Source organism: Actinomyces faecalis (assembly GCF_013184985.2).
In the GTDB taxonomy this organism is placed as follows: Bacteria; Actinomycetota; Actinomycetes; order Actinomycetales; family Actinomycetaceae; genus Actinomyces; species Actinomyces faecalis.
The window spans coordinates 633,835-1,556,580 of record NZ_CP063418.1; the positions used below are offsets into that span (position 1 = coordinate 633,835).

The window sequence follows — 922,746 nt, forward strand, 5'->3', positions numbered from 1 at the left end:
CGGAGACGGTGGGGGAGACGCCGTGAACCATCTGGACGTAGGTAGGCAGGTAGCCATTCATGCCAAACATGCAGGCACACATGAGCACGGCAACCACGGTCGCGACGATGAAGGTGTGGTTCGTCAAGATCGACAGAGGCATGAGGGGGTCGTGGGCGCGTTTCTCGACGGGGATGAGAGCTGCCCAGGAGAGGACGGTGATGACCCCCAGGGTGATGATGAGCGGATCTGTCCAGGCGTAGGTGGTGCCGCCCCAGGTCGCCAGAAGCACGATGCCTGTGGCGCCGATACTGGCGAGGGCGAGCCCAGCCCAGTCAATGTTCAGGCGGGTGCGACGGCGAGGCATCTTCAGGGCGATAGCGACGGCGATCCAGGCGAACAGGCCGAAAGGCAGGAAGAACCAGAAAATGCTCCGCCAGCCAAGCCACTCAGTGAGCCACCCTCCGAGTAGGGGGCCCAGGATCGCGGCGATTCCGAACATCGCGCCCATCGGGGCCATGTACTTGCCTCGCACGCGTGGCGGGATGAGGTCGCCGGTGATGGCCTGGGAGCAGATCATGAGCCCGCCTCCGCCCAGGCCCTGGACGAAGCGGAAGACGGTGAAGGCCATCATGTCCGGGGCTGCCCCGCACAGGGCGGATCCGCCTACGAACAGGGCGATGGCCAGGAGATAGAGGTGCTTGCGCCCGACGAGGTCGCCCACCTTGCCGTACAGGGGCATCGCCAGGGTCTGGCCCAAGGTGTAGGCGGTGATGGCCCATGACATGTGGGCGACTCCGCCCAGCTCGCCGATCACTGTCGGTAAGGCGGTGGCGACGACGGTGTGGTAGAGCGCTGCCAGGAACTGCACGGTCATGAGGCAGGCGTAGACCAGCCAGAACCTGGCGTCGGGACGGAACGTCATGACCTCGGTGGAGGGGTTCTGTGGGCGGTCTGGCGGGGTGGGTCTCGTGCTCATCGTGCTCCTCATCGCAACCGCGCCATTATGCCAGCTCCTGGGGATGGAGGGTCATGACGGGGGCGCGAAGATGACCACATGGTCGATAACAAAATGATGACAAGGTGGCCTCTTCCTCGGCCTTACGGGCTGGTCGGGGTTAGTGTGGTTCGCGAGTCGACGCGCGTCGATAGTAGTAGGGGAGTAACGAGGCACTCCTGCGACGCCGTCATTCAAGGAGGAAAGACTCATGGCCACCTCACTTCCACGCCGTCGTCTGATCCAGGCCTCTGCCGTCGCTGCGGCCCTGGCTGCGGCAGCCGCCTGCGGCTCCAAGGACAAGGGCTCCGGCTCCTCGGGCTCGGCCGCGTCCTCGGGCACCTTCGAAGGTACTGGCCCGATCACCTGGGTCCAGGGCAAGGACAACTCTGGCGGCATGGTCCAAAAGCGCATCGACCAGTGGAACGCGGAGAACCCTGACGAGCAGGTCACTCTCATCGAGCTCAGCGCCGAGGCGGACCAGCAGCGCCAGTCCTTCATCAACAACGCCCAGACCAAGTCTGACGCCTATGACGTCATCTCAGTAGACAACGTGTGGGTGGCTGAGTTCGCTGCCAACCAGTGGATCGTCGAGCTTCCCAAGGACGAGCTGGCTGACCCCGACATCATCGAGTCGGTGTGGAACACGGGCCTGTACATGGACAGGCTCTACGCCATGCCCTTCGCTACCGACTCCTCAATCATGTACTACCGCAAGGACTTCCTTGACGAGGCCGGCGTCCCGGTGCCCACCAGCTGGGAAGAGGTCATCGCCGCCGTCGACGCTGTGCGCAAGGTTGCTGGCCACGAGAAGATCGGCGGATTCGGGGGGCAGTTCGCCAAGTATGAGGGCCTGACCTGCTGCGCCAGCGAGTTCATCAACACCTTCGGAGGATCCTTCGTCGATGACTCCGGCGCCGTCACGATCAACTCCCCGCAGGCCATCGAGGGCTTGCAGCTGCTCGTTGACGGCTTCAAGAACGGCTACATCCCCACCGAGGCCCTGGAGTGGAGCGAGGAGGACGGCCGCAATGCCTTCGAGGCCGGCAACCTGCTCTTCTACCGCCAGTGGCCGTACCAGTACGCCAATAACCTCGAGACCCTGGGAGAGGAAAAGTTCGGCGTCGCTGCGCTGCCGAGCCTGGGTGGGAACACCTTCGTCCCGACCCTGGGGGGACACAACTGCGGTATCTCGGCCTTCTCCAAGAACAAGGCGACGGCACTGAAGTTCGTCAAGTGGTTCACCTCCGCCGAGTCCGAGAAGTACGCCCTGGAGACCCAGACACTGGCCCCCATCACAGCCTCTCTGTACGAGGACTCCGACATGCTGGCGAAGTTCCCCTACCTGCCCACGCTGCGCGAGTCCCTTGACGCCGCCAAGGGCCGTCCCAAGGCCGTGGCCTACGGTGACGTCACCGCTGCGATCCAGGACGCGATCTACCCGGCCATCAAGCAGGAGACCAGTGCCGAGGAGGCCATCGCCTCCCTGGAGACGGCTCTGAAGGCCCTGAGCTGACCAAGGTCCTGGCCGCCGCGCACCCGCGGCGGCCAGGACCCGTCAGGAACGACGGCGTAGCACGTCTCCCCCTGGCGCGCACCCTGGGGTGCGGCACCGAGGTCGTGCCCCTAGGCCCGGTCTGTTGCTATCGAAGGACACCCATGAGCACAACGAAGTATGCGCCGTCCGCGCTCGGACGGCGGTCCACGACCACCCGGGCACAGTCCCGGCTCGCGTGGATCCTCATGACCCCGACGGTCATCGTCCTGATGATCGTCATCATCATCCCGGTTCTCCAGTCCCTGTACCAGTCCCTGTTCGGCAAGGCGGGCCTGGACCCTGAGACCGGCTTTGTCTCCGACGTCGAGCCCTTCATCGGGCTGGAGAACTACACAGCGATCTTCTCTGACGCCGGGCAGCGCTTCTGGACCGCGGCCTGGAACACCACCCTGTTCGGCGTGGTCACCGTCCTGGCGGAAACCGTGCTCGGGGTGTCCATGGCGCTCATCATGCACAAAGCCATGCGCGGGCGCGGCTTCGTGCGCGCCGCCATCCTCGTGCCCTGGGCGATCCCCACCGCCGTCTCCGGCATCCTGTGGGGCTGGATCTTCAACCAGAACGGCGTGGCCAACGCGATCCTGGGAAAACACATCATGTGGGCCTCGGGAGACCTCAGCGCCAAGATGGCCATCATCATCGCCGATGTGTGGAAGACAGCTCCCTATATCGGCCTGCTGACCCTGGCTGGCCTCCAGGTCATCCCGGATGAGGTCTACGAGGCCGCCAAGATCGACGGAGCAAACGCATGGAGGCGTTTTACCCGGATCACCCTGCCGCTGGTCAAGCCCGCCCTCGTGGTCGCCGTGCTGTTCAGGACCCTGGACGCCCTGCGCATGTTTGACCTTCCCTACATTCTCATCGGCCCACGCAAGTCCAGCGTCGAGACCATCTCTATGCTCGTCCAGGACGAGGCCTCCAACCTCCGCTACGGATCGGCAGCCGCCTACGCGCTCATCCTCTTCCTGTACGTCTTTGTCTTCGCCTTCGCCTTCGTCAAGATCACCCGTGCTGATCTGGGAGCCAGCACCGAGAAAAAGCGCAGGAAGGGCGGGCGCCTGTCCGCATCGGTCTTTCTGCCTGGCTGGCGGCGGGGGACCAAGCCCGGCTCCGCCGTCGTCGCTGCTGCCGCCCGGAAGGAAGATGAGGTATGAGCACCGCCACCGCAGTCACAGGACGCCGCGTCGTGGAGCGTCCGTCCAAGCGCGCCTCCTGGGGGCAGGTAGCCTCCACCTTCGGCATCGTCCTCATCGTCATCTACTGTCTGGCGCCCTTCTACTGGATGATCGTGTCCTCACTGCGCCCGGACTCCGAGATCTTTGACAACTCCTGGTGGCCAGCCAACCCCTCGCTGGAGAACTACGAGGCGGTCTTCGGGGCCAAGAACAACTTCGCCCAGGGACTGGTCAACTCCCTCATCGTCTCGGTGATCGTGACCATCGTCGCCCTGGCGATCGCGACCTTCGCCTCCTACGCGCTAGCGCGTCTGGACTTCCGCGGCAAGGGCTTCCTGCTCCTGGTGGTCCTGGCCACCTCAATGTTCCCGCTTGTGGCCATCATCGTGCCGCTTCTGAAGAACTTCTCGGCCTGGGGCTGGATCAACACCTACCAGGCCATGATTATCCCGGACCTGTCCTTCTCCCTGCCCCTAGCGGTGTGGAACCTGACCAGCTTCTTCCGCCAGATGCCCCAGGAGCTGGAGCAGTCGGCGATGGTGGACGGGTGCACGCCCGGTCAGGCCTTCCGCAAGATCATCTTGCCGCTGGCAGCGCCCGGGATCTTCACCACCGCCATCATCATCTTCATCGGCGCCTGGAACGAGTTCCTCGTGGCGGTGACCATGATCAACGATCCCACCATGCAGCCGGCGACCGTGCTGCTGAGCAAGTTCACCGGTGCCTCACAGTTCAACACCCCCTTCGGCTCGCAGATGGCAGCCGGTGTGGTGATGACCCTGCCACTGGTGATCATGGTGCTCATCTTCCAGCGCCGCATTGTTGCAGGCCTGGCCGCAGGTGGCTTGAAGTCCTGAGACGGTCCGCTCCCGGTGCGGGTGGGAGCCCGCGGGGCACGCCGGATGACCTCGCTCCAGCACTCCCGCTCCTGGTACGAGGGCCAGAACAGGTCCACGCTCCCACCCGCGCCGGTGCCAAGTCCGCCTGGTACGCCACTGGCTGGGCGCAGGCGAGTAGACCACCAGGCACTCCTGTCTAGGAGGCTACTGGTACCGGAGTTGACCCGTGTACGCCACCGGCCACTGAGACCATCTCACACCAGCCCCCTCCCAGACGGCCGCTGGCGCACCCACCGTAGGATCATGGGGCACGCACCTGAGGCCGCCGAGCGGGTAAGGAGGAGACATGGCTGCCACCCGCGCTGATGTGGCCCGTCTTGCTGGCGTCTCGCCGTCGACCGTCACCTACGTGCTCACCGGCCAGCGCTCAACCAGCCAGGCCACCCGCGAGCGCGTGCGCAGGGCCGTTCAGGAGCTGGGCTACCAACCCAACCTGCTTGCCTCCTCCCTGGCCTCACGCTCGGTGCGGAGCGTGGGCGTACTGCTGCGTATGGAGCGCGAGACGGTCGAGGCGGGGGACCTGCTCTACATCGACGGCGTGAGGGCGGGGGTGGAGAGCTCAGGGATCCAGGTCGTGGTGCCGATGGGTCTGCGCTCGCGGCCCCAGGACAACCTCCACGACCTCATCCGCTCGCGATCCATTGACTCGGCCATCCTCATGGACGTGGCTATTGATGACGAGCGCGAGGCCCTCCTGCTGGAGGAGGGGGTGCCCACGGTCCTCATCGGTACGTCCGGACGCGGCGGGGGTGCGCCCTCGATTGACGCAGACTTTGACCAGATGTCCGAGCTGGCCATGCGGCACCTGGCGGGGCTCGGCCATGAGCGCGTCCTCATCGTCACTCGCAGCCCTGATATCGAGACCGCGCGCGCCTACCAGGCCCAGCATGAGGCCGTGCGCTCGGTGGCCCAGCGTGTGGGGCTGACCGGCATCTACCGGGCGCTGACAGACAATGTCACCTTCGGCGGCCAGCTGGTGGGGGCCGAGGGGCTGATTGAGGGCTGCACGGCGGTGCTGAGCAACAACCCTGCCGTCCTGTCCGGGATCCTGGCAGCAGCACAGGCACTGGGCCTGGAGGTGCCACGTGACCTGTCTGCGATGTCGATGGGGGCCCTCGTGTCCGGCGGTGGTGGCGAGGTCCTGCTCAGCGCGGCCGACGTCGATGCCTACGAGATGGGCCATACCGCAGGCAACATGCTGGTGCGCCTCATCAAGGAGCCGGGACTAGACGAGCACGTGTCCATGCCCGCCACCCTCAGTGACCGTGGGACGACGGGACCGGCGCCACGGCGCTGAGCGAGACTGCCGCAGCGCGCAGGTACCAGTCAGACCGTGACTGCCGCTGCCAGCGCTACGGCACTAGCAATGGCGGTGCCCGGATGCGGTGCGCGATGACAGGACTGGCGGGACCCCTCGCCGTTGATCCGCGGAAGCCACCCTGCCCCTGCCTGTAGCGATAGCGCCCCTGAAGGGCTCCGTCAGGAACGGCGGAAGCCTCCTTCGGTGGAGATGACCTGCCCGGTGACCCAGGCGGCCTCGTCAGTCAGCAGCCAGGTGATGAGCCGGGCTGGATCCGCCGTCGTCGGCATCCGGCCGCCGGGAAAACGAGGCGCAAGGGCAGCAATCAGCTCGGGGCTCATGTAGCCGGTGTCCACGGGACCGGGGTTGACCGTGTTGAGCCGGATGCCTTCCTCGGCCAGGCCGGCCGCGAGCGAGGGGGTGATGCCGGCCAGTGCCGCCTTGGAGGTGGCGTAGGCGATCTCTCCGGGCATCGGGCCCTCGCCCTGCCCCGAGGTCATGAGGACGACGGCTGTGGCGAGCTCCGGGCCCTCCCGCCTGGCTGGTACCTGGACAGGCACGGCGGTCCGGCAGGCCGCAGCGTGCGAGGCTGGTGCGGTGGGCTGAGCTGACGTGATGGCCTGGGTCGGTTGGGTGCTGGTGCTTGGCTGGGCACTCATGACTGGCGCAGCGTCAGTTACAGACGTGATGTCCGGCGTCGGGGCGGCGTCACAGGGTGGGGAGGCAGAGTGCCGACGGTGCTCGGCCAGGGCCTGGACCAGCAGGAGGCTGGAGCGGGCGTTGACCTGCCAGTGGTGGTCGAGGTCAGTGGCGGTGACCTGGGTGAGTGTGCCGTCGTGGCCGGAGGCAGCGTGGTTGCACACCAGGGCGTTGAGGTCCCCCAGCTCGTTGACCGCCTGGCGCACCAGTGCCGCAGGAGCGGTGGGATCGGCAAGGTCTGCCTCGGCATGGGCCACGCGCGCCCCGACCACGAGGTGGCTGCGCACGCCCTCGACCACGGCAGCGACGTCGTCGGCACCCCAGGGCTGGGCGGCGTCGTGCGGGGCAAGGTGCTGGAGGAACAGGCTTGCCCCCATCTGGGCGGCCCGGCAGGCGATGGCATAGCCGATCCCGGCCCGGCGCGAGACGCCGGTGACCATGACGACCCGGCCGGCCAGAGGAAGGGTGGCGGAGCCAGGTGGCTCAGGTTGGGGGTGGGTGTGCGTGGGTGAGGGGGCGGTGGTCATGGGTACTCCTCGGCTGGAGGCGCGTCGCTTACGCCCCGGAACAGTCGGTTTCGCAGCGGCCCGCTGCGAAACCGACTGTTCACGAGCGAAAACGATGAGGGGACAGGGACGGGGCTATGACAGGAGACGGGGCGGAGCCCACCTCATGCGATCTCGGCTACGGCCGTGAGGATCTCCTCGGGCAGTCCTACTGCACGCAGCCCGGACAACAGCGCGCCCCCGCGCGCCCCGCTGGTGACAACCTGCCAGGCGCGGTCCTTGACCTGGTACTCCAGCTCGGCCGGCTCCAGGATGGTGAAGACCTCGTCAGCCAGGGAAGGAGGCTCGGTGGTGACCCCGGAGAGCTCGATGACGACGTCCTCGCCCGGTCGCACCGTGCCCACGTGCACGTCCAGGCCCCCGCCCAGCGTGAAGCCGTCAGCCTCACGCTCAGTGACCTCCACCGGCCTGCCAGCGACGCTCGCGCTGACCTGGCCGCCCGTGCTGAGCAGGTGGAGGGTGAGCTCGCGCTCCGCCGGCGCGACGCCGTCGGCCCCCTCCTGCGTGACCTCCAGGCGCGCGGTGGCAGCCTCCTCGTCCCAGGTCAGCGTGAAACGGGTGCGCACCACGCCATCCTCACCGGGCTCGGGGGAGGCGTCGTCCTCCTCCAGGACGAACTCGCCGTCGGCACCGGGGACCACGATGGCACCCAGGTGGCGCGGGTTGTCTCCGGCTGCCTCGCTCAGGTCCTCTGCTCCCACCAGGACCTGTCCGGCGCGGGCGAGCACAGGAATCTGATCCAGCGGACGCGACAGGCTCATCATCGCGCCGTCAGCACCAGCCTCATAGCGTCGTCCGGTAGGTAGATCGAACCATGTTCCTTCCGGCAGCCAGGCGCTCTGGCGAGCTAGCGACGTCGTCGGATCGGCCTGGCTGACCATGGGGACAACCATGAGGTCACCGAAGAGGAACTGTGTGCGCGACGCGTAGGCGCCCATCTGACGTGAGTAGTCGTGGTAAACGGGTCGGACGGGCGCGAGCCCTTCAGTGTGTGCACGCCGGGCCCAGGTGTAGAGGTAGGGCACTAAGCGGTGACGCAGACGCAGATGAGCCTCGATGGTGGCGCGTGCCTCGCGGGAGTAACGCCAGGGCTCCTTGGAGTTGAACACTGAGTCCGTCGAGTGCAGGCGGTTGATGGGGGAGAAGCACCCCAGCTGGACCCACCGCGCCATCATCTGCGAGTCCTTGACACCAAACATGTGACCACCGATGTCGTTAGACCACCAGTAGTAGCCGATGTTGGCGGCAGTCGCAGTGAACTCTGGCTGGAACACCAACGACTCCCAGGTGGTGACAGTGTCGCCAGAGAAGCCGACCGGAGTGCGGTGGCTCGACGCGTCAGCAAAACGGGAGAAGGTCACCGGACGGCGTCGATAGGTCTCCACCGAACCGTCTCCGGTGGTGCGGGTGCGCTCACGTCCAGAGTCGAGATAGTGAACGTGGTTGAGCATCCAGAGTGGATCCAGGCCAGGGATGTCCGTGACGCCGCCCTGCTGCCAGTCCAGCCACCAGAAGTCCACGCCCTGCTCCTCCAGAGTGTGGTGGGCATGGGTGAGGTAGGCGGCGGTGAAGTCCTTGTCCCCGATGTTGAAGGGGATCTCCTTACCACTGTCTGGGTCCAGGCCGAGCTGGCGGGCCATGGGCTCGTAGGCGTCCTCGTGGCGGCGGATGCCTGCGGCCGGGTGGAGGTTGAGTGTGACCTCCATGCCCCGGGCGTGCAGGGCGTCAAGGAAACGCTGGGGGTTGGGGAACAGGTCAGTGTTCCAGGTGTATCCCGTCCAGCCGTTGCCGATGGCGGGATCAATATCGACCCAGTGCCAGTCCATGTCGATGACGGCGACTGAGAAGGGCAGCTCCTCCTCCTCGAAGCGGTCCATGAGCTCAAGGTAGGACTGCTCGGAGTACTTGTGATACCGGCTCCACCAGTTGCCCAGCAATGCACGGGGAATCAGTGGGGTCGGTCCGGTCAGCTGGAAGAAGTCGCGCAGCGCAGCCTGGTAGTCCTGGCCGTATCCGAAGAGGTACAGATCCTCGTCCGCCGTTGAGCCGTCGATGGGGCTGGTGCCTGGGCGTGGCTGCACCCACTGGTCGTTGAGGAGGAGCAATGAGCCGGAGTCGTCAATGAGGGAGTAGCCGTTGAGGGCCAGGAGTCCTGGGTTCAGGAGCGCGCGTCCGTCCACCTCGTCCAGAGTGCGGCAGGTGCCACCCAAGTTAGTCGGGTAGGTTTCTTCAGGATTCCAGGTCTCCCCGTGGTGCCACGTGCCTCCGTGTGGGGACAGCACTGCGGTCCGCAGACTCACGCTCAGTCCCGAACGAGAGAAGCCGCGAGAGGGCTGATAGGTGAGGTGGAGGTGCTCGGTGAGGATCTCGACGCGATCCTCACCGCGGACCACCTCGAAGGCGGGGGCGGGGCCCAGGTCGCGGTTGAGTACCAGCTGGGTGGCGGCGTCGACGAACTGGCCGCTGGCGCAGTGCTCCATACGGATGAGGCGGTCCGTGAGTACCGTGAAGCGGGTGTCCTGCCCGACCTCGACGATCGCATCGGGACGCGCGGGCGCGGGGGAGAGCTGCGCGGTGGCGTCAGATAGTGGGGAGGACATCATGATCCCTTTCAAGGTTTCACGCTAAACCAAAGAAAAAGGTACTCTGTTCCCGCCCGGTGGTCAACGGTCGGGCGCCGAGCGGGCTCACATGAGGAGAGAGCTATGACGACACTGCGCGACGTCGCCCAGCGAGCGGGCGTGAGCGCGATGACGGTGTCGAATGTTGTCAATGGCCGCTCCGGGAAAGTCTCGCAAGCCACCATCGAGCGGGTTGAGGCTGCCATACGTGAGCTGGGCTATGTCCCTAACGCTCAGGCGCGCACGCTGGCGGGAGCGTCATCGCGCATCATCGCCCTGGTCTACGGCGTCTCTCCCGAGCGAGCGCCCCTGAGCGCGCCTCACGAGTCGTTGTTCGTGGGGGCGTGCGAGCAGGCGTGCCACGAGGCGGGACTCGCCGTGATGCTGTGCGCCTGCGTGGACGAGGACGCCGACGCCCTCCTGCAGCGGCTACGGGGCTGGAACGTCGCCGGGGCCATCGTCATGGGGACGACCCCGACCGATGCGCGGGCGCGGCTGTCTGAGCTGGGTGTGCCGGTGGTGGCGATCGACTCACGCTCGGCGGAGGTTGCCGAGCTGGTGCAGCGGCAGGGGGGCGAGGCTGCTCGGCGGCTGGGTGCTGGAAGCGCGGGCTCCGGCCTGCCGGAGGGTGGTGACCAGGCTCAGGCGGCTCACGGCTGGGCCTCGCTGGCCTCCGGCTTCTTCACTGTCGGGATCGACGATGGTGGCGGTGGAGCGCTGGCTGGCCGCCACCTGTGCGAGGCCGGGCACACCAGGGTCGTCTTTGTGGCCCCCTACCCGCGGCTGTCCCGTATCGACATCGACCGGCTGGCCGGGTTGCGCGAAGGCCTCGGGGCCCGGGGCCAGGTACGTGTGGTCGAGGCTGCGGTCGACTACTCGACGGCGGTCGAGGTCGGGGCCCGGCTCGCACGCAGCATGAAGGACGCGGGCGAGAGCGCCGTCTTCGCCTCGGCTGACCTGCTGGCGATAGGGATCGTCGCAGGGCTTCGGCGTTCGGGCGTCAGGGTGCCTGACGACGTGTCGGTGGTGGGGTTTGATGGCTTTGAAATCTCGACCTACAGCGACCCGGTGCTGACCGCCGTCGTCCAGCCGATAGCCGATAAGGCTGGCGAGGCAGTGCGTCTGATCCAGGGCGCGCCGGAGCGCGAGATCGTCTTGCCGGTGAGCTGGCGCGAGGGCGGGACGCTCGGCCCTGCCCGCTGATCGGGGGAGCTGGATGCTGAGGTGCTGAGTCGGACCCTGCGCGCCGGGCGGTGTCTCAATCGATGCCAATCGGCCGTGCCTGGTCTGGACGTCTGTTGCTGACGACGTCGTTCCGGCGATAAGTGCCTGCGTTCCGGTGTGCTGGGTCAGGTCCTGGCCGGATTGGCATCGATCGTGACACGCACGTAGTTCAGGCCAGCCGCTCCCGGCAGCGTGATGGCAGGTGGATTGTCGCGCGGCCTGCCCGCCTGTGGACAAGTGCGCACGCTCGGTTGCTGACGAAGAGGACGCCGCGTTTTCATACCCTATGGGGCGAGGTGACCACAGTGATCCAGACGATGCAGACCCGTTGAATGCAGGGCTGATACGACGTGTGCGTGCTGCGCGTGGTGCGATCCGCCTGCGGGACCTGCAACCCACGCGCACTCAACGACGTCGGATCGCCGATCTGGTCGCTCACCGACAGTTGTACATCGACCATGGTGTCGTCTTCCTGCCGGGCGCGCCACGCGAGCTGGTGCTGGCGCGGCGGTATGCAGGGCTTGTGACTTGCGGTGCCGGCGCGAGGGCCTATGGGCTTCCGGTTCCCTCATGGGTGCGCGCACCGCTCCACCTGTGCGTGCCGCACGGGCGTTACGACCCGTGCGGCGTCGTCGTCCATACGGACCGCCGATTGTCGCGGCCAGCACTGCAGTCTCCTCCCTACCCGCCCGTTGCTGAGCTTTTGGCTCGCTACCTGTGCTGCGATCGCGAGCCGGAAGTTCCGCTCGCCGCCGTCGACGCCGCACTGAGGCGAGGAATAGTCACACGGCAGCAGATCCTGGACTGCCTGCACGGGCGGACCGGTGCGCCGGAAGCCCGACGGCGACTAGCGATGGCAAGTGCGCGGGCGCGCTCGCCGCTGGAGACTGCTGCGCGGGTCGATCTCCACGAGGCGGGCCTGTCCTACCGCGATGGTGTGGTGATTCCACGCGTCGGGGAGGTCGACTTTCTGGTCGAAGGGCTCGTTGTCGTCGAGACTGACGGACGGGAGTTCCATGATGATCTCTACAGCTTTGAACACGATCGGCGTCGGGATCGTGCGCTTGCGGCACTAGGGCTGGTGACGCTGCGTTTCACCTATGACGATGTGCGTTCCCATCGCGTCGTCCCGGATGTCCGTGCGGTCCTGGCTCGACATGGTCGTGTGCCAGCGCAAGGTGTCACGATTGATGCCAATCGGCTGAGGTCAGTGTGAACGGTTGTTGTCGACGACGTCGTTTCAAGGGAAAGTGCGGGCCTGCCAGCGCGCTGGACAAGGGCTGGCTGGATTGGCATCGATCGTGACACGGTGGCGGGCAGCAATCGCTGGTTTACCGCTCCACCTCTTCGGCGTATGGTGGTGATAACGCCGACGTCGGCGTCTCCGATCGCCCAGGAAGGTCCGTCATGGTCTACCCTCTCATCGCTTCGGCCAAGCACGTCGGCGAGGACGCCGACTGGTGGCGCCGCGCCGTCGTCTACCAGATCTACCCACGCTCGTTCCAGGACTCTGACGGTGACGGCCTGGGAGACATCCCCGGCATCATCTCTCGCCTGGACTACCTCGACTCCCTCGGTGTGGACGTGGTGTGGCTCAGCCCCATCTACCGTTCCCCGCAGGATGACAACGGCTACGACATCTCCGACTACCAGGGCATCGACCCGATGTTCGGCACCCTGGAGGACTTCGACGCCCTCGTCGAGGGTCTGCACAAGCGTGGCATGCGTCTGGTGATGGACCTCGTGGTCAACCACACCAGTGACGAGCACCCGTGGTTCGAGGCCTCCCGCAGCGCCAAGGACGACCCCAAGCGTGACTGGTACATCTGGCGCCCGGCGCGTGAGGTCGAGGGCAAGGCTCCCGGGGAGCCGGGAACCGAGCCCACCAACTGGGGGTCGGCCTTCTCCGGCCCGGCCTGGCAGTGGGACGACAGGACGGGTGAGTTCTACCTCCACCTCTTCTCCGTCAAGCAGCCGGATCTCAACTGGGAGAACGACGAGGTCCGCCACGCCGTCTACGACATGATGAGCTGGTGGCTGGACCGGGGCGTGGACGGCTTCCGCATGGACGTGATCTCCCTGATCTCCAAGACCTACCCGCTCGTCGACTCCCCGCAGGCCGCCGGCTCGCCCTACGGTGACGGCTTCGTCGCCACCGCGAACGGCCCGCGCGTGCACGAGTTCCTCCACGAGATGAACCAGACGGTCTTCGCGCCGCGTCGCCGCCACATCATCACCGTCGGCGAGACCGCTGGCGTGACCCTGGAGGAGGCGCAGCGCTACACGAACCTCGACAGCCCGGAGCTGGACATGGTCTTTCAGTTCGAGCACGTGAGCCTGGACGCTGGCCCTGGCGGCAAGTTCGACCCCCAGCCGCTGCCGGTGGCTGCCCTCAAGGCCAACCTCGCGCGCTGGCAGGACGGCCTGGCTCCGGTGACTGACGAGGCCGGCGTCATCACCGCCGAGCGCGGCTGGAACTCCTCCTTCTGGGACAACCACGACCAGCCCCGCGCCGTCTCCCGGTTCGGCGACGACGACCCCGCGTTCCGTGTCAACAGCGCCAAGACCCTGGCCTCGGTCCTGCACATGCACCGCGGCACGCCCTACATCTATCAGGGTGAGGAGCTGGGGCAGACCAACACGGTCTTCCGCAGCATCGAGGACTACCGGGACCTGGAGTCGGTCAACTACTTCCACGAGCGCCTCAGCCTGGGCGACGACCCTGCCAAGGTCCTGGCGGGCCTGGCGCCGGTCTCGCGTGACAACGCCCGTACGCCGGTCCAGTGGGACGACGGCGAGAACGCCGGCTTCACCACCGGCACGCCCTGGATTGACGTCACCCCGAGCTACACCGAGATCAACGCCGCCGCTCAGGTGGATACCGCCGGTAGCGTCTTTGAGCACTACCGTGCCCTGGTCAGCGAACGGCACCGCTGCCGCACTCTGGCGCTGGGAACCTTCCGGCTGCTGGACGCTGACAGTGCGGACAGCTGGGTGATCCTGCGCGAGCACGTCGCCGACGACGGCAGCCGTGAGCAGCTGCTGCTCCTCGCCTCGGTCACGCGCCAGGGTCTGGACCTGGGGGCCGGCTCCGTGCTGCGCGAGCGGCTGTCGGGTGAGGGCGTGGACCTGGAGGAGTGGGCGCAGGCCGAGCGTGTGCTTCTCGCCTCTGTGCCCGCCCAGGAGGCCGCAGCCTCGGGGCACGGTGCCCCTGAGCGTCTGGAGGGCTGGGACTCGGTGATCCTGCGTCGCCGCGGCTGAGCTGTGCCTGGCTGGCCTGTTGAGGCAGGGCTGAGTCTGGGTAGCTGCTGAGCCATCCTGTGAGTGAGCAGGTGCGTGGGTGGGCATCCGGGGGTGCACTGCCGTCCGCGCACCTGCACACTCGTGTGTTCCCAGGGACCGTCTGCCGCGAGCGATGGACCTCCTGCCCCGGCAACGAACCAGCGCCTGGACCGACCGCCAGCGCTCGGGTCGACCGCCAATGCCCCGATTGACTATCAACGCCCGGATCGACCACTGAATTCGCGCGAATTCAGTGGTCGATCCGGGCGTTGGTGGTCAGCCCCGGCTCCGACGCAGAGTTTGAGGCCGACTCTGGCGGCGCCCAGCCCAGGCTTTCTCCACCCAACGTACTGCCAGGCAGCCGGCTACCAGCACGCCCAGCGCCCACACGGGACCTTGGGTGAGCTCCCACACGAAGACCGCCGCGAACAGCGGAGCACGCTGCGTCACCGCCAAGGTGACACCGGCCCCCACGAGCGCCATCGCAGGCACGCTCACCGCCATCCCTGCAGACGTCAGCCCGACCGCCACCACTGCGCCCACGCTCGCTCCGAGGCTGAAGGAGGGAGCGAGCAGCCCTCCGGTCGCTCCTGCTCCCAGGGTGGCGGCGGTGAGCACCGGCTTGAGGACCGCGACCCCAAGCAGGGCGAGCACCGCCGTCGTCGTCACGGGAGAGGAGACGGCAGCCTGGAAGGCGTCCTTGCCGTTGCCCGGCAGGACGGTCAGCCACAACGACGCCAGTCCGGTCAGGGCTCCGGCGCCCCCGATCGCTAGCGGCAGGCTCCAGCCGTCGGGCAGCCGGTGGCGGCCTACCCACGCCCACAGCCCGCGCGCGGCCACCCCAGCCAGGCCGGCTGCCACGACCACGATCAGGCTCGAGGCCAGGGTGGGCCAGGACAGGGGTGCCGAAGGCATAGCGATCGATGCGCTCGCGTGGGAGTGGAGCCAGGACACGCAGGTCGCCAGCACGCTGACGGGCACGGCGAGCAGCAGGCCGCGGCGACGGCTGCCGGCCAGCATCATGATCTCGACGGCGTAGGCGGCTCCGCCAAGCGGTGCGTTGTACATCGCTGCCAGCCCCGCGCCGGCAGCGGAGGCTGCCAGCAGCGCCCTCCACCGCGGCTCCAGCCCGAGCCAGCGCGCCAGTCGTACGGCGACGGCGCCCGCGGCCAGTCTCGGGGCTCCTTCTCGACCGACGGAATTGCCGCCGCCGACGGTGAGGACCTGGACGACGGCGTCGCCGAAGGGCCGGAGGATACCGATACGTTGGGAGGCGGGGCGGGCTGAGCCGGTGAGCGCGGGGGAGGACTGCTGGCGAGCAGGCGTCTGCGTGGTCGCCGTGGGCTGTGCTGTGCCGGCCTCGGCCACGACCTCCTCGACGCTGACCACCCCGCCGGTCGCGCGCTGCCACCACCACAGGGTGCCGGCCAGGAGTCCTGCCGCGGCGGGGGCAGCGACGCGACGCCAGGCTGGGGCTGCGGCGACACGTTCGGGCAGGGTGCCGTGGGAGACGCCGTAGAAGAGCCACTCGAAGGCCTCGAGCAGGACGGCCATCGCGATACCGATGAGGCCCGCCGCCAGGCCTGCGAGTACTGCGGCCAGGACCAGGCGGGCGACGGGACGGCGGTCGCGTGCGCTGGACCGCCGGCCTGGCAGGTCAGGGGAGCCTGGGCCGGTAGGGCCAGCAGGGGCGTGACTAGTGAGGGCGTCGGTAGCAGGATGCGACATCGCGCATGACGATAGCGGGCTTGCCGCCCTCAGGGCATGGTCAGGGTCTGACCGCTAAAGTTCCGGATGACCACCTATGCCTGGATCGACCACTGTATTTGCGTGAATACGGTGGTCGGTGGGGGGATTGGTAGTCAGTGAGGGTTTTCGTGGTCGGCAGTGGCGGGCAGCGCCACATTCCACCCATTTCCTGACGAGCCGTCAGGACGGTAGTCTCACCCTTTGCCGAGGCTGCTGATCCGTGCTGGTGTGAGGGACTAGCCCGGGGATACGCTGCGTGACCGGATCGTCGGCGCGCCTGTCTGGCGAGATCTTCGCCGCCTCGGCATTGTGTTGTCTCCGTGACCTTAGTTCTGGATCCTGGAAGGACCCATGCTCCTGCCATTGTTGCGCAGCTACCTGCGCCCTTACCGAGCCCTCCTGCTCGGCGTCCTCATCCTGGAGGCCGCGCAGGTCATGGCCTCGCTGTACCTGCCTAACCTCAACGCCGCCATCATCGACACCGGTGTCGCCCAGGGCGACACCGCCTACATCTGGCGTACCGGCGCCTTCATGCTCCTGGTGTCCGTCATCCAGGGCACCTGCGCCATCGGCGGCACCTGGTGCGCTGCCAAGGCCGCGATGTCCATGGGACGTGACCTGCGCAGCCAGCTCTTCCGCCGCGTCGGCGACTTCTCCGAGCAGGAGGTCTCCCGCTTCGGGGCCGGCTCGCTCATCACACGCAACACCAACGACGTCCAGCAGGTCCAGACGCTGGTCCTCATGGGGTGCACCATGCTCGTGACCGCCCCGATGTACGCCGTCGGCGGCGTGGTCATGGCGGTGTCCCACGCGCCCAGCCTCTCCTGGCTCATCGCCGTGGCCGTACCGGTGCTGCTGGTCATCGTCGGCGTCACCGTCGCCAAGATGGTCCCGCTCTTCCGCGTCTACCAGGACAAGCTCGACGCCATCAACCGCACCATGCGCGAGCAGCTGACCGGCATCCGCGTCATCCGCGCCTTCGTGCGCGAGGAGGCCGAGACCGAGCGCTTCCGCGACGCCAACGCGGACATCACCCGCGTGGGGGAGAAGGTCGGCCAGCTCTTCGTCTTCCTCTTCCCCGCCACCATGCTCGTGCTTGACGTGACGATGGTGGGCGTCATCTGGTTCGGCGGTCACCAGGTCGGCGACGGCCGGGTTGAGGTCGGCACCCTCGTGGCCTTCATGACCTACCTCATGCAGATCCTCATGGGAATCGTCATGGCCTCCTTCATGACCATCATGATCCCGCGCGCCACCGTCTGCGCCGAACGCATCAGCGAGGTGCTGGCCACCGACCCCTCGATCGAGGCCGTCCCCGACGCCACCACCACCTTCTCAACCCCCGGCACCCTGGAGATGCGCGGTGTCTCCTTCACCTTCCCTGGCGCTGACGCCGCCGTGCTGGAGGACATCACGTTCCGAGCCGAGCCAGGCCAGACCGTGGCCGTGGTCGGCTCGACAGGATCGGGAAAGACCACGCTGCTCACCCTCGTGGCCCGTCTCATCGAGCCCACCCACGGCCAGGTGCTGGTTGGCGGCGTGGACGTGACGAAGGCCGAGCCCGAGGCCCTGTGGTCCCAGATCGGCCTGGTCCCCCAGAAGCCCTTCCTCTTCGCCGGCACGGTGGCCTCCAACCTGCGGCTGGGCCGCGAGGACGCCACCGACGAGGAGCTGTGGCAGGCCCTGGAGATCGCCCAGGCGGCGGGCTTTGTCAAGGAGATGGACGGCCAGCTCCAGGCGCCGATCGCCCAGGGCGGCACCAACGTCTCGGGCGGACAGCGTCAGCGCCTGTCCATCGCCCGCGCGGTCGTGCGCCGTCCGGCGCTCCTGCTGCTGGACGACTCCTTCTCCGCCCTGGACGTGGCCACGGACGCCCGTCTGCGTGCGGCGCTGGCCCCAGCGACCGAGCAGGTCACCAAGCTCGTCGTCGCCCAGCGCGTGTCCACCGTTGTCGACGCCGACCTCATCCTCGTCCTGGACGAGGGACGTCTGGTCGGCGCCGGCCGCCACGACGCGCTCGTCGCCACCAGCGAGACCTACCGCGAGATCGTCACCTCCCAGCTCGGAAGCGGGGCCGCAGCATGAGCACGAAGAACCCTCAGTCCGCGGCGCACGGACCTCAGGAGCCTGAGGTGAGCGCGACGGGCAGCCAGACGGCAGCGTCAGCTGCGGCTGCGTCGTCGGCCCCCGAGGCGACGACGACGCAGCGGGCCTCCGCCCTGGAGGTCACCGACGAGGACCAGGCCCTGGCGGCCGCGGCCCTGGCCGGGGCCGCCTCGGACGACTGGAGCGCCGGCCCGCCCCCGGGCAAGGCCACGGAGTTCTGGCCCTCCTTCAAGCGCATGGTCGGCCTGCTGCTTCCTTACAAGGGGCACCTGGCGGTCGCCGCGGTGGCCTCCGTGTCCTCAGTGGCCATGGCCGTGGCGGCGCCCAAGGTGCTGGGGCGGGCCACGAACCTCGTCTTCGAGGGCGCGATCAGCTCGCGCCTGCCGGAGAACCTGACCAAGCAGCAGGTCGTGGACGGCATGCTGGCTGCGGGCCAGGACACGATGGCCCAGATGGTCGAGGCGATGAACCTCGTCCCCGGGGCCGGGATCGACTTCGAGGCCCTGTCCCGGGTGCTGCTGACGGTTCTGGCCCTCTACGTCTTCTCCGCGCTGGCCGGCTGGCTGGAGGGCTGGGTCCTCAACCGTGTCATGGTGCGGGCGATGTTCCGTCTGCGCGCGGACGTGGAGGACAAGATCCACCGCCTGCCCCTGTCCTACTTCGACAAGGTGCAGCGTGGTGAGCTGCTCAGTCGCGTCACCAACGACATCGACAACGTCACCAACACCCTCCAGCAGTCGCTGTCCAGCGCCGTGACCTCGGTGCTCACCGTCATCGGCGTGCTGGCGATGATGCTGTCGGTGTCCTGGAGGCTGACGCTGGTGGCCCTCGTCATCCTGCCGCTCATGGGTGTCCTCTTCGGCATCATCGGGCCGCGCTCGCAGAAGGCCTTCACCCTGCAGTGGGCGCGCACGGGCAAGCTCAACGCGCGTGTGGAGGAGTCCTTCTCCGGACACGCCCTGGTGCGCACCTACGGGCGTACCGAGGGCTCACGCGCCGACTTCGACGCGGAGAACGAGGAGCTCTTCGCCGCGGGCCTGCGGGCACAGTTCCTGTCCGGCATCATGATGCCGATCATGCAGGTAGTGGGGAACCTGGGGTACGTGGCCATCGCGGTGGTCGGCGGGCTCATGGTCTCGGGAGGCTCGCTGCGCCTGGGAGACGTGCAGGCCTTCATCCAGTACTCCCAGCAGTTCACCCAGCCCCTGGCCCAGCTTGGTGGCATGGCCACGGCCGTGCAGTCCGGGACCGCCAGCGCCGAGCGGATCTTCGAGCTGCTCGACGCCGAGGAGGAGCGGGCGGACCAGACCGGTGCCGAGGCGCTTGCGCCGGCGGGTGCAGGGACGGCCGGTGCCGGTGCGCCGGCCGGAGCCGGGGTCATCGAGATGGAGCACGTGCGCTTCTCCTACGACCCTGACTCCGAGCTCATCACGGACCTCTCCCTCAAGGTCGAGCCAGGTCAGACGGTGGCGATCGTCGGCCCGACGGGCGCGGGAAAGACGACCCTGGTCAACCTGCTCATGCGCTTCTACGAGATCGACGGGGGCCGGATCACCCTGGACGGGGTAGACACCTCGGCCATGCGGCGCCGGGACGTGCGTGCGCGTACGGGCATGGTGCTGCAGGACCCGTGGCTGTTCGCCGGCACGATCCGCGAGAACATCCGCTACGGGCGCCCGGGCGCCAGCGACGAGCAGGTCGAGGCCGCGGCCCGCGCCTGCTACGTGGACCACATCGTCCGGGCCCTGCCCGAGGGGTACGACACGGTGCTGGACGAGGACGCCGCGAACGTCTCGGCCGGGGAGCGTCAGCTGCTGACGATCGCCCGTGCCTTCATCGCCGACCCAGCCGTCCTCATCCTGGACGAGGCGACCAGCGCGGTGGACACGCGCACCGAGCTGCTGGTCCAGCACGCGATGGCGGCGCTGCGTCAGGGGCGTACGAGCTTTGTCATCGCCCACCGCCTGTCCACGATCCGTGACGCGGACACGATCCTGGTCATGGAGCACGGGGACATCGTGGAGCAGGGCAGCCACGAGGAGCTGCTGGAGCGTCAGGGCGCCTACTGGGCGCTCTACCAGAGCCAGTTCGCCGGTGCTGCGCGAGACACGATGGCCTGACGGGCGGGTGAGACCATCCTGCCTGCGGGCGTGAGCCTCACTGGTCCACGGCGTCCCCGGTTGCTCCGGGTACTCGGACTCCCAGGGACGCCGTGGACCGGGTATGAGTGAGACCAGGCGGGTAGCAGGCAGGCTAGCCGCTGACGGGCCCGAAGGTCGGCACCTGCTCGGGTGAGAGCACACCAGTGGAGTGGCTGACCAGGGACACCGCCTCGCGCAGTCCCATCCACCACTGCTCACGCGGCCGGCGTGAGTCACGGTCCAGCTGGTCGTACATACGCTCCAGCGGGTGGTGGGCGATCGTGCCCTCAACCAGCCCCACATAGCTGGACCGCGTGCCACCCCGCTCCAGCTCGCCAGCCAGCAGCCCCAGGGCGTGGTGCACGAGCTTGGTCGCCATGATGCGGTCGAAGGGTGTGGGGTCCCCACCCTGCTGGACGTGTCCGATGATGGCCTGGCGCACGTCGTACAGGCCCTTGCCCTCCTGGGCGAAGATCTTGGCAAGCACGTCCGTGGTGTAGCTCTCGCTGGCCCGCTCGTTGCGCACCACGAGGTAGAGCTTGCGTCCGGAGCGGAAGGACTCCACCATCCGCTCGGAGTCCGCAGCCAGCTGCGCCAGGGTGATCCCCTCCTCGTGGAGGTAGACCTGCTCGGCCCCGGCGGCGATGGCGCTCATGAGGGTGAGGTAGCCGCACTTGCGGCCCATCGTCTCGGTGACGAAGCAGCGGTGCGAGGCCGCGGCCGACTGCTTGACGGCGTCCAGGGACCGCACGGCGTTGTTGAGCGCCGTGTCCGCGCCGATGCTCAGCTCGCTGCCAGGCAGGTTGTTGTCGATCGAGGCCGGTACGCACACGATCGGGATGTTGAAGGCGGGGTAGCGGTCTCGCTCGCGCACCAGCAGGTGGGAGGCGAGGTAGGCGTTGTAGCCGCCGATGACCAGCAGGGCGTCGATCCGGTGGGACTCGATGGAGCGTCCCAGGGTGTAGAGCTGCTCGACCGTGGGGATCTCGCGGCGTGTGCCGAGCTCCGCCCCGCCGTCGCCGACCCAGCCCTCGACGTCGTCCCAGCTCAGCTCACTGACCCTGCCGTCGATGAGGCCGGGGAAGCCGCCGTGCACGCCGAGCATCGTCATCCCGTGGTCCAGCCCCAGTCGCACAGCGGCACGCGCGGCGGTGTTCATACCCGGTGCCAGCCCTCCGGCGTGGATGATCGCCACGCGCCGGGCCGCCGCGAGCTCGCTGGCCGACGGCGCAGCCGCCTTGTGGTGCAGCTCGCCCAGCGCCGCGGGGTCGAGCTCGGGCGGGGTGGACATGGTCTCGAAGATGGAGAGCATCTGGCCGAAGCTGCTCCCGCGCGCAGCCACCGCCCCCTCGAAGTCCTGCGCGGCCACGAGGTCCTTGACGGCGCGGGTAGCCGCGATCTGCTCCATCATGGGCAGTCGGTGGATGCGGTTGTGGCGCTCGGCGATGATGACCGGCTCAGACTCGGTGGTCGCGGTCAGCACCTCGCGGGCCGCCGCGCAGCCCAGCAGCGTGGACATCCAGCGGTCGTAGGCGCTGGGCTGCCCACCGCGCTGGACGTGGCCGAGGATCGTCACGCGTGCGTCCTCACCCAGGCGCTCCTTGAGAATGCCCCTGACGTCCTCAGCCGTGATGCGGTTGCCCTCGCGGTCGGTGGCGCCCTCGGCCACGATGACCATGGACTCGCGGCGCCCGGCCTGGCGTCCCTTCTGCAGCTTGAGGCACATGTCCTCCTCCCACCCCTCGCCCGGCGGGAGCTCTGGCACGAGCACGTAGTCACAGCCCCCGGCCACCGCCGCCATGAGGGCGAGGTAGCCGCAGTGGCGGCCCATCACCTCGACCACGAAGGTGCGCTGGTGGGAGGCGGCGGTCGACGAGATGTCGTCGATGGCCTCCAGGATGCGGTGGAGAGCGGAGTCGGTGCCGATGGTCATGTCCGCGCCAACCAGGTCGTTGTCGATCGAGCCGACGATGCCGGTGACGATGAGAGCGGGGTGGGCGGCACCGACCTCGGCGCTCACCCGCCCGGCGGACACAAGCTCATCTACCAGGCCCGGCCAGTTGTGGCGGAACTCGTTGGTGCCGGTCAACGAGCCGTCTCCTCCGATGGCCACGAGCCGGTCGATACCGTGCTCCAGCAGGTGGGCTGCGGCGTCGAGCTGGCCCGAGCGCTCGCGGAACTCAGCCGAGCGGGCGGTGCCGATGATGGTGCCGCCCTTGTGGAGGATCGAGCCCACGGAGTCCCACTCCAGGGGGCGGATGCCGTCCCCACCGGCTACGGCACCGGCCCACCCCTCCATGACGGCGTAGGGCTGGGCCCCCATGCGCAGGAGGGCGCGCACGACGGCGCGCACGGCGGCGTTCATACCCTGGGCGTCCCCGCCGGAGGTGAGGATGCCGACCCGCACGCGCTCGCCGTCGGGCGTGGGCACGGCCTCCTGGCGGAGGGTGGGCTCGGCTGCGGTGGCGCGCGTGGCGTGCTGGTCCATGAGGATCCTTCCCGGAGGGGTGTCAAGCGCCATTGTGGTCGCTCGGCATGTGGGTGTCACCTTCCGCTGGCTGCCAGGTGGGATGACGGCGGTGCTGGTGCGGAGCCTGGACGGACCTTGGTCCCGAATCCTCTCGCGGTTTGGCCACGCATGACCGGGGTCTCGCGTTAGGCTCGATGGCGGATCACTCCGGTGCGGCGCAGTCAGGCCGCTGCCGGACGGGACCGGACCCGGAAGGACACGACGTCTATGGATCTCTACGAGTACCAGGCGAGGGAGCTGTTCGCGAGGCACGGGGTCCCCGTGCTGGGCGGGCGGGTCGCCACCTCTCCCGAGCAGGCCGAGCAGGTAGCGACCGACCTCATCAACCACGGTGCTGACCTGCTCGTGGTCAAGGCACAGGTCAAGACCGGCGGACGAGGCAAGGCCGGTGGCGTCAAGCTCGCTCGCTCGGCGGCTGAGGCCCGTCAGCACGCTGAGGCGATTCTTGGCATGGACATCAAGGGCCACACCGTGCGCACGGTGCTCATCTCCGAGGGCGCGGACATCGACTCAGAGTTCTACTTCTCCATCCTCCTGGACCGTGCTGAGCGCCGGTACCTGGCGATGTGCTCGCGCGAGGGCGGTATGGAGATCGAGACTCTGGCCAAGGAGCGCCCCGAGGCCCTGGCCCGCGTGGCGGTGGACCCGATCGAGGGGATCACCTCTGAGGTGGCGGTGCGCATCACCGCTGAGGCCGGCTTCGAGCCCGGTCCTGTCGCCACGAGCGTGGCCGCCGTCATCCTCCAGCTGTGGGAGGTCTTTACCGCTGAGGACGCGACGCTCGTCGAGGTCAACCCCCTGGTCCTGACCCCGGACGGCACGGTGCTCGCGCTGGACGGCAAGGTCAGCCTGGATGACAACGCCTCCTTCCGTCACCCCGAGCACGCCGCCCTCAAGGACACCTCGGCGGCTGACCCGCTGGAGACGCGTGCCAAGGAGGCCGGGCTGAACTACGTGCGCCTGACAGGTGAGGTGGGTGTGCTCGGTAACGGCGCGGGCCTGGTCATGTCCACCCTGGACGTGGTGGCCAGCGCGGGTGAGCGCCACGGAGGGATGCGCCCGGCCAACTTCCTGGACCTGGGAGGCGGGTCCTCGGCGGAGGTCATGGCCACAGGACTTGAGGTCGTGGCCTCCGACCCGCAGGTGCGCGCGATCCTCGTCAACGTCTTCGGCGGGATCACCTCGTGTGACACGGTGGCCAACGGCATCGTGACGGCGGTGAGTGCGCTGGCGGACTTCGACAAGCCGATCGTGGTGCGCCTGGACGGCAACAACGCCGCGCTGGGGCGCCAGATCCTGGCCGAGGCCGCCATCGACGGCGTCACGGTGGTGGACACTATGGACGGCGCGGCCGACGTCGTCACCGCCCTGGCCGAGAAGATCGGTCAGAGCGCCGCAAGCAGCGAGCAGGGAGCCTGAGGACCATGAGCATCTTTCTTGACGGCACTGACCGCGTCATCGTCCAGGGCATGACCGGCTCGGAGGGACGCAAGCACACCCGCCGCATGCTGTGCGCCGGGACCCACGTGGTCGCGGGCGTCAACCCCCGCAAGGCCGGCACCACGGTGGCCTTTGACGTTGAGCCGATCGGCCCCGGTGCCGGTGCGGTGGAGGCCGGCGAGGTCGAGGTCCCGGTCTACGGCACGGTGGCTGAGGCCCGTGAGGCCACGGGCGCCACGGTCTCGGTGGTGTTCGTGCCTCCGGCCTTCGCCAAGGGCGCGGTCATCGAGGCTGTGGACGCAGGCATGAGGCTCGTCGTGGTGATCACCGAGGGGATCCCGGTGGCGGACGCGACCTACGTCCGCTCCTACGCCGCGTCCAAGGGCGTGCAGATCATCGGCCCGAACTGCCCGGGCATCATCTCCCCGGCGCGCTCGAACGTGGGCATCACCCCGCCGGACATCACCGGCCCCGGCCCGATCGGCCTGGTGTCCAAGTCCGGGACACTGACCTACCAGCTCATGCACGAGCTGAGGGACCTGGGCTTCACCACCTGCATCGGCATCGGTGGGGACCCGGTGGTGGGCACGACCCACATCGATGCCCTGGCTGGCTTCGAGGCGGACCCGGACACCAGGCTCGTGGTCATGATCGGTGAGATCGGTGGCGACGCGGAGGAGCGGGCGGCCGCCTACATCAAGGACAACATGACCAAGCCGGTGGTGGCCTACGTGGCCGGCTTCACCGCGCCTGAGGGCAAGACGATGGGCCATGCCGGCGCGATCGTCTCCGGCTCCTCGGGCACGGCAGCTGCCAAGAAGGAGGCCCTGGAGGCTGTGGGTGTGCGCGTGGGACGCACCCCCACGGAGACGGCGGACATCGCCCGCGAGCTCTACCGCGCGCTGTAGCAGCGCCGCGCACGCAGCGGCAGGAGGCCCGGCCCGGCAGGTGGCGTGCTGACGCCCCGCCGAGCCGGGCCTGCCTGTGTCAGCGAACAGGGCTGACCTGGGCTGCTCCGGCCTGCCTGTGCCCGGCCGGCCAGGTCCTCGCGGTAGTCTGACGGCGGCCCAGGTCAGAATGGGTTGACGGCGTCGCCCGCAGCAAGGGGAAGGCAGAGCACTGAAGAGCGCACTGAAGGACAACTCGCTGCTCGCACGTGCTGGTGCCCGCACGCGCTCCCTGCGCCTGCCTGCCCTCCACCTGCCGCGCGACTGGCCCTTCGCCGTGCGCGCCGGCGCGGAGGTGGTGCTCGGCAGCTGGCTTGTCGTCGTGGTGCTCACCCTAGCGGTCTACATGGCCACCTCCTCCATGGATGCTGCCGCCGCCCTGTCCGTGGGGACCGCTCTGCGTACCGGTACCGCCCTGTGGTCACTGGGCCTGGGCGGCGGCTACGGCTCGCCGAGCGACCCGGCGGGCGCGATCGAGCTGCCGCTGCTGGGCCTGACGCTCCTGCAGCTGCTCCTCGCACGCTCGGCCGTGCGCCGCGCCCACCTGCGCACCGCAGCCTCCGGAGGCCTCCTCATCCTCACGACGACGGCGCTTGCCGTCTTCCTGGTCCTGGTCACCTCGCCGGCAGGCTCGCGTACCTGGCCGGCGATCCTCGGTACCGCCGTGGTCAGCACCCTCGTCGTCAGCGCCGACCTCCAGCGCCGGGGCCGGGGGTCGCGGCGCCTGGCGGACTGGTGGCACGAGCGTCCAGCCTGGGTAAGCCCGGCCCTGGTGCTGGCACGTGACACCGCAGTGGTCCTGCTTGCCGCGAGCGTCCTGGTTCTCCTGGCGGCGGTAGTAGACGGCAGTGCGCGCGTCTCGCGCCTTCACGACGCCCTGGCAGGGGGAGGGGTCATCGCCTCCGCCGGCCTGGTGCTCCTGCAGCTGGGCTGGGTGCCGACCGTCCTCGTGTGGGCACTGTCCTGGCTGGCAGGCCCGGGCTTCGTCGTGGGCACAGGATCGACCTTCACGCCCGACCACGTGGTCGCCGGCGCCGTGCCGACGCTGCCGGTACTGGGTCTGCTGCCCACCGCGTCCCTGGGAGGTGAGGGCTCCAGGACCGGTCTGTACCTGCCGATGGTGCTGACGGCGGCCGCGCTGGTCGTCGTCTGGGTGTGTCGGCGCCGCCTGCGCGCGCTGCCGCTGGCTCAGGCGGTCATCGCCGCAGTGGCTGCGTCGCTGCTGGTCGCGCTCGGGACCGGCGCCTGCTGCCTGGCTGCCTCAGGCTCGATCGGTCCGGGCAGGCTCGCTGAGGTCGGTCCGAACACGGTCATGACGGTGGTCCTGCTGCTGGTGGAGGTTGGCGTGGGCCTGGTGGCGGCTGCGGTGCTGGTCCACCCGCGTACTCGCGTGGCTACGGAGCACGGCGTGCGCCAGACGGTGGCGGTGGCCGGATCAGCCGCGGCGAGCACGCGAGAGAAGGTCGAGGCCGGTGCACGTGCGGCCCAGGAGAGACGAGAGCGTGTGCGTGCCGAGCGTGAGTCTGCACGGGCCCGGGGCTCTGACGACGCCGAGGCAGAGCCGATCGGGGCCGACACCGCCGTACCTGCGCAGCGGGTTGCGGAGGATGCCGGCGCCGAGGCCGGCCCGGTCGTGGCCGGTCCTGAGCGCCGCGAGCCGCCTCGCCCCCAGCCTCGTGGTGAGTGGTCACCAGCGGCGGATGAGACCGCCGCCACAGCCGGGCTGACCCAGGTGAGAAAGGAGGGCAATGATGCTGACTGACAACGTTGTTCCCAGCCACGCGACCACTTCCTCCACCACCGGGCCGGCCCGGCTCGTCGTCCTCGTCTCTGGCACGGGCTCGAACCTGCTGGCCCTGCTGCGCGCCTGCCAGGACCCGGCATACGGCGCCGCCGTGGTGGGCGTGGTGGCGGACAAGGAGTGTGCCGGCCTGGACCACGCCCGCGCTGCCGGTGTGCCTGCTGTGGTGGTGCCGCCGCGGGACTTCGCCGATCGTGCGGACTGGGACCGCGCCCTGGCTGAGGCCGTGGGCGCGCTGGAGCCTGAGCTTGTGGTCTGTGCCGGATTCATGCGCCTGCTGGGCGAGCCTTTCCTGGTGCGCTTTGAGGGGCGCATCCTCAACACCCACCCCTCGCTGCTACCGGACTTCCCGGGCGCGCACGCCGTCCGGGACTCCCTGGCGGCCGGTGCCACCCGCACGGGCGCCTCGCTGTTCTGGGTGGACGCGGGCGTGGACACCGGCGCGCTCATCGCCCAGGTGGAGGTGCCGGTGCTGGAGGGGGACACTGAGGAGACCCTCACTGACCGGGTCAAGGCTGCCGAGACCCCGCAGCTGGTGGAGCAGGTCGGCCGCCTGGCACGGGCGCATGAGTATCGAATGGAGGCAGGTAGTGCGACCTCTGCCCAGGGGACATAGGGGAGGGATATGAGGATGACACGATCTGAACCCTCCCACCTGGGCGTCGTCGGCTCTGCTGTGTGGGGCATGTGGCACCACTGCCCTCGGTATCAGCCAGCATCTGAGGACGGTGGGTAGGCGGGGGACCTCTCCCACCCCGCGGACGGCAGGTAGCTGGATGGTGAGAGGGTGTCCGCCCGCTACCTTCCCCGCCCGTGCTAAGAGCTGGACGGTCTCGTCATCAATGTGGAGTAGCTGAATCCGCCCCTGCGCCCGCACTCAGGGGTGGGTGGGAATGAGGGCTGAGGGGCCGTAGGCCTTGAACCAGTCATCGGAGTAGAAGAGCGATGGGGAGCTGTTGTCGCCCTGGAAGTCTGCCGGGGACTGATGAAGGTAGGCTTGGAGCGTCAGCACCTGGCGGGGGGTGGCACCCGTGCGACTGAACTCGACGTTGAGGGTAGCCGTGTTGAAACCGGTGCATTCGGAGTCGGAGACTGGCTGCGCGAACTCCACCAGGAGGTGGGTGGTGCTGACGGAGAGTACCGTCCAGTGACCTGGGACCTGACCGGATTTATTTGCGGCCGCGATGGTATCCCCTGGGTGTAGTGGTGTCGTTGTCCCGTCAGTGGTGAAGTCGCTGGCCAGGGTGGTTCCGGACGTCCCACCGGCCGGAGCATTGAACACCGAGCCCAGGTCGAGTCCTGAGTCGCGGGAGGCGCGCAGCTCAATTCTGACCCGCCGGTCGCCCGAGGGGACGGCGCAGACGTCGTCCCCACTCAGGGCCCACAGCCGGGGCGTGAGACTGAGGAACAGACCGTCATTGCCTCCGGCCTGCACATCGGTGTTGAGATTGACGTGAATATTTCCGCTATGACCACTTACGGCCATGGCGGGGGCCGCCGCCGTGACAGCCAGGATGGGAGCGGTCCAGGTCAGACCTTTGACAACGGATCGACGGGGGGGGGTGAGCATCAGCGTGATCTCCTGGATGGTTGGATAGGCTACCAATGGACATAGATAACTATAATGACAGTAATTGGTATAGGCAATTAGTGTGTCGGTGCTGTGCTCCTACGGCAATCACCCACCAGCGTTCACGGGCTCATCACGGCAGCAGGCGGTGGGTGGTGGACTACTGACCTGGCTGGCTGCACGCCAGTGCTCACAGGTTCTTTTCCCAGGCAGGTGCGGGCTGCTGAGTTGCCTCCAGCGTGCAGGGCTCCTCGACCTCTGGGCGGCGGAGCCCGCCGTCGCGGGCCTAGCCCACCTCGACCGGCTGGGGCGCAGCCTGCTGGCGAAGAAAGCTGAAACTGCCCGTGGCGGGGTCGTAGGAGAAGACTGCCTCCTGGATCCTGCCGTCCTCGGAGTGGTCCGCGTCCTGGCCCTGTCCGATCATGATCTCGATGACGCCGTCCACCATCGCGGCCGCGATGGGGGTGTCAAAGGGGTCAAAGCCGAGTCCGGCCACCAGCTCGGTCGCGTGAGGGATGTCCGCTTCCATGAAGCTGGCGCCACCGTCCTGCGTGATCGCCAGGGAGCCGCGACCGTTCCCGAAGATCCCCAGGTTCGGGCTCACCCAGGTCGCCAGCGTCATGTCATTGGTGACGGCATCTGGCACAGACACCTTCTCCCAGGTCAACGCGGCCCCAGGCGTACCAGCATCCACCTGTGACCGCCACGCGCCGTAGTAGGAAGACCCTAGCGCCCGGTCCACCGCAAAGGCCACACCCACGACACCGTCGGCGTAGGAGACGAAGGACGTCTGAGCATCGCCCTGGCCGATCACACTCCGTTGCCAGCTGGCACCCGAGTCCAGGGAGTAGAGCAGGCTCACCTCCTGAGCCTGGCCGCGGTCCGGGCCGTAGGACAGGAAACCGGTGAACTCGGGGCTGACCACGTAGCCTCCTCGGTCCAGGCTGGTGCGAGGAGATCCATTGGCAGTGGCGATGACGCCGTCGTCAGCATCGGGAACGGTAGTCCAGGTGGATCCGGAGTCGTAGGTGACAGCAAGCTCACCCTCCCGGATGCGGTAGGTCGCGGGCACGGAGGCATCCGGTAGGACCTCGGCCGGGGATGGTTCCTCCCGCAGACTTGGGTCGGTGTGGATCTGGTACTGGACGGGTGTGCTGACGGTCAGGACGCGGTAGCCGCCATCGGCAGGAGCGAGCTCGAGCACGAGCTGTCCACGCACCTGGGAGCCGTCACGGTAGAAGGCCGTGCTCTCGCCCGTCAAGGCCGAGCTGGTGAAGTGCTCGATTGCGGGCAGGCGTGGGTGGAGCGCCACGTCCACCTGGACCCAGGCGCGGATGCCGCTGGTCTCCTGGATCCGCTCATCGGCTGGTCCGAGCCACTGGATCTGGGTAGCCGAGCCGCCAGAGAGCTGGAAGGACGGGGAGACCGTGAGTGAGTGGTGCTGCTCCACCCACTGACCGAACCATCGCCCGACGGCTGGGACCACGCTGGCCTCGTCCAGCGCCGCCTCGCCTTGCGCTGCCTGCGTCCCGGTCCCTGCGCCCTCGCCAGACCTGCCGACGCCGGGGCCTGCCTGTCCGCTGTCGCTTTCCGTGGCGCTGAGGGCTGGGATGACCTGGCCGGGAATGCTGGGCTCCTCGTAGCGCAGCCAGAAGGCGGTCAAGACGGCGGCTGCGATGAAGAGGAGCGTGAGGAGAACAAGGCAGACGAGCAAGAGGGGGCGCACGGGCCTGCGTGGCGCGCGCGGTGGCTCCGGCGGGGTGACCACGTGGTGGGCCTCAGCGCGTGGTGGGAGTGAGCGCCCTGCGGACGGCCTCGATCGACCAGGCCCACACGACGTGCCCGGCGGCCTCGGACACGTGCTCCTGCCAGGGCTGCTCGGTGGCCGGAGGAACGGTGCCGAGCGCCGGCAGGAGACCCAGGTGGAAGCGCGAGGAGCGGTGAGCGAGCATGAGGACCTCCGTGTCATGTGACCGTCTTCTGCCGGCCGGGTCCGGGGCGAGCGTGAGCGCAGTCCACCGCGTGCGGGACTGGGTAGGAGCAGGTGGCCTGACCGAGGAGAGCGGTCGCGTGTGGCTGTCTTCCAGACAGTGTATGCCGTGGAGATGTCCCAAGGCGCCGGCGGAGCCGGCTCGGGACGCCGGGTCGCACCGGCGATGTCCTCGTGTACTGGCGGAGGCTGTTCGGGATAGACTCCATCCGGTCGCAACTGGCGAGGGTGGGGTACCACCGGGGAGCGACCACGATCCACCGAAAGGGCGTCGCCCGCCTGGGCGCCCTGCCGACCGATCGCACCAGGAGAGCGCATGACTACGCCGTCCGTTCCCTCTACAGCCCAGGCTGTACCCACCAAGCCTGTCCCGACCGAGGGCCTCGTCAATCCTGAGCAGGTCGCCGTGCGCCGGGCACTCATCTCCGTCTACGACAAGACGGGCCTGACCGAGCTCGCCAGCGCCCTCGTGGACGCCGGCGTCGAGATCGTCTCCACCGGCTCCACCGCCGCCACTATCGCCGGAGCCGGCCTGCCCGTCACGCCCGTGGAGCAGGTCACCGGCTTCCCCGAGTGCCTGGAGGGCCGCGTCAAGACCCTCCACCCCCGCGTCCACGCCGGCATCCTCGCCGACCGCCGCAAGGGTGAACACATGGCGCAGCTTGACGAGCTCGGGGTGGCCCCCATTGACCTCGTCATCGTCAACCTCTACCCCTTCACGGACACCGTCGCCAGCGGTGCGCCCTTCGACGCCTGCGTGGAACAGATTGACATCGGCGGCCCCTCCATGATCCGTGCCGCCGCCAAGAACCACCCGGCAGTCGCCGTCCTCACCGACCCCGCCGAGTACGCCGAGGCTGCCCAAGCCGTTGCCGCCGGCGGCTTCACGCTGGCCCAGCGCCGTCGTCTGGCCGCGGCCGCCTACGCCCACACCGCCGCCTACGACGCCGCCGTGGCCACCTGGTTCGCCCAGCAGACCGAGGAGCCTGGCGACGCCACCGCCCCGGCTGCGCCCGCCCGCTACGTGGGAGTCGGCTACGAGCGGCTCGACACCCTGCGCTACGGCGAGAACCCCCACCAGGCTGCTGCCGTCTACCGCACCGTCGGCGAGCGCGGGGGAGTGGCCGGCGCCCGCCAGCTCCACGGCAAGGCCATGAGCTACAACAACTACACGGACACCGACGCCGCCGTGCGCGCCGCCTACGACCACGGTGACGCCGTCACGGTCGCCGTCATCAAGCACGCCAACCCCTGCGGCATCGCCGTCTCTGCCTCCGGGGACGTGGCCGAGGCCCACCGCCTGGCCCACGCCTGCGACCCCGTCTCCGCCTACGGCGGCGTCATCGCCACCAACGCCACCGTCACCGCCGAGATGGCGCGCCAGGTCAAGCCCGTCTTCACCGAGGTCGTCGCCGCCCCCGCCTTTGAGGACGAGGCTGTCGAGATCCTGTCCGCCAAGAAGAACCTGCGCCTGCTCGTCGTCGAGCCGCCCACGCGCGAGGGCTACGAGATCAAGCAGGTCTCCGGCGGTGCCGTCATCCAGGAGCGGGACACCTACCAGGCCGGGGACGCCGACCCTGCCAGCTGGGAGCTCGTGGCCGGAGATGCTGCAGATGAGGAGACCCTGGCAGACCTGCGCTTCGCCTGGGAGACCATTCGCTCCGTGCGCTCCAACGCCATCCTGCTCGCCAAGGGCGGGGCCACTGTGGGAGTCGGCATGGGACAGGTCAACCGCGTGGACTCCTGCAGGCTCGCCGTCGAGCGCGCCAACACCCTGGGTCTGCGTGAGACCGGGGACGCTGCAGCGGACAAGCAGGAGAAGGGCGCCGTTGGCGGGGCTGATGCCTCCGAGATCCTGGATGCCCAGGCTCCCGAGCGTGCCCGCGGGGCCGTGGCCGCCTCTGACGCCTTCTTCCCCTTCGCGGACGGCCTCCAGGTCCTTATCGACGCCGGTGTCACGGCAGTGGTCCAGCCCGGAGGGTCCATCCGTGACGAGGAGGTCATCGCCGCGGCCAAGGCTGCGGGCGTGACCATGTACCTCACCGGCAACCGGCACTTCGCCCACTGAGCTGGTTACGGGATGTGTTGGTGACCTGTGGCCCTTGCGGCTCATAGTGGAGACGGTGGCGGGGCTGTGCCACGTCACAATGGAGCCGTAGCGATATCCTGACCGTGAGGAGTTTGTCATGACCCAGGCACTGGTGGCTGCACCAGTCATACTTGCGGCTGTCCTTGCCGGGGCGGGGGCGGCCAAGCTTCGCGATGACGACGCACGTGTCGCATTGGAATGGGATCTCATGCGTGTCCCTGAGCGGCTCAACCGGCGTTGGCTGCGTCGTTCGCATCCGTGGATCGAGATCCTCCTAGCGGGGATGCTTCTCGTATCGACAGGCGTACTCGGGGTGCTCGCCGCCTGCGCTGCCTTGGCGCTGTGCGTGGCATACACGTCTTTCGTCCTGCAGGCTATGAAGGTGCCGGGCGCTGTGTGCAACTGCTTCGGTTCTGGGCGCGCGACGGTCCTGAGTCGGCGCACGGTGCTGCGCAACGGTCTGCTCGTCCTGCTTGCCGTGCTCGCGGTGATCTCGACAGCGAGCCAAGGTACCTTGCTGACCCAGGCACTGGCCGACCCTTCGGTGGTGGCTTGGGCAGGTGCCGTCCTCGTCGCGATGGTGGTCGCCTACCTGGTAGCTGACTCGGGGGGAGTGGGAGACCAGACCCCGGACGGACCATCGGCGGTGGTTTCTCCTAACGATCACAGTGATGCCGCCTCGGAGCCAGAGGACTACGTGCGAACGCTGACACCGCGTGCCACGGTCCGGGAGGAGGACGGGACGCCGGTGGACCTGTACCGCGTCTCGCAGAGGCAGGCGCAGCTCCTGCTTTTTGTTGCTCCTGGGTGCGGCCACTGTGAGGTCGTGGCGGCGCGCATTGATGAGTGGGTAGAAGCCATGCCACCCCTTGGTATCCACTTTGTGGTGGCTGGCACGGTCGCACAGCTCAAGGATCGTCGCCCTGAGTGGGTCAAGCACGCCTGGTATGACTATGACCGTGCTGCCGCTCATATGCTCCAGTGTGACGCGACCCCATCCGCTGTGCTGCTTGGCACTGATGGAATGCTGGCTGGCGGGCCGGTTTCCGGTGATGTGACTGTTCTTGACTTTGTTGAGGAGATACGTCAGCAGCTTGAGGCGTAACCCTTGGCGCGCCGTCGCGGATCGTGGCGGATGGTGACTGGATCGCTACCATGACTCGCGTGAATGACGGACTGGGGCATGAGCCGGTAGGCAGGAAGATGGACCTGCGCCGCAAACGTCCCGGCTGGGCCGAGCGCCACCACGAGCCCTACTCCACGCTCGCCGTCGTCGCCACGGCCGTAGCCACCCTCCTGGTCCCCCTTCTCGCCGTGCTCGGATACAACCGCATCGCCGTCATCTGGCTCGGGCTGGAGGTTCTCACCCTGGCTGTCGTGCGTGTCATGCGGCCTGACGGCACCTGGATCGCTGCGCGCTCGCGCCGCTTCGACGTCGTCTTCGGCATCCTGCTGGGACTAGCGGTCCTGGCGCTGAGCTGGTACGCCACTCTTCCCGCCATCGTCTGAGCGCCTTCTGAGCGTTGGCTGCCGTTCACCGTGTGAGGCGGCGCACGAACTCATAGACTGCTGCTCACCACGCGAAACTCCTCGTCGTGATGAGCGGCCGGCATGCCATGCTGCCCGCCCAGGGCGCTTGTTTGCCGCCCGTTCCCATCCCCGTGACCGGAAGGCGCTCCATGCCGAGCACGCAGACTCCCTCACACCCCACCACCTCCTCCGCCGTGAGCCGCTTCCTGGCCAAGGGCGGGATCCTCGTGTGGGTCATCTTCGCCATCATCCTGGCCCTGGTGCTGGGATCCATCAAGGTCGGCGGCAACCCGCTGGTGCCCGAGGCCATCGGCCGCGTCTTCGCGACCTTCTCTTCCTTGTTCAGCCAGTTCCTCAGCTTCTCGATCCCGCTGATCATCATCGGGCTGGTCACGCCTGCCATCGCGGACCTGGGCCGCGGTGCGGGCAAGTGGCTCGCGATCACCACGGGCATCGCCTACGGGTCGACTCTCTTCGCGGGGTTCCTCACCTACCTCGTGTGCGCCACCGTCTTCCCCTCGCTGCTGGGCGGGCACGCCCTGGACAGCGTCGAGGAGCCTGGCAGCGCCCTGGAGACCTTCTTCACTGTAGAAATGCCTGCGCCGGTGGGGGTCATGACGGCGCTGCTGCTCAGCTTCGTGATCGGCATCGGGATGTCGATGGTGCCGCGTGGCGTGCTGCGCAAGGGCTTCATCGAGTTCCGCGCCATCATCACCACGCTCATCGAGAAGATCATCATCCCGCTGCTGCCGCTGCACATCTTCGGCATCTTCCTTAACCTCACCTACACCGGGGAGGCCTGGTCGATCATGCGCACGCTGCTGCGCGTGGTGGTCGTGGTGCTGGTACTGGAGGTTGTCATCCTCGGCGTCCAGTACGGCGTGGCCGGAGCGGTTGGGCGCAAGAACCCGGTCAAGGCGCTGGTCACGATGCTGCCGGCCTACCTCACGGCCCTGGGCACCTCCTCCTCGGCGGCGACCATCCCGGTCACGCTCGCCCAGGCCAGGAAGAACGGCGTCTCGGACGCGGTGGCCTCCTTCACCGTGCCGCTGTGCGCCACGATCCACCTGGCTGGCTCCACCTCAAAGATCTTCGCCTTCGCCTTCGCCATCTGCCTGACCCAGGGGATCGACGTCTCCGTGGCCCAGTGGGCCGGCTTCATCTTCATGCTCGGTATCACCATGGTGGCCGCCCCCGGCGTGCCCGGCGGTGCCATCATGGCGGCTACCGGTCTGCTGTCCTCGATGCTCGGTTTCGACGACGCCCAGGTGGCGCTCATGATCGCCACCTACATCGCGCTCGACTCCTTCGGTACCGCTACCAACGTCACCGGTGACGGCGCGATCGCCATCGTCATCGACAAGATGGCTGGCGGCCAGATCGGTGACGAGGGCGACCCGGAGAACACCCGTGAGCTCTCCTTCGACGGCGTGGCCTACCTGAGCCGCGTGGCGGTGGAGGGCGTGGTCAGCCCTGAGGAGCTGGCGGCCTCGGAGCAGGCCAGCGGCCACACCGACAAGGAGGTCGGCTAGGGCCGGCCTGGCCTCGGTTGAGGCTGTCTTCCTCGATACTGTCGCCGCCGACGCGCAGGGTGACCTGTGCGTCGGCGGCGACAGTGTGTCTGGCGGCGACAGTGTGTCGGGCGGCTGGGAGTGCCGCTGTAGGAGGAGTGTGCTGGTTCGTGAGATCGCGCCTGCGGGCGAGAGAACGCGCCTGTGGGTTCGGATCGCGTGTGTCGCACGCGCAAGATGCGCTGGAGACGCGAGATCACGGTGAGAGGGCGCGAGCTCACGGAGGGAAGGCTGGGCCCCAGCGCGTCCTGTGTGACGTGGATGACGCCGATGGCGAACACCCGACCGCCAATCGTCCCTGACGTGCTCGGCCCCGGGGCCGTAGGCTTTTTCCATGGGCAGCGCCCGGCGCGGCCCGCGTGACAGGCTCGTGCAGGCACGGCCTGGTCAGTCCAACCAGTCCTAGAAGGAGTCCTTCATGGCTAACGCCCCCGTCAACGTCACCGTCACCGGTGCCGCCGGCAACATCGGTTACGCGCTGCTGTTCCGCATCGCCTCCGGTGCCCTGCTCGGCCCGGACCAGCGTGTCAACCTGCGCCTGCTTGAGATCCCGCAGGCAGTCAAGGCCGCCGAGGGCACGGCCATGGAGCTGTTCGACTCCGCCTTCCCCACGCTCGGCTCGGTGGACGTCTTCGACGACCCGAAGAAGGCCTTCGAGGGTGCCAACATCGCCTTCCTCGTCGGCTCGATGCCGCGTAAGGCCGGCATGGAGCGCTCGGACCTGCTGTCGGCCAACGGCGGCATCTTCGGTCCCCAGGGTGAGGCGATCAACGCCGGCGCCGCCGAGGACATCAAGGTCCTGGTCGTGGGTAACCCGGCCAACACCAACGCCCTCATCGCGGCCTCCCACGCCCCGGACGTCCCGGCCTCCCGCTTCACCGCGATGACCCGCCTGGACCACAACCGCGCCCTGGCCCAGCTGGCCGCCAAGACCGGTGCGCACGTCTCTGACCTGGACAAGGTCACCATCTGGGGCAACCACTCCTCCACGCAGTACCCGGACCTGACCCACGCCACCGTCAAGGGCCAGCCGGTCACCGACCTGCTCGCGGACCGTGCCTGGGTCGAGGAGGACTTCATCCCCACCGTTGCCAAGCGTGGTGCGGCCATCATCGCCGCCCGAGGTGCCTCCTCGGCCGCCTCGGCCGCCTCCTCGGCGATCGACCACGTCCGCGACTGGTGCCTGGGTGTCAAGGACTACTCCTGGACCTCCGCCTCGGTCATGTCTGACGGCTCCTATGGTGTGCCTGAGGGCATCATCTCCTCCTTCCCAGCCGTCAGCGAGAACGGCGAGTGGAAGATCGTCCAGGGCCTGGAGATCGACGACTTCTCCCGCGCCAAGATCGACGCCTCGGCTGCTGAGCTCCTGGAGGAGAAGCACGCTGTGCAGGAGATGGGCCTCATCTGACACCTGCTCCACGCTCTGTGAGCACTCGTCAGCCGTCTAGCACCGCTGGGCTGACAACAGGTCCCGGCAGCCGCTGCACGCGGCTGCCGGGACCTGTGCACATCTGGAGGCGGGAGGTCCTCGGCCTTGTGAAGAAGGGGGTAGGCCTAGGAGGGATCGGCGCGTGCAGATAGGAGGGAAAGCTCCGGTCTGAAAAGTGCACCCCGATACTGGTCTAGACCTATACTGACTTCTAGCCACGCGATGCTACGTGGCTTGAGCGGACAGGTCCCTTCCTGGTTCGTCTCACTGAGAACAGCGTCGTTTCCAGGAGAAAACATGCGTACCCCTCTCATCCGTCGTCGTCTCGTGCTGACCGGTGCGGGCGCGATCGCCTTGGCGGGCACCCTCGCTGCCTGCGGCACCTCCGGCTCGAAGGAGTCCTCATCCTCAGGTGACTCAGCTGAGGATGCCACCTCGGGCGATGCGAGCAAGGTTGACGTGGTCACCTGGTGGTCAGCAGGCAGTGAGAAGGAGGGCTTGGAGGCCCTCGTCAAGGTCTTTGAGACTCAGTTCCCTGACACCATGTTTGAGAACAAGGCTGTTTCCGGAGGTGCCGGATCCCAGGCCAAGCAGAAGCTTGCCGCTGATCTGGCGGCCTCCAATCCGCCGGACACCTACCAGGCCCACGCCGGTGCGGAGATCCAGGCGGATATTGAGGCAGGCTACCTGGTGGATATCTCCTCACTCTATGACGAGCTCGGCCTCAAGGACGCCTTCCCCGAGACCCTCGTGGAGCGTCTGAAGGACTCCAAGGGCAAGATTTACTCCATCCCCTCCAATGTCCACCGGGCCAACGTTGTGTGGGCGAACGTCAAGGTCCTCCAGGCTGCTGGTCTGGACCCGAGCACCCCTGCCAAGGACATCGACGGCTGGCTGGCGGACATGGAGAAGGTCAAGAACGCAGGTTTCACTCCCATCACCATGGGCATGGCCTGGACCCAGCTCCAGCTCCTGGAGACCGTCCTCATCGCCGACCTCGGAGCCGAGGCCTACACCGGGCTGTTCGATGGCAAGACGGATTGGGCCGGATCAGAGGTCACTGCAGCCCTGGGACACTACGAGAAGATCGTGGCCCTGACCGACTCCTCGCTCTACACCGAGGACTGGGAACCAGCCATGCAGCCGATCTTTGAGGGGAAGGCAGCCTTCAACGTCATGGGCGACTGGGCTGTGGCCGGCTTCGATGCCGCAGGCCTCAAGCTAGGCACCGACTACGTCGCCTTCCCGGTCCCCGGCACGGACGGCATCTTCGACTTCCTGGCGGACGGCTTCGTCCTGCCCGACGGCGCTCCGCACCCGGGTGGTGCCAGGAACTGGCTGCAGTGCATCTCCTCGAAGGAGGGGCAGATCGCCTTCAACACCGTCAAGGGCTCCATCCCCTCACGCTCCGACCTGACCGATGAGGAGAAGGCTGGGTTCAGCGACTACCAGCAGTCCGCCATGGAGTCCTTTGGCAAGGACACCATCGTCTCCTCCATCGCGCACGGGGCCGCCCTGCCTGCTGCGGCCTCCAATGCGATGAGCGACGCCCTGACCAAGTTCTCGCAGGGGGCTTCTGACCTGGCCGGCCTGCAGAAAGAGCTTGCCAAGGCCTACGCGGACAACGCTGCCTGAGCCGAGTCCACATCCACTGGCGTGTGGTGACGGGGCGTTCCGCCGCCACACGTGCGCAGGCACATGCCATGCCTGGGAGTGCTGTCGAGTGCCACCTCTGCTGTGTGAGGAGGAAGCGTGGCACCCTGAGAGCGGCGCACGGGGCGACAACGACGTCGCCCCGTGCGCGAGGCATGCCATGGACAAGCCTGTTGACCACTGAAAGGAAGATGACCCATGCCAGGTGGCACCACCAGACGACGCAAGACCCGCTGGAGGCAGTGGGGGCCAGGGCTGTTGCTCTTGTCTCCGTCGTTGATTCTCGTGGGCGTCTTCGTCTACGGGATGATCGGGATCAATATCAACACCTCCATGCTGGACATGCACAAGGCTTCCCAGGTCTCGGGCCGCAAGCCCTCTCGCGTGGTGGGCCTGGAGAACTTCATCAACCTCTTCAAGAACCCTGACTTCCAGCACTCCTTCCTCAACCTCATCCTCTTCACCGTAGCCTTCCTGGCAGGCACGCTCATCATTGGATTCCTGTGGGCCTGGCTGCTGGACAAGCCCATCAAGGGCGAGGGACTGTTCCGGTCCGTCTACCTCTTTCCCATGGCCGTGTCCTTCGTGGCCTCCGGTGTGGTGTGGCGCTGGTTGCTCAACTCTGCCCAGGGGGAGCAGGCCTCAGGCCTGAACCGTCTGCTGGAGATGATGGGACTGCGTTTCCTGGAGAACTCGTGGACCCAGAACACGACCTTCGGCATCCTGGCCATCGCCCTGCCTGCGGTGTGGCAGCTGGCTGGCTACGTCATGGCCCTGTTCCTGGCAGGTTTCCGTGGCATCAGTGATGACCTGCGTGAGGCAGCCCGCATGGACGGTGCCAACGAATGGCAGCTGTACAGGTCGATCATCTTCCCTCAGCTCACCCCGATCGCCCTTTCCGCTGTCATCATCGTGGGGCACATGTCCCTGAAGTCCTTTGACCTCATCATGTCGATCACTGACCAACGCACCTACTCCACCAAGGTGCCTGCCATCGACATGTTTAACTTCATGACGGACAACGACTACTCCAACGCTGCCGCCGTGGGAACGATCCTGCTCGTAGTGGTCGCCATCGCCGTGATCCCCTACCTGGTCCATGACGCGCGAGGGAGGAAGTGAGATGGCTGTGACCACCGTTCACCAGGAACCGGCATCCTTCACGAGGACCGTGCCCGGGCCACGGAGCCCACGCCGTGCGGGGCAAGGCGGCGTCATCGCATGGAGCACGCTCCTGCGTTATGTGCTTTTGCTGGCCTCTCTCATCTTCGTCCTTATCCCTGTCTACGTCCTGATCATCACCTCCTTCAAGAACGGGGCGGAGGCCTCACCAGCGACCACCTGGTACCTGCCCAGGACCTGGGACACCTCAAACTGGGTCAAAGCATGGAACGAGCTGAGGGGTGGCTTGCTGCGCTCGCTCATGCTCGTAGTCCCCTCCTCGCTCATCTCGGCGATGCTCGGCAGCGCCAACGGCTTCGTGCTGTCTAAGTGGCGCTTCCCCGGGGCGAACCTGGTGTTCACCCTTATCCTGTTCGGCATGTTCATCCCGTACCAGGCGGTCATGATCCCGCTCATGCGTCTGGTGACCACGGCGGACCTGGGCTTTGGCATCCACACGCTCATCCTCATGCACGTGGTCTACGGCATCCCGATTTGCACACTCATCTTCCGCAACTACTACGAGACCATCCCAGACGAGCTCATCGAGGCAGCCAGGGTTGACGGTGCCGGGATGCTGCGCACCTACTTCTCCGTGGTGCTACCAGTTTCCGTGCCCAGCTTCGTGGTGGTCATCATCTGGCAGTTCACCAGTGCCTGGAACGACTTCCTCTTCGCCCTCTTCTTCGGGGGCGGAGCCCAGTCCGGTCCGGTGACTCTCGCCCTGAACAACCTGGCCCACGGCTCGATCATGGCGGACTACGGGGCTTCCATGTCTGGCGCGTTGATTGCCTCGGTACCGACGCTGCTGGTCTATATCTTCCTGGGCAAGTACTTTGTGGGCGGGCTCATGTCCGGATCGGTCAAGGGCTGAGGCGGTCGGCTGGCTGGCGGTAGTAGCCGGCAGCCAGCCGACACGGTGGACGCGCTAGAGTCGGCGCCATGGCCAGGCGAAGCTCTCGACGTCCCTACAGCCAGGGACACGTCCCGCTACGGATGGAGCGTTTGTCCTCGATGCCACGCACGCAGACCGGTCCTGGCGGGGCGGACTTCACCGTCCGCCATGTCAGCGGTGGGTCCAAGCGGTACACCTGCCCGGCCTGTAACAACGCCATCGTGCCAGGTACACCTCACGTGGTGGCCTGGTCCAATGAGTCGCTTTTCGGAGTCGACCGTGGGCTGGAGGAGCGCCGCCACTGGCACACCGCCTGCTGGGAACGCCACCTGTGGTGAGCTGACGGCGGCGCCTGGCGTCGTCGTCAGGGCAACGGCTCTGGTGACCGCTCCTCCCAGCCAGGTAGCAGGCGGTCTAGGGCGAAGCGCAGCGGCACGATATCCCCGTCGCGACCGCCCTCGCCGATCGTCATCGGGGCAGGCTCGGCCACCGGGTGGGCGCCCATGAGCTTCTCGCGCAGCGACAGGCGCATCGACAGCACGTAGAAGCGCCCGTCGGTGTCGATGCCGATGGTCTGATCAGCACGCAGGTACCAGCCGCTGAGCTCGGTGCGCGCGCTGCCCCCGCCGTAGCCCTGCACGCGCAGCGGCTGAGGCTGGAGACCCTCGGCGCGGGCGACCTGGAGGAAGAGGTCGATGATCTGGCCGGCACGCTCGTGCTCAGCCGCCTGGCGGGCCTGGAGCAGCCGGGCGCGCTCGGCAGCGGCCTCACGACGGCGCACGGCCCAGTCCTCGTCCTGGCTCGCGGGCGTCGGGGGCGTGGGGGAGTCGGCGGTCATGGCCTCAGCGTAGAGGGTGACGGCGCAGGCTCAGTGCCGCGTCACTGCACGGAACCACCCTGCGCAGTACCGCAGGGCGCCACAGCACGGGACAGCAGGCTCAGGTGGGGCCTGAGGGCGGTGCAGCCTCTTCCGGCCCCCGGCAGTGTCCAGGGTGGCGCACACTGGTGCCATGACGAGCACCCCACGCCTTGACCTCACCGTTGACCCTGCCGCGGCAGATCCCGTCTTCGCCCAGATCTGCCAGGAGCTGCGCCGCCAGGTGGACCAGGGCACCTTGCCGGTGGGAGCCCGGCTGCCCGCCACCCGCGCCCTGGCCGAGCAGCTGGGGCTGGCAGTCAACACGGTGGCCAAGGCCTACCGGACCCTGGAGGCCGAGGGCGTGATCGAGGGGCGTGGCCGCTCGGGCACCTTCGTCCGCGACCAGAGGGGTTCCCAGGCACAGCAAGCAGCCTCCGCCTTCGTGACCCGGATGCGTGCGCTCGGGGTCAGTGAGGCGGAGGCCGCTGAGCTGCTTCGTCGAGCCTGGAAGGCCTGAGACCACTCTGGCCAGAGGCCGGGCCTGGCTCAGCCCTGCTCGTCCTCCTGGTGCTCAGCACTCGGGCCGGCCACGGACGGCTGTCCCGTGTCCTGCTGACCGTCTGCGGCCGTGTCCTCGCCGTCCTCCTCGGAGGCAGGAGCAGGAGCCGCCTCATCCTCAGGTGCCGGCGCCGGGTCGGCCTCCACCTCGGCGGCTGACTGGGCGACGGGCGCTGCCGGGTGGAGGGCCTGGTTGATGACGTCAGAGAACACCGGCGCCTGCGGCACCGCGTGACCCAGCACGCCGCGCATCTCCTCCAGGTAGGAGGCCACGGAGTCGCGCTGGCGCTCGAGCTCCTCGACCTGGCGCTCGGCGGCTGCCAGACGCGCCTCACCATCGGCACGGGCAGACTCGACCATCTGTGCGGCCTCGGCGCGGGCGTCCTGGAGGACCTGCTCGGCCTGACGCTCGGCCTCAGCCTGGCGGTCACGCGCCTCGGCGTCGGTCCGTACGCGCACGGCCTCGGCGCGCTCAATCGCCTCCTGCAGACGGGCCTCGGCCTCCTCGGCCTGCTGCTGAGCCTGCTCGTTCATGACACGGATGCGCTCGGCAGCTGCCTGGTGGGCGTCGGAGTCCTCCTGCGCGGCAGCCTCGTGCTGTGCTGCGATCTCCAGACTGGTCTGCTGTCGCAGCTCGGTGGCCTCAGCACGGGCGGCCTCTGCCTCAGCGGCGGCCTCGCGGCGCAGCGCCGTCGTCTCCTCGGCAGCCTCCCGACGCAGGGTCTCAGCCTCGCTCCGGGCCTTGTCCAGCTCCGTGGCTGCCTCGGAGGCCGCGAGGGAACGGACCTTCTCAGCCTCCGCGGTGCTGGTGGCGCGCAGCTCGTCGGCCTCGGCGGTGGCTGCGTCGCGGGTCTCAGCCGCCTCACGCTCGGCGGAGACACGCAGCTCGGTGGCCTCCTTCCTCGCCTGGGCGAGAACGAGCTGTGCCTCACGCTCAGCGCTGTCACGCACGTTGGTGGCCTCAGCCTCAGCCTCGGCGGTGACCTGGTCAGCCTTGCGGCGGGCGGAGGCGACCATCTCCTCAGCGCGGGCCGTGGCGTTGGCGGTCGTCGTGGAGGACTCGAACTCCGCCTGTGAACGCAGCTCAGCGGCGTCGCGGCGGGCGTCTGACAGGAGCGTGGCAGACTCGTTGGCTGCCTGCTCAGAGACACGCTTGGCGTTGGTGCGAGCGCGGGCGAGCAGGGCCTCGGCCTCGGCGCTGGCCTTGGACAGGACGGTCGCGGACTGCTCCTCAGCGCTGCGCAGCAGCTGCTCGATGCGCGAGCCGAGACCCGCGTAGGAGGGAGTGTCCGTCTCACGCAGCCGGCGCTGAGCGTCAGCAAGCTCGCCGGCCAGCGTCATCGTGCGCTGGTCCAGGCTCTCGACCTCGCGGCGAGCGTCAGCGAGCTGGCGCCGCAGGGTGTCGATCCGCTGGTCAACCTGTGCGCGGTCGTAACCGCGCATCGTGATCGTGAAGGCCTCGGTCCCGTCAGTCACGTCTGTGTCCTCCTCACGACGGCCGCGCGCCGTCTGCGAGGTCTAGGGTATCGGCGTCGGCCACCGTCGTGCTGACTCGCCTCGGTGCGTGGCTGGCCCCTCAGCGGCGTACGACGCCGCTGAGGGAGGCTGGCACGCACCCGCTGCGTGGTTCCGCTCAGGGCGCAGGATCCTGTGATCTTGCCCGTGACTGCTGCGTATGAGCCGCTCGCATGGGATTCTGGATTGTCCGACGTGCCAGGTGGACCAGGGAGCGTGCCTCCTGCTCGGCCACCCAGGCTCGCACGACCGTCGTCGCGGCGAGTGCGTCGGACCCCTGTCCGTTGAAGCAAGGAGACCGCGTCGTGAACCGACGTATCGTGAGTGCGATCGCCGCTGCCGCAGGACTGATCGTCATCGCCCTGGCCGTGTGCTCCGCCACCGTGTGGCGTCCGAGCTCGACCGCCGAGGCGACTCTGCCGGCCGCTCCCGACCAGCCCTACGTCCTGGTCGAGCCCGGGGTGCTGGGCCTGGTCAACTCTGACGTCACCGTCACCGCGTCCTCGCAGGGTCAGGACGTGACCCTGGCAGTGGGCTACTCCGCTGACGCCCGCGCCTGGCTCGCCGACGACCCTTACCTTTCGGTCACCGGCCTGAAGGACTGGAAGACCCTGGACACCACCTCCGTGACCGAGCGCTGCGAGGCCGGCCCGACGGCGAGCGGCGCCGCTACCAAGACCGCCAGCGAGACCCCCTCGACCGAGCCGAACGACGCCGCTGCGGCCGAGGGCTGCACGCCCCTGACCGCCTCCGGCGCCGACCCTGCCGGTGCTGACGTGTGGCAGACCTCGGTCACCGAGACCGACACGGCCACGACTGAGCTCGACGCCACGGACACCGACCTCGTCGTGCTCGCCTCCACGGACGACAGCGACGCGGCGCCCACGCTGACCCTGACCTGGTCGCGCTCAGTGTCCACCCCCTGGCTCGTTCCGGGTCTGGTGCTGGGTGGCCTGCTCATCCTGCTGGGCGTCTTCGGTCTGCTGCTCGACATCCAGATGCGTCACGCCGACCAGCAGCGCCGCCAGCGCGCTGCCGAGCGTGCCGCCCGCCTGGCCACGGCCGACTCCACCGCGACGATGGGCATTCCCGCCGTCAACGACCCCAACCGTCCGCTCACCCGCCGTGAGGCGCGGGACAAGGAGCGCGCGGAGGCCGCGGGCGAGGAGTGGATCGATCCGCGTACCGGCGTCGTCTACGTCGACGGCGTCGCCGCGCCCTCCGTCCCGCAGGCTCCTGAGCAGGAGCCTGAGCCGACGGCCGACGACGCTCCTGGCTCCGGCCAGGACGCAGCCGGTGAGGCGGGCGAGCCCGCGCAGGTCGACGGGCCGACCGAGCCCGCGACGGACGAGGACACCCTGGAGGCCGCCGGTGCGGCCCGCGGCTCCGCCGTCGTCCCGAGCCTGGACGAGGAGACCGTGCGCAGCCTGCGCGCCTCCCGTGAGCTGGAGACCGAGGAGGCCTTCAGCCTGACCGACGAGGACCCGGCTGCTGAGGACGAGCACGCAGCACCTGCTGCCTCCCGAGACGCCGTCGGAGAGGACACTGCCGTCATCGATCCTGTGGACCCGACCGCCGAGGGTGAGGAGAACGCCTGATGACTACCCGCCGACACTTCCTTCTCGGGGCCGTGACCACCGCTGCCGCCGCCACGCTGGCCGCCTGCTCGCAGGAGGTGCCCGCCACGCCGTCGGTCACCTCCAGCGCCACCCCGCGCCCGGTGCTCGACGCCGACCGCCTCACCGTGGTCCTGGAGCGGATCGGCAAGGGGCTGTCCGCCGCGGACTCCGCCAGGAACGGCGAGGCCCTGGCGGGATACCTCACCGGGCCGGCTGCGCGCGTGCGCACGGCCGAGTACGCCGTCGCCCAGGCTGCTGAGGACGAGTCCCTCATCCACACCTTCTCCGCCACCAGCCAGGCCGGAGCGGTAGGACTGACTACGGGCTTCCCGCGTGCTGCCCTGACGATCACCGAGCCGGTCTCTGACTCCGAGCCGCCTTACCTGCTGGTCCTGTCGCAGGAGACCGCGCGCGACAGCTTCGAGCTGTGGGCGTGGGCGCGTCTGTTCGCGGGCGTCGAGGTGCCGGCCACCTCCACCGCGTCGGTGGGCTCGGAGCAGGTCGGGGCTGACTCTGAGGGCCTCGTGGCCACCCCTGAGGAGGTCCTGGCCGCCTATATCGAGCTGCTCAACAACCCTGAGGGGGACAACTCCCTGGGCTTCGCGGACGACTCCCTGCGTCAGCGCGTGGCCTCCGAGCGCGGCGTCGACCTGTCCGGCATGGGGACGGTCTCGGTCACCGCCACCGCAGGGTCGGACGGGTTCAAGGGCCTGCGCACGACCGAGGGCGGGGCGCTGGTCGCCACGACCCTGTCCTTCACCACCACCTACACCAAGACCGTGGCCGGATCGACGCTCAACGTCGGCGGGAACGTCGGCAAGCTGCTGGGCGGGGACACTGAGGTGCGTGGTACCGTGACGGCCTCCTACGACGTCATGATCGCCTTCTCCGTCCCCTCGGCAGAGGCCGGTGGCGAGGTCGTGGCGCTGGGAGCGGATCTCGTGCTCGCCTCGGCAGCACGTGACGACGCCGCCGCGCCTCAGGAGTAGACGCCGGACCGCCGTCGTTGACGTCGTGGATGACACGGCGGCGGCTCGAGGTGCCGACGCGCCAGCACCGTCTCCGGGACCTGCGCCCGGGTCGGGACCGGCCGTGACCACAGGACCAGGAAGAAAGAAGAACTTCAGATGAGCATGTTCGGAGCTGTTGACCTGTCCTCCCTCGCACCGCGCCAGACTCCTGGCGCCGGGGCCGGTGCGACCGGGGCCGCGGGAGCGGCTGCGGGCGGGCCCGGTACGTCCCAGCCTGCCGCAGGCGGTGAGGGACCGGTCCTGCCGGCTCCGCTCGTCGTCGACATCGACGCCACCAACCTGCGCGACGTCGCCGAGGTCTCCACGCAGGTGCCGGTGGTTGTCGTCCTCCACACCCCGCGCTCCCAGGCCTCCACCGAGCTTGCGGGGCTGCTGGAGAAGCTGGCCACGGAGTACGGTGGCCGCTTCGAGCTGGCGAGGGTCGACGTCGACGCCGCTCCTGAGGTCGCCCAGGCTCTCCAGGCCACGGCCGTACCCGCGGCGATGGCGCTGCTGGCCGGCCAGCCGATGTCCCTGTTCCAGGGGGCTGTGCCCGAGGACCAGCTGCGCGGGCTGCTTGACCAGCTTCTCCAGGTTGCCGCGGCCAACGGTGTGACCGGACGGGTCGCCGTCGACGGAGCGACTGAGGCTGAGCCGGCAGAGCCCGAGGAGACCGAGGTCGAGCGTGAGGCCCGTGAGGCGATCGAGCGTGGTGACTTTGACGCCGCGATCGAGGTCTACGACCACGCCGTCGCCCAGAACCCCGGCGACGACCAGCTCAAGGTCGCGCGCGACCAGATCCGGATGCTCGCACGGATGGACGGCAAGGACCCGCACGCGCTGCTGGCTGCGGCTGACGCTGAGGGGGCTGACATCGAGGCGGTGCTGGCCGGCGCCGATGCCGCGCTGGCGCTGGGGGACATCAACGCCGCGCTGGGGCGCGCCCTGGAGGCCGTGCGCTCCCACGGTGGGGAGGAGCGTGAGGCGGCACGCGTGCGGCTGCTCCAACTCTTTGACGTCATCGGGCAGCAGAGCCCCGAGGTCGCCCGGGCGCGCCGCCAGCTGGCCGCGCTGCTGTTCTAGAGCCTGTGGGAGAGGTCTGAGATTGCGCCTTCACGTCGTCGGATCGCGCTTACGTGGGGTGAACGAGCGTGTAGGGCGCGATCTCATCCTGAGGACGCGATCACACGCCTGGAACCGCTGAAGCCATGCCGGTAGGCGTGAGCTGAGACACGCAGGTGCCCGCGCTCGCCTTCAAGAAAGGCGAGCGCGGGCACCTGCGTGTCAGCCGGACGCTACTAGCTCCCGCACCCTGTCAGCAGGTCAGTCGATCGGCTCCGGGGTCAGTCGATCGACTCCGGGGTCAGCTTCCACACCTCACGGGCGTAGTCGCTGATGGTGCGGTCGGAGGAGAAGCGGCCCGAGCGGGTGATATTGACCCAGGCTTTGCGCTGCCAGGCGCGCTGGTCGGCGTAGTCGGCGGCCATGCGGTCCTTGGCCTCGCGGTAGGCCGCGAAGTCGCCAAGCACGTAGTAGACGTCAGCCGGCTCGTAGCTGGGCTCGAGCAGGCTGCGGCGCAGGTCAGCGAACCAGCCCGAGCCGTTGTCGTTGAGCGTGCCGTCGGTCAGGGCGTCCAGGACGCGCTTGAGACCTGGGACCGTCTGGTAGGTGGCCACAGGGTCGTAGCTGGCACGCAGCGTGGGCAGCTCGTCGTCGGTGGCACCGAAGATGTAGGCGTTGTCCTCCCCCACGGCGTCCAGGATCTCGACGTTCGCCCCGTCTAGCGTGCCGAGCGTCAGGGCCCCGTTCATCATGAACTTCATGTTCGAGGTACCCGAGGCCTCCTTGCCGGCCATCGAGATCTGCTCGGAGACGTCAGCGGCCGGGATGATGTGCTCGGCCGGGGAGACATTGTAGTTGTGGATGAAGACGACCTTGATCGTCTGGGAGACGACGGGGTCGTTGTTGACCAGGTCCGCGATGGCGTTGATGAGCTTGATGATCGCCTTGGCACGGACGTAGCCGGGGGCGGCCTTGGCGCCGAAGATGAAGACGCGCTTGGGCACCTCCAGCGTCGGGTCCTCCTTCATCCGGAAGTACAGGTCCAGGATGTACAGGGCGTTGAGGAGCTGGCGCTTGTACTCGTGCAGGCGCTTGATCTGGACGTCGAAGACGGCGTCGGGATCGATCTCCACGCCTTCGCGCGCGGCCACCCAGGCGGCGAAGTCGACCTTGTTGGCGTGCTTGACCTCAGCCAGACGGTCCAGGACGGTCTCGTCCGCGGCGTCGGTGTACCTGGCCAGGACGGACAGGTCACGCACCCACTCGTCCGAGCCGGTGACCTCGTCCAGCAGGGCGGACAGACGCGGGTTGCACTGGCGCAGCCAGCGGCGAGGGGTCACGCCGTTGGTCTTGTTGTTGAAGCGCTCGGGCCAGATCGTGTGCCACTGCCTGAGGGTGTCGCGCTTGATGATCTCGGTGTGCAGCGCGGCCACGCCGTTGATGGAGTACGAGGCGTAGCAGGCGATCCAGGCCATGTGGACCAGGCCACCGTGGACCGGGGACATGTAGTCGATCGTGCTCTCGTCGACCCCGCGCTCAGCCAGGTCGATGCGGAAGCGGCGGTCGATCTCGTAGATGATCTCAAGCACGCGCGGGAACAGGCGCTCGAAGATGGAGATCTCCCAGGTCTCCAGGGCCTCGGCCAGGACGGTGTGGTTGGTGTAGGCGAAGGTCTTGGTGACCTCGGCCCAGGCGTCGTCCCAGCCCAGGCCGTGCTCGTCCATGAGGATGCGCATGAGCTCGGGGATGGCGAGCACCGGGTGGGTGTCGTTGAGCTGGATGGCGTTGTAGTCGCAGAACCCACGCAGGTCCTCGCCGTGGTGGGTCACGTAGTTCTCGACGATCTCCTGGAGGGAGGCCGAGCAGAAGAAGTACTGCTGGCGCACGCGCAGGAGCTTGCCCTCGTAGGTGGTGTCGTTGGGGTAGAGGACACGGGAGATGTCCGCGGTCCGCTCGCGCTCGACGATGGCGTCGGTGAAGCGCTGGGAGTTGAAGGCGTCGTAGTCGAACTCCTCCATGCTCTCGGCCTTCCACAGGCGCAGGGTGCCCACGTTCCTCGTGCCGTAGCCGGTGATCGGCATGTCGTAGGGGATGGCGCGCACGGTCAGGTCGTTGTAACGGACGATGCGCTGGGCCTCCTCGCGGCGGATGACGAAGGGATAGCCCTCCTCCATCCAGGCGTCAGGGTGCTCGGTCTGGAAGCCGTCGGAGAAGAGCTGCTTGAACAGGCCGTAGCGGTAGAGGATGCCGTAGCCGGCGACCGGGAGGTCGAGGGTGGCGCAGGAGTCGAGGAAGCAGGCGGCCAGGCGGCCCAGGCCCCCGTTGCCCAGGGCCGCGTCAGGCTCCTGCTCCAGGACGTCGCTGAGGCTGCGACCGAAGGAGTCCACGGCCTTGGTGGCCTCGTCGACGAGACCGAGGTTCGTGAGGTTGTTGAGCAGGGCACGTCCCATGAGGAACTCGGCGGAGAAGTAGTGCTCCATGCGGCCGGCCCGGTAGCGCTGCTCGGTGGCGTACCAGCTGTCCGCGATGGCGTCGACGACGGCGGCCGACAGTCCCTGCCAGACCTCCATCTCGGTGGAGGCGCCAGCGGGGTGCCCGGAGACCGCCCGCACCTGAGAGGGCACGGTGGAGGCCAGGTTCTGCGTCATTGTCTATCCCTTGTCCATACGACGGATGAACGTTGCTGAAACTACTTGCAGCGACGTTGACAGCCTACAGGCTCAGCCCGCTCGCGGCATCCCCAAGCCTGCACCGTCCCGGTCAGGACTTGCCGACGCCGTCCATCGCCTCATCCTGAAGAACGTACGTGCCGGCGTCGTCCAGCCCTGCCCGTGCAGGACGGATCTGACCGCGGCCACGGATGTCACGGTCCCAGGCATCCTCTATGTCTGTGGAGTGAGCAGCGAAGAACTCCTCAAGTTCTCCCCGCAGGTTCGCTGCCACACCAGCCCGCGAAGGCACGCCTGCCAGGTTCTCCTCCTCCAGGGGGTCGGCGTTAAGGTCGTAGAGCTCGCTGGGGCCCTCATATCGGTCAATAAGCTTGTATCGGCCCGAGCGGATCATGCGTCCGCCACCGTACTCGTCAAAGACGACGACGTGCTCGTCCGTATCCTGGCCCTGTCCGCGCAGGAGGCCAGCCACTGAGCCGGCTGCACGCAACGGGTCTGCGCCCGCTTCCACCCCAGCCAGCTCGCATATGGTCTCGTAGAAGCTGCAAGCGCTGACCGGCCTGGTGACGGTGCGTCCCTGGGTCTGGCCGGGCAGGGCGAACCAGGCAGGCACTCGTACCGAGTTCTCCCAGAAGTTGAGCGGGTAGGTACCGTTGCCCTTGCCCCACAGCCCGTGCTGACCGCAGCTGAAGCCGTTGTCGGACATATAGACCACGACCGTCTCCTGCTCCAGGCCGTGCGTGCGCAGGTGCTCCATGAGCGTGCCCACCGCGCGGTCAACCCCTGACAATGAGGCAGCGTAGCCTCGCAGCCTGGGGACGGGATCAGCGAAGGCTGAGGCAAAGTCGTTGTAGGCCAGAGTCCATGGGTGTGGTGCGGTGCGCGGGATGGATGGGAAGTCGGTGTCGGCGTAGATATCCATGAGGTCGGCGGGGTGGTTGCCGATCCACGGTGAGTGCGGCGCGGTGAAGCTTACTTGGAGGAAGAAGGGTGATCCTGGGTGGTCCCGGGCGATGGCGTCGATCATGCCGCAGGCCTCCTGGGCGGCGGCATCAGTGAAGTAGCGCGGCTCGCTGGTCTCACGCCCCTGGGCGTCCCAGATCGGGGCCTCGTAGTAGGGACTGCCGCCGTAGCGGTGGGCGTACCAGTAGTCGAAGCCCGGTGCGGGATGCTGTGAGGTGCCCACGTGCCACTTGCCGCTCATCGCGGTGGTGTAGCCCGCGTTATGGAGCACCTCGGGAAGGGTGCGTACTCCCTTGATAAACGGCTCCTCTGTGGCCTGCGGGTGTCGACCACCCACGAGCCAATCGTGGACGCCGTGCGCCGAGGGCATGTAACCAGTGAGGAGGGATGCCCGGGCTGGTGAGCACACCGGGGAGGCGCAGTAGTAGTTCTCGAAGATGGTTGAGCGGTCCGCCAGCTCGTCCAGGACAGGGGTGATTAACTCCGGCCAGCTGGCACCCGTGGCCCACGGTCCTTGATCGTCAGTGAGGAGAACCAGGAAGTTCGGTCGGGGCGCAGGCGCGTCAGGGCTAGCGTTAGGTTCAGGGGCGTGAGGCATGAGATGGTCCTTGGTGCTGTCAGAGGGTTCACGGTACTGGGGTTGTTATGGGCGGCGTCGCCGGATACGAGGGGTGAGGGCCAGTGCTGTGGGTACGATCGCGTTGAGCGACGTTCGCATGCCGCGGCGTCAGGCGATGAGGGGAAGGCGGGAACACGATGGCGCGAGCCACCCGTGCGGACGTAGCCAAGGCCGCTGGGGTGTCCGTGGCGACGGTCTCCCACGTCATGAACGGCCGTGCCAAGGAGCTGGGGTTCCTGCCTGCCACGGCACAGCGCGTGCGGGAGGCCGCGGCGGCCGTGGGTTACGTGCCTCGCGCCTCGGCCCGCAGCTTCCGCTACCAGACGAGCAAGGTCATCGCCTTGTTCTTCCCAGACCTGCCCGCTTCGCTGCGCCTGCCGGTGTTTAACGAGGTGCTCACCGGTGCGATCGACGCCGCCCGTGCGCAGGGTCACTTCATCTTGCCCGTGCCGGTGGGTCAGGACCCGCGCGCCACGGTTGAGGAGACCCTGCGCGAGATCGAGCTCGCCGGGGCGGTGTGTCGCCCCACCCCAGGGATGGAGGAGGCTGGCACGCTGCTCGACCAGGCCGAGGTTCCGGTGGCGTGGATCTCGACTGGTCGCCAGGCGCTTGAGGCTCCCGGCTGCGCTGCCCTGGGAATCAACGAGGCCTCGGGGGTGCGCCAGATGCTCACCGCAATCGACACCTCCCAGGTTCGCCATCCCGCGGTCCTCATTGGCCCGGGTGAGGCCGGGGACCGCCTGCCCGCCTTCCTCGAGCGCTTTCCCGACGCCCGGGTGCTGACGGCTCCCGGCTGGCTGGCGGGTGATGCCCGGCAGACGGCCAGCACCTTGGTGTCCGACGGCGCCGACCTGGTCTTCGCAGGCAATGACCAGCTTGCGCTGGCATGCTGCGAGGCGGTGACCGCCCACGGTTTGACATTGGCTGATGACGTTCAGGTCTTCGGCTTCGGTGACATCGACTCCGGCCCTGCCCAGTTGATGGGGATCTCCTCCATCCAGTGGCCCGTGGCCGAGCTGAGCCGGCGGGCGGTGCAGGCGCTCATCACGGGTGCCTCCGGGACTGATGCCCTGACGGATGATGGGCCCCAGGAGATCACCCTTCAGACACTCGCGCATCCGCGCTCCTCCACCCGACCAGCCCGCTGAGCTGGTCGGGAGGGTGCAGGAGCAGCGCCTGTGGCATGCACCGGCCCCGTGTGAGGCGGGCGCATGCGGTGGCAGGACGCTGTGCTGCGCCCTGCTACCACCATGACGTCCTCCTGGCGCGACCGGCTCAGGCGGCCTGGGACTCATTGGCTGAGATTTCCTCCAGGTGCCCGTTGGTCCCGCTCAACCACGGGTTGGCCAGCACGAGGAGGAACATCGCCAGGTAGACCAGCGCGAAGGGAGCGATGGCGATGTAACCGAAGGTGTCCATCAATACCGGGATGAGGAAGACGACTGTGGCACTCATGACGCGGGCCATCGACTGGGTGAATCCGGCCCCAAAGCCACGCAGCTCAGTGGGGTAGGCCTCGACGGACCACACCACTGCGAGCATGCCCGGACCGAAGTAGGTGGTGAAGGACCACACGACGAAGGAGATGGCGAGGATCCACGGGCTCAGACCCCCCAGCAGTCCCATGACAGCGGCTGTAGCTGTCAGGATGGCGGAGGTGCGCAGACCGAGGGTGCGACGGTTGACCTTGTCGATCTGGGTGCCTCCGATGATGAGGGCGAGCGCGGCGACGACGTTAGCCGCCAAGGTGATGAGGAGGTTGTTGGTCTCCTTCAGGCCCACGGCGGCGAAGATGATTGGCCCCATGAAGGACACGACTGGGCCCGCGGTGGAGTTGAGCATGAAGAAGGCCGTGGCAACCATGACGCGCTTGCGGGTGTCGCCCCGCAGGAGGGTGGCATAGCTGCGCCTGGCGGCTTTGGGCTTGGCCTGGGTGATCTCGTCGGACAGCCCCAGGGCACGCACGATAGCCCACGCCTTGGCCTCCTGGCCGTTGTGGATGAGCCAGCGAGGAGATTCCGGCAGGCGACGGCGCAGGAGAAGGACGATCAGGGCTGGCACGGCCGCGAAGAGGAACATCCCCCGCCAAATCCATTCCTGGTGGCTCTCGGGGACGACGGCGTAGAGCGAGAGCGCCAGGACGACTGAGAAGATCGCGCCGAAGACGAGCATGGCGTTGAGCAGGGCGCCAGTAACCCGCCCGCGCCGCTTGGCTGGGGCGATCTCAGCGAGGAAGGCCGCGGAGGTTGACAGGTCCATTCCGACGGCCACGCCAATGAGGAACCGCATGACCCACAGCATCCACACCTGGGTGATGAAGGCGGCGGCGACGGCGGTGAGGATAAACACCCACAGATTGAAAGCGAAGACTCGCTTACGGCCGATGCGGTCCGACAGGTCCCCGAAAACGATGAGGCCAACTGCGGTCCCGATGAAGGAGACGGCCACGAGCAGACCCTTGTCCAGAGCGGTCAGGGCGAAGGTCTTGGACAGGAAAACCATCGCAACGCTGATGACGGTCAGGTCGTAGCCGTCAATGAACTCTCCGAAGGCGATGAGGGTCGAGGAGTGCTTCTTGATGAAACGCGCGTCCTTCTCGGCGATCTCGTAGGTGCCGACATTTGTATGAGACATCCTGGAACTACTTTCGTGAACAGGAACGCCATGCTTCCTTGCATGACCACGCTAAGTTATCACGAGATAATACAAGCGGATGCCGCCTTTATCGCGAGATAATATTGCTCTCATCACATCTTTCCTTGATGTAGTTGAGGCTGCCCATGCCTGAGTCTCCGCCGTCCATGGCGTCGGTGCTGATGGTCTCGTCCCAGTCTCCGAAGGGGTGCGCGGCCACCGTTATGAGCTCTATGGAGGCCATAGTCAGCCATCTTGATGCCGGGGACGAGCTCAATGGTCAAGGCTGTCACTGGGCATACGGCCTGGGGTGGTGCCTGCGGGGCCTGGGTGTTGGTCGTGCTGGGTGCCGGGGCGGGGCGGGGCGGGATCATCGCGAATGCCACGTCCTGGATTGCGATAGTCAAGGTGACAGGCTCGTGTACCTCCAAGTGTCGTAAGGGAGCCTGCTGCGTCAACGCCAGCAGCGTCCAGACCTACTCGCGCGCCGACGTTATCTGCATGAACCCCTGCCCGAGGGACTGCACTGGGCCCGCCACCGCCTGAGGGGGCGTCATTCTCAACGAGTCGTGGGCAGGGTCTTAAGCCCTTGGTGGCTTGACATCGTGACTCGGCAGCCGCGGCTGCGTGAGGTCACGATCTTGACCTTCTTGATCGACATCTTCTCTCCTCCCTTTCAGGAAAACATGATCGGGGTAAAGAGATGTGCGTCAGTACACGCGGTTGTGGTGCGAGGAGATGAGTGCGTAGTTGTCCGCCTGCCTCCCCGATGCCAAGGACGGAAAGATGAGAGGGGCTCAGTCCCGGCTGGGACGCAGGAAGATCGCGCCCATCGGGGGAACGCGTAGGCGTACCGAGGCCGGACGGCCGTTCCACGGCAGCTCCTCAGCCTCGACGTGCCCGAGGTTGCCTACGCCCGACCCGCCGTAGTCGGCAGCGTCGGTGTTGATGACCTCGTCCCAGCCTCCTGCGAAGGGCAGACCGACGCGGTAGCCCTCGTGCGGTGTGCCGGCGAAGTTGACGATCGCCACCACCAGGTCGGCCCGGCCGTCCGGACCGACCCCCTTACGCAGGTAGGACAGGACGTTGTGGTCCCCGTCCCCGGCCTCGATCCACTCGAAGCCACGGTGGGAGAAGTCGTCCGCCCACAGGGCGGGGGAGTCCTGGTAGAAGGCGTTGAGGTCGCGTACCAGGTGAAGCAGGCCCTGGTGGCCCGGGTCGTCCAGGATCCACCAGTCCAGCGAGCTCTCCGCGTTCCACTCCGCGCCCTGGCCGAACTCCTGGCCCATGAAGAGCAGCTGCTTGCCCGGGTGGGACCACTGGTAGGCGTACAGAGCGCGCAGCCCCGCCAGCTCCTGCCAGGGGTCGCCCGGCATCTTCGACAGCAGTGAGCCCTTGCCGTGGACGACCTCGTCGTGGCTGAGGGGCAGGATGAACTGCTCGGAGAAGGCGTAGACCAGGGAGAAGGTCAGCTCACCGTGGTGGTAGCGCCGGTTGATCGGCTCCTGGGCGAGGTAGCGCAGGGTGTCATTCATCCAGCCCATGTTCCACTTGAGCCCGAAGCCCAGGCCCCCGTACTCGGTGGGAGCGGTCACGCCAGGCCAGGCGGTGGACTCCTCGGCGATCATGACGATGCCCGGGTTCTTGCGGTAGGCGGTGGCGGTAGCCTCCTGCAGGAAGCTGATGGCCTCCAGGTTCTCCCGGCCCCCGAACTGGTTGGGGTGCCACTGGCCTTCCTCGCGGGAGTAGTCGAGGTAGAGCATGGAGGCCACCGCGTCCACGCGCAGGCCGTCGATGTGGAACTCCTGCAGCCAGTACAGGGCGTTGGCCACGAGGAAGTTACGCACCTCGTTGCGTCCGAAGTTGAAGATGTAGGTGCCCCAGTCCGGGTGCTCCCCGCGCTGGGGGTCCGGGTCCTCGTACAAGGGGGTGCCGTCAAAGCGCGCCAGCGCCCACTCGTCCTTGGGGAAGTGGGCAGGCACCCAGTCAAGGATGACGCCGATACCTGCCTGGTGGAGGCGGTCCACGAGGTAGCGGAAGTCGTCAGGGGTGCCGAAGCGCGCGGTGGGGGCGTAGTAGCCGGTCACCTGGTAGCCCCAGGAGCCGCCGAAGGGGTGCTCGGCCACCGGCATGAGCTCGACGTGGGTGAAGCCGGCCTCCTTGACGTAGGGCACGAGCTCGTCGGCCAGCCCGCGGTACCCCAGTCCCTGGCGCCAGGAGCCGATGTGCAGCTCGTAGATGCTCATGGGCCCGGCGTGGGGGTCCGCCTCACTGCGCTTGGCCATCCACTCCTGGTCCTCCCAGGTGTGGAAGAGGTCGGTGACGACCGAGGCGGTCGCCGGGGGGACCTCGGTGGCCCGCGCCATCGGGTCGGCCTTCTGGTGCCAGGAGCCGTCAGCGAAGCACAGCTCGTACTTGTATCGTGCGCCCACGCCCACGCCGGGCACGAACAGCTCCCACACCCCGGAGGCGCCCAGCGAGCGCATGGCGCTGGCGGTGCCGTCCCAGTAGTTGAAGTCGCCGACCACGCGCACGGCACGGGCGTTAGGGGCCCATACCGCGAAGGCAGTCCCCTCGACCTCGCCCATGGGGCCGCTGTAGTGCTTGACGTGGGCGCCCAGCACCTCCCACAGCTCCTCGTGACGACCCTCCGAGATGAGGTAGGTGTCCATCTCGCCCAGGGTCGGCATGAAGCGGTAGGGGTCGTCCACCCGCGTGGTCTCCTCGCCGTAGGTCACGTCGAGGCGGTAGTCAGGGACGGTGTCCCCGGGCAGGAGCGCTACCCAGACACCGTCCTGCTCGTGGACGGCCGGGTAGCTGGCGTCCTGGGTGACGACGGCGACGGCGTCGGCCAGGTGACGGACGGTGCGTACCGTCACGCCGTCCTTGCCCACGTGCGCGCCCAGGACGCTGTGGGGGTCGTGGTAGCGGGCGTAGGCCACGTCCGACAGGACCCAGGACTCGACGGGGACAGGCTGGGCACCGACGGTGTCAGGGCCGTGCGGCTGGTCGGCAGCAGGGGAGGGCGTGACATCGTTCATACCTCCACTCTCCCACGGGCAGAGTCCTTGGCGGGGGACTTTGTGCCGATGACCTGTCGGATTCCGGCTACCGGGATCTCCAGCCAGGCCGGACGGTGACGAGCCTCGTAGACGGCCTCGTACAGCGCCTTGTCCAGCTCCAGGGCCGTCAGGAGCACCTGTGCGCGGTGACGGCCGGGCTCGGTCGCGCAGGGCAGGACCTCGCGGTAGCCCGATGAGAAGGCCTCACGCACGGCCTCCAGCCAGCCCGGGTCGGTGGCCCGGCCGACGGCGGCGGCGTAGTCGAAGGAGCGCAGCATCCCGGCGACGTCCCGCAGCGGCTGGTCGGGGCGGCGACGGTCGGCCAGAGGGCGCAGGGGCTCACCCTCAAAGTCCAGGACGTACCACCGTCCGGGGAACTGGTCCTCGTGCAGCGTCTGGCCAAGGTGGTAGTCGCCGTGGACGCGTGTCGCCGGCTCCAGGTGCTCCAGGGACGAGACGGCGTCCAGGGCCTGGGCGACGTGGCCGGCCAGGCCCGGAAGCCGCTCCTGGAGGGCCGGGACCTCTGCCAGCGCCCACCGGGCCCGCTCCTGGAGGTCCCGACGCAGCTCAGCGGGGCTGACCGGCTCGCTCGTGCCCAGGGAGGAGGCCAGGTGCTCGTGCATCCGGGCGGTGGTCGCCCCCAGGTCGCGCGCCAGCTCGGTGGTAAGACGACGGCGGGTCCCGCCCTCGCCGTCGTCCTGACCTGCCAGCGCGCAGAAGAGCTCGAAGCCGTCGGTGGCCTGGGGGACGAAGGTCGTGGCGACGGCGGAGTCGGCGGTCACGGCCTCGCCGTCCGTCCCGGCGCCCGGCAGCTCCAGGGTCGACCAGGCCACGGGCGTGCGCACCCGGTCCCAGCCGCTGCGAGCCAGGGCCACGGAGACCTCGACATCGGGGTTACGGCCGGGGGCCAGGACCCGGAAGAGCTTGACGATGAGGTCGCCGGTATCCAGGTCCTGCGGTGCCGGCGGCATCGCAGGACGGGCCCCGCCCGGGGCGGAGCCGTCGGGACGGGCCGCGGAGCCGCCCTCGTGGGGGCGGGGCAGCGGCGCGGGCAGGATGACGCTCGTGTTCGACTGCTCCCCGGTGGTGACGTGCAGACGCTCGGTGCGCTGGGTGATCGCGGTGGCCGCCGGGGTGCTCAGCGTGGAGCCCGCTGCAAGGGCCGCACGGGCCCACGCCTGCCAGAAGGCAGGGTGGTGCGGCGCGTCCACGACCGCGCTCGCCCCGCCCTCCAGGACGAATCCCGCTGCCTGGGCGTCCTCCCTGGCGCCGGTCAGGGCGGACAGGACGGCGACGTCGTCCACCACGAGCGGGACGTGGAGGAGGACCTCGTCTGGACCGGTGGCCTCGTCCTGGGCCGCGCGAGGCAGGGCCAGGACCAGGTCGTGGATGCCGGGGGCGAGCTCGACGTCGACCACCACGCGCGTGCTGGCAGCCTGCGGGGCCGGGCCGGACCTGAGCGGGAACCAGCGGCGCGTGGACGCCCAGGCCAGCAGCTGAGGCAGGAGCTCAGCCGTTCCGGGCCAGGGGTGCGGGCTCATCGCAACGGTTCCACGTGCAGCACGTGCGCGCAGCGGCCGGCGTAGGGGTCCAGCCTCACGTAGCTGACGGCTCCCCACGTGAAGACCTCCCCGGTCAGCTCGTCGGTCACTCGTACCCCCGCGTCAGGCGGCAGCCCGAGCCGGGCCATGTCCAGGTACACCTGGCCCTCGCGTGCGTGGTGGGGGTCAAGGTTGACCACCGTGAGGACCACGTCCTCACGGCCTGTGGGCGAGTGCTCGGCGTCCACCCGCTTGGAGTAGGCGATGAGGGCGTCGTCGCTGGTGCCGTGGAACCAGACGTCCCGCAGCTGGCGCAGCGCCGGGTGAGCGGCGCGGGCGGCGTTGAGCCTGGTGAGCAGGTCCTCGATGCCGTTGGCGCGGGCGGCGGCGAAGTCACGCGGCTTGAGCTCGTACTTCTCGTTGTCGATCTGTTCCTCGTACCCCGGGCGCGGGGTGGACTCGGCCAGCTCGTAGCCGGAGTAGATGCCCCACGTGGGGGACAGCGTGGCGGCCAGCACGGCCCGCAGCTTGAAGGCCGGCACCTTCCCGTTGGTCATGAAGGGGGTGAGGATGTCGTGCGTGGTGGGCCAGAAGGCCGGACGCAGGACGTGGGCGGTGTCCTGGGAGAGCTCGACCACGTACTCGGTCAGCTCCTCCTTGGTGTTGCGCCATGCGAAGTAGGTGTAGCTCTGGTGGAAGCCGATCTTGCCCAGCGTGCGCATCATGGCCGGGCGGGTGAAGGCCTCGGCCAGGAAGAGCACCTGCGGGTGGGTGGCGTGGACCTCACGCAGCAGCCGCTGCCAGAAGCTGAGGGGCTTGGTGTGGGGGTTGTCGACGCGGAAGATGGTCACCCCGTGCTCGATCCAGGTGTAGACCACCTCACGGACGGCCTGGTAGATGCCCTCCGGGTCGTTGTCAAAGTTGAGGGGGTAGATGTCCTGGTACTTCTTGGGCGGGTTCTCGGCGTAGGCGATCGAGCCGTCAGCCAGGACCGTGAACCACTCCGGGTGCTCGGTCACCCACGGGTGGTCAGGGGAGCACTGCAGCGCCAGGTCGAGGGCCACCTCCATGCCCAGCTCGTGTGAGCGGGCCACCAGGGCGTCGAAGTCCTCGAAGGTGCCCAGCTCGGGGTGGATGGCGTCGTGGCCGCCCTCAGACGAGCCGATCCCGTAGGGCGAGCCAGGGTCACCCGGGCGGGCGGTGAGGGTGTTGTTACGGCCCTTGCGGTTGGTGACGCCGATCGGGGACAGGGGCGTGAGGTAGAGGACGTCGAACCCCATGGCGGCGATACGGTCCAGCCCCTTGGCCGCGGTGCGCAGGTTGCCGCTGGTCCAGTGCCCCTGCTCGTCCACGCGCGCACCCAGCGAGCGTGGGAAGATCTCGTACCACGAGCCTGTCAGTGCCCGGGGCCGGTCGACCTGCAAGGGGTAGGTGGCCGAGGGGGAGACGTGGTCACGCAGGGGCAGACGCTCCAGGGCCTCGGTGACGTCCGTGGCGACGCCTGCGCCCAGGCGCTCGCGGACGGGACGAGACCCGTCACGCAGGGCGACGGCTGCCGCCCGCAGGCGAGCGACGTCGTCGGCGCCGCGACCGGGGACCTCGGCGGCCCGGATGAGGACGCGGGCGCCCTCCTCCAGCATGAGGTCCACGTCAATGCCGGCCGGGACCTTGATCTCGGCGTCGTGGCGCCAGGTGGCGTAAGGGTCGGACCAGCCCTCCACGCGCAGTCCCCAGTCTCCGGGCTCGTCCGCGACCAGACGTCCCTCATAGCGGTCCATGCCTGGGGCGACGTCCACCATGCGCACGCTCGGGCCGTCGGTGCCGTCGGGACGGACCAGGACGGCGGTGGCGCCGTAGCGGTCGTGGCCCTCACGGAAGACGGTGGCGCGCACGGGGAAGACCTCGCCGACCACGGCCTTGGAGGGCCAGCGCCCGTCCTCCACCACGGGGAAGACCTCAGTGACCGGGATACGCCCGATGAGTGAGAAGGGCGCGGGCTCAGGCACCGCCTGAGGCACGGCAGCGACCGCCGAGCGGCTGGGAGCCGCCTGCTCCTGCGCAGGTGAGGCGGCGCGGGAGCCTGGGAGGTCACCCTTGCTCGTGGAGGCGGAACGGGACCTGGATCTGGTGTTGCGCGTCACAGGCGCAAGGCTACCCGACCCCGAGAGCCCACACGCGCACGCTAGGCGAGCTCCGTCAACCGCGAGCGGGTAGCTATGCACCCGAGTGAAGGCCTCTGAGCCCCTCACTCGGGTGCATAGCTACCCGCTCGCGGAATTAAGGGAGTCAGTAGTCCATGTGCATCGCGGTACGCACGGCGTCCAGAGTCTGGCTCGCCACCTCGCGAGCACGCTCGTTGCCGGCGTGCAGCACCTGGAGCAGGTAGTCCTCGTTGGCGGCCAGCTCGGCTCGACGAGCACGGATAGGAGCGAAGAAGTCGTTGACCGCCTCCGTGGTGACCTTCTTGAGGGTGCCTGCACCGCCGTCACCGACGCGGTCGGCGATCTCCTCCGGCGTGCCCGCCCCGCACAGGGAGGCCAGCGTGAGCAGGTTGGATACCTCCGGGCGGCCGACCGGGTCGTAGGTGATGACGCGCTCGGAGTCCGTCTTGGCCTTCCTGAGCGCCTTGGCGGTCTCGTCCGCGCTCATGCGCAGCTCGATGGTGTTGTGACGCGACTTGCTCATCTTCTCCCCGTCAAGACCCAGCAGGAGCGGTGCCTCGGACAGCAGCGCCTCAGGGCGGCGGAAGACCGGGTGCTCCTTGACCACGCGCCCGTAGCGCTTGTCGAAGCGCTGGGCGATCAGACGCGCCTGCTCCAGGTGAGGGAGCTGGTCCTTGCCCACGGGGACGAGGTTGGCCTGGCAGAAGAGGATGTCCGCGGCCTGGTGGACGGGATAGGTGAGCATGAGCCCGGTCATCGCGCGGCCGTCAGTGGCCTCCAGCTCGGCCTTGACCGTGGGGTTGCGGTGCAGCTCGGACTCGGTGACCAGGGAGAGGAAGGGCAGCATGAGCTGGTTCTCCTCAGGCACCGCCGAGTGCGCGAAGATCGTGGAGCGCTCGGGGTCCACGCCCACGGCCAGGGAGTCGGCTACCAGGGACAGGACGCGCTCGCGGACAGGGCCCACACCGTCACGGTCGGTGATGACCTGGTAGTCGGCTACGAGGATCCAGGTGTCCACGCCGCGGTCCTGGATCTTGGCCCAGGAGTGCATGGTGCCGAAGTAGTGCCCCAGGTGCATGTTGCCGGTGGGACGCACGCCGGTGAGCATGCGGTAGCGGCCGGGGTTGACGTCCAGGTCGGCCTCGATCTCGGCGCTGCGGGCCATGGAACGGGCGAGGGAGGCGTCAGAGGTGGCGCCGGCGAGCGCCTCCTCGGCCTTGGTAGGGGCGGTGGGCTCCGGAGTCTGCGTCATGGCGTCATCCTAGGCGAGGGTACTGAGGCTGCCAGCCGAGGGACGACGGCGGTCCGACCTCGGTCCTCAGGCGGCCTCAGACGAGATCCTCACCCGACAGGTACAGCCGCAGGCTCAGCGCGTCCATGGTCGTGGTGTCACCCGGCCGGTCCTGCCTGCAGCCCGTCATACCGGTACGTGCGGCCTGAGCCTGTGGCGAGACGGCGACGTGAGACCTACCGGCTGGTCCGCGCCCCACCCTGCGGGCCAGCGCGAAGGCAGAGGTGTGCGGGCGCGGGACCGCCCAGGAGGAGTCCCAGGTCAGGTGCCAGTCACGTCCGTGCGCGCCGGGCAGCGTGACCTCCACCTGGTCCAGGGAGCCGTTGATGACCACGAGCAGGTCGTCGTCGCCCACCGGCACGCCCGAGCGCAGCATCTGGACCACTCGCGTGTGCGGGTCGTGCCACTGCTCGTGCTCCATCGCCTCGCCGTCGGCGCGGTACCAGGCCAGGTCCGCGATCGAGTCCCCGTCAACCGGCAGCCCGGTGGCGAAGGCCGCGGGGCGCATAACCGGGTGCTCGCGGCGCAGGCGCAGCAGGAAGCGGGTGGTGGCCAGGACGTCGCGCTGCCAGGTGGCCAGGTCCCAGTCGTACCAGGACACCGGGGAGTCCTGGCAGTAGGAGTTGTTGTTACCGCCCTGGCTTCGGCCGACCTCGTCGCCTCCCAGCAGCATGGGCGTGCCGGCCGAGACCAGGAGCGTGCCCAGCACGTTGCGAGTGGACCGACGGCGCAGCACCTCGATCGGGCCGCCGTCCACGCCCTCAGGGACCGGGCCCTCGAAGCCGTGGTTCCATGAGCGGTTGTCGTCGGTGCCGTCGCGGTTGGCCTCGCCGTTGGCCTCGTTGTGCTTGTAGTCGTAGGAGACCAGGTCGCGCAGGGTGAAGCCGTCGTGGGCGGTGACGAAGTTGACGCTGCCCAGCGGCCCGCGTCCTGCGGGGTACTCCCCGCCGGAGAACAGGTCCGCGCTGCCTGACAGGCGCGTGGCCAGGTCACACAGGTCCGAGCCGGGCAGACCCTTGGCCAGGGCGGAGGCGTCGGAGAGCCAGAAGGAGCGCACGGTGCCGCGGTAGCGGTCGTTCCAGTCGTGGAAGGGGGCGGGGAACTCGCCGGTGCGCCACCCGCCCGGCCCCACGTCCCAGGGCTCGGCGATGAGCCTGGCGCGCTGGAGCACCGGGTCCGTGGCCATGCCGATCAGCAGGGCGTGGCGCGGGTTGAACTCTGAGCCCTCGCGTCCCAGGGTCGCCGCCAGGTCGAAGCGGAAGCCGTCCACGCCGATCTCGCTGACCCAGTAGCGCAGGGAGTCCAGCGCCAGCTGGACGGCCCGGGTGGAACGGAAGTCCACGGTGTTCCCGGTTCCCGTGACGTCGGCGTACTGGGCGGGGCGCCCGGGGGAGTGCAGGTAGTACTCCAGGTTGTCCAGGCCGCGCAGGCTCAGGCTCGGTCCGTCCACGCCTGACTCGCAGGTGTGGTTGTAGACCACGTCCATGACGACCTCGAGCCCGGCCTCGTGAAGGATCGAGACCATGCCCCGCAGCTCGTCGAGCACGGCCTGGGGGCCGGCCTCGCGCGCGGCGGCGGTGGCGTAGGAGGGCTCGGGGGCGAAGTAGGACAGCGTGGAGTAGCCCCAGTAGTTCGTGCGCGAGCTCTTCAGGAGGAAGACCTCGGAGAAGGAGGCCTGGATCGGAAGCAGCTCGATCGTGGTGACACCGAGGGAGGTGAGGTAGCTGATCGTGGCCGGGTGGGCCAGGCCCGCGTAGGTTCCGCGCAGCTCGGGCGGGACCCCGGGCATGTCGTGGGTCAGGCCCTTGACGTGGGTCTCGTAGATGACTGTCTGCTCGGGCGCCGTGCGTGGGCCGGGCACGACGGGGAAGGTCGGGGGGCCGGTGACCACGCCCAGGGCCACGTGGCTGGCGGAGTCCAGGAGCGAGGGCGTCATCGGCTGGGCCACCGGGCGCAGCCGCTCGTCGACCTCGTGGGCGAAGATCTCCGGACCGAGCTCTGGGGTCCCCTCCAGCGCACGTGCGTAGGGATCGAGCAGGAGCTTGTTCGGGTTGGCGAGTACGCCCTCGTCAGGGCTCCACGGCCCGTGGACGCGGTAGCCGTAGCGCTGGCCCGCGCCCACGCCCGGGACGAAGGCGCCCCAGGCGCCGCGCTCGGGCCCGTGCATGCCGACCCGCCGCTCAGCCAGGACCCGGCCGGCGCCGTCGGTCTGGACCAGGCACAGGTCGACGGCGGTGGCGTGCGGGGCGACGACGACGAAGCTCGTCCCCTCCGCCTCGGTGGTGGCGCCCAGACGCGTGCGGTCGCGGGCGTCCTCGGGGCAGAGGGCTGCAGGCAGCACGGTGAGGGATTCAGACACGCCTGCCATTGTCTCGGTACTCCGGGGACCGGACAAGCTCAGCGCCGTGCTGTGTCACACGTACGGCAGGTGAGGGTGCTCGCACCCTCGGTTCCGCGCTCGTCCCTGCGGCCCGTCCCGCCCCGGGGCCGGGGTGCCGTGCGTCTCAAGCGTGCCCGGCCCCCTGGCACCTGAGGAAGGGTATGGCAACCTTGGCTGCATGAAAATCGTCGTCTGCATCAAGCACGTCCCCGACGTCCAGTCCGAGCGCCGCCTGGAGGACGGGCGTCTCGTGCGCGGTGAGGAGGACGTCCTCAACGAGCTCGACGAGAACGCCGTCGAGGCAGCCGTGGCCCTGGTCGAGGACCTCGGCGGTGAGGTGGTGGCTCTCACCATGGGCCCCGAGGACGCCGAGGACGGGTTGCGCCGCGCCCTGCAGATGGGAGCCGACTCCGGCGTGCTGGTGACGGACGAGTCCCTGGTAGGGGCCGACGTCGTCGCCACCGCCCGCACCCTGGCTGCCGCGATCGCTCGCATCGGCGGGGTGGACCCGGCTGCGCCGCGCGAGGAGGGGCAGGTCGTCACCGGTGACGTGGACCTCGTCATCACCGGTATGGCCTCCCTGGACTCCATGACCTCGATGCTGCCCGGCGCGCTCGCCGCAGCCCTGGGCGTACCGGCTCTCACCCTCGCCAGCACCCTGGAGGCCGCGGACGACGGCGAGGTCGTCGTCACCCGTGCCACCGGCTCCCTGCGCGAGACCCTGGCCGCCCCCACCCCTGCGCTGGTCTCGGTCACGGACCAGGCCAACGAGCCGCGCTACCCCAACTTTGCCGCGATGCGCGCCGCCAGGAAGAAGCCCGTGAACACCTGGGACCTGGCTGAGCTGGGTCTGGAGCCGGGAGCCGGACCGGACATCGCCGTCGTCAGCTCCCAGGCCCGTCCGCCACGTGAGGCCGGCACCATCCGGACCGACGCAGGGCAGGCCGGGCGTGACCTGGCTGTCTGGCTGGTGGACAACAAGCTGGTGTGAGCCGGGCCCGCCCCACAGACCTGCACGCGAGAGACTGAAGAAGCAATGACTGAGACGCTGACTGACCCGATCCTCGTCCTGGTGGACCTCGAGGCCCCCTCGGACGCTCCCGGCGGCCTAGGCGCTGCCCAGACCACCCACGCCCGTCCCACCGGACCGGCCCTCGACCTGCTGGCGGGAGCCCGTCACCTGACCAGCGGCGACGTCGTTGCTGTCGTGCTCGGCACGGTCGGGGCCGACGCCTCGGCCCTCCTGGCGGCGGCCGGTGCCACCCGGCTGCTGGCCGCTGAGCTCGGGGGCTCGCAGTCCCTGGCCGGGGTCGCCGCGGACGCCCTGGTCTGCGCGGCGCGCAGCGTGCGCCCCGCGGCCTCCCTCGTCGTCTCGGACTACCGCGGCAAGGAGGTAGCCGGGCGTGCTGCCGTCCTGCTGGGCTCGGCTGCCGCCTGTGACGTGGCCGAGGTCGAGGTTCGTGACGGAGCGCTGCACGCCTCCAGGCTCGTGCTCTCGGGCTCCTGGTCCACGACGACGCGTCTGGCCGCCTCGGGAGAGGCTGCACCGGTCCTGGCGGTGCGTCCCGGTGCCTTCGCGGCCGCCGGTGTCGAGGCGGGCGAGCTGGACCGTGAGGTGCGTCCTGAGCCGCTGGCCGTGGAGGTCCTTGACGCTGAGGTGAGCCCTCAGTCCCTGTCCGTGCGCCTGGTCTCACGTGAGCAGGCCAGCGTCGTCAGCGGGCCGGACCTGGCCCAGGCTCGTACCGTCGTGGTCGGCGGGCGCGGGGTCGACGGTGACTTCGACCTGGTCCGCTCGCTCGCAGAGCCGCTGGGTGCGGCAGTGGGTGCGACGCGTGTGGCCTGCGACGAGGGCTGGATCGAGCGCAGCGCCCAGATCGGCCAGACCGGGCTGTCAGTCGCTCCACGCCTGTACGTCGGCCTGGGCGTGTCCGGGGCCGTGCACCACACCAGCGGCATCCAGGGGGCGGGCACGATCGTGGCCGTGTGCGACGACTCCGAGGCCCCGATCTTCGAGATGGCCGACTACGGCATCGTCGGTGACGTGCGCGAGGTCGTCCCGCAGCTGGTCGAGGAGCTGGGTCGGCTTCGAGGATGAGAACCTGTCCGTCCTGGACGGGTGCGGGTCTGAAGGTCCTGGCGCTGCCGGCTTTGTCAGGCTAGCCTTACCTGAGATCTTAGGCGTCCCAGGAAGAGGAACCGTGACACTCTCGGCTCAGCCGTCCCAGCCCGGTCCCGCCGTCCCTGCGGCTAACCGCTCCGTGGTCAGCCAGCCGGCTGTGACCTCGCGGCGCATGGCGCGGAGGCTGCTGTCCGGGACCGGGTGCGCGAGCGTGACCGCCTACCGCTACGACGGGACCGAGCCGGTCGTCGTTCTGCACGCTCTGGACACCGACGGGCGGGTCCTCGTCGCGGCCCGCCCCGACGGCGGGCACGTCCTGGCCCAGGTCGGCTCCGGGGCCGCTACCGAGGTCCGGCTCGACGTCACCCTGGAGGCTGCCGAGGCGGGTATGCGCATCACGACTGCGAGCGCTCACCTGCTCGGCACGCTCACCTGGCTTGCTGATGCTGAGGCGGCGCGGGTCCTGGCCGGTGAGGCCGCGGGCTGCCACTGCCCGGTCACGGGTGAGGACCCGCTTGCAGGGCTCGCTGCCCTGGCGCAGGCTCCGGGAGGCCGTCTCGGCGTCATCGAGACTGAGCGGGTCATCGTGCACGACGCCCTGGGAGTGTCTGGTCACGCGATGACTGAGGTCCTGGACCCCGACGCCGGGGGCGCTCCGGCCCTGCTGTGGACCGCCTTCGACGAGGTCAGTGCCCAGGAGGAGGTCGGCGGGCTGGGTGACGCCGTGCTTGACGTGCTGTGCGGCGGCGTCGTCGAGGGGGACGTGCCTGGGATCGTGTGCTCGCACCGCCCGGCTGAGGGTCTGAGCCCCTCGCTGTGGGACCGGGTGCTGTGCGTGGACGTGGCGCCGGACGCGGTGACGCTGATGCGGCTGGGTCGTGGCTGCGTGGACACGGTCCTCGTGCCGCTGCCGGCGGGAATCCTGCGGGCCTGCCAGGTGGCGCCGGCGCTGACCGAGATGGTCCAGGACGTCCTGGTGGAGCGGCTGCTCAGGCCCTGAGGGGCTCAGCGAGCCTGGCAGGGCAGACAGGCTGCCTTGTCCTCGCCGATCGAGATCGCCTCGGCGGTGCACATATCGACATAAGACACTGCCGTCGCGGGAGAAGCGAGGAGTACAGGCATAGGCGGCAGCGCGTTGTCGCACAAGCGGGACGCACTTCTTGCGCACGTCTCCTGTTTCCGCATGAGATGAGCCGAGCCTTGCTGAGACGGACCTGAGGAGACGGGGCCTGCGTCAGTGTGTGACAAGGGCTGGGCACCCGCAGGACTCGCCGACAAGCAGCTGCATCGGGAACAGGGTCTGCGTGGCCTGGCGCTCCGGCTGGGTCGTGGCGTCGACAGCGGCCCGGGCCATCGCCTCAAAGGGCTGGGTCAGGGTCGTCAGCCGGGGAGTGCTCATGAGCACTGACTCCGTGCCGTCGGTGGCGACGAGGGCGATGTCCTGGGGCGTACGCATACCCCGCTCCCACAGGGCGCGCAGCGCCCCCAGGGCGAGCAGGTCAGATCCGGCGAGCACCGCCGTCGGCGGGGTGGGGGTGTCCAGGAGACGGCGCATCGCCTGGTAGCCGGCTGCCCGGCTCCACCCGGTGGTCTCGACGAGGGTCTGGGGCAGGTCGTGCTGGGTCAGTGCCGCACGCCAGCCGTGGACCCTGCCGTTGAGGTCCCAGGAGTCCAGGGGTGCCATGAGCAGGGCGATGTCAGTGTGTCCGTGGGCGATGAGGTGGTCGACCGCCTGGCGGGTCCCTGCCTCCATGTCAGCCCCGATCGTGTGGTGGCTGGGTGAGGGAGCGGCGGCGCACAGCAGCGCCGTCGGCAGCCTGCGGGCGAAGGCGTCGTAGGAGCCGGGCTCCTTGACGGGGGAGATGACGAGGCCGTCGACCCCGCGGTCGATGAGCGCGGCGATCAGGTCGTCCTCGCGTCGCGCAGAGGCGTCGGTCGTCATCAGGAGCGTGCCGAAGCCGGCCTGCTCCGCCGCGGCGGCAATGTGCTCGACGAGCTCGGCGTGGTAGGGGTTACGGACCCCGGGCACGCACACGCCCAGGAGCCGTGAGGCTCCCGAGCGCAGTGCCCGCGCTGAGGCGTTGGGGCTGTACCCGAGCGCCTGGATAGCGGCCTCCACGCGCTCGCGCGCCTCGGAGGAGACCGGGCGGGGGCCGTTGTTGACCACGTAGGAGACGACGGCGGTGCTGACGCCGGCCGCGCGGGCGACGTCAGCCTGGGTCGGCGAGGCGGGGCGGTGGTCCGGGGTCATCCTCGTTCCTCGGTGGGGTGGTAGGGGCAGCCTGGCTGGCGTGCGCAAGCCAGGGCGTCGGGTCCCGTCGGTACGAGACCCGAGCGCCTGAAGGGCTTCCACAGAGTATTCTATGCGTATAGAGTTCATGTGGCGACCGGATCGGTCGCCGCTGGCGGCGTCGAGGCGGACGGCCGCTCGTCGATGAGATCTCACTAGGACAAGGACCCCGCATGATGCTCACTCGCACGGTGCACCTGCGCCATGACGGAACCTCGCTCGTGCTGGCAACCGACCCGTCGGGCCTGCCCACCGTTCCCTACTGGGGTGCCGACCTCGGTCCGCTGGACGAGGAGGCCCTCACGGCCCTGCTGGAGGCCACCACCCGGATGAAGGTGGACAACGACCCGGACCTCGTCACGGCTCCGAGCATCCTGCCGGCTGCCTGGACCGGCTGGTCGGGCAGGCCTGGTCTCGTGGGTCACCGGGGCGACGGGACGGCCTGGTCCCCGCGCCTGACGGCTGCCCGGGTGCTGGTCCGGGGCTCTGACGGAGCCGACGAGGTGGTCGAGGAGGGTGCTGTGCGCGTCGTGGATGACGGCAGCGTCGTCGTTGACCTGAAGGACCGCGCCGCAGGGCTGACCGTCTCCGTCGAGCTCGCAGTGGCGGCCGGTGGCGTCGTCCAGGCGCGGGCCGTGCTGACCAACGACGATGAGCAGGCCTACTCGCTGGAGGAGCTGAGCCTGGCGCTGCCCGTGCCGCTGGAGCACGACGAGGTGCTCGACCTGACCGGGCGCTGGGGACGGGAGCGCAGCCCGCAGCGTCATCGCGCCACCTTCGGCACCTACCTGCGTGAGGGACGCCACGGACGCACCGGCTTCGACGCCACCGGTGTCCTGGTGTGCGGGCAGGAGGGCTTCGACTTCCGTGGCGGCGAGCTGCGTGGGCTGCACGTGGCCTGTCCGGCCAACCACCGCACCTACCTCGACCGCCTGCCCGAGGGCTACCAGGTCCTGGGTGGGGGCGAGCTGCTCATGCCTGGTGAGGTCAGCCTCGCTCACGGCGAGTCCTACACCGGCCCGTGGCTGCACTTTGTCCACGGTGCGGGCCTGGACGAGGCGGCTCAGCGGCTGCACGCCTGGCAGCGCAGCCTGGACACCTCTCCGTCGGCTGACCGTCCGGTGACCCTCAACGTCTGGGAGGCCGTCTACTTCGACCACTCCCTGCCCACGCTCCTGCGGCTGGCGGACCTCGCCGCGAAGGTGGGTATCGAGCGTTACGTGCTTGACGACGGCTGGTTCGGCTCGCGCCGGGACGACACGTCCGGGCTGGGGGACTGGGTGGTCTCCGACGAGGTCTGGCCGGACGGGCTCGGGCCGCTCGTCGACCACGTCACCGGGCTCGGGATGCAGTTCGGGCTCTGGTTCGAGCCGGAGATGGTCAACCTCGACTCTGACGTCGCGCGCGCCCACCCGGAGTGGATCATGGCGGCGGGCGAGGAGCTGCCGCTGAGCTGGCGCCACCAGTACGTGCTCAACCTGGCTATCCCGGAGGCCTGGGAGCATGTGCGCTCGCAGGTGGACGCACTGTTGACGCAGTACCCGATCTCCTACATCAAGTGGGACCACAACCGCGACGTCTTCGACGGCGGGGACCGCACGCGTGGCGGTCGGGCCAGCGTCTCGGCGCAGACCCGCGCGGCGCTGGCCCTCATGGACCGCCTGCGTGCTGACCACCCCGGTCTGGAGATCGAGTCCTGCTCCTCCGGCGGGGCGCGGATCGACCTGGAGATGGTGCGTCACACCCAGCGCTTCTGGGTCTCGGACGACATCGATCCGCACGAGCGCCAGTCCATCGTGCGCTGGACCCAGCAGCTTATCGCTCCTGAGCGTCTGGGCACCCACGTGGCCTCGCACCGCTCGCACACCACTGGTCGTCAGCACGACGTCAGCTTCCGCGCCTGCACCGCCCTGTGGGGGCACATGGGGGCTGAGTGGGACCTGACGAGCGTCACCCAGGACGAGCGTGACGCCCTGGCGCTGTGGGTCGACTACTACAAGAGGCACCGCCACACGCTCCTGACGGGCAAGGTCTACCGGGACGAGGTGGGTGACTCGACGATGTGGCTGCACGGCGTGGTCGCCCAGGACGCCTCGGAGGCAGTCTTTGAGCTTGCCTGCCTGGAGCGCAGTCCTCTGGCGCACCAGGGAGCAATCCGCCTGCCGGGCCTGGAGAGCCAGGCGCGCTACCGCGTCCGTCCCCGGGTCCTGGGACAGGAGCCCAGCGGATTCGTGGCGCCGCCGTGGTTCAACGACGGTGAGGGCGTCGTCCTGACCGGTGGTGTGGCGGGGGCCGTCGGGCTGGCTGCTCCCACCCTCAACCCCGACCAGGCGCTGCTGATCGAGGTCGAACGGGTCTGATGCCCTGCCGGTGCCCGGGCGCGTGCTGGGTTCCGGCCTGACTTAGGTCGACCCCGCTGGTCCTCTCTGTCTCCGGCCTGGTACGGATCCTGTGGAAGCTGCGTTTTCCATCGGCTCCGCACCGGGCCGGAGGTCTGCCTGCCCGTGGGAGGGGTTGACGACCCGGTGTGTCTGTGTCACTGTATTAATGCACTCATACAGATGGGGGTGAGAGAGGCCGATGCAGATTGACGACTCGCGTCCGATCTGGGTCCAGCTCGTCGCCGAGCTCCGCCTGAGGATCGTCTCGGGCCAGTGGGCGCCGGGAAGCAGGATCCCCAGCGTGCGTGAGCTGGCCTCAAGCGCTGGCGTCAACCCCAATACGGTCCAGCGTGCGCTGGCCGAGCTTGACCGCACGGGGTTGACGGCGGCCGAGCGCACCGCCGGACGCTTCGTCACCGCTGACGGTGCCGTCCTGGACGCCGTGCGTGCCGAGCTGGCCGCCGAGGCCACTGACGCCTATCTCGCCTCGATCGCCGGGCTCGGCATGGGCCTGGACGAGATTACCGACCTGCTCGCAGCGCGCTGGCCCGCCACCGACAGCTGGACCACCCGTCACACCAAAGGAGAGCTCTCATGACCCCCACTCATGTCCCAGCACACGACCCTGGGGGCGGCACGCCCCCTGCTGCGGCTGGAGAGTGTCCGTCGGCGTCAACCTCCACAGCCCGCCCCAGCGGCACCATTCCTGCTGTTCCCGGCGGGAGCGACCGCAACGCCGTCGTCGTGAAGCACCTGACCAGACGCTTCGGGAGCCTGACGGCCCTGGACGATCTCAGCCTCACCTTGCCCGCTGGCCGCGTCACGGGGCTCATGGGCTCGAACGGCTCAGGCAAGACCACGTTGCTCAAGATCCTGGCTGGAGTGCTTTCCGACTACGACGGTGAGGTGAGCGTTGCGGGCTACGCGCCAGGGCCGGAGTCCAAGGCTCGTGTCTCCTTCCTGCCGGACGCAGCGTTCCTGGCGGAGTCATTGACGGTGCCGGCAGCCATCAGCCAGTTCGCCCGGCTTTTCACGGACTTCGACGCCGACAAGGCACGCATACTCTGCCAACACTTCACGCTTCCCCAGGACCGCACCCTGAAGGGCATGAGCAAAGGCATGGGGGAGAAGCTGAAGATCGCGCTGACGATGTCCCGCCGGGCCGAGGTCTACCTCCTGGATGAGCCGATCTCCGGGGTGGACCCTGCCACCCGTGAGGTCATCCTCGACGGCATCCTGTCCGACTTCGACCCGGGCGCCCTCCTGCTCGTCTCCACCCACCTCATCGCCGACGTCGAACCGATCGTGGACTCCGTGGTCTTTCTTGACCAGGGCCGGCTCCGACTGGCCGGTGACGCCGATGACCTGCGCCAGGCCCACGGCATGGGGCTGGACGCCCTGTTCAGGAAGGAGTACCGCTGATGCTGGCAACACTGCTCCAGGAGGAGCTCCTCTCCAAGGGCCGCGGCTACCTCCAGGTCCTTGCTGTCCTTGCCGTCGCAGGCATCGGGGCCTTCGCGGTGGGAACGGTCCCGGCACTGATGGGAGCAGAGCTCCTGACGACCCTGACCTTCACCATCGTCATCGTCGATTTCCTGGTGGCCGTGCCGATCGTCGTGGTCAGCGAGCTGATCGACTACTGGCAGTCGATGTACGGCCAGCGCGGCTACCTCACCATGAGCATCCCGGCTCGCGGCCGCGAGGTCTTTGGGGCGAAGGTGGTCTTCAGCCTCGCGGTGACCCTGGTCTCCATCATCTTCGCGGCCCTTGGCGTGGCGGCGGTGGTTATCGGTAGCGCCTGGGTGCGTGGGGTCACGGTGGACAGCCTCATCAGCCCGCTGCACGAGGTCATTGACGCCGTGGGGACAGGGTTTTTCTGGGGCTTTGTGGTCTTCCTGGTCCTCCAGCTGCTCTCCTGGGTGGTCATCACCGAGGCGGTCATGTCCCTTGGTGCGCAGGCCAGGTGGAACCGCATGGGGATCGCGGCGCCGATCATCGGCGTGCTCCTGGTCTACCTCATCAACCAGGTACTCATGGTGGTGTCCATCATCCTCGTGCCGGTGGGCCTGGACCTGGCGAGCCACCAGATCGTCTCCGAGGGGTCGCTGCCATCCATGGTCGAGACCTGGGGGACGGGCGAGGACCTTTCGGTCCTAGGACTGGGATTCCTCCCGGTGCCGCTGCTCCTGGCCCTGGTACTTGCATGGCGGGCGGTCCCGGCGATTGAGAGACGCACGAGCCTGCGCTGACGCGATGGGCCGTGCAGCGGGTCCTGGTTCAGGCGACCGTTGCCTGGGCCAGGACCCGCTCGCCGTCCCGGCCGCCGTAGACGACGACGCTCTGGCCTGCCGCCAGCCCGCGCACAGGCTCATGCAGGCGCGCGTGCAGGGCGGAGCGTGCAGGGTCGACGAGGACGTCGGCCGGGACCGGACGACCGTGAGCACGGACCTGCACGGCGACGTCGGTCCAGCCCTGAGCCGGTGCTGGCTGGCCGGTACAGGGCTCGTCGACGCCGTCGTGGCTCTGGAAGCAGGACGCGGCAGGCTCTGCCTCATCCGGGTCCGCCAGGAGGACCAGGCCGTCGGCCTCGATCTCATGGCGAGAGAGCAGCTCGCGCGCTCCCACGACGACCTCGTTGGTAGCCGGGCGCGTGGCAAGGACGTAGCGCGGCTGGCCGTCGGGTGCAGGACGGTCCAGGCCCAGGCCCCTGCGCTGGCCGATGGTGAAGCCGAAGTAGCCCGAGTGCCTGCCCAGCACCTTGCCGTCAGGGCTGACGAGAACGCCCTCCTGTGCTCCCAGCGAGCGCTGGAGGAAGCCACGGGTGTCCCCGTCGGCCACGAAGCAGATGTCGTAGGAGTCAGGCTTGTCCGCGACCGGCAGCCCGCGCTCGGCGGCCTCGGCGCGTACCGCGGCCTTGGAAGGGGCGTCCCCGAGCGGGAAGAGCGCTCGCGACAGGCCCTGGCGCCCGGAGACCGCCAGCACGTAGGACTGGTCCTTGGCGGAGTCAGCCGCGCGGGACAGGCACAGCCCGCGTGCGTCTCCCGGACGTCCCGAGCTCGCGCCTCCGGTGAGTCGGGCGTAGTGTCCGGTAGCCACGGCGTCGAAGCCCATGACTAGGCCCCGCTCCAGCAGGGCGTCGAACTTGACCCGCTCGTTGCATCGGACACAGGGGTTGGGTGTGCGGCCTGCGCGGTACTCGGACAGGAAGTCCGCCACGACCCTGTCCTCGAACTCCTCGGACAGGTCCCACACGTAGAAGGGGATACCGAGGATCTCAGCGGCCCAGCGCGCGTCCGCGGAGTCCTCGATGGAGCAGCAGCCGCGTGAGCCCGACCTGGTCTGGGCGCGGTTGCGGGTCAGTGCCATGTGGACGCCCACGACCTCGTGGCCGGCGTCCACCGCGCGTGCGGCGGCGACGGCGGAGTCGACTCCGCCCGACAACGCAGCCAGTACCCGCATGGCGCCTCCTGCTCAGCTCGTGGTGACCCGTGCCGCTGACCGCGGCTCCAGGGCCGTGGGGAGCCTAGCGCCCGCCACGGTCCCCTGACGAGGCCGGGGCGCGGTGACCTTGGTCCGCCGGGGCCGGTGTGACTCGACAGGTCCGGAGCGGGCGGAGGCAGGACCGGCAGGACGCAGCGGCGGGGAGTCGCGCTGGTCCGCCTGGGCTCAACCGATGCCGCGCGGGCGCAGTTCCCTTGCCCGACGAGCCACCTCCAGGGCGTGGGGCAGCGCGGCCAGCAGCCGGTCCACGTCCGTCGCCGTGGTCCCGTGTCCCATCGTGCAACGCAGGGTGGAGCGTGCGGCCGCCTCGTCATGGCCCATGGCCAGCATGACGGTAGAGGGCTGGGTGACCCCGGCGTGGCAGGCTGAGCCGGCAGAGGCGTCGATACCGGCCAGGTCCAGGTCCATCAGGAGGGCCTCGGAGTCAGCCCCCTGACAGGTCAGGTGCGCCGTGCCGGGAAGGTGCGGAGCATCATCGGGCAGCGTCGGACGGACCCCAGGCATCGCCGTCGCCCCAGCGAGCAGACGCGCACGCAGCGCCTCCAGGCGGGCCGCCTCCACCTCCTGCTCGGCAACGGCGAGCTCCAGGGCCAGCGCCAGGGCTCGGGCCCCGACCACGTCCTGGGTGCCTGAGCGGATGCCGCGCTCCTGGCGTCCACCGCCAGCGGCAGGGACCAGGGCGACCTCGCGACGCAGCACGAGCGCGCCGACCCCGACCGGGGCTCCCAGCTTGTGCCCGGACAGGGACATGGCGTCCACGTCCCACGCGCTGAAGGCGACGGGAAGATGGCCGACCGCTGCCACGGCGTCCGTGTGGACCGGGACCCACTGCGGCGTCCCACGCCTCGCTGCGCCGCTCACGCGCCGTACCGCGGAGACGATCCCTGCCACGTCCTGGACCAGTCCCGTCTCGTTGTTCGCCGCCATGACGCTGACGACCGCGGTGCGCCCGGGCTCCACGGCGGCCGCGACACGGGCGGGGTCCACCCGACCGACCTGGTCCACACCCACCACCGTGAGGTCAGCACCCAGGGCCTGGGCCGTACGGGCGGAGTCTGCCACGGCCGGGTGCTCGACGGCACTGACCACGACCTGCGGCCTGCGGGCCCCGGCAGCGCGTGCGGCGAGCACGCGCCCGATCACGGCCAGGGAGTCTGCCTCCGAGCCGCCTGAGGTGAGCAGGACCTCGTGCGGGTCCGCACCGAGGGCCGTCGCGATCCGTGCGCGGGCCTCGGCCAGCAGGGCACTGACACGTCTGCCTGAGGAGTGCTGCGCCGACGGGCTCGCCCACCCGCCCAGGCCCGAGGCCAGGTCCTGCGCGACCTGCTGCGCGACCTGCGGACGTAGGGGAGCGGAGGCGGCGTGGTCGAGGTAGACGCGTGCGCGGTCCGCACCTGGCCCTGGGGCCACCCGTCCTGGAGCGGGGAGTGGCGAGGTGGCCGGACGTGGTGCGGGCTGAGCGGACATGGCACCAGGGTAGGTGGGGGCACCGACACGAGATCGCGCGCCTAGGCTTGAGACATGCAGACCCCCACGGCACCGGCTCCAGGACCCTGCCCGCAGACCCCGGCCCCGCAGCTGTCCCTGGCACGCAGCCGTACCGACCGTGACGCCGTCCGTCGCAGCGAACCAGGCCTTCTGGAGCGCCTTGCCGCTGATTGCGCGACCCGCCTGGTCCTCGTCGACGCCCGAGGACGCGTCCACCTGGACGCTCCGGCCGCCCACCCTGACCTGCCGACGGACGGCCTGACCCCGGCCCAGACTGGCTCGCCTGGGTTCACCTCCGCCCAGGGTGCACCGACCCTGGCACCGTTGTCAGCCACGGACCTCGACCTGACGGGCCTGGTGACCTTCTACCTCGGGCGGGCTGACGGCGTGAGCTGGCTGGCCGCCGTCGTCCCGCCTGAGGACGCAGCCGTGCAGCCGGGCGACGCCGAGGGGGCCGCGCGGCCACGTCCTGACCTGGCTGCGCTCACGCAGCGCTACCCGGCCTCCGCGCTGCGTGCGGTCGGAGCCACGATGTCCGCCCACGACGTCGGGCTGGCCACCCCCGCCGTCGCCCTGGCCGCCTGGCACGCCAGCGCTCCCTGCTGCGCGGCCTGCGGGCAGCGCACACAGGTCGTCCAGGCGGGGTGGGCGCGACAGTGCCCCGGCTGCGACGCGCTGTCCTTTCCCCGCACGGACCCGGCCGTCATCATGGCGGTCACGGACGAGCACGACCGGATCGTCCTGGTGCACGGTGCCGCGTGGCAGGAGGGCCGCTACTCTACCGTGGCCGGTTTCGTGGAGGCTGGTGAGAGCGCGGAGGCCGCGGTGGTGCGCGAGGTCGCCGAGGAGACCGGGCTGCGCGTGGCGCGGGTCGAGCACGTGGCCACCCAGCCCTGGCCCTTCCCCCGCTCCCTCATGCTCGGTTACCGCGCCTGGCTTGAGCCTGGCCAGGTGGACGCCAGGCCCGACGGCGAGGAGGTCACCGACGTGCTCGTCCTCAGCCGCGACGAGCTGGACGACGCCGTGAGAGAAGGCACGCTCGTGCTGCCGGGGAGCACGTCGATCGCGCGCATGCTCATCGACCGCTGGTACGACGACGTGCAGTGACGCCTGTCCCCAGGCGGGGTGGTGCGGGTGGCCCGGCTCAGGCTGTGACTGGTGTCGGTGGCTCGTGGCAGGCTGTCACCAATGAACCGAGCAGACTCCGCCCCGCGCTCCTCGCCACCGCGCCCTCGCAGCCCCGAGGAGCTGCTTGACGCCCTGGACCCTGACCAGCGTGAGGTCGCTGAGCACCTGGAGGGGCCCATGTGCGTGCTGGCCGGGGCCGGAACGGGCAAGACCCGCGCGATCACCTACCGCATCGCCTACGGGGCGGGGACCGGTGCCTACCAGCCCAGTCAGGTCCTGGCTGTCACCTTCACCCAGCGTGCCGCCGGGGAGATGCGCTCGCGGCTGGCGGACCTGGGCGTGCCCCTGGTCCAGGCCCGTACCTTCCACTCCGCGGCCCTGCGCCAGCTGGACTACTTCTACCCCACGGCCATCGGGGGGCGGCGTCCGCGCGTGCAGGAGTCCAAGGCCGGGCTGGTCATGACGGCGGCCAGACGCCTGGGGCTTCCGGGTGACCGTGCCTTTGTCCGTGACCTGGCGGCCGAGGTCGAGTGGGCCAAGGTGACGATGACCCGGCCTGAGACCTACTCCCAGCGAGCCGCGCAGGCGGGTCGCACGGCCCCTGGCGGGCTGGACCTGGAGACCGTGGCGCGCCTGTACGACGCCTACGAGGCGGTGAAGACCGAGAGCGAGGTCATCGACTTCGAGGACGTGCTGCTGCTCATGGTGGCGGTCCTGCGCAGCCGTGAGGACGTGGCCGCGCAGGTACGCGGTCAGTACAAGCACTTCGTGGTGGACGAGTACCAGGACGTCTCGCCTCTTCAGCACCGCCTGCTCCAGCTGTGGCTGGGGGATCGACGCAGCCAGCTGTGCGTGGTGGGGGACGTGTCCCAGACGATCTACTCGTTCACAGGAGCCACTCCGCGGTTCCTCACCGGTTTCGCCACGGAGTACCCCGGGGCGCGTACCGTGCGCCTGACGCGGGACTACCGATCGACCCCGCAGGTGGTGTCCCTGGCCAACCGGGTGCTCTCGCGGCCACGGCGCTCGGGAAGGCTGGCGCTGCCCGCAGGTGCCGTCGAGCTGGTGGCGCAGCGCCCCAACGGTCCGGCGGTGCGCTTCAACGACTACGACGACGACGCCTGCGAGGCCGAGGGCGTGGTCGCCCAGGTGCGCAGGCTCCAGGACGCTGGGGTGGTACTGAGTGAGATCGCGGTCCTCTACCGGACCGCGGCTCAGGCACCCGTGATCGAGCAGGCGCTGGCTGAGGCTGGTATCGGGCGGCTCGTGAGGGGCGGAGCACGTTTCTTCGAGCGTGAGGAGGTCCGTACCGCGATGCGGCGCCTGCGGGCGGCTGCGGCCACGGAGCGGGCCCGGCTCAGCGGTGACCTGGGAGAGGACGTACGCACCGTGCTGGCCCGAGTGGGCTGGGGACCGCAGGAGCCGGCTCCACGCGGTGCCATGAGGGAGAGGTGGGACAGCCTCAACGCCCTGGTCGAGCTGGCTGACGACCTGTCCTCCGTACGAGGCACCGACCTGGGCGGGTTCGTACGTGAGCTGGAGGAGCGGGCACAGGCCCAGAACGCGCCGGCAGTCGAGGGCGTCACGCTGTCCACCATCCACGCTGCCAAGGGCCTGGAGTGGGACGCGGTCATCGTCGTAGGCGTGACGGACGGCCTGCTGCCTATCAGCCTGGCCGAGGGACCGGAGGGGATCGAGGAGGAACGGCGCCTGCTCTACGTGGCCGTGACACGTGCCCGCGAGCACCTGGTCCTCAGCTACGCCCGGGCGCGCGGCGCCGGATCACGAGCCAGCCGTAAGCCCTCACGGTTCCTTGCCGGAATCTGGCCTACCTCGGAGCCTGTGGCTCCCAGGGCCGCGCGGCCCTCCTCACCCAAGGCCTCCAGGCGGCAGGCCGCCGCTGAGTTCGAGGCAGAGAACGACCCGTCCACGGTGGCGCTGTTCGAGGAGCTGCGCAGCTGGCGCGTAGAGGTGGCGACGCGCAAGTCCGTCCCTGCCTACTCCGTCTTCGCTGACAGCACCCTGAGGCTGATCGCCATCCTCAGACCCTCGACGCTCCCGCAGCTGTCCGCGGTGCACGGGGTCGGCCCGGTCAAGCTTGCGGAGTACGGCGACGCCGTCCTCCGAGTGGTGCGCGAGCACCAGACCGCCTGAGCCACTGCTCCATAGCCGGGGGCACCTGCCCGCGCCGTCGCCTGGGGCTGCTGTGTCCTAGCGGTCAGCCAAGGCACTCTGGTCCTGGTCCTGGTCCTGGTCCTGGTCCTGGGGCGGCTCGCTGCCCTGGCGGGTGAGCGCGCCCAGGCACCGGGGGTGGACCTGCCACTGACGCACGACTCCCAACGGTGCCAAGGCACTGACGTCGACGCTCAGCCCGCGCCACGCGCCAGGGCGGTCCACCAGGCACTCCAGGACCGCACGAGCGGTCAGCGCAGCCGCCTGGTGGACGAGCAGGCGCTCCAGGGACGCAGCCGGCAGCAGACGCGCCTGCGTGGCCAGCGTCGGCCAGCACGGGTCGGCCTCGCACTCCCACAGCTCCAGGCAGGTCCGGCACACCGCAGAGACGTCGTCAAAGAGCGGGCCGACACGGATCGTGACCTCGCTGCAGGTCACACTCAGGTGAGGGACGCCCGCCTGGGTCAGAGCGCGCTCACGGACCGGGTCAATGACGTAAGGATCGATGAGGACCACCAGATCAGGGCCCTCTCGGTCGTTCTGGTACCCCCGAAGCCGCGGAAAGCCGGAAGCGAGATCCTGGGTCACAGCCGGGTCCTCGCTCAGGAGTGCCCCCACCCCGCTCTCAGCCAGCAGCCTGGCCAGCTGAGCCGTGAGCGGACCGGTCCCCAGCAGCGCGACCGTGCGCTTGCGCAGGCTCCGGCTGCGTTCGGTAGGGGAACGGACCAGGTGCTCCCAGTACGACTCGTCACAGTCACGAGGGTGGTTCTTGTCCGGCAGAAGGACCCCCTCGCTGCGCAGCAGACGAATCAGCGCGTGCGCACGTGCTAGCGGAGTATGTGTGGCGCGCGAGGCCCGGTAGACGTCCTCGGCGGTGGCGCCGTCCTGGAGGCGGAGGAGCAGGTGCTGCTCGCACTCGGCGAGGCCGTCGAGTACCAGGGCCTGGGCCGGGTCGACGCCGATCTGGCACTGGCCCGGCCCGCGCCACAGCACCGGTGAGTGGCCTCGTACACGTAGCATGGCGATCCTCCCGCCTCGGTCACGCCCGGTCGTGATTGCTGGGAAGAGACCTCGCAGGAAGGCCAGTGCAGCCGGGCGTGGTGAGAGCCTGGCACCCGCGCCAAGTCATGACCACAGGAGGACAGATGGCTGTGGATAACCCTCAGGGGTGGGTGGTGACTGACCCATGTATCCACAGGTTCGCTGATCACACTCGGCCCGACGGGGACTAAGGGAACGAGCGGCCTATGTGTCCACTGGCTCGTGATCGCGGTCTGCCGGTGGAGATGCGGCCTACTGCTTGAGCACGGACTGACAGCTGGTCAGGGGGCTGGTGTCACCGGCTGCGATAGCCTCGACGGCCTGAACCGCCTCGTGCAGGGTGGACACGGCGTAGACCTGCATCCCGTCGGGCTCGTGGCCGACGACCTCGGCGCAGTTGTCCGCAGGAGCCAGGAAGAAGGACGAGCCGGCGCTCTTGGCCCCCGCCATCTTCTGGGCGATCCCTCCAATCGGGCCGACGGCGCCGTCCACCGAGATCGTGCCCGTCCCGGCGACGTCCTGGCCGCCGGTGAGGTCACCCGGAGTGATGGAGTCGATGATGCCCAGGGCAAACATCATCCCGGCGCTGGGGCCACCGACGTCCTGCAGACCGAAGGAGGCGGTGACTGGTGAGTCGGCGATGACCTGGAGCATGAGACCGAGCAGGGAGCCGGTGGAGTCGGGGGTGCCGTCGCCGTCGTCGTCGCTGGGGGCGATGGTGGTCAGGCTCGTCTCGGACGGCTGCCCGTCCCGCTCCAGGCCGATGGTGACCGAGGTGCCCGGAGCGATCGTGCTCATCAGCTGGCGGAGCTGGCTGAAGGTGTCGATGGTCGTGGTCGCAGCGTCCTCGCGGGTCAGGGAGACCAGGACGTCGCCGGGGCGGACGTCCGCCCCCTTCTGCTCATCGGCGGTGCCCTGGACGGTCAGGATCGTGCGGCTCGCCTCGCCGCTCTCCAGCAGCGCCGCGACCACTGCCGCCTGCTCCGAGCTGGTCATCTGGGCCTGGTTGGCCTGCTCAACCTCCTCGGCGCTCATGGAGGAGGGGCACACGGCCTCTCTGTCCACCACCGTCTGCTCCGGACTCAGCCACGCTGTGATCAGGTCGAAGGTGGTCACGGGGTAGCCAGGACAGCCGCGTACCGCCACCGTGGTCATCCGCAGGGCTCCTGCTGCCGGGTAGGTCTGGGTCCCCTCAACGGCGATGACCGCTGTGGCCCCGACGTCATCAGCCTGCCCCGACGTCCCGGCACCCTCCTGATCGGCGGAGCCGAGCACGTTCCAGGTAGGCCCGGGGCTCTCGATGACGGCGTTGACCGGGACGGTCGCCCCGGCGACGGCGATCACGACCGCGAGAACGAGACAGGACACCCACCACCGCATCCGTCGAGGACGGTGTCGAGGTGAGCGGTCACTGCCTGCAGGCCGGGCGCCGTCGAGGGAGGTGAGGTGGCTGGTCACGGCGACCATCATGCGTCAGGAGCCTGGAAGCGTGCTGCGTGGATCTCCTGAGGCAGGACGAGGGCGGAGCCCTCCCGTGAGGTGCGAGAGGCTCTTCGGCTCGCGTCCGGCTGGCATCCAGGAATGCGTGGGAGCATACGTGTGTTGCGGCACGTACCCGAGTGCTCGGGCACCAACCGAGAGGAATCCATGTCCAGCTCCGCCCATGAGGACCCTTTCCACGAGATCGAGCAGATGCTGTCCTCGCTGTTCGGACCGCAGGTGGCCGGTGACGCCGTCGGCGCGCTGCGCGCCTCCGGGGTCGATCCGGCTGATCTCGCCCGGATGGGCGGCCTGCCCGACCTGTCCCAGATGAGTCCCGGGCAGATGATGGCGCTCCAGGCCCAGATGCAGCAGGTCATGGCAGGCTCCTCCTCGGGGCAGGCCGTCAACTGGGCCATGGGCAAGGAGCTCGCGCTGCAGACCGCCCGCGTTCCCGGTGACCCCGCGATCACCGCTGCCGTAGCTGAGAACAGCCGCCAGGCCCTGAGCGTGGCGGACCTGTGGCTGGACACGGTCACGGACTTCATGCCGGCGCCGGGAGAGCGGGAGGCGTGGTCGCGCAGCGAGTGGGTCGAGCGCACCCTGCCTACCTGGAAGGAGGTGTGCGCGCCGGTAGCCCGCGCCGCTACTGGCGCTCTTGCTGACGCTCTCGGTCACCAGGTCGACCAGCTGCGCCAGGACTCCGACGGTGACGAGACCGCCGGGAACGCCGCGCGTCAGATCGGTGCGCTGTCCGGGGTCATGCGCTCGATGGCAGGAACGGCCTTCGGGCTGCAGCTGGGGCGCGCGATCGGGGAGCTGGCCGCGGAGGCGGTCTCGGCGACCGACGTCGGCCTGCCGCTGAGCCGCAGGCCGGGAACGGCCCTGGTCCCTGTGGGGGTGACGGCCTTCGCTGAGGGGCTGGAGTCCAGCGAGGACGAGGTCCGTATGTTCCTGGCCGTGCGCGAGGCGGCGACGGCGCGCCTGTACGCGCACGTGCCGTGGCTGCGCAGCCAGGTCCTCGGCGCCCTGGAGTCCTACGCCAGCGAGATCCGCATCGACACCGCGGCGGTGGAGTCTGCCGTCGCGCAGGTTGACCCTTCCGACCCGGAGGCGATCCGACAGGCCCTGGAGTCAGGCATGTTCGCTCCTCAGGAGACCCAGGCCCAGAAGGGCGCTCTGGAGCGTCTGGAGACGCTGCTGGCGCTGGTCGAGGGGTGGGTCGAGGTCGTCACGGCCCGGGCCACGGCCCCCCACCTGCCTCACGCCGTGGCGCTGCAGGAGATGCTGCGGCGTCGCCGTCTGGCGGGCGGGGCGGCTGAGCAGGTCTTCGCCCGGCTCATCGGCCTGGAGTTCCGGCCCAGGCGCGTGCGCGAGGCGTCGAGGCTGTGGACCCTGCTGGGTCAGGAGGTCGGCGACAGCGAGCGGGACGCCTTCTGGCAGCACCCGGACGTCATGCCGACGGCGGTGGAGCTGGCTAGCCCCGAGGACTTTCTCACCATGCGACGGGCGGCGCAGGACATGGACACCCAGATCGACGCTGACCTCGCCTCGCTGATTGACGGCACGCTGGGCTACGCCGACGGCGCCGCCCAGGCCGACGAGAACAGGCCGGCAGGGCCCGGGGACCAGGACGAGGACTACGGCGCCTGAGGCGACCGGGAGCCGCACTCGTCGCCCGGACGTGGACGGCGTGCAGGCAGGGCGCGCCGTCGTCCCGGGCGCGGTCGCTCAGGCGAAGGTCGAGCCCAGGGCCTCGATGAGGCCTGGCACCATCGCCTCGCCCTGGACGACGGCGTCGGAGGTGTCGCGCGAGCGGGTGCGTACCGCGCACCAGGCCTCGCCGTCGCGCAGCACGCCGACCACGATCCTCACGTCGTCACGGGCGGGGTGGGTCTGAAGGAAGGCGATGCGTTCGTTCGGGTCCTCGATGGAGGCGGCCTCCTCCTCGGCCGAGGGCGGCAGGGTCACCCGCTCCACGCTCAGCGCCACGCCGTCGACGGTCTCGGGCCAGGCGAGCTGGGCGAGCAGGTCCTCCAGGCCCGTGGCCTCGGGCAGCTGCTCCTGCTCGATGACGGTCAGGGCGTGCGGGTCCTGCTGCGCCTCAGCCAGGGCCGCCTCGTCCAGGACAGTGGCGAGGTCCGGGTCCGTCTCCAGCGCCGTGGCGGTGCGTACCAGGGCGAAGACGGCGACCGGTGCGTCCCAGCCACGGTGGGACATGTGCTCCTCGACCTCGGCGACGACGCGGGCCAGTGCCGCCTGGGAGGCGGGCAGAGGGGGGAGGGTGGTGGGTGAGGGCGTGCCAGACATGGTCCGAGACTAGCGAGGCCGACGGCTCGGTGCCGCGAGCCCCGGCACGGCTCTGCCTCGGGCGGACGCCGGTGCGTGGGCGTCTTTGTGGGGCTGACGCGACCTGTGGGACGATGAGCGGGTCCGGCGCCTGAAGCCGGCAGTTCCGTGCGCATCTGCGCAGCGCCAACCACGACACGGAGTGAACGTGAGCACTAGGCCCGACGACGAGCCCGCAGACAAGCCGGGCGACCACGAGGACCCTGTCCCCAGCCGTGAGGACCGTGTGCGCGGCGGCTTCTTCCAGCCCGACGCCACCCGCGCGCCGCACCGCGACGGTGACCCGGCCGCCTCCGGGCCCTCCGCCCGGAAGAACGAGCCCCGGCGTGAGGAGGACGACGACCGGCCTGAGGGCGCCGGCTTCCCCTTCGGCCTCGACCCTACCGCCCTGTTCGGGGCCGGCCGCTCAGGTGCGGCAGGGCGCGGGCAGCGCCCGGAGCAGGGCTCTCGTGGCAAGGGCTCGGGCGACGACGGCGCAGGCCAGGCCCGGCCGCGTGAGCGGGGAGGACGTCGTGGGCCTGGGCCCCTGGCTCTGACCTTCATGATCCTGGCCGGCCTGGCCGTGGTCCTGCTGTTCCTGTCGCGGAGCTGGACCGAGGTGCTGTGGTTCAGCCAGCTCGGCTTCTCCCGGGTCGTGTGGACGCGGTGGATCGCGGCGGGCGTGATGTTCGGCGTCGGCACCCTCATCATGTTCCTCGCCGTGGTCCTGGCGATGACCAGGGCCTACCGGGCCAGGGAGATCACGCTTCCCTATGACGAGGCCTCCAGGAACCTGGAGTCCTACCGCACCGCCTTCGAGCCGATGCGCAAGCCGCTGACCCTCATCGTGCCTGCGGTGCTGGGCGTGTTCGCGGCCGGGACAGAGCTGGTACCCCGCTGGCGTGAGGTCATGCTGGCGCTGAACTCCAGCATGTTTGGCACCACGGACCCCCAGTTCGGGCTGGACGTGTCCTTCTACGTCTTCATCCTGCCGGTACTGACCATGGTGGTGTCCTACCTCAGCCGGGTAGTCGTCTTCGCCGGTCTGGCAAGCGTCGTCGTCCACTACCTCTACGGAGGTATCTCGGTGGCTCGCCAGCCCCACTTCACCAAGGCGGCGCGGATCCACCTGTCAGTCTTCCTGGCGCTGTTCGCGCTGCTGCGGGCGGCCAGCTACTGGCTCAGGCGCTACCAGGCCCTCTACTCCTCCAACGCCAAGTTCGACGGTGCGAGCTACACCGACGTCAACGCCGTCATCCCGGCTAACGCGATCCTGGCTGCGATCGCCGTCGTCATCGCGGTGCTCTTCATCGCCTCGGTGAGGGCGCACTCGTGGAAGCTGCCGGTGACCGGAGTCGTGGTCATGGTCGCCTCGGCCCTGCTCATCGGCACGGGCTACCCGCTGGTGATCCAGCGCTTCGTCGTCGACCCTAACGCCCAGCGTGAGGAGGCCGAGTACATCCAGCGCAACATCGACGCCACGCTGTCGGCCTACGGCCTGGACGGCATCGAGACGACGAGCTACAACGCGGCCACCACCGCGCAGGCGGGGCAGCTCAAGGAGGACGCCGAGTCCACGACCTCGATCCGTCTTCTGGACCCCAACCTGGTCTCAGCGACCTTCAAGCAGCTGCAGCAGAACAAGCAGTACTACTCCTTCGCCTCCGACCTCAACGTCGACCGCTACAACGTGGACGGGCAGTCCCGGGACACGGTCATCGCGGTGCGTGAGCTCAACCTTGACGGCCTGGACGCCGGGCAGCGCACCTGGATCAACGAGCACACGGTCTACACCCACGGCTACGGCGTGGTCACGGCCTACGGCAACACCGTCGCCTCGGGCGGCTACCCCTCCTTCTGGGAGGGCGGGATCCCGTCGACCGGTGACCTGGGGGAGTACGAGCCTCGGATCTACTTCGGTCAGGCCTCACCGTCCTACTCCATCGTGGGTGGTGACGACGGCGGTAACCCGCGCGAGCTCGACTACCCCGACGACGAGTCGGACTCCGGACAGGTCAACACCACCTTCGCGGGCGACGGCGGGCCGGACGTGTCCAACCCGTGGAACCGTCTGCTGTACGCCGTGCGCTTCCAGGAGATGAACATCCTGTTCTCCCAGGAGGTGCGTGACGGCTCGCAGATCCTCTACAACCGCAACCCGGCCCAGCGCGTGTCCAAGGTAGCGCCGTGGCTGACGCTGGACGGCAACCCCTACCCGGCGGTGGTCGATGACGATGACGACCCTGCCACGCCCAAGCGCGTGGTGTGGATCCTCGACGGCTACACGACGACGAACAACTACCCCTACGCCCAGCACGAGTCCCTGGAGGCCACGATGGCGGACGCCACGACAGGCCGGTCCTCGCTGCTTGGGGCGCCGGAGAAGTCTAACTACGTGCGTAACTCGGTCAAGGCCGTGGTTGACGCCTACGACGGCTCGGTGACGTTGTACGAGTGGGACGAGGAGGACCCGATCCTGGCGGCCTGGTCCAAGGTCTTCCCAGGATCTGTCACCCCGATGAGCGAGATGAGCTCAGACCTCATGGCCCACATGCGCTACCCGGAGGACCTGTTCAAGGTCCAGCGCACCGTCATGGCGAAGTACCACGTCACCGACCCGGAGGACTTCTACTCCGGTGGTGACTTCTGGAAGGTCCCGGACGACCCGACTAAGTCCGGCTCCGGCGCGCAGGCGCCCTACTACCTCACGCTCAAGATGCCGGACCAGGACAAGGCCTCCTTCTCCCTGTCCAGTGTCTACATCATCGGTGGTAACACCGACCGCAACGTGCTGACCGGCTTCCTCGCGGTGGACTCTGAGACCGCCTCGGGTGAGGCGGGGGTGCGCAACCCGGGCTACGGCACGCTGCGGCTGCTGGAGCTGCCGCGCTCGTCCAACGTCTCTGGCCCGGGCCAGGTGCAGAACAACTTCGACTCTGACTCCACCGCGTCCCAGGTCCTCAACCTGCTCAGCCAGCAGGGCTCGCAGGTCATCAAGGGCAACCTGCTGACGCTTCCGGTGGGCGGCGGTCTGCTCTACGTCCAGCCGGTCTACGTCCAGTCCTCCTCGGGCACGCAGTACCCTCTGCTGCGCAAGGTGCTGGTCTCCTTCGGTGACAAGGTCGGCTTCGCTGACACGCTGTCGGAGGCCCTGGACCAGGTCTTTGGCGGGGACTCCGGGGCCCAGACCGGCGAGGACGTCGTCGACGGAGACGCCGCGGCAGCCAACGACACCTCAGACGCCGAGGCCGCGGCGGCTGGGGCGGTCGACACTGACGGTACGCCGGCGGCGACGACGGCTCCGAGCCAGGACGCCGGTGCTGCTCCCACGCAGGCTGCTACCGCCGCCCCGGCCGAAGGCGGGTCCGCCGGCGACGCGCAGACACGGCTGGATACGGCTCTGTCAGATGCTCAGAGTGCAATGACCGCCGCGAACGAGGCCATGAAGAGTGGTGACTGGACCGCCTATGGTGAGGCTCAGACCCAGCTCAATGAGGCACTTAACCGGGCAATCGCCGCTCAGGAGGAGCTGAAGAGGTAGGGGGAGAGGTCGCTGGGAGCCTAGCGGGTGCCCAGCAGCCTGTTCCGGCGACGACGGCGCAGTGGCCTGGCAGGTGCCAGGTTGTTGCGCCGTCGTCCTTGTTCGGGCGAGCATGTCAGCCCCGAGGGGACTGGCTCACACGCGGGTGAGTAAAGGCACGGGTAACGGGTTTGAAATGGCCTGGAGGCCCGCCTAGTATTGCTTTCACCGACGCGGGGTGGAGCAGTTCGGTAGCTCGCCGGGCTCATAACCCGGAGGTCGCAGGTTCGAATCCTGTCCCCGCTACGAGAGAGGGAGCCCCGGCACCAACAGGTGCCGGGGCCTTCTGCTGCCCGGGCACGTACTGAGCGGGTGTCCATCTTCCGTCCGCGTCGCGTGACGGCATGATGTCTTGGACGTCCAAGTTGAGAGCATCGGCCGTGTCAAAGATGTCCTCTAGGCTCCAGCCGATCTGCCCTCTGAGTTTCATGGAGACAGTCGGGGGAGCGACGCCTATCCTCCGCGCCAGCTCGGCGCGGGTGATGTTGTTCGAGAACATCACCTGATTCACGGTCATGCCGATAGCTTGGTCGGGGGTGAGGCCGACGGACTTCTGGCGTTTCGTCATGGGGCAATCATATAAAGAAGCGTCAAGATTGTCAACGTTGGGTAGTTGCACTGCATTCCGTCATGGGTCATACTGTTGCCTATGGACGTTAGGAATCCTGAGTTTGGTCATGACTACCTCAGTGCTGCCGAGGCTGCTGCGCTGCTGCCGAGTACGTCCGCTCAGACGGTCCTGCGCTGGGCAAAGGATGGCTTGCTTCCTTACATCGAGCTGCCGGGGTCACGTGCGCGCCGCAAGTTCTTCCTGCGGGAAGACATAGAACAGTTGCTCACTCCAAAGGTTGCGACCTCGGCCTCGTCTGCTGCTTCGGCTGCGTCCCCTGATGCTGCGGGTGAGCTGGTGGGGCAGGAGGTCCTGCCGTGGTGAGGATGCCGGAGGTCTATTGCGCTGGTGCCGGCCACGATCACGTCGGTGACCTGAGGGATCTTCCAGCTGTGGTGACCGATGGTGAGCGTGAACGCGCTGTTCATGGCTCATTCCTTTCTGGGGGACGACAGAGCCCTTCTGTCTGTCCTTCTGCCCGCTGGGGAGGCGTTCTCCCTAGGTGGGCGTGGGCGGTGGCGTCTGGCCTCCGCTCTGCGAGGTTCCGTGCTTCCGACACGGTGTCCTCTCACCTGGTACGTGGGTTGTGGGCTCACGGCCCACGTACCAGGCCCCTGGTTGTGGGTGGTGGTGCGCGATGAACGAGGTTCCGTTGCTCGTGCTGCGTGGGCCGGCGTCAGTGCTGCGGCGTGATGGTGTAGTGGCTGGTGTGGCCGAGTGTGGCAAGCGCGTAGCGCACGTCAGGCTCGGCGGGCAGTGTTCCCAGGAGTACGCGATGGTGATGACTGCTCACGCTGAGGCTGACACCGTAAGGAAGCACGAGGTAGTTGCTCTTGCGGAAGACGTGTTCGGCGGTTGGGTTGGTTGGGACGGCGATGACGTGGTCGCAGCCCTGGTCGACCGCCAGGGTCGTGACCTGGGCGATGAGATCCCTGGCAAGACCCTTGCTTCGGTACGCGCGCTTTGTGAAGAGGTAATGCACGACTACCACCTTGGTCAGGAGCCACTGGTAGGCGCTGTGGTTGCCGGGGTGCAGCTTGAGAAGCTGCTCGGCCTCGCGTGCGGGTGGGGTGGTGAAGACTCCTGCCACTACCTGCTTGCCGTCCCAGTAGCCGATGAGCCTGCCGTGGGTGGGGTCGGTGTCCCCGAAGGTGGGCATGACGGGCAGGTCCCAGTTCTTGTTCATTTCTTTGGCGAGCAGGCGCCGCAGCGCTTTGTGCTGCTGGGCATTCGCTGGCTCGCCGAGATGGATCGTGCGAGTAGGGGAGGTGGTGTGTCGTGAGGACTGCATGCGAATTGTTCCTTCGTGGTGTTGCGACCGGCGCGCGCTGTCCGTGCTCGCCGGGTGGACGGTGCGGCTCTCGTACCTGTCCTCCTGCCCGCTGGGGATTCCTTGTTCCCACGTGGGCGTGGGCGGTGGCTTGCGACCGCCGCCCTACGAGGTACGGCTTTCCTAGGGCTGTTACCTCGCGCCTGGTACGTGTGGGGTGCGCGCACTCCTGGCGTACCGGGGCGGCGGTACCTGACCGCCTCCCGGTGTGGTGGGCCGCACTAGTAGCGCGGCCCACCACAAGGGATGGTGTGGGTTGGCTAGCACTCGACGTGGATCACTCTTGGATGGTTGAGGTAGAGCACCTGGTGGTGGTCTCCGACGCCGTAGGTGATCAGGGCCTTGCCGTTGGCAAAGAGCTCGTCGAGGCCCTGCATGATCTGGTAGTGGTGGTCCCACGGGATCTGCCAGCTCGTGCCGTCGATGGTGAGGGTGAACGTCTCCTTGTTCATGACCTGTCTCCAGCTGGGGGACGGCAGAACCCTTCTGCCTGTCCTCCTGCCCTTCCGGGAGTTCTTTTCTCGGGTGGGCGTGGGGTGGCGGTATCTGACCGTCACCCGGTGAGGCCTTGTGCTTCCGACACGGTGGCCTCGCACCTGGTACGTGGGTTGTGCGCGCACGGCCCACGTACCAGGGCTGTGAGCTCGGGGTTCTCTTTAGCCGTGCATGGTGACGGGTGTGCTTCGGTCGATGAAGACGCGCGTGTCCTTGCCTCGGCAGGGGAATCGGAGTGTTTCGTGGCCGTGGTGCCAGATCGTGTCGATCTGGTCGTGTACGGCCCACCACTGCTCCATGGGTACGTGCCATGCGCGGGTGCCGATGGTGAGGGTGAACGTACGCATGATGCGTTCTCCTTCCGATGGGACGACAGAGCCGTTCTGTCTGTCCTGTTCCAAGCCGGAGGAGTCCTGCCTCTGGCTTGGTGCCGGGTGCGGGGATTGGTACTCCCTGTCCTGGCTGGGTGGTGGTGTCTGACCGCCGCCCGCAGGGGTGCCGTGCTTGCGACGTGGTTTCCCTGCACCTGTGACGTGTGTGGTGGGCGCACACCGCGCGCGTGCGGGTGGTCGGCCGGTGGGAGGGATCTGACAGGTTCCCTCCCACCGGTTGGGTCACCCGGTGGGGTGTGGCGTGTTGGTGTCCTGGATGGTGATGAGGGTGCCGTCGGGGACGTAGACCGTGTAGGTGGCGTGGGTGTGGTCTGTGAAGCGGACCAGTCCGTGACCGTCGTGCCAGATCCTGTCCAGGCTGGTGACCACGTGGTGGTAGTGGTCAGCGTCGACCTGCCAGCTGTGGTGACCGATGGTGAGCGTGAACGCGCTGTTCATGGCTCATTCCTTTCTGGGGGACGACAGAGCCCTTCTGTCTGTCCTTCTGCCCGCTGGGGAGGCGTTCTCCCTAGGTGGGCGTGGGCGGTGGCGTCTGGCCTCCGCTCTGCGAGGTTCCGTGCTTCCGACACGGTGTCCTCTCACCTGGTACGTGGGTTGTGCGCGCACAGCCCACGTACCAGGTGCTCGAGCTGCTGGTTCCGGCTATCCGTGGAGGGTGACCGGGGTGGTGCGGTCTATGAAGACGTAGACGTCCCGCCCATTTCTGGTGGGGAACCAGAGTCCGCCGTGTCCGTGCTGCCAGATCGCATCGACCTGGTCGTAGACGGCGTACCAGTGCTCCATCGGCACACGCCACGTGCGGGTGCCGATGGTCAGGTGGAAGGTTCGTTTGAGCATTGGGGGACCTTTCATCTATCGGACCGCAGGTGTTTCCTTGCGGTCTGGTGCCGGGTGCAGGGACTGGTTCTCCCTGTCCTGGCGTGGGCGGTGACATCCGACCGCCGCCCCGTGAGGTGCCGTGGTTCCAACACGGTGTCCTCTCACCTGGTACGTGGGTTGTGCGCGCACGGCCCACGTACCAGGTCCCTGGCTGAGGGTGGTGGTGCGCGGTGATGGAGCACGTGGAGGCTGCCTGGGCCACGCGGTGCGCGTGCCTGGGGGACAAGCTGGTGCTGCTGGCCGTGGCCAGTGCCGCCGATGAGGAGGGCCGGTGTCGTCTGGTGCCGAAGGAGCTGGCCCCACGGGTGGGGATGAGTCCTGCCCGTGTGGATGGGGCCCTGGCTGGGCTGCACCGTGACGGGCTCGTGCGGGCTCGGCGTTGGGACGACACCGGTGCCTGGTCTGTGGCCTTGCTGCTGGAAGGAGCGCGGTGATGGGTGTGATGAGCCTGCCTGTCGGGGGCGTGCGCTGCCCGGGGGTGTGTGCTGACGGGGGCCGGTGCCAGGCGCTGGTTGTCCCTGCTAGCGGACCTGGGGTGGGCGGGCACTGGCGTACCGCTCACGATGGTCCCCATATTCCTGGGTGTGACGAGGGGGCTGTGCGAGACGTCCTGGCCAGGGGCGATGACCCTGCTCCTGTGGTGCGTGCCCTGCACAAGGGCAGCGGGCGTGCTCAGGACTGGATCGACGCTCTGCGCCTAGCAACTGGTATCAGTGACGAGGAGCTCTCACGCTGGAGCGCAGGGGAGTGGGAGCGGTGGGCGCGTTTCCACGCCGCTATCCAAGAGGGGCAGCCGGCCCGCCTGGCAACGGGTCTTCCCAAACGTGTGTACTACTCGGCCCTGATCAACCCCGGCGACAAGGTGGCCCTGACTGCGGCCCCGCCGCAGGCGACCGGGTGGCGACGCCCATACCCGTGCCTGGGGGAGGCGCGACTGGCTGCGGACATGCGGATCTTTGACAACGACTACGTGCGCCTGGGCGGTGACATGTTCGGCGTGAACCTGGACGCTGTTGAGCAGGTGTGCGCGTTGTCGGTGGATCAGGCATGTGGCCTGGACGGGGACCAGGTGGTCGGGCCGGTCGGCCTGTGGGGCACGCTCCTGCCTGACGGCGAGCAAGGGGTGTGTGCGCAGGTCACCGAGCTGGTCGTCACTGGCCTGCGCGACTGGGGGCCAGAGGCCTTGACCGACCTGCTGGGCGAGCCCACCACCACCCAGCACGACCTCGACAGCACCGGTGGGGCAGTTGATGCCTGGACTCTTGGCTGGTCCTGGGCTGGCGGGTCACCGGAAAGGTGGTGGATGGCATGAACATCTCTTTCAAGTCCCGTCGACGCAAGCGCTCCCGCCTTGAAGGCTGCCGTGTGGCGACGAGTGCTGAGGCAGTTCAGGACCCGGGCCGCATAATCATGGCTCGAACCCGCTCAGGACGCACCCTGGCTGCTCCCCAGGCACAGCCCGCTGCCGCGCCCAAGAACCAGCACTCCGACGCTATGAGGAAGGCTCTCAGCCTCATCCGGCGAGCCTGGGCTCTCGCCCGCCGCGCAGGTCGTGGAGGGAGGCTGCTGTGAGCGATGGTGGACTGACGTGCTCTGGTAGGACCACTTCGGGTCGGGAGTGTGGGGCGCGTATGCGTCTTTGCTCCTCCCCGGCTGGGAAGATCATTCCCTTCTTCCGTGCCGAGACCCCTCACGCTGCTGGGTGTGACGAGGGGGCGTGGAACACCGGCCCTGAGGTCGTAGCCGCCTTTGACGCCCTGCGTGAGGGGCGTGACCACTCCGCTGGTCAGTGGCTTGAGGCGCTAGCGATGTACCTCCAGGCAGGATGCTCCGCTCAGTGGGACGTGTGTTCGTACCTTGCTCAGTGGGCGCCAGCCCAGTGGCAGGCCTGGGCGGACTATCGCAACGCCCTGGCTACCGGTAGCGCCTACGAGGCTCCGTGCATTCCTGAGGGCCTGTCCAGGCTGCTTGGCTTCCCGGTCATGCCTGCGGACATGACCGCTTCTTTCCCCTACCTGGGGTTCGTCTGCTGCGGTGTGCAGGACCTGGTAGACGCCCGCCACCGGCTTGGTAGCGGCTTGATCGTGTCGAGCGCCCTGTTCGGCGGCCCGACGCTGCCAGGGCTGCTCCAGGCCCGGCGTCGAGTGAGTGGTGTCCTGGAGCCCGGTTCCTGGTGGCTGGAGGCCACTGTCCTGCTGCTGCCTCAGCCCAGCGGCCACGGCGTGCTCGCCGAGGTCAGCGAGGTCCTTCTCTCCGTCAGGACAGACAACGACTGTGCGTCAGCTGGTGCGGACCTTGACGGCCTCTTCCCCCACGCCCTGACTGGCACCTGCACCTGCTGCGGCACACGCACCTGGAGGTGGGAATAATGAGCTTCCAGGCTGTGCACTGGGCGCTGCACGAGGTGCAGGGTGTGCCCAACAAGCTCGTGCTCGTTGTCCTGGCCGAGTACGCCGACGAGCACGGCTGCTGCTGGCCCAGCCAGCAGGCCATCTCCCGGTCCGCCGAGCTGTCCGAGTCCACGGTGCGCCGCACCCTGCGCGCCTACGAGCAGATGGGACTGATCTCCTCCACCCACCGCTACGTCGTCGACGAGGACGGCAGCAAACGACGTGCCTCCAACGTCTACCAGCTCCACATCGGCACCCAGCCCCAGACCCTGGCCGAGACCCTCACCGAGCCGGCCACGAAGGCTGAGGAGCCTGTGGACAACTCCGCTGAGGGGCTACCGGTCAATCTGACCGGTAGGGGCGGCCCTGTGGAAAACTCGCCTGTGGGTAACTCTGCTGGACACCGAGTTTCTGGCTTAAACACTTATACCGGTCAGTCTGACCGGAAGGTAGGGGCTACCGGTCAAATCCGGGGGGCTACCGGTCACCAGGTGACCGGTATAACTACTATCCAAACCACCATAGAGAACCACCAGACCAGACCTGACCAGACCCCGAAGTCTCACCAGGACGCGAGCGAGTCTGCGCAGGTCGGGTCGGGTCAGGTCGGGCCTGACGACGGCGGCGGTGACGGTGGACAGGCTGCCTCGTCGGTCTCGTCGGCCTCGGTGGCTTCGCCTGCCTCGGCCGGTCCTGCCGGTCGGCAGGCGCCTGCTGGCCGGGACGCGGGGCTGATCGCCGCCTGCCTGCCGGCCTGGATGCACCCGATGGACGCCCCGGGCGCGGCCCAGGTCGCGGGGCTGCTGCGTGAGCGGGTCGAGGCGGGATGGACCCCCTCACAGATCGCCTCGCTCATGGACGCCCCGCCCCCGCCTGGGGGTGCGCGGCGCCTGAGCGCGCTGGTGGGCTACCGCCTGGAGGCCAACGTGGCGCCCGAGCTGGCGCCCGCGGCCCTGGCCCGTCCGTCGGCCAGTGCCCAGGATGACCTGGAGCGGCAGCGTGCGGCGCGCTCGGAGGCCCTGGCCGCCACCAGCCGCGAGACGGACCCGGCCTGGGACCAGGCCCTGGAGACCGCCCGCCAGACCATGCCGGAGGCGTCCTGGGTCGAGCTGGCCGTGGAGGCCCGCAGGCTCCTGGCCGCCCACCGGCCCGCCCCGGCCACGGGCCGGGCGCCAGCGCCCCAGCCGTCAGCAGGCGCTGCTCGTGAGGGACCACCAGGCCGGGCGGCGTGATACGTGCGCCCACGCTCTACGACCCGTGTGAGTGTCGGTGCCACCGCCTACCATCACCACCAGCACCGACCCCGAACCCAGATCCAGATCCCAGATCCCAGATCCCGATCCCAGATCCCGAACCCGATCCTGTCCCCCGAGGTGAACCCCCGTGAACGACCCCGTGACCCCGACAAACCCCCACGAGCCGGACCGTGTCGAAACGGCGTCCGCGCCGCAAGGCTCGCGCCGACCGTCCAGGAAGGTGCTGATCGGTGCTGGCGCGGCGATCGCTGTCGTGCTGGCCGGTGCGGGCGGTGGCGCCTGGTGGCACCACAGCCAGTCCCAGGCCCGCGCCCAGGCGCTGGCCGCGTGCCAGGCCGCCCACACGCAGGTCCAGGAGGCGGCTGCCAGCCTGGCGCAGGACGCTGAGGACGCTACCGCCCTGCTGGCTGAGGCCGAGGACGACGCCACGGTCACTGGCTCCCAGCGCGACGCCCTGGACGAGGCCCTGGCCGGTGCGACGAGCGCCACCGAGACCGCCCCCGCCGCGTGTGATGCGAAGGCAAGCAAGAAGGCTTTAGAAAAGGTTCGGTCGGGTCTGGACGAGCAGAACAAGACCCTGACCACCGCTGCGACTGCTTTGGCTGACGCCTCCAAGGTCGTGGAGGAGGGGCTGCTGGCCACCGCCACCACCGCCCTGGACCAGGCGGTGGCTGACGCAGGCGCCAAGGCCGGTGAGGTCGAGGCCGCTGTGGCTGAGGCCGAGGGCAAGGTGGCTGACGACGCGGTGCGCACCACCGCGGCCGAGGCAGCCACGGCCCTGCGCGCCGCGATCGAGGCTGCCGGACAGGTCGACAGGACCAGCCGTGGCGCGGTGAGCGAGCAGGCTCAGGCCCTCACCGATGCCACGGGTGCGGCTGAGGAGGCCCGCGCCGCCCTGGCCCAGGCCCGCACCGACTGGGACGCAGCCCAGGCCACAGCAGCAGCCCCCGCTGCCAGTGGTGGTGGCTCTGCCTCTGCTAGCGCCCGCACCAGCGGTGGTGGGACCGCCTCACGCGGTGGCTCCTACAGCAGCGGCGGCGGCTATACAGGCGGCGGCTGGGCCGGTGGGGTCACCAGCAGCGGCGGTAGCGCCTCGACAGGTAGTACAGGTGGTGGTGCCCCGTCTGGTGGCGGCTCCTCGTCCGGCGGAGGCCTCTCAGACTGGACCGTGCTCCCGGGTGATGGCTACATCAAGTTCTGCGGCGATACCTCAGGTGACCCTGCCCGGGTTTGCGAGGTCAAGTAACACAACTGCACAGACTTCGTGGGGCGCCGTGAGCGGCGTGCCTGCGACACAGACTCCCTGGTGGGCAGGCCGGTAAGGCCTAGGAAACCACGTGCCTGCCTGCCAGGGCCTAGACCCCCGACTCGCACTCCTGCGGGTCGGTCCGAATCCGCATCCTGAAAGGACGCAGAAATATGGTCAAGACGACCACTCCGGGTGTGCCGACGGCGCACCGCTCACGACTGGGCTCCAGCCTAGCCGCAAACCCCCGCCGGGCGATGCTGCGCCGCTGCGCAGCAATCGCTATGACCGGCACCCTGGCCCTCTCCGGCCTGGCAGGTGCGGTCGCCAGCGATGCTTTTATCCCTCAGGCTCATGCTGTGGACGCCTCCGAGACCTCCGGCTACCGAGGCGTCAACGTCGGGCGCGGCTACGAGCTGCGCTACACCCTCGGCGGTACCAACACCCACTGGCTGGGAGCCAACCGTGGTCCGGACGGTGGGCTGGCCTGGTGCATCGACTGGTCCGCCCTCGCGCCGACCCCGGACCAGCTGCTTAACCCTGCTGAGCTCGCAGCGCAGGACCAGCGCGGGGACACCCCGAGTGAGCTGAGCCTGAACCCGGCTCAGACGTACACGGTGTTCTCCCAGTACGAGAGCGTCAACGAAGAGAACAGCCGCGCGGCGCTGTCGATCCTGGCCCACGCCAACTACGACAGGGGCTCCTACGTGCCCGGGATGCTCGCTGCGATCCAGCAGGCATTCCCCGACGCCTACGCGACTGCCGTCAGCTACGCATCCTGGGGCAAGCAGAACACACCCCAGAACTACGAAATCCCCAGCGCCTCCGCACCCACCCAGGTTCGCACCGGCACGATCAACAACATTATCGTGACTGCTGACGACGGCAGCGTCATCACCGGTATTCCGGTCAAGGTGGTCCTGCGAGGCCCGGCCGTCTTCGACGCTACCGGCACTGACACCTGGACCGGCACCTCCGCCTCCACTGCTACCTCCCTGGCCTGGACAGCAACCGGCAACGGTGAGGTCGCCTTTGACACCTACTACCAGCTTCCTGGCGGGAAGATGGTCAGGTACGACGGTGCTGGCAATGTCCAGGACGAGATCGGCGTCTCCGGTCCGTATGATCCGCAGCAGGTCACCAAGCCCGGACAGCCTTTCCGTGTGTTCTATGACTTCCAGCCGGTGGCTACGTCATCGGTGGTGGATGCTGGGTCTAAGGTTGTGGACCACGCTGCCACGTCCCTGTCGGACACGATCCGCGTCAGGGCTGACGAGTCCTACAGCGAGTCTCCGGAGTGGATGTACGACGGGGCGGGGAACCTGGTGCCGGTGGTGCTCCGGGGTACGGCGTACTACGTGGGCCAGCGTCCTGCTGAGGTCCCGGGTGAGGTGCCTGCGGGCGCGCAGGTCGTGGGTTCCACGACCGTGACGGCGACGGGTCCGGGTACCTACACCGCCACCATCACCACTGATGCGCCGGTTGACTCGCAGTTCGTGACCTGGGTGTGGGAGGTCGTCAAGGCCGACCAGGGTGACTACAGCTCTTATGTGGCTGGGGACTGGTCGGACTCGTGGGGCCTGGCTGATGAGACCACGAGTGTGCGTGAGAGGGTGGAGGTGGACTCCACGATCCAGTCCAACGTGACTAAGTCGGGTACCTACCTGGTGGACAGCCTGTACGTGGACGGCTTTGACGCCGACCACACGGACTTCGAGGGTGGGGCTGGTTTCGCGGCTGACGTGGACGAGATGACGCAGTCGCTGTACTTCTTCCCCGCTGACCTGCCGGTGGTGGACGCGAACAAGGACAAGGCCCGGCTCATCGGTGAGGTCACTGTCCCCGCCAGGAACGGCTACGTGGACCGTGTGGGCTCGGGCAAGTTCAAGATGCTGGAGGGCTCTCCGGCGGGCACCTACGTGTTCGTCACCTCCTTCGCGGGTGATGACCGTACCGAGCCCTACGCCTCCTCGGTCACTGACAAGTACGAGCAGGTCCGGGTCGAGCCCACCCCGCCGGAGATCAGGACGACGGCGACTGACAAGGCAGACGGCGACAAGCTCCTGGCCAGCACGGGGGACGTGACGATCCAGGACAAGGTGTGCCAGGCCCCGGGCAAGAGCCTGAAGGTCGGTCAGACCTACACGCTGACGGCTACCGCCATGGACAAGGCCACCGGCCAGGCCGTCCTCGATGACAACGGCAAGCCGTACACGGGTAGCGCGGAGTTCACTCCCGCCTCTGAGGATGACTGCGGCCTGGTGGACGTGACCATCCCAGCGAAGAAGCTCAACGGCAAGAGGGTCGTCATGTTCGAGGCCGTGGCGCTGGACGGCACGACGGTGGCCCTGCACACCGACATCAACGACGAGGGCCAGACCGTCGAGGGCGGGGAGGAGCCCGAGGTGGGCACCACGCTGACCGACAGGGCTGACGGGGACCACGAGGTCGCTCCCGGCCCGGTCACCCTGGAGGACAAGGTGTGCCCCAGGAACGACACCACGTTCGTCGCGGGGCGGACCTACACGGTCACCGGTCGTCTGATGGACAAGGCCACCGGCAAGCCGGTCGTGGGCAAGGACGGCAAGGAGGTCACCGCCTCCTCCGACTTCACCCCAGCCACGTCCACTGACTGCGCGACGGTGACCTTCGCGTTCGACACCTCTGACCTTGCGGGCCGCGACGTGGTCGCGTTCGAGAAGGTGTTCGAGCAGGGTCTGGACACTGAGATCGCCTCCCACGAGGACATCAACGACGAGGGCCAGACGGTGCGGGTGAGCGAGCCGGGCAAGCCCGGCAGGCTGGCCAGGACTGGTGCGGCTGCCACCCTGGCGGGTGTGAGCGCTGCTGGCCTGGTCGGCTCGGGCGTGGTGCTGGTGCGTCGCCGCAGGAACACGGTGGCTGGCAGCGAGATGGCTGACGTCGAGCTGGTCTGAGGCTCCTCCTTGCTCCCTGGTCACCGTGTATCGGGGTGGTCAGGGCCACGGGTGGAGGCAGGGGTGGCGGTGTCACGGATGCGTGTGGGGCGGTGTTTCCGGGGGCACGCACCACGCCGCGCAGGGCTTACGCGACAGGCCCGCCAGGGGGGTGAGCAGCGTGAACAACGCTTGACGCTGCTTGCACTGCTCACCCCCCATTTCAGTTTTGCGATCACACTCATTGTTTTTAAGGAAGGAAACCTTTCTGATGGCTACGCACCGCAACGGCAAGTACGAGCCCAAGCATTTGGCTCCGCGTCACTCCAAGACAGCCCGCGCCCTGGGCCCGTCCCTGGCGCCCGCGTCCCTGGCCCTGGGGGCGGTCGTTCTCGCCCCTACTGCGGGCGCTGCTGAGGCGCCCGTCCATGTGCCGAGCCTGGATGCTGGTGTGGCTGCCAGTTCTGCGCTTCTGGTGGATCCGGTGTCCGCGGAGCCTGTCCCGGATGGCCTGGGTGGTGTATCGGTGGTGGGGCCCGCTCCGGTGGACCCCGCCCCGGTCGACCCGGCCCCGGTCGATCCTGTACCTGCTGAGCCGGTGCCGGCTGACCCGGTTCCTGGTGAGCCGGTTCCTGGTGAGCCGGTGCCGACCGACCCGTCCCCGGCTGACCCCACGGGTCCTGTGCCTGCGGACCCGGTCGCGCCGGAGGCGGACGGGTCGGTGGGGCCTGGCGACCCTGGTACCTCGGGTCCCACGGACCCGGCTGCTCCTGACCCTGGGCTGCCGCAGGAGCCCACAGAGCCTGTTCGGCCTGGCGTGCCGGTGGCGCCGGGGACGGTGGTTGACCCGCAGGTCACGCCGGTGGTGGACGTGTCGGATGGCTCGTACTCGCTGGGTGAGGTGGCGCCGTCGGGGTCGACGTGGGTCGTGCCGGATGCCTCGGTGCCGGGCCGGTACGTGGCGGTGTCTGGTTATCGCAGTGGTGCGCGGCTGGCGCACACGGGCACGGAGGCTGTGGTGCTGGGTGTGGCTGCGGCGGTGAGTGCGGCGGCGGGTGGCCTGATGGTGGCCTCGCGTCGTCGTGGGCGTCACGAGGCGTGAGCGGGTGACAGTCGCCCGCCACCGGGTCACGCGGTGGCGGGTGGCTGTGGTCGGGTCACGACGGGGGAGATAGCGATGGCGGATGTGACAGTCACCCTGACTGGGAGTGGCTCAGGGATGGTGGCGGTGGCGGGTCGGACGACGCCGCTGCGCGGGGCCGGGTTGGAGGCGGCGCGCGAGGAGGTGCGCCAGCTCGTGGCGCGTGCGGCCCGGGAGGCGGGGCGGGCGCTGGTGATGGAGGTCAGTGAGCCCAGCGGGCTGTGGCAGGTCGCGGTCGCGCCTGACGGCACGGTCAGTGCGGCGGGTGCGGGCCAGGCACTGCCGGGTGCAGGCAGTGTGGCACCACCACCGCCCGCTACGACCTCTGCGACAGCACCCGAGGTCGACGCTGATGATGAGTCAGCAGCTCGCCCGCAGTTTCATCGTGTGGTGCGTGTGGGCGTGGCCGGTGGAGCAGACACGGTCCCCACGGACATTGCAGCTCAGGGCGCGGACGTGTCTGAGCCGGTGTCGGCGCCTTCACCTGCCTCGGTGATGGCGGATGCTGTGCCTGCGCCTGCACTGTTCGTCCCGCAGTCCTCTGGGGCAGCTCAGTGGGAGCCAGCACAGGAGCCTGGGGGAGGAGACAAACGCCGCCACGGGCGAGTGATCGTTGTGGCGGCTTTGGCGCTAGTGGCGATCATTGTGATCGCTGCTGGAGCGTGGGCTGTGAGCACGATCAGGTCTGGCGCGGATCAGGAGGCACCAGAGGCATCCGAGGGGCAGGCCAGCGCTGCGGCTGAGCCGGAGGCGCCGGCGGTGCTGCGAGCTGGGTCCGGGTCGTGGCTGTGTCAGGCAGACGCTGAGGGCGTGGCGTGCTGGGGTGCTGCCGCTGACGGGGGCACGGCAGCACGCTCACAGATTTCGGGTATCGACGGCGCCGTGCAGGCGCTGTCAGTGGGCCGGGGCTTCGCTGTGGCGGTGACCGGGTCTGGGGCGGTGTACGCCTGGGGCGCGGGTGATAGTGGGCAGCTGGGTGTGGCGCAGGTGCCGCCTGCCGGGCAGGCGGTGCACGTGGGTGACCTGCCTGGGCCTGTGTCTGAGCTTGTCTCGGGCACCGAGCACACCTGCGCGATCAGCGACGGTCAGGTGTGGTGCCTGGGCTCGTCTCGCGTCGGCCAGGTCGGTGGGGTGGTCACGGCTGACCCGGTGGGCCTGACCCTGGTGGAGCTGGACGGGCGCGCGGTGAGTCTGGGGACGTCCGGGTGGGACACGTGGGCGGTGATGGAGGGCGGGTCGGTCGTGGCCTGGGGCTCCAACCAGTGGGGCCAGGTCAGTGACGCTACCGGTGTGTCGATGGTTCCCACCGTGGTCGCTGACGGGGGCCGGTGATGGAGGCGGTCAGCTGGAGAGGGTGGTTGGAGGCGCTGGCGGGCCTGTCTCCCACCGAGCACCTGGTGGCCGGTGAGCTGGCGCGCCTGGCTGACTGGCGGGGCAGCGCGATCGCGTCCACGACGTACCTGATGACGACCACAGGCCGATCACGGGCCTCGGTCTTCCGTGCGTTGGGGGAGCTAGAGCGCCGCGGTGTGATTGTGCGCGAGCAGCGACGATCCCGGCGTGGGCGTCGCCAGGGGGCGACCCGCTATCGCCTGGTGGAGCGAGTATCAGCTCCTGCCACCACAGGTAGCCAGGCCCACCACGTTGTCGGGATGGATGTGGTCAGTAGCGAGGGTGAGGTCGTCAGTCCTGATGATGATGGGCGGCTGCGCGAGTTGATCGCCCACGCTGCGAGCCATGAGTGGCAGGGTGGTGCGGCGCAGGTGCTGGCCCGTACGGTCATGGTGGAGGCGTCCGGCCAGTTCGCGGGAGCGGTGCGCCGCGCGCAGGACCTGGGCGCGATGAGCCGCGACGAGGCTGTGCTGGACACCGCCACGCGCGCCTGGGAGGCGCTGGTCACCAGTAGCGACGCCATCGTCAGGGCGTCGCGGCCCTGGGCGTGGTGGACGACGATCGTGGCCCGCGTGGGCTACGAGCTCGACGACCGGCAGGCTGTGGCGGTGGACCCGCACCTGGTGCCCGAGGAGGGCGTGCGTCCTGGAGGAGGTTCCACGAGCTCGGCGTTCGGGGTCGATGACTTCGAGGAGCGCCTGACGGGGCTGGTCGAGGCGCTCGTCGAGGCGGGCATGGAGGAGACGGTCGCGTGGGCGGGGACCCAGCGGCTGGTGGAGGTGGCGATGGTGGGCGCCTCACGTCGCCATACGGCTGCCGCGATCGACCCTCGCCTGGCGGACCTGGGGATCGGGCAGGAGTGCGCTCGGGCGTGGATGACGCTGTTGGCAGGCTCACGCCGCGGGTCAGCGGCATCGATCCTCAGGCTGGATGAGGCTGAGCTGGCTCGGCGTGCGGGGGATGTTGTGCAGCTGTGGGCCGCCCAGAAAATGGCTGCGTAAACCTCTGTGATGCAGATCTCAATTGTCTGGGTCTCACAATGAGACCCAGACAATTGTGTTTGTGGTCACATGCCGGTTTGGGTGGGGTGGTCCCCGATGATGCGTGTGCTGGTGGTGGTTGACAGGGCGCGTGCTGCGGCGTCGATGAGGGGCCTGTAGTCGGTGTCGGCGTCGACGGGGACCCATTGGGTGTGGGTGATGGTGGTGAGTCTGTACCAGAAGGCGACTGCGTGGACTGGTGGCATGCCGTAGGCGGCGGCGTCGTGTGCGTACTCGGCTACTGCGTCGGCGTAGGAGGCGGCGGCTAGGGGGTAGAAGCGGGAGCGGGCTGGGGGTTGGCCGTCGACGGTGACGACCCACTGGTGAGTGACCTCGGTGTCCACGTGTGCTCCTGTCTTCGGGTGCGCTCATCGCGTACGTGGAGGGTGAGAGGAGGCTCCCCACGATGTCCCAGCCCAATCCCTGGCTCCCGGCTCCAGCTCCAGCGCCGGCTGCGCCTGCGCCTGCGGCGCCGGTGGCGTGGAGCCCTGGCACGGTCACGGGTGTGCGTGCCAGTGGGCGCAGGCTGCCGGTTCGGGAGGTCGAGCAGGCGGGGCTGTGGGTCACCGGCGCTCATGGCGGGGCCGGGGCGACGACGTTGGCTCGGCTGCTGGGGGCGGGGGACTGTGGTACGGCCTGGCCGCACCTGAGCGGCGGGACGGTGCAGGTTCTGGTGGTCGCGCGGACCAGTTGCGCTGGGATCGAGGCTGCCCGTGATGCCGCTGTGGGGTGGGCTGCTGGCCAGGCTCCTGGTGCCCGGCTGCTGGCAGTGGTGTGGATGGCCGACGCCCCAGGGCGTCTGCCACGGCCCCTGCGTGAGGCCCTGGCGATGGCGTCGGGCGCCTACCCGGCCTCGGTGGTGGTGCCGTGGACCGCGCGGTGGCGTCTGGCTCCGGCCTGGGGCCAGCCAGTTCCTCGTGAGATCTCCCGGGCGCTACAGGGCGTGCCCGGATACCGAAAGGACAGCTGATGACCCTCTACAGCCACCTGGTGACCCTGGCTCCGCTGGTCAGTCCCACCCCGCAGGCCCCGCCTGGCGTGACGGAGAAGGTGAACATGATCCTGGGCTACACGATGTGGGCCGGAGGCATCGTGGCGGTCCTGTCCCTGCTGATCGCCGGCATCGTCATCATGCTCAACTCCATGGGGCGGGCAGGTGACGGGGCTGAGCGCGTCGTGCGCGCGCTGGGCTTCGTCTTCATCGGTGCGATCGTGGTCGGCGGTGCTGGTGCGATCGGCTCCGCCCTGGTCCCGGGCGTGTGATCCTGTGTCTGACGACGTCACCTCGACCCCGTCGCCGTTCACGCGTCCGGCCTTCATCGTCTCGGCGGTCATGCTCCTGGCCCTGGTGGTCGGGGCGGTCGCGCTGTGGCTGACAGGCAGTGACCCCGCGCCCAATACCCCTACTGACGTCTCCGTCTCTCAGGCTGGCGCGCCAGTGGCGGGGAATGAGTCGGACTCAGTGTGTGGCCTGGCACCTGGTGACCAGAGTGTGCCGACCACGCCGCTGGGAGTTGACACCATTGAGATTGCCCCTGGCCTGGTGGTGCCCAGCGTCGATGGGGCAGGCCCGGGCGTCACCGATGGCGTCACCCGCTGCTACGCCCACTCGCCCCGGGGTGCGGTGGTGGCGGCAGCCAGCTGGATCAAGTGGATGAGCTCGCGCCAGCAGCTCGACGTCGCCACTGAGACGCTGCTGGCACCCGGCAGCGACCGCGACCGGCTCCTGGAGGAGGTCAGGCGTACGTGGGACGGGTCAACCGGCTCAGCGGTCACCGTGACCGGCTACAAGGTCAAGGTCCGCAGCACCGACGAGGTCCTGGTATCGGTCGCCGCCACAGACAGCCGCCAGCCCGGCCTGGTGGTGGCCTGGCCACTGGTCATGGTCTGGGTCGAGGGTGACTGGAAGGTCCAGCCTCCGGCTAATGACGAGTGGGGCATGGAGCGAGTGGACCAGACGGCTGAGGGCTTCGTGCCCTGGTACGTGTGAGGGGGCGGCGGTGGCTGACGGAGAGTGCTCCTGGTACGACGTGCCGTGCAAGCTGGGGTCGGCAGCCTCTGACGCGGTGTCCTCGGGCGTGGCTGACATGGTCAAGGGGTGGGCGCAGTCAGTGCTTGAGGGTGTGGACGCCACGCTGAGTGAGCTGGGCACGTTCTGGGTGGATGTGCCCACACCGGGTCTGTCTGGCTCAGGTGCGTCGGTGGGCTGGGTGCAGTCAGCAGTGAACCCGCTGACGCTGGGGCTGGCGGTGGGGTCGATGATGGTCGCCGGGATCACGCTGATGATCACGCACCGGGGTGAGTCCGTGCGCAAGATCGTGCGCGGTATGGTGCTGCTGGTCCTCGTGTCGGGCTCAGCCATCGCGGTCACCCAGACCGTGGTCGATATCGGGGACGAGTTCTCCACGTGGATCATTGAGCAGGCCAATGAGGGTGGTGGCTCTTTCGCCGCCAAGCTGCTGACCTTGGAGACGATGACGGGCAGCTTTGCCATGATCATCATGATCGTGCTGGGCCTGGCGGCCCTGGTTGCCAACATCGTCCAGATCGGGCTGATGTTCGTGCGCTCAGCGATGCTGCTGCTGGCGGTCGGGATCATGCCGATGGCTGCGGCAGCGTCCTTCACCGACTGGGGCGTGGAGTGGCTGAAGAGGCTCATCGGGTGGACGGCGGCTTTCGTCGCCATGAAGCCCACGGCCGCGATCATCTACGCCCTGGCTATCAGGCTCGTGTCGGGTAACAGCTGGAATATCGCTGAGGACGACGAGCTGATGAAGTTCATTCTTGGCAGCATCATGATCATTCTGGCGGCTTTCGCGCTGCCTGCGCTGGTGAGCTTCCTGGTGCCGGTGGCCGCGGTGATGGGCTCGGGCGGTGCTGCAGGTGCTGTGGTCGGTGGTGCGGCCGCGACGGGCGCGATGAGCGTGGCCCGTATGAGTGGTGGTGGTGGTGGTGGAGCCGCCGCGGCCAGCGGGGCAGACAGCGCACCCACAGGCTCCTCGCCCGCGGTGACAGGTGGCGGTAGCGGCTCGTCAGGCGGTGCGGTGGCCCTGCCGGCACCTGGTGGCGGTCAGGCGCCGTCGGCGGGCGGTGGCGCGGCGGGAGCCGGTGCGGGCGGTGGCGCGGCGGGAGCCGGTGCCGGTGCCGGTGGTGGCGCGGCTGCGGCGTCTGGTGGGGCTGCGTCTGCTGGTGCGGCGGCAGCCACAGGTGGTGCGAGCCTGGCTGTCACCGGCGCGATCCAGGCGGCGAAGACCGCGACCTCGGCGGTGCAGGGAGCGGCTTCTGAGGCGGCTGGGGCGACGGGCTCTGGGGAGGTGCAGCGGTGAGCAGCGCTGAGCCTGTGGTGCGGACCTACGGCAACTGGAGGGTCAGCCGGGCTGCCGGGGTCGGGAGATTCACGATCGGCCAGACCCTAGCTCTGCTGGGAGCGGCGATCGCCGTTGTCATGATCAATCAGATTTTCGGCATGGGGTGGGCGGCCGGCACCGGGGTCATCGTCGCCGTCCTGGGCCTGGCCAGCGCCGTGAGGGACAAGCACGGCATGAACATGTTTGACCGGAGGAGTGAGAAAGTGGCGTTCCGTAGGGCTAAGAGGCGCAAGGCGACGAGCTACCGCAGCGGTGTGCTAGCGAGGTCGAAGCGTGGGGATGGTCGCTGCCGGCTCCCCGGCATCCTGGGAGCCACGCACGTCAGTGAGCATGAGGACGCTCACAGGCGCCGTTTCGCCGTGATCCATCACGGTGACGGGCGGCTGAGCGTGGCCATGGCGCTGGCTCCTGCCGGTGACGGCCTGGTCGACCAGGACATGGTCGACCGCGAGGTCGCCTTGTGGGGGATGTGGCTGTCGGACCTGTCGGATGAGGCAGGAGTGGTAGACGCCTCGGTGACGGTGGAGACCTCACCTGACACGGGGCAGAGGCTGCGCCGTGAGGTGACCTCTCGCGCTGACGCCACGGCCCCACCCATTGCAGCGCACATCATCGACGGCGTCGTCGATGCCGCAGGGGCAGGTGGGGCTCGCGTGCGTACGTGGGCGACGGTCAGCTTCGACCCTGCCAGGATGAGCTCAGACAAGCGCGGCCGCACCAGCCGAGCGGTACGTGACATCGCGACCCGTCTACCGGGTCTGACACAGAACCTGGCTGTGGGTGGAGCCGGAGCGATCCATCTCATGACTGCCGATGAGCTGGCACGCCTGGTGCGTGTGGCCTACGACCCGGAGGTTGAGCCCGTCCTGGATCAGGCCGTGGTCGACGGAGCTGAGATCACTCTGGACTGGGCTGACGTGGGACCGGTGGCCGCTGAGGCGACATGGGACACCTACCGTCACGACTCGGGCCTGTCACGGTCATGGACGGTGACCCGCCCACCACGGGGCATGGTCCAGTCCGGGGTGCTGCGCAGCCTGCTGCAGCTCTCACGCGACGTGGAGCGCAAGCGCGTGACCATGCTGTACCGGCCCATGGACGCAGCCCGAGCACCGGAGGTCGTCGAGCGGGACGTGGACAAGGCCACCGCCCGCATCAAAGCCTCCCGCAGGCCAACTGAGCGCATGGAGCGGGACGTCGCCCAGGCACGCCAGACCAGCCAGGAGGAGGCCGACGGCGCCAGCGTCGTGGATTTCGGCTGTGTGGTGACGGCGACCGTGTCCGGGATTGATGCCGAGCGGCGCCTGGTGGACGCCTCGGCGGCGGTGACGAGCCTGGCTGCGGGCTCGCGGATGCTGGTGCGCCCGGCATACGGCGCACAGGACTCAGCGTTCGCTCTGGGCCTGCCGCTGGGGCTGACTCCAGCGCGGCAGACGCTGAGCGGGGGATGGTGAGCATGGGTATCTACGACAAGATCATTGCGTCCCTGATGGGGCAGTCCGAGGCGGCACTGAGCACCGGTGGGCCGGGCTTGGGCCAGGCGGGCACGTGGCCGAGGATGGAGCCCCAGCGCGGCACGTCTCGCCAGGTGTGCGGGCTGTGGCCGATGGTTGTGGGCGGGTCCGCCCCCATGATCGGTGTCCCGCTGGGCAGGGTGCTGTCGGGGGCGGGGATGCTGTGCGCCGACCACGTCTCCTGGTTTGAGCGGGGCCTTATCTCTGCCCCCTCAGCGATGGTGCTGGGGCTCAACGGCCTGGGCAAGTCCTCACTGACACGGCGGATTGTCACAGGCCACGCCTACATGGGGATCCACTCGATGGTCCTGGGCGACATCAAGCCCGACTACGTCGACCTGGTCGGTGCCCTGGGTGGGCAGGTGATCGCGATCGGTCACGGCGCCGCGGGGATCAACCCGCTGGACGCGGGCAACGTCGATGAGGCAGCCCGGCTCCTGGCAGGGCACCCGGCCCAGCGTGACGCACTCCTGGCGGCGGCGCACGAGCGCAAGAAGAACATGATTCTGTCGCTGCTGCAGATCATCCGGCGCCAGCCACCGACGAACAGGGAGGAGATCGTCGTCGATGAGGCGGTCTGCCTGCTGGAGGAGGCCGGCGGCACGCCCGTGCTGGCTGACCTGCTCGGCATCATCCGCCAGGCGCCGGATCGGCTGCGGGTGGCGGCGCTGGACCGAGGCGACCTGGAGCGCTACCGAGCAGTGACGGAGGAGCTGGAGGTGTCCCTGACCGCGTTGCTGTCGGGGCGTTTTGGGGGAATCTTTGCGGCAGCAACGACGACGCCGATGATGATGGACCGCAGCGTGGTGTTCGACGTGTCCTCCCTGATCCATGAGCACTCCGACCTGCAGGCAGCAGTGCTCCTGGCCTGCTGGAGCTACGGGTTCGCGACGGTCGAGATCGCTCAGAGCCTGGCGGACGCGGGCGTGGCCCCGCGTCGGCGCTACAACCTGGTGATGGATGAGCTGTGGCGCATCCTGGAGGCGTCCTCGGGCATGGTCGACCGGATCGACTCGCTGACCCGACTCAACCGCACGATCGGGATCGGGCAGATGATGATCACCCACTCCATGTCTGACCTGGATCAGCTCGCCAGCGAGGAAGACCGCATTAAAGCCAGAGGCTTCGTCGAGCGCTCGAAGATGCTGTTCCTGGGTGGTCTGCCTGCCCGTGAGATGGGCCTGCTGCGCGGGGTGTTCCCGTTCTCTCAGGCTGAGGCGGACGTGCTCGGCTCCTGGGCGGCGCCAGGTTCGTACGACCCGTTCACCCAGTCGGCGGGTCGCCCTGCTGGCATGGGCCGGTTCATGCTGAAGACCTCGGGCGCGCCGGGTATCCCGTTCAGCGTCGAGTTTGCTCCAGGCGAGCAGACGCTGTCTGACACCAACAAGCGCTGGGCCAACAAACACTCACAGTCGGTGGCGTCGTGAGCGTGCGTGACGAGGTCGGCTCGTTCGAGCCAGGCACGCTGGCCGTGCTCGTCCTCATGGGTGCAGGCGGTGGCGCGGGTGCGGCGCTGGTGGCGGGGCTGCGAGTGTGGGCGTGGATCACCGCCTCCGCGCTGCCGGCAGGAGTGGGACCGCTGCTGCGCGGGGTGGCTGGTGGCCAGGTGCCGCTGACCGCGGGTGTGTGGGCGTGCGTGGTCGCTGTAGCTCTCTGCGTACTGCTTGTGGTGGTTGTGGCACGGCGAGTGTTCAGTATGGGGCGTGGCACGCGTGCGGATAAGGCGGCCTCGCGCACCGGGCGAGCAGCCGATACGCGTGCACTGTCTACTAGGGCGGTCGCCCGTAAGGCCCGGCGCCTGGGCGTGCAGGGCGGCGGGATCGGGCTGCCGATCGGGCGGGCCGTGGCCGGGGGACGACCACTGTGGAGCTCGTTTGAGGACGTGTGCCTGATGATCGCGGGCCCCAGGACCGGAAAGACCACGAGCTGGGTGGTGCCCAGGATCTTTGCAGCGCACGGGGCGGTGGTGGCCACCTCGAACAAGCGTGACGTCGTCGACGTCACGCGCCAGCAGCGCTCCACCAGGGGGCGGGTGTGGGTCTTCGACCCGCAGGGCCTGGCCGACGAGCCCCAGACCTGGTGGTGGAACCCGTTGTCGTACGTCACTGACGCCGTGAAGGCCAGGGCGATGACGGAGGCCTTCGTGGACGCCACCCGTGACCCCAAGGCCCAGTCCAACGCGTTCTTCGACTCAGCCTCACGCGACCTGGTGGCCGCCCTGCTGCTGGCAGCAGCACGAGGCAACCGGCCACTGGGAGAGCTGCACCGCTGGCTCAACGACCAGAGCGACGCCGAGCCGGTGCGCCTGCTGCGGCAGGCCGGCGAGGTCCGTACCGCCGAGACCCTGGAGGGGACGCAGGCCCTGGTACCGGAGACCAGGTCGGGCGTGTACGGGGGAGCGGCCACCATCATGAGCTTCCTGCTCAACGAGCAGGCGATGGCGTGGGTGACCCCCAGCCCGTGGGTCGAGGAGCTGCGCCAAGAGCGGTTCGTGGCGAGCACGGACACGCTCTACCTGCTCAGCCAGGAGGGACCGGGCAGCGCCTCCCCGATCGTGACGGCGCTGACTGTGGCGGTGACTGAGGCTGCCCTGGCCCACGCCAGGACCCAGCCCGGTGGCAGGTTGGCGTGCCCGATGCTTATCGAGCTGGACGAGGCCGCGAACGTGTGCCGGTGGCGCCAGCTACCGGATCTCTACTCGCACTTTGGGTCACGGGGGATCTGTGTGGACACGATTCTGCAGTCCTGGTCCCAGGGCGCCCAGGCCTGGGGTGAGGCGGGCATCCGCAAGCTCTGGTCCGCCTCGAACGTCGCCGTGTACGGGGGCGGGGTCAAGGAGAAGGCGTTCCTGGGCGAGCTCAGTGACCTCATCGGCACGCACTGGCAGGACTCTCGCCAGCGCTCCTACGGGCGGCAGGGCCGCAGCGTGAGCGTGTCGACGGCCTCGCAGCAGCGGCCCATCGCCTCGGTGGCGGACCTACAGGGGCTGCCTGCGGGGCGGGCGTGGGTGCTGGCGTCAGGGTCGACGGCGCTGCTGGCAGCCCTGGTGCCCTACTGGAAGAACCAGGACACAGACGGTAGGAGGGGCTGATGAGCCAGGAGCAGGTAGTCAGTGACCTGACCACAGAGGTCACGATCATGGTGCGGGCTGGAGCGCAGATGGGCCGGTACATGGCCGACGCCCGCCGCGAGGCACTACGACGAGCACAGGCGACGGACCTGGCCAAGGTCCGTGCCCTGCGTGAGGCGATGGAGCGTGAGCGGCGACTGGCCGAGCCGGTCGTGCGCCAGGCCAGCCAGGCCGGCTTCTGGGAGCAGGCCAGCCAGGAGGACGGCGCCTACGTGTACGCCGTCGCCTGCCGCTTCGCCACGATCGACCCTGCCGCGGCCCTGGCGGCGCGCACGTGTGAGCGGGAGATGGCCGAGCGGTGGGGCGTGCAGGTCGCGGTGGGTGACTCGACCCGAGCACAGGCCCACCCGGTGGACTCCTCCGAGCTTGAGCCACGGAGGCTGGAGGCCGTCGTGCCTGCGTTACCGGGCGAGGTGCGGGACTGGGCAGGGGTTCTGGATGCTTCTGCCCAGGCGGACAGGGCAGAGGCGCGGGCTGTTGCGGCTGGTGACTCCAGCGTGCAGGCGGCGCGCGAGGAGGAGAGCAGTCGTGCGCAGTTGCGCCAGGTGCTTGAGGACTGGCCGCAGGTCGCGCGCGTGGAGGTGTCCACGACCCAGGCGTATGTGGAGGACACCGGTGAGGTCATCACGGTCGCGGACTTCACCGCAGTGGACGGTGAGGGGGCGCGTGTGGAGGGTGCCTCCAAGGCCCTCAATGATGCGGCGGATGAGTCCTGGGAGCCGAGCGTGTTTGTGGCTCGGATGGCGGGGCGCTCCTACAGCCGGGATGATTTCGGTGTCGAGCTCGGGCGCCCGGTGATGGTGGCTGCCGGGCAGCCTGCCCCGCAGGGTTCCCCAAGGGTTGCCAGGTGGGACTCGGCTGAGGCCCGCCAGGCGTGGGCGCAGCAGCGACGGGCTGCGGGTATCGACCCGGTGGCGGTGCGGGCGGCGGTCACAGGGGACATGGCGCTGTCCCAGCCGGCCACGCGCGCGACGGTGGTAGCGCGTGCGAAGCCGACCGGCGGTCGCGCACCGGTGCAGCAGGCAGTGGCGAGCCGGGTCAGCACACTCACCGCATGAGGGTACTCGTGCACACTGTTGGCCTGGACGGCTGAAAGGTAGTCTGGTAGTCGAGACATGGGGGAGGAGGCAGGCTGATGAGCCAGACAAGACTGCGGTTTCGAGACCTCAAGCCGTATGAGGCCCCTGAGTCCCTACTGGAGCTCAATGGGCCGCGCACGGGGCTGGTCACGCTTCCTCTGCGTATCCGTTGGGTGCCGGGAGACCGGACCTACGACGTTGGCAACGACGCCCAGGCGCAGATCGTCTATCAGGCCGTGCTGGCCGAAGGCACCGCGGCCGACCAGCGTTCTTTTCTGAGTGCGCAGCGGCTTGTTGAGCTGTGGCCGACGCTTCACCTTGATCAGCGCGTCGTGGAGCTGTGGCAGGGCAGGTTCGGCGAGCTCAGGGGGCTGGAATGGCCGACACGCTCGGTGACGAACAACGTCGCCTAGCCCAGTTAGCGCTAGAGGCGTTGGGCGCTGATGGCTTTGCATTAGCTGGGTCAGGTGCGATTAGGGAACATGGCCTGATCCATCGTCCGACCCAAGATATTGACCTGTTTACAGTCCACGATGCACAAGACAGGTTCACCACCGCGTTCGACCGATTGGTCGGCCATCTGCGCGGGCACGGATATGTTGTGGAGATCGGGAGAACGCTGCCGGGCTTTGCCGCGCTCATGGTCACTTCACCGTCTGGTGTGAGCATTGGCGTCGATATGGGAGTGGACTGGCGCGAGCAAGCCCCTGTGCAACTGGATGTTGGGCCGGTACTCGCGTTAGAAGATGCTGTGGGAAACAAAGTTGCTGCGCTGTTCTCACGAGGCGAGGCCCGCGACTACCTCGACGTTGACGCCATCCGATGCAGCGGGAAGTACACAGATGCCCAGATATATGAGTTGGGAGCCCGTGCAGACGCTGGTTTGACTCTGGATTACTTCGCAATGCGCCTGGATCAGGCAGCGCAACTGAGACCAGAGCATGTAGCGGAGTATCACGTGTCCTCGGAGCAGTTGGAACAACTGCGCCAGCGTATGGCGGCGTGGGCAGCGCAGATCCGTCAGAGCGCAGAAGCGTTGGCCGAGATTGACCCGAGAGCTGTGAGAGCAGCGAAGACGGGCATGCTCGCTATGCCGCAGACGACGACATCTCATGGCACGGTGGCATCTGCTGAACAAAATGATGACATTGGCCTACCTGCGCAGGTAACTGAGACTCAAGGACGGATGCCCACACTGGGCGTTTAGCGCGGTTCGAATAAACCCTCGGGTGCAGGCTCGCATGGCAGGAGCGCCTCGTGGTGTGGTGGGTGGGGGTCGTGGCCACGGTCCGAGGAGCACTTGGCGAAGGGGCCGGTGGGGCTCATGAGCTGGCTCATGATGGGGTCGGCGTAGTGGGTCAGCCACTTGGCAGTGCCTGTGGGGCCCTCGGCTAGGCGCATGGACTCCCACGCCTGCCACAGGGCGGTCAGGCGGAAGACGGCCTCGTCGTGCATCCACCATGCCGGACACCACTTGGCGCCGCTTGCCGAGCCTGTGGCGCGCTCGTAGACGCGAGCGACCAGCCCCTCGACGAACTGGTCCAGTGAGGGGAACTGGAGGGGCGGAGCGAGCTCCTCGCCGGCATTCTCGCCGGCAGTGTTGTCGGGTGTTTCGTCGACGTGCTCGGTGGGGTCGGTGCTGGGCTGGATAGTGGTGCTCACAGGGTGCGTCCTTGCTGCTGCTGTGGGGCTGCGAGGTGAGAGGGGCGCTCGTGTGGCGTGGACACGCCTGCGGCTGCCCCTGGTGCGGGTGTGCCACCGGCCAGCTCTAGGGCTGAGCGTGTGCGCTGGGTCTGGGCGGGGCCCAGGACGAAGCCGTCGTAGGTGGCTGAGGCACGCTTGCCGTGCAGCCAGTACTCGCAGGAGGACTCGTGTCCGCGGGCGTCGTAGTGGGAGACGGCTGGGCCGTGCTCACTGTGCAGCTGACCGTCACGCAGCCGCTCCTCGCGGCGTATCACGCCGTTGGTGGCGTACTGGCGGCAGGTCACCTCACCGTCGGTATAGAGCAGCCGTGCGGTGAGCTGCCGGTCCGTGAACCACGACTGTGTCTGTAGGTGACCGTCTTCGTCCCAGCTCTCGGCGGCTGGGCCGTCGGCACGGTAGTAGTCGCCGTGGCGCATCCACTCGCGTTCGCGCATGACGCCGCTGCGGTCGAATGCGTAGTGCGCAGGGCCGTCGTCGCGGTGCCAGCTTCCGTTGGAATTAGAGAAGGTGACGGTGACGCGTCCCTGAGCGTTGCGGAACCAGCGCAGTGAGCCTGCCTGGTCGAGGTTCCAGGTGTAGCTCTCCATGCCGCCGGCCTCGGGCACGTGTACCGCGGGTGCTCCGTAGGCACGTGTGATGGTGGCAGGGTCGAGGTAGGTGCTGTCAGGTAGGGCGCTCATGTCTCAGCCTCCAGGTGGTGGGGACCGGGTTGGTCCGCTTCATCTGGTACGTAGGCAGTGCGCGCACACGGTGGCGCTAGAGGGTGAACCCCTGCGTGTGCGGCTGGACGTGGGGCGGGCGCTGGTCGTCGGTGGGTGGCTGCTGGGATCTGGCACCGGCTGCTGGCATGGCCGTGTGCATGATGCTGCGCGAGCGCTCGGCGGCGGCGTGCTGGGTGTGGTAGCGGTCCAGTGCCGGGTCGACGGCTCTGCGTACGATCCTGACAGCCTCAGGAAGGGGTGGCAGGTCGGGGAGGGTCTGGTACAGGGCAGCAGCAGACGGGCTCGGCGTGAAGGAGCGTGGCAGAACCACCGTGTTGTTCTCGGGTCTAGGCGATGCCATGACACTGTGGAGCTGGCGTGTGAGCTCGTCGACGTCTGGCGGGAAGTGCTGGCACAGCAGGACCAGGTCGGTGAAGTCACGGTCCCTGGTCGAGGCGTGATCACCGTGGGTGGTGGCGGTGGCCACGAGCTTCTCGGCCACGTGCACGGCCGAGGACACCACAGGGACCTCGGGCCAGTCCGTGAAGCGGCCGATGTCGATCTTGGGAGTGAGCTCGATGAGGTCAGGGTCGAACCCGAGACTGTCAGCGACCAGAAGATCCATGCTGATGACGGACAGCTTCTGCATCCGCTGCCCAAGATCCATCGTTGGCTGGATCTTGATCTTGACCAGATCTGGTCGGATTGGAGAAGAACTGACACCACGAACCTTGAAGGAAAGGAAGTCCTGATCCGGCAACGGGCGCTCAATAGCCTGGGCGAATGCCTCCACGGCATCGTCAGACGACGTCGCCTGTACGACGGCGTCGATGTCTCGTGTCGTACGGGGAGCATTCGGTAGACGAACCAACAGTGCCTGGGCGCCTTTGACCGCCCAGGTGGTCTCCGGCGCATACGACAGACGGGCCACCAGGCGCTGCATGATCCACACCTGCTGAGAGGTTGTCCGCTCGTCAGTCGCGTGCGCTTGCCTGCGTGCTCTCAATGCCTGTCGAATCGCGTTCCCGTCTGCAAACGGCTGCTGTTGGGTCATGCTGCGGCCTCGAAGTAGGCGATGGAGGCTGCCGCGGCGCGTGGGCCGACGGCTTCCAGGACACGGGCCACGCTCCAGCCCTTGTCCTCGACGAGGAAGTCCATCCAGCGGGCTCTGTGCTCGCCGTCCATGACGGCTGCGCCCAGGTCGCGTGTGGTGCGCTCCAGACTGGTCACTGGCAGGCCGTCAATGACTGTCAGGTCAGATGGGGGCAGCGGTGCCGTGTGGAGGTGTGCGCCGTCAATGTGTTGCGGCGTGGGCGCGGTCAGGTGCATCTCCATAGGAAGCGTGGTGCAGCCGTGGAGCTCGGCGGCACTGAAGTGGGATACCGCCCCGTGGGCGGCGGCCAGCTCAGGGGATGTTTTCTCCCAGGAGAACAGCTCCGGGGTCAGGAGATGGAAACTGAGGTGGATCTCTTCGCAGCACGTGTCGTTCATGAAATGACCCACGCTGTACAGTCCGTCATGTTCGTCGGCAAAGTCTTCATCCCCGGCCGCGAGGGCGTCGATCATGGACTGGGTAAGTCCCAGACGGCGCATCTGGGCGCAGGTGATCACACCTGTCTGCCGACGCGCGACATCCAGGATGCGCGCGTATGCCTCCTGCCGTGTACCCATAGCGTCATTGTCCCAGGGATACCACCCATACGGAAGAAGGAAGCACGAGCTGGGACAGTGAGCGGGGAGCCAACCTCGGGTCTTGCAGTAGCGGCCTGCGCTGGTGGGGTGCTTCTTACCGCACGTCTGCGCATGTGCGTAGGCACGCTCACCCACTCGGGGGCGCCGTCTCGTAGCCAGATCGTGGACTGGGAGTGGTCGTAGCAGCCCGCCATCTCCCCTGGCGGGCGTCCCCAGCGCACGCGGGCGCCCTGCTGGGCGCAGTCGCGCATCAGGGCGTCCAGGGTCGGTCGGGTCACGCACGGCAGGCTAGAGGCGACCACCGACACGAACCGGTGAGGGCGGCTAGGAGGCGTGGACCCAGTGGGCGGTAACTCCAGGGGTGACCTCCAGCCCGCCGGGGACCTCCAGGGCGGGGCCGTAGACTATGGTCTCGCGGCCCACGTGCTGGATAGCAGCCGTGTGGGCGATGTCGAAGGTCGCGCAGCGTGCCTGGCCGTAGAGCTCGTCCCAGATGACCTTCTTGTCGTCGTAGGTCAGCAGCCACGGGTAGGGGGCCTGGAGCAGGTGGTCGGCCAGGTGCTCGTGGTCCTCCATGCCGAAGGCGTGGAGGTAGAGGTTGCCGCCCTGCTCGACGTAAGGGGGATCGGCGTAGACCAGGACGTCGTCCTCCAGGGGCTCCATGGTGGTCAGGAAGTCCAGGCCGTCGAGCTCGGTGACGTGGATGCGCTCGCCCAGGGCCGCCACCGCCTTGACGCGCTCGATGAGGGCGGGCTTGTTGAAGCGGGCGTCGATGCCCCACTTACCACGCTGGGCTAGCCCTCCGATGGGGCGGGCGTCCAGGATGCCGGAGCGGTTGGTGCGGTTGAGGTAGAAGGTGGCGAACCCGAGCGTCAGGTCCTCGCCCTGTCTGCTCTGGTAGATGCTGCGCTGGTGGTGCCACTGCTCGACCGTCACCGGGGTGCCCTCGATGAGGTCGCAGAGCTCGCGCGCAGTGTCAGGGGCGGTGATGGTGCGCCAGAAGGCGGCGATGCCGGCGTTGACGTCGTTGAGGTGGACGTGCTCGACGACGCCGTCCGTCAGCAGGCGAAGCGCGGCTCCCGCTCCGCCTGCGTACGGCTCGGCGTAGTGGGTGGGGACAGGGTACTGGGCGTTGACCAGGCGCGCGAAGAAGGGCGCCAGGCGCGCCTTGCCGCCTGGGTAGCGCAACGGGGACAGGTACCTCACGGGTCAAGAATGCCTTTGATCGTCGCCCGTGGCCACCCCACGCGCCGACGCACTCAGGTCATCGTTGATCGCGGTGATGAGCGGCGACAGCACCTGGTTCGCGCGTTTGGCGACGTCTTGCGCAGCAGTGAACTGGTAGGAGTGCACACAGTCGTTAAGGTCCTTGATCAGGTGCCCCGACTCCTCATTGGTACGGATCGCCGCCCATGTGCCCCGAAGCGCCGGGATGCTGGAGCTCTTGCTATCAAGGTTCGGGTCAAGGTGGCGGAGTACAACCGTAATCTTGTCCTTGAGCTGACTCTTCTTGGTGCTAAGCGCTCGCTCCTCGATCAGTGCGTCGACAGCATGCTCGACAGCCGCACGGGCAAGAATCGCGCACGCCTCGGGATACTCAGCGATCTCAAGACGCTGACACTCCTTCAGCAGGCGATTGACTCGGTCAGGCATCGCGCCTCGCCGCGCACCCCAGTACAGGTGGGTCTCGGACTTTCGAGGGCGTTCCCGTTGCCTGCTCTGCGGGCTTGGGCCTGAAGCAGGCTTGCTCTGCGTGGAGCCGTGTCCTCCGCCCGTAGGCTGGGCAGGGGCCTGACTGGCGGGCGAGGAGTCACGAGCAGCCAGCGGCGCTGGCAGCGAGGGGACGGAGGCTGAGACGTCTGCGTGCCCGACGGTGCGGTCCCAGAGGCCGGACAGGACACGTTCGGCGGACTCTCGGTCGTTCAGGGTACGTGAGGTGATCGGTTGATCAGTTCGCCCGCTGCTCGAAGATCGTTGTCCCGCCATGCCGCTCATGAGCTCAAGGATGAAAGGCCTGACCTTTTGCGGGTCAGCCTTGACCTCGATCTTGCCGCTGCTGTTGAGCCCAGCGCGCAGAAGCTCTCGAACCTTCCAGTCGTAGACCCTGTTCATGAGCGTGTACTGCTCGCGCCGCGCCTGCTGTACCGCGTCGGAGACCTCGCCGTCATCGACATACGTCTCTTCCAGCCAGTACCAGAACTCGTTCCACCCAGTCGGGTCTCCGCCGTTGGACACCTGGTCGAGGTAGACCATCTCCGGCCCCCACGGTGCCGTGCCCTCACCTTTCCCTTTGCCGTGGTGCTTGATCTGGATCCAGTACCGCGCGTCAGCGCGACGCTCAAACTTGACGCAGCCGGGACGCTGGTAGTCGTCGTCCGTCTCGATGCTGTCGCGTATCTTGTTGAACCTCCGCCGCCATTCTGGTGTCGGAGCCTTTTTCGGGTTAGACAGGAGTCGGCACGCCACCAGGCGGCGGTTGCCCTCAAGGACGACCATCTTTCCGTTCTCTTCCACGACCGCCCACGACTGGAGCGGGTCTAGCCCCTTGTCTGCGATGCTGCGTGCAAGGTGGAGGATCTCGTCCCCGAACTTGTCCAGGAGCCGCTCCATGGCCTCTTTTTCGTCCTTTGCGGACGGGCGTCCGAGCCTAGGGTTTCGTAGATCCAGGTGGAGTCGTGTGATAGACCGCTGCTTCTGCGGGATGTAGGGCATGCTTGGTCTTCCTTGTTCCTGGGCCGGCCTAGTTCTTAGCGCCGGATGGCTCGTTGTGTCGTGGTTGTCGTGGAGAGCCGAGCCGCTGGGCTGGGATCCTCACAGTGTCTGCTTGCGCTCCTGGGTCGGCGGCGGTGTGGGCCAGGGGCGGGCGGAGTCTTCGGTGCGTGAGTGCTGTGCTGGTGTGCTGACGGTGGCGATCGCCGCGATGGAGCGGATGCGCTGCGCCTGGTCGTCGGTCAGGGCGGCGGCTTCGCGCTCGAGTGAGCCAGGCGCCGGTGTCGTGATGGGCGCGCGTGGCGGCAGGGTGTCGGTGGCTGCGGGCGCCGGCAGGGCAGCCAGGCGGGCGGCCTGTGCCTGGGCGTGCTGGCGGCTGGTGGGCGGTAGCGGCTGGGCGTGGGTGAGCTCCCAGGCCGCAGCAGTGTCACGCAGCAGTGCCGCGGCTGTCTGGGTCTGCTGGGCCTGCTGGTACAGCGAGGCCAGTGAGTGGACGAGCTGCATGGTCTCGGCTGCCAGCAGCATCGTGGCCACGCGCTGGTCCTTGACGGTCAGTGACAGTGTGCGCGCGGCCAGCAGGACCGCTCCGGGAACCTGCACCCGGTCGCGGGGGCGGGTGTGGGTCTGGGCGTGGCGTCCGGTCACGCGTGCTGCGCGCATAAGCGTGGCACGCTCGGCCGGGTTGGTGGTGGCCACGCCTGCGGCCGCGAGCAGACCGGAGACGTCGCGTGTGGCGTCTGCCAGCGCGACAGGGTCGTAGGGGTTGATGGAGCGCAGCTCGTGGTCCCATGTGCGCAGGCTGTCGGCGGCTGCGTGCCACGCGCTCATCGGTGACGCGATGGGGGAGGAGGTGATCTTGTCTCCGCGCCATGCTGCCTGCCAGGCCTGGACGGCCATCTGCGCACCCACGGGAGTATCCATCCACCGGGTGCGCAGCCGGGTCAGTGACAGGTCGCGCGCCAGACGCCCGCCTCCGTACCACTGGGAGGGGCGTAGCGGGTTGGTGGAGTGCAGCGCGACGCAGTAGCCGACCACGACGTCGGTGCGTCCGGCAGCGAAGCGGGGGCGCACGCGCACGCCCGTCTCGCGCAGACGGATCACGAAGTCGGGCTCGTCGACCGCGGCCACGGCCGCGGCGCGCACGCGCGCCTCCAGCCTGGCACGGTCAGTGACCACCTCATGGCCACGGCCTGCCGCGTACTGGTCCGCCTGCCGGCGCTGGGTGGCACGCAGGTCAGCAGCGGAGTCGGCGCGCGCACCACGCCGGTGCTCGCGCGACTCGATCACCATCAGGCCATATTTGTGTTCGAGCTGGTTCGCGGTGCGCTGTGCTCGGCGCTGGTCCTGCCACGGTGACCACTTGGTGCCGTCCTCGCGCACGATGTTGGCAGCGATGTGGATGTGGTCGCCGCCGTTCTTCGAGGCGCCGTGGTGGATCGCGACCCACCTGCACGGCGCCTTGCCGTCAACGCCAGTGAAGCCCATCTCGGCCATGAAGTCAGTCGCGATCGCGCGCCACTTGTCCTCGCTCAGCGGCCCCTCCTCCGGTGACAGTGACAGGGAGCAGTGCCACACGTGGTTGGGGCGGTCGGCAGCGGTCTCAACCTTGCCGGTTGCGTGGTTGAACGTGCGCACGCTGCCGGTGGGTTGAATGCCGAGCTCGGTCATGTACTGGTCGACGAACTTGGCGATCTCGTACCCCTGCGCGGGGGAGAGCTCATCCCATGCGCCCCAGCGACGCATGATGATGTCTGAGCCTGCCACCACGTGCGGGGACTCGTGCTCGTTGGACCTGCCCGGTCCCACGAGATAGTTGAGCAAGCCTGGCGTCGATCCGCCCTGAACAATGGCGGGGATCATCGGCGCACCTGGATCAGGATGTCGTTGATGTCGTCAATCGCGCGGTGCACGAGCTCGACGACCTGAGTGAAGTCGGCGGGTACTTCAGAGACGGTATTGGCGTGGTAGGCGATCTGGTTGAGGTTGTTGCCGATGCCGTCGAGATCGCGGCGCATGTCCCGAAGTGCCGCCATCGCCTCACCCATCTCTGCAGGTGCAACGGCTTCCGGGGCGACAACGGGATTCTGTGAGGGACGCAGCGCAGCATCAACCAAAATCTTCGCCATCGACTCGCCCGTCGCCTCAGAGCGCAGCTCCAGCAGCTCGCGCTCCTCATCGGACAGGTAGACGGTCAAAGGCTTGCGGCGCTGTCCGCCGCGCAGGCGCGCACTACGGCGACGGTCATAACGAGGTGCGGACACCGCACGCTCTTCGTCACTCGTCGACATGGCAACCACCTCCGCACCCTTGAAATGCCCAGCGCAGCGACCCGAACGGGACCACACCACAAGTGTGCCCTGCTGGACGACGTCAGTCCAGCAGCAAGTTACTTAGCACCAGTGCTAAGTTCCAACTTGCTCTGCGTTCGGCTCACCCCCGGTGAGGCGGAAGGATCTGCACCGACGAGTCGGTGCCCGGCCACCTCACGTGGCCGTCTCACCGGCGCTTTGCTGCAGCCGCGCAGCGTGCAGCAGACCGGATTCCTGCACCACCGTGTGCGCGCAGGGTGCAGCGCCAGGAACGCTGAGCGCTGCAGCCTGCGCTGCACGCACGAGGTCGGGTCAGGTCAGGGCGCGCCGCCTGCGGCGGGGCGGCGCGCTACGCCGAGCGTGCGCTCACGCAGGACGTGATGGGCGAGTGCGGACCTGCGTGCGCAGGCTGCTGCACGTGTGGTGTGCGCTCACCGAGTACGGACATGACACAGGCCGCGTCACGCACGCGTCCACAACCACGAGAGGAACACCCATGACCACCGACCCACTCACCGCACTACTGCGCACCGACACCGAGCGCACCGACGCCGCACGCGAGCTCGCCACCGCGATGACCGCCCTCGTCGACGCGGCAGCCTCCTACAAGGCCGCGTGGCGACACGCGACAAGTCTCGGCTGGGCGCGCACCGACCTCGTGCGCGCCGGACTCCTCGCCCCCCAGCGCCTGCCACGCAACCTCGCCCGCACCACGCCACAACCCACAGCCACGCAAGACACGGACCCCGGCGAGAGCTGATCAACACAACACGATGGTGGTGCTCCCCGACGAATGGGTGTCGGGGAGCACCACCAGACGGACTCTGAGATCAGTACACTGCCGCTATGGAGTCCATGGAGTCACTTGCGTACGTGCTCGCACTCACGCGCACCAAGCGACGCGGACTCACCCAGGGCGAGCGCGTGCAGGACCTGCTCGCCGAGCGTGATCCGCAGGCCGTCTACGACCGTCACCGCTACGAGGCGGGCGACATGCTCCGCGGCGCCGCAGGCGACGAGCTGCTCGACCAGGCACGACGCGACATCGACACGTGGGCCAACGCCGGCTACGGCGTCGTCTCGGTCCTGTCAGACCGCTACCCCACCCGTGTGCGTGAGGTCCACGAGGCACCCGCCCTCCTGTACTACCAGGGAGCCCTCCTGCCCGACGACGACGGCGTGTGCGTCGTCGGCTCGCGCCAGGCCCTACCCAGAAATTCTGATGAACAAATCTCTTCTGTCGCGCCCTGCTAGTGCCGGTCATGTCAGACTGCCTCGTCACACCTCGGCCCCAACCTTCTTCTTGGACGAGTCTGGATCCAAGGGCAGCGGCGGACGCTTCTTCGTCGTTGCTGCCGTCAAAGTGGCAGATCCCGACAAGCTCTTGCGAGGTATCGAAGGTGTGCGCCAGGCGCGGAGCTTTCGGACGGAGTTTAAGTTCAGCAATGTCACCAGAAATGCTCTACCGGCATACGAGGCCTTGGCAGACGTCATAGCTGAATCGTCGGCAACATGCGGTGCGTTTGTCGTTGACAAGGCTCAGGCGGATCCGTTCGCAACCGGGCTACCTCAGTGGAAGGCGCATAACTGGACCTCGGTTGCGCTCGTGAAGGCTATGGTCTCCAGGAGAGAGATCGCCACAGTGCTTACGGACTCGATTTCCACGCCTGACGGTACGTCTTACGGAGCTGAATTAAGGGCCGCTGTCAATGACGCTTTTCGCTGCATGAGAGTCGCAACCGCGCTGTCTCTGGACTCTTTGACGTGCGATGGGCTGCAGGCCGCAGACCTTATTGCATCGGCTATCGCGCATGAACGAAAAGCTATGCAAGACTCGACTATCGAAGAATTTGCTGCACGCAAAACACCGAAAGCTCAGCTATCGCGATATGTGGCCACCCGTCTGGGCCTAGCAAACTTCAACGACTGTCGAACCGAGCGTGTCCGGATCCGTACCGCGGCTTCGGTTCCATCGATTTCGATTGACAGGGAGTCGCTCTGAGCTATACTTACAACTGTTCGCAGTCCTAGCCGCTGGCTTGCAGCTGCGGGCCCTGATCCAGGCCTCTGGTCTGATAGTCGGGTATGAGGAAGACTGTCTCCTCACACAACCGAAGACGATCATCGCGCCGCCCTCCAGCCCGTTGCTGGAGGGCGGTTGCATATTCGATGATGGCATGATCCGGCAAGCTGAGCCCTTGACATACATCTGCTCCGCAGGTCCACGCTACGCACCAGTACGGGACTACACACATACATGTACTCAGGGACGTGTTGCGCCCACGGCGGGCGCAACAGGGGCTAGTGCCCGAAGAGGTCGTCGTGCCCACCGGTACGCTGGAGGATCGCTTGCGTCTGAGTGGTAGTCCAGATCAGCAGCCAGTCACCAGCGTTGGCGACGTGGCACTCATTGCTCGCCTCCCACTGGCCACGCAGACGATGCATGCCGTGATGACGGACGAGCTCATCCCTAGCCTGATCAGTGTCGGCAACGATGAGATCGATAACCTCACGCAGCGGTGCCAGGTCCACGTGCTTCTTCCGGAGAGCCTTGACATCACGTCTGAACCGAGGCGTCGGCTCCGGTGCCAGAACCATCAGAGACCCAGGTCCTCGTACATCGCCTCAGCAGTGTCGTAGGTGTGCTGACCCGAAGCGATGATCTGCCGAGTCTGCTCAATCGCCTCACGACTGGCGGCACTGGGCTGCGGGTAGGACAGGTTAAGGGGAATACGGTGCTCCCGGATCATCTGAAGGTAGAAGGCGCGGGTCACTGACGACAGGTCGAACCCGAAGTCCTCAGCAATCTGGGTGACACCCTCCTTGACGGAATCCTCAACACGTACAGTGATCGTTGCCATGCCTAACGCCTAACTCGTGTACTTCCCATGTGCGACATCAGTATATCTCCGTTTGACTGTTGATTGCGCTATGGTCAGTGAAGTGATATTGGAGTGCCCGTGAGCGACAGACAGGATGACAGTGGGCGGTGTCAGTAGACGGAGACGTGGATGTGGTCGTAGTGACCGCCGGAGCAGCTCGTAGGGTCGTATAGGCCGCCGGCTCCGTCGTAGGGTCCCCACGTGCCTGTGCTGGCGGTCCAGATCTGGCCCTGCCAGATCACGTAGTGGACGCCGAGCTGCTGGGCGTTGGCGACCAGCCAGTTGGCTGCGGCGTTACCCGCCAGGGTGCCGGTGGTGGGGCTGGCGGCGCGGCCTGGGTCGCCGAAGGTGCACCCGTAGAAGGGGATGTCGCAGGCACGGCCGCGTGAGTGGTCGGAGCCGGGGTTGAAGGTGTGGGCGTCCCAGCAGTACAGGGCGGGAGTCACGATCTGGGGGTAGGCAGCCATGAGGGCGGTGACCATGGCGTACGTGCGCGGCGTGACGGAGGCGGCGGCGTGAGCGCCGGGCGTGGGGTCAGGTACTGAGGCCGCCTCAGCCGGCAGGCTGGAGGCGTCGTAGACGGGACCGGCCACCAGCGCGTCGGCGCTCTGTGCAGCCCCGGCCCCGCCGCCGGAGTACTGCACCGCGTAGGAAGCCATCGCCGCGATGATGGCGGACACGTAGGCCTGGGTCTCAGCGAAGGGAGGCACGCCGCCGGTGTCCAGGACTGCTCCCATTCCGGCGTTGTATGCGGCCAGCGCCAGCTCCAGGACGCTGCCGCTGATCCGTCCCGCAGCCATGTACTGCTTGACCAGGGCGACCTGGTCGCACATGTAGTGGCCCTGGGTCCAGATCGCGTCGTGGGGGTTGAGGACGTCCGCGCTGCCGTCGCCGTCGCCGTCCTTACCGACCGCGGCCCAGGTGGCCGGCATGAACTGCGCGATCCCACGGGCGCCCGCGGGCGAACCAGCGTTCGGGTCGAAACCGGACTCAGCGGCCAGCTGAGCCGCGATCACAGACGGGGTGACCTCCTCACAGATGGAGCCCGCTCTCAGCACGTCAGCCACGTACTCACTGGGCACCCCAGAAATCCCCACCGCCGTGCCAGAGGCGGCCTGACCGCTACCACCACCGAGCATCATCGGCAGCACCATCGCAGGCACAGCGAGTACCGCCAGGACAGCCTTCCTCACAGCCTCATCCCCCGCCCCGTCCGCGGGCCAGGCCGCACCGGCGGCCGCTCGTCTCCGCTGCTCGGCTGGGGCGTCTGGGCGGGGCTGGCGGTCGTAGCCATGGCGATGATCGCCTTGATCCGATCCGGCCTGAAACCCGCCGTCCTCTGCCCATCAGGGGTCTGGATGATGGGCAGAGCAGTCAGACCCTGCTGCCTGAGCTCGGCGACCAGCTCAGGGCGCTCGTCGAGGTCGACGACCTCGAAGGAGACACCCTTGACGGCCAGGGACCGCTGGGTCAGCGCGCAGCCCGGACAGTCGTGGCGGCTGTAGATCGTCACCGCAGGCTCAGACCCTGACGACGGCGACGGTGCGGATGCGGACATGGCAGCTCCTCTCTCATGACAGGCCACCCGGACGGGCCTGCCATGAGGGACGTAGCCGGTGAGCGCACGCATTCAGGGTGCTCGCGTGAGCGCAACGCACTGGGCCTACCCGCGCTGGCGGTGATGAGCCTGTCGCGCTTCTTTCGTAATACATGTAGTCTCAGTATTACTGAGAGTGTGGAGGTGAGGACCATGGTGACGTCTATACGGCTCGACCCGCAGATTGAGCGGCGGTACGAGGCGCTGGCGCGCCACACGCACAGGTCAAAGTCTTTCTACCTGCGTCAGGCCATCGAGCAGGCTATCGACCGCATGGAGTTCGAGTACCGGGTGCTCAGCGCGGTTGAGGACGTGCGCGCGGGCCGTATGAAGACCTACAGCCTGGACGAGGCGGAGACGCTCATTGGCGTGGACGATTGAGGTTGCGGACAGCGCCGTTAAGGCGCTGCGCAAGATCGACCCGCAGGTGCGGCGGCGTATCTGGAGCACGGTCCGTGAGGTTGCTGAGCTTGAGGACCCACGCTCCCGAGGCAAGGCGCTGACCGCTGACCTTCGTGGGCTGTGGTGCTACCGTGCCGGGGACTGGCGGATTATCTGCGACATTGACGATGGTCGAGTTGTCGTGGTCGAGGTCGGGCGCCGATCTCGGGTCTACGGGTGAGGGCGGGGTGTGCGCGAGGCTCTGGGGGAGCTCGTGCACCGCCTCGCCCGCAGTGTTGAACAATGCGAACAGGCTAGCCAGACAAGAACGGCTCAGGACGGTAGAAGCCCTCCGCACCCTTCAGACGCACCACCACTGGGAGGGGCGTAGCGGGTTGGTGGAGTGCAGCGCGACGCAGTAGCCGACGATGACGTCAGTGCGTCCGGCAGCGAAGCGGGGGCGCACGCGCACGCCCGTCTCGCGCAGACGGATCACGAAGTCGGGCTCGTCGACCGCGGCCACGGCCGCGGCGCGCACGCGCGCCTCCAGCCTGGCACGGTCAGTGACCACCTCATGGCCACGGCCTGCCGCGTACTGGTCCGCCTGCCGGCGCTGGGTGGTGGCGACAGGCGTCGAGTCGAAGGTGACGTGGCCTCAGCGTCTGGCTGCATGTGCTATCGATTCGAGCGACATGTGTTGCAAGTCATGTTGATGTGCGCTAAATTATATCTGTCAGTTCAATGAAGGTTGGAATGAGTTCGTGCGTATTGTGCGGGTCTCGATGCTCGCCGCCCTAGCATTGCCGTTTGGGAGTTTCCCTGCTTTGGCCGCCGAAAGTGGGCAGCCACAAGAAAATCGCACCGTGTATGGGGGTGAGGTCCAATCACTTGACCCATCTCGAATTGATTTTGTGCCACCCCTGGAAGATGAACGATATAATCAGCCTTCAATTCAGGATCGGAGTGCGTGGGGGCAGCAATGGGTTGGTGGGTTCACCATTAAGGGGGTCGGCATTCCGAAAATCGTGTTAACCCATCAAATTGCTGGAAGTGGCACGCACATTAAGAGTGAGCAAGCGTACGCTATGTCGTCAACCGGTCGTATCTGTAACTATCGAATTGACTACCAGAATCGTCGTGGCAGCACCATTTACAGTACTTATGTTGGGGCAACGCAATGGGGGTGCTATCCTGTTGGGACTAGCTGGGGCGGGAATAATCCGCGGGCACCGTACTATGTCAAGAAAGGGCTTCAATGTGCCCGCTTGTTCTCGGGCGGAGACTTTGTGGGGGAGCAATGCCACCAAATCTACTGAACGGCTTGTCGGTCACGCAAACTGATCGCATGCGTAGGGTCGCATTTTGGGTGCGCTTGACTTTCTCTCTCGCATCCTTAGCGTTCATTTGTGCGGCAGTCAATGGGTTGCATAACGCGTCAAAGTATCTCGTGCTGAACGATCTTCAGTCGGTCGAGGTGGAGGTGCAGTTGCTGCATGACGTCTGTCGGCATCTGATGTGTGCATTGATAGCGTTATTTATCACTGTTGTCGTTAACTGGTTCGTTGCATCCAAATATATGAGGGCCGCTGCGGTGGGCGAGCAGTAGTTATCCTCCGAGAGTCAATGGTCTGTCTGCGATTCATTGGTGGCGCTGCTGTCGCTATATGTCAATGTATGGAGTCGGTCAAAACGATGCGATGGCGCGCGTCGGCAGTATGAGGCAGTCAGTGCCGCTGGGGCGAAGCGTTCATCTTGCTCTTGTGGGCGTGCGGGCACTGAAGGTAGTTTGACTGGTAATGGTGGACGTGCTTCTATTTTAGTCCTGATTTCTGCTGTTTCCTTCGGGATTTATGGTCGAGTCAAGCGGAGGTAGTGTTAGCTGGCGGCCTCTACAGCGCGGCGTAGGGCGTCGTCTGGTGGGGCGGTGTAGCGCTGGGTGGTGGCGACGTTGGTGTGGCCGAGGAGGCGCTGGACTGCGAGGATGTCGCGCTCTCCCGAGTAGGCTCTAGTTGCGAATCTGTGGCGCAGGGTGTGTAGGCTCCAGCCTTGCGGGAGGACTCGGGACGCGAGCTTGCCCAGCCACTCGGAGCTGATGTGTCCACCAGCTCGTGAGGGGAACACCCATCCCTCAGGGCTCTGGCTCCCCATGTGGAGCAGGAACGCGGCAGTCTCGTCGGATAACGGGACGACGCGGCGCTTGCCGCCTTTTCCGACGACGGTGAGTGACCATCCGCCGAGGTCCTCGAACATGTCTCGGGTGTTGACTGTCGGGATCTCGCTGCGTCTGAGCCCCACGCGCCCTGCAAGGATCAGAATCGCCTGGCTACGCTCGTCTATCGGACTATGGAGTGACTGCTGATAGAGCTTTTCTGGGATGGGGCGCGGCGCCCCGATGGGGCGTTCGATAGAGGGCAGGCCAGCAGCAGGACTGTCGTCAGGACGGATCAGGGAGAAGAAGCGGCGGAGACTGACGTAGTAGGAGTGTCTGGTCTCCTTCGCCCAGGTACGTGACCCAGCCCAGGTGACGAGCTCCTGCGCTGTGATAGTGGCCGGGTCTAGTTCAGGTACGGATCGCGCAAAGGTGCGGATATGACGGAGTCGGGTCTGGACGGATCGCTCCATCAATCCGCTGGCGCGCAGGTGCGACTCGAACATGACGATGGACTTCTGCCACTGGGAGGGCACTGGACGGGGCTTGTTCATCGCCGTGATTGTGGAAAGCAGCCCGCGGATCTGTCCGCCGTTTGGTTGTACTGCGAGGCAGGACACCACCGGCCTTACCGGTACCACTGGGACTGCCAGTAGTGCCAGTGGTACCGGTAAGGCCGGTGGTGCCGTCATGCGGGTCTGCCAGTCGGGATCTCGCCTGCCTGGGTGGGGACGTAAGGCTCGCTGCCGTTATGGCGGTCCTCGGAGTCCTGGACTGCAGCTTCGATGGCCTGGCTGACCCACGCGGAGAAGCTGATGAACGGCTGACCAGGCTTGGCTGCCTCGACCCGCCAGGCGGAGCGTGCGCGCCCGGCCAGATCCGTGGGCACGTAGACGGTCAGCTTCGTCTGGGTCGACCGCTTACTGGTACTGCCAGCAGCGCTGGCAGTACCAGTATTGCGGGTGTTGCCAGTAGTGCTGGTGGTGGCTGGTGCGGCTGGGTCCGCGGACCCCGCTTTGCGGATACGTCCTGTCAGCGCGCTCAGGTCACCTGGCTGGGCTGGTGGAGGCGTCTGGGGCTTCATGCTCAGTGCTCCTTCGCAATCTGCCGGGCGACGGCGGTGATGGCGTTGACGTAGTCGTGGGCGTCGTCTCGGGGTACTGGGAGGTGGTTGGTGGCCGCGGTGGCCACGACCTCTCGCTCTGGTAGGGGGTGGTCGATGAGCAGTCCCGGGTAGGTGGCTGCGAGCTGGTCACGCCACACGACCCGGTCGCGGCGGTCGCCTCGCCAGCGGTTGATGAGGACTCCAGCCAGGCGCAGGTCGGGGTTGTAGTACTGCTGGACCGTGCTCAGGGTGGTGATGATCCCTGCGACACCGTCGACGGAGCTCGTACGAGGCTCGGTGACGATCAGCGCCTGGTCCGCGGCGGTCAGGGCGCTCAGTGTGAGGGTGCCCAGGGACGGCGGGCAGTCGATGAGCACGTGGTCCCACTGCTGGTGAGTACCCGTCAGGGCTGTGCGCAGGTGGAACTCTCGTCCGGCCGCGCTGTCTGTCTCGCGCGTGGCGAGGGCTCGCTCCGCGGGCACGACGTCGATGCTGCTCCAGCTCGAGGGCTGGACCGCCTGAGTGATGCAGCCAGGGCCTGCCTGCCCCGCTGCGACAGCGGTCAGGACGTCATGCAGCGTCAGCGTCTGAGGATTGATACGTGAATCGAGGATTGAGCTGGCGTTGGCCTGCGGGTCAGCGTCGATCACGAGGACACGCTTGCCGAGGTGGGCGAGTGCTGCGGCGAGGTTGACGGTGGTGGCGGTCTTACCGACGCCGCCCTTCTGGTTCGCGATAGCGAGGATCACGGCAGTCTCCTGGTAGTACGGGTGATGGGTAAAATGCTGGTAATACTGGGAATGCGGGTCATACGGGTGGTTATCCGGCGATAGCGGATCGAAAGTAGGACGTCAGATCGAAGCGGCTGTCCCAGGTCTCCACGCGCCCATCGGTGTCTGCTCTGGAAGCGGCTCTCCACGCCTGGATGAGGGCGTAGGGGGTGTATCGCAGCCAGTACTGTGCATTGAATGTGTCAATGTCGAGGCGAGCGCGTACGAGAGCCAGGCGCTCCTCCTCGGACGTCGCGAGGACGTCCTCAAGAAGATCGAGATCAAGGCGGGCGTGGTAGTCCTGTCGCAGAGCGTCGATGACCCATTGGTGGGCCGCGTCGAGGCTGTCATGGTGGAGCGTGTGACCTGCGAGCTGAGCGTGCTGACCTGGAGCAGCCAGCAGGGCGCGGACGTTGGGGTGACTCATGGTGTCTCCTGGTAATGCTTGTGATGGCGGCGTTGCTGGTTTTGCTGGGGATGCGCAAAATGCTGGTAATGACGGTCAGCATCGAAGAGGTCGTAGCCAATGGCTCACAGCGATGTGAGCGCGCAGGTCGTAGTACTCGATCCAACAGATCAGGTGCCGGAATCGGCGTCGTGCTGCGGATAACCCGGAGGTCGCAGGTTCGAATCCTGTCCCCGCTACGAGAAAAGCCCGGTATCCAGGCGAAAAGTCGCTGAGATACCGGGCTTTGTTTTAGCCGGATGGGGCCGATTCCCTAGGTTATTCCCTACCTTTCATCAGAACCCCATTCCGTCGTTCTCGTGCTCAGGCTGGGGCGTGTCGATGCTCTCGCTCACGTCCCGGACGTGGCGCTCGACGGTCCGTTGGCTGTGCTGCTGACGGTCGAGCGTGCGCTCGCGCGTGGTCGTCCAGGGTCCAGTCCAGGTATCGCGTGCCCGGGAAGAGCTGGCAGGTGTCCCCGCAACCCACGGTGACGACGAGGATGAGGTGGTCTGCGGGCGCGGACCCGGCTGGGCGGACCTCGACTCGTCCGTGGGACAGGGCGGTCGAATGCCGCTGCCATCTGGGACCGGCCGGCGTTGTGGACGCAGACGAACAGGACGGACGACTTAGCACTCATGGCTGTCTCCTTGCGATCGTGGGGGTCGGGTAAGGTGGGTAAGCAGGTTGACGACCTGCTGGTAGCCCTCGGGGCCGATCGAGAAGTACGCCCGCCTGCCGCGCGTCTCGCGGTGGACAAGGCCCGTCTCCACGAGCTTCTTGAGACGGTGGGACAGCGTTGGCTGGCTGACGTCGAAGAGGTCAGGGACCGAGCACGCGCACACCGAGGTCGACGGTGTCTCCCTGCTGATCGCCCTCGGGCTGCTGGTCATGATGTACCCGGTTCTCGCCAAGGTGCGCTATGACCGCCTGACGACCGTCACCTCTGACCGGCGTCTCATGGCTACCTCGCTGGTGCTCAACTGGGTGGTGGGACCAGCGGTCATGTTCGCCTTGGCCTGGCTCTTTCTGGCTGATCTCTCCGAGTACCGCACGGGACTGATCATCGTCGGGCTCGCCCGGTGCGTCGCCATGGTCATCATCTGGAACGGCCTCTCCTGCGGGGACCGGGAGGCTGCGGTGGACTGTCGTACGAACGACGCACGACCCTGGCCTTCACCGCAGCCGGTAACAACTTCGAGCTGCCGACAGCCGCAGCGCCGCTGAAGGAGGCTCCGGGTTGTCTGATGGCGTGACGGGGTCGTCTAGCGTTTGCGGGCCCTGATCGCGAGCTGAAGCGGTAGGCGACCCGGGGCGTCCTGAAGACGGTAGCGGCCGTCAGGCTCTTGCACCATGAGGTCCGGCCACGGGCACCAGGCGGAGTACGGGGTCTCCTCAAGGTGGCCGGTAGTGAGGCCGGACTGATGGAGGTGTCCTCGTCGAGCGTCATGAGCACCGGGCGGTCGTCCTGGATAAAAGCTGCCCAGGATCCGGCGCGCGATGAAGGCTATCGTGCGGCAGCGTGATGAGAGTGGCTCTGGTCCATGACGCGCAGGGTCTGGATCACGGCGTAGGTCAGCGGTGCCAGGTCGTCAGGCAACGGCGCTGACAGGTTGGTCCACCGCAGCTCGGTGATCTCGTGAGCAGGCAGAGCCCCGGGCACGTACGGGTGAGCGAAGACGTGAGCGACGACGTCGTGTCCTGCCTCGTTGGCGGCTGGCGCGGTGAAGGTGACCAGCGGCTGGAGGTCCTCAGGGGCGACGGCGATCCCAAGCTCCTCGTCAGTCTCCCGGGCGGCTGTCTGGGCAGCGTCCTCTCCGGGCTCAGGCTTGCCTCCGGGAAACATGAACAGATGGGTCCCCTGCTTGCGAACGGTGAGGAGCCGGCCGTCGTCGTCGAGCATGACGACCGCACTGACGATGATCTGCTTGCTCACGGCCGGCGACCTTATCAGTCGGGGGAGTCGTCGCCCGGGCACCACAGACGCGCGTTGGAGCACGCTGTGGTGCGTGCCTGTGGATATGCAGGCGGGAGTGTCGGCCCCGTCGCCTATCGTCGTCTCAACGGCCTCGAACAGAGGAGTGCCGTGAGCGGCACACCGGAACACCTACCCCGGAGCACGAGCCTTGCTGGCCTAGGAAACCGACGCTCGTGCGCGGGGTCTCTTACCCATCCTCACGAAAGGAAGACGGAGATGGCCAAGACGACCACCTGGCGCGAGCCCCGAGCGCGCCGCTCACGGCTGGGGATGATGATACCGGGGCCTGGCGGTCTGCGACGGGGTTGCGCCGTCGTCGTAGCGGCAGCGGCACTGGCCAGCGGACTAGTGGGAATGACGGCGCTGCCACTGTCTCCGAGCCTTGGGTTCCATGCGCAGGCCCAGGCCGCAGTGACGAAGATTCCTCCCAACACGGGTGAGGGTTATCCCTTCTACGACTCTGCAGGCACCTACCACTGGCTGGGAGCTAACTCGGACCCGGTTACACCGGGTGTGCTCAACTGGTGCATCGAGTTCGGGCCGGCCCCGATCAGGACGGCCGCGCAGATGGTGGACGCCCGTGAGCTGACCGAGCAGGTCCAGCGTGCGGACACGGCGCCCGCGCTGAAGATCGCCCCGGCCCAGATGTACTGGCTCCTGACCAAGTACGAGCCTGTGGACCAGGCGGACTCACGTGCCGCGCTCGCTATCCTCGCCCACGCCAACTACGACGTCGCCCCCGAGGCTGCCCGCATCATCGCCGAGATCCCGTCCGCCTTCCCCTCTGCCTACGCCCTGGCTGAGGCCTACGCGGCTGAGGCCAGGGTCTTAACCCCGCGGACCTTCACCACGGGCGAGGCCCAGGGGCAGGAGGCGGGGCGCAGCGGGCAGATCGAAGGTATCGCCTCCACCGCAGCGGACGGAAGCCTCATCGCCAGCGTCCCGGTGACGGTGACGCTCGTAGGGCCAGCGGTCTTTGACGCCACCGGTACCGCGACCTGGTCAGGGGTGACGCAGGACTCGCCGGTCTCGCTGGCCTGGACGGCGACGGGCAACGGTGAGGTGAGCTACTCGGCCCGCTTCAGCGTGCCCAAGCAGGTACTGAGGTACTACCCCAATGACGGCTCGGCCCAGGACATGATCACGCGAGGGCCGGAGACGAGCACCGAGATGATCGAGATCGAGCAGCCCGGAACCCCTTTCCAGGTGCGCTATGACTTCCAGCCGATGGGTACCTCCCAGGTTCACACGGTCGAGGTCAACACCGACGGCGCGATCAGTGACACCCTGACCACGGCGACGGATGAGTCCTATAGCAACCCCTCCTGGATGGCTGAGGCTGGTCAGCCGGTCCCGGTGGTCTACAGGGCCACGGCCTACTGGTCACGATCCCGGCCGGCTCACAGTGACCAGGTCCCGCAGGGTGCGCAGAAGGTGGGGGAGACGACGGCGACGGCGACCGGGCCGGGGCAGGACCTGCGTGCCAGCCTTGAGCTGGGCAAGAGGGGGTTTGTCACCTGGGTCTGGGAGGTGCGCAAGATCGACCAGGGGCAGTACGAGTCCTATGTGGCTGCGGACTGGCTCGACGGCTACGGCCTGGCCAACGAGACGAGCAGCGAGAACTTCGACTTTCGTCCCGTGGGTACCTCGCACGTGGAGGAGTGGAAGGTCACTGAGCCGGAGTCCGTCCCCTGCGACACGCTGACCGCATCGGTCGACCCGGCCTACCGCGACGGGGAGTGGACCAGGATCGTCTCGCCCGACTCCTTCGACGAGGGTGGCTTCGTCCCGGTGGTCTACACCGCTACTGCCTACCGGCTGGAGCCGGAGACCCTGCCAGTGACGGCACCGGGCGTTCCTGAACGCGCCAAGGAGCTGGGACGTGTCAAGGTCACGGCGAACGGGCCGGGGGAGAAGGTCCAGGCCTGTCTCGGACAACCTGTCGGCCCGGGCTTCCTGACCTGGGTGTGGCGGGTGCTGGAGGAGGACCAGGCGGCTCACGGACGCTGGATCGCCTCGGGCTGGTCGGACTTGTACGGGGTGGCCGAGGAGACCACTTCCGTCGTCTACCGCGCGCAGATCGACTCAACCATCCAGGTCCACGCCACGAAGAGCGGTGAGTACCTCTCGGACGACCTCTTCGTAGAAGGGTTTCCCTCTAACCACGGGGACTTCGAAGGCGGTATGGGATTCGGGGCGGACGAGAAGGAGATGACGCAGTCGCTGCTCTTCTTCCCGGAGGGCCTGAAGGTTTCCGAGGCGAACAAGGCCCAGGCTGAGGTCATTGCCAGCCTCCAGGTGCCGGCCCGCAACGGCGCCTACTTCCACGTCGGCTCTACCTCCTTCAAGGTCAAGAAGGACGGCGGCGGGGCTGATGTCCCCGGCACCTACGTCTTCGTGACGAGCTTCGCCGGAGACGACCGCACCGCGGCCTACACCTCCTCGGTCGAGGACGTCAGTGAGCAGTACGTGGTGGCTCCGGAGCCGGTACGGCCCGAGATCGGGACGACGGCGAGCGACAAGTCTGATGGTGACAAGGTTCTTCCGGCCACCGGCGAGGTGACCATCGCCGACCAGGTGTGTCAGAAGGAGGGCAAGCCCTTGGAGGCTGGCAGAACCTACACCCTGACCGCACGTGCGATGGACAGGGCGACGGGAGCGCCGATTTTGGACGAGGCAGGTCAGCCCTATACCGGCACGGCGCAGTTCACTCCGTCGGACGCCTCTGACTGCGCGGTGGTGGAGGTGACGGTCCCGGCCTGGCTGCTGCACGGCAAGACCGTCGTCATGTTCGAGAACGTGACCCTGGACGGGCGCACCGTGGCCGTCCACACGGACATCGAGGACGAGGGTCAGACCGTCACGGGTGCGCCGGTTCCAGGAGTAGGGACCACGCTGACTGACTCGTCCGACGGCGACCACGAGGTCTCGCCCGGTCCTGTGGTGCTGGAGGACACGGTGTGTCCCAAGAACACGACTACCTTCGAGCCGGGGCGGACCTACACGGTCCAGGGACGGCTCATGGACCGGAAGGCTGGGAAGCCGCTGACCGGGAAGGACGGCAAGGAGGTGGTGGCCTCGACGGACTTCACACCGGCCTCGGCCACTGACTGCGCCGTCGTCAGCTTCTCCTTCGATACCACAGCCCTGTCCGGGCACGACCTCGTGGCCTTCGAGCGAGTCTACGAGCCTGGTAGCCAGGTGGTCCTGGCCTCCCACGAGGATCTCGACGACGCCGCGCAGACGGTACACGTGACCAAGCCGATGCGGCCGCTGGTCCAGACTGGTGCGACCGTGGTGCTCGTGGCTCTGGCTGCCGCTGGACTCATCGGCTCGGGCACTGTGCTGAGCCGGACCCGGCGCTGAGCCGAGCCCCAGGCCTGTGCGCCACTGGTCCGCACAGGCCTGGGCTGCGGCCCCGGGCGGACAGCTGGCGCTCTTATGTGTAGCACCGGTCTGCGCGGGTTGGGACTGCAACCCTGGACGGCTGGTTGGTACCCCTCTATGTGGCACCGGTGCTCACAGGCCTGAGGTTTTCCGTGAAAGCTAGGTATGACTGCCTCTGTCAGTCTGGTGAGGATGCTGTTCCCCTGCGCCCAGCCCCAGTCTCTCCTTGCCCTGACGCAGTCACTGCCTGTCGGCCCCAGACTGGCGCCTCGCCTGGTCTTGGTGCTTGTGGTCAGCCCCTCGTACCGGGGCAGGGCCTCCTTGGCACCTCGGCCCCAGTGAGGCACGGCCAGGGCATGTGTACGTACCTGGTACCAGGGCTACTGTTTCCCTCCGCCCCGGCGAGTGTGGCCAGGGGTGTGGTTGGCCCCTCGTACCTGGGCCAGGCCGTTTGCGCACAGCCACAGGGCTGTCAGTGTCCAGGCAGCAACAGCGGGCCACTCGTACGCGAGGAAGCTCCCGAGCGCAGCCAGGCTGGCCAGCATCCCTATGGCGAGGTGGAGGAATCCGGCTCCGCGCTTGTGAGAGACAAGCGCCTGCCCATCCTCGTGGACCAAGCGCCGTGCCCACCCACCTGGGTCGCCAAGCTCCTCCCAAGGATCGGCGGTGCCAACCAGGGCGCGAGTCTCGGCGACCAGCCGCTCGCGCACGGAACGGCCGACCATCTCCGGCCGTGCCAGGCGCCGGTCAAGCTGGGCGTACCACTGTTCGGGTGTGCCGTGACGGCTGTGGCGGGAGTAGTCCTCCTTGTCCCAGTCCATGTAGTGCCATCCCACAACCACGAGGAATGCTCCATAGGGGACACCGAGCCAGCTCGGGCCCTGCCACCATCCCTCGGAGGTGACGGCCCAGATAAAGATTCCGATTCCGATGAACGTAGCCGTTGCCCGCCGGGCCGCCAGACCGGGCTGCCCCCGCAAGGCGGTGCGGATGGTGGACCACAGTCCACCAATTATGAGTGCCAGGCTCGCAAATCCCAGTGCGTGATCCACCCCGAAGTGGGTGTGCTTGTTACCCACGAGGATCTGGAAGGGCCAGATGAGTACAAAGTAGATGCCGATCACGGTCATGACAGAGCAGATTTGCGCGACGAGCCCGATTTCCTGGCGTTCCTCGGCGGCGCGCGCCTCCTCATCATCGGTCTCCGCGGCGAGCTGGGCTGCGAGGACATCGGGCTGGCCAAAGAGCTCGGAGACATCGGTGGGGCAGGTGCCCTCTGCCTTCTCCTCGGCCCGCAGGGCGATGAGGGCTTCGCGTTGGGCGTCACGCAGACATACGGTGGTCGCGGTACTGAGGTCGCCGCGCCGGATCAGTTCGATGGCGAGGCGATCGATCCAAGCCTGGTCAGCAGGACTGAGGTCGGCACGGTTCTTCGCTGTCATGGGCAGACTCCAGGTGTTCAGGGAATGGGGTGTCGGGGAGCGTTCCGGCTTAGGGGAGGATCTGGTGCTAGGGCGGCCTTCTGTGGAGGAAGTAGGAGGGCACCGATCGTGCCGGAGAACTGGGTCCATTGAGTGGCATAGGCCTCCAGCTGGCTGTGGCCGGCCTCGGTGAGGGTGAGCATCTTGCGTCCTGGACCGCCGTCGCCTGCGACCCAGGTGGCCTTGACCAGGCCGTCCTTCTCCAGTGTGGTGAGAACCGGGTAGAGCGCGCCACCCTTCACGTGCCCCAGCCCGGCAGCCTCAAGGGCTTGGGTGATGGCGTAGCCGTATGTGCGGCCGCGGGAGATAACGGCGAGGACGGCGGCCGGCAGGAAGCCACGTAGCCATGCGGGTGGGTAGCCCGTGGTGACATGGGCCCGCGCGATCTTAGGAGACATATCTAGATATTAAAGATAAGTAGTTAGATTGTCTATATAGGGTGTTGTCTGACTGGTGAGCATGAGGTGACGGTGACTGCAGGCGCGGGTGAGAGAATCCCGGAATCGCTCAGTGATATATCCTGAACCGTCCATTGCTTCCCGTGGCTGGCCTTGGAGCATCCTGTGGCTCTGCAGGAGGCTCTCGAATCACCCGTTGCCTCTCATGGCCGGCCACCAGTGTGAGCAAATGGCTAGGGGCTTGGCCTCTAAGGTGGGTTGGCGCCGGCCTGGTGGGCAGCCTGGTCTCCGTGGCGGCCGCGGTCCTAGACTCCGCTCATGTCAACGCTGACCTATCTCACTGAACCAGACTGCGTTCGTCCCGAGCAGGTCTCGGGCTTCTTCGTTGGCTGGCCGACTCCTCCTAGCCCGCAACAGCTCGTGGACGTCATGGACGGCAGCTACCGGAGAGTGTGGGCACTGGACGGTGAACGAGTGGTCGGTTATGTCAGTGCCATCAGTGACGGTGTCCTCAACGCCTTCATCCCTTGGCTGGAAGTCCATCCGGATTACCAGGGGCGGGGGATCGGCGTCGAGCTCATGCGTCGGATACTGGAGCAGCTGGATGGTATGTACGCCGTTGACCTTGCCTGTGACCGCGAGCTGTTGGGCTACTACGAGCGACTCGGGTTCTTTGCTGGTCATGCCGTCCACCGCCGTGACCCGGGGGTGCTTCAGGGATAGCAGGCGATGGTGCCGTGGGAGGACAAGGGGAACGGTGGCCTCGGAGCGTGGCGCGAAAAACGCGGGGTTCCGCTATTGCTATCGCTCGCCTGATGGACGGGTCTCGCTGTTGTCCTCCCGAGGCACCATTCCTGTGCTGTCCTAGGGTGAGCAGTTCACGGTGCGGACGGCGCCAGTACCTCGTCAACCTCTACCGCGCCACAACGCAGTGAGTGCGAGATATGCGTCTTGACCGTTGACATGGACAACCATGGACGGTTGCACAACTTTTGCTCGCGCCGCCCCGGGGATACTGAGCCATGATCACGCCGGTGCGGCAGGATCACAGGCTTCCTGATGGTGATGGCAGCCCTCTTCCCGGTTGCCGCCACCCGACTGGACCGGATCGAGAAGTGAGTGTCATGAGTGCGCCCGCGTGGGGTGGTGGGATCTGCTCGTGGCAGAGATCCTCAGGCTGCGTCGGTCCCTGATGCGGGTCTTTGTGCTGCTCCTGGCCGCTTGCCGCTGCTGACACTGTCTGCGCTGGAGGGTGCGACGGTGACAGTGGGCCGGGGGGGGGCATCCTGTGGCCGCCGTCGTGGGGCCATCGCGGCGAGAGGGCTCATATCCGTCCCGTACGGACAGCAGTTGCTCCTCAGTCCTGTGTGCCCAGGTGCTCACTCCGTAGCGCTTGGATCCGGCGCTCTAACTCGGCGCTCTCCAGCGGCATATGCGTGGCAGTCGTGGGGTCAATGAGCGTGCCCAGTCGGCTGAGCTCAATGAGTAGCGGCACGGTGGCGATCCCTAGTTCGGTGAGGCTGTAGCGCCCCTGCTTGCCGCGAGGCGCCTCCTGTTTGGTGAGGAAGCCGTGCGCTGTCAGGTCTGCCAGGCGCCGGGAGAGTAGTGGGGCACTGATGCCTTCCTCGCTACCGGTGAGCAGCTCGCGAAAAGAACGGTGGTTCTTTGCTGTGATGTCCCGCAGGATCAGCAGACTCCACCGGTCGCCCAGAAGCTCGATGCTGCGGTTGATTGGGCAGGAGGATCTCGGTTGCTCAATCATGGCGCTCCTCGTGGTTGCGTTCTGTTATCACTAAGGCTACGCTTACCCCAAGAAGTTGCAAAATATAACTACGTGGAGGAATGTGTGCGTGCCTATGTCTTGGACCGGTACGGTGCCCCGCTTCGCGCGACGCAGATCGCCCGCCCTGAGCCCAAGGATCACGAGGTCCTCGTGCGGGTGGTGGCCAGTGGGGTCAACCACCTGGACGAGCGTCTGCGCCTGGGCGAGCTGAAGTCACTCTTCCCGCTGCACCTGCCTAAGGTCATGGGCTCCGAGCTCAGCGGTGAGGTGATCCAGGTGGGTCGTCAGGTCCATGGCCTTGCGGTGGGGGACAAGGTCTACGGCTTCCCGGGTCCGCAGGCCATGGGAAGCTTCGCCCAGTACGTGACGGTTGATGCTGCTGCCCTCGCGCTCGCCCCCTCCTCGGTCCCGCTCGTTGACGTCGCCGGACTGCCGGTTGTAGGCCTGTCAGTGTGGCAGGGTTTGGTGGGCCTGGGGGGTCTGAGCTCCGGTCAGCGAGTCCTCATCCATGGCGGTGGCGGGGGAGTGGGGTCGATCGCGATCCAAGTCGCCAAGTACCTGGGGGCCTATGTCATCACCACAGCCTCGGCCTCCAGCGCCCAGGCCGTCCGTGACCTCGGTGCGGACGAGCACGTTGACTACACCAGCCAGGACTTCACCCATGTTCTCAGGCATCGCCCGGTTGACCTCGTCCTGGACACCCAGGGCGGCAAGGTACTCGAGCGCTCGCTCCAGGTGGTGCGCAAAGGTGGCATGGTGGTCTCACTGGCAGGCACACCTGAGCCGACTCTGGCTGACCGCCTAGGCTCGGGGATCATGGTCAAGGCAGCTCTCGGTGCGATGAGCTGGCGGCTGCGCAGGCGTGCGGCCCGCCTGGGCGTCACCTACCGCTTCCTGTTTATCCGGCCTGATCGTGATGGACTGCGCAGTCTGGCGCGGATGGTGGACGACGGCGTCCTGCGCCCAGTGGTGGGGCGAGTCCTGCCCGCTGAACAGACCCTCCAGGCTTTGGAGGTACTTATGGCCGGTGGCGTGCACGGCAAGATCATTGTGAGCCACGTTCTGGAGAGCTGAGTTCGTCGGTATGGCAGTGCCGGCGTGTGGGACGCGGAGTGACTCGTCGCAGACCCACCGCTGTGGGGCACGGTAGCCGCCGTGCCCCACAGCGGAACCAGATCAGTGATTTGTCCCGCCGATGACCTCATCCGACTGGAACTCGGTGTAGGAAGCCAGGCTGCTGTCCGTGACGATGCGGGCGAGGAACTGGAGATTGGCGAGGTTGTCGCTGCGCCTGCTGCGTTGCCAGGTGAGGTCGATCGTGATCTCCTGCCCGGGATCGAGAGTGCAGGCAGTCTCAAGGCTGGACTGCGGGGAGGATAAGGTCGGCGAAATCAGTGAGTCCACGCTCTCATTGCGTGAATTGGGTGTCTTCCCGGCAGTGGCAACGAGCGTTGTGGGCTTCTTATTGAGGATCCCAGAGGAGTCGAGCGTCCACACGGAGAAGACGACCTTAGTCCCGGCAGGCAGGGGCACTGTACCTGTGTTGGCGATAGTCAGCGTGAGTGGGACGGACATGGTGGTCGTGGCAGGCATGAAGATGCTCGCATTCTTCTCCTTGGCCACTGGGACTTTGACGGGGGATGACAGCGTCAGGTTCAGGCTCTGCCCCTCGTAACGACGCAGTGCCGTTGCGCGTGTTGCGCCGCATGAGGGGGAGGACTGAGAGACAGCCAGGGCGGGAGCTGCCGCAGCGATGGCGATCGCAGGAACGGCCCAGGAGGTGCCAGCCAGGACGGTGCGACGCGAAAGGGATGAGGTCATGGTCCTTAGGCTCCCATCGAGATGCGGATGACGCCGCTGATTGTTCCCTGCCACCAGATGCCGTCCTTGATGAGGCCGACCATCTCCAATGTGTCGATTCCACCGATTGCGGCCAATCCGGGAATTATTTGTTCGTAACGGGTGAGGCCCGTTTCTGGATCGATGGCCACGGCGTGAACGTTGCTGCCCGTGGTGCCAATGAGAGTAGGACGACGTTCACAGGTGTAGATGAGGTTGTCGGGGACAGACAGGCGGGGGACGGCCGCTGAGTAGACATCGGTGCGGTTCCACACCTGCGTCAAGCCGTCATCAGTGACATCCCAGCGCTCCATCCCCGGAGCGAAGGGCGCGCTGGCAGGAACTGAGGTCCCAGCACCGTCCGGGTACTTGGGATAGGGGTAGCCGTAGGTTGAGGCACCGAAGACTGTGTTATTGATGCCGATCATCGAGTTCTCGGTGCCAGACTTGCCTGCCTGGAAGAGCGCTGCTGACCCGATCAGCTCCCCATCGGAGACCCTGTAGACGATCGCCGACTCCTGGCTGTCGGCGTTGTCAGAAAGCATGACGTACTCGCCGCCGCTCGGCCCGAAGAAGGTGGGAGAGGCGCCGGATCCCCAGGACAGCTGGCCAGGCTTGCGGTGGGTGCCGCGGTCGTAGCTGTGGGCCCACACAATACGCGGGGTGTTGTCGGCGCCTGCAGTGAGCTGATAGATGCCGTAGTTGGTGATGACGTTGACACCATCAGGGCTTGAGGAGATCGAGTTGTCGACGTTCTCGTCACTACTGAACTGACGCAGTGGGGTGGCACGGATGAGGCCGCGTTCAAGATCGACGACGATCACAAGGGACTTCTTGGAGGCGATCCAGACCCGCCCCTGCCAGTCTGGGGTCAGTCCGACCACCTGGTCACCTTGGAGCACCGAGGACAAGTCTACGCGCTGGTCAATCCGCAGGTTGCGGCCGTCAGTGTCATGGGTGACGCGGATGAGCGTGGAGGTCCCGTCTACCAGCACCATGCGGTTCTCATTGTCCACGTACGCGTAGACACCGCCGAGCAGAGCTCCCTTGGGCAGGTTGAGGTCATTTAAGACAGTGCCGTCCGAGCTCATGGTGGTGACATTCGGTTGGAGTCCAATGAGATCAGAGGAGAGCACCTTGGTGCACAGGATCTGGATGATCCCATCAGCACCGGAAAGGATGGTGGGGCAGGCACCGCCCAGAGGGATGGTCTTGACGTTCCACTTCCCTCCGCTTGCAGGAATTCCAGGACCCGATAGTGGTGTCGCATCGGATGCCTGTGCGTCGCAGTGCATGGTCGCCGCACCTGCGGGTCCAAGGTAGGGGTTCGCGGGCGCATTGTAGGTAAAGGGCAAGACTTGCTCCCGAGTGCTAGTGCGGCAGTGCTGTCCTCTGGGCGTGCTTCACGGCCCCAGTCTCGGCAGAGAGCGTAAAGGCCGCCAGCAGACGATGCCTAGTCCACAAGTCCTGATATGCCTAGGCCTGGTTCTTTCCGCTAGCTAGGTACGCAGTCAGGGCCCACGGGTCCTGACAATGTGCAGGCCTGGGTCCTGTCCGCACAGGTGCGCGCGGACCGCGGCAGCCTATTCCTGTGTTCGCCAGGAGCGGGGGGAGTCGGACCGGGATCATGATGCCCGGTACGCTGGTCCGGCGCCCTCCGCGACCTGCCTCCTGTCCGCGATCGAAACGGAGCCTCACGTGCTGCTCGCCCTCGTCGCCCTCCACATGGTGGTTGGTGGCGTCGTGCCGCTCCTGGCCCGCAGGATCGGCACCCGGGCATTTTTCCTCGCCGCGCTCGTCCCGGCTACCTCCTTCGCCTGGCTCCTGGCGCAGGCAGGCACCATCACCTCTGGCGGCACCCTGGCGGCTGACCTCAGCTGGATCCCGGCTCTCGGGGTGTCCCTGGCACTGAGAATGGGGTTGGTGCAGTGGGTGCTCGCTCTCATCGTCACCGGTGTCGGCTCGCTCGTCCTTCTCTACTGCCGCTGGTACTTCAGCCCTGGCCCGGCGGCGACGCGCTGCCTGACGCTGCTGACCTGGTTCGCCGGCACCATGCTCGCGCTTGTCAGCGCCGACGACCTCATCGTCCTGTACGTCATGTGGGAGCTGACCACCGTCTACAGCTACCTGCTTATCGGTAACGACTTCACCCGCAAGGCCAACCGCGGTGCGGCGCTGACCGCGCTCATCGTCACCACGATCGGGGGACTGGCGATGCTGGTGGGCATCGTCATCCTGTGGGTGCTGACCAGCACGCTCAGCCTGTCAGCCATCGTGGCAGCGCCGCCGAGCGGCACCCTGGCGACGGTCGCGGCGCTGCTCATGCTCGTGGGCGCCCTGAGCAAGTCTGCGCTGGTCCCCTTCCACTTCTGGCTGCCGGGTGCCATGGCCGCCGCCACGCCCGTGTCCGCCTACCTGCACGCCGCCGCCATGGTCAAGGCAGGGGTGTACCTCGTGGCGGTACTCGCTCCTGCCTTCTCCTCAGTACCTGGCTGGCGCCTGGCCGTGGGGCTGCTCGGCGCAGTCACCATGCTCATCGGTGGTTGGCGCTCCCTGCGTCAGACTGACATCAAGCTGTTGCTGGCCTACGGCACGGTCAGCCAGCTCGGCTTCATGGTCCTGCTGACAGGCATGGGTACCCGCTCGGCCGCGCTGGCGGGGCTGGCCATGACGATCGCCCACGCCCTGTTCAAGTCGGCCCTCTTCCTCGTCATCGGTATCATCGACAAGTCTGCCGGGACCCGCGATCTGCGCGAGCTGTCCGGGGTGGGGCGGCGCATGCGCTCCCTCAGCGTCGTCATGGTGCTGGCCGCCGCCTCCATGGCTGGGCTCCCGCCCATGCTCGGTTTCGTGGGCAAGGAGGCCGCCTTCGCCGCCTTGGTGGCCCTCGTGCGCCAGGGGGACGGCACGGGCCTGCCTCCGGCCGTGGCGGTGCTGGTCCTCATCGCGGTCGTCCTGGGCTCAGTTCTCACGATGGCCTACTCCCTGCGCCTGGTCTGGGGCGCGCTCGCTCGAAAGCCTGGTAAGGAGGACACCGCTCTGACGATGCCGGCGCGCGGCATGCTGCTGGCTCCGGCGGTGCTGACGCTGGGCAGCCTGGCTGGTGGCATGTTCTCCTCGATGCTGGGGCACGTCCTGGAGCCCTACGCCGACTCGATGCCGCTGGGCCTGCCTAGTACACACCTGGGCCTGTGGCACGGGCTGGGGGCGCCTCTGGCTGCCTCGGCCATCGCAGTCATTGGTGGTACTGTCCTGTTCACGAGCCGTGAGCGGGTGGCTCGGATCCAGTCGACCTTCCCTGAGGTCGTTCCTGCTGACGAGTGGTACCGGCGCGGGGTACGTGCCGTTGAGCGCGCGGGCGTCGAGACGATCTCACGGGTCCAGGCAGGATCCCTGCCGGTCTATCTCTCAGTCATCCTCACGGTCGCCGTGCTTGCGGTGGGGACGCCGTTGCTGCTGACGACCAACTGGCCCAAGACCACAGTCTGGGCTGACTCCCCGGCCCAGGTCGTCGTCTCCGTCGTCATGGTGGCAGCTGCCCTGCTGGCCGCGGGCTCGCGCGGGAGGGTCCGCGCGGTCCTGCTGGTGGGCGTGACCGGGTTCGGGGTCTCTCTGCTCTTCCAGATGCACGGCGCCCCGGACCTGGCTCTGACACAGGTGCTGGTTGAGACCGTTACCCTCGTAGTCTTCGTCCTGCTGCTGCGGCGCATGCCGCGCTACTTCACCAACCGGCCGCTGGCTGCCACCCGCTGGTGGAGGGTCCTGCTCGCAGGGGCCGTCGGTCTCGTGGTGGTCCTGCTGGCGCTCATCGCTCCCAGCCTGCGCGTGGACGAGCCGGCGTCCTCCGGGCTGTACGAGTCGGCCAAGAGCTTTGGCTACGGCTCCAACATCGTCAACGTGGTCCTGGTCGACACCCGAGCCTGGGACACCATCGGCGAGATCTCGGTGCTCGTCATCGCCGCTACCGGCGTGTCCAGCCTGATCTTCCTGCGCTCGCGCAACGTCAGGCACGTGGCACGGGGCGCCGGACGCAGCCGCCGGGTCACCCGTGGCGGCGTCGGGGAGGACCATGCCTGGCTGCGTGGCTCGCGTTCTCTGAGCCCGTCAGCGCGCTCGCTGCTGTTCGAGGTCGTCACCAGGATCGTCTTCGGCGTCATGATGATGGTCTCGGTGTGGCTGCTCCTGCGCGGGCACAATGCCCCTGGTGGCGGCTTCGCGGCCGGCCTGGTGGCTGGTATGGCGCTGATGACCCGGTACCTGGCTGCCGGAGCCAGCGAGCTGGAGGAAGCGGCACCGATCGACGCCGGCCACCTGCTGGGCTCGGGCCTGCTCGTCTCCCTCGTCTCAGCGCTGGCACCCGCTGCCCTGGGCGGCACCGTCCTGCAGAGCTATGAGATCAGTGTCCAGGTGCTGGGAGAGGAGCTCCACCTGGTCTCCTCCACGGTCTTCGACGTCGGCGTCTACCTCGTCGTCGTCGGTGTCCTGCTCGACTACGCCCGAAGCCTGGGAGCCGGCATCGACGCCCAGGCGCGAGAGCACCGCGCCCCTGTACCCCGTCCCAGCTCGACCGTGACCGCCCCGGCCCAGGAGCAGCGCCCATGACCGCCAACCTCACCCTCGCACTCGTCGCGGGCCTGCTGGTGGCCTGCGGGGTCTACCTGCTCACCGAGCGCTCACTCTCGCGTATCCTCATGGGTGTCATCCTCATGAGCAACGGGGTCAACGTCCTCTTCCTCGTCGCCGTCGGCCGCGCCGGTCGGCCGGCGATCCTGGGACAGGAGGACCCGGCGGCGATGACGGACCCGCTGCCGCAGGCCATGGTGCTCACCGCCATCGTCATCACGATGGCCGTGTCCGCCTTCGTCATGACCATGGCCTACCGCTCCTTCCAGCTCTCCGGCCACGATGAGGTCCGCGACGACGTCGAGGACCGTCGTATCCGTGAGCTCGCCGAGCGGGACGAGACCTCGACCTCCTTCGAGGAACAGACCTTCTCTGACACGGGAGAGGACGTGGTCAGCGAGTGAGCAACGTCCTGGCCCTTCCTGTCCTGGTGCCCATGCTGGGCGCCGCGCTGGCGCTGCTCGCCGGCCGCCGACCCCGGCTCCAGCGAGCGCTGTCCGTGGCGGCGCTGGGCACCGTCGTCGTCGTGGCGGCCTTCCTTGTCTACCTCACCGAGACTGACGGCATCCAGACCCTGTGGGTCGCGGCGTGGCCGGACTCGGCCGGCATCGTGCTGGTCGCAGACCGGCTGTCCTCCCTCATGCTGCTGGTCGCCTCGATCGTCACCCTGGCCGTGCTGGTCTTCTCCACCGGGCAGGACCAGGAGGAGGTGCGTCAGGAGACGCCGGTGTCGATCTTCCACCCGACCCTGCTCCTGCTCAGCGCCGGGGTCTCGGACGCCTTCCTTGCCGGGGACCTGTTCAACCTCTACGTCGGCTTCGAGATCCTTCTCTTCGCCTCCTACGTCCTGCTCACGATGGGGGCGACCCGGCCGCGTATCCGGGCCGGCGCGATCTACGTGGTGGTCAACCTCGTCTCCTCGGCGCTCTTCCTCATCCTGCTGTCTGTGGTCTACACGGCTACCGGTACGGTCAACATGGCCGAGCTGGCGCAGCGTGTGCCACAGCTGCCGGATGACATGCAGCTGATGATCCAGGCGCTCATGCTCACCGTCTTCGGGATCAAGGCCGCGGTCTTCCCCCTCTCCGCGTGGCTGCCTGACTCCTACCCGACGGCGCCTGCGCCGGTCACCGCCGTCTTCGCTGGGCTGCTGACCAAGGTCGGGGTCTACTCGATGCTGCGGGTGCAGACCCTGATCTTTACCGAGCGGCCGCTGACCACGATCCTGCTCATCGTGGGGGGCGCCTCGATGATGGTGGGCATCCTGGGGGCCGTGGCCCAGAGCGAGCTCAAGCGTCTGCTCTCCTTCACCCTGGTCAGCCACGTGGGCTACATGATCATGGGCGTCGCCCTGGCGACTACGGGCTCGGTGGCGGCCGCTATCTACTACACGGCCCACCACATCACCATCCAGACGGCTCTCTTCCTCACAGCGGGCCTCATGGCTCGTGTGGGAGGCTCGACCGAGCTGGACAAGGTCTCTGGCCTGGCCTCGCTGTCCCCGCGGCTGGCGCTGCTCTTCGGGATCCCGGCTCTCAACCTCGCTGGTATCCCACCCTTCAGCGGCTTCATCGGCAAGATCGGGCTCATGCGGGCCGGTGCCCAGGTGGGCACGCCCCTGGCCTGGTTGCTCGTGGTGACCTCGGTGGTCGCCAGCCTGCTCACGCTCTACGTCATGGCCAAGGTCTGGAACCGGGCCTTCTGGGGCGAGGTCCGTGTGGTCGGTGCCCGCAGGACCGGCACGTCCCGTTCGTCCAGGCTCTCCGCCTCAACCGTGCATCCGGAGGAGACGACGGCGCAGCAGGCATCCGCCCCGGTCACCACGGTGACGCCTGCCGTGCGCGAGGGCGGGACGCCGGCGGCACCGGCAGTCGCCTCCACGTACGTGGCCGAGCCCATGCCTGGTGTCATGGTCGGAGCGAGCCTGGGGCTGATCGCTGTCTCGCTGGCACTGACGGTGGCAGCAGGACCGTTGTACGAGTTCTGTGAGCACGCTGCCACGATGCTGCTCAGCGACGGCTACGTCACGACCGTGCTGGGAGGTCGCTGATGGACAACCAGCTGGGCACGCGCGCGCGTGAGGGAGCCGAGCGGGCACGACGACGCCTCCGACGCCCACGCGACCTGAGCGGGAAGGGCGTCAACCTCGTCCTGCTCACGGTGGTGTGGGTGCTCCTGGCCGGCAGGCTCAGCGTCTTCACGCTCGTCAGCGGGGCGCTGATCGCCGTGGCGGTCACTGTCCTGTTCCCGATGCCGGCCATCGTGTGGCCCGGGTGGATCCATCCGGTCGGTCTTCTCCGGCTCGTGGCGGCGGTGACCTGGGACCTGGCCCGTGCCTCGGTGGAGCTGGCGTGGTTCGCGCTGTCATGGAGACGTCAGCCGCGCTCGGGCGTGGTCGCGGTTCCCTTGAGCTCGGACGCTGATCTCTACCAGGTCGCTACCGGCACGATCCTGTCCATCGTGCCGGGGTCTGTGGTGGTCGAGGCCCGCTGGCGCACACGCACGCTGTACATGCACATCTTCGACATGAGGGCCGACGACGTCGCTGCCGAGCAGGAGGCGGCGCTGAGGGCAGAGCTGCGTATCCTGCGTGCCTTCGGGACGAACGAGGAGATCGCTCGCGCACGGGAGGTCCTCAAGGCCCTCGGTACGGGCCAGCGTCCTGAGGCGAGCCAGCGGGACGGTCTGTCGGACGGTGCTGCGGTCGGTTCCGTGGACGACGCCGGTGCTGCCGTCGTGACTGACGGTACTGGTGAGTCGGCGGGGAAGGAGACGGTATGAGCGTGCTCATCACGGTGGCTCACGCCCTGACACTGGTCCTGCTCCTTGCTGCCGCGGCCATGACGCTGGCTCGTATGGCGATGGGGCCTTCCAGCCTGGACCGCTCGATCGCGACCGACCTTCTGACAGCGGTGACGGTTGCGGCAACGGGCCTGTACGTCGTCGTCTCCGGCTCGGTCACCGCGCTGCCGGTGCTCGTGGTCCTCAGCCTCATCGGTTTTACCGGCCCCGTCGCTATCGCCCGCCTCATCTCCAGCCGGGCGGCACAGGTGCGCGACCTGCGCCGCTCCAACCGACGTGGTTCTGCACCCGCGGTGTCCCGGGGTACGAGCGAACGGGCGCTGGACGTGGCCCAGGCCTGCAGCACGGCTGCGTCTGAGGCTGCGCAGAGCTGGGACGATGCCGAGGACGGCGAGGACTCGGACGCTGATACGGAGGGACGCCGATGAACGGGGTGGCAGATCTCGTGGCGGCCCTGCTGCTCCTGGCAGGGGCCTTCTTCTGCTTCACGGCCGCGGTGGGGGTCCTGCGCTTCCCTGACGTCATCACGCGCCTGCACGCGGCCACCAAGCCGCAGGTCTTCGGCCTGCTCCTCATCCTCACCGGTATCGTCGTCTCCCAGCGCAGCTGGGAGGTGGCTGGTATCTGCGTGCTGGTGGCCGCCTTCCAGATCGCCACCAACCCGGTCTCGGCCCACATGGTCTCTCGCACGGCCTATCGCACCGGGCTGTGGGAGGCCGGTGACGCTGTCGTCGACGACCTGGCCAGCGACCTGGAGAAGGCAGGGTACCTCCATCCGGAGGACCGGGTCGACGACGACCTGTCCGCGCCACCGGCGCCGTAGGTGAGCGGGACGCTCAGCAGGAGGGCTACCTGGACGGAGACGGAGGTGCCTGACGGTACCTACAGACGCAAGCGGTGCCTGCCTCCCGCGCGGGAGGCAGGCACCGAGCTGAACATCCTGTCGGGTGTCGGGCGTCAGGGACGAGTCACTCCTCGCCCTTGAGACGGTTGACCACGCCCTGGACGGAGTCCTTGACGTCGTCGACCTTCTCAGCGACCTTGCCCTCAAGGTTCTGCAGCTTGCCCTCGGTCTCAGACTCCTTGTCACCGGTGACCTTGCCGAGGGTCTCCTTGGCCTTGCCGGCGAGCTTGTCAAAAGTAGCGTCGCTGTCTGCCATCGTGGGCTCCTTTCGTCGGTGACGTTGCAGCCACAGTCTCCCATGCCCGCTGGTGGTGCGCAGTAGTCTGGTGCCCCAGAGCGATCATGTTCTCCCTAGGCGATGTGTCCGGGCCCATTCCCGCAACCGTGTGCTCAGGGAAGCCGTGGCCTGGGCGTGGCCTTAGGCTGTGATGGTCCCATGGCACTGCCGCCCTCCCTCCTCACACAGAAGGGGACGCTGATGTCCTCCACCTCCTCACCCTCCGCTGCGCCCGAGGCCGGATCCGGCCTCATCGAGAACGCCGGGCTCGACGTCATCGCCGAGTCCGAGCGCAAGGGGCGCCCCTCCGACCTCTTCATGCCCTGGTTCGCAGCCAACATCTCCGTCCTGGGCCTGTCCTGGGGGTCATGGGTCCTCGGTTTCGGGCTGTCCTTCTGGCAGGCCGTGGTCGCCAGCGTCGTCGGGGTCGTGGTCTCCTTCGGCCTGTGCGGCGTCGTCGCCGTCCTGGGCAAGCGAGGCTCGGCTCCTACGCTCGCCCTGTCTCGCGCGGCCTTCGGCTACAACGGCAACCGCCTCAGCGCCGCCATCTCCTGGATGCTCACCGTGGGCTGGGAGACCGTGCTGTGCGTCAGCGCCACGCTCGCCTCGGCCACAGTGCTGCAGGCGCTGGGCTGGCACAACCAGGTCGGTGCCCAGGTAGTCGGCTTCCTCATCACCGTGGGGCTGGCTGCCTCAGCCGGAATCCTCGGTTTCGACACCATCATGAAGGTCCAGACCTGGATCACCTGGGCCACGGGCGCGCTGACCGTCATCTACCTCGTGCTCGTCGCTCCGCAGATCAGCTTCTCCGCGCTGTCGGAGCTTCCTGCGGGCAGCGCCGCCGCTGTCATCGGCGCCCTGGTCATGGTCGTCACGGGCTTCGGGCTCGGTTGGGTCAACGCCGCTGCGGACTACTCGCGCTACCTGCCCCGCAAGGCCTCGACCGCCGGTGTCGTCGGCTGGACCACCTTCGGCTCCTCCCTGCCCGTGGTCGTCCTGGTCATCGCCGGCATCATGCTGGTAGGCAGCGACCCTGAGCTCGGCACCGCCATCGACTCTGACCCCATCGGCGCGCTGACCACCATCCTGCCCACCTGGTTCCTCGTGCCCTTCGCAGTCGTCGCGATCCTGGGACTGGCAGGCGGCATCATCATGGACCTGTACTCCTCGGGCCTGTCCCTGCTGGCTACGGGACTGCCCGTCAGGAGGCACGTGGCTACCGCGATCGACGCCACGATCATGACCGTGGGCACGATCGCCGTCATCGCGGGCGCGGACGACTTCCTTGGCCCCTTCCAGGGCTTCCTCACCACCCTGGGCGTGGTCATTGCTGCCTGGGCCGGTGTCATGATCGCCGAGGTCCTGCTGCGCAAGCGCGACTACGACGAGGCCGCGCTGGCCACGCCGAACGGTGTCTACGGCTCGGTCAACTGGGAGGCCGTGGGCCTGGTGCTCGTCGGCTCGCTCGCGGGCTGGGGCCTCGTGGTCAACTCCGCTGCCTCGTGGCTGTCCTGGCAGGGCTACCTGCTCGCGCCCCTGGGCGGTCGCGAGGGCGCGTGGGCCTACGCCAACCTCGGCGTGCTGGCTGCCCTGGTCATCGGCCTGGTCGGTCACCTGGTGCTCGGTGCCTCCCGGGTGCGTCGTCAGGAAGGACGCTGAGCATGACGACGACGGATCCTGTCCTGCTCGAGGCGCTCACCCTCTCAGGCGGCGTGGACGGGCCTGGACCGGCCCTGGAGGCCGCTCACCAGATCGCGCGGCGCACCGGCACTGACCGCCACGACCTGCTCGTCGTGCTCGGCTCAGGGGCTGACGGTGCGTTGGAGGGCTGGGGTGAACCTGAGGCGACGCTGCCGCTGTCTGACCTGCCTGGTGTCCTGGCGCCGGTCGCCCCCGGCCACCGGGACCTGCTGGCCTCCTACCGTCGAGCCCTGCCGGGAGACGACGCCGCCAGCCTGCGTGTGCTCGTCGCCTACGGCCGCACGCACCTGTACGAGGGACACGGTCCCGCACCGGTCGTGGCGACGGCTCGTGCCGCAGCGGCAGCGGGCGTACGCGCTGCGGTGCTCGTCAACGCCAACGGGTGCCTGCGCGACTGGCACCTCGGCGACGTCATGGCGATCACCGACCACCTCAACCTCACGGGCTTCTCGCCCTTTGACGGCACGGTCTTTGCGGACGTGCGTGAGGTCTGGGACCGGCGCCTGGCCCAGGTCCTGCGAGAGAGGACCGAGCGTGAGGGAACCTACGCGGCGCTGCGGGGCCCGGAGTACCAGACCATGGCGGAGACCCGGTTGCTGGCGGGAGGGGGAGCGGACGCCGTCGGCATGTCCACGGTCCTGGAGGCCATCGCCCTGCACCAGCTGGGCGTGCGCGTGGCTGGGATGAGCGTCGTCTCCGACCTGTCCTTCGCGGCCGACGCCACGGACCCTCAGGAGGTCGTCCGCCTGGTCTCTGGCGCGCACCGCACCCTGGCTGACGGCGTGGACGCAGTCGTGGCCGAGCTCGCGCGCGCCTGACTGACGCCAGGGCCTCTCACTGTGTCCAGGTACCTGGTCCCGCTGCCTGGACTAGGACGCCCGTCCCCGTGCCGGGCGCTGCGCTCCCGGCTAGCCTGGTCCCATGGCATCTGAGACCAGCGCTGCAACGCGCAACGAGACCGACTCCATGGGCGCCGTCGAGGTCGCCGCCGACCGTTACTGGGGAGCGCAGACACAGCGTTCCCTGACCAACTTCAACATTGGACGCGAGACCTTCGTCCTCACCCGTCCTCTCATCAAGGCGCTCGGCGTGCTCAAGAAGTCCGCCGCCCTGGCCAACGCCGAGCTGGGCGAGCTGCCCCGCGACATCGCCGACCTCATCGCCCAGGCCGGTGACGAGGTCATCTCCGGCAAGCTGGACGACCACTTCCCGCTCGTGGTCTTCCAGACCGGCTCGGGCACGCAGTCCAACATGAACTCCAACGAGGTCATCTCCAACCGCGCTATCGAGCTGGCTGGCGGGGTCATGGGCTCCAAGACCCCGGTCCACCCAAACGACCACGTCAACCGCGGCCAGTCCTCCAACGACACCTTCCCCACGGCGATGCACATCGCCGTAGTCGACGAGCTCCAGCGGATGTACCCGCGCGTAGAGCAGCTGCGCAACACCCTGGACGCCAAGGCCAAGGAGTACGACGACGTCATCATGGTGGGCCGTACCCACCTGCAGGACGCCACCCCGATCCGGCTGGGCCAGGTCATCTCCGGCTGGGTCGCCCAGATCGACTTCGCCCTCGATGGCATCCGCTACGCCGACTCCCGCGCCCGCGAGCTGGCCATCGGTGGCACCGCGGTGGGTACAGGCCTCAACGCCCACCCCAGGTTCGGTGCGCTCGCCGCCAAGAAGATCTCCGAGGAGACCGGCATCGAGTTCACGCAGGCGGACAACCTCTTCGCAGCCCTGGGCGCCCACGACGCCCTCGTGCTCGTCTCCGGTGCGCTGCGCGTGCTGGCCGACGCCCTGATGAAGATCGCCAACGACGTGCGCTGGTACGCCTCCGGCCCGCGCAACGGCATCGGCGAGCTCATCATCCCCGAGAACGAGCCCGGCTCCTCGATCATGCCCGGCAAGGTCAACCCCACCCAGTGCGAGGCCATGACCATGGTCGCCGTCAAGGTCTTCGGTAACGACGCCACCGTTGGCTTCGCCGGCTCGCAGGGCAACTTCCAGCTCAACGTCTTCAAGCCCGTCATGGCCTGGTGCGTGCTGGAGTCCATCCAGCTGCTGGGTGACACCTGCGTGTCCTTCGACGAGAACTGCGCCTACGGCATCGAGCCCAACCAGGACAAGATCCAGGACAACCTGGACAAGAACCTCATGCAGGTCACGGCCCTCAACCGCCACATCGGCTACGACAAGGCCTCCAAGATCGCCAAGAACGCCCACCACAAGGGCCTGTCCCTGCGCGAGTCCGCCCTCGAGCTCGGCTTCGTCACCGACGAGGAGTTCGATGCCTGGGTGGTCCCGGCTGACATGACCCACCCCTCCGCCGCGGACGAGTGATCGTGCTGCGCTCGCGGGCTGTGCCGGGCTAGCAGCCCGGCACAGGACCCGCTGCCGCGTGCAGTACTGGACGACGGCGCCCCGCACCTTTTCCTGCAAGGTGCGGGGCGCCGTCGTCATGTGAGGCACGTCAAGATGCGTACAAAAATAAAAAGTGCGTACACTTTAGGTGGTTCTTCCGTCCTGGAAGAATCTCCCTCCGCACAAGGAAGTGTCCTGTGAAGCGCATTCACTACGCCTGGTGGGTCTTCGTTGCCTGCTGCGTCCTGTCCGTTGTCGGCTTCGGACTGACCATCAACACCGCTAGCCTGTACTGGACGGCCATCGCCAAGGACCTGGGGGTGACGATCTCGCAGGTCTCCCTCATGTCCACCATCGGCTCCCTGGCCGGCGCCGCGATCCTGGCCGTCACCGGTCAGCTCTTCGCCAAGGTCGACGCCCGCATCCTGCTGACCACCTCCTTCGCCCTGACCGCGGCGACCTACCTGCTGGGCGCCACGGCCCACGACATGTGGGTCCTCTACCTCGTGGGCCTGGTCCAGGGCGTGACCAAGACGGTGGCGGTCTCCATGTCCATCGCCATCCTGCTGGCCAACTGGTTCGAGAAGCAGCTGGGTCTGGTCATGGGGATCACCGGGGCGCTCACCGCTGTGGGTGGCTCGATCTTCTCCCCGATGGTGGGATCGTGGATCGCTCAGGACGGTTGGCGCCAGGCCTACGTGCTGACCGCGATCGTCATGAGTGTGACGATCCTGCCGTTCACCATCTTCATCACGCGCCTGCGCCGGCCCGGTGTCGACACCCCCTACGGCTACGACCCGACCACGGGCGCGGAGCAGTCGGCCGACTCCGGCGTCCTGGCACGTCGCGCCTACCGCAGCGCTCCCTTCGTCGGCTTCGTCGTCATCGTGCTCCTGCTCCAGGGCGTGGCCTCCCTGGTCCAGCACGTACCGACCTACCTCAACCTCGGTGGCCTGTCCGAGGTGGCGACCGGCGCCGTCTTCTCCGCGCTCCTGCTGGGTGCGGCAGCGGGCAAGCTCGTTATCGGAGTGCTGCTGGACCACGTGCCGGCTCCTGTCGCCCTGGCTGTCTTCGCGCTGATCGGTGGCGGCGGCTGGGCGGGCCTCCTCCTGGTCTCCGGTCAGAGCCCACTGTCGGTGGCCTCCTTCGCCGCCGGTATGGGCCAGGGCTTCGCGCTGGTGGGCCTGCCGCTGCTGGTGCGGCGTGTCTTCGGCGGCCTGGACTACGCCACGATCTGGTCCACCGTCTCCCTGTTCGGGGCGCTGGGCAACGCCATCATGGTCTATGTCCACGGCCTGCTCCACGACTCCACCGGAGGCTACGAGCTGTCCCTGACCATCAACGTCGTCTCCTACGCGGTGGCCTACGCCCTGGTGCTGCTGGTCATCGTCGCCGGTCGCAGGCTCGTCTTCGACCGAGCCGGCTCGCGTGAGGACGCCAGCAAGGCCGCCCAGGTCGGCGACGAGGCGGTGGCCTGACGTGCACGAGGACGCGAGCACACAGACCCGCGTGCCTGAGGGCGCGACCATCCAGGCCTCCACCGGCCCGGTGCGTCGCTGGGCGGGGATCCGGTACGCCAGCGCTGAGCGCTTCGAGCCTGCGCGGGCAGTGGACGTCCTGCCGAAGGAGGCCCTGACCCCGGGGCCCGCCCCGGCGCAGCCCCTGCCCTACTACGAGGACCCGGGTGCGCCGGTGAGCGAGGACTGCCTCAACCTCACCGTCTGGGCGCCGCTGGAGACGCCCGAGGATCCTCTTCCGGTGGTCGTGTGGATCTACGGTGGCGGCTTCGAGCACGGCGCCAACTCCTCAGCCTTCTCCGACGCCTCAGCGCTGGCTGGCACCGGCAGGGTCATCTCGGTGGCTCCCAACTACCGTACCGGTGTCCTGGGCTTCCTCTCGCTGTCCCACCTGGGCGGTTACGACGGCGCCTCCAACCTCGGTCTTCGCGACGCCGTGCTTGCCCTGCGCTGGATCCAGCGCCACATCGCAGCCTTCGGTGGGGACCCGAGCCGAGTCACGGTCGTGGGGGAGAGCGCTGGAGCCTTCATTGCCGGTGCGCTTCCTGCTGTTGACGAGGCGTCAGGGCTCTACTCCGGGCTCGTCCTCGCCTCGGGCGGTATGAGCCGTGTCGTCCCCGGATGGCGTGCCAAGGAGATGACGGCGGCCTTCCTGCGTGAGCTTGACGTCGAGAGCGATCCCCAGGCCCTGCGTACCGCCACGCTGGACGACCTCTTCTCGGCCCAGCCGACAATCGCCGTCTCGGACATCGGTCAGCGCAACTCCACCGCGCCCCAGGCGCTGGGAATTGTGAACGACTCTGCCGAGCCCACCGGCGTGCTCACCATGCACCCCATGCGCGCGCTGGAAGCGGGCCGGGCGGCCTCGACGCCGATCCTCGTGTGCTCCACCCGGGACGAGATCTCGGCGTTCCGCAACCCCGAGGTCTTCGACCCGGCGGACCTGGAAACCGTGCGTGGCGAGATCGAGGACCTGGGGGTCGAACGGACACAGGCTGAGGCCCTGGTGACGCACTACGCGAGCCTTCCTGAGACTCCGACGGGGGAGGCGGGCAGCACGCCAGGGCTGGTACGTCAGCGTATGCTCACCGACTGGATCTACCGCCTCCCGGCTGCACGAGCCGCGCTGGCTCAGGCCGCGGCCGGCGGCACCGCCTACCTGGCGATGACCGGGCGGGCCGACGGCGCCCAGGCGGGTCACGCCTGCGACGGTCCAGGGCTGCTGGGGGCCAGCTGGCCGCAGTCCACCCCGGCGATGAGGGCCCGTGACGACCAGGTGCGCGGCTGGGTGCTGGACATGGCGACCAGTGGTGACCCTGGCTGGCCTGCGCTGCCCACCGGTGAGGCCTTGGCTGCCAGGCGCGCTGAAGAGCTTGCTCTGGGCCAGGGCGCCGCCGTCGCCGTGGCGGGCGAGGACTTCGACGCGGCCGGTGACTACCGGACGATGACCGAGCTGTGGCGCGGGGTCGACCGGCCCTGAGCCTGTCTGCGCCTGTCTGCGCTGCCTGGCAGGTCGGACGACGCAGCGACGTCAAGCACTGACCGGCCCGCCCAGGCGACGTCGTCGGACGAGCACGAGGTGGCGGGGACCCCCGTAACGGGGGTCCCCGCCACCTGCGTCTACGGCTCCTAGTCAGCCATAGAGGCCAGCAGGGCGTCACGAGCGTCGCGCAGGTGCTGGCAGAAGAGACCGGCCAGCCTGGCGGGGTCGCGCTGGTCGATCGCCTCGATCATCTGGCGGTGCTCGTCGTCAGCCTTGGCCCGCCCGCCGAGCGTGCCGATGTTGAGCGCCGAGTAGGGCTGAGAGGCTCCTAGCAGCTGGACGCACAGCGCCTGCGTGCGAGGGCGCTCGGCCAGGGTGTACAGCGCCTGGTGGAACTCGTAATTCGCCTCCAGCCAGTCGCCGTGCTCCTTGGCTGTCTGCGTGGCCGCGGCGAGCGCGCGCAGGCTGGTCAGCGAGCGGGGAGAGGCGGCGTCGACCACCGGAGCGGCCAGCGTCGGCTCGACGGCGATACGGAGGTCGTAGAGCTCGGCCACCTCAGCGGGCGTCAGGGACCGGACCACGGCACGGCGTCCGGGCCGCAGTTCCACCAGGCCCTCGCCGGCCAGGACCGCCAAGGCCTCGCGCAACGGGTTACGAGACACCTCGAAGTGTCGGGCGAGCTCGTCCTGGGGCAGCAGGCTGCCTGGAGCGAGCTCACCCTGGCGGATGGCTCGGCGCAGCGCCGAGGTAATGCGTTCAGGAGCGGTCACGAGGTTCTCCTCCGGGTGTGCTGCGCCGTCAGGTCGCGGGCACCTGAACCCTACACGGGCCCCGGCAGGGCCAGGGAGCAGGTGAGGGGCTAGAGGCTGACAGGCGGTTCTCCTCCGCGACACCTGCCTCCTCCAGGGCACGCAGGCTCCTAGGGCCTGGCCATCGGCCTTGGGGAAGCGGGTACGACACGAGAGGTTCCGGTGAGCCGGACGACCACCTAGATGCGAGGCGGCGTGTTCTGGTGGTTGGGGCGTGCATTCAACTCATCGCGGCGTGCCTGTGTCGAGGCGGCGTGCCGGCAGACGTTTCTGGGCACGCCCTCATCGCACAAGCACGCCGTCAGCGAGCTGGTGCACGCCGAGAGCGGGGTGAGGGGCAGGTGAGCCGCCTCCTGCACGCTCTGGAGTACCTGTGCGAGCCCGCGCACTGGTCCGGCGCCCTGGGTATCGCGGTCCTGCTGGCCCAGCACGTGAGCTACACCCTGGTCACGCTCACGCTGGCCAGCCTCCTTGGCCTGCCTCTGGGCTGCTGGGTCGGCCATACCGGGCGGGGGCGGCCTGTCAGGAGCAGCACGCGCCCTGCCCACCCTCGGACTGGTCACGCTCTTCGCGCTGGCCCTGGGCATCGGGCTGAGCGCACCCTTGCTCGCACTGGTCGTCCTGTCCCTGCCCAGTATCCTGACCAGCGCGTACACGGCCGTGGGGTCTGCTGATCCTGAGGCTGTTGACGGGGCGCGCGCCTGTGGGATGAGTGAGGCCCAGGTCCTGCTGCACGCCGAGCTGCCTCCAGGAGCTGCGCACGCTCAACAGTCGGTCGACCGTTGACGGGCTCGATTCCGCGGTGATCGCCAAGGAGTGGCTGACCGAGCACGAGCTGGTGGGCTGAGCCCAGGGATCAGTGGCGGGTGGGTGCGGCTGTTGAGGCGCGCTCCACGAGGCGAGGGACGAGAATCTGCTCGCTGGGTAGGTATTCGCGTGCCGCGCGGCCGATCGCCCTGTCCAGTGCCATCTTGGCCATGAGCGGGGCATTTTGATCGATGGTGGTCAGAGGCACCTGCGCCGAGGCTGATCGGCGGGCATTGTCGAAGCCGATAACGCTCACTCGCCCTGGAATGTCCACCCCAGCTGTCAGCAACCCCTGCATCAGGCCCGAGGCCACGCGGTCGTTAAAGGCGACGACCGCCGTCGGAAGTGGTGCGGAGCGCTCCAGCAGCTCGGCGGCGGCTCTCAATCCATCCTCGCGCTCCAGGCCTCCATGGAGGATCTCGCCGTGCTCTGCCAGGCCGTGGCGCGCCATGGCCTGGTGGTAACCAGCCTCCCGCTGTACGGAGGAGGGGACCTGGGCGCCATTGACGTGGACGATCCGTGAGTGGCCTAGCGACACGAGGTGGTCCACCGCCAGGGCCATCCCGCCAGCGTCGTCGACTCTGACGACGTCGACATCCTTGGACTCCAGCGGGCGTGCAACCGTCACCACAGGGACTTCGTCGGCCAGCAGGCGAAGACGGGCGGTGCCCAGCTGCGGGCCGAGCATGATGAGTGACTCGCACCGGTCGCGCAGCAGTGTCTCTGCTGCCCGGCGGTCATCGATGCCGGGTACCACCGCGGACAGGACCAGCTCGTGCTCGGTGTGCTGGGCGGCGGCGTACAGGCCCTCAACGAGCTCAGCGTGGAAGGGCTGGTGAACGCCGAAGGTGACTCCGATAAGTCCGGAGTGGGATCGGCGTAGAGCCCGGGCCCGCTGGTCAGGACGGTAGCCCAGACGTTTGGCCACTGCCTTGATACGACGTCGGGACTCCTGGGAGGCTCCGGCGGCGTCGCGCATGACGATGGAGGCTAGCGAGACCGAGCAGTTGGCCTCGCGTGCCACATCGACGAGGGTCACAGCACTCTTGCGTGGGGTGGGCATAGGGCCTCTGTGTGGTGTCTGGAGAGCGGATGCGTGAGGAATCTAGAACGTTCTGGCATAGGTTGCAAGCAGTAGATTGTTGAGAATCAAGGAAAAAGTGGCGATCTGTGGTGAGAGGTGAGGGAAGGGTTGCGCGGCGTGGAACGTGCTTCGTGTGCGGGTGACTGGCCCGTTCGTGGAGGGCGAGGACGGAACCGCTTCCCCCTCCTGGCTGGCGCCGCGGTCGTGTGGTCCGCGCTCCGCCACACGTGATACCCGTGCAGGAGGTAATGGCACTGCTGACGGCCTAGAAGAGTTAAAAATCTAGAACGTTCTTACGAAACTTTGAGAACAAAAATTCGCTTAATAACAGACGAAAGTCGCCATCTATCTTGAGAGAAGATGAGGGTAGGAGCGCAATCAGTCTGCAACGTGCTAGTTTCCTCTCGTCGCCAGGTGGCGATGCTGCTACCAGATATGACCTGACGAAGGAGTCATCGTGTCTCTTGCTTCCCCCGTCCGGCTCGCCCTGATCGGCGCCGGACGCATTGGAACCCACCACGCCCGTGCCATCGCGCTGGATGTTCCCACTGCCCAACTCGTCGCCGTCGTCGATCCTCGTGAGCAGGCGGCCCAGGCCCTTGCCCAGCCCCTGGGGGCGCGGGCTGAGTCAGATGCCACGGCGCTCATCGACTCTGAGGACATTGACGGCGTCGTCATCACCACGCCCGCTGCCCTCCACCGTGATCTCATCGTCGCCGCCGCGCAGGCGGGAAAGCACGTCTTCACTGAAAAACCCATCACCACCGAGCTTGATGAGGCCCACGAGTGCGTGGAGGCGGCCCGCCAGGCAGGGGTCGTCCTCCAAGTCGGCTTCAACCGGCGCTTCGCCCCCGGCTTCATCGCAGCCCGTCAGGCGGTCGATGACGGGCGGGTGGGCACCCCCCAGCTCCTGCGCTCCCTGACCCGCGACCCCGGCCCCTACAGCGGGGATCCGGCACGCACTCCGGCGTGGACCATCTTCCTGGAGACCCTCATCCACGACTTTGACACGCTGCGCTGGCTCAACCCCGGTGCCGAGGTCACGGAGGTTACCGCCCACGCTGACGCCCTTATTCGCCCCCAGGCGCGTGAGTCCGGCTTCCTGGACACCTCTGTGGTCACCCTGCGCTTCGACAACGGGGCCTTCGCCACCGCGGAAGCGAGCTTCAGCGCCACCTACGGCTATGACGTGCGTGGTGAGGTCTTTGGAGACGGCGGCATGGCAACAGCAGGTTCGCCACGTACCAGCAACATGGACTACTACGGACCGGCCGGAGTCTCTTATGACACTTCCCGCGCGGACACCGATCTTCTCCACAGCGCCTACGTTGGAGAGCTCTCCGCCTTCACCCAGGTCATCAATGGCGCTGAGCTACCTGTCCCCACCGGTGCCGACGGCGTCAAGGCACTGCAGATCGCCCATGCCGCCATCCGCTCCATCCAGGACAACCGCACCGTCGCCATCAAGGAGATCGCCCGATGAGCCCCGTCACCGTCCCCACCAACAACGCCTTCTCGCTGGCGGCGTGCTCCGAGATGATCTTCTTGGAGCGCCCCTTCATGGAGCGAGTGGAGGCCATCGCCGCCCGCGGTCTCAAGGTCGAGATCTGGGACTGGTCCACCAAGGACCTTGATGCCCTGGCAGCTCGTCGGGCCGATGGCGTCCACATCGACTCAATGACCGGCTACCTTCAGGGTGACCTCACCACCGACGAGGGCGTCTCCCGGCTCCTGGCAACCGCGGAGGAGTCACTCAAGGCAGCTGAGAAGCTGGAGTGCCCACGTCTGAACTTCCACGGCACCGGTCTGGGAGAGGGCGGTATCCCCGTGGTTGCCAACGCCCACCCCACACCCAGCGACTGGCTGCGGGCCGTTGACACCTGCGCCCGCCTTGCTGAGCTTGGCCAACGCGAAGGACGTGTCTTCGAGCTGGAGAACCTCAACACGGCCGTGGATCACCCCGGGACCCCGTTCGCCAAGGCCAGTGACACCCTGGCTCTGGTCAGCGCCGTCAACTCTCCCCACCTGCGGCTGAACCTGGACCTCTACCACGCCCAGATCGGCGAGGGAAACCTCATCGAGGCCTGCCGCGCCGCCCTGCCATGGATTGGAGAGATCCAGGTGGCTGACGTGCCCGGCCGCGCCCAGCCCGGAACCGGTGAGATCAACTATGCCGGTGTGGCCACGGCACTAGCCGAGATGGGATTCCGTGGCACCGTGGCCATGGAGGCCTTCGCCTCCGCAGACTCCGAGACGGCGCTGGATGACTTCATCCGCGCCTTCAGCGTGGAGGTGAGGGCGTGATGGCTGCTGTGACGTCATCTGGGGCCCCACGCGGCGCAGGCTCGGGTGGTGGGGTCAAGGAGAGAGTTGACAAGCGTCTGCTCACCATCCGCACCATCGCCACCCTTGGTGGTCTCCTGTTCGGCTACGACACCGGCGTGATCTCGGGAGCACTACCCTTCCTCAAGATGGCGGCAGAGGAGGGAGGCCTGGGGCTCAGCGCCTTCCAAGAGTCCATCGTTACCTCCTCCCTGACCCTGGGAGCCGCTTTTGGTGCCATCGTCGGCGGCCGGCTGTCCGACCGCTACGGGCGCAAGAAGAACATCATGATGGTGGCCGTCATCTTCCTGCTCGGCGCCGTCGGCTGTGCAGTCTCCCCCAACTATGGCGTGCTCGTGGGCTTCCGCTTCTTCCTTGGCCTGGCAGTTGGGGGCGCGAGTGCCACCGTGCCGGTCTACCTGTCTGAGATGGCTCCAGTCAGCATCCGTGGGACCATGGTGGCCCGCAATGAGCTCATGATCGTCACCGGTCAGCTCCTGGCCTACTCCTTCAACGCCTTCATCGCCGTTACCTGGCCCCAGGCACATGTGTGGCGCTGGATGCTGGTCATTGCCTCTCTACCGGCCATCGGCCTGTGGATCGGGATCCACCTGCTGCCGGAGTCCCCACGCTGGCTGGCCAACAAGGGCCGGGTGCAGGAGATGTGGGAGGTCCTCAACGAGGTGCGTATGCCAGACGAGGTTGAGACCGAAGGACGTGACATCGTGCGCCGCGTTGAGGAGGAGCGCAGCGTGGGCAACGGCTCCTGGTCGGACCTGCGCGTGCCCTGGATCCGGAAGATCACCCTCATCGGCATCGGTCTGGCGGCCCTGTCCCAGCTGACCGGCGTCAACGGCATCATGTACTACGCACCGACCATCCTGCAGACCACGGGCCTGGGGACCCAGGCCGCCCTGGTAGCCACCATCGCCAACGGTGTGGTCTCGGTGGTCGCGGTGTCCATCGGTATCGGTTTCCTCAAGCGCCTTCCACGGCGCCGCATGATGCTCATCGGTCAGTTCGGCGTTGTCGTCTCGCTCCTGGCACTGGGCTCGATGTTCCTGGCCCCCGAGTCCATGGTGCGCAGCCTCATGGTGCTGTTCTTCATGCTCACCTTCCTGTTCTCCATGCAGTGCTTCATCGGCCCGACCTTCTGGCTCATGCTCTCCGAGATGTTCCCGATGCGGGTGCGAGGGCTGGCCAACGGTGTTGCCGTGTTCTGCAACTGGATGGGCAACGTCATCGTCGCCTTCGCCTTCCCCAACCTCATCGAGGCCGTTCAGGGCAATACCTTCTTCGTCTTCGCAGGCATCAACCTGGTCACGCTCATCTTCTACTTCCGCTACCTGCCTGAGACCTTCGGGCACTCGCTGGAGTCCCTGGAGCGTCACTTCGAGGAGAAGTACTCCTGAACGTAGGCACGTGAGGCTTGGTGACACGGCCTCCTTGTCCGGTCTGTGGGGCCCAGCCGCAATGCGGCTGGGCCCCACAGGTGTGTGCACACGCAGCCAGCACACGCCGGGTACGCCCCAGCGGTATCGTCACGGCCCTCACACGCGTCTGGCAGGCCGCGCTCTGCCCAGGCGCGCCCAGGCCACGAGGGTCGAGACCAGCAAGATAGACAGCGCAAGCATGAAGGGTGCCAGGGGCTTCCAGCCGTAGAGCGCCGTCGCCGTCACCGGGGCGACGATCCACGTCACCGAGCCGGTTGCGTTGAGTACCCCGGCCACGCCGCCCTGCTCGGCGGGGGAGACCGCCAAGGAGCCTCCTGCGGTGAAGCCCGGGCCAGTCAGCCCTGAGGCTGTACCGAGGACGAAGGTCGAGGTGGCCAGGGCCCAGGCGGAGGGGGCCCACGACAAGGCCGCCAGCGCCGTCAAGCCCAGCACCGTCCCCGTCCGCAGCAGGCGGACAGGCGACCAGGCCAGGCGAGGGACCGCCAGCAGCTGCGTCGCCATGGCCCCAGCGGCATTGGCCAGGAGCATGAGACCGGTCAGTGACACGGCAGACTGCGCAGGAAGACCCAGGCGGTCCTGGACGATGAATCCCATCGTGATCTGGACGACCCCCGCAGTGAAGAACATGCCAATGCCGGCCCCCATCCAGGGTGTGATCCGGGGGTCCCGCCAGGACACGTAAGGAGGCAGCGCGTGGCGGTCCCTGGGGGAGGGTGCGGCCGCAGGCCGGGAGGAGGTACTGTCCTCACGCGGCACCCACCGCCACGCCACCAGCAGCGAGATGAGAACGAACCAGGGTGTGGCGTGGACCGGGGCGAAGATCCACCAGGCCGCCAAGGCGGAGGAGACCACCGAGCCGATCATGATCGAGAGCTGGACCGACCCCGAGAACGCCGCCATGCCGCGCACGCGGCTGGCCTCATCGGGAGTGATCTCGGCAATGAGCGCCTGGCCCGTGGGAGGGATGGCGGCGACTGCCGAGCCGAAGAAGGGACCGCGGGCCACCACGATCGCGGCGGAGGCTACGGCGGCGCCCAGCAGACCAGCCGAGCGCAAGCCCACGGCAGCGCTGAACAGGCAACCGGCCACCAGGGCGAGGCTGAGGGAGGTCAGGAGCACCCGCCGTCGTCCCCAGGCTACTGAGCGTCGGCCCCAGAACTGGGAGAGCATGGTGACGAACAATGCTGCCGCTGAGACCGCCAGCCCCACCACCCACTCAGCCAGGTCCAGCGCCCGGGCCAGCGGGGCGATCGACACATTGAGCATGTTCTGCGCCACGTAAGTGAACAGGACGATGACCAGCAGCGCGCGCAGTGTGGTCGAAGAGGTCAGCGTGTGTGATGGGGAACGTCTCTGCTGCCCTGAGGCATCAGGGCACGGTGGGATGGAACTGGGCTCGGGCACCGCGCCACCATAGCCGTCCCTGAGCGGCAGGCAGAACGTGGGAGCGCGAGGGGACGAGACCGTTGCTGCTTGCACGAGGAGGTGAGGCGGTGCGGAGCGTGCACGCTGTTGGTATCGTGGATGGCGCTAGCGTGGTGAGGAGGTGGAGGAGCGGGTGACCAGGCTTGGCACGAGGACCTGCTCGGTGGGCAGGTAACGGTTGGTCGCCCGCCCGATCGCCCGCTCCAGGGCCGTGCGGGCCATGAGGCGGGTGTCCTGAGCGATGGTGGTCAAGGGGACGATGCAGCGGCTCGCCTGACGGGAGTTGTCGAACCCGGTGACGGAGATGTCTGCGGGTACGCTGAGCCCGGCCGTAACCAGGTGGCTGACGATGCCGGAGGCACAGCGGTCATTGAAGCCCATGACCGCCGTCGGACGCGGCTGCATGGCAAGGACATCATCGGCAGCCCGCTGGCCGTCCTCCTCGTTCAGGCCCCCGCGCAGAACTTGGGCCTTGTCACCAAGCCCGAGCGAGTGCATCGCCTCGCGGTAACCGGCCACACGTTCCTCGCAGCCCGGGGCGCGACCACCGTCGACATGGATGATGCGTTCATGGCCGAGGTCATGAAGGTGACGGACCAGCTGGTTCATGCCACCGCGGTCATCGATCCGCACGATGTCGATGCTCTGCGACGCCATGGGACGGGCGACCACGACGACGGGCACCTCGGATCCCAGGGCGGCCACCCGGGAGGTGGATACGGTTGGCCCCAGGAGGATGAGCGCCTCGCAGCGGTCCTGGAGGAGGGGCTCGGCGGCCGCGATGTCGTCGGTGTTCGCGACCACGGCGCCCAGGACGAGCTGGTAGTCCGTGTCGTCAATGGCCTGGTAAAGACCTTCGACGAGGTCGGCATGGAAAGGCTGGAGCACGTTGAAGGTGACGCCGATGAGTCCGGAACGCTGGCGGCGCAGTCCTCGGGCACGCTGGTCAGGACGGTAGCCGAGGCGGTCCGCCACAGCGCGCACGCGCGCCCGGGTCTGCTCAGAGGCCCCGGGCGCGTCGCGCATGACGATGGACACGAGGGAGACCGAGCAGTTGGCCTCACGGGCGACGTCGACAAGGGTGACCTTGCCGCTGGGGCCACGAGACATGTGTGTTCCTCCGCTCTAGTGCTCCACCTGTGCCGGAACGTTACATGGCCGGGAGGGCAGAGGTATCCACCCTCCCGGCTGCTGCCTAGGAGTAGCGGGCCTCCATCTCCAGCTCGATCTGTTCCAGGGACTTGTCCTTGGTCTCAGGCATAATCTTGAACAGGACGAGTGCCACCACGAGGTTGAGCACCCCGTAGAAGGTGTAGGTCAGGCCCCCACCCAGCCCCTCTATCATGGCGGGGAAGGTCCAGGTGATAATGGCGTTGGTGATCCACAGGCAGAACACTGCTGCCCCGTTCATCACACCGCGTACGTCCGCAGGGAAGATCTCCCCCATCATGGTCCACACGACTGAGCCGTTCGTGGCCTGAACAACGAGCATGAACACCCCCATGAGGGCGAGGACGAGGAAAGCTGCCCACGATGGCGGGGTCGTGCCTGTACTCATGTGCGGGGCGATGGCGAACTGGAAGGTGGCGGCGATGGACAGTAGGACTACCCCGACGGCGATGACGTCGAAGATGAGGATGGTGCGCCGGGGCAGACGCCCCACGAGCCAGATGCCGATCGCTGCTCCGACCACCGAGAACACGCCGTTGGCGACCTGGGAGGTGATGGCCGCGGATGTTCCCATGCCGGCGTAGGAGAGGATCTTGGGCGCGTAGTACATGACGGTGTTGACACCGGTGGTCTGGTTGATAACCGCCAGGAAGATACCGACCAGGAGCAGCTTGCGCAGCCACGGGGTCGCAAGGACGTATCCCAGACCCTTGGCCCGGACACTGTCCTGCTCGTGCTGGCGTGCCTCGACCATGTCGATGATCTCATCAACCAGGGGGCCGTCCTTGGACTCGTGGCGCACACGCTTGAGGGCGCCGATGGCGTCATAGAGGCGTTCCTTGGCAATGTACCAGCGTGAGGACTCCGGCATGAGGCGGATGCCGATCCACAGGGCGATGGCGGGCAGCGAGGCGATGACGAGCATGTAGCGCCACGTCATGCCGTTGCCTGCCGAGATCATGAGCTGGTCGAGGAAGGCGTGGTAGTCAGCCTCGCTCATGGAGCCGCCGTTGGATGCGGCCAGCGCCGTGATGTCGTCGTAGAGATAGGTACCTGGTGCCAGGGTGCCTGAGGGGTCAGCATCAATAGTCAGCTGCGGACCGCCGTTGGCGGAGTTGATGATGGCGTTAGTGGTGTAGGCCAGCAGCTGACCGGTGATGATCATGAGCTGGTCGACGGCCACGATCGAGCCACGGATGCGCTTGGGGGCCGTCTCGGCCAGGTAGACCGGGACGGTCGCCGAGGCCCCTCCGACCGCCAGCCCCAGGACGAAGCGGAAGGGGTACATGACCCACATGTTGGGGGCCAGGGCTGTGCCGAGCGCGCCAAAGAAGAAGATGATGGCGAGCATCGTGATGTTGTGGCGCCGTCCGAACCGGTCAGACAGACGCCCTCCGAACAAGGCGCCGAAGGCGGCCCCCACCAGGAGGACTCCTCCGATAGCGCCCTCCTCCAGCGCGGTCAGCTGGAGGCCGCGAGCTGCGAAGGGCATGTACATGTACGGCAGGGCGCCGGAGATGACGCCGGTGTCGTAGCCGAACAAGAGGGAACCAATGGTGGCCACGGCTGCCAGGGCAGCGATTCCTCGGCGCTTGCCCGATGGAGGTGTGGCATCGACCGCGGCGGAGATCTGCTCGTGGGTCAGCGCACTGAGCTGGGAGTACTGGCTTGCAGGATGCTGGCTCATTGGGCCACCTCCACGGTGAAGGTCGACACGAATTCCTCCAGCGCGGCGTCGCAGACCGCGGTGGAGCCGTCCGGCCCGTCTCCGGTCGCCCAGGCCTCCATACCGATATTGCCTCGATACCCCATGTCAGCAAGGGCGCGGGCCACGGCGCGGTAGTTGATTTCGCCGGTTCCGGGCTGGGCACGGCCAGGGACGTCGGCGACCTGGAGCTCGCCGATATAGGGCAGGCTCTCCCGGCAGGTCTCGATAAGGTTCCCCTCGCCGATCTGGGCGTGGTAAAGATCCAGATTCATTTTCAGGTAGGGGGAGTCCACAGCGGCCACGAGCGCGAGCGTGTGCGCCGCGAGGGCGAAAGGAGTACCTGGATGGTCCACCGGGAGGTTGAGGTTTTCCAAGGTGAAGACGCGTCCCTCGCGCTCCCCGAGATCGGCCAGACGGCGGCATGTGTCTGCGGCTCGCAGCCAGTCGCTGGGTGTGGGGTGAGCGTTGGCGACGACGGGGATTCCACCCTCACCCAGGCCTGTGCCGTGGAAGTTGAGGACCGGACACTCCAGCTTCTCAGCAGCCTTGAGGGACTCCTGTGCCGTGGACAGGAGCTGACAGGTCCCGTCATCCGTGGTGAGGTCTCCCTGGATGTATCCGGTCATGGAGACCACGTGTACGCCGTCGGTGCGCTGGGCAGCCAGGGCATCAAGGTCCTTGGTGGTCCAGTCCCAGATCTCCACTGCCAGACCGTGGTCGGCGATCGCCGTCGTGCGCTCCAGGAAGGGCTTGTCCAGGTAGATCATCTCGGCGCATGCCGCCAGGGTGAAAGCCTTCACTTGGCCACCTCCGACAGCTCGACGGGACGGGACTGCATGACGGAGGCGATGGCAGCGTGTGCCACACGCAGGGCACGTAAGCCGTCCTCAGCGCCAGGGACCGGGAGCTGCTCGCCGCGCACGGTACGTATGAAGGCCGTGAGCTCCGCGACGTAGGCGCTGTGAAGCAGGTCGGTGTCCATCCGGGATGTTGCCCAGGAAGCACCTTCGGGACCGAAGTAGGTCATGTCGTTTTCGCGGCCGCTGCCGGCGATAGCCATACCGCCGGAACCGAAGACCTCCCCGCGCACGTCATAGCCGTAGAGCGCCTCGAAACATGCCTCAGCGGTGGCGACGGCGCCGTTGTCGAAGGTGAGGGTGACGTGGGCGGTATCGATGAATCCATCAGCCTTGGCCTCTGGGCGAATCAAGGCATTGGCCACGGCGGAGACGGTGAGGACCTCGGCGGTGGGGTTGAGCCACAGGAGGGTGTCGAAGTCATGGATGAGGGTCTCCAGGAACATGGTCCACTGGGGGATGCGGCTGGGGTCGGCGGCAAAGGGCCCTGGGTCACGGGTAAGGGAGCGCATGAGGCGGATGGCACCGATGCGGCCGTCGTCGACCGCCGCGCGGGCAGCAGCGAATCCGGGGGCGAAGCGGCGGTTGAAGCCGACCTGTAGACGTACTCCTGCCTGTGCACAGGCGTCAATGGCACGGTGGGCGTCCTCGATCGTGGTGGTCAGAGGCTTTTCGGTGAAGACGTGCTTGCCAGCCTGGGCCGCGGCCACGATAGCGTCTGCGTGCAGGGCGGCGGGAGTTGTGATGAGGACGGCGTCAAGGCCGGGATCAGCTAGCGCTTCCTCCAGGGTGCTGACCGGGCGGGCTCCGAGTTCTTCAGCCAGATGCTGGGCCGCCTGCTCGCGAGGATCGACGACGACTGAGATCCTCGCCCCGGGGACCTCGGCAGTGACGGCTCGGGCGTGGTGGCTGCCGATACGTCCTGCACCGACCAAGGCGATTGAGATGAGAGGGGTTGTCATGTCTGAACTCCTGTCTCCGGTGACCGCTCCAGTGCGGTCCGTGATGACGGAAGGAGACTATGACGTTCTAGTAGTGAATTGAAGGAAAATGAGGGAAGTCTAGATGGCATCCAGGTGAAATGCTGAAGTGACGTAGAAAAGACTGTAGAAAAGGACTCTAACGTTCTAGTTTCAGCTTGCGCTTTCGTGACGAACCCAGTGGTCAACCCGCCAGGCCGCGTCCCCTGAAACCGGACGCCACCAGCCCGCTGGGTCAGAACGGGACTTATCCAGGTGCCAGTGAGCGGGTGTGAGCAGGGGAGCGTGTACCGCGTCCTGGCCTGCCTGAACACGCACGTCAAGGTCAAGGGTCGAGACCACAGCCGTGTCAACCAGCCCCAGGGACAGGGCCTGGTCATAGACACGTCCTCCACCGATCACCCACACACGTGGCAGCCACTGGTCACGCTGGTCGCGTGGGTCAGGCCCCAGGTCAGGAAGCGCCCCCCGGGCAGCCTGGACCGCCTGCCTAAGATCGCTCATAACCAGGGCCGAGGCGTCAGACCACCCTGGCTGGCGCGTGAGCACGATGCTGCGTCGCCCGGGCAGGGCAGCGCCAATGGAGTCCCAGGTGGTGCGGCCCATGATGACCACTCCACCCAGGGTCGCGGCCTTGAAATGGCGGAAGTCAGCGGGCACGCGCCACAGCATGCCGCCCCGGGCACCCAGGATGCCGCTGCGGTCCTGGGCCCAGATCGCCCCGACGTCGTGGATGCTCACACCGCCACCGGAGCCTTGATCGCAGGGTGGTGCTCGTAGCCTGCTGAGGCGTCGATGTCCTCCATCGTGTAGGTGTCGATGGACTCGGCCTGGTGCAGCCGCAGCGTGGGGAAGGCATAGGCCTGGGGCACGTGGGCCAGTTGCTGGCGGACCTGATCGACGTGGTTGTCGTAGACGTGGCAGTCGCCGCCGGTCCACACCAGCTCACCGGGCTCCAGACCCGTCTGCTGCGCGAGCATGTGGGTCAGCAGCGCGTAGGAGGCGATGTTGAAGGGCACGCCGAGAAAGAGGTCGGCGCTGCGCTGGTAGACCTGTAGGCTCAGTCGGCCGTCAGCCACGTAGCACTGGAAGAAGGCGTGGCAGGGAGCCAGCGCCATACGGTCCAGCTCGCTGACGTTCCAGGCCGAGACCACCATCCGGCGTGAGTCCGGGTCGTGCCGCAGGGTGTGGATCAACTGCGTGATCTGGTCGATCGCCCCGCTCTCTCGCGAGGGCCACGAGCGCCACTGGACACCGTAGACCGGGCCGAGCTCACCGTGCTCGTCCGCCCACTCGTCCCAGATGGTGATGCCGTGCTCACGCAGCCAGGCGATGTTGCTCGCGCCCTGGAGGAACCACAGCAGCTCGCCCTTGACCGCCTTCATGGCGATGAACTTGGTGGTGATCCGAGGAAAGCCTTGTGACAGGTCGTAACGCAGCTGGCGGGCGAACAGGGAACGGGTACCGGTCCCGGTGCGGTCACCCTTGGGGGTTCCGTCGAGCAGGACCTCTGCCAGCAGGTCCTCGTAGGCGACGTCGACGCCGTCGGGAGCCTTGAGCCCCATCCGCTCCAGGCTCGGGTATCCGCTCGGAACAGGTGCCGTACCCGTGGACGGTGCCGTCATGCCTCGATCACCTCAACGTCGTCGGTATCAAGCGGTGCGGGGCCCAGCGCCGCCTGAGCGCCCTCGATCACCTGGTTGGCCAGCGCGCGTCCGCCGCTCCACCCGATGGCGGCGCCGATCCCGAAGGGGAGAAGACGCCCCAGGACCAGGGCGCCGCCGCGCACGGCCTGGTGCCTGGCCAGTCGCTTGACGAGCTGGGCGTTGATCGAGCGCACGGTGGGCATCGGCATCTGCGCCAGGGACTGCGCCGCCCAGTACAGGGTGGACAGGCCGAGGGACCCCTGGATGGCCTCGGCGCCGTCCTGGCCCAGGAGCGCCGAGAGCACGAGTGCACGCCGTTTGTCTGGTGTAACCACGCGCATGCCCTGCAGCTCAGCGACGGTCAGGACGTACTTGACCGCGCTAGCCAGGAAGACCGTGGTCTGCCCGACCGTCAGCACCGCTGCGGTACCGGTGCCGACCGCCGGCAAGGCCGCCGAGGCACCCACCGCCCCGGAGGTCAGCCCGGACTCGGTGCGGAAGCGGTCAGCAGCACGGCGCGCGAGCTCAGCGACATCGGCACCGGGGTACTCCCGGCGCATGTGCGCAACGTTTTCCTCAATGCGACGCGCGGGCAGCTCAAGTGCCTTGTCCAGCGCTCGTTCAAAGACGGTAAGCCGGGTTGACATGTGCTCGTCCTCAGTCCTTGTCGTCCAGCAGGTGCAGGCGCACAGCAGCACCTTTCTCGATCGTATGACCCACGGTGCAGCCGCGCTCGATCGCACTCTCGACCCGCTGGTGCAGGGTGGCTAGCTGCTCAGCGGTCAGGGAGGACAGGTCGGTGATGATCTGGACATCGAGATCGGAGTAGCGCTCCTCATCCTCGTTCTTGATCGAGGCGCAGATGACATTGGCCTCGAATTCCTCGCCCAGCGCCTTGGCCAGCCGGTGGTCGGCAGACAGGGTGTTGCAGGTGGCCAGGGCTATCTTGAGCAGCTCGCCGGGGGAGAGCTCACCCGGTCCCGTCCCCACGCGGACCTCACCGCCGCGCGCGTTGTGAGCCAGGTACTGGCGCGTGCCGGTGCGCTGGGCCCACACGGAGTTCGTCTCGGTGGGGGTGATGATGTCAGAGGTGTCAGTCATGGCTCGATCGTGTCATGTGAGGGGGAGGAGGACTAGTGCGTGGGCGCGCTGTTCGCCCCAGGCTGGCGGCGGTCAGGCGCGCTACCGGGCACACGTCGGTCACGGGGTGAAGGGTCAGTGGTCGGCGAGCCAGGCGGCCGCGCGCCTCTCCTCGTCGGTGACGACGGCGTCGACCATACTCATCGCCTTGTCCTCCAAGGACCGTCCCAGCAGAGGGACGTTGACACCGAGGTCCAGGTCCATGGTGAGCGTCGTGACCTGCGTCGTGGCCGGCCTCAGGCGTAGCCGGGCACCCAGGCGTACCGGTGCCCCGCTCACGGTGACCTCCATGCTGCCGTCGCGGGCGCCGTCGTCAGCCGGCTCGCCCCAGGACTCGCTCAGGGCGAAGCCGACGGCGGAGCGCACGAAGCGCGCGGCGGCCTGCGGCAGGCGGCTGGACGGGACCTGCCCGCGGACGGTGGAGACGAAGCCTCGGCCGCGCTCGGTGACCTCGACCTCAGCGTCCTCCAGGTCGACCCGGCTCAGGCGCCCACGCAGGTAGCGAGGGTCGGCCAGCATCTGGGTCACGCGCTGTGGCTCGGCGGGATAGGTAACTGTCACGGTCTTCTTCACGACCTAGATCCTGCCACGTGGCACGCCAGGCCCGGTGCCTCGGTACGATCCACCTGTGTCAAACCTCTTGCCGACCGCTATCCGTGGCCTCGTCGACCTGGACCCGGCCGACCTGGACTGGCTCCACCAGCTCGTGGCCGACTGGCAGGTGATCACGGACCTGTCGGTGTCCGACCTGGTCCTGTGGGCCAAGACCGACTCCGGGCGCTTCGTGGCCATCGCCCACTGCCGGCCCTCGGGCGGCAACACGGTCCACCTGGAGGACGTCATCGGGCGGCGCATGCCCACCGCCCGTGAGGCGATGGCTGTCGAGGCCTACGACGGCGAGCAGATCCTCGTGGCCTCGGACCCGGAGTGGACCGGGACGACGGCGGTGCGTGAGGAGTACGTGCCGGTGGTACGTGAGGGGCACGCCGTCGCGATCATGACGCGGGAGACCTCTGTGGGTCTGATCCGTGGCGGCAGGCTGGGGGACAAGCACCTGGAGGACCTGGCCGACTCTCTGTGCACGATGATCGCCGAGGGCACCTTCCCGATCCGCGGGGCCGGCACCACCATGAGGCACGGCACGCCACGCGTGGCCGACGGCGTGGTCCACCTCGACGACGAGGGCCGGGTCCGCTTCGCCACGCCGAACGCGTACTCCTGCTTCCACCGCCTGGGTATCGACGGTGAGCTGGAGGGATGTCAGCTTGCCGAGGCCGTGACCTCGATCATCCCGGAACGAACTCCGGTGGACGAGACGATGGCCGTGGTGCTCATGGGGCGTCAGGCCTGGCTCACTGAGGTCGAGGTGGGAGGAGCGTTCCTGTCGCTGCGCTCGATCCCGCTGACGCTGGGCGGGCACCGTGCCGGTGCCGTGCTGCTGGTGCGTGACGTCACCGAGATCCGGCGGCGTGAGCAGGTCCTGCTCAACAAGGACGCCACGATCCGCGAGGTTCACCACCGGGTGAAGAACAACCTGCAGACCGTCTCGGCGCTGCTGCGGATGCAGGGGCGCCGCGCCACCAACGACGAGACCCGAGAGGCCCTGGCCGAGGCCGAGCGCCGGGTCGCCACGATCGCCACCGTGCACGAGGCGCTGAGTCACAACGTCGACGAGACGGTCGACTTCGACGAGGTCTTTGCCTCCATCCTGCGCGGGGCGGCCTCGGTGGCCACCGCGACCGGGCGGGTCGCTACTCGCCTGGAGGGCAAGTTCGGAGTCGTCGAGGCTGATGCCGCCCAGGCCCTGGCCACGGTACTGGCCGAGCTGGTCACCAACGCCGTCGAGCACGGTCTGGAGGACCGCGACGGCACGGTGACCGTGACCGCGCAGCGAGAAGGGAGCCGGTTGGAGGTCCACGTCATCGACGACGGCCAGGGGGTGGCTCCGGGCAGGATCATGAGCGGGCTGGGCACACGCATCATCCAGACGCTGGTGCGCGGTGAGCTGCGGGGCTCGATCAGCTGGCAGTCCGCCGAGGGCGGGCAGGGCACGGACGTCGCCATCCACGCCCGCCTCCAGGAGTCCTGAACGGCAGGCCCACGACCGCCCGTGCTATGACAAGCGCCCCGAAGCCTAGGTTCCGGGGCGCTTGCTGTGAGGAGGGCCGGGTCAGGAGGAGCGGCGAGCGCGAGCGGCGCGGCGCTTGAGAGAACGGCGTTCGTCCTCGCTCATGCCTCCCCACACACCGGCGTCCTGGCCGTTCTCCAGCGCCCACTTCAGGCAGGTGTCAACGACGTCACAGCGAGCGCAGACCTCCTTCGCCTGAGCGATCTGGGCGATGGCAGGACCAGTGTTGCCAACGGGGAAGAAGAGCTCAGGGTCAACTGAAAGACATGCTGCCTGGCTGCGCCAGTCCATGAGGGCTCCCTTCGGGGTCGTTGCAGTCAGCTGCTCAGCTGAGGCGGTGCGCCTCGAAGGTGAACAGCGGGTGACCGCGTTCTGGGTCAACCCTCACACGTGGGCACAGGGAGGGCAAGAGATGCGCGATGAGACCTGTGCCTGAGATGCTGTCGTGATCCTCACAGGGGTCTTTCTCCACCTCGGTGCTATGCGTTGCTCGTTCAGGCGGGGCGAGCCACCTGGATCGGTTCTGCGCGACCGTGACGCACCAGCGCACCGCGTCCCGGCTGGGTGGGATGACGAGGGTCAGCCACCGCCCGCAGCGGGACTCCAGCCACCTGGGAGGTGGGACCGACCGTCGGCCACAGCACGATGAGGTCTGCCCGCGACCTCAGCTCGGCCAGGACGCCGCGAAAGCTGGTCGCCACCCGCTCGGTCAGGGCTGAGGCCAGGACCGTGCGGCCCTGTGACAGAGCCTGCTCGATGTGGCTGAGCCCGCTGCCTGCGCACAGGTCCAGGTCGTCGACGACGAGGGGATCTCGTGCTGCGCAGACAGCCCTGAGCGTGGCCAGAGTGGTTGAGCGTCCGGAACCTGCGGGCCCCACCACGAGCACCGAGCCTTCGGGGACGGGGAGCGGTGCAGCGTCGTCGCCTCCCACCGCCCAGACGGCCGCTGCGAGGCCGTCGGCGGTGGGCTCCAGGAGAAGGTCCGTGGGAACAGGCCGCAGCCCTCGAGGACCGGGCAGACGGCCCTTCTCTCCCGGCCCCGGAAGAAGGACCTGGCACTCCACCGGCCGGGACGCCTCCGGGTCGTAGCCCGACAGCACCCCTCGTCCTGGGACTGAGCCGGTCACCACGCCTCTGGGCAGACCGGCGACGGCCGCCTGGTCCCCCTGGCTGGCACCGAGCACCAGGCGGGTGCGCACCGTCGTCGCCCAGCGGGAGACGGAGTGTGACAGCGGTGCGCTGATGACCAGCCCGGTGCCTGTGACGCCACAGGCGCGGCACAGGGTCTCCAGCAGGACGAGCCCTTCACCGGGCCCGCGTGAGGCGTCGACAGCGGGCACCAGGCGGTCGACGTCGTCGAGGACCAGCACGTCGCCGCTGAGCGCTCCACCTGCTGCCAGCTCCCACAGCCGTGCCAGGCGGCGAGGGTCCTCCGGCCCGACCACGGTCCCGACCCCTGCGGCACCCTGTGCGAGCACGGGATAGCGCTGCCTGATCTGCTCGGGCAGGCCGCACAGGTGCACGCCGTGGCCGGGTGCCGGGCCGCCGTCTGCCAGGGCTGCGTCCAGGAGACCGAGAGCGGCTGAGGCCAGGGCCGTTGAGCGTCCGGACCCGGGTGAGCCCAGGACGAGCAGAGGCTGGTCCGGCCGCCACCTCCAGGCAGTGGTCCGCTGGTCCTCGGGCTCGTCGAGCAGCGCCAGCGCGATACCTGTGGACACCTCGTCGGACGGCTCGATCCTGGGACCGGGGCGCTGGGCGTGGTGCGGCAGGGGATCGGTCCAGGGGCGCCACGTCCTGGCACCGAGCCGGGAGGCCGCGGCGCACAGCTCGTCCACCATCTCGGCCACGCTCTGGACGACGCCGTCCTGCGAGCCGCACCACGGTGCCTGCAGCACCAGGCGCTCGGCCTCGTCCAGACCAGTGACCATGAGACGGCCGGGGCCACCGGACAGCTCGGCGGCCTGCGCGTGGCCAAGGACATCGCGAGAGTCAGCTGGGTCCAGGACCCGCAGGCACACGCGCAGCGAGATGTTGGCGCGCACGGTCTGGGACACTGCGCCGGACGGACGCTGTGTGGCCAGCACGAGGTGCAGGCCCAGGCTGCGCCCCTGCGCAGCGACCCGTACCAGGTTCTCCAGGACCTGTGGGTGGGAGCTGGCCAGGACGGCGAACTCGTCGACGACGATCACCAGCCGCGGCGGCGGGGACGCAGGAGCCGACCTGGTCGGGCACGCCGAGGAAGGTGCGCTCCCCGGCTGGTCCGAGCCCGGTGGCCGCAGCGACAGCGCCTCCCACGCCGCCAGGTCGGCCAGGGCGAGCCCGGCCAGGAGCCTCTCCCGACGGCGCACCTCGGCCTCCAGCGAGGCCAGGGCCCGTGCGGTCATGGCCGGGTCCAGGTCCGTCAGCACCCCGGCAGCGTGTGGCAGTCGTGTGAGGGGGCCGAAGGCCGAGCCTCCTTTGTAGTCCACGAGCACGAGACACAGCCGCTCAGGGGGCAGGGCGCAGGCCAGCTGGAGGAGCCAGGCCCGCAACAGCTCGGACTTGCCCGAGCCCGTGGTCCCTGCCACCAGGGCGTGAGGCCCGTGCTGGACCAGGTCGGCAACCGCCTGACCACGTGCACCGACTCCCAGCACCGCCTCCAGCCCGGTGGTAGCGGCTGGCGAGGACCACCTCAGCGCCACCTGGTCCTGGTCGACCTCACCGACGAGGTCGGACAGCAGGACCTGAGCCGGCACGGAGTCCTCCTGCGCACTGACATCGATGGCTGGTCCTGCCAGCGTGGTCGAGTGCTGCCTCCAGGCCTGGTCGATCAGGGTGGTGGCGGCCACGGCCCAGGTCTGTGACGGTGGCGCCGTGCGCGGAGGGACAGGGCGAACGGCCGTGGCCCAGGAAGGCAGGTGCTGGCTGCTGCCAGCCAGGCGAGCGGTAGCCGGTCGGCTGTCCTGCCCCCACCACAGCCGCCAGTACCCGTCCTGGTAGCGGGCCAGTCCCTGGCCGGTAGCGACCACCTGGGCGCACCACCAGGTCAGACAGCGCTGTGCGCGGGGGCCGGTCACCGCGACGCCCTCGCCTGCCGCCAGCTCCAGCAGGTTTCGTCGACGCCGGCGTCCCAGCCACGCGCTGAGCGTCGTCGTCTGTGGCACGGGTGCGGCGGGCTGGGCCAGGAGGAGGAGCATCTGAGCCGGGTCCGGCCTGCGGTGCTCCCAGCCCGTGGCTCCCCGGCGACGGCGTGCAGGACCGTGGCGGCGGCGCTCAGCACGCCCGACCAGCCGTGTGAGTACCAGCAGCGCCAGGGGCAGGGACATGAGCGCGCTGGACCAGCTGCGTGTGGAGGCACCGCGCGAGAGGACTAGGGTGAGCGCCCCGCCAGCCGTCGCCAGGACGGCGACGGCGGCCAGGAGGCGCCACCAGGGGCTACCCGTGGCGGGCGCCGGTACTGCGGGGCAGAGCCGGGACGGGCGGCGGCGCAGCTCCAGGCGGCTCGTGCCTACCTGGAGACGCTCGCCCTCGCGCCACACCGAGCCGCGTCGGAGCCGTCCAGCCGCCGGAAGGAGGAGAGGACCCAGACGCCGGCGTCTCCACAGCGGTGGGACGCTGCAGGCGACCGGGCTGACGACGACCCTCTCAGGCAGGACCTGGACGGCGAGCTGGCGACGTGAGGCAAAGGGATCAGTGAGGACCTCGCCCCGTCCGAGCACGAGGGTGCCGTGGGCGGGCAGCGCCAGGACGGCTCCGGCGTCGGGGCCGCTGACGACCGCGAGGTGCCAGGGCACGGTCAAGGAGACCAGGGCCTGTGCGGCCGGCGGGCACGTAGGAGCAGCTGCCATGCCTCGACCGTGCCAGGCGCGCGCCTGTCGCCGCTGGACGGCTGTGGAGGGTCGCCGTCCGGGGTGTCACGGCAGGTGCCTGTGGAGCCCGGGCTGTGACACCCTGAGGGTATGTGCGGACGCTACGGCTCCTGGAGCGCCGGGGCGGCGGTGGCTCGCTACTTCGACGCCGATCCCCTTCCCCCGACCGAGGAGGTCGAGGCCTCGTGGAACATCGCGCCAGGATCCGACGTGCGCGTCGTGGTCGAGCGTCTTGCCCGGGACAGCGCGGGAGACGACGACGTGCGTGCAGCCCGTCAGCTGCGTTGCGCACGCTGGGGGCTGCTGCCTGGCTGGGCCAGGCGGGCTGACGTCGCCTTCCGCGCCTTCAACGCACGCAGTGAGACCGCAGCGAGCAAGCCCACCTTCCGACAGGCCTTCCGCTCCTTCCGTGCCCTCGTGCCCGCCGACTGCTGGTACGAGTGGCGCCGCCCGGCTGTCGACAGCGTGAGCCCGGACGAGCCTGAGCGACCTCGGTCCCGTCCCTACGCCGTCAGCCGTCAGGACGAGGAGCCGCTCGCGCTGGCCGGGCTGTGCGCGTGGTGGCCAGTGCCGGCCTCGCACCCGGCGCCGCGGCCTGGTCCCAGCATCCACGACAAGGACGGGGCACGCTGGATGCTGACGTGCACCATCCTCACCCGCCCGGCGCGTGAGGAGCTTGCCTGGCTCCATGACCGCGAGCCGGTGGTGCTGGGTACCTCGGTGGTCGACCGCTGGCTGGACCCCTCACTACGTGAGCCTGGTGAGGTCTCGCACCTGCTGGAGCAGCCCGGCCCCGCGCTGCGGTGGTGGGAGGTCGGCCCCGAGATCGGCTCGGCACGCTCACGCGGTCCTCAGCTCGCCCTTCCCCTGCGCAAAGACGGCGAAGGGCTGGTATGAGGGAAGATGAGCTGGTGAGTACCCAGTCCACGTCCCCCGCCGTACCCCCCGCCGCCCCGTCCGGTCCTGCCGATGGCCTCCGGGCCGTGCCTGAGGCCCCCCGACGTCGCTGGGAGGAGCTGGCCGAGCTCGTCGAGCGAGCGCGTGCCGCCTACTACGACGCGCTGGACGGGCAGTCGACGACCTCGGACGCGGCCTACGACGCCCTGTACCGCGAGCTGGAGGACCTTGAGGCTGCCTGGCCGCAGCTGCGCACGCCAGCCTCGCCTACCCAGCGCGTCGGAGGGGAGCGAGCCCAGGCCTTCTCCCCGGTGGTCCACGCTGAGCGCATGTACTCCCTGCAGGACGTCTTCAGCCTGGAGGAGGTCCAGGAATGGGCTGAGCGGGTGGCAGGGGACCTGTCGACGAGCGACGAGGCGCTGGCCATGACCGCTGAGGTCAAGATCGACGGCCTCGCGGTCGCCCTGACCTACACCGACGGCGTGCTGACTCGGGCTGCGACGCGAGGCGACGGGACCACAGGTGAGGACGTGACGGCTAACGTGCGCACGATCGCCTCTGTCCCACAGTGCCTGAGCGGTCAGCAGGTCCCCAGGCTCATCGAGGTCCGGGGGGAGGTCTACTTCCCGGTAGAGGCCTTCGCTCGCTTCAACCAGGAGCGTCAGGAGGAGAACGCCCGGCGTCAGGCACGCAACCAGGCGCTAGAGGTGCAGGAGACCGGCAGGAGAGCGCGTCAGGAGTCCCTCCTGCAGGTCTTCGCCAACCCCCGGAACGCCGCCGCGGGGTCCTTGCGCCAGAAGGACCCCGAGGTCACCGCAGCGCGCCCGCTGGCCTTCATCGCCCACGGCATCGGGGCCTACACCCCTGCTCCGGGGCAGGAGCCGCCTGCGCTCCAGCACGAGTGGTACACGTTGCTGGCAGGATGGGGCCTTCCGGTATCTCCCTACAACGCCGTCGTCGCCGGCCGAGAGGAGCGTGAGGCCTATATCGCGCGCTACGCCGAGCACCGGCACGACCTCGTCCACGAGATCGACGGCATCGTCTTCAAGGTCGACTCACGCGACCAGCAGGCGCGCCTGGGCTACACCTCGCGCGTGCCACGGTGGGCCACCGCGTACAAGTACCCGCCGGAGGAGGTACACACCCGGCTGCTGGACATCGACGTCCAGGTGGGGCGGACCGGACGGGTCACGCCCTTCGGCATCATGGAGCCCGTCACCGTGGCCGGCTCCACCGTGGCCAGGGCGACGCTCCACAACGCCGAGGAGGTGGTGCGTAAGGGCGTGCGTATCGGGGACCTCGTGGTCCTGCGCAAGGCTGGCGACGTCATCCCGGAGATCGTGGGACCCGTCATGGAGGCCCGCGACGGTTCAGAGCGTGCCTTCGTCATGCCCGCGGCGTGCCCCTCGTGCGGCACGCCTCTCGCGCCGGCCAAGGAAGGAGACGTCGACCTGCGATGCCCCAACACGCGCTCGTGCCCGGCTCAGGTCACCGAGCGCGTGGCCCACGTGGGCTCACGCGGTGCGCTGGACGTCGAGGGCCTGGGGGACGAGGCCGCTGCTGCCCTGACCCAGCCGGACCTGGGACGTGAGGAGGCGCTCGCGGCCCTGGCTGCCGGGCACTACCTGGAGACCGAGCGCGGGCGCATCCGTCTGAGTGCCAAGGACCTGGAGAGCCTGGCTCCGGCCCAGCGCCTGGGGCTGGCGCGCCAGCGTCTGGAGGAGCACGGCGTCACCGAGCAGGTACCGGTGCTCTCTGGTGAAGCCGGTCTGTTCGACCTGTCGGTCCAGGACCTGCGGGACGTGGCTGTCTACCAGAGTGTCCGACGTCGGGGCGAGCCCACCGGGAACTGGCGCCTGGTGCGCTTCTTCTGGTCTAAGCAAACCTATACCCCGGACGGTGAGGTCCGGAAGGCAACGGCTCCGGGCAAGAACGCGACCGCGGTCCTGGCCCAGCTGGATGCGGCCAGGTCCCAGCCGCTGTGGCGGGTCCTGGTCGCTCTGTCGGTCCGGCACGTCGGGCCGACGGCGGCGCGTGCCCTGGCGACACGCTTCGGCTCGATGGAGGCCCTGCGGCAGGCCAGCCTCGAGGAGCTCAGCGACGTCGACGGCGTGGGGCCCACCATCGCCGCTGCATGGCTGGAGTGGCTTGAGGTCGACTGGCACCGCGAGATCCTGGACCGGTGGGCGGCTGCAGGCGTGCGTACCCAGGACGAGACCGTGGCACGCGCTCCGCAGACCCTGGCGGGACTGACCGTCGTCGTCACCGGCGCTCTGGAGCACTTCACCCGTGACGGGGCCAAGGAGGCCATTGTCGAGCGCGGGGGCAAGGCGTCAGGCTCGGTGTCGAGACGCACCAGCTACGTGGTGGTCGGCGAGAACGCCGGGTCAAAGGAGGCCAGGGCTCGCGAGCTCGGCGTACCCGTGCTGGACGAGGACGGCTTCCGAGCCCTGCTGGAGCACGGACCGGCCGAGGACGAGGAGCAGGCGGACTAGCCGGGGAAGCGGTCAAGCGGCACGGAGTGGCGCGACGAGGCCGGGGTGACAGGCGTGTCACCCCGGCCTCGTGCCGCCGGTCGTGGCACCCGGCTGGCCAGCCAGGTGCGTGGCAGGCTCAGTAGTGGCTGACCACGGTCGTGCCGATCTCGGCCCATGTGTAGATCCACTGGGCCTCGCTCACCGGCATGTTGAGACAGCCGTGTGAGCCGGAGTAGCCGAAGCTGGATCGCCAGGGGGCGCCGTGGAATGCGTAGCCGCCGTGGAAGTAGGTCACCCAGGGCACGTCAGGGGTGACGTAGCGCGAGCCGTCCACGTTGTCTCCTCGCATGGTCTGCGAGGCGTACTGCAGGTAGACCTTGAAGGTGCCGGTCACCGTCGGGGTCTCGGGAGCGCCGTCGACGATCGTGACCGGTCCGCGGACCACGGTCGCGCCCTCGTAGGCGGTGACGGTCTTGGCTGAGAGGTTGACGTCGACCCACTTCTCACCGGGTGCAGCCGGGTAGACGAGGTTCTCCGCGCCGTCGGCGATCGGGCGGTCCTCCCAGCCGGCCTCAACCTCAGACGTGACGAAGGAGCCGCTGTAGGCCTTGCCCTCGGTCAGGGACTGGGTGATCGCGCTCGTCAGGTCCTCGGAGTTGGACACGACGACGCCGTTGACAGCCTCAACCTGTGTGGCCACGACCTCGCCACGGGAGTTGACGTTGCGCTGTCCCGTCACCGGGTCCTTGCTCACCTGCGCGCCCTGGGCGGCGACCCACTCGCCGACCTTCGCAGCGTCGATCGAGACGGCAGGCGCGGTGTTCTCACCGGGCTCGATCCTGACCCAGGAGGCCTTGGCGGGACCGTCTGCTGTGAAGGTGGAGGCGGCGTCGGGGGTCGTCACGGTGACGTCGAGCGAGACGAGCTCGTTGGCCTTGTCCGCCGCCGACTGGGCGTCAGCGTCCGAGACGAGCGGGGCGACAGTGGTGTAGCCGAGCTCTACCGACTGTGACGTGAGGGTGGTGGCCGCCTTGGTGACGGCCTGCTCCAGCACGGCAGGGTCCAGGCCGGTGCCGTCAGCGGCCGGGGTCGTGGTGAAGGTGGCTCCGTCAGCACCCAGGGTGACAGTGGCGTCGACGGCCCTGGCCTGGTCCTCTGGGACCAGGCCAGCGGCGTAGGCAGCGACAGCGTCCGGGTCCGTGGTCGTGACGACCTTGACGTCGTTACCGGTGACCAGGGCCTTGAAGCGGTCGAGGACCTGTGCTGACCGCTCCATGGCGTTGTCGGCAGTGGCCTCAGCGTCCACGCTGGTCCCCAGGTCAGCGAGAGAGGCGGTGGCCTGGACGTCACCGCTGAGAGTCACGGTGGCGGAGTCTGCGCGCTGGGTGACGATCTGGACGATCTCGGAGCGGGTCTTTCCGGACACGTTGACCCCGCCCACGTTCGTACCGGGGACCGCGGTGTCGGCGTAGTGGGAGGCGTAGGCATAGCCTCCGGCCCCTGCGACCCCGACGAGGAGGAGCGCAGCCGCAGCGGTCCACAGAGGCCACCGTCGCTTGCGCGCAGGCTCAGGGCGGTGCCCGTGGGAACTGTCCTCGTCCAGCGAGGTTGACGTGTCCGTCTTGGCCTCAAGGCTGGCCTGAGAACCAGGTGCCGGGCTCGCAGGCGTCTGCGCCGTGCGGAGCGTCTGCGTGGGCGCCGGCGGGATTACTGAGGGCGTGTCGTCGGCAGCAGGAGCGGCTGTCTCGGAGACCGGGTGCGCGCTAGGGCTCGTGGAGGAGGTGACGGCAGGCAGGGACTCGGTGTCCGCACCCGTGGCAGCGCCGGAGACGGCAGCGGCGCCGAAGACAGAGGTACGTCGCACGCTCGGGGTCGCGTTGTAGGGCGTGGGAAGGACCTCGTCCGGGCCGGTGGACCCACCGGCCTGCGGGGCACAGGTGTCTGCTCCCTGGACCTTTTCCTCGTCGTGCATGCCTGTTTCCCAGTTCTGGGGTGCTCGTGCCGCCCCGGTCTGGCTCTACCTCACGCAGAGTCTGTGACGCCATGACAACGGTAGATAGTCCGATTGTCAATCAGGTGGGCTGGTGCGAGCCTGTGAGATCGTGCATGTGGCGTCACCGGCTTACCGTGGCGTCCGGCTAGACTCAGCGGCATGTCTGCCATCTCCAAGGACGAGGTCGCCCGGGTCGCGGCACTCGCACGTGTGGCCCTGACCGAGGAGGAGGTGACGCGCCTGGCCGGTGAGCTGGACGCCGTCGCCTCGTCCTTCGCCCGGGTCACCAGCGTCGTCACGCCTGACCTGCCTGCCACCTCACACCCTGTTCCGCTGACCAACGTGCTTCGCGAGGACGTCGCGGGCCCCACGCTCGACGTCGAGGAGCTCCTCGCCGGTGCCCCGGCGAGCGAGAGCTCCATGTTCCTCGTGCCGCAGATCCTGGGAGAGGACTCCGCCTCATGACCACCGCCCTCATCAAGGCCACTGCTGCCGAGCAGGCTGAGGCGCTGGCGAGCGGCGACCTCAGTGCCCGCGAGCTCACCCAGGCGCACCTGGACCGTATCGAGGCCGTCGACGGCGCTGTGGGGGCCTTCCTCGACGTCGACGCCACCAAGGCCCTGGCCGACGCGGACGCCGCGGACGCCGCTCGCGCCGAGGCTCGTAGCCAGGGGCGTGAGGTCCCGGTGCTGACCGGTGTGCCGGTAGCGGTCAAGGACCTCTTTGTCACCCGCGGACAGGTGACGACCGCTGCCTCCAGGATGCTTGAGGGCTGGGTCCCGCCCTACGACGCGACGGCGGTTGCCAACCTGCGCGCGGCGCACATGCCGGTCCTGGGCAAGACCAACCTCGACGAGTTCGCCATGGGCGGCTCGACCGAGCACTCGGCCTTCCACCGCACCGCTAATCCCTGGGACCTGGGACGTATCCCGGGCGGCTCCTCGGGCGGGTCCGCAGCCGCCGTCGGTGCCTTCGAGGCACCCCTGGCCCTGGGCACGGACACCGGTGGCTCGATCCGTCAGCCTGCGGCCGTCACGGGAACGGTCGGCGTCAAGCCGACCTACGGCACCGTCTCGCGCTACGGCGTCATCGCCATGGCCTCCTCCCTGGACACCCCCGGCCCCATGGCGCGGACCGTCCTGGACACGGCCCTGCTGCACGACGTCATGGCCTCCTACGACCCGCTGGACTCCACCTCTCTGTCCGACGCTCCTCGCGGCATGGCTGAGGTCGTGCGGGCGGCGCAGGCTGGCCGTGACCTCACCGGGCTTCGTGTGGGTGTCATCTCCGAGCTCGACGGCGGCGAGGGCTACCACGCCGGCGTCATGGACTCCTTCCACGCTGCCCTGACGCTGCTGGAGAGGGCGGGCGCGGTCGTCGAGCCCGTCTCCCTGCCGCACCTGGAGTACGCGCTGGACGCCTACTACCTCATCATGCCGGCTGAGGTCTCCTCCAACCTCGCCCGTTACGACGGCATGCGCTACGGCCTGCGTGTGGAGCCCACTGAGGGCCCTGTGACGGCGGAGACCGTCATGGCAGCCACCCGCGGGGCAGGGTTCGGTGACGAGGTCAAGCGTCGCATCATCCTGGGCACCCACGTGCTGAGCGCTGGCTACTACGACGCCTACTACGGCAGCGCCCAGAAGGTGCGCACGCTGGTCCAGCGTGACTTCGACGCCGCATGGGAGCGCTGTGACGTGCTGGTCTCGCCCACCGCGCCGGTGACAGCCTACCGGTTCGGGGAGAAGGACGACCCGCTGGCGATGTACAAGCTGGACGTCACCACGATCCCTGCCAACCTCGCTGGTGTCCCCGGCATGAGCCTGCCCTCCGGGCTGAGCGACGACGGGCTGCCGGTCGGCTTCCAGGTCCTTGCTCCCCAGCGGGCAGACGACCGCCTGTACCGGGTGGGTGCCGTGCTGGAGGCGACGCTGGAGGAGAGCTGGGGCGGTCACCTGCTGGACCGCGCCCCCGAGCTGAACGAGAAGGAGGCCTGAGATGGCTGACGAGCTCATGGACTACGACGAGGCGGTACGCCGTTTCGACCCGGTCATCGGCCTCGAGGTGCACGTCGAGCTGGGCACCGCCACCAAGATGTTCGACGCCGCCCCTGTCGCCTTCGGCGGGGAGCCGAACTCGCGCGTGACCCCCACCTCGGTGGGACTGCCTGGCGCCCTGCCGGTGGTCAACGCCAAGGGCGTGGAGTACGCCATCCGGATCGGCCTGGCGCTGGGCTGCCAGATCGCCGAGTCCTGTCGCTTCGCGCGCAAGAACTACTTCTACCCGGACCTGGCCAAGGACTTCCAGACCTCCCAGTCTGACGAGCCCATCGCTTTTGACGGGGCGCTGGAGGTCGAGCTGGAGGACGGCAGCTTCTTCACCGTCCCGATCGAGCGGGCCCATATGGAGGAGGACGCCGGCAAGAACACCCACATCGGTGGTGCGGACGGCCGTATCGAGGGCGCGGACCACTCACTGGTGGACTACAACCGTGCTGGTGTGCCCCTGGTTGAGATCGTCTCTCGCCCCATCATCGGCGCTGGTGCCAAGGCCCCGGAGGTCGCGGCCAGCTACGTGCGGACCCTGCGTGACATCTTCCGGGCCCTGGGGGTCTCCGAGGCCCGTATGGAGCGCGGGAACGTGCGTGCGGACGTCAACGTCTCCCTGCGCCCGAGCCCTGACGCCCCGTTGGGGACACGTACCGAGACCAAGAACGTCAACACCTTCCGCGGGATCGACGGCGTCATCCGCTACGAGATCCAGCGCCAGGCCGCCATCCTGGCTGCTGGGGGAGAGGTTCTCCAGGAGACGCGCCATGGTCAGGCTGACGGCACCACCAAGCCAGGCCGGGTCAAGTCAGATGCTGACGACTACCGCTACTTTCCGGAGCCTGACCTCGTGCCCGTGGCCCCGAGCCGGGAGTGGGTTGAGCAGATTCGCGCCTCGCTGCCAGAGATGCCGGCTGCCAAGCGCCGTCGGCTCAAGGATGAGTGGAGGCTGGCAGATGAGGAGATGCGCGACGTCGTCAATGCTGGCGCGCTGGAGCTCATTGAAGCCACGACACTCGCCGGAGCCAGTGGTCAGGCTGCCCGTAAGTGGTGGATGGGAGAGCTCTCCCGTGCCGCCAAGGAGCAGGAGGTCGCTCTGGAGGAGCTGGCGGTCACCCCGCAGCAGGTAGCCCAGCTCCAGAAGCTGGTCGACGACGGCCGGCTGACGGACAAGCTGGCCCGCCAGGTCCTCGAAGGGGTCCTGGCTGGTGAGGGAGACCCCGAGGCTGTCGTCGAGGCGCGAGGTCTGGAGGTCGTCTCTGACGACTCCGCCCTGCTGGCTGCCGTCGACGAGGCGCTGGCGGCTAACCCGGACGTCGCTGACAAGATCCGCGGCGGCAAGGTCCAGGCCGCGGGCGCGATCGTGGGCGCGGTCATGAAGGCCACCCGAGGCCAGGCGGACGCCAAGCGTGTGCGTGAGCTGGTCATGGAGCGCGTCGGTGCCTGACGCGTCTGCGGGACTGTTCTAAGACGGTGCCGATGGTCTCGGGCGGCAGGTCCTCCTGCCGCCCGAGACCATGTCTGTGTCGCAGGCTCCCGCCTGCCCGGTGGAGGGCTGCCGCCGGCGGTCAGGCGCGACTACGGCGGCTGCGTGCTCAGGCGCTCGGTGAGGGACGCCGTCGTCCTACGGCAGCATCTCGAAACGTGGACAGTGAGTGAACAGGTGTTCTCTGCCTCGGACTAGGCTCGTGATGTTCCGCAACGAGGGTCGCGCGGCGTGTGCGCTGACCACAGACGCAGAGGAAGAGCCCATGGCCCACCCCAGTCCCAGCTACACCGTCGCGCTCCACCTGGAGGTGCCTGCCTCGCAGAAGGCAGTGACCACCCTCGTGGACACCGCCTCGGCAACCGGTGCGATCGTCAACGGTGTCGACGTGGCCGACACCGACGGCGACACGCTCATCGTCGACCTCACCGCAGACACCCGCGACTCCAAGCACCGCGGCGAGCTGGTCGAGGCGCTCAGGTCGATCGAGGACGTGACCGTCCACAACGTCGGTGACTCCACCTTCCTGGCCCACGTGGGAGGCAAGGTCGAGATCGCTCCACGTACGCCGATCCACAACCGCCGTGACCTGGCACGTGTCTACACTCCTGGCGTCGCGCGTGTGTGCAAGGCGATCTACGACCACCCTGAGCGTGCTCGTCAGCTGACCATCAAGCGCAATACAGTCGCTGTCGTCACCGACGGCACGGCTGTGCTCGGTCTGGGGGACATCGGTCCGGAGGCCTCGATGCCGGTGATGGAGGGCAAGGCCGTCCTGTTCAAGCAGTTCGGTGGGGTCGACGCCTGGCCGGTTGCCCTGGACACCAAGGACCCGGAGGAGATCATCAGGATCGTCAAGGCCATCGCTCCCGCGTACGGGGGTATCAACCTGGAGGACATCGCAGCCCCTAAGTGCTTCGACATCGAGGCGCGCCTACGGGAGGAGCTGGATATCCCCGTCTTCCACGACGACCAGCACGGTACCGCCGTGGTGACTCTGGCCGCGCTCATCAACGCTCTGAAGATCGTGGGCAAGAAGATCGAGGACGTCCGCATCGTCCTGTCCGGCGTGGGCGCAGCGGGCACAGCGATCGCCAAGCTGCTCATGGCGCACGGTGCCACGGACATCGTCGGCTACGGCCGCGACGGTGCGCTGGACGGTGCGCACACCGAGGGCATGAACGAGCACCGCAAGTGGCTGGCTGAGAACACCAACCCGCGTGGCGTGACGGGCAGCCTCAAGGACGGTCTTGCCGGGGCGGACGTCTTCATCGGCGTGTCCGGGCCGAACCTGCTGGAGCCCGAGGATCTTGCGGTCATGAACAAGGACGCCATCGTCTTCGCCATGGCGAACCCGACTCCTGAGGTCGACCCGATCGGAGCCGCAGACCATGCCGCGGTGGTGGCCACCGGTCGCTCCGACTTCCCGAACCAGATCAACAACGTGCTGGTCTTCCCTGGGCTGTTCCGTGGTCTGCTGGACGCAGGCATCGTCGATATCTCCACCGACCTCCTGCGAGCGGCGGCCACCGGCATCGCCAGCGTCATCGCTCCGGAGGAGCTCAGCCCGGTCTACATCATCCCCGGCGCGTTCGACACCCGGGTGGCCGACGCCGTGGCTCGCGCCGTGCGCAAGTTCGCGGAGTCCTGAGCCGACGGCGCAGCCGGTCCCGGACCACCGCGAGCCTCGGACCTGCGCCTGTGCCGGCCGGCTGGGGTCCGCTGGTCTCAGCGCAGCCAGCTGTCACCGACCTCGGGTGCCCACCAGCGTCCTAGGCCCGACGCGTCGCCAGCTGTCGTGAGCAAGACGACGATACAGCCAGTCACCGACGGGGTTGACGAGTACGGCGACGAAGGACTCCAGGGAATGTCCTTCCGTGACGGCCCTGAAAAAGCCCTCAGAGCTCCTAGTCAGAGAATCCGGCGAAACCGGAGCCAGGGATGTTGCGTGCCGAATTCACCCGCGCTGAGTAGAGGCTGTGACAGGGAGGGGACGTCGTCCGACTGTGTGGGTCAGGTCATGCTGTCTCAGGTTGACGATGCTGGGTGAGGTCTGGCTAGAGTATTCCCCGTTGCGCAGAGCGCTTGGGAAGCAAACCGAGTGCTCTCGTAGTTCCGAGGATAGGGATCCTCAGACGATGTGATCGGGATCAATGATCATCGACTTGACATCGAGTGAACAGATCTCCTAATCTAGCGGATGTCGCTCGCCGGAGCGAGAAGCCCTTCCGAGGGATTCAAGATCCGGGTGGGTGTGTTGTTTGAGAACTCGATAGTGTGTCATGTTTTTTATGCCATAGTGGGGATGGCTGGGCTCTTGTTTTGGGGTCTGGTTGTTCTTGTTTTGTTTTTGGTTTGCCTGCCTTTGGTCCTGTTTTTGGGGTCTGGGGTGGGTTGGGCCTGGTCTGGTTTTCTGGGCTTTTGTGCTTTCTGTGGGCTGGTCCTGGCTGTTGTGGTTGGGGTTGGTTTATGGTTTGTGTTTTTGTTTGGAGAGTTTGATCCTGGCTCAGGACGAACGCTGGCGGCGTGCTTAACACATGCAAGTCGAACGGTGATCCTCAAGCTTGCTTGGGGTGATGAGTGGCGAACGGGTGAGTAACACGTGAGTAACCTGCCCCCTTCTTCTGGATAACTGCTTGAAAGGGTAGCTAATACGGGATATTCTGGCCTGCTCGCATGGGTGGGTTTGGAAAGGGTTTTCTGGTGGGGGATGGGCTCGCGGCCTATCAGCTTGTTGGTGGGGTGATGGCCTACCAAGGCGGTGACGGGTAGCCGGCCTGAGAGGGTGGACGGCCACACTGGGACTGAGACACGGCCCAGACTCCTACGGGAGGCAGCAGTGGGGAATATTGCACAATGGGCGCAAGCCTGATGCAGCGACGCCGCGTGAGGGATGGAGGCCTTCGGGTTGTGAACCTCTTTCGCCAGTGAAGCAGGCCATCTCCTTGGGGGGTGGTTGACGGTAGCTGGATAAGAAGCGCCGGCTAACTACGTGCCAGCAGCCGCGGTAATACGTAGGGCGCGAGCGTTGTCCGGAATTATTGGGCGTAAAGAGCTCGTAGGCGGCTGGTCGCGTCTGTCGTGAAATCCTCTGGCTTAACTGGGGGCTTGCGGTGGGTACGGGCCGGCTTGAGTGCGGTAGGGGAGACTGGAATTCCTGGTGTAGCGGTGGAATGCGCAGATATCAGGAGGAACACCGGTGGCGAAGGCGGGTCTCTGGGCCGTTACTGACGCTGAGGAGCGAAAGCGTGGGGAGCGAACAGGATTAGATACCCTGGTAGTCCACGCCGTAAACGTTGGGCACTAGGTGTGGGGGCTCTTTCCGGGGTGTCCGCGCCGTAGCTAACGCATTAAGTGCCCCGCCTGGGGAGTACGGCCGCAAGGCTAAAACTCAAAGGAATTGACGGGGGCCCGCACAAGCGGCGGAGCATGCGGATTAATTCGATGCAACGCGAAGAACCTTACCAAGGCTTGACATGTGAGCGTCTGCCTCAGAGATGGGGCTTCCTCCTTGTGGGGCGCTCTCACAGGTGGTGCATGGTTGTCGTCAGCTCGTGTCGTGAGATGTTGGGTTAAGTCCCGCAACGAGCGCAACCCTTGTCCCGTGTTGCCAGCACGTCGTGGTGGGGACTCGCGGGAGACTGCCGGGGTCAACTCGGAGGAAGGTGGGGATGACGTCAAATCATCATGCCCCTTATGTCTTGGGCTTCACGCATGCTACAATGGCCGGTACAGTGGGTTGCGATGTCGTGAGGCGGAGCGAATCCCTTAAAGCCGGTCTCAGTTCGGATCGGTGTCTGCAACTCGACACCGTGAAGCTGGAGTCGCTAGTAATCGCAGATCAGCAACGCTGCGGTGAATACGTTCTCGGGCCTTGTACACACCGCCCGTCACGTCATGAAAGTCGGCGACACCCGAAGCCCGTGGCCCTACGGGGAGCGGTCGAAGGTGGGGCTGGTGATTGGGACGAAGTCGTAACAAGGTAGCCGTACCGGAAGGTGCGGCTGGATCACCTCCTTTCTAAGGGGAGTGTGGCAGGTGCGTGGTGCTGGTGACGGTCCCCCTTTTGTGGTGGGGGGCGGCTGGTGGTCGTGCCTGTCTCGGAGCGCTGTGGTGTAGGGGACCGTCGGGGTGCCTTCCTCTTGGGGGGTGCCTGGGCGTCCTGGCCGGCCCTGTTGGGGGCTGGTCCGGGGGTGGCACGCTGTCGGGGTCTGGGGCAGTGCGCCCTAGGGGGCCTGGCTGCGGGTCCGGTTGCGCGTGGTGCGTGGCTGGGGCCTGTGGTGTGGGTGGGTTGGTTGTGAACTGTATAGTGGACGCGAGCATCTTTGATCTTTGCGCACGCACGCGTGTTGCGTGTGTGTTGTTTTGTTTGTTTTTTTGAGCGTTCGGTGGATGCCTTGGCATCAGGGGCCGATGAAGGACGTGGTGGCCTGCGATAAGCCTCGGGGAGCCGGCTGACGGGCTGTGATCCGAGGGTGTCCGAATGGGGGGACCCGGCACGAGCTATGTCGTGTCACTCGTGCCTGAATTCATAGGGTGCGGGGGGTGACGCGGGGAAGTGAAACATCTCAGTACCCGTAGGAGAAGATATTCCGTGAGTAGTGGCGAGCGAAAGCGGAGGATGGTGAAACCGTGTGCGTGTGATACCCGGCAGGGGTTGCGTGGGCGGTGTTGTGGGGCGTGCTCTTCCACCTTCTGCCGGGGGTGGGCGCAGTAAGAAACTGGTGTGGTAGCTGAACCTCCTGGGAAGGGGGGCCGGAGCGGGTGACAGCCCCGTAGGCGAAACCGTGCTGGCTGCGTGGGCGTGTTCCCTAGTAGCACGGGGCTCGTGGAATCCTGTGTGAATCTGCCAAGACCACTTGGCTGCCTGAATACCTCCTGATGACCGATAGCGGATGAGTACCGTGAGGGAATGGTGAAAAGTACCCCGGGAGGGGAGTGAAACAGTACCTGAAACCGGGCGCTTGCAAGCCGTCAGAGCCTCTCCTTGGGGGTGATGGCGTGCCTATTGAAGAATGAGCCTGCGAGTTAGTGCCGTGTCGCGAGGTTAACCCTTGGGGGGTAGCCGTAGCGAGAGCGAGTCTGAAAGGGCGTCTGTAGTGGCACGGTCTAGACCCGAAGCGGGGTGATCTACCCATGGCCAGGTTGAAGCACGTGTAAGAGCGTGTGGAGGACCGAACCCACCTAGGTTGAAAACTGGGGGGATGAGCTGTGGGTAGGGGTGAAAGGCCAATCAAACTCCGTGATAGCTGGTTCTCCCCGAAATGCATTTAGGTGCAGCGTCTCGTGGTCCCCGGCGGAGGTAGAGCTACTGGGTGGCTGATGGGCCCCACAGGGTTACTGACGTCAACCAAACTCCGAATGCCGTCCGGGTGCAGCGGGGCAGTGAGACAGCGGGGGATAAGCTCCGTTGTCGAGAGGGAAACAGCCCAGATCGCCGGCTAAGGCCCCTAAGCGTGTGCTAAGTGGGAAAGGATGTGCGGTCGCGCAGACAACCAGGAGGTTGGCTCAGAAGCAGCCATCCTTGAAAGAGTGCGTAATAGCTCACTGGTCAAGTGATCGTGCGCCGACAATGTAGCGGGGCTCAAGCACACCGCCGAAGCCGCGGACCTGCCACGTGTTCCCTACCGGGTGTTGTGCCTGGTCAGGGGTGGTGGGTGGTAGGGGAGCGTCCTGCACCGGGTGAAGCCGTGGAGTGATCCAGCGGTGGACGGTGCGGGAGTGAGAATGCAGGCATGAGTAGCGATACTAGGGTGGGAAACCCTAGCGCCGAATGACCAAGGGTTCCAGGGCCAGGCTAGTCCGCCCTGGGTGAGTCGGGACCTAAGGCGAGGCCGACAGGCGTAGTCGATGGATGACGGGTTGATATTCCCGTACCGGCGAAGCACCGCCCATGCTGACGCGCGGGTGCTGACCCACGCCCGGCACCACGATCGCGCCTCCTGGTGGCTTCGGCTGCTGGTTGGTGTGGTGGTGCGGGGTCTGGGGACCCTCCGTGCAGGTAGGCAAGCGTGTTAACAGGGGTGACGCACAGTGGTAGCCTCCGCGGGCCTGATGGCTTGGCCCGTTCAAGCGAGCAGCCCGACAGCCAGGTAAATCCGGTTGTCTTCCTTTGATGGTGAGGGTGAGACGTGATGGTGACCCGCCTTCGGGTGGGGATAGCAGGGTGATCCTGGGGTGCCGAGAAAAGCCTCGACGCGATGGTGCCAGCCGCCCGTACCCTAAACCGACACAGGTGGTCGGGCAGAGTATGCCTAGGCGCACGAGTGAATCATGGTGAAGGAACTCGGCAAAATGCCCCCGTAACTTCGGGAGAAGGGGGGCCCGAGCCCTGAGGCCCCGTCTGCGGGCTGGGGGTGAGGGTCGCAGAGACCAGGGAGAAGCGACTGTTTACTAAAAACACAGGTCCGTGCGAAGCCGCAAGGCGATGTATACGGACTGACGCCTGCCCGGTGCTGGAAGGTTAAGAGGAACCGTCAGCCCCCTTTGGGGGTGAAGCGGTGAATTTAAGCCCCAGTAAACGGCGGTGGTAACTATAACCATCCTAAGGTAGCGAAATTCCTTGTCGGGTAAGTTCCGACCTGCACGAATGGCGTAACGACTTCTCCGCTGTCTCCACCATGAGCTCGGCGAAATTGCACTACGAGTAAAGATGCTCGTTACGCGCAGAAGGACGGAAAGACCCCGGGACCTTTACTACAGCTTGGTATTGGCGCCCGCTATGGCTTGTGCAGGATAGGTGGGAGACCGTGAGGCAGCCACGCCAGTGGCTGCGGAGTCGTCGTTGAAATACCACTCTGGCTATGGCGTGCGCCTGAACCTCGGCCCGTGATCCGGGTCAGGGACAGTGCCTGGTGGGTAGTTTAACTGGGGCGGTTGCCTCCTAAAGAGTAACGGAGGCGCTCAAAGGTTCCCTCAGCCTGGTCGGCAACCAGGTGTTGAGTGCAAGTGCACAAGGGAGCTTGACTGCGAGACCGACGGGTCGAGCAGGTACGAAAGTAGGAACTAGTGATCCGGCGATCCCGAGTGGGTGGGTCGTCGCTCAACGGATAAAAGGTACCCCGGGGATAACAGGCTGATCCTGCCCAAGAGTCCATATCGACGGCATGGTTTGGCACCTCGATGTCGGCTCGTCGCATCCTGGGGCTGGAGCAGGTCCCAAGGGTTGGGCTGTTCGCCCATTAAAGCGGTACGCGAGCTGGGTTTAGAACGTCGTGAGACAGTTCGGTCCCTATCCTCTGCGCGCGCAGGATACTTGAGAAGGCCTGTCCCTAGTACGAGAGGACCGGGACGGACGAACCTCTGGTGTGCCAGTTGTCCCGCCCGGGGCACGGCTGGTTGGCTACGTTCGGGAAGGGTAACCGCTGAAAGCATCTAAGCGGGAAACCATCTTCAAGATGAGGTATCCGCACCACCTTCGGGTGGTGGCAGGCCCCCAGCAGACTACTGGGTTGATAGGCCGGACGTGGAAGACCTGTAAGGGTTGGAGCTGACCGGTACTAATGGGCCGACACAAACACCAAACACCCACCCCCCATTGCTGGGGGTGGGGGCAGGCCACGGCTGCTGCGCGTCCACTATACGGTCCAGGACCAACCCAACCACCACACCAGGCTCACCACACCACACCTCGTGGTGGGCACTGCCCGAGCAGACTGTCTCGGTGGTCATAGCGGGGGAGCCACGCCCGGTCCCATTCCGAACCCGGAAGCTAAGACCCCCAGCGCCGATGGTACTGCACCCGCCAGGGTGTGGGAGAGTAGGACACCGCCGAGCACACAACCACACAGATCGGGACACAGGCCCCGCACCCCCACCCCCGCAACACACGGGCGGCCCCCGGGGGCGCGGGGCCAACCCACACCCCCACAACACACACACGGGCACCACCGTGGACAACACCACCAGTGCGCCCCGCCCCTTTGTCTAGCCTCACGCCACGACTATCAACGATGATGGAGGCGTGACGCATCCCCATGACTTCCATCAACCGATCCATCCTGACCTGACCCTCGACGCCGACCGGCTCATGCTGCAGTCGGCTGTGGTCCTGAGACTGGGCACGATGATGCTTGCAGCAGGTGCTGGCTCCTATCGTGTGAAGTCATCGATGGCGAAGGCCGCGGCTGCCGTCGGCCTGGACCGCCACGAGGCCACAGTGACGATGACGGAGATCGTGACCTCGTCCTATGTCGGCGACCGCTTCCGTACTGAGGCCGCAGAGGTACGCCGTGTCGGCGTGAACGTCGACCGCCTCGAGGCCCTGCGACGGATCGTCCACGACCTCAATGAGCACGAGCGCGTCGAGGAGCTCAACAGGAAGCTCGACGAGGTTCAGCGTATGCACGGGCGCTACGGCGTCTTTGCCAACGCCGCTGCCTCAGGGGTGGCCTGCGCGGGATTCTGTTTCCTGAACCAGGGGGGCTGGGTCGAGTGTCTGGCGGTTCTGTTTGCCGCCTCCCTCGGCCAGGCGGTGCGTAGGCAGATGCTAGAGCGACACTTCCAGCACTTCTTTACCTGGATCGTCTGCGGCGTGGTCGCGTCGTCGGTGTACATGGCGCTCGTGACCCTGCTGGGGGCTTTCAACCTCATTGACGGCAACCACCAGGGAGGCATCATCTCTGCGATCCTCTTCCTGATTCCAGGCTTCCCGATGGTGACCGCGATGCTTGACCTGGCTCGTCAGGACTTCTCCTCCGCCGTGTCCCGGGCGTCCTACGTGATGCTGGTGATGGCCGCTGCTGGTGTGGCGGTGTGGACGGTGACCTTTATCTTCCACTGGGACGTCGAGGCGACCTACGTCTACAAGCCTGAAGGCCTCCTGCTGTACGGCCTGAGGATCTTCTGCTCGTTCATCGCTGCCTATGGCTTCGCCATGCTCTTCAACGCCGGCCCGAAGGCGGCCGGCTTGGCGGCTACGGTCGGAGCGCTGGCGAACACGGGGCGCCTGCTGCTCATTGACGAGTTCTCCGTGCCGTGGCAGCTGGCCGTAGGCCTCGCGGCGGTTGTGATCGGCTTGCTGGCTCAGGCATTCGTCTCCCGCGCGTCCCTGTCGCGGGTGGCCTTGTCCGTTCCCGCCGTGGTCATCATGATCCCGGGTGTGCCGTTCTACCGTGCGATCTCTGCGCTGAATGACCAGACTGTGGCCCCTCACGCAGCGGTCGGCGTGGCGGCGACGAACCTTGCCGAGGTGTTCTTCGTGATCACGGCAATCGGTGTCGGCCTCGCCATGGCACGCATTCTGACCGACTACCGGTGGCGGCACGACGTCCCGACCTCCGCCGTGGCCTCCTTCCTGCCCTCCCACGGATCCGGCTCGGAGCCAGGGCGTTCCTGACACCGGCGCACGACTGCGACGAAGCGGGGCCCCTCACCTCATGGTGAGGGGCCCCGCTTCGTCGCAGTCGCTCGTGGTCACAGGCCGCCGAGGACCTGCGCAATGAAGATCTTGCCGATCATGGCTACCGGGTAGACCATGGCGTAACCCAGGGCCACACGTGGGTCAGAGCCAGTGCGTTCGTTGGCGAAGGCGAGGACCGCAGGCTGGGTCTGGGCCCCACCGAGCAGACCGGACAGGCGCGTCCCGCCCATCTTCACGATCCAACGCATCGAGGAGTACAGGCCCAGGCCCACGATCGTGGTGATGACGAAGCCTGTGACAAGGATCTTCCACCAGTCACCGCCAGTGAAGGCGTTGGCGATCTGACCGCCGGCCTTGGTCCCGGCCTGTGCCAGGAAGACCAGGAGCCCGAACTCTGCGAGAACCGCTGTCGCCGTGAAGGGCAGAGCCGTGACAAAGCCCTTGATACGTCCGATCTTGCCAAAGACGAGACCCACCAGGAGCGTACCCGCCGCCGAGCCGATCGAGAAGGTGGCTCCTGTGGGCGTGAGGAACTTCCACTCACCGAGGATGATGCCAATCCCCATTCCGATTCCGAGAGCGATGGGGTTGATCGATGACAGGCCGCGCGAGGAGTCGCCAAAGTACTGTGAGATCTCCCTCATCCTGCTGGTTGGCCCGACGACGCGCACACGGTCACCCTGCTGCAGGACCAGGTCCGGGGTGCCGACCATATCGGTGTCACCCCGGCGCACACGCGAGATCGTTGCTCCGAACTTCTCGTCCACGCCCAGCTCGGCGACCGTGTGTCCGGCGAGCTTGGGGTCAGAGACCGTAATGCGGCGGAAGTCAAGGTAACGGCGGTCCTCAATCAGAGAGTGGGAGGACCCGTGCCCCAGTGCTTCGATGACCTGGCTGACGGCGTCCTGGGTGCCAACAACCGTGACGAGGTCATCGACATTGACCCTGTCAGTGGCACTCGGGCGCGTGATCGGACCGCTCTCACCACGGCGAAGGCGCGAGAACTTCAGCTCGCCCGAGATCGTCTCGGCGATGTCGCCAATGAGAGGGGAGTCCTCACGCTCGACGCGGATGGTGCGGTTGACCAGGGGAGAGGGCTTGTCCTTGTCGGTGCGGCGGTAGCGCAGCGCCAGCAGGCAGAAGAACAGCATGCCGATGACGCCGTAGAGGTAGGCGACGGCGTAGCCGACTGTTGCGACAGCTGCGCCGTCGGGGTTCCCGGCCAGGGTGGCGGCGTTGCCTGCGGCGGCCAGGGCCGGGGTGTTAGTGATGGCCCCGGCGAAGGTACCGGCGATGAGGGCGGAGTCCATCCCGAGCGCCCGACCGACCCCCAGACCGGCGAGCGCCGCGATGACGAAGGCCGCCAGCATGAGGGCTAGCGGGCCGACGGCGGTCCGGATGACGTGGAAGAAGTTCGGGCCCGACTGGACGCCGATAGCGAAGGTGAAGATCGCCAGGCCCAGGGTTCCCAGCGGGGCCGGGACCTCAATGGGCACGCCCTGGGACACGCCCCAGGCTGCCAGGACGATCCCGGCGAACAGTACCGCGGCCGCGCCGAGACTCACCCCCTTGACCTTGACGTGGCCGACGAGCATGCCGAGGCCGATGAGCAGGAAGAGCACGAGGACGGGGTTGTCCGCCAGGTGCGTCAGGAGTCCGGTGACCACGATGGTGCGCCAGCCTTTCACGGTGATGCGTTGCAACGTGCATCAGAGCTTGAATGAGACACCTAGATTGTCCCCTGGATTGCCCGGACAATGGCGGACTTCAGTCCGTCCGGTCGTGTCGCCTGCTGTGATGGTTCCCTCGGCGGCGTCGCGGAGGGCCCGGGAACCGCTTCTGGACGTGGTCGGGATTCCGTCTCAGAACTCGTGATTCCATGATGTGAGACTCAATGTCCGGAAGGTGACTGGCGTTCGGGAACCCTCTACCGTTACGCCTAGCCGGAGGAACCAGTCTCCGGACGCGCGGATGCCTCAGACCGACAGGAGGGCAGCCGATGGACCGCATCGACGATTCCATGGCCCAGGACCGGCAGCTGATGACAGGAGCCCAGGCGCTCGTGCGCGCCTTGGAGGACATCGGCGTGACGGACATCTTCGGCATGCCTGGCGGCGCGATCCTCCCGTTCTACGACCCGCTGCTGGCTAGCGAGAAGATCCGGCACGTCCTGGTCCGTCACGAGCAGGGAGCCGGTCACGCCGCCCAGGGCTACGCCATGGTGACCGGCCGGGTCGGCGTGTGCGTGGCGACCTCTGGCCCTGGGGCGACGAACCTCATCACCGCCATTGGCGACGCCCACATGGACTCAGTGCCCATGGTGGCCATCACGGGTCAGGTCGGTGCGCGTGCGATCGGTACGGACGCCTTTCAGGAGGCGGACATCGTGGGGGCGACGATGCCCTTCGTCAAGCACTCCTTCCTCGTCACCTCGCCCGACGAGGTGCCTGCACGAGTCTTTGAGGCCTTCCACCTGGCCTCGACAGGGCGTCCGGGGCCGGTTCTCATTGACGTCACGAAGAACGCCCAGGAGGAGCTGACCCAGTACGTCCGTCCTGAACGGCTCGACCTTCCGGGCTACACGCTGCCAGGCAGGCCCAACCAGCGTCGCGTCGCTCAGGCTGCTGAGGCGATCGCCTCGGCTGAGCGCCCTGTGCTCTACCTCGGTGGCGGTCTGAGTCGCGCCGCGGTCGGGACGGAAGAGCTGACCGAGCTCGTCCAGACGGTCGGAGCGCCCTTCGTCACGACCCTGACCGCGTTGGACGTCATGCCGACCAGTCACCCGCTCAACCTGGGCATGCCGGGGATGCACGGGACGGTCGCAGCGGTCGGGGCCCTGCAGAGGGCGGATCTCGTGATCTGCCTGGGAGCTCGCTTTGACGACCGTGTCACGGGAAAGCCGGACACCTTCGCCAGGCACGCCTCGGTTGTCCACGTCGATATCGACCCCGCTGAGATCTCGAAGATCCGTGAGGCAGACGTACCGATCGTGGGAGACCTCAAGGACGTCGTCCCGGCTCTCACGCAGGCCTGCCGCGAGCAATTCGCCGTGGAACCGCGTACGGAGATCGACCAGTGGCTCACCGAGGTGGCGCACACCAAGGCTACGTACCCCACCAGCTGGACGGACACCGACGACGGCCTGCTCCAGCCGCAGGAGGTCATCACGCACCTGGCCCGGCTGGCGCCTGAGGACACGGTGTGGGTGACCGGGGTCGGCCAGCACCAGATGTGGTCCGCGCACTACCTGGAGTTCAACCGCTCCCGCTCGTGGCTGACCTCAGCCGGAGCCGGCACGATGGGCTACGGGGTCCCGGCGGCCATGGGGGCCAAGGTGGGTGCACCGCAGCGCCCTGTGTGGCTGATCGACGGCGACGGTTGCTTCCAGATGACGAACCAGGAGCTGGCGACCTGCACGCTCAACGAGATCCCTATCAAGGTCGCGATCATCAACAACTCCTCGCTCGGCATGGTCCGCCAGTGGCAGACCCTGTTCTACGGGCAGCGCTACTCCAACACCGACCTGCATACCGGTGCCGGTACCGAGCGGGTGCCTGACTTCGTCACGCTCGCACAGGCCTACGGAGCCGTGGGCCTGCGCTGTGAGCGCCTGGAGGACGTCGATGACGTCATCGCCCAGGCCAACGCGATCAACGACCGGCCCGTCGTCATCGACTTCATCTGTTCCGCAGACTCCCAGGTATGGCCCATGGTCGCCGCCGGGGTGTCCAACGACGACATCCAGTACGCCAAGGGCATGAGCCCGAGGTGGGAAGAGGAGTGAGACCGTGAGCGAGAAGCACACGCTGTCCGTCCTGGTGGAGAACAAGCCTGGCGTGCTCACGCGCGTCTCCGCGCTGTTCACCCGCCGCGGCTTCAACATCCACTCCCTGGCGGTCGGCCCGACCGAGCACGAGGACGTCTCGCGCATCACGGTCATCGCTGACGCTGAAGGGCTCGCGATGGAGCAGGTGACCAAGCAGCTCAACAAGCTGGTCAACGTCCTCAAGATCGTCGAGCTCGATCCTCAGACCTCGGTGGGGCGCGAGCTCTACCTCATCAAGGTGCGCGCGGATGATACCAACCGCACCGCTGTTCTTCAGATCGTCGACCTCTTCCGCGCGCACGTGGTTGACGTCTGCCCGACGTCGGTGGTTATCGAGACCGTCGGCTCGGAGTCCAAGGTCAAGGCGCTCCTGGAGGCTCTGCAACCCCACGGGGTCAAGGAGATCGTCCAGTCCGGCGCCGTCGCCATCTCGCGCGGCCCTCGATCCATTACCGACCAGTTCAAGGAAAAGTGAGGCACCATCATGGCAGCTGAGAAGTTCTACGACGACGACGCAGACCTGTCCGTCATCCAGGGCAAGAAGGTCGCGGTCATCGGCTACGGCTCGCAGGGGCACGCGCACGCGCTGAACCTGCGAGACTCCGGCGTCGAGGTCGTCGTCGGCCTGCGTGAGGGTTCCTCCTCCGTGGCCAAGGCTGAGGAGGCCGGACTGCCCGTCAAGCCTGTTGCCGAGGCTGTGGCCTGGGCCGACGTCGTCACGGTCCTCGCTCCTGACCAGGTGCAGGCCAGCCTCTACGCCGAGGAGATCGCGCCGAACATCAAGGCCGGTTCCGCCCTGCTGTTCTCCCACGGATTCAACATCCACTTTGACTACATCAAGCCTTCTGCCGACATCGACGTCATCATGGTCGCTCCTAAGGGCCCGGGCCACACGGTGCGTCGCGAGTTCGAGGCGGGCCGTGGCGTGCCGGTGCTCGTGTGCGTCGAGCAGGACGCATCTGGCCAGGCCTGGCCCCTGGTGCTCTCCTACGCCAAGGCGGTTGGTGGGACCCGTGCTGGTGCCATCAAGACCAGCTTCCGTGAGGAGACCGAGACGGACCTCTTCGGCGAGCAGGCCGTGCTGTGCGGTGGCGTCTCCCAGCTCATCCAGTACGGGTTCGAGACCCTGGTCGAGGCTGGCTACCAGCCGGAGATGGCCTACTTCGAGGTATGCCACGAGATGAAGCTCATCGTGGACCTTATCAATGAGGGTGGTATCTCCAAGCAGCGTTGGTCCTGCTCGGACACCGCTGAGTACGGCGACTACGTCTCCGGCCCGCGTGTCATCACCCCGGACGTCAAGGAGCACATGAAGGAGGTCCTGGCTGACATTCAGGACGGCTCCTTCGCCAAGCGCTTCATGGAGGACCAGGCCGCTGGCGCCCCCGAGTTCAAGAAGCTGCGTGCTCAGGGCGAGGCGCACCCGATCGAGAAGACCGGTCGCGAGGTCCGCTCCATGTTCGCGTGGCGCGCTGAGGTGGACAAGGACTACCACGAGGGCTCCGTGGCTCGCTGAGTAGCGAGGAGAACCTGGAAACCGTGCTTTTTCGTGCGGGACCGGTAGCGACGCAGGTCGTATTCCCGGTTTCGTACGGAAAGACGTTCCTGACGCCGCTGGTGCCGTCTCGAGAGACCTGAGCGTGACAGCATGGCTGAGGGAGCAGGGGTCTGCTGACAGGCGGTCACCATTCGGACGTTCAGTCTCGAATGGTGACCGCCTGTCTACCCTGGGGTTATGACTGAGGCTCAGCACACGCGCACCGTCAAGCTCGCCGTCATCCCTGGCGATGGCATCGGCAAGGAGGTTGTTCCCGAGGGGCTCAAGGTGCTTCGGGCTGCTCTGGAAGGCAGCGGTGTCGAGGTCGTGACCACCGACTTCGACCTCGGCGCTGACCGCTGGCACCGCACCGGCGAGACCCTGACCGAGGAGGACCTGGAGGCGATCAAGGCTCACGACGTCATCCTGCTAGGCGCGGTGGGTGACCCCTCGGTGCCCTCGGGGGTGCTGGAGCGTGGCCTGCTCCTGCGTCTGCGTTTCGATCTGGACCACTACGTCAACCTGCGGCCCTCGAGGCACTACCCGGGTGTGCCGACCCCGTTGGCGGAGCCTGGCGAGATCGACTTCGTCGTCGTGCGTGAGGGGACAGAGGGCCTGTACTGCGGCAACGGGGGAGCGGTACGCACGGGTACCCCCCACGAGATCGCCACCGAGGTCAGCGTCAACACGGCCTTCGGTGTGGAACGGGTGGTGCGCTACGCCTTTGACAAGGCGCAGGCACGTCGCAAGCACCTCACACTCGTGCACAAGCACAACGTCCTGGTCCACGCCGGGCACCTGTGGCGGCGCACGGTCGAGGCCGTGAGCAAGGAGTACCCGGACGTCACGGTGGACTACTGCCACGTCGACGCCGCCACTATCTACATGGTCACGGACCCTGCACGCTTTGACGTCATCGTCACTGACAACCTCTTCGGTGACATCCTCACTGACGAGGCAGGTGCCGTGACCGGGGGGATCGGTCTGGCGGCCTCGGGCAATATCAACCCGGACCGCACCTTCCCCTCGATGTTCGAGCCCGTGCACGGCTCAGCGCCAGACATCGCGGGGCAGGGTAAGGCTGACCCGACGGCGACGATGAGCGCCGTCGCGCTGCTGCTGGAACACATCGGCTGCCCGCAGGCGGCAGCGCGCGTCGAGGCGGCCGTCGAGGCGGATATGGCCGCCCGGGCTGAGGCCAGTGCCGCTGGAGCCCCGCTCGTGCGCTCGACCAGCGAGATCGGTGACGCTGTCGTGGCGGCGCTCCGGGCCTGAGGCCAGGAACATGGCAGCCTCGTCATGAGATCAGAATATGAGAATCGGCCGTCCGAAAACTGGGCTCGGGAGTAGCCTGCCGCTATGACTGAGACCGCTGCATCCGTCACCAGCTCCCTTGAGACGCCCCTGGCACGTGCCGCCGCGGTCCCGGTTCCTGCTGCCGATGAGCTCGCTGGGAGGTTCCCGCTCACAGGCCCCGCTCGGATCGCCAGCGGCGCCGAGCGGGTGCGGGCTCTGACTGACCTGCACTTCGGGCACGTCTTCTCCGACCATATGGCGCACGCTCGGTGGAGGCGTGGCCAGGGCTGGTCCGAGCACGAGATCCAGCCGTACGGCGAGATCTCGTTGTCTCCGGCCGCAGCGGTTCTCCACTACGGCCAGGAGGTCTTTGAGGGCATCAAGGCCTACCGCCACGCTGACGGGTCGATCTGGACCTTCCGTCCGCGCTACAACGCGGCACGCATGAACGTCTCGGCGCAGCGCCTGGCGCTTCCCGAGCTGCCTGAGGAGGACTTCATCGCCTCCCTGGTCGACCTTGTACGAGCGGATGCGCCGTGGGTACCGGACGGCGAGGGCGAGTCCCTCTACCTGCGGCCCTTCATGTTCGCCTCCGAGGCCTTCCTCGGGGTCCACGCCTCCGGCGTCGTTGACTACTACCTCATTGCGTCTCCGTCAGGTGCCTACTTCACCCACGGTCTGCAGCCCATCAGCATCTGGGTCTCCCAGAGCTACCACCGCGCAGGCCGCGGTGGGACGGGGTTTGCCAAGACCGGCGGCAACTACGCCTCCAGCCTGCTGCCTCAGCAGGAGGCTGCTGCGCAGGGCTGCGACCAGGTGTGCTTCCTCGATGACGTCACGGAGAAGAACCTGGAAGAGCTCGGTGGCATGAACATCATGGTCGTCGACGCCGACGGCACCGTGCGTACCCCTCATCTGACCGGCACCATCCTGGAAGGCAGCACCCGCTCAGCGATCATCCGGCTGCTCACCGACACCGGCCGCAAGGTCGTGGAGGACACCATCACCCTGGAGGGGCTACTGACTGACATCGAGTCAGGCAAGGTCAGTGAGGTCTTCGCCTGCGGGACCGCCGCCGTCGTCGTCCCGCTGGGACAGCTCAAGGGCGAGGGCTTCGACGTACGGATCGAGGGCCAAGAGGTCACACGCGAGATCCATGACCGTCTGACTGGCATCCAGTACGGGCGCGAGGAGGATCCCTACAACTGGATGTACCGGCTCGCATGAACCTGGCCGGCCGCGTTGCCACCTATGACACGACCCTGCGCGACGGCGCCCAGCAGCAGTCCGTCTCCTTCACGGTGGAGGACAAGCTCGCTGTCGCCCGGATCCTCGACCGCCTCGGAGTGGCCTACATCGAGGCCGGCTGGCCCGGAGCCATTCCCAAGGACACCGAGCTCTTCGCGCGTGCGGCCGCCGAGCTGGAGCTGAGCACGGCCAGGCTCGTCGCCTTCGGCTCGACCTGCCGCCCTGGTACAGACGCTGAGGAGGACCCGCAGCTGCGAGGACTGCTCGACTCCGGCGCCCCGGTGGTCACCATCGTGGCCAAGTCCGACCCGGCGCACGTCGACCGTGCCCTGCGCACCACGCGTGAGGAGAACCTGCGCATGGTGGCGGACTCGGTGCGGCTGCTGGTGGAGGCCGGCCGCGAGGTGATGGTGGACCTGGAGCACTACGTCGACGGCGTCGCACGAGACCCCGGCTACGGGGTCGAGGTCGCGCTGGTAGCGGCTCGAGCCGGAGCCGGCGCCGTGATTCCCTGCGACACCAACGGAGGAAGCCTTCCCGGCACGGTGGCGACCGAGGTCGCCCGGCTGCGGGCGGCCCTGGACGCCGCCGGCCAGGCGGGCTGCGTCGTCGGCATCCACACTCACGACGACTCCGGGCTGGCCGTGGCCACGGCCATGGCCGCCGTGGACGCCGGCGCCCGGCAGGTCCAGGGCTGCGTCAACGGCTTCGGCGAACGCACCGGGAACGCCAACCTGCTCACCCTCATCGCCAACCTGGAGCTCAAGACCGGCTACCAGGCGCTGCCGGGAGACAGCGCGGAGCGGGGCCGCAGGCTGGAGGATCTGTCCACCGTCTCACGCAAGGTAGGCGAGATCGCCAACCGCGCACCCTCCGGGCGGCTCCCTTACGTCGGGAGCAAGGCCTTCGCGCACAAGGCCGGGCTGCACGCCAGCGCGATCAAGGTCGACCCGAACCTCTACCAGCACGTCGACCCTGCGCGGGTGGGTAACACCATGACCATGCTGGTCTCAGAGATGGCAGGACGCGCCTCGATCGAGCTCAAGGCGCGTGAGCTCGGCATCGAGACCGGCGGTGACTCGGCGATGCTGGCCAAGGTCACCGAGGTGGTCAAGGACCGGGAGGCGGCGGGATACGCCTACGACGCCGCAGACGGCTCCTTCGAGCTCCTGCTGCGCCAGGCGCTCGGTCAGCTTCCGGAGTACTTCCGTGTGGAGTCCTGGAGAGCCAGCATCTCGGCCCGTCCTGCTGCGGGTGAGGAGGTCCTCCCGGCCGACGGGGCGACCGTGACTGACTCCGAGGCGACAGTGCGGATGTGGATCGGCGGCCAGCGCCTGGCGGTGCTAGGGGAGGGCAACGGTCCGGTCAACGCGCTCGACCACGCACTGTGCGACGCGCTGGCGACGGTCTATCCCGAGATCCGGGCCTTCGAGCTCACCGACTTCAAGGTCCGGATCCTCGACTCCGAGCGTGGGACCCACGCGATCGTGCGTGTGCTCATCGACCTCACTGACGGAGAGCGCAGCTGGTCGACGGTCGGTGTGGGCACGGACATTATCGAGGCGAGCTGGGAGGCGCTGACCGACGGTCACGTCGTCGGGCTCCTGCGAGCCGGGATCGAGCCGCGCTAGAGCCGACCGGCCTGGCTGCGTCGTCGTCGACCGTGATAGCCACCGTGCGGCGGGATGCACCGCCTTGGTAGGACTGGGGGCAGCGCGGCTCCTTCTGGACAGCGCAGCCCCGGCATGACAAATGCCCACCTCCGCTTTTCGTCGCAGTGGCGGGCATTTCTCTCGGGGTGGCTGACGGGGCTCGAACGACCCTGAGCCACCTTCCGGGACTGTTGCGCAACATGGACTATCGCCCGGTATGACGCCGTTCAGCGTACATCATGACGACGGCCGAAAAATCACGAAAAGGTCTCAAAACTGCCACCGGTGCCACCCCAAAAACGACAGCACCCAGGCGCCTGAGAGAAGACGACAAGAAGCGCCCCCACCGGCCAGTTACGGCTGGTGGGGGCGCTTGGTGTCTTAGGTGGGTGTGCCGGGTAGGGACAGTGGCCAGGTGCCTGCTGGCAGGGGCAGGCTCAGGTGGGCGCTGGCGGCGGTGGTCAGCATCCATGACGCGCCACCACCGGTGACGTAGGCGTGGAGGTTGGTCCCGCTGCTGGAGCCGACCGTGTAGTCCGTCCACGTGTGAGAGGCAGGGTGCTTGGCCATGATGAGCGGGGCGAGCTCGCCAGGCACTGGCAGACGGCCCTTGAATCCGCCCTCGCTCTCGTTGACCAGCGCCCAGTTGGCCTTCCTCCACCGCAGATCGACGCGCCCACCGCACAGACGGACCTGGTAGCCGTCGAGCAGCAGGCCAGGATTGACGGTCCTGGCCCAGGCCGTGACATCTCGCCAGCCGGTGTCGCCGTCGACCACGACCCAGCCGGTGGGGCGCCTGCGCCACACCCAGGCCCCCACACCGGCGCCGTCAGTCGACACGTAGGTGGAACCCACCGGGGCGGTGCGCACCTGCTCGGCCAGGTCAGGGGGCACGGCCCCCACGTCGGGGCGGCCCGGCCCCACGACCTGCATGTGCGAGGGTGACCCGGTAGGGCCGCGCTCACCCTGGGGGCCTGTCTCACCCCGGGGCCCAGGCACGCCCTGGGGTCCGGTGGGGCCCTGGGGGCCTGTCTCACCCCTAGGCCCAGGCACGCCCTGGGGTCCGGTCTCGCCCCTAGGCCCAGGCACGCCCTGGGGGCCTGTCTCACCCTGGGGGCCGGTGGGTCCCGCCTGGCCCCTGGGGCCTGCTGGACCGGTCTGGCCGCGCGAGCCTGTGGGGCCCTGGGGTCCGGTCTCGCCCCTGGGGCCGGTCAGGCGCCCGGCCTCCACGGCCTCACGCACCGCCGACAGGTCCCCGGCGGCGGCCTGGGCGGCGGCCTGGGCGGCGCGTGCCGCGCCCTCAGCCACCGTCACCGCGTCACCCTCATACGCGGCCTGCGGTACCAGGTCGGCCAGGTCGTAGACCTGCCCGGCACGCAGCACCACGTGGGAGCGCCAGTCCACCCCGGGGGCGACCAGGCGCAGCAGGTAGGTCCACTCACCCCCCGGCTCCACGCCGGGGGCCTGGCAGCCGACCACGTCCACCCAGGCCCGCCCCACCCCGCCCTCACCGGTGCTGGTCAGGCGGCCGGCCTGGTCGAGGGTGGCGCGCGCCCGGTAGGCCACCACCACCCGACCACCCTCCAGCACGGCCCTGGGTGAGCAGGGGTCAGGGTCCAGGGACAGGGTGCCGCCAGCAGGGGCGGTACCGTCGGGCAGCACCACCCGCCCGGCCAGGCGCGCCCACGGCACCGGAGGGGCAGGTACGGTCTCGCTCATAGTCTCTCCTTCAGTGCGTCCGGCGGCTCAGGTTCAGGTGGGATCACCGAGCAGGTGGGGGCCAGTTCCATGAGCTTGTGGCCCCAGGAGCGCAGGGCCCAGGCGTACTCCAGTGCGTGCCTGGCTAGTCTCTCGGCGGCTTCCTCGGCCTTCTCGGACTCGGCCAGGGCCTTCTCCAGCTGCTCGACCCGCTTGTTGAGGGAGTCCACTGTGGTCGTCAGGGCCTTGACGGTGACGTCCAGCCTGGAGACCTTCGCGACCTCCCGCTGGTTGACCCGGTTCGTGAGGTTTCCGATGCCTACGCCGACCAGGCCGACGAGGGCGACGATCACAGAGTCAGTCAGCCACGGAGGCATAGGCACCCGCCTCCCCGGTGGCGACGGCGGTGTCAGCCCGTGCAGGGTCGGCGACCGAGGTCAGCACGGAGGCGATGACGGCCAGGGCGACCGTGGAGGCCACAGCCGGCCAGGGCACGTCCCCTACAAGGGTCGCTGTCCCGATGCTGGCCAGGCAGGTTTGGGCGGCGGTCTTGGCGGCCCGCTCGCACACGCCCAGCCACCAGGTGCGGCGCGTGTACGGGCTGGGTGCGGCGTGACGTGTAGGGGCAGGCATGATGGTGGTCCTCTCAGTGGTGACGTGGTGCGGGGTCAGGGGTGGACGGCCAGGCCCTTGGACCCGGCCCAGGAGTGGTTGAGCGTGATCTGGACGGCCCGGTAGGTCTCGGTGTCCCACACCCCGGTCAGGGGCACCTTGTGGCCCTCGGGGATGCCGGACTGGTTCCACCACGCCTGGAAGGCCTTGATCGTCTTGGGGCCGTCGACCCCGTCCACTACCAGGTGGTCCTCGCCGGTAGCGGCCCGCATCTTGTAGGTGTCCAGCTGCCAGGTCAGGGCGTACTGGAGCGCCCGCACCACCTGGGACCAGGGCGCGGTAGCGGCCGTGCCCAGGACCTGGCGGACACGGGCACCGGTGGCAGGCCCCCACTGCCCGTCCACGGACAGGGGGTAGAGCACCAGACCGCCCGTAGCCGGCTTGGCTGGTGCCCCGCCCGCGAGGGCGCGGGCGCGGGCGTCCAGGTCGGCCAGGCGCGCGTACCAGCGGCCCGGGCAGGCGGTGGACATGTGGTCACGGTGACCGACCAGGGGCAGGGGCCCGTGCTCGGAGCGGATCGCGGCGACCAGGCCCGCCACGGTCTCGAGGTCGGCGTCGCTCATCTCCGGGCGGCACTCGATGCCGATCCCGCGCGGGTTGCCGGAGGGGCCTGCGTGCCAGGCCCGGTCCCGGTCGGACACCAGCTGTGTGACCCGCCCGGCGGACGCGACGTAGTGGGCGGACGCGCCGTGGTTGGAGGACCTGCACAGGTAGTCCACGACTCCCTGGTGGGTCTGGCCGTCGGCCCCCCAGTGGTGGATGACGACCTGGTTGGGGGCACCAGCCGGACGGCCAGCACTGAAATTAGGTGACTGCCTCACGTCGGTGACGGCGGTGTTGGGGACGATCTTGGTCACGGTCTCCTCCTGGGTGCGGGTATGGCAAGAGCCCCGCACCGGTGTGGTGACGGGGCTCGGGTGGGTCGTGTGTGTAGGTGTCAGGCGAGGGCCCACAGGGCCGGGACGCCTGGCGGCTCCCAGCCGGTCTGTGAGGTGTGGGGCTGGACGCACCGGTAGACGGTGCCGCCGTAGGACACCAGGTCGCCGGCCGTGTAGGAGGCCCCTGCCTGCCAGGTGGGCGTGTCAGGGACCAGCTCGTGGTCCGCGCCCCCGCCCGGGAGGCGGGTGCCGTCCTCAGGCCGCGCGGTGACCTCCTCCCACAGGTCCCCGGTGCTGGGGGGCCAGGAGTTAGCTGGGTGCTTGGAGCGCCACAGCCTGCCCTCGTGGGCCACGACCCGCCCCAGCGGGTAGGCGTCGTGCGCGCCGGTGGGCTGGACCCACTCAGGCCACGCACCCACGTCAGCCAGGGCCTCCTCGGTGGCCTCAGGCTGGGAGCCGTCGCGGGCGTCAAGGTAGTCAGCGGCGATCCGCTCGGCCTGGCCCGGTGCGCTGGCCAGGGTCTGACGGCGCCCGGACTCGACCAGGACGGCATCCCACAGGGCCTGCCACTGCTCGTCGGTCATGGCGCGGAACTGGTCCTCGGTGATCATCTCATCTCACTCTTCCTATCTGACTGTGTGCTGGGGTCAGGCGACCCAGGTGGCGGTGCCGTAGCACCAGCCCGTGCCCCAGGTGAAGGAGCTGGTGGGCTGGACGCTGATCGACCTGTCCGCGCTCCTGTACACCAGGGGCACGGCGTAGGCGCCGGCGTGGAGGGTGCCCAGGCTGGTCCAGTCCGGTGGGGCGGGCACACTCGCTGGTATGTGAGCGATCGGGAACCCCTCACTCCCCCTGGTGTCGAATGAGCTCCGGGGCCAGCGGATGGTCAGGGGTGCCAGGTGGAGGGCACCGACGCTGTGCACGTGTCCGGACGACGGGTCGAGCACCCACCAGCTCTCCGCGGTCAGGGGAGCGGACGAGCGGACGTCCCCGGCCTGCACCGCCTCCCACCTGGTACCGTCCCACGCCCGGAGCACCCCGGAGACGCGGACGTAGACCGGGTTAACGGCCGACGCGGCGACCCCCCTCACCAGGGCGTCAGCCTCAGCCTGGGTGGCGGCAGTCAGTATCCCGCCCACCGGTGTCGTCCACCGCGCACGGACGATGCTCGCGGCAGGGACGTCCGCCCCGACGGTGGCACCGCGCGGCACGGTCACCGTGAAGACAGCCAGGGCGCCGGACGGGACCGACGGCACCCTCGGCGAGGACGACGGCGTGCCCTGGGTGACACCCACCTCTACCTCACTGTCAGGGTGCGTCCCATCCACCTCGTAGTCCCAGTGACGCACCCACACCACGTCTGTGCGCGGGTAGGTGGTGGACCCTACGGCCAGGGGGACCTCGCCGGCCTCGACCCGTGGGCACAGCCACCCTCCCCTGGGTGAGGAGATCACGGCCGTGAACGCGCTCCAGGCGATCGCCATACGCGTGTTGGGGCGGGTGACCTCGGCGGCCCCGGTCTCAGCCATGATCCCCTCAGCCCTCGCCAGGGAGGCCAGGGACAGGCGCATGTCAGCGGGCGTGGTCACCCCCTTGGGGCGCCGGTTCCGCTCGTCCCAGGCTGTGACGATGCCGCGGTGGGTGTCGACCATGATCAGGTCCTCTCGTGTCAGGTGTAGGAGACGACGGCGTCCAGGCACGTGGTGCCAGGCCCCGTCACGGTGCCGGCGGCAGCAGCGACGGTCAGGGTGACAGCGACGGTCTGGCCAGCCAGGACGGGCGCGGTCAGGGCGGCGCTGCCAGCCAGGTACCAGGTGCCCGGCTCCCCCGGCACGAGCTGGAGGGCCGGAGAGCGGACCCCTGCCACGGTGACCACCAAGGTCGGCTGGGCCGAGGCGCGCACCTGGCCGGTGGCGGTGGCCAGCACCAGGACGCGTGAGCGCCCAGGCGGCACGGTCACCGAGGTGGTGACCACCGCCTGCCCGGCGGTGGCGGACCAGTCGGAGCGCTGACCGTGCACGACCGTCACCTCGGGGGCGGACGCCGGCACCCGGGAGGCTCCCACCTGGCCGGCGGTCACCCCGGACAGTGACGACACCTGCCCGCTCAGGGCGCGCAGGGCGTCAGGCACGACCGTGGCCGCCGACCTGATCGGCGCGTACAGCCCCATCAGGCCACCCCCTCAGCGACGACCTCACGGCACGAGCAGGTGACCCACTCGCCCTCGTCACCGGACGTCTCCAGCACCTTGAGGACGATCGTTCCGGAGCCGAGGTAGGGGTCGTCGTGACGCAGCCGCACGTGGTCGCCCGGCAGGACGGCGTCACCCAGCGCGTAGCCAGACTCGTCGGTACGGCGGGCCCTCAGAGAGACGACCTCGGTGGACCTGGCGCGTACGACCGTGGGGGTGCGCGCCCACCCGGCCAGCGTCGTCAGGTCAGAGACGGTGGAGTGGGAGGTGTCAGCCGCCTGCAGCAGCGGCCAGCCGCGCCCCTCCAGCCACCGGTCGTGGTGGTGGGCGATCAGCGTCTGGTCGTCCTGCGAGCCACCCCTGGCCCACGAGTCACCCACCATGTCCGAGGCGTCCTCCTCCACGGACAGGTCGATCAGCGGCACCGCCCTGCGGCGGGCGTCCCAGGAGTGCTCGCCACTGACCAGCTCTGGGGATCCTGTGAGCATGTGCCAGGACAGGGACGTGCCCCCGTCGGCCAGGCGCGGGTCGAAGACGATTTCCGGCCCGTCGATGACTCCGGTCAGGTCCTCCAGGCGGTCGGCGACCGTGGCCAGGTCCGGTCCCAGGTAGTTGCGTACCGACCCGCCAGCCTGCTTCTGGGGCAGGACGACCGGCAGGGTGCCTGCGGACAGGGCCAGGCCCACCAGGTCACGGGCGATGGAGGGCAGCGTCCCCGACATGTGCACCGTCCACGGGGGCGGGTAGGTGCCGTCCCTGCCGGCCACCTGGCCGCCAGAGTAGGAGTCCAGAGCGGGACTGAGCACGAGGCGGCGCTTGAGCAGCGCCCACAGGTCCTCGCACGAGACCTTCAGCGTCTGGGTGTCAGCGTCCCACCTGCGGGCGTACACGACGCCCGCCGCCACCACGCGCCTGCTGGCCGTGTCCGTGACAGCCAGGGTGGTGCGCCACGGCGCCAGCTCCTCACGCAGGCTCCGCCCCGCCAGGCCTCGGCTCCACGGCACCGTCACCTCCAGCGCCCCCGCCCCCGACACCTGACGACGCCACGACCAGCCAGAGGCCGGCAGGGCCTCCAGGCGCGCCCCGGTGACCGTGTCGTGCACGGTGACTAGATCCATGCGGTCCTCCACCTGATACGCATCAGTGCCGGCCGGCTGGCGGCCACCTCCACGTAGGAGGTGCCAGGCCGCACCTGAAAGAAGTCGTCAAGCGTGAGCCCGGTCTGGGCTACGCGCGCCCCGGCGAGAGTCACCGCCCCGCTGCCCGTGTCGATACGCAGCACCTGGCCGGACGGGACCGGCTCGGACCAGCGGACGGTGCGCCCGCCCAGGGTCCACGACGCCCACCCCACCGGGCCGGCCACCTCCAGCACAGGCCAGGAGGCGGCCGTCCCCGCAGCGGTAACCATGAGGGACGAGGTGGCCCCACCCGTGAAGACCGCCGCCGCCACAGTGCCCGTGGTCGCCTCGCTCGTCGGGGACTGGTCGAACACCGGGAACATGAGGCCCCCGTCCGGCGACCTCGACCACACGCCCTCGCTCGACTCCCACGACGACAGGTCGCCGTCGTCCCCAGGCCCCCCGTAGATCAGCGGGTCAGGGATCGTAAAGATCAGAGACCAGGTAGACCCCGGCTCCTCCCACCTGGCAACCTTCGCCTGAGCCGACAAGAAGCCGCGCACGTGACTGGTGCGCCCCGTCTCCTCGACGACGATACGCACCCACTGTCGACTGATCGCAGAGATCAGACTGCGGGCCTGGATCTCGTCCTCCTCGCTGGATGGGGCGTGGTGGGCGACGACAGTCAGCACGCGCGCACCGACCAGCAGCGAGGCTGGTGCGAATGCGCCGTCTGCCTGCGGTCGCTCCTTGGCGTCAGCCCGTGGCGCTGGAGCTGACCACCACCCATCCATGTTGCCGGCGTCAGGCTCAGCGAGCGCCCACCCGTCTGTCGTCTCCGAGGCGTCGAGGACCACGGTCCTCGAGTCGTCGGCGATCAGAGTTACGCGCTGGACGATGCTCACGTCAGGACACTCCCATCAGTCCGCGCACCTCCTGGGCCACCCAGCGGGCAGCCACCTGGGGGTCGTGGTTGACGATCTCGAAGTGGTTGCTGATGGACGCGCCCACGTTCGGGTGGGTGCGTCGCGCATCAAGGTCGATGGTCGACGGGATGCTGTTAGTCAGACCGCCGAGCGACCGCTCGACCTTGGAGTACTGGGACTCCATGCCGTCAACCAGGCCGCCGATGATCAGACGACCAGCCGGCCTCAGGATGACCTTGTCCAGCGGGGCCGGGCCCTTCCAGTCCGGCAGGAGGCTGGTCAGGGACGACAGGGTCGACTTGACCTTGTCGAACGCGCCCTTGATGCCGTTGACCAGGCCGTCGATGATCTGCCGCCCCGCGCCAGTCAGCCACGACCCCGCTCCCGAGAAGACGCCCCGCACCTGCGAGGGGATGTTGCGGATGAACGACATCATGGCGTTGACACCTGCTGACACCGCGGAGCCGATGCTGCTCCAGGCTCCGGAGACCACAGACCGCAGGGAGTTCCACACGTCGGACCAGATGCTCCGGACCAGGTCGACCCCGGCCGAGATGACCGACTGGACGACCTTGATCGCCCCCTGGACTACGGCCTTGATGCCCTCCCACACGCTGGAGAAGACCTGCTTGATCCCCTCCCACACCTGGGACCAGTCGCCGTTGATGACCCCCATGACCGCGGTGATGACGCCTGCGATCACGCCCAGGGCCGCCTGGATGATCGCTACCATCACGCTGAAGGCCGCCTCGATGACCGGCTGGAACATCTGGAAGCCTGCGATGACGTTAGGCAGGACGGCCGCGACCAGCTGGGCCAGCAGGTCGAGCACCGGGGTCAGGGCCGGCAGGATCGCGATGATCGCGTCAGTGATCAGCTGCAGGATGGGGGCGAGCACCTCGATCAGGGGCACCAGGGCAGAGGCTGCGATCTCGACGATCTGCACGATCACCGGGAGCAGAGCGTCGACCAGCTGGACGATGATCGGCGCCAGCACGGCCAGGACCGAGGCGATCACCGGCGCGAGCGCCTGGATGATCGGTACCAGGGCCTCACCGAGCATGGAGATGATCGGGCTGAGCGCACCAGCCAGTTCCACGATGACCGGGGCCAGGGAGGACACGAGCTGGGCGATGACAGGTCCCAGGGCTGCCACCAGGTCGCCGGCCACGGACGCCACCGCGCCCAGGGCCTGACCCAGTGCTGGCATGGTCGGGGCCAGGGCCTGGACGGCTGAGCGGACACCCAGGAAGAAGTCCTGCAGGCCACCGGACGCGATGAGCGCCTGAGCCGCCTGGGCGATACCGCCCAGCGCGACGGACCCGATCTGCCCGGCCAGGGGGAGGATCTGCTGGAGGACGGGCGCGAGGGCGCCGAACGCGCCTAGCAGCTGGCTGACGCCGGGGCCGAGCCTGGAGACGGCTTCCCGAGCAGCCTTGAAGGTGGTGGTCAGGGTCTCCTGGGCTCCCGGCGCGGACAGGGCCTGGTTGACCTGGCGCAGGGCCTCGACCGCCGGGGTCAGGGCCCCGTGCCCGGAGCGGCCGATGGCGGTGAAGACGGCGGAGACGATCCCGCCGACCTGCGCGAGCAGGTCCCCGAGGGTCCTGACTGCGTTCCAGGCGTCCTGGATCGACTGGGCGATCGACCCGTCGGCGAGGCCGTTGTCAGCCCACGCCCGGAAGGAGAGCGCGACCTCGTTGGCCTTGGAGGCGATAGCGGGCAGGAACGAGGCCCCGACCTCGCCCAGGCTGAGCAGGCCGTCCACGAACGCGCCGACCCCGTCCCCGGCGACACCGACCGCCTGGGACAGGTGCTGCAGGGTGCCCTGGAAGCCTGGGATGTGGTCACTGACGGCGGAGGCGACGGCCTGACCCATGAGACCGAACTGGGTGGCGACGTCATTGAGCTGCCCTTGGAGGGCTGGCAGGGCCGCCCTGGCCAGGTCCCGGATAGGGTCTGCCGCCTGCTTCCAGAAGGAGACGCTGATCGAGTCCTGCAGGTCGGTGAAGGCGGGGCCGAGGTCCGCCAGGACGTCCTTGACGTCAGCCAGGGCCGCGACCAGGACGCCGCCTCCGGCCGCGAACGCGCCCAGCACGCCAGGGGCGGCCAGCAGGACCGGCAGGGTGGCTGCCAGGCCGTTACCCAGGGAGGCGATACCTCCGAGCGCGACCATGGACACGGACGCGACGTTGAGGATCGCGGGCCCCACCATGGCGGCCTTGGCGGCCACCAGGTCGAGGTTGGAGCCCAGGCTCCTCAGGCCTGAGCCCAGGCGCTTGATGACGTTGCCGCCCGACAGGGCCATGAGCGCGGCCTTGGCGGCGGCCAGCGACCGGGTAGAGACCCTGGCCCTGATCTCGACGACGCGGGGACGGTCGAACCACGCGAGCTGGGCTGCAGCCTTCCCCTTGTCCAGGTCCGCGTTGACGGTGGCCTCGCCCTCGAGGTCGTCCAGCTTGCGCTTGACCTCCTTGAGGGAGGAGGCCGACAGGTCCGCGCTGACGGTGGTCCTGACGTCCTTGAGACGCTCCTTGAGGTCCTTGCGGACGTCGGCGAGAGAGGACCTGTCCAGGACGGGGATGACCTCGATGCGGGCCTTGACCTGCTTCTCGATCCGCTCCAGGGACTTCCTGAGTTGCTCCTTGAACTTCCTGGAGTCCGGGTAGACGGTGACGGAGAGCTTGCCGACGTTTCCAGCGGCCACGTGCCACCACCTATCTGTTGAGTTGTCAGTCCAGGAGGTTCGAGAAGGACTCCATCAGGGACCGCGGCCGCCGCTGGCGCGGGGGACTGGGCCTGGCGGAGCACTCTGCGGGGCGGAGCCTGACCTTCGGGTTGACCGCGCTGGCCTTGGCGCCTAGCAGGGTCGCGTCTGCGGTGTCAGCCAGCTTGGCGGTGTCCACGGACCAGCCGAACCACTGCTCTCCGCCCAGCAGGCACCTGGCCCGGTGCATGGAGTAGGGCTCGTAGGGGAGCCGTTCGCGTAGGAGGGTCAGGATCAGGTCAGCAGGCACCTCGTCGAGGTACACGTCGAGGCGGTACAGGGCCCAGAAGTCGGCGACCGCCTCGACGTGCTCGGCGAAGAAGGCTGCTATCGCGCGTCTTTTCCCAGCTCACCGGCGTATGCGACTACGAGGTTGAGGGCACGCTCCAGACCGCCGGGGCCCATGGTGAACTCCTCGAACGCCTCGACGTCCGGGGCGAAGCGCTCGGCCACCCAGTCGATGAAGTCGGCGGCCTGGTTGAGGTCCAGGTCGACGTCCTCGGAGTCCTCGAGGACGCCCATGGCCTGTAGGCGGGCGACCAGGCGGGCCTGGTCGGACCCCCTGACCTTGCTGAAGGGCTTGAGGAGGTCGTGGCCCTCGACGTCGCTGAAGCGCGGCTGGGGGTCCTTGTGGTCGGCGGGCTTCTTGGGCGGGTTCTTGCGTTCGGTAGCCATGAGGGCTGCTCCTTGGTCTGCGAGGGGAGGTGTGCAAGGGGTGGCCCTCCCGCCCCGTCACCCCTCGCAGCAGGCGGGGCGGGAGGGTGTCTCGTGGTCCTACCTGCTGACGCTGCGGGTGACCGCGCTGGAGGAGGTTCGCTCACGCGGCGGGTAGAACCGGTACTTCTTCTTACCGGAGGAGGGCGTCATGATGGTGCCGGAGATGGAGATCTCGGAGAAGTTCTCCAGGTCCAGGGTCGGCAGCGCCCCAGAGAGGCTGACCCGTCGGAACAGGTGCGCACACGCCTGGGTACCGTCCTCGATGACCATCAGGACGGCCTTCTCGACCGCCCCGTCCAGGTCGATGTCCCACGCCTTGTCGGACTCGCTCCACTCGGAGCCCGGGAAGGCGGTCTCGATCGCTGTCGCGGAGGAGGCGACCGACGCGATAGTCATCGTGTGCGTCTTGTCCTCACGGGTGACGCGTAGGTCCTTGCGGTCCCAGGTGCGCTTGGAGGTGGAGTCGCCGCCGTCGGACTCGAACTCTGGGAGGGTCTCAGAGGAGGTGTCTCCCAGCCAGGTGAAGCCCTCCGGTGCCGAGCCGGTGTCGAACTTGAAGGAGTCAAGGAACCCTGCGGGCGGGGCGGTGTCAGGGTCGGCCACGTAGACGTGGCCGATGCCGGCGATGGTGGGGGCGGACTCGGTAGGTGCAGCCATTGGTAGGTCCTCTCGGGTGGTGTGGCGGCTAGTGGCGGGCGACGACGTCGACGACGACGCTGAAGGACCACAGGCCGGCTGCGCCGGACGTGGTCGACGGGTAGGGCAGGGCTACGACGGACAGGTGGGAGACCCACCCGTGGTCTGTACGACGGCCTGCCCGCCACGAGGCGAGCAGGCCGTCCAGGAGGGAGTGGGCGAGGTCTAGCGCCTGCACCCGCGTGCTGGCGACCGCGGTCAGGGTGGCACGGAAGGACGCTGACCACTCGGGGGCGCCGTTGGCGACCACGCCCGGCGCTGACACGTCGACCATGACCACTGGCAGGCGGTTGGGTAGGTCCGTCCCAGCCGCGGTCTCGACCTCGGCCAGGTCGAGCGCGCGAACCTGCTCGACCATCAGCGGCAGCGGGCGCATCGTTGAGGGCGAGCTCATCTGGAGGCCTTTCTCGCGGCGTTGGTGAACGCGAAGATCCCGGGCACCCACCTGGCTGCCTGGGATCTCTCTTCGACGGCCAGGTGCCCGAACTCCTTGTGCCAGGCCAGCGGGTCGTTAGAGACGATGTGGCTGTCGATCCGCCCCTGTTCGACGTGGATGGAGGCGGCGAAGGCGCCGGTGTCGGTGTGTCTGGCAGCCTCGGCTCTCACTAGGGCCTCAACCTTGGCGACCTCAGCGGCAAAGCCAGGGGTGCGACTAGCAGCCTGGGCGGCCAGCCTCTCGGCGCGCTTGAACACCTGGGCCACGTCAGGCCACCTCCGCCCCGCGGGCGGTCGCGGTGACGACGAAGTGGCTGGTGCGGTGCCCTGACCCGCGCTGGAGCGCCTCCCCGGCCTGGTCGAGGACGCGCCCCTGCACGCCCGGAGGGCCTGTGTCGACCCGGATAGTCGAGTACGGGCCGCCAGGCCAGGTCCCCGCGCCGAGGATCCTCCAAGAGGTAGACCCGACCTGGTTCCTGGCCAGGTCGGACGCGGAGGCCGAGGACGGCTGGACCATCACGCCGGTCACCGTGACCGGCTCGCCAGCCTCGGTGACACGGCCGAGCCCGTCGTCCACGACACGGGTCGGGGTGACGGTGACCGTGTGCGGGCCACGCTCGACGAGCCTGCTCACAGCAGCTCCGACGGGTAAGCCAGCCCGGGCCAGGAGAGCTGGAACCGGCGGTCAGGCGGGACCCTGCCGGCCAGCCTGGTGGCGAGGTAGCCGTCCGTCTCTGCCGTCACGGACGACAGGGGTGAGCCGAGGCGTGCCCACTCGTCGTCGGTGACCCGCAGGGCCGCTGAGGCGACAGAGTCGTTAAGCCGGTAGGAGTACTCGCCCTCGGACTCGCTGGTGTAGATGGCCCCGTCTGCCCGAAACACCCGGGCGACGGCCTCCGCCTCGACCTCGACGAGCAGGGCCCTGACCGTCTCGTCCCGGTCAGCCCTGTCGACCAGGTCTGGCAGGCGGACCCTGACGCGGTTGTGGACGCGGGCCAGCAGGGTGTCCACGTACGCGGACTCGGCAGGGGTCAGGCCTCGCATGAGGGACGCCTGGACGTCCTCAGCGGCGGCAGCAGGAGCAGGCAGCGTGCTCATAGCGTCCTCCTGGTCGTGGCGAGCACGCGGGCGGGGACCCCGACTATCCGGGTCCCCGCCCGCGTGGGTGTCAGGCGGCAGCGGTATCGGTGTCGGCGACGGCGTCCTTGTAGAGGACGAAGGCGTCCTTGTCGCGCAGGACCCAGCCGAACTGGGCCTCGACGAGGATCGCCTCCATGTTCTGCTGCCACAGGTTGACGGTGGTGTCGCCGTCGACGATGGTGGCGGTGTCGGTGCGCTTGAAGGTGATGTTCTCGACGAAGCCCAGGCGCAGGTTGGTCGAGAAGTCGCCTCCGATGGCGCGGATCCCGGTGTCGGTGGACGCTCCGACCTTGCCTGCGACCGCGCCACGGCCGTAGGCGATCGGCAGTCCCAGGACAGAGTCCATGGCGTCACGCAGGCTGACAGAGGCCTGGTAGATGGGGCGGCCCTGGGTGTCGGTGGCCCGCAGCAGCTTGGAGCGCAGCCGCGGGTCGGCGATGAACCCGGTCAGGTCGTACTCCTTCTCGGCGAGCTTGTCGTAGCCGTCGAGGAGGTCGGCGTTCAGGCCGCCCTTGGTCTTCACGGAGGTGCCGAGCTCGACCTCGTTGGTGGACTGTGCCAGGTACTCCACGCCCGCGATGGGGTTGCCGGTACGGGCGTCCTTGCCGTGGATGACGGCCAGGTCGACCGCGCGGGCCACGGCGGAGGTCAGGTCCTCGACGAGGTTGTCGAGGTAGCCGCCGGGGTTGGACTGGCGGGCCTCCTTGGACCAGTAGGCGATGGCGGCTACCTTGACCGGCTTGAAGGTCTTGGTGGTGGTCCTGCCGGAGGTGACGGGCTTGTTCTCCCCCTCGCCGACGATGCCGGCGACGAGCTCACCGGTCTGCATGTAGGTGATACCGCCGGTGACCGGGACGGGGGTGGTTCCGGCTACGCGCTGGACGACGGAGGCGTGCTGGACGCCCTTCCAGATCTCTCCGACGATCTCCTTGGGCAGGGTGCCGGAGGGGTTGTCGAGGGAGTTGACGGTCATTGCGTTGGTTCCGATGGCCATGAGTGGGTCCTCTCAGTTTGAAGGCTGGGGTGGGTCAGTAGCCGAAGATGGCGTGCGCCTGGGCGGTGCGGTCGTCGACGGCTGGGGTGGTGGCGGACTGCGCCGGGTCAGGCTTGAGGCGCGTGCGACGCTCGTCGCGCAGGGCGACCAGGTTCTTGACCTGCTCGCCCCATTCCTCCTCGTCCTGGCCGGTGAGCATGGGGGCGTAGGTGGATGCGTCCAGGCCTGCGGCAGTCAGGAGCCTGTCCTTGGTGCGGCCGGCGGTCTCTCTGGCCAGGAGCTCAGTAGCCTGCGCGGAGGCGGCTAGCGCCTCGTCGCGCCCTGTGACTGCGGCCTTGAGGTCAGATGTCAGGGCGTCGACCTTCTCGCGCAGCTCCTTGGAGGCAGCCTTCATGGTGGCGGCCTCGGAGCGCAGGTTCTGGATCAGCGTCCACGCCTTGTCAGGGTTGAAGTCCTCGTCGCTACCCCAGGGTGGGGTCGGCTTGGGCTCCTCCTGGGGCGTGGGCTCGGTGGCGGTCTGGGCGGCGTCGTCTGCCATTGTGGGTGCCTCCTGGGCATGAGAGAGCCCCGCAGGCTTCTCGCCTACGGGGCTTGGTGGGTGGGCGTGAGTAATACTCCTGGATGGGTCCACCTGTCTCAGGTGGACCCATCCAGGAGCAAGCATGGTTATCGAGACAAGATCTCCAACACGGACTTGATGTCGCGCATGACTGCTCGGGCGGAGTAGTCGTCTCTGGTGGCGTAGATCGTGGCGGCCTGCTCCACGAGTTCACGGGGGACGGTGAACCAGCCCATCTGGACCCCGGAAATTGCTATAGCGATATCCACCGGAGGTTCGCCAGACATGCCTGCCGGATCATATTGGTCTGGTCGATGACTTTGCGCAATAGCCCACAACTTGTCGGCCAGGTCGAACTCTTCGTCGGTTTCGAGAATCATCGGGTTCCTCCCCTCGGATTCTTTGGATACTCGCCTGAGGCTTTAGGGTACCCCGTCCACAAGGGGGACTCGGGAAGGTCGGCTCGAATGTTCACTTGGATGGAATACCCGCTGTGTGTTGATATGACGATGTACTTGTCTCCGTATCGTTCCCATGTCGACTTCGAGTCGTGGACCGTGTTGTGGATGGCCTGAGCGATCGCGGCGGCGTTGGAGGTCTTGAACTCGGTCTTGCGTGGGATTCCCGCGCCCTTGCCGTGCGTTTGGATGATGTGATCGATCCCGGGCGAGTCGGTGGTGATCTCGCCGATTTCGGACGGGGGGAATGTCACCGGGTTTCCGTCAGTGTCTATCGGGATGTCCTGACGGACAGGCAGGCGGGGGTATGCGCCGATCTTGCGGGCCTCGCGCGCGAATGACTTCTCCTCGCTGCGGTCTCCTCGGCTCCACCTGTCCAGGGCTGTGCGGATCTCAGCCCCCGACAGGCGGTGCTCGACGACCTTGCCGCCGCTGTCGTCCGTAACCTTCCAGGCGGAGACCTCGTCGTACTTGTCGGCCAGGCGCTCCCAGTCCTCCTTGCCCGGCCAGGAGCGGGAGGTGTAGACGGGGACAGCCACGCACCGACAGTTGTCGTGGTAGCGCTCCAGGCTGGTTCCGTCTGGTGTCAGGGCGGCCTCCAGCGACGAGTAGACGGGGCCGCGTGCAGCGCAGACGATGCAGAGCCCGCAAGCGGGCTTGTCGGCGCTCGGGCGCAGCACCCGGGCCCACGCGAAGGGCCGGCGTACCGTCCTGCCTGCCTGGTCCGTAGACAGGTCGTAGGCGATGCCGGCGTCGTCCAGGATCTGGCGGGCCTGAGCGAGGCGCGCAGCCTGCTCCCGACTGTCCTGCGCGTCCTCCTCGGCGGCGGCCTGCGACTGCGCCTCCAGCCAGCGCCGCTCGGAGCGAGTCAGCGCCTCCTGACCCTCGTCGTCCTTCTCACGGCCGAGGCCAGTGTCGACCGAGTCCACGACGGTCTGCCTGGCAGCCATCTCCACGTGCCGCACCAGGGCCGTAGTGACCCTCTGCTGGGTCGTGGGGGCGGTGACAGGGCCGCCAGCGGCGCGGATCTCGTCACGCACCAGGGACGGGTCGTAGCGGGGCTCCGCCGGGAGGAACGCGGAAGCGCCAGCCTGGGTGCGAGCCTGGTCCTCCAGATGGAGGAGCGCCGCAGCCCAGGCCCTGCGGCGCCCAACGGTGACGGCGTCGGCCAGGTAGGAGCGGTAGGTGCGTCCGGCAGCGTCCAGGGCGGCGTAGCGCTCCGCCTCGCTCATGCCCGCCGTGCTGACGGAGGCCACCGCCTGGGCGGCCCTGGCGGCGTCGGTGCGGAACAGGCGGACGATAGCGTCCAGTGCGGCCCGGAAGGTGGAGACGGACACCAGCCCTCCTAGGTGGCTCAGGTGATCAGCCGATCATCGACTGCTGGTCGTGTGCGGCCGCGTCCTCCCGGGCCTGCTGCTCGGGAGTCAGCCGCAGCGCGTCCCGGGCGGTGGCGGAGGAGATCACTCCCTGCGCCTGGGCCTGCAGCATGGCTGCCGTGTAGGCGGACTGTGACGGGGTGGCCGGGTCGCGCCACTGCACCTCGAGAGTGGACAGGTCGGCACCCTTCCCCTGCCCCATGAGTCCGAGCATGAGCCGGGCGACCTCCTCCAGGGCGTCACCGAACATCTCCTGCTTGACCTCGGCGCGCGTGATGAGTCGTTCCTTGGCGACCCTCAGCGCCTCGGCGCTGGCCGGGTTGTCGGTGGAGATACCGAGCATGGTCGGTGGGATGCCGGTGATAGCGCTGATCTGCTGGGCGTAGAGCTTGTAGGAGCTGATGATCGGGCTCAGGTCGGCGCCGGCGAGCTGCCCGGCTGTCGATCCCTCTGGGCCTGTCATGAGGGTGTTGTAGTAGGCCTTGAGGCGCTTGACCGGGTCGTTGCCGACAGCCTCCGTCAGGCCCTTGCCGAAGACGTAGCGCAGCGGCATCGACAGCAGCTCCTGCGCGACCTGGAGGTTGGTCAGGGAGCGGCTGGCGGCGTCCGAGATCATCATGAGCTCGGTGATCTCGGAGCGTCCCTCGGTGTCGCCCAGGCGTGCGCGGTTGACCATGGGGATGACGGCGGGACGGTCCAGGCCGGTGTCCCTCTCGTCGATCACGACCCACTGCGAACCTCGCTCGACCCGCCACTGAGTGAGTCCTGGGAGGTAGTGGGCGGCATACCTGCTGCCGCCTGACCTCCAGGTTCGCACCGCCTCTGTCAGGGCCCCCATGTGGTCATAGGCTGCGGCCATCCCCTTGGCGGAGTGGGCTGTCACGCGCGGGACGGAGTCGGTGCCGTCGCCGACGATCCAGTAGGCGAGCCCCTGCACCAGGGCCTCGGTGAACGCCAGGCGGCAGGTGGTGTCCAGGTCGTTGGCCTGCCACCACTTCCGCAGGGTCGCCGCCACTCCGTCGGAGTCGCTGGCCAGCAGGAAGCCCTGCGGGGTCAGCGACTCCACGAGCACGTCAATCGCCATCTTGGGGAAGGGAGCCACCATCTCCAGCACACGGGTAGCCGGGGGAAGGTTGACGCCCAGGGCGGCCAGGCGTACATCACCCTCGTAGTAGGCCTCCCGCCTGTCGTACCCCAGCGGTGTCTGGCGGGCCTGCTGGAGCAGGGAATCGAAGGACATCTAGAACAGCCCCCACTCACTTCCGTCGATGCTGCGGTCCTCCCACTCGGGAGAGGCCTTGACTGCGCGGTAGACCATGCGCGCACCGATCACGCACACGGCGGCGTCGATCTTCTTGGATGACTTCGGGGACTCCTTCTTGATGGAGAAGCGTCCCCTGGTCTCGTTGACACGTGCGTTTGCTACGTGCTCTGAAGTGGCCCAGTTCCCGTCGTGCGTGAACGAACGGGCCTGGATCTCCGCCAGGCACATCTCCGCGGCCTCAGCGAACTGGTAGACGTGGGAGCGCATGTCCCACGCGATCGGTGCCGGCTCCTTGCCTCGGGGGACGGCCCACAGCAGCAGGTCGTCGCCGAACTCGCGGGGCCAGGAGTCCTTGACATAGGACTCCCACTCACGCACGTCAGCCCAGAAGGCCACCACCTTGAAGCGGTCGAAGACCGCGTGCACGGCCGAGTCGACGGCGCCTGCGTTGACGACGCCGGTCGCCCTCTCCGGCTTCCACACCCCCAGGGTGAAGACGTGCCCGTCGTCCATGCAGCAGCCCACCAGGGCCGTGTGGTCGTTGGACTTGGACCCGTCGAAGAACAGCACGACCTCCTCACCGTCAACCAGTTCACGGTCGGGGTCGGACAGACGGCTCCACTCCTGCACGCTCGTCCAGGCGTTCTCTGCCGCGTTTGGCTGGTTCAGGAAGAACCTCCTAGCGCGTGAGGTCGGGTAGTTGGTCGCCCAGATCGTCTGCTTGATCGGCTCGATGTCCACCCACGGGCAGTCCTCGTAGACGAAGCGCAGACCCTCGCTCAGGCTGATCTCGCCCTCGTCCGGGTCATCGGTCAGCGCCGTGCTGGCAGGGGCCACACGGGCGTCGTACAAGATCGTCTGGGTCGCACGGGTCAGCCCCTCCTGCTGGGCGCACCACGCCTCGAACGTCGACTCGGCCACGGACCCAGCCCCCGGAACCCAGGCGTTAGAGGTCTCCATGACCCTCGCGCCGGTCTTGACAGCGTTCTGGGTCAGCGTCTCCATTAGGCCCGGGCCGCCCATCCCAGGGGTCCAGTGCTCAGTCTCGTCACCGACCACGAAGGACACCTCAGCGCCCTCAGCAGTACCCTCGGAGGAGGTGATCTGCTCAAGCTTGCCGCCTCCGGGCGCGTCCACGAAGGTCTTACCGACCTGCAGGCCGTACTTCTTGGCCAGGGGTGAGCGCTTGGACGCCATGGCGCGCACCATGCGCATCGTGTTGGCTGTCTGCCTCTCGCTGGTCGCCGCGATCTGTACCAGAGGCATCGACACCGGCCTACCCACGCACCCGCCTGGAGCGTCCGGGTCGAAATGGTCCAGGCGAACCGGGCCGAGCAACTCCGTGAGCGAGAGCACGCCCGCGAACGGGCTCTTGCCCGAGCCCTTCGCAAGACGACGGACGGCCCTGTTGTGCAGCCACCGGCCCTCAGTGTCGAGGGCGTAGAACCAGAGCGTGAAGCGGACCTGTCCCTCCGTCATTCGGAAGGGCTGCCCGGCCAGGGGGCCGTTGGGCTGGAGGAGGTTGTCAGTCACCCAGGCGATCGCGCCCCAGCCCAGAGTCAGCTCCGGGATTCCCTGAGGCAGGGTGACGGTCCGCTCACGCGGCGGCGCTAGCCGGCCTGCAGCCGCCTGCGCCACTCGTTCATCTCCACCACGCCGGCAGACTCCCTCGGCTCCCCGGCCTCGGGACGGGAGAGCTCGATACCGACCCGGCGCCTGTCGCCCTCGGTCACCAGCAGGTCGGACAGGCCGGACATGATCGCGGCCAGCATCTGGCCGGACCTCTTCGCGCCGCTCTTGTAGCGCGAGAGGTCCTCCATCAGCGAGTAGGCCAGGGCCCAGTCGGACGGCTCATAGAAGCGGGCCTGACCGGACTGCCTCAGCCCCTCCCACAGGCGCTGGGCGATGGGGTGCCACTCGGGGTCGGCATCGGGGACGGTGACCTCAGGGGCGCCCGGGGCGCGCACGACCTCCTGAGACGGCTGATTGCGACGGTGCCGCTCGTCGCTGCGCTTCGGGACTGGTCCGCGAGTGCCCATGACACCTCCTCGGTGCTACGAAAATCGGCGCATAATATGCATTTGGCAGGGGTGGGTCGACTTGAAAACCCGTACAGAATCTGAGCGCCTAAACGCGGAGCGATCCGGGGGCCTTGGGGAGGGGTTGCCCCCGGGAGTTTATGCATTGCGATGCATATTTGGGGTTTGCTTGAGGAGGCCTGGGTGCGGTTCGGGTGGGTGTGCCTGGCGTCGGGGCTGACGTCTGGCGGTGCCGCCGTCGCGTCCGGTGCGTGCCATGTGGCAGTGCTGGCACAGGAGGCGGAGGTTGTCGAGGGCGTGGTTGCCGCCTCGCTCGATGTGGTCGACGTGGTTGCCGGGGTGTCCGCAGATGACGCAGATGCCGTGGTCTCGTCGGATGACCTGGGCTCGGATCCTGGCCCAGTCCTTGGGTAGCTGCTTGCGGCGGTGCTGGTTGCCGTGCTTGCCGGTCCAGGCCACGGTGTCGTGTCCTCCTGTGTTGTGACGGCTCCCGCCCGTGCACCTCTGCGTCTGGCTTGGGCGGGGGCCCGCCTCTCCTCATTCCCTCTCGGGTCGAGCCGTGCCCGTGCGGGGTGGGCTCGGTGCGCGGCCGGGGTGATGCTCCCCGGTGCCGTGGCGGGCGTGCCCCACCAGCGGCCTGCTCTGTGTCCGCGCTACCCGCCTGGTCGCTGGCCGGGCAGGCATGAGAAAACCCCGGCACCGGTGCGGTGTCGGGGCTGTTTTCGGGCGCGCTCGACGCCCGTTTGGGGGACAGTCTACGTGGGCGGGAATTACGCGGCAAGTGGTCGCATGCGCGTGTTGACCTGGGCGAGGTTGACCCTGCCCCGTTGATCGGTGTCGACGACGCCGCGCTTGACCCACTTCTTGAGGGTGTCGGGCTTGAGTCCGGGGTGGAGGGTGCAGGCCTGCTCGCGACTGACCCAGACCTCGGCGCTGGTGGTGGTGAGGGTGTGGGTGCGGGTGGCGTCGATGATGTGGCCGTCGGGCCACCAGGCGTCGCAGTCCCGGCATGTGCGCCAGTCGGACAGGCCCGTCTCGGTGGGCTGACGGGTCAGCACTCCGCCGCAGGCGGGGCAGGCCCGGTCCTCGTCCATGATGTCAGCGTGGCCGGTGATGGCGGCGACCCTGGCGTGGTGACGGGCCAGCTCCCCACTGAGCAGCCCCCACTCCTCGGGGTGGGCGCGCACGGCCTGGTCCGCGATGGAGGCGAGGTAGGTCAGGGAGTCGCTGAGGCTGCGTCCGTACCAGGTCTGCCAGTGCTCGGCCCAGGTGGCTGCCCAGAGCATGATTCCGGCGGCGGTGCGTGCGTCGGCTGGCTCGTCCGGGTCGTCGACGACGACGCCGAAGGGCAGGGCCGCACGGTCTCCTGCGTGGCGTCCGGTGCGAGGTGAGCGTGGCCCACCCCGGCCTTGTTCGAGGTCGATCAGCTCGGGGAGCCAGGTGCGGAGGTCGGTGAGGCGGTCTGCGTCGTGCACGTGGCTCCTCTGGGCTGGGGTGGGGTGGAGGATGCACTGCCCATGATGGAACGCGTGTTCGAGTTGCACAACATGTTGTGGGTTGGCGTGTAGGACGTGACTAGATGTTGTGGTCTCGTTATACAGTTCAACACAGCGGGCGAGACAGACTCGCCCCTAGCGGGAGGAGGTGAAATCCCATGGCCAAGGGCAAGTCGAGCGGTAAGAGCCGCTCTGCCGTCACCGGCCGGTACGCCTCGGGTGCTTACGCGAAGAACCACCCCAAGACCACCGTCACGGAGTCGAAGTGACCGCTAGGTTGACGACCTAGCTCAACGACCGGTGGGGACGGTCCCGATTGCAGCGGGGCCGTCCCCACCATCATGCCTGACGGCGGCGAGGCCTGGGCGTATTCGTCCTCAGCCAGTCGTCAACGTCCTCGCGCCGGTAGAGCACCCGGCGTCCGGCGTACTCGTAGCGGGGGCCGAGACTGCGCGTGCGCCAGTGCTCCAGGGTGTTCGGCTTGAGCTTGAGGTAGGCGGCCACCTCAGTGGTGGTCATCAGGTCGTCTGCGCTCATGACCGGTCGTCTCCCCGCCACAGGAGGACGACGGGCAGGTGCCGTCTCATGCGGTCTGCTGAGGTGGCGGACATGAGCCCGCCGGTGAACCAGTAGCCGGTGGGGTCTTTCTGCCACGCGACCTGGTCGCTGTCGAGGACGACGGACCACGCTGGGAGGGTGTCGAGCCCATCGGTGGTGTCGATGTGGCTGAGGTGCTTGTGGAGGTCGTTGAGGGTGTCGGCGTAGTCGGTGGCGCTCATGGCTGGCTCCTGACGTCGCGGGGGCGGACGGTGATCGTGTCGGTCACAGCGTGGTCTCCCTCGGGATCCATGCGGCCACGGCCGGGTAGGCGACGGCCGGGGTGCCGGTGGTGGGCAGGGTCGGGTCGGTGGGGCGCCAGGTGCGCCCGTGCAGCTGCCAGGCGGTCTCGGTGGCGTCGACGACGACGGAGCCTGGGGGCAGGGTGTCGAGGTCCTCCGGCCCGGCGGCGTGCCAGGGGAGGGACTCCTCCAGGACGGTGTACAGGCCTGGGGTGAGCGGGCTGTCGTCGTCGAGCCGTTCAGGGTCGGGGACGGTGCCGGGCAGGCCGTCGTAGAGGCGGTCGAGCAGGGCCTGGGCGCGGGTCTGGGTGGTCATAGCGTGCTCTCCTTGTCGGCCCGGTAGGCGTAGCGGGTGGTCAGGGCGATGAGGGAGGCGACGGACATGCGTACCAGGTGCGCCCCGGTCTGTGCCCCCAGAGGGCTCTGGGAGGCCCAGGGAGCGCCTATCAGCCGGTGGAGGGTGTCCAGGTCCACCCAGGCGCTCCAGGCCCCGCAGCGGGCTCCTGAGTAGCCCGCACGCTTGGTCACCAGCACGCCGACGGGCACGCCGTGGTTGTCGCGCTCGGTGACGGTCTGCCCCCACCAGGCCCTGACCTGCTCGTCGGACGCCCTCTCCGCGGCGTGGCCGGCCTTGACCTCGACGATGATCCCCTCGGTCAGCCACACGTCCCCCTGGTCGCGCGCCCCGGCCAGGGCGATCCTGCGGGCGCCAGGGTGCCCGTGCTCGCGGGCGTAGCGCACGAGGGCGGTCTCTGCCGCCGTCCCGATGTCCTTCGGTCTGGTCCTCATCTGGTCTCCTCCTCTAGTAGGGCGGCTGGTCGAGGTGCCCTGGCCAGCTCGTGGTCTGTGTGGCTCGTGGTCGTGGTGCCCGCTCCAGGTGGAGGTGGCACCGGTGGGTGGGGTGGACGCTGACCGTCCAGGCGGGGCGGGCGGTGACGGCCTGGCTGTCGCGCCAGCTGAGGCGCTGGCCAGCCAGCTCGAGGCAGGCCAGGCCCGCCTCCCAGGCCTGGAGCTCTCCGAGAGCGGTGACCGGTGCGGCGTCGACGGTGTGCCTGGAGGCCATGAGGTCGTCGTCCCAGCCGGTGAGGACCCTGGCCAGGCACCGGGGGCAGGTGTGCTCGGTGGCTGGGGGCCTGAGCCTGGGGGCGGGCCTGGGGGTCTTCCTGCGGGCGGGCTTCTTCCTGGTGGTCACGAGGTACTCCTTCGACCTGACCGGTTCGGGCTCGACCTGACCGACCCGCACCCCTATAAGGGGGTGCGGTCGGGTCGCACAAGGCTGCCGAGACTGAAAACGGTCGGGTCGTTTGCGTTGGTACGACAGGCAAAAGTGTCGATCCAGGAAAATGTGGTGACCGCCATTGTGCAAAACCTAAAATTAGGCACTTTTCGTTGCAATAACGCCGTTTCGCGACCCGACCGCGGGATCCGGTCGGGTCCGGTCGGGTCGCGGGTCCGGTCGGGTCGTTTTCGTTGGCGTCACTGGTGTTCATCGGCGTGTCGCAAAATGACCCGACCGGAATAGAGCCTGTGGACGGTCGGGTCGTCATCGGTTCGCCCAGTACGTCTTGGCACCCCTCGGCCCGGCCTGCACGGAGATGCGCAGGTGGGCCCTGGCGTCCGCCACCGCCCCCAGGATCACGTCCTGGGAAGCCGACTCCACGCGCTCGCGGACCATGGCCTGCAACGCCTTGGACGTGATGCCGGGGTTGTGGAGCACGACGTCGACGACGGCGTCCTCGACCCGGTTGCGGCGTGCCTGCGCCCGGTCCCCGTCGGTGGCGGTCAGGTGCCGGGTGAGCGGGTCGTAGGTGAGCAGGTGGTCGGGCCACTCCACGTCACGTCCGGAGGCGGACAGGTAGCGGTCGGTGTCCCGCTCGGGGTCGCGGGTCAGGGCCCAGCGCACGTCAGCCCAGTCGTCCACCCTGGTGGCTCCTCGGGCACGGGTGCGGCCGGAGGGGTCTGTGGCCCGCCCGGTGTGGGTGACCATGACCATCTCGCGGATACCGGCCTCCTCCTTGATCTGGTCCCAGGCGTCCAGGAAGGCGCCGGCCTGCATGTTGTCGTTCTCGTCGGTGCCTGAGCCGACGAAGGCGCGGGCGTAGGGGTCGACGACCAGGACGCGAGCCCCGGTGCCCTTCAGGTAGGTGACGAGCTGGTGGCGGGGGTGGGGGCGCAGGACGGGCAGGGAGTGGCCGCGGACGTTGAGCAGGGAGACGTTCTCCGGGTGGGCCAGGCCCTGGGCGCGGAACCACCTGCGGATCATCCCCTCGCCGACCTCGTAGTTGAGGTAGGTGACGCGGGTGCCCGGGTCCAGGTTGACGGCCAGCGACCCGAGGAACGGCGTCCTGTCGGCCAGGGCGCGCAGCAGGTTGAGGACCATGGTGGTCTTGCCGGTCTTGTACTGGGCGGTCAGGAGGACGTTGGCGTCGACGGGGAGGACGTCCTGGATCAGGTACTCGGTGTCCTCGTCGGGCAGGGCGAGCTCGTCGGCGAGGGTGGGCAGGTGGTGGGGGAAGGACCATGCGGCCTGGTCCTTCTCCAGGGTGACGACGTCCCTGGCCTCGGCGCTGATGCGCAGCTGCTCGGCCTGGAGGGCGACCTGCCCGGCCCGCCACCGGGCGTACTGCTCCTCCTTGCTGGGCCGCTCCTGGCCGGCACCGCTGTCGCTGCCGGCGGCACCGGTGCCGGTCCCGGTCTCAGCCTCGGCCTGGGCCGTGGTCGTGGTGGCCACACCCGGGGTGATGACGGTCGTCGGCGGCGGCTGGGTCGGCTCCCAGGGCTCGGGCACGTCCTTGGGGCGTGCCGCACCCGCCAGGCCGCCGGAGCGCAGCGTGGAGGCGATCTCCGCCTCGCCCAGGCCTGCCGCCAGGGCTGCCTGGGTGAGTGCGTCGGCGACTGTCTGGCCGTCGAGCTGGCCGGATCCGACGTAGCGGCCGAGCCGGAAGGCGGCCATGTTGAGGGTGTCGTTCCTGGTGCCTTCGGGTGCTGCCGCGACGGCGGCAGCCTCCTCGTTGAGGGCGGCCAGCGTGTACCGGGTACCCCCTCCTGCGACGGGTGGCATGGAGGCGATCACCTGCGGGTCGACGGCAGGCCCGCCCTTGGCCCTCTTGGCAGCGATAAGCTCCTCGATGGTTGCCATCAGGCCGCCTCGTGGGCGATCTCGGGGGCGGCGTCCCAGGCGTAGCGGCGCCCGTCGACGATGGACGGGGGTGCGACGACGTAGCCGCCTTCGCCGCGGTAGTCCACCCCTGGCACGACGGCGACGGCGTTGCCGGTCCCGTCTGCTGGTACGTACAGGTGCCAGCCTCGGGGTGTGCGGACGGTGGCGAGCAGGGCGCCGGGGGTGTCCCAGTCGGGCAGGTCGAGGCCGTTGCCTGCTGCCGTGGTGATGGCGGCTGGGGTGTCGATGTCGATGACGTTGAAGTGGGTGCCGGTGGGCAGCCCGATGTTGGAGGCGGGGCTGGCCTTCCACCAGGCGCGCACCTGGGCGGGGGAGCTGGTGGCGTCCTTGAGGCCGTGCGGGGTGGCGGGACGCTTCTCCCCGGGGACGAGGGGGAGGACCGGCCAGCCGAGGACCTCGGCGTACCACAGTGCCGCCGCTCCGAGCGCGCCGGGTGCGCGCAGCCTGCGGTCGTCGTCAGCGTCCTGGGCGTCCAGGACGGCGAGGAGGCGTGCGGCCTCGGCCTGGTCGTCCGCGAGGGCGGCGTCCAGGTAGGCGCGCTCGGTGCCGGTGAGGGGTCTGGCAAGAAAAGACATCTCAGTGCTCCATAGGTGGCTGCGGGTTCAGGTCGGGGCCCTCCCCGCCCCACCGCGCGCAAGGAGAACAAGGAACCACGTGGTGGGGCAGGGGCGGTCACGAGCGGGCCGCAGGGGTCAGGTCAGAACGGGACGCCCGGTGTGGAGGCGGGGGCGGACGTCTGCGGCGTCTGAGCCTGTGGCGCGCGGTGCTGGTTGAACCAGGCGCTGCCGGTCTGGAGGTCGGCCTCCGTCGGCTCCAGCACCAGCCAGGGGGCGCTCTGCCCGGGCTTGGCGTTGCCTCGTCCGATCCGCCCCAGCAGCGCCTCGCCGATGCGGGGCCTGAGCTGGGACTGCAGCACCTTGGGGAAGATCAGCGCGTCCGGGATCTCCTCGACCCCGCCCGGGCCGTCGAGGACGGTGACGGTGGCCCGCACGGCGTCGCTGGCCCCGTAGGTGGTCTGGATGCCGGTCTCGACGGCCTTCGGCTCGAAGATCACCAGCCGCCCCTCGTGGTCCGAGGGCTTGAAGCCGCCGGTGGGTGAGGGGACTGAGGCGAACGGGTTGCTGACTGTCATGGTCGTGTCTCTTTCTTGCGAGTTGTGTTGGTGGTTCCAGTCCTCACGCGGTGTGCGTGAGGGTGGTCTTTCGTGCCCTGGCGGCGTCGGTGTGCACCGGCTGCCAGGTGCCCTGGTGGGCCGCCCACAGGCCCTCCAGGGCCTGGATGGTGGGGGCGTGGCTGATGGCGTTCAGGAGGGCCGCTGACGCCTCCCCGGTGGTGCCGGCGGCCAGCGCGGCGGCGGTGCCGCCGGTGTAGGGGGTGAACCAGTCGGTGGCCTTGAGGCGGCGGTGGCGTCGCACCTTCCAGGCGAGCTCGACGGCCTCCCAGCCGCGGGCGATGTCCACCCAGTACAGGGTGCAGGTACCCTCACCGGCTGGCAGGTGGATGAGCAGCGCCCGCTCCTGGTCGATCGGCACGGTGGGCGCGGACCGCAGCCTGGTGTGCCGGTCCCACCACACCGAGTGGGCGTACACGGCCATCTGCATGGCGATCTTTCCGGGGTCGATCTCGACGTTGCCGGTCTTGATGTCCGCCACGACGCTGGTGCCGCCTGGCGTGGTGTAGACGGCGTCCATCGTCCCGGCCACCTGCAGGGAGTCCTGGACGGCCGCCTGCTCGACGGTCACCACCCTCAGCCGGGCGGAGGTGATCGCGTCCTGGTAGGCGGCCAGCGTCGACTCCATGCCCTCCGGCAGGAGCGGGCCAGGGTCCTTACCCTCCTCCCAGGCCTGGCAGGCGGCGTGGACGGCGGTGCCGAGCTCACGCCTGTCGTTGCCTCCTACCGCGCCCATGGCCCGGTCCGCGACCGAGTCCAGGACACGCTTGCCGTCGTCGCTGGTCGCGTCAGTGGTGGTGACCTCGTCCAGCAGGCTCGGCTCGGAGGCCAGCCCGGCGACGATGAGCCGCTGACCTCGCAGCATGAGGGCGTGGGAGTCGGACAGGGCGGACACGAACGTGGTGCAGCGCGTGTACGTGACCGAGCGGTCCAGGCCCTCCCCCAGGAGCGGCCGCCCGCCCTCGCCGAGTCGTGGAGCGCTCACGCGCGGGCGGCTGCGCCCGTCCCGCTCGAAGGAGTCCGAGGGGCCGTGCAGTCCCATGGCTGCGGCCTGCTGCGCGACGGTGGTGCTCATGCTGCCGCCTCCACCAGGTCCAGGAGGCTGGGGGTGCCCGTGTCGTCGGCGTGCCCCTGGGCCTGGGTCCAGCGGGAGAGGCAGGTGCCGCACAGGCGGCCCGTGCTGGCAGCCAGCCCGATGTCACGGTCCGCGCGCCCCACGTCCGACGGGACGCGAGCGAGCGCCTTCCCCTGGCACAGGCGCCTGACCGTCACCCTGGGGCGGTCGGGGCCGCCCAGGGTGCGGGTGGTGACCGGTGAGACCGCCATGACGTGGCGGGTGGTGGTGCCCGCCCTCGATCCGGTCAGCACGTAGTCAACAGTGTCGGCAGCGCTCACTGCCCCTCCTTCAGCTCGTCGCGCTGGTCGCGCCAGCGCTCGTAGTCCTCGTCGTCGTCGGCCCACCACTCCTCGCGCTCGTCGTGCCCGTCGTGGTCGGCGGTGTCGCGCCGCTCCAGCTCGACCTGGAGGGCGAAGTCCTCACGGTTCACGGGGTCACCGTCCTTGCGTAGGCCTGGCTGATCCTGGCCGCCGTGGCGGCACTGACCCGCCCACCGCCCCTGAGCTTCCGCAGCGTCACCAGGCTCACCCCGGTCGCCTCCGACACCTGCTCCCACCTCATCCCGGCGGCGCGCATCGCCTCGACCTGCCTGCGGGAGGCGTCCGACGCTCCGCGCCTCACCCAGGGGTCCCGCCTGTACCTCTGGAGCGGGGTCAGCCCGCCCCAGACACCGAACCGGTGGGTGTGGCCCAGGCCCGCCTCGGCGCGGGCGGCCTGCTCCAGGCACGCGCGGCGCAGCGGGCAGGAGCGGCACACGCGCACCGCCTGGGGGTGCAGGTCGGTCAGGTCGAACCAGGCGTCCGGGTCCAGGCCGGAGACGGCGCAGGCCGGCGCCACGACGGCCGCGGTCAGGTCCTCACTCATGCTGCTTCCTTCCATCCTTCGTTCGGTAGCGGTCGCGTGCGCCGCGGGACCGGCCCGAGCCGCACCGGCGCCTTGGCGGGCTTCCTGACCGGGGCCTTGGCCGGCACGCGGGCCGCCGCCCCGCTGGTCTTGCGCGAGGGTGCTGGCCGCTTGGGGCGCTTCACACCCGCCGCCCCTCGCCTCCGCCGCGTCTCCTCGGCGAGGCGGCCCCAGTTCTCGCGCACCGCCGCCGCCCTGGCGTCGGCGGCCGCCTGCGCCTCCAGGTGCTGGCGCTCACGCTCACGCTCCGCCTCCACGCGCAGCGTCTCTGCGCGCACCCGCACAGCCTCACGTGCCCGCCGCGAGGCGGTCAGCCTGCGCTCGACGGCCTCCTCCAGGGCGGTCAGGTCCAGGCCGTCCGGCAGCCCCTCGGGCCACCCGAACCAGCACACCAGGTCCGCCACCGCCTCGACGTCGACGCTCGTCTCACCAGGGGCGGCCTGGGACACGCCGCGGCGGCGCAGGAACGCCATGTAGTCGTACGACGGCCTGCCCATCACCTCGGCCAGCCGGGCCCGGTCGTGGCACCCTGCCGCGATCACCGCGGCGGCCAGCTGTGAGCGGGGCGGCCGTACCCGCCCGCGCGGCGTCGGCGTGTGGGTGGCCACGTGGTGCCGCCCGGCCCGCGTGAGGGCGATGCTGCCGTCGCCGGCGTACCCCTCCACCAGGCCGCGCTCGCGCAGCCGGCGCGTCGCGTACTGGAGGGAGCCGGCCTCCAGGCCGCACGACTCGCGCAGCCCCGAGCTGGTGCGGATGCCGGCCTCCAGGGCCATGAGGACCTGGTCCTGCATGGTGGCGGGGCCGCCGCCGGGCACGTGGACCCGGACCACCGGGTCCGCTGCCGGCTGCTCGCGGCGTGAGCCGGACCTGCGCAGCGCCTCGCAGGCCAGGCAGGACCGCTCGACGGTGACGCCCTTGCCGCAGTCGCTGCGGTCGCGCACACGCACCCGCGCGGTCCGCGCCGTCCACCGGTGGCCGCGTGTGCAGGACGTGGGCCAGCCGCGCTCCTCCATGGCCTCCAGCCACTGCTCCACCATGTCCTCGGGCAGCTGGGCGGACCTGCGCCCGGCCAGCAGGGACAGCGCCCGCGACCTCCACCTCTCAGATGTCATGACACCTCACCCCACCTGGCGGCCAGGGCGGCCCGCTCACGGCGCACGCGGCGGCGCTCGGTGTACTCGTCCCACGCCAGCGACAGGCCGGCCGTGGCGGCGCACACGGCCACCACCGGCCACAGGGCGACCAGCAGGACCACGGCGACGACGGCCTCGGCGGCGGCGCGTGCCCGGCTCACTGGTCCCCACCCCCCACCGGCTGGCCGTGGACGTCGACCTCACGCACCACGACCACCCTGGCAGCCTTCGCCTTCGGCTCCCCCTTGCCGGGGACCGGCACCAGGTCGTCCAGGGGCGCACGGCACTCCAGGAACCGCGCCCCCTCCTGCTCCTCCTCGCCCAGGAACGTCAGGGCGTGGGACGGTGTGGGGGACAGGTGCAGCCCGCCCCCGCACGCGGGCGTGGCGTCCCAGTCGGGGCAGGCCACGGCACCGGCCGTGGGCCACACGGTCTCGTGCCTGTAGCCCCTGCCGCTGGTCAGGTCCGGTGGCAGGGCCTTGTAGAGGGTGGCCTGGCCGTCACGGACGTCGGCGAGCACGTAGTCGCACCACTGGCGGGGCGTGAGGCCGGTGGCGCCGGTGTGGTCGATGACCACCCCGCCGCTGACGTCGCAGTCGCTGCTGTGCTGGTGGACAGCCACGTGGGACCCCGCCCTGACCGTGGCCTTCTCGCGTGCGGTGACCGTGGCCGAGCCGCCCGCCTGGACCGTGGCCGAGTCGTGTGCGTTGACCGTGGCGGAGTCGAACGCCTCGACCAGGGAGAAGCTGTAAGCGGTGACCGTGGTGGAGTCGAACGCCTTGACCGCGGCGCGCTCGGACGCGATGACCTTGGCCGAGTTGTGTGCGACGACCCTGGCGTTCCCGGACGCCTCGACCGTGGCCAAGCCGTAAGCCTTGACCGTGGCCGACTCGCGTGCCTTGGCCGTGGCGCGCTCGGACGCGACGACCGTGGCCTCCTCGCGTGCGACGACCCTGGCGGTCCCGGACGCGGTGACCGTGGCGTGCCCGGACGCGGAGACCGTGACGGCCTCGGACACGGTGACCGTGGAGGAGGCGTGCGCCAGGACCTCCGCGAGGCCGGACGCGTTGACCGTGGCCGAGTCGAACGCCTCGACCAGGGCGAAGCCGTAAGCGATGACCGTGGTCGAGTCGCACGCGGTGGCCATGGCGTGCCCGCCCACGGAGACCGTGGTCGAGTCGAACGCCTTGACCGTGGCCTCCTCGCGTGCGATGACCTTGGCCGAGTCGCGTGCGGTGACCCTGGCGGTCCCGGACGCGAAGACTACGGTCTTCCCGCAGGCCCGCACGTCCTTCCCACGGGTGTCATCCACGTGCACCTCCTTACCGGCGGGAGAGTGGATGAGGATGATCTGCTTGCTGCCAGCGAGGGCCGCGTCCAGCTCCGCCTGGTTCTCTACCCTCACGCTCACCGCACCTCACCGCCCTCAGCGGCCTCGGCGGCGTCCAGGGCGTCCCAGTCGATCGGGTCCAGCCCCTCGGCCCGGGCGTGACGGTCCACGAAGTAGCGGATCCAGCCATCCACGACCTCGCCGGCGGCGGCGCGCTCGTACCAGCCCTGGCGCCAGTCCCAGCGGTCCTGCGCATCGGACAGGACGTCCCTCTCCTCAGCGGGGGTCATCAGGCGCCTGAAGACCGTGCCACCGTCCTCGCCGGGCCAGGGCTTGAGCCAGCAGGTGGAGTCGAGCATCGCCCTGACGTCGGACAGGGAGCGCAGCGCCTCGCCGTCGAGCGCGGCGACGTCCGTGGCGTGGATCGTGACGACCGGCGCGATGCGGTCCTTGACGGGCAGGTCGGTGATGGTTTCGGGTCGGCTCATCGGTGAGCCCCTTTCTGTGAGTCAGAGTCAGTCAGTGAGTCAGTGATGTCAGTGGCGGGCAGGTCGGCCAGCCACATGAGGGCCAGCCCCGCCCCCGCCCCCACCAGGCAGGCAGGGTTCGACACCCCACCCAGGACAGCGGCCAGGCACCCAGCCAGGCCAGAGGCAAGAAAGATCAGGAGCCCGAGGCACTTCATGCGGGCCTCCTGTACAGGCGCCTGCGGCGGTGCGGCGAGGAGCTGACGCGCCTGGGGGCCTCCACCTGACCGGTGGCGACCATGTCGCGCACACGCGCAGCCGACAGGTCACGCTCAGCCACGGCAGCACGCTGCGCGGCCCTCGCGGCCACGGCAGCCTCCTGGGCCGCCACGTACTCCGCCAGCGCCTGCGGGCGGATGCGGTAGGGGCCGCCGGGCTCCATCTGCACCGCCGCCAGCACGCCGGACCGGCACAGGGACTCCACCCGCTGCCGTGAGCAGGACAGGACCTGGGCGACCTGCACGGTCGTGAGCGTCTGCTCCACGACGTTCATGACGCACCTCCCGCCTGGCAGCGGCGGCACGAGCCCGTCAGCGCGTACAGGTGGCAGCCGGTAGGGGAGGGGGCCTCCTCGGTAGGCTCGCCGGCACCACTACCTGACGACGGCGTCACAGCGTCCTGCTCGACGCCACCTACCGAGGAGGAGACATGGAGAAGCTCTTCGTCACCGTCAACAGGCAGGGCTACACGGTCAGCTCTGCCAGCAAGATCGGTTACGCACCCACCAAGGACGCACGCAGTGCACTTGACGTCGCGAACCTGTTCAGTACGCCCGGCGTCGTCACGATGCGCACCACCGTCGGGGAAGTTGCTGTCTCTGTGCCTGAAGGCGGAGCCCTCGTCACGGTACAGCCCGTCCAGGAAGGCTAGGACCTCACGCAGGTGGCGGGTGACGACGCCCGCCACCTGCCCCAGGTCACCCTGGTGGCAGGCCTCCAGCAGAGCAGCCTGGTCTCGTAGGACGCCGGCTGTGCTCAACAGGCTGAGGCCGGTCTGCGTGCGCTCAGCGGAACCGGTGAAGCCGTGGCGCTCGGTCCAGGACATGGGGTCGTTGACGCTCATCATCAGCCCTCCTTCCTGTGCCGGGGCGTGTGCCTGGGTGTGGTCAGTGCCCGCCACAGGGCCGCCAGGGGAGCGGGCGGGTGTGCGTGAGACGGGGCGGTCATGAGTCACCCCGCCTGCCCGTGGAGGAGTGCGCGTGCCAGACCTGCCCGCCCTGCGCGAAGCTGTAGTTACTGAGCAGTTCATAGGCGGCGCAGGCGATGACGGTTCGCATGGAAAACCACGGAGCTGCTGTATCGATCACGACCTCATCTGGGAGGTGGATACGGAACTTCTCCTCGCCCTCGTCCCTGACGCTGAGGAAGCCGACCCTGGCCCCGTCGTCACTGTCAGTGAAGGGCCAGTGGATCTCCCATGCGCAGCCGTTGACGGTCATCGTTGCGATGTGCTCCTGCCCGAAGGGGGCGGCCGGCAGGTCGATGCTCGCGAGCGGGTAGGTCATCGGGCACCCCCGAGCTTCGCGGCGAACTTCTCGGTCCACACGCGCTCCATCAGCGGGCGGTCGGCCTCCGTGTACGCCTTGGCCGGACGGACCTGGCCGTTGCCGACCTCCAGCATGTAGTCGTTGGGCTCGACGCCGTTCTCCGCGACGTAGGCGGCCTTGACGGCCTTGCCGAAGTTCCCAACGACGCTGCGCAGCTTGCTGCGCGACAGGTTCTTGGAGCGCAGGAAGTCCTGCGTGTACAAGGGCCTTGACTGCGGGTCGATCTGCGGGGCCTCACCCATGCCTCGGGCCAGGATGATCCGGGCCTTGGCCTGCAGGTGGTCGGCGTCGATCAGCCCCTTGGCGGCCTGGCACAGCTCCATCTGCATCTGGGCCTGGTGGATGAGGGCCTTGACCTGGTGCTCGGTGGCGCGGGGGCTGATCGCGCCGCCGTCGTGGAAGTAGCGGTCCAGGGCGTCGGCGGCCTCGGTCTGGTAGGCGACGACGAGGGCGCGCGCCTCCTGGTCCTTGACGCGGCTGGTGTCGATGGTGGCCAGCCACATGGTGAAGGTACGACGGTCGACGGTCAGCATTTCACGGCTCTTGCCGTCGGATGCAACTGCGTCCATGATGGACGTGGTTGCCCATGGCTGACGTTTGAGTCGCTTCTGCTGGGCGTAGGCATCGAGGCCGATCGCCTCGCACACCGGCTTCAACGCGATCTGGGTGCCGTCGTCGTTGGTGACGATCTCGGTCCCGTGGAACGGGACCCTGGTAACCTCGCTCATGAGGATTCCTTTCATTCTCAACGCCCTCACCTGCTGCAACCAGGTGGGGGCACTTCTCTGTGGCGGTCACGCCGCCGCTTTCATCTGGTCATGTCGGTGGGCAGCGGCTTCCGAGGCGCGACGCATCAGCTCCCACGGCTCAACGGAGAGACCGGCGCCAATTCGCTCCAGGTCAGGGACGGTGATTTGTGATTCCCCGCCCGTCTTGCGGTTCAAGGTGGATCGCCCCATGCCGATACGGCGCGCGAGGTCTTTCCCGCTGATCTCTTGACGAGCCATCTCGGCTCGGATCTCGGCGGCTAGGTCCATTGCCAGCCTCCTTTCTCACTCAAGGGTGTTCCTTGTCGGGCACACCCAACTATATGTGCCCTGTTGGGCACAGAGTCAACATGTTGCGCAGTATGTCCCTAATCGGGCACACTCAGCCCATGAGCGACAAGCGAAAACTCGACATCGGAGACCTACAGGCTTCGGCGTGTCGCATCATCCGCGAAACTCTGGACGCTCGAGGGCTGTCGGGGCGCTGGCTAGCTGAGCACGCAGATATCGGAGTGACGCGCTGCGCCGCCATGCTGCGACTAGAGCGCGTCATGACTGTGGACGAGCTAGATCGCATCTGCGCGGCCCTCGGATTTTTGACATGGCAGTTCGTCCAGGAGGCCCAGACGCGCGTGCCGTCCGACCCTGGTGCGTAAAGAAAAGGCCTCCACGGCGGTCATGCGGCGGCCTCCTCGTCGACGGTGAAGCGACCAGCCAGGAACCGGGTTACGAAGTAGGCCTGCCCCTTGCCGGTCACCTTCGGGGTGCGCGAGACGGTCACATGACCGTCGGAGTGGGTAATCGCGGTCTCCTTGACCCTGAACAAGCCCATCTCCTGCGCCCGCTGGGTCGGCATGTTGCGATCCGTGCCCTTGCGAGCAATCAGGAAGCCGTTGCGGCGCATCCACTTGAACAGGCGGTTCGCCCCGATCTCGACGCCGTTCTGGCGCAGCAGCTTGGCGAGGTCTCCGATCAGGATCGTGGAGTGTGAGGCTGTGACAGCGTCAGCGAACAGGATCTTCGGTCTGTCCGCCTCGGCTTGTGCCTGGAGTGCCTGCCGCTGCTCGCGCTCGGTCTTGAGGGCGGTCAGGGTGGCGATCATGGTGTCGGGGTCTGCGAGCATGGCCTCGACCGTTCCCGGTGTCGCGTACGCGCCGTGACGGCGGATCGCGGGCAGGACCTCGTGAGTCACCCACCGCTTGAAGGCCCTGGCCTCGGGCTTGCGACTGCGCAGGATGAGGGAGTACAGGCCAGCCTCGGAGACAACGAGGGGAGAGCGGCCGCCGTTTTCTGTTGAGATTCCGCCAATGTGGATACTATCCACATTGCTGATCTCGTCCTCGTCGAGGACCTTGCGCAGGTCGCGGGTCTCAGTGCCGAGGATGTCGCAGGCGTCCTTTGCGACGAACCAGGGGTCGCCGGCACTGTCTCGTAGTGCCCTGAAGTTGGTACCCTCGTAGTCGAAGGGGATCAGGTCATTCATGATGTTTCCTTCCTTGCCCTCATCTGCTGGAACCAGATGAGGGCGTTCTTGCCTCTGGTGGTCAGCGCGAGCTGGGCAGGTACCCGGAGACGGTGGCGAAGACGCTCACGCTGGCACCACCTCGGTGCGAGAGGGCCGCACGAGCCCGCGACGGATCGCGGAGTCGAACGTCAGTCCCACCAGGTAGGCGAGGTCAGACACGTGAGTGCGGGAGACAGTGGTTCTTGGGTTGGAGTAGGCGCGGTCGGCGACGTCGCTGAGCACGGCGACCTCCTCGTTGCGAGTCAGGTAGTAGGTGATGTCGGGGTGTCGGGCAGGGACCGTCGGGACCGGTTTCGGGTCCGGCTCCGGCTCGGGTTCTGGCTGCGGTGCTGCGGGCCTGTCGGGCCAGCCCAGCGACATGCCGCACTTGCGGCACGTGTCGGCCCCGGTCCGGACGAAGCCCATGCAGCGGCCGCAGCGCAGGCGACCCCAGCAGGTCGACTTCTTCTGTCGTCTGGCGTTGGTAGAGTTGGACATGAGAACTCCTTGTGATTGGTGTTCCACCCCTCCGGACTGTTGACATGGGCCGGAGGGGACTTGTGGTTGGAGGTGTTGTTATGCGGCTTGCTCCTCGATGAGCCGCTGAACCGGAATGTCGAGCCATTTGACGACCGTCTCGATCTCGTCGAGGTCCATGCTCACTTCGCCTGTCATTCGGCGAGAGGCGGAGGACTGACTGAGACCAAGAGCAGAAGCAAGGTCTGAGCTTGATCTGCGGCGGAACGCCATTTCGGCTCGCAAGCGGCCAGCAGCGATCTGAGTGAGCGTCTCTCGTGAACTCACGTGAGTTAACTTAACCTGAGCGGGTTTGATCGTCAACTCTCGGGCACAGTCGGCGTGTCGTGGGTACCCTTGTGCCTATGACCTCAGAGCTTCATCGGTGTGTATCCGCTGCTGTCAGGGCGCAGTTGGCCGTCCAGCGGGTGTCTGGAAACACGCTGGCTGGACGCATCGGCAAGAGTCAGAACTACGTCGCGGTACGCCTGCGAGACGAGAAGCCGTTCACTCTCGATGACGTTGAGTTGATCGCAGACGTTCTCAGCAATGAAGGTGTCGAGAGATTCCTTGAGGATGCCCTCAATGGGCAGATGGGGTACGTACTTGCGCTACGCACCTCCGACGACTCCATCAGAACCCCCACCGCCCCCGCCCCCACCAGCGACGGCGCCGACGTCCTCGCCTTCCCCCCGCCACCCCCACCACCCGTCGACCTAGCAGCAGCCCGCCAGGTCAGCCACCGCCCCGAGTGGGAAGCCACACACCAGTGGGACCAGGTCGGCGAGGAGACACAGGTCAGGGACGACGAGGACGAGGGGGGGCAGTGAGCGATCCGGCTCAGCAGCCGCTCGATACTGTCGGAGACATCTGGGATGCTCAGAGGGTGCCGACCAGGACCTACACCGAACGCGCCTCCTTCACCTTCCACGGCCTTGCCGTGGAAGGTGGGACGATGCGCGCCGCCGAGTTCGGGCAGGCCCTCATCGGCTACTCCAAGATGGTCGGCGAGGCCGCGCGCACCATCAGTCCCAAGGCGGGCGACGTCGACGTGCGCGTGCTCTCCACCGAGCGGGGATCGTTCATTACTGTCCTCAGCGTCTCGGTTGACCTGAGCCACGTCCAGGCCCTCTGGGAGTGGTTCGGCACCCCTGATGCCGAGGCCGCCGCCCGAGCACTCGACATGGTTGCCGACGGCACAGAGGAGGCAACCAAGCTCACGCTCTACATTGCGGGAGCGGTCGCCTTGTGCAAGAGGCTACGAGGCAGGCGGATTGCTCGGCGCGAGAAGGTCGACAAGCACCATGACAGGATCATCATGGAGGATGGCGAAGACTTTCTTGCCGTCGCCAAGGCTGTGGATGTCGCAGAAAACCCTACCTTCCGGAAGGCTGTCAAAGATTTCTCCGCTCCTATCACCAGGCCCGGCATCGAGTCGGTCACTCTTGACGCCGGCGAGGAAAGCGAGACCATCACCCCGGCGGACCGTAACTGGTTCTCGGACGAGGAAGCGGACAAGGACCTGGTAGAGGTCATCCCGATGCGCCTCCAGGTCGAGAGAGTGGCCTTCGATGGAGGTGCATGGCGCTTTACTGACATGGCGCCGTCTGACGGCTCTGCGCCCTACGCCTTTGCTGCGGAAATCGATGACGAGGCGTTCTTGGATGACGTCGCCGCTCGGCGACTCCGCTTCGCTGTCGGAGACGAGCTGGACGCTATTGTCGAGGTCGTGTATCCGCGAGTTCCTCGCCGAGGTGCTCGTAGACACTTTCGCGTGCGCTCGGTCGAGAAGGTGTATGGCAGCAACGTGAAGGCGTCAGAAGGGTTCCTGACTCCTGACGGCCTGGATCTACGTGACGAGATGCTCCCACCTCACACGAGCTGACTGGCGTAAGCACAAGAGGGCTGCCTGACGTTCGTGTCGCACCCCGCCGCTAGCCTGCCCTCGTGTTCCATCCGTGGCGGTACCTGCGCGACACCCACCCCGGCGTGCTCGTCTGGCACACCAGGACCCTGCCACCCACCGTCCTGGGCGTCACCGACGGGCAGGACGTGTGGCTGGACGCCGACATGACGCAGGCCGAGCGCCGCTGCACCCTCGTCCACGAGACCATCCACATCGAGCGAGGCCACCACGGCTGCCAGCCGCCCGCCGTGGAGGCCAGCGTCGAGCGCGAGGCCGCACGCCGCCTCATCCCCCTGCACGCGCTGGGGGAGGCCCTGGCGTGGGCGCGCAGCGAGGCAGAGGCTGCCGAGGAGCTGTGGGTGGACGTGGCCACGCTGAGGGTGCGCCTGGCGTCCCTGAACCACGCAGAGCGCGGCTACCTGAAGCGGCGCCTGGAGGAGTAGGCCGAGCGCGATCGCCGCCGAGACGGGGCTACCCAGGTGGGTGGTGCCCGCCTACCGGCGCACCCTGCGGAGGGCGCGCTAGGCGCCGATCTGCGCCACCTGGGCGTCCTCGACCACCTCAGCGTCCACCACCTCCCCGCCCGCCACCGCCCCCAGCGCCCCGGACAGGGCGGACAGCTGGGCGCGCAGCGCCTCCATCTGCTCGGCCAGCCCCGCAGTCGCCCGCCCCAGGTCCGGGGACGGGGCGGGGGAGGCGAAGGCGGGGGAGGTGACGTTGACGATCGCCTCGGCGGCGTCCGTGGCCGCCGCGTAGGCGTCCGGCGTCAGGTGCCCGTAGGTGTCCACCGTCGTCGTGATCGACTTGTGCCCCAGGCGCCGCTGTACCGCGATGATCGGCACGCCCGCCCCCAGCAGCAGCGAGGCGTGGGTGTGGCGCAGGTCGTGCACGCGCGGGGCCTTGGTCAGCCCCGCCTCCGCCGCCCGCCTGAGGGCCGGGTGCCACACGCGGGTAGAGAAGTGCTGGGACTGCACCCGCCCGCCCTCGCGGGTAGTGAAGACCAGGTCCGTGGACGCCTTACCATCCACCGCGACCGCCAGCGCCCTGGCCAGGTTCGCCGGCAGCGCCACGGTGCGCGTGGTCGCGCCCTTGGTGCCGCCCAGGTACACCCCGCCCGGGCCGTCACCCTTCTTCCACGCCCGGCAGATACGCACCGTCGCAGGGCTCGCGCCCAGGTCCAGGTCGCGCACCTGCACGGCGGTAGCCTCCCCGAACCTGGTGCCGGTGCCCGCCAGGAAGGACACCAGGGGACGCCAGTAGGGGTCGACGGCCTCGATGAGCACGCCCAGCTCGTCGCGGGTGAGGAAGGTGGTTCGCTCGCCCTTGACGTCGTCGTCAGGCACCTTCACGCCCCTGGCCGGGTTGGTGCGCAGCAGGCCCTCCTCCACGGCGGCCTTGAGGACCTGGGACAGCAGGCGCTGGGCCTCACGGATCGTCTTGCACGACAGGGGCGCGGGCTCGGCCCCCTTGCGCCTGGGGGCGCGTGAGGCGCGCATGGAGGCCACCCAGGCCACCACGGTGGAGCGCTCGACCTGGGTCAGCAGCAGCGACCCCAGGGGCCGGTCGAGGTAGCGGGCGAACACGCGCCGGTAGCCGTCGACGGTGCCGGGGGTGGCGTAGGAGGCCACCTGCTGCAGGTAGGTGGCGAACCACGCGCGCAGCGTGGGGACGGCGGTCGCGGCGTCCGCGGCGTCCAGGGCGGCCAGGGCCGCCGGGGCCCCCAGGGAGGTGACCAGGTCGCAGAAGGACTCGGCGGCGGCGGCGGTGGGGAAGGACTCCTGCACGCGCGGCCCGCCGGGGTAGGTGGACAGGCGCACCTGGTAGCGGCACGAGCCGTCCTTGCGCCGCACCTGGCGCACGGTGGGGCGGCGCCTGCGCGGGGTGGACAGGGCGGTGCCTGTCGGGAGTGTGAGGGTGAGCTGTCCCGTGGAAGCCATGAGCAGCGTATGTCCTGACATACGGGGTGCCCCACCGGGCGAACGACGCACGAAAGTGGCACCAAACTGGCACCGGTCGACAGTGCAACGTTGAACAACCGTCACTTTTCGTTGGAATAGCAACGGTTTCTCTCGGGGTGGCTGACGGGGCTCGAACCCGCGACCTCCTGGACCACAACCAAGCGCTCTGCCAACTGAGCTACAGCCACCACTGCTGCGAACGTGCCGCAACGAGTCGGTACTTTATCGGCTTGTCGGTGGCGCCACCAAACTGTCGGCCGTGCACTGTGTCACGTTCACGGTGGTACCGCTGGCGGGTCCATGCGGTTCGCGGCGCCAGGCCTTGTTCAGCCTGCCTCCAGGCGAGGTCGCTGACCAGGAGAGGTCAGGCGAGAGACGCCGTCGGGTGCGCCGTGATCTCGTCTGCCGCAGCCTTGCACTCCTGCGAGCTCGGTCCCTCGCCGGAGGGGAAGAGGACGGCGCGGTAGTAGCGTAGCTCGTCGATGGACTCCAGGATGTCTGCCAGTGCGCGGTGGCCGCCGTGCTTCTCCGGCGCCTGGAAGTAGGTGCGCGGGTACCAGCGCTTGGCCAGCTCCTTGATCGAGGACACGTCCACGATCCGGTAGTGCAGGTAGTTGATGAGCTCGGGCATGTCGCGCACGAGGAAGGACTTGTCGGTGCCCACGGAGTTGCCAGCCAGCTGGGCGGTTCCGGCCTGCGGGACGAGGGACTTGACGTAGTCCAGGACCACCTGCTGCGCCTCAGCCATCGTCATGCCACCGTCGAGCTCGTCGAGCAGCCCGGAGGAGGTGTGCATCGTGCGCACGAAGTCGTTCATCTGCTCCAGGGCCTCGGGGGAGGGCTTGATCAGGACGTCGATTCCCTCGTCCAGCGGCTTGAGCTCGTAGTCGGTGACGACGACGGCGACCTCGATGAGCGCGTCCTTACCAAGGTCGAGCCCGGTCATCTCGCAGTCGATCCACACCAAGGGGTCAGAAGTTGTCATCTGTCGGCTCACGGCTCCGCAGTCTACGCGTGACCGTGACGGAGTGGGGCAGGGCGGGTGACCTCCAGCCCGGAGCCGGCGCCGTGACGGACGACGGCGCCCGCCACGTGACGCTGCTTGCTATCCTTCGCTGTCAGGTGGCCACCTGGCTGCCTGTCGCCTCCGTAGCTCAATGGATAGAGCATCGGCCTTCTAATCCGCAGGTTCCCGGTTCGAGTCCGGGCGGGGGCACCACTCATCGCCCGGCGCGGGCGTCATCAGCGCCCACGGCGTCGTACCGAGCGTCTCCGCGACAATGTCCAGGTCCTCGAGCTGCCACTGACGCTCCCCGCGCCACCTGAGCGCTACTGCATTGCGGGCCATACCGATTGCGCGCGAGAGGTCGGAGGCGTTCCAGCCCACCCGTGCCGCTGCCATGCGGACGTTCGCGGCGACGATCTCAGCTGCTGTTGTCGCGGGAGCAGTCTTGGGCTTCGGAAGTGTCATCGTGCTCATGCGTCAATGATGACACGAAACGGGTCATGTCGCATTGGATATCTATGGGGCGACACGCCGAGAGGAACTACGCGCTTGTGATTTGTCCTCGAAATGAGTCATCATCACTCGCATGAGTCAGCGACTATCGGCGCCTCAGGCCGCGACGACGCGGGCCGCGCGCAACCTCATGCAAGAACGTCAGTGGTCACAGGCGGACCTAGCCCACGCCCTCGACATGATGACTTCGACCCTCCGAGGCCGTCTGTACGGCCATCGTCGTTGGACGTTGGACGACCTCGACCGCCTGGCCCTGCTGGGTGCTGAGGTGCCTGCCTTCGGGGAGGTGGGGGCGTGAGCGGGGGGCCTGTGTATAACCCTCGTGTGGTGCAGGACTGCCTGGCCCTGGAACCGGCGGGTGTGAGTGCTGGTGTGGACACCCTGGGGAGGCTGTGCCTGTACCTGGAGGGCCTGACCCAGCCGGTGGCCGTGGTGCTGTGCCCTCTGGAGGACGCCCACCACATCGAGTACATGATCCGTGCCACTGCCGCCGTGTACACCGTGCCGGACGACGCCTCCGAGATCGCCACCACCACGCCCGCCGCGCCTGGGATGCCGACGCCTCGTGACGTGTTCGGGGGTGAGCGGGCGTGATTGCTCAGTGGTCCGACGTGACGGCCTCCCTGTGGATCGTGGCCGCATTCGGCTTCGGTGCGTGGGTGGGGCGCGTGTTTCGTCGTGGTGTGCGTCTGACCCTGGCCGGGTGGGCCTACGGGGCCGCGTGCCGCCTGGAGCGTGTCTCTGACCGGCTCATCGGCTCGGTCGTGCGCGCAGGGAGGGACCAGTGATGGTGACCTTCCTGCTGACTCTCCTTGGTGTCCTCATGGTCATGGCCGGGTGGGGCGTGGCCTGCCTGGCCGTCCTGGGCCTGGCCCATGTCTATGGTGCGGGCCTGCGTCCCTCGGTGGCCGGGTGGGTGGCTGTCGTCGTGCTCCTGCTGGTGGCTGTGGGTCTGTGTGCGGGCGGGGTGAGGCTGCTGTGAGTACCGACCCGCTGCTTGGCCCTATGGGCACGCCCCTGGACGCCGTGGCCCGCCAGGGCCTGGCCGACGGCGACGCTGCCTCCTGCATCGAGCAGGTGCGCTGGGCCCGCCATGCCGCCGTGCTCACTCCTACCGGTGGGCTGGTGCGTGCCGTGGATACCGGCCACCGCCCCGGGGACATCATGGGCCGCCTCAGGGCTGACGGCGGGATACCTGATCCGGTGGCCGTGTGCGGGACGTGTGGCCAGGGGTGGCCGTGCCGGTCGCGTCGGCTGGAGGCGGGGGCGGGGCTGTGAGTGCGCCGCTGACTCGCCCGGCCCGTGCCCCGCGCCGTCGTCTGCGCACGGCCACGGCCCGCATGAAGACCAGCACGCTGGTGGACATGCTGGAGATGCGGGGGTGGGGCGCGCTCAACGACGTGGGCCGTAAGGGCACCCGCGCCACCCTGCGCGCCCTGGTGCTGTCCCTGCCCTTCGGGTCGGGGGAGGGGTATGCCACCGTCCCACAGATCGCCTACAAGGCAGGTTACAGCTCGCGTCACTGGGTGGGGGAGATGCTGGCCGACCTGGAGGGCCTGGGCCTGGTCACCTGGCGGCGTGGCGGGGTGTATCACGGCGAGCCCGTGCCCTCCTACTTCCGTATCAATAAGCAGCTCCTCGCTGACCTCGTGAACTCCGCGCGCGAGCAGTGCGCGGAGGAGCTGGCGGCCATGCGCGTCAAGATGCGCGCCCACCTGGCCAAGTGGCGCCACCTGCGCTACATCGCGCCAAAAACGCGCAAGCCCCGCCCCGACATTTCGCAGGCGCCGCAAGGGCAAACCGCCTCCTCGCAGAGTACAGTCACCGGTCACCCAACCCCCCAGGGTGGGGAGGCCCCGGTAAGCGGGGGGCCTCACACGCTTACAACGCCTTCTGATAAGCGGAGCGCTTCGCGCGCTCACTGCCCGGACGAGCCCGCCCGTGGGCGGGACGGCACCCCGGCTCACCCGATCAGCCTCATGCGCAAGGTCGCAGCCATGGCCGGGCCACGCAGACGCGTCACCCCTGCCGCCAGGGCCGCCCTGCCCTGGCAGGACCCGCGCCCCATGCCCGACCCCTCACCCGCCGTCCTGGCCGCCAGAGCAGCAGCGGCTGACGCCGCCGCTGCTGGAGCAAGGAGGAAGATGTCATGACGGCCACGCGCCCATACGTGCCGGTGCCGTGCATCCACGGACACGAGGACTACCGCCTGTGCCTGGCCTGCCAACGCAAACTCACCCACGACCGAGCGGACACAGCCAAACGCTCGCGCCGACGCGTGAGCCTGCCAGACACGTCCGCTAGCCCCGAGCCTCTGCCCGCACCTCCACCTGAGCCGGTCCCGGCGTCAGCTGAGGCGATAGCAGCAGCCCGCCAGGCAGCGGCCCAGGCCCAGGCACACAGCACCACCACCCACCAGGCCCGCCGCTACGCACGCGACGCCGAGGCGGCCCAGGCCCGCCGCGCCGTCATCGCCCAGGCCATGGCATCCCTGTACAAGACAAGGAGCGTGTAGTGATGGAGCACGAGCCGCGCGAGTTCTGGACGGCTAGGGAGATGGCGGCGCAGCTGAGTATCAGTGAGAAGGAGCTGGCTGCCCTGCGCACACGCGGGGACGGCCCGCCCTTCATCTACCTGGGCCGCCGTGTGCGCTACCCCGTGGCAGCCGTGCGCCGCTGGACCATGGCCCGCTCACGCTGCCAGACAGGAGCGGGCAGGTGACCGACCACCACGCTGAGTGGAAGGCGATACCGTACGCACAGCGCCGGGACCTGATCGCCCAGGTGCGTGAGCGGGACGGGAGCCTGTGCCACCTGTGCGGCCTGTACGTGGGTGAGGACGAGGAGAGCGCGGACCACATCGTGCCCGTCTCCCAGGGCGGGCGCTCGAGCGTGGACAACCTGGCTCTTGCTCACCGTCACTGCAACTACGCACGCGGCAACCGGCCGGCCACCACCACGCCGTCGGTGCCTGTGCCAGAGCATGACGGCCTGGCCGACTTCATCCGAGCGGACGAGGCGGCGGGCCGCGCGTGACCGCCACTAGTTTTTCTGAAGAAAAGCATCACGGAACACCCCGCGCCAGCGTGTTCTCTCCCCCAAAGTCGGGAAGAAAAAAGCGGAAGGAGGACAGGAAATGACGATTGCGGCCCTGCCCGGAATGGAAATCGCGGAAAAGCCACGAATCACCGACGGACCTATGCTCACGGCCACAAAAACAGTCGTGGACCGGATACAAACCGATCCTGTCTTGTCCTCGCGATATGCTGCCCTGTGCGCCCTGGCCCTGGTCATGGGGGAGGACGTCGATAACATCGACTACACCGAGAAGGCCTACGCGCGTACCAAGCTCTACGACGCGGCCGCCAAGGTCTGTCAGGCCCTGGCCGAGGCTATGGCGGAATCTGGCGGCGGGGACATCCTCACCGCCACCCTGGAAGCCATTAGGGCCACTGACACTATCGCCGCCGACGCGGAAGGCGATGACCTGTGACAGGCCGGTTCCCGCGCTTTACTCACCTCCCCGCCCCACGCCACTGCCCCCGCCCGGACCCCGCCTACCCGTACAACGAGGGCCGCGAGATCGCGAGCGTGTGCCACCTGCTGGGCTCCTCCCTCCAGCCCTGGCAGCGTATGACCATCAACCGCGCCACGCAGTACCGCCCCGCCCGCGACATCAGGGGCCGTCGTGTACGCGAGTACAAGTACAAGAAAATCCTTGTTTCCGTGCCCAGACAGTCCGGTAAGACCTTCCTAACGGGGCCGCTTCAGATATGGCGGCTCCTGTGCCACCCCGGTGAGGGTCATCTCTACACCGCCCAGACCGGTGCGGACGCCGGAGCCCGTATGCGCGAGCTGCTGGCCCTGGTGGCTGAGTCACCCTCCCGCGCCCTGTTCCGCCCCCGCTACTCCAACGGCTCCGAGGGCCTGGCCGTCATGGGGACCGGCGCCACCCTGACCCGCTTCAGCCCCACCCTCTCATCCGTCCACGGAGGCCACCCACCGCTAGTGACCCTAGATGAGATATGGAAGTACACGTCCGACCTCGGAAACGGACTCCTAGGCGCTATCGGCCCCTCACAGGTCACTGTCCGCCAGAAAGCACAAATATGGATGGTATCAACCAAAGGTACGGCGAAAAGCGAGTTCATGAATGAACTCATTCGTCAAGGAATATCTGGCGAGGACGACTCACTGCTTTATGTGGAGTTCTCCATGCCTGACGGGGCTGACCCCTACGATCCGCATACATGGTGGGGTTTTCATCCTGCCCTAGGGAACACCATCAGTGAGGAATCATTGCGCGCCGATATGGGGCTGCCTCACGCTGAGTGGATGCGCGGGTATATGAACGTCGTCGTCTCAGCTGACAACCCCATCATCGCCCTGGAGGACTGGGACCACCTTGCAGAGGAGACTCCTACCCTGCCCTCTCTCAATGACTGCGCGATCGCCTATGAGGTCGCTGGAGGTGGGGAGTGCGCCGCCGTCGTGTCCGCGTGGCGCGACCTCCTGACACTCACCCCTCACGTCAAGGTCCTGGCCCAGCGCCCCGGCACGGCGTGGCTGACCCCCTACCTGGCCATGCTCGCCCGCCGCTGGCCCGGCGCCCACCTGTACGCCGACGACGGCGGACCCACCCGCCGTATCACCGACCACCTGACCGATATCCTGGACACCGACCGCCTGACCACGCTGACCATGACCGAGAGAGGCGTGGCGGACGGCAACCTCCTGGCTGCCGTCACCGAGACCGGTGCCCTACGACATGACGGCTCCACGGCCTTGCGCATGGCGGTAGCCAACGCTGCCATGCGCACCACCAACGCCGTCGAGCGCCTGGACCGCGACAAGTCAACCGCCCCTATCGCCGCCCTGATCGCCGCCTCCGTCGCCCTGTGGGGAGCTGACCACACCGCCGACGCGTGGGCCGTGCCCGCGTGGGCCGTTCAGGACTAGACGGGTACTGCCCGGGTACCAGACAGGACAACCCACCCCCAAACCTAGCCACCCCACCACAGCCGGGCGCAGTCTCCCGCTATGGCATCACTCCAGGCACTGGCACGGCTGCTCACCCGCAGCGCCGACACGGGCAGCGACCTCACCCGCGCAGTGATCGCCCTGTCCCAGCGCCACGAGGGCATCCAGCCACCCACCCGCCCCATGGGGGACCCACGCTCCCTCGTCGCCGTCTACCGAGCCGTCCAGGTCCTGACCACCGCCGCCGCGCAACTGCCCATCACCGTCCGCCGGGCCGGCGCCACCATCACCCCGCCGGCACACGTCGCCCAGCCAGACCCCCGCATGACACCGGGGGAGTGGAAGACCCACATGGTCGCCTCCCTCGCCCTCCACGGCAACGCCTACGCCCTCATCGAGCGCGACACGGACGGCACCATCCTCGCCCTGCGACCCCTGGACCCCGCCCGCGTATTCGTCAGCGTCAACCCCACCACCCACGCCCTGCGCTTCGGGGCCGAAGGCCGCACCCTGACCTCCTACGACGTCCTGCACGCCCACCTCCAGCCCGCCCGCCCCTCCGAGCCCCTAGGCCTGGGCCCCATCCAGGCCGCCCGCTCCGAGCTCGAAGGCGCCCACCACACGCGCGACTACGCCACACAGTGGTTCACCGGCACCGGCCTGCCCTCCGGCATCCTCACCGGCCCCGCCGGCGCCACCTTCGAGGACGCCCTCAAGGCCCGCAACCTGTGGAACGGCCTCACCCCGGACGGAGCCAAGGCCCTACCCGGCGACAACCCCAGCCGCGTGCGCGTGACCTCCAAGGGCTACGACTTCAAGCCCGTGGCAATCACCCCAGAAGATGCCCAGTGGCTGGAAGCACGACAGTTCGACACCCTCCAGGTCGCCCGCCTGTTCGGCATCCCCTCCACCCTCATGCTCGCCGCCCCAGACGGCGGCTCCATGACCTACTCCAATATCGAGCAGGACTGGATCGCCTTCACCCGCTTCACCCTCATGGCCTACCTACGCCCCCTAGAGGAAGCCCTCACCAGCCACACCGTGCGCGGCCAGTCCGTCCGCTTCAACCTGGACGGCCTCCTGCGATCAGACACCAAGAGCCGCTACGACTCCTACGCCATCGGCCTCGCAAACCGCTTCCTCACCATCGACGAGGTACGCGCCCTCGAAGACCGCCCACCACTCCAGGAGCAGCCATGACCCTCATCCGCCGCGACGTCCCCGTCTCACTGACCACCCGCCACGCCACTACCGATGACGTGGGCACTGCTGCCCATGTCATCGAGGGCGTAGCCGTGCCCCTGTCCGAGCCCACCACCATCATCCCCGGCTACCGCGAGCAGATCGCCCCCGGCGCCGTAGACACCGCCGCCCCTGTCAGCCTGTTCTACCGGCACGGTGAGCCCATCGGCGTGGTCACCCGCCTGTGGGAGGACGCCGACGCCCTGCGCTTTGAGGCCACCGTCTCCGACACCGCCCTAGGACGCGACGCCTACACCCTCGCCCGCGACGGCGCCATCAGGAGCGCCTCCATCGGCTTCTACGAGCGCGAGTGGGACGACACCGACGACGACGGCACCACCTTGCGCACACAGACCCGCATCGACCTGCGCGAGATCAGCCTCGTGCCCGTGCCCGCCTACGAGGGCGCACAGATCACCAACGTCCGCCACCACACTGACCCGAAGGGAACCCCCATGTCCGACCTCTCCCAGAGCATCGAGACCATCGAGCGCGCCATGGACGACAACATCCAGGCCCTCGACACCCTCGCCCGCCGCCTGTCCCTCCTGGAGGCCACCGCCACCGCTGAGCCAACCCCCGCCCGTGAGACCCGCTCCGCCGGTGCGCTGATCAAGGCCGCCGCCGCCAAGGAGGACAGCGAGGCACGCGAGGCTGCCCGCACCGCCCTGGCACCCTTCGTCGGCCGCGCCGTGGACACCACCACTGCCGACGACGCCCGCTACGAGGAACCGACATTCATCAGCGACCTCACGCGACTCATCGACAACGCGAACCCGCTGGCCTCCCTGTTTGCCACAGGGACCCTGCCGAGCGAGGGCAACACCATCGAGTTCGCGCGCCTGAAGTCCAACAGCCTCAAGGTCTCCAAGCAGGCCAAGGAAGGCGACACCCTGCCCACTGGCACCATCTCCACCGAGACCGACACCGCCAAGATCGCCACCTATGGTGGCGCCTCCGTCCTGTCAATGCAGACCGTCCAGCGCTCACGCTCCAACATCCTCGACCTGACCCTCCGGGGCCTGGCCATCGAGGCAGGCCGCGACCTGGCCACCAACTTTGCGACCTTCTTTGAGTCCGTCGTCTCCACCCGCGCCAGTGAGCAGACCATCACCACCACCAAGGCAGCCGCCGCCCTGGACTGGAGGAGCGTCCTGGCCCTCCTCCTGGACGGATCAGAGGCCTACGAGGACATCGCCATGACCTGCGACGGCCTGGTACTCACCCGCGCCGCCTTCGAGGCCCTGGCAGGCATGACCGGCACCGACGGGCGCCCCATCCTCGCCGTCGCCTCCAGCACCGGCGCCAACCAGATCGGCACCGTATCCGCCGCCGGAAAGTACATCAGCCTGGACGGCCTCAAGGTGGTCACCAACCGCTACCTCACCTCCGCCATGGGGGAGGGCGTAGTCGGAGCCTTCTACAACCGCCAGGCCCTACGCACCTACGCCACTCCCGTGGCCTCCCTGCAGGACACCGGAATCTACGACCTGACCGCCGGATACTCCGTCTACCGCTACGCCGCCTTCGCCGACGAGATCCCCGCCGCCATCATCCCGGTCAAGATGGGCGCCTGACATGCAGGAGGCAGCGACCCCACAGACAGCACCGGACAAGCCCCTGCAGGACCTAGACGCCCGGCTCGCCCGCTACGTCCAGGCCCCCGCCTCTGACCCCTACCTGTCAGAGTGCACGGCCACCGCCACGCAGATGGTCACCACCCACTGCGGCCAGGCCGTCGACAGCGTGCCCGCCCCCGTCCTGGACCGAGCCGTCCTCGAGGTCGCCGCCAACCTCTACCACCGCCGAGCCGCCATCAACGGCGTCACCGGCCTGGAGGACACGGACACCACCATGCCCGATCCCGTCCCACGCAACCCCATGGCACCCGCCTACCCGATCCTGCGCCCCTACATGTGGCCAGCAATCGCATAGGAGACAGGCATGAAGATCAGCCCATGGGCCGCCACCCAGGCCCTGGCCCGTGACCTGGCCGACGCAGGCCTGTCCGTGGGCACGGACGCCACCGGGGCCACGGCCACGGTCCTGGCCGGGCACACCGCCGTCGTCCTGTCAGCCCCACGCGTGGACGCCGACGACTACGCCGCCGCCCGCTACACCTGGCGCGTGGCAGTCATCGGCGCCCCCGTCCGCGACGAGCAGGCCGCCGGCGCCGCCCTTGACCAGGCCCTGACCGCCATCGCCTCCACCCCCGATATCGAGGTCGGTGACGCCGAGCCCATCACCTGGACCGGCACGCAGACCGCCACCGCCCCCGCCTACCTCCTGACCCTCACCCGCCGCTACCCCACCACCTGAGAGGACGCACTCATGACCGACTCACTAGGCGCACCCACGCCGATCTCCCAGAACCTCGGACCCGGCTCCCTGAAGTTCGGCGTCACCGGCAGCGAGCGGGAGTTCGCCGCCTCCACCACCAAGACCGAGCTCAAGCCGGAGTACAAGACCGAGGACCCCGTGCCCCTCCTGTCCGGGGACTCCTACGTCCCTGAGGGCGAGTGGGGCGGCAGCATCGAGGGAGAGTTCTACCAGGAGTTCTCCATGAGCGGCCTGCTGTCCTGGATCTATGACAACGCGGGCAAGACCCTGCCCTTCACCTTCCGCCCCCACAACAAGGGCGCCCTTGCCTTCAAGGGCAAGTGCGTCATCAGCCCCGTCAGCGTAGGGGGTGAGGCTGGCAGGTCCAACACCGCCTCCTTCTCCTTCACCCTCGTGGGTGCGCCTGAGCACTACGACGCCACCAGCGGGGCGTGAGCGTGGCCGCCCCTGACCGGGCTGCCGGGACCGTCCAGGTCCAGGGCCTGCGCCAGCTACGGCGCACCATGCGCCAGGCCGGTGACGACCTGGCCGACCTCAAGCGGATCAACCGCGAGGTCGCCGATATCGTCACCGGCGCCGCCGAGGGGCGCGTGCCCACGCTCACCGGGGCGCTCGCCGCGTCTGTGCGTGGGGCGGGCACCAAGACCGCCGCCATCGTCCGCGCAGGCCGCGCCCGCGTGCCCTACGCAGGCGTCATCCACTGGGGCCGCCACTACTGGCCCCGCAAGAACCACTCCCGCGCCGTCCCCAGCCAGGTCGAGCCCCGCCCGTTCCTGTCCCAGGCCGCCACCTCCACCGAGTCCACATGGGTGGGCCGGTTCGAGGACGAGATACAGAAGATCCTAGAAACCATCGAAGGACAATAATGAAGAGGACCTACCTAGACATCGAGCTCGCCGACGGGAGCGTGCACGAGGCCGTGCGCGTCGTCGCCGCCGACAAGGTGCGGGCCGCCCAGATCGCCCGCCGTAATGACGTCCCGCTCACCGACGGCCCGGAGGTCGCCGAGCTGCTCGCGTACGCGGCCACCACCCGCACCGGGATCGTGGCGGCTGAGGACCTGGAGGCATGGCGCGCCCAGGTCACCGACTACGCCGCGTCAGAGACCGACCCAGACGACACGGCGGACCCTACATCGGCGCCCCTGGCAGCGCCCTCTATGCCCTGACCGTGCTGGCCATGCGCACCGGCATCCCGCCGGCCGCGTGGCTGGCGGACGACCCCGCGTACCTCGAGACCGCCCTAGCAGTCCTGGAGAAGGAGGCCACCCGTGGCTAAAACCGCCATCCTGTCTATCCGCATCCTCTCCGACGCGCGTGACGCCATCAAGGGCCTGGGCGAGGCGGAGGACAAGGCGGGCGGCTTCGGCAAGATGCTGGGAGGCATCAGCCCCGGCGCCCTGGCCGTGGGCGGCGCCGTCGTGACCGGTGTCGCCGCCGCCGGCAAGGCCCTGTACGACCTCGGGAGCGTCTTCGACGACGTGGAGGACACCATCAGGGTAGGCACCGGCGCCACCGGCGAGGCCCTGCAGGGCCTGGTGGACGACGCCCACGCCGTGGCCACGAGCGTGCCCACGTCCTTCGAGGCCGCCGGGGCGACCGTCGCCGACCTCAACACCCGCCTCGGCCTGTCCGGCGACACGCTCCAGACGGTCGCCTCCCAGTACCTGGAGGCGGGCCGCATCCTGGGCGAGGACGTGGACATCAGCGCCACCACCGCCGCCTTCGGAGCGTTCCACATCGAAGGCGAAGGCGTGTCCACGGCCATGGACGACCTGTTCCGGGTCTCCCAGGCCACCGGCGTCGGCATGAACGACCTGGCCACCTCGGTCCAGACCAACGCCCTGGCCCTGCAGGAGATGGGGTTCTCCTTCGAGGACTCTATCGCCCTGGTCGGGTCCCTGGACAAGGCCGGTGTGGACGCCGACGCCACGCTTACCGCCATGCGCAAGGGCATGATCAACCTCGCCCAGCCCGGCGAGGACCTGACCGACGCGTTCAGCCGGGTCACCGGGCAGCTGCAGGGCTACATCGACGCGGGCGACACCGCCGCCGCCCTGGACCTGGCCGGAACCGTTTTCGGCACCCGTGGCGCCGCCCAGATGGTCCAGGCCCTCCAGACCGGCACCCTGTCCATGGGGGACCTGACCGCCGCCGCAGGCGTGACCGGTGACACCATCCTCGGAGTCGGCCAGGACACTCAGGACGCCGCTGAGAAGTGGCAGATACTGAAGAACAAGGGCATGGAGGCCTTGGAGCCCTTGGCCTCAGCGGTGTTCGGCCTCGCCGGTGACGCCCTGGGTGGCCTGGTTGACTGGATCGACTCGGTGGACTGGAGCCCGCTCACTGAGGGCGTGGCTGCTGTCGGTGACGTGGCCGCCTCCTTCGGGCAGTGGATCGCCAGCCTCGACCTTGGTGCACTGACTGGGTTCTTCTCAGGGTTCGGTGACGCCGCCGGCACCGTCGGCACCAAGCTCGCCGGCATCGGGGAGAGGATCGGGCCCCTGATCCAGACCATCCAGGCAGGCCTAGGCCCCGTCCTGGAGGCCCTGGCCCCCGTCCTCGCCAGCGTGTTCGAGACAGGCCGCGCCCTGGTTCAGAACTTTATCGACACCGCCATCACCGTGTTCGGCGGGTTCGTGGACTACCTGGGCGGCTTCTTCACCCTCGTCCGGGGCCTGTTCACCGGTGACTGGTCCGCCGTGTGGGAGGGCGCCAAGCAGATGGTGAGTGGCGGGATCGGTGTCATCCGCTCTGTCCTGTCCGGCCTGGGAGGCATCCTGTCCGGCCTGTTCTCCTCAGCGTGGGCCGCTGCCAGGAGCGCGGTCAGCAGCGGCGTGTCTACCGTCATCGGCGTGATCCGGGGCCTGCCCGGCCAGGCAGCCAGCGCCCTCGGCAACATCGGCTCCACCCTCGTGAACGCCGGTGCCCGTCTCATCAACGGGTTTATCGAGGGGATCACGTCCAAGATCAGCGCCGTGCGTGACACACTGACCGGCCTGACGGACAAGCTCACCTCCTGGAAGGGCCCGGAGCAGCGAGACGCCACCCTCCTCGAGGGCGCCGGACAGCTCGTGATCGGCGGACTCATCCGGGGCCTGGAGTCCCAGTACCCGGCGGTACGCGCCTCCCTGCGAGGGCTGACCGCCGACATCGCACACACCCCTATGGGTTCACTGACCGCCCCCGTGGTCTCCCTGGACTCGGCCCGGGCTGGCCGGGGAACCGGTGTGTACGCCCCCACATACCATGTCCATATCGGCCCCGGTGCGGACGGTGAGCGCGAGGCAAGACGGTTCTTGGACACGATCCGCCGCCACGAGCGGCGCCACGGACGTATCGAGGTGGCGGCGTGAGCGCGCCCCTGGCCTCGTGCGCCCTGTGGGTGGCCGGGCAGCGTATGGCTGACACTGCCGCCCGCCTGGGCGTGGTGCCGACCGCCCTGGCCGGGCTGCGCGTGACGTGGGGGCGCACTGATGCCCTATCTCAGCCCCGTGCGGCTACCGCTGAGGCCCGCCTGGTCCTGCCCGCCACCCCGGGGCGCGTGACGGACATGCTCACCATCGGGCGCACCCTGTCCGTGACCGCCACCATCCCCACCTGGGGTGTGGGTGGCGCCTCCAGCCTGGACCTGGCACGCGCCCGGGCCGTGTCGGCCACCTGGGACGGTGCCCGGCTGACCCCCACCGGCCCAGGTGCGGCCACCCTCACCGTGCCGCCCGCCGCCCCGTCCGCCACGGTCGGTGCCTGGGACCACCTGCCCACCGCCGCCCCTGGCCAGACCTGGACCCTGACCGCCGCCGTCACCCTGCCCCCCGCCCCCGCCACAGCCACCCTCCACCCGGTCACCTACACCACCCCCACCGCCGCCCCCGTCCTGGGACCAGCCATCGCCACCACCACCGCCACCGGCACGCTCACCGGCACATGGCAGCCAGGTAGCCAGCACGCGGGGGCGTGGGTGGGCGTGGCCGTGCGCCTGTGGCCCACAGGCCCCACCTGGGCCGGGGTCCCCGGCCCCTGGACCTCCCAGGCGTACACCTGGGCCGGGACCGGGGACCTGACCCTCACCCGCGCCACCATCACCCCACCCAGGCAGGGCGCGCCCCTGACCGCGAGCGTGTTCGAGGGGGAGATCACCGACACCTGCCTCAGCTGGGACCAGAGGCTAGACGCGCCCGTGCTGACGCTGACCGCCGCCGACCTCCTGGCACGCCTGGCCGCCCTGGAGGTGGGGGAGGAGCCCTGGCCAGAGCACACCGTGGCCCAGCGCGTGGCCGCCATCATGGACGCCGCCGACCTGGACACGCCCGTGCTCATCGACGCCCTGCCAGCCTCCCGCCACCTGGCCCCCGTAGACGTGGACTCCAAGGACGTCGCGACCCTGCTGGGCGAGGCCGCCACCAGCGCCGGGGCCGTGCTGTGGGCCTCCACCCACCGCACCACCGGCCCCTACCTGCGCATCGAGGACACATCAGCCCGCACCGCCCTGTCCCGCCTGACCGTCCCGGCCACCGGCCCCGCCACCGTCACCCCTACCACACGCGACGGCTACACCCTCTCAGCCCACCACCTGGGCGCACAGGTGGGCGTGAGGCGGACCGTGGCCGACGCCATCACCTCCGTGCGCCTGACCTGGGTCCAGCCCGGCGTGGGCGAGGACGGCAAGGAGCCCACGCTCACGCAGCGCACCATCGTGATCACCGACACCGACGCCCAGCGCCTGACCGGCGCCCGTGAGGCGTCCGTGTCCACCTCCCTGTCACGCCAGGACGAGGCACAGGCCGTCGCCGCCCGGCTGGCGCGGCTGACGTCCGCCGGCGGGTGGGTCCTGGACTCCCTGACCTGGGACACCGACGCCCCCGCCGCCCCCGCGTCCCTGGCCACGCTCGCCGCCCTCCTGGACGCCACCCGCCGCATGGGCGCACCCGTGCGCGTCACCGACCTGCCCGCGTGGATACCCGGCGCCCCCACCCTGACCGCCTACGTCGACGGCGGCACCCTCACCTGGACACAGGAGCGGCCCCGGTGGGTGGCGGAGATGACCCTGACCACCGCCACCACCGACGGCGCCGGGATGACCTGGACAGACACCCCCACCTCCCTGACCTGGGACCGCACCGGACACATCACCTGGGCGCACACCGCATCCATCACCCCCTAGGAGGAGGTCACACCCATGCCAGCCACCACCACCCGCATGAAAATCCCCTACCCACTACCCGGCGACCGCCTCGCCGACTACCCCACCACCGCACAGCAGGCCGCCGCCCGCCTCGAAGCCGCCCTGACCCCCGCCCGCACCACCCTGACCCTGGAGACCGGCTGGCAGGCCGACACCTCCAGCGGCCCCCTGTCATCTATCGGGGTCCTGCACACGACCCCCATCTGCGTGAAGTGGCCACGCTCGGACTTCAGAGTGACCACGAGCGACAGCTTCCCGATCTACCGCATCCCCACCGGCATACCCACCCCACCGGACTGGACCTGCCTGGGCTTTATCCACAACGGCGCCTACGTCATGCCCCTGGTCTACCGCTCCGCCGACCGCTCCATCCGAGTCCAGCCCACCAGCTCCTTCACCTGGGGCACCGGCTGGTGCTACGGCACCGCCACCTGGATCGCCTAACCCACCCACGAAAGGAAACAGCATGACCGCTATCGCCCCCAACACCGCCGTCACCGAGGTCGTCCCCAGCCCCAACCTCACCCAGGGGCGCACCGGCCCTCTCACCGGGATCGTGATCCACCACTGGGGCACCGACGGCCAGACCCACGACCAGGTGCTGCGCACCCTGCGCACCGCCAACACCACGGGCAGGGTATCGGCCCACTACTGCGTCTCCGCCGGACGCGTCACCCAGCTCGTCTCCGACCGGGACACCGCATGGCACTGCCGGGGCAGCAACGCGACCACCATCGGTATCGAGTGCAGGCCGGAGATGAGCGACGCCGACTTCGAGACCGTGGCGGGCCTGGTCGCCGCGATCCGCTCCGAGCACGGGCCCCTGCCCCTGTCCGGCCACCTGGACCACATGGCCACCGCCTGCCCGGGCCGCTGGTACGCCCGCCTGGCCGACCTGGACGCCCGCGCCCGCCAGATCGCAGGCACCCCCGCCGCCCCGGGCCTGGTGCAGTCCGCCTGCCTGGCCCTGGACGGGATCATCGGGTGGGCCACCATCCGCGCCCTCCAGGCCCTGCTCGGCACGCCCGTGGACGGGGAGATATGGGGCCAGTGGGCACCCAACCACGCCTACGTGCCGGCTGCTGGCGGAGGCTGGGTCTGGGACCGCTCCGGCGCCGGGTCCCCGGTCGTCCGCGCCCTCCAGGCACGGCTGGGCGTGACCGTGGACGGCCTCCTCGGCCCCGAGACCATCCGGGCGTGGCAGGCCCGCCTGGGCGTGGCCGTGGACGGCGTCCTCGGCGCCGAGACCGCCCGCGCGATCCAGACCGCCCTCAACCGTGGAGGACTGTGGTGACCATGGGGCGACACGAAGCCAAGCCACTGATCAGCCCCGCCGTCCGACGCCGTGCCTACCCCGTCGCCCTGGCCCTGATCGCCCTGGCGGTGGCCTACGGGCTCATCGAGGGCGAGCAGGTCGCCGCCTGGACCAACCTCGCCGCCGCCCTCACAGGCGCGGGAGTAGCCGCCCTGGGCACCGCCTACCGGCCAGACGACGACCAGGAGACCGGTCAGTGATCGGCGACATCATCACCGCCCTGTCCTCCCTGGGAGGCCTGGGCGGGCTGGCCGCCGCCGTCACAGCCGTATGCGCGCTACGCAGACGCGACGACGACATGACCGCCGTGCGCGCCGCCGTCGAGCCCAACCACGGCTCATCCATGGCGGACGCGGTGCGGCGTATCGAGCACGGCCAGGACGCCACCCGCGACGGCATGGCCGACCTGTCCCGCCGTCTGGGCCACGAGGTCGGAGAGCTGCGCCGCGAGGTCGCAGACGTGCGCCGGGCCCTGTCCGACCTCACACACTCAGCCGACGCCACCCACACCGACCACGCCGCCCGCATCCGCCACCTCGAGCACACCCACCACACCTAGGACACCCCATGACACACACCACCATGACCACGACCGCTACCTCTACCGCTGCTCAGGGGACGTGTCGGCTGACCGGGCGCGTCGTGGACGCCACCGGCCACCCCACCCCCGGCACCGTGGTCACCCTGACCCCCGTCCCACCCCTACCAGCCAGCCCCGGCCAGGTCCCCGCCCTCATCACCCCCGCACGCCTGGACCTAGACACCGACGGGCGCATCACCTCACTAGACCCCGCCACCGGCCTAGCCCGACCGTGGGCAGACGTCATCACCGGCCCCTGGACCACCCGCGTGCGCCTGACCGGGCCAGGCACCACCTGGGCCGTAGACACCCACCTACCCGCCGGTGGCAGCGTGGACATCACCACCCTGGTACCAGCCACCGGCACCATCCCAGACGCCACCGACCCCGACACCCCGCCAGACGGGTGGCCCGCACACATGCGCGCAGACCTAGACGCCCTCACCACCCGCCTGGACACCCTCACCACAGGGCTCAGCACCGAGCTCGAGGCCGTGGTCGGGCAGATCTCCGAGTTCGGCAGCCTCATCACCACCCGCCTCGGCCCCGAGCACATCACCACCCTCCTGACCCGCCTCGACACCCTCGAGAGCACACAGGGCCAGCTCACCGAGGGCCTCGAGGCCCTCGCACAAGAACTACAAAAACTAGGCGCGGCGTGATGGCTGTCGCTGCCCGGCCAGGTCAAGCAGCGACAGCCATCACGGCCCGGCGTAACCGGTCGGGCTCAACGACGACGTAGGCGAGCGTGGTCGTGGGTGAGGCGTGTCCGAGGATCGCCTGCACTGCGAGCACGTCCCCGGTCAGTCCGTAGGCCCGCGAGGCGAACCTGTGGCGCAGGCTGTGCATACTCCAGTCGCCCTCGAGGGCCTCGCTCACGCGGTCACCGATAGCCCCGGGCGTCATGTGCCCGTCGCCGAACCGGGCGGGGAAGGCCCATCCTCCATTCGCGCGGCACCGGGCGTCGATTTCGCCGGCGAGATCGTCACTGAGCGGGATGGTCCTCTCCTTGCCACCCTTACCATGGACGATGAGGGAGCGGCCCATCAGGTCATCGATGAGGTCATGCGCGTGGACTCGTGCGACCTCTCCACGCCGTAGCCCGGCCTCGCTGGCTAGGCGGATCATGAGGGCTGTCTCCTCGTCCGCCTGTGCCAGGGCCTGCCTGATCACGTCCTCAGGGCACGGGTGCGGGCGTGGTCCTGCCTGTCGGATCGCGGGTAGCGCAGCGGCGGGGGAGTCATCGACATACCCAGCCCTCTCAGCCCACCCGTAGAACTTCGACACACTGGCATAGGCGGCTCGGCGCGTGTTGCGCGCCCACTCGTGTGTGCCGCCCCATGCGGTGAGGTGGTCCTCCTCGACCTCCCACGGGCCTACGCCTACCCATCGGCCCATCCGTCTGACCCATCCGGTGCGCAGTCGGATCGTGCTGGCCGGGTACCCGCTCGCAGTGAGGGCGGTACGCCACTGCTCGATCGCCTCTTCCCATGCTGTCATCACGCCTGCCCCAACCGTCACACCGGGCACAGAGATTTCCCCTACGCACCTGCAGCCAGGTCGCTAGAAGGGCGCGTCCTGCTCGCCCTTATCGCGCGCCTCGTATTCCGGCGTCCCGGCTGCGTACCCGCTTATGCCGCCAGCCCCCACGCCGTGTAATCCGCAGGTTCCCGGTTCGAGTCCGGGCGGGGGCACCACCTCCGGGCTGCTGCCTAGGCTGGCCCACGGCTGCCGTGACCGTCCGAGTCGCCAGAACGAGCTTAGTGACGGCCTCGCCCTGTACGGCTCGATGCCCCCAGAGCCACGGGGTTCCCTTAGTGTTGGACCATGGTCTCAACCGTCTTCCCCTCCCCTGCAGGACAGGGCGATCGCCCCTGGGCGCTGAGCCGTGGGCGGCTGATCGACATCCTGACCCACACGGTTCACGACCTCGCTGGCCTCGATCTCACCCTGGAGGCCGACGGCGTCGCACAGGGCCGCCGTCTTCGCGACAGCCTGACCGGGCAGATCCGTGACCACATCCTGCCGCGGCTGCAGGACGCTGACGTGCCGGCCGTCGTCGTCGTCGGAGGCTCGACCGGGGCCGGCAAGTCCACTCTCGTCAACTCCGTCCTGGGTACAGAGGTCTCTGACGCAGGGGTCCTGCGCCCGACTACTCGCACACCGGTGCTGGTGGTCAACCCTGAGGACGCTGAGGCCCTGGACGGCCACCCGGTGGCTGAGGTCTGCCGGCTGGTGACGTCCGCGGCCGTTCCGGCCGGACTGACCCTGATCGACGCCTCGGACCTGGACTCGGTCCAGGAGACCAACCGCGCACTCGCCTCGCGGCTCCTGGAGGCTGCGGACCTGTGGCTCTTCGTCACGACGGCAGCCCGCTACGGGGACCTGACCCCGTGGACCACCCTGGAGGACGCGGCGCGTCGTGGCACACCGATCGCCGTCGTGCTCAACCGTGCCCCGGCCAAGGTCCTCCCCGAGGTCAGGCGTGACCTCATCGGTCGTCTGGAGACGCTCGGCCTGTCGGAGGCGCCCTTCTTCGTGGTCCCCGACGCGGGACCGCACGAAGGGCTGCTCCAGGCTGACGAGGTCGCACAGGTCCGCGACTGGCTCAGCCTGCTTGCCGGACGTCATCGTGCTGCCGGCCTCATGCGCCGTACGGACAAGAGCCTGTGGACGGGGCTGCGTGCGGACCTGACCGAGCTGGCCGACGCCGTCGACGCTCAGGACGTGGCGGGACGGGCGCTGGAGGAGGCCAGCCAGAGCCTGGTGGCTCAGGCACAGGACCGGCTGCACGAGTACGTTGAGCGCCGCACTGCCGGTGAGGGGGCGCCCGCGACTCGGTGGGTCACCCTGGCCTCGTCCGGTGCCCCGTTGGCTCCTCTGGCCCAGGGCAAGGCGCTTCGGCGTGGATGGCTCGGCCGCAGGGCCAGGGCCCGTAGCGAGGCCCTGGCGCAGCTTGCCGGCGACCTGCGAGAGGTTGTCGGGCTGCAGCTGTCGGCTGCGCTGACCGAGCTGACCGGGCAGGCGACCTGCGCCTGGACCCAGGCAGGTGCGCGGGAGGAGGCGGGCACTGTGCTGGGCAACGGTCTCAGCCCTGTGGGCGCCACCGCGCAGTGGGCGCGGCGCACTGCTGAGCTTCTTGCCGAGCGAGCACAGCCTGTCAAGGGTCTGGATGACCAGGCTCTGGTCGACCTGGTGCTGGCGGGCTCCGCGGGCGTCGAGGGGGCGGCCGAGGCCGCCAGGCGTCTCGGCGTGGGTGACCAGGTCGAGGCGGCGCGGGAGGTCCTTGACGACGTCCTGACGCAGGCGCTGCAGGAGGCCGTCCCCGAGGGTAGTGCCCTCAGCCTCGTCCCCGATACCTCGCTGGCTTCCGCGCTGCGTCTGCGCGCAGGCGAGCTGGCGCCCCTTGTCCGCCCAGGAGGCGAGTGAGAACCATGACGTCTGCTGACGCCAGTCCTGCTGCACGCCTGGAAGCGCGCCTGGAGGCGCTGCGCCAGGCTCTTGACGAGTGCCCGACGGAGGTCCCGGCGTCCCTGGCCATTCCCGCCAGGAACAACCTGGACTCCGTGGCCGAGCGCCTGGCCCTGGGGGTGGATCACACGGTGGTCGCGCTCTTCGGCGGCACCGGGTCCGGCAAGTCCTCACTGTTCAACGCCCTGACACAGCTGGAGTTCGCCGACGTCGGCGCCCGCCGCCCCACCACCTCGCGCGCGGCGGCCTGCACCTGGGGAGATGACGCGTCTGCTCTGCTGACCTTTCTCGGGGTGGATCCGGAACGGAGAATCCGCCGCGAGTCCCTTCTGGACGGCAGCGACCAGGACGATCTGGCTGGTCTGGTCCTGCTCGACGTACCGGACTACGACTCGGTGACCGCCGCCCACGCCTTGCAGGTGGACCGGCTGGTCCCCCTGGCCGACATCCTGGTGTGGGTCCTGGACCCGCAGAAGTACGCTGACTCCGCACTGCACGACGGGTACCTCCGAGGTCTGGGGGCCCGTCAGGAGGACATGCTCGTCCTGGTCAACCAGGTTGACACCCTGCCTGAGGGAAGCCGGGACCGCCTGATGGAGGACGTGCACAGCCTGCTCGTGGCTGACGGCCTTGAGGACGTCACGGTGCTGCCCGTCTCGGCGGTGCGCGGTGACAACCTTGCAGCCGTGCGACAGATCCTCCTGGACCGCGTGGTGCGTGAGTCCAACGCCGCTCGTACGGCGACGGCGGAGCTGGACCGTATCGCCACCCGTCTGCTTCCCACAGCCGCGGCTCGGGGCGTGGAGATCACGCAGGAGCCGCGCGCTGAGCTCGTGGACACCCTGGTCAAGGCCTCCGGTGCCGGGGTCGTGGCTGACTCGATCCGTGTGAACCTGGCCAAGGTGGTGCCTGCGGCCCTGGCCCGTCCTGAGCCTCCGGCGCGCTCAGCGGTTGAGGCGTCCCGGACCCGGTGGCTGGCGCACACGAGCGAGGGCATGCCCTCGGTGTGGTCACGCTCGGTGTCCTCGGCGGTGTCCTCCGCTGACTCGCTGGGTGCTCAGGTTGCTGAGGGTGTGGCCTCGGTGCGTCTACCTGCCTCGCGCTCGGCCGGTATCGAGCTGGCGTGGTGGGGCGGAGCGGCGGCGCTTATCGTCGGTCTGGTGTGGACAGCGGTGGCGCTGGCCACCGGCGGGCCGTTCTGGGTCCCGGTCGTGGCGGCGGGCGTCGGCGTCGTGGCGGCCTTGTGGGCTCGTGGGGCCAGGCGGCGCCGGGCGCAGGCTGAGGCAGAGTCCTACGCGGCAGCGGTCTGGGAACGGGTCGAGGCGGTCGTCGCGCGTGGGCTGGTCGAGCCTGCCTCTGGCGTTCTGGACCGCCACCGCCGGTTGCAGCAGGCACTGCGGCGCTGACCGAGTACCTGGTGCCCTGTCTCGTGGCGTGCTGCGTGGACGTGGCCTCGCGGAGCGTGACGAGCGCCCGGGCTCCACAGGCGCTTCCCGTGACACCCTTGTCCACAGGACTCGGAAGGCGTGGTGGCAGGGACGGGTGGCAGACGGGCACGGTGTGAGTGAGCCAGCACGTGGCTGGCCCGCCGAGCCGAAGGAGCAACCGCCATGTCGCGTCAGATCGACGTCGTCGTCCAGGGGACCCTGGGGACGACCCCGTCCCTCGTCCACACCTCGAAGGACCGCCTCTACTGCCACTTCCGCCTTGCCACGACCCCGACCTACCGCGTTGACAACGAGTGGCGGGAGGGAGACACCCTGTGGTTCACGGCCAAGGCCTGGGGCGCCCTGGCGCGGAACCTGGCGATGAGCCTGCGCAAGGGAGACCCTGTGGTGCTCGTGGGCCGATTCACCCAGGAGACGTGGAGGCGGGAGGACGGCTCAGAGAGCCTGTCCAACGTGCTGACCGTCTCCGCGGGAGGCCATGACCTCACACGTGGTGAGAGCAGGTTCATGAAGGTCGCCCCGCCTCCTCGGTCCGCGGACTCGGCCGAGGAGGCGGGGATGACGAGCCAGAGGAGGGCGGAGGACCAGGACGGCACCGCGTCGTCGAGCACCTCGCTGCCGGTGGGATCTGACGAGCGCAGGAGCGGCGGTGAGCCTGCTGCGAGCCTGCCGGGGCAGGCTGCTGGCAGCGAGACAGACCCCTGGGAGGTTCCGTCGCCTGACGCCCACCGAGACGAGGGCGACGTCGGAGCCCGGGTGGGTACAGACCCGGATCCAGGTGAGGGGGAGCCCGCGCTCTCGCAGGAGCCGGCGGCTGAGGCGCTGAGTGAGCAAGGTGAGACCGCGCTCGGGACAGGCGACCGGCCCAGGTACGTCGTGGTGTGAGCAGGGAGCGGACTCAGCCGAGCCGCGTCAGCAGGTGGTCGAGGTCAGCGGGGTGAGCCACGTCCAGCACCTCGATGAGGACCCGGGCGACGGCGTCGGCTGCGCTGGCTCCGTCCGGCAGGAGCCGGACGAGTAGGTCGGTGTGTCGGCGCCACCCGAGGGCCTCCAGGTCCTCAACAGCCTGAGGTGGTAGCAGGACGGCGCCGACGGCGTCCAGGACGGGGAGAGCGACCTCGACGCCGTCGGTCCTGACGGTGAGTACCACTCCCGGGACCTCGTGGGAGGCCACCGGTGCAGGACGGCGGCGGAGAAGGGCCCGCAGTCCTCGTGGTTGTGACAGGGAGTCCGACGTGGCGACGGGGGACGGGGTCGTCAGGAGCAGGGTCAGGTACTCACCCTGACCACGGCAGCGATCAAGAAAGGTGGCGAGCGAAGGCTGGAAACGGGACCACGATCCGAGGTCCGCCACGTCGTCCAGGGGCGGCAGGTCGGGGGAGTCGGGACTCATACCCTGTTCCTACGCTATGGCGAGCGGCCCTCGCCACACACCTTGCCCGCGTGTCTGCGTGTGGTCGCGCGGGATGGGTCGCTACGGTGACTGGGACTGGGCGTGTCCGCGCCCGTGCCCGCTAGGAGAGCGCCAGACAATGATCCGATTTGACCACGTGTCCAAGGTCTACAAGCGAGGCGCGCGCCCTGCGCTCGATGACGTCACCATCGAGATCGAGCGTGGGGAGTTCGTCTTCCTCGTCGGGGCCTCCGGCTCGGGCAAGTCGACCTTCCTGCGCCTGACCCTGCGTGAGGAGCGCCCGACCTCTGGGCGTATCCACGTCCTGGGGCGCGACCTGTCCCAGGTGTCCACCTGGAAGGTGCCGCAGCTGCGTCGGGAGATGGGATTCGTCTTCCAGGACTTCCGTCTCCTGGAGAACAAGACCGTCATCGAGAACGTGGCCCTGGCGTCCCAGGTGATCGGAAAGCCGCGCCACTACATCCTCTCCGCTGTTCCTGAGGCCCTTGACCTGGTGGGGCTCAGTGGTAAGGAGCAGCGCAAGCCGCACGAGCTCTCCGGCGGCGAGCAGCAGCGCGTAGCGATCGCGCGCGCCATGGTCAACCGTCCCAAGCTCTTGCTGGCTGACGAGCCCACCGGAAACCTCGACCCCTCGACCTCAGTGGGGATCATGCGTCTGCTGGACCGGATCAACCGCCAGGGCACCACCGTGGTCATGGCGACCCATGACGACGAGATCGTCGACCAGATGCGTAAGCGCGTCATCGAGCTCAAGGCCGGTGAGGTCGTTCGCGACCAGGCCCGTGGCGTCTACGGCTCGGACCGCTGAAGGAGACTCGCATGCGATTCCGTTTCATCATGTCCGAGACCTTCAAGGGTCTCACCCGCAACCTCGCGATGACGATCTCGGTCATCCTGGTCTCGTTCGTCTCCCTGCTCTTCGTGGGGGCCTCGGCGCTGCTGCAGGTCCAGATCGACACCATGAAGGGCGACTGGTATGACAAGGTCGAGGTCAGTGTCTACATGTGCCCGCCCTCGTCCAGCTACGCTCAGTGCGCTGACGGCGAGGCCAGCCAGGACCAGGTCGACGCGGTTGAGGAGCTGGTCAACTCCGACGCGCTCAAGCCCTACGTCAAGAGCTACACCATCGAGTCCAAGGCCGAGGCCTACGAGAGCTTCATGAAGGCCTACGGCTCGACCAACATCGGTCGTAACGCCACTGAGGACATGATGCCGGTGTCCTTCCGCATCAAGCTGATCGACGCCGAGAAGTACCAGGTGGTCGCGGAGCAGTTCACTGGGCGTGACGGCGTGGAGCGCGTGGTCGACCAGCGCGCCACCCTGGAGCCTCTCTTCCTCGTGATGAACCGGGCCTCGTGGATCACCGGTGGTCTGGCGGCGGTGATGGCTGTGGCTGCGGTCCTGCTCATCACGACGACGATCCGCCTGTCTGCGATGAGCCGTTCCAAGGAGACCGGCATCATGCGCCTGGTGGGAGCCTCGAACCTGTTCATCCAATTGCCCTTCATGCTTGAAGGGGCTCTGGCAGCGCTTGCCGGTGCCCTGCTGGCGGTAGGGGGCCTGTGGGCAGGCGTGCGGTACATCATCGAGGAGTGGCTGGCGCAGTCGATCAGCTTCACGACGGCCTTTATCTCCACCTCTGACGTGCTGCGCATGGCGCCGTTGCTTCTCCTGGCTGCGATCGTGCTGGCAGCCGCCTCATCCGCCTTCTCTCTGTCGAAGTACACAAGGGTCTGATCCGCATGCGCAGCCTGCACCACGAGGAGGGCGCGTCCCTCACGGCCATGCTCCCCGCTTCTCTGAGACGGGACGGACGGTCACGTCTCAGCAGGAGGGTGCGTGCCACTGCCGCGGCGGCACTGGCTGCAGGTGCGCTCGCTCTGGCCCCGATGGCGACCACGAGCGCTCCGGCTGCTGCGGACGAGCGTTCGGACGCCGTCGAGCAGCAGCGCCAGGCCACACAGCGCAAGGCTGAGCTGACCGCGTCGCTGGAGGGAGTCTCGGCCGAGCTGGGACAGGCGTACCTGGACCTGCAGGCAGCCCAGACCGCGCTGAGCTCGGCTCAGACCGAGCTGGACGGCGCGGAGGCCACATTGGCTGAGAAGCAGCGTGAGCAGCAGGTTGCGGCGGACCGTCTGTCCGTCGCGCAGGCGGATCTTGACACCCTGACGAGTCAGGCGGAGAATTCCGCCGCCAAGGTGAGCGCCCACCAGGACGCCGTCGCCTCGCTGGTCGTGTCCACCTACCAGGGAGACTCGTCGCTGACCTCGTGGACCTACGTGCTGGACTCTGACTCAGTGGAGGACCTCAGCCAGAGAGCCTCCACGATGGAGATCGCGTCCGGTATCCAGGAGTCGGTGCTGGCTGCTGCTGAGCAGGAGCGCGCACAGGACGCGAACCGGAAGGCCCGTCAGGACGCCGTGACCGAGCGCGTCAGCACGCTGGCGGCGCAGGCTGACCAGGCCAAGGCAGCGGCCGAGGAGGCTGCGACCGCCGCACAGACCAAGCGGGACGAGGTCGCCACGCTCACCTCCCAGAAGCAGACCGCTGCGGCAAGCCTGGAGACGCAGAAGGCGAGTCTGCAGGAGCAGGTGCGCCAGTCCGAGGCGGACGCGGCAGCAGCCGCTCAGACGATTGCGGCGATCGACGCGCAGAACCGCGCGTCCTCGAGCTACACGGGCACCTCCTCCGGGGCCGCTGCGGCTGCGGACCTCGGGAACGGCGCGATCGGCCACCCGATCACCGGGCCGCTGACAGTCGCCTCCTCCTACGGCTACCGCGTCCACCCCATCACGGGCGCCTACCGGCTCCACGCCGGGGTCGACCTCGTGGCCTCGCAGGGGACACCTCAGTACGCCGCGGTCTCCGGCTCGCTCCAGCAGTTCCAGAGCGCGACCTGCGGTAACGGGATCATCCTCAACGGTGGCGTCATCAACGGCCAGTCCGTGGTCATCATCTACTGCCACCTGTCGGCCTACTCCGTCGGGAGCGGCATCAACGTGAGCAAGGGGCAGCAGATCGGTCTGACCGGCATGACTGGTGGCGCCACGGGGCCTCACGTCCACTTCGAGGTCCACATCAACGGCTCTACGGTCAACCCGATGTCGCTGCCGGGCTTCTGAGTACAGGCGGCTCGCGGGCGGCTCCTCGGTCTTGACGGACCGCGTAGGCTAGGCTCTCGCGCCTGATTGTCGTACAGGAAGGAGAAGCAGATGGCTGGCAAGAACGACCGCCCCAGGAAGCCCACGGCGGGGGAGAAGGCCAAGGCTGCCTCCGACGCCCACAAGACAGTGGCACGCAACAAGAAGGCGAGTCACGACTACTTCATCGAGGACCGCTACGAGGCGGGACTGTCCCTGACCGGGACCGAGGTCAAGGCGCTGAGGATGGGGCGTGCTTCCCTGACCGAGGCGTGGATCGAGATCGACCGGCACGGTGAGGCCTGGCTCCAGGGCGCTCACATCCCGGAGTACCTGCAGGGTACGTGGAACAACCACTCGCCGCGGCGAAAGCGCAAGCTTCTGCTGCACCGCGCTGAGCTGGATCGACTGTCTCAGCGGGTCCAGGCCAAGGGCTACACCGTGGTCCCGCTGGAGCTGTACTTCATTGGGGGACGAGCCAAGATCGAGATCGCCCTGGCACGAGGTAAGCAGGACTGGGACAAGCGTCAGTCCCTGCGCGAGGCTCAGGACAAGCGCGAGGCCGCACGTGCGATGGCGGCTGCTAACCGACGACGGGGATGACCCGGGCAAGGACGTGTCCTGAGGAAGGACGACGGTGAGGAGTACGTCCAAGATCCTGGTCTGTCTTCTTGCCGGGTGTGCTGCCGCTCTCCTACGGGCGACTCCGAGCCTTCCCAGCGTGCAGATGGCCGTCACGGTCTGGACCTCGTGGCTCCTGGCTGTGGTGGTCACGGTGTGGACTGCCTGCCCGGTCAGGAGCCGTGATGAGTGAGCCGGTCCGCTACCTCGGACGCATCGACCTGGCGGCACGAGCCGGCATCACGGCCAAGACGGCTGAGAACTATCAGCGTGACGGCTACCTGCCGGCCCCCGACGTAGTCATCACCAACGGCGCCAGGTCGGTGAAAGGCTGGCTGCCTGAGACGGTGGACACCTGGCTTGCGAATCGTCCTGGCCGTGGCGCTCGGACGGACCTGCGCCGCTAGGGCTGACGGCCCTCGCTCTACCTCTGCGCTGGCTCGGGCGGGGGCTGTCTCCCTCTCGTTCCCCAGGCTTCCCAGTTCCTGGGTCGAGCCTGCCCGCTGCGGGTTGGCTGGGTGCCTGCGCCGGGAGTCGGACCCTGCGCGCGTCTCTTCCGTGGGTCCCGTCTGGGTGGAGGGACGCGCGCACGCCGGTGGCAGGCAAGACGCGCCCCCCCGTGCCGTGGTGGCCGAGGGTTCCTGCATTCAGACGTGCTTGACGCCCGTTGGGGGGGGGCAGTCAACGCGCCTAGTCATTACGCGGCAAGTATCAGGGTTTGAAGGCGTCGATAACTGCCATGTTCGACGCCCACAGGCCTCGGTCCGGCTGCCAGAGAAGGTGGAGGTCGCGGAGCCGGTGGAGGTCTCTGGTCAGGGTGCGCTCGGTGTTGATGTAGGCGGCTGCGAGGTCGGGCGTGAGCCGGGAGATCTCACGTCGCGACAGCGGGCGCTCCGGCATGGCGAGCGCCAGGTCCCGGCGGCGGTCCTTGGTCTTTCCTGAGGGCTCGTCGTGCATGACCTCGTGGATGTAGCTGACCCAGGCGATCCGTCGCTGGTCCTCCTGGACCTCTGCGATCTGCTCGCGCAGCTTGTCGACGAACCCGCCCGCGCTGTACTGGATGAACCCGGCGACGTCATCCTTCTTCGAGGCGTCGTCCAGGCGCCGGTAGTAGCGGGTCCTGGTCTCGTTGTAGAAGTCTGACAGGAGGTTGGTGGACACCCACGGCACGATCCCGGAGGCGGCCAGGATCGCGACCTGCAGGAGTCTGGCTGTCCGCCCGTTGCCGTCTCCGAAGGGGTGGATCCAGGCGACGTAGAGGTGGCCGAGGGCTGCGGCGAGGAAGGCGTTGAAGAACCTCATGTCAGCCGGTGCGTCCGGGTCGTTGACGTGGGTCAGGTACTCGTCGTTGAGCCACTGGCAGAGCCGCTCGACGAGGTAGGGCACGTCCTCAGGCGGTGCGGGACGGTAGGTGCCGACGGACAGCTGGGCGGTCGTGTACTCGCCGGGGGTGACGTGGTCGGCGACCTCGAGGCCCTTGAGGATCCTGGCGTTCTGGTCCTTGAGCCACTGCGCGGTCAGGGTGAGGCCTCGGCCGCGCTGGGTTGAGTCGATGTCGTGGAGGGCCTCGAGGATGTTGCGTACCTCCTGCTCCAGGTACTCCCTGGACGGGGGCAGGCTCTCGCCGTCGTCGATGATCCGGTTGAGGTCGTCCTCGGTCAGCGTGTTGCCCTCGATGGCCGTGGTTGAGAGGGCTCCGCGCCTGACGTAGAGCGAGGCTAGCTCGTTGGCGCGTTGGGGCTGCAAGGGGGTGCCTACTAGGTGCTGGCACTTGGAGAAGGCTTCGCCCAGCTGAGCCCACAGGGCGTTGTACTCAGTGTGGAACGTGAAGGTGATCCAGGGGGCACGAGTGGTGTAAAGACGCTCTCCCATGCAGCAGATACTACAACTTTGCTCTATTTTGTCCATATCTCGCGGTATGTGGGCTGTCTAAAGATTGAGCTCACGCGGCAAGTGGTCGCATGCGCGCGTTGACCTGGGCGAGGTTGACCTGGCCCGAGCATCGGTGTCGATGATGCCGCGCTTGACCCACTTCTTGAGGGTGTCGGCTTTGAGACCCGGGTGGAGTGCGCAGGCCTGCTCGCGACTGACCCAGACCTCGGCGCTGGTGGTGGTGAGGGTGTGGGTGCGGGTGGCGTCGATGATGTGGCCGTCGGGCCACCAGGCGTCGCAGTCCCGGCATGTGCGCCAGTCGGACAGGCCCGTCTCGGTGGGCTGACGGGTCAGCACTCCGCCGCAGGCGGGGCAGGCGTGGTCCTCGTCGATGGTGTCGGTGTGGCCGGTGAGGGCGGCGACCCTGGCGTGGTGACGGGCCAGCTCCTCGCTGAGCGACCTCCACTCCTCGGGGTGGGCGCGCACGGCCTGGTCCGCGATGGAGGCGAGGTAGGTCAGGGAGTCGGTGAGGCGGTCTGCGTTGTGCACGTGGCTCCTCCGGAGGGTGGGGCCGATACTCTAAATGATAGTGATTATTACTAACGTCTAGGGGTCGACAAGAACTTTCTAGTTCAGGCTTGCAATGATGTTCTAGTGTGGGGTCGGCTTCATGTCATGAAGAGGGTGGCGGTACTCAAGCGGCTCAGGAAGCAGGCCGACAAGATGGGCCTTGAGCTCGACACGCACGAGCTCACGCGTCACACCGTCGTCGTCGGAGGCGTGTCGCGCACCCTCGGTCGCCACAGCGAGATCGACGACGTGACCGCAGGATAGTTCTTCGACCAGTTCGCCGACGTGCTCGGCGAGAAAGGATGGTGGAGATGAGGACCTTCATGGTCACGGCCGAGCGAGGCCGAGGTGACTGGTGAGTGCTGGAGGCCCCCGAGGTGGGGGTCGTCTCCCAGGTCCGCCGCCTGGACCAGGCCGAGGAGGAGATGCGCGAGGCGATCGCCTACCTGGCTGGCCTGGCTCAGGACGAGGTCGCGGTGGACCTAGTGCCCGTGCTGCCCGAGGCGTACACGTCCGCTGCTGCTCAGGCTGAGGAGTCGCGTCGTGCTGCGGCCGAGGCCACCCGTGCGGCGGCCAGGTGGAGGAAGAACGGCCGTGCGACGTCGGGGTCGGCGTCGGTCTCCTCCTTGGCCTTGCGTAGATCCCGGATGAGGTCGGTTCGGACGGGGGTGAGGTCCTCCCGCTCGGTGATCTCGTCGCCGTGGTCCCGGCTGAAGCAGAAGTGGTCGTCCTCGCTGACGTATCCACCGGCCGGATCACGTAGGGCGAGGGTGCCCGAAGGGATGGAGTCGCCTTTCCAGTCCGCGCTTTTGGAGATGCGGATGAGTGGGGCGATGGAGCACGCTGGTTTCTCTGGCCCTGGCTCGGTGGTGTCCGTGACGACGTCGACCGTGTAGTCGTCTTTCGTTGTGTACGGGTAATCACCTTTTACGTCGGTGAATATCCGTCTGGTGCCCGACGGCGTAGAGGTGATGGCGGTGACCGTCTCGGTCTGGCCATGCGCTCGGATCCTGTCGCCAGACTTGATGTCGTGGGCGGGGCGGACGATGAGAGTTTCAGTTATTACGATCCTCCTGCGTGCTGATCTCGTGCTGTAGCCAGGCGTCCGCCGTCGTGACGGCTGCACCGCCTGGAGAGTCCAACGAGGTGTCTGGCTGCTTGGGGGTAGTAGTCGATCTGCATCAGGCCTGTGTCTACGCGTGCCGTCTCCCCTAAGGGCAGCCCTTGGAGTGGGGGCCTGTGGCGCCGCGAGCGCTATTACGGTCCTCAACCTCGCCGTGGTCTTAGTGCTGGTAGGGGAGTGGGTGGGCATGGCGCGTGTCCCCACTGGGGCCCCATAGGCCCCCTCCGGGGGGGAATCGTTGGAATTCCAACGAAGAGTGTGGTGGAGATGGGGGGAATCGAACCCCCGTCCGACGGTGGTGCAACAGGACTTCTCCGGGTGCAGTTCGCTAGTGATTTTCTCAGCCCCGGCGTCTCACGCGAACAAGGACGCCGACGGGCTCAGTCACCTAAAAGTTCCGAAGCCCTCGATGACGAAGGACCTCAGCAGTGGCTCCCTAGATGACGCCAGGAACCGGGGCGGAAGCAGTCCCCGGGCTGACGGACTTCGAGGCTCGCTCAGGCGGCGAGGGCGAAGTCGGTGCGAGTGTTATCGGCACCTATTGGTTCGCACAGAGCGTTGACGAGATGACTGTGCATCCTCGACCCGCTTCTCCTGAACCCACGACCGTCGTCGAAACCGATCATCCCCTGTGTAGTTGTCAACGGCCGCCGGAGTGGCAACCTGCAACTGGCCCCTCAGGGCTGAACCGTTATGGTAGCAGCCCTGACGTCACGGGCAACACCGGTGTCTCGTCCTGCTGCTCCTGTCCTCCTGGGTCTCGCTGAGGGCGAGCAGCTGTAGAGCCGCGTTCAGGGGGTGCCATGATGGTGCCCACAGGCCGCACGTTGGCACGGCTGGTGCTCACACAGGAGGAGTCAATGGAGACAAGGTTGTTCAAGGCTCTGGACCGACAGGTGTCTGCGGTCGGTGTCGGGACCTGGCAGCTCGGCGCTGACTGGGGAGAGGTGGACCCGGCTGACGCCACCGCCACGCTCGAGGCCGCCCTGGACAGCGGCGTGACCTTCATCGACACCGCTGACGTCTACGGCGACGGCCGTTCCGAGCGCTTCGTGGGGAGCTTCCTCAAGGACCACCCTGACTCCGGCCTGACGGTGGCCACCAAGATGGGGCGCCGGGTGGACCAGCTGCCGGAGAACTACACCCGTGACGCCTTCATGGCATGGAACGACCGCTCGCGGGGGAACCTGGGGGTCGAGGCCCTCGACCTGGTCCAGCTTCACTGCCCGCCCAGCGAGGTCATTGACGCCGAGCAGACCTGGGACTGGCTGGAGGAGATGGTCGAGCAGGGGCGCATCCGCGCCTACGGCGTGAGCGTGGAGACCTGCGACCAGGCCTTGTCCGCCATGACCCGGCCTGGCTGCGCCTCGGTCCAGATCATCCTCAACGTCCTGCGGCGCAAGCCCCTGGAGCAGGTCCTCCCGATGGCGCAGAGCACCGGTACCGCGATCATCGCGCGCGTCCCGCTCGCCTCAGGCCTGCTGTCCGGCCGCTACACCGAGACCACGACCTTCGCCCCGACCGATCACCGCAGCTACAACCGTGACGGCTCGGCCTTCGACGTCGGTGAGACCTTCTCCGGAGTCCCCTACGAGATCGGTGTCCAGGTTGCTCGCGAGTTCGTCTCCCTGTGCTCACAGACGGGGCCGCACGGAGCGACGCCTGCTCAGGTCGCCCTGCGCTGGATCCTGGACCAGCAGGGCGTGACCACCGTGATCCCTGGCGCCCGAAACGGCGCCCAGGCGCGGGTGAACGCGGCTGCCGGAGGCCTTGCGCCGCTGTCTGCTGAGCTGCACACGGCCTTGGAGGAGCTGTACGACCGTCTCATCCGCTCCCACGTGCACGACCGCTGGTAGGCCGCCGCGCCGTCGTCACCTGGACGAGAAGAGGGGGCGGGCAGCGTCCTCAGACGCCGCCCGGCCCACCCGTGTCCTGGCGGCACCGGCCCTAGTCGAGCTGCTCGAACTTGCGCGACCAGGCGCTACGGATCGGGTTCGCGTCAGCCACCATGGCGTCGAAGCGCTCGTCAGCGATGTCGATGACCTCGCCCACCGCGCTGCGCGCCTCGCGGGTTGGCGAGCTCTCGACACGGGCCCAGCCCCGGGAGAGCAGCTGGTGGCGGTCGGTGACGCGTTCGACGCACATGACCAGCGGGCGGGCGAACTTCTCCTGATAGGCCTGCGACAGGCCGCGTAGCTCGGCCTCCTCGGCGTCGTTGAAGGCGCCGAGCGCTAGGGAGGCGGTGTCGAGATCAGCCTGACTGTCGCCGTTGTCGCCTAGCAGGAGGTCGGCGATGTCGGCGTAGCCGGAGACCAGCGCCTCCTGCTCCTGCGGGCTGGCGGAGATGACCTCGTCCTCGAAGGCCTGGCGCAGGGCGGCGGTCGAGGCGAAGGGTCGGTGCCCCCACGCGCGCTCGGCCGGCCAGGAGGCGCTGGCGTAAAGGCGTGAGAAGACCTCGACGAACTGCTCGCGGTCCATCTTGTTGACCTCGTCCAGACCCACGGGGCGCCCGTGCACGAGCGCCACATCAGCTCCCTCCTGCTGACCGAGGTGGAAGAACAGCAGGTTGAGGACGACGGCGGTCAGTGCACCGATCGTCACGCCTGAGCCAAAGAGGATGGCGAGCCAGCTGGGCATCATCGAGGCGATGTCCGGCCTGAAGGTCACCAGCAGCGCCAGCCCTATGGAGGTGGAGACGATGACGGCGTTGCGGTTGTCGTGCATATCGACCTTGCCGAGGGTCTGGATCCCCACGACGGCGACCGAGGCGAACATGGTCAGAGAGGCCCCGCCGATGACGGGGGAGGGGATGGAGGCGACGACGGCAGCGGCCTTGGGCAGGAGCCCCAAGACGATCATGATGACGCCGGCGCAGGTGACGACCCAGCGTGAGCGCACGCGTGTGAGGCGCACCAGGCCGACGTTCTGGGCGAAGCAGGTGTAAGGGAAGGAGTTAAGCACCCCGCCCAGCATGGTGGACAGGCCGTCAGCGCGCAGGGCGTTGGCCACGTGGGAGGGTGTGATGCGCTTACCCACGACCTCACCGGTGGCGAAGACGTCGCCCGTGGTTTCCACGGCAGTGACGGCCATGACGATGAGCATGGAGATGATGCCGGTGACGGTGAAGGTCGGGATGCCGAAGTAGAACGGTGTGGTCATGCCTACGACCGCTGCCTCTCCGACGCTGGAGAAGTCGGTGTCACCCAGTACCCAGGCCAGGCCCGTGGCGGTCAGGAGGCCAATAAGGACGGAGATCGTGGACATGAATCCCTTGAAGACACGCTGGACCAGGACGATGAGTGCGATGGTGAGTAGCGCGTAGCCCAGACCGCGGAGCGTGGGGCCCGTCGGGTCCGCTCCGGCAGCGCTGGCTTGCGTGCCCCAGGCGACGATGTCACCGGCCGACACGCTCATGAGGGTGGTGCCCATGACTGTGAGCAGGGTGCCGGTGACCACAGGTGGGAAGAAGCGCAGGAGCCGGGCGAACCAGGGGGCTACGAGGAAGGTGGCGAGCCCGGCGGCGATGATTGACCCGTACATGGCGGTCAGGCCCTCGGTCCCGCCAGCCCCGCCCGAGGCGGCCAGGCCGATGGCGATCAGCGGGGAGACGGCGGTGAAGGTCACCCCCTGGATCAGCGGCAGGCGTACGCCGATTTTCGGCCCCAACCCGGCGGACTGGATGATGGTGGCGATGCCACAGGTCAGCAGGTCGGCATTGATGAGGTGAACGGTGGTGGCCGCATCCAGGCTCAACCCAGAGGCGATCACCAGGGGGACGACGACGGCGCCCGCATAGAAGGCCAGGACGTGCTGGATACCCAGCACGGCAAGGCGGCCGATGGGAGGGACGGCGTCAACGGGGTCCTTGGGGCGGAGGGAGGGGGAGACGGGATTGGTGGCACCGGGGGACTGGCCGTAGGACATGCGGGAAGACTCTCCTAGGATGGGACGGACACGCCAGGTGACCTCCAACGCCCGCTGCGCGCTCCCACCGTGGGGAGGATTGCGTGCAGCCTGGGACACGACGCCTGCCACCTGGCGGCCGCCATGCTACTGAAGGAACAGTCATGTCACCTCTTGTCCCTGCCCGCCCCGACTATGACCCGCACACCCAGGTGGTCCTGGACGCGCTGGACGCGGCAGGTTTCGACCTGCCTCTCAATGACGAGACCCTGCCCCAGTGGCGAAAGTCCGTCGAGGTCACCAGGCAGCGGCTGATGGACCAGCACCCGGACCTGGTGACCGCCGAGCGCGAGATCACCCGTGAGGACGGGTCGGCGATGGCGGTGGCCGTTGTCACCCTGGGCCAGGCCTCGTCGGCTGGCTGCGGGCAGGCGGCGGGCGCGCCGTTGTTCCTGTCGCTGCACGGCGGGGGCCGGGTCGTGGGGAACCGGTACGACGACGTCGTGCGCTGCGTGCCGTGGATGCGGCGGTGGGGAGGGGTCATCGTCTCCCCGGAGTACCGGCTGGCTCCTGAGCACCCCTCGCCGGCCGCGACGCAGGACTGTGTCGCGGCGCTGCGGTGGGCGCGTGAGCACGCCGAGGAGCTCGGGTGCGACCCGAGCAGGATCATCGTCACCGGCCCGAGCGCGGGAGGCGGGCTGGGAATGTGCGTCGCTCTGGCTGAACGGAGGCAGGAAGGGCCGCGGGCACTGGGCTACCTCCTGGACTACCCGATGCTTGACGACCGCACCGGGACGGTAGGGGACGACGGCGTCGTCCGGCCCAGCTCCGCAGCCCAGTTCCCGCAGGACGGGCGCTGGCCGACGTCCTGGAACACCTGGGCCTGGCAGCAGGTGCTGGGGGACAGACGGGGTGGTCCAGAGGTGACCGAGGCGGATGCGGCCGCGCGTGCTACGGACCTGAGCGGGCTCGGCGCTGTGTTCCTGTCAGTGGCCTCCGCCGAGGTCTTCCGTGACGAGGTGGTGGAGATGGCGAGCAGGATCTGGCGTGACGGTGGTGACTGTGAGCTCCACGTCTATCCCGGTGGGACCCACGCCATGGAGATCGTGTGCTGCACGTGGCTGGCTCGTGACCTGGAGCAGGCGCGTCAGTCGTGGTTGGAGCGCCTCCTACAGCCTCAGGACCCTGCGGAGAACCTGCAGCTGGTCATTGACAACGGCACCTACCCGGGGCTCTAGGAGCCTCCGTCGTGGTCTGGGCGGACGTCGTCAGGGCGCGCAGGAGCGCCCTGACGTCAGCGGCTCACGGAGGCCAGGAGCGGCTGGTAGTGGGACTTGATGGCTACGAGGTAGGAGTCGAGGTCTCCGGCCTGGGCTGTGAGCAGCATCTGGCGGTGCGAGACGGCGGTGTTCAGGATGTCCTTGGGCTCAGGAGCGCGTAGCAGCGGGATGAGTAGGACGTGAACCGCCCACAACGCATCAGTCAGGTGCTGGTAGAGCGGGTTGTCCAGCCGTGCCAGCAGCTGGGAGTGGAAGGCGCGGTCCTGCTCGGGGAAGGGCTGTCCCTGGTGCGCCAGATCCTCCATCCCCTCCAACGTCGTCTCGATGTGAGGGTCCTTGTTTCCCTTCCACGCACGGACCACCTCTGGGGCCAGGGCGGTGTCAAGCGTGGCACGCAGCTCGACCACGTTGAGCAGGCCTTGGTGGCCCTGATCGCGGTTGAGCAGGCCCCTGAAGACGAGAGACTCCACCATGGGGCGCATGGAGGCCTGGCCGACGAAGGTTCCGTGGCCGTGACGTACCTCGACGATGTCGAGGGCGACGAGGGTGCGCACGGCCTCGCGCACCGATGAGCGGGAGACGCCGAGGTCCTCGCACAGCTGGGACTCGGTGGGCAACGGGTCCCCGGGCTGTAGGTGTGCCTGGATGATGTAGTCCTTGATCGCCTGCATCGTGATCGTCGCCTGGGTCGCTGGCGCGGGGCTCAAGGACGGGTAGGCGCTGCGAAGGGCTGGTGAGGCCAAGGTGACGCTCAGGGCGGAGGGCCTTGCGATTGTCATGGCTCTTGTGTCCTTCCTTGCTTTTCACTTTGGGGTTCTCTGTGTTAATGTCAGTCTACCAACGTCAGACAACAGACGTCCGACCTTAGGAGTGCTTCAATGGCGATCTCGACTCCCCGCCCTTCCCGACGCGGCTTTCTCCGACTGACTTCGACGCTCGGCGTGGCTGCTGGCCTGGCTGCCACGCTGTCAGCGTGCGGCGGCTCAGGCTCCTCCTCAGGCTCAAGCATGAGCGACACCACGGACAAGGCGGAGGAATCGTCCGCCATGAGCAACCCTGACGGTGTCATCAAGGCGGGAATCTCCTACGAGCTGGGCACCAACGGCTACGACCCCATGACCACCACCGCCGCCCTGACCGTGGCTGCGAACTGGCACACCATGGAGGGGCTCACGGAGCTTCACCCCGCTACACGCGAGGTCTACGCCGCTCTCGGTGCCGACCTGCCGAAGAAGGTGGATGACACCACCTACGAGGTCACCCTGCGTGAGGGCGCCGTCTTCACCGATGGCAACCCGGTGACCACTGATGACGTCGTCTTCTCCTTTGAGCGTGTCCTCAACCCGGACAACAACTCGCTCTACGCTCAGTTCATCTCCTTCGTTGACTCCATTAGCGCCAAGGACGACAAGACCGTCACGATCACGACCAAGTTCCCCTACTCCCTGGTGGCGGAGCGCATCAGTGTCGTCAAGATCGTCCCCAAGGCCGCTGCTGAGGCGGACGCCGCAGCGTTCGACATGTACCCGGTGGGCACCGGCCCCTACAAGATGACGGACAACGGTGCAGGCTCGCAGAAGATCGTCTTCGAGCGCAACGACGCCTACACCGGTTCTCACCCGGCCCTGGCCAAGTCCATGGAGTGGCAGATCCTCCCCGATGACACCACCCGGACCAACGCGATCACCTCGGGCACCGTCCAGGCGATCGACGCCGTGCCGGTGGCCAACCTCTCCACGATGCAGGCCCCGATCCAGGTGGCGGCACAGCAGGGCTTCTCTCTGCTGTTCGTCATGTTCAACAACTCGGTGTTCTCCGATCTCAAGGCGCGCCAGGCCATCATGTACGCCCTGGACTACGCCAAGATCTGCGAGACGGGCATGGGGACGCTGGCGACGCCGGCCACCTGCTTCGTCCAGGAGGACCACCCGGCCTACAAGAAGGCGTCGACGGTCTACACCTACGACGCCGAGAAGGCCAAGTCGCTGCTCGCGGAGGCTGGGATCACCACGATCAACCTTCTGTGCACCGACCACGGTTGGTTCTCCTCGGCCCGCCCGATCATCCGTGAGAACCTGGAGGCCCTGGGCGTCACGGTCAACTACGACGAGAAGAAGTCCTCGGACGTCTACTCCTTCATCGACTCCAACGAGGGCGCGTGGGACGTCATGGTGGCCCCCGGTGACCCCTCGGTGTTCGGTAACGACGCTGACCTCCTGCTGCGCTGGTGGTACGGCGGTGACACCTGGACCGAGGGGCGCATGCACTGGAAGGGTGCTGACTCCTACACCAAGGTCCAGCAGATGCTGGAGGAGGCGGTGCGCCTGGAGGGTGACAAGCAGGTGGCCAAGTGGCAGGAGATCTTCGACCTCGTATCCGACGAGGTGCCGCTCTACCCGGTCTTCCACCGCAAGACCCCGACCGGCTACGACTCCCAGACGCTGACCGACTTCAAGCCGATCGCCCTGACCGGCCTGTCCTTCGTCGACGTCGGATCGACCCAGGCCTGATCCGACTGAGGTCTGGTGGCTGGGACATAGACGGGTGACGCCGTCGTCCATGCGATGACTCTGGGCCCTACAGCCTTCATGCTGTGGGGCCCAGAGTCATCGAAGGGGTGTGATCTCTAGCGAACAGCACCACCCCCATTTGCCATCAGACATCAGATGTCAGACAATAGAACTGCGGTCGGCACTGCCGCCGACCCTCCCGCACGTCACCCAGCAGCCGCACGGCACGCTGGCGGCCCAGTGTCCTGGCCTGGGACGTGCGGGGTACCGAAGCAAAGGAGCACCCTAGTGTCCAACCTCCTCCGCCTGATCGGACGGCGCCTTGTGGCGCTGCCCATCATGGTGCTGGGCGTGACGCTGCTCGTCTTCGTCGTCATGTCCTTCTCCTCCGCAGACCCGGCGCGCCTGGCGCTGGGGGAGTCGGCGACGGCGCAGGCTCTTGAGCAGTACCGCGAGGCCCACCACCTCAACGATCCTCTCCTGTCCCGGTTCTGGGACTACCTCGTGGGACTGGCCCACGGGGACCTGGGGACCACCTTCACCGGCGTCAAGATCTCCGACCTGGTTGCTCAGGCCTTCCCGATCACGCTGCAGCTGACCTTCATCGGTATCTTCGTGGCGGTCATCCTGGCCACTGTCCTGGGCGTCATCGCGGCGCTCTACCGTGACCGCTGGCCCGACCAGCTCATCCGGGTGATCTCGGTGCTCTGCCTGGCTACACCCTCCTTCTGGCTCGCACTGCTGCTGATCCAGCGCTTCGGAGACATCCCGGGCGCCAGCGGCACCTTCCCCTCGGTGGTCACCGAGTGGGTCCCCTTCAGCCAGGACCCCGCCACCTACGTGCGCCAGATCTTCCTGCCGGCCCTGGCCATCGCCGTGCCGAACACCGGCACCTTCACCCGCGTCGTGCGTACCGCCATGGTCGAGGAGCTGGACCGTGACTATGTCCGCACTGCCATCGGCGCCGGAATCCCCAAGCCCGTGGTCATCGCCCGCAACGTGCTGCGTAACGCGCTCATCACCCCGCTGACGGTGCTGGGCCTGCGGCTGGGCTACGCCATGGGGGGTGCCGTCGTCATCGAGATGATCTTCAACATCCAGGGGATGGGGCAGCTGATCTTCCAGGGCATCACCCGAAACGACATCAACATCGTCCAGGGCGTGTCCATCACCGTGGCACTGGCTTTCATCATCATCAACATCGTCGTTGACATGCTCTACGTGCTGGTCAACCCGAGGATCAGGAGCGTCTGATGCTGCACCGTCGCACACTCGACAAGGTAGCCCAGCCTGGACTGCGGTTCCAGGGCTGGAGAAAGCTGCCGCTGGGGAGCAAGGCTGCCGTCATCGTGCTTGCCCTGGTCGCGCTGCTAGCCGTTTTCGCCCCGCTGGTCGCCCCCTTCAACCCCGGAGCCACGGGCCTGGCCGCCAGCGAGTCCGTCACGCACGTCGAGGGCGTGGGAGACATCGTCTCCTCCGACCCTGCCACGGCCCCGTCCCTCGCCCACCTCTTCGGTACCGACGCCACCGGCCGCGACATCTTCTCCCGCGCGGTCTACGGCGCCAGGGTCTCCCTGGTGGTGGGCCTGAGCGCCACCGGCATCGCCCTGGCCCTGGCCACCGTGCTGGGAGCCATCGCCGCCACCAGCCGCAAGTGGATTGGTGAGGCGGTCATGCGCGTGCTCGACGTCGTCATGTCCTTCCCCGGCATCGCCCTGGCAGCGGTGCTGGTGCTGGCGATGTCGACCCGGTTGCCAACCGTGCCCGTCATCATCATCGCGACCGCCGTCGTCTACACCCCCCAGCTCACCCGAGTGGTCCGGGCCAACGTCCTGGCCCAGTTCGGTGAGGACTACGTGGCCGCCTCCAAGGTCATGGGCGCACGCGTCCCCTGGATCCTGGCCAAGCACGTGGTGCGCAACTGCGTGGCCCCGATCATGGTCTACGCCACGGTGCTGGTGGCTGACGCCATCGTCTTCGAGGCCTCGCTGTCCTTCATCGGCGCCGGTATCACCTCGGTCAACACCCCGACCTGGGGCAACATGCTCTCCGAGGGCAAGGCGCTGCTGCTGTCCGGGCACTGGTGGCCGACCTTCTTCCCCGGCCTGATGATCCTGATCACCACGCTGTGCCTCAACGTCCTGTCCGAGGGCCTGACCGATGCCATGGCATCGCCGCGAATTCGGGCTCACGTGGATGTTGAGGCTGACGAGGAGGCCCTGCAGACCCAGCACGCCTGGAACGAGGCTGGGGCCGCGGTGCGCTCGCACGCTGAGCTGCCCGCCGACGCCGTCACCCAGGCCCAGGTCTCCGAGCTGACCGGGGTGGTGGGGCCTGCTGCTGAGGAGACTCCTCTCGAGGAGCGCCTGGCTACCTTGCGCGCAGCAGAGCTGGCGCGTCACGACCGGCTGGTCTACCCGACCCCCGAGGCGGAGTCCATTCTGGAGGTCAAGAACCTCTCGATCGCCTTCCCGGCGCAGCACGGCGACGTGAGTATCGTCGACGACGTCTCCTTCTCCGTCCGTCCCGGGGAGACCATGGGACTGGTCGGGGAGTCCGGGTGCGGCAAGTCGATCACCTCCATGGCCGTCATGGGGCTGTTGCCGCCGACGGCGCGTATCACCGGTGAGATCCTGTTCAAGGGACGCAACATCCTGGAGATGACCCCCGCGGAGCACAACGCCTTGCGTGGTCATGAGATGAGCATGATCTACCAGGACGCGCTGTCCTCCCTCAACCCCTCGATGCTCATCCGCTCCCAGATGAAGCAGCTGACTCGGCGCGGGGGCACCCGCAGCGCCGAGGAGCTGCTCGAGCTGGTGGGGCTTGACCCGGTCCGCACGCTGAAGAGCTACCCGCACGAGCTGTCCGGCGGACAGCGTCAGCGAGTCCTCATCGCGATGGCTCTCACCCGTGACCCGAGCCTGGTCATCGCTGACGAGCCGACGACGGCCCTGGACGTCACGGTACAGAAGCAGGTCATTGACCTGCTCAATGACCTGCGTGAGAAGCTCGGCTTCGCCATGGTCTTCGTCAGCCACGACCTGGCGCTGGTCGCCAAGGTCGCCCACCGGGTGACGGTGATGTACGCGGGCCAGGTGGTGGAGCAGGCGGGGACCAGCGAGCTGCTGACCAACCCTGTCCACGAGTACACCCGTGGCCTGCTCGGGGCGGTCCTGTCCATCGAGGCCGGCTCCAACCGACTTCACCAGGTGCGGGGGACTGTTCCCAGCCCCTCGGAGTTCGTCAAGGGCGACCGCTTCGCCCCGCGCTCGTCCTACCCCACGGTCGGGCTGGACACCCGTCCGGTGCTCAAGCCGGTGACCGACGGGAGCGACCACTTCTACGCCGTCACGCCTGAGCTTGAGGCGATCCTTGCCAAGGAGGCCATGTCATGAGCGCTCAGTCCACAACCACGTGGGACCCTCAGACCGATCCGGTGATCGAGCTGCGCCACGCTCACGTGATCCACAAGTCCCGTACCGGCAAGCTGTTCCGCCCCGACACGGTGCATGCCGTCAACGACGTCTCGCTCACGGTGCGTCGTGGGGAGACCCTGGGGCTGGTGGGAGAGTCCGGGTGCGGGAAGTCCACCACCGCCCGCGTCATGGTCGGCCTGCAGCCGCTGACCAAGGGCGAGGTGTACTTCAAGGGACGTCGCCTCGGTGGCTCCGCGGCTGACCGCAAGGCGCTGGGCCGCGCCGTGTCCGTGGTCTTCCAGGACCCGGCCACGGCGCTCAACCCGCGCATGATCGTCCACGACACCCTGATCGACCCGCTCAACGTGCACGGTATCGGCTCTCCCAAGGAGCGCGAGGCCAGGGTGCGTGACCTGCTGCACCTGGTGGGGCTGCCCCCCAGTGCCTTGGAGGTCCTGCCGCGCCAGATCTCTGGTGGACAGCGTCAGCGTGTGGCGATCGCCCGTGCGTTGGCGCTGGAGCCAGACATCATCGTCGCGGACGAGCCCACCAGCGCCCTGGACGTGTCGGTGCGGGCTCAGGTTCTCAATCTCCTCCAGGACCTCAAGAGCGCGCTGGGGCTGGGGCTGGTCTTCATCAGCCACGACATCAACACCGTGCGCTACGTCTCCGACCGCATCGCCGTCATGTACTTCGGCGAGATCGTCGAGATGAACACGACCCGGGAGATCTTCTCCAACCCGCAGCAGGACTACACCCGCACCCTCCTGGGGGCGGTGCCCTCCCTGCTTGAGGCATGAGCCTCAGACACCCGTCCCACTTACGTTAGGAATCATCATGATGGACGCCCGTTTCACCGGTGTCATCCCTCCGGTCGTCACGCCTTTTAAAAATGGCGAGGTCGACCTCGACAGCCTGGACCACCTCATCGACTTTCTGATCGAGGCAGGTGTCAACGGCCTGTTCCTCCTGGGGTCCTCGGCTGAGGCCGCCTACCTCACAGACGCCCAGCGCGAGCTCGTCGTCGAGCGAGTCGTCGCACGTGTCGACGGCCGTCTGCCGGTCCTGGTCGGCGCCATCGACACGACGGTGAACCGTGTCATCGAGCACGCCCGCCGCGCCCAGGCTCTGGGGGCGGACGCGATCGTCGCGGCCTGCCCCTTCTACGCCATCAACGACATGACCGAGATCGCCGACCACTTCACCGCGATCCGCGGCGCGATCGACATCCCGTTGTTCGCCTACGACGTGCCGGTGCGCCTCAACGGCAAGAAGCTGGCCGCCGACATGCTCGTGTCCCTGGGCACGCAAGGGGTGCTCGCCGGCGTCAAGGACTCCTCAGGCGACGACGTCGGCTACCGGCGCCTGGTGGCGGCCAACGAGAAGGCGGGTCACCCGCTGGCCCTGCTGACCGGCCACGAGTGCGTGGTTGACGGCATGCTGCTGCTGGGCGGGGACGGCATGGTCCCCGGCTACGGCAACGTCGAGCCCCGGCCCTACGTCGAGCTGTGGCAGGCGGCTCAACGGGGCGACTGGCAGGAGGCGCGACGGATCCAGGACCGGATCTGCGCCGGTTTCGAGATCGTCTTCGTGCCCCAGGGACGTTCTGCTGACGCCGCGGGCATCGGGGCCTTCAAGACCGTCATGGAGGCCCAGGGTACGATCGCCTCGAACGAGATGGCCTTCCCGGTACGCGCGCTGACGGGCGAGACGAAGGAGAAGGTCATGGCCATCGCTCGAGAACAGGGACTGATCTGACATGAGCACACGGGACCGCTCTCGTCCGGGCACTGAGGAGGAGCCTCTCCTTGTCGGTGTCGACCTGGGAGGGACAAAGATCGCTGCGGCACTGGTGAGTGTCACTGGCCAGCTGCGGAGTGAGGTCCGCCAGGTCGCGACTCCCGGGCGGGAGGGTCCCGCCGCCATGCTTGACGCGATCGCCGGGCTGGTTGGTGAGGTCGTCGCGGCCGGTGACGACGGCGGTCGGTCACCCCGTCCGCTGGCTGTCGGCATCGGCTCGGCTGGCGTCATCGACGCGCGCAGCGGGGTCGTGCTCTCCGCGACCGACGCCATCACCGGCTGGCCGGGGACGAACGTGGCCGACGGCGTGGCCCGCCTGCTGCCCGAGCGAGGCGTGCTCGCTCCTGGCGGCGCAGCGCCGCTGGTGCACGTCGACAACGACGTCAACGCCTACGCGGCCGGCGAGGCCTGGCTGGGAGCCGGTCACGGAGCGTCCAGCGCGCTGGTCGTGGCGGTGGGCACGGGTGTGGGCGGTGCGCTCGTCCTGGGCGGTGCGGTCCACCACGGTGCTCACTTCCTGGCCGGGGAGATGGGGCACATGCCGTGCGAGGCTGCGGCTGGTGAGCCGTGTACCTGCGGCAAGCCCGGTCACCTGGAGGCCGTCGCGGCAGGGCCCCAGATCGCCCGGCGCTACCGCGAGGCCACGGGGGATACCTCGGTGACCACCGCGCTTGAGGTCGAGCGTCGTGCCCAGGCGGGCGACGCCGTCGCGCAGCGGGTCTACGAGGAGGCAGCGGTCGCGCTGGGGCGGGGGATCGCCCAGGTGGTCACCGCAGTCGACCCGGAGCGGGTCATCATCTCCGGAGGCCTGGCACGCTCCGGGGACCTGTGGTGGCAGCCTCTGCGGCGCACGGTCGCTGACGAGCTGATCGACCTGATCTCCGGCACCACTGAGCTGCTCCCCGCGACCCTGGGGACGACGGCGCCCATCATCGGTGCCGCTCACGAGGCGTGGTTGCGCCTGCCACAGGCTGTCAGGGAAGGAGACGTGGCGTGATGGCAAGACCGATGAGCAAGGACGAGGTCCTTGACCAGCTGTGTGGCGGCCTCATCGCCTCGGCCCAGGCCTACCCGGGTGAGCCGATGCGTGACCCTCGCACGATGGACCAGGTGGCACAGGCCTGCGTGGCAGGTGGCGCCGTCGGTATCCGGGCCCAGGGGCTGGCGGACCTGTCCCTGATCAACCAGCACGTGGACGTCCCGGTCATCGGGCTGTGGAAGGACGGGCACGACGGCGTCTTCATCACCCCGACCCTCACGCACGCCGTCGCCGTGGCGGGGACCGGCTGCCAGGTCGTGGCGATCGACGCCACCCGCAGGCCCCGTCCAGACGGGCTGACCTTTGCCCAGACGGTTGCTGGCTTGAAGGAGGCTTTCCCCTCGGTGCTCGTCATGGCTGACTGCGGGTGCCTGGAGGATGCGCAGGCGGCGCAGGACGGGGGAGCGGACCTGCTGGGAACCACGCTGGCTGGTTACACCGGGGACCGCCCCAAGACGCAGGGGCCGGACCTCGAGCTGGTGGACCAGGTCGCAGCGATCGCCCAGGTCCCGCTCATCGTCGAGGGACGTGTCCACACACCTGCCCAGGCCCGTACGGTGATGGAGCACGGCGCCTTCGCCGTCGTGGTGGGGACCGCGATCACCCACCCCACCACCATCACGTCCTGGTTCGTCGACGCCGTCGCCAGGCCCTAGACGCCTGCTGGTGACGGGCCAGCACCAGCCTCCGGTGACCGGCTCCCACCACGCTCGCGGGAGCCGGTTTGCTGCACGGCAGCGACCGGCACGGGCGCGGCGCTGGCGGATCCTCGGCAAGGCTGTGGTTGATGTGACGAATGTGGCTCCAGAGGCATTCTTGGAGCAGAAAGTGATGTGCCCCGCCACGAAAGTGCCCGCCATATCTGACAAAACCGGCCTTTTACGCATAGCGTTACGGCCAGCGGCACCGAACCGACTGGTGCCCACCCACGAACTGAGAGGCAAGTACATGTCCGTCAACCGCACTGAGCTCATCGCCGCCATCGCCGAGAAGGCCGGCCTGACCAAGACCGACGCTGACGCCTTCCTCGGCGCTTTCCAGGAGGTCCTGGTTGAGAACGTCGCCAAGGGCGAGGCCGTCAAGATCACGGGTCTCATGGGCGTGGAGCGTGTTGAGCGCGCCGCTCGCACGGGCCGCAACCCCCGTACCGGTGAGGAGATCCAGATCCCCGCTGGCTACGGCGTCAAGCTGACTGTCGGATCGGCCCTGAAGAAGGCTGTCGCCAAGTGACGGTCTGCTGACCTCCTCGCTGGGCGAGGACGTCAGCATGGATGACGAGGGCGTGCCACCACCGCTGGTGGCACGCCCTCGTCATCCATGCGGACAGGGTGGGTGGGCACAGATCCTTCGAGGGGAGGAGGTGTGTGTCAGTGGTACTGCCTAGGGTGAGGTTATGAGCCAGAACACTTCTTTCGACGCTCCTCCACCAGCAGACCCTGTCACTGAGCACTCCGTCGGCGCGCAGCCGGGGCTGGGCCTGGCCGGTGCTGCTCCCCGGGACGGTGCCGAAGGAAGAGGTGTGCCGGCGCTGGCCTGTCAGGGGCTGTACAAGGCCTTCGGGCAGAAGCGTGCGGTGGACAACCTCAGCCTGGTGGTGCCGGCAGGCTCGGTCTACGGCGTGGTGGGGCCTAACGGCGCCGGTAAGACGACTACCCTGTCCATGGCCACAGGCCTGCTCGTGCCCGATGGCGGTCAGGTGACGGTCCACGGTGTCGACGTGTGGGCCGAGCCCCGCCGGGCCAAGGCGATGCTCGGTGTCCTGCCGGACGGGCTGCGTACCTTCGACCGCCTCAGCGGCCTGGACCTCGTGACCTACTCAGGGCTGCTGCGCGGTCTGGACCGCGAGGTGGTCGTGCCGCGGGCGACCCAGCTCCTGCACGTGCTCGGGCTGTGGGAGGCGGGCACGACCCTCGTCGCCGACTACTCCGCAGGCATGCGCAAGAAGGTCCACCTGGCCTGTGCCCTGGTGCACTCTCCGGCCGTCCTGGTGCTGGACGAGCCCTTTGAGGCCGTGGACCCTGTCTCGGCCCAGACCATCCAGGGGCTGCTCACGGACTTCGCGGAGGCTGGGGGCACGGTGATCATCTCCAGCCACGTCATGGCCACGGTGCAGCGCTTGTGCAGCCACGTCGCTGTGATCGCCGCCGGTCGTGTCCTGGCGGCAGGGACCACGCAGGAGGTCGCAGCAGGTCAGGACCTGGACGCGCGCTTCGCCCAGCTGGTGGGCGCTCCGACGACACGGGAGGAGCTGTCATGGTTGCGACCCTCGTCCGCCTGAGGTGGCGGCTGACCGTCAACGGGCTGCTCCGCAACGTCTGGGCGGTCATCGGCACGATCGTCGGCGTGCTCTACGGCCTGGGTGGCCTGGCCGCACTCACTGTCCTCGCGGTCGGCCTGGGACAGGTCTCGCCGGAGGTGATCGGTGCGGTTCTGGCAGGAGCCGGGGCTCTCGTGGTAGCCGGCTGGACGCTTTTCCCGCTCCTGCTCACCGGAGCGGACTCGACGCTGGATCCCCGGGCGATCGCGGCCTGGACCGCGCCGTCACCTGCGCTCACACGCGGGCTAGCCGTAGCGGGAGCCGCCGGGATCCCCGGCATCCTCACCGGAGCGGGCCTGCTACTTCCCGCCGTGAGCTGGGCCTGCGCCGGGCAGTGGACGGCAGCCGTGCTCGCGCTCGCCCTGGCGCCAGTGGCGCTGGCGACCTGCGTGCTGCTCAGCCGCGTCGTCGTCATCGGCGCCGGTGTCTCCCAGTCCAGGAGAGGACGGGAGGTCGCAGGACTCGTGGGCATGCTGCTCCTGCTGGGGGTCGCGCTAGGCCCCTCCTTCTTGCAGGAGGTCAGCCTAGGGGCTGAGACGGGGCAGGCACTGCGGACCGTCGGCACCGTGGTCGGGCTGACACCGTTGGGGTGGGCGCTGGCGGCTCCGGGGTACCTGGCACAGGGCTCGGTCCTGGCAGCGCTGGGGCTCACCTGTCTGGCTGTCGCCCTGCCTGCGGCCCTGATGCCGGTATGGGGCAGGGTCGTGGCACGTGCTATGACAGGTCCGGCGCGGAACCGAACGCGTAGCCAGTCCTACGAGGCGGCCGAGGCTGCCCGCAAGGGCGCACGCAGGAGAACGGCAGGCGTGGACCCGCTGGTCTGGCAACGCCGTCTCGCACGCCTCGTTCCCTCTCCGGCAGCGGCCGTGGCCGCGAGGTGTCTGCGCTACTGGCGAAGCGACCCGCGTTACCTGAGTCAGGTCATCAGCCTGGTCCTGCTGCCGACGGTGTTCGCCTTCGTCTTCGCCAGGTCAGCGGGCTCGTCCGCGGGACAGGGCGCCTCCATGACGTGGGGGCAGGCGCCTGTGACGGTTGTGGGGGCTGCCCTGCTCCTCGCCCTCTTCTCCGGGTGGGTGCTCAATAACGACCTCGCCACGGACTCCACTGCCGTGTGGCAGCTGGTCTCAGCAGGCGTGCGCGGCCGGGACGACCGCCTGGGACGTGTCGTGGCGGCGGCGCTGTGGCAGGTGCCGTTGACCTTCGCGGTCCTCGTCCTGACGACGGCCTACGCGGGGAGGTGGGAGACCCTGCCGGCGGTGGCGGGAACGGGCCTGGCGCTCTACGGCGTCGGCCATGCCTGGTCCGCGGTCTCCAGCGTCGTCATGCCCTATGAGACCAACGCGCCCGGAGACAGTCTCTGGAAGTCGCGAGGGTCGGGCATCAGCATGGTCATCGCTCTGGTCCAGGCCGCTGGTTTCGCGGTCATCGTCGCTGCCAGCGCGCCTGCGGTCGGTGGGCTGGTCTGGGTGGCGGTCTCAGGCGCCTGGGAGTGGGGCTGGCTGCTGCTCCTGGTCGGTACGGCGTGGGGCCTGGGCGCGGTGTGGGCTGGCGTCGTCTACGGCGGCCGGCTCCTGGACCGTCGCGGTCCGCAGGTCCTGGCGACGATTCGCTCCTGGCCCGGTCACGACGAGACCCGGTAGGGCCCTGCCTGTCAGGAGGCTGCGTGGAACGGGGGGGGGGAGGCGGACCGGGTGCTGTGCCCCTGGCACCAGGCCTGTGACTGACTGGGCGGCACAGACGCGCGTCTGACAGGACATCTGACGTCTTCGTCGATGGCGCTATGATGGACCGTGGTGCACGGACGCACCCGGCCACGGCCGTGACGTCTCAACTGAGGAGAACAATGAAGCTCGTCGTCCTCGATACTGCCGAGCAGATCGCTTCTGCCGCCGCTGACGCGGTCGAGGAGCTGCTGACGGCCAAGCCGGACGCGGTCCTCGGGACCGCCACCGGTTCCAGCCCCCTTCCTCTGTACGACGAGCTGACGCGCCGGTGCCAGGCCGGCAGGATCTCTTTCACGGAGGTCACTGGCTTCATGCTCGACGAGTACGTGGGCCTGCCTGAGGGGCACCCCGAGCGCTACGCCACCTTCATGGAGCGCAACCTGCGATCGCGGGTGGACATGCGCCCTGGCGCCCTGCACGGGCCGGACGCGCTGAACGAGGACCTTGAGGCCGCATGTGCCGACTATGAGGCGCAGATGAAGGCAGCCGGCTACTGTGACCTGCAGATCCTCGGTATCGGCTCAGACGGGCACATCGGCTTCAACGAGCCTGGTGGCCCGCTGGACTCGCGCACGCACGTCGACGTCCTGACCGAGCAGACCCGACGTGACAACGCCCGGTTCTTCGACGGCGACGTCAACGCTGTCCCCACCCACTGCATCACCCAGGGGCTGGCCACCATCATGGAGGCTCGTCAGCTGGTCCTCATCGCCACCGGTGAGAACAAGGCCGAGGCCGTCCACCAGCTGGTCGAGGGCGAGGTGAGCCCGCAGTGGCCGGCCACCGTCATGCAGCGGCACGCTGACGCCCTGGTGCTGGTGGACCCGGCGGCCGCCTCGCGACTGAGCCGCTGAACGGGCCTTGGGACTTACGCGCTGGGGTGTAGTCCCTCTGTCACGCAGACGGGGTCTGTGCCCCTGCCCGGCAGGGGCACAGACCCCGTTGTCGTGTCTAGCGGGTACGAGGACGGACTCGTCGTGACCGGGCGGCCCGTGCGAGCAGCCGGCAGGGGAGCCGCGGCGCGGCGAGAGAGCTTCCACAGGCTCCGACGACGATCGCCCGGTCTGCCCGGCTTACACTGGAGGACATGACTGACCCCCTTGAGCAGATGACGGCGAGCACCGACTCTGGCCCCGGCGAGCCCGGCCGCCCGCTGTCGGACCCCGCCACCGGCGCCTCCACGGGGACCGCGGTCCTGGAGCGTGAGGAGCTTCAGTCCACCGACGACGGTGACGCCGATCGCTTCGCCCACTACGTGCGCAAGGACAAGATCGCGGCCGCCGCGGCGACCGGACGCCCCGTCGTCGCGCTGTGCGGCAAGGTCTGGACGCCGGGACGTGACCCGTCGAAGTACCCGGTGTGCCCCACCTGCAAGCAGATCTACGAGCAGATGCGAGAGGGCGGGGACTCCGGCTCTGGCAAGGGGCCGCGCTTCCCCCGCTTCCCCTTCTCCCGAGGCGGTCAGTGAGCGGCGCGCGTCGCAACCAGGCAGCGAGCAACCCTACCCAGCCCTCCATCTTCGCCGCGGAGTCCATGCCGCCGGCCTACCCGCGTCGTGCCGCCTGGGGCACGGCAGGGTCACTGCGCGCCTGGCAGGCCGCTGCGCTGAGGAAGTACCTGGAGACCATGCCCCAGGACTTCCTGGCAGTGGCGACCCCCGGCGCAGGCAAGACCACCTTCGCGCTACGCATCGCCACCGAGCTCCTCAGCGCTGGCGACGTCCACCAGGTGACGGTGGTCTGCCCTACCGAGCACCTGAAGTACCAGTGGGCTGAGGCCGCCGCGCGCGTGGGCATCCACATCGACCCCTCCTTCACCAACAGCCAGGGGGCGCTGGGATCCCGCTTTGACGGCGTGGCACTGACCTACGCGCAGGTCGCGGCCAATCCCAACCTGCACCGCGCTCGAACCGACGCGCGGCGCACACTGGTCATCATGGACGAGATCCACCACGGTGGTGACGCCCGCTCCTGGGGTGATGCGATCCGCGAGGCCTTTACCCCGGCACGGCGCCGCCTGGCACTGACAGGGACCCCCTTCCGCTCGGATGAGTCCACGATCCCCTTCGTGCGCTACGTCGAGGAGGCCGGTGGTCTCAAGCGCTCGAGCTCGGACTACTCCTACGGCTACTCCGACGCCCTGCGCGACGGGGTCGTGCGCCCGGTCATGTTCATGACCTACTCCGGCCAGATGCGCTGGCGGACCAAGGCTGGTGACGAGGTCGCCGCACGCCTGGGCGAGCCCCTGACCAAGGACCTGGAGGCTCAGGCCTGGCGCACGGCCCTGGACCCCAAGGGGGAGTGGATCCCCTCGGTGCTCGCCGCTGCTGACCAGCGCCTGACGGAGGTGCGCCGGCAGGTCCCGGACGCCGGCGGCCTCGTCATCGCCAGTGACCAGGCCAAGGCCCGCGCCTACGCCAAGCAGCTGCGCCAGATCACCGGTGAGGAGCCCACCGTCGTCCTGTCCGACGACTCCGGAGCCTCCAGCCGCATCGAGACCTTCTCCGCCTCCACCGACCGGTGGATGGTTGCGGTGCGCATGGTGTCTGAGGGTGTCGACGTGCCTCGTCTCGTCGTCGGGGTCTATGCCACCTCGACCTCTACGCCCCTGTTCTTCGCCCAGGCGGTAGGACGATTCGTCCGTTCGCGCTCACGGGGAGAGACCGCCTCGGTCTTCCTGCCCTCGGTGGTTCCGCTGCTGAGCCTGGCCAACGAGCTGGAGGTCGCGCGTGACCACGTGCTGGGCAAACGGGCCTCGTCGAACGAGGACGACCTCTTCGCCGGCTACGCCGAGGACCGCCTCGTCGCCGAGGCCAACCAGGACGCGAAGGCCTCTGACGACCTGCTGGGCGGGTTCGAGGCCATGGACTCCACCGCCGAGTTCGACCGGGTGCTGTTCGACGGTGGAGAGTTCGGGACCGGCGCCGTGGTCGGAAGCGTCGAGGAGCAGGAGTACCTGGGGCTTCCCGGCCTGCTGGAGCCGGAGCAGGTCACGGCGCTGCTGCGACAGCGCCAGGACCGCCAGATCGCTGAGCAGAAGCGGCAGTCGGCTGCGGCCGCCAGGCGGCGTGCCAACTCCGGCGTCGACGACGCCAGGCGTCGTCAGGCTGCACGCAAGGAGCTCTCCCAGCTCGTGGCCGCCTGGGCCCGACGCTCAGGGCAGCCTCACGGTACGGTTCACAACGAGCTGCGCCGCGTGTGCGGCGGGCCCGAGGTCGCGCAGGCCTCGACTGAGCAGATCGAGAAACGGGTAGCGACCCTGCGCCGTTGGTTCGTCGGCAAGCGGTAGGACCGGCGTCTCGGGTCCGTCCTGGTGCCGCCTGCGTCGGAACCTCCAGCACGACGGCGTCGTCTCACCTTCTGCAACGAGAGGGGGGACGACGCCGTCGTCACTTGTCCCAGCCAGCCCTAGCCGCGCAGGGTCTGGCGACCGTCCAGGTCTAGGTGGCGGGTGGGCACGGCAGGCTCGCCCTCGCTCAGCCGCCAGGCGTCGTAGGGAAGCTCGGCGCGCGAGGCGCGGTGGCGCTCGGCCGCGGCCTGCAGCGCCGCAGGGCCGCGGTGCTCCTCGTTGACCACGCCGTCACGCACGAGCTCGACCTGGAGCGGCCGGGCACCGGCCTCTCGTAGCGCCACCATCGCCTCGTCCGCCTCGCGCGCCGAGACGACCAGCTCCTCCGCAGCCGTCCCGGTGGCGTCCAGGACGCGCCCAGCCCACTTACGCCCTCCCACGGTCGACTTGCCGCCCGAGGAGAACTTGGCGACCTCCTGCATGACGCCGTCGGCGTCGACTCTCTCGACCAGCTTGTAGACCAGGGCCGCGGTGGGGCGTCCGGAACCGGTGACGAGCTTGGTACCCACGCCGTAGGAGTCCACCGGTGCCGCGCCGAGCGCAGCGATGGCGTACTCGTCCAGGTCGTTGGTCACCGTGATCCTTGTGCTCGTGGCGCCCAGGGCGTCGAGCTGCTGACGTGCCTTGAAGGCCTCGGCGACCAGGTCACCGGAGTCCAGGCGTACGGCACCGAGCTCTCCGCCGGCTGCTCGGGCGGCCTTGACCGCGCGCTCGATACCGCGCTCGATGTCGTAGGTGTCGACCAGGATGGTCGTGTCCGGGCCGAGCGAGGCTACCTGGGCGGCGAAGGCCTCCTCCTCGCTGTCGTGCAGGAGGGTGAAGGAGTGGGCCGAGGTACCGACCGTGCGGATGCCGTAACGCATCCCGGCCTCCAGGTCGCTGGTGCCCGTGAAGCCGCCGACCACGGCAGCGCGCGCCGCCGAGACGGCCGCTCGCTCGTGGGCGCGCCGGGCACCGAAGTCCACGCAGGGACGGCCGTGGGCGGCGATCACCATGCGGGAGGCGGCCGAGGCGACGGCGCAGTCGTAGTTGTAGATCGACAGCGCCAGGGTCTCCAGGATGCAGGCCTCGGCGAAGGTCCCCTCGACCGTCAGCAGAGGCGAGCCGGCGAAGTAGCACTCGCCCTCGGCGTAGCCGCGGATCGTGCCGGAGAAACGGTAGTCGCGCAGGTAGTCCAGGGTGACGTCATCTACCACGCCGGTGGCGTGGAGGAAGTCGATCTGCTGGGGCGTGAAGGTGAAGCGCTCGATGGCGTCGAGCAGGCGACCGGTTCCCGCGACCACGCCGTAGCGCCGGGAGGCCGGCAGCGAGCGGCCGAAGAGCTCGAAGACGCTGCGGCGCCCGGCGGTGCCGGCAGCCAGCGCCCCCTGGAGCATGGTGAGCTCGTACATGTCCGTCAGCAGCGCCGTCGAGGTCACTGCCGGTGCACGCTCAGGATCGATCGGGCTGCCGGTGACCGCGTTGTGCGGCCTCGCCTTGCTAGGAGTCATGACACCAACCTAGCCTCCCGGCCCGGGCCACGCGGCGGACGGGACGGGGAAGAGGTCGTGTCTCACTCTCCCGATACCCTGGGGCCATGTCAGCCAGCGCACCCGTGACCTCGACCTCCACGCGCGAGGAGCCCGCGACGCAGCGTCTGCGGTTGTGGCGCACCGTCGTCCATGACGACCCGATCAACACCATGGACTACGTCGTGTGGGTCTTTCGCAGCTACTTCCGGTTCCCGATGGGACTGGCACGTCAGCGCATGATGCAGGTGCACACCACCGGGCGTGCTGTCGTCTCGCGCGGGCCTCGCGAGCGTATGGAGGTTGACGTCACGGCGATGCACTCCTACGGGCTCCGTGCCACGATCGAGCCCGACGGCGAGGACGGGGACCAGCCGGACCAGGAGGGAGGGTACTGATGCAGACCTTTGTCCCTGCAGCAGGAGGCTGGGAGAGCGCGGTGGAGCAGTGGGAGTGCGAGCTTGTCTCCTCCCTGGTCGAGCAGCTGCTCTACGTCCTCACGTCCGAGGGAGCCGGTGCGCGGAGCGGACCCAGCACGTCACAGACCGGCCAGCGCAGCACCGAGAGCGAGCGTGACAGTGCGATCCTCGCCTCCCTTGACTTCCAGGCTGATGATGGTGAGCCGCAGCAGGGTGCCGTGCGCTCACCGCAGGAGGACGCGGAGCTGGCGCCGCTGCTGGAGGTGCTGCTGCCGGACGCCTCTGAGGACCCGCTGACTGCTGTCGAGGTCGCCTCGATGGAGCGTGAGCACCTGCGCTCGCTCAAGGCTGACCGCGCCCGTCTGCTCCTGCTCCAGCTGCGAGAGCCCTCGGGGCAGGAGGTCCGGGTCCGGGTGGAGCAGGGCCAGGAGCAGGAGTGGCTCGGAGCGGTCAACGACCTGCGGCTGGTCCTGGCCCAGCGCCTGGGGATCGAGTCCGCTGAGGACGCGGAGGAGGCGCACGCCGTCGCCTGGGAGGACCCGCCCCGGCAAGAGAGCGAGGAGGCGCGCTCGCGGCGTGCGATGTCCATGGTCTACGACATGCTCACCTGGTGGCAGGAATCACTGCTGACCGTGATGCTCAGTGACGATGCACCCGCATAGTCTCGAAGGCGTGAATGACGCACCGATCGGGATGTTCGACTCCGGTGTCGGCGGTCTGACGGTGGCGCGTGCGGTCCTGGACCAGCTGCCCAATGAGCAGGTGCTCTACATTGGGGACACCGCCCATTCTCCCTACGGGCCTCGTCCGCTCGATGAGGTGCGGGCGCTGGCCCTGGACGTCATGGACGAGCTGGTGGACTCCGGGGTCAAGATGCTCGTCATCGCCTGCAACACGGCCTCCGCCGCGGTGGTGCACGACGCCCGACGGCGTTACACCCTGGGCAAGGGCGTGCCCGTGGTCGAGGTGATCCACCCTGCGGCTCGCGCAGCCGCGAGGGTGACCCGCAACGGCCGCATCGGGCTCATTGCCACCCAGGGGACGGTCGACTCGCGTGCCTACTCTGACGCGCTCGAGGCGGTTCTCGGCGTCGAGCTGCTGTCCACGGCCTGCCCGGACTTCGTGGAGCTGGCTGAGCGTGGCGTCACCACGGGGCCTGAGGCGATGGCCCGAGCGGAGGAGTATCTGCTGCCGTTGCGCCAGGCCGGGGTGGACACACTCATCCTGGGGTGCACCCACTACCCGTTGCTCATCGGCCCCATCTCCTACGTCATGGGCCGGGACGTGACTCTCGTGACCTCAAGCGAGGAGACTGCCAAGGACGTCTACCGAGGGCTGGCCAGCCAGGGCATGTTGCGCGACCCTGGGGCGCCTGCTGCGGCCCATGAGTTCCGGGCCACCGGCGACCCGGAGTCCTTCGCCGTGCTTGCCCGTCGTTTCCTCGGCCCGGAAGTGACTCGCGTCATACCTGCGGGCCTGGGAAATACCGTCTCCTGATCTGACTGTCCCGCCGGCTCTATCCCGTACCCCTACCCAAGGATCCTCATGAAGATCACCGTCATCGGCTGTACCGGAAGCATGTCCGGCCCTGACTCCTCGGCCTCGAGCTATCTCGTCCAGGCCACGGGGCCGGGCGCGGACGGGACGCCGCGGACCTACTCGGTGGTTCTCGATCTGGGGCCGGGTTCGATGGGCCAGATGCTGCGATACGTGGACCCCGCTGATCTGGACGCCCTGGTGATCTCCCACTGCCACGCCGACCACATGGTCGACCTGGTGGGTATGCACGTCTTCCGCCGGTGGAACCCGGCGGGGGCGCTCGGCCCGGTCCTCACGATCGGTCCTGCTGAGCTGCCGGACCGTCTCCGCGGTGTCGACGGCACGCCGGAGGAGGAGACCTACGCCACGGAGTTCACCTTCCGCACGGCCGTCCCAGGTCAGTGTGTCCAGGTCGGTCCGCTGACCATCACGCCCTTCGAGGCGCTCCACCCCGTTGAGGCCTACGGCTACCGCGTCGAGGGGCCGAGCGAGGTACTGGGGGAGGACGGCGTTCCGGCCCGGGCCGCGATGGCCTTCACGGGGGACACCGACATCACCGAGTCCATCGTGGAGATGGCCGACGGCGTCGACCTCCTCCTGGCGGAGGCTGCCTTTGTCGAGGGCCGCGACACCGTGCGCGGGATGCACCTGACCGGAAAGCGAGCCGGGGAGCTGGCCGCCGGGACCGCGGGCCAGGCTCCGCACCGGCCTGTGGGGCACCTGGTGCTGACCCACATCCAGCCTTGGACCGACCCCGGTGTGCCGCTGCGCAACGCTGCCCACGTCTACGACGGCCCGCTGGAGGCAGCGACGGCGGGCGCGAGCTGGGAGCTGTGAGAGTGCGCCGGGGAAGCAGACAGGACTCGGGCACGACGCAGAGGGCTGGGATCCAGGACTCTCGTACGCCGCGCCGCATCTCCTACACGCCTGCGGTACCTGACGGCCCGGACTGCCCGTGGACCCGGGGCCGACGGACACGCTGGTGGCTCGTGCTCCCGGCTGACCTGCTCGCCGTCGTCCTCATCGCCTTCTTCAGCGCGGCCTCGATGCATGATGTCTCGCTCGCACCGGAGCTGCTCGTCCACGGAGCGGTAGCCGTGGTGGCCGGCTGGGTGGTGTCCTGGCTCATAGCCCGACCGCAGGACCATCTGGAGACTGCCAGCCGCGACGGCATCCTCGTCGTGGCGGTGACCTGGCTGGTGTGGGTGCTCGCCCGTGTGCTGGCCGGGGCCGACGGCGTCCCCGGGTTCGCCCTGATGCTCGCCTGCTTCCTGCTCATCGGCCTGGGCGGTTGGCGGTGGCTCTACGGCTTTGCTAAGGCTCAGGAGTCCCTGACGCCCAAGGCGCTCCAACGGCGCCTGGACGCGCAGGATGGCTGAGCAAGCCAGCACTCTTCCCTACGTCCCCACTGGATCGGGGTTTTGTGTACTGGACCGGCCCCTGCGCACCGCACAAGGGCCGGTCCAGTACACAAAACCCCGATCCAGATGAGGTGGTTACTCGTCAGCGATGGAGCGCAGCGCCTCCAGGTGCGTCTCGAAGGCGGCAGGGTCAGCGCGACCCACACGACGTCGCGTGAGCACACGGAGGCGTAGTCCCGCTGACGGCGGAGGTAGCCGGCCTGCTCCAGCGCACCCAGCTGCTTGGACAGGGCGAGTCCGACAAGCCGACGACCTTCCGCAGCTGCGCAGGGCCGCGCAGATGCGCAGTCTTCGCAGCGGGTGAATGACGGGGTCAGGCGCGGCGCGCCTCGTAGACGAACAAGGCAATGGTCAGGGCTGCCATGAGCGCGGAGAGCATGACGGCGAGGAGAGTGCCACTGGCGCCGTGAAGCTCACCGCGCAGGAGGAGCAGCAGCGGGGGAACGAGCACCAGGGCGAGATGAGGCCACGTCGCTCGCCAGGACAGCTCAGGCCCGGTGAGGGGATCGTGGCGTAGCCCGGGGCGCTGGATCCAGCGCACGCAGACCACGAGCGTCACGGCCATGCCTGTCAGGGCGGCTAAGACCAGGCGGACGGGGGCCACCAGTCCACAGAAGGAGAAGATCCCCACCGCCAGCGCGCAGACGGTTAGTGCTACGGGATGAGGGCACCAGGTGCTGGCGGCCTCGGCGTCACTGACCGCGCGCAGCGCGCTGCGGGCCTGCTGGGGTGACGCAGTTGGCGCCGAGGCGTGTGGCGCTCGGGTGGGGCGCGACTCGTGCTGTCGGGCTGTCAACCTCATCGCTCAGCAGTATACCTGCGCCGAAACCGTGGTTTTCTGCACGGAATCGACTCTTACGTGTTGCGTAGAGGTCGATTCCGTGCAGAAAACCACGATTGAGAAGCCGGGTGAGAGGCGTCGAGCCCGGGCCGTCGGTGCAGGAGCCCGGCGGGGTGACGAGTAGAATGACGGCGCAGCCGGCTCAGGCCAGCAGCGTCGCCAGAACCGGCGCCAAGTCTCGGAAGGCCTGGCCGCGGTGGGAGATCGCGTTCTTCTCCGCGGCGCTCATCTGCGCCGTCGTCCGCCCAGCAGCACCGGGCTCGTCCTCCTGGAGCGGGACGAAGACGGGATCGTAGCCAAACCCACCCTCGCCGACCGGGGTCGTGAGCAGGCGCCCCTCCATCGAGCGCTCGAAGACGGTGACCGCGGGGGCCTCGGCGACGCACGCACCAGCCTGGGCAGCATGCTCAGCCCGACCCGGTACCACCAGGACCGCGGCGCAGGTGAAGCGTGCTGTGCGATGAGGGTCGGCGATGTCTGAGAGCTGGTCAAGCAGGAGACGCAGGTTCGCGGCGTCGTCCCCGTGGTGACCGCACCAGCGTGCCGAGAAGATCCCCGGTGCGCCTCCCAGGACGTCCACGCACAGGCCTGAGTCGTCAGCCACCGCCGGCAGGCCCGTGGCCTGGGCGAGGGCTCGTGCCTTGATCTCAGCGTTGGCCGCAAAGGTCAGCCCGTCCTCCACAGGCTCGGGCACGTCCAGGGCGGCAGCGGAGATGATCTGCTCCGGGTCGAGGCCGGGCACCAGCGGCGTGAGGATCGCGCGCAGCTCGGAGAGCTTGCCAGGGTTGTGGGTAGCCAGAACGAGCCGGGCTCCTGCGGGTACGGGCACCTGCGTCGTCGTCACAGCGGCCTCTCAGGCGCTCTGGTCCGAGCGGACGGTGAAGGGCTCGTCCGAGGGGCCGTCCAGGACGGCCTTCTGCAGGGCGGCGAGCTCAGCGTTGCCCTTGGTGGCCAGGTCCAGCAACGAGTCGAGCTCGTCACGGTCGAACGGGGCGTGCTCAGCCGTTCCCTGCACCTCGATGAACTGTCCGGCTCCGGTCTGGACCACGTTCATGTCAGTGTGGGCGCGCACGTCCTCCTCGTAGGGCAGGTCCAGGCAGGGCACGCCGTCGATGATCCCGACGCTGATGGCGGACAGCGAGTCAGAGACGACCGGCTTGCCGGCGCGCGGGGTGATGAGGCCCCGCGCGGTGCCCCAGGCGACGGCGTCGGCCAGGGCCACGTAGGCACCGGTCACCGAGGCGGTGCGGGTGCCGCCGTCGGCCTGCAGGACGTCGCAGTCCAGGGCGATGGTGTTCTCGCCCAGCGCCGCCACGTCGACGACGCCGCGCAGGGCCCGACCGATGAGGCGCGAGATCTCGTGCGTGCGCCCGCCGACCTTGCCTCGGACAGACTCGCGGCCCGAACGCTCCGAGCCTGCACGGGGGAGCATCGCGTACTCGGCGGTCACCCAGCCCTCGCCGCTGCCCTTGCGCCAGCGGGGGACGCCCTCGGTGAAGGAGGCGACGCAGAGCACGCGGGTACGTCCGAACTCGACCAGGACGCTGCCCTCGCCGTGCTCCTGCCAGTGACGGGTGATGGTGACAGGGCGCAGCTCGTCGGTGGCGCGCCCGTCCTGACGGGTGAAGGTAGATGGAGAAGTCACCCTTGCAGCCTACCTGGCGTCCGACGGCCAGGACCGGACCGGCTGCTCGTGCGCAAGATGGGACTCGAACCCACACGTCAAAGACACTGGAACCTAAATCCAGCGCGTCTACCAATTCCGCCACTCGCGCTCGGGGGACAGCCTAGCGGTTGACAGGGTCCTGGCCGAACTGGGCGCTCGCGGCCGTGGACAGCGGACGGCGATGCGGCTGGGCAGGAGGCGGCGCCGTCGGCGGGCCATCACGGCCACTGACGGGCCAGACGGACGCGCGGAGCGGGGAGTCGGGAAGGCGCCTCTTAAGTCCACTCGTGCAACCAAAGAGGGTGTGCGCGGTAGTCTCGAGCCATGGCACGCAATGACGCCCCAGGCACCCGAACCACTGACCTTCTGCCTCCTCTTCCCGACCTCGTCCACGAGCTGGTCGCTGAGGCGGGCGCCCAGGAGCTCGACCTTGCTGCTCTCGTTCCTGATCCGCAGGACGCCCCGCTCATCCGGTGGGGGATCCTCGGAGCCGGAGGTATCGCGGGCAGGTTCGCCACGGACGTCCCGAACCTGTCCTCCGGGGTCATCGCCGCCGTCGGATCACGTGACAGGTCCAAGGCGCAGACCTTCATCGACGCGCACCCGGGTACCGGCAAGGGCGGGGCTGCGCGTGCGCACGGCTCCTACGAGGAGCTTGTGGCTGATCCGGAGGTCGACGCGGTCTACGTCGCCACACCTCACATGTTCCACGCTGAGCAGGCGCTACTGGCCCTGCGCGCCGGCAAGCCGGTGCTGGTGGAGAAGTCCTTCACCGTCAACGCCTCCCAGGCCCGCGAGGTCCTCGACCTCGCGCAGTCGCAGGGCCTGTTCGCCATGGAGGCTATGTGGACCCGCTTCCTGCCTGGGCAGGTAGTGCTGCGCGCCCTGGCAGGAAGCGGTGCGCTGGGAAGGATCCGTAACGTGAGAGCCGACCACTACCAGGCGCTGCTGCACGTGCCACGGCTGGTTTGCCCCGAGCTCGCCGGTGGCGCACTGCTGGACCTGGGGGTCTACTCGGTCTCCTTCGTCCACTCCCTGCTGGGCGCCCCCGAGGCGGTGCGTGTGCTGGGACGACTCAGCCGGAAAGGCGTCGACCTGGACGAGGTCGTCGCGATGGGCTACCCCGGCGCGACGGCAGCGGCCAGTGCCGGCATGGACTGCTCCGGTACCAACACGGCACAGGTCGTGGGAGACAGGGCACGCGTCGACCTGAGCCCGTGCTTCTACACCCCGACGCCCCTGACGGTCTCCCGCCGCAGCGGCGACGGTTCCGGTACGGCAGCCACCTGGGACGCGTCGGTCCCCGGCGGATTCCAGCTCGAGGCCGCGGAGGCTGCTCGCTGCATCGCCGCCGGGCGGACCCAGTCCGAGATCATGCCCTGGTCGGCCACCCTGGAGGTCATGGAGCTGATGGACCAGGTGCGCCGCGATCTGGGTGTGGTCTACCCCGGCGAGTAGCCCGACCAGTGGCGCGGTGAGGAACAGGTCGTGGGGCGTCGTCCATCAGGATGACTCCCCACGACCTGCCGGCTCTGTCTGCTGTGGGCCCGGGCTTCGCCAGGCTCTAGTCCAGGCCGAGCTCCTTGCGCAGGCGGCCGACGTGACCGGTGGCCTTGACGTTGTACCTGGCCAGCCGCACCGTAGCGTCCTTACCCACGACGACGGTCGAGCGGATGACACCGGTGAGTGTGCGCCCGTAGCTCTTCTTCTCGCCCCACGCGCCCCAGGCCTCCATGACCTCGTGGTCAGGGTCGGACAGGAGAGGGAAGGGGAGGGACTGCTGGGTGGCGAACCGCTCGATGGCCGCCTGGGAGTCCGGTGAGATGCCGACGACGGCGTAGCCTGCGTTCTTCCACGCCTCCAGCGAGTCGCGGAAGTCGCAGGCCTCCTTGGTGCACCCCGGGGTGGAGGCCCGGGGGTAGAAGTAGACGACGCAGCCCTCGCGGCTGGTGGCCAGAAGATCTGCCAGGTGGACCTCGGTCCCGGAGGCGTCGGGCAGGGTGAAGTCAGGGGCGGTGTCTCCCGCCGAGAGCTGGGGCATGTGGTCTCCTTCACGTCGGTGACGGTCCATGGTAGAGCCTGGCTGCCGTACCGCCTCGGCTGCTGCTGTCCTGGCTGCGCGTCGGCCGCTCGCCTTGCGCGCCGCCCCCTGGTGCCTGCTGCGCCTGGTGGGCACGTGCTGCGAGGTGACCCAGGGGCGGAGACGTAGCCAGAGGTAGCGGGGGAAGGCTCCTGACGACGATCGCCTGTCCCACACACTACGCGGGACAGGCGATCGTCGATAGTAGTGGAGGTACCCACTGCGAGGGCGGGCGCGCCTCAGGCCGCCAGGGCCAGGGCGTCGCGCGCTGCCTCGAAGCGCTCCAGCGCCCGCTCCAGGCGGGAGGGGGAGGCGCTAGCGCCCAGGGAGCGAAGCTCAGCCTGTGCTGCGGAGTACTCCCGCTCGGCGGCCTCGCGCAGGTCCTGGTGGGTATGCATCGTGCTCATCATCTGTCTCATCATCCTTCTTCAACATCTTGGCCCTGGAGGGCCCCTCAGCGCTGGGAGTGGATAGCAGGTCGTTCCTGCGCCCAGCATGTGTGGTCTGGTCCGGCTCCCCATAGCCGACTCGGTCGGGGGAGCTCCCGGGTAGGGCGGCGCTGGTCCGCGAGCCTCGCGGCCGTGGCACTGCCCGACGCAAGGATGAACGCCTGAGGTAGCCACCTGTATTCCGGCAGGTGACGGTTCAACCTCGAACGCGTGAGCACTAGGGTCCTCGACCATTTGACGACCTCGGAGCTGCGTGCCCACGAGCACTGCCGACGTGTACGGAAGACCCGAAGCGTCAGGCAGCAGCCTTGCGTGGTACCCCCTCAGGGACTCGAACCCTGGACACCCTGATTAAGAGTCAGGTGCTCTAACCAACTGAGCTAAGGAGGCGTTGGTTGTGGAAGTGGCTGTTGATCAACCTCTCCCGTGGTACCCCCTCAGGGACTCGAACCCTGGACACCCTGATTAAGAGTCAGGTGCTCTAACCAACTGAGCTAAGGAGGCATGTCTCGTGACGCTGACGCGTCCGGCGACGGAGGAAGACTCTACGTGCCTTACTCGCTTGAGTCCAATCAAGGAACCGCGAATTGGTATAAATGTGCGAGAAGTCTCAGGGGTGGGCTCCGTGGTGTCAGAAGCCTCCCGAGAGATCGGTGGCGAGACGGTCAGTGGCCTCGATCAGGGCGGACAGCGTCTGCGGTTCTGAGAAGGAGTGCCCGGCGGTGGGAGACACGTGCAGCTCCGCCTCGGGCCACGCGCGGTGCAGCGCCCAGGCCGTCCCGATCGGGCAGCACATGTCGTACCGGCCCTGGACGATGACTCCAGGAATATGGTGCTCGGCAAGGACGCGGGCGCCCTCGATGAGCTGGCCGTCCTCCATCCACCCGCGGTGGTAGAAGAAGTGGTTCTCGATCCGGGCGAAGGTCACAGCGTAGCCAGGGTCCTGCACCTCGTCGATGTGGGACTGGTCCCGTAGCAGCGTCGAGGTCGCGGCCTCCCAGGTCGTCCAGGCGGTACCGGCCGGGCCGTGGACGGCCGGGTCCGGGTTGCTGAGCAGCTCGTGGTAGCGCTCGATGTAGCCGCCGGGCTCCACGTCCTTGCCGGCGCCAGCGACGTAGTGCTCCCACTCGTCAGGCCAGACCATGTCAGCGCCGCCAGCCTCGTAGTACCAGTCCAGCTCCCGCTTGCGCAGGGTGAAGATGCCGCGCAGGACCAGGGCCAGGACCCGCTGCGGGTAGGACTGGGCGTAGGCCAGGGCCAGGGTCGAGCCCCACGATCCGCCGAAGACCAGCCAGCGATCGATACCCAGGTGCGTGCGCAGCCTCTCGATGTCCTCCACGAGGTGCCAGGTGGTGTTGGCCGACAGGTCGGCCTCGGGCTCCCAGGCGTGGGGGAGCGAGCGTCCGCAACCACGCTGGTCGAACAGGATGATGCGATAGCGCTCGGGGTCAAAGACCTGACGGTGGGACGGCACGCAGCCTCCGCCGGGGCCGCCGTGAAGGAAGACGGCGGGAACCCCCAGGGGGTTCCCGCACTCCTCCCAGTAGATCTGCTGACCGTCCCCGACGTCGAGCATGCCGGTGGCCCGAGGCTCGATGGGCGGGTAGAAGCCGCGCAGCGGGCGGGAGCTGGCGTCGTCGTTCACGGAAGGGGCGGTCATGGACGCCATTGTGGCGCAGTGGGCCGCCCTGAGTGTCAGGTCAGCCATATCGGTGCCGTGGGGCCGCGGGGGCGGGCGCGAAGAAGGTACGGTAGCGGGGTGACCAAACCGATCGTGACTCTCGCGACCTGCGCCGACTACCCGGACCTCGACGTCGACGACCAGGCTCTGTCTGACGCGCTGGCGGAGCGTGGTATCGAGCCGCGCGTCGCCGTGTGGAATGACCCGGACGTCGACTGGGACGAGGCCGGGGTCGTCGTGCTGCGCTCGGTACGTGACTATGCCAAGAAACGCAATTACGAGTCCTTCCTGGGCTGGGCGCACTCGGTTCCCCGTTTGCTTAACCACCCTGCCGTCGTCGACTGGAACTCGGACAAGCACTACCTCCAGCGGATGACCGGCCACGGCGTGCCCATGATCCCGACCATGTGGCTGGAGCCGGAGCAGGGCCTGTCCAAGCACCAGGTCCACACCCGCTTCCCGGCCCACGGTGACTTCGTGGTCAAGCCGGCTGTCTCCTCCGGTGGGCGTGGCACCGGGCGCTACACCGCCACCGACGCTCGTTCGCGCTCGGAGGCGATCAACGACGCGATGCACCACCTCGGACGCGGACGCACCGTCATGGTCCAGCGGTATCTGGAGGAGGTGGACCGTAAGGGAGAGCTCTCCTTGGTCTACTTCAACGGTGTGCTCTCCCACGCCGTGGAGAAGGCGCCGATGCTCCACCCCTCCTTCCGCTCCACCGACGAGGTCCACGAGGAGATCGTCACCGCGCGTGAGCCCAGCGAGCAGGAGTGGCTGTGGGGCGAGCGCGTGCGCAAGGCGATCCACGGCCTGATCAAGGAGACCGCGGGACGCGACATCCAGCTGCTGTTCAACCGCGTGGACGTGGTCGCGGACGGGCAGGGTGGCTTCTACCTCATGGAGGTCTCGCTCATCGACGCAGGCCTCTACCTGGGCTCGACGCCCGAGGCACTGACGAACTTTGCCGACGCGATCGCCCAGCGCGCCTTCTGGTGAGGCCCTGGCACGCGCTGAGGACCCGAGGGCTGAGGCGTGAGCCCTAGGAAGAGGAGACAATGAGACCATGAGAGCTCTGCTGAACATCATCTGGGTCGTCTTTGGTGGCTTCTGGCTGTTCCTGAGCTACCTGTTCTTCGGCGTCGTCGCCTGCGTCTTCATCGTGACGATCCCGGCAGGCGTGGCCTGCTTCCGCATCGCCGGCTACGCCCTGTGGCCCTTCGGGCGCACAGTCGTGGAGAGGCCGGGCGCCGGGGCGATGAGCGGGCTGTCCAACCTCGTGTGGTTCCTGGTGGCTGGCCTGTGGCTCGCGATCGGGCACGTGACGACGGCGGCCGCCCAGGCCGTCACAATCATCGGGATCCCGCTGGCCATCGCCAACCTCAAGATGATCCCGGTGACCTGCTTCCCCTTCGGCAAGGAGGTCGTTGACGGAGACGGCATCCTCTGACGGGGAACTGGCAACCGCCGGGCCTACCGTTCTCGACCTCGCCCCGAGGGGTAGGCGCGGTGCGCGAGAATGAGGTATCAGGGAACAGACCCGGGTATCGGTCTGTTATGACCGCTTTCGACCGTGACGCAGGTACGTGGTCAGCGCGGCAAGATCGAGCGCCGTCATTGCTCCCATGACTGCCATGAACCACGGGCTTCCACCGTCCAGTAAACAGGCCGCGCCGTACGTCGCTCCGCACGCTAGGACTAGCGTGGTGGTGTCCTTCATGTCTCCTCCTGACGGGTAGAGGAAGGTGCCTGGCCCCTCGTGGGAAGGGGCCGGGTGACCTCTCAGGGCTTCCGGTGCCTTCCCTTTTCGTGATGCTGGCTACCCCTTCATCGTGCTCGCTACCTGAGATAACAGCACAAGGGGTAGCGGTGTACACCAGGGGGTGCGGCGGCCACCAAGGGGTAGCGGCCAACACGACTTGTCCCACATCCCGGGACTTGTCCCTAGACGCGAGCCGCGACAGTGCGAGCAAAGAGACGTCGAGGGGAGGAGTGAGTCGGGCTAGGGACGATGAGTGCGCCTAGTCCTGCGCCTCCAGCGGGGCGAAGGAAGCCTGGGCGACGGCGGCCAGGTCTGCTGGCGCCAGCCGTACGCTGACCCCGCGCCGGCCGCCGGAGACGATCACCGAGTCCGCGTGCTCGACCGAGGCGTCGACGACCACCGGCATGCGCCGCTTGAGTCCGAGCGGGGAGATTCCGCCGACGACGGAGCCGGTGATGCGCTCGGCGTCAGCCGGTGGGATGAGAGCCGCCTTCTTCATCCCCAGCGCCTTGGCAGCGTGCTTGAGACTGAGCCGGTGGCTGACGGGCAGCACGCACACCCCGACCTGGTCGCCGTCGCCGACCAGCAGGGTCTTGAGCGCAAGGTCAGGGTCTACCGCGAGCTTGGCAGCCGCTTCCTGCCCGAAGCCGGTCGTGGAGCGGTCCGACTGCTCGTAGGTGAGGACCTCGTGCGCCACGCCCGCCCTGTCCAGGGCGAGAAGGGTCGGTGTGGCCGCGCCGGGCTGGGACCCGCGGTGCTTCTTGCTCATGGACCAGACCCTAGTCCTATCACCGCCGGCCCCGGCTCGTGGGACCGAGGCCGCTAGCCGGGCTCCGGAGAGAGCACGATGGTGGCGGACGTGACGCAGCGTGGGCAGCCGTATCGGGCTGCCCACGCTGCGTCAGTGACGGCCGAGGTCTCAGGCGCTCAGGTGGTGGCGGCCGTGCTCGAGCAGGACGCTCTGGCCGCCGGGCAGGCTCACCCTTGCCGTGGCGCCCACAGGGACGACGACGTCGAGGCTGAGCGCGCCGTCGTCGTCGGTCCTCCAGGAGGAGGCGGCCCAGCCCAGTGGCGTGCGGTGGACCGACTCGGCCCAGCTCAGGCCCCCACCGGGCTGCGGGGCGACCTCGATCACCCGGTAGCCAGGTTCGGCCGGGGCCAGGCCGCCGACGACCTGCTCCAGCCAAGCGGCTACCGCGCCGAGGGCGTAGTGGTTGAAGGAGGTCATCCCGCCGGGGTTGATCGAGCCGTCGGGCAGCATCGAGTCCCAGCGCTCCCACGTGGTGGTCGCGCCCATCGTGATGGCGTAGAGCCAGGACGGGCAGGAGGTCTCCATGAGCAGGCGGTAGGCCTCGTCGGCGTGACCGGTGGCGGACAGCGCGCCGGTGAGCACCGGTGTGCCGGCAAAGCCTGTGGCGACGTGACCACCGCTGACCTCAACCAGCTCGGCCAGGCGCCTTCCGGCCACGACCCGACGCTCCTCGTCCCCGGCCAGGTCGAAGGCGATGGTCAGGGCGTAGGCCGTCTGGGTGTCGCTGCTCAGGAGCCCGGTGCCGTCGGTGTAACGGGCCCGGAAGCCCTCGCCGATCGCGTCAGCGAGCTGGTCGTAGTGCCGTGCGTCCTCCTGCTCGCCCAGCACCTCCGCCCACTGGGCCAGGATCCGGGTGGAGTGGGCGAAGAAGGCCGTGGCCACGAGGTGGGGGTCGGTCATGGCCTGCATGGGGTCCTCCGGTGGCGCGGAGGGATCGAGCCAGTCGCCCAGCTGCATCGAGCAGTCCCACACGTGGTCCTCGTCTGCCAGGGAGTCGACCAGGTCCACCCAGTCCTTGGCCGAGTCGTACTGCTGGCGCAGCACTCCCGTGTCCCCGGTGGCGCGGTAGAGCTCCCAGGGCACGACCGTGGCGGCGTCGCCCCACACGGCGGCAGGCGTCGGCGGGGTCCAGAACCCGCCTGGGATGACGGGGACGTACCACGGGACGGTGCCGTGGGCATCCTGCTCGATCGCCAGGTCCTTCAACCACGAGGAGAGCAGGCCGGTGCAGGAGTAGTGGAAGGCGGCAGTGGGGGCGAAGGCCTGGATGTCCCCGGTCCACCCCAGGCGCTCGTCGCGCTGGGGGCAGTCGGTGGGGATGGAGACGAAGTTGTCACGCATGGACCAGCGGGAGTTCTCGTGCAGGCGGGTGACCCGCTCGTCCGAGGCGGCGAAGGCGCCCAGACGCTCCATCTGCGTGTGGAGCACGACGGCGAGCAGGGCCCCGCTCTCGATGGCGGCCTTGGCCTCGGCGGCTCCGCCGGGCCAGCCGGTGACGTCGACGTAGCGGAACCCGTGGATCGCGAAGGCGGGCTCCCACTCCTCAAGCCCGTCGCCACGCAGGGTGTAGACGTCGGTGGCCTCGGCCTCGCGCAGGGTCCGCATCCCCAGCTCGCCGCCGTCGAGCACCTCGGCGTGGCGGATGGTGACTGACTGGCCGGCTGCGCCGCTGACCTGGATGCGCACACGCCCGGAGACGTTCTGACCGAAGTCGACCAGCAGACGCTCGGGCGAGATCTCGATGACCTTGCCGCCCAGGTCGGCGGTGCGCCGCTCCATGACCGTGACCTCGACAGGGCGCAGGACCTCGGTGGCGCGCACGGGGGCGTCAGAGGGCATGACCAGGCGCTCGGCGTCGCTGGCGCCGACGGTGACCGGCCACCATCCTGACTCGTCAAAGCCCGGAGCGGACCAACCTGGGGTGGCCAGGCGGGCGTCGACTTTCTCGCCGTCGTAGAGGTCGGTGAACAGGATCTCGCCCACTCCTGCCTTCCAGGAGGAGTCGGTGGCGATGACCTGACGCGTGCCGTCGGCCAGGGTGACCTCGAGCTGGATGAGGGCCGCGACGTCGTCGCCGTAGAGGTTGCGGTAGCCGCCGTCGAAGCCGATGTGGCCGCGGTACCAGCCGTCAGCGAGCTGGGCGCCGACGGCGTGGGTGCTGGAGCCGTCCCCGCGAGCGGTCAGCAGCTCGGTGACGTCGTAGGCGCGGGCCACGATGCGGCTGCCGTAGACGGTCCACCCGGGGACCAGCTCGTCGGCGCCGACCCGTTGCCCGTCGATCTCGGCGCGGATGAGGCCGTGGGCGCTGACGTAGGCGCGGGCCGCCACGACGGGAGCCTCGAGCGTGAACTCACGACGCACTCGCGGGGGACGGCGGTCGGCCAGCGGGTTCTCTGGCCAGGCGGGGCCCACGGGCAGCGCCTGCCAGTCACTGGGCTCCAGCAGGCCGACCTCGTAGGCCACGGGGGAGGACCAGGGAGTGGCGGAGGCCTGATCATCGTCCGCCGCTGCCCCCGAGACGCGCACGCGCAGCACGACGCGCTCGCGTGAGGTCAAGGGCTGGGCGGGCCAGGCAGCGAGGACGCCGTCGGCTGCGGCAAGGGGGAGGACCTCAGGGGCGGCCAGGGGCGTGCCTGCGGCATCGGTGCGCGTGACCTCCAGCTCTGCGCCAGTGGCCTTCCACCCTGCCGGCGCCGTGGCGATCTCCCATGACAGGCGCGGAGCAGCCGCGGCTCCGCCGAGGACGTCTCCGGGCAGGTACTGCTCGAGCTTGAGGTGGCTGGGGGCTGCGAGCGGGCCGACGGGGTCGGCCAGGTCAGCGGCGCGCAGCTCGGGCTCGGGCGTGAGCGGCCGGATGGGGAAGAGGGTGGTCATGGGGCTCTCCGTTCGTCATTGAAGCGATTCAATCCTAGGGTGCGGGCCTGTCTTGGTCAACGCTCGTCGGCCGGGTCGAGGGGGCGTCCTGACCAAGCGACCCTCGCTTGCCTCTCGCCCAAAGGAGTGATATTCAGAAGTGAATCATCATGTCAATGAGGTTGTTCCGTGGCATGGTGGGGCCATGCTCTCTCAGCCCTTTCCCGTTGCGGTCCACCCTCGCACGATCATCACCACCGACCCGGAGCTGGACGACCTGAACTCCATGATCCGGTTGCTGACCTACGCCAACGAGATCGACATCCGGGGACTGGTCTACGCCGGCTCGCAGTGCCACTTCGCCGGGGACCCGCGGCGCGGCGTCGCGCCGCACCGCTGGCCCGCGCCGGGCGACCGCGGACACATTGACCAGGCGATCGACGCCTATGCCCAGGTCGAGGACACCCTGCGCGTCCACGACCCTCGCTACCCCAGCGCCGAGCACCTGCGCAGCCTGGTCCGTGTTGGCAACATCGCCGTCGAGGTTGAGATGGATGAAGTGACTGAAGGCTCGTGCCTCATCGCGGACTACCTGCGTGAGATCGCCCTGACGCCGGACGGCGCTACTGACGGCGACGCCGAGGCCCCGACCACGGGTGCGGCGGTGGCTACGGACACGAGTGAGCTTGCGGGCGTGAGCGAGGCTGCGGCGTCGGCGGGCTCAAGGTAACCGGCGGACGCGACCCGGCCACTGTTCATCCAGGCCTGGGGCGGCATCTCCACCATCGCTCGCGCGCTGCGCAGCGTGGCCGAGGAGCTGGGGGACCGCGAGGACTGGGAAGAGCTGCGCCAGCGGATCGTGGACCGTGTGGTCATCACCTCCTTCGGTGAGCAGGACTCGACGCTGGACAGCTACGTCCGGCCGCAGTTGCCGGGACTGGAGCACCGCGAGGTAGCCACCGAGACCTGGGGGTACATGACGCGCGGTGTCCTGTCGCCGGCGGACCGCGAGCTCGCCTCGGCCTGGTGGACCGAGCGCAGTATCAGCTCGCGAGGTCCCCTTGGCGCCGCCTACCGGGTGTGGGGCGACGGCAGGCAGATGGCAGCAGGATTCGATCGCGAGGACTACTTCTGGATCCAGGGCAAGGAGGAGGCTGAGCTGGCCGCTGAGGGCTACGCCGTGTGGTGCCCGGTGCAGGAGGCCGGCTCGTTCATCTCTGAGGGAGACACCTCCAACTTCCTCCTGCTCGTGCCTAACGGGCTGTCGAGCTGGCAGGACGCGACCTACGGCGGCTGGGGCGGGCGCCAGGCACCCCACCCGGAGCACACCGACACCCTGAGCTCAGACATGCGTTTCAACCTGCCGGACCTACCGGGAATGCCTGAGCTGCCGCAGCCGGCCTGGCCGCCCCTGGTCGTCGACCGCGACGCCGAGGGGGAGGCGCCTGCGGAGTCCCACGCCACGCGCTGGTGGCGTGCGGCCCAGCACGACTTCGCCTCCCGACTGGCCTGGTCGGTCACGCCCCGCTTCGAGGACGCGAACCACCCACCGGTGGTCAGCGTCGTCGGCGGACTCTCGCGCGAGCAGTACCCGGAAGGCGGGCTGCGGCGCGCGGTCCGGGCTGGCGAACGGGTAGTGCTCCAGGCCGAGGCCACCGACCCTGACGGCGATGTCGTGACACTGCGTTGGTGGGCCTACCCCGAGGCGGGACCGAGGCCCTGCCCTGTGGCGCCTGCCGTGGACGACGACGGCCAGGGTAGTGCCGTCGTCTCGGTCCCGCAGGAGGCTGAGCCTGGTCAGGAGATCCATCTCGTGGTCGAGGGGACGGACGACGGCGTGCCGGCACTGACGCGGTACCAGCGAGTGGTGCTGGTGGTGGCGGGGTAGAGGGGCTCCTGTCGCCGCCGGAACCCTCGGCTGTGCTGACGTCGTCGGGGGAGGGTGTTCCTGCGCGGGGTGGTACTGCGGAGAGGGCCCCGGGTGGCGAGCGACGGCTCGTCATCGGTGCCTGGCTTCCGGGGGGGGGCGACGATGCGGGGGCTCTGCGTGACTCGAGCCTATTGACGAGATCGAGGAGTGCCCTTATCGTCAAGTGTAGAACGGTCTACGAGTCTGGAGTCTGGAAGTGGGGCAACGGTGCCTCCGCTCTGCTCGCCGTTCCCCGACGCCTCCCAGCTGGTCGTCACGCGCTCGCCTTGTCGGCTCGTGGAGGCGCGTGTCGAAGGAGGATACGATGCTCGAAGGAATTGTCAGGCGTAGCCGTCAGCCAGTCGTGGCGTGCTTGCGTCGGCGGCAGGCGGGGCCTCGATCGGAAGGGTTGAAGCGAAAGAGCCGATTGGGCGCACGTCGCTCACTGCTGTGCGGTGCGCTTGCTGTCGTGCTCGGCCTCTGCGGTCATGCCGGGGCTGCGTGGGCTGCTCCTGCAGATGAGGCTGAGGCGTGCAAGGTCTCTCCGACGGGAGCCGTGCTCGTGACCGAGCAGTGCCTGGACGCCGACTATGGTCGTGTGGTGATTGAGTCCGAAGAGGATGTCACCTCTCCGACAACGTTACACATTGTTCGCGGGAGCTTCGAGGGCACGAAGTCACGCTTCGCCGTCTATCTTCCGCCCGCCCACCAGTGGAGCGGACGGTTCTTTCAGTACACCTACCCCCTGACTGACGAGAACGCGACGGATACGAGAGTGCTCTTCGGGGCTCAGTCAGGTGCCTACACGGTTCAGGCGTCTGGAGCCAGCGGCTACCGGCACGCGGCTGCCGCTGCGCGGGTGTCGCGTCAGATTGCGGCCTCGTACTACGGCAGCAGCGACCACATCTACGGGTATCTGTACGGTCCCTCCGGTGGGTCCTTCCAGACCATCGGCGCGGCTGAGGGCACTAGCGGTGTGTGGGACGGGTTCGTACCGACGGTGATGGGGACGCCGTCCTCCATCCCTCACAACTTCTTTATCCGCGCCATGGGCCGTCTGGTTCTCGGTGACGTACGGCAACAGGTCTCTGAGGCTGTGGTTAACGGGAAAGACCCCTATGTCGGCCTCAACGAGGCTCAGACCATGATGCTGGAGGAGATGACGGCACTGGGTGTCCAGCTCGAGGGATGGGAGGACCCCGATTATCTTCTTGGCTACACCTTCGACGACGGGCTGCTCGGAAACACGGCCTTGGTCAGGAGAATGGATCCGACCTACGTCGAGGACTTCTGGACCAAGCCTGGCTACCTTGGGACCGAGGCCTCCCCGCTGGGAGAGGCTGTTCGGGCCGCGCTCCTGGACACCACCGTCACTGTCAGCGCCGTGCACAGTCATGAGCCTGGAACAGTCGCTGAGCTCTCGACGCAGAGCTTGCCCCACGGGGTGCCGACGGAGGGATCGGACCTGCAGGTCATAGGCGATGACGGGGCCCCCGTGGGTGCGCTGGCTGGAACCGTGGACGAGACGGGGCGGATTCAGGTGGGCTCCGACACCGAGCCGGATGTGCTGGCGGCCCTCAAGGTCGGGACCCGGATCGCTGTGGACAACCGCTGGGCACTGGCAGTGCGTTCCTACTATCGGCACCAGCTGCCGGTGCAAGGGCTGGGTATGACCGCCTATGACCGGTTCTACGGTCCTGAGGGCGATCCACTCTTCCCACAGCGTAAGGTGAATCTCCCGGCAATGATGGCACGTTCGATCTCAGGAGGGGTTGGGTACTCGGGTCTGTTCGAGGGAAAGATGATCCTGGTCTCCAACCTGCAGGACGTTGACGCCTACACCTGGCACGCTCCGTGGTACGTCACTCGGGTTCGCCAGGTGCGAGGAGATCAAGGTGTGGACGAACGGCTGCGCATCTACGTCAACGAGAACGCGGATCACCTTGAAGGACCCGTGGACGGGGAGAAGGCTACTCGTGTCGTCTCCTACGACCCTATGGTGGAACGAGCGTTGCGTGACCTGGCTACCTGGGTCGAGGATGGTTCGGAGCCTCCTGCGTCCAGCACCTACCGCGTCGACGGCGGGCAGGTAGTCCTGCCGGCCTCGTCTGCCGAACGAGGTGGCGTTCAGCCTGTGGTGAGCCTGAAGGCCTCGGTGTCGACCGTCGAGGTTGGCCAGACCGTCCGCTTGGAGGCCAAGGCTCAGGTGCCTGCCGCAGCCGGCCAGATCGTGGGCTTCGAGTGGGACCACGACGGCAGCGGTCATTACGGCGAGGCCGCTGAGGCATCGGGTAGTGCGGTAAGCATGACGACGGAACATGTCTTCACCCAGCCAGGTACGTACTGGGTCACGGTCCGGGCTACGGCAGCCGTGGATCGGGACAGCGCCTTTGCCCGGGTACAGAATCTCGCTCGGGCCCGCATTGAGGTGGTACCCACGGAGACGACCGACCTCGACCCTGACCCGGCTGAGAAGCCCGACCCAGAACCTTCGCTAGGTACAGGGGTGGGTCAAGGCCTGAGAGCGCCTGTGTCCGTGACCTCGCCGTCGGCGGATACTGGGACGGTAGCCCCGCGTTCGGAACTGGCAGTGTCTGCGAGGAGCGAGGCGGTCGGTAACGGCCCGACCTCAACGACACGTTCGGCAACAGGTCTAGCGAGGACGGGGCCTGCGGTCACTGTTCTGGCGGTCCTGAGCCTGGCGGTCAGTGGCGCTGGAGCGCTTCTGATGACTCGTAGACGGGTCTGAGGACAGGCGACGGTCTGTGGGAACGAGACTTTGCGTTCCCACAGACCGTCCGCCAGCCCAGGCCTCCTGAGCACCCGTACAGGCGTGGCTCGGTCTTCAGCGCGATCGCTGCTGAGGTGGGGGAGCGGTGGTGGTTCGTGTGACGAGCGCGGGCTCAATGACGCGGAGGCTTGCCTCGCTGCGTCCACCGATCCGTTCAAGTAGCAGCTCGATCGCTGCTTCACCTGTCTGCTTCCCCGACTGGTCGACAGTGGTCAAGGAGACCCGCCGCAGACCAGAGGTGTGGACGTTGTCGTAGCCGGCGACGCTGATGTCCTGTGGTATGTGCAGGCCTTGTTCCTCAAGGTAGTCCAGTGCTCCGAAGGCGACGGCGTCGGTGCCTGCGAACAGCGCGGTGGGTCGGTGCTTACGGGCAAGTGCCCGCTTGGCGGCGCTGCGTCCACCTGCCTCGGAGTAGTAGGTCTCGATGATGTCTGGAACGAGGCCGTGGCTGTCCATCGCCTCGATGAACCCTTGACGCCGCATGGTCTGGGACAGCTGATAGCTGTCCTCCACGCTGGAGACCGGCATGGTCGTGTGGGCGATCCACTCGTGCCCGAGGGAGACGAGATGGTCGACCATGAGCCGTGCTCCGAGTCTTTCGTCAGTGACGACAGTGTCGAACAGCTTCGGCTCGCCGTGGAGCGCTACGGTCACCAGAGGGGTCGTCCGGGCGAAGTGACTAAGAGCAGACATTCCCAGCCTGGGGGAGATGAGGACAATGCCGTCAACCTGCAGGTCGACGAGCGCGTCGATGCGTCTGCGATACCCCTGTGGTGAGGTTCCGGCGATAGTGAGGATGTCCTGGTAGTCGGTACGACTGAGCCGGGAGGCGATAGCTTCGGCCACCTCGAACTGGAAGGGGGAGGCGAAGTCAGTCAGGACCAGTCCGATGGTCTGAGAGCTGCCACGCATCGTGCGGGCGCCTGTGCGGGGGCGGTAGCTGAGCTTGTCGATCGCGAGCTCGACTCGTTGCCGCATCTGGTCGGAGACGCCGTAGGCGTTGCGCAGCACCTTGGAGACTGCGGCAACTGACACTCCGGCCTCCGCGGCCACGTCCTTGATTGTGGCGCGCTTGGGTGGCTTGGAGGGGGTGGAGGTGCTCACGACATTGGACACAGGGACATTCTAGAGGAAGTAGATCGTTCGACGTAATGCTTCGGGTGATCGAGCAGAGAGGGCTGAAAGCCGGAGAGACGGTGGGGCTGATGGAGCGGCTGCACATTTTGTAAATGCGTGCACCAATCTGCTTGACGGATCTCGGAGTTCTTCGTTATCCTCTATGTAGAACGTTTCACATACCCACTGTGCAAGGTTCCGGTCGGACGTCGACGGCGACCCGGCCAGGAGTTCGTATCCCCATCTGTCCAAGGGAGGACATCATGCGACTCATTACCCGTCGTTCCGTGCTGACCGGCTCCGCAGCGGCAGCTCTCGGTCTGGTTCTGGCTGCCTGCACCGGTGAAGGGGGGTCGAGCGCGGGCTCGGCGTCGGGCGGATCCAAGGACACCCTGACTCTTGGAATGACAGCAGATATTCAAGGGTGGGATCCTGCTAACCAGCCGGGCTACCAAGGATGGCCCGGTGAGGCCGTCTGGGGGCTGGTGTGCCGCATTGACGAGTTTGGTGAGCTGTCGCCGAGCCTGGCCGAGTCCTGGGAGATCAGCGAGGACCGGAAGAGCTTCACCGCTCACCTGCGTCCGGGAGTCACGTTCTCTGACGGCACCGCGGCAGACGCTGCGATGGTCAAGGCAAACTTTGAGCTGGCGGCGTCGACTGAGGCTACCCGTAGTCTCTATGAAGGCATCACCTTCGACGTCCCGGATGCCCAGACCATCACCATCAGCTGGCCGGATCCGCAGCCCCTTATGAACGATCGCATCTTCAGGGTCAAGCTGACCTCTCCGGCACTCATCGAGTCGGGCGACCTCAATGACAAGCCGGTTGGCTTCGGCCCGTACCTCCTGGACGAGGCTGGGACCACACGTGGCTCTGTCTACTCCTTTATGAAGAACGAGGACCACTGGGAGGCTGACGCGTATCCGTACGCCAAGCTCGTGTGCAAGGTCTACGACTCGGAGACTGCTGCTCTCAACGCGCTCAAGACCGGTCAGATCGATGGAACCCTCGTCAACGCCCAGTCCTATGACGAGGTGACTGGCTCTGGCTTCGAGATGACAGAGATGAATGGTCAGACCACGCGTCTGCTGCTGACGGACCACAAGGGCGAGATCATCCCGGCCCTTGGCGACGTCCGCGTCCGCCAGGCGATCAACATGGTCTTTGACAAGCAGGCCATGGTCGACAACCTGTACGCCGGGCACGGTGAGGTGTCGCACCAGATCTTCCGACCGGGCTCGAAGGCCTACATCGAGGACCTTGCTGACCCGTATCCCTTCGACGTGGACAAGGCGAAGGCCCTGATGGTCGAGGCCGGCTACGCAGACGGGTTTGAGATCGAGCTACCGACGATGGCGGGGCAGAACCACGAGGTACTCATGCCCTATGTCACCCAGCAGCTCGCCGAGCTCAACATCACGGTGAAGCAGGTTCCGCTCACTGGAGCCAACGCTATCGGTGACCTTCTCTCAGGCACATATCCCGTTGTGCTCTGGCAGCTCGGCAACTTCGGTGCCTCCGCGCAGGACATCGACATCGTGGTACGGGACACGGGTTACTGGAACCTGGAGCACCAGAGCGACGACTACGTCAACGCCCAGTGGGACATCATCTGCACCGGTACTGATGAAGAAGCCGAGGCAGCGCAGAAGGCTATCAACCAGTACGTCATTGACCAGGCCTGGTTCGCGCCCATGGTCAACCCCACCTCCTTCTACGCGCACACTTCCGACGTCGTCATCGACCATGTCTCGGACAATGAGGGATTGGCGCCTAAGCTCCGGGACTTCCAGTGAGCACCTGCTGCGTGAGTAGGTGGGGGCGCTGATCATGCTCGCCTCGGTGGGGAAGAACCTCCTGCGGTCCGTGGTGGTTCTCGTAGTCGTGACCTTCGTCGTCTTCCTCCTCATGTACGGCAACGGGCCGGGTATCGCCCGGGCAGTGATGGGGATGCAGGCTGAGGTCACTCAGGAGAGCGTGGCCGCCAAGATGGCCGAGCTCGGCCTTGATCAGCCCCTTCTCATCCAGTACTGGCACTGGGCCCAGGACCTGCTGACGGGGGACCTGGGGCGCTCCTTCTACACCGGCCAGTCGGTGACCGAGGCACTCGCGACGCGCGTTCCGGTGACCCTGGCGATCGTCGTCATCGCTCTGGTCCTGACAGCGTTCCTCAGCGTGGTCCTCGGCGTCACTGCGGCGGTCAAGGGAGGCTGGGTCGACCGTCTCCTCCAGCTGGTGTCGATCGTCGGAACCGCAGTCCCCTCATTCATCACCTCGATCGTCCTGGTCTTCGTCTTTGCGATCTTCTGGCGTGTACTTCCTGCAACCGGATACGTCTCGCCTGAGGTGTCACTGGGGCGATGGGCTGCTTCCGTCGCTCTACCGGTACTGGCGCTTCTCATCGGTGCTGTCTCCAGCGCTGCACAGCAGTTCCGCACAGCGACTCTTGACCAGCTGGGTAAGGACTACGTGCGTACCCTCCGCGCACGGGGCGTGGACGAACGGGCAGTAGTCTTCCGCCACGTGCTGCGAAACGCTGCAGCGCCGGGGCTGACGGTCCTGAGCCTGACGGTCTTCTCCCTGCTTGGCGGTGCGGTCTTTATCGAGCAGGTCTTCGCCCTACCAGGTCTAGGTCAGCTGGCGAACTCCTCAGCGCAGATCTTCGACGTTCCCATGGTCATGGGCACCGTCGTCGTCACGGCCGTCATCGTCCTCATTGTCAACTTCCTGGGTGATCTCGCGATCACCCTGCTCAACCCGAAGGCGAGGACGCGATGAGCTCTCCGACTGACACGAATGTGCTCGCCCCCGCTTGCGAAGAGGGCACGGCGGTCGCGGACGGCCGGGAGAGCGCTAACCATGGCGTCATCTCCAGGCTCTTGCGCGACCCGGTGGCTGACGTGTGCCTGCTCGTCGTGGCAGCTGTCGTGATCACGGCGATCTTTGCCCCGGTCCTGTCCCCCTACGGCCCGAACGTCACGGACCTCGCGGCTACCAACGCAGCGCCGGGAACACCGGGTCACCTTCTGGGTGGGGACGGCTCTGGGCGCGACATCCTGTCCCGCCTCATCTGGGGGGCACGGCAGACGGTCGTCTCGTGCCTGATCATGCTCGCGGTCTCCCTCGTCGTCGGAGTGAGCAGCGGTCTCGTCGCGGGCTTCTATCGGGGACGTCTCGAGGCCGTGGCCGGCTTCGTGACTGACGTGCTGATGTCGTTGCCCTCTATCATCCTTCTCATCGCGCTGTATGCGGTGACTGGACCGAATATCCCGGTGATGATGGCTGTCTTCGGTCTGCTTACCGCTCCGACCTACTACCGGTTGGTGCGATCGGTCGTCGTCTCTGCACGTCAAGAGCTCTACGTCGATGCCGCACGGGTGGTCGGGCTGTCTGACGCCCGTATCATCGGTCGCCACATTCTGTGGGCGGTGCGCGCGCCGATCGTGATCCAGGGGGCGTTCATCCTTGCCTCGGGTATCGGCACCGAGGCAGGTATGTCCTTCCTCGGACTGGGAGACCCAGCCGGTGTCTCCTGGGGCGTCATGCTGCAAGTGAGCCTCAACAGCATCTACAACAACCCGGTAGCCGTGGTGTGGCCTGCCCTGGTGATCTCAGTGGTCATCCTCGTCCTGATCCTCCTAGGCAACGCCTTGTCCGACGCCCTTCAGGCTTCTGCCCGTGCACGGAACGTCACTGATCGCCAACGTCGTTCGGCGCTGGAGTCGACGCGTGCGGCTCATGCCCAGGACCACGTCCGTACCCCAGATCCTGAGGCAGCAGTGTCAGTCCGCGGGCTGCGAGTCGGGTATCCGACGGACTCAGGTTTCCGCGAGGTCGTCCACGGCGTTGACCTCGACCTGCGCAAGGGGGAGATCCACGCGCTCGTGGGGGAGTCCGGCTCAGGGAAGTCGCAGATTGCGTTCTCGGTCCTGGGCATCCTCCCCAAGGAAGCTCTCAGGCTTGGTGGCAGGATCATGGTCGATGGCGTCGATGTCCTCGGTGATCCAGCAGCGATGCGTGCTGTACGTGGACGCACTGTCGCCTACGTGCCTCAGGAGCCGATGAGCAACCTTGACCCGTCGTTTACGATCGGCAAGCAGCTGGAGTACGGGATGCGTGCCACTACGAAGTGGACACGTGACGAGATCCGCGAGCGCATCGTCTCCCTCCTGCATGCCGTGGGGATCGATGACGCCGAACGGGTGATGGGGCTGTATCCCCACGAGATCTCAGGCGGCATGGCACAACGAGTCCTGATCTGTGGTGCCCTCGCCTGTGAGCCTGAGGTGATCGTCGCCGACGAGCCGACCACGGCCCTGGACGTCACGGTCCAGGCCGAGATCCTGGATCTCCTGCGTGACCTGGCACGCCAGAGGAACATGTCAGTTCTTTTCGTCACCCACAACCTCGGAGTCGTGGCTGACCTGTGCGACACGGTCTCGGTGATGAAGGACGGCGAGGTTATTGAGACCCAGGACGTGGAGTCCTTGTTCGCCACGCCCCGCGAGCAGTACACACGCGAGCTGCTGGCCGCCTCGCTCAGCGTTGAGATCATGGAGATGGAGTCATGAGCGGATCTGACACACCACCGCTTCTTGAGGTCGAGGACCTCGTCGTCACCTTCCCCGGAAGCGGTCGAGGCCCTGGAACGACTGTCATCCACGGAGTGAGCCTGGAGCTCCATGAGGGCGAGACCCTCTCGCTCGTGGGGGAGTCAGGATCAGGAAAGACGACCATCGGACGAGCGGTCCTGGGCCTGGCTCCGGTGTCTGGCGGGGAGATCCGTCTGAGAGGTCAGCGGATCTCCGGCGTCGGCCGCTCTCAGCGTCGCGCGATCGCGAGCCAGATCCAGGTCGTGTTCCAGGATCCCTACACCTCCTTGAACCCGGCTATGAGAATTGGCCAGATTCTGGCTGAGCCCCTCCAGGCTGCCGGCGTTCTCGACTCCGGCCGCCGGGTTCGGGAGCTGCTTGACGCCGTGGCGATGCCTGCGGACGCAGCAGGGCGATATGCTCGCGAGTTCTCTGGAGGCCAGCGGCAGCGCATCGCCATCGCTCGCGCGCTGGCTATGGACCCCTCAGTCATCATCTGTGATGAACCGACTTCTGCCCTTGACGTCACGACCCAGGCGCGGGTTCTTGACCTCTTTGAGCAGATCCAGAAGGACCGAGGGGTTTCTTACCTCTTTATCAGCCACGACCTGGGCGTGGTCAATCGCGTCTCTGACCGCATTGCGGTCCTGTACCAAGGACGCGTGGTGGAGACAGGGCCTGCTCGGCAGGTGGCGACGAAGCCAGCTCATGAGTACACCCGCCGTCTGCAGATGTCCGCGCCAGTCGCGGACCCCGTCAAGCAGCGTCGCCGACGCGCTCTGCGCCAGGCCACCTACGCACGCCCCTGAGGGTAAGCCCCACTGACCCACGGAGAAGACCTATGAACGTTCTGCCCCCGTCTTGCGAGGACGTGACTATCACCAGGCTACGCCTGGAGCATCACCGGCCGGAACCACGTGTGCTGGCCGTTGAGACACCGGCTCCGCGCCTGTCGTGGTGCGTTGAGCACGCACCGGGTGGGTGGGTGCAGCGCGCGTACGAGATTGAGGTGACGCGGCAGCCTGGCGTCCAGGCCGTAGTCGTGAGCTCCTCTGAGCAGGTCCTGGTGCCGTGGCCGACCTCGCCGCTGGGCTCATGTGAGGTGGCGAGCGTACGGGTTCGGCTTCTAGGGGTGTGTGGCGAGCAGGAGGGGTGGAGCCAGTGGTCGGCCCCGGTGGAGGTGGAGGCTGCCTTACTTGATGCCGATCAGTGGTTGGCGTCGTTCATCTCTCCTGTGGGCGTCGGGGAGCTCGATCACAGCGCACCAGTGCTCTCGACGAGCTTCGAGCTTCCTGAGGGCGTGCGCTCAGCCCGTCTGAGGGCGACCGGGCACGGCCTGGTTGAACCTCGGCTCAACGGTCAGCGTGTGGACGATTCTCTTCTCAACCCTGGATGGACAGCCTACGACCATCGGCTCCAGGTCGTGACCTGGGACGTGACCGCGCTGGTGAGCTCTGGGCTCAACCGGCTGGACGTCCTGGTCGGCAACGGCTGGTGGAGGGGGCACGTGGGCTACTTGGGGGATCGCTGCTTCTATGGAGACCGGCTGGCCCTGAGCGCTCAGCTTGAGGTCGAGATGCGTGACGGGCAAAGGCGTGTCATTGCGACTGGCCCGTCCTGGACGGCGTACGAGTCCCAGGTTGTGTCTGACGACCTGTATGACGGGCAGTACACCGATCTTCGGCGGACGGTACCTTGGGCGACGGACAAGGTGCCGTCATGGCCTGTCGAGGTTGTCAGCGCGGCACCAAGGAGCCGGGAGCACGAGGAGGTCGTGCTGTGCCCGCAGGCTGCTCCGTTGATCCGCCCTGTCGATCTCCTGCCGGCCCAGGAGGTGTGGACCTCTCCGTCAGGCAAGACACTCGTCGACTTCGGTCAGAACGCTGTCGGGGTCGTGCGTCTGACCGTGCGAGGCCTAGCCCGTGGGACGTCCGTGGTGATCCGCCACGCTGAGGTCCTGGAAGGCGGTGAGCTCGGTACGCGTCCGCTTCGTGGGGCACGCGCTACGGATACGTGGATCCTCGGTGGTCCTGAGGAAACGGTTCTTGAGCCCACGCTCACGCTCCACGGCCTGCGCTATGCCGAGATCACGGGTGTGCCCGATCTTCAGGCCGAGGACGTCTCACTAGTGGTGATCGGCTCGGACATGGAGAGGGTCGGTACCTTCCGCTCCTCACACGACCTGCTGAACTCCCTGCACCAGAACACGGTGTGGTCGACCCGGGGCAACTTCGTCGGAATCCCGACTGACTGCCCGCAGCGCGATGAGCGCCTGGGATGGACAGGCGATATCGCGGCCTTCGCGCCGACAGCGTCCTTCCTCTACGACACGGCGTCATTCCTCTCCTCGTGGCTCCATGACCTCGCTGCGGAGCAGCGAGACGACGGCACGGTGGGACATGTTGTCCCTGCCTTCCAAGAGGCCGAGGAGCCTGCGGCAGCAGCGTGGGGAGACGCAGCGGTCCTTGTTCCCTGGGCGGTATACGAGGCCACCGGTGACGCGGAGGTCCTGCGCGCTCAGCTGGACTCGATGCAGGCGTGGGTTGACCGCGAGGCGGAGCTGGCGGGGACAGACCGGATCTGGTCTGGAGGCTTCCAGTACGGGGACTGGCTGGATCCGACGGCGCCGCCTGAACGTCCTGCGGACGCCGCCACGGATCCTGACGTCGTGGCGACAGCCTGTTTCTTCCGGTCGGCGCGTGTGCTGGCTGAGGCGGCGCGGGTCCTGGGGAAGACGAACCTGGCTGAGCGGTACTCCCGCATGGCTGCGGAGGTCCGGGACTCCTTCAACCGTGCCTTCGTCACGCCGCAGGGGCGCATCCACTCTGACGCACAGACGGCCTACGCGATGGCGATCGTGTGGGAGCTGCTGGTGACCCCGCAGCAACGGGCCTTCGCGGGCGAACGCCTCGCCGATCTCGTTCGTGCCTCCGGCTTCCATATCGCGACCGGGTTCGTAGGCACGCCGCTGATTGTCCAGGCCCTGGCCATGACGGGGCACGAGGAGGTCGCAGGACGGTTGCTGTGCCAGACCGAGTGTCCTTCCTGGCTCTACCCGGTGACGATGGGGGCGACGACGATCTGGGAGCGCTGGGACTCGATGCTGCCGGACGGACGTATCAACCCAGGGGAGATGACGAGCTTCAACCACTACGCGCTGGGCGCGGTGTCAGACTGGCTGCACCGAGGGCTGGCTGGGCTGTCGCCAGCAGCGCCTGGATGGAGTCGCGTCCTGGTCCGCCCGACCCCTGTGCCAGGAGTCACCTCGGCGCAGGCCTGTCACCTGTCCGCCTACGGACAGGTAGCGGTCGAGTGGGAGCACGACTCGCACACCCTGACCGCTCGTATCGATATCCCGGTCGGTGTCACGGCCGACGTCTGTCTCCCCGGTCAGGCACCAGTGTCGGTCAGTCACGGGCATCACGAGCTCAGCGTGGCGTGGGAGGAACAGGCACCTCGGCCTGTCAGCACGGTCCGTGAGCTGATCGACGACCCGGCGTCGTGGTCGGCCCTCGTTGACGTCATGGCGCATGCTGGCCCGCTCACGATCGGTTCGGCTCAGGTCGCTGCACGCCTGCGCCGATACCTGGATCATCCGGTATCTGTGGTTCCTGACCAGATGGCTCCGGATCCTCGGTTCACACCAGCAGGCCTCAAGGAACGCCTGAATGATCTCATCGCGGAGGTGGCACGATGAGCCAGGCGCATCTCCTTGAATCCGGGAACCCGCTCGCTGACCTGGCCCCGATTCACCCGGACTCGCTACCTCATCCCGAGCGTGGTGGGCGACGTGACCGGATTACGCCGGGAAAACCGTGGTACGACACCGAGGGCAAGAGGATCCAGTCCCACGGCGGCTCCCTGATCGTCGTTGACGGCGTCTACTACTGGTACGGAGAGAACAAGGAGCGCACCACACCTGATGGCTCGATCTGGCACTGGGGGGTACGCGCCTACCGGTCGCAGGACCTGGTGAACTGGGCAGATTGCGGACTCATCATCCCGCCCGACCTTGCTGACCAGCACTCCCCGCTCCATCCCACGAGCAAGATGGACCGGCCGCACATCGTCTACAACGAGGACAGTGGCCTGTTTGTGTGCTGGATCAAGGTCATGAGTACTGACGGGCAGCGTTCCAGCGTCCTGGCCTCTCCCAGCTTCCTCGGTCCCTACCGTTTCATCCACCGGGACTTCAAGCCTCTGGGAATGAATGCCGGTGACTTCGACCTGGTTGTGGACCCGACTGACGGCAAGACCTACTACTACTTCGAGCGGGTCCACAGCGAGCTCGTCTGTGCTGACCTGACTGCTGACGCCTCGGACGTCACCGGCTACTACTCCACTCATTTCCCGTACAAGCAGCCTCCGTACGTGCGTGAGGCACCTGCGTACTTCGAGCGCCACGGGACGCACTACCTCGTAACCTCCGGGACCACGGGATACCTGCCTAATCCCTCGATGGTGGCGACGGCACCTAGCTACCACGGGCCCTGGCAGGTCCAGGGCGACCCCCATCCTGGGGACACTTCCGCCAGCTCCTTCCGATCCCAGATTTCCAGCATCTTCAAGGTCCCAGGCAAGGACGACCTCTACATCGCGCTCGCGGACCGATGGCTTCCTCGGTGGGACGGGGACTCCGGGCTCGTGCAGGAGGGGTTTGCTGAGCGTTTTCGTCCCATGGGAGGTCAGCAGACCGAGGCCGTGACCACGAAACCCCTGTCGCCGGCTGTCCGGGCCTCGCTCTACGAGGCTAACGGTGCGGATACAGCAGTGGCTGACTATGTCTGGCTGCCCTTGCGATTCGAGGGAGACCGGGTGGTTATCGACTGGCTGGACTCATGGAGCCCTGATGACTACGACTGAGCGCGAGCAGCGGCAGGGTGATCTGCCCCGGCCGCGCGAGGACAAGCAGCTGACCTAGACCGATGACGATTGATGGAGACACCACCATGACAAGCGATGTCGACTGGCTCAACAGGAGCCTGAGTGACAGCGAGAGGGCAGCCGCGCTCCTCGCGGTGATGAGTACTGAGGAGAAGCTGAGTCAGCTACAGTGCATCTTTCCTCGGCAGTGCTCCTCAGAGCTTGACTCCTCGGACTTGCTCGCACGTACTCCTTTAGGCGTCGGACACGTCACGACGCTGGAGATGAGACAGCTCACCAGCCTGGACGAGACGGCTGAGTTCCAAAGAACCGTCCAGAGGCAGGTGATTGACCGCCAGCCGCACGGCGTCCCGGCGATCTTCCACATGGAGGCTCTCGACGGCGCCTACCTACCTGGCGCGGTGTCCTTCCCAAACGCGATCGGGCGAGGGGCGTCGTTCGATCCCGACCTTGAGGAAGAGCTGGGACAGATCGTTTCCGCCCAGGAGCGTGCTGTAGGCATCACCTACTCGATGGCTCCGGTCCTCGACATTGCGCGGGACCCACGGATGGGACGTTTCGGGGAGGCCTACGGTGAGGACCCGACCCTGTCCGGTGTCATGGGGGCCGCGCTGACGCGTGGTATCCAGGCCTGTGACGGCAGCGGGCGACGCTCTGACGCCGTCGCAAAGCACTTCCTCGGCTTTCACGGATCCGAGGGGGGTATTCACGGCACGCACGCGAGCATCGGGTCGCGTCTCCTTCGTGAGGTCTACGCCAAACCGTTCCAGGCCGCGATCAACAGTGGGCTCAAGGGCGTAATGCCCTGCTACAACTCGGTCAACGGCGAAGTGGTCTCTGGATCTCGAAGGCTCCTGACCGGGCTCCTGCGCGAGGAGATGGGATTTGAGGGCACCACGGTTGCCGATTACGGGGCGATCGGGAACATGCACTTGTTCCAGCGCACGGCTGAGACCTTCGCCGACGCAGGCCAGCAGGCGCTTGAAGCCGGTCTGGACGTGGAGTGGCACGAGATCCAGGGGTTTGACGAGGAGCTGGCCGAGCGTATCCGTACGGGTCTGGTTGACATGAGGGTGCTCGACGCCGCGGTGCTTCGTGTACTGACTGCAAAGTTCCGGATGGGCCTGTTTGAGGACCCGTACGCGTGGCAAGGTGAGCAACTGCGGGAGCCGTTCAGTGGTGACGCTGACACCAGAGCCAGGAAGGCCTCGTTGCAGTCGGCTCGCGAGTCCATCGTGCTGCTCAGGAACGACGGCGTTCTTCCCCTGGGCTCGGGTGCTTCTCAGAGCATGGCCAGGATCCTGGTCGTTGGGCCCCAGGCCGTGAACGCGCGGTTCTTCTTCGCCGGATACTCCCACTTGTCAATGGCGGAAGGGGTCCTTGCTGCTCGCAAGTCCATGGCTGGCACGATTGACACCGGGGCGCAGCAGGCCACGGGGTACCCGACCGTCCCTGGGACTCTCATCCAGAGTGACGAGACGGCTGAGTTCGACGCCCTCCTGGAGACCTTCCACGCGGGGACGCCGACCCTGGTAGAAGAGCTGATCCGTCGTCTGCCAGATAGCGAGGTGCGCTGGGCACGGGGCTATGAGATTGCAGGGGATAGCCAGTCCTCGTGGGGCGAGGCCCTGGAGGCAGCCCGTGACAGCGACCTGGTCATCTGCGTTCTCGGAGGCAAGAACGGCACAGGCTCGATCGCGTCGATGGGCGAAGGAGTCGACTCGACCACCGTGACGCTGCCCCCGACCCAGGAGGGCTTCTTACGTGAACTTGCTGCTCTTGACATACCGGCTGTTGGCATCCATCTTGACGGTCGTCCTGTCTCATCGGACCAGGCTGACCAGATGAGCGCGCTCGTGGAGGCGTGGAACCCGGCGGAAGCAGGGGCGCAGGCTGTCGTCGACGTCCTGGTAGGCGAGGTGAACCCAAGCGGGCGGCTACCAGTTTCTGTCGCCCGTAGCGCAGGACAGGTCCCGGTCTACTACAACCACCCCAACGGCTCGCAGTGGCACCAGGGTGCCTCGGTCGGCTTCCCCGAGTACGTGGACATGCCTCATACCCCGCGCTACCCCTTCGGGCACGGTCTGAGCTACACCACGTTCGCGTACTCGGACCTGGTTCCTTCCGCTCCCCAGGTTGAGCCGGGTCAGATCGTGACGGTGAGCGTGACGGTGATGAACACCGGCGACCGTGTCGGCACAGAAGTGGTTCAGCTCTATGCGACGGACAGCTACGCCTCGATGAGCCGCCCGGTGCAGGAGCTCATCGGGTTCCAGCGCGTGCGTCTTGAGCCCGGGGAGCAGGCTGAGGTCTGTTTCGAGGTCAGCCCTGAGCTCATGGCGTTTCTTGACCGAGAGATGGCGTGGGTAGTGGAAGGAGGGGCTCTGGACCTGCGTGTCGGTTCCTCCAGCGAGGACGTGCGCGCTGCGACAACGCTGCAGGTTGTGGGGAGCGCTGTCGTCGACCCGCGGCGCCGTCCATTGCACGCCTCTGCCCAGGTTCGCCAGGTTCGTGGAGAGGACGGACGGGCATGAGAATGATGGACAGCCAGACGCCTGTCCGCGCGGTTCTGGCCTCGGCACAGGCCCGGACGGTTGTGGCAGCCAAGGTAGAGGGATTCGGGCAGGGGGAGGACCTTGCCTCGCAGCACCCTGAGTTTCCTATCGGCGTGATTCTCGGCATAGAGCTTGGACACTCCAGCCCCGCCTGCCTAGAGGTCCTGGACAGTCTCAGCACTCTTGAGGACCCGACACCTCTACCCCGACGCCGACCTGCACGCCGGTTACGGACGCTGAGTCCGCAGCAGGCTCTCTCGGCTCGTCTGACGTGCCCTCAGGGAGGGCGGGTCTGGGAACCGGTCGACGTCGTCGTGGAGCTCCCCGGAGCCGGGAACCTCCTGCGAGACCTCGAGGCCGGTAGCGCGGTCCGTCTCACGGCTACAGGACCGCTGCGAGAAGGTACACCTACCGTGCGTCGCGCTACGGCGTTCTACGACCGTGGAGACTTCCTGGTGATGAGGTTCCTGCCTGACACGGCTGGGACGTGGACGGTTGACGTCACGGGGCTCAGCGAGGCCGGGGCCCTGAGAGCACAGGTGGAGGTCGGGGCGCCTGCTCCTGGTGAGCACGGCCCGGTTGTCGCGAGCGGCACACGTTTCGAGCACGTGGACGGCACTGCTTACACGCCGATCGGTACTACTGCCTACGCCTGGATCCACTCCGGTGAGCAGACTCGTCGCCAGACGCTTCGCACGCTCGAGATGGCCGGCTTCAACAAGATCCGGATGTGTGTCTTCCCCAAGCACTACGACTACAACCGGGCGGCGCCGGAGTCCGTTCCGTTCCTCTCGGCAGGACCAGGACAGACCCAGTGGGACTGGGACGCGTTCAACGCTGAGTTCTTTGACAAGCTTGAGGGTTGTGTCCGGGAGCTGGGACGTCTGGGAGTCGTCGCCGACCTGATTCTCTTCCACCCGTATGACAGATGGGGATTCTCCACGATGTCTCCGGACGTGGACGAGTCCTACCTCCGGCATGTGGTGCGCCGGCTGTCGGCCTTCCCAAACGTCTTCTGGTCGCTGGCTAACGAGTACGAGCTGGTCACGGCCAAGAGGCCTGCTGACTGGGAGAGGTTTGGTCAGATCGTCTGCGAGGAGGACGGAGCCGGGCATCCGATCGGGGTCCACAACATCACTGACGCCTTCGATGCCACGGTCGACTGGGTGACACACGTCTCCTTCCAAGGCGGTGGTGACACGGTGGGGCAGAAGATCGATGAGCTGGCCACGCGCTTCGGAAAGCCTGTCGTGATCGACGAGTATGGGTATGAAGGCAACCTGGAGTTCGGGTGGGGCAACCTGACCGCTCAGGAGGAGCTGAGACGCTTCTGGATCGGGATCCTTCGTGGGGCGGGCATGACCCACGGTGAGACCTACTACAGCGATGACGGCATCTGGTGGGCGAACGGAGGACGGCTCAAGGGAGAGGCGTGGAAGCGAATCGCCTTCCTACGGCAGTTTGTTGACGCTGCTCCACACGGCTTCCTGACCCCTGTACGAGGTGGGGACGACTCGAGCTACGTCGCCGAGGACGGTGAGGACTACCGCCTGATCTACATGGGGAGGTCTCAGCCTCATCGTTGGCGGCTCCGGGTCCCGCAGGGACGGATAGCGAGTATCGATCTCATTGACACCTGGGCGATGACGATTGAGACCGTCTTGTCTGAGGCCCAAGGACAGGTGGAGGTCGCGCTCCCGTCCCGGCCGTGGATGGCGATCAGGGTGCGTTGCTCCTGACCAGGGCTGAGGGGCGTGTGGTCCGTGCACTCGCGCGCCTCTCAGAGTCTCAGCCTCGCTGAAGCAGGTGGAAGTCCCAGCTGAAGACCTCGCCGTCGCTGGCTCCCTCGGGCGCCTCGGGCCCGCCGTAGGTACGGCCGGTGCGCGAGAGCGCCCACGGCCGCCATCCGGGGTCGCCGTGACGAAGGAGTTCCACCCAGTCGGCGTGTGCCGCCGTCGCCAGGGCCTGCGGACGGTGCGGGCCCTGGACGGCGTCGGCATGAGGGTGGGTTAGGCAGTCGAAGACGAAGGGGACCTCCTGGCAGTGCCCGGCCAGGCCCGCGCCCGGTCCCGGGACCGTCGAGCCCCAGGCGAAGTCGTAGAGCCAGGTCCTTCCTGCTGCCTCCCGCTCCTCAGCGCGCAGACGCACCACCTCTAGCGCAGGCAGCCGGAAGAGATAGTCGGAGATGACCTGTCCCGCACCCACGAGATCGGCGTCGGGGCGCCCCGAGAGCTCGGGATAGGCTGCGTGAAAGGCCTCGACCTCGACCGGCTCCAGGCCGGCTTCGGCCAGCAGGCGGTCCACGCTCACCTGCTCCGCGCCACCGCACAGCCGCGCCAGGGGCTCGGCCAGTGCGTGACCGATGAGCGTCATCTCATGGGTCACCCCGCCAATGAGCAGCGGGACCTGGTGACCGGCCCCGGCGCGCACAGCCTCGAAGGTCGACCGTGGCAGGACCTCTCCGTCGACCACCGGCATGAAGGTACGTGACATCGTGCGAGGCAGCCGCAGGAAGGGCGCCAGCCCTTCAGGACCCAGGTCGATGTCAAAGAGCGGGAACTCGGTGCCTAGCATGGCTGCGACGTCGAGCACCGCTTCCTCGCTCAGGCTGCGCCAGCCAGCCAGGGTGGCTGGCACGCCAGCGATCTCGGCCCCGCGCAAGGCCACGGCACGAGCGTCGGCGACCGTGGCCGCCGTCGTCCCACCGGACTGGCAGATCGCGGCGCTGAACAGGCCACGAGCGCCTGGAGCGGTCAGCAGCGCGAGCACGCTCGCTCCGCCCGCGCTCTGGCCGGCGATGGTGACGCGCTCTGGGTCCCCGCCAAAGGCGGCGATATTCTCACTCACCCACTCCAGCGCCATGACCTGGTCCAGGATGCCGCGGTTGACCGGTGCGTCGGAGTCCGGCACCCAGCCGAAGCCATCCATGCCCAGGCGGTAGGACAGGCTGACCGTCACCACTCCGTCACGGTTGAAGGCTGCGCCGTCGTAGTACGGGCTGTTATGGCTGCCGGCGAAGAAGCCGCCGCCGTGGATCCACACCAGGACCGGTAGCCGGGCCTCCGAGGCGGGATCAGGAGTGAAGACGTTGAGGTTGAGGACCTCCTCACCGCTCACGCTGGGCTCAGGGATCGCGGTGGTCACCCCGAAGGGGCGACGCTGAGGCGTGGGACCGGGTATAGCCGCCTCACGTACGCCCTGCCAGTGCTTGGCGCGCACGGGTGCCATGAAGCGTCGCGGGCCCACCGGCGCCTGAGCGTAGGGGATGTTGTAGAAGGCTGCCGAGCGGTCGTAGGTCGCGGGTGCGGCGCCGGGCGGGACCGCGACCTGACGCCAGACCCCACGCAGGGTGCCGGCTGGCGCGCTGACCACGGGGCCCGTCTCGCCGGTGGGGACGGCGATCGGGGTGGAGGCGGGGTGGATCGCCCAGGCGGGTGACGCCGTGGTGGAGCGGTCGGTGAGCGGTGGCTGGGTCATGGTGGGTCCTCGTGAGTGGTTGAGCAGGGTGCGTCCGTGCCAGGGCGGACGACGACGCCAAGCTCCACTGTAGGAGCGCGGCGCCGTCGGGCGGCTGCGTGGGGCAGTGCGTGCTAGGCCGTGGTGTAGGTCAGCGACCGGATACGGGTGCGGCCAGCCAGCGCGCGCACCCCGATCATGCGGCCGGTGAAGCCACCGGCTACCTCGCTGGACAGGAGGCGGCCGTCCAGACGACCCAGCTCGTGGGCGCCCTCGTCGTCACTGAGGCCGAGGATGAGGGTGTCAGGCACCTGCGAGCCGAAGAAGCCGGGCTCGGGTGGCTCTGCTCGCGCCCACAGGCGCACCGGGCCCGCAGCCGGGAGCGCCGGGCCGAGCTGCTGGGACAGGTCCAGGACCGTGGCGAGCGCGCAGACTCGACTGTCCTGCCATCGCACGGCCACGTGGTGCTCAGGGGAGAGGTACACGCACATCTCGGCGACGGCTCCTGCCTCCGGCTCCAGGAGCGCCTCGGCGCGCCACTGCTCGTCGCGCACGCGGGCGCACAGCAGCGGCGCCGGGAGGGTCGCGTCCTGCGGGCCGGTCATGGCGAGGACGCCGTCCTCGTCCCGGCAGAGCGCGGTGCGTGCCAGGCCGCCGGGAGAGACCCAGCGGTCATCCAGGTCCCAGGGCTCGTCCCCGCTGGCCACAGGGCCTGCCGAGCCGGCAAAGGTGTCAGTGAAGGAGCGGTCAGTGGCCGCCTCCTGGTCCCGCACGGCCTGCTCATAGCGGGACTCGTCGACCTCGGGCCAGTCCCCGTCCCAGTCCACGCCGACCACGAAGGTCTCGCGGCCGTTGAGGTGGTAGCCGGGGAAGGGCTCACGCTGGCGGATACCCAGGTGGACCATCGCGAAGCGTGTGCCCTCCCAGGTCTCGTCACCCTCCAGCGGCACCAGGTCGGCGTGGCCGGTCGCCTGGACTGGGTGGTCGGTCGAGCGGTGGGTGAGGACGGGACCCACCGGATGGGGCTCCCACGGCCCGGTCAGCTCGCGCGAACGGGCCATGGTCACGCAGTGCCCGACGCCGGTCCCGCCCTCGGCCAGCAGCAGGTACCACCACCCGTGACGGCGGTAGAGGTGCGGCCCCTCGGGGTCACGCATGCCTGTTCCCTGCCACAGGGCCACGGGCTCGCCCAGGCGCCTCCCGGTGGTGGGATCGATGGGCACGGAGGTGATCGTGGAGGTCACGGCGCCGTCGGCGAAGGAGACGGCCCGCCAGGTGAGGTAGCAGGTGCCTTCCTCGTCCCAGGCCAGGTCCGGGTCGATGCCGGGGGTGTCGGGGACCAGGACAGGATCGGACCAGCCGGCCTCAGGGTCGGTGGTAGTGACGATCCGCTGCCCCATGGGCTCCTGGCCCATGTTGGTGACCACCAGGTAGAAGGTGCCCTCGTGGTGGCGGATCGTGGGGGCGAAGGTGCCCTGGGAGCCGGCGTCGGCCTGTGGTAGCGGGAGGGCCGAGGGGCGCTCGTAGGCGTGCCCCACCTGCTCCCAGATCACCAGGTCGCCCGAGCGGTGGACCGGGACGCCGGGCAGGTACTCAAAGCTGGAGCTGGCCAGCCAGTAGGTTCCCTGTACGCGGCAGATGGAGGGATCGGGGTAGAAGCCGGGCAGGACCGGCAGGGTGTTGAACGCGTTCATCACTGCTTCCTCGCTGTGACGGCCTGGCCCAGGACGCTGGGCCAGGCCGTAGGCGTGAGAGTCAGGACTGCTGAGCCGCCGGGACGGGAGCCGCCTGGGAGGCGACCTCGTTGATCACCGAGTCGAGGGCGGCACGCGTCTGCTCCAGCCCTGGCACGAAGCCGTAGACCGTAGCGGCCCCGGGCAGGACCTTCGCGGTGGAGTCCAGCTCGTGCTTGAGCATACGCGTGATCGTGGAGGCCGGGTCCTGTCCGAACATCGGGTGCGTGCCGGAGACTGCGTCGATGATCCTCGCCCACACCTCGGGGTCGTCGATGACGTCCCGCACGGTCAGGATCGGGCGCTGGCCCTCCTCCAGGTCAGAGACGGTCACGGTCCACTCGTGCACGCCGTGCCCCACCTGGACGCTCTCGCCGCCCGGCAGGCAGACCTCGGCGCTGGCGCCCACGGGTACCTGGAGGCTCAGGTGCAGGGTGGCCCCCTTCAGCTCCCAGGAGGTGCGAGCGGTGCCCAGCGGCAGCCGGCGTACCACACTGGCCGAGGTGAAGCCGTGACCCACCTGCGGGGCCACTCGCAGCTGGCTGCCGCCTGGGCTGACCGGCTCAAGGCCAGCCAGGTCGGTCAGCAGCCACTGGGAGACCGCACCCAGGGCGTAGTGGTTGAAGCTCGTCATCTCCCCGGGGTTGATCTCCCCGTTGGGCAGCATCGAGTCCCAGCGCTCCCAGATAGTCGTGGCGCCCATCGTGATGGGGTAGAGCCAGCTCGGGCAGCCCTTCTCCAGCACGAGGCGGGAGGCGGTGGCCGCCTGACCGCCCTTGACCAGGGCGATGGGGACCAGCGGGGTGCCCACGAAGCCGGTGGAGATGCGGAAGGAGCGCAGACGCACCAGGTCCGCCAGGCGCCGGCCCGCGCCGGCCACGCGCCGCGGGGTGTCCAGCAGGTCCCAGGCCAGGGCCTGGGAGTAGACGGTGGCGCAGTCGGACATGACCATGCCGTCAGCGGTGACGTAGGCGTCGAGGTAGGCCTGGCGCACCGCGGCGGCCAGCGCCTCGTAGTGGGCGGCGCGCTTGGCGTTGCCCAGGGCCTGGTAGGCATGAGCGGTGATCTGCGCGCTACGGGCGAAGTAGGCGGTGGCGACGACGTCGGCGTCCGCCTTGGCTGCGGCTGCGTCCTCCGGCGGGGCGTCAGGGTCGAGCCAGTCGCCGAACTGGAAGCCGCCGCGCCACAGGTGACTGTCCCCGGCGACATCATCCACCCCGTCCACGAAGCAGGCCATGGCCTCGACCGAGCTGGCCAGCAGGCCCAGGTCCCCGGTGGCCTCGTAGGCGGCCCAGGGCACGAGCGTGATGGCGTCGCCCCAGGCGCAGGTGAGCTTGTTGCCCTCCAGGACGTTAGGGGAGACCACCGGCAGCGCGCCGTCGGGAGTCTGGGCCCAGGCCAGGTCCTTGACCCAGGAGTCTAGGAAGGCGGAGGCGTCGTACAGGGACAGTGACGTCGGGGCGAAGGCTCCGATGTCCCCGGTCCAGCCCAGGCGCTCGTCGCGTTGGGGGCAGTCGGTGGGCACGGTGATGAAGTTGTCGATGGTGGACCAGCGGGTGTTCTCCACCAGCGTGGTGACCAGCGGATGGGAGGAGGAGAACCAGGCGGTGCGCTCCATGCCGGCCGAGACCACACGAGCGGTGATCGAGGCGGCCAGCGCGGCGTCGTCACCGGGGAAGCCGTCGACCTCGACGTAGCGAAAGCCGTGCTGGGTGAGGGTGGGGGCGAAGACGTCCTCGCCGCCGGACAGCGTGACGCGGTCCGTCGCCTCGGCGTTGCGCAGCGGCCTGGTCCCCAGCTCGCCGTGCTCCATGACCTCGGCGTGACGCAGGGTGACGACCTGGCCGGCCTCGCCGCGCGCGGTCAGGCGGACGTGGCCGGTCAGGTTCTGACCGAAGTCCACCACCGTCTTGCCAGCGGGCGTGGTGAGGACCTCGACGGGCGCGACCTCGCCGATGACCGTAGGCAGGGGCAGGGTGGTCGGCTCCAGCGCGGCCTCGGGAAGGTCGAGCACCTCCACGGCCGTCTCGGCGGCCTGGTCGCCCAGGGCGGGCAGACGCAGGTCGGTGGACTGGCCGTTGTACAGGTCGTTGGCGGTGATGTTGGAGGGACGGGTCGCCCAGGTCGAGTCGGTCACGATCGAGGTGCGCTCGCCACCTTCGCTGCTCAGCTCCAGCTGGGCGGCCAGCCACAGCCTCTCGCCGTAGACGCACTCCCTCATCAGCCAGGTCAGGTGCCCGCGGTACCAGCCGTTGCCCAGGACGACGGCGAGCTCGTGCTCGCCGGGGGACAGGACGGAGGTGAGGTCGTGGGTCTGGGCGAGGAAACGGCTGCGGTACTCCGTCCAGCCCGGGGCGAGCTCGTCGCTGCCGATCTTGACGCCGTCGAGGTAGGCCTCGTAGGTACCGCCGGCACTCAGGTGCAGCCGGGCAGCAGCCAGCGGCTCGGTGACGGTGAAGCGGCGTACGAGGACCGGGGCGACGTCGGCTCGCTGGTTGCCGGGGGCGGTGACCGCCTGGGCGGTCCAGTCGGCGCGCTCCAGGAGCCCGGTCTCGACGGCGGCGGGCTCGGACCAGGGTGAGAGGACGCCGTCGTCTCCGGCCACGCGCACGCGCCAGGTCGCGCGCTCGCGGGAGGCCAGCGGTGCGGTCGGCCATGTCTGGAAGAGGGAGGACCGGGAGGTGAGGGAGAAGACCTCGGTGACGGGCTGGGAGCCGACGGCGGCACGGGCGATCTCGATCTCGGCACGCGCCTGGCTCCAGCCCTGCGGAGCCGAGGGGACCTCCCAGGACAGGGCCGGGGTGGTGAAGGTGCCGCCGAGGACGTCGGTGCCTGCGCGGTGGTGGTCCACACGCAGGCGTACGGGGGCCGCGAGGGGCCCGACGGGGTCGGAGACCTCGGGCGCCGGGGCGTCGAGAAGGGTGGAGTGGTCAGGCATGGCGTCCTCCGGATCGTCCTTGAACCGTTTCATATCGGTGTGAGGCACTTTAGGCACGTGCTCCGCGCGCTGTCAACGGGGTGCCGTGCGCCGTCGAAACCGTGGCTTCCTGTTCTGGACCGGGGTATACAACCGCATGGATACCCCGGTCCGGAACGCAAAACCACGTTTGTGACGCGGGAGAGGGGAGGGGTGGGCGCTCGTGGTCCGACGTGCTAGGCGCGTAGGTGCGAGACGACGTCGGCTGTGACGGCTGCCATGTCGACGCTCGGGTCGAGCAGCCACTCGGCCTGCACCCCCTCGATGAGTGAGGCCAGTGTCAGCGCGGTCAGGTCCAGGTCGAGGTCGGCGCGAATGCGTCCGGCCGCCTGGTCGGCGGCGAGGTCGGCGCGGATCGCGCTACGGAAGCGGTGGGTCAGGCTGACGACGTAGTCGTGCGCCGGGTGGGAGGGGTTGATGGCCTCGGCCCGCATGACGACGTCCAGCTGGATCAGTCCGCGGATGGTGGCGTTGTGCGCCATAACCTGGGGTAGGGCATCCAGGAAACCGTGCTGGGCGAAGAGCTCGGTGCGCCAGCCGGCCTCGAGCTCCTCCCGCCGGGTCAGGACGGCCTGGAGGATGGCGTCCTTGGTGCCGAAGTGGTGGCGCAGGAGGGTGTGGCTGACGCCGACGGCGTCGGCGATCTGGCGCAGTGACAGGCCTTGGAACCCTTGCTCGGCAAAGACCTGAGTGGCTGCGTCGATGATCTCGGCGCGACGCCGCTCCCCGTTGGTGTAGCGCGTACGGCCGTCCGGCGTGGCGGCGGGGGTGGTGTGAGCGGGGGGCGCCGCCTGGGCCTTGGGCTCGTGCGTGGCGCGGTCGTCCCGTGTGGTTGGTGTGCCTGGCATGGTCCTCGCTCCCTGTCCCGGGCAGTCTAGCGACTGAGACATGTTCCACTTTGGTTGAGATGTAGATCTCGACCAAAGTGGAACATGTTGGGTTATGGTGCTGGCACGCAGCGACTGCTGCTCCCAGCAGTCGGCGACAAGCCGACCTCCTCATCTCAAGGACGATCGATGAGCACTACATCTGCACCCCGCCCGGAGGACGTCGCTGACGACGTCGCTCCCGCCGTCGTTGACACGCCTTCTCCCCAGGACGCGCAGGACGCCGAGTACCAGGCCATCGCGCGCAAGTTCGGCAGCCCCAGGCGCACAGTCTGGCTGGTCCTGATCGCCGCCATCGGCGGGTACGTCATGATGATGGGCATGGGTACGGCCTTCCAGCTGCGCCTGTCCGTCATCGACAAGGACCTGGCAACCCTCGTCTACTCCCGAGCCACCTCGCTGTCCGCGCTGCTCATGCTGGCCGTCGTGCCCGTCGTCGGAGCGCTGTCCGACCGCACGATCTCGCGTTTGGGGCGTCGTCGTCCCTGGATGCTGGGCGGCTACCTCGTCGCCCTGGCGTGTTTCTGGCTCATCGGTACCTCGACCTCCTCGCTGGTCAGCATCGTGGCCTACATCATCGGTATCGCGGCCGCCCAGGCGGGCTTCAACGCCTACTCCACCATCCCGGTCGAGGGGGTCCCCGGGAACATGCGAGCCCGCGTCATGGGTGTCATGGGCCTGTGCGGTGCGCTGGCGATGAGCGCCGGCTCCTACCTGGCTGGCGCTCTGGTCAAGGTCAGCTCGGTGGCCCTGATGACCGTGCCGGCCGTCCTGGCCCTGGTGCTCGCGCTGCCCCTGCTCCTGCTCTATAAGGACCCGCAGCACACCCGTGAGGAGATCCCCTCCGGGGGCACGCTCTCCATGTTCACCCACATGCTCGTCAACCCCGTCAAGCACCCGGCCTTCGCCTGGGTGTGGGTCTCCCGCTTCCTTGCTGGCTCGGCCATGGCGGCCTTCCTGGGGTTCTTCGTCCTCTACCTCATCGTCGGGCTCGGCAACGATCCTGCCTCTGCCGGTGCTATCGCTGGGCGCCTGTCCCTCATGAGCGCCCCTGTCTCGATCGTCGTCTTCACCGGATCGGGCTGGATCGCGGACAAGCTGGGCATGCTCAAGCCCCTGGTCGCCCTGGCCTCGGTCATCATGGGCGTCGCCCTCGTCATCGCGGCGACCTCAGACTCCCTGACCGGATTCACGGTGGCCTGGATGCTCTTCGCCATCGGCCAGCCGATGTACCTCACGGTGGACCTGGCCCTGTGCGCCAAGGTGCTGCCCAGCGAGGCGGACGCGGGCAAGGACATGGCGGTCTTCGGTCTGGCCCTCAACCTCGGCAACGTGCTGGTCCCGGCGATCGCCCCGACCCTGCTGGGGCCGGACTCCAGCAACTACCCGCTCCTGTGGGGTGTGGGCACAGGCTTCTGCGTCCTGGCGGCGCTCATCATGCCACTGGTCAAGGGCGTGAAGTAGGCGACGAACCCGGCGCGAGGACTGGCTCGCTCTCGGTGACGTGCGTGCGTCTGCCTGCTACTGCTGACAATGAAGGAAACGAAAGGAATGATCCTGTGACAACAGCGTCGACTACCCAGACGGCGTCCACCCCGGTCTTCCCCGAGGGCTTCCTGTGGGGGACGGCGACCGCCTCCCACCAGGTCGAGGGCGGCAACACCAACAACGACGTCTGGCTCTACGAGCACGTCAGGCCCACGATGTATGCCGAGTCCTCCGGTGACGCCTGCGACCACTACCACCGCTACCGCGAGGACATCGCGCTGCTGGCCTCCCTGGGGCTGAACTCCTACCGCTTCTCCCTGGAGTGGAGCCGTATCGAGCCGGCGGAGGGAGAGTTCTCCGCAGTGGCCCTGGAGCACTACCGTGACATGCTGCGTGCCTGCCACGAGCACGGGCTGACCCCGTTGGTCACCTACCACCACTTCACCTCCCCGCAGTGGCTTATTGCCCGCGGTGGCTGGGAGGACGAGGGGACCCCGGAGCTCTTCGCCCGCTTCGCCCGCAAGGTGACGCAGGAGCTGGGCGACCTGTTCGACATCGCCTGCACCATGAACGAGCCCAACCTCGCTGTGCTCCTGGGAGAGCTGGGACTGGCCGAGCGTGACCCCGCCGACCGCGAGAAGAACCCGACCTGGGCCGGCGCCGGCCGGGCGCTGGGGATCCCGGCGAGCAAGGTGGCGGGCTTCCAGTTCGCGGCCACGGACAAGGCCTTTGAGATCAAGTGCGCTGCCCACAAGGCGGCTGTGGCCGCCATCAAGGAGGTCAAGCCCTCGATGAAGGCGGGCTGGACGCTTGCCAACACCGACTTTCACGCTGCCCCGGGGGGCGAGGAGCGCGTGAGGCGTCTGGTTGAGGAGAACAACCTGCGCTACCTGCGGGTCAGCGAGGGGGACGACTTCGTGGGGCTGCAGACCTACAACCGGACGGTGCTGGGGCCGGACGGCCCGGTGCCGCCGGCTCCGGACGCCGTGGTCAACCCGCAGGGCGAGGAGATCTGGCCCTGGGCGATCGGCGCCGTCGTCCGCCAGGCCTGGGAGACTGTCAAGGTCCCGATCATCGTCACTGAGAACGGCCTCAACACCGAGGACGACTCCCAGCGTGTGGACTTCCTGCGCACGGCCATCGCTGAGGTAGGCAAGGCGATTGCTGACGGCGTCCCGATCTCGGGCTACATGTGCTGGTCCGCCATGGACAACTTCGAGTGGATCTTCGGCTACGGCCCCAAGTTCGGCATCATCGCCGTGGACCGTCAGACTCAGGAGCGGACGCCCAAGGAGTCGGCCCGCGTGCTCGGAGAGATCGCGGGCTCGAACGGTCAGGTCCTGGCGGAGTAGAGCCGGCTGAGGTCGGACCGGGCTGTGCAAGAACTGTCCCGGCGGGCTCGTGACGGAGCTGCAGGCCAGCCCCTGCCCAACCTCCGCGTCGCTTTCGCCCCTGAACAGTCGCTTTCCATACTGCCCGCTGCGGAAGCGACTGTTCAGGGGCGAAAGCAATGAGGGGGGAAGGGATAGGGGTGGGGAGCAGGGGGCAGGGGGCTGAGGTCCTCGCCGTGGGAGCGGACTGGGCCGCGATCTTAAATCGTTTCAAATCCTGCGGTGTTTCTCCTGCCTCTCCACGCGGTCCCAAGGCATGATCCAGGTATGGCACCTGAAGACAACGCTGTCGCTGTACCAGGACCTCGCACGTCCTCCATCTCGACCTCATACCTCCGCCTCCTCTACCTTCCCCACTGCTGCCCACATCCCCATGGACCCGATGTCCTGGACCAGTCCGGAGCAGGTACTGATGGCCTTTCGCGAGCACTCCGTCGGCCCCTACCCTGACCGTCCCTGCACTGACCGCCGCGCGTGCCAAGCCCACAGCCAGGGCGAGGTGACCTGGCTCTACCACCCCGATGACTACCCGGCGGCGCTCCTGCACGCCATCGTCATGCGCGGGCGAGCAGCGGCCACCAACGTCGACTACGCCGACACCTACCGCCGCCCCAGCCCGGTCCTGCACCTGGTTGCCACGCAGACCACCTGCGTCTGCTGGCTCACGGAGACCGGGAGCCTGTTGAGGGGACGACGGCGTCTCTCGGCCAGGACGGCTGGTGGGAGCTGAGCGGCCATGGTGTGCTCGGCGCCCGTCTGACTGCGCCGCAGGCGGCGCGGCGGCGGGAACGGTGGCGGCCCGGGTGGACCCTTCCCAGACCCACACCCCCCTTCATGCGTGGGATGGCGCTGCGGGCCCTGCACACCCAGGGCTGGACGGGCAGGTCGTGGCCCACCTGCGCCAGGCCTGGGGGACGATGCTGCACGAGGAGATCTCCACCTTCTGGGAGGAGCTCCCCGGCACCGACCCCACTCCGTGGTCGATGTACGGTCCTCCCTTCGGCAAGAGCCTGTGCCGCGCCTGGTCCTCCGGCCCGATCACGCTGCTTCCCCAGGCAGTCCTCGGTCTGGAGCCGACGGCGTCCGTGTCTACTGTGCGCGGCTGCGCCACCTCATCGGTGGCCTGCCTCAGCCCTGGAGCAGCCTGACCGGTCCCTGCAGGCCGTAGCGTCGCAGCGGGACCTGGTGCGGACGAGGCTCTCCACCGGCGAGCATGAGCGCCATGTCCGGCAGGGCGTCGTAGTAGCCGCGTGCCTTGAGCCGGTTGGACAGGGAGGAGGAGACCCGCACGACCACCTCGTTGTCTTCCTGACGCAGCAGGCCGGTGACCTCAGCGACAGGTGCGGAGGTGTCGACACCTACCGGCGCTGAGCCGTTGACGGACACCGAGCTGAGCCCGCCGCCCACGTTCCCCAGGTCCAGCAGGACCCTGCCCGAGGGCAGCGTGTCCAGACGCACGGTGGTGCGGTACTCACCGACCCCGGAGACCTCGGCGCCCACGCCGTCGAGCTCGCACCACGGCGCCAGGCGGTGAGAAGCAGCGTGCATCGCAGTGACCTCGGTGTGAGGGACGACCTCGCGGGTGACGTAACCGAGCCCGCGGTCCTCCTCGATGACCTCGTCCTCGCCGGCGTCCCAGGACTCCACCGTGATGTCCCAGTCCGTGAGCTCGGTCAGTACCTGCTCCGCCCGGGAGCCGACGGCGCTGGCTCGTTCGGGGGAGGTGGGCGCCGCCGTCGAGCCTGAGACGGCCGAGCGGTCCAGGGTGACGACCGCCGGCTCGCCCGGGCGCAGGCTGACGGGCACCAGCGTGTCCTCGCCCTGGGGGTGGGAGGGGACCTCGGTGAGCGTGCCGGTCCACGCGTCCAGGCGGTAGGCGGTGCCGTGGCCGGGCAGGCGCAGCTCGACCGTGGTCGGCTCACCGGTCTCGTAGAGGTAGTGGTAGACGTAGACGTGCAGGAGGTCGCCGTCCTCGCGCTCGTAGGTGAGCACGTTCTCGTTCGCACGGGTCAGCTCGTGGTAGCCGCGCACGCCGAGGGCGCGCAGAGCGTCCAGGGTCTGGGACTGGTCGTCGATCTCGGCCACCGTGTCCAGCGTGCGCAGCTGCTCCATGGCGGCCGCCAGCTCCTCGTCGCGCCCGTCCAGGCCCGGTGTGCGCGAGGCGGCGCGCTCGTGGTGGTTGTAGCGGCCGGCCGCCAGGTAGGCCAGCTCGGTGACACCGTTGACGATGAGGACCTTGACGCCGGTACGCGCTACCTCCACCAGGCGGGCGGCCACGTCCGCGCTCAGTGCCTCCTGGTAGACGATGAGGGCCTGGTAGCCAGGCCCCTCGGGCTGGACGGTGCCCTCACCGAGGCTCACCTCGGGGCGCAGCAGGTAGGAGCCGTCAAAGAACTCGTAGGTCCAGCCGGCGTCCTGCATGCCCAGGTCCGCCCACCAGTGGTTGTCGCGCGCACGCATCCAGTGCCGGCCGTAGAGCTCCTCGTCCGCCACGCGCCGGCCCTCGGCGTCAAAGAAGACCATGCCGGAGCCGTTGTCGGTGAAGTGGTCGGTGCGCAGGATACCGACGTCGATGCGCGGGCGGCCCTGGCGCAGCAGGTACTGCATGCGTCCCACGGCCTGGGTCCACAGCGGATAGATCTCGGCGGCGGGCTGGCGGGTGTCGAAGCGCTCGGAGAAGAGGGGGAGCATGCCCTCGTGGCCCGGCCAGCTGGTGGTGCCCTCGGCCCCGCGTGGCGAGGACCAGCCGTGCAGGACGGTCTTGGTGATGCCGGCGGCGAGCTGGGTGTTGATGATCTGGTCGTAGAAGCGGTGGTCGAGCATGTGGTTACGCGTGGTGGCACCTGTCTCGGAGGAGTACTGCTTGCCCAGCAGGTGCGCAGCGCCGGCCATGAGGCGGTAGGCGTCGATCTGGGAGCCGAACTCCAGGGACTCGTTCTCGATGCCGTCCACCGCGATGCCGGGGCGGGTGAGCTCGAAGGGCAGGCCGTAGGAGATCTCCGAGCGCAGCGAGATGCCGTGGGAGTTGAGGAACTCCTTGAAGGGCAGCAGCATGTTCTCGATGTAGAGGTCGGTGAGCGTCTCGACGTAGTCGTGGCGGACCTTGGCCACCGTCACGGCGTCCGCGGCGTTGAGAGGCTCGAAGGTGTAGACGGTGGACACCGCCATGAGCGGGGCCCGGCTGACCAGCACCGGGAGCCAGGGGATGATGTCGTAGCCGCGGCGGGCGGCGAACTCATCGGCTACGGTCCGCCCCCAGAACATGCCGGCCTCGCCGGAGAGGTTGAGCTCCAGGGAGTCCATGTACATCTGGGCGCGTGGGTTGCGCGAGATGATCTCCTGGAGCTCATCGGTCAGGACCACCTCGCGCCAGTAGTCAATGACGGCGTTCACGCCGTCGCGCTCGAGGTAGTTGACCGTGTAGTTGACTGACGCTGAGGGCTTGGCGATCTGGCCGGTGCCGTGCTGCCAGAAGATGAACAGACGCCAGCTGCGAGAGTCCGGTGCACTCCAGGTCAGCTCGCGATCCTCGCCAGAGCCGGTGACCAGGTCCGTCAGGTTTGTCAGCGTGGAGACGTCGATGCGCGCAGGACCGTCCTCAGGCGTGGTGACGACGGCGGCGACCACGGCCACGAAGCGCTGACGTGTGCCGGGGATGCGCTCGAAGATGATGTCCGGGCCGTCGTAGGCGGCAGACAGGTCGGCGGTGGGCAGGGGTCCGCGGCGGGTGCCTGTCACGTCCTCGTAGACCAGGCCCAGCTCCTGGGCCGCGGCGTCGTCGTCGGGGGTGATCGTGGGCAGGTTGGCGTTGGACCAGTTCGTACCGGAGGTGAAGGAGAAGGACATGCCCCGCTCGGTGGTCTCGCGCGCGACGGTGACCGAGTCGTGGGTCCACTCCTCGCTGCCCCATCCGTAGCGGGAGTCGTCGATGCCGTCCTCGGGCATGGCCAGGAACTCCATGCCGCCAAAGCCCAGGCGGTGGGCCTGCTCGATCTCGTGGCGGATCGTGGCGTCGGTGTGCAGGCCCTCGGCGAGCCACCACCGCTGCTCGGGGCGGTACTCGATGCCGGGGTCTTTCAGGCGGGCGCGCAGCTGGTTGACCAGGCTCATGTGATTCTCCTTTGAATCGTTTCTCTACAGGTGTGCCCTGTACCCAGGGCTGTCTGGCTGGCAGGAGGGGGACGTGGGGGGGGGGGAGAGGAGGCCGGTGCGGTGCGTGCCACCGTCCGGTGGGCGCGCTGGGCGCTCCCTGGTGGTTGGACCGCCGCCTGCGGCCCGGCCCCGGGACGGTCCACGTCCTGGGGCCAGGTGGCAGGTAGGTCAGAACAGGTCGGTCTGGACGGCGAAGGCCTCGATGACCGCGCGCAGCTCCTCGTCCGTCACGCCCTCGCCGAGACCACCGGAGGTGATGTTGCGGACCTCGTACATGGCGCCGGTCTCGGCGTACTCGACCTTGTCGACGGCGGCCAGAGGAGCGTCGTCGGAGCGCACCATGATCCCGTGCTTGGACCACAGCACGATGACGTGGTCACGTAGGGCGCGCACGTTGTTCTCCATGAGGGTGGCCGAGCCGGGCACCATGAAGTCCAGGACCTCGATGCCCTGCGGCAGCTGGACGATCGTCTCCGGCTCCCAGCGCAGGATCCGGCGGTTGAAGTCCGCGGTGTTGCGGATGTCCTTGATGTGGGACAGCTGCACCAGGTACGGGGGCTGGGCGTGGATGACGGCCTGGAAGCTCACCCCGCGCGTGGCCACCTGGTCGTTGTGGACGGCCAGGTGGGAGTTGAACTCGCTGGTGGGGCGCACGTAGGCCTTGTCCGGGTGGGTGTACCAGGTGCCCGTCAGGCCGCCCTCGTCCACCACGAAGGCCGAGACGTTGGCCTCGGGGCTGGCGGCGACGTCACGCAGGCGGCAGCCCGAGCCGGTAACCAGCACGGTGTGTCCGGCCAGGGCCGGGGCCGCCAGCGGCAGCTCGGTGCCGGGGTGGGACTGCGGGAAGCGCTCGGCCAGGCCCAGCTCCTCGGCAGAGGCGTCGACGGACACCGAGATGTTGCCGGCGCCGGCCTCCACGGCGCCCATGTGGTCCAGGCGGCGTCCGGCGGCGCCCATCTGGGACAGGATCTCGTCAAGGGAGAGGCTGGTGGTCATGGTGACTCCTTGTGGTGGTGTGAGAGAAAAGAGTGGTCAGGAGCGGCGCGCCAGGCGGGCCGCGAAGCGGTCCAGGGACTGAGAGGTCAGGGGCGAGCCGACGGCGTTGAGGTGGCCGTGGGGGACGCCGGCGGCAGTGACGCACTCGATGTCGCAGCCCGCCTGCGTCAGCGCCTGGCCCAGGGCCTCGCCTGAGGCCCGCAGGTCGTCGTTCTCACAGTTCTCGATGTAGGTGGCCGGGAACCCGGTCAGGTCCGCCGCGCTGCCGTTGCCGTCCCCGGGGAAGGCGTAGGCGGGGGCACTGACCGGGGCTGCGCCCAGGTAGTTCGCGTTCAGCATCGCCATGATGTCGGCGGGGAAGCGCAGGACCTGAGGCATGTCCTCCAGGCGCTGGGCGAGCTCGCCGCTGGCGGCTGGCCAGTGCTCGGCATGGGCTACCGGATAGGCGAGCAGGGCCTGCCACACGGTCGCGGGGCGGCCGGTGGCGTCGTCGTCCCGGGCGTGCAGGGCGACGCCGCAGGCGAGGTTGCCGCCCGCGCTTGCTCCGCCCACGGCCAGGCGCGCAGGGTCGATGCCCAGCTCCCTGGCGTGCTCAGCTGTCCAGCGCAGGGCGGTGTAGGCGTCATCGTGAGGGACGGGGAAGTGCGTGACGCCGTTGTTGCACAGCCGGTAGAAGACTGAGACCACGGTGGCGCCGGTGCGGGTGACCAGGCCCCGGGCCACGGCGTCGGCCTCGGGCATGTCCAGGTCCCCGCCCACGAAGGCGCCTCCGTGGTACCACACGAGGCCGGCGCGCAGACCATTGGTCTCCGGGCTCGGCACGGGCGGGACCCACCCGGGCTCGGGACGGTAGACGCGCACCGGGACGGGCCCGTGCGGTCCGTCGACCTCGCGCTCCTCGACCACGGTGTGAGTGGGCTCTGGCTGGCCGAAGGGAGCGTTGAAGGCCTCCATCGCGGCGGCGGCCTCGGGGCTGAAGGGGGAGCCCTCGCCCGTGGCAGCCTGCGCGGTATCAACCTGGGCGCCGTGCGGATGGCTGGCTGCGTCCTCGGCGTCACCGGCCTGCTGCGACATCGCAGCCAGGTCGGCGGCGGTGGGCGCGGGCAGGTGCGCGATGAGGTGGACACGCTCAGAATAGGGCGGCAGGAAGCCGCCTGCCAGCGGCGCCAGCGCGACCCCGTCCTGGGTGCGCAACGGCTCGGTGCTGGTGGTCGTGGTCATCATGATCTCCTTCGTGCTGCCTCAGGAAGCGGAGCCGAGGACCCGCTGCTCAGCATCGTCCCACTGGGCAGCAGCCGTGGGATCTGGGAGGTAGGTGGCCAGCTCGCAGGAGCTACGCACCAGACGACGCAGCGCAGCCAGGTCGCCGTCGATGAGACCGGCCCCGCGGGCGGCCACCACGATGTTTCCCAACGCCGTGGCCTCGGTGGGGCCGGCCAGGACCGTCAGGCCCGTGGCGTCAGCGGCGAGCTGGCACAGCAGGTGGTTGCGGATCCCGCCGCCCACCATGTGCAGGACGTTGACCGTATGGCCTGACAGCTCGGCGGCCTCACGCACCGCCCGGCGGTAGGCCAGGGCCAGGGAGTCGTTGATACAGCGTACGTACTCCCCGATCGAGCGGGGCAGGGGCTGACCGGTGGCACGGGCGTAGTCGTCGATCCGGGCCGTCATGTCCCCGGGTGCGAAGAAGGCGTCGTCGTTGATGTCGACCACGGTGCGCAGTGGCTGGCAGGCCTCGGCGGCGGCGTCGATCTCGGCGTAGGAGACCTCCAGCCCCTGGCTGCGCCAGGTGCGTACGGCCTCGTTGAAGACCCACAGCCCCATGACGTTCTTGAGGTAACGGACGGTGCCGTCGACCCCGAGCTCGTTGGTGAAGTTGGCCTGGCGAGAGGCCTCGGTGAGCACCGGCTCGTCCAGCTCCAGGCCGACTAGTGACCAGGTCCCGCACGAGACGTAGGCGAAGTCCGGAGCCTCGGCGGGAACGGCGACGACGGCGGAGGCCGTGTCATGGCTGCCGACGGCGACCACGGGTGTGGGGGAGCCGTCGGGCCCGAAGACCTCAAGCACCTCCTGGCGGACCGTGCCCACCTGGGTGCCGGCCTCGACCAGGGGTGGCAGGACGGGGGCCAGGTCCAGGTCGAGCTCGCAGCGCAGGCGCTCTAGCAGGGGAGCGGACCAGGTGCGGCTGCGGGCGTCCAGGAGCCCGGTGGTCGAGGCGTTGGTGACCTCAGCCACCTGGGTGCCGGTCAGCCACGCGGTCAGCAGGTCCGGCAGCAGCAGCATCGTGCGCGCTGCGCCGTCGGGCAGCCCGCCGTCGCGGCGCTCGGCCAGCAGCTGGAAGACCGTGTTGAACTCCTGGACCTGCAGGCCGTTGACGCCGTAGAGCTCAGAGGGCGGGATGGAGGCGAAGAGCTCTTCCGGTACGCCGCGGGTGCGTTCTGAGCGGTAGGCGGCTACCGGGCCGGCGAGCGCGCCGCCCTCGCGCAGCAGCCCGTAGTCCACCGCCCAGGTGTCGATACCGACGGCGGACAACGGCCCGACCTCGCGCACCGCCGCCAGCAGACCCTCGCGGATCTCGCTCCACAGCCGCAGCACGTCCCAGTACAGGCGCTCGCCGTCGTCGGTGGGCACCGGGACCGCACCGTTGACGAAGCGGCGGGTCTCGGTCAGGGTGATCCGCCCGTCGGCGAGGGTGCCGACCATGACGCGCCCGGAGGACGCGCCCAGGTCCACCGCGCCGACGTGCAGAGGCTCGTTCATCACGCGCCCCAGCCCGCAGCGGTACCGCCCACGCGCTCGGATCGGACCTTGTCCAGGTAGCCCGAGGCGAGGAAGGCCTTCATCGGGTCCGGTGCCAGGCCCTGGGACTCGCGCAGCTCGGCGAGCAGGGGACGGACGTCGGTGTTGAAGGCGTCGACGAAGACGTCGTTGGCGGCCAGGACGTCACCGGCTCGCTGGGCTGACCGCAGGGTCTCACGGTCCACGAGCAGCGCCTTGGCGGTGGCCTCCTGGACGTTGGTGGCCGAGCGGATCTCGCCGGGGATCTTCTCCTCCAGGTTGTGGCACTGGTCGAGCATGAAGCTGACGCCTGAGTCAGGGGCCAGCGCGCCGGTGGCGACGATCTCGTTCATGATGCGGAAGAGCTGGTAGGGGTCGGCCGCGCCCACGATGAGGTCGTCGTCGGCGTAGAAGCGGGAGTTGAAGTCGAAGGCGCCCAGGCGGCCCAGGCGCAGCAACTGGGCCACGATGAACTCGATGTTCGTGCCCGGGGCGTGGTGGCCGGTGTCGAGGACGACCTTGGCGCGCTCGCCTAGCGCCAGGCAGTGGGTCAGCGAGGTGCCCCAGTCCGGGACGTCGGTGTGGTAGAAGGCCGGCTCGAAGAACTTGTACTCCAGGATGAGCTGCTGGTCCTCGTCCAGGGCAGCGTAGATCTGGGCCAGGGAGTCGGCCAGGCGGTCCTGGCGCTCGCGGATGGAGTCCTGGCCGGGGTAGTTGGTGCCGTCGGCCAGCCAGATCTTGAGGGTCGGGGAGCCGGTGGCGCGCATGACGTCGATGCACTCCAGGTGGTGGGCGACGGCCTTGGCTCGGATCCTCTCGTCCGGGTTGGTCAGGGAGCCCAGCTTGTAGTCCTCGTCCTGGAAGACGTTGGAGTTGATGGTGCCGATCGTCACGCCGCGCTCCTCGGCGTAGGCGCGCAGGGCGGCGTAGTCCTCCACCTTGTCCCACGGGATGTGGAGGGACACGCGTGGGGTGACGCCGGTGAAGGCGTTGACCTGGGCGACGTCGTCGATCTTCTCGAAGGGGTCGCGGGGTACGCCGGCAGTGGTGAAGACGCGGAAGCGGGTGCCGGAGTTTCCGAAGGCCCAGCTGGGCAGCTCGATGGTCTGGGTCTCCAGGAGACTACGCACCTCGGGGGAGAGGTCGGAGAGGGTAGGAGTGGTCATGGTGGGCTCCTCGTCATCAGTGACTGGGGGAGGACGGCGGCGGTGCGGCGTCCGCTGATGGGATCAGACTAGTAGGGATTGAACCGTTTCACAAGCGAGGGGGCGGTGTTCTCTGGAGAGTGTGGGTGCGAGTGGGAGTGTTGGTACGTGTGCGGGCGCGTACGTCCGTCGCTTTCGAGCCTTAACAGTCGATGACGTTGCGGGCAGCGTCGAAAGCGACTGTTTACGAGCGAAAGCGACGGCTGAGGGGGGTTGAGGAGGGGGACGAGGTGGCTCAGGGGGTAGGGCGGGGCGTGTCCTCGGGTGCGACCAGCCCCGGCCCTGCTGCTCCCGAGTGTCCGGGGCGGCAGGGCCGGGGGCGACAGTGGAGGACTCTCAGGCCTTCGGCTCGGCCGAGATCGTGAAGTCGACGCCTGCCTCCTCGGCAGCCTTGACGTCCTCGATGGAGTGGGACTCGACGTCGAACTCGTTGCGGGTCTTGTGACGGAAGCCCCAGATCGCGAAGGCGTATCCGACGGCGGCGATGGCGGCCAGGGCCGCGTAGGCGATCTCGGGGCCGGCGCGCAGGAGCAGCGGGGTGACTGAGGCTGCCAGCGCGGCGACGACTCGGGCGACGGCGATGATCGTGCCCTGGGCGGTGGTGCGCAGCAGGGTGGGGAAGGACTCCTGGGTCCAGACCTTCATGATGCCCTCGAAGGCGAAGCCGCTGCCGATACCGTTGATGACGGAGACGGCGATGTAGGTGACGACGCTGAAGCCGAAGATCGGGTAGATGAGATAGGCGCCGGCGAAGAGGAGCGCGCCGACGTAGAAGTAGGGCATCCGCTTGTCGGTGTCGACGATCTTCATGAACCACACGCCCCAGATGAAGCCGAGCGGCATCATGATCAGGCCTAGCCGGCTGGTGAAGGCCACGTCCATGTGGATGACGTTGACAGCGACCCAGGTGCCGAACTGGCCACCGGTGTTGGCCGGGATGTTGACCAGGGCGTAGAAGAAGATGAGGGCGAAAAAGGGCTTGGCGTAAGGGCTCTGGAGAAGCAGGCGCAGCTGGGAGCGCTCGGCGCGCACGGTCTCCACGCCTGCCTTCTTCTCTGCCTGAGCCTCCAGCCACACGTGGGACTCGGGTAGCGGCAGTCGCAGGAGGAGGACGATGACGGCGACGATGCCGACCTGGGCGTAGAGGATCTGACCGCCGAGGTGGCCCCAGTTGCCGACGATCGAGGCGCAGGCGATGGCGCCGAGGATGCCGACGGTCCACAGGATGTTGGACAGGCCGATGATCTTGCCGCGGTTCTCGTCCGTCGCGGTCTCGGCGATGTTGGCCAGGGAGACCGGCAGGTCCGCGCCGGTGCCCAGACCGACGAGGATGGTGCCCACCATGAGCATGGTGAAGCTGCCAGCGAAGACCTGGAGGGCGGCGCCGACGGCGATGAGCACCATGGTGGCGGAGAAGACGTGCTTACGACCGAAGCTGTCACCGAGCTTTCCTCCGAAGAGGGCGCCGCCGGCGATGGCAAGCGTCAGGCCCATCGAGGCCAGGCCGACCTGTCCGTCGCTGTAACCGCTGGTGAGCTGGTAGATCGTCAGCGCCGTGCCAGAGGAGACGATGGCGCAGGAGTCGATGTAGGACGCCATGCCGGACACGACGCCTACGAACCACGGGTTAGGGTGCTTCGTCGGGGAGGGGGTTGAGTTTTGCACGAGTTCTCCTTCGAGCTGACATCCCGTCTCGCGGCTGTGCGAGGTGAGGGGCGGTCTTAAGGTGCGGGCGCCGTGGTGGCGCCGTCCGGTGATGGTGGTCGACCGGCTTGAAACGAATCAACAGCGGTAGCGTAGTCCGCGCGTTAGAACGTTTCAAGGCCGTGTTATGAAGAGCCTGGGAGGCCTGTTCCCGACCTGTGATTGAACAGGTTGAACGCGTCGCATAGCATCGCGGTGCCGGCAGTGCCGCGCCTCGCGGCGGCTCCAGCCAGGCCTTGTCCCGCAGCTCATCGGAGTGAGATGATCCCGCCCAAGAACCCTTCATCGCGTCCCTCGGTACGCGACGTCGCCGCCCTGGCTGAGGTCTCGGTCGGTACGGTCTCCCACGTGCTCAACCACCCGGACAAGGTCGCCCAGGCCACGCGTGAGCGGGTCGAGGCGGCGATCGTCGAGCTAGGTTTCGTCCGCTCCGAGACCGCCAGGCGCCTGCGGCACGGCGGGTCCTCGCTCGTCGGCGTCCTCGTCCACGACATCTCCAACCCCTTCTTCACCGAGGCTGCCCGGGGCATCGAGGACCGGCTGCGTCAGGACGGGCGCGTGCCCATGGTCGGCTCCACGGACTCCGATCCTCGCCGCGAGCGCGAGCTCATGAGCATGCTGGCTGGCCTGGACGTACGCGGCGTCATCGTCACTCCCTCTTCCTCGACCCTGAACAACCTCGCCGTGCTCGCTGGCCGCGGCATCCGTGTGGTGCTCATGGACCACCCGGCTATCTCGGACGAGCTGTCCACGGTGGCCGGTGACGACGTCGCTGGCGCCAAGGTGGCGGTGCGTCACCTGCTGGACCTCGGCCACCGCCGTATCGGCTTCGTCAACGGGGCGCTGACGGTCCGGCAGTCGGTCGACCGGCGCCGTGGCGTCCTCCAGGCCCTGTCCGAGGCGGGGGAGGACCCGGGCCGGGTCCTGGTAGAGGTCGAGGCTGTCCACGAGGGCGCGAGCTACTGTGCGGACGCCGGCGCGGTGGGTGCTGCCCGGCTGCTCGACGATCCTGAGCCGCCCACGGCACTGTTCTGTGCCAACGACCAGATGGCCATCGGGGCGATGCGCGTCATCCGTGACCGCGGCCTGCGCATCCCTCAGGATGTGGCGATCGTGGGCTACGACGACGTCGCCATCGCCTCCGAGCTCATCACTCCACTGACCAGCGTGCACCAGCCCATGCGCGAGATCGGCAGGGCTGCTGCGGACCTGCTGCTCTCCGACGGCTCAGCGATCCAGCACATCACCTTTGCTCCTGAGCTCGTGGTGCGCCAGTCCACCCAGGCGCCTACCTCTGCGGACCCACGCTCAGCAGGTGGATGACTGCCTTGTCCGCCTGATCGCACTCGGCCAGGTCGACGAGTGCGGTCAGCCGCCAGTCGTGGTCCCCGTCAGGGTCCTCCAGCACCTGGGTAGCCAGCCACACGGTACGGCCGGTCCTGGCAAAGGCCTCGACGAGGCGATCGGAGACCCCGGCCGCCGCCAGGTCCGTGGGGCTCGGGGCTTCGTCGAGCGGGGCCAGCACGACCGCGCGCGCCGCCGTGTCCGTGCCGATCCAGTCGTACTCGTCCCAGTAGCGGGCCAGAACGTCGTCCCACCGGTCCTCGCCCCAGCCGGAGGAGGCGTCCAGACGTCCTAGGGCCTCGACGTCGTCGCGCGCCATGAGCTCGACGCGACGGAACATCTCCTTGCGCACCGCCACACGGAAGGCGTGGAGGTTGCGGCTGAAGGCCACCTTGCCGTTCTCGTCCGCCCCGAAGGCGCGCTCGATGCCGATCGAGTCGTCCTCGCCGGGCCGGTCACCGTCCAGGATCCCGGCCGCCAGCTCGGCGCGGCCGGCCTGCGCCGCCCCCAGGGCCTCCCACTCGTCCAGCAGGGAGGAGTCCACCGCGCGCACCAGGTTCCCCAGCCAGTCGATGAGGGCAGCGACCTCCTCGGTGCGGTGCTCCTCGGGGACCACCTGGCGCAGCGCCCGGTAGGCGTCAGTGAGGTAGCGCAGGATGACGCCCTCGCTGCGGCCCAGCTCATAGCGTGAGACCAGGTCGGAGAAGGTCATCGCGGACTCCACCATGTCCCGCACCACGGACTTGGGATGCAGCTCGTACTCGGCGATCCAGGGGTTGGAATGCTTGTACATCTCCAGCGCGGGAGCCAGGAGCTCGGTCAGGGGCTGGGGCCAGGTGACCTCCTCCAGCGCGGCCATGCGTTCGTCATAGTCCAGGCCCTCAGCCTTCATCGCGGCGATCGCCTCGCCACGGGCCTGACGCTGCTGGGCATAGAGTAGGGGTCGCGGGTCGTCCAGAGTGGCCTCGACGACGCTGACGACGTCCACCGTGTGCTCGGGGGAGTCCACGTCCAGCAGGTCCATGGCCGCCAGCGCGAAGGGGGCCAGAGGCTGGTTGAGAGCGAAGTCGTCAGGCAGGTCCACCGCCAGGCGAAGGCGTGGGCGGCCGTCCGACCGGGCCTGGGCGGAGGAGACGTGGGCGAGCACCCCGGCCGTGCGCAGCGAGAGGTAGATGTCGATCGCACGGCGCACGTGCTTGCGCCTCATCGCCTCGCTCTCGTGGACGCGTGAGAGCAGCTGGGCCATTGCTGCCACGGGATCGCCGTCGCGCTCCATGAGGTTCAAGACCATGGTGGTCGTGACCTGGAACTGGCTCGTCATGGTCTCGGGCTGGGCGTCCCGCAGGCGCTCGAAGGTCTTGTCAGTCCAGTTGACCCGACCCTCGGGAGCAGCCTTGCGCACGATCTTGCGGCGCTTGCGCTCGTCGTCGCCGGCCTTGGCCAGCGCCCTGGCGTTCTCGATCACGTGCTCGGGAGCCTGGACGACCACGTAGCCACGGGTGTCGAAGCCGGCGCGGCCCGCGCGGCCGGCGATCTGGTGGAACTCGCGCGCCGTGAGGTGGCGCTCCTTGGCGCCGTCGAACTTGACCAGGGAGGTGAGCACCACCGAGCGGATGGGGACGTTGATTCCAACCCCTAGGGTGTCCGTGCCGCAGATGACGCTCAGCAGGCCCTCACGCGCCAGGCGCTCGACCAGCCTGCGGTAGCGCGGAAGCATCCCGGCGTGGTGCACCCCGATGCCGGCACGCAGCAGGCGTGAGAGCGTGGCACCGAAACCTGGCCCGAACCGAAAGGAGCCTAGCGCCGCTGCCACCTCCTCCTTACGAGACTTGGGAACCAGGTCCACGCTGAGCAGCGAGGTGGCCCGCTCGATCGCCTCCTTCTGGGAGAAGTGGACGACGTAGACCGGAGCCTTGTGCTGCTGGACCAGGCGCTGGAGCAGCTCGCCGATCGGCTCGACGACGTACTCCATCTCCAGGGGCACCGGTCGCTCGGCGCCCTCGATGACGGCGACCTCCCGACCGCTGCGCTCCTTCATGTCTGTCACGAAGAAGCTCACGTCTCCCAGCGTGGCCGACAGCAGCACCATCTGGGCCTGAGGCAGCTCCAGCAGCGGGACCTGCCAGGCCCAGCCGCGCTGAGGATCGGCGTAGTAGTGGAACTCGTCCATGATGACGCAGTCCACGTCCATGGCCTCGCCCTCGCGCAGGGACTGGTTGGCGAGGATCTCCGCCGTGCAGCAGATGATGGGGGCGCCCGCGTTGATGGAGGAGTCACCGGTGACCATGCCGACGTTGTCCGCGCCGAACAGACCGATGAGCTCGAAGAACTTCTCACTCACGAGCGCCTTGAGGGGGGCGGTGTAGTAGGAGCGGCCTCCCCGGGCCAGTGAGGCGGTGTGGGCCGCCAGCGCGATCATGGACTTGCCCGAGCCCGTGGGGGTCGCGGCGATGACGTGGCGCCCGTCCAGGATCTGGCTCAGTGCCTCGTCCTGGTGGGGGTAGAGCGGGCGTCCGGTCTCCTCGGCCCACTGGCTGAAGGCCAGGTAGATCTCCTCCGGCTGGGGGACGTAGTCCGGGTCCGAGGCCGGGATGAGGGAGTCGAGCAGGGCGTTGAGGGCCGGCGTCGCGCTGGAGGAGGACATGCCGCCATGCTCCCACAGCCCACTGACACGGACTCGTGGCCTCGGGGCCCTGGCTCGTACCTCTCGCGATCCGGGGCGTCTGACAGACAGAGAACATGTCCACCTATCGGGCAGCATGCGGACAGATAAGAGTATCCAGCCCGGATTGTGAGACTATGCGCGGCGTTCCCATCCCCATCACCGAAGGCCCGAGATCATGGACGCCCTCGCAGCCACTCTCCTGAATGTTGCCGACTGGATCACAGCCCACATCACCATGTGGGTCCTCATCGCTACCGGCCTGTTCCTCACCGTCGTCACCCGCGGGGTGCAGATCAGGCTCCTGCCCGAGATGGTCAAGCGGGTCCTTGGCTCCCGCTCCGGTGCTCAGGGCGGAATCTCCTCCTTCCAGGCCTTCGCTATCTCCCTGGCAGCGCGCGTGGGCATCGGCAACGTCTTCGGTGTGGCCGCAGCCCTGCTCATGGGTGGCCCCGGCGCCATCTTCTGGATGTGGGTCGTGGCGCTGGTGGGTATGGCCACCGCCTTCTTTGAGGCCACGCTCGCCCAGGTCTTCAAGATCCGCGCCGCTGACGGCTCCTTCCGCGGCGGCCCAGCCTTCTACATGGCCCGCGGGATGAGGAACAAGACACTGGCCGGAGTCTTCGCCGTCATCACGCTTATCACCTGCGGCTTCATCATCACCTCGGTGCAGTCCAACGCTGTGGCTGGCACGCTCGTGGCTGCCTTCGGAGGCTCCCACAACTCCCCGCTGCCCGGATTCGGTGGGCTCACCGGCGCCCAGCTCGTGGTAGCGGCCCTGGTCTTCTTCCTCACCGCCATCGTCGTCTTCGGCGGCATCCGGGCCGTGGCCCGGGTGACGGAGTGGATGGCGCCAGTCATGGCGATGATCTACGTAGTGCTCGTCGCCATCATCTGCCTGACCAACCTCACCGAGTTCGCCCGCGTCATCAGCTGGATCTTCTCCTCAGCCTTCGCCCCCGAGCCGCTGGTGGGGGGCCTGGGTGGAGGGATCCTGGCCGCCGTCGTCAACGGCACCAAGCGCGGCCTGTTCTCCAACGAGGCCGGACAGGGTACCGCCCCCAACGCCGCGGCTACGGCCACCGTCTCCCACCCCGTCCAGCAGGGGCTCATCCAGTCCCTGGGCGTCTTCATCGACACGGTGGTCGTGTGCACCGCCACCGCCTTCGTCATCCTCATCTCCGGTCCCGAGACCTGGACCTCACCCGAGGCCAACCCGGCCACGCTGACCACCCTGGCCATCTCCCACGGCCTGGGCGGCTGGACGGTCCTGCCGATGGCCGTCCTCATCTTCGTCCTGGCCTACTCCTCGATCATCGCCGCCTACGTCTACTCCGACGTCAACATGTCCTACCTGACAGGCGGCAAGAAGTGGGCCAGCTGGCTCGTGCGCGTGGTCTCAGCCGTCTCGGCCACGGCCGGTGCGGTGCTGAGCCTGGACGTGGTGTGGAACGCCGTCGACATCGCCATGGCCGTGATGACGTTGACCAACCTCGTGGCCCTCGTCTGCCTCTTCCGCTGGGGCACCGGCGCGCTGCGCGACTACGAGGCGCAGCGCAAGGCCGGCGTGGCCGAGCCGGTCTTCGTGGGAGTGAGCAACCCGCACCTGCCCGGCGACGTCCCCGGTGACGTCTGGGCCCCGGACACTGCCCGGAGCGCGACGACGGCGGAGGCCCGCTGATGACGACCCTCACCACCGCCGGACTCGTCCTGTCCCGTCCCACCTGGTCGACTGCGGACCTGGAGACCACTCTCAACAAGGTCGACGACCTCTTCTACACCTACGTCCTGGCCGTGCTGCTGGTGGGCGTGGGTCTGTACCTCACCATCCGTACCCGCGGGGTCCAGGTCCGTCACTTCGGCACCATGATCCGCTCCATCACGCACTCGCGCTCCGGGGCGGAGGGAGGCATCTCCTCCTTCCAGGCCTTCGCCGTCGGACTCGCCGCCCGTGTGGGCATTGGCAACGTGGCGGGCGTGGCGCTCGCCGTCGTCGCCGGTGGCCCTGGGGCCTTGTTCTGGATGTGGCTGGTGGCGCTGATCGGCATGTCTACCAGCTTCGTGGAGTCCACGCTCGCCCAGGTCTTCAAGGAGCGTGGGCGTGACTTCACCTACAAGGGTGGTCCAGCCTACTACATCAAGAACGGCCTGCACTCACGCCTATGGGGCTCGATCTTCGCTGCCATGTGCATCATCAGCGTGGGCGTGACAGTGGTCATGGTCCAGACCAACGCCCTGGCCGGCGTCGTCAACGCGACGGTGCCGGAGGTGGCGCCCTGGATGGTGGGGGTGGCCCTGGTGCTGCTGACCGGCCCGATCGTCCTGGGCGGGCTGAAGTCCGTGGCGCGGGTGACCGAGTGGGTGGCCCCGGTCATGGCGCTGCTCTACGTGCTCATGACCGTCGTCGTCATCATCATGAATATCGGTGAGGTCCCTGCGGTCCTGTCCGCGATCGTGCGCGGCGCCTTCGGAACCGACCAGGCGCTGTTCGGTGTCTCGGGCGGGGTCCTGGCCGCCGTCCTCAATGGTGTGCGCCGTGGCCTGTTCTCCAACGAGGCGGGTCTGGGAACCGTCCCCAACGCCGCAGGCACCGCCACCGTCTCCCACCCGGTGCGGCAGGGACTCATTCAGTCCTTCGGCGTCTTCGTGGACACCATCCTTGTCTGTACGGCCACGGGTCTGCTCATCCTGCTGGCCACCGACACCTACCAGCCGGGCAGGGAGGACCTCGTGGGTGCGGTCCTCACCCAGCAGTCCGTCGTCGAGCACCTGGGGGGCTGGACCACCTGGCCCATGGTCGTCCTCATCTTCGTCCTGGTCCTGTCCACCGTGCTGGGCTGCTACTCCTACTCCCAGGTCAACGTGAGCTTCCTGGGCGGCGAGCGCCGGGCGGAGCAGGCCTTCGGCGTGCTGCTGACCGCCGCCGCCTTCGCCGGAACGGTGCTCACCCTGCCGATCGTGTGGGCCCTGACCGACATCGCGCTGGGGATCCTGGGGGTCATCAACCTCGTGGCCATCGTGCGGCTTGGGCCCTGGGCACTGGGGGCCCTGCGCGACTTCGAGGCGCAGCGCAGGGCCGGCGTGTCCGAGCCCGTCTTCAACGGGCACGGCAACTCCTTCCTGCCAGGTGACACGGTCGACGGCGTGTGGGACAGGGCGCCTGCCTCCCACCCTGCCGACGGCGCAGCAGCCACCGGCTCGGACCACCTCACGCGGGAGGCCTGAGCCATGGAGGTCCTCAACTCGTTCCTTGGCACGGTGTCGAACTGGCTGTTCGGCGTCGTCCTCATCTGGCTCCTCATCGGGGTCGGCCTGTTCTTCACGATCACCACCCGTGGCGTGCAGCTGCGCCACCTGGGATCGATCGTGCGCGCCGTGGTCGGGTCGCGCTCCGGGGCTGAGGGAGGGATCTCCTCCTTCCAGGCCTTCGCGGTGGGACTGGCCTGTCGTGTGGGCACCGGCAACATCGTCGGAGTGGCGCTGGCCCTCGTGCTCGGCGGTCCAGGGGCCGTGTTCTGGATGTGGGTGGTGGCCCTGGTGGGCACTGCGACCGCCTTCGCCGAGGCCAGCCTCGGCCAGCTCTTCAAGGTCCGTCGTGGTGACGGCACCTTCCGCGGCGGTCCGGCCTACTACCTGGCGCGCGGCCTGCACCTGCCAGTGGTCGGCGGCGTCTTCGCCGTCGTCTTCATGGTGGCCAACGGCCTGGCGATGCCCATGGTGCAGGCCAACGCCATGACCGCCGCCCTCGGCTCGGCGGCAGGCGTGGGCCCGTGGTGGGGCGCCGCGATCGTCGCCCTGCTCGTGGCGCCGGTGCTGCTGGGCGGCCTGCGATCCATCGCCCGGGTCACCGAGTGGATGGCCCCGCTCATGGCGATCGTCTACCTCGTGCTCGTGGTCGTCGTCATCGTCACCCACCCTGCCCAGGCCGTCACCGCCTTCGGACAGATCCTCGCTGGCGCCTTCGAGCTGCGTGCGGGCCTGGGCGGCGTGGCTGGCGGGCTGACCGCGGCCGTGCTCAACGGAGTGCGTCGTGGCCTGTTCTCCAACGAGGCGGGCCTGGGCGGCGCCGCCTGCGCGGCCGGTTCGGCGACCGTCGCCCACCCGGCTCAGCAGGGCTTCATCCAGGCCTTCGGGGTTCTGGTGGACACCTTGCTCGTGTGCACGGCCACGGCCCTGGTGATCCTCATCGCCGGCGTGAACGACCCCGCGGTCTACACCCCGGGTGTCACCGGAGCTGAGAGCACGGACGTCTCCGGGACCCTGACCCAGACCGCGATCGCCTCGACGCTGGGGGAGTGGACCGCCTGGCCCATGACCGTGCTCATCATCGTGCTGGCCTACTCCACGATCCTGGGAGCCTTCTCCTACGCGGAGGTCTGCCTGGACTTCCTCAACCGCAGGACCTGGGTGACCACGGCGCTGCGGGTCGGTGCTGTGGCCTGCACCTTCATCGGTGGCGGCGCGGCCCTGACGACCGTGTGGACGCTGGCGGACGTGCTGCTGGGAGTCGGCGCCTGCCTCAACCTGGTCGGCATTGTGGCCCTGTGGAAGTGGGTGGCCGGCATGCTGCGCGACTGGGAGGCCCAGCGCGCGCAGCGTCCTGAGGAGACTCCGAGCTTCGTGGCGACGGGTAACGCCTACCTGCCTGGCCCGCTGCCGGGGGACGTGTGGACGGAGCCTGGTCAGGCCTCGTGACGTGCGGGACAGGCAAGGGTCCCCGCCGCGTGTCATCTGCCTGAAACATGTGGGGAACCAGCCGGTTACCGCTGATCCCTAGCCTCCCACGGCGTGTTGACCTCCTCCTTCCCGACTCTCCTGGCCACAGTCGGAACCGCTGTGCGTACCGGCGCGCTGGACTCTGCCGCCGACACCCTGGCGACGGTCTCCGACCGCTTCTACGGAGGTTTCCTCGCCTGGGCACTGATCGCCGTCGGCCTGTACCTCACGCTGCGCACCCGCGGTGTCCAGTTCCGCCTCTTCGGTGCCATGCTGCGGGAGGTGGGTGGCTCGCGCTCCAGCGCGGACGACCACGAGGGAGGGATCTCCTCCTTCCAGGCCTTTGCCATTGGCCTGGCCTCGCGCGTGGGAACCGGCAACATCGTCGGCGTGGCACTGGCCATCACGATAGGTGGGCCAGGCGCTGTGTTCTGGATGTGGGTCGTGGCGCTGGTGGGGATGGCCACTGGCTTCGTGGAGTCGACGCTCGCCCAGGTCTTCAAGGTCCGTCACTCTGACGGCACCTTCCGTGGGGGACCTGCCTACTACATCTCGCGTGGCCTCGGCTCGCGGCGCTGGGGCGCGGTCTTCGCCGTCATCATCACCTTCGTCTTCGGCTTCGCCTACGAGGCCACCCAGGCCAACACGATCTCGACGATGGTCCAGGACACCTTTGACGTCAGCCCCTGGGTCACGGCCGTGGTCCTCGTGCTGATCACCGCCCCGATCGTCTTCAAGGGCATCCGTCGTGTCGCACGCGTCGCGGAGTGGATGGCTCCGCTCATGGCCGGGGTCTACGCCCTGATCGCCCTGGTGATCCTGGTGAGGAACCTGGGGGCGATCCCCATGGCGCTGCGCGAGATCGTTGAGGGGGCGTTTGGCCTGAACCAGACCTTTGCCGGGCTCGCCGGTGGCTTCTACGCGGCCATGATCAACGGCGTGCGCCGCGGCCTGTTCTCCAACGAGGCCGGCGAGGGCTCGGTGCCCAACGCCGCTGCGACCGCGACCACCTCCCACCCGGTGCGTCAGGGCTTCATCCAGTCCCTCGGCGTCTTCGTGGACACGCTCGTGGTGTGTACGGCTACCGCCCTCATCGTCCTGCTCTCAGGCGTCTACGACCCGGCGACGGCGCAGGCTGAGGGCGCCTCGACGCTGACCAGCGCGTCGGTCGCCTCCCAGCTGGGTGACTGGGCGCAGTACCTCATGGTGGTCATCGTCTTCGTCTTCGCCTACTCCTCGCTGCTGGGCAACTACACCTACGCCGAGGTCAACATGGACTTCCTGCTGCGCGGGCGCTCCCAGCACTACGGCCTGCGCACGGTGATCCTCGTGGCGACCTTCGTCGGCGCGATCTCCTCGCTGACCTTCGTCTGGAACCTGGCTGACATCGCCATGGGAGTCATGGCGGTGATCAACATCATCGCGATCGTGCTGCTGGGCAGGTGGTGCTTCGGCGTGCTGCGCGACTGGGAGGCGCAGCGCAAGGCGCTGGCGGCCGGCGAGATCGAGGAGATCCGGTTCGTGGCCACGAACAACCCCTACCTGCCTGGTGAGCTGCCGGGTGATGTGTGGAGCGGGCGCTAGGCTCACGCCATGAAGATCGCGCGCTTTGCCACCGGGGACGAGATCCGTTACGGCATCGTCGAGGGCCTGCCTGCTGACGACGTCGTTCCCTCCGGGGAGTCCGACGCCCGGCTCGTCGTCCTCAAGGGCGACCCCCTCTACAGCGTCCCGCAGGCCACCGGCGAGGTGGTCCGGCTGGCTGACGCCCGGCTGCTCTCACCGGTAATCCCCCGCTCAAAGGTGGTGGGTATCGGCAAGAACTACGCTGCCCACGCTGCTGAGATGGGCGGCGCGGCTCCTGCTGAGCCCATCGTCTTCCTCAAGCCCAACACCTCGGTGGTCGGCCCGGACGTGCCGATCGTGCTTCCCCCCTGGTCCGAGGAGGTCCACTACGAGGCTGAGCTCGCCGTCGTCATCAAGTCCCTGGCCAAGGACGTCTCCGCACTGGACGCCGAGCGCGTCATCCTCGGCTACACCGTGGCCAACGACGTCTCCGCCCGCGACGCCCAGCGCTCTGACGCGACCTGGGCGCGTGCCAAGGGCTTCGACACCTCCTGCCCGCTCGGCCCGTGGATCGAGGTCCCCGAGCCTGCTGCCGCAGCCGAGGCAGGCTTCGACCCGGCCGACGCCGTGGTACGGGCTCGGGTGGACGGCCAGGTGGCCCAGGAGGGGACGACGGCGGACATGATCACCTCCGTCCCCGAGCTCATCTCCTACGTCTCCTCGCTCTTCACCCTCCTGCCCGGTGACGTCGTCCTCACGGGCACACCGGCCGGTGTCGGAGAGATCCGCGCGGGGCAGCGCGTCGAGGTCGAGGTCGAGGGGATCGGCGGCTTCGGCAACCCCGTGGTGCGCCGCTGACGAGAGCGCGCTGCGGCCACCGGCGAGCAGCCGCAAGACGGTTCCCGGCGGCCGCACCTGCAGGACTGCCTACCGCTAGGTACTGACCTCAGGCACGTCGGTCAGGTCAGCCGTCCTCGGGATCGGACAGACCGGACGGGACAGGACGCAGGAGAGCGGTTAGAGACGAGCGGCGGCCTCGGTGACCCGGCTGAGCGTCTCCTCCTCGATCGCGCGGCCGGTGGCCAGGTTGAGGCGGCAGAAGGACTCATAACCCTGACCAAAGGCCGCGCCGTCGCTCATGACCACCCCGGCCTCGCGCGTGAAGAAGGTGGCAGGGCTCTCGCCCTCAGGCAGGTCCAGGCCTGAGAAGCCGACCCACGCCAGGTAGGAGCCGGCAGGCACCGTGACCTCAACACCCTCGACCGCGGACAGGCGCTGAGCGGCCAGGGAGGCGTTGTCGTGGATGTAGGAGCGCGCCACCTGGTTCCACTGCCTGCCCTCGTCAAAAGCGGCTACGGCTGCCGCCGCTCCCAGTGCCGCGGCCTCGTGACCGAGGGCGGCCGACAAGGGGTGGGACTCCCAGGCCTTCCGAGCCTGGCCGCTGGCGATGAGCTGGGCGCAGTGGAGCCCGGGGATGTTCCAGCCCTTGGAGGCGGCGGTAGCGGTGAAGGTGAGGCCCGGGTCCGCGTCCTGGCGGGAGGCGTAGGGGACGTGGCAGGCGGCGGGGTCCACGATGAGCGGAGCGTGGATCTCGTCGGCGAAGACGGGCACGCCGTAGCGGGAGGACAGCGCTGCGACGGCGTCGAGCTCGGCAGGCTCAAGGACCCGACCCACCGGGTTCCACGGGTTGCACAGGACCAGCAGGCCGGCGCCGGCCGCCATCGCGGACTCGATCGCCTCCAGGTCCAGCGCCCAGCCCGGAGCGCTGGAGCCGCCGGCGGCAGGGGTGCGCAGCGCAGGCACCTGGACGCACTCCCGCCCGTGCCGCCTCGGGATGGACAGGAAGGGCATGTAAGCCGGAGTGGGCACGATGACCGCGGACCCGGGCCTGGTGTGGTGCTCGATGACCGCGCCGAGGCAGGACAGGACATTGGGCAGCAGGCTGACGTCCTCCACCGGCACCTGCCAGCCCAGGACCTCTGCCTCGTAACGGGCGGTGGCCTCACGGGCCTGCTGAGCCAGGGAGGCGGGCACGTAGCCCAGCGTCCCGGTGTCCACCGCGCGGCGCAGCACGGCGCAGACCGACGGGGCGGTACCCAGGTCCATCTCCGCGACCCACGCCCCGATGACGTCACCTGGCTGGCTCCACTTCAGCGATCCCCGCCGGCGCATCTCCTCCGGTGTCAGCGCGTCCCAGGCGGCGACGGTGGCAGCCAGGTCGAGGTCAGGACTGGGGGAGAGGGCGTGGGCAGCGGCGGTCATGGACCTGAGTCTAGGACGGAGCGGAAGGTGGGTGCAGGACCGTCCTGGTGAGCCCCGGCCGGGTGCGTAGGGGCGCACAGGCCCACCTGCGGCGTCGCCACCCGCAGGAGACTAGGCTTGGCCGCATCATGACTGAGACCTCCACCGCCGCCAGCCCTGCCGTCCCGGCCCCTGGCTCCAGCGACATCCGCGTCCGATTCTGTCCCTCGCCCACCGGTACCCCTCACGTGGGAATGGTGCGCACCTGCCTGTTCAACTGGGCCTACGCCCGGCACACCGGTGGCACCTTCGTCTTCCGCATCGAGGACACCGACGCCGCCCGCGACTCTGAGGAGTCCTTCACCGCCATCCTCGACTCCCTGGCCTGGCTCGGCCTGGACTGGGACGAGGGCGTGGGCAAGGGCGGCCCGCACGAGCCCTACCGTCAGTCCCAGCGCATGGACCTGTACAAGCAGGTCGCCAAGGAGCTGCTGGACGCCGGCTACCTGTACGAGTCCTTCTCCACCCCTGCCGAGATCGAGGAGCGCCACAGGGCGCGTGGCGAGGACCCCAAGCTCGGTTACGACGGCTTCGACCGGGACCTGAGCGAGGAGCAGAAGGCGGCCTTCCGCGCGGAGGGACGTGAGCCGGTGCTGCGCATGCGCATGCCGGACGAGGACATCACCTTCGACGACCTTGTGCGCGGCCCGATCACCTTCAAGGCCGGCAGCGTGCCGGACTACGTGGTGGTGCGCGCCAACGGTGACCCGCTGTACACCCTGGTCAACCCCGTTGACGACGCTGCCATGGGGATCACCCACGTGCTGCGTGGTGAGGACCTGCTGTCCTCCACCCCGCGCCAGGTGGTGCTCTACCGCGCGCTGACGCAGATCGGTCGCGCCAGCGTGATGCCGCAGTTCGGCCACCTGCCCTACGTCATGGGGGAGGGCAACAAGAAGCTGTCCAAGCGTGACCCGGAGTCCAACCTGCTCATCCACCGCTACCGCGGCATGATCCCGGAGGGCTTGCTCAACTACCTGGCCCTGCTGGGCTGGTCCCTGTCCAAGGACCAGGACGTCTTCTCGCCCGAGCAGCTGGTCGCAGCCTTTGACGTCCACGACGTCAACCCCAACCCGGCGCGCTTCGACCCCAGGAAGTGCGAGGCGATCAACGCCGAGCACGTGCGGCTGCTCCAGGCAGAGGACTTCCGCGACCGGCTCGTGCCCTACCTCGCGGACGTGTACCCGGATCCGTCGGATCCGCAGTGGCAGGCCCGCCCGCTGGTGAGCGCGGCCGGCTTTGCGGAGCTGAGCGAGCGTGAGCAGGAGGTGCTCACGGCGGCCGCCCCGCTCATCCAGACCCGCGTCCAGCTGCTGGGAGAGGCCCGGGACATGCTGGGCTTCCTCTTCGTGAGCGACGACGAGCTCCAGCTGGACGAGAAGGCCGTGTCCAGGCTCAAGGACTCCGCGCCGGCGGTGCTGGACGCCGCGGTCGCGGCTCTGGAGGCAGTGGCGGCGGAGCAGTGGACGACGGCGCAGCTCGAGGAGGTCCTGCGCGCCGCGATCGTGGAGGGGCTGGAGATCAAGCCGCGGCTGGCCTTTGGTCCGGTGCGTGTGGCGGTGACGGGGCGCCAGGTCTCTCCGCCGCTGTTTGAGTCGATGGAGATCCTGGGTAAGGACTCCAGCCTGGTGCGTCTGAGGGCGCTGCGGTCCCGGCTGGGCTGAGACAGGCCAGGACCTTGTGAGTCGGGGGTGACGTCCGGACCAGACGTCACCCCCGACTCTGTGTGTCAGTACTCACGCGCTGTCGGTTTGCCCTGGTACGGGGGCGCGTGTAAATTACTTCCCGCTGCTCCGGGCGGGAGACCGACCGGAAAGCATCATTCCTTGGGGTATGGTGTAATTGGCAACACAGGTGATTCTGGTTCATCCATTCTAGGTTCGAGTCCTGGTACCCCAGCGAGAGCGAAGGAATTCGGTCAGCCGAGTCTGAAGTGATCCTGACGAATTCGACTGACTAGTTTTCTTTTCCTCGGCATAAGTGAATATGCAAGGCCCCGTTCGTCTAGCGGCCTAGGACACCGCCCTCTCACGGCGGCAGCACCGGTTCAAATCCGGTACGGGGTACGGATCAGGAGTCCGGTCTCGGACTCGTGGTCGAGGCCCCGTTCGTCTAGCGGCCTAGGACACCGCCCTCTCACGGCGGCAGCACCGGTTCAAATCCGGTACGGGGTACGGATCAGGAGTCCGGTCTCGGACTCATGGTCGAGGCCCCGTTCGTCTAGCGGCCTAGGACACCGCCCTCTCACGGCGGCAGCACCGGTTCAAATCCGGTACGGGGTACCACGGATCACCCGGCTGCTCACGCAGCCGGTTTTTCATTGTCTCGTGCCAGGATCCCAGGCGATGCCGACGTGTTCACCCAGGCCCTGCGAGGCTGGTGTCTGATCCGCATGATGACGCGCCTTCTCGGAGCCGGTGCGCTCGCGCCGGCGACTGGGCGCGCAGATCACCCGGGATTGTGACAGTGGACCCCCACCTCGCCACTGCCTCTGGCTACACTGCCTGACGTGACGAACTTTCCTACGCTCAAGGCCCCCGGTCCCGTTCCCGACGGCGCGATGCGCATCACGCCCTTGGGTGGTCTCGGCGAGGTCGGCCGCAACATGACCGTGTTCGAGGTTGACGGCAAGCTTCTCATCGTGGACTGCGGCGTCCTCTTCCCCGAGGAGGACCAGCCTGGCGTCGACCTCATCCTCCCTGACTTCTCCTCCATCGAGGACCGCCTGGACGACGTCGTGGCCCTGGTCCTCACCCACGGGCACGAGGACCACATTGGTGGCGTGCCCTACCTGCTGCGCCTGCGTGAGGACATCCCGCTGGTCGGTAGCGACCTCACCCTGGCCTTCGTCGAGGCCAAGCTGCGTGAGCACCGCATCCGTCCCAGGCTCAAGGTCGTCTCCGAGCACGAGCGTGTCAGCTACGGCCCCTTCGACCTGGAGTTCGTGGCCGTCAACCACTCCATCCCCGACGCCATGGCGGTCTTCATCCGCACCTCGGCCGGCAACGTGCTGGCCACCGGCGACTTCAAGATCGACTCCCTGCCTATCGATGGACGCATCACGGACCTGCGCTCCTTCGCGCGCTTCGCCGACGAGGGCGTGGACCTGTTCTGCGTGGACTCCACCAACGCCGAGGTCCCGGGCATGATCGGCCACGAGAACCAGATCGGCCCGGTGCTCGACGGCGTCTTCGCCGAGTCCGACCAGCAGATCATCGTGGCCTCCTTCTCCAGCCACGTCCACCGCGTCCAGCAGGTGCTCGACGCCGCGGCCCTGCACGGCCGCCGGGTGGCTCTTGTGGGGCGCTCGATGGTGCGCAACATGGGGATCGCGGCCGAGAAGGGCTACCTCAAGGTGCCAGACGGCGTCCTCATCGACGCCCGCGACGTCACCTCCCTGCCGGCGGATGAGCGCGTCCTGATGGTCACCGGCTCCCAGGGCGAGCCGATGGCGGCGCTGTCGCGGATGGCTCACGGCGAGCACCGCTCCGTCACGGTCGAGGCCGGAGACACCGTGATCTTCGCTTCCTCGCTCATCCCTGGCAACGAGAACTCTGTCAACCGCGTCATCAACCAGCTCATGAGGCTTGGTGCGCGGGTGGTCCACCAGGGCAACGCCAAGGTACACGTGTCCGGGCACGCCTCCTCCGAGGAGCTCCTCCACGTCTACAACATCGTGGGCCCGCGCAACGTCATGCCCATCCACGGCGAGATCCGCCACCTCGTGGCCAACGGCGCCCTGGCTGTGAAGACCGGTGTCCACCCGCGCAACGTGGTGCTGTGCGAGGACGGCGTCACCGTCGACCTCAAGGACGGCAAGGCCCGCATCTCCGGTCAGGTGGACTGCGGCTACGTCTACGTGGACGGCTCCTCCGTCGGCGAGATCGACGAGACCGAGCTCAAGGACCGCCGCATCCTGGCTGAGGAGGGATTCGTCTCTGTCTACGCCGTGGTGGAGACCAAGACCGGCACGATCCTGGCCGGCCCTGACATCCAGGCCCGCGGCATGGCTGAGGACGACTCCGTCTTCGACGACGTGCTGGAGGACCTCACCCGTGCTCTCCAGGACGCCCTGGACAAGGGCAACCAGGACTCCTACTCCCTCCAGCAGGTCATGCGGCGCACGGTGGGACGCTTCGTGGGTCGTCGCCTCAAGCGTCGTCCGATGATCGTCCCCGTGGTGATCGAGGCATAGGGGGAGCATGGTCATGCTGCGTCCGGCCGGCTTCATCTCCACGGGCTCCGTCCTCATCGACCTGCCGCTGCGCGTGGACCACGTCCCCGCTCCGGGCGGGGCCGTCACCGCAGTCTCGTCCGGACCGACGGTCGGTGGAGGCTACACAGTCGTCTCCGCCGTCGCCCGCCAGGGGGTCCCGGCGGCGCTAGCCGCCACCCTGGGGACGGGCCCGAACTCTGCCCAGGTGCGCCAGTCCATGCATGTTGACGGCGTCGAGCTCGTCGTCGAGGAGCTGGTGGGGGACATCGGGACCTGCACCACCCTCATTGAGCCCCACGGCAGGCGTACCTTCATCACCACGGAGGGTGTGGAGGCCGAGCCCCAGATCGAGGACCTGGACCGCATCGAGCTGGTGGCGGGGGACTGGGTCTACGCCACCGGCTACGACCTGGTCCACCCTTCGTCCTCCGCCGCCATCAGCCAGTGGCTGCTGAGCCTGCCAGAGCACGTGGGTCTCATCCTCGACCTGGGGCCGGTGGAGTCCGAGATTCCTGAGGACCTCCTGCGCCGTCTGCTGGAGCGTGCCAGCCTCCTGAGCGGCAACGACTTGGAGATCAACCACCTGATCCAGCGTCTGGGAAGTGCTGACGCCTTGCGCCAGGCCACGCCGCGCGCGCTGATCGTGCGCCGCACCGGTGTCCACGGCTGTGTGCTGTGGCCGGCTGAAGGTGAGCCCATCGAGGTCCCCGGCTTCGCCCGCGAGGTCCTGGACACCACCGGAGCAGGGGATACCCACACCGGTGTGCTCGTGGCCAGCCTCATGGACGGCATGGACATGGTGACCGCGGCCCGCCGGGCCAACGCTGCTGCCGCCGAGGCCGTCTCACGCCTGGGCCCGGCACGGGCGCCGCGCCGCGACGAGATCGACGCCTTCCTCGCCCAGGTCTGAGGCCTGCTTCCGGGCCAGGGCGAGGAATCGGCCACGGACGCTGCGCCCGGCGGCGTGGCACACAGGCCTGCGGCGGTGGCGCGGATAGCGTCAGAGCATCATGGCCACTCGTCGCACGTCCTCGCCCTCGTCGTCCCGCGCCGGCAGCAAGCGTTCCCAGGCTGCTGCCAAGCCGACCTCGTCCGAGCCCGCCTCCGCGAGCTCTAGCCGCTACCGGCGTACCGCCTGGGCCTTCCTCGTCCTCGCGCTCGCCGTCGTGACCGGGCTGCGTGAGTGGTTCGGTGTCTCTGGGGCCGCAGGCACGGTCCTCCACCACGTCGCAGCAGGACCGCTGGGCGTGCTAGGAGTGACCGTCCCGGTGCTGCTGGGGACGCTGGGCGTGGCGATGCTGCGCGTGCACCGGCTAGCGGCCGTTCACGCGCGCGTGGCAGTGGGGTGCCTCGGCGTCCTGGCCGGAGTCACCGGTATCATCCAGGTCGTCAGCGGCAACCCTGCGCTCTCGCGAGGCATCGCAGCCGTCGAGGAGGCTGGGGGCCTGCTCGGGTGGGTCGTGGGCTACCCGCTCGCCGTCCTGTTCTCCTCTGTCGGTGCCGTGATCCTGTTCATCCTCCTCATCATCTTCTCCCTGCTGGTCCTGACCGGGCTGACCGTGGCGGACCTGCGCGAGCGGTGGGCGCCCGCCGGTGAGGACGACGACGAGCCCGGCCAGGAGGAGGACTCCCTGGCTCTGCGGCTGCTGGACCGCGTGCGGCCCCACCGTCAGCAGACCGCCGCAGCCCCGCTGGACTCCTACGACGGCGACGAGCCCTTCCGCTCGGCCCTCCAGACCGAGGAGGGCGAGCCCCCCGCCCGCAAGCGCGGTAGCGGACGACGCAGCCGACGCCCCGGTGCTGACGCGTCCACCCGCCAGCTGACCTCCCCGGGGGACGACAGCCAGGTGACGGGCGGCCAGGAGGCCTTCGACTTCGACGCCCAGGACGCGGCAGCGACCTCCGTGCTCGGGGCGAGCGACGGCGCCGCCCGGCCGCAGGCGGGCACCCCGGTCTCTGCGGCTACCCCGGCTGAGGCGGCCGTCCCGCCGTCGGTTCCGCTGCGTCGTCGTCCTTCCAGACAGGGACGGCCGGGGGCGACCACGCCGCTGGACGAGCGGCCGGTGCCTCCCACCGAGCCTGACGCGGTGACCCAGGAGACCCCGCTGTCCGCGCTGGCCGAGGAGCCGGACCTGGCCGACGAGCTGGCGATGGCCGCAGGCCTGGAGCTCCCGGACGGCTCGGTGTACTCCCTGCCCTCCGACGACCTCCTGGAGCCCGGTCCCGGCCACGCCACGCGGACCGAGGCCAACGACGCGATCGTGGACAGGCTCCAGGACGTCTTCACCGAGTTCGGTGTGGACGCCACCGTCACCGGATACACCCGTGGTCCTCAGGTCACCCGCTACGAGGTGCACCTGGGACGCGGCGTCAACGTCTCACGCGTGACCAGCCAGGCCAAGAACATCGCCTACGCTGTCGGGAGCGACGAGATCCGCCTGCTGACCCCCATCCCCGGCAAGAGCGCCATCGGTGTGGAGATCCCCAACTCCGACCGCGAGATGGTCAAGCTCGGCGACGTGCTGCGCTCGGGGGCGGCCAAGAAGCAGCCCCACCCGCTGGTGGTGGGGCTGGGCAAGAACGTCGAGGGCGACTACGTCGTCACCAACCTGGCCAAGACCCCGCACCTGCTGGTGGCCGGCCAGACCGGCTCGGGCAAGTCCTCCTTCGTCAACTCCATGATCACCTCCATCATGATGCGGGCCACCCCGCAGGAGGTGCGCATGGTGCTGGTGGACCCCAAGCGCGTGGAGCTGACGATCTACGAGGGCATCCCGCACCTGATCACCCCCATCATCACCAGCCCCAAGAAGGCCGCCGAGGCCCTGGAGTGGGTGGTGCGTGAGATGGACGCGCGCTACGACGACCTGGCCTCCTTCGGCTTCAAGCACATCGACGACTTCAACAAGGCGGTCCGCGCCGGCGAGGTCAAGCCGCTGGAGGGCTCGGCCCGCGTCATCAGCCCCTACCCCTACCTGCTGGTGGTGGTCGACGAGCTGGCCGACCTCATGATGACGGCTCCCAAGGACGTTGAGGCCTCCATCCAGCGCATCACCCAGCTGGCGCGTGCGGCTGGTATCCACCTGGTGCTCGCCACCCAGCGCCCGGTGGCCCAGGTGGTCACGGGCCTCATCAAGTCCAACGTGCCCTCACGCCTGGCCTTTGCCACGGCCTCGCAGCTGGACTCGCGCGTCATCCTCGACCAGAACGGTGCGGAGACCCTGACCGGTCAGGGAGATGCCCTCTACCTGGGGCCCGGGGCCTCGGCACCGGTGCGTATCCAGGGCTCGTGGGTCACTGAGTCCGAGATCCGGGCTGTGGTGTCACACGTGAAGCAGCAGCTGGAGCCGGAGTACCGCGAGGACGTCATCGTCCCGGAGGTCAAGAAGCAGATCGACGAGGAGATCGGCGACGACATGGACCTGCTGCTGCAGGCCGCCGAGCTCATCATCACCAGCCAGTTCGGCTCCACCTCCATGCTCCAGCGCAAGCTGCGCGTGGGCTTCGCCAAGGCAGGACGTCTCATGGACCTGCTGGAGACCCGCGAGGTCGTCGGCCCCTCCGAGGGCTCCAAGGCTCGCGAGGTGCTGGTCCAGCCTGAGCAGCTGGAGGAGACGCTCGCCTGGATCAAGGGCGAGGGAGGCGCTCCAGGAGCTGAGGAGAACGAGCCGGAGGCTGTCGGTGACGACGGCGCAGCCGCAGGGACTCCCACGGGCGGGGCCGGCGCCGCCGTCGTCACCGACCGCTACGCCACCGACCCGCTGTACCGTGACCTGGCGGAGTCGGAGTCCTGGGAGGACACGGCTGCCGAGGAGGACTCCGAGGACGCCTGGAGCCTGACAGGCCGCGGCACCTCCTGGTGAGCTCAGCCCTTTCTACCGGTCCCACAGGACCTCGGCTGCCATGACGGACCCCCTGGACGCACGTGCGTCCAGGGGGTCCGTCATGGCAGCCGGGCGGAGGCGAGCCGGGGCCACCAGGTCAGTCGCGGGGCAGCGGGACGGGAGCCTCACCCGTGGGGACCGGCACCTGGTCGGAGTAGGTCTGAGGGTTGACGATGCCTGTCACGGCCTGCCAGCGTCGCTCGATCTCCGTGGGGGACAGGGTGGTCCACTCAGGGACCGAACCGGCGTGGGCGGCCCCCAGGTCGAGCTGGGTGTGGCCGGCGGCGTTGTCGACGGTGAAGGGGTGCCAGTGCAGCGCGTCCACGCTCACCGAGCGCTGTCCGCAGACGTCGTCGGAGACAGTGACGTCCACCCAGACGAACAGGCCGATCGTCGTCATGAGCGTGCCCAGGGCCTCGGACTGGTTGGAGATGAAGTTGCCTGCTGAGTAGGACACCCACATGCCCTGCCCGCTCGGGCCACCGCTGAGGAGCTCGTTGGTCTGCGGCACGTGCGGGTGGGCGGAGAAGAGGACGTCCACCTGCCCCGTGCCGGCCACGGCCTGGGCGTACTCCCGCTGCGCGACGACCGGCTCGCGGGTGTACTCCTCACCGATCTGTGAGTGCAGCACCACCAGGTCCGCACCGGCCTCGCGGGCGGCGCGGGCCTGGTCCGCCACCCACTGGACGTCGTTGAGGTTGACCGCCCAGGCCGGGTCAGCGGTCATCCCGTTGAGGCTGTAGGTCGTGGACAGCTGGGCGACGGTGACGGTGCGTCCCTCGCGCTGGAGCTCATAGAGCTGGTAGGGCCTGGCGGCCTCGGCCTCGGTCCGGTTGGTGCCGGAGAAGCCCATGCCGTTGGCCTGGAGCGTGTCCGCGGTGGTGACGACCCCGTCCCAGCCCTGGTCCCAGGCGTGGTTGGAGGCGGTGGCGCAGCCGTCCCAGCCGGTCGAGCCCAGCGCGGTGACCACGCCGGGCAGCGAGGCGAACATGGGGTAGCCCGAGGCGACGCCGCGTGGGGAGACCGGTACCTCCATGCCGCACAGCGCCAGGTCCACGCCGCTGTACCACGGCTGCGAGGCGGCGATCATGGGGGAGATGTCGCCCATACCGCCTGCGGTGTCGTCCATGACAGGCATGTGGGTCAGCACGTCGCCGGCGTAGCCGATGGTGAGGTGGATGTCCGGCGGGGGCGTCGGTGAGGGGGTCGGGCTGGGCACTGGGGAGGAGGCAACGGCCTCGGTACCTGACGGGGACGTCTGGGTCCGGGGCGCCGTCGAGGCCTGGCGGGTGGTGAGGAGGTAGGCGCTGGCCGCCAGGACGCTGATGACGAGGAGCGCGAGGAGGCCCCGACGCCACCAGGAGGCCGGTGAGGCAGGAGCCCGGTGGGAGGTGGGGCGGGTGGGCCGTGGCCCGGTCGGGGGAGCATGGGAAGTCACAGGCTCAGGCTAGGCTGTGGGGGATGAGCCAGACGAGTACTTCGAGCACCCCCTCGGGTGCCTCCCCCCACGCCGAGCAGGCACCGCTGCTCAACATCGCCAACGCGCTCACGGTGCTGCGCCTGCTGCTGGTCCCGGTCTTTGTCTGGCTCATGCTGCAGCCGGGAGACGGGATGAGGCTGGCGGCGACGGCAGTCTTCGCCATCGCCTCGATCACTGACCGCCTGGACGGGCAGCTGGCACGCGCACGAGGACTCATCACCAGCTTCGGCAAGATCGCCGACCCGATCGCGGACAAGGCCCTGACGCTGTCCGCCTTCATCCTCCTGTCGGTGGCTGGAAGGCTGTGGTGGTGGGTGACGGTCGTCATCCTCGTGCGTGAGCTGGGCATCACCCTCATGCGCTTCGTCATGCTGCGCCGGGCCGTCATGGCGGCCTCGAGGGGCGGCAAGCTCAAGACGGTCCTCCAGATCGCTGGAATCCTCGGGCTGCTCGTGCCGTGGGCCGCGCTGCTGCCTGCTGGGGCGGCCACGGTGGTGGACGTGCTGGCCTACGTCGTGGTCGCTGTCGCCACCGTGGTCACGGTGGTGACAGGGCTGGACTACGTGCACCAGGCTGTGCTCATCTCACGCGGAGCCGAGGCTGGCGAGGGCACCACGGGCACTGCGACGCCGTCAAGCGAGGGAACGGACAATGACTGACACCACCCAGACCTCTGACCACACCGGAGCCGAGGAGGCCCCTGGGGCCTCGACCCAGGTCGAGGCTGCCCGTTTCCTGCTCTCCACGGCTGAGGAGCGAGGACTGACCCTGGCCGTTGCCGAGTCCCTGACCGGGGGAGAGGTCGCCTCGACGCTGATCAGCGTACCGGGCGCCTCCTCCGTGGTGCTCGGCGCCGTCGTGGCCTACGCCACGCGGATCAAGGAGGAGGTCCTGGGGGTCGACGCCGGGCTGCTGGCCCGGTGCGGACCGGTGGACGGCGAGGTCGCCCAGCAGATGGCGGCTGGTGTCGCCCGGCTCATGGGGGCTGATATCGGCCTGGCGACGACGGGAGTGGCTGGTCCCGGGACTGCGGACGGCCACGAGGCCGGGACCGTGCACGTGGCCGTGGTCACACCTCAGGGGGCTCTCAGTCGCGAGCTTCACCTGGACGGCGACCGCGGCGCGGTGCGAGACGGTGCGACGGCGGCGGTGCTCGCTCTCGCCGTCGGGATGCTAGACGTCGTGGAGGCCTGAGGGGTCTACGAGCCGGTTCACCTGACGCTTCAAGGAATCTCCCAGTTTGACCGGTCATGATCGTCCTACCACCGCCAAGGAACGGGTTGCAGCGAGGTAGCGCTGGAATGTGATCCTTGACGTGTGGGAATGAAACTCCGCAGTGAATGGTTGTGCCTCACGATGAACAACGCGACTCACCCCCGCACCACTCGATCGATCCGTCCTGCTGGCAGGACGCCGATGCGACAGGCCTCCGTGGCAGGTTACGGTGCGGCTGTGGACAACACTAAGCACGAGAACGTCCTTCTGCGCCGGGAGATCGGCGAGGTCCTGCGCTCGGTGCGTCAGCACCAGGGGCGGACGCTTCGTGAGGTCTCCTCACAGGCCCGGGTCTCGCTCGGTTACCTCTCTGAGGTCGAGCGCGGGCAGAAGGAGGCCTCCTCCGAGCTACTGGCCTCGATCTGCCAGGCGCTGGACGCTCCGCTGTCAGCCGTCCTGCGTGAGGTCTCGGACCGTATCGCGCTGACCGAGGGCGTGACGATCCCGGACACCGTCCCGGACGAGCTCGTCCGTCAGCAGGGCGCTCTGCGCTGAGACTGGCACTCTCCTTGACAACCAGCGCCTGTGCGCTGGCGCCTGCCCCCGTAGCACGCCATGGCTACGGGGGCAGGCGCGCGCAAGGGAGGGGCGACGCAGGAGGGTGTGCGAGAGTGGGGCTGTGAAGCACTCAGAGTTCTGGCGGGCGGTCGAGACGGTGTACGGCTCCGCGTACGGACGTTCCCTGACGGCTGACCTGGTGCTGCCGGGGCTCGGACGCACCTGCGAGGAGGCTCTGGACTCAGGAGCACCTCCGCGTGAGGTGTGGAACGCCCTGTGTGACGAGACCGACGCCTCCCAGTCGGACCGCTGGGTCTACAGGGAGGACCCGCGCGAGCGCAGGCGCCGCTAGGGGCGCGAGACAGCGGCCGGGTCCGCTGGGCTCGTCAGGGCGCTGGGGCCACCTGCCCTGGACCGGGGCCTGGCTGGTACGGGACACGCCGAGACCGCCAACCTGACATCGAACAGGTGTACGACTACATTCGTCCCCAGGCGACGGGACTGCCCGTGCCGTCCACAGGGACGGCTCAGCGCAGTCGTTTGTGTCGGTGGTCCGGCATACCGTCGTTCGTGAGCCCCGGAGAGGGGACCTCACCACCAGGACCAGCCCTGCCCACCTGCGGCACCAGCCGCTGACAGATTACGAGGACGACCAATGCCCGCAGCACAGACCCAGGACCGTTCGAAGGCCCTGGCCACCGCTCTCTCCCAGATCGACAAGGCCTTTGGTAAGGGCTCGGTCATGCGTCTGGGGGATGACAACCGCCCCCCGGTCTCCGTCATCCCGACCGGCTCGATCGCCCTGGACGTAGCCCTGGGCGTGGGCGGTCTGCCGCGTGGGCGCATCATCGAGATCTACGGTCCTGAGTCCTCCGGTAAGACCACGGTGGCGCTTCACGCCGTTGCCTCGGCGCAGAAGGCCGGGGGCAACGCCGCCTTCATCGACGCCGAGCACGCGCTGGACCCGGTCTACGCCAAGGCGCTGGGCGTGGACACGGACAACCTCCTCGTCTCCCAGCCAGACACCGGCGAGCAGGCGCTGGAGATCGCGGACATGCTCATCCGCTCCGGCGGCCTGGACATCATCGTCATCGACTCCGTCGCGGCCCTGGTGCCCAAGGCGGAGATCGAGGGGGAGATGGGTGACTCCCACGTGGGCCTGCAGGCGCGTCTCATGAGCCAGGCGCTGCGCAAGATCACCGGTGCCCTGTCCGCCACGGGTACCACCGCGATCTTCATCAACCAGCTGCGTGAGAAGATCGGTGTCTTCTTCGGCAACCCCGAGACCACCACGGGTGGCAAGGCCCTGAAGTTCTACGCCTCGGTACGTATTGACGTCCGCCGCATCCAGACCCTCAAGGACGGGGACCAGCCGGTGGGTAACCGGACCCGGGCCAAGGTCGTGAAGAACAAGATGGCCCCGCCCTTCAAGCAGGCCGAGTTCGACATCGTCTACGGCCAGGGCATCTCCCGAGAGGGGAGCCTGCTGGACATGGGCGTGGAGAACGGCATCGTGCGCAAGTCCGGTGCCTGGTTCACCTACGGCACTGACCAGCTGGGACAGGGCAAGGAGAACGCACGCACCTTCCTCAAGGACAACCCTGAGCTGGCTGACGAGATCGAGAACAAGATCCTCGCCGCCCTGGGTATCGGTGAGCCTGGCAGCAAGGCCCGTGAGGAGGCCGAGGCGGCTGCGGCGCAGGAGGCTGGATCCGCCGCGGCGCCTGAGGTCGCGGCTCAGGCGGGCAAGGCGGGGAGCGGTGCCGCGGCCAAGGCCCCCACGGCTCGTGGGACCAAGAAGTCCAGGACGGTCAGCGTGGATGACGCCTTCGGCGAGGAGGCTGGCGGCTTCTGATGCCCTGGCTGACACCGGACGAGCACCAGCAGGCGGTTGAGGCGGCGCGGGACATCGTCCTGCGCCGCCTGGACCGCAGCCCCGCCCCGCGCTCAGCCCTGGCGGACCTGCTGGAGCGCAAGGAGGTGGACGCCCGGGTGGCTCAGGAGGTCCTTGACCGCCTGGAGGCTGTCGGCCTGATCAACGACGCTGCCTACGCGGCCGTGCTGGCACGGACCCGTTTCGCACAGAAGGGTGCCGCTCGTCGTGCCATCGCCGAGGAGCTACGGCGCAAGGGCCTGGGGGAGGACGTCATCTCGCTCGCCCTGGCCCAGATCGACTCCTCGGACGAGCAGGAGGCTGCGCTGGCCCTGGCACGTAAGAAGCTACGCAGTACCGCGAACCTCGCTCCTGAGGTCCGTCGTCGACGAGCCCTGGCCCTCCTGGCGCGTAAGGGCTACTCGGCCTCAGTCGCCACTCAGGCCTACGAGCGGGCTCTCGCTGAGAGCTAGGACCGTGCAGGGCACGGCTGGCTACAGCCGTGCGAGCCTTGCGCCGGAAGTGGTCATGAGCACCCCGCGCATCTGGCAGACGCCGTCGGAGCAGATCCGTAGGATGTGGTCATGAGCACTCTCAACGGCGAGAACGCCCCGGTACCTGACGACTCCGTCCCTGCCTCCTCCAGTAACCAGGTCGATCTCACCGACCTGGCTGCACGCGCTGGTATCGCTGCTGAGCACGTCATCCCCTACGGGCGTGACGTGGCCAAGATCGACCTCAGCGTCCTGGACGAGGCGCGTGGGAAAGAGGTCGCGCAGGCGGACCGGGCGCACTACGTCGTCGTCACCGCCATCACCCCCACCTCCTTCGGTGAGGGCAAGTCGACCGTGGCGATCGGACTGGCTCAGGGCCTGGCCTACCGCGGTCACCGCTCGGTCCTCACACTGCGTCAGTCCGCTATGGGGCCGACCTTTGGCATCAAGGGTGGTGCGGGCGGTTCCGGCTGCGCGCGCATCCTGCCGGCCGAGCGGATGAACCTGCACCTGACCGGTGACTTCCACGCCATCACGGCAGCCCACAACCTCCTGGCCGCGATGATCGACAACCACCTCCACCACGGCAACGAGCTGGAGATCGACGAGCGGACGATCACCTGGCCCCGCGTGCTCGACGTCAACGACCGGGCCCTGCGCCACATCGTCATCGGCCTGGGGACGCGCACCGACGGCGTCACCCGCCAGGCCTCCTTCGACATCACCCCTGCCAGCGAGATCATGGTCATCATGTCCCTGGCCACCTCACTGAAGGACCTGCGGGACAGGCTCGGACGGATCGTCGTCGCCCGTAACAAGGACGGTGCGTGGGTGAGCGCCGAGGACCTCGGCGCGGCAGGCGCGATGGCCGCCGTGCTGCGTGACGCCCTGGCCCCGAACCTGCTGCGAACTGGTGAAGGCACCCCCGCGCTCATCCACACCGGCCCCTTCGGCAACATCGCCACCGGCTGCTCCTCGGTCATCGCCGACCTCGTCGCGGCCCAGGGTGCTGCCGGACGCGACGGGCAGGAGCCCGGCTACGTCCTGACCGAGGCCGGCTTCGGTGCGGACATGGGCCTGGAACGCTTCTTCGACCTCAAGTGCTCGGTGTCCGGCATGCGCCCCGAGGCCGCGGTGCTGGTGGTCACTGTCCGTGCCCTCAAGGCGCACTCGGGCAAGTACCGGATCGTCTCGGGCAAGGAGCTGCCCCCGGCCATGCTGGAGGAGAACCTGGAGGACGTGCGCGCAGGTGCCTCCAACATGCTCAAGCACCTGTCGATCGTGCGCGGCTTCGGTATGGAGCCGGTGGTGGCCATCAACGTCTTTCCTACTGACCACGACTCCGAGGTCGAGGAGATCCGCCGCATCGCGACCGAGGCAGGTGCGCACGTCGCTGCCGTGCACCCGGTGACCGAGGGCGGCACCGGCTGCGCTGACCTCGCGGACCAGGTTGCTGCCGCCTGCGCCCTGGCCCGCACAGTGGCGTCGGACCAGCTGCAGGCGGACACCGTGGCCGACTCTCCCCAGGACTCTGGTGCCGAGCACGGGCGCCCCCTGTACGTGGCGGACGACGACCTGCGCACGAAGATCGGCAAGGTCGCGGCCATGTACGGTGCCGACGGCGTGGACTACACGCCTGCCGCCTCCCGCTTCCTGGACGCGTGCGAGGCAGAGGGCTTCGGGAACCTCGCCGTCGTCGTGGCCAAGACTCCGCTGTCGCTGTCTCACGACCCTGCGCTCAAGGGCGTGCCCACCGGGTGGCGCCTGCCGGTGCGTGAGGTGCGGCTGGCCGCCGGAGCCGGCTACGTCTACGCCATCTGCGGCTCGATCTCGACCATGCCCGGCCTGCCGTCCAGGCCGGCGGCCGAGCGCATCGACGTCGACGTCGAGACCGGGAAGATCCTCAACCTGCGCTGAATCCCCGCGTCTCAACCGAGGTTTTGTGTACTGGATCGGGGGTTATGCGATGCACAACCCCCGATCCAGTACACAAAACCCAGAATAAGAGGGTGAGAAGATCATCAGCCCTCGGTGACCTCGGCGTCGAAGCGGGAGGCGTACTCCTCAGCGCTGAGCAGCTCGCCCTCCTGCGCCACCTCGACCGTGAAGAGCCAGCCCTCGCCGTAGGGGTCCTTGTTGATCGTGCCCGGCTCGTCGACGACGGCCTCGTTGACGGCCACGACCGTGCCGGTCACTGGCGAGACGAGGTCCGAGACCGACTTGGTGGACTCCAGCTCGCCACACGGCTCGCCGGCCTCGACCTCAGCACCGACCTCGGGCAGGTCGACGAAGACCACCTCGCCGAGGGCGTCGGAGGCGACGGCGGAGATCCCGACGCGTGCAGGCGACTCGTTACTGATCCACTCGTGGTCGGCGGAGTAGCGCAGCTCAGGGCGCACAGGCTGGGACATGGGGGTTCCTTTCTTCAGGCGGCAGGTCGGGACGGTCCCGTCCGGCCCAGGGTGGGTGGTCGAGGCACGACGGCGGGGCTCGCCGTCGTCGCCGGTCTGCGGCCACCAGCGGTGGCGGCCGCAGACCGGTCTGTCTAGCGCGAGCGCTTGTAGAAGGGGGAGGGCACGACGCGCATCGCGAGCTGCTTGCCGCGCACGTCCACCGTCAGCTCGGTGCCGTGCGCCCACGCCGGCTCCTCGGGTGAGGCCGGGGCGAGGAGGGCCAGGGCGACGGGGTGGCCGAGCGTGGGGGAGAGCAGGCCGGAGGTGACCGTGCCGACAGCCTCGCCGTCCTCGCCCAGCACCGTGCAGCCGGCACGTGCCGCCCGTCGCCCCTCGCCGGCCAGGGCGACCAGAACCCTGGTCCCCGCCTGCCCCTCGCGCTCGGCACGTGCTGCCAGGGCCTGGCGCCCGACGAACTCGCTCTTGCCGAGCTTGACCACGGCGCCCAGCGAGGCGTCGAAGGGGGTGATCTCCTCGGTCAGCTCGTGGCCGTACAGCGGCATCCCCGCCTCCAGACGCAGGGAGTCGCGTGCGGCCAGGCCACAGGGTGTCAGGACCGCGGGCGCCTCGCCCTCGCCGGTGTCAGGGAGAGGCAGCAACGTGGCCGCGTGGTCGGTGATGACGGTCCACAGGTCCTCGGCCGCCCCTGCCTCGCAGAAGATCTCAAAGCCGTCCTCGCCGGTGTACCCGGTCCGGGCCAGCAGCACCGAGTGGCCGGCCGCTGTGGCGCGCACGGCCGCGTAGTAGCGCAGGCGCCGCAGGATCGTGGGCCCGCACAGCACGTCCGCCCCGCAGTCCTCCGCCGGTGCGTCCTCCTCGGGGCGCAGCGCAGCCTGGACACCTGCGCCGGAGGTGACCACCCCGCCCAGCACCTCCTCCGCACGCGGGCCCTGGACGGCGATCAGCGCGGTGTCCAGGGACTGGTCCTGGACCCGGACGTCGAAGGCCGGGTCGCTGCTGGTGCAACGACGTACCAGCTCCTTGGCCACGCGCTCGCGGTTGCCGGCGTTGGGCACCACGAGGTACTCCTGCTCGCCCACGTGGTAGACGATGAGGTCGTCGATGATGCCGCCCTCCTCGTCCACGATCATCGTGTACCGGGCACGGCCGAGTCCCACCTTGGAGATCTCCCCGATCAGGGCGTGGTCCAGGGCCGCGGCGGCGTCAGGGCCGCAGACCCTGACCTCGCCCATGTGGGACAGGTCGAAGATGCCGGCGCTGGTGCGTACCGCCCGGTGCTCGGCAAGGTCGGAGGAGTAGCGCAGGGGCATGTCCCAGCCGCCGAAGTCGGTGAAGGAGGCTCCCAGCCTCTCGTGGACCTCGTGCAGCGGGGTGCGGCGCAGCGCCGTGGTGGAGTCAGTCATCGGTCGTCCTCGCTCTCGAAGGTGGTGGGGGCAGGGCAGGTGCAGGTGAGGTTGCGGTCTCCCCAGGCGTTGTCGATGCGGGCCACGGGCGCAAAGTACTTGTCCGTCCGCATGCCTGGCAGAGGGAAGGCGGCCTGGCCGCGGGTGTAGGGGCGGTCCCACTCCTCCCCGGCCACCTGGGCCAGGGTGTGGGGGCTGCGCCGGAGCACGGACTCCTCGACGGGAACCGCCCCGGCTGCGACCTCGTCGATCTCGGCACGGATGGCACGCATGGCCGTGATGAAGCGGTCGAGCTCGGCCAGGGGCTCGGACTCGGTGGGCTCGACCATGAGGGTGCCGGCCACCGGGAAGGAGAGGGTCGGGGCGTGGAAGCCGTAGTCGATAAGACGCTTGGCCACGTCCTCGGCAGTGACCCCGGTCTGCCTGGTCAGCTCGCGCAGGTCCAGGATGCACTCGTGGGCCACGAAGCCGTCGTGGGTGTAGAGCGTGGGGAAGGAGTCGGCGAGCTCGCGTGAGAGGTAGTTGGCGCTCGCGATCGCGCAGAGGGTCACCTCGCGCAGGTCGGCGTCGTCGAGCAGGGCGAGGTAGGCCCATGCCAGCGGCATGACCCCGGCCGAGCCGAAGCGGGTGCCCATGACCGGGGGGCCGGAGAAGCCGGCGTCCGGGTCACCCTCCTCCGGCGTCGCCGATCCCTCGGGGCCTGCGGGCAGGTAGGGCGCCAGGTGCGACTTGACCGCGACCGGTCCCACGCCCGGGCCGCCTCCGCCGTGCGGGATCGCGAAGGTCTTGTGGAGGTTGAGGTGGGAGCAGTCCCCGCCCAGGTCCGCGGGTCGCAGCAGCCCGGCCAGCGCGTTGAGGTTGGCCCCGTCGATGTAGACCTGGCCACCGGCCTCGTGCACCAGGCTCGTGACCTCGGTGACCTGTGGCTCGAACACCCCGTGCGTGGAGGGGTAGGTGAGCATGATGGCGGCGACCCGCTCGCCCAGGTCGGCCAGGAGCTGGCGCAGGTGGTCGACGTCGATCGAGCCGTCCTCCGCGGTCCTGACCACCTTGACGCTGAAGCCCGCTCCCGCGGCCGAGGCCGCGTTGGTGCCGTGGGCCGAGGCCGGGACCAGGACGAGGTCGCGCTGGCTCTGTCCCTGGGCAGCCAGGTAGTGCTTGATGGCCAGCAGCCCGGTGAGCTCGCCCTGCGCGCCGGAGGCCGGCTGCAGGCTCACCCGGTCGTACCCGGTGAGTGTGGCCAGTCGGTCCGCGAGCTCACCGAGCAGGGTCCGCCAGCCCGCGGTCTGCGAGGCGGGTGCGTAGGGGTGGATGCCGGCCAGCGCCGGGTCCAGCCAGGCCGCGGACTCCACGGCGGCGTTGAGCTTGAGGGTGCACGAGCCCAGCGGGATCATCGAGCGGTCCAGCGCCAGGTCCCGGTCTGCCAGACGGCGCAGGTAGCGCACGAGGGCGGCCTCGCTCCGGTAGTCGTGGAAGGTGGGGTGGGTGAGGTACTCGCTCCTGCGGGCCAGCTCGGCCGGCAGCGACAGGTTCTCGGCCTGCTCGTCGGTAGGCAGCCACTCCAGGCCCTCAGGCCCGGTGCCGGTCAGGGCCTCGATGACGTGAGCGACGTCCTCGTCCGTGGTGGTCTCGTTGGTGGACAGGCCCACGTGGTCGTCGTCCAGGAGCCTGAGGTTGTATCCCGCTGCCTGCGCACGCGCCACGGCGTCCCGGGCGGTACCGGGCAGGTGCACGCTCAGGGTGTCGAAGAAGCTCATGTGCTCCAGCTCGACCCCTGCGTCCAGGAGCCCGACCGCGATGCGGGCGGCCTGACGGTGGGTGTGATCGGCGATGGCACGCAGACCCTCGGGCCCGTGGTGGACGGCGTAGAAGGCGGCGACGACGGCGAGCAGCGCCTGAGCGGTGCAGATGTTGGAGGTGGCCTTCTCTCGCCGGATGTGCTGCTCGCGGGTCTGGAGCGCCAGGCGGTAGGCGGGTGCGCCGTCGGCGTCGACGCTGACACCCACGACGCGTCCCGGGAGCTGTCGCCGGAGCGTGTCGGTCACGGCCATGAAGCCGGGGTGGGGGCCTCCGAAGAAGAGCGGCACGCCCAGGCGCTGGGCGCTGCCGACGGCGATGTCAGCACCCTGCGCACCGGGCTCGGTGAGCAGGGTGAGGGACAGCGGGTCGGCGTCGACGGCGGCCAGGCCTGCGCGCTCGTGGACGGCGGCGATCGCGGGGGCCAGGTCGACGACGGCGCCACGGCTGGTCGTGGCCGCAAGCACCGCTCCCAGGACCGGCTCCCCCTCCTCGGCGCCCGGGACGCGGCCGGCCACGATGTCGGCCGGGGTGGTGGTCACCCAGGGGATGGACAGGGCGTCGAGCCGGGCGGTGGCGACCTGGAGGCACTGTGGGTGCAGGCCCTCGTCCAGCAGGACGGGACGGCCCTCAGCCTTGCGGACGGCGCGGGCCATGAGCAGGCAGGCCTCAGCCACGGCCGTGGCCTCGTCCAGCAGCGAGGTGCAGGCCACCGGCAGGCCGGTGAGGTCGGCCACGAGGGTCTGGAAGAGCAGCTGGGCCTCGAGGCGTCCCTGGCTGATCTCGGCCTGGTAGGGGGTGTACGACGTCGTCCAGGCCGGGTTGGACAGGACGTCCCGCACGATGACGGCAGGGGTGGTCGTGGGGTGGTAGCCGCGTCCGATCATCTCCACGTGGTGGTGGTCGTTGGCGGCGGCGAGCCGTCGCATGACCTCCACCACCGCGGCCTCGCTCAGGCCTCCGGCGGCGCTGGAGGGCTCTGTGCGCTCCGGGGCCGCCAGACGCGGCAGCCCGGCGGGTACGACGGCCTCGGCCAGCTCCTCCAGCGAGCTCACCCCGAGGGTGCTCAGGACAGGTGAGGAGGCGTCGTGCAGAGCCTTGTAGACCCCGGTGTGACGGGTGACGAAAGGGGCGTGGACAGCGGTAGGGCGCGTCATCGAGACCTCCGGACGAGATATGGACCGTGTCACATCATAGGGGAGATGTTTCAGGTACGTGACGAGACGGCGCGATGGCTCAGGGGCGGCACGGGCGGGACCGGGACGTGCGACGCGAGGGCGCCGTCCTCCCGCGTGCCGGGGAGGACGGCGCCCTCGTGAGAGGCTGCTGCCAGGCCTGCTACTCCTTGGTCGAGGTCTGGAACAGGAGGTTGACCTGCTCGTTGTAGGCCGTCAGCGTCGAGGCCGGCTTGCGCTCGACCCACAGGGCGTCGATGCCGGGGGTCATGATGGCCTTGACGTCGGCACCGAAGTAGGTGAGCGGGAAGTAGAAGGTCGTGCCCTCCTTGAGGTGGTCGGTGAAGGGCTTGGTCGGCAGGCCCGTCTCCTCGAACTTGGCCACGGCCTTGGTCGAGGAGGCGCTGATGGCCGGGAAGACGATGCCATAGGAGGCGACGATGTCCTGGGCCTCCTGGGTTCCGAGGAAGGCGACCCACTTCGAGGCGTTCTCGATGTTCTTGGACTGCTTGACGATCGAGTCACCCAAGCCGTTGAACAGGCTGGTACTGGTGCCGTTGGGCCCCACCGGAGTGCGAGCGATACCGACCTCGATGTCGAGACCGGCGTAGGTGTTGAACATCCACGAGCCGTTGAGGCACATAGCGATGGAACCTGAACCGAGCTGAACATCTGTGGACGTCGTCGTCGAGAACGTTCCTGCTGGGCAGAGATACCCCTTGTCCACGAGACCGAAGTACCAGTCCAAGGTGTCTTGGAGCTCGGGCTCATCGAATCGGAAGTGCGTTCCCCACGTCTCTTTGTCGGTATACATCCAGCTGCCGACTGAACCAGTGAAGGGGCTCCATTGCGTCTGTCCGTCCTGGCCAGCCTCCTGAATGCCAAGACCGTAGACGGCGATGCGCCTGGGGTCGAAACCCTCCTCGTCACCACGCACGCCGTTCTTGTCCACCGTCAAGCGGGCCAGGATCCTTTCGAAGGACCCACCATCTTCCAGGTTCCAGTCCCACCCCTCGAGATCAGCCTCGGACAAGCCGGCTTCAGCCAGCATGGTCTTGTTGTAGAAGAACGCCACGGTGTCCCAGTCCTTGGGGCAGCCGTACTGCTTGCCGTCCTCGCTCTTCCACAGGTCGATGAGACCGTCCTGGAAGGCCGACTCATCGACATCAGCCCAAGCGGCCTGCTCATCCAGAGGAACGAGGACGTCGAGGTCGACGAACTGAGCGAATTTTTGAATGTGGTCGGTGAAGACGTCTGGACCCGTGCCGGCGATGAAGCCAGCAGTCAGCTTGGTCCAGTAGTCACCCCAGGCGATCTGAGTGATGTTGACGTCGATGCCGGTCTTCTCCTTGAAACGTGCAGCGCAGGCTTCGTAAGCGGGCTGCTGGCTGGCGTCCCACAGCCAGTACTCCACGGGACCGCCAGCCGGGCGGTCACTGGATGACGAGCACGCGGCCAACGTGGCCGCACCCGCCGCGGTGACGAGGCCGCACAGGAAACCTCGGCGGGACAGAGGAGAGCGCAGCGCTGGGAGAGCGGTGGCGAGATGAGTGTGTGTCGATGTCATCTGATGCCTCACTTGATGCCGTTGAAGCCGATGGAGTTGACGATGCGCTTGGCGAAGGCCGCGAAGAGCAGCAGCATCGGCAGCGCCGCGACCAGTGTGGCCGCCATGAGACCCGACCAGTCAGGACCGGTCTGTGGTGCCTGGGACTTGAACACCGCGAGGGCAACGGTGAGCACTCGCGAGGAGTCGGTGTAGGAGACCATCAGGGGCCAGAAGTAGTCGTTCCAGGCCGTGATGTAGGTCAGGATCGCTAGCGTCGAGATGGGTGCCTTGGCCATGGGCAGGATGAGGGTGAAGAAGACCCTCACCTTCGAGGCCCCGTCCAGCAGGGCAGCCTCCTCCAGCTCACGCGGGATGTTCATGAAGAACTGCCTGAGGAAGAAGACGGCGAAGGGCGTCATGAGCATCGTCGGCAGCGAGATGCCCAGCAGTGAGTCAACGAGGTGGAGCTGCTTGACCAGCACGAAGTTGGGCAGGAGCGTGAAGATCGAGGGCACCATGAGCGCGGCCAGGAAGATGCCGAAGACGGTGTCCCGTCCCGGCCAGCGCAGGCGGGAGAAGGAGTAGGCCGCCATGGCGGAGAAGAAGACCTGCCCCACGGTCACCAGCGTGGCCACGATGACGGAGTTGCGCAGGTAGAGCCAGAAGCTGATGGCAGCGCCGCTTCCGCCGTCGGCCAGGGCCTCCTCGGTGGACTGCATGCCGAACACGCGGGCGAAGCCACGCAGGTTGGTGTCCACCGGCAGCAGGCTCGTGGGGTCAGAGGCGATGCCGGCGTTGGACGACAGCGCGGTGCGTAGCACCCAGTAGAAGGGCAGCAGCGTGAACAGGAGGATGAGGACCATGGCGGTCCAGGCCAGCACACGTCCTGGCGAGGGGCGCTTGCGCGGCTGGCCGGTGTTGGTCGTGCGGACCGAGGCGGAGGATGTCGTCGTTGTCATGGCTGGTGTCCTCTCAGTCCAGGTCCGTCTGGCCGGCGCGCGTCATCTTGTACTGCAGCGCGGTGATGGCGGCCAGGATGATGAGCAGGCCCACCGCCAGGGCGGAGGCGTAGCCGAACTGGAAGCGGCCGAAGGCCAGGTCGTAGATGTAGTACTGGAGCACGCGGGTGGCGTTGACCGGACCGCCCTGGGTCGTCACCGAGACGGTGTCGAACACCTGGAAGGAACCGATCATCGTCATGATGAGGACCAGGGCCAGGATCGGGCGCAGCAGCGGGACGGTGATCTTCCAGAACATGCGCCACTCGCTGGCGCCGTCGACCTTGCCGGCCTCGTAGACCGTGCTCGGGATGGACTGGAGCCCGGCGAAGATGAGCAGGGCGGTGTACCCCACGTGGCGCCACACGTTGATGACGGCGATGGTGGGGATGGCCAGCGTCGAGGAGAAGAAGTTGACGGTGTCCCCGAAGACCGCCTCGATGAGCTGGTTCGTCACGCCCAGCGTCGTGTCCAGGATCCACAGCCACAGCATCGCGGCCACGACGTTGGACACGAGGTAGGGGGTGAGCACCAGGGAGCGCACGAGCGTGGACTGGGTGAGCCGCTGCATGAGCACCGCGATGAGAAGAGCGAGGATCGTCTGCAGGCCGATGTTGATGACCACGTACTCCACGGTCACGCCCACGGCGTTCCAGAAGATCTTGTCCTGGACCATGCGCGAGTAGTTCTGGATCCCGATGAACTTCTCGGGGGTCAGCAGGTTGTACTCGGTGAAGGACAGCCAGATGCCCCGGATGAGGGGCCAGATGTAGAAGGCGATGAGGCCGATTCCGGCCGGCAGGATGAACCCGAGGCCGAGCCGCAGGTCGGTCCTGGGCCGCCGGCGCGTCGCGCCTGCGGGACGGGGAGGTGCTGAGACAGACATGTTTCCTTCCATATCGTCGTTGAGATGGAGATCGGGGGGGGGAAGGCCAGGGGTGGCGTCTGGGGCCGCCGCCCCTGGGCGTGGGTCAGTCGACCGCCGTCGCCCTGACCAGGACGAGGTGGTCAGGATGCATTCCGGGCAGCGCCAGGCCGGTCGTCGTGAGGAAGGACCCGGGCAGCACGACGCCCTCGCCCGTCATCCAGCCGGCTGAGGGCCGGAGCTCGGGATAGGTGGGCGCTGCCAGGCGCACGTGGTAGCGGCGCGTGGGGTCCAGTCCCGGAAGGGGCCTGGGACCCGCCGGCCAGGCGTGCTGCAGGCCCAGGCAGGCGATCTCGTACAGCGCGTCGCTGCCGTCATGGCTCACCACGCCCTCGATACGCAGGTTGTCGTCATCGGCCAGGTCAGCGTGGACGGTCAGTCCTGAGTGCAGCAGGGGCCGCAGCTCCTTGTGCAGGGCGATGATCGAGGCCAGGCGCTCGCGGGTGGGGCCGTCGGCCTTGGTCAGGTCCCACTCGACTCCCATGTGGCCCCACAAGGCGGTGCCGGCGCGGAAGTCGATGTCGAGGTCCCGCAGCGTCGTGTGGGCGCGGCCGGCGCCCACGTGCGTGCCGATGAGCTCGGGCGGGAGCAGCAGCGTGGTGCCACGCTGGATGTCGTGGCGGTCGTGGGCGTCGATGGAGTCCGACGCCCACACGCGCTGCGCCCGCTCCATGATCCCCAGGTCGACGCGGCCGCCGCCTCCGGCGCAGGACTCGATCTCGAGCTCGGGGAAGCGCTCGTGCAGCGCGTCCAGGAGCCGGTACAGGGCCAGGGTCTGGTCGTGGACGGCGGCGCCGCCGCAGCGGCCTGCAGCCGGCTGGGAGCACTCATGGCCCGTGGCCAGCAGCGGGGAGTTGTGGTCCCACTTGAGGTAGGCGATTCCGAGGTCCTCCACGAGCGAGGAGATGGAGCTGAAGAGGTAGTCCCACGCTCCGGGGGCGCACAGGTCCAGCACGCGCTGGTTGCGGTGCTCGGGCGCCCCGCCGGCGCCGTCGCCCAGGACCCAGTCCGGGTGGGCGCGGGCGAGGTCGGAGTCGAGGTTGACCATCTCCGGCTCGAACCACAGCCCGAGCTCCATGCCGAGGGAGTGCACGTGCTCCGCCAGGGGGCGCAGCCCCTGAGGCCAGACGTCCTGGGACACCTGCCAGTCGCCCAGGCCCGAGGTGTCGTCGCGACGTGACCCGAACCAGCCGTCGTCGAGCACGTAGCGCTCGACCCCTACCGAGGCGGCGGCGTCGGCCAGGGCCTTGAGCGTGTCCAGGTCGTGGTCGAAGTAGACGGCCTCCCAGGTGTTGAGGAGCACCGGGCGCGGGCGCGAGGGGTGGGACGGCAGCGAGCGCAGGAAGGCGTGCGTGCGGTGGGACATGGCGTCCAGGCCCTCGCCCCAGGAGAAGACGGCCCACGGGGAGCTGTAGGTACGCTCGGTGTCCAGGAGCACCTCTCCGGGAAGGAGGAGCTCGCCGGCGCCCAGCAGCTTGCGTCCCTGCGGCGTGGACAGGGCGAGACACCGCGTGTTGCCGGACCACGCCAGGTGCACGCCGTGGACGGTGCCTGAGCGGAAGCCGAAGCCGGCACGTCCCGCTGCCAGCCACGTGGTGGCGTCGTGCCCGGGGCGTCCCTCCCAGGACTCGCGCAGGTGCGTTCCGGCAGCAAGGGCCGTGCGCTGGAGGGAGCGCTCGGCGATGTGGTGACCGGTCATGTCCAGCAGCTCGTCGGCTGCCTCGGGCAGCGGCAGGACCGGCGTGAGCTCGTCGACGACGATCGGAGCCAGGCGCTGCCCGCCGTCGTCCTCGCGCTCGTCACGCACCCAGGCGCGCAGCCGGACCAGGCCGCTGGGCTCCAGCCGAAGCTCGGTGCCGATCGTGAGGCGGTGCGCCTCGTCTAAGGCCTCGGAGGTGACGACCTCGACCGTGCCGGCCGGGACGGACTCGGTGCGGTGGGAGTGCTCGACCCTGCTGGGGTGCGGGCTGAAGGCGGTGCCGTCGGCGCGGTGGAGGAGGACGGCCGGACGTGCGGACCAGCCCAGGTAGGGCAGGGGCAGGACCGGGAGGTCGATCGCGGTCCAGGCCGAGTTCGTGCCGAGGGTGGAGCACAGAGCCCGTCCGGCGTCGGCAAGGGCCTGGCCGGGGACGCTGCCGAGGTCGGCACCCCAGTGGCGTACGACCGGTAGCCGGTCGGGGAGCAGGTCGAGGACCACGGAGGTCCCGCCGTTACGGAGGTGGAGGGTCATCTTCGTCCTTCCAGAAGGTCCATCATGTGACGCACCTAAAATCTTGTAGCATGAAAATAATCCGGGGAGGGTGACTGTGCAAGCCCCTGTGCTCAGGCTCGCACTGGGGTGTGGCACCATGAGGGCAGACGGTTCCCCCGTGAGCCCGGTGCCTCTGGCTGCGCCCACGGTCAGTGACGGTCCGTCGGAAGGATCTGTTATGTCGTCGCGCGCGACGCTGGCCGAGCGTGGCCCGGTTGCTGCCGTCCTGCTGTCCCTGGCCTCGCACGGCCCTGCCTCCCGCACCGAGCTGGCCGCCAGCCTCGGCCTGTCTGCGGCGACCCTGACCCGTGCCACCCGGGTCCTGACGGCTGCCGGTCTGGTTACCGAGTCCCGCGCCGAGGCGGACGGGCCCGGACGGCCCCTGAGCCTCATGTCCCTCGTGCCCGGCTCGGTGGCGCTCATGGGGGTCAAGCTCACAGGCGCCCAGGCCTGGGCGGTCGCCATCGATCCCCTGGGCACGGTGCTGGCCGAGGTGATGGAGCCGCTGGCCGGGGCGGCGCCCTATGAGGTCGCCTCGCAGATCGCAGGCCTCTCGGCTCGTCTGAGCCAGGCCTGCGGGCAGCCGATGAGCGGGATCGGGATCTCGCTGGGGGCGAGCGTGGTCGGGGGCAGGATCGTGCGGGTCGCCCCCTTCCTGGACTGGCACGACGTCCCGTTCGCCGAGTTGGTGACCCAGGCCACCGGCCTGCCGGTGCGGATGGCCAACGACGTGCGTGCCTTCGCCTACGCCGAGGCCTGGTACGGCCTGGGGCGAGAGGTGAACCCCTTCGCCCTGCTGACGGTAGGAGCCGGCATCGGCTGCGGGATCGTGGTCGACGGCGAGCCCTTGGAGGGCGCCCACGGTGCGGCCGGCAGCGTCGGGCACCTACCGGTGGTGGAGGACGGTCCGGCCTGCGAGCTCGGGCACCCCGGGTGCGCCCGTGCGCTGGCCTCGACCCCGGGGATGCTGGGGCGTGCAGCGCAGCTGCTGGGGCGCGAGGTGAGCCTGGAGGAGCTGGTGGCCCTGGACGCCGGCGGGGACCGGGACGCGGCACAGGTGCTGGAGGACGCCGCGCGCGCGGTGGGCGTCATCGCCGGGGCCCTGGTCGCCGTCGTCGACCCGGGGCTCGTGGTGGTCTCCGGTGAGGCGGTAGCGGCTGTCGAGCCCCACGAGGCCGCTGTGTACGCGGCGGTTGAGCGGGCACGGCACTGGTCGGCACCGGCGCCGCAGGTTCGTCTGCGGCCCTTCACCTTTGCCGACTGGGCGCGCGGGGCCGCCACGATCGCCGTCGAGCCGTGGGCGCTGAGCGTGCGCGAGGGCGCGCGGGCCTCCTGAGGGGCCCCGTGTCACGCGCGAGGTCTGCGCGAGAGGGGCGCCGGCGTCGTGACGGCTGTGGCGACAGGAGCAGGACGTGGGCTGTATCGCAGCCGTCCCACGGCTGATCACAGGGCGCGACGGTGTCGACGGCTGGCTGGCCCCCATAGACTGCACGGCGATGACCACCCAGACCACCTCCACCGCCTTGCCGGCTCCTGCCCCCGGCGCTGCCGCTCCTGCAGGAGCGGCAGCCGTCTCGCCGTCGTCCCTGCCGCGCACCTACCACGTGCGCACGCTGGGCTGCCAGATGAACGTCCACGACTCCGAGCACATGGCCGGGCTGCTGGAGGCAGCCGGCTACCGGCGTGTGGAGGAGGTACCGGAGGCCGCCGCGCGGGCGACCGAGGCCGGCGACGGCGGGGCCGACGTCGTCATCATCAACACCTGCTCGGTGCGCGAGAACGCAGCCACCCGCCTGTTCGGCAACCTCGGGCAGCTTGCCGCCGTCAAGCGCGAGCGGCCCGGCATGCAGATCGCGGTCGCCGGGTGCCTGGCCCAGCAGCTGGGCGAGGGGATCGTCGAGAAGGCCCCGTGGGTCGACGTCGTCTTCGGCACCCACAACCTTGACGTCCTGCCGGCACTGCTGGAGCGCGCCCGGCACAACACCGAGGCGGCGGTCGAGCTGGAGGAGTCCCTCAAGGTCTTCCCCTCCACCCTGCCCACGCGCCGCGAGTCGGCCTACGCCGCCTGGGTGTCGATCGCCGTGGGCTGCAACAACACCTGCACCTTCTGCATCGTGCCCTCGCTGCGCGGCAAGCAGCGCGACCGCCGTCCCGGCGAGGTCCTGGCCGAGATCGAGGCCGTGGCCGCCCAGGGAGTCACCGAGGTGACGCTGCTGGGGCAGAACGTCAACTCCTACGGTGTGGGCTTCGGCGACCGCAGGGCCTTCGCCACGCTGCTGCGCGCGGCCGGTGCGGTCGAGGGGATCGAGCGCGTGCGCTTCACCAGCCCGCACCCCGCAGCCTTCACCTCTGACGTCATCGACGCGATGGCCGAGACCCCGCAGGTCATGCCGAGCCTGCACATGCCGCTGCAGTCCGGCTCGGACAGGGTGCTGCGTGCGATGCGCCGCTCCTACCGCTCCGAGCGCTTCCTGCGGATCCTGGACGAGGTGCGCGAGAAGATCCCGAACGCCGCCATCACCACCGACCTCATCGTCGGGTTCCCCGGTGAGACCGAGGAGGACTTCCAGGCCACGCTCGAGGTGGTGGAGAAGGCCCGCTTCGCCTCGGCCTTCACCTTCGAGTACTCCCCGCGACCGGGCACACCGGCTGCCGACCTGCCCCAGGTGCCGGTCGAGGTGGTCAAGGACCGCTACAAGCGCCTGGACGAGCTGGTGCGCCGCATCACTCACGAGGAGAACGTGCGCCAGGAGGGCAGCGTCGTCGACCTGCTGGTCGCTGAGGGCGAGGGGCGGCGCGACGCCGTCACCGCCCGGATCTCAGGGCGTGCGGCGGACAACCGCCTCGTGCACGCGGCGCTCCCGGCTGGTCTGGCCGCCGACGACTACGCCGGCGGTGCCCCGCGTCCGGGGGACATGGTGCGTGTGCGCGTGACCCACGGCGCCCCGCACAACCTCATCGCCGACTCCGCCCTGTGCGGGCAGGAGCTGAGCCAGGCTGAGCGGGCTGAGAACGAGGCCCGCCGCGCCGGTGACAGGGTCTGGTACGACGACGGACCCGCCCTGTTCGAGGTGCGCCGTACCCGGGCTGGCGACGCCTGGGAGCGTCGTCAGCGCGAGGAGACCGGTGAGCCGGAGCCGGACACGGCGCCGGTGACCCTGGGGATGCCGACGATCCGTGTGGGCGATCTAGGTGCCGTGCGTGACGGTGCCGGGGACATGGGCGGGCGGACGGTGCTCGGCCAGCCGCGGACGATCTGAGGCCGAAAAGTGTGGAGCCTCGCCGAGGGTGAGCGAGCGTTCGGGCTCGTGCCCGAACGGGTATCTTTGCGCCCGAGTGTAGAGACATATGGCCCCCGCTCGGATGCAAAGCTACCCGCTCGGCTCCCGGGGGCTGGCCCGGTTCTCGTCTCCGCGTGCCTGGCGGGGATTCCCTGTCGCTATGACGGTGCCGCGCACCCTGATCCGCAGGTCGTGGCCGCTGTCAAGGCCGGGCAGGCCGTGCCCGTGTGCGCGGAGGTGCTGGGAGGGCTTCCCGCGCCCCGGCCGCCGGCGGAGATCGTGGGCGGGGACGGTACTGATGTTCTGGCCGGGCGCGCCCAGGTGCTCACCGAGGCCGGCCACGACGTGACGCAGGCCTTCGTGGCCGGCGCGAGCGCCGTCGTCGAGCAGGCTCGTGAGCATGGCGCCGAGCGGGCGGTGCTCAAGGCCAGGAGCCCCTCGTGCGGGGTGGGGCAGGTCTATGACGGCACCTTCAGCGGGACCCTGACTGACGGCGACGGCGTTCTGGTCGCGGCCCTGCGGCGGGCTGGCGTGGCGGTCGAGGGCCGGTAGCTGATGGACGGTGCCCGGCGTACCGACCGTCTCTCACGTGGTTTTGTGTACGGGATCGGGGTATACGAGCAGTTGTATACCCCGATCCCGTACACAAAACTACGGTTGTGATGGAGGTGAACGAGGCCTCGTCAGCTCCTACTTGCTGGAGCCCGTGGCCTCAGCCAGGGCGGCGTCGACGACGGAACGCACCTGCGCCGTCGTCATACCTGCTGCGTGGGCGCGGCTGACTGCCGCGGCCAGCTCCTTGCGCGCCTGCTCGTGCGGAGAGATCGCGAGGCCGAGGGCGACGCGGGTACCGGCAGCCCGGCGCGTGACCACCATGCCGGCCGCCTCCAGCTCCTTGTAGGCGCGGGCGACGGTGCCAGGGGCGAGGCGTAGGTCGCCGGCGAGCTGACGCACAGGAGGAAGGCGCTGACCCTCCGTCAGGGCGCCGTCGACGATGAGTGAGGCGATCTGGGACCGGACCTGCTCAAAGGGCGGGGTGGGGGAGTCCGTGATCGTGATCGTGAGGTTCATGCCGGCACCTGCCGGGGAGAGCGAGCGAGCAGGACCGCGCCGTAGACCATCGCTACCAGTGCCACGACGATGCCGACGCCGCCGATCGCACCACGTCCGTAGTCCCAGCCGGCGGTCTCCCAGGTCGCTGCCTCGATCATGGGAAGTCCCAGGAGCGGAAGTGGGAGCGCGGTAGAGACCAGTATCAGCCCGAGCGTTCCCTCAGCCAGGTAGCGTCGTAGCGCCTGGTCGAGCGGGCCGGGGCGGGAGCCGACCTGTCCGCGCGTGGTGACCCGCCGCAGCGCGAGGAGGGCCGCGGTGAGCTGGATGGCCAGGCTCACGGCAAGGGGCACCAGCATGCGAGGCCCGGGCCAGGGAGCGTAGGGGCCGGAGACGATCTCGCCTGTCGAGGCTGTCGAGACTCCGAGGAAGTAGGAGCCTGTGGGCAGGGCGGGCTCGCCAGGAGCCTGCCAGGGATCACTGGCCGTGACGGGGAGACCGACAGCGGCGTCCGCAGCCAGCGCGAGCACGGTCAGCAGGAGCAGGACGAGGCCGGTGGCGGGTAGATAGTCGCCGATACGTCGGCGGGCCAGGGAGGCGGTGCGCTCCGGGGTCATGACGGCCGGGGAACGGTGCTCGCCGAGCAGCAGGACGGCTAGCCCGACGATCCCGAAGAGCGCCACCCCCTCGGGGTGCCCGCTGAGGTAGGTGACGGCTGCGGCGGCCAGTGCGAGGAGGACCGCCGTAGCGCGAGTGCGCGTGGAGTGCCGGACGACTGCTGACAGCGGGTGGGTCCGTGCGTCGGGACGAGGACAGGCGGCGCGCAGTGCGCTGACGACGAGGGTCAGGAAGACGGCGGCGATGACGAGAAGGAGAGCGATGTAGGGAAGAGGTGACATGACGGCTCCCTTGTTATGAGCTGATGATACAAGAGTGCTCGTCCCGGACATTTGTGTCAAGCATGTGGTGCAAGTAGGTGTGGCTCGTGGTTCCTGTGCGCCGTCTTCGGGGCACTGTGAGCACAACCGCTACTGGTCGACCTTGGTGATGGTGCTCTGGCAGGCGGTGACGGCCTTGTGGGGTGAGTGGGTCGGTCAGGATCGTTCCGCTGCGGCATCCAGCCCAGGATGGGGCTGGCCTACGGAGGGGGCGGCGCGTTTGCTCACGTTGGCGGCGTTTTTTGAGGCGGTCGCGGCGTGTGTCCGTGTCGTGGGGGCGTATGTGCGTTGAGACGGCGTGCCTGCAGGCGTTCCTGGGTACGCCCTCACCACGCAGGTACGCTGCGACCAGGTGGATGCACGCCGCCAATGTAGCCGGGCCCGTACCTAGCCCCAGACGTGTTGACAGCATCCCGGGGAAGGACGAGAGCTGTGTTGGGAGCACGCGTGTCTCCCATGGGTACTGGCTCAGCGAGGTGCTTGAGGACGAGCCTTGCCTGCCCTACCAGTCAGGACCGTCGTGCGGGCAGCGAGCCAGGCCCCGACCAGACCGACAACAGTAAGCACGAGTCCGCTCGTGATGTCCGACCATCGCTCTGGCCAGGGCAGAAAGGCCGGCTGGGTGAACCAGGACCGTACCCATGGCTCGGCCACGGCGCCCAGCGGGACCACGAGCCTGGCCGTGCACCCCAGCCAGCCCGGCTGCCTGGCCACCCGTCCCACGAGGCCGAGGGGGCCGCAGGCAAGGACACCAAGTACGAACCAGTGAGCGTTCTCCACCCATATCCCGGCGTTGTACATCCCCAGCATCTGACCAAGACCGTAGTGCAGCGCGAGTGCTCCCTCGGTGGCGAGGACCGCGGCGACGAAGGAGGCGAGCGGCCGGCGCATGAGCCAGCCTGCGAGCACTCCGGTCCCGGCCCACAGCGTGCCGCAGTTGACGAGCTTGCTCACTGTCTTACGGATGAGGGAGAACACCGGCATCTGGCCCTCCAGCTCGCCGGTAGACACCCAGTTTGAGGCGAGAGAGACCAGCGCCAACCCGACGCAGACCAGCACCAGGGCCAGCCAAGGACGTCCTTGCCGCCCCGGTAACCTCAAGAGCCTCATGCCTCCAGTCTCTCAGCGAGCGGGTAGTTTCGCGCTCGATTGAAGGATCCATACCTCCCCGTTGGAGGGCAAAACTACCCGCTCGCGGGTGGGAAGGCGCGAAGGGCTCAGTCTCGGGCCCTTAAGGTCTGACCGAGGGGCTCTCGGCGTCCGGTGCGTGAGGAGATGACGACCGCCAGGCAGGTCGTGGTGACCGCCATCATGCCGACGACGCCCATGGCCGTCCAGGGCCCGTGAGCCACGACGTCGATGAATGACCTTCCCAGCAGCTCGGCCAGCAGTGCGCTCGTTCCAGCCGAGACGACGAGCCCCAGCACGATCGCGCTCGCCGCATGCAGCACACCCTCGAGCACCTCGATGCTGAGGACCGCCGTCTGTCCCGCACCGGCCGCTCGCAGCAGGGCGGCGTCACGGCGCCGCCTGCCAGCACTCATGGCGATGACCGCCACCCCGCCCGCCCAGGCCGTGATGAAAGCCAGCCCGAACATGGAGACGAAGCCGGAGACCCTCATGTTGCCCAGGCCCGCGGACGAGACCCCGAACATCACCGCCACCATGCCGATCGCCACGAGGAAGGGCAGGACCGTGGCGCAGGACCGCCGGGACTCCAGCGCTGCGGTGCGCGTGGCCACGAGCCAGACTGGGCCGGGCAACGGCAGGGCCGTCAGCGCCCGCTGTCCCAGGGGTACCAGCCAGGTAGCCAGCACGCACACAATGACGAGGACGCCGAAGGATCCGAGGATCGCCGCGCTCCCGGCATCGTCAGGGCTCAGCTGGCCCCGGCGCAAGGCTACCCAGGCCACGACCACGCCAGCCACACACCCTCCAGCCACCGCCAGGCGCGTGACAAGCCCCACCACACGGCCGACGCTCCACCAGCGTCGGGCCGCTCTGCGCGACATCATCAGCTCGATCTCCCGTGCCCTGGCCGCACGTCTGGCTGGTCCCCAGCCTCCGAGCATGACGGAGCCGGCGACGACGACCGCGCACCACCCCAGGTCCGCGGAGTCCCACAACGGCTGGGTCCCGGGCAGGACGACCTCCTGGTCCACCATGAGTGGCACCACCGCCGTAGCGACCGGTCTGCTGAGTACGCTCCCGCCCAGCGCACCCACGGCGCCCACCACGGCGAGCTGGACCAGCAGCAGGACGCGCAGCGCTACGGGGCTGAGTCCTAGCGCCCGCCACAGCCCGTGGTCGCGGCTGCGCTGGCTGATGACCATGCCGGCTGAGGAGCTGAGCACGGTGGAGGCGGCCAGCACCACGCAGATGATGCAGAAGACGGTCACTGTCTGTGCGGCGTCGAGCATCTGATTACGCAGCTGAGGGTCCGTGAGCGCGCTGGCGGAGGCGATGGCTCCGCGCATCACCTCCAGCTGCCCGGCCACGCAGGCCCCGGCGACGACGGCGACCACGCACACCCAGGTCCACGAGCTCGCGTGGTGGCGCAGGTCGGAGACGAGCAGACAGATCATCGTCCCTGACCTCCCGCCTGGCCGCCTCGGACGGTCATGGTGCTGCGGCCGCCACCGGGGCACTGACCGACGGCAGGGGCCGGACTGGGGTGGCCTGGCTGGCCGAGCTGGCCGGGTTGGCTGACTCGGCCGGGATGACCAGCCGGTGCGTCTGGCCTGGCGGCCTGCTGCCGCGTGGCCAGCACCGCCTGAGAGACAGCCTGCGGGTCGCCGCCGGGCAGGGAGGACACGATGCGCCCGGCGCTCATGACCAGGACGGAGTCGGCCTGTGCCGCGGCGGAGGCGTCGTGAGTGACCATGAGGACCGTGGTCCCCGCGCTTGCCAGCTCCCGGAACCAGTGCAGTACCTCGGCGCCAGCAGCCACGTCCAGGGCCGCCGTCGGCTCATCGGCGAAGACGATGTCTGGCTCAGAGGCGAGGACCCGAGCCACGGCCACGCGCTGGCGCTCACCGCCACTCATCTCGTGGGGCAGGTGCCGGGCCTGGGCACCGAGCCCCACGCGCTCCAGGGCCTGGGTGACGGCGCGGCGCGGAAGCGGGCGGCGGCGCAGCCGGCCGGGCAGGGCCACGTTGTCGCGGGCGGACAGGGAGGTGACGAGGTTGTCGTCCTGGAAGACGAAGCCGACGTGAGCGGCCCGCAGACGTGCCGCCGCTCGTGGGCGCAGCTGGCTGGTGACGGTCCCGAGCAGGCTCACGCTGCCCGACGTCGGAGTGTCCAGCCCTGCCACGCACTGCAGCAGGGTCGACTTTCCGCAGCCCGACGCCCCGACCAGCGCAGTGAAGGACCCTGCTGGCAGCGTCAGGTCCACCCCGTCCACAGCGGTAACCTTCTCGCGCCCGCGCCCGGGCAGGGGGAAGACGCGGCTGAGACCGGTGACGACGACGGCCGGCCCGGCACCCCGATACGCCTCAGCAGGAGAGGGCCGCGTGGCCCAGGTGGTGCGGCCGGCGGCGTCGGGTGTGGGCAGCAGGTGCCTGGATGACGGGACGGGATGTGAATTCATGGTTCCATCACACGCACCAGCGGGCCTGCCGTCACTGGCCCCAGCTCCCGAGGCGTGAGGGAGTGTCGAGGTGGAGCCAGCACTACCAGCCCATGGAACCGGGTGCCAGCACCCGTGGCGTCGATAGCGCCAGCACCTAACCTTGGCGTGATGACCCCCTTGTCCCGCACCTCCCGAGCCTCCTCCACCGCCCCCGCCGACGGCGGGCAGCCGCGCGTGCCTGGAGGCGCTCAGGCGCCAGTGGACGGTGAGATGCGCGCGAGACCCAGGCATCGGCGTCGTGCCTGGAGGGTCGTGGCCCTGGAACTGGTCCGCTCCGTGCTGCTCGTCCCCGTGCTCATCGTCCTGACGGTCCTCCTGCCGCTCCTCCATCTCACGATCCCGTTGACGGCCGAGGCCGAGCGGGCGGGGGTGCGCCTGTGTGGGCTCAGCGCCCCCAGCGCCAGGCCGGCCAGCACGCCGCGCTGGCCCTGGCTCGTGCGGCGCGTGACAGCCGGCGCCTTCTGGAAGCAGGACCTGCCGCTGACCGTGACCAGCCTGGTGGCAAGCCTGGGCAGCTTCGTGATCGCCGTCGTCGGTTTCTTCATGGCTGCCGTCCTGTCGGTTGTGCCATGGCGCACCACGCCGGCCAACCCCACCACCATCAACCTGGGCACATGGGCCACCACCGAGACTGACGGCGCGCGGCTGCGCTGGCTGGTGCCGGTCGCTGTCGTCCTGGTGGTCCTGACCTGGCTGCTGCTGTGGGGCGTGGGCTGGCTGCGGGCACTGCTCGTCTCCGCCCTGTCCGAGCGCAGCGAGGCCGAGCGCCTGAGCCGCGCCAACGCTGAGCTCAGCGTGGAGGTCGGGCACCTGGCTGCTGGGCGAGCCACGCTCGTGGACGCCTTCGACGCCGAGCGCGCCCGCATCGAGCGGGACCTGCACGACGGCGTCCAGCAGGACCTCGTGGCCCTGACCATGAGCCTCGGCGTAGCACGGATGCGGGTCCAGACGCTACCCGCCGGCGCAGGTGAGAGCGACCGGGCTGACAACGCTGGAGACGGTCGAGATACCGGCCTCGACAGTGAGGACGCGGCCACGCGTGTACAGCCGGAGCGGCCCTTGGTACTGCGCGAGGCCTTGCTCACCGACCTCGACTCCGCCCAGGCGCGCGCTGAGGAAGCCATGCGGGCACTGCGTGAGACCGTCCACGGTATCCGTCCCGCAGTGCTCACCGAGCGCGGCCTGGCCCCGGCGCTGCGTGACCTGGCTGGGCGTGCGCCGCTACCGACCACGGTGACGGTCAGCGCACCAGCGCAGGCTCTGGCCGCGATCAGCTCGCCGGTGTCCACGACCGTCTACTTCGCGGTCTCGGAGGCCCTGACCAATGCCGCCAAGCATGCCGGGGCGCAGGCACGGGCCGTCGTCACGCTGGAGGTCGGGGAGGACGTGCTGCGGGCGGTCATCGCGGACGACGGCGTCGGTGGAGCGCTCGTGCAGGCTCCCGGTGCCACAGGGCTGGCGGGAATGGCGCAGCGGGTGGAGTCGGTTGGCGGCAGGCTGGATATGTGGTCTCCGGCGGGCGGGGGCACGCGGCTGACGATCACCGCACCACTGACCCCGCCGTGGGCCCAGGGGAAGTAGGGCGTACGGCCGCCCCGGCACCGCCTGTCCGGAGAACCGCCACGGGCAGGGGGGGGGGAGACCCGTCGCCCAGGTAGACGGCGGTGCTGCTCATGGCCCCGCAGGCCTCGGGACAGGCGGGTGCGAGCTGCACCGCCGGTCGGTGCACTGGGCCAGCGCCTCGGGGCGCCGGTCATGACTCAGGCTGCGCCTGGCCCGCCTGGCCCGCCTGGCCCGCCCGGCCCGCCGATGCCGGCTCTGCCGGCGAGCCCAACCCACGTGCTGCGGCACAATGGTGCCCATGAGAATCGTGCTGGCCGACGACGTCACCCTCCTGAGGGAGGGGCTGGCAGGCCTGCTGGCCGCCGCCGGGCACGAGGTGGTCGCCCAGGCCGCGGACGCCGAGGAGCTACGCACCGAGGTGGCCCGCCTGGCCACGTCAGGGCAGCTGCCCGACGTCGTCGTCACTGACGTGCGGATGCCGCCGAGCGGGACCGACGACGGCCTGCGGGCTGCCGTGGACCTGCGCGCGGCCTACCCGGGCCTGCCGGTCGTGGTGCTCTCGGCCTATGTGGCCGGGCCCTACCTGCGTGACCTGCTTGACGGGGCGGGCACGCAGGCTGGGGCGGTGGGGTACCTACTCAAGGAGCGGGTGGGACGCGTGGACGACTTTGTCCGCAGCCTGGATGTGGTGGCCTCGGGCGGGATCGTTGTCGACCCTGAGGTACTGGCCACGCTCATGGCCAGGCCTGCCAGCGACACCGAGGCGGCGCCGTCGAACCGAGGGATGGCCGCACCGGCCCGCACAACCGTGGTTTCGTGTTCTGGATCGGGGGTTATGCCACGGGTAACCCCCGATCCAGAACACGAAACCACGGTTCAGATGGTGAGTGAGTCCGAGCGTGGGCTGGAGCGACTGACCCCGCGCGAGCAGGAGGTGCTCGCGCTCATGGCAGAGGGGCTGTCCAACGCCCAAGTGGCTGAGCGGCTCGTGCTCTCCGACGGCGCGGTGGCCAAGCACGTGGCCAACATCTTCGCCAAGCTCAACCTACCTCCCAGCGAGGACAACCGGCGGGTACGGGCGGTACTGGCCTGGCTGCGCTCGCGGGCCTGAGGGGCCGGTCTGACGCGATGGGCTGGGCTGCTTGGGAGCCAGGGGCCTGCCTCGTAGGATCGCCGCATGAGCACCACGGCTCAGGCACTGGTCTGCTGCGTCATCCTTGCCGTCGTCATGGCCGGTGCCGCGGCGGTGATGGTCTGGCTGTGCCGGCGTGTGGCGGTTGACGCCCTGCCGCGCCAGGACCTCGCCGGCATCCGCACCCACTGGGCCATGGCCAGCGACGAGGCGTGGTACGTCGCGCAGCGCGCGGGACTGCCCGTGTTCCGCGCCATGGCCGGTCTTCTCCTTCTGGCTCTCGTACCGGTGTGCCTGCGGGTGGCTCGGCGTGCTGTTGAACGGCGTCCTGGCGCGATGGGAGGACCAGGCTCGTCGGAGCCTGGCCGCTCGCCTCGCTCATCCCTATGATGTCAACGACGTTGGTGACGGTGCCTCCGGGGTGAAGCGTTCCTGTCCTCCCATGGCACCAGAGGGCACGCCTCACAGCCTCATCTCGCGCCAGTCGCTAGGGTTGTCCTTATGTCCAAGGTCTGTGCTCCCTCGATGGTCGACGTCGACCGCGTGCTGGCCTGCGTGCAGAGCCTGGGCCTGCGCTACTTCGTTGACGACGAGGGGGACATCGGCATCCCCTGGCGCTATGTGACCGTCCACGTCATCTTCCAGGACGAGCGTGCCATCCAGCTGCGGGGCGTGTGGCACCGCATCTCGGACACGGAGCACCTGGCCCAGCTGCGTCACCTGGTCGAGGACTGGAACGCCACTCGGATCGGTCCCAAGGCCTACCTGACCATCGCTGACGGCGGCGTCGTTCGCCTGCACGGTGAGGTCACCTATCCACTGGGGGCCGGAATGACGGACGCCCAGCTGGAGAGCTTCGTCTTTACCAGCTGCCGCCTCATCGTCGCCCTCATGCGCGAGGCGGAGAACCTCTTTCCTGACCCTCTGCGTGGAAACCTGGAGCCCTGAGATGCCCCTGTCCCCTCGCAGAGGTCTCGCGCGCCTGCTCGCCAGGCTCCTGGGACGCATCCAGCCGCCGGCGGCCTCAGGCGCCCAGCCCCGTGGGTACCGTCGCAGCCCGCACGCGGCGGCCCTGGCTGACCTGCCTGCCGACCACGCCGACGGCGCAGCCGCCTCCGCCCCGGCCGTCACCGGAGCGGAGAGTGAGCAGCGCGGGGAGCGTGAGTCCGCGCACGAGGTAGACCTGACTCCACCACTGAGTCTCGCCCGGATCGAGGCGATGCTGACCGGGCCCATGGGCTACGCCGTCGAGCGCCGTCAGGAGGCGGGGCACTCCTTCCTGGTGGGCAACTGGGACGACTTCCCCTTTGTCATCGAGGAGCCTGAGGAGCACGAGGGCTGGCTGCTGGTCTCCGGTGACGCGACCGAGCCGCTGGCCGCTGGCGAGCGTGAGGAGATTGGGGCCAGCGTCAACGACTGGAACCGAGACAAGTTCTTCCCGACGGTGGCGGTGATCGACACCCCTGTGGGTCCGATGGTGCGCGCGACCTACCTCATGGACCTGACCAGCGGCGTCAGTGATGCTCAGCTGCGCCTGCACCTGGAGACGGCGCTGTCCGCCTGCATCCAGGCGCTGAGCCAGGTCGGACCCCTCCTGCCGGAGCTGTGAGCGAGATGGTTGCTTCTCCAGACCCGGTGGCCGGCGGTACGGGAGGCCGCCTGGCACCGGTGCGGATCGCCGTCGTCGGCCCGACGGCGAGCGGCAAGTCCGACCTCGCCCTCGACCTCATCGAGGCCCTGGGGGAGGGGGCAGGCAGCTCGGCTCCCGCTGAGGTCGTGGGGGCTGACGCCTCCCAGCTCTACCGGGGCATGGACATCGGCACGGCCACGCTGCCCCTGGCCGAACGTCGTGGGGTGCCCCACCACCAGATTGACGTGCTGGAGGTGTGCCAGGAGGCCTCCGTCGCCTCCTACCAACGGCACGCTCGTGCGGACCTTGAGGCGATCGAGGCGCGCGGGGGGCGGGGGCTCATCGTAGGTGGCTCCGGGCTCTACGTACGTGCTCTCACCGATGCGCTGGACTTTCCTGGCACGGACCCAGCCGTGCGCGCCGCCCTGGAGCAGCGTGTGGAGCGCGAGGGGCTGGCGGCGCTGCGTGCGGAGCTGGAGAGCAGTGACCCGGTCAGCGCCGCCCGTATCCAGCCCACCGACTCACGGCGTATCGTGCGTGCGCTGGAGGTTGCGGCCGTCACGGGTCGCCCCTTCTCTGCCGGCCTGCCTCGCTATGAGGACGTCGCTCCTACGGTGCACCTGGCGTTGCGCCCGGACCGTGAGCTGCTGCGCGAGCGGATCCGCGTGCGTACCACGGCCATGTTTGACTCTGGGCTGCTGGAGGAGACCGCGGCGCTGCTGGACCAGGGCCTGCGTGAGGGGCCGACGGCGTCGCGAGCCATCGGTTACGCGCAGGCGATCGCTGTGCTCGACGGCGCGATGACCACTGAGGAGGCGATTGAGTCTACGTGCCTGGCCACGCGTCAGCTGGTCTCGCGCCAGCTGAAGTGGTTCCGCCGCGACCCGCGTGTCCACTGGCTCGACGTCGTCCTGGATGAGGACGGCGCCTGGGCGGCGGGGGAGCGTGAGCGCGTCGTCGAGCAGGCGCTGGCCCTGCTCCGGCGCATCCCCCGCCGACCCTGATGGACAACCTTGTCGTTACTCGGACAACGTGAAACCGGGGTTTTCTGTTGTCCGAGTAACGACAAGGTTGTCCGCCGAGAGGAGGGGGCGTGAGCACGCCGACAGGACCTGACCATGAGGCCGGGCCGCCAGGCCTCTAGGCTGTGCACCATGACCCAGCACACGCCCCTGGCGGGCCGCACCCTCATCAAAGGGCATGCCACGGAGAACGACTTCCTCCTCCTGGTGGACCCGGACTGCCAGGTGGCCCTCAGCGCCGCTGACGTTGCCGAGGTCTGCAACCGCCATGCCGGGGCTGGTGCGGACGGCTTCGTCCGCGTGGTGCGCACCGCTTCCCTGCCCGGGGCCGGCAGCTTCCACCAGGCTGTGCCTGAGGCGGAGTGGTTCATGGACTGCTACCACGCCGACGGATCACTGTCCCAGACAAACGGCAATGCCATCCGGCTCATGGCCGAGGTCCTGGTGCACGAGGGGCTGGCGCGGGTAGAGGACGGCGACTCGGTCACGATCGGGACCCGCGGTGGCGCACGTACGCTCACCCGCGGTGGCGGTCTGTGGACCGTGGACATGGGAGCAGCCCGGCTCATCCGCCCCCAGGGGGCAGCCGGTGAGGTCGACGACGAGGGCTGGGACACGGCCGTTACGGTGCCAGGCCTGGACGGAGTGCGGGCAGCGCTGTCGATCGCCATGCCAGATCCGCACACGGTAGTGGCTCTGGCTGATGAGGCTGAGCTTGACGCCGCCTTCCTGGGGACTCTGCCCGGCCCTGACCGCCCGACCTATGACCCGCTGCCGCCCCAGGGGACCAGCCTGGAGCTTGTCCTCGCCCTGGGGCAGGACGATGACGACGGCGAGTGCGTGGGCCGTGCACGCGTGCGTGTGCTTGAGCGCGGGGTCGGAGAGACCCGCTCCAGCGCATCCGGCTGCTGCGCCGTCGCCGTCGCTCTTCACGAGTGGGAGGGGGCGGACGCGCCCACCGACTACCTCATCGACGTGCCTGGCGGCCAGGTAGGGGTCCACGTGGGTGCGGATCCCTGGGCCGAGGACGCCACCGTCCTGCTCACTGGTCCGGCGAGCATCACCGGACGGCTGAGCCTGTCCTGAGACCCGCACCGCACTACTCCCCCTGTCACGTGTCGCTTGCGCTGCGACTGCTCCCACTAGCCCGAAAGCCCCATGTCTGATCTTTCCTCCCCCAGCACAACCACCTCGTCCCCGATCCATGTGGTGACCACTGGACTAATGCTCTTCGCACTGTTCTTCGGCGCCGGAAACCTCATCTTCCCCCCGGTCCTGGGCGCCTCAGCCGGCAACCACATGTGGCAGGTGGTCCTGGGCTTCTGCCTGACCGGCGTGCTGCTGCCGCTTGTCGCCGTCATCGCCGTGTCCACCTCTGGCGAGGGGATCCTCGGCCTGGCGCGGCGGGTGGGGCCGACCTTCGGGACGCTCATGCCGCTGGCGGTCTACCTGTCGATCGGCCCGATGTACGCCGTGCCGAGGGTCGTGACCGTCTCCTACGAGCTGGCGACCCGGCCAGTGCTGGAACTGATGGGGACGACACCGGGATCCTGGGCACTGCCAGCTCACGCCACCATCTTCCTGGGAACCGCCCTCGTGCTGGGCCTGCGGCCCTCCAGGCTGGCGGACCGGATCGGGCGCTGGCTGACCCCGTCCCTGCTCATCCTCATCGCCGTCCTGTGCGCCATCACGATCACCCAGTCCGCGCCCCTGGAGCGTCCCGCTCAGCCAGGCTATGACAGCCATCCGCTGGTCATCGGGCTGACGAAGGGGTACCTCACGATGGACGTCCTGGCGGCCACCGTCTTCGGGATCGTGGTCATCCAGTCCCTGCGCTCGCACGGGTTCACCTCAACCGGCGCGGTCACCAGGGCCACGATCGGTGCCGGCAGCCTGGCAGCTGCCCTGCTGGCTGCGGTCTATGTGGGGCTGGCGATGATCGGCGCCCGCACGCCGGGGCAGGACGTGTCTGACGGCACGGCCCTGCTGCGTGACGCGGCGAGCTCGGCCCTGGGGAGCGCCGGTGTGGTGGTGCTGGCCGGCATCGTGCTGCTGGCCTGCCTGACCACCGCCGTCGGACTGCTCTCTTCATTCTCAGCCTATGCCCACACCGCGTGGCCCAAGGTGCCCTTCGCGACCTGGCTGACCGGCTCGACCGCTGTCTCCTTCGCGCTGGCGAACCTGGGTCTGGCAACCGTGCTCGCGATCATCTCGCCGTTGACGCTGCTGCTCTACCCCATCGCCATCACGCTCGTGGCGGTGACGCTCGTGGACGCGGCGGCGCCAGGACACCTGCGCGCCACCTACCTGCTGCCGGTGGCGACGGCGATCGTCCTGGGAGCTGTCTCAGCGGCCTCAGACATGGGATGGACCACGCCGAGCGACCTGCTGGCTCGCACGGGCATGTGGAACGACTCGACTGGCTGGATCGTGCCGACCCTGGTCGTGGTGCTGATCGGTATCGGGATCGACGTGGCCACTGGGCGCTGGTCCACTCCGGCCTCGGACCTGTCTGGCGCGGACGACGACGTCGCCCGGGTCGCGGCCCAGGGCTTCTGACACGCTGGGCGAAGGAAAGGCCCCCGAGGAGCACCAGCTCCTCGGGGGCCGACTTCCAGCGCCTACTGCTCCCGGCGACGCCTGAGCAGGACGCCGCCACCGACCAGCGTCGTCAGGGCGCCCAGTGCCACGGCACTGACCGTGATGCCCGTCCTGGCGAGGGAACGTGCGCCTGTGCGTCCGTGCTCGCGGTCGCTGGTGGAGGAGACGGCCAGAGCCTTCGCGCTGGGGGCGTCCGAGGGACGCTGATCTGGGGCGGGGTCTGGTTCGTCCTTGTCACCGGGGTTGGTGGTGCCGGGCTCGTCGTCGGAGCCGTCTGGTTCGTTCTCGTCACCGGGGTTGGTGGTGCCGGGCTCGTCGTCGGGCTCGTGAGTCTCAGGCTCGCTGACCGTGAGGGTCACGGTCGTCTCGACGCTGAGACCGTCACGGATGACGACGACCGGGAACGTGTGCACTCCTGGCTCGCTCAACGAGCCGCTGATGGTGAGTGCGCCAGCGTCATAGACCAGCCCCCGAGGTAGTCCTTGGGGGAAAGAGGTGGTGACGGCCTGGGTGATGGAGCTGCCGCTCAGCCGCAGCGCCACCGGTGTGATGTCCGCGCCCTTGTCGACTGTCTGCCTGTTGTTCTCTACCTCCACCGTCAAGGTAGCGGCACCTGCCGCAGGCTTGAGGACGGGACCCTCCTCGACCGTAGGCTTGTCCGGCTCCTCCAGCGCGACGGCAGGAACCGCTCCCTGGACACAGATGCTGGCAGCCGAGGCGAACTGGTCCTGCTGGTCGGCGAACTCGTCCCACACGTCGGTGATTTCGAGCTTGACGAACTGTCCGTCAAGAGCCTCGGGGAACGTCGCACGCTGCCAGTGCGTGGAGCTCTCCCACGTTCCGGAGACCACCGGTGTGCCCCAGTCGGCGTCCCCTGCCTTGGCGGTGGGGGAGACGTAGATCCTGTAGTCCTTGATACGGCCGTTGACCTTGCCCTGACGGGACAGGTACTCCACGGTCAGCATCTTGTTTCCGTCAAGCGCGGTGGTGGGGTTGAACACGAGCCAGTGCGGCAGCGTGGGCGTGGCCCCTTGCCACTGGCTGTGCCAGAAGGTGGTGTCCTTCCCGTCGAAGGCGGCGGCAACGTGGCCGTTGACCGGTCCTTCACCAGCTGTCTCCTCAGAGTCAGTCGACAGGTCAGTGAAGCCGGAGCACACGCGTGCGCCCAGGGTCGAGGTCAGCGCTGCTGTGACCTGGCGGGAGGAGCCCTCCTCCTCACCCCACGACCACGTGAAAGTCGCGGTGGCCGATCCGGCTGCCGTCGTGTTGACGATAGTGGCCTTGACGTGTGCCGTGCCCCCAGCCGGGATCTGTGGGACATCGACTGTCTGGGGCAGTCCCGTCCAGCCCTCGGGCAGGGACAGAGATACTGTCGAGGCAGGCACGGGCGCGTCAGATCCCGCGCTGAGCGCGATCGTGACCGTACCGGGCGCAGCCGGGCTGATCTCGCTCAGGTTGGCTTCCTGGACGGACATGCCGATCTGGCGGCTGAGGGTGAACACGGCACTGTCGGCCAGCTCTGTGCCGTCGGAGACGAGGTCACGGGGGAATTGCGCGACCGTTCCGGCAGCCAGCTTGTTGCCGGAACCTGACAGAGTCTGGGTGAGATCAACACCTTCAGCTGACACACCCTGGATATCCACGTGCTTCTCGCTGCCCGTGGCCACGGCCAGGTACTGATTGGTCAGTGCATTGCGCAGGGCGATACCGTTCCCAGCCTTCCCGTCGTCACCACGCGTGGTATGGAGACTCACGCGCCACTTCTGTGGGTTGTGCTCGACCGGAGCCTGGGTGCGGTACGCGCGCTCGGTGTAGCGGATCGACATGTCACCGCACTCGCGAAGCTCTGGGCGTGCGCCGACCTCGGTGACGACCGACAGGTGCTTGATCCCGGTGAACATCGACAGGCACTTGCCCGAGGCGGTGTCGCGCACCTGGTAGTAGCCGTCGTAGGTCTTGCTCAGCTGCCACGGACCTTCGCCGACGGACTTCAGCTCCTGCAGGTCGTAGGTGCCCTCGGGTAGCTCCGTCCCGGGGACCGTGTCTCGTAGGGTGGGCTCACCGATGGAGTCGATCGCGCGCTTCATACTGTTCCAGTCCTGCCACGGGCGTGAGGCGGACCAGGTCAGCTGGGACAGGAGGCGCAGGCCGTCGCCGATGTACATCGCGACCTCGTTCTCGGTCTCATAGTCCGAGCGGTCGGGCCAGACCGAGACCTTGGCTCCCAGCAGGCCCTTGTAGTGAGGGTCAATCTTGCGGTTGCCGTCGAAGGTCCCCACGTTCCAGCCCGAGCTGTACAGCTGGCCGGGGTCGACGTCGTAGACCTTGGCCGAGCGTGACCAGTACAGGCTCTGGCTGGCGTTCATCAGCTGGTAACCGCGCTCGGCGAGCTGGGTCGGCTGGAGTCCGGAACCCAGCCAGTACTCCACGATGATGTCCTTGTCCAAGGTGACAGCCTGGGTGTCGATGACCCCGTCGTTCCAGATACGCAGGGTCTTGCCCTTGGTCTTGATGTAGGCGTTGATCTCGTTGATGAAGCCGGTGAAGGCGTCAGCAGCGGTGGCGTTGGGGCCGTAGGTGGCCTTCGCATACTCCCCGAGCTGGGGGAAGGTGTCGTAGGAGGCACCCATCATGTACTCGTCGGCACCCATGTGCCAGTAGCTGGTGTCAAAGACACCGTCGTACTCGTCAATGAGGTCCTTGAGGAGCTGACGAGCCTCAGGCTTGGAGATGTCCAGGCCGTCAGCACGGAGCGAGCCGTTGGCGCGGGCGAGCTGGTACTGGGGGGAGTTCTCCAACCAGATGTTCATGTGGCCAGGGGAGTTGATCTCCGGGATGACCTCAATGCCGTAGGAACGTGCCTTGGCCACCAGCCTCCTGATGTCCTCCTTGGTGTAGTAGGAGTAGGTGTTGGTGTCCGGGTAGGTGTCCGACTTCAGCTTCATCTCCAGCAGGAGGTAGTTGAGACGAAGGTCAGCCATGTCATCGAGGAGCTGGCTGATCCACTCCTCGGAGACGTTGATCTGGCAGGCGCACAAGGTGACGCCGCGCTCGACGTACTGGGGCTTGGAGACTACCGTCCCGGCGGGGAGGGTCACGGTGCCCTGGCGCAGGAGCTGGGAGACTGAGCGGGTGCCGTAGAAGACGCCGATGTCGGTGGCACCGACGACCTTGAACCCCTCGGAGCCGGTGGTCAGCTCGAAGCCCTCCTTGCCGAGCTCGCTCAGGCGGTCCTCAGCCTTGATGAGCTCGATGTCGGTGGCCTTGGCGTCTGCGACGCCAGCGAGGCCGGGCACGCTGGAGCCCAGATAGGCGCTCAGCTCGGTGGCGAGCGTGCTCACGCGTGGCGCGAGCGAGGAGTCCTCGGCGACGACTCGGGCACCGTCCACCAGGGACCATGTGCCGCCGCTGTTGGTCCAGCCGTCCAGGGAGGGGATGGTATCGGGCAGGGCGGCTGTGCCCTGCGGGTCGTAGGAAGAGGCGGTGGTGGGCTCTGCCGCGTCGGGGGCGGCAGCTGTGGTGGGGATGGGGAGCGCTGCCGCGAGGGCCAGGGCCCCTAACGCAGCCAGTGCGCGCATGACGCTGTGCAATGTCGTTAACCTTCGCTTCACTTGGAGGGACCACGTCGGTGTGTGCCCTGCGAGGCATCTCAGCGGAAGAGTGAGATGGGTGTCCCGACTTTTGATCGGGGTGCGAAGAAAAGTGTATACGAGAGAGCGCGCGTGGGTGCTTTGCTGAGGCAACCCCGCTTAACGCCTGGAGTCATCGGCGCACGCGCAGGACACGGAAGCCCTTGGACGAGGACTCCTTGCTCACTGTGTAGCCCTGCTCGCCCATCCAGCGGGCCAAGGAGTCCGCGCCGAGGTTCTTGCCGACCACCAACCAGGCCTCGCCGTCCTCGGACAGCAGCGGCAGCCAGCTGAGCAGGAGACCGTGCAGGGCCTCCTTGCCCACGCGTACCGGTGGGTTGGACCAGATGAGGTCGAGATGGCGCCCGGTCCTGTACAGTTCGGCCAGCAGCTCCTCGGCCTGGACCGCCCGTACCTGGTCGTGGCCGGCGGTGACGGCGTTGCGGGTGGTCAGCTCAAGCGCGCGGTCGTTGACGTCGACGGCGAGGACCTCGGCCTGTGGGCTGGCGTCAGCCAGCGCCAGGGCGATTGCTCCCCAGCCGCACCCCAGATCGAGGAAGGTACCGGTGCTAGGCGGCTGGGGAACGTGGTCGAGCAGCACCTGGGTGCCCTTGTCCAGGCGGGAGGCGGAGAAGACGCCGGAGGCGGTGACGACCTCGTGCTCGCGGCCTCGGATGAGGAACCGGTGGGTCTGCTCCTGGGCCGGGACGGAGGGGGAGGCAGTGAAGTAGTGCTCGCTCACGCCCGCAAGGCTACCCAGGTGGCGGACGGTCCTTCTCAGGCCGCGCGCTGGGCGAGTGCCGGGGTGAGCGCGAGCAGGAGCCCGAGCACCACCGCGACCGGGACCACGATCGCGGCCTCGACCCCGGCTGCCGTGGGCGCGGTCAGGCTCGTCACCAGGGTGCCGAGCGTCGCTCCGCCGGCGTTGCCGGCCACCGTCACGGCCGTGGCCACAGACGTCTGCGAGAGGCCGTCGCTGTCGAGCCCTCGCTCGCTGGGGTCCGTGACGCAGCGGATCATCGTGTCCTGGTGCGTCAGCCCCATTCCGACCCCGGCCAGCGTCCAGCCGGCGTGCACCAGCCACCACGGCCCCAGGCTGCTCAGCGCCATGACGAGGAGGCCGGAGCCTGCGGCAAAGGCCAGGGCGCCAGCCGTGCCACGCAGCAGGTACCGCCGGGGTGTACGTGCGGGCCTGGCGCCGCACCACATGGCGACGGCGCTCCACGCCAGCCCGTTGGCGGTCAGCGCCCAGCCCACGGCTGCGGGCCCCAGCCCCAGCACGTCGTGCGAGGCGGGAGAGATCAGGAAGTCCAGGGCGAAGTAGACGGCGCACACCCAGGCCAGCGTCGCGACAGCGGCAGGACGGCCAGGAGCCAGGCGCATGACGCCGGCGGGGAAGACCCGGGCGCAGGCCCTCACCGCGCAGGCCAGGCCGATAGCGCCTGCCGGCCAGATCCAGGCAGAGGAGGCCGGGACGAGGCCGATCAGCGCTACCCCTCCCGCCAGGGTGAGGGCGGCGGCCCACGGCGGGGCGTCGTCGTCCCCGCTGACGCTCAGGCCCCGGACCTCCCGGGCCATGACCAGCCGGGCCGCCACGAGCACGGGGACGTACCCCACCAGTGCCCACCTCCAGCTCCAGGCCGAGGACAGCACCGAGGCGTAGACAGGACCGATGAGCGAGGAGACGATCCACATGGCGGAGGAAGCCGCCAGGAAGAGCCTGCGCCAGGCCTCGGGCAGACCGGCGACGAGCACCCCGGTGGACACGGTCGCCAGCGCCCCGGCAGCGAGCCCGCGCAGGACCTCGCCGAGCACGTAGACGCCGATGCTCGGAGCCAGCGCGCCGAGGACGGCTCCGGCCACGAGGACGGTCGTGAGCACGGTCATGAGCCGGTCGGCACGCCAGCGCTGGAGCATCGCCCCGCCCAGCGGCATCGTGAGAAAGGTCGGGACCATGGCCGCGGCGGTGACCAGGCCGTAGTGCGCACGGGCACCCAGGTCGGTGGCCATGAGCGGCAGGACCGTCTGGTTGATGTAGGTCTGCATCCCGGCCATGAGCTCGACGGCGAGCATGGCGAGGGCCAGGTGGCCCAGCCGGGTGGTGAGGACTGTACGTGCTGACGGTGAGGGCTGGGGCCGCAGACACGGCGCGAGGGCAGGGTCCTGGGCAGCAGGCGTGCCCTGGGCCTGTGGGGGATCCGGGACAGGCGTGCTCACGGTGGCAGGTTAGCGGGTGCCGCGGAGCCGGGAGCACGTGGTACGAGCCCGGCTGGTGCGGGGTGATCTGCGTCGGTCTTGCCGCACCAGGCTGGTGTCACGGGCGCAGGGCCGTTACGATGCCACCCATGTGGATTTTCCGTATGCGCTGAGACGGCGACAGCCGACGTCGCCGTCCTGACGAGACTGCCGGTCCGTTGAGCCTTGCTCCGGACCTCCGCACGCATACGACGAAGGACTCTTCTTGACTGACCGTACTGACAGCCACACCACTACTGACAGCCACACCACTGACGCCTACATCGGCACCGACGCGCCCAGCGCCGAGGACATCGTCAGCCGCATCCTCTCCCGCCACGGCACGGCCCTGGCCTCCACGGCCGGCGACCACACCCGTCACGACCTGGCCGACGACGGCGCCCTGGAGCGTGAGGCACGGGCCGCCAGCCGGCGCGTGGCCTCCCTGACCACCGAGCTGGAGGACGTCTCCGAGGTCGAGTACCGCCAGATCCGCCTGGAGAAGGTGGTCCTGGTAGGGCTCGAGCTGCCCGCGGCACGACCGGCGGCGACCACCGGAGCCGCGGCCTCGCCGTCGTCCCGGCACGGAGCGGCCCTGGAGGCGGCTGACGCCCAGGACGCCGAGACCTCGCTGGCTGAGCTCGCCGCCCTGGCCGAGACCGCCGGCTCGCAGGTGCTCGACGCCCTCATCCAGAAGCGCGACCACCCGGACCCCGCCACCTACCTGGGCTCCGGAAAGGCCAAGGAGCTGGCGGAGATGGTGGCCGCCGCAGGAGCGGACACCGTGATCGTCGACGGGGACCTCGCCCCCTCACAGCGACGTGCCCTGGAGGACGTGGTACAGGTCAAGGTCGTCGACCGCACCGCCCTCATCCTCGACATCTTCGCCCAGCACGCCAAGTCCCGCGAGGGCAAGGCACAGGTCGAGCTCGCCCAGCTGGAGTACCTGCTGCCGCGTCTGCGCGGATGGGGTGAGTCCATGTCCCGCCAGGCCGGTGGGCGCGTGGCCGGCGGTCAGGGCATCGGCTCGCGCGGACCCGGTGAGACCAAGATCGAGCTGGACCGTCGGCGTATCCGCGACCGTATGGCCAGGCTGCGTCGCGAGATCAAGGCCATGGCGCCCTCACGCGAGGTCAAGCGCGGCTCGCGCCGTCGTGGCCCCATCCCCTCGGTGGCGATCGCCGGCTACACCAACGCCGGCAAGTCCTCCCTCATGAACCGTCTCACTGACGCCGGCCTCATGGTCCAGGACGCTCTCTTCGCCACCCTGGACCCCACGGTCCGCAAGGCCGAGACCTCGGACGGGCGCCTGTACACGCTCACGGACACGGTCGGCTTCGTGCGCAACCTGCCGCACGAGCTCATCGAGGCCTTCCGCTCCACGCTGGAGGAGGTGGCGGGCGCGGACGTGCTCGTCCACGTCGTCGACGCCGCCCACCCGGACCCGCTCAGCCAGATCGCTGCCGTGCGCGCGGTGCTGGCGGAGATCCCGGGGGCGCTGGAGGTTCCTGAGCTCATCGTCCTCAACAAGGCGGACCTGGCCGACGCCGTGACGCTCGCGGCCCTGCGTACCCGCCTGCCCGAGGCGGTCATCGTCTCAGCGGCCACGGGCGAGGGGCTGGACGAGCTGCGTGGGCGCATTGAGCAGATGCTGCCGCGTCCCGACGTCCCGGTGGACCTGGTGATCCCCTACTCCCGCGGGGACCTGGTGGCCAAGGTGCACGCCGACGGCGAGATCGACGCCATCGAGTACATCGAGGTCGGCACGCGCCTGCGCGGGCGGGTGGACGCCCCGCTGGCGGCCGAGCTGCGTGGTGCCGCGGTGGCCGAGGGCGAGCCGGGAGCCGGGGCGACGGCTGAGCCCGACCCGGCCGATCCGGCTGCGGCTGGGCAGTAGCGGACGACGGCGATGGCGTCAGCAGGTGCACCAGGCCGCCGAGGAGGCGGTGACGACGAGCAGTCGCGCGCGGAGGAGGCGCTGGCCGAGGCGGTCTCCCGCCTGGGCGGTGCCCCGCGCGAGGGGCAGGTCGAGATGGTGCGTCGGGTCGTCGACGCCGTCGAAGGAGGGCACCACCTGCTGGTCCAGGCCGGTACAGGAACGGGAAAGTCCCTGGGCTACCTGGTCCCGGCGATGGTCCACGCCGCCAGCAGCGGGCAGCGGGCGGTGGTCTCGACGGCGACCCTGGCCCTGCAGCGCCAGGTGCTTACCAAGGACGCACCGCTCGCCGCTGACGCCGTCGAGGCCGTGACCGGTGTGCGCCCCACGGTGGCGCTGCTCAAGGGCTGGCAGAACTACCTGTGCCGACACCGCGTGGCCGGCGGGTACCCGGATGACGACGCTGACTCCCTCTTCTCCGCCTCCGAGGCGACCCGGCCTGCGCGAGTGGGTGAGGCAGCAGGCGTCAGCCTGGGGGAGCAGGTCGTGCGCCTGCGCGAGTGGGCTACCCGTACGGGTACCGGGGACCGTGACGACCTGGTCCCCGGCGTCTCGGACAGGGCGTGGGCTCAGGTCTCGGTGTCCAAGGCCGAGTGCCTGGGGTCGTCCTGCCCGTTGAAGGACGAGTGCTTCCCCGAGCTGGCGCGGGCAGCGGCGAACGAGGCGGACGTCGTCGTCACCAACCACGCCATGCTGGGAATCGCCGTGGCCGGCAACCCCGGTGTCCTGCCCGAGCACCACGTGCTCGTCGTCGACGAGGCTCACGAGCTGGCCGACCGTGTGCGCAGCCAGGGCACCGTGAGCCTGTCCGCTGGTGCCGTGGCTCGCGTGGCTCAGGCCGCGCGCAAGCACGCTAGCGTCATTGCCACCGGCCTGGAGGAGGCCGGGCAGGGCCTGCAGCTCGTGCTTGCTGAGCTGCCGGACGGGCGCCTGAGTGAGGGTGTCCCGCCGGTTCTGCGCACGGCGCTGGTGAACCTGGACGCCGCCGCGCGCCAGGTGCTCACTGACGTGCGCGAGGCTGCCAAGGCCGCAGGCGGTGGCGCGGGAGGCGACGGCGCCGGGGGAGCAGCCCTGGCGCGGACCGCCGTGGCGGACCTGGTGGAGGCGGTGGAGCGCATGACGTCGGACTCGGTGGCCCAGCGCCGTGACGTGGCCTGGATCGAGCGGCCACGGATGGGAGCCGAGCCTCCGCGCCTGACCCTGGCACCGATCGACGTGGCGGGCTCCGTGGCGGACACGCTGCTGGCTGACCACGCCGCGGTGCTCACCTCGGCCACCCTGGCCCTGGGTGGGAGCTTTGACCCCATGGCGCACGCGCTAGGGCTGACGCTGGCCGCCTCGTCCTGGGAGGGGGTCGACGTCGGCACGCCCTTCGACTACGCCCGCCAGGGCATCCTCTACATCCCCACCCACCTGCCCAGGCCCGGCTTCGGGATCTCCCAGGAGGCCCTGGAGGAGGTCGTCGCCCTCACCCAGGCCTCGGAAGGCGGGATGCTGGGGCTCTTCTCCTCCCGGCGCGCGGCCGAGGAGGCGGCGCAGCTGCTGCGCGAGCGCACGGACCTGACCGTCTACGCCCAGGGCGAGGACCAGCTGCCGACCCTGGTAGAGGCCTTTGCCGCCGATGAGGACTCGTGCCTGGTGGGCACCCTGAGCCTGTGGCAGGGCGTGGACGTGCCAGGACGCACCTGCCGCCTGGTCGTCATCGACCGTATCCCCTTCCCACGGCCGGACGACCCGGTGACCCAGGCTCGCAGCGAGGCTGTGGCGGCTGCCGGAGGTAACGGCTTCATGAGCGTGTCCGCCACCCACGCAGCCCTCCTGCTGGCCCAGGGGGCCGGCAGGCTCGTGCGGCGGGCGGACGACCGTGGCGTCGTCGCCGTCCTGGACCCCAGGCTGCGCACGGCGCGCTACGGCTCCTTCCTAGCCCGCTCGATGCCGGCGCTGTGGCCCACGCGTGAGCGGGACGTGGTGCTGGGGGCACTGGCGAGGCTCGCAGCAGGCTGACGGCGTGCTGGCGGGGCGGGTACGCCTGGCGTGAGGTGTGGCGCACGAGTGCCATAGGTCGTGGCTCGCCGCGTACCCTTGACACGGAGGGGCTGCGGCTGTCCCTCGTTACTCATGATCCGGAGGTATCCCCGTGTCCGAGTCCATCATCCCCAACACCGCCCAGGGGTCCTACCCCACCACGCCTGGGGGACGCCCCTCCAAGGTCGCGATCATCGGTGCGGGTGCGGTCGGTTCGACCCTCGCCTACGCCTGCGTGACCAAGGGGGTGGCCCGTGAGGTCGTCCTGCAGGACATCGTCAAGGAGAAGGTCGAGGCCGAGGCGCTCGACATCGCCCAGGGCATCCAGTTCACCTCTGCCGGCGCCGTCTCCGGCTCTGACGACCCTGAGATCTGCCGCGACGCGGACGTCATCGCCATCACGGCTGGTGCCAAGCAGGAGCCGGGGCAGTCCCGGCTGGAGCTGGCCGGCGCGACCGTGGGCATCATGGAGAAGATCCTGCCCACGCTGGTCGAGGTCGCTCCCAACGCCATCTTCGTGCTCGTGGCCAACCCGGTGGACGTGGTGACCTACTGCGCCAAGAAGATCACCGGACTGCCCGAGAACCAGATCTTCGGCTCGGGGACGGTGCTGGACACCGCCCGGATGCGCTACCTGGTCTCCCTGGAGACGGGCACGGCGACCCAGAACATCCACGGATACATCGCCGGTGAGCACGGCGACTCCGAGGTCCCGCTGTGGTCCTCCACCCAGATCGGCGGCGTGCCGATCACCCAGTGGGGCAAGACGGTTGACGGTGGCTACTTCGACCAGGACAAGCGCGACCGTATCGCCCACGACGTCGTCCGGTCCGCCTACCGCATCATCGAGGGCAAGGGCGCGACCAACTACGCCGTGGGCCTGGCCGTCCAGCGCATCATCTCCGCCGTCCTCAACGACGAGCAGCGCGTGCTCACCATCTCACCGCTGCTGAGCAACTGGCACGGGATCTCGGACGTGTGTATGGCTGTGCCGACCATCGTCGGCCGTGACGGTGCGGGGCGCCGCCTGGAGCTGCCGCTGACCCTGGACGAGCGCGATCGCCTGACGGCCTCGGCCGAGCGCCTGCGCGACGTCGCTCGCGGCCTGGGCTACTGATCGCGGGCCGCTCGCCGGGCAGGGCCCGCGTGCAGCGTGCGGCAGGGGCGCAGACACCTGGATGACGACGACGGAGCCGCACCTTCACACCAAAGGTGCGGCTCCGTCGTCGTGCGGGCAGGAATGAGCGAGGCGGCGGACGGAGCCGACCGGGCTAGAGCGCGCGCAGGACGGTGACGACCTTGCCCATGATCGTGGCCTCGTCGCCGGGGATCGGGGCGTAGTCAGGGTTGCGGGGCAGCAGCCACTGGTGGCCGTCGCGGCGTGAGAGCACCTTGACCGTGGCGGAGGCGCCGTCGACGTCCTCGACCATCGCAGCCACGATGTCTCCGTTGGAGGCGTCCGGCTGGGAGCGGACGACGACCCAGTCGCCGTCGCAGATCGCGGCCTCGATCATCGAGTCCCCGTGGACCTCAAGCATGAACAGCTCGCCGTCCCCGGTCAGGCGCCGGGGCAGGGCCAGGACGTCGTCGACCTCCTGCTCGGCCAGGATGGGGGAGCCGGCGGCGATACGTCCCACCAGGGGGACGGCCACGGCCTCGCCCTCGGCTATGCCGGGCAGGACCGGGAGGTCGGGCTCGGGGCGGGCAGGCTCCTCGGTCCCGGTGGACTGGCTGGGCTCGGGCTCGATGACCTCCAGGGCGCGCGGCAGGCGGGGGTCGCGACGGATGAGGCCGATGCGCTCGAGCTTGTCCAGCTGGTGCTTGACGGAGGACGGGCTGGTCAGTCCCACCTGGGAGCCGATCTCGCGCATGGAGGGTGGGTAGCCGTGGGCGCGGACGGCCTGGCGCACGGCGTCGTAGACCGCGCGGGCGCGGTCGTCCAGGCTGTCCACCACCTCGGCCACGCTCTGGGGGTGCGGCGTGGACGGGGCGGAGGAGCCTGTCTCCTCGGCAGGGGAGAGGGAGCGTCGTGTCATCGCCGTGTCCTTCGTGTCAGCCGCGCTAGCCGGGCAGCGGCTGCTGCTCGTGCACGAATTTGTGTCGGTGGTCAGTGGTGGTCTTGACGTGTCAAGCCTACGGGCCATACGCCACAGCTTCAAACATGTGTTCGAAGACGCTCTGGACGTGTCGCCCTGACGGCGCTATCGTATCGAACAGGTGTTCGTCGAACACGTGTTTCAGGAGGAAGTCATGAGTGCTCTTGCCGCCCCGCCCTCGCCCCGTCTGCGTGCCGCCTCGGCCGCCTCGGCCCAGGAGGCTGCTGCCCAGCGCCTGGAAGGTGCGCGCGCAGGCCGCTCTCACCTGCGGCTGGTCACTCCTGACTTCGTTCCTGAGGAGGCGTCCGCGTTGCGTGAGGGCAGGCCTGCTGGGCCTGCTCCGGTCAGGATCGGTCAGCGCGCCGCTGGCCGCAAGGAGGCTGTGGCAGGGCCTGAGACCTCGGGCTCTGCCTCGACCGCGGTGACGTATGAGCGTCAGGCTGCTGGCGCGGTGGCAGGGGCGAGCCTGCAGGAGCTGGCGCCTCACCACCCTGCTGTACGGGCTCAGCGCCAGCGTGGTCTGCTGCAGGGCGAGTCTCGTCGTGGCCAGGCTGGACGCCTTGCGAGCGATCGTGAGGGTGTGCAGCCTGGGCGGGCGGACCGCCGGGCCGCGGCGCAGCCGGTGCGGGGACGTCAGGAGATTTTGTGGGAGCGTCGGGCCCAGGAGAGCAAGACGCAGTCGTCGAGGCAGACGCTGCCGGTGGCGCTGCGTCGTCTTCTGGTGCTGGCCGGGACGGTGGTCGCTGCGGTCGTCCTGGTGGCGGGAGGCATTGTCCTGTCAGGGTTCGTCTCTGAGCCGGTCGCTGGCGGGACGACGACGGTGCGGCAGGGAGAGTCGCTGTGGGACATCGCCTCGGCGACGGGGACCCAGGACGTCTCCGCCGCGGTCTCGCAGATCGTGGAGCTCAACAACCTGGACAGCACGACGCTCCAGGCTGGTCAGACCCTGGTCCTTCCGGCAGGCTGAGCAGCTAGGCGCGGCAGGCTTGCAGCTGTGAGCCTAGGGCCCTACGCTCCGAGCACACGACTTGCGAGGACTCGGAGGCGACGCGTGCACTGCCCATTCTGCCGATATGACGGTTCGCGCGTTGTCGACTCCCGGACTACCGATGACGGGCTGTCGATCCGTCGTCGTCGTGAGTGTCCTCAGTGCGGTCGGCGCTTTACCACCACGGAGACCGCGAGCTTGTCCGTGCGTAAGCGCTCAGGGGCGGTAGAGCCCTTCTCCCGTGACAAGGTCGTGGTGGGTGTGCGCCGTGCCTGCCAGGGACGTCCGGTATCCGATGACGACCTGGCGCTGCTGGCTCATCAGGTTGAGGAAGCGATCCGGGCCTCCGGACAGGCTCTCATTGACTCTCACGACGTCGGCCGGGCGATCCTTCGCCCGCTGCGCGAGCTCGACGAGATCGCCTACCTGCGCTTCGCCTCTGTCTACTCCGGCTTCAACACCCTGGGCGACTTTGAGAAGGCCATCGCCGAGCTGCGCGAGGCCCACCGCAAGGACTGACGGAGGTCCGCGACCTCTCGCAAGGCTCCTGAGACAGGGAGGGGCCCGTGTCACGAGGCCGGGCTCATGGGCGCCTGCGGCGAGACAGTACCTACCGGGACTGCTTAGCGAGCGTCGATCGTGGCGACGAGGCTGTCGACCAGCCCCGGCCAGGTCCAACGTTCCTCCATGAGCTGACGTCCGGCCCGGCCCATGCGCGCGCGTAGCTGAGGATCCTGGAGCTGGCGCACCAGGACCTCAGTCAGGGCGTCCTCGTCCCGGCCGTCAACGACGTTGCCGGTGACCTCCTCCTCCACCGTCTCTGGTGCGCCCCCACTCGTTCCTGCAATGACGGGTAGACCGGCGGCGGAGGCTTCCAGAAAGACGATTCCCAGGCCCTCGACGTCGAGGCCGCCGCCGCGGGTGCGGCAGGGCATGGCGAAGACGTCGCCCATCGCGACGTGCCAGGGCAGCTCCTCGTAAGGGACCTTGCCGGTCAGGATGATCGACTCTCGCGCCGGCGAGGCGCGCTTGAGCTCCGCCAGGCGCCTGGCGTAGGAGCCCCACCCTACGATGACCAGGCGGGCGTCAGGAGCTGCCTCGACGACGCGAGGCCATACCTTGATCAGGGAGTCCTGGCCCTTGCGCGCGACCAGGCGTGAGACGCAGACGACGGTCGGGGCCTCGCCGAGGTGGTAGCGGTCGCGCAGGAGGGAACGGGCTGCTGGGTCGGGACGGAAACGCTCTGTGTCGATGCCACTGGGAAGGCGCAGGACATCCTGGTCGGAAGGCATGAAGGGGCGCAGGCGACCAAGGGTGTAGCCAGAGATATAGGTGATGACATCAGCGTCACGGAAGATCTTGCGCAGCGCCTGTCGAGCACCCGGAACCATCGACCAGCCGACCTCGTGCCCGTGGGTGGTCGCGATGACCTGGGTGACGCCGGCGCGGTGGGCTGCTGCGCCGAGCAGGCCCAGGGGAGCTGCTGCCCCGAACCAGACGGTCTCGATGCCGCGCTGCGTGATGGCCTGCTCCATCCGGCGGCGCACGTCCGGTGTGGGCAGCAGCATGTGGGTGGGGACCCGCAGGACCTCGTAGGGCAAGGTGGCGTCGTAGGCGCGGGCTGCCTCCTCGCCCTCCGGTGGCGTCGAGGCCAGGACGGTGAGGTCGTCAGCCGGCAGACGGCGGCAGTAGTCGTCCAGGTAGGACTGGATCCCGCCCACCACGGGCGGGAAGTCGTTCGTGACCAGGAGCGTGCGGCGCATGGGAGCCAGTGTAGGTGGAGGGCTGCTCCTGCCCTCCCACGCTCGGATCGCGTTTGCAGCGTGGTCTCCTGCGTATGCGGCTAGCAGCGACGTCATAGACGCGTTGACAGGTGAGGGAACCGCGATCTCAGAACCGCCCGGTCAGCGCCCGGGCTCCACAGGAGACCGTGGGGACGCCCTTGCCCACAAGACTGGTGCGGGTCGACGGCGTAGAGGGTTCCTGCCGGTGCATTCTCGGAGGGCCAGGACCCCGTCTCGCCTGCTCGGCAGCACTGCTTCATGGGGGATGGACTCGTCTTCAGGAGCCGGACGTCCATGCTGTGCAGACCACGACACCGGCACGTTCGACGATTGAGCTTCCGCAGGTCGTCCTTGGCGGTGACCGAGTGCGCTCACTGACCAGTGCGCCTTCGGGGGAGAGCGCTCTGTCCTCAGGGCAGCGCGTCCGGGGCAGACCGGTGCGACTACGGCGTCATGTCCGTCGCCCTCGGGATCTCGGGACGGTAGAGATGGTGAGAGGGCTGCCGGTCACCGACCTGAGGACGACGCTGCTGGACTGTCTCATTGACCTCGATCCGCTGGCGGGCATGGTTGCCGCGGACTCACTGGCTCGTCTTCTTACCCGTCCCGAGCGCTTCCGAGAGAGGAAGGCGCACGAACGCTGGAAGCAGGTCAGGGATGAGCTGCAGGTCCGGCTTGAGGCGCTGCCTCGTCGTCGGGGAAAGGCTCGTGCTCGACGCCTGCTCAGCTCATCAGCCCGTTCTCCGAGTCGCCAGGAGAGAGCCAGCTGCGACTTCACGTGCTGGCTGCGGGCCTGCCCGAACCGGTGCTGCAGCACCGTGTAGAAACCGGTGACACGGTCTACTTCATCGATATCGCCGTTCCTGGCGCGGACATCGCGGTCGAGCTCGACAGCCGGGTGAAGTACGAGGGGAACGTGAACGCGCTGTACGAGGAGAAGGTGCGTCAGGACGCCTTGACCCGTGCAGGGTGGACAGTGGTGCGGGTCAGGACGGAGGAGCCTGGGCAGCCGCAACGGGTGGTCAACGAGATCGTGAGCCACATGCCGGCCCGAACCTACGTGCGTATGACCCCGCGTGGATGGATGCGTCCGCGTCACCCACACCCGTGATCGAGGGGCTGGCTTGATTTCGCGTACGACAGGATCGTGATCGCGCTGACAGCGCGATCCCGGCTTGGGAGGCTCGAAATCAGACGCAGGTGATCCGCCGAGGTCCGGCTCTCAGGCGGCGCAGACCAGGAGAGGCGGTGCAATCCTGTCGACCATGCAGGCCGGTACGGTCTCAGCCCTCGTCGGCGCTGCGCAGCACCTCGGACAGGCGCCTGGCGGCTGCCATGACCACCGGGCCGTGGACGCGTCCGGGCTGGCGGCCCATCCGCTCGATCGGCCCGGAGATGGAGATCGCTGCGATCACCTTGCCGCTGGCTCCACGTACCGGAGCGGAGACCGAGGCGACCCCGGGCTCGCGCTCACCCACGGACTGGGCCCAGCCCCGGCGTCGGACCGCCGAGAGCATGGTGGCGTTGAAGCGCGCTCCGGCTAGTCCGCGGTGCAGGCGGTCCGGCTCCTCCCAGGCCAGGAGGATCTGGGCGCCCGAGCCGCCGAGCATGGACATGGTGGCTCCAACCGGAATCGAGTCGCGCAGACCGATGGGGCGCTCGGCGTTGGCCACGCAGATGCGCACGTCGCCCTGGCGGCGGTAGAGCTGGGCGGACTCGTGCGTCTTGTCCCGCAGCGCCGCAAGTACCGGGCCGGCAGCGGCGAGCAGGTGGTCCTCTCCCGCGGCCGAGGCGAGCTCGTTGAGCCGTGGACCGAGGATAAAGCGCCCCTGAGAGTCGCGGGAGACCAGGCGGTGGTACTCCAGCGCCACGGCGATGCGGTGGGCGGTCGGTCGGGCCAGGTGCGTGGAGCTCACGAGCTGTGCCAGGGTGGCTGGTCCGGCTTCCAGCGCGCTCATGACCAGCGCGGCCTTGTCGATCACTCCGACGCCGCTGCTGCTCTCCTCAATCGATGCGTCCATAATCTGATACTGCCATCCCAAGGGGTGAGATTTCAAGTTAAGGTTTCGCGCAGTCAGAATCCTCGTGAAAGGAAGTGATCGCGATGGGAAGGACCCTTGCTGAGAAGGTGTGGCAGGACCACGTCGTGTCCCAGGGAGCCGACGGTGCCCCGGACCTGCTCTACATCGACCTCCACCTCGTCCACGAGGTCACCAGCCCGCAGGCCTTCGAGGGTCTGCGCCTGGCCGGCCGCCAGGTGCGCCGTCCCGATCTCACGCTGGCCACCGAGGACCACAACACGCCCACCCTCGACATCGACCTGCCGGTCGCGGACCTGACCAGCCGGACCCAGATCGAGACCCTGCGCCGCAACTGCGCGGAGTTCGGGGTGCGCCTGCACTCCCTGGGTGACGCCGACCAGGGCATCGTCCACGCCGTCGGCCCGCAGCTGGGCCTGACCCAGCCGGGCATGACGGTGGTGTGCGGCGACTCTCACACCTCCACCCACGGTGCCTTCGGGGCGCTGGCCTTCGGCATCGGCACCAGCCAGGTCGAGCACGTCCTGGCCACCCAGACCCTGCAGATGAAGCCGTTCCAGACCATGAGCGTGCGCATCGACGGCGAGCTGCCCGCCGGCTCCGGGGCCAAGGACGTCATCCTGGCCATCATTGCCAAGATCGGTACCAACGGCGCCCAGGGCCACGTGATCGAGTACCGTGGCAGCGCCATCGAGAGCCTCTCGATGGAGGCGCGCATGACCATCTGCAACATGAGCATCGAGGCTGGAGCGCGAGCCGGCATGATCGCGCCGGACCAGACCACCTTTGACTACCTCCGGGGCCGTCCCCACGCGCCCGAGGGCGAGGACTGGGACGCGGCCGTGGCGTACTGGAGCTCCCTGCGCACGGACGAGGACGCCGTCTTCGACACCGAGGTCGTGCTTGAGGCCAAGGACATCGAGCCCTTTGTCACCTGGGGAACCAACCCTGGCCAGGGGCTGCCCATCTCTGCCTCGGTCCCTGACCCCGAGCAGATTGCGGACGAGACTGAGCGCCGCGCGGCAGAGCGTGCCCTGGAGTACATGGACCTGCGTCCGGGAACGCCGCTGCGCGAGATCCACGTGGACACGGTGTTCCTGGGATCGTGTACCAACGGCCGCATCGAGGACCTGCGCGCTGCCGCTGAGGTGGTACGTGGACGTACCAAGGCGCCGGGCGTGCGCATGCTCGTGGTGCCCGCCTCCGCCCGTATCCGTCTGCAGGCCGAGGAGGAGGGCCTGGACCAGGTCTTCAAGGACTTCGGAGCAGAGTGGCGCAACGCCGGCTGCTCGATGTGCCTGGCCATGAACCCTGACAAGCTCGCTCCGGGTGAGCGCTCGGCCTCGACCTCCAACCGCAACTTCGAGGGACGCCAGGGCAAAGGCGGTCGCACCCACCTGGTCTCGCCCGTGGTCGCTGCGGCCACCGCGGTGCGCGGCACGCTGTCCACCCCCGCCGACCTTCCCGCTCTGACCCCCGCGGCCTGACCGTCCCGAGACCCAAGGAGACACTCATGGAGAAGTTCATCCGCCACACCGGTATCGGGGCACCGCTGCGTCGCAGCGCCGTCGACACCGACCAGATCATCCCCGCCGTGTACCTCAAGCGCGTCACCCGCACCGGCTTCGAGGACGCCCTGTTCGCCTCCTGGCGGGCTGGCGAGGCCGACTTCATCCTCAACCAGGAGGCCTACAAGCGTGCCAGCGTGCTCGTGGCCGGCCCGGACTTCGGTACCGGCTCCTCACGCGAGCACGCCGTGTGGGCGCTGAAGGACTACGGCTTCAAGGTGGTGCTCGCCCCGCGCTTCGCCGACATCTTCCGAGGCAACGCGGGCAAGCAGGGGCTGGTGGCTGGCGTCATCTCCCAGGAGGACGCCGAGCAGCTGTGGAAGATCCTGGAGACCGAGCCCGGCACCGAGGTGACCGTGGACCTGGAGCGGCGCACGGTGGCCGCAGGCGGTTTCCGCACCACCTTCCAGATCGACGACTACGTGCGCTGGACCCTGATGGAGGGCCTGGACGACATCTCGCTCACTCTCCATCACGAGGAGGAGATCGCCGCCTACGAGGCCGCGCGTCCCTCCTTCAAGCCGCGCACGCTGCCGGCCCGTCACCTGCCTGAGGTGCCGGTCGTCCCGGCTCGCGCCGCGGACATGCCGGTGGCATAGGAGTATCCGTCGTCAACGACGGCCTGTCTCCAGGGGCGCCGCCAGAGAGGGTGGTTCTGGCGACAAAATAGTTTCATTGTTCTGTCGGAACTCTTGACATAAAGGAGGTGGCGGGATTATGCTCTTCCCATGCCATCTCCCAAGGTTGTGAGGTCGGCATCCCGTCAGATTCATCAGGATGCCGTGATTCGTGCCCTGCGCCTGCAGGGTGCGTCCTCACGCCGTGATCTGCAAGAGGCCACGGGGCTGTCACGGTCAACGATCAGCTCAATCGTCAATGAGCTCATGGCTGCGGGTGAGGTCGAGCGCTGCTCAGCTGCCCGCACCGGCCGTGGCCGCCCGGTGGAGCTGGTCCGTGCTGTTGAGGACGCGCAGCGTAGCTGGCTCGGCATCGAGTTCAGCCACGGCCGGGTGCACGTGGTGCTCGTGCAGGGGGAGAACCTGGTGCGCGCGCAGGCGTGGCACTCATATACGGGACAGACCACCTGGTCCCAGCGCTTCGCGATCGCCTCGCAGCTGCTGGCTCGGGAGGTACCGGCAGATGTGGCCGTCTCCGGCGTGGGGATCGGTTTCCCCTCATCCGCGGTCATGCGGGGCGAGGACCTGATCGCGCGCGGCCAGGAGGGTGCGCTCGAGCTGATCCGCGAGGTCGCCGCGGAGGTGGGGCAGCGGTATCACGCCGCGGTGTCCGTGGACAACAACGCCCGCCTTGCCGGTCTTGCTGAGATGCTCTGGGAGTCGGAGAGTCAGCCGGAGAACCAGGTTTACGCCCGGGTGTCGGACGGCATCGGTGCGGCGCTGGTGTGCAACGGCCAGCCTGTCACCGGTGAGTCGGGATTCGGCGGTGAGATCGGCCACCTGACTGTCAAGGCCGACGGCGCCCGGTGCCGGTGCGGCAAGCGCGGTTGCCTGGAGACGGTGGCCTCGGCGAGCGCGATCATCCGGCGATGCCGTCAGGGCGGGGTGGAGGTGGCGGGCATCGAGGATGTCGCGCAGGCCTACCACCAGGGCCGGCGTGTGGCGGTCGAAGCCGTGACCGAGGCTGGTCAGGCCCTAGGCAAGGTACTGGGAAGAGTCTGTGTGCTCATTGATCCGGCACGCATCGTCCTGGCGGGCACCGTGGTGTCTGCTCTGCCCCACCTCGTTGACGTGGTGCGCGACCAGGTCGGGCTGGAGCTGCTCCCGGTCAACCAGGTCGTCCCGCTGACCGTGCACGCGCGCCTGGGCGAGGACGCCGGTGCGTTGGGAGCGGCACTGATGGCGATGAGTGCCGCCCGGCTTCGCTACCCCATCTTGATACCGGACAGGTCAGTGAGCTGATCCTTCCTTCAACCAACCCGGAGGTAACATGACGACGACGTCATTACTGACCCCTTTCACGAGGCGTTCCCAACGTCGGCTCTCAGCTGATCAACGCCAGGCCCTGCGCCGTCAGCACCAGATGTGGGTTCTCAACATCGTCTCGGTCGTTGGTGGTGTTGGCTTGTGGTGGGCGCTGTCAGTCAGCGGGTTCCGCCTACCGACGCCGCCAGAGACGGTGCGTGCCTTTGTCCACCTGTGGGAGGACGGAACATTTCTGTCTGACCTGGGGGCCTCCCTGACCCGTGTCTTGACGGGATTCTCCCTGGGTACGCTGCTGGCGATCCCCATCGGCTTCCTGATGGGCTGGTACTGGTTCGCTCGTGGGATGATTGAGCCCTGGGTGCAGTTCTTCCGTACCGTCCCGCCGCTGGCAATCATTCCTCTGGCTATCGTCCTCATGGGTATCGGGGAGCAGCCCAAGATCTTCGTCATCTTCCTGGCCGCTTTCCTGTCATGCGTCGTGTCGACCTACCAGGGCGTGATCAGCGTCGACAACACCCTCATCAACGCCGCCAGGGTGCTGGGCGCCGGGGACGGCAGGATCTTCCTCAAGGTGGTCGTGCCAGCCTCAACCCCATTCATCCTCGTCGGGATGCGTGTGGGCCTGGGTGCGGCCTGGGCAACTGTGGTCGCTGCCGAGCTCATCGCTGCCCAGCAGGGACTGGGGTACCGGATGCAGCAGGCACAGGTGTACTACGACCTGCCGACGATTTTCGTCTCACTGGTCACAATCGGGGTGCTTGGTCTGGTCATGGACCGCACTCTGCTTCTTATCGAGCACAAGCTCACCGGATGGCAGGAGCGTCGTTGATGAAGACTGAGCAGACTCACAAGGGCGTGAGCCAGGACGCGGGTACGCCCAAGATCCAGGTCGAGAAGGTTCGCAAGACCTTTGATATCGGTGGGGCCGAGCCCTTCGTCGCCCTGGACGGCGTCGACCTGTGCGTGAGTGAGAACGAGTTCGTCACGGTGGTGGGTCCCTCGGGATGCGGCAAGTCCACCCTCATGAACATCCTCGTCGGTCTTGACCGGCCGACGTCGGGGCGGGCGCTGGTTGACGGCAAGGAGGTGCGTGGACCGGGACCCGAGCGGGGGATGATCTTCCAGCAGTACGCCCTCTTTCCTTGGCTGACGGTGCGCAAGAATGTCGAATTCGGCCTGAAGAACACGGTGAAGGACAAGGCGGAGCGTCGCCGTATCGCCGAGCACTTCATCGACCTGGTAGGGCTCGGACAGTTTGCGGACGCCCTGCCCAAGATGCTGTCCGGCGGCATGAAGCAGCGCTGTGCCATCGCCCGCGCCTATGCGGTCAACCCCTCGATCCTGCTCATGGACGAGCCATTTGGGGCACTCGACGCCTTGACCCGGGTACGTCTGCAGGAGCAGCTGCTGGAGACCTGGAGCCAGGAGCGGCGTACCGTCGTGTTCATCACCCATGACGTTGACGAGGCCGTCTTCCTGGCGAATCGGGTGATCGTCATGGCGGCCCGGCCCGGACGGATCGCTCAGGTCATTGACGTCGATCTTCCATACCCCCGCAATGACGAGGTGCGTATGTCACCGCAGTTCGCGGCCTTGCGCAACCAGGTGTGGCACGCCGTCTACCACCAGGACTGAGGGCCAGGCGCACCTGCCCCAGTCCATGTCACAGCCCGTGCCACAGTCCATGACCGGCCTGCCGATGATGCGCAGCAGGCAGGCCACCACTGACACGACCACACCCACAACCCAACCAACAACCAAAGGAATCTCATGTCAACGACGACGTTTTCCCGCAGACACGCCCTCGGCCTGGCAGCCCTGCTGACCGGTGCCACGACAATCGCCGCGTGCGGTCAGGACAAGGACTCCGGAGCCAGCGCCGGCGGTGAGGTCACCGAGATCAAGGTCGGCTACATCGCTGACTACAACGGTGGCTCCCTGATGGCCATCGCCAACGATCAGGACCTGTGGAGCAAGTACGGGCTGAAGGCTGAGCTGTCCACCTTCACCAACGGGCCCCTGCAGATCCAGGCGCTGGGGACGAAGGACCTGGACTTCGGCTACATCGGATCGGGGGCGATGTGGCTGCCGGCCTCTGGCAAGGCGACCGTTCTCACCCTCAACTCGACATCCAACGCTGACCGCGTCATCGCACGCTCGGGCATCACCTCAGTCAAGGACCTCGCGGGCAAGAAGGTCGGTGTCCCTGAGGGCACGAGCGGGGACCTGATTCTCCAGCTCGCGCTGGAGAAGGAGGGGATGAGCCTGGAGGACATTGACAAGGTCGCCATGGACCCGACGACCGTCGTCTCCGCCTTCTCAGCCGGGCAGATCGACGCCGCCGGGATCTGGTACCCGTTGCTCGGCACGATCAAGGAGCAGGTACCCGACCTCGTTGAGCTGGCCGGGGACGAGGACTTTAAGGACACGATGGCCTTCCCTTCCGCCTCCGTCATGCGTACCGACGTCGACGACGACACGGCGCTGAAGATGGCGAAGGTGCTGCGCGACGCTATTGACTTCCGCGCGAAGGACCAGGAGAAGACCATTGAGCTGACCGCAGCGCTCATCAAGGCGGACCCGGCAACGCTCAAGGCGGATGCCGACTACGCCAACTACTACGACTCCTCGCAGCTGCAAGAGCTCACTGATGACGGCACCATTGTCAAGTGGCTCAACGCCTTGGCGGAGTTCAACGTCAAAGCGGGGAAGCTGACGGACCCCGCGGACGCTGCGCAGTGGTACGCCTCTGAGATCTTCACGCAGGCTGGTCAGGGCGGCGCGAAGTAGCCCTGTGCCTGCCGGTGGCCGCAGGCCCCGATACCGGGGCCTGCGGCCACCGGCCCTCGTAGCGTGTGTACTGGGATCCTTGGGCGCGGCGTCGGCAGTGTTCTGTGGTTCGTGATGATGAAGGAGAGACAGACTGATGGGTTGTGCAGGGCAAAGGCCTGACTATATTCCTGACAACGTGCGTAATGTTTTGGTGTTGATGACTGATCAGCATCGTGTGGATACGATTGGGTGTCTGGGTAATCCTTTTGCTTGTACTCCGGTGCTTGATGGGTTGGGTCGGGAGGGGTTTGCTTTTACGCATGCGTTTACTCCGACGGCGATCTGTACTCCGGCTCGTGCGTCGTTGATGACGGGGACTCTGCCGATCCGTCATCAGGTGCTGGCGAATCCGGAGTGGAATATTGCTTACCGGACGGCGATCCCGTTGGGGGCGTGGACCTATACGCGTGAGCTGGCGGATCATGGTTACAACGTGGGGATCGTGGGTAAGTACCACTGTGGTGAGAATCTTCCGGGGGCTTTTGGGGCTGATGACGACACGTTCTGGGGGGCGGAGAACCCGGTTGCTAACGAGGAGTACGTGGCCTGGTTGGAGGACAAGGGTCTGCCGCCGGTGCGGGCGCACGACTTGTGGCGTGGCAGGTTGCCGGGGGGTAGGCCTGGTCATGTGATCGCTGCGCGGCTGGATCAGCCTGAGGAGGCGACGTTTGAGCGGTTCCTGGCGGACCGGGCGATTGAGAGGCTGCGTCAGTACGCGGGGCAGTGGAGGGAGGAGGGTCGTCCGTTCTGTCTTGACGTGCACTTCTTTGGGCCTCATCTGCCTTACTTCCTGCCTGATGAGTGGTTTGACCTGATTGATCCTGGTGTGGTGGTGCTGCCGGAGAGCTTTGGTGACTCGCTTGTCGGTAAGCCTCCGATTCAGTCGAATTACGCGACCTACTGGTCTACCTCGTCGTTCAGTAACGAGCAGTGGAGGAAGCTGGTTGCTGTGTACTGGGGGTACGTGGCGATGATTGACTTTGAGATCGGGCGGATCCTGGACGTGGCTCGTGAGCTGGGTGTGCTGGAGGACACGGCGGTGTTCTTTACTGCTGACCATGGTGAGTTCACTGGTGCGCACCGGATGAATGACAAGGGTCCGGCGATGTATGACGATATCTATAACGTGCCTTTTATCGCCCGGGTTCCGGGGGTGTCGAGGGTGGGGCGGTCGGACGCGTTCGTGTCGTTGATTGACCTGCCTGCCACGATCATGGAGATCGCGGGGCTGGATCCTGCTCTGGTGCGTGACGGGCGGTCGATCCTGGACCTGACGCGGGGGCAGGAGGCTAGTGGGTGGCGTCAGGACATTGTGTGTGAGTTCCACGGTCACCACTTTCCTCTTCAGCAGAGGATGCTGCGGACTCGTGAGTACAAGCTGGTGGTGTCTCCGGAGTCGGTCAACGAGCTGTACGACCTGCGTCGTGATCCTAGTGAGATGACGAATGTGTATACCTCGCCGGTCTATGACCAGGTGCGTCGTGAGCTGGCCACTGAGCTGTATCGTCAGCTGCGTGAGCGTGGGGACCACTCCTTTGCTAAGTGGATGGCCGCGATGACCGACTTCGACGTTCCCCTGTCAGGCACCGCCCGCTCAGACCTTGATGACGTCGTCACCACCTAACAACCCTGCTCCCGCCACAAGATGGCAGGGGCCGGGTGTAGCACCCGGGGCCGGGGGGGGGGCGACGTGAGCCTCGTCAGCAGCTGGGGAACAGATCTCCGTACAGGTGGGTTAAGGTACCCAGGCCGCAACCGCGGTTGAACGTCCAAGGCGCACCAGTGCCCACCTATGGAGGTAGAGATGGTCGACGGACTGCTGCAGGTCCAGGGAGGCCGCCCGCTGCGCGGTGAGATCACCGTGCGCGGCGCGAAGAACCTCGTGCCCAAGGCGATGGTGGCCGCGCTGCTGGGACGCACCCCCTCGGTCCTGCGCAACGTCCCCCTCATCCGTGACGTGGACGTGGTCTCCGGGCTGCTGAGCCTGCACGGCGTCTCCATCGACTACGACCAGACCGAGGGGATCCTGTCCCTGGACTCCTCCAGCGTCGAGAGCGCCCACATGGCCGACATCGACGCCCACGCCGGCTCCTCGCGCATCCCGATCCTCCTGTGCGGCCCGCTCCTGCACCGCCTGGGGGAGGCCTTTATCCCGGACCTGGGCGGGTGCCGCATCGGGGACCGCCCCATCAACTACCACCTGAGCATCCTGCGCAGCTTCGGAGCGGTGGTGGACAAGCAGGCGATGGGTATCCGTCTCACCGCCCCCCACGGGCTGCACGGCACGGTGATCGACCTGCCCTACCCGTCCGTGGGAGCCACCGAGCAGACCCTGCTCACCGCAGTGCGTGCCGAGGGCCTGACCGAGCTGCGCGGGGCCGCGATCGAGCCCGAGATCATGGACCTGGTCGACGTGCTGCAGAAGATGGGCGCCATCATCTCCGTGGACACCGACCGCACCATCCACATCGAGGGCGTGGACGAGCTGGTCGGGTACACCCACACCGCCCTGCCTGACCGCATCGAGGCAGCGTCCTGGGCCTCGGCCGCCCTGGCTACGCACGGTGACGTGTTCGTGCGCGGGGCCCACCAGTCGGACATGACCACCTTCCTGAACGTCTACCGCAAGGTCGGCGGCGCCTTCGACGTGCGTGACGACGGCATCCGCTTCTGGCACCCGGGTGGCGACCTGAAGTCCCTGGTGGTGGAGACCAACGTCCACCCTGGGTTCATGACCGACTGGCAGCAGCCGCTGGTGGTGGCCCTGACCCAGGCGGACGGCCTGTCGATCGTCCACGAGACGGTGTACGAGAACCGCTTCGGCTTCACCTCGGCGCTGCGCAAGATGGGCGCCACGATCCAGGTCTACCGCGAGTGCCTGGGCGGCTCAGCCTGCCGCTTCGGGCAGCGTAACTTCTACCACTCTGCCGTCATCTCCGGCCCCTCGCCCCTGCGCGGGGCGGACATCGAGGTGCCTGACCTGCGCGGCGGCTTCTCCCACCTCATCGCGGCCCTGGCGGCTGAGGGCACGAGCCGGGTCGAGGGCATCAACCTCATCGACCGCGGCTACGAGCACTTCATGAGCAAGCTCGCCGCGCTGGACGCGGACGTGACGCGCCTGGCCTGAGTGAGGTTCGCCAACTGGTCCGGGGAGGAGGAGCGCCGGGCTCCTGGCGCGCCAGAAGCCGACGGCGGGGCTCGCCACGTGCTGACGGGCCCGACGGCGACCTGTGAGGTTCTCCTGACGAGCCGGAGGCGGCGCCTACGCGCCCTGGCAGGTGCCTCCCAGTAGAGTCACCGTGTGGCCTCGACTCAGCACCGCCCGATGACGCCCTTCTACCGCTTCGCCGCACGAGGGGTGATCATCCCCTTCCTCAAGGCAGTCTCGCGCCAGCAGGTGACGGGGCTGGAGAATATCCCGCGCTCGGGCGGGTTCGTGGCGGTGGCGAACCACCTGTCCGAGCTGGACTCGCTCACGGCCATGCGCGCCCTGGTGGACGCCGACGTCCCGGTCTACTCCCTGGCCAAGTCCACCCTGTTCGAGATCCCGGTACTCGGCCACGTCTTCAAGGCAGGTGGCCAGATCCCCGTCTACCGCGGCACGGACAAGGCCGGCAACGCCCTGGCCGAGGCTGAGAGGCGCCTGCGCGCCGGGGACGCGATCATGGTCTTCCCCGAGGGCACGCTCTCTCGTGACCCCCTCCAGTGGCCGATGACCGGCAAGACCGGCGCCGCCCGCCTGGCGATGGCCACCGGCGTCCCCGTCCTGCCCATGGGGCAGTGGGGACCCCAGGAGATCCTCGACTCCTTCGAGGGAGGCGGCTTCCACCCCTTCCCGCGCAAGGACGTGCGGGTGAGCATCGGTGAGTCCTTCACCCTGGACGCCTTCGGCTCGGACACCACGGACCGCGACGCCGTGCGCGAGGCGACGGCAGAGATCATGCGTCGCATCACCGCGATCGTGGAGGAGCTGCGCGGGCAGAAGGCCCCACGCCCCTACGACCTCCACTACGACGGCGACCCGGGCAAGACCAAGCACGGTCGGGACAGGCGCGGCACGCGCCGCCCTGACCCGCTGCCCGGGCAGGACGACAGCGGGGCCCAGGCATGAGCTCCTTCTCGCGCGCCGCGGTCATCGGCTCAGGCGCCTGGGGGACGACCTTTGCCTGCCTGCTGGCCGGTGCCGGTACCCCGACGACGATCTGGGCGCGTCGGGCTGAGCTGGCTGACGAGATCAACGCCGGTACCAACGCCCGCTACCTTCCTGGCACGTCACTGCCAGCGGGTCTGAGCGCCACCACGGACCTGGGGGAGGCGGTGGACGGGGCCGGGCTCGTCGTCGTCGCCGTGCCCTCGCAGGTCTCGCGTCAGGTGCTTACGCCCCTGGCCGGCAGCCTGGAGCCGGGGGCGGTGGCGGTCTCGCTCATGAAGGGCGTCGAGCTGGGGACAGGACTGCGCATGAGCCAGGTCCTGGGCCAGGCGCTGGAGCTGGGGGAGGACCGCCTCGCCGTCGTCTCCGGGCCGAACCTGGCCGACGAGATCGCGGCAGGCCAGCCCACCGCCACGGTGGTGGCCGCCATCGACCCGTTGGTGGCGACGGCGGTCGCCGGTGCCTGCGCGACCGCGACCTTCCGCCCCTACACCAACACCGACGTGCTCGGCGTGGAGCTGTGCGGCGCGGTGAAGAACGTCATCGCCCTGGCTGTGGGGATCGCGGCGGGCCGGGGACTGGGAGACAACTCCAAGGCCACGATCATCACCCGAGGGCTTGTGGAGATCACGCGGCTTGGGCTCACGCTGGGTGCGCAGCCGGAGACCTTCGCGGGGCTGGCGGGCATGGGAGACCTCGTGGCCACCTGCTCCTCTCCTCTGTCACGCAACCAGACCTTCGGGCGCCGGCTGGGGGAGGGCATGACCGTGGCCGAGGCCTCGGCGGCCTCCCGCGGCGTGGCTGAGGGCGCCAAGTCGGCCCGGGCCGTGCTGGACCTGGCCCAGGCCCACGGCGTCGAGATGCCGATCACCGCTGGCGTCGTGGCCGTGGTCGAGGGCGCCGCGACGGTCCCCGAGGTCACGGACGCCCTGCTGGCGCGTCCGCGCAAGGCCGAGGGCGTCCACGCCACGCCGCAGGCCTGAGCGTCTCTCGCCCCTCTCCCGCCGCAGGCCTGGTCCTGCCTCGTGGGGGTACCCCGGGAAGGTCGCCCGATCAGGGCTGGCGCACGTCGATGACCAGGCGGGAGGGCTCAGAGAGCGTGAAGACCCGGTACTGGGTCGACTCCGTGCCCAGGACCAGCTGGAACTGGTCCTCAAAGGTCCGGTCCAGGTAGACCTGCTTGAGGGCCGTGCCGCCGGCGTTGACCAGGGCGGGGCCGTCGTAGTCGATCTGCTGGTCCTGCTCGGTCACGGGCATCTGGGTGCCACGGCCGTAGACCCGGATGAGGTGGCTGCCCTCCAGGCTGAGGGGATCGCCCTTGCCCTGGGTCGAGGCCTCCTCGACGACGTCGGCGAACCAGCCGATCGTGCCGGTGCCTGAGGTCTGGACAACCACCCGGTCGTAGCCCTCGTGGATCCCGGTGCGCAGGGAGGTCTCCACCCCTGCCTCGCCGCTGGGCTCGGACTCGCAGTGGCCGTCGGTCCAGGCGACCTCGGGACCCTGGGCGGACTCCTGGGCGGTCAGGGCCTGGCTGGTGGCCGTGGCCGAGGCGGAGGCCGACGGCGTCGCCGAGGGGGCCGGGGAGCTGGTGGTAGACGGGGAGACGGACGAGGCGGCGGAGCCGGAGCGGGCCGAGCCACAGGCGGCCAGGCCACCTGCCAGGGCCGCGCCGAGCCCGCCGACGAGCACCCCACGGCGTGTGGGGCAGGCAACGGAGCGTGAGGTGGTGCGGGGCGAGGTCGTCATCGGGTCCTCCTGACGTCGCGGACGAGGTCGGCTCCCACCAGGGTAGGGCACGGCGTCACCGAAGCGGTCAGCCAAGGCGGTAGCGTTGCGGCCATGTCGTCGACGAACGTGCCCGAGACCGCTGCCAGCCGCCCCCTGACCGCGTCCCCGGGGACGGGCGCCGGGCGCAGGCCGCGCGTCGCCGTCGTCTTCGGTGGCCGTAGCGGTGAGCACACGATCTCCTGCGCCACCGCGGCCGGGGTCCTGTCCGCCATCGACCGTGAGCGCTTTGACGTCCTGCCCGTCGGCATCACCCTGGACGGGCAGTGGCTGCTGGTCGACGACGACCCCGCAGCCCTGGCCCTGGACGAGTCCCGCCCGCCGGTCGAGATCACGGCCGAGGGACTGGGACGCGGCGAGCTCGCGATGCGGCTGGGTGGCGGAGCCTTCACCGCGGTGACCCCCACCGGCCCCAAGGTGCTGGGCGAGGTCGACGTCGTCCTGCCCCTGCTGCACGGCCCCTACGGTGAGGACGGCACCATCCAGGGCATGCTGGAGATGCTGGACATCCCTTACGTGGGGTGCGGTGTGCTTGCCTCGGCCGCCGGCATGGACAAGCAGGTCACCAAGGTGCTGCTGGGCGCCGCCGGGATCCCGACCGCCCCGCACGTGGTGGTCCACCCCCACCGCTGGGACAGCGAGCGCGAGCTCATCCTGGACGCGTGCGAGGCCCTGACCTACCCGCTCTTCGTCAAGCCCGCCCGTGCCGGCAGCTCGCTGGGCATCACCAAGGTCGAGCGCCGGGAGGACCTGCCTGCGGCCATCGAGGCGGCCCGCCAGGTCGACCCCAAGGTCCTGGTCGAGTCCGGCGTCGAGGGCCGGGAGGTGGAGGTCGCCGTCCTGGACGGTCACCACGGTGCCGCCCCGCGCGTGGCCGAGCCCGGCGAGATCGTCATGGACGCCTCCCACGGGGCCGGGGAGTTCTACGACTACGAGACCAAGTACCTGGCTCACGACGCCGTCCAGATGGTCTGCCCGGCGCGCGTGAGCCGCCAGGAGTCCGAGCTGCTCAAGACCACCGCGGCCCTGGCCTTCGAGGCGCTGGGCGGGGAGGGCCTCATGCGCGTGGACTTCTTCCTCACCCCGCGCGGGGAGGCCGTGGTCAACGAGGTCAACACGATGCCCGGGTTCACTCCCTTCTCCATGTACCCCTACATGTGGCAGGTGTCGGGAACGAGCTACACCGACCTGGTCAGCGAGCTCATCGAGCTGGCGCTGGAACGCCCGCGCAGCGTCAACCGCTGAGCAGTGCAGGCAGTCGGAGGCGGGCAGGTGGGTGCGGGGACGGGTAGCGCAGGATCGGGGCCGGCTCACGTTGGTGACCCGATGACGACGACGGCGCAGCCAGCCGGCCCGCGAGCCTTGCCTGCCACCGTGGCCCAGCTGGGTGAGGTCGGCCTACTGGGCGTCATCACCCCGCTGCTCCCGGCGAGCCCTGTCCAGGTGGTCGGCAACGGGGACGACTGCGCGGTACTAGCGGCGCCCGACGGGCGCTACGTGGTCTCCACTGACGTCCTCGTGGAGGGCCACCACTTCCGTACCGACTGGTCGGACCCTGAGCAGGTCGGGCGGCGTGCGGCTGCCCAGAACCTCGCCGACGCCGCTGCCATGGGCGCTCGGCCGGTAGCCCTCGTGGTGTCCCTCGTACTGCCGCCCAGCACGCCCGTGGCCTGGGTGGAGGGACTGGCCCGGGGACTTGGTGAGGAGTGCCGGGAGGCGGGGGCCGGCGTCGTCGGCGGGGACCTGAGCGCGGGGGAGAGCATCGTCGTCGCCGTCACCGTCCACGGGGACCTGGAAGGGCGTGAGCCGGTCCTGCGCAGCGGGGCACGGGCCGGGGACCTCGTGGTCCACGCCGGCGACCTGGGCCTGAGCGCGGCCGGGCTGGCGCTGCTGGAGGCCGGAGCAGTCTCTTCCGTACAGGCGCGAGGCGACGAGGCGGCCGGTGCGCACGACGACGATCCTGCTGGTAGCGCGACTGCCGGGACCAACGGGCTGGTCCGCCGCTGTGTGGAGCGTTTCCTCGCACCGATGCCGCCGCTTCAGGCCGGGCCGGCGCTCGCGGACGCCGGAGCGCGGGCGATGATGGATGTGTCGGACTCGCTGCTGCGTGACTGCGGGCGGATCGCGGCGGTCAGTGGCGTGGTCGTGGACCTGGATGATCCTCGGGACGCTGGGACGGCGCTCGGGCAAGCGGCAGCCAGGCTCGAGGACGTGGCACGGATGGTGCTGCAGGCGCGTGGGCGGCTGGCGCCTGGCGCGGCGGCGGAGCTTGCCCGGCAGTGGGTCCTGACCGGGGGAGAGGACCACGGCATGCTCGCCTGCGTGCCAGCCGAGGCGGCGCTGCCCGAGGGCGTTCGCGTCATCGGGCGTGTGCATGAGGCCGGGGTGCTGGCGGCGGATGATCGTGGTGCTGGTGCTGACTGGGGTGTTGGCGCAGGTGGCGCTGGCGTGCTCGTCGGCGGCCGGGTCTGGACGGGAGGCGTGGGCTGGGACCACTTCGCTGGTTGAGCTGGCGGCGGGAGGCTCGTACACGCTCGAGCCGGCACGACGAAGGCCGCCACCCGAGGGTGACGGCCTTCCGGTGCCAGATCGGCGGGACGCGCTCAGATGTTGCGCGTGACCTTGCCGGCCTTGAGGCAGGAGGTGCACACGTTCAGGCGCTTGGGGGCACCATTCACGAGAGCACGCACTCGCTGGATGTTGGGGTTCCACCGGCGGTTGGTCCGCACGTGGGAGTGCGAGACGCTCTTGCCGAAGATGGGGCCCTTGCCGCAGACGTCGCACACAGCAGCCACGGTCTCACTCCTGAATCTTCAATGCTTCAACGCTCGGACTCTTGCCCGGCGCCAGGTCCACCGCCCGGGGACTACTCCCTCGGGCAACCCGGACACTGTATCGAACTTGCCTGCTCTCTCCCAAGCGCATTCGGCGTGGGCTGAGGCACAGCTGCCCGCACAGGCTGCAGCGCGAGCCTGCACCCGGCGGGTAGCCTTGAGCCTAGCCCGCGACAGGTAAGGAGGACGAGGTGAAGGACGACGGCGCACGCCCGATCGCCCGGAGCGTGGACGCCGCAGCGCTGCGCTCCTGGCTCGCCCTCGCGCTGACGACGGCGGAGCGCACCCGTCCCCTGGTCAACTCCCTCAATGTCTTCCCCGTCCCGGACTCAGACACCGGCACCAACGTGGCCCTCACCCTGCGGTCGGCTGTGGACGCCCTGAGGATGCTGCGCCCCGGCGCTGACGCGGCACAGGTCTCCCGGGCCGCGGCCGACGGCGCCGTGCGCGGAGCCCGCGGCAACTCCGGCCTCCTGGTCTCCCAGGCCCTGGCAGCGCTGGCTGACGAGGTCTCCGGCGCACCCGACCCGGCGGGCCTGCGTCCGGTTGAGCTCGTGCACGCCTACGAGCGCATCGCCTCCACCACCTGGGCAGCGGTCTCCCGCCCGGTGACCGGGACCCTGCTCACCGTCGCCCGTGACGCCGCGACGACGGCCCGCCAGGCCTTCGAGGAGGCCACCCCAGCCCGTCCGGCCACCGTGAGCGACGTCGCTGCCGCCGCCGCACTGGGCGCCCAGGAGTCAGTGGTCGAGACCGCTGGCCTGGGCCACGGTCCGGTCGACGCCGGTGGAGCCGCCCTCATGCTGCTCCTGACCGCGCTGTCGGACGTCCTGGGCGCGCAGGCCGACGGCACCGACCCTGCTCACGCAGCAGGTACGGCCGGCGCCGAGGCGACCTACACGCACGTGGCCCACCAGATGCTCATCGACCTGGCGAGCAGCGGAACCCCGCACAGCCACGGGTACGACGCCCAGACCTCGGCTGAGGCGTCGACCGGGGAGTTCGAGGTGATGTACCTGCTGGAGGCCACCGCCTCGCAGGCCGCCGCCCTGCGCCGCCAGCTGGAGGCCGTGGGAGACAGCGTCGGCGTGGTCGGTACCCCCGACGCCCTGGGCGTGGGGCTCTACCAGGTCCACGTCCACACCGACACCCCGCGTGCAGCCCTGCCTCGCGGCGGACGCGCCCGCCAGGTGTGTATCCACCACCTGGTACCGACCACGATGGCGCTGGCCGGAGGATGGGACGCGGCCGAGCCGCCGCTGCCCTTCGCCAACCGCGCCCAGGCCGAGGCGGGCAACGTCATCTCGCTAGAGCGCCTGGCTGCGCGACGGCGCCGTCGCGAGGCAGCCGCCTTGGAGGCCGGAGGGCAGGACGCTGGCAACCCGTCGCCGTCACCTGAGCGCGTAGGAGTCATCGCCTGTACCCGTGCCCCGGGCCTGATCGAGCAGCTGGCCCGCACAGGCGCCGTCGTCGTCCTGGCCCCTGAGCGCGAGGGCATCGTGCGCGCCGTCGGCGACCTGGGACTGTCCCAGGTGCTCGTCCTGCCCTGCGACGCCGCCAGCGGCTCGGCGGCCCACGAGGCCGCCCGGCACCTGGCCGCGCGTACCGTGCCCTCCGTCGTCTCCGGGCCCGCGGGCGCGCGCCTGGCCACGGACTCCTCCCAGGACCGGGGCCGGGCCCTGCGCAGCCCGCAGCTGCTGGTGGCCGACACCGACGACGAGGCCCGCGTCCTGGCGGCCGCGGTCGCCGTGGCAGGCCTGGCCGCACCGGGAGCGGCGGGCAGCACCCAGCCAGGAGGCGCGAGCCTGACGGACCTGGCGCGCGGCGCCACGCTGGCCGGGGTCCACATGCGGACCCTTGCCCTGGACGGTCCTCAGGCCGAGGCCGAGACAGCAGCCTCCGCCGTGGCCGACCTGCTGCGCGGTGACGACGAGCTGGTCACCGTGATCCTGGGCCGTGACGCTCTGCCGGACGTCGGCTCGCTGGTGGCCACCGCCGTCGCCCAGCGGGCTGAGACCCTGACCGGCTCGGCCGAGGCTGTCGAGGTCGTCGTCCACGCCGGCGGCCAGGTCGCCCCAGACGTCCTGATCGCAGTCGAGTAACCCCTACCGCCGTGTCCGTGCCTGTCTCCCCCTCATCGTCAGCCCCCTCCGCCCCGGTACCGCTCGGGTCCCTCCCGGTCCTGGCCACGCCCGTGGACAGGCTGCTCGGCAGACGCACCGCCGAGCAGCTCGGCCGTCAGGGCGTGGAGACCGCCGGCGACCTGCTGCGCCTGCTGCCGCGGCGCTATGACACCTGGGGGGACCTGACGGACCTGTCCAGCCTGGTCGAGGGCGAGCAGGTCACTGTCCAGGCCCAGGTCATGCGTGCCTCCGCGCGCCGCTCGCGCGGAGGACGCCCTCCCGCCCTCATGGAGGCGCTGGTCACCGACGGCACCTTCAAGATGGACGTCGTCTTCTTCGGCGCCGCCAGGCTCATGGCACACTACGCCGAGCAGCTCTCACCAGGCACCACGGTCCTGCTGTCCGGCAAGGTCGGGACCCGCCGGGGGCACCGTCAGCTCGCCAGCCCTCGCTTCCAGGTCCTGGACGAGCTGGACGAGGCCGAGCGCGCCGAGCTGCTGGCACGACCGATGCCGATCTACCCCGCCACCGAGTCCCTGCCCTCGTGGCGGGTGGCCAAGGCCGTGCGTACCGTGCTCGACCAGCTCACTGACGACGACGTCCCCGAGCCCCTGCCGGCCCAGGTCCGTCAGAGCCACGGCCTCGTCGACGCCCTGACAGCCTGGCGCTGGGTCCATACGCCCGAGGACGCCCAGCAGTGGCGTCAGGCTCGCAGGCGCCTGCGCTACGAGGAGGCCTTCGTCCTCCAGACCGCCCTGGTCCAGCGCCGTGCGGCCCACGCCGCCACCCACGCCGCCGTGGCCTGGCCCCGACCCGGGGCCGGCTCCTTGCGTGCCAGCCTGGACGCCGGCCTTCCCTACGCACTGACCAGCGGACAGCAGCGAGTAGGCCGTGAGCTGGAGGAGGCGCTGGACTCGACGACCCCGATGCAGACCCTGCTGCAGGGGGACGTGGGAAGCGGCAAGACGCTGGTGGCGCTGCGGGCCATGCTCCAGGTGGTCGGCGGCGGGGGACAGGCCGCCCTGCTCGCCCCCACCGAGGTCCTGGCAGCCCAGCACCGCTCCTCCCTGGAGAGGCTGCTGGGGCCGCTGGCCCGCGCCGGGATGCTGGGCGGCGCCAGCCAGGCCACCCGTGTCCTGCTCCTGACCGGCTCCACCCCCGCCCCTCAGCGTCGCGAGATCCTGGCCGCTCTGGCCGCGGGGGAGAGCGCGATCGTCGTGGGCACCCACGCCCTGCTGTCGGACACGGTCCAGATCCCCTACCTGGGACTGGTCGTCGTCGACGAGCAGCACCGCTTCGGCGTCGCCCAGCGTGACGTCCTGCGCGAGCGTGGCGACATACGGGACCCGGCCACAGGCGGGCTGCGCACCCCCCACCTGCTGGTCATGACCGCCACCCCGATCCCTCGCACCATCGCCATGACGGTCTTCGGCGACCTGGACACCACGGTCCTGGACGAGCTCCCTGCCGGCCGCAGCCCCGTGGGTACCCACCTGGTCCCCTGGGAGCGCACCAGCTGGGTCGAGGGCATCTGGCAGCGTGCCGCCCGGGAGGTGGCCCGAGGGGGACGGGTCTACGTGGTCTGCCCACGCATCGACGCCGGCGAGGCCGGAGCCGACGAGGGGGTCGAGGACCCCGAGACCGGCGCCCCGCACGCGGACACGGTCCCGCTGTTCTCGAAGGTGCCAGGGGCTGAACAGTCGCCGGCAGGACGGGATTCCGTCCCCTCGCGGCCTCTCGCCTCGGTCGAGGACTGGGCCGAGCGCCTGCGCGTCGAGCCCGCGCTGGCCGGGATCGGCGTCGGCACGCTGACAGGCCGGATGAGCCAGGTGGACAAGGACGCGGCGATGGCGGACTTCGCCGCGGGCCGCACGGCGGTGCTGGTGTCCACCACCGTCATCGAGGTCGGTGTGGACGTGCCTGAGGCCACCATGATGGTCATCCTGGACGCTGACCGCTTCGGTCTGTCCCAGCTCCACCAGCTGCGCGGACGCGTGGGCCGCGGGCAGCGCGAGTCGCTGTGCGTGGCGGTCACCGGCGTCGAGGTCGGCTCGCCCGCCTTCCACCGGCTGCATGCCTTCGCCGAGACTCTCGACGGCTTCCGCCTGGCCGAGGCGGACCTGGAGCTGCGCAGCGAGGGCAACGTCCTGGGTGCGGCCCAGTCCGGCCGGCGCAGCGACCTGGACCTGCTGCGGGTCGCTCGCGACGGCGGGGTCATCGCCTCTGCGCGCGCCGAGGCCGAGCAGCTGGTAGGCCAGGACCCTGAGCTGGTGGCCCACCGTGACCTCGCCGCAGCGATCGCGGACCGGCTGGATGAGCGGTCGCGCGCCTACCTCGACAAGACATGAGCCAGTGCCCCTACCCACGCCCATGGCGGGAGCGGGACAGGACCGGGTATAGGGTAGAGGCTCCCGTCAAGGACGCCGGGGAGTGGCCCTTGCCTGGAGCCGCTCACGCGGAGGAGGAACGTGGCACGTACTGACAGATCCCAGGACCATGCCGACCAGGGGCCGGTGGACCGGCCACGCCTGCCCTTGTCAGTGGTCACCAAGCCCACTGGTGCTGCCTGCAACCTGGACTGCCAGTACTGCTTCTTCCTGTCCAAGGAGCTGCTCTACGACGCGCCGCGCCAGCTGATGAGCGAGGAGACGGCACGGACCTATATCCGCGAGCTGCTTGCAGCAAGTCCCGACGGTGAGGTGACGGTGCTGTGGCAGGGTGGGGAGCCGACCCTGCGCGGCATCCCCTTCTACCAGCGGGTGCTGGAGATGTGTGAGACCTACCGCCGCCCCACCCAGCAGGTCCGTCACGCGCTGCAGACCAACGCCACCCTCATTGACGAGGAGTGGGCGGCCTTCCTCGCCGAGCATGATGTCCTGGTGGGAGTGTCAGTGGACGGGCCGGCCCCGCTCCACGACGCCTACCGGGTCAACCGTGGTGGCCGCGGCACGCACTCCATGGTGGTGCGAGGCTACCGGCACCTGCGTGCGGCTGGGGTACGCACCAACGTGCTGTGCACGGTCAACGCCGCGAACCAGGACCACCCTCTGGAGGTCTACCGCTACCTGCGTGACGAGCTGGGGGCCTGCTACATCCAGCTTATCCCGATCGTTGAGCGGGTCGAGCGTGCCGACCTGGCGACGGCCGAGGCCGGCTGGCGCTCGGCGTCAGGCACGCGCCTGCTCTACACCCAGAGCGGGGACGCCGTGACCTCGCGAAGTGTCAGTCCCCTGGCCTACGGCCGGTTCCTGACCACGGTCTTTGACGAGTGGGTCCGTCGCGACGTCGGACGCGTGTTCGTCCAGGACTTTGACGCGGCGCTGTCTGCTCTCTTCGGCATCTACCCGGTGTGCGTCCACGCCCCCCGGTGCGGCGTCAACCTCGCCATGGAGTTCAATGGTGACGTCTACGCCTGCGACCACTGGGTGGAGCCGGACTGGCGGCTGGGCAGCGTCCTGGACAGCTCCTTCGCCGAGCTGGCGGACACGGCGGTCATGCGCCGCTTCTCGCGCAAGAAGCAGGTGGAGCTGACCGCGCAGTGCCGTCGGTGCCCGGTGCTGGGGCTGTGCCACGGCGGCTGCCCCAAGGACCGTTTTGAGTGCTCAGTCGACGGCGAGGAAGGGCAGAACTACCTGTGCCAGGGCTACGGCGACTTCTACTCCCACGCCTTGCCTGACCTGCTGGCGATGGCCCGGCTCCTGCACACAGGTCGTGCACCTGCCGAGGTGATGGACCCGGGCATACGTGAGCAGATGCGTGCATCCGGGCAGACCGGTCCTGCTGTCAACGAGGAAGAAGGGACCCACTGATGGCCATCGTGACCGCCCTGCTCATCGGGGCATGTGTTGGCGTCGTGGTCGGGGCCTTGGGGGCAGGGGGAGGGATCCTGTCGGTCCCGATCCTGGTCTACCTGCTGGGGCAGTCACCACACGCTGCGGCCAGCGAGTCGCTCGTCATCGTCATGGTGACCGCCCTGGTCTCACTGCCGTCACGTGCGCGCCGGGGCCAGGTCAGGTGGCGCGAGGGCGTCGTCGTCGGCCTGCTGTCGACCGTCGGCGCAGTCGGCGGCTCCTGGCTCAACGCCCTGGTGGAGGGCGAGGCCCTGATGGTCGCCTTCTCGGTCCTGCTCGTCGTCGTCGCCGCGGTCATGGCCTGGCGAACACGGCGGACCTACCACCCAGGTGGGGACAGGGCTGGGGGGACGACGGCGCAGCCGGCCCCACGGCGCTCCTGGTGGCTGGTGGCGGTGGCGGCCACCGTGACCGGGTTGCTGACCGGTTTCTTCGGGGTGGGCGGGGGCTTCGCCGTCGTCCCGATGCTGACCCTGGTCCTTGGTCTCGATATCCGTCGCGCCTCGGGGACCTCCCTGGTGGTCATGGTGATCGCGGCGCTGGCGGCCCTGGCACAGCGGATGACGGGGACGGTGGAGATCGACTGGGCCCTGACGCTGGCCTTCACTGCGGCCTCGGCGGCGGGAGGGGCAGCCGGCGGACCGCTGTCGCAACGGGCGCGCGCCTCGACACTGAGCTATCTTTTCGTCGCGCTGCTCCTGGCCGTGGCGGTGGTCACTGCCGTCCAGGCACTGTGGTGAGCAGGCCCTGGCCTGTGGCGGGGGAGGTTATCGAGGAGGGATCGCGAGGATGCCTGAGGCACTGCGGCACAGGGAGATGCGTGAGCACAACCAGGTCCTGGTCCTGGGCCTGATCCAGCGTTGCGGTCCGGTCACCCGCCCTGAGCTGGGCAGACGCTCAGGGTTGACGAAGGCCTCGATCACGCGGATCGTCCAGGAGCTGGTCAGCCAGGGCCTGGTCAGTGAGGTTCCGGCGCAGGGCACGAGTACCGGGGGGCGGCCGGCCACCGGCCTGCGGATGAGAGCCGGAGTACTGGCGAGCGTGGGCATTGAGCTGCGGATCGACAGGTGCGCGGTCCTCCTGCGTGACCTGTCTGGTGCTGAGCTGGGACGCTGGGAGGGACGCATGGTCCCGGGGACTGGTCCCGCGCAGGTTCTGGCTGAGGTTGGACAGCACATTGAGGACCTGCGGCGGGATTGTCCTCACCGCGTGGTGGGTGCGGGGGTCTCGGTGGGAGGGGCGGCGACCGATGACGGACAGGGCATCGCCGACTCCCTCTATCTGGGCTGGAATGACGTCGATGTTGCCAGGCTGCTGGCTCCCTACCTGCCGGGGGTCGTGCTGCGGGTACTGGATGTGTCCTGCTGCGCGGCCCAGGCAGGCTTTGACTACCTCAGCTACCAGGCTGGGCAGCGAGGTGACCGGCTGCCTGACAGGTCGGAGCTGGTGCACCTGCAGTGCGGTATCGGGCTGGGGGCCGGACGTCCAGGGGGGTGGGACGCGAGCCTGCCGCCCAGGGCGAGCAGCCTGCCGATTGGCCATGCCCCGCTTGACCCTTCCGGGCCGCTGTGTGGCACCTGTGGCTGGCGCGGTTGTGTGGACGCGGTGCTTGGTTTTACCGCGCTGATGAGGCGTACTGAGGACCTGGGTGTGGCTCCCAGCCAAGATCCGCGCTACATGGAGGATTATTGCCGCCAGGTCGCCGCTGTAGCGGCTGATGGCGACCGCCGTGCGGTGGATGCGCTGGACGCACTGGCTGATGATGTGGCGCGCGCCGTGGTGATGATTGGGCTGCTGGCGCGTCCCAGCCGTATGACGATCGGCGGGTGGCCGGTGTATCTCGGGCCGGCCTTTGTTGAGGAGGTCGGGCGGCGTGTACGTGCTCACCGGGACTGTGGGTCTCTGACCATCTCGGTGGGTGAGCTGGGTGATGATGCCTCGCTTGTGGGGGCCTCAATGATTGGTGCGGATGTAGGCCTGCTCGCACGGCTGACAGACCAGGCAGGCTGAGACGCCACGGAGCTCGCGGGGCGGGAAACAGCGTGATACGTAGTTCCTCGCGACGTGGGGGATGAGCCTGCCTGTCCATTTTTCTGGGGCGGTGGGCGTGGTGCCACAGGTGTAGCCAAACGTCGACTATTTAGTTACAATCTGGAACGAACGAATCAATGATGACTCGATCTTGACAAAGGAGTTCACATGTTCCACACCGTCTCTCGCCGGCACCTGCTTGCCGGCGCCGGCCTGAGCGCCCTCAGCGTCCCGCTGCTGTCTGCCTGTGGACCCAGGTCCGGGTCTGGCAGTGGTGATGCCGCACCTCTGAGCTTCATGGTCCTGGGTGGCAACCAGGAGCTCAATGCCTATCTGGAAGACACAGTGCTTCCCGCCTTCAAGGAAGAGACCGGACTGGACGTTGAGATCCAAAACTCTGACTGGGGCTCTGCTTTCCAGAAGGTCACAGGTACCGCACTAAGAGACTGTCTCCTGAGCTAGCCCGCCCAGCTCCGCGAACCACAGGCGGGTCTCACCGTAGGTCTTGTTCGCGAAGCACCGCATGCCTGCTGGCCAGCTCGGCTCGGGAGAGCGGGTCGAGCGTTCCAGGACGACGACGCTGCGCGCCTCCAGCCACGGGTCCTCCCTGCGGGTCAGAGGCTCGAGCACGGCTCGCACGTCCGTCTCGCCAAGGTCGTAGGGAGGGTCGATGAGAACCAGGTCCACCGGGGCGCCGGCGGGCCCGGCCAGGTAGGTGGCTGCCTTGGCGGTCACCGTCCGTACTCCTGGCACCCCCAGGGCGCGGGTGTTCCTCTCACACACCTGGGTGGCGGCGCGAGCGGAGTCGACGAGCACCACCTCGCCGGCCCCGCGGCTGGCCGCCTCCAGGCCCAAGGCGCCGGAGCCTGCGAACAGGTCCAGCACCCGGGCGCCGTCGACGACGCCGTAGTGCACCAGACGCCCGAACAGCGCCTCGCGCACCCGCTCAGAGGTAGGGCGCGTCCCGGAGCGGGGGACCTCCAGCCTGCGTCCGCCGGCGATCCCGGCCACGATCCGCGTCATACCGGCAAGCCTATGACACACCGCCCAGCTCACCAGCTCGGCCACCTCACCGACCCGACCAGGCCAGTGGCTCAGTCAGGCGAGACGGGCCGATAAGATCAGCCACGTTAACCAGCCAAGGAGGAGACGATGACGTCAGCGCGCTGCGCCGCCCACGACGACGCGCCCTGGATGCTTCCCACCACCCCCGGACCCGGACAGGGCAGGCACCTGTCGCCAGGAGCCTGGGTACGCCGTTCCAGCCCCAGCCTGGACCTGTCAGGTACCTGGGACTTCCGCCTCCACGCCGTGGCGGCACCGGAGGGGGCGGACGAGGAGGGACGCGCCGTCGAGCCCTCCTTCGACACCGCTGACACCAGCCTCGGGGCATGGGACACCATCGAGCTGCCCGCGCACTGGGTCCTGACCGGCCAAGGGGAGCGCGGTCTGCCCTGGTACACCAACGTCCAGTACCCCTTCCCGCTGGACCCGCCCTTCGTCCCGGACGAGAACCCGACGGCGGACCACGTGCGTACCTTCGAGCTGCCCGACGGCTGGGGGCTGGGTGAGGAGGGAGGGCTCGACGTCTTGCGACTGGACGGGGTGGAGTCATTCTCCTCCGTGTGGGTCAACGGCACCTGGGTAGGGACGACCCAGGGCTCGCGTCTGCCCAGCGAGCTGGACGTGACGGGGCTGCTGCACGAGGGCGAGAACACCGTCGCGATCCGGGTCAGCCAGTGGTCGCCCGGCAGCTACGCCGAGGACCAGGACCAGTGGTGGCTGCCCGGGATCTTCCGCGAGGTCACCCTCCACCACCGCCCGGCCGGACGGGTCGACGACGTCTACGCCCGTGCCGACTACGACCCCGCCACCGGGACCGGCCGCCTGGAGGTCGAGGTCTCAGGCCCTGCCGCAGCCTTCCCCGCCGAGGTGGTCCTGCCCGAGCTCGGAGCCAGTGCCACGGTGGAGGCGCCAGGGCTGGCCGTCCTGGAGGCCGGCGCCGTCGAGCCCTGGAGCGCCGAGGTCCCGCGCCTGTACGACCTGGAGGTCCGGGCGGCCGGAGAGACCGTCAGCCTGCGCACAGGCTTCCGCCGCATCGAGGTGGTCGACGGCCAGGTGCGGGTCAACGGCCACCGGCTCGTCCTGGCCGGCGTCAACCGCCACGAGGTCGGTGCCACGCGCGGGCGCGTCTTCGACGAGGAGTGGAGCCGCGCGGACCTGGCCCTGATGAAGGCCCACAACGTCAACGCCATCCGCACCTCCCACTACGCGCCCCACCCGCGACTGCTGGACCTGGCCGACGAGATCGGTCTGTGGGTCATGGACGAGTGCGACCTGGAGACCCACGGCTTCGAGGCCGCCGGCTGGCAGGACAACCCGGCCGACGAGCCGGCCTGGCGTGAGGCCCTGCTCGACCGGGCCCGCCGCATGGTCGAGCGCGACAAGAACCACCCCTCCATCATCTTCTGGTCGCTGGGCAACGAGTCCGGGACCGGACGCAACCTGGCCGCCATGAGCCAGTGGATCCACTCCCGCGACCACCAGCGCCTGGTCCACTACGAGTCCGACTTCGCCGGCCAGTACACCGACGTCCACTCCCGGATGTACCCCACGCTGGAGGAGGTGGCCGCCGTCGTCGAGCGCGACCCCGCCTCCCCGTCCGGTACCTCCCCCGTGGCGCTGGACGGCATCCCGGCCTCCCGCCTGACCCCGGGGCAGGCGGCCCACGTACGCACCCTGCCCTACGTCATGTGCGAGTACCTCCACGCCATGGGCACCGGCCCGGGAGGTGCTCAGGGCTACGCCGAGCAGGTCGAGCCCAACCCGCGGCACCTGGGCGGCTTCGTGTGGGAGTGGCGCGACCACGCCCTGGTCGACCCCCGTCCCGAGGCCGGCGGGGCCCTGCGCTACGGCGGCGACTTCGGCGAGGAGGTCCACGACGGCAGCTTCGTGTGCGACGGCCTGGTCAGCGCCGGCTCCGTGCCCAGCGCCGGCACCAGGGCCTGGGCCGCCAGCGTGGCACCCGTGGTCGCCGCCGCGCTCGCGGACAATCCCGGTGCGATCCAGGTGCGCAACCGTTTCCACACCCGCAGCACCCAGGGCCTGTGCCTGGCCTGGCAGGTCCTGGCGGAGGACAGCGGGCATCCTGTGGCAACGGGGCGGGGCGAGGCCCCCCGGCTCGCTCCCGGCCAGTCCGCCGTGGTGCATCCCGAAGGGCTGGGCGAGGCGGTCCAGAGGCTGCGTGGAGAGGAACCGACCTCAGCGGTCCACGTCCAGGTCGCCGTCCTCGACCCCGTGGTGCCAGGGCTCCCGGCCGCTGGGCCTCGTCAGGTGGATCCCTCGACCGGCGCCTGGCTGCTGCCCGAGGTCGGCCAGAGCGACGAGGACGGCCTGCGGGTGATGAGCCTGCGCGAGACCTCGCTGCCTGCGGCGGCTCCTGCCCCCACGCGCGTGGAGGTCAGTGAGCCGGGTGCGCGGCGTGTGGGCGACGGGGTGGAGGTGGGACAGGCGCGCCTGGACCGTAGCGGTCGACTGCTCGAGATCGGCGGCGTCGAGGTCCTGGGGCCCGAGGTCTGCGCCTGGCGCGCTCCCACGGACAACGACGACGGCCACGGCCCGGTGGAGTACTGGGACGTGGCGCCCACGCCCCAGAACATGGGCGGGGGCAGCGCCACGCGCGAGCCGTGGGGCACGCCCTCGTCGGCGGACCGGTGGCGAGAGGCTCGTCTGCACCTGCTGCGTGAGCGCGGCTGCGGCATCGAGGTTGACGACGACGGGGTCACCGTCCGCTCGCGCGCGGGCGCGCCTAGCCGCCAGTGGCGGCTGGACGTCACCACGCGCCTGTCTCCTGAGCGCGGCGGGCTGCGTCTGCGTACCGTGATCGAGCCCTCGGGGCCGCTGCCCAGCGTCCTGCCGCGTCTGGGGATCCGTCTGGGCCTGCCGGTCGGGCTGCAGGAGGTGACCTGGTCGGGGACCGGTCCTGCGCCGTCGTACGCGGATGTGGACCTGGCGGCACGTCACGGTGTCTTCCAGGGGCAGGTTGAGGACCTGTGGGAGATGCAGGTCCGTCCCCAGGAGGGCGGTACCCACCCGGGCCTGCGCAGCCTGTGGCTCGCCGGCCGGGACGAGGCCGGACCGCTGCGCCTCATGGTGCTCACCCACGGTGCTCCTGCCTTCTCACTGTCTCCCTGGAGCCTGGACAACCTCACCACGGCCGGGCACGTGGAGGAGCTGCGACGCGACGAGCACCTGTGGCTCCACCTGGACGGGCTGCACCACGGCATCGGCACCAGGTCCTGCGGTCCTGACGCCCGCCCGCAGTTCGCTGCCACCCCGCGCACGGTCGTCCTGGACGCCTGGATCGGTGTCCAGCGGGGCTGAGTGCCTGATGAGGTGCTATGGGGCGTCTCAGGTGCCTTCGGCACTGGCTGAGCTGCCTCTGAGCACGTCGCTTTCGCTTCTGAACAGTCGATTCCATTGCGGCGCGCATAGGAATCGACTGTTCAGAAGCGAAAACGATGGAAGACACAGGCGGGTGCTAGTCGGGGCGCGGGCGAGCGTTGGCGCGCCCCGGCTGCGCCGTCGGCCACAGTGAGGTCGGCGGCGGCGCGTGTCCAGCGGGGAGGCGGTCAGGGCGATACCCTCGCCGCATGACCCTCGCCGTCTACCCTGGCTCCTTCGACCCGATCACCAAGGGTCACCTTGACGTCGTCGCACGTGCCTGCACCCTGTTCGACCGGGTCGTCGTGGGTATCGCACACAACGCCGCCAAGTCGGGTCACCACCTCTTCGACGCCGAGGTGCGTGCCCGGCTCGCGCGCCAGGCGTTGGCGGACCTGCCCGGGGCCGAGGTGGACCTGGTGCCGGGGCTGCTGGCGGACTACTGCCGCGAGCGCGGGGCCACTGCCATCGTCAAGGGGCTGCGCAACGGGACGGACCTGGACGCCGAAGTGCCCATGGCACTGCTCAACCGGGACCTGGGCGGTCCTGAGACGGTGTTCCTGACCGCCGCCCCGGCACACGCTCACGTCTCCTCCTCGCTCGTCAAGGACGTGGCCCGCCACGGCGGAGACGTCTCGGGGCTCGTCCCGGACGTGGTCCTGGCCGTCCTGTACCAGGAGCTGGGCCGGGACTGACAGCGCGAGCCGCTCCCACCACCAGCCACCCCAGACACCTCAAGGAAGGATGACCTCGTGACGACCAGGCCAGACGCGGGAGACGACCTGCTCGCGATCCTCAGCGAGCTCGACGCCCTGATCTCGGGCTCGCGGACGATGCCGATGAGCGCCTCCGTCATCGTCAACCGGGAGGAGGCGCTCGACCTCGTCGAGCGCGCCCGCCAGGCCGTGCCCGGGGCCGTGCGTCGGGCCGAGGACATCGTGGCGGACGCTGACGCCGTGGCCGCCCAGGGGCGCCAGGAGTCCGAGCGGCTCGTGAGCCGTGCCCACGAGGAGGCCGAGCGCCTGGTGTCCGCGGAGAACGTCGTGCGTCAGGCCAACGACCGTGCTGACGCGATCATCGCGGCGGCTGAGGAGAAGGCCGCCCAGCAGCGGCACGGTGCTGACGACTACAGCGACCGCACCCTGGCTGCCCTGGAGATCGAGCTGGGCCGGATCGGGGACCAGGTGCGTGCCGGTCGCGAGGTCCTGGCCGGTCGCCTTCAGGCCCGCAGCGCCTCGGGCTACGGCCCCGGACACACCGAGTCCGAGCGCTCCGAGCCCACCCGCCGCTCCCTGCGGTCCTCAGCCAGCTGGTCGGTGGACCCCTCCGCCCAGCGCTGAGAGCCCGGCCCTGTGGTTCCAGGTGCCGAGCGGGGCAGGTAGATTCGCACCGCAAGGTCCTCGTCCTGGACCGTGAGCATGAGGAGGAAGCCGTGACCGGACTCGTCGTCGACATCGTGGACCTGCCGCGCGCGGTAGGTTCGGTCAAGAACGTCCGTCTCGACGTGACCGCGCCCGCAGGTCTGGGCACGGAGGTCATCGGCGTGCCTGAGAGCAGCGCGATGGTGCTGGAGGCCTCGCTGACCTCGATGGAGGACGGCGTGCTCGTGCGTGGGGAGGCAGACCTCCACGTCCACGGTGAGTGCGTGCGCTGCCTGCGGGACCTGGACGAGGACCGCACGGTGGTGTTCGACGAGCTCTACTTCCTGCCCGAGGCCGCTGAGGCCCAGAAGGCGGAGGGGGACGAGGAGGCGGACGACCTGTTCCTCGTGGGGGAGACGAGCCTGGACCTGGAGCCGGCGCTGCGGGACGCCCTGGTCCTGGACCTGCCCTTCCGTCCCCTGTGCCAGCCGGACTGCGCCGGTCTGTGCCCGGAGTGTGGTGAGCGCCTGGACGACCTGCCCGAGGACCACCACCACGAGGTCCTGGACCCGCGCTGGTCCGCTCTGTCGGCGCTCCTTGAGGAGCCCGGGGAGCAGGGCGAGGGGGACCAGGCCTGATGTCCCGAGGCTCACGCAAGCCCTCCCGCCGACAGGCTCCCCCGGCCCGCACGGACGTCGAGTCCCTGGTCTACCGCTGGGGCTGCCAGATCGAGCCCGCGCTGCTGGACCTCGCGCTGACCCACCGCTCCTGGGCGCACGAGAACGGCGGGCTGCCCACCAACGAGCGTCTTGAGTTCCTGGGGGACGCCGTCCTGCAGATCATCGTCACCGAGGACCTCTTCCGTGACCACCCGGAGGTGCCTGAGGGACAGCTGGCCAAGATGCGTGCGGCCACGGTCTCCGAGCCGGCCCTGGCAGGCGTGGCCCGGGACCTGGGACTCGGGGAGTTCATCAAGCTCGGCAAGGGCGAGGCCCTGTCTGGTGGGAGGGACAAGGACTCGATCCTGTCCGACACGGTCGAGGCTCTCATCGGCGCCACCTACCTTACGGTCGGCCTGGAGCCGGCCCGCGAGGTCGTCCTGCGACTGGTCAGCCGCTTCCTCACCGCAGCGCCCTCGCGCGGCGCGGGCCTGGACTGGAAGACGAGCCTGCAGGAGCTGGCCGCCGTCCACCACCTGGGCAGTCCCAGCTACCGCGTCACCAGCGTCGGCCCCGACCACGCCCGCGTCTTCACCGCCGTCGCCCTCGTGGCCGGCCAGGAACGTGGAGAGGGGACGGGCAGCTCGAAGAAGGTGGCCGAGCACGACGCCGCCGAGGCTGCCTACGCCTCGATCCTGGCCTCTGACGGGGACGGCGGGCTGGAGATCCCCGGCGCCACCGACGCCCTGCGCGCGGACCTGGGCCTGCCCGTCGCTGGTCAGGGTCCCTCTGCCGAGGGCCCACGTGCCTGAGCTCCCTGAGGTCGAGGCCGTCCGTCGCGGTCTGGAACGTCATCTCCTGGGTCGTGAGGTCGGCGAGGTCGAGGTCCTGGACCCTCGGGCGCTGCGCCGTCAGGACGGAGGCGTCAGCGTCTTCCGTGACGGCCTGGCTGGCCGCAGGATCGAGGCCGCAGTCCGTCGCGGTAAGTTCCTGTGGCTGGTGCTCGACGACGGCAACGCCCTGTCCGCCCACCTGGGCATGAGCGGTCAGCTGCTGGTCCGCGGCACGACGTCGTCTCCCGCTCGGGACGACGCCTCGCGGCCGCAGCGGACGTCGCCGGTGTCGGACTTCCTCGGGGACCCGGCGGCTGGGACGGTGGACCTGACCGCGACCCGCGCGCCGAGCCTCGTGCGTGACCTCGATCTCCGGCCGCGGCACCTGCGTGTGCGTCTGCACCTGTCCTCCCGGCGCGGGGACCCGGCCTCTGCTCGTGGGGCTGCGCTCGACCTGGTCGACCAGCGCATGCTCGGGGGGCTCAGGCTCAGCGCCCTGGTGCCTACCGCTGACGGTGGGCCCGGTGGGGAGGGAAGCCGTCTTGCGCTCCTGCCGCAGGATGCCGCGCACGTCGCCCGTGACCTGCTGGACCCGGCTGCTGACCTTGGTCAGGTCCTGAGGCGGATGAGGGCCTCGCGCCGCGCGGTCAAGGCGCAGCTCCTGGACCAGGAGCTGGTCTCCGGGATCGGCAACATCTACGCCGACGAAGGTCTGTGGGCCGCACGGGTCCACGGCGGGACGTCCGGTACCAGGCTGGGGCCACGAGTGGGGACGCGCCTCCTGCAGGCCGTCGCCGAGGTGATGCGCCGAGCCCTGGCTGCAGGCGGGACGAGCTTCGACGCGCTCTACGTCGACGCTGAGGGCGCTGCGGGCTTCTTTGCCCGGGAGCTTCAGGCCTACGGCCGGGCGGGCCAGGCCTGCAGACGCTGTGGGACGCAGATGAGGCGCGAGGTGCTGACGGGCCGGAGCCACACCTTCTGCCCCCGCTGTCAGCGCCCGCAGCGGTAGCCGGGCGGGTCCGGTGCTGACGGGCCCCGTGAGCACGCGCTGAACGCGCTCATCATGCGTGAGCTTGTGTGACGTTGGTCCCCAGCGCTGGTACCCTCTCAGGTATGCCGACTTCCTCCTCTTCCGAGCAGGTCCGCGTCATGATCGTGGACGACCACGAGATCGTCCGGCGCGGAATTGCCGAGATCATCGATCGTGCTGACGACCTTGACGTCGTCGCCGAGGCCGGTAGCCGCGCTGAGGCGGTCCGCCGTGCCGAGCTGGTCCGTCCCGACGTCGTGCTGGTGGACCTCCAGCTGCCGGACGGCACCGGGATCGAGGTGATGGACGACCTGCGGGACGCGGTGCCCGAGGCGCTGCCGATCGTCCTGACCTCCTTCGACGACGACGAGGCGCTGGCTGAGGCCCTGGAGGTCGGGGCCCGGGCCTACCTGCTCAAGACCGTCCACGGTGCGGAGATCTCCGACGTCGTGCGGGCAGTGGCTTCCGGGCGGGTCCTGCTGGACGAGCGCACGGTGACCCGGCGTCGTGCGGACCATGACGACCCGACCGCGGACCTGACCAACGCCGAGCGCAAGGTCCTGGAGCTCATCGGTGACGGCTTGTCCAACCGCGAGATCGGTGAGCGGCTCGGGGTGGCGGAGAAGACCGTCAAGAACCACATCACCTCCCTGCTGGCCAAGATGGGGCTGCAGCGCCGCACCCAGGTCGCGGCGTGGGTAGCCGGCCAGCGCGCCTCCGGCTGGCGGCGCCACTGAGACTGCCCGCAGGCCCAGAATCACAGGGTGAGTTAGGCCACGCGGGAAGCGTTTGGCCCAGCCAACGGCACCCGCCATGTGAAACAGGTCCCGCGCCGTCCGCCGTCGGAGCGGGCCCGGGGCCCGATGACGAAGCTGCCGCCGTGGCGGCGTGCGCGCTCAGCCATGTTGGCGGTCCCCGACCGCCGGGTCACCGAGGGGTCGACGCCGACCCCGTCGTCGCGGCACACGATCTCGACGAAGGGGCTGCCGGTGAAGGGCTCGGTGTTCCCGGTCGCGGCATCGCCTGAGCCCTCGTCAGCGGTCTCGACGCAGTCGACGGGGACGATGCCCTCCAGCTTGATGTCCACCGTCACTGACGAGGCCCGAGCGTGACGGGCGACGTTGCTCAGGCCTTCACGCACGACCGCGACCATGTCGTCGGCGATGTCCGGCTCGACGGCTGCGTCGACGGCGTCGGTGAGCTCGTCCTCGGCCTCGCGCGGTACCTGGGCCAGGCCTCGGCCGTCCACGCTCAGTAGGAGGGAGGGGGCGTAGCCCAGGGAGGTACGAGCCAGTGACGCCTCACGACGCAGCCGCTCGACGAGGCTCACGTCCTCGTCGCGGTCGCGCAACGACCTGACGATGGAGCGGATCTGACGGACGGACTCGTCGACGGCGACCAACGAGGACTCCAGCACCTCGCACACGGCATCGACATCCACGGTGTCGCCGGCCTTGGAGGCCTCCTTGAGATGGTCCTTGACCGCCGTGATCTGCATCCCTGTGGCGAAGAGCTGCTGGATCGCCAGGTCGTGCAGGTCCCGCCCGATCCGGTTACGTTCGCCGAGTAGGAGGGCCATCTCCTCGGCGTGCTGGGCGTCGGCGAGCTCGAAGGCCATCATCGCCTGGCTTGCAACCAGCTCGGCGATCTCCAGGTCCTGGGCGGTGAAGACCGGGCCGTCCTGCTCCCGCAGGAGGAGCATGACGCCCATACCCTCGCCGCGCTGGACCATCGGGGCGTACAGCGCTGGGCCAAAGCGGGCCAGTGCCTCGATCTTCAGCCGTTCACCCTGCCACAGCTCGTGGAGGGAGGGCACGATGAGGCCTGTCTGCTTAGCGAGAGTCTGGAGCGCACGCCCCTCTGCCGGGAACCGGATCCCGATGAGCTCAGAGCTGTGGGCGCCGTCGGCGATCTCGCACACCCAGGTGTCACCAAGACTGGGCAGGATGAGCACGGCAGTGTCCGCGTGAGCGACCTCGCGGACCCGCTGGGAGATGAGGGTGAGCACCTCGTCCTCATCGATACCGGACAGGAGCATCGTGGTCAGTTCCTGGGACACAGCCATCCACTGCTCACGGCTGCGTGCGACGCGGTACAGGTGGGAGTTCTCTACGGCGACTGCTGCCGCTTCCGCCAGCGTGGCGACCGTGGTGACATCCGCCGGGCCGAATCCGCCGGGCTTGTCACACAGGTAGAGTCGGCCGTAGACACGGTCGTGGACCTTGAGCGGGGCCGAGAGGACAGAGCCGGGATCCTCTCCCTCGATGGCACCGGTGAAGGCGGAGGAGCCCATCAGCTCGTTGACGATGACGACCTCCTGCTCCGAGTTGGCGGTGCCCAGCAGCGCCTGGAGGTGCTCGGGAGAGGCTGTAGCCGAGCCTGCTGTCACCGGTTCACTGGACTGTCCCGTGGTGCGTGAGTGCTCGAAGACTGCGATCGTGCCCCAGGCGGCTCCGGTCAGTGAGCAGGCGGAGTCCACCAGCCTGCTCAAGGCATCGGGCACCTTTAACGAGCTGGTCAGGCGCAGTGCGGCGCGCAGGAGGTCGACCGTGGTCTCCTCCAGCGGCTGGGCGACTCTGCGGCTGCGGGTGGAGCCGAGAGAGTCGGAGTGGACGGCGTAGGTCAGTGGGCCCAGGCCGGAGGAGTCCTCGGGGCTGGGCACGCTCGGCAGGGCCATGAGCATCTCGGCGGAGGGCATTCCTGGCACCATGACGCCGTCGTCGCGCTCGGGAAGGCCGCGATCAGGCACGGGGGCTCATCTCCTGCTCCAGGGACCAGCGGTAGGCGGGGTCCTGCTCACTCAGCTCAGCGTGGGTCCCGCGGGCCCGCACGCGGGCGGGCTCTCCCGCCTGGGAACCTAGCACCAGGACCTCCTGGGCGCTGGCGAGGGCGGACAGCCTGTGGGTGACCAGCAGGACACCGCGTGAGGCGTCCGCGGTGAGCAGGTCCTCCACCAGCTGGTCGGCGGTACCGGTGTCCAGGTGCTCAGCGGGCTCGTCCAGCAGCATGAGGGGAGCCGGAGCCGCCAGGGCACGGGCCAGCAGCAGACGGCGCCGCTCACCGCCTGACAGCGCGGTGGCGTCGGTACCCACGACTGTGTCCAGGCCGTCAGGGAGCGTGGTCAGCCAGGGCCCCAGGCCAGCACGCTCCAGGAGTCCAGCAGCCTCCTCAGCGGTGACGGAGCCACGGGCCACACGCAGGTTCTCCAGGACCGAGGTGTCGAAGATGTGCGCGTCCTCCTGGGTGAGGGTGACTCTCTGGGCCACCTGGTCGCGGGGGACCGACCAGGGAACGACGCCGTCCAGGGCCAGCTCACCGGCACGCGGCGGCAGCAGCCCGGCCAGGGTCAGCAGGAGCGTGGTCTTCCCGATGCCTGAGGGACCGACGACCGCCAGGCGGTCACCTGGGCCCAGGTCGAGGTCGATGCCCTCGGCGACGACCGGACCACCGGGCCATCCCACTGCCAGGCCTCGGGCCTTGAGACGAGATCCCTCAGAACCCGGGTCCTGCAGACGCACGGCCGGCTCGCCGGCGGCACGGGGCGTGGGAAGGGCCGTGGTCTCAGCACGGTCGAGCAGCTCGACGACGCGCACGGCCGCTCCGGCGGAGGTCACCAGCTGCACCGAGGCCGGCCCCAGGTTGGCAGTGGCCTCGAAGGCGGACAAGGGCACCAGGACGATGACGGCCAGCCACACCGGAGCCAGGGAGCCGCTGGCCACGGCCGGCAGCCCGACCAGCACCGCTCCGAGGACGGCCAGTCCCATCGCCAGGGTGTCCACCGCGGCGGCCAGGGCCGCCGGCCGTGCAGCCTTGTCCCGGGTCGTGGCGAGGTGACGCTCGACCTCGTCGAGGCCGGTCAGCAGGGCCAGCATCCTGCCTGCCACGCTCAGCTCGCTGCCGCCGTCGATGGCGGTCAGGGCGGTGGCAGCCAGGTCCGTGGCCTGCTCCTGCCGGGCGAGCTCGGCGGCGCGGGCCGAGCGGATGGTGGCCACAGGGCCCAGGACGCCGGCAAGGAGCAGGCAGGCAGCCAGGACCAGGCCAGCGGGCCAGTAGACCAGGCCCATGGCGAGGCTGGTGACCACACCGACCGTGGCGGCCACTCCTGCGGGCAGGAACCCGCGCACCACCAGGTCGCCGACGGCGTCCACGTCCGTGCCCACGCGGGACAGGACGTCCCCGCGACGCAGGCGGGCCACCGTGTCGGTGCGGGAGGAGGCAAGGATCTCGTACACGTGGGTACGCAGGGCGTTCATCCCGCGCAGCGCGGTGTCGTGGGAGACCAGTCGCTCGCAGTAGCGCAGGACCGAGCGGGAGATACCGAACAGACGGACCATGACAGGGGCCACGCCCAGCGCGACGACGTCGGGCATCTGGGAGGCCCGGGCGATGAGCCAGGCGGCGACTCCCGACAGGGCGACGGCAGAGACCAGACCTAGCGAGCCGGTGACCACCGACAGGACGACCCGCCCGCGGTCCAGCTCCAGCAGCGTCAGGGCACGGCGCAGCGCACGGCGCTCGTCACGGGTCAGGAACAGGCTCATCGGGCGACCTCCTCGGGCTCCTCAGGCTGGCCGACGGCGGGGCTGACCGGGGAAGGACGGGCGGTACGGCCCTCGTCCTGGCCGACGGTGGGGTCAGGGGCGCAGGAGACGGTGACGACGTCGTCGGCGAGCGCCAGCACGCTGGGACGGTGGGCGATGACGACGACGGTGCGGCCGGAGGCCCTCAGCGCTGCCAGCCCGTCCAGGACGTGAGCCTCACTGGCTGCGTCCAGGTGGGCGGTGGGCTCGTCCATGACCACCAGGGGAGCGGTCTCCACCAGGGCCCGGGTCAGGGCCAGGCGCTGACGCTGTCCCACCGACAGGCCGGTGCCGCCGTGGCCCACTGGGGTGCTCCATCCCAGCGGCAGGGAGGCGACCACCTCGTCCAGACCGGTGACCTGGGCGGCTCTGACGACCTCCTGGGGGACCGGGAGGTCGGCACCTGCGCCGCTGGTCTCGTGGGAGCCGGAAGGGAGGGTGTTGCTCAGGACCGTGCCGGGCAGGAGGACGGGGCGCTGAGGAACCCACGAGATCTGATGCCACCAGGTGGCCGGATCGATCTCTGCCAGGTCCTGCGCGACGCCGTCGGCGCTGACGACCCGGACGCTGCCTCGCTCCGGCGCCAGCAGGTCCAGGAGGACCTGGGAAGTGGTCGTCTTGCCGGCGCCGGAGGGACCTGACAGAGCGGTCAGCCGCCCGGGGCGGATCGTGGCAGTGAGGTCGTGGGGGGCCCAGGCGCCGCGAGCCGCCACGCTCAGGTGCTCCAGCTCGATCGTGGCGCCGGCCAGGTCAGGAGCAGGCTGCGTACCGGTACGGGGGACCGGGGTCTCCAGCACCTCGAAGACCGCCTGCGCGGCCGCCACTCCGTTGGCGGAGGCGTGGAACTGGAAGCCGACCTGGCGCAGGGGCTGGTAGACCTCGGGCGCGATCATGATGACCAGCAGCCCGGTGGCCAGGTCGATGTGGCCGAACAGAAGGCGGAACCCGACCTCGACGGCGATGATCGCCACGGACAGCGTCGTGAGGAACTCCAGGACCGCGCCGGACAGGAAGGCCACACGCAGGGTGGCCATGGTGGTGCGGTTGTAGGCGCGACCGAGCTCGCGAACGCGTCGTCCCGGTCCGATCTCGCGCCCCAGGGCCTTGAGGGTGGGCAGCCCGGCGATGAGGTCGAGGACCTGGGCACCCAGGCGCTCCATCGCCTCCAGACGGTCCGCCGAGTGCTGCTGGGTCATCTTGCCGATCAGGATCATGAAGATCGGGATGAGCGGGATCGTCAGGACGACGGCGACCGTGGAGGGGACGTCCTGGAGGAGCATGACCAGGCCGGTCAGCGGCGTGACCGTGGCCGCCATGAGCAGCTGGGGAAGGTACCGGGTGAAGTAGGGCTCCAGGTCGTCCATGCCACGGGTGAGCAACGTCGTGGTCTCGGCGCCGTGAGAGGCCTGCCAGCGTGGGCCCAGGGCGGCAGCACGCTCGATGACCAGCCGGCGCAGCTCGATGATCGTGCCGGTGGCAGCCCGGTGCGCACGTGCCTCCTGGACCAGGAGCACCAGGGCCCGCATGACGACGACCACGGCCAGGACACCGACCAGGGGAAGGACCTGTGCCATCGTCTTGTCCTCGGTGATGACCGGGGAGATGACGCGGGAGATGAGGAAGGCCTGCGCGACGACGAGGACGGCTGTGAGCAGCCCGGTCACCGCCGTGGTGAGGATGTAGCGCCGTGCTGAGCGCGCGTGGCGCATGAGGCGGGGGTCCAGTGGCTTCACCGCTCCAGGATAGTGGTCTGCTTTCCGTCGCTTTCGCCCCGCGACAGTCGCTTTGTGTGCTGCCGGCTGCTCAAGCGACTGTTCACAGGCGAAAGCGACGCTGAGGCAGAGACGAAGGCCCGCCCGCCACCCAGCGTTCCTGGATGACGGGCGGGCCCGGTCTGTCACGGCTCACAGGTGACTGTGAGCCCTACTCGGCTGTCAGTAGCCGACGGCGGCCTCTGGCTGGGCGGAGTCGCGCACCTTGGTGGGGTGCAGGCCGCCCTCGTTGGGGTCGATCTTCTCGGCGTTGACGCGCTTGGAGAAGACCTTGTAGCCCCAGATCGTGTAGAAGAGCACGACCGGCACGAAGATGACCGCAGCCACCGTCATGATCGCCAGGGTGGTGTCATCGGAGGCGGCCTGGCCGATGGTCAGGGAGTAGGCCGGGTCGATCGTCGAGCGCATGACGTCGGGGGCCATGGCGGCGAAGATGAAGACGACGGCGAATGCGATCCCACCGAAGTGGAGGGCGAAGGCCCAGCCCTGACGGCCCTTGTAGGTCATCAGCAGCGAGGCGATGAGGAAGACTGCGGCGACGACCAGCGGGATCCAGGACAGGACGTTGGGCGAGAACTGGATCTGCGCCCACAGCGCCCACACGGCGCACAGCGCGGTGGAGACGATCGCCGACTTGCGGGCGAAGGCCTCGGCGCGAGCGGACAGCTCCCCGGCGGTCTTGAGCGCGGTGTAGAGCGCACCGTGGGTGAGGAACAGCGTGCAGGTGACCAGACCACCCAGGATGGTGAAGGGGGTCAGGAGGCTGAAGAAGCCACCGGTCAGCTCGTGGGAGGCGCCCGGGATGAGCATGTCGGAGTCGATGAGAGCGGGGTCGACAACGTTGCGAGAGACGACCTCGACGACCTCGATCTTCATGCCCTGGACCAGGTTGGCGAAGGCAGCACCCCACAGGATGGCGGGGAGCCAGGTGGAGACGGTGTGCGCCCAGTCCCAGTTGTCACGCCACTTCTGGGAGTTGATCTTGCTGCGCCACTCGATGGCGCAGATGCGGACGATCAGGCACAGCAGGATGAGGAAGAGGACCAGGTAGGCACCCGAGAACAGGGTGCCGTACCACTCCGGGAAGGCGGCGAAGGTGGCGCCACCGGCGGTGAGCAGCCAGACCTCGTTTCCGTCCCAGTGCGGGCCGATGGTCTTCATCATGGCTCGCCGCTCCTGCTCGTTGCGGCCGAGGATCTTGAGCAGCATGCCGACACCGAAGTCGAAGCCCTCAAGGGTGAGGTAGCCGATCCACAGGACGGCGATGAGGATGAACCAGAGGATGGAAAGCAGCGTCATGGTGTGTTCTCTCTTCTCTCGGCTCAGTACTCGAAGGACAGAGCAGGAGCGGCCTGGGTAGCCTGCTCGGAGGTCACCGAGGTCTTCTCCGTCTGCGTGCGCACACCCTCACGGATGTAGCGGCGCAGGAGCATGAACCAGATGACGCCGAGCCCGGCGTACAGGAGGGTGAAGATGACCATCGAGGTCAGGACCGTGCCCGAGGAGACCACGGTTGACACGCCCTGCTGGGTCAGCATGTAGACCTGGCCAACCGGGTCTCCGGCCTCGAAGGAGGCGAGGTTGGGGGCCACGACCCACGGCTGACGGCCGATCTCGGTAAAGATCCAGCCGAAGGTGGCAGCCAGGAAGGGCAGGCCCATCGACCACAGGGCGAGCTTGCCGTAGCCCGAGGAGGTGATGAGACGGTCCTTGCGGATGAGCCACAGGGTGACCAGGCCGATCAGGACGCTGAGCCCACCCAGGCCGATCATGGCGCGGAAGGACCAGAAGGTCGTCATCTCGTGGGGGGTGTAGTCGATCTCGTTGCCCGCGGCGTCAGTAGCCCCGTAGTTGCTGGCGTACATCTCCTGAGCCTCTTTGAGACCCATGACCTCGGCGTTGGGGTCATTGGTGGCCATAAAGGAGTAGACCTTGGGAATGGTGATGATGTGGGAGGCGGAGCCGTCCTCACATGAACCGAAGGCGGCGACGGTGAAGCCGGCACCCTGGGCGCTCTCGCACAGCATCTCGGCAGCCGCCATCTTGGCGGGCTGCTCCTTGACGACCAGCTGGCCCTGGAAGTGGCCCGAGACCATGCACAGCACTCCGGCGATCACCATGGTGATCGCACCGAAGCGGGTCATGCGGCGCCACAGCTCGCGCGCCTCGAACTCCTGCTTGGCCTTGGCCGCCTTGGTCATCCACCACACGGACACGCCCAGGATGATGGCGCCGGCCACCAGGAAGGAGGTGGTGATGGTGTGGAAGAAGGTGGTCCACAGCAGGGGGTTGCCCAGGACCTCGAAGAAGCCGCCGATGCCGTCAAGCACGGCGCGTCCGGTGTCAGGGTCAACCTTGGCCCCCACCGGGCGCTGCATCCAGGAGTTGGCACCCAGGATGAACAGGGCGGAGATGTTGACGCCGATGGCCACCATCCAGATGCACAGGTTGTGCAGCTTCGGGGACAGGCGGTCCCAGCCGAAGATCCACAGGCCCATGAAGGTGGACTCGAGGAAGAAGGCGAGCAGAGCCTCAAAGGCAAGGGGAGCGCCGAAGATGTTACCGACGAAGCGGGAGTACTCCGACCAGTTCATGCCGAACTGGAACTCCTGGACGATACCCGTGGCCACGCCTAGGGCGAAGTTGATCAGCAGGATCTTGCCGAAGAACTTGGTGGCCACGAGCCACTGCTTGTTGCCGGTGCGGTTGTAGAGGGTCTCCATCAACGCCACCAGCGGTGCGAGACCGATCGTCAGAGGGACGAGGATGAAGTGGTAGACGGTCGTGATGCCGAACTGCCAACGAGCGAGGTCGAGGGAGTCCAGCGCCAAGGGTGTGAGGACCACCAGCGCCACCTTTCATAGGGAGTGATGACTTCAATAGGGCTGCCGGGACCGAGGTCACGGTGACACGGGTCAAGTGTAACCGCGGCGTGACGCGGTGTCGTCAAAGCGGCTTCGTTGATATGTCAATGTTGTGACGCTTTGGCCTCATGTGTCAGGTAGGTGGGTTTTTTCAGCGCCTGGGACTTTGGGCGCGGTCGACATCAGGACCTTGGTCCTGGATACTTGGCGGGCCGAGAAGCCGCAGGATTCCGCTGGGGGCGATGCTCCGGAGGTGGTCGTGACACCAGGAGGGGGTGAGGAGTGTGGGATACTCGCTCTGGCCCCGGGTGTCACGTACCGGCCCCCGGTGTCCGAACCTCGTGGTCCACCCCGTCCGGGAGCCTTGCGCCGCCTTGAGCGCTGCTGCGGTCCCGGCTCGTGCGGGTGACGACGACGGCCGGCGCCGCATGGCGCATACGCAGACTTTCTGCTCCGCTCGCGGAGCACGACCGTGCCGCGGCCTCGTGGGTACGACGAGAACCGTGGTGCCCGGAGAGTGCATCGCACCATGACGACTTCCCCAGACCGCAGCCAGGTCGAACCGGCCCCCGAGCCGCAGGCCTCTGACCCGTCCCCTGAGACCGAGGCCGCCACCGAGGCCCCCGTCAAGCGCGCACGTCGCACGACGACCCGTCAGACGGCGACGAAGGCCGTTGCCAGGAAGACCGCCTCCTCGAAGTCTGAGAAGACCGACGGCGAGGAGCCGCCCTCCCAGTCCGCCCAGGAGGAGGCACTGCGGAGCGAGGCGGAGGAGGCTCCCAGGAAGACCGCTCGGAAGCGGCCTGCTGCCAAGACCTCCCAGACCGGCAAGGCGGCCACGAGCCGCACGCGCCGGTCCTCCTCGGCCAGGAAGGTCGAGGAGACCACCACCGCGCAGGAGGACGCCGGTCAGGTCCAGGAGACTGAGCCGGCAGGGGAGGGCCCCCAGGTACGGGTCGTCGAGGCGACCCAGCCCGCGTCCCAGGCAGCGGCGACGGACCCGGAGGCCGCGCCCGCGAGCGAGCCCGCACGCCGGCCGCGTCGGTCACGCAAGGTCACGGCCACCCAGTCAGCGCCGACCCCGGCGCCGGTGCCGCAGGACGAGGCTGTTCCTGTCGTGGCTGCGGCTGCGCCGGCTGCTCCTGAGACCGAGGAGGACGCGGTCTCCCGCGCGCACACCACGACGCGGCGCCGTCGTCGTGTCAAGGCTGTCCAGGCCGCTGCTGACGCCGCACCTGTGGTGGAGACCCTCGTGGCTCCCCAGGAGCCTGAGGACGAGCCGGCCCAGGCCTCGGAGGAGGACGTCGCCCAGCCTGCCGAGGTGCAGTCCTCGACGGGCTCGGTCGACTCCGCCCCGTCCGCGTCCTCGGCTGACGGGGCGCCTGAGGACGACGACCACACCGACCAGGACGACGAGCCCCGGTCTGCTGAGCAGGATGACGCTGGCGACGACGAGGAGGAGGATGCTGGCTCCTTCCTGCCGGCAGCCTCCCTGCTCTTCCAGGCGCCCGACCCCGCGCGAGCCCGTCGCCGCCGCAAGGTGACGGCTGCGCAGGCGGCTCCGGCCGCCGCACCGGAGCCGGAGGAACCCGGCAACGAGGAGCGCGGGGCCGCGGACACGGGCAGCGAGCCTCAGCCTGAGGGCGAGGAGGCTCGGCCGGCTCGCCGTGGCCGCCGTCGTCGCAAGGCCACCGCTGCCCAGGCGGCTCCTGAGCAGGCACCTGAGCCCACTGCCTCGGCCTCGCCCGCCGGCTCGGCTGACGATGCCTCCTCCCAGGAGGAGCCTGAGGAGCGAGAGGACCGGGACGACTCGGAGGAGAGCGCCGGCGGTCGCCGCAAGCGGCGCCGTGGGGGGCGCGGGCGCCGCTCACGCTCTCGTGGTGAGGGCTCCTCCGAGCCCGAGGAGACCCAGGACGAGGACGTCTCGCAGGACGAGTCCCGCGAGACGGAGACCTCGTCCGCTGACGAGACGGCCGAGGACGGGGAGGCGAACGGCGAGGAGAGCTCGCCGAGCTCACGCCGTCGTCGCCGTCGTCGCTCCCGCTCACGCTCGGACTCCGGCCGCGACGTGCGTGACGAGGTGACGGCCCTCAAGGGCTCGACCCGTCTGGAGGCCAAGCGCCAGCGTCGCCGGGAGGGGCGTGCCGCGGGACGTCGTCGGCCTGTCGTCACCGAGGCGGAGTTCCTGGCTCGCCGTGAGTCCGTGGACCGTCAGATGATCGTGCGCGAGCAGGACGGTCTCAACCAGATCGCCGTCCTGGAGGACGGGACGCTGGTCGAGCACTACGTCGCCCGCCACACCCAGACCTCGATGGTCGGCAACGTCTACGTCGGTCGCGTCCAGAACGTGCTTCCCTCGATGGAGGCTGCCTTCGTCGACCTGGGCAAGGGCCGTAACGCCGTGCTCTACGCCGGCGAGGTCAACTGGGACGCCGCCGGCATGGAAGGCAGGCCCCGCCGTATCGAGGACGCGCTCAAGAGCGGGGACACCGTCCTGGTCCAGGTCACCAAGGACCCGATCGGTCACAAGGGCGCGCGCCTGACCAGCCAGGTCACGCTGGCCGGTCGGTACCTGGTGCTCGTGCCCGGCGGCACGATGACCGGGATCTCGCGCAAGCTCCCGGACACCGAGCGCCACCGTCTCAAGGGGATCCTCAAGCGCATCGTCCCTGACGACGCCGGCGTCATCGTGCGCACGGCGGCTGAGGGCGCCAGCGAGGAGCAGCTGCGGGCCGACGTCGAGCGCCTGGCCACCCAGTGGGCGGCGATCGACAAGAAGGCCAAGCAGGTCCTGTCCGGGTCCGGACGCGCCCCCGTCCTGCTCAAGGGGGAGCCCGAGCTGGCCGTGCGAGTGGTGCGTGACGTCTTCAACGAGGACTTCCGTCAGCTCATCGTCCAGGGGCCTGACGCCTGGAAGACCATCTCCGAGTACGTCACCGAGCTCAGCCCCGACCTGGCGGACCGCCTGGAGCACTGGGTGAGCCCCGAGGACGTCTTCAGCGCCCACCGCATCGACGAGCAGCTGGCCAAGGGATTTGACCGCAAGGTCTGGCTGCCCAGCGGCGGTACGCTCATCATCGACCGCACCGAGGCCATGACAGTCATCGACGTCAACACCGGGCGCTTCACCGGTGCCGGTGGCACCCTGGAGGAGACGGTCACCCGTAACAACCTCGAGGCGGCCGAGGAGATCGTCCGCCAGCTGCGGCTGCGGGACATCGGCGGCATGGTGGTCATCGACTTCGTCGACATGGTCCTGGAGTCCAACCGCGACCTGGTGCTGCGCCGTCTGGTGGAGTGCCTGGGGCGCGACCGCACCCGACACCAGGTCACTGAGGTCACGAGCCTGGGCCTGGTCCAGATGACGCGCAAGCGTGTGGGACAGGGGCTGGTCGAGGCCTTCTCCACGCCGTGCGAGTGCTGCGGCGGGCGAGGCTTCATCGTCCACGAGAACCCTGTGGAGAACCAGCAGGCGGACATGTCCGCCTCGCGCGGCTCCAAGGGACGACGCGGCAAGGGGGAGAGCGAGTCCGGTAGCAAGGCTCGCGGTCGGGGCCGCAAGGGGCCTGACGCCGACGACGTCGCTGACGACGCCACGCGTGCCGCCGTCCGCGGTGCGCTGGCTCAGATCGCGGCGGCGGCCGAGCACGCCCACAAGGACGCTGCTGAGCACGCTCAGGACGCCGAGCCTGAGACACGCGAGTCCGCTGAGTCCGCTGAGGTCTCAGAGGACTGAGTGAGCCTGTTGAGGTGACTGACCTGGCAGGACCGTGCGGAAGAACACAGCCGTCACGACCCTGCTCAGGTTGGCCAGCCAAGGCGGATCGCATAAAGTGGTCCGCCGGTGCGTCTCGCACCTTGCCCAGGAGACGGGCCCAGCCGAAGCGCCTCGCGCTGGCAGGGTCCGTCCGAAGATTCCGACAGAGATGAGCATTCAAGTGGTCTACGCGATCGTCAAGGCCGGCGGCCGTCAGGAGAAGGTCTCCGTCGGCGACGTCGTGGTTGTCGACAAGCTTGCCGGTGAGATCGGCGACGAGGTCACCCTCGCCCCCGTCATGCTTGTGGACGGCGACGCGGTGACCACCGCTGCTGCCGACCTGGCCAAGTCCTCCGTCAAGGCCGAGATCATCGGCGACGAGAAGGGCCCCAAGATCAACATCCTCAAGTTCAAGAACAAGACGGGCTTCCGCAAGCGTCAGGGTCACCGCGCCCAGCTGACGGCCGTCAAGGTCACCGCGATCAAGTGACTGACCGCCCACGCGGCATTCTGAACGCACCAGCTCGAGAGAAAGAAGCCTGACATGGCACACAAGAAGGGTCTTGGTTCCTCCCGTAACGGCCGTGACTCGAACGCCCAGCGCCTGGGTGTCAAGCGCTTCGGCGGCCAGTTCGTCGGCGCCGGTGAGATCATCGTCCGCCAGCGCGGCACGCACTTCCACCCCGGCAACAACGTGGGTCGCGGCAACGACGACACCCTGTTCGCCACCGCTGCCGGCAACGTCGAGTTCGGCACGTACCGCGGCCGCAAGGTCGTCAACGTCGTGGCTGCCGAGGCCTGAGCCTCCAGCACATCACGCTTTCGCGAGGGCGAACGGCTTCGGCCGTCCGCCCTCGCGGCGTCTAGCCTGACCTCATCCACAGCCTCGCACGGCCCACGCTGGCGGCCGCGCCCGCCGTCGTCCCCCTAGGAGGAGACATGCCCAGCTTCATCGACCGAGTGGTCCTCCACGTGGCTGGAGGCGACGGCGGCAACGGCTGTACCTCGATCCACCGCGAGAAGTTCAAGCCGCTGGCCGGCCCCGACGGCGGCGACGGCGGTCACGGCGGCGACGTCGCCCTCGTGGCCGATCCTGACGTCACCACGCTGCTGAGCTACCACCGATCACCCCACCGCAGTGCGAAGAACGGCACCCCCGGCATGGGCAGCTGGCGTCGCGGCGTGGACGGGGAGGACCTGGTCCTGCCCGTGCCGACCGGCACCGTGGTCAAGACGCCTCAGGGCGAGGTCCTTGCGGACCTCGTCGCAGCCGGTGACCGGGTCGTCGTGGCAGCGGGTGGTACCGGCGGGCGCGGCAACTTCTCCCTGGCCTCCTCAAGGCGCCGAGCCCCGGGCTTCCACCTCCTGGGCGAGCCGGGGGACCGCCTGGACGTGGTCCTGGAGCTCAAGACCATCGCGGACGTGGCGCTCGTGGGGTACCCAAGCGCCGGGAAGTCCTCCCTCATCGCAGCCATGAGCGCCGCACGGCCCAAGATCGCCGACTACCCCTTCACCACCCTCGTGCCCAACCTCGGCGTGGTCGAGGCGGGTGCCACTCGCTACACCATCGCCGACGTCCCGGGCCTCATTCCCGGGGCCTCCCAGGGCAAGGGGCTCGGTCTGGACTTCCTGCGCCACATCGAGCGCTGCGCGGTGATCGTGCACGTCCTGGACTGCGCCACGCTGGAGCCGGGGCGCGACCCTCTCAGCGACCTGGACATCATCGAGTCCGAGCTCGCCGCCTACGCCTCGCGCCTGGGGCCCACGGAGTCGGACCCGGCCCTGACCGGGCGCGTGCCGCTGATGGAGCGGCCGCGCGTGGTCGTGCTCAACAAGGTGGACGTTCCTGAGGCCGAGGAGCTCGCCGAGCTCGTCCGTGAGGACATCGAGGCACGTGGGCTCAAGGTCTTCGTCGTCTCGGCCGTGGCTCACACCGGGCTACGCCCGCTGTCCTTCGCCCTGGCCGAGCTCGTCGAGGCAGCGCGCGCCGCCCAGCCTGAGATCGCCGCCCCCGAGCGCCCAGTGATCCGGCCGGTCGCCGTGGGCCGGCGGGGCGGGGAGGCCGTGGCGCAGGTCGCGCTCATCCGGCACCCCAGCGAGGGGCAGGTCTACCAGGTTCGTGGGGACAAGCCGGAGCGCTGGGTGCGCCAGACCGACTTCACCAACAACGAGGCAGTGGGTTACCTCGCTGACCGCCTGGCGACCGCAGGCGTGGAGGACGAGCTCGTGCGGGCCGGTGCCCACGCCGGGGACTGCGTGCTCATCGGCGAGGTCGACGGCGGTGTCCTGTTCACCTGGGAACCGACCGTCACCGCCGGCGCCGAGCTCCTGGGGGCGCGCGGTACGGACGTGCGTGTGGAGGACTACCACCGTCGCACCAACGTCGAGCGCCGCGAGCAGTACCACGCCTCGATGGACGCCAAGGAGGCCGCGCGTCGTCAGCTGCGCGAGGAGGCGGCCGAGGGGCTGTGGACCGACCCGTCCTGGGACGAGGACAGCCGGTGAGCGCGCAGGACACCGGCCGCACCGCGACGACCCGTCCCACCGCGCTGCCGGCCGGCGCGCGGCTGGTGCTCAAGGTGGGGTCCTCCTCCCTCACGCGCGAGGACGGCGGACTCAACCTCAACCGGATCGACATCCTCACCCGGCTCATCGCCAGCCTGCGACGACGCGGACACGACGTCGTCCTCGTCTCCTCAGGCGCAGTGGCGGCCGGGCTGCCGGCGCTGGGTATGGAGGAGCGTCCCAGCGAGCTGCGCCTGCTCCAGGCGGCGGCGAGCGTGGGCCAGGGGCGACTCGTCTCGCGCTGGCAGACGGCGATGAGCACCTACGGCCAGGTCACCGCCCAGGTCCTGCTCACGTCCCAGGACGTCGCGGTACGACGTCACTACCGCACCGTGCGCGCCACCTTCGACGCGCTGCTGTCCATGGGGGCGGTGCCGGTGGTCAACGAGAACGACGCCGTGGCCAACGCCGAGTTCAGCCTGGGGGACAACGACCACCTGGCCGCGCTGGTGGCCCACCTGGTCAGCGCGGACGTCCTGGTGCTCCTCACTGACGTCGACGGGATGTGGACGGCCAGGCCGGGCACGCCGGGAGCCACCCCGATCCGGTACGTCCCGGACGTGACGCACCTGGAGGGTGTCAACGTCGACGTGCGCGGCTCCGCCCTGGGCACTGGAGGCATGCGCACCAAGCTGCAGGCCGCGACGATCGCCTGCGCCTCGGGTACGGACACCGTCATCGCCAGCGCGGACGACGCCGTCAGGCTGCTGGGGCCCGACGGCGTCCCGGAGGACCTGGGGACCTGGTTCTCGGCCACCGGGCCGCACCGACCCAGCCGCCGGCTGTGGATGGCCCACGCCTCGGTGCCGGAGGGGCGGGTCCTTATCGATGCCGGCGCCGCCCAGGCGCTGACGGTGGGTAAGAAGTCGCTGCTGCTGCCCGGGGTCACCGGGGTGTCCGGCGACTTCGAGTCCGGAGCGGTTGTCGAGGTCGTGGGCCCCGACGGCGTGCTGGCGCGAGGTATCTGCCGCTACTCGGCTGCCGAGCTCGACGAGGTCCTGCAGGCTCGCCGCAACGGGGGTGAGGTCCCGGACCACGTGGCTCCGGTGGTCCACCGTGACGACCTCGCCGAGCTGCCTCACGGGCTCGGAGCCTGAGGCGCTCGCTCTGGTCCGGGCCGGTCGGCGGCTGCGCCCCTTGCCGGGCGTCTGCCTGGTGGGAGCTGTTTCACCGGTACGGCGCACGTCTTCTAGGGTGGGTCCATGACTGTGGACGCCGCCCTCGACCCCTCCCAGGCCACCGACTTCGTGGCCGCACTCGCGCGCTCGGCACGCACGGCCCAGCGCGAGGTCGCCGGGGCGAGCCGTGAGCTCAAGGACGCCGCCCTGACCGGGATGGCTCTGGCCCTGCGTGAGCATGAGCCAGAGATCCTGGCTGCCAACGCCGTTGACCTGGAGCGCGCGCGCCAGGAGGGGATGAAGGAGGGGCTGGTCGACCGTCTTGCCCTGTCCGAAGAGCGTCTGTCGGGGATCGCCTCGGCCCTTCATGAGGTGGTGGGCCTACCGGACCCGGTCGGCCAGGTGGTCGACGGCCAGACCCTGCCCAACGGGCTGCGGGTGCGTCGCCAGCGCGTGCCTCTGGGCGTCGTCGGAGTCATCTACGAGGCCCGCCCCAACGTCACCGTGGACGTCGCCGCCCTGACGCTGAAGTCCGGCAACGCGGTCCTGCTACGGGGTGGTCACGCGGCCGAGCAGACCAACGCGGTGATCGTCTCCACCTTGCGCGGAGCGCTGGAGGCGGCTGGGCTGCCGCCCGAGCTCGTGGACACGGTGGACCCGGCCGGGCGTGCTGGAGCCAACGCGCTCATGCGGGCCCGTGGGCTTGTCGACGTCCTGGTCCCGCGGGGCGGGGCGGGGCTGATCAAGACCGTGGTGGAGTCCTCCTCGGTGCCGGTGATCGAGACCGGATCAGGAGTCTGTCACGTCTATGTCGACGCCTCTGCGGTGCTGGAGGACGCGGTGGCGATCATCGTCAACGCCAAGACGCAGCGCGTGGGCGTGTGCAACGCCGCGGAGACGCTCCTGGTCCACCGTGAGGTCGCTGCCGCCTACCTGCCGCAGGCGGCACGGGCACTGTGGGAGCGGGGCGTGGTGCTGCACGTCGACGACGCCGCACGCCGGGTGCTGGAGCAGGAGGCGGAGGCAGCAGGTGCGAGCCCGCTGCTCGTGGGCGCGACGGAAGAGGACTGGGCCACGGAGTACGGCAGCCTGGACCTGGCCGTTCGGGTGGTCGACGACGTTGACGAGGCCACCGAGCACGTCCGGCGCTACTCCACCGGGCACACCGAGGCGGTCCTGGCTCAGGACCTCACGGTGGTTCGCCGCTTCACGACTGGCGTGGACAGCGCCGTCGTCATGGTCAACGCCTCCACGCGCTTCACCGATGGCGGGCAGCTGGGGCTGGGAGCCGAGCTGGGGATCTCCACGCAGAAGCTTCACGCCCGTGGCCCGATGGGCCTGACAGCGCTGACGACCACCCAGTGGCTCGTCGAGGGGGAGGGGCACGTGCGCCCCTGAGGGGCGCTTCGTGGCAGGATGGTGCTGTCCGCGCGTCCGGCGCGGTGAGGGTGACATGCTCGGCAGGTCTGCCGGGCGGCAGCTGGAGCGGGAGGAAGACACGTGGACCAGGGTTCCCGGCCGCTGCGCATCGGCATCATGGGTGGCACCTTCGACCCGATCCACCACGGACACCTCGTGGCCGCCTCGGAGGTCCAGAACGTCTTTGACCTCGACGAGGTCATCTTCGTCCCTACCTGGGCCCAGCCCTTCAAGCGTGACCGCAGGGTCTCGGCGGCTGAGCACCGGTACCTCATGACGGTGATCGCCACGGCCTCCAACAACCGCTTCACGGTCTCCCGCGTGGACATCGACCGTGGGGGTACCACCTACACGATCGACACCCTGCGGGACATCGCTGCCGAGTACCCTGGTGCTGAGCTGTTCTTCATCACCGGTGCCGACGCGCTGGCGCAGATCCTCACCTGGAAGGACAACCAGGAGATCTTCACCATGGCGCACCTGGTGGGCGTGACCCGCCCGGGCCACGTGCTGACGGACTCCGGTCTGCCCGAGGACGGGGTCTCGCTGGTCGAGGTCCCGGCGATGGCGATCTCCTCGACCGACTGCCGCAACCGCGTGGGACGCGGGGCGCCTGTGTGGTACCTCGTGCCGGACGGGGTGGTGCAGTACATCCGTAAGTACGGGCTCTATCGTGTGAGTCAGCAAGCAGGGCCCACGCCCTCCATGACAGCGCGCGTGGCGCGGTCGCAGTCCCTTCGGAAGGAGAACAACGGTGAGTGAGCACAGCGAGGTCGGCCGTCCGGAGCAGTCCGACGGCGCCGCGCCGCGCCGTTCGCGGCGTGCCATCCGGCAGGCGGAGCGTGAGGCGGAGCGTGAGGCCCTGCTGACCGGCCAGCAGCCGCTGCTGACGCGCCGGGAGCTCAGGCGACTGCGCCAGGAGGCTGAGGCACTGAGGGCGGCGGTCGACGCGGGGGAGATCACCCTGGAGCAGGCCAAGGCGTTGCAGGACCCGTTGGCGAAGCAGCCCGACATCGACGTCCCGCAGCTGTCTGCTACCGGGAGCCACGCTGCGGTCCAGGACGCGGCTGCTGCCTCTCAGGAGACTCCTGACGACGAGGCAGAGGCCTCGCCCCAGTCCCAGCCGGCTCCGTGGACGACGACGGGGCCGGACACGGCTGAGAAGGAGGCCCTGGCTGCCTTCGCCACGGGTGTCCTCCCTGCCGCCGACCGTCCTGACGCCGCACCGGCTGCCGCCAGCCCGGCCGAGGTCGAGCCGGCCTCGGTACCGCAGAGGCGCTCGGTCATGGACCGCGCGACGCAGCAGGCCGAGACCTCGGCGGCGACAGTCTCCTACGGCCACGCCACGGACGCTGCTACCGCGCAGCCGTCAGCCGCCTCCTCCGCCCCGGACGAGGCAGGGACGCAGGCGACGGCTGACGCGCTCGGTCCTGAGGAGACGGTGACGCCGTCGCCCTCGCAGACCGCTCCGTCGACGCCGACGCGTCGGCCGATCGTTCGGATCCCCTCCTCGGTGCAGGGGGTGCGAACCGTGGACGCCTCGACCGGTGAGCTCAGTGCCGTCCAGGTGATGGACGAGGGGTTCCACGCTATCGAGACCCCTCAGTGGAAGGCGTTCCGCCAGGACGAGACCGTGCAGACGCAGGCAGAGTCGGTGACGGCCTCGACCACCGAGGCGGCGGGCCCCCACCACTCCCACCGAGCCGGGGCGTCTGGGACGGACTCGTGGGCCTCGGCTCCGCAGGCGGACTGGGCGGAGGTCCCCGGCGCCCGCGAGGCGGAGGACCAGGGTGAGGACCGCCCAGGTCACTCTCTTGCCCGTCACCTGCTGATTGCCCTGCTCGTCCTCGTTGTCGTGCTGGTGGCGGGCACGCTCCTGTGGTTCTACCTCGGACGCAGCACGACGGCTGCTGCGTCGTCCCTTGAGAGCCTGGCTACGCTCACGCCGCTCACCTTCCTGGCGTCCTGACCAACGCCTTGACCACTCGTCCCACACGACACGGAGAAGACACGTGCCCGCCACACCTGAAGCAGTAGAGCTGACGATCGCCGCCGCGCGTGCGGCTGCTGACCGCAAGGCCGAGGAGATCATCGCGATCGACGTCTCCGAGCGCCTGGCGCTCACTGACGTCTTCCTCGTGGTCTCGGCTGCCAACGACCGCCAGGTGCGCGCCGTCGTCGACGCCGTGGATGAGGCGATGCTCAAGGCTGGTGCCAAGCGCAGGCTGCGGGAGGGCTTTGAGGAGGCGCACTGGGTGCTGGTCGACTACGGCGACGTCGTCGTCCACGTCCAGCAGGCCGAGGACCGCGAGTTCTACGCCCTGGAGCGCCTGTGGAAGGACTGCCCGCTGGTCGACCTGCCTGCCGACGTGCTGGCTGGCGCTGACGGGGCTGAGGACGGCGTAGCCGGCTCGGCGTCGTGAGCGAGCTCATCCTGTGGCGCCACGGGCTGACGGACTACAACGTCGCCGGGCGTGTGCAGGGCCAGGTCGATATCTGTCTCAATGAGACAGGGGTGGCGCAGGCGCGCGCTGCGGCGCCGACCCTGGCCGCACTGTCTCCGAGCCGGATCGTCTCCTCACCGCTGGAGCGTGCCCGGTCCACGGCTGCGTGCCTGGCTGCCCTGACCGGGCTGCCCGTGGAGAGCGACGAGGCGCTGCTGGAGCGGAGCTTCGGGCAGTGGGAGGGGATGTCCAGGGAGGAGATCCGGGCCAGGTGGCCTGACCAGTACGCTCGGTGGCGTGCAGGGGAGGACCCGGAGGGGCTGGAGGTCGAGACACGCGCTCACACGGCTCGGCGCGTGGGGCGGGCGCTGGAACGCCTGGCTGAGGAGCAAGGAGCGACTCAGGATGGTCCTGTCGTCGTCGTGGCTCACGGGGCCGCGATCACCTTGGGGACCATGCGCCTGCTGGGACTGGACCCGGGACACTGGTTCGGGTTGCGGGGTCTGGACAACTGCCATCACGCCCTGCTGCGCTCGGGGGCGAGGGAACCAGGGTGGACGCTGGTGAGATGGAACGCGGGCGGTGAGCAGGTGGCGGCGGCGCTGGTGAGTGCCGGTCAGCCCGGAGGCGTGCAGACTCAGGGGCTGTCGGAGCCTTCCTGGCCTGAGCCGCAGGGTGCGGCTCTGTGACCCCGGGGTGAGGTACCGCACGCGGTGCGGATTTGCCCCGGGCGGGCCTGCCTCCTTAAAGTTATCCGCGTCGCCCGTAAGGGTGGACGCCCGTCTCGGGGCTATGGCGCAGTTGGTAGCGCGCTTCCATGGCATGGAAGAGGTCGGGGGTTCGAATCCCCCTAGCTCCACGATCTGCTGAGGACATGCATCGTCGGCAGTCTCCCTTAAGGGGCTATGGCGCAGTTGGTAGCGCGCTTCCATGGCATGGAAGAGGTCGGGGGTTCGAATCCCCCTAGCTCCACGTAGAATGAGAAAGCCGAAATATGCCTCGCCTGATGGCGGGGCAGTTTTGTTTCTGCGGTGACTTCGGCCGGGGCATCGATGCTGGTGTGGGCGGGAACGCTGGTGGTGGTCTCAGCCAGGCAGGCATGGTGCGCCGTCGATTCCCTCAGATGTTGCTCGCGGGACGGTTTGCAGGCGCTCGATGCTCAGAGCGCCGTGCGGGGTCACAGTATCCAGGGTCAGCCCGCCGATCACGGCGGTGAGCTGGGCTGTGGCGAGATCCGGGGCTGGCACGTCAAGGCAGTTGAGCGCCGCGTCAGAGGTGAGTCCACGCAGCCCCTGAGCAGGATGGCTGGCCAGGCGCCGTCCCATCCGGGCGCCTGCCTCCTGCGCCGCGGCAGTGAGCAGGTCGTGATGTCCGTCGAAGTAGTGTCGCACCGAGCCGATACTCAGACCGGACTCTTTGGCGACCTTCCGTAGCGACACGCCCTCGATAGCTTCTGCCACCACGAGGCGGGACGCCGCCTTGATGATGCGCTGACGACGCTCCTCCGGATCAGTCCGTGCAGGCATGGTGCTGACGGGCGAACCAACGTTCATGGGTCACGGCGAGCACCATGCCCTCAAAAGCCTCCAGCGTTCGTTGGAGAGCCTCAGCAGAGATGAGATCAAGGGTGTCAGTCGGTTCATCCAGTAGCAGCATCGTTGCTCCATCAAGCTCCAGGAGCAGAATCTGGAACCTCGCCTGCTAGCCGGCGCCTGACGCGCGTCGTGAGGTGCGATCCGTTTCAACCCTCCATGCGGCTCACACTAAGAGTGTGAGCCGTGTGCTGAGCGCACCTGACTCCCACGATCGGCCCGCCTGTGACAGGCTCGGGGAGGGGCGGTCGTGGTGATGCCGATCTGGGTGTGTGTCCGGTAAGGGATGCGAGTATCTGCTGAAGCTGGTTGTTGTTGGTGACGGTGACCGGGAAATGAGTAAGCCTCCGAGCCGGTACAACACCGAGACCGGGAGACGTACTCCCATCGATTGTGAGACCATCATGACATCCTGCGTATCACCCGACTGTGGGATACACGTGTGAACGTGTTGGCTGAGGTTGGTGTCTCATGGGGTGCGGCGGGGTGTTCTGATGCGGGGTGGTGGTGCTCTCGGGTACTGCCCGGTACCAGGGGGATGCAGGGCTCTGGTGCTGGGACCGCCTCAGCGTCGCCGCAAGATTAAGACTCTGCAGTTCCTGTGCCGCGGCCTTTTTCTCTGATCAGTCGAGTGAGCCTGATCCGAGTTCATCCGCTGACTCTGGAGACGAGCGCGGCGGGTCGTACCGTGTGGACACGCCTAGGCGGCTTCGCCACCTATCACCGTGCGTGCGAGCAGCGGTTTGAACGGTGAGACGAGCGACGTCGTCGTCGGGATGAGCAGAGCGTGCTCAGCACCAACCTGAACCAGGCTACCTGTCATGACAAACCCCTCAGGCCTCTCAGGCCCGCGTTTTCTCAACCTGGACCAGGGCCGTATGCCCCGGGTTTCCTTTCGCCAGGGGTGAGGGATGGTACTTCATCAAGGTGTTGGCGCATCCGCCCACGTCCACCCCGTCCTTGTCAGGGGTGTACCAGGCGCCCTGGGGTAGTGAGACGACACCAGGGGCGATACGGCTGGTCACGCGTGCCTGTGTCCTGACGCGGCCGCGGTCGTTGAAGACGTCGATGGTGTCCCCGTTCTCGATCCCTCGTGCCTGGGCGTCCAGGGTGTTGATCCACAGGATCTGGGGGTGGGCCTCCTGGGTGCGGGGGAGGTTGGCGTAGGTGGAGTGCGTGCGTCCTTTAAAGTGGTGGGCGATGCACTGCAGCGGGTACGCGTCGTTGTGACGGGCCTCTAGTGCCCCTTCCCAGGTGTCGAGGTGCTCCGGGAGCGCGGTGAGCTTGTCCCCGGCCCGCTCGCCCTCGAAGACCCATGTATGGGACATCTCCTCAAGACGCTGGGAGTAGATCTCGATCTTCCCGCTCGGTGTCTTGAGGGGGTGGGCCACAGGGTCGTCCCGGAAGTCCTTCATCGCCACCGTGGTGCCCTTGGGGTTGCGCTGACGATAGACTCCCATCGCCTCCAGCTCGGACTCGCTAGGGAAGGACGTCTCCTTCTCGCGCGTCTTGGCAATGAGGTGGCTGCGCCACTCCTCCTGGGTACGTCCCTGGGTGAACTCCTCCTCGATCCCGAGACGGCGGGCGATCTCGGTGCACATCTCGTAACCGGTCTTGCTGTCATAGAGGGGCTCGATTGCCTTGCCGCCCCAGATGGACCAGCCGGTGTCCGAGCACGATCCTCCGGGGATGATGTCATTCTCCTCGAAGTTCGTGGTCGAGGGCAGGACGATGTCGCCCCACTCGCAGCTGGCGGTCCACTGGTGGTCGATGACGACGATGAACTCGCACTTGGACTCGTCGCTGAGGACTTTCTGGGTGTAGTGGATGTCGTTGTGCTGGTTGATGAGGGTGTTCGAGGCGTTGACGACCATCAGCTTGATCCCCACGTCCAGCTTGTCCTTGCCCCTGACGCCGTCCTTGAGCGCAGTCATCTCCTCGCCGTGGTCGATGGCATCAATCCAGTTGAAGCAGGAGATCTGGGTGGACACAGGTGGCTTCTCGCCGTCGTAGAGGGGGAAGGGGGCCACCCGGATGGAGTAGTTCCCCTCTCGCGAGCCGTTGCCGCCACCGTGGATACCGACCTGGCCGACGACGCATGCCAGGGTCATGACAGCCCGGGAGGCATTCTCTCCGTTGGCGTGGCGCTGCAGCCCCCACCCCTGGTTGATGGCGCAGGGCTTGGTGGTGGCGATCTCGCGGGCCAGCCTGCGGATCTGGTCGGCTGGTACTCCGCAGACGTCAGCGGCCCACTGCGGGGTCTTCTCCACGCCGTCGGGGCCTTTGCCTTCGATGTAGGAGCGGTAGGAGGCGTTCTTCGGGGCGCCTGGTGGCATGTGCTCCTCGTCGAAGCCCAGGCAGTAGGTGTCCAGGAAGTCCTGGTCGTGGAGGCCCTCCTCCAGCATGACGTGGATCATCCCGGCGATGAGGGCCGCATCAGTACCCGGACGCACAGCCACCCACTCATCAGCGATATTGAGGGCAGTGTCGGTGTAGCGCGGATCGATCACGATGGTGCGGATACCGAACTGCTTGCGTACAGCCTGGGTCACGCCCAGCTCGCCGCCGCCAGACATGCGCGTCTCCAAAGGATTGTTGGCGAACATGACCTGCAGCTGGGAGTGCTGAGCGTCCTCGAAGGAGTTAGACGGAGTGAACTCTCCGTAGATATAGGGATAGGCGGCGGTGATCTGGGCTGTGGAGTAGTCACCGTACTGCCCCAGGTAACCACCGTAGGTATTGAGCAGACGGGGCCAGGTGCCGCGCTTGGTGATATTTCCTCCGGTGGACCCTGAGCCGTAGTGGTACCACAGGGCCTCGTTGCCGTAGGTCTCCTTCACCCGCGTAAGCTCGGAGGCGATCGTGTCGAAGGCCTCCTCCCAGGAGATCTCCTCCCACTGGCCCCCACCGCGCTTGCCAATGCGTCGCATGGGCTTCTTGATGCGGTCGGCGGAGTAGATGCGCTCACGCTGGTTGCGTCCGCGCACGCAGGCGCGGATGGTCAGGTCACCGAGCTGGCCGGAACCCGTGTTGTCCGGCAGGACGCGCACGACCATGCCGTCCTTGACCTGCAGGCGCAGCGGGCAGCGGGACTGGCAGTTGACCAGGCACGCGTTCTGGATGGTGGCCTCGGCCTCCTCCATGCCCTCGACCTCGGCCGCGCTGACAGGGGCGCCGGTGGTGGGTAGGCCCAGGTCCGTGGCGGCCACCAGGCCGGCCGTGCCGGCGGCGACGGAGGACCAGGTGAGGAAGGAACGCCGGGACGGCCGAGGACGGGGGAGCGTGGCAGCAGGGGCTGAGGTGCTGGCAGGTACCGTCATGGTGGCCTCCGTGGTCACGGTCGGGGAGGAGTTCTCCTCGACTATAGATCTAATTGACGAATGTCGTATAGATTGGGTGGGTAATACTCGTTTCCCTCGATATGACGCGGTTGTCAGGATCACCTTTTCTGTGGAATGACCGCGGACAATCGCTAATGACGGGCTTGCGTAATGAGGGCCGGGCGCATGGCGCGGTGCCCCGGGCGGAGGCAGGCACAGGCCGTGCCAGTCCAGAGGTGCGTGGGCGAGGATGTTGGGTAGCCTGGGGCGGTAGGCGCGCCATCGGCAGCGGCACCCAGGAGGAAACCATGAGACAGGTCGGATGCGGGATCGACATCGGAGGCTCCGGCGTCAAGGGTGCCCTGGTGGACCTCGGAACCGGAGAGCTCATCGGTGAACGCGTGCGTATCCCGACCCCGGCGCCGGCCACGCCTGAGGCCGTCGCCGGGGTGTGTCGTGAGATCGTCGACGCCCTGGAGCCTGAGCCGGGCACGCCTGTCGGCGTCTCCTTCCCGGCCCCGATCATCCACGGCGCGGTTCCCTTCATGGCCAACCTCGACCAGTCCTGGGTCGGGGTCAACGTCGACGTGCTCATGACCAAGACCCTCGACCACTCCTGCCACACCCTCAACGACGCCGACGCCGCGGGACTGGCTGAGGTCGCTTTCGGCGCCGCCAAGGGCGTGAGCGGCACGGTCATCGTCACCACGCTGGGGACAGGGATCGGCTCGGCCGTCGTCGTTGACGGCACCCTGGTGCCCAACGTCGAGCTCGGGCACCTGGAGATCGACGGGCACGACGCGGAGAAGCGTGCCTCCTCAGCGCAGAAGGAGCTGCAGGACCTGTCGTGGAGGAAGTGGGCCAAGCGCCTGCAGCGCTACTACTCCCACGTGGAGATGCTCTTCTCCCCGGACCTGTTCGTCGTGGGCGGTGGCATCTCGAAGAAGCACGAGAAGTTCCTGCCGCTGCTGGACCTGCGGACCCCGATCGTGCCGGCGGCCCTGCTCAACACCGCCGGCATCGTCGGCGCCGCCTACGCCGCCTCGCGCCTGTCCTGAGACGCACCACGCACGGACGAGGGCCGACGACGGAGCGGATCCTCGTCGTCGGCCCCTCCTGCGCCGGTGCTCAGGCCAGGCCCAGCTCCTTGACCTTGGTGGTGAGCTCGGCCTTGCTCGGTTCCACCAGGAAGGTGCCGTCGGAGAACTGGATGACCGGGATGTGCTTCTGGCCGCTGATGTCGATCGCTGCCTGAACCGCGGACTCGTCCCTCTCCAGGTCGTGGTAGGTGAAGGGGACCTGCAGGTCCTCCAGCACCCGCTTGGCCATACGGCAGTCGCTGCACCACTGCGCGCCGTAGAACTCGATAGCCGACTCAGCCATGGGAACCTCCCTGGTCGATGGTGTTGCCTGGTCAGGCGGGGAACGTGACAAGGCGGCGTGTTATTCCAGCGGGGCCGGGCCGCAGCGGCGACGTCGTCCCTCGAGAAGACGGCCCTCGGCACACTGTGCGCCGAGGGCCGTCGCCGTCCTACCGGGGCCCAGAGTCAGTCGTTGAAGGTCGCGGTGTCAATGACGTAGCGGTAGCGAACCTGGGAGGCCGTGACCTTGTCGTAGGCCTGCGTAATCTCCTCGCCGCCGATCATCTCGACCACCGGGTGGATGCCGTGCTCAGCGCAGAAGTCCAGCATCTCCTGGGTCTCGGCGATCCCGCCGATATTGGATCCCGCAAGGATCTTGTTGCCACCAACCAGGGCCCTCATGCTGATGCTGGCCGGCGCCTCGGGCAGGCCGACGTCCACGAAGACACCGTAGGGCTTGAGCGCCCGGATGTAGGCCGTGTAGTCCAGGTCCGAGGCGCTGACCGTGCACAAGATGATGTCGAAGGTCGAGGCCAGCGCCTCCAGGGTGCCCTCCTCGCTGGAGGCGTGGTAGAAGGAGGCGCCCAGCCGCTGACCATCGGCCTCCTTGGAGCGTGAGTGGGAGATGACGTGTACCTCAGCGCCCATGGCCGCAGCGATCTGCACGCCCATGTGCCCCAGCCCGCCCATGCCGAGCACGGCGACCTTCTTGCCAGGACCAGCGCCCCAGCGCTTGAGCGGGGAGTAGGTCGTGATCCCGGCGCACAGCAGCGGGGCGGAGGTCTCGAAGGGGATGGAGTCGGGGATGCGGCAGGCGAAGTCCTCACGCACCGTGAATCCCTGGGCGTAGCCGCCAGTGGTGGGGTTGCCCTGGGCGTCGCGGCCGTAGGTGAAGTAGGCGTGAGGGTTGTTGCAGAACTGCTCCTCGCCTGCGCGGCAGTACTCGCACTCCTTGCAGGAGGCGAACATGCAGCCCACGCCGACCTTGTCCCCGACCTGGAACCTGGTGACGGCGCTGCCGACCTTGGTGACCACACCCACCAGCTCGTGGCCGGGGACCAGCGGGTAGGTCGCTGGGCCCCACTCGCCGCGGGCGGTGTGGATGTCGGAGTGGCAGATGCCGGCGTACTTGATCTCGAAGTAGATCTCGTTGTCCGCGGGCTCACGCAGCTCGATGGTGGTGCGGTGGAAGATGCTGCGCTCGTCGTCGCAGGCGTAGGCGTAGACCTGAGGCATGTGGGCTCCTTGGAAGTCAGGTACGGAGGTTGAGGAGAGCGTAGGACGCGAGACGACCCGCGCGACTACCAGGTCGTGGCTGCGGGTCGTGAACGAGCCTGCCGGGCCTGTTCACGCCCCGCAACCACGGTGACAGGGGAACGTGACGCGTTCTCAGCTCAGCGCGGCGGCCAGGGCTAGCTGCAGGGAGTCCTGGAAGCGGGTCTCGCGCTCGGAGGCGTCCATGTCCGCGGAGTGGTCCAGCAGGTGGTCGGAGATCGTGAGCACAGCCAGCGCCTGCTTGCCGAACTCGGCGGCCACGCCGTACAGGGCTGCCGCCTCCATCTCCACGCACAGCGTTCCGTAGCGGGCGAGCCTCTCTGTCTGGCCCTCGGGCGTGAAGTAGAAGTGGTCGCGGGAGACGATCGTGCCGGCGTGCAGGCGGTCGCCCAGCCCGGCCTCGACCCCGGCCTGGTAGGCGGCCATGGCCAGGCCGAGGTCGGCGACGGCGGAGAAGCTGATCCCCGGGATGCGCAGCTGGTTCATGGCGGAGTCGGTGTGGGCCCCGGTGGCGATGACGACGTCGCCGACCTTGACGTGCTCGCCGATGCCGCCGGCCGTGCCCACGCGGATGATGCGCTCGACGCCGAACTGGCTGAACAACTCGGTGGAGTAGATGGAGAAGGAGGGCTGGCCCATGCCGGACCCCATGACGCTGAGCGGCCTGCCCTGGTAGGTGCCGGTGAAGCCGAGCATGCCGCGCACGTCGTTGACCAGGCGGGGGGACTCCAGGACCGACTCGGCGATGCGCTGGGCGCGCCTGGGGTCGCCCGGCATGAGGACGGCGGGGGCGAAGTCTCCGGGCTCAGCGTTGATGTGCGCAGTAGCCATGGGATCTCCTAGCAGTGGTGCAGCGGTCAGGGACCTCGGTGGACCGGGGGAGCGGCGTCCCCAGGTCCGCGACGTCGTCAGTCTCCCACAAGGTGCGTGAGATGTGGACCTAGATCGGTCGGATCGCTCGCGGCCTCCGTCCCGGACGCCAGGCAGGGCGAGAGGTCCTCAACGTCTTGGATCGAGGGTGCGCAGACGATCGCGGTTCCACTATGCGGGACGCTCTCTGCCCAGGAATCGGTCGGCGTTAGCGTTCCTGAGTTCCCGCCCAGGGCGGCCTTGCCGCCCGGCCTGCCTACCGTTCCCGCCGCACGGGGACGGCGCAGGATCCCCGTCTCAGGAAGGTCACCCACCTATGCCCGCTACCTCCTCTTCTCCATCGCCGGGCACCGGCGTCGAGCGTGAGCAGTGGAGCGGCCAGCTCGGCTTCCTCATGGCCGCGATCGGCTCAGCCGTGGGCCTGGGAAATATCTGGCGCTTCCCGGGCGTCGCCTACACCAACGGTGGCGGGGCCTTCATGGTCCCCTACATCGTCGCCCTGCTGGCAGCCGGTATCCCGATCCTCCTGCTCGACTACGCCACCGGGCACCGCTACCGTGGCTCCTCGCCCACGGCCCTGCGCCGCATCTCCACGCGCTTTGAGTGGCTGGGCTGGTTCCACGTCATGATCTGCTTCGTCATCATGACCTACTACGCGGTCATCGTGGCCTGGTCGCTGCGCTACACGCTCTTCTCCCTGACCACCGCGTGGGGGGATGACGCTGGTGGCTTCTTCTACTCCTACATCGGCCTGGGCGAGCTGTCAGCCTCCGGGAGCCCCAGCTACTCCGCCCAGCCGGTGGCCGGCGTCATCATCCCCCTGCTCATCGTGTGGGCCTTCGGCCTGTTCACCATCGCCCGGGGCGTGAGCGGGGGAGTGGAGAAAGCCAACAAGATCTTCCTGCCGCTGCTCGTAGTCATGTTCGTCATCCTGGTGGTCCGCGCCCTGCTGCTGCCCGGAGCCACCGACGGCCTCAACGAGCTGTTCACCCCCAACTGGCAGGCGCTGGGCAACCACCGGGTGTGGATGGCGGCATTCGGCCAGATCTTCTTCTCCTTGTCCGTGGGCTTTGGCATCATGCTCACCTACGCCTCCTACCTGCGTCCGCGTTCCAACCTCGTAGGCACCGGTCTTGTGGCGGCCTTTGCCAACTCCTCCTTTGAGCTGCTGGCCGGCATCGGCGTCTTCTCCACCCTGGGCTTCATGGCCCACTCGGCAGGCGTGGGGGTCCCGCAGCTTGAAGGCATCTCCGGTGTGGCCCTGTCCTTCGTCACCTTCCCGACCGTCATCTCCGAGATGCCCGGGGGCCCGCTGTTCGGGGTCCTGTTCTTCGGCTCCTTCACGATGGCGGGCCTGACCTCCTTCATCTCGATCATCCAGCTCGTCAGTGCCGGGGCGGCTGAGAAGTTCGGCTGGTCCACCCTCAAGGCGACACTGGTGACGGGTATCACCTCGGCGGTGCTCTCCTTCGTCCTGTTCGGCACCTCCTCAGGCCTGTACGACCTCGACGTCGTCGACGCCTTCATCAACAACATCGGTGTGGTGGCCTCGGCCCTCGTGGTCTGTGTGGGACTGGGCCTGGTGCTGCGCAAGCTCAAGGTCCTCCAGCGCCACCTCAACCTCGTCTCCGAGACCCGCCTGGTGCGTGGCTGGTGGCGCCTGCTCGTGGCTGTCGTCATCCCAGTTCTGCTGGGCGTCATGTTCGTCCAGACCGTGTGGTCCTACGCCACCGAGGGCTACAGCTACTCCCGGGGCTTCGAGGCGGTCTTTGGGTGGGGCATGCTCTTCATAGTCGCCGTGGGCACCGTGGTGCTCACGGCCGCGCCCTGGCGCACCCCGGTTGACGACTTCACACCTGCCGATCTCGACGTCCTCGAGGGGGTGAAGTGACGTGCACGCACCTGCGATCATCCTCATGATTATCGCGATCCTGGTTCTGTGGGGCGGTCTGGCCGTCTCGGTCACCGCGCTGCTGGTCCGTGGCCGGCGCGAGGAGGACGAGGAGCGCGCCGTGGCCTTCGCGCGCGCCCACGCCCACCTGCATGAGGGCTCCTCACAGTCCTGAGCCCTGAAGGGGCGGCCGGCCCTCAGACGCGCAGCCGGGCACGCTGGGCCCGTCACCGGTTTCCCGGTGACGGGCCCAGTGCGTCACAATGCAGCCATGAGCGAGAAGACGCCTGAGACCACCACCGCAGCGACCGAGACCGACGGCGCCCGGCAGCTGCCCGCCCTGGTCGCCTTCGACCTGGACGACACCCTGGCCCCCTCCAAGACCGCGATGCCTGAGCCGATGGCGGCTGCCCTGCGCACGCTGCTCGACCAGGCCCAGGTCTGCATCATCTCCGGAGGGCAGATCAGGCAGTTCCGTGACCAGGTCCTGGCGCACCTGGGAGCCTCCAGCGAGGAGCTCGCCCGGCTCCACCTCATGCCGACGTGTGGCACCCGCTACTACACCCACGCCCCGGCGGCCACCGGCGACGCGGAGGACGACTGGACCCTCGTCTACTCCAACGACCTCAGCCCCGCCCAGATCGAGGAGGGCCTCGCGGTCGTCGAGCGGGAGGCGCGTCGCCTGGGCCTGTGGGAGGAGGAGACCTGGGGCCCGGTCCTGGAGGACCGTGGCAGCCAGATCACCTTCTCCGCCCTGGGTCAGGAGGCTCCCATTGACGCCAAGCGCGCCTGGGACCCGACGGGGGAGAAGAAGGCCGCGCTGCGCGACGCCGTCGCCCCCCTCCTGCCCGACCTGGAGGTGCGCTCAGGGGGCTCGACCAGCGTCGACATCACCCTCAAGGGCGTGGACAAGGCCTACGGCATGCGCCGCCTGACCGAGGTCACCGGGATTCCCCTGGAGGACATGCTCTTCGTCGGGGACCGGCTCGACCCTGACGGCAACGACTACCCGGTCAAGGCCATGGGCGTGGACTGCCACGCAGTGACCGGATGGGAGGACACGGTCACCTTCGTCACCGAGCTGGCCGAGAGGCTGGCGGCGCAGCGCGCGAGCGAGCAGGAGGCCTGAGACCACGGTGGCCGCGATGCTGCGCGACGACGTCGGGCCCGGCCCTGCGCAGCCCGCCCAGCCGTCTGGCGGTGCCGGGCAGGCGCCCGGCACGCGCACGAGGAGGGTACGCCGGGCACTGCCCCTCCCGCTGACCCGCCTCCACGCGGCCTGGAGCCGGTGGTGGTCAGCACGGAGCGTGGCCTTCCGCAAGGTCACGCGCACCCTCGTGCTGCTGGTGGTGACGGCTGCCGTCTCCCTGGCCGTCGGGCTCGTCACGGCCAGCGCCAGCTCTCCGATCGGGCCCCACACGGCGCGCTGGTCCACGACCCTGGACTCTCAGGTCACGGTGGACCTGGGCCCGCTGGGGCAGGCCTCGCTGGACTCACCGGCCGGGCTCGTCGGCGTGGAGGTCGTCCTGGGGGAGATCCCTGCCGAGAGCACGCGCGTCCAGATCGACTCCTCGACCCTGGGACGGACCCTGTCCACGGACGCCTCCTCCTACGTCTCGCTGGTCTCGCACCCGGACCTGACCGTCAAGGCCGGCCTGCGGGCCCTGCTGGCCGACGGCGTCCGCCGGGCCGGTCTCGTGGCCTCCCTCATGCTGTGCCTGGTGGCCGTGGGACGGCTGGCGACCTCAGGGCGCCTGCGTGACTCCCTGCTGGCCACCATGCGTCACGGTATGGCGACGGGTCTGGCTGCGGTCACGGCCCTCGGCACGGTGGCCGCGCTGCTGGTGCCGGCTCTGGGCACGCACACCTCGGTCGGCACCACCCTGTCCGTGCTGGCCGGGACACCGCTGGAGGGCGCGCGTCTGTCCGGCCGTCTGGCCGACGTCGTCCAGGCCTACGGTCCCAGGGTGCGCGAGGTCATCGACGACAACGAGGCCTTCTACGCCAAGGCCGGTGCCAATATGGCCGCTGCCTGGCAGGCCTCGCAGGAGGTTGACGGGCTCGTCGCGGTCACGGTGAGCGAGGGCCGGGCGGACGTGGAGGCCTTGCGGGCCGAGGCGGACGCCGTGGTGGCCAAGCAGCTGGCAGACCTGCCGGCGAGCGAGGGAGCCGATGCGGCGGACGGTAACGACGGCGAGCAGGACCCGGTGGCTACTTCCCAGGCTGAGGAACCGGCCTCCCAGGAGAGCCTGACCGCGGCTCCCGAGGACCAGGAGGGCGAGGGACACCAGGAGCCTGAGGGGGCGGCCACGACGGTGCCGGCGCAGGCGCCGGCGGCTACCGGCGCGCTGGCCGTGCGTGAGCGTACGGTGACGACGGCGGTGCTGTCGACGGACCTGCACTGCAACCTCGACATGATCGCCCTGGTCGGGCAGCTCGACGGCCTTGCCGGAGCCCAGGTACACATGGATGACGGTGACCTGACGATGACCGGCTCCAACCCCGAGCAGCTGTGCGTGGACGCGCTGACCTCCGCCGTGCCCAGGGGCACGGCACGTGTGGCCACCATCGGCAACCACGACTCCAACGAGACCGGCGACCAACTGCGCTCCCGCGGCTGGACCGTCACCGACGGCACGGTCCAGGAGGTCGCCGGCCTGCGGTTGCTGGGCGACGTCGACGCCAACCGCACGCCCGCCGGCCGTAGCTTCCAGCGAGGCGAGGAGACCTCGGAGCAGGTCGGAGCGCGACTGGCCGAGGTCAGCTGTGAGCCGGGTGCCGATGTCGACCTGGTCCTCATCCACCAGCCCTACACCTTCTCGCCCCTGGTCTCCTCTGGCTGCGCCCCGCTGCTGGTCGCCGGGCACTCCCACCAGGAGTACGGCATGAGCGTGTCTGAGGGGACCCGGGGGCCGGTCGCCCAGCTGCGCGCGGGAGCCGGGCTCGGGGGGACCTCGGTCGGCAGGATCAAGAGCGACGCCTACCTGCACGTGCTCTCCTTCGACGAGGAGGGACACCTCCTGGGCTGGCGCGCGGTGACCGTCCACACCGACGCCTCGGTGACGGTGGGCGCGTGGAACGAGGTCCCGCAGACCGGCACCTCCTGGCAGGGTGCCTCCCAGGCCGCGCTGAAGGTTCTCGCCGAGGACTGAGCCGGTGCTGGACCGGTCAGGCTGGTAGGGCACAATGGGGAGCGCGCCGGCCGGCGCCGCAAGCTGGAGAGCCAGGAGGAAGCGGTGGCTCGTATACCCACCGAGGCAGAGATCGACGCTATGAGCGAGGACGAGCTGCAGGCCTACCTCGCCTCGGCCCAGGACAGGGACGTGCAGGCGGTGGCAGCCCAAGGCGGTACGGCTGGAGCTGAGGACGTCGCGGCGTGGCTGCGTGCCACCGGCTCCTCGCGCTCCTACGCCCTCCTGCTCATCGTGGCCGGCCTCATAGGGATCGCGGCCAGCTGGGAGCTGATGGCCAGCGAGCTGAAGGTCCTGCGTGAGCCGCTGGCAGACCTCACCTGTGATATCAACCCCTTGGTGTCCTGCGCGGGTACCCTGGACATGTGGCAGGGCAACCTGCTGGGGGTGCCCAACTCCTTCATTGGCGCTATGGCCTTTGCGGTGCTGCTGGTCCTGGGGCTGGCGCTGGCCTCAGGTGTGCAGCTGCCGCGCTGGATGTGGTGGGGCGTGGTGGCCGGGACGGTGTGCGCCGTCGTCCTCGTGGCCTGGTTCCTGGGCGTCTCGGTCCTCACCTTTGGCAAGCTCTGCCCCTTGTGCCTGGTGATCTGGGCGGTGACGATCCTCACGGCGGCCTCGACCTGGGGCGAGGCCGCGCTTCGTGGGCACCTGGGCCTGCCCGAGCCAGCAGCGCGTCGGCTGTCACAGGCACGGTGGTGGGTGGCCGGCGCGATGTACGTCATCGTGGTGGCTGTCATCCTCATTGCCTTCTGGGACGGCTGGGCGGCGCTGCTGCGATGAGCGAGCGTCGCAAGCGGTCCGGGGCCCCCGGGCAGGGCGTGGCCGAGGAGGATTCCGCGGTCACCCAGGACTATCTCAAGGCGGTGTGGGCCGCCTGTGAGTGGGGCGGTGCGGGAGCCTCGGTGACGGGCCTCGCCCGGCGCATGGGCGTCGCCCCGTCAACGGCCTCAGAGAATGTGGCCCGGCTGGTTGAGGCAGGGCTGCTGGAGCACGAGCCCTACCGGGCCGTCACACTGACCCAGGCCGGGCGGGAGCGGGCCATGAGCATCGTGCGCCGCCACAGGCTGCTGGAGACCTACCTGGTAGAGCGCCTGGGATTTGAGTGGGACGAGGTCCACGCAGAGGCCGAGGACCTGGAGCACGCCTGCTCCAGCCGTCTGCTCCAGGCCCTTGACCGCGCGCTCGACCACCCGCTGCGTGACCCTCACGGTGACCCGATCCCGACCCAGGACGGTCGGCTGGTCGTCCCGGTCCTGCGGGCCGTGGAGACGGTGGCCGTGGGACGCACCGTCGTCGTCGGGCGGATCCTGGATGACACCGCGGTGCTGCGCGCCCTGTCGCGAGCCGGCATCGGCCTGGACAGCCCGGTCACCGTGGTGGCGCGGGGGAGCGTACCGTCTGGAGCAGGGCGCTCACGCCGTGCGACGACGGTACGCACAGCGCTGCCACGTCCCGGCGCCGAGGAGCACGAGGTCGTCCTGCCTCCGGGGAGCCTGTGGGTGGTGGCCTGAGCCAGGAGCCTGCCCAGGCGGTTGGCTAGGCTGTGCCCATGAGCGACCAGACCACGACTGCTGCCCCGAGCCCCACCGAGCCACCTGCGGAGGTCTCGGTCTTCACCCGTATCATTGAGGGGCAGATCCCTGGCCGCTTCGTGTGGGCGGACCAGGTCTGCGTCGCCTTCGCCACCATCGAGCCCCAGACGCCGGGGCACGTGCTCGTGGTCCCGCGTCAGCAGGTGGAGTCCTATATCGACGCTGACGACGCCACGATCGCCCACCTCGCGGTGGTCGCCAGGAGGATCGCCGCCACCCAGGTCCGGGTCTTTGACGCTGTGCGTCCCGGGATCGCGGTGGTGGGGATGGACGTGCCGCACCTGCACGTCCACGTCCTGCCGCTGCACGAGGCCGCGGACATCGCTCCCTCCCGGGCGCACGAGGCAGACGGCGCGGCGCTGGACGCGGCGATGGAGGACCTGCGTGCAGGGCTGCGTGAGGACGGGTGGGCCGACTTCGTGCCTGAGCAGATGGGTTCTCCGGCACTGGCCTGACACTGCCACTGCGCCTCGCGCCTCTTCCGCTGCGGACCTGTCTCCCTTGCGGACACCTGTAGTCCGATTCCTAGGGTGTCGGCAAGTGCGACGGGTGTCCGCAAGTGCGGTGGGTGTCGGCGTGCGTGGAGGAGGGCCGGACGTGACCGGGCTCGCCTGACCGAGCGACGGACAGCAGCGGGAACCCCGCACCGGGGGGCGATAGGCTGGTCCACATGACGGACAACGTGCAGGCACCTGAGAACGCGACGCCCTACCGCTACACCGCGGAGCTGGCCGACACCATCGAGTCCGCCTGGCAGGACCGCTGGGAGGAGCGCGGCACCTTCAACGCCGACAACCCCGTGGGCGCCATGGCCGGCCCGGACGCTGCCAAGGAGAAGTTCTTCCTGCTGGACATGTTCCCCTACCCCAGCGGCAAGGGCCTGCACGTAGGGCACCCGCTGGGCTACATCGCCACCGACGTCGTGGCCCGCTTTACCCGCATGACGGGCAAGAACGTCCTGTACACCATGGGCTACGACGCCTTCGGCCTGCCTGCCGAGCAGTACGCCGTCCAGACCGGCCAGCACCCGCGCGTCTCCACCGAGGCCAATATCGCCAACATGCGCCGTCAGCTGCGTCGGCTCGGCCTGTCCCACGACCCGCGCCGTTCCCTGGCCACCATCGACGTGGACTACGTGCGCTGGACCCAGTGGATCTTCCTGCAGATCTTCGGATCCTGGTTCGACCCCACCGCCCCGCGCCGCGACGGGCGAGGTCTGGGTGCCGCCCGTCCGGTGAGCGAGCTGGAGGCCAAGCTCGCCTCAGGTGAGGTCGAGGTGCCTGGAGGCCGGCGCTGGGAGGACCTCACCGCAGGGGAGAGGACCGACGTCATCGACTCCTTCCGCCTGGCCTACGTCTCCTCCGCCCCGGTCAACTGGTGCCCGGGCCTGGGCACGGTCCTGGCCAACGAGGAGGTCACCAGCGAGGGACGCTCTGAGCGCGGCAACTACCCGGTCTTCAAGCGCAACCTGCGTCAGTGGATGATGCGCATCACCGCCTACGGTGACCGCCTGGCTGAGGACCTGGACACCGTGGACTGGCCCGAGAAGGTCAAGTCCATGCAGCGCAACTGGATCGGCCGCTCCGAGGGTGCCGACGTCACCTTCGCCGTCGAGGGGCTGGCTGCTCCTGCCGACGGCGACGCTGCCGGTTCTCAGCAGGACGGCGAGCCCGGGCTCACTGTCTACACCACCCGACCGGACACGCTCTTCGGCGCCACCTTCATGGTGGTCGCCCCTGAGCACCCGATGCTAGGCGGTCTGCTCGGTGCCAGCGAGGCGGAGGATGCTGCCGCCCTGACCGTGCCGGCTGCCTGGCCCGAGGGGACGCGCGAGGCCTGGAAGGCTGGTCACGCCAGCCCGCGTGAGGCCGTGGCTGCCTACCGTGCCTACGCCGCCTCGGCCACCGAGGCTGAGCGGACGGACGAGGGCCGTACCAAGACCGGTGTCTTTACCGGTCTGTGGGGTGTCAACCCCGTCAACGGCAAGCGTGTACCCGTCTTCGTCGCCGACTACGTGCTCATGGGCTACGGCACCGGCGCCATCATGGCGGTGCCTGCACACGACGATCGCGACCACGCCTTCGCCCACGTCTACGACCTGGACCTTGTCCAGACCATCGGGCCGGCTGACGACCCCCACGGCATCGACCTGTCCGAGGCTGCCTACACCGGTGACGGTGTGGCCGTAAACTCGGCCAACGAGGAGATCAGCCTGGACGGCAAGACCAAGGACGAGGCCAAGGCGGCCATGATCTCCTGGCTGGAGGACAAGGGCTACGGACGTGGCGCGGTGACCTACCGCCTGCGTGACTGGCTCTTCTCCCGCCAGCGCTACTGGGGCGAGCCCTTCCCGGTCGTGTGGGACGAGGAGGGACACGTCCACGCCCTGCCCGAGTCCATGCTGCCGGTCGAGCTGCCGGAGGTGACCGACTACTCGCCGCGCTCCTACGACCCTGACGACGCCTCCTCCTCCCCGCAGCCGCCGCTGGGCAAGGCCGAGGAGTGGGTCAACGTCACCCTGGACCTGGGCGACGGCCCCAGGACCTACCGTCGTGAGACCAACACGATGCCACAGTGGGCGGGATCGTGCTGGTACGAGCTGCGTTACATCGACCCCACCGACGACGCCCAGCTCGTGGCCCCGGCCAACGAGGAGTACTGGATGGGACCGCGGCCGGAGGCGGGCAACGTCTCTGGAGGCACGGACCTGTACGTGGGGGGCGTCGAGCACGCGGTGCTGCACCTGCTCTACTCCCGCTTCTGGCACAAGGTCCTGTTCGACCTGGGCGTGGTCAGCTCCTCCGAGCCCTACCACAAGCTGTTCAACCAGGGCTACGTCCAGGCCTACGCCTACACCGACTCCCGCGGTCAGTACGTGCCCGCCGACGAGGTCGAGGGTGACGAGACCACGGGCTTCACCTGGAAGGGCGAGCCGGTCACCCGCGAGTACGGCAAGATGGGCAAGTCCCTGAAGAACATCGTGACCCCGGACGACATGTACGAGGCCTACGGTGCGGACACCTTCCGCGTCTACGAGATGTCCATGGGCCCGCTGGACCAGGACCGCCCCTGGGACACCCGGGCCGTAGCCGGGGCCCAGCGCTTCCTGCAGCGTCTGTGGCGCAACGTCGTCGACGAGACCACCGGTGAGACCACCGTGGTGGACGCCCCCGCTGACGAGGACACTCGCCGGCTGGTCGCCAGGACCATCGTGGGCGTGCGTGAGGACTACGAGGGCATGCGCCTGAACACGGCCATCGCCAAGCTCATCGTCCTCAACAACCACCTCACGGGCCTGGACGCCGTCCCGCGCGAGGCCGTCGAGGCGCTGGCCCTCATGACCGCGCCGGTCGCCCCGCACATCGCCGAGGAGATCTGGAACCGCCTGGGACACGAGGAGTCGCTGGCTCACGAGGCCTTCCCGGTGGTCGAGGACGAGTCGCTGCTGGCGGCGGAGAAGGTCACCTGCGTCGTCCAGGTCAAGGGCAAGGTCCGTGACCGGCTCGAGGTGGACCCCGGAGTCAGTGACGCCGAGCTGGAGAGGCTCGCGCTGGAGGCTCCCGGCGTCGTGCGTGCGCTGGACGGTCGGGGCGTGCGCAAGGTGATCGTGCGCGCCCCCAAACTCGTCTCAGTCGTTCCCGAGTGAGGCTGAGGCAGCCGTGAGGTACCTCAGGCAGGCCCGGAGCGGCGACCTGGCCGCGCTCAACGAGATCTGCGTCCGCACGGCTGCCTACGGCAGTGACGTCACCTCCCAGATGAGCCGGCCTGAGCTGGTAGGAGCGGTCTACGCCGATCCCTACCTGCTCTGCGACCCTGCCAGCTGCTTCGTCGTCTCCGGTGCTGGGGACGACGACGGTGCTCCGGCTGGTGCCGAGGGTGAGGTAGTGCTGGGCTACGTCGTCGGTACGCTGGACACCGCCGGCTTCCGGCGCTGGTTCGCTGGCGAGTACGCTCCGGCGCGCCTGGCTGAGCTGGGCCTGGCGGAGGAGACGGCAGACCCCAGCAGCCTCACGGCCCGGGACCGGAGCTGCCTCAGGCTGCTGCGGGCACCCGCGCCTGATCCGGAGCCCTGGCTCGGGCGCTACCCCGCCCACCTGCACATCGACCTGCTGGAGCCTGTCCGACGCCAGGGATGGGGCCGACAGCTGGTCGAGGCCTGGGTCGGCCACGCTCGCGCCAGTGGTGTGGCAGGTCTGCACCTGGACGTCGGGGCGGACAACACCGGTGCCATCGCCTTCTACGAGGCGATCGGTCTCCAGCGCATCGGACAGGACGACGACGGCGTGACCATGGCACGCTCGCTGGCTGAGGAGTAGCTGTCTGGGCCTGGGCTAGGTGTCTGGGCCTGGTTCGGCTGTCCCTGAGACGTCGTTTTCGCTCGTGAACAGTCGATTTCGTAGCGGCCCGCAATGAAACCGACTGTTCACGAGCGAAAACGACGGGGTAGAGGGACGCGGTTGCGGGGCGGCGTGTAGATGCAGTGGCTGTGCTCACGGCAGCCGCTCGGGGCGCAGCATCTCTTCCCTCAGCGTCGGCGCAGGTTACCCAGGACCGAGCGGGTCAGCTCCCGGGTGACCTGGCGACCGATGCTGCTCAGGGTCTTGTCGATCTCGCGCTGACGGCGCTCGGCCGCACGCTCCGCGGCCCGGCGCTCACGCTCCGCGGCCTTCTCCGCCTCCCGTTCCAGGCGCTCGGCCTCCTTGCGCCGGGCTGCCGCTGCTCGCTCGGCCTCCTTGCGGCGTGCGGCCTCGGCCTCCTCAGCCGCTCGCGCCTGCTGCGCGGCAGCGAGCCGGCGGGTCAGGGCCTCGCTGGCGGAGTCCGGGTTGACAGGCTCGGCGTAGCGGGGCAGCAGGGCGGAGTCGGCGAGCAGCTGACTGACGGTAGAGGCCTGCGCCGGGCCCATGACCGAGGCCGGGGCGTCGACGACCACGGGGGCTACCGGGGCCGGGCGGCCCTTCTCGTCGAGCACGCTGACCACGGCCTGGCCGGTGCCCAGGGTCTGGAGGACCGTGGGCAGGTCCAGCGGGGAGGTGGGGAAGGTAGCGACGACCTTCTTGAGGTTGGCGGCCTCTATCGGCGTGTGGGCGCGCACCGCGTGCTGGACGCGTGAGCCCAGCTGAGCCAGCACCTGTGCGGGCATGTCGGTAGCCGACTGGGTGATGAGGACGATCCCCACGCCCTTGGACCGGATGAGGCGCACGGTGTGGGTGACGGCCTCCAGGAAGGCGGGGGAGGCCTGGTCGAAGAGCAGGTGAGCCTCGTCAAGGAAGAAGACCAGGCGGGGACGCTCCAGGTCCCCGACCTCGGGCAGGCCCTCGAAGAGCTCACCCAGCAGCCAGATCAGGAAGGTGGAGAACAGGACTGCCTGGGACTGGACGTCCTCAAGCTCCAGGGCGCTGATGACGCCGCGCCCGTCCACGGTCGTGCGCATCAGCTCACGCACGTCCATGGCAGGCTCACCAAAGAAGCGGTCGGCGCCGTCCGCCTCCAGCGCGGTGACCTGACGCAGGATGACACCTGCGGTGGCAGAGGAGACCCCGCCGATGGTGCGCAGCGCCGCCTTGCCCTCGTCCGTGGTGGTCAGGTAGCTCACGACGTCGCGCAGGTCCCCCAGGTCCACCAGCACCAGCCCCTGCTCGTCGGCCCAGCGGAAGACCAGACGCAGGGCGGCCGTCTGGGTCTCGGACAGGTTCAGCACACGGGAGAGCATGACAGGGCCGAACTCCGTGACCGTGGTGCGGATCGGTACGCCCTGCCCCTGACCGCCGAGGCTGAAGAGCTCGACGGGGAAGCCCCGGGGCGCCCACGGCTGGCCGGTGGCGGCCACACGGGCCGCCAGCCGGTCGGAGGTGGTGCCAGGCTCGGCCAGGCCCGTGAGGTCGCCCTTGACGTCGGAGAGGAAGACAGGGACACCAGCGGCTGACAGCCCTTCGGCCATGAGCTGGAGCGTGCGGGTCTTGCCGGTGCCGGTGGCCCCGGTGACGAGGGCGTGACGGTTGAGCAGCCCCAGGGGGATACCTACGCGCACCCCGGGTACCGCCGCGGGCTCGGCGGGTGCAGAGGGCGTGCCGCCGTGCTCCGTCGGCGTGCTGAGGTAGGTCCCGATCGGTAGCACGGGGCCGGTGAAGGTGTAGCCGGATGCGACCTGAGCGGCGTAGGAACCGTCCTGGGGCGCGGCCTCTGGCGCCGTCGACAGCGCCGGAACGGGCGCTGCCTGAGGAGCAGCGAGCGCCGCCTCCAAGGCGGCCTGGGCGGCCGCGGCACGTGCCTGAGCAGCCTGCGCCGCTGCCTCGGCGGCCTCTGCGGCGGCCTGGGCGGCCGCGACCTTGAGACGGGCGACCTCGGAGGGATCACCAGGCTGGGCGGGGAAGGAGGCGTCAGTCACAAGAGAATCGTACGTGCTCACAGATCGTTACCGACGCCGGTACTACCCTGGAGAGCATGAGCCTTGCCGTCGTCACCGACTCTGCGGCCTGCCTGCCGCCCGGGCTCGCGCGCCGTCACGGCATCGAGGTCGTTGCCCTGCACACCGTGCCCGGCACCAGCGGCGCACCGGCCACCACCTCTCGGCCGAGCGTGGAGGAGCTGGACCGGGCCTACCAGGACGCTCTCACACGCGCCGATGCGGTGCTTGCCCTGCACCTGACAGCGGCGTTGTCAGGCACGGTGGACAACGCGCGCGCCGCGGCCGCGCGGCTGGCACAGGACGGTGCCCAGGTCACCGTGCTGGACCTCGGGGTGAGCGCAGGAGCGCTGGGCCTGGCCGCGCTCGCGGCCAGCCAGGCCCAGGACCTGCGCCACGGTGCGGCCAGGGCACGTGAGTCCGCCTCACGCTCTCACCTGACCTTCCTCGTCGACGACCTCGCCTCACTGCGGCGTGGAGGCCGTCTCGACCGTACGACGGCGATGATGGGCGGGGCACTGGGCATCAGGCCTCTCCTGCGCGCCGACGAGCGGGGGATCAGCCTGGTCGAGGTGGTGCGTGGACGAGCCCGAGCCCGACGACGTCTGGTTGAGATCGCGGTGGAGCAGGCGGGTGGAGGTCGCACCCACGGCCCCAGGCCCCCGGCCACGCCCGTGCGTCTGGCCGTCCACTACGGGGACGACCCCGCTGACGGACGGGACCTGGAGAACGACCTCGCTGACGCGATGGCCGAGGCGGGTACGCAGGTTGAGGTGATCCTGCGCTCGCCGGCGGACGAGGCGATGAGGGTGCACCTGGGACCCGGGGCACTGGGCGTCGTCGTCGCCCCGGCCCTGGCCCAGCCACGGGGATGAGGGACCTGTCCGGGCATCTCGTGTCCTACGGCGTGCCGGACTGCCAGGGGTCCTGGACGGCCGAGAGACCCAGACCTGCCGGGGGCGCCCGGCGCCGGGACGTCGAGGTGCTCGGGGCTGCCCGGGCTCCACAGGCAGGTCCCGTGACAGGGCCGGCAAGGCCTGTCCACAGGCACCCAGCGGCCGGGTCAGGGGGAGACCTACCGTCGCACCATGAGTGGTCGACGCGCCCAAGGGCCCACACCCCGCGCCAGCCTGGAGGAGCTCGTACGCCTCGCCTGCCACACCGACCCCGCCCAGCCACCCTCGCGCCCACGACGGGCGGCGCTCGTGCCTCGAGCCGCGCTGGCTCTCGGAGTCTGTCTCATCGTGCTGGCTCTGGTCCTGGCCGCGCGCACCATGCTGACGGCTCCTGCCAGCCGAACAGGCAGCAGCCAGGCTGAGAAAGGGCCAGGGCAGCAGATCCAGGCCTCGGTGCCGGCCTCGGCCACGGCGTCAGCTCCCGGCGGCCTCGACCTGGCGCCAGCTGATCCCGCCTCACCCGGTGCGGGCCCGAGACAGCTCGTGGTGCACGTGGCCGGCGCCGTGGCCGCGCCCGGCGTCGTGGTCCTGCAGCCGGGGGCGCGCGTAGCCGACGCGATCGACGCTGCCGGCGGGGCGACGGCGGACGCGGACACCGACCAGCTCAACCTCGCCCGGCCCCTCAGCGACGGCGAGCAGGTACGCGTGCCACGGGCGGGCGAGGACGTCTCGACCTGGGCGCAGCAGCCTGCAGGCGCCGGAGCCGGACGGGCCGGGACGACGGCGGGTGGACAGACAGGAGAGCAGCAGGCAGGCTCGCCGGACCACCAGGCTGACGGCCTCATCAACCTCAACACCGCCGAGGCCGCAGCCCTGGAGGACCTGCCCGGCATCGGACCGGCGCTGGCCGAGCGCATCGTCAGCCACCGCGAGGCCCACGGGCCCTTCACCGCCGTCGAGGACCTCCTGAACGTCCCCGGTATCGGCCGGGCCAAGCTGGAGGCACTGCGTGAGAGAGCCACCATATGAGGAGGGCCTCGGCATGAGCGGCGGGCGGAAGGCACCGGACCGAGGACAGGGTGGCGGCAGCCACCACGAGCCCGGCCACGGCACGGCAGTGGTCGCTCCCGAGCCCCTTGACCTGCGCCTGGTCCCGGCCACGGCAGCCGCATGGGCGACGGCGTGGTGGGCGGTGGCACAGGACAACCGCGCCGGGGCCCTCATCGCCGCGGCACTCGTGACGGGCGGGGCCGGCACCCTCTCACTGATGCGGGCGCGGCGCTACCGACCCGCCCGGCACCGTGAGGACCCGCGGCCGGGGGCGGGGCGGGACACCGCCAGAGTGCGCGGGCCGGTGGCGGCAAGTGTGGCGCTCAGCGCCCTGGCGGCCTGCGCCGTGCTCGTGGTCAGCGCCGCTGGCCTGCACACCCGGGCAGCAGACCCCCTGACCCAGGCGGCGAAGGCCGGCAGAGAGGTCAGTATCGAGGCCGTGGTAGCGACGGCGCCGCGAGCCACGGCCTCTCAGCGCGCCACGAGCGTGCTCGTCGAGCTCACGGTCCTGAGCGTGGACGGCCGCGCCTCACGGCAACGGGCGATGGTCTTTGGTGGTGAGGGGTGGATGCACACGCACCTGGGGGAGCGGGTGCAGGTTCGTACCAGGTTGCAGGCGGCGGAGCCTGGAAGCAGGGAGACGGCCGTTATCGGGGCGCAGGCGCAGCCGCGAGTGGTGGGGCCCGCCTCAGGAGCGCTCGCGGTCGTCGGGCACCTGCGTGAGGGACTTGCTGAGGCCGCGGGACGCGAGCCTGCGCAGTACGGGCGCTGGCCACCGGGAAGCCGTGCGCTGGTGCCGGGGGTCGCGCTGGGTGACGACTCGGCGCTGCCGGGGCAGGTCCGTGAGCAGATGCGAGCGGTCTCGCTCACCCACTTAACCGCGGTATCCGGGCAGCACGTGGCGATCCTGACCGGGCTGGTACTCAGCGCACTGGGGATCCTGCCGCGCCGGTGGCGCGCCCTGACCGGTGCGGCTGCCCTGGCTGGGCTGGTCGTGCTGGTACGCCCGAGCGGCTCAGTGCTGCGAGCGGCTGCCATGGGCGGCGTCATGCTCGTTGGTGTGGCGCTGGGCAGGCGCAGCGCCACGCTGCCGGCGCTGTGCGGGGCGCTGGTGGTGCTCCTGCTGGTGGACCCGTGGCAGTCGCGTGACTACGGCTTTGCGCTCTCTGCCGCGGCGACGGGCGGCATCGTCCTGGGGGCGGCACCGGTGCAGGCGGGTCTGGGCAGGTGGGTGCCGAGGTGGCTGGCGACGGTGCTGGCCGTGCCTCTCGTGGCGCAGGCGGCGTGCGCGCCGCTGCTCGTCATGCTTCAGCCGAGTGTGGGGTTGTGGGCGGTGCCCGCCAACGTCCTGGCGGCACCGGCGGTGCCGGTGGCCACGTTGTGTGGCTTGGCGGCGGCGCTGGTGGCGCCGCTGTGGCCTGAGCTTGCGGCGGTGATCGCCTGGCCCGCCCTGGTGGGCTGTGCCTGGCTCGCGCTGGTGGCTCGCGTCTTCGCCTCGTTGCCAGGGGCGGTGGTGTCCTGGCCGGAAGGGATCTGGGGAGCCCTGGCTCTTGCGGTGACTGAGACGACGGCGGTGGTGGTTGGCTGGCGACGTGCGAGGGCTGAGCGGCGGAGGCGAGGTGGATGACGCGACGCAGGCCTGTCACGCGCGAGGACAGGCAAGGGGAGGCTCGGGGTCCTCGGTGGATGGGCTCCACTGAGGACCCCGGGCTCATGAGATGGCGGCCGTCCCGTGAGGAGCGGCTGCGCTTCCAGCTCAGCAGGAGGGCTCCTGTATCTGCCTGAGGTGGTGTGCCACGGCTGTTCACGTCCTTGACGTGTGGTGTGAGGCCCGGTGGGTGCCGGGCTGGTAGGTGACGCGGCGCCGTCGCCCGCGTCCTGCGTCCTCGCGCGGCCGGGTGAGCCGACGCGTTGGGGAGTGCGGGGAACAAGGAAGGAGTCAGGCGAGCCCGGAATCTTGTGCACAGTCTGTGTGTCGCCTCAGGCTCAGTTGACCGCCTTGCAGACGTGGCGATATCCCCAGGACCATCCCCAGGACCGCACCTGGTACGGATTCGTGTCCCAGGTCCGTGGCAGGCTTGGCCCATGGCAGCTTCACGGTCCCCACGCGGGCGCAAGGCACCGGCCGGCCCGGCCTGGAACGAGGTCGGCCTGGCACCGATCATCCTCATCCGCGCCGGTGAGGAGGTCCTGGCAGACCGCGCCGTGGCCCGCGTGCTCTCCCTGGCCCGCCAGAAGGACCCGACGACGGAGGTCGTGCGCCTGGAGGCCGCCACCTACGAGTCCCACCAGCTTGACGCCCTCGTCTCCCCCTCCCTCTTTGGCGAGCCCAGGCTCGTCCACGTCCCCTCCCTGGAGCAGATGAGTGACGCCCTGCTCACCGACCTGCTCGCCTACGCCTCCCACGCCGACCCCGACGTCGTCGTCCTCCTGCGTCACAACGGTGGGCAGCGCGGCAAGAAGCTGCTGGACACCCTGGCCTCCTCGCCCTACCCGGTGGTCACCATCGAGGCCGTCAAGTCCCCCAGGGACAAGGCGGCCCTCGTGACTGCGGACGTGCGCGCGGCCGGGCGCCGTATCGAGACCGAGGCCGTGGGAGCGCTTGTCGACGCGCTGGGCAGCGACCTGCGCGAGCTGCTCTCCGCCGTCGACCAGCTCGTGGCGGACGTTGAGGGCACCATCACGGTGGAAGCCGTCAACACCTACTACGCCGGGCGCTTCGAGGCCACCGGCTTCACCGTTGCCGACGCCGCAGCCGCTGGCAACGTGGCCAAGGCCGTCACCGCTCTGCGTCACGCCATCGCCACCGGCACCGAGCCCGTCCCGCTCGTGGCGGCCCTGGCAATGAAGATCCGCCAGCTGGCGCGCGTTGCCGCCTCCGGGGGACGGCAGATGAGCCCCAGGGACCTGGGGATGGCTCCCTGGCAGGTGGACCGCGCCCGCCGCGAGCTCGCCGGCTGGTCCGACGACGCCCTGGCCTACGCCATCCAGGCCGTGGCCCGCGCCGACGCCGAGGTCAAGGGAGCCTCACGCGACCCGGTCCACGCCGTCGAGCGGGCCGTCCTGGCCATCTGCAACGCTCGCCGCGGACGCATCCCGCGCCCGCGCCACTAAGAACCTGCGGTCCAGGCCGGACGGGAGGGTATGAGCGTCGTGTGAGCGACGGCGTCGACGGCCAGCCTGCGCCGCCACGGCGCTTCCCGCCCGGTCATGAGGCCCAGCCGGGCCCATACCCTCCCGGGCAGCCTCAGCGCTTGCGGTACAGGGACTTGGTCGCGAAGACCGGCTCGTTGGTCACCTGGATCCCCAGCTGGCGGAAGATGCCCTCATCCACCGAGCCCAGGATCGTCGAGGTGTGCACGTCGCAGCCACGCAGCGAGTCCAGCTGAGCCAGGGCCCTGGCAGCGTTGTCATCCCCGTTGGCGCTCACGGCCAGGGCGATGAGCACCTCGTCAGTGTGCAGACGCGGGTTGCGTGAGCCCAGGTGCCGGGTCTTGAGCGCCTGGATAGGCGCAATCGACTCCTTGGCCAGCAGATCCACCTCCGTGTCGATCCCTGCCAGACGCTTGAGCGCGTTGAGCAGCATCGCCGAGCAGCAGCCCAGCAGCTCACTGGTCTTGCCCAGCTCGATCGTGCCGTTCGGCAGCTCAATAGCCGCAGCCGGCGCCTTGGAGGACCTGGCGAGCCTGAGCGTGGGCGGGACCACCGGCCGGTCCTCGCGGTCGATGCCGAGCTTGGACATGAGCAGAGCGATGCGCTCGGACTGGACCGGGTCGGCCATCTCCCGCTTCTCGGCCACCAGCGCCTTGTAGTAGCGACGGATGACCTCCTGCTCGGAGGCCTCACGGCAGGCCTCGTCGTCACTGATGCAGTGGCCGGCCATGTTGACGCCCATGTCCGTGGGGGACTGGTAGGGAGAGGACCCCAGGATCTCCTCGAACAGCCGGGACAGGACCGGGAAGATCTCGACGTCGCGGTTGTAATTGACCGTCTGGACCCCGTGGGCGGCCAGGTGGAAGGGATCGATCATGTTGACGTCGTCCAGGTCCGCGGTAGCGGCCTCGTAGGCGATGTTGACCGGGTGGTCCAGCGCCAGGTTCCAGATCGGGAAGGTCTCGAACTTGGCGTAGCCCGAGGCCTGCCCGCGAGCGTGGTCGTGGTACATCTGGGACAGGCAGGTGGCCATCTTGCCTGAGCCAGGACCAGGCGCGGTGACGACGACGAGGTCGCGCTCGGTCTCGATGTACTCGTTGCGTCCGTAGCCGTGCTCGGAGACGATCCTGGCGACGTCGTTGGGGTAGCCAGGAATCGGGAAGTGGCGGTAGACCTTGATGCCCAGGCGCTCGAGCTTGCGCTTGAAGGACTTGGCCTGACGGTTGTCGTCCGTCCACTGGGTGACGACGACGCTGCCCACGTACAGCCCGTAACCGCGGAAGGCGTCGATGTGGCGCAGGACCTCCTCCTCGTACCCCGTGCCCAGGTCCGCACGGACCTTGCGGCGGGCCAGGTCCTTGGCGGAGACCGCCACGATGATCTCGACCTCGTCCGCCAGCTCGGCGAGCATGACGATCTTGTTGTCCGGGGTGAAGCCGGGCAGGACGCGCGAGGCGTGCATGTCGTCGATGAGCTTGCCGCCGAACTCCAGGTAGAGCTTGCCGCCGAACTGTGTGCGACGCTCAGCGATGTGCTCTGACTGCATCCGCAGGTACTTCTCGCGGTCAAATCCGATTCGCATCGGTGTCTCCTGACGTCGGGGCTAGCGGGAGGCGGGCATCAGGCACCGGCCCGGTGGATTCTACTGCGTCACGCTCGCTCACCGCAGACCGCGCGCACTCACCACTGGCACGGATGACAAGAAGGACGCCTCCACCCCTTCATATGACACGCTCGCACCGCTCAGCCTCGACCGTGTGGCCAAGGTCCTGGAGGATGACGGGCTCAAGGACGGCTATGACGACGATGCTGACCAGACGGTGGTCATGGCTGAGCACAACGTAGACCTCGAGCGTGGTGCCGCTGACGAGCAGGTCGCCTTGGCGGTGTACTGCGCCATGGCAACGGCTCTGAGGTTCTTCGAGTACCTGACCACCGAGATCTTCCCCGAGGAGTGGAAGGTCTTTGAGGCCGAGCAGGCCGAGGGCGAGGCGCTGGGCGAGTGAACCCGCGGGTGGCGCCCCTTTTCCTCAGGAGCCTCCAGGCGCAGGTGTCTGTGCCTCAGACTCCCTGGGTGTTGTAGGACGCAGAGATGAAGTTCATCGCCTGGAAGACCCGGTAGCAGTAGATGAAGGGGCCCACGATGATGAGCGAGCCCAGCACCCCCCACAGCCAGAAGTCGGCGGACGAGAGCATCCCAAACCGGCCGCGCCGGGCGGCCTCAGCACCGATGCGTCCGCACACGTTGTGAGACCACACGAAGTAGCCGATACCAAGCGTCAGCGGAGCGACGATGAGAGCCAGCAGCAGGTAGTGCATGGTCCTACGCCCGTCGTAGCGGGAGGCGATGGCGTTGATCGTCGAGGAGATCTCGCTCCAGCGGTACAGGCTGTACAGGCCGAGGGTGAAGAAGGACGCGACGAGGTAGCCGATCAGTGAGCGAGAGGTGGTGAAGGTGTTGGCTGCCATCGGCACGCCTGGGCCGCCGGCCTGCGTCCAAGGCCCGGCCTGGCCGGTTGGAGGGGGAGTCTGCCCGAGGGCCGGAGGTGCCGCAGCGACGAGCGCTCCGCTCGGCGCGACGGCGGCCGACGCCGCCGAGGAGGACAGCGAGGTTGAGGCCGTGGCGGGCGCACCGGTGCTGGTGAGTCCGGCAGCGTTCGAGGACAGGGGACCAGGCTGCTGCGTGGCCGGATCGGTGCTCCCGGCCGGGGAGGTCGGCAGGCTGATCTGCCCTGTGGCGACCAGCCACGAGACAAGCGCACCGACCAGCGTGAAGAACATGAGGACCATGGAGATCTTCCCCGTCGTGTAGTACGGCCACACAAGAGACCTGAGCTGCTCGAAGGGGCTGTTGGTGTACCAGACCCCGCCAGCGCCTACAGCGGAGACGATCCAGTTCATCACGCGGAAGACGACCTGCCACATGAGCAGCGGCACCACGATGAAGGTGACTGGCAGGGCCAGTGTGCTCAGCGCCGCCTTGACGGACGTCTCCTGGGAGGGCGCCGCAACGGCCGTGGCAGCCATGTAGACCGTCACAGCGCCACCAGCGAGTGCACCGACCAGGCACACCAGGGTGATGATCATCAGCATCATCCCGGTCACGAAGCCCCAGTAGCCGAAGTCGCTCAGCGTGGACCACAGCAGCCGCAGGTTCAGGAAGGTCATCAGCAGGGCACTCACTCCTCCGACCAGCCCGACGGCGGCTGCGAGGGCCTGTGGCAGGTGTGACTGCGGGTCGGCAATGACGGTCTGGAGCCCGGAGCGGACCTGGTCAAGGGTGATCCTGGGCTGGAAGAAGGTGCGCAGCGCGCCGACCGCGCCCGCCACGGCGGCACCGGCTGCCGCGCTACCTCCTGCTGCGGGTGCGCTGGCGCCGGTAGAGACCGGGACGGAGGTTGTCGGAGCCGGTGGCACCGAGGCCGCGGAGGCCCCCGGATAGGTTGCGGGAGCAGGTGAGGCCTGCGGTGCTACCGGAGCCGCGGGCGCCGCCGGGACCGGCGAGGCGGGCTGGGCCGGGCCGGGCACGGCGGCGCTGGTCGCCGAGGTCAGCGGAGGCAGAGGAGCGCTGGTCTGTGCCCCGGGCGCGGCCGGGACCGTGCTCGGGGGAGGGGGAGCAGGCTGGCCGTAGGCAGGGGGTACTGACGGCTGCGTCGCCGGCGGCGCAGGTACCGGCGTCGGCCAGGCGACAGGGGTGCCTCCGGCCGCCGTGCCCGCAGCCGGCTCACTGCTGGGAGCCGACGGCGGCGGGGGAGCGACGGCTCGGACAGCGGCGTCGTAGTCGGCCTGGGTCGGCTCGCGACCAGTGACCTGGCGGAAGGCCTGGGCCCACTGCTCGGGCTGGGTGACGGGGTTGACAGACATCAGGAGGTACCACTCAATCGTGTTGCTGGGAGGCGGAGGACCCGGGGGCTGGGCCGGTGACAGGCGTGTGGTTGGGGCGGGGGAGGATGACAGCGGCGTCGTCGGTCGCGACCTGCTGGCTGCAGCGCCATGCTAGCCGTCGTCGTCATGAGGGGAGACAACGACGAGGGCGTCTCCCACAGGGGGAGACGCCCTCGTGACTGACTGTGGACTCAGTGAGCCGGTCAGGACCCTCAGATGGAGGCGACGCGCTTAGCCAGCTTGGACTTGCGGTTGGCGGCCTGGTTCTTGTGGATGATGCCCTTGCTAGCGGCCTTGTCCAGCTTGCGAGCAGCCTTCTTCAGACTCTCCTCGGCAGCAGCCTTGTCGCCGGCCTCGACGGCCTCGCGCACGCGGCGCACGTAGGTCTTGAGCTCGGACTTGACAGACTGGTTGCGCAGGCGGGCCTTCTCGTTGGTCTTGATGCGCTTGATCTGGGACTTGATGTTCGCCACTGTGAAAGTTGCCTTCTCGAAGAGTGAATGGTCAATGGCCGGAGAGAGGGTTCGCGTCAGCGGACCAAGAGGTGGTGGAAGCACCCGGCGAGTCCGCCCGCTGGACCCCGCAGTCGGCCAGGCCAGAGGTCCAAGGCGTGACTTTACCAGCAGGCCTGCTGGATTTCCTGGGCGCAGGCCGGCGCAAGGCGTGAGGTGCGTCAACCTGCCAGAGGCCTGCTCGGACAGGCTGCCTGCTCAGCGTCCTGTCCAGTGGGCACGCAGCGCCGCGACCACGCCGTCGAAGGTACCCCGGTCCATCGTGGCTCCCTCGCGTCTGACTGCCTCTGGGGCGACGAGGAGCAGCCGGTCCAGCCTCACCTCGCTGGGACGCCCCTGCCGGTCCCAGGCTCCTGACCCGACGTCGTGCCAGTAACGGCCCCAGCGAGCCTCCTGCTCAGCGTCGCGGTCATGGTCCTTGCTCGTCATCTGGGCGACGACGAGCCGGCCGCGCTCACGCGCCAGGACCAGGACCGGGCGGTCCTTGCCCCGGGAGGCGTCCTCCTCGTAAGGCACCCAGGTCCACACCACCTCACCGGGGTCGGCGTCTCCGTCCGGGTCAGGGGCGTAGACGAAGTCCGGCAGGCCTAGCCGGGCGGTGTCATAGGGTAGGACCGCGGCTGTGGCCGACGCGCTGGGAGGACCAGAGCGCGGCCGACCTGCTGAGCCGGTGGGGTAGACCGTGCCGTTGCGCGGTCTCCTGCGGCTGCCGCGCGGGGAGCCAGAACCCTTGTCCTCCCGCGGCTCCACCTCAGCGAGGATCCTCGTCAGGACCTCCAGGACCCGACCGAGCCTCATCGCGTGGCCGCCTTCATGGCGCCCACCATCTCGATCAGCTCGGCCTGCAGCGTCTCCAGCTCCGTCTCGCGCTCAGGCGAGCCTGCCGGCGCCGACAGCAGGGCGGGGGCGTGCGCCTCCACCACCGTGACCACGGCGGAGCCGGAGATCGCCCCGTCGGCCCCGGCTGCGATCGCCTCAGCGACCTGCTCTGGCGTCGAGATCCCGAAGCCCAGCATCACCGGTGCGGCGGCGTCGGCCCTCAGCCGCGCCACCGCCTCAGCCAGCCCGACCGTGGACGAGGCGGTCTCGGTGCCGGTCACCCCGGCCCGCGAGACGGCGTAGACGTAACCGCGCGAGGCGCCTGCCACGCCGGCCAGCGTGTCAGGACTGGCTGAGGGCGGGGCGATGTAGACGGCGTCGATCCCCGCGGCCTCGGCGGCCTGAGAGAACGCGTCACCCTCGCGCACCGGCACGTCGGGCAGCAGGACCGAGTCGATGCCCGCCTCGGCGCACTCACGGTAGAAGGTCTCCAGGCCGACGGCGAAGGGCACGTTGCCGTAGATGAGCATCCCGATGGGAAGGTTGGGATGACGTTGGCGCACGCTGGCCACCACCGCCAGCGCCGAGTGGAAGCCGACACCGGCCTCCAGGGCACGGATGTGGGCCCTCTGGATCGTGGGGCCGTCGGCGACCGGGTCGGAGAAGGGCACGCCCAGCTCCAGGGCGTCCGCCCCTGCCGCGATGAGTGCCTCGATCACGGCCTCGCTCAGCTCGGCGTCGGGGTCGCCCACCATGACGAAGGGGACGAAGCCGCCCTCACCGGCGTCGGCCAGCCGCTGGAACATCTGGGGGTAGCGGGACATCTCAGGCCTCCTCGTCGGTTGTGTCCGGCGCAGCCTCGGCCGCGCCTGGTCCGGGCTGGCCAGGGCCGGAGGCAGCGGCCTCGGTCCGGGCGAGCCCGACGTACTCGGTGCGCTTGCCCATCTCCTCCACCATGGCGGCAGCACGTGCGACGGCGCCGTCGCAGGAGAAGGAGCCACCCAGCCGCATCCGGATCTGCTCCAGGTCCTTGTCCCCGCGCCCGGACAGGCACACCAGCAGGTGCGGGGTCGGGGCGTCGGCAGGGGTCTCGCGCGCGATCTTGAGCGCCTGGGCCAGTGCGTGGGCGCTCTCCAGGGCCGGGATGATGCCCTCCCACCGTGAGAGCTGGACAAAGGCGTCCACAGCCTCGTCATCCGTGACCCCCACGTAGCGCGCGCGCCCGGAGTCGGCGAGCCAAGCGTGCTCGGGTCCCACGCCCGGGTAGTCCAGTCCGGCAGACACGGAGAAGGACTCCTCGACCTGGCCCTCGTCAGTGCGCATGAGGTAGGAGCGGGCACCGTGCAGGATCCCGACCTTGCCGGCGTTGATCGGAGCGCCGTGACGGCCAGAGCCCAGGCCCTCGCCGGCCGGCTCGACCCCGATGAGCCCCACGCCGTCGTCACCGACGAACTCGCTGAACATCCCGATCGCGTTCGAGCCCCCGCCCACGCAGGCGATGACCTCGTCAGGCAGGCGGCCGGTCATGGCCAGCACCTGCGCACGGGCCTCGCGCGAGATGACGCGGTGGTACTCGTGGACGACCGTGGGGAAGGGATGGGCCCCGGCGGCCGTGCCCAGCAGGTAGTGGGTGGTCCTGAAGGAGGCCGTCCAGTCGCGCAGCGCCTCGTTGACCGCGTCCTTGAGCGTGCCCGCCCCCGAGGCCACCGGCACCACCTGGGCTCCCATGAGCTCCATGCGCTCGACGTTGGCCGCCTGACGCACCACGTCGGTCGCGCCCATGTAGATCGTGCACTCCAGTCCCAGCAGCGCGCACACCATCGCGGTGGCGGTGCCGTGCTGGCCCGCTCCGGTCTCGGCGATGATGCGGCTCTTGCCCATGCGCCTGGCCAGGAGTGCCTGGCCGAGCACCTGGTTGCCCTTGTGCGCCCCGCCGTGGGTGAGGTCCTCACGCTTGAGGAAGATCCTGGCGTTGCCCTCGCGCGGCAGGTTGCGCAGCTCGGTGACCGGGGTGGGACGGCCCAGGTAGCGGCGCATCAGCTCGTCGAGCTCGGCGTGGAAGGACGGGTCAGTCTGGGCCTCGATAAAGGCGTCCTCTAGCTGGTCCAGGGCAGGGATCAGCAGCTCGGGCACGTACTGCCCGCCGTAGGGGCCGAAGTAGGCGGGCAGGCGCGGGTGGGTGTGACCCTCGTGCTCGCGGGCAGCAGGCTGGCTGGCCGACGACGCCGCCGCGTCAGTGGGCAGGTTTGGCTCTCCAGCCGACTGGGCGCCGGCTTGCCCGGCACCGGGCGCGACAGACCGGCCCGCCCCCGCCGGCACCGCCGTAGCCAGCACCTCGGCGACCACCGCCGGCTCGGGCGAGGAGGAGACCGAGGAGCCGATGAGCAGGGCGTCAACGAGCCCGGCCAGGCGACGGACGTCGTCGGCTGTCTCCACCCCTGACTCGCCCACCAGCACCACGCCCGCGGGGGCGAGCGGGGCCATCTCCTCGGTCCTGGCGATGTCGGTGGTCAGGGTGCGCAGGTCACGGTTGTTGATACCCACCACCGTGGCGCCCAGCTCGGCTGCCCGGTGCATCTCCTCGTGCGTGGAGACCTCGGTCAGCACGTCCATCCCCAGGTGGGCGGCCAGGGCCGCCAGCTCGCGGTAGACGTCGTCAGGCACCACCGAGAGCATGAGCAGGATCGCGTCCGCGCCCAGGCTGCGGGCCGCGAGCACCTGGACGGGGTCGACGATGAAGTCCTTGCACAGCACCGGCACGTCGACCACCGCGCGCACCGCAGCCAGGTCCTCGAAGGAGCCGCCGAAGTGGTCAGACTCAGTGAGCACCGAGACGGCGCAGGCCCACGGTAGGTAAGAGGAGGCCAGCGCCGCCGGGTCGTAGCCGTGGCGGATCGTCCCGCGTGAGGGTGAGGCCGACTTGCACTCCAGGACCAGGGCCGGCTGAGGGCTGGCGCCCTCGCCCGAGCGGGTGCGCAGCGCGTCGGCGAAGGAGCGCTGCGAGCGAGGCATCTCCGCGGCGCGCAGGTGGCCGAAGCGTGCACGCAGCTCAGCCAGGCGGGATCGCCTGCCGTCCACGATCGAGTCCAGCACGGTACCGGTGCGCACGAGCCGTTCGTCGACCGGCCGCAGCTCGGGACGGGGGTCGCTGCCAGTGGCAGAGGTGGTCATCAGGCCTCCTGGGTGGTCTCGGCGTCGGCAGGCGCTGCGACGCCACGGGTCATGGACTCAAGGTGCTGGGCGACCTTGCCGCTGGCCAGCTGCTCCAGGGCGGCCTCGGTGCCCTCGCGCAGCGTCGCCACGCGTCCGGCCAGGTAGAGCAGGGCGCCGGCGTTGACGGCGATGGCGTCACGGTGCCCGGCCTGCCCGCCCCCGGCGAAGACCTCGCGCAGGATCGAGGCGTTGTCCGCCGGCTCGCCGCCCAGCATCTCGGACAGCTCGTGGGTACGCACGCCCAGGTCCTCCGGCGTGACCTCGAAGGACCGCACGCCCTCAGGGCTGACCTCACGCACGGTGGTGGTGCCGTGGACGGTGATCTCGTCCAGTCCCAGGCCGTTGATCACCAGGGCGTGCTCACGGCCCAGGGCGTGGAGGCAGGAGGCGATCATGTCCAGCTTGGTGACATCGGCCACGCCCATGACCTGGTAGCTCAGGTGGGCGGGGTTGATGAGAGGGCCGAGCACGTTGAAGACCGTCGGGGTCCTCAGCACCCCGCGCACCGGTGCCACGAAGCGCATGGCCGGGTGGTAGGCCTGGGCGAAGAGGAAGGTGAAGCCGTCACGCGCAAGGACCTCGGCGGCCTGCTCGGGGCTGAGGTCCAGGGGTAGGCCGAGCTCGGCGATGACGTCGGCGGCACCGGTCCTGGAGGACACGGCCCGGTTGCCGTGCTTGGCCACGGCCAGGCCCATGGAGGCGGCGACGATACCGGCGCCGGTGGAGATGTTGATGGTGCCCACGCCGTCGCCACCGGTGCCCACGATGTCGAACAGGGGGACGTCCGTCTCGGGGAAGGGGCGGGCAGCGGCACGGAAGGCTGCGGCGGCACCGGCAACCTCCGCCGCCTCCTCGCCGCGGGCGTGCAGACCAGCAAGCAGCGCAGCGGTCTCGACCTCGGAGAAGGTGCCGGCAGACAGAGCAGTGAAGACGGCGTAGGCCTCCTCGTAGGACAGACGGTGTCCCTGGACGACGCCGCGCAGCAGCGCGTGGGCGACCTCCGCCTCCTCAGGTTCCAGGGCGTTGTTCTCGGCGGGTGCGGGTGTGGTGGACATGTGGTCTCCAGTCAGGTGCGTCAGTGGTTCAGAAATGCGGGTGCAGGGGCCGGGCCAGGTGCTACCGGGCCCGGCCCAGGTCGGCGGTCAGGGCCCGCAGCATGGCGGGACCTGCCGGGGTCAGGACGGACTCGGGGTGGAACTGCAGGCCGACGACGGGGCGGCTGACGTGCCGCGCAGCCATGACGACGCCGGGGCCTGCCGGGTCCGTGGGCGCCGTCGTCGCCAGGCCCACGAGCGCTGGTGGCAGCTCGCGGGTGCCCAGCGAGTGGTAGCGGGCGACGTCAAGCGGCCCGCCCTCCAGCGGGGCGAAGGTAGGGTCAGTGAGCCCGGCCTCGGTGACCTCCACCCTCACCGAGCGGCCGTGGACGGGGCCGACCCGGTCCACGTGCCCGCCGCATCCCTCGACGATCGCCTGGAAGCCCAGGCAGATGCCGACCGTCGGGACGTCGTCGACCAGAGCGGAGGTGACCAGCTCCATGAGGCAGCCGGCCTCGCGGGGGTGGCCGGGGCCCGGTGACAGGCACAGCACCGGGCGCTGGCCGGAATCAGCCTCGGCGGCGGTCGGCTCCAGGGCGGCTCGTACACGGTCGGCCGGCACGGTGTTGCGGTAGACCTCGATCTCGGCTCCGAGCGTGGCGAAGAGGTCCACGAGGTTGTAGACGAAGGAGTCGCGGTTGTCGAGCAGGACGACGCGCATCTCAGGCCTCCTGGGCGGTAGCGGTCGGGGCGACCGGGGTGGCGGGGGCAGAGGGGGCCTGGGAGTCGATGACGAGCCGGGCCCCGGAGGCTGCCGCCACCGCGTGGAGCACCGCCGAGGCCTTGTGCACGGTCTCAGCGGCCTCCTTGGCCGGCACCGAGTCCGCCACGACCCCGGCACCGGCCTGGACCAGGGCCTGGCCGTCTGCCACGAAGGCAGAGCGGATGACGATGCAGGTGTCCAGCTCGCCGTCACCACGGAAGTACCCCACCGAGCCGCCGTAGGAACCGCGACGCACTCCCTCGGCCGTGCGGATGAGCTCAGCCGCTCGCAGCTTGGGGGCCCCGGTGAGCGTCCCCATGGTCATCGAGGCGCGGAAGGCGTCCAGGGCGTCCAGCTCCGGGTCCAGCGTGCCGGTGACCTCGGAGACCAGGTGCATAACGCGGGAGTAGCGGTCCACGCGCAGCAGGTCCACCACCCGGCGGGTCCCCGGGACGCTCACCCGGGCGACGTCGTTGCGCGCCAGGTCCACGAGCATCACGTGCTCAGCGACCTCCTTGGCGTCCGTGCGCAGCTCCAGCTCCAGGCGGGTGTCGCGCTCGTGGTCGACGCTGCCGTCGGCGGCGAGCCCGCGCGGCCGGGTGCCGGCGATGGGACGGATGGAGACCTCGCCGGTCCTGGCCGAGTGGAGCAGTGCGGACTCAGGTGAGGCCCCGAAGAGCTCAAAGCCAGGCGTCGCCAGGTAGAACATGTAGGGGCTCGGGTTGGCCTCGCGCAGCTCGTGGTAGGCGGCCAGAGCGTCCGGGCAGGGTATGGCGAAGCCGCGCGAGGGCACCACCTGGTAGACGTCGCCGGCGGCGATCGCCTCCTTCATCTGCTCGACCCCGGCGGCAAAGTCGTCGTCGGACTGGGTAGGCACGGCGTGCACTACCGGGGAGAGCGGCGCCTGGCTCCTCGTGTGCGCGGCGTCAAGAGCAGCCTCGTCGACGGCGTCGATGGCTGACGCCAGCTCGTCCAGGCGCGTCCTGAGACCGGCTGGGTCCACGCTGGCCCCCACGAGGGTGGCCTCACGCGTGGGGTGGTCGATGACGAGGATGATCCGGGCGTCGTAGAAGACGTAGTCGGGGCAGGTGTTGACCCCCTGGGCAACTGGTGGGAGGTCTTCGAAGGTGGCCAGGTAGTCGAAGGCGACGACGCCCGCCTCCAGCGGCAGGTGCGGGTGGTCGACCTCGGCCCTGGCCAGCACCCGCAGCGGCTCGATCGAGGAGGTGGCCTTCAGGCGCTCGCGCTCTTCGGCCTGCCTATGGGAGGTGGGGGGCGCGAAGGTGAGAGTGAGGAAGTCGGGGCGGGCGTCGTCGTCGGGGCCGAGGTGGGACCCCAGGGACTGACGCAGGCGGGCCACAGCCGCCTCGCCGTCGGCCCGGGCGGTGGGAAGGGCCTGGACGCTCACGTGCTGGCCCCGGCAGGTCAGGCGCGCGGAGGCCTCCAGGACCGCGATGGTGGTGCGTGAGACCTTGGTGGCGATGTCGACCGACTCCAGCAGGACGGTGTCGACCGGGCGTGCTCGACCGGAGGGGTCCTGCGTGGTGGGCACCAGTCCGAGGCCTGCCAGGTGCTCCAGCAGCAGCCCTCCGTCGGCCTGGTAGCGCACGGTCCGGGTCAGGACGGTTGGTGGGGGAAGGGTCATGAGGTTTCCTCTGCTTGTGCCACCGGGTGCGCTGCGTCAGACACGAAGAGCCCGCCTGGTGGCGAGCTCTGTCTGTCGTGTTCCGCGTACGCGAATGGAGTGGCTCGCCCTTAGGGGAGCCACCACCACTGGCGGTTGCGGATCACGGTCACGGGACGAGGCTAGAGGGAGGGGGCGGGCTCGGACAAGTCGGCGTCAGCATCGTGAGACGCTCCGGGCGTGAGGCCGGGCGTCGAGCGTGCAGGTGCGCAGTCCCCAGGTGCGCACCGGGGCTCACAGCGGCAGGCCGGCGGCGGGGGAGCGCAGCGCCGTCGTCGTAGCGAGACGACGAGTACAGCCAGAGTGATGACGACGGCGATCGCCCACCACCCGCCTGCCTCGACCCAGGTGGCGAAGACAGCCAGGCCGACGGTGGAGTAGATCGCTGCCCAGATCGCGCAGCCCAGGCTCACGGCCGGCAGGTACAGGCGCAGCGGCATGCGGCTCACGCCCGCCCACAGCTGGACGAAGGTCTGCACGCCCACCGTCATGAAGGACACGGGGACCGCCAGGACCCCCCACTGCTCTGCCAGGCGCTGGGCCCGGTCGTAGGCGGGAGAGTCCAGGAGCCGCGCCCAGCGGGTGCGCCCGGTGCCGGCCGCGACGGCCCGGCCGATCCAGTAGGTGCCGTTCGCGCGGCCCATGACACTGACCCACAGGAACAGGAAGGCCCAGGCCCAGGGCAGGTCGAGGACGCGGTCGATCATGGGGGCGATCATGGCACACCTGTGAGGTGAGGCTTGCCTGGCTGGATCGCGAGTGTGCCGGGCGGGTAGGAGCCGGCGGTCAGTAACGACTCACACCCGCCGGGCGCGGCGCCGAGGCCTGCGCGTGGGAGACTTGTCCCAGAGTCCGCCACACCGACAGCACCGGTCTGCCTCCTGGTACGTCCAGGTGCTGTCCCGTCCTGGAAGAGCACACGTGTCACCGATCCCCACGCCCGAGCAGATCGCGAGCATCCAGCCCGCCTCCACCCCGCCCGAGCTGCTGCGGAGCTTCTCGATCATCGCCCACATCGACCACGGCAAGTCCACCCTGGCCGACCGCATGCTGCAGGCCACCGGCGTGGTCCAGCCACGCGACATGCGCGCCCAGTACCTGGACCGCATGGACATTGAGCGCGAGCGCGGGATCACCATCAAGTCCCAGGCCGTGCGCATGCCCTGGACCGTCGAGGGACCCGAGGGGGCGCGTACCTACGCCCTCAACATGATCGACACCCCCGGTCACGTCGACTTCTCCTACGAGGTCAGCCGCTCCCTGGCCGCCTGCGAGGGGGCGGTGCTGCTGGTCGACGCCGCCCAGGGCGTCCAGGCCCAGACCCTGGCCAACCTCTACATGGCCATCGAGGGCGATCTCACCATCATCCCGGTGCTCAACAAGATCGACCTGCCGGCCGCTGAGCCTGAGCGCCACGCCGAGGAGATCGCCTCCATCATCGGCTGCGACCCGGCCGACGTCCTCAAGGTCTCGGGCAAGACTGGTGAGGGCGTGCCCGAGCTGCTCGACCAGATCGTGCACGCCGTTCCCGCGCCGGTGGGCGACCCCGACGGCGAGGCGCGTGCCATGATCTTCGACTCCGTCTACGACACCTACCGCGGCGTGGTCACCTACGTGCGCGTGGTCGACGGCGCCCTCAGGCCTCGCGAGCGCATCGAGATGCTCTCCACCCGCGCCGACCACGACCTGCTGGAGATCGGCGTCATCAGCCCCGAGCCCGTGCCGACCAAGGGGCTGGGCGCCGGGGAGGTCGGCTACCTCATCACCGGTGTCAAGGACGTGCGCCAGTCGCGCGTGGGTGACACCGTTACCGCCGCCGCCCGCCCCGCGAGCACCCCCCTGGCTGGCTACCAGGACCCTAAGCCCATGGTCTTCTCCGGCCTGTTCCCGGTGGACGGCTCGGACTTCCCGGCCCTGCGTGACGCCTTGGACAAGCTCAGGCTCAACGACGCGGCACTGACCTACGAGCCCGAGACCTCGGTGGCCCTCGGCTTCGGCTTCCGCTGCGGCTACCTCGGCCTGCTTCACCTGGAGATCATCGCTGAGCGCCTGGAGCGTGAGTTCGGGCTCGACATCATCTCCACCGCTCCTAGCGTGGTCTACCAGGTGACCACCGAGGACCGCGTGGTCCACACGGTGACCAACCCGAGCGAGTTCCCCGAGGGCAAGATCCTGGACGTGCGCGAGCCGGTGGTCTCCGCCACGATCCTGACACCTAGCGAGTTCGTGGGCACCGTCATGGAGCTGTGCCAGTCCCGGCGCGGGACCATGAAGGGGATGGACTACCTGTCCGAGACCCGCGTGGAGATGCGCTACACCCTGCCGCTGGCCGAGATCGTCTTCGACTTCTTCGACGCCCTGAAGTCGCGCACCCGCGGCTACGCCTCCCTGGACTACGAGCCCGACGGCGAGCAGAGCGCGGACCTGGTCAAGGTGGACATCCTCCTCAACGGGGACAAGGTGGACGCCTTCAGCGCGATCGTCCACAAGGACTCCGCCTACTCCTACGGCGTCATGCTTACCAAGCGCCTCAAGGAACTCATCCCCCGCCAGCAGTTCGAGGTCCCGGTCCAGGCCGCGGTGGGCTCGCGCATCATCGCCCGTGAGACCATCCGCGCCCTGCGCAAGGACATGCTGGCCAAGTGCTACGGCGGTGACATCTCCCGTAAGCGCAAGCTGCTGGAGAAGCAGAAGGAGGGCAAGAAGCGCATGAAGGCCATCGGTCGCGTGGAGGTCCCCCAGGAGGCCTTCATCGCCGCGCTGGGTGCAGACACCCCCACCGGCAAGGACAAGTAGCCCCATGGCGCAGGTCCACCCGCCCCGTTCCCACGCGATCCGTTCGCGGGTGCGGTCCTTCTCCCGCGCCGGAGGACGGCTGAGCGACTCCCAGGCCCAGGCGATGGCCGAGCACGGTGCGCGCTACGTCGTGCAGGTCCCGCGTGCTGACGCCATCCGCACGGTCGCCGCGGACTTCCGCCTCGACCCCCAGTCCGTCTTCGGCCACGTCGGGCAGCTGCGTCCGCTCGTGGTCGAGGTCGGTAGCGGAGGGGGAGAGGCCCTGCTTGCCCACGCCTCGGCCAACCCCGGTACCGACCACCTGGCGGTGGAGGTGTGGCAGACCTCGATCGCCACGATCGTGCGCGACGCGGCGAGGGCGGGCCTGGACAACGTGCGCGTGGTCCCGGCCGATGCCTCCCAGCTGCTGGCTACCGCCCTGCCGGTGGGCTGTGCCAGCGAGGTGTGGGTCTTCTTTCCCGATCCCTGGCGCAAGCCTCGTCACCGCAAGCGCCGGCTGGTGACCACCGGCTTCGCTGACTCCGTGGCTCGTGTGCTGCGCAGCGGCGGGGCGTGGAGGCTCGCCACCGACTGGGCCGACTACGCCTGGCAGATGCGCGACGTCCTGGAGGACGTCTCGGCGCTGCCCGAGGGCCTGGAGGCGGACATGACCGAGCCCTACTTCCGCTACGACGACGCCGGACGCGAGCCGGATCTCGGGGCAGCGGGCTGGGAGGAGGGGAGCCCGGGCAACGGGCCCGACCCCGGTTCGCCCTCGGGCACGCTGGGCGGCTGGTCGCCCCGTTTCGAGGGTCGTGTCCTGACCCGCTTTGAGCGCCGCGGCCTCGAGGCCGGGCGCACGATCCGCGACCTGAGCGTGGTGCGCACCGAGACCACCTGGAGGCCGGAGCGCAGCGAGGCGATGCTGGCAGCTCTGGAGCGCCAGGCACGCGACCGTGAGCCCAGGGCGGCGACGAGGCCATGACCTCCTCGCCCCAGGCCCAGCCACAGCGGTGCTGGCGCCTGCCACGCCGGGCGTGGCTCGGCGTCGTCGTCCTGGGCTTCCTGGCCCTGTGCTCCGTCCTGCGCGTACCGATCGGTGTTGTCCCGCCGCTGCTGAGCCAGATCGGCACAGACCTGGCCATGGATGACGTGGCGCTGGGAGCACTGACCAGCGTGCCGGTCCTGTGCTTCGGGCTCATGACGCCACTGGCCTCAGGCCTTCTGCGGCGCACGGGCGCGAACACCGGTGGCCTGTGGACCCTGGGCCTGGTGGTGGCTGGTGCGCTGGTGCGCTCAGCGGGCACCACCTGGGCCGCTTTCGCCGGCACGATCGTCATCGGGGCGGGCATGACGATCGGCAACCTTGTGGCACCGATGATCATTGGCCGCGACTTCTGGCACCGCACCTCAGTCATGACAGGCATGTACTCCGCCACCTGCAACGTCATGGTCACGGCGGCCACCGCTCTGGCCGTGCCGACGGCGGTGGTGGTGGGCTGGCGTGGGGCGTCGATGGCGTGGAGCGTGGTCCCCGCCCTGGCGGCCCTGGTCCTGTGGCTGTGGGTCTTCCCGCCGGGCCTGGGGCACCCACGTGGCAGCCTGCTGACACGTTCAGGTATGGCCACCTGGGTGGCTGAGCCCAACCTGAGGGCGGCTGGAGGCAGCCATGTCGCTGTGTGGCGCCGGCCCCTGACCTGGGTCATGGCCGTGGCCTTCGCCGCTCACACCTTCTCCTACTACGCGGTGTGCGGCTGGCTGCCCACCGCCCTGGTGGACCTGGTGGGGATGAGCCAGGCCCGTGCCGGGGCAGCGGCCTCGGTCTTCTCCCTGACCGGCATCGTGGGGCCGCTCCTGGTCCCGGTCATGTTCGAGACGCTCCGCTGGAGCGGGGCACGTGTGATGGCGGTGCTGTCCGCGTGCTGGATCGCCCTGCCCCTGAGCCTGGTAGTGGCTCCTCAGGCTTGGCTCGTGCCCTGCGTCCTGTCTGGCATCGCCCAGGGTGCCTTCTTTGCTGCCCTGTTCACGCTGGTTATCCAGCGTTCGGCGAATGTGGATGAGAACCGGCAGACCACGGCCTTGATCCAGACGTGCGGTTACGTGGTGGCCGCGCTGGGTCCGGTGGTCATGGGCTGGTTGCGCGGGGTCAGTGGCGGCTGGCTGTGGCCCTTCATCCTGGTCAGCCTCGTGCTGGTGGTGATGACAGTGTGCGGCCAGCTGGCCGCCCGGCCCACGCGCGTCCTCTCTGGTGCCTCCTCGCCGGCCTCATCCGGTCCCACGCCGCAGGAGGAGGCATGAGCCCCGGCCAGCCTGAGGGCGGTCCCCTTCCTGGTGGGGAGCTACCCGCACAGGCCCGGGCAGGGCGTCGCCCTGGTGGGTCGCAAGCAGAGAGCGTGCCCTTCTCGGTCTACCTCCACGTGCCCTACTGCCGGGTGCGCTGCGGCTACTGCGACTTCAACACCTACACCAACCTCGATATGGGTGGTGGCGCCTCGGCTACCGACTACGTGAGCACGCTGGCGGGCGAGCTGGGGCTAGCGGCGGCCGCGATGGACCGGGCCGGGCTGCCCCGGCGCGCGGCACAGACCGTGTTCCTGGGCGGGGGGACCCCCACGATGCTTCCGGCAGCGGACCTGGCACGAGCGCTGGACCTCGTCCGTACCACCTGGGGCCTGGCCGAGGACGCAGAGGTGACGACCGAGGCTAACCCGGAGACCGTGGACGAGCGGTACCTGGCGACCCTCGCCCAGGCGGGCTTCACGCGGGTCTCCTTCGGCATGCAGTCCGCAGTGCCCCATGTGCTGGCCACCCTGGACCGCACCCACACCCCTGAACGCGTCCCCCAGGTGGTGGACTGGGCCCGCCGAGCAGGGCTGAGCACCAGCCTGGACCTCATCTACGGCACGCCCGGGGAGTCGATAGACGACTGGGCGCGCAGCCTCGAGGCCGCCGTCGAGATCGGCCCCGACCACCTCAGCGCCTACGCCCTGGTCATCGAGGAGGGCACGCGCATGTGGACCCAGGTACGGCGCGGCGAGCTGGAGATGCCGGCGGACGACGACGAGGCCACGAAGTACGAGATGGCTGACGCCGCCCTGGCCGAGGCCGGCTACCAGTGGTACGAGATCTCCAACTGGGCGCGTCCGGGCCACGAGTGCCGGCACAACGAGGCCTACTGGCGTGACTGGGACTGGTACGGCGCCGGTCCGGGAGCGCACTCCCACCTCGGCCACGTGCGCATGTGGGACACCAAGGCTCCGGTGGCCTGGGCGGCGCAGGTGCGTTCCGGCCGGCTGCCGGTCGCGGGCCACGAGGTGGTCGACGACGGCGCCCGCGAGCTGGAGCGGGTCATGCTCGGTATCCGCCTGTGTGAGGGACTCGACCTGGCGGGGCTGGCTCGGCCTGGTGAGGAGACGACGTCGGACGGCACCCCTTGTCGGCTCGTCCCGGTGGTAGCGGCGCTGGTGGGGCAGGGGCTGCTGGAGCCTGCCGCAGCCCTGCGCGGCCGGGCGGTGCTGACCCTGCGCGGGCGCCTCATGGCGGACACCGTGACCGGACGGCTGACGGACTGACGGGCCGGCTCGGCTACGGCGTCACCCCGCTGGCGGGAGGGCGGCTACCGCGCCAGGCGGACGCAGCGGTGGGCGGGCTCGTCCTGTGCGAGGAGGCAAGGATCCTCCAGCCGGGGGAGCTGCGGCGTCGTCCCGTGCGGCAGGATCAGTGCCATGAGTGCTCACCCTGCCTTCCAGCCCCGTCCGAGCCAGCCCTACGCGGGCGTGGACCGTCTGACTGTGGGCCAGGCCCTGACGTGGTCCTGGCGGCGCATCGCGGAGAACCCGGCTCCGTTGCTGGCGGGCTTCGCAATCTGGACGATCCTCACCGGTGGCGGGATCTCGGTGTCCTACCTGGGCTCTGGCAGCGCGGACTCGGGCGGACTCATCGCGACGATCGCGATGATCCTGTCCCCGATCCCCTTCGCGCACGTGGGACTGCTGACGGCGGCTGGTGGTCAGGCGCGGATCCGTGACTTCTTCACCTTCCCCAACCTGTGGCCGATGGTGCTGGCCGGGATCCTGACCTCGGTCCTGCAGGCGATCGGTTTCGTCTTCCTCATCGTCCCCGGTCTCATTCTGCTCTACCTGTGGCACTTCACCCAGCTGGTGGGGGTGGACCGTGGGCTGGAGGCAACCGATGCGATGCGGGAGTCCTGGCGGATCCTGAGTGGCAACGCCAGCGCCCTGGTGCCCTTTGCCCTGGTCGGGGCCCTGCTCGGTGTCGCCGGGGTGGTCACGGGGCTGGGCTGGGTGCTGACGACGCCGCTGGTGTCGCTCATGTCCGCCTACGCCTACGTCACAGCCACGGGTCGGGTGGTGGCTGGCTGACACACGTCTGGGCGGAGAGAGGCCGGCCGCTACCGAGCAGCCGGGCCGGGACAGCGCCGTCGCGGGCTTTGCGGTGGCGAGGTGTGTCCACGAGGCGGAGCGTCCCGGGATCCGGGACGGCCCTTGTCGTACAGTGGACCGGTCGTCTTCGGTGCCTGGCGCCCCGAGCCTTCGGTGCCGTGCCCTCCAATCCGACCCGAGGAGCCCTTGTGCACCTGCAGTGGTGGTCCGTCCTGCCCTTCGCGGCGATGCTGGCCTGCATCGCCGTCCTGCCCCTCGTCCCGGCGACCTCCCACTGGTGGGAGAGACGCTCGAGCCAGCTGGGTATCGCACTGGTTCTGGGTATCCCGGTCGCCGTGTGGATGTGGATCGCCGGCGGTTGGGAGGTTGTCTTCGCCTCGGTGGTGGAGTACGGCCAGTTCATCGCCCTGCTGCTGGCCCTGTTCGTCGTCTCCGGCGGCATCTTCCTCAAGGGCGATATCCAGGCCACCCCGCGCAACAACACGCTCTTCCTCGCAGTGGGCGGGTCGCTGGCCAGCTTCATCGGCACCACCGGTGCGGCGATGCTCCTCATCCGTCCTTTGCTCAACACCAACTCCGAGCGGCGCTACCGGGTGCACACGGTGCTGTTCACGATCTTCATCGTGGCCAACTGCGGCGGCCTGCTCACCCCGCTGGGGGACCCGCCGCTCTTCCTGGGCTTCCTGCGTGGTGTGCCCTTCACCTGGACCTTCACCCTCGCGCGAGAGTGGGCGTTTGTCAACGCGCTGCTGCTGGCGAGCTACTACGCGCTGGACCGCTACTACTACGCTCAGGAGCCGGCCGCCGCCGTGCGTCAGGACCGTGATCAGATCGTGCCTCTGGGCCTGCGTGGGGCCAGTAACCTTGTGTGGTTCGTGGTCATCATCGCCGCCGTGGCTTTCGCCCCCTCAATCGATGCCGAGGCGATCGAGGAGGGGCACGCTGTCCTGACGGACTGGGTTCCTGTACGGGAGATCATCATGCTCGCGGCGGCCTACTGCTCCTACCGCTTTGGTGACCGTCGGGCCCGCTTCGAGGACAACCAGTTCGAGTGGGGGCCGATCGCTGAGGTAGCCACGCTTTTCATCGGTATCTTCCTCACGATGATCCCTGCCCTGCACTACCTCGATGAGGTCGCCGGCTCGCTGCCACTGAACGAGATCACCTTCTTCATCTTTACTGGCGGGCTGTCCTCGATGCTGGACAACGCCCCCACCTACGTGACCTTCTTCGAGATGGCCGGGCAGGTCACGCCTGCCGGTGTGCCAACCGTGGCCGGGGTGGCAGAGACGTACCTCATCCCGATCTCCCTGGGTGCCGTGCTGTGCGGGGCGATCACCTATATCGGCAACGGGCCGAACTTCATGGTCAAGTCCGTGGCCGAGAGCCGCGGGGTCGAGATGCCGAGCTTCGGTGGCTACATGGTCAGGTCCTTCACCTACCTGGTGCCGGTGCTGGCGGCGATGGTCTGCCTGTTCATCGCTGAGCCGGTGTGGGCCAAGGCTCTGGGCGGAGTGATCGTCCTCGCGCTGCTGGCCAACGACGCCCGCCTGGTGGTCCAGGCTCGCAGGCTCGCACTCCAGGACGCCTGAGCCCCGGCTCCCTCCCCGCCAGTCGCGGCGTGGCTTGGTGTGGTGGCGGCGTGGCTCCAGACTGTCGCGGCGTGGCTGTGTGTCGGGGGCGTGCCTGACGGCGTCGGTAGGTACGCCCCCAACAGCAGCACACGCCTCCGCTTCGGCAAGGCACGCCCCCAACGGGCGCGCGCTGCACGTGAACCCGTTACCGCGTGCCCGGAGCCGTGACGAAGTCGATGAGCTCCTCCATGCGACCCAGCAGAGCGGGCTCCAGGTCCTTGTAGCTGCGCACCGTGGCCAGGATCCGTTGCCAGCCGTGGGCGACGTCAGCCTGCGAGTCGTGAGGCCACCCCAGGGCCTCCAGCGTGCCGTGCTTGATGTCCGTCCCACGGGGGACCGTCGGCCAGGCCCGCAGCCCCACCCGCTCAGGCTTGACCGCCTGCCACACGTCCACGTACGGGTGGCCGAGCACGAGCACGTTCTCCCCGCCCGGCATCGCGCGCACGCGCTCGGCGATGCGTGACTCCTTGGATCCGGCCACGAGGTGGTCGACCAGCACGCCGGCGCGGCGCGTGGGACCGGGGGCGAAGTCAGCCATGACCTCCTCCAGGTTGTCCACGCCGTCGAGCATGAGGACCACGACGCCCTCGTGGCGCAGGTCGTCGCCCCAGACCTTCTCGACCAGCTCGGCGTCGTGCCTGCCCTCGACCCAGATCCGCGAGGCTCGCGCGACCTTGGCGGCCTCTCCCTCCACCGCGTAGGAGCCGGAGGCCGTCAACCTCCGGCCGTTCGCGCTGACCGGACCGGTGGGCTGGCGACGGCGGGGCGCTGGCGGGTCGAGGACGACCGGCCGGCCCTCGATCCAGAAGCCGGCGCCGAGCGGGAAGCCGCGACGCACGCCGTGGCGGTCCTCCAGGACGACGACGTGGCGGCCGCCGGACTTCTCCACCGCCACGACGGCGCCGACGAATCCGGTCTGGCGGTCCTCGACGACGAGCCCGGCCGAGGCCGGAACGTGCACCGAGGCCGGACGCACCGCGTGCGGGCCGAGGCGGTGGGGGTCGGCAGCCAGGACGTCGCCGCCGTAGCGGTCCGACGCCGTCGGCCGAGCCGGTGGGGCCGCTGCCCGCCGCCGCTGCGCCTCGGCCTCGGTCAGCCGCCCGGCGGCCCGTGCCTCCTGCTGCTGGCGGGCAGCCTGCTCGCGCAGGGCGGCACGGCGTGCGGCGGTGGATCCCGGGACGGTACGGCGTGGGGGAGTGGTCACCCGGGGCACGGTAGGCCAACCTCTCGCTGGGCGAACGTCAGACCCGCCGGGCACGGCGTAGGATGGCACTCGCGCCTGGCGAGTGCTAACCCGGCGGCGGCTGGCGAGCGGCTCGTCAGTGCGGTCGGTAGCGTGTGCGAGCGCTACCGGACGCTGCTGGGCGCTAGACGAGAAAGGAGGGGTCCCATGGCCGACGACCGACGGCTCAAGGTCCTGTCCGCCATCGTCACCGACTATGTCCGCACCCGGGAGCCTGTGGGCTCGCGGGCGATCGTGGAGCGCTACCAGCTCGGGGTCTCACCGGCCACCATCCGTAACGACATGGCGGCCCTGGAGGACGAGGGCTACATCCACCAGCCCCATACCAGTGCCGGTCGCGTGCCGACTCAGAAGGGATACCGCCTCTTCGTCGACGAGGTTGCCCGCATCAAGCCCCTGTCCGCCCCCGAGCGCGCCGCGATCACCGCCCTGCTCACGGGCGAGGTGGACCTGGACCAGGTCGTGGCGCGCTCGGTGCGCGTGCTCGCCCAGCTCACCGGCCAGCTTGCCGTCGTGGAGTACCCCAGCCTGCGCCGCACGACACTGCGCCACCTGGAGCTGGTGGTCCTCGATCCCACCCGTGTGCTGCTGGTCATCATCACGGACACCGGACGCGTGGAGCAGCGCACCGTGTCCACATCGGCCACTGAGATACTGGACCCGGCTGCCGTTGAGCAGCTGCGGGTGCGGCTCAACGCCGCGCTGGCGGGGCTGCGGGCTGAGTCTGTCATCCCAGTCCTCACAGCCCTCAAGGAGCAGGCCAGTGAGGACGAGCGTGTGCTGCTCTCGGCGGTCACCGGGGCGCTTATCGAGGCGCTGCGCCCGGACGCCGAGGAGCGCCTGGTGATCGCCGGCACCGCGAATCTGGCGCGCTCCACCCCAGACTTCTCTTCCCTCGGGCCTCTCCTGGACGCCATCGAGGAGCAAGTCGTGCTGCTGCGGCTGTTCACCGACTCCAGCAACGCCGGGCCCGCCGGCGGAGCGGAGGGCATGCGCGTGAGCATCGGAGCCGAGAACCATGATGACGCCCTGGCAGAGGCTAGCGTCGTCACGGCCTCCTACGGTGCCGGCCCGGGCGACGCCGTCGCCCACCTGGGCGTCGTGGGCCCTACCCGCATGGACTACCCCGCCACCATGACCACTGTGCGCGCGGTCGCTCGCTACCTCTCCCGGTTCCTGGCGGGACCGGGGCAGGCGGCCTGAGCGACCGGCGTCGGAGACAACACGTAAAGGACACGTTCTCAGGTGAGTGACTACTACGAGCTGCTCGGCGTGAGCCGTCAGGCCAGTGCCGAGGAGATCAAGAAGGCCTACCGCAAGAAGGCACGCCAGCTCCACCCCGACGTCGCCGGCCCCGGCCACGAGGAGGAGTTCAAGGAGGTCCAGGCCGCCTACGCCGTGCTCTCCGACGACGAGAAGCGGCAGATGTACGACGTGGGCGGCGAGGACGCGCTGCACGGGGGCGGCGGCTTCCCCTCCGGCTTCAGCGGTGACTTCTCGGACCTGGGCGGGATCTTCCAGACCTTCTTCGGTGGGGGCGGCTCGCGCGGGCCGGCCTCGCGTGCGCGCCGCGGCCAGGACGGGCTCGTGGCGGTGCAGGTGAGCCTGGCCGACGTCGCCTTCGGCGCCACCAAGACGATGCCGATCGACACCTACGTCACCTGCACCACCTGCGGCGGCAGCTGCTGCGCGCCGGGGACCGAGCCGGTCACCTGCTCCCAGTGCAACGGCCAGGGCTCGGTCCAGCGTGTCCAGCGCTCCTTCCTGGGCAACGTCATGACCTCCTCGCCCTGCCCTACCTGCCAGGGCTTCGGCACGGTCATCGTCACGCCCTGCAAGGACTGCGACGGTGAGGGCCGTAAGCACGTGCGCACGGACATCGAGGTCAACGTCCCGGCCGGTGTGTCCTCCGGTACCCGTATCCGCATGTCCGGGCGTGGTGAGGCGGGCGTGGCCGGAGGACCTGCGGGCGACCTCTACGTGGTGGTCGAGGAGCAGGCACACCCGACCCTGGAGCGGCAGGGCGATGACCTGCGCACCGAGCTGCGCGTGCCGATGACCGCGGCCGCGCTGGGGGCCTCCTTCCCGGTGGAGACCCTCGACGGCGAGCGCAGCGTCTCGGTGCGCCCCGGCACGCAGTCTGGTGACGATATCCGGCTGGACGGTCTGGGCGTGGGGCGGCTGCGCCGCTCCGGGCGCGGCAACCTGTACGTCACGGTGGTGGTGGAGACCCCGACCAACCTCTCGGAGCGTCAGGAGGAGCTGCTCAGGGAGCTCGCGGCCCTGCGCGGCGAGGACGGCTTCGCCCCGGCGGAGGAGGAAGGCTTCTTCGACCGGCTCAAGGGCGGAAAGACCAAGGGCAAGAACCGCCGTAAGCGCTGAGCTCGCGGCCCGCCCTCGTGTGATCGCGTCTGCGGGGTGGCACCGAGCATGACAAGCCCGGTGCCACCCCGCAGACGCGAAGACGTATCGGGACGGCGCGATGTGAAGGGCGCCGGCTCAGGCTCCGGGCCAGTAGAGGGAGTCCGGCGTGGGACGGGCGCCGAAGATCGCGGTGCCCACGCGCACGCAGGTCGCGCCCTCGGCGACCGCCAGCTCGAAGTCGCCACTCATCCCCATGGACAGCAGCCCGTCGCCCACGGTGCCGGCCTCGCGACCCTCGTCACGCAGGTGCCGCATGAGACGGAAGCACTCGCGTACCCTCTCCTGGTCCGTGGTGTGGGCTGCCAGTGTCATGAGACCACGCACGCGCAGCGAGGAGTAGACCGGCAGCTTAGCCAGGAAGCCTGCCACGGCCTCTGGTTCCAGCCCGTACTTGGAAGCCTCCCCAGAGGAGTTGACCTGGACATAGACATCAAGGCTGCGACCGGCGGCCTGGAGCCGACGGTCGAGTGCTTCGGCGAGGTGCAGGGAGTCCAGCGCCTGGAATTCACTGGCGAAGGCGGCCACGTCCTTGGCCTTGTTGGTCTGCAGGTGGCCGATGACCGCCCAGTGGATGCCGAGGTCAGCCATCCCGGTGCTCTTGCGCTTGGCCTCCTGGACCTTGTTCTCACCCATCTCGGTGACGCCTGCGGCGAAGGCGGCGCGCAGTCGGTCCTCGGGGACCGTCTTGGTGACAGGCAGGAGGCGGATGTCCGACGGCGCCCGGCCGGCTGCCGTGGCAGCGGCGTCGATGCGGGTGCGGACCGCGGCAAGGTTCGCAGAGATCTGGGCGACCTCCTGCGGGTCCGGGACAACGGGGGAGTCAGTCGTCATGCCTCCTGACGGTACACCGGTGGTGCGGTGGGAGGGCAAGAGGATCGGCCGTGCCACCCAGCCTGGGCAAGGGCCGCGCGCTCACGCGGAGAGGAAGGCTCCCGTGGACTGTGGGCTCGGCTCTGGTCCTCCCGCGACGCCGCCCCGGCTGGTCTCATAGGCTGGCTCCCGTGACTGCCCCTGTCTTCATCTTCACCGACGACACTGTTGAACCAGCCGGTGCCGCCCGCACCGCCCATCCTGGCACCAGCCTGGTCCTCACCGGTTCCGAGGCCCGCCACGCCGTCACTGTGCGCCGGATGCGGGTAGGGGAGCGGGTGGACCTGGCCGACGGCGCAGGCGTGCGCCTGGTCTGCGAGGTCACCGCCGCCGAGGGCAAGGACCACTTGGCCGTGCGGGTGCTTGAACGTATCCAGGAACCTGAGTCCTCCCACGATCTGGTGCTCGTCCAGGCCCTGGCCAAGGGCGGGCGGGACGAGCAGGCGGTGGAGACGGCCACGCAGGTGGGCGCCGACGTCGTGATTCCCTGGCAGGCCGGTCGTTCCATCGCCCAGTGGAAGGGGCCGAAGGCCGCCAAGGGGCGTGAGCGCTGGCAGGCGACGGCGACCGAGGCAGCCAAGCAGGCACGGCGTGCTCGGGTTCCGCAGGTGTCCGAGCCGATGACGACGTCGCAGCTGGCCGCCTGGACGCGTGAGACCGTCCAGGACGGCGGCAGGGTGCTGGTGCTGCACGAGGAGGCGACGGCACCCATAGGCGCAGTGGCGTTGCCCGACAGCGGGAGCCTCGCCGTCGTCGTCGGGCCGGAAGGTGGCATCAGCGCTGAGGAGACGGCTGCGTTGGAGGCTGCTGGGGCGACGACGGTGCGTCTGGGCCCGCATGTCATGCGGACGGCCAGTGCTGGTCCGGTGGCGCTGGCTGTGCTGGCGCAGCGTGCGGGGTTGTGGGGTTAGTACCGTGGCGACAGACCCGTCATTCATGGAGTACGTGTACGAGCAGATCGCGGACGCCGGGGGAGTGTCTTACCGGCGGATGTTTGGTGAGTACTGTGTCTACCGGCAGGGCAAGGTCGTGGGTTTTGTCTGCGACGACCAGCTCTTCGTGAAGAGGACTGAGGCCGGCATGGCGTTGCTGCCTGGTTGCCCGCTCGCGCCTCCGTATAAGGGGGCGACGCTGTACCTCCTGATTGAGGATCTTGATGACCGTGAGCTGATGGCTGATCTGATCCAGGCGACGTGGCAGGAGCTGCCGGAGCGTACTCCTAGACGGAAGAAGTGTCGATCACGTCCAGAAAAGCGCGTCCGACGTGAAGACAGATGAGTGCCAAGGCGGTGTCGATCCTGACGGCGAGATTGAGGTCTCATGGCCACTCAGACTGAGCGTGCCGAGCTGCACCGGGCTATCTGGCAGGTTGCCAACGTCATGCCAAAGCAGATGTTCGTCTGAATGCTCAAGACTTCCAGGGAGATGACCCACTTTGGGATCAGATAAACAATTGGCTGAAGCGTTGAGCTCAACTCGACAATGATGACTGGCGTCCCCCAGCCCTATGGGCGATCATCGATTGGGGCTTCTTAGCCACCTCATTGATGTGAGCGGGAAGCCCGGCAGCTTTACCGTTGTTCAACGGTGTGATGACCAGGTAGAGGGGCGGTGCCAGGGTGTTCGAGGACTCCGCTGGGTGCGGCGCCGTTGGCGAAGAATGAGGCGCCGTAATCTTCGTTGGACGTGGCCATCCCGGTCGCGTTCTTTGCTATCGCAATCGGCGAGTAGCCGACTCAACCGTCGAAGCGAGGCCCAGGGATTTGCAGCACATCGGAGGGGCCAGCCTGATGTGCCGCCATTCGCTGTGAGACTCATCCGAGGTGGTGTGGTACTCGTCATACAAGCGTTCGGCATCGTCCCTGCCAACGCTCATCCTGTCCGGCATCAACGGGTACAGTCCAATGACTTCACTGAGGCCGTTGCGCAGGACTTGGAGGTAGGCGTTGCCCCACAGCAGCAGGTGCGTCAGGAGGGCCTCGCGGAACACGAAGCTGGTCATCTCTGGGGTCGGCGCATCATGCAGCGATTGGTACAGGCCGTGGTCGGTGGCCTTAGCGGAAGGTACGGGAGCTTGCCAGCGTATGATTATCGGAGGTCCGTGTGCGGAACCAGTTGGTGAGTCTCATTGCTGTACCTGCCCGTGAACATGGGCGGTCGCGTACAGGAAGGAGACGAGATGACGGCAGCCAACGATGTCCCGTAGACATGCGGCGAGGGGCCTGGGCAAAGCAATGGCCTCGGGGGTGTACCGATATTTCGCGGCATTGACCTTCCCGAGGCCTATCGGCAACAACTTTACCACGATCCCACGGTGAGTCGTGAGACGTTGCAGGAGTGGTTCTCATCCGCCAGGATCAGCCGCTATCGGATCGAGCCGGTCGATGCGTGGTACGTGTGGAACACCCGTATCTCGAAAGCGTTCTTGGAAGACATTAGTCATGTCGAGGTACTCCTTCGAAACTTCATTGATGTGCGTCTGAGCGCTGATACTGGCATACGGTGTTGGTGGGACTCCCCGAGCTATCGGCTCGGTGGCTTCCCACGTAACGTCACCAAGGCCGAGGCGCGGCTGCGGCGTGCGGGGCTGGATGCCACCCCTGATCAGATCGTGGCGAGTCTGTCACTGGATAACTGGCGCTTCCTGCTCATCCCGCGTCTGGAAGCAACCGTGTGGAAAGCCCTCACTGACTTACGTAATGGAGGCATGCCTCACTATCCGGGCCGTAGTCGAAGTAGCTTCGAAGAAAACGTGGAGCTCATCCGCCACGTCCGCAACCGTGCCTCTCACCAAGAACCCCTCATCAGCGCGAACCCTGACCAACAGGCTCAGGTTCGCAGGCTTGCCAGCTACGTAACAGCGATCGATACTGTCGCCGCAACATCAACCCCGGCGCGGCCGACTGGATCGCTGCCCACTCGCGCGTCCTCGATGTCATCGCCCAGCGCCCCGTATCACCAGACCACTAACCCGCGTTCGTCGTAGACCAACGCCCCGGTGTCGGTGCTGCCTCCACGAATGGTGCATGGCGACGACGCCGTCGATCTTCTCCCTGGACTTTTGCTTGCTGAGCTTGATGTTCCCGGCCGGGCCGGTGTGGACGTGGGTGTGGAGTGCCCTAGGTTTTTAGGTCCAGGTGACTTGAGTGTTGTCCATTGATGTCCAGCCTTATGGGCGATCATCGATTGGGGCTTCTTAGCCACCTCATTGATGTGAGCGGGAAGCCCGAGCTGGTGAGCCCACTTGATCTCGGCACGCATCCCAGCGGAGACACGGGCGGTGTAGACCTAGATTCCCTCGCACTTGGACAGCAGGATCCGGTTGAAGAACATCGTCAACTCCCGCTTATCTGGGTCGTTGTCGTCCATGAACTGCGGATAGTGAAGATGCGGAGCCAACGGAATCTGGCTCGCCGCAACAGCAAACGCGCAGAAACGACGGGCGAGCACGAGGTTGGCTTCCATATCACCCGTATAGGTGAGCAGATGTAGACCAGTGGCCGAAAGGTCTGGAGATTAGTGGTAACCATGACCGGTTCCTGTTCTGAGAGCCAGGTAGACAATCGCGGGCGCGGGATGCGCCAGGCTCCCACCTGTCGGGCACGGCAGGCACCGAAACCGGACACGGCTTGAAAGGCTCTCGCCCACACGCCCCTGAGGGGCAGCGAATCCGGACGGGTCACCGGAGAATTGCTGCGGCAGCCTCGGCATCGACACGACCCGAGCCGCTGCCGTCCCGGCATGAACCCGGCTAGGTTGTGGGTAACCGTTCAACCCGTCTTGATCTCAGTCGGCAGTGGGCTGGATCTCTGGTGCGGAGTCGCCGGCTTCGGTACGTGGCGTTGACGAGGCAGCCACGCTGGCATACCGTAAGGAGTGATAGATCCCCGGTCAGGCCTCTAGTCCCGCAAGGGACAATGCACAAATGACCGGGGCCTTTCATTTCCTAGGAAGTTCATGGTTAAGCGCCGGCTCAGTTATGACGAACAGGTTGAGCTGCTTCAAGAACGCGGTTTGACCGTCACTGACACCGCATCAGCAGCCGAGTTTCTCTCTCGCGTGAACTACTACCGGCTCTCGGGATACTTCCGTTACTGGCAAGTGGGCCCAGTGGCGGGCGATAACCGCTTCCTCGACGGTTCATCCTTTGCAGTGATCCAACGTCTCTACGAAGCCGAGCAAGACCTGATTGCAGTGTGCGACGAGGTCCTCCATCCGATCGAGGTCCTCCTGAGAACCCGGTTCGCCTACCACTACGCACAGCGTGTCGGAGCGATCGGAGCGTTCGCTCGGGGTGAGGGGTTCACACAATCGCCTGATCCTCATGATGAACGTGTCGAAGAACATGCGCTGTCGAATCTGGATCGGAGCAAGGAGGCCTTCGTGTCTCACTACCGTGATGAGATCAAGACGGGCAATGCTTATAGCATCGAAGCGTACGCACGCATGCCCATCTGGGTAGCGGTGGAGGCCTTCTCGTTCGGAAACCTGTCCAGACTCATCGAGGCGTCCAGCAGGTCCGGAGTGCTGCATGACATGGCAGCATCGATGAACGTCTCTCCAACGACGCTGCCAAGCCAAGTCCGGTCATTCGTCTACCTACGCAACCGCAATGCTCACTGCGCGAAGTTGTGGAACCACGCTGTTCTCGACCGCCCAGGTATCCTTCCCAATATCGCCCGACGAGCCAAACGAGACCACCGCCAGTTCAGCGATCACTCGATCTACAAGATCTTCGTCGCGCTTGACCAAGTCGCTACCAAGACCGGGCTTCAGAAGGATTGGCTCGCCAGCCGCGTCGAACCGATCCTCGCCACGAATGCTCTTCTCGCCGCTGGCATCGCAACACCAGCCCGCTACGGCGAAATGCCACTACAGATACTCACCGCCGACACCTAGCTCTACGTTGGTTTCAACGACGATCTCGTCGTGGACGTGCATCACGATCTGGTGCCCAGCGACGTCGACAGTGTGCATGGCGTGGGTGAGCAGGTCACGCGCGACAGCCTGGTCGATGTTCTCGACGAGTTTCCCGCCGTAGGTCTCGACCTGGCCCCAGCGGCCTGTGTTCGTGCTGTCGAAGGTGATCGATGTTCCACCGAACCTGTTCCCGCCCAGGCGGGGCTTCACATACGCCAGCCGACGCCCGGAGAGCAGCTGGATGAACAGATCTCTGTCTCCACGCTGAGTCGCAGTTGCCCGAGGCTGGTTGGTTGGCGGTTGGTGATAGCGCCTAGCGTCTTGGTGAGCGTGGGGTTACTGCGTCGAGCGGGTGTGCTAGTGGTTCCTGCGACGACGTCCTGCCTGAGGGCGTTGGCGGTTCCTACGAGGATGGGCTGACTCTCAGGTGGTCGTGGGCTGGTGTGGTTGATGTTGAGGCCGTGATGTGTGGGTGGGTCTGGTGATGGGACGAGTCGGGACCTCGTCAAAGCCTGGACCTACCGTACGCCGGCTGAGGCTGAGGAAGAGTCTTGGACCTGCAACCCAGACCACGAGACAACGGAAATCAAGACAAACGCCTAGAAACAAAACCCAAGGCACTTCATCATGCGTACGTTCACCCTCACCCTCAGGAACCGGCCACCCCAGACAACACCCGGAGCACTAACCAAGGTGATGGGCTCGACCGGCCCTGAGGGCGAGGATGCTTCGAAGCACCTCGCTCGGTGCGGCGCAGAGTTTGTGTCGGTAGCCGGTGAGAGACTGCGCAAGCACCAGGGTGGTGCCGATCCCGACGACGAGAATGAGGTCTCATGACCACTCAGACTGAACGTGCCGAGCTGCACCGGGCCATCTGGCAGGTTGCCAACGACTTGCGAGGCAGCGTTGATGGTTGGGACTTCAAGGCCTATGTGCTGGGCTTCCTCTTCTACCGCTTCATCTCGGAGAACCTCACGGACTACCTCAACGAAGGGGAGCGCGAGGCTGGTTATGAGGACTTTGACTACCGCTACATGTCTCGGGCTGACGCCGAGATGGCGCGTGATGGCATCATCAATGAGAAGGGCTTCTACATCGCGCCCGAGGACCTGTTTGCCAATGTGCGCGAGCGGGCGCCACACGATGAGAACCTCAATGAGACTTTGTCACGGGTGTTTAAGAACATCGAGGCTTCGGCGATCGGAACGGGGTCCGAGTCGGACCTGCGCGGCTTGTTTGATGACATCGATGTCAACTCCACCAAGCTGGGGCGAACGGTCGCGCAGCGCAACGAGAAGCTGGTGAAGATCCTCACTGCCATTGGGGACCTCAACCTCTCCTACGGGGACTCCAGCATCGACGCCTTCGGCGACGCCTACGAGTTCCTCATGACCATGTACGCCTCCTCTGCGGGAAAGTCGGGAGGAGAGTTCTTCACGCCCCAGGAGGTTAGTGAGGTCCTCGCGCGGATCACGGTCATGGGAAAGACTCGGGTGAACGGCGTGTACGACCCGTGCTGCGGCTCGGGTTCGCTGCTGCTCAAGTTTGCCAAGGTCCTGGGAAAGGAAAATGTTGAGCGGGGCTTCTTCGGTCAGGAGATCAACCTGACCACCTACAACCTGTGCCGGATCAACATGTTCCTGCATGACGTGAACTTCTCGCACTTCTCGATCGCCAACGGCGACACGCTGACCGAGCCTGCCCACTGGGACGTTGAGCCCTTTGAGGCGATCGTCTCTAATCCGCCTTACTCCACCAAGTGGGCGGGGAAGGACGATCCGGCGCTCATCAATGATCCGCGGTTCTCGCCGGCTGGTGTGCTGGCCCCCAAGTCGAAGGCGGATCTCGCCTTCACGATGCATATGCTGTCCTGGCTCGCAGTGGATGGGACTGCAGCGATTGTTGAGTTCCCTGGAGTGCTCTACCGAGGTGGGGCCGAGGCGAAGATTCGTCAGTACCTGGTGGAGAACAACTACGTGGATGCGGTGATCCAGCTGCCGCCAGACCTGTTCTTTGGGACGACGATCGCGACCTGCGTCATCGTGCTCAAGAAGTCCAAAACGGATAACAAGGTGCTCTTTGTCGATGCCTCGAAGGAGTTCTCCCGCGAGGGCAACAAGAACCGGCTCATGCCTGCGAATCAGAAGATGATCCTGAAAACTCTTGAGACTCGGCAGGACGTTGAGCACGTGGCGACGCTCGTTGACGCGTCCCAGCTGGAGGAGAACGGCTACAACCTGTCGGTGTCCTCCTACGTCGAGGCTGAGGACACTCGCGAGGAGATCGACATCGTTGAGCTGAACGCGGAGATCCAGCGGATCGTGGCGCGCCAGGCAGAACTGCGCGCCAGCATTGATGAGATCGTTGCGGACCTCGAAGGGGATAACGCGTGAGCCGTATTGACGACATGATTCGGGAGATGTGCCCCGATGGTGTGGCTTACCAGGAGCTTGGTCATGTAGCAGTTCTCCAACGCGGGACGGCTATTACCAAAAAGGATGTGGAAGAAGGGGATATCCCTGTAATTGCTGGAGGTACTAAACCTGCGTATTTTGTGGCGAATTCCAATCGATCGGGTGTGACGATCGTCGTTGCAGGATCGGGTGCGTATGCCGGGCATGTTACCTACTGGGAGACTCCGATTTTTGTTTCGGACGCTTTTTCTATTCAGTGTAACGAGGAGGTGCTGATTCCCCGCTTTTGCTATCATTTTCTTAAGTATAAGCAGGAGGCTATTCACGCGTTGAAGCGTGGGGGTGGAGTCCCTCATGTTTATGCGAAAGATGTTTCAAGAATCCTAGTTCCTGTGGTTCCTGTTGAAATTCAACAAGAAGTTGTGAGAATATTGGACCGGTTCACACAGCTGGAGGCGGAGCTGGAGGCGGAGCTGGAGGCGGAGCTGGAGGCCCGTCGGAAGCAGTATGGGCACTATCGTGATACCTTGATCTCTTTTCCTGAGGATGAAAATTTCTTCCGCACTAGAGGTGTGCGATGGTGTGAGCTCGGGGATATTGGATCTTTCTATCGAGGAAAGAGATTCACGAAGAAGGATTACGCTGCTCATGGAGTTCCATGCATCCATTACGGTGAGATTTATACTCGCTATGGAGTGTGGGCGGATCGTACAGATTCTTATCTCGATATATCCTTGGCTGATCGACTCAGATATGCGTTGCCCGGGGATGTTGTCATCGCCGATGTTGGAGAGACGGTGGAAGATGTTGGTTCTGCTGTCGCATGGACGGGGAATACTCCAGTTGCCATTCATGACCATTGCTTTGCCTACAGGAGTGAATTTGATGCGCGTTTCCTATCGTATTTGATGAGTACATCATGGTTTCGTCGACGGCGCGCGAAATACGTTGCGAGAACCAAAGTGAAGACCTTGCTTGTCGACTCGTTCTCGCGGATCAAAGTGCCGGTGATTCAGATCGAAGAGCAGCGTCGCATCGCCGATGTCCTCGACCACTTTGACGCCTTGGTGAACAACCTGTCCTCTGGCCTTCCCGCCGAGATCGCCGCTCGCCGTAAGCAGTACGAGTACTACCGTGACCGCTTGCTGACCTTCCCTGAAAAGAGGCCCTGACATTGTCTGGTAAGCACATCGAGCTTTTTCATGTTGACGGTGAGTCAGGCGGCATCACATCTGCTGATGTCTCCGGATGGACTGGACGCATCCTCACCGGACCACGTGCCGACCTCAAGCGGCTTCTGAGCCGTGAAGACGCCAATACGAATGGTGTCTACCTCCTGCTCGGAGATGATCCGAGCGCGATAGAAAACACGCGCTGCTACATCGGACGCACCGAGAACTTTGCTCACCGCTTTGTCGATCACGACCGCAAGAAGAACTGGTGGGACCGTGCGGTCCTCATCTCCTCACGTGAAGACTCCTTCAACGAGGGCCACTGGGGATACCTCGAATCCCGCCTCATTGAAATCGCTCAAGCCGCAGAACGATCCACGCTAGACGACAACAAACAGACCCCGCAGCCGCGCAAGCTTTCTGAGGCTCAGCGTTCAGACGCTGAGGTACTCCTCACCCAGGTTCGCTCTGTGATCCCAGTCCTCGGTGTCTCAGCTCTCCGTTCCCGTCGGAACAAGCCGGACATTGAACGTCCTGACACGGCTCCGGTAGAATCGCCTGTTTTCTCACTGACGTACAGCAAGAAGCACGTCGAAGCATCTGCACAGGTCATCGGTGGTGAATTCGTTATTCTCGAAGGCTCAACGGTAGTTGCCACATGGAACATCCGGGGTAACAGCGAGTCGACGCGCCGAGCATATGAGTCCTATCGAGCCCGTCACACCAAGCTCGTCGAAGATGGTTCTATCGCTGTCCGTGATGGCGTTGGGGTCCTCACGCGCGATATCCCCTTTACCTCTCCCTCGACCGCCGGTGCGATTGCCCTGGGTAGATCATGCAATGGGCGACTCGCGTGGCGCTGGGGTGACAAGACCTATGCCGACTGGGAAGAGCGTGACCTATCCATAGCATCAACGTCACCGGATCCGGCTGCATCAGGGCAGCGGTCTGGCTGACTCAGATACCGCCGTCGTCCCACTTACTCCTCAAACCTCAGGACCTGCACATGACCATCAGCTCTGCCCCCGCCGTCGGTATCGAGCCGATTATTCTCACCGACGAGTCGACCGTCGTCGGTAGCTACGAGGCATCCGAGAAAACGGAACGTGGCTACGAGTCAGAGGCACAGCTTGAAGCAGCCTTCATCACACAGCTGCAGGCTCAGGCCTACGAGTACGTGCGGTTCAATTCCGAGGCCGAGCTTCTCGCTAACCTCCGCACCCAGCTCGAGGCCCTCAACGAGTATCAATTCAGCGACGCCGAGTGGAAGCGCTTCCTTGCCGAGTCGATCGCCACACGCTCCGGAGGCGTCGACGAGATCGTGGAGAAGACTCGCCGTATTCAAGAGGATCATGTCCAGGTCCTCATCCGAGACAACGGTGAGTCCAAGAACATCCGCCTGATCGACAAGCAGCGCATCCATAACAACCGGCTGCAGGTCACCAACCAGTACGTTGTTGACGACGGTGCCCATTCCAACCGCTACGACGTCACCATCCTCGTCAATGGCCTACCGCTGGTTCACATCGAGCTCAAGCGCCGCGGCGTTGCCATCCGTGAGGCCTTCAACCAGATCAACCGCTATCAGCGAGACTCCTTCTGGGCCGGAGCAGGACTGTTCGGCTACGTTCAGATCTTCATCATCTCCAACGGCACCCACACCAAGTACTACGCCAACACCACCCGCTTCGACCACATCACCGAGTCCACACGCGGTCGACGCGAGTCCAAGGCCGCCAGCTCCGACTCCTTCGAGTTCACCTCTTGGTGGACTGACTCCGACAACCAGCCCATTCCCGACCTCATCGACTTCGCACGCACCTTCCTCGCCAAGCACACACTGCTCGCCGTCCTCACTCGCTACTGCGTCTTCACCACGCAGCACAAGCTGATGGTCATGCGCCCGTACCAGATCGCCGCCACCGAAGCGATCCTGCGCAAGATCAAGACCTCCAGCCTCAACAAGCAGGTCGGCACCATCGCTGCCGGCGGCTACATCTGGCACACCACCGGCTCCGGAAAGACCCTCACCTCCTTCAAGACCGCCAAGCTCGCCGCCGGCATGGCGGGTATCGACAAGGTCATCTTCGTCGTCGACCGCAAGGACCTCGACCACCAGACGATCAAGGAGTACAACCGCTTCGCTGAAGGCACCGTCTCCGCTAACCAGTCCACCACCAAGCTAACTGCGCAGATCAACGACCCGACCGTCCCGATCATCGTCACCACGATCCAGAAGCTGTCCAACTTCGTCGGCCGTCACCGTCGGCACGCCGTCTACGACGGGCACGTCGTCCTCATCTTCGACGAGTGCCACCGCAGCCAGTTCGGTGACATGCACACGGCGATCACCAAGGCCTTCCGCAACTACCACCTCTTCGGATTCACCGGCACCCCGATCTTCGCGGCCAATGCCGGTACAGGCGGCAACGCCATGCTGCGCACCACGCCTCAGGCCTTTGGTGGCCAGCTCCACAGCTACACGATCGTCAACGCCATCGCTGACAAGAACGTCCTGCCCTTCCGCATCGACTACATCGACACCGTCCACATGCGCACTGACGTCGCCGACGCTGAGGTCAGCGCCGTCGACAGCGAACGAGCCCTTCTCGCGCCCCAACGGCTCAGCCAGATCGTTACCTACATCCGCGAACACTTCGACGCCAAGACCAAGCGATCCAGCTCCTACACACTCGGCCAGAAGCGTGTCCGCGGCTTCAATTCGCTGTTCGCCACCGCGTCGATCCCCGCGGCACGGGCCTACTACGAGGAGTTCCGTCGTCAGCAGGAAGGGCTCCCTCGTGACCGGCGGCTGAGCGTCGGCATCGTCTACTCTTACGCGGCCAACGCCGACGCACCAGGGGAGACCCTCGCAGAAGAGACAGTCGACCCGACTGCCCTGTCTACTGACGATCGGAACTTCCTCGATCGCGCGATCAAGGACTACAACCAGCAGTTCGGTACCGCCTATGACACCTCGGCCGAGGGCTTCGAGGGCTACTACGAAGACCTCTCACGCCGCCTCACCGATCGCAGTATCGACCTCGTCATCGTGGTCAACATGTTCCTCACGGGCTTTGACTCCAAAACCCTCAACACCCTGTGGGTAGACAAGTCCCTGCGTGCCCACGGCCTCATTCAGGCCTACTCACGCACCAACCGCATCCTCAACTCCGTTAAGACCTACGGCAACATCGTCTGCTTCCGTGACCTGCAGGAAGCCACTGATGAGGCCATCGCGCTGTTCGGAAACAAGGACGCCGGCGGAATCGTCCTGCTCAAGCCCTACCAGGAGTACCTCCAGGAGTACCTGAGCAAGATCGCTGAACTACGAAGCGCCTTCGAACCAGGGCAGAGAATCGACTCCGAGTCCGCCCAGAAGGAATTCATTCAGGCTTTTGGGACGATTCTGCGGCTGCGGAACATCCTCACGAGCTTCGACGACTTCGCTGCCGACGACGTGCTGAGCGAGGCTGACTTCGCCGACTACCGCTCCGCCTACGTCGACCTCTACGACGACCTGCGCCACCGCTCGGCATCAGAGAGGGAGGACATCAATGACGACCTCGTCTTCGAGATCGAGCTCGTCAAGCAGGTCGAGGTCGGGGTCGACTACATCCTCATGCTCGTCGAGCAGCACCGAGCGGACAAGGGCGACGGGGAGGACCTCGAGGTCCCAGTCGAGATTACCCGCGCTATCGCCTCCAGTCCCACCTTGCACTCCAAGCGTGACCTCATCGAGGACTTCGTCCGTTCGGTCTCAGCCAAGGGTGATGTGAGTGAGCAGTGGCGGGCGTTCATTGCTGAGCGGCGTGAGGCCGAGCTGACAAACATGATCGGCGTGGAGAACCTCCAGGAGGCGGGTACGAGGAACCTCGTCGCCGCTGCGTTGCGTGACGGCGTCGTGCCTGCTGATGGCACAGCCATGAACAATGTGCTACCCCGTATGTCTCGCTTCCACCGGCCGGTGGCCGGGGAGGACTCCCGCGAGGTGAAGAAGGCCCGGGTCCTCCAGGCTCTGGCTGCCTATGTGGAGCGCTTCCAGGGCCTGGGGGAGGAGTGAGGCTGCGGTGCTGCAAGCGCCGGGTGCGAGGGGTTGTCTAGTTAGGTGTGTGGTCTCACGCTGATCCTAGAGCCCGAACAGGTCACGCCAGCTGAAGGTGGGGCGGTGGTAGACGGCGTTGCGCACCGCGCTTGGGGTCCTTGACGTACCCCATGCTCTTGCGGCCGTAACCGGGGATGACAGCCTTCTTGACCGCGCGCTTAGCGTGCCCGGTGGTGCGCGCCTTGAGCGAGCGTGTCAGCGAGGGACTACGCATACCAAGTTTTATGACCAGTCCTTTGCGCGAGGAGTACGGGTGGGAAGGGCCCTGACGAGCGACTCACCGCTTCACATCAGGCTAGTCCTCTCGCCTCAGCCGTAGCGGCACAATGACAGCTGCGCATCCGCCTGCGAACATCCGGCTTCCCGAGGGGCCGCTCATGCTTCACCAGCCACTAGCTGACAAGATCTGCCCGCGCAGTCTCGATGAGGTCGTTGGCCAGGAGTACCTGCTCGACCCCGACGGGATCCTGCGCTCTGTCGTTAGGTGCCGTCTCGCGCTTCTTGGGCGACTGCCGCATGGCCCTGAGCATCACCGAGACCCTCCACGGTCTGCGCGGCGCCTCCCTGCGCGTCGACGACGTCGAGCAGTTCGCAAGGAACCAGCGCATCAGCTTCGACAAGGACGAGAGCTACCACTACGACGTCATCTCGGCCATGCACTGCTCCATGGAGGGCTCAGACGCTGACGCCGCGCTCTACGCCCAGGCCGTCATCCAGCTGTGCCTGAGTCCCAAGTCGGACGCCGGTCGCTGGTCTTATGAAGCGGCGCGCCAGGACGCTCAGAACCACCAGCGCCAGCCTATTCCCTACATCGTGCGTGACACCCACTACTGCGGTGCCCACACCATCGGTCACGGCGGCATGCTCGATCCCTTCGCCTACCCCTACGGGGTCGCGCCCCAGGAGTACCTGCCGGACAGCCTCGTGGGCCGTCGCTACTACCGGCCGCGCGACAATGACCATGAGCAGCGGCTTGCCCGAACCTATGAGCAGATCCGGCGTCTGCGGCGCAGGAACGAGACGCAGCAGTAGTGCCTGCCTGCCTCACCCGCTCCAAGGTGGGGCTTCTGTTAAGACGGTGAGGTTGATATCATTACGCATAGTTGATAGCAGGGGGTGTGTGATGGCCAGTGTCATCGTGAGAAACTTGACCGACGATACGCATCGCGCGCTCAAGGCTCGCGCGCATGAGCATGGTCGCTCCATGGAGGCAGAGATTCGTGCCATTCTTGATGAGGCCATTGAAGACCAACCTCGCCGTGGCCTGGGAACACTTCTGAGCTCGATTCGTCAGGAGAGCGGCGGAGCTGACCTAGAGATCACGCGTGACCGCTCCGTCTACGAGCCGCTGGACCTGTCGTGATTGTCCTCGACACGAATGTGCTTTCTGAGCCTCTGCGGCGCGATCCTGATCCTCGCGTCGCACGTTGGTTGGATGATCAGCATCCGAGGACCCTTTATGTCACGGCGCTGACCCTGGCGGAGCTGCGTGCCGGTGTGGAGATCCTGCCTTCAGGACGTCGACGCGATCTTCTCCGGGAACGGCTTGAGGAAGAGGTCATTCCGTTCTTCGAGGATCGAGTCCTGCCATTCGACGGCCGAGCCTCACGTGCTTGGGCGCGGCTCCAGGCTCATGCTCGTACTCACGGTCGACCGTTGCCTGTGATGGACTCGCTTATCGCTGCTGTCGTGAGCGCGCGAGGTTATGCCTTGGCTACCCGCAATACTGCGGACTTCGCCGCGACAGGCGTAGAGCTGATCAACCCGTGGGAAGCGGTCGTCTAGCTTGCCCTCTCAATCCTGACCTCAAAGTCTCCGCTCTGGCCGGTGACCACGCTCAGGTCCCCGGTGACCCGCCCGATCCGGGCGATGCCGTTCCAGTAGCCGACCTTGCTGGTGTAGATCACCAGCACGCCGTTGGGGGAGTAGTACCCGAGATCCCCTACCTGTGGGCTGTCCCCGCGCGGCATACCCTCCATCGTCAGCTCCCGGGGCAGATCCGCCAGCTTCTCCTGACCCGCGTAGTCGGAGAACTGCAGCGTCAACGGTAGCTGCTCCAGCAGGTCGCGGCCAGTGGGGTTGTCCCACACCACGGCCTCGACCGCCCTTCCGTCAATGACCAGTGTGACGGAAGCGCCTGCAGCCTCGGCAGAGTCCTGAGAATCGGTCACGGTGTTCTCCTGAGGGGTTACTGAAGTGCTGTCAGGGGACGACGGCGCTTGCGTCGCGGGCTGGCCCGGCTCGGTTCCCGAGGAGGCCTCGGTGCCCGAGCACCCCGCGAGCGCAGCGAAGCCGCCGGCAAGGGCGAGGCCGCTCCAGGCGAGTACCCTTCGGCGGGGCGCACGGGGTGGGAGCGCGGCTGAAGGCGTCACGACAGTCTCCTGACGGATCGGGGGAGAAGGTGCGCCGGGTTGTCCTCGACGCCGACTCACACGCTAGGAAGCTCCTTCACCCCAAGGGAGTCCCCGGCGGTAGCTCTCCCACACGGGGCTCCCCACAGCGCCACATCGCTGGTGAGGTAGAGCCGTGAATGCTTTGGAGTCCTCAACCTCGGCCCCGCCCGCATCCGCGAGCAGCGCACGTCTGCCTCTGGTCACCTACGTCCTGGCCGCCGGTGTGTTCCTCATGGGGACCACGGAGTTCGTCGTCGCTGGGATCCTGCCGCAGATCGCCACGGACCTGGGCGTGAGCGTCTCGCGCGCTGGCCTGATGATTACCGTCTTCGCGTTCGGGATGATCGTGGGTACCCCGGCGATGGCCATCGCCACCCTCAAGCTCGACCGGCGCCTCACCCTGACCTCCGTCCTGCTGCTCTTCGCACTGGCGCACATCGCGGTGGCGCTGACCTCCAGCTTCACCCTCATCCTCATCGCCCGCTTTCTCACCGCCCTGGCGACTGGTGCCTTCTGGGCTGTGGCCGCCGTCGTCGCTGCCAAGGAGGCAGGCCCAGCCGCCTCGCGGGCTCTGGGCATCGTGCTGGGCGGAGGCATGCTGGCCAACGCCGTCGGCGTGCCGCTAGGTGCCCTGGCCGGGCAGGTGATGGGCTGGCGCGGGCCGTTCTGGATCCTCGCGGCTCTGGCGATGGCCGCAGCCGTCCTCATCTACGCCCAGGTTCACTCTGGCGATGATGCCGGTGCTCCAGCGCCGTCGGTGTGTGCGGAGGTCGCGGCCCTGAAGGACGTCCGCGTGTGGCTGGTGCTGGCCTGCTGCGCCATCGTCTGCGGCTCCTCACTGGCCGCCTACAGCTTCATCAGTCCCCTGCTCACTGGCCGGACCGGGCTGGGGGAGGGTGCCGTGCCCTTCGTCCTGCTGGTCTACGGGCTGGGCGCGCTCCTGGGCTCCCTCTACGGTGGGAAGCTGGGAGTGGAGCGGCCTTATGGCGTCATGTACGTCTCGGCGACCATGACGTTCCTGTCCCTGGCCGGGCTCATCGCCTTCTCCCACGTCCCGGTGCTCACCATCGTCCTGGTCTTCACCCTGGGGCTGTTCGGCATGTCCACCAACCCGATCCTCATCGGGAAGTCCGTGGCCTACGCGTCCCACGCGCCTACGCTGGCCTCAGCCATGAGCACCTCGTCCTTCAACGTCGGCACCATGCTCGGCTCCTGGGTGGCCGGGCTGGCGCTGGAGACCTCCCTGGGACTGCGAGGACCGGTGGTCGTGGGGACGGTCGTGGCTGCGCTGTACCTGCTGCCGCTGAGCATCCTGCTGATGAGGGACCGCAAGGCAGCAGCCGAGGCGGTCGAGCGGATTGTGTGAGCGGGAGCCGTCTTGAGGGAGGCCCGGTCCTGGGTGCAGGGCTGGGCCTCGTCCTGTCCAGGCTGCCGGACGGGTGGAGCCTGAGCCGCCGCTACCCTGAAGCGTGCGGCTGGTGGGGGGCAGAACAGGCCGTCAACAGGCGGTCAGGCACGCACCGCCGTCGTTACCGGCTCATTACCTGCTGGCTAGTCTCAGCCTGCTCCTGGCGCTGGCTGGCCTCCCAGGTCGCCAGCAGCGCCATGTTGCTGGCCGACGGCGAGCCAGGCTCGGGCGTGTAGGCGGTGAAGGTCAGCCCGTGCTCGGCCTCCAGGTCCATCCCCTGGTAGGCCAGGGTCATCTCGCCGGCTACCGGATGGCAGAAGGTCTTGGCGCCCGCACCGTGGTGGCGCACGTCGTGGCGGGCCCAGCGGGTGCGGAACTCGTCGCTGTGCGTGCTCAGCTCGCCGATCAGCTCGTGCAGCTCGGTGTCACGCGGGGCGCGAGCTGCCTCGGTGCGCAGGATCGCCACTGTGATGTCCGCGATCGAGTCCCAGTCGGGGTAGAAGGCGAAGGCGCGCGGGTCTAGGAAGGTGTGCCGGGCGATGTTTCCCCGGCCCGGCGCCTCAAGGACCTCAGTGTAGAAGGCGCGCGCCAGGGCGTTGGTGGCCAGCAGGTCCATGCGCCCGTTGCGCACGAAGGCAGGGCCTGCCGTAAACCCGTCAAGCATCCAGGTCAGCTCAGGCCCTGGCGTCCAGGAGACCACGGAGCGACGGCGTGGTGGGCGGGCGGCCGGGGCGCCTGCGGCGGCGAGGGCGAAGAGGTGAGAGCGCTCGGCCTCGTCAAGCTCGAGCGCCTTCGCCAGGGAGTCGAGGACCTCCGGCGAGGCCCCGGCGATGTGCCCGCGCTCGAGCTTGGTGTAGTACTCCACGCTCACCCCCGCCAGGGTGGCCACCTCGCTACGACGCAGACCGGGGACGCGACGGGAGGTCCCGGCAGGCAGGCCGACCTGCTCGGGCGTCACCTTTGCCCGACGGGAGACAAGGAATTCACGTACCTCGGCGCGATGGTCCATGGGGTCACAGTAGGGCAGGGTGGGAGATCCCGGGAGGTACCCGCGGTACCAGCCAGCAGGTGCTTGCTACTGTCCACGGTATGAGTGAGCCGATCGCTGACCTGTCCGAGATCCTGGGGGCCCTGGCCCTCCTGCGCGGGCTGAGGTCCGCATGAGCCCGCGGGGCAGGCGCGCGGCTGGGAGCCCGGACGCGCGAGAGGCGATCCTCAGGGCCGCACGCACCGCCTTCGCGCGCGAGGGCTACAACACCTCACTGCGGGGAATCGCGCGTGAGGCCGGCGTGGACGCCGCCCTGGTCCACCACTATTTCCCCGACCGTGCGCGCCTGTTCATCGCGGCGGTGACAGGGGAGGGCGAGGACACTGGGATCTCGGCAGACGCCGTGGCGTCGCGGCTGCGTCAGCTTCCGGCTGAGCAGATGGGGGAGGGCCTTGTCAGGCTCTTTCTGGAGTCCTGGACGAGGGCGGGACCGGAGCGTTTCCAGGCGGCCTTCCACGCCATCGGGACTGATGCGACGGCGATGGCAGGGCTGCGAGACCTCATGAGCGGGCAGGTCCTGGAACCGGCGGTCGCCCAGGTGGCTCCGGACCGGCCCCGCCTACGCACCCAGCTCGTGGTCAGCCAGGTCATCGGACTGGGGGCCGCCCTGTGGGTGATGGAGCTCGATGCCCTCGCGGGGGCGGGAGCTGACGCCCTCGTTGCGCTGTACGGTCCGATGATCCAGCACTACCTCACCGGTGAGCTGCCGAGCTCTGCTCCTGGTCGGTAAAAGGGGGCGCCGCCCGGTCTGAGTGGGCCTCGTATCTCCTTCGTCACCTCGCGCTGAGGCTCTTGTCGCGGAAGGCTGCACCCCATATGTTCATCATATGATGAAAAACGGAGTGAGAGTCCATCTCTCTGATGTGCTGTCCCAGGACGTGCGCCCGCCCGTCGTCGTCCACGCCCAGGGCCTGCGCGTGAGCCGCGGCGGACACACGATCCTGCACGGCCTGGACCTGGAGCTGCGCAAGGGCTCCATCACCGGGCTGCTCGGTCCCTCGGGCTGCGGTAAGACCACCCTCATGCGCACCCTTGTTGGCGTCCAGCGTTATGACGGTGAAGTCCTTGTTCTTGGCCGCCGTCCGGGTGAGCCCGCCACACGCGGTCGGGTCGGTTACATGGCCCAGGGTGGTGCCGTCTACACCGATCTCACCGCCCGCCAGAACGTCGCCCACTTTGCTGCCCTAGCAGGGCCGCGGTCCCGTGACGTGGAGGAGATCCTGGGAACCGTGGGCCTGGCCCAGATCGCCGACCGCCCGGTGTCCACCTACTCCGGTGGCCAGGCCGGACGCGTCAGCCTGGCCTGTGCCCTCGTGGGATCCCCGGACTTCCTGGTGCTTGACGAGCCTACCGTCGGCCTGGACCCGGTGACCCGCGAGGAGCTGTGGACCGCCTTCCACACCATTGCGGAGGCAGGCACCACCATCCTCGTCTCCAGCCATGTCATGGACGAGGCCTTCCGCTGTGACCGCGTCATGCTCATGCGTGACGGGCGCTTCCTCACTGTAGCCACCGCCGCTGAGCTCCTGGATCGCACTGGCTCCCAGACCCTGGACGAGGCCTTCCTCACCGTCATCCGTGACGCGGATGGGGTGGCAGACGACGGCGCCGAGGCGATCGCTATTGAGACGACCAAGGAGAACCACCGATGACACTGCGTACCTACCTCGCCACCACACGCCGGGTGCTCGCCCAGCTCGCCGCAGACCGCCGGACGGTCGGCCTCATCGTCGCCGTGCCCTCGGTGCTCGTCGCCCTGCTCTACTTCGTCTACATCGACTACCCCCACGGTGAGCAGCTGTTCAACCGGGTGGCCGTCACCATGGTTGCGATCCTGCCCATGCTCGTGATGTTCCTGGTCACCAGCGTCGCTATGCTGCGTGAGCGTCGATCCGGCACCCTGGAGAGGCTGTGGACCACGCCCCTGCATCGCGCCGATCTTCTGCTTGGCTACGGCACGGCCTTCACCCTGGCCGCCACGGTGCAGTCCCTGGTCCTGGTGGCGGTGTGCGGCTGGCTGCTCGATGTTGAGCTGGTCGGGTCCTGGGCCTGGCTTGTGCTTGTCGGACTGCTTGACGCCTTCGTCGGGGTGGCGCTGGGCCTGTTCACCTCAGCCTTCGCCTCCTCAGAGTTCCAGGCGGTCCAGCTCATGCCGGTCATCGTCGCTCCGCAGGTCTTCCTGTGCGGTCTGCTCGTCCCGCGCAGCCAGCTGCCCGGCGTGCTGGAGGCGGTTGGCAACTGGCTCCCCATGAGCTGGGCGGCGGACCTGGCCTCGCACCTGGCCACAGTCGCTGGCATGCCCTGGGAGGTCAGTCGCAACCTGCTGTGGCTGGCCCTGGCCGGATTCGCGCTGCTCGTCATCGCGGCACGGACGGTGCCGCGAGCCACGCGCTAAGACCGGCCACCCGGGAGAGCGCGAGCGCGCCAGCCTGCTGAGCTGGCCGACGGCGGTGGCGAGATCCGCGGAAAAGCTGCGGCGCCGTCGTCGGCTTGCTCGATCATCGTCTCAATCGCGGCGCGCTCGTGCGCGGTGAGATCGCGTCCCATGTAGGGATGCTCCCACACGACGGCGCGGTAGCCCTGCTCACAGCCGTACCAAGCCCACTCCCGCTAGGATCGGGTGCGATGACGAAACCGCCCATCGCAGTAGCCGACCCCTCGGCGATCACCTCAGAGTCCGCCGCCGCGCCAGACCTCCACGCCGACGACACCCGCAGCCTCGTCCTGCCCGTGGACCTGCCGCCCGTCCAGCTGCTGGGCGCACGCGACGAGGTCCTGCGCGCGATCGAGAAGGGCTTCCCGGACGCCAGCGTCCACGTACGTGGTAACACCGTGACCGTGACCGGTGAGGCCTCACGCGTGGACATGGTGGTCCTGCTGCTGTCTGAGCTCATCGACGTCGCCCGCGCCGGCACGCCATTGACGGCCGACGCCGTTGAGCGCGCCATCGGCCTGCTCGACGCCGCGGCCCGGCCTACCGAGGTCCTGACCGAGGACGTGCTCACTACCCACGGCAAGTCGATCCGCCCCAAGTCGCTCGGCCAGAAGGCCTACACCGACGCCATCGCCGAGTCCACCATCACCTTCGGTATCGGTCCGGCCGGGACCGGCAAGACCTACCTCGCCATGGCCCGGGCAGTGGACGCGCTGGCCAAGCGGCAGGTCTCGCGGATCATCCTCACCCGGCCCGCGGTCGAGGCGGGGGAGAACCTCGGTTTCCTGCCGGGGTCCCTCACCGACAAGATCGACCCCTACCTGCGTCCCCTCTACGACGCGCTGCACGACATGCTCGAGCCCGACACCCTGCCGCGGCTTATGGCCGCCGGCACCATCGAGGTCGCGCCGCTGGCCTACATGCGCGGGCGCACCCTCAACGACGCCTTCGTCATCCTCGACGAGGCCCAGAACACCAGCCCCGAGCAGATGAAGATGTTCCTCACCCGCCTGGGTTTCGGCTCCAAGATGGTGGTGACCGGGGACGTCTCCCAGATCGACCTGCCTGGCGGGCGCCCCTCCGGCCTGCTCGTGGTGCGCACGATCCTGGCAGGAGTGGACGGCATCAGCTTCTGCGAGCTAGGAAGCGCCGACGTCGTGCGCCACCGCCTCGTGGGCCGGATCATTGACGCCTACGCCCGCTACGACGCCGAGCGCGCCGCCACCGAGGCGGCCTCGGACGCCTCGTCCGCCGCTGAGGGGCGTCGTCGTCCCTCCGGGCGTACCCACCACCGACCCACCACCGGCAGGAGCCACGCATGAGCACCGAGGTCAACAACGAGACGGACGTCGAGATCGACGGTGCGGAGTTCTCCGCGCTGGCTGACCACGTCCTGCGGGCCATGCACGTCAACCCCCAGGCTGAGCTCAACATCCTGTTCATCGATCCCGAGCCCATGGCCGAGCTCCACGTGCGCTGGCTGGACCTGCCCGGCCCCACCGACGTCATGAGCTTCCCCATGGACGAGCTGCGTCCGGGGACCGAGGACGCCGAGACGCCGGCCGGGACGCTCGGCGACATCGTGCTGTGCCCGCAGGTGGCCGCCAAGCAGGCTCTGGAGGCCGGTCACAGCGCGGCCGAGGAGATGCTGCTGCTGACCACCCACGGGATCCTCCACCTGCTCGGCTACGACCACGCCGAGGAGGAGGAGAAGAAGGAGATGTTCGCCCTCCAGCGTCAGCTGCTCCTGACCTTCCTCGCGGAGCGCGGTAAGTGAGCGGGACCCCGGTCGCCCTCCTCGTCGTGGCCGCCGTGGTGGTGCTCTCCTGCGGCGCGCTGCTCAGCGCTGCCGAGGCGGCGCTGTCACGCATGACCCGTGCCGCTGCCGAGGACCTGGTGGAGGACGGGCGCCGCGGCGCCGCCCGTGTTCTGGCCCTGGCGGAGCGCCGTGCCCAGGTGCTGGGCTCGGTGGCGGCCGTGCGCGTGGCGGTGGACATGCTCGCTGCCGTCCTGCTCACACTGGCCGTGGCGGGGCTCGTGGACCGCTGGTGGCTGGTCCTGCTCATCGCCGTCGGCCTCAACGCCGTGCTCCTGGGGCTCGTGGTCGGGCTCTCTCCGCGCTCCGCCGGTCGGCGCAACCCGGCAGGCGTCCTGCTGGCGCTGGCCGGTCCGCTGGAGAAGGTCGACGCGCTGGGACGCCCCTGGCGCTGGCTGGAGGACCACTACGGGCGCTCAGCCACCCTCACCGACGCCGAGGCCCGCGCGGAGGTGACCGAGGACCTGCGCGAGATGATCGACGAGATCGGTGAGGCCGAGACCATCGAGGACGAGGACCGGCAGATGCTGCGCAGCGTCGTCGAGCTCGGCCAGACCCTCGTGCGCGAGGTGATGGTCCCGCGCACGGACATGGTGACCATCGACGCCAGCAAGCCCGTCTCGGCCGCCATGCGCCTGTTCATCAAGTCCGGCTTCTCGCGTGTCCCCGTCATCGGCCAGGACGCCGACGACGTGCGCGGCGTGGTCTACCTCAAGGACGTCCTGCGGCGCCTGGACGCCCAGCCCGACTACGCCGGTCGCGAGGTCGTGACCTGCATGCGTGAGGCGGTCTACGTTCCCGAGACCAAGCTCGCCGACGACCTCCTGCGTGAGATGCAGACCGACTCGGTCCACATGGCCCTCGCTGTCGACGAGTACGGCGGGACGGCCGGCCTGGTGACGATGGAGGACCTCTTGGAGGAGGTCGTGGGGGACATGACCGACGAGCATGACCACGCCGAGCCTGAGGTCGAGGACCTAGGCGACGGCGTCTACCGGGTCCCGGCCAGGCTCAGCCTGGACGAGCTCGGCGAGCTGTTCGACTCTCAGATTGACGACGACGACGTCGACACCGCAGGTGGCCTGCTCACCAAGGCCATCGGCCGGGTCCCGCTGCCGGGCGCCAGCGGTGAGGTCCAGGGCGTGCGCCTCGTGGCCGACCAGGCCACCGGCAGACGCCGCCAGGTCACCAGCCTTCTCGTCTCATCCAGCAGGCCAGATACGGCCCCGACCACCTCAAAGGACACCCATGACTGACGTACCTGTCCGTTTCCCCAGTGATGATGAGCTGATGGCTGGTCCCAACGCGCTGGAGGACGCCAGCAGCGATCCACAGGACCTGCCTGAGGCCTCGGCGCGGGCACAGATCGTGGTCCCTGACGTCCCCGAGGGCTTCCGTGCGGGCTTCGCGTGCCTGGTGGGACGGCCCAACGCCGGCAAGTCCACGCTTACCAACGCCCTGGTCGGCACCAAGGTTGCCATCACCTCCGGCCGGCCCCAGACCACCCGCCACAACGTGCGTGGCGTGGTCCACCGTGCCGACGCCCAGCTGGTGCTTGTGGACACCCCGGGCCTGCACCGTCCCAAGACCCTGCTGGGCAAGCGGCTCAACGACCTGGTGCGTGAGACCCTCATGGACGTTGACGTCGTCGCCCTGTGCATCCCCGCCAACGAGAAGATCGGCCCCGGTGACCGCTTCATCGCCCGTGACCTGGAGCAGGTACGCGCACCGGTCGTCGCGGTGGTCACCAAGGCGGACACCGTCAGCCGCCAGGACCTGGCGGCGCAGCTGCTGGCCGTCAACGAGCTGGGGCAGTGGGAGGATATCGTCCCGGTCTCCTCCGTCTTAGGCGAACAGGTCGACGTCCTCACGGACGTCCTCATCAGTCACCTGCCCTCCTCCCCGCCGCTCTACCCCACCGGAGAGGTCACTGACGAGCCCCAGGCCGTCATGATCGGCGAGCTCGTGCGAGAGGCTGCCCTGGAGTCCGTGCGTGACGAGCTGCCCCACTCCCTGGCCGTCGTCGTCGACGAGGTGCTTGATCCGCGTACCGACCGGACCGGCTCGCGGATCAAGGGCGCTGGCGGGCGCCTGCAGGTGAGAGTGAGCCTCGTTGTCGAGCGCGACTCACAGAAAGCCATCGTGATCGGTAGGGGTGGCTCACGCCTGAAGGAGATCGGTGTACGGGCCCGCGCTGGCATCGAGGAGCTGGTGGGCCGCGCGATCTATCTTGACCTGCACGTGCGCACCCTCAAGGACTGGCAGTCTGACCCCAAGGCCCTAGCCAGGCTCGGTTTCTAGAGGCTGGCCGTGGCCAATGACCTGCTGACGGCCCAGGAGCTGCGCTCAGGATGGGCCTGGCTCAAGGCCTTCCCCCGACGAGCCTGGCGCCTGCTGGCCGACCTGTGGCGCCAGGAGCGGCGTCGGTTGCTCGTCATGGGGGCCGGCGTGGTCCTGGCCGTCATCGTGCTGGCGGCCCTGGGCACAGGAAGGACGGAGATCTGGGCTATTACCACCACCCTCGCCCTGGGGGCGGTGGTGCTGGCCGTCTCACGCGACCACCGCACCATGGGGGCGATCATCGTCACCTGCCTGGTCCTGTCCCTGGTAGGGACCCTGGCTGGACCACGCTGGTCGCCGGTGCCGCTTGAGGACTCCCTCGTGCCATCCTCTAGCGACACACGCATCGGCGGGGTGGTGACCACGCCCGACGTGGGCACGTATGAGGTCACCACGAGCGAGGTCACGATCACTCACCCCGATGGCGAGCTCACCCCCGCGCTGCTGCGCCGCCCCACGGGGGTGAGCGGGCCGACCCCGGGCGTGGTCTTCCTCCACGGGGCCGGGACCCACACCCAGGCCGGCTTCGGTGAGCAGGCTGAGGCCCTGGCCTCGGCCGGGGCCACCACGCTCGTGCCGAACAAGCCGACGCACAGTTACAGCCTCACTGAGCGCGACTACATCTCGATGGCGGCGGACTACCAGCAGTCGCTCACCTTCCTGCGGGGCCTGGACGGTGTGGACGCACAGCGCGTCGGCGTCTACGCCGAGTCTGAGGGTGGCTACCCCGGTGTCATCCTGGCCGGGACTGACCCCCAGGTCGCCTTCCTCGTCCTGGCTAGCGCCCCGGTCGTCATGATCCGCCAGCAAGCGACCTACGCCGCTGGCTCCTACCTCACGCGCGTGGGCGTGCCCGACGCGCTGCTCGACGCCGTCGCCCGCCTGCTGGGCAGCCGTGAGCTGCCGGGTGGCGCCTTCGGCTACGCCGACTTCGACGCCAGGCCCTACGAGGAGCAGATCACCGTGCCCGTGCTCATGCTCTACGGCACGGGCGACTCCTCGATGCCGCTGGTCCAGGGACCGGCCACGATCTGGGAGTCGATCCGCAAGGCCGGCAACACCCAGCTCACCGTGCGCTACTACGACAGCGCCAACCACGGTCTCAAGCTCGGCACGACGACGGACGGCCCGCTCGCGCCGGGCGTCACCCGGGACCTGTCACGGTGGGTCACGGGCCTGCCGGCCACGGCGTCGGCTGAGCCAGCCGTGGCCGGGGCGACGCCGGTCCAGGACTTCTGGGCGCAGGCACCGGGGCCGGCACGCTGGTACGCCTCCGGCGACCTCATGCTCGGCACGCTCGTCGCAGGGGTGGCCCTGCTGGTGGGTGCAGGCGCCGGCTGGGTCGTCGGGCAGCTGCCGCGGCTGCGGGGACGACGAGGCCTGCACCTGCCGGACCCGATCGGGCGCTGGGCGGGTGCCCTGACCCTGTCCGTCCTGGCGGCGTGGGTGCTGTACCTGGCCTATATCGGGATGGTGGCGCGGCTGGCGCTGTCCTACTCCTCCAACCCCCTGGTCTCCTACGGGGGGTGGATCGTGCCTCAGCTCGTGGCGGGCGTCAGCGTCGTCCTGCTGGTCAAGCTGACCGGCCGTATCTGGCTCATGCGTGGGCACGTGCGTCGAGGGCGACAGAACGGGGGACGGTGGCTGACGCTGCCCGCAGCCGGCGTGCTGGCGGCGGTGCTGACCGGTTCCCTTGTGCTGCTGACCGACCTGGCGTACTGGGGGCTGTTCCCGCTGTTGTCCTGACTTCGGTGATCTTGAGTGCCAATCACCTGCGCCCAAGGTCCTAGTGCGGCACACTGAGGAGGTCTGCATCACCTTGACCGGCAAGGAGGCCGCGCGTATGTCGACCACGTCCCCTGACTTCCCCTCGACCACCCCTCACGACCCAAGTGGGCGCGTGTGCCCAGACGAGCTGTGGGAGCTGGGCCAGCGGGCGGTGGCCCGGGCCCGTCGCTGGGCCGAGGAGTCCGCGCACGAGCCCACACCTCGCACCGCAGAGATCCTCTCGCGGGTGCTGGCGGATCCTGACGGCCTGGAGCTCACCACCCGGTTCGTCGACGACGTCGTGCGTCCGGTCGACCTGGACGTGGCCGCAGCAGCCTTCACCCGCCTGGCCGCAGGCCGGACCTCCTTCCTGCCTGGGCCGCTGGCCGCGGCCATGGGGCTGGGAGGAACCGTCTCGCGCCTGGCCCCGCGCGCCGTCACCGCGGTCGCCCGTCGCACCTTCCGACAGATCGTGGGGGACCTCGTCGTCGACGCCACCGAGCGCAGCCTGGGACCCGCGCTCGCCCGTCTGCGCCGGGGCGGCAACCGCCTCAACGTCAACCTGCTGGGTGAGGCTGTGCTGGGGGAGAAGGAGGCTGAGCGCCGTCTGGCGGAGGTCTCGCGACTGGTCACCCGCGAGGACGTTGACTACGTCTCGATCAAGGTCTCCGCCGTCACCGGACCGCACAACCCCTGGGGCCACGAGGAGGTCGTCGCCCACGGCGTGGAGGCGCTGAGCCCGCTGTACCGCCTGGCGCGCGACCACGGCACCTTCCTCAACCTCGACATGGAGGACTACAAGGACCTGGACCTGACGATCGAGGTCTTCACCTCGATCCTGGATCAGGAGGACATGCACGGCTACGAGGCCGGGATCGTCCTGCAGGCCTACCTGCCAGACTCCCTGGGCGCCATGCAGCGCCTGCAGGAGTGGGCCGCTCAGCGCGTGGCCAGCGGAGGGGCTCGCGTCAAGGTGCGCGTCGTCAAGGGCGCCAACCTGTCCATGGAGAAGGTGGACGCCGAGATCCACGGCTGGGAGCTGACGACCTGGCCGTCCAAGCAGGCGACGGACACCAGCTACAAGCGCATACTCGACTGGGCGATGACGCCGGAGCGCACCCGCCACATCCGCCTGGGCGTCGCGGGACAGAACCTGTTCGACATCGCCTTCGCCTTCGAGATGCGCGCGGCACGCGGGCTGGAGGACGGTGACGCCGTCGAGTTCGAGATGCTCTCCGGCATGGCCACCGACCTGCAGACCGTCGTGCGACGGGACACCGGTCACCTCCTGCTCTACGTGCCGGTGGTCCACCCCGACGAGTTCGACGTCGCCATCTCCTACCTCGTCCGACGCCTGGAGGAGAACGCCGCGCCGGACAACTTCATGTCCGGGGTGTTCGACATCGCCACCAAGGAGGAGGTCTTCAACCGCGAGCGCGACCGCTTCCTCGCGGCCCTGGCCGACGTCGACCCGTCGGCTCCGGTGCCGACACCCAACCGCCGCCAGGACCGGCTCGCGCAGGAGGCTGCCGGCGTCGGCCAGATGCAGGGGAGCGTGGCCGAGCAGGCGCGTAGGCCCTTCACCAGCGAGCCGGACTCCGACCCGGCCCTGGCTGCCAACCGCCAGTGGGCCCGCCAGATCGCCGCAGCCGTGCCCGGCTCACGCCGTGGCGAGGACGCCGTGGCTGCCAGCGAGCAGCGCCTGACGACGCCGGAGGCTGCCGAGGAGCTGCTGGCAGGGCTGGCGGCCGCCGCCACCTCCTGGCGTGAGCGCGGCTGGCAGGAGCGTGCCGCGGTCCTGCACCGGGTGGGCGACGTGCTGGCCTCTCGGCGTGGCGAGCTCATCGAGGTCGCTGCCAGCGAGGCGGGCAAGACGATCGACCAGGCTGACCCGGAGGTCAGTGAGGCCGTCGACTTCTGCCACCACTACGCCACCATGAGCCTGCACCTGGCCGACGAGGAGATGGCCGGATCACGCTTTGAGCCCGTCGCGGTCACCGTCGTCGCCTCACCGTGGAACTTCCCGCTGGCCATCCCCACCGGAGGGGTCGCCGCCGCCCTGGCCACCGGCAGCGCCGTCGTCCTCAAGCCGGCTCCTCCGGCCAGGCGCTGTGCGGCCGAGCTCGTGCGGGCCTTCCACGACGCGGGCGTGCCCGAGGAGGTCCTGGCCCTGGCCGCCGTCGAGGACGGCGAGGTCTCCCGCCAGCTGATCGTCTCCCAGACGGTCGGACGCGTCATCCTCACCGGTTCCTACGACACCGCCCGGCTCTTCCGCTCCTGGAAGCCGGACCTGCACCTGCTGGGGGAGACCAGCGGCAAGAACGCCGTCATCGTCACCCCCTCGGCCGACCCTGACCTGGCCGTACGTGACGTGGTGGCCTCCGCCTTCGCCCACGCCGGGCAGAAGTGCTCGGCCTCCTCCCTCCTCATCCTCGTCGGCTCGGCAGGGCGCTCCGAGCGCATCGCCCGCCAGCTCGTGGACGCGACCGCCTCGCTGCGGGTGCGCTCGCCCGAGCACCTGGACTCTCAGGTGGGACCCGTGGTCGTGCCCGACGACCCCAAGGCCCTGCGAGGGCTGACCACGCTGGGTGCGGGGGAGCACTGGGTGCTGCGTCCCCAGCACCTGGGAGGAGGCCTGTGGCGTCCGGGTATCCGCGCCGGGGTCACCCCGGGCAGCGAGTACCACCGCACGGAGTACTTCGCCCCGGTGCTCGGTGTCATGCGGGTCGGTACCCTGCAGGAGGCCATCGACGCCGTCAACGCCGTGGACTACGGGCTCACCTCAGGCCTGCAGACCATGGACGCCGGGGAGCTGGAGACCTGGCTGGACCAGGTCGAGGCCGGCAACCTCTACGTCAACCGCGGGATCACCGGCGCGATCGTGCGTCGTCAGCCCTTCGGGGGGTGGAAGCGCTCGGCGATCGGCTCAACCACCAAGGCCGGGGGACCGAGCTACCTGCTCGGCCTGGGCGAGGTGGTCCGGGACCGTACGCCGCAGGCGCCGTCAGGCTCCCAGCTGCGTGAGGACCTGCACAACGGCGTCCGGGCCCTCTACGACGCCGTGCGCACGCACCTGGGACGGGAGGAGGCTGCCTTCCTGCACGCAGGGCTGGCCGCCGACGCCGAGGCCTGGCAGAAGACCTACGGGTGCAGCCTGGACGTGACGGGACTGGCCTGCGAGCGCAACGTCCTGCGCTACCGGCCGGCTGCCGTGACCGTCAGGGCCGAGGCAGGGACCGCCGAGGCTGACCTCGTGCGTGTCCTGGCCGCAGGCGTGCTGGCAGGTGCTGACATCGAGCTGAGCCTCGCGCAGGAGCCGGGGACCGACCTGGCTGCCGCCCTGCGTCCGTGGGCACGGGTCCGGGCGGAGCAGGCCTCGGCCTGGGAGCTGCGCCTGGCCGACAAGGCGGCCTCAGGAGACCTGGGTGTGCGGGTGCGCGTGCTCGGCCCGCGAGAGCAGAGCGGCGAGGAGCGCTGGCGCGAGGCGAGCCGCGTGACCAAGGGCAGCCCCGACGTCGCCCTGTACACCGGTGAGGTGACGGCCAACCCGCACACCGAGCTGCTGCCCTTCCTGCGTGAGCAGGCCGTGTCAGTGACGGCCCACCGCTTCGGCACGCCGCTCGACCTGGCGGCAGGGCTGCTGTAAAGGTCCGTCGGTCGTTTAAATCGTGGTTTCTGGTTCTGGACCGGCCTGTGCGCCTTGCGTAAGGGCCGATCCAGAACCAGAAACCACGATGGCAAGATGGCAAGGGAAGAGTGATGGTGGGCTGGTGTGGTGTGCGAGCTGTCCACTGTGCGGCACACGGCGACGGCGACGGCGACGGGGGAGTACCGTCACCGCCATGCGCGCGACCAGCAGCCTCCTGCTTAGCCGCCGCGGCGGGGCCTGACCAGGCCGGCACCCCGACCGCGGCTTACCTGTGCTGCCGGCCTTCCCAGCCACACCCACACAGGAGACCTCCCATGCGTACCGCCCGTCCGGCACCCCAGCAGCCCTCCGGCATGCCCTTCGCCAAGTACCGTCCCTTCCACGACACGGTGGCCACGGACCTGCCTGACCGCACCTGGCCGACCAGGCACCTCACCTCCGCGCCGCGCTGGCTGTCCACGGACCTGCGTGACGGCAACCAGTCCCTCATCGAGCCCATGGGGCCGGCCGCCAAGCGCGCGATGTTCGACATGCTCGTGCGTATGGGGTTCAAGGAGATCGAGATCGGTTTCCCTGCCGCCTCGCAGACCGACTACGACTTCGTGCGCTCCCTGGTGGACGACGACGCTATCCCCGAGGACGTGACGATCTCCGTCCTCACTCAGTCCCGAGCCGACCTCATCGACCGCACGCTGGACGCCTGCGTGGGTATCCCTCGGGCCACCGTCCACCTCTACAACGCGCTGTCGCCCCTGTTCCGCGAGGTCGTCTTCCGTATGGGCAAGGACGAGATCCGCGACCTCGCCGTCGAGGGCACGCGCCAGGTCATGGCACGTGCGGAGAAGGTCCTGACAGAGGACACGGTCTTCGGCTACGAGTACTCCCCGGAGATCTTCGTGGACACCGAGCGCGAGTACACCCTGGAGGTCTGCGAGGCCGTCATGGAGGTCTGGCAGCCCGAGGCTGACCGCGAGATCATCCTCAACCTGCCCGCTACGGTCGAGCGGGCCACCCCCAACGTCTACGCCGACCAGATCGAGTGGGTCTCGCGCAACCTCTCCCACCGCGACGCCGTGTGCCTGTCCCTGCACAACCACAACGACCGTGGCTCGGGCGTGGCCGCCGCTGAGCTCGGGCTGCTGGCAGGCGCTGAGCGCGTGGAGGGCTGCCTGTTCGGCCACGGTGAGCGCACCGGCAACGTGGACCTGGTGACCCTGGCACTCAACCTCTTCAGCCAGGGCGTGGACCCCATGCTCGACCTGTCCGACATCGACCAGATCCGCCGCACCGTTGAGCGCGCTACCGGCATGGACGTGCCCCCGCGCACCCCCTACGCCGGCGAGCTCGTCTATACCTCCTTCTCCGGCTCCCACCAGGACGCCATCAAGAAGGGCTTCGCCGCCCGGGCCACGCAGGTGGCGGCCAGGCACAAGGAGGGACTGGACGCCGAGGCAGCCGAGACCGCGGTGCCCTGGTCCATGCCCTACCTGCCGATCGACCCCCACGACGTGGGCCGCTCCTACGAGGCCGTGGTCCGTGTCAACTCCCAGTCCGGCAAGGGCGGGGTGTCGTACCTGCTACGCCAGAACCACAACCTCGATCTGCCTCGCCGGCTGCAGATCGAGTTCTCACGGATCGTCCAGCGCCACACCGACACCTACGGTGGCGAGGTCGACGCCGCGCGCCTGTGGACCCTGTTCACCGATGAGTACCTGCCGGCCAAGGCCGCGCCCGAGGCCGACCTGCCGGCCTGGGGCCGCTTCGAGCTCAAGGGCGCCACACTGACCTCGGCGGGGGAGGAGGAGTCGATCCTCACGGTCACGCTGCGTGACGGCAGCCAGCGCCGTCTGCTGACCGCCTCCGGCAACGGACCGCTGGCCGCCTTCGTCAGCGCCCTGGAGCAGACGGGCGTGAGCGTGCGCATCCTCGACTACGCTGAGCACGCCCTGAGCGAGGGGCGTAACGCGCGTGCCGCCTCCTACGTCGAGGCCGAGGTCAACGGGCAGGTCCTGTGGGGGGTGGGCATCGACCCCTCGATCGCGACCTCCTCCTTCAAGGCGGTCATCTCCGCGGTCAACCGCGCTCTGCGCTGAACCGCGTCAGCGACTGCCACACCGATCCACGCAGGACCCGCTCGATCCTCGGTACGAGGACGTGCGGGTCCTGCTCCATCCCGGTGACCAGCCAGTGCAGCAGGTGCCCCAGGACGGACAAGGTGTAGTGATCGATGATGAAAGCCCGGTCCTGCTCGCTCAGGCGCACCGGGTAGGCCTGCTCCAGCTCGGAGACGATGACCACCATCATGGCGCGCAGCTGGCCGTGCAGGAAGCGTTCAAGGTCCTCATGGCTGAGGGCCTGGAGGGTCTGGTAGGCCTGCGCCTTGTGCTCGGCCATCCACACCATGAGAAGCTCCAGCCCCTCAGCCCAGCGTGCGTAGCTGGCTGCCGCCATGACACGGTGGGTGACCTCCTGCATGAAGGTCCACACCGCCAGGTCGTAGACGTCAGCAAAGTGGTAGTAGAAAGCCTGCCGGGTGATACCGGTGACCTCGGACAGGCGGCGGACTGTGACGCGGTTGAGCGGCGTTGTCTCCAGCTCGTCCTTGAGCGCCTGCCCCAGGGCGAGGCGTGTGCGCTCGGCTGTCGTGGTCACGGGCCCAGCCTATCGGGGGCCGGTCCCCGCTCCTGTGGGACCTGGCGCCTGCCCCGGGCCATGGGCCCCGGTGCTCCTTGACACTCTCGACCAGGTGACAAGTGCGGGCCGCACCGGGGCTGCCTAGCCTCGCCACTACGAGGAACGTTCTGCCTCCCGAAGACGTGAAAGGTGATCCCCATGTTCCTGTACGAATCCATCCCTTGGTACTCCTGGGTCGCCTGGCTCGGGGTCCTGGCCGCCCTGATCCTGCTCAACGAGATCAGCCGCCGCTGGCGCGGGGCCGGCTGGCTGCTCTTCATCGCCCTGCCGCTGGCCCTGACGGTCTTTGTCTGGCCCTCCACCGCCGGTGCGGGCTCGTCCACCGGGACCTGGTTCCACTGGGTCAAGGTCTACTCCGCCCTGGCAGGCTGCCTGGGCTTCATGGCGCTGCGCTACCACCCACGCCTGGCTACCAACAAGTGGGCACTGGCCTTCCCTCCTGCCATCCTGGCCATCAACATCGCCGAGGCGTGCATCCGCGACTTCCAGGTTGGTGCGATGGGTGCCAACGGCGTCGTCGACGGCGTCTTCATGGTCTCCGGTGCCTGGAACTGGATGAACGGCGTGGCGGGCCTGCTCAACCTGGTCACCATCTGCGGGTGGACCGGTATCTTCATCTCCAAGGACGCCTCCAAGGACATGGTCTGGCCGGACATGCTCTGGTTCTGGATCATCGCCTACGACCTGTGGAACTTCGCCTACGTCTACAACTGCGTGGGTGACCACTCCTTCTACGCGGGCGCGGCACTGCTCATCTCCTGCACCATCCCGGCCTTCCTCATCAAGAAGGGCGTGTGGCTCCAGCACCGGGCGCACACGCTGGCCTTCTGGATGATGTTCACCATGGCTGTACCGGCCTTTGTCACGGACTCCCGGTTCGCTGTCCAGGCTTCTCACGACCCGGCCGCCCTCATGACGGTCTCGGCCCTGGCCCTGGGCGTCAACGTGGCCGTGGCCGTCTACCAGCTGCGCACGATGCTCCGTCTGCGTCGCAGCCCGCTGGGCGACGAGCTCTACACCGATCACCGGGCCTACCGCGAGGTCGTGGAGGCCAACCGCTGACGGCTTGGGAACGGCTGGGAACCGCTGGGAGCAGCCGAGTCCGCTCAGGGCCGACGGCGCCGCACGCCTCAGTACATGAGGCTGCGGCGCCGTCGTGGCACAGTGTCCCCGTGCCCAGCAAGCTCTACCGCGACGAGGCCATCGTCCTGCGGACCTACCGCCTCGGTGAGGCCGACCGCATCATCGTCATGCTCACCCGTGCTCACGGTCAGGTACGCGCGGTGGCCAAGGGAGTACGCAAGACCAGCTCGCGCTTCGGCGCGCGCCTGGAGCCCTTCTCCATGGTCGACGTCCAGCTCCACGCCGGGCGCAGTCTGGACATGGTGACGCAGGCCGAGACCATCGAGCCCTTCGCGGGGCCCGTCAGCGGCGACTACGCCGTCTTCACCTGCGCCTCAACGATGGTCGAGACCGCTGAGAGGCTGACCGAGGACGACGGCGACCTGGGCACCACCGACTCGCCCCAGCAGTTCCTTCTGCTCTACGGGGCGCTGTCCGCGATGGCCCGGCACCGCCATGCGCCCGGGCTGGTCCTGGACTCCTACCTGCTGCGCGCGCTGGCGCTTGCCGGCTGGGCGCCGTCGTGCTTCGACTGCGCCAGGTGCGGTGGGCCGGGCCCGCACACGGCCTTCCACGTCCAGGCCGGGGGCGCGGTGTGCGCCAGCTGCCGGCCGGCGGGAAGCGTGGAGGTGGAGTCGCAGACGATGGCGTTGCTGGGCTCCCTGCTGTCTGGGGACTGGACGGTGGCTGACGCCTCGCAGCCGCGTGCGCGCTCGGCGGCCTCCGGGCTCGTGTCCGCGTACGTGACCTGGCACCTTGAACGTCGTCTACGCTCACTGGCACTGGTGGAAAGGACCTGAGATGACCAGCTCTGCGCGTGTCCCCGAGGACGGGGCCGATGCGAGTGTGCCGCTGCACCGCCCCGGCCTGACGCCACCCCCGCTTCCTGACGCCGCCCTCCCACGGCACGTGGCCTGCGTCATGGACGGCAATGGCCGATGGGCCAACGCCCGCGGACTGCCGCGTACCGAAGGCCACCGGGTGGGGGAGTCCACCATGATGGACGTCATCGCCGGCGCGGTGGAGATCGGGATCAAGGAGCTGAGCGTCTACGCCTTCTCCACCGAGAACTGGCGGCGCTCCCCGGACGAGGTCCGCTTCCTCATGGGATTCACACGCCAGGTCCTGCGCGCCCAGAGCCAGGACCTGCACGACTGGGGCGTGCGGGTCAACTGGGTGGGGCGCGAGCCCAGGCTGTGGAGGTCCGTGCTCAACGAGGTCCGTCGCTCCGAGCGCCTGACCGCTAGCAACGAGACGATGCTGCTCAACATGTGCCTGAACTACGGCGGCCGGGCAGAGATCGCCGACGCCGCCCGGGCCATCGCCCAGGAGGTCGCTGCCGGGCGGCTCAAGGCCTCAGCGATCAGTGAGAAGACCATCACCCGTCACCTCTACTCCCCAGGCATGCGGGACGTGGACCTGATGATCCGCACCGGTGGGGAGCAACGGACCTCGAACTTCCTCATGTGGGAGTCGGCCTACGCCGAGCTGTACTTCTCGCCCCTGCCCTGGCCCGAGTTCGACCGCACCCAGCTGTGGCGGGCCTGCCAGGCCTACGCCGAGCGCGACCGGCGTTTTGGTGCGGCGGTGGACCAGGTCCAGGCCTCACAAGGCCGGGGACCAGCTCGGTCGTAGGCCCGGACCTGGGGCCAGGCCCGGGATCATAGGCTGTCAGTGCTCTGGCTGCAGGCGGCGCACACTCCGAAGAGCTCCGCGACATGCTCCATCTGGGTAAAGCCGGCCGCGGCAGAGACCCGGGAGATCCAGGCCTCCAGCTCACCGCCGGCCACCTCAACCGTCCGGCCGCAGCGCCGGCACACGATGTGGTGGTGGTGCTCGCTGCGCTCACAGCGCCGGTAGAGCAGCTCGTCGCCCGATCGTACGTGATCGACCTCCCCGGCCTCGGCCAAGGCCGTGAGGTTGCGGTAGACGGTGGCCAGTCCCACCTTCGTCCCCTCCGCCTCCAGGGCGGCGTGGATCTGCTGGGCGGAGCGGAACTCCTCGGTACGCTCCAGGATGTCGCGCACAGCGGTGCGCTGCCAGGTCGATCTCACGAGGCCTCCTTTCGCCCCCGTCCCCTGCGCAGGAAGCGGACCAGGCCACTGGCCACCGCGACGAGGGCGTAGAGCAGGACGAGTTCGACGACGATCATAGCCCCGGGCGAGGCTGCTACCACGTAGGTGATGAACAACCCGCTGACGCAGGCACCCACGCCGATGGCCATGGCCAGGCCCATGGTGCGTGAGAAGGAGTGCGAGACCAGCTGGGCCACCGCGACCGGAACGATCATGACGGCGCTGACCAGCAGGGCGCCGACCACGCGCATGGACACCGACACCGTCAGTGCCGCGACCACCGCGACCAGCACATTGAGCACGCCCGTGGGCAGCCCGATGGCCCGGGCGAACTCCTCGTCATAGCACAGGGTGAACAGCGGCCCCCGCAGCCCCAGGCCCACGACGAGCACCACAGCGGCCAGGATGATCGTGAACCAGGCATCGGTCACGCTCACCGTGGCGATGGAGCCGAAGAGGTAGGAGGTGAGGTTCGTCGTCGTGCCACCGGCGACCTTGATGAGGATGACGCCGCCGGCGATGCCCCCGTAGAAGAGGATCGCCAGGGCCACGTCCCCGCGAGTGCGTCCACGGGCGCGGATGACCTCGATGAGCACGGCGCCAAGGACTGAGGCGATGATGGCGCCGGGGATCGCCCAGGCATCGTGTGGAGAGACATTCGCAGCGGCTCCAGCCAGCCAGCCCAGTGCCACCCCGGTCAGCGCGATGTGCCCGATCCCGTCACCCAAGAGCGCCAGGCCACGCTGGACCAGGTAGGTGCCGACCACGGGCGCGGACACGCCCACCAGGACGGCCACGATGAGCGCACGCTGCATGAGCGGGCTGGCCAGCATACCCGAGTAGACCGAGACGAGCTCATTCACTGGGCACCTGCCTGGGAACGGGGACCGAGCAGGCCGGTCAGGTCCGGGGTGTGGTGCCGGGTGGGGACGGCGTCGCCGTGGGGGTGCTCGTGCTCGCAGTCGTCAAGGTAGTCATGGCCAATGACGTCATGCTCGCCGTGATCGTGGCGGGCCGGGGTGAGGGCCGCTGCGGGCCCGTCGCAGACCACTCGTCCCTCTGACAGGACGACGGCGCGATCCAGGATGGCGGCCAGCTCGCCCATCTCGTGCAGGACGGTGAGCAGGGTCAGGCCCTGCCCACGCAGCGTAGTGAGGGTGTCAGCCAGTGACTGGCGCGAGGCGCGGTCGATACCGGCCAGGGGCTCGTCCAGGATGAGCAGATCGGGGTCGCGTACCAGGGCCCGGGCGATCAGGACACGCTGGCACTGGCCACCGGAGAAGACCTGGACGTGGTCGCCGGCACGGTCAGCCAGGCCGACGGCGTCCAGCGCCGCCAGGGCCCGGTCGCGGGCCCGCCTGCCGCGGTCGGCGAAGGGTCGGCGCGGGTCGAGCAGACCTGAGCGTACGACCTCCAGGGCGGTAGCAGGCACCCCGGAGGAGGCGGCCACGCGCTGAGGCACGTAGCCCACGCGCCTCCAGGGCACGCTCGAGCGGTGGTCGACATCATGACCGAAGAGCCTCACGCTCCCGCTACGCAGCGGGTGCAGGCCCATGATCGTCTTGACCAGGGTGGACTTGCCTGAGCCGTTGGCGCCCAGGAGGGCCACGCACTGGCCGGCGGTGACCGTCAGGTCAATGCCGGCCAGGACGAGGGCGTGGCCCAGGACCACGGAGGCGTCCTCGACGACGATAGGGTGCTGGTCGTGCCCAGCGGCACTCACTGGCACCCCAGGGCGGTGCGCAGCTCGGTGAGGTTGGCGGTCATAGCCTCAGCGTAGTCGCCGGACTGCGGAGCCGACTCCAGGGGGCTGAGCACCGCCGTCGTCGTCCCTGTCTCGGCGGCCAGGGCCTGGGCTGTCTTGGGGGAGACGAGCTCCTCGGTGAAGATCGTGGTGGTCCCGGTGTCTGCCACGATCTTCTTCACCGCCGCGATCTCAGCAGGGCTGGGCTCGGCGTCGGGGTCGATACCGGAGACCGAGGCCTGGGTGAGGTGGTAGCGGTCGGCCAGGTAGCCGAAGGCGGAGTGGGAGGTGACGAAGGTGGTGCGCTCGCACTGGGCCAGGCCCGTGGTGTAGGAGTCGTCCAGCTTTGTGAGGGAGTCCGTGAGCGTGACGAGGTTCGCCTCATAGTCGGTGGTGTGGTCCGGGTCAACGGCGGACAGGGCGCGGGCGACAGCGGTGGCGGCGGCCTTCATACGCACCGGATCGAGCCAGAAGTGCGGATCGAGGTCGTCGGCGTCATGGTCATGGTCAGACTCGCCGTGGTCGTGGCCGTCCTCGCCGTGGTCGTCGGCGTCATGGTCATGGTCCACGCCCTCGTGGTGGACCAGGTCGACGACGCTGGCCAGGTCTGTGACGGTGGGGCCAGAGACCTCAGCGAGGGCGTCGTCGAGGGAAGGCTGGAAGCCGGAGACGTAGAGGATCGCCGCCTTGTCGGCGAGACTGGTCACGTCGCGGGGGGAGAGCTCGTAGTCATGGGGCTCGGCGCCCGCGGGGGTGAGGGAGACGGCCTCCACGTGCTGGCCACCGATGGACTGGGCCAGGTACTGGATCGGGTAGAAGGAGGTGGCAACCTGGACCTTGCCGTCGATGACGCTGGTCCTGGCGTCCGCGCTGGCGGCGCTGGAGGACTCAGAGGAGGGGGACAGGGCGCCGCAGGCAGCGAGGGCGGCGCCCAGGGCGACGGCGCTCGCGGCGGCGAGGGTGCGGCGGGGGAGGGACCAGGAGATATTCATGGGAATCAGTCTCATGAATGAATGATGAGGTGTCAACCTCATGCTGCCACGAGCCGGAAATCCCCTGCCTCTAGACTGGCCCCACTCGTTCCCACCAACCAGGTGCGGACAACGACATCCAGGAGAACACGGTGGCCAAGACCCCCTCCACCCTTGACAACGTCATCAACCTCGCCAAGCGTCGCGGCTTCGTCTTCCCGTGCGGTGAGATCTACGGCGGTACCCGCTCGGCCTGGGACTACGGCCCGCTGGGCGTCGAGCTCAAGGAGAACATCAAGCGCCAGTGGTGGCAGTACATGGTCCGCTCTCGTGACGACGTCGTGGGCCTGGACTCCTCCGTCATCCTGCCGCGTGAGACCTGGGTCGCCTCCGGTCATGTCAAGGCCTTCACCGACCCGCTCATCGAGTGCACCTCCTGCCACAAGCGCCTGCGCGAGGACGAGCTGCAGGAGGCCTACGCCGCCAAGCACGGCGTCGAGGACCCTGACTCGGTCACTCTTGACCAGCTGGTCTGCTCCAGCTGCGGCACCCGCGGCCAGTTTACCGAGCCTCGTGCCTTCTCCGGCCTGCTCAAGACCTTTCTCGGTCCGGTCGACGACGAGGCGGGCCTGCACTACCTGCGTCCCGAGACCGCCCAGGGCATCTTCGTCAACTTCGCTAACGTCATGAGCGCGGCGCGCAAGAAGCCGCCCTTCGGCATCGGTCAGGTGGGCAAGTCCTTCCGCAACGAGATCACGCCTGGCAACTTCATCTTCCGTACCCGGGAGTTCGAGCAGATGGAGCTGGAGTTCTTCTGCGAGCCGGGCACGGACGAGGAGTGGCACCAGTACTGGATCGACTACCGCAAGGCCTGGTACACAGGCCTGGGGATCAAGGAGGAGAACCTCCGCCTCTACGAGCACCCCCAGGAGAAGCTCTCCCACTACTCCAAGCGCACCGTCGACCTGGAGTACCGCTTCGGGTTCCAGGGCAGCGAGTGGGGCGAGCTGGAGGGTGTCGCCAACCGCACGGACTTCGACCTCACCACCCACGCCGAGCACTCGGGCAAGGACCTGTCCTACTTCGACCAGGGCCGCAACGAGCGCTGGACGCCCTACGTCATCGAGCCCTCAGCCGGACTGACCCGCTCGCTCATGGCCTTCCTGGTCGAGGCCTACACGGAGGACGAGGCTCCCAACACCAAGGGCGGCGTGGACACCCGTGTCCTGCTCAGGCTCGACCCGCGCCTGGCCCCGGTCAAGGCTGCTGTCCTGCCGCTGTCGCGCAAGGAGGAGCTGACCGGCCCGGCCAAGGAGCTGGCCGCCCGTCTGCGCCGGACCTGGAACGTCGACTATGACGACGCCGGCGCCGTAGGCCGCCGCTACCGTCGTCAGGACGAGATCGGCACCCCCTTCTGCATCACCTACGACTTCGACTCCCCGCAGGACGGGGCCGTCACGGTGCGTGAGCGCGACACCATGGCTCAGGAGCGCATCCCGCTGGAGGGCGTGGAGCGCTACCTGGCCGAGCGCCTCATCGGCTGCTGACCGGCTCCTGGCATCTGAACCGTGGTTTTGTGTACGGGACCGGGGTATACACAGTGTTGTAACCCCCGGTCCCGTACATGAACCCTCGATCTTCACGGGTATGACGTCGTGCATGATGGAACGGTGAGCAAGCCCCCTCGCCCTGAGAACCGCCGTGCCGGCCAGACGCACCCCGGTGGCCATGAGCCTTCCCACGGGCACACGCACTCCCACTCCGCGCTGCCGGCCCTCCCGCCGCGTGAGTCCCGGCGCGTGCGGACGGTACTCGCGGCCGTCGTCGTCCCTGTGATCCTCGCCACGCTCATCGGCATGGCCGTCCTGTGGCCTGGACGCGTCGAGGCCATTGGCTCCCAGCCCTTCGCCGCCTCCGGAACCAGCCTGGAGGCCGCCCGCATCACCTCGCTGGAGGTGGACGCCTGCACGGAGGCGGTCCAGAGCCTCGGCGGGACCAGTGAAAGCTCGCTCCTGGCCGACGCCGTGTGCGCCGAGATCACCTCGGGCGAGGGCGCCGGTCTCGTCGTCCCCGTCCACGTGCCTGCCGAGTCCCTGCCTGCGGCGCAGGTAGGCGACCGGATGCGGGTCATGTACACCGTGCAGGCGCTGGCTGGGGGGACGCCCTACGTCTTCGTCGACTACGACCGTCAGCTGCCGGTGGGCCTCCTGGCTGTCGCCTATCTCGTCGTCGTTCTGGCGGTGGCGGGCCTCAAGGGCCTGCGCGCCGTCGTCGGCCTCGTGCTGGCAACCGTGGTGCTGCTGCGGTTCATGGTTCCGGCCCTGCTCGCTGGCCACTCACCGCTCCTGGTCACCCTCGTGGGCTCGATGGCCATGATGCTGCTGGCGGTCTACCTTGCTCACGGCATCAGTGTCCGTACGACGACGGCGCTGCTGGGAACGCTGGCCGGTGTCGTCATCACCGTGGTGCTGGCCCTGTGGGGCGTGGACGCCGCCAACCTCACCGGTGCGGTGGGCGAGGACGCCCTGACGCTCACTGCCGTCGTCCCCGGACTGAGCCTGACGTCGCTGCTGACCTGCGGAATGGTGATCGCCGGGCTCGGTGTCCTCAACGACGTCACGATCACCCAGGCCTCGGCCGTGTGGGAGCTGCACGCCGCCAACCCCGCGCTCAGTCGGACGCGGCTGCTGACCGGCGGGATGCGGATCGGTCGCGACCACATCGCCTCGACCGTCTACACCCTGGCCTTCGCTTACGCGGGCACCGCCCTGCCGCTCATCCTGGCAGCCGCCCTCATCGACCGCTCCGTGGCGGACACGCTTCTCAGCGGTGAGATCGCCGAGGAGATCGTGCGCACGCTGGTCTCCTCGATCGGCCTGGTGCTTGCCATCCCGGCGACGACGGCGATCGCCACCGTCCTGTGCGCTCCGGCCCGGCGTCACGCCGCGCCCGCGGGCGGTGAGGCGGGCTCAGCCCCCGGAGACGTCTGACTCGGCCTGGAGGAGCAGCGTGCGCTGCTCCTGGCTGAGGTAGGGCGAGTCGAGCCATCCGTCGGGCAGGTGCGGGCGTCTGGGCGTGCCCGCCCGCCCACGCGGTCCCTCCACGGTCTGGCCGGGGTAGGGCACCTGCTCCGGGAGCCGGTCGCGCATCGCGGCCAGGCCGGCGTCGAGCTCAGCGAGCGAGGAGACCTTCATCAGGTCTCCGCGTGCCTGGCCGCCTACCGGGTACCCCTTGAGGTACCAGCCGACGTGCTTGCGCAGGTCACGCACGCCCCGGTCCTCGCCGAGCTCGCCCGCCAGCAGGCGCGCGTGGGCACGGATCATGGCGATGACGGCGTCCAGGCCCGGGTGGGTGCGCTCGGCGGACCCGGTCAGCGCGTGGACGATGTCCGCGAACAGCCAGGGCCGCCCCTGGCACCCCCGGCCCACGACGACGCCGTCGCAGCCCGTCTGCCTCATCATCTCCAGCGCGTCGCTGCCGGTCCAGACGTCACCGTTGCCCAGCACCGGGATCCGGCAGGCGTCCTTGAGCCTCGCGACGGCGGACCAGTCGGCCTTGCCCGCGTAGTGCTGGCGGGCGGTGCGCCCGTGCAGCGCCAGGGCTGCGACGCCGGCGTCCTGGGCGGCCTGGGCCGCGTCGAGGTAGGTCTCGTGCTCCTCGTCGACGCCGACGCGCATCTTGACGGTTACCGGAACCTCGCGCTCGCGCCGGCCCAGACGCGCCCCGTCCTCGGCCCCGCGCACCACCTCGCGCAGGATCGCGTGCAGGAGGTCCTTCTTCCAGGGCAGCGCCGCCCCTCCGCCCTTGCGGGTCACCTTGGGCACCGGGCAGCCGAAGTTGAGGTCGATGTGGTCGGCCAGGTCCTCCTCGACGAGGATGCGCGCGGCCTTCCCTGCGACAGCCGGGTCCACCCCGTAGAGCTGGATCGAGCGCACCCGTTCTGTGGGGTCGGTGCGCACCATGGCGAGGGTCTTCTCGTTGCGCTCGACCAGCGCCCTCGTGGTGACCATCTCCGTGACGTACAAGCCTGCCGGGGCGAGCAGGCCGCCGTCGTCGGTAGGCAGCGGGCCGGCGGCTGCCGGGCGGGCGGTGGCAGGCAGGGCGCTCTCACCCTGCTCCCGGCACAGGCGGCGGAAGGAGGCGTTGGTGACGCCGGCCATCGGGGCGAGCTCGACAGGCACGCCGACCGTGATCGGGCCGATGCGTAGCGGGCTCACGTGAGCAGGAGCGGTCTTCGCAGGTCGAGGGGCGGGGGCGTCTGTCACGCGCACACTCTGGCACACGTAGGCTGGTGCTCGTGAGTGGTGTGAGGAACGACGGCGACGTCGCGCTCCCGACGGCGCTGGTCACCGGGGCCTCCCGCGGCATCGGGGCCGCGGTGGCCGGGTCGCTGAGGCAGGCCGGGTGCCAGGTGGTGGGCTGGTCGCGCAGCGGGACGGCGCCCGACGGCGTCGAGGGCCGCAGCGTCGACGTCACTGACGCGCGTGCCGTGCGCTGCGGGGCTGCGGACCTGGAACGAGCCGGGGGCGTAGAGGTCCTCGTGTGCGCCGCCGGGACGGCCGTGGACGCCCTCGCGATGCGTACGAGCGACGAGGCCTGGCAGGCCACCTTGGAGACCAACCTCACCGGGTCCTTCACGGTGGTGCGTGCGCTCCTGCCCGGCATGCTGCGTCGGCGCCGCGGCCGGATCATCCTGGTCTCCTCCGTCATCGCCGCGCGCGGGGGCACAGGCCTGGCCGCCTACGGCGCCTCCAAGGGCGGGATCGAGGGACTCACGCGCAGCCTTGCCCGTGAGGTCGCCTCCCGCGGCGTCACGGTCAACGCCGTGGCTCCCGGATTCGTGAGCACCGAGATGACAGCAGGGATGAGCCGCCCGGCGCGTGAGTCCTACCTCGGCCAGATCCCGATGGGCAGGCTGGGACAGGTTGACGAGGTGGCCGCCGTCGTCCGCTTCCTGGCCAGTCGGCAGGCCTCCTACGTCACGGGTGCGGTCGTGCCGGTCGACGGCGGGATGGGGATGGGACGATGACGGGCCTGCTGGCTGGGCGGACGGTGATGGTCACCGGCGTGCTGCGTCCTTCCTCGATCGCCACCGCCGTGGCGCGCGAGGCCGCTGCGCAGGGCGCGTGCCTGGTGCTGAGCGCGCTGCCGCGAGCGGCACGGGTCACCCAGCAGGTGGCAGCCGGTGCAGGCCTGGGGGAGGTGACAGTGCTGCCGCTGGACCTGACTGACGCCGAGGCCCTGAGCGGCCTGGAGGCGGAGCTGCGCCGCCTGGACCTGGACAGGCTGGACGGCGTGGTCCACTCAGTGGCCCAGGCGGCTCCCGGGCTGCTGGGGGACCGTCTGAGCCCAGGGGGCTTGGCGGCAGGTGACCGGGGCGCACAGTGCGGACCGGACGCCGTCGACCTCGCCTCCTGGCAGACCGACCTGGAGCGGGCGCTCACGGTCTCGGTCGCGTCCCTGCCGGCTCTTGTGGGCGCGGTGAGCCCTCTGCTGGGACCTGGGTCAGCGGTGCTGGCCCTCACCTTCGAGTCAGGCAGGGTGGTTCCCGGCTACGGCTGGATGGGCCCGCTCAAGGCGGCTCTGGAGGCCAGCGTGAGAGGGCTGGCGGTGGAGTACGGGAACCGCGGGGTGCGCGTCAACGCCCTGTCCGCCGGCCCGTTGCGTACCACGGCGGGGGGTGCGGTCCCTGGCTTTGACCAGCTGGCTGAGGACTGGGAGAACCGGGCGCCGCTGGGCTGGGACGCTGGTGATCCACACGGTGTGGCGCGCACGGCCGTGGCGCTGCTCTCCGACTGGCTGCCCGCCACGACCGGTCAGGTGCTGCGCGCCGACGGCGGGGCCAGCCTGCTCTGACCATCCTCCCGAAAGGGTACTTTCGCGTTCGAACGTGGACGTCCTCGGCCTTCACTCGAAGGCAAAGCTACCCGTTCGACGAGGCTCGGGATCCACACCTGCCTCCGTGAGCACCGTTGTCCACAGGGATCGCGAACATCGGTGGCGCCTGCCCTCCCGTACGTTCATGCTCACGGCATGTACCCTCAGAGATATCCATCAGTGCCGCAGCCGCCGTTCATGGCCTTCACGTCGTCGAGTGCCAGGCGAGACCTGAGCCGTGACCCGACGCTCATACGGGTGGCGCGTGGGTGCTACACCCCGACTTTGCCGGAGGACACGGCGGTGTGGCAGGCCAAGGAGACCATGACCCTGGCACGTTGCCAGGCAGCATGGCACCTGGTGCCCAGTGCCATCGCACTGACTCATGAGGCAGCCGCGGCGGTGCTGGGACTAGCGACCACTCGACACGAGCCGGATATTCGCGTGGCGGTCGCGGGGAACCAGACGCGGGGCACGCTCATACTTCCCTCGTTCCAGTTCACCCAGGGCAACCGTCAGCTCCCGGGACGTGAGGTAGCTCTGCGTCGCTCCAGCCTCTGTCCGGATCCCGAGGAGGTGATAGTGGTGCACGGTATGAGCGTGACCTCTCCGTTGCGCACTGCACTGGACTGCGCTTTCGATCTTCCTGTGCGTCAGTCGCTACCGATCATCGACTCCGCCCTGAGGGCAGTATGCCGACCAGATCGCCGCTCGCGTCGGAGCACCGCAGTGATCAGCATCGATGAGGCCAGGAGGATGTTGAAGGCGATGTCTGAGCAGCACCGCGGGCGGCGTGGCGCTCGCCGAGCGCGGACAGCGATCGCCCTGGCAGATCCTCTGGCGGAGTCACCTGGCGAGAGCGTGCTACGGTGGGCGGTCGCTGCCGCTGGGCTTCCTCCTCCTGTGCTGCAGCGTCCAGTGGTGGTAGAGGGACACGAGTACTTTCTTGATCTGGGACTGGAAGAGGTCCAGCGCGGCTGGGAGTTTGACGGACTGGCCAAGAGCCAGAGGCCTGAGGACCTGCGCCGCGAGAAGCTACGTGAGATGAGGATCGCACGCACCGGATGGCATATCGACCGGTTCGTCTGGGAGGAGATCTTTCAGCCCCGGTCGCTGGTGCGTCGTGTCACGCGGCTCTACCCACAGGCTGTGAGACGAGACGATATCCTGCCTGAGCTGTGGCGCTGAAGCTCGAACGGGTACCTTTGCCTTCGAGTGAAGGCCGAGGACGTCCACGTTCGAACGCGAAAGTACCCGCTCGCGTATCCTGGCCGGGTGAGTGTGAACGCTACGAGTGCCCACGACACCGTGACGAGCCAGCCGGGCGCCGAGCGCGTCCTCGTGCTTGTGCGCCACTCCAAGGCTGCCCGGGGCATGGCCGACGTCGAGCGTCCGCTGACCGAGCACGGAGAGCAGATGGCAGCCGACCTGGCCCGGCAGCTGGCCAGCCGCGTCGTCAGCCTCGACCTCCTGCTCGTCTCCCCGGCGGCCCGTACGCGTCAGACAGCCCGGCCGCTGCGCGACCGGATGCGTCCGCAGGACACTCGTGTCGAGGAGACGCTCTACAGCAGCGGCCCTGCCGGCGTCCTGGAGCAGCTGACGCTGCTGGACGACGAGGTGCGCAGCGTCGTCGTGGTGGGCCACGAGCCGACCACCTCGGTCCTGGCCCACGAGCTCGACGACGGCACCAGCAGCCTCGCCCAGCAGATCGAGTTCGGTGTCCCACCGGCCACGGCGCTCGTTCTCACGGTCCCGGTCTCCTGGTCCGAGCTGGGGACCGGTCGAGCCCAGCTGGCCGAGATCCTCACGCCCCGCTGACGGCTGGCTGCGCTGCTGCAGCCGCTACAGCAGCTCCAGGACGGCCCGCAGGTCGCGGACGTGAACAGCCGCCGGCGCCTGCTCGACGACGACCGGCTTGGCGCAGAAGGCGACCCCCAGGCCGGCGGCGGCGATCATGCCCAGGTCGTTGGCGCCGTCGCCCACGGCCACCGTGCGGGCGAGGTCGACGCCGTCCTCCTCGGCCCACGAGTGCAGGCAGCGCACCTTCTCCTGCCGGTCCACGATCCTGCCCAGGACGCGACCGGTGAGGTGGCCGTCGCGGACCTCGAGACGGTTGGCGGCCACGTGGTCGATCCCCAGCCGCGCGGCCAGGGGAGCCACCACCTCCTCGAAGCCTCCGGAGACCACGCCGACCTTGCACCCACGCGCGTGCAGCTCGCTGACGAGGTCAGCCGCGCCGCAGGTGGGACGGACCTCGTCCAGCACCTCGTCGAAGACCGTCTCCGCAACGCCGCGCAGGGTCGCCACGCGCTCACGCAGCGACGCGGCGAAGTCCAGCTCTCCGCGCATCGCCCTGGCAGTGACCTCGGCGACCTGCTCACGGGTGCCGGCACGCTCGGCGATGAGCTCGATGACCTCCTGCTCGATGAGCGTGGAGTCCACGTCCATGACGAGCAGGCCGGGCCCGGTCCGGGCGAGCAGGCCGGTGGCGCGGAGCCCGGAGACTCGCGGGCAGGGGGAAGCCGGTGCGCTGGTCACGTCGCTCATGGGCCGATGCTAACGGCCCCGTCGCGCTGTGAGACGACGGGGCCGTGAGCGTGAGACACCTCGGCGGCTCAGCGCGTGACGGTCTGCCCCTTGGCGACCACCGTGATCCCGGACTCTGTGACGGTGAAGCCCCGCTCCCGGTCGTGCTCGGGGTCGATGCCGACCATCGCGCCCTCCTCCACGTGGACGTACTTGTCCAGGATGGCGCGGTTGACCACGGTGTTGCGCCCCACGTTCACCCCGTCCATGAGCACGGACTCGCGCACCGAGGACCAGGAGTTGACGCGCACGCCGGGGGAGAGCACCGAGGAGATGACCTCACCGCCGGAGACGATGACACCGGGGGAGACGATGGAGTCCACCGCGTGGCCCAGGCGCTCGTGGTGGCCGTAGACGAACTTGGCCGGTGGCATCGAGTTGGTGTACCCGGCGAACAGCGGCCAGCGGTCGTTGTAGAGGTTGAACACCGGGTTGACGGAGATCAGGTCCTGGTGGGCGTCGTAGAAGGCGTCCACGGTACCCACGTCGCGCCAGTAGTCGCGGTCGCGCTCGGAGGCTCCGGGGACCTCGTTGTCCTTGAAGTCGTAGACCCCGGCAGCCCCGCGCGAGACGAACCAGGGCACGATGTTGCCACCCATGTCGTGCTTGGAGGACTCGTCGGCGGCGTCGACGGTGACGGCCTCCAGGAGGGCGTCGGCGTTCATGATGTAGTTGCCCATCGAGGCCAGGACCTCGTCAGGGGAGTCCGGCAGCCCCGGGGTCGACTCGGGCTTCTCCACGAAGGCCTTGATCCTGCCCTTGTCAGCCGGGTCGGTCTCGATGACGCCGAACTGGTCCGCCAGCGCCTTGGGCTGACGGATACCGGCTACGGTGCACGGCAGGCCCGAGGCGATGTGGTGCTCCAGCATCTGGGAGAAGTCCATGCGGTAGATGTTGTCCGCGCCGGTGATGACGACGTAGTCCGGGCGCTCGTCGTCGAGCAGGTTGAGGGACTGGTAGATGGCGTCCGCGCTGCCCAGGAACCAGTGCTTGCCCACGCGCTGCTGGGCGGGTACGGGAGCGATGTAGTTGCCCAGCATGTCGCTCATGCGCCAGGTCTTGGCGATGTGGCGGTCCAGCGAGTGGGACTTGTACTGGGTGAGCACAACCACCTTGAGGAAGCCGGAGTTGATCATGTTCGACAGGGAGAAGTCGATGAGCCGGTAGATGCCCCCGAAGGGCACGGCCGGCTTGGCACGGTCAACTGTCAGCGGCATGAGGCGCTTGCCTTCGCCGCCGGCGAGGATGATTGCGAGGACTCGTGGGTAGGCCATGGGGCCAGCGTAGAGGGCCGGGCGCTGCTGAGGTGGGCAAATGGCGTGACGGGATGGTGAATGCTTTCGTCCGGACGAAAGCGGCACGGAGACGGGCCTGAGCCGATACCGTCTGAGGGGAAGGCCGACGGCGTCGCTCGCCGCCCGCGCGGCCGCTCACCACCCGATACCCAACCCGGCACCTATCCCGCGTGCCCCACGAGGAAGAGATAAGGACCATGAGGGTCGACCTGCTGACCAAGGAGTACCCCCCCTTCATCTACGGCGGTGCCGGTGTGCACGTCAACGAGCTGACCAGGGTCCTGCGCCCCCTGGCGGACGTGAGGGTCCATGCCTTCGGCGGCCCCCGTCAGGCTGGCACCGAGGGTGCTGACCCCGGGGTCACCGGCTACGCTGAGCTGCCTGAGCTCGCCGGCGCCAACGCCGCGCTGCGCACCTTCGGGGTCGACCTGACGATGGTGGCGGACGTCGAGGGGGCGGACGTCGTCCACTCCCACACCTGGTACGCCAACCTCGCCGGTCACCTGGCAGGCCTGCTCCACGGGATCCCGCACGTGGTCTCGGCCCACTCCCTGGAGCCCATGCGGCCGTGGAAGGCCGAGCAGCTCGGTGGCGGCTACGCCCTGTCCTCGTGGGCGGAGGCCCAGGCCTACGAGGGGGCCAGCGCCGTCATCGCTGTGTCTCACGGCATGCGCGAGGACATCCTGCGCTCCTACCCGGGCGTGGACCCTGAGCGGGTCAAGGTGGTGCACAACGGCATCGACCTGGCTGACTGGGCGCGCCCCGACGACGCCGCCTTCGAGGACCTGGCGGCCCAGGTGCGTGCGCGGTTCGGCATCGAGGCAGGGCGTCCGACGATCGTCTTCGTCGGCCGTGTCACGCGGCAGAAGGGTCTGCCCCACCTGTTGCGCGCCGTGGGTCAGCTTCCCGAGCAGGTCCAGGTGGTCCTGTGCGCCGGGGCCCCGGACACCCCCGAGATCAAGGCGGAGGTGGACGAGGCCGTCGCGGTGCTCCAGACCAGGCGCACCGGAGTCATCCTCATCGAGGAGATGCTGCCCCACCGTGAGCTGCAGGCTGTGCTGGCCTCGGCGCACGTGTTCGTGTGCCCTTCGGTCTACGAGCCGCTGGGCATCGTCAACCTTGAGGCCATGGCCATGGGGCTGCCGGTGGTGGGCTCAGCCACGGGCGGTATCCCGGACGTCGTCGTCGACGGTGAGACCGGCTACCTCGTGCCCATCGACCAGCTCACCGACGGCACGGGGACCCCGACGGACCCCGAGCGCTTCGCCGCTGATCTGGCCGAGCGCCTGACCACGCTCGTCACGGACGAGGGGCTGGCCTCCCGGATGGGTGCGGCTGCCCGGCGACGAGTCGAGGAGCACTTCTCCTGGTCGGCCATCGCCACCCAGACCATGGCTGTCTACGAGTGGGCGCTGGCGCACCCGAAGGGCTGAGAACGCGCCGCGATCCTTCAGATCGCGGCTGCGACGCGTCATCGAGCGCCCGCGACTCGAATTCACGCCATGGGCTCGATCTCAGTACCTGTCGGCACGTTCTCAGGTCTGGGTCAGGCGGCTGGTCCCCAGCTCTCGCTCGCTGCGCACACGCCGTGGCGAGCCACGGTCAGCAGGGGCCGCAGAACCTGACGGCGGCGCTCAGCCTGAGCGAGGGTCGCCGCCGCGCCGTCGTCGTCCAGAGCGAGCTCGCAGATCGCCTCCAGGCGCAGGGACCGCTCCAGGAGCTCACGGTGGCGCGGATCCAACGACGGCGGGAGGACCCGGGGGTCAAGGACCGCGGTGACGAGGTCGGTGAGCTCCTCGGCCAGCTCGGGACGCTCGCGAGCCAGGTCCAGCTCGGTCAGCGCCGCGATCGCCTCCTCCGTGGCCCGGTGCGTGGCGCGGCGTGCGTGAGAGGCGTCGAAGGGCGGGACGACGGCGAGGACCTCCTCGACCTGCCAGCGCACCGAGGTCCCTGAGGGCTCAGGGATGAGCAGCAGGCGCCGGGAGGAGGTCTCGACGAGCACGCCCTCGCCAGCGTCCAGGGCTGCCGACAGCCCCGGCAGCGGATCAGCCGGGCTGGGCAGGAGGGCGGCACAGCGCCGCAGCGCACCGGCCCTGGTGAGCCAGGTCTCCAGGCTCAGGAGCCCGAGGCCTCCCGGTCCCTTGTCGGCGACCTCGTGCACGGCGTCAGGCCCTTGGACCACGGCCGTCCCGAAGGAGGACGGCACGGGAGCCCACAGGGCGAGCAGGACGCTGACGGGCAGGTCGAGAGCTGACATGAACGGGAGAGTAACGAGCGGTGCCAGGATGCACGAGCTGTCCCACGCCTGTGCGTGCCTAGGACTCAGGTCACGTCCTCACGATAGGGTGGGGCCATGACCAGCGTGCTGCACCTTGACGACGTCTCTGTCCACCGTGGGAGGAACCAGATCCTGTCCCACGTGACCTGGAGCGTCACCGAGGGCCAGCACTGGGTGCTGCTGGGGCCCAACGGCGCCGGCAAGACGACCGTCTCACGCATCGCGGCGGCCCGGCTCTTCCCGTCCTCCGGGACCGTCGACGTCCTGGGGGAGCGCATGGGGCGCGTGGACGTCACCGAGCTGCGCCCGCGCATCGGCCTGACCTCCTCGGCGCTGGCGCAGTCCGTGCTCGGCAGTGAGCCGGTGGAGTCCGTGGTGCTCTCGGCCTCCTACGGAAGCATCGGTGTGTGGCGCGAGCAGTATGACGACTTCGACGTCGAGCGGGCCCACGCCCTCCTGGGGGCGCTGGGCGTGGAGGCACTGGCGGACCGGACGTGGGGGAGTCTGTCCTCGGGCGAGCGCAAGCGTGTCGAGATCGCCCGCGCCCTCATGCCTGACCCCGAGCTGCTCATCCTGGACGAGCCGGCCTCCGGGCTGGACGTGACCGGCCGTGAGCTGCTCCTGGCCGCCTTGAGCGAGATCATCTCCGCCCCCGGTTCTCCCACGATGGTGCTGGTGACTCACCACCTGGAGGAGATCCCGGTGGGCTTCACCCACGCCATGGCCATGAGACAGGGTACGGTCGCCGGGTCCGGCACGCTGGAGGAGGTCCTGACCGACGAGGTCATGTCCGCCGCCTTCGGGCTTCCCCTGGAGGTCAGCCTGGACCGTGGACGCTACGCCGCGCGCGGCAAGAACCTGCTGGGCACGCGCTCAGGCAGGCACTGACAGACCCGGACACGACACCGAGTGAGCAAGGAGGCCGAGATGGAGTGGTTGTGGTGGGTAGGCGGAGCCCTGGTCCTGGGGGTGATCGAGACCCTCACCGTGGACCTGACCTTCCTCATGTTCGCTGGAGGCGCGCTTGGTGGGGCCCTGACGGCGGCGCTCGGAGGCCCCTTCTGGCTCCAGGTCGTCGTCTTCGCAGTCGTCTCAAGCCTCCTGCTGGTCCTGGTCCGTCCCTGGGCCAAGCGGCACCTGCAGTCCACGACGCCGGAGATGCGGACCAACGCCGAGGCCCTGGTGGGCCGTGAGGCGGTCGCCCTCACCGTCGTCGACGCCCACGGCGGACGAGTACGCCTGGGAGGTGAGGAGTGGAGCGCACGGCTGGCTGACCCCGACCCCGCCAGCCCCGGCGCTCAGGAGGCTCGCGTGGCCAGCGGGACCCAGGTGCGCGTGACTGCCATTGACGGGGCTATCGCCGTCGTCCAGCCCCTGTAAGCCCTTCTCTCCCTGTCCTACAGCTCTGACCCACCCACTGCCGGAAAGGCTTCTGATGACCATATTCGCGGGACTGCAGATTGTCCCACTCGTTGTCCTGGCCCTCGTGGCCCTGTTCGTTGTCATCGCTATCGCCAAGGCCGTGCGGATCGTGCCGCAGTCCTACGCGATCATCGTCGAGCGCCTGGGCAAGTTCCAGGCCGAGTACGGCGCCGGCATGCACTTCCTCGTCCCCTTCATCGACCGCGTGCGCTCCACGGTGGACCTGCGCGAGCAGGTGGTCTCCTTCCCGCCGCAGCCCGTGATCACGTCCGACAACCTCGTGGTGTCCATCGACTCGGTCATCTACTACCAGGTCACCGACCCCAAGCGGGCCACTTACGAGATCGCCAGCTACCTCCAGGCGATCGAGCAGCTGACCGTGACCACGCTGCGTAACGTCATCGGCGCCATGGACCTGGAGCAGACGCTGACCAGCCGTGACCAGATCAACGGCCAGCTGCGCGGGGTCCTGGACCAGGCCACGGGCCGCTGGGGGATCCGCGTGTCCAACGTGGAGCTGAAGTCCATCGACCCGCCGGCCTCCATCCAGGGCGCGATGGAGCAGCAGATGCGTGCCGAGCGCGACCGCCGTGCGGCGATCCTGACTGCCGAGGGTGTCAAGCAGTCCCAGATCCTCACTGCTGAGGGTGACAAGCAGTCCGCCATCCTGCGCGCTGAGGGACAGGCCCAGTCCGCGATCCTCAAGGCCCAGGGTGAGTCCCGCGCCATCCTCCAGGTCTTTGACGCCATCCACCGGGGTAACGCTGATCCCAAGCTGCTGGCTTACCAGTACCTGCAGACCCTGCCCAAGATCGCCAACGGCAGCTCGTCCAAGATGTGGATCGTGCCGACCGAGTTCACCGCGGCCCTGGACGGGATCGCCGGTGCGCTGGGCGGCAGGTCCGGCGGCTCGCCGTCGGACCCCGAGAGCGAGGTGGGAGTCGACCTGTCCGGCATGGACGACGCCCTGTCAATCGCCTCTGACCTCGCGGCGACCAACCTCCAGACCCCGGAGGAGGCTCTGGCGCAGGCACGTGGCGAGGTGGCCTCGGCCGCACAGGAGGCCTCCGAGGACCGCCCGGGCGGTGGCAACCACATGGCAAGGTAGCGTCAGCTGACTGACTGCCAGACCACGGCGGGCAGGCCGGAGTACTCAGGAAACCGTCAGGCGAGTGCTCTACCCTGCCCGCCGTGCTCTGTCGAACTCTGCGTCACTATCTGAGGCCCTACTGGCCCTCGCTGCTCGCAGTCCTCGTCCTCAAGGTCGTCGAGACGATCGCCGCGCTGTCACTGCCCACCCTCAATGCCGACATCATCAACGACGGCGTCGTGGCCGGGGACACGGACCGGATCTGGGTGCTGGGCGGGCAGATGCTCGCGATCACCGCGCTTCAGGGAGCCTCGGCGGTCATCGGCACCTACCTGGCGGCCCGGGCCTCCATGGGGCTGGGCCGGGCGATGCGCGCTGACATCTTCCACCACGTCCAGCGCTTCAACACCGAGGAGCTCTCTCGCTTCGGGGCCCCCTCGCTGGTCACCCGCTCAACTAACGATGTCCAGCAGATCCAGATGGTCGTCTTCATGATCGCCTCGATGATGCTCATGGCGCCGATCATGCTCGTGGGCGGCACGATCATGGCCCTGCGCGTGGACGCCCCGCTGTCCGCCCTGCTGCTCGTGCTCATCCCGCTGCTCCTGGTGGCGGTCGGCGTCCTCATGAGCAGGTTGCTGCCGCACTTCAAGTCCATGCAGTCGCGCATCGACCGCGTCAACCTCGTCATGCGTGAGCAGATCCAGGGTGTCCGCGTCATCCGTGCCTTCGTGCGCCAGCGCCAGCGCCGGGAGGTCTTCGACCAGGCCAACGAGGACCTGACGACGACGTCCCTGGCGATCGGCCGGCTCTTTGCCCTGCTCATGCCGAGCGTCATGCTCATCATGAACCTGGCCACGATCGCCGTCATGTGGTTCGGGGGGCAGCGCATCTCCTCCGGCGGCATGGAGGTGGGTGACCTGACCGCCTTCCTCAACTACATCATGCAGATCCTCTTCTCCGTCCTCATCGCCGTCATGCTGGTCACCCTCCTGCCGCGTGCCCAGGTGGCTGCCGACCGCATCGGTGAGGTCATGGCCGTCCAGCCGGCGATCTCCTCGCCGGCTGGTCCTCAGTCGCTGCCTGCGGCTGAGGGACCAGGACGAGGACGCCGCGTGCGCCTGGAGAACGTCACCTTCCGCTACCCCGGGGCCGCCTCGCGGGTACTGGCCGAGATCGACCTGGAGATGGCCCCGGGCACGATGACCGCTGTCATCGGCTCCACCGGCTCGGGCAAGACCACTTTGGTGGGCCTGCTGCCCAGGCTGCTGGACGCGACCGAGGGGCGGGTGAGCATCGACGGCGTCGACGTACGGGACCTGGACCTGACAGAGCTGCGCGAGGCGGTTGCCACGGTTCCGCAGAAGGCCTTCCTGTTCTCCGGCACCATCCGCTCCACCCTGCGCCACGGCAAGAGTGACGCCACGGACGGCGAGCTGTGGGCGGCGCTGGAGGCCGCCCAGGCAGCCGACTTCGTCCGACAGCTGGGCGACGGCCTGGACCACGAGGTCGACCAGGGAGGTGTCAGCTTCTCCGGCGGTCAGCGCCAGCGTCTGGCCATCGCGCGGGCACTGGTGCGCCCGGCCGGCGTCTACGTCTTCGACGACTCCTTCTCAGCCCTGGACTACGCCACCGACGCCCGTCTTCGGGCGGGCCTGCCGGAGGCGACAGACGGCGCGACACTGCTGGTCGTGGCCCAGCGAGTGGCCTCGATCCGTGACGCGGACCAGATCGTGGTGCTCGACGAGGGGCACGTGGTCGGTGTCGGGCGGCACGAGGAGCTGATGGGTACCTGCCCGACCTACGCCGAGATCGTCCTGTCCCAGATCAGCGCGGAGGAGGCGGCATGAGCGCCGGACCCGGACCCGGACCCCGTGGCGTCGCGCCAGGCATGAAGGCGCGCAATTTCTCCGGCACGTGGAAGCGGCTCGTCTGCGAGCTACGTCCTGAGCGCTGGCGGATCGTGGGCATCGTCGCACTGACCACGGTGTCGGTGGTCCTCAACGTGGTGGCGCCCAAGGTCCTGGCACGCGCCACGAACCTCATCTTCGAGGGCGTCATCGGTACCCTGCTGGGACGTATGGGGCTGCCGGCCGGGATGAGCGGGGACCAGCTCGTGGCCGCCCTGCGTGTGGCCGGGCAGGACACCTACGTCTCCATGCTCTCGGCCTACGACGTCGTCGTGGGCCAGGGCCTGGACACGAGCGCGCTGCTCGTCGTGCTCGCCCAGGTGCTGGCCCTCTACCTCACCTCGGCAGTCTTCCTGTGGGTCCAGGGACGCATCCTGGCAGGCGTCGTCCAGCGCACGGTGAGCCGGATGCGTGCCGAGGTCGAGGCCAAGCTGGCTCGGGTCCCGCTGTCCTACATCGACCGTGGCAGCCGCGGCGACATGCTCTCGCGAGTGACCAACGACGTCGACAACGTCTCCCAGACCCTCCAGCAGACGCTGTCCCAGGCCTTGAGCTCCATCATCACGGTCGTCGGCGTCCTCGCCATGATGCTCACCGTCTCCTGGCAGCTCACCCTCGTGGCCGTGGTGACGATCCCGCTGGCGATGGTCATCTCGGTCCTCATCGCACGGCGCGCGAAGCCTCACTTCACCCAGCAGTGGAAGGCTACCGGTGAGGTCTCGGGCGTGGTCGAGGAGGCCTTCACCGGGCACGAGACGGTGGCGCTGTTCAGCTCTGAGGACACCTTCGCTGAGCTCTTCGACCAGGCCAACACCCGCCTGTACGAGGGCTCCTACAAGGCCCAGTGGATCTCGGGCACCATCCAGCCGGCGATGCGCGTGGTCTCCAACCTCAACTTCGTCATCATCGCGGTGGCCGGCGGCATCCGTATCACGCAGGGCGCGTTGACGCTGGGAGACGTCCAGGCCTTCATCCAGTACTCCCAGCAGTTCACGCAGCCCATCACGCAGCTGGCCTCGATGGCCAACCTCCTGCAGTCCGGCGCAGCCAGCGCCGAGCGCGTCTTCGAGGTGCTGGACGCCCCCGAGGAGAGCCAGGAGGCCCCGGACCGGCTGCTGCCTGAGCGGGCCCGTGGCCGGGTGGTCTTTGACCACGTGTGCTTCTCCTACACCCCGGACACCGAGCTCATCACCGACCTCAACCTCACGGTGGAGCCAGGTCAGACGGTGGCGATCGTCGGCCCGACGGGCGCGGGAAAGACGACCCTGGTCAACCTGCTGCTGCGCTTCTACGACCCGCAGGCCGGCACCATCAGCCTCGACGGCATCGACACCCGTCGGCTCTCACGTGCTGAGCTGCGTGAGCAGGTCGGCATGGTGCTCCAGGACACCTGGCTCTTCGAGGGAACGATCCGTGAGAACATCGCCTTCGGAGCGGCCAGCGCGACCGAGGAGCAGGTGCTTGCCGCGGCCAGGGCCGCCAGCGTCGACCACATCATCCGGGCCCTTCCCGAGGGGTACGACACCGTCATCGACGACTCCGGCTCCGGGGTCTCGGCCGGTGAGAAGCAGCTGATCACGATCGCTCGGGCCTTCCTGGCCGACCGGCAGATCCTCGTCCTGGACGAGGCGACGAGCTCGGTGGACACCCGCACCGAGCTGCTGGTGCAGCAGGCGATGGTGGGGCTGCGTCAGGGGCGTACGAGCTTCGTCATCGCCCACCGCCTGTCCACGATCCGTGACGCGGACACGATCCTGGTCATGGAGCACGGGGACATCGTGGAGCAGGGCAGCCATGACGAGCTCATCGCCCGCCGGGGTGCCTACTACGAGCTCTACCAGAGCCAGTTCTCCGGCCCGGTGGCCCAGGAGAAGGCGCAGGCGGGGGAGCCGGCATGATCATCGAGCCTGACGACGCCGACGACCCTCGCCTGGCGGACTACACGAGCCTGACCGACGTCGCTCTGCGGCGCCGGCTGGAGACCGAGCGTGGCCTTTACATGGCGGAGTCGTCCAAGGTGATCGTGCGTGCCGTGGAGGCCGGCCACGCTCCTCGCTCCTTCCTCATGGCCCCGCGCTGGTACGACGAGCTACGTCCCGTCATCGCATCCGCTGCTGGCTGCCAGGGACGCGACGACGGCGGAGACGTCCCGGTCTTCATCGCGCCTGAGCCCCTGCTGGAGTCGATCACGGGCTTCCACCTCCACCGCGGTGCCCTGGCAGCGATGAACCGGCCGCGGCTGGCGAGCGTCGGCGAGCTGCTCGCAGTGGCGCGCGGGGGAGCCGGTGCCAGGCGTGTGGCGGTGCTGGAGGACCTGGTCGACCACACCAACGTCGGCGCCGCCTTCCGCAGCGCCGCCGCCCTGGGGATCGACGCCGTGCTGGTGACTCCGCACTGCGCCGACCCCCTGTACCGGCGCAGCGTGCGGGTCTCGATGGGGACCGTGTTCCAGGTCCCGTGGACGCGGATCGACCACTGGCCGGCGCTGGAGGAGCTCCACGAGGCCGGCTTCACCGTGGCTGCCCTGGCCCTGAGTGAGGACTCGGTGAGCCTGGGGGAGTTCTCCGCCTCACCGGCCTGCAGCGCGGCGGACTCACGCGTCGCCGTGGTGCTCGGGACCGAGGGGGACGGACTCGCACCGCGCACGATCTTGGCGGCTGACGCCGTCGTGCGCATCCCGATGGCTGGGGGAGTGGACTCCCTCAACGTGGCGGCTGCTGCCGCCGTCGCCTTCTGGGAGCTGCGGGTCAGGAGCTGAGGAGCCCGGTTGCGGTGCCCTGGAAGCGGCACGCGGCCCGCCGGACACGCTCCGGCGGGCCGCGGGCCTAGGGCTGTCGTGCAGCGCTACTCGCTCTTGGCGGTGACACGCAGCAGCGGAGAGCCGCTGGCGACGTCACCGGAGGCGATGAGCTCGACGTCGGCGAAGGCAGCGGTGTTGGTGACCAGCACCGGGGTGGTCAGCGGGTAGCCGGCTTCCTCGATGACCGCCCGGTCCACGCGCACCAGCACCTGGCCGGCCTCAACGCGGTCGCCCTGGGAGACCTGGACGTCAAAGCCCTTGCCCTCCAGGTTCACGGTGTCGATGCCCACGTGGACCAGGATCTCCACGCCGTTGTCCAGCGCGATGCCGTAGGCGTGACCCGAGGACGGGGCGACGACGACCGTGCCCGCGGCCGGCGCGGTGACGACGACGTCGCCGGACGGCTCGATACCGGCGCCCTTGCCCAGCGCCCCGGAGGCGAAGACCGGGTCGTCCACGTCCTCCACGGCCGTCACCGCGCCGGACAGCGGCGCCACGATCTCGGTGATGGTGCCGGGCACCAGTGCGGTCTCCAGCGCGGCGTCAGCCTCGTTCTGGGCGGCGACGGCGTCAGCCTCGGCGCGGTCCTCGGGCGTGCGGTAGTCGGAGATGACGACCAGCACCATGGCGGTGAAGAAGGCCGCCAGGACGCTGACGGCGTAGACGGGGATGTTGGAGAAGGCCGGGATGGTCAGCAGCGAGGTGAAGACGAAGGCGTTGGTCGTGACTCCTCCGAAGACGCCCTGGATGACGCCTCCGACCACGCAGCCGACGAGCAGGCGCGGGTAGATGCGCTTGTAGCGCAGGTGGATGCCGTACAGGCTCGGCTCGGAGATGCCACCGACCAGGCCGGCGAACAGGGCGCCGGTGGCGGTGACCCGCATGTCCTTCTCCCTGTGCCGCACCGCCAGGACCAGCACGCCGGCGGTGGCACCGAAGCAGGCGAAGTTCCACGCGCCCATGGGACCCTGGATGAAGTCGAAGCCGTTCTGCTGGATGTTGAGCAGCATGACGGCGTTGATTGGCCAGTGCAGGCCCAGCGGCACCATGAAGGGGTAGGCCAGCGGGATGAGCAGGCAGAAGATGAAGGGGCTGACGTTGTTGATGGCCAGCAGGAGCTTGGACAGGCCCGCGCCCGCGTACACGCCGATCGGTCCCAGGACGAGGCTCGTGAGCGGGATCATGACGAGCATGGCGATGAAGGGCACGAAGATGAGCTGGACGTCAGCGGGGACGACCTTCTTGAGCCACGTGGTCAGTGGTCCCAGCACGGCGGCCATGAGCAGGGGCGGGAAGACCTGGGAGCTGTAGTCGAAGACCGTCAGCGGCAGGTGACCGAAGACGGTGACCTGCGTGATCTCGGACCCCAGGAAGGTGATCTGGCGCGCGGCCTCGGTCTGGCCGAGCGCAGCGAAGCCCGGCAGCATGGTGAAGCCCATGACCGCGAAGCCCACCCACGGGTCGGCTCCTAGCTTCTTGGAGGCGTTGTAGGCCACCATGAGCGGCAGGAAGTAGAACACGGCCCGCCAGGTCAGGTTGAGGTAGGCCCAGGTGGGCTCCAGGGTGACGCGTGAGTCCGCCCAGTTGCCGATGACTCCCAGGGTGCCCATGAGCGCCATGAAGGTGATGAAGATCGAGGCGCCCAGGAGCGCGCCGATCAGCGGGCGGAAGGAGTCGGAGAGGAACTCGAAGAAGGAGTCCACCCAGGCCAGGCGGCCCCGGATGCCCTGGGAGCGCGCCGCCGCCTTGATCTCGTCGTTGCTCCTCGTGGTGGACGTGGTCTTGGAACCAGTGTCCTTCATCTGGGGCAGACCCATGATCGACTCGTACACCGACTGCACGGTGCCGCCGATGATGATCTGGTAGCGGTCGCCGGACTGAGGTACGGCCCCCATGACTCCCGGGATCTTCTCCACGGTGGGGGTGTCGACCACGGAGGCGTCGTTGAGCTCAAAGCGTAGACGGGTGGCGCAGTGGGTGAGGTGGACGATGTTGCCCGGGCCTCCGACGGCGTCGAGGATCGCCTCGGGGGTCGAGGTTGTGGTGGCCATGTGTCGGTCTTTCCAGCGGTTGCGGCAGTATCGAAAAAAGCGCTGGACGGGCGCCAGCGCACCCATGAGGGTAGCGGAAGCCGACGCCGGCAGCCCGGGCTCCACAGGTGCTCTGCGTGACAGGGCAGTCAGCGACCGTCCACAGGCGCCCAGCGGTGGGCAGGTCCGGCACGGCACGGTTGGGGCAGAGGCGGCACCTGGTCGCCTCACCAGCCCAAGGAGGAGCCATGTCAGCAACCACCACGTCCCTACTCAGGACCCCGTCAGGCCGCGAGGACGGTCCGGGCCAGGAGAACCAGCCTGACCAGGACGAGCCTGACGGGCTGTACGGACCGCGGGGATGGAGCGTCCGGGCCGGCGTCTGGGACGTCCTGGCACGCGCTCGTGACGAGATGCGGTCCACCACGGTCCCAGGCCGCTTCGGGCTCGCCCCGCAGGGAGGTATCCGCGGGGGCAGGCCGGTGGACGACTACACCCCCTTCCACGACATGGGGCCGTCGGAAGCCAGACGCCTGCTGGAGATCCTCCCTGCCGACCAGCTGGAGGACCGCCAGAACCTGGGGCCCACCCTCGGTTCCCTGCTGCACGCCTGCGCCGGCGCCTCAGGACGGGTGCGGCTGTCGGGCTACGGCATCGGGCCCCAGCGCACCGACGAGCGGGTCACGGTGGAGGCCCTGTGGGTGGCGGACCCGGACCTGATGGACCTGGAGGTCTATGAGGACCACGACGACGGGTGCTGCTGCACGCAGGTATGGCGCCAGGTGGAGGAGCGCTACGGGCTGGACGCGCAGGCGGCGCCCGACGAGATCAAGGTGGTCCGGCGCCTGTGGACCTCGGGAGAGCCCGGGACCTGGATGTGGTGGGACTGACCGGGTGCGGCCTGCCGGGCTCGACCCCGTAGCATGGCGGGCGTGATCAACGTCCAGGACCTCACCATGCGTATCGGCGCCCGTCAGCTCGTCGCGGGAGCCAGCTACCGCGTGGACAAGGGGATGCGGATCGGGCTGGTCGGGCGCAACGGCGCCGGCAAGACCACGATGACCAAGCTGCTGGCCGCACAGTCTGTGGTCCAGGGGACGGCCCGCGGTGTGGCCGACGCCGACGAGCGTCACGGCCTGGAGGCGGTGGAGTACGAGGGCACGATCAGCTGTCACGGCTCGGTGGGGTACCTGCCCCAGGACACCAAGGTCGGCGACCTGACAGAGATCGCCCGCGACCGCATCCTGTCCGCGCGAGGCATCGACGCCCTGCTCGCCCGCATCCGTCAGGCGGAGGAGAGGATCTCCACCACCTCCGGTGACGCCCAGGCCAAGGCCCTGGACCGCTACACCCGTCTTGACCACGAGTTCACCATGGCCGGTGGCTACGCGGCGGCCTCCGAGGCCGCGAGGATCTCGGCCGCGCTGGGCCTGCCGGACCGGGTCCTGGACCAGGAGATCGGGACCCTGTCCGGTGGCCAGCGCCGCCGTGTGGAGCTGGCGCGTGTGCTCTTCCAGCAGCCGGACACCCTGCTGCTGGACGAGCCGACCAACCACCTCGACCACGACTCGGTCCTGTGGCTGCGTGACCACCTGCGTGCCTACGCCGGAGGCTTCATCGTCATCTCCCACGACGTCGAGCTGCTGCGCGACACCGTCAACCAGGTGATGTACCTGGACGCCAACCGTGGTGTCCTGGACGTCTACCACCTGGGCTGGGACGCCTACCTGCGCCAGCGCGCCGAGGACGAGGCACGCCGTCGCAAGGAGCGCGCCAACGCCGAGAAGAAGGCGGCGGCTCTTCGTGCTCAGGGCGAGAAGATGCGTGCCAAGGCGACCAAGGCGGTGGCGGCGCAGCAGATGCTGCGGCGCGCCGAGCGCCTCATGGAGGGGCTGGAGGACGAGCGGGCCGCGGAGAAGGTGGCCCACCTTCGCTTCCCGGACCCGGCTCCGTGCGGGAGGACGCCGCTGCGTGCCAAGGGCCTGTCCAAGGCCTACGGCTCGCTGGAGGTCTTTGCCGGGGTGGACCTGGCCATCGACCGCGGCAGCCGCGTCGTCGTCCTCGGGCTCAACGGTGCCGGCAAGACGACCCTGCTGCGTCTGCTCGGCGGGGTGGAGGAACCCGACTCGGGAGAGGTGGTTGCCGGGCACGGGCTCAAGATCGGCTACTACGCCCAGGAGCACGAGACCATCGACACCTCGCGCACCGTGGTGGAGAACCTGCGCTCGGCGGCACCGGACATGGACGACACCCAGGTACGCAGCGTCCTGGGCTCCTTCCTCTTCTCCGGGGCGGACGCGGACAAGCCCGCTGCCGTGCTCTCAGGTGGTGAGAAGACCCGACTGGCGCTGGCGATCCTCGTGGTCTCCTCCGCCAACGTCCTCCTGCTGGACGAGCCGACCAACAACCTCGACCCGGCCAGCCGCGAGGAGATCCTGCGGGCACTGGGCACCTTCACAGGCGCCGTCGTCCTGGTCACGCACGACGAGGGCGCGGTCGAGGCGCTCAGTCCTGACCGGGTGCTCCTGCTGCCGGACGGTGACGAGGACCTGTGGAGCGAGGACTACCTCGAGCTCGTCACCCTGGCCTGAGCCCTCGCCGTCCCGCTCCCGTCGCGTATGACGCGGTGAGTGCCGTCACGTGGGGTCAGGCCGTGGCAGGACGTAGGGTGGACGGGAACAAGCCGCCTCACCACGGTGTTGGTACTGGCGGCTCGCAGCACACGCTGCGGCGCTACCCCTGAACGAGGAGAAGACCATGGCCCAGACAACCCTCACCGACGCCCCGGCGACCGAGGTTCCCGAGCACGAGGTCGTCCTGACGCAGGTTGCCGCCGCCAAGGTGGCCAGCCTGCTCGCCCAGGAGGGGCGCGACGACCTTCGTCTGCGGGTGGCCGTCCAGCCCGGCGGCTGCTCCGGCCTGGTCTACCAGCTCTACTTTGACGAGCGTCTGCTCGACGGCGACGCGGTGCGCGCCTTCCCCACGGGCTCGGAGGAGATGAGCGAGGTCGAGGTCGTCGTCGACCGTATGAGCGTGCCCTACCTGTCCGGCGCGACCATCGACTTCGCGGACTCCATCGAGAAGCAGGGCTTCACGATCGACAACCCCAACGCCGTCGGCACCTGCGCCTGTGGCGAGTCCTTCCACTGAGCCGGCATCTCGCATCCGTCCCTGCTCTCACCACCGACGTCTAGGAGACTACGTGCGCCGCGCGCCCCTGGCCCTGTCCGCCCTCGTCCTGTCCGCCGCCCTCGCGCTGACCGGCTGCTCCGGCTCTGGCTCCGCCAAGGACCAGGCCACCGCCTCGGCCTCGGCAGCGGCTACCGCCCCCCAGGCCGTGGACTGCGCCGCCCTGACCATCGATGGGGACTCTGACGCCCTGCCGACCGTCAACGGCGAGGCAGGGAGCCAGCCGACCCTGGCGTGGAGCGGGCAGGACGCACCCGCGAACCTGACGGTCAGGACCCTGGACCAGGGCAGCGGTGCCGAGGTCAAGGCGGCCGACTTCGTCACTGTCAGCTACGCGGGCTGGCAGTGGGGCAGCGACGAGGTCTTCGACTCCTCCTACCAGCGCGGGGCCCAGACCACCTTCGGTCTGAACCAGGTCATCACCGGCTGGCGCTGCGGGCTGGTGGGACAGCACGTGGGTGACCGCGTGGTCATGTCGATCCCCGCGGACCAGGCCTACGGCGACGACGCCTCCAACCGGGTCTCCGGTCCTCTCGTCTTCGTCGTCGAGATCTCGGCCACGGGATCCTCTGACGAGCTGGCTGCGGGCACGGCCGGCGCCACCATGGAGGGGGAGCAGGCTCTGGCTGACCGGGGCCTGGCCGTCAGCGGTGACCTAGGGGCTGCGGCCACGGTCAGCGTCAACGACGGTGCTGCGGAGCCGACGGAGGTCGAGACGATCCTCGTGGCCCGTGGCAGCGGGCCGGAGATCACGGCCGAGTCCTCGCTCCTGGTCCACATGGCCTTCACCTCCTGGGACGGTTCCTCCAGCCAGTCGACCTGGGACGCCGCTGAGCCGCAGACGGTCTCGATGGCGAACGCTCCGGGGCTGACAGGCCTTGTCGGCATGCCTGTGGGCTCGCGCGTGGTCGTCCTCGTGCCGGCCTCGGCCGGTACGAATGGTGCCGGCCCTGTGCCAGCCCAGGCCTACGTCGTCGACGTCGAGCAGGCGGTCTGACGTACGCCGTCCTTGCGTAACAGCGCACGGGTGGGGCCCGTCACCATGACCATGGTGACGGGCCCCACCCGTCAGGCGTCGGGAGGCTGACGAGACGTCCTGTGCCTCCCGGGCCAGTGCCTGGGCTCAGCGCACGATGAGGCCGGAGGTCTGGGAGGTCGCGGCAGCCAGGCGCTCAGAGACGTCCTGCCAGTTGGCGATGTTCCAGATGGCCTTGACGTAGTCGGCCTTGACGTTGAGGTAGTCGAGGTAGAAGGCGTGCTCCCACATGTCCACCTGGAACAGCGGGATGGTGCCCACCGGCACGTTGCCCTGCTGGTCGAAGAGCTGGAAGGTGACGAGCCTGCCCGAGACGGAGTCGTAGGCGAGCACGGACCAGCCGGAGCCCTGGATGCCCAGCGCGTTGGCGGTGAACTGCGCCTTGAGCCTGTCGAAGGAGCCGAAGGAGTCCTTGATGGCCTCGGCCAGCTCGCCCTCAGGCTCGCCGCCGCCGTTGGGGGACAGGTTCTTCCAGAAGATGGAGTGGTTGATGTGCCCGCCCAGGTTGAAGGCCAGGTTCTTCTCCAGCAGGTTGATCGCGGCGTGGTCGTCAGCCTCGCGTGCGGCCTCAAGCTTCTCCAGGGCGGCGTTGGCGCCGGCGACGTAGGTGGCGTGGTGCTTGTCGTGGTGGAGCTCCATGATCTTGCCGGAGACGTGAGGCTCCAGGGCGGCGTAGTCGTAGGGGAGCTCGGGGAGCGTGTACACGGCCATGACTGACCTGCCTTTCGTTGAGCGGCACCCTCGAGATCGATAGAACGACCTGAGGTGTTGAACGCTATTGATTATAGTCTGTGATCGCTTGCGGTGTCAGATCCCAGTTAGTGATTACACTGACCGCGCAACCGCCGGCTGTCGTCCGGCGCCGGCCCGCACCGTGGAGGAACCATGACCGACCAGGACGCCACCGCTCGCCTTGAGCTCCTTGTCTTCTCTGACGACGCCAGCGTGCGCGAGGAGGTCATCAGCGGCGTCGGCCGTCGTCCCGCCAAGGGTCTGCCTCTGGTGAGCTGGACCGAGGCGGCTACGGCTGAGGGCGTGCGCCTGGCGGTCAAGGACCGTGCTGCCCAGGGCCTGGCGCCCTTCGACCTGCTCGTCCTGGACGCCGAGACGAAGAAGCTCGGCGGAATGGGACTGGCCCACGAGCTGCTCACCGAGCTTGACGTGCGTCCGCCGGTCCTCCTGCTGACGGCCCGGCCCCAGGACTCCTGGCTGTCGGCCTGGGCTCGCGCCCAGGCGGTCGTCGCCCGCCCGCTGGACCCCATGAGCCTTCAGGAGGGCGTGGCCAAGGCGCTTCAGGCGCGCTCGGGCGCGGTCGTCGCGGCCGGCTGACGTCGCACCTGGCTGGTCCTCACCGGTCCTCGCGCGAGGCAAGCACCTTGCGGTAGCGCGCCGCGCTGCCGACGGGCCAGGTCAGCCCCTCGTACCCTCCCTCGACCTCCACGAGGCGAGCGCCGTCGTCGAGCACCCAGTCCGCTAGCAGGAGGGTCTCCTCCACGCTCGTGTCCTGGCCTACCCGACCAGGCCTGCTGACGACCTGGGCGGTGGCCCGCAGCGAGGAGACCACCGGCCTGGGGTCCGCACCTGGCGGCGTCACCGCGGAGCCGGCCAGGCGGCCCCAGCGCACGCACACCAGCTCCCAGCCGCCGCCGGCACGCCTGCGGGCGGCGATGAGGTGGGGACAGCTCAGCAGGGGCCGCGCCTGCTCCGCCCGACGCGCGGCTGCCAGAAGGCTACGCAGCCGCGCCGTCCACGTCCCGGCCTCCTCGTAGCGCTGCCTGGCCGAGAGGCGGTCGACCTGCTCCAGCGCCGGCTGCGCGACAAGGTCGACCTGTCCCGACAGCGCCTGAAGGATGTCCTGGCTGCGCTCTGCCTGGTCCTCCCACGCCCGCAGCCCGAGGGCCGTCTCCACCACGCGCTGGGCCTGTGCGAGCGCCTGACGGGACGGGAACGGGCCGACGGCGCAGCCCAGCTCCTCGGTCGGCAGCACCGTCGTCCCGGCCAGGTGCGGGTGGGAGCCGGCGACCAGGTGGAGCCAGGGCTGGCGCCGTGGCGAGCGTGAGCGCCGGTTGACGGGAGGGTCGAGCTCGGCGATGAGCCGCAGCTCGCGCACGCGTGCCTCCAGCTCGGTCGGGGTCGGTACCACGTGTACCTGGACGGTGGTGTCCAGCATCTGGGCAACCCGTGAGCGTCTCTCGGCCGCGGTGAAGTAGGAACGGACCCGGCGCCGCAGGTCCACCGCGCTGCCGACGTAGAGCACCTGGCCGGCGGCGGAGAGGAACTGGTAGACGCCGGGGCTGGTGGGAAGGTCCTGGGCCAGCCGGCTCTTGGCGCGGCGCCGTGCAGGTACGGGGTCTGTGGCTGTGGCCAGGTCCTCCAGGTGGGTGACTCCCAGGGGCGCGAGGACCTCCAGCGCGGCGTGCAGGACGTCGACTGTCGCGCGGGCGTCGTCCAGCGCCCGGTGCGTGGGTCGGGTGGGGGAGCCGACGAAGGCAGCCAGGGTGGAGAGCCTGTGGTTGGGGACGTCGCTGCGCGTCCAGGCCCGCCGAGCCAGGGCGAGGGTGTCCAGGACCTGGGGCTCGTGCCACTCCAGGTCCAGCGAGCGGGCCGCCCCGCGCAGGTGCCCGACGTCGAAGCGGGCGTTGTGCGCCACGAGCACGGTCCCCTCCTCCCTCAGCCGTGCCCATCCGAGGAAGGCGCCCAGGGCCTGGGGCACGCTGGGAGCGCCAGCCACCATGGCGTTGGTGATACCGGTGAGGACGGTGATCTGCGCCGGGATCGCCCGACCGGGGTCGACCAGGGTGGACAGCTCGTCCTCGACCTGGCCGCCGCGAACACGGACCGCGCCGATCTCCGTGATCGCTCCGGAGCCCGGCCCCGCCCCGGTGGTCTCCAGGTCGACGACGACGAAGGTCACCTCGTGCAGGGGCGTCCCCATGGTCTCGAAGCTCGCCTGGGTGCCACCTGCCGACGCAGAGGGGAGAAGCTCTGAGACGGACACGGTCTGAGGCTAGACTCGACCAAGCGGCCGGTCCAGGACCGCGCTGTCACCCAGCACAGGAGGTTCCGTGGGATACCGAGGTATCAAGGCGGCGTTCGGCCCAGCCATGGAGATGCTGTACCAGCCGTGGATCCGTGGGGAGGAGAACATCCCGGCCCAGGGCGCGGCCATCCTGGCCTCCAACCACCTGGCGGTCATCGACTCCTTCTTCCTCCCCCTGCTCATCGACCGCGAGGTCGCCTTCATCGGCAAGTCCGACTACTTCACCGGCAAGGGCGTCAAGGGGTGGGCCGTGAAGAGCTTCATGACCGCCGTCGGCACGATCCCGGTGGACCGTTCCGGAGGGCAGGCCTCGATGGCTGCCCTCCAGGCCGGTATCGACCGGCTGCGTGCGGGGGAGCTGTTCGGCATCTACCCCGAGGGCACCCGTAGCCCCGACGGACGCCTCTACCGTGGCAAGACCGGGGTGGCTCGTGTGGCGCTGGCCACGGGAGCACCGGTCGTGCCGGTGGCCATGATCGGGTCCAACCTCGCCCAGCCCATCGGTCAGGCGGTTCCCTCCACCCGGCACCGGGTGGGGATCGTCGTCGGTGAGCCGATGGACTTCACGCGCTACGCCGGTCTGGAGAACGACCGGTTCGTGCTGCGCTCGATCACCGACGAGATCATGTACTCCCTCATGGCCCTGTCCGGTCAGGAGTACGTGGACCTGTACGCCGCGGACGTGAAGAAGGCGATGGACGCCGAGCACGCCAGCGCCGAGGAGGTCGTCTCGAGGATGCGTGCCGAGCAGGCCGCACGGCGTCCGGCTGCCGCCCCGGTCTCGGCACCGGGTGGACGGCCCGCTCCCGAGACCGTGGTGCCGGAGCCGCCTGAGGACCCGGCTGCGTCGTCGGGCCCTTCGTCCGAGGAGTAAGCGTCACGGGGGCCGCGTAGGATGGGGCCGTGCGGTCTGACCGCACCTTGCCGTCCCGAGGCGCGTGCCCGGGACGGGTCACCGTCACCTCATCCGAAAGGTTCTCGATGTCGATCCGTCGCGTCGCCCTGCTCACCGCGGGCGGTTTCGCCCCCTGCCTGTCCGCCGCCGTCGGCGACCTTATCGAGCGCTACACCGAGGTCGCTCCTGAGGTCGAGATCATTGCCTACCAGTACGGCTACCACGGCCTGCTGACCGGCAGCTACGTCGTCATCGACGAGGAGGGCCGCAAGAACGCCGGCATCCTGCGTGAGTTCGGTGGCTCGCCGATCGGCAACTCGCGCGTCAAGCTGACCAACGCCAGGAACCTGGTCGAGCGCGGCCTGGTGGCCGAGGGCGTCAACCCCCTGGAGTTCGCTGCCGAGCAGCTGCGCAAGGACGGCGTCGACGTCCTGCACACCATCGGTGGTGACGACACCAACACCACGGCGGCGGACCTGGCCGCCTACCTGCACGAGCACGACTACGAGCTCACCGTCGTGGGCCTGCCCAAGACCATCGACAACGACATCATCCCGATCCGTCAGTCGCTGGGGGCCTGGTCCGCTGCCGAGGAGGGCGCGGGCTTCGCCTTCAACGTCATCGGTGAGCACCGTTCCAACCCCCGTATGCTCATCATCCACGAGTGCATGGGTCGTAACTGCGGCTACCTGACGGCTGAGACGGCCAAGCGCTACCACGAGTTGCTGGACACCAAGAAGTGGGCTCCCTCGCTGGGCCTGACCCGCGAGCGCTGGGACGTCCACGCCGTCTTCCTGCCGGAGATGAAGCTCGACTTCGCCGCCGAGGCCGAGCGCCTCAAGGCCATCATGGACGAGCAGGGCAACGTCAACATCTTCCTGTCCGAGGGTGCTGGCGTGCCCGAGATCATCGCGGAGATGGAGGCTCGCGGCGAGGAGGTCCAGCGCGACCCCTTCGGCCACGTCAAGCTCGACACCATCAACCCCGGCCAGTGGTTCGCCAAGCGCTTCGCCAGCCTCATCGGTGCTGAGAAGGTCATGGTCCAGAAGTCCGGCTACTACTCGCGCGCTACCAACGCCAACGCCGAGGACCTCGACCTCATCAAGTCCATGTGCGACCTGGCCGTGGAGTGCGCGCTGCGCGGCGAGTCCGGCGTCATCGGCCAGGACGAGGAGAACGGTGACAGGCTCACCGCCATCGCCTTCCCGCGTATCGCCGGTGCCAAGCCCTTCGACATCACCCAGGCCTGGTTCACCGACCTCATGGCCGAGCTCGGTCAGAAGGTCGAGCCCGCGCAGACCTCTCCCGAGCACTGAGCCCTGTCTCAGGCGCTGAGCCGCTTTTCGGGCTGAGCCTCGTCAGGACCCTGCGTCCCGCCAGACGGCGGGACGCAGGGTCCTGGACGTCCGGGCACGTATGATGCCGCTCGTGATGAATGAGCTCGACGCACCCCGGACCGCTGCCAGCTGGCGTGAGCACCCCGCCGTCCAGCAGCCTCCCTATCCGGACGCTGAGGCGCTGGCGCGTGCGGCTGCCGACCTGCGCAGCAGGCCCCCGCTCGTCTTTGCCGGTGAGGTGGACTCACTGCGCCAGAAGATGGCTGACGCCAGCAAGGGCGACGCCTTCGTCCTCATGGGCGGTGACTGTGCCGAGTCCTTCCACGACAACACGGCGAACAACATCCGCCTCAAGCTGCAGACCATCCTCCAGATGGCCGCGGTGCTCACCTACGGCGCCTCGACGCCGGTCATCAAGATCGGGCGCATGGCCGGCCAGTACGCCAAGCCGCGCAGCGCCGACACCGAGACGCGCGACGGGGTGACCCTGCCCTCCTACCGCGGTGACTGCGTCAACGACCACGCCTTCACCCCCGAGGCCCGCGTGCCCGACCCTCAGCGCATGGTCGAGGCCTACCTGCGCGCCGGCACCACCCTGAACCTCGTCCGCGCCTTCACGATGGGTGGCTATGCGGACCTGCGTGAGGTCCACTCCTGGAACCGGGGCTTTACCGACAACCCGGCCTACAAGCGCTTTGAGTCCTTCGCTGAGGAGATCGACCGGGCGATGCGGTTCATGGAGGCTGCCGGCGTGGACTTCGACGCCCTGCGCCAGGTCGACTTCTACGCCGCGCACGAGGCCCTGCTGCTGGAGTACGAGGACGCCATGATCCGCGAGGACTCGCGATCGGGACGGCTGTACGACACCTCGGCCCACCTGCTGTGGGTCGGCGAGCGCACGCGCGGACCTCGTGACGCCCACGTGGCCCTGCTGCAGGGGGTGTACAACCCGGTGGGTGTCAAGGTCGGCCCGGCCACGAGCCCTCAGGACCTGGTCGAGCTCATCGAGCGTCTCAACCCGCAGGGTGATCCCGGCCGACTGACCTTCATCACGCGCATGGGTGCCGGCCGCATCCGCGAGGTCCTGCCCGAGCTGGTCGAGGCGGTACGCCGTGACGGCCGTCCGGTGACCTGGGTGACCGACCCCATGCACGGCAACACGATCACCTCGGACAACGGCTACAAGACCCGGCGCTTTGACACGATCATGGACGAGCTGCGTGGCTTCTTCGAGGTTCACCGTGGGCTGGGCACGGTACCGGGCGGGATCCACGTCGAGCTGACCGGTGACGACGTCACCGAGGTGCTCGGCGGTGGGGCGCACATTGACGAGCGCCGCCTGGCCGAGCGCTACGAGACGCTTGTCGACCCGCGCCTGAACCACCAGCAGTCCCTGGAGATGGCCTTCGAGGTCGCCGAGATGCTGCGCGCCTGAGCTCCTGGCGGCCGGGCACGCGGTCAGGGGCTCAGGCAGCCGCCGGGCGGGGCGGGAAGCGCCCGGTCCTGGCGGTCACACCACGTAGAGGGTGACGGTCGAGCCCTTGGGCACGCTCGTGCCCGCAGCCGGGTCGGTCGACCTGGCAGTGCCGAAGAACCCACCCAGGATCCGGCTGACGCTGACGACGAGACCCGCCGCCTCCAGCGTCGCCCTGGCCTCGGTCTCGTTCTTGGAGACGACCTCCGGGACGGTCACCATCTCCGGTCCCTTGGAGACGACGACGCTGACGCCGTCGCCGTAGAAGTAGCCCTCGGCACCTGCAGCCGGGTCGGAGGAGATGACGAGCCCGGCGGCGACGTCGTCGGAGAAGGCCTCCGTCGACCCGGACAGGGCCAGCCCGGCCTCCTGGAGGGCGGCCGTGGCCTCCTCCAGGTTCTTTCCCGTCACGTCCGGGACGGTGGCCGGGCGTCGTCCCTTGGAGACCACCATGGCGACGGCGGAGGAGTGGTTGACCATCTCGCCCCCAGCCGGGCTGGAGGAGATGACGCTGCCGGCGGCGACGTCGTCGGAGAAGTCCTCAGTGACGGCGCCGACGCTCAGCCCGGCGTCCTGGACGGCCTTCTCGGCCTCGTCCTGGGGCCTGCCGACGACGTCAGGAACCTCCTTCTGCTCCACACCGCGGGAGACGACGGCGGTCACGGCGGTGCCCACGCGGACCGACCGGCCCGGGGCTGGGGACAGGGAGATGACGCTGCCGGCCGGGACCGTGTCGGAGTAGTCGCGGGTGGGTGAGCCCCAGCCCAGCTCGGCCTCGACGAGCGCGGCCTGGGCCTCCTCCTCGCTGGCACCGACCAGGTCAGGGACCGTGACCCGTCGTCCAGGTCCCATCCCGAGGTACCAGGCACCTGCACCGCCTCCGGCGAGCAGCACGAGCGCGCTGCCGGCCAGGACGGCACGGCGCCGCAGACGACGGTCGCCCGCGACAGGCGCGGTGTCCTGTGACTGGGTGGACACGGCGTCACGCTGGAGCGTACGCGTGGCCCCAGAGCCGCCGATCGAGCCGATCGGCAGGGAGACGGTCCGGGTGCCGGCCTCCGTGCTCTCCTCGTCGTCGCTGGTGCCGTGTCCGCGACGCAGCTCCAGCTCCTCAGGGGACAGGGCGTCAAGGACCTCACGCACCGCGGCCAGGGCCTCGTCGGCGTCGGCCAGGCGCTGGCTGGCCTCGCGGTGCGTCATGGCCGCAGCCAGCGCGTCGACCTTGGGCGACAGGCCGTCGACGAGGTCAGAGGGAGCGGGCAGGTCCTCGTGGACGGCGCGGTAGGCGACCTGGATCGGGGAGTCGGCGGTGAAGGGCTGGACGCCGGTCAGCAGCTCGTAGAGGATGACACCGACGGCGAAGACGTCAGCACGCGGGGAGGCTGCGCCCTCGGTGATGAGCTCAGGTGCCAGGTAGGCGACGGTGCCCAGGATGTTTCCCGTCGTCGTCTGGGTCGCCTCGGTCACGGCACGTGCCAGCCCGAAGTCGGCGACCTTGGCCACCGACCCGTCAGCGGGCAGCAGGACGTTCTCAGGCTTGACGTCACGGTGGATGAGCCCGGCGCGGTGGGCGGCTCCCAGAGGTCGGAGGACCTGGGCGGTCAGCTCCAGGGCCTGGCGGACGCTGAGGGGCCCGGCGCCCATCCTCACCCGCAGGTTGGAGCCCTCGACGAGCTCCATGACCAGGTAGGCCAGCCCGTCGAGGGTGCCCTGGTCGTAGACGGCGACGACACCGGGGTTGGACAGCCGGGCGGCAGCGCGAGCCTCCCGGCGGAAGCGGGCGACGAAGTCAGGGGAGTCGGCCAGGTGGGCGTGCATCACCTTCAGCGCGACCCGGCGGTCCAGCCTGCGGTCACGGGCGACGTAGACGGTGGCCATCCCGCCACGCGCGACGCGGTCGACGATCTCGTAGCGAGAGTCGACCAGGCGACCGATGAGGGGATCTGTGACCACGTCGCGAGTCTACGATGCCTGGGCGTCATCAGCCCCCAGCGACGCGGGAGGGAGGACAGGCCTCAGGCCTGGCGGGCTCCCAGGGCGTGGGCGATCTCGGTCAGCGCCTGCCTGCTCGCAGCGGGCAGGTCGTCGGCGGGCACCTGGGCGAGGGCGCGTGAGGCCGCCTGGAGGTGGGAGGCGATCTCCTCCTCGTGCGCCTGCGCGGCCCCGCACCGGTGCACGAGCTCACAGGCCTGGGCCACGCAGGCCTGGGAGGCCTCGGGGTTGGCCAGGACGGTGCGCAGCAGGTCCCGTCCCTCCTCGTTAGCACGCTGCCACGTCAGGGACAGCAGCACCGTGCGCTTGCCCTCGCGCAGGTCGTCGCCCACGGGCTTGCCGGTCACCTCAGGGTCCCCGAGCACGCCCAGCTGGTCGTCGCGCAGCTGAAAGGCGATGCCGACCTCCTCACCGAACTCTCGCAGCCGGGCCGCCAGGGGAGAGACCGGGTCCACGCCGGCCAGGAGGGCGCCGATGAGCAGGGGGTACATGACCGAGTAGCGGGCGGACTTGCGGCGCACGACCGCCAGCGCGCCTCGGTGCATGGCACTGCCTGTCTCGACAGGGTCCTCGTCGGCCAGCGGCAGCGGCACCACCTCGCTGCGCAGGTCCAGGTACTGGCCGACGGCGACCTCGCTGGTCATCTGGTCGAAGGCCTGCCTCGCCGCCTGGGTGCCGAGCAGGCTCAGGCCCGGGCGGGTCAGGGCCTGTCCCATCTCCTCCCCGGCGGCCGACAGCAGCAGGTCACCGAGCAGGATCGCGGCGGAGACGCCGAAGGTCTGGGAGCCGGCGAGCCAGCCCTGGGAGCGGTGGACCTCAGCCAGACGGCGGTGCGCGGCGGGCTCGCCGCGGCGGGTCATGGCGGAGTCGATGACGTCGTCGTGCACGAGGGCGCTGGCCTGGTAGAGCTCCAGGGCGGCTCCGACGCAGGCCACCAGCCCGGAGGAGAGGATGTCGGCGCGCTCGTCGTCAGCGGCCTGTAGCGCCAGCCCGAGCCCGGCCAGGACCGCACGCACGCGCTTGCCCCCGGACAGGAGGACCTGCGCGGCGTCGAGCAGCTCTGAGCCGGCCTCGCCCAGGTCCTCGAAGCGCTGACGGCGCTGTGCCAGGACCTCGTGCAGCCGGGTGTCGACGCCGGCGCGGACCAGGCGGGTCGTGTCAGACAGATCGCTCATGGGAATAAACGCTACACTTGAGCGGTTGCCTGCAGCGTCGGTGGGGAGCAGGTGCCCGATCATCTTCCGCTCCCACCTGAGACGTCCGCCCACGTGAAAGGAAATCCGTGGCTACTTCCACAGCTACGCGTCACCGCGACCTTGGCGATGACGACCTCGACACCACCGAGGACCACGAGGACTTTGACCTCGATGAGGACGAGGACTTCGACGACGAGGCTGAGGACCCGGACGAGGAGTCCGAGGACTGCGACGACGAGGAGGACCTCGACGAGGACAAGGACCCCGAGACCGAGGTCGACGCCGAGGACCCGGAGGACGGCCCGGCCCCGGAGCTGCGTGACTACTACCTGGACGTGACGCTGGAGGAGGACGGTGACGGCTCCAAGCGTCGCCCCTTCAACAACCCGGCCTCCCTCAAGGGCGTGCGCCTGGCTCCCGGTGCCACGTTGTACGTGCGCTCGCGCACGACGGTCGAGGGCCTGGAGGTCAACGGAGACGGCACTCTGGACAACCCGATCACCCTGGCCCCTTACGGGCACGGCCCGGTGCCTCGCTTCGTCGTGCCCGACGAGGAGGAGCCCGTCGTCGCCCGTGAATTCCTGACCCACAACGGCTACATCTTCCGCGGATGGGTCATCAAGGGTATCAAGATGAGCCCCTCGATCGCCGCGCTGACCGGTGAGCTGGAGCGGATGCGTCGTGAGGAGGCGGAGAAGGTCGCGGCCAAGCAGTCGGGCAAGCGCAGGTCCTCCTCCAAGGAGAAGGACGGCTCCTACACCGTCTCCGACTCCGACGAGGCTGACGAGCCTGCGCAGAAGGTCGTCACCGCCGGTGCGACCGCGGACCCGGTCAAGGACTACCTCAAGCAGATCGGAAAGGTCGCGCTGCTCAACGCCGCAGAGGAGGTGGAGCTGGCCAAGCGCATCGAGGCTGGTATGTACGCCGAGTACCTGCTGGGCACCGAGGGCAACGACCTGGACGCGAAGTACCGCCGTGAGCTCCACTGGATCTCCAACGACGGCCAGCGCGCCAAGAACCACCTGCTGGAGGCCAACCTGCGCCTCGTGGTCTCCCTGGCCAAGCGCTACACCGGTCGCGGCATGCTCTTTCTTGACCTCATCCAGGAAGGAAACCTGGGCCTGATCCGTGCGGTGGAGAAGTTCGACTATACCAAGGGCTTCAAGTTCTCCACCTACGCCACCTGGTGGATCCGCCAGGCGATCACCCGCGCCATGGCGGACCAGGCCCGCACGATCCGTATCCCGGTCCACATGGTCGAGGTCATCAACAAGCTGGCACGTGTCCAGCGCCAGATGCTCCAGGACCTGGGCCGTGAGCCCACTCCGGAGGAGCTGGCCGTCGAGCTGGACATGACCCCGGAGAAGGTGATCGAGGTCCAGAAGTACGGTCGCGAGCCCATCTCCCTGCACACCCCGCTCGGTGAGGACGGCGACAGCGAGTTCGGTGACCTCATCGAGGACTCCGAGGCGGTCGTGCCTGCTGACGCGGTGAGCTTCACCCTCCTGCAGGAGCAGCTGCACGCGGTCCTGGACACCCTGTCCGAGCGTGAGGCCGGCGTGGTCTCAATGCGTTTCGGCCTGACTGACGGCCAGCCCAAGACCCTGGACGAGATCGGCAAGGTCTACGGGGTCACGCGTGAGCGGATCCGTCAGATCGAGTCCAAGACCATGTCCAAGCTGCGTCACCCCTCGCGCAGCCAGGTCCTGCGCGACTACCTGGACTGAGACGGCCGAGCGGACGACGGCGGGGCCGCCACCCGGTGTGGGTGGCGGCCCCGCCGTCGTCCGCTCAGTGAGCCCGGCTCAGCGAGGGCTCACGACCTGCCGCGTCTCAGGCGCCGGTGACGAGCTGGCTCGTCTCGTCCTGGATGAACAGGGCCTGCTTCTCCAGGGCGCTCATGTGGGCGTGGCCGTGGTGACCGCAGAAGAGCAGCTCTCCGCTGACCAGGACGACGCGGATAAAGGCCTGGGCCCCGCACACGTCGCACCGGTCCGCGGTGGTCAGCGGCCGCTCGTTGGTCTGGCTGGGCGTCGGGGCGGCCTCAGCCTCGGAGGCCATGAGCGTCGGGGTGAGGCTCGGGGTACGTGTCTGACTCATGTCCGTACAACACCACACCGGTGCCTGCCTCTTCCCTCCGTCCGAGGTGTTTCCGCCCCTGGCGCACGCGGTGCGCCTGAGGCGAACACCGCAGGTCAGGATCTGAGACCTTCGAGGACCGATCGGCTAGGTTGCGGACGTGGCCGACTCCTCCAGCTCCTACTCCGCCCGTCACCTCTCCGTCCTGGAGGGGCTTGAGGCGGTCCGTAAGCGTCCCGGCATGTACATCGGCTCAACCGACCAGCGCGGGCTCATGCACTGCGTGTGGGAGATCATCGACAACTCCGTCGACGAGGCGCTGGAGGGCTACGGGGACTCGATCTGCGTCACGGTCCACGGGGACGGCTCGATCGAGGTCCGTGACAACGGACGTGGCGTACCTGTCGACGTCGAGCCCGGGTCCGGACTGACCGGCGTGGAGCTGGTCTACACCAAGCTCCACGCGGGCGGGAAGTTCGGGGGCGGTTCCTACGGCGCCGCCGGCGGGCTGCACGGTGTGGGCGCGAGCGTGGTCAACGCGCTGAGCCAGCGCATGGACGTCGAGGTCGACCGTGGTGGCAGGACCTACGCGATGAGCTTCCATCGTGGCGTGCCGGGGGTCTTTGACGACGCTGATCCCTCTAGCCCGCAGCCTGACGCCCCCTTCACCGAGTACACCGAGGCCTCTGAGCTGCGCGTGGTCGGCAAGGTCAGACGGGGCGTGAGCGGCACCCGCGTGCGCTACTGGGCCGATCCTCAGATCTTCCCCCGGCCTTCCGAGTACGACGCCGCGGCGCTGCGCGCCCGCCTGCGCCAGACCAGCTTCCTGGTGCCAGGCCTGAGCCTGACGCTGACTGACGAGCGTAGCGAGGAGGAGGCAGCCAGGGCGGACAGGAGCCCGTCGTCAGGATCCTCGGCCCCTACCGATGATCCGGCGCTGCGCGCCAGCGCCAGGAACGCTACCGAGGCAGCCAGCGACCTGTTCGGCTCGCAGGCGCAGGCTGCTGAGGGCAGTGAGGTCTTCCTGGCCGAGGGCGGGACGAGGGACTTCGTCGACTTCCTGGCGACCGACGCCTCGGTGACGGACACCTTCCGCCTGACGGGCGAGGGCACCTACACCGAGACCGTCCAGCAGCTGGACGCCAAAAGCGGGCACCTGCGCCCGGTCGAGGTCGAGCGCACCTGCAGCGTCGACGTCGCCCTGCGCTGGGGCATCGGCTACGACACCGTGGAGCGCTCCTTCGTCAACATCATCGCCACCCCCATGGGTGGTACGCACCTGACCGGCTTCGAGCAGGCCGTGACCAAGGTGCTGCGCAAGCAGATCGACTCCAACGCGCGCGCTCTCAAGGTGACCTCACGTGACGGCAGGATCGAGAAGGACGACATCCTGGCCGGCATGACCGCTGTCGTCACCGTGCGCGTGCCTGAGCCCCAGTTCGAGGGTCAGACCAAGGAGGTGCTCGGCACCGCCCCGGTGCGTCAGATCGTGGCCAGGGTGGTGGACAAGGAGCTCACCGCGCTGCTGACCTCCTCCAAGCGTGACCTCAAGACCCAGTCACGAGCGCTGCAGGAGAAGGTCGTCGGCGAGATGCGTGCACGTATCAGTGCGCGCATGCACAAGGAGATCACCCGTCGCAAGACGGCCCTGGAGACCTCGACGCTTCCTGCCAAGCTGGCCGACTGCCGCAGCGACGACGTCGCTGCCTCCGAGCTGTTCATCGTCGAGGGGGACTCGGCGCTCGGTACCGCCAAGAACGCCCGGAACTCGGAGTTCCAGGCGCTGCTGCCCATCCGCGGCAAGATCCTCAACGTCCAGAAGGCGTCGCAGGCCGACATGCTGCGCAACGCCGAGTGCTCGGCCATCATCCAGGTGGTGGGCGCCGGATCCGGACGCACCTTCGACCTGGACTCCGCGCGCTACGGCAAGGTCATCCTCATGACTGACGCCGACGTCGACGGCGCCCACATCCGGACCCTCCTGCTCACGCTCTTCTTCCGCTACATGCGCCCGATGATCGAGGCCGGTCGCGTCTACGCCGCGGTACCGCCGTTGCACCGTATCGAGGTCTCGGCCCAGGGGCGGCGTAAGAAGGAGATCATCTACACCTACTCCGACGACGAGCTGGTCCGCACGCTGCGCAAGCTGGAGAAGCAGGGGCGGAGCTTCAAGGAGCCGCAGCGCTACAAGGGTCTGGGGGAGATGGACGCCCACCAGCTGGCCGAGACGACGATGGAGCCTGAGCACCGGACCCTGCGCCGGATCACCCTGGGGGACGAGGCCGAGCTCCTGGAGGCGGAGAACGTCTTTGAGCTGCTCATGGGCTCCTCGGTGGAGCCGCGTCGTGACTTTATCGTCGAGGGCGCGCAGGACATCGACCGCGAGCGGATCGATGCCTGAGTCCTACCTGTCGCAGGCCTGACACACGGTGTCCGGTACCCTGCAGGCACGCTGCGCGGGGTCCTGCTCGCGCCTGTGAGCTGTGAGGAGGCGAGATGGTTCCTGTCTACGGCGCGTCGCGACGTACAGGACTCGGTCCCTGGTCGATGCTGCGGCCAGGGCCGCGCTCCTGCCTGCCCCCGCTCCTGACGTGGTTGCCGCTCGGTCCTGGTGACAACGCCGAGCTGGCTGGTCTTGTCGCGCGTGCCGAGGAGGAGGACAACCCTCCTTATCGGACGACGGCGCAGGAGACGAGTGAGTACTTCCTCGACCCGACCTACTCCGGCGTCGCTGGCCGCGACGAGCAGGGGGTGATGAGGGCCTTCGGACTCGTACGCATCCGGCCGGCGCACGAGATCTACGCGTCGATGACCGGTGTCGTGGATCCGCAGTGGCGGAGCCAGGGGATCGGGGGCGCGTTGCTGCACTGGCAGGCGGAGCGGGCACGCCACCTCATCGGCGCGGAGCGGGCAGGCGCCGATCCTGGCAGCCTGACAGCGGTACCGGCTCACGTCGTGACCACGGTGCTGGAGGATGACGAGCGGATGAAGGACCACCTGCGCACTCTCGGCTTCACGGCGCGTCGGTGGTACCGCGAGATGCGGCGTTCCCTGGACATCGAGATCCCTGAGGTGGATCTTGACGGGTTCCTCACGATTGAGCCCTGGAGCGAGGAGCTGGACGAGGCGGCGCACCGCGCTCACAACCAGGCTTACGCTGAGGGCTTTGGGGCCTCGGCAGTGAGCCTGGAGGAGTGGCGTGCAGGCAGGGCGTACTTCGCGCCGGACTGGAGCTTCATCGCCGTCGACCGCTCAGGAGACCGCGCCAGAGTGGCCGGCTACCTGCGTTCAGGACGGTATGAGCAGGACTGGCAGGCGCTGGGCTGGCGCGAGGGGTACACGGACATGCTGGGCGTCCTGGCGGACTACCGCAGCAGAGGTGTGGCTCCTGCGCTGCTGACGGCTGCCATGCGGGCCTATCAGCGTGACGGCATGCAGTACGCGGCGACGGGCGTGGACTCCGACGACCCGACCGGAGCGGTCGATCTGTACCGCGAGCTAGGTTACGGCCCGACACGGGGCACGATCCTCTACGGGCTGGATGTCTAGCAAGGGCTAAAGACCCTGCGGTGAGGTGCCTAGAAGGGGATCACCTTATCCAGGAGCGGAGCCAGGCCGAGCGCGTGGAGCTCGGGCGGGACGGGTGTGGTCTGCCAGGCGCCGGCCTTCTCACCTGGGCGAGGACCTCGACTCTCCAGACGTGGTTGGCGAGGCGGCGTAGGACGTGTGGTTCGTGCGGTCGGTACGGGCCTGGTGCTGGTGGTCAGGCTGTCGCTGGGGCGGACACTGCTGCTGTGCATGTCGGCCTTGCTGCGGCTGGTGCGGCGCTGTGCTTGACGCAGCCCACGCGCCAGCTGCTCGACGACAGCGTCTGTGACCGCCTGACACAGGTCGTGTGGCAGCGGCGAAGCCGGGACCCAGAGCTGCCTAGGCCCGACGCGGCGAGGGAGCATCGTGATCGTGCCGTCGGGGGTACGCCGGTAGCGGGTTCGACTGGGTGTGTGCCACTCCAGCGCGCCGTCGTCCGCCCGGGTGAGGGACCAGCCGGGTGTGTGCTTGAGGCGGTGGTGGGCCTCGCACAGAAGCGTGAGGTTGTCGAGACTGGTGGTCCCACCCTCGCTCCACGGCTGGATATGGTCGATGTCGCATCGGTGAGCCGGAACCTGGCAGCCGGGGTGGGTACAGGTGAGGTCCCGGCTGCGTACGGCCTGTGCCAGTGCCGCGGGAGGACGGTAGCGGGTACGACCGACGTCCACGACGGTGCCGGTGGCCGGGTCGGTGAGGAGACGCCTCCAGGTGCCCCCGGCTGCCAGGGTGGCTGCGAGGACTGCCGGCACAGGTGTGCTACGTCCACCGGCGGCTATCGAGGAGCTCAGCAGGGCGGTGGCCTCGGCGCCGGCGTGGGCGTCGTCGACCGTACCAGGGCTGGCGGTGCTGACCGTGTCAGGGCTGACGTCATGGACTGAGGTGAAAGCCGCCACGAGGAGGTGGTCGATAGGTACCGTCACGTCAACGTGGACCTGGAGCCCGGGAGGGAGACTGACCGGAGGGCTTCCTGAGGGCGTCCACCACGGGCTGGTTGAACCGACCAGCTGGCTCAGGCAAGCCAGGAGAGGCTCGAGCGGCACGCCGTCAGGCAGAAGGCGCCCAGGCTCCGGAGCACGGCCTGTCGGGTCAGTGCTGCCAGCGATGTCGGCGCCGTCCACGGTGCTCGTGCTGCAAGTGGTGTCTGCGGCGGCGCAGGCCTGGTGCAGGGCGGTTGACAGGGTACGCAGGCTCATCGCGACAAGCGTGTCCGCACGTAGCTGGGACAGTGTGCGTCCGTCACCCGTGGCTCGTGCGGCGCCTGCGACGGCGTCGAGCGTGGCGTCAATAAGGAAGGCGTCAGGGCTCGGTAGCAGCATGCGCATCTCGTGGACGCCTTCGCCCTTCGGCCGAGGCCGAGTGACGTGTCGCGCGGCGGTACTGCGTCGCCTGCGTAGGTTGATGCCCTCCGGGTCCAGCGCTGTGAGAGCGGCGTCGATGTCGTGTACGAGCTGGGAGTGGGTGCGGTGGGGTGCCCGTGGCAGCACGTGCTGCTGGACCTGGGCGGCGGTCTCCTCGTCGACGTCGGCGAGCCGGCGGACCAGGATGCTGGTCTTGGCATGGTCGAGGAGACCGGTGCGTGCCAGCGCGGCGGTGGGAGCCATGTGCGCAGCAGCGAGGTCCTGGCCGGTGGTGAGCAGGGTGGTGGCCCGGGCGCGGGAGATACCGAGTCGGCAGGCGATCTCGCTGGCAGTGTTGCGCTGGACCTCGTCCTGGGGCGGCAGGGGTCCCTGCCTGCCGTCAGGAGCGACAGGTGGCCGGGCAAGATCTGGGTGACGAGCGAGCGCTGCGCAGGTCAGCGCCTGGGTGAAGGAGGCCCAGGCTGTGAGCCTGGCGCAGGCGGCCACCAGCTCGATCAGGGCCTCCAGACCCAGGGAGGCCAGGTCCTCAGTCATGGCCGATACCTCCCCGGGTGCCAGGACAGCGAGGGGCAGCAGACCTGACAGGCTGTGCGTGCCGGCCTCGTCCTGTGCCTGGATCTCGCCGCGTGGCACGGGAGGCCTGTGGAGATGGGTGCCGGGTGCCACCAGTCGTTCGATGAGCCTGGCTAGGTCGGCGCCCGGAGGGAGAAGCGTGAGCGCGTCGAGAAGATCGTCCCGGTCAGGGCACCGGCCGCTGCGCTCACCGGTGAGCGCGCTCAGGGTGTCCACCTGCATGGAGCGAGGTGGACACCCTGAGGTACGTACCGGTTCGAACATGTGTACACCATATCGCAGTGGTGACGTCTTTGCTAGTGCGCAGTGTGATCGCAATATGTTTGCGTGTGTATACACATGTATACGCATGTGATGCGTTGGAGTGCTCCTATAGCGATCGGACGTCACAGGAGCAGCGGGCAAGGGGAAGAGCATCCCGGTGCCGTACCGATCGAGCTCTCCCGCCGTGTGTCGCGCCAGGTACGACGCTGGGGCTGCGCCCTCGCGAGAAGAGCACAGCCCCAGGAGACGCGTCAGGGTGAGCCGCTCGTCAGCCCACGGCTGTCACCGGAGCCGGCAGCGGGGTCCCGGAGGCGTCGCGGCGCTCGTCGACCTCCGGCAGCGCCACGCCCTGGCCCCCACCGCCTACGGCGCGCGCCGGGCCGAGGCCTACCCAGGCAAGGACCAGCTGGTCCTCGCCGCGCAGGAAGCGCTGGGCGCGTACGCCACCGGTGGCGCGTCCCTTGGCCGGGTAGCGGTCGAGCGGAGTGACCTTGACCGATCCGGAGTCCATCCCTGGCAGGGCGCCCTCGGCGTCGGCGATCGTGACGACGACGGCCTCGGCAAGAAGGTCGGCGGGCACCGAGGCGCCCGCGATGACCTGGGCCCCCTCGTGCAGGCTGATTCCTGCCATGCCACCGGCTCCACGACCCTGAGGACGGACCTTCGAGGCCTCGAAACGCAGCAGCTGGGCGTCGTCGGTGACGAGCGTCAGCACGTCCGTGTCGGCCGCAGTGCCTGCGAAGACCACGTGGTCGCCGTCGGACAGGGAGATAACCTCCCAGCTCTCACCACGTGCGGGCTCGTCGCCAGGCTTGACACGCTTGATGACGCCGTCGGCCGTGGCCAGGACGACGGGCTCGTGCTGGGTCTCGCCCACGGGTACCAGGCCCACGACCTTCTCACCGGGCTCGAGGTCGACCAGCAGGCCGACGGGCTGACCGCCGGCCAGCGACGGTGCTCCCTCCAGCCGGGGTACCTCCGGGGCAGAGAGCACGTCCATGAGGACCAGCCGCCCGGTGTCGGTGACGGCACCGACGCGGCCGCGCGCCGTCGTCGGCACCTGGCTGGTCAGGGCGTCGTGACGTTGCCTCTCGCCGGTGCGAGCCACCGGCTCGGCGCCGTCGACCCGGGCCACGAGTCCCGTGGCGCTCAGCAGCACGCGGCAGGGGTCGTCCGGCACCGTGAGCGGTACCTGTGAGGCGGTAGCAGCCAGGCTCGCGGCCACCGCCTCCTTCATGGCCTGCCCGGCTCCTGCACCAGCCCCTCCCGGAGCCCCGGCACCACCGGCGAGCGCACCCGCTCCGGATCCTGGGGCCTCCAGCAGCACCGTACGTCGTGGGGTGCCGAACTCCTCGGCGACGGCCGCCAGCTCGCGCGAGACGACGCTGCGCAGCAGCCTCTCGTCGGCCAGGATCGCCTCCAGCTGCTCGATCTCGCGAGCCAGCTCGTCGCGCTCCTTCTCCAGCTCGATGACGGAGAACCTGGTCAGGCGCCGGAGCTGCAGCTCCAGGATGTAGGAGGCCTGGGCCTCGGAGAGGTCAAAGACCTGCATGAGGCGGGTGCGGGCGGTTGCGGCGTCGTCGGAGGAACGGACGACCTGGATGACCTCGTCGATGTCGAGGATGGCGATGAGGAGCCCCTCGACCAGGTGCTGACGCTCGCGCCTCTTGCTCAGACGGAAGCGGGTGCGTCGTTCGACCACCGTCATGCGGTGGCGTACGAAGACCTCAAGGAGCTCGCGCAGACCCAGGGTCCGGGGCTGGCCGTCGACCAGGCACACGTTGTTGATGCCGAAGGAGTCCTCCAGCGGGGTGTGCTTGTAGAGCTGGGCGAGCACCGCCTCGGGGTTGTAGCCGTTCTTGACCCCGATGACCAGGCGCGTGCCGTTCTTGCGGTCGGTCAGGTCCGCCACGTCCGTGATGCCCTGGAGCTTCTTGGCGCTCACGGCGTCCTTGATCCGGGAGATCACCTTCTCCGGTCCCACGAGGTAGGGCAGCTCGGTGACGACGATGCCCTTCTTCCGCGGCGTGACGTTCTCGATCCGGGCAGTGGCGCGAGTGAGGAACTTGCCTCGTCCGGTGCGGTAGGCCTCGCGGATCCCGTCCAGCCCCACGATCATGCCGCCGGTGGGCAGGTCCGGCCCGGGGACGAAGGCCATGAGGTCCTCCAGGCTCGCCTCCGGGTGGGCGATGAGGTGGCGGGCGGCGCTGACGACCTCGACGAGGTTGTGGGGAGGCATGTTGGTCGCCATGCCCACCGCGATGCCAGAGGTGCCGTTGACCAGGAGGTTAGGGAAGGCGGCAGGCAGGACGTCGGGCTCGGTGAGCGTGTAGTCGTAGTTGGGGGAGAAGTCGACGGTGTCCTCGTCGATGTCAGCCGTCAGCACCAGCGCGGGGGCGGCGAGCCTGGCCTCGGTGTAGCGCGGCGCGGCCGGGCCGTCGTCCAGCGAGCCGAAGTTGCCGTGGCCGTCGATCAGCGGCAGCCGCATCGTGAAGGGCTGGGCCAGGCGGACCAGCGCCTCGTAGATCGCGACGTCGCCGTGGGGGTGGAGGCGTCCCATGACGTCGCCGACCACGCGTGAGGACTTCACGTGCGCTCGGTCCGGGCGCAGCCCCATCCGGTCCATCTGGAACAGGATGCGGCGCTGGACGGGCTTGAGGCCGTCGCGGGCGTCAGGCAGCGCTCGCGCGTAGATGACCGAGTAGGCGTACTCCAGGAAGCTGGTACGCATCTCGGTGGACAGGTCCTGCTCGACGATCTCGCCGTCGATAGGTGGGGGAGTCGTGGTGGCGGACTTCGGCATAGGCACATTGTCCGGGCTCGCTGGCCGCTGGCACGCAGCGACACCCGTGGGTGAGGGGGACGACGGCGCGGCGACCGGCTGGTCTGTGGACAGGCAGCGGCGGGTCAGGGGCTGTGGAGGCGTGCGGCACGCGACAAGCACGGAGATGGCATGATCGTCCCCATGACGACGCAGGACACGCACGGCGGGCACGGTGACGGCGACGCCGGGGCAGGGGACGCGCAGGGGCTGGCCCAGGAGGTCGCGAGGGCCGGCTTCTACCCCGAGGTCGTGCTCGGGGTGCTGACGACGGCGCTGGCAGGGGAGGAGACGCTGTCCTTCCTCGTCCAGCCTGAGACGACCTTCGCTGAGGCCGTGCACCGCCACCTCACGCTGCTGGCTCTGACGAGCACGCGCCTGATCGTCGTCCACGTCGATGACGCCGTCGGTGAGGACGGTGCGCCGCTGGCGATCGCGACCAGCGAGGCCGTCCCGGTGGCGAGCATCGGCTCGGTGGCGCTGACGCACGGGGTGACTCGTCCGGCCGCCGGAGGAGGCAGTCTCGCTGAGGTCACGATCGCGGTCTCCTGGGGCGCGGTGCGCCGCCTGGAGCTGGAACCCGTGGTGTGCCCGGACCCTGCCTGCGAGGCCGACCACGGGCTGTCCGGGGTCTCGGTGCCCGACGACATCGTCGTGCGCGTGGCCGCGGGCGTGGAGGGGGACGACGCCGTCCACCGTGCTCGGGCCTTCGCCCAGGCGCTGTCGGCAGCGACGGTACGAGTGGCTGGGGCGGCATGAACGCCGTCGGCACCTCGCAGGACGCGACCACCCGCGGAGGCGACGCTGACGCCGTACCCGAGCTGCGCCAGGTGCTGGGGGCCGGAGCCCTGAGCGCAGGGCTCGCGCTCAGGAGCGTCGAGCGTGAGGGCGTGCTGACCCACGCTGAGGCGCTGGAGGCGGCCAGGGCCTGGGACCTGCTTGACGACGGCGCCTCCTCGCCCGCAGCGGGAGGCGGCACCGTCGTCGTCCTGGTGGACGGGCTGGGCCTGCAGCTGCTGCGCGAGCGTAAGGGGCACGCACCGACCCTGCGCTCGTGGCTGGCTCAGGCCGAGGACAGCAGGCACGGACCGGTGGCCCTGACGTGCTGGCCCTCGACCACGGCGGCGGCCCTGACGACGCTGGGAACCGGGGCCGGCCCCGGGGTGACCGGCATGGTGGGCTACAGCGTGCTGAGCCCCTTCATCGACCGTGCTGCCCGCTACGCAGGTGTGCCCTGCGACCAGGACAACCTCTGCCTCATCACCTGGGAGGGACGGGCTCCGGACCCGAGGACCTGGCAGGACGTGCCCACGATCTTCCAGCGCCTAGAACGTGCCGAGGGCACCGTGCGATCGACCAGGGGACAGAGCGTTCCCCTGGCGGTGACCATCGGGCCGGCCCGCTTCGCTGGCTCGGGACTCACCGAGGCCGGGCTGCGAGGGACCCCGCACCTGGGGGCTGACCGCATGGAGGACCGGCCTGCCCTGGCGGCCAGCGCCCTGCGTCGTGGAACCAGGCTCGTCTACCTCTACGTCGGCGAGCTTGACCACGCCGGTCACGGGCACGGCTGGCGCTCGCAGGAGTGGCTCACCCAGCTGGAGCGGCTCGACACCACGATGTCGCAGCTCGTGCGGCAGGTGCCGAGGGGAACACGGATCGTCCTCACCGCCGACCACGGCATGGTGGACACCTGTGAGGAGCTGAGGGTGGACGTCACGGACGATCCCCTGCTGAGCAGGGACGTCGTGGGGCTGGCCGGCGAGCCGCGCTTCAGCCAGCTCTACGTGCCCGGCGCCGACCCGGACACCGCCCAGGAGGTGGCCCAGCGCTGGCGCGAGGTCCTGGGGGAGCGCGCGCTGTGGGTCGGTACGCGGGACGAGGCTGAGCAGGTGCTGGGCCCGGTGGGGCCACGTGCCCACTCCGTGCTGGGTGACGTCCTGGTCGCTATGGACGGTGCCTGGGTCGTGGTCGATCCTCGTGTGCACAGTGAGCAGGCGATGGCGATGCCGGGAGTCCACGGCTCCTTCACGCCTGCGGAGACAGAGGTCCCGCTGCTGGTGACGTGGGCCTAGCCGGGACAGGGACGCAGCCTGTCCCGGTGCGAGGAGCAGTGAGGAGGGACGGCGGGCCGGCCAGGGCCTTGAGGCGTGTGGCGCCCTGCCCGCCCTCCTCGCCTACTCGGGCTTGGCCCCGAAGACGATCTCGTCCCAGGAGGGCACGGACCGGCGTGAGCGTCGACGCGGCCTGGGCGCGCCCGCACCCGGCATGTCCGGCAGGGCCTCCTGGGTGGCGCCGGCCTGGGAGGAGTCGGAGGGACGGACGTCCTCAGCCTCGGGCAAGGGCTCGGCGGCCTCGTCAGGCTCCTGTGCGGCCACGGCCCCTGTCACAGCCTCAGCCCGTGGTGCCTGGCCGAGCCGAGAGCCTGCCGGGTGGTTCCCGGTGTGGGCGCGGCGCCGCTCGGACATGGAGACGACCTGGGCCTCCCCCCGAGGGGAGGTGGGCGGGGCGACCGCGTCCGGCTCGTCGTCGGCCTCAGGCGGCGCCAGGTCGGCACGACGTCCGCGGCTGGAGGCAAGATCAGCCAGCAGCGCGTCGGTGGAGGCGTCCTCCGTGCTCGGTCCTGGCGGGGACAGCATCGGCTCGGCAGGCGCCACAGGGCGGGCGGAGGCTCCCGGTGCGCTGGAGTCCTGGTCGAAGACCTGGGCCTGAGCCAGGGCGGCGGCCTCGGTGAGCCAGCGAGCCTCGTCGTCGAGCGCGGTGACCGAGCGCGCGGTCAGGTCCAGCTCCCAGCGTGCCTGCTTCTCCTGCGCCCCCTGGACAAAGGTCAGCACCACCTGCCAGGGCTCGCGCCCCTGACGCAGCGCGTCCCAGGTCAGGCTCGCCGGCTCGACGCCGCGGGTAGCGAGCCGGTCGACGACGAGCTCACCCAGGACGGGGGAGTCCTTCTCCCAGCCGATGCGGCAGGAACGGGCCTGCTCCACCGCCCACGCGCGCTCGGCCAGGACCGGGCCCTCGAAGCGGCGGACGTGGTCGACGTCCAGGCCGGTGGACTGAGCCACCTCAGCGGCAGAGGCCCCGGCGCGCATCAGCGCCTGCAGGTCACGAGGACGCACCGCGGAGCCGGGAGCCGGTGGCTGGGGAGCGGGGGCCAGCGCTGCCGGGCGGGCACGACGCACTGCCGCACGCAGGGCGTCATCGACCACGATGGTGTAGCGCTCGCCGTGCTGGTCAGTCATGACGACCTGGTCGCCGTTGGCTCCCAGCAGCTCAAGCTCGATCATGGTCAGGTGCCTCCTTACAGCGCGTAGCCCGGCTACGTCTCACGACGTGTACGGCCCGGGGTACCCGCACAGGGTGCCACTGACCACGCCTGCGGGCGGGGAGGCGGGACGGGCGTGCCGTGCCTGGACCGTCGCCGCCAGTGGCCGCACGGCGCCGTGTGACGATGAGCGCGTTGCGATGAGGTGGTCAGTGTGTTCACGAGGACGCCAGCTGGTGCTATGGTGCGCGTGCCCTGCCCGGAGGACTGCAGGGAGCAGGTCGGCGCGCCGCGGGCCCGCTGCCAGGTCCGGGTCCTTGCGGCACAGGGTCGCATCGATTGCCGTCGACGAGATAGAGAGTGACGAGCCATGGCGACCGACTACGACGCCCCGCGCAAGAACGACGACGAGCCCGAGGCCGATTCCATCGAGGAGCTCACCGCTCGGCAGAAGGACCACTCCTCCGAGGCTATTGAGGAGGACGAGAACGAGGTAGCCGAGGGCTTTGAGCTCCCGGGTGCGGACCTGTCGCGCGAGGAGCTGAGCGTGCACGTGGTCCCGCAGCTGGAGGACGAGTTCACCTGCTCGGAGTGCTTCCTCGTGCACCACCGTAGCCAGCTCGCCTACGTCGACGACGCCACGGGGCTGCCCGTGTGCACCGACTGCGCGGGCTGACCTTCAGCCACGCACTGCGATCCCAGGGGCCGCCGGGGGCGGCCCCACCCTGATCTGAAGGAGCACGGATGGGCCTGTTCAGCAGGCGGAGCAAGAGCGTGGACGCTCAGGACAGCGAGAGCCAGGCGCAGGAGCCGTTGTCGAGCGCTGACGAGCACGAGCAGGACCAGGCGCCGCGTCCGACAGGACCCTGGGACGCCGAGGACGCCCCGGAGGTCCCCGCAGGGCGCGTCGACCTGGGTTCCTTGCAGGTGCCTGCCGTGGACGGCATGCAGCTGAGGCTCGACTCCCCGGGTGAGGGACAGGCGCCCAGCGCCGTCGTCGTGGTCCTGGCGGGCTCGGCCCTGGAGCTGCGGGCCTTCGCGGCCCCGCGCAGCGCAGGGGTGTGGGACGAGCTGCGTGAGGACATCACCGCCGAGCTCAGCCGGACCCAGGCCTCCTACCGCATCGAGGAGGGACCCCACGGTCCTGAGGTCCTGGCCCAGGTCACGACTCAGGGGTCGCAGGGTCCGGTGAGCACCCCTGTCCGCTTCATCGGCGTGGACGGACCGCGCTGGTTCCTGCGTGGCGTCCTCCAGGGGCCCGCGGCTACTGATAACGAGGCTGCCACCCGTCTGCGCGAGGTCCTTGACGACGTCGTCGTGGTGCGTGACGGACAGGCCCGCCCTCCTCGCGAGCTCCTGCCGCTCCAGGCACCGCAGGCTGCTGCCGTGGCCGCCGGTGAGACCCGGACGGAGCTGGAGCCTCTTGAGCCCGGTCCCACTGTCGCTGAGGTCCGATGAGCCTGCTGCGGTACCTGGGCGCTCGTGCGGGGGTCCTGCGTGCCAGCCGGGAGGAGCTGGAGGCGCAGGACGAGGCGCGCCGTGCCGCTGAGCGGGGTACCGTCCTCATCAGCGAGCTCGTTGCGCGGGAGCGTGCCTGCGTCTCGGGCGTCCTGCGGGCGGTGACCTACCGGCCGGCGCAGGACAAGCCGGTCTTCGTCGGGCAGCTGTTCGACGGCACCGGTTCGGTCGACCTGGTGTGGGTCGGGCGCCGGTCCATCGCGGGGGTGCGCCCCGGCGTCCACCTGCGCGCCGAGGGCATGGTGGTGGCCGGACGTACCCGTCTCACCATCTACAACCCCGGCTACGAGCTGCTGGGAGCGCAGCAGTGAGCGGGCTCAGGGCCGTCAGCGGCGAGAGCTTTGACGTCGCGGCGGCGGTGGGCGGCTGGCGTGGCGTGGTCGAGTCGGTGGCACCCACGCTCGTGTTCGTCGTCGTCATCGCCCTGCGTCCCACGGCGCTCGTCCCCGCCCTGATCGCCTCCCTGGTACTGAGCGCGCTCGGGCTGGTGGCCCGGCTCGCTCAGCGTGAGCCGCTGACCCAGGTGCTGGCGGGCGCCGTGCTCGCACTGATCAGCGCTGCCTGGGCCTGGCGCAGCGGACAGGCCCAGGACTTCTACGCCACGGGGCTGGTCATCAACGCCGTGTGGCTGAGCGCCTGCGCCCTGTCCCTGGCCGTGCGCTGGCCCGTGGTGGGCGTGCTCATGGGGCTGTGGACCAGCGCGGCGCAGCAGACCGAGGACGGCGACAAGGCACGTCCTGGTACCCGGCAGGCGGAGGACCCTCACGCTGAGGCGGCCGCAGGCTGGACCGCGTGGCGCACGGACCCGTCCCTGGCGGGCCCGCGTCGTCGTTACACGCTGGCTACCCTCGTCCTGGCCGCCATGTTCGCCCTGCGTCTGGTGGTCGAGGTCCCACTGTACCTGGCAGGTCAGGAGGCGCTGGGCGCCCTGGGTGTGGCCCGTCTGGTGCTGGGTGTGCCGCTGTTCGCCCTGGCCCTGTGGTTCATCTGGCTGCTGGTGCGTCCGGCTCGGGACCCGCAGCCTCCTCGGCCGGTGCAGGGCTGAAGATCGCCGGGATCTCGGCCAGGGCAGCCTCGCCCTCCTTGGCCGTGAGGAAGAGCAGCTCGTCACCGCGCTCGAAGCGCTCGTCGGCATCAGGGGTGAGCGGGCGGTACTCGCGCAGGATCGCCGCGAGGACGGTGTGCGGCGGAAGATCGACCTCGTTGACCAGCGTGCCGATCACGGGCGAGTCAGCCGGCAGGGTCAGCTCGTGCATGAAGGCCCCGGACTGGTGGAAGGTGAAGACCGAGACCAGCGAGCCGACGCTGACCGCCTCCTCAACCAGCGCCGTCATGATGCGTGGGGTGGACACGGACACGTCCACCCCCCAGGTCTCGTCGAAGAGCCACTCGTTCTTGGGGTTGTTCACCCTGGCGACGGTGCGTGGCACGCCGTACTCGGTCTTGGACAGCAGGGAGATCACGAGGTTGGCCTTGTCGTCCCCCGTCGCGGCGACGACGACGTCGACGTTCCCGGCCCCGGCCTCCGCCAGGGCGTCGACGTCGCAGGCGTCGGCCAGCTGCCACTCGGCGTCGGGGACCGAGGCGATACGCATGGCGTCGGGCGAGCGGTCCATGACAGTCACGTGGTGACCGTGGCTCATGAGCTCGCGGGCGATGGAGCGGCCGACGCTGCCGGCACCGGCGATGAGGATCTTCATCTCTCAGGCCTCCTGGGGCCAGGGGCGGGACAGGGCGCGCTGGATCGAGGACAGGCGCTCGGTCAGGGCCGCGACGTGGATACGGTCGTGCTCCTGCAGGAGCGTGGTGGCGGTGGGGACGAGGGCGGCGGAACCGCGCGAGACCCAGGCCACGCGCAGGCCCAGCCGCTCCTCGATGGTACCGACGGCGGTGCCTACCCAGGCCTGGCACACGTCCGGCTGGGCGAGGGTGACCGTGCCTGAGGGGTCCTCGACCTCGCGCGCGGTGCCGCCGGGAAGCAGACGGCGCATCATCTGGTCCGCGGTCTGGCGGACGGTGGCCACGGTGGGGATACCGAGCCGCTCGTAGACGTCGGCCCGCCGCGCGTCGTAGATCCTGGCCACGACGTGCTCGACGCCGAAGGTCTCTCGTGCCACGCGCGCAGCCACGATGTTGGAGTTGTCCCCGTTGGACACGGCGGCAAAGGCGTAGGCCTCGTCGATGCCGGCCTGCTCCAGCGCGTCGCGGTCAAAGCCGAGGCCCTTGACCTTGCGCCCCTGGAACTCGGCAGGAAGGCGCCGAAAAGCCTCGGAGGACTGGTCGATGACAGCCACGGAGTGGCCCTTGCGGTCCAGCTGGGTCGCCATGGTGGCTCCCACACGGCCGCACCCCATGATGACGAAGTGCACGCAGCGAACGGTACTCCCACCCTTGGCCCGCCACGACCTCGGACGTAGGCTGCTGCCTCGTGCGTGACTTCGCCGACCGCCTCAAGCGGATCCTCGTCGGTCGTCCGGTTCCCAGCCAGGCGCTGGGCGAGACCCTCCTGCCCAAGCGGATCGCCCTGCCGGTCTTTGCCTCTGACGCGCTGTCCTCGGTCGGGTACGCCCCGGACGAGGTCCTCGTCACCCTGGCGGTGGCTGGCGTGGCGGCGACTGCTGTGTCCCCGTGGATCGCGCTGGCCGTCGTGGGCGTGCTCGTGGTGGTCGTGGCCTCCTACCGCCAGACCGTCCACGCCTACCCCTCCGGTGGAGGGGACTACGAGGTGGTCTCCACCAACCTGGGGCCCAGAGCCGGTCTGGCTGTGGCCTCGGCACTGCTGAGCGACTACGTCCTGACCGTGGCTGTCTCGGTGTCCGCAGGAGCCGGCTACCTGGCTGCGGCCGTACCCGCCCTGGCGCCCTACAAGGTTGAGATCGCCGTCGCGGTGGTCACGGTCCTGGCCCTGCTCAACCTGCGCGGCGCTCGCGAGTCAGGTGGCGCCTTCGCGGTGCCGACCTACCTGTACATGGCCGCGATCGGGACCATGGCGGTGACCGGACTGGTCCAGGAGGTCACCGGCTCCCTGGGGCAGGCACCTAGCGCCGGTTACGAGGTCGTCGCCCAGGAGGGCTGGGACCAGGGGCTGACGGGGCTGGCCGGGGCCTTCCTCGTCCTGCGTGCCTTCTCCTCAGGATGCGCGGCCCTGACCGGGGTCGAGGCGATCTCCAACGGCGTGCCCAGCTTCCGCCCTCCCAAGTCCAGGAACGCCGCGACCACCTTGCTCATGCTCGGAGCCATCGCGGCCCTGATGCTCATGAGCATCATCCACCTGGCAGGTGCCACGGGCGTGCACATGGTCGAGGACCCGGCCACCGACCTGCTCCAGGACGGCCGGCCACTGGGACCGGGGTACCACCAGGACCCGGTGATCGGTCAGGTCGCAGCCGCCGTCTTCTCCGGCTTCAAGCCGATGTTCTACCTCGTGACGGCCGTGACGGGCCTTATTCTCGTCCTGGCGGCCAACACCGCCTTCAACGGCTTCCCGGTGCTGGCCAGCGTGCTGGGACGCGACGAGTTCCTTCCCCGTCAGCTCTCCCAGCGCGGGGACCGCCTGGCCTACTCCAACGGCATCATCGTGCTGTGGCTGGGGGCCGTGGCCTTCATCGTGGGATTCGGGGCCAGTACCAACCGGCTCATCCAGCTCTATATCGTCGGGGTGTTCATCTCCTTCACCCTGTCCCAGATCGGGATGGTCCGCCACTGGACCCGTGAGCTGGCCACGGCCACAGAGCCCCGGGTGCGTGCCCGCATGCGTCGCTCACGCGTGGTCAACGCCGTCGGCGTCGCCGGCACCGGCCTGGTCCTGCTCATCGTGCTGGCCACCAAGCTCACCCGCGGTGCCTGGATCACGCTCACCATCATGGCGCTGCTCTACCTGCTCATGACGGCGATCCGTGGGCACTACGCCCGCGTCTCCTCCGAGCTGGCGGTGGCCGACCTGCACGACTCCCGCGTCCTGCCGGCTCGTGTCCACGCCGTCGTGCCGGTCTCGCGCCTGCACAAGGCCACCCTGCGGGCGGTGACCTACGCCCAGTCCACCCACCCCACCTCGATCGAGGCCGTCACGGTGGACACCGGCGACGGCGGGGCCGACCGTCTGCTGGCCGACTGGGAGGAGGCCGAGCTCACGGTGCCGCTGACCGTGCTGGACTCGCCCTTCCGGGACGTCGTCAGGCCGCTGACCGTCTACGTCCGCGACGTACGGCGTGAGTCGCCGCGTGACCTCGTCGTCGTCTTCCTGCCCGAGTACCTCGTGCGCCACTGGTGGGAGCAGGTCCTGCACAACCAGACCGCTCTGCGGATCAAGACGGCGCTGCTGTTCACACCGGGCGTCGTCGTCGCCTCGGTACCCTGGCAGCTGGGCCTGCCGGGGGAGTCCTCGATCCACCACGGTCGCCGGGCGACCGTCCCACACGGGATCCCGGACGCCGACGTCGCAGCCCGCCGTGCCTCGGCCAGGCGCCTGGCACCGGCCGCAGGCACTGGCCCCAGTCCTGAGCGCAAGGAGAAGTGAGATGACCGCTGCTCGTGAGGAGATCATCCTCGCCGTCGGGGCCCCGGCTCACGGCGGCCACTGCGTGGCACGGCCGGTCGGTGAGCCCGACGGGCACGTCGTCTTCGTCCGGCACGCCCTGCCCGGTGAGACCGTACGAGCGGTCATGACGCAGAAGACCTCCAGGACATGGCGGGCCGAGGCGGTGGAGGTTCTCTCGGCCTCCCCCGACCGCGTGCGCCCGGCCTGGGCAGAAGCCGGTGCCCAGGGCGTGGGCGGCGGGGAGCTGTCCCACGTGGCCCTTCCGGCTCAGCGCACCTGGAAGCGGTGGGTGCTGGCTGACTGCCTGCGGCGAGTGGGCGGGCAGGAGGTGGCCGACGCCGTCGCCGCCGTGGCAGGACAGGTCAGCGGCCGGGCGGGCGTGGCCGTGGAGGCGATGCCGAGTGAGCAGGAGGCTGAGGCCAGCGCGGACGCTCGCGTGCGCGACCGGGCCGGCACGGCCACCCGTACCCGTGTGTCCCTGGAGACGACGACGGACGGGCAGCTGGGCATGCACGGCTTCCGCTCCGCTGAGGTCAGGGCCGTCCGTACGCTGCCTCTGGCCGTGCGGGAGATCCAGGAGCTGGGACTGCCCCAGCGCCGCTGCTGGCGGGACCTGGCACGCAGCGGCGGCCGCCTGAGCGCGGTGGGCCCCAGCGGGGGAGAGCCGGTGGTGGTCGTGGACGGCCAGGTCTACTCAGCCCGGGGCAAGCCGATCGGCCGCAAGCGGGTGGAGGAGGTCGTCGACGCCACTGGCCTGGGGCTGGGAGAGCTGCGCTACTGCGTGCACGCCGACGGCTTCTGGCAGGTCCACCGTGACGCACCGAGCGTCCTGGTGGAGCGGGTCGTGCGCGGCGCGCTGACCGGGAGGCTGGAGGGCTCGCCCGCCCGGCCCGGTGCTGTGCGGGCCGAGGGGCTCAAGGTCCTGGAGCTCTACTCCGGTGCAGGGCTGCTGACGCTGCCGCTGGCGTGCCTGGGCGCCCAGGTGCGTTCCCTGGAGGGCAGCGAGCAGGCGGTGCGCGACGCCCGTCGCAACCTGCACGCCTTCCCGGGCGCCCACCTGTTCGCAGGGCGGGTCACGCCCGCCGCCGTGGCTGAGCTCGGCGCGGGCTTCGGCCAGGCAGGTGACCAGGCCGCTGACGTCGTCGTCCTGGACCCGCCGCGCAAGGGTGCCGGCCGCGTGGTGGTCGAGGCCGTGGCGGACCTGGGCCCACGACGTGTGGTCCTGGTGGCCTGCGACCCCGCGGCCGCGGCGCGGGACCTGGGGGCCTTCCTGGCGCGGGGGTACTCGCTGACCAGCATGAGCTCGCTGGACATGTTCCCCCACACCCACCACTTCGAGACCCTGGCGGTCCTGTCTCGGGACTGAGGTCCTGGAGGCTGAGGTCACTCATATTCCCACCATGTGACGCGTCGTCGTCTAACGTGAGCCGTGGCCCGAGAGCCGGCGGCGGCGCACGACGCCGTCGTCGGCCTCCTCACCAGCGTGACAGGAGCGACGATGACGAGTCTCGACACCTTCCACTCCCGCTCGACCCTCCAGGTGGACGGGACGAGCTACGAGATCTACCGGCTGGACGCCGTACCGGGCCTGGAGCGGCTTCCCTACGCGCTCAAGGTCCTGGCCGAGAACGTGCTGCGCACGGAGGACGGCGCCAACGTGACGGCTGACCACGTGCGCGCGCTGGCTCAGTGGGACCCGGCGGCCGAGCCGAGCACCGAGATCCAGTTCACGCCTGCGCGCGTGGTCATGCAGGACTTCACGGGCGTGCCCTGCATCGTGGACCTGGCCACCATGCGTGAGGCCGTGGCCGAGCTGGGCGGGGACCCGAGCGTGATCAACCCGCTGGCCCCGGCCGAGATGGTCATCGACCACTCGGTCCAGATCGACTCCTTCGGACTGGCCAGCTCGCTGGAACGCAACAAGGAGCGCGAGTACGAGCGCAATTCCGAGCGCTACCAGTTCCTGCGCTGGGGGCAGGGGGCGCTGTCGAGCTTCCGCGTGGTCCCGCCGGGCACGGGGATCGTCCACCAGGTCAACATCGAGTACCTGGCACGCACCGTCTTCACCCGCAGCGTCAAGGACGACCAGGGCCACGAGGTCCTCCAGGCCTACCCGGACACCTGCGTGGGTACGGACTCCCATACCACGATGGTCAACGGCCTGGGCGTGCTGGGCTGGGGCGTGGGCGGTATCGAGGCTGAGGCCGCCATGCTGGGCCAGCCGGTGTCCATGCTCATTCCGCGCGTGGTCGGCTTCCGCCTGACCGGCGAGATCCCGGCCGGTGCCACGGCGACCGACGTCGTGCTCACCATCACCCAGATGCTGCGCCAGCACGGTGTGGTGGGCAAGTTCGTGGAGTTCTACGGTCAGGGCGTGGCGGCGGTGCCGCTGGCCAACCGCGCCACGATCGGCAACATGAGCCCGGAGTTCGGCTCGACCGCCGCGATCTTCCCCATCGACGACGTCACGCTGGACTACCTGCGGCTGACCGGTCGCGACGAGGCCCAGGTGCGGCTCGTCGAGGAGTACACCAAGGCCCAGGGCCTGTGGCACGACCCTGCGCGCGAGCCGGTCTACTCCGAGTACCTCGAGCTGGACCTGTCGACGGTGGTGCCCTCGATCGCCGGCCCCAAGCGTCCCCAGGACCGCATCGAGCTGTCCCGGGCCAAGGAGGCCTTCGCTCAGGTCCTGCCGACCTACGCCGACGCCCCCCACAAGCCCACCGCCGTCGTCCTGGCCGACGGCACCCGCACCGAGCTCGACCACGGGCACGTGGCGATCGCCTCGATCACCTCGTGCACGAACACCTCCAACCCCTCGGTCATGGTGGCGGCCGGCCTGCTGGCCCGCAACGCCGTGGCCAAGGGCCTGCGGAGCAAGCCGTGGGTCAAGACCTCCACGGCGCCGGGCTCCCAGGTGGTCACCGACTACTACGCCAAGGCCGGGCTGTGGCCGGCGCTCAACGAGCTGGGCTTCAACGTGGTGGGCTACGGCTGCGCCACCTGCATCGGCAACTCCGGGCCCCTGCCGGAGGAGGTGTCCCAGGCCGTGCAGGACGCTGACCTCGCCGTGGTCTCAGTGCTCTCGGGCAACCGCAACTTCGAGGGACGTATCAACCCCGACGTCAAGATGAACTACCTGGCCTCCCCGCCGCTGGTCATCGCCTACGCGCTGGCCGGGACCATGGACTTCGACTTCGCCACCCAGCCGCTCGGCCAGGACAGCGAGGGCACGGACGTCTTCCTCGCCGACATCTGGCCCGACCCGGCCGAGGTCCAGGCGACCATCGACGCCACGATCGACCGGGAGATGTTCACCTCCGGCTACGCTGACGTCTTCGCCGGCGACGAGCGCTGGCGCAGCCTGGAGACGCCGCGGGGGGAGACCTTTGCCTGGGACGAGGAGTCGACCTACGTGCGCAAGGCCCCCTTCTTCGAGGGACTGACCATGGAGCTGACCCCGGTGGAGGACATCGAGGGGGCCCGGGTGCTGGCCAAGCTAGGCGACTCGGTGACCACGGACCACATCTCACCTGCCGGTGCGATCAAGGCCGACTCGCCGGCGGGCCGTTACCTGGCTGAGCACGGGGTCGAGCGCAAGGACTTCAACTCCTACGGCTCGCGCCGAGGCAACCACGAGGTCATGATCCGGGGAACCTTCGCCAACATCCGCCTACGCAACCAGCTGCTCGACGGCGTCGAGGGCGGGTACACCCGCAACTTCCTCACCGGTGAGCAGGAGTCGATCTTTGACGCCTCTCAGGCCTACCAGGCGGCCGGGATCCCGCTGGTGGTGCTCGGTGGCAAGGAGTACGGCTCGGGATCATCGCGTGACTGGGCGGCCAAGGGGACCTCGCTGCTGGGGGTCAAGGCGGTCATCGCCGAGTCCTTCGAGCGCATCCACCGCTCGAACCTCATCGGCATGGGCGTGGTCCCGCTGCAGTACCCGGCTGGCGAGAGCGCCGAGAGCCTGGGGCTGGACGGTACCGAGACCTTCAGCGTCACAGGGCTCACGGCCCTCAACGACGGCGTGACACCCAGGACCGTCACGGTCCGTGCTGACAAGGGGGACGGACGCACCGTGGAGATCGAGGCCGTCGTGCGTATCGACACTCCTGGAGAGGCTGACTACTTCCGTCACGGCGGCATCCTGCAGTACGTCCTGCGCGGCCTGGCCGGCGAGCGGTAGCAGCCGGGGGTAGTCGGCGGCCCTCACCAGCATGTCTGGTGAGGGCCGCCGACTACCCCCGAAGCAGGGTCCCGGTCCTCAGCCTGGGGTGACGCCCAGGCCCGGCGTGACCTCCGCCGTCGGCAGGCTGGCCAGGAGCGTGCCGGGGACCAGCAGCTTGGAGGCCCTGACACCTGAGCCGATGAGGACCGTCTCGCGCGCCGCCACCTGGGCGTCCACCAGCAGGCGCCAGGAGGCAGGGAGCCCTAACGGTGTGATGCCGCCGTACTCCATCCCTGACATCTCCACGGCCTGCTCCTGGGGAAGGAAGGAGGCCTTGCGGACGTCCAGCAGCCTCTTGACCACGTGGTTGACGTCAGCGAGGTCGCTGGCCCTGACGACGCAGGCGGCTGTACGACGCTCGCCTGCCCGCTTGCCAGCCACGAGGACACAGTTACCCGTGGCCTCCGGGTCGAGGCGGAAGCGCTCGTTGAAGACGTCGGTGTCGCTGAGAGCGGGGTCGATCTCGCACACGCGGGCCTGACCGGCGAGCTCAGGCTGGGTCCGCTCCAGCGCTGTGAGGCACTCGGCCACGGCAGGGGCGAGCAGCTCAGGGTGATCCAGGGCGCGGAGCCATCCGACCTCCTCGCCCAGGACCACTGCGGGATCACGTCGTTCGTCACTCATCGGAGCTCCTTGTCGCGGGCAGGCCCGGCCAGGTACCGGGGCTGGCGACCGGCAGTCTAGGAGCCGGGGCCTTGCGCCTGGGCACAGGGCCAGGAAATGAAACGCGTGGTCGGCGGCATGGTCGCCGCCCACCGGGACACTCTGTTGCCCTCCCGTCCTGACCGGTGCTCGTGTCACGCGTGTCCAGGGCGGACGTGAGGGAGCGCGTGACGCCGTCATCACCCGCCCCACGATGAGCGAGGGGGCTCAGTATCGTCCTGGACTGCCTGGGCTGGTACGGGGTGGCCGGTCTGGTGCGAGCTGAGAGGCTCGCACCCCGGCGAGTGGTCGCGTGCCGCACGTGGCAGGATGTGCCACGTGCTGCACGTGATCTTTTTCGAGCCTCGTATCCCTGGCAACTCCGGCGCCGCCATCCGCCTGTCCGCCAACACCGGCTCAATGCTGCACCTGGTGGACCCGCTGTTCGACATGGATGACGCCAAGCTGCGTCGTGCCGGTCTGGACTATCACGACCTGGCGAGCACGCGGGTGCACGCCACCTGGCAGGAGTGCCTGGAGGAGGTGCCGGGGCGGGTCCTTGCCTTCACGGCCCACACCCCGCACCTGTACACCGAGGTCGAGTGGCGTGACGACGACGCGCTGCTGTTCGGTCCTGAGCCCACCGGCCTGCCTGAGGAGATCATGGCTGATCCCCGGGTCACCCAGCGGGTACGGATCCCGATGGTGGAGGGCAACCGCTCACTCAACCTGGCTAACTCGGCTGCTGTGGGGCTCTACGAGGCCTGGCGCTCACTGGGTTTCCCAGGAGGGCACTGAGATCGTCGGAGAGGACGGCCTCAGCACGTTTCAAGCCCCTAGAGCATCCCGGCGGGGCGGATGGACAGGTCCTCGACGCCGGCGTCCAGCGGGGTGTCGACGGCAAGGCGTACCGCGGCGGCGACAGAGGTGGCGGCCATGTGGTCCTTGGCGCGGTACCTGGCCCCCTTGCCCTTCTGGATCCGCTTCTGCATCGGGGTGTCCACCCGGCCCGGGTAGATCGTGGTGACGCGTACGCAGCCGCGTTCCTCCTCGCGCAAGGCCTCGGCCAGTGCCTTGAGCCCCTGCTTGGAGGCGCAGTACAGCGCCTGCTCGGGCCAGGTGTGCAGCCCGGCGCCGGAGTTCATCATGACGACCAGGCCCCGTGCGGAGCGCAGTGCCGGCAGGAGCAGGCTGGTCAGGTAGGCCACACTCACCAGATTCAGGTCAAGAACCTGGCGCCAGCGGGAGGGGTCGGTGTGCTCCACCGGGCCCGAGTGCTCAACGCCGGCGCAGTGGACCAGGACGTCCAGGCCCGTGACCTTGAGCGTGGCGACGGCCTCTGCGAGGGCTGCGTCGTCAGTCAGGTCGACGGCCAGGGTGCGCACCCCGGTCCCGTTCTCCTCGGACAGGACCATCGCCAGCTCGGTCAGGTCAGCCTCGCTGCGTGCGAGCAGGACGAGGTCGTGGTCCCGGGACAGGTCACGGGCCACGGCCAGGCCGATGCCGGAGGTCGCGCCGGTCACGAGGGCGAGGTGACGGCGCTGGTGGCGCCCGTGCGAGCCTCGGGTGGCCTGGGCGCCCGAGCGTGTGCCGGAACGTGTCCCGGTGCGGGAGGCGGGTAGGGAAGAGGCCTCGCTACGACGACGGGCTGTGCTCACAGTGCCTCCTTCAGGAAGGTGGTGGTGTCCTGCTCGCCGGGAACGGTGTAGGTCGCGGTCAGGACCGCGCGGGCGAGGCTGTGGTGAGACACCTGGCAGGCGACGGCGGAGGCTGAGGCCTCGTCGTCCAGACCCAGGGTGTCCACGTCCAGGGCGTGGACGGCAAAGACGTAGCGGTGCGCGCCGTCCCCGGCCGGAGGGCAGGGACCGGACCAGGCGTGGGGGCCGGCGTCGTTACGGACGTGGAAGGCGGCGCCGTCGAGCTGGAGGTCCGACTCTCCGGTGCCCTGGGGCAGGTGGGTGACGCTGGCGTCCAGGTCCACGACGGTCCAGTGCCAGAAGCCGGCAGGGCTGGGGGCGTCAGGGCCGAAGCAGGAGACGACGTAGGAGCGGGTTCCCTCCGGGGCTCCGGACCAGTGCAGCTCCGGAGAGACGTTCTCGCCGATCGCGGTCAGGCGCAGGTCCATCTCCTCGCCCTCGTGGAGGTCCTCGGAGGCCAGGGTGAATCCTTCCACCTGCGGTAGGTGGTCGTAAGGGAACGGGGGACGGCGGCGGCTGAGGTCTGCTGTCACGGGAACCTCCTGTGTGCTGTGTGGCTGGTGCAGGCACTGGTGGCCAGGGACTGGACGGGAGCGCAGGGCTGGTCCAGGCCGGGCACGGGCCACTGTAGACGGCAGGTGTGACAGAAACCTGGGTGGTGTCTGGGGACGTTTTTTCTGTCGCGGTGTCGCGCTACTCTTCCCCCACGACAGTGGACACGTGTTCGAAAGGAGTGTGTGATGCCTGTACCGGCTCAGAGGGCAGGGGCGGGGCAGCGTCTGGAGCGCGCCCGTCAGGCCCTGCAGGAGGCGGAGCGGCGTGCTGGCGTGAGCAGCGTGGGTGAGCGTGCGCTACGTCGTGCGGCCTCGGGGGCCGGTCGGGCTGCGTCGGCCTCCTCGGTGCAGGTGCCCGAGAGCCTGCCCCTGCTCGGAGCCTGGCAGGCCCTGGAGCGTGACCTGGATGCAGGATGGGGCGGGGTGCTCTGTCTGCGAGGGTCCCTCTGGCTCCTGCTGGCGCTGGCTGCGAGGAGGCAGGCGGCGCACGGGTGGTGCGCCGTCGTCGGGGGCCAGGACGTGGGGTGGTGCGCCGCTGCCGAGGCGGGGCTGGCCCTGGAACGGACTCTGGTGGTTCCTCTGAGTGAGACGGGTGCGGGTGCCCGTGGTGCTCTCCTGCCCGCTGTCCTCGGTGCCCTGGTTGACGGCGTTGAGGTAGTGGTCCTGACCTCCGGCTCGTGTGAGGGACTGAGGAGGGAGGCCCGGCGTGCCCTCCAGGCTCGGGCACGGGAGCGCGGTGTCCTGGTCCTGGCTCAGGGGGAGTGGGAGGGCGGGCGCCAGGTACAGGCTCACCTGACAGGTTGTGGTACCGGTGAGGTCGTTCGTGTCCTCCGGGAGCAGCCCTGTGCTGCTCAGGAGGTGCCGGCGGGGTACCTCACCGGTCTGGGCTGGCGGGTGCGTGACCCTCGTAGCGGCGCGGTGACAGGTCTGAGGCTCGGTCCGCAGGGGCTGTACGTGGAGGGAGCGGAAGCGCCAGGTCCTGAGGGTGGGACGCGGAGCAGGCCTGCCCTGGCCCTCATCGAGGGAGGGGCGTCGTGACCCGGACTCCTGCACCTCCACGCCTGGTGGCCGTCTGGGTCCCGGACTGGCCGGTTGCCGCGCTCAGCCTGGAGCTGCAGCGACGTCCTGGCACGCTCCCGGACCCTGCCGTGGCCCCTGTGGCCGTCGTCGGAGGCCATGGTGTGGTCTCGGCCTCTCCCCGTGCGCGATCTGCCGGGATCACGGTGGGGACGCGCCTGCGGCGGGCCAGGTCCTTGTGCCCCGAGCTTGTCGTCCTGCCCGCCCAGCCAGAGCGTGAGGCGCGAGGCTTTGAGCGGGTCATGCAGGCTGTGTCCACGGTCCTGGCCGACCCGGTCGTCGCTCGCCCCGGACTCGCTCTGTGCGGGGCGCGAGGACCGGCACGGTGGATGGGGAGCGAGGAGGAGGTCGCGGAGTCGCTGGTGGAGGCTGTGGTCCAGGAGACGGGGGTGGAGTGCCTGGTCGGTATCGCTGACTCTCTCCTGGGAGCCGTCCTGGCGGCCCGCAGCGGCGTCATCGTCCCTGCGGGCCAGGTGGCAGACTTTCTCGCGCCCTGGCCGATGTCTGCCGTCCTGTCAGCCCTGCCTACCAGGGATGAGCGGGAGGAGGCCCGCGAGCTGCTGGAGGCCCTCTCGCGACTCGGGATCCGGCGTCTGGGTGAGCTGGCTGAGCTCTCCGAGGCTGCTGTCTCGGCCCGCTTCGGCGTGGTGGGGCAGCGGGTCCACCGGCTGGCGAGCGGCGGCTCGTGGGCCGTTCCCCGCGGTACGCGGCCACAGGCGGACATCGAGGTCGTCGCCAACCTGGACCCGCCCGTGCACCGGGCTGACATGGCAGCCTTCGCGGCGCGTCATCTTGCTGAGAACCTGGTCAGTCAGCTCCTGGGACGAGGGCTGGCGGCAGGGCGGCTGCGTGTGGAGGCCGTTTGCGAGGACGGTGGGTGCCTCTCGCGGGAGTGGCTGCTGGAGGCGGCTCCGAGCGCTGCTGAGCTGACTGACCGGGTCCGCTGGCAGCTGGACGGGTGGATGAACGGGGGCGTGGACCAGCGGCCGGCCTCGGCCCTCGTCCGGCTCGTGCTGACGGCGATTGAGCTCAGTGCTGCCGGTAGCATGCAGGCTGGTCTGTGGCCTGGGCCGGACGAGGAGCCGAGACGCCGCGCTCACCGCGCGGCGCAGCGGGTGGAGTCGCTGCTCGGTGCGGGCGGGGTCCGGGTTCCGGTGGTGGTGCCTGGGCGTGACCCGCGCTCACGAGGACGTCTCCTCGCCTGGGGCGAGGCGGACCGCGACGTGCTGCGAGAAGCCGGGCGTGGGCGGGAGGCGGCGTGGGAAGGGAGGCTGCCGTCTCCCTCGCCGGCGCTCGTTCCGGCGTCTGCGGTCCCGGCCCGGTTACGTGATCGTCAGGGACAGGAGGTTCAGGTAGATGCTCAGGGGCAGCTGGGGGCGGATCCCCAGAGGCTGCAGGTGCTGGGAGACCTGGGAGCTGTCGGGGCCTCGGTGCAGGACGAGGTTGCCGTGCGTGCCTGGGCGGGGCCGTGGCCGGTGGACGAGGGGTGGTGGCAGGAGCAAGGTCCCTTCAGACGTGCCTACCTGCAGGTAGTTCCTGAGACAGGACCACCGCTTCTCCTCGTACGTTCTGGAGGGTGGTGGGTTGACGGGGTGTACTACTAGGTCGGGCCCGGGCGGGCAGGGCTAGCGTGAGCCCTCGACCAGCTGCGCGCACAGGCGGGTCATCGTGTCGCTGTCGTGGCGCAGGCTGTCGACGGCGGCCGCGGCTACCGTGACCGGGTCACCTGAGGCCTGGGCCTGTCGAACCCTCATCGTGGTGGAGACCAGGGGCAGGGTGTTGCGCTCCAGCGTCTCCAGCAGCTCCCGGGCCAGGAGCCCGTCAGGGCTTCCTACCTCGCCACCGATCACCATGAGTCCAGGGTCGAGGAGGTTAGCGAGATTGGCCAGCGCCAGGCCTGCCAGATGGCCTGCCTCGCGGAGGACCTGGGCGGTCGACGGGGCAAGGTCCTGCTCGTGCAGGGACAGGACCGTCGCGAGGTCCTCTGTCTCACCGGCCTCACGCAGCGCAGCCTCCAGGGCCGGGACGGAGACGTACTGCATCAGGCAGCCGTGGTTGCCGCAGGCGCACAGGCGACCTCCTGGTACGACGATGGTGTGGCCGAGCTCACCGCTGCCTCCGTTCGCCCCGCCCATGATGCGGCCGTTGGCTACGTACCCCATCGCGGCACCCTGGCTCAGGGTGACTGAGCAGGTCGAGTGCGGGGCGTGACCGTGGTGCTGGGTGTAGTCCAGGTGCTCGGTGTACCCGTAGAGCCGGGCGGTGTTCTGGATGACGACGGGGCAGCCCAGAGCCTGACTGGTGATCTTGAGGGGATTGACGCCGATCCAGGCCTGTGAGGCGGGAGAGGGGAAGACCCTGCCCGTGCGCGCGTCGCACTGGGTGGGGACGGCGACGTGGCACAGCAGCGGGGAGGCGACCTCGCCGGCCTGGAGGGACGGGGAGGTCGGCATCAGCTCCTTCAGCAGGGCTACGGCCTGAAGCAGCCTGCCACGAGCCTCTGCATCGGGTTCCGGGGCAGCCACCGCGCTGCGGGTGTCTCGGCCGTCCAGGCCTGCTACGCACACGCTCGTCTCGTGGTGGCCGATCACGATGGAGGCGAGCAGCCCGGCGCTGGCGGTCACGCGTACGGGAGGACGTCCGGAGTCGGGGTCACTGGGATCGGTCTCGACGAGACCCGCAGCCATGAGGGTCCTGGTGAGGTTGGAGGCGGTAGCGCGCGAGACCTGCAGGCGCCGTGCGAGCTCGGCGCGCTGGGTCGGGCCGTCGGTGACGAGGTACCTGAGCAGTCGTACCTCGTTGGACGTCAGTGGCAGCACGGACACCTCCTGTTTGTCTGGCGCCTGACCTGCTGGCACGCAGTCTAGCAAGAGCGTGACCTTGCGAGAGCAATTTAGTTCAAGGAAGTTACTTGCTTAAAGAAAGGTTGTTAAGAAACTTGACAACTTGGGGGGTGGGGGCCACACTTGTCACATGGTTGTCCGTGTTGGGCCGCCACAGCTCCTCACCTCGTACATGGAGAAGTACCGCAATGAAGCGCTCATCTTTCCTCAAGCTCTCCCTCGCCGCTGTTGCTGCCCCGGCCGTGCTGGCTGCCTGCTCAGGCGGAAACGAAGGCTCAGGCACGTCCTCCGGCTCAGCCTCCGACGCTGAGGGTCCCGTCCGCGTGTGGTTCATGCAGGACTCCATCTCGGACGAGGCCATCGCCTACCTGGAGTCGGAGTACGTCAAGGCCAACCCCGGCAAGGAGATCTCCATCGAGATCCAGCAGTGGGACGGCATCATCTCCAAGCTGCAGACCTCGCTGGCCTCAGACACGGAGGCTCCTGACATCGTCGAGACCGGCAACACCCAGTCCTCCGTCTTCACCTCGGTCGGTGCCTTCGCCCCGATCTCGGACGCGCTGTACGGCGACCTGGGTGGTGACAAGCTCATCCAGTCCTTTATCGAGGCCGGCACCTACGAGGGCAAGAGGTACGCCCTTCCGCTGTACGCCGGCGCACGCGGCATCTACTACCGCAAGGACCTCTTCGAGGCGGCCGGCATCGCTGAGCCCACCACGATCGACGAGCTGCACCAGGCCGTGATCGACCTGACCAAGGCCAACCCGGAGGGGACCGAGGGCTTTACCGGGATGTACCTGGCCGCCGTCGACATCCACGGCGTGGAGTCCTACCTCTTCGCCGCCGGCGGCGACTACGCCGTCAACGAGGGCGGGACCTGGAAGGGACAGCTGTCCAGCAAGGACAGCCAGGCCGCGCTGAAGCAGATCCAGGACATCTTCCTCAACGGCACCGCCTACGCCAACGACTCCACGGACGGTCAGAAGAACCTCCAGCAGCCCTTCAACGAGGGCAAGGTCGGGATCGTCATCGGAACCGGCAACATCGGGACCAAGATCAGCCAGGAGCTGTGGGACGCGGACAAGGTCGCCGTGATGCCCTTCCCGTCCACCACGCCGGGCAAGGTCGGTGCGACCTTCGCGGGCGGCTCCAGCGTCTCGGTGGCCGCCAAGGCGCTCCACCCCCAGGCTGCTCAGAGCGTCCTGGAGATCATCTACTCCCAGGGCTTCCAGGAGCTCATCGCAGCCAACGGGTGGACACCTGGCAACACCACCTACGCGGACAAGGTCACCGGTGCCTTCGGCGAGATCTCTGGCGAGGTCATCGAGGCCTCCAAGCTCACCCCGAACACCGCGGCCTGGGGCTCGATCATCGGCGACAACTCCCTGCAGGACTTCTTCAGCAAGATCGCCCGGGGCGACGACGTCGCGGCCCTGGCCAAGGAGCTGGACGCCAAGCTCGACACCGTTCTCAACAAGGCCTGACCACCACGGCACCGACGCGGTGGGCTGGTAGGTACCGGCCCACCGCGACGGCCGCCCGAAGAACGAGGACGACAGTGCACAACCTCTCTCGCACGCGCTCTGGAGCCGGCACAGGCCGGCTACGCCCGGCGCGGTTACGTCGGGGCTCGATCCCCTACCTGCTCATGGCACCTGGTATCCTCGCCGTCCTGGTGTCTGTCGGCTACCCGATGGTGCGTCAGCTGGTGATGTCCTTCCAGGAGTTCGGGCTGGCCCAGCAGTTCGGAGCGGCTCCCGAGTGGGTCGGTCTGGCGAACTACAAGGCGATTCTCACCGACGCCTACTTCTGGCAGGTCTTCGCCAAGTCCCTGGCCTTCTGCGCCTTCACCGCGGGATCGACGATGGTGCTGGCCGTCCTCCTGGCCGTCCTCCTCCTGCGCTCGGGAGCCACCGGTCGGGGAGTGCTCAACACCTCCCTCATCATCGTGTGGGGCATGCCGGCCCTGGCCTCGTTGACGGTCTGGCTGTGGCTGATCGATCCCCACTACGGTCCTGTCAACTACCTGCTCACGCGTCTGGGTCTGGACGTGGCCGGCCACAACTGGCTGTCAGGCTCTTACTGGACCTTCTTCCTCATCGCCTCGATGATCATTACCTGGGCGTCGGTGCCCCTGGCGACGATCTCGATCTATGCCGCGATGGCGCAGGTCCCTGGCGAGGTGCTGGAGGCCGCCAACATGGACGGTGCGCGTCAGCACCAGATCACCCGCTACGTCCTCATCCCGGCTGCAGGCCCGGTCATCGGCCTCATGGCAGTGCTGCAGGTGATCTGGGACCTGCGTGTCTTTACCCAGATCTACGTGCTGCAGCAGTCCGGCGGCGTGAGCACCGAGACCAACCTCCTGGGCACCTACGTCTACCAGCTGGGAATCTCGCAGGGGAACTACGGCGTCGCCTCTGCCCTGGCCATGGTCATCCTCATCCTGACGCTCCTGCTGTCCACCGGCTACCTGCGCATGCTGCTTCGAGGAGGAGACGTCCGATGAGCGCTGTTACCGTCTCTCCGGCTCGGTCCCGGTCCCGAGGCCGTTCAGCAACCAGGGGCGCCGAGCGGCGAGCGAGCCTGGGCGCGGTCGTCATCGCGCTGATCTGGCTCGTCCCGGTCTACTGGATGGTCAAGTCCGCCTTCGAGGCTGACGAGTCCCTCCTTGCCAGCCCTCCCCACCTGGTCATCCACGAGGGGACCCTGGCCCACTTCCGCCAGGTCCTGTCTGACCCCAGCTTCTGGGCGGCGATGCGGATGTCCCTGACGGTGGCGCTGGTGACGGTCGTGTTCGCCACGACCCTGGCGCTGCTGTTCTCCTTCTCGTTGTCGCGCTACCGCTTCCGGGGACGCATGGCGATGATCATCGCCGTCCTCGTGGTGCAGATGGTGCCGGCCGAGGCGCTGTTTATCTCCCAGTACCAGATGCTCAACTCCCTCAACCTCCTCAACTCGCCCATCGGTCTGGCCATGCTCTACATCGGCACGCACGTCCCCTTCATCACCTGGATGATGCGTGGCTACGTCGACGCCGTCCCCGTGGACCTGGAGGAGGCTGCCCAGATCGACGGATGCTCCAGGCTCACTGCCTTCTTCCGGATCACGCTGCCGCTGCTGCTGCCGGGTATCGTGGCCACCTCCGTCTTCGCCTTCCTCTTCGCCTGGAACGAGTACACCCTCGCTCTCATCGTCCTGTCCCGGAACACCTCCGTGACGCTGCCGATCTGGCTGCAGAGCTTCCAGGCCTCCGACCTCGGCTACACCGACTGGGGAGGCGTCATGGCCGGTGCCACGCTCATGGCGGTTCCCGTCATCATCATGTTCGTCATCATCCAGAAGCGTCTGGGGCAGTCCACCGTCGGCGGCGCCGTCAAGGGGTGAGGCAGAGATGAGAACGACGACACCGACCGGCCGCGTGACCTACGACTACCTTCCTGCGGGGCTTCCTGCGAGCCTGGTCAACGGGGCCGAGAGCGCCCGGCGCCTGGGCAGGAGCAGGGACGAGTCAGCGATGGGCTGGCGAGGGCTGCTGCTGGACTCCTCACGCACCTTCTGGACCGTCGACACGGTCCTGGAGGTCCTGGAACTGATGCACCGTTACGGGTTCAACCGTCTGCACTGGCACCTGACGGACAACTCAGGATGGCGCCTGGACGTCCCGGGCTACCCCCGTCTGACCGAGGTGGCGGCGCAGCAGCCGCGCCACGGCTTCGCGGAGTACACCAACGTCCCGCCCCGGGACCTGGTGCGGTACCAGGCCCGCGCACCCTTCCTCAACAACTGCGGCTTCTACACCGCCCAGGACGTGAGCCGCGTGGTCGAGCGGGCGCATGAGCTCGGGATCGAGGTCGTTCCGGAGATCGACCTCCCAGGCCACGCCGAGGCGACGATCAGTGCCTATCCCGAGCTGGGCAACCCCTCGACAGTGGGTGCTGACCTCAGCGGCTGGCCCGGTGCCAGGCGTGCTCGGGTGCGCAACGACCTCCTGTGGCCCAGCCAGCAGGCCTTTGACTTCATCACAGCCGCCCTGGAGACCGTCTGCGACCTCTTCCCGAGCCCGGTCATCCACGTGGGCGGGGACGAGTGCGACGTCGAGTACTGGGAGTCCAACCCCCAGGCGCAGGCGTGGATGGCGGCCCACGAGGTTCCTGACGGGCACGCTCTCCAGCAGGTCTTTATGCGCCGAGCTCATGAGGTCCTGGCCTCTCGCGGCCGGCGCGCCGGGGTGTGGGACGAGGCCGTCGAGGCCGGTCTGGACGGCGACGAGCTCGTCTTCGGCTGGCGTGAGGGCAAGGGGGTCAGCACCGCTGCCTCCAGCGGGCACCCCTGGGTGTTCTGCGACGCGGACCTGCTCTATCTCAACCGGGTCGCAGACCCTGACCCTCGTCATGACACCGCTCGCCCGGTGACGATGAACGGAGCGATCTCGGTCGAGGACATCCTGGGCCTGCCCCTGCCCGATGACGACCGGCTCCAGGGCATCCAGGCGGCCGCGTGGTGCGAGTTCATCACCGACCGTGCAGAGCTGCACCGTCAGCTCTTCCCACGCCTGCTGGCCGTGGCGGCCAAGGCCTTCTGGGGGCAGGAGGCTGAGCCGGAGGAGCTGGGTGAGCTGGTCCGGGACGAGTCCGTCGTCCTGGCGGCGGCCGGCTACGGCACGGCCCTGGCTGAGCCGCTGACCACATCCTGAACGCCGATCTTCTGCATCTGAGGACTGATCTTGATGGCACTGTCGTCAGCGCGCACCACACGTACTGGCAGCGAGAACGAGGACTCCAGGGCGCGTAATGTTTTGGTGTTGATGACTGATCAGCATCGTGTGGATACGATTGGGTGTCTGGGTAATCCTTTTGCTTGTACTCCGGTGCTTGATGGGTTGGGTCGGGAGGGGTTTGCTTTTACGCATGCGTTTACTCCGACGGCGATCTGTACTCCGGCTCGTGCGTCGTTGATGACGGGGACTCTGCCGATCCGTCATCAGGTGCTGGCGAATCCGGAGTGGAATATTGCTTACCGGACGGCGATCCCGTTGGGGGCGTGGACCTATACGCGTGAGCTGGCGGATCATGGTTACAACGTGGGGATCGTGGGTAAGTACCACTGTGGTGAGAATCTTCCGGGGGCGTTTGGGGCTGATGACGACACGTTCTGGGGGGCGGAGAACCCGGTTGCTAACGAGGAGTACGTGGCCTGGTTGGAGGACAAGGGTCTGCCGCCGGTGCGGGCGCACGACTTGTGGCGTGGCAGGTTGCCGGGGGGTAGGCCTGGTCATGTGATCGCTGCGCGGCTGGATCAGCCTGAGGAGGCGACGTTTGAGCGGTTCCTGGCGGACCGGGCGATTGAGAGGCTGCGTCAGTACGCGGGGCAGTGGAGGGAGGAGGGTCGTCCGTTCTGTCTTGACGTGCACTTCTTTGGGCCTCATCTGCCTTACTTCCTGCCTGATGAGTGGTTTGACCTGATTGATCCGGGTGTGGTGGTGCTGCCGGAGAGCTTTGGTGACTCGCTTGTTGGTAAGCCTCCGATTCAGTCGAATTACGCGACCTACTGGTCTACCTCGTCGTTCAGTAACGAGCAGTGGAGGAAGCTGGTCGCTGTGTACTGGGGGTACGTGGCGATGATTGACTTTGAGATCGGGCGGATCCTGGACGTGGCTCGTGAGCTGGGTGTGCTGGAGGACACGGCGGTGTTCTTTACTGCTGACCATGGTGAGTTCACTGGTGCGCACCGGATGAATGACAAGGGTCCGGCGATGTATGACGATATCTATAACGTGCCTTTTATCGCTCGGGTTCCTGGGGTGTCGAGGGTGGGGCGGTCGGACGCGTTCGTGTCGTTGATTGACCTGCCTGCCACGATCATGGAGATCGCGGGGCTGGATCCTGCTCTGGTGCGTGACGGGCGGTCGATCCTGGAGCTGACGCGGGGGCAGGAGGCTAGTGGGTGGCGTCAGGACATTGTGTGTGAGTTCCATGGTCACCACTTTCCTCTTCAGCAGAGGATGCTGCGGACTCGTGAGTACAAGCTGGTGGTGTCTCCGGAGTCGGTCAACGAGCTGTACGACCTGCGTCGTGATCCTAGTGAGATGACGAATGTGTATACCTCGCCGGTCTATGACCAGGTGCGTCGTGAGCTGGCCACTGAGCTGTATCGTCAGCTGCGTGAGCGTGGGGACCACTCCTTTGCTAAGTGGATGGCCGCGATGACCGACTTCGACGTTCCCCTGTCAGGCACCGCCCGCTCAGACCTCGACGACGTCGTCACCACCTAACAACCCTGCTCTCCTCTCTTATCCTGGTAGGGACGGCTGTACTCACCTTGGCTGCGCTCGTGCTGGCCTGAGCCGTCCGGTCCAGAGCACGAGGAGCGCTGCCAGGCAGAGCCAGGCCACTGCGAGCGACCAGCCCGCCAGGACGTCGGTGAGCCAGTGGTAGGCGAGGTAGACGCGGGACAGGCCAACCGTTCCTGCCATGAGGACCGCCAGGGCCCCAGCCAGGATCCTGCGCTGTAGCGAGACCTGGGAGAAGACGACGAAGCCCGCGAGCGTTCCGGCCATGACGGCTGAGTTGAAGGAGTGCCCGGAGGGGAAGGAGAAGGTGGAGGCCGGGTCTCCCAGGAGAAGCTCGATGGAGGGGCGCTGGCGGGCGAAGAGCAGCTTGAGCACCACCGTGACGAGGGAGGAGGAGGCCATCGCAGCCACGAGCACCACGGCGTGGCGCCGGCGGCCCGTCCACACGAAGGCGACCGCGGCCACGACGGTGATGACCGTCAGGCTCAGTGCCCCACCCAGGTGCGTGGCGATCCACGCCAGGTCGGTCAGCCACCCCCTGCGCGAGGCGACCATCCAGCCGGTCACGGACGGGTCGTAGGTCGACAGGTCGTCACCCTTGACCGCTCCGTCGGCGAGCACGGCAAAGGCTGCCAGCGCGATGGCGGCCCCGGCCGCGAGCACCGGGGCGAGGGAGCGCGGGGGCCTGCGGGCAGCGACCGCCGGGTCCTGGCGCGCGGGCGTGGAGCGTGCGGCGTGCTGGCGGGGTGGCTGGCCGGTCATGGCTCGCGATCCTCACGGACCGTCCTGGACGCTTCCTGAAAGCGTGGCCGGCACGGTGACCGGCCAGAGGAGGTACCTGGCCGGGTAGCATCCCTCCCGGTGCCTGCCCGGCATGCTCCACGGCGCTCATCAGGACGGAGACGCAGATCCATGGCCAAGCTCTACTTCCGCTACGGCGCGATGAACTCCGGCAAGACCACGGGCCTGCTCCAGACCGCCTACAACTACGAGGAGCGCGACCAGAAGGTCGTTCTCATCAAGGCCGGGATCGACACCAAGGGTGATGACACCGTGGTCTCACGCCTCGGGGTGGCCCGGAAGGTGGACCTGCTCGTCTCGCCCGAGGACGACGTCCGCCTCCTGGTACGCCGCCTGGCGCTGGGGGAGCGGGCGGCCGACCCGGCGGCTGCGGCCCGCCAGGGTGTGGACTGCGTGCTCGTGGACGAGGCACAGTTCCTCACCCCGGAGCAGGTGGACCAGCTCATGGAGCTGGTGCTCGTGGACGACCTTCCGGTCCTGGCCTACGGCATCCGCACCGACTTCCGCACCGTGAGCTTTCCTGGCTCCCGTCGCCTGATGGAGGTGGCGCACTCCCTGGAGGAGCTCAAGACCATCTGCCGCTGCGGGCGCAAGGCGATCTTCAACGCTCGCAAGGTCGGCGACCACTTCGTCTTCGACGGTGCCCAGATCGCGATCGACGGTGCGGACGTGACGTACGAGTCCCTGTGCGGCAAGTGCTACCTGGAGGCCGGTGGCAGCCTGTCAGCCACGGCCTAGCTGCGCCGTCGCCGGGTCGACGGTGGGGGCCTTGGTGACGAGCTTGTGTCCCCACCACAGGGCGAAGAAGACCGGGATCCCGACGTAGGGCAGCAGGATCTCGCTGAATGAGGCACCTGAGACCACCGGCTCATAGGCCTGGCCGGCGATGATCGCCAGGCAGGCCACGAGCGCGACCACGGCTCCGGCGGGGAAGAAGCGTGCCCGGTAGGGCAGCTCGTCCAGGCTGTGCCCCTGCGCCTTGAAGGCGGCACGGAACCTCCAGTGGCACCAGGAGATCCCGGCCCAGGTGATGAAGCCGGCCAGCGCTGAGACCGTGAGAAGGAACTCGTAGGCGCGGCCGTCTCCCACCAGTGAGGTGATGAAGCCGGCCAGCCCCACCAGGGTCGTGGCCACCAACGCGTTCATCGGAACCTGGTGGCGCGAGAGCCTGCGCAGGAACTGGGGCGCCTGACCGTTCTCGGCCAGGGCGAAGAGCATCCGGGTCGAGGCGTACAGGCCCGAGGTGCCGGCCGAGAGCACCGAAGTGAGGATGATGGCGTTCATGATGCTTGCGGCCCCCAGGATCCCGGCTTTGGAGAAGACCAGGGTAAAAGGGCTGACGGCGATGTTGGTCTCTGAGGAGGACAGAAGGTTGGGGTCGGTATAGGGGATGAGGAAGCCGATGACGGCGATGGCGCCGATGTAGAACAGCAGGATGCGCCAGAAGATGGTGCGGATCGCGCGCGGGATCGTGGTCTCGGGGTGCTCGGCCTCGCCTGCCGCGGTGCCGATGAGCTCGGTGCCCTGGAAGGAGTAGCCGGCCACGAGCAGGACGATGAGGATGCCCTTGGGGCCGTCGACGAAGGGGGCGGCGCCGTCGGTCCACGCGGCGGTACCGGGGGAGTCACCGAGGATCCCGGCGATCATGAGCACGCCCAGCACGAGGAAGACGATGACGGCGGTGACCTTGATCGCCGCGAACCAGAACTCGCCCTCACCGTAGGCGCGTGCGGACAGGGCGTTGAGGACGAAGAGCACGAGCAGGAACAGGGCTGACCACACGATCGAGGGGGTGTGGGGAAACCAGTACTTCATCACCAGCGCGGCGGCCACGAGCTCGGCTGCCATGGTGATGGCCCAGTTGAACCAGTAGTTCCAGCCGATGGCGAAGCCGAAGGACGGGGAGACGAACCGGGTGCCGTACTCGCCGAAGGAGCCGGCCACGGGCAGGTAGGCGGCCATCTCGCCCAGGGACTGCATGATGAGCCAGACCATGATTCCTACCGCTGCGTAGGCCACGAGCGCCCCGCCCGGACCCGCCTGGGAGATCGTCGCGCCCGAGGCCACGAACAGCCCCGTACCGATCGCCCCGCCGATGGCGATCATCGTCAGGTGCCGCGAGCGCAGGGAGCGGCGCAGCCCCTCGCTGCTGGTGCTGGCGTCGGTGGAGGGAGGTGTGGTCGGTGCCGTGGTGGCGGGTGAGGGCTGGTCGGGCATGAGGACCTCATGATGGGGGACGGTGGGCCGACGGCGGTGCGTGCGCAGGCCTGTCAGGTGCTGGGCCTACCGTAGCGGTCTGCCGGTGAGGGCTCGTACACGGTTCGAGTGGTGAGGCTGTGGTGTCTGACGCTCTCTCCGGACGGCATCGGTACGTGTCGCACCCTCCCGCTACTGTGTACACGTGTTCGATACTCGTTACGCTGAGCTGCACGCCCACTCGGCCTACTCCTTCCTTGACGGCGCCAACGAGCCGGAGGACCTGGTGGCTGCCGCGGTCACGCTCGGTCTGGAGGCGCTGGCCCTGACTGACCATGACGGCATGCCCGGCGTCGTCAAGCACGCTGAGGCCGGACGCCGCCACGGTCTGCCCACGGTGCACGGCACCGAGCTGACCATGGCTGACGGCACCCACCTGCCGGTGCTCGCCCGCGGGCCTGAGGGCTACCGGCACCTGGTTGCCGCCGTCTCCCGGCACAACCTGGCGGCCGGACGGCGCCAGGAGCCGGCGCACCGTCTGGAGGACCTGGCCCAGGCGCTGCGGGGAGGGACAGGGACGCCGTGTTCCTCCTCCTGCCTCGTCCTGACCGGCACCGCCCGAGGCCCGCTGCGACGGGCCCTGGGGGACCCCGCTCGACCCTATACCTGGGACGCTCGTGCCGCCGAGGCCTGTCTGGGCCGGATGGTGGAGCTCCTGGGGCCGGACGGCGTCGCCGTCGAGATCACGCTCAGCGGTGGGCCGACGGACGCTGCCCTTACTGAGGCCCTGAGGGACCTGGCCACTCGTCACCACCTGCCCCTGCTGGCCACGGGTGCCGTGCGCTGCGCCCGGCCGGCAGACTCTCGCCTGGCGGACGTCCTGACAGCGACCCGTCTGGGAACGGACCTCGAGGGAGCGCGCGGCCACCTCCCGGCGATCGGGCGGTGGCTGCGCAGCGGGCCGGACATGGCGCGGCTGCACCGCCGTGCCCCGCAGGCTGTGGAGACGACGGCGGAGGTCGCCCGCGACCTGGCCTTCGACCTGGCACTCGTGGCTCCTGACCTGCCGGCTCCTGAGGTCCCGCCGGGGCACACCCCGTCCAGCTGGCTGCGGGAGCTGACCCGTCGAGGGGCGCTGAGGCGCTATGGCACGCGTGAGCAGGACCCGCACGCCTGGGAGGTGCTGGACCACGAGCTGGAGGTCATCGAGTCCCTCGGGTTTCCTGGCTACTTCCTCATCGTCCGTTCCATCGTGGAGTTCTGCGAGGAGTCCGGCATCCTGTGCCAGGGGCGTGGGTCGGCCGCGAACTCCGCCGTCTGCTACGCGCTGGGGATCACGGCGGTGGACGCGGTGCGGCACGAGATGCTCTTTGAGCGCTTCCTGTCGCCCGGGCGTGCTGGCTACCCGGACATCGACCTTGACATCGAGGCCTGTCGGCGCGAGGAGGTCATCCAGTACGTCTACCGCAGGTACGGGCGTCACCGTGCCGCCCAGGTCGCCAACGTCATCTCCTACCGACCTCGCTCAGCGGTGCGCGACGCCGCTCGTGCCCTGGGACATCCCGCGGGGCTTCAGGACGCCTGGGCCCGGTCGATCGAGCACGGGTGGTCACGTGGGGACGGCGGGCAGAGGTACGAGGAGGTCCCTGGTCAGGTGCTCGAGGTGGCGGACCGCCTCCTGCGCCTGCCTCGTCATCTCGGGGTCCACTCCGGTGGCATGGTGCTGGCGGCTCAGCCTGTGACCGAGGTGTGCCCGGTGCGCTGGGCCGCGACGGAGGGACGCAGCGTCCTGCAGTGGGACAAGGACGACTGCGCGGCCGCTGGCCTGGTCAAGCTCGACCTGCTGGGGCTGGGGATGCTCACCGCTCTGCGTCTGGCCTTCACCACGCTTGACGAGCGAGGGGAGAAGGTGCCTGACCTGGGCGGTAACGAGAGGGGCGGGATCCTGCGCCCGGCCCAGGTGGGCAGGAGCTGGGGGCTGCACACCCTGCCGGAGGAGGACCCTGCGGTCTACCGGCTGCTGCAGGCGGCGGACACGATCGGGGTCTTCCAGGTTGAGTCACGCGCCCAGATGGCGACCCTTCCGCGTCTGCGGCCTCAGAAGTTCTACGACATCGTCGTCGAGGTCGCCCTCATCCGTCCCGGCCCGATCCAGGCAGACGCCGTCAACCCCTACATCCGTCGCAGGCTGGGACGGGAGGAGCCGGACTACCTCCACGACCTGCTGCGCCCGGCACTGGAGAAGACCCTGGGGGTCCCGCTCTTTCAGGAGCAGCTGATGCAGATCGCCGTCGACGCAGCCGGCTTCACCCCTGCCGAGGCGGACGAGCTTCGTCAGGCCATGGGTGCCAAGCGCTCGGTGGAGCGTATGGAGGCCCTGCGCACCCGGCTGGTGGAGGGGATGAGGGGACGAGGGATCGACGAGGGTACCACCGAGGTCGTCTTTGACAAGCTGCGGGCCTTCGCCGACTTCGGCTTCCCGGAGTCCCACGCCTTCTCCTTCGCCTACCTGGTCTACGCCTCGGCCTGGCTCAAGGTGCGCCGTCCCGAGGACTTCTACGCCGGGGTCCTGGCGGCCCAGCCTATGGGGTTCTGGTCCCCCCAGACCCTGGTGGCGGACGCACGTCGCCACGGCGTCCAGGTCCTGGCTGCGGACGTCAGCCGCTCCCAGGCCCAGGCCACCGTGGAGAGAGTGGTCCCGGGCACGCTGACTCAGGAGACTGAGGCAGGTGCAGGTGAGGAAGGGGCTTCGGGACGTCAGGCTGAGGTACCGAGCCTGACGGCCGCGACGCCTCTGACGAGCCTGGACACCCGTCCTGACCTCGCGGTACGCCTGGGGCTGGCACCGCTCAAGGGACTGGGGGACGAGCTCGCTGAGGCGATCGTGGCCGAGCGCGAGAGGTACGGGGCCTACGCCGACGTCACCGACCTGGCGCGACGGGTCAGGCTCAGTCGCAGGAACCTGGAGACGCTGGCGGCGGCAGGAGCCCTGGCCTCCCTCGGAGTCACCCGACGTCAGGCTCTGTGGTCAGCCGGCGCCCTGGCTGGTGAGCACGGGCGGCTGCGTACGGGTCCGGGGTGCGACACGGCGTGGTACCAGCCGCCGCTTCCGGGGACGGCCGTGGGTGCCACGGCCCCCGTCCTACGCGAGATGACGCCGCAGGAGCGCCACGCCGCTGACCTGCGGCTGACGGGGGTGTCGACCGAGACCCACCCCCTGGCCTTCCTGCGCGGCGCGCTGGCGGAGGACGGCGTCGTGGAGGTGGCGAGCCTGCCGAGCCTGGGCAACGCAGTGCGAGCCTGCGTGGCAGGGGTCGTGACCCACCGTCAGCGTCCGCACACGGCTGCCGGGACCGTCTTCCTCAACATCGAGGACGAGACCGGCCTGCTCAACGTCATCTGCTCGGCAGGGATGTGGAAGCGCTACCGGCACGTAGGCAGACGAGCCACGGCGGTCCTCGTGCGCGGGACGGTGGAGAGCGCTGACGGCGTGACAGCCCTGCGGGCCCAGTCTCTCCAGGCTCTTCCCGGGGTCGTGAGCACCGGGAGCCGGGACTGGGCATGAGCCAGGACCAGGCCTGGGGGGGCTAGCTGTCGCGTTCCGGGCTGTAGGAGGGCAGCGTGCCCTGGACGGGGGCGTCCTTGACGTGGAGCTCGGAGTAGACCGACCACACCACGCTGACCAGCGGCACCGCGACCACCGCACCGAGCAGCCCGGCCGAGAAGGTGCCGATTGCCACGGCGATACCGACGACAACCGGGTGGAGGGAGACCTGACGCCCCATGATGAGCGGCTGGAGGATGTGACCCTCGATCTGGCCGATCCCGGCCACGCCGAGCCCGACCACCACCATGGCCACCAGTCCCTTGGAAGCCAGTGCCACCACCATCGCCACGATCATGGCCAGGGGCGCGCCGATCATCGGGATGAAGGCGCCGATGAACACCAGCACCGCCAGCGGGGCGGCCAGGGGGATACCTGCTACCTGCAGGAAGACCCCTGCCATGACCGCGTCGGTCAGAGCCAGGATCACAGTGCCCCGGGCATAGCCCGCGAAGGTGTACCAGCCGGCCCCCGCGGCACGGTGGACGGAGGTGCGCAGACGCGCGGGCAGCTCGTTGAGGAACCAGCGCCACATCCGGCCACCCGAGGCGAGCAGGAAGATCGAGGTGAAGACAGCCAGGGCCAGGACCACGAAGACGTTGGCCACCGTGCCCGCGTTGGACAGCACCTCCCCGGCCAGGCTCGTGGCGTTGGACTCCACGTACTGCTGTCCCTGGTTGACCATGCTCTGCAGGGTCCCCAGGACCTCCTGCTGGCTGAAGTGGAACGGAAGCGGCCCGTTCTCCACGAAGTCCAGGATCGTGTTGACCCCGGTGGAGAACTGCGCGGCCAACGAGCTCCACTGGTTGGTCACGGAGGACACGACGTAGTAGACCAGGGCAGCCAGGAAGGCGGCGGTGGTGGCCAGCGCCAGGAAGGTCGCTGGGTAGCGCGGCATGACCTTGGCGAAGAAGGCCACCAGCGGGTGGAGGATGGCCGTGACCACCAGGGCGATGAAGACGCCGATGAAGACCGGGACCACTCGGCCGATACCGAGGAAGACCAGCGCTACCACCAGGAACATCCCCAGCCCCAGCCAGGCTCCCAGCCCGCCGCGCACCAGCCACCCGGGCAGGCTCGCAAGGGCCGCGCCCGACGCCGTCCGGCTGCCTGCGTCCGCAGGCACGGCGCGGTCCGGCGCTGCGAGGACGTCCGGCGCAGGACCGAAGGAGGTCGCCGGGACGCTGTCCAGCTCCATGACCTGGGCACGGTCCGCCGCGCGCCTGGCCTCAGCGCGGGCGATACGTCGTTGGAGGAGCCACCGTGCCCGGGACACGGCGCCGACGAGGCCCGGTAGGCGGCGGCGGGGCCCGTCCTTGCTCGTCATGGGCTCGGTCTCATCCATGTCAGTCCTCTCCCTGCCCGCCGCTGATCCGGCCCGTCAGCCGACCCACCAGCCGGGTGAGCTCGACCGGGTCGCGGACCAGCCAGTCGGCCTGCGCCAGCTCGGCGGCGTCACCGTAGCCCCACAGCACGCCGACGCACTCCAGCCCGGCTGCGTGGGCGCCGTCGACGTCGTGCCGCCTGTCACCGACGTGGACGACCCGGCGGGTGTCGGCACCGGCCTGCTCCAGACGGCTCAGCGCCAGACGGACGACCTCCTCCTTGGAGCCGTAGCGGTCGGCGGGGTCCGCACCGGCGAGGACCGTGAAGGGGGCGTCCAGGTCCGCGTGCCGGAGGATCTCGACGGCGTAGTCCTCACGCTTGGAGGTGGCCAGGGACAGCGGGACGTCCCACGCAGCCAGCTGCTGGAGCAGCTGCTCGATCCCGTCGTAGACCGGGGCGGCGTGCATGTGCTCACGGTAGTGCTGGCGGTAGAGGGCGACAGCACTGGCGTTGTCCTCGCCTGTCAGGCCGGCGTGGAGCCGGAAGCCCTCGGTCAGCGGCGGGCCGATGAAGCTCATGAGCTCCTCGCGGCCGGCTACCGGCAGCCCGAGGTCGGTCAGGGCGGCCTCGACCGCGTCCAGGATGACGGGAGCGGAGTCGGTGATCGTGCCGTCCAGGTCGAGCAGGACGGCAGTGACCTCCTGGCCTGCGCCGGGCCGGGGAAGGTCAGGTACCGGGGGCACGGGGACGGTTGCGTGGAGGTTCACGGCTCAGGTCACTGCCTACTGTCGCTGTCGGGGCAGGGTCCACCCTACTAGCGTTGCCCTATGAGCACTGTGGACGACATCCAGGCCGTCAAGGGCCTGCACCTTCCTCGTACAGCAGCCGTGACCCCCGGGCGTGGGGGTCTTCAGCGGCTGCTCGTGGACGCGCCTGCGGGCGGGGGCGAGATCTACCTCCACGGCGCGACGCTGACCTCGTGGCGTCCGCGGGGTGGCAAGGAGGTGATCTTTACCTCGCGTCAGGCGGTCTTTGACGGCGTGCGTGCCATCCGTGGAGGCGTGCCGATCTGCTCACCGTGGTTCGGATCAGGTCGGCGAGGTGACCAGGTGACCAAGCACGGGTGGGTGCGCACCCGGCCCTGGCGCCTGCGCAGCGTCGAGGCCACGGCGCAGGCCGGTGTCCGGGCGCTGCTGAGCCTGGAGCACGACGACCTGGCCTTCCTCTACGAGGTGGAGATCGGCGAGGAGCTCAGCCTGAGCCTGTCGGTGCGCAACACGGGAGGGGACCCGCAGACGGTCGAGGCTGCCCTGCACCACTACCTCGCCGTCGGTGACGTCACCGCCGTCGAGGTCGCCGGCCTGGAGGGGCAGACCTACTGGGACGCGCTCCACGGGGGTGTCCACGAGCAGGAGGGGACGTTGCGCCTGACCGGTCCCACGGACCGTGTCTACAGCGCGAGCCGGCCCGTGGTGGTCAGTGACCCGGCTGCGGGGCGTCGCCTCGTGGTCAGCGGCGTCAACGCTCCCGACGCAGTCGTGTGGAACCCCTGGAGCCAGGGGTCGCGTGGTGCCGCCGACCTGGCGGAGGACGAGTGGCCGACCTTCGTCTGCGCCGAGTCCGCCCTCGTCCGGGACCACGCCGTGGTCCTGGAACCGGGGCAGAGCGTGTCCATGGGCTCACGGATCCGCGTCGAGCCGCTGTGAGCTGCTGTGGGCTGCGATGAGCCCGCTGTCGGCCCATGACGCGCCAGCCGCTGACATGGTGGGCCCGCCATGTCCGTTGTGGGCTGCCGTGGGCACCGTCCTCGAGCCGCGGGTCCAGGGCCGTGCCTGTGCACCGCCTGGCTGTGATGCACCGCACCGGTTGCTGATTTGCTCCCGCCGCGTACGCCCATGCTAGATTTCTCTGCGTCGCGGCCAGCAGTTGCGATGACAATGTCCGAGTGGCGGAATAGGTAGACGCGCTAGCTTGAGGTGCTAGTGCCTTATTAAACGGGCGTGGGGGTTCAAGTCCCCCCTCGGACACCACTGAAAACAAGCCGAAAGGCGGCAGCCGTCAAGAGTTGTGACACAGGCCCGTGTCGCGGGCCGATGGCACACGAGGGCGGGCGAGGCACCTACCAAAGAGGCCCCAGCCAGGATGGTTGGGGCCTTCATCATGCCCAGTCCGAGGAGACCGATCCCGCTGTTCCGCCGCCCCTTCTGTCCCTCGGTCTCCTGCCTCCTGGTTTTCCTGCCCCCGCTGGTCTTCCGCCTCCTGGTCTCCTGCCTCTCGATGCCGAGTCCCGTCGCTTTCGCTCCTGAACAGTCGATTCCCATGCAGGCCGCAATGGAATCGACTGTTCAGAAGCGAAAGCGACGGGGGGGGGGGGAGAGAGAGACAGGTGAGGGGGAGGCGGCAAGGAACAGCACGAGGCAGATAGCGGGACTGACCTTCCGGTCGGTGACGAGGTACCTTCTCCCTGTCTCGTTCCGTGTCCGTGTCCTGCTTCTGTTTCTTGTGCCCTGGGCCTGTGTCCTGGGTCTGAGCCCAGGGCCTGTGTCCCGTGTCCTCGTTCTGTCTCTTCGTCCCCTGAGGTTCTTCCCCATGACGTCACCCTCCCCGGCCGCCGCCACGTCGCGCCCCGGCCGCCGTCAGCACGCCCCGTCCCTGGTCAAGGCCAGGATCGCGGTCTACCTGACCTTCTTCGCCAACGGCGTCGGCTTCTCCAACCTCGTCCCGCGCTACCCCGAGGTCCTGGAGCACCTGGGGATCACCAAGGCGGCCTTCGGCCAGGCCCTGATGTTCAGCTCCATCGGTGCGCTGGTGGCCGGGCTCGCTGCGTCCTGGTTCATCAGCCGCTTCACCTCGGCGCGCGTGGCGAGCCTGGGCATGATCGTCCTCGGCCTGGGACTGCTGGGGGCTGCCGCCTCCGACTCCTGGCTGATCCTCGCCCTGTGCATGGCCTGGGCCGGCGGCGCCGACGCGATCATCGACGTCGCCCAGAACGCCCACGGCCTACGGGTCGAGCGGCGTTGGGGCTCGTCGATCATCACCAGCTTCCACGCCGCCTGGAGCCTGGGCGCTGTGGTAGGCGCCACCCTGGGGCAGGCGATGGCCGGTTGGGGCGTGGAGATCCGCCTGCACATGCTCGGGGTCCTCGTGCTGCTCACGGTCGTGTCCACGGCGGCCTCGCGGTGGATGATCAAGGGCCCGGACTCGGACGACCGGGACCCTGTCACCGTGCCCTCGGCGGGCTCAGCGAGCGCCCCGGCCGTGGTTGACCTCGACGACGCCGCGGTCGTCCCGGCTCGTGCCTCGCGACTGGTCACGGTCGCGGTCATCATCGTGCTGGGACTCATGTGCGCGGCCGCGATGTTCCCGGAGGACGTGACGGCCAACTGGTCCTCCCTGCTGCTGACGGAGCAGGAGGCGCCGGTGTCCATGCGAGGGCTGGGGCTCGTGGCGCTGCAGACCACCATGATCATCGGGCGTCTTCTCGGTGACGCGGTCATCGACCGCCTCGGTGCGCGCGCGGTCATCGGCGGCGGGGGAGTGCTCGTGGCCGCGGGCATGGGCCTGGCCCTGCTCCTGGACTCGGTGACGGGCACCGTCGTCGGCATGGTCGTCGCGGGTGCCGGCTGCGCGGTGGCGGTTCCGGTCGCCTACGCCGCGGCCGACGACGTCCCTGGCCTGCGCCCTGGGATGGGCCTGACGATCGTGTCCTGGCTGGCACGCTGCATCATGCTCGTCTCCCCGCCGATCGTGGGCTGGTTCGCCGACGCCTTCGGTACCTGGGTCGCTCTCGTCTACGGCCTGCTCGGAGGCGCGATCATGGCGCTGAGCTGGCCGGTGCTGCGCAAGGGCCGCCGTTCGGACGCCATCAGCGCCCAGGGGGCTGCGGAGGCCTGAGCCGCGGGCGCTAGGGTGGCGCCATGCAGCCCATCGAGATCTCTGTCCCCGCAGCCACCTACCGCGGTCGGTCCCTGCCGGCTCTTGTCCTGTCGGTCCCCGCGGCTGCTGACGTCCCGAGGATCACCGAGATCTGCCAGGAGCCGGCTGTCCAGCGGTGGACGACCGTCCCCTCGCCCTACACCGAGGCGGACGCGCGAGGCTTTGTCCAGGACGTCGTGGAGCCGGGATGGGACAGCGGCGACTGCCCCACGTGGGCCGTCCGGGAGGTCGGGGACGACGGCGCGACCGCCCTGGTCGGGATGCTCGGCATCACCTCGCGCGGCGAGGGCTGCGGCGACATCGGCTTCTGGCTCGCGCCCGAGGCCCGTGGGCGCGGGACCCTGCACCGCGCCCTGGAGGCCGTGATCGACCTCGCCCTCGACCCTGACGGCCCGCTGGCCCTGCGCCGCCTGGGCTGGTCCTGCTGGATCGACGACGGGGTACCCAACTGGGCCTCCTGGCGAGCGGTGTGGCGGCTGGGCTTCGTGCGCGAAGGGCTGCGCCGCGCCGTGGCGGTCAAGGACGGCCGCGTCATGGACGAGTGGGTCGGTTCCCTGCTCGTCGGGGACCCCCGCGAGCCTCGCGCGCCCTGGGACGGGCCGGAGCCTGCGTCCTGCGAGCCCGTCGGACGGGGCAACGGCAGCGCGCACACCACGGGAGCCTCGACGCCGCTGGTGGCTCTCGATGGCGTCGGACGGCGGGAGGGTGACGACCCTGAGGCGCTGGTACGACGCTTCCACCACGTCTACGGCCTGCCCGTCCAGGTCGACGGGCCGAGCCTGGACCGCGCCAGCCTCCACATGCGGATGAGCCTGGTCACCGAGGAGCTCAGCGAGCTCGTCGGCGCCGTCTACGGGCCCGCAGCGCGCCGTGAGGTCGAGGCCGGGATCGCCCGAGCCGTCGCTGCGGACGACGGTACCCGGGACACCGTCGAGACGGCTGACGCCCTGGCTGACCTCGTCTACGTCATCTACGGCATGGCGCTGGAGACCGGGATCAATCTGGCGGCTGTGCTCAGCGAGGTCCAGCGCTCCAATATGTCTAAGCTCGGGGCCGATGGCAGGCCGATCTACCGCGAGGACGGCAAGGTCCTCAAGGGGCCGGGCTTTTTCCCGCCGGATGTGGCAGGGGTCCTGGGCCTGGACCGGGAGTGACGGGGCACGAGGAGGTCTGCCAGAACCAAGGCTTCCCTGTCCTTGTGTCCTGCCTGCCACGGTCCGGAGCGCAGATGGTGATGGTGGTCAGGGCCGTGGTCCGCGCGCGCTAAAGATCCTGGTTCCAGGCTGCCTCCGGGTGAGGGGTAGGCGTGGGCCTAGGTCTCGGGCGCAAACGGACGTGTTGCACCACACATCCTAGGTGGCTCCACTTTATGTGAGATTGGTGGCGCTCTCCAGCGATCTCACAGACTCCTTCCACACGATAAGAACGATCAATGGTGTCATAAGTGTGGAAGGTCTTTCCGGATGTCGTTTCTGAGACGAGCGTGGCTTCACACCTGTCGTAAACGGGTGAAATCTTTGACCATTTTTTTGGTCCTCCTCACCGCATCAACTCTTCTCCTGTCCACCCTCGCCGTGCGTGAGTCCGTAGCCCGCACAGGCGATCAGCTGAGCTCTCAGCTGCTCTCAGGCTTCCTGCTTGAGAACAACCGGATGACAAACATGGGCACAGTACGTGGTGGAGGAACGATCACACGCGCTCAGATCGAGGAGGTTGCCAAGCTGGAGGGGGTGGTGTCGTATGTGGCGAACATGAACTCTGCGGTAGCTGATCTCGTTAACGCCGAGGTCCTCCGGCTTCCGGGCCAGGCTAATGACTACTCCACGAAGAATGAGGAGGAATTTGGCAACGCGGTGCCAATTAACGCCGTTAACCGTTCCGACTTTGCTACCGCTTTCCGTGCAGGCACATTCATGCTCACCCAGGGGCGTCATCTCACCGAGGACGATCATCACAAGGTCCTCGTGCACAAGGAGTTCGCCGAGCAGAACGGCTTAAAGATCGGTGACCGGCTCACGTTCAAGGCGAACCAGTATGACGCAGAGAATCGCTTCAAATCCAAGGCCGTTGTTGATTCAGAAATCGTGGGACTTTTTACTGGTGAAGGCAGTGGCAGGGAATCTTTTCGAACGGAGCTCTATCAGAATTCTATTTTCACTGATCTCGATACCTCTCGCTCTCTCTTTGGTACGAATCCGGAGAACGAGTACTACCACGATGCCGTCTTCTTTGTGAAAGACGTCAATAGTCTTGACTCGGTCATGAAGGAGGCTCGTGGGCTACCCCTCGATTGGAAGAACTATCTGATCCGCAAAAATTCCGATATGTTCGGTGGTATCGGTGCCGCGCTGACAGGCATCAACTCATTGTTGAGGACTACCTTCATCGGCACCTCCATTTTTGCCACTGGCGCACTGGCCCTTGTTCTTTTCCTATGGCTCAATGAGCGCCGCAAGGAGGTGGGGATCCTGCTTTCGGTTGGTGTGGGAAAGGCGAAGATCTTCGTCCAGTACGTCACCGAGAACTTGATGGTGTTTGCCCTGGCGCTGGTCGCCTCATACGGGGCGGCCAATCTGGTCGCCCAAGCGTTGGCGAACAACATCGTGTCGCGGGCATCATCCAAAGCGGCCGAGCAGATCCGCGGCGGTTATCACCTAGGAAGTGACTTCACCACGTCCACCTTCCAAAAGACGGTCGACCACGTGACGGTGGACGTCGAGCCAGGACACCTCGCCGTGATCGGTATCGCTGGCGCCGTGCTCATCATCGTGGCCACAGCCATCGCGTCCTACCCGATGCTGACGAAAAAACCTCAGCAGCTCCTGACACAGATGGGATAGCCATGACGTGGTGGAACCAAGCGCACCTTGCCGTGACGCGTCGACGCACGAGGAGCCTCATCCTTGCCCTCATCATCACGCTGATCTCGGCAGTGTTTGTGCTGCAAGGAGTGATGGCGAGCATGTTGACCGCGGTTACACGTGCTGCCGAGAACCAGGCCAGGCCCGGATTCACGGTGACCTCACCGGCGGGTGACTTCCGCCAGGAGGCGGCCACGATGCTGCTCGCCACTCCGCACGTGACTGGCCACACCTTCACGCTCGATACCTCGGCCTACACCGAGGACGGTGGTTTCCAGCCGGTGATGGGGGTCAGTGACCTCGCGGGACTCCAGGAATTCTCCCGCAAGGAGGCCGAGCTGACCGAAGGCGCCCACGACGCCGTCGCCCAGCTTCGCCACGGCACGGGAGCAGTCCTCGCTGACTCAGCCGCGGCTGCGCTGAACCTGGCGGTTGGTGACGAGCTGACGCTGACCAAGGATGAGCAGAGCGTCACGCTCCGCGTGGTGGGGCTCTATCAGCGCACCGAGCTCGCGCGCTCTGGTCATGAGCTGCCGATCTACACGGACCTGGCAAGCGCCCAGCATCTTGCCGGGAAAGAGGCCGTGAGCACAGCCACGTTCTACACGGACTCTCGCAACCACCTGGAGGCGGCGATCACGCAGGCTAAGGCGAGTCTTGCACAGGGCCTGGAGCTGGGGGACAGTACCTCTCGCGCGGCTGGTGTCCTTGACTCGATGGCCGGGATGACCACGCTCCTGTCTCGACTGCTGTGGGTGGTGCTGGCGGCGGGCGCGGCCATCCTCGTGCTGGTCCTGGTCTTCTGGACGCGTTCACGGCTCCACGAGGTTGGGGTGCTGCTGGCGATTGGCCACTCCAAGCGTCGTGTGTTCGTCCAGTTCCTCACCGAGCTGACGATGCTCACCATCCCCAGCTTCCTTATCGCGCTGCTCATCAGCCTGGGGGCCGGCCACGTCATCTCCCGCTACGTGCTGGGCACGGTCAGCGCCACCGTTGGCGACGTGCGCGTGCCGGTGGGGGCGCTCGCAGCAGTGGGCGTGCTTTCACTCGTGGCGGTCCTGGCGATCGCTGCGGTGTCGCTGCTGATTGCGATGACTCCACTCCTACGGCTGCAGCCAAAACAGATTCTGGCCACGATGAGCTAAGTGCTCACGCCTTCATATATGAGATGTCAGGAAAGATTGTCATGACCACGTTGAAACTCGACAAGCTCAGCTTCACCTACCAGGACCAGAAAAAGAGCGTGCTCAGTGACGTTAACGCCGTCTTTGAGTCCGGCACGTTCTACGCCATCATCGGCAGCTCTGGTGCCGGCAAGTCCACGCTCCTGGGTCTGCTGGCCGGTCTTGATGAGCCCACCCGGGGAACGATCCGCCTTGACGGCCAGGACGTGGCTGCGCGCGGGTACGCCTACCACCGCAGGCACCATGTGTCACTGGTCTTCCAGAACTACAACCTCATCGACTACCTCACGCCGCTGGAGAATGTGAGGCTGGTGGATCCCAAGGCAACGATCGACTCACTCCTCCACGTTGGCCTGTCTGAGCAGGAGGCAGGACGTCATGTCACGAAGCTCTCCGGTGGACAGCAGCAGCGTGTGGCGATCGCCCGTGCACTCGCCTCGAAGGCTCCCGTCATCCTGGCGGATGAGCCGACCGGCAACCTGGACAGTGACACGGCCGGTGAGATGATCGGGATCCTGCAGCGTCTGGCCCATGAGCAGGGCAAGTGCGTCATCGTGGTGACGCACTCCAAGCAGCTGGCGCGCCAAGCAGACGTGGTCCTGCGCCTGAGGAACCGCACCCTGGTGCGTCAGTAAAGGGCGCCGGAAGATCTTGCCTGTGGGACTGGCCCACAGGACTGGCTTATAGGACGGGGTGGCCAGGGCGTCGTCCCGCACTGCAGGTGCGCAGCGCTCAGTCGTTGGTGCGGCGTGCTCACACGCAGGTGTGGCGCGCACAAGACGTGCTGTGTGAAGAGCGTCAGATGACTGCCGTGGCACGATGGGTCCATGAGTCAGACCACCACTGTCCCACAGCTGCCCGATTCCAGCCCGTTTGCCACCCCCTGGGGGCTGGACCTGGGCTTGCCTGATTTCGCTGCGGTGCGCACGCAGGACATCGAGCCCGCCGTGCGTGTGGGTATGGCGCGCCAGCGCGCGCAGTGGGAGGCCGTGGCCACGGACCCCGCCGAGCCGACGGTGGCCAATACCGTGGCTGCTCTGGAGCTGTCTGGCGAGCTGCTTGAGCGGGCGCTGACGGTCCTGTATGCGCTGTCCTCAGCCACCGACTCGCCCGAGCTTGACGAGCTGGAGGAGCGGCTGGCTCCTGAGCTGGCGGCCCACCAGGACGCCTACGACCTCGATCCGAGGCTCTACCAGCGTTTCACGGTGCTCAACGAGCTCGTCGCCGCGGCCCGCGAGGCTGGACACACGCCGGTGGATGCCGATGGGGAGGAGATCGACGAGGAGACCGCCCGTTACATCCGGCTGGCGGTCGAGTCCTTCGAGCGTGAGGGCGTGGCGCTGACCGGCGCGGCGGCTGAGCGCCTGCGTGAGATCAATGCCGAGCTGACCACGCTGGGCTCCCGGGTCGGCACCCTGATCGCCAAGGCGATGCACGAGGCCGGGGTCGCCAACTACACCGCTACGCCGGAGCTGGCGGGCCTGGAGGGCCACGCCGAGCGCGTGGCGCTGCTGGACAAGGCGATGAGCCGTGGGCTGTCGGGGGAGACGGACACCCGTGCGCTCATCCTGCGCGAGGTGGCGCTGCGCGCCGAGAGGGCCCGCCTCCTCGGCTACGAGCACCACGCCGCCATCATCGCGGCGGAGTCTGCCGCCGGGACCACGCAGGCGGTGAGCGACATGCTTTCACGCCTGGTGCCACCGGCGATGGCCAACGCCCGCCGGGACGCCGAGGTCTATGCCGCACGCATGGCCGCCGACCCGGCCACGAGGCCGGGGGAGGTCTTCGGGCCGGCTGACTGGCCCCGCTACGAGGAGTCGGAGCGTAAGGAGCGCTTCGGTGTCGACGACGCTGTGCTCGCCCCCTACCTGGAGCTGGGCAACGTGGTGGACAAGGGCGTCTTCTACGCCGCCAACCGCCTGTACGGCATCACCTTCCACGAGCGGGCGGACCTGGCGGAGCACATGTACGACCCGGACATGCGCGTGTGGGAGGTGCGCGACCCCGCGGCCCTGAGCGAGGCCGAGCGAGAGGCAGGTGCCCAGGCCCCGGTGCTCGGCCTGTTTGTCGCCGACTACTATGCCCGCTCCGGCAAGCAGGGAGGGGCCTGGATGGACAGCCTGGTGGAGCAGAGCCACCTGACGGGCGCCAAGCCCGTGGTCATCAACTGCCTCAACCTGTCCAAGCCGGCCTGTGGCCCCACGCTGCTGACCTGGGACAACGTCATCACCGCCTTCCACGAGTTCGGCCACGCCCTGCACGGGCTGTTCGCCGATACCCGCTGGCCGGGGGCCTCGGGAGCCAACGTGCCGCGCGACGTCGTGGAGTTCCCCAGCCAGGTCAATGAGTCCTGGGCGCTGCACCCCCAGGTCCTGGCCTCCTACGCTATCCACGTCGACACCGGTGAGCCCATGCCCGAGGAGCTGGTGGCCCAGCTGCGCAGCCAGGGCTCCTTCGGCCAGGGCTACGCCACCACCGAGTACCTGGGTGCCGCGCTGCTGGACCAGGCCTGGCACACGCTCGCGCCCGAGCAGGTGCCGACCGACCCCGAGGCGGTGGAGGCCTTCGAGCACGAGGCGCTGGCCGCCGTCGGTATCGATGACGCCCTCGTGCCGCCGCGCTACCGCACCACCTACTTCAACCACGTCTTCGCCGGCGGGTACTCCGCGGCGTACTACGCCTACATCTGGAGCGAGGTCATGGACGCCGACACCACCCAGTGGTTCCGCACCGACGGCGAGGGCGCGCGCGACGGTGACCTGGGACTGAACCGCGAGGCCGGTGAGAGGTTCCGCCGTGAGTTCCTCTCCCGCGGTGACTCGCGCGACCCGCTGGTGTCCTTCGAGGCCTACCGCGGTCGGGCGCCGCGACTGGAGCCCCTGCTGGAGCGCCGCGGACTGGCCTGAGACGCTGGCCGTGGTGCGCAGGACGTGCGCGTCACGGCCGGCGCACCACGGCTCAGGACGGGGCGAACCCGGTCTGGTCGGTGACGTAGTACCAGGCGCAGGCGACGTGCACGCTCGTACCGGTCCGGGCGGCCTCGTCCCACTGCGGTGCCTCGAGCGTGATGGTGCGGGCCACCCCGACGGTGCTCGTCGCGTCGTCACGTGGGCTTACCGTGCCCTGCCTGCGCTCGCACTCCTGGTCCAGGCGCTCCTGGGTCTGCTCGTCGTAGGGGCCGGTGGGGACCTCGTCCCAGGCCGCAACCACTTCCAGACGGTGAGGTTCGTCGCAGCCGACCCGCCAGGAGCCTGCGGCGACGTCTTCACGGAGCGTCCAGCAGCTGCCCGGCTCGGCCGCCAGGTACTCGTGGTAGGCCTCCTCCTGCACCTCGCGCAGCTGGGCGAGGGAGGGCGGCGTCGGAGACGTGGCGGAGGACTCAGCGGATGACTCAGTTGGGGACACGGAGGCCGTTGCGGCTGTGGGGGCCGGGGCGCCGCCTGAGCACGCGGCCAGGCCCCAGGTCATGGCGAGAAGGAGGACGCTGAGCCCCCTCAGCCTCGTTCGGTGGTCACTCATCACGAAGGTCCTCAGGCACAGAGTTAATGCAGGCCCACCTCATCCCGACCCTCTGACAGGGCTCACAGTGCAACACGGTGCTCCCTCGGTGAGTAGACGGACGCCTGCTGGTGTGACGCTCACCATAGCATAGGGGGCGGGGTGTAGGTACCAAGACCTAGACGGGATGTGTTGGAAGGCAGGGAGGCGATACGCTTCCCCCACCACCCGAACGGAAGAAGAGGACTCCATGGTTCGCGTCACCATCGTCGGCGGCGGATACGGCGGTATCACCCTCGCCAAGGCACTCGACGACGTCGCTGAGGTCACGCTCGTTGAGCAGAAGGACACCTTCGTCAACCACGCTGCCGCCCTGCGCGCGGCGGTGGACCGCGAGTGGGCGGAGAAGATCTTCATGCCCTATGACCACCTCTTGGCACGCGGGCGCGTGGTCCACGGCACGGCTCTGGCTGTGCGCGGCACGACGGTCCAGGTCTCAGGCGGCCAGGAGATCGAGGCTGACCACCTGGTACTCGCCACCGGCACCGCCTACCCCTTCCCGGCCAAGCACATGGAGTCCTCCTCCGTCATCGCCAAGGCCCGGATCGAGCGCGGTCACGCAGGCCTGGAGCAGGCCAAGACCGTCCTGGTCGCAGGTGCCGGGGACGTGGGCATCGAGCTGGTGGGGGAGATCACCTCAGCCTTCCCGGATATCGAGGTCATCCTTGTGGAGGAGGGCGAGCAGATCCTGCCGAACAAGGACTACAAGCCTGAGCTGCGCGCTGCGATCTCCTTCCAGCTTGAGCAGCGTGGCGTTGAGGTCATCACGGGTGAGCGTCTGGCCTCCCTGCCGCCGGTGGACCCAGGCGTGCTCTCGCCCTTCCGGGTCTCGACCACCAGCGGGCGTCGCCTGGAGGCGGACCTGTGGTTCCGTGCCTATGGCTCCAGCGCCGCGACCGGCTTCCTGGGAGACGACTACGAGGAGATCCGCCACTACGACGGCACGATCCGTGTCGATGACCACCTGCGCGTGCTCGACCACCCCTGCGTGTGGGCGATCGGTGACATCACGGACGTGCGCGAGACCAAGCGTGCTGACGCCGCCCGTGCCCACGCCGCCGTTGTGGCGGACAACATCCGATCGGTCATCGCAGGCGAGGCTCCGACGGCGGTCTACCAGCCCCAGCCCGAGATCGTCGTCCTGCCGCTGGGGCCCGACGGTGGTGCCTCTCAGATCCTGCGTGACGGCGTGCGCGTGGTCGTCGGGGCGCAGGAGACCGCCCGGCTCAAGGGCGAGGACCTCTTCCTCGGCTTCGTGCGAGAGCAGCTGGGCCTGGCTGACTGAGCCTCCTCGCGCCCGGGGCACTGAGCCCGCTCGCAGGGGCTGAACCTCCGGCACAGCCTCACGCGCCCGCCTCAGCACGACCTGTCTGGACGCGGGCGCGGTGGGTACCGGTATCCTGGGCCACATGACGAACGACCCGCGGTCCGCGCTCAACCGACTCATCGCCGCCTTCGAGGCGCACCTGGATGCGGCCGCCACCGGGGACGAGTACTCGCCCGCCGTGGTCGCCGCCGAGAACACCCTCCAGGACGCCTTCTTCACCTACGACGACGCCCTGTTCACCGCCACCGGCATCGAGCTGCCCTTCGACATCGTTGACTCTGAGGACGACGACGATGACGCTGACGACAGTGACGATGGCGATGATGACGAGGACTACGACGACTATGACGACCTCGACGATGATGACGACGACTACGACGACGAGGACTGAGCGGAGCCTGGGACGGTGACGGGCCGCACGCCCCGTCCCACTCTGCGCGACATCGCCCAGGCCACTGGCCTGTCCCCGAGCACAGTCTCCCGGGCGCTGCGAGGCTCGAGCAGGATCTCACCTGCCACGCGGCAGCTGGTCACCCGTGAGGCTTCTCGCCTGGGGTACCAGGTAGATCTGGCCGCCTCCCTGCTGCGCTCGGGCCGGGCGCGCAATGTGGGGCTCCTGTGCCGTCTGGACCAGGAGCTGCACTTTGCCTACTACCGCTGCCTGCTGGGGGCGGCCGAGCGAGCGGGGATCCGGCTCGTCGTCGAGTCGGTCAGCCAGGCCCGCCCGGCCTCCCAGGCCCTGGGTGTCTTGGAGCAGCTGAGGTGCCGTGCCCTGGTGGTCGTTGACCCGGCGGGGTTGGACGGGCTCGACGTCAGCTCCCTGGCCATGCCCACGGTGATCATCGGGCAGGGGCCGTGTGAGCAGGCGGACCTGGTGACCAGTGACAACACCACCGGCATGGCTCAGCTGGCGGAGCACCTGTGGCAGACGGGGCACCGTCAGGTGGCCTACCTCGATGGCCCGTCGGGCCGCTCGGCCACAGCACGCAGGCACGCCTTCCTGACGGCAGCCACCCGTAGCGGCCTGGAGGTCGAGCTCAGGCCCGCAGGCTCATGCACCGACGACGGATACACCCAGACGCGGGCGATGATGGAGGCAGGGCAGCTGACACCCGCAGACTCTGCGGTAGCGGGCCGGGTGAGCGCACTGGTGTGCTACAACGACCAGTGCGCCCAGGGGGCGGTCGTCGCCCTGCTGCGAGGCGGGCTGCGACCGGGCTGGGACGTGGCCGTCTCTGGCTGCGACAACTCCCGCATCGCCAGCTGCCAGGCCTTTGACCTGACCTCGATCGACCGGCGCCCTGAGCAGGTGGCTGCCCTGGCGGTTGAGCTGGCAGCGGCGCGCCTGGAGCCAGGTGGCGGCGACGGCGTCGATCATCGTCAGGTGCCCGGCACCGTCAGCCGCAAGGTGGCGACCCAGCTAGTCGTGCGCGGCTCGACCAGCCGAGTGCGCCTACCTCCCGCGAGCCAGCGGGTCCTTGGTGACTAGCTGGGGTCGATCATCAGCCGCTGGAGCAGCTCACTGTGGGTGCGCTCGGCTCCCACGAGGATCGAGCCTTTATGACGCACGTCGAGGGCGGTGCCATCGATCCGGGTGACCACCCCACCGACCTCCCGGCAGATGAGCCAGGCGGCAGCGATGTCCCACGGCGAGACCCACATGTGAACGAAGGCCCCCGCCCGGCCGGCAGCCACCTCCACGCACTCCAGCGCGGCTGAGCCGTAGCGGCGGTGCCCACGGGACTCAGTCAGGCACTGGGCCAGGCGGGGCAGGGCCTGTATCTCCTTCAGGTCGGTGATGATGACGCAGTCGCGCCGGGACGGCCCCTGTCCCAGGTGGAGCAGGGGCTGGCTGTCGCAGGTGGCGCCCTGGCCGGTGACGGCGCAGTAGAGGTGGTCGGCCATGACGTCGGCCACCACGCCGATGACGGGCACGCCGTCGGCGCACAGGGCCAGAGAGACGGCGAAGTCCCGGTGGGTAGCGACGTAGTTCATGGTGCCGTCAATGGGGTCAAGGACCCAGACCAGGCCGGCGAAGGAGTCGATGGTATGGCCCTCCTCACCCAGGACCGGCAGCGAGGTGGCGGCGGTGAGCTCGGCGACGACGAGCTCCTCCACGGCCTTGTCGGCTGCGGTCACCAGGTCGTTGCGCCCTGACTTGGCCGCCACGTCCAGGTCCTGCGGGGCCAGGGCCATCTCACGCGCCAGCTGGGCGGCCTGCCGTACCACGCGCACGGCCACGTCGCGCAGCTCGCTGAGCCGAATCGGGTCCATGGGGGGAATAGGTGAGGTGGACATCAGTTACTCTCCTTCGCGGTGCGTGCGGTCTGGCTCGGGGACGTCTGGGCTGAGAAGTCCCGGTCGGCGCGCAGCATCCTCTCCTCCAGCACAGCGACAACGATGAGGCAGGCCAGGCCCACGCAGGCGGAGAAGATGAGGACGGTGAAGGTGGAGCCCCACCCGTGCAGGGTGTGGCCGAAGACCACCAGACCATCCTTCGTGGGGTCGGCGATGCGGCCCAGCAGCACCTTTGCCATGGAGTCACCGAAGACATAGCCAAAGGCGCGTGGCACCGCGTTGACGACGACGGTGGCGGTCTTGGGTGCGAAGCCGATGACGCAGATCCCGATGAGGGTGACAGGGCCGAAGATGAGGAAACCGATGGCCAGCAGGGCGCCGTAGACGACGGCCTCGGAGGTGGCGTTGGCGTAGATGAGGATGGGGATGATGACCAGCCCGATGCCGATGGCGGCTGTCAGGGCGCGACGGGAGCCGAGCTTGTCGGAGAAGAAGCCCCAGCACAGCGAGCCAGCCAGGCCACCCATCTCCAGGGCGATGGTGGTGTTGACCGCGGTGTAGTCGCTGAAGCCCAGGACGTCGTGGGTGTACAGAACGTTCCAGTTGTCGATGCCGATGCGCACGCAGTAGGCGGCGACGTTGGCGACGCACAGAAACCACACGGCCGGGTTCTTCACGACGTACTGCATGAGGATCTGGCCCTTCGAGCGGTCCTCGGAGACGACGTCGGCCTTGGAGACAGGCTCGCCGAAGATCGTCTCAGGACGATCCCAGCCAAGCTCACTGGGATCGTCCTTGCCGAAGAAGAATCCCCACACGCCGATCGGGATGGCCACGATCGCGGGGACGATGAACATACCGATGACGTTGCCGCCAAACAGCGTATTGGCACCCCACAAGGCCAGCGCGCCGGCGGCCATCGCGCCGAGGTTGTGCGAGGAATTCCACCAGCCGATGAAGCGCCCACGTAGGGCACGCGGAGTCCAGCGGTTCATGGTGGAGTTGCAGCACGGGCCACCGGGGGCCTGGAAGAGGCCGTTGAGCGACCACAGCAGGATGAGGATGCCGTAGGGGTTGTCCATAGCCGCCAGGACCGCGCCGATACCCAGCGAGGCCACCCCGGAGGCGATCAGGAGCGCGGAGACGACCCGTTTGGTGTTCTTCCCGTCGATAAAGAATCCCAGGATGAGTCCGCCGAACCCATAGGTCAGAGAGAAGGCGAAGCCGATCGTGCCCAGCTCGGTGGTGGTCAGGCCGACCTGGTCAACCAAGAAGGGCTGGGCGGACTTGAAGTTGGTACGCAGCAGGTAGAAGCCGCCGTAACCGATGATGAGGACGGAGTAGACCTTGAGGAACTCCACCAGCCATCGCCTGCGCTGGTGCTCAAGGGGAATCGACGCATCGGATCGTGCTCGAATAGCGAACAGAGAAGAACGTGAGGACATGGGCCACCTCGTTGTGGGCTGTGGACGGTCAGTGTCTGTGTAGGGCGCCGGGCAAGTACCTGGGGTGCGGGGGCACCGGGTACACGTGCCGGGTGGAGGCGCCGACGACACTATACAAACGTTTGCACAGTGGTGTGCAAACGTTTGTATGCATGTGTGTGAAGGAACACATACTGCTCACAGACGCTCGGGGTATCCCAGGGGCGGCGCCGTCACCTCGTCAAGCACGTGCCTGATCTGTGGGGGGAGGGTCAGGTCCTCGGCCGCGAGCGCACCAGCGAGCTGAACAGGCGTGCGGGCGCCAAGCACCGTCGAGGCCACCCCGGCGGCGTCGCGGGCCCAGGCCAGCGCCACCTCGACAGGCCTGCGGTCCAGGCCTGCGGCGGCAGTGGCCACCGCCTCGACGACGCCTTCGAGACCCGGGTCGAGGTACGCAGCGACGTAGGAGCGCAGGTGCGGTGAGGCGGCCCGGGAGTCAGCCGGCGTCGTCGCCCGGTACTTGCCTGTGAGCACCCCCCGCCCCAGAGGCGCGTAGCCGATGACCCCCAGGCCCAGGGCCTGGGCGGCGGGCATGAGCTCACGCTCGGTGCCGCGGCACAGCAGCGAGTGCTCCACCTCGACACCGGCCATGCCCGGGCCCCCGTGCTCGCGCAGGAGGTCGGCAGCGTGGACCGTGGCCCAGGCAGGATGGTTGGAGACCCCCACGTAGCGTGCGCGTCCCGAGGACACGGCGGTGCGCAGGGCGTCCACCGTCTCGTCCACAGGCGTTGTGGGGTCCGGGACCTGAACCAGCCACAGGTCCAGGTGGTCGGTGCCCAGCCGCCTCAGGCTGGCGTCAAGGGTGTCGAGCAGGGTGCCGCGTGAGGCGTCCGCGACGGAGGACCGCTCTCCGGTACGCCAGGTACGGACCCCGGCCTTGGAGACCAGCACCAGGTCGGAGCGGTCGACGTGGTCAGCCAGCAGCGAGCCGATGACCTCCTCGCTCAGGCCCTGGCAGTAGGAGGCGGCGGTGTCCACCAGCGTCCCGCCCGCGTCGAGGAAGATATCGAGCTGCTCGCGGGCCTCGAGCTCGTCGGTGTCACGCCCCCAGGTCATGGTGCCCAGACCCACCGAGGACACCCGTAGGCCCGTACGGCCTAGTCTGCGGTGCTCCATGGCCTCACCCTAGGTGCGAGGCTCAGGCCTGGACCCTGCGGCGCGCCGTCAGCAGCTGAGCCAGGCCCTGGCTCGGCAGGGGCGGGGTCGTCCCTCCGAACAAGGGACAGGCTGACTGGAAGGCGCACCAGTCGCACAGGCGTGAGCGTCGTGGACTGAACTCTCCCTGCTCCGCGCAGTCCTCGACCTCGTCCCACAGGTGGTCCAGGCGCGTCTCCATAGCGTCCAGCTCGCCCAGGACCGGGTCGTGGGTCAGGACCCGACCGTCCTTGAGATAGACCAGCTGCAGGCGGCGGGGAGCCTGACCTCGCAGACGCCAGAGCACCAGCCCGTAGAAGCGCATCTGGAACAGCGCGTCGTGCTGGAACCGCGGAGAGGGCGACTTCCCGGTCTTGTAGTCGACCACACGCATCGCGCCGTCAGCGGCGACGTCGAGGCGGTCGACGAACCCACGCAGCAGCAGGCCGGAACGGGTCTCGGTCTGGACGAAGAGCTCACGCTCAGCCGGCTCCAGCCGCGTGGGGTTCTCCATCGTGAAGTAGGTGCGCACCAGCGCGCGGGCCTCCTCCAGCCACGGTGCCACGGCATCGGGCGACTCGAACAGCTCCATGACCTCGGGGCTCTTGTCCTGGTGGGCCTGCCACTGCCCGGGCAGCATCTCCACGGCTGCCTCAACGGTTCGCTGGGATGCTGGCAGGTCGTAGAGCCTCTCCAGGACGGCGTGGACCAGCGTGCCCTTGTGGGTGGCCAGGGTCCCGGGCTCAGGCAGATGGTCCACCGTGCGCAGGCGGAACATGAGAGGGCACTGCATGAAGTCCTTGGCCCTCGACGGTGACAGCGCCGCGCGGCGGACGCGTGTCCGCGGCGCGCTGGCCCCAGGTCCGGTCGGACGGACAGGGGCGTCGGCGTCGTGCACCTGGTCAGGCTGGTCGGTGGGTGGCTGGCTCACAGGCGTGAACCTACCGCGCGCCCGGCCGGGACGGCCTCGCGACGACACGGTGGTCCACAGGCCTGAGCCGTCAGCGCGCTCGTGACGAGGCTGTGGGGACAGGGCCGGTTACGGGCGATGCAGGCCACGCCGATAGGCTCCGGGCATGTCTGCTGCTTCTCGTCGCACCGGTCAGGGCCTAGTCCTTGGACGGGTCGGTGGTGCGCCCGTCGTGGTCGCCCCGACCTCCGTCCTCCTCGGCCTGCTGATCGCCGGTACCTGGCTGCCCGCGGTCTCGCGCTCGATGAGCGGCTACCACCTGCTCGCGGTCCTGGGCGTGGTGGCCGCTACCGTGCTCGGCGTGGCGCTGTCAGTGCTTCTTCACGAGCTGGCCCACGGCCTGAGCGGTACCGTGCTGGGACGCCGGCCCGTGCGCTACGAGCTCTACCTGTGGGGCGGGCGCACGACCTTCGGACCAGCGTCGACGGCACAGGGATGGCGCCCGTGGAAGGACGTGGTGACCTCCGTCGCAGGTCCCGCGGTCAACCTCGTGCTGTGGGGTGCAGGCCGCTGGCTGCTGACCACGGTGTGGCTGCCCTACCCCCTCTCCATCCTCGTGTGGGCGCTGACGTGGGTGAACCTCGCCCTCGCGGTCTTCAACATCCTGCCCGCGCTCCCGCTGGACGGCGGGCACGCGGTGGCCGCGCTCATCGCGCAGGTCACGGGCAGGCCGCGTACCGGCCAGGTCGTCGCGGCCTGGGGCGGTCTCGTTGTCGTGGCCGGTATCGCCTGGCAGTGGCTGGTGCGCCCGCTGGTGCTGGATGGTCAGCGCCCTGACGGCTTCTCCCTGGTCCTGGCTGTCATGGTGGCCTGGCCCCTGGCCCAGACGAGCTGGACCCTGCTCGGCCTGGGACGAGGCTCGCGTGCTGCGGCTCGGCTGGACCTGCGCCCGCTGGTACGCCCGGTCCAGGCCCTGCCCGCCTCCACGCCACTGGCCCGGGTGCGTGACGCGCTGGACGACGGCGTCGGCCTGGTCGTCGTGGTCGACGGCCCGAGGCTCCTGGGAACCATCGACGCGGCGGGCCTGGCCACGCTGCGCGGAGTGGACGAGTCGAGCGCGAGCGCTGGGGCCGTGTGCACCGTGCTTCCGCCGGCCGCTGTCACCGGTGCCACGGCCGGCCCGGCGGCGGCCCAGGCCCTGGCCCGTGCACGAGAGGTCTCGCGCTGGCTCGTCCTGGTCGAGGCGGGCACGCTGCTCGGGGCGGTGCCCACCGGCGCCCGGTAGCCGGCGAGGGCGGGACGAGCGACGCCGTCGTGCTCGTGGGCGTGAATGACCTACCTCGTCACCGGACGCCACAGGCCCGAGCGCTCCTGGCTGGCTAGACTCGCCGACGATGACTCACACTGACAGCGCAGCCAGCTCTCTGCCGGACTACGACCCCGCGCGCGACACCCAGGTGCCTGTACCTGCTCCTGGGAGCGCCCTGGCCCACGAGGCCGGACAGGAGCCCCGCCAGGCCGCCCCCACCCTCCCGCCGCGGACGGAGACTCAGGAGGTCCTGGGCCAGGCCGGCCGGCGTGGCCCCTTCCACTACGGCGAGCGGGTCCAGGTCACGGACGTCAAGGGCGCCAAGCACACCTTCCAGCTTCACCCCCAGGGCTGCTTCCAGTCCGGGCGAGGCTCGTTCCACCACCGCGACGTCGTCGGCCTGGACGAGGGCACCGTGCTCGTGACGGACTCGGGCCACGAGCTGCTCCTGCTGCGCCCGCTCCTGGCCGACTACGTCCTGTCCATGCCGCGTGGGGCCCAGGTGGTCTACGCCAAGGACTCCGGCCAGGTGGTCGCGCTGGGGGACATCTTTCCCGGGGCCCGGGTGCTCGAGGCGGGGGTGGGCTCAGGAGCCCTGACGATGAACCTGCTCTCGGCGATCGGGGAGACCGGCCACCTGCTGTCGGTCGAGCGGCGACACGACTTCGCCCAGATCGCCGCCTCCAACGTCGACTCCTGGTTCGGCCGCCATCACCCGGCCTGGGAGCTGCGCTGCGGGGACCTGGCGGCGGTCACCGCGGCGCACGTGGCCGACGACTCGATCGACCGCGTCGTGCTGGACATGCTCGCCCCCTGGGAGAACGTGGCCGAGGCCGCCCGCGTCCTCGTGCCTGGAGGCGTCTTCCTGGCCTACGTGGCCACCACGACACAGCTCTCGCGCACGGTGGAGGCGCTGCGGCACTCGGGGCTCTTCACCGAGCCGGAGTCGTGGGAGTCGATGGTGCGCACCTGGAACGTCGACGGGCTGTCGGTGCGTCCCGACCACACGATGGTGGCCCACACGGGCTTCCTCCTGTCCGCCCGCCGCCTGGCGAAGGGCTCCAGGCCGCTGACACGCAAGCGCCCGCCGGCACGCGGTGCCTACGACGACGGCGGCTACTGGCTGCCCGAGGACGTCAAGGAGCGTACCTCCACCGACCGTAAGGTCCGCCGGGTGCTGCGCGACTGCCTGGCCAAGCAGCCTGCGGACGCCACCGAGGTGCTCGTCGACGCCGAGCCTGACGCTGAGACCGGTACTGAGCCTGACGCCGAGACCGCCACGAGCCAGGGAGAGGCCCGTGACTGAGGTCCGTGGCAGCGCCGACAGGCAGGACCTGGGCCTGCCCTCACCCTCCTTCGCCTCCCACCAGCTGCGTGAGGCACGTGCCCAGGCGGTGAGCCTGGCGGAGAAGAACGAGCGCCTGGCCTCCGCCCTGACCCGTGCCCGTGAGCAGATTGCCGAGCTCGGTGAGCAGCTGGACGCCGTCACCCGGCCCCCGGTCACGCTGGCGGTGCTGACCGGGGTTCCTGGGCAGGAGGAGGCGTCAGAGCCGACCGGCGCGCGTCCCGCGCAGGTCGAGGTCGTGCTGGCCGGACGCCCGATGCGCCTGGGCCTGCACCCGAGCCTGGACCCGGCGGGTCTGAGCGTGGGCCAGCAGGTGGCCGTCAACGACCAGATGCTCGTCGTGGACGCGCTGCCGGCTGCGGACACCGGGGAGGCCGTGACCCTGGACGAGGTGCTCGACGCCGGTCGTGCCCTGGTGACCACCGGGTCGGGCAGCACCCGGGTGCTGCGCCTCGCAGGACCGCTGAGCCAGGCCTCGCTCCAGGCAGGGGACACCCTGGCCGCCGACCTGCGGGCCGACGTCGCCACGGCGGTGGTCGAGCGCACGAGCGTGGAGCAGCTGGTGGTGACCGAGACCCCGGACGTGTCCTGGCAGGACATCGGGGGGCTGGGAGCGCAGATCGAGGAGATCCGTGACGCCCTCGAGCTGCCCTTCGCCCATCCAGGGCTCTACCGGAGCTACGGGCTCCGCGCTCCCAAGGGCCTGCTGCTCTACGGTCCCCCCGGCTGCGGCAAGACGCTGATCGCCAAGGCCGTCGCCACGTCCCTGGCGAGGTCCGCCAGCCAGGGCGGACACGCTGCTGGCGGCAGCAGAAGCGCAGCCTTCCTCAACATCAAGGGACCGGAGCTGCTGAGCAAGTTCGTCGGGGAGACCGAGCGCCAGATCCGGGCCATCTTCGAGCAGGCGCGCAAGGTCGCCGCAGAGGACCGCCCCGTCGTCATCTTCTTCGACGAGATGGAGGCGCTCTTCCGCACCCGTGGGACCGGTGTGTCCTCGGACGTGGAGACGATGATCGTCCCCCAGGTCCTGGCTGAGATCGACGGGGTCGAGTCGCTGCGCAACGTCGTGATCATCGGAGCCTCCAACCGCGAGGACATGATCGACCCGGCGATCCTGCGGCCGGGGCGCCTGGACGTCAAGATCCGTGTCGACCGGCCGGACGCCGGCGGCGCGCTGGAGGTCATGTCCAAGCACCTGCGCGCCGACCTGCCGCTGGACCCCGGCGAGCTCGCCTCCCACGACGGCGACCGGGAGGCCACCGCCCGCTCGATGCGCGAGGCGGTGGTCGCGGCGATGTACGCACGCACCCCGGGCAACGCGGTCCTGCGCGTGACCTACGCCTCGTCGATGACCGAGACCCTGTACCTGGGTGACCTCGTCAGCGGTGCGATGCTGGCCGCCGTCGTCGCACGGGCCAAGACCGCTGCGATCAAGGACGAGCTGGCCGGGGGTGACGGCGGGCTGTCCACCCCACGGCTGCTGGCGGCGGCTCGGGCCGAGGCGCGTCAGAACGAGGAGATCACCGGGGCCACCAACCCCGAGGGGTGGGCCCGTGTGGTGGGCCATCGTGGCGAGGCGATCCGCAGCGTCACGCGTCTGACGGCACCGGACGCCCAGGCAGGCACCGAGCCCGAGGAGGAGCAGTGAGCCGGCGGGAGCCGGTCGTCCGCCCGGTGGGCCTGGAGACCGAGTACGGGATCCTCCAGCCTGGCAACCCCTATGCCAACCCGGTCGCGATGGCCTCCAGCCTCGTCGCCGCCTACGGTGCACGCTCCCGTCCCGGGCTGCGAGGCGTGGACGGGGCAGAGGCTGCGCCGGTGCGCTGGGACTACGAGGGGGAGGACCCGCTGGCGGACCTGCGTGGCGGTCACCTGGACCGTGCTGCGGCCCACCCCTCGATGCTCACCGACGACCCCGATCACCTGGCCCCCTCAGGGCAGCAGGGCGAGACCGGACCTGACCCGGCGGCGGACCTGCCCCCGGCGCCGTGGGGGACCCGGCCGCGTCCCAGCGCCGCCGAGGAGGCCCTGCCCCGGGCCACGACGACGGTGCTGACCAACGGCGCACGCCTGTACGTCGACCACGCCCACCCCGAGTACTCCTCGCCCGAGGTCCTCACCCCCCATGACGCCGTGGTGTGGGACCGGGCCGGCGAGGTGGTGGCCCGCCGGGCCATGCAGGCCCTGGCGCAGGGGGCCGGCGGGGTCGTGGCGGACGAGGTGGTGCTCTACAAGAACAACGTCGACGGTAAGGGAGCGGCCTACGGGTCCCACGAGAGCTATCTCGTGCAGCGCTCGCTGCCCTTCGAGGACCTGGCCGCCGCGCTCATCCCCTTCCTCGTCACCCGTCCGGTCCTGGCCGGGGCCGGCCGCGTGGGGATCGGGCAGCGCTCCGAGCGCCCCGGCTTCCAGATGAGCCAGAGGGCGGACTACGTCGAGAACGACGTCGGCCTGCAGACCACCTTCAACCGGCCTGTCGTCAACACCCGCGACGAGCCGCACGCCGAGGCCTCACGCTGGCGCCGCCTGCACGTGATCAACGGCGACGCCAACCGCTTCGAGACACCGATCTACCTCAAGGTCGCGACCACCAGCCTGCTGCTGTGGTACCTGGAGCGCTCGCACGCCCGGGGCGAGGGCCTGGGCCGGCTGGAGGGGCTGCGGCTCACCGGTGACCCGGTCGAGGAGCAGTGGGCGACGTCCCACGACGTGACGCTGCGCCACGAGCTGGCCACCGTCGACGGGCCGCGCACGGCCCTGGGTATCCAGCGCCGCTACCTGGAGGTGGTGGGCCAGGCGGTGGCCGACGACGGCCTGGACGACCAGGACGCTGCGCTGACGACGCAGGCGCTCAGCCTGTGGGACGAGGTGCTCACGGCGCTGGAGGACTACGCTGCCGCGCTCGGTACCCCTCGGCAGGCGCAGGCGACGACGCGAGCTGCCCGGGACGTGGAGTGGGTCGCCAAGCTGCAGCTGTGCGAAGGACTTCGAGCCCGCGCCTCCAGCGGCTGGGACGACCCGCGCCTGGCGGCCCTGGACATCCAGTGGGCCGACCTGCGCGGCGGCCAGGGCCTGGCCGAGCGGCTCGTCGCCGCCGGCCGTACCCGGCGCCTGGCCACGGACGAGGAGATCGAGGACGCGGCCCTGACGGCTCCGGCCGGTACCCGGGCGGCGCTGCGCGGCAGGGCGGTGGCTGAGCTCGCCCAGGTCGTCGGCGCCTCGTGGACGAGTCTCGTGCTCGACCTTCCCGGCCGTGCTGAGCTCGCTCGCCTCAGCCTTCCTGGCGACGTCGTCATGGACGACGGCGAGGTCGAGCGGGTCCTGCGGGTGCTGCACGACGCCGTCGCCGCGACGATTGGGACGAGCGGACCGTCAGAGAGAGAATCACGCCCATGAGCGAGCACGAGCAGATCCGACCCACCGGCGGCAGCGACGACGACCTCCCGGAGGTCCCGGGAGGTACCGGCCAGACCCAGGTCACCGGGGTCGACGACATCCTTGACGAGATCGACTCCGTGCTGGAGACCAACGCCGCGGCCTTCGTCCAGGGATTCGTGCAGAAGGGCGGTCAGTGAGGTGAGCGTGCCGGCCCGGCGCGTCATCGGCATCGAGACCGAGTACGGCGTCACGTGTGCGTCGACCGCCGGCGGCCCGCCGCCTCTGGACGCTGACCACGCCGCGCGGCTGCTCTTCGAGCCGGTGGTGGCCAGGGGGCGCTCCTCCAACGTCTTCACCCGAGGCGGGGCGAGGCTGTACCTCGACGTCGGCTCCCACCCGGAGTTCGCCACCGCCGAGTGCGACCGCCTGGAGGACCTGCTGGCCCAGGACCGCGCCGGGGAGCTGACCATGGCTGACCTGGCGGAGAAGGCCAACGTCCGCCTTGCTGAGCAGGGCGTGCCCGGCCGTGTCCACCTGCTGAAGAACAACCTCGACGCCGAGGGCACGGGCTTCGGCTGCCACGAGAACTACCTCGTGCGCCGTCGTGGCAGCTTCTGGAACGACGCGCGCACGCTGGTGCCCTACCTGGTCACCCGCCAGGTGCTCGTAGGAGCCGGCCACGTGATGAAAGGCGCTGACGGCCGGGCCTGCTACGTCTTCTCCCAGCGCGCCGACCAGATGGAGGACGCTGTCTCCTCGGCCACGACGCGTTCACGCCCCCTGATCAACACCCGCGACGAGCCCCACGCCGACGCCGAGCTCTATCGGCGCATGCACGTGATCGTGGGGGACTCCAACATCGCCCAGGGCTCCACCCTGCTCAAGGCCGGTGCGATGGACCTGCTCCTGGACTACCTGGAGGAGGGCGGGGACCTGACGGACCTGCAGCTGGCCCGACCGATGCGGGACATCAGGACCGTGTGCCACGACCTGACCGGCTCCGCCCCGTTGGAGCTGGCTGACGGACGCACGATCACCGCGGTGGACCTGCAGGGGGAGCACCTGGAGAGGGTGCGGTCGCGCGCCGCGCACAGCGACCTCAGCCCGTTGCACCGCGAGGTTCTCGACCTGTGGGAGCGCGGCGTGGAGGCCGTGCGTGCCGGCCGGCCCCAGGACGTGTCCACGGAGCTGGACTGGGCGGCCAAGTACCAGCTGCTCACCCGGTACACCGAGCGTGCCGGGACGGGGCTGGACGATCCGCGGGTCGCGCGCCTGGCCCTGGCCTACCACGACGTGACGCCGGCGGGCCTGCGTGGCCGGCTGGAGTCCAGCGGGCTGCTGCGCCGCTGGGTGGGGGAGGAGGCCTGCCGCGAGGCGGTGACCGTCCCTCCTGCGACCACTCGTGCGCACCTGCGGGGCACCGCGATCGGCCGGGCGCAGGACCTGCGTCGGGACCTGACGGCTGACTGGGTGAGCCTCAGGCTCGACGACGGGCGCACGCCGGCGATCGCCCTGCGAGACCCCTTCGCCTCCGTCGACGAGCGCGTCGACGCGCTCGTGGCGGCGATGGAGGAAGGAGCCCAGGGGTGGGGGACAGGCCTGCCTCAGGGGGTGTGAGCCCGGCTGTGCGCGACCTGTGACGGAGCGCGCGTCTGACATACTGGACCGCATATGACAGCCGAGGACGACACACAGCCCACGACCCGCCGACGCCGGCGGGAGCGTGAGCGCGCCCAGGAGGCCGCTCACGCCGCCGGGACCGTCCCTGAGCCGTCTGCCGAGCCTGTCCGTCAGCCACCTTCCCCTGCCGCGCCTGTGAGCGAGCCTGCCGCGGTGACTGGGGCCCAGCGGGCGATCGGTGCCACGCTGGGCAGGCCACGGCCCCGTGGCCGGGCGGCGGTGGCACTGGCCGTAGCGGCCGCGCTGGCCGTCGTCACCGTGCCGCTGGGACTGTTCCTCACCGGCGCGGGTCCCTCCGCCACCAGCCCCGCGGCCACCGCCGTCCCGGCCGTCACGCTGGCCGGGGAGGCGCCGCTGGACGAGGTCATGGAGGTGGCTGGACGCGCGGGCGCGGTGCCGGTGGTCTGGCTCAAGGGGTACCTGAGCCCGCCCAGCCAGGTCCTCACGGACGTCGTTGTCGAGGGGGAGGGACGCCAGGTCGCCGCGGGCGACGGGATCGTGCTGCTGGTGTCCACCTTCTCCGGCACGGACGGGACCAACACCACCGGGACCGAGTCCGGCACGCGTCTGTACCGTGGCCTGGCGGACCCTCACGCGCTGGGTGAGGTCCTGGCCCAGGCGGTCACGGGTGCTCGCGAGGGCTCCCGGCTCGTGCTACGGGCGCCTGTGGACTCCGACCAGGGCACGGGCACCGAGATCACGGTGGTCGACGTCCTGCCGACGACCGCCAGCGGCGTGCCGGTGGAGACGCTGCCGCAGGACGTGCCGCAGGCCACGCTGCAGGAGGACGGCTCGATGGCCGTGGACGTGGGCGGTCGTCCCGTCCCCACGCACGGCTCCACGACGGTCCTCGTCCAGGGCCAGGGCGAGCAGGTACGGTCCACCGACCGGCTGGTCGCCCGCTACACGGTGGTCTCCTGGACCGACGGCGCGGTGGTCTCCTCCAGCTACGGGTGGACCACGCCCCCGGGCGTCATCGACATGACCGACACCCTCTCAGGCCTGGCCAACAGGCTCGTCGACGTGCAGGTCGGCTCACGCGTGGTCGTGAGCCTGCCCGCGGACCAGGCGCGTGGGGACACGGCGATCGTCGTCGTCGTCGACGTCCTGGCGATCTCGGACGGTGCCTCGCTCACTGAGGCCGGGGCGACGGCCTCGCCGGCACCCAGCGACGGCGTGGTCTACGTGACGCCCTCGGCGGCACCGTCCTCCTGAGGCCGGACGACGACGTCAGGGCCCCAGCCCGGCTCGGCCCGCCAGGTCCGGGCGACCTGGAGCTCCTGAGCCTCCCACGCGGTGACGTCCCAGGCGTAGGGGTCACGGTCCGCGACGCGTCGGTGCCGTAGAGGCGCCGGGGCCTTGACGAGCACGCGTACGACCTCCGTGCCAGGCAGGTCCTGGGCCGCCGCAGCCAGGGCGCCACAGCCCTCGACCACCAGGACGCCTCCGCCTGGCAGCGTCAGCGGGCGGCCTGCTGCAGGCTCCATCCGTTCCCAGTCCCAGGTGACGGGGCAGGCGGTGCCAGCGCGCGCGAGGTCACGCAGGGCCTGGGCCGCGCGAGCCACACCCTCGGCCAGACCGTCCCATCCAGGGACGAGGTCCTCGACGGCCAGGACCGTGACCCTCCGGCCCTGGCCCAGCAGCACGCGCACCAGGCTCGCGGCCAGCGTGGACTTGCCCGAGCCCGTCATCCCGTCGATCGCGAGCACGACCCGGGCCGCAGACCGAGTGCCTCGGTAGGCCACGTCCTCGTAGCGGGCGACGAGCCCGGCCAGGACGGCCGGGGCCTGAGCGGCGGTGACGCGCAGAGGAGGTCGGGCGCAGACGGACATGCACGCAGGCTACCGGTCGCCTCGCGTAGTCTGGCCGCGTTGTCCCTCCCACCTGACAGGAGTGCCCATGAGCGTCGCCGTCCGCGTCATCCCGTGCCTGGACGTGAGGAACGGACGGGTCGTCAAGGGCGTGAACTTCCAGGGCCTGCGGGACGCGGGCGACCCGGTCGAGCTCGCCCGGCGCTACGACGCCCAGGGCGCCGACGAGATCACCTTCCTTGACGTCTCCGCCTCCTGTGAGGGCCGGGCGACGATGCTCGACGTCGTGGCCGCTACGGCCGAGCAGGTCTTCGTGCCCCTGACCGTGGGCGGGGGCGTGCGCAGCGTGGAGGACGTGGACACGCTCCTGCGGGCAGGGGCGGACAAGGTCGGCATCAACACCGCGGCCATCGCTCGTCCCGAGCTGCTCGCCGAGGTCGCCGAGCGCTTCGGTAACCAGGTGGTGGTGCTCTCCGTGGACGCCCGGCGCTGCCCGCCGGGCGTCACGACGCCCTCCGGGTACGAGGTCACCACCCACGGTGGTACGCGTTCGACCGGTATCGACGCGGTGGAGTGGGCCCGGCGCGCCGCTGAGCTGGGAGCGGGGGAGATCCTGCTGAACTCCATGGACGCCGACGGTGTCACCGGTGGCTTCGACCTGGCCATGCTCGATGACGTCCGTGCCCAGGTCACCGTCCCCCTCATCGCCTCCGGCGGGGCGGGCAGGGCCGAGGACTTCGCCGCTGCCGCCGACCACGGGGCAGACGCCGTCCTGGCGGCCAGCGTGTTCCACTACGGCACGCTGACCATCCGTCAGGCCAAGGAGGCGCTGCGCGCGGCCGGCCACCCCGTACGGCTGGGGCCGGCGCTGGACACGGCTGTGGCCTCGCGGCTGAAGAGGGACGCTGCCGGGCTCGTGGCTGCCGTGATCCAGGAGGCCGGCACCGGTGAGGTCCTCATGCTGGGCTGGATGGATAACGAGGCCCTGCGGCGCACCCTGACGGAGGGCCGGGTCACCTTCTGGTCGCGCAGCCGGCACGAGTACTGGCGCAAGGGGGACACCTCCGGCCACGTCCAGTACGTGCGGTCGGTGTCACTGGACTGCGACGGCGACGCCCTGCTCATCCAGGTCGACCAGGTGGGGGCGGCCTGCCACACGGGCGCTCACAGCTGCTTCGAGGCCGGGGGCGACCTGGGCGCCGTCGTCGGGCGTCGCCCGGACGAGGACGAGTCCTAAGACCGTGCGACCACGGATTTGCCTCAGAACGTCGCCCGCGAGGACGATGGCGTCGCAGCCGGCCGTCCTCAGGCGGCCTGCGGACGACGCCGCAGCGGCAGGAGGTGAGCAGTGATCGCGTTCGAGGAGCGTGTCAGCGCCACGCGCCACACCGTCGCCGTGCGCGAGCAGCGCCTGCCGCTGGAGTCCCTGCGCGAGGTGGTGCGGACCACCGCGGCGTCCCTGGACGCCGTCGCCGTGCTGCGGGCCGAGGGGCGGGCCGTCTCGGTCATCGCCGAGGTCAAGCGGGCCACAGCCACCTTCGCGGACCTGAGCGGGGTGGGTGACGTCGCCGTGCTCGCCCGGTTCTACGAGGCCGGAGGTGCCGCCTGCGTCTCGGTGGTCACCGGGCCTGTCTACTCCAACGGTGACGTCCGTGACCTGGACGCGGTCCGGGGGGCCGTCGACGTGCCGGTGCTCGTCAACGACCTCGTCGTCACTCCCTACCAGGTGCACGAGGCGCGTGCCCACGGTGCCGACCTGCTCAAGCTTGACGCCCGCCTGGACCCGCTCGTCCTGGAGTCGCTGATCGAGCGCACCGCCTCACTGGGGATGCTCGCCGTGGTCGAGGCGCACTCCCGGCGTGAGGCGATCACGGCCGTGGAGACCGGGGCCCGGTGCGTGGCCGTCGACGCCCGTGACCCCGGCACTCTGGAGGTCGACCCCACACGCTTTGAGCAGGTCGCTGAGGTCCTGCCGACCTCGGTCATCCGGGTGGCGGAGGGCGGCGTGAGCGGGGCACGTGACGTCATGGACTACGCCCGGGCCGGGGCCGACGTCGTGCTGGTCGGGGAGGCTCTCATCCGCTCAGCCGACCCGCAGCAGTTCGTCGCCCAGCTCGTGGCAGCCGGCTCCCACCCTTCCTTGCTGACCGCCGTCCACCGAGAGGGTCTCTGAGTGCTACCCGTGTCCATCCCCAGCCCCGCACAGGGAGTCTGGTACGTCGGCCCCTTCCCGTTACGCGCCTACGCGCTGTGCATCCTCGCCGGTGTCTTCATCGCCGTGTGGTGGACCGGACGCCGTTACCGGCGTCTGGGCGGGCACCCTGACACCACCTTGGACGTAGCGGTGCTCAGCGTACCGGTGGGCATCGTGGGCGCGCGGGTCTACCACGTCCTGACCTCGCCCGACGCCTACTTCGGGCCCGACGGCAACCTCGCCCTCATCCCGCAGGTGTGGCACGGAGGCCTGGGGATCTGGGGCGGAATCGCGGCCGGGGTGGCCTCGGGAGCGTGGCTGCTGCACCACCGTGGGCTGCGGCTGGGTCCCTTTGCTGACGCCGTGGCACCGACGCTGCTCGTGGCCCAGGCGGTGGGGCGGCTGGGTAACTGGTTCAACCAGGAGCTCTTTGGCGGGCCGACCACGGCGCCGTGGGGCCTGGAGATCGACGACGCCCACCTGCCGGCCGGCTACGCCTCCGGCACCTTGTTCCACCCGACCTTCCTCTACGAGGCGCTGTGGAACCTGGCTGGAGCAGCCTTCCTGGTCTGGCTGGGCCACCGGCTGCGTGAGCGCGACGGCGCGACAGGAGGCCGCCTCATCTGGGCCTACCTCATGGTCTACACCGCCGGGCGTGCCTGGATCGAGTGCCTGCGCGTGGACGAGGCGCAGATGGTCGCAGGCCTGCGGCTGAACGTGTGGACCTCGCTGCTGGTCTTCGTCGTCGGGCTCGTGGGCTACGTGGTGGTCTCGCGCCGTCACCTCGACGACGAGGCCTCGGCGGCCCCCTCCCAGGCTGCGTGACGATAGTCCTAAGCCTGCCGCTCGGCGCTGGTCGGGCTATCGCGGACAAACTCACGTAGGATGGGCGCCATGCGTAGAGCCAAGATCGTATGCACCCTCGGACCAGCGACAGACTCTCCAGAGCAGGTGCAGGCGCTCGTCGACGCAGGCATGAACGTGGCCCGTATCAACCGTTCGCACGGTCGGGCCGAGGACCAGGAGGAGGTCATCGCGCGGGTCCGTGCCGCTGCGGAGGCCTCTGGCCGCCCCGTTGCCGTCCTCGTCGACCTGCAGGGACCGAAGATCCGGCTGGGGACCTTCGTCAATGACCAGAAGGTCATGCTCAACAAGGGTGACGAGTTCACCATCACCACTGAGGACGTCGTGGGCACCGTCAAGCGGGTGTCCACCACCTTCAAGGGCCTGCCGGGTGACTGCCGTCCCGGTGACCGTCTGCTCATCGACGACGGTAACGTCGCGGTGCGCGTCGTCGCGGTCACGGACACCGACGTCGTCACCAAGGTCGAGGTGCCCGGGTACGTCTCCAACCACAAGGGCCTCAACCTGCCTGGCGTGGCCGTGTCCGTGCCGGCGCTGAGCGAGAAGGACCGTGAGGACCTGCGCTGGGGCCTGCGGATCGGTGCTGACCTGATCGCCCTGTCCTTCGTGCGCAGCGCCGAGGACATCAAGGACGTCCACCAGATCATGGACGAGGAGGGCGTGCACATCCCCGTCATCGCCAAGATCGAGAAGCCTCAGGCGGTGGAGAACCTCCTCGACATCGTCTCCGCCTTTGACGGCATCATGGTCGCCCGCGGTGACCTGGGCGTGGAGATGCCTCTGGAGGCGGTGCCGCTGGTGCAGAAGCGTGCCATCGAGCTGGCTCGTCGCCAGGCCAAGCCGGTCATTGTGGCCACCCAGGTGCTGGAGTCGATGATCCAGAACCCTCGGCCCACGCGCGCCGAGGCCTCGGACTGCGCCAACGCCATTCTCGACGGTGCGGACGCCGTCATGCTCTCCGGCGAGACCTCGGTGGGCGCCTACCCGATCGAGGCCGTGCGCACGATGGCGCGCATCATCGAGAACGTCGAGGAGAACGGTGGCGAGCGCATCGCTCCGCTGGGCTCCTACCCCCAGACCCGAGGTGGCGCGATGACCCGCGCGGCTGCGGACATGGGTGAGCAGCTTGACGCCACCTACCTGGTGACCTTCACCCAGTCCGGTGACACGGCGCGCCGTCTGTCGCGGCTGCGCTCGCCCATCCCGCTGCTGGCCTTCACCCCGCTGAGCACGACCCGCAACCAGCTGGCGGTGTCCTGGGGCGTGACCACCTACGAGGTCCCCTCGGTGCGACACACCGACGAGATGGTGGCGCAGGTGGACGAGCTCCTGCAGGCCAAGCACCTGGCGAGCCCTGGTGACGAGGTGATTATCGTCGCCGGTATGCCGCCGGGCACGCCTGGCTCGACCAACTCCATCCGTGTCCACACGGTGGGTGAGACGGTCGACTACATGGCCTGACTGAGCCGAGCGTGTGCGGGTGCGACCGAGTGAAGAGGAAATATCTCTTCACTCGGTCGCACCCGCACACGCTCGAGCAGGGAAGGGTCGCTTGATGGTCGTCCGGCCTTGTCGTACAAGCGTCGTCATCATCGAGGTCTCTGCCTGACGACGATCCTGGACATCTGCAGGCACGTGAAGGTTGGTACGCATTTCGCTCTGTACGCAGGGCTAGTGGATCACTGACCGATACTCTTGGCCGGTGCATTCGAAACAGTGGCGAAGGCGCCACGGGCAGATGCTGCTGATTGGTGAGCAGGCGATCGGTGAGATGGGGAAGCAGTGCAGTTTCATTGTCTTTCCATACCTGCTTGTCCATGTCTATGGCATCGGGGCAGGTGAGCTCGCTGCAGTCACTGCTGGTGGATCGGCTTGCGCCGTCCTCGGTTCGTTAGCGTTGTCTGTCGGTGCGCGGGTACTAGGCGCCCGGCTCGTGGCAGTCATCGGTGCGTTCGCGACAGCGGTCTGTCTCAGTCTGGTTGCACTGTCGCCGACGCGTGCCGCCTGGGCCGTCAGCATCGTCGTCGCTGCTTACGTGACCGTGTGCGCTCTTGGCTCGTCGTACTCGATCGGCGTCGCTCATGCGGTGAGGGTTGTCGCTGGACATGAGCATGACCTTTGTGTTCTCAACGGTCGTCGGAGCCTGGTTCGTGCCGGCGCCTCTGTCCTGGGACCTTCGTTAGTTGGTCTCGCACTGATCGTGATCTCCTCCCAGGCTTTGCTGGCCGCGGACGCACTGACATGGCTGGTTTCAGCAGCTGTGTTCTCGTTGCTCATCACGCAGGACGCCGAGGCCCGTCGGCATCACTGTCAACCTCCTCAGGACACCGGTCGTGACAGACGAGGCAGCCGCATCGGTCTTGCTCGAAGGGCTCTGGCTGTCAGCTTGCCCTCTCAGGACAGCACTGCTGTAGTGATCGGCATGCTGGCCCCAGGAGCTCTGGCCTTTGCTCGGCGCCTGGTGATGACACTGCTACCTTTTCTCCTCCTGACTGTCATCTCCGCCGATTCTGTTAGCTATGGCGTGGTCTACAGCTGTGGGGGAATCGGCTACGTTGCTGGTGGGCTTCTGTGTTCGGTGCGACTCAAGACGCTGGCTCGGCCAGGCAGAACAGAGAGCGTCATTGCCTTGTTGGCGGGCTTGTCCGCGGCATGTCTCGTCGTCATGCTTGCGACAACCTCCGGCTACGTGATCGGCGCCGGACTCTTTGCAGGGGTGTCTGGAGCACTCGGACTGGTTGTCGATGTCGTTGTCACGACTAAGCGTCAGGTGGTCCTGGCCGCAGCAGACCTGTCATCGGTGACAAGCCTGGCTGACTCCTTCGAGACGATTGGCTCACTAGGAGGTGCCGCGGTTGCTGGGGTACTCGCGTCACTGTGGTCGAGCCGATACGCGCTCTTGGGCTCATCAGCGCTGTACTTGCTCCTGGCCATCGGCTGCTGCGTGGTCGCGCACCGGGGCACGTCACGATCACGCGAAGGCTGGTCATCCCCGCGTCTACCACGGCTACGGAGAAGAGGCCTGAGAAGAAGTACCTCCGGTGGGACTCGAACCCACAACGCTCCGATTTTGAGTCGGATGCCTCTACCAATTGGGCTACGGAGGCGCCGCTGCTGCCAGGCGCGACACCATCGCGCGACAACGACGGCGACCATACTACAATTGCCGCGTGACTACCGAGCCCAGCACCAAACGCCGTGTCCTTGTCGCCGAGGACGAGACCCTCATCCGCCTCGACATCGTCGAGACCCTGACGGAGGCCGGCTACGAGGTCGTCGGAGAGGCCGCCGACGGCGAGCAGGCCGTGGCCCTCGCTGACGAGCTCGAGCCCGACCTGTGCGTCATGGACGTCAAGATGCCCGTCATGGACGGCATCACGGCAGCCGAGAAGATCCTGGACAACCACTCCGTCGCCGTCGTCATGCTGACGGCCTTCTCCCAGACCGAGATCGTCGAGCGTGCCAGCGCCGCCGGCGCCATGGCGTACGTTGTCAAGCCCTTCACGCCCGCTGACCTCGTTCCCGCCCTGGAGATCGCGGCCTCGCGCCACGAGGAGATCCAGTCCCTGGAGAACGAGATCAGCGACCTACAGGAGCGCTTCGAGACGCGCAAGCGCGTGGACCGCGCCAAGGGCCTGCTGATGGAGAAGATGGGCCTGAGCGAGCCCGAGGCCTTCCGCTGGCTGCAGAAGACCTCGATGAACCGTCGCCTGACCATGCGTGAGGTCGCTGACGCCGTCATCGAGCAGGTCGGTGCCGCCGAGGAGTAGCGAAGGCGGTCGCGGTCAGGTACCGCGCGCAGTTGAGAGACGTCGGTGCGGCGTGATCTCGTGCCCCGGTGGTACGGGCTCACGCCGCACCGACGTTCGTGCGTCTACCCAGCAGGGGTGAACAGGCTGCGCAAGGTGCCGCGTGCGGCCAGGTGACCGGCCTCGTCGCAGACGGCCACCTCGTAGACGGCGGTACGTCGTCCGACGTGGACAGGCGTGGCCACGGCGGTAACGAGCCCATGGCGTACCGGCCGCAGGTGGCTGACCTGGAGCTCGGCACCCACCGGGACCGTGCCCTGTGGCGCTGCCTCACGCGCGGCCACGGAGGCAGCGGTCTCGACCAGCGCGGCGGTGGCGCCGCCGTGGAGGATCCCGACCACCTGGCGCGCGCCCTCGACCGGCATCCGCACCTGCGTGCGCTCGGCGCCGCGCTCAGTGACCTCCATCCCCAGGGTGGTCATGAGGGTCCCGCGCTCGGCCTCCTGGAGGGTCGGTGACTGCTCAGGAGAGGAGGCAGCGGGGGGACAGGCAGACTCGGTCGGGCTCATACCCGTAGGCTGGCACGGTGAGCACCACCTCGACCACCCCTGACCAACCCGGTAACGACGTCGCACGCCCCGCTTCAGGACGGCTGCTGCTCATCGACGGCCACTCCATGGCCTTCCGCGCCTTCTTCGCGCTACCGGTGGACTCCTTCACCACCTCCACCGGCCAGGCGACCAACGCCGTCCACGGCTTCACCTCCATGTTCCTCTCGCTCCTGGAGCAGGAGCAGCCCACCCACGTGGCGGTGGCCTTCGACCTGCCGGGCGGCACCTTCCGCACCCAGGAGTACGCCGACTACAAGGGCACGCGTGACGAGACCCCGCAGCCCTTCATCGGCCAGATCGAGCTGATCGAGGAGATGCTCACCGCCTTCGGCGTGCGCTCAGTGACGGCACCGGGGTTCGAGGCCGACGACATCCTGGCGACCCTGGCCACCCAGGCGCAGGGGGAGGACATGGAGGTCCTCATCTGCTCGGGTGACCGCGACTCCTTCCAGACCGTCACGGACCGCTGTACGGTGCTCTACCCCGTCAAGGGCGTGTCCACCCTGCGCCGGATGACGCCGCAGGAGGTCCAGGAGCGCTACGGCGTGCCGCCCGAGCGCTACCCGCACCTGGCGGCCCTGGTAGGGGAGACGAGCGACAACCTGCCGGGAGTGCCCGGGGTCGGCCCGAAGACGGCGGCGAAGTGGATCAACCTCTACGACGGGCTGGAGGGTGTCATCGCCCACGCCGAGCAGATCAAGGGCAAGGCCGGGCAGAACCTGCGGGACCACCTTGACGACGTCATCCGCAACCGCCGGCTCAACCGGCTGCGCACGGACCTTGACCTGGGCATCGACCCGCTCAGGGACCTGCGCACGCCGCTTGCGGACCGCAGCGCCGTGGCCCGGGTGATGGAGAGCCTGGAGCTTCGCACGCTCCACCAACGGGCTCTGCGGGTACTGAGCTTCTCCGACACCGCTGACCACGCCCAGGAGGTCAGGGGGGAGGGGGCTCCACGTGCTGCCCTGGAGGACCTCGAGGTCGTTGCGCTGGGACGTGAGGTGGCGCCGGGACAGGTCGAGCGCTGGCTCCACCGTCACCTGGGCGACGCCGGCGTGCCCATCGGCCTCGACGTCGTCGGCACGCTCGCACCCGGACGCGGTGACGCCCAGGTGGTGTCGGTGTCCGACGGCGTACGCGCCCTGGTGATGGACATGACTCTCATGCTTGCCGCGGACGAGCAGGCGCTGGACGAGCTCTTGTCGGACCCGGACCACCCCAAGGTGGTTGCCGACGCCAAGGGGACCTGGCACGCCCTGCACGGACGCGGTGTCCGACTGGACGGCGTCGTGGCGGATCCGGCCCTGGCTGCCTACCTGTGCCGCCCGGAGCAGCGCACCTACGACGTCGCCACGCTGGCGGAGCGCTGGCTCGGCCTGGACCTGGAGTCCCTGGCCCAGGCCGAGGAGGAGGCGCAGAGCGTCTTCGACCTGGAGTCACTGGCTGAGGGCACGGCGCCGCGGACCCTGGTCGCCTCCGCTCGACGCGCCGCCTCGCTGCTGGCGCTGCAGGAGGTGCTGGACAGGCAGATGGCCGAGCGTGGGGCCCAGACCCTGTACACCGAGCTGGAGATGCCGGTGGCGGCGTGCCTGGCGGAGATGGAGGACGCGGGGATCGCCGTCGACGACTCCGTGCTGTCCGCCCGTGAGACCGAGCTTGACGCCCGGGTGACGCACGCGGCTGAGGCGGCCTTCGCCGCCGCTGGTCACGAGCTCAACCTCTCCAGCCCCAAGCAGCTTCAGGCCGTCCTCTTCGACGAGCTGGAGATGCCCAGGACACGGCGCACCAAGCGCGGTTACACCACGGACGCCGAGGCCCTGGCGGCCCTGTACGCCAAGACCGGTCACCCCTTCCTGGAGAGCCTGCTGGAGCACCGCGACGCCATCAAGCTGCGTCAGACGATCGAGGGCCTGCGCAAGGCGGTGCTGCCCGACGGGCGTGTCCACACCACCTTCCAGCAGACCGTGGCAGCCACCGGACGGCTGTCCTCGACCGACCCGAACCTGCAGAACATCCCCGCCCGCACGGAGGAGGGGATGCGGGTCCGAGAGGCCTTCACGGTGGGGCAGGGCTACGAGTGCCTGCTGACAGCCGACTACTCCCAGATCGAGATGCGTATCATGGCTCACCTCTCTGGCGACCAGGCGCTTATCGACGCCTTCCGCTCAGGGGAGGACCTCCACCGCTACGTCGCCGCTATGGTGCACGGGATCGACGTCGCTGACGTCACCGCCGAGCAGCGCAGCCACGTCAAGGCCATGAGCTACGGGCTGGCCTACGGACTGTCCACCTACGGCCTGGCCCGGCAGCTGGGGATCGACAACGCCGAGGCCTCTGGGCTGCGCGACGCCTACTTCGCCCGGTTCGGTGCCGTGCACGACTACCTGGAGTCCGTGGTCGCCCAGGCCCGCCGTGACGGGTGGACCCAGACGATGTTCGGGCGTCGCCGCTACCTGCCGGACCTGACCAGTGACAACCGCCAGCGTCGCGAGATGGCGGAGAGGGCTGCGCTCAACGCCCCGATCCAGGGCAGTGCGGCGGATATCGTCAAGAAGGCGATGATCGACGTCGCTGACGCGTTGGCAGAGGCCGGGCTGGCCTCACGCATCCTGCTGCAGATCCACGACGAGCTCCTCCTGGAGGTGGCGCCGGGTGAGGCTGACGCCGTCGAGGAGCTGGTGCGTGCTCGTATGGCTGACGCGGCTGACCTGTCCGTGCCGCTGGACGTCTCGGTGGGGCGCGGGGCCACGTGGAGGGCTGCTGCCCACTGAGGCGGGCCGGTGGCGGGCCCGTGGCGGCCTGGACGGCTGCGCCGACGACGGCCTTCAGGAAACGTGAGCGATTCCACGCCAACGGCTCGCTGTTGGGGGAGGGTCTGAGGGGGCGAGGCCTGGGAGGACCCTGGTAGAGTCACGCGGGTGCGTCCCAGGTCCTCGACCAGAGGACCAACCGCACCGTGGGCCAGTCCGGGCTGGTTCGCGCGAGGGGGACGCATGGTTTCTGCTGACCCGACCCACCAGTCCGTATTCGGAGCACCTACTCAATGACCACAACCACGCCCAGCCCCGCCCCGGTCGCCGTCAACGACATCGGCTCGACCGAGGAGATCCTCGCCGCCGTCGACGAGACCATGAAGTACTTCGATGACGGCGACATCGTCGAGGGCACTGTCGTCAAGGTCGACCGTGACGAGGTCCTCCTCGACATCGGCTACAAGACCGAGGGCGTCATCCTCGCTCGCGAGCTGTCCATCAAGCACGACGTCGACCCCGACGAGATCGTCTCCCTCGGTGACGAGATCGAGGCCCTTGTCCTTCAGAAGGAGGACAAGGAGGGACGCCTGCTCCTGAGCAAGAAGCGCGCCCAGTACGAGCGTGCCTGGGGCACGATCGAGCGCGTCAAGGAGGAGGACGGCGTCGTCACCGGTACCGTCATCGAGGTCGTCAAGGGCGGTCTCATCCTCGACATCGGCCTGCGCGGTTTCCTGCCCGCCTCGCTGGTGGAGATGCGTCGCGTCCGCGACCTCCAGCCCTACGTCGGCCGCGAGCTCGAGGCCAAGATCATCGAGCTGGACAAGAACCGCAACAACGTGGTCCTGTCCCGCCGCGCCTGGCTCGAGCAGACCCAGTCCGAGGTCCGCACCAACTTCCTCCAGACCCTGCAGAAGGGTCAGGTCCGCACCGGTGTGGTCTCCTCCATCGTCAACTTCGGTGCCTTCGTGGACCTGGGTGGCGTCGACGGTCTCGTCCACGTCTCCGAGCTGTCCTGGAAGCACATCGACCACCCGTCCGAGGTCGTCGAGGTCGGTCAGGAGGTCACCGTCGAGGTTCTCGACGTCGACTTCGACCGCGAGCGTGTCTCCCTGTCGCTCAAGGCGACCCAGGAGGACCCGTGGCAGGCCTTCGCCCGCACCCACGCCATCGGCCAGGTCGTGCCCGGCAAGGTCACCAAGCTCGTTCCCTTCGGTGCGTTCGTGCGTGTCGAGGACGGCATCGAGGGCCTGGTCCACATCTCCGAGCTGGCCCAGCGCCACGTCGAGGTGCCCGAGCAGGTCGTCAAGGTCGGCGAGGAGGTCTTCGTCAAGGTCATCGACATCGACCTGGAGCGTCGCCGCATCTCCCTGTCGCTCAAGCAGGCCAACGAGGGCGTCGACCCCGCCTCCGAGGACTTCGACCCCTCGCTGTACGGCATGGCTGCCGAGTACGACGAGAACGGCAACTACAAGTACCCCGAGGGCTTCGACCCGGAGACCAACGAGTGGCTCGAGGGCTACGACGCCCAGCGCGAGGCCTGGGAGGCCGAGTACGCGGCTGCCCACGCCCGCTGGGAGGCCCACAAGGCTCAGGTCGCCAAGGCGCTGGAGGAGGAGACCGAGGCTGGCGAGACCGCCGCTGCTGGCTCTGCCTCCTACTCCTCGGCCCCGGCCGAGTCCACCGGCACCCTGGCCTCCGACGAGGCCCTGGCTGCCCTGCGCGAGAAGCTGACCGGCAACTGAGTCGGGTAGCGTGCTGAACTGACGAGGCAGCTCAGCAACCAGCATCAATCTGGCCCCGTCCACCATCAGGTGGGCGGGGCCAGATCGTGTGCTAGGTTCATCTGGCGCCGGGACGACCCGGTGACGACGACGCACGCGGGGACGGCCCCCACCAGCACGGAAAGGGACTGGTCATGTCCTGGATCGTCCTCATCATCTCTGGAATGTTTGAGGCCGTGTGGGCCACGGCGATGAGCCGCTCCGAAGGATTCACCCGTCTCATTCCCAGCCTCGTCTTCGCCGTCAGCTGCCTGATCTCCATGGGCGGATTGGCATACGCACTGCGAGAGATTCCCGTGGGTACTGGCTACGCCGTTTGGACGGCTATCGGCGCCGCCACGACCATCACGTGGGCCATGGTCACTGGCGCGGAGTCGACATCTGTCGTCAAGGTTCTCCTTCTGATCGGTCTGATGTCCTGCGTGGTCGGTCTCAAACTCATGTCGGACGCTGAGCATTAAGGCTTCGGCGCCGGTTGCTCCGGCCTGTCACGATGGCGCGTCCTACGCGCCGTAGTGCCCACCTCGTCGGCTAGCTGCGTCGTCTCACCCGAACGTGACCACTAGGCTCGTCACATGCACGATCTCACCGCCCTCGTCACTGGCTTTCAACCTTTCGCCGGCGGAGCAGACAATGCTTCCTGGCAGGCAGTGCGGATCCTGCCCGACGACATTGCTCTCGCGGGAGGAGGGTTGAGGCTGGTCCGTGAAGAACTGCCCGTGACCTTCGCCGGTGCTGCTGAGCGAGTCCGGGAGCTCATCGCACAGGTCAATCCTGACGTCATCGTGCATGTGGGACTGGATGCGACTGCGCAAGCCATTAAGCTCGAAACCACGGCATACAATGAAGCCACCGCCACGATTCCCGACAATGCCGGTGCGCAACCGGATCATGAAGCAATCGTTCCGGGCGGCTCGCACGTGCTGCACTCTTCGTGGGCCGCACACGCCCTGGCCGGCAGGCTGGTCGCCGCGGGGCTGCCAGTCACGACGTCGGACGACGCCGGGCGCTATGTCTGCAACACAACGTTGTACACGGCGCTGGACGCCACCGGAACGGACCAGGCTCGTCCCACAGGTTTTGTCCATGTCCCCCTTGCGAGCTGCGTCGACACCCCGACGGTGGCACACACTCTCACCGCGTTGCTGACGGAGCTAGCTGACCAGGTGCGACGTCATCGTGCTTGGGACGCTGGTCAGAGCCGACTGATCATCCCCCGATCCGCCAGGCCCTTGCGGGTGGGCCTCACTGGGGGAATCGGCTCAGGCAAGTCGACCGTGGCCGGGGAGCTCGCTGCTCGCGGGGCGCACGTCGTGGACGCTGACGCCGTGGCACGGGCCGTCGTCGAGCCAGGCCAGGCCGGCCTGGACGAGATCCGCCAGGCGTTCGGTGAGACCGTGCTCCGCCCTGACGGCAGCCTGGACCGTGCCGCGCTCGCCGCACGGGTCTTCGACGACGACGAGGCCCGCGCCCGGCTGGAGGCGATCATCCTGCCCAGGGTCGCCTTCACGGCCGCCAGGCAGATGGAGGCCGCGGACCCGGGCCAGGTGGCGGTCTACGACGTCCCGCTGCTGGCTGAGGGAGGCATGGCTGACCTCTTTGACGCCGTCGTGGTGGTGACCGCGCTGCGCGAGCCACGGCTGGACCGCCTGGAGGCGAGAGGCCTGAGCCGTGCGGACGCCGAGGCCCGCATGAGCCGTCAGGCTAGTGACGAGGAGCGCGAGGCCCTGGCGGACCTTGTCCTGCGCAACGACGCCGGCCTCGGAGAGCTTCGGCGCCAGGTCGACCAGCTGTGGGGCACGCTCTCGGGGCGGGACTGACCTCATGGCTGATCGCATGACTGACAGTACCGACGATCGCGAGGTCGGCGAGGAGCCGGAGCTGACCGCCTCCACACTGGACCAGCGAGGACGACGCGTGGTCGCGCTCGTTGCCGGGCTCAACCTCGCCGGCCTGCTCATCGAGGTCGTTGTCGCCAGCATGATCGGCTCGGCCTCGCTGCTGGCCGACGCCGCGGACTTCCTGGAGGACTTCCTCATCAACGCCCTCGTGCTAGCGGCCCTGGGCTGGTCGGTAGCCGGCCGACGGCGGGCGAGCAGGTGGCTGGCAGGCCTGATCCTCCTGCCCGCGCTGGCGGCCCTGGCCACGGCGGTGTGGAAGGTCGTCACCGGTGCCCCGCCCGACGGCGGTGTGCTGAGCGGGACCGCCGTGCTTGCCATGGTCCTTAACGCCGCGAGCGCCCTGGCCCTGATGAGCCTGCGTGGTCGCGGGGGAGCGCTGGTGCGTGGCGCCTGGCTCGCGGCCCGCAACGACGTCCTCGCCAACCTGCTCATGGTGGCTGCGGGCCTGGTGACTCTCGCCCGCCCGAGCGTGTGGCCTGACGTCGTCGTCGGTGCCTTCATGGCCGTGGTGAACCTGCGTGCCGCCCGAGAGGTGCTCGAGCAGGCGCGCTGCGAGGACCCCGCCCTGGAGCTGGACGAGGACTAAGGCTCTAGGCTGTGCCTCATGCGTCCTGTCACCGACCTGCGCCGTGCCGAGAAGCCCTTTGAGGTCATCAGCCCCTACACCCCCTCCGGTGACCAGCCCACCGCTATCGCCGAGCTCACCGAGCGGCTCAACGCGGGGGAGAAGGACATCGTGCTGCTGGGCGCCACCGGAACCGGTAAGTCCGCGACCACGGCGTGGCTCGTCGAGCAGGTCCAGCGCCCCACGCTCATCCTGGAGCCCAACAAGACCCTGGCCGCCCAGATGGCGGCGGAGTTCCGTGAGCTGCTGCCCGACAACGCGGTGGAGTACTTCGTCTCCTACTACGACTACTACCAGCCCGAGGCCTACGTCCCCCAGACCGACACCTTCATCGAGAAGGACTCCTCGATCAACGACGAGGTCGAGCGTCTGCGTCACAGCGCCACCAACTCCCTGCTCACCCGGCGCGACGTCGTCGTGGTCTCCTCCGTCTCCTGCATCTACGGCCTGGGCACGCCGCAGGAGTACGTCGACCGGATGACTCCGCTGGCGGTCGGGGAGCAGATCGACCGTGACGAGCTGCTGCGACGCTTCGTCGGTATGCAGTACACGCGCAACGACATCGACTTCACCCGCGGGACCTTCCGGGTGCGTGGGGACACGGTGGAGATCATCCCCATGTACGAGGAGCTGGCGATTCGCATCGAGTTCTTCGGGGACGAGATCGAGTCCCTGGCCACCCTCCACCCCGTCACCGGAGACGTCATCTCCACCGTCGACCAGGTCTTCGTCTTCCCGGCCTCCCACTACGTGGCCGGCCCCGAGCGCCTGACCCGGGCCATCAAGGGCATCGAGGACGAGCTGGCCGAGCGCCTGGCGGTCCTGGAGCGTGACGGCAGGCTGTTGGAGGCCCAGCGCCTGCGCATGCGCACCACCTATGACCTGGAGATGCTGAACCAGATCGGCACCTGCTCGGGCGTGGAGAACTACTCGATGCACATCGACGGGCGTGAGCCAGGCACCCCGCCCAACACCCTGCTGGACTACTTCCCGGAGGACTTCCTCCTCGTCATTGACGAGTCCCACGTCACCGTCCCGCAGATCGGTGCCATGCACGAGGGCGACGCTTCCCGCAAGCGCACGCTCGTGGACCACGGCTTCCGCCTGCCCAGCGCCCTGGACAACCGGCCTCTGACCTTCGCGGAGTTCGAGGACAGGATCGGTCAGACCGTCTACCTGTCCGCCACGCCTGGCGACTACGAGATGAGACGGTCCGACGGCGTCGTCGAGCAGATCATCCGGCCCACCGGCCTCGTGGACCCCAAGATCGTCGTCAAGCCGACGCAGGGACAGATCGACGACCTCCTGGAGGAGGTGCGCGCGCGCACCGACAAGGACGAGCGGGTACTGGTGACCACCCTCACCAAGCGGATGGCCGAGGACCTGACCACCTACCTCGCCGACCGCGGGGTCAGGGTCGAGTACCTGCACTCCGACGTCGACACCCTGCGGCGCGTGGAGCTGCTGCGTGAGCTGCGCCTGGGACAGTTCGACGTCCTGGTGGGTATCAACCTGCTGCGCGAGGGGCTGGACCTGCCTGAGGTCTCGCTCGTGGCGATCCTGGACGCCGACAAGGAGGGGTTCCTGCGCTCGTCGACCTCGCTGATCCAGACCATCGGCCGTGCGGCCCGAAACGTCTCCGGCGAGGTCCACATGTACGCGGACACGACCACCCCGGCCATGCGTGAGGCGATTGACGAGACCGAGCGGCGCCGGGCCAAGCAGATGGCCTACAACGACGCCCACGGTATCGATCCCCAGCCCTTGCGCAAGAAGATCGCGGACGTCACCGACATGCTGGCGCGTGAGGACGTGGACACCGAGGAGCTGCTGGCCGGCGGCTACCGCGGGCACGAGGACCGCCAGGTGGCCACCCGGCGCAAGAAGGCGGCTGAGGCAACCGTGCGTGAGAAGCTTGCCGGTGCCGCGGAGTCGGACCTGGTCGAGCTGATCAACGAGCTGACAGGCCAGATGCACGCCGCCGCCGAGGACCTGCACTTCGAGCTGGCCGCGCGTCTGCGTGACGAGATCCAGGACCTGAAGAAGGAGCTGCGTGCCATGCGTGCGACCAGCTAACCCCTCCCTCTGCGAGACCGTACGTTTCACGCTTCCAGACCGTATGACAGGGCGCTGATACGGTCTGGAAGCGTGAAACGTACGGTCTCGGCGTGCTGAACGGCACAGCGTGGGGGGCCGACGGCGCTCGGCGGCTCCGCCGTCGTCCGTTAGACTCAGCGGCGTTCATACGGAGGGGAGTACTCCCACCAACAACGGCGTCGTCATCACGGCGGACCGAGGCAGGTCGAGCGCCTGACCCGGCCCCCGGCGCCGCGGGCCCTGAAGCGCCGCACCCAGCCGCGTCTTCCTGGCGGGAGGAGACCTCCGGTACCAGTCTCGTACCGGAGGAGCACCGTGGAGGTCCACGCCCTCGGATGGATCGCGCTGGCCGCGATCATCCTCGCCATGATCACCATCGACATCGTCGGGCACGTGCGCACGCCCCACGAGCCGACCCTCAAGGAAGCCGCCTGGTGGTCAGTGGGATACATCGCCCTGGCCGTCATCTTCGGCGCCATCGTGTGGGGCGTGTGGGGAGGCCAGTATGGCCAGGAGTACTTCGCCGGGTACATCACGGAGAAGGCCCTGAGCATCGACAACCTCTTCGTCTTCGTCATCATGATCTCCAGCTTCCGGGTACCTCGGAAGTACCAGCAGGAGGTCCTGCTCGCGGGCATCGTCATCGCCCTGGTGCTGCGGCTGGTCTTCATCCTGCTGGGGGCGGCCCTCATCGAGAACTTCTCCTGGGTCTTCTACCTCTTCGGTGCCTGGCTGCTGTGGACCGCCTTCTCCCAGGCCCGTGAGGGGGTCCAGGAGCCTGACGACCACTCCGAGGAGTACGAGCCCAGCGGCTTCGTCCGGCTCGTCTCGCGAGTGGTCCCCATGACCGACGGCTTCGTGGGCGGCAAGGTCGTGCACCGCCACGCCGGACGCACCATGATCACCCCGATGCTGCTGTGCATCATCGCCATCGGCACCGCTGACGTCATGTTCGCCGTCGACTCCATCCCGGCCATCTACTCCCTGACCGCCGAGCCCTACCTCGTCTTCGCGGCCAACGCCTTCTCCCTGCTGGGCCTGCGCCAGCTCTACTTCCTCATCGACGGCCTCCTCGACCGCCTGGTGTACCTGCACTACGGCCTGGCGGCGATCCTGGGCTTCATCGGTTTCAAGCTCGTCAACCACGCCCTGCACACCAACGAGCTGCCCTTCATCAACGGCGGGCACCACTGGGAGGTCGTCCCCGAGCCGTCGATCGGGGTGTCGCTGGGCTTCATCGTCGTCGTCATCGTCATCACCGTGCTCGCCTCCCTCGTGGCCTCCCGACGCGCGGCTCGTTCCCAGGAGACCGCCCCCGCCCAGGAGCTTCCGCGCCCCTGAGGAAGGACCTCCTTCCATGACCGTCAGCCCACTTGCCTGGACGGTACTGACCTGCCTCGTCGTCGGCCTGCTCGCCGTCGACTTCGTCGGCCACGCCCGCCATCCCCACCCTCCCTCGATGAGCGAGTCCGTGCGCTGGACGCTGGGCTACACCGCGCTGGCTGCGCTCTACGGGCTGGGGGTGGGGCTGACCGCAGGCTGGACCTGGGCAGGACAGTTCTACGCCGGCTGGCTCACCGAGTGGTCTCTCAGCGTCGACAACCTCTTCGTCTTCATCCTCATCCTCGGTGCCTTCCGCGTGCCGCGGCCCTTCCAGCAGAAGGCCCTGCTGGCCGGGATCGTCATCGCGCTCGTGCTGCGTCTGGTCTTCATCCTGGCTGGTGCCGCCCTCGTGGCACGCTTCAGCTGGGTGTTCTACCTCTTCGGGGCCTTCCTGCTCTACACGGCGATCAAACAGATCGCGCAGGCCCGTGCTGAGCACGACAGCGACGACGCCACCGAGTACGTCGACAACGCGCTCACTCGCCTGGTGCGTCGGGTCATACCCACCACGGAAGGTTTCGTCGGGAACAAGCTGGTTCACCGGCACGGTGGACACACGATGATCACGCCACTGAGCGTGTGCGTCCTGGCCCTGGGAACTGCGGACCTCATGTTCGCCTTCGACTCGATCCCGGCCATCTTCGGCCTGACCCAGGAGCCTTTCCTCGTCTTCAGCGCCACGGCCTTCTCCCTGCTCGGCCTACGTCAGCTGTTCTTCCTCATTGACGGGCTCCTCGAACGACTGGTGTACCTGCCCTACGGGTTAGCAGTCATCCTGGGCTTCATCGGATTCAAGCTCATCAATCACGCCCTGCACACCAATTCCGTCCCGCTCCTCAACGGCGGGGAGCCCATCGCCCTCGTCCCCGAGCCCTCAACCGGAGCGTCCTTGATCGTCATTGTGGGCACCTTGGCTATCGTGGCGGTCACCAGCCTTATCCGCACCCGGAGGAACGCATGACTGACGGCGAGTCGCACGAGGATGCCCACCCTGACGACAACCGGGGCCTGAGCCAGGCCGAGGTCGACGAGCGCCGGAGGTCTGGCCGGACCAACGAGTTCAAGGAGACCACCTCACGCTCGGCGGCCCAGATCCTGCGCGCCAACGTCTTCACGATCTTCAACGGCATCCTCGCCGTCGCCCTCGTGCTGGTCCTCGCCTTCGGCTCTCCGGCGGACGCGCTGTTCGGCTTCGTCCTCATCCTCAACACCGCCACGGGCACGATCGCCGAGGTCCGCGCCAAGCGGGCGCTGGACCGTCTCACCGTCCTGGACGCACCGACGGCCCACGTCGTGCGGGACGGGCGGGACCAGGACGTGGCCGTGGGCGAGGTGGTCCTGGACGACCTGCTGCGCCTGCGCCCGGGCGAGCAGGTCCCGGCGGACGCCGTCGTCCTGGAGCCCGACGGGCTGGAGGTGGACGAGTCCATCCTCACCGGGGAGTCTGACGCCGTGCGTCCGGGGCCTGACGACGCCGTCATGTCCGGCACGACCGTGACAGCCGGCACCGCCCTGGTGCGCACGACCGCGGTCGGCGCGGACGCCTACGCCCACCGCCTGGCGACGCAGGCGCGCAGGTACTCGCTGGTCGTCTCTGAGCTCCAGGCCGGGACCAACCGCATCCTGCACTGGATCTCCTGGGTCATCGTGCCGGTGGGGCTGCTGGTCGTCTGGTCCCAGATGCGGCTCAGCGGCGGGGTAGGGGCCTCTGTCGCCTCGGGGGAGTGGAAGGTCGCGCTGGTGGCCGGCGTGGCTGGTGTGGTCGGTATGGTGCCTCAGGGCCTGGTGCTCCTCACCAGCGTCAACTTCGCCACCGCCTCGCTCAAGCTCGCCCGACAGCACGTCCTCGTCCAGGAGCTGCCGAGCGTCGAGGTGCTCGCACGCGTGGACACCCTGTGCCTGGACAAGACCGGGACGCTGACCACCGGCCGGATCACCATGCGCGAGGTGCTCGGCGCCTCGGGCACGGACGACGCCGGCGAGCAGCTGCGCGAGCCGCTGCTGGCCCTGACCGGAACGGCTGACCCCAACGCCACCGCCGAGGCCGTCCTGGAGGCCCTCACGGGCCAGGAGATCGGCAAGGACACCGACGGGCGGAGCCTGGAGGCCGTGGCCGCCCTGCGCGACCGGGTCGGCCGGGCCGTGCCGTTCTCGTCATCGCGCAAGTGGTCCGGCGTCGAGCTTGACGACGGCTGCTGGGTCATGGGCGCGCCCGAGATCGTCCTGAGCGAGGCCGACGGCGGCACGCAGCTCCTGGAGCGTGCACGAGACCTTGCTGGTGGGGGAGTGCGAGTGGTCGCGCTGGCTCGCTCGTCGAGCACCTCCGGCATCCTGGGGGCCGATGAGGCGGGCCAGGCTCGTCTCCCGCGAGAGCTGGAGGCAGCGGGTCTGGTGGTGCTGAGCGAGGAGGTACGACCCGACGCCGCCCAGACCCTGGAGTACTTCCGTGCCCAGGGCGTGGAGGTCAAGATCATCTCCGGAGACAACCCGGACACCGTGGCAGCGGTGGCTGCCCGTGCCGGCGTACGCGGACCCGACGGCACGGAGGGATCGCAGCCTGTGGCCCTGGACGCGCGTAAGCTTCCCACCCGCGCCGACGACCCGGCCGACCGTGAGGCCCTGGCCGCTGCGCTGGACGGCGCCCAGGTGCTCGGACGAGTGACGCCTGAGCAGAAGAAGGCCGTGGTCCAGGCCCTCCACCTGCGCGGGCGGACCGTGGCGATGACCGGTGACGGCGTCAACGACGCCCTGGCCCTGAAGGAGGCGGACCTGGGTATCGCGATGGGTAACGGTGCGCCGGCCACGAAGGCGGTGGCTCGCATGGTCCTGCTCAGCGGCGAGTTCTCAGCCCTGCCCGGTGTCGTGGCCGAGGGACGGCGCGTCATGGCCAACACCGAGCGCATCGCCTCGCTGTTCCTGTCCAAGACGGTCTACGCCAGCCTCATCGCCGTCGTCGTGGCCGCCACGGCGATCAGCTATCCCTTCCTGCCCAGACAGCTGACGATCGTGTCCTCGCTGACCATCGGTGTCCCGGCCTTCATCCTGGCCCTTGCCCCTAACACCCAGCGCTACCGCGCCGGATTCCTCCCACGCGTGCTGGCCCTGGCGGTACCGGCGGGACTCGTGGCCGGGACCGCGACGCTGGCAGCTCAGCAGTGGCTGGAGCGTACCGGCGCGAGCGAGGCCCAGGTGACCACCGGCGCGACGCTCGTCCTCGTCATGGCCGGGCTCAGCCTGCTGACGCTCACTGCCAGGCCGCTGCTGGGCTGGAGGCTCGGGCTCATCATCGCCATGGGGGCCCTGGCTGTGCTGGGCGTCCTGGTGGCACCGGTGCGTGAGTTCTTCCTGCTCGCCTGGCCGACGACGCCGACCTGGCTCGCCGTCCTGGTCGGGGGCGGTGCCGCGGTCGCCGGTATCCAGGCCGTCGGTGTGGCCCGGTGGGTCGGACGCCTGACGAGCCGGGCCGAGAGGTAGCGGCTCAGCGGATCGAGCCGATGACCGGGTTCCACTCGTGGGGGACGCGCTCAGCGATGAAGCCGGCCTGGTGGAAGGGGTCCTCCTCCAGGAGGTCCAACGCGCCCTGAGCGTCCTGCGCACGCACGATGATGAGGGCGTCGTGGGTACCGACGTAAGGACCTGCGGCGATGAGCCTGTCCTGCTCAGCCAACCGGCTGTTGAAGGCGCGGTGGGAGGGACGCACCTGCGCCATCTCCTCGTCCCTGTCCGTGACGTAGTGGTACTCGACGGCGAAGATCGTGCTCATGGGCACCAGCCTAGACCGGGCCGCGCCCCGGTGGGCTGACGACGGCGCCCGCAGCCCGCTCCTGACGTGTCCAAGCCCTCCTTCGCTGGAGTCGAACACGTGTTCCATACCGTGTGCCTCGCCCCTAGAATCTGGCCCGTGAACGACTCCCTCATCATTCGTGGCGCCCGCGAGCACAACCTCAAGGGCGTCAGCCTCGACCTGCCCCGAGACAAGATGATCGTCTTCACCGGTCTGTCCGGCTCCGGCAAGTCCTCCCTCGCCTTCGACACGATCTTCGCCGAGGGTCAGCGCCGCTACGTGGAGTCCCTGTCCTCCTACGCCCGTCAGTTCCTGGGCCAGATGGACAAGCCTGACGTCGACTTCATCGAGGGCCTGTCCCCGGCGGTCTCCATCGACCAGAAGTCGACCTCGCGCAACCCTCGCTCGACGGTGGGCACGGTGACCGAGGTCTACGACTACCTGCGCCTGCTCTACGCCCGGGCCGGTGTCCAGCACTGTCCCGTGTGCGACGCCGTCATCTCCTCCCAGACGCCTCAGGCCATCGTGGACCAGGTGCTCGCAGGCCAGGAGGGCACCCGCTTCCAGGTCCTGGCGCCGGTCGTGCGCGGCCGCAAGGGGGAGTACACCGAGCTCTTTGACGAGCTTGTCACCCGAGGCTTCTCCCGCGTGCGGGTCGACGGCGCGGTCCACCGCCTGGGAGAGGTCCCCGCGCTCAACAAGAAGATCAAGCACGACATCGAGGTCGTCGTCGACCGCCTCGTCATCCGCGAGGGCATGCGTCAGCGCCTGACCGACTCCGTGGAGACGGCGCTGGGCCTGGCTGACGGGCTCGTCGTCATCGACCGGGTGGACCTGGACGAGGAGGACCCGGCCCGCTTTCAGCGATTCTCCGAGAAGCGAGCCTGCCCCAACGAGCACCCGCTCCAGCTCGACGAGATGGAGCCGCGCACCTTCTCCTTCAACGCCCCCTACGGCGCCTGCCCGGACTGCACCGGCATCGGCTCCCGCCTGGAGGTGGACCCTGAGCTCGTCGTGCCTGACGAGGAGCTGACGCTCGCCGAGGGAGCGATCGCGCCGTGGACCGGGCACCAGGAGCACTTCACCCGCCAGCTGGCGGCGCTGGGCGAGGACCTCGGCTTTGACGTCAGCACCCCGTGGCGCGCGCTGCCGGCCCGTGCGAAGGAGGCGATCCTGCGCGGCAAGGACTACGAGGTCAAGGTCCGCTACCGCAACCGCTGGGGACGTGAGCGCATCTACTCCACCGGCTTCGAGGGCGTGCTCGACTACGTCATGCGTAAGCACGACGAGACTGAGTCCGAGCTCTCGCGCGAGCGCTACGAGGGGTACATGCGTGAGGTGCCCTGTCCCACCTGCCACGGGGCGCGGCTCAAGCCTGAGGTCCTGGCAGTACGCGTGGGGGACAGGTCCATCGCCGAGCTCGCCGAGCTGCCCGTGGGGGAGGCCCGGGTCTTCCTGGCGCAGCTGCGCCTGGAGGGGCAGGCGGCCGCCATCGCCGGGTCGGTGCTCACCGAGATCAACGCCCGTCTGGGCTTCCTGGTGGACGTGGGACTGGACTACCTGAGCCTGGCTCGCGGCGCCGCGACGCTGTCGGGTGGCGAGGCCCAGCGTATCCGGCTGGCCACCCAGATCGGGTCGGGCCTGGTGGGCGTGCTCTACGTCCTGGACGAGCCCAGCATCGGTCTGCACCAGCGTGACAACGACCGGCTCATCGAGACCCTGGAGAAGCTGCGCGACCTGGGCAACACGCTCATCGTCGTCGAGCACGACGAGGACACCATCCGCTCCGCGGACTGGATCGTGGACATCGGTCCTGGCGCCGGCGAGCGCGGCGGCGAGGTCGTCTACGCCGGGCAGCTGCCAGGACTGCTGGAGGCGCAGCGCTCGGTGACGGGCGACTACCTGGCCGGACGCCGTCGGATCGAGGTCCCGGCCACCCGACGCAAGAGGGAGAAGGGGCGTGAGCTGACGGTCGTCGGCGCGCGCGAGAACAACCTCAAGGACGTCACCGTCACCTTCCCTCTCGGGGTGCTGACGGCTGTGACCGGGGTCTCCGGGTCCGGCAAGTCCTCGCTGGTCAACTCCATCCTCTACCAGGTGCTCGCCAACCGGCTCAACCACGCCCGCGGCGTGCCCGGACGGCACAAGACAGTGCGCGGCCTGGACAACCTTGACAAGGTCGTTCACGTCGACCAGTCGCCGATCGGCCGTACCCCACGGTCCAACCCCGCCACCTACACCGGCGTGTGGGACCACATCCGCAAGATCTTCGCCTCCGTGCCGGAGTCGAAGGTCCGGGGCTACGGTCCCGGGCGCTTCTCCTTCAACGTCAAGGGCGGACGCTGCGAGGCCTGCAAGGGAGACGGCACCCTCAAGATCGAGATGAACTTCCTACCGGACGTCTACGTGCCCTGTGAGGTCTGCCACGGTGCCCGTTACAACCGGGAGACCCTGGAGATCCGCTACAAGGACAAGACGGTGGCGGACGTGCTGGACATGACGATCCACCAGGCCGCGGACTTCTTCGCCGCCACGCCGATCATCGCCCGTCACCTGTCCACGCTCGTGGACGTGGGGCTGGGCTACGTGCGTCTGGGCCAGGCCGCCACCACGCTGTCCGGTGGCGAGGCCCAGCGTGTCAAGCTCGCCACCGAGCTTCAGCGGCGCTCGACGGGGCGGACCATCTACGTCCTGGACGAGCCGACCACCGGTCTTCACTTCGAGGACATCCGCAAGCTGCTCGCTGTCCTCCAGGGCCTGGTGGACAAGGGCAACTCCGTCGTGGTCATCGAGCACAACCTCGACGTCATCGCCAACGCTGACTGGGTCATCGACATGGGCCCCGAGGGCGGCAAGGGCGGCGGGACGGTGGTCGCCACCGGGACGCCGGAGCAGGTCGCCAGGAAACCAGAGTCCCACACGGGGCGGTACCTGGCGCCCCTGCTCGCGCGGGCCACGGGCTGAGCCTCACCGACGCGGCAGCGAGAGCCGCCTGACGCCGTCGTCCCCTGCGTACGAGGGGACGACGGCGTGGCACGCCCTCTGCCCTTCATCCTGTGGCGTGCGGCATGGGAACGCTAACCTGTGACCATGAGCGAGAACGGACTCAACGCCGCCCGGAAGAAGATGCGTGACGCGGGCGTCGCGCAGCAGGCTATCGACGTCTTCAGCCACTACTACCGTGAGCTGGAGAACGGCGCGACAGGACTCATCCCCGAGGACACCATCGAGCCGCTGACCCGCCTCGACTCACTCGACGACGTCGAGGTCAGCCCTGAGCAGGCGCGCGAGGCCCTGTCCAGGACCGTCCTCATCAAGCTCAACGGCGGACTGGGCACCTCGATGGGCATGGACAAGGCCAAGTCGCTTCTGCCGGTGCGTGACGGCAAGACCTTCCTTGACCTGCTCGTGGACCAGGTCAAGGCCGCCCGCGCCAGGTACGACGTCACCCTGCCGCTGATCTTCATGAACTCCTTCCGTACCCGCAGCGACACCCTGGAGGCCCTCGCCGCGCACCCGGGCATCGAGGTGGACGGCCTGCCGCTGGACTTCCTGCAGAACCGGGAGCCCAAGCTGCGTGCGGACGACCTGACCCCGGTCACGTGGGAGGCCGACCCGGAGCTGGAGTGGTGCCCGCCGGGCCACGGTGACATCTACACGGCCCTCGTGGCCTCGGGCGTGCTCGACGCCCTGCTGGAGCGCGGCTACCGCTACGCCATGACGTCCAACTCCGACAACCTGGGCGCGGCTCCGTCGGCCAGGATCGCCGGATGGTTCGCGGCCTCGGGGGCGCCCTACGCCCCGGAGATGTGCCGGCGTACGCCTGCTGACGTCAAGGGCGGTCACCTGGCGGTGCGCAAGTCGGACGGACGCATCATCCTGCGTGATACCGCGCAGACCCCGGCCGAGGAGATGCACTACTTCACTGACCAGTTCCGTCATCCCTTCTTCCACACCAACAACCTCTGGTTCGACCTCCAGGTCCTGCGTGACACGCTTGCGGAGCGCGACGGCATCCTCGGCCTGCCGCTGATCAGGAACGCCAAGACCGTGGACCCCTCGGACTCCTCCTCGACGCCGGTGATCCAGATGGAGACGGCCATGGGAGCCGCCGTGGAGGCCTTCGAGGGCGCCACCGCCATCGAGGTGCCGCGCAGCAGGTTCCTTCCGGTCAAGACCACCAACGACCTGCTGCTGGTACGTTCGGACGTCTACGAGCTGGACGAGGACGGGCTGCTGCAGATGGTGCCGGACGAGGCCTGCACGGTGAGCCTGGACACGCGCTACTACAAGAAGATCAAGGACTTCGAGGCGCGTTTCCCCGCCGGTGTGCCCTCGATCCGTGACGCTCGCACGCTGACGGTCGAGGGGGACTGGACCTTCGGCCGTGACGTGGTGGCGACGGGTGAGGCGTGCGTCAGCGAGGACGGTGCCCCGGGCACGGTCGCAGACGGGACGCGGCTCTGAGAACGAGTCGGGTACGACGAAGACCCGGACCATCAGGTCCGGGCCTTTGCGTGTCCGGTGGGCGATACTGGAATCGAACCAGTGACCTCCTCGGTGTGAACGAGGCGCTCTAACCCCTGAGCCAATCGCCCGGTGCGGGTGAAAGGCTAGCGGGCGGTACGTGCTGTCGGCAAATGCGCACCCGGTGAGGTGGATCACCGCCGTGTAGCTTGCGATCGGCACCGCAGGGGGTGTTATGGTTCTGCAGCACCGGGCGGTTTGAAAGAACTGCTGGAGCGCATGCGGATGTGGCTCAGTTGGTAGAGCATCACCTTGCCAAGGTGAGGGTCGCGGGTTCGAGTCCCGTCATCCGCTCCGAGGAGCCGGGAGCCCCCAGCCCCCAGCTTCCCTGGTGGGTTGGCCGAGAGGCTAGGCACCGGCCTGCAAAGCCGTTTACACCGGTTCGAATCCGGTACCCACCTCGGGCGATTGGCGCAGCGGGAGCGCGCTTCCCTGACACGGAAGAGGTCACTGGTTCGATCCCAGTATCGCCCACCACAAGGCCCGCAGCCTCAGGCTGCGGGCCTGACGCGCTTGAGGGGAGGGTGGTGACGAATGTCATGTGCGACGAGAGCGGACAGGTGACAGGGACCCAGCCACGCGAAGGACCGACCGACGAGTACACGTATGACGAGGCTGGCAGGCTCACGGCGGTGCACGCCTGAGAGACTGTCGCCGGAGCCTGGCTCTGTCCAGGGCCTGCTCGTACGCTAGGAGGTCGCTCGTCAGGTTCGCCCGGTCTCGTCACTCGCTATCCTGCCCCTCGTGGCTGACCCCTCGACCTACCGTCCTGCACCTGGCGAGATCCCGACCTCACCAGGGGTCTACCGCTTCCTGGACGGCGAGGGACGTGTCATCTACGTCGGCAAGGCCAAGAACCTGCGGGCGCGTCTGTCGAATTACTTCCAGGACCTGGCTGCGCTGCACCCTCGCACCCAGAAGATGGTGACCACGGCGTGCGCCGTGGAGTGGACGGTCGTGGCCACCGAGGTCGAGTCCCTGGCGCTGGAGTACTCCTGGATCAAGGAGTTCAACCCTCGCTTCAACGTCATGTACAAGGACGACAAGTCCTATCCCTACCTCGCCGTGACCATGAAGGACACCTACCCGCGCGCCCAGGTGGTGCGCGGAGCCCGCAAGCCCGGCAACCGGTACTTCGGCCCCTTCGTCCAGGCATGGTCGATCCGCGAGACCCTGGACCAGCTCCTGAGGGTCTTTCCCGTCCGCTCGTGCTCGGCCGGGGTGTTCAGGCGCGCCCACGCCTCAGGGCGTCCCTGTCTGCTGGGGTATATCGACAAGTGCTCGGCCCCCTGTGTGGGCCGGGTCTCCGCCGCGGACCACCGCGCGCTGGCGGAGGACCTGTGCTCCTTCATGGCGGGGCGCACCGGCCCCTACCTGCGTGAGGTCGAGACCGAGATGAGGGCGGCGGCCGCCGCGCTGGACTTTGAGAAGGCGGCCCGCCTGCGCGATGACGCGGCCGCGCTGAGGAAGGTCATCGAGCGCAACGCCGTCGTCCTGCCCGACGCCACGGACGCCGACGTCTTCGCCCTCGTGCGTGACGAGTTGACCGCAGCCGTCCAGGTCTTCCACGTGCGCGGAGGACGCGTGCGCGGTCAGCGCGGCTGGGTCATCGACCTGGTTGAGGACGCCAGCGACGCTGAGCTCGTCGAGCGTCTGCTCCAGCAGGTCTACGCCGACCTCGTCGAGCCGGCCGACGACGAGCCTGGCACCTCGCCGGGCGCGCCTGCGCGCTCAGGACCGACCACGTCGCTCGGCGTCGGCCACCGCGCCCCCGCCGCGCCGGCGCCGCGAGCGGGCTCGGTCACCGCCGAGCAGGACGGACGTCTGCGTGAGGACCGTAGCGAGGCGGCCACAAGCGTTGACGACGTCGCCCACACCGCAACCACCGCCGTGCCCCGTGAGATCCTCGTCCCGGTGCTGCCCCCGGACACCACGGCGGTCAGCACGTGGCTGACCGGCTTGCGCGGGGCCAAGGTCGAGCTGCGGGTACCCCGTCGTGGGGACAAGGCCGCGCTGATGGGCACCGTCCGGAAGAACGCCGAGGAGGCCCTGCGCCTGCACAAGACCCGCCGTGCCGGGGACCTCACCCAGCGCTCCCAGGCGCTGGAGGAGCTGGCGCAGGCCCTTGACCTGCCCGAGGCGCCGCTGCGCGTGGAGTGCTACGACATCTCCCACACCCAGGGCACCTACCAGGTCGGCTCCATGGTCGTCTTCGAGGACGGTGCACCACGCAAGTCCGACTACCGCCGCTTCACCATCCGCGGCCAGGACGGTCAGGGCGCCACCGACGACACGGCCGCCATGCACGAGGTCCTCACGCGCCGCTTCAAGCGGCTGCTGGCCGAGCAGGGCCAGGAGCTCTCCCAGGAGGACGCCGAGCTCGTGGGGGAGGAAGGCGACGGCGTCGCGGTCTCCTCCGGTCCGATCGACCCCGAGACCGGGCGGGCTCGGCGCTTCTCCTACGCGCCCAGCCTCGTCGTCGTCGACGGCGGCCTGCCGCAGGTCAACGCTGCTCGAGCCGTCCTGGACGAGCTGGGTATCGACGTCCCTCTCGTGGGACTGGCCAAGCGGCTGGAGGAGGTGTGGGTACCCGGTGAGGAGTTCCCTGTCATCCTGCCGCGCACCTCCCCGGCGCTCTACCTCCTGCAGTACCTGCGCGACGAGTCCCACCGGTTCGCCATCACGCACCACCGCTCCAAGCGGAGCAAGGGCATGACCCGCTCGGTGCTTGACGGTGTACCGGGCCTCGGGCCCTCCCGCCAGGCAGCCCTGCTCAAGGAGTTCGGCTCGGTCAAGCGCCTGCGTCAGGCCAGCGCGGAGGAGATCGCCCAGGTCAAGGGCATCGGTGCGGGGCTGGCCAGGGCGGTCGTCGAGCACCTGGCCAGCCCCGAGGGGTAGCGTGCAGCCCGGCCCAGGAGGGCTCAGGCCGGGTCAGTGCCTGGCTGCTCGCTGGCCACGACGATGCTGTCAGCGGCGCGCTGGGCGCGCTCGCGCGCGGTCGGGACGTCCGGCCCGCTCGCCACGGCCACGCCCATGCGACGTCCCGGGTGGGCGACAGGCTTGCCGAACAGGCGCAGGTCGGACTCGGGCTCGGCCAGGGCCTGCTCGATCCCGCTGAAGCAGACACCTGAGCCGGCCTCGATCGGGGACCTGACGACGGCCGAGGCGGCCGGGGAGCGCAGCGTCGTGTCCACCGGCAGGCCGAGCAGGGCCCGGGCGTGGAGCTCGAACTCGCTCAGGCGCTGGCTGGCCAGGGTAACCATGCCTGTGTCGTGCGGTCTGGGGGAGACCTCGGAGAAGAGCACCTCCTCGCCCACGACGAACAGCTCGACGCCGAACAGGCCCCAGCCTCCCAGGGCCTCGGTCACCTGCGCCGCGACCTCCTGAGCACGCGCCAGCGCCGTGGCAGGCAGCTCCTGAGGCTGCCAGGACTCCACGTAGTCGCCGTCCACCTGGCGGTGGCCGATGGGGCGGCAGAAGCTGGTCACGGTCCGGCCGGTCAGAGGGTCGCGTGAGCGCACCGTGAGCAGCGTGATCTCGGTGTCAAAGTCCACGAACCCCTCGACGATGACCCGCCCGCGGTCGACCCGGCCGTCCTGCGCGGCACGCAGCCAGGCGTCCTCGACCTGGCTGGTGTCCCGCACCACCGACTGGCCGTGGCCCGAGGAGGACATCACAGGCTTGACCACGCAGGGTAGGCCCACCTGCCTCACTCCCTCCTCCAGCTCCGCAAGGCTCGAGGCGAAGACGTAGGGGCTTGTCGGAAGACCGAGCTCCTCAGCCGCCAGACGCCGGATTCCCTCGCGGTCCATCGTCAGACGCACCGCCCGAGCGGTGGGGACGACGCGCACCTCTCCCGCCTCCTCCAGCGCCACCAGCGCCTCGGTGGCCAGCGCCTCGATCTCGGGGACAACGACCTGCGCGCCCGTGGAGCGGATGGCCGCGGTCAGTGCCTGGGGATCTGACATGTCGACGGTCAGGGAGCTGTGGGCCACCTGCTGGGCCGGGGCACCGTCATAGCGGTCGACAGCCGTGACCTCGACCCCCAGGCGCGTCAGCGCGATAGCGACCTCCTTGCCGATCTCACCGGAACCGAGCAGGGCTACACGGGTAGCGCCCTGCGTCCACGGTGTGCCGATCCTCGTGCTCAAGGCCTTCTCCTTCGCTGGTGGGTCCTCGACCTCGTCCTCGTGCGGCGCACAGCGCGTCCGCGCGGGGCACCACGCTACCGGTGTCCGTGCCATGATCAGGTTATGGACGCCCACGACACCGCCCCTGCGGCCGCGGCCGACGAGCCTGCCAGCGACACCGTCCCGTACGGTATCCCTGCTATCGACCGTGCCACCCCGCCGGTCTCACCGGCACAGCGCCCTGAGATGCTCGTGGTCACCGGGATGTCCGGGGCAGGGCGCTCCCGCGCGGCAAACGCCCTGGAGGACCTGGACTGGTACGTCGTCGACAACCTCCCGCCCCAGCTCCTGCCGGCGCTGGCCGGCATGATGACGACGGTCGGCGCAGGTGTGCACCGCCTGGCGGCGGTGGTGGACGTACGCAGCCGGGAGTTCTTCGCCAGCTTCATGCAGTACCTCGGCCAGCTGCGTGAGGCGGGGACGACGGTGCGGCTGGTCTTCCTGGACGCCTCCGACTCCATCCTTATCCGCCGCTTCGAGTCCTCACGCCGGCCTCACCCGCTCCAGGGCACCGGGACGATCCTGGACGGCATCGCTCGCGAGCGCACGCTGCTCGCCGGCCTCAAGGGGCAGGCTGACGACGTCATCGACACCACGAACCTGTCCGTGCACGACCTGGCCAGGCGCGTGCGCGAGCTGGTGGCCAGCGAGTCCGACCTCGCGCTGCGGGTGACGGTGACCTCCTTCGGCTTCAAGTACGGCATCCCGATGGACGCCGACCACGTCCTGGACGTGCGCTTCATCCCCAACCCCTACTGGGTCACGGAGCTGCGGCACCTGACCGGACGCGACGCTCCTGTGGCCGAGTACGTCTTCCGTCAGGAGGGCGCCGCCTCCTTCGTCGACGGCTACGCCGACCTGCTGGTCCCAGCGCTGCCGCACTACGTGGACGAGCTCAAGCCCAACGTCATGATCGCCGTGGGATGTACCGGGGGAAAGCACCGGTCGGTCGCCTCGGCCGAGCGGATCGCCGCCAGGCTGCGTCCGCAGGGCCTCAACGTCGTCGTCCAGCACCGCGACCTGGGGAGGGAGTAGCCGTGAGCGAGCCCCGGCACCGTGCCACCACCCTCGACTCCGCCGGCTGGCGGCGTCGAGGTGAGGAGGGTCCCGCCGTCGTCGCCCTGGGAGGGGGGCACGGGCTCTCCGCCACCCTGCGAGCGCTGCGGCACGTCACCCACCGCCTGACGGCAGTGGTCACGGTGGCGGACGACGGCGGCTCCTCGGGCCGTCTGCGCCAGGAGTTCGGCTGCCTGCCGCCGGGGGACCTGCGCATGGCGCTGGCCTCGCTCACCGACGACTCGGAGTGGGGACTGACGTGGCGTGACGTCCTCCAGCACCGCTTCGCCGGCCAGGGAGAGCTGGACAACCACGCCCTGGGCAACCTCCTCATCCTCGCTCTGTGGCAGCTGCTCGGGGACGAGGTCGAGGGCCTGGACTGGGTGGGACGGCTGCTGGCCATCCACGGGCGCGTCGTGCCCATGAGCAGCTCGCCACTGGTGATTGAGGCCGACGTCGTCGACGGTGTGCGACGACGTCGGGTCAGCGGCCAGGTGGCGGTGGCCACGGCCCGCGGGCGGCTGGAGAACGTCTGCCTGGAGCCCTCAGACGCCGTCGCCCACCCGGAGGCCGTCCGAGCCGTTGACGAGGCTGACTGGGTGGTGCTGGGGCCCGGTTCCTGGTACACCTCGGTCCTGCCTCACCTCATCCTGCCCTCGATGCGTCAGGCCCTGATGACTACCAGCGCACACAAGGTTGCCGTGCTCAACCTGTCCACCCAGCGTGGGGAGACTGACGGCATGAGCCCGGCCGACCACCTGCGCGTGCTGTCCGACTATGCTCCAGGCCTCGGCCTGGACGTCGTCCTGGCCGACCCCTCCACCGTCGACGACCTGGACCTGCTGGCTCAGGTCTGCGAGCAGATGGGGGCGACCCTGGTCCTGCGTCAGGTACGGTCCGGTGACGGAAGCTGCCTGCACGACCCGTTGCGGCTGGCCGCCGCCTTCCGCGACGCCTTCGACGACGTCCTGGGCGACGTCGACGCCGGGGCGTAGCAGGACCGTCTCAGTCATCGTGCGGAGCCAAGGAGAAGGAGCAACCCCATGTCGCTGACGGTCACCGTCAAGGACGAGCTGGCGCGCGTCGTGCCCGGCCCGATGCCCGAGCGGCGAGCCGAGGTCGCCTCGATGCTGCGCTTCGCCGGTGGGCTCCACCTCGTCTCGGGCCAGATCGTCGTCGAGGCCGAGCTCGACCACGGCGGGGCGGCACGGCGCCTTCACCGTGAGCTCAAGGAGCTCTACTCCCTGGAGCCGGAGGTCATGGTGGTGCGGGGAGGGTCCCTGCACCGTGGTTCACGCTACGTGCTGCGAGTCAGTGACCGGGGCCGAGACCTGGCCAGGCTCGCCGGGCTCGTCGACACCCACGGCCGGCCCGTGCGAGGCATGCCGGTGGCCGTGGTCCAGGGGGGGCGTGCAGCAGCGGCAGCAGCCTGGCGAGGGGCCTTCCTGGCGCGCGGCTCGCTGACCGAGCCCGGCCGCTCGTCGTCCCTGGAGATCACCTGCCCGGGCTCTGAGGCGGCCCTGGCCCTCGTCGGTGCCGCCAGACGCTTCGACATCGCCGCCAAGGCACGCGAGGTGCGCGGTGCCGACCGTGTCGTGGTCCGTGACGGCGAGGCCATTGGCGTGCTGCTGGACAAGATGGGCGCCACCGAGGCCTTCGGGGTGTGGGGAGAGCGCCGTTCGCGCCGCGAGACGCGGGGGACCGCTAACCGCCTGGCGAACTTCGACGACGCCAACCTGCGCCGTTCCGCCCGGGCGGCTGTCGCCTCCGGAGCCCGGGTGGAACGCGCCTTCGAGATCCTCGGGGACGACGTGCCCGACCACCTCGTCCAGGCGGGCCGGCTGAGGATGGAGCACAAGCAGGCGAGCCTGGAGGAGCTGGGGCAGCTCTCTGAGCCCCAGCTGACCAAGGACGCGGTGGCAGGGCGGATCCGGCGTCTGCTGGCGATGGCGGACAAGCGGGCCCACGAGCTGGGCGTGCCGGACACGGAGTCGGTGCTGACCCAGGACATGCTCGACATGTGAGGGCCGGCGCCCAGCGGTTCCCGGGCGCTGGCCTGGGACCACGGTCCCGAGCGGCAACGCGACCTGTGTCACGCCAGACCTGGTGACGCCAGGTCACAGGGTGTGCTGTTCGCCCTTGGCGTGGTGCTCGGTCGCGCCGGCCGCCCGGCTGCCGCTAGACTCGCCGGTGCCGGACACGAAGGGCTCGGCTCTCGTGCCACGGTGCACACGCTGTGTGCATACAGTTACGAAGACGTGCGCCCCAACCGGCGCACTAGGAGGACACAAAGTGACCACCCGCGTTGGTATCAACGGCTTCGGCCGTATCGGCCGCAACTTCTTCCGCGCCGCTCTGGAGCAGGGAGTCGACTTCGAGATCGTCGCTGTCAACGACCTCACCGACATCAAGACCCTCGCCCACCTCCTCAAGTTTGACTCCGTCATGGGTCGCCTGAACGCCGAGGTCTCCTACGACGAGGAGAACATCATCGTCGACGGCAAGGCCATCCGCGTGCTGGCCCACCGTGACCCCGCCGAGCTGCCCTGGGGCGAGCTGGGCGTGGACGTCGTCATCGAGTCCACCGGCTTCTTCACCGACGCCACCAAGGCCAAGGCCCACGTGGACGGCGGCGCCAAGAAGGTCATCATCTCCGCCCCAGCGAAGAACGAGGACGCCACCTTCGTCATGGGTGTCAACGACAAGGACTACGACCCGGCGAAGCACCACATCATCTCGAACGCCTCGTGCACCACCAACTGCCTGGCCCCCTTCGCCAAGGTCCTCGACGAGAGCTTCGGCATCGAGTCCGGCCTCATGGTGACGGTCCACGCCTACACCGGTGACCAGCGCCTGCACGACGCCCCGCACAAGGACCTGCGTCGCGCTCGCGCCGCCGCCCTCAACATCGTCCCGACCTCGACCGGTGCCGCTCGCGCCGTCTCCCTGGTCCTCCCGCAGCTCAAGGGCAAGCTCGACGGCTACGCCATGCGCGTCCCGGTTCCCACCGGCTCCGTCGTCGACCTGACCTTCAAGCCCTCCAAGCCGGTGACGGCCGAGGAGATCAACGCCGCCATGAAGGCTGCCGCCGAGGGCGAGCTCGAGGGCGTCCTGAAGTACTCGGAGGAAGACCTCGTCTCCACCGACATCGTCCACGACTCCCACACCTCGATCTTCGACTCCAAGCTGACGAAGATCATCGGCGACCAGGTCAAGGTCGTCTCCTGGTACGACAACGAGTGGGGCTACTCCAACGCCCTGGTGCGCCTGACCTCCCTGGTCTCCTCCAAGCTGGCCTGACGTACGGCTCTCGATGAGCACCTGACGGCGACGCCCGCGCACGCTGCCTGCGTGCGCGGGCGTCGCCTCGCCAGGGCTCCTGCGTGGCTGGCGGTGCCACCCTCGGCACTGCGGCCCGCCCCACACCGTCTAGAGAAGAAAGAGGCTTCATGAAGACCATCGAGTCCCTCGGCGACCTGCGCGGCAAGCGCGTCCTGGTCCGCTCCGACTTCAACGTCCCGCTCGACGCCGACAAGAACATCACCGACGACGGCCGCATCCAGGCCGCTCTGCCCACCCTCAAGACCCTGCTGGAGGCCGGTGCGAAGGTCATCATCGTCGCGCACCTGGGCCGTCCCAAGGGGCAGGTCAACCCCGACTACTCCCTGGCCCCGGTCGCCACGCGCCTGGCTGAGGTCACTGGCGTCAAGGTGACGCTGGCCGAGGACACCGTCGGCGAGTCCGCCAAGGCCGCTGTGGCCGCGCTGGCCGACGGCGAGATCGTCCTGCTGGAGAACGTCCGCTTCAACGCGGCCGAGACCTCCAAGGACGACGCCGAGCGCCAGGCCTTCGCCAAGGAGCTCGCCTCGCTGGCTGACGTCTTCGTCTCCGACGGATTCGGCGTGGTCCACCGCAAGCAGGCCTCGGTCTACGACGTCGCCCAGATCCTCCCGGCTGCGGCCGGCCTGCTGGTCGGCAAGGAGATCGAGTCCCTGTCCAAGGCTGTCAACGACCCTGAGCGCCCCTACACCGTGGTCCTGGGCGGTTCGAAGGTCTCCGACAAGCTCGGCGTCATCGCCAACCTCCTGGGCAAGGCCGACCGCCTGCTCATCGGTGGAGGCATGGCCTTCACCTTCCTGGCGGCCCAGGGCTACGAGGTCGGTACCTCGCTGCTGGAGAAGGACCAGATCGACACCGTCAAGGGTTACCTGGCCACCGCCAAGGACAAGGGCGTCGAGCTCCTGGTCCCGGTGGACGTCGTCGTCGCCCCCGAGTTCAAGGCGGACGCTCCTGCCACGGTCGTCGACGCCGACTCGATCCCGGCCGACCAGATGGGCCTGGACGTCGGACCCAAGACCCAGGCCCTGTACGCCGAGGCCATCGCCACGTCCAGGACCGTGGTGTGGAACGGCCCCATGGGCGTCTTTGAGTTCCCGGCCTTCGCCTCCGGGACCAAGGCCGTGGCCCAGGCCATCTCCGGCTCCGAGGCCTTCAGCGTCATCGGTGGCGGTGACTCCGCTGCCGCCGTGCGTACGCTCGGCTTCGACGAGTCCACCTTCTCCCACATCTCAACCGGTGGCGGTGCCTCCCTCGAGCTCCTCGAGGGCAAGACCCTGCCCGGAATCTCCGTTTTGGAAGGCTGAATACACATGAGCAACCGCACCCCGCTGATGGCGGGCAACTGGAAGATGAACCTCGACCATCTCGAGGCCAACCACCTCGTCCAGGGCCTGGCCATGGAGCTGAAGGACGCCGGCCACGACTACGCCACGTGCGAGGTCCTGGTCATCCCTCCCTTCACCGACATCCGTACCGTCCAGACCGTCGTCGAGGCCGACGGCCTGGACGTCAAGTACGGCGCCCAGGACGTGTCGATCCACGACAACGGCGCCTACACCGGTGAGATCTCCACCGCCATGCTCACCAAGCTCGGCTGCAGCTACGTGGTCATGGGTCACTCCGAGCGCCGCGAGTACCACGGCGAGTCCGACGCCCTCGTAGGCGCCAAGGCCCGCAAGGTCCTCGACGCCGGCATGACTCCCATCCTGTGCTGCGGCGAGGCGCTGGAGATCCGCAAGGCCGGTACCCACGTCGAGTTCGTGCTCGGCCAGATCCGCGCCGCCCTGGAGGGCTGGAGCGCTGAGGACGTCGCCAAGATCGTCATCGCGTACGAGCCCATCTGGGCCATCGGCACCGGTGAGACCGCGACCGCCGAGGACGCCCAGGAGGTCTGCGGCGGGATCCGTGAGGCCCTGCGCGCTGACTACGGCGACGCCACCGCCGACGCCACCCGCGTCCTGTACGGCGGCTCCGCCAAGCCGGGCAACATCAAGGAGCTCATGGCTCAGGCCGACGTCGACGGCGCGCTGGTCGGCGGCGCCTCGCTCAAGGCGGACTCCTTCGCGGCAATGGCTCGCTTCTACGCCTGACCGAGGTTGAGAGGGCACCGAGCCGCGAGGCCGAACCCCTCAACGGCGTGACCGAGGCCCTGTCACCTTCGCAGGAAGGTGACAGGGTCTCGGCGCTTCTTTCAGGTATGGTCAGGCACTGGCGGTCGCCGACCGCACGACACGGCTTCCACACAGCGAAGGAATGACGCATGGACATCCTGAAGATCGCTCTCGAGGTGCTCCTCGTCCTCTCCAGCTTCTTCCTCATCATGACCATCCTCATGCACAAGGGCAAGGGAGGCGGCCTGTCAGACATGTTCGGCGGAGGCATCACCTCCTCGGCCGGCACCTCGGGCGTGGCTGAGCGCAACCTCAACCGCATCACGGTGGGCGTGGCGATCGTGTGGACCCTGGTGATCGTGGGCCTGGGACTCGTTGTCAAGTTCGGCTGACCCGGCGCAGGAGCTGGAGCGAGCCCGCCGCACCTACCTGGCTCACCTGAGGGTCGAGCGGGGACTGAGCCCCCACACGCTGGCTGCCTACGAGCGTGACCTCTCGCGCTACTGCCGTTTTCTCCTCTCACGAGGGATAAGCGACGCCGCACAGGTGGTCGAGGCTGACGTCGCGGCCTTCCTGGAGGCTATCCGTACCGGGGAGGACGGCGGGCGGGCGCTGGCTGCGTCGTCGGCCTCACGGACCGTGACCGCCGTACGCGGCTGGCACAGGTTCCTTCGTGACGAGGGTCGTGCGAGCCAGGACCCCTCGGCTGCCGTGCACCCCCCGCAGGTCGGCAGGCGCCTGCCCAAGGCCCTGTCCGTGGACGAGGTCCAGGCCCTGCTGGAGGCAGCCAGCACCGACGACTCGGCGCTGAGCCTGCGTGACCGCGCCCTGCTGGAGCTGCTGTACGCCACGGGCGCCCGGATCTCTGAGGCCGTCGGCCTGGTCATCGACGACCTGGACCGCGACTCCGGGTGCATCCGCCTGTTCGGCAAGGGCCGTAAGGAACGGATCGTCCCGGTCGGTCAGTACGCCTGGGACGCGCTGGACGCCTACCTGGTCCGGGGCCGTCCCCTGCTGGCCGCCAAGGGCCGGGGAGCCCCTGAGGTCTTCCTCAACACCCTGGGTCGTCCTCTCTCACGCCAGTCGGCCTGGGGCGTGCTGCGTCAGGCCAGCGCTCGGGCGGGCCTGGGGGCGGACAAGCACGTCTCACCGCACACCCTGCGCCACTCCTTCGCCACGCACCTGCTGGCCGGGGGAGCGGACGTGCGCGTGGTCCAGGAGATGCTCGGTCACGCCTCGGTGACCACGACCCAGATCTACACCAAGGTCACCGTCGAGCACCTGCGCGAGGTCTACGTCACCAGCCACCCCCGTGCCCGGGGATGATCTCGGATAAGGTGTCTCCCGTGAGTAGCTCCGACCAGCGACACGCCCAGCGCAGCCAGCCAGGGCTCATTGACCTTCCTGCTCCCGAGCAGGCGGAGGAGAAGGTCTTTGCCCAGCCTGCTCCGCTGACCACGCACGGTCCGGCTCGCGTCATCTCCATGTGCAACCAGAAGGGCGGCGTCGGCAAGACGACGACGACGATCAACCTGGGCGCGGCCCTGGCCGAGTACGGCCGGCGCGTCCTCATCGTCGACTTCGACCCCCAGGGTGCGGCCAGCGCAGGCCTGGGCATCAACGCCCACGAGCTGGACACCACGATCTACGACCTCCTCGTGGCCGCCCGTCCTGACGTACGTCCGGTCATCCACCACACCTCCACCCCCGGGCTGGACATCGTCCCGGCCAACATCGACCTGTCGGCCGCAGAGGTCCAGCTGGTGGGCGAGGTCGCCAGGGAGCAGGCGCTGGCCCGCGTGCTGCGGCCGGTCCTGGACGAGTACGACGTCATCCTCGTGGACTGCCAGCCCTCACTGGGGCTGCTCACCATCAACGCGCTGACGGCCTCCCACGGAGTCATCATCCCTCTGGAGACCGAGTTCTTCGCGCTGCGCGGCGTCGCGCTGCTGATCGAGACCGTCGACCGCGTGCGCGACCGTCTCAACCCCCGCCTGCAGGTCGACGGCATCCTGGCCACGATGGTGGACCCACGGACCCTGCACTCGCGTGAGGTGCTGGAGCGGCTGTCCGAGGCCTTTGGCGACCAGCTCTTTGACACCCAGATCCGGCGCACCATCAAGTTCCCCGACGCCTCTGTGGCCGCTGAGCCGATCACCTCCTACGCTCCCGCCCACGCCGGCGCTGAGGCCTACCGGCGACTGGCACGAGAGGTCATCGCCCGCGGCGATGTCGCCTGAGCACCTCGGAGCCGGTGGCGGGCAGCACGCTGGCAGGGACAGTGAGCAGTCCGCAGGCCCTGCCCGCGTGCCCGGTTTCAACGTCGCTCTGCCTCAGTTCGAGGGCCCCTTCGACCTGCTGCTCACCCTCATCGCACGTCAGCGTCTGGACGTCACCGAGCTGGCCCTGGCTGAGGTGACTGACGAGTTCATCGCGCACATGCGCTCCGACTGGGACCTCGGGCACGCCAGCGAGTTCCTCGTGGTCGCCTCCACGCTGCTGGCGCTCAAGGCCTACAGGCTCCTGCCTCATGACGACGACCCGGACAACGAGGACCTGGAGCTGCTGGAGGCCCGCGACCTGTTGTTCGCCCGGCTGCTGCAGTACCGCGCCTACAAGGAGGCCGCCGCCGCCTTCCGGACGCAGGCCGAGACCGCGGCGCGCTGCCACCCCAGAGTCGTCGGGCTGCCACCGCAGCTGGCCGCGCTGCTTCCGCGGCTCGTAGGCTCCCTGAGCCCGCAGGACCTGGCCCGTATCGCCGCCACCGCCTTCTCACGCCCGGCTGATCCTGGCGTCCAGACCGTCCACCTGCACGAGCGGGTGCCGGTCGGGGAGCAGATCAGCCTCATCGCCCTGCGACTGAGGGGCCACGGCCGCCTCACCTTCACCGAGCTCATCCAGGACGCCGACCGGACGGCCGTCGTCGTCGCCCGCTTCCTCGCCGTGCTCATCCTCCACCGCGAGGGCAGCGTCGACCTTGTCCAGCACGAGGCGATGGAGGAGATCACGGTGACCTGGACCGGTACCGCGGACAGCCTGGCTGGCATCATGGCTCCTGACGTCGAGGAGGAGTTCGCATGAACGAGCCGCGTTCCCAGCAGGCAGAGATCTCGGCCGTGCCGGAGCCCGAGCTGCGCGCGGCGGCCGAGGCGATCCTCATCGTGGCCGACGAGCCCGTCACGGCCACCGGCCTGGCGGAGGCGCTCGGCGTGAGCGAGACCGAGGCTGAAGGCGTCCTGGTCTCACTTGCTGCTGAGTACGCGGGTGAGCAGGGCCTTCCGGCACGTGGCTTCGTCCTGCGTCGCAGCGGCGGAGGCTGGAGACTTGCCTCGGCCGCGCAGTTTGACGACCTCGTCCAGCGCTTCGTCATCGGTGGAGCCACCTGGCGCCTGTCCCAGGCCGCGCTGGAGACCCTGGCCGTCATCGCCTACCGTCAGCCCGTCACGCGCGGGCGCGTGGCCTCGATCCGCGGCGTGAACGTCGACGGCGTCGTGCGCACGCTGCACGCGCGCGGTCTCATCGAGGAGGCCGGCTGCGAGCCCTCCGGGGCGCTGCTGTACCGCACCACCACCCAGTTCCTGGAGTACCTGGGCATCGACTCCCTCGACGAGCTGGCGCCCCTGGCCCCCTACCTTCCAGACACCACCGCGCTGGCCGAGATCGAGGACGAGGCCGCCGAGAGGAGCAACCGTTGAGCCACGACACCCACCCCGTCGCCTCGCTGCCGCTGGGAGACCTCGGCAGCGAGGAGTTCTACGACCCTGACGACCTGGAGGAGCTGGACGACGACGCTGACGCTGAGCTCCTGGCAGCCTTCGACGCCGAGGCCCTCGACGAGGACGAGGAGGCCCGTCTGGTGGCCGCGCGCGAGCGAGCCGGGCGCGGGGGAGAGGAGGACCCCCACGTGGCCTCGGGCGAGCGTCTGCAGAAGGTGCTCGCTCATGCTGGTGTGGCGTCGCGCCGGGCCTGCGAGGACCTTATCTCCGCCGGACGCGTGAGTGTGGACGGGGTCGTGGTGACAGAGCCTGGGGTACGGGTCGACCCCACCCGTCAGGAGATTCGGGTGGACGGCTCACGGGTGCTGACGAACCCTGACGTCATCACCGTGCTCCTGCACAAGCCGGCCGGGGTCGTCACGACCATGGACGATCCTCAGGGACGGCCGACCGTGGCCGAGCTGGGCGCTCAGTTCGTCAGCGAGCACCGTGAGGAGCTGGAGCACCCTGAGGCGGTCCGGCTGGTTCACGTGGGTCGGCTCGACACAGAGACCGAGGGGCTGCTGCTGCTGTCGAACGACGGCGAGCTCGCCCACCGCCTCATGCACCCGAGCTTCGAGACCTCCAAGACCTACGTCGCCATCGTCGAGGGCCAGGTGGAGAGCTGGGTCCCTCGCAGGCTCAGGCAAGGTATCGAGCTGGAGGACGGTCTGGTCCAGGCCGACCGCGTCGTGGTCAAGGACTCCGGACCTGCAGGATCGATCGTGGAGATCACCTTGCACTCAGGCCGGAACCGGATCGTGCGTCGCATGCTCGACGCCGTCGGCCACCCGGTGACGCGTCTGGCCCGTACCCGGCTAGGCCCTCTGGGCATCGGCGGGCTGCGCCCGGGGCAGATGCGCCTGCTCACGGGTGAGGAGATCGCGGCGCTGCAGCAGGAGGTAGGTCTGTGACGACTGTGTCGACCAACCCGCCGACCAACCCGCACGGCACGGTCGCCACACAGGGCCCTGTGCTCGTCGTCGGGACCGGTCTGCTGGGCACCTCGCTCGCGCTGGCCCTGGCTGCCTCAGGGGTCCAGGTCCAGCTGTCTGACACGAGCCCGACCTCCCTGGCCCTGGCCCGTGACATGGGAGCCGGTCACGTACGTGAGGACACCAGTCCCCAGCCGCGTCTCGTCGTCGTCGCCACGCCCCCGGACGTGGCCGCCGGCGTCGTGCTCGCACACCTGGAGGCGTTCCCTGACGCCGTCGTCACCGACGTCGCCAGCGTCAAGCAGAGGGTCGTCGCAGAGGTGCACGCTCACGCCGGGGAGGCGTCTCGCCGCTACGTCGGCAGCCACCCGATGGCCGGTCGCGAGCGTTCCGGAGCCGGAGCCGCCGACTCTGACCTGTTCGTGGGACGTCCCTGGGTCATCGTGGCCGACGGGGCGAGCGCGGAGGCTGAGCTCATGGTGCGGAACCTCGCCGTCGACGTCGGTGCGACCCCGTTGCGGATGGCCGCGGCTGAGCATGACGCCGCTGTCGCGGCTGTCAGCCACGTGCCCCAGCTCGTCTCCTCGCTGTTGGCTGCCCGGCTGGAGGAGCTGCCCGAGTCCGCCCTGGCGCTGGCCGGGCAGGGCCTGCGGGACACCACGCGCATCGCGGCCTCCGACCCACGGCTGTGGTCAGCCATCCTCGTGGGCAACGCGGGGCCCGTCCTCGGTCTGCTCCAAGCGGTGCGTCAGGACCTTGACAGCCTGATCGCCGGGATCGCTCCGGCCGCCGTTGACCCGGACTCACCGGGCTACACCGCTGCCGGCCGGGCCGAGGCGATCGCGCCGGGTGCCGTCGGTGCCATCACGGACGTCATGGGGCGAGGAAACACCGGGCAGGCACGGATCCCGGGCAAGCACGGAGGAGCGCCCAGGCGGTACGCCGAGGTGCAGGTCCTCGTCCCTGACACCGCCGGTTCCCTCGGACGGCTCTTCTCCGACGTCGGGGGGGCCGGGGTCAACATCGAGGACTTCGCCATGGAGCACTCGGCAGGCCAGTCCGCCGGTATCGCCATGCTCTCCGTATCGCCTGCGGCGGCCCAGCCGCTGGAGGAGGCCCTGGATGCCGGCGGGTGGCGGGTCGTTCGGCTCTAGGTGCGCCTTCGTGGCAGTCTTGTTCCGGACTATGACCGCGACCGCCCTGGCCTCCTGGCCCGGGGCCGGGTGAAGGAGGCAGGTATGGGAATCGTCGTCGCCATCGACGGGCCGAGCGGCTCGGGCAAGTCGACCGTCTCCAGGCGCGTCGCTGCCGAGCTAGGACTGGCCTATCTCGACACAGGCGCCATGTACCGCGCCGCTGCCTGGTGGTGCGAGCGCAGCGGCGTCGACCTCGCTGACTCCCAGGCGGTCGCCAGGGCCGTGGAGACCATGCCGCTGGACATGGGGCTGGACCCGCAGGTGCCCGGTATCGTGTGCGACGGCGTGGACGTCAGCCAGGCCGTCCGTGATCCGCACATCGCCACCGTCGTGTCTACCGTGGCCACGAACCTGGAGGTGCGCGCCGAGCTGGCCCGCCTCCAGCGCGAGATCATCCACGCCGAGGCCGTCGGGGACGCCTCGTCCTTCTCGGCCGGTGCCGGCATCGTGGCCGAGGGTCGTGACATCACCACGGTCATCGCGCCAGACGCTGACGTGCGCCTGCTCGTCACCGCCAGCGAGGAGGCACGCCTCGCTCGCCGGGCCGCCGACCTGGAGGCGGCAGGAAAGGCGGTGGACGCCGCCGCTCTGCGTGACCAGGTGGTGCGCCGTGACCGCGACGACGCCACCGTCTCCCAGTTCCTCACAGCTCCCGAGGGCGTCACGCTGGTCGATACCAGCGACATGACGCTTGAGGAGTCCGTGGAGCACGTCATCGACCTCGTCGAGCAGGCCCTGGACGCGGCTGCGGCCAGGGACGCCGAGGAGGACCTGCGGGCCGCGGCGCTGCGGGCCGGGCTGGAGGACTACGAGCTGGACGAGGAGGACCTGGCGCTCCTCGACTCGCAGGAGGTGCCAGAGGCCGAGGGCGGGCTCGAGGCCGGGCTGCCGGTACTCGCCGTCGTGGGACGGCCTAACGTCGGCAAGTCCACGCTCGTCAACCGTGTACTCGGTCGACGTGTCGCCGTCGTCCAGGACACCCCTGGGGTCACGCGTGACCGCGTGTCCTACCCGGCTGAGTGGGCAGGACGCCGCTTCACGATCGTGGACACCGGAGGCTGGGAGCTGGACGTCAAGGGCCTGGACGAGGCCGTGGCCACCCAGGCCGAGGTCGCTGTCGAGCTGGCTGACGCCGTCGTCCTCGTCGTCGACGCCCAGGTCGGTATCACCGCTACCGACGCGAGCGTGGTCAAGATGCTGCGCCGCTCGGGCAAGCCCGTGGTCCTGGCCGCCAACAAGGTCGACTCGGCGGCCCAGGAGGGCGACGCCGCCGCGCTGTGGAACCTCGGCCTGGGCGAGCCCTACCCCGTCTCCGCCCTCCACGGGCGCGGCTCAGGCGAGGTGCTCGACGCCGCGATGGCTATCCTCCCCGAGGTCTCGGCGGTGGCTGGTCCCTCGCCCGAGCACGGGAGCCTGAACCGTATCGCGCTGGTGGGACGGCCTAACGTCGGCAAGTCGAGCCTGCTCAACGCCATCGCAGGCTCCCAGCGAGTGGTCGTCAACGAGCTGGCCGGTACGACCCGTGACCCGGTCGACGAGGTCATCGAGCTGGACGGACGCCAGTGGCTCTTTATCGACACCGCCGGCATCCGCCGTCGCGTCAAGCAGTCGCGGGGCGCGGACTACTACGCGGTGCTGCGCACCCAGGGCGCGATCGAGAAGGCGGAGGTCGCCGTCGTCCTCCTGGACGCCTCCGAACCCGTCAGCGAGCAGGACGTACGCGTCATCCAGCAGGTGGTCGACGCCGGACGCGCCCTCGTCCTGGTCAACAACAAGTGGGACCTGGTGGACGAGGAGCGTCAGAAGATGCTCACCTGGGAGACCGAGCACGACCTGGCGCACGTCGCCTGGGCTCCTCACATCAACCTGGCGGCCCGCACAGGCTGGCACACCAACCGGCTCGTGCGCGCGCTGGACGCGGCCCTGGAGGGCTGGACCACCCGTATCCCCACCGGCCGTCTCAACGCCTTCCTCGGTGAGCTCCAGTCCGCGACGCCACACCCCCTACGAGGGGGCAAGCAGCCGCGCATCCTCTTCGCCACCCAGGTGCAGACCGCGCCACCGCGCATCGTCATCTTCACCACCGGCTTCCTCGACGCCGGCTACCGCCGCTTCATCGAGCGCCGACTGCGCGAGGAATTCGGCTTCGTCGGCTCGCCGATCCAGATCGGCGTGCGTGTGCGAGAGAAGCGTCAGCGGCGGCGCTGAGCCGCGCAGCCCGCGTAGAGGGGCGAAGGTGAGGCGGGTGGCGTCGCGCCCTAGACTGGGGGCATGCTCAAGCCAGTTGACGCCACGACCACGCCCGCCTGGGCGACCCTCACCCGGCTCCACCAGGAGCTCGAGCCCGACCTGCGGACCTGGTTCGCCTCCGACCCGGAGCGTGCCGAGCGCTTCTCCTACGAGCTCGGCGACCTCTTCGTCGACCTGTCCAAGAACCTCCTGACCGACGAGGTCCGCGACGCCCTCGTGGCGCTGGCGGAGCAGGTGGACGTGCCCGGTCGGCGCGACGCCATGTACGCCGGGGAGCACATCAACGTCACCGAGGACCGCGCGGTCCTGCACACGGCCCTGCGCCGGCCGGCAACCGACTCGCTCACGGTGGACGGTCAGGACGTCGTCGCCGACGTGCACGCCACGCTGGAGAAGGTCTACGCCTTCGCCCGCCGCGTGAGGTCGGGGGAGTGGACCGGCGTGACCGGTAAGCGCATCGAGACGGTGGTCAACATCGGTATCGGCGGCTCGGACCTGGGACCGGTCATGGTCTACGAGGCTCTCAGGCCCTACGTCCAGGACGGGCTGTCGGCCCGCTTCATCTCCAACATCGACCCCAACGACTGCGCGGAGAAGGTCAAGGACCTCGACCCCGAGACGACGCTGTTCATCATCGCCTCCAAGACCTTCACCACCCTGGAGACCCTGACCAACGCCCGCATGGCCCGCGACTGGTTCCTGGGCGCCCTGGAGGCGAAGGGCGTGCCGACTGAGGGCGCGATCGCCAAGCACTTCGTCGCCGTCTCCACCGCCCTGGACAAGGTCGAGGCCTTCGGCATCGACCCGGTCAACGCCTTCGGCTTCTGGAGCTGGGTAGGCGGACGCTACTCGGTGGACTCCGCCGTCGGCACGGTGCTGGCCGTGACCGTGGGCCCTGAGGCCTTCGCCGAGCTCCTGGACGGGTTCCACAAGGTGGACAAGCACTTCGCCACCAAGGCGCCGGCCGAGAACGTCCCCATGCTCATGGGCCTGCTCAACGTGTGGTACCGCAACTTCTTCAGAGCCGCGACGCACGCCGTGCTGCCCTACGCCCAGTACCTGCACCGTTTCCCGGCCTACCTCCAGCAGCTGACCATGGAGTCCAACGGCAAGTCCGTACGCTGGGACGGCAGCCCCGTGACCACCGAGACCGGAGAGGTCTTCTGGGGAGAGCCGGGCACCAACGGCCAGCACGCCTTCTACCAGCTCATCCACCAGGGTACTGAGCTCGTCCCGGCCGACTTCATCGCCGTGGCCAACCCCGCCCACCCCGTCAAGGACGGGGACAAGGACGTCCACGAGCTGTTCCTGGCCAACTACCTGGCCCAGACCGCGGCCCTCGCCTTCGGCAAGACGGCGGACGAGGTCCGTGCCGAGGGCACGCCCGAGGCGATCGTCCCGGCCCGCGTCTTCGCCGGCAACCGTCCGACGACCTCGGTCCTCGCCCCGGCGCTGACCCCCTCGGTGGTGGGTCAGCTCATCGCCCTGTACGAGCACATCACCTTCACCGAGGGCATCGTGTGGGGCATCGACTCCTTCGACCAGTGGGGCGTGGAGCTGGGCAAGAAGCTTGCCCTTGAGATCGCCCCGGCCGTGGGCGGCGACGAGCAGGTCCTGGCCGCTCAGGACGCCTCGACGCGTCAGCTCATCGCCCGCTACCGCGCCGAGCGACGCGACGCGTGAGGGCCCAGGCACAGGCCGCCGTGTCCGCCGACCGTACCGCAGCCGACCTCGGGGAGTCCGTCATCCCCGACGGTCGGCTGCGGCCGCTCACGGCTACGGACAGGCTCCGGTACTCACGCAACGCTCTCGTGCCGGAGGTCGGGGTCCTCGGCCAGCAGCGCATCCGTGCGGCACGGGTCCTGCTCATCGGCGCCGGTGCCCTCGGGTCCCCGGCCGCGCTCTACCTGGCTGCCGCCGGGGTGGGACGGCTCGGTATCGTGGACGACGACGTCGTGGAGGTCTCTAACCTCCAGCGTCAGGTCCTGCACACCACGGCCGGGGTGGGCCAGGACAAGACCGAGTCGGCACGCCAGACCGTCGAGGCCCTCAACCCGGACGTCGAGGTCGTCACCTACAAGACGCTGCTGCGCAGCGACAACGCCCTGGAGATCATGCGTGGGTGGGACGTCGTGGTTGACGGCACGGACAACTTTCCCACGCGCTACCTCGTCAACGATGCCTGCGTCATGCTGGGGCTGCCACTCGTCCACGGCGCCGTCTTCCGGTCCGACGGGCAGGTGAGCGTCTTCGACGCGCGCCGCGGCCCCTGCTACCGGTGCGTCCACCCGGTGCCGCCCGACCCCGGTTCCGTCCCCTCGTGCGCGCAGGGCGGCGTGCTGGGCGTGATGCCGGGAGTCGTCGGCACGATGCAGGCGACTGAGGCGATCAAGCTCGTCGTAGGAGGGGCCCGCCCGCTGATCGGCCGGATGCTGATGGTCAACGCCTGGCAGGCGACGACGGCGGAGCTGCCGCTGCGCAAGAACCCCCGCTGTCCGGTGTGCGGTGAGGATCCGACCGTGCGAGCGCTCATCGACTACGAGGCCTTCTGCGGCCTTCCTGGCGCACGTTCCCAGACCGGTGTCACGGGGGAGGGGCCGGCGAGCGAGGAGATCACCGCGGAGCGGCTGCGCGCGCGCCTGGCCGAGGGTGAGGTCCTCGGCCAGGACCTCACCGTCCTCGACGTGCGTGAGCCGGTCGAGGTCGCCCTCGATCCCTTCCCGGGAGCACTGCACATCCCGCTGGCCCAGGTGGTGCAGCGGGCGGACGAGCTCGACCCGGACCGGCAGACCGTTGTGCTGTGCGCCAAGGGAGTCCGCTCCGCGCGCGCGATCCAGGCGCTGCGCGATGCCGGGTACACAGGGCGGCTGACCAACGCGGCAGGCGGGATGGCGGCCTGGAACGAGGGGGTGTAGCCGACGCTAGGGTCCCCCGCCAGCACCTGGCTGCGGTGAGCGGGGTCACCGTGTCAGGATTTTCCGTGCAGCGTCCCCATGGGCTAGGGTTCTACTCGTTCCGAGCGGAGTCAGTCCGTGAGGCAACGGGCTGTGGCGCAGCTTGGTAGCGCACTTGACTGGGGGTCAAGGGGTCGTGGGTTCAAATCCCGCCAGCCCGACGAAAAGCCCGGAGCCACGTCACGTGGTTCCGGGCCTTGTCGTTCGCCAGTACCCGAAGGAGAGTCATGGACGTGCGATGGGACGCGGGCACCTGGACCCATGAGCCGGCTGAGGTGGGTCGTGACGGGGAGGACCTGCTGGTCACCGCCGTCGAGGGTTCGGACGCCTGGCGGACCACCTCCTACGGCTTCGTCCACGCCTCGGAGCACGGTCTGCTGGCTCCCTTTGAGTACGGCACCGCCGTCGAGGTCGACTACACCGCGACCTTCTCCGAGCAGTTCGACCAGGCCGGCCTGTTCATCCACCGCTCGCCCTCACGCTGGGTCAAGGCCGCCACGGAGTACTCCGACGGCGTGCTCAGCGCCGGCGCCGTCGTCACGAACGGCTGCTCCGACTGGTCTCTGGCCCAGGTGCCACAGTGGCTCGGTCAACGCGTCCGTATCCGTGCCAGCTGGACGGACGACGCCGTCACGATCCGTGGTGGCGTGGTTGGTGAGCCACTGACACTGCTGCGTGTGCTCCCCTTTGAGCGGGCTGACGACGTCGCTGCAGGGCCTCTCGTCTGCGCGCCGACCCGCGCCGGCCTGACGGTCCGGTTCCACGCCTGGCGCGTGACCGAGGCCGACACCTCGCTGCACCCAGCGGAGTAGTGCGGGGTCGCGTAGACGCGCTCCTGTCATCAGCCCGTCAGAGGCTGACGCCGCAGAATCGGGCAACAGTGCCATTTAATGGGCGATCCAATGACACTTATTACGGACATATCGTGATGAAGTGCTTATTCGATGAGAATATGTCGAGTAGATCCCGACGACGATGCCAGGGTGAGAAATCCTTGCTCTGACTCCCTGAGGACTACATCATGAATACTCTCCGGCCCCAGTGGGGCGACGGTCGGGTTGTCCCTTCCCACCTCGTCGCGGTGACCGCCTTCGTGCTTCTCGCGTTAGCTGTCACCTTGCTGACTCCGATTCGAGCGATCAGCTCCTCGCCGGCCCATGCGGCAGAGCCCGTCCGCGCGTGCTTACCGGACGACATTTACGTCAATTCCAGTGGCAATCCGCACCACCTGATTCGTCTTCGTGCGGATGGAACGGAAGTCTCGCGTAGAACTCGTTGAGCCCACTGCCAGACGGCTCACTCTTGGCAGGCGCCTCCCGCTCGTCAACGATCTACCGCATCGATCCCGTCAAGGGTGAGTCAGCTCCTTTCGAGGCTTCATTCCCTCCTGGGATCGGGTCAGCAGGTGACTTCCTCACCCTGCCCGACGGCGACATTCTTGCGCTCGGTATTGACCATACTCGTTCCGAGCATCCGGTTTTCCGTATCTCTCCTGCACGTCACTATGAGGTGACGCAGGTCGGGACGGTCCCTGCCTCCTACGGAGCAGCACAAACCGGCGGAAAGGTGTACCTCGCGGGCAGGTACGGCGACATTATCCGGATCGACGAAATTCCTACGCAGCACTCCACGTCGCCGATCACGACCGACGTCGTCGCGCAGACTAGTCTCACGCTCTACGGAGCTACCTCCAAGCAGGACAGTGGCCTGTGCTCCGAGCTCGTCGTCTCCAAGGCCGCAGACCCTGCCTCGACAACATCGGTTCTTCCCGGCCAGTCCGTGTCTTACAGCCTGACCTTCTCTAATGCCCATGGCACCGCTCCGGCTGAGGTCAGCTATGTCGACGACCTTGCCAAGGTGCTCGACGACGCCATCGTCACGCAGCCCCCAGCCGTCACGCAGGGCGGTGACCTGACCGTTGGAGAGGTCGCTGACGGACGTTTTACTGTCGAGGGGACGATTCCCGCCGGTGGAGAAGCGACAGTGTCCTACGTGGTTCAGGTCTCTGCACCTGGCGATGGCGACCGTCAGCTGACGAACTTCCTGCGGCCCGCCGATGAGCAGACTCCGGTAACCTGCGCCGCCGACAGCAACCTGTGCACCACGCATCCGGTATCCGCCTTGGTGCTGGTGAAGTCGGTCTCGCCCGATGACCTCGACTCCTACGAGGCTGGTCAGGAGCTGACGTACTCCTTCGCGGTGACCAATACCGGGACGACCACGCTGGCTGACGTGTCGATTGCGGAGGGTGAGTTCGACGGGACGGGGGAGCTCAGCGCGATCTCTCCCGCCTCCGTGAAGGAGCTCGCGCCGGGCGAGTCCACAACCTTCACCGCGACGTACACCCTCATCAAGGCGGACGCCACGCCTGGCAGCACCACCAACACTGCTACCGCGACAGCAACCCCTCCCCAGCAGGACAACACGTCCAGTCCGCACCCTCCCACCGCAACGGTGACTGGGAAGGCAGCCGGACGCCAGCTGGCAAAGACCGGCACGGACCCGTTGTGGGCGGGGCTGCTCTCAGCCACGGTCCTCGTCATGGGGCTGGCTGCGGCATCCTCACGACGCAGGCTCACACACGAGTGATGACGTGCTGATGTGAGAGGAGGGGAGAGCCGGAGCGACCGGTTCTCCCCTCCCTGCATGAGTGAACGAGAGCGATGGCAGCGGCTACATGGTGGGCCCCCGTAGCTCAGCTCGGGCGGCAGCCTGCGGCTGGGACAGCTCGATGAGGTTGCCCTCTGGATCGCGTATACACAGCGAGGTGACCGGGCCCAAGGCACCGGTGCGCGGCACAGGTCCGAGCTCACGCTTCAGAGCCCAGAAGGTGCAGGGACCAGATCAGCCTCGTCGCGGATGCGTCATTGTGCGGATGACGCCGTGCCGGGCTCCTGGTGCTGAGGAGTACTCGCTAGCAAGGCGGTGCGGTAGTCGTAGGCGTAGGAAGGCTCGGCGTCACCGTCACCTGCACGCGAGTGGCGTCGGGACGCCTCGATCGCACGACCGATGACCTCAGTAACACCTTCCTGGAAGGCCTTGGCCTCCTCACGAGTCAGCCGCAGCGGGCCGTCCGCCCGCAGGCCAGGCAGTCCCCGCGCCTGGGCAGCCTCCATGCGCGCCATCGAGAAGAGCTCTAGGACCTGTGTGGCCTCAGCCCGTTCAAACTCAGCCACGACGGACTGGCCGCCAGGGATCTGTCGGATCTCGGCAGGATCGAAGGACAGACCGTTCCACTCCGGGATCACCCACCAGGTCTCGCGACCATCACCACCCTTGTCCGGCACATGACGCTGCGCGATACCGGCTTTTTCCAGCGCTCGTATGTGGTAGGACACTGAGTTCGCGGGCTCGCCCACTGCCTGGGCGACGTCGGAGACGCGCAGTTGCCAGGACGGCTGCTGCCGCCGGGAAGAAGACGCAGGTCAGTGCCAACGTAGTGCTGGAGCCTAGGTGCGCCAGGCCTACGCCAACAGCTGCGGGCATGAGCGCGGGACCGCAGGAGACAGCCAGGTCGATCGCAGACATGGCCCGTCCCAAAGACCGCGGCCCACGTTCTCGCAGCCTGGCCGGTGCCAAGTACCATGCGACAGGTACGAACGGCGGCTGAGCGCGGATCTCGGCAGGCACGGCGCTGGCGGGGAGGGCGGTCATGATCAAGTACCTCGGCTCCAAGCGCCTGCTCGTCCCCGTCCTCGGGCAGCTGTTCGCGGCCTCGGGAGCCACGACGGGGCTGGACCTGTTCACCGGCACGACCCGCGTGGCGCAGGAGATGTGCCGGCAGGGGATGATGACGACCGCCGTCGACATCGCCTCCTACTCCGAGGTCTTTGCCCGCACCTACGTCGAGCTCGACGCCCGGGCGCTGACTCCCGCCGATCACGCCGAGCTGGAGCACGCCCTGGGTCGCCTGGGCGCCCTGCCAGGTACTTCTGGCTACGTCACGCGCACCTTCTGTGAGGCTGCGCGATACTTCCAGCGCGCCAACGCCATGCGGATCGACGCCGTTCGTGAGGCGATCGAGACCGACTACGCCGGCACCTGGCTCTACCCGGTGCTGCTGACCAGCCTCATCGAGGCGGCTGACGCCGTCGACTCCACCGTGGGAGTCCAGATGGCGTACCTCAAGGAGTGGGCCCCACGCTCGGCCAGGCCCCTGACGCTCAAGGCGCCCCCGCTCGTGCCAGGGACCGGACGCGCGCTGAGGGCTGACGTCAGCCAGGTCGCCAGCCAGCTCGGCCCGGTGGACGTGGCCTATCTCGACCCGCCTTACAACCAGCACCGCTACTACACGAACTACCACGTGTGGGAGACCCTGGTGCGCTGGGACGCCCCGGAGTACTACGGCGTGGCCTGCAAGAGGCTGGACTGCCGTGACGAGGCCACGAAGTCGGTCTTCAACAAGCGACGTCAGATGCCTCAGGCGCTGGCTGAGCTGATTGCCACCGTACGTGCCAAGGTCCTCATCCTGTCCTTCTCCGACGAGGGATTCGTGCCTCTGGAGGAGCTGCGCGACATGTGCCAGGCCCGCGGCGGCGCCGTCGAGGTGCTCTCCTTCAGCTCTCAGCGCTACAACGGCGCCCGTATCGGGGTCTTCAACCCCCAGGGGCGGAAGGTGAGCCGGATCAGCCACACGCGTAACACCGAGTACCTCCTGGTGTGCGGCGAGCCTCAGCGAGTGGAGGCCATGACACGTAGCCTGCAGGCATGAGCGACACCTCCCAGCACGCCCTGACCCTGCCGGCCGTCGGACTCGGTACCTACAACCTGCGTGGCCACACCGGGGCGCAGGCCGTCACCTCCGCCATCGAGGTCGGCTACCGCCTCGTGGACTCAGCCTTCTCCTACGAGAACGAGGGCTGCGTGGCCGACGGCGTGGCGGACGCGGTCGAGCGCGGCCTGGCGGCCCGTGAGGAGATCACGGTGACCTCCAAGGTCCCTGGCCGGCACTACGGCTTTGAGCGGGGTCTGGCCGCGGTGGAGGAGTCTGTGGCACGAATGCGCCCGATCGGCGTGATCGACCTCTACCTCCTGCACTGGCCCAACCCTCAGCAGGACAAGTACGTCGAGACCTGGAGGGCGCTCATCGAGGCACGCGAGCGTGGCCTCGTGCGCCATATCGGCGTCTCGAACTTCCTGCCTGAGCACATCGAGCGCCTGGAGCGGGAGACCGGCGTCCTGCCCGAGGTCAACCAGATCGAGTCACACCCGTTGTTCCCCAACACCGAGCAGATCGCCTACAACACCGCACGTGGCATCACCACCGAGGCCTGGAGCCCTCTCGGGCGCAAGTCGGACGTCCTCAGCGACCCGGTGGTCGCCGAGGTCGCCGCCACGCACTCGGCCAGCCCTGCTCAGGCCATCCTGGCCTGGCACGTGGCTCGTGGCGTGACCGCCATCCCAAAGTCCTCCGCTCGGGCTCGCCAGGAGGAGAACCTCGCCTCCACCGATGTCCGGCTGACTGCTGAGGAGATCGCCCGGATCACGGCACTGGGCGACGGCGGCCACCGCCTAGCGGGACAGGACCCGGCGACCTACGAGGAGCTGTGAGCCAGCACCTGGTCATGAGGGCACCAGGGATCTGAGAGGATCCCACCATGCGCACCGCCGTCCCCGCCTCGTCCTCTGTCATCACTCCGCTGAGGCCGGGTCTGTCCCGGCCCGACGGCGAGGACCTGCGACTGGTGGTCACGGACATGGACGGGACCCTGCTCGACGGTGAGGGCAGGGTGCCTCGGGGCCTGGCTCAGGTGGTCACTCGCCTGCGCAGCCGCGGGATCGTCTTCTGCCCGGCCTCCGGCCGGCAGCTGGCCAACCTTCGCCAGACCCTGGGGCCGCTGGTAGCCGGCTCGGCAATCATCGCTGAGAACGGCACGATCGTCCTCGACGGCGACCGCGAGCTCTTTCGCGACACGATCAGCCGCCAGGAGGCCGTCACAGTCGTCGAGACCGTGCGTCGGCTCGCTGGCCCTGGCGCGGGCCTGGACGTGGGAGCCGTGGTGGCGACGCCGCACGTGGCCTACGTCGAACGTGCCGATGAGCGCTTCCTCGCTCAGGTCGACACCTACTACGCCTCGCGCGAGGTCGTGCCTGACCTGATGGAGCTGCCTCTGGACGACGTCCTCAAGGTCGCGGTCCACGACTTCGTCGACGCCGAGCGTCTGTCCGCCCCGCACCTGGCCGCCGCCGCCCCGAGGCTCCAGGCGGTGGTCTCGGGCCTGCACTGGACCGACCTCATGCCGGCGAGTGCCTCTAAGGGACGGGCTCTGGCTGTCCTCCAGCAGCGTCTGGGTGTCACGTCCGCGCAGACCGCTGTCTTCGGGGACTACCTCAACGACCTGACGCTTTTCGACCAGGCGGGGATGACCTTCGCGATGGCGAACGCCCACCCGGACATTCTGGCCGCGGCACGGTTCCGGGCGCCTGCCCACACTGAGGCGGGGGTCCTGCGTGTGCTGGAGGAGCTGCTCGGCCCCGTCCAGGCCGCCTAGGCCCTGCCCTGCGGACAAGGGGTCAGGCCTGAGCCCAGGGCTGCTGTGAGCTCGCGTCAGTCCCGGTCCAGGATGTGCTCGATATCCACCTGGGGCACTCCGGCTCGCAACGCGTCCAGCGCCCGCCGCTCCTTCTTCGTGGGCCGCCCGGCTCCCCGGTCACGGATGACGGCTGCGGGTGCGTCCAGGGGAGAAGGCCGTGGGGGAGAGAAGTCCACGTACGCGGTGCGTGCCACGGGTGCTCCGACGCGCTTGAGCAGGATCCTGGTGACCATGAGGAAGCGATCGAAACCGTCAACCCGGTAACGTACCTCGTCACCGACGACGACGTGCTGGGCCGGCTTGACAGGCTCGCCGTTGACGCGCACGTGCCCTGCCTTGCAGGCAGCCGTCGCCGCGGAGCGGGTCCTGCACTGGCGCACCGCCCACAACCACACGTCCACCCGGGCTGAGGTAGGTCCGCCTGACTCGGCCGCGACAGCGAGAGCCTGGGCACGGACCGTCTCCTTGCTCACCATGCCGGCATCCTAACGACGACGGTGCTGGCGTACGAGCAGGCTGGCACCTACCAGGCCCAGGCCGATCACGAGCAGCCACGTGGCGCCCGAGCCGTCGGTAGCCGTGGCAAGAGCATGAGGGACGAGGGAGGAGGGCCTGTGCGCCCATGAGACCTGTCCGTCTCCACCGGCCGCACAGCTGGCCAGGACGTCAGCGAGTGCCTGGTGGTCAGCCTCTGGCACGCCCAGACGGTAGGCCGCCAGGACACTGACGAAACGCTGGGCGTAGGTGCACCGGGCCCCTGCCTCAGGCGGCCACCATCCCGAGCCGGCGGCGGTGTCCCAGGTACCCGTCTCGCTGGAGCCCACGGGGCAGGTCGCCGGGCCGCAGGCGCCCTTGGCGCCGTTGGCCTCGCCGTCCACCGCCAGCAGGTTGAGCGGGTCGTTGGCCACGAGCAGCCGGGTGCGTGAGTCCCACGTCCATGCGCCGTGGGCGTAGAGGTAGCTCAGAGGGACCACGTGGTCGATCTGGACCGCGGACGAGGTGTCCTGGCCGCGCTGGAAGCTGATCCGCCGTCCCGTGTACGGGTCGTCGAGGACCCCGGACCACACCGTCGCGTCCGGGCACACGCTCGCGCCCTTCCCCCGTGCCTCGGTCAGGTCCTGCCGCCCAGGGTCGCGTGAGAAGTCGGGAGACGTGAGATCTCGCGCCAGGATCTCGTTGCGTGTGTCGCACCCGTCCCCGTCCACGTCCTCCCACGCCCGCCCGAACCAGCCTGTGCGAGACCCGCCCTGTCCCCAGGAGACCGTCGCCGGCTCGTCTGGTGGAAGCAGGGTGAGGGCGGTAGCCGCGTCCTGAGCGGACAGCACGAGCCTGCCCCGCTCGTCCCACGGCACTGAGCCCGTCCCGGCGTCGGTCGGCTCCTCGGCCTGCGCCGTGCCTGCCCATAGCGTCACAGCAAGACAGGTCGTCAGGACCAGGGCCACCACAGCGGCCAGCCTGGTCCTGACGACCTGTTGGGAGAGGGTCACCGGGTACTGCACGTGCACAGGCTAGAGCGACCCACCGACACTTATCCCCACCCCCAGGGAGGGGGAGCAGCACCTGCCGCACGCGTCAGGGAACGACGTAGCCAGCGGCCCGGAACACCTCGTACCACTGCTCACGTGTGAGCTCCAGCTCGCTACCGGCTACCGCGTCGCGTACGCGCTGCGGGCTCGTGGTCCCCAGCACCACCTGCATCGCCGCGGGGTGCCGCGTGATCCAGGCGGTGGCGATGGCGTCCGGCGTGACGCCGTACTCCGCGGCGAGCCGGTCGAGGGTCTGGTTGAGCGGCCAGTAGTAGCTGCTGTTGCCCACGAAGGGACCGGTGCCGTCACCGGACTGGAAGGGGGACCAGGCCTGGATCGTCGTGCTCGTCAGGCGGCAGTAGTCCAGGATCCCGTCGGTACGCGAGATCGCCTGGTCGTCGCGCATGTTGAGCGCCACGCCCTCGGCGATCATCGGGGCGTGGGTGACCGACAGCTGCAGCTGGTTGACCAGCAGCGGCTGGCGGACCGTGGCGCGCAGCAGCTCCATCTGCCCACGGGTGTGGTTGGACACGCCGAAGTGGCGCACCTTGCCCGCGGCGTGCAGCTCGTCAAAGGCCTTGGCAACCTCCTCAGGCTCCATCAGGGCGTCAGGACGGTGCAGGAGGAGGATGTCGAGGTAGTCGGTGCCCAGCGCCCTGAGCGACTGCTCGACGCTGGTCGTGATGTGCTCGGCGGAGAAGTCGAACCATCCCCAGCGGATACCGCACTTGGTCTGCAGCACGACCTGCTCCCGCTCGGTCGGGGTCCAGCCCAGGGCCTGGGAGAAGCGCTCCTCGCAGGCGTGGTCACGGCCGTAGATGTCGGCGTGGTCGAACATGGTGATGCCGTTGTCGAGCGCGGTGGAGACGAGCTCGCGGATCTCGGCGTCGGACTTGTCCTTGATGCGCATGCATCCCAGGACGATGTTGGAGGCGGTCAGGTCTGAGGTACCCAGTGGCAGCGTTCTCACGACCCCACGATATCGACGTCATGGTGACCTGGTGGGCGTTTGGCCTACCCAGGCCACCATGACGGAAAGGCTCCCGGAACGGGGGAGAGGCAAGGGGCCGTACCTGGCTGCCTCAGTCCTCGCCCTCCTGCTGCCCCGCCGCCTCCTGACCCAGGCACTGGCAGCCGTGGTCAGCGGCGAAGGCGGCGAGGACCTCCTCGAAGACGAGGTCTGGAGCCAGCCGGCGCAGCTCCTCGTTCATCGTGGTCACAGGCTCGCGTCGGGGCATGGTCACGATCTGCGGCGCGGATCCGTCGGGTCGGGTGATCCGGACCCGCTTCTGGTCCGCACGCTCGATGAGGTAGGTGCCTCCGTCCGTCTCGACGCCGACGCGACTGATCCCCGAGAACCCGGGCACGTCGACGCGGTCGACGCTGACGTTGAGCTGCAGCCGCAGCCATCGGATCATCAGCGCCATCGAGGCGTTGGAGGGCTCACCAGCGACCTCGATCCGGCGGACCTCGTGGTCGCGCAGGACCGGTCCCAGCGTGGCGGCCACGATCGCGCGCCACAGCGTCATCCGGGTCCATGCCAGGTCGATGTCCCCACGGGTGTACCCCGGTGCCAGCGCGGCGAGAGCAGCCACCGGGTCCGGCTGGGCGGGGGTGTTGGTGATCCTGGTGCCCGCCAGCTGACCGAGCGGGTCGCTCGCCGGGCAGGCGGGCACCGTCGTCGGCCACCAGGTGACGACCGGGACGTCCGGGAGCAGGAAGGGAACCACGAGCGTGTCCGTGTGCTCGGCCGCCTCGCCCCACGGACGCAGCACCAGCGTCTCGCCCGCCCCGGCGTCGTGGCCCACACGGATCTCGGCGTCGAGGTGACCGGGGAGGTCAGCGGCGACGTGACCGTCACGGGAGCGAGGACCGGAGCCGTCCTCGTCCCCGGGAGGCGCGACGACGGCGACGATCCGGCAGGGGTGGTCTCGTGACGCTCCGTGGGCCGCCTCCAGGGCGTCCTCCAGGCCGACGGCGTCGGTCGAGATCACCAGGGTCAGCACCCGCGAGCTGCCGGCACCTCCCTCGACGGCGAGCAGCTCGGAGACGATACGGTCGGTCGTCGTCGCAGTGAGCGTGGTGATCATGAACGCCTCCAGGTACGGCCGTCGCGGGCAAGCAGCTGGTGTGCGCTGTCCGGCCCCCAGGACCCGGGCCTGTAGGGGTCCGGGACCCCGTGGGCCGCCCAGTGCTCGATCACCGGGTCCAGGATCCTCCAGGACAGGTCCACCTCACGCTGGTGGGGGAAGAGCGGGGCGTCGCCCAGCAGCGCGTCCAGGATGAGACGCTCGTAGGCCTCCGGGGACTCCTCGTTGAAGGAGGCGCCGTAGCCAAAGTCCATCAGGACGTCACGCAGCTCCATGTGCGTGCCCGGGACCTTGGAGGCCAGACGCATGGTGATGCCCTCGTCCGGCTGGATGCGCAGCACGATGGTGTTGGCGCCCGCCCCTGCCGTGGCGGACGCGTCAAAGGGAAGGAACGGCGGCTGCTTGAAGACGACGGCGACCTCGGTCACCCGCCGCGCCAGGCGCTTGCCCGCACGCAGGTAGAAGGGCACGCCGGCCCACCGGCGGTTGGCGATCTCCAGGCGGACGGCGGCGAAGGTCTCTGTGGCGGAGTCGGGCGGCACACCTTCCTCCTCGGTGTAGCCCGGGACCGCCGCACCGCCCTGGAACCCGCCGACGTACCTGCCTCGCGCGGTCGTGGCATCCAGGTCGAGCACGCCCTCGCGGGTCAGGCGCACGCAGTCCAGGACCTTCTCCTTCTCCGAACGCACCGCCGCGGCGTCCATGGAGGTCGGCTCCTCCATGGCGGTCAGCGCCAGGAGCTGGAGCAGGTGGTTCTGGACCACGTCGCGGGCGGCACCGATCGTGTCGTAGTAGCCCGCGCGCGAGCCGATCCCGATGTCCTCGGCCATGGTGATCTGGACGTGGTCGACGTAGCCCTGGTTCCACAGGGGCTCGAACACCGTGTTAGCGAAGCGCAGCGCCAGGATGTTCTGGACGGTCTCCTTGCCCAGGTAGTGGTCGACCCGGAAGACGTCGTCGGGGCGCACGATCCGGCCGACGAGCGAGTCCAGCTCCCGCGCGGAGCCGCGGTCGTGACCGAAGGGCTTCTCGATGACCACACGACGCCAGCTGCCGGGGGCGTCGTCGACCAGGCCGGAGGCGGCGACGCGCTGGGTGACGGCCGGGAACCAGCCCGGCGGGATGGACAGGTAGAAGGCCCGGTTGCCGCTGGTCCCGCGGCTGGCGTCCAGCTCCGCCACCACGCCGGCCAGACGCTCGTAGGCGTCGTCGTCCTCGAAGGAGGAGAAGGTGACGAAGCGCATGCCCTCGGCGAGCTGGTCCCAGATGCTCTCGTGCCAGGGCGTGCGCGCGTGGCTCTCGACCGCCTCGCGCACGTAGGCGCGCATGTCGTCGTCGCACCAGTCGCGCCGCCCGACCCCGACCAGGCTGAACGAGGGGGAGAGCAGGCCGCGGTTGGCCAGGTCGTAGACAGCCGGCAGCAGCTTGTGTCGAGCCAGGTCACCGGTGATGCCGAACATGACCAGCACGCACGGGTCCGCGATCCGAGGCAGGCGCAGGTCCCGAGGGTCCACGAGGGGGTTGCTGCGCGCCGCCGGGTCCTGGGCTGAGGCAGCGTGAGCAGTCTGAGCAGTGTCCACGTGCACCTTCCTGACGTCGAGGCCACGCCCCGGACCGGGCGCCGTCATCAGTCTAGGCACCACCACCGACGTGAGCCTGCGTCGCCAGCCTCAACGGTCCAGGTCCTGCCAGTACCTGTTCGTGTCGTCCCACCCGGACGGCGGGACGACACGGTACGTGTCGTGCACCAGCGATAGGCTCGCGCCTGTGCCGGCGCCTGTGCCGGCGACAGACCGAGCAGCCTCCGTGGAAAGGCACACCATGACCGCCACCAGCGCCACCGTCCCCGCCGCCTTCGTCCCGGAGCCCTCCAGCGCCGACATCGGTGTCTACGGCCTGGGCGTCATGGGTGCCAACCTGGCGCGCAACCTCGCCCGCCACGGCCACGCCGTCGCCGTGTTCAACCGCACACAGGCTCGTACCGAGCGTCTCATAAGCCGCTACGCCAGCGAGGGCACCTTCGTCCCCGCCACCGAGCTCTCCGACTTCGTGGCCTCCCTGCGCCGCCCTCGTGTGGCGATCATCATGGTCCAGGCCGGTGGCGCGACCGAGGCCGTCATCGACCAGCTGCGCGAGCTGCTTGAGCCCGGGGACATCATCGTCGACGCCGGTAACACCTTCTACAAGGACACCCAGCGCCGCGAGGCCTCGCTGCGCGAGCAGGGCATCCACTTCGTGGGCACGGGAGTGTCCGGCGGTGAGGAGGGCGCGCTGCTCGGCCCCTCGATCATGCCCGGCGGCACCGAGGACTCCTACAAGCGCCTGGGGCCGATGCTGGAGTCGGTCTGCGCGCACGTGGACGGCGTGCCCTGCTGCACGCACGTCGGACCGGACGGAGCCGGCCACTTCGTCAAGATGGTGCACAACGGCATCGAGTACGCCGACATGCAGCTCATCGCCGAGGCCTACAACCTCCTGCGCCACGTCGCGGGCCTGAGCGTGGACCAGACGGCGGCGGTCTTCCGCTCCTGGAAGGACTCCGAGCTCGACTCCTACCTCATCGACATCACCACTGAGGTCCTTGAGCGTGTTGACCCGGCTACCGGACAGCCCTTCGTCGACGTCGTCGTGGACGCCGCCGGCCAGAAGGGCACCGGTGTGTGGACCACGCAGACCGCCCTGGAGCTAGGTGTGGCCGTTCCGGCGATCGCTGAGGCCACCTTCGCCCGCGCCGTGTCCTCCTCCGCCCCGCAGCGTGCGGCAGTGCGCGAGGCCGAGATCGAGGCCGGTGAGCGCGAGGTGACCTTCGAGTCCGAGGAGGACCGCCAGGCCTTCGTCGACGCCGTGCGTCAGGCGCTGTACGGCTCCAAGATCGCCGCCTACGCCCAGGGCTTCGACGAGATCGCCACTGCCTCTCAGGCCAACGGCTGGGACGTGGACCTGGGCGCGATGGCGCGGATCTGGCGTGGTGGCTGCATCATCCGGGCCCGCTTCCTCGATGACATCACCCGTGCCTACGCCGAGGAGCCTGAGCTCGCCAGCCTGCTGACCGCCCCGGTCTTCGCCTCGGCCCTGGAGGACGCCCTGCCGGCGTGGCGTGAGGTCGTCTCAGTCTCCGCGCTGTCCGGCGTGCCGGCTCCAGCCTTCGCCTCCTCGCTGGCCTACGTCGACCAGCTGCGCGCCCCGCGCCTGCCTGCCGCCCTGATCCAGGGCCAGCGAGACTTCTTCGGCTCGCACACCTACCACCGTGTTGACGACCCCAGCGGCGTGTACCACGTCCTGTGGGCCCAGGAAGGGCGTGCCGAGGAGAGGTGGAGCTGACCATGACGTCCCAGCCCTCTACCAGTGTCAGCCAGGCCCCTGACCGTCTCTCCTCGCTGACCAACCTCTCTCGTGCTGAGGCCTTGTGGCGCTCACAGGTCCTCAGCGTCCAGGAGCTCGCCGTCGTCATCGACGTCACCAGCGCCCCTGACCGGCAGGCGACCGGCTTCGCCGTGCACAGCGAGCTGACCCTCCAGGTGCTCACCCCGTGCGCCGGCGCGTGGGTCGACTTTCTGGGGGAGGAGGTCGTCTCGCTCAGCGTCGACGACCACCCGGTCCAGGTGTCCTGGGACGGGGCGCGTGTGGCGCTGCCAGAGCTGGACGCCGGTGAGCACACCGTCGTCGTCGAGGCCCGGGGGCGCTACTCCAACTCCGGTCAGGGCCTGCACCGCTTCCACGACCCTGTCGACGGTGCGACCTACCTCTACACCCACTTCGAGCCCTCCGACTCACGCCGAGCCTGGGCCTCAATGGACCAGCCCGACCTCAAGTCGCCCTTCAGTCTCACCGTCGTCCACCCTTCCGGGTGGACCGTCCTGGGTAACGGCGTGGTTGAGGAGTCTCGTCCCTCCCGCGAGCTCCCTGAGGCGGTCGTGACCCGCTTCGCTACCACCCTGCCGCTGCCCGGCTACCTCACGGCACTGGCGGCCGGGCCCTGGCACCGGGTGAGCAGCCAGTGGTGCTCGCCGCTGAGGCCGGACAGCGAGCCGGTCGAGCTGTCCTGGTCCTGCCGGGCGAGCCTGGCCGCCCACCTCGACGCCGACGAGCTGCTGGAGGTCACCGCCCAGGGCATGACCCTGTACGACGAGGCCTACGGCTATCCCTACCCCTGGGGGGCCTACGACAGCGTGCTCGTACCCGAGTACAACCTCGGGGCCATGGAGAACCCCGGGTGCGTGACCTTCAACGAGGACGCCTACCTCTTCCTCGGTCCTGTCACCCGCGCCCAGCACGCCGGTCGTGCCAACACGATCCTGCACGAGATGTGCCACATGTGGTTCGGTGACCTCGTGACGCCTACCTGGTGGGAGGACACCTGGCTCAAGGAGTCCTTCGCCGAGAACCAGGGGACCTGGGCGCAGGCCACCGCGACACGGTGGACCGAGGCCTGGGCGACCTTCGCCCTGGGGCGCAAGGCCTGGGCCTACGCCGAGGACTCCCGGCCCGCGACGACCCACCCGATCGTGGCCACCGTCAACGACGTCGAGGCCGCGCGTCAGACCTTCGACGGCATCACCTACGCCAAGGGGGCAGCGGTCCTCAAGCAGCTGGTGGCCTACCTCGGCCAGGACGTCTTCCTCCAGGCGGCTCGCAGGTGGTTCACCGATCACGCCTTCGCCAACGGCGACCTCGCCCAGTTCCTCGACACGCTCGGTCAGGCCTCTGGACGCGACATGGACGCCTGGGCGCAGGCCTGGCTGCGTACCGCCGGCCCCTCGGTCCTGACCGACGAGCTGGAGTCAGACGGGGAGCACGTCACACGTCTGACGGTACGTCAGGAGGGCACGGACCTGGCCACCGGGGAGCCGGTCACCCGGCCGCACACCCTCGTGGTCGGCCTGTACTCCTTCGACGGGACCGGTCGCCTGACCCGCACGCACCGTCTGCCGCTGACCCTGACCACCGCCAGCGCCGACCTGCCACAGGCCGTGGGCCTGCCGGTGCCGGACCTGGTGACGGTCAACGACGAGGACCTGACCTACGCCGTCATCCGTCCCGACGCAGCCTCGCTGGCTACGGCCCGTACCTGCCTGGCCCGGCTGGAGGACCCTCTGACGCGGTCACTGTGGTGGTCGAGCCTGGACAACCTGGTCCGTGACGGTCTGCTCGACCCGGTCGAGCTCGTCTCGACGGTCCTGGCCCAGGCGGATGACGGTACCCAGCCAGCCACCCTCACCAGCCTGCTCAGCCGGGCCCGCCACTACGCCCTGGTCTACGTCCGTCCCCAGGAGCGAGCCGAGGCGCTGACGCCCCTGGTCGGCTCCACCGCCGGTTCCCAGGAGGGTCTGAGCGCCTGGGAGCTGCTTGAGGACACCGAGGCGGGAGGCGACGCCCAGCTCGTCCGGGCCAGGGCCTGGATCGAGGCCGCCGGACAGGCTCGCGCCCTGAAGCCAGAGGACGCTGACCTGGCCGTGACGCGTCTGCGCCAGCTGCTCGACGGTGGCCTGAGAGGACTGTCGGTCGACAACGACCTACGGTGGAGGATCCTCATCGCGCTGGCGCGCAACGGACGCGCCAGCGCGGCCGAGCTGGACCAGACCCTCCAGGCCGACCCCTCCGCCTCAGGCCGTACACGTCATCTGCAGGCGACCTCCTCCTTCCCGCAGCCAGGGCTCAAGGAGACGGTCTTCGCCAGGGTCCTGCAGGACACCTCGCTGAGCAACGACCACCTTGACGCCCTCATCCAGGGCTTCGCCGTCGACGCTCACCAGGACCTGACCGCTTCCTTCACCGACCGTTACCTGGCCGAGCTGGAGACCGTGTGGGCCACGCGCGGTCAGGAGACCGCCACACGGATCGTCAACGGCCTGTTCCCGTCATGCGGGAGCCAGGAGGACCTCGACTCGGTGACACGGTGGCTGGAGGAGCACCCTCAGGCGCCTGCGGCGCTGCGTCGTCTGGTCCTCAAGGGGCAGGACGACCTCGCCAGGGCCCTGCGCTGCCGCCGTTGAGGGCCGGCAGGACCCGCTTCCTGTCCGGGACCACCTCGCGCTGGTCCCGGACAGGAACGACCAGGCTCAGCCGTTGTCACAGCAGGGCCTGACAACGGTATGGTGAGCACACTGTGGTGCGAGGGGCACCACCCGACCCGAGGGGGACACGATGTCGAGCACTCCGATACAACCGGATCCCACCTCGACCCAGACCTTCGGGGCTGTTGACGCCACGGACGAGCGTGAGGCGCCCCTGATCGGGATCTCCCAGCAGGATCGCGCCGCGATCGCAGCGCTCCCGCCCGGAACCGCCCTGCTGCTGGTCGGCCACGGGCCCACCACCGGTGCACGCTTCCTGCTGGACTCCGAGCAGACCACGGTCGGGCGCCACCCGCACGCCGACATCTTCCTCGACGACGTCACCGTCTCGCGCAAGCACGCGATGTTCACTGCCCTGGCCGGCGGCGGGTTCGCCGTGCGTGACTCCGGCTCTCTCAACGGTACCTACGTCAACCGTCAGCGCGTGGAGGAGGCAGAGCTTCGGGCAGGAGACGAGGTCCAGATCGGCAAGTACCGGATGAGCTACCACCCGGGTCCTAGCCGGCCTGCTGCCCAGTGAGCCCCGCTGTCCGCAAGGCGGCCACCTCGTCACAGGCTGCCGGTGCCCAGACATCCTCGGACGTCCTGACCTGGCCCCAGGGGATCTCCCACGAGCCCTCCATGAAGATCGGCGAGGTCGTTGACCAGCTGCGCGCCAGCTTTCCGGCTCTGTCGATCTCCAAGGTCCGCTACCTGGAGAGCGAGGGCCTCATCCACCCGCACCGGGTAGGCAACGGCTACCGCCAGTACTCCAAGGCGGACGTCGAGAGGCTTCGGTTCACGCTGGCCGCGCAGAGGGACGAGTACCTGCCCCTGTCAGTCATCCGGGAACGTCTGGAGCAGCTTGACCGCCAGCCTGCCTCCGGCGGACGCATCGCACGCGTCGTCGCCTCCCACGGCCGCCTGGTGGACGAGGACGGCCCCCTCGACCTGACCGAGCTCATGCGCCGCAGCGGTGCCAGCGAGGAGCAGGTGGACGAGCTCATCGCCATCGGTGTCATCACGGCCGACGCCCGGGGAACCTTCAGGCCGACGGCGGTACGTGCCGCCGAGCTCGCGATGCGGATACACCGGCTCGGCCTGCCGCTGCGGAACCTGCGGGCGATCCGCACAGCGGCTGAGCGGGAGGCGGACCTGATCGACCACGTGGTCCAGCACCAGCGCCCACGGTCAGCCCAGGCCGCCGAGCAGACTGCCACCACGCTCGCCGCCTCCGTGGCCGGCCTGCACGAGGAGCTGCTGCGCCGGACGGTGGAGTCGCTGGGCTGAGCGTGGCGGTGGCACAGGCCTGACAGCGCCGTTCTCCAGACACGGACGCCAAGGCTCCGTAGCCTAGGACGCGTGCACGACATGCGTCTGGTCGCCATTCGATCGACCTCCCCGGACGAAGGACTTGTCGCGCTCCTGGTCGAGGAGGGCGGCCCCTCGATCCTGGCGGTGCCCGTCAGCGCCCGGGAAGGCCTCTGTCTGAGTGCGGAGACAGCCTCCCAGGTCACCTGGCCCCCGCTGCTGCGTCGGTGCCTGGAGGTCCAGGGGGGGACCCTGGACGAGGTGCACCTAGGAGTCGATGACGACGCTGTCCTGCGCGCCGAGCTCGTCCTGCGCCAGACCGGATCGTCTCCTGGCACCAGCCGGGTGCCCTGCGCCCCCGCCGATGCCCTCATGGTCTCGCGCATCAGCCGGGTCCCCTTGCGAGCCAGTGATGACCTGCTGCGTCTGCGTGGGGTCGACCTCGGGGAGGAGAGCATCTCGCAGCAGGTTGCACGGTGGCGTCAGGACCTTCATGCGGGCTCGGCGGAAGACTGGTGACCACGCCGCGACACGCGGGACAGATGTGACTGGTGTGACTATGGATGTGACATGTCGCACATAGACTGCCTGACTGGATTCTCCGTCTCGCCCGCGATAGCAACGAAAGATCCGCGTCGACCACACCTCTTCTCAACCTCACCTTGAGATTGAGACCGAATTGGCCGATGTCGACCGCGCGCCCTTCGTTGAGCACGCCCCGTCAGGCACCTATCGTGGGATCTGCTGGCGCAGCCACCAGGCCGCGGTCCCACCCCACCACCCCGAGAACCGACAGGAGCATCACGTGAGCGCGAACGAAGCGATCCGTCACGACGTCGCCCTTCAGCGCACCCAGGGCATGCTCTTCGGTGACCCGCTTCCTGAACTGGACGCCAACACCGGCTACCGCGGACCGATCGCCTGCCGGGCCGCGGGCATCACCTACCGCCAGCTCGACTACTGGGCCCGCACGGGCCTGGTCGAGCCCACGATCCGCTCAGCCAAGGGCTCTGGCTCCCAGCGCCTGTACTCCTTCCGGGACATCCTCCTGCTCAAGATCGTCAAGCGCCTGCTGGACACCGGTGTCTCCCTCCAGCAGATCCGTACCGCTGTCAACGCCCTGCACGCCCGGGGCGTCGAGGACCTGACCTCGATCACCCTCATGAGCGACGGTGCCTCGGTCTACGAGTGCACGAGCAACGACGAGGTCATCGACCTCGTCCAGGGCGGTCAGGGCGTCTTCGGCATCGCCGTCGGCCGGGTGTGGCACGAGGTCGAGGGCTCACTGGCAGAGCTGCCTACCGACCACGCGGGTGACGGTCCCGTCATCGAGGACGAGCTCGCCGCCCGTCGTGCGGCCAAGCGCCGTGCGATGTGAGGGCCGCGCCGGCTCAGAAGCGTCGCTGCCCCAGCACGTAGCCTCGCGAGTACCCGTCTGACAGGTCCTTCAGCAGAAAGCAGCCACGCAGTCCCAGCCCCGGCCGGGACGAAGGCCCATCATGGTCCGCTCCGTGAGATATCGCACCCCTTCTGGAACTCATCAGGAGGCGTTCTGAGGGCGACGGGGCTGACGAATGACGTCTCCTCCTGGTAACAATTCTGTCAGGTCACGTTTACGTGGCTCTGGCCGCCGCCCCCTCCGGACGGTCGGTTCACCTCGCCCACCGGGACTGGAATGAGTAGCACCCTCTTCATCGTCGTCGTCGTGGTCATCACCGCGCTGGTGTTCGACTTCACCAACGGCTTTCACGACTCTTCCAACGCGATGGCCACGTCCGTCGCGACGGGGGCCTTTACCCCCAAGCGCGCGGTTCTCGTAGCCGCCGTCCTCAACGTCATCGGCGCCTGCCTGTCCACTGAGGTGGCCAAGACCATCTCAGGGGGGCTGTTTGACGACGCCCTGATCCAGGCCGCCCCGGCCATGGTCTTCGCGGGACTGGCTGGTGCCATCCTGTGGAACCTGGCCACCTGGCTCTTCGGCCTGCCCTCGTCCTCCTCCCACGCCCTGTTCGGTGGGCTGATCGGCGCCGTCGTCGTGGCCGCGGGCCTGCAGGGAGTGCACTGGGGCACCGTTGTCTCCAAGATCGTCCTGCCAGCGCTGGTCGCTCCGTGCGTCGCCGGTCTGGCGGCTGCCGTCGCCACCTGGATCGCCTACCGGGTGGCCCGGCCTGACGACCGCTACTCCCAGAAGGTCTTCCGCAACGGCCAGCGCCTGTCGGCCTCCCTCGTCGCCCTGGCGCACGGGACGTCGGACGGCCAGAAGACGATGGGTGTCATCACCCTGGTCCTGGTGGCCGCCGGCTACCAGGAAGGCGGCACCGGGCCCCAGTGGTGGGTCATCGCCACCGCGGGCCTCGCGATCGGGCTGGGCACCTACTCCGGCGGCTGGCGGATCATGCGGACGATGGGCAAGGGCCTGGTCCATATCGACTCCCCGCAGGGCTTCGCCGCCGAGACGGCCTCAACAGTGGCGATCCTGGCCTCCTCCCACCTCGGTTTCGCCCTGTCTACCACGCACATCTGCACCGGCTCCATCCTCGGCTCGGGCGTCGGCCGCGGCTCCAAGGTCTCGTGGGGGACCTTCGCACGCATGGGAGTGGCCTGGCTCATCACGCTGCCGGCAGCAGGCATGGTCGGAGCCCTGACGTCCTACGTCGCCGTTCGCGGAGGCACCCTCGGTACGGTCCTGGTGATCCTCGCACTCCTGGCTGGCGCCATGGCCATCATCCGGCAGGCCAACCACAACAAGGTGGACTTCTCCAACGTCAACGACGCCCACACGGTGGTGGTCGCCAAGCAGACCGACCCCCTTCTCACGCGCAAGCCGCGCACCGTCGAGCAGGTCAAGCAGGAGCTGGCAGGAGCCGGCTCACGAGGAGGCGACGGAGCATGAGCGCCATCAGCATCGACTGGGCATCGCTGGGGCTTGTCACCCTGGTCACCGTGACCGTGACGGCCTTCGTCATGCTCATCACCTCCTCCGCCGCACGCATGCTCGACGAGGTTCACCTCAAGCGGCAGGCCGGCGAGGTCGAGGGGCTGCACGCAGCCGAGGTCGCCGCCGGGTTCTTCCTCGTGCTGGCCGGCGGCATCGTGGCCTTCGGCCTGTGGCTGATCATCCCCTACTTCCACTGAGCCCTGGCGGTCACCTCTCCCGGTAGCCTGGGCCCATGACCGAGGACCTGCGCGCCGCGGCCGCCGAGGCCGTCAAGGCCTCCCGCGCCGCCGACGACCCCGACTACCCGCTCATCCACGTGGCCCCCCCGGTCGGGCGGCTCAACGACCCCAACGGGCTGCTGATCGACGACGGCGTCGCCCACGTCTTCTTCCAGTACACCCCGATGCACGGCAGCAGGAGGCTGGTCTACTGGGGGCACGCTACCTCCCGGGACATGCTCCACTGGGTGCAGCACGAGCCAGCGATCGTCCCGGACTCCTTCTACGACGCCAACGGCGCCTACTCAGGCAACGCCCTGGTCCTGGAGGACGACGAGCGGGCCACGGCGCCGCACGAGGCCCGCTACCAGCTCTTCTACACCGGCAACCTCAAGGACGAGGCCACTGGCGAGCGCACCGCGAGCCAGTGCCTGGTGACCTCCCAGGACCTGCTCTCCTTCACCAAGCTGTCCTCCAACCCCTTGATCGCCACCCACGCTCCCGGCTACACAGCCCACTTCCGCGACCCGCAGGTCACTCGGGACCCTGAGGCCCCAGGCACCTACCGCATGCTCCTGGGTGTCCAGAGGACTAACGAGACCGGCGCAGCGCTGCTCTACCGGTCCACTGACATGCTCAGCTGGCACCTGGACGGGGAGATGACCTTCCCGGACGCCGACGGCTGCCTGGACACCCTGGGCTTCATGTGGGAGTGCCCTGGGCTGGTCAGGCTCACGGACGAGGTCACGGGCCAGGAGCAGGACGTGCTCATCTGGTGCCCGCAGGGGGCCCGGCCTGAGGGCCCCGGCTACGAGAACGTCTTCCCGTGCGTCTACGCCGTAGGGCGCCTGACGGGCAACGAGCTGCGGCAGTGCGACGGCACGGTCCACGAGGTCGACCGCGGCTTTGAGTTCTACGCTCCCCAGGTCTTTGCCCGTCGTCCCTCTCAGCCCGGTCCGCCGCTGCTCATGGGATGGGTCGGCAACGCGGGCCAGGACGACCAGCCCTCGACCGCTACCGGTGGATGGGTCCACACCCTGACGGTGCCACGTACCCTGTCCCTGCGTGCCGGTCGGCTCATCCAGCGCCCGCTGCTGCCCGAGCCCGCTGCCCTGCCGCTGCCTCCCGGCCAGGAGCGTGGAGAGGCGCTCCGGCTCCTCGCCGGCCACCGCACCTGGCACCTGGTGCTCTGTGCCGAGGAGTCGACCGGCACCGTCGAGGTCCGTATCGGCAGCGAGGCGGACGGGGTCGTCATCGAGCTGGACGCAGGCCAGGGCTTCCTGCGGGTCGACCGCTCAGCCACGCGCTACACCCACCACGGTGCCCGGCGCACCGTCGAGATCGACCGCCAGGTACCTCCTCGCCTGGAGGTCGTCCACGACCGCTCCGTCACGGAGGTCTTCGTCGGGGACGGCGACCTGGCCTTCAGCATGCGCAGCTTCATCGACCCGGCTGCCGACGGCGCCACGGTCACCGTGTGGGACGGCGCCCGGCTGCTGAGTGCCCAGGCCTCGGTCTTTGACTGACTCGTCGCCGTTTCCGGGGCTCTGATGCCTTGCCACAGGGACGGGGCGACGGTAATGTGACTATCGATTGACATACTCCCGGTCCACGGTTCTCGTCATCCGGCAACGGCGTCGGGCACCACCTCATCGCTGAGGGGCCAGGAAGCACAGAAAGGAGACCCGGGTGGCTATGGACCACGCTCGCGTTGCGGCCGCTGTCATCGCCTACGTCGGCGGTGCCGACAACATCAGCGCCGCAGCCCACTGCGCCACGCGGCTTCGCCTCGTCCTGGCGGACATGGACAAGGTCGACCAGAAGGCCCTGGACGCCGATCCCGACCTCAAGGGCACCTTCGTGGCCGGAGGGATGTACCAGATCATCGTCGGCCCTGGTGACGTCGACCTGGTCTTCAAGGAGATGATCGCCACCGGCAAGGTACGCGAGGTCTCCAAGGACGAGGCGAAGCAGGAGGCGGCCCAGTCAGGCAATCTCTTCACCCGCTTCATCAAGATGATCGCCGACATCTTCGTCCCGATCCTGCCCGCGCTCATCGCCGGCGGTCTCATGATGGCGATCAACAACGTCCTGACGGCCCAGGGCCTGTTCGGTGACCAGGCCCTGGTCGAGCGGTGGACCTGGCTGACCGACTACGCCGACCTGATCAACATGGTCTCCTCGGCCGCCTTCGCCTTCCTCCCGGTCCTCGTCGGCTTCTCGGCCACGAAGCGCTTTGGCGGCAACGTCTACCTGGGTGCCGCCATGGGTGCCGCCATGGTCTCGACCTCGCTGACCAACGCCTACTCCATCGCACAGGCGCAGGCTGAGGGCAGCATCGAGGTGTGGCACCTGTTCGGCCTGACGGTAGACAAGATCGGGTACCAGGCGATGGTGATCCCCGTCCTGTGCGTGGCATGGATCCTGTCCACGATCGAGAAGTGGCTCCACAAGCGCCTGTCCGGTACCGCGGACTTCCTGCTCACCCCGCTCATCACCATCCTGGTCACCGGCTTCCTCACCTTCGTCATCGTCGGTCCCGTGACCCGTGAGCTCTCCGACGCCATCACCTACGGGCTGGACTGGGTCTACAACGCCCTGGGCCCGGTGGGCGGCTTCCTGTTCGGCCTGGTCTACTCACCGATCGTGGTCACCGGCCTGCACCAGTCCTTCCCGGCCGTCGAGATCCCGCTGCTGCCCCAGAACGGGGGAGTGGGGGACTTCATCTTCCCCATCGCCTCCATGGCCAACGTGGCCCAGGGCGCCGTGGCGCTGGCGGTCTTCTTCCGCACCCGGGAGGCCAAGATGAAGGGCCTTGCCGGTGCCGGTGGCGTCTCGGCGGTCTTCGGTATCACCGAGCCGGCGATCTTCGGCGTCAACCTGCGTCTGCGCTGGCCCTTCTTCATCGGCATGGGAGCGGCTGCCGTGGGCTCGGCGGGCGTCGCTCTGTTCAACGTGCGTGGTGCGGCGCTGGGAGCCGCCGGCTTCGTCGGCTTCGTGTCAATCAAGACCGAGGACATCCCGGTCTACCTCGCCCTGGAGGCCCTCACCTTCGTCCTTGCCTTCGGCGCCGCCTTCGTCTACGCCTCCACCCGGGGCAAGGCCTCTCTCGCGGGGGGCGACGACGCCGCTGACCAGGTGCCCTCAGCGCCTGCTGACGCACCGGCTCAGGAGCCGCACCTGCCTGAGGGGGCCGACCGCGACCTCACTGTCACCTCGCCGCTACGCGGCACCGCGGTCGCGCTCAGCGAGGTCAAGGACCAGACCTTCGCCTCGGGCATGCTCGGACCGGGCCTGGCGGTCGAGCCCGCAGGCGGCCCCGTGGTCTCCCCGGTCGACGGCGAGGTGATCGTGGCCTTCCCGACCGGCCACGCCTACGGGCTGCGCTCAGCCTCCGGCATCGAGCTCCTCATTCACGTCGGGATGGACACCGTCGAGCTCGGTGGCCGCCACTTCAGCCCTCAGGTCGCTGCCGGTCAGACCGTCCGTCGCGGCCAGACGCTGGTCGAGGTGGACTGGCAGGCGCTGCGGGACGAGGGCTACGAGACCGTCACCCCGATCGTGCTGTCCAACGCCACAGCCTTCGAGGGGCTGAGTGACCCGCTGTGCGAGGACGGCCGCCACCACGAGGTCTCCGTGACCGACCGGCTCTTCGCCGTCGTCGCTCCTGAGACCGTCGCGGCCGGCTGAGAGCGCCCTCGCCGTCGCTGCTGCCCGGTCGCCCTCAGGAGGTGCGGCCGGGCAGCAGCTCACCCTCCAGCTCGATGGTGGCGGGGGAGGGGAGCGGGTCCCGGTCCGAGGCCTGGGCCTGCACGAGCTCCATCAGCCGTGCGACCGAGGCGCGCGCGATCTGCGCGATAGGCTGACGCAGCGTCGTCAACCCTGGTAAGGCGCGCCGCACCGCCGTGGTTCCGTCGAAGCCAGCGACCTTGAGGCTACCGGGGACGTCGACGCCACGGCTGTCAGCCCAGTCCAGCACAGCAGCGGCAGACAGGTCGTCCGTGGCGAAGACCGCGTCGACCCGGCTGCGCACGGCATCGAGCTGGTCACGGATGAGCCGGGAACGAGCGTCCTCCGGCGTGTGGAAGTCGACCGTCAGGACGATCGGGTCGACTCCCGCCTCTGCCAGGACCTGGCGGTACCCGGCCTCGCGCAGGTTGTGCGTCCCTGAGCGCGAGGTCAGCAGCGCCGGCGCAGTGGCGCCGCGCTGCAGGAGGTGCGTGGTCACGGCACGCCCACCTGCCAGGTTGTCGCAGCGGACGTTCGTGATGGTGGGGGACAGGTCTCGATCAACGGTGACCAGCGGCAGGCGGATCCGCCGGTACTCCGACAGGTGCTCGTTGTGGCCGCCGGAGATGATACCGTCCACACGGTGGGAGACCAGCAGGTCCAGGTACTCGCGCTCCCTGTCGGCGCGGCCCATCGAGTTGCACACCAGGATCCGGTAGCCGTGCTCGGCCAGGGCGTCCTCCAGCTCAGCGGCCAGCTCTCCGAAGAAGGGCAGCGCGACCGTCGGCACGATGACGCCGACGGTCTGCGTGGACTTGCCGTGCAGCGCCCGCGCGACCTGGTTCGGGCGGTACCCGAGCTCGTCGATCGCCCGGGCGACCCGCTCCTTGGTCACCTCAGACAGGTAGCCCCGGTTGTTGAGCACACGAGAGACTGTGGTGGGGGACACGCCCGCGACGCGGGCGACGTCGGTGAGCGTGGGCTCACGCCGGTCAGTCACAAGGACCTCCTGAGCGATCGGGCTTGGGCACAGGTGCCCACCCTATGCTCACTGGGCGTCCGCGCGCGCAGGGCACAGCACTGGCGCCACCTCCTGATAGACCCGGATCATCGCACGAGCGATCGCGGCGTGACCCGCGTCATCGGGGTGGATGCCGTCCAGCGCCAGCTTGTCCTCGTCACCGTCGATCGCCGTCGTCATCGCGTCGGTTGACACCAACCCCAACCGGGTCGCGGTCTCGTGGACCAGCCGCCGCACGACGCCGAAGCGCGGCCCCATGCCAAGGGCAGGGAAGTAGGGGGCGATCACAACCGGGGAGCCCGGCAAGCGCTCACGCAGGAAGCCGAGGTCGTGCTCGACCGCCTCGGTGACCAGCTCCAGCTGGCTGGGAAGGTGGGCCGCGTCGTTGACTCCCAGGCACACCGTCACGACGTCCGGCTCGGCACGAAGCACGGTCTCCAGCCAGGTCGTGTCACGGCACGACGGCGCCCGGTCTCCGCCGGGCAGGTGCCCGCCGCGCCGCGCGAAGAAGCCCAGGCCGTCAGCAGCCAGGTTGACCTCGCGCCAGCGCAGGTTCTCGCACACCAACGAGCTCCAGCGGTTACGGGGGTGCGTGACCGCCTGCCAGCCGGTGGTGACGGCGTCGCCGAGGAAGACGGCGGTGGGGAAGGGCTGCTGGCGAGGAATCGTGGGCACGACCTGACAGTACTGCTCACAGTGCCGCTCGGGGCGCCGGTCCTATCGTCCTGAGCCCTCTCAACCTCACTGGAATGACATAATGTGCATTATCGGCACATTGGGATCGTGGCGAGGTAGTGGGCGAGCGCCCGTCCGGCTCTCGCCCACCGCTGCAGGCTCAGGCATGATCGGGTCCGTGCCCCAGACGAGTACCACCTCCGCCTTCGTCCCAGCCGCCGACTCTCACGACGCGATCGTCGTGGTCGGCGCGCACGAGAACAACCTGCGTGGCGTCAGCGTCCGCGTCCCCAAGCGCCGGCTCACCGTCTTCACCGGCGTCTCAGGCTCCGGCAAGTCCTCACTGGTCCTGTCGACCATCGCCTCAGAGTCGCGCCGGCTCATCAACGAGACCTACTCCAGCTTCGTCCAGGGATTCATGCCCTCCCAGGCACGCCCTGACGTCGACCACCTGGAGGGCCTGACCCCAGCCATCATCGTGGACCAGGAGCGTCTGGGAGCCAACCCACGCTCGACGCTGGGCACCGCCAGCGACGTCGGCGCCTCACTGCGCGTGCTGTTCTCCCGCCTGTCCGTGCCGCAGATCGGCTCTCCCCAGGCTTTTGCCTTCAATGTGCCCTCAGTCACTGGTGGCGGCGCCCTCACGACCGTCAAGAACGGCCGCACGGTCACCGAGCGTAAGCACTACACCGTCCAGGGCGGCATGTGCCCCCGCTGTGAGGGCACCGGAAAGGTTACTGATATCAACCTCACCGAGGTCTACGACGAGAACCTGTCCCTGCGCGACGGCGCCATCAAGGTCCCCGGCTACACGGCTGACGGCTACTACGTCAAGGCCCTGGGCGAGACCGGCCTCTTCCCCGCCGACAAGCCGGTCAAGGACTTCACTCCCACGCAGCTGGACGACTTCCTCTACAAGGAGCCGACCAAGGTCAGGATCTCCTCCCACACCATGACCTACGAGGGGCTCGTGGGGCGGCTTCGCTCCTCGCTGCTGTCCAAGGACCCCGAGTCCATGCAGCCGCACGTGCGTGCCTTCGTCCAGCGCGCCGTGGTCTACCGCACGTGCCCGGAGTGTGAGGGCACGCGCCTGGCTGAGCCTGCTCGCCAGGCGCGCGTCGCCGGCGTGTCGATCGCTGAGGCCTGCGCGATGCCGCTGACTGACCTGGCCGAGTGGGTCCGTGGCCTGGAGGCCGCGAGCCGGCAGGACGAGGACGCCCCGCAGCAGGCTCGCCAGGTCGCCGGGATCACAGGCACCACTCCCCTGCTCGCCCGTCTGCGCGAGACCCTCGACGCCTTCATCCGTATCGGCCTGGGCTACCTCTCCCTCGACCGTCCCGCCTCGACCCTCTCAGGCGGCGAGGCGCAGCGCATGAAGCTCGTGCGTCACCTGGGAAGCGGTCTGACCGACGTCACCTACGTCTTTGACGAGCCCTCGATCGGGCTCCACCCCCACAACATCGACACGATGAACGAGCTCCTGCTCTCCCTGCGCGACAAGGGCAACACCGTCCTCGTCGTCGAGCACAGGCCCGAGGTCATCGCCATCGCCGACCACGTGGTCGATCTCGGTCCCGGCGCGGGCTCGCACGGTGGCGAGATCACCTTCACCGGCTCCGTCGCAGGCCTGAGGAGCTCTGGGACCCTGACGGGCCAGCACCTGTCCTACCGCGCCCGTCTCAAGGACGAGCCGCGCCCGGCCACCGGCGTCATCAAGGTCCGTGGCGCCCGCACCAACAACCTGGCCGACGTCGACGTCGACGTCCCACGCGGCGTACTCACCGTCGTCACCGGCGTGGCAGGGTCCGGAAAGTCCTCACTCGTCCACGGCCACCTCTCCCCCATGGAGGGCGTGGTGACCCTCGACCAGTCCCCTATCAAGGGCTCACGCCGTTCCAGCCCGGCCACCTACACCGGCCTGCTCGACCCGGTCCGCAAGGCCTTCGCCAAGGCAGGCGGCGTCAAGCCCGCGCTCTTCTCCTCCAACTCCGAGGGAGCCTGCCCGGTGTGCCACGGCGCCGGCGTCATCGACACCCAGCTCGGCTTCATGGAGACCGTGACGACCGTGTGCGAGGCCTGCGAGGGCCGACGCTACGACGACGAGGTCCTGGCCTACCGCTTCGGGGGGCACAACATCGCCGAGGTGCTCGCCATGAGCGTGGACGAGGCCCTGACCCTCTTCTCCGCCAAGGAGACGCGTGTGTCCGCCGCGGTCAAGATCCTCACCCACATGCACGACGCCGGCCTGGGGTACCTGCGACTGGGACAGGCGGTGTCAACCCTGTCAGGTGGCGAGCGTCAGCGGCTCAGGCTCGCTGTCCACCTCGGACAGGACGGTGACGTCCTGGTCCTCGACGAGCCTACGGTGGGTCTCCACCTGGCTGACGTCGAGGAGATGCTCGCGCTCCTCGACCACCTGGTCGAGTCCGGCCGCACCGTCGTCGTCATCGAGCACCACCAGGCCGTCATGGCCCGTGCCGACTGGATCATCGACATGGGCCCCGGCGCCGGCCGTGAGGGCGGGCAGGTGGTCTTCACCGGTACCCCGGCCGAGCTCGTGGCCTCTGGCTCGACCCTGACCGGCGAGTACCTGGCCCGCTACGTGGCCGGCTGAGCCGACCTAGCCCAGGTACCCCAGGTTCACCTGCGTGTCCGGGTGGAAGAAGACCGCCACGCCGTGACACGGACGGGCTCGCCGTCATGCCGTACCTGCTGTTGTGATCTCAGTCCCCGAAGGAGGTGCCGACGGCGCGCGCGGCCTGGATCCACTCGTGGTCGGCCGGGACGTACTTGACCTTGCCCGCCACCTTCTTCAGAGGCACCAGCTCGGTCCCGTGCCCGCGGTCAGCGACCATGACACCGAACCTGCCGCCCTGCACGGCCTGTGCCCCGGCCACGCCCAGGCGCGTGGCCAGGAGGCGGTCCGCGGCGTTCGGGGTCCCGCCACGCTGGACGTAGCCCAGGATCGAGACTCGCGCCTCCAGGCCGGTACGCTCCTCCAGCTGCTCGGCCAGGGTGAAGGTGTTAGCGCGGTGGCTGGCCTCCAGCCGCTTGACACCGCGCTTGGCGGCAGCCTTGGACTCCGGGGTCGAGGCCTCCTTGACCAGCTGCTCGGCGTGGTCGAGCTCCCTGCGGTCGGCCACGTTGAGCGCGCCCTCGGCCACCGCGATGACCGAGAAGGTGGAGCCGTGCGAGCGGCGCCGCTCGATCTTGGCCACGATGGCGTCGACGTCGTAAGGGACCTCCGGCAGCAGGATGACGTCCGCTCCCCCGGCGATCCCTGCCCCCAGCGCCAGCCAGCCGGCGCGGTGGCCCATGATCTCGGTGAGGATGATGCGGTGGTGGGAGTGCGCGGTGGAGTGCAGGCGGTCTACCGCCTCGGTGGCGATCTCCAGCGCGGTGGCGAAGCCGAAGGAGGAGTCGGTCTCCACGATGTCGTTGTCGATGGTCTTGGGCAGGTGGAGGACGTTGAGACCGGCGTCCATGAGCCGCTTGGCGTTCTTCGCCGTTCCACCGCCTCCCAGGCACACCAGGGCGTCGAGCTCGTCCTTCTCGTAGTTCTCCACGATCGTGGGGATCATGTCCCGCTCCTGGCCGTCGACCACCATACGGTGGACCTTGTCACGGCTGGTTCCCAGCATCGTGCCCCCGGTGGTGAGGATGCCGGACAGGCAGGCCGGGTCCAGGGTCATGAACCGGTTCTCCGCCAGACCGCGCATGCCGTCACGGAACCCGATGAGCTCCCAGCCGTGCTGGCCGATCGCGGCCTTGCCAAAGCCACGGATCGCGGCGTTGAGTCCCGGGGCGTCTCCGCCGGCGGTGAGGATGCCGATGCGCTTGGTTGCCATAGCCGCCATTATGCCGTCCTCGGCACAGCGGCACCTAGCGACCCGGTAGACTGCGAGGTCGGAGCAGGCTGTGAGGCGCCGTCGGGAAGAAAACGGGCGCGTGCAGCGTTGCGTCACTGTCGCCGTGTCCGCAGGACCCGGCACCACGTCCACCAGGGAGAGAGGCAAGCATGGCTGACCGTGCACTGCGAGGCATGACCATCGGCGCGAAGTCGATGGAGTCTGAGGAGGGTGTGGAGTTCGCTGAGCGCCAGACCGTCACCTACGAGTGCCCGATGGCGCACCTGACCGTGGTGCCGATGTCGGTGGAGGCTGACGTGCCCCAGACCTGGGAGTGCGGCGAGTGCGGTCAGGTCGCCACCCTGCGCGGCGAGGAGGAGCCTGAGGACGAGGAGCCCAAGAAGGCTCCCCGCACCCACTGGGACATGCTCCTGGAGCGCCGCAGCCTGGATGAGCTCAAGGTCCTGCTCGACGAGCGTCTGGAGCTGCTGCGCTCCGGTGAGATCTACCGACAGCGCTTCTGAGGTCCCTGAGCCCCGTCGGGGCAGGCACGGTGGACGAGCGTGCCCGTGTCTGCCTGAGGCGCCTGCCGAGCGCTGGTCTCAGCGTCGCTTGCGACGCTCCGACCAGCGCTCGCGTGCGTCCATGAGGCTCGTCTCGGCACGCTGAGCGGCCTGGAGAGCCTGGCCCCCTCGCTTGAGCAGCCCCCACTTGGTGACCAGCCCCAGCTCCTCGGAGAGGATACCGCCAGAGAGCTTGGACTGACCGGCCTCCCGCTCGACGAAGGTGATCGGCATCTCGACGATCCGGCCACCGATCTGGTCCACGAGCAGCGTCATGTTGACCTGGAAGCCGTAGCCCAGCGCCTCGACCTTGCCCAGGTCCAGCCTGCGCAGCATCGAGGCACGGTAGACACGGAAGCCAGCGGTAGCGTCCTTGACCCGTAGTCCCAGCATCGCGTTGATGTAGAGGTTGCCGGCACGGGAGAGAGCCACGCGGCGCGCGTCCCAGCCCTGGGTCGCTCCGCCTGAGACCCAGCGTGAGCCGATGACGAGGTCAGGCTCGTCCGCCATCTCGGCACGCTGGATGAGCAGCGCCAGGTCCTGGGCGCGGTGGGAGCCGTCGGCGTCCATCTCCACGACCAGCTCGTAGCCGCTGGCCAGCGCCCAGGAGAACCCGGCCAGGTAGGCCGGCCCCAGACCCGCCTTGTCCTTGCGGTGCAGGACGTGGACGCGGTCGTCACGCTCGGCCCGGGCATCGGCAAAGGCACCCGTGCCGTCTGGGGAGGCGTCGTCGACGATGAGGACGTGGGCCTCGGGCACGGCTGCGCGCACACGGTCCAGGGCCTGGGGGATGGACTCGATCTCGTTGTACGTCGGGATGACGACGACGGTCTTCACGGCAGAACCTCCCACGGCTCGTCTCAGCGGCGCCGGCGACGACGGCGTCTGAGCCCTTCATGTGCACGACACAGGATACCGGTCAGGACGAGCACCGTGGCGCCAGCCAGGACGACACGCCCGGGCCAGGGCCCCAGGCGGTCCGCCAGCGTCACCGTCTGGCGCAGACCGACGTCAGCCACGAGCCAGGACCGGGTGAAGGGCTCGAGCTCCTGCTCGACCACGCCCTTGGGACTGATCACGGCCGTCAGTCCGACCGTGGAGACCTGGACGACGCTGCGCCCGTGCACCACCGCCTGGACCCGTCCCTGAGCCAGCTGCTGGGCCGCCTCTGACGAGCGGCCGAAGCTGGCGTTGTTGGTCGGGATGACGATGGCCTCGCCTCCCTCCGTCACCCCCTGGCGCAGGACGTCGTCGTAGGCGACCTCGAAGCAGATACCCATGGCCACGGTGACGTCACGGTCCCTGGCCGCAGCGTGCACGGTCAGGCTCGTGGGCCCGTCACCCGCAGCCATGTCGGTGCCGATCCGGTCGACCTGGCTCGTCACGCGCCGCAGGGCCTCGCGCCAGGGGACGTACTCGCCGAAGGGAACGGGACGGTGCTTGCGGTAGACCTCGCCGGCGCCCTGGCCCGGGACCCACACGATGACGTCGTTGTGACGCACCTGTCCCTCGTAGGCGACGGCGCCCACGAGCAGCGGGGCGCGCACCTGCTGCGCAGCGTGCTCGACCAGCACCGCCGCCGAGCTGTGCGTACGCGGGTCCAGGTCGGCGGCGTTCTCCGGCCAGACCACGAGGTCCAGGGAACCTGCCTCGACCTCGGACGCCATGTCGAGGGTCGCCTGGGCGTGGTTGCCCGTCACCTCCAGCGCCCTGGCGAAGACGTCATCCGCCGCTCGGGCGCTGTCGGCCACGTCACCCTGCACGGCACCGACCCGGATGGTGCCGTCCTGGGACGAGGAGTCCACCGGAAGCGCCACAGGGGCCAGGAGGAGGGCACCAGCGCCCGCTCCCGCCGCGACAGCGTGCAGGACACGCAGACGAGCGCCGGCCCGTACCGCCTCAGCCACGCACGCGGCGACGAGAGCGACCAGCAGGCTCAGGCCCACAGAGCCCCCGTAGGCCGCCACAGGCAGGACCGGGGCGTCAGCCATCGCGAAGGCCAGGCGTCCGAAGGGGAAGCCTCCCCACGGCCAGCTCGAGCGCAGCTCCTCCGCCCCGCACCACAGCACCGTGACAGCCAGGACGCGGCCGACCAGCGCACGCCATCCGTCCCCCTTCAGCACCGGGACCCGTGAGACCAGGGACCAGGCGATGGCCCAGGCCACGAGGTAGAGCGACTCCACCAGCGTCAGGCTCACCCACCCCAGGGGGTTGCCCATCGACACAGCGGTGAAGTGGAGCAGGGGCGTGAACAGACCGAGCCCGAGGAAGAGCCCGCGCAGACCTGCCTGTCCCCAGGTCGCCTGCCTCGTGGCGGCCATGATCCCGGCCAGCCCGAGGGGCACGGCCCACCAGGCGCCGACCGGTGGGAACCCGGCCCACACCACGACGCCGCAGGCCGCGGCCCACGCCCACCCGGCCAGGCGAGCGGGCCAGGAAGGTGCACGGCCAGCGCGTGCCACCTCAGCGCACCACCTTCCGTACCAGGCTCACCAGGCACGCGATCACCACGCCCACGGCCATGCCGAAGGCGAGGGCGGCGCCGGTTCCGGCCAGCCACGACAGCACCGGCTGGGCCGAGGCGCCTGCGGCGTGCTCAAGGAGGTGGTGGGGTCCGTCCAGTCCCAGCTCGGCGAGGTTGTGAGCCAGGATCTGGCCGCCGACCCAGGCCATCGCCACCGTTCCCACGATCCCGATGACGGTCAACAGTCCGGGTGCGGCCCTGACTATGGCCCGCCCGGCAGCACGCGCGGTCGTGCTGCGGCCCCGGTCAGCCAGGTGCACCCCGAGGTCGTCCACCTTGATCAAGGCCGCCACGAGCCCGTAGACAGCGAAGGTGATGAGCAACGCGATCATGACGAGCACGATGACGCGTCGCGACGAGGACTCCCCCTGGACCTCAGCCAGGGCCAGCAGCATGATCTCCGTGGACAGGACGAAGTCCGTCGTCACCGCCTGACGCACGACCGTGTCCTCGTCACGGGCCGGTGCCTCCTGCGCGTGGGCGCGCGAGGAGTGACAGAGCCTGTCCAGCACCTTCTCCCCCGCCTCGAGGCACAGGTAGGTCCCTCCTACCACCAGCGCGACAGGTAGCAGCGCCGGGGCCAGCCAGCTGACCACGAGCGCCACCGGCAGGATGACGAAGAGCTTGTTGCGCAGCGAGCCCTTTGCGATGCGCTTGATGATCGGCAGCTCGCGCTCGGCGGAGACACCGGTGACGTACTGAGGCGTGGCAGCGACGTCGTCGACCGCGGCCGCAGAGACCTTGGCGGAGGTCTTGACCGCCATCGTCGCCGTGTCGTCCAGGGTGGAGGCCGTGAGCCTGGCGAGGGTGGCGATATCGTCCAGGAGGGCGAGGAAACCAGACATGCCGGCAGGTTACAGCCCGGACCAGGCCACGACGCCGCGACTGACGTCCAGGCTCGCCTCGGCCGCCGTCCGCGACAGGGCGGCAACCTGGTCGCCCAGGGCCTGGTCGGACTGAGGATCGGGCTGGAGCGAGGCCAGCTGGCCCAGGACGTCGAGCAGCTGCTTGGCCCAGCGCACGAAGTCTCCGGCCGTCATGCCTGAGTCCGTGAGGACCTCGGCCAGGCTCGCGCCCTGGGCCCATGCCTGGACGCCTCCGGCCAGGGCCGGCTCGGCACCGCTGGAGACCTCCAGACGTGCCAGCGCCTCCAGGTCGTTGATCCTGCGCGAGACCGCCAGCTCCCGCCGCAGGCTGTCACCCAGCACCGAGCCTGGCGCTACCGGCAGCGACAGGCTCGCCACGCCGGCCCGTGGCTCGTAGACGCAGGCGCTCACCGCACCGGCGAGCTCGGAGGGCTCCAGCCCGCGCCACACCCCCTCGCGCAGGCACTGAGCGACGAGCAGGTCACGCTCGGCGTAGATCCGCGCCAGGACCTTGCCCGCCCCTGTCACGGCCAGCTCGCCCTCGGGACGGGCGGGATCAAGCGGCCTCACGTAGCCCAGGGTGACCAGCACCTGGCACACGGAGTCGAACAGGCGCGCAATGGTCCCTGTCCTTCGGTCGATCCGCTCGTTCAGGCGCTCGGCCTCCGCCTTGGTCCTGGACCACCGACGTCCCACTCGGGCGTGCTCCTCACGGTCGGGGCAGCCGTGACAGGGGTGAGATCGCATCGCGTCACGCAGACGCTCGATCTGCTCCGTGAGGCTGTCGGCCTCCTGCGAGCGGCCAGGACGGCGGCGCGGGCCTGCGTCCTCGAAGCCGCCGGTACGCATCCCCTCGACCAGGCACCCCACCAGCCGGTCACGGTCACGGGGCCGGCGTAGGTCGGTGTGAGGGCTCACCCTCAGCGACCCCACCCGTAGGACGCCGTCAGGCGTCGTGTCCGGGGTCAGGGTGTGGATCTTGGAGTCCTCTCCCACGACGGTGAGGTAGGGCGTGCCGGTGCGGTCGGTCCCGGTGTCCATGACGACGGCGTGACGCTGACGCCGCCCCCTGCGGAAGACGATGACCGTGCCGCGCGCCAGCCCCTCCATCTGACGTCCTGCCGCGGCCCGGCGCTGGAGGCGCTTGTCCCGTGACAGGTCGGCCTCCGCCTCGGCGAGGCGTGCGCGCAGGTCCGCGTACTCGCGGAAGTCCCCCAGCCGGCAACCCATCTGCTTCTCCAGCGCTCCTAGCGAGGCACGTGCGCGTCTGGCCTGCGCCGCGAGCTCGACGACCCCTCGGTCTGCCTGGAACTGGGCGAAGGAGGACTCCAGGACCTCACGGGCTCGCGAACGGCTCGTGCGGGCCAGGAGGTTGACCGCCATGTTGTAGGTGGGCCGGAAGGCGGAGACCAGCGGGTAGGTCCGGCGCGAGGCGAGGGAGGAGACGAAGGAGGGCTCGACGTCGTCGGCGGCCAGGACCACGGCGTGGCCCTCGACGTCGATACCGCGCCGCCCGGCCCGCCCGGTCAGCTGCGTGTACTCCCCGGGGGTCAGGGTGACGTGGGCGGAGCCGTTCCACTTGCGCAGCGACTCCAGGACCACCGTACGCGCAGGCATGTTGATCCCCAGCGCCAGGGTCTCGGTGGCGTAGACGACCTTGACGAGCCCGGCGCTGAAGAGCTCCTCGACCGTCTCCTTGAACACCGGTAGCAGCCCTGCGTGGTGAGCGGCGTAGCCCCGCTGGAGGGCATGGGCCCAGGAGTGGAAGCCCAGCACCCCGAGGTCGCCGGCCGGCACCTGCGCGGTGCGCCGGTCGATGACCTCACGGATGCGACGCGCCTCCTCCTGCGTGGTCAGGTCCACCCCTGCCGCCGAGAGCTGGGAGACTGCCTGCTCGCAGCCGGCGCGGGAGAAGACGAAGACGATCGCCGGCAGGAGGGCGGCCTGCTCCAGGGCGTCAACGACCGCCAGGCGCGAGGGCGGGCGCAGCCGGGCGCTGCGGGCACCGTCACGCCCACGGTGGGGCGCCCTCCAGCGGCGCGACGAGGCTCGGCCGCCTGCCGAGCTCGCGTACCGGCCCTGTCCTGCTCCCGCCGCGCCGCGACGGGCGTTGCGCACCGCCTTGAGAAGGTCCGGGTTGAGCGGGGGCTGGGCGCTGTGGCTCGCCTCCTGGCTCGCGTCCTCCAGGGCGACGGGGACGGAGTACAGGTCCAGCAGGCGCCGCCCCACCATCATGTGCTGGGTCAGGGGCACAGGACGGTGCTCAGAGACGACGACGGCGGTCCTGCCCCGCACCTGCCCCAGCCAGTCCCCGAGCTCCTCGGCGTTGGAGACCGTCGCGGACAGGGAGACGACCTGGACCTGCGGGTCCAGGTGGATGATGACCTCCTCCCACACCGGCCCGCGGAAGCGGTCTGCCAGGTAGTGGACCTCGTCCATGACGACGAAGCCGAGGCGGTCCAGGTCCCGCGAGCCGGAGTAGAGCATGTTGCGCAGGACCTCGGTGGTCATGACGACGACCTGTGCGTGAGGGTTGACCGAGGTGTCCCCGGTGAGCAGGCCGACCTTGTCCTGCCCGTGGCGGGCGACCAGGTCCAGGTACTTCTGGTTGGACAGGGCCTTGATCGGCGTGGTGTAAAAGGTCTTGAGGTCCTTGGCCAGACCGAGGAAGACGGCGAACTCCCCCACCACCGTCTTGCCGGCGCCCGTCGGCGCGGCCACGAGCACGCCCTCACCACGCTCCAGCGCCTGGCAGCCTGCGACCTGGAAGTCGTCAAGAGGAAAGTCGTAGCCGTCGGCGAAGCGGGCCAGCTCGGTCCTCGCGGCGGCAGCCCGGCGTCTGGCGGCGGCGAAACGTTCTGCTGGTGAGCTCATGGCCCCACCCTACGTGGGACCGGCGACACCTATCGGAGCCTGAGCCTCCTCGGCCGGTCAGCGGCGCGAGGGGACGATGACCCGTACCGCCTCCTGCACGGCCTCCAGCCTCAGCGGCAGGTCTGCGACCGGCTCGCCGTCGGCCATCGGGTGGGGCGGGCGGCGCAGGTCCTGCGGTCCCGACCAGGCCTCGATGGTCACCACCCGGCTGCGCTCGTGGTGGACGGCCGGGTGGTGCATGTGGGTGCCCTTGCGCAACCGGGCGAGGTGTCCCAGGAGCGAGGTGCGCGAGACAGGGTCCAGCCGGATGACGTCCAGCAGCCCGTCGACCGGGTCCGCGACAGGGACGATGTCCAGACCGCCTCCCAGGTACCGGGTGTTGGCCACGGCCAGAAGGACCGCTGCTCCCTCCCAGGTGCCGGCGTCCGTGGTGACGCGGTAGCCGTAGGGGGCCATGTGCCTGACCTCGTAGGGGATGGCACGCATGTAGCGCCCCTCTCCCGAGGGCCAGGACAGGGTGTTGGCCCTGGCGTTGACGGCCGCGTCGATCCCCGCCGAGACGACAGCGAGGCACCACTCGTGCTCGTCCGGCACCGGCGTGCCGTCGGGCCGGGTGGCGTGGACGGCGTCGAGCGCCACGACCTTAGCCCCCTCCTGGTCCGTCAGCGCCAGGTGGATCAGGCGGACCGCCGCCGCGACGTCGCGGGCCTGGAGGCCCAGGTGACGGGCGATGTCGTTGCCGGTGCCCACCGGCACGATGCCCAGCGGCACCGGCGTTGACGCCACGACGTCCAGGCCCAGGTGCACGGTGCCGTCACCGCCGATGACGACGAGGGCGTCGAGCCCGGCCCGGTCCTCGAGCAGCGCCGTCGCCGCGCGGCGGGTAGCGTCATAGCTCTCTCCGGCCGCCACGAGCACCTCGTAGCCCAGACGCTCCAGCGTCCAGCGGGCGATCTCAGCGGCGTCGGTGAAACGGCCCTTGCCGGAGGTCGGGTTGGCGACGAGGCCCAGGCGCAGGTGGGTCCCGGGATCCAGGGGCCGCAGGAAGGGAGAGGGGGTGGGGACTGAGGGCACGGCGGCTAGCTCTCAGCCAGGGCAGCGTCGAGCTCGGCGTCCAGCGCCGCGCGCTTCTTCTCCACGCGCTTGTCGTGAGCGACGGACAGGCCGCAGGCACCGAAGTACAGCCCGCAGATCGGGATCGCCATGAGGACCATCGACCAGGGGTCGGGCAGCGGGTTGACCACGGCCATGAAGGCGAAGATGCCCACCACCGCCCAGCGCCAGCCCTTGAGCATGGTCCGGCCCTTCATCAGCCCCAGGCGGTTGAGGCCCACCATCACCTCGGGCAGGAGGAAGGCCACGCCGAAGGCGAGGATGATCCTCATGACGAAGGAGAAGTAGGAGGAGTACTGCAGCAGCCCGGCGGTGTCCGTGGGAAGGAAGCCCAGCATGATCGACACCGCGTGGGGCATGATCGCGATGCCCAGCGCCACGCCGCAGGCGAAGAGCACCAGTCCGGACAGCCCGAAGGCCCAGGTGTAGCGCTTCTCCTTACGGGTCATCCCCGGACCCACGTAGGCCCAGAACTCGTACATCCACAGCGGTGAGGACAGCAGCAGCCCCAGCCACAGGGACATGCGGAGCTTGAGGTCGAAGGCACCCAGAACCGTGTCAAAGTTCATGTTGACGGAGTAGCCCTGGTCCTGTGCGACCCGCAGCGGGTGGATAAGGACCTGGAAGCACCAGTCATAGAGGAGGTAGCCCGCGACCGCACCGATGATGACACCGATGGCTGAGATGAACAGCCGGTTGCGTGCCTCCCGCAGGTGGTCGCCGATGGACATGACCGCGTCAGGGTTGTCCTTGCGGCGGGTCTTGGTGACCCTCGGCAGCTTGGGCATGCCGATCTCCTCACTCCTACGGGGACGACGAACAGCGCTCCACGTCCGTCAGCCGATGCTCACGGCTGACGGACGCGGGTCGCCGAGGACCTCAGGCCTGGGGCGTGGTCCCGTCAACGTTCTGCTGCGGGGCAGCCTGACCCGGCTGGGTCGGCTCGGTGTAGTAGGTGCCCTGCTGGGGCTGCTGGATCTGGGCCGGAGGCTGAGGAGTCACAGGCTCGTCCTCCTCGCGCAGCTCCTTGACCTCCTTCTTGAAGACCTTCATGGACTGGCCGAGGCTGCGAGCGATCTCGGGGAGCTTGCCAGCGCCGAAGATGAGGAGGACGAGGACGAGAAGCACGATCCAGTGCCAGGGCTTGAAGGCTCCCATGATGTTGCCCTACTTCCGTGTAGACAGGCGATGAGCGGACTGAACGGGTCGAGTCTAGCCGTAGGGCGGACCGCGTCCAGCACGCGTTCGTCCGTGTTCCCCCGTCGGCGTAGGCAGCGCACGGGATCCTCAAGCGGCTCAGTCCCTCACGCCGAGCGTGTCGTCCGCGGCCAGCGCGCGCCGTGCGGCCTCGGCCGCGCGCTGTGCCAGCCCGGGCGGCTCGACCCCTCGAAGGTGGCGTCCGCAGGACAGCACGAGGCCAGTCAGCCACTGGTCGTCCCGGCCCGCGACGACGACGGCGAGCGTGCCGTCCTCGCCCTGCGTCACCGACTCGCACGGCACCTGCTCGGTCAGCCAGCGTCCGCGAGGGTCGAGGTAGAGGGTCGCGCGTCGCTGACGTGTGTCAGCCTTCTCACGTTCCCGACGTGCTGCCCGGGCGCGCGGGCTACGGGCCACCCGGTGCGCCGCGGCGGGGACGTCGAGGACCTCGGCCTCCAGGACGCGGTCGAGCCGGAAGCTGCGCTCGTCCCGGGCCCGCAGGCACCAGGCACGCAGGTACAGGTACGAGCCGTCCGACTCCAGCTCCTCCGGGTCGACCTCACGCTCGGTGCGTCGGTCGGCGGCGTCCACGTAGACCAGCCGCAGCCGGCGGCGGCTGGCCAGCGCCTGACGCACCACGGCCAGGGCGGCAGGCCCCGGCAGCTCCTCAGCCGCCTCGTGGCCCTGGTCGGAGGTCACCACCCGGGCGTGACCGAGCAGGCCGGCCAGCGCCTGCTCCGCACGCTGGAGCTGGGCGCGTGAGCGCGGGTCCTCCTCCAGCAGGGACGCCAGGACCCGCAGCGAGAGCCGCAGCGCCCGTGCCTCCCCGCTCGTCAGCCGCAGCGGCTGGTCCAGACCGAGCGAGGTCGTCAGCCGCAGCCTGCCCTCCTCCAGCTCCAGGGCGTCGAAGTCCACGAGCTCGTCCGGCATGGCGTCGCGGGGACCGGACACCCACAGCGCCTCGACGTCACGAGTGATCGTCTCCACGCTCACACCAAAGTGCCTGGCCGCCTCCTCGACCGTGGCCCCGGGGTTGGCCGCCACCCAGGCAGGGAGCGCGAGCAGGCGCAGCAACCGGTCAGCCGCGTTCGGGCGTCCCATCAGCGTTCCTCCTGCCGCACCGCGTCCGTGCTCGCCTGCTGGCTACCTGCCAGCGCTGCCGCGCCCCGCAGGTGCTCACGGACCAGGTCGTGGAGCCCTGCCGGCTCCAGCACGAGCACGCCGTCGCCCAGGGCTGCCAGGGAGCCGGCGAAGGAGAAGAGGTCGTCATAGCCCACGCGCACGACGTCGTACCCCTCGACCCGACGCTCCTGGCGCTGCGCGCGGGCGCGCAGCGCCAGGCCCCGCCCTGGGCGCAGCGCCAGGACCGCGCTGTGCCCACGGTCCTGGCGCGGCTCAGCCGGCTCGAAGGCGCCGGGGCCGGTGAGCACCTCGACCCCGCCGCTCAGACGTGCCAGCCGGAAGGTACGGCGCTCGCCCGCTTGCCTGTCACGTCCCTCCAGGTACCAGGCGCCCTCGCGCATCCACAGTCTCTCCGGCTCGACCGTGCGTCGGCGCCGGTGTCCGGAGGAGGCCGAGGTGTAGTCGAAGGCCACCACCCGGCGCTCGTCGACGGCGGCGGCCAGCTCTGCCGGGACCTCACGACCAGCCAGGTCCACGGTGAGGTCGGTCAGCGCGCCGGTCTCCTGGGTCCCGCCCTCGCCCTGGGAGCCGGACACCGCTCGTAGCTTGGTCAGTGCTCTCCTGGCCGCCGCAGGGAGCTCGCCGTCGCGCCAGGCGGAGGCCGCCAGCTCGATCGCCGCCGCCTGCTCGGCGTCCAGGCGCAGCGGAGGCAGGGCGTAGGAGTCCTCGTCCACCCGGTAGCGGGGCTGCGTGTCCGGGCCGGTGACGAGGATCGGCACGCCCAGGGCGCGCAGCTCGTTCTTGTCGCGCTCAAACATCCGGCGCGCCGACTCGCCGGCCTCAGGGTCGTAGCCCTCGACGCGCGTGACGACCTCTGTGGCGCTCAGACCTGTCTGCGTGGCGCGCAGGGCCAGCAGGAGGTTGATCTGCCTCTCCTCGGCGCGGACGTGGGGGCTCGTGGTCACGGGATCAGCCTAGGCTGGGTCCGTGATGTGGCGCGACGGCGAGGTGCTCGGGCAGCGGCGGGTGTGGGGACGGCCCCCTCGGCGCTGTGCCGAGCTGAGCGTGCGCCTGACGGCAGCCCCTGTCGGCGCCCTGGCGCTCCCTGCCGGGCAGGACGTCCGTGCGGTGGCCTACGAGCAGGTGACCGGCCTTCCTGGGCCGGGCGAGCACGTCAGGCTCGAGGTCTCCGCGCTGGCGCGTGGGCTCGGGACGGGCGGGCACGCCATGGTCAGCGCCCGCCTGGAGGTGCTGCCTGAGGACTCCCCCGCCCCCGGCCACCTGGTCAAGGCGCGGTACATGCCTGACCAGGTCATGGTCCAGGGCGTGGACGAGCAGGGGACGGCGCACCACGACCTGCTCTCCGCCCCGGCCGGCGCGCTGGGCCTGGAGGGCATGCCCGTCGTCGTCGCGGACCTGCACTCCAGCCTGCCTGCAGTCCTGGCAGGCCTGGCCTGCCCGACCGGGTCCGCGGTCCTGGTCCCCGTCCGGCAGCGTCCACGCACCGTCTACGTCATGACCGACGGCGGTGCGCTGCCTGCGGCCTACTCCCGCGCGGTCGCCGGGCTCAGCCAGGCAGGGTGGCTCGCGGGGACGGTCACCTGCGGCCAGGCGTGGGGCGGGGACCTGGAGGCGGTCAGCCTCCACAACGCCCTGCTCGCCGCGAGGCACGTGCTGGGGGCCGAGGTCGCCGTCGTCATCCAGGGCCCGGGCAACCTCGGTACGGACACCCCCTGGGGCTTCTCCGGGGTGGCCTGTGGGGAGGCGGTCAACGCCGCCGCGGTCCTGGGCGGACGAGCGGTGGCCTGCCTGCGCGTCTCGCAGGCGGACGCGCGTGAGCGCCACCAGGGGGTCTCCCACCACAGCCTGACGGCCTTTGGCAGGGTGGCTCTGGCCGACGCCGACGTCGTCGTGCCCGTCCTGGACGGCGAGCTCGGCGTGCAGGTGCGCTCCCAGGCCGAGGCGCTGTGCGCCCCTCGCCGTGAGGGACGCCGCCACCGTCTGGTCACCGTGCCCGCTGACGGCCTGCTCCCGGCCCTGGGCGAGGTCGAGGCCGCCACCGGCGTGCGCCTGTCCACCATGGGACGTGGTCTGGAGGAGGACACCGCGGCCTTCGTCACCGCGGCAGCCGCCGGTCGGTACGCGGCTGACCTTGTCGGTGGGGTGCACTAACCTGAGGCCATGACCCATGATGTCAAGACCTTTGAGTCTCTGTTCGCCGAGCTGTCCGAGAAGGCCGCGTCCCGTCCTGAGGGCTCGGGCACGGTCGCTGAGCTGGACAAGGGCGTGCACTTCATCGGCAAGAAGCTGGTGGAGGAGGCGGCTGAGTCCTGGATGGCCTGCGAGCACGAGTCGGACGAGGCCGCCTGCGAGGAGATCAGCCAGCTGCTCTACCACGCGCAGGTCATGATGATCGCCAAGGGCTATACCCTGGCGGACGTCTACAGGTACCTGTGACCTGTCGTCCGCTCCCCACCTGACCTCCCGACACCCCGGAGAACACCACCGTGCTGCGTATCGCCGTGCCCAACAAGGGCTCCCTGTCCGAGCCCGCCACCACCATGCTCAAGGAGGCGGGCTACCGTACCCGCCGCACCGGCCGTGAGCTCGTCCTCATCGACGAGGCCAACGAGGTCGAGCTGTTCTTCCTGCGCCCGCGTGACATCGCCGTCTACGTGGGTCAGGGAACGGTCCATGCCGGGATCACCGGGCGCGACCTGCTCCTGGACTCCGGCGTCGAGGCCGTGGAGCACCTGGCTCTGGGCTTCGCGCGCTCGACCTTCCGCTTTGCCGCCCCCGCCGGCACCATGAGCTCGCTGGATGACGTGACCGGCAAGCGGGTGGCCACCTCCTACGACGTCCTGGTCCGTGACTTCCTGGCCGCCCAGGGGATCGAGGCCACCACCGTCCACCTGGACGGCGCGGTGGAGTCCTCCGTCCAGCTGGGCGTAGCCGATCTCATCGCCGACGTCGTCGAGACCGGCACGACGCTACGTGCCGCCGGACTGGAGGTCTTCGGCGAGCCCATCCTCACTAGCGAGGCCGTGCTCATCACCACGCAGGCCTACCGCGACGAGCCCGGCCTGGCCACGCTCGTGCGCCGGCTGGAGGGCGTCATGCGGGCGCGCTCCTACGTCCTCATCGACTACGACGTGCGTATGAACGACCTGCACCTGGCCACGGCGATCACGCCAGGACTGGAGTCCCCGACGGTCTCCCCCCTCCAGAACCCGGACTGGGTCGCGGTGCGGTCGATGGTGCCGCGCGCGGACATGAACCGCGTCATGGACGAGCTCTACGAGGTCGGTGCGCGCGCCATCCTCGTCTCCTCGCTCCTGGCCTGCCGGCTGTAGCGCACCGACCTGCTGCCTCCTAGACCAGCGGGTCGCACACCGACCGGAGGCTGGGAGCAGCGCCGGTGAGCAGGTCATGATCGTCCAGGAAGGCGATCATGGCCGCCACCTGCTCGTCTGAGACCGACCCGGTGCTGGTGCTCGAGCCAGCAGGGGCGACCAGCTCGGCGGTGGCCACGGCCACGGCCCGGGCGTTCGCGGCCTGGTCGGCGTCCACGAGGTCGCTCACGTACGCCTTGGTCGCCTCGACCGCGCCGTCCGGGTCAGCGACGAAGGACTCCATGCCGGAGACACTGGCTGCCACCGCCGCAGCCAGCTCCTCACGGCGGGCCCCGAGAACCTCCGGCGTGGTCACCAGGCTCGCGCCGACCAGCGGCACCTCCTCCGCGACGGCCAGGGTGCGCACGGGTGTGCCGGCCAGGCTGATCTGGACGGCGTCGTTGTTGCTGAAACCGACGATGGCGTCCACCTTCCCCGTCACCAGGGCCGCCTGCTGGGTGTAGCCGATCTCCTGGACCTCAAGGTCGGACTCGCTCAGGCCGGCGCTGTCCAGGGCGACCTGGAGGGCGAACCAGTTCTCCCCGAAGCGACCCGGCAGCCCCACCGTCCGGCCCGCCAGGTCTGCCAGGCTGCTGATCTGGGAGTCCTCGGGCACGATGACGCAGCCCGGGTAGGCCTGGTAGTAGCCGCCGACGACGACGAGCCCGGCCCCGCCCGAGGCCGCCACGACCGCCTCGTCGGCCCCGGCGACGACGAGCTGCTCGGTGCCGGCCAGCAGGGCGTCGAACAGCCCTTCCTGGGCACCGTGGTGACGCAGGGTGACGGACTCGGCGTACCGCCCCTGGTGCGCGGCCATGTAGAAGGGAGCGAACTGGACGTTAGGCGTGTAGCTCATGCCGATGGTCAGGCCCGAGGACCCAGCGTCCTTACCGGCGGCCACGCCGGAGGCGCCTGAAGCCCGTGAGCGGGCGGCGGTTCCTGAGGAGCAGGCGGCCAGCACTCCCGTGGCGCTGGCGACGGTTGCCAGGTGGATGAGGTGGCGTCGGCTGAGGGTGGTCATGTCAGGCTCCTGTGAGGTTGTCGGTGAAGGGGAGCAGAATGAGGGTGGGTGGGACGCGGGAGGAGCAGGGGGTGAGGCGCTGCAGGCCTGGTGCCTCCAGGCAGGCTCAGGTGGCACGTCGGCCGCGCATTGAGTCCACCACACGGCTGCGCCTCTCGGCCTCGTGCAGGCACCAGTGGATGGACATCGCCATGACGCACAGCAGCGCGATGGTCGAGAACAGGCCGGCTGTGTCGACGGCGTCACGCTGGTGGGACAGGACCATGCCCAGGCCCTGGCCTCCCATCGTCATCTCACCGACGACAGCGCCCGTGACCGACAGCGTGAAGCCTGTACGCAGCCCGGACAGGATCGCTGGCAGTGCCATCGGCAGCTCCATGCGCGTCACCATGGACAGACCGTGAGCCCCGTCCAACCGCGCCGCGTCCAGGACGTCGGTGTCCAGACCGCGCAGTCCCAGCAGCACCGTGACGGTGATGGGGAAGAACACCATCAGCGTGCACAGGAGCACCACCGGCAGCGTGCCGTAGCCGATCCACAGCACGAGCAGCGGGGCGATGGCGATCGCCGGCACGGCCTGTGAGGCCGCCACGTAGGGCAGGACCGTGTGTGAGAAGCGGGGCCAGTGGAACAGCGCCCAGGCCAGCGGCAGGGACAGGCAGGTGGCCGTCAGGCACCCCAGCAGGGCCTCGCGCATCGTCACCCAGGCGTAGCCAGCCAGCCCGCCCTGGGTCAGCGCGAGCCACAGCCTCCGGGCGACGTCCTGGGGAGCGGGCAGAAAGACCTTGGGCACCCACCCGCTCACGCCTACCAGCCACCACGCAGCCACGAGCACCACGCCCAGCGCCAGGGCGGGCACCGGGGTCGGCACACGCACGGACGAACGGCGTGTCACGGTCAGTGGCATGGCAGCAGCTCCCGGGTCCTGTCCCGGGGCGCCTCCCCGGGACGGCTCCGGGGTGATGCAGGAAAGCCGCTCAGGCCTGCCGGACGCACGGTGGGCGACGCCGTCCCCACCGCGTGACGCGGCGGGCGCCGGGTACCGAGCGCCTCGTGCTTCCTCCCATCCGGACTCTCACCGTCGGTGCTGGAGTTCCACCAGCTCAGCCGTGTCCGTGCCCCGGCGGGGCACGAGCACGGGTCGCGGACTGTTACCGCCGGCTCGGACTTTCACCGACCCCGGAGCACGTTGCTTGGACAGACCCTATCCTCGTGGCGCAGCCAGGGCAACTGCCTCGTCAAACTCCTGCGCCACCTCAGGCGCAGGCTGGTGCGTGAGCGAGACTCCCACCGCTACGGCGAGGTTGGCGAGGAACCCGGGCAGGATCTCGTAGAGCTCAAAGATCCCTCCGGACAGGTTGCCCCACACCATGACCACGACGGCGCCGGTGACCATGCCGGCGAAGGCTCCCACCGTGGTCAGGCGCCTCCAGTACAGCGACAGCAGGACGGTCGGGCCGAAGGACGCACCGAACCCGGCCCAGGCGAAGGCGACGAGGGCCAGGATGGTGTCGTTGCGCTCCCAGGCCAGCAGCGCGGCCACGGTCGCGATGGCGGCCACGCTCATGCGTGAGTAGAGCACCAGCCTGCCACCGGTCACCTTCCTCCTGGTGACCACTCCGTAGAGGTCCTCGATGAGGGCCGAGGAGGTCACGAGGAGCTGGGAGGCGACCGTGGACATGATGGCCGCCAGGATCGCTGACAGGAGGAGGCCGGCGATCAGCGGGTGGAACAGGAGCTGGCCCAGCGCGAGGAACACGGCCTCCGGCTCCGCCAGCGCCGCGGGATCACGGTGGTACTGCGCCACTCCCACCACCGCCGTGGCACACGCACCGCCGACCGCGAAGAGCATCCAGCCGATGCCGATGCGGCGGCCGGCCCTGGCCTCCTGTGCGCTGCGGATCGCCATGAAGCGCACGATGATGTGCGGCTGCCCGAAGTAGCCCAGGCCCCATGCCAGTGAGGAGATGACGCCTACCACGGTGACGGAGGGACCGATCATCGCCCAGTAGCCGGGGTCGACCTCGTGCACGGTCTCCATGACCTGGGCCGGGCCTCCCAGCGCCATGACGCCTACCACCGGCACCATGACCAGGGCGGCCACCATCATCAGCCCCTGGACGAAGTCGGTGTAGGACACCGCCAGGAAGCCGCCGACCAGGGTGTAGACCACCGTGATCGCAGCGACGAGAACCATCCCGAGGTGGTAGTCCATGCCGAAGGAGTTCTCGAAGAAGACGCCCCCGGCCACCATGCCGGAGGAGACGTAGAAGGTGAAGTAGACCAGGATGATGATGCCGCTGGCCCAGCGCAGCAGGTGGCGGTCGTCATGGAGACGGTTGTCAAGAAAGCTCGGGATCGTGATGGAGTTCCTGGCGACCTCGGTATAGCTGCGCAGCCGCGGGGCCACGTACCTCCAGTTCAGCCACGCCCCCACCGTCAGGCCGATGGCGATCCAGGACTCCACGAGACCAGAGACGTACAGGGCGCCGGGCAGACCCATCAGGAGCCAGCCGGACATGTCCGAGGCCCCGGCGCTGAGGGCGGCGACCCAGGGACCCAGGCCACGTCCGGCGAGCATGTAGTCGTCCAGGTCGTGGTTGCGTCCGTAGGCCCAGCCGCCGATGGCCAGCATGCCCACGAAGTAGATAATCATGGCAATGGCCTGGTAGGTCGCGTCAGTCATGGCTACATCCTTGTCTGCCGTCGGGAGGGGGTGACCGGCAGGCTACAGGACGATAGTCCCTCTTGCTAGGGCAAGGACGACGGCGCCCGCCCAGTCCTCGTCATGCGTCAGCGAGACCAGCCAGCGCGGGCCCTTACCCTCCGCCGACGACACGGAGGCCGCCATGGCACGTGAGACCTCGCCCGTCAGACGCAGGACGGGGCGGTGCCAGCGGTCGCTGAGGACCTCGATCTCCCGCCAGTCCACCTCCTCAGGCGCCAGAACCGGAGCCACTGCCCGGCCGGCCACCGTGCAGGCCGCCTGGGACCAGGCCTTGACGCAGGCCTCCTTGGCCGCCCAGCGCGCCGCCAGGTGCTCCGCCTCGTCCGAGCCGGTCTCCTGGGCCCGACGCAGTACCTCACGTCGTTCCCTCGCCGTGAAGGCGCGCTCGGCGAGCACGGTCCCTGGCTGGGTGAGCTGCGCGGCCAGGGTGGGGACGTGAACGAGGTCCGTCCCCACCCCGAGGACCTGTCCGTCCGGCACTGGGACGCCGGGCAGGTGCGGGCCCAGGCCTCAGCCCTCGACCTGTGCCTGTTTGTCTGCCGCCGCGCTGGCGGCCCGCTCACAGACGTGCGTGAAGGAGCAGCCGGTGCCGGCAGCGGCATAGGCGGCCAGCAGCCCTTCGACCAGCGGGGCCGGACTGACAACCGCACGCTCTGCCAGCTCCGGCCCGATCAGCTCCAGCGCCATCTGGGCGCTCATGACCCCGCTGCCCACGTCTGCCAGGACCAGGACGCCCTCGCCGTCGTCAACGGCCTCGATCGCGGCCACGACATCGGTGGGGTCCGTGCCCAGACCTCCGTCCGGCGTCCCGGCAGCGATCTGGAGACGCACCTCCAGGCCTGGTACGAGCCCAGCCACCAGGGCCACTGCCGCCTCGGCGAGTGGGCGGGAGTGGGAGACGACGACGATCCCGCTCATGCGTCCTGCTCCTGGTCCTGGTCTGGGACAGCCTGGGCGGCCTCAGCCAAAGCCTGGAGGATCAGGGCGGTCGAGGCCGCACCCGGGTCGATATGACCGACCGAGCGCTCCCCCAGGTAGGAGGCGCGGCCCTTGGTCGCCAGCATCGACTCCGTGGCTGCCCGGCCCGCCTCGGCGGCACGGGCGGCCGCAGCCGTGCCCGCCACCAGGTCCGTCTCACCCTGCAACGCTTCGAGGGCGGGCAGCCAGGCGTCAAGCATGGTCTTCTCCCCCGCCTGGGAGCGGCCCCGGGCCTGGATGCCGGCTGTGCCGGCTCCCACCGCCCGGCCCAACGCCGCCAGATCGAGCTGCGAGCACTCCCCGCACTCGGCGGCCATGCGCAGGAAGAACGTGCCGTACAGCGGGCCGGAGGCGCCTCCGATGGTGGAGATCAGGGTCATCGCGACCTTCTTGAGCACCTGCGCGGGCGTGGTCAGGGCGGGATCATCCATGGCCTGCACCGCCGCCTGGAAGCCGCGGCGCATGTTGGCCCCGTGGTCAGCGTCGCCGACGGCGGCGTCGAGCTCGGTGAGCTCATGCTCGTTGGCGGCTACCAGCTTCCCGGCCCGACTGATCCACTCCCGCACCGCCTGTGCGTCTAGCATCGTGCTCACTTGCCGCCCTCCGTCCAGGACAGCGCCGCTGTACGCACCGGGGCGTCCCACAGGCGCAGGACCTCCTCATCGGCCCGTACCAGTGTCAGGGCACAGCCCGCCATGTCCAGGCTCGTGACGTAGGAGCCCACCAGGTTGCGCTCAACCGTGACCCCCGCCTCATCCAGTAGTGCCTTGACCTCGCCGTACATGAGGTACAGCTCCAGCAGCGGAGTGGCACCCATGCCGTTGAGCAGGGCGATGACGCCGTGGCCGGTCTGAGAGCCGGGCAGCTCGGCCAGGAGGGGCTCGACCAGCTCACTGGCCACCTGGGAGGCCGTCATCATCGGCGCGCGGCGCCGGCCTGGCTCACCGTGGATGCCGATGCCGATCTCGATCTCGTCGTCGGCTAGGTCAAAGGAAGGTTTGCCGTTGGCCGGGACGGTGCACGAGGTCAGTGCCATCCCCATCGAGCGGGAGCAGTCAGCCACCCGCTGGGCGACCTCCCGGACCTGTTCCAGGCTGTAGCCCGCCTCTGCAGCGGCACCGGCGACCTTCTCGACCACGAGAGTGGCCCCCACGCCCCGCCGCCCGGTGGTGTAGAGGGAGTCCTCAACCGCGACGTCGTCAGCCACGAGCACCGTAGCCACCTCGGGACCTCCCTCCATCGCCACCAGCTCGGCCGCCATCTCAAAGTTCATGACGTCGCCGGTGTAGTTCTTGACGATGTGGAGCACGCCGGCCCCGCGGTCAACCGCCTTGGTGGCGGCCGCGATCTGGTCGGGCACCGGGGAGGTGAAGACCTCCCCGGCGCAGGCGGCGTCGAGCATGCCGGTGCCCACGAAGCCGCAGTGCAACGGCTCGTGCCCGCTTCCCCCGCCCGAGACCAGCGCGACCCTCCCCGCCTCCTTCGGGACGGCGCGGTAGACCACACGGGCATCGAGGTCGATCCTCAGCTGGTCCGGGTGGGCGGCAGCCAGACCGACCAGGGAGTCGACGACGACGTTCTCAGCATCATTGATGAGTTTTTTCATGGCACCAGCCTAGTACCCATGTGGTACACGCCGTCGGATCCCAGCCGTGCGCAGGGGTCCAGCAGCATGGCCGCCTCGACCTCGTGCGGGTCGTGCCCGTCCGCCGCCTGTCCCAGACGGCGTGCGCGAACCTCCTCGAACAGTGGCACGCGACCGATCATGCCGGCCAGCCTCCGTCTGGCACCGGCGGCCAGACGCGCGTTGGCGCGGTCCAGCCACTCCTGCACCGCGCCCTGCCCGCCGCGCTGGCGCAGCGCCGCCTCGAAGGCACCGGGGTGGACCAGGGCGATGAGCCCCGAGACGTGTCCGAAGCCCAGGGAGGTCACCAGCCCGGCACGGACCACGCCGCCCCGTCCCGACAGCCTCATCGGCGTACGCGGCCACACCCAGAAGGCGTCAGCCTCCATCGCCGGGTCCACCACGTCCAGGCTGGCGTTGCCCGGGGCCACCCCGGTGGCCAGCACCTCGGTGAGCCCGGTCACCTGGAACAGGGCCGCCCCGCCCTTGGCGTGGCCGGTCACGGACTTCTGGGACACGGCGACCAGCGGGTTGCCAGGAGTACGTCCCAGGGCCCGGGCCAGCCGTGTGTGCAGCTCGGACTCGTTGGGGTCGTTGGCCTTGGTCGAGGTGTCGTGCTTGGAGACCACGGCGATGTCGTCAGCCTCGACCCCGAGGTCCGCCAGGGCCCGGGCCAGGCGCGAGCCCTTCCCGCCCCGGCCCGCTGCCAGGGCCCCCAGCCCGGGGGCAGGGATCGAGGTGTGGGCGCCGTCGGCGTAGGAGGAGGCGAAGCCGACGACTCCGGCCACCGGCAGCCCCAGCTCGACCGCCACGGTGGCACGCGCCAGGATGACCGTACCGCCGCCCTCCGCCTCCACGAAGCCTCCACGACGGCGGTCGTTGGCCCGGGAGAAGTGGCGTGCGCTGATGCCCTGGGCGTACATAGCCTCCGTCTGCGCGGTGGCGTTCATGTCACCGAAGCCCACCACGGACTCCACCGAGATGTCGTCGATGGCACCGGCCACGACGACCTCGGCCTTGCCCAGCGCGATCTTGTCCCAGGCCTCCTCGATCGACACCGCTGCCGTGGCGCAGGCTGAGACGGGCTGGACCATGGAGCCGTAGCCGCCGACGTAGGACTGCATGACGTGGGCGGCGACGACGTTGGGCAGGGCCTCCTGGAGGATGTCGGAGGGACGGTCCTCGTCCAGCAGTCGGCCGACGAACATCTTGCGCATGGACTCCATGCCGCCAAAGCCCGTGCCCTGGGTGGAGGCGACGTCGCTGGGGTGGACCGCCTGCAGCAGCTCGGCCGGGCTGAAGCCGGCGGACAGGAAGGCCTCGACCGCCGTCACCAGGTTCCATGCGGCAACGGGGTCCATCCCCTCGACCATGGTCGCGGGGATCCCCCAGCGCGAGGGGTCGAAGCCCTCGGGCACCTGCCCTCCCACCCTGCGCGAGAGCGTGGCACGGCGCGGGACCCGGGCGAGGCACCCAGCCAGGCAGGTCACCGTCCACTCCCCCGTGCCCTCCTGGGGCGCCACCCGCGTGTGAGCGGGGTCCGCCGCCTGGACCGAGCGGGCCGTGGCCTCGTCGGCGACCGTGAGGGTGATGTCGCGGTCGAGGTAGACGGTGGCGTCGATCTCGGTGTCGGGCGCGACGAGGCCGTCGTCGACGAGCTCGCGGATACCGCAGCGGGCCACGACCTCGTCCCTGTAGCGCTCGTACACCTCCTCCTCGGGCACGATCTCGCCCTCGGCGTCGTACCAGCCGGCCCTGGGCGAGTCCTGGTAGGTCAGCAGCCCCATCCCCCAGGCCAGCTCAAGGACCCCTGCGGCCGTGAGCTCGACGTCGTCCTCGCCACCCATCCCCAGCTCGGCCTCGCGACGCGTGCGTGAGGTGCCCCAGGTCGAGACCTCCCCGGTGGAGACGATGACGACCATGTCCTCCAGGCTCGCCCTGACCTCGCCCCACTGGGGCGCCGTGGGCTGGACGGGGACGGCCAGGGTGGGCAGGGCGGGCACCGTCACCGGCGCCGAGGTCCCGGCCGCGGCCTGCGCCGTCGTGACGACGGCCTGCTCACGCAGGGCCACGAGGTCGACCCCGTCCCCCAGGCCTCCGGTCAGGTCAGCCTCGACCGGCTCGAGCCCCGCCTGCTCACACACGCGAGGCGTGCACAGGGCGAGCAGCTCGTGGGCGATCTCGTCGGTGGACCAGGTACGCACGCCTGCGGCCTCCACGGCCTCGACGAGCGGGTCGTTGCCTCCCATGAGGCCGGTGCCGCGTACCCACCCGATCCGGGGGTGGGCCAGGGTGACCCGTCCTGACCACGCCTTCTCCGTCCTCCAGCGGTTCACCACGGCGTCCAGGGCGGACTTGGCCTCTCCGTAGGCGCCGTCGCCACCGAAGGTGCCGCGGTTGGGCGAGCCCGGCAGGACGACGTGGAGGCGGGAGCTGACGTGGGTGTCCGCGCCGATCGCCGAGAGAGCGGCGATCTGGCGCTCCAGGCTCCACAGCAGCACACGGGTCTGCGACTCGGCCGCCGGACCGGCGTCGGCCAGCGTGCCGCTCACGCGCGGGGCTGCGAAGGGCAGGAGCAGGGTGGGAACCAGAGCCTGCTTGACCACGGTCGAGGAGCCGCCCGAGGTGACGACCTGCTCGTGCCCGATCCAGTGGGCCAGGGCGTCCACGTCCCGGTAGGAGGCCAGGTTCGCAGGGACCATCCACAGCCTCGCACCGGCCACGGCGTGATCGCGGTAGAGCTGGCGGGCGAAGGCCAGGCGCTCGTGGCTCAGGTGCGAGGCGGTCGCGACGACGCACGCTCCCCCGGCCAGCAGCCCTGCGACCACGGCCGCCGCGATCGAGCCCGGTGCGACCCCGGTGACGACAGCGACCTCGTGCGCCCAGGCCTTCTTCTCCTCAGGAGCCTCACAAGCCGCGCGGGCGACAGCCTCCAGGAGCTCGGCACGCTCGCCGTCGCCAGCCTGCCTGGCCTGCTCCCGCCACCACGCCGCCTGCTCGGCCACGGCTGGTCCCAGACCGGAGAAGCGCTCCGGCGCCAGGCGGTCACGGGCCTCTTCCACGGAGGTCTCGCCGCCTCCCAGGCGTGCCAGCTCCTCTCGGGCGCTGGCCCACCAGTCGTCGATGAGAACCGCCCGGCGGGCGTCGAAGGCCGGGGTCACCGAGCTCAGCCATCCCGGCCCGAGCTCGGCGTCCACCGCCGCCACGAGGGCACGGGTGGCCTCGGCCTCATCGGCCGCGGCGTCGTCGACCTGCACCGGCTCGCTCAGTCCCAGGGCCGCGAGCACCGTGCGCGCGGTGGTGGCGAGCACGCCGTCCTCACCGGTGACCGTGGCGGCGAAGGCGTCCAGGGCGGCTGAGTCGACGACGGAGCCGGCAGAGGCGGAGGAGCTCACCCTGGCCACGCTGATCCCGCGGACGCCGGCCACCTGCTGGACAGCAGCGTCGATGAGCGCGTCGACCTCGGACGACGAGGCCGCCGGGCCCGAGGTGCCCAGGCTGGCCAGCTCTCCCCCACGCACGGACACGCCCTCGCGGGTGCCGAGCATGAGGGCCGCGCTGGTGTGCGCCGTCCAGCCCTCGCCCAGGCCCCAGACCGTCCGCAGCCGCTCACCCACGTAGGAGGCGCGCCGTCCGCACGGCCCCATGAGCCGTCCGAGGCTGGAGCGTACGGCCTCGGTGAGCACCGGGCCGAAGGCCTTGTACCCGGGGGCTCCCTTGGACACGATCTGGCTCAGGGTCGGCATGTCCGCGTCCGCGGCGCCGTCGATCGATGCCAGCTCCAGCTCGGCGCCCATGTCCATGAGCAGCTGGTTGCGGCGTGAGGAGACGCCGTTGGTCAGGGTCTCGGTGGTGTCGGTAGCCCCGATCTGCTCAGGGGCGATCCGGGCGGAGTGGGCCAGCAGGACGGTCAGCGCGTCAGCCGCACCGAAGGACAGGTCGGCCACGCCCGCCCCGGACACGGCGTGTCCGGCGGGATCGGTGGGCGCAGCGGGTGGCTCAGCCGCCCTGTCCTGGGGCACCGGCGCGCTGGCCGGCGCGGGTGCGGCCTCGTGGGCCTCGGCCTGCGGGGTCGGCGCGCTGTCACCCGGTGCGGTCGTCTCCTCCACACTGACGGCGGGATCGGTGTCAGTCGCCAGCACCCGGGCCTCGTCGCGGCGGACGTTGTGGACCGTGACGTGGCGTCCGGCGTGCTCGGGCAGCAGGAGCGTGCGCGAGGCGAGGTTGGCCAGGGTCGGTGAGGCCGCCAGCCCCACCTCCACCAGGTGGCGCCTGCCCAGGCCACCCTGAGCACGCGAGCGCAGGAGCAGGTCCTGGGTCTCGATCCAGCGCACCGGTGAGGCGAACTGCCAGGCGAGGAGCTCGACCAGGAGCAGCCGGGCCAGCTCACGGGGACGCTCCTGCCAGTCCTGCCAGTGCTCCAGCACCTCCCGCGCCGGCTGGGAGGGGACGACCTGGAGCAGGCAGCGGACAAAGTCCCGGCTCAGCTCGAAGGCGCGCGCCACGAGGTTGGGCACGTAGCGTCCCACCAGGCGCTCGTAGTCCAGGTCGTGCGGAACGAGCTCCAGGAGCCGACGCCGGAAGGCGGGTACTCCCGGGCGCAGGACCTCGGAGTGGAAGGGGACGTCGATGCCGGGCACGAGCATGAAGGGGTTCCTGCCCCCGCGTGCCTCGGCCCGGGCACGGCTGTCCGCCGCCAGGGCCTCAAGGCCCGCGACCGTGCCGGCCACCGCGTACTGGGCACCAGCCAGGTTCTCGTTGACGACCTGCAGGAACTCACCGCTGCTGGCGGCGACGGAGGCGACGTAGTCCTTGACCTGGCCGGCGGTGACACCGGCCTGGTCGGGACGCAGGGCACCCATGCGGTAGCCGGAGCGGCCCTGGGCGTCACGCTCGACGAGCGTGTGCATCGTGGACCCGCGCTGGAAGACGATGGCGATCGTGGTCTCCACGTCCATGACGTGGCCGTAGGCGGCCAGAGCCGTGTACTCCCCCAGGGAGTGGCCTGCGAAGGCCGCGTCCTCGACCAGGGCACCGGCCTCGGCCAGGCGGGCCGTGGAGGCCATCGCCACCGTCGCCAGGGCGACCTGCGTGAACTGGGTGAGGTTGAGCAGTCCCTCCGGGTGGCGGTAGGTCACGCCTCGCGCAGTCATCTCCACCGGATTGTCCCGCACCAGGGCAATAACCGAGAACCCCAGCTCGGAGCGTGTGAAGGCGTCAGCCCGCTCCCACACCTGACGGGCCGCGCGAGAGCTGTTCATCTCCTCCAGCCCCATGCCGGCCGTCTGGACGCCCTGGCCCGGGTAGAGGTAGGCGGTGGGCTCAGGCGCGGTCACGGCGGTACCCCGCGAGACGACGTCGCCGTCGACCCTGCAGGTGACCTCCAGGACGTAGCCGCCCCCGACCACGAGGCCGGTACGCTCCACGCTGATCTCGACCTCGTCCTCCAGGTCGACCGTGCCGAGCATGACGTAGGTCCACCCCTCCAGGACGAAGCCGCTGCCAGTGACGTCAGTGGCCGCGACCGCGTGCTGCGCGGTGGCCGACAGCCACATCCCGTGGACCAGAGGCGCCTGCATCCCGGCCACACGAGCAGCGTGGTAGCTGGTGTGGATCGGGTTGTAGTCCCCGCTCACACGTGCGAAGGCCGTCATGTCAGACGGGGCCTGGACCGTGACCCGTCGCAGCAGGCGCCGGGCGCAGCGCGCCGTGCGCCGGCCCGTGCCGCCGGCGGGGGCAGGTTGGCTGGGAGCCGAGGTGCCGTGCGCACGGCCCCGGATGGCGAAGCGCTCGCGCATCAGGGCGATGACCTCGCCCTGCCTGCCCGGGGACGCCGTGCCGTTGTCCTGGTCGGCCCCCTGCCCACCGTCAGTAGCGGCCTGTCGCAGCTCCAGCCGCACGTCCACGACCCTTCCGGCGCTGGACTCCTCCAGGGCCGCGACCCAGCCGGTGACGGCTACGCGCGAGCCGGGAGCGGCCCAGGCGGCCAGGTCCTCCAGGCTGCGACGCAGGTCGATGGTGTGGTCCAGGTGGACCGCCCCGAGCAGCCCCTCGATGAGCGGCGTCCCGTCCTCCACCACGCTGCCCAGCGCGGCGTAGACCACCGGCCAGCACGGCCCCAGCAGCGTGTCGGGCACGAGCGGGGCCGGTCGCAGCCCCTGGTCCTTACCGGTGGACAGGGCCTGGCCGGTGACGGCGGCGTGGTCGGTCCCGAGGGTCGCGGACAGGGTGAAGGTGTCCGCCACCACGCCGAAGGGCTGGGTCACCTCCTCGCCGCGGGCGTCACGAGCACCGGGACGTGCCGCCTGGACGGCAGGCAGCGCGGTGACCCGGTCGCCGGAGGCGGACGTGGATCCCACCCCTGCTGTGGCCCGCAGGAGGGCGTTCATCGTCTGTGAGATCCGGGTGGGGTCCACCAGCGGTGCGGCACCGTCCCAGGCGGCGGCCAGCCGCAGCGGGACCACGAGGTGCCGCACGGCGTGCACGTCCTGGCCACCTGGGACGTCGTCCCAGTGCGTGTCCAGGCGGATGTCGAGGTCGTAGGCGTCCTGCGCCACGTCGGGGCGGCTGACGACGGTGTACGTGCCCTCCTCCAGCACCTGTGCGGGGTTGACGGTCAGGTGCCCGCTCCACAGGACGTGGGGCGAGTGACGGACCAGCGCAGCGGCGTCAGCGACCGGCCGCGCCTGCTCGCCCACGCCCTCGCCCAGCCGGGCGGCCGCCGACCTGGCCTCGACACCCCGGTCCTGGAGCACCTGGACGGCAGCCTGCTCGAAGCGCCCCAGGATCTGGCTGACTGGCTCGTCCACGCTCGTGATCCCGGCCACCGACACCGGGCCGGGGATGATGCGCACCTGGTCGGCGCTGTAGCGCGGGTCCTGCGACTGCCACAGGGAGTCTGTCCCCCACCAGCGCAGGATGTCGGCGTCGAGCACCGGCACGAAGGGCACAGGCTTGGGGTGCTTGCGGCACAGCCCGGGGAACCAGGCGGCGTCAACGGGACTGACCACGGTGGTAGCGGCCTGCGGGTAGCGCTGCTCCAGGGCGGCCAGGGCGGCGTCGCAGTCCACGACGTCGCTGGCGGTGGCGAAGAGCGTGTCCACCGGTCCGTGGTCGGCAGGGGCCAGACGTGCCTCGACACGGTGCAGCAGGTCGAGGAAGCGGTCGTACCAGCCCTCGTCGTTCCAGTCCTGCTCGCTGGCCGGGCGGTCAGGGTGCGGGGCCACGCACAGCTCGGCGTACCGAGCCGCCCAGTCCAGGTAGGTCATCTTCTCCACGTCACCGAAGTAGGGCTTGGCGGTGCGGGCCAGGGCCTGGACCAGCTCCTCGCGCCGCTCGGTCATCGCCGCCTCGTCACCGGCCAGCTGCTGGATGAGCCTGGAGGCAGCCGCTGAGGAGTTGTCGATCTCGTACAGGTCCGCCCGCAGGTGGGACAGTCCTGACGTCATCCCGCCCAGGCTCGCGCCGGAGGCGACCCAGCCGCCGTCGGCCCCGCTGGATCCCGGAGCACGCACGGTGGTGCCGGGAGTGTCCACGAGCAGCTGCTTGACGTCGGGGTTCGTGCGGGCCTCACGCGCCGTCATGGCGGCTGTGCCGACCATGACCCCGTCCACAGGTGCCGGGGCCGTGTCATAGGCCAGGGCCCACTGCCCGGTGAGGTAGTCAGCAGCCCGCTCAGGCGTGCCGATCCCGCCGCCCACGCAGAGCACGACGTTGTCGTGGGTGCGGATGTCGTCGTAGGTGGCCAGCAGCATGGTGTCGAGGTCCTCCCAGGAGTGGTGTCCCCCGGCGTGCCCGTCCTCGACCTGCATGATGACCGGTGTCGGCGCCGCAGCCTCGGCGATGGCGAGCACCGAGCGGATCTGCTCCACGGTGCCCGGCTTGAAGGCCACGTAGGTAAAGCCCTCCTCGCGCAGGCGCTCCAGCAGCGCCGTCGCCTCGTCGAGCTCGGGCACGCCGGCGGAGACGACGACGCCGTCCACCGGCGCTCCTGCCGCGCGTGCCTTGGACAGCAGGCGCTGGGAGCCCAGGTGCAGGTTCCACAGGTAGCGGTCCATGAACATCGCGTTGAAGGCGGCTGTGCGGCCGGGCTCGAGCTGCTCCTTAAGGCCTTCAAGGTTGGCGGCCAGCACCGCCGGGGTGGTCTGGCCGCCTCCGGCCAGCTCGGCCCAGTAGCCCGCGTTGGCGGCAGCCGCCACGATCTGCGGGTCGACCGTGGTCGGTGTCATCCCGGCCAGGAGGACGGCTGAACGTCCTGTCAGGCGTGTGAAGGCCGTGTCCAGCGTGAGGCGTCCGTCGGGCAGACGCGTCAGGCGCGGGGCATAGCGCGAGCGGTCCACCGTCGCCGGCGGGCAGGCACCCTCCTGGTCGAGGCTGTCCAGGTCGCGCGCCGTGCCGGCTGGCACGACGCGCACGCCGGTACCCGCGGCTGCGAGCGAGGTGATGCGGGCCAGGACGCTGCCCGGTCCCAGGTCCATGACCAGGCGGGGACGCAGGCCCAGCGCCGTCGTCGTCCCCAGCGCCTGGCGCAGGACCTGCGGCCAGTCGACCGTGTCGGTGAGCACGGCCGTGGCCAGGTCCCGTGCCACAGCGGTGTCCAGGCCGCAAGCACCCGCCCAGGTGACGACGTCGTCCACCGCGGCTGCCAGGAAGGGGCTGTGGAAGGGGACCGTGGTCGCCAGGAACTCCGTCACGGGTGCGAGGACCGCCCCGCCCGCCCGCCGCTGCCTGCGAGCCTGCGCGCTGCGTGCCGCGGCCGTCTCCAGGGCGGAGACCAGGAGGAGGAGCGTGTCCGGACGGCCAGAGACGATATGCGCCGCGCGACCGTTGACGACCGCGAGGGTCAGGCCCTCGTGCCCCGGGACCTGTCCCAGGACCTCCTCCAGGACCGACCGGGTGACCCCACGCACGGACAGCATCGGCGTCGCCTCACCCACGGGGCCCAGGCCCTGGCGGCGCGTGGCGCGCGTCGCCGCGGCGCCGATGAGGCGCGCCAGCGCATGGACCTCGGTGACCTCGCTCTCACGCTGCCCGGTCAGGGCCGTCAGCAGCGCCACGCCGAGCACTCCCTGGGAGTGGCCGACGGCGGCCACTGGCCGGTGCCGCCCCGTCACGTCGATCCCGGCACCGGGCAGGGTCAGCAGCGCCGCGTGCTGGGCCAGCAGGATCCCCGATACCGAGGTCGCCGCCTCCTCACCCTGCCCGCCGCGCTGGGGCGCAGGCGTCACCGGTGCACCCTCGTCGTCAAGGACCCTCAGGCCCCTGGGGCTGATGGTCAGCAGCTCGGTAGCGACCGGGGCCAGGACGTGGCAGACCTCCTCATCGGCCCCCACCAGCCGGGCGACCAGCTCACGGTCGGTGCCGGTCAGCTCCGTCAGGGTCGCCCGCCAGGGCGTGGCCTGGCCGCCGAAGGTGAGCACATAGGGCTCGCCGGCCTCCAGGAGGTCGGCTACGGAGGTGCTCGTGGCCGAGGCCGACTGGTCATCCCTGCTGACGTAGGCCTCCTCGGCGGTGGGGGCAGTGAGCGTGGTGCGGGCGGTACGGGTCGTCATGGTGTCCTTGCTTGTCTGGCGGCGTGCCTGGCTGCTGGTCTGGCTGCTGGAGCCGGTGGTCCTGGGGCTGGGGGACGGTTCTGGGAGCTGGTGTCGTGTCACGGCTGGTGGTCCTTCCCTACAGCGGTCCGTTGTCGTGCTTCTTGCCGCCGGCAGGGCCGGCCACGCGCTTGGTCGCCAGCGCTGCCAGGGCCTCAGCAATGACGGTGCGGGTCTCCTCCGGGGCGATGACGGCGTCGATCTCCCCCAGGGCCACGGCCTTGTCCGGGTTGATGACGTCGTGGGTGTACTGAGCCACGAGGCGCTCGTGCATCGCGGCCGCGGCCTGGTCCCCCTCACTGTCGCGTACCTGCGCCAGCTGGCGGCGGTGGATGATGCCGACCGCGCCCTGGGCACCCAGCACCGCGATCTCCGCCCCGGGCCAGCAGAAGTTCATGTCCGCGCCGATCGCCTTGGAGCCCATGACGATGTAGGCACCGCCGTAGGCCTTGCGCAGGACGATCGTGACCAGGGGGACCGTGGCGGTGGCGTAGGCGTTGATCACCTTCGCCCCTCGCCGGATGATGCCGGCGTGCTCCTGCTCGGCTCCTGGGCGGTAGCCGGGTACGTCGACGAAGGTGACCACGGGCAGGCCGAAGGCGTCGCAGCAGCGGACGAAGCGTGCCAGCTTCTCCGAGGCGTCCACGTCCAGCGTCCCGGCGTCCACCATCGGCTGGTTCGCCACGACGCCCACCGGACGCCCCTCGACACAGGCGAACCCGACGACGACGTTGCCGGCAAAGTCCTCCTGGACCTGCACCAGCTCGCCGTGGTCGACCACGGCCTGCACGACGGCGGTGACGTCGTAGGGCTGACGGGTCGAGGCTGGCACGAGGTCACCGACCGTAGCCGCCGCGGCCTCGTCGGCGGCGCGGGCGTCGTCGTCGTACTCGTAGCGTGGTGCCTCACGCTCGGAGGAGGAAGGAAGGTAGGCCAGCACCGTGCGCACCTGTGCCAGGGCGTCAGCCTCGTCCTGGGCCACGTAGTGGACGACGCCGGACACCGAGCCGTGGATGTCCGCTCCTCCCAGCTCCTCGGCGCTGATCTGCTCACCCGTGGAGGCGCGCACGACATCGGGCCCCGTAACGAACATGTGGGAGGCCTCGCGCGTGGCGATGATGTAGTCCGTCAGGGCCGGGCAGTACACGGCGCCGCCGGCGCAAGGACCCAGGATGACGCTGATCTGGGGCACCAGGCCCGAGGCGGCGCAGGTGCGGTTGAAGATGCGCCCGTACTGGCGCAGCGCTCCCACACCCTCCTGGATCCTGGCGCCCCCGGAGTCGATGAGGCCGATGACCGGGATCCGCAGGCGCAGGGCGTCATCCAGCAGGCGCACGATCTTGTCACCCTCGACCTCCCCCAGGGCGCCGCCGGAGACGGAGAAGTCCTGGGCGTAGACCGCCACCTGGCGGCCGTCGACGGTGCCGAAGCCCGTGATGACGCCGCAGGGGCGGGCCGCCTCACCGCCACCCGATCCTGCGTAGCGCCCGATCTCCAGGAAGCTGGAGGGGTCGAGCAAGGCGGCCACGCGCTCCCGGGCCGTCTGCTTGCCCTTGGGGTGCTGGCGCTGGGCCGCTCGTTCCTCGGCGGCCGCGGCCGCACGCGCTGAGCCGGCGCGGAAGGCCTGGGTTCCAGGTGCCTGGCTCATCATGGTCGTGGACGTGCTCATCACTCAGTCCTCCTCGTCCTGCTGGTCCTGCGCGTCAGCGGGCTGCAGGTGGATCAGGACCTCGCCGGCGCTCACCGTGCGACCGGCTCCGACCGGGATCTGCCTCACCACGCCGTCGACCGGGCTGTGGACGTAGTTCTCCATCTTCATCGACTCCAGGACGACCATGAGGTCGCCGGAGCGCACCTGCTGGCCCGGCTCCACGCAGATGCGTGTGACCACCGCCTGCATCGGGGCGGCGATCACCGAGGGGTCCTCGACCTCGCCCGTCCCGTGCCGGGCGGCCTGGCTGGTGGGCCGTGCGCGCAGGGGCTGCTGGCTGCGCAGCGTCGGTGCTCCCGGGTAGCGCCCGCCCATCCGCGGCCCGTGGCCGCCCAGGACCCCGTCGGGCAGGGTGAGCTGGACCCGGCGTCCGTTGAGCTCGATGACGTAGGTCGAGCGGGTACGAGGGTTGTGGACCGGGCCAGGTCCGCCCTGCGTACTAACCTGCGAGGTGCCCGGGACGCCAGCGGCGGCACTGCTGTCCGACGCCGTGGCGCCCTCACCGTCTGCGTGCTCACGCAGCCGGTCCAGGACGTCGGTCTCGATCCAGCGGGTGGTGACCTCAAGACGCCCCTGGGCACTGGGAGCGGTGAACTCCTCGCGGCGCAGGACGTGCTCGTGCAGGGCGGTGCACACCGTCACTCCCTCGACGACCGTCTCAGCCAGGGCGCGGCGGGCACGGCGAACGGCCTGGTCACGGCTGGCACCAGTGACCACGATCTTGGCGAGCATCGGGTCGAAGACCGGGGTGACGACGTCGCCCTCGACGACGCCGGAGTCGATCCGCACGCCTGGGCCGGCCGGCCAGCGCAGGCGGGTGATGGTCCCGGTGGAGGGGGCCATGCCCTGGGTAGCGTCCTCGCACGTGATCCGCAGCTCCAGGCTGTGTCCCCGTGGGGCAGGCAGCGGTGGCAGCCGGCCGCCGGTGGCGATGTCAAGCTGGAGCTCAACCAGGTCGATGCCGGCCACCTCCTCGCTGACGCAGTGCTCGACCTGCAACCGGGGGTTGACCTCCAGGAAGTACAGCTCGTCGTGGTCCGTGAGGAGGAACTCGCAGGTGGCGACACCCACGTAGCCGACGCTGTCGAGCAGGCGGCGGGAGCCCTCGACCAGCTGATCGTGGACGCCGTCGGGCAGGAAGGGGGCGGGTGCCTCCTCGACGAGCTTCTGGTTGCGTCGCTGCAGCGTGCAGTCACGGGTGGAGACGACGGCGAAGGAGCCGTAGGCGTCACGCACGCACTGGGTCTCGACGTGCCTGGCGGCGGTGACAAAGCGCTCGAGGATCAAGGTCGCGTCCCCTGAGGCCGCCGCGTCAAAGGCCGGCGTGGCACGGACCTCCTCGTCACTGGTGAGCACCGTGATACCGCGGCCGCCCCCGCCGTCGGTCCGCTTGAGCGCCACCGGGTAGCCGTAGGTACGGGCGAAGGAGATCACCGTGCTGGCCGAGGTCACGCGGTCCGTGATGCCAGGCACGGGGGCGACGCCCGCACGCTCGGCGGTGGCCCGCGCCGTCATCTTGTCGCCGAGGGCTCGCATCGCTGACGGGCTGGGGCCGATCCAGACCAGTCCGGCGTCCAGGACCGCCTGGGCGAAGGCGGCGTCCTCTGCCAGGAAGCCGTAGCCCGGGTGGATCGCCTCGGCGCCCGTACGCGCGGCCAGGGCCAGGACGGCGGCGGCGTCGGTGTAGGAGGAGCCCTCTGGAAGGGCGTAGGCCTCGTCCGCCAGCTCGGCTGCCGGGGACATGAGGTCCTCCGGCGTGTAGGGCAGGATCGAGGTCCCGCCCAGGTCGCGGACCGTACGGACCACGCGCAGGGCGATCTCGCCGCGGTTGGCGATCAGCACGCGTCTGAGACGCTGCTCCCCCACCGGTCCTGAAGCCATCGGCATCGGAGTCCTTCCCTCACCGACTTCGTGGTCTCCTACAGACGTGCCGTCACGCCGCCGCAGCCGCGACCCTGACGTCGTCCGAGGTCCACAGTCGGCTCTCGCTCTGTCGTGAACTCGTCATGCGATCACGTCGACTCGATGCCACCGACAAAAAGAGTCGGCGCCACATCTCGACGATCACGTCACTGCGAGACTATTGAGAGGATCCAGAACGACTGCATTGTGGGATCACTACAAAAGAGACGACAAGTCTTGGATCACCTGCCCAGGAGGGGAGACTGAGCGCGCCATGACGCGGGAGTCGCCGCCACCAACACACTCCGGCAACATCTTTTGTCTATATCCACAAAGTCCGGCAAGAGGTTCCGCTGACAGGCCCTGAATCGACTCCTCGCACCCCGCAGCCTCGGAGGACCGACGCGGACATCACTCCGCACGTGCCGAGACAGTCTCGTTCAGCTCATCAACGTCTTGAACGTGTTTCTACGGGTTAAACATATTCATCCATCGCCTGACGCTAGACAGCGTGACGTGCAGGCGATAGCCTGTACACATGTTCGACTCAGTGAGCGAGCCCTCCCCCGCCACCTCACGGCGGCCGGCGCGGGAGAGGGCTGCAACCACCCCCGCTGCGGTGAAGGAGGAGGAGCGCCTGGCGCTCCTCGCTACCGTGCCGCCGGGAGGACCACTGGCCTCCTGCCTGGACAGGATCCTCCAGGCCGCACTGCCTCGTCCCGACGTCGACACCTTCGACGCGTCCTCAGCACCAGGCGGTGACCTCGCTGGCGCCGAGGTGCTCAGCGCCAGCGAGCGGGTCCTGCTGCTGCACTCGCAGGTGGCTCCGGGTGAGCCGCTCGCCGCGGTCGAGCACCTGGCCGGGCTCGGGCTGGAGACTCTCAGCGAGCTGGTTGCCGCGTGTGAGCGGCTGACGTCGTGGTCCTGCTGGATCCAGTCCCTCCTGGCAGCAGCGATGACTCGCAGCGTCGAGACGCAGCCCGTCTCCGCTCAAGAGGCTGGCGGGCGCCCCGATCTTCGCCCAGGTTCGTACGTCAGCCAGGAAGGGGCACGGCTCGTTGCTGCCAGCGAGATCGCGTGCCGGCTCGGGATCTCCACACGCCGTGCCGGCCAGCTCATCGAGCGGGGACAGTCCCTGTGCCTCCCGGCACTGTCGGCAGCCGCAGGCCTGCACCGCAGCGGTCTCATTGACGCAGCCAAGGCGGCTCTCCTCGCAGGCCGCCTCGAGCACGTCAGTCACGAGGTTGCCGTCCAGGTCCAGGACCAGGTTCTGCCCCGCGCACCGCACCGTACCCACACCCAGCTCGCGCGAGACCTGGACCGTGCTCTGGCCGCGTGCGACCCGGAGGGAACCTGTCAGCGCCGTCGCCGCAACGCTGAGCACAGGTATGTCAGCCGCCCCCGACCAGCAGGTGAGGGAGTCTGTGAGATGAGGCTCGTCCTGCCTGTTCTCGACGCCGCCCTCGTGGACGCGACGCTGGACGCCATCGCGGGCTCGGCCCGTGCCACGGGAGACGGCCGCTCTGTGTCCCAGCTGCGTGCGGACGCTGTGGTCTCCATGACGCTGAGCCTCCTACGGCGCGAGCAGCACGAGGCTTGTCGCCCTGCTGCGTCCCCACCCGGGTGCTTGCCTGGAGGACGCCCTGAGGCCGCCTCCGGCTCTGGTTCCGGCTCTGCCTCCGACCCCGGCGCCTACGCCCGTACCGTGACCTGGGCAGGGTCTGCCTCCCACTCTCAGGCCACCGGCAGCCATCCCGCTCTTGCCGACGGCGTTCCGCTGCTCCCCCTGCTTGCCGGGCTCAGCACGCTGGTCAGCTCCACGAGCCCGTGGTGGACACCCTCCGGCTCTGCCCCTGTGCTCTTCCCCTCAGGCCTCCAGGTCCAGGTCGATGTCACCGTGCCTGTCGACTACCTGGCGGAGGAGTCCTTCGAGGCCACCAGCGCCAGCTCGCCCGACGAGCCCGCTGGCGCCACCGGCTCGGTCCGTCACCCGTCCGTCCTCCGCCCACCCGTGCTGAGCGTCCAGATTGGTCGTCATACTCTCCCCGTACCATCCTACGTCGCGACAGCGCTCGCATCCGGCGGTACCTGGCGGCGTCTGCTCACCGATCCTGTCTCAGGCGCCGTGCTGGATGTCGGCCGCCGGCGCTACAGACCGCCAGCGTCCCTGGCGGAGGCGGTCCGGGCCCGAGACCACACCTGTACGCATCCAGGCTGCACCGTGCCCGCGCGCGGCTGCGACCTTGACCACGTGGTGCCCTGGAGCGCGGGCGGAGCTACCTCGTTCGATAACCTCACGCTCCTGTGCCAGGCCCATCACCGGCTCAAGCACACACCAGGGTGGTCCCTGACGCGCCTGGACGACGGTGCGCTCCTGTGGCGCACACCGTCAGGGGCCCGCTACCGTCGAGACCCCGACGGCGGCATCACCATGCTTGCGCGCCGGACCGGTCCGCGCTCTGTCCACCGGGACGTCGAGGCGGTGCCTGCGCGCCTGGCTGAAGCCGTCAACGAGTCGGTCATCGCTCAGATTGACCACGGCCTGGCGCAGACGATGTCGCAGGCTCCCGGCGGGAGCAGGTCGCCAGGTCAGTGGCAGACGCGAGGGCCTCGTCCCGGCGAGCCCGTAGGTGCCTGGCGCAGTGAGCCCTATGCTCCTGAGCTGCACGAGCTCGGGCTTGACGTCCTCCTCGACGAGCTGGTGCCGTTCTCGCCGACTGGTGTCGTACCCGATGCTTCTGCCCTGTCCGCGACCGCGTCGCTGACCGTCTCCTGCCCCGGTCCTCAGTGGCAGCAGCCGCCGGCAGCCCCTGCCAGCGTGCGAAGCGTGGCGATCGAGGCGGCCGCGTCCTCGCTCTTGTAGACCGCCGACCCTGCGACAAAGACGTCCGCTCCAGCCTCCGCGGCACGCTCGATGGTCGTCAGTGAGACGCCGCCGTCAATCTGGATCCGCAGCTGGAGGCCGGCCGCACTGACCATGGACCGTGCCGCAGCGATCTTGTGCAGCATCGGTTCCAGAAAGCCCTGGCCACCGAAGCCAGGCTCGACGGTCATCAGCAGCAGCATGTCGATCTCGCCCAGAATCGGCTCGACAGCCGCCAGCGGGGTCGTCGGCCTGAGCGCAATCCCGGCCTGAGCGCCCAGCCGGTGGAGCTCCTTGACCAGGACGAAAGGCGCACGGGTCGCCTCAGCGTGTGCCGTCACCACCGCGCAGCCCATCTCGGCGTACTGAGGGGCCCAGCGGTCGGCGTCCTCGATCATGAGGTGGGCGTCCACCGGCAGGCTAGTGTGCTCCAGGACGGTCTGGGTGAAGGACGGGCCGGCGAACATGTTGGGGACGAAGTGGTTGTCCATCACGTCCAGGTGCAGGCCGTCGGCGTTCTCGATCCGGGCCAGCTCCTCGGCGAGGTGCGCCTGGTCCGCGTTGAGGATGGACGGGTGGATCGCCGGGATGGTGCTCATGGGTCTCCTCGTTCTCAGGCTGTACGACGCAGCAGGGCGCAGAACATGGCGTCCGTCCCGTCCAGGTGCGGCCACAGCTGTAGCATCGGCCTGTCCGCACCGGCAGGAGGGACGGGAGCCACGCGCGTGGCGACGTCACCAGCGTGCAGGACCTCGGTTCCCCCGCCCTTGCGCTCCAGACGTCGTACGACGTCGCGCACGACGAGCTCGGTCTCCAGCACGTGGGGCGAGCAGGTGACGTAGGCCACCAACCCTCCCACGCGTACCGCGGCCAGGGCGCTGGCAAGCAGCTCACGCTGAAGCCCGGCCAGCTCGGTGACGTCGGAGGGCTGACGCCTCCACCGTGCCTCGGGCCGGCGTCGTAGCGAGCCCAGGCCCGAGCACGGTGCGTCCACGAGCACACGGTCATAGCGGCCAGCCTCATCCTGGCCGTAGAGACGACCGTCCCCGCAGCGCACCTCCACCACGCCCTCCGGCACCGCCCTGACGCTGGCGCGGACGAGCTGGGCACGGTGGGCGGTGACCTCGTTGGCCACGAGCCTGGCCCCGCGCTGCGCCGCCCTGGCGCCCAGGAGCGCCGCCTTGCCTCCTGGTCCTGCGCACAGGTCCAGCCACCGCTCGTCGCGGCCCTCAAGCGGTGCCTCGCTGAGCACCAGGGCCATGAGCTGGCTGCCCTCGTCCTCGACGCCGGCCGCGCTGGAGCGCACGGCCGGGATACGGCCGGGGTCTCCGCCGGGCAGGACAAGGGCGTACGGGCTGCGGTCCCCAGCACGGACAGGCTGGTGCGAGGCGGTCTGCGCCTCCTTGGCCAGGTGCTCGGGACTGATGAGACCGGGCCGCGCGCACAGCACGACGGCAGGCTCGGTGTTGTCCGCCTCCAGCAGCGCCGGCAGCTCCTCCTGCGGCCGACCGTTGCCCACCAGCGCCTGACGCAGGGCCTTGACGACCCACACCGGGTGGGACTGCGTGGACGACAGCGCCGTGACCTCGTCCTCGGCCTGCTCGGTCAGCTCAGCGAGCCACTGGTGGAGGTCCTTCTCGCTGATCCGTCGCAGAACGGCGTTGACCAGGCCGGCTGCTCCACGGCCGGCAGCGTGAGTGGCCAGGTCGACCGTTGCCGAGACCGCGCCGTGGGTCGCTACCCGCATGCCCAGCAGCTGATGGGCTCCCAGCCGCAGCACGTCGAGCACGACCGCGTCAAGACGGTCCAGCGGTCGGTCCACGCACCGGGAGATGATCGCGTCGTAGCGGCCCTGCAGGCGCAGGGTGCCGTAGGTCAGCGCGGTCGCGAACCCGGCGTCGCGGCGGTCCAGGCGTGCTGCGTCCAGCATCGGGGGCAGGACGAGGTTGGCGAACCCGCCGTCCTGGCGCACCGTCGTCAACGCCTCCAGGCTGACCAGACGCGCTGTGTCGACCGCTGCGCCCTGGCGGCGCCTGGACCGCGTCCTCGCTGCCTCCTGGCCCTCGCCACGCGTACGGTTCCTTGTGCCCTTGCTCGCCGACGGCACGGGGTTGTGTCGTCCTGAGTCGTTGCCCTTGCCCCGCTCGCGTCCCTGCCCGCGGCGCTGGGCCCCGGCCTGGGACCGCCGACCGGCCTGGCCACGACGAGCACCTCCGTATCCCGCCATCAGACCGCTCCGCCGTCGGCGTCACGGCCCGCCGGCTGGCCCAGGACCGTGCCGGCAGCCGGATGGGCCCCGCGGGCCCAGGCGTCAGCCGCCATCCACTTCTTCCCTGCCGGCGCCACCTGTCCCAGGCGCACGGCGCAGCCACCGGTACCGACCAGGACCTCGTGCTTGGAGACCTGGAGCATGCCGGCTGGCAGGTCTGTCACCTCGGGGACCTCGGTGACCGGACCGAGTCGCAGCCTGGTGCCCTCGTAGGTCGTGTGCGCACCGGGGGCAGGAGTGACACCGCGCACCCGTCGGTCGATCGCTGCCGCGGTCTCGGTCCAGCGGATCTCGCCGTCGGCCGGCGTGAGCACCGGGGCCAGGGTGACCCCGTCCTCGCGCTGGGGCACCGGCCTCGCCGTGCCCGCCTCCAGCTGCTCCAGGACCTCCGCGACGAGCGGGACACCTGCCTCGGCCAGGCGGGACAGCAGCTCGCCGGCCGTGTCGCGGTCCTCGATGCTGGCGGTGACTCGGCCGTAGACCGGACCGGTGTCCAGTCCCTCCTCCAGACGGAAGACGCTGGCACCTGTCAAGGTGTCACCGGCGATGACAGCTCGCTGGACAGGAGCAGCGCCCCGCCACGACGGCAGCAGCGAGAAGTGGAGGTTGAGCCAGCCGTGGACGGGGACGTCCAGGAGCACGGCCGGCACGAGACGGCCGTAGGCGACGACGACGGCGACGTCAGCGTCCAGGCTGCGCACCCACTCCTGGGTCTCCTCGTCCTTCAAGGTGGTCGGAGTGCGAACCTCCAGGCCCGCCTCACGAGCCAGCGCAGCCACCGGCGAGGGGTGCAGGGTGCGGCCACGGCCCTGGCGGGCGTCAGCACGGGTCAGGACACCGACCACCTCGTGGTCAGAGGAGTCCATGAGCCAGCGCAGCACGGGCAGGGCGACCTCGGGGGTGCCGGCAAAGAGAACACGCATGGCCACCATTCTAGGAGCACGACGCCTCGTCGGTCCCTCAGCCCCTGGACCTCCTGGGCTCGCGGCACAGACGGGGCCTCGGGCTACCGCTGGAGCGAGTACGGCGTCACTGGCGGCCTGCCGCAGCAGCGGGCAGGAGGCCGGCCTCGGTCAGGGCAGCCCGTAGCCGGCCCGCGCCACGGAAGTGGTGGGTTCGCAGGCCAAGATCCTGCGCAGCAGTGATGTTGGGCAGCGAGTCGTCGACGAACAGGGTGCGCTCAGGCGCGAGCCCGTGGCGGTCTAGCAGGATCTCGAAGATCCGGCGCCCCGGTTTGGTCTCGTGCTCGGCACCGGACACGATGAGGGCGTCGAACAGGTCCAGCTGCGGGCACAAGTGACGGTTGGCCTCAAAGAGCCGGTCGTTGAAGTTGGACAGCAGGTACAGAGGGACCCCGGCACCCGCCAGCTCCTCGATGATCCTGGCCGTACCAGCCACCGGTCCGGTCAGGGTGTCGGAGAAGCGCTCCCAGTACAGGCGCAGGAGCGCCAGCCAGTCAGGACGGTCCGGGTAGGCGCTCACGAGGGCCTCCTCGATCTGGTCGAAGGAGACCCCGGCGTCGCACATCTCGTTCCAGCGGCCGAAGCCGCCCTCACGGACGAACTCCTCCCACTGCCGGATCGTGGCCCGGCCTGCCAGTGCCCCGTAAGGGTCCCAGGCGTAGAGCACGTTGCCGTAGTCGAAGACGACCGTGTCAGCTCCACGGTCTGTACTGCCGGCGTCGTCTCGGTTCATCCTGTCTCCCTCTGGCATTGACGAGGGCTGGGCGGCCTCCGCACCCGCGGAGGCCGCCCAGCCCTCCTGGAGGCGTCAGCCTCGGTTGGTGGCGCCACGGCGTAGCGCCGTCGCGCCCAGTGCCGTGGTCAACAGTACCGAGATCACCAGCAGGTCGGTACCTGTTCCGGTCCGAGCCAGCTTCCCGGAGGCACGACCAGGCCGGGAGCCGCCGTCACGCTGCTCGGTGGCTGAGCCCTTGCCAGACCCATCTCCTGCGGAACCAGCACCATCCGTGCCGGTACCGTCACCAGAACCAGCCCCGTCACCAGAACCAGCCCCGTCACCAGAACCAGCCCCGTCACCAGAACCAGCCCCGTCACCAGAACCAGCCCCGTCACCAGAACCAGCCCCGTCACCAGAACCAGCTCCCTCACCAGAACCAGCTCCCTCACCAGAACCAGCCCCGTCACCGGAACCAGCCCCGTCACCAGAACCAGCCCCGTCACCAGAACCAGCCCCGTCACCAGAACCAGCCCCGTCACCGGGCTCAGGCTCCTCTCCTGTGGTGGCAGTGACAGTGATCTTGATGCTCGCGGTGACCGAGCCGTCCAGGACCGAGGTCGCGGTGACCGTGGCCTGTCCCGCTGCCAGCGCGTGGACCGCCCCGTCCTCGTCCACCGTCAGGATCTTCTCGTCGGAGGAGGCCCAGGTGACACTCAGGTCAGGTCCTTGCGCCGGGTCGAAGGTGACCGTCAGCGCCGTGCTGGCCCCGACCTCGAGCTCGGTCTGCCCGTCGATCTCCAGGGTCTGCTGCTGCCGACGCTCGATGGTGTAGGTGTAGCCCACCTCGGTCGGGAAGGTCAGCAGCCAGCTCTCACCGTCGCTGACCCAGGTGGGCGTGACCGTTCTCGCGCTACGGTCCGCCGTCGCCTCCGGGCCGCTGACCGCAGTCACCGTGTAGTTCTCCGCACCGCCGCGGGTGATGCGCACTGCGGCCTCGTGCCCGGTCCGGGAGGTCAGCGTCACCTTGTCCACCTCGCCGCCGGACCACTCGATCCCGGTGACGAAGCCCCCACGGGCAACCAGACCGCTGACAGAGCCCTTACCCGCCCAGGCCTCGGGCAGCGCCGGCAGGATGTTGGTGTAGTTCGCCCACATCCTCGAGGACGTGTCCTCGAAGGTCGAGTTGGACTGCAGGAGCATCTCCTGCACGCCCGAGGTGTAGCCGAAGTTCCCGTCAATCTGGAACGGCGGGTGGGCGTCGAAGAGGTTCGGGTACATCGCTCCACGCAGCTGGTTGCTCAGCAGCGTGTAGGCATGGTCACCGTCGCCGGTCCGGGCCCAGGAGTTGATGCGCTGCGCCAGCCCCCAGCCCGTCGCCTGGTCACCGCGGCGCAGGAGGGAGGTCTTGGCCGCGTCCATGTATGTCGGGTTGTCTACGGTGATAAGGTCACCGGGGAACAGTCCAAGCAGGTGGGACATATGACGGTGCTGGTGGTTCTGCTGGTATCCCGAGATCCAGCTCCCGTCCGAGTTCTTACCCAGACCGTCCTCGAAGTACCACTCCTTGATCTGGCCGTCTGAGCCGACCTCGATCGGCTGGAGCAGGCTCAGCGCGCAGCTCCACGAGCGGTTGGCGGTCGGGCTCGCGAAGGCCCCGGAGGAGTCCTTCTTCCAGTTCGCTGGCTCACAGGTTCCGTCCTGCGGGTCGCCGACCAGGTCAGCGTCGGCCTCCAGCGTCTGGGCCGCCTCGACCGTGTCGTGGAGAAGCTGCCAGACCAGCGAGCTCTCGTAGGTGTTGCCATCGGTTCCTTGCGGACCGTGCTCGGGCGAGTAGGCCACTCCCGTGGTCAGTCGCGGGCTTCCGTCGGCCGCCGGGCGGGCGGCCGGGTGCAGCATGTAGTCGACGTAGAACCGGGCCTCCTCCTTGAGCAGCGGGTAGATCTCCTCCTCCAGCTCCTTGGTGTCGCCGCTGAACTCGTAGGCCTCGTACACGTTCTGCAGCAGCCACGGCACCGCAGCCGGGCTCCATCCCCAGGAGAAGTCTGCTCCAGGTGTCGTCCAGCCGTACGGGGTGTTCTCCGTGTGCGCCATGAAGCCCTGGCCCTGACCGATGGGGGTGCCGACCTCGGTGCTGGCGCCCGCGTAGACCTGAGCCGTGACTCGGCCAGGCTCGACCAGTCCCTGGGCGTAGGTCCTCACCGGTACCGCCAGCTCAGCGAGGTTCGCGGAGTAGGTCGGCCAGTAGTTCATCTGGAGGTTGACGTTCATATGGAAGTCAGATCCCCAGGGAGTACGCCCGTGCGCGTTATCGTCCGCTGTCGAGGACCAGATGCCCTGAAGGTTGGCCGGCAGCTGGCTGTCCTCGCGGGACGAGGCGATCGTGAGGTAACGGCCGTACTGGTACGCGAGGTTCTCCACCGTCCGCTTGTCAGCCCCCGCCGCCTGGCTGTAGCCGGCCAGGAGGCTGTCCGTGGCCTTCGAGCCCTCTGCGTAGGAGCGGTTCTGCCCCAGGTCGAGGGAGACCCGGTCGTACAGGGCCCGGTGGTCCTCGACGTGGTCACGCAGTACAGCGCTGTAGCCCTTGGCTGCCGCGTCCTGCACGGTCTGGGTCACGCGGGAGGCCAGCGCCTCGGCATCCTCACCGGTGCGGTAGGTCGGGTAGACCTGCTTGTAGTCGGTGGCGGCAGCCAGGTAGAGCGTCACTGTGCCGGCACCACTGATGACCAGGCCGGTCCCCTCCGCGTTGGCAGTGATCTCACCCGCGTCCGTGATCGCCTTCAGGCGCATGGCGTAGCGCAGGCCGTTGTTGGCCAGGCTCCCGGTCACCGTCAGGGTGTCACCCTCGACGACGGTCTTCTCCCCTGTCTTGGAGAACCCGGCGTGGGTCGGGGTGGTGACCGTCAGGTTCAGCGCACCTGCCTCGCTCGCCGTCAGGCGGGAGACCAGGACCTGGTCCGGGTTGGACACGAGGTAGTCGCGGTTGTAAGTCACGCCGTCGCTGGTGAACTTGACCCCGGCGACGCCGCGGCTGAGGTCCAGGTTGCGCTGGTACCCCGAGACCTCGGCGTCCAGCCCGTAGTCGATGAACAGGTCACCCCAACTCTGGTAGGAACCCTGCTGGCTGGCGGTGAGTCCTCCGGTGAGACGACCGGGGTTGACCGTCTGCGCGCCGTTCTCGAGCTGCTGGTTCAGCTCACGCAGCGTAGCCCCCTGACGCCCCTGTCCGTCCTCGTTGCCGCCGTTGTACGAGGCGCTGGTACCAGGGCCACCGGTCCACAGGGTCTCCTCGTTGAGAGTGAGCCGCTCCTTGCTGGTCTCTCCCCACACGGTCGCACCGACCCGTCCGTTGCCAATCGGCAGCGTGGTCTGCTGCCAGACGTTGTCTTGCCCCTCTCCCACGGACCCAGCGCCGCCGCGCCAGGTGGTCTCGGACGCCGGCTGCGAGTACCACAGGACGTCGTCACCGCTCATGTCCGCGTCCTCGACCTCGCCCTCAGGAGCGACGACGTAGACCAGAACCGTGGTGGACAGCTCAGGTCGTGCCTTGGCGGTGACGGTCAGCACGTGTGCCCCGACCGTCTGAACGTCGTAGTCGGTCCCTGTGAGCTCGTAGGCGTCTGCGGGCAGCTCGACCTGCGTGCCGTCATCCGTGCGCTCGATCGCCACGCGCGTACCGTCAGCGGAGAAGGGCTCTCCCACCACGTAGCGGGTCTTGAGCCCTGAGGCCACCAGGCGGTGCGTGGGAGCAGGTGCCGGGGTCTGCGGCACCCTGAGCGCCGGGGCCATCTCGCTGCTGGCACCGGACAGAGTTGCCGCACCCTCAGAGGAGGCGAAGCGCACGTCGACGCCGGTGCTCTCGCTCAGAGCGAGAGTGACACTGGAGCGGCCCTGCCTCATCGCCTCACGCACGATCGCGGTGACGTCAAGCTCAACAACCGGTCGGCCGGCCGGCACCTTCATCGAGTCGCTGTACCTGGTGCTCCCGATCTCGAAGGCAGTCGACTGCGCCACCGCGCGTCCGTCCTTGAGGTCGATAGCGGGACGATGGATCCACGTCGCCCCCGGTGTGGCACACGAGGCTGCTCCGTTGGTGCACACGGCGTCGTCGACACCGGTGGCCAGGAGCGTCGTCGTCTGCTGGGCGTCACGGGCGCCGCCGGCGTAGCCGAGGTATGTCAGACGCAGCGTCGCCGCCGCCGGCACTGAGGCCAGTGACGACAGGTCGAAGGTCAGGAGACCGAGCTTGGCGTCCGTCCCGTCGGCCACGTCGGTGGTGACCAGCTGCTCGTTGAAGCGGCCCCTGCCTGAGGCAGCCAACGCGGCCACGTAGGGCTTGGAGCTGTTCGTGAGCTGCTTCTCAGATCTCCACGCCTGGGCGGTATTGTCAGCCTGCACCGGCAGGTCCTGGGTCCCCAGCGCCGTCGGGCTCCCGCCGGTGAGCACCATGTGCGGTGCTGCCTGCCCGGCCTCAGCGCTGGCTGCCGAGGTGTTCTCGAGGCTGGCGAAGCGCAGGTCGATCCCCGCGCTCTCCGCCAGGGCGAAGGTCAGGACCTGTGATCCTGCCTCGAAGGCGGCAGCCACCTGGCTGGTGACGTCCACCTCGACGACCGGCAGGGTCCTGCCGTCAGTCGGGGTCGAGGGGTAGCGGGCCTGCCCTATCTCGAAGGGCTCTGAGCTCGCCGTGGCCTGGCTCGTGTCTACTGCGGGACGCGCTACCCAGGTCGCTGAGTCTGTGTCGCACAGCAGGGCGTCGTTGGTGCAGCTGAGGTCGTTGACCAGCGCGAGGCTCACCGTGTCCTTGACGGAGGCGTCACGCTGTCCGCCGGCGTATCCCAGGTAGCTCAGGCGCACGACCGCGGAGGTCGGTGCGTGCTCGTAGGGACGCAGGTCGAAGGTCATCAGACCCAGCTTCGCGTCGGTGCCCTCCGAGATGTCGGTCGACAGGAGCCTCTCGTTGAAGGCACCTGCCTGCTGGCCACCGTTGAGAGCGGCGACGTAGGGCTGGTCGTGCTTGTTCTGGGTCTTCTCCGACCTCCACGACTGGGCCGTGTTGTCAGCGACCGCCGTGACCGTGCTGGTCGGCTCCATGGCATGGGCGGCACCCGGCCGTGCAGCCTGTGCCACGCCAGCCAGCAGCAGAGCAGCACTGGCAGCGACCGTCACCACCGCACGTATCCGCGGTGCTCGTTGAGGGACTCTCATCGATGGGCTCTTCTCTGCCTGGACCATCTCGTCGTCGAGACCTGGCCTCTGTCTCAGATACCGCGAGAGCGACATTGCTCGCGCTCAGTGGATATTAGCACGGACTCCGAACAAATCTACCTTGGTGAGGTCCTCCCCGGTCCTCAGGTGTCACCAGAGGACAGTCGGGTCCAGCTCGATGCGTACTGACTCCTCTCGTCGTGCCGAACGCTCCCGCTGCCGCAGGCGCAGCTCCTCGGCAAGCTGCCGGCCCTGTGTGAGGGGGACACGTATCAACGCCCGGTATGTCGACGTCGTCCGCTCGTCTCGCCTCGGGAGAATCTCAACAGGCCCCAGCACGTCCCACCCCCGGCCGCGGGCCTGGTCCAGGACAGACTCCACCGCCTTGGCCGGGCCGTCCAGCCTGGCGCAGCGCAGTGCCGGTGGCAGCCCCAGCTCGACCCGCTCGGCCAGCTCACGCCGGGCAAAACCTGCATGGTCCCAACGCACCAAGGCCTGGGCCACGACCTGGGCGGGGCCACCGAGCAGGACGACCCTCGCGTCCGGCCGAGCCAGGACGACGGCACTGGTCCACCGACGCAGCGCCTCGCTGGAGGCGCCGAGGTCGGGGCGAGCAGACAGGGTGGCGCCGTCAAGGAGAAGGACCGCCCGGTAGCCCCCCTCAGCCACAGGCTCCGCACCCGGTGTGGCGACGACGAGCCTGGGCTCGTCGTCCACAGTGCCGATGACCCCGTGGTCCTCCCTCGCGCCGGAGACCACGACCGGGACCATGGGAAAGGCACGTCCCAGCTCGTCGGCGGTACGGACAGTGCCGACGGCCACCATCCTCAGCCCGGTGTGACCGCACGAGCGGCACGACCACGAGGAGAGCTCGCGCCCGCACCAGCGGCACGAGACCTGACCACCCCGGCTCATCCTCACCGGCCCGGAGCAGGTCGGGCAGCTGGCAGGCTGGCGGCAGGAGGCACAGGCCACGACCGGGGCGTACCCACCTCGCGGCACCTGGACGAGGACCGGTCCCTGCGTCAGCGCCTGGCGCAGCGCCCGGTGCGCCAAGGAAGGGATCCTGGCGTACCCGGAGGGGCCCTCGGCCTCCAGCTCCGGGGCTCCCGGCACCTGGACCCGGGCGATGACGCGTCGCACCAGGTCACGGGGCGCGACGACCTCTCCGGCCCACCCCCGGGCGACGTAGCTGTGGGCCTCGACGCTGCGGGAGTAGCCGGCGACGAGCAGGCCGGCCTTCTCCAGGCCGCTGCGCAGCGCCAGCACGGTCCGGGCGTGGACGTAGGGAGCCCGTGGCTCGTCGAGACGGTCGTCGCCGTCGTCCCAGACGACCGCGAGCCCCAGGTCCTGCACGGGAGCGAAGGCCGCGGACCTGGTGCCCACCACCACACGTGCCTGTCCCAGCAACGCAGCAAGAAACGCCTGATAACGACGCGCCGGGCCGTGCTCGGCCGAGAGCACGGCCACCGGCTCAGGACGTCCCAGCTCTGTCTCCAGGCCCACGGCGACCTTCTCAGCCAGCGCCTCCGCCTGACCGGTGGTCGCGGTCAGTATCAGGGCGCCTCGTCCCGAGGCCAGGGTGGCCCCCACGGCTCGGGCCAGCAGCACCGGCCAGTCCTCCAGCAGGTTCTGGCGCCCGGGCAGGGCGTTCCAGACCACCCGGGGCGCCTGTCCCTGCGCCAGGGCCTGGAGCAGCCGGGTACCTCCCTCGTAAGCCGCCCAGCCCGTCGGTCCGTCCGCAGGCACCTCGGGTGCCGTGGGCAGGGGCACCGCGCGGTCCCGCACCGCCCGCTCCGTACGGGCGTGCCGTGCCGGCACCGCCAGGCGCAGGACGTCCGCCAGCGTTCCAGCGGTGCGCTCGGCCACGGCCTCCACCAGGCGCCGGCTCGCGGACGGAAGCACGGGGAGGTCCGAGACCACTCGTCGCAGCGGCGTCAGCCGGCCCGGGTGCGTGGTCGTGCTCGCCCGCTCCCACAGCCAGCCATGGACCTCCTTGCCGCCGAAGGAGACGGTGACACGCGTGCCCGCCGCTGCTGCGAGGTCCAGCTCGGGCGGAACCAGGTAGTCGAAGGGGCGGTCCAGGTGAGGCAGCGGGCTGTCCAGGACGACCCGTGCCACCGGGTCGCTGACCCCGGGCAGGGTCACGGTGCGCTGCGCCAGGGCCGGGGTGAGGAGCAGCGCGTCCTGGTGCCCTGTCTCGCCCATGATCCGCTCCTTCCCTTGCGCAGTGCTGACGGTCCTGCTGTGACACGGCCACTCTACGGCTGCCCGCCGACACGAAAGGCTGCGCCAGGGGCACAGGTGCCCCTGGCGCAGTGCTCGTCCGGGTACCCGGGCTCAGGCGACGGCAGCGCGCAGCGCCTCGACCCGGTTCGTCTCCTCCCAGGTGAAGCCTGGGCGGCCGAAGTGGCCGTAGGCGCTGGTGGTACGGAAGATCGGGCGCAGCAGGTCCAGGTCACGGATCACGGCGGCCGGGCGAAGGTCGAAGACCTCGCGGATCGCCTGGGAGATACGAGCCTGGGGTACCGTCTCGGTGCCGAAGGTCTCCACAAAGACACCCACCGGGTGCGCCGAGCCGATGGCGTAGGCCACCTGGACCTCGCAGCGCCGCGCCAGCCCGGCCGCCACGACGTTCTTGGCCACCCAGCGCATGGCGTAGGCACCTGAGCGGTCCACCTTGGAGGCGTCCTTGCCCGAGAACGCGCCACCGCCGTGACGAGCCATGCCGCCGTAGGTGTCGACGATGATCTTGCGACCGGTCAGACCGGCGTCACCAGCAGGCCCGCCGATGATGAACTGGCCGGAGGGATTGACCAGCACCTCCAGGTCGCTGGTCACCAGCTCCAGCCCCTTGGCCTCCTCCGCCTCCAGCACCGGGCGCAGCACCTGGGTGATCAGGGCGTCGCGCAGCCAGGACTGGCTGCGGTCAGGGTCGTGCTGGGTGGAGATGACGACGTTCTCCAGGCTCACGGCCTTCTCACCGTCGTAGCCGATCGTCACCTGGGTCTTGCCGTCCGGGCGCAGCCCCTCCACGATCCCCTGCTTGCGCACCGCGGCCAGGCGCTCAGCCAGGCGGTGGGCCAGGTGGATGGGCAGCGGCATGAGCTCGGAGGTGTCGGTGCAGGCGTAGCCGAACATGAGGCCCTGGTCCCCGGCTCCCTGGAAGTCGAGGGGGTCGAGGTCGCCGGAGTCTCCTCGCACCTGCAGCGCCTTGTCCACACCTGCGGCGATGTCCGGGGACTGCTGCCCGATGGACACGGACACCCCGCACGAGGCTCCGTCAAAGCACACCTCGGAGGAGGTGTAGCCGATCGCGACGATCTCGTCGCGCACGATCTGCGGGATCTCGACGTAGGCCTCCTCCGTGGTCACCTCACCGGCCACGTGGACCAGGCCGGTGGTGACCATGGTCTCCACCGCCACGTGCGCAGCGGGGTCCTGCTCGAGGATCGCGTCGAGGATCGAGTCGGAGATGCGGTCACAGACCTTGTCCGGGTGGCCCTCGGTGACGGACTCGGACGTAAACGGACGCAGGGAAGAGATCACGGGCTCACCCTACCGGCGGCCCGCGACCCGAACGAGGTCCCCTGGGCCGGCGCCGGTGTGGATCGCGGCACGTCGTCTCCCGCTAGGACTCAGGCAAGACGCTGGGCCACCAGATCCAGCAGAGCCCGTGCCACCTGCGCCTTCGAGCCGCTGGCCCGGGCGACCTCGTTGCCCTCACGGTCCAGGACGACGACGCGGTTGGGCACGTCCCCGAAGCCCGTGCCCTCACCGACGGCGTTGACCGCCAGGAGGTCGGCTCCCTTACGACGGGCCTTGGCCGCCCCGTGGGCGAGCACGTCACCGTCCTCGTCCCCGGTCTCAGCCGCGAAGCCGACGACGAGCGTCCTGCCCTGACGTCGCGGCGGGTCGCTGACCAGCTCCGCGAGCACGTCAGGGTTCTCGACCAGACGGATGCTCAGGGCGTCAGTGGCACGGTGGGAGGCGTCTGCCTGCCCGTCCAGGGCGTGCTTCTTGATCTTGGTACCCGCCACCTGCGCCGGTCGGTAGTCGGCCACAGCCGCCGCCATGACGACGACGTCGGCGTCCCGGCCTGCCCGACGCACCGCCTCACGCAGCTCCAGCGCGGTGGGGGCCTGGACGACCTCGGCCTGCGCCGGCAGGTCACGCAGGACCTCGGCCTCGATATTGGCCGCCACGAGCGTCACCCTCGCGCCGAGCCGGGCGGCCTGGGCAGCGATCGCGACGCCCTGGCGCCCGGAGGAGCGGTTGCCCAGGTAGCGCACCGGGTCGATCGGCTCGCGCGTCCCGCCGGCTGAGACGACGACGTGCCGACCGGCCAGGGGCTGGGACGCCGACGGATCACCCGTGCGGCCAAGGACCGCGAGGGCCTCGGCCACGACGCGCTCAGGCTCCGGCAGCCGGCCGGGACCCGAGTCCGCACCCGTCAGGCGCCCGGAGTCCGGGTCGATGACCGTCAGCCCGCGACGACGCAGCGTCGCCACGTTCTCGACCGTGGCCGGGTTGAGCCACATCTGGGTGTGCATGGCCGGCGCCAGGACCACCGGGGCGCTCGTGGTCAGGATCGTGGCGGTCAGCAGGTCGTCAGCGCGCCCGGCCGCCACTCGGGCGAGCAGGTCCGCCGAGGCGGGAGCCACCAGCACCAGCTCCGCCCACTCCCCCGTGGCCACGTGCTCCACGGCGGCTGGGTCGTCAAAGACCCCCGTGCCCACCGGGCCTCCCGAGACGGCAGCCAGGGCCGGGGCCCCGATGAAGCGCAGGGCGGCCTGGGTCGCCACCACCTTGACCTCGTGACCGGCCTGGCGCAGCAGCCTGATGACACCAGGCGCCTTGTAGGCCGCGATCGACCCCGACACACCGACGACAACGCGCCGCGGCCCGCTACGGGCCGCGGCGCGCTCGTCCCTGACCGACGACGCCACGTCGGCTCAGAACTGGATGTCGTCCAGGCTGGTGGCGGCGTTGCTGCCGTCCTGCCCCTCGGTCTCGCCCAGCGAGACCGGAGAGTCCAGCGAGATGTCGGAGAACATGTCCGCCTCAGCGGCGCGGCGGGCTTCCTCAGCCTCGGCGCGACGGGCGCGAGCGACGTCACCGGGGATGACCTCGAGCTTGTCCTCGACGACCTCGCGCAAGGCGATGCCCAGAGGCTTCTCCTCAGGGTCGACCTCGACGAGCGGGCCGAAGTACTCCAGCTGGTTGTCCTCCAGCTGCTGGGTGTAGCTGTTGATCTGACGAGCGCGCTTAGCGGCCTCCACCACGAGCCCGTACTTCGAGTCGACCTTCTCCAGGAGGTCGTCGATCGGCGGGTTCGTGATGCCCTCCGGCTTCGGGGAGGTTCCGAGCATGTGCGTGACCTGCTTTCGTCATCGTGTGCCAGGCCTTGTCAGGCCAAGCGGTAACCGGGACAGTCTAGCCTGCCAGGCCAAGAAGAGTCTCGAGCTCGTCGGTGGTACGCGCCACGGTGTCGTTGACGATCGTGACGTCGAACTCGCCCTCGGCCGCCATCTCCGTGCGGGCCGTGGCCAGGCGCCGTTCCTGCTCGGCCGCGTCCTCGGTACCGCGGCCCTTGAGACGGGCCACGAGCTCCTCCCAGCTGGGAGGAGCGATGAAGACGAGCCGGCAGCCTGGCATCGAGCGACGCACCTGGCGGGCGCCGTCGAGGTCGATCTCCAGCACCGCCGGCCGTCCGGCCGCGAGCTCGGCGTCCACCGGACCACGAGGGGTGCCGTAGCGGTAGCGACCGTGGACCAGGGCCCACTCCAGCATCTGTCCGTGCTCCACGAGCTGGTCGAACTCGGCGTCGGTGACGAAGCGGTAGTGGACGCCGTCGACCTCGCCGGGGCGGGGAGCACGCGTCGTGGCGGACACCGAGACGAAGAGGTCAGGGTGACGACGCCGCAGCTCAGCGACGATCGTTCCCTTGCCGACTGCCGTCGGCCCGGCGATCACAGTGAGAGCAGGACGTGCGCCGCCGGGGGCGGGCTGGGGGCAGGGAGGGGGGGCCGGGGAGCTCATGGCACCATCATGCCAGGCACCGTGAGCCCTCCAGCCGCCCCTGTCCGACTCACCCGTCAGCCGCGCAGCGCGCTGACGGCGCTCGCCGTCGCCTCCTGCGCGGCCCGCTGCAGGTCCGCGGCCTGAGGGCCGGCACGCAGCACGCCGCGGGAGGTGGAGGCCAGGACCTGGGTCCGTGCCCGCCCGAAGACCTGCTCCAGCTCAGCCGCGCCCGCTCCCTGGGCCCCCACGCCGGGTGCCAGGAGCGGAGCGTTGGACGCTGCGAGATCGAGCCCGAGCCGGCTGACGGCGTCACCGGTCGTCGCTCCGACGACGAGGCCGACGCTGCCCAGCGTCCCGGCCGAGCGCGCGGCGGCGTTGAGCCCGGCCACGGCGGCGACGACGACGCCGGCCACCGACCGTCCCTCGTCGTCGCGAGCGTGCTGGACGCTGGGTCCCTCCGGGTTGGAGGTCAGTCCCAGCACGAACAGACCGCGCCCGGTCGCCTGAGCCAGCGCTACGGCCGGAGCCAGCGAGCCCACGCCCAGGTAGGGAGACAGGGTGATCGCGTCAGCCGCCAACGGCGCCCCGTCAGCGAGGTAGGCCTGGGCGTAGCCCGTCATGGTGGAGCCGATGTCCCCACGCTTGACGTCCAGGACGCAGAGGGTGTCGGCAGCACGCAGCGCCGCAAGAGTCTCCTCCAGCACCGCCACGCCGGCCGAGCCGTGACGCTCGAAGAAGGCCGACTGCGGCTTGACCGCGGCCACGCGTCCTCCCAGCGCCTCAACCACTCGCAGGGAGAACTCCCTCAGCCCCGCCGCGTCGTCAGCCAGGCCCCAGGTCTGGAGCAGACCTGGATGCGGGTCGATGCCCACGCACAGGGGTCCGTGCTCGTCCATGGCGGCGGCCAGACGAGCCCCGAAGGGCAGGGTCCCGGGAAAGTCCTCGTGGACCTGGTCAGAAAGGCTCATCGCTGGTCACTCCCCTGCTGCCGGGCCGCGCGGTCAGCGTTGTGCTCCTGGAGGCTGCGGACCTTGAAGGGGCCGCGCAGCCGCGCCTCCAGCGCCTGGACCGCGGCCTGGAGCTCCTGGACAGTGGTGATCATCGGCTTGCTCGCGCTGGTGGTCGCTGCGCGGATGGAGTAGCCGTCCGCGCGCGCTCCCTGGCCCTTGGGGGTGTTGACCACCATGTCCACCGCACCGGACTCGATAAGCCCGACGATGGTCTGCTCGCCGCTGTCGCTCACGCCCTCGCTCAGCTTGCGCACAGGCGTGGCGGGGATGCCGTTACGTCGCAGGACCTGAGCCGTCCCCGTAGTCGCCAGGATCGTGAAGCCGAGCTCAGCCAGGCGGGCCACGGGCAGGATGATCGCGCGCTTGTCGCGGTCGGCCACCGAGACGAAGAGCGTGCCCTCGCTCGGCAGCCCGCCGTAGGCCCCGGCCTGGGACTTGGCGAAGGCCCGAGGGAAGTCGACGTCGTAGCCCATGACCTCACCGGTCGAGCGCATCTCCGGCCCCAGCACGGTGTCCACCACCCGGCCCTGCGGAGTACGGAAGCGCTTGAAGGGCAGCACCGCCTCCTTGACCGCGATCGGGTCACAGGGGTCGGTGACCGAGGCGTCCTGCTCAGGCAGGTAGCCCTGGGCCTTGAGGGAGGCGATCGACTCCCCCGCCATGAGCAGGGCCGCGGCCTTGGCCAGCTGGACGCCAGTGGCCTTGGAGACGAAGGGAACCGTGCGCGAGGCGCGCGGGTTGGCCTCGATGACGTAGAGGGTGTCACTCATGAGAGCGAACTGGATGTTGATCAGCCCCCGCACGCCCACGCCGGCCGCAATGGCCTTAGTGGAGCGACGGATCCGGGCGATCTCGGCGTCAGACAGGGTCATCGGCGGCAGCACGCAGGCCGAGTCCCCGGAGTGGATACCGGCCTCCTCGATGTGCTCCATGACCCCGCCCAGGAACAGCTCGTGGCCGTCGTACAGGGCGTCGACGTCGATCTCGATGGCGTCGTCGAGGAAGCGGTCGATGAGCAGGGGGCCGTTGGCGTAGGCGCCGCCGCTCTCCGCCCCGGCCCGGGCCAGGTAGTCCTCCAGGCCCGGGCGGTCGTAGACGATCTCCATGCCTCGTCCGCCGAGCACGTAGCTGGGACGCACGAGGACGGGGTAGCCGATGGCCTCGGCCACGGCCAGGGTCTGCTCGTCCGACCGTGCCGTGCCGTGGGCCGGGGCCGGCAGGCCGGCCTCCTCCAGGACGACGCCGAAGACCTGCCTGTCCTCGGCGGCGTCGATCGCCTCGGGGCTGGTCCCCAGGAGCGGCACGCCGGCAGCCTTCAGGCGCGCGGCCAGGCTCAGCGGGGTCTGCCCACCCAGCTGGACCACCATGCCGGCCACGGGACCGGCGGCCCTCTCCGCCTCGTAGACCTCCATGACGTCCTCGAAGGTCAGCGGCTCGAAGTACAGCCGGTCCGAGACGTCGTAGTCGGTCGAGACGGTCTCCGGGTTGCAGTTGACCATGACGGTCTCGTAGCGCTCGGCCAGCGCCATGGTGGCGTGGACGCAGGAGTAGTCGAACTCGATCCCCTGACCGATCCGGTTAGGCCCTGACCCCAGGATGATGACCGCCTCGCGCTCGCGCGGGGCCACCTCCGTCTCCAGGTCGTAGGTGGAGTAGTGGTAGGGCGTGCGTGCGGCGAACTCGGCGGCGCAGGTGTCCACCGTCTTGTACACCGGGCGCAGCCCGAAGGCATGGCGCACCTCGCGCACCGTGTCCTCGCTGATGCCCCGCAGAGCCGCCACCTGAGTGTCAGAGAAGCCGTGGCGCTTAGCCTCGGCCAGCACCTCGCACGTGAGGGCAGGGGCCTCCTGGACGGACTCGGCGACCTCCTGCAGGAGCATCATCTGGTCCAGGAACCACGGGTCGATCCTCGTGGCCTCGAAAAGCTGGTCCAGGGTAGCGCCACCACGGACGGCCTGCTGGAGGTCCAGCAGACGGTGCTCGGTGGGCACCTGGACGGACTCCAGCAGCGCGGCGGTGGCCTCGGCGTCAGGCGCCGGGCCGTCCCAGTGGAAGACCGTGCCCTTCTTGTCGATCGAGCGCATGGCCTTCTGCAGCGCCTCGGTGAAGGAGCGGCCGATCGCCATCGCCTCGCCCACCGACTTCATGGTGGTGGTCAGCGTCGGGTCCGCGCCGCGGAACTTCTCGAAGGCGAAGCGCGGGACCTTGACCACCACGTAGTCGAGCGTGGGCTCGAAGGAGGCCGGGGTCGAGCCGGTGATGTCGTTGGGGATCTCCTCCAGGGTGTAACCCACTGCCAGGCGCGCGGCGATCTTGGCGATAGGGAAGCCCGTGGCCTTGGAGGCCAGCGCCGAGGAGCGCGAGACGCGTGGGTTCATCTCGATGACGATGACGCGCCCGGTAGCCGGGTCCACCGCGAACTGGATGTTGCAGCCGCCGGTGTCCACACCCACCTCACGGATGACGGCGATGCCGATGTCGCGCAGGCGCTGGAGCTCACGGTCGGTCAGGGTCAGGGCCGGGGCGACGGTCACCGAGTCACCGGTGTGCACGCCTACCGGGTCGACGTTCTCGATGGAGCACACGACGACGACGTTGTCCGCCTTGTCGCGCATGAGCTCCAGCTCGTACTCCTTCCAGCCCAGGATCGACTCCTCCAGGAGCACCTCGGTGGTGCGCGAGGCCGCTAGGCCCTGGCCCGCGATGCGCTCCAGGTCCTCCGCGTCGTAGGCCACGCCCGAGCCCAGGCCTCCCATGGTGAAGGAGGGGCGCACGACTACCGGGTAGCCTCCCAGCGCCTCCACGCCCTCGTGGCACTCGGCCATGGTGTGGGCGATGTAGGAGCGAGCGACCTCCGCCCCGCAGCGCTCGACGACCTTCTTGAACTCGTCCCGGTCCTCACCGGCGTTGATGGCCGCGGCGTTGGCACCGATGAGCTCGACGTCGTACCTGTCCAGCACACCGGACTCCACCAGGCTCATGGCGGCGTTGAGGGCGGTCTGTCCTCCGAGCGTGGGCAGGAGGGCGTCAGGACGCTCGCGCTCGATGATGGTGGTGAGCACCTCGGTGGTGATCGGCTCGACGTAGGTGGCGTCGGCGATGTCAGGGTCGGTCATGATCGTGGCCGGGTTGGAGTTGACCAGGATGACCCGGACCCCCTCCCCGCGCAGCACGCGGCAGGCCTGGGTCCCTGAGTAGTCGAACTCGCAGGCCTGCCCGATGACGATCGGGCCCGAGCCGATCACCAGGACGGATCGGATGTCGTCACGGCGTGGCATCTCAGCGAGCCTCCTTCATCAGGCGCACAAACCGGTCAAACAGGTGCTCGCCGTCGTGAGGCCCGGCAGCAGCCTCAGGGTGGTACTGGACGGAGAAGGCCGGCAGGTCCAGGGCGCGCAGGCCCTCGACGACGCCGTCGTTGAGGCCCACGTGGCTGACCTCGACACGCCCGTAGCGTCCTCCGTCATAGGGAGCCAGGCTCGCCTCCTCCACCGGGGCGTCGACGGCGAAGCCGTGGTTGTGCGCCGTGATCTCCACCTTGCCCGTCGCCCGGTCCAGGACCGGCTGGTTGACGCCGCGGTGCCCGTAGCCCAGCTTGTAGGTCCCGTAGCCCAGGGCCCGTCCGAAGATCTGGTTACCCAGGCAGATACCGAAGAAGGGGATACGAGCGTCAAGCACACCGCGCAGCAGCTCGACCTCGCTGGTGGCCGTGCCGGGGTCCCCAGGTCCGTTGGAGAAGAAGACGCCGTCGGGGCGCAGGGCGAGCACCTGGTCCAGGGTCGTGGACTGGGGCAGGACGTGCACCCGCACGCCGCGCTCGGCCAGCTGCCAGGGCGTGCGGCTCTTGATCCCCAGGTCGATGGCGGCCACGACGGCCACCGGCTCGCGACCGGCGAGCTCGCCACTGGGCTCGACGACGTAGCCCTCCGGGGTGGTCACCTCCGAGGCCAGGGCGGCACCCGCCATCTGCGGGGCGCTGCGCACGGCCTCCAGACAGATCTGGACGGCCGCCGCCGACGGCCCGGCGGCGTCGTCGGCCCCCGCGGGCAGGGCGTGTCCGGAGAAGACTCCGGCGCGCATGGCGCCGTGCTCACGAAGCCGGCGGGTCAGCGCCCGGGTGTCGACCTCACAGATACCGACCACGTCCTGGCTGACCAGCTCGTCCTCCAGCTCGCGCCTGGCACGCCAGCTGGAGGCACGGCGTGCGGGCTCGCGCACGACGTACCCGGCCACCCAGATCCGCGAGGACTCCGGGTCCTCGTCGTTGACACCGGTGTTGCCGATGTGCGGGGCGGTCTGGACGACGATCTGCCGGTGGTAGGAGGGGTCGGTCAGGGTCTCCTGGTACCCGGTCATCCCGGTGTTGAAGACGATCTCCCCCACGCTGCGCCCGATCGCGCCGTAGGCGCGTCCGCGCAGGACGTAGCCGTCCTCCAGGACCAGCAGGGCCGTACCGCGCTCGCGGCTGCGTCCGCTCACGTCTCAGTCCTCCTGTGCGGCGGTCGGGGTCCCGTCCAGCACCGTGGGACGGCCGTGCAGGAAGGTCGCGACGACCTGCCCCGGCAGCTCCATGCCGGCGTAGGGAGTGTTGGTCGAGGCGGTCCACTGGGCTCGCGGGTCGATGGTGCGGCGCACGCTGGGGTCCAGGACGGTGAGGTTGGCGCTCGCGCCCACCTCGATGCCCTGACCCTGGTCACGCAGGCGACCGATGAGAGCCGGCGCCGTGGACATGGCCCGGGCCAGGTCCCTCCAGCTCATCCGGCCGGTGGAGACCATGGTCTCGATGAGTACCGGCAGCGCCGTCTCCAGCCCTGTCATGCCGAAGGCACCGGCCTGCCACTCGCAGTCCTTGGACTCCAGCGGGTGGGGGGCGTGGTCGGTGCCCACGACGTCGATCGTCCCGTCTGCCAGGGCCTGGCGGACGGCCTCGACGTCCTCGGCCGTGCGCAGGGGCGGGTTGACCTTGTACAGGGGCGAGTAGCTGCGTGCCAGCTCGTCGGTCAGCAGCAGGTGGTGCGGGGTGACCTCGGCCGTGACCTGGATGCCGCGGGCCTTGGCCCAGCGCACCAGGTCCACGCTGCCGGCGGTGGACAGGTGGCACACGTGCAGCCGAGAGCCCACGTGCTCGGCCAGCAGCACGTCACGGGCGATGATCGACTCCTCGGCCACGGCCGGCCAGCCGCGCAGGCCGAGCTCGGCACTGAGGGCCCCCTCGTGCATCTGGGAGCCCTCGGTCAGGCGGGGGTCCTGGGAGTGCTGGGCGATGACGCCGTCGAAGGCCTTGACGTACTCCAGGGCACGTCGCATGAGGACGGGGTCGGACACGCACCTGCCGTCGTCGGAGAAGACCCTCACGCGGGCGGCCGAGTACGCCATGGCACCCATCTCGCTCAGGTGCCTGCCCTCCAGGCCCTGGGAGACGGCACCCACCGGGTGGACATCGACCCAGCCGGCCTCACGCCCCAGCCGCAGGACCTGCTCGACCACTCCGGCGTTGTCCTGGACAGGGTTCGTGTTGGCCATGGCGAAGACGGCGGTGTAACCACCGACGGCTGCGGCCCGGGTGCCGGTGAAGACGGTCTCGGCGCTCTCACCGCCGGGCTCGCGCAGGTGGGTGTGGAGGTCGACGAGCCCCGGCAGGGCCACCAGGCCCTCCAGGTCGTGGCGGCGGGCGTCCGAAGGAGCCTGGGAGGCGGCGTCAGCGCCGATGGCAGCGATCTGGCCGTCACAGACGAGGACGTCCGTCGGGTCCTCGCCGTAGGGACGGACGCCGGTCAGAAGGTGGGAGGTGGTCACAGCTGGTTCCCTTCGTCGGCAAGGAGCAGGTAAAGAGCGGCCATGCGCACGGACACGCCGTTGCCGACCTGCTCGATGACGCGTGAACGGGGGTCGTCGGCCGCCTCGGCCGTGATCTCCAGGCCTCGGTTCATCGGACCGGGGTGCATGACGATGGCGTGCTCGGGCATCGCCGAGCGTCGTGCCAGGTCCAGGCCGTAGGAGCGCGAGTACTCCGCGGGGCTGGGGAAGTAGCCACCGCCGGCCGCGCTCATGCGCTCGCGCTGGACACGCAGCATCATGACCGCGTCAGGCTGGACCTGCTCGATCGTGGCGTCCAGGTCGTAGGAGATCTCACAGGGCCAGCCCTCCATCCCCACCGGAAGGAGGGTCGGAGGAGCGACGAGGGTGACCTCGGCCCCGAGGGTCGTCAGCAGGTCGACGTTAGAGCGGGCCACACGTGAGTGCAGCACGTCACCCACGATGACGACCCTGGCGTCCGCCAGGTCACGTCCCTGGGGTGCCGGGGAGCCGTCAGCCCGCTCCCCGGAAGGGTCGTACCAGCGGCGCAGCGTCATGGCGTCCAGCAGCGCCTGGGTGGGGTGCTGGTGCTTGCCGTCACCGGCGTTGAGGACGGGGACGTCGATCCAGCCCGCGTGCGCGAGCAGGTGGGCCGCGCCGTCGGCGCTGTGACGGATGACGACGGCGTCAGCGCCCATCGCCATGATCGTCTGCGCCGTGTCCTTGAGGGACTCCCCCTTGGACACCGACGAGCCCTTGGCCGAGAAGTTGATGACGTCGGCGCTCAGGCGCTTGGCGGCCGCCTCGAAGGACAGGCGGGTGCGGGTGGAGTCCTCGAAGAAGAGGTTGACCACCGTCTTGCCACGCAGGGTGGGCAGCTTCTTGACGGCGTGACGCTGGGTGGCAGCCATGGCCTCGGCGGTGTCCAGGACCATGACGGCCTCGTCATGGCTGAGGTCCTTGGCGCTGAGCAGGTGCTTCATCACTTGTCCTCCGCTCCGTCGATGATGGTGACGGCATCGGCCTGGGCACCGAGCTCGGTCAGGGAGACGATGACTTTCTCGGTGCGGGAGGTCGGCAGGTTCTTGCCCACGTAGTCCGCCCGGATCGGCAGCTCGCGGTGGCCCCGGTCCACGAGGACCGCCAGCTGGACGGCCGCCGCGCGCCCGATCGAGCCCAGGGCGTCCAGGGCCGCGCGGATGGTGCGTCCGGAGTACAAAACGTCATCGACGAGGATGACGGTGCGTCCCTCCAGCGTGCCGCCGGGAATGAGGGTGGGTTGGGGAACGCGGATGGGGTGGCGACCCAGGTCATCGCGGTACATGGTGATGTCCAGGGTGCCAACCGGCACCTCCCGACCCTGTTCCCCCACTGCGGTGGCTAGCGCCGCGGCCAGCCGCCTGGCCAGCGGGACACCGCCTGAGGGGATACCGAGGAGGAGGACGTCCTCGCCTCCCCGGTTGCGCTCAACGATCTCGTGAGCGATGCGAACGAGGGAGCGCGCGATCTCGACGTCGCCGAGGATCTGCTTCCCGGTGGACTGCGTGCTGGCCACGGTGCGTGGACCTCCTTCCCCGCCTCACTGGACGGGCTTCAAGGATGATGGTCAGGCACATCCTAACGCTCCGGCAGACGTGTGCGCCCAGCCTGGCAGGAGGCGTGCGCTTAGCTCGGTGGGGCTTGCGCCAGGCGCCCGCACCATGCACGCGCGGCCAGGCCCCTAGTCCCACCCCCACCCTCCTCCACCGGCGACACTCGCGGGACCGAGGTCCTGGACTCTTGTGAGTTTAAACATAAAAGACTTCTCTTCTACCGCGCTTTTTCAGCGAGATTTCAAGGAGTCACTCACACGCCCCCCCCCCCCGGCCGACGAAGACGCGACGATGAGTGTCTTAGGTCCTGGATTGATGTACTACCTTGGTCCCATTCGCTCTGACACGGAGCTACCTGACACTGCGACAAGAGAGCCACATTGATGCCACTCGCCTCACCTTCTTCCTCACGGCCCACCGCGTCCCTGCCGCGGCGCGGACTGATCCGCGGGGCGGCTTGGTCCGTCCCGGCGATCGCCATTGCCGCCGCCGCTCCTGCGGCCGCTGTCAGCAGTGACCGTAACGTCCCCGATGGTAAGAAGGGCCCTTACGGCTTGTACGTCAGCGCCGCCGCCACAATGGGTGGCACCGGTTACGCCGGAGGAAACAACAACGGCGGAGCCTACACGCAGCCTGAGCCCACGTCTGACGCGTTATGGAGTGACGCCAGGGGCTACCCTGTCGGCAGCTACTACACCAACGGTGAAGGCGATTTCACCCCCTACTCCAACTCCCGCTCCGGAACGCAGAACACCTATGCCTCCACCAGCGGTTTCTGGTGGCAGGCTCCTCGCGATGCGAATGGTGAATTCATCAAGAGGTCCACCGCCACCCTGGTCAAGGGCGCTACCTTCGTCACCAAGGTCACTGCGGTCTTCCCCGACACCTGGGAGCCCAATGACCCCGCTACCACCCATTTTACCAACTGGAACGGTCTGTGGATCACGGACCAGCGCACCATCTGGGCGGACGACAAGGGCCGCGAGGGCACGAGCAACACCCAAGCCCTCGGGGCGCCGACACACCCCGTGGCCTTTGACAACACTCCTCACACCTGGACGGCCACCCCGCTGACGTACACCAAGCAGCCGGACGGATCGTGGCTAGTGGAGGGCACCATCACGGCCACCACGACCCGAGACTCCAAGATCGAGGTCACTGCTCAAGGAGGCAGGACCTATGGGCAGGCCCGGTTCATGCCGTCGAATATCCTCATTCAGACGAATAACGGGTGGTTGGGCTTCAAGCTCACCTCCTGGGTCCAGAACGCGACCCTGACCTACACCGTCCCGGCCGGGGCGGGCCCCGCCCCGGCTCCCAGGACCATCACGAATGACCTGACACAGACCACCTTCATCCGCCCCGCGCGTTCACAGGATTACTGGGGAGACCGCAGGCCCTGACCTTGAGTCTCGTACCTAGATGAGGGGGGATCCGAGCATCAGCTCGGATCCCCCCTCATCTAGGTACGGGCCGCGTGAGAGCTAACGCAGCATCGGTGACAGGTCACCGATGCGTCCCAGGACCCCGCCCAGATAGCGCGGGGAGTCGTCCGTGGAGAGCATCTTGGCCAAGGTCTGGGCTTCGTCAAGGGCGACGGGCACGTCGACGTCATCGTTGTAGATGATCTCCCAGGTCGTGACCCGCGCGATGGCGCGGTCCACGGCAGGCATCCGCGCCAGGCTCCAGCCCTGGGAGTAGGTCTCGATATGCTCGTCGATCTGCTCCAGGTGGTCCGCCACCCCACCGAGGATCTGCCGCGTGTAGGCCGGGGCCTCGGTGTGGTTGGCGGAGTGGACCGCCCGCTCAGCCGCCAGGGCCCGCAGGTTGTCGGCTGCCTGGCCAGGGCTCAGCAGGCCACGCTGGTCAGCTTCGAAGAGGATCTCGACGGCGCGCCGCCGTGCCTTGGTCCGGGCGGTGACGGTGTGCTTGATCCGTGCGGAGTCAGTCATACCGATCAGTCGGTGACGCGAGAGATGTAGTCACCGCTGCGGGTGTCCACCTTGACCTTGTCACCCTCGTTGAGGAAGAGGGGCACCTGGATCTCGGCGCCGGTCTCCAGGGTGGCGGGCTTGGTCCCGGCCGAGGAGCGGTCGCCCTGCAGGCCAGGCTCGGTGTGGGAGATGGTGAGCACGACAGCGGCCGGCAGCTCGACGAAGAGCACGGAGTCCTCGTGGAAGGCCACGATGACGTCCTGGCCCTCGAGCATGTAGGTGGCGGCCTCGCCGACGGTCTCGGCAGGCACGTAGGTCTGCTCGTAGGTCTTGACGTCCATGAAGACGAAGTCGTCGCCGTCCTTGTAGGAGTACTGCATGTCGCGACGGTCGACCGTCGCGGTCTCGACCTTGATACCGGCGTTGAAGGTGCGGTCGACGGTCTTGCCGCTCAGGACGTTCTTCAGCTTGGTACGCACGAAGGCCGGACCCTTGCCGGGCTTGACGTGCTGGAACTCGACCACCTGCCACAGCTGGCCCTCGATGTTGAGCACAAGGCCGTTCTTCAGGTCGTTCGTCGTTGCCACGAGTGGGTTCCTCACTGTTGGGGGCGAAAGTCAGACGCCTGCCATCCTATCGCGCCCACCCTGGGGTCAGGACAGTGCCTGCGCCACCTCAGCCGCTGTGGTGTCCGTGGTATCGACGACACGTGTGGCCAGCTGCCGGCACTGAGCGTCACGCTCGTGAAGCATCTGGGTGAACAGGTGGTTGACGTTGCCCAGCGCCACCGAGCGCGGCGCGTCCAGGCCGTTGCGGTGGGCCAGGCGGCGTACCGAGGCCGTCAGCGCCACCACCTGGGCACCACGCTGGCGTACGAGCCCCACGGCCTCACGCACCGCTTCCTGCGCCAGGCACCCCGATCCGAGAGCCACCACGCCGTCAGGCTCCGTGAGGACCTCAGCCAGCACGTCGAGGGCGGCCTGGGCCTCGGCACCGCGGTAGCGGTCCTCCCCCACGGCCACGAGGGCCGACTCCGGCGGGACCCCGAGCCGGCAGGCCACGACCTGCGCCAGGTCGACGAGCTCGGTACCGCGCAGCGCGGTCAGCTCCCGCCCCACGCTGGAGCAGCCCGCACCGGGCGGGCCGATGAGGACGACCGGGCTCATGCCTGCTCCTTCGTCACGGCCTGGTGGGCCGCCTCAAGCACGGAGCGCTCCGGCTCGACCCCGCGCACGGGACGGGCGAGCCCGTCAAGGAGCACCATCCGGATCCGGCCTGAGCGGACCTTCTTGTCGCGCAGCATCACGGTCTCCATCTCCTCCCAGCGGCCACGGCCCTCCGGGAAGGAGACAGCCAGGCCGGCCGCGGTGAAGGCCTCACGATGCAGCGCCACCGTCCGCGCGTCCAGCAGGCCCAGACGCTCAGCGACCTGCGCGGCGTAGACACAGCCCACGGCCACCGCCTCACCGTGGCGCCAGCGGTACCCGGTCACCGTCTCGATCGCGTGGGCGTAGGTGTGGCCGTAGTTGAGCACCTCGCGCAGCCCCACCTCGGTCAGGTCCTGCCCGACCACCGCGGCCTTAACCGCCACCGAGCGGGCAACGAGCTCGGCGAGCACGGGCGAGTCTGCGTCAACCAGGTCCGCAGGGTCGGCCGCCACCAGGTCCAGGATGACGGGGTCGGCGATGAGGCCGCACTTGACGACCTCGCCCAGTCCCGCCCGTAGCTCCGCCTCCGGCAGGCTCACCAGGGTCCCCAGGTCGCACAGGACCGACGCCGGGGTGTGGAAGGCTCCGACGAGGTTCTTACCTGCTGCGGTGTCGATCCCCGTCTTGCCGCCGACGGCGGCGTCCACCATGGCCAGCAGCGTGGTAGGCACCTGGACCACCGGGACACCGCGCAGCCAGCTCGCCGCGGCGAAGCCGGCCAGGTCGGTCGTCGCCCCGCCTCCGATTCCGATGACGACGCCGTCACGTCCGATCCTGGCCTGTCCCAGCGCCTCCCACAGCGTCGAGAGCGTCTGGGCGTTCTTCGCGGTCTCGCCTCCGGGGACCTCGACCCGGCTGGTGCGCAGCCCGGCGTCTTGCAGCACCGTCTCGTAGCGCTCGGCGACCTGCCGGACGGAGTCGGCGTGGACCAGGGCCACACCGCCGGCTCCGCCTCCGGGAGCCTTGCTGGTACCTGTCACGACGTACTGAGCCAGGTCGTGGCCGATGACGACGTTGTAGGGCTGCGACCCTCCGACGCGGATCCGTACCTGACCGTTCTCGTCAGGTACTGCCGCCGGGGCGGGCACGCCGTGCGTGTGCTCGTGCCCTCCACCTGCCTCTTTGCCGGAGCCGCCCGGCTCAACCTTGCGCAGCAGCGTCAGGACGGCTGAGGTGACCTGTTCCGGGCTCAGGCCGTCCGTGCGCACCGTGTGCGTCGCGACCTCCTCGTACAGGTGGTGACGTGCTGCGTGGAGCTGTTCCATGCGCGCCAGGACGGGGTCAGCCAGCAGGTCCTCGTCGTCCGAGCTGGCTGTGGCCGGCGTCATGAGCGGGCGACCGCTACCGTCACCCACGTGCGCGGCCGCGGTCGCCGGCTCGGCGGCCAGGTGGATAACGAGCCGTCCCGTCAGCATCTGACGGTTCTCCTCGCGCAGCACCGCTCCCCCACCCAGCGCCACCACGCCCTGAGCCGCAGCAGGTGAGGTCAGGACGTGCCGCAGGGTACGGGTCTCACGGTCCCGAAAGCCCTCCTCGCCCTCAGCCGCGAAGATCTCCGGGATCGTGGCCCGTGCCCGACGACGGATCTCGGCGTCGGTGTCAGTGACCTGGACGCCCAGGGCCACGGCCAGCTGGCGTGCCACGGTCGTCTTACCCGCGCCAGGCAGGCCGACGAGGATGATGGGCAGGATGTCGGTGCGGATTCGAGGCTGGTACTTCACCACTGCGTCCTGTCTGCCACGTGCGCGAGGTAGGCCTCCAGGTTACGCCGGGCCTCGGCTACCGAGTCCCCGCCGGTCTTCTCCAGCAGGGCCTGTGCCAGGACCAGCGCCACCATCGCCTCGGCGATGACGGCGCCGGGGACGACGGCGGTCGTGTCCGAGCGCTGGTGCAGACCCGTCGACGCCGAGCCGTCAGCCAGGTCCACCGTGCGCAGGGCGTGGGGCACGGTCGAGATCGGCTTGTAGGCGGCTCGCACCACGACCGGCGCGCCGTTGGAGGTCCCGCCCTCGATACCACCGGCACGGTTGGAGGCGCGCTCCAGCCGTCCCCCGTCCACGGCCAGGATCTCGTCATGAGCAGCACTGCCCCGCCGGGCGGCCTCGGCGAAGCCGTCGCCGATCTCCACGCCCTTGACCGCCTGGATCCCCATGAGCGCACCGGCCAGGCGAGCGTCCAGGCGCCGGTCGGCCTCGACGTAGGTGCCCAGGCCTACCGGCACCCCGGTGGCAATGACCTCAACGACCCCTCCCAGGGTGTCCCCGGCCTTCCTGGCCGTATCGATCTCGGCCACCATGGCTGCGCTCGTGGCCGGGTCGGTGCAGCGCACCGGGTCGGCGCTCAGGCGCTCCTCGTCGTCCGGGGTCGGTCGCTTGACGTCGTCCGCAAGAGCCACGCCGCCCACGCGCACCACGTGGCTGACCAGCCGGATCCCGGCCACCTGGCTGAGGACCGCCCCCGCCACCGCTCCCAGTGCCACCCGGGCGGCAGTCTCACGCGCTGAGGCCCTCTCCAGCACGGAACGGGCGTCCGGCAGGTCGTACTTGAGGATGCCGGACAGGTCCGCGTGCCCCGGGCGCGGGCGTGTGAGGGGGCGATTGCGCGCGATCTCGCGCTCGTCCCCGGTGCCGGCGTCCACGAGCAGGGCCGAGGGGGCGACGGGGTCAGGGCTCATCACGACCGACCACTTGGGCCACTCAGAGTTCCCGATCTGCAGCGCCACCGGCGACCCGATCGTGCGGCCGTGACGCACTCCGCCCAGGATGGTCAGCTCGTCAGCCTCAAAGGCCTGACGAGCACCACGTCCGTGCCCCAGGCGCCGACGTGCCAGGGCGCGGCTGATCTGCTCGCTCGTGATCTCCAGGCCCGCGGGCACGCCTTCCATGAGGGCGGTCAGGGCCTGGCCGTGTGACTCACCGGCGGTCGTCCATCGCAGCATGCCGCCATCCTCCCACACGACCCCTGCGCCGACGGCGGTGGTCTCGCAGGCCGGGTCTACCGGCGCTCCAGCGCCTGGGTGACAGCCCGGCGCATGACCGCCACGTCCGGCAGGTGCCCGGTCATGAGCCGCACCTGCGGCACGGCCTGGTGGAGCAGCATGAGCCAGCCCGCTGCCACCGTGCCGCCGCCCTGCTGCCAGGCGGTCGCCAGGGCCGTGGGCCAGGGGTCGTAGACGACGTCGAGCAGCGTGGCGCCGCCACGCAGGCCCAGCGCCTCCAGGCGCTCCCGCAGGGCCGGCACCAGCGGGTCGGCCCCGCGAGCCGGCAGGGTCGAGACCGCCAGCCGTGCCTGGGCCAGGGCCTGGGCGACCTCCCGGCAGGAGGCAGGGTCGTCCGGCCGCCAGGTGATGGTCTCGATCTCCAGGCCCATGCGGTGCGCTGCCGCCAGGGCCCGGCCCGGGCCCGCGTGGTGACGTGCGGCGACGACCACTCGTGCCGCGCCCAGCTCGGTGAGAGCAGCCAGCGCCGAGCACGCCGTCGCCCCCGAGCCGAGCACGAAGGCGGTCAGGCTACCGCCGTCCCGGAGCGGCTCAGAGGGCGCTGCGTCGCGGAAGGCACCCACGATCCCGGCCACGTCCGTGTTGAAGGCGGCCAGCAGGGCGGGGCCGGTGCCCGAGCGCTGGGCGACGACCGTGTTAGCAGCCCCTACCGTCTGGGCCAGGGGGTCGACGACGTCGACCAGCGTGAGCAGCCGCTGCTTGTGCGGCATCGTCACGCTCAGGCCCTCCCAGGTCGGCCCCTCACCCGCGGGCGCGCCGAGGGCGGCCAGGACCTCCTCCAGCTCACCCGGAGCCACGTCACGGCTGGTGTACCGCCAGTCCGCCAGCCCCAGGTCGGCATAGGCAGCCTCGTGGAGGACCGGGGACAACGAGTGTGCCACGGGCTGGCCGATCACTGCCGCCCTGTGCCGTGTGCTCACGCTCAGCTCCCGCTGCTGGTCGTCGACTGCCCGGAGCAGGTCTCGGCGTGCTCCTCGCACCAGGCCGTCAGCTGCTCGGTGTTCCTCACCTGCTCCTCGTGGGTGGCGGAGAAGAGGGTCTCGCCCGTGTCCAGGTTGACCGTGACGAAGTACAGCCAGTCACCGGGCGGAGGGTTGATGACTCCCTGGATCGCCTCCAGACCGGGGTTGGAGATGGGACCAGGTGGCAGTCCCTCGTGCTGGTAGGTGTTGTAGGGGTTGGAGGCGTCGGCGACCTCGTCAGCGGTAGGGATGCCTCCGGTGCGTCCGAGCCCGTAGAGGACGGTGGAGTCCATCTGCAGCCGACCCTTGGTCTCGCCCTCGGTGTCCGCCAGCCGGTTCTCGATGACCCTGGCCACCTGTCCGTAGTAGCTGACGGAGGCTGCCTCACGCTCGACGATCGAGGCCTTGATGAGCACCGTCTCGTAGTCAGCCTCAGCCACGCCCGCCGACTGCAGGCGGGAGACGGTCAGGCTCACCATGGCGCCCACGACGTCGGTCGCCGTGGCGTCCTCCGGCACGTCGTAGGTCGAGGGGGCCAGCCAGCCCTCGACCTGGCCGCCGGCGACCTCAGGCAGGCCGATGCCGGTGGCGTCGGCGAAGGCGGAGTCAACCTCCTCCGAGGTGAATCCCGCGACCGAGACCAGGCGGTCCTTGACCTGCGCCGTCGTGTAGCCCTCCGGGATGGTCAGGGTGTGGTCCGAGCGCGAGGCAGGGTCCAGCAGCGCGGCCACCGCGTTGGCCGCGGACATCTGCAGGCGCAGCGTGTAGGTGCCGGCCTGGATCTTGGACGCGTTGGAGTTCGCGGCGTAGGCGTCGGTGAACGCGCCTACCGTCGCCACCACTCCGGCGTCCTTGAGGATCTGGCCGATCTCGCTGCCAGAGGCTCCCTCAGGGATGGTCACGACGACCTCGCCGCTTCCGGCACCGGTGTAGTCCGAGACCGAGCTCGAGCCCGCCCTGGCGTCCTTGACCACACCCAGCGCCTGGTAGGCCACGAAACCGACGCCGGCCAGGACCAGCACCAGGACCAGGGTGCTGATGAGCGCACGTCGACGGCGTCGGCGACGCTCGTGCTCCCGCTGCCGGTTGCGCTCCCTGCGCCCGGGGCGGGCCTGACGTGGAGCAGATGACGGCTCTGCCTCGTCCTCGCCCAGCGTGGCGAAGAAGTCGTCCTGGCTCATAGTCCACCTCTCTGGCTGGGCGCGACGAGCCTGCCTGCCGGCTGGCCCGTCCTGCGTTCGGTCTCCAGGGCTTGCTCGAGGATAACGACAGCCGCGGCCTGGTCAACAACCGAGCGGAAGTCCTTGGCGTGGCGTCCTGAGTCGTGCAGGGCCCGGTGCGCGGTCACCGTGCTCAGGCGCTCGTCAACCATCCGTACGGGGACCGGGCTGACCAGTCCTGCCAGGTCCCGGGCCCAGCGGCGGGCGTCACGGGTCGAGGAGGAGCTCCCTCCCCCCAGCTGCACAGGCAGGCCGACGACGACCTCGACGGCCCCGTGCTCCTCAACAAGGTCCGCTGCCTCATCCAGGTCGGCGCCGTAGCGGTCCCGTGACAGCGTGCGCTCCGGGACGGCAAGGATCGCGTCGGCGTCACAGCGGGCGACGCCGACGCGGGCCTTGCCGACGTCGAAGGCGAGTCTGCTTCCCCGGCGCACGAGGGCTACCGTCTCAGGCGGACAGGGCCTGGGCGACCACGTCGAGGGCCTGGCTGAGCCGGGAGGCGTCCTGACCGCCGCCCTGCGCCACGTCAGGCTTGCCACCGCCACCGCCGCCCAGCACCTTGGCGCCGGCACGCACCAGGTCACCTGCCTTGGCGCCCTGCTCGCGTGCCGCGGCGTTGGTGGCCACGATGATGAGCGGGCGCTCACCCGAGACACCGCCCACGGCGACGACGGCAGGCTCGCTGTCTCCCAGGCGCTGGCGCACGTCCAGCACGAGGCTGCGCAGCGCGTCAGCCGAGCCGACCGGGCCCAGGCTCGCCGAGGCCAGCACGTACCCGCCCACGCGAGCCGCGCCGTCGGCCACCTCAGCAGCCTTGGCCACCATGGCTGCCTGCTCAGCAGCAGCAAGCTTCTTCTCAGCGTCCTTCAGACGCGTCATCAGCGAGGCGATGCGCTCGGGCAGCTCGTCGGCCCGGCCCCCTACCAGCGCCGTGACCTGGGAGACCAGGGCGTGCTCCCTGGCCTGGAAGTCGTAGGCGCCCTCACCCACCAGGGCGTCGATACGTCGCACACCCGAGCCGATCGAGGACTCCCCCAGGACCGCCACGCGGCCGATATGGCCGGTGGAGGGTACGTGCGTGCCACCGCACAGCTCCTTGTCAAAGCCGTCACCGATGGTGACCACGCGGACCTCGGTGCCGTACTTCTCGCCGAACAGCGCGATGGCACCGGCCTGACGGGCCTCGTCCAGGCTCATGACGTCAGTGCGCACGACCAGGTCCTGGGCCAGCGTGTCGTTGACCAGGGCCTCGATGTCACCCACCTGGCCGGCCGACAGCGCAGAGCCGTGGCGGAAGTCGAAGCGCAGGCGGGACGGAGAGTTCTCGCTACCCGCCTGGTCGGCGTGCTCGTTGACCACCTGGCGCAGGCCCGCGTAGACCATGTGGGTCGCGGTGTGCGCCCTGGCGATCGCCAGGCGGCGGGCGGAGTCGATCTCGGCGTAGGCACGCTCGCCCAGCGCGATCGTGCCCTCGGTCAGCCGACCACGGTGGACGGACAGGCCACGGATCGGGGCCTGGACGTCAACGACCTCGACGACACCGCCGTCGGCCAGGCGGATGACGCCCTGGTCGGCGAGCTGGCCGCCCATCTCAGCGTAGAAGGGGGTACGGTCCAGCACGACCTCGACCTCAGCCGGTGCCGTGACCGCGGGCTGTGGCACGCCGTCGACCAGGAGGCCGGTGACACTGGCCTCGGCGCTGGACTCCGTGTAGCCCAGGAAGGTGGAGCCACCACCCATCGCCTTCTCGATCTCCTGGAAGGCACGGATGTCAGCGTGACCCGCCTTCTTGGCGCGGGCGTCAGCACGGGCCCGTTCCTTCTGCTCGGCCATGAGGTTGCGGAAGGCAAGCTCGTCGACCTCCACGCCCTGCTCAGCAGCCATCTCCAGGGTCAGGTCGATGGGGAAGCCGGAGGTGTCGTGCAGCTCGAAGGCGACCGAGCCAGGCACCACCGGCTTGGTCCCGGAGTCCTTGGCCTTCTCCTTGGCGGCGGCCACCGCCGTGTCCAGGATCGTCGTGCCTGCGGCCAGGGTGCGGCGGAAGGCGTCCTCCTCGGCGTAGGCGACCTCGCAGATCTGCTCCCAGCCGGTCTCCAGCTCGGGGTAGGACAGCTTCATGACGTCCTTGGAGGCAGTCAGCAGGGTCGGCATCGCGGCGTCGCGGACACCGAGCAGACGCATCGAGCGCACCGCGCGGCGGATGAGGCGGCGCAGCACGTAGCCGCGGCCGTCGTTGCCCGGCCGGACGCCGTCGCCAATGAGCATGAGGGCGCTGCGGACGTGGTCAGCCACCACGCGCATGCGCACGTCGTCCTCGTAGGCCTCGCCCGCGCTGGGACCGGCCGCGCCCAGGCCGTAGCGCTTGCCGCTCATGGCCTCAGCGGCAGCGATGACGGGGTAGACCTCGTCGATCTCGTACATGTTGGGCTTGTCCTGCATGATGAAGGCCAGCCGCTCCAGACCCGCACCGGTGTCGATGGCGGTCTGGTCGAGCTGGCCCACCAGCTCGAAGTCGTGGCCCTCGCCCTCCCCGCGCAGGAACTCGTCGAAGACGAGGTTCCAGATCTCCAGGAAGCGGTCACCCTGGGTGTCGACCACCGGTCCGCCGTCAGGACCGTACTCGGCACCGCGGTCGTAGTGGATCTCGCAGCAGGCTCCAGCCGGTCCGGGCTGGCCGGTGGACCAGGAGATCTCCTCGAAGGGAAGCTTCTGGACGTGCTGCTCCGGCACGCCGATGACCTTGGTCAGGTGGTGGAGGGAGACCTCGTCCCTCTCCCAGATCGTCATCCACAGACGGTCCCCGTCCAGTCCGTACCTCCCCTCGGACCGGGGCCCGGTCAGCAGGTCCCAGGCGTAGGAGATCGCCCCCTCCTTGAAGTAGTCCCCGAAGGAGAAGTTGCCGTTCATCTGGAAGAACGTGCCGTGACGGGTGGTGCGGCCGACGTTGTCGATGTCGTTGGTGCGGATGCACTTCTGCACCGAGGCCGCACGGGGCCAGGGCGCCTGCTCCGTACCCAGGATGTAGGGGATGAAGGGCACCATGCCGGCGACGGTGAAGAGGATGGAGGGCTCCGGGGAGACCAGCGAGACCGAGGGACGGATCTCGTGGCCCTGCGAGGCGAAGTAGTCCAGCCAGCGTGAGCGGATCTCGGAGGTACGCATAGGAGTGTGCTCTGTTTCCTCGGTGGGGATAGGTGAAGGACCGGGGCTGAGACTACCCCGGATGCACCGGGCGCCCCGAACCGGCCTGCGGTTCGGGGCGCCCGGCTGCGTCACGCGGGGGTGTCAGCGCGAGTAGTACTCAACGACCATCTGGACGTCGCAGGTCACGGGGACCTCGTCACGCTTGGGGCGGCGCACCAGGGTGGCGGACAGCTTCTCCAGCTCGACGGTCAGGTACTCCGGGACCGGGGGCAGCACGTCGCGGTGCGTGCCGGCAGCGGCGATCTGGAAGGGGACCATGACCTGGGAGCGCGGGCGGACCTGGATGGTCTGGCCGGGCTTGACGCGGAAGGAGGGACGGTCCACGACCTTGCCGTCCACCATGATGTGGCGGTGGACGACGTCCTGACGGGCCTGGGCGATGGTGCGGGCGAAGCCGGAGCGCAGGACGAGGGCGTCCAGGCGCATCTCGAGCAGCTCGACCAGGGACTCACCGGTCAGGCCCTTCTCGCGACGAGCCTCCTCGAAGACGCGCTGGAGCTGAGCCTCACGGATACCGTACTGGGCGCGCAGACGCTGCTTCTCCTTCAGACGCACGGCGTAGTCGGACTCAGTGCGGCGGCGGGCGCGGCCGTGCTCGCCGGGGCCGTAGGGGCGCTTCTCGAAGTAGCGCACGGCCTTGGGGGTCAGCGGGATGCCGAGGGCGCGGGACAGACGCACCTGGCGGCGGGAGCGGGAGGAGCTCATGAGTCTCTTCTTCCTGTCGGATCGTGTCGCACGCCGGCAGCGGGTGCTTCCGGCGCGGGGTCAGCCACAGCGGGCCAGGACCCCAGGACTGCCGGTGCGGCCGAGGGCGTACCGGCAACCCGGATACCTTAGCCAGCCCAGCACCCGGCAGGCGAGCCGTGACGCCCCGGTGTGAGACGTTCCTCAGCGCTGTCCGGGGTCGGGCTGGCGGCGGCGTCGGCCGTGCAGGAGGGTGTGGATGACGACGGCAAGGAGGAAGAGGCTGAAGGCGAGGTTGCCTGCGGCCGGGCTCAAGGCTGCCGCCGCCCTGACCCCCAGCGGCGCCGCTGCCGCCGCAGCCGCGCCCACGAGGGCGCCCGCACGCAGGTCGACCAGGCCGTGGCGCGCGTTGGACCAGGTTCCCACGATCCCCGTCGGGACCATGACCAGCAACGAGGTGCCCCGCGCCACCAAGTCCCCCACGCCGACGACGATCTCCGTCCCGGGAACGATGACGCTGCCCCCGCCCACGCCCACCAGGCCGGAGAGCACGCCCGCCCAGGCGCCCACGAGCACCAGGCCCGCCCCACGGGCCAGACTCATCTCCAGGGCTGCCTCACGCACCGGGACCCGCAGCTGCTGGGAGACGATGACCAGGGCGACGAAGCCGATGAGGGTCCACGGCAGCATCCGCTCGGGAAGCCTGCGCAGCAGCCAGGTCCCCACCTGGGCACCCGCGAGGGACCCGGCCACGAGCAGCGCGGCCCCGGCCAGCCAGACCTCGCCCCTGGCGGCGTAGGAGGCGGACCCCACCACGGCAGTGACCACGATGGCGGCCAGGGAGGTCGCCGCTGCCCTGCGCTGGTCCATACCTCGCAGGGCCACCAGCGCGGGCACGATCACCAGTCCTCCACCCACACCGAACAGGCCGGACAGGAAGCCGGCCACGAGCCCGGTGGCCAGGGTCGCCAGGACCCCTCCCGCGCCTGGCGCGCGTCTGGATGCGCTCACTGCTGCCCCAGGATCCGGCGCACGGCCTCCACACGCGCCGCCAGCCGCTTCTCGTGCCCGTGGGTGGTGGGCTCGTAGTAGCGCGTTCCGACCAGCTCGGCGGGCAGGTACTGCTGGGAGACGACGGCGTGCGGGAAGTCGTGGGGGTAGAGGTAGCCCTCCCCGTGGCCCAGCGCCCTGGCCCCCGCGTAGTGGGCGTCGCGCAGGTGAGGTGGCACCGCTCCCCCCTTGCCCGCTGACACGTCGGCCAGGGCCTGGCCGATCCCCACCGTCACGGCGTTGGACTTGGGCGCGGTCGCCACGGCCAGCGCAGCCTCGGCCAGGACCAGCTGCGCCTCCGGCATGCCGATCAGGGCCACGGCCTGCTGGGCCGCGACCGCCGTCGTCAGCACCGAGGGGTCAGCCAGTCCCACGTCCTCCGCCGCGTGGATCGTGATCCGGCGAGCGATGTAGCGCGGGTCCTCTCCCGCCGCGATCATGCGAGCCAGGTAGTGCAGGGTCGCGTCCGGGTCCGAGCCTCGCATGGACTTGATGAAGGCGCTGATGACGTCGTAGTGCTGGTCGCCCTGCCTGTCGTAGCGCACCGCAGCGACGTCCGCGGCCTGCTCGACGTCAGCCAGGGTGATGACCGGTGGCTCGCCGTCCTCGCCGTCCGCGCCCTCCTCGCCGCGTGACGAGGCGAGCACCGCACCGGCCGCCGCCTCCAGGACGGTCAGCGACTTGCGTGCGTCCGAGCCCGCCATCCGCACGATCTGCTCACGTGCCTCGTCCTGGATGCCGACGGCGCCGCCGAGCCCACGCTCGTCAGCCAGCGCCCGGTCCACGACCTCAGCCACGTCCTGGGCGCCGAGAGGGTGGAGAGTCAGTAGCAGTGAGCGCGAGAGCAGCGGGGAGACCACCGAGAAGCTGGGGTTCTCCGTCGTGGCGGCCATGAGGGTGACCCACCGGTTCTCCACGCTCGGCAGCAGGGCGTCCTGCTGGGAGCGGGAGAAGCGGTGGACCTCGTCGACGAAGAGCACCGTCTCCTCCCCGGTGGAGGCCAGCAGCCTCCTGGCCTGCTCGACGACGGCGCGCACGTCCTTGACCCCCGCCGTCACCGCGCTGAGCTCGACGAACCTGCGTCCTGAGCCGCGTGCCACGAGGTAGGCCAACGTGGTCTTGCCAGTGCCTGGAGGACCCCACAGGACCACCGAGGAGACCCCCGCGCCTGCCGCCGGGCCGTCGTCGGGCGGACAGACCAGGCGCCGTAGCGGCGATCCGGGGGCCAGCAGGTGGTCCTGACCGACCACCTCGTCCAGGGTACGTGGACGCATCCGCACGGCCAACGGGGCGTGCGGGTCCACCGGCAGGCCGACCTCGTCCCGCCCAGCGCTGTCAAACAGGTCCACGAGTGCAGACCCTATCCCGTTCCCGGTGCCGTGGCGGGTGCCTCTGTCCGCCCGGTAATGGGACAATGGGGTCATGCTCACCTGGCTCGCACGACGTCTGCTCAAGGACGCCTGGATCGTCGTCGCGGTCTGGGCCGGTCTCGCGGTCCTGCTCGCGGCCCTGGCGCTGACCGGCTTCGGAGGCAAGGGGCTCTTCGACCGTCTGGAGACCAGCTCGGCGATCATCGGCGGAACCGAGTCCGCCCAGGGTGAGGAGATCATCTCCACCCTGACCGGGGACGGTCAGACAGTCAGCCTCCTGGTCACTGGGGTCGACATCTCTGAGGACAGCACCCAGGAAGCCGTGGCTGCGGCGCTGGAACCGGTGCACAAGGAGCTGGGGGCCCTGGTGGGGCCGACCAATGTCCTGGACCCCTTCGTCGTGCCAGGAATGCTGGAGCAGCCGGCTGCCAGGGTCCTGGCGTCCAAGGACCTCGACGGATTCCTCCTCATCGTCACGGTGGACCCCAACGGTGAGGAGGTGGCCTCCGATGAGGGCACCGAGTACCAGGAGAATGTGGACAAGCTCGTCAGGCAGGTGGAGGACCGCCTGGCACAGGTGCCCGATGAGCTGCACGCCATCAGCCCCGACGCGCACGGCATCGTCTCTGACGACCGCCTCCTGGCGGCTGCCGTCAACGATCAGGTCGAGGCTGACCTCGTGCGCGGCGAGCTCATCGCCCTGCCGCTGACCCTGCTGGTGATGGTGCTCGTCTTCGGCGGCTTCCTGGCGGCGGGGATGCCTGTGCTGGGGGCCCTGTCCTCGATCGCGGGGTCCTTCGGGGTCCTGTGGCTGACCTCCTTGCTCGTCGACCTGCAGTCCTTCGTGGTCAACATCGTCAGCGTCATCGGGCTGGGTCTGTCCATCGACTACGCGCTTCTCATCACCTCGCGCTACCGCGAGGAGCTGGCGGGACTGAGCGCCCAGACGCACGAGCCGGCGGAGGGGGGCAGGATCCGGCGTCGGCGCCGCAGCCGCCGTAGCGGTCCGCTGGCCGAGGCCATGACGACGACGGTCACCACCGCCGGGCGGACGGTCCTCTTCTCCGGCCTGACGGTCGCGATCTCCCTGTTCTCGCTGCTGCTCATGGGCACCGACGTCCTGCGCTCCATCGCCGTCGCCTCGATCGCCGTCGTCCTGATCGCCGTCGCTGCTGCCCTCACCCTGGTACCAGCGGCCCTCGTGCTGCTGGGCGAGCGGCTGCAACGGCCCTCACCCTTGAGACACCTGAGGGTCCTCGGCACTATCCAGCGCCACCTTGGGGACGTGACCCGTCAGGAGGGCTTCTTCTCCCGGCTGGCGCGCGCCGTCCACCGCGTGCCGTGGCTGGTGCTGACCGCCTGCGTCATCCTGCTGCTCGTGCTGGCCCTACCGGCGCGCTCGATGCACATGCTGACCTCCACCACTGAGCTGCTGCCGAGCGCCTCGGACCAACGCACCTACCTCGCCGTCCTCCAGGAGGACTACCCGGCGGCCCGGCAGCAGGACGCCACCCTCATTATCGCTGCGACCGGGCAGGAGGTCACGACCTTCATCAACGACCAGGTGGCCACCGCTCCCGGTGTCGAGGCGGTCCTCCAGTCCGCTACCGCCGGCCAGTACACGGTGGTCTACCTGGACCTGGCCGGGGACGGGACCCAGGCCTCCTCCGAGGAGGCTGTCCAGGCCGTGCGCGACCTGGCCGCTCCGGCTGACACCTGGGTGACCGGCCAGGCAGCCAGCCAGGTCGACTTCCGCTCCGCGGTGCTGGACGGCCTGCCCTGGGTCGTGGCGGTCATCGCGCTGGCGACCTTCGTCCTGCTCTTCCTCATGACCGGCTCCGTCCTGGTCCCGCTCAAGGCACTGGCGATGAACGCGCTGTCCCTGGCGGCCTCGGTCGGCGTGGTGGTGTGGGTCTTCCAGGAGGGCCACCTGACAGGGCTGCTCGGCTTCACCCCGATCGGGGGCGTGGAGGCCTATGTCGTGGTGACCGCCGTGGGTGTGGGTTTCGGCCTGGCGATGGACTACGAGGTCTTCATCCTGGCGCGGATCAAGGAGTACTGGGACGCTGGCTGTGACAACGACACCGCTGTCGAGCGCGGGCTGCAGCACTCGGGCCGTGTCGTGACATCGGCTGCACTCATCATGGTGCTGGTCTTCCTCGGCTTCGTGGGCGGGGACCTGCTCGTCATCAAGCAGGTCGGTCTGGCCCTGGCCGTCATCGTCGCGCTGGACGCCACGGTGGTGCGCATGCTGCTCGTGCCCGCCACCATGACCCTGCTAGGCCGGTGGAACTGGTGGGCGCCGGCTCCGATGCGTCGCCTCTACGAGCGCTACGGCATCAAGCACTGAAGGCTTGCCCGGTCCTGGAGCCGTCAGATCAGGCTGACGTCCCCGGCGCCCTCGCGAGCGACCTCAGGGACGTCGCTGGTCAGGTCCACCACCGTCGTCGGCTCGGTGGAGGTCACCGGTCCCTCGATGACGACGTCGATGAGGTGGCCCAGGGCGTCCTCGATCTCCCAGCCGCTGGTCTCAGGCTCGTCGTTGCCGGGCCGGATGAAGGTCGAGGACAGGATCGGGGCGCCGAAGCCGGCCACGAGCGCCTGGGTGATGGCGTGGTCAGGGATGCGCACGCCCAGCGTGTGCTTCTTGGGGTTGAGCGTCATCCGGGGGACCTCCTTGGTGCCCTTGAGGATGAAGGTCCACGGCCCCGGCGTCAGGCGCTTGATGAGGCGGAAGGCGTTGTTGCCCACGATCGCCAGCGGCCCGGCCTGGGCGAAGTCGGCGCACACGAAGGTGAAGTTGTGCTTGTCATCGAGCTGACGGATGGCACGGATGCGGTCAAGCCCCTCCTTGTTCCCCGGTGCGCAGGCCAGCGCGTAGCCGGAGTCCGTGGGGTAGGCGACCAGGCCGCCGTCGTCAAGCGTGTCCACGACCTTGGACACCAGACGGGCCTGCGGGTTGACCGGGTGGAGCTCGATGTAGCGCGACATGACCCTATTGTGCTCCAGATCTCCCTACCTGGGACAGTTCCCTCCCCCTGGCCGAGACCGTACGTTTAAGAGAGCGAGACCGTCGGCTCTCAGGCGGGTATCTCGATGACCCTGTCCGCGATCTGGGTGACCAGCGGGTCGTGGGAGGCCAGGAGGATGGCGCAGCCGTGGTGGGCCTGGTCGTGTACGAGCTCTAGGACCAGCTGCGTGGAGGCTGAGTCCAGGGCGGAGGTTGGCTCGTCCAGGCACAGCAGGCGCGGGTCGGCCAGCACTGCCCGTGCCAGGCTCACACGCTGACGTTCCCCTCCGGACATGCGTCCCAGTCGTGCCCCCGGGTCACTGATACCGAGGCGGTCAAGCAGGACCAGTGCCTTGTGACGAGCCAGGGTGCGCTGCCTGCGGCCCCGGCCTCGCAGGTGCGGGGCTAGTCCTAGCGTGACGTTGTCGACTGCGCTGAGCTCCTCCAGACCGGGGTTGTCCTGGGAGACCAGGCCGAGGAACCCGCTGCGTGTGGCAGCCAGGCGCCCCGGCGCCTGCCAGGGCAGGAGCCTTCCCTCCCACCGGACCTGACCAGCTAAGGGGCGTAGCAGGCCGCAGGCGGTGCGTAGCACGCTCGTCTTGCCGCAGCCCGAGCGTCCAGCCAGGCAGACGATCTCGCCTGCTGACACCTCCAGACAGAAGCCGGAGACCACGCTCAGGCGGCTGCCATCGCGCCTGGTGAAGGCGATCTCGACGTCCTGGAGGGCGAGGGTGGGAGGACTTGCTTCCCCGAGTGGCTCAGGGGCTGGCTGGTGAAAGGACGGGCTAGTCACGCAGCGCCTCCTCGGGGCGGTCACAGGCAAGGATGACGAGGACCCTCGTGGTCAGGACGAGGATGAGCGCGCTCCCGGCGCAGGCGAGTGCGAGCGCACCCGCCTGTCCGCTCAGTACTCCGACCTCCACCGCGGTGAGCACGGTCACTGGTAGGAGCAGAGTGACTGGCAGGTGCTCCCATGCCCAGCGTGCGGTCTCGCACAGCACCCGTTCCTGGCGCAGCCAGCCCGAGGCCGCTAGCAGGCGGTGGGCACGCTGGGAGGAGCCGGACTCGTGGCGCAGGGTGGAGACGAGGATGCTGAGGGTGGCGGCGAGGCTGAGCAGGACCAGGGCCCCTGTGGCGAGCCGTGACACGCGCAGCACCGATGAGGCCAGCTCGGAGAAGCCGGCGCGTTGTGAGAAGGTCTCCAGGACGGTGATGAAGCCAGCGCCTGCCAGGGCGGCCAGCACGACGGCGGCGCTGGTCGTCAGGGCGGCGGACGGCCGGGTCCTGGCCACGCCCAGCCGCACCGCATGCCATACGGCTGCGGCCCGCGTGCTGTGGGGTGCTGGTGTGGTTGTGGCGGGAGCTGTGTCCGGAGCCGGGACGTAGGCTCGGGCCGTCGTAGGCAGCTGCCTCATGTCCCCGGCCTGGAGGCGCATGCGGGTGGTGGCGGGCCGGCAGGCCACGGACACCTGTGCCAGCACGAGCAGGCCCAGGACCAGCACGTACAGGAAGGCGGTCGCCGCGGCCCCGGAGCCCAGGCCGGCTGGCACGGCCAGACGGGTGGAGACGGCGACGGCGCCTGCCGCCAGCCCCAGCAGGAGCGCGGCGCCGGGAAGCTCGCGGCGCAGCAGGTAGCCGGTCACCTGGCGCCTGCGCCACCCGGAGTGGAGCAGGAGCCGGGCCGTGCGCTGCCGGTGGATCCCTGCCCGCAGCTCGCTGAGCAGGGCGACGAGGCCGGTACTGGCCAGCGCGGTGGCGGTGATAAGCGTGGTGCCCCAGGCTGAGGTGGTGGTGACCCTGGTGTCGGCGCCGAGCTCGCTCCAGGTCTCGGTTGCCTCGCCGTGCCAGGCGTGCGGCGCCGAGCCTGACAAGGTGACGGAGACGGTCGCGGGAGAGGCACCGCGAAGGACCGTCGGGGTCAGGCCCATGCTGGCCACGCGGGAGGCGACCTCCTCAATCCTGCTCTGGGGGAGGCAGCCGTCAGCGTCCCGGGTGAGTCGAAGCCTGACGGTGCCCGCAGTGGGGCGGGGGCGGCCGGCCACGGTCAGCGTGTCCAACGCGGCGTCGGGCAGCACGGTGGCGGCGGGAGCGGTGACGGCGCCTGTGCCGTTGAGAGTGGGCGCGATCTGTCCCTGGGCGGTCGCCAGCGTCGTGGCAGCGAGCGGGTCCGCCCCGGTGATTGAGGACCGCTCCGGGTGGTAGGTGGCAACCGGGATGAGACCGGGAGCCAGGTACTGGCCCGCGTCAGGGCGGGTGGGGCGGTAGACCTCCTCCTGCCAGACCTGACCATGTGTAGTCGGGGCTCTAGCGGGCAGGAGCTCAACGGCAGGCTGGGAGGAGGAGGTCCGGCGGGACAGTGGCAGCAGCAGGGTGCGTTGTGTGGGACGTCTGAAGGAGAGGTCAGCGCCAGGAAAGGAAGCCAGGCCGCTGGCAGGAGGCTCCTGGCCCTCGACGAGCCGGAAAGGGTGAGCGGGATGACGCCACAGGAAGGCCGGGCCGGCCACTGCTGAGGTAACGCCTGGTCCGATGGAAGACAGAGAGGAAAGGACGGCTCGATCATGATCGGTCAGGACCGTGCAACCCAGCGCATCAGGGCCCTGCCCGGTGACCATAGGGCAGGAACCGTTCTCCCCTTCGCCGAGCGTTGCGTCAGCGGTCTCCAGTCTTGCCGCTGTCACGGAGACCGAGATAGTTGGCAGGGCACCACTGGCAGCCGTGACCACCGGGACCGGGATGCCCGAGGTGGTCGCTGCCTGGGAGACACTGGCGGGCTCGTAGGTGAGATCCGGGTCGTAGGGATGGACGACGCTGTGGATCCCCTCGGTGCCGAGGGTTGTCATACGCTGCCACGCGTCCGCCAACGTGTCCATCGCCTCAGCCGTCTCCTGCGCTCCCGCGGCTCGGGCGAGGGCCGCCTCGGCCTGGGGGTCCAGGGCGACCAGGGAACTGGGCGAGGGGACGAGCGGGGCATGGAAGGACAGGGCTGAGGAGGACAGGGCTGAGGAGGACAGGGCAGCCGAGGAGTAGCCGTTGTCGGCGGAGCGTACTGTGATCTCCTCAGCCTCCCGGTGGAGGTAGGCGCGTGCCCCCGTATCCAGGAGGGGACGCCCCCGCTGTGTGCCGAGGAAGAGCGTGGTGGGGTCCGAGGTGTGGGTCCCGGTCCCATCGGTCACGGAATAGGACGCCTCCGCCCGCCAGGCGTCTAGGCCGTTGTCATCCGTGCCCGTCACCGGGAGCAAGGTGCTCAGCGTCTGGGACCGCTCGTCGCTAGCCAGGTCCAGGTAGGTCACGGGAGCGGCAACCTCGACGCCAGGCAGGGCACGCAGCTGCTCCACCTGAGCAGGTGTGATAGTGCCTGGCGTCATCCAGGCATCGGGTGCCAGCATGGGGACACCGCCGACCATCGTGACTGGAGAGGCGGAGCCGTCGGTCACGAGCAGATCAACCGCCTGATCACGGGCTCCGTTGACTAGTCCCTGCACGCTGACCTCCGTGCCTGAACCGACCAGGCACGCCCCGAGGACCGCAACGCCCAGGAGCGCACTCGCACTCAGCCGACTGCGATGCGGGCTGACAACATCACCATCCCGCTTACGCAAGGTCTGCGGGCGTGGACAAGCACCTGATCAGGGTACGAGTGACATACACGCACCCAGGCGGCGGATTGTTGTAGTCGAAGCCTGGAGGACCAGGGTACGGGCGCGGAGGGGCTGCCGCCGCCATCGGCGTCGTTACGACTGCAAGAAGGGAGACGGCAGTAAGGAGTCCAAGAAGCTTTCGGAGCATGGCGAACGATCCATTCGCGGGGACGAGGCTGGGGCTGTTGACCCTAACACGTTGATATGACACACGTCTTTCGTCTGTGTGGTATGTGCGGCCAGCATGCGACCGTGCGCTCGTCAACCGCCACCTCCACCACAACCTGATCCCCCACAGTTGACGGCTCACTACATCAGGAGCTCCTGCCTTGACAACAAGAGTACGTGATCTACATCATATTGCAGTCAGTCTTATCCGGCTCGCCGGAATCATCAAAGAACGCCTGCTGGAAAACGGCGCACCCACGTCGAATGAGCATGCAGCCAGCACGTCGAATTCCTTGAAAGTGACACCTGATCATGGAAAATGCATCCTTAGCCTTGACCACATCAGTATTCCTCGAGCTGGTGCGCAGCGCACCGCTGTGGATCATCGCAATTTCACTGGCGGTCGCGGTCTTTCATTACGTCAAGAAAGACCGATAGCCCTTGGAGGCACGTCCCCACCTGGATACAGCCCCCACGAGAGGTGACGCGAACCGTCTAGGGCCCTGGCGTGGTGCAAGGTAGGTGCCCACAGCGCAAGGAGTAGTCGAACAGGGACAGACCAGCCCTCACGGTCCATAGACCTCGGCGGCGACCACAAGGCTGCCCGACGGTAGCGCAACGGCAGGAAAGGACCTCTTCCCAGCTGAGGAAACAGGCGAGGGGGGGTGGTCTCGATGACATAGCAAGAGGTGGAATCTGACTACCCGTCAACTACCTAGGATCACCTCGCCCAAGAGCGTGACAGCCGCTGCATGTCGATGACGCCATCTTTTCCCAGAGCGACCGCTCCACCATGACCGACACCGGACACCGGGTGCTCGCACGGGCCGGTAAGCGTGTCCTACGGCCTGGTGGTCTGAGACTCACCACCCGTAGGCTGGAGCAGGCTCAGGTCACCGCACCGTCGTCGGCCCACGCGGTGGCACTGTCATCAACGCCAGAGCCCACGAGACGGGGCTGCCTGCCGCAGCTGGGATAACCCCGGATGACATTGACCCGACCCTCACCGAGGTGCTCCGCAAGCGGCTCGCGCCGACCATCCGGGTCAATGTGCGCCCACTGACGGAGGCGGAATGGCGGCGAGTCCTCGCGATGCGCGCGGCCTTCAAGGACTACCGCGATCAGTTCACGGGCACTGCCATCGTCGCACGCAAGCCTGACACTGAGCCCGCCTGAGCCGGGATCGAGAGCACTCCATGCCCGGCACCGGTGCTTTCTTGCCCCGTACCAACGCCGCCTGACGCATGAGACCGGATGGTCCTGAGTCGTACCCAGGACCATCCGGTCCCCTGCGTCAGAGGAAGGCTCAGTCCGTCTTGGCCGGTGCCTTGGCGTCCCTGTCCTCAGGCACGGCGTCGACGCCGGCCTCCTTGCGCTGCTCGGGGGTGATCGGAGCAGGCGCCTCAGTCAACGGGTCATAACCACCACCGGACTTGGGGAAGGCGATGACGTCGCGGATCGAGTCGGCGTGGGTGAGCAGGGAGACGATGCGGTCCCAGCCGAAGGCGATGCCACCGTGCGGCGGGGCGCCGAACTTAAAGGCGTCGAGCAGGAAGCCGAACTTCGCCTGGGCCTCCTCCTCACCGATGCCCATGACGTTGAAGACACGCTTCTGGACGTCGTTGCGGTGGATACGGATCGAGCCGCCGCCGATCTCGTTGCCGTTGCACACGATGTCGTAGGCGTAGGCCAGGGCGTTGCCGGGGTCCTTGTCGAAGGAGTCCAGCCACTCAGGCTTGGGCGAGGTGAAGGCGTGGTGGACAGCGGTCCAGGCGGACTTGCCCAGCGCCACGTCTCCCTCAGCCTTGGCCTCGGCCGAGGGCTTGAACAGGGGCGCGTCCACGACCCACACGAAGGACCAGGCGTCCTCGTCAATGAGTCCGCAGCGCCTACCGATCTCTAGACGAGCGGCGCCCAGGAGGGCACGCGAGGCGTCCACCGAGCCGGCGGCGAAGAAGATCGCGTCGCCCGACCCCGCGCCGGCGGCCTCAGCCAGGCCCGCGCGCTCGGCCTCGGTGATGTTCTTGGCCACCGGGCCGCCCAGCTCCCCGTCCTCGGAGACGGTGACGTAGGCCAGGCCCTTAGCACCACGCTGCTTGGCCCACTCCTGCCAGGCGTCAAAGGTACGACGCGACTGGGAGGCGCCGCCGGGCATCACGACGGATCCGACGTACTCGTTCTGGAAGACGCGGAAGGTGGTGTCCTTGAAGTACTCGGTCAGGTCCGTCAGCTCCAGGCCGAAGCGCAGGTCGGGCTTGTCCGAGCCGTACCTCTCCATGGCGTCCTTGTAGGTCATGTGCGGGATCGGGGTGGGCAGGTCGTATCCGATCAGCGCCCAGACCTCCTTGAGCACGTCCTCGGCGACCGTGATGACGTCCTCCTGCTCGACGAAGGACATCTCGATGTCAAGCTGGGTGAACTCGGGCTGGCGGTCGGCGCGGAAGTCCTCGTCGCGGTAGCAGCGGGCGATCTGGTAGTAGCGCTCCATCCCGGCCACCATGAGCAGCTGCTTGAACAGCTGAGGGCTCTGGGGCAGGGCGTACCAGGAGCCCGGCGCCAGGCGCGCGGGCACGAGGAAGTCGCGCGCGCCCTCAGGGGTGGAGCGCGTGAGCGTCGGGGTCTCGATCTCGACGAAGTCGTGGCTGGCCAGGACCGTGCGCGCAGCCTGGGAGACCTGGGAGCGCAGACGGATGGCGTGCTGCATGGAGGAGCGACGCAGGTCGAGGTAGCGGTACCTCAGCCGTGCCTCCTCGCCCACGCTCCCGGCGTCCTCGGCGTGGTCGGAGACCTGGAAGGGCAACGGAGCAGCGGGGTTGAGGATCTCGACGTCGGAGACGACGACCTCGATCTCGCCGGTGGGCAGGTTGGGGTTGGCGTTGCCCTCGGGGCGGGCGCTGACCTCGCCGGTGACCTTGAGGACGTACTCGGCGCGCAGGTCGTGGGCGACCTCCTCGCGGATGACGACCTGGGCGATGCCCGAGGCGTCACGCAGGTCGATGAAGGCGACGCCTCCGTGGTCACGGCGGCGGTCCACCCAGCCGGTGAGGGTGACGGCCTGGCCGATGTCAGTGCTACGCAGGCTTCCTGCGGTGCGGGTTCGCAGCACGGGTTGTGGTCCCTTCCGTTGGGGGCGCATGGTTCCGGCGCCCGGCGGAGCGCACCGCGAGACGGGCGGGCACTGAGGGTGATCCTAGCGCTCGCCCCTCCGGCGCCCGACGACGCAGGTCCGGGCCGCCGCTAGGTCGCCAGACCGAGCTGACCGGCAGCCACGGAGAGCATGACGCTGAGGGCGTGGACGGCGTGGCCGACCTGGTAGGTCCTCTGCCCAGCCCTCACCACTGCCTCTCGTTCGGGCCGTCGGCACGCAGTGCGAGCCGGCTCCGCACGTCCGCGAAGGCGTCAGCGATCGTTCTCATCGCACAGGCCACCTGCTGCTCCAGCTGGCAGTCGGCCACCCCGTGCTCCCAGTCGACCATGTGGGAGGCGCCGACGGAGAAGGTCAGGGCGTCGTCGTTCTGACGCCAGAAGCAGGTGGGCCAGATGTGCCCACGGTGCCACTCCTCCAGCGCGAAGCGCACCTCGTCCAGGTGCTCCAGCGGCAGGTCCTCAAGCATGTAGCCCATGACGTTGAGGACCTCCCCGCTCTCGCCGCGCACCATGAAGGTCAGCAGGTCGTTGTCCCAGCGTCCCACCAGGTCGCCGTCGGAGTCCGTCTCGTAGACCCAGCCGTGGCGGTCGAGCAGCTCCTGCACACGCTCACGCGTGAGGGGACGCACCTGCTGGCTGGCCGACGCGCTGGCGGCACCAGAGTCCTGGCGTCGCGCCCCGGAGAAGAGACCTCGCACGCCCCTCACCGTCCTAGCACCTCGTTGAGGTCTGCGAACAGACCGTTGACCGTGGCGATCGCGCAGTCCACGTGCTGGGCCAGCTGGAGATCACTCAGACCGTACTCGTAGTCCACCGCGTGGCTGGCGAAGACCCGCACCTCGCCGTCGTCGTCAATCCGGTAGCTCGCGGTGGGCCAGGCGCTGCGCCGGTGCGAGGCGTCCAGGACCGTGCGCACCTGCTCCAGGTGGGTAGCGTCGACGGTGCCTGGCAGCTGCGCCCAGATGCGCAGCACCTCCTGCTTCTCCCCGGCCAGGGTGAAGTAGAAGGTGGCGTCGTCCCACATCCCGCCCAGGTCGCCGTCGGAGTCGATGAAGTAGCGCCAGTCCCGCTCCTTGAACAGAGCGACCAGACGGTCCTGGCTCAACGGCGCCAGCACCTGCGCTGAGCCCGCGGCAGGCCCCGGGGCCTGCGGGACGTGGCCCGGGGAACGGGAGAAGAGGCTCACGAGTAAGACCTCCCGTATCAGGTCGGCATGAGCACCGAGAACGACATGAGACACTGCTCACGCATCTTACAGGAGCTCACGCGCCGCCTAGGAGCGCCTCACCTGGTGTCCGGCCTCACGTGTGACCTGAGACGGTTCGGCGCGCCAGCCCTCGCCATTGACCTCCCGGACCCGTAACCTTCGACGCAGGAGCGATCCGTGCTGTCAGCCCCGTTCGGGTCCTGCACCGTCCTTGGAGGCGGGGCAGGGACACCCGTGAGTCTGTGCGTCAAGCCCGTCAGCCACCGCCGTCCACGGCCTGGTGCGGGGCGAGTGTGGTGGGCGAGGCGCGGCAGGAGGCTGGTCGAGGGGACCTGCCCCACACTCCGTGACCGGCCCCTACAGGCCACAGACGGGAACATCAATGAGTAGCACCACTGGGTCCACTGCATCTTCTGCCTCCTCCGGCCAGGGCGACGGCCCTCTGAGCCTCGACGACCTGTTCAACGCCGAGGTGGCTGGGGCCTCCTCGGCCCCGAGCGCCTCTGACACCGAGCCACCGGCCGGTCCTGCCACCGCGGAGGACGAGGAGCTCGACTCCTTCGTGGAGTCTGAGGACGAGCCTGACGACGTCGACACCGCTGGCGAACTGAACCTGCCCGAGAACGACCCCGAGGACGAGGGCGACCTCGACGAGGACGACGCTGAGGGAGAGGAGATGGACGAGGACGAGGTCGACGGCCACCTTCCCTTCGCCCCTACCACCGCCTCGGCCACCTCCGCGGACGAGGCCGCGGAGGACGACGACGCAGCCCGGAGCCCCGAGGAGGTCACCTTCGCCGACCTCGGCCTGCCTGCGGACCTGCTCAAGGCCGTGACCGACATGGGGTACGTCACCCCCACCGCGATCCAGCGCGAGGCGATCCCGGTCCTGCTGTCTGGCCGTGACGTCGTCGGCGTGGCCCAGACCGGCACGGGCAAGACCGCAGCCTTCGGCCTGCCGCTGCTCGACGCCGTCGACGCCCGTGACGGCGAGGTCCAGGCCCTGGTCCTGGCGCCCACGCGTGAGCTGGCCCTGCAGAGCGCCGAGGCCATCACGGACATGGCCTCGCGCTCGCGTGGTCTGGACGTGGTTGCCGTCTACGGCGGCGCCCCCTACGGTCCGCAGATCGGCGCCCTGAAGTCGGGCGCACAGGTCGTCGTGGGCACCCCTGGGCGCGTCATCGACCTCATCGACAAGGGCGCCCTGCACCTGGAGCAGGTGCGCTACTTCGTGCTCGACGAGGCTGACGAGATGCTGCGCATGGGCTTCGCCGAGGACGTGGAGACCATCGCCGCCTCCCTGCCCGCGGACCGCCGCACGGCGCTGTTCTCCGCCACGATGCCCCCGGCGATCCAGGCGGTGGCGCGTCAGCACCTGAGCGACCCGGCACGTGTGGAGGTCTCGCGCCAGTCCTCCACCGTGGACACGGTCCACCAGACCTACGCCGTCGTCCCCTTCCGCCACAAGGTCGGCGCGGTCTCCCGAGTCCTGGCCACCACCGAGGCCGAGGCCGCCATCGTCTTCGTGCGCACCAAGTCCACGGCCGAGGACGTGGCCATCGAGCTGGCAGGGCGGGGGATCCAGGCCGCTGCCATCTCTGGTGACGTCCCCCAGCGCGAGCGCGAGCGCCTCGTCGAGCGCCTGCGTACCGGCACCCTGGACGTGCTGGTGGCCACGGACGTCGCAGCCCGCGGCCTGGACGTCGACCGCATCGGACTGGTCGTCAACTTCGACGTACCGCGTGAGGCCGAGGCCTACGTCCACCGCATCGGCCGTACCGGACGCGCCGGGCGCCACGGCGAGGCCGTCACCTTCCTGACCCCCAAGGAGAAGGGCAAGCTTCGTCAGATCGAGCGCCTGACGGGTACCAGGCTGGAGGAGATCACTCTGCCCTCCCCCGCGGACGTCTCACGCCACCGTGCAGCCACGCTGCTGGACAAGGCGGCCGAGCGCCACGAGCGCGGCCGGCTGGAGATGTACACCGAGATGGTCCAGGACAAGGCAGCCGGTCTGGAGATCGAGGTGAGCGACCTGGCGGCCACGCTGCTGGCGCTCGCTGTGGGTGACGCCGGCCCCAGGACCTGGCAGGAGCGCAAGGAGGAACCGCGCCAGCGCGTGCGTCGCGAGGAGAACGTCGACTCCGAGGGCACCTTCGTCTCCGCCACCTTTGAGGGCGGACGTGACCGTGGTGAGCGTGGTCGCGGCCGCGACCGGATCGAGGGCAAGCCCGGTGCCAGCCGTGGCGGACGCCGTCACGAGGACGGCACCGGCACGGTCTACCGCGTCGAGGTCGGTCACCGCGACCGCGTCCTGCCCGGAGCGATCGTGGGGGCGCTGGCGAACGAGGGTGGGATCTCCGGCTCTGACATCGGCAAGATCGACATCCTCCAGTCCTTCTCCCTGGTCGAGATCCACGCCCCGCTGAGCGATGAGCAGCTCCAGGTCATGGGACGTGCCACCTTCGGGGGCCGTGAGCTGCGGATCCACCCCGACCAGGGTCCGGGCCAGGGCTGGGACGGCAGCGACAACGCTCCCTCCGAGCACAGCCAGCGCCGCTCTGAGCGTCCTCACCGTGAGGACGGCGAGCGCGGTGGCTGGCGTGGCGGGCGTCAGGACCGTGGCGAGCGTGGAGGCCGCGGCGGCTACCGCTCGGACCGCTCTGAGCGCGGCGGGTACCGCGAGGGCCGCCAGGACGGCGAGCGCGGTGGCTGGCGTGGCGGGCGTCAGGACCGTGGCGAGCGTGGAGGCCGCGGCGGCTACCGCTCGGACCGCTCTGAGCGCGGCGGGTACCGCGAGGGCCGCCAGGACGGCGAGCGCGGTGGCTGGCGTGGCGGGCGTCAGGACCGTGGCGAGCGTGGAGGCCGCGGCGGCTACCGCTCGGACCGCTCTGAGCGCGGCGGGTACCGCGAGGGCCGCCAGGACGGCGAGCGCGGTGGCTGGCGTGGCGGGCGTCAGGACCGTGGTCGTGACCGCTGGTAGGCCCGTGAGCTAGGACGGCGGCCGGCCCCGTACGGGGCCGGCCGCCGTCGTCCGTCTGTGCGCTGCGCCGACGGCTCCGTCTCCTAGCGCCTCGATGAGGACAGCTGAGCCAGGAGCCGCGACAGCTCCTCCCACTGCCTCACCTCAGCCTGAAGAGGCTGGAGCAGGTCCCTGCGCACGACGGCGTCGCTGGCCTCACGCAGCCTGCGCGCGGCCCGCCGCTGTACCCGTCGCGCGCCCAGCCGCGCCAGGGACCTGCCGGCCGCCGCGGCCGCCAGCCCTAGGACGACCCCGCCGACGAGTACCACCGCCGGCCAGGGCACGATCCCCCAGCGTGGGGGCTGAAGGTCGACGAGCAGCAGCCATCGTGCCAGGTGCGTGGCTGCCAACCACGCACCTCCTCCTAGGGCCGTCAGGGCCGCCAGCCACTGGACCCCGCTGGCGAGACGCCACCACCGAGGTGCGGGACCGACTCCGAGCGGCGTGCTACTCACCGCCAGGTCCAGCGCGGCCCCGAGCCGCTGGGCGCGGTCGTCGCTATGAGCGATGACCGCCGAGCGCGCCTGCTCAGGCAGGCTGCGACAGGCCAGGTCCGTCACGGTGCGCGCCTGAGTACGCAGCTCCGCGGCCGTCGCGGGGTCGATCGGCGGCAGGGAGCTGCGTCCAGTGACCTCGTCTGGGCCGGACCCCGTCTCCCCCTGAGTCAGGCTCCTGCCGGCTCCCAGGTGCAGGGCGCGGAGCGGGTCCTTGCGCAACCGGCCTAGCCACCGCAGCGGCAGCCAGCCGACGTGCGAGGCCGCCTCAGCGGCTCGCGCACGGCCCACGGCCCACGTGACGGTCTCCACCCCGCTGGCCCGGGCAGCGGTCTCCTCCAGCCGGGACCGGCCGAGGTGCACCCCGTCGTCCCTGTCCGCGTCGCGATCGTCCTGGATCGTGTCGGTACCAAGCTCATGGGCCAGGCTCCGCGCAGTCGTCCGCACGTCCGCATCCAGTCGCGCCGTCACCGCCTCCTGCTGAGCAGCCACCTGGCAGATCGTCTCGCGCAACCGCGCTACGCCCTGACCGGTTCTCGCGCTGAGCGCGACCGGCGAGACCGCTTCCAGTCCCTCGTCGTCCAGCAGGCACCTGAGGTGGGACAGGACGTCCTCCTGCTCCTGGCTACTGAGCAGGTCGACCTGGTTGAGCACGAGGCAGGTGACCTCCGCGTGGGCTGCCATCGGCACCAGGAAGTCGTGGTGGACGACGGCGTCGGCGTACTTCTGCGGGTCCAGCACCCAGACCAGGACGTCGACGAGGCCCGCCAGACGCGCAGCCGTACGGCGGTGCCCGGGCTCGTCGGAGTCGATGTCAGGCAGGTCGAGCAGGACCGTGCGCGGTCCCAGGCCAGCACCGGTGACCTCGACCCGTCGGTCCACCTTGAGCCAGTCCAGCAGCTCGGTGAGCCCCAGGTCCCCCGGAGGCACCGCGGCCAGGGGCGCCGTCGTCGTCGGGCGGCGGGCCGAGGAACGAGCGGCATCGGTCCCGACCAGGGCGTTGAACAAGGAGGACTTTCCGGATCCGGTCGTTCCGAGCAGAGCGACCACACAGGCTCCTGGCGCCAGCCGCTGTCGCTGCCCGGCCCGCTCAAGCAGCTCGCGCGCTGGGGCCAGGGCCTCGTCCAGCTGGGTGTGGTCCAGGCTGTGCCCTAGCGCCACAACCCGTTCCAGGCCCTCCAGCTGCTCCTGGAGCCGGAGCCTCATCGCTGCTCCTCCAGCCTGGAGCGCAACCGCTCCATGTCCTGGCGCAGCTGGGCGGAGGCAGGCACAGGCCGAGGCAGCGTGCCCAGCACCGCCTGAGAGTGCTCCTGGGCCAGCTCCTCCGTGCGGGCCAGGAGGTCCTCGTAGGCACGTGCGGCCATGGTCCGCATCGCCTGGTCCCCGAAGACGGCCTCCAGCAGTCGTTGGGCGACCAGGGCGGTGCCGCCGGCGATCCCGACCTCTCCCCCGCTCAGGCCCCCGGTGTGGGCGAAGACGACCACCATGAGCGCGACCCCGACGGCTCCCACGCCGAAGGAGAGCACCCGAGCCGTCAGACGACGGCTGGAGCCCTCCGCCCGCACCATCTCCAGGACGCCGGCCTGCCAGTCACGCACCAGTGCTCCCGCACGCTCGCTCAGCTCCTCGGACGTCGGCAGGAGCGTGCTCAGCTCCTCCACGGCCGCCGGCGCGCTGCCGGCTCGTCTCCAGGCTCGGTCAGTCTCCAGCGCAGCCTGTCCCAGCTGGGAGACCAGCAGGCGCACCACGCTGGACTCGATCGCCTCCTCAGCCTGTGCTGCCGGGGCCGGACGCCCCCGCAGCGCCGCACCCAGGCGGTCGCGCAGCCTGCTGACCTGTCTCTCCAGACCCCGCAGCAGCTCGCCGGTCCCCACCAGGTCCTGCCAACGGGCCAGGACCTCGCCGCGCAGCAGCGTGCCGTCAGCGATGGTGATCGCCACCTGCTCACTCGCCCGTTCATAGGCCTGTCTGGCGGCGTCCTGGAGCAGGTCGTGCTCGGCCTCCTGATCCTCCAGGGCGCGAGCGACCTCCTCGGTCTCCTCCGCTGCCGCCTGGAGGGCGCCGCGTACCGTCCGTCCGGACAGCTGCCGGCGAGCCTGGGCGTCAGCAGCCAGGCGACCCAGCCACTGCCCCACGGGCCTGACCACCTCGGAGGCAAGGAGCCCTTGCTCGTCTCGCTCGGCCTGGCCGATGACGAAGACCGGGGCCTGCCCCAGACCTGCCTCACCCAGGCGACGACGCAGGTCCGCCTCGACCTCGTCGGCCTCCGGCGGCACCCGGTTGAGCACGATCGCCACCGTGACGTCCCTGGCAGCGGCCTGACGCAGGTGGTGCCAGGGCACGGCGTCGGCGTAGCGGGCCGCGGTGGTGACGAAGACCCACAGGTCGGCGCTGGCCAGCAGGGCGGTGGCCAGCGCCCGGTTGTCGTCAGCCACGGAGTCGACGTCCGGGGCGTCCAGCAGCGCGAGGCCTGGGACCAGCCAGTCCGACTCCCGCAGCTCCAGCTCGCGGGCCGTCACCGAGGCCGGCGGGGTGGCCGGGGCCTGTGCCTCCACGCGTACACGGGCCAGGGAGCCGAGCACCCGGTCAGTCTCGAACCAGTGCCCCTCACCCGGGGCGTGAAGGAGCACGGGCCGGCGTGTGGTGGGACGGATCGCGGAGGAGGCGACGACCGGCCGCCCGACGAGGGAGGAGACGAGGGTGGACTTGCCCGCACCCGTCGAGCCTCCGACGACGGCGAGCACCGGGGCGTCCAGGGACTCCAACCGGGGCAGGACGTAGTCCGAGAGCTGATCGGCCACCTGCCGGGCACGCTCGGTCGCGTGCTGCCTCGTCGGCAGCTGGTAGGGCAGCTCGACCGTCGCCAGCCGGGACCGCAGCTGCTCGACAGCCCCGATCAGCGTCTCAGTCACCGCGTACCCGCAGCCGGGGACGCAGGTCCGCCTGGTCGGCCGGGACCCAGGTACGGGCGTCGGCCGGGACCTGCTCGCCGGAGCGGATGTCCTTGACCGAGTCCTCCTCGCCGTCGGTTCCCGGGAACCAGACGAAGGGGATGCCGCGCTTGTCGGCGAACTTGATCTGCTTACCGAACTTGGCCGCCGTCGGCGCCACGTCGGTGGGGACGCCGCGTGCACGCAGCGCGTCCGCCACAGCGTCCGAGGCGGCTCTGTGCTCCTCGTCGGTCACGGCGACGAGGACGGCCGTCGGGACGGCCCGACTGACCTCGACCAGCTCGTCAGCGATGACGCGCGAGAGCAGGCGAGACAGACCGATCGAGATACCGACCCCGGGAAAGGTGCGCTTGCCGTTGGAGGCCAGGGAGTCGTAGCGCCCTCCCGAGCACACCGATCCCAGGTCCTCAGCCCCTTCCATGAAGGACTCGTAGACCGTGCCGGTGTAGTAGTCCAGGCCGCGGGCGATCTTGAGGTCGGCCACGATCGCGCCGGGACGACGCCGGGCCGCGGTCTCCAGCAGGGTGGACAGCTCGTCCAGACCGGTCACCAGCAGCTCGGTGGGCTCAGCGCCGTCCAGGGCCTGGGTCACTGCCTCGCGCACCGCCTGCGGGTCCGAGGAGCAGATCGTGGCCAGGCGCAGAGCCGACTCAGCCTGGGCCTGCGTGGTCCCGACAACCTCGACCAGCTCGGCCGCCACGGCCTCGGGGCCGATCTTGTCGAGCTTGTCGACCACGCGCAGGACCTCGATCAGCTGGTCGTCGCTGATACCGATCGACTGGTAGAAGCCCTGGGCCACCTTGCGGTTGGACACGTGGACGGTCACCGCCGGGACCGGCAGGGCGGACAGGGCCTCGTGCATGATGAGCGGGGCCTCGACGTCATAGTGCAGCGGCAGGGTGCCGTCACCGACGACGTCGATGTCGACCTGGTAGAACTCACGGAAGCGTCCCTCCTGGGGACGCTCGCCGCGCCAGACCTTCTGGATCTGGTAGCGCTTGAAGGGGAAGTGCAGGAGGCCGGCGTTGTCGACGACGTAGCGGGCGAAGGGCACGGTGAGGTCGAAGTGCAGGCCCAGCTGCCTGGCCGGGTCGACCTCCTGCTCCCGCTCGGTGGGATCAGCCTGCAGCCGGGACAGGAGGTAGACCTCCTTGGAGGTCTCCCCCTTCTTCGTCAGCTGGGCCAGGGGCTCCACCGCGCGGGTCTCGATGCCGCTGTAGCCGTGGAGCTCGAAGGTGTGCCTCAGGGTGTCGATGAAGTGCTGCTCGATGACGCGTCCGGCGGGAAGCCACTCGGGGAAGCCGGACAGGGTGGACTGGGCTGGGCGCGCAGATACGGATGAGGCCATGGACGGCATTGTTCCACGGTTCCACGTGGGGCCCACGCGCACTGTCACGGACACCACCTGGGACCACCGCAGCCCACCTCCTTCATGTCCTTCAATGACGACTTGACATCCCCCCCCCCGCCATATCGTGACGGCGACGAGGCCGTGTTGCGCAGTCGCGAAGTCGGCCATCGTACGCACACGTCATCTCCCAGACCCCGTGAGGATCGACTCGTATGTCCCCTGTCTCCCGTCGCGCTCTTGCCCGAGGTGCCGCCTGGAGCGTGCCCGCCGTCGCCTTCGCTGCGGCAGCGCCGGCTACCGCGCTCTCATGCCCGCCATCCGTGAGAGATGATGTGGAAGCCGTCTTCAAGGCCCACAAGAGCCGGCTGCCCAGCATGGAGGGGGTCGACCTCGTCTTCAGCTTCCACAGCGCTGGCCACCTCAACGGCGCTGGCGGCGAGAACTCACTCCACCTCGTCAACCGTGGCACCGTGGGGGTTGACGCCTCCACCTTCCCCTTGCGCATCGACTTCGGCTTCAAGCACGTGGACACCTCCCCGGCGGTCAACACGACGTTCAAGGATGCACAGATCTCTGGGCCGATCGCCGCTAACCGTGAGGCCATCAACGTCCCGTGGAATCCCGCAGGCAACAACACCACGGAACCGGCAGACGCCGCCTTCGTTGGCCAGTGCAGCTCTGACCTCAAGGCCGTGGAACGCCGCGACCTGTCCTTCGGCTCCAGCTACCTGGACGTGCGCAACCCCGTCACCGGTGAGCTCCTTCGCGAGAAGGGGTTCGCGGAGCTGGGCGAGGAGTATGCGACCTGCATGCCTGACAGCGGCGGCGCGTACGGGTACGCACTGGTGTTCCGTCGCACCGTGATGCCCGACGAGCGGGTCAACGTGCTGGCCTACCGCCTGCGCGACGGCAGCGCCTCAGGGACAGGGACGGGGCGGATCTACGTTGCCTCGGGCATGCGCGTGCGTGGCTACTACCCTCCGAGCTGGGAGGAGCTCGTCTCCGCCGTCACGTGGAAGTATCCCAACCTCAGCGAGGAGGACGTGGCCGGCTGCTACCGCCAGGCCTATGACGCCCGGGCTGAGCAGTGGTACGCCAGTGGCGAGAGCCTGGCCGGCGCAAAAGTTAGTATTGCGGGCTGGTCTCGTTTCTTTGACCCCGACGCGGACGTCGCGGGCTGGACACACCCCACTGACGGAAACATGTGGACTTGGTCTCACGAGGTGGGAAGCTTCATGTCCGGCGGTGACGAGGCCCGTCAGGACCGGATCACGTCCGTTGCGCAGTGGAGCCCCACACTCGTCAAGACCAGCTCCAAGACCCAGTCCGTCACCGAGCTGCGCCACCGCGACGGGATCATCTAAGGCCTGAGCAGGGAGGCAAAGCCGAACTTGACATCCCCCCCCCCGCCATATCATGGCGGGGACGCGAGACAGATTGTCCCTTCCTCACGAGCACCTGACGGTTGTCAGGATGTGAGGGATCTAGGGTATGAGACAGCCACCAGCACTCTATGCGACTTAGCAGGTCTTCCCATAGAGTGCTGGTGGTGCCGGCTGTCAATGATAGCCTGCCCTTGCCGTACTGATAACCCATCTCCCGAGACTGAGGAAGACCTGCTATGTCCCCCGTTTCTCGTCGAACTCTTGCCAAAGGCGCCGCCTGGAGCGTGCCGGCGGTCTCGCTGGCAGCTGCAGCGCCCGCGCTCGCTGCCTCCTCTGAGGCCTGCCCGCCCGGCATTGTTGCCACAGCCACGTCAGAGGTCGAGGCGTGGTTCGCTGTCTACAAGGCCGCCCTGCCTGACATGACGGGCATCAAGTGGGCCGTCGCCCACATGGCGACCATCAACAAGAACGGAGCCCTTCACAATCCCGGCACCCTGTTCAGCAACATCGGGGAGCGTGAGGTTGACCTGGAGGCCCATCCCTTCATCTGGGAGGTCGGCGTCATGAACGTCGGCCTGGGCGATGGTGTCGCGATTGACACCTACTACCCGCCGTACCCGAAGAACACCGATCCCAGCACGGATAGCACAAATGTTCGGCAGACCTGGCACCCTCAGGGTGTTGCCGTGGGTTCCCCGATTGCCGAGGCAGGCAGGGAGCCCAAGCAGGTCTACACCTGCACGGGCAACCAGCGTGACTTCAACATGTCCTCATCTTACGGCCACCTGGTGAACCCCGAGACCTTCAAGAATCTCGGGCGTTCTGCCGTGACCGAGGAAGAGGGCGCGTGTGTCACGGACTCAAGCGGCCGAGGCTACCTCAGCTATCAGTTCGCGCACACGAGTACGTCGAGCAACAGGCCCGGGCGTGTGGTCACCCTGTTCGCCTACCAGCTCAGGGACGGCTCGTACGACGGAGGGACGATCTACGTCTCCCAGGGTATCCGTCCCCGTGGGTTCCAGCCGATGACGTGGGAGGCCGTGATGACCGCCGCCAAGGCATCCCACCCGGAGCTGTCCGACGAGCAGGTCAACAGCTGCTACCGGGCCGCCTATGACGCCCGCGTCAGCAGGTGGTTCTCCACACCGGATGACTTCCTGCGCAACGCGGAGATCTATGCGACGGGCTTGCGCAACTACCACGACCTGACTGTCACGACTGGTATCGGGAGCGGGCGCCGGGAGATCTTCACCTACTCGGGCCACGATGAGCGCGACTACACGCCCATCACCACCTCCGAGATGATCTGGTCGCACGAGTGGGGCAACCACATGGCTAGGAATACCTCCTCGACGATCACGCCCCAGCCAGGCGCACCGGACCTTGATGACTACCTGTGGCGGCGCTACCGCGACGGCATCATGTAGGACCTGCTCGTCCTCATGGTCAGGGGCGGTGCCTGTAAGCGCGCAGGCACCGCCTCTGACGTATATGACCTCCAGCAACGCGTACTACTCTGCTCCTCCCGTCTCTGGTCAGGCGTGCCGGTCCCCGCCGCGGACCTTGGCCTCGGCCAGGTAGGGGTTGCCGCGGTGCTCGTGCTCCATCGTCGTCACCGCCCCGTGCCCTGGCAGGAGCACCGTGGCAGGATCCACCGCCGCGGCGAGGAAGCGCAGCGTGGCCCACATCTGGACCTGGTCCCCGCCGGGCAGGTCAGTCCGCCCCACGCTGCCCTTGAAGATGACGTCCCCGCTCAGGGCCAGGAGGTAGCTCTTCTCCTCCACCGTCGAGGGGTCGTCCAGGACCTCAGCCTCGTAGAGCAGGTCGTTGTCGCCCAGGGTGGCGTTGAGGAAGAACAGGCTGGAGCCCTCCGAGTGCCCCGGGGCGGCCACCGCCTGGAGCCCGACTCCTGGCACGATCTCAAAGGCCTGGGTGAAGGCGGAGGCGGGAAGGATGCGCACGTCGCTCGGAGCCAGCCACGGGCTGGAGGCGATCTGGGCGAAGGTCATCCCGTTGGCCCGGATCGCCGTCGTCGTGTCGGGGTCCTCCAGACGGTAGCGGTCGGGCTCAGGGACGTAGACCGGGACGGTCACCGCGTCCTGGCTGGCGAGCATCCCCTCTGCGTGGGCGGCGTCGATGAGCCGCTGTGCGTCCCAGACGTGGTCGGCGTGGCCGTGGGTGAGCAGGACCGCCCCCAGGCTCAGGCCGTGGGAGCGCAGCAGGGCCAGGGCGCCGCGCGTGGCACCGGCGCCGGGGTCGACGACGAGGGCCGGGTGTCCGGGCCCGTCAGCCAGCACGTAGCAGTTGGCGCCGAAGACAGCAGCGAGGGTGCGCTCAAGGATCATGACCCCAGCCTAGCCGGGCAGCATGATCCGCTCGGGATGGGTGTAGACGTTCATCCGCTCGCCGCGCACGAAGCCGATCAAGGTCATGCCGACCTCCTGGGCGACCTCGACAGCCAGCGATGACGGGGCGCTGATCCCGGCCAGGACGGGGACGCCGGCCATGGCTGCCTTCTGGGCCAGCTCAAAGCTGGTGCGGCCGGAGACGAAGAGCACCGTGCCGCGCGCCGGACGCAGTCCCTGCTGCATCGCCCAGCCCACGACCTTGTCCGTGGCGTTGTGCCTTCCCACGTCCTCGCGTGCCACCAGGAGCCGTCCCGAGGCGTCAAAGAGCGCGACGCCGTGCAGGCCCCCGGTGGAGGAGAACACCTTCTGGGCCTCGCGCAGCGCCCTGGGCATCGCCAGCACGGTGGCCGCCCCGACCTGGACGTGGTCAGCGTGCAGGTCCCAGGGCACCTGGGTACGCAGCAGGTCGACCGACTGGGTCCCGCACACTCCGCAGGCGGAGGAGGTGACTACCTGTCGCAGGCGCTCAGGCGGGACCTCCACCCCCGGTGCCAGACGCAGGTCCAGGACGTTGTAGGTGTTGACGGGCCGGCCGGTGGCGTCGTCCGTGACCGAGCCCGCACAGTAGCGCGCCGTTCGCACGTCCTCCAGCGTGGTGATGACGCCCTCGGCGGCGAGCAGGCCCTGCGCGAGCTCGACGTCGTGGCCGGGAGTGCGCATGGTGACCGTGTAGGGCTCACCACCCACGCGGATCTCCAGCGGCTCCTCGACGCTGAGCGTGTCCACCCGGCCCCACCCGGAGGGGTGGTCGGCGTCGACAGCCAGGATGCGGTGACGCGAGGTCAGCCTCGACATCAGAAGATCGAGTCCTCGGGCCACTCGCCCCCTGGCTCGGTGACCGAGCGTCCCTGCACCAGCTTGTCCATGAAGCGGCGGCGCTGGGGCCGCACGGTGTAGACAGGGTCCTTGGCGCTCTCCAGCCCCGCGTAGTAGATCGCGAAGCGGGTGCAGGCGCTTCCGGCGATGAGGGCCGCACCGGACAGGGCGGCCACACCACGGTTGCGTCCGGCAAACAGCGCACCCACCCCGCCCAGGGTGGTCAGCGCCTTCGCGGCCTTGTGCAGGGCGCCAGCCCTTCCCTCATGCAAGGGCTGGCCCTCCTCACCCAGACGCCGCTCCATCATGTGGTCAGCCACCAGGTCGCAGGCGGCGGCCACGGCGGCCAGGCGCCGTACCGGCGCGGTCTCGGAGGGCTTGTTGAGCAGGAGGTTGAGGCCGCATCCCGCCCCTTGGCCAGAGGCCACGAAGAGGAAGGGCATCTCACGGTAAGACTGGTGCCACAGCGGCGTGGCGGTGTCGGAGAAGAGCACCGCGGTGTAGGCAGCCAGGGGCGGGGCGAAGAACGCTGCCCCGGCCGAGGCGAAGATGGAGGACACGTCGACCAGCTCACGCCACCACGACTCACGCCGCAGCCAGGGCTGGACGATCTCCAGGGCTGCTGCTCCCCCGGTGAAGACCGAGAATCCCGTGAGGATCCACGAGCCCACGCTCATGGGGCTGGTGAGCTTGGCGGTGCGCATCATGTTGAGGAAGCGCTCGGGCCGGCCCAGGTCGATGACCAGGGCAGTAGCACCGACGCCCAGTGAGCCCAGTCCCGCGATACGCGCCACGCGCCGCAGGGAGTGACGGTGCGTGATGTCCGCGCCAGCACCGATGAGACCGGAGCCAGCCGCCATGCCACCGAAGAAGAGGTAGAGCGCGATCTCCTCCTCCCAGGGTGCGGGCTTGACGATGTTCTGCCCGTAGTAGGAGATGAAGTCGGCCTCGGGCACCATCGAGTCCGGACCGACGGCCTTGCGGCGCCGTTTCCTCCCGTCGCGCGCAGGCACGGGCGGACGCAGGGAATCGAGGTCTGTGACGGTCACTTCTGCCTCCCGTGAGCGATGAACATGCCGAGGGCCGTGGCGATCATGGCCGTGCCCGCGACGCCGGCGAAGTTGAACATAGAGGCCAGGTCTGCCGTAGGGACCTGCGGGTCCGGCGGCAGGCCGTAGGCCTCCGGCTCGTCCATGAGCAGGAAGATCGAGCCGGTGCCCCCCACCCCGTCCTCCGGGTTGGCGCCGTACAGCCGTGCCTCGGTGTGACCCTGGGCGTGGAGCTCGGCCAGCCGGGCCCGGGCGCGACGCACCATCTCGTCGTGGTCACCGAACTGGATGGACTCGGTGGGGCAGTTGGTCGCGCAGGCCGGCTTCTTGCCCGCCTTGAGGCGGTCGTAGCACAGCGTGCACTTCTGGGCGACGCCGCCGTTGGGGATCTCCTCGCTGTGCCCGCCGATCGTGATGGTGCCCTTCTCACGACGGTCGATGACGCCGAAGGGGCACGCGGCCACGCAGTACCCGCAGCCGTTGCACACGTCAGCCTGGACGACGACGGAGCCGAACTCGCTGCGGAACAGAGCCCCGGTGGGGCACACGTCCAGGCAGCCGGCGTGGGTGCAGTGCTTGCACACGTCCGAGCTCATGAGCCAGCGCACGGCCGGCAGTCCCTGAGGCTCCTGGCCGCCTTGGCCCGGCTCAGCGCCCTGACCGGGTACTGAGCCGTCCGCCGTCGTCCCCTCCTGCTCGGCCCAGCCGGGCCGGTGACCAGGCATGCCCAGGGCGACCACGCCGGAGCGTCGGGCTGCGGCGACCTGCTGGCTGGTCTGCTCGACGAAGGCCACGTGGCGCCACTGGTTGGCGCCCAGGTGGTAGGTGTTGTCGAAGGAGTTGCCGGAGAAGGTGTTGCCGTGCTCGTGCTCCTGGCGGGCCGGGACACGGTTCCACTCCTTGCAGGCCACCTCACAGGCCTTGCAGCCGATGCAGATGGAGGTGTCGGTAAAGAAGCCCTGCCTCTTGTGCTCGCGTCCGTACCCGACGTCGCGCAGCGGGTCGGTCGGGCCGTGCAGCTGGTTGCGAAAGATGCTCATGCGATGCTCCCGGATGCGGTCGCCAGGCTGCCCAGCGGGTCCTGGCCGGTGGTGGGGGTCAGGCCGGCACGACGCTGGTACTCACGCATGAGCTCCAGACGTGCTGGCCCTGTAGGACGCCTGCCCGGGCGGATATCGACCGTCGAGGCCTTGGAGTCCTGGATGTGGGTGTTGGCGTCCAGCACGATGCCCAGCAGGTCGTTGGCCGAGTCACCGGTAGTGATGGAGGTCACGCCATTGCCCCAGTGGAAGGGCATGCCGATCTGGTGGACCGTACGACCACCCACCTGAAGCGGGGTGAAACGGTCAGTCACCAGCACCCGGGCCTCGATGACCCCACGCGGTGAGACGAGCGTCGCCCACCCGCCGTTGTCCAGGCCCTTGTCCGCAGCCAGCTCGCGGTCGACCTCGCAGAACATGGCGGGCTGGAGCTCCGCGAGGTAGGGCAGAGTGCGGGTCATGCCGCCGGAGGTGTAGTGCTCGGTCAGACGGTAGGTCGTGAGCACGTACGGGTAGACCTCCGCACCCGGCTGGTCAGCCGACGGAGCGAAGAGGTTGTCCGCCCGGTCGAAGTTCTCGCGGGTGGGGTTGGCCTGCAGGTCGTACAAGGGGTTGGCCAGCGGCGACTCCTGCGGCTCGTAGTGGGTCGGGAAGGGGCCGTCGACCAGGCCCCTGGGAGCGAAGAGCCAGGCCTTGCCGTCAGCCTGGGCGGTGAAGGCGTCGGTCCCGTCCAGGCCGGCCAGGCCGTGCACGTCCTGGGGCGCGACGTAGTCGGGCGCCTTGGTCGCAGGGAAGTCAGGGACGTCGTCGCCGACCCAGCGCTCAGACTCCTCGTCCCACCACACCAGCTTCTTGCGCTCGGACCACGGACGGCCCTGAGCGTCAGCCGAGGCCCGGTTGTACATGATGCGGTTGTTGGCCGGCCACGCCCAGGCCCAGTTGTGCGCCAGGGGGCCGTCCTGCTCGCCCCGGTCAGGACGCCGGGCCGCGTGATTGACGCCACCGGCGTAGATGCCGGTGTAGAGCCAGCACCCCGCTGAGGTGGTGCCGTCGTCCTTGAGGTCGGCGTAGGCGCTCAGCGGCTGGCCCTTCCTCTCCCCCTCCAGGTGGTACCCGTTGATCTCGGCCACCACCGACTCCGGGTCGATCTCGCCCTCGGCGTCGGTGAGGTAGTCCCAGGTCATGTCCAGCAGGAGGCGGTCCACCGGGTCGGTGGAGCCAGCGAGCTTGTCCTGGATGCGCTTGCCCAGCAGGTAGTAGAACTGCAGGTCCGAGATACCGACGCCAGGGGCGTCGGCGGCCTTGTGACGCCACTGGACCAGACGGTGGGTGTTGGTGAAGGTGCCGGCCTTCTCCGCGTGGGAGGCGGCGGGCATGAGGAAGACCTCTGTGCCGATCTCCTCCGTCACCAGCTCGCCGGTCTCGATCTCAGGAGCGTCCCGCCAGAAGCTCGAGGTCTCGGTCTCACGCAGGTCACGCACCACGAGCCACTTGAGCCTGGACAGCGCCAGGCGCTGCAGCCGCGAGTGCGCCTGGGCCACAGCCGGGTTCTGACCGATGACGAAGTAGCCCTCGACCCCGCCGTCCATCATGCGCAGGACGGTCTGGTAGGTCCCGTGCGCACCGGTGAGCCGCGGCAGCTCACCGAAGTGGAAGTCGTTGTCCGGCGTGGCGGACTCACCCCACCAGGCCTTGAGCAGGCTGACGGTGTAGGCCTTCGCCGCCGCCCAGCTGCCCTTCTGCTCGGTGGAGGACACTCCGGCCAGGTACTGCTCGAGGGTGTCTGACCTTCCTGCCACCGGCATCGGCAGGTAGCCGGGCAGGATGTGGAAGAGCGTGGGGATGTCGGTCGACCCCTGGATCGAGGTGTGCCCCCGCAGGCCCATGATCCCGCCGCCCGGGCGTCCCATGTTGCCCATGAGCAGCTGGAGGATGCCGGCGGCCCGGATCATCTGGGCCCCACCGGTGTGCTGGGTCCATCCCAGTGCGTAGCAGAAGGTGGTGGTGCGCTCACGGCCGGAGTTGGCCACGACGGCGTCGACCAGGTAGTCCAGGTCCTCCTGGCTGATGCCGCAGATCTCCTGGACGAGCTCGGGAGTGTAGCGGGCGAAGTGGCGCCGCAGCAGGTTGAGAACGCACCGAGGATTGGTGAGCGTGGGGTCGGTCTTGATGCGCGAGCGGCGCATCGGGTCACCGTCCTGGCCGTCGTCGGCCTCGTACTCCCAGGTCGAGGCGTCGTAGGTGCCGGTCTCCTCGTCGTAGCCGGAGAACAGACCGTCCAGGTCCTCAGGGTCGGCGTAGCGCTCCGAGACGACGGAGGTGGCGTTGGTGAAGGTCAGGACGTAGTCCTTGAACCACAGGTCCTCGCTCAGGACCCGGTTGATGACCGCGCCCAGCAGGGCGACGTCGCTGCCCGTGCGAATGGGGATGTGCCGGTCAGCCTGGGCGGAGGTGCGCGAGAAGCGGGGGTCGATGTGGATCACGGTGGCTCCACGCTTCTTGGCCTCGACGACCCACTGGAAGCCCACCGGGTGGGCCTCGGCGAAGTTCGAGCCCTCGATGATGACCAGGTCAGCGTTGGCGATGTCCTGCAGGGACAGGGTCGAGCCGCCGCGCCCGAAGGAGCCAGTCAGACCCGGCACCGTGGCTGAGTGGCAGATGCGTGCCTGGTTCTCCACCTGGACGACGCCCGAAGCCGTGTACAGCTTCTTCATGAGGTAGTTCTCCTCATTGTCCAGGGCAGCGCCTCCCAGGTGGGCGATCCCGAGCGTGCGGTGCAGGTCGGTGTGACCGGCGTCATCAGACTCCTGCCAGGTTCGCCTGCGCGTGTCGATATAACGGTCGGCGATCATGTCGATCGCCGTGTCCTGGTCCAGGTCCTCCCACTGCGTGGAGTAGGGACGGCGGTAGCGGACGGTCCCGATGCGTGTGGGCGAGTTGACCAGCTGCTCCGAGGCTGACCCCTTGGGGCACAGCCGGCCGCGGCTGACTGGGGACTGCGGGTCACCCTCGATCTGGATGATCTTGTCGTCCTTGACGTAGATGAGCTGTCCGCAGCCCACTGCGCAGTACGGGCACACCGAGCGCACCACGCGGTCGGCCGTCTCGGTGCGGGCCTGGACGGCCTTGGTGGTCGGTGAGGTGACCGAGCGTCCGCGTCCCAGGAAGTCGCCGGAGACGACCTGACGGACGACGGGCCAGTCCAGGAGAGTTGGCAGCTGTGCCATGGGGACCTCCGGGTCGAGAGTGGTGTACAGAGCGAGGCGGGGCCTGTACCTCCTGAGGCCACCGTAGGGCGCAGGTCCCCTTCATGTGGCGCTTTGGGCGATCACGGTGCGCCTGTCGCTGTTCTGGCCCGGGATCACGCTGTCTGGCCCCGCGATCGTCACACGGGCTACCGACCGCGACAGGAGCGAATTTAGAAAGACAGGTGTCCGACAAAGTCCTTCACCTCACCATCGTTTTCGCCCAGGGCGCCACCAGCCTCCGGCCCTGCACACCCAGACGCCGCAGCGGGTAGGCTCGTGACGCTGTCGCCTTGCGGCACCACCACCATCACCCGGCCCCGGCCGGGCGGACACGGAAAGGGCGCGCACGCGCTCGACCCCGTCAACCACTGAAGGAGCACATCGTGACCGAGCAGTCCGAGCAGTTCGAGTCGTCCCAGCCTGAGACCCTCAGTGCTGCTGAGCCTGTCACCGAGTCCGTCACCCAGGACGAGACCGGTCCCCAGACCGCTACCACCGGCCCGTCCGGAACCGACCCCGAGGCCTCGTCCGGCGAGCAGGCGGCCTCGCAGCCCACCACCTCCGAGTCGGTGGCTGCTGCTGAGCAGCAGGCCGCCTCCGCTGAGCAGCAGGCCGCCTCTGAGCCCGCCGCTGGCGCCGAGCCGCTCCCCACGCCTGCCAGTCTGCCCTCCCCCTCTGTCGCAGCACCTGCCGCCCCGGCCGAGAGCGAGGTCGACCCGCAGGAGGCCATGGACGCCGCCAAGTGGGGACGCGTGGACGGCGAGGGCAAGGTCTACGTCCAGGACGGTGGCACCGAGCGCGAGGTCGGTCAGTTCCCCGACGCGCCGATCGCCGAGGCCATGGCCTTCTACGTCCGTCGCTTCCTCGACCTCAAGGCCACGGTGGACCTCTTCGCCACCCGCCTGCCGCAGCTGTCGGTACGCGAGATCGACTCCACCCTGGCCTCCATCGAGGCCTCGCTCAAGGAGCCGGCCGCCGTCGGCGACCTGGAGGGCCTGCGCGCCCGCTTCGCCGCGCTGCGCGCCGTGGCCGCCGAGCGTCGTGAGGCCGTGACGGCCGAGCGTGCCGCCGCCAAGGAGCAGGCGCTCAAGGACCGCACGGCCCTGGTCGAGCGCGCCGAGACGATCGCGGCTCAGGACCCGGCCCGTACCCAGTGGAAGAGCTCGGGCGCTGAGCTGCGTGAGCTCCTGGAGCAGTGGAAGGGCGCTCAGCGTCGCGGACCGCGCCTGGACCGTCCCACTGAGGACGGGCTGTGGAAGCGCTTCAGCCACGCCCGCACCACCTTCGACCGCCACCGTCGTCAGTACTTCAGCGAGCTCGACGCCAAGCAGGCCAAGGTCAAGGCTGCCAAGGAGGCGCTCATCAAGCGCGCCGAGGAGCTGCAGCACTCCACCGACTGGGCAGGTACCTCAGCCAAGTACCGCGACCTGATGGAGGAGTGGAAGAAGGCCGGCCGCGCCTCGCGCAAGGAGGACGACGCCCTGTGGGCCCGCTTCCGCGCCGCCCAGCAGGTCTTCTTCGACGCACGCCACGCCAAGGACGCTGCGGTGGACGCCGAGCTCGCCGAGAACCTCAAGGTCAAGGAGGCGCTCGTCGCCAAGGCGGAGACTCTGCTGCCCGTCAAGGACGTCAAGGCCGCCAAGAAGGCCCTGCGCCCCATCCAGGACGCGTGGGAGGAGGCCGGACGCGTTCCGCGTGCTGCGGTGCGTCGGATCGAGGGGCGCATGCGCGCCGTCGAGGACGCGATCCGTGAGGCCGAGAACGCCGAGTGGCGCCGCTCCGACCCCGAGACCAAGGCCCGCGCCGAGGGCCTGGCCGGTCAGCTGGAGGACTCCATCGCCGAGCTTGAGGCGGACCTGGCCAAGGCCCAGGCTGCTGGTGACTCCAAGAAGATCGCGGAGGCCGAGGCCGCTCTGACGGCCCGCCGTGCCTGGCTGGAGCAGGTGCGTCTGTCCGCCCGCGCCTGAGCGTCCTCAGGCGGCTTCCGGACGCACGAGCACGGGGGCGGGTGACGCTGGTCGTACCAGCGTCACCCGCCCCCGCTCATACGCAGGGCACGTTGTCCACAGGCTCTTCCCTCCGTGTAGCGCACGGTGAGGGTCTCGGTCACGATGGCGCTATGACGACGACGTCCCTGGCTACCGTGGAGCTGCGCGCCTACCCCACCGCTGACCGGTGGTGGTCCCCTCCGCCCACCTCTCCAGTCACCAGCTCCCTGAGCCCGAGCGAGTGCGCCCTGCTCCGGGACCTGGGCACGCAGGCCCTGCTCACCGCCGAGGTGCTCGGCAGCCTGTGGCCCCGGGACCTGCTGACCTCACCGGCAGGCCGGGTGCGGGCCCTGCGGCCCTGGCTCCAGCCGGCGATGACGCTCATGGGAGCCGGGGCGCTGTGGGTGCACACCGGCGACAGCGCACCTGATCGGATCGTCGTCGCCTCCACCGACCGCTCCGGTGCTACCAGGCGTACCGTGGCACGGCGTGTGAGCCTGCCCCCTGTCGACGTCGTTGAGGTCGCTGGTCAGCGCTGCACGAGCCTGGAGCGGACAGCGGTTGACCTCGCGCGCACGGCGCCTCCCCTCCAGGCTGTCCAGGCCGTGCTGCGGGCCCGCGGCGCAGGAGTCCCTCGCACCGCCCTGCTCGCCGCGCTGGAGCGGTGCCGAGGCTCGTGCTCCAGCGGGAGACCGCGCGCACGCGCGATCATCCACGCGATCTACGACGGCGGCCCTCCCCCACCGCCGAGCACGGGACGGCCCGGCAGGAGTCAGGAGTGACGCCGTGACGTCGAGGTCGTCCGCCGCGCCTCGAAGACACCGTCGATGCGCCGTAGCGAGGTCAGGGTGTGGTCCAGGTGGCTGGCCTCGGCCAGCTCGACGACAAAGCGTCCCGTGACCACGCGGTCACGGCTGGTCCCGATGTTGGCACTGATGAGGTTGACGTGGTTGTCAGCCAGGACCCGGGTGATGTCTGCCAGCAGGCCGCCACGGTCCAGGGCCTCGACCTCGACCTGGACCAGGTAGGCGCTGGGCGCGTGGTCGGCCCAGTGGACGTCTATCATGCGCTCGGGCTCGCGCTGGAGCTGCTCGACGTTCAGGCAGTCGGTGCGGTGGACCGAGATGCCAGAGCCCCGGGTGATGAAGCCGATGATCGGGTCGCCCGGCATCGGGGTGCAGCACCGGGCCAGCTTGACGTAGACGTCACCGGCGTCCATCCCCTCGACGACGACTCCGGAGTCCGTGGAGCGCGGGCTGCGGTGGGAGGAGGCGCGGGTCGGGACCACTCCCTCGGCCAGGGTCTCCTCGGCACCAGCCTCACCGCCCATCGCGGCTACGAGCGTGTCCACGACGTGCTGGGCCGAGACGTGTCCCTCACCCACCGCCGCGTACAGGCCGTCAATATCTCCCTTGTCCAGGGTCTTGGCCACGTCGGTGAGCGAGTCGTGGCTCATCAGGCGCTGGATGGGCAGGTCCTTCTTGCGCATCGCCCTGGCGATCGCGGACTTGCCCTCCTCGATCGCCTCCTCCCGGCGCTCCTTGGAGAACCAGGAACGGATCTTGTTACGCGCGCGGGGCGAGCCCACAAAGCTCAGCCAGTCACGTGAGGGGCCGGCCCCCTGGGCCTTGGAGGTGAAGACCTCGACCGTGTCACCGTTCTCCAGCTGGGTGTCCAGGGGCACGAGACGTCCGTTGACCCGCGCCCCCACGGTGCGGTGGCCGACCTCTGTGTGCACCGCGTAGGCGAAGTCGACCGGCGTCGACTTGCCGGGCAGGGCCAGCACGTCCCCCTTGGGGGTGAAGACGTAGACCTGGCTCCCGGCCATCTCGTAGCGCAGGGAGTCGAGGAACTCGGCCGGGTCCTGGGTCTCCTTCTGCCAGTCGACGAGCTGGCGCAGCCAGGCCATCTCACCGGCGTCCGCGTCCACGGTCCTGCCGCCCGCTGGCGTCGGGCCGGTGGCGTTGGGGTCCTCCTTGTACTTCCAGTGCGCCGCCACACCGTACTCGGCCATCCGGTGCATCTCGTGGGTGCGGATCTGGATCTCGACCGGCTTGCCGCCCGGCCCCACCACGGTGGTGTGCAGGGACTGGTAGAGGTTGAACTTGGGGACGGCGATGTAGTCCTTGAAGCGACCGGACATCGGTGTCCAGCGTGAGTGCAGCGCCCCGAGCACCGCGTAGCAGTCCTGGATGGTATCCACGATGACGCGCACGGCCACCAGGTCGTAGATGTCGTCGAAGTCCTTTCCTCGCACGATCATCTTCTGGTACACGGAGTAGTAGTGCTTCGGTCTGCCTGTGACCGTGCCCTTGATCTTGTCGACCCGCAGGTCCTCCTCGATCTGCAGGCGCACCTGACGCAGGTACTCCTCGCGGGCCGGTGCCCGCTCGGCGACCATGTGCTCAATCTCCTCGTAGACGCCGGGGTACAGCGCCTTGAAGGAGCGGTCCTCCAGCTCCCACTTGATCGTGTTCATGCCCAGGCGGTGGGCCAGCGGGGCGTAGATCTCCAGGGTCTCCTTGGCCTTGCGGGCAGCACCCTCGGCGGAGACGTACTTCCAGGTCCGGGCGTTGTGCAGCCGGTCCCCCAGCTTGATGACAAGGACGCGGATGTCCTTGGACATCGCGATAATCATCTTGCGCACCGTCTCGGCCTGCGCGGCCTCGCCGTACTGGAGCTTGTCCAGCTTGGTCACGCCGTCGACCAGCAGCGCGATCTCGTCGCCAAAGTCCGCACGCAGACGGTCCAGGGTGTAGTCGGTGTCCTCGACCGTGTCGTGGAGCAGGGCGGCCGCCAGGGTCTGCGGGGTCATGCCGAGCTCAGCCAGGATCGTGGCAACCGCTACCGGGTGGGTGATGTAGGGCTCCCCGGACTTGCGCCGCTGACCATCGTGCGCCTTCTGCGCCACCTCGTAGGCCCGCACGATCAGGCCCGTGTCCGCCTTGGGGTGGTTGGCCCGCAACGCACGCAGCAGCGGCTCGATCGCCGGGGGCGTGGAGTGGCCCCGGGAGCCGAACCAGGCCAGACGGCTGCGGACGCGCGATCCTGGGACGACGCTGTCAGCGCCGGCGTCGTGGGTGCTCCTCGTGTCCGTCATATGCGGATCATAGCTGCGCGCCAGACCGTAGCGGGCTCAGGCGGAGGCGAAGGTGACGACCGAGTCGATCCGTCGTCCGGGCAGCTTGGCCCGGCCCTGGAGCCCTGCCAGCTCCAGGAGCATGCACAGTCCGACGACCTGGGCGCCGGCCTCCTCCAGGAGGCTGATCGAGGCCGCTGCCGTCCCTCCGGTGGCCAGGACGTCGTCGATCACCAGCACGCGCTGGCCGGGCACCACCGTCTCGGCGCGCAGCTCCATCCGGGCCGTGCCGTACTCCAGCTCGTAGTCGATCCCGAGGACCGGGCCGGGCAGCTTCCCGCCCTTGCGCACGACGATGAGCGGCAGGCCCAGGTGTGCCGCCAGGGGCGCGGCGAGGATGAAGCCCCGGGACTCCAGTCCGGCGACGGCGTCGACGTGGCCGCGGTAGTGCGTGGCCAGGCCGTCGACGAAGCGGGCGAAGGCCTCACCGTTGGCCAGCAACGGCGTGATGTCCCGGAACAGGACACCAGGCTCCGGGAAGTCCGGGACCTCGCGCAGGTTGTCCAGCACCAGCCGGGACAGCTCGGCGGGCAGCGCCGGCATCTGCGCACCGGGCTGGGAGTGGGAGGTCGTCATGAGCGCTTCTTCTTCCTCTTGGGCTGAGCGGCGGCGCCCAGGTGGCGCCCTGGAGTCAGAGGAGCAGCCGTCGGCTGGGAGGCCAGTGCCGCCAGCGCCTCGGCGTCGTCCCCTGCCTGGGCGACGAGCTCGCCCCGGGCCTGGGCCACGCGTGCGGCCTGCTCGCGCACCTCCTTCTCCCGGCTGCGCAGGTCCACCAGGAGCGGGGTAGCCAGGAAGACCGAGGAGAGGGCTCCTGCGATCATGCCGATGAACAGCGTCAGCGCGATGTCCCGCAGCGTGCCGGCGCCCAGGATGAAGGCACCGACCACGAGCAGCGAGGCCACCGGCAGGACACCGACGACGGAGGTGTTGATGGAACGGATAAAGGTCTGGTTGACCGCCAGGTTGGCCAGCTCGGCGTAGGTCGAGCGGGTCTGGGTGACGTAGTCCTTGGTGTTCTCGCGGATCTTGTCGAAGACCACGACCGTGTCGTAGAGGGAGTACCCCAGGATCGTCAGCACGCCGATGATGGTGGACGGCGTGACCTCGAAGCCCGAGGCCGCGTAGACACCGACGGTGATGATGATGTCGTGGACGAGGGCCAGCAGGGCGGCCACGGCCATCTTCCAGGTGCGGAAGTAGGCCCAGATGAGCGCACCGACCAGGACGAAGAAGATGACCAGGCCGCGCAGGGCCTTGTCCGTGACGTCTGAGGACCAGGTCGGGCCGATCGTCGTCGCCGAGACCGCGCTGGCGTCCACGCCGTAGGCCTTGGCCAGCGCCGCGGACAGGGAGTCGGACCGCTCCTTGCTCAGCTCGGTGGTCTGTACGCGCACCGACGACGAGCCCATCGTGGTCACGGAGGAGGAGGCGGACATCCCCTCTGATCCCAGGACGTCGTTGGCAGGTCCCTCGGAGGGCGAGGACACACCGGTGACGGTGACCTCCGTACCTCCCTTGAAGTCGATACCCGGGTTGAGGCCTGGCTTGACCACGAGCACGGCCGAGATCGCGATAGCGACCAGCGCCACGACGTACCAGGTCCTGCGGCGCGCGACGAAGGGGATCGACGTCCGGCCGGAGTAGAGGTCGTTACCTAGCTGAGCGAGATTCTTCACTTGTCCTCACCCTCCTTGCCGCTCGTGGTCGCACGGTCGACGGCGTCGACCTTCTGAGAGGAGGCAGGAGCCTCGTCCTGGGCAGGGTCCTCGGGCTCCGCCTTGGCCCGGGCCTCGGCCTTGCGCCGGGCCAGGGAGGCCGTCGCGGCCTCGACGACGGCCTGGCGGCCCTTGCCGTAGGCGGCGCGAGAGCGTGCCCCCAGGTGCTCTGGGTCCAGACCCGACCACCGGTGGCCCTCGCCGAAGAAGCGGAAGCGCAGGATCCACACCATCATCGGGTGGGTGAAGAGGACGATGATCGCCAGGTCGACCACGGTCGTCACGCCCAGCGTGAAGGCGAAGCCCTGGACCCCGCCCACAGCGAGGAAGTACAGGACGACGGCGGCCACCAGGTTGACGGCGTCGGAGACGATGATGGTCTGGCGGGCGTGGGTCCACCCCTCGTCCACCGCGGCCGAGAGCGTACGGCCGTGGCGGACCTCGTCGCGGATACGCTCGAAGTAGATGATGAAGGAGTCCATCGTGATACCGATGGAGATGATGAGGCCGGCCACACCTGCCAGCGACAGGCGGTAGCCCATCGTCCAGCTCAGCAGCGCGATCACGAGGTAGGTGACACCGGCGGCCGCCACGAGCGAGGTCACTGCCACCACAGCCAGGCCTCGGTACTGCCAGGCCAGGTAGATGATGATGAGCAGGAAGCCGATCAGGCCCGCGACCAGGCCGTTGCGCAGCTGCTCGATACCAAGGGTGGCGGAGATCTGCTGCTCGGACTGGACGGTGAAGGTCAGCGGCAAGGACCCGAAGGACAGCTGGTTGGCCAGGGTGTTGGCCTGGGCCTGGGTGAAGCGTCCGGAGATCTGGACCCGGCCGTCCGTGATCGGGGTGGTCACGTCCGGGCTGAAGCCGGAGGCCATGAGCGTCAGACCGTCCAGGACGATAGCGAACTGGGCCTTGTGGGAGTCTGTCGATCCCGTGGTCTGGTTCTTGTTCGACGACGAGGCAGCCGCGGCGTCACGGTAGGCCAGCAGGCGCTTGGAGACAGCGGCGAACTCGTCGGTCCCCTTCTTGTCGAACTCGAGGGAGACGACCCACTTGTTCGTCGTCGTGCCCTGGCTCGTGGTCTCCAGGCCCGAGCTCGCGCGCGAGATGTCAGTACCGGCGATGTCAGCCGGGCCCAGGAGGTAGGTGGCTCCCGAGCCGTCCTTGGCGCAGGAGATGACAGCCTTGCTCGGGTCCTGGCTCACTCCCGTGAGGTTGTCCGCGGCCGTGCAGTCAGTCATGTAGGCGTCGTAGATCATCTGCTCGGTGATCCACTCGTCGGAGGAGTGGTCGTCTGAGGTCGCCGGCAGCGGGTCCGCCGAGATCGTGCCGTCCCTGTTGACGTCCGCGTAGGTCTGGGCGACCTGCTCAGCGGTGACGGTCGGCACCGCGGTGGCCTGCGCCGTGGGCTGCTCCTCCTGTGCCGGCTCGCTCGCCTGCGCGCTGGCTGCGGCGTCCGTTGCCGCGTCACTGGTCTGCGGAGAGGCCGAGGCGCTGGCAGCGGCCTGGGCGAGGTACTGGTTCTGGGCCTGGGCGATCGCCGTGGCCGACCCCTGGATGACGCGGATGACGGGACGGAAGTAGAGCACGGCCGAGGTACGCACCAGCTCCAGGGTCTCCTGGCTGGGCCGACCCGGCAGCGCCACGACGATGTTCTGACCTCCCTGGCGGGAGATCTGGGCCTCAGCCACACCGGAGGCGTCCACGCGCTGGCGGATGATCTCGATGGCCTGCTGGACGTCCTCGTCCGTGATCGACGAGCCGTCAGTCGTCGTCGGCGTCAGGATGATCTGGGTGCCGCCCTCCAGGTCGAGCGCCAGGCCCGGTGTCATCGACGTGCGGTGGGTGGCGGCGCCGACGGCCAGCGCGGCGTAGCCGATGGCGATGACGACGAGCAGCACAAGGAGCCTTCGGCCCGGGTGCTTGATCTGCTTGCTGGACACGCGGTCTCTTCCTCGCGGTGATGGGAGTCAGCGGACGCCGTCAGGCCGTCCGCGTCTGGGTAGGGACGGGTGGCTGTGTCAGGCCTGAGCCAGGTACCCTCAGCCCTGAGGGTCGCCAGACCGGTCCTGGACAGTCTCGTCCTTCGAGCTCAGGGGCTCGAGGTCCTGCTGCGCGCCCTCGTCCTCCGCTACGTCGTCCAGAGCCTCCAGCTCCTCGTCCTGGGAGGCGAAGGGCGGCTCCTCGGCGCCGAGCACAGAGGTCTTGGCCCACAGCGACTCGTCTCCCAGCGGCGTGGCGAGGGTGACGACGTCGCCGTCGACCTCCACGACCTTGCCGTAGAAGCCGGCGCGGGTGCGCACCCAGGTACCAGGGACCATGGCCTCCTCGATACGAGCGTTCTGCTGGGCCGTCATCTTCTCCTGCTGCTTGCGCGCGAAGCGCGACATGAGCCAGAAGGCAAGGACCATGACGATGAGCATCCAGAGCATCCAGGCTCCTCCGTTCGACGGTGCACCGTCCCCAGGCAGGGGACAACCCCGCCGAGTCTAGGCCACTTCCGGGGCTCTGCGACCACGTCAGCACTACCTGGGGGTGTGAGCCCTACCGCCTGCGCAGGGCTCACACGAGCGTCAGGCCGCCTGCCGGCGGCTCCAGACCCAGGTGCTCGTAGGCAGCCGTCGTGGCGCTGCGACCGCGTGGGGTGCGGACCACCAGTCCCTCACGCACCAGGTAGGGCTCCGCAACCGTCTCCACGGTCTCCGGCTCCTCCCCCACGCTCACGGCCAGCGTCGTCAGGCCAACGGGCCCTCCGCCGAAACGCGTGCACAGAGCCTCCAGAACCGCCCGGTCCAGACGGTCCAGCCCCAGCGCGTCGACCTCGAAGACCTCGAGCGCCGCACGCGCAGCCGTCAGGTCGAGGCGGCCAGGGGTCCCGTGCACCTCGGCCCAGTCCTGGACACGGCGCAGCAGCCGGTTGGCGATACGTGGCGTCCCGCGGGAACGACGCGCCAGCTCCGCTCCGGCCTGCGCGTCCAGCTCCACGCCTAGCAGCCCCGCTGAGCGCGCCAGGATCCGCGACAGCTCTACCGGGCCGTAGTACTCCAGGTGACCGGTGAAACCGAAGCGGTCGCGCAGCGGTGCCGGGAGCAGGCCCGCACGGGTCGTGGCTCCGACGACGGTAAAGGGCGGTAGCGACAGCGGGATGGAGGTCGCACCGGGCCCCTTGCCCACGACGACGTCGACCCGGTAGTCCTCCATCGCCAGGTACAGCATCTCCTCAGCCGTGCGGGCCAGGCGGTGGATCTCGTCGATGAAGAGGACGTCGCCCTCCTCCAGGGAGGACAGGATCGCCGCCAGGTCCCCGGCGTGCTGGATCGCGGGTCCGCTGGTCAGCCGCAGCGAGCCGTCCACCTCAGCCGCGATGATCATGGCGAGCGTCGTCTTCCCCAGCCCCGGAGGACCTGAGAGCAGGACGTGGTCCGGAGTGGTCCCCCGAGACAGGGCGGCACGCAGCACCACCGAGAGCTGGCCGCGTACGACCTCCTGCCCGACGAAGTCCTCCAGCCGCTTGGGACGCAGCGCTGCCTCCGCCGCCCGCTCGGACTCGTCGGCTCCGCCACCCACGAAGCGTCCAGGAACCTGCTCAGCCACGGTGGCCGCCTCCCAGCCAGCGCAACGACGCCCGTAGCAGCTCGGGCACGGCCAGGCTCTCAGCCTCGCCCTCGGCAGCCGAGGTCACCGCGCTGACGGCCTGGCGGGCGGTAGCCTCGTTCCACCCCAGCTGGACCAGGGCCGCCACGACGTCGGGATCAGCGTCCTGCCCCTCCGGCGCCACCGCCTGCGCCCCCGACGCCGCCGGCTCCTCCCCCGTCACCGGCCCCAGCTTGTCCCCCACGTCGATGATGACGCGCTGAGCACCCTTGGGCCCCAGACCCGGCACCCGCTTGAGGGCTGCCACGTCCTGGCTCGCGATCGCGCGCCGCAGGGCGTCGGGGGTGTGGACGGCCAGGATCGCCAGCGCCAGCTTCGCGCCCACACCCTTGGCACCCAGGAGGACCCGGAAGCACAGGCGCTCGTCAGCGTCAGCGAAGCCGAAGAGCGTCAGGGAGTCCTCGCGCACGACGAGCTCTGTGTGAACCGTGCCCTCCTCACCGACGCGCAGCCCGGCCAGCGTCGTGGGCGTGGCCTGGAAGGCCATGCCCACGCCCCCGACCTCGATCACGGCACCGGTCAGCGAGATCTCCAGGACGGTGCCACGCAGTGAGGCGATCATGCAGGCTTCTCCTTCAGGAGGTCGAACATCTGTACAGACACTACCAGGTCAGGCGGTGCCGCGTCGCCCTCAGCGCCGAGCACGGCGAGGATCGACGGCACCCGTACGCCGGGCTGCGGCCTGGGCCTGCGCCCACTGGCGCTGGGCAGGGGTGCGGGCGCTGGCACGCACCGAGCCTCCGGCGGAGACCATCTCGGTCCCGCCGTCGATCCCCGTGCCTCCGCCGCGCCAGCCGTGGCAGATCGCCTGGGCCAGGGCGTCGGCGGCGTCGGCCGGCTGAGGCGGAGCATCCAGCCCGAGGATGCGCTGGACCATCGCTGTCACCTGCGCCTTGCCTGCGGTCCCGGAGCCGGTGACAGCCGCCTTGGCCTCGCTGGGGGTGTGCTGAGCCACCTCCAGGCCGGCCCGGGCCCCAGCCACCATGACCACGCCCATCACCTGCGCCACCGAGATGACCGAGCGCAGGTTGTCCTGGGCGAAGACGCGCTCCACCGACACGCTCGTCGGCCCCAGCCGAGCGATCCAGTCGTCCAGGGCGTCAGCGATCGCCGCCAGCCTCAGCTCCGGGCTCATCGACGGGGGCGTGCGCACGACGCCGACCTCCACCAACCGAGCCCGCCGCCTGGCGTCGATATCGACACAGCCCAGGCCGCATCGCGTGAGCCCGGGATCAACCCCGAGCACCCGCTGGAGCGCGACCTGGGCGGTGCGTGAGCGAGGAGAACGAGCCTGCTGACCCTTCAGCGTGGCAGCCAGCTCAGTCCTCGTCCTCGTCGAGCTGGGCGGCGACCTCAGCAGAGACATCGACGGAGGTGAAGACGTTCTGGACGTCGTCCAGGTCCTCCAGGGCGTCGATGAGCCGCATGACCTTGCGGGCGCCGTCGAGGTCGACCTCGACCTTGGTCCCGGCGACGAACTGGGACTCGGCGGAGTCATACTCCATCCCTGCCTCGGTCACGGCGTTACGCACCGCGATGAGGTCCGTCGGCTCGCAGATCACCTCGAAGGACTCCGCCCCCTCGACGACCTCCTCGGCGCCGGCGTCCAGGACAGCCATGAGGATCGAGTCCTCGTCGATGCCGTCGGCCTTGGCGATCTCGACCACGCCCTTGCGCGTGAAGTTGTAGGCCACCGAGCCCGGGTCGGCCAGGTTGCCGCCGGTGCGGGTGAAGGCCACCCGCACGTCGGAGGCGGCACGGTTGCGGTTGTCTGTCAGGCACTCGACCAGGAAGGCCACACCCGCAGGACCGTAGCCCTCGTACATGATGGTCTGCCAGTCCGCTCCGCCGGCCTCCTCACCACTGCCGCGCTTGACAGCACGGGTGATGTTGTCAGCAGGCACGGAGTTCTTCCTCGCCTTCTGGATGGCGTCGTAGAGGGTCGGGTTGCCTGCGGGGTCACCGCCACCGGTACGCGCAGCGACCTCGATGTTCTTGATCAGGCGCGCGAAGAGCTTGCCGCGCTTGGCGTCGATAGCGGCCTTCTTGTGCTTGGTGGTCGCCCACTTGGAGTGTCCCGACATATGTGCTCCTTGGGTAGGTCAGCATCCGAGGATGCGACGCGGCTGCGACGCGGGGCTCCTAGGAGCGGCGCGTCACCATCTCGACAAAGACGTCGTGGACCCGGTGATCGCTTCCGACCTCAGGATGGAAGGAGGTCGCGAGCAAGGGTCCTTGACGAACCGCGACGATCCTACCGCCTGAACCTGCCTCCTCCGCGCCCGCGCGCCCTGACCGGGTTGTGGCAAGGACCTCGACGCAGGCACCGACGTGCTCCACCCACGGCGCCCGGATGAACACCCCGCGCAACGGCCGGTCGGCAGGAGCACCGAGCGCAGGTGCGACGAGCTCCTCCTCGTAGGAGTCCACCTGCCGCCCGAAGGCGTTGCGCCGCACCGTCATGTCGATGCCCCCGATCAGGGGCTGTCCTGAGGCCGCCCCCGCCACGCGATCAGCCAGCAGGATCATGCCCGCGCAGGACCCGTAGACGGGCAGCCCGTCACGCACCACGGCGCGCAACGGCGCCAGCATGTCGAAGGCGGCGAGGAGCCTGCCCACTGTGGTGGACTCTCCCCCAGGCAGGACCAGGCCGTCCACACGCACCCCCTCAGGCCCGACCAGGTCGGCTGCCGCACGCACGGCCACCGCCCTGGCACCGGCTGCCTCCAGCGCCAGTACGTGCTCGCGCACGTCTCCCTGCAGGGCCAGTACACCGACCGTAGGCCGGGAGTCTGAGGCCGAGGCGGCTGGGAACAGAGCACGCGGCGTGTGCCGGCCCAGGACCGAGGTACCGACGCGCCGCGCAGGCTCGCCCGCTGTCACGGCGGGTGTCACCAACCGCGCTCAGCCAGGCGGTGAGGCGCCGCAACGTCCTCGACGTTGATACCGACCATCGCCTCGCCCAGGCCCCGGGAGACCTCAGCGACCACCGAGGGGTCGTCGAACTGGGCCGTGGCGCGCACGATCGCCGCCGCCCGCTTGGCGGGGTCACCCGACTTGAAGATGCCCGAGCCCACGAACACGCCCTCGGCGCCCATCTGCATCATCATGGCCGCGTCCGCCGGGGTGGCGATGCCGCCTGCGGTGAACAGGACCACCGGCAGGCTGCCCGTCCGCGCGACCTCGGCCACGAGCTCGTAGGGGGCACCCAGCTCCTTGGCCGCCACGTAGAGCTCGTCCTCAGGCAGGGACGTCAGGCGCCGGATCTCGTCGCGGATCGTGCGCATGTGGGTCACGGCGTTGGACACGTCCCCCGTGCCGGCCTCACCCTTGGAGCGGATCATGGCGGCGCCCTCGGTGATCCGGCGCAGCGCCTCTCCCAGATTGGTCGCGCCGCACACGAAGGGCACGGTGAAGGCCTGCTTGTCGATGTGGTGGGAGTAGTCAGCCGGGGTCAGCACCTCCGACTCGTCGATATAGTCCACGCCAAGGGACTGCAGGACCTGGGCCTCCACGAAGTGCCCGATCCGCGCCTTGGCCATGACCGGGATCGAGACGGCGTCGATGATGCCCGTGACGAGGTCCGGGTCCGACATCCGGGCCACTCCGCCCTGGGCACGAATGTCTGCCGGCACGCGCTCCAGGGCCATGACGGCCACGGCCCCGCAGTCCTCGGCGATGCGAGCCTGCTCGGGGGTGACGACGTCCATGATGACGCCGCCCTTGAGCATGTCAGCCATGCCGCGCTTGATCGTCAGGGTGCCGGTGGTCGGGCTCGTCGTGGTCATGGAGGTCCTCAGGGACGGGCCACAGGCACAGCCTGCGGCAGCTGGTGGTCGGGTGGGTCACATGCTACCGCCGGCCTGAGACCCGCCTGCCTCAGTCCCACTCCTTGATCGACCAGGCGACCCCGTTCCAGCCCGTGACAAGCTCACGAGCCAGGTCCGGCAGCTGTGGCGGGTAGACGACCATGCCCCGGCCGACTGCCGCGTCGAGCTCCTCCAACGGCCACCACCGCACGGAGTCCAGGACCTCGCGCTCGAGCTCGGTCCAGCCGCTACGGTCCATCTCGCCGTCCGCACCCGCGGTGGCCTCAGCCTGCTCGGCGTCCAGCACGGCGAGGAAGAGCTCCTCGTCCTGGCGGACGGTCACCAGGTTGAAGTCGAAGCGGCTGTCGCGGTACACCACGGGACCGGTCAGGGCGCCCTCGTCCAGGACGATGCCGGTCTCCTCCGCCAGCTCGCGCGCGGCGGCCTGGCGGCTGGTCTCGCCCTCCAGGACCCCGCCACCAGGCGTGAAGGACCACCAGTGGTCGGCGTCAGTGCGATCGTGCCCCGTGACCAGGAGGATCGCAGGACTGGGGACCGTCCGCAACGCGATGACCCGGGCGCCGCGACGTCGGGGCAGCCCGTCCTCGTCCAGGTGCCACTCCCCCGCAGGGTCGATCAGCTCACGCCAGTTGTCAGGGACCAGCTGCGGGTCCCGCCCGTCCGGGGTCAGCTCGGCTCGGCTCATCCTTGTCCCAGCACCTCCTTGGAACGGCGTACCACGTCCAGCAGCTCACGTTCCTGCTGGCCGTAGTCCGCCTCGACGTATCCGTCCAGCGCCTGCTGGCGCAGGGCCGCCAGGCTGGCCGAGGCACCCAGGAGGTCCTTCATCGCCGCGTGCGTGCGCGTACCGCGCCGCCGTGCCCACCGCAGCGCCGCGGCCCGGCCGGCCGAGGTGGTCATCATGACGACCTCGGACTGCTCGTACCAACCGGCGCGGGCATAGTCTGCCAGGCGGTTGCGCATCGTCATGCGCTCGCTCCACCGCAGCCACACCACCAGACCGATGCAGGCCAGGAAGAAGGGGACCTCGACCAGCAGGTACAGGGAGGGCGCCGCGGCGAGCACCCCGTTCCAGAAGGCGTGGAGGAGGACGGCACCCACCAGCCCGCACGGCGTCATCCACACCCAGGCGACCGACGAGCGCATCCGTGAGGCCAGCCCGATCGCCAGGCCGGTGCAGGAGGTGAAGGTGACGTGGGCGAAGGGCGAGGCCACCGCCCGCATGAGGAAGGTGGTCGCCAGGTGGTCGCGGTACTGCACGAAGTAGAGGATGTTCTCCGCGAAGGCGAAGCCCGCCGCTACCACCGCGGCGTAGACGATCCCGTCGACGGGACCGTTGAAGGAGCGCCGCCACACCAGGAAGATGATGAGGACACCAGCGCCCTTGGTGACCTCCTCGATCACCGGGGCCGAGACCACTGAGGCCACGAGGTCGCCGCTGGTGGCCGTCACCGAGGAGGCGAGGAGCGCCGTCGTCGTGTTGACGGCCAGCGAGACCGCGGTCGCGACGCCGGCTCCCCACAGGAAGGCCGTCAGGAGGATGGAGAAGGGCTCAGGCTCCCACCGGTCGATCCAGCGCACGACGACCAGCACGATCCCCAGCGGGACCAGTGCCAGCAGCGCCGGCCAGACCATCGCGGTGACCTCACCGGCCTGGGAGTAGACCACGGCGAGGACGACCATGAGCCCGACCCCACCCACTGCGGCGACGAGGTAGGCCACCACGTCTCGGGCACGGCGGCGTCGCAGCGCCTGCGGACCGGCCCACGAGCCCGACTGTGACCGGAGCGGGGCCTGGCTCACAGGGCCTCCTCGGGGGTGGCAGCGGACGTGACCGGCTCCTGGCCAGGCACCGGCGTGACGTCGTCATCCATGTCCAGGGCGGCAGGCACGGGGGCGTGCCCGGCCAGGTGGGCGGCCCTGACCAGCCACCGGCTGCGCAGCTGACGCGCCTGCGCCACGTGGGTGTTGTGGAAGCGGCGGGCGATCACCAGGCGGTAGGAGCTGCGGTCCAGGCGCTCCAGCGCCTCCCGGCCGGCCTGGGAGCCGGCCAGCTGCTCACGCACCGGCTGTGAGACGACGGTGCGCAGCACGCGGGACAGGTCCGACTCCGCCGCCGCGCGGCTGCGGCTGCGAGCCGGGTCGTCCAGGGCGAGGCCGGAGACGGTCTCCGGGTCGAGCCCGTCGTCCACCAGGGGCCCCTCGGCCTCCAGCGCCTCGTGCGCCGCGCGGGAGACCAGCAGCGCCGAGGCCGGGTCCAGCAGCCCCAGCGAGGCGATCTCGGCAGCCGCCTGGGCACGGTGGACCAGCTGCGCCTCAAGCGTGGCTCGTGAGCCGAGCACCTGGCGGTGGAGGCGGTCCACCCGCAGGGCGCGGGCGTAGAGGACCCACGCCACCACGACGACGACCAGGGCGGCGACCGCCAGCAGGCTGCCGGCCTGGTACCAGTGCTCGTGGCCCTGTGCGGACACGACTGCCAGGCTCATCTCTCCCCCGCCTCCAACGCGTCACGGATGCGCCCGACGACGGTGCGCGTGTCCTGAGCCGCCTGCACACGCGTGTGGGCGGTGGACAGGACCATGTCGTACACGTCCAGGACGGCGTCAGTCACCGTCGACCAGTCGTAGCGTCCGACCACCGCGTCAGCCGCCTGCCGCCGCGCCTGAGCCGCCTCGGCACCGGTGAGGGTCTCGATGATGACGCGTGCCAGGTCCTGGCTGTCCTCGTTGCGGAACAGGGCACCGTAGCGACCGGCTCCCAGGACGTCGGAGAAGGCCGTGAGGTCTGAGGCGATGACGCTGGTCCCCGCCGCCATCGCCTCGACCAGGACGATCCCGAAGGACTCGCCTCCTGTCTGAGGAGCGACGTAGCAGGTCGACGAGGCCAGCATGGCCGCCTTGTCCTCGTCACTGACGCCTCCCAGGAAGACGACGTGGTCGCCCCAGCCAGCCAACTGCTCACGGACCTCGTCGGCCTCGCCTCGCCCGGCGATGAGGAAGCGGGCTCCCGGCACCGCCTCCAGGACCGCCGGAACGGCCTCGGCCAGCACGGGCAGCCCCTTGCGCGGCTCGTCCAGGCGCCCCAGGAAGCTGATCGTCGGCTCCTTGTCCGTGCCGGCGAAACGAGGGTCGTCGTGCGGGGCGGAGGCGAAGGGCGCCACGTTGACCCCGTTGGGGATGACGACGGCGTCCCCGCCGTGGAAGTGGACCAGCGTGCGCCGTGCCTCCTCCGAGACCGCGATACGAGCGGTGATGCGCTCCAGCAGCGGGGAGATCACCGGCGAGACGAGCTCGCGGGCGATCGAGCGGTCCATCGCGGCGTGGAAGGTCGCCACGACCGGTGCCTGGGCCGCCTGCAGGACGAGAAGGCCGACGCTGGGGGTGATGGGCTCGTGGATGTGGACCAGGTCGAAGTCGCCTGTCTCCAGCCAGCGTCGGGCACGACGTGCCACCAGCGCGCCGAAGTTGAGCCTGGCCACTGAGCCGTTGTACGGGATCGCGACGGCGTCCCCGGCGCTGGTGACCCAGTCGGGCAGCTCCAGCTCGCTCGAGGCCGGAGCCAGGACCTGGACCTCGTGCCCGCGGCGGATGAGCTCACCGGCCAGGTCCATCACGTGCACCTGGACGCCGCCGTGGGCGTCCATGGAGTAGGGGCAGACCAGTCCGATCCTCATGCGTCCTCCCCCGTGGGCAGGTTGTCAGGGCCCTCAGCCCCGCCAGCGGCCTCGCGGGCGCGCGAGCGGGCCAGGCGAGCCTGGTCCAGGTCCTCGTCGAAGACCGCCTGGAGCATGTGCCAGTCCACCGCGTGGGCCCGCAGCCCCGGTTCCAGGGCAGCGACCCAGCTGCGTGTCCAGCGGGCCACGAGCTCACGGCCCTCAGCGCCCTCTGGCCGAGGCACCTTGGACAGGGTGAGGACGACGCCCCACGGCCCGCCTGCCTGACGACGACGCTCCCCGGTCAGACGCTCGTAGGAGACGGTCGCCACGTACAGGGGGAGGTCGAGCCTCTCGGCCACGGCAGCCGGACCGGCGGCCACGTGCGCCTTCCGGCCCGCCAGCGGGACCTCGACGCCGGAGGAGGACAGGTCACGGTCAGCCAGCAGCGCGATGAGGTAGTGCCCCTCCCCAGCGGCCTCAAGCAGCTGGTCGAAGACCTTCTGGCCGCGTGCCTGGCCGATCACCCGCATACCCAGGCTCTGGCGGAAGCTGACGAACTGGTCGAAGAGGTCCTCCGGCTCCAGCCTCTCAGCCACGGTCAGCACCGGTACCAGCACCCGGCTGGCCCAGGCGCCGACCAGGTCCCAGTTGCCCATGTGGGCCAGGGCCACCACGATGCTTCCCGCCTCCAGGTCCTGCCGGGCCCGCGGGTCGAGGACGGCGCGCACCCTCGCGTCCACCTGCGTCGCGCTCAGGCCGCTGAGGGCGAAGGCCTCGTAGAAGTACCGCATGTAGGACCGCATCCCCGCCCGGGTGGCCGCCTCCAGCTCACGCCCGCAGGTCCCGGGCTCAAGCAGGCGGGCGAGGTTGCGCCGCAGCTGCGGCACTCCGCCGGTGCGGCTGCTGCCGGCGAAGCCGGACACACGCTGGAGCGCCCACGCCGCGTCCGCTCCCAGGTGGGAGACACCGTAGCCGATGCTGGCGGGCAGGCGCGGCGCCCACCGCCATGCCAGGCGGTACAGGTCCTGCGTCCCCATGCTCACTGCTCCTGCTCCCCCGCGGCCGGGCCCTGGCCGTCCCCGTGCGTCGCCAGCTGACGACGCACGGTGAGCACGCGCTGGACCACCGTGACGAACGAGGCCACCGCGACCACGGTCAGGGCCACGGTCAGCACCCACTGCGGAGCCCCTGCTCCCACCACGAAGGTGGCTGCCAGGGCCACGAGCAGCCGGTCGGTCCTCTCGGCGATGCCGATCGAGGCCGTCGCTCCCACCGACTCCGCCCTCGCCCGGGCGTAGGGCACGGTCGCGGCGAGCACGACGCAGGCCAGGGCGGCCGTGAGCGTGAGGGTGCGCGCCGTGCCGTCAGCCATGTGCAGACCTGCCCACGCCGCCAGAGAGGCGAAGACGGCCCCGTCGGCCAGCCGGTCCATCGTCGAGTCCAGGAACGCTCCGAACTCTGAGGAGCGTCCGGTAGCCCGGGCCAGGATCCCGTCGAAGGAGTCCGCGACCAGCACCAGCCCCAGCAGCACTGGCCCCAGGACGAAGTGCCCCTGGGGCAGAGTGGCCACCGCCACGGCGACCGAGGCCACGGTCCCGGTGACAGTGAGCATGTTGGGGGTGATCCCCACCTTTGCCATCGCCAGGGCGGGGGTGGTGAACAGGGCCTTGGTCAGGCCTCGTCCGTGCTGTCCGAGCATGTCTTCCTCGTGGTCGGGATGGGGGTGGCGAGGGCGGTCTCAGCACCGGGCTGCGGACTCGCCGTCGCCTTGCGTCGTGGGAGCCTGGTCCCAGGCGGCAGCGAGCGTCTCGCGCTGATCGCCCAGCAGCTGGGGCACCGGTTTGGTCTTGCCGATGATCGGCATGAAGTTCGCGTCCCCGGTCCACCGAGGCACGATGTGCTGGTGGAGGTGCGCGGCGATGCCGGCCCCTGCCACCTGCCCCTGGTTCATCCCCAGGTTGAACCCGTGAGGGCGGCTGACCTCACGCACGACCTCCATGGCACGAGCCGTCAGCTCGCCGATCTCGGTGCGCTCGGCGGCGGTAGCCTCGGTCCAGTCCGCGATGTGGCGGTAGGGGCACACGAGCAGGTGACCGGTGTTGTAGGGGTAGAGGTTCATCAGCACGTAGGCGCGCTCCCCGCGGTGGACGATGAGCGAGTCGCGGTCCGCTCGTCCCGGCGCGAGGCAGAAGGGGCACTGCTGGCTGGAGGAGTCCGCAGGCTTGTCCTGGCCGCCGATGTAGACCATGCGGTGCGGGGTCCAGAGCCTACCGAAGGGGTCGGGGGCGTCTGGGTGCTGGAAGGGCGCCTCGACCGTGACCGGACCGATCGGCCCGGTCACGACGGTGCCGGGCAGGTCCTCCAGGCCTGCCCGACCACCGCCGCCTGGCGCCTGGACGGGGTCGCTCATCGGGTGAGCTTCTCCCCCGCCGGGTCGTTGACGCGCTCGGCGATGACCCGGACGATGTGCTCGACGGCCTCATCGACGGGCACGCCGTTGGTCTGCTCGCCGTCGCGGAAGCGGAAGGAGACGGCACCGGCCTGGGCGTCCTCACCGCCGGCGATGAGGGTGAAAGGCACCTTCTCCTTGGACGCGTTACGGATCTTCTTGCCGAAGCGGTCGTCGGACAGGTCGGTCTCCACGCGCACGCCGTGCTCGCGCAGCCTGGTCGCCACCTGGCTGACGTAGTCGTCAAAGGCCTCTGCCACCGGGACCAGGCGCACCTGGACCGGGGCCAGCCAGGCAGGGAAGGCACCGGCGTAGTGCTCAGTGAGCACGCCGATGAAGCGCTCGACGCTACCGAGCTTGGCCGAGTGCAGCATGATCGGCCGCTGGTGGGAGCCGTCGGCAGCGGTGTACTCCAGGTCGAAGCGCTCGGGCTGGTTGAAGTCGTACTGGATCGTCGACATCTGCCAGGTGCGGCCGATGGCGTCCTTGACCTGGACGGAGACCTTGGGGCCGTAGAAGGCAGCGCCGCCCGGGTCGGGCACGAGGTCCAGCCCGGTCGAGGCGCACACCTCCGCCAGGGTCCTGGTCGCGACGTCCCAGTCCTCGTCCGAGCCGATGAACTTGTCCTTCTTCGCCCCGTCCTCGTCTCGGGTCGACAGCTCGAGGTAGAAGTCCGTCAGGCCGAAGGCCTTGAGGACGGAGATGAAGAACTCGATCTGCTTCTTGATCTCCGCCGGAGCCTGCTCACGCGTGCAGTAGGTGTGGGAGTCGTCCTGGGTGAATCCGCGCATGCGGGTCAGGCCGTGGACCACACCGGACTTCTCGTACCGGTAGTCGTGCCCCATCTCGAACAGGCGCAGCGGCAGCTCACGGTAGGAGCGCCCGCGCGAGCGGAAGATGAGGTTGTGCATCGGGCAGTTCATGGCCTTGAGGTAGTACTCCTGGCCGGCCTTGGTCACGTTGCCCTGCGCGTCAGTCTCCTCGTCGGCCAGCATCGGCGGGAACATCGTGTCCGCGTAGTAGGGCAGGTGGCCCGAGGTGTGGAAGAGCCCTGCCTTCGTGATCTCGGGGGTGTGGACGAAGTCGAATCCGGCCTGCTCGTGCCGCTCGATGACGTACTTCTCGATCTCGTGACGCAGCATGCCCCCCTTGGGGTGGAAGACCACCAGGCCCGGACCGATCTCCTCAGGGAAGGAGAACAGGTCGAGCTCGGCACCCAGCTTGCGGTGGTCGCGCTTGGCGGCCTCAGCCAGACGGGTCTGGTAGTCCTTGAGGTCCTCCTTCGAGGCCCACGCGGTGCCGTAGATGCGCTGGAGGGAGTCGCCGTGCTGGTCGCCCTTCCAGTAGGCGGAGGAGGACTTGGTCAGGGCAAAGCCCTGGCCAATGATCCTGGTCGAGGGCAGGTGCGGGCCCCGGCACAGGTCCTTCCAGGCGACCTCGCCGTTCCTGCGCACGTTGTCGTAGACCGTCAGGCCGCCGGCGCCGACCTCGACGCTGGCCGAGGCCTCTGCGCCCTTCCCCTTGGTGTCGATGAGCTCGAGCTTGTAGGGCTGGTCAGCCAGCTCCACCCGCCCCTCTTCCTCAGAGATCTCGCGACGGACGAAGGCCTGCCCCTCCTTGACGATGCGCTTCATGCGCTTCTCGATGTCCTTGAGGAGCTCGGGCGTCACGGCCTCGATGTTGCCGAAGTCGTAGTAGAAGCCGTCGGTGATGAAGGGGCCGATGCCGAGGTTGACGTCCGGGAAGATCTCCTGGACGGCCTGCGCCATGACGTGTGTGGCGCTGTGGCGCAGGATGTTGAGGCCGTCCTCGCTGCCCAGCGTGATCGGCTCGACGACGGCGCCCTCATGAAGCTCGCGGGACAGGTCCCAGGGCTCGCCGTCGACCTTCATGGCCACGACCTCGCGCGAGCGGGCGAACAGGGTGGTTCCCGTGGTTCCCACCTCGATGCTGCGTGAGGCGCCGTCGAGGGTGATCGTCAGCTGGCTGGGTGACACGGGTCCTCCTTCAGGTCGGTGGCGCGGGCTGTACCGGTGCCTGCGTCTACACACCGGATCATAAGGCAGTGGCCCCCTGATGCCGCTGCTCAGACCCCCAGGCGCCGCCGCACCAGGTGACGGCCCTTGCGCGCGGCCGTGAGCACGCGGTAGGCGGCCGGCCGGGCCAGCACGTCCCAGGCGCCGTCGACCTCCGTGGGGCGCTGGGCGAAGCGCTTCTTGTAGCGGCCCACGGAGTACAGCTCGGGCACCCGCGTGGACTCAGCCCCCATGAGGTCCAGACCATCCTTGCCCTCGGCCGCCATGGCACACGCCACAGCCCAGTCCAGAGCCTCGGAACCTCTGAAGTCCCGGGACTCGTCTGACGAGGCACCGTAGTAGGCCACAGCCATCGTGCCGGAGACCGTCACCAGGTCCCAGCAGTGCGCCACCCCCTCCCGGCGCAGAACGAACAGGCGGGCGTGCTCAGGGCCCAGATGGGTCAGCATGTCCCAGTACACCTGGCTGGGGTGGGGCCGGAAGCCGTCACGCTCGGCGGTGGCCAGCATGACCTGGTAGACCTGCTCAAACTCCTCACGGCTCAGGCCGGTCTCCTCAGCGATGGTGCAGCCGGCCTGCCGGGCGACCCGCTCGGCACGGCGCACCCCCTTGCGCCCGGCGGTGGGCATGGCCTGGCTGATCGCCTCAGGGGTACGCGGGCGCAGGTCGATGACGTAGGTACGGTCATAGGTGATCGTGGACATGAGGTCCCTGGTGTCCGGAGCCTGGAAGCGGGCGTGCATCCGGATGAAGACCACGCGCCGGTCCCGCCGGCGTACCTCACGCACGAGCAGCGCCCGTAGCTGCGTCTCCCGCTGCGGGCTCTGCTCCTTGAGCCACACCGGCCCGTGCTTGGCCCACAGGAAGGGCTGTCCACCCACCTCGTAGCGGTACAGAGCCAGCACGGCGACCGGCTTGCCCTCGATCATGTAAGCGTAACGACCAAAGAGCTCATGCCCTTGGCTGGCCTCGTAGCGCTCCCAGACCTCACGCTGTTCGATGGGGGCGTGCGTGCAGCCGATGGCGATCCGCATCTGGCGGGCGTCGAGCGCTGCCAGGCTCCCAGGCTCGATGGGTACAGGCGGCATGGACACGGGCTCCTCTCCTAGGGGCCTCAGGAATGATGAGCCCACATTATTGGGGTGCGTGCCTGCGCAGCATCCTCCGTCATGATGACTTTTCCAACACGCGCACCCCTGCACTGCTCACCGACGGCGCCACAGGGGCTTGGGACGGTAGCGGTGGAACTTGCGGTCGTGGTTGAGCTTGAGCCCGGTCACCAGCAGGCGACGGCGCACCGAGGTCTCAGCCGGGTCCTGCAGAGGGTCGACGGCGCGCCAGGCCAGTCGCAGCACGCGTGCCCGCAGCCGCGGGTCGTCGACCTGGTGGAGGATGAGGTGGATCGGCACCAGGCTGTACAGGACCTCGTTGCGTGCCTCTGCACGCGGCCCGGGGCGGGCGTCAACCAGGTCCCGGATCATCGGGACCATGGGATTGACCCCGGCGGCGGCCATGTAGTAGCTGTTGCGCCCGATGCGAGGGTTGACCTCGAAGAAGACGGCCTGTCCGTCGCGCGGGTCGACCTTGATGTCGAAGTTCGCGAACCCCCGGTAGCCCGTGCCTGTCAGCAGCGCCTCCACCCCGGACCACAGCTCAGGGTAGGGCTCGGTGATCATCGCGACCGGGTTGCCGATGAGGGTGGGAGCGTGGTCCTCCAGCAGCACCCGGGCCGAGCCCATCATGGTCACCCGGCCGTCACTGGCCACGTAGGCCGTCACCGAGCGCATGGCGTCGTCGTCCCCCGGGATACGCTCCTGGATGAGGAAGGTGGACTCGAAGCCGGCACCACGCAGGTCCTGCCACAGCCGCGCCAGCTGCTCGGGGGTGTCGAGCTCGTAGACCTTGCGCTTGGACGGGAAGCTCACCGTGTCCCAGTACGCCCCGACGGCGGGCTTGCCGATCAGGGGGAAGGCGATGTCGATGACGGGATCGCCGTGCACCAGGTCCTCTCCACGCACCACCACCTGGCGGGGAGTACGCAGCCCGTGCTCAGCACAGACCCTGGCGAAGGAGACCTTGTCGCTCAGGGAGTCGATCGTCTCCGGGGAGGGGAAGGGGACCACGTAGCGCGGCTCCAGCTCCTCGCGGTGGGAGGACAGGAAGCTGGCCAGGGAGTCGGTGTTGCCGATGACCACGGCACTGCGTGGTCCACGCCCCTCCACCAGCTCCCGCAGCACGCGGAGCAGCCCGGCCTCGTCCGCGGTGTCCTGGCCGATGACGTCGATGTAGGACGACAGCGCGATGGCCTCGATGGGACTGGGCGAGACGATCCTGACCCGTTGTCCGGTGGCCTCGTGCAGCTCGCGCGCCAGCGCGTAGGCACCGATGTCCCCTCCTACGACCACGGGGAGAAGATCAGGCCGGGTACGAGAGCTCTTGAGGGCCATGTGTCCTCTCCTGACGCGGCGACGGTGCTCCTGGAAGAACGAAGCCCCGGATGCAGGTCCGGGGCTCTGTCGGTGGTGGGCGATACTGGGATCGAACCAGTGACCTCTTCCGTGTCAGGGAAGCGCGCTCCCGCTGCGCCAATCGCCCGAGCGGATGACGGGACTCGAACCCGCGACCCTCACCTTGGCAAGGTGATGCTCTACCAACTGAGCCACATCCGCGTGACACCCTTCCAGGTGCGGAGAAAAAGTTAGCAGGTCTCCACCCGGCCCACCAAATCCCATGAGTGTGACTCCTCACCTATCCACGTGGTCCGCTGCACACCCTGCTAGTCCGTGGCAGGCTTGCCCCATGTCCGAACCCACTGCCGCTGACGAGAGCCCCCAGCCACAGGCGTGGCCGGGACGGGCCTACCCGCTGGGTGCCACCTTCGACGGGTCTGGCACCAACTTCGCCCTGTACTCCTCGGTCGCCCAGGGCGTCGACCTGTGCCTGTTCGACGACGAGGGCCGTGAGACCCGTGTAGGCCTGACCGAGGTCGACGCGAGCGTGTGGCACGGCTACCTGCCCTCGGTGCGGCCCGGCCAGCACTACGGTTTCCGGGTGCACGGCCCCTACGACCCCGCGGCAGGCCACCGTTGCGACGCGTCCAAGCTGCTGCTGGACCCGTACGCCAAGGCCATCTCGGGGCACGTCACGCCGTCGGCGTCCCTGTACTCCTACAGCTTCGACGACCCCGACGTCCGCAACGAGGAGGACTCCGCTCCCGCGACCATGCGCTCGGTGGTCACCTCCCCCTTCTTCGACTGGGGACACGACCGCCCGCCCGGCCACGCCTACCACGACACCATCATCTACGAGGCCCACGTCAAGGGCATGACCCGCCTGCACCCCCTGGTGCCCGAGGAGCTGCGTGGCACCTACGCCGGTCTGGCTCACCCGGCGGTCATTGACTACCTGACGGACCTGGGCGTGACCGCGATCGAGCTCATGCCCGTCCACCAGTTCGTCAATGACACCCACCTGCAGGAAAAGGGCCTGTCCAACTACTGGGGCTACAACACCATCGGCTTCTTCGCCCCGCACAGCTCCTACGCCGCCTACGGCTCCGACGGCCAGCAGGTCCAGGAGTTCAAGGCCCTGGTCAAGGCGATGCACGAGGCAGGCATCGAGGTCATCCTCGACGTGGTCTACAACCACACCGCCGAGGGCAACCACCTGGGGCCCACCCTGTCCTTCCGCGGCATCGACAACGCGGCCTACTACCGGCTGGTCGACGACGACCGCGCCCACTACTTCGACACCACCGGCACCGGCAACTCCCTGCTCATGCGCTCACCCGCGGTGCTCCAGCTCATCATGGACTCCCTGCGCTACTGGGTCACCGAGATGCACGTCGACGGCTTCCGCTTCGACCTGGCCTCCACCCTGGCGCGCCAGTTCGCCGAGGTGGACAAGCTCAGCGCCTTCTTCGACATCATCCACCAGGACCCGATCCTGTCCCAGGTCAAGCTCATCGCCGAGCCCTGGGACGTGGGGCCGGGCGGCTACCAGGTCGGAGGGTTCCCTCCCCTGTGGAGCGAGTGGAACGGCCGCTACCGGGACACGGTGCGCGACTTCTGGCGGGGTGAGCCCTCGACCCTGGGCGAGTTCGCCTCACGCCTGACCGGCTCGTCCGACCTGTACCAGCACTCCGGTCGCACCCCCGTGGCCAGCGTCAACTTCGTCACCGCACACGACGGCTTCACCCTGGCCGACCTCGTGTCCTACAACGACAAGCACAACGAGGCCAACGGTGAGGGCGGGGCCGACGGCGACTCCAGCAACCGCTCGTGGAACTGCGGGGCCGAGGGCCCTACCGACGACCCGACGGTCCTTGACCTGCGCCGTCGCCAGGTACGCAACTTCCTGGCCACCGTCATGTTCAGCCAGGGCGTGCCCATGATCTGCCACGGGGACGAGATCGGGCGCACCCAGGGCGGGAACAACAACACCTACTGCCAGGACAATGAGATCAGCTGGGTCAGCTGGGACCTTGACGAGGAGGCCAAGAGCCTCCACGACTTCACCCGCCAGGTCATCGCGCTGCGCCGTGACCACCCGGTGATGCGCCGTCGTCGTTTCTTCTCAGGCGAGGCCGGCCACGGCGGCGAGTCAGCGCTCGGGGAGATCGCGTGGCTGCGGCCCTCCGGAGAGCGCATGACCGACGACGACTGGGGCACCTGGTACGCCCGTGCCATGACGGTCTTCCTCAACGGCGGTGCCATCGCCGAGCCCGACGAGCGAGGTCAGCGCCTGGTGGACGACTCCTTCCTCGTCCTCATCAACGCCTCCCCCGACGACCTGGAGTTCACCCTGCCCGGCCCGGACTACGCCCACAGCTGGACGGTCGAGCTCGATACCGCACCGACGCCCCTGCTGGAGCCCGGCTCCGTCCACGAGGCCGGTGAGGTGCTCGTCGTCGAGGCCCGTTCGATGACCTTCCTGTCCGCACCGACCTGTGAGACAGGGACGCGCGCCGCGGTCCCGGCGGCGGCTGGCGAGCAGGAGGCGACGTCCTGAGCCCGAGGGCGGTCAGAACTTGGTACGCATGTTCTCGAAGTTCACCCGGGCCCAGAACCGCTGGGCCAGCCGGTCCTGCCGGTTGAGCAGGGGGTTGGCCCAGGTGCCCTGGTCGAGGAAGGGCCTGAGCCTGGCCCGCAGTGCCGGGTCGCCGGCCTCACGCACGGCGAGAGCGGGCGGGACCATGGAGAAGAGGAAGGGACGTCCGGCCTCACGCTCGGCGTCGGTCAGTGAGGTGGCCACGTCCAGCCCGTGCACGTAGTGGTCGACGACGGGCTTGACGAAGGGGCAGCCGGCCAGGGTCACGTAGTAGGAGTTGCGTCCGGGGCGGGTGTTGACCTCCAGGAAGTGGGGGTTGCCCTCGGCGTCGTCCATGACGTCGAAGTTGGCGTAGCCAACGTAGCCGGTCTCGCGGACGAGTCGGCGCGCGTGGTCGAGCAGGTCCTGGCGGCGGCGGTCGCCCAGGATGACCAGGGGGTTGCCCACGCCCGTCGCCGAGCGGTCCTGGACGACGACGTCGCCCGACACCGCCATGCGGACCTCGCCGTGGGCATCAGCGAAGACCGTCAGGGTGTGGAGCGAGGTGTCCGCCGTCGAGAGGACCTCCTGGACGATGAGGCTGTGGTGGTAGCCCGAGGCCTCCACCTGGGCGGCGACTCGCGCCAGCTCGGCGTAGGAGGCGAGGGTGTAGACCTTGTGCTTGTCCTCGATCTCGGCGTAGTGCCAGTCAGCGGAGTTCGAGGGCTTGACGACCAGGGGAAAGTCGGCGTCCCTGAGGTCCTCGACCTTGCCGAGCACCTCCAGGCCGGAGTCCCTGACCTCCTGGGCCACCTCGCCGAAGGGCAGCACCCAGGTGCGAGGGTAGGGCACTCCCAGGCGCTGGCACAGGGCGTAGAAACGGTCCTTCTGGGTCAGGCGGTCCAGCAGGGCGAAGTCGATGACCGGGACGGCGTATCCCCAGGACTCCAGCTCCGTACGGTTCCTGGACAGCGTGCGCGCGTGCCAGTCGCTGGCACCGCAGAGCACCAGCGGCCTCACCCCGTCCGGGGTCCGGTCAGCCTGGCGGTGCAGCGTGGCCAGCAGGGTCTCCTCCTTGTCCAGCCCCTCGACGACCCTGTAGTCGGTAAAGCGGCTGGCAGAGGTGTACCGGATGTCCGCAGAGGCCAGGACCATGGAGGTGATGCCGTAGACCTCGTGGAACTGCCTGGCGTAGGAGTAGCCGAGAGTATCTGCTCCGAGAAGCACAGGGAGAAGCTGCTGCACCATCATCCGATCGTTGGCCTCACACGTCAGTGACAGCGCCTGCCTGCCACTGGCGCCCCACTGTAGCCCATGACGCTATCGGCCCCCTGTCACAGCGGCGTGGGATCCCCGTGGTCCTCGTAGTACGCCGCTAGCCTGGGCCGGTGACCCCTCCGCCAGCTACCAGCGTCTGTCCACCGCTCGACGCCTCCACAGAGCAGGAGGCCATCCCCGAACGCTTCGAGCAGGCGCTGCTGTCCCTGCGCCACGCGCCGCGTGCGCGTGGGCTCATCCTGGACGAGGTCCCGGCTCCCCGTCGCATGGCCCCCTACGCCGCGGCCCTGACGGCGGAGACCACGCTGACTCTCGACGGAGCCCCGGAGGCCTCCGGTCGTTTCGTGGTCCTGCACGACCCCGCGGGCCAGGAGGCGTGGGACGGCGACTTCCGCCTGGTGGTCATGGCACGAGCCCGTCTGGACGACGAGGTCGGTACCGATCCCCTGCTGGGGTCAGCGGTGTGGTCCTGGCTGGCGGACGCCCTGGACTCCGCCGGCGCGGGCCACCGCGCCCTGGTCGGGACAGTGACCCGGGTCCTGTCCGAGACCTTCGGGGGCCTCACACTCACCGACGCCTGCGCCCACGCCGAGATCCGCGCCTCGTGGTCGCCCACCACCCCTGACCTCGGCCCGCACCTGCAGGCCTGGTACGAGCTGATCCACCTGGCCGCTGGTCACGAGCCTGAGCTGGCGACCTCGTTGCACGTCGCAGGCAGGTGAGCCGGTGCCCATGTCCCAGCCACGTCCGGTAGCCGTGCCAGGAACGACAGGCTCCCCCGTCCCCGCGTCCCAGGTCGTGGACTACACCCGTCCGAGCCAGGGGCTGCCGCCTGTCACCGACTCCCCTGCGGCCCTGGCTCAGGCCGCCGCCGCGCTGGCCGCGGGACACGGGCCGGTCGCCGTCGACGCTGAGCGAGCCTCAGGCTTCCGCTACGGGCAGGACGCCTACCTCGTCCAGCTACGGCGTGAGGGGGCCGGCACCTTCCTGATCGACCCCGTCACCGCCGGTGACATGAGCGTCCTGGCGCGTGCCCTGGAGGGTCCGGAGTGGATCCTCCACGCGGCGGACCAGGACCTGCCGTGCCTGGATGAGCTGGGACTCGTGCCAGCCTCGCTGTTCGACACCGAGCTCGCTGCCCGGCTTCTGGGACGCGCCCGGGTTGGTCTGGGCGCCGTCGTCGAGGAGACCCTCGGACTGCGTCTGGCCAAGGACCACGCCGCGGCCGACTGGTCCACCCGCCCCCTTCCTGAGACCTGGCTGGTCTACGCCGCGCTCGACGTCGAGCTGCTGGCCGACCTGCGACAGGCACTGAGCGTCGAGCTGGAGGAGGCGGGCAGGGCCGAGTGGGCCCGGCAGGAGTTTGAGCACGTCCGTACCAGGCCGCTGCGCCCGGCCAAGACCGACCCGTGGCGCAAGACGCCGAGAGCCGGACGCGCCGTGAGGTCCGCCAGGTCGCTGGCGGTGCTGCGCGAGGTGTGGACCGCTCGGGAGGAGCTGGCCCGCGAGCTCGATCGCACCCCGTCCAAGGTCCTGCCGCACAGCGCCGTCGTCGCAGCGGCCGTGGCTCGCCCTACCTCCCGGCGCAAGCTCGCCGCCCTCAAGGAGTTCTCCTCGCGTCAGGCCCGTCTCAACCAGGAGGTGTGGTGGAGGGCCGTCGAGCGTGCGCTGTCACTTCCCGACGACGAGCTGCCACCGATGCACGCGCCCCTGGCTCCTGGTGAGCTGCCCCAGCCGCGGTCCTGGAGCCGCCACCACGCAGAGGCGGCTGTGGCGCTGGAGGAGGTGCGCCACGCCGTGCGACAGCGCGCCGAGCAGCTGCGCGTGCCCCAGGAGCTGTTGCTGGCCCCCGACACCCAGCGTCACCTCGCCTGGGAGATCGGTGAGGAAGAGGCGGTGGGCGAGGTCCCTGACGTCTCGGTCCTCGCCGTCGCCCGGCGTCTGGAGGCGCTGGGCGCGAGGCCGTGGCAGGTCGAGCAGACCGCGCCTCAGCTGTCCGACGCGCTGGCCTGACCCCGGGGACGGCCTCAGGCCCCCTCCAGGCCTGGCGGCGTGCTTCCCCAGCGTGGCGGCGTGCTCTCATCAGGCCGGGGCGTGTCCCCATGGTGGGGGCGTGTCCAGGAACGTCGACAGGCACGCTTCGACGAGACAAGTACGCCCTGAAGGAGCAAGAGCACGCCGCCACGCTGGGGAAGCACGCACTGTGGCAGGCTTGCCCGGGCTCCACAGACTGCCCCCATGACACCTCTGTCCACAGACCTCGTCGGAGCGGTATGGACCGCTGGGCACACACAGTGCATCGTGCTCGTGCCAGGAGTCACCAACGAGGCGAGAACGATGTCCATCAGCGAGTTAACATCTCCACTACCGACTGTGCTGACCCCCGCGAGCTGGCTGGGGCGGCCTCCCGCGCACTCGGTACGCGTAGCCAGGGGAAGCTACCTCCTGCCCACGGCAGGACCGCCGACATGGCGGCAGCTCCGCGAGGTCTCACTCGCACGCCTCATCGCCGTGGTCCACGCCTACCCCTCGATCCTGGCGCTCTCACACGAGTCAGCCGCGATGCTGCACGGCGGCACCCTGGCCTCACAAGAACCAGACGTCCATGCCGTCCAACGCACGCACCAGCACCACAGCACGCTGGACCTACCGCGGGTTCTCGTCGGAGCGAGCCTCGTGACCGCACTGCCTGCCGCCGGCAGCCGAGCTCAGCCTGGCGCTCGGTCCGGGCGCCAGGTCCGCCTACGCAGGCACGTGAGGAGCGGTACCGATCTTGGTGAGATCACAACGATTCACGGCCTCCCGGTCACCAGCATTCGCACGACCCTCATCGACTGCCTGACCGACCTTGACCCCCACGACTCGCTGGTGATCGGCGACTCGCTCGCACGCATCATGGTGGACGCTGATCGATTCCTGCCCGAGCAGGCCCGCGAACGATGGGAGACCGTACGCGCCGAGCTGGGCGAGCAGATCAAGAAGCTCCGTCGTCGCAGGGGCAGGCAACGAGCCCTGCGCGTCCTTCGTCTGCTGGACCCGCTGTCCGAGTCCTGGGGCGAGAGCAGGTTGCGTTTCATCCTGCTGGCGGCCGGTGCCCCTGAGCCTATCGCACAGACCCGCGTCGACGCCGGAGGCTGCCAGTACTTCATCGATCTCGTGATACCCGGCCTCCGGCTTGCGATCGAGTTTGACGGCAGAGGCAAGTACACCGGCCCCGACACCGTCTACGAGGAGAAGAAACGTCAGGACGCCTTGATACGCCAGGGCTGGGACATCATGCGAGTGCGCACCGAGGACCTGCGCGACCCCCAGAGGATCGTGGAGGAGGTCATGCGCCGGGTGCCGCGGGGGCACTACCTTGCTCTCAGACCTCGTCCCTGGTTGGGCACGATCTCGTGAGGCAGGTTCATCCCGGACGCCGAGGTGAAGGGATGACTCGCGTGCTGGTCGGGGCGTGCTCAGGAAACATCGCAGCGTGCCTGAAGTCCATTGGGGCGTAGGCGAGATTTCAGGGCGTGCGTAGGAACGTCGACGCGCACGCCGCCATATTGAATCCACGCCCCGGCGTCAAGGAAGCACGCCGCCACCCGAGCAGAAGCCGCCACCCGAGCAGAACGCGCCGAGCCTGCGTACGGACGGTGCCCTGGCCAGCACACGAGCACCGCCCTGGTCAGTGCGCAGCGGCTCAGTGCACCGTGAAGCCGTGGGAGCGGAAGATCTCGCGAGTAGACTCCACCAGCTCGGGGCTGGGTGGGGTGACGTCGCGCAGGGTGTAGGTCAGCCCCAGCGCGTCCCACTTGTCTGTCCCCATCTGGTGGAAAGGCAGGACCTCGACTCGGGAGACGACGTTCTTCCACCGGTCGATGATCTGGGCCACCTTCTCGATGTTCTCGGGGTCGTCCGTCAGCCCCGGCACGAGCACGAAACGCGCCCAGATCTCGATCCCCTTGGCTGCCAGGCGGTCCCCGAAGGCGATCGTGGGGGCCAGGAGGCGTCCGGTGACCTTCTTGTAGGTCTCCTCGTCACCGCTCTTGACGTCCAGCAGGACCAGGTCGATGTTGTCGAGCATCTCGTCGCTCGCGTTGGCGCCCAGGAACCCTGAGGTGTCGATGCAGGTGTGGATGCCCATCTTCTTGGCACCCTCCAGCAGCCGCCCGGCGAAGGCCGGCTGCATGAGCACCTCGCCTCCCGACAGCGTGATCCCACCCTTGGAGGCACGGAACACACCGCGGTAACGCCTCATGCGTCGCAGCAGCTCCTCAGCCTCGACCGGCTCGCCGTCCTTCATGAGGAAGGTGTCCGGGTTGTGGCAGTACTGGCAGCGCAGCGGGCAGCCGTTGAGGAACACGGTCATCCGCGTGCCCGGACCGTCCACGGCCGTGACCAGCTCCCAGGAGTGGATCGAGCCGAGCGATCCGTCACGCATCCGTGCCAGGCGGTCCGAGCGCTCGATGTCGCTCAGCTCCTCGAGTCCTCCGATGCCCGCCCCGCGCAAGCGGGCGGCCGGGGCCAGGAAGTCCTGGTCCCGGCCGCCCGATGCCACGGAGGCGGAAGTGTCAGTGGTGGTCATCTGACTCCTTCGCCCGGTACTGGCTCAGGCACCAGCGTGGAAGGTGCGGTTGAGGACGTCAAGCTGCTGCTCACGGGTGAGCTTGACGAAGTTGACGGCGTAGCCGGACACGCGAACGGTGAGGTTCGGGTAGTTCTCCGGGTGCTCCATCGCGTCCTCGAGAGTGTTGCGGTCCAGGACGTTGATGTTGGCGTGGTACAGGCCCTTGACGCCGCCGTTGTCCTCGCGCTGAGCCTTCATCGAGGCAAGGCGCTCTTCGTACGTGGCCATGAGTGGCCCCTTTCATTCAAGTGGTGTGTTTCGACACGAGTGTCGAGTGGTTGTCCTGCCCGCCAGCCAGCAGGCGCCGGCCGGCGGGCGGACGCATGAGGGATCAGACCTCGACGGAGTCCTCGGGAACGAAGCCCGCGTCGAGGATGCCCACGAGGTTGGACACGCGCTCGTCGAGCGTACGGCCCAGGCCCTGCGGGGTGATCGTGTTGGTGAGGGAGATGCCGTCGAGGGCGTCGTTGTAGTCCAGCTTGCCCACGCTCAGCATGGAGGCGACCATGCCGTGGGTGTCCATGCCGTTCTCCGGGTTGGCACCGGGAGCGAAGGGCGTGCCCTTCTGGTGACCGGAGGGGAAGGAGCCCGTGGCCTTGCCGTAGACGACGTTGGAGGTGATCGTCAGCACCGACTGGGTCGGGATCGCGTCACGGTAGAAGGGCTGAGCCTTGATCTTGGACATGATCGTGTGGACCACGGTGGCCGCGATCTCGTCGGCGCGGTCGTCGTCGTTGCCGTAGATCGGGAAGTCACCCTCGGTGACGTAGTCGACCACCAGGCCCGTCTCGTCACGGACCGGGGTGACCTTGGCGTACTTGATGGCGGACAGCGAGTCGGCCACGATGGACAGACCAGCGATACCGCAGCCCATGGTGCGCACGATATCGGAGTCGTGCAGCGCCATCTCGATCGACTCGTAGGCGTAACGGTCGTGGCAGTAGTGAATGATGTTGAGGGCCTCGACGTAGGTCGCCACGACCCAGTCGAGCATCTTCTCGTACTTGTCCCACACCTCGTCAAAGTCCAGCGGGCCGTCACCCTCGATGCCGGGCAGGCCGGTCACGACCTGCTTGCCGGTCATCTCGTCGCGGCCGCCGTTGATGGCGTACAGCAGCGCCTTGGCGGAGTTGACGCGGGCGCCGAAGAACTGCATCTGCTTGCCCACGCGCATCGGGGACACGCAGCAGGCGATCGCAGCGTCGTCACCCCAGTGCTCACGGATCTGCTCGTCGGCCTCGTACTGGATGGAGGAGGTCGTGATCGAGATCAGCGCGCAGAAGTCCTTGTAGCCCTGCGGCAGGTTCTCGTCCCAGAAGATGGTGATGTTCGGCTCGGGGGCCGGGCCGAGGTTGCGCAGGGTCTGCAGCAGACGGAAGGAGGTCTTGGTGACCAGAGCACGGCCGTCCTCACCGAAGCCGGCGTCGGACCAGGTGGCCCAGTAGGGGTCACCGGAGAAGATCTGGTCGTAGTCGGTGGTGCGCAGGAAGCGGGTGATACGCAGCTTCATGACGAAGTTGTCGATGAGCTCCTGGGCGTAGGTCTCGTCGATGACGCCCTCGCGCAGGTCACGCTCGAAGTAGACGTCCAGGAAGGCCGACAGGCGGCCGATGGACATGGCGGCGCCGTCCTGCGACTTCACGGAGGCCAGGTAGGCGAAGTATGTCCACTGGACGGCCTCGTGGGCGTCCTTGGCGGGACCGGAGACGTCGAAGCCGTAGGAGTCGGCCATGACCTTGAGCTTCTTCAGGGCCTTGATCTGCTCGGAGTGCTCCTCGCGGTAACGGGCCCAGTGCTCGGAGAAGGGCTTGTCCGCTACGGCGTCCTTGGCCTTCTGCTTCTCCTCGATGAGGTAGTCGACGCCGTACAGGGCGACACGACGGTAGTCACCGATGATGCGGCCACGGCCGTAGGCGTCGGGCAGGCCGGTGATGATGTGGGAGGAGCGGGCGGCGCGGATACGCGGGGTGTAGATGTCGAAGACCGCGTCGTTGTGGGTCTTGCGGTAGCGGGTGAAGATCTTCTGGACCTCAGGGTCGACCTCCTTGCCCGCCTCCTTGATGGCCTGGGCCACCATGCGCCAGCCGCCGTTGGGCATCATGGCGCGCTTGAGCGGGGAGTCGGTCTGCAGGCCGACGACGACGTCGTCGTCCTCCGAGATGTACCCGGCGGGGAAGGCGTCGATGTCGGAGGGGGTGTGGGTGTCGACGTCGAGGATACGGACCTTGCGCTCCTCCTTGAGGTAGTTCTCCTCCAGGGTGTCCCACAGGCGCAGGGTCTTGTCCGTCGCTCCCGCCAGGAACGAGGCGTCGCCGTCGTAGGGGGTGTAGTTGCGCTGGATGAAGTCGCGGACGTCGATGCCCTCGGACCAGGAGCCCTTGACAAACCCCTCCCATGCGTCGCGGCTGGTGCTCTCGTCCGCGGTGGCGGATGCTGTGACCTCGGTGGTCATCCGTGCCCTCCTGTAGGTGGGTGGCGGCTGGCCACCCGATGGTGTCCGCCCTTGTGGGGCGCTGCGGCACGTCATCGCGCCGTCACACACCAGGGTAGGCGCCCTTCCTGCCCGCGTGAACCTTTCACACGGCCGGCACCGGTGGGATCACTCACAAGCTCCCACGTAGGAACTCCGTCCTACCCGACCTCGCTAGGCGACCGTGAGGCAAGCCTCATCACGGCCTGGCGATGTCAGGACAATGAAGACCTAGGTCCCATCCACGTCGGCGACAGGCCCCGCCTCACTCCCCCGCGACCTCAGGCTCACAGGCCAGGACCCGACGTGCCGCGGCGACCACGCCGTCGGCGTCCATGCCCAGCTCGGCCAGCAGCTGCGGGCGCGTGGCCGTGCCCAGGAAGCGCCGCGGCACCCCGACCCTGGCCACCACCGGCGCTGACGACCGCGCACCGCCCCTGCCCTGCTGTGCCGTGGCCAGCCAGCGCTCCTCCAGGGCGTCACGCAGCTGGGAGCCGATACCGCCGTCGACCAGGCCGTCCTCGATGACGACCGTCCCACGCGAGCCAGCGGCCAGGTCAACCAGGGCCGCGGGCACCGGGACGACCCACCGAGGACTGACGACCACGACCCGCTGCCCCTCGCCGGCCAGCCTCTGGCCGGCCTCCAGCGTCGTCGGCACCATCGCTCCGACGCCTACCAGCACCAGCGGACGGCGAGCGTCCTCGCCGTGGTCTGCTGACCCGCCCAGGTCGGCCAGGACGTCGACGGCGTCAAAGGGGTCGTCCTCACGCCCCAGCGTGCGCACGACCTCCTGCGGGTCTGGCAGCGCGCCCTTGGCGTAGCGCAGCACGGTCGGCCCGTCCTGCGTGGTCACGGCGGTGCGCAGCGCCAGGCGCAGCGTGTGCTCGTCGCGAGGGGCGGCCAGGTGCAGCCCCGGGACGTGAGCCAGCAGCGCCATGTCCCACATGCCGTTGTGGCTGGCGCCGTCCGTGCCGGTCAGCCCGGCCCGGTCCAGGACAATCGTCACCCCGGCGCTGTGAAGGCCCACATCCATCAGGACCTGGTCAAAGGCACGGTTGAGGAAGGTCGCATACAGAGCAACCACCGGGTGCATGCCCGCGAAGGCCATGCCCGCAGCCGCCGTCAGCGCGTGCTGCTCCGCGATCCCGACGTCGATGACGCGTTCGGGCATCGCGTCAGCCATGGGCTGGAGCCCGACCGGCTGCTGCATGGCAGCGGTCACTCCCACGATCCGCTCGTCCGCGCGAGCCAGCTCCAGGACCTCCTGAGCGAAGACCGCCGTCCACCCGAAGCGCTCAGGGACGACCGGCAGCCCCGTCTCCGGGTGGATCCGGCCCACCGCGTGGAAGCGGTCGGCCACGTCCTCCTCGGCCGGGGTGTACCCACGGCCCTTCTGCGTGATGACGTGGACGATCACCGGCTCGGCGTACTCACGCGCGCGGGTGAGCGCGAACTCCAGCGCGGTCTCGTCATGACCGTCGACCGGGCCGGTGTACTTGATTCCCAGGTCCTCGAAGAAGGCCGAGGGGACCAGCACGTCCTTGAGTCCTCGCTTGAGCCCGTGCAGGGCGTCGTAGGCAGCCCGTCCCGGCGTCCCCTGGCTCAGCAGCCCCTTCTTGACGGTGGCCAGCATCCGCTCGTAGCCCGGGTTGGTGCGCAACGCGTCCAGGTGGTGGGCCAGTCCCCCGATCGTGGGGGCGTAGGAGCGGCCGTTGTCGTTGACGACGATGACCAGGTGCTTGTCCACCGAGTCAGCGATGTTGTTCAGGGCCTCCCAGGCCATGCCCCCGGTCATGGCGCCGTCGCCGATGACCGCGACGACGTGCCGGTCCTCGCGGCCGGCCAGGTGGTTGGCCCGGGCGATGCCGTCGGCCCAGGACAGCGCCGTCGAGGCGTGGGAGTTCTCCACGACGTCGTGGACGGACTCGGCCCGCGCAGGGTAGCCGGAGACCCCGTCCCGCTCACGCAGGCGGCTGAAGTCCTGGCGGCCCGTGAGCAGCTTGTGCACGTAGGCCTGGTGGCCGGTGTCGAAGACGATGGTGTCCCGGGGCGAGGCGAAGACCCGGTGCAGGGCCAGCGTCAGCTCGACCACGCCGAGGTTCGGGCCCAGGTGCCCGCCGGTACGTGCCACCGTGGCCACGAGGTACTCACGGATCTCCTGCGCCAGGGCGGTGAGGTCCTCACTGGTGAGGCGACGCAGGTCACCAGGACGGCGGATCGAGGACAGCAGGGGCGTGTCCGGCAGCTGCTGCCCTGCACCGCCCTGCCCGGCGGCCGAGGGGGCACCGGGCCCGCTCGCGCCAGGAGCCTGGGTCCTCAGGTCCATCGCCGTCGTCCTCCTGGTTCGTCCCTACCTCGCTGACGAGCGCACCGGTGGCGGCTCGTGGCCGTAGCCGTGGCGGCTCACGCCCCTGCCCGGCTGGGCGCACGCCGTCACCAGGCACCACAGCATAGGCTCTCAGCCAGCCGCACGAGCCGCGTCCGGCATGCTGCGTGTCACCCAGAGGACGGCGGAGCACGTAGGGTGTGCTACGGCGCGCGTCGCCGGCCTCGCCAACGGCCCAGGCACGACGCACCAGCCCAACGGACAGGAGCACCCTATGAGCACCACCGCCCCCTTCGGCACCTGGCCCTCACCCATCTCGCCGGGCACGATCACGACGCGTACCGTGACGCTGTCCCAGGTGCGCGTGGACGGCCCTGACACCTACTGGGTCGAGCAGCGCGCCTCCCAGGCCGGCCGCCAGGTCCTGCTGCGCCGCGACGGCGACGGCCAGGTCGGTGAGGTCCTGCCGCTGACTCCCTCTGACGAGCTGGTGGACGCGCGCACCGGCGTGCACGAGTACGGTGGTCGCGCCTACGCCGTCGACTCCGGCATCATCGTCGTCTCCCACGCCGGTGACGGGCGCCTGTACCGCTACGACGTCAACCACCGCCTGCGTGGCCTGGTCCCGCTGACGATCTACGGGGACGTGCGCCACGGCGACCTGGAGATCGACACCGCTCGCGGGCTGGTCTACGCCGTCCGCGAGGACCACCGAGGCGGGGGCGAGCCGGTCAACACGCTCGTGGCCGTTCCCCTGGACGGCTCGGCCGCCCGCGACGACTCCCCCGTGCGCACGCTGGTGTCCGGGACGGACTTCGTCACCTCCCCCACGCTCTCCCCCGACGGCGAGCACCTGGCCTGGATCACCTGGGACCACCCCTCGATGCCCTGGGACGAGGCCGTCCTGCACGTGGGCGACCTCCAGCCCGACGGCACGATCGGCTCCCAGACGGTCATCGACGGAGGCGAGGGCCACTCCGTGTCCGAGCCCCGCTGGACCGAGGAGTGCGACCTCGTCCACGTCGCCAACGGCTCCGGCTTCTGGAACCTCTACCGCACCGAGGGGTTCCCGCGTCGGGGTACCAACCGCGAGGGCTGGACCAGCCAGCTGCGCACCCGCCCGCTCCACCCCGCTGAGGCCACCTTCACCTCCCCTACCTGGCAGCTCGGTCCTCACCACTTCGACGTCCTGGACGGTGACCACCTCATCGCCTCCTGGGCCCGCGACGCCGTGTGGCACCTGGGCACGATCCGCCTGGCCAACGGAGAGCTGGAGGAGTGGAACGTGGGCTGGCAGCCGCTGGGGAACGTCGCCTCCTCCTCGGGCCGCGTCGTCATGCTGGCCGGCAACGAGCACTCCCTGCCCGCCATCGTCGAGGTCGGCCGCGGCGGTGTCGAGGTCCTGCGCGGGTCCGGCGAGCTGGACCCTGAGTCCATCGGCATCTCCTTCCCGGACCCGGTCTCCTGGCCGACCTCTGACGGCGCTACCGCCCACGGCTTCTTCTACCCACCCGCCTCCGCCGTCTACACCGGCCCCGACGACGAGCTCCCGCCACTGGTCGTCAACGTCCACGGAGGCCCCACCGCGGCCTCGCGGCCGGGCTACGACCTGCGGGTGCAGTACTGGACCAGCCGAGGGTTCGCCTACCTCGACGTCAACTACCGAGGCTCGACCGGCTACGGCTCGGGCTACCGCAAGGCGCTCAACGGTGCCTGGGGCCTGGTCGACGTCGACGACGTCGTCAGCGGCGCCCGTTACCTGGCGGAGCAGGGGCTGGTGGACCCCGAGCGCATGGCGGTGCGCGGGTCGTCGGCCGGCGGCTTCACCGTCCTGTCCGCGCTCATCAGCTCGGACGTCTTCTCTGCGGCCACCTCCAGCTTCGGAGTCACCGACCTGGCCCAGATGGCCCGCACGACCCACAAGTTCGAGTCACGCTACATCCACACCCTCGTCGGTGCCAAGGACACCGAGGACCCGGTCCTGGCCGAGCGCTCACCGATCTCGCACGTCAGTGACATCCACGCCCCGCTGCTGCTCCTGCAGGGCAGCGAGGACCCGGTCGTCCCGGCTGACCAGGCCACGACCCTCTACCGCGCCGTGGCTGACCAGGGCCTGCCGGTGGCGCTGGAGGTCTTCCAGGGCGAGGGGCACGGCTTCCGCATGGCTGCCAACATCCACCGCGCCCTGGAGGCCGAGCTGAGCTTCTACACCCAGGTCTGGCACCTGCCGGTCACCGAGGAGCCCCGCACCAGCGTGCGCGTGGACAACCTCGCTCCCGCTCAGGAGGGCTGAGCCCCGTGCCAGGACGTCGCCAGCCGCGCGAGGGACGCCGCATCCGTCTGCGTCAGCGTGCGGCTGGCGACGTCCTGGCCGTGCTGCGGTACCACCGTTCCGGCCTGTACACGCTGGCGCTGCTGGTCGGTCTGGCGGCCGGGGCCGGTGCGATCTGCTTCCGGCTGGGCATCGACGCCTGGGCCCACCTGCTGGCCGGAGGAGCGGGAGACTCCACCGCTCCCGGCCAGGTGGGCCAGGGCCTGCTGTCCGGGGCGGGACGCTGGTTCCTCCTGCTCGCCCCGGTGGTCTCAGGCCTCGTCGTCGGCCCGGTCATGACCTGGCTCGGCGCCACAACCACTGGTCACGGCGTGGCCGGTGCCATCTGGTCGGCACGCCGGGGCGACGGCGCGATGGCCCCTCTACCCGCCACTGCGAGCGTGGTCGCTGCGGCCCTGACGATCGGCGGCGGGGGCTCGGTAGGCCCCGAGGGGCCGATCGCCGAGCTGGGCGCCTCCACAGCCTCGCTGGCAGGCAGGCGCCTGGGCCTGCCCACGCGGTCGGTGCGGATGCTGGCGGCCGCCGGCACGGCCGCCGGGATCGCAGCGGCCTTCAACGCCCCCCTGGCCGGCGCGTTCTTCGCCATGGAGGTCATCCTCCTGGACTTCACGGTCGACGCCTTCACCTTCGTGGTGCTGGCCTGCGTGTCCGCCACGGTGCTGTCCCACCAGGTCCTGGGCGAGGCTGTCACCATGTCGCTCCCGGAGCTGGACCTCGCCGGCGACGCCCGGCTCGGCTGGGTCGCGCTGCTCGGTCTGACGGGCGGGGTCGTGGGAGTCGCCTTCTCCCGCTGCCGGTACCTCATGGCCGACGCCGCCGCCTGGCTGTGGCGGCGCACGCACCTTCCGTCCTGGGCACGTCCTGCTGCGGGCGGCCTCGCCGTCGGTTCCCTTCTCATGGCCTGGCCCCAGTCCTACGGCGAGTCCTCCGCGGTCCTGGGAACGGTCCTGGACGGCGAGCACGGCGTCTGGGCACTGACCGGGCTCATGGCCCTCAAGATCGTCGCCACGAGCCTCACCCTGGCCGTGGGCTTCGCAGGCGGTGTCTTTGCGCCCTCCCTGTTCATCGGCGCGTGCCTGGGAGCCGCGTTCGGCCTCGCCCTCGTCCCGGACCACCCCTCGGCAGCCGCCGTCTTCGGCGTCATCGGCATGGGTGCCGTCTTCACAGGGGCGGCCCGCGCGCCCATCACGGCGGTCGTGCTCATCATCGAGATGACCTCGCAGTACTCCTTGCTCACCCCGCTCATGCTCGCCAGCGTGCTGGCTACCTTCACCAGCCGCTTCCTCACGCGCACGACCATCTACACCGAGGAGCTGCGTCGGCGTGGTGAGGACGTCGAGGACCCCCTGGCCGCCACGCTCGTCGGCCGGGCCACGGCCCGGCGCCTGATGTCGGCACCGCCAGCCGTCCTGCTGGCCAGCGACCGGCTCGGCCACGCCGCACGCGTGCTGCACGCGTCCGGATCCTCGGTGCTGCCGGTGGTCGACGACGCCGTCGCCCCCGGCGCGGGAAGCCTGGGCTCCCTACTGGGCTGCGTCAGCGCGGTCCAGATCGCCGAGGCCCTGGCGGAGCCGGACCACAGTCGCACCAGGACGCTGGGAGAACTGCGGCTGACCCACGAGCAGGTCGAGGAGCACGAGGAGGCCACGGCGGTCCTCGCCCTGCTCTCACGCAGCCACGCCGACGGGGTCCCGGTGGCGCGCCGGCCTCACGCCACCGGTGCGCCCGCGTGGGAGCTCGTGGGATGGATCGCCCAGCAGGACATGGTACGCCGTCTCTACCGGCACCAGCACGCGGCCCAGGAGGCAGCCGCCAGCCGTACCTCGCTCGGCGCCCGTGTGCAGCACTGGCTCCATCAGGGACATCGCCCGCTATGAGCTGACTCTCAGAAGCAGCCCTGTGACTCTGTCACACCCCCCTCGACATGTGACTCCATTCACACTACAATGGTGGTGTCCCCATCTCCAGATGGGGGCACCACCACCAGCCATGTTGTCTCATCAAAGGAGAGATCTTCATGTCGCTATCCAAAAAAACCCAACGCCAAATGGTTGAGGCAGCCATTCTCACCTCGTTGCTGGCCGTAGGAGCAGTGGTTGCTCCCACGGCCACCGCCTACACCGACAGCGCCCCCACCAACACCTACGTCGGATACCGCGGATGAGTGAGGTGCTGGGGCAGGTACCGGTGATCTCACTGGAGAAGGTGTCCGCCCGATATGGTCGACGAACAGTCCTGAGCCCAGTCTCGCTGTCGCTCCGGCGAGGTGACGTTCTCGGGCTCGTCGGACCCAACGGGGCAGGAAAGTCCACCCTCATGGACATCATGGCGTGTCTGCGCCCTCCCTCAGCCGGCCACCTCGGCATACAGGGCACGGTGGTCGACAACCCTCGGATCGCAGGACAGGCTCGCAGGAGCATCGCCTACCTGCCCCAGCACAATACTCTCATTCCCCACTTCACCGCCCAGGAGATGGTCGAGTACGCCGCCTGGACCGCACAGGTCCCACGGAACCAGCGCGCCGAGCGAGTGGCCGACGCATTGGAGGCGGTCGATCTGAGCGGGTCTCGGCAGCTGCGTGTCTCACGCATGTCGGGCGGAACCTACCAGCGGTTGGCTTTGGCCACCTGCCTCGTCAAGCAGCCAGCTCTGCTCCTGCTCGACGAGCCCACGGTCGGTCTAGATCCAGTCCAGAGAGTCCGCTTTCGTCACCTCATTGAGGTACTGACGTCCACCGCGGTCGTCATCTCCTCCCATCTCATGGAGGATATCGCTTCCCTCGCCACCCATCTGCTCGTTCTGGAGCAGGGCACGACACGGTTTGTCGGTCCACTTGACGACCTGACAGGCCAGACCGACACCTCCGGGCTTGAATCCGCCTATCTCAACCTGGTGGGCACGTCATGACAGCGTCCCACAGTCTCTTTCTGACCGCGCTACGCCGCACGCCCCTGCTCGCTGTCATCGGTGCACTGGTCTTCCTGCAGGCGACCCTCATGTGGCTTGAGCGCTCCACATGGCGTATGTCCTGGTCCGAGGCAAGCGCGGCTGTCACAACACCATGGGTCTACCTCGCACCGCTGGCAGCGGCAGGTGCAGCCTGGGCTCAACGACGATGGACCGGTTGCCATAGCCTAGATGAGGCGTCCACGCTGACTGCACTGTTGCACTCACGGCATGTCCTAGGACTGATGAGCTCATGCTTGTTGGTCCTTCTTGTCCCGCTCGTCGGAGCGTTGACCGCCATGGCTGGGACCGCAGGCCATGCAGTACCGGGCACACTGTGGCCTTCCTATCTCCTTATCGCACTCCTCATGGCATGGACCAGTGCGGCTGTGGGTTGTCTCGCCGGGTCGTTACCAGGCTCAGCATGGTTTTCGCCAGCGATCGCGGCTGTCGTCATCTTCGGACGTCACCTGTGGCTTCCCCACGGTCCCTCGTCCGCCCTGACCCGTTTCTTTCTCGCAGGCCCTCCTCACCAGGGTCTGACAGAGGGAGGGCTTCTTTCCGCGTGCCTGGAAGCCCTGGGGGTGAGCGCGATCGCTCTCATCGCCCCCATGCTGGTCAGCTGCGTACGCCGAGGCCATAGATGGACCTCCCGGAAGCAACGTCTGCTCCTCGCAGCGGCTTTCTGCGCGGCAGCCGTCACCTTAGGTACGTGCACGATGTGCGGCCCAGTCGTTCGTGCTCGCGACCTGCCTGAGGCACCCGTGTGTACTGGGCAGGAGATCCAGGTGTGTCTGTGGCCAGACCAGGCCGCCTACCTGCCAGAGGTGGAAGAGCTCACACGGCGGGCGGAGGCACTGGCCCACGCCCGTCATCTGGGTACCCCACCACCACTGCTGGAGTACGGTCTCTATGGTCAGGACCGGCCTGGCGGAGACTTCACCCTCGTCAACGGGTCCACAAGGTTCCTCGCTGCAAGCATCGCCGAGACTCTTGCTGTCCAGGTCGTAGGAACGGCTGAGCAGCGGTGTACCCCGCAAGACGAGGCGGTCAGCCGGTGGATGAAGGCCATGGGTGAGGTCTCCGCCTTACTGGAATTGGAGCTGACAGGCACACAGCGTCCTGAGGGTATGAGTGACACCATCGGAACCGACTGGGACGAGGTTGTGCGCGTCCACGCCTCAGACGACCCTGCCCTGCGCTCCACATGGGTGGCGCAACGCCAGGAACAGGCACGGGATGCGATCAGCCAGTGGTGCGTCCCGTGAAGACTGTCATGCTCTACGCCCGCAGCAGGCACCTGATACGGCTGAGTCTCGTCATCGCAGCGCTTGGCCTGGTCCATGCGATGAGCCGGGACGTCGTTCTGATTCTTAATGCCGGTGGAGCACGACTGAGCTACCGCTATGTCCTCGTTACCCTGGGAGCTGGCATCCTGGCAGGGGCTGCACGCTCACCCTGCTCCGGCATTGACCTCATGAGCCCGGGGGCCGTCCAACGGGCGCGGCGACTCACCCGCCTGTGCGCACTGTTGCTCGGACTCGTGCTCTTCGTCTGCCTGCCTGCCCAGTCCTGGGCCAGTCTGGCTGTCTACGCGCGATCGTTCCTCGTCTGGTTCTCTCTCGGTCTGATAGCCAGTGAGGTCGTGGGAGACGAGCAGGCCTGGGTTGGCCCGCTCGTCGCGCTATGGCCACCTGTTCGCTACGGTTACCACGGCGGGCGCTACGCCCAGTGGAACTGGGCAGAAGCGCAGTGGGACGCCGTCCCAGCCGCGTTGATCTGTGCAGGCACGGCCATCTGTGCACTGTTGTTGTGCCTGCGGCATCCACTGAGTCAGTCATACCGATGCGGAGGACTGGCACGCTTCCGGCTCGTACTCGATCATCGCAGTGCTTGGCACCGTGGCACCCATAACTCATGACGTCGCCAGTTCGGGCCCCGACGACCGTTGCAGTCATAGCACCGTAGGTGTCACACACACGCCTTGATCAACGGCGAGCCAGCTCCTCCATGCGCTCCGCAGCGATGACGATGCGCCGCGGGTCACTCATCCACATCCACACCGCTGCCACCGCGGGCACGAGAAGAGGAAGGAAGACGAGCCGGCGCCCACCCTCGGCCCAGACGCTGGGCTCCAGGTCCTCCACGGTCCCGGTCCAGGTCAGCAGGCCCAGCAGCAGAGCGCCGGTGAGCAGGGCCGTCAGGCTCATCCAGCCCACCATCCGCATCCGGCGCCCGTTGTGCGCCACGCACACCGCTGCCAGCACGTACAGCGCACCGGCCACGACGTTGAGGGAGCCCACCACAGGGCTCTCGACCGGGTGCCGGATGAGGTCGACGGCGGAGGGGACCAGGACCACGAGGCCCAGCACGCCCAGGACCAGCACGAGCAGGCGGCTCCAGCCCCGGGCGGGGCGTCGGCGGTCCTCCACCGTGCGTACGACCAGGCGTTCACCGTGACCGCCGTCGGCTGACGACGTCGTTGCGCGTGGCTCCATAGTGGCTGTGGCCTCCTGAACCTCAGACAGTCTGCCGCGTCACCGACGCCGCAGCGCATGGACACTATCATCGCTGAGGTGAGCACCATCCCGAGCGCGCCCAGCCGCGCCTGCCAGACCGTCTTGTCCCTCAGCGAGCTGCCCGCCTCCAGGACCGAGGTCCGCACCCTTGTCCTTGCCGCAGCCTCCTGCACGGATGACGCGCCGGGGGCCGAGTCCCGCGCCCGAGTCCTGACCGACGGGGTTGACACCTCCGGCCTCGACGTCGAGGCCCTCGAGGGCGCCCTCGCGGACCTGGGCTACACCGCCGGCCTCGACGCCGTCCTGCGCCTGCCTGCCCAGGGCCTGGGCGAGGTCGCCGCCCCGAGCCTGCTCGTGGTGGGGACCGGTCAGGGCCTGGAGCGGGCCGAGGACGCTGCCAGCGACGCCGTCGCCCTGGGCTCGACCCGCTCTGGCGTCCTGGCCCGTGCCGCGGCCCGGGCGGTGCGTGAGCTCGCTGGCACAGACACCGCGGTGCTCGCCCTGCCCGCCGCCGACGCCAGCGACCTCGAGGCGGTCGCCCGCGGAGCAGCCTCAGGCGGGTACTCCTGGGCCGCACGCGTGCCGGCAGCGACCGCCCCGCTGGGCGAGGCGGTCATCCCCTCCGGCCTGACCGGGTCCGAGGGCGAGCAGGCCCTGGCCCGCGCCAGCGTCCTGGGCGGGGCCCTGCGCCTGACCCGGGACCTGGTCAACGAGCCGCCCAACCGTCTCACGCCACAGGCCTTCGCTCAGCTCGCTCAGGAGCTCGCCGACGAGGCGGGCCTGGAGGTCGAGGTCCTGGACGAGGCGGCCCTGGCTGAAGGCGGCTTCGGCGGGATCGTGGGCGTGGGCCAGGGATCGGTCCACCCGCCGCGTCTGGTACGTGTGAGCTGGGTCCCTGCCTCCCCCTCCCAGCGAGTGGCGCTGATCGGCAAGGGCGTGACCTTCGACTCCGGCGGCCTGTCCCTCAAGCCGCCGGCCTCCATGCCGGAGATGAAGTCCGACATGGCCGGTGCCGCCACGGTCCTGGCCACGGTGCTGGCAGCCGCTGGGCTGAGGCTGGACGTACGGGTCGACGCCTGGCTGGCGCTTGCTGAGAACATGCCCACCGCCGACGCCCAGCGCCCCAGCGACATCGTCACGATGTACGGAGGCACGACCGTCGAGATCACGAACACCGACGCCGAGGGCCGGCTGGTCATGGCTGACGCCCTGGCTCGTGCCGTCGAGGACGAGCCCGACGCCGTGCTCGACGTCGCGACCCTGACCGGCGCCCAGATCGTGGCGCTGGGTGACCGTGTCAGCGGCGTCATGGGGACCCCGTCCCTGCGCCAGGCCGTCACCGAGGCCGCTGTCGCCGCCGGCGAGGCCTTCTGGGCCATGCCCCTGCCCGAGCACCTGCGCGCCAACCTCGACTCTCCCTTCGCCCGGCTGCGCAACGCCTCCGTCGGCAGCCGCGCGGGCGGCATGCTCGTGGCCGGCCTGTTCCTGCGCGAGTTCGTCGGTCAGGTCCCGTGGGCCCACCTGGACGTGGCCGGTCCTGCCTACAACGAGAAGTCAGCCTGGGGAGGGGTCCCCGTGGGCGGCACCGGAGCCGGCGTGGCCACCTTGGTCGAGCTGCTGCGCTCGATGGCCCGCTAGGCGACCGGCCCCAAGCCGCACCACACAGCAGAGTGATCCTTCTCATGACTCGGTCAGGACCCTGGTCCTGACCGAGTCGTCTGTTCGGTCAGTGCAGGTCACGCCGAAGTGAAACAATGAGCACGTGCCGAGTCCCTCTCGGGGCGAAGGACAGAACTGAGGAGAGTTTTCGTGACAGACACCGTCTACGACATGGTCATCCTGGGCGCCGGCTCGGGCGGCTACGCCGCAGCACTGCGCGGGGCCCAGCTGGGCCTCAAGGTCGCCCTTATCGAGGCTGACAAGGTCGGCGGCACCTGCCTCCACCGCGGGTGCGTACCCACCAAGGCCGTCCTGCATGCCGCGGAGACCGCTGACGCCGTCCGCGAGGCCGGGGCCCTCGGCGTCCAGGCCGAGCTGCGCGGCATCGACATGGCCGCCGTGAACGCCTACAAGGACGGCGTCATCACCAAGATGTACAAGGGCCTGCAGGGGTTGGTCTCCTCACGCGGGATCGACCTCGTCACCGGCTGGGGCAAGATGGTGTCGGCCGACACCGTCGAGGTCGACGGCAAGGCCGTCAAGGGCAAGAACGTCGTCCTGGCCTCCGGCTCCTTCTCCAAGACCATCGGGCAGACCATCGACGACAAGGTCATCACCTCCGAGCAGGCCCTCCAGCTCGACCACGTCCCCTCCTCCGCCGTCATCCTGGGCGGTGGCGTCATCGGCGTCGAGTTCGCCTCCGCCTGGGCCTCGCTCGGCACCCAGGTCACTATCATCGAGGGCCTGCCCCGCCTGGTCCCAGGCGAGGACGAGGCGATCTCCAAGCAGCTCGAGCGCGCCTTCCGCAAGCGCAAGATCGCCTTCAAGACCAAGACGATGTTCAAGTCCGTGGACCGCACGGACTCCGGTGTCACCGTCCACACCGAGGACGGCAAGTCCTACGACGCTGAGCTGATGCTCATCGCCGTCGGCCGCGGCCCGGCGACCGCGAACCTGGGCTACGAGGAGGTCGGCGTGGCCATGGACCGCGGCTTCGTCCTGGCCGACGAGTACGGACGCACCAACGTCCCCGGCGTGTGGGCGGTGGGTGACATCGTCCCCGGCGTCCAGCTCGCTCACCGCGGCTTCGCCCAGGGCATCGTCGTGGCAGAGAAGATCGCGGGCCTGGACCCGACCCCCGTCGACGACGTCCTGGTTCCCAAGGTCACCTTCTGCGAGCCTGAGATCGCCTCGGTCGGCCTGAGCGAGGCCAAGGCCAAGGAGGTCCACGGCGAGGACGCGATCACCACCGCCGAGTTCAACGTCGCCGGTAACGCCAAGAGCCAGATCCTCGGGACCCAGGGCTTCGTCAAGCTCGTCTCCCTCAAGGACGGCCCGATCGTCGGCTTCCACGCTATCGGCGCGCGCATGGGTGAGCAGGTCGGAGAGGGCCAGCTCATGGTGAGCTGGGAGGCTGACGCCGACGACGTCGCCTCCCTCGTCCACGCCCACCCCACCCAGAACGAGACTCTCGGCGAGGCCGCGCTGGCCCTCGCCGGCAAGCCCCTGCACAACCACGGCTGACACGTCGGCACACAGCGAAGAGATCAAAGGAAGACAGATGTCTGAATCCGTCAAGATGCCCGCTCTGGGTGAGTCCGTGACCGAGGGAACCGTCTCCTCCTGGCTCAAGGCCGTCGGCGACACCGTCGAGGCCGACGAGCCCCTGCTGGAGGTCGCCACCGACAAGGTCGACACCGAGGTCCCCTCGCCTGTCTCCGGCACCCTGCTGGAGATCAAGGTCGCCGAGGACGAGACCGTCGAGGTCGGCACCGTGCTCGCCGTCATCGGCGACCCCTCCGAGGCCGGGTCCACGCCCGCAAAGGCCCCCGCCGCCCCGGCTGAGACGCCCGAGCCCGAGCCCGCTCCGGCCCCCGAGCCCGCTCCGGCTGAGACGCCCGAGCCCGCCCCGGCCGCAGGCGCCAGCGAGGGTACCGAGGTCACGATGCCGGCTCTGGGTGAGTCCGTGACCGAGGGAACCGTCTCCTCCTGGCTCAAGGCCGTCGGCGACACCGTCGAGGCCGACGAGCCCCTGCTGGAGGTCGCCACCGACAAGGTCGACACCGAGGTCCCCTCGCCTGTCTCCGGCACCCTGCTGGAGATCAAGGTCGCCGAGGACGAGACCGTCGAGGTCGGCACCGTGCTCGCCGTCATCGGCGACCCCTCCGAGGCCGGGTCCACGCCCGCAAAGGCCCCCGCCGCCCCGGCTGAGACGCCCAAGCCCGAGCCCGCCCCGGCTGAGACGCCCGAGCCCGCCCCGGCTGAGACGCCCGAGCCCGCTGCGCCGTCGGCTGCTGCTGTCGCCTCGGCCGCCTACGTGACCCCGATCGTGCGCAAGCTCGCCCGGGACAAGGGCGTGGACCTGACCACCGTCACCGGTACCGGTGTGGGCGGGCGGATCCGCAAGCAGGACGTCGAGGCTGCTGCCGCTGCTGCTGAGGAGGCCCGCAAGGCCGCCCAGGCGACCTCCGCGCCGGCCGCCGCCACGGCACCGGCTGAGTCGGCGCCTGCAGCCAAGCCCGCGGCCAAGCCGGCTGTGGACACCGAGCTGCGCGGCACGACCCAGAAGATGAGCCGCCTGCGTCAGGTCATCGCCACCCGCATGACCGAGTCGCTGCAGACCTCCGCCCAGCTGACCACGGTCGTCGAGGTGGACGTCACCCGCGTCGCGGCCCTGCGGGCGCGCGCGAAGAACGACTTCCTGGCCAAGAACGGCACGAAGCTGACCTTCCTTCCCTTCTTCGTCCAGGCAGCCACCGAGGCGCTCAAGGCCCACCCCAAGCTCAACGCCACCATCAACGGCAAGGAGGTCACCTACCACGACGTCGAGCACATCGGCATCGCGGTGGACACCCCCCGCGGCCTGCTGGTGCCGGTGGTCAAGAACGCCGGGGACCTCAACATCCCGGGCCTGGCCAAGCGCATCAACGACCTGGCCGCTCGCACCCGCGACAACCAGGTCAACCCAGATGAGCTGTCCGGCTCGACCTTCACGATCACCAACACCGGCTCTGGCGGTGCGCTCTTCGACACCCCGATCATCAACCAGCCCGAGGTCGCCATCCTCGGCCTGGGCGCGATCCAGCGGCAGCCGCGCGTGATCAAGGACGCCGACGGCGACGAGGTCATCGCCATCCGCTCGGTGTGCTACCTGGCGATCTCCTACGACCACCGCCTGGTCGACGGCGCTGACGCCTCGCGCTACCTCATGACGGTCAAGAAGCGTCTGGAGGAGGGCGACTTCGCCGGTGAGCTCGGGCTGTGAGCCCGGGTCAGCGTCTGCGGTGTAGGTGAACGGCACGGTTGAGCAGGCGCCGGACGCGCCTCATGATGGCGGGGCGGTACCCACGTGGGTACCGCCCCGCCGCCGTCTTGACAGCCTGGTAGCCGCGCACACCGTCAGCGATACAGCCAGGGAGTCATGCCCGGTCGGCCAGGCGTGCGGCCAGCAAAATAAGCTCATCTTCTACGCCCGTGCCTGCGAAGAGGGCACTCAGTGGCGCCAGGGCGCGGCCTAGAAGACCACAGCTGGCCGCACTTGCGGCTGGTTGGCGCTGAGGACAGCCAAGGCCTGCCTGCCGTTGCGTACTTTGCCCAGACGTTGTGTGCATACCTGTTGGGCCTGGGGGCCCAGCTCCAGCTCGGCTTTGGTGCGGATGGCCTCACCGTCGGCGGCCAGGCGTGGCGGACGCAACGCCACAGGCAGGGTGACGCCAACCTCGCGCAGATCAGCATCGTCTATCTCCTAGGCGCCGCGGCGCGCGGTCTCTAGGCTCACGCCCCGGCGGCCGAGGAGCTGGGCCACCGTGCCTCCCTGGGCCAGGAGGCCGAGCAGCAGGTCGATTTCCTCGATCTGGCGGTGACGGGCCAGTAGCGCCTCGGTCCGTGACGCGGTCACCCAGCTGAGCATGAAGGAGAAGGTCCTCATCACGTCCTCCGGCGATGAGAGGTGAGCCCTGGAGCGACCCTCTTGGCGTACTTCTTGTGGACGGCCTGCCGGGTGACACCCAGCTGCTCGGCAATCTGGCTCCAGCCCAGACCTGCGGTCAGGGCGGCCTCAACCTGAGCCAGTTCCAGACTGTCCGTCAGGCGCCTGAGCGCGGCAACAGCCCGTAGACCTGCCTGTGGTGAGGTCGTGTCTGCTGCGCGGGTGGCAAGGAGTACCGGATCCATGGCAGCAACTTAGGTTGACACATTTATGTTGTCAACCAAGGTTGCTACTCAATGACTGGGCGTCCGCTACCGCGACGACCTCCGCCACCCGCCACGGCCCAGGCAGGAGGACCAGGACGACCTCCTGGGTAGGCTGCACCGGCACGCGCCGGTCCCCTGCCCCCTCGACCAGGGTGTAGGCCTGCTGAGTGCGTGTCAGTCGCGCGGCCAGCGCCCCGGGCCACCGGGCACCGGCCTCGGGCGGCAGGTCCACCTGCTGCACCTCAGTGACCGCCGTGCTCAGCCCCTGGACCTGGGCGCCGCGCCCGACCAGGGCCTCCAGGAGCCCGGCGTCGGCCTCGGCGGCAGGCGAGCCGGGCACGGTGGTGGAGGCAAGAGCGATGGCGTCAAGGTCCTCCAGGGCCTGGTCCCGGCGGGCCACGAGATCGACGACGGCGTCTCGCAGCTCCTCAGCAGTCACCTGACCGTCCGCACGCCCTGCCTGTGACGACGTGGTGGGAGGCGTCGAAGAGGCCGCTGCGGATGACGAGGTCCCCAGCGCCGTCACCGGGCTCGGAGCAGACTCAGCACCGACCTGCGCCGGGCCGAGGCACACGGCTGCACTCACCACCAGCACGACCGGAGCGCACACGCTCACGACCGTCCAGACCGTTCTTCTCCACCAGCCGCGTGGGCGCCGCCCGTCCCTGGAGCGCAAGGCCCGTGGCCGGCGTCGGTGCTCCCTGCACCGTGCAGGGCGGCGTGTCGGCACCGCTGCCTGTGCTCGTAGCCTCACCGCCTCCGCACTCAGGTCCTGCGGCAGCTGAATCGGTCGTAGACGTCCCAGGTCCTCAGCGCGCGCAGCGAGCTCAGCCGCGCCCGGTCGGCGCGCCGGGTCGACCTCAAGAGCATCTGTCAGAAGGCCACGCAGGCGCCGTGACAGCGCCGGCGCTCCGTGAGCGCAGCCGAGCAGAACGGCCACCAGGGAGTAGACGTCTGCCGCTGGGGTAGCCGGTCCCCCGAGCTCTCGCTCGGGCGCCGCCCACGGAGGCGTCCCCGTCTCACGCACCGTCCCCATGAGGTCGACCAGGACTCCTCGTCCTTCAGCGGTGATCATGACGTTGGCAGGCGAGAGGTCACCATGGGCCATACCAGCAGCGTGGAGACAGGCCAGTGCCTGCGACAGGTCGTGCATGAGCGAGGCGGTCTCACCGCGCGTGAGAGCGCCACGTGCAGCGAGCAGGACCTCGAGGTCCGCACCTTCCACCAGGTCCATCACCACCGCCATGCGCCCGTCAGGAAGCGTCAGGACCTCGCGGACGCCCACCAGACCAGGATCCTCCAGCTCCCGCAGTGCCTGGGCGCGCCGCTGCGTCCGCTCGCCGCGTCGGTCTACAGGCAGGTCCAGGACCCGGATGACGAGGTCGTGCCCCTTCTCGTCAACCCCGCGCAGCAGGCCGCTCCTCCCGCCCCTACCTGCCGGAGCGAAGGGCTCGGTGGTCAGACCCTGGGTCTGCAGCGCCAGTCCCACCGGGTCCGAGCCCGCCAGCACCTGCCCACCGGCCGTGTCCTGACCACGACGTCGACGTCGTCTCCCTTGCTGCGCCACCTGCCGTGCCCGCCGCTGCACCTCCCTTCGCGTCCTCCGCCGCATGCCCCCATGCTCGTGCGCCCCAGTCCTGTACGCCACCCTGCCGGACGGCCCTGTGGACAAGGTGGCCCGCAGCGCCGTCGTCCACAGCCGAGCGTCAACAGGCCTAGGCTGTCGGGCGTGCAGCGACTAGACCTCGACCTCGGCTCCCGCCTCGTGCCCTACCCCGAGGCCCGCGAGCTCCAGCAGCAGGTCCACGACGAGGTCGTAGCCGGGACCAGGACGTCGACAGTCATCGTGGTCGAGCACGAGAGCGTCTACACCGTCGGACGGCGCGCGCACTCCTGGGAACGTCCTGAGGGCGACGTCGTCGAGCCGGGGCACGTGCCCGTCATCAACGTCGACCGTGGGGGCAAGACCACCTGGCACGGGCCCGGCCAGCTGACCGTCTACCCCGTCGTCCGGCTGGCCAGCCCCATTGACGTCATCAAGTACGTACGCGCGCTCGAGGCCGCTGTCATGGACGTGTGCAGCGGCTACGGCGTCGCCACGATGCGGGTCGAGGACCGATCGGGCGTGTGGGTGCCTCCACCAGCAGGCAGTGCGCCCGGAGCACGTGAGCGCAAGATCTGCGCGCTGGGGGTGCGGGTGGCGCGCGGTGTGACGCTGCACGGCATCGGTCTCAATGTCGACCCGGACCTGGACGCCTTCGGGCTGGACCGGATCCTCCCGTGCGGGATCGACGACGCCGGTGTCACCTCCCTGGCTGCTCAGACCGGACGCCCGATGGCTACCAGCGAGCCGGCCGACGCCGTCGTCACACGGCTCCAGGAGCACCTGGCACCGTTGACGGCTGAGGGCTGAATCTGGGCCGTCGGTCCCACGCACCGCCGCGGCGGGCATAGGATCGCCCGAGACCTGACACTCGTCAAGGAGGAAGAGGACGTGACGGACACGATCGCGCCGCAGGGCCGCAGGCTGCTGCGTGTGGAGGCACGGAACGCCGAGACCCCCATCGAGCACAAGCCCCGGTGGCTGCGCACCAAGGCCGTCATCTCCCCCACGTACCAGGAGGTGCGTGGCATGGTCAGGGACAAGCAGCTGCACACCGTGTGCGCCGAGGCGAACTGTCCCAACATCTACGAGTGCTGGAACGATCGCGAGGCCTCCTTCCTCATCGGCGGGGAGCTGTGCACGCGTCGCTGCGACTTCTGTGACATCGCCACCGGCCGCCCCACCGCCTACGACGAGGACGAGCCGCGACGCGTGGCCGCCTCCGTGGCTGAGATGAACCTGCGGTACGCCACCGTCACCGGCGTCGCCCGTGACGACCTGCCCGACGGCGGTGCCTGGCTCTACGCCGAGGTCGCCCGTCAGATCCACCAGGTTCTGCCCGGCTGCGGGGTGGAGCTGCTGGTACCGGACTTCCGCGGCAATCCTGAGGCCCTGGCCGAGGTCTTCTCCTCCTCCCCTGAGGTCTTCGCCCACAACCTGGAGACCGTGCCCCGTATCTTCAAGCGCATTCGCCCGGCCTTCTCCTACGAGCGCTCCTTGTCCGTGCTCCAGCAGGCCTCCCGGGCAGGACTGCTGACCAAGTCCAACCTCATCCTGGGCATGGGCGAGACCCGCGCCGAGATCGAGGAGGCCGTTGACGACCTCGTGGCCCACGGCGTCGACATCCTCACTATCACCCAGTACCTGCGCCCGTCCAAGCTGCACCACCCCATCGACCGCTGGGTCAAGCCCCAGGAGTTCGTCGAGCTGGCACAGATGGCTCAGGACAAGGGCGTCCCCGCGGTCATGAGCGGACCGATGGTGCGCTCCTCCTACCGCTCAGGCCTGCTGTGGTCGCGCGCCATGAAGGCCAAGGGACGCGAGATCCCTGCCGAGATGGCTGAGCTCGCTGTGGCCGGGACCGCCCGGCAGGAGGCCTCGTCCCTCGTCGCCCAGGGCCTGGGCGCGCAGGAGTAGCGCCGACTTCGGCTAAGGTGGGCAACCGTGAGCACCTCCCCCAGCACCGCCCCGAAGAAGAAGCGCCGCTTCGGGCAGTACATCCAGAACATCAAGGACTCCTACACCGTCTCGCGTCGGACCTACCCCTGGGTGGGCTGGGCGCTGGCCGGCATCGCGGTGGCGCTCATCGCGCTGGCGGTGGTGCTGGCCCTGGCCGCGAGCCAGCCGCTGTGGTACTGGCTCATCATGGCCGTGCTCCTGGCTCTCATGGCGGACATGGTGCTGCTGTCGTGGACCGTGCGACGCGCCTCCTACTCCCAGATCGAGGGCATGCCCGGTGCCGCCAAGGCCGTCCTGGACCAGGTGGGCCGTGGCTGGTACGTCGAGCCTGACCCTGCCGGGATCAACCCCAAGACCCAGGACGTGGTGTGGCGGCTGGTCGGCCGTCCCGGCGTCGTCCTCGTCGTCGAGGGCCCGGTGGGCCGCACCCAGAAGCTGGTCGCTGACGAGTCCAGGAAGGTCAGCCGCATCCTGCCCACGGTGCCGCTGCACGTCATCCACGTCGGCACGGGCAAGGGCCAGACCCGTCTCATCGACCTGTCCAGGACGCTGCGGCGCCTGCCGACCAAGCCCACCAAGCTGACTAGCAACGAGATCTCCCAGGTCGCCAAGCGGCTGTCCTCCCTGTCCTCCAAGGGGCTGCCGATCCCCAAGGGGATCGACCCGAACAACGTGCGCCCCGACCGGCGCGCCATGCGTGGCCGCTGAGCGCCGCACTGGTTGGGCACCGGCCGTCACCGGGCCTGGGCAGGACAGTCTCAGGGGCTGAAACACTCAGGACACACTCACGGCACGCGTGCGTCACTCCGCGCTCCTAACGTTGCCCTGTCGACGCCGGGCCACCAGCCTGGGACGCACTGAACCGATTCCCCTGCAAGGAGCAAGCATGTTCAAGGACGCCGCCCAGGCACTGGCGTATATCGAGCAGGAGGAGGTCGCCCTCATCGACGTCCGCTTCTGTGACCTGCCGGGCATGATGCAGCACTTCACCATCCCCGCTGCGGAGTTCAAGGCTGAGGCGCTGGTCAGCGGCCTCATGTTTGACGGCTCCTCGATCCGTGGCTTCACGGCGATCCACGAGTCGGACATGAAGCTCGTCCCCGACGTGACCACTGCCTTCCTCGATCCCTTCCGCGAGCACAAGACCCTGGTCATCAACTTCTCCATCGTCGACCCCTTCACTGACGAGGCCTTCTCCCGAGACCCCCGGTCGGTGGCGGCCAAGGCCGAGAACTACCTGCGCTCCACCGGCATCGCTGACACCTGCTACATCGGCGCCGAGGCCGAGTTCTACCTCTTCGACTCCATCGAGTACGAGACCACCCCGGCCTCCACCCGCTACGCCATCGACTCCGCCGAGGCGGCCTGGAACTCCGGGCGCAGCGAGGAGGGTGGCAACAAGGGCTACAAGACCCCCTTCAAGGGCGGGTACTTCCCGGTCTCCCCCAACGACCAGATGGCTGACATCCGTGACGCCATGGTGCGGACCTGCCAGGAGGTGGGCCTGGACATCGAGCGGGCTCACCACGAGGTCGGCACCGGCGGCCAGCAGGAGATCAACTACCGCTTCGCCTCGCTGCTGGCGGCGGGCGACGACATGATGAAGTTCAAGTACGTCATCAAGAACGAGGCCTGGCGACAGGGCAAGACGGCCACCTTCATGCCCAAGCCCATCTTCGGCGACAACGGCTCGGGCATGCACTGCCACCACTCCCTGTGGAAGGACGGCGAGCCGCTGTTCTTCGACGAGCGCGGTTACGGCCAGCTCTCTGACCTCGCCCGCTGGTACATCGGCGGGATCCTCAGGCACGCCCCGAGCCTCCTGGCCTTCACCAACCCCTCGGTCAACTCCTTCCGCCGCCTGGTCCCAGGCTTCGAGGCCCCGGTCAACCTGGTCTACTCGGCCCGTAACCGCTCGGCCTGCATCCGCATCCCGGTCACCGGTTCCTCCCCTAAGGCCAAGCGCGTGGAGTACCGCGTGCCTGACCCCTCGGCCAACCCCTACCTGGCCTTCGCCGCCGTGCTCATGGCCGGTGTCGACGGGATCAGGAACCGGATCGAGCCTCGTGAGCCTATCGACAAGGACCTGTACGAGCTCGCACCGGAGGAGTACTTCGACATCGAGAAGCTGCCCTACTCCCTGGACCAGGCCCTGGACGCCCTGGAGGCGGACCACGACTACCTCACGGAGGGCGACGTCTTCACCCCGGACCTCATCGAGACCTGGATCACCTACAAGCGCGAGCACGAGATCACCCCTCTGCGTCAGCGCCCGCACCCCTACGAGTTCGAGCTCTACTACGACCTGTGAGCCTGAGCGCTGAGGCGAGCGTCTAGCGAGGGCCTCGATCCTGCCGGAGCAGGATCGAGGCCCTCGTCGTCGACGGCTCGGAACGTGTGTCCAGGACAACACCGATCTATGCGATTTCAACTGCATACTTATACACCGAAGCGGCTATTGTTGCTTGCGGACCTACTCATAGCGGCTCGACGGGCTCACACCCGGAGCTCGCCCCGCCCACCCACGTCCTTCAGGAGACCCCGATGAAGCACCTTCCCGCCCTCGCAGCCCTGGCCGCCTCCGCCTGCCTGGCACTGACGGCCTGCACCTCCGCCTCGGACCTCAAGACCGACGACGCCTCCTCCGGCTCGACCGCAGGCTCCGGCACCGAGGTCCCCAGCTACGACGTCTCGGCCATCACCAAGCAGGACGACATCGCCGCGATGCTGCCCGACTCGATCTCCTCCGACGGCAAGCTAACCATCGGCGTGTCCGCCGACTACCCGCCGGCCGAGTTCCTGGACACCTCCAACCAGCCCGTCGGCTACGACATCGACCTCAGCCGCGCGCTAGCGGCCGTGCTCGGTCTGGAGGCCACGGCCCAGCACGCCGAGTTCGACTCCATCATCCCGGCCATCGGTTCGAAGTACGACCTGGGCATCTCCTCCTTCACCATCACTCCTGAGCGTGAGGCCTCCACCGAGATGGTCTCCTACATCTCCATCGGCTCCCAGTTCAACGTGGCCAAGGGCAACCCCACCGGGCTGGACCTGTCCGACACCCTGGGGCTGTGCGGCCTGACGGTGGGTGTCCAGACCGGTACCGCTCAGGAGGAGGACATCCAGGGCTTCAACCAGGCCTGCACGGACGCGGGCAAGGACGCTATCGACGTCAAGTCCTACGCCCTGAACTCCGACGCGACCACCGCCCTGGCCGGTGGCACCCTGGACGCGGTCTTCTCTGACTCCACCGTCGCCGGATACGCCCAGATCCAGACCGACGGCGCCGTCGAGACCGCAGGCAAGGTCTTCGACGCCGCTCCGCAGGGCATCGTCATCGCCCAGGGTGACGAGGCCACCGCCAAGGCGATCCAGGCCGCCGTCCAGTACCTCATGGACGAGGGCATCTGGAACGACATCCTCTCCACCTGGGGCGTGGACACCTCGCAGGCCCTGACCACCGCTGAGATCAACCCGGCTGTCTGAGAGCCGGACGCACTGCTGAGGACCGTGACATGACCACCTCCACCGCGCGCCCGGGCTCCGGCGCCCCTGCTACCGGGGTCGCTCTCAACCGGCTCAGGCCCGTCCCCCACCCAGGCCGCTGGGTCTCGGCCGCCGTCGTCGCGCTGCTCGTGGCGATGCTGGTGCACGGGCTCGTCACCAACGAGAAGTACCGCTGGGACCTGGTGTGGTTCTACTTCCGCTACGACGACGTCGTGCGTGCCGTGGGCTGGACGCTGCTGCTCACGGTGGCGGCGATGCTCATCGGCATCGTGCTGGCCGCTGCCACGGCCGTGGCACGCCAGAGCGAGAACCCGGTGCTGCGCTCTGTGGCCTACGCCTACGTCTTCTTCTTCCGCGGCACCCCGATCTACACCCAGCTGGTCTTCTGGGGGCTGCTGCCGGCGCTGTACAACAAGCTCAGCCTGGGTATCCCCTTCGGCCCGGAGCTCTTCGTCTTCTCCACCAAGGAGCTCTTCTCCGGGGCGGTGGCCGCGATCCTGGGACTGGGACTGAACGAGGGCGCCTACCTGTCCGAGATCATGCGCTCGGGGCTCAGCTCAGTGGATGCCGGGCAGCGTGAGGCCGCCTCCGCGCTAGGCATGTCCAAGGGCAAGATCCTGCGCCGCATCATCCTGCCCCAGGCCATGAGAGTCATCGTCCCGCCCACCGGCAACGAGACGATCTCCATGCTCAAGACCACCTCGCTGGTGCTCGCGGTCCCCTTTACCAAGGAGCTGACCTTCGTCGCCAACAACGTCGGTAACCGGCTGTTCCAGCCCATCCCCCTGCTCATCGTGGCCGCGCTGTGGTACCTCATCATCACCTCCGTCCTCATGGTCGGTCAGCACTACCTCGAGCGCTACTTCGGCCGGGGCTTCGACACCGTCGCCACGTCCTCCCCTCGTGCACGCCGCGGTATGTCCAGGCGCCAGCAGGCCATTCTGGACGCCGGTACCACGACCTCCGACCCAATGATCGAGTACACGCCATGACCTCAACGACCTCTGCCCAGACCTCTACGGACAAAGTTCGCGTTCGCGGGCTGCACAAGCTCTTCGGCGAGCTGCACGTGCTCAAGGGCATCGACCTCACTGTCGCGCCCGGTTCCGTCACCGTCCTCATCGGCCCCTCCGGATCGGGCAAGTCGACGCTGCTGCGGTGCGTCAACGAGCTGGAGACCATCGACGCCGGGCGGGTGTGGGTCGACGGCGAGCTGATCGGCATGCGTGAGGAGACACGTCCTGACGGCAGCGTGCGCCTGCACGCGCTGAGCAGCAGGGCCCGCGCTGCGCAGCGAGCCAAGATCGGGATGGTCTTCCAGCGCTTCAACCTCTTCCCCCACATGACCGCCCTGGGCAACGTCATGGAGGCGCCTGTCCAGGTCAAGGGCGTGCCTCGGACGCAGGCCCGTGAGCTGGCCGCGAGCCTGCTGGAGCGCGTCGGGCTCGGTGACCGGCTCGACCACTACCCGTCACAGCTCTCCGGCGGTCAGCAGCAGCGTGTCGCTATCGCGCGAGCCCTGGCGATGGACCCCGAGCTCATGCTCTTTGACGAGCCCACCTCGGCGCTGGACCCGGAGCTGGTCGGTGAGGTGCTCCAGGTGATGAAGGACCTGGCTGCTGACGGCATGACGATGGTCGTGGTCACCCACGAGATGGGCTTCGCCCGCGAGGTCGGGGACCAGCTCATCTTCATGGACGAGGGAGTGATCTGTGAGGCGGGCCGGCCCTCAGACGTGCTGGACCACCCCCGCCAGGCCCGGACGCGGGCCTTCCTGTCCTCGGTGCTGTGACTGGGTCGTGGGTGCGGGCAGGCATGACCTCCCGCACCCTCGCTCCCTAGGCTCCTGCCTCGACGGCTCCGGACCTCCCGCCTCCGCGTGTCCAGGCGCCCTGCGCCCAGTCCTCCAGGCACCATCCGCGCTCGTGGTCACCGGTGACCACGGAGAACAAGGTGTTGGACATGGGGTGGTCGGCGATCCAGGCGGGGTCAGCGCCCGCACGCGACGCAGCCGCCAGCGCTGTCCACACTCGCAGCACCGTGCCGTGGGCGACGAGCAGCGCCGTGGATCCGGCGCCGCTGGCCCGTGAGATCTGGTCGACGACGGCGCTGAACCGCCTCAGCGTGTCCGCGCCGTCCTCGGGCGAGCCAGGCAGACGGGCGTGCAGGCGTCCGATCATCCACGCGCGGGTGGTGTCGGTGTAGCAGGCGATCGACGCCGCGTCGGTGCTCATCTCCAGGTCCCCGGCCAGGACCTCGCGCAGCCCGGAGCAGATGCTCGCGCTCAGGCCCGTGGCCTGCTCAACAGGGGCGATGGTCTGGCGGGCGCGCAGGATCGGTGAGACCCATACCGATTCGATGTCCTCCAGGTACCCAGCCTCACGCAACCGGTCAGGAAGGCTCGCGGCCTGCGCGAGCCCCACCTCGTCCAGCGGGTTGCCGGGAAAGGCGGTGTCCAGGGCGCCCATGACGTTGGCGATGGTGCGGCCATGACGAACAAGAATGAGCTTCACAGCCCCTATCCTGCCAGGGCCCGTACCTCTGCCGCCCCTAGGACCAGGGATAGGGCCCCTGACCCGGGCGGCGACGTCCTGAGCCCCCTGTGCTCCTGGCGGCGCCCGAGGACGAGGACGTCGGTCTGCGACCGCCAGGACTACCCTGAGAGGACTGACGCCCCTGCTGGGAGGGGGCGCGCAGGGCCGAGGAGCCCGGTGAGAACGCTGAGCGGCTGCCTGCCTCCTGGGAAGGTGGCGCCTCCGGATCGTCGGGCTGGCTGGCGCGCTGCCCGAAGATGAGCCGTTCGGCCACCGGCCGGGCGTGACGTGCCACGCGGCGGTAGGTGTCCTCCAGGTCGCGCTCGTGGCCCGGAGCCAGGCCGATCAGGCGCCCCACCACCCTGATCTGCCGGGGCTCAGAGGGAAGGACCTCGACCCGTACCCCGGAGTCCCGACCGGTGCCGATGACGTTGGCCGAGCGCAGCCGGGTAGCGGTCTCCCAGGCTGAGACCAGGGTGGTCGCCTCGGCCCCGGTCAGCAAGCCCGCCAGCGCCGCCGCCCGTAGCGCCGTCAGGGTCGAGGTCGTGCGCAGACCGCCCACGCAGCCGG

776 protein-coding genes, 21 tRNA genes, 3 rRNA genes, 1 other RNA gene, 5 pseudogenes and 2 riboswitches (2 of these 808 cut by a window edge) are annotated in these 922,746 nt (G+C 68.9%); of the genes and pseudogenes, 450 read left to right on the plus strand and 356 right to left on the minus strand.

What is annotated here, in order from left to right; genetic code table 11:
• Positions 1-958, minus strand: partial view of an MDR family MFS transporter gene (locus HRL51_RS02550; protein ID WP_172119659.1) — the 5' portion only. The gene continues 614 nt to the left of window position 1, outside the view; the window shows 958 of its 1,572 coding nt (coding positions 1-958); the start codon lies at positions 956-958; the stop codon falls past the left edge of the window.
• 229 nt (positions 959-1,187) lie between these two features.
• Between HRL51_RS02550 and HRL51_RS02555 the strand changes: the two genes are divergently transcribed.
• From HRL51_RS02555 to HRL51_RS02570, 4 genes are all read left to right on the plus strand, one after another.
• A complete protein-coding gene (locus tag HRL51_RS02555; RefSeq protein ID WP_172119658.1) occupies positions 1,188-2,492 on the plus strand; it encodes an ABC transporter substrate-binding protein in 1,305 nt (434 codons plus the stop codon).
• Positions 2,493-2,635: 143 nt separating this feature from the next.
• Positions 2,636-3,685: a carbohydrate ABC transporter permease gene (locus tag HRL51_RS02560; protein WP_172192368.1), complete on the plus strand. Its 1,050-nt coding sequence runs from the start codon at positions 2,636-2,638 to the stop codon at positions 3,683-3,685.
• Positions 3,682-4,563, plus strand: coding sequence for a carbohydrate ABC transporter permease (locus HRL51_RS02565; protein ID WP_172119656.1), 882 nt, complete (start codon positions 3,682-3,684; stop codon positions 4,561-4,563). Before HRL51_RS02560 ends, HRL51_RS02565 begins: the two co-directional genes overlap by 4 nt.
• Before the next feature lie 328 nt (positions 4,564-4,891).
• A complete protein-coding gene (locus HRL51_RS02570) occupies positions 4,892-5,902 on the plus strand; it encodes a LacI family DNA-binding transcriptional regulator (protein ID WP_172192370.1) in 1,011 nt (336 codons plus the stop codon).
• Between the two features lie 182 nt (positions 5,903-6,084).
• On the opposite strand, the gene HRL51_RS11675 is transcribed toward HRL51_RS02570, so the two are convergent.
• Both HRL51_RS11675 and HRL51_RS02580 read right to left on the minus strand, forming a co-directional pair.
• Positions 6,085-7,131, minus strand: coding sequence for an SDR family oxidoreductase (locus tag HRL51_RS11675; protein WP_172192372.1), 1,047 nt, complete (start codon positions 7,129-7,131; stop codon positions 6,085-6,087).
• A 143-nt stretch (positions 7,132-7,274) separates the two neighbouring features.
• Positions 7,275-9,770, minus strand: a complete 2,496-nt coding sequence (locus tag HRL51_RS02580) for a TIM-barrel domain-containing protein (RefSeq protein WP_172192506.1) — start codon at positions 9,768-9,770, stop codon at positions 7,275-7,277.
• Between the two features lie 105 nt (positions 9,771-9,875).
• On the opposite strand from HRL51_RS02580, the gene HRL51_RS11855 reads away from it, so the two are divergent.
• From HRL51_RS11855 to HRL51_RS02595, 3 genes are all read left to right on the plus strand, one after another.
• The gene (locus tag HRL51_RS11855) at positions 9,876-10,994 is read left to right on the plus strand and encodes a LacI family DNA-binding transcriptional regulator (protein ID WP_172192374.1); all 1,119 of its coding nucleotides are present in this window, start codon (positions 9,876-9,878) and stop codon (positions 10,992-10,994) included.
• Positions 10,995-11,367: 373 nt separating this feature from the next.
• Entirely contained in the window at positions 11,368-12,231 is an 864-nt protein-coding gene (locus HRL51_RS02590) for an endonuclease domain-containing protein (RefSeq protein ID WP_244960225.1), read from the plus strand.
• Positions 12,232-12,422: 191 nt separating this feature from the next.
• The gene (locus tag HRL51_RS02595; protein ID WP_172192376.1) at positions 12,423-14,276 is read left to right on the plus strand and encodes an alpha-glucosidase; all 1,854 of its coding nucleotides are present in this window, start codon (positions 12,423-12,425) and stop codon (positions 14,274-14,276) included.
• A 297-nt stretch (positions 14,277-14,573) separates the two neighbouring features.
• On the opposite strand, the gene HRL51_RS02600 is transcribed toward HRL51_RS02595, so the two are convergent.
• Complete coding sequence (locus HRL51_RS02600; protein ID WP_172192378.1) at positions 14,574-16,025, minus strand: chloride channel protein; 1,452 nt, start codon at positions 16,023-16,025, stop codon at positions 14,574-14,576.
• 372 nt (positions 16,026-16,397) lie between these two features.
• Here HRL51_RS02600 and HRL51_RS02605 point away from each other — a divergent pair, with 372 nt between their 5' ends.
• Positions 16,398-18,131, plus strand: a complete 1,734-nt coding sequence (locus tag HRL51_RS02605; RefSeq protein WP_172192380.1) for an ABC transporter ATP-binding protein — start codon at positions 16,398-16,400, stop codon at positions 18,129-18,131.
• Positions 18,128-20,272: an ABC transporter ATP-binding protein gene (locus HRL51_RS02610; protein WP_172192382.1), complete on the plus strand. Its 2,145-nt coding sequence runs from the start codon at positions 18,128-18,130 to the stop codon at positions 20,270-20,272. The genes HRL51_RS02605 and HRL51_RS02610 overlap by 4 nt, the downstream gene beginning before the upstream one ends.
• A gap of 133 nt (positions 20,273-20,405) precedes the next feature.
• Here HRL51_RS02610 and HRL51_RS02615 read toward each other — a convergent pair whose 3' ends face one another.
• On the minus strand, positions 20,406-22,781 hold the full coding sequence (locus HRL51_RS02615) for a 6-phosphofructokinase (protein WP_172119648.1): 2,376 nt from the start codon (positions 22,779-22,781) through the stop codon (positions 20,406-20,408).
• 249 nt (positions 22,782-23,030) lie between these two features.
• Between HRL51_RS02615 and sucC the strand changes: the two genes are divergently transcribed.
• The 4 genes from sucC to purN all read left to right on the plus strand — a co-directional run bounded on the left by sucC (position 23,031) and on the right by purN (position 27,627).
• The gene (gene sucC, locus HRL51_RS02620; RefSeq protein ID WP_172192384.1) at positions 23,031-24,242 is read left to right on the plus strand and encodes an ADP-forming succinate--CoA ligase subunit beta; all 1,212 of its coding nucleotides are present in this window, start codon (positions 23,031-23,033) and stop codon (positions 24,240-24,242) included.
• Between the two features lie 5 nt (positions 24,243-24,247).
• A complete protein-coding gene (sucD, locus tag HRL51_RS02625; protein ID WP_172119646.1) occupies positions 24,248-25,171 on the plus strand; it encodes a succinate--CoA ligase subunit alpha in 924 nt (307 codons plus the stop codon).
• 385 nt (positions 25,172-25,556) lie between these two features.
• Complete coding sequence (locus tag HRL51_RS02630; protein ID WP_244960226.1) at positions 25,557-26,972, plus strand: cell division protein PerM; 1,416 nt, start codon at positions 25,557-25,559, stop codon at positions 26,970-26,972.
• Positions 26,962-27,627 (plus strand): phosphoribosylglycinamide formyltransferase, encoded by a 666-nt coding sequence (gene purN, locus HRL51_RS02635; RefSeq protein ID WP_328705031.1) that lies wholly within the window; start codon positions 26,962-26,964, stop codon positions 27,625-27,627. Before HRL51_RS02630 ends, purN begins: the two co-directional genes overlap by 11 nt.
• A 261-nt stretch (positions 27,628-27,888) precedes the next feature.
• Here the strand turns inward: purN and HRL51_RS02640 are convergent, their stop codons facing one another.
• From HRL51_RS02640 to HRL51_RS02650, 3 genes are all read right to left on the minus strand, one after another.
• Entirely contained in the window at positions 27,889-28,581 is a 693-nt protein-coding gene (locus HRL51_RS02640; RefSeq protein ID WP_172192386.1) for a hypothetical protein, read from the minus strand.
• Between the two features lie 286 nt (positions 28,582-28,867).
• Entirely contained in the window at positions 28,868-30,307 is a 1,440-nt protein-coding gene (locus tag HRL51_RS02645; protein WP_172119642.1) for a WD40/YVTN/BNR-like repeat-containing protein, read from the minus strand.
• A gap of 52 nt (positions 30,308-30,359) precedes the next feature.
• Positions 30,360-30,533: a DUF1440 domain-containing protein gene (locus tag HRL51_RS02650; protein ID WP_194256535.1), complete on the minus strand. Its 174-nt coding sequence runs from the start codon at positions 30,531-30,533 to the stop codon at positions 30,360-30,362.
• Between the two features lie 243 nt (positions 30,534-30,776).
• A riboswitch (ZMP/ZTP riboswitch) is annotated at positions 30,777-30,863 on the plus strand.
• Between the two features lie 24 nt (positions 30,864-30,887).
• Here HRL51_RS02650 and purH point away from each other — a divergent pair.
• The 9 genes from purH (at position 30,888) to HRL51_RS02695 (ending at position 41,237) form a co-directional block, all read left to right on the plus strand.
• On the plus strand, positions 30,888-32,639 hold the full coding sequence (purH, locus tag HRL51_RS02655; RefSeq protein WP_172192388.1) for a bifunctional phosphoribosylaminoimidazolecarboxamide formyltransferase/IMP cyclohydrolase: 1,752 nt from the start codon (positions 30,888-30,890) through the stop codon (positions 32,637-32,639).
• Between the two features lie 118 nt (positions 32,640-32,757).
• The gene (locus HRL51_RS02660; protein WP_172192390.1) at positions 32,758-33,765 is read left to right on the plus strand and encodes a MauE/DoxX family redox-associated membrane protein; all 1,008 of its coding nucleotides are present in this window, start codon (positions 32,758-32,760) and stop codon (positions 33,763-33,765) included.
• Between the two features lie 50 nt (positions 33,766-33,815).
• Positions 33,816-34,169 (plus strand): DUF3017 domain-containing protein, encoded by a 354-nt coding sequence (locus tag HRL51_RS02665; protein WP_172119639.1) that lies wholly within the window; start codon positions 33,816-33,818, stop codon positions 34,167-34,169.
• A 215-nt stretch (positions 34,170-34,384) separates the two neighbouring features.
• On the plus strand, positions 34,385-35,722 hold the full coding sequence (locus HRL51_RS02670) for a dicarboxylate/amino acid:cation symporter (RefSeq protein ID WP_172192510.1): 1,338 nt from the start codon (positions 34,385-34,387) through the stop codon (positions 35,720-35,722).
• Between the two features lie 457 nt (positions 35,723-36,179).
• Positions 36,180-37,169 carry a malate dehydrogenase gene (locus tag HRL51_RS02675; protein WP_172119638.1) on the plus strand — a complete coding sequence of 330 codons (990 nt, stop codon included), beginning with the start codon at positions 36,180-36,182 and terminating at the stop codon, positions 37,167-37,169.
• A 318-nt stretch (positions 37,170-37,487) separates the two neighbouring features.
• Positions 37,488-38,825 (plus strand): ABC transporter substrate-binding protein, encoded by a 1,338-nt coding sequence (locus HRL51_RS02680; protein WP_172119637.1) that lies wholly within the window; start codon positions 37,488-37,490, stop codon positions 38,823-38,825.
• Positions 38,826-39,041: 216 nt separating this feature from the next.
• Positions 39,042-39,965 (plus strand): carbohydrate ABC transporter permease, encoded by a 924-nt coding sequence (locus HRL51_RS02685; RefSeq protein ID WP_172119636.1) that lies wholly within the window; start codon positions 39,042-39,044, stop codon positions 39,963-39,965.
• Between the two features lies 1 nt (position 39,966).
• Positions 39,967-40,878 carry a carbohydrate ABC transporter permease gene (locus HRL51_RS02690; protein ID WP_172192392.1) on the plus strand — a complete coding sequence of 304 codons (912 nt, stop codon included), beginning with the start codon at positions 39,967-39,969 and terminating at the stop codon, positions 40,876-40,878.
• A gap of 68 nt (positions 40,879-40,946) precedes the next feature.
• Positions 40,947-41,237, plus strand: a complete 291-nt coding sequence (locus HRL51_RS02695; RefSeq protein ID WP_235954057.1) for a hypothetical protein — start codon at positions 40,947-40,949, stop codon at positions 41,235-41,237.
• Between the two features lie 26 nt (positions 41,238-41,263).
• Here HRL51_RS02695 and HRL51_RS02700 read toward each other — a convergent pair whose 3' ends face one another.
• Positions 41,264-41,737: a hypothetical protein gene (locus HRL51_RS02700; RefSeq protein WP_172192394.1), complete on the minus strand. Its 474-nt coding sequence runs from the start codon at positions 41,735-41,737 to the stop codon at positions 41,264-41,266.
• 172 nt (positions 41,738-41,909) lie between these two features.
• Here HRL51_RS02700 and HRL51_RS02705 point away from each other — a divergent pair, with 172 nt between their 5' ends.
• On the plus strand, positions 41,910-42,275 hold the full coding sequence (locus HRL51_RS02705) for a GntR family transcriptional regulator (RefSeq protein ID WP_172119633.1): 366 nt from the start codon (positions 41,910-41,912) through the stop codon (positions 42,273-42,275).
• A gap of 29 nt (positions 42,276-42,304) precedes the next feature.
• Here HRL51_RS02705 and HRL51_RS02710 read toward each other — a convergent pair whose 3' ends face one another.
• Entirely contained in the window at positions 42,305-43,792 is a 1,488-nt protein-coding gene (locus HRL51_RS02710; protein WP_172192396.1) for a DivIVA domain-containing protein, read from the minus strand.
• 344 nt (positions 43,793-44,136) lie between these two features.
• Here HRL51_RS02710 and HRL51_RS02715 point away from each other — a divergent pair, with 344 nt between their 5' ends.
• From HRL51_RS02715 to HRL51_RS02725, 3 genes are all read left to right on the plus strand, one after another.
• Positions 44,137-45,429, plus strand: coding sequence for a hypothetical protein (locus tag HRL51_RS02715; RefSeq protein WP_244960227.1), 1,293 nt, complete (start codon positions 44,137-44,139; stop codon positions 45,427-45,429).
• The gene (locus HRL51_RS02720; RefSeq protein ID WP_172192398.1) at positions 45,429-46,439 is read left to right on the plus strand and encodes a DUF8094 domain-containing protein; all 1,011 of its coding nucleotides are present in this window, start codon (positions 45,429-45,431) and stop codon (positions 46,437-46,439) included. The genes HRL51_RS02715 and HRL51_RS02720 overlap by 1 nt, the downstream gene beginning before the upstream one ends.
• 138 nt (positions 46,440-46,577) lie before the next feature.
• On the plus strand, positions 46,578-47,543 hold the full coding sequence (locus HRL51_RS02725) for a tetratricopeptide repeat protein (protein WP_172119630.1): 966 nt from the start codon (positions 46,578-46,580) through the stop codon (positions 47,541-47,543).
• Positions 47,544-47,803: 260 nt separating this feature from the next.
• Here HRL51_RS02725 and HRL51_RS02730 read toward each other — a convergent pair whose 3' ends face one another.
• Both HRL51_RS02730 and HRL51_RS02735 read right to left on the minus strand, forming a co-directional pair.
• Entirely contained in the window at positions 47,804-50,170 is a 2,367-nt protein-coding gene (locus HRL51_RS02730) for a glycogen/starch/alpha-glucan phosphorylase (protein WP_172119629.1), read from the minus strand.
• Between the two features lie 112 nt (positions 50,171-50,282).
• On the minus strand, positions 50,283-51,752 hold the full coding sequence (locus HRL51_RS02735) for a sulfatase-like hydrolase/transferase (RefSeq protein WP_172119628.1): 1,470 nt from the start codon (positions 51,750-51,752) through the stop codon (positions 50,283-50,285).
• 158 nt (positions 51,753-51,910) lie between these two features.
• Here HRL51_RS02735 and HRL51_RS02740 point away from each other — a divergent pair, with 158 nt between their 5' ends.
• Positions 51,911-52,921: a LacI family DNA-binding transcriptional regulator gene (locus tag HRL51_RS02740; RefSeq protein ID WP_172119627.1), complete on the plus strand. Its 1,011-nt coding sequence runs from the start codon at positions 51,911-51,913 to the stop codon at positions 52,919-52,921.
• Between the two features lie 127 nt (positions 52,922-53,048).
• Here the strand turns inward: HRL51_RS02740 and HRL51_RS02745 are convergent, their stop codons facing one another.
• The 6 genes from HRL51_RS02745 to glgX (HRL51_RS02770) all read right to left on the minus strand — a co-directional run bounded on the left by HRL51_RS02745 (position 53,049) and on the right by glgX (HRL51_RS02770) (position 64,831).
• Positions 53,049-54,407, minus strand: coding sequence for an MFS transporter (locus HRL51_RS02745; RefSeq protein ID WP_172119626.1), 1,359 nt, complete (start codon positions 54,405-54,407; stop codon positions 53,049-53,051).
• A 797-nt stretch (positions 54,408-55,204) separates the two neighbouring features.
• The gene (gene glgB / locus HRL51_RS02750) at positions 55,205-57,448 is read right to left on the minus strand and encodes a 1,4-alpha-glucan branching protein GlgB (RefSeq protein ID WP_172119625.1); all 2,244 of its coding nucleotides are present in this window, start codon (positions 57,446-57,448) and stop codon (positions 55,205-55,207) included.
• Positions 57,445-59,010, minus strand: a complete 1,566-nt coding sequence (locus HRL51_RS02755) for a phosphotransferase (protein WP_172192400.1) — start codon at positions 59,008-59,010, stop codon at positions 57,445-57,447. Before HRL51_RS02755 ends, glgB begins: the two co-directional genes overlap by 4 nt.
• Positions 59,007-61,028, minus strand: coding sequence for an alpha-1,4-glucan--maltose-1-phosphate maltosyltransferase (locus HRL51_RS02760; RefSeq protein WP_172192512.1), 2,022 nt, complete (start codon positions 61,026-61,028; stop codon positions 59,007-59,009). Before HRL51_RS02760 ends, HRL51_RS02755 begins: the two co-directional genes overlap by 4 nt.
• Before the next feature lie 268 nt (positions 61,029-61,296).
• Positions 61,297-62,424 carry a tryptophan--tRNA ligase gene (gene trpS / locus HRL51_RS02765; RefSeq protein WP_172192402.1) on the minus strand — a complete coding sequence of 376 codons (1,128 nt, stop codon included), beginning with the start codon at positions 62,422-62,424 and terminating at the stop codon, positions 61,297-61,299.
• 76 nt (positions 62,425-62,500) lie between these two features.
• Complete coding sequence (gene glgX, locus HRL51_RS02770) at positions 62,501-64,831, minus strand: glycogen debranching protein GlgX (RefSeq protein ID WP_172192404.1); 2,331 nt, start codon at positions 64,829-64,831, stop codon at positions 62,501-62,503.
• A gap of 190 nt (positions 64,832-65,021) precedes the next feature.
• On the opposite strand from glgX (HRL51_RS02770), the gene HRL51_RS02775 reads away from it, so the two are divergent.
• From HRL51_RS02775 to HRL51_RS02785, 3 genes are all read left to right on the plus strand, one after another.
• Positions 65,022-65,834 (plus strand): electron transfer flavoprotein subunit beta/FixA family protein, encoded by an 813-nt coding sequence (locus tag HRL51_RS02775; RefSeq protein WP_172192406.1) that lies wholly within the window; start codon positions 65,022-65,024, stop codon positions 65,832-65,834.
• A 45-nt stretch (positions 65,835-65,879) separates the two neighbouring features.
• Positions 65,880-66,938, plus strand: coding sequence for an electron transfer flavoprotein subunit alpha/FixB family protein (locus HRL51_RS02780; protein WP_172192408.1), 1,059 nt, complete (start codon positions 65,880-65,882; stop codon positions 66,936-66,938).
• 103 nt (positions 66,939-67,041) lie between these two features.
• Positions 67,042-67,962 (plus strand): hypothetical protein, encoded by a 921-nt coding sequence (locus tag HRL51_RS02785; protein WP_244960228.1) that lies wholly within the window; start codon positions 67,042-67,044, stop codon positions 67,960-67,962.
• A gap of 234 nt (positions 67,963-68,196) precedes the next feature.
• On the opposite strand, the gene HRL51_RS02790 is transcribed toward HRL51_RS02785, so the two are convergent.
• Positions 68,197-69,213 (minus strand): LacI family DNA-binding transcriptional regulator, encoded by a 1,017-nt coding sequence (locus HRL51_RS02790; protein WP_172119619.1) that lies wholly within the window; start codon positions 69,211-69,213, stop codon positions 68,197-68,199.
• A gap of 212 nt (positions 69,214-69,425) precedes the next feature.
• Between HRL51_RS02790 and HRL51_RS02795 the strand changes: the two genes are divergently transcribed.
• The 4 genes from HRL51_RS02795 to HRL51_RS02810 all read left to right on the plus strand — a co-directional run bounded on the left by HRL51_RS02795 (position 69,426) and on the right by HRL51_RS02810 (position 73,882).
• Positions 69,426-71,612, plus strand: coding sequence for an alpha-galactosidase (locus HRL51_RS02795; RefSeq protein ID WP_172192410.1), 2,187 nt, complete (start codon positions 69,426-69,428; stop codon positions 71,610-71,612).
• 220 nt (positions 71,613-71,832) lie between these two features.
• Positions 71,833-72,231 (plus strand): GntR family transcriptional regulator, encoded by a 399-nt coding sequence (locus HRL51_RS02800; RefSeq protein WP_172119617.1) that lies wholly within the window; start codon positions 71,833-71,835, stop codon positions 72,229-72,231.
• Positions 72,228-73,055: an ABC transporter ATP-binding protein gene (locus tag HRL51_RS02805; RefSeq protein ID WP_172192412.1), complete on the plus strand. Its 828-nt coding sequence runs from the start codon at positions 72,228-72,230 to the stop codon at positions 73,053-73,055. The genes HRL51_RS02800 and HRL51_RS02805 overlap by 4 nt, the downstream gene beginning before the upstream one ends.
• The gene (locus tag HRL51_RS02810; RefSeq protein WP_172192414.1) at positions 73,055-73,882 is read left to right on the plus strand and encodes a hypothetical protein; all 828 of its coding nucleotides are present in this window, start codon (positions 73,055-73,057) and stop codon (positions 73,880-73,882) included. The genes HRL51_RS02805 and HRL51_RS02810 overlap by 1 nt, the downstream gene beginning before the upstream one ends.
• Positions 73,883-73,910: 28 nt before the next feature.
• On the opposite strand, the gene mnmA is transcribed toward HRL51_RS02810, so the two are convergent.
• Both mnmA and HRL51_RS02820 read right to left on the minus strand, forming a co-directional pair.
• A complete protein-coding gene (mnmA, locus tag HRL51_RS02815) occupies positions 73,911-75,092 on the minus strand; it encodes a tRNA 2-thiouridine(34) synthase MnmA (protein ID WP_172192416.1) in 1,182 nt (393 codons plus the stop codon).
• Between the two features lie 207 nt (positions 75,093-75,299).
• Positions 75,300-76,601 (minus strand): cysteine desulfurase family protein, encoded by a 1,302-nt coding sequence (locus HRL51_RS02820; protein ID WP_172192418.1) that lies wholly within the window; start codon positions 76,599-76,601, stop codon positions 75,300-75,302.
• A 54-nt stretch (positions 76,602-76,655) separates the two neighbouring features.
• Between HRL51_RS02820 and nudC the strand changes: the two genes are divergently transcribed.
• Together nudC and HRL51_RS02830 are read left to right on the plus strand one after the other, a co-directional pair.
• Positions 76,656-77,729, plus strand: coding sequence for an NAD(+) diphosphatase (gene nudC, locus HRL51_RS02825; RefSeq protein WP_172192420.1), 1,074 nt, complete (start codon positions 76,656-76,658; stop codon positions 77,727-77,729).
• 81 nt (positions 77,730-77,810) lie between these two features.
• Positions 77,811-79,904 (plus strand): ATP-dependent helicase, encoded by a 2,094-nt coding sequence (locus HRL51_RS02830; protein WP_172192422.1) that lies wholly within the window; start codon positions 77,811-77,813, stop codon positions 79,902-79,904.
• A 57-nt stretch (positions 79,905-79,961) separates the two neighbouring features.
• Here the strand turns inward: HRL51_RS02830 and HRL51_RS02835 are convergent, their stop codons facing one another.
• Together HRL51_RS02835 and HRL51_RS02840 are read right to left on the minus strand one after the other, a co-directional pair.
• Positions 79,962-80,942, minus strand: coding sequence for a thiamine biosynthesis protein ThiF (locus HRL51_RS02835; protein WP_172192424.1), 981 nt, complete (start codon positions 80,940-80,942; stop codon positions 79,962-79,964).
• A gap of 273 nt (positions 80,943-81,215) precedes the next feature.
• Positions 81,216-82,430, minus strand: coding sequence for a YlbL family protein (locus HRL51_RS02840; RefSeq protein ID WP_244960265.1), 1,215 nt, complete (start codon positions 82,428-82,430; stop codon positions 81,216-81,218).
• A 180-nt stretch (positions 82,431-82,610) separates the two neighbouring features.
• Between HRL51_RS02840 and HRL51_RS02845 the strand changes: the two genes are divergently transcribed.
• On the plus strand, positions 82,611-84,095 hold the full coding sequence (locus tag HRL51_RS02845; protein ID WP_172192428.1) for a zinc-dependent metalloprotease: 1,485 nt from the start codon (positions 82,611-82,613) through the stop codon (positions 84,093-84,095).
• Between the two features lie 78 nt (positions 84,096-84,173).
• Here the strand turns inward: HRL51_RS02845 and HRL51_RS02850 are convergent, their stop codons facing one another.
• Positions 84,174-84,752: a PPA1309 family protein gene (locus HRL51_RS02850; RefSeq protein ID WP_172192430.1), complete on the minus strand. Its 579-nt coding sequence runs from the start codon at positions 84,750-84,752 to the stop codon at positions 84,174-84,176.
• Between the two features lie 187 nt (positions 84,753-84,939).
• Between HRL51_RS02850 and HRL51_RS02855 the strand changes: the two genes are divergently transcribed.
• Both HRL51_RS02855 and HRL51_RS02860 read left to right on the plus strand, forming a co-directional pair.
• On the plus strand, positions 84,940-88,311 hold the full coding sequence (locus HRL51_RS02855; RefSeq protein ID WP_425321741.1) for a UPF0182 family membrane protein: 3,372 nt from the start codon (positions 84,940-84,942) through the stop codon (positions 88,309-88,311).
• Positions 88,312-88,522: 211 nt separating this feature from the next.
• Positions 88,523-88,596, plus strand: a tRNA-Met gene (locus tag HRL51_RS02860).
• Here the strand turns inward: HRL51_RS02860 and HRL51_RS11860 are convergent.
• Positions 88,556-88,918 (minus strand): helix-turn-helix transcriptional regulator, encoded by a 363-nt coding sequence (locus tag HRL51_RS11860; protein WP_216666163.1) that lies wholly within the window; start codon positions 88,916-88,918, stop codon positions 88,556-88,558. The two genes, HRL51_RS02860 and HRL51_RS11860, sit on opposite strands and share 41 nt — an antisense overlap.
• Positions 88,919-88,999: 81 nt before the next feature.
• Here HRL51_RS11860 and HRL51_RS02870 point away from each other — a divergent pair, with 81 nt between their 5' ends.
• Positions 89,000-89,284, plus strand: a complete 285-nt coding sequence (locus tag HRL51_RS02870) for a helix-turn-helix domain-containing protein (RefSeq protein ID WP_194256536.1) — start codon at positions 89,000-89,002, stop codon at positions 89,282-89,284.
• A gap of 352 nt (positions 89,285-89,636) precedes the next feature.
• Here HRL51_RS02870 and HRL51_RS02875 read toward each other — a convergent pair whose 3' ends face one another.
• The 5 genes from HRL51_RS02875 to HRL51_RS02895 form a co-directional block, all read right to left on the minus strand.
• A complete protein-coding gene (locus HRL51_RS02875) occupies positions 89,637-90,251 on the minus strand; it encodes a GNAT family N-acetyltransferase (RefSeq protein WP_172192432.1) in 615 nt (204 codons plus the stop codon).
• Positions 90,252-90,550: 299 nt separating this feature from the next.
• Positions 90,551-90,742 (minus strand): hypothetical protein, encoded by a 192-nt coding sequence (locus HRL51_RS02880; protein ID WP_172192434.1) that lies wholly within the window; start codon positions 90,740-90,742, stop codon positions 90,551-90,553.
• A 204-nt stretch (positions 90,743-90,946) separates the two neighbouring features.
• The gene (locus tag HRL51_RS02885; protein ID WP_172192436.1) at positions 90,947-91,132 is read right to left on the minus strand and encodes a hypothetical protein; all 186 of its coding nucleotides are present in this window, start codon (positions 91,130-91,132) and stop codon (positions 90,947-90,949) included.
• Positions 91,133-91,399: 267 nt separating this feature from the next.
• A complete protein-coding gene (locus HRL51_RS02890; RefSeq protein ID WP_172192438.1) occupies positions 91,400-91,615 on the minus strand; it encodes a hypothetical protein in 216 nt (71 codons plus the stop codon).
• A 204-nt stretch (positions 91,616-91,819) separates the two neighbouring features.
• Positions 91,820-92,014, minus strand: coding sequence for a hypothetical protein (locus HRL51_RS02895; RefSeq protein WP_172193285.1), 195 nt, complete (start codon positions 92,012-92,014; stop codon positions 91,820-91,822).
• Positions 92,015-92,226: 212 nt separating this feature from the next.
• Between HRL51_RS02895 and HRL51_RS02900 the strand changes: the two genes are divergently transcribed.
• The 10 genes from HRL51_RS02900 to HRL51_RS02945 all read left to right on the plus strand — a co-directional run bounded on the left by HRL51_RS02900 (position 92,227) and on the right by HRL51_RS02945 (position 103,397).
• Positions 92,227-92,490, plus strand: a complete 264-nt coding sequence (locus HRL51_RS02900; protein ID WP_172119597.1) for a hypothetical protein — start codon at positions 92,227-92,229, stop codon at positions 92,488-92,490.
• Positions 92,491-92,654: 164 nt separating this feature from the next.
• On the plus strand, positions 92,655-93,368 hold the full coding sequence (locus tag HRL51_RS02905) for a hypothetical protein (RefSeq protein WP_172193287.1): 714 nt from the start codon (positions 92,655-92,657) through the stop codon (positions 93,366-93,368).
• Positions 93,365-93,628 (plus strand): hypothetical protein, encoded by a 264-nt coding sequence (locus HRL51_RS02910; protein WP_172193289.1) that lies wholly within the window; start codon positions 93,365-93,367, stop codon positions 93,626-93,628. The genes HRL51_RS02905 and HRL51_RS02910 overlap by 4 nt, the downstream gene beginning before the upstream one ends.
• Positions 93,629-93,687: 59 nt before the next feature.
• A complete protein-coding gene (locus HRL51_RS02915) occupies positions 93,688-94,425 on the plus strand; it encodes a hypothetical protein (RefSeq protein WP_172193291.1) in 738 nt (245 codons plus the stop codon).
• Complete coding sequence (locus HRL51_RS02920) at positions 94,425-95,678, plus strand: helix-turn-helix domain-containing protein (protein ID WP_172193293.1); 1,254 nt, start codon at positions 94,425-94,427, stop codon at positions 95,676-95,678. Before HRL51_RS02915 ends, HRL51_RS02920 begins: the two co-directional genes overlap by 1 nt.
• Before the next feature lie 244 nt (positions 95,679-95,922).
• Positions 95,923-96,948, plus strand: coding sequence for a hypothetical protein (locus tag HRL51_RS02925; protein ID WP_172193295.1), 1,026 nt, complete (start codon positions 95,923-95,925; stop codon positions 96,946-96,948).
• 173 nt (positions 96,949-97,121) lie between these two features.
• Positions 97,122-99,884: a VaFE repeat-containing surface-anchored protein gene (locus tag HRL51_RS02930; protein ID WP_172193297.1), complete on the plus strand. Its 2,763-nt coding sequence runs from the start codon at positions 97,122-97,124 to the stop codon at positions 99,882-99,884.
• 250 nt (positions 99,885-100,134) lie between these two features.
• Complete coding sequence (locus HRL51_RS11865) at positions 100,135-100,965, plus strand: hypothetical protein (RefSeq protein WP_194256537.1); 831 nt, start codon at positions 100,135-100,137, stop codon at positions 100,963-100,965.
• Positions 100,966-101,040: 75 nt separating this feature from the next.
• On the plus strand, positions 101,041-102,336 hold the full coding sequence (locus HRL51_RS02940) for an RCC1 domain-containing protein (RefSeq protein ID WP_172193299.1): 1,296 nt from the start codon (positions 101,041-101,043) through the stop codon (positions 102,334-102,336).
• Positions 102,336-103,397 (plus strand): helix-turn-helix domain-containing protein, encoded by a 1,062-nt coding sequence (locus tag HRL51_RS02945; RefSeq protein ID WP_172193301.1) that lies wholly within the window; start codon positions 102,336-102,338, stop codon positions 103,395-103,397. Before HRL51_RS02940 ends, HRL51_RS02945 begins: the two co-directional genes overlap by 1 nt.
• Positions 103,398-103,462: 65 nt before the next feature.
• Here the strand turns inward: HRL51_RS02945 and HRL51_RS02950 are convergent, their stop codons facing one another.
• Positions 103,463-103,780, minus strand: a complete 318-nt coding sequence (locus HRL51_RS02950) for a hypothetical protein (RefSeq protein WP_172193303.1) — start codon at positions 103,778-103,780, stop codon at positions 103,463-103,465.
• Between the two features lie 62 nt (positions 103,781-103,842).
• Between HRL51_RS02950 and HRL51_RS02955 the strand changes: the two genes are divergently transcribed.
• The 10 genes from HRL51_RS02955 to HRL51_RS03000 all read left to right on the plus strand — a co-directional run bounded on the left by HRL51_RS02955 (position 103,843) and on the right by HRL51_RS03000 (position 113,734).
• Positions 103,843-104,406, plus strand: coding sequence for a DUF6668 family protein (locus tag HRL51_RS02955; protein ID WP_172193305.1), 564 nt, complete (start codon positions 103,843-103,845; stop codon positions 104,404-104,406).
• Positions 104,406-104,699 (plus strand): hypothetical protein, encoded by a 294-nt coding sequence (locus HRL51_RS02960; RefSeq protein WP_172119587.1) that lies wholly within the window; start codon positions 104,406-104,408, stop codon positions 104,697-104,699. The genes HRL51_RS02955 and HRL51_RS02960 overlap by 1 nt, the downstream gene beginning before the upstream one ends.
• A 4-nt stretch (positions 104,700-104,703) precedes the next feature.
• Positions 104,704-105,426: a DUF8175 domain-containg protein gene (locus HRL51_RS02965; RefSeq protein ID WP_172193307.1), complete on the plus strand. Its 723-nt coding sequence runs from the start codon at positions 104,704-104,706 to the stop codon at positions 105,424-105,426.
• Between the two features lie 10 nt (positions 105,427-105,436).
• Positions 105,437-106,762: a TrbL/VirB6 family protein gene (locus HRL51_RS02970; RefSeq protein ID WP_172193309.1), complete on the plus strand. Its 1,326-nt coding sequence runs from the start codon at positions 105,437-105,439 to the stop codon at positions 106,760-106,762.
• Positions 106,759-108,258, plus strand: a complete 1,500-nt coding sequence (locus HRL51_RS02975) for an SCO6880 family protein (RefSeq protein WP_172193311.1) — start codon at positions 106,759-106,761, stop codon at positions 108,256-108,258. The genes HRL51_RS02970 and HRL51_RS02975 overlap by 4 nt, the downstream gene beginning before the upstream one ends.
• A 2-nt stretch (positions 108,259-108,260) precedes the next feature.
• Positions 108,261-109,745, plus strand: a complete 1,485-nt coding sequence (locus HRL51_RS02980) for an ATP/GTP-binding protein (RefSeq protein ID WP_244960229.1) — start codon at positions 108,261-108,263, stop codon at positions 109,743-109,745.
• The gene (locus HRL51_RS02985) at positions 109,742-111,409 is read left to right on the plus strand and encodes a type IV secretory system conjugative DNA transfer family protein (protein ID WP_244960230.1); all 1,668 of its coding nucleotides are present in this window, start codon (positions 109,742-109,744) and stop codon (positions 111,407-111,409) included. The genes HRL51_RS02980 and HRL51_RS02985 overlap by 4 nt, the downstream gene beginning before the upstream one ends.
• Positions 111,409-112,506, plus strand: coding sequence for a hypothetical protein (locus tag HRL51_RS02990; RefSeq protein WP_172193313.1), 1,098 nt, complete (start codon positions 111,409-111,411; stop codon positions 112,504-112,506). The genes HRL51_RS02985 and HRL51_RS02990 overlap by 1 nt, the downstream gene beginning before the upstream one ends.
• 77 nt (positions 112,507-112,583) lie before the next feature.
• A complete protein-coding gene (locus HRL51_RS02995; RefSeq protein ID WP_172119582.1) occupies positions 112,584-112,940 on the plus strand; it encodes a transcriptional regulator in 357 nt (118 codons plus the stop codon).
• Complete coding sequence (locus HRL51_RS03000; RefSeq protein ID WP_172119581.1) at positions 112,904-113,734, plus strand: nucleotidyl transferase AbiEii/AbiGii toxin family protein; 831 nt, start codon at positions 112,904-112,906, stop codon at positions 113,732-113,734. Before HRL51_RS02995 ends, HRL51_RS03000 begins: the two co-directional genes overlap by 37 nt.
• Here the strand turns inward: HRL51_RS03000 and HRL51_RS03005 are convergent.
• The 8 genes from HRL51_RS03005 to HRL51_RS03040 all read right to left on the minus strand — a co-directional run bounded on the left by HRL51_RS03005 (position 113,731) and on the right by HRL51_RS03040 (position 121,621).
• The gene (locus HRL51_RS03005; RefSeq protein ID WP_172119580.1) at positions 113,731-114,189 is read right to left on the minus strand and encodes a DUF4913 domain-containing protein; all 459 of its coding nucleotides are present in this window, start codon (positions 114,187-114,189) and stop codon (positions 113,731-113,733) included. The two genes, HRL51_RS03000 and HRL51_RS03005, sit on opposite strands and share 4 nt — an antisense overlap.
• The gene (locus tag HRL51_RS03010; RefSeq protein ID WP_172193315.1) at positions 114,186-114,911 is read right to left on the minus strand and encodes a toxin-antitoxin system YwqK family antitoxin; all 726 of its coding nucleotides are present in this window, start codon (positions 114,909-114,911) and stop codon (positions 114,186-114,188) included. Before HRL51_RS03010 ends, HRL51_RS03005 begins: the two co-directional genes overlap by 4 nt.
• Before the next feature lie 76 nt (positions 114,912-114,987).
• The gene (locus tag HRL51_RS03015) at positions 114,988-115,875 is read right to left on the minus strand and encodes a nucleotidyl transferase AbiEii/AbiGii toxin family protein (RefSeq protein WP_172119578.1); all 888 of its coding nucleotides are present in this window, start codon (positions 115,873-115,875) and stop codon (positions 114,988-114,990) included.
• Between the two features lie 107 nt (positions 115,876-115,982).
• Positions 115,983-116,603, minus strand: a complete 621-nt coding sequence (locus HRL51_RS03020) for a hypothetical protein (protein ID WP_172119577.1) — start codon at positions 116,601-116,603, stop codon at positions 115,983-115,985.
• Between the two features lie 345 nt (positions 116,604-116,948).
• On the minus strand, positions 116,949-117,830 hold the full coding sequence (locus HRL51_RS03025) for a DNA adenine methylase (protein ID WP_172193317.1): 882 nt from the start codon (positions 117,828-117,830) through the stop codon (positions 116,949-116,951).
• 3 nt (positions 117,831-117,833) lie between these two features.
• Positions 117,834-119,336, minus strand: a complete 1,503-nt coding sequence (locus HRL51_RS03030) for a hypothetical protein (protein WP_172193319.1) — start codon at positions 119,334-119,336, stop codon at positions 117,834-117,836.
• Between the two features lie 99 nt (positions 119,337-119,435).
• Positions 119,436-121,193 (minus strand): relaxase/mobilization nuclease domain-containing protein, encoded by a 1,758-nt coding sequence (locus HRL51_RS03035; protein ID WP_172193321.1) that lies wholly within the window; start codon positions 121,191-121,193, stop codon positions 119,436-119,438.
• Complete coding sequence (locus HRL51_RS03040; RefSeq protein WP_172193323.1) at positions 121,190-121,621, minus strand: plasmid mobilization protein; 432 nt, start codon at positions 121,619-121,621, stop codon at positions 121,190-121,192. Before HRL51_RS03040 ends, HRL51_RS03035 begins: the two co-directional genes overlap by 4 nt.
• A 517-nt stretch (positions 121,622-122,138) precedes the next feature.
• Between HRL51_RS03040 and HRL51_RS03045 the strand changes: the two genes are divergently transcribed.
• The 3 genes from HRL51_RS03045 (at position 122,139) to HRL51_RS03055 (ending at position 123,644) form a co-directional block, all read left to right on the plus strand.
• Positions 122,139-122,402 carry a hypothetical protein gene (locus HRL51_RS03045; protein WP_172193325.1) on the plus strand — a complete coding sequence of 88 codons (264 nt, stop codon included), beginning with the start codon at positions 122,139-122,141 and terminating at the stop codon, positions 122,400-122,402.
• Positions 122,403-122,497: 95 nt separating this feature from the next.
• Positions 122,498-122,896, plus strand: coding sequence for a DNA-processing protein DprA (locus tag HRL51_RS03050; RefSeq protein WP_218957645.1), 399 nt, complete (start codon positions 122,498-122,500; stop codon positions 122,894-122,896).
• Positions 122,865-123,644, plus strand: coding sequence for a DUF3800 domain-containing protein (locus HRL51_RS03055; RefSeq protein ID WP_172119571.1), 780 nt, complete (start codon positions 122,865-122,867; stop codon positions 123,642-123,644). Before HRL51_RS03050 ends, HRL51_RS03055 begins: the two co-directional genes overlap by 32 nt.
• 299 nt (positions 123,645-123,943) lie before the next feature.
• On the opposite strand, the gene HRL51_RS03060 is transcribed toward HRL51_RS03055, so the two are convergent.
• From HRL51_RS03060 to HRL51_RS03075, 4 genes are all read right to left on the minus strand, one after another.
• Positions 123,944-124,240 (minus strand): type II toxin-antitoxin system RelE/ParE family toxin, encoded by a 297-nt coding sequence (locus HRL51_RS03060; protein ID WP_172119570.1) that lies wholly within the window; start codon positions 124,238-124,240, stop codon positions 123,944-123,946.
• The gene (locus HRL51_RS03065; RefSeq protein WP_172193329.1) at positions 124,240-124,503 is read right to left on the minus strand and encodes a type II toxin-antitoxin system RelB/DinJ family antitoxin; all 264 of its coding nucleotides are present in this window, start codon (positions 124,501-124,503) and stop codon (positions 124,240-124,242) included. Before HRL51_RS03065 ends, HRL51_RS03060 begins: the two co-directional genes overlap by 1 nt.
• Positions 124,504-124,634: 131 nt before the next feature.
• Complete coding sequence (locus tag HRL51_RS03070; protein ID WP_218957646.1) at positions 124,635-125,717, minus strand: lytic transglycosylase domain-containing protein; 1,083 nt, start codon at positions 125,715-125,717, stop codon at positions 124,635-124,637.
• The gene (locus HRL51_RS03075) at positions 125,714-126,082 is read right to left on the minus strand and encodes a glutaredoxin domain-containing protein (protein WP_172193331.1); all 369 of its coding nucleotides are present in this window, start codon (positions 126,080-126,082) and stop codon (positions 125,714-125,716) included. The genes HRL51_RS03070 and HRL51_RS03075 overlap by 4 nt, the downstream gene beginning before the upstream one ends.
• A 192-nt stretch (positions 126,083-126,274) precedes the next feature.
• On the opposite strand from HRL51_RS03075, the gene relB reads away from it, so the two are divergent.
• On the plus strand, positions 126,275-126,502 hold the full coding sequence (gene relB, locus HRL51_RS03080) for a type II toxin-antitoxin system RelB family antitoxin (protein WP_172193333.1): 228 nt from the start codon (positions 126,275-126,277) through the stop codon (positions 126,500-126,502).
• Positions 126,486-126,743, plus strand: coding sequence for a type II toxin-antitoxin system RelE family toxin (locus tag HRL51_RS03085; RefSeq protein ID WP_172193334.1), 258 nt, complete (start codon positions 126,486-126,488; stop codon positions 126,741-126,743). The genes relB and HRL51_RS03085 overlap by 17 nt, the downstream gene beginning before the upstream one ends.
• Before the next feature lie 120 nt (positions 126,744-126,863).
• Here the strand turns inward: HRL51_RS03085 and HRL51_RS03090 are convergent, their stop codons facing one another.
• The 6 genes from HRL51_RS03090 to HRL51_RS11585 all read right to left on the minus strand — a co-directional run bounded on the left by HRL51_RS03090 (position 126,864) and on the right by HRL51_RS11585 (position 131,864).
• A complete protein-coding gene (locus tag HRL51_RS03090) occupies positions 126,864-127,073 on the minus strand; it encodes a hypothetical protein (RefSeq protein ID WP_172193336.1) in 210 nt (69 codons plus the stop codon).
• A gap of 1,304 nt (positions 127,074-128,377) precedes the next feature.
• The gene (locus HRL51_RS03095; RefSeq protein WP_172193338.1) at positions 128,378-129,205 is read right to left on the minus strand and encodes a tyrosine-type recombinase/integrase; all 828 of its coding nucleotides are present in this window, start codon (positions 129,203-129,205) and stop codon (positions 128,378-128,380) included.
• Between the two features lie 134 nt (positions 129,206-129,339).
• The gene (locus tag HRL51_RS03100; protein WP_172121340.1) at positions 129,340-129,735 is read right to left on the minus strand and encodes a hypothetical protein; all 396 of its coding nucleotides are present in this window, start codon (positions 129,733-129,735) and stop codon (positions 129,340-129,342) included.
• A 2-nt stretch (positions 129,736-129,737) separates the two neighbouring features.
• Positions 129,738-130,505, minus strand: coding sequence for a ParA family protein (locus HRL51_RS03105; RefSeq protein WP_172193340.1), 768 nt, complete (start codon positions 130,503-130,505; stop codon positions 129,738-129,740).
• Positions 130,506-130,575: 70 nt separating this feature from the next.
• Positions 130,576-130,953, minus strand: a complete 378-nt coding sequence (locus tag HRL51_RS03110; RefSeq protein ID WP_172193342.1) for a hypothetical protein — start codon at positions 130,951-130,953, stop codon at positions 130,576-130,578.
• A 647-nt stretch (positions 130,954-131,600) separates the two neighbouring features.
• Positions 131,601-131,864, minus strand: coding sequence for an ArsR/SmtB family transcription factor (locus tag HRL51_RS11585; protein WP_218957647.1), 264 nt, complete (start codon positions 131,862-131,864; stop codon positions 131,601-131,603).
• Here HRL51_RS11585 and HRL51_RS11590 point away from each other — a divergent pair.
• Complete coding sequence (locus HRL51_RS11590; protein WP_244960231.1) at positions 131,752-132,198, plus strand: arsenic resistance protein; 447 nt, start codon at positions 131,752-131,754, stop codon at positions 132,196-132,198. The two genes, HRL51_RS11585 and HRL51_RS11590, sit on opposite strands and share 113 nt — an antisense overlap.
• 280 nt (positions 132,199-132,478) lie before the next feature.
• On the opposite strand, the gene HRL51_RS03120 is transcribed toward HRL51_RS11590, so the two are convergent.
• Positions 132,479-132,907: an NUDIX hydrolase gene (locus HRL51_RS03120; RefSeq protein ID WP_218957649.1), complete on the minus strand. Its 429-nt coding sequence runs from the start codon at positions 132,905-132,907 to the stop codon at positions 132,479-132,481.
• Between the two features lie 258 nt (positions 132,908-133,165).
• Here HRL51_RS03120 and HRL51_RS03125 point away from each other — a divergent pair, with 258 nt between their 5' ends.
• Positions 133,166-136,315: a VaFE repeat-containing surface-anchored protein gene (locus HRL51_RS03125; protein WP_172193344.1), complete on the plus strand. Its 3,150-nt coding sequence runs from the start codon at positions 133,166-133,168 to the stop codon at positions 136,313-136,315.
• A gap of 401 nt (positions 136,316-136,716) precedes the next feature.
• On the opposite strand, the gene HRL51_RS03130 is transcribed toward HRL51_RS03125, so the two are convergent.
• Together HRL51_RS03130 and HRL51_RS03135 are read right to left on the minus strand one after the other, a co-directional pair.
• Complete coding sequence (locus HRL51_RS03130) at positions 136,717-137,778, minus strand: hypothetical protein (protein ID WP_172193346.1); 1,062 nt, start codon at positions 137,776-137,778, stop codon at positions 136,717-136,719.
• A gap of 17 nt (positions 137,779-137,795) precedes the next feature.
• Positions 137,796-138,215 carry a PadR family transcriptional regulator gene (locus HRL51_RS03135; protein WP_172193348.1) on the minus strand — a complete coding sequence of 140 codons (420 nt, stop codon included), beginning with the start codon at positions 138,213-138,215 and terminating at the stop codon, positions 137,796-137,798.
• 318 nt (positions 138,216-138,533) lie between these two features.
• Between HRL51_RS03135 and HRL51_RS03140 the strand changes: the two genes are divergently transcribed.
• Positions 138,534-138,938, plus strand: a complete 405-nt coding sequence (locus HRL51_RS03140; RefSeq protein WP_172121347.1) for a GNAT family N-acetyltransferase — start codon at positions 138,534-138,536, stop codon at positions 138,936-138,938.
• A gap of 634 nt (positions 138,939-139,572) precedes the next feature.
• Here the strand turns inward: HRL51_RS03140 and HRL51_RS03145 are convergent.
• Positions 139,573-139,977: a winged helix-turn-helix transcriptional regulator gene (locus HRL51_RS03145; RefSeq protein WP_172121348.1), complete on the minus strand. Its 405-nt coding sequence runs from the start codon at positions 139,975-139,977 to the stop codon at positions 139,573-139,575.
• Positions 139,978-140,061: 84 nt separating this feature from the next.
• Here HRL51_RS03145 and HRL51_RS03150 point away from each other — a divergent pair, with 84 nt between their 5' ends.
• Positions 140,062-141,072 carry an NADP-dependent oxidoreductase gene (locus HRL51_RS03150; protein ID WP_172193350.1) on the plus strand — a complete coding sequence of 337 codons (1,011 nt, stop codon included), beginning with the start codon at positions 140,062-140,064 and terminating at the stop codon, positions 141,070-141,072.
• A gap of 102 nt (positions 141,073-141,174) precedes the next feature.
• On the opposite strand, the gene HRL51_RS03155 is transcribed toward HRL51_RS03150, so the two are convergent.
• On the minus strand, positions 141,175-141,819 hold the full coding sequence (locus HRL51_RS03155; protein WP_172121350.1) for a hypothetical protein: 645 nt from the start codon (positions 141,817-141,819) through the stop codon (positions 141,175-141,177).
• Positions 141,820-141,824: 5 nt separating this feature from the next.
• A complete protein-coding gene (locus HRL51_RS03160; RefSeq protein WP_218957650.1) occupies positions 141,825-142,928 on the minus strand; it encodes a hypothetical protein in 1,104 nt (367 codons plus the stop codon).
• A gap of 607 nt (positions 142,929-143,535) precedes the next feature.
• Here HRL51_RS03160 and HRL51_RS03165 point away from each other — a divergent pair.
• From HRL51_RS03165 to mnhG, 6 genes are read left to right on the plus strand one after another with little or no spacing between them, the layout of a single operon-like run.
• Positions 143,536-146,439 carry a Na+/H+ antiporter subunit A gene (locus HRL51_RS03165; protein ID WP_172193353.1) on the plus strand — a complete coding sequence of 968 codons (2,904 nt, stop codon included), beginning with the start codon at positions 143,536-143,538 and terminating at the stop codon, positions 146,437-146,439.
• The gene (locus HRL51_RS03170) at positions 146,436-146,864 is read left to right on the plus strand and encodes a Na(+)/H(+) antiporter subunit C (RefSeq protein ID WP_172121353.1); all 429 of its coding nucleotides are present in this window, start codon (positions 146,436-146,438) and stop codon (positions 146,862-146,864) included. Before HRL51_RS03165 ends, HRL51_RS03170 begins: the two co-directional genes overlap by 4 nt.
• Positions 146,861-148,510: a Na+/H+ antiporter subunit D gene (locus HRL51_RS03175; RefSeq protein ID WP_172193354.1), complete on the plus strand. Its 1,650-nt coding sequence runs from the start codon at positions 146,861-146,863 to the stop codon at positions 148,508-148,510. The genes HRL51_RS03170 and HRL51_RS03175 overlap by 4 nt, the downstream gene beginning before the upstream one ends.
• On the plus strand, positions 148,510-149,241 hold the full coding sequence (locus HRL51_RS03180) for a Na+/H+ antiporter subunit E (protein WP_172121355.1): 732 nt from the start codon (positions 148,510-148,512) through the stop codon (positions 149,239-149,241). The genes HRL51_RS03175 and HRL51_RS03180 overlap by 1 nt, the downstream gene beginning before the upstream one ends.
• Positions 149,238-149,690, plus strand: a complete 453-nt coding sequence (locus HRL51_RS03185; RefSeq protein WP_172193356.1) for an MrpF/PhaF family protein — start codon at positions 149,238-149,240, stop codon at positions 149,688-149,690. Before HRL51_RS03180 ends, HRL51_RS03185 begins: the two co-directional genes overlap by 4 nt.
• Positions 149,687-150,085: a monovalent cation/H(+) antiporter subunit G gene (mnhG, locus tag HRL51_RS03190; RefSeq protein WP_172193358.1), complete on the plus strand. Its 399-nt coding sequence runs from the start codon at positions 149,687-149,689 to the stop codon at positions 150,083-150,085. The genes HRL51_RS03185 and mnhG overlap by 4 nt, the downstream gene beginning before the upstream one ends.
• 145 nt (positions 150,086-150,230) lie before the next feature.
• Here mnhG and HRL51_RS03195 read toward each other — a convergent pair whose 3' ends face one another.
• On the minus strand, positions 150,231-150,422 hold the full coding sequence (locus HRL51_RS03195) for a CsbD family protein (RefSeq protein ID WP_172121358.1): 192 nt from the start codon (positions 150,420-150,422) through the stop codon (positions 150,231-150,233).
• Between the two features lie 222 nt (positions 150,423-150,644).
• On the opposite strand from HRL51_RS03195, the gene HRL51_RS03200 reads away from it, so the two are divergent.
• The 5 genes from HRL51_RS03200 (at position 150,645) to HRL51_RS03220 (ending at position 157,505) form a co-directional block, all read left to right on the plus strand.
• Positions 150,645-152,102 carry a purine-cytosine permease family protein gene (locus HRL51_RS03200; RefSeq protein WP_172193359.1) on the plus strand — a complete coding sequence of 486 codons (1,458 nt, stop codon included), beginning with the start codon at positions 150,645-150,647 and terminating at the stop codon, positions 152,100-152,102.
• A gap of 2 nt (positions 152,103-152,104) precedes the next feature.
• The gene (locus HRL51_RS03205; protein WP_172193361.1) at positions 152,105-152,962 is read left to right on the plus strand and encodes a purine-nucleoside phosphorylase; all 858 of its coding nucleotides are present in this window, start codon (positions 152,105-152,107) and stop codon (positions 152,960-152,962) included.
• Between the two features lie 103 nt (positions 152,963-153,065).
• Entirely contained in the window at positions 153,066-154,487 is a 1,422-nt protein-coding gene (gene fumC, locus HRL51_RS03210; protein WP_172193363.1) for a class II fumarate hydratase, read from the plus strand.
• A 218-nt stretch (positions 154,488-154,705) separates the two neighbouring features.
• Positions 154,706-155,986, plus strand: coding sequence for an MFS transporter (locus tag HRL51_RS03215; RefSeq protein WP_172193364.1), 1,281 nt, complete (start codon positions 154,706-154,708; stop codon positions 155,984-155,986).
• A gap of 1 nt (position 155,987) precedes the next feature.
• Complete coding sequence (locus tag HRL51_RS03220) at positions 155,988-157,505, plus strand: carboxylesterase family protein (RefSeq protein WP_172193366.1); 1,518 nt, start codon at positions 155,988-155,990, stop codon at positions 157,503-157,505.
• 149 nt (positions 157,506-157,654) lie between these two features.
• Here the strand turns inward: HRL51_RS03220 and HRL51_RS03225 are convergent, their stop codons facing one another.
• Positions 157,655-158,278 (minus strand): GntR family transcriptional regulator, encoded by a 624-nt coding sequence (locus HRL51_RS03225; protein WP_172119523.1) that lies wholly within the window; start codon positions 158,276-158,278, stop codon positions 157,655-157,657.
• A 510-nt stretch (positions 158,279-158,788) separates the two neighbouring features.
• Between HRL51_RS03225 and HRL51_RS03230 the strand changes: the two genes are divergently transcribed.
• Positions 158,789-159,103 carry a hypothetical protein gene (locus HRL51_RS03230; RefSeq protein ID WP_172193368.1) on the plus strand — a complete coding sequence of 105 codons (315 nt, stop codon included), beginning with the start codon at positions 158,789-158,791 and terminating at the stop codon, positions 159,101-159,103.
• Positions 159,104-159,173: 70 nt separating this feature from the next.
• On the opposite strand, the gene HRL51_RS03235 is transcribed toward HRL51_RS03230, so the two are convergent.
• Positions 159,174-160,187, minus strand: a complete 1,014-nt coding sequence (locus HRL51_RS03235) for a LacI family DNA-binding transcriptional regulator (RefSeq protein WP_244960233.1) — start codon at positions 160,185-160,187, stop codon at positions 159,174-159,176.
• A 478-nt stretch (positions 160,188-160,665) separates the two neighbouring features.
• Between HRL51_RS03235 and HRL51_RS03240 the strand changes: the two genes are divergently transcribed.
• Genes HRL51_RS03240 through HRL51_RS03250 form a run of 3 tightly spaced genes read left to right on the plus strand, consistent with a single transcriptional unit; the run spans position 160,666 to position 163,942 of the window.
• Positions 160,666-161,691: a Gfo/Idh/MocA family oxidoreductase gene (locus tag HRL51_RS03240; protein WP_172193369.1), complete on the plus strand. Its 1,026-nt coding sequence runs from the start codon at positions 160,666-160,668 to the stop codon at positions 161,689-161,691.
• Entirely contained in the window at positions 161,688-162,512 is an 825-nt protein-coding gene (locus HRL51_RS03245) for a TIM barrel protein (protein ID WP_172193371.1), read from the plus strand. Before HRL51_RS03240 ends, HRL51_RS03245 begins: the two co-directional genes overlap by 4 nt.
• A complete protein-coding gene (locus HRL51_RS03250; protein WP_172193373.1) occupies positions 162,512-163,942 on the plus strand; it encodes a sugar porter family MFS transporter in 1,431 nt (476 codons plus the stop codon). Before HRL51_RS03245 ends, HRL51_RS03250 begins: the two co-directional genes overlap by 1 nt.
• Before the next feature lie 138 nt (positions 163,943-164,080).
• Here HRL51_RS03250 and HRL51_RS03255 read toward each other — a convergent pair whose 3' ends face one another.
• From HRL51_RS03255 to HRL51_RS03300, 10 genes are all read right to left on the minus strand, one after another.
• The gene (locus HRL51_RS03255; RefSeq protein WP_172193391.1) at positions 164,081-165,316 is read right to left on the minus strand and encodes an MFS transporter; all 1,236 of its coding nucleotides are present in this window, start codon (positions 165,314-165,316) and stop codon (positions 164,081-164,083) included.
• Between the two features lie 198 nt (positions 165,317-165,514).
• Positions 165,515-166,519: a LacI family DNA-binding transcriptional regulator gene (locus tag HRL51_RS03260; RefSeq protein WP_172119528.1), complete on the minus strand. Its 1,005-nt coding sequence runs from the start codon at positions 166,517-166,519 to the stop codon at positions 165,515-165,517.
• 85 nt (positions 166,520-166,604) lie between these two features.
• Entirely contained in the window at positions 166,605-168,266 is a 1,662-nt protein-coding gene (locus tag HRL51_RS03265; RefSeq protein WP_172119529.1) for an MFS transporter, read from the minus strand.
• Positions 168,263-169,087, minus strand: coding sequence for a TIM barrel protein (locus tag HRL51_RS03270; protein ID WP_244960234.1), 825 nt, complete (start codon positions 169,085-169,087; stop codon positions 168,263-168,265). Before HRL51_RS03270 ends, HRL51_RS03265 begins: the two co-directional genes overlap by 4 nt.
• Complete coding sequence (locus HRL51_RS03275; protein WP_172119530.1) at positions 169,084-170,106, minus strand: Gfo/Idh/MocA family oxidoreductase; 1,023 nt, start codon at positions 170,104-170,106, stop codon at positions 169,084-169,086. The genes HRL51_RS03270 and HRL51_RS03275 overlap by 4 nt, the downstream gene beginning before the upstream one ends.
• Positions 170,107-170,277: 171 nt before the next feature.
• Positions 170,278-170,865 (minus strand): dihydrofolate reductase, encoded by a 588-nt coding sequence (locus tag HRL51_RS03280; RefSeq protein WP_413228062.1) that lies wholly within the window; start codon positions 170,863-170,865, stop codon positions 170,278-170,280.
• Entirely contained in the window at positions 170,862-171,749 is an 888-nt protein-coding gene (locus HRL51_RS03285; RefSeq protein ID WP_172119531.1) for a thymidylate synthase, read from the minus strand. Before HRL51_RS03285 ends, HRL51_RS03280 begins: the two co-directional genes overlap by 4 nt.
• The gene (locus HRL51_RS03290; protein ID WP_172119532.1) at positions 171,746-172,417 is read right to left on the minus strand and encodes a hypothetical protein; all 672 of its coding nucleotides are present in this window, start codon (positions 172,415-172,417) and stop codon (positions 171,746-171,748) included. Before HRL51_RS03290 ends, HRL51_RS03285 begins: the two co-directional genes overlap by 4 nt.
• Positions 172,418-172,427: 10 nt before the next feature.
• Positions 172,428-172,871, minus strand: coding sequence for an OsmC family protein (locus tag HRL51_RS03295; RefSeq protein ID WP_172119533.1), 444 nt, complete (start codon positions 172,869-172,871; stop codon positions 172,428-172,430).
• Positions 172,872-172,985: 114 nt separating this feature from the next.
• Positions 172,986-173,483 carry a DUF2505 domain-containing protein gene (locus tag HRL51_RS03300; RefSeq protein WP_172119534.1) on the minus strand — a complete coding sequence of 166 codons (498 nt, stop codon included), beginning with the start codon at positions 173,481-173,483 and terminating at the stop codon, positions 172,986-172,988.
• A gap of 55 nt (positions 173,484-173,538) precedes the next feature.
• Between HRL51_RS03300 and HRL51_RS03305 the strand changes: the two genes are divergently transcribed.
• Positions 173,539-174,999: a sensor histidine kinase gene (locus HRL51_RS03305; protein ID WP_172119535.1), complete on the plus strand. Its 1,461-nt coding sequence runs from the start codon at positions 173,539-173,541 to the stop codon at positions 174,997-174,999.
• 81 nt (positions 175,000-175,080) lie between these two features.
• On the opposite strand, the gene HRL51_RS03310 is transcribed toward HRL51_RS03305, so the two are convergent.
• Both HRL51_RS03310 and HRL51_RS03315 read right to left on the minus strand, forming a co-directional pair.
• Positions 175,081-175,329: a WhiB family transcriptional regulator gene (locus tag HRL51_RS03310; RefSeq protein WP_172119536.1), complete on the minus strand. Its 249-nt coding sequence runs from the start codon at positions 175,327-175,329 to the stop codon at positions 175,081-175,083.
• Positions 175,330-175,532: 203 nt separating this feature from the next.
• Complete coding sequence (locus tag HRL51_RS03315; RefSeq protein ID WP_172193374.1) at positions 175,533-178,865, minus strand: FtsK/SpoIIIE domain-containing protein; 3,333 nt, start codon at positions 178,863-178,865, stop codon at positions 175,533-175,535.
• A 111-nt stretch (positions 178,866-178,976) separates the two neighbouring features.
• On the opposite strand from HRL51_RS03315, the gene HRL51_RS03320 reads away from it, so the two are divergent.
• Together HRL51_RS03320 and ligA are read left to right on the plus strand one after the other, a co-directional pair.
• Positions 178,977-179,783 carry an SOS response-associated peptidase gene (locus HRL51_RS03320; protein WP_172119538.1) on the plus strand — a complete coding sequence of 269 codons (807 nt, stop codon included), beginning with the start codon at positions 178,977-178,979 and terminating at the stop codon, positions 179,781-179,783.
• Entirely contained in the window at positions 179,780-182,278 is a 2,499-nt protein-coding gene (gene ligA, locus HRL51_RS03325; RefSeq protein ID WP_172193376.1) for an NAD-dependent DNA ligase LigA, read from the plus strand. The genes HRL51_RS03320 and ligA overlap by 4 nt, the downstream gene beginning before the upstream one ends.
• Before the next feature lie 118 nt (positions 182,279-182,396).
• On the opposite strand, the gene HRL51_RS03330 is transcribed toward ligA, so the two are convergent.
• The gene (locus HRL51_RS03330; RefSeq protein ID WP_172193378.1) at positions 182,397-184,232 is read right to left on the minus strand and encodes a L,D-transpeptidase family protein; all 1,836 of its coding nucleotides are present in this window, start codon (positions 184,230-184,232) and stop codon (positions 182,397-182,399) included.
• Positions 184,233-184,412: 180 nt separating this feature from the next.
• Between HRL51_RS03330 and gatC the strand changes: the two genes are divergently transcribed.
• From gatC to HRL51_RS03370, 8 genes are all read left to right on the plus strand, one after another.
• Entirely contained in the window at positions 184,413-184,718 is a 306-nt protein-coding gene (gene gatC, locus HRL51_RS03335) for an Asp-tRNA(Asn)/Glu-tRNA(Gln) amidotransferase subunit GatC (protein ID WP_172119541.1), read from the plus strand.
• Complete coding sequence (gatA, locus tag HRL51_RS03340) at positions 184,715-186,250, plus strand: Asp-tRNA(Asn)/Glu-tRNA(Gln) amidotransferase subunit GatA (protein ID WP_172193379.1); 1,536 nt, start codon at positions 184,715-184,717, stop codon at positions 186,248-186,250. Before gatC ends, gatA begins: the two co-directional genes overlap by 4 nt.
• A 1-nt stretch (position 186,251) precedes the next feature.
• Positions 186,252-187,748 carry an Asp-tRNA(Asn)/Glu-tRNA(Gln) amidotransferase subunit GatB gene (gatB, locus tag HRL51_RS03345; RefSeq protein WP_172193381.1) on the plus strand — a complete coding sequence of 499 codons (1,497 nt, stop codon included), beginning with the start codon at positions 186,252-186,254 and terminating at the stop codon, positions 187,746-187,748.
• Positions 187,749-188,052: 304 nt separating this feature from the next.
• On the plus strand, positions 188,053-189,438 hold the full coding sequence (locus tag HRL51_RS03350; RefSeq protein ID WP_172119544.1) for an NAD-dependent malic enzyme: 1,386 nt from the start codon (positions 188,053-188,055) through the stop codon (positions 189,436-189,438).
• A gap of 832 nt (positions 189,439-190,270) precedes the next feature.
• Positions 190,271-191,807: ribosomal RNA gene (locus tag HRL51_RS03355) — 16S ribosomal RNA — on the plus strand.
• Between the two features lie 345 nt (positions 191,808-192,152).
• Positions 192,153-195,309 (plus strand): 23S ribosomal RNA (locus tag HRL51_RS03360).
• Positions 195,310-195,446: 137 nt separating this feature from the next.
• Positions 195,447-195,563 (plus strand): 5S ribosomal RNA (rrf, locus tag HRL51_RS03365).
• The 16S, 23S and 5S rRNA genes sit together here, the layout of an rRNA operon.
• Positions 195,564-195,816: 253 nt before the next feature.
• Positions 195,817-197,124 carry a threonine/serine exporter family protein gene (locus HRL51_RS03370; protein ID WP_172193559.1) on the plus strand — a complete coding sequence of 436 codons (1,308 nt, stop codon included), beginning with the start codon at positions 195,817-195,819 and terminating at the stop codon, positions 197,122-197,124.
• A gap of 77 nt (positions 197,125-197,201) precedes the next feature.
• Here the strand turns inward: HRL51_RS03370 and HRL51_RS03375 are convergent, their stop codons facing one another.
• Positions 197,202-198,815: an aspartate:alanine exchanger family transporter gene (locus HRL51_RS03375; RefSeq protein WP_172121432.1), complete on the minus strand. Its 1,614-nt coding sequence runs from the start codon at positions 198,813-198,815 to the stop codon at positions 197,202-197,204.
• Between the two features lie 332 nt (positions 198,816-199,147).
• On the opposite strand from HRL51_RS03375, the gene HRL51_RS03380 reads away from it, so the two are divergent.
• The 6 genes from HRL51_RS03380 to cimA all read left to right on the plus strand — a co-directional run bounded on the left by HRL51_RS03380 (position 199,148) and on the right by cimA (position 206,686).
• A complete protein-coding gene (locus HRL51_RS03380) occupies positions 199,148-200,932 on the plus strand; it encodes an acetolactate synthase large subunit (RefSeq protein ID WP_172193556.1) in 1,785 nt (594 codons plus the stop codon).
• Between the two features lie 4 nt (positions 200,933-200,936).
• On the plus strand, positions 200,937-201,449 hold the full coding sequence (gene ilvN, locus HRL51_RS03385) for an acetolactate synthase small subunit (RefSeq protein WP_172121430.1): 513 nt from the start codon (positions 200,937-200,939) through the stop codon (positions 201,447-201,449).
• 9 nt (positions 201,450-201,458) lie between these two features.
• Positions 201,459-202,490, plus strand: a complete 1,032-nt coding sequence (ilvC, locus tag HRL51_RS03390; protein WP_172121429.1) for a ketol-acid reductoisomerase — start codon at positions 201,459-201,461, stop codon at positions 202,488-202,490.
• 219 nt (positions 202,491-202,709) lie between these two features.
• Positions 202,710-203,786 (plus strand): 3-isopropylmalate dehydrogenase, encoded by a 1,077-nt coding sequence (locus HRL51_RS03395; protein ID WP_172121428.1) that lies wholly within the window; start codon positions 202,710-202,712, stop codon positions 203,784-203,786.
• An 84-nt stretch (positions 203,787-203,870) separates the two neighbouring features.
• The gene (locus HRL51_RS03400; RefSeq protein WP_172193557.1) at positions 203,871-205,034 is read left to right on the plus strand and encodes a branched-chain amino acid aminotransferase; all 1,164 of its coding nucleotides are present in this window, start codon (positions 203,871-203,873) and stop codon (positions 205,032-205,034) included.
• Positions 205,031-206,686 (plus strand): citramalate synthase, encoded by a 1,656-nt coding sequence (gene cimA / locus HRL51_RS03405; RefSeq protein ID WP_172193558.1) that lies wholly within the window; start codon positions 205,031-205,033, stop codon positions 206,684-206,686. The genes HRL51_RS03400 and cimA overlap by 4 nt, the downstream gene beginning before the upstream one ends.
• Before the next feature lie 402 nt (positions 206,687-207,088).
• Here the strand turns inward: cimA and HRL51_RS11870 are convergent, their stop codons facing one another.
• From HRL51_RS11870 to HRL51_RS03645, 48 genes are all read right to left on the minus strand, one after another.
• Positions 207,089-208,426, minus strand: a complete 1,338-nt coding sequence (locus HRL51_RS11870) for a collagen-like protein (RefSeq protein ID WP_194256538.1) — start codon at positions 208,424-208,426, stop codon at positions 207,089-207,091.
• Positions 208,423-208,758 carry a hypothetical protein gene (locus HRL51_RS03415; protein ID WP_172193587.1) on the minus strand — a complete coding sequence of 112 codons (336 nt, stop codon included), beginning with the start codon at positions 208,756-208,758 and terminating at the stop codon, positions 208,423-208,425. The genes HRL51_RS11870 and HRL51_RS03415 overlap by 4 nt, the downstream gene beginning before the upstream one ends.
• A 4-nt stretch (positions 208,759-208,762) precedes the next feature.
• Entirely contained in the window at positions 208,763-209,038 is a 276-nt protein-coding gene (locus HRL51_RS03420) for a holin (protein ID WP_172193588.1), read from the minus strand.
• Between the two features lie 35 nt (positions 209,039-209,073).
• On the minus strand, positions 209,074-209,934 hold the full coding sequence (locus HRL51_RS03425) for a peptidoglycan recognition protein family protein (RefSeq protein ID WP_244960235.1): 861 nt from the start codon (positions 209,932-209,934) through the stop codon (positions 209,074-209,076).
• An 80-nt stretch (positions 209,935-210,014) separates the two neighbouring features.
• Positions 210,015-210,566, minus strand: a complete 552-nt coding sequence (locus tag HRL51_RS11595) for a carbohydrate-binding protein (RefSeq protein ID WP_218957651.1) — start codon at positions 210,564-210,566, stop codon at positions 210,015-210,017.
• 36 nt (positions 210,567-210,602) lie between these two features.
• Positions 210,603-211,607 carry a hypothetical protein gene (locus HRL51_RS03435; protein ID WP_172193554.1) on the minus strand — a complete coding sequence of 335 codons (1,005 nt, stop codon included), beginning with the start codon at positions 211,605-211,607 and terminating at the stop codon, positions 210,603-210,605.
• A gap of 17 nt (positions 211,608-211,624) precedes the next feature.
• Positions 211,625-212,125 (minus strand): hypothetical protein, encoded by a 501-nt coding sequence (locus HRL51_RS03440; protein WP_172121397.1) that lies wholly within the window; start codon positions 212,123-212,125, stop codon positions 211,625-211,627.
• Complete coding sequence (locus HRL51_RS03445) at positions 212,125-213,264, minus strand: hypothetical protein (RefSeq protein ID WP_172193553.1); 1,140 nt, start codon at positions 213,262-213,264, stop codon at positions 212,125-212,127. The genes HRL51_RS03440 and HRL51_RS03445 overlap by 1 nt, the downstream gene beginning before the upstream one ends.
• Positions 213,255-214,169: a phage distal tail protein gene (locus HRL51_RS03450; RefSeq protein ID WP_172193552.1), complete on the minus strand. Its 915-nt coding sequence runs from the start codon at positions 214,167-214,169 to the stop codon at positions 213,255-213,257. The genes HRL51_RS03445 and HRL51_RS03450 overlap by 10 nt, the downstream gene beginning before the upstream one ends.
• A gap of 1 nt (position 214,170) precedes the next feature.
• On the minus strand, positions 214,171-216,894 hold the full coding sequence (locus HRL51_RS03455) for a phage tail protein (protein WP_172193551.1): 2,724 nt from the start codon (positions 216,892-216,894) through the stop codon (positions 214,171-214,173).
• A gap of 25 nt (positions 216,895-216,919) precedes the next feature.
• The gene (locus HRL51_RS03460; RefSeq protein ID WP_172121393.1) at positions 216,920-217,219 is read right to left on the minus strand and encodes a hypothetical protein; all 300 of its coding nucleotides are present in this window, start codon (positions 217,217-217,219) and stop codon (positions 216,920-216,922) included.
• 62 nt (positions 217,220-217,281) lie between these two features.
• Complete coding sequence (locus tag HRL51_RS03465) at positions 217,282-217,629, minus strand: hypothetical protein (protein ID WP_172193550.1); 348 nt, start codon at positions 217,627-217,629, stop codon at positions 217,282-217,284.
• Positions 217,630-217,728: 99 nt separating this feature from the next.
• Positions 217,729-218,328, minus strand: coding sequence for a phage tail tube protein (locus HRL51_RS03470; RefSeq protein ID WP_172121391.1), 600 nt, complete (start codon positions 218,326-218,328; stop codon positions 217,729-217,731).
• A 28-nt stretch (positions 218,329-218,356) separates the two neighbouring features.
• A complete protein-coding gene (locus tag HRL51_RS03475; RefSeq protein ID WP_172193549.1) occupies positions 218,357-218,761 on the minus strand; it encodes a hypothetical protein in 405 nt (134 codons plus the stop codon).
• Complete coding sequence (locus HRL51_RS03480) at positions 218,758-219,069, minus strand: DUF5403 family protein (protein ID WP_172193548.1); 312 nt, start codon at positions 219,067-219,069, stop codon at positions 218,758-218,760. Before HRL51_RS03480 ends, HRL51_RS03475 begins: the two co-directional genes overlap by 4 nt.
• 1 nt (position 219,070) lies before the next feature.
• On the minus strand, positions 219,071-219,436 hold the full coding sequence (locus tag HRL51_RS03485; protein ID WP_172121388.1) for a hypothetical protein: 366 nt from the start codon (positions 219,434-219,436) through the stop codon (positions 219,071-219,073).
• Positions 219,433-219,900, minus strand: coding sequence for a Gp19/Gp15/Gp42 family protein (locus tag HRL51_RS03490; RefSeq protein ID WP_172193547.1), 468 nt, complete (start codon positions 219,898-219,900; stop codon positions 219,433-219,435). The genes HRL51_RS03485 and HRL51_RS03490 overlap by 4 nt, the downstream gene beginning before the upstream one ends.
• A gap of 70 nt (positions 219,901-219,970) precedes the next feature.
• The gene (locus HRL51_RS03495; RefSeq protein WP_172193546.1) at positions 219,971-220,936 is read right to left on the minus strand and encodes a phage major capsid protein; all 966 of its coding nucleotides are present in this window, start codon (positions 220,934-220,936) and stop codon (positions 219,971-219,973) included.
• A 34-nt stretch (positions 220,937-220,970) separates the two neighbouring features.
• Entirely contained in the window at positions 220,971-221,474 is a 504-nt protein-coding gene (locus tag HRL51_RS03500; protein WP_172121385.1) for a hypothetical protein, read from the minus strand.
• Positions 221,475-221,602: 128 nt separating this feature from the next.
• Positions 221,603-221,875 (minus strand): hypothetical protein, encoded by a 273-nt coding sequence (locus HRL51_RS03505; RefSeq protein WP_172121384.1) that lies wholly within the window; start codon positions 221,873-221,875, stop codon positions 221,603-221,605.
• Positions 221,872-223,290: a VG15 protein gene (locus HRL51_RS03510; RefSeq protein WP_172193545.1), complete on the minus strand. Its 1,419-nt coding sequence runs from the start codon at positions 223,288-223,290 to the stop codon at positions 221,872-221,874. Before HRL51_RS03510 ends, HRL51_RS03505 begins: the two co-directional genes overlap by 4 nt.
• A 25-nt stretch (positions 223,291-223,315) precedes the next feature.
• On the minus strand, positions 223,316-224,569 hold the full coding sequence (locus HRL51_RS03515; RefSeq protein WP_172193544.1) for a phage portal protein: 1,254 nt from the start codon (positions 224,567-224,569) through the stop codon (positions 223,316-223,318).
• Positions 224,570-226,231 carry a terminase gene (locus HRL51_RS03520; protein ID WP_172121381.1) on the minus strand — a complete coding sequence of 554 codons (1,662 nt, stop codon included), beginning with the start codon at positions 226,229-226,231 and terminating at the stop codon, positions 224,570-224,572.
• Positions 226,204-226,632 (minus strand): phage terminase small subunit, encoded by a 429-nt coding sequence (locus HRL51_RS03525; RefSeq protein WP_172121380.1) that lies wholly within the window; start codon positions 226,630-226,632, stop codon positions 226,204-226,206. Before HRL51_RS03525 ends, HRL51_RS03520 begins: the two co-directional genes overlap by 28 nt.
• A 138-nt stretch (positions 226,633-226,770) precedes the next feature.
• Positions 226,771-227,091: an HNH endonuclease gene (locus HRL51_RS11985; RefSeq protein WP_172121379.1), complete on the minus strand. Its 321-nt coding sequence runs from the start codon at positions 227,089-227,091 to the stop codon at positions 226,771-226,773.
• Positions 227,092-227,402: 311 nt separating this feature from the next.
• The gene (locus HRL51_RS03535; RefSeq protein ID WP_172193543.1) at positions 227,403-228,107 is read right to left on the minus strand and encodes a hypothetical protein; all 705 of its coding nucleotides are present in this window, start codon (positions 228,105-228,107) and stop codon (positions 227,403-227,405) included.
• A gap of 360 nt (positions 228,108-228,467) precedes the next feature.
• Positions 228,468-228,665 carry a helix-turn-helix transcriptional regulator gene (locus HRL51_RS03540; protein ID WP_172193542.1) on the minus strand — a complete coding sequence of 66 codons (198 nt, stop codon included), beginning with the start codon at positions 228,663-228,665 and terminating at the stop codon, positions 228,468-228,470.
• A complete protein-coding gene (locus tag HRL51_RS03545; protein WP_172121376.1) occupies positions 228,662-228,907 on the minus strand; it encodes a hypothetical protein in 246 nt (81 codons plus the stop codon). The genes HRL51_RS03540 and HRL51_RS03545 overlap by 4 nt, the downstream gene beginning before the upstream one ends.
• A gap of 43 nt (positions 228,908-228,950) precedes the next feature.
• Positions 228,951-229,283: a hypothetical protein gene (locus HRL51_RS03550; protein ID WP_194256540.1), complete on the minus strand. Its 333-nt coding sequence runs from the start codon at positions 229,281-229,283 to the stop codon at positions 228,951-228,953.
• On the minus strand, positions 229,280-229,756 hold the full coding sequence (locus HRL51_RS03555) for a hypothetical protein (RefSeq protein WP_172193561.1): 477 nt from the start codon (positions 229,754-229,756) through the stop codon (positions 229,280-229,282). The genes HRL51_RS03550 and HRL51_RS03555 overlap by 4 nt, the downstream gene beginning before the upstream one ends.
• 13 nt (positions 229,757-229,769) lie before the next feature.
• A complete protein-coding gene (locus HRL51_RS03560) occupies positions 229,770-230,159 on the minus strand; it encodes a hypothetical protein (protein WP_172193562.1) in 390 nt (129 codons plus the stop codon).
• A gap of 351 nt (positions 230,160-230,510) precedes the next feature.
• Positions 230,511-232,106 (minus strand): AAA family ATPase, encoded by a 1,596-nt coding sequence (locus HRL51_RS03565; RefSeq protein WP_172193563.1) that lies wholly within the window; start codon positions 232,104-232,106, stop codon positions 230,511-230,513.
• Positions 232,106-232,723: a bifunctional DNA primase/polymerase gene (locus HRL51_RS03570; RefSeq protein WP_172121371.1), complete on the minus strand. Its 618-nt coding sequence runs from the start codon at positions 232,721-232,723 to the stop codon at positions 232,106-232,108. The genes HRL51_RS03565 and HRL51_RS03570 overlap by 1 nt, the downstream gene beginning before the upstream one ends.
• 122 nt (positions 232,724-232,845) lie before the next feature.
• The gene (locus HRL51_RS03575; protein WP_172193564.1) at positions 232,846-233,280 is read right to left on the minus strand and encodes a hypothetical protein; all 435 of its coding nucleotides are present in this window, start codon (positions 233,278-233,280) and stop codon (positions 232,846-232,848) included.
• A gap of 43 nt (positions 233,281-233,323) precedes the next feature.
• Complete coding sequence (locus tag HRL51_RS03580) at positions 233,324-234,394, minus strand: PD-(D/E)XK nuclease family protein (protein ID WP_172121369.1); 1,071 nt, start codon at positions 234,392-234,394, stop codon at positions 233,324-233,326.
• Entirely contained in the window at positions 234,391-234,714 is a 324-nt protein-coding gene (locus HRL51_RS03585; RefSeq protein WP_172193565.1) for a hypothetical protein, read from the minus strand. The genes HRL51_RS03580 and HRL51_RS03585 overlap by 4 nt, the downstream gene beginning before the upstream one ends.
• The gene (locus tag HRL51_RS03590; RefSeq protein ID WP_172121367.1) at positions 234,711-234,866 is read right to left on the minus strand and encodes a hypothetical protein; all 156 of its coding nucleotides are present in this window, start codon (positions 234,864-234,866) and stop codon (positions 234,711-234,713) included. The genes HRL51_RS03585 and HRL51_RS03590 overlap by 4 nt, the downstream gene beginning before the upstream one ends.
• Positions 234,863-235,300: a WhiB family transcriptional regulator gene (locus HRL51_RS03595; protein WP_172193566.1), complete on the minus strand. Its 438-nt coding sequence runs from the start codon at positions 235,298-235,300 to the stop codon at positions 234,863-234,865. The genes HRL51_RS03590 and HRL51_RS03595 overlap by 4 nt, the downstream gene beginning before the upstream one ends.
• On the minus strand, positions 235,297-236,451 hold the full coding sequence (locus HRL51_RS03600; RefSeq protein WP_172193567.1) for a hypothetical protein: 1,155 nt from the start codon (positions 236,449-236,451) through the stop codon (positions 235,297-235,299). The genes HRL51_RS03595 and HRL51_RS03600 overlap by 4 nt, the downstream gene beginning before the upstream one ends.
• A complete protein-coding gene (locus HRL51_RS03605) occupies positions 236,448-236,633 on the minus strand; it encodes a hypothetical protein (protein ID WP_172121364.1) in 186 nt (61 codons plus the stop codon). Before HRL51_RS03605 ends, HRL51_RS03600 begins: the two co-directional genes overlap by 4 nt.
• On the minus strand, positions 236,630-237,877 hold the full coding sequence (locus HRL51_RS03610; protein WP_172193582.1) for a hypothetical protein: 1,248 nt from the start codon (positions 237,875-237,877) through the stop codon (positions 236,630-236,632). Before HRL51_RS03610 ends, HRL51_RS03605 begins: the two co-directional genes overlap by 4 nt.
• 2 nt (positions 237,878-237,879) lie before the next feature.
• Complete coding sequence (locus HRL51_RS03615; RefSeq protein WP_172193583.1) at positions 237,880-238,290, minus strand: DUF7432 family protein; 411 nt, start codon at positions 238,288-238,290, stop codon at positions 237,880-237,882.
• The gene (locus HRL51_RS03620) at positions 238,287-238,487 is read right to left on the minus strand and encodes a hypothetical protein (RefSeq protein WP_172121012.1); all 201 of its coding nucleotides are present in this window, start codon (positions 238,485-238,487) and stop codon (positions 238,287-238,289) included. Before HRL51_RS03620 ends, HRL51_RS03615 begins: the two co-directional genes overlap by 4 nt.
• A complete protein-coding gene (locus tag HRL51_RS03625) occupies positions 238,484-238,822 on the minus strand; it encodes a helix-turn-helix domain-containing protein (RefSeq protein ID WP_172121013.1) in 339 nt (112 codons plus the stop codon). The genes HRL51_RS03620 and HRL51_RS03625 overlap by 4 nt, the downstream gene beginning before the upstream one ends.
• On the minus strand, positions 238,819-239,394 hold the full coding sequence (locus tag HRL51_RS03630) for a hypothetical protein (protein ID WP_172121014.1): 576 nt from the start codon (positions 239,392-239,394) through the stop codon (positions 238,819-238,821). Before HRL51_RS03630 ends, HRL51_RS03625 begins: the two co-directional genes overlap by 4 nt.
• Before the next feature lie 97 nt (positions 239,395-239,491).
• Positions 239,492-239,833, minus strand: coding sequence for a hypothetical protein (locus tag HRL51_RS03635; protein ID WP_194256542.1), 342 nt, complete (start codon positions 239,831-239,833; stop codon positions 239,492-239,494).
• Positions 239,830-240,603, minus strand: coding sequence for a phage antirepressor N-terminal domain-containing protein (locus tag HRL51_RS03640; RefSeq protein WP_218957652.1), 774 nt, complete (start codon positions 240,601-240,603; stop codon positions 239,830-239,832). Before HRL51_RS03640 ends, HRL51_RS03635 begins: the two co-directional genes overlap by 4 nt.
• 66 nt (positions 240,604-240,669) lie before the next feature.
• The gene (locus tag HRL51_RS03645) at positions 240,670-240,912 is read right to left on the minus strand and encodes a helix-turn-helix domain-containing protein (RefSeq protein WP_172193581.1); all 243 of its coding nucleotides are present in this window, start codon (positions 240,910-240,912) and stop codon (positions 240,670-240,672) included.
• A gap of 119 nt (positions 240,913-241,031) precedes the next feature.
• On the opposite strand from HRL51_RS03645, the gene HRL51_RS03650 reads away from it, so the two are divergent.
• Positions 241,032-241,298 carry a helix-turn-helix domain-containing protein gene (locus tag HRL51_RS03650; protein WP_172193580.1) on the plus strand — a complete coding sequence of 89 codons (267 nt, stop codon included), beginning with the start codon at positions 241,032-241,034 and terminating at the stop codon, positions 241,296-241,298.
• Positions 241,299-241,318: 20 nt separating this feature from the next.
• On the opposite strand, the gene HRL51_RS03655 is transcribed toward HRL51_RS03650, so the two are convergent.
• The 3 genes from HRL51_RS03655 to HRL51_RS11990 form a co-directional block, all read right to left on the minus strand.
• Positions 241,319-242,125: a phage antirepressor gene (locus HRL51_RS03655; protein ID WP_172193579.1), complete on the minus strand. Its 807-nt coding sequence runs from the start codon at positions 242,123-242,125 to the stop codon at positions 241,319-241,321.
• 105 nt (positions 242,126-242,230) lie between these two features.
• The gene (locus HRL51_RS03660; protein ID WP_172193578.1) at positions 242,231-242,644 is read right to left on the minus strand and encodes a hypothetical protein; all 414 of its coding nucleotides are present in this window, start codon (positions 242,642-242,644) and stop codon (positions 242,231-242,233) included.
• 78 nt (positions 242,645-242,722) lie between these two features.
• Positions 242,723-242,950: a helix-turn-helix domain-containing protein gene (locus HRL51_RS11990; protein ID WP_172193577.1), complete on the minus strand. Its 228-nt coding sequence runs from the start codon at positions 242,948-242,950 to the stop codon at positions 242,723-242,725.
• A gap of 77 nt (positions 242,951-243,027) precedes the next feature.
• Here HRL51_RS11990 and HRL51_RS03670 point away from each other — a divergent pair, with 77 nt between their 5' ends.
• The 3 genes from HRL51_RS03670 to HRL51_RS03680 all read left to right on the plus strand — a co-directional run bounded on the left by HRL51_RS03670 (position 243,028) and on the right by HRL51_RS03680 (position 245,011).
• Positions 243,028-243,492, plus strand: coding sequence for a hypothetical protein (locus HRL51_RS03670; RefSeq protein ID WP_194256544.1), 465 nt, complete (start codon positions 243,028-243,030; stop codon positions 243,490-243,492).
• Positions 243,489-244,547, plus strand: coding sequence for an LAPAL motif-containing putative phage structural protein (locus tag HRL51_RS03675; RefSeq protein ID WP_172193585.1), 1,059 nt, complete (start codon positions 243,489-243,491; stop codon positions 244,545-244,547). The genes HRL51_RS03670 and HRL51_RS03675 overlap by 4 nt, the downstream gene beginning before the upstream one ends.
• A gap of 62 nt (positions 244,548-244,609) precedes the next feature.
• Positions 244,610-245,011 (plus strand): ImmA/IrrE family metallo-endopeptidase, encoded by a 402-nt coding sequence (locus HRL51_RS03680; RefSeq protein ID WP_172193584.1) that lies wholly within the window; start codon positions 244,610-244,612, stop codon positions 245,009-245,011.
• Positions 245,012-245,089: 78 nt separating this feature from the next.
• On the opposite strand, the gene HRL51_RS03685 is transcribed toward HRL51_RS03680, so the two are convergent.
• The 3 genes from HRL51_RS03685 to orn form a co-directional block, all read right to left on the minus strand.
• Positions 245,090-246,505 (minus strand): tyrosine-type recombinase/integrase, encoded by a 1,416-nt coding sequence (locus HRL51_RS03685; protein WP_172193265.1) that lies wholly within the window; start codon positions 246,503-246,505, stop codon positions 245,090-245,092.
• Between the two features lie 136 nt (positions 246,506-246,641).
• Positions 246,642-246,714, minus strand: a tRNA-His gene (locus tag HRL51_RS03690).
• Positions 246,715-246,890: 176 nt separating this feature from the next.
• Positions 246,891-247,511 (minus strand): oligoribonuclease, encoded by a 621-nt coding sequence (orn, locus tag HRL51_RS03695; protein ID WP_172193263.1) that lies wholly within the window; start codon positions 247,509-247,511, stop codon positions 246,891-246,893.
• Positions 247,512-247,669: 158 nt separating this feature from the next.
• On the opposite strand from orn, the gene HRL51_RS03700 reads away from it, so the two are divergent.
• The 26 genes from HRL51_RS03700 (at position 247,670) to HRL51_RS03830 (ending at position 264,347) form a co-directional block, all read left to right on the plus strand.
• A tRNA-Arg gene (locus HRL51_RS03700) sits at positions 247,670-247,745 on the plus strand.
• A 373-nt stretch (positions 247,746-248,118) separates the two neighbouring features.
• Positions 248,119-248,343 carry a helix-turn-helix domain-containing protein gene (locus HRL51_RS03710; protein WP_172193261.1) on the plus strand — a complete coding sequence of 75 codons (225 nt, stop codon included), beginning with the start codon at positions 248,119-248,121 and terminating at the stop codon, positions 248,341-248,343.
• A gap of 26 nt (positions 248,344-248,369) precedes the next feature.
• Entirely contained in the window at positions 248,370-248,639 is a 270-nt protein-coding gene (locus HRL51_RS03715; RefSeq protein WP_218957653.1) for a hypothetical protein, read from the plus strand.
• On the plus strand, positions 248,636-248,833 hold the full coding sequence (locus tag HRL51_RS03720) for a hypothetical protein (protein ID WP_172193257.1): 198 nt from the start codon (positions 248,636-248,638) through the stop codon (positions 248,831-248,833). The genes HRL51_RS03715 and HRL51_RS03720 overlap by 4 nt, the downstream gene beginning before the upstream one ends.
• Positions 248,830-249,027 (plus strand): hypothetical protein, encoded by a 198-nt coding sequence (locus tag HRL51_RS03725; RefSeq protein WP_172193255.1) that lies wholly within the window; start codon positions 248,830-248,832, stop codon positions 249,025-249,027. The genes HRL51_RS03720 and HRL51_RS03725 overlap by 4 nt, the downstream gene beginning before the upstream one ends.
• Complete coding sequence (locus tag HRL51_RS03730; protein ID WP_172193253.1) at positions 249,024-249,323, plus strand: hypothetical protein; 300 nt, start codon at positions 249,024-249,026, stop codon at positions 249,321-249,323. The genes HRL51_RS03725 and HRL51_RS03730 overlap by 4 nt, the downstream gene beginning before the upstream one ends.
• On the plus strand, positions 249,320-250,198 hold the full coding sequence (locus HRL51_RS03735) for a hypothetical protein (protein WP_172193251.1): 879 nt from the start codon (positions 249,320-249,322) through the stop codon (positions 250,196-250,198). The genes HRL51_RS03730 and HRL51_RS03735 overlap by 4 nt, the downstream gene beginning before the upstream one ends.
• The gene (locus tag HRL51_RS03740; RefSeq protein ID WP_172193249.1) at positions 250,195-250,560 is read left to right on the plus strand and encodes a hypothetical protein; all 366 of its coding nucleotides are present in this window, start codon (positions 250,195-250,197) and stop codon (positions 250,558-250,560) included. The genes HRL51_RS03735 and HRL51_RS03740 overlap by 4 nt, the downstream gene beginning before the upstream one ends.
• Before the next feature lie 2 nt (positions 250,561-250,562).
• Positions 250,563-250,766: a helix-turn-helix domain-containing protein gene (locus HRL51_RS03745; protein WP_172193281.1), complete on the plus strand. Its 204-nt coding sequence runs from the start codon at positions 250,563-250,565 to the stop codon at positions 250,764-250,766.
• Positions 250,763-251,080 (plus strand): HNH endonuclease, encoded by a 318-nt coding sequence (locus HRL51_RS03750; RefSeq protein ID WP_218957655.1) that lies wholly within the window; start codon positions 250,763-250,765, stop codon positions 251,078-251,080. Before HRL51_RS03745 ends, HRL51_RS03750 begins: the two co-directional genes overlap by 4 nt.
• A gap of 100 nt (positions 251,081-251,180) precedes the next feature.
• Positions 251,181-251,537 (plus strand): hypothetical protein, encoded by a 357-nt coding sequence (locus HRL51_RS03755; protein WP_172193248.1) that lies wholly within the window; start codon positions 251,181-251,183, stop codon positions 251,535-251,537.
• Complete coding sequence (locus HRL51_RS03760) at positions 251,534-253,003, plus strand: terminase large subunit (protein ID WP_172193247.1); 1,470 nt, start codon at positions 251,534-251,536, stop codon at positions 253,001-253,003. Before HRL51_RS03755 ends, HRL51_RS03760 begins: the two co-directional genes overlap by 4 nt.
• A gap of 81 nt (positions 253,004-253,084) precedes the next feature.
• Positions 253,085-254,224 (plus strand): phage portal protein, encoded by a 1,140-nt coding sequence (locus HRL51_RS03765; RefSeq protein WP_172193246.1) that lies wholly within the window; start codon positions 253,085-253,087, stop codon positions 254,222-254,224.
• Positions 254,221-255,843 carry an HK97 family phage prohead protease gene (locus tag HRL51_RS11875; RefSeq protein WP_172193245.1) on the plus strand — a complete coding sequence of 541 codons (1,623 nt, stop codon included), beginning with the start codon at positions 254,221-254,223 and terminating at the stop codon, positions 255,841-255,843. The genes HRL51_RS03765 and HRL51_RS11875 overlap by 4 nt, the downstream gene beginning before the upstream one ends.
• A 1-nt stretch (position 255,844) precedes the next feature.
• On the plus strand, positions 255,845-256,201 hold the full coding sequence (locus HRL51_RS03775; protein ID WP_172193244.1) for a hypothetical protein: 357 nt from the start codon (positions 255,845-255,847) through the stop codon (positions 256,199-256,201).
• A 9-nt stretch (positions 256,202-256,210) separates the two neighbouring features.
• Complete coding sequence (locus HRL51_RS03780) at positions 256,211-256,585, plus strand: hypothetical protein (RefSeq protein WP_172193243.1); 375 nt, start codon at positions 256,211-256,213, stop codon at positions 256,583-256,585.
• A gap of 12 nt (positions 256,586-256,597) precedes the next feature.
• A complete protein-coding gene (locus HRL51_RS03785) occupies positions 256,598-257,041 on the plus strand; it encodes a hypothetical protein (protein ID WP_172193242.1) in 444 nt (147 codons plus the stop codon).
• A complete protein-coding gene (locus tag HRL51_RS03790; protein WP_172193241.1) occupies positions 257,038-257,472 on the plus strand; it encodes a hypothetical protein in 435 nt (144 codons plus the stop codon). Before HRL51_RS03785 ends, HRL51_RS03790 begins: the two co-directional genes overlap by 4 nt.
• Positions 257,472-257,774 (plus strand): hypothetical protein, encoded by a 303-nt coding sequence (locus HRL51_RS03795; RefSeq protein WP_172193240.1) that lies wholly within the window; start codon positions 257,472-257,474, stop codon positions 257,772-257,774. Before HRL51_RS03790 ends, HRL51_RS03795 begins: the two co-directional genes overlap by 1 nt.
• 102 nt (positions 257,775-257,876) lie before the next feature.
• Positions 257,877-259,961, plus strand: coding sequence for a phage tail tape measure protein (locus HRL51_RS03800; protein WP_172193239.1), 2,085 nt, complete (start codon positions 257,877-257,879; stop codon positions 259,959-259,961).
• A complete protein-coding gene (locus HRL51_RS11880) occupies positions 259,958-261,769 on the plus strand; it encodes a hypothetical protein (RefSeq protein ID WP_172193134.1) in 1,812 nt (603 codons plus the stop codon). The genes HRL51_RS03800 and HRL51_RS11880 overlap by 4 nt, the downstream gene beginning before the upstream one ends.
• A 15-nt stretch (positions 261,770-261,784) precedes the next feature.
• Complete coding sequence (locus tag HRL51_RS03810) at positions 261,785-262,234, plus strand: hypothetical protein (protein WP_172193237.1); 450 nt, start codon at positions 261,785-261,787, stop codon at positions 262,232-262,234.
• Between the two features lie 22 nt (positions 262,235-262,256).
• Complete coding sequence (locus HRL51_RS11710; RefSeq protein WP_172193235.1) at positions 262,257-263,084, plus strand: peptidoglycan recognition protein family protein; 828 nt, start codon at positions 262,257-262,259, stop codon at positions 263,082-263,084.
• A 2-nt stretch (positions 263,085-263,086) separates the two neighbouring features.
• Positions 263,087-263,305: a hypothetical protein gene (locus HRL51_RS03820; RefSeq protein ID WP_172193233.1), complete on the plus strand. Its 219-nt coding sequence runs from the start codon at positions 263,087-263,089 to the stop codon at positions 263,303-263,305.
• Positions 263,302-263,664, plus strand: coding sequence for a hypothetical protein (locus tag HRL51_RS03825; RefSeq protein ID WP_172193231.1), 363 nt, complete (start codon positions 263,302-263,304; stop codon positions 263,662-263,664). The genes HRL51_RS03820 and HRL51_RS03825 overlap by 4 nt, the downstream gene beginning before the upstream one ends.
• Positions 263,665-263,672: 8 nt before the next feature.
• Positions 263,673-264,347 carry a hypothetical protein gene (locus HRL51_RS03830; protein WP_172193229.1) on the plus strand — a complete coding sequence of 225 codons (675 nt, stop codon included), beginning with the start codon at positions 263,673-263,675 and terminating at the stop codon, positions 264,345-264,347.
• Between the two features lie 22 nt (positions 264,348-264,369).
• On the opposite strand, the gene HRL51_RS03835 is transcribed toward HRL51_RS03830, so the two are convergent.
• Positions 264,370-265,185, minus strand: a complete 816-nt coding sequence (locus HRL51_RS03835; protein ID WP_172193227.1) for a tyrosine-type recombinase/integrase — start codon at positions 265,183-265,185, stop codon at positions 264,370-264,372.
• Between the two features lie 327 nt (positions 265,186-265,512).
• Between HRL51_RS03835 and HRL51_RS03840 the strand changes: the two genes are divergently transcribed.
• From HRL51_RS03840 to HRL51_RS03850, 3 genes are all read left to right on the plus strand, one after another.
• Positions 265,513-267,114, plus strand: a complete 1,602-nt coding sequence (locus HRL51_RS03840; protein WP_172121027.1) for a GTPase domain-containing protein — start codon at positions 265,513-265,515, stop codon at positions 267,112-267,114.
• A 5-nt stretch (positions 267,115-267,119) separates the two neighbouring features.
• The gene (locus HRL51_RS03845; RefSeq protein WP_172121028.1) at positions 267,120-268,562 is read left to right on the plus strand and encodes a GTPase; all 1,443 of its coding nucleotides are present in this window, start codon (positions 267,120-267,122) and stop codon (positions 268,560-268,562) included.
• 204 nt (positions 268,563-268,766) lie between these two features.
• A complete protein-coding gene (locus HRL51_RS03850; protein WP_172121029.1) occupies positions 268,767-269,489 on the plus strand; it encodes a single-stranded DNA-binding protein in 723 nt (240 codons plus the stop codon).
• Between the two features lie 13 nt (positions 269,490-269,502).
• Here HRL51_RS03850 and HRL51_RS03855 read toward each other — a convergent pair whose 3' ends face one another.
• Entirely contained in the window at positions 269,503-269,997 is a 495-nt protein-coding gene (locus HRL51_RS03855; RefSeq protein WP_172121030.1) for a TY-Chap domain-containing protein, read from the minus strand.
• A 139-nt stretch (positions 269,998-270,136) separates the two neighbouring features.
• On the opposite strand from HRL51_RS03855, the gene ftsE reads away from it, so the two are divergent.
• From ftsE to HRL51_RS03885, 6 genes are all read left to right on the plus strand, one after another.
• The gene (ftsE, locus tag HRL51_RS03860; protein ID WP_172121031.1) at positions 270,137-270,826 is read left to right on the plus strand and encodes a cell division ATP-binding protein FtsE; all 690 of its coding nucleotides are present in this window, start codon (positions 270,137-270,139) and stop codon (positions 270,824-270,826) included.
• Positions 270,827-270,837: 11 nt separating this feature from the next.
• The gene (gene ftsX, locus HRL51_RS03865) at positions 270,838-271,755 is read left to right on the plus strand and encodes a permease-like cell division protein FtsX (protein WP_172121032.1); all 918 of its coding nucleotides are present in this window, start codon (positions 270,838-270,840) and stop codon (positions 271,753-271,755) included.
• A 47-nt stretch (positions 271,756-271,802) separates the two neighbouring features.
• Positions 271,803-273,140, plus strand: a complete 1,338-nt coding sequence (locus HRL51_RS03870) for a peptidoglycan DD-metalloendopeptidase family protein (RefSeq protein WP_413228091.1) — start codon at positions 271,803-271,805, stop codon at positions 273,138-273,140.
• A 90-nt stretch (positions 273,141-273,230) separates the two neighbouring features.
• Positions 273,231-273,761 carry an SsrA-binding protein SmpB gene (gene smpB, locus HRL51_RS03875; RefSeq protein WP_172121034.1) on the plus strand — a complete coding sequence of 177 codons (531 nt, stop codon included), beginning with the start codon at positions 273,231-273,233 and terminating at the stop codon, positions 273,759-273,761.
• Between the two features lie 34 nt (positions 273,762-273,795).
• Entirely contained in the window at positions 273,796-273,972 is a 177-nt protein-coding gene (locus HRL51_RS03880; RefSeq protein ID WP_172121035.1) for a hypothetical protein, read from the plus strand.
• Entirely contained in the window at positions 273,965-274,186 is a 222-nt protein-coding gene (locus HRL51_RS03885; RefSeq protein WP_172121036.1) for a helix-turn-helix transcriptional regulator, read from the plus strand. Before HRL51_RS03880 ends, HRL51_RS03885 begins: the two co-directional genes overlap by 8 nt.
• A gap of 304 nt (positions 274,187-274,490) precedes the next feature.
• On the opposite strand, the gene HRL51_RS03890 is transcribed toward HRL51_RS03885, so the two are convergent.
• Together HRL51_RS03890 and HRL51_RS03895 are read right to left on the minus strand one after the other, a co-directional pair.
• Positions 274,491-275,651, minus strand: a complete 1,161-nt coding sequence (locus HRL51_RS03890) for a Fic family protein (protein ID WP_172121037.1) — start codon at positions 275,649-275,651, stop codon at positions 274,491-274,493.
• A gap of 57 nt (positions 275,652-275,708) precedes the next feature.
• Complete coding sequence (locus HRL51_RS03895) at positions 275,709-276,200, minus strand: hypothetical protein (protein ID WP_172193225.1); 492 nt, start codon at positions 276,198-276,200, stop codon at positions 275,709-275,711.
• A gap of 126 nt (positions 276,201-276,326) precedes the next feature.
• Between HRL51_RS03895 and HRL51_RS03900 the strand changes: the two genes are divergently transcribed.
• Positions 276,327-276,485, plus strand: a complete 159-nt coding sequence (locus tag HRL51_RS03900) for a ribonuclease PH (RefSeq protein WP_172193224.1) — start codon at positions 276,327-276,329, stop codon at positions 276,483-276,485.
• Between the two features lie 259 nt (positions 276,486-276,744).
• On the opposite strand, the gene HRL51_RS03905 is transcribed toward HRL51_RS03900, so the two are convergent.
• Both HRL51_RS03905 and ssrA read right to left on the minus strand, forming a co-directional pair.
• Positions 276,745-277,347 carry a hypothetical protein gene (locus tag HRL51_RS03905; RefSeq protein ID WP_172193222.1) on the minus strand — a complete coding sequence of 201 codons (603 nt, stop codon included), beginning with the start codon at positions 277,345-277,347 and terminating at the stop codon, positions 276,745-276,747.
• Between the two features lie 256 nt (positions 277,348-277,603).
• Positions 277,604-277,974: a transfer-messenger RNA gene (gene ssrA, locus HRL51_RS03910) on the minus strand.
• A 230-nt stretch (positions 277,975-278,204) separates the two neighbouring features.
• Here ssrA and HRL51_RS03915 point away from each other — a divergent pair.
• Positions 278,205-279,200, plus strand: a complete 996-nt coding sequence (locus HRL51_RS03915; protein WP_172193220.1) for an aldo/keto reductase — start codon at positions 278,205-278,207, stop codon at positions 279,198-279,200.
• A gap of 91 nt (positions 279,201-279,291) precedes the next feature.
• On the opposite strand, the gene HRL51_RS03920 is transcribed toward HRL51_RS03915, so the two are convergent.
• Positions 279,292-281,268: a solute carrier family 23 protein gene (locus tag HRL51_RS03920; protein WP_172193218.1), complete on the minus strand. Its 1,977-nt coding sequence runs from the start codon at positions 281,266-281,268 to the stop codon at positions 279,292-279,294.
• Between the two features lie 143 nt (positions 281,269-281,411).
• Between HRL51_RS03920 and HRL51_RS03925 the strand changes: the two genes are divergently transcribed.
• Positions 281,412-282,485 carry an alpha/beta hydrolase gene (locus HRL51_RS03925; protein ID WP_172193216.1) on the plus strand — a complete coding sequence of 358 codons (1,074 nt, stop codon included), beginning with the start codon at positions 281,412-281,414 and terminating at the stop codon, positions 282,483-282,485.
• 56 nt (positions 282,486-282,541) lie between these two features.
• Here the strand turns inward: HRL51_RS03925 and HRL51_RS03930 are convergent, their stop codons facing one another.
• Positions 282,542-283,306 carry a FadR/GntR family transcriptional regulator gene (locus HRL51_RS03930; protein ID WP_172121048.1) on the minus strand — a complete coding sequence of 255 codons (765 nt, stop codon included), beginning with the start codon at positions 283,304-283,306 and terminating at the stop codon, positions 282,542-282,544.
• Positions 283,307-283,405: 99 nt separating this feature from the next.
• On the opposite strand from HRL51_RS03930, the gene HRL51_RS03935 reads away from it, so the two are divergent.
• The 13 genes from HRL51_RS03935 (at position 283,406) to HRL51_RS03995 (ending at position 298,624) form a co-directional block, all read left to right on the plus strand.
• Positions 283,406-285,037 (plus strand): ABC transporter substrate-binding protein, encoded by a 1,632-nt coding sequence (locus HRL51_RS03935; RefSeq protein ID WP_172193214.1) that lies wholly within the window; start codon positions 283,406-283,408, stop codon positions 285,035-285,037.
• Between the two features lie 288 nt (positions 285,038-285,325).
• The gene (locus HRL51_RS03940; RefSeq protein ID WP_172121050.1) at positions 285,326-286,291 is read left to right on the plus strand and encodes an ABC transporter permease; all 966 of its coding nucleotides are present in this window, start codon (positions 285,326-285,328) and stop codon (positions 286,289-286,291) included.
• Entirely contained in the window at positions 286,291-288,435 is a 2,145-nt protein-coding gene (locus tag HRL51_RS03945) for a dipeptide/oligopeptide/nickel ABC transporter permease/ATP-binding protein (protein WP_172193212.1), read from the plus strand. The genes HRL51_RS03940 and HRL51_RS03945 overlap by 1 nt, the downstream gene beginning before the upstream one ends.
• Positions 288,432-289,256 carry an ATP-binding cassette domain-containing protein gene (locus HRL51_RS03950; RefSeq protein WP_172193210.1) on the plus strand — a complete coding sequence of 275 codons (825 nt, stop codon included), beginning with the start codon at positions 288,432-288,434 and terminating at the stop codon, positions 289,254-289,256. Before HRL51_RS03945 ends, HRL51_RS03950 begins: the two co-directional genes overlap by 4 nt.
• 40 nt (positions 289,257-289,296) lie before the next feature.
• Positions 289,297-290,214: a dihydrodipicolinate synthase family protein gene (locus tag HRL51_RS03955; RefSeq protein WP_172193277.1), complete on the plus strand. Its 918-nt coding sequence runs from the start codon at positions 289,297-289,299 to the stop codon at positions 290,212-290,214.
• Between the two features lies 1 nt (position 290,215).
• Positions 290,216-291,253, plus strand: a complete 1,038-nt coding sequence (locus HRL51_RS03960) for an ROK family protein (RefSeq protein ID WP_172193208.1) — start codon at positions 290,216-290,218, stop codon at positions 291,251-291,253.
• Positions 291,253-291,951: an N-acetylmannosamine-6-phosphate 2-epimerase gene (locus tag HRL51_RS03965; RefSeq protein WP_235954454.1), complete on the plus strand. Its 699-nt coding sequence runs from the start codon at positions 291,253-291,255 to the stop codon at positions 291,949-291,951. Before HRL51_RS03960 ends, HRL51_RS03965 begins: the two co-directional genes overlap by 1 nt.
• Positions 291,952-292,243: 292 nt before the next feature.
• Positions 292,244-292,525: an HU family DNA-binding protein gene (locus HRL51_RS03970; protein WP_006549360.1), complete on the plus strand. Its 282-nt coding sequence runs from the start codon at positions 292,244-292,246 to the stop codon at positions 292,523-292,525.
• Between the two features lie 163 nt (positions 292,526-292,688).
• The gene (locus tag HRL51_RS03975; RefSeq protein WP_172121054.1) at positions 292,689-293,573 is read left to right on the plus strand and encodes an ABC transporter ATP-binding protein; all 885 of its coding nucleotides are present in this window, start codon (positions 292,689-292,691) and stop codon (positions 293,571-293,573) included.
• Positions 293,549-295,252, plus strand: coding sequence for a transporter (locus tag HRL51_RS03980; protein ID WP_172193206.1), 1,704 nt, complete (start codon positions 293,549-293,551; stop codon positions 295,250-295,252). The genes HRL51_RS03975 and HRL51_RS03980 overlap by 25 nt, the downstream gene beginning before the upstream one ends.
• 203 nt (positions 295,253-295,455) lie before the next feature.
• Positions 295,456-296,190, plus strand: a complete 735-nt coding sequence (gene nagB / locus HRL51_RS03985; RefSeq protein ID WP_172121056.1) for a glucosamine-6-phosphate deaminase — start codon at positions 295,456-295,458, stop codon at positions 296,188-296,190.
• 233 nt (positions 296,191-296,423) lie between these two features.
• A complete protein-coding gene (locus HRL51_RS03990) occupies positions 296,424-296,804 on the plus strand; it encodes a DUF3039 domain-containing protein (RefSeq protein ID WP_172121057.1) in 381 nt (126 codons plus the stop codon).
• Positions 296,805-296,869: 65 nt separating this feature from the next.
• The gene (locus HRL51_RS03995; protein ID WP_216666414.1) at positions 296,870-298,624 is read left to right on the plus strand and encodes a DEAD/DEAH box helicase; all 1,755 of its coding nucleotides are present in this window, start codon (positions 296,870-296,872) and stop codon (positions 298,622-298,624) included.
• A gap of 119 nt (positions 298,625-298,743) precedes the next feature.
• Here HRL51_RS03995 and HRL51_RS04000 read toward each other — a convergent pair whose 3' ends face one another.
• Positions 298,744-300,174 carry a nicotinate phosphoribosyltransferase gene (locus HRL51_RS04000; RefSeq protein WP_216666410.1) on the minus strand — a complete coding sequence of 477 codons (1,431 nt, stop codon included), beginning with the start codon at positions 300,172-300,174 and terminating at the stop codon, positions 298,744-298,746.
• An 86-nt stretch (positions 300,175-300,260) separates the two neighbouring features.
• On the opposite strand from HRL51_RS04000, the gene clpS reads away from it, so the two are divergent.
• The 5 genes from clpS (at position 300,261) to HRL51_RS04025 (ending at position 303,529) form a co-directional block, all read left to right on the plus strand.
• Positions 300,261-300,590: an ATP-dependent Clp protease adapter ClpS gene (gene clpS, locus HRL51_RS04005; protein WP_172121059.1), complete on the plus strand. Its 330-nt coding sequence runs from the start codon at positions 300,261-300,263 to the stop codon at positions 300,588-300,590.
• Positions 300,590-301,273 carry a DUF2017 family protein gene (locus HRL51_RS04010; RefSeq protein WP_172121060.1) on the plus strand — a complete coding sequence of 228 codons (684 nt, stop codon included), beginning with the start codon at positions 300,590-300,592 and terminating at the stop codon, positions 301,271-301,273. Before clpS ends, HRL51_RS04010 begins: the two co-directional genes overlap by 1 nt.
• Before the next feature lie 31 nt (positions 301,274-301,304).
• On the plus strand, positions 301,305-302,108 hold the full coding sequence (murI, locus tag HRL51_RS04015; RefSeq protein WP_216666415.1) for a glutamate racemase: 804 nt from the start codon (positions 301,305-301,307) through the stop codon (positions 302,106-302,108).
• Positions 302,109-302,156: 48 nt separating this feature from the next.
• Positions 302,157-302,987, plus strand: a complete 831-nt coding sequence (locus HRL51_RS04020; protein WP_172121062.1) for an MBL fold metallo-hydrolase — start codon at positions 302,157-302,159, stop codon at positions 302,985-302,987.
• A gap of 152 nt (positions 302,988-303,139) precedes the next feature.
• Positions 303,140-303,529: a DUF3054 family protein gene (locus HRL51_RS04025; protein WP_342355658.1), complete on the plus strand. Its 390-nt coding sequence runs from the start codon at positions 303,140-303,142 to the stop codon at positions 303,527-303,529.
• A gap of 355 nt (positions 303,530-303,884) precedes the next feature.
• Here the strand turns inward: HRL51_RS04025 and HRL51_RS04030 are convergent, their stop codons facing one another.
• The 4 genes from HRL51_RS04030 to HRL51_RS04045 form a co-directional block, all read right to left on the minus strand.
• Positions 303,885-304,373, minus strand: a complete 489-nt coding sequence (locus HRL51_RS04030; protein ID WP_172121064.1) for a hypothetical protein — start codon at positions 304,371-304,373, stop codon at positions 303,885-303,887.
• Between the two features lie 181 nt (positions 304,374-304,554).
• A complete protein-coding gene (locus tag HRL51_RS04035; protein WP_172121065.1) occupies positions 304,555-305,256 on the minus strand; it encodes a non-canonical purine NTP pyrophosphatase in 702 nt (233 codons plus the stop codon).
• A 9-nt stretch (positions 305,257-305,265) separates the two neighbouring features.
• Positions 305,266-306,057 carry a ribonuclease PH gene (gene rph / locus HRL51_RS04040; protein ID WP_172121066.1) on the minus strand — a complete coding sequence of 264 codons (792 nt, stop codon included), beginning with the start codon at positions 306,055-306,057 and terminating at the stop codon, positions 305,266-305,268.
• 49 nt (positions 306,058-306,106) lie between these two features.
• Positions 306,107-306,187: transfer RNA gene (locus HRL51_RS04045), tRNA-Leu, on the minus strand.
• Positions 306,188-306,402: 215 nt separating this feature from the next.
• Between HRL51_RS04045 and HRL51_RS04050 the strand changes: the two genes are divergently transcribed.
• Positions 306,403-307,536 carry a Gfo/Idh/MocA family protein gene (locus HRL51_RS04050; RefSeq protein ID WP_172121067.1) on the plus strand — a complete coding sequence of 378 codons (1,134 nt, stop codon included), beginning with the start codon at positions 306,403-306,405 and terminating at the stop codon, positions 307,534-307,536.
• 106 nt (positions 307,537-307,642) lie between these two features.
• Here the strand turns inward: HRL51_RS04050 and HRL51_RS04055 are convergent, their stop codons facing one another.
• The 5 genes from HRL51_RS04055 to pip all read right to left on the minus strand — a co-directional run bounded on the left by HRL51_RS04055 (position 307,643) and on the right by pip (position 310,267).
• Positions 307,643-308,119 (minus strand): peroxiredoxin, encoded by a 477-nt coding sequence (locus HRL51_RS04055; protein ID WP_172121068.1) that lies wholly within the window; start codon positions 308,117-308,119, stop codon positions 307,643-307,645.
• 278 nt (positions 308,120-308,397) lie between these two features.
• A complete protein-coding gene (locus HRL51_RS04060) occupies positions 308,398-308,580 on the minus strand; it encodes a hypothetical protein (protein ID WP_172121069.1) in 183 nt (60 codons plus the stop codon).
• A 340-nt stretch (positions 308,581-308,920) separates the two neighbouring features.
• Positions 308,921-308,997: transfer RNA gene (locus HRL51_RS04065), tRNA-Lys, on the minus strand.
• 37 nt (positions 308,998-309,034) lie between these two features.
• A tRNA-Lys gene (locus HRL51_RS04070) sits at positions 309,035-309,111 on the minus strand.
• 127 nt (positions 309,112-309,238) lie between these two features.
• Positions 309,239-310,267, minus strand: a complete 1,029-nt coding sequence (gene pip, locus HRL51_RS04075; protein WP_172121070.1) for a prolyl aminopeptidase — start codon at positions 310,265-310,267, stop codon at positions 309,239-309,241.
• Between the two features lie 99 nt (positions 310,268-310,366).
• Here pip and HRL51_RS04080 point away from each other — a divergent pair, with 99 nt between their 5' ends.
• Both HRL51_RS04080 and HRL51_RS04085 read left to right on the plus strand, forming a co-directional pair.
• Entirely contained in the window at positions 310,367-311,287 is a 921-nt protein-coding gene (locus HRL51_RS04080; RefSeq protein ID WP_172121071.1) for an ATP-grasp domain-containing protein, read from the plus strand.
• A 67-nt stretch (positions 311,288-311,354) separates the two neighbouring features.
• Entirely contained in the window at positions 311,355-311,738 is a 384-nt protein-coding gene (locus tag HRL51_RS04085) for a YccF domain-containing protein (RefSeq protein WP_172121072.1), read from the plus strand.
• A 571-nt stretch (positions 311,739-312,309) separates the two neighbouring features.
• Here HRL51_RS04085 and HRL51_RS04090 read toward each other — a convergent pair.
• A complete protein-coding gene (locus HRL51_RS04090) occupies positions 312,310-312,819 on the minus strand; it encodes an aminoacyl-tRNA deacylase (RefSeq protein WP_172121073.1) in 510 nt (169 codons plus the stop codon).
• A 150-nt stretch (positions 312,820-312,969) separates the two neighbouring features.
• Positions 312,970-315,735, minus strand: coding sequence for an alpha-L-rhamnosidase (locus HRL51_RS04095; protein ID WP_172121074.1), 2,766 nt, complete (start codon positions 315,733-315,735; stop codon positions 312,970-312,972).
• Between the two features lie 184 nt (positions 315,736-315,919).
• On the opposite strand from HRL51_RS04095, the pseudogene HRL51_RS11925 reads away from it, so the two are divergent.
• The 3 genes and pseudogenes from HRL51_RS11925 to HRL51_RS04110 all read left to right on the plus strand — a co-directional run.
• Positions 315,920-317,008 (plus strand): annotated as a pseudogene (locus HRL51_RS11925) (DUF1593 domain-containing protein); the annotation flags it as partial.
• Between the two features lie 84 nt (positions 317,009-317,092).
• Complete coding sequence (locus HRL51_RS11930) at positions 317,093-317,602, plus strand: hypothetical protein (RefSeq protein ID WP_328705204.1); 510 nt, start codon at positions 317,093-317,095, stop codon at positions 317,600-317,602.
• A 622-nt stretch (positions 317,603-318,224) separates the two neighbouring features.
• A complete protein-coding gene (locus tag HRL51_RS04110) occupies positions 318,225-320,372 on the plus strand; it encodes a PKD domain-containing protein (protein WP_172193202.1) in 2,148 nt (715 codons plus the stop codon).
• A gap of 96 nt (positions 320,373-320,468) precedes the next feature.
• Here the strand turns inward: HRL51_RS04110 and HRL51_RS04115 are convergent, their stop codons facing one another.
• Positions 320,469-321,530 carry a LacI family DNA-binding transcriptional regulator gene (locus tag HRL51_RS04115; RefSeq protein WP_172121077.1) on the minus strand — a complete coding sequence of 354 codons (1,062 nt, stop codon included), beginning with the start codon at positions 321,528-321,530 and terminating at the stop codon, positions 320,469-320,471.
• Between the two features lie 263 nt (positions 321,531-321,793).
• Between HRL51_RS04115 and HRL51_RS04120 the strand changes: the two genes are divergently transcribed.
• The 8 genes from HRL51_RS04120 to HRL51_RS04155 all read left to right on the plus strand — a co-directional run bounded on the left by HRL51_RS04120 (position 321,794) and on the right by HRL51_RS04155 (position 335,300).
• Positions 321,794-323,326 (plus strand): ABC transporter substrate-binding protein, encoded by a 1,533-nt coding sequence (locus HRL51_RS04120; RefSeq protein ID WP_172121078.1) that lies wholly within the window; start codon positions 321,794-321,796, stop codon positions 323,324-323,326.
• Positions 323,327-323,345: 19 nt separating this feature from the next.
• Positions 323,346-324,308, plus strand: coding sequence for an ABC transporter permease (locus HRL51_RS04125; RefSeq protein ID WP_218957656.1), 963 nt, complete (start codon positions 323,346-323,348; stop codon positions 324,306-324,308).
• The gene (locus HRL51_RS04130) at positions 324,305-326,101 is read left to right on the plus strand and encodes a dipeptide/oligopeptide/nickel ABC transporter permease/ATP-binding protein (protein WP_172121080.1); all 1,797 of its coding nucleotides are present in this window, start codon (positions 324,305-324,307) and stop codon (positions 326,099-326,101) included. Before HRL51_RS04125 ends, HRL51_RS04130 begins: the two co-directional genes overlap by 4 nt.
• A complete protein-coding gene (locus HRL51_RS04135; protein WP_172121081.1) occupies positions 326,098-326,931 on the plus strand; it encodes an ABC transporter ATP-binding protein in 834 nt (277 codons plus the stop codon). The genes HRL51_RS04130 and HRL51_RS04135 overlap by 4 nt, the downstream gene beginning before the upstream one ends.
• Before the next feature lie 32 nt (positions 326,932-326,963).
• On the plus strand, positions 326,964-329,819 hold the full coding sequence (locus tag HRL51_RS04140; RefSeq protein WP_172121082.1) for an alpha-L-rhamnosidase: 2,856 nt from the start codon (positions 326,964-326,966) through the stop codon (positions 329,817-329,819).
• Positions 329,816-330,985: a family 43 glycosylhydrolase gene (locus tag HRL51_RS04145; RefSeq protein ID WP_172193200.1), complete on the plus strand. Its 1,170-nt coding sequence runs from the start codon at positions 329,816-329,818 to the stop codon at positions 330,983-330,985. The genes HRL51_RS04140 and HRL51_RS04145 overlap by 4 nt, the downstream gene beginning before the upstream one ends.
• 86 nt (positions 330,986-331,071) lie before the next feature.
• Entirely contained in the window at positions 331,072-333,540 is a 2,469-nt protein-coding gene (locus tag HRL51_RS04150) for a glycoside hydrolase family 3 N-terminal domain-containing protein (RefSeq protein ID WP_172121084.1), read from the plus strand.
• A 434-nt stretch (positions 333,541-333,974) separates the two neighbouring features.
• Entirely contained in the window at positions 333,975-335,300 is a 1,326-nt protein-coding gene (locus tag HRL51_RS04155; protein ID WP_172121085.1) for a DUF5605 domain-containing protein, read from the plus strand.
• A 49-nt stretch (positions 335,301-335,349) separates the two neighbouring features.
• Here HRL51_RS04155 and HRL51_RS04160 read toward each other — a convergent pair whose 3' ends face one another.
• The 4 genes from HRL51_RS04160 to HRL51_RS04175 form a co-directional block, all read right to left on the minus strand.
• Entirely contained in the window at positions 335,350-337,038 is a 1,689-nt protein-coding gene (locus HRL51_RS04160) for a carboxylesterase/lipase family protein (RefSeq protein WP_172121086.1), read from the minus strand.
• A gap of 113 nt (positions 337,039-337,151) precedes the next feature.
• Positions 337,152-338,711, minus strand: a complete 1,560-nt coding sequence (locus HRL51_RS04165) for a glycoside hydrolase family 43 protein (RefSeq protein ID WP_172121087.1) — start codon at positions 338,709-338,711, stop codon at positions 337,152-337,154.
• Between the two features lie 61 nt (positions 338,712-338,772).
• Positions 338,773-341,688, minus strand: coding sequence for an alpha-L-rhamnosidase (locus HRL51_RS04170; RefSeq protein ID WP_172121088.1), 2,916 nt, complete (start codon positions 341,686-341,688; stop codon positions 338,773-338,775).
• 215 nt (positions 341,689-341,903) lie between these two features.
• Positions 341,904-342,575 (minus strand): TetR/AcrR family transcriptional regulator, encoded by a 672-nt coding sequence (locus tag HRL51_RS04175; protein WP_172121089.1) that lies wholly within the window; start codon positions 342,573-342,575, stop codon positions 341,904-341,906.
• Between the two features lie 168 nt (positions 342,576-342,743).
• Between HRL51_RS04175 and HRL51_RS04180 the strand changes: the two genes are divergently transcribed.
• From HRL51_RS04180 to HRL51_RS04195, 4 genes are all read left to right on the plus strand, one after another.
• Positions 342,744-344,078, plus strand: coding sequence for an MFS transporter (locus tag HRL51_RS04180; RefSeq protein ID WP_172121090.1), 1,335 nt, complete (start codon positions 342,744-342,746; stop codon positions 344,076-344,078).
• A gap of 95 nt (positions 344,079-344,173) precedes the next feature.
• Complete coding sequence (locus HRL51_RS04185) at positions 344,174-345,454, plus strand: glycoside hydrolase family 1 protein (protein WP_172121091.1); 1,281 nt, start codon at positions 344,174-344,176, stop codon at positions 345,452-345,454.
• A 421-nt stretch (positions 345,455-345,875) separates the two neighbouring features.
• Positions 345,876-346,223 carry a hypothetical protein gene (locus HRL51_RS04190; RefSeq protein WP_172121092.1) on the plus strand — a complete coding sequence of 116 codons (348 nt, stop codon included), beginning with the start codon at positions 345,876-345,878 and terminating at the stop codon, positions 346,221-346,223.
• A 157-nt stretch (positions 346,224-346,380) separates the two neighbouring features.
• On the plus strand, positions 346,381-346,641 hold the full coding sequence (locus tag HRL51_RS04195; RefSeq protein ID WP_172121093.1) for a hypothetical protein: 261 nt from the start codon (positions 346,381-346,383) through the stop codon (positions 346,639-346,641).
• Here the strand turns inward: HRL51_RS04195 and HRL51_RS04200 are convergent.
• From HRL51_RS04200 to HRL51_RS04225, 6 genes are all read right to left on the minus strand, one after another.
• Complete coding sequence (locus HRL51_RS04200; protein WP_172121094.1) at positions 346,622-349,603, minus strand: glycosyl hydrolase; 2,982 nt, start codon at positions 349,601-349,603, stop codon at positions 346,622-346,624. The genes HRL51_RS04195 and HRL51_RS04200 overlap by 20 nt on opposite strands.
• Before the next feature lie 210 nt (positions 349,604-349,813).
• Positions 349,814-350,641 (minus strand): class II aldolase/adducin family protein, encoded by an 828-nt coding sequence (locus HRL51_RS04205; protein WP_172121095.1) that lies wholly within the window; start codon positions 350,639-350,641, stop codon positions 349,814-349,816.
• A gap of 36 nt (positions 350,642-350,677) precedes the next feature.
• Entirely contained in the window at positions 350,678-351,862 is a 1,185-nt protein-coding gene (locus tag HRL51_RS04210) for an alpha/beta hydrolase fold domain-containing protein (RefSeq protein WP_172121096.1), read from the minus strand.
• Positions 351,863-351,883: 21 nt separating this feature from the next.
• A complete protein-coding gene (locus tag HRL51_RS04215) occupies positions 351,884-353,401 on the minus strand; it encodes a rhamnulokinase (RefSeq protein WP_172121097.1) in 1,518 nt (505 codons plus the stop codon).
• Positions 353,401-354,585: an L-rhamnose isomerase gene (gene rhaI / locus HRL51_RS04220; protein ID WP_172121098.1), complete on the minus strand. Its 1,185-nt coding sequence runs from the start codon at positions 354,583-354,585 to the stop codon at positions 353,401-353,403. The genes HRL51_RS04215 and rhaI overlap by 1 nt, the downstream gene beginning before the upstream one ends.
• Positions 354,586-354,960: 375 nt before the next feature.
• Positions 354,961-356,289 (minus strand): MFS transporter, encoded by a 1,329-nt coding sequence (locus tag HRL51_RS04225; RefSeq protein ID WP_244960237.1) that lies wholly within the window; start codon positions 356,287-356,289, stop codon positions 354,961-354,963.
• Positions 356,290-356,589: 300 nt separating this feature from the next.
• On the opposite strand from HRL51_RS04225, the gene HRL51_RS04230 reads away from it, so the two are divergent.
• The gene (locus tag HRL51_RS04230; RefSeq protein WP_172121099.1) at positions 356,590-357,651 is read left to right on the plus strand and encodes a LacI family DNA-binding transcriptional regulator; all 1,062 of its coding nucleotides are present in this window, start codon (positions 356,590-356,592) and stop codon (positions 357,649-357,651) included.
• Here the strand turns inward: HRL51_RS04230 and HRL51_RS04235 are convergent.
• Entirely contained in the window at positions 357,617-360,316 is a 2,700-nt protein-coding gene (locus HRL51_RS04235; RefSeq protein ID WP_172193198.1) for a DEAD/DEAH box helicase, read from the minus strand. The two genes, HRL51_RS04230 and HRL51_RS04235, sit on opposite strands and share 35 nt — an antisense overlap.
• Positions 360,317-360,512: 196 nt before the next feature.
• On the opposite strand from HRL51_RS04235, the gene HRL51_RS04240 reads away from it, so the two are divergent.
• From HRL51_RS04240 to HRL51_RS04260, 5 genes are all read left to right on the plus strand, one after another.
• A complete protein-coding gene (locus HRL51_RS04240) occupies positions 360,513-362,015 on the plus strand; it encodes an alanine/glycine:cation symporter family protein (RefSeq protein ID WP_172193196.1) in 1,503 nt (500 codons plus the stop codon).
• On the plus strand, positions 362,015-363,559 hold the full coding sequence (locus HRL51_RS04245) for an alanine/glycine:cation symporter family protein (RefSeq protein WP_172193194.1): 1,545 nt from the start codon (positions 362,015-362,017) through the stop codon (positions 363,557-363,559). Before HRL51_RS04240 ends, HRL51_RS04245 begins: the two co-directional genes overlap by 1 nt.
• A gap of 3 nt (positions 363,560-363,562) precedes the next feature.
• On the plus strand, positions 363,563-365,029 hold the full coding sequence (locus HRL51_RS04250) for an alanine/glycine:cation symporter family protein (protein WP_172193192.1): 1,467 nt from the start codon (positions 363,563-363,565) through the stop codon (positions 365,027-365,029).
• A gap of 96 nt (positions 365,030-365,125) precedes the next feature.
• Positions 365,126-366,634: an alanine/glycine:cation symporter family protein gene (locus tag HRL51_RS04255; RefSeq protein ID WP_425321750.1), complete on the plus strand. Its 1,509-nt coding sequence runs from the start codon at positions 365,126-365,128 to the stop codon at positions 366,632-366,634.
• Between the two features lie 9 nt (positions 366,635-366,643).
• Positions 366,644-367,474 (plus strand): fumarylacetoacetate hydrolase family protein, encoded by an 831-nt coding sequence (locus HRL51_RS04260; RefSeq protein ID WP_172193190.1) that lies wholly within the window; start codon positions 366,644-366,646, stop codon positions 367,472-367,474.
• 159 nt (positions 367,475-367,633) lie between these two features.
• Here HRL51_RS04260 and HRL51_RS04265 read toward each other — a convergent pair whose 3' ends face one another.
• Positions 367,634-368,878 carry a MalY/PatB family protein gene (locus HRL51_RS04265; protein ID WP_172193188.1) on the minus strand — a complete coding sequence of 415 codons (1,245 nt, stop codon included), beginning with the start codon at positions 368,876-368,878 and terminating at the stop codon, positions 367,634-367,636.
• A gap of 128 nt (positions 368,879-369,006) precedes the next feature.
• Here HRL51_RS04265 and gltX point away from each other — a divergent pair, with 128 nt between their 5' ends.
• From gltX to HRL51_RS04305, 8 genes are all read left to right on the plus strand, one after another.
• The gene (gltX, locus tag HRL51_RS04270) at positions 369,007-370,581 is read left to right on the plus strand and encodes a glutamate--tRNA ligase (RefSeq protein WP_172193186.1); all 1,575 of its coding nucleotides are present in this window, start codon (positions 369,007-369,009) and stop codon (positions 370,579-370,581) included.
• A gap of 163 nt (positions 370,582-370,744) precedes the next feature.
• Positions 370,745-370,816 (plus strand) — tRNA-Gln (locus tag HRL51_RS04275).
• A gap of 94 nt (positions 370,817-370,910) precedes the next feature.
• Positions 370,911-370,983 (plus strand) — tRNA-Glu (locus HRL51_RS04280).
• Between the two features lie 35 nt (positions 370,984-371,018).
• A tRNA-Glu gene (locus tag HRL51_RS04285) sits at positions 371,019-371,091 on the plus strand.
• 35 nt (positions 371,092-371,126) lie between these two features.
• A tRNA-Glu gene (locus HRL51_RS04290) sits at positions 371,127-371,202 on the plus strand.
• A 275-nt stretch (positions 371,203-371,477) separates the two neighbouring features.
• Complete coding sequence (locus tag HRL51_RS04295) at positions 371,478-373,112, plus strand: ribonuclease J (RefSeq protein ID WP_172121159.1); 1,635 nt, start codon at positions 371,478-371,480, stop codon at positions 373,110-373,112.
• Positions 373,113-373,119: 7 nt separating this feature from the next.
• The gene (locus tag HRL51_RS04300; RefSeq protein WP_172193184.1) at positions 373,120-374,043 is read left to right on the plus strand and encodes a PfkB family carbohydrate kinase; all 924 of its coding nucleotides are present in this window, start codon (positions 373,120-373,122) and stop codon (positions 374,041-374,043) included.
• 100 nt (positions 374,044-374,143) lie between these two features.
• Positions 374,144-376,996 (plus strand): FtsK/SpoIIIE family DNA translocase, encoded by a 2,853-nt coding sequence (locus tag HRL51_RS04305; RefSeq protein ID WP_172193182.1) that lies wholly within the window; start codon positions 374,144-374,146, stop codon positions 376,994-376,996.
• Between the two features lie 118 nt (positions 376,997-377,114).
• On the opposite strand, the gene HRL51_RS04310 is transcribed toward HRL51_RS04305, so the two are convergent.
• Positions 377,115-378,455: a CapA family protein gene (locus HRL51_RS04310; RefSeq protein ID WP_172193180.1), complete on the minus strand. Its 1,341-nt coding sequence runs from the start codon at positions 378,453-378,455 to the stop codon at positions 377,115-377,117.
• A gap of 23 nt (positions 378,456-378,478) precedes the next feature.
• Here HRL51_RS04310 and pgsA (HRL51_RS04315) point away from each other — a divergent pair, with 23 nt between their 5' ends.
• The 7 genes from pgsA (HRL51_RS04315) (at position 378,479) to HRL51_RS04345 (ending at position 384,554) form a co-directional block, all read left to right on the plus strand.
• Positions 378,479-379,156 (plus strand): CDP-diacylglycerol--glycerol-3-phosphate 3-phosphatidyltransferase, encoded by a 678-nt coding sequence (pgsA, locus tag HRL51_RS04315; protein WP_172121110.1) that lies wholly within the window; start codon positions 378,479-378,481, stop codon positions 379,154-379,156.
• On the plus strand, positions 379,149-379,691 hold the full coding sequence (locus HRL51_RS04320) for a CinA family protein (protein WP_244960238.1): 543 nt from the start codon (positions 379,149-379,151) through the stop codon (positions 379,689-379,691). Before pgsA (HRL51_RS04315) ends, HRL51_RS04320 begins: the two co-directional genes overlap by 8 nt.
• A gap of 162 nt (positions 379,692-379,853) precedes the next feature.
• Positions 379,854-380,267 carry a helix-turn-helix domain-containing protein gene (locus HRL51_RS04325; protein WP_172121111.1) on the plus strand — a complete coding sequence of 138 codons (414 nt, stop codon included), beginning with the start codon at positions 379,854-379,856 and terminating at the stop codon, positions 380,265-380,267.
• Positions 380,268-380,391: 124 nt separating this feature from the next.
• Entirely contained in the window at positions 380,392-380,622 is a 231-nt protein-coding gene (locus HRL51_RS04330; protein ID WP_172121112.1) for a DUF3046 domain-containing protein, read from the plus strand.
• A gap of 303 nt (positions 380,623-380,925) precedes the next feature.
• On the plus strand, positions 380,926-382,125 hold the full coding sequence (gene recA, locus HRL51_RS04335) for a recombinase RecA (protein WP_172193178.1): 1,200 nt from the start codon (positions 380,926-380,928) through the stop codon (positions 382,123-382,125).
• The gene (locus HRL51_RS04340; protein ID WP_172193176.1) at positions 382,125-382,616 is read left to right on the plus strand and encodes a regulatory protein RecX; all 492 of its coding nucleotides are present in this window, start codon (positions 382,125-382,127) and stop codon (positions 382,614-382,616) included. Before recA ends, HRL51_RS04340 begins: the two co-directional genes overlap by 1 nt.
• Positions 382,617-382,727: 111 nt before the next feature.
• The gene (locus tag HRL51_RS04345) at positions 382,728-384,554 is read left to right on the plus strand and encodes a formate--tetrahydrofolate ligase (protein ID WP_172193174.1); all 1,827 of its coding nucleotides are present in this window, start codon (positions 382,728-382,730) and stop codon (positions 384,552-384,554) included.
• Between the two features lie 104 nt (positions 384,555-384,658).
• Here HRL51_RS04345 and gcvH read toward each other — a convergent pair whose 3' ends face one another.
• The 7 genes from gcvH to HRL51_RS04380 form a co-directional block, all read right to left on the minus strand.
• Positions 384,659-385,048 carry a glycine cleavage system protein GcvH gene (gene gcvH, locus HRL51_RS04350; protein WP_172121116.1) on the minus strand — a complete coding sequence of 130 codons (390 nt, stop codon included), beginning with the start codon at positions 385,046-385,048 and terminating at the stop codon, positions 384,659-384,661.
• Positions 385,049-385,182: 134 nt separating this feature from the next.
• Complete coding sequence (locus tag HRL51_RS04355) at positions 385,183-386,454, minus strand: glycine cleavage system aminomethyltransferase GcvT (RefSeq protein WP_172193172.1); 1,272 nt, start codon at positions 386,452-386,454, stop codon at positions 385,183-385,185.
• Positions 386,451-389,408 carry an aminomethyl-transferring glycine dehydrogenase gene (gcvP, locus tag HRL51_RS04360; RefSeq protein WP_172193170.1) on the minus strand — a complete coding sequence of 986 codons (2,958 nt, stop codon included), beginning with the start codon at positions 389,406-389,408 and terminating at the stop codon, positions 386,451-386,453. The genes HRL51_RS04355 and gcvP overlap by 4 nt, the downstream gene beginning before the upstream one ends.
• A gap of 181 nt (positions 389,409-389,589) precedes the next feature.
• Complete coding sequence (locus tag HRL51_RS04365; RefSeq protein WP_172121119.1) at positions 389,590-390,993, minus strand: ABC transporter substrate-binding protein; 1,404 nt, start codon at positions 390,991-390,993, stop codon at positions 389,590-389,592.
• An 8-nt stretch (positions 390,994-391,001) separates the two neighbouring features.
• On the minus strand, positions 391,002-391,934 hold the full coding sequence (locus HRL51_RS04370; protein WP_172121120.1) for a carbohydrate ABC transporter permease: 933 nt from the start codon (positions 391,932-391,934) through the stop codon (positions 391,002-391,004).
• Positions 391,935-391,947: 13 nt separating this feature from the next.
• Positions 391,948-392,859, minus strand: coding sequence for a carbohydrate ABC transporter permease (locus HRL51_RS04375; protein ID WP_172121121.1), 912 nt, complete (start codon positions 392,857-392,859; stop codon positions 391,948-391,950).
• An 85-nt stretch (positions 392,860-392,944) separates the two neighbouring features.
• Entirely contained in the window at positions 392,945-395,128 is a 2,184-nt protein-coding gene (locus tag HRL51_RS04380) for an alpha-galactosidase (RefSeq protein WP_172193168.1), read from the minus strand.
• Between the two features lie 199 nt (positions 395,129-395,327).
• Between HRL51_RS04380 and HRL51_RS04385 the strand changes: the two genes are divergently transcribed.
• The 3 genes from HRL51_RS04385 to HRL51_RS04395 all read left to right on the plus strand — a co-directional run bounded on the left by HRL51_RS04385 (position 395,328) and on the right by HRL51_RS04395 (position 398,982).
• The gene (locus tag HRL51_RS04385) at positions 395,328-396,485 is read left to right on the plus strand and encodes an ROK family transcriptional regulator (protein WP_172121123.1); all 1,158 of its coding nucleotides are present in this window, start codon (positions 395,328-395,330) and stop codon (positions 396,483-396,485) included.
• Positions 396,486-396,645: 160 nt separating this feature from the next.
• Positions 396,646-398,409 (plus strand): tRNA (N6-isopentenyl adenosine(37)-C2)-methylthiotransferase MiaB, encoded by a 1,764-nt coding sequence (gene miaB / locus HRL51_RS04390; protein ID WP_280528708.1) that lies wholly within the window; start codon positions 396,646-396,648, stop codon positions 398,407-398,409.
• A 48-nt stretch (positions 398,410-398,457) separates the two neighbouring features.
• Positions 398,458-398,982 carry a 2-thiouracil desulfurase family protein gene (locus HRL51_RS04395; protein ID WP_218957657.1) on the plus strand — a complete coding sequence of 175 codons (525 nt, stop codon included), beginning with the start codon at positions 398,458-398,460 and terminating at the stop codon, positions 398,980-398,982.
• A gap of 138 nt (positions 398,983-399,120) precedes the next feature.
• On the opposite strand, the gene HRL51_RS04400 is transcribed toward HRL51_RS04395, so the two are convergent.
• From HRL51_RS04400 to HRL51_RS04420, 5 genes are all read right to left on the minus strand, one after another.
• Complete coding sequence (locus tag HRL51_RS04400; RefSeq protein WP_172121125.1) at positions 399,121-399,501, minus strand: GntR family transcriptional regulator; 381 nt, start codon at positions 399,499-399,501, stop codon at positions 399,121-399,123.
• Complete coding sequence (locus HRL51_RS04405; protein WP_172193164.1) at positions 399,498-400,379, minus strand: hypothetical protein; 882 nt, start codon at positions 400,377-400,379, stop codon at positions 399,498-399,500. The genes HRL51_RS04400 and HRL51_RS04405 overlap by 4 nt, the downstream gene beginning before the upstream one ends.
• Before the next feature lie 507 nt (positions 400,380-400,886).
• Positions 400,887-401,528, minus strand: coding sequence for a hypothetical protein (locus tag HRL51_RS04410; protein WP_194256547.1), 642 nt, complete (start codon positions 401,526-401,528; stop codon positions 400,887-400,889).
• Between the two features lie 107 nt (positions 401,529-401,635).
• Entirely contained in the window at positions 401,636-403,003 is a 1,368-nt protein-coding gene (locus HRL51_RS04415) for an FtsX-like permease family protein (protein WP_172193162.1), read from the minus strand.
• A complete protein-coding gene (locus HRL51_RS04420) occupies positions 403,000-404,007 on the minus strand; it encodes an ABC transporter ATP-binding protein (protein ID WP_342355659.1) in 1,008 nt (335 codons plus the stop codon). The genes HRL51_RS04415 and HRL51_RS04420 overlap by 4 nt, the downstream gene beginning before the upstream one ends.
• A gap of 150 nt (positions 404,008-404,157) precedes the next feature.
• On the opposite strand from HRL51_RS04420, the gene HRL51_RS04425 reads away from it, so the two are divergent.
• From HRL51_RS04425 to brnQ, 8 genes are all read left to right on the plus strand, one after another.
• Complete coding sequence (locus HRL51_RS04425; RefSeq protein ID WP_244960239.1) at positions 404,158-405,630, plus strand: sensor histidine kinase; 1,473 nt, start codon at positions 404,158-404,160, stop codon at positions 405,628-405,630.
• 280 nt (positions 405,631-405,910) lie between these two features.
• Positions 405,911-406,723 (plus strand): response regulator transcription factor, encoded by an 813-nt coding sequence (locus tag HRL51_RS04430; RefSeq protein WP_172193160.1) that lies wholly within the window; start codon positions 405,911-405,913, stop codon positions 406,721-406,723.
• Between the two features lie 66 nt (positions 406,724-406,789).
• Positions 406,790-407,134: an SdpI family protein gene (locus HRL51_RS04435; RefSeq protein WP_172193158.1), complete on the plus strand. Its 345-nt coding sequence runs from the start codon at positions 406,790-406,792 to the stop codon at positions 407,132-407,134.
• 111 nt (positions 407,135-407,245) lie between these two features.
• Complete coding sequence (locus HRL51_RS04440) at positions 407,246-407,692, plus strand: YbjN domain-containing protein (protein ID WP_172121130.1); 447 nt, start codon at positions 407,246-407,248, stop codon at positions 407,690-407,692.
• Between the two features lies 1 nt (position 407,693).
• The gene (locus tag HRL51_RS04445; protein WP_172193156.1) at positions 407,694-408,353 is read left to right on the plus strand and encodes a type III secretion system chaperone family protein; all 660 of its coding nucleotides are present in this window, start codon (positions 407,694-407,696) and stop codon (positions 408,351-408,353) included.
• 5 nt (positions 408,354-408,358) lie between these two features.
• On the plus strand, positions 408,359-409,378 hold the full coding sequence (gene miaA, locus HRL51_RS04450) for a tRNA (adenosine(37)-N6)-dimethylallyltransferase MiaA (RefSeq protein WP_172121132.1): 1,020 nt from the start codon (positions 408,359-408,361) through the stop codon (positions 409,376-409,378).
• Between the two features lie 150 nt (positions 409,379-409,528).
• Positions 409,529-410,482, plus strand: a complete 954-nt coding sequence (locus HRL51_RS04455; protein ID WP_172121133.1) for a diaminopimelate epimerase — start codon at positions 409,529-409,531, stop codon at positions 410,480-410,482.
• 72 nt (positions 410,483-410,554) lie between these two features.
• Complete coding sequence (gene brnQ / locus HRL51_RS04460; protein ID WP_172193154.1) at positions 410,555-411,955, plus strand: branched-chain amino acid transport system II carrier protein; 1,401 nt, start codon at positions 410,555-410,557, stop codon at positions 411,953-411,955.
• Between the two features lie 62 nt (positions 411,956-412,017).
• Here brnQ and HRL51_RS04465 read toward each other — a convergent pair whose 3' ends face one another.
• The 3 genes from HRL51_RS04465 to HRL51_RS04475 all read right to left on the minus strand — a co-directional run bounded on the left by HRL51_RS04465 (position 412,018) and on the right by HRL51_RS04475 (position 417,843).
• Positions 412,018-415,575, minus strand: a complete 3,558-nt coding sequence (locus tag HRL51_RS04465) for a family 20 glycosylhydrolase (protein ID WP_172193152.1) — start codon at positions 415,573-415,575, stop codon at positions 412,018-412,020.
• A gap of 184 nt (positions 415,576-415,759) precedes the next feature.
• On the minus strand, positions 415,760-416,368 hold the full coding sequence (locus tag HRL51_RS04470; RefSeq protein WP_172121136.1) for a class I SAM-dependent methyltransferase: 609 nt from the start codon (positions 416,366-416,368) through the stop codon (positions 415,760-415,762).
• 35 nt (positions 416,369-416,403) lie between these two features.
• Positions 416,404-417,843, minus strand: a complete 1,440-nt coding sequence (locus tag HRL51_RS04475) for an MFS transporter (protein ID WP_342355660.1) — start codon at positions 417,841-417,843, stop codon at positions 416,404-416,406.
• A 301-nt stretch (positions 417,844-418,144) separates the two neighbouring features.
• On the opposite strand from HRL51_RS04475, the gene hflX reads away from it, so the two are divergent.
• The 3 genes from hflX (at position 418,145) to HRL51_RS04490 (ending at position 422,939) form a co-directional block, all read left to right on the plus strand.
• Entirely contained in the window at positions 418,145-419,758 is a 1,614-nt protein-coding gene (hflX, locus tag HRL51_RS04480; RefSeq protein WP_172193267.1) for a GTPase HflX, read from the plus strand.
• A gap of 12 nt (positions 419,759-419,770) precedes the next feature.
• The gene (locus HRL51_RS04485; protein WP_172193150.1) at positions 419,771-421,801 is read left to right on the plus strand and encodes an ATP-dependent DNA helicase; all 2,031 of its coding nucleotides are present in this window, start codon (positions 419,771-419,773) and stop codon (positions 421,799-421,801) included.
• A gap of 133 nt (positions 421,802-421,934) precedes the next feature.
• On the plus strand, positions 421,935-422,939 hold the full coding sequence (locus HRL51_RS04490; RefSeq protein ID WP_172121139.1) for an L-lactate dehydrogenase: 1,005 nt from the start codon (positions 421,935-421,937) through the stop codon (positions 422,937-422,939).
• 154 nt (positions 422,940-423,093) lie between these two features.
• On the opposite strand, the gene lexA is transcribed toward HRL51_RS04490, so the two are convergent.
• Positions 423,094-423,858 (minus strand): transcriptional repressor LexA, encoded by a 765-nt coding sequence (lexA, locus tag HRL51_RS04495; protein ID WP_172193148.1) that lies wholly within the window; start codon positions 423,856-423,858, stop codon positions 423,094-423,096.
• Between the two features lie 214 nt (positions 423,859-424,072).
• On the opposite strand from lexA, the gene HRL51_RS04500 reads away from it, so the two are divergent.
• Entirely contained in the window at positions 424,073-424,885 is an 813-nt protein-coding gene (locus tag HRL51_RS04500) for a LysM peptidoglycan-binding domain-containing protein (RefSeq protein WP_172193146.1), read from the plus strand.
• 84 nt (positions 424,886-424,969) lie between these two features.
• Positions 424,970-425,425 (plus strand): transcriptional regulator NrdR, encoded by a 456-nt coding sequence (gene nrdR, locus HRL51_RS04505; RefSeq protein WP_172193144.1) that lies wholly within the window; start codon positions 424,970-424,972, stop codon positions 425,423-425,425.
• Positions 425,426-425,529: 104 nt separating this feature from the next.
• On the opposite strand, the gene HRL51_RS04510 is transcribed toward nrdR, so the two are convergent.
• Entirely contained in the window at positions 425,530-426,669 is a 1,140-nt protein-coding gene (locus HRL51_RS04510; protein ID WP_172121143.1) for a glycosyltransferase family 4 protein, read from the minus strand.
• Between the two features lie 826 nt (positions 426,670-427,495).
• On the opposite strand from HRL51_RS04510, the gene HRL51_RS04515 reads away from it, so the two are divergent.
• On the plus strand, positions 427,496-427,801 hold the full coding sequence (locus tag HRL51_RS04515) for a DUF559 domain-containing protein (protein WP_172193142.1): 306 nt from the start codon (positions 427,496-427,498) through the stop codon (positions 427,799-427,801).
• A 172-nt stretch (positions 427,802-427,973) separates the two neighbouring features.
• On the opposite strand, the gene HRL51_RS04520 is transcribed toward HRL51_RS04515, so the two are convergent.
• Entirely contained in the window at positions 427,974-428,711 is a 738-nt protein-coding gene (locus tag HRL51_RS04520; protein ID WP_172121145.1) for an IclR family transcriptional regulator, read from the minus strand.
• 83 nt (positions 428,712-428,794) lie between these two features.
• Between HRL51_RS04520 and leuC the strand changes: the two genes are divergently transcribed.
• The 10 genes from leuC (at position 428,795) to HRL51_RS04570 (ending at position 440,205) form a co-directional block, all read left to right on the plus strand.
• Positions 428,795-430,216, plus strand: a complete 1,422-nt coding sequence (gene leuC, locus HRL51_RS04525) for a 3-isopropylmalate dehydratase large subunit (RefSeq protein ID WP_172193140.1) — start codon at positions 428,795-428,797, stop codon at positions 430,214-430,216.
• 26 nt (positions 430,217-430,242) lie between these two features.
• Entirely contained in the window at positions 430,243-430,896 is a 654-nt protein-coding gene (leuD, locus tag HRL51_RS04530) for a 3-isopropylmalate dehydratase small subunit (RefSeq protein WP_172121147.1), read from the plus strand.
• A 183-nt stretch (positions 430,897-431,079) separates the two neighbouring features.
• Entirely contained in the window at positions 431,080-432,216 is a 1,137-nt protein-coding gene (locus tag HRL51_RS04535; RefSeq protein WP_172193138.1) for an ROK family transcriptional regulator, read from the plus strand.
• Between the two features lie 28 nt (positions 432,217-432,244).
• Positions 432,245-433,069, plus strand: coding sequence for an ABC transporter permease (locus HRL51_RS04540; RefSeq protein WP_172193136.1), 825 nt, complete (start codon positions 432,245-432,247; stop codon positions 433,067-433,069).
• Complete coding sequence (locus tag HRL51_RS04545; RefSeq protein ID WP_172121150.1) at positions 433,069-433,875, plus strand: ABC transporter ATP-binding protein; 807 nt, start codon at positions 433,069-433,071, stop codon at positions 433,873-433,875. Before HRL51_RS04540 ends, HRL51_RS04545 begins: the two co-directional genes overlap by 1 nt.
• A gap of 135 nt (positions 433,876-434,010) precedes the next feature.
• A complete protein-coding gene (locus HRL51_RS04550) occupies positions 434,011-435,030 on the plus strand; it encodes an aliphatic sulfonate ABC transporter substrate-binding protein (protein WP_172121151.1) in 1,020 nt (339 codons plus the stop codon).
• 136 nt (positions 435,031-435,166) lie between these two features.
• Positions 435,167-436,696: a sulfatase family protein gene (locus HRL51_RS04555; protein WP_194256548.1), complete on the plus strand. Its 1,530-nt coding sequence runs from the start codon at positions 435,167-435,169 to the stop codon at positions 436,694-436,696.
• A 180-nt stretch (positions 436,697-436,876) separates the two neighbouring features.
• Positions 436,877-438,199 (plus strand): UDP-N-acetylglucosamine 1-carboxyvinyltransferase, encoded by a 1,323-nt coding sequence (gene murA / locus HRL51_RS04560; RefSeq protein ID WP_172120827.1) that lies wholly within the window; start codon positions 436,877-436,879, stop codon positions 438,197-438,199.
• 198 nt (positions 438,200-438,397) lie between these two features.
• Positions 438,398-439,183 carry a lysophospholipid acyltransferase family protein gene (locus HRL51_RS04565; protein WP_172193120.1) on the plus strand — a complete coding sequence of 262 codons (786 nt, stop codon included), beginning with the start codon at positions 438,398-438,400 and terminating at the stop codon, positions 439,181-439,183.
• On the plus strand, positions 439,180-440,205 hold the full coding sequence (locus tag HRL51_RS04570; protein WP_172192968.1) for an NAD(P)H-dependent glycerol-3-phosphate dehydrogenase: 1,026 nt from the start codon (positions 439,180-439,182) through the stop codon (positions 440,203-440,205). Before HRL51_RS04565 ends, HRL51_RS04570 begins: the two co-directional genes overlap by 4 nt.
• 70 nt (positions 440,206-440,275) lie before the next feature.
• Here the strand turns inward: HRL51_RS04570 and HRL51_RS04575 are convergent, their stop codons facing one another.
• The gene (locus HRL51_RS04575; RefSeq protein ID WP_172192970.1) at positions 440,276-440,968 is read right to left on the minus strand and encodes an AMIN-like domain-containing (lipo)protein; all 693 of its coding nucleotides are present in this window, start codon (positions 440,966-440,968) and stop codon (positions 440,276-440,278) included.
• A 93-nt stretch (positions 440,969-441,061) separates the two neighbouring features.
• Here HRL51_RS04575 and HRL51_RS04580 point away from each other — a divergent pair, with 93 nt between their 5' ends.
• Together HRL51_RS04580 and HRL51_RS04585 are read left to right on the plus strand one after the other, a co-directional pair.
• Positions 441,062-442,252, plus strand: a complete 1,191-nt coding sequence (locus tag HRL51_RS04580; RefSeq protein WP_235954414.1) for a D-alanine--D-alanine ligase family protein — start codon at positions 441,062-441,064, stop codon at positions 442,250-442,252.
• Positions 442,253-442,333: 81 nt separating this feature from the next.
• Positions 442,334-443,515, plus strand: coding sequence for a thiamine-phosphate kinase (locus HRL51_RS04585; RefSeq protein ID WP_172192972.1), 1,182 nt, complete (start codon positions 442,334-442,336; stop codon positions 443,513-443,515).
• Between the two features lie 95 nt (positions 443,516-443,610).
• Here the strand turns inward: HRL51_RS04585 and rpmB are convergent, their stop codons facing one another.
• Positions 443,611-443,802 carry a 50S ribosomal protein L28 gene (gene rpmB, locus HRL51_RS04590; protein WP_003785965.1) on the minus strand — a complete coding sequence of 64 codons (192 nt, stop codon included), beginning with the start codon at positions 443,800-443,802 and terminating at the stop codon, positions 443,611-443,613.
• A gap of 230 nt (positions 443,803-444,032) precedes the next feature.
• On the opposite strand from rpmB, the gene HRL51_RS04595 reads away from it, so the two are divergent.
• From HRL51_RS04595 to HRL51_RS04620, 6 genes are all read left to right on the plus strand, one after another.
• A complete protein-coding gene (locus tag HRL51_RS04595; protein WP_172192974.1) occupies positions 444,033-445,943 on the plus strand; it encodes a DAK2 domain-containing protein in 1,911 nt (636 codons plus the stop codon).
• Between the two features lie 92 nt (positions 445,944-446,035).
• Complete coding sequence (locus HRL51_RS04600; RefSeq protein ID WP_172193122.1) at positions 446,036-448,312, plus strand: ATP-dependent DNA helicase RecG; 2,277 nt, start codon at positions 446,036-446,038, stop codon at positions 448,310-448,312.
• Positions 448,313-448,432: 120 nt separating this feature from the next.
• Entirely contained in the window at positions 448,433-449,773 is a 1,341-nt protein-coding gene (locus HRL51_RS04605) for an anaerobic sulfatase maturase (RefSeq protein ID WP_244960241.1), read from the plus strand.
• The gene (locus tag HRL51_RS04610; RefSeq protein WP_172192976.1) at positions 449,773-450,555 is read left to right on the plus strand and encodes a sulfite exporter TauE/SafE family protein; all 783 of its coding nucleotides are present in this window, start codon (positions 449,773-449,775) and stop codon (positions 450,553-450,555) included. The genes HRL51_RS04605 and HRL51_RS04610 overlap by 1 nt, the downstream gene beginning before the upstream one ends.
• Before the next feature lie 49 nt (positions 450,556-450,604).
• Complete coding sequence (locus tag HRL51_RS04615) at positions 450,605-451,825, plus strand: ROK family transcriptional regulator (protein WP_172120821.1); 1,221 nt, start codon at positions 450,605-450,607, stop codon at positions 451,823-451,825.
• Positions 451,826-452,014: 189 nt separating this feature from the next.
• A complete protein-coding gene (locus tag HRL51_RS04620; RefSeq protein WP_172192978.1) occupies positions 452,015-452,308 on the plus strand; it encodes a hypothetical protein in 294 nt (97 codons plus the stop codon).
• Here HRL51_RS04620 and rsmD read toward each other — a convergent pair.
• Positions 452,285-452,890, minus strand: a complete 606-nt coding sequence (gene rsmD, locus HRL51_RS04625; protein ID WP_280528714.1) for a 16S rRNA (guanine(966)-N(2))-methyltransferase RsmD — start codon at positions 452,888-452,890, stop codon at positions 452,285-452,287. The two genes, HRL51_RS04620 and rsmD, sit on opposite strands and share 24 nt — an antisense overlap.
• 108 nt (positions 452,891-452,998) lie before the next feature.
• Between rsmD and HRL51_RS04630 the strand changes: the two genes are divergently transcribed.
• From HRL51_RS04630 to HRL51_RS04660, 7 genes are all read left to right on the plus strand, one after another.
• Complete coding sequence (locus HRL51_RS04630) at positions 452,999-456,229, plus strand: glycoside hydrolase family 2 TIM barrel-domain containing protein (protein ID WP_216666357.1); 3,231 nt, start codon at positions 452,999-453,001, stop codon at positions 456,227-456,229.
• 269 nt (positions 456,230-456,498) lie between these two features.
• Positions 456,499-456,984 carry a pantetheine-phosphate adenylyltransferase gene (gene coaD, locus HRL51_RS04635; RefSeq protein ID WP_172120815.1) on the plus strand — a complete coding sequence of 162 codons (486 nt, stop codon included), beginning with the start codon at positions 456,499-456,501 and terminating at the stop codon, positions 456,982-456,984.
• Between the two features lie 57 nt (positions 456,985-457,041).
• Complete coding sequence (locus tag HRL51_RS04640; protein WP_172120814.1) at positions 457,042-457,629, plus strand: ATPase; 588 nt, start codon at positions 457,042-457,044, stop codon at positions 457,627-457,629.
• 92 nt (positions 457,630-457,721) lie between these two features.
• Positions 457,722-458,288 (plus strand): YceD family protein, encoded by a 567-nt coding sequence (locus tag HRL51_RS04645; RefSeq protein ID WP_172120813.1) that lies wholly within the window; start codon positions 457,722-457,724, stop codon positions 458,286-458,288.
• The gene (gene rnc / locus HRL51_RS04650; RefSeq protein WP_172120812.1) at positions 458,288-459,121 is read left to right on the plus strand and encodes a ribonuclease III; all 834 of its coding nucleotides are present in this window, start codon (positions 458,288-458,290) and stop codon (positions 459,119-459,121) included. The genes HRL51_RS04645 and rnc overlap by 1 nt, the downstream gene beginning before the upstream one ends.
• The gene (mutM, locus tag HRL51_RS04655) at positions 459,114-460,151 is read left to right on the plus strand and encodes a bifunctional DNA-formamidopyrimidine glycosylase/DNA-(apurinic or apyrimidinic site) lyase (RefSeq protein ID WP_172120811.1); all 1,038 of its coding nucleotides are present in this window, start codon (positions 459,114-459,116) and stop codon (positions 460,149-460,151) included. Before rnc ends, mutM begins: the two co-directional genes overlap by 8 nt.
• A gap of 104 nt (positions 460,152-460,255) precedes the next feature.
• Positions 460,256-460,909 (plus strand): response regulator, encoded by a 654-nt coding sequence (locus HRL51_RS04660; protein ID WP_172120810.1) that lies wholly within the window; start codon positions 460,256-460,258, stop codon positions 460,907-460,909.
• Positions 460,910-460,941: 32 nt separating this feature from the next.
• Here HRL51_RS04660 and HRL51_RS04665 read toward each other — a convergent pair whose 3' ends face one another.
• The 5 genes from HRL51_RS04665 to HRL51_RS04685 form a co-directional block, all read right to left on the minus strand.
• Positions 460,942-462,870 carry a GAF domain-containing sensor histidine kinase gene (locus HRL51_RS04665; protein ID WP_172120831.1) on the minus strand — a complete coding sequence of 643 codons (1,929 nt, stop codon included), beginning with the start codon at positions 462,868-462,870 and terminating at the stop codon, positions 460,942-460,944.
• 43 nt (positions 462,871-462,913) lie between these two features.
• The gene (cydC, locus tag HRL51_RS04670) at positions 462,914-464,713 is read right to left on the minus strand and encodes a thiol reductant ABC exporter subunit CydC (protein ID WP_172120809.1); all 1,800 of its coding nucleotides are present in this window, start codon (positions 464,711-464,713) and stop codon (positions 462,914-462,916) included.
• Positions 464,710-466,485, minus strand: a complete 1,776-nt coding sequence (gene cydD, locus HRL51_RS04675) for a thiol reductant ABC exporter subunit CydD (protein WP_194256549.1) — start codon at positions 466,483-466,485, stop codon at positions 464,710-464,712. Before cydD ends, cydC begins: the two co-directional genes overlap by 4 nt.
• 201 nt (positions 466,486-466,686) lie before the next feature.
• Positions 466,687-467,823, minus strand: coding sequence for a cytochrome d ubiquinol oxidase subunit II (gene cydB, locus HRL51_RS04680; protein ID WP_172120808.1), 1,137 nt, complete (start codon positions 467,821-467,823; stop codon positions 466,687-466,689).
• Positions 467,824-467,846: 23 nt separating this feature from the next.
• A complete protein-coding gene (locus HRL51_RS04685) occupies positions 467,847-469,370 on the minus strand; it encodes a cytochrome ubiquinol oxidase subunit I (protein ID WP_172120807.1) in 1,524 nt (507 codons plus the stop codon).
• Between the two features lie 1,255 nt (positions 469,371-470,625).
• Between HRL51_RS04685 and HRL51_RS04690 the strand changes: the two genes are divergently transcribed.
• From HRL51_RS04690 to HRL51_RS04745, 12 genes and pseudogenes are all read left to right on the plus strand, one after another.
• Positions 470,626-473,124 (plus strand): Rne/Rng family ribonuclease, encoded by a 2,499-nt coding sequence (locus HRL51_RS04690; protein ID WP_413228086.1) that lies wholly within the window; start codon positions 470,626-470,628, stop codon positions 473,122-473,124.
• A gap of 190 nt (positions 473,125-473,314) precedes the next feature.
• Positions 473,315-473,635 carry a 50S ribosomal protein L21 gene (rplU, locus tag HRL51_RS04695; protein WP_006549481.1) on the plus strand — a complete coding sequence of 107 codons (321 nt, stop codon included), beginning with the start codon at positions 473,315-473,317 and terminating at the stop codon, positions 473,633-473,635.
• Between the two features lie 54 nt (positions 473,636-473,689).
• Positions 473,690-473,947 (plus strand): 50S ribosomal protein L27, encoded by a 258-nt coding sequence (gene rpmA, locus HRL51_RS04700; protein ID WP_172120805.1) that lies wholly within the window; start codon positions 473,690-473,692, stop codon positions 473,945-473,947.
• A gap of 137 nt (positions 473,948-474,084) precedes the next feature.
• Positions 474,085-475,650, plus strand: a complete 1,566-nt coding sequence (gene obgE / locus HRL51_RS04705) for a GTPase ObgE (RefSeq protein WP_172120804.1) — start codon at positions 474,085-474,087, stop codon at positions 475,648-475,650.
• Entirely contained in the window at positions 475,647-476,807 is a 1,161-nt protein-coding gene (gene proB / locus HRL51_RS04710; protein WP_244960242.1) for a glutamate 5-kinase, read from the plus strand. The genes obgE and proB overlap by 4 nt, the downstream gene beginning before the upstream one ends.
• A 105-nt stretch (positions 476,808-476,912) precedes the next feature.
• A complete protein-coding gene (locus tag HRL51_RS04715) occupies positions 476,913-478,226 on the plus strand; it encodes a glutamate-5-semialdehyde dehydrogenase (RefSeq protein ID WP_172120803.1) in 1,314 nt (437 codons plus the stop codon).
• A gap of 138 nt (positions 478,227-478,364) precedes the next feature.
• The gene (nadD, locus tag HRL51_RS04720) at positions 478,365-479,009 is read left to right on the plus strand and encodes a nicotinate-nucleotide adenylyltransferase (RefSeq protein ID WP_216666363.1); all 645 of its coding nucleotides are present in this window, start codon (positions 478,365-478,367) and stop codon (positions 479,007-479,009) included.
• A pseudogene (locus tag HRL51_RS11995) lies at positions 479,002-479,251 on the plus strand (hypothetical protein); the annotation flags it as partial. The gene nadD and the pseudogene HRL51_RS11995, both read left to right, overlap by 8 nt.
• A gap of 1,008 nt (positions 479,252-480,259) precedes the next feature.
• Complete coding sequence (rsfS, locus tag HRL51_RS04730) at positions 480,260-480,670, plus strand: ribosome silencing factor (RefSeq protein ID WP_172120800.1); 411 nt, start codon at positions 480,260-480,262, stop codon at positions 480,668-480,670.
• Complete coding sequence (locus HRL51_RS04735; RefSeq protein ID WP_172120799.1) at positions 480,667-481,380, plus strand: histidine phosphatase family protein; 714 nt, start codon at positions 480,667-480,669, stop codon at positions 481,378-481,380. The genes rsfS and HRL51_RS04735 overlap by 4 nt, the downstream gene beginning before the upstream one ends.
• Positions 481,381-481,477: 97 nt before the next feature.
• Positions 481,478-481,550: transfer RNA gene (locus HRL51_RS04740), tRNA-Ala, on the plus strand.
• Positions 481,551-481,590: 40 nt separating this feature from the next.
• Positions 481,591-481,663 (plus strand) — tRNA-Ala (locus HRL51_RS04745).
• Positions 481,664-481,776: 113 nt separating this feature from the next.
• Here the strand turns inward: HRL51_RS04745 and HRL51_RS04750 are convergent.
• The 3 genes from HRL51_RS04750 to HRL51_RS04765 all read right to left on the minus strand — a co-directional run bounded on the left by HRL51_RS04750 (position 481,777) and on the right by HRL51_RS04765 (position 485,603).
• On the minus strand, positions 481,777-482,217 hold the full coding sequence (locus HRL51_RS04750) for a TetR/AcrR family transcriptional regulator (RefSeq protein WP_172120798.1): 441 nt from the start codon (positions 482,215-482,217) through the stop codon (positions 481,777-481,779).
• Positions 482,201-482,347 carry a P-loop NTPase family protein gene (locus HRL51_RS04755; RefSeq protein ID WP_216666356.1) on the minus strand — a complete coding sequence of 49 codons (147 nt, stop codon included), beginning with the start codon at positions 482,345-482,347 and terminating at the stop codon, positions 482,201-482,203. The genes HRL51_RS04750 and HRL51_RS04755 overlap by 17 nt, the downstream gene beginning before the upstream one ends.
• 778 nt (positions 482,348-483,125) lie before the next feature.
• On the minus strand, positions 483,126-485,603 hold the full coding sequence (locus tag HRL51_RS04765) for a DMSO/selenate family reductase complex A subunit (RefSeq protein WP_172120797.1): 2,478 nt from the start codon (positions 485,601-485,603) through the stop codon (positions 483,126-483,128).
• 308 nt (positions 485,604-485,911) lie between these two features.
• Between HRL51_RS04765 and ppgK the strand changes: the two genes are divergently transcribed.
• Positions 485,912-486,661 carry a polyphosphate--glucose phosphotransferase gene (ppgK, locus tag HRL51_RS04770; protein ID WP_172120796.1) on the plus strand — a complete coding sequence of 250 codons (750 nt, stop codon included), beginning with the start codon at positions 485,912-485,914 and terminating at the stop codon, positions 486,659-486,661.
• Positions 486,662-486,731: 70 nt separating this feature from the next.
• Here ppgK and HRL51_RS04775 read toward each other — a convergent pair whose 3' ends face one another.
• The 3 genes from HRL51_RS04775 to deoD form a co-directional block, all read right to left on the minus strand.
• Positions 486,732-486,986 carry a glutaredoxin domain-containing protein gene (locus HRL51_RS04775; RefSeq protein WP_172120795.1) on the minus strand — a complete coding sequence of 85 codons (255 nt, stop codon included), beginning with the start codon at positions 486,984-486,986 and terminating at the stop codon, positions 486,732-486,734.
• A 164-nt stretch (positions 486,987-487,150) separates the two neighbouring features.
• The gene (locus HRL51_RS04780; RefSeq protein WP_172120794.1) at positions 487,151-488,200 is read right to left on the minus strand and encodes an NAD(P)-dependent alcohol dehydrogenase; all 1,050 of its coding nucleotides are present in this window, start codon (positions 488,198-488,200) and stop codon (positions 487,151-487,153) included.
• A 153-nt stretch (positions 488,201-488,353) separates the two neighbouring features.
• Positions 488,354-489,070, minus strand: a complete 717-nt coding sequence (gene deoD, locus HRL51_RS04785; protein ID WP_172120793.1) for a purine-nucleoside phosphorylase — start codon at positions 489,068-489,070, stop codon at positions 488,354-488,356.
• A 355-nt stretch (positions 489,071-489,425) separates the two neighbouring features.
• Between deoD and HRL51_RS04790 the strand changes: the two genes are divergently transcribed.
• From HRL51_RS04790 to HRL51_RS04830, 9 genes are all read left to right on the plus strand, one after another.
• A complete protein-coding gene (locus tag HRL51_RS04790; protein ID WP_172120792.1) occupies positions 489,426-491,000 on the plus strand; it encodes a sodium-dependent transporter in 1,575 nt (524 codons plus the stop codon).
• 1 nt (position 491,001) lies between these two features.
• The gene (locus tag HRL51_RS04795; RefSeq protein WP_172120791.1) at positions 491,002-491,175 is read left to right on the plus strand and encodes a methionine/alanine import family NSS transporter small subunit; all 174 of its coding nucleotides are present in this window, start codon (positions 491,002-491,004) and stop codon (positions 491,173-491,175) included.
• A gap of 96 nt (positions 491,176-491,271) precedes the next feature.
• Positions 491,272-492,129 (plus strand): HAD-IIB family hydrolase, encoded by an 858-nt coding sequence (locus tag HRL51_RS04800; RefSeq protein ID WP_172120790.1) that lies wholly within the window; start codon positions 491,272-491,274, stop codon positions 492,127-492,129.
• Positions 492,130-492,145: 16 nt separating this feature from the next.
• Positions 492,146-494,152, plus strand: coding sequence for a serine/threonine protein phosphatase (locus HRL51_RS04805; protein ID WP_235954413.1), 2,007 nt, complete (start codon positions 492,146-492,148; stop codon positions 494,150-494,152).
• Between the two features lie 84 nt (positions 494,153-494,236).
• The gene (locus tag HRL51_RS04810) at positions 494,237-494,971 is read left to right on the plus strand and encodes a vitamin K epoxide reductase family protein (protein WP_172120789.1); all 735 of its coding nucleotides are present in this window, start codon (positions 494,237-494,239) and stop codon (positions 494,969-494,971) included.
• Positions 494,968-495,702: a metal-dependent transcriptional regulator gene (locus HRL51_RS04815; protein ID WP_172120788.1), complete on the plus strand. Its 735-nt coding sequence runs from the start codon at positions 494,968-494,970 to the stop codon at positions 495,700-495,702. Before HRL51_RS04810 ends, HRL51_RS04815 begins: the two co-directional genes overlap by 4 nt.
• 38 nt (positions 495,703-495,740) lie before the next feature.
• Positions 495,741-496,238 carry an HIT family protein gene (locus HRL51_RS04820; RefSeq protein ID WP_172120787.1) on the plus strand — a complete coding sequence of 166 codons (498 nt, stop codon included), beginning with the start codon at positions 495,741-495,743 and terminating at the stop codon, positions 496,236-496,238.
• 215 nt (positions 496,239-496,453) lie between these two features.
• Positions 496,454-499,429, plus strand: a complete 2,976-nt coding sequence (locus HRL51_RS04825; protein WP_172192980.1) for a leucine--tRNA ligase — start codon at positions 496,454-496,456, stop codon at positions 499,427-499,429.
• A gap of 13 nt (positions 499,430-499,442) precedes the next feature.
• Positions 499,443-500,099, plus strand: coding sequence for a GNAT family N-acetyltransferase (locus HRL51_RS04830; protein WP_172192982.1), 657 nt, complete (start codon positions 499,443-499,445; stop codon positions 500,097-500,099).
• Positions 500,100-500,308: 209 nt separating this feature from the next.
• Here HRL51_RS04830 and HRL51_RS04835 read toward each other — a convergent pair whose 3' ends face one another.
• The gene (locus HRL51_RS04835) at positions 500,309-502,168 is read right to left on the minus strand and encodes a helicase HerA-like domain-containing protein (protein ID WP_172192984.1); all 1,860 of its coding nucleotides are present in this window, start codon (positions 502,166-502,168) and stop codon (positions 500,309-500,311) included.
• 56 nt (positions 502,169-502,224) lie between these two features.
• Between HRL51_RS04835 and HRL51_RS04840 the strand changes: the two genes are divergently transcribed.
• The 4 genes from HRL51_RS04840 (at position 502,225) to holA (ending at position 507,246) form a co-directional block, all read left to right on the plus strand.
• Positions 502,225-503,061, plus strand: coding sequence for a DegV family protein (locus HRL51_RS04840; protein WP_172192986.1), 837 nt, complete (start codon positions 502,225-502,227; stop codon positions 503,059-503,061).
• A gap of 213 nt (positions 503,062-503,274) precedes the next feature.
• Entirely contained in the window at positions 503,275-504,111 is an 837-nt protein-coding gene (locus HRL51_RS04845; RefSeq protein WP_172192988.1) for a ComEA family DNA-binding protein, read from the plus strand.
• Positions 504,112-504,124: 13 nt separating this feature from the next.
• Positions 504,125-505,759, plus strand: a complete 1,635-nt coding sequence (locus tag HRL51_RS04850; RefSeq protein WP_172192990.1) for a ComEC/Rec2 family competence protein — start codon at positions 504,125-504,127, stop codon at positions 505,757-505,759.
• Between the two features lie 458 nt (positions 505,760-506,217).
• On the plus strand, positions 506,218-507,246 hold the full coding sequence (gene holA, locus HRL51_RS04855; RefSeq protein ID WP_172192992.1) for a DNA polymerase III subunit delta: 1,029 nt from the start codon (positions 506,218-506,220) through the stop codon (positions 507,244-507,246).
• A gap of 133 nt (positions 507,247-507,379) precedes the next feature.
• On the opposite strand, the gene HRL51_RS04860 is transcribed toward holA, so the two are convergent.
• Positions 507,380-508,867: a DUF1846 domain-containing protein gene (locus tag HRL51_RS04860; RefSeq protein WP_172192994.1), complete on the minus strand. Its 1,488-nt coding sequence runs from the start codon at positions 508,865-508,867 to the stop codon at positions 507,380-507,382.
• 175 nt (positions 508,868-509,042) lie between these two features.
• Between HRL51_RS04860 and HRL51_RS04865 the strand changes: the two genes are divergently transcribed.
• Complete coding sequence (locus HRL51_RS04865) at positions 509,043-509,291, plus strand: type III secretion system chaperone family protein (protein WP_172192996.1); 249 nt, start codon at positions 509,043-509,045, stop codon at positions 509,289-509,291.
• A gap of 55 nt (positions 509,292-509,346) precedes the next feature.
• On the opposite strand, the gene HRL51_RS04870 is transcribed toward HRL51_RS04865, so the two are convergent.
• From HRL51_RS04870 to HRL51_RS04910, 9 genes are all read right to left on the minus strand, one after another.
• The gene (locus HRL51_RS04870) at positions 509,347-511,149 is read right to left on the minus strand and encodes a DUF4234 domain-containing protein (RefSeq protein ID WP_172192998.1); all 1,803 of its coding nucleotides are present in this window, start codon (positions 511,147-511,149) and stop codon (positions 509,347-509,349) included.
• A 233-nt stretch (positions 511,150-511,382) separates the two neighbouring features.
• Positions 511,383-511,643: a 30S ribosomal protein S20 gene (gene rpsT / locus HRL51_RS04875; RefSeq protein WP_172120766.1), complete on the minus strand. Its 261-nt coding sequence runs from the start codon at positions 511,641-511,643 to the stop codon at positions 511,383-511,385.
• Positions 511,644-511,880: 237 nt separating this feature from the next.
• Positions 511,881-512,480 (minus strand): type II toxin-antitoxin system PemK/MazF family toxin, encoded by a 600-nt coding sequence (locus HRL51_RS04880; RefSeq protein WP_172193000.1) that lies wholly within the window; start codon positions 512,478-512,480, stop codon positions 511,881-511,883.
• Positions 512,477-513,325: a tryptophan synthase subunit alpha gene (gene trpA / locus HRL51_RS04885; protein ID WP_172193002.1), complete on the minus strand. Its 849-nt coding sequence runs from the start codon at positions 513,323-513,325 to the stop codon at positions 512,477-512,479. Before trpA ends, HRL51_RS04880 begins: the two co-directional genes overlap by 4 nt.
• A 1-nt stretch (position 513,326) precedes the next feature.
• Complete coding sequence (gene trpB / locus HRL51_RS04890; RefSeq protein ID WP_172193004.1) at positions 513,327-515,672, minus strand: tryptophan synthase subunit beta; 2,346 nt, start codon at positions 515,670-515,672, stop codon at positions 513,327-513,329.
• On the minus strand, positions 515,672-516,769 hold the full coding sequence (gene trpD, locus HRL51_RS04895; protein WP_172193006.1) for an anthranilate phosphoribosyltransferase: 1,098 nt from the start codon (positions 516,767-516,769) through the stop codon (positions 515,672-515,674). Before trpD ends, trpB begins: the two co-directional genes overlap by 1 nt.
• 61 nt (positions 516,770-516,830) lie before the next feature.
• Positions 516,831-517,469, minus strand: coding sequence for an anthranilate synthase component II (locus HRL51_RS04900; protein WP_172193008.1), 639 nt, complete (start codon positions 517,467-517,469; stop codon positions 516,831-516,833).
• Position 517,470: 1 nt separating this feature from the next.
• Positions 517,471-519,156: an anthranilate synthase component 1 gene (locus HRL51_RS04905; protein ID WP_172193010.1), complete on the minus strand. Its 1,686-nt coding sequence runs from the start codon at positions 519,154-519,156 to the stop codon at positions 517,471-517,473.
• Positions 519,157-519,317: 161 nt separating this feature from the next.
• Positions 519,318-519,902: a DedA family protein gene (locus HRL51_RS04910; protein ID WP_172193126.1), complete on the minus strand. Its 585-nt coding sequence runs from the start codon at positions 519,900-519,902 to the stop codon at positions 519,318-519,320.
• Between the two features lie 214 nt (positions 519,903-520,116).
• Here HRL51_RS04910 and lepA point away from each other — a divergent pair, with 214 nt between their 5' ends.
• The 6 genes from lepA to HRL51_RS04940 all read left to right on the plus strand — a co-directional run bounded on the left by lepA (position 520,117) and on the right by HRL51_RS04940 (position 527,965).
• Complete coding sequence (gene lepA, locus HRL51_RS04915; protein ID WP_280528709.1) at positions 520,117-521,991, plus strand: translation elongation factor 4; 1,875 nt, start codon at positions 520,117-520,119, stop codon at positions 521,989-521,991.
• Positions 521,992-521,995: 4 nt separating this feature from the next.
• Positions 521,996-522,955, plus strand: coding sequence for a tRNA (guanosine(46)-N7)-methyltransferase TrmB (trmB, locus tag HRL51_RS04920; protein ID WP_172193023.1), 960 nt, complete (start codon positions 521,996-521,998; stop codon positions 522,953-522,955).
• Positions 522,952-524,268, plus strand: coding sequence for an MFS transporter (locus HRL51_RS04925; RefSeq protein ID WP_172193025.1), 1,317 nt, complete (start codon positions 522,952-522,954; stop codon positions 524,266-524,268). The genes trmB and HRL51_RS04925 overlap by 4 nt, the downstream gene beginning before the upstream one ends.
• Positions 524,265-525,542: a radical SAM family heme chaperone HemW gene (gene hemW, locus HRL51_RS04930; protein ID WP_172120757.1), complete on the plus strand. Its 1,278-nt coding sequence runs from the start codon at positions 524,265-524,267 to the stop codon at positions 525,540-525,542. Before HRL51_RS04925 ends, hemW begins: the two co-directional genes overlap by 4 nt.
• A 153-nt stretch (positions 525,543-525,695) precedes the next feature.
• On the plus strand, positions 525,696-526,352 hold the full coding sequence (locus HRL51_RS04935) for a hypothetical protein (protein WP_172193027.1): 657 nt from the start codon (positions 525,696-525,698) through the stop codon (positions 526,350-526,352).
• A 209-nt stretch (positions 526,353-526,561) separates the two neighbouring features.
• Complete coding sequence (locus tag HRL51_RS04940; protein ID WP_172193029.1) at positions 526,562-527,965, plus strand: sodium:proton antiporter; 1,404 nt, start codon at positions 526,562-526,564, stop codon at positions 527,963-527,965.
• Between the two features lie 187 nt (positions 527,966-528,152).
• On the opposite strand, the gene HRL51_RS04945 is transcribed toward HRL51_RS04940, so the two are convergent.
• The gene (locus HRL51_RS04945; RefSeq protein ID WP_172120754.1) at positions 528,153-529,220 is read right to left on the minus strand and encodes a DUF3097 domain-containing protein; all 1,068 of its coding nucleotides are present in this window, start codon (positions 529,218-529,220) and stop codon (positions 528,153-528,155) included.
• A gap of 177 nt (positions 529,221-529,397) precedes the next feature.
• On the opposite strand from HRL51_RS04945, the gene hrcA reads away from it, so the two are divergent.
• Both hrcA and dnaJ read left to right on the plus strand, forming a co-directional pair.
• A complete protein-coding gene (gene hrcA, locus HRL51_RS04950; RefSeq protein WP_172120753.1) occupies positions 529,398-530,453 on the plus strand; it encodes a heat-inducible transcriptional repressor HrcA in 1,056 nt (351 codons plus the stop codon).
• 42 nt (positions 530,454-530,495) lie between these two features.
• A complete protein-coding gene (gene dnaJ / locus HRL51_RS04955) occupies positions 530,496-531,632 on the plus strand; it encodes a molecular chaperone DnaJ (protein ID WP_172193031.1) in 1,137 nt (378 codons plus the stop codon).
• Between the two features lie 117 nt (positions 531,633-531,749).
• Here the strand turns inward: dnaJ and HRL51_RS04960 are convergent, their stop codons facing one another.
• Complete coding sequence (locus tag HRL51_RS04960) at positions 531,750-532,505, minus strand: YggS family pyridoxal phosphate-dependent enzyme (RefSeq protein WP_172193033.1); 756 nt, start codon at positions 532,503-532,505, stop codon at positions 531,750-531,752.
• 170 nt (positions 532,506-532,675) lie between these two features.
• On the opposite strand from HRL51_RS04960, the gene HRL51_RS04965 reads away from it, so the two are divergent.
• Positions 532,676-533,455 (plus strand): 16S rRNA (uracil(1498)-N(3))-methyltransferase, encoded by a 780-nt coding sequence (locus HRL51_RS04965; protein WP_172193035.1) that lies wholly within the window; start codon positions 532,676-532,678, stop codon positions 533,453-533,455.
• A gap of 34 nt (positions 533,456-533,489) precedes the next feature.
• Positions 533,490-533,822 (plus strand): TfoX/Sxy family protein, encoded by a 333-nt coding sequence (locus HRL51_RS04970; RefSeq protein WP_218957658.1) that lies wholly within the window; start codon positions 533,490-533,492, stop codon positions 533,820-533,822.
• A gap of 433 nt (positions 533,823-534,255) precedes the next feature.
• Here HRL51_RS04970 and HRL51_RS04975 read toward each other — a convergent pair whose 3' ends face one another.
• Positions 534,256-534,546 (minus strand): phage portal protein, encoded by a 291-nt coding sequence (locus HRL51_RS04975; RefSeq protein ID WP_280528710.1) that lies wholly within the window; start codon positions 534,544-534,546, stop codon positions 534,256-534,258.
• Between the two features lie 312 nt (positions 534,547-534,858).
• On the opposite strand from HRL51_RS04975, the gene HRL51_RS04980 reads away from it, so the two are divergent.
• On the plus strand, positions 534,859-535,530 hold the full coding sequence (locus tag HRL51_RS04980) for a hypothetical protein (protein ID WP_216666328.1): 672 nt from the start codon (positions 534,859-534,861) through the stop codon (positions 535,528-535,530).
• Here HRL51_RS04980 and HRL51_RS12000 read toward each other — a convergent pair.
• Positions 535,500-535,650 (minus strand): annotated as a pseudogene (locus HRL51_RS12000) (terminase); the annotation flags it as partial. The gene HRL51_RS04980 and the pseudogene HRL51_RS12000 sit on opposite strands and share 31 nt — an antisense overlap.
• 182 nt (positions 535,651-535,832) lie before the next feature.
• Positions 535,833-536,009 carry a DUF7768 domain-containing protein gene (locus HRL51_RS12040; protein WP_459562297.1) on the minus strand — a complete coding sequence of 59 codons (177 nt, stop codon included), beginning with the start codon at positions 536,007-536,009 and terminating at the stop codon, positions 535,833-535,835.
• A gap of 492 nt (positions 536,010-536,501) precedes the next feature.
• Here HRL51_RS12040 and HRL51_RS04990 point away from each other — a divergent pair, with 492 nt between their 5' ends.
• On the plus strand, positions 536,502-537,443 hold the full coding sequence (locus tag HRL51_RS04990) for an Abi family protein (protein ID WP_172193039.1): 942 nt from the start codon (positions 536,502-536,504) through the stop codon (positions 537,441-537,443).
• On the opposite strand, the gene HRL51_RS04995 is transcribed toward HRL51_RS04990, so the two are convergent.
• The gene (locus HRL51_RS04995) at positions 537,417-537,674 is read right to left on the minus strand and encodes a hypothetical protein (protein WP_244960243.1); all 258 of its coding nucleotides are present in this window, start codon (positions 537,672-537,674) and stop codon (positions 537,417-537,419) included. The two genes, HRL51_RS04990 and HRL51_RS04995, sit on opposite strands and share 27 nt — an antisense overlap.
• Before the next feature lie 623 nt (positions 537,675-538,297).
• Here HRL51_RS04995 and HRL51_RS05000 point away from each other — a divergent pair.
• Genes HRL51_RS05000 through HRL51_RS05015 form a run of 4 tightly spaced genes read left to right on the plus strand, consistent with a single transcriptional unit; the run spans position 538,298 to position 545,113 of the window.
• The gene (locus HRL51_RS05000) at positions 538,298-539,857 is read left to right on the plus strand and encodes a type I restriction-modification system subunit M (RefSeq protein WP_172193041.1); all 1,560 of its coding nucleotides are present in this window, start codon (positions 538,298-538,300) and stop codon (positions 539,855-539,857) included.
• Complete coding sequence (locus HRL51_RS05005) at positions 539,854-541,050, plus strand: restriction endonuclease subunit S (RefSeq protein ID WP_218957659.1); 1,197 nt, start codon at positions 539,854-539,856, stop codon at positions 541,048-541,050. The genes HRL51_RS05000 and HRL51_RS05005 overlap by 4 nt, the downstream gene beginning before the upstream one ends.
• Positions 541,051-541,052: 2 nt before the next feature.
• Entirely contained in the window at positions 541,053-542,006 is a 954-nt protein-coding gene (locus HRL51_RS05010) for a GIY-YIG nuclease family protein (RefSeq protein ID WP_172120745.1), read from the plus strand.
• A 50-nt stretch (positions 542,007-542,056) separates the two neighbouring features.
• Entirely contained in the window at positions 542,057-545,113 is a 3,057-nt protein-coding gene (locus HRL51_RS05015; RefSeq protein WP_172120744.1) for a type I restriction endonuclease subunit R, read from the plus strand.
• 82 nt (positions 545,114-545,195) lie between these two features.
• On the opposite strand, the gene HRL51_RS05020 is transcribed toward HRL51_RS05015, so the two are convergent.
• Entirely contained in the window at positions 545,196-545,369 is a 174-nt protein-coding gene (locus HRL51_RS05020) for a hypothetical protein (RefSeq protein ID WP_235954388.1), read from the minus strand.
• A 178-nt stretch (positions 545,370-545,547) separates the two neighbouring features.
• Positions 545,548-545,673, minus strand: a complete 126-nt coding sequence (locus HRL51_RS11885) for a hypothetical protein (protein ID WP_268916122.1) — start codon at positions 545,671-545,673, stop codon at positions 545,548-545,550.
• Between HRL51_RS11885 and HRL51_RS05025 the strand changes: the two genes are divergently transcribed.
• The 3 genes from HRL51_RS05025 to HRL51_RS05035 all read left to right on the plus strand — a co-directional run bounded on the left by HRL51_RS05025 (position 545,672) and on the right by HRL51_RS05035 (position 546,940).
• Positions 545,672-546,187, plus strand: a complete 516-nt coding sequence (locus HRL51_RS05025) for an AAA family ATPase (RefSeq protein WP_172193043.1) — start codon at positions 545,672-545,674, stop codon at positions 546,185-546,187. The genes HRL51_RS11885 and HRL51_RS05025 overlap by 2 nt on opposite strands.
• Positions 546,188-546,278: 91 nt before the next feature.
• Positions 546,279-546,518 carry a FitA-like ribbon-helix-helix domain-containing protein gene (locus HRL51_RS05030; RefSeq protein WP_172120742.1) on the plus strand — a complete coding sequence of 80 codons (240 nt, stop codon included), beginning with the start codon at positions 546,279-546,281 and terminating at the stop codon, positions 546,516-546,518.
• Complete coding sequence (locus HRL51_RS05035) at positions 546,515-546,940, plus strand: type II toxin-antitoxin system VapC family toxin (protein WP_172120741.1); 426 nt, start codon at positions 546,515-546,517, stop codon at positions 546,938-546,940. The genes HRL51_RS05030 and HRL51_RS05035 overlap by 4 nt, the downstream gene beginning before the upstream one ends.
• On the opposite strand, the gene HRL51_RS05040 is transcribed toward HRL51_RS05035, so the two are convergent.
• On the minus strand, positions 546,937-547,326 hold the full coding sequence (locus HRL51_RS05040) for a cyclophilin-like fold protein (protein ID WP_172120740.1): 390 nt from the start codon (positions 547,324-547,326) through the stop codon (positions 546,937-546,939). The genes HRL51_RS05035 and HRL51_RS05040 overlap by 4 nt on opposite strands.
• A 355-nt stretch (positions 547,327-547,681) precedes the next feature.
• Here HRL51_RS05040 and HRL51_RS05045 point away from each other — a divergent pair, with 355 nt between their 5' ends.
• Complete coding sequence (locus HRL51_RS05045; protein WP_172120739.1) at positions 547,682-548,914, plus strand: MFS transporter; 1,233 nt, start codon at positions 547,682-547,684, stop codon at positions 548,912-548,914.
• A 163-nt stretch (positions 548,915-549,077) separates the two neighbouring features.
• Here the strand turns inward: HRL51_RS05045 and HRL51_RS05050 are convergent, their stop codons facing one another.
• The gene (locus HRL51_RS05050; protein WP_172120738.1) at positions 549,078-549,965 is read right to left on the minus strand and encodes a helix-turn-helix domain-containing protein; all 888 of its coding nucleotides are present in this window, start codon (positions 549,963-549,965) and stop codon (positions 549,078-549,080) included.
• A 151-nt stretch (positions 549,966-550,116) separates the two neighbouring features.
• Between HRL51_RS05050 and HRL51_RS05055 the strand changes: the two genes are divergently transcribed.
• The 10 genes from HRL51_RS05055 to leuA all read left to right on the plus strand — a co-directional run bounded on the left by HRL51_RS05055 (position 550,117) and on the right by leuA (position 564,103).
• Positions 550,117-550,734 carry a TetR/AcrR family transcriptional regulator gene (locus HRL51_RS05055; protein ID WP_172120737.1) on the plus strand — a complete coding sequence of 206 codons (618 nt, stop codon included), beginning with the start codon at positions 550,117-550,119 and terminating at the stop codon, positions 550,732-550,734.
• A gap of 100 nt (positions 550,735-550,834) precedes the next feature.
• Positions 550,835-551,656, plus strand: coding sequence for an ABC transporter ATP-binding protein (locus tag HRL51_RS05060; RefSeq protein ID WP_172120782.1), 822 nt, complete (start codon positions 550,835-550,837; stop codon positions 551,654-551,656).
• Positions 551,653-552,399, plus strand: coding sequence for an ABC transporter permease (locus tag HRL51_RS05065; RefSeq protein WP_172120736.1), 747 nt, complete (start codon positions 551,653-551,655; stop codon positions 552,397-552,399). Before HRL51_RS05060 ends, HRL51_RS05065 begins: the two co-directional genes overlap by 4 nt.
• Before the next feature lie 230 nt (positions 552,400-552,629).
• Positions 552,630-553,760 (plus strand): PhoH family protein, encoded by a 1,131-nt coding sequence (locus HRL51_RS05070; RefSeq protein WP_172120735.1) that lies wholly within the window; start codon positions 552,630-552,632, stop codon positions 553,758-553,760.
• Positions 553,757-554,215, plus strand: a complete 459-nt coding sequence (gene ybeY, locus HRL51_RS05075) for an rRNA maturation RNase YbeY (protein WP_172120734.1) — start codon at positions 553,757-553,759, stop codon at positions 554,213-554,215. The genes HRL51_RS05070 and ybeY overlap by 4 nt, the downstream gene beginning before the upstream one ends.
• Entirely contained in the window at positions 554,212-555,510 is a 1,299-nt protein-coding gene (locus tag HRL51_RS05080) for a hemolysin family protein (protein ID WP_172120733.1), read from the plus strand. The genes ybeY and HRL51_RS05080 overlap by 4 nt, the downstream gene beginning before the upstream one ends.
• Positions 555,503-556,555: a GTPase Era gene (gene era, locus HRL51_RS05085; protein WP_172120732.1), complete on the plus strand. Its 1,053-nt coding sequence runs from the start codon at positions 555,503-555,505 to the stop codon at positions 556,553-556,555. The genes HRL51_RS05080 and era overlap by 8 nt, the downstream gene beginning before the upstream one ends.
• Before the next feature lie 9 nt (positions 556,556-556,564).
• The gene (locus HRL51_RS05090; RefSeq protein WP_172120731.1) at positions 556,565-558,340 is read left to right on the plus strand and encodes an alpha/beta hydrolase family protein; all 1,776 of its coding nucleotides are present in this window, start codon (positions 556,565-556,567) and stop codon (positions 558,338-558,340) included.
• 97 nt (positions 558,341-558,437) lie between these two features.
• Positions 558,438-562,007: a proline dehydrogenase family protein gene (locus HRL51_RS05095; RefSeq protein ID WP_172193045.1), complete on the plus strand. Its 3,570-nt coding sequence runs from the start codon at positions 558,438-558,440 to the stop codon at positions 562,005-562,007.
• A 317-nt stretch (positions 562,008-562,324) separates the two neighbouring features.
• Positions 562,325-564,103: a 2-isopropylmalate synthase gene (leuA, locus tag HRL51_RS05100; RefSeq protein ID WP_172120729.1), complete on the plus strand. Its 1,779-nt coding sequence runs from the start codon at positions 562,325-562,327 to the stop codon at positions 564,101-564,103.
• On the opposite strand, the gene HRL51_RS05105 is transcribed toward leuA, so the two are convergent.
• Positions 564,084-564,662, minus strand: a complete 579-nt coding sequence (locus HRL51_RS05105) for a TetR-like C-terminal domain-containing protein (protein ID WP_172193047.1) — start codon at positions 564,660-564,662, stop codon at positions 564,084-564,086. The genes leuA and HRL51_RS05105 overlap by 20 nt on opposite strands.
• A gap of 180 nt (positions 564,663-564,842) precedes the next feature.
• Between HRL51_RS05105 and HRL51_RS05110 the strand changes: the two genes are divergently transcribed.
• From HRL51_RS05110 to HRL51_RS05120, 3 genes are all read left to right on the plus strand, one after another.
• A complete protein-coding gene (locus tag HRL51_RS05110) occupies positions 564,843-565,766 on the plus strand; it encodes a DUF5692 family protein (protein WP_172120727.1) in 924 nt (307 codons plus the stop codon).
• 110 nt (positions 565,767-565,876) lie between these two features.
• Positions 565,877-566,626, plus strand: a complete 750-nt coding sequence (gene recO, locus HRL51_RS05115; RefSeq protein WP_172193049.1) for a DNA repair protein RecO — start codon at positions 565,877-565,879, stop codon at positions 566,624-566,626.
• A 1-nt stretch (position 566,627) separates the two neighbouring features.
• Positions 566,628-567,461, plus strand: coding sequence for an isoprenyl transferase (locus HRL51_RS05120; RefSeq protein WP_172193051.1), 834 nt, complete (start codon positions 566,628-566,630; stop codon positions 567,459-567,461).
• Positions 567,462-567,487: 26 nt separating this feature from the next.
• Here HRL51_RS05120 and HRL51_RS05125 read toward each other — a convergent pair whose 3' ends face one another.
• Genes HRL51_RS05125 through HRL51_RS05140 form a run of 4 tightly spaced genes read right to left on the minus strand, consistent with a single transcriptional unit; the run spans position 567,488 to position 570,652 of the window.
• Positions 567,488-567,880: a Fur family transcriptional regulator gene (locus HRL51_RS05125; RefSeq protein WP_172120724.1), complete on the minus strand. Its 393-nt coding sequence runs from the start codon at positions 567,878-567,880 to the stop codon at positions 567,488-567,490.
• On the minus strand, positions 567,877-568,734 hold the full coding sequence (locus tag HRL51_RS05130; protein WP_172120781.1) for a metal ABC transporter permease: 858 nt from the start codon (positions 568,732-568,734) through the stop codon (positions 567,877-567,879). Before HRL51_RS05130 ends, HRL51_RS05125 begins: the two co-directional genes overlap by 4 nt.
• Before the next feature lie 26 nt (positions 568,735-568,760).
• Positions 568,761-569,624 carry a metal ABC transporter ATP-binding protein gene (locus tag HRL51_RS05135; RefSeq protein ID WP_172193053.1) on the minus strand — a complete coding sequence of 288 codons (864 nt, stop codon included), beginning with the start codon at positions 569,622-569,624 and terminating at the stop codon, positions 568,761-568,763.
• On the minus strand, positions 569,621-570,652 hold the full coding sequence (locus tag HRL51_RS05140; protein ID WP_172193055.1) for a metal ABC transporter substrate-binding protein: 1,032 nt from the start codon (positions 570,650-570,652) through the stop codon (positions 569,621-569,623). Before HRL51_RS05140 ends, HRL51_RS05135 begins: the two co-directional genes overlap by 4 nt.
• Positions 570,653-570,768: 116 nt before the next feature.
• On the opposite strand from HRL51_RS05140, the gene HRL51_RS05145 reads away from it, so the two are divergent.
• Positions 570,769-572,163 carry a glycine--tRNA ligase gene (locus tag HRL51_RS05145; protein WP_172120721.1) on the plus strand — a complete coding sequence of 465 codons (1,395 nt, stop codon included), beginning with the start codon at positions 570,769-570,771 and terminating at the stop codon, positions 572,161-572,163.
• A 123-nt stretch (positions 572,164-572,286) separates the two neighbouring features.
• On the plus strand, positions 572,287-573,606 hold the full coding sequence (locus tag HRL51_RS05150) for a YibE/F family protein (RefSeq protein WP_172120720.1): 1,320 nt from the start codon (positions 572,287-572,289) through the stop codon (positions 573,604-573,606).
• On the opposite strand, the gene dusB is transcribed toward HRL51_RS05150, so the two are convergent.
• Positions 573,586-574,887, minus strand: a complete 1,302-nt coding sequence (gene dusB, locus HRL51_RS05155; RefSeq protein ID WP_425321743.1) for a tRNA dihydrouridine synthase DusB — start codon at positions 574,885-574,887, stop codon at positions 573,586-573,588. The genes HRL51_RS05150 and dusB overlap by 21 nt on opposite strands.
• Before the next feature lie 26 nt (positions 574,888-574,913).
• Here dusB and HRL51_RS05160 point away from each other — a divergent pair, with 26 nt between their 5' ends.
• The 4 genes from HRL51_RS05160 to HRL51_RS05175 all read left to right on the plus strand — a co-directional run bounded on the left by HRL51_RS05160 (position 574,914) and on the right by HRL51_RS05175 (position 578,311).
• Positions 574,914-575,645: an SDR family oxidoreductase gene (locus tag HRL51_RS05160; protein ID WP_413228084.1), complete on the plus strand. Its 732-nt coding sequence runs from the start codon at positions 574,914-574,916 to the stop codon at positions 575,643-575,645.
• Positions 575,642-576,472, plus strand: a complete 831-nt coding sequence (locus tag HRL51_RS05165; RefSeq protein WP_172120718.1) for an SDR family oxidoreductase — start codon at positions 575,642-575,644, stop codon at positions 576,470-576,472. The genes HRL51_RS05160 and HRL51_RS05165 overlap by 4 nt, the downstream gene beginning before the upstream one ends.
• 789 nt (positions 576,473-577,261) lie before the next feature.
• Positions 577,262-577,681, plus strand: a complete 420-nt coding sequence (locus HRL51_RS05170; protein WP_172193059.1) for a hypothetical protein — start codon at positions 577,262-577,264, stop codon at positions 577,679-577,681.
• Between the two features lie 87 nt (positions 577,682-577,768).
• Positions 577,769-578,311, plus strand: coding sequence for a SixA phosphatase family protein (locus HRL51_RS05175; protein WP_244960244.1), 543 nt, complete (start codon positions 577,769-577,771; stop codon positions 578,309-578,311).
• A gap of 24 nt (positions 578,312-578,335) precedes the next feature.
• Here HRL51_RS05175 and serB read toward each other — a convergent pair whose 3' ends face one another.
• Together serB and glgC are read right to left on the minus strand one after the other, a co-directional pair.
• On the minus strand, positions 578,336-579,040 hold the full coding sequence (gene serB, locus HRL51_RS05180) for a phosphoserine phosphatase SerB (RefSeq protein WP_172193061.1): 705 nt from the start codon (positions 579,038-579,040) through the stop codon (positions 578,336-578,338).
• A gap of 68 nt (positions 579,041-579,108) precedes the next feature.
• Entirely contained in the window at positions 579,109-580,353 is a 1,245-nt protein-coding gene (gene glgC, locus HRL51_RS05185; RefSeq protein ID WP_172120715.1) for a glucose-1-phosphate adenylyltransferase, read from the minus strand.
• Between the two features lie 218 nt (positions 580,354-580,571).
• Here glgC and glgA point away from each other — a divergent pair, with 218 nt between their 5' ends.
• Positions 580,572-581,807: a glycogen synthase gene (gene glgA / locus HRL51_RS05190; protein ID WP_172120714.1), complete on the plus strand. Its 1,236-nt coding sequence runs from the start codon at positions 580,572-580,574 to the stop codon at positions 581,805-581,807.
• A 113-nt stretch (positions 581,808-581,920) separates the two neighbouring features.
• Here glgA and HRL51_RS05195 read toward each other — a convergent pair whose 3' ends face one another.
• Entirely contained in the window at positions 581,921-582,631 is a 711-nt protein-coding gene (locus tag HRL51_RS05195) for a hypothetical protein (protein WP_172193063.1), read from the minus strand.
• Between the two features lie 96 nt (positions 582,632-582,727).
• On the opposite strand from HRL51_RS05195, the gene HRL51_RS05200 reads away from it, so the two are divergent.
• The 6 genes from HRL51_RS05200 to HRL51_RS05225 all read left to right on the plus strand — a co-directional run bounded on the left by HRL51_RS05200 (position 582,728) and on the right by HRL51_RS05225 (position 589,832).
• The gene (locus HRL51_RS05200; protein WP_172193065.1) at positions 582,728-583,540 is read left to right on the plus strand and encodes an ABC transporter ATP-binding protein; all 813 of its coding nucleotides are present in this window, start codon (positions 582,728-582,730) and stop codon (positions 583,538-583,540) included.
• A 39-nt stretch (positions 583,541-583,579) separates the two neighbouring features.
• A complete protein-coding gene (locus tag HRL51_RS05205; RefSeq protein WP_172193067.1) occupies positions 583,580-584,032 on the plus strand; it encodes an NfeD family protein in 453 nt (150 codons plus the stop codon).
• A 55-nt stretch (positions 584,033-584,087) separates the two neighbouring features.
• Entirely contained in the window at positions 584,088-585,182 is a 1,095-nt protein-coding gene (locus tag HRL51_RS05210; RefSeq protein ID WP_172120710.1) for an SPFH domain-containing protein, read from the plus strand.
• An 83-nt stretch (positions 585,183-585,265) separates the two neighbouring features.
• Positions 585,266-587,014 (plus strand): ABC transporter ATP-binding protein, encoded by a 1,749-nt coding sequence (locus HRL51_RS05215; RefSeq protein WP_172120709.1) that lies wholly within the window; start codon positions 585,266-585,268, stop codon positions 587,012-587,014.
• A complete protein-coding gene (locus tag HRL51_RS05220; protein ID WP_172193077.1) occupies positions 587,011-588,972 on the plus strand; it encodes an ABC transporter ATP-binding protein in 1,962 nt (653 codons plus the stop codon). The genes HRL51_RS05215 and HRL51_RS05220 overlap by 4 nt, the downstream gene beginning before the upstream one ends.
• Positions 588,969-589,832, plus strand: a complete 864-nt coding sequence (locus HRL51_RS05225; RefSeq protein ID WP_172193079.1) for a TrmH family RNA methyltransferase — start codon at positions 588,969-588,971, stop codon at positions 589,830-589,832. Before HRL51_RS05220 ends, HRL51_RS05225 begins: the two co-directional genes overlap by 4 nt.
• A gap of 86 nt (positions 589,833-589,918) precedes the next feature.
• Here the strand turns inward: HRL51_RS05225 and HRL51_RS05230 are convergent, their stop codons facing one another.
• On the minus strand, positions 589,919-591,925 hold the full coding sequence (locus tag HRL51_RS05230; RefSeq protein WP_172193081.1) for a glucose PTS transporter subunit IIA: 2,007 nt from the start codon (positions 591,923-591,925) through the stop codon (positions 589,919-589,921).
• A gap of 227 nt (positions 591,926-592,152) precedes the next feature.
• Here HRL51_RS05230 and HRL51_RS05235 point away from each other — a divergent pair, with 227 nt between their 5' ends.
• The 4 genes from HRL51_RS05235 to HRL51_RS05250 all read left to right on the plus strand — a co-directional run bounded on the left by HRL51_RS05235 (position 592,153) and on the right by HRL51_RS05250 (position 596,090).
• Complete coding sequence (locus tag HRL51_RS05235; protein WP_244960245.1) at positions 592,153-592,794, plus strand: hypothetical protein; 642 nt, start codon at positions 592,153-592,155, stop codon at positions 592,792-592,794.
• 42 nt (positions 592,795-592,836) lie between these two features.
• A complete protein-coding gene (locus HRL51_RS05240; protein ID WP_172193083.1) occupies positions 592,837-594,495 on the plus strand; it encodes an ABC-F family ATP-binding cassette domain-containing protein in 1,659 nt (552 codons plus the stop codon).
• 166 nt (positions 594,496-594,661) lie between these two features.
• Positions 594,662-595,054, plus strand: a complete 393-nt coding sequence (locus HRL51_RS05245; RefSeq protein ID WP_172120704.1) for a HesB/IscA family protein — start codon at positions 594,662-594,664, stop codon at positions 595,052-595,054.
• Between the two features lie 52 nt (positions 595,055-595,106).
• Entirely contained in the window at positions 595,107-596,090 is a 984-nt protein-coding gene (locus HRL51_RS05250) for an FKBP-type peptidyl-prolyl cis-trans isomerase (protein ID WP_172193085.1), read from the plus strand.
• 126 nt (positions 596,091-596,216) lie between these two features.
• Here the strand turns inward: HRL51_RS05250 and HRL51_RS05255 are convergent, their stop codons facing one another.
• Positions 596,217-596,840, minus strand: a complete 624-nt coding sequence (locus HRL51_RS05255; protein ID WP_172120702.1) for a superoxide dismutase — start codon at positions 596,838-596,840, stop codon at positions 596,217-596,219.
• 174 nt (positions 596,841-597,014) lie between these two features.
• Between HRL51_RS05255 and HRL51_RS05260 the strand changes: the two genes are divergently transcribed.
• Complete coding sequence (locus HRL51_RS05260) at positions 597,015-597,458, plus strand: hypothetical protein (protein ID WP_172120701.1); 444 nt, start codon at positions 597,015-597,017, stop codon at positions 597,456-597,458.
• 19 nt (positions 597,459-597,477) lie between these two features.
• Here HRL51_RS05260 and HRL51_RS05265 read toward each other — a convergent pair whose 3' ends face one another.
• Complete coding sequence (locus HRL51_RS05265; RefSeq protein ID WP_216666337.1) at positions 597,478-599,064, minus strand: DEDD exonuclease domain-containing protein; 1,587 nt, start codon at positions 599,062-599,064, stop codon at positions 597,478-597,480.
• Positions 599,065-599,194: 130 nt separating this feature from the next.
• Here HRL51_RS05265 and HRL51_RS05270 point away from each other — a divergent pair, with 130 nt between their 5' ends.
• The 3 genes from HRL51_RS05270 to HRL51_RS05280 all read left to right on the plus strand — a co-directional run bounded on the left by HRL51_RS05270 (position 599,195) and on the right by HRL51_RS05280 (position 602,836).
• A complete protein-coding gene (locus HRL51_RS05270; RefSeq protein ID WP_172120699.1) occupies positions 599,195-600,043 on the plus strand; it encodes a lysophospholipid acyltransferase family protein in 849 nt (282 codons plus the stop codon).
• A gap of 107 nt (positions 600,044-600,150) precedes the next feature.
• Positions 600,151-601,380, plus strand: coding sequence for a pyrophosphate--fructose-6-phosphate 1-phosphotransferase (locus HRL51_RS05275; protein ID WP_172120698.1), 1,230 nt, complete (start codon positions 600,151-600,153; stop codon positions 601,378-601,380).
• Between the two features lie 115 nt (positions 601,381-601,495).
• A complete protein-coding gene (locus HRL51_RS05280) occupies positions 601,496-602,836 on the plus strand; it encodes a class II 3-deoxy-7-phosphoheptulonate synthase (RefSeq protein WP_235954401.1) in 1,341 nt (446 codons plus the stop codon).
• Between the two features lie 75 nt (positions 602,837-602,911).
• On the opposite strand, the gene pknB is transcribed toward HRL51_RS05280, so the two are convergent.
• Positions 602,912-604,828, minus strand: coding sequence for a Stk1 family PASTA domain-containing Ser/Thr kinase (gene pknB / locus HRL51_RS05285; protein WP_172193087.1), 1,917 nt, complete (start codon positions 604,826-604,828; stop codon positions 602,912-602,914).
• 62 nt (positions 604,829-604,890) lie between these two features.
• Positions 604,891-606,042 carry a polyprenyl synthetase family protein gene (locus tag HRL51_RS05290; protein ID WP_172193089.1) on the minus strand — a complete coding sequence of 384 codons (1,152 nt, stop codon included), beginning with the start codon at positions 606,040-606,042 and terminating at the stop codon, positions 604,891-604,893.
• Positions 606,043-606,149: 107 nt separating this feature from the next.
• Between HRL51_RS05290 and HRL51_RS05295 the strand changes: the two genes are divergently transcribed.
• Positions 606,150-607,790: an RNA polymerase sigma factor gene (locus HRL51_RS05295; RefSeq protein WP_172193090.1), complete on the plus strand. Its 1,641-nt coding sequence runs from the start codon at positions 606,150-606,152 to the stop codon at positions 607,788-607,790.
• Positions 607,791-607,896: 106 nt separating this feature from the next.
• Here the strand turns inward: HRL51_RS05295 and HRL51_RS05300 are convergent, their stop codons facing one another.
• Entirely contained in the window at positions 607,897-608,163 is a 267-nt protein-coding gene (locus HRL51_RS05300) for a DUF7455 domain-containing protein (protein WP_216666326.1), read from the minus strand.
• A gap of 139 nt (positions 608,164-608,302) precedes the next feature.
• On the opposite strand from HRL51_RS05300, the gene HRL51_RS05305 reads away from it, so the two are divergent.
• Positions 608,303-610,543, plus strand: a complete 2,241-nt coding sequence (locus tag HRL51_RS05305; protein WP_172120692.1) for a DNA gyrase/topoisomerase IV subunit B — start codon at positions 608,303-608,305, stop codon at positions 610,541-610,543.
• A gap of 95 nt (positions 610,544-610,638) precedes the next feature.
• Positions 610,639-611,691, plus strand: a complete 1,053-nt coding sequence (locus tag HRL51_RS05310; protein ID WP_172120691.1) for a GNAT family N-acetyltransferase — start codon at positions 610,639-610,641, stop codon at positions 611,689-611,691.
• Between the two features lie 29 nt (positions 611,692-611,720).
• Here HRL51_RS05310 and HRL51_RS05315 read toward each other — a convergent pair whose 3' ends face one another.
• Together HRL51_RS05315 and HRL51_RS05320 are read right to left on the minus strand one after the other, a co-directional pair.
• Positions 611,721-613,925 carry an HNH endonuclease signature motif containing protein gene (locus HRL51_RS05315; RefSeq protein ID WP_235954379.1) on the minus strand — a complete coding sequence of 735 codons (2,205 nt, stop codon included), beginning with the start codon at positions 613,923-613,925 and terminating at the stop codon, positions 611,721-611,723.
• A 268-nt stretch (positions 613,926-614,193) separates the two neighbouring features.
• Positions 614,194-616,728: a DNA gyrase/topoisomerase IV subunit A gene (locus HRL51_RS05320; RefSeq protein ID WP_172193092.1), complete on the minus strand. Its 2,535-nt coding sequence runs from the start codon at positions 616,726-616,728 to the stop codon at positions 614,194-614,196.
• A 162-nt stretch (positions 616,729-616,890) separates the two neighbouring features.
• Here HRL51_RS05320 and HRL51_RS05325 point away from each other — a divergent pair, with 162 nt between their 5' ends.
• Both HRL51_RS05325 and HRL51_RS05330 read left to right on the plus strand, forming a co-directional pair.
• A complete protein-coding gene (locus HRL51_RS05325; RefSeq protein ID WP_235954377.1) occupies positions 616,891-617,505 on the plus strand; it encodes a DUF5998 family protein in 615 nt (204 codons plus the stop codon).
• On the plus strand, positions 617,502-618,818 hold the full coding sequence (locus HRL51_RS05330; protein WP_172193094.1) for an alkaline phosphatase family protein: 1,317 nt from the start codon (positions 617,502-617,504) through the stop codon (positions 618,816-618,818). Before HRL51_RS05325 ends, HRL51_RS05330 begins: the two co-directional genes overlap by 4 nt.
• 102 nt (positions 618,819-618,920) lie before the next feature.
• On the opposite strand, the gene sepH is transcribed toward HRL51_RS05330, so the two are convergent.
• The gene (sepH, locus tag HRL51_RS05335; RefSeq protein WP_172120687.1) at positions 618,921-620,027 is read right to left on the minus strand and encodes a septation protein SepH; all 1,107 of its coding nucleotides are present in this window, start codon (positions 620,025-620,027) and stop codon (positions 618,921-618,923) included.
• Between the two features lie 348 nt (positions 620,028-620,375).
• Between sepH and HRL51_RS05340 the strand changes: the two genes are divergently transcribed.
• The 4 genes from HRL51_RS05340 (at position 620,376) to HRL51_RS05355 (ending at position 622,568) form a co-directional block, all read left to right on the plus strand.
• Positions 620,376-620,681, plus strand: a complete 306-nt coding sequence (locus HRL51_RS05340; protein ID WP_006549617.1) for a DUF4193 domain-containing protein — start codon at positions 620,376-620,378, stop codon at positions 620,679-620,681.
• Between the two features lie 68 nt (positions 620,682-620,749).
• A complete protein-coding gene (locus HRL51_RS05345) occupies positions 620,750-621,463 on the plus strand; it encodes a DUF3710 domain-containing protein (protein WP_172193096.1) in 714 nt (237 codons plus the stop codon).
• Complete coding sequence (locus HRL51_RS05350; protein ID WP_172193098.1) at positions 621,460-621,834, plus strand: OB-fold nucleic acid binding domain-containing protein; 375 nt, start codon at positions 621,460-621,462, stop codon at positions 621,832-621,834. Before HRL51_RS05345 ends, HRL51_RS05350 begins: the two co-directional genes overlap by 4 nt.
• Entirely contained in the window at positions 621,831-622,568 is a 738-nt protein-coding gene (locus HRL51_RS05355) for a DUF3159 domain-containing protein (protein WP_172193100.1), read from the plus strand. Before HRL51_RS05350 ends, HRL51_RS05355 begins: the two co-directional genes overlap by 4 nt.
• Here the strand turns inward: HRL51_RS05355 and HRL51_RS05360 are convergent.
• Positions 622,507-623,223 carry a potassium channel family protein gene (locus HRL51_RS05360; RefSeq protein ID WP_172193102.1) on the minus strand — a complete coding sequence of 239 codons (717 nt, stop codon included), beginning with the start codon at positions 623,221-623,223 and terminating at the stop codon, positions 622,507-622,509. The two genes, HRL51_RS05355 and HRL51_RS05360, sit on opposite strands and share 62 nt — an antisense overlap.
• A 3-nt stretch (positions 623,224-623,226) precedes the next feature.
• Positions 623,227-623,892 carry a potassium channel family protein gene (locus HRL51_RS05365; protein ID WP_172193104.1) on the minus strand — a complete coding sequence of 222 codons (666 nt, stop codon included), beginning with the start codon at positions 623,890-623,892 and terminating at the stop codon, positions 623,227-623,229.
• Between the two features lie 59 nt (positions 623,893-623,951).
• Here HRL51_RS05365 and HRL51_RS05370 point away from each other — a divergent pair, with 59 nt between their 5' ends.
• The 3 genes from HRL51_RS05370 (at position 623,952) to acnA (ending at position 630,249) form a co-directional block, all read left to right on the plus strand.
• A complete protein-coding gene (locus HRL51_RS05370; RefSeq protein WP_172193114.1) occupies positions 623,952-626,039 on the plus strand; it encodes an APC family permease in 2,088 nt (695 codons plus the stop codon).
• 1 nt (position 626,040) lies between these two features.
• Positions 626,041-627,426: a class I SAM-dependent RNA methyltransferase gene (locus tag HRL51_RS05375; protein WP_172193116.1), complete on the plus strand. Its 1,386-nt coding sequence runs from the start codon at positions 626,041-626,043 to the stop codon at positions 627,424-627,426.
• A 132-nt stretch (positions 627,427-627,558) separates the two neighbouring features.
• Positions 627,559-630,249 (plus strand): aconitate hydratase AcnA, encoded by a 2,691-nt coding sequence (gene acnA / locus HRL51_RS05380; RefSeq protein ID WP_172193118.1) that lies wholly within the window; start codon positions 627,559-627,561, stop codon positions 630,247-630,249.
• A 78-nt stretch (positions 630,250-630,327) separates the two neighbouring features.
• Here the strand turns inward: acnA and HRL51_RS05385 are convergent, their stop codons facing one another.
• Positions 630,328-630,915: a YbaK/EbsC family protein gene (locus HRL51_RS05385; protein WP_172193130.1), complete on the minus strand. Its 588-nt coding sequence runs from the start codon at positions 630,913-630,915 to the stop codon at positions 630,328-630,330.
• 357 nt (positions 630,916-631,272) lie between these two features.
• Here HRL51_RS05385 and HRL51_RS05390 point away from each other — a divergent pair, with 357 nt between their 5' ends.
• Entirely contained in the window at positions 631,273-631,731 is a 459-nt protein-coding gene (locus HRL51_RS05390) for a tRNA (cytidine(34)-2'-O)-methyltransferase (RefSeq protein ID WP_172120677.1), read from the plus strand.
• 38 nt (positions 631,732-631,769) lie between these two features.
• On the opposite strand, the gene HRL51_RS05395 is transcribed toward HRL51_RS05390, so the two are convergent.
• Positions 631,770-632,591, minus strand: a complete 822-nt coding sequence (locus HRL51_RS05395; RefSeq protein WP_172120676.1) for an SDR family oxidoreductase — start codon at positions 632,589-632,591, stop codon at positions 631,770-631,772.
• Positions 632,588-633,163, minus strand: a complete 576-nt coding sequence (locus HRL51_RS05400; RefSeq protein ID WP_172193132.1) for a YbhB/YbcL family Raf kinase inhibitor-like protein — start codon at positions 633,161-633,163, stop codon at positions 632,588-632,590. The genes HRL51_RS05395 and HRL51_RS05400 overlap by 4 nt, the downstream gene beginning before the upstream one ends.
• Before the next feature lie 207 nt (positions 633,164-633,370).
• Between HRL51_RS05400 and HRL51_RS05405 the strand changes: the two genes are divergently transcribed.
• Together HRL51_RS05405 and HRL51_RS05410 are read left to right on the plus strand one after the other, a co-directional pair.
• A complete protein-coding gene (locus HRL51_RS05405) occupies positions 633,371-634,222 on the plus strand; it encodes a hypothetical protein (RefSeq protein ID WP_172120674.1) in 852 nt (283 codons plus the stop codon).
• Positions 634,219-635,865 (plus strand): DNA polymerase Y family protein, encoded by a 1,647-nt coding sequence (locus HRL51_RS05410; RefSeq protein ID WP_172120673.1) that lies wholly within the window; start codon positions 634,219-634,221, stop codon positions 635,863-635,865. Before HRL51_RS05405 ends, HRL51_RS05410 begins: the two co-directional genes overlap by 4 nt.
• A gap of 21 nt (positions 635,866-635,886) precedes the next feature.
• On the opposite strand, the gene HRL51_RS05415 is transcribed toward HRL51_RS05410, so the two are convergent.
• Positions 635,887-637,080, minus strand: a complete 1,194-nt coding sequence (locus HRL51_RS05415) for an ROK family transcriptional regulator (RefSeq protein ID WP_172120672.1) — start codon at positions 637,078-637,080, stop codon at positions 635,887-635,889.
• 212 nt (positions 637,081-637,292) lie between these two features.
• On the opposite strand from HRL51_RS05415, the gene HRL51_RS05420 reads away from it, so the two are divergent.
• The 5 genes from HRL51_RS05420 to HRL51_RS05440 all read left to right on the plus strand — a co-directional run bounded on the left by HRL51_RS05420 (position 637,293) and on the right by HRL51_RS05440 (position 643,378).
• Positions 637,293-638,588 (plus strand): extracellular solute-binding protein, encoded by a 1,296-nt coding sequence (locus HRL51_RS05420; RefSeq protein ID WP_235954375.1) that lies wholly within the window; start codon positions 637,293-637,295, stop codon positions 638,586-638,588.
• Between the two features lie 74 nt (positions 638,589-638,662).
• Positions 638,663-639,613 carry a carbohydrate ABC transporter permease gene (locus HRL51_RS05425; RefSeq protein WP_244960246.1) on the plus strand — a complete coding sequence of 317 codons (951 nt, stop codon included), beginning with the start codon at positions 638,663-638,665 and terminating at the stop codon, positions 639,611-639,613.
• Positions 639,610-640,491 carry a carbohydrate ABC transporter permease gene (locus HRL51_RS05430; RefSeq protein ID WP_172120671.1) on the plus strand — a complete coding sequence of 294 codons (882 nt, stop codon included), beginning with the start codon at positions 639,610-639,612 and terminating at the stop codon, positions 640,489-640,491. Before HRL51_RS05425 ends, HRL51_RS05430 begins: the two co-directional genes overlap by 4 nt.
• Before the next feature lie 7 nt (positions 640,492-640,498).
• Positions 640,499-641,800, plus strand: a complete 1,302-nt coding sequence (locus HRL51_RS05435; RefSeq protein ID WP_172120670.1) for a family 20 glycosylhydrolase — start codon at positions 640,499-640,501, stop codon at positions 641,798-641,800.
• A gap of 33 nt (positions 641,801-641,833) precedes the next feature.
• Positions 641,834-643,378 (plus strand): sulfatase family protein, encoded by a 1,545-nt coding sequence (locus tag HRL51_RS05440; RefSeq protein WP_194256550.1) that lies wholly within the window; start codon positions 641,834-641,836, stop codon positions 643,376-643,378.
• Positions 643,379-643,420: 42 nt separating this feature from the next.
• Here HRL51_RS05440 and HRL51_RS05445 read toward each other — a convergent pair whose 3' ends face one another.
• Positions 643,421-644,158 carry a phosphatase PAP2 family protein gene (locus tag HRL51_RS05445; RefSeq protein WP_172119960.1) on the minus strand — a complete coding sequence of 246 codons (738 nt, stop codon included), beginning with the start codon at positions 644,156-644,158 and terminating at the stop codon, positions 643,421-643,423.
• Positions 644,159-644,308: 150 nt separating this feature from the next.
• On the opposite strand from HRL51_RS05445, the gene HRL51_RS05450 reads away from it, so the two are divergent.
• Positions 644,309-644,935: a thymidine kinase gene (locus tag HRL51_RS05450; protein WP_172119961.1), complete on the plus strand. Its 627-nt coding sequence runs from the start codon at positions 644,309-644,311 to the stop codon at positions 644,933-644,935.
• Here HRL51_RS05450 and HRL51_RS05455 read toward each other — a convergent pair.
• Positions 644,921-646,414 (minus strand): amino acid permease, encoded by a 1,494-nt coding sequence (locus HRL51_RS05455; protein WP_172119962.1) that lies wholly within the window; start codon positions 646,412-646,414, stop codon positions 644,921-644,923. The genes HRL51_RS05450 and HRL51_RS05455 overlap by 15 nt on opposite strands.
• Before the next feature lie 184 nt (positions 646,415-646,598).
• On the opposite strand from HRL51_RS05455, the gene HRL51_RS05460 reads away from it, so the two are divergent.
• Positions 646,599-649,958, plus strand: coding sequence for an error-prone DNA polymerase (locus HRL51_RS05460; RefSeq protein ID WP_172192521.1), 3,360 nt, complete (start codon positions 646,599-646,601; stop codon positions 649,956-649,958).
• Between the two features lie 22 nt (positions 649,959-649,980).
• Here HRL51_RS05460 and HRL51_RS05465 read toward each other — a convergent pair whose 3' ends face one another.
• Together HRL51_RS05465 and HRL51_RS05470 are read right to left on the minus strand one after the other, a co-directional pair.
• Positions 649,981-651,342, minus strand: a complete 1,362-nt coding sequence (locus tag HRL51_RS05465; protein WP_172192523.1) for an AI-2E family transporter — start codon at positions 651,340-651,342, stop codon at positions 649,981-649,983.
• Position 651,343: 1 nt separating this feature from the next.
• On the minus strand, positions 651,344-652,090 hold the full coding sequence (locus HRL51_RS05470) for an HAD hydrolase-like protein (RefSeq protein WP_172192525.1): 747 nt from the start codon (positions 652,088-652,090) through the stop codon (positions 651,344-651,346).
• A 60-nt stretch (positions 652,091-652,150) separates the two neighbouring features.
• Here HRL51_RS05470 and HRL51_RS05475 point away from each other — a divergent pair, with 60 nt between their 5' ends.
• The 8 genes from HRL51_RS05475 to HRL51_RS05510 all read left to right on the plus strand — a co-directional run bounded on the left by HRL51_RS05475 (position 652,151) and on the right by HRL51_RS05510 (position 662,210).
• Positions 652,151-653,029 carry a D-hexose-6-phosphate mutarotase gene (locus HRL51_RS05475; protein WP_172119966.1) on the plus strand — a complete coding sequence of 293 codons (879 nt, stop codon included), beginning with the start codon at positions 652,151-652,153 and terminating at the stop codon, positions 653,027-653,029.
• A 233-nt stretch (positions 653,030-653,262) separates the two neighbouring features.
• Positions 653,263-653,353 (plus strand) — tRNA-Leu (locus HRL51_RS05480).
• Positions 653,354-653,912: 559 nt separating this feature from the next.
• A complete protein-coding gene (locus HRL51_RS05485; RefSeq protein WP_172192706.1) occupies positions 653,913-655,217 on the plus strand; it encodes an MFS transporter in 1,305 nt (434 codons plus the stop codon).
• A 23-nt stretch (positions 655,218-655,240) separates the two neighbouring features.
• Positions 655,241-656,413, plus strand: coding sequence for a bifunctional GNAT family N-acetyltransferase/nucleoside triphosphate pyrophosphohydrolase family protein (locus tag HRL51_RS05490; protein ID WP_172192527.1), 1,173 nt, complete (start codon positions 655,241-655,243; stop codon positions 656,411-656,413).
• A gap of 354 nt (positions 656,414-656,767) precedes the next feature.
• On the plus strand, positions 656,768-658,099 hold the full coding sequence (locus tag HRL51_RS05495) for an ABC transporter permease (RefSeq protein WP_172192529.1): 1,332 nt from the start codon (positions 656,768-656,770) through the stop codon (positions 658,097-658,099).
• Positions 658,100-658,212: 113 nt separating this feature from the next.
• Positions 658,213-659,265, plus strand: a complete 1,053-nt coding sequence (locus HRL51_RS05500) for an ABC transporter permease (RefSeq protein WP_244960248.1) — start codon at positions 658,213-658,215, stop codon at positions 659,263-659,265.
• A gap of 41 nt (positions 659,266-659,306) precedes the next feature.
• Positions 659,307-659,939 (plus strand): ABC transporter ATP-binding protein, encoded by a 633-nt coding sequence (locus HRL51_RS05505; RefSeq protein ID WP_172192533.1) that lies wholly within the window; start codon positions 659,307-659,309, stop codon positions 659,937-659,939.
• Between the two features lie 192 nt (positions 659,940-660,131).
• Positions 660,132-662,210, plus strand: coding sequence for a M3 family metallopeptidase (locus HRL51_RS05510; protein ID WP_172192535.1), 2,079 nt, complete (start codon positions 660,132-660,134; stop codon positions 662,208-662,210).
• Between the two features lie 52 nt (positions 662,211-662,262).
• Here the strand turns inward: HRL51_RS05510 and HRL51_RS05515 are convergent, their stop codons facing one another.
• Complete coding sequence (locus HRL51_RS05515; protein ID WP_172192537.1) at positions 662,263-662,823, minus strand: septum formation family protein; 561 nt, start codon at positions 662,821-662,823, stop codon at positions 662,263-662,265.
• Between the two features lie 229 nt (positions 662,824-663,052).
• Here HRL51_RS05515 and HRL51_RS05520 point away from each other — a divergent pair, with 229 nt between their 5' ends.
• The 3 genes from HRL51_RS05520 (at position 663,053) to HRL51_RS05530 (ending at position 665,678) form a co-directional block, all read left to right on the plus strand.
• Entirely contained in the window at positions 663,053-664,147 is a 1,095-nt protein-coding gene (locus HRL51_RS05520; RefSeq protein WP_172119975.1) for an NAD(P)/FAD-dependent oxidoreductase, read from the plus strand.
• 124 nt (positions 664,148-664,271) lie between these two features.
• On the plus strand, positions 664,272-664,580 hold the full coding sequence (locus HRL51_RS05525; RefSeq protein WP_172119976.1) for a DNA primase: 309 nt from the start codon (positions 664,272-664,274) through the stop codon (positions 664,578-664,580).
• Between the two features lie 15 nt (positions 664,581-664,595).
• Positions 664,596-665,678: a LacI family DNA-binding transcriptional regulator gene (locus tag HRL51_RS05530; protein WP_172192539.1), complete on the plus strand. Its 1,083-nt coding sequence runs from the start codon at positions 664,596-664,598 to the stop codon at positions 665,676-665,678.
• Here the strand turns inward: HRL51_RS05530 and HRL51_RS05535 are convergent.
• The 4 genes from HRL51_RS05535 to HRL51_RS05550 form a co-directional block, all read right to left on the minus strand.
• Positions 665,675-666,487, minus strand: coding sequence for an inositol monophosphatase family protein (locus HRL51_RS05535; protein WP_235954113.1), 813 nt, complete (start codon positions 666,485-666,487; stop codon positions 665,675-665,677). The two genes, HRL51_RS05530 and HRL51_RS05535, sit on opposite strands and share 4 nt — an antisense overlap.
• Positions 666,487-667,932: a hexose-6-phosphate:phosphate antiporter gene (gene uhpT / locus HRL51_RS05540; RefSeq protein ID WP_172119978.1), complete on the minus strand. Its 1,446-nt coding sequence runs from the start codon at positions 667,930-667,932 to the stop codon at positions 666,487-666,489. The genes HRL51_RS05535 and uhpT overlap by 1 nt, the downstream gene beginning before the upstream one ends.
• A 177-nt stretch (positions 667,933-668,109) precedes the next feature.
• Positions 668,110-669,087: an aldo/keto reductase gene (locus HRL51_RS05545; RefSeq protein ID WP_172119979.1), complete on the minus strand. Its 978-nt coding sequence runs from the start codon at positions 669,085-669,087 to the stop codon at positions 668,110-668,112.
• Between the two features lie 22 nt (positions 669,088-669,109).
• Positions 669,110-670,036, minus strand: coding sequence for a RecB family exonuclease (locus tag HRL51_RS05550; protein ID WP_244960249.1), 927 nt, complete (start codon positions 670,034-670,036; stop codon positions 669,110-669,112).
• A gap of 145 nt (positions 670,037-670,181) precedes the next feature.
• On the opposite strand from HRL51_RS05550, the gene HRL51_RS05555 reads away from it, so the two are divergent.
• The 7 genes from HRL51_RS05555 to HRL51_RS05585 all read left to right on the plus strand — a co-directional run bounded on the left by HRL51_RS05555 (position 670,182) and on the right by HRL51_RS05585 (position 678,942).
• The gene (locus tag HRL51_RS05555) at positions 670,182-671,300 is read left to right on the plus strand and encodes a site-2 protease family protein (protein WP_172192541.1); all 1,119 of its coding nucleotides are present in this window, start codon (positions 670,182-670,184) and stop codon (positions 671,298-671,300) included.
• A 109-nt stretch (positions 671,301-671,409) separates the two neighbouring features.
• The gene (locus HRL51_RS05560; protein WP_235954114.1) at positions 671,410-672,630 is read left to right on the plus strand and encodes a tRNA (adenine-N1)-methyltransferase; all 1,221 of its coding nucleotides are present in this window, start codon (positions 671,410-671,412) and stop codon (positions 672,628-672,630) included.
• On the plus strand, positions 672,623-674,317 hold the full coding sequence (gene arc / locus HRL51_RS05565) for a proteasome ATPase (protein ID WP_172192543.1): 1,695 nt from the start codon (positions 672,623-672,625) through the stop codon (positions 674,315-674,317). Before HRL51_RS05560 ends, arc begins: the two co-directional genes overlap by 8 nt.
• Entirely contained in the window at positions 674,314-676,065 is a 1,752-nt protein-coding gene (locus HRL51_RS05570; protein WP_172192545.1) for a proteasome accessory factor PafA2 family protein, read from the plus strand. Before arc ends, HRL51_RS05570 begins: the two co-directional genes overlap by 4 nt.
• Entirely contained in the window at positions 676,062-676,244 is a 183-nt protein-coding gene (locus HRL51_RS05575) for a ubiquitin-like protein Pup (RefSeq protein ID WP_172119983.1), read from the plus strand. Before HRL51_RS05570 ends, HRL51_RS05575 begins: the two co-directional genes overlap by 4 nt.
• A 1-nt stretch (position 676,245) precedes the next feature.
• Entirely contained in the window at positions 676,246-677,664 is a 1,419-nt protein-coding gene (gene pafA / locus HRL51_RS05580; protein WP_172192547.1) for a Pup--protein ligase, read from the plus strand.
• Positions 677,665-677,718: 54 nt separating this feature from the next.
• Positions 677,719-678,942 carry an FKBP-type peptidyl-prolyl cis-trans isomerase gene (locus HRL51_RS05585; RefSeq protein ID WP_172192549.1) on the plus strand — a complete coding sequence of 408 codons (1,224 nt, stop codon included), beginning with the start codon at positions 677,719-677,721 and terminating at the stop codon, positions 678,940-678,942.
• Here HRL51_RS05585 and HRL51_RS05590 read toward each other — a convergent pair.
• Positions 678,909-679,559 carry a nucleoside/nucleotide kinase family protein gene (locus HRL51_RS05590; RefSeq protein WP_172192551.1) on the minus strand — a complete coding sequence of 217 codons (651 nt, stop codon included), beginning with the start codon at positions 679,557-679,559 and terminating at the stop codon, positions 678,909-678,911. The two genes, HRL51_RS05585 and HRL51_RS05590, sit on opposite strands and share 34 nt — an antisense overlap.
• Before the next feature lie 67 nt (positions 679,560-679,626).
• On the opposite strand from HRL51_RS05590, the pseudogene hisF reads away from it, so the two are divergent.
• From hisF to HRL51_RS12005, 6 genes and pseudogenes are all read left to right on the plus strand, one after another.
• Positions 679,627-680,394 (plus strand): annotated as a pseudogene (gene hisF / locus HRL51_RS11715) (imidazole glycerol phosphate synthase subunit HisF); the annotation flags it as partial.
• 12 nt (positions 680,395-680,406) lie between these two features.
• On the plus strand, positions 680,407-680,775 hold the full coding sequence (gene hisI / locus HRL51_RS11720) for a phosphoribosyl-AMP cyclohydrolase (RefSeq protein ID WP_425321751.1): 369 nt from the start codon (positions 680,407-680,409) through the stop codon (positions 680,773-680,775).
• A 111-nt stretch (positions 680,776-680,886) separates the two neighbouring features.
• Positions 680,887-681,711 carry an indole-3-glycerol phosphate synthase TrpC gene (locus tag HRL51_RS05600; RefSeq protein WP_172119988.1) on the plus strand — a complete coding sequence of 275 codons (825 nt, stop codon included), beginning with the start codon at positions 680,887-680,889 and terminating at the stop codon, positions 681,709-681,711.
• Positions 681,712-682,557: a prolipoprotein diacylglyceryl transferase gene (lgt, locus tag HRL51_RS05605; protein WP_172192555.1), complete on the plus strand. Its 846-nt coding sequence runs from the start codon at positions 681,712-681,714 to the stop codon at positions 682,555-682,557.
• 69 nt (positions 682,558-682,626) lie between these two features.
• On the plus strand, positions 682,627-684,057 hold the full coding sequence (gene pyk / locus HRL51_RS05610) for a pyruvate kinase (RefSeq protein WP_172119990.1): 1,431 nt from the start codon (positions 682,627-682,629) through the stop codon (positions 684,055-684,057).
• Positions 684,058-684,367: 310 nt separating this feature from the next.
• Positions 684,368-685,351, plus strand: a pseudogene (locus tag HRL51_RS12005) (MFS transporter); the annotation flags it as partial.
• Between the two features lie 278 nt (positions 685,352-685,629).
• On the opposite strand, the gene HRL51_RS05615 reads toward HRL51_RS12005, so the two are convergent.
• Positions 685,630-685,703, minus strand: a tRNA-Leu gene (locus HRL51_RS05615).
• A gap of 63 nt (positions 685,704-685,766) precedes the next feature.
• Here HRL51_RS05615 and HRL51_RS05620 point away from each other — a divergent pair.
• Positions 685,767-686,366 carry an ANTAR domain-containing response regulator gene (locus HRL51_RS05620; RefSeq protein ID WP_172119991.1) on the plus strand — a complete coding sequence of 200 codons (600 nt, stop codon included), beginning with the start codon at positions 685,767-685,769 and terminating at the stop codon, positions 686,364-686,366.
• A 104-nt stretch (positions 686,367-686,470) separates the two neighbouring features.
• Here HRL51_RS05620 and HRL51_RS05625 read toward each other — a convergent pair whose 3' ends face one another.
• Positions 686,471-686,914 (minus strand): PaaI family thioesterase, encoded by a 444-nt coding sequence (locus HRL51_RS05625; protein WP_172119992.1) that lies wholly within the window; start codon positions 686,912-686,914, stop codon positions 686,471-686,473.
• Between the two features lie 107 nt (positions 686,915-687,021).
• Here HRL51_RS05625 and polA point away from each other — a divergent pair, with 107 nt between their 5' ends.
• The 9 genes from polA to HRL51_RS05670 all read left to right on the plus strand — a co-directional run bounded on the left by polA (position 687,022) and on the right by HRL51_RS05670 (position 700,970).
• Positions 687,022-689,727 carry a DNA polymerase I gene (gene polA, locus HRL51_RS05630; RefSeq protein WP_244960278.1) on the plus strand — a complete coding sequence of 902 codons (2,706 nt, stop codon included), beginning with the start codon at positions 687,022-687,024 and terminating at the stop codon, positions 689,725-689,727.
• A 272-nt stretch (positions 689,728-689,999) separates the two neighbouring features.
• A complete protein-coding gene (gene rpsA / locus HRL51_RS05635; protein ID WP_172119994.1) occupies positions 690,000-691,451 on the plus strand; it encodes a 30S ribosomal protein S1 in 1,452 nt (483 codons plus the stop codon).
• A gap of 173 nt (positions 691,452-691,624) precedes the next feature.
• Entirely contained in the window at positions 691,625-691,951 is a 327-nt protein-coding gene (locus HRL51_RS05640) for a DMT family transporter (RefSeq protein WP_172119995.1), read from the plus strand.
• A 114-nt stretch (positions 691,952-692,065) separates the two neighbouring features.
• A complete protein-coding gene (gene coaE, locus HRL51_RS11935; protein WP_172119996.1) occupies positions 692,066-693,310 on the plus strand; it encodes a dephospho-CoA kinase in 1,245 nt (414 codons plus the stop codon).
• Positions 693,311-693,326: 16 nt separating this feature from the next.
• A complete protein-coding gene (locus HRL51_RS05650) occupies positions 693,327-693,977 on the plus strand; it encodes a cation transporter (RefSeq protein ID WP_172119997.1) in 651 nt (216 codons plus the stop codon).
• 18 nt (positions 693,978-693,995) lie between these two features.
• Positions 693,996-696,092 carry an excinuclease ABC subunit UvrB gene (uvrB, locus tag HRL51_RS05655; RefSeq protein WP_172192559.1) on the plus strand — a complete coding sequence of 699 codons (2,097 nt, stop codon included), beginning with the start codon at positions 693,996-693,998 and terminating at the stop codon, positions 696,090-696,092.
• A gap of 336 nt (positions 696,093-696,428) precedes the next feature.
• On the plus strand, positions 696,429-697,454 hold the full coding sequence (locus HRL51_RS05660) for a TerC family protein (protein ID WP_172192561.1): 1,026 nt from the start codon (positions 696,429-696,431) through the stop codon (positions 697,452-697,454).
• A gap of 16 nt (positions 697,455-697,470) precedes the next feature.
• Positions 697,471-698,457, plus strand: coding sequence for a TerC/Alx family metal homeostasis membrane protein (locus HRL51_RS05665; RefSeq protein WP_172120000.1), 987 nt, complete (start codon positions 697,471-697,473; stop codon positions 698,455-698,457).
• Positions 698,454-700,970: an HAD-IC family P-type ATPase gene (locus tag HRL51_RS05670; protein WP_172192563.1), complete on the plus strand. Its 2,517-nt coding sequence runs from the start codon at positions 698,454-698,456 to the stop codon at positions 700,968-700,970. Before HRL51_RS05665 ends, HRL51_RS05670 begins: the two co-directional genes overlap by 4 nt.
• Before the next feature lie 4 nt (positions 700,971-700,974).
• Here HRL51_RS05670 and HRL51_RS05675 read toward each other — a convergent pair whose 3' ends face one another.
• A complete protein-coding gene (locus HRL51_RS05675; RefSeq protein ID WP_172120002.1) occupies positions 700,975-701,259 on the minus strand; it encodes a YciI family protein in 285 nt (94 codons plus the stop codon).
• Positions 701,260-701,397: 138 nt separating this feature from the next.
• On the opposite strand from HRL51_RS05675, the gene uvrA reads away from it, so the two are divergent.
• Together uvrA and HRL51_RS05685 are read left to right on the plus strand one after the other, a co-directional pair.
• On the plus strand, positions 701,398-704,244 hold the full coding sequence (gene uvrA, locus HRL51_RS05680) for an excinuclease ABC subunit UvrA (protein ID WP_172192565.1): 2,847 nt from the start codon (positions 701,398-701,400) through the stop codon (positions 704,242-704,244).
• 126 nt (positions 704,245-704,370) lie between these two features.
• Complete coding sequence (locus HRL51_RS05685) at positions 704,371-705,747, plus strand: UTP--glucose-1-phosphate uridylyltransferase (RefSeq protein ID WP_172120004.1); 1,377 nt, start codon at positions 704,371-704,373, stop codon at positions 705,745-705,747.
• Between the two features lie 58 nt (positions 705,748-705,805).
• Here HRL51_RS05685 and HRL51_RS05690 read toward each other — a convergent pair.
• Positions 705,806-705,878 (minus strand) — tRNA-Val (locus HRL51_RS05690).
• Positions 705,879-706,028: 150 nt separating this feature from the next.
• Here HRL51_RS05690 and HRL51_RS05695 point away from each other — a divergent pair.
• The 4 genes from HRL51_RS05695 (at position 706,029) to uvrC (ending at position 708,705) form a co-directional block, all read left to right on the plus strand.
• Positions 706,029-706,101, plus strand: a tRNA-Gly gene (locus HRL51_RS05695).
• 36 nt (positions 706,102-706,137) lie between these two features.
• Positions 706,138-706,208 (plus strand) — tRNA-Cys (locus tag HRL51_RS05700).
• Position 706,209: 1 nt separating this feature from the next.
• Positions 706,210-706,284, plus strand: a tRNA-Val gene (locus HRL51_RS05705).
• Between the two features lie 267 nt (positions 706,285-706,551).
• A complete protein-coding gene (gene uvrC, locus HRL51_RS05715; protein ID WP_172192567.1) occupies positions 706,552-708,705 on the plus strand; it encodes an excinuclease ABC subunit UvrC in 2,154 nt (717 codons plus the stop codon).
• A gap of 23 nt (positions 708,706-708,728) precedes the next feature.
• Here the strand turns inward: uvrC and purT are convergent, their stop codons facing one another.
• Positions 708,729-709,958 carry a formate-dependent phosphoribosylglycinamide formyltransferase gene (gene purT, locus HRL51_RS05720; RefSeq protein WP_244960250.1) on the minus strand — a complete coding sequence of 410 codons (1,230 nt, stop codon included), beginning with the start codon at positions 709,956-709,958 and terminating at the stop codon, positions 708,729-708,731.
• A 102-nt stretch (positions 709,959-710,060) separates the two neighbouring features.
• On the opposite strand from purT, the gene rapZ reads away from it, so the two are divergent.
• From rapZ to HRL51_RS05815, 19 genes are all read left to right on the plus strand, one after another.
• Positions 710,061-711,032 carry an RNase adapter RapZ gene (gene rapZ / locus HRL51_RS05725; protein ID WP_172192571.1) on the plus strand — a complete coding sequence of 324 codons (972 nt, stop codon included), beginning with the start codon at positions 710,061-710,063 and terminating at the stop codon, positions 711,030-711,032.
• Between the two features lie 2 nt (positions 711,033-711,034).
• Positions 711,035-712,048, plus strand: coding sequence for a gluconeogenesis factor YvcK family protein (locus HRL51_RS05730; protein ID WP_172192573.1), 1,014 nt, complete (start codon positions 711,035-711,037; stop codon positions 712,046-712,048).
• 48 nt (positions 712,049-712,096) lie between these two features.
• Positions 712,097-713,077, plus strand: coding sequence for a DNA-binding protein WhiA (gene whiA, locus HRL51_RS05735; RefSeq protein WP_172120010.1), 981 nt, complete (start codon positions 712,097-712,099; stop codon positions 713,075-713,077).
• A gap of 268 nt (positions 713,078-713,345) precedes the next feature.
• Positions 713,346-714,353 carry a type I glyceraldehyde-3-phosphate dehydrogenase gene (gene gap / locus HRL51_RS05740; RefSeq protein WP_172192575.1) on the plus strand — a complete coding sequence of 336 codons (1,008 nt, stop codon included), beginning with the start codon at positions 713,346-713,348 and terminating at the stop codon, positions 714,351-714,353.
• 149 nt (positions 714,354-714,502) lie between these two features.
• Positions 714,503-715,696 carry a phosphoglycerate kinase gene (locus HRL51_RS05745; protein ID WP_172192577.1) on the plus strand — a complete coding sequence of 398 codons (1,194 nt, stop codon included), beginning with the start codon at positions 714,503-714,505 and terminating at the stop codon, positions 715,694-715,696.
• A 6-nt stretch (positions 715,697-715,702) separates the two neighbouring features.
• On the plus strand, positions 715,703-716,482 hold the full coding sequence (gene tpiA / locus HRL51_RS05750; RefSeq protein ID WP_172120013.1) for a triose-phosphate isomerase: 780 nt from the start codon (positions 715,703-715,705) through the stop codon (positions 716,480-716,482).
• A gap of 170 nt (positions 716,483-716,652) precedes the next feature.
• Positions 716,653-716,895, plus strand: a complete 243-nt coding sequence (gene secG, locus HRL51_RS05755; protein WP_172120014.1) for a preprotein translocase subunit SecG — start codon at positions 716,653-716,655, stop codon at positions 716,893-716,895.
• Positions 716,879-717,829: a site-specific tyrosine recombinase XerD gene (gene xerD, locus HRL51_RS05760; protein WP_172120015.1), complete on the plus strand. Its 951-nt coding sequence runs from the start codon at positions 716,879-716,881 to the stop codon at positions 717,827-717,829. Before secG ends, xerD begins: the two co-directional genes overlap by 17 nt.
• A complete protein-coding gene (locus HRL51_RS05765) occupies positions 717,826-718,743 on the plus strand; it encodes a ParA family protein (protein WP_172120016.1) in 918 nt (305 codons plus the stop codon). The genes xerD and HRL51_RS05765 overlap by 4 nt, the downstream gene beginning before the upstream one ends.
• Positions 718,733-719,584 (plus strand): segregation and condensation protein A, encoded by an 852-nt coding sequence (locus HRL51_RS05770; RefSeq protein WP_172120017.1) that lies wholly within the window; start codon positions 718,733-718,735, stop codon positions 719,582-719,584. Before HRL51_RS05765 ends, HRL51_RS05770 begins: the two co-directional genes overlap by 11 nt.
• On the plus strand, positions 719,581-720,198 hold the full coding sequence (gene scpB / locus HRL51_RS05775) for an SMC-Scp complex subunit ScpB (protein ID WP_172120018.1): 618 nt from the start codon (positions 719,581-719,583) through the stop codon (positions 720,196-720,198). Before HRL51_RS05770 ends, scpB begins: the two co-directional genes overlap by 4 nt.
• Positions 720,195-721,172: a pseudouridine synthase gene (locus HRL51_RS05780; RefSeq protein ID WP_172120019.1), complete on the plus strand. Its 978-nt coding sequence runs from the start codon at positions 720,195-720,197 to the stop codon at positions 721,170-721,172. The genes scpB and HRL51_RS05780 overlap by 4 nt, the downstream gene beginning before the upstream one ends.
• Positions 721,169-722,347 carry a prephenate dehydrogenase gene (locus tag HRL51_RS05785; RefSeq protein WP_172120020.1) on the plus strand — a complete coding sequence of 393 codons (1,179 nt, stop codon included), beginning with the start codon at positions 721,169-721,171 and terminating at the stop codon, positions 722,345-722,347. The genes HRL51_RS05780 and HRL51_RS05785 overlap by 4 nt, the downstream gene beginning before the upstream one ends.
• An 84-nt stretch (positions 722,348-722,431) precedes the next feature.
• The gene (der, locus tag HRL51_RS05790) at positions 722,432-724,597 is read left to right on the plus strand and encodes a bifunctional cytidylate kinase/GTPase Der (protein WP_172120021.1); all 2,166 of its coding nucleotides are present in this window, start codon (positions 722,432-722,434) and stop codon (positions 724,595-724,597) included.
• 63 nt (positions 724,598-724,660) lie between these two features.
• Entirely contained in the window at positions 724,661-726,322 is a 1,662-nt protein-coding gene (pgi, locus tag HRL51_RS05795) for a glucose-6-phosphate isomerase (RefSeq protein WP_172120022.1), read from the plus strand.
• The gene (moeB, locus tag HRL51_RS05800) at positions 726,319-727,554 is read left to right on the plus strand and encodes a molybdopterin-synthase adenylyltransferase MoeB (protein WP_172120023.1); all 1,236 of its coding nucleotides are present in this window, start codon (positions 726,319-726,321) and stop codon (positions 727,552-727,554) included. Before pgi ends, moeB begins: the two co-directional genes overlap by 4 nt.
• 126 nt (positions 727,555-727,680) lie before the next feature.
• Positions 727,681-727,754: transfer RNA gene (locus HRL51_RS05805), tRNA-Pro, on the plus strand.
• Between the two features lie 66 nt (positions 727,755-727,820).
• Positions 727,821-728,405, plus strand: coding sequence for a DUF1349 domain-containing protein (locus HRL51_RS05810; protein WP_172120024.1), 585 nt, complete (start codon positions 727,821-727,823; stop codon positions 728,403-728,405).
• A 490-nt stretch (positions 728,406-728,895) separates the two neighbouring features.
• Positions 728,896-730,182, plus strand: coding sequence for a DUF7927 domain-containing protein (locus tag HRL51_RS05815; RefSeq protein ID WP_172120025.1), 1,287 nt, complete (start codon positions 728,896-728,898; stop codon positions 730,180-730,182).
• Between the two features lie 275 nt (positions 730,183-730,457).
• On the opposite strand, the gene HRL51_RS05820 is transcribed toward HRL51_RS05815, so the two are convergent.
• Positions 730,458-730,931 carry a hypothetical protein gene (locus HRL51_RS05820; protein ID WP_172120026.1) on the minus strand — a complete coding sequence of 158 codons (474 nt, stop codon included), beginning with the start codon at positions 730,929-730,931 and terminating at the stop codon, positions 730,458-730,460.
• A 314-nt stretch (positions 730,932-731,245) separates the two neighbouring features.
• On the opposite strand from HRL51_RS05820, the gene HRL51_RS05825 reads away from it, so the two are divergent.
• From HRL51_RS05825 to HRL51_RS05835, 3 genes are read left to right on the plus strand one after another with little or no spacing between them, the layout of a single operon-like run.
• Positions 731,246-732,304, plus strand: a complete 1,059-nt coding sequence (locus tag HRL51_RS05825; protein ID WP_172120027.1) for a DNA adenine methylase — start codon at positions 731,246-731,248, stop codon at positions 732,302-732,304.
• A complete protein-coding gene (locus tag HRL51_RS05830; protein WP_172120028.1) occupies positions 732,301-733,143 on the plus strand; it encodes an aldo/keto reductase in 843 nt (280 codons plus the stop codon). Before HRL51_RS05825 ends, HRL51_RS05830 begins: the two co-directional genes overlap by 4 nt.
• A gap of 47 nt (positions 733,144-733,190) precedes the next feature.
• Positions 733,191-734,084 carry an HAD-IIB family hydrolase gene (locus HRL51_RS05835; RefSeq protein WP_280528692.1) on the plus strand — a complete coding sequence of 298 codons (894 nt, stop codon included), beginning with the start codon at positions 733,191-733,193 and terminating at the stop codon, positions 734,082-734,084.
• A gap of 56 nt (positions 734,085-734,140) precedes the next feature.
• Here HRL51_RS05835 and HRL51_RS05840 read toward each other — a convergent pair whose 3' ends face one another.
• The 5 genes from HRL51_RS05840 to zwf form a co-directional block, all read right to left on the minus strand.
• On the minus strand, positions 734,141-734,602 hold the full coding sequence (locus tag HRL51_RS05840) for an RNA-binding S4 domain-containing protein (RefSeq protein WP_172120029.1): 462 nt from the start codon (positions 734,600-734,602) through the stop codon (positions 734,141-734,143).
• 9 nt (positions 734,603-734,611) lie between these two features.
• Positions 734,612-735,625, minus strand: a complete 1,014-nt coding sequence (locus tag HRL51_RS05845) for an HNH endonuclease family protein (RefSeq protein WP_244960112.1) — start codon at positions 735,623-735,625, stop codon at positions 734,612-734,614.
• Between the two features lie 73 nt (positions 735,626-735,698).
• Positions 735,699-736,622 (minus strand): aldo/keto reductase, encoded by a 924-nt coding sequence (locus tag HRL51_RS05850; protein ID WP_172120030.1) that lies wholly within the window; start codon positions 736,620-736,622, stop codon positions 735,699-735,701.
• 112 nt (positions 736,623-736,734) lie between these two features.
• A complete protein-coding gene (locus HRL51_RS05855) occupies positions 736,735-737,742 on the minus strand; it encodes a glucose-6-phosphate dehydrogenase assembly protein OpcA (RefSeq protein ID WP_172120031.1) in 1,008 nt (335 codons plus the stop codon).
• The gene (zwf, locus tag HRL51_RS05860; protein ID WP_172120032.1) at positions 737,739-739,322 is read right to left on the minus strand and encodes a glucose-6-phosphate dehydrogenase; all 1,584 of its coding nucleotides are present in this window, start codon (positions 739,320-739,322) and stop codon (positions 737,739-737,741) included. Before zwf ends, HRL51_RS05855 begins: the two co-directional genes overlap by 4 nt.
• A 241-nt stretch (positions 739,323-739,563) precedes the next feature.
• On the opposite strand from zwf, the gene gndA reads away from it, so the two are divergent.
• The 10 genes from gndA to HRL51_RS05910 all read left to right on the plus strand — a co-directional run bounded on the left by gndA (position 739,564) and on the right by HRL51_RS05910 (position 751,952).
• Positions 739,564-741,063, plus strand: coding sequence for an NADP-dependent phosphogluconate dehydrogenase (gndA, locus tag HRL51_RS05865; protein WP_172120033.1), 1,500 nt, complete (start codon positions 739,564-739,566; stop codon positions 741,061-741,063).
• 2 nt (positions 741,064-741,065) lie between these two features.
• The gene (gene pepN / locus HRL51_RS05870) at positions 741,066-743,735 is read left to right on the plus strand and encodes an aminopeptidase N (RefSeq protein WP_172120034.1); all 2,670 of its coding nucleotides are present in this window, start codon (positions 741,066-741,068) and stop codon (positions 743,733-743,735) included.
• Positions 743,736-743,886: 151 nt separating this feature from the next.
• Positions 743,887-744,336, plus strand: coding sequence for an FHA domain-containing protein (locus HRL51_RS05875; protein ID WP_172120035.1), 450 nt, complete (start codon positions 743,887-743,889; stop codon positions 744,334-744,336).
• On the plus strand, positions 744,333-745,085 hold the full coding sequence (gene ftsR, locus HRL51_RS05880; protein ID WP_328705104.1) for a transcriptional regulator FtsR: 753 nt from the start codon (positions 744,333-744,335) through the stop codon (positions 745,083-745,085). Before HRL51_RS05875 ends, ftsR begins: the two co-directional genes overlap by 4 nt.
• A gap of 72 nt (positions 745,086-745,157) precedes the next feature.
• On the plus strand, positions 745,158-745,625 hold the full coding sequence (locus HRL51_RS05885) for a DUF151 domain-containing protein (RefSeq protein ID WP_172120036.1): 468 nt from the start codon (positions 745,158-745,160) through the stop codon (positions 745,623-745,625).
• 340 nt (positions 745,626-745,965) lie between these two features.
• Positions 745,966-746,484 carry a MerR family transcriptional regulator gene (locus HRL51_RS05890; RefSeq protein ID WP_172120188.1) on the plus strand — a complete coding sequence of 173 codons (519 nt, stop codon included), beginning with the start codon at positions 745,966-745,968 and terminating at the stop codon, positions 746,482-746,484.
• A 297-nt stretch (positions 746,485-746,781) separates the two neighbouring features.
• A complete protein-coding gene (locus HRL51_RS05895; protein WP_172120037.1) occupies positions 746,782-747,999 on the plus strand; it encodes an inorganic phosphate transporter in 1,218 nt (405 codons plus the stop codon).
• A complete protein-coding gene (locus HRL51_RS05900; RefSeq protein WP_172120038.1) occupies positions 747,996-748,241 on the plus strand; it encodes a hypothetical protein in 246 nt (81 codons plus the stop codon). The genes HRL51_RS05895 and HRL51_RS05900 overlap by 4 nt, the downstream gene beginning before the upstream one ends.
• 35 nt (positions 748,242-748,276) lie before the next feature.
• Positions 748,277-749,788 carry a glycoside hydrolase family 32 protein gene (locus tag HRL51_RS05905; protein WP_172120039.1) on the plus strand — a complete coding sequence of 504 codons (1,512 nt, stop codon included), beginning with the start codon at positions 748,277-748,279 and terminating at the stop codon, positions 749,786-749,788.
• 169 nt (positions 749,789-749,957) lie between these two features.
• Positions 749,958-751,952, plus strand: a complete 1,995-nt coding sequence (locus HRL51_RS05910; RefSeq protein WP_172120040.1) for a sucrose-specific PTS transporter subunit IIBC — start codon at positions 749,958-749,960, stop codon at positions 751,950-751,952.
• Positions 751,953-751,986: 34 nt separating this feature from the next.
• Here HRL51_RS05910 and HRL51_RS05915 read toward each other — a convergent pair whose 3' ends face one another.
• Positions 751,987-752,991: a LacI family DNA-binding transcriptional regulator gene (locus HRL51_RS05915; protein ID WP_172120041.1), complete on the minus strand. Its 1,005-nt coding sequence runs from the start codon at positions 752,989-752,991 to the stop codon at positions 751,987-751,989.
• 48 nt (positions 752,992-753,039) lie between these two features.
• Positions 753,040-753,687: an SGNH/GDSL hydrolase family protein gene (locus HRL51_RS05920; protein ID WP_172120042.1), complete on the minus strand. Its 648-nt coding sequence runs from the start codon at positions 753,685-753,687 to the stop codon at positions 753,040-753,042.
• 178 nt (positions 753,688-753,865) lie between these two features.
• Here HRL51_RS05920 and HRL51_RS05925 point away from each other — a divergent pair, with 178 nt between their 5' ends.
• Positions 753,866-756,301 carry an ATP-binding cassette domain-containing protein gene (locus tag HRL51_RS05925; protein ID WP_244960113.1) on the plus strand — a complete coding sequence of 812 codons (2,436 nt, stop codon included), beginning with the start codon at positions 753,866-753,868 and terminating at the stop codon, positions 756,299-756,301.
• A gap of 109 nt (positions 756,302-756,410) precedes the next feature.
• On the opposite strand, the gene HRL51_RS05930 is transcribed toward HRL51_RS05925, so the two are convergent.
• On the minus strand, positions 756,411-757,535 hold the full coding sequence (locus tag HRL51_RS05930; RefSeq protein WP_172120044.1) for a 6-phosphofructokinase: 1,125 nt from the start codon (positions 757,533-757,535) through the stop codon (positions 756,411-756,413).
• A gap of 170 nt (positions 757,536-757,705) precedes the next feature.
• Between HRL51_RS05930 and HRL51_RS05935 the strand changes: the two genes are divergently transcribed.
• The gene (locus tag HRL51_RS05935; protein ID WP_024035943.1) at positions 757,706-758,059 is read left to right on the plus strand and encodes an RNA polymerase-binding protein RbpA; all 354 of its coding nucleotides are present in this window, start codon (positions 757,706-757,708) and stop codon (positions 758,057-758,059) included.
• 78 nt (positions 758,060-758,137) lie between these two features.
• Here HRL51_RS05935 and HRL51_RS05940 read toward each other — a convergent pair whose 3' ends face one another.
• From HRL51_RS05940 to HRL51_RS05980, 9 genes are all read right to left on the minus strand, one after another.
• A complete protein-coding gene (locus HRL51_RS05940) occupies positions 758,138-758,935 on the minus strand; it encodes a polyprenol monophosphomannose synthase (RefSeq protein ID WP_172192581.1) in 798 nt (265 codons plus the stop codon).
• Between the two features lie 23 nt (positions 758,936-758,958).
• Entirely contained in the window at positions 758,959-760,560 is a 1,602-nt protein-coding gene (gene lnt, locus HRL51_RS05945; protein WP_172120046.1) for an apolipoprotein N-acyltransferase, read from the minus strand.
• A gap of 1 nt (position 760,561) precedes the next feature.
• Positions 760,562-761,467: a DUF808 domain-containing protein gene (locus HRL51_RS05950; protein ID WP_172192583.1), complete on the minus strand. Its 906-nt coding sequence runs from the start codon at positions 761,465-761,467 to the stop codon at positions 760,562-760,564.
• Between the two features lie 9 nt (positions 761,468-761,476).
• Positions 761,477-764,362, minus strand: coding sequence for a DEAD/DEAH box helicase (locus tag HRL51_RS05955; RefSeq protein ID WP_172192585.1), 2,886 nt, complete (start codon positions 764,360-764,362; stop codon positions 761,477-761,479).
• Between the two features lie 57 nt (positions 764,363-764,419).
• Positions 764,420-765,379, minus strand: coding sequence for a diacylglycerol/lipid kinase family protein (locus tag HRL51_RS05960; protein WP_172120189.1), 960 nt, complete (start codon positions 765,377-765,379; stop codon positions 764,420-764,422).
• A 62-nt stretch (positions 765,380-765,441) separates the two neighbouring features.
• Positions 765,442-766,263, minus strand: a complete 822-nt coding sequence (gene tatC / locus HRL51_RS05965) for a twin-arginine translocase subunit TatC (protein ID WP_172120049.1) — start codon at positions 766,261-766,263, stop codon at positions 765,442-765,444.
• A 91-nt stretch (positions 766,264-766,354) separates the two neighbouring features.
• A complete protein-coding gene (gene tatA, locus HRL51_RS05970) occupies positions 766,355-766,633 on the minus strand; it encodes a Sec-independent protein translocase subunit TatA (RefSeq protein ID WP_172120050.1) in 279 nt (92 codons plus the stop codon).
• Between the two features lie 138 nt (positions 766,634-766,771).
• Positions 766,772-767,773, minus strand: a complete 1,002-nt coding sequence (locus tag HRL51_RS05975; protein ID WP_172120051.1) for a helix-turn-helix transcriptional regulator — start codon at positions 767,771-767,773, stop codon at positions 766,772-766,774.
• The gene (locus HRL51_RS05980) at positions 767,773-768,759 is read right to left on the minus strand and encodes a helix-turn-helix transcriptional regulator (RefSeq protein WP_244960114.1); all 987 of its coding nucleotides are present in this window, start codon (positions 768,757-768,759) and stop codon (positions 767,773-767,775) included. The genes HRL51_RS05975 and HRL51_RS05980 overlap by 1 nt, the downstream gene beginning before the upstream one ends.
• 22 nt (positions 768,760-768,781) lie before the next feature.
• Between HRL51_RS05980 and HRL51_RS05985 the strand changes: the two genes are divergently transcribed.
• Genes HRL51_RS05985 through hisG form a run of 3 tightly spaced genes read left to right on the plus strand, consistent with a single transcriptional unit; the run spans position 768,782 to position 771,147 of the window.
• Entirely contained in the window at positions 768,782-769,966 is a 1,185-nt protein-coding gene (locus HRL51_RS05985) for a DUF3866 family protein (RefSeq protein WP_172192587.1), read from the plus strand.
• 9 nt (positions 769,967-769,975) lie between these two features.
• Positions 769,976-770,251: a phosphoribosyl-ATP diphosphatase gene (locus HRL51_RS05990; protein ID WP_172120053.1), complete on the plus strand. Its 276-nt coding sequence runs from the start codon at positions 769,976-769,978 to the stop codon at positions 770,249-770,251.
• Positions 770,252-770,301: 50 nt separating this feature from the next.
• Positions 770,302-771,147 (plus strand): ATP phosphoribosyltransferase, encoded by an 846-nt coding sequence (gene hisG / locus HRL51_RS05995; RefSeq protein ID WP_172120054.1) that lies wholly within the window; start codon positions 770,302-770,304, stop codon positions 771,145-771,147.
• A 19-nt stretch (positions 771,148-771,166) separates the two neighbouring features.
• Here the strand turns inward: hisG and HRL51_RS06000 are convergent, their stop codons facing one another.
• From HRL51_RS06000 to HRL51_RS06045, 10 genes are all read right to left on the minus strand, one after another.
• Positions 771,167-772,207, minus strand: coding sequence for an ABC transporter substrate-binding protein (locus tag HRL51_RS06000; RefSeq protein WP_172192589.1), 1,041 nt, complete (start codon positions 772,205-772,207; stop codon positions 771,167-771,169).
• 106 nt (positions 772,208-772,313) lie between these two features.
• The gene (locus tag HRL51_RS06005) at positions 772,314-773,114 is read right to left on the minus strand and encodes an ABC transporter permease (protein WP_172120056.1); all 801 of its coding nucleotides are present in this window, start codon (positions 773,112-773,114) and stop codon (positions 772,314-772,316) included.
• A gap of 143 nt (positions 773,115-773,257) precedes the next feature.
• Positions 773,258-773,398, minus strand: a riboswitch (FMN riboswitch).
• 13 nt (positions 773,399-773,411) lie between these two features.
• Positions 773,412-774,893 carry a sodium/proline symporter PutP gene (putP, locus tag HRL51_RS06010; protein ID WP_172120057.1) on the minus strand — a complete coding sequence of 494 codons (1,482 nt, stop codon included), beginning with the start codon at positions 774,891-774,893 and terminating at the stop codon, positions 773,412-773,414.
• Between the two features lie 42 nt (positions 774,894-774,935).
• Positions 774,936-775,415, minus strand: coding sequence for a holo-ACP synthase AcpS (gene acpS / locus HRL51_RS06015; RefSeq protein ID WP_244960115.1), 480 nt, complete (start codon positions 775,413-775,415; stop codon positions 774,936-774,938).
• A gap of 30 nt (positions 775,416-775,445) precedes the next feature.
• Positions 775,446-775,853, minus strand: a complete 408-nt coding sequence (gene dhaM, locus HRL51_RS06020) for a dihydroxyacetone kinase phosphoryl donor subunit DhaM (protein ID WP_172192591.1) — start codon at positions 775,851-775,853, stop codon at positions 775,446-775,448.
• Positions 775,850-776,497 (minus strand): dihydroxyacetone kinase subunit DhaL, encoded by a 648-nt coding sequence (gene dhaL / locus HRL51_RS06025; RefSeq protein ID WP_172192714.1) that lies wholly within the window; start codon positions 776,495-776,497, stop codon positions 775,850-775,852. Before dhaL ends, dhaM begins: the two co-directional genes overlap by 4 nt.
• 5 nt (positions 776,498-776,502) lie before the next feature.
• Positions 776,503-777,519, minus strand: a complete 1,017-nt coding sequence (dhaK, locus tag HRL51_RS06030) for a dihydroxyacetone kinase subunit DhaK (RefSeq protein WP_172192593.1) — start codon at positions 777,517-777,519, stop codon at positions 776,503-776,505.
• Entirely contained in the window at positions 777,516-787,088 is a 9,573-nt protein-coding gene (locus HRL51_RS06035; RefSeq protein ID WP_172192716.1) for a type I polyketide synthase, read from the minus strand. The genes dhaK and HRL51_RS06035 overlap by 4 nt, the downstream gene beginning before the upstream one ends.
• Before the next feature lie 118 nt (positions 787,089-787,206).
• The gene (locus HRL51_RS06040; protein ID WP_425321731.1) at positions 787,207-788,796 is read right to left on the minus strand and encodes an acyl-CoA carboxylase subunit beta; all 1,590 of its coding nucleotides are present in this window, start codon (positions 788,794-788,796) and stop codon (positions 787,207-787,209) included.
• A 3-nt stretch (positions 788,797-788,799) separates the two neighbouring features.
• Positions 788,800-790,725, minus strand: coding sequence for an ATP-binding protein (locus tag HRL51_RS06045; RefSeq protein ID WP_172192595.1), 1,926 nt, complete (start codon positions 790,723-790,725; stop codon positions 788,800-788,802).
• Positions 790,726-791,278: 553 nt separating this feature from the next.
• Here HRL51_RS06045 and HRL51_RS06050 point away from each other — a divergent pair.
• Positions 791,279-793,603, plus strand: coding sequence for an HNH endonuclease signature motif containing protein (locus HRL51_RS06050; RefSeq protein WP_172120062.1), 2,325 nt, complete (start codon positions 791,279-791,281; stop codon positions 793,601-793,603).
• On the opposite strand, the gene rpe is transcribed toward HRL51_RS06050, so the two are convergent.
• The 16 genes from rpe to pyrR all read right to left on the minus strand — a co-directional run bounded on the left by rpe (position 793,525) and on the right by pyrR (position 817,139).
• Positions 793,525-794,202 carry a ribulose-phosphate 3-epimerase gene (gene rpe / locus HRL51_RS06055; RefSeq protein ID WP_172120063.1) on the minus strand — a complete coding sequence of 226 codons (678 nt, stop codon included), beginning with the start codon at positions 794,200-794,202 and terminating at the stop codon, positions 793,525-793,527. The genes HRL51_RS06050 and rpe overlap by 79 nt on opposite strands.
• Positions 794,203-794,216: 14 nt before the next feature.
• Positions 794,217-795,830, minus strand: coding sequence for an RsmB/NOP family class I SAM-dependent RNA methyltransferase (locus HRL51_RS06060; RefSeq protein WP_172120064.1), 1,614 nt, complete (start codon positions 795,828-795,830; stop codon positions 794,217-794,219).
• Positions 795,830-796,795, minus strand: coding sequence for a methionyl-tRNA formyltransferase (gene fmt, locus HRL51_RS06065; RefSeq protein WP_172120065.1), 966 nt, complete (start codon positions 796,793-796,795; stop codon positions 795,830-795,832). The genes HRL51_RS06060 and fmt overlap by 1 nt, the downstream gene beginning before the upstream one ends.
• 106 nt (positions 796,796-796,901) lie before the next feature.
• The gene (locus HRL51_RS06070; protein ID WP_172120066.1) at positions 796,902-797,567 is read right to left on the minus strand and encodes an HAD family hydrolase; all 666 of its coding nucleotides are present in this window, start codon (positions 797,565-797,567) and stop codon (positions 796,902-796,904) included.
• A 75-nt stretch (positions 797,568-797,642) separates the two neighbouring features.
• Positions 797,643-802,718, minus strand: coding sequence for a glycosyl hydrolase family 95 catalytic domain-containing protein (locus tag HRL51_RS06075; protein WP_172192597.1), 5,076 nt, complete (start codon positions 802,716-802,718; stop codon positions 797,643-797,645).
• Positions 802,719-802,904: 186 nt separating this feature from the next.
• The gene (locus HRL51_RS06080) at positions 802,905-804,962 is read right to left on the minus strand and encodes a primosomal protein N' (protein ID WP_172192599.1); all 2,058 of its coding nucleotides are present in this window, start codon (positions 804,960-804,962) and stop codon (positions 802,905-802,907) included.
• A gap of 132 nt (positions 804,963-805,094) precedes the next feature.
• Positions 805,095-806,303, minus strand: a complete 1,209-nt coding sequence (gene metK, locus HRL51_RS06085) for a methionine adenosyltransferase (protein ID WP_172120069.1) — start codon at positions 806,301-806,303, stop codon at positions 805,095-805,097.
• A gap of 89 nt (positions 806,304-806,392) precedes the next feature.
• Positions 806,393-807,703, minus strand: a complete 1,311-nt coding sequence (coaBC, locus tag HRL51_RS06090) for a bifunctional phosphopantothenoylcysteine decarboxylase/phosphopantothenate--cysteine ligase CoaBC (RefSeq protein WP_172192601.1) — start codon at positions 807,701-807,703, stop codon at positions 806,393-806,395.
• A 6-nt stretch (positions 807,704-807,709) separates the two neighbouring features.
• A complete protein-coding gene (rpoZ, locus tag HRL51_RS06095; RefSeq protein WP_172120071.1) occupies positions 807,710-808,126 on the minus strand; it encodes a DNA-directed RNA polymerase subunit omega in 417 nt (138 codons plus the stop codon).
• A gap of 64 nt (positions 808,127-808,190) precedes the next feature.
• Complete coding sequence (gene gmk, locus HRL51_RS06100) at positions 808,191-808,796, minus strand: guanylate kinase (protein WP_172192603.1); 606 nt, start codon at positions 808,794-808,796, stop codon at positions 808,191-808,193.
• A gap of 56 nt (positions 808,797-808,852) precedes the next feature.
• Positions 808,853-809,746 carry an orotidine-5'-phosphate decarboxylase gene (gene pyrF / locus HRL51_RS06105; RefSeq protein ID WP_172192605.1) on the minus strand — a complete coding sequence of 298 codons (894 nt, stop codon included), beginning with the start codon at positions 809,744-809,746 and terminating at the stop codon, positions 808,853-808,855.
• Positions 809,743-813,066 carry a carbamoyl-phosphate synthase large subunit gene (gene carB, locus HRL51_RS06110; protein WP_172192616.1) on the minus strand — a complete coding sequence of 1,108 codons (3,324 nt, stop codon included), beginning with the start codon at positions 813,064-813,066 and terminating at the stop codon, positions 809,743-809,745. The genes pyrF and carB overlap by 4 nt, the downstream gene beginning before the upstream one ends.
• 1 nt (position 813,067) lies before the next feature.
• Positions 813,068-814,267, minus strand: a complete 1,200-nt coding sequence (carA, locus tag HRL51_RS06115) for a glutamine-hydrolyzing carbamoyl-phosphate synthase small subunit (RefSeq protein ID WP_172120075.1) — start codon at positions 814,265-814,267, stop codon at positions 813,068-813,070.
• A 3-nt stretch (positions 814,268-814,270) separates the two neighbouring features.
• Positions 814,271-815,584, minus strand: a complete 1,314-nt coding sequence (locus tag HRL51_RS06120) for a dihydroorotase (RefSeq protein ID WP_172192619.1) — start codon at positions 815,582-815,584, stop codon at positions 814,271-814,273.
• Positions 815,581-816,567, minus strand: coding sequence for an aspartate carbamoyltransferase catalytic subunit (locus tag HRL51_RS06125; RefSeq protein ID WP_172120077.1), 987 nt, complete (start codon positions 816,565-816,567; stop codon positions 815,581-815,583). Before HRL51_RS06125 ends, HRL51_RS06120 begins: the two co-directional genes overlap by 4 nt.
• Complete coding sequence (pyrR, locus tag HRL51_RS06130) at positions 816,567-817,139, minus strand: bifunctional pyr operon transcriptional regulator/uracil phosphoribosyltransferase PyrR (protein WP_172120078.1); 573 nt, start codon at positions 817,137-817,139, stop codon at positions 816,567-816,569. The genes HRL51_RS06125 and pyrR overlap by 1 nt, the downstream gene beginning before the upstream one ends.
• A gap of 420 nt (positions 817,140-817,559) precedes the next feature.
• Here pyrR and HRL51_RS06135 point away from each other — a divergent pair, with 420 nt between their 5' ends.
• Positions 817,560-818,579, plus strand: coding sequence for a hypothetical protein (locus HRL51_RS06135; protein ID WP_172120079.1), 1,020 nt, complete (start codon positions 817,560-817,562; stop codon positions 818,577-818,579).
• Between the two features lie 81 nt (positions 818,580-818,660).
• Here the strand turns inward: HRL51_RS06135 and nusB are convergent, their stop codons facing one another.
• From nusB to HRL51_RS06195, 12 genes are all read right to left on the minus strand, one after another.
• Positions 818,661-819,128, minus strand: a complete 468-nt coding sequence (gene nusB / locus HRL51_RS06140; protein WP_172120080.1) for a transcription antitermination factor NusB — start codon at positions 819,126-819,128, stop codon at positions 818,661-818,663.
• A gap of 5 nt (positions 819,129-819,133) precedes the next feature.
• Positions 819,134-819,697: an elongation factor P gene (gene efp, locus HRL51_RS06145; RefSeq protein ID WP_172120081.1), complete on the minus strand. Its 564-nt coding sequence runs from the start codon at positions 819,695-819,697 to the stop codon at positions 819,134-819,136.
• A gap of 66 nt (positions 819,698-819,763) precedes the next feature.
• Positions 819,764-820,276 (minus strand): shikimate kinase, encoded by a 513-nt coding sequence (locus HRL51_RS06150; protein ID WP_172120082.1) that lies wholly within the window; start codon positions 820,274-820,276, stop codon positions 819,764-819,766.
• Positions 820,273-822,042, minus strand: coding sequence for a 3-dehydroquinate synthase (gene aroB / locus HRL51_RS06155; RefSeq protein WP_172120083.1), 1,770 nt, complete (start codon positions 822,040-822,042; stop codon positions 820,273-820,275). The genes HRL51_RS06150 and aroB overlap by 4 nt, the downstream gene beginning before the upstream one ends.
• Positions 822,036-823,256, minus strand: a complete 1,221-nt coding sequence (gene aroC / locus HRL51_RS06160; RefSeq protein ID WP_172120084.1) for a chorismate synthase — start codon at positions 823,254-823,256, stop codon at positions 822,036-822,038. The genes aroB and aroC overlap by 7 nt, the downstream gene beginning before the upstream one ends.
• A gap of 56 nt (positions 823,257-823,312) precedes the next feature.
• Positions 823,313-824,242 (minus strand): shikimate dehydrogenase, encoded by a 930-nt coding sequence (locus HRL51_RS06165; RefSeq protein ID WP_172120194.1) that lies wholly within the window; start codon positions 824,240-824,242, stop codon positions 823,313-823,315.
• Positions 824,239-825,459 carry an endolytic transglycosylase MltG gene (gene mltG / locus HRL51_RS06170; protein WP_172192622.1) on the minus strand — a complete coding sequence of 407 codons (1,221 nt, stop codon included), beginning with the start codon at positions 825,457-825,459 and terminating at the stop codon, positions 824,239-824,241. Before mltG ends, HRL51_RS06165 begins: the two co-directional genes overlap by 4 nt.
• Positions 825,456-825,932, minus strand: coding sequence for a Holliday junction resolvase RuvX (ruvX, locus tag HRL51_RS06175; protein ID WP_172192624.1), 477 nt, complete (start codon positions 825,930-825,932; stop codon positions 825,456-825,458). Before ruvX ends, mltG begins: the two co-directional genes overlap by 4 nt.
• Positions 825,933-825,945: 13 nt before the next feature.
• Positions 825,946-828,660, minus strand: coding sequence for an alanine--tRNA ligase (gene alaS / locus HRL51_RS06180; protein ID WP_172120087.1), 2,715 nt, complete (start codon positions 828,658-828,660; stop codon positions 825,946-825,948).
• 123 nt (positions 828,661-828,783) lie between these two features.
• On the minus strand, positions 828,784-829,407 hold the full coding sequence (rpsD, locus tag HRL51_RS06185; RefSeq protein WP_172120088.1) for a 30S ribosomal protein S4: 624 nt from the start codon (positions 829,405-829,407) through the stop codon (positions 828,784-828,786).
• A gap of 183 nt (positions 829,408-829,590) precedes the next feature.
• Positions 829,591-830,397, minus strand: a complete 807-nt coding sequence (locus HRL51_RS06190) for a sulfite exporter TauE/SafE family protein (protein WP_172120089.1) — start codon at positions 830,395-830,397, stop codon at positions 829,591-829,593.
• Positions 830,394-831,785, minus strand: a complete 1,392-nt coding sequence (locus tag HRL51_RS06195; protein WP_172120090.1) for a replication-associated recombination protein A — start codon at positions 831,783-831,785, stop codon at positions 830,394-830,396. The genes HRL51_RS06190 and HRL51_RS06195 overlap by 4 nt, the downstream gene beginning before the upstream one ends.
• A 73-nt stretch (positions 831,786-831,858) precedes the next feature.
• Between HRL51_RS06195 and HRL51_RS06200 the strand changes: the two genes are divergently transcribed.
• Positions 831,859-834,156 carry an MMPL family transporter gene (locus HRL51_RS06200; protein ID WP_172192627.1) on the plus strand — a complete coding sequence of 766 codons (2,298 nt, stop codon included), beginning with the start codon at positions 831,859-831,861 and terminating at the stop codon, positions 834,154-834,156.
• Between the two features lie 23 nt (positions 834,157-834,179).
• Here the strand turns inward: HRL51_RS06200 and HRL51_RS06205 are convergent, their stop codons facing one another.
• The 3 genes from HRL51_RS06205 to HRL51_RS06215 form a co-directional block, all read right to left on the minus strand.
• Positions 834,180-834,797, minus strand: a complete 618-nt coding sequence (locus tag HRL51_RS06205; RefSeq protein ID WP_172120092.1) for an L-threonylcarbamoyladenylate synthase — start codon at positions 834,795-834,797, stop codon at positions 834,180-834,182.
• A gap of 89 nt (positions 834,798-834,886) precedes the next feature.
• Positions 834,887-835,609, minus strand: coding sequence for an ABC transporter ATP-binding protein (locus HRL51_RS06210; RefSeq protein WP_172192630.1), 723 nt, complete (start codon positions 835,607-835,609; stop codon positions 834,887-834,889).
• Positions 835,602-838,298 (minus strand): hypothetical protein, encoded by a 2,697-nt coding sequence (locus tag HRL51_RS06215; protein ID WP_172192632.1) that lies wholly within the window; start codon positions 838,296-838,298, stop codon positions 835,602-835,604. Before HRL51_RS06215 ends, HRL51_RS06210 begins: the two co-directional genes overlap by 8 nt.
• A gap of 1,335 nt (positions 838,299-839,633) precedes the next feature.
• On the opposite strand from HRL51_RS06215, the gene HRL51_RS11735 reads away from it, so the two are divergent.
• Positions 839,634-839,798, plus strand: a complete 165-nt coding sequence (locus tag HRL51_RS11735; RefSeq protein WP_244960116.1) for a hypothetical protein — start codon at positions 839,634-839,636, stop codon at positions 839,796-839,798.
• A gap of 130 nt (positions 839,799-839,928) precedes the next feature.
• Here HRL51_RS11735 and aspS read toward each other — a convergent pair whose 3' ends face one another.
• From aspS to HRL51_RS06235, 3 genes are all read right to left on the minus strand, one after another.
• The gene (aspS, locus tag HRL51_RS06225; protein ID WP_172192634.1) at positions 839,929-841,728 is read right to left on the minus strand and encodes an aspartate--tRNA ligase; all 1,800 of its coding nucleotides are present in this window, start codon (positions 841,726-841,728) and stop codon (positions 839,929-839,931) included.
• 226 nt (positions 841,729-841,954) lie between these two features.
• Entirely contained in the window at positions 841,955-842,467 is a 513-nt protein-coding gene (locus tag HRL51_RS06230) for a type III secretion system chaperone family protein (protein ID WP_172192636.1), read from the minus strand.
• Positions 842,468-842,472: 5 nt separating this feature from the next.
• Positions 842,473-842,955: a type III secretion system chaperone family protein gene (locus HRL51_RS06235; RefSeq protein ID WP_172192638.1), complete on the minus strand. Its 483-nt coding sequence runs from the start codon at positions 842,953-842,955 to the stop codon at positions 842,473-842,475.
• Positions 842,956-843,358: 403 nt separating this feature from the next.
• Between HRL51_RS06235 and HRL51_RS06240 the strand changes: the two genes are divergently transcribed.
• Positions 843,359-845,956 (plus strand): DEAD/DEAH box helicase, encoded by a 2,598-nt coding sequence (locus tag HRL51_RS06240; RefSeq protein WP_194256513.1) that lies wholly within the window; start codon positions 843,359-843,361, stop codon positions 845,954-845,956.
• Positions 845,957-846,039: 83 nt separating this feature from the next.
• Here HRL51_RS06240 and HRL51_RS06245 read toward each other — a convergent pair whose 3' ends face one another.
• From HRL51_RS06245 to hisS, 3 genes are read right to left on the minus strand one after another with little or no spacing between them, the layout of a single operon-like run.
• Positions 846,040-847,695: a GTPase gene (locus tag HRL51_RS06245; protein ID WP_172192650.1), complete on the minus strand. Its 1,656-nt coding sequence runs from the start codon at positions 847,693-847,695 to the stop codon at positions 846,040-846,042.
• Positions 847,692-849,401 (minus strand): dynamin family protein, encoded by a 1,710-nt coding sequence (locus HRL51_RS06250; RefSeq protein ID WP_172192652.1) that lies wholly within the window; start codon positions 849,399-849,401, stop codon positions 847,692-847,694. Before HRL51_RS06250 ends, HRL51_RS06245 begins: the two co-directional genes overlap by 4 nt.
• Entirely contained in the window at positions 849,394-850,797 is a 1,404-nt protein-coding gene (hisS, locus tag HRL51_RS06255) for a histidine--tRNA ligase (protein ID WP_172192654.1), read from the minus strand. Before hisS ends, HRL51_RS06250 begins: the two co-directional genes overlap by 8 nt.
• 206 nt (positions 850,798-851,003) lie before the next feature.
• Here hisS and HRL51_RS06260 point away from each other — a divergent pair, with 206 nt between their 5' ends.
• Positions 851,004-852,155, plus strand: a complete 1,152-nt coding sequence (locus HRL51_RS06260; RefSeq protein WP_172192656.1) for a hypothetical protein — start codon at positions 851,004-851,006, stop codon at positions 852,153-852,155.
• 257 nt (positions 852,156-852,412) lie between these two features.
• Positions 852,413-853,603: a hypothetical protein gene (locus tag HRL51_RS06265; protein ID WP_172192658.1), complete on the plus strand. Its 1,191-nt coding sequence runs from the start codon at positions 852,413-852,415 to the stop codon at positions 853,601-853,603.
• A gap of 108 nt (positions 853,604-853,711) precedes the next feature.
• On the opposite strand, the gene HRL51_RS06270 is transcribed toward HRL51_RS06265, so the two are convergent.
• From HRL51_RS06270 to fdnG, 5 genes are read right to left on the minus strand one after another with little or no spacing between them, the layout of a single operon-like run.
• A complete protein-coding gene (locus HRL51_RS06270) occupies positions 853,712-854,521 on the minus strand; it encodes an MBL fold metallo-hydrolase (protein WP_172192660.1) in 810 nt (269 codons plus the stop codon).
• A 9-nt stretch (positions 854,522-854,530) separates the two neighbouring features.
• Positions 854,531-855,379 carry a formate dehydrogenase accessory sulfurtransferase FdhD gene (fdhD, locus tag HRL51_RS06275; RefSeq protein WP_172192662.1) on the minus strand — a complete coding sequence of 283 codons (849 nt, stop codon included), beginning with the start codon at positions 855,377-855,379 and terminating at the stop codon, positions 854,531-854,533.
• The gene (gene nrfD / locus HRL51_RS06280) at positions 855,379-856,449 is read right to left on the minus strand and encodes an NrfD/PsrC family molybdoenzyme membrane anchor subunit (RefSeq protein WP_172192664.1); all 1,071 of its coding nucleotides are present in this window, start codon (positions 856,447-856,449) and stop codon (positions 855,379-855,381) included. The genes fdhD and nrfD overlap by 1 nt, the downstream gene beginning before the upstream one ends.
• Positions 856,446-857,489 carry a 4Fe-4S dicluster domain-containing protein gene (locus tag HRL51_RS06285; protein ID WP_172120106.1) on the minus strand — a complete coding sequence of 348 codons (1,044 nt, stop codon included), beginning with the start codon at positions 857,487-857,489 and terminating at the stop codon, positions 856,446-856,448. Before HRL51_RS06285 ends, nrfD begins: the two co-directional genes overlap by 4 nt.
• Positions 857,486-860,716, minus strand: a complete 3,231-nt coding sequence (fdnG, locus tag HRL51_RS06290; RefSeq protein ID WP_172192666.1) for a formate dehydrogenase-N subunit alpha — start codon at positions 860,714-860,716, stop codon at positions 857,486-857,488. The genes HRL51_RS06285 and fdnG overlap by 4 nt, the downstream gene beginning before the upstream one ends.
• 404 nt (positions 860,717-861,120) lie before the next feature.
• Here fdnG and HRL51_RS06295 point away from each other — a divergent pair, with 404 nt between their 5' ends.
• Together HRL51_RS06295 and HRL51_RS06300 are read left to right on the plus strand one after the other, a co-directional pair.
• Positions 861,121-862,704, plus strand: coding sequence for a DUF349 domain-containing protein (locus tag HRL51_RS06295; protein WP_218957614.1), 1,584 nt, complete (start codon positions 861,121-861,123; stop codon positions 862,702-862,704).
• Between the two features lie 152 nt (positions 862,705-862,856).
• The gene (locus HRL51_RS06300) at positions 862,857-863,507 is read left to right on the plus strand and encodes a hypothetical protein (RefSeq protein ID WP_172120108.1); all 651 of its coding nucleotides are present in this window, start codon (positions 862,857-862,859) and stop codon (positions 863,505-863,507) included.
• Here HRL51_RS06300 and HRL51_RS06305 read toward each other — a convergent pair.
• The 23 genes from HRL51_RS06305 to HRL51_RS06415 form a co-directional block, all read right to left on the minus strand.
• Positions 863,498-865,825 (minus strand): RelA/SpoT family protein, encoded by a 2,328-nt coding sequence (locus tag HRL51_RS06305; protein ID WP_172120109.1) that lies wholly within the window; start codon positions 865,823-865,825, stop codon positions 863,498-863,500. The genes HRL51_RS06300 and HRL51_RS06305 overlap by 10 nt on opposite strands.
• Before the next feature lie 36 nt (positions 865,826-865,861).
• Positions 865,862-866,440, minus strand: coding sequence for an adenine phosphoribosyltransferase (locus HRL51_RS06310; protein WP_172120110.1), 579 nt, complete (start codon positions 866,438-866,440; stop codon positions 865,862-865,864).
• Positions 866,437-867,540, minus strand: coding sequence for a protein translocase subunit SecF (gene secF, locus HRL51_RS06315; protein WP_172120111.1), 1,104 nt, complete (start codon positions 867,538-867,540; stop codon positions 866,437-866,439). The genes HRL51_RS06310 and secF overlap by 4 nt, the downstream gene beginning before the upstream one ends.
• Positions 867,537-869,525 carry a protein translocase subunit SecD gene (gene secD, locus HRL51_RS06320; protein ID WP_172192668.1) on the minus strand — a complete coding sequence of 663 codons (1,989 nt, stop codon included), beginning with the start codon at positions 869,523-869,525 and terminating at the stop codon, positions 867,537-867,539. Before secD ends, secF begins: the two co-directional genes overlap by 4 nt.
• A 99-nt stretch (positions 869,526-869,624) precedes the next feature.
• A complete protein-coding gene (locus HRL51_RS06325; protein ID WP_172192670.1) occupies positions 869,625-870,014 on the minus strand; it encodes a preprotein translocase subunit YajC in 390 nt (129 codons plus the stop codon).
• 130 nt (positions 870,015-870,144) lie between these two features.
• Positions 870,145-871,176: a Holliday junction branch migration DNA helicase RuvB gene (gene ruvB, locus HRL51_RS06330; RefSeq protein WP_172192672.1), complete on the minus strand. Its 1,032-nt coding sequence runs from the start codon at positions 871,174-871,176 to the stop codon at positions 870,145-870,147.
• Positions 871,169-871,798 (minus strand): Holliday junction branch migration protein RuvA, encoded by a 630-nt coding sequence (gene ruvA / locus HRL51_RS06335; RefSeq protein ID WP_172120115.1) that lies wholly within the window; start codon positions 871,796-871,798, stop codon positions 871,169-871,171. The genes ruvB and ruvA overlap by 8 nt, the downstream gene beginning before the upstream one ends.
• A gap of 69 nt (positions 871,799-871,867) precedes the next feature.
• Positions 871,868-872,482 (minus strand): crossover junction endodeoxyribonuclease RuvC, encoded by a 615-nt coding sequence (locus tag HRL51_RS06340; RefSeq protein ID WP_244960281.1) that lies wholly within the window; start codon positions 872,480-872,482, stop codon positions 871,868-871,870.
• Between the two features lie 73 nt (positions 872,483-872,555).
• Positions 872,556-873,320, minus strand: coding sequence for a YebC/PmpR family DNA-binding transcriptional regulator (locus HRL51_RS06345; protein ID WP_172120117.1), 765 nt, complete (start codon positions 873,318-873,320; stop codon positions 872,556-872,558).
• Between the two features lie 58 nt (positions 873,321-873,378).
• Complete coding sequence (gene pdxT / locus HRL51_RS06350; protein WP_425321752.1) at positions 873,379-874,077, minus strand: pyridoxal 5'-phosphate synthase glutaminase subunit PdxT; 699 nt, start codon at positions 874,075-874,077, stop codon at positions 873,379-873,381.
• 50 nt (positions 874,078-874,127) lie between these two features.
• On the minus strand, positions 874,128-875,024 hold the full coding sequence (gene pdxS, locus HRL51_RS06355) for a pyridoxal 5'-phosphate synthase lyase subunit PdxS (protein WP_172120118.1): 897 nt from the start codon (positions 875,022-875,024) through the stop codon (positions 874,128-874,130).
• Between the two features lie 91 nt (positions 875,025-875,115).
• Positions 875,116-875,751 carry an NUDIX hydrolase gene (locus tag HRL51_RS06360; protein ID WP_172192674.1) on the minus strand — a complete coding sequence of 212 codons (636 nt, stop codon included), beginning with the start codon at positions 875,749-875,751 and terminating at the stop codon, positions 875,116-875,118.
• The gene (locus tag HRL51_RS06365) at positions 875,748-876,869 is read right to left on the minus strand and encodes a PrsW family intramembrane metalloprotease (protein ID WP_244960117.1); all 1,122 of its coding nucleotides are present in this window, start codon (positions 876,867-876,869) and stop codon (positions 875,748-875,750) included. Before HRL51_RS06365 ends, HRL51_RS06360 begins: the two co-directional genes overlap by 4 nt.
• Positions 876,866-877,552 carry a hypothetical protein gene (locus HRL51_RS06370; protein ID WP_172192676.1) on the minus strand — a complete coding sequence of 229 codons (687 nt, stop codon included), beginning with the start codon at positions 877,550-877,552 and terminating at the stop codon, positions 876,866-876,868. Before HRL51_RS06370 ends, HRL51_RS06365 begins: the two co-directional genes overlap by 4 nt.
• The gene (locus HRL51_RS06375) at positions 877,549-878,739 is read right to left on the minus strand and encodes a glycosyltransferase family 4 protein (RefSeq protein ID WP_172192678.1); all 1,191 of its coding nucleotides are present in this window, start codon (positions 878,737-878,739) and stop codon (positions 877,549-877,551) included. The genes HRL51_RS06370 and HRL51_RS06375 overlap by 4 nt, the downstream gene beginning before the upstream one ends.
• The gene (locus HRL51_RS06380) at positions 878,736-879,758 is read right to left on the minus strand and encodes a phosphatidylinositol mannoside acyltransferase (protein WP_172192680.1); all 1,023 of its coding nucleotides are present in this window, start codon (positions 879,756-879,758) and stop codon (positions 878,736-878,738) included. The genes HRL51_RS06375 and HRL51_RS06380 overlap by 4 nt, the downstream gene beginning before the upstream one ends.
• 2 nt (positions 879,759-879,760) lie before the next feature.
• Positions 879,761-880,420: a phosphatidylinositol phosphate synthase gene (gene pgsA, locus HRL51_RS06385; RefSeq protein ID WP_172192682.1), complete on the minus strand. Its 660-nt coding sequence runs from the start codon at positions 880,418-880,420 to the stop codon at positions 879,761-879,763.
• A 39-nt stretch (positions 880,421-880,459) separates the two neighbouring features.
• Positions 880,460-881,131 (minus strand): HIT family protein, encoded by a 672-nt coding sequence (locus HRL51_RS06390; RefSeq protein WP_172120124.1) that lies wholly within the window; start codon positions 881,129-881,131, stop codon positions 880,460-880,462.
• Entirely contained in the window at positions 881,128-883,167 is a 2,040-nt protein-coding gene (thrS, locus tag HRL51_RS06395; protein WP_172192684.1) for a threonine--tRNA ligase, read from the minus strand. The genes HRL51_RS06390 and thrS overlap by 4 nt, the downstream gene beginning before the upstream one ends.
• 89 nt (positions 883,168-883,256) lie before the next feature.
• Positions 883,257-884,294, minus strand: a complete 1,038-nt coding sequence (locus HRL51_RS06400) for a lipid II:glycine glycyltransferase FemX (RefSeq protein ID WP_244960118.1) — start codon at positions 884,292-884,294, stop codon at positions 883,257-883,259.
• Positions 884,295-884,411: 117 nt separating this feature from the next.
• On the minus strand, positions 884,412-885,653 hold the full coding sequence (locus tag HRL51_RS06405) for a carboxylate--amine ligase (RefSeq protein ID WP_172120126.1): 1,242 nt from the start codon (positions 885,651-885,653) through the stop codon (positions 884,412-884,414).
• Between the two features lie 73 nt (positions 885,654-885,726).
• Positions 885,727-885,801: transfer RNA gene (locus HRL51_RS06410), tRNA-Val, on the minus strand.
• A gap of 1 nt (position 885,802) precedes the next feature.
• Positions 885,803-885,875, minus strand: a tRNA-Gly gene (locus HRL51_RS06415).
• 130 nt (positions 885,876-886,005) lie between these two features.
• Between HRL51_RS06415 and glgX (HRL51_RS06420) the strand changes: the two genes are divergently transcribed.
• On the plus strand, positions 886,006-888,216 hold the full coding sequence (gene glgX, locus HRL51_RS06420) for a glycogen debranching protein GlgX (RefSeq protein WP_172120127.1): 2,211 nt from the start codon (positions 886,006-886,008) through the stop codon (positions 888,214-888,216).
• A 12-nt stretch (positions 888,217-888,228) separates the two neighbouring features.
• Here glgX (HRL51_RS06420) and HRL51_RS06425 read toward each other — a convergent pair whose 3' ends face one another.
• Complete coding sequence (locus HRL51_RS06425; protein WP_172192686.1) at positions 888,229-889,482, minus strand: carboxylate--amine ligase; 1,254 nt, start codon at positions 889,480-889,482, stop codon at positions 888,229-888,231.
• Positions 889,483-889,685: 203 nt separating this feature from the next.
• On the opposite strand from HRL51_RS06425, the gene HRL51_RS06430 reads away from it, so the two are divergent.
• From HRL51_RS06430 to HRL51_RS06440, 3 genes are all read left to right on the plus strand, one after another.
• Positions 889,686-890,234 carry a DUF3000 domain-containing protein gene (locus HRL51_RS06430; protein WP_172120199.1) on the plus strand — a complete coding sequence of 183 codons (549 nt, stop codon included), beginning with the start codon at positions 889,686-889,688 and terminating at the stop codon, positions 890,232-890,234.
• Positions 890,235-890,244: 10 nt separating this feature from the next.
• Complete coding sequence (locus HRL51_RS06435; protein ID WP_172192688.1) at positions 890,245-891,525, plus strand: HRDC domain-containing protein; 1,281 nt, start codon at positions 890,245-890,247, stop codon at positions 891,523-891,525.
• 225 nt (positions 891,526-891,750) lie between these two features.
• Positions 891,751-892,911: an endonuclease domain-containing protein gene (locus tag HRL51_RS06440; protein WP_172192690.1), complete on the plus strand. Its 1,161-nt coding sequence runs from the start codon at positions 891,751-891,753 to the stop codon at positions 892,909-892,911.
• 286 nt (positions 892,912-893,197) lie between these two features.
• On the opposite strand, the gene pflA is transcribed toward HRL51_RS06440, so the two are convergent.
• From pflA to dxs, 4 genes are all read right to left on the minus strand, one after another.
• A complete protein-coding gene (pflA, locus tag HRL51_RS06445; RefSeq protein ID WP_172120131.1) occupies positions 893,198-894,082 on the minus strand; it encodes a pyruvate formate-lyase-activating protein in 885 nt (294 codons plus the stop codon).
• Between the two features lie 24 nt (positions 894,083-894,106).
• Positions 894,107-894,352: an autonomous glycyl radical cofactor GrcA2 gene (gene grcA2, locus HRL51_RS06450; protein WP_006549837.1), complete on the minus strand. Its 246-nt coding sequence runs from the start codon at positions 894,350-894,352 to the stop codon at positions 894,107-894,109.
• Positions 894,353-894,455: 103 nt separating this feature from the next.
• The gene (gene pflB / locus HRL51_RS06455) at positions 894,456-896,576 is read right to left on the minus strand and encodes a formate C-acetyltransferase (RefSeq protein WP_172192692.1); all 2,121 of its coding nucleotides are present in this window, start codon (positions 896,574-896,576) and stop codon (positions 894,456-894,458) included.
• Positions 896,577-896,859: 283 nt separating this feature from the next.
• Positions 896,860-898,923 (minus strand): 1-deoxy-D-xylulose-5-phosphate synthase, encoded by a 2,064-nt coding sequence (dxs, locus tag HRL51_RS06460; protein ID WP_172120133.1) that lies wholly within the window; start codon positions 898,921-898,923, stop codon positions 896,860-896,862.
• Between the two features lie 274 nt (positions 898,924-899,197).
• Here dxs and HRL51_RS06465 point away from each other — a divergent pair, with 274 nt between their 5' ends.
• From HRL51_RS06465 to HRL51_RS06485, 5 genes are all read left to right on the plus strand, one after another.
• Positions 899,198-901,216: an alpha/beta hydrolase family protein gene (locus HRL51_RS06465; RefSeq protein WP_172120134.1), complete on the plus strand. Its 2,019-nt coding sequence runs from the start codon at positions 899,198-899,200 to the stop codon at positions 901,214-901,216.
• A gap of 5 nt (positions 901,217-901,221) precedes the next feature.
• Positions 901,222-903,132: a chloride channel protein gene (locus tag HRL51_RS06470; protein WP_244960119.1), complete on the plus strand. Its 1,911-nt coding sequence runs from the start codon at positions 901,222-901,224 to the stop codon at positions 903,130-903,132.
• 283 nt (positions 903,133-903,415) lie between these two features.
• Entirely contained in the window at positions 903,416-904,162 is a 747-nt protein-coding gene (locus HRL51_RS06475; protein WP_172192694.1) for an ABC transporter ATP-binding protein, read from the plus strand.
• An 827-nt stretch (positions 904,163-904,989) separates the two neighbouring features.
• Complete coding sequence (locus tag HRL51_RS06480) at positions 904,990-905,469, plus strand: hypothetical protein (RefSeq protein ID WP_172192696.1); 480 nt, start codon at positions 904,990-904,992, stop codon at positions 905,467-905,469.
• Positions 905,466-906,122, plus strand: coding sequence for a hypothetical protein (locus tag HRL51_RS06485; protein ID WP_172192698.1), 657 nt, complete (start codon positions 905,466-905,468; stop codon positions 906,120-906,122). The genes HRL51_RS06480 and HRL51_RS06485 overlap by 4 nt, the downstream gene beginning before the upstream one ends.
• Positions 906,123-906,189: 67 nt before the next feature.
• Here HRL51_RS06485 and HRL51_RS06490 read toward each other — a convergent pair whose 3' ends face one another.
• Positions 906,190-906,699 (minus strand): hypothetical protein, encoded by a 510-nt coding sequence (locus HRL51_RS06490; RefSeq protein ID WP_172192700.1) that lies wholly within the window; start codon positions 906,697-906,699, stop codon positions 906,190-906,192.
• Positions 906,700-906,756: 57 nt separating this feature from the next.
• On the opposite strand from HRL51_RS06490, the gene HRL51_RS06495 reads away from it, so the two are divergent.
• From HRL51_RS06495 to sucB, 3 genes are all read left to right on the plus strand, one after another.
• Positions 906,757-908,358 (plus strand): leucyl aminopeptidase, encoded by a 1,602-nt coding sequence (locus tag HRL51_RS06495; protein WP_172192702.1) that lies wholly within the window; start codon positions 906,757-906,759, stop codon positions 908,356-908,358.
• Between the two features lie 171 nt (positions 908,359-908,529).
• Positions 908,530-909,903 carry a dihydrolipoyl dehydrogenase gene (gene lpdA, locus HRL51_RS06500; protein ID WP_172192704.1) on the plus strand — a complete coding sequence of 458 codons (1,374 nt, stop codon included), beginning with the start codon at positions 908,530-908,532 and terminating at the stop codon, positions 909,901-909,903.
• A 37-nt stretch (positions 909,904-909,940) separates the two neighbouring features.
• The gene (gene sucB, locus HRL51_RS06505; RefSeq protein ID WP_194256514.1) at positions 909,941-911,644 is read left to right on the plus strand and encodes a 2-oxoglutarate dehydrogenase, E2 component, dihydrolipoamide succinyltransferase; all 1,704 of its coding nucleotides are present in this window, start codon (positions 909,941-909,943) and stop codon (positions 911,642-911,644) included.
• Between the two features lie 480 nt (positions 911,645-912,124).
• Here sucB and HRL51_RS06510 read toward each other — a convergent pair whose 3' ends face one another.
• Genes HRL51_RS06510 through HRL51_RS06520 form a run of 3 tightly spaced genes read right to left on the minus strand, consistent with a single transcriptional unit; the run spans position 912,125 to position 914,161 of the window.
• Positions 912,125-912,307, minus strand: coding sequence for a Clp protease N-terminal domain-containing protein (locus HRL51_RS06510; protein ID WP_172193461.1), 183 nt, complete (start codon positions 912,305-912,307; stop codon positions 912,125-912,127).
• A complete protein-coding gene (locus tag HRL51_RS06515) occupies positions 912,307-912,552 on the minus strand; it encodes a hypothetical protein (RefSeq protein ID WP_172193463.1) in 246 nt (81 codons plus the stop codon). Before HRL51_RS06515 ends, HRL51_RS06510 begins: the two co-directional genes overlap by 1 nt.
• 31 nt (positions 912,553-912,583) lie before the next feature.
• On the minus strand, positions 912,584-914,161 hold the full coding sequence (locus tag HRL51_RS06520; RefSeq protein WP_172193465.1) for a serine/threonine-protein kinase: 1,578 nt from the start codon (positions 914,159-914,161) through the stop codon (positions 912,584-912,586).
• Positions 914,162-914,302: 141 nt separating this feature from the next.
• On the opposite strand from HRL51_RS06520, the gene lipB reads away from it, so the two are divergent.
• From lipB to HRL51_RS06555, 7 genes are all read left to right on the plus strand, one after another.
• A complete protein-coding gene (gene lipB / locus HRL51_RS06525) occupies positions 914,303-914,986 on the plus strand; it encodes a lipoyl(octanoyl) transferase LipB (RefSeq protein WP_172120146.1) in 684 nt (227 codons plus the stop codon).
• An 81-nt stretch (positions 914,987-915,067) separates the two neighbouring features.
• Positions 915,068-916,093: a lipoyl synthase gene (lipA, locus tag HRL51_RS06530; protein ID WP_172120147.1), complete on the plus strand. Its 1,026-nt coding sequence runs from the start codon at positions 915,068-915,070 to the stop codon at positions 916,091-916,093.
• 27 nt (positions 916,094-916,120) lie between these two features.
• A complete protein-coding gene (locus HRL51_RS06535; RefSeq protein WP_172120148.1) occupies positions 916,121-916,843 on the plus strand; it encodes a DUF4191 domain-containing protein in 723 nt (240 codons plus the stop codon).
• Positions 916,844-917,021: 178 nt separating this feature from the next.
• Positions 917,022-918,446 carry a type I glutamate--ammonia ligase gene (gene glnA, locus HRL51_RS06540; RefSeq protein ID WP_172120149.1) on the plus strand — a complete coding sequence of 475 codons (1,425 nt, stop codon included), beginning with the start codon at positions 917,022-917,024 and terminating at the stop codon, positions 918,444-918,446.
• Between the two features lie 233 nt (positions 918,447-918,679).
• Positions 918,680-919,621, plus strand: coding sequence for an ABC transporter substrate-binding protein (locus HRL51_RS06545; RefSeq protein ID WP_172120150.1), 942 nt, complete (start codon positions 918,680-918,682; stop codon positions 919,619-919,621).
• 29 nt (positions 919,622-919,650) lie between these two features.
• Positions 919,651-920,634: an amino acid ABC transporter permease gene (locus HRL51_RS06550; RefSeq protein ID WP_172120151.1), complete on the plus strand. Its 984-nt coding sequence runs from the start codon at positions 919,651-919,653 to the stop codon at positions 920,632-920,634.
• Positions 920,631-921,434 (plus strand): amino acid ABC transporter ATP-binding protein, encoded by an 804-nt coding sequence (locus HRL51_RS06555; RefSeq protein WP_172120152.1) that lies wholly within the window; start codon positions 920,631-920,633, stop codon positions 921,432-921,434. Before HRL51_RS06550 ends, HRL51_RS06555 begins: the two co-directional genes overlap by 4 nt.
• A gap of 46 nt (positions 921,435-921,480) precedes the next feature.
• Here HRL51_RS06555 and HRL51_RS06560 read toward each other — a convergent pair whose 3' ends face one another.
• Both HRL51_RS06560 and HRL51_RS06565 read right to left on the minus strand, forming a co-directional pair.
• A complete protein-coding gene (locus HRL51_RS06560) occupies positions 921,481-922,155 on the minus strand; it encodes a histidine phosphatase family protein (RefSeq protein ID WP_172193467.1) in 675 nt (224 codons plus the stop codon).
• 37 nt (positions 922,156-922,192) lie between these two features.
• Positions 922,193-922,746: the final stretch of a bifunctional [glutamine synthetase] adenylyltransferase/[glutamine synthetase]-adenylyl-L-tyrosine phosphorylase gene (locus HRL51_RS06565; protein ID WP_172193469.1), read on the minus strand. The gene runs 3,010 nt beyond the window's last position; 554 of the gene's 3,564 nt are visible here — the last part of the coding sequence; the start codon falls outside the window, past its right edge — the gene reads right to left on this strand; the stop codon is at positions 922,193-922,195.

What these genes read in the sequence shown, in the direction of transcription:
- HRL51_RS03580 (WP_172121369.1), bottom strand. Translation starts at nt 234,394, where the DNA reads ATGAGCACCACCGTCGCGCAGCAGGCCGCAGCCATGGGACTGCACGGC.
- HRL51_RS06380 (WP_172192680.1), bottom strand. Translation starts at nt 879,758, where the DNA reads ATGGGGACGCAGGACCTGTACCGCCTGGCATGGCGGTGGGCGCCGCGC.
- HRL51_RS05310 (WP_172120691.1), top strand. Translation starts at nt 610,639, where the DNA reads ATGGTTCCTGTCTACGGCGCGTCGCGACGTACAGGACTCGGTCCCTGG.
- gltX (WP_172193186.1), top strand. Translation starts at nt 369,007, where the DNA reads ATGACTGAGACCTCCACCGCCGCCAGCCCTGCCGTCCCGGCCCCTGGC.
- leuC (WP_172193140.1), top strand. Translation starts at nt 428,795, where the DNA reads ATGGGAAGGACCCTTGCTGAGAAGGTGTGGCAGGACCACGTCGTGTCC.
- HRL51_RS06300 (WP_172120108.1), top strand. Translation starts at nt 862,857, where the DNA reads ATGACGACGACGTCCCTGGCTACCGTGGAGCTGCGCGCCTACCCCACC.
- HRL51_RS03185 (WP_172193356.1), top strand. Translation starts at nt 149,238, where the DNA reads ATGAGCGTGCTCATCACGGTGGCTCACGCCCTGACACTGGTCCTGCTC.
- HRL51_RS03640 (WP_218957652.1), bottom strand. Translation starts at nt 240,603, where the DNA reads ATGAGCGAGGTTACCAGGGTCCCGTTCCACGGGACCGAGATCGTCACC.
- HRL51_RS04900 (WP_172193008.1), bottom strand. Translation starts at nt 517,469, where the DNA reads ATGCGCGTCGTCCTGCTCGACAACCGCGACTCCTTCGTCTACAACCTC.
- HRL51_RS06050 (WP_172120062.1), top strand. Translation starts at nt 791,279, where the DNA reads ATGTTCGACTCAGTGAGCGAGCCCTCCCCCGCCACCTCACGGCGGCCG.
- HRL51_RS06135 (WP_172120079.1), top strand. Translation starts at nt 817,560, where the DNA reads ATGCCACTCGCCTCACCTTCTTCCTCACGGCCCACCGCGTCCCTGCCG.
- mnmA (WP_172192416.1), bottom strand. Translation starts at nt 75,092, where the DNA reads ATGCGGGTACTGGCTGCGTTGTCGGGCGGAGTCGACTCCGCCGTCGCC.
- HRL51_RS03620 (WP_172121012.1), bottom strand. Translation starts at nt 238,487, where the DNA reads ATGAAGTGCCTCGGGCTCCTGATCTTTCTTGCCTCTGGCCTGGCTGGG.
- fdhD (WP_172192662.1), bottom strand. Translation starts at nt 855,379, where the DNA reads ATGTCGAGGCTGACCTCGCGTCACCGCATCCTGGCTGTCGACGCCGAC.
- HRL51_RS03655 (WP_172193579.1), bottom strand. Translation starts at nt 242,125, where the DNA reads ATGAATGACCTGATCCCCTTCGACTACGAGGGTACCAACTTCAGGGCA.
- HRL51_RS04570 (WP_172192968.1), top strand. Translation starts at nt 439,180, where the DNA reads ATGAGCTCCTTCTCGCGCGCCGCGGTCATCGGCTCAGGCGCCTGGGGG.
- HRL51_RS03295 (WP_172119533.1), bottom strand. Translation starts at nt 172,871, where the DNA reads ATGACTGACACCTCTGACATCATCACCCCCACCGAGACGAACTCCGTG.
- trpS (WP_172192402.1), bottom strand. Translation starts at nt 62,424, where the DNA reads ATGACGCAGACTCCGGAGCCCACCGCCCCTACCAAGGCCGAGGAGGCG.
- HRL51_RS03110 (WP_172193342.1), bottom strand. Translation starts at nt 130,953, where the DNA reads ATGAGTCACCCCAACGTCCGCGCCCTGCTGGCTGCTCCAGGTCAGCAC.
- HRL51_RS03440 (WP_172121397.1), bottom strand. Translation starts at nt 212,125, where the DNA reads ATGGGGCTGTACGCGCCGATCAGGTCGGCGGCCACGGTCGTGCCTGAC.
- rpoZ (WP_172120071.1), bottom strand. Translation starts at nt 808,126, where the DNA reads ATGCTCGGAACCTCCCCGAAGCCGGAGGGCATCACGAACCCGCCGATC.
- HRL51_RS06305 (WP_172120109.1), bottom strand. Translation starts at nt 865,825, where the DNA reads ATGACGGACACGAGGAGCACCCACGACGCCGGCGCTGACAGCGTCGTC.
- HRL51_RS03395 (WP_172121428.1), top strand. Translation starts at nt 202,710, where the DNA reads ATGACTGAGGCTCAGCACACGCGCACCGTCAAGCTCGCCGTCATCCCT.
- HRL51_RS05895 (WP_172120037.1), top strand. Translation starts at nt 746,782, where the DNA reads ATGAGTAGCACCCTCTTCATCGTCGTCGTCGTGGTCATCACCGCGCTG.
- orn (WP_172193263.1), bottom strand. Translation starts at nt 247,511, where the DNA reads ATGACAACTTCTGACCCCTTGGTGTGGATCGACTGCGAGATGACCGGG.
- pgsA (WP_172121110.1), top strand. Translation starts at nt 378,479, where the DNA reads ATGAGCCAGACGAGTACTTCGAGCACCCCCTCGGGTGCCTCCCCCCAC.
- pflA (WP_172120131.1), bottom strand. Translation starts at nt 894,082, where the DNA reads ATGACCACCACTGACACTTCCGCCTCCGTGGCATCGGGCGGCCGGGAC.
- HRL51_RS02580 (WP_172192506.1), bottom strand. Translation starts at nt 9,770, where the DNA reads ATGTCCTCCCCACTATCTGACGCCACCGCGCAGCTCTCCCCCGCGCCC.
- HRL51_RS04355 (WP_172193172.1), bottom strand. Translation starts at nt 386,454, where the DNA reads ATGACTGACTCCACCACGGCGCTGCGCCGCACCCCGCTGCACGAGGTC.
- HRL51_RS05515 (WP_172192537.1), bottom strand. Translation starts at nt 662,823, where the DNA reads ATGAGTGACCACCGAACGAGGCTGAGGGGGCTCAGCGTCCTCCTTCTC.
- HRL51_RS04090 (WP_172121073.1), bottom strand. Translation starts at nt 312,819, where the DNA reads ATGAGCAAGAAGCACCGCGGGTCCCAGCCCGGCGCGGCCACACCGACC.
- HRL51_RS04205 (WP_172121095.1), bottom strand. Translation starts at nt 350,641, where the DNA reads ATGACCACCAGCCTCTCCCTTGACGAGATCCTGTCCCAGATGGGCGCC.
- HRL51_RS03490 (WP_172193547.1), bottom strand. Translation starts at nt 219,900, where the DNA reads ATGAGCACGCTGCCTGCTCCTGCTGCCGCCGCTGAGGACGTCCAGGCG.
- HRL51_RS03565 (WP_172193563.1), bottom strand. Translation starts at nt 232,106, where the DNA reads ATGGCAACCATCGAGGAGCTTATCGCTGCCAAGAGGGCCAAGGGCGGG.
- HRL51_RS06405 (WP_172120126.1), bottom strand. Translation starts at nt 885,653, where the DNA reads ATGGCCCTCAAGAGCTCTCGTACCCGGCCTGATCTTCTCCCCGTGGTC.
- HRL51_RS05490 (WP_172192527.1), top strand. Translation starts at nt 655,241, where the DNA reads ATGCAGCCCATCGAGATCTCTGTCCCCGCAGCCACCTACCGCGGTCGG.
- HRL51_RS05955 (WP_172192585.1), bottom strand. Translation starts at nt 764,362, where the DNA reads ATGAGCTCACCAGCAGAACGTTTCGCCGCCGCCAGACGCCGGGCTGCC.
- HRL51_RS03660 (WP_172193578.1), bottom strand. Translation starts at nt 242,644, where the DNA reads ATGTCCAACTCTACCAACGCCAGACGACAGAAGAAGTCGACCTGCTGG.
- HRL51_RS03625 (WP_172121013.1), bottom strand. Translation starts at nt 238,822, where the DNA reads ATGAACGTCGTGGAGCAGACGCTCACGACCGTGCAGGTCGCCCAGGTC.
- HRL51_RS03935 (WP_172193214.1), top strand. Translation starts at nt 283,406, where the DNA reads ATGGCGATCTCGACTCCCCGCCCTTCCCGACGCGGCTTTCTCCGACTG.
- HRL51_RS02680 (WP_172119637.1), top strand. Translation starts at nt 37,488, where the DNA reads ATGCGTACCCCTCTCATCCGTCGTCGTCTCGTGCTGACCGGTGCGGGC.
- HRL51_RS02600 (WP_172192378.1), bottom strand. Translation starts at nt 16,025, where the DNA reads ATGTCGCATCCTGCTACCGACGCCCTCACTAGTCACGCCCCTGCTGGC.
- HRL51_RS03990 (WP_172121057.1), top strand. Translation starts at nt 296,424, where the DNA reads ATGACTGACCCCCTTGAGCAGATGACGGCGAGCACCGACTCTGGCCCC.
- pepN (WP_172120034.1), top strand. Translation starts at nt 741,066, where the DNA reads ATGACGTCCCAGCCCTCTACCAGTGTCAGCCAGGCCCCTGACCGTCTC.
- HRL51_RS04820 (WP_172120787.1), top strand. Translation starts at nt 495,741, where the DNA reads ATGAGCGACCAGACCACGACTGCTGCCCCGAGCCCCACCGAGCCACCT.
- HRL51_RS02990 (WP_172193313.1), top strand. Translation starts at nt 111,409, where the DNA reads ATGAGCCAGGAGCAGGTAGTCAGTGACCTGACCACAGAGGTCACGATC.
- HRL51_RS03575 (WP_172193564.1), bottom strand. Translation starts at nt 233,280, where the DNA reads ATGACAGTCAGCAACCCGTTCGCCTCAGTCCCCTCACCCACCGGCGGC.
- HRL51_RS03830 (WP_172193229.1), top strand. Translation starts at nt 263,673, where the DNA reads ATGACACACACCACCATGACCACGACCGCTACCTCTACCGCTGCTCAG.
- HRL51_RS05810 (WP_172120024.1), top strand. Translation starts at nt 727,821, where the DNA reads ATGGACGTGCGATGGGACGCGGGCACCTGGACCCATGAGCCGGCTGAG.
- HRL51_RS05110 (WP_172120727.1), top strand. Translation starts at nt 564,843, where the DNA reads ATGTTCCTGTACGAATCCATCCCTTGGTACTCCTGGGTCGCCTGGCTC.
- HRL51_RS05440 (WP_194256550.1), top strand. Translation starts at nt 641,834, where the DNA reads ATGGCACTGTCGTCAGCGCGCACCACACGTACTGGCAGCGAGAACGAG.
- HRL51_RS05265 (WP_216666337.1), bottom strand. Translation starts at nt 599,064, where the DNA reads ATGGGGACGCCCCTGCACGAGGTGACCTTCGTCGTCGTCGACCTGGAG.
- HRL51_RS05000 (WP_172193041.1), top strand. Translation starts at nt 538,298, where the DNA reads ATGACCACTCAGACTGAACGTGCCGAGCTGCACCGGGCCATCTGGCAG.
- HRL51_RS05585 (WP_172192549.1), top strand. Translation starts at nt 677,719, where the DNA reads ATGACAGCCGAGGACGACACACAGCCCACGACCCGCCGACGCCGGCGG.
- HRL51_RS03275 (WP_172119530.1), bottom strand. Translation starts at nt 170,106, where the DNA reads ATGACAACCCCTCTCATCTCAATCGCCTTGGTCGGTGCAGGACGTATC.
- brnQ (WP_172193154.1), top strand. Translation starts at nt 410,555, where the DNA reads ATGTCTGATCTTTCCTCCCCCAGCACAACCACCTCGTCCCCGATCCAT.
- HRL51_RS05275 (WP_172120698.1), top strand. Translation starts at nt 600,151, where the DNA reads ATGTCGATCCGTCGCGTCGCCCTGCTCACCGCGGGCGGTTTCGCCCCC.
- HRL51_RS02630 (WP_244960226.1), top strand. Translation starts at nt 25,557, where the DNA reads ATGGCCACCTCCTCCATGGATGCTGCCGCCGCCCTGTCCGTGGGGACC.
- HRL51_RS11710 (WP_172193235.1), top strand. Translation starts at nt 262,257, where the DNA reads ATGACCGCTATCGCCCCCAACACCGCCGTCACCGAGGTCGTCCCCAGC.
- scpB (WP_172120018.1), top strand. Translation starts at nt 719,581, where the DNA reads ATGAACGAGCCGCGTTCCCAGCAGGCAGAGATCTCGGCCGTGCCGGAG.
- HRL51_RS03555 (WP_172193561.1), bottom strand. Translation starts at nt 229,756, where the DNA reads ATGAGGACCAGACCGAAGGACATCGGGACGGCGGCAGAGACCGCCCTC.
- HRL51_RS02570 (WP_172192370.1), top strand. Translation starts at nt 4,892, where the DNA reads ATGGCTGCCACCCGCGCTGATGTGGCCCGTCTTGCTGGCGTCTCGCCG.
- HRL51_RS04565 (WP_172193120.1), top strand. Translation starts at nt 438,398, where the DNA reads ATGACGCCCTTCTACCGCTTCGCCGCACGAGGGGTGATCATCCCCTTC.
- HRL51_RS03970 (WP_006549360.1), top strand. Translation starts at nt 292,244, where the DNA reads ATGTCCGTCAACCGCACTGAGCTCATCGCCGCCATCGCCGAGAAGGCC.
- HRL51_RS05060 (WP_172120782.1), top strand. Translation starts at nt 550,835, where the DNA reads ATGAAAAACGGAGTGAGAGTCCATCTCTCTGATGTGCTGTCCCAGGAC.
- holA (WP_172192992.1), top strand. Translation starts at nt 506,218, where the DNA reads ATGGCAGCTTCACGGTCCCCACGCGGGCGCAAGGCACCGGCCGGCCCG.
- HRL51_RS05055 (WP_172120737.1), top strand. Translation starts at nt 550,117, where the DNA reads ATGAGCCCGCGGGGCAGGCGCGCGGCTGGGAGCCCGGACGCGCGAGAG.
- HRL51_RS05990 (WP_172120053.1), top strand. Translation starts at nt 769,976, where the DNA reads ATGACCCATGATGTCAAGACCTTTGAGTCTCTGTTCGCCGAGCTGTCC.
- HRL51_RS03650 (WP_172193580.1), top strand. Translation starts at nt 241,032, where the DNA reads ATGAGCGACAAGCGAAAACTCGACATCGGAGACCTACAGGCTTCGGCG.
- HRL51_RS05975 (WP_172120051.1), bottom strand. Translation starts at nt 767,773, where the DNA reads ATGGGACGCCCGAACGCGGCTGACCGGTTGCTGCGCCTGCTCGCGCTC.
- ilvC (WP_172121429.1), top strand. Translation starts at nt 201,459, where the DNA reads ATGGCAGCTGAGAAGTTCTACGACGACGACGCAGACCTGTCCGTCATC.
- HRL51_RS03570 (WP_172121371.1), bottom strand. Translation starts at nt 232,723, where the DNA reads ATGTCTTTTCTTGCCAGACCCCTCACCGGCACCGAGCGCGCCTACCTG.
- HRL51_RS11885 (WP_268916122.1), bottom strand. Translation starts at nt 545,673, where the DNA reads ATGCGGCAGTCGCCCAAGAAGCGCGAGACGGCACCTAACGACAGAGCG.
- HRL51_RS03040 (WP_172193323.1), bottom strand. Translation starts at nt 121,621, where the DNA reads ATGTCGACGAGTGACGAAGAGCGTGCGGTGTCCGCACCTCGTTATGAC.
- HRL51_RS03635 (WP_194256542.1), bottom strand. Translation starts at nt 239,833, where the DNA reads ATGACCTACCCGCTCGCGAGCATCGACCTGCCGGCCGCCCCCTTCGGG.
- fmt (WP_172120065.1), bottom strand. Translation starts at nt 796,795, where the DNA reads ATGCGTGTTCTCTTTGCCGGCACCCCCGAGGTCGCCCTGCCCGTGCTG.
- HRL51_RS02820 (WP_172192418.1), bottom strand. Translation starts at nt 76,601, where the DNA reads ATGTCCGCTCAGCCCGCACCACGTCCGGCCACCTCGCCACTCCCCGCT.
- HRL51_RS04405 (WP_172193164.1), bottom strand. Translation starts at nt 400,379, where the DNA reads ATGTCACCTCTTCCCTACATCGCTCTCCTTCTCGTCATCGCCGCCGTC.
- HRL51_RS05130 (WP_172120781.1), bottom strand. Translation starts at nt 568,734, where the DNA reads ATGCTGGCCAGCCCGCTCATGCAGCGTGCGCTCATCGTGGCCGTCCTG.
- relB (WP_172193333.1), top strand. Translation starts at nt 126,275, where the DNA reads ATGGTGACGTCTATACGGCTCGACCCGCAGATTGAGCGGCGGTACGAG.
- HRL51_RS03965 (WP_235954454.1), top strand. Translation starts at nt 291,253, where the DNA reads ATGGCAAGACCGATGAGCAAGGACGAGGTCCTTGACCAGCTGTGTGGC.
- HRL51_RS05575 (WP_172119983.1), top strand. Translation starts at nt 676,062, where the DNA reads ATGAGCGAGCACGAGCAGATCCGACCCACCGGCGGCAGCGACGACGAC.
- HRL51_RS06510 (WP_172193461.1), bottom strand. Translation starts at nt 912,307, where the DNA reads ATGAGGACCTTCTCCTTCATGCTCAGCTGGGTGACCGCGTCACGGACC.
- HRL51_RS05065 (WP_172120736.1), top strand. Translation starts at nt 551,653, where the DNA reads ATGACACTGCGTACCTACCTCGCCACCACACGCCGGGTGCTCGCCCAG.
- rpmA (WP_172120805.1), top strand. Translation starts at nt 473,690, where the DNA reads ATGGCACACAAGAAGGGTCTTGGTTCCTCCCGTAACGGCCGTGACTCG.
- HRL51_RS05830 (WP_172120028.1), top strand. Translation starts at nt 732,301, where the DNA reads ATGAGCGACACCTCCCAGCACGCCCTGACCCTGCCGGCCGTCGGACTC.
- gmk (WP_172192603.1), bottom strand. Translation starts at nt 808,796, where the DNA reads ATGAGCTCCCCGGCCCCCCCTCCCTGCCCCCAGCCCGCCCCCGGCGGC.
- HRL51_RS11855 (WP_172192374.1), top strand. Translation starts at nt 9,876, where the DNA reads ATGACGACACTGCGCGACGTCGCCCAGCGAGCGGGCGTGAGCGCGATG.
- HRL51_RS03615 (WP_172193583.1), bottom strand. Translation starts at nt 238,290, where the DNA reads ATGAGCCGACCCGAAACCATCACCGACCTGCCCGTCAAGGACCGCATC.
- HRL51_RS05665 (WP_172120000.1), top strand. Translation starts at nt 697,471, where the DNA reads ATGACCGTCAGCCCACTTGCCTGGACGGTACTGACCTGCCTCGTCGTC.
- HRL51_RS06005 (WP_172120056.1), bottom strand. Translation starts at nt 773,114, where the DNA reads ATGCCACTGACCGTGACACGCCGTTCGTCCGTGCGTGTGCCGACCCCG.
- tatA (WP_172120050.1), bottom strand. Translation starts at nt 766,633, where the DNA reads ATGGGAGCCTTCAAGCCCTGGCACTGGATCGTGCTTCTCGTCCTCGTC.
- rplU (WP_006549481.1), top strand. Translation starts at nt 473,315, where the DNA reads ATGAGCATTCAAGTGGTCTACGCGATCGTCAAGGCCGGCGGCCGTCAG.
- fumC (WP_172193363.1), top strand. Translation starts at nt 153,066, where the DNA reads ATGGCATCTGAGACCAGCGCTGCAACGCGCAACGAGACCGACTCCATG.
- HRL51_RS02810 (WP_172192414.1), top strand. Translation starts at nt 73,055, where the DNA reads ATGCTGGCAACACTGCTCCAGGAGGAGCTCCTCTCCAAGGGCCGCGGC.
- HRL51_RS04815 (WP_172120788.1), top strand. Translation starts at nt 494,968, where the DNA reads ATGAGCGAGCGTCGCAAGCGGTCCGGGGCCCCCGGGCAGGGCGTGGCC.
- HRL51_RS05070 (WP_172120735.1), top strand. Translation starts at nt 552,630, where the DNA reads ATGACGAAACCGCCCATCGCAGTAGCCGACCCCTCGGCGATCACCTCA.
- HRL51_RS05445 (WP_172119960.1), bottom strand. Translation starts at nt 644,158, where the DNA reads ATGACCGGCCAGCCACCCCGCCAGCACGCCGCACGCTCCACGCCCGCG.
- HRL51_RS04660 (WP_172120810.1), top strand. Translation starts at nt 460,256, where the DNA reads ATGCCGACTTCCTCCTCTTCCGAGCAGGTCCGCGTCATGATCGTGGAC.
- uhpT (WP_172119978.1), bottom strand. Translation starts at nt 667,932, where the DNA reads ATGTCCTCACGTTCTTCTCTGTTCGCTATTCGAGCACGATCCGATGCG.
- HRL51_RS03870 (WP_413228091.1), top strand. Translation starts at nt 271,803, where the DNA reads ATGCTCCCCGCTTCTCTGAGACGGGACGGACGGTCACGTCTCAGCAGG.
- HRL51_RS04960 (WP_172193033.1), bottom strand. Translation starts at nt 532,505, where the DNA reads ATGACGACTGACTCCCCCGTTGTCCCGGACCCGCAGGAGGTCGCCCAG.
- HRL51_RS02890 (WP_172192438.1), bottom strand. Translation starts at nt 91,615, where the DNA reads ATGAACAGCGCGTTCACGCTCACCATCGGTCACCACAGCTGGCAGGTC.
- HRL51_RS04265 (WP_172193188.1), bottom strand. Translation starts at nt 368,878, where the DNA reads ATGACCGCCGCTGCCCACGCCCTCTCCCCCAGTCCTGACCTCGACCTG.
- HRL51_RS05500 (WP_244960248.1), top strand. Translation starts at nt 658,213, where the DNA reads ATGGCGAGCATGTTGACCGCGGTTACACGTGCTGCCGAGAACCAGGCC.
- HRL51_RS11595 (WP_218957651.1), bottom strand. Translation starts at nt 210,566, where the DNA reads ATGATCACCGAGGACCAGTTCCGCGCCATGACCGACGAGCAGTGGCAG.
- cimA (WP_172193558.1), top strand. Translation starts at nt 205,031, where the DNA reads ATGAACCTGGCCGGCCGCGTTGCCACCTATGACACGACCCTGCGCGAC.
- HRL51_RS05450 (WP_172119961.1), top strand. Translation starts at nt 644,309, where the DNA reads ATGGCCAAGCTCTACTTCCGCTACGGCGCGATGAACTCCGGCAAGACC.
- HRL51_RS03310 (WP_172119536.1), bottom strand. Translation starts at nt 175,329, where the DNA reads ATGGACTGGCGCAGCCAGGCAGCATGTCTTTCAGTTGACCCTGAGCTC.
- recA (WP_172193178.1), top strand. Translation starts at nt 380,926, where the DNA reads ATGCCCGCAGCACAGACCCAGGACCGTTCGAAGGCCCTGGCCACCGCT.
- sepH (WP_172120687.1), bottom strand. Translation starts at nt 620,027, where the DNA reads ATGATCGAGCTTGAGCTGCTGGGAGCCAACGGCGACCAGGTCGTCATG.
- HRL51_RS03885 (WP_172121036.1), top strand. Translation starts at nt 273,965, where the DNA reads ATGAGTGAGCCGGTCCGCTACCTCGGACGCATCGACCTGGCGGCACGA.
- purN (WP_328705031.1), top strand. Translation starts at nt 26,962, where the DNA reads ATGCTGACTGACAACGTTGTTCCCAGCCACGCGACCACTTCCTCCACC.
- HRL51_RS05015 (WP_172120744.1), top strand. Translation starts at nt 542,057, where the DNA reads ATGACCATCAGCTCTGCCCCCGCCGTCGGTATCGAGCCGATTATTCTC.
- HRL51_RS05025 (WP_172193043.1), top strand. Translation starts at nt 545,672, where the DNA reads ATGGCCCTGAGCATCACCGAGACCCTCCACGGTCTGCGCGGCGCCTCC.
- glgC (WP_172120715.1), bottom strand. Translation starts at nt 580,353, where the DNA reads ATGGCCTACCCACGAGTCCTCGCAATCATCCTCGCCGGCGGCGAAGGC.
- HRL51_RS04910 (WP_172193126.1), bottom strand. Translation starts at nt 519,902, where the DNA reads ATGATCGACCGCGTCCTCGACCTGCCCTGGGCCTGGGCCTTCCTGTTC.
- HRL51_RS03465 (WP_172193550.1), bottom strand. Translation starts at nt 217,629, where the DNA reads ATGGCTACCGAACGCAAGAACCCGCCCAAGAAGCCCGCCGACCACAAG.
- HRL51_RS11875 (WP_172193245.1), top strand. Translation starts at nt 254,221, where the DNA reads ATGACCCTCATCCGCCGCGACGTCCCCGTCTCACTGACCACCCGCCAC.
- HRL51_RS05525 (WP_172119976.1), top strand. Translation starts at nt 664,272, where the DNA reads ATGACGAACGACCCGCGGTCCGCGCTCAACCGACTCATCGCCGCCTTC.
- HRL51_RS03055 (WP_172119571.1), top strand. Translation starts at nt 122,865, where the DNA reads ATGAACAAATCTCTTCTGTCGCGCCCTGCTAGTGCCGGTCATGTCAGA.
- HRL51_RS03075 (WP_172193331.1), bottom strand. Translation starts at nt 126,082, where the DNA reads ATGTCCGCATCCGCACCGTCGCCGTCGTCAGGGTCTGAGCCTGCGGTG.
- HRL51_RS03515 (WP_172193544.1), bottom strand. Translation starts at nt 224,569, where the DNA reads ATGTCCTTCGATTCCCTGCTCCAGCAGGCCCGCCAGACACCGCTGGGG.
- HRL51_RS03245 (WP_172193371.1), top strand. Translation starts at nt 161,688, where the DNA reads ATGAGCCCCGTCACCGTCCCCACCAACAACGCCTTCTCGCTGGCGGCG.
- clpS (WP_172121059.1), top strand. Translation starts at nt 300,261, where the DNA reads ATGTCAGCCAGCGCACCCGTGACCTCGACCTCCACGCGCGAGGAGCCC.
- HRL51_RS05320 (WP_172193092.1), bottom strand. Translation starts at nt 616,728, where the DNA reads ATGCCGAAGTCCGCCACCACGACTCCCCCACCTATCGACGGCGAGATC.
- nusB (WP_172120080.1), bottom strand. Translation starts at nt 819,128, where the DNA reads ATGACTGACTCCGCACGGATCAAGCACACCGTCACCGCCCGGACCAAG.
- HRL51_RS06205 (WP_172120092.1), bottom strand. Translation starts at nt 834,797, where the DNA reads ATGTCGCGCTACATCGAGCTCCACCCGGTCAACCCGCAGGCCCGTCTG.
- HRL51_RS04435 (WP_172193158.1), top strand. Translation starts at nt 406,790, where the DNA reads ATGAGCACCACGGCTCAGGCACTGGTCTGCTGCGTCATCCTTGCCGTC.
- HRL51_RS06465 (WP_172120134.1), top strand. Translation starts at nt 899,198, where the DNA reads ATGAGCACCACCGCCCCCTTCGGCACCTGGCCCTCACCCATCTCGCCG.
- glgX (WP_172192404.1), bottom strand. Translation starts at nt 64,831, where the DNA reads ATGGCAGGCGTGTCTGAATCCCTCACCGTGCTGCCTGCAGCCCTCTGC.
- HRL51_RS05435 (WP_172120670.1), top strand. Translation starts at nt 640,499, where the DNA reads ATGAGAACGACGACACCGACCGGCCGCGTGACCTACGACTACCTTCCT.
- HRL51_RS04555 (WP_194256548.1), top strand. Translation starts at nt 435,167, where the DNA reads ATGGGTTGTGCAGGGCAAAGGCCTGACTATATTCCTGACAACGTGCGT.
- HRL51_RS06080 (WP_172192599.1), bottom strand. Translation starts at nt 804,962, where the DNA reads ATGGGCGAGACAGGGCACCAGGACGCGCTGCTCCTCACCCCGGCCCTG.
- HRL51_RS02840 (WP_244960265.1), bottom strand. Translation starts at nt 82,430, where the DNA reads ATGGTCGCCGTGACCAGCCACCTCACCTCCCTCGACGGCGCCCGGCCT.
- HRL51_RS04630 (WP_216666357.1), top strand. Translation starts at nt 452,999, where the DNA reads ATGACGTCAGCGCGCTGCGCCGCCCACGACGACGCGCCCTGGATGCTT.
- HRL51_RS04095 (WP_172121074.1), bottom strand. Translation starts at nt 315,735, where the DNA reads ATGACCACCCTCTTCCCCATCCGGCCGCTCACGCCCGAGCCCGAGCTG.
- HRL51_RS05030 (WP_172120742.1), top strand. Translation starts at nt 546,279, where the DNA reads ATGGCCAGTGTCATCGTGAGAAACTTGACCGACGATACGCATCGCGCG.
- HRL51_RS04455 (WP_172121133.1), top strand. Translation starts at nt 409,529, where the DNA reads ATGACCCAGCACACGCCCCTGGCGGGCCGCACCCTCATCAAAGGGCAT.
- HRL51_RS06375 (WP_172192678.1), bottom strand. Translation starts at nt 878,739, where the DNA reads ATGAGGATCGGACTGGTCTGCCCCTACTCCATGGACGCCCACGGCGGC.
- HRL51_RS05465 (WP_172192523.1), bottom strand. Translation starts at nt 651,342, where the DNA reads ATGGATGAGACCGAGCCCATGACGAGCAAGGACGGGCCCCGCCGCCGC.
- HRL51_RS03915 (WP_172193220.1), top strand. Translation starts at nt 278,205, where the DNA reads ATGGAGACAAGGTTGTTCAAGGCTCTGGACCGACAGGTGTCTGCGGTC.
- acnA (WP_172193118.1), top strand. Translation starts at nt 627,559, where the DNA reads ATGACGAGTCTCGACACCTTCCACTCCCGCTCGACCCTCCAGGTGGAC.
- HRL51_RS06345 (WP_172120117.1), bottom strand. Translation starts at nt 873,320, where the DNA reads ATGTCGGGACACTCCAAGTGGGCGACCACCAAGCACAAGAAGGCCGCT.
- HRL51_RS04000 (WP_216666410.1), bottom strand. Translation starts at nt 300,174, where the DNA reads ATGACTCCTAGCAAGGCGAGGCCGCACAACGCGGTCACCGGCAGCCCG.
- coaE (WP_172119996.1), top strand. Translation starts at nt 692,066, where the DNA reads ATGCACGATCTCACCGCCCTCGTCACTGGCTTTCAACCTTTCGCCGGC.
- HRL51_RS03925 (WP_172193216.1), top strand. Translation starts at nt 281,412, where the DNA reads ATGTCACCTCTTGTCCCTGCCCGCCCCGACTATGACCCGCACACCCAG.
- HRL51_RS06545 (WP_172120150.1), top strand. Translation starts at nt 918,680, where the DNA reads ATGAAGCACCTTCCCGCCCTCGCAGCCCTGGCCGCCTCCGCCTGCCTG.
- ppgK (WP_172120796.1), top strand. Translation starts at nt 485,912, where the DNA reads ATGAGACAGGTCGGATGCGGGATCGACATCGGAGGCTCCGGCGTCAAG.
- HRL51_RS06240 (WP_194256513.1), top strand. Translation starts at nt 843,359, where the DNA reads ATGAGTAGCACCACTGGGTCCACTGCATCTTCTGCCTCCTCCGGCCAG.
- HRL51_RS03370 (WP_172193559.1), top strand. Translation starts at nt 195,817, where the DNA reads ATGCTGCAGTCGGCTGTGGTCCTGAGACTGGGCACGATGATGCTTGCA.
- rpsA (WP_172119994.1), top strand. Translation starts at nt 690,000, where the DNA reads ATGACCACAACCACGCCCAGCCCCGCCCCGGTCGCCGTCAACGACATC.
- alaS (WP_172120087.1), bottom strand. Translation starts at nt 828,660, where the DNA reads ATGCGTACCTCCGAGATCCGCTCACGCTGGCTGGACTACTTCGCCTCG.
- HRL51_RS04085 (WP_172121072.1), top strand. Translation starts at nt 311,355, where the DNA reads ATGAGAGCTCTGCTGAACATCATCTGGGTCGTCTTTGGTGGCTTCTGG.
- HRL51_RS05685 (WP_172120004.1), top strand. Translation starts at nt 704,371, where the DNA reads ATGAGCGAGAACGGACTCAACGCCGCCCGGAAGAAGATGCGTGACGCG.
- HRL51_RS12040 (WP_459562297.1), bottom strand. Translation starts at nt 536,009, where the DNA reads ATGGAAGCCAACCTCGTGCTCGCCCGTCGTTTCTGCGCGTTTGCTGTT.
- HRL51_RS05505 (WP_172192533.1), top strand. Translation starts at nt 659,307, where the DNA reads ATGACCACGTTGAAACTCGACAAGCTCAGCTTCACCTACCAGGACCAG.
- HRL51_RS03900 (WP_172193224.1), top strand. Translation starts at nt 276,327, where the DNA reads ATGAAGAGGGTGGCGGTACTCAAGCGGCTCAGGAAGCAGGCCGACAAG.
- HRL51_RS06425 (WP_172192686.1), bottom strand. Translation starts at nt 889,482, where the DNA reads ATGGTGCAGCAGCTTCTCCCTGTGCTTCTCGGAGCAGATACTCTCGGC.
- HRL51_RS04380 (WP_172193168.1), bottom strand. Translation starts at nt 395,128, where the DNA reads ATGACCCTCCACCTCCGTAACGGCGGGACCTCCGTGGTCCTCGACCTG.
- sucC (WP_172192384.1), top strand. Translation starts at nt 23,031, where the DNA reads ATGGATCTCTACGAGTACCAGGCGAGGGAGCTGTTCGCGAGGCACGGG.
- HRL51_RS05640 (WP_172119995.1), top strand. Translation starts at nt 691,625, where the DNA reads ATGTCCTGGATCGTCCTCATCATCTCTGGAATGTTTGAGGCCGTGTGG.
- HRL51_RS03330 (WP_172193378.1), bottom strand. Translation starts at nt 184,232, where the DNA reads ATGCACGACGAGGAAAAGGTCCAGGGAGCAGACACCTGTGCCCCGCAG.
- uvrB (WP_172192559.1), top strand. Translation starts at nt 693,996, where the DNA reads ATGCGTCCTGTCACCGACCTGCGCCGTGCCGAGAAGCCCTTTGAGGTC.
- dhaL (WP_172192714.1), bottom strand. Translation starts at nt 776,497, where the DNA reads ATGCTAGACGCACAGGCGGTGCGGGAGTGGATCAGTCGGGCCGGGAAG.
- HRL51_RS04055 (WP_172121068.1), bottom strand. Translation starts at nt 308,119, where the DNA reads ATGCCCCAGCTCTCGGCGGGAGACACCGCCCCTGACTTCACCCTGCCC.
- HRL51_RS05385 (WP_172193130.1), bottom strand. Translation starts at nt 630,915, where the DNA reads ATGAGTGACGAACGACGTGATCCCGCAGTGGTCCTGGGCGAGGAGGTC.
- HRL51_RS03015 (WP_172119578.1), bottom strand. Translation starts at nt 115,875, where the DNA reads ATGCAGCGCCTGGTGGCCCGTCTGTCGTATGCGCCGGAGACCACCTGG.
- HRL51_RS03200 (WP_172193359.1), top strand. Translation starts at nt 150,645, where the DNA reads ATGTCCTCCACCTCCTCACCCTCCGCTGCGCCCGAGGCCGGATCCGGC.
- HRL51_RS04520 (WP_172121145.1), bottom strand. Translation starts at nt 428,711, where the DNA reads ATGGACGCATCGATTGAGGAGAGCAGCAGCGGCGTCGGAGTGATCGAC.
- serB (WP_172193061.1), bottom strand. Translation starts at nt 579,040, where the DNA reads ATGAGCGACGTGACCAGCGCACCGGCTTCCCCCTGCCCGCGAGTCTCC.
- HRL51_RS05095 (WP_172193045.1), top strand. Translation starts at nt 558,438, where the DNA reads ATGTCGACCACGTCCCCTGACTTCCCCTCGACCACCCCTCACGACCCA.
- ligA (WP_172193376.1), top strand. Translation starts at nt 179,780, where the DNA reads ATGAGGGAAGATGAGCTGGTGAGTACCCAGTCCACGTCCCCCGCCGTA.
- tpiA (WP_172120013.1), top strand. Translation starts at nt 715,703, where the DNA reads ATGAGCAACCGCACCCCGCTGATGGCGGGCAACTGGAAGATGAACCTC.
- HRL51_RS02740 (WP_172119627.1), top strand. Translation starts at nt 51,911, where the DNA reads ATGGCGCGAGCCACCCGTGCGGACGTAGCCAAGGCCGCTGGGGTGTCC.
- HRL51_RS02930 (WP_172193297.1), top strand. Translation starts at nt 97,122, where the DNA reads ATGGTCAAGACGACCACTCCGGGTGTGCCGACGGCGCACCGCTCACGA.
- HRL51_RS02845 (WP_172192428.1), top strand. Translation starts at nt 82,611, where the DNA reads ATGTCCAGCTCCGCCCATGAGGACCCTTTCCACGAGATCGAGCAGATG.
- HRL51_RS02885 (WP_172192436.1), bottom strand. Translation starts at nt 91,132, where the DNA reads ATGCGTACGTTCACCCTCACCATCGGCACCCGCGCATGGCACGTACCC.
- trpB (WP_172193004.1), bottom strand. Translation starts at nt 515,672, where the DNA reads ATGACCACCTCTGCCACTGGCAGCGACCCCCGTCCCGAGCTGCGGCCG.
- HRL51_RS06360 (WP_172192674.1), bottom strand. Translation starts at nt 875,751, where the DNA reads ATGAGCCGAGCCGAGCTGACCCCGGACGGGCGGGACCCGCAGCTGGTC.
- HRL51_RS04130 (WP_172121080.1), top strand. Translation starts at nt 324,305, where the DNA reads ATGAGCTCTCCGACTGACACGAATGTGCTCGCCCCCGCTTGCGAAGAG.
- HRL51_RS02835 (WP_172192424.1), bottom strand. Translation starts at nt 80,942, where the DNA reads ATGCTACGTGTACGAGGCCACTCACCGGTGCTGTGGCGCGGGCCGGGC.
- HRL51_RS03495 (WP_172193546.1), bottom strand. Translation starts at nt 220,936, where the DNA reads ATGGCCATCGGAACCAACGCAATGACCGTCAACTCCCTCGACAACCCC.
- HRL51_RS06555 (WP_172120152.1), top strand. Translation starts at nt 920,631, where the DNA reads ATGACCTCAACGACCTCTGCCCAGACCTCTACGGACAAAGTTCGCGTT.
- HRL51_RS04370 (WP_172121120.1), bottom strand. Translation starts at nt 391,934, where the DNA reads ATGACAACGACGACATCCTCCGCCTCGGTCCGCACGACCAACACCGGC.
- HRL51_RS03290 (WP_172119532.1), bottom strand. Translation starts at nt 172,417, where the DNA reads ATGTCAACCCGGCTTACCGTCTTTGAACGAGCGCTGGACAAGGCACTT.
- HRL51_RS03920 (WP_172193218.1), bottom strand. Translation starts at nt 281,268, where the DNA reads ATGTCCTACGGCCAGTCCCCCGGTGCCACCAATCCCGTCTCCCCCTCC.
- HRL51_RS02775 (WP_172192406.1), top strand. Translation starts at nt 65,022, where the DNA reads ATGAAAATCGTCGTCTGCATCAAGCACGTCCCCGACGTCCAGTCCGAG.
- HRL51_RS02595 (WP_172192376.1), top strand. Translation starts at nt 12,423, where the DNA reads ATGGTCTACCCTCTCATCGCTTCGGCCAAGCACGTCGGCGAGGACGCC.
- HRL51_RS03835 (WP_172193227.1), bottom strand. Translation starts at nt 265,185, where the DNA reads ATGACAGCATGGGAAGAGGCGATCGAGCAGTGGCGTACCGCCCTCACT.
- HRL51_RS03060 (WP_172119570.1), bottom strand. Translation starts at nt 124,240, where the DNA reads ATGGTTCTGGCACCGGAGCCGACGCCTCGGTTCAGACGTGATGTCAAG.
- HRL51_RS05950 (WP_172192583.1), bottom strand. Translation starts at nt 761,467, where the DNA reads ATGTCTGGTTTCCTCGCCCTCCTGGACGATATCGCCACCCTCGCCAGG.
- HRL51_RS03945 (WP_172193212.1), top strand. Translation starts at nt 286,291, where the DNA reads ATGCTGCACCGTCGCACACTCGACAAGGTAGCCCAGCCTGGACTGCGG.
- HRL51_RS05825 (WP_172120027.1), top strand. Translation starts at nt 731,246, where the DNA reads ATGATCAAGTACCTCGGCTCCAAGCGCCTGCTCGTCCCCGTCCTCGGG.
- HRL51_RS02615 (WP_172119648.1), bottom strand. Translation starts at nt 22,781, where the DNA reads ATGGACCAGCACGCCACGCGCGCCACCGCAGCCGAGCCCACCCTCCGC.
- HRL51_RS11860 (WP_216666163.1), bottom strand. Translation starts at nt 88,918, where the DNA reads ATGACGAAACGCCAGAAGTCCGTCGGCCTCACCCCCGACCAAGCTATC.
- HRL51_RS05330 (WP_172193094.1), top strand. Translation starts at nt 617,502, where the DNA reads ATGAACGCCGTCGGCACCTCGCAGGACGCGACCACCCGCGGAGGCGAC.
- HRL51_RS05545 (WP_172119979.1), bottom strand. Translation starts at nt 669,087, where the DNA reads ATGGAGCACCGCAGACTAGGCCGTACGGGCCTACGGGTGTCCTCGGTG.
- HRL51_RS03140 (WP_172121347.1), top strand. Translation starts at nt 138,534, where the DNA reads ATGTCAACGCTGACCTATCTCACTGAACCAGACTGCGTTCGTCCCGAG.
- HRL51_RS05210 (WP_172120710.1), top strand. Translation starts at nt 584,088, where the DNA reads ATGACCATATTCGCGGGACTGCAGATTGTCCCACTCGTTGTCCTGGCC.
- HRL51_RS02780 (WP_172192408.1), top strand. Translation starts at nt 65,880, where the DNA reads ATGACTGAGACGCTGACTGACCCGATCCTCGTCCTGGTGGACCTCGAG.
- HRL51_RS06515 (WP_172193463.1), bottom strand. Translation starts at nt 912,552, where the DNA reads ATGGATCCGGTACTCCTTGCCACCCGCGCAGCAGACACGACCTCACCA.
- HRL51_RS06040 (WP_425321731.1), bottom strand. Translation starts at nt 788,796, where the DNA reads ATGAGCACGTCCACGACCATGATGAGCCAGGCACCTGGAACCCAGGCC.
- HRL51_RS04010 (WP_172121060.1), top strand. Translation starts at nt 300,590, where the DNA reads ATGCAGACCTTTGTCCCTGCAGCAGGAGGCTGGGAGAGCGCGGTGGAG.
- HRL51_RS06435 (WP_172192688.1), top strand. Translation starts at nt 890,245, where the DNA reads ATGTCCCAGCCACGTCCGGTAGCCGTGCCAGGAACGACAGGCTCCCCC.
- HRL51_RS04620 (WP_172192978.1), top strand. Translation starts at nt 452,015, where the DNA reads ATGTTCCACACCGTCTCTCGCCGGCACCTGCTTGCCGGCGCCGGCCTG.
- murA (WP_172120827.1), top strand. Translation starts at nt 436,877, where the DNA reads ATGGTCGACGGACTGCTGCAGGTCCAGGGAGGCCGCCCGCTGCGCGGT.
- HRL51_RS02830 (WP_172192422.1), top strand. Translation starts at nt 77,811, where the DNA reads ATGAACCGAGCAGACTCCGCCCCGCGCTCCTCGCCACCGCGCCCTCGC.
- HRL51_RS04765 (WP_172120797.1), bottom strand. Translation starts at nt 485,603, where the DNA reads ATGACGGTACCTGCCAGCACCTCAGCCCCTGCTGCCACGCTCCCCCGT.
- hrcA (WP_172120753.1), top strand. Translation starts at nt 529,398, where the DNA reads ATGGCCGACGACCGACGGCTCAAGGTCCTGTCCGCCATCGTCACCGAC.
- HRL51_RS06285 (WP_172120106.1), bottom strand. Translation starts at nt 857,489, where the DNA reads ATGAGCATCTTTCGCAACCAGCTGCACGGCCCGACCGACCCGCTGCGC.
- HRL51_RS02705 (WP_172119633.1), top strand. Translation starts at nt 41,910, where the DNA reads ATGACGAGCACCCCACGCCTTGACCTCACCGTTGACCCTGCCGCGGCA.
- HRL51_RS04825 (WP_172192980.1), top strand. Translation starts at nt 496,454, where the DNA reads ATGACGGACAACGTGCAGGCACCTGAGAACGCGACGCCCTACCGCTAC.
- HRL51_RS02700 (WP_172192394.1), bottom strand. Translation starts at nt 41,737, where the DNA reads ATGACCGCCGACTCCCCCACGCCCCCGACGCCCGCGAGCCAGGACGAG.
- hisS (WP_172192654.1), bottom strand. Translation starts at nt 850,797, where the DNA reads ATGCCGTCCATGGCCTCATCCGTATCTGCGCGCCCAGCCCAGTCCACC.
- HRL51_RS05650 (WP_172119997.1), top strand. Translation starts at nt 693,327, where the DNA reads ATGACTGACAGTACCGACGATCGCGAGGTCGGCGAGGAGCCGGAGCTG.
- HRL51_RS03050 (WP_218957645.1), top strand. Translation starts at nt 122,498, where the DNA reads ATGGAGTCACTTGCGTACGTGCTCGCACTCACGCGCACCAAGCGACGC.
- HRL51_RS04750 (WP_172120798.1), bottom strand. Translation starts at nt 482,217, where the DNA reads ATGCCTGCACGGACTGATCCGGAGGAGCGTCGTCAGCGCATCATCAAG.
- HRL51_RS02910 (WP_172193289.1), top strand. Translation starts at nt 93,365, where the DNA reads ATGAACATCTCTTTCAAGTCCCGTCGACGCAAGCGCTCCCGCCTTGAA.
- HRL51_RS03130 (WP_172193346.1), bottom strand. Translation starts at nt 137,778, where the DNA reads ATGACAGCGAAGAACCGTGCCGACCTCAGTCCTGCTGACCAGGCTTGG.
- HRL51_RS03155 (WP_172121350.1), bottom strand. Translation starts at nt 141,819, where the DNA reads ATGACCTCATCCCTTTCGCGTCGCACCGTCCTGGCTGGCACCTCCTGG.
- HRL51_RS03135 (WP_172193348.1), bottom strand. Translation starts at nt 138,215, where the DNA reads ATGTCTCCTAAGATCGCGCGGGCCCATGTCACCACGGGCTACCCACCC.
- HRL51_RS05315 (WP_235954379.1), bottom strand. Translation starts at nt 613,925, where the DNA reads ATGTTCGAACCGGTACGTACCTCAGGGTGTCCACCTCGCTCCATGCAG.
- HRL51_RS06325 (WP_172192670.1), bottom strand. Translation starts at nt 870,014, where the DNA reads ATGCTCTGGATGCTCATCGTCATGGTCCTTGCCTTCTGGCTCATGTCG.
- HRL51_RS03795 (WP_172193240.1), top strand. Translation starts at nt 257,472, where the DNA reads ATGAAGAGGACCTACCTAGACATCGAGCTCGCCGACGGGAGCGTGCAC.
- pflB (WP_172192692.1), bottom strand. Translation starts at nt 896,576, where the DNA reads ATGACCACCGAGGTCACAGCATCCGCCACCGCGGACGAGAGCACCAGC.
- lexA (WP_172193148.1), bottom strand. Translation starts at nt 423,858, where the DNA reads ATGACACGACGCTCCCTCTCCCCTGCCGAGGAGACAGGCTCCTCCGCC.
- HRL51_RS05300 (WP_216666326.1), bottom strand. Translation starts at nt 608,163, where the DNA reads ATGAGTCAGACACGTACCCCGAGCCTCACCCCGACGCTCATGGCCTCC.
- HRL51_RS04975 (WP_280528710.1), bottom strand. Translation starts at nt 534,546, where the DNA reads ATGACCAGCTTCGTGTTCCGCGAGGCCCTCCTGACGCACCTGCTGCTG.
- HRL51_RS04190 (WP_172121092.1), top strand. Translation starts at nt 345,876, where the DNA reads ATGTCCTGGACCAGTCCGGAGCAGGTACTGATGGCCTTTCGCGAGCAC.
- mnhG (WP_172193358.1), top strand. Translation starts at nt 149,687, where the DNA reads ATGAACGGGGTGGCAGATCTCGTGGCGGCCCTGCTGCTCCTGGCAGGG.
- HRL51_RS04430 (WP_172193160.1), top strand. Translation starts at nt 405,911, where the DNA reads ATGAGAATCGTGCTGGCCGACGACGTCACCCTCCTGAGGGAGGGGCTG.
- HRL51_RS02795 (WP_172192410.1), top strand. Translation starts at nt 69,426, where the DNA reads ATGATGCTCACTCGCACGGTGCACCTGCGCCATGACGGAACCTCGCTC.
- HRL51_RS02755 (WP_172192400.1), bottom strand. Translation starts at nt 59,010, where the DNA reads ATGAGCCCGCACCCCTGGCCCGGAACGGCTGAGCTCCTGCCTCAGCTG.
- miaB (WP_280528708.1), top strand. Translation starts at nt 396,646, where the DNA reads ATGACCACCCAGACCACCTCCACCGCCTTGCCGGCTCCTGCCCCCGGC.
- dxs (WP_172120133.1), bottom strand. Translation starts at nt 898,923, where the DNA reads ATGGACCTGAGGACCCAGGCTCCTGGCGCGAGCGGGCCCGGTGCCCCC.
- HRL51_RS03435 (WP_172193554.1), bottom strand. Translation starts at nt 211,607, where the DNA reads ATGGTCGACACCCACCGCGGCATCGTCACAGCCTGGGACGAGCGGAAC.
- HRL51_RS03670 (WP_194256544.1), top strand. Translation starts at nt 243,028, where the DNA reads ATGACCTCAGAGCTTCATCGGTGTGTATCCGCTGCTGTCAGGGCGCAG.
- HRL51_RS05485 (WP_172192706.1), top strand. Translation starts at nt 653,913, where the DNA reads ATGACGTCACCCTCCCCGGCCGCCGCCACGTCGCGCCCCGGCCGCCGT.
- glgX (WP_172120127.1), top strand. Translation starts at nt 886,006, where the DNA reads ATGTCCGAACCCACTGCCGCTGACGAGAGCCCCCAGCCACAGGCGTGG.
- HRL51_RS04425 (WP_244960239.1), top strand. Translation starts at nt 404,158, where the DNA reads ATGACCCCCTTGTCCCGCACCTCCCGAGCCTCCTCCACCGCCCCCGCC.
- HRL51_RS04400 (WP_172121125.1), bottom strand. Translation starts at nt 399,501, where the DNA reads ATGAACCTCACGATCACGATCACGGACTCCCCCACCCCGCCCTTTGAG.
- HRL51_RS04145 (WP_172193200.1), top strand. Translation starts at nt 329,816, where the DNA reads ATGAGCCAGGCGCATCTCCTTGAATCCGGGAACCCGCTCGCTGACCTG.
- HRL51_RS03170 (WP_172121353.1), top strand. Translation starts at nt 146,436, where the DNA reads ATGACCGCCAACCTCACCCTCGCACTCGTCGCGGGCCTGCTGGTGGCC.
- HRL51_RS04295 (WP_172121159.1), top strand. Translation starts at nt 371,478, where the DNA reads ATGCGCATCACGCCCTTGGGTGGTCTCGGCGAGGTCGGCCGCAACATG.
- HRL51_RS05050 (WP_172120738.1), bottom strand. Translation starts at nt 549,965, where the DNA reads ATGGACCATCGCGCCGAGGTACGTGAATTCCTTGTCTCCCGTCGGGCA.
- HRL51_RS03540 (WP_172193542.1), bottom strand. Translation starts at nt 228,665, where the DNA reads ATGAGCGCAGACGACCTGATGACCACCACTGAGGTGGCCGCCTACCTC.
- HRL51_RS04245 (WP_172193194.1), top strand. Translation starts at nt 362,015, where the DNA reads ATGACGACCCTCACCACCGCCGGACTCGTCCTGTCCCGTCCCACCTGG.
- HRL51_RS02980 (WP_244960229.1), top strand. Translation starts at nt 108,261, where the DNA reads ATGGGTATCTACGACAAGATCATTGCGTCCCTGATGGGGCAGTCCGAG.
- grcA2 (WP_006549837.1), bottom strand. Translation starts at nt 894,352, where the DNA reads ATGGCCACGTACGAAGAGCGCCTTGCCTCGATGAAGGCTCAGCGCGAG.
- HRL51_RS02735 (WP_172119628.1), bottom strand. Translation starts at nt 51,752, where the DNA reads ATGCCTCACGCCCCTGAACCTAACGCTAGCCCTGACGCGCCTGCGCCC.
- HRL51_RS02725 (WP_172119630.1), top strand. Translation starts at nt 46,578, where the DNA reads ATGAGCATGTTCGGAGCTGTTGACCTGTCCTCCCTCGCACCGCGCCAG.
- HRL51_RS04210 (WP_172121096.1), bottom strand. Translation starts at nt 351,862, where the DNA reads ATGACCACGACCACCAGCACCGAGCCGTTGCGCACCCAGGACGGGGTC.
- HRL51_RS05475 (WP_172119966.1), top strand. Translation starts at nt 652,151, where the DNA reads ATGAGCACTGTGGACGACATCCAGGCCGTCAAGGGCCTGCACCTTCCT.
- HRL51_RS05670 (WP_172192563.1), top strand. Translation starts at nt 698,454, where the DNA reads ATGACTGACGGCGAGTCGCACGAGGATGCCCACCCTGACGACAACCGG.
- HRL51_RS03525 (WP_172121380.1), bottom strand. Translation starts at nt 226,632, where the DNA reads ATGGGCACTCGCGGACCAGTCCCGAAGCGCAGCGACGAGCGGCACCGT.
- HRL51_RS04250 (WP_172193192.1), top strand. Translation starts at nt 363,563, where the DNA reads ATGGAGGTCCTCAACTCGTTCCTTGGCACGGTGTCGAACTGGCTGTTC.
- nadD (WP_216666363.1), top strand. Translation starts at nt 478,365, where the DNA reads ATGGGTGGCACCTTCGACCCGATCCACCACGGACACCTCGTGGCCGCC.
- HRL51_RS02960 (WP_172119587.1), top strand. Translation starts at nt 104,406, where the DNA reads ATGACCCTCTACAGCCACCTGGTGACCCTGGCTCCGCTGGTCAGTCCC.
- HRL51_RS05360 (WP_172193102.1), bottom strand. Translation starts at nt 623,223, where the DNA reads ATGAAGATCCTCATCGCCGGTGCCGGCAGCGTCGGCCGCTCCATCGCC.
- HRL51_RS03505 (WP_172121384.1), bottom strand. Translation starts at nt 221,875, where the DNA reads ATGATTCTCGAAACCGACGAAGAGTTCGACCTGGCCGACAAGTTGTGG.
- HRL51_RS03785 (WP_172193242.1), top strand. Translation starts at nt 256,598, where the DNA reads ATGACCGACTCACTAGGCGCACCCACGCCGATCTCCCAGAACCTCGGA.
- HRL51_RS05345 (WP_172193096.1), top strand. Translation starts at nt 620,750, where the DNA reads ATGGGCCTGTTCAGCAGGCGGAGCAAGAGCGTGGACGCTCAGGACAGC.
- glnA (WP_172120149.1), top strand. Translation starts at nt 917,022, where the DNA reads ATGTTCAAGGACGCCGCCCAGGCACTGGCGTATATCGAGCAGGAGGAG.
- HRL51_RS02805 (WP_172192412.1), top strand. Translation starts at nt 72,228, where the DNA reads ATGACCCCCACTCATGTCCCAGCACACGACCCTGGGGGCGGCACGCCC.
- HRL51_RS03065 (WP_172193329.1), bottom strand. Translation starts at nt 124,503, where the DNA reads ATGGCAACGATCACTGTACGTGTTGAGGATTCCGTCAAGGAGGGTGTC.
- HRL51_RS03745 (WP_172193281.1), top strand. Translation starts at nt 250,563, where the DNA reads ATGGAGCACGAGCCGCGCGAGTTCTGGACGGCTAGGGAGATGGCGGCG.
- HRL51_RS03975 (WP_172121054.1), top strand. Translation starts at nt 292,689, where the DNA reads ATGAGCCAGAACACTTCTTTCGACGCTCCTCCACCAGCAGACCCTGTC.
- HRL51_RS05855 (WP_172120031.1), bottom strand. Translation starts at nt 737,742, where the DNA reads ATGATCACCACGCTCACTGCGACGACGACCGACCGTATCGTCTCCGAG.
- HRL51_RS03950 (WP_172193210.1), top strand. Translation starts at nt 288,432, where the DNA reads ATGAGCGCTCAGTCCACAACCACGTGGGACCCTCAGACCGATCCGGTG.
- HRL51_RS06475 (WP_172192694.1), top strand. Translation starts at nt 903,416, where the DNA reads ATGAGTGAGGTGCTGGGGCAGGTACCGGTGATCTCACTGGAGAAGGTG.
- HRL51_RS05835 (WP_280528692.1), top strand. Translation starts at nt 733,191, where the DNA reads ATGCGCACCGCCGTCCCCGCCTCGTCCTCTGTCATCACTCCGCTGAGG.
- HRL51_RS02920 (WP_172193293.1), top strand. Translation starts at nt 94,425, where the DNA reads ATGAGCTTCCAGGCTGTGCACTGGGCGCTGCACGAGGTGCAGGGTGTG.
- HRL51_RS05930 (WP_172120044.1), bottom strand. Translation starts at nt 757,535, where the DNA reads ATGGCAACCAAGCGCATCGGCATCCTCACCGCCGGCGGAGACGCCCCG.
- HRL51_RS05205 (WP_172193067.1), top strand. Translation starts at nt 583,580, where the DNA reads ATGGAGTGGTTGTGGTGGGTAGGCGGAGCCCTGGTCCTGGGGGTGATC.
- HRL51_RS04165 (WP_172121087.1), bottom strand. Translation starts at nt 338,711, where the DNA reads ATGAACGCGTTCAACACCCTGCCGGTCCTGCCCGGCTTCTACCCCGAT.
- HRL51_RS05875 (WP_172120035.1), top strand. Translation starts at nt 743,887, where the DNA reads ATGTCGAGCACTCCGATACAACCGGATCCCACCTCGACCCAGACCTTC.
- HRL51_RS02720 (WP_172192398.1), top strand. Translation starts at nt 45,429, where the DNA reads ATGACTACCCGCCGACACTTCCTTCTCGGGGCCGTGACCACCGCTGCC.
- HRL51_RS05430 (WP_172120671.1), top strand. Translation starts at nt 639,610, where the DNA reads ATGAGCGCTGTTACCGTCTCTCCGGCTCGGTCCCGGTCCCGAGGCCGT.
- HRL51_RS05935 (WP_024035943.1), top strand. Translation starts at nt 757,706, where the DNA reads ATGGCTGACCGTGCACTGCGAGGCATGACCATCGGCGCGAAGTCGATG.
- pip (WP_172121070.1), bottom strand. Translation starts at nt 310,267, where the DNA reads ATGACCGCCCCTTCCGTGAACGACGACGCCAGCTCCCGCCCGCTGCGC.
- cydC (WP_172120809.1), bottom strand. Translation starts at nt 464,713, where the DNA reads ATGAGCCTGTTCCTGACCCGTGACGAGCGCCGTGCGCTGCGCCGTGCC.
- HRL51_RS04870 (WP_172192998.1), bottom strand. Translation starts at nt 511,149, where the DNA reads ATGTCTGTCAACCCCGTCACCCAGCCCGAGCAGTGGGCCCAGGCCTTC.
- gndA (WP_172120033.1), top strand. Translation starts at nt 739,564, where the DNA reads ATGACCGCCACCAGCGCCACCGTCCCCGCCGCCTTCGTCCCGGAGCCC.
- HRL51_RS05625 (WP_172119992.1), bottom strand. Translation starts at nt 686,914, where the DNA reads ATGAGCCCGACCGAGTCTGCCTGTCCCCCCGCTGCCTCCTCTCCTGAG.
- aroC (WP_172120084.1), bottom strand. Translation starts at nt 823,256, where the DNA reads ATGCTGCGATGGACGACCGCCGGTGAGTCACACGGCCAGGCCCTGACC.
- dhaM (WP_172192591.1), bottom strand. Translation starts at nt 775,853, where the DNA reads ATGAGCGGGATCGTCGTCGTCTCCCACTCCCGCCCACTCGCCGAGGCG.
- HRL51_RS04880 (WP_172193000.1), bottom strand. Translation starts at nt 512,480, where the DNA reads ATGAGGCTCGGTCGGGTCCTGGAGGTCCTGACGAGGATCCTCGCTGAG.
- HRL51_RS06150 (WP_172120082.1), bottom strand. Translation starts at nt 820,276, where the DNA reads ATGAGCCCGGTCGTCCTCATCGGCCCGCCCGGTGCGGGCTGCTCCAGC.
- HRL51_RS04445 (WP_172193156.1), top strand. Translation starts at nt 407,694, where the DNA reads ATGCCCCTGTCCCCTCGCAGAGGTCTCGCGCGCCTGCTCGCCAGGCTC.
- HRL51_RS06245 (WP_172192650.1), bottom strand. Translation starts at nt 847,695, where the DNA reads ATGAGGCTCCGGCTCCAGGAGCAGCTGGAGGGCCTGGAACGGGTTGTG.
- HRL51_RS04340 (WP_172193176.1), top strand. Translation starts at nt 382,125, where the DNA reads ATGCCCTGGCTGACACCGGACGAGCACCAGCAGGCGGTTGAGGCGGCG.
- HRL51_RS04665 (WP_172120831.1), bottom strand. Translation starts at nt 462,870, where the DNA reads ATGCCCTCCGCCGAGATGCTCATGGCCCTGCCGAGCGTGCCCAGCCCC.
- HRL51_RS04320 (WP_244960238.1), top strand. Translation starts at nt 379,149, where the DNA reads ATGACTGACACCACCCAGACCTCTGACCACACCGGAGCCGAGGAGGCC.
- HRL51_RS03630 (WP_172121014.1), bottom strand. Translation starts at nt 239,394, where the DNA reads ATGATGAGCGTCAACGACCCCATGTCCTGGACCGAGCGCCACGGCTTC.
- HRL51_RS04990 (WP_172193039.1), top strand. Translation starts at nt 536,502, where the DNA reads ATGGTTAAGCGCCGGCTCAGTTATGACGAACAGGTTGAGCTGCTTCAA.
- HRL51_RS03500 (WP_172121385.1), bottom strand. Translation starts at nt 221,474, where the DNA reads ATGGCAGACGACGCCGCCCAGACCGCCACCGAGCCCACGCCCCAGGAG.
- HRL51_RS02790 (WP_172119619.1), bottom strand. Translation starts at nt 69,213, where the DNA reads ATGACCCCGGACCACCGCCCCGCCTCGCCGACCCAGGCTGACGTCGCC.
- HRL51_RS04180 (WP_172121090.1), top strand. Translation starts at nt 342,744, where the DNA reads ATGAGCACTACATCTGCACCCCGCCCGGAGGACGTCGCTGACGACGTC.
- HRL51_RS02730 (WP_172119629.1), bottom strand. Translation starts at nt 50,170, where the DNA reads ATGACGCAGAACCTGGCCTCCACCGTGCCCTCTCAGGTGCGGGCGGTC.
- HRL51_RS03235 (WP_244960233.1), bottom strand. Translation starts at nt 160,187, where the DNA reads ATGCCCACCCCACGCAAGAGTGCTGTGACCCTCGTCGATGTGGCACGC.
- HRL51_RS03600 (WP_172193567.1), bottom strand. Translation starts at nt 236,451, where the DNA reads ATGACATCTGAGAGGTGGAGGTCGCGGGCGCTGTCCCTGCTGGCCGGG.
- HRL51_RS02560 (WP_172192368.1), top strand. Translation starts at nt 2,636, where the DNA reads ATGAGCACAACGAAGTATGCGCCGTCCGCGCTCGGACGGCGGTCCACG.
- HRL51_RS04375 (WP_172121121.1), bottom strand. Translation starts at nt 392,859, where the DNA reads ATGTCTGTCTCAGCACCTCCCCGTCCCGCAGGCGCGACGCGCCGGCGG.
- HRL51_RS04615 (WP_172120821.1), top strand. Translation starts at nt 450,605, where the DNA reads ATGCCTGAGGCACTGCGGCACAGGGAGATGCGTGAGCACAACCAGGTC.
- HRL51_RS03850 (WP_172121029.1), top strand. Translation starts at nt 268,767, where the DNA reads ATGTCGCGTCAGATCGACGTCGTCGTCCAGGGGACCCTGGGGACGACC.
- HRL51_RS02660 (WP_172192390.1), top strand. Translation starts at nt 32,758, where the DNA reads ATGACCCAGGCACTGGTGGCTGCACCAGTCATACTTGCGGCTGTCCTT.
- HRL51_RS05455 (WP_172119962.1), bottom strand. Translation starts at nt 646,414, where the DNA reads ATGCCCGACCAGCCCTCACCCGCCACCACGGCACCGACCACACCTCCC.
- HRL51_RS02565 (WP_172119656.1), top strand. Translation starts at nt 3,682, where the DNA reads ATGAGCACCGCCACCGCAGTCACAGGACGCCGCGTCGTGGAGCGTCCG.
- HRL51_RS04935 (WP_172193027.1), top strand. Translation starts at nt 525,696, where the DNA reads ATGAGTGCTCACCCTGCCTTCCAGCCCCGTCCGAGCCAGCCCTACGCG.
- HRL51_RS04230 (WP_172121099.1), top strand. Translation starts at nt 356,590, where the DNA reads ATGATCCCGCCCAAGAACCCTTCATCGCGTCCCTCGGTACGCGACGTC.
- HRL51_RS02695 (WP_235954057.1), top strand. Translation starts at nt 40,947, where the DNA reads ATGGCCAGGCGAAGCTCTCGACGTCCCTACAGCCAGGGACACGTCCCG.
- polA (WP_244960278.1), top strand. Translation starts at nt 687,022, where the DNA reads ATGGCCTTCCGCGCCTTCTTCGCGCTACCGGTGGACTCCTTCACCACC.
- gcvH (WP_172121116.1), bottom strand. Translation starts at nt 385,048, where the DNA reads ATGTCCCAGCCTGTGCGCCCTGAGCTGCGCTACTCCGCCGACCACGAG.
- HRL51_RS04860 (WP_172192994.1), bottom strand. Translation starts at nt 508,867, where the DNA reads ATGCGAATCGGATTTGACCGCGAGAAGTACCTGCGGATGCAGTCAGAG.
- HRL51_RS02880 (WP_172192434.1), bottom strand. Translation starts at nt 90,742, where the DNA reads ATGAACAAGGAGACGTTCACCCTCACCATCGACGGCACGAGCTGGCAG.
- HRL51_RS03890 (WP_172121037.1), bottom strand. Translation starts at nt 275,651, where the DNA reads ATGGGAGAGCGTCTTTACACCACTCGTGCCCCCTGGATCACCTTCACG.
- rhaI (WP_172121098.1), bottom strand. Translation starts at nt 354,585, where the DNA reads ATGACCACTCCTACCCTCTCCGACCTCTCCCCCGAGGTGCGTAGTCTC.
- HRL51_RS11585 (WP_218957647.1), bottom strand. Translation starts at nt 131,864, where the DNA reads ATGACCAGCAGCCCGAGGGCGATCAGCAGGGAGACACCGTCGACCTCG.
- HRL51_RS03475 (WP_172193549.1), bottom strand. Translation starts at nt 218,761, where the DNA reads ATGAGCTCGCCCTCAACGATGCGCCCGCTGCCGCTGATGGTCGAGCAG.
- HRL51_RS04175 (WP_172121089.1), bottom strand. Translation starts at nt 342,575, where the DNA reads ATGCCAGGCACACCAACCACACGGGACGACCGCGCCACGCACGAGCCC.
- HRL51_RS04345 (WP_172193174.1), top strand. Translation starts at nt 382,728, where the DNA reads ATGAGCACTCTCAACGGCGAGAACGCCCCGGTACCTGACGACTCCGTC.
- HRL51_RS04755 (WP_216666356.1), bottom strand. Translation starts at nt 482,347, where the DNA reads ATGCTGCTACTGGATGAACCGACTGACACCCTTGATCTCATCTCTGCT.
- HRL51_RS04485 (WP_172193150.1), top strand. Translation starts at nt 419,771, where the DNA reads ATGGCGTCAGCAGGTGCACCAGGCCGCCGAGGAGGCGGTGACGACGAG.
- HRL51_RS02955 (WP_172193305.1), top strand. Translation starts at nt 103,843, where the DNA reads ATGTCCCAGCCCAATCCCTGGCTCCCGGCTCCAGCTCCAGCGCCGGCT.
- HRL51_RS02665 (WP_172119639.1), top strand. Translation starts at nt 33,816, where the DNA reads ATGACTCGCGTGAATGACGGACTGGGGCATGAGCCGGTAGGCAGGAAG.
- HRL51_RS04500 (WP_172193146.1), top strand. Translation starts at nt 424,073, where the DNA reads ATGAGTGCTCTTGCCGCCCCGCCCTCGCCCCGTCTGCGTGCCGCCTCG.
- HRL51_RS06260 (WP_172192656.1), top strand. Translation starts at nt 851,004, where the DNA reads ATGTCCCCTGTCTCCCGTCGCGCTCTTGCCCGAGGTGCCGCCTGGAGC.
- HRL51_RS05510 (WP_172192535.1), top strand. Translation starts at nt 660,132, where the DNA reads ATGAGTCAGACCACCACTGTCCCACAGCTGCCCGATTCCAGCCCGTTT.
- HRL51_RS11675 (WP_172192372.1), bottom strand. Translation starts at nt 7,131, where the DNA reads ATGACCACCGCCCCCTCACCCACGCACACCCACCCCCAACCTGAGCCA.
- HRL51_RS05520 (WP_172119975.1), top strand. Translation starts at nt 663,053, where the DNA reads ATGGTTCGCGTCACCATCGTCGGCGGCGGATACGGCGGTATCACCCTC.
- HRL51_RS04135 (WP_172121081.1), top strand. Translation starts at nt 326,098, where the DNA reads ATGAGCGGATCTGACACACCACCGCTTCTTGAGGTCGAGGACCTCGTC.
- miaA (WP_172121132.1), top strand. Translation starts at nt 408,359, where the DNA reads ATGGTTGCTTCTCCAGACCCGGTGGCCGGCGGTACGGGAGGCCGCCTG.
- secG (WP_172120014.1), top strand. Translation starts at nt 716,653, where the DNA reads ATGGACATCCTGAAGATCGCTCTCGAGGTGCTCCTCGTCCTCTCCAGC.
- HRL51_RS06000 (WP_172192589.1), bottom strand. Translation starts at nt 772,207, where the DNA reads ATGACCACCCTCAGCCGACGCCACCTCATCCACCTGGCAACCGTCGCC.
- HRL51_RS03380 (WP_172193556.1), top strand. Translation starts at nt 199,148, where the DNA reads ATGGACCGCATCGACGATTCCATGGCCCAGGACCGGCAGCTGATGACA.
- trpA (WP_172193002.1), bottom strand. Translation starts at nt 513,325, where the DNA reads ATGTCCCGCTACCCCCAGATGTTCCAGCGGCTGGCCGACGCCGGTGAG.
- HRL51_RS02555 (WP_172119658.1), top strand. Translation starts at nt 1,188, where the DNA reads ATGGCCACCTCACTTCCACGCCGTCGTCTGATCCAGGCCTCTGCCGTC.
- HRL51_RS04575 (WP_172192970.1), bottom strand. Translation starts at nt 440,968, where the DNA reads ATGACGACCTCGCCCCGCACCACCTCACGCTCCGTTGCCTGCCCCACA.
- HRL51_RS03320 (WP_172119538.1), top strand. Translation starts at nt 178,977, where the DNA reads ATGTGCGGACGCTACGGCTCCTGGAGCGCCGGGGCGGCGGTGGCTCGC.
- der (WP_172120021.1), top strand. Translation starts at nt 722,432, where the DNA reads ATGGGAATCGTCGTCGCCATCGACGGGCCGAGCGGCTCGGGCAAGTCG.
- leuD (WP_172121147.1), top strand. Translation starts at nt 430,243, where the DNA reads ATGGAGAAGTTCATCCGCCACACCGGTATCGGGGCACCGCTGCGTCGC.
- HRL51_RS04510 (WP_172121143.1), bottom strand. Translation starts at nt 426,669, where the DNA reads ATGCGCCGCACGCTCCTGGTCACGAACGACTTCCCGCCCGTGGTGGGC.
- HRL51_RS04415 (WP_172193162.1), bottom strand. Translation starts at nt 403,003, where the DNA reads ATGATCTGTCTGCTCGTCTCCGACCTGCGCCACCACGCGAGCTCGTGG.
- HRL51_RS11930 (WP_328705204.1), top strand. Translation starts at nt 317,093, where the DNA reads ATGCCTGAGCTGCCGCAGCCGGCCTGGCCGCCCCTGGTCGTCGACCGC.
- HRL51_RS02745 (WP_172119626.1), bottom strand. Translation starts at nt 54,407, where the DNA reads ATGTCTCATACAAATGTCGGCACCTACGAGATCGCCGAGAAGGACGCG.
- HRL51_RS04305 (WP_172193182.1), top strand. Translation starts at nt 374,144, where the DNA reads ATGGCCACTCGTCGCACGTCCTCGCCCTCGTCGTCCCGCGCCGGCAGC.
- HRL51_RS06400 (WP_244960118.1), bottom strand. Translation starts at nt 884,294, where the DNA reads ATGCCGCCTGTACCCATCGAGCCTGGGAGCCTGGCAGCGCTCGACGCC.
- sucB (WP_194256514.1), top strand. Translation starts at nt 909,941, where the DNA reads ATGTCTGAATCCGTCAAGATGCCCGCTCTGGGTGAGTCCGTGACCGAG.
- HRL51_RS04150 (WP_172121084.1), top strand. Translation starts at nt 331,072, where the DNA reads ATGACAAGCGATGTCGACTGGCTCAACAGGAGCCTGAGTGACAGCGAG.
- HRL51_RS05340 (WP_006549617.1), top strand. Translation starts at nt 620,376, where the DNA reads ATGGCGACCGACTACGACGCCCCGCGCAAGAACGACGACGAGCCCGAG.
- HRL51_RS05020 (WP_235954388.1), bottom strand. Translation starts at nt 545,369, where the DNA reads ATGCGTAGTCCCTCGCTGACACGCTCGCTCAAGGCGCGCACCACCGGG.
- HRL51_RS02640 (WP_172192386.1), bottom strand. Translation starts at nt 28,581, where the DNA reads ATGCTCACCCCCCCCCGTCGATCCGTTGTCAAAGGTCTGACCTGGACC.
- pgi (WP_172120022.1), top strand. Translation starts at nt 724,661, where the DNA reads ATGCTCAAGCCAGTTGACGCCACGACCACGCCCGCCTGGGCGACCCTC.
- HRL51_RS05405 (WP_172120674.1), top strand. Translation starts at nt 633,371, where the DNA reads ATGCCTGTACCGGCTCAGAGGGCAGGGGCGGGGCAGCGTCTGGAGCGC.
- ftsX (WP_172121032.1), top strand. Translation starts at nt 270,838, where the DNA reads ATGCGATTCCGTTTCATCATGTCCGAGACCTTCAAGGGTCTCACCCGC.
- HRL51_RS04800 (WP_172120790.1), top strand. Translation starts at nt 491,272, where the DNA reads ATGAGCGAGAAGACGCCTGAGACCACCACCGCAGCGACCGAGACCGAC.
- HRL51_RS06045 (WP_172192595.1), bottom strand. Translation starts at nt 790,725, where the DNA reads ATGCCGATGGCTTCAGGACCGGTGGGGGAGCAGCGTCTCAGACGCGTG.
- HRL51_RS06270 (WP_172192660.1), bottom strand. Translation starts at nt 854,521, where the DNA reads ATGATCCTTGAGCGCACCCTCGCTGCTGTCTTCGGCGCCAACTGCTAC.
- HRL51_RS05535 (WP_235954113.1), bottom strand. Translation starts at nt 666,487, where the DNA reads ATGTCCACCTCACCTATTCCCCCCATGGACCCGATTCGGCTCAGCGAG.
- HRL51_RS06070 (WP_172120066.1), bottom strand. Translation starts at nt 797,567, where the DNA reads ATGAACCGAGACGACGCCGGCAGTACAGACCGTGGAGCTGACACGGTC.
- HRL51_RS03855 (WP_172121030.1), bottom strand. Translation starts at nt 269,997, where the DNA reads ATGAGTCCCGACTCCCCCGACCTGCCGCCCCTGGACGACGTGGCGGAC.
- rpe (WP_172120063.1), bottom strand. Translation starts at nt 794,202, where the DNA reads ATGAGCACCATCCCGGCGATCCACCCGTCCATCCTCAACGCGGACCAG.
- HRL51_RS05555 (WP_172192541.1), top strand. Translation starts at nt 670,182, where the DNA reads ATGTCTGCTGCTTCTCGTCGCACCGGTCAGGGCCTAGTCCTTGGACGG.
- HRL51_RS05350 (WP_172193098.1), top strand. Translation starts at nt 621,460, where the DNA reads ATGAGCCTGCTGCGGTACCTGGGCGCTCGTGCGGGGGTCCTGCGTGCC.
- HRL51_RS04790 (WP_172120792.1), top strand. Translation starts at nt 489,426, where the DNA reads ATGCCCGCTACCTCCTCTTCTCCATCGCCGGGCACCGGCGTCGAGCGT.
- HRL51_RS03845 (WP_172121028.1), top strand. Translation starts at nt 267,120, where the DNA reads ATGACGTCTGCTGACGCCAGTCCTGCTGCACGCCTGGAAGCGCGCCTG.
- whiA (WP_172120010.1), top strand. Translation starts at nt 712,097, where the DNA reads ATGTCGCTGACGGTCACCGTCAAGGACGAGCTGGCGCGCGTCGTGCCC.
- HRL51_RS03160 (WP_218957650.1), bottom strand. Translation starts at nt 142,928, where the DNA reads ATGAGCTCGGACGGCACTGTCTTAAATGACCTCAACCTGCCCAAGGGA.
- HRL51_RS04440 (WP_172121130.1), top strand. Translation starts at nt 407,246, where the DNA reads ATGTCCAAGGTCTGTGCTCCCTCGATGGTCGACGTCGACCGCGTGCTG.
- carB (WP_172192616.1), bottom strand. Translation starts at nt 813,066, where the DNA reads ATGCCACGCCGTGACGACATCCGATCCGTCCTGGTGATCGGCTCGGGC.
- nudC (WP_172192420.1), top strand. Translation starts at nt 76,656, where the DNA reads ATGCAGACCCCCACGGCACCGGCTCCAGGACCCTGCCCGCAGACCCCG.
- HRL51_RS06060 (WP_172120064.1), bottom strand. Translation starts at nt 795,830, where the DNA reads ATGGCGGGATACGGAGGTGCTCGTCGTGGCCAGGCCGGTCGGCGGTCC.
- HRL51_RS06370 (WP_172192676.1), bottom strand. Translation starts at nt 877,552, where the DNA reads ATGAGCCTGGCAGTCGTGTCCGCACAGGGCCACGAGCACTGGTACCAG.
- HRL51_RS02605 (WP_172192380.1), top strand. Translation starts at nt 16,398, where the DNA reads ATGCTCCTGCCATTGTTGCGCAGCTACCTGCGCCCTTACCGAGCCCTC.
- HRL51_RS04300 (WP_172193184.1), top strand. Translation starts at nt 373,120, where the DNA reads ATGGTCATGCTGCGTCCGGCCGGCTTCATCTCCACGGGCTCCGTCCTC.
- HRL51_RS05230 (WP_172193081.1), bottom strand. Translation starts at nt 591,925, where the DNA reads ATGGCCACCACAACCTCGACCCCCGAGGCGATCCTCGACGCCGTCGGA.
- HRL51_RS06200 (WP_172192627.1), top strand. Translation starts at nt 831,859, where the DNA reads ATGCTCACCTGGCTCGCACGACGTCTGCTCAAGGACGCCTGGATCGTC.
- HRL51_RS04020 (WP_172121062.1), top strand. Translation starts at nt 302,157, where the DNA reads ATGAAGATCACCGTCATCGGCTGTACCGGAAGCATGTCCGGCCCTGAC.
- HRL51_RS03420 (WP_172193588.1), bottom strand. Translation starts at nt 209,038, where the DNA reads ATGCCTGCCCCTACACGTCACGCCGCACCCAGCCCGTACACGCGCCGC.
- HRL51_RS04410 (WP_194256547.1), bottom strand. Translation starts at nt 401,528, where the DNA reads ATGAGGCTCTTGAGGTTACCGGGGCGGCAAGGACGTCCTTGGCTGGCC.
- mltG (WP_172192622.1), bottom strand. Translation starts at nt 825,459, where the DNA reads ATGAGCCAGGACGACTTCTTCGCCACGCTGGGCGAGGACGAGGCAGAG.
- trpD (WP_172193006.1), bottom strand. Translation starts at nt 516,769, where the DNA reads ATGTCCACCACACCCGCACCCGCCGAGAACAACGCCCTGGAACCTGAG.
- HRL51_RS03470 (WP_172121391.1), bottom strand. Translation starts at nt 218,328, where the DNA reads ATGGCTGCACCTACCGAGTCCGCCCCCACCATCGCCGGCATCGGCCAC.
- HRL51_RS05765 (WP_172120016.1), top strand. Translation starts at nt 717,826, where the DNA reads ATGATCTCGGATAAGGTGTCTCCCGTGAGTAGCTCCGACCAGCGACAC.
- HRL51_RS04715 (WP_172120803.1), top strand. Translation starts at nt 476,913, where the DNA reads ATGACTGTGGACGCCGCCCTCGACCCCTCCCAGGCCACCGACTTCGTG.
- HRL51_RS03285 (WP_172119531.1), bottom strand. Translation starts at nt 171,749, where the DNA reads ATGACGGCACCGTCCACGGGTACGGCACCTGTTCCGAGCGGATACCCG.
- HRL51_RS11870 (WP_194256538.1), bottom strand. Translation starts at nt 208,426, where the DNA reads ATGAGCGAGACCGTACCTGCCCCTCCGGTGCCGTGGGCGCGCCTGGCC.
- HRL51_RS03755 (WP_172193248.1), top strand. Translation starts at nt 251,181, where the DNA reads ATGACGATTGCGGCCCTGCCCGGAATGGAAATCGCGGAAAAGCCACGA.
- HRL51_RS05420 (WP_235954375.1), top strand. Translation starts at nt 637,293, where the DNA reads ATGAAGCGCTCATCTTTCCTCAAGCTCTCCCTCGCCGCTGTTGCTGCC.
- HRL51_RS04540 (WP_172193136.1), top strand. Translation starts at nt 432,245, where the DNA reads ATGACGACGACGTCATTACTGACCCCTTTCACGAGGCGTTCCCAACGT.
- HRL51_RS03930 (WP_172121048.1), bottom strand. Translation starts at nt 283,306, where the DNA reads ATGACAATCGCAAGGCCCTCCGCCCTGAGCGTCACCTTGGCCTCACCA.
- HRL51_RS04420 (WP_342355659.1), bottom strand. Translation starts at nt 404,007, where the DNA reads ATGAATTCACATCCCGTCCCGTCATCCAGGCACCTGCTGCCCACACCC.
- HRL51_RS05770 (WP_172120017.1), top strand. Translation starts at nt 718,733, where the DNA reads ATGTCGCCTGAGCACCTCGGAGCCGGTGGCGGGCAGCACGCTGGCAGG.
- HRL51_RS02610 (WP_172192382.1), top strand. Translation starts at nt 18,128, where the DNA reads ATGAGCACGAAGAACCCTCAGTCCGCGGCGCACGGACCTCAGGAGCCT.
- HRL51_RS04925 (WP_172193025.1), top strand. Translation starts at nt 522,952, where the DNA reads ATGACCTCCTCGCCCCAGGCCCAGCCACAGCGGTGCTGGCGCCTGCCA.
- HRL51_RS03740 (WP_172193249.1), top strand. Translation starts at nt 250,195, where the DNA reads ATGACGGCCACGCGCCCATACGTGCCGGTGCCGTGCATCCACGGACAC.
- HRL51_RS04200 (WP_172121094.1), bottom strand. Translation starts at nt 349,603, where the DNA reads ATGAGCCTGGTCAACCAGCTGCGCGCCCGCCTGAAAGACCCCGGCATC.
- HRL51_RS04550 (WP_172121151.1), top strand. Translation starts at nt 434,011, where the DNA reads ATGTCAACGACGACGTTTTCCCGCAGACACGCCCTCGGCCTGGCAGCC.
- glgB (WP_172119625.1), bottom strand. Translation starts at nt 57,448, where the DNA reads ATGAACGATGTCACGCCCTCCCCTGCTGCCGACCAGCCGCACGGCCCT.
- ruvA (WP_172120115.1), bottom strand. Translation starts at nt 871,798, where the DNA reads ATGATCGCCTCACTGCGTGGCACCGTCCTGGAGATCTCGCTGACCGGT.
- HRL51_RS04775 (WP_172120795.1), bottom strand. Translation starts at nt 486,986, where the DNA reads ATGGCTGAGTCGGCTATCGAGTTCTACGGCGCGCAGTGGTGCAGCGAC.
- HRL51_RS04140 (WP_172121082.1), top strand. Translation starts at nt 326,964, where the DNA reads ATGAACGTTCTGCCCCCGTCTTGCGAGGACGTGACTATCACCAGGCTA.
- purH (WP_172192388.1), top strand. Translation starts at nt 30,888, where the DNA reads ATGACTACGCCGTCCGTTCCCTCTACAGCCCAGGCTGTACCCACCAAG.
- HRL51_RS03550 (WP_194256540.1), bottom strand. Translation starts at nt 229,283, where the DNA reads ATGACCACCCAGACCCGCGCCCAGGCCCTGCTCGACCGCCTCTACGAC.
- HRL51_RS03840 (WP_172121027.1), top strand. Translation starts at nt 265,513, where the DNA reads ATGGTCTCAACCGTCTTCCCCTCCCCTGCAGGACAGGGCGATCGCCCC.
- HRL51_RS02685 (WP_172119636.1), top strand. Translation starts at nt 39,042, where the DNA reads ATGCCAGGTGGCACCACCAGACGACGCAAGACCCGCTGGAGGCAGTGG.
- HRL51_RS04905 (WP_172193010.1), bottom strand. Translation starts at nt 519,156, where the DNA reads ATGACCCTTCCCCCACCAACCGTCCTGACCCGGACCGTGCGCTACCAG.
- HRL51_RS02995 (WP_172119582.1), top strand. Translation starts at nt 112,584, where the DNA reads ATGAGCCAGACAAGACTGCGGTTTCGAGACCTCAAGCCGTATGAGGCC.
- gatC (WP_172119541.1), top strand. Translation starts at nt 184,413, where the DNA reads ATGTCTGCCATCTCCAAGGACGAGGTCGCCCGGGTCGCGGCACTCGCA.
- HRL51_RS06390 (WP_172120124.1), bottom strand. Translation starts at nt 881,131, where the DNA reads ATGAGCGACCCCGTCCAGGCGCCAGGCGGCGGTGGTCGGGCAGGCCTG.
- HRL51_RS03265 (WP_172119529.1), bottom strand. Translation starts at nt 168,266, where the DNA reads ATGAGCCAGCATCCTGCAAGCCAGTACTCCCAGCTCAGTGCGCTGACC.
- pyk (WP_172119990.1), top strand. Translation starts at nt 682,627, where the DNA reads ATGCGTAGAGCCAAGATCGTATGCACCCTCGGACCAGCGACAGACTCT.
- sucD (WP_172119646.1), top strand. Translation starts at nt 24,248, where the DNA reads ATGAGCATCTTTCTTGACGGCACTGACCGCGTCATCGTCCAGGGCATG.
- HRL51_RS02875 (WP_172192432.1), bottom strand. Translation starts at nt 90,251, where the DNA reads ATGCAGTCCTCACGACACACCACCTCCCCTACTCGCACGATCCATCTC.
- HRL51_RS04050 (WP_172121067.1), top strand. Translation starts at nt 306,403, where the DNA reads ATGGCACGCAATGACGCCCCAGGCACCCGAACCACTGACCTTCTGCCT.
- HRL51_RS04545 (WP_172121150.1), top strand. Translation starts at nt 433,069, where the DNA reads ATGAAGACTGAGCAGACTCACAAGGGCGTGAGCCAGGACGCGGGTACG.
- rpsD (WP_172120088.1), bottom strand. Translation starts at nt 829,407, where the DNA reads ATGAGCTCCTCCCGCTCCCGCCGCCAGGTGCGTCTGTCCCGCGCCCTC.
- HRL51_RS03595 (WP_172193566.1), bottom strand. Translation starts at nt 235,300, where the DNA reads ATGAGTGAGGACCTGACCGCGGCCGTCGTGGCGCCGGCCTGCGCCGTC.
- HRL51_RS02800 (WP_172119617.1), top strand. Translation starts at nt 71,833, where the DNA reads ATGCAGATTGACGACTCGCGTCCGATCTGGGTCCAGCTCGTCGCCGAG.
- HRL51_RS02650 (WP_194256535.1), bottom strand. Translation starts at nt 30,533, where the DNA reads ATGCTCGCTCACCGCTCCTCGCGCTTCCACCTGGGTCTCCTGCCGGCG.
- HRL51_RS03250 (WP_172193373.1), top strand. Translation starts at nt 162,512, where the DNA reads ATGGCTGCTGTGACGTCATCTGGGGCCCCACGCGGCGCAGGCTCGGGT.
- HRL51_RS04235 (WP_172193198.1), bottom strand. Translation starts at nt 360,316, where the DNA reads ATGTCCTCCTCCAGCGCGACGCCGGCCCTCAACGCCCTGCTCGACTCC.
- HRL51_RS03775 (WP_172193244.1), top strand. Translation starts at nt 255,845, where the DNA reads ATGCAGGAGGCAGCGACCCCACAGACAGCACCGGACAAGCCCCTGCAG.
- HRL51_RS03045 (WP_172193325.1), top strand. Translation starts at nt 122,139, where the DNA reads ATGACCACCGACCCACTCACCGCACTACTGCGCACCGACACCGAGCGC.
- HRL51_RS03955 (WP_172193277.1), top strand. Translation starts at nt 289,297, where the DNA reads ATGGACGCCCGTTTCACCGGTGTCATCCCTCCGGTCGTCACGCCTTTT.
- HRL51_RS03315 (WP_172193374.1), bottom strand. Translation starts at nt 178,865, where the DNA reads ATGGCAGCTGCTCCTACGTGCCCGCCGGCCGCACAGGCCCTGGTCTCC.
- HRL51_RS02870 (WP_194256536.1), top strand. Translation starts at nt 89,000, where the DNA reads ATGGACGTTAGGAATCCTGAGTTTGGTCATGACTACCTCAGTGCTGCC.
- dhaK (WP_172192593.1), bottom strand. Translation starts at nt 777,519, where the DNA reads ATGAAAAAACTCATCAATGATGCTGAGAACGTCGTCGTCGACTCCCTG.
- HRL51_RS03145 (WP_172121348.1), bottom strand. Translation starts at nt 139,977, where the DNA reads ATGATTGAGCAACCGAGATCCTCCTGCCCAATCAACCGCAGCATCGAG.
- HRL51_RS03710 (WP_172193261.1), top strand. Translation starts at nt 248,119, where the DNA reads ATGAGTCAGCGACTATCGGCGCCTCAGGCCGCGACGACGCGGGCCGCG.
- HRL51_RS06550 (WP_172120151.1), top strand. Translation starts at nt 919,651, where the DNA reads ATGACCACCTCCACCGCGCGCCCGGGCTCCGGCGCCCCTGCTACCGGG.
- HRL51_RS05235 (WP_244960245.1), top strand. Translation starts at nt 592,153, where the DNA reads ATGTCAGCAACCACCACGTCCCTACTCAGGACCCCGTCAGGCCGCGAG.
- HRL51_RS05195 (WP_172193063.1), bottom strand. Translation starts at nt 582,631, where the DNA reads ATGTCAGCTCTCGACCTGCCCGTCAGCGTCCTGCTCGCCCTGTGGGCT.
- HRL51_RS05375 (WP_172193116.1), top strand. Translation starts at nt 626,041, where the DNA reads ATGACCGCTGCTCGTGAGGAGATCATCCTCGCCGTCGGGGCCCCGGCT.
- HRL51_RS05675 (WP_172120002.1), bottom strand. Translation starts at nt 701,259, where the DNA reads ATGAGCACGATCTTCGCCGTCGAGTACCACTACGTCACGGACAGGGAC.
- HRL51_RS02675 (WP_172119638.1), top strand. Translation starts at nt 36,180, where the DNA reads ATGGCTAACGCCCCCGTCAACGTCACCGTCACCGGTGCCGCCGGCAAC.
- HRL51_RS03995 (WP_216666414.1), top strand. Translation starts at nt 296,870, where the DNA reads ATGCCGCCGGCCTACCCGCGTCGTGCCGCCTGGGGCACGGCAGGGTCA.
- HRL51_RS06490 (WP_172192700.1), bottom strand. Translation starts at nt 906,699, where the DNA reads ATGGAGCCACGCGCAACGACGTCGTCAGCCGACGGCGGTCACGGTGAA.
- HRL51_RS03810 (WP_172193237.1), top strand. Translation starts at nt 261,785, where the DNA reads ATGCCAGCCACCACCACCCGCATGAAAATCCCCTACCCACTACCCGGC.
- HRL51_RS06495 (WP_172192702.1), top strand. Translation starts at nt 906,757, where the DNA reads ATGGACACTATCATCGCTGAGGTGAGCACCATCCCGAGCGCGCCCAGC.
- HRL51_RS03010 (WP_172193315.1), bottom strand. Translation starts at nt 114,911, where the DNA reads ATGAGCGCCCTACCTGACAGCACCTACCTCGACCCTGCCACCATCACA.
- HRL51_RS04385 (WP_172121123.1), top strand. Translation starts at nt 395,328, where the DNA reads ATGTCGTCGCGCGCGACGCTGGCCGAGCGTGGCCCGGTTGCTGCCGTC.
- smpB (WP_172121034.1), top strand. Translation starts at nt 273,231, where the DNA reads ATGGCTGGCAAGAACGACCGCCCCAGGAAGCCCACGGCGGGGGAGAAG.
- coaD (WP_172120815.1), top strand. Translation starts at nt 456,499, where the DNA reads ATGACCCTCGCCGTCTACCCTGGCTCCTTCGACCCGATCACCAAGGGT.
- HRL51_RS02940 (WP_172193299.1), top strand. Translation starts at nt 101,041, where the DNA reads ATGGCGGATGTGACAGTCACCCTGACTGGGAGTGGCTCAGGGATGGTG.
- obgE (WP_172120804.1), top strand. Translation starts at nt 474,085, where the DNA reads ATGCCCAGCTTCATCGACCGAGTGGTCCTCCACGTGGCTGGAGGCGAC.
- HRL51_RS06265 (WP_172192658.1), top strand. Translation starts at nt 852,413, where the DNA reads ATGTCCCCCGTTTCTCGTCGAACTCTTGCCAAAGGCGCCGCCTGGAGC.
- hemW (WP_172120757.1), top strand. Translation starts at nt 524,265, where the DNA reads ATGAGCCCCGGCCAGCCTGAGGGCGGTCCCCTTCCTGGTGGGGAGCTA.
- HRL51_RS04365 (WP_172121119.1), bottom strand. Translation starts at nt 390,993, where the DNA reads ATGACATCGACACACACTCATCTCGCCACCGCTCTCCCAGCGCTGCGC.
- HRL51_RS04610 (WP_172192976.1), top strand. Translation starts at nt 449,773, where the DNA reads ATGGCCATCGTGACCGCCCTGCTCATCGGGGCATGTGTTGGCGTCGTG.
- HRL51_RS03000 (WP_172119581.1), top strand. Translation starts at nt 112,904, where the DNA reads ATGGCCGACACGCTCGGTGACGAACAACGTCGCCTAGCCCAGTTAGCG.
- nagB (WP_172121056.1), top strand. Translation starts at nt 295,456, where the DNA reads ATGAAGCTCGTCGTCCTCGATACTGCCGAGCAGATCGCTTCTGCCGCC.
- HRL51_RS05170 (WP_172193059.1), top strand. Translation starts at nt 577,262, where the DNA reads ATGTCTGAGCAGCACCGCGGGCGGCGTGGCGCTCGCCGAGCGCGGACA.
- HRL51_RS03545 (WP_172121376.1), bottom strand. Translation starts at nt 228,907, where the DNA reads ATGAGCGCCACCGACTACGCCGACACCCTCAACGACCTCCACAAGCAC.
- HRL51_RS03100 (WP_172121340.1), bottom strand. Translation starts at nt 129,735, where the DNA reads ATGAAGCCCCAGACGCCTCCACCAGCCCAGCCAGGTGACCTGAGCGCG.
- HRL51_RS04030 (WP_172121064.1), bottom strand. Translation starts at nt 304,373, where the DNA reads ATGAGGTTGACAGCCCGACAGCACGAGTCGCGCCCCACCCGAGCGCCA.
- HRL51_RS06035 (WP_172192716.1), bottom strand. Translation starts at nt 787,088, where the DNA reads ATGACGACCCGTACCGCCCGCACCACGCTCACTGCCCCCACCGCCGAG.
- era (WP_172120732.1), top strand. Translation starts at nt 555,503, where the DNA reads ATGACTGACGTACCTGTCCGTTTCCCCAGTGATGATGAGCTGATGGCT.
- HRL51_RS04060 (WP_172121069.1), bottom strand. Translation starts at nt 308,580, where the DNA reads ATGATGAGACAGATGATGAGCACGATGCATACCCACCAGGACCTGCGC.
- gatB (WP_172193381.1), top strand. Translation starts at nt 186,252, where the DNA reads ATGGCTGACGAGCTCATGGACTACGACGAGGCGGTACGCCGTTTCGAC.
- HRL51_RS05225 (WP_172193079.1), top strand. Translation starts at nt 588,969, where the DNA reads ATGATCATCGAGCCTGACGACGCCGACGACCCTCGCCTGGCGGACTAC.
- ybeY (WP_172120734.1), top strand. Translation starts at nt 553,757, where the DNA reads ATGAGCACCGAGGTCAACAACGAGACGGACGTCGAGATCGACGGTGCG.
- HRL51_RS03095 (WP_172193338.1), bottom strand. Translation starts at nt 129,205, where the DNA reads ATGAACAAGCCCCGTCCAGTGCCCTCCCAGTGGCAGAAGTCCATCGTC.
- HRL51_RS02895 (WP_172193285.1), bottom strand. Translation starts at nt 92,014, where the DNA reads ATGCTCAAACGAACCTTCCACCTGACCATCGGCACCCGCACGTGGCGT.
- deoD (WP_172120793.1), bottom strand. Translation starts at nt 489,070, where the DNA reads ATGGCTACTGCGCACATCAACGCTGAGCCCGGAGACTTCGCCCCCGCC.
- HRL51_RS04580 (WP_235954414.1), top strand. Translation starts at nt 441,062, where the DNA reads ATGTCGTCGACGAACGTGCCCGAGACCGCTGCCAGCCGCCCCCTGACC.
- HRL51_RS02690 (WP_172192392.1), top strand. Translation starts at nt 39,967, where the DNA reads ATGGCTGTGACCACCGTTCACCAGGAACCGGCATCCTTCACGAGGACC.
- HRL51_RS05120 (WP_172193051.1), top strand. Translation starts at nt 566,628, where the DNA reads ATGACCAGCTCTGCGCGTGTCCCCGAGGACGGGGCCGATGCGAGTGTG.
- HRL51_RS03180 (WP_172121355.1), top strand. Translation starts at nt 148,510, where the DNA reads ATGGACAACCAGCTGGGCACGCGCGCGCGTGAGGGAGCCGAGCGGGCA.
- fdnG (WP_172192666.1), bottom strand. Translation starts at nt 860,716, where the DNA reads ATGGCACAGCTGCCAACTCTCCTGGACTGGCCCGTCGTCCGTCAGGTC.
- HRL51_RS05280 (WP_235954401.1), top strand. Translation starts at nt 601,496, where the DNA reads ATGAATGAGCTCGACGCACCCCGGACCGCTGCCAGCTGGCGTGAGCAC.
- HRL51_RS03195 (WP_172121358.1), bottom strand. Translation starts at nt 150,422, where the DNA reads ATGGCAGACAGCGACGCTACTTTTGACAAGCTCGCCGGCAAGGCCAAG.
- HRL51_RS05140 (WP_172193055.1), bottom strand. Translation starts at nt 570,652, where the DNA reads ATGAGACTGATTCCCATGAATATCTCCTGGTCCCTCCCCCGCCGCACC.
- HRL51_RS05910 (WP_172120040.1), top strand. Translation starts at nt 749,958, where the DNA reads ATGGACCACGCTCGCGTTGCGGCCGCTGTCATCGCCTACGTCGGCGGT.
- HRL51_RS03400 (WP_172193557.1), top strand. Translation starts at nt 203,871, where the DNA reads ATGACTGAGACCGCTGCATCCGTCACCAGCTCCCTTGAGACGCCCCTG.
- HRL51_RS03960 (WP_172193208.1), top strand. Translation starts at nt 290,216, where the DNA reads ATGAGCACACGGGACCGCTCTCGTCCGGGCACTGAGGAGGAGCCTCTC.
- HRL51_RS03445 (WP_172193553.1), bottom strand. Translation starts at nt 213,264, where the DNA reads ATGGATCTAGTCACCGTGCACGACACGGTCACCGGGGCGCGCCTGGAG.
- HRL51_RS04170 (WP_172121088.1), bottom strand. Translation starts at nt 341,688, where the DNA reads ATGCCTGACCACTCCACCCTTCTCGACGCCCCGGCGCCCGAGGTCTCC.
- HRL51_RS02915 (WP_172193291.1), top strand. Translation starts at nt 93,688, where the DNA reads ATGCGTCTTTGCTCCTCCCCGGCTGGGAAGATCATTCCCTTCTTCCGT.
- HRL51_RS02945 (WP_172193301.1), top strand. Translation starts at nt 102,336, where the DNA reads ATGGAGGCGGTCAGCTGGAGAGGGTGGTTGGAGGCGCTGGCGGGCCTG.
- HRL51_RS03035 (WP_172193321.1), bottom strand. Translation starts at nt 121,193, where the DNA reads ATGATCCCCGCCATTGTTCAGGGCGGATCGACGCCAGGCTTGCTCAAC.
- HRL51_RS05165 (WP_172120718.1), top strand. Translation starts at nt 575,642, where the DNA reads ATGACGGGCCTGCTGGCTGGGCGGACGGTGATGGTCACCGGCGTGCTG.
- HRL51_RS03980 (WP_172193206.1), top strand. Translation starts at nt 293,549, where the DNA reads ATGGTTGCGACCCTCGTCCGCCTGAGGTGGCGGCTGACCGTCAACGGG.
- gatA (WP_172193379.1), top strand. Translation starts at nt 184,715, where the DNA reads ATGACCACCGCCCTCATCAAGGCCACTGCTGCCGAGCAGGCTGAGGCG.
- HRL51_RS03765 (WP_172193246.1), top strand. Translation starts at nt 253,085, where the DNA reads ATGGCATCACTCCAGGCACTGGCACGGCTGCTCACCCGCAGCGCCGAC.
- HRL51_RS05245 (WP_172120704.1), top strand. Translation starts at nt 594,662, where the DNA reads ATGGCCCAGACAACCCTCACCGACGCCCCGGCGACCGAGGTTCCCGAG.
- HRL51_RS03260 (WP_172119528.1), bottom strand. Translation starts at nt 166,519, where the DNA reads ATGTCTCGTGGCCCCAGCGGCAAGGTCACCCTTGTCGACGTCGCCCGT.
- pgsA (WP_172192682.1), bottom strand. Translation starts at nt 880,420, where the DNA reads ATGCTCGGACAGCACGGACGAGGCCTGACCAAGGCCCTGTTCACCACC.
- HRL51_RS03020 (WP_172119577.1), bottom strand. Translation starts at nt 116,603, where the DNA reads ATGGGTACACGGCAGGAGGCATACGCGCGCATCCTGGATGTCGCGCGT.
- HRL51_RS03820 (WP_172193233.1), top strand. Translation starts at nt 263,087, where the DNA reads ATGGGGCGACACGAAGCCAAGCCACTGATCAGCCCCGCCGTCCGACGC.
- HRL51_RS06310 (WP_172120110.1), bottom strand. Translation starts at nt 866,440, where the DNA reads ATGACGACCTCCCACTCCCAGCCCGGTGCGCAGATGCCGGCGCTGCCC.
- HRL51_RS04260 (WP_172193190.1), top strand. Translation starts at nt 366,644, where the DNA reads ATGAAGATCGCGCGCTTTGCCACCGGGGACGAGATCCGTTACGGCATC.
- HRL51_RS05590 (WP_172192551.1), bottom strand. Translation starts at nt 679,559, where the DNA reads ATGTCCGTCTGCGCCCGACCTCCTCTGCGCGTCACCGCCGCTCAGGCC.
- HRL51_RS02850 (WP_172192430.1), bottom strand. Translation starts at nt 84,752, where the DNA reads ATGTCTGGCACGCCCTCACCCACCACCCTCCCCCCTCTGCCCGCCTCC.
- tatC (WP_172120049.1), bottom strand. Translation starts at nt 766,263, where the DNA reads ATGCCCAAGCTGCCGAGGGTCACCAAGACCCGCCGCAAGGACAACCCT.
- leuA (WP_172120729.1), top strand. Translation starts at nt 562,325, where the DNA reads ATGCGTACCGCCCGTCCGGCACCCCAGCAGCCCTCCGGCATGCCCTTC.
- ftsE (WP_172121031.1), top strand. Translation starts at nt 270,137, where the DNA reads ATGATCCGATTTGACCACGTGTCCAAGGTCTACAAGCGAGGCGCGCGC.
- HRL51_RS05900 (WP_172120038.1), top strand. Translation starts at nt 747,996, where the DNA reads ATGAGCGCCATCAGCATCGACTGGGCATCGCTGGGGCTTGTCACCCTG.
- murI (WP_216666415.1), top strand. Translation starts at nt 301,305, where the DNA reads ATGTTCGACTCCGGTGTCGGCGGTCTGACGGTGGCGCGTGCGGTCCTG.
- HRL51_RS04160 (WP_172121086.1), bottom strand. Translation starts at nt 337,038, where the DNA reads ATGACCCAGCCACCGCTCACCGACCGCTCCACCACGGCGTCACCCGCC.
- HRL51_RS05745 (WP_172192577.1), top strand. Translation starts at nt 714,503, where the DNA reads ATGAAGACCATCGAGTCCCTCGGCGACCTGCGCGGCAAGCGCGTCCTG.
- cydB (WP_172120808.1), bottom strand. Translation starts at nt 467,823, where the DNA reads ATGACGCTGCTTTCCATCCTCTGGTTCATCCTCATCGCCGTCCTGTGG.
- HRL51_RS03205 (WP_172193361.1), top strand. Translation starts at nt 152,105, where the DNA reads ATGACGACGACGGATCCTGTCCTGCTCGAGGCGCTCACCCTCTCAGGC.
- trmB (WP_172193023.1), top strand. Translation starts at nt 521,996, where the DNA reads ATGGCGCAGGTCCACCCGCCCCGTTCCCACGCGATCCGTTCGCGGGTG.
- HRL51_RS04215 (WP_172121097.1), bottom strand. Translation starts at nt 353,401, where the DNA reads ATGAACGAGCCTCTGCACGTCGGCGCGGTGGACCTGGGCGCGTCCTCC.
- HRL51_RS03780 (WP_172193243.1), top strand. Translation starts at nt 256,211, where the DNA reads ATGAAGATCAGCCCATGGGCCGCCACCCAGGCCCTGGCCCGTGACCTG.
- HRL51_RS05220 (WP_172193077.1), top strand. Translation starts at nt 587,011, where the DNA reads ATGAGCGCCGGACCCGGACCCGGACCCCGTGGCGTCGCGCCAGGCATG.
- HRL51_RS03125 (WP_172193344.1), top strand. Translation starts at nt 133,166, where the DNA reads ATGGCCAAGACGACCACCTGGCGCGAGCCCCGAGCGCGCCGCTCACGG.
- HRL51_RS04325 (WP_172121111.1), top strand. Translation starts at nt 379,854, where the DNA reads ATGAACAACGCGACTCACCCCCGCACCACTCGATCGATCCGTCCTGCT.
- HRL51_RS04840 (WP_172192986.1), top strand. Translation starts at nt 502,225, where the DNA reads ATGAGCCTTGCCGTCGTCACCGACTCTGCGGCCTGCCTGCCGCCCGGG.
- HRL51_RS06125 (WP_172120077.1), bottom strand. Translation starts at nt 816,567, where the DNA reads ATGAAGCACCTGCTCAGCGCCAAGGACCTCAGCCATGACGAGGCCGTC.
- rnc (WP_172120812.1), top strand. Translation starts at nt 458,288, where the DNA reads ATGTCCCGAGGCTCACGCAAGCCCTCCCGCCGACAGGCTCCCCCGGCC.
- HRL51_RS05890 (WP_172120188.1), top strand. Translation starts at nt 745,966, where the DNA reads ATGCTCTTCGGTGACCCGCTTCCTGAACTGGACGCCAACACCGGCTAC.
- glgA (WP_172120714.1), top strand. Translation starts at nt 580,572, where the DNA reads ATGAGGGTCGACCTGCTGACCAAGGAGTACCCCCCCTTCATCTACGGC.
- HRL51_RS05905 (WP_172120039.1), top strand. Translation starts at nt 748,277, where the DNA reads ATGACCGAGGACCTGCGCGCCGCGGCCGCCGAGGCCGTCAAGGCCTCC.
- HRL51_RS04805 (WP_235954413.1), top strand. Translation starts at nt 492,146, where the DNA reads ATGCTGCGCGACGACGTCGGGCCCGGCCCTGCGCAGCCCGCCCAGCCG.
- HRL51_RS06440 (WP_172192690.1), top strand. Translation starts at nt 891,751, where the DNA reads ATGACACCTCTGTCCACAGACCTCGTCGGAGCGGTATGGACCGCTGGG.
- pyrF (WP_172192605.1), bottom strand. Translation starts at nt 809,746, where the DNA reads ATGAGCCTTTCTGACCAGGTCCACGAGGACTTTCCCGGGACCCTGCCC.
- HRL51_RS04780 (WP_172120794.1), bottom strand. Translation starts at nt 488,200, where the DNA reads ATGCCTCAGGTCTACGCCTACGCCTGCGACGACGAGCGCAGCATCTTC.
- HRL51_RS05840 (WP_172120029.1), bottom strand. Translation starts at nt 734,602, where the DNA reads ATGGTGAGCAAGGAGACGGTCCGTGCCCAGGCTCTCGCTGTCGCGGCC.
- gcvP (WP_172193170.1), bottom strand. Translation starts at nt 389,408, where the DNA reads ATGACGCGCCCTACCGCTGTCCACGCCCCTTTCGTCACCCGTCACACC.
- HRL51_RS03645 (WP_172193581.1), bottom strand. Translation starts at nt 240,912, where the DNA reads ATGGACCTAGCCGCCGAGATCCGAGCCGAGATGGCTCGTCAAGAGATC.
- HRL51_RS05200 (WP_172193065.1), top strand. Translation starts at nt 582,728, where the DNA reads ATGACCAGCGTGCTGCACCTTGACGACGTCTCTGTCCACCGTGGGAGG.
- HRL51_RS04850 (WP_172192990.1), top strand. Translation starts at nt 504,125, where the DNA reads ATGAGCGGCGGGCGGAAGGCACCGGACCGAGGACAGGGTGGCGGCAGC.
- HRL51_RS03685 (WP_172193265.1), bottom strand. Translation starts at nt 246,505, where the DNA reads ATGGCTTCCACGGGACAGCTCACCCTCACACTCCCGACAGGCACCGCC.
- HRL51_RS05290 (WP_172193089.1), bottom strand. Translation starts at nt 606,042, where the DNA reads ATGAGCGATCTGTCTGACACGACCCGCCTGGTCCGCGCCGGCGTCGAC.
- rapZ (WP_172192571.1), top strand. Translation starts at nt 710,061, where the DNA reads ATGGACGCCCACGACACCGCCCCTGCGGCCGCGGCCGACGAGCCTGCC.
- HRL51_RS03030 (WP_172193319.1), bottom strand. Translation starts at nt 119,336, where the DNA reads ATGCCCTACATCCCGCAGAAGCAGCGGTCTATCACACGACTCCACCTG.
- HRL51_RS11865 (WP_194256537.1), top strand. Translation starts at nt 100,135, where the DNA reads ATGGCTACGCACCGCAACGGCAAGTACGAGCCCAAGCATTTGGCTCCG.
- HRL51_RS04465 (WP_172193152.1), bottom strand. Translation starts at nt 415,575, where the DNA reads ATGCGCGCACTGGCTGCGTTAGGGGCCCTGGCCCTCGCGGCAGCGCTC.
- putP (WP_172120057.1), bottom strand. Translation starts at nt 774,893, where the DNA reads ATGACTGACGCGACCTACCAGGCCATTGCCATGATTATCTACTTCGTG.
- HRL51_RS05325 (WP_235954377.1), top strand. Translation starts at nt 616,891, where the DNA reads ATGACGACGCAGGACACGCACGGCGGGCACGGTGACGGCGACGCCGGG.
- HRL51_RS05260 (WP_172120701.1), top strand. Translation starts at nt 597,015, where the DNA reads ATGACCGACCAGGACGCCACCGCTCGCCTTGAGCTCCTTGTCTTCTCT.
- HRL51_RS03350 (WP_172119544.1), top strand. Translation starts at nt 188,053, where the DNA reads ATGGCCCACCCCAGTCCCAGCTACACCGTCGCGCTCCACCTGGAGGTG.
- HRL51_RS05255 (WP_172120702.1), bottom strand. Translation starts at nt 596,840, where the DNA reads ATGGCCGTGTACACGCTCCCCGAGCTCCCCTACGACTACGCCGCCCTG.
- pdxS (WP_172120118.1), bottom strand. Translation starts at nt 875,024, where the DNA reads ATGACCACGACGAGCCCGACCACCGGCACCCTGACGATCAAGCGCGGC.
- HRL51_RS04845 (WP_172192988.1), top strand. Translation starts at nt 503,275, where the DNA reads ATGAGTGGTCGACGCGCCCAAGGGCCCACACCCCGCGCCAGCCTGGAG.
- HRL51_RS04240 (WP_172193196.1), top strand. Translation starts at nt 360,513, where the DNA reads ATGGACGCCCTCGCAGCCACTCTCCTGAATGTTGCCGACTGGATCACA.
- HRL51_RS04585 (WP_172192972.1), top strand. Translation starts at nt 442,334, where the DNA reads ATGACGACGACGGCGCAGCCAGCCGGCCCGCGAGCCTTGCCTGCCACC.
- HRL51_RS04120 (WP_172121078.1), top strand. Translation starts at nt 321,794, where the DNA reads ATGCGACTCATTACCCGTCGTTCCGTGCTGACCGGCTCCGCAGCGGCA.
- HRL51_RS05560 (WP_235954114.1), top strand. Translation starts at nt 671,410, where the DNA reads ATGACTCACACTGACAGCGCAGCCAGCTCTCTGCCGGACTACGACCCC.